Origin of the sequence: Leptotrichia buccalis C-1013-b, from assembly GCF_000023905.1 — a bacterium.
GTDB lineage: Bacteria > Fusobacteriota > Fusobacteriia > Fusobacteriales > Leptotrichiaceae > Leptotrichia > Leptotrichia buccalis.
Map to the genome: position 1 here is coordinate 1555419 of NC_013192.1, position 910192 is coordinate 2465610.

Annotated in this window: 821 protein-coding genes, 33 tRNA genes, 3 rRNA genes, 2 other RNA genes, 8 pseudogenes, 1 CRISPR repeat array, 2 riboswitches and 1 other annotated feature (1 of these 871 running past the window's edge); of the genes and pseudogenes, 296 read left to right on the top strand and 571 right to left on the bottom strand. The window is 29.8% G+C overall.

Annotated elements, in window-relative coordinates; all coding sequences use genetic code 11:
* From obgE to LEBU_RS07350, 14 genes are all read right to left on the bottom strand, one after another.
* Positions 1 to 1102, bottom strand: the 5' portion of a protein-coding gene (obgE, locus tag LEBU_RS07285) for a GTPase ObgE (protein WP_015769693.1). It extends 182 nt beyond the left edge of the window; 1102 of the gene's 1284 nt are visible here — the first part of the coding sequence; it begins with the start codon at positions 1100 to 1102; its stop codon lies off the left edge, out of view.
* Positions 1103 to 1163: 61 nt separating this feature from the next.
* A complete protein-coding gene (locus LEBU_RS07290; protein ID WP_015769694.1) occupies positions 1164 to 1847 on the bottom strand; it encodes a thermonuclease family protein in 684 nt (227 codons plus the stop codon).
* An 18-nt stretch (positions 1848 to 1865) separates the two neighbouring features.
* On the bottom strand, positions 1866 to 2999 hold the full coding sequence (locus LEBU_RS07295) for a trans-sulfuration enzyme family protein (protein WP_041760963.1): 1134 nt from the start codon (positions 2997 to 2999) through the stop codon (positions 1866 to 1868).
* A gap of 304 nt (positions 3000 to 3303) precedes the next feature.
* On the bottom strand, positions 3304 to 3873 hold the full coding sequence (locus LEBU_RS07300; protein ID WP_015769696.1) for a GNAT family N-acetyltransferase: 570 nt from the start codon (positions 3871 to 3873) through the stop codon (positions 3304 to 3306).
* 143 nt (positions 3874 to 4016) lie between these two features.
* A complete protein-coding gene (locus tag LEBU_RS07305) occupies positions 4017 to 4688 on the bottom strand; it encodes a uracil-DNA glycosylase (RefSeq protein WP_015769697.1) in 672 nt (223 codons plus the stop codon).
* A 55-nt stretch (positions 4689 to 4743) separates the two neighbouring features.
* On the bottom strand, positions 4744 to 5580 hold the full coding sequence (locus LEBU_RS07310; protein WP_015769698.1) for an energy-coupling factor transporter transmembrane component T family protein: 837 nt from the start codon (positions 5578 to 5580) through the stop codon (positions 4744 to 4746).
* On the bottom strand, positions 5581 to 7293 hold the full coding sequence (locus LEBU_RS07315; RefSeq protein WP_015769699.1) for an ABC transporter ATP-binding protein: 1713 nt from the start codon (positions 7291 to 7293) through the stop codon (positions 5581 to 5583).
* A gap of 153 nt (positions 7294 to 7446) precedes the next feature.
* Positions 7447 to 7989 (bottom strand): ECF-type riboflavin transporter substrate-binding protein, encoded by a 543-nt coding sequence (locus tag LEBU_RS07320; RefSeq protein WP_015769700.1) that lies wholly within the window; start codon positions 7987 to 7989, stop codon positions 7447 to 7449.
* A gap of 111 nt (positions 7990 to 8100) precedes the next feature.
* Positions 8101 to 8586, bottom strand: a complete 486-nt coding sequence (locus tag LEBU_RS07325; protein ID WP_015769701.1) for a deoxycytidylate deaminase — start codon at positions 8584 to 8586, stop codon at positions 8101 to 8103.
* A 37-nt stretch (positions 8587 to 8623) separates the two neighbouring features.
* Positions 8624 to 9964: an exodeoxyribonuclease VII large subunit gene (xseA, locus tag LEBU_RS07330; protein ID WP_015769702.1), complete on the bottom strand. Its 1341-nt coding sequence runs from the start codon at positions 9962 to 9964 to the stop codon at positions 8624 to 8626.
* Positions 9965 to 10220: 256 nt separating this feature from the next.
* Entirely contained in the window at positions 10221 to 10475 is a 255-nt protein-coding gene (locus LEBU_RS07335) for a hypothetical protein (RefSeq protein ID WP_041760622.1), read from the bottom strand.
* 168 nt (positions 10476 to 10643) lie between these two features.
* Positions 10644 to 11393 carry a class I SAM-dependent methyltransferase gene (locus LEBU_RS07340; RefSeq protein WP_015769703.1) on the bottom strand — a complete coding sequence of 250 codons (750 nt, stop codon included), beginning with the start codon at positions 11391 to 11393 and terminating at the stop codon, positions 10644 to 10646.
* A 242-nt stretch (positions 11394 to 11635) separates the two neighbouring features.
* Entirely contained in the window at positions 11636 to 13402 is a 1767-nt protein-coding gene (locus LEBU_RS07345) for an AAA family ATPase (RefSeq protein WP_015769704.1), read from the bottom strand.
* A 75-nt stretch (positions 13403 to 13477) separates the two neighbouring features.
* Entirely contained in the window at positions 13478 to 14329 is an 852-nt protein-coding gene (locus LEBU_RS07350; RefSeq protein ID WP_015769705.1) for an AraC family transcriptional regulator, read from the bottom strand.
* Positions 14330 to 14489: 160 nt separating this feature from the next.
* On the opposite strand from LEBU_RS07350, the gene LEBU_RS11775 reads away from it, so the two are divergent.
* A complete protein-coding gene (locus tag LEBU_RS11775; RefSeq protein WP_015769706.1) occupies positions 14490 to 17330 on the top strand; it encodes a sucrose-6-phosphate hydrolase in 2841 nt (946 codons plus the stop codon).
* Positions 17331 to 17731: 401 nt separating this feature from the next.
* Here LEBU_RS11775 and LEBU_RS07365 read toward each other — a convergent pair whose 3' ends face one another.
* Genes LEBU_RS07365 through LEBU_RS07385 form a run of 5 tightly spaced genes read right to left on the bottom strand, consistent with a single transcriptional unit; the run spans position 17732 to position 24194 of the window.
* Entirely contained in the window at positions 17732 to 18835 is a 1104-nt protein-coding gene (locus tag LEBU_RS07365) for an ABC transporter ATP-binding protein (protein WP_015769707.1), read from the bottom strand.
* A gap of 29 nt (positions 18836 to 18864) precedes the next feature.
* Complete coding sequence (locus LEBU_RS07370) at positions 18865 to 21096, bottom strand: alpha-galactosidase (RefSeq protein WP_015769708.1); 2232 nt, start codon at positions 21094 to 21096, stop codon at positions 18865 to 18867.
* A gap of 54 nt (positions 21097 to 21150) precedes the next feature.
* On the bottom strand, positions 21151 to 21978 hold the full coding sequence (locus LEBU_RS07375; RefSeq protein WP_041760625.1) for a carbohydrate ABC transporter permease: 828 nt from the start codon (positions 21976 to 21978) through the stop codon (positions 21151 to 21153).
* 52 nt (positions 21979 to 22030) lie between these two features.
* Positions 22031 to 22936 (bottom strand): carbohydrate ABC transporter permease, encoded by a 906-nt coding sequence (locus LEBU_RS07380; RefSeq protein ID WP_015769710.1) that lies wholly within the window; start codon positions 22934 to 22936, stop codon positions 22031 to 22033.
* A 40-nt stretch (positions 22937 to 22976) separates the two neighbouring features.
* Positions 22977 to 24194, bottom strand: coding sequence for an ABC transporter substrate-binding protein (locus LEBU_RS07385; RefSeq protein WP_015769711.1), 1218 nt, complete (start codon positions 24192 to 24194; stop codon positions 22977 to 22979).
* Positions 24195 to 24429: 235 nt separating this feature from the next.
* On the opposite strand from LEBU_RS07385, the gene LEBU_RS07390 reads away from it, so the two are divergent.
* On the top strand, positions 24430 to 25305 hold the full coding sequence (locus LEBU_RS07390; RefSeq protein WP_015769712.1) for an AraC family transcriptional regulator: 876 nt from the start codon (positions 24430 to 24432) through the stop codon (positions 25303 to 25305).
* Between the two features lie 91 nt (positions 25306 to 25396).
* Here the strand turns inward: LEBU_RS07390 and LEBU_RS07395 are convergent, their stop codons facing one another.
* From LEBU_RS07395 to purH, 18 genes are all read right to left on the bottom strand, one after another.
* Positions 25397 to 26959, bottom strand: a complete 1563-nt coding sequence (locus tag LEBU_RS07395) for a UDP-glucose--hexose-1-phosphate uridylyltransferase (protein WP_015769713.1) — start codon at positions 26957 to 26959, stop codon at positions 25397 to 25399.
* The gene (locus LEBU_RS07400) at positions 26956 to 28116 is read right to left on the bottom strand and encodes a galactokinase (RefSeq protein ID WP_015769714.1); all 1161 of its coding nucleotides are present in this window, start codon (positions 28114 to 28116) and stop codon (positions 26956 to 26958) included. The genes LEBU_RS07395 and LEBU_RS07400 overlap by 4 nt, the downstream gene beginning before the upstream one ends.
* Positions 28117 to 28315: 199 nt before the next feature.
* On the bottom strand, positions 28316 to 29224 hold the full coding sequence (locus LEBU_RS07405; RefSeq protein ID WP_015769715.1) for a DUF1385 domain-containing protein: 909 nt from the start codon (positions 29222 to 29224) through the stop codon (positions 28316 to 28318).
* Positions 29225 to 29279: 55 nt separating this feature from the next.
* Positions 29280 to 30353, bottom strand: a complete 1074-nt coding sequence (disA, locus tag LEBU_RS07410) for a DNA integrity scanning diadenylate cyclase DisA (protein WP_015769716.1) — start codon at positions 30351 to 30353, stop codon at positions 29280 to 29282.
* 33 nt (positions 30354 to 30386) lie between these two features.
* On the bottom strand, positions 30387 to 31745 hold the full coding sequence (radA, locus tag LEBU_RS07415; protein WP_015769717.1) for a DNA repair protein RadA: 1359 nt from the start codon (positions 31743 to 31745) through the stop codon (positions 30387 to 30389).
* 121 nt (positions 31746 to 31866) lie between these two features.
* Positions 31867 to 32367 carry a pantetheine-phosphate adenylyltransferase gene (gene coaD / locus LEBU_RS07420; protein WP_015769718.1) on the bottom strand — a complete coding sequence of 167 codons (501 nt, stop codon included), beginning with the start codon at positions 32365 to 32367 and terminating at the stop codon, positions 31867 to 31869.
* A 38-nt stretch (positions 32368 to 32405) separates the two neighbouring features.
* Positions 32406 to 33104: a ribonuclease III gene (rnc, locus tag LEBU_RS07425; protein WP_015769719.1), complete on the bottom strand. Its 699-nt coding sequence runs from the start codon at positions 33102 to 33104 to the stop codon at positions 32406 to 32408.
* 84 nt (positions 33105 to 33188) lie between these two features.
* A complete protein-coding gene (fabF, locus tag LEBU_RS07430) occupies positions 33189 to 34421 on the bottom strand; it encodes a beta-ketoacyl-ACP synthase II (protein WP_015769720.1) in 1233 nt (410 codons plus the stop codon).
* 555 nt (positions 34422 to 34976) lie between these two features.
* Positions 34977 to 35198, bottom strand: a complete 222-nt coding sequence (locus tag LEBU_RS07435; protein WP_015769721.1) for an acyl carrier protein — start codon at positions 35196 to 35198, stop codon at positions 34977 to 34979.
* Positions 35199 to 35333: 135 nt separating this feature from the next.
* Positions 35334 to 35924, bottom strand: a complete 591-nt coding sequence (pdxT, locus tag LEBU_RS07440) for a pyridoxal 5'-phosphate synthase glutaminase subunit PdxT (RefSeq protein ID WP_015769722.1) — start codon at positions 35922 to 35924, stop codon at positions 35334 to 35336.
* Complete coding sequence (gene pdxS, locus LEBU_RS07445; RefSeq protein ID WP_015769723.1) at positions 35924 to 36799, bottom strand: pyridoxal 5'-phosphate synthase lyase subunit PdxS; 876 nt, start codon at positions 36797 to 36799, stop codon at positions 35924 to 35926. Before pdxS ends, pdxT begins: the two co-directional genes overlap by 1 nt.
* Positions 36800 to 36891: 92 nt before the next feature.
* Positions 36892 to 40410, bottom strand: a complete 3519-nt coding sequence (locus tag LEBU_RS07450) for a DEAD/DEAH box helicase (RefSeq protein ID WP_015769724.1) — start codon at positions 40408 to 40410, stop codon at positions 36892 to 36894.
* A 33-nt stretch (positions 40411 to 40443) separates the two neighbouring features.
* Positions 40444 to 40968, bottom strand: a complete 525-nt coding sequence (locus tag LEBU_RS07455; protein WP_015769725.1) for a GNAT family N-acetyltransferase — start codon at positions 40966 to 40968, stop codon at positions 40444 to 40446.
* A gap of 24 nt (positions 40969 to 40992) precedes the next feature.
* Complete coding sequence (lepB, locus tag LEBU_RS07460; protein WP_015769726.1) at positions 40993 to 42669, bottom strand: signal peptidase I; 1677 nt, start codon at positions 42667 to 42669, stop codon at positions 40993 to 40995.
* A 233-nt stretch (positions 42670 to 42902) separates the two neighbouring features.
* On the bottom strand, positions 42903 to 43253 hold the full coding sequence (rplS, locus tag LEBU_RS07465; protein ID WP_015769727.1) for a 50S ribosomal protein L19: 351 nt from the start codon (positions 43251 to 43253) through the stop codon (positions 42903 to 42905).
* A gap of 303 nt (positions 43254 to 43556) precedes the next feature.
* Positions 43557 to 43633: transfer RNA gene (locus LEBU_RS07470), tRNA-Lys, on the bottom strand.
* A 175-nt stretch (positions 43634 to 43808) separates the two neighbouring features.
* Complete coding sequence (locus tag LEBU_RS07475; protein ID WP_015769728.1) at positions 43809 to 44678, bottom strand: hypothetical protein; 870 nt, start codon at positions 44676 to 44678, stop codon at positions 43809 to 43811.
* 165 nt (positions 44679 to 44843) lie between these two features.
* Positions 44844 to 46364 carry a bifunctional phosphoribosylaminoimidazolecarboxamide formyltransferase/IMP cyclohydrolase gene (gene purH, locus LEBU_RS07480; protein WP_015769729.1) on the bottom strand — a complete coding sequence of 507 codons (1521 nt, stop codon included), beginning with the start codon at positions 46362 to 46364 and terminating at the stop codon, positions 44844 to 44846.
* A gap of 226 nt (positions 46365 to 46590) precedes the next feature.
* Between purH and LEBU_RS07485 the strand changes: the two genes are divergently transcribed.
* From LEBU_RS07485 to LEBU_RS07495, 3 genes are all read left to right on the top strand, one after another.
* Complete coding sequence (locus tag LEBU_RS07485; protein ID WP_015769730.1) at positions 46591 to 47391, top strand: hypothetical protein; 801 nt, start codon at positions 46591 to 46593, stop codon at positions 47389 to 47391.
* A 246-nt stretch (positions 47392 to 47637) separates the two neighbouring features.
* On the top strand, positions 47638 to 48429 hold the full coding sequence (locus tag LEBU_RS07490; protein ID WP_015769731.1) for a hypothetical protein: 792 nt from the start codon (positions 47638 to 47640) through the stop codon (positions 48427 to 48429).
* Between the two features lie 39 nt (positions 48430 to 48468).
* Complete coding sequence (locus tag LEBU_RS07495) at positions 48469 to 49146, top strand: hypothetical protein (protein ID WP_015769732.1); 678 nt, start codon at positions 48469 to 48471, stop codon at positions 49144 to 49146.
* 84 nt (positions 49147 to 49230) lie between these two features.
* Here LEBU_RS07495 and LEBU_RS07500 read toward each other — a convergent pair whose 3' ends face one another.
* Positions 49231 to 50460: a replication-associated recombination protein A gene (locus LEBU_RS07500; protein WP_015769733.1), complete on the bottom strand. Its 1230-nt coding sequence runs from the start codon at positions 50458 to 50460 to the stop codon at positions 49231 to 49233.
* Between the two features lie 108 nt (positions 50461 to 50568).
* Between LEBU_RS07500 and LEBU_RS07505 the strand changes: the two genes are divergently transcribed.
* The 3 genes from LEBU_RS07505 to LEBU_RS07515 all read left to right on the top strand — a co-directional run bounded on the left by LEBU_RS07505 (position 50569) and on the right by LEBU_RS07515 (position 51643).
* Complete coding sequence (locus tag LEBU_RS07505) at positions 50569 to 51066, top strand: methylated-DNA--[protein]-cysteine S-methyltransferase (protein ID WP_015769734.1); 498 nt, start codon at positions 50569 to 50571, stop codon at positions 51064 to 51066.
* Between the two features lie 84 nt (positions 51067 to 51150).
* A complete protein-coding gene (locus LEBU_RS07510) occupies positions 51151 to 51387 on the top strand; it encodes a DUF6290 family protein (RefSeq protein WP_015769735.1) in 237 nt (78 codons plus the stop codon).
* Positions 51377 to 51643 carry a type II toxin-antitoxin system RelE family toxin gene (locus LEBU_RS07515; protein ID WP_015769736.1) on the top strand — a complete coding sequence of 89 codons (267 nt, stop codon included), beginning with the start codon at positions 51377 to 51379 and terminating at the stop codon, positions 51641 to 51643. Before LEBU_RS07510 ends, LEBU_RS07515 begins: the two co-directional genes overlap by 11 nt.
* 199 nt (positions 51644 to 51842) lie before the next feature.
* On the opposite strand, the gene LEBU_RS07520 is transcribed toward LEBU_RS07515, so the two are convergent.
* The 3 genes from LEBU_RS07520 to LEBU_RS07530 form a co-directional block, all read right to left on the bottom strand.
* On the bottom strand, positions 51843 to 52184 hold the full coding sequence (locus LEBU_RS07520) for a hypothetical protein (protein ID WP_015769737.1): 342 nt from the start codon (positions 52182 to 52184) through the stop codon (positions 51843 to 51845).
* Positions 52185 to 52407: 223 nt separating this feature from the next.
* A complete protein-coding gene (locus LEBU_RS07525) occupies positions 52408 to 54150 on the bottom strand; it encodes a glycoside hydrolase family 13 protein (RefSeq protein ID WP_015769738.1) in 1743 nt (580 codons plus the stop codon).
* Positions 54151 to 54546: 396 nt separating this feature from the next.
* A complete protein-coding gene (locus LEBU_RS07530; protein WP_015769739.1) occupies positions 54547 to 55869 on the bottom strand; it encodes a 6-phospho-alpha-glucosidase in 1323 nt (440 codons plus the stop codon).
* Positions 55870 to 56095: 226 nt separating this feature from the next.
* Between LEBU_RS07530 and LEBU_RS07535 the strand changes: the two genes are divergently transcribed.
* Entirely contained in the window at positions 56096 to 56803 is a 708-nt protein-coding gene (locus LEBU_RS07535) for a GntR family transcriptional regulator (protein WP_015769740.1), read from the top strand.
* A gap of 129 nt (positions 56804 to 56932) precedes the next feature.
* On the opposite strand, the gene LEBU_RS07540 is transcribed toward LEBU_RS07535, so the two are convergent.
* Positions 56933 to 58522 carry an alpha-glucoside-specific PTS transporter subunit IIBC gene (locus tag LEBU_RS07540; RefSeq protein ID WP_015769741.1) on the bottom strand — a complete coding sequence of 530 codons (1590 nt, stop codon included), beginning with the start codon at positions 58520 to 58522 and terminating at the stop codon, positions 56933 to 56935.
* Positions 58523 to 58739: 217 nt separating this feature from the next.
* Positions 58740 to 59531 (bottom strand): endonuclease/exonuclease/phosphatase family protein, encoded by a 792-nt coding sequence (locus LEBU_RS07545; RefSeq protein ID WP_015769742.1) that lies wholly within the window; start codon positions 59529 to 59531, stop codon positions 58740 to 58742.
* A gap of 252 nt (positions 59532 to 59783) precedes the next feature.
* Here LEBU_RS07545 and malQ point away from each other — a divergent pair, with 252 nt between their 5' ends.
* On the top strand, positions 59784 to 61280 hold the full coding sequence (malQ, locus tag LEBU_RS07550) for a 4-alpha-glucanotransferase (RefSeq protein WP_275268894.1): 1497 nt from the start codon (positions 59784 to 59786) through the stop codon (positions 61278 to 61280).
* 141 nt (positions 61281 to 61421) lie between these two features.
* A CRISPR array of direct repeats spans positions 61422 to 62354; the repeat unit is 37 nt; unit sequence GTTTCAATCCTTGTTTTAATGGATACTCTACTTTAAC.
* 521 nt (positions 62355 to 62875) lie between these two features.
* Here malQ and LEBU_RS12030 read toward each other — a convergent pair.
* The 21 genes from LEBU_RS12030 to LEBU_RS07645 form a co-directional block, all read right to left on the bottom strand.
* Complete coding sequence (locus tag LEBU_RS12030) at positions 62876 to 63028, bottom strand: hypothetical protein (RefSeq protein ID WP_006803660.1); 153 nt, start codon at positions 63026 to 63028, stop codon at positions 62876 to 62878.
* A 27-nt stretch (positions 63029 to 63055) separates the two neighbouring features.
* Complete coding sequence (gene purN / locus LEBU_RS07555) at positions 63056 to 63679, bottom strand: phosphoribosylglycinamide formyltransferase (protein ID WP_015769745.1); 624 nt, start codon at positions 63677 to 63679, stop codon at positions 63056 to 63058.
* Complete coding sequence (gene purM, locus LEBU_RS07560; RefSeq protein ID WP_015769746.1) at positions 63667 to 64665, bottom strand: phosphoribosylformylglycinamidine cyclo-ligase; 999 nt, start codon at positions 64663 to 64665, stop codon at positions 63667 to 63669. The genes purN and purM overlap by 13 nt, the downstream gene beginning before the upstream one ends.
* Before the next feature lie 134 nt (positions 64666 to 64799).
* A complete protein-coding gene (locus tag LEBU_RS07565; protein WP_015769747.1) occupies positions 64800 to 65087 on the bottom strand; it encodes a YciI family protein in 288 nt (95 codons plus the stop codon).
* Positions 65088 to 65096: 9 nt separating this feature from the next.
* On the bottom strand, positions 65097 to 66548 hold the full coding sequence (gene purF / locus LEBU_RS07570) for an amidophosphoribosyltransferase (RefSeq protein ID WP_015769748.1): 1452 nt from the start codon (positions 66546 to 66548) through the stop codon (positions 65097 to 65099).
* Positions 66549 to 66568: 20 nt separating this feature from the next.
* Positions 66569 to 67288: a phosphoribosylaminoimidazolesuccinocarboxamide synthase gene (gene purC, locus LEBU_RS07575; protein WP_015769749.1), complete on the bottom strand. Its 720-nt coding sequence runs from the start codon at positions 67286 to 67288 to the stop codon at positions 66569 to 66571.
* A gap of 53 nt (positions 67289 to 67341) precedes the next feature.
* Positions 67342 to 67821: a 5-(carboxyamino)imidazole ribonucleotide mutase gene (purE, locus tag LEBU_RS07580; RefSeq protein WP_015769750.1), complete on the bottom strand. Its 480-nt coding sequence runs from the start codon at positions 67819 to 67821 to the stop codon at positions 67342 to 67344.
* A 102-nt stretch (positions 67822 to 67923) separates the two neighbouring features.
* Positions 67924 to 71730, bottom strand: a complete 3807-nt coding sequence (locus LEBU_RS07585) for a phosphoribosylformylglycinamidine synthase (protein WP_015769751.1) — start codon at positions 71728 to 71730, stop codon at positions 67924 to 67926.
* A gap of 442 nt (positions 71731 to 72172) precedes the next feature.
* On the bottom strand, positions 72173 to 72526 hold the full coding sequence (locus LEBU_RS07590) for an arsenate reductase family protein (protein ID WP_015769752.1): 354 nt from the start codon (positions 72524 to 72526) through the stop codon (positions 72173 to 72175).
* A gap of 110 nt (positions 72527 to 72636) precedes the next feature.
* Positions 72637 to 74283 carry a signal peptide peptidase SppA gene (gene sppA / locus LEBU_RS07595; RefSeq protein ID WP_041760629.1) on the bottom strand — a complete coding sequence of 549 codons (1647 nt, stop codon included), beginning with the start codon at positions 74281 to 74283 and terminating at the stop codon, positions 72637 to 72639.
* Between the two features lie 21 nt (positions 74284 to 74304).
* On the bottom strand, positions 74305 to 75096 hold the full coding sequence (locus tag LEBU_RS07600) for an Abi family protein (RefSeq protein ID WP_021768391.1): 792 nt from the start codon (positions 75094 to 75096) through the stop codon (positions 74305 to 74307).
* Between the two features lie 2 nt (positions 75097 to 75098).
* Positions 75099 to 75305 (bottom strand): hypothetical protein, encoded by a 207-nt coding sequence (locus tag LEBU_RS11610; RefSeq protein ID WP_049756109.1) that lies wholly within the window; start codon positions 75303 to 75305, stop codon positions 75099 to 75101.
* 144 nt (positions 75306 to 75449) lie between these two features.
* Positions 75450 to 77423 carry an excinuclease ABC subunit UvrB gene (gene uvrB, locus LEBU_RS07605; protein WP_015769754.1) on the bottom strand — a complete coding sequence of 658 codons (1974 nt, stop codon included), beginning with the start codon at positions 77421 to 77423 and terminating at the stop codon, positions 75450 to 75452.
* Positions 77424 to 77750: 327 nt separating this feature from the next.
* Entirely contained in the window at positions 77751 to 78632 is an 882-nt protein-coding gene (gene era, locus LEBU_RS07610; protein ID WP_015769755.1) for a GTPase Era, read from the bottom strand.
* A 20-nt stretch (positions 78633 to 78652) separates the two neighbouring features.
* Positions 78653 to 78988, bottom strand: coding sequence for a zinc ribbon domain-containing protein YjdM (locus tag LEBU_RS07615; protein WP_015769756.1), 336 nt, complete (start codon positions 78986 to 78988; stop codon positions 78653 to 78655).
* Positions 78989 to 79121: 133 nt separating this feature from the next.
* Positions 79122 to 80735 carry a ComEC/Rec2 family competence protein gene (locus LEBU_RS07620; RefSeq protein WP_015769757.1) on the bottom strand — a complete coding sequence of 538 codons (1614 nt, stop codon included), beginning with the start codon at positions 80733 to 80735 and terminating at the stop codon, positions 79122 to 79124.
* Positions 80736 to 81281 carry a type II secretion system protein gene (locus tag LEBU_RS07625; RefSeq protein WP_015769758.1) on the bottom strand — a complete coding sequence of 182 codons (546 nt, stop codon included), beginning with the start codon at positions 81279 to 81281 and terminating at the stop codon, positions 80736 to 80738. It abuts the gene before it with no gap.
* A 255-nt stretch (positions 81282 to 81536) separates the two neighbouring features.
* Entirely contained in the window at positions 81537 to 81908 is a 372-nt protein-coding gene (locus tag LEBU_RS07630) for a hypothetical protein (RefSeq protein WP_015769759.1), read from the bottom strand.
* Positions 81909 to 81932: 24 nt separating this feature from the next.
* The gene (locus LEBU_RS07635) at positions 81933 to 82556 is read right to left on the bottom strand and encodes a DUF4125 family protein (RefSeq protein ID WP_015769760.1); all 624 of its coding nucleotides are present in this window, start codon (positions 82554 to 82556) and stop codon (positions 81933 to 81935) included.
* A 58-nt stretch (positions 82557 to 82614) separates the two neighbouring features.
* Positions 82615 to 83508 carry a DUF4037 domain-containing protein gene (locus LEBU_RS07640; RefSeq protein WP_015769761.1) on the bottom strand — a complete coding sequence of 298 codons (894 nt, stop codon included), beginning with the start codon at positions 83506 to 83508 and terminating at the stop codon, positions 82615 to 82617.
* A gap of 83 nt (positions 83509 to 83591) precedes the next feature.
* On the bottom strand, positions 83592 to 84422 hold the full coding sequence (locus LEBU_RS07645; protein ID WP_015769762.1) for a tetratricopeptide repeat protein: 831 nt from the start codon (positions 84420 to 84422) through the stop codon (positions 83592 to 83594).
* 251 nt (positions 84423 to 84673) lie between these two features.
* On the opposite strand from LEBU_RS07645, the gene LEBU_RS07650 reads away from it, so the two are divergent.
* Complete coding sequence (locus tag LEBU_RS07650; RefSeq protein WP_015769763.1) at positions 84674 to 85603, top strand: cation diffusion facilitator family transporter; 930 nt, start codon at positions 84674 to 84676, stop codon at positions 85601 to 85603.
* Between the two features lie 113 nt (positions 85604 to 85716).
* Here LEBU_RS07650 and LEBU_RS07655 read toward each other — a convergent pair whose 3' ends face one another.
* The 4 genes from LEBU_RS07655 to LEBU_RS07670 all read right to left on the bottom strand — a co-directional run bounded on the left by LEBU_RS07655 (position 85717) and on the right by LEBU_RS07670 (position 89134).
* Positions 85717 to 86052, bottom strand: a complete 336-nt coding sequence (locus LEBU_RS07655; RefSeq protein ID WP_015769764.1) for an MliC family protein — start codon at positions 86050 to 86052, stop codon at positions 85717 to 85719.
* Positions 86053 to 86203: 151 nt separating this feature from the next.
* Complete coding sequence (locus tag LEBU_RS07660; protein ID WP_015769765.1) at positions 86204 to 87574, bottom strand: MATE family efflux transporter; 1371 nt, start codon at positions 87572 to 87574, stop codon at positions 86204 to 86206.
* Between the two features lie 35 nt (positions 87575 to 87609).
* A complete protein-coding gene (gene gmhA / locus LEBU_RS07665; protein ID WP_015769766.1) occupies positions 87610 to 88194 on the bottom strand; it encodes a D-sedoheptulose 7-phosphate isomerase in 585 nt (194 codons plus the stop codon).
* A gap of 46 nt (positions 88195 to 88240) precedes the next feature.
* Entirely contained in the window at positions 88241 to 89134 is an 894-nt protein-coding gene (locus LEBU_RS07670) for a LysR family transcriptional regulator (protein WP_041760632.1), read from the bottom strand.
* Between the two features lie 312 nt (positions 89135 to 89446).
* On the opposite strand from LEBU_RS07670, the gene LEBU_RS07675 reads away from it, so the two are divergent.
* Both LEBU_RS07675 and asnA read left to right on the top strand, forming a co-directional pair.
* On the top strand, positions 89447 to 90229 hold the full coding sequence (locus tag LEBU_RS07675) for a nucleotidyltransferase domain-containing protein (protein WP_015769768.1): 783 nt from the start codon (positions 89447 to 89449) through the stop codon (positions 90227 to 90229).
* A 114-nt stretch (positions 90230 to 90343) separates the two neighbouring features.
* Positions 90344 to 91360 carry an aspartate--ammonia ligase gene (gene asnA, locus LEBU_RS07680; protein ID WP_015769769.1) on the top strand — a complete coding sequence of 339 codons (1017 nt, stop codon included), beginning with the start codon at positions 90344 to 90346 and terminating at the stop codon, positions 91358 to 91360.
* A gap of 66 nt (positions 91361 to 91426) precedes the next feature.
* Here the strand turns inward: asnA and LEBU_RS07685 are convergent, their stop codons facing one another.
* The 5 genes from LEBU_RS07685 to LEBU_RS07705 all read right to left on the bottom strand — a co-directional run bounded on the left by LEBU_RS07685 (position 91427) and on the right by LEBU_RS07705 (position 96561).
* Positions 91427 to 92647, bottom strand: coding sequence for a bifunctional 3,4-dihydroxy-2-butanone-4-phosphate synthase/GTP cyclohydrolase II (locus LEBU_RS07685; protein WP_015769770.1), 1221 nt, complete (start codon positions 92645 to 92647; stop codon positions 91427 to 91429).
* Between the two features lie 31 nt (positions 92648 to 92678).
* A complete protein-coding gene (locus tag LEBU_RS07690) occupies positions 92679 to 93368 on the bottom strand; it encodes a riboflavin synthase (RefSeq protein ID WP_015769771.1) in 690 nt (229 codons plus the stop codon).
* Positions 93369 to 93617: 249 nt separating this feature from the next.
* Positions 93618 to 94733, bottom strand: a complete 1116-nt coding sequence (gene ribD / locus LEBU_RS07695; RefSeq protein ID WP_015769772.1) for a bifunctional diaminohydroxyphosphoribosylaminopyrimidine deaminase/5-amino-6-(5-phosphoribosylamino)uracil reductase RibD — start codon at positions 94731 to 94733, stop codon at positions 93618 to 93620.
* Positions 94734 to 94819: 86 nt separating this feature from the next.
* Positions 94820 to 95284 carry a 6,7-dimethyl-8-ribityllumazine synthase gene (ribH, locus tag LEBU_RS07700; RefSeq protein WP_015769773.1) on the bottom strand — a complete coding sequence of 155 codons (465 nt, stop codon included), beginning with the start codon at positions 95282 to 95284 and terminating at the stop codon, positions 94820 to 94822.
* Positions 95285 to 95571: 287 nt separating this feature from the next.
* Positions 95572 to 95709, bottom strand: a riboswitch (FMN riboswitch).
* Between the two features lie 150 nt (positions 95710 to 95859).
* Complete coding sequence (locus tag LEBU_RS07705) at positions 95860 to 96561, bottom strand: alpha/beta hydrolase (protein ID WP_015769774.1); 702 nt, start codon at positions 96559 to 96561, stop codon at positions 95860 to 95862.
* A gap of 352 nt (positions 96562 to 96913) precedes the next feature.
* On the opposite strand from LEBU_RS07705, the gene LEBU_RS07710 reads away from it, so the two are divergent.
* The 10 genes from LEBU_RS07710 to LEBU_RS07755 all read left to right on the top strand — a co-directional run bounded on the left by LEBU_RS07710 (position 96914) and on the right by LEBU_RS07755 (position 109457).
* Positions 96914 to 97669, top strand: coding sequence for a hypothetical protein (locus LEBU_RS07710; protein WP_015769775.1), 756 nt, complete (start codon positions 96914 to 96916; stop codon positions 97667 to 97669).
* Between the two features lie 175 nt (positions 97670 to 97844).
* Complete coding sequence (locus LEBU_RS07715) at positions 97845 to 99059, top strand: M20 metallopeptidase family protein (RefSeq protein WP_015769776.1); 1215 nt, start codon at positions 97845 to 97847, stop codon at positions 99057 to 99059.
* 585 nt (positions 99060 to 99644) lie between these two features.
* On the top strand, positions 99645 to 101069 hold the full coding sequence (rlmD, locus tag LEBU_RS07720; protein ID WP_015769777.1) for a 23S rRNA (uracil(1939)-C(5))-methyltransferase RlmD: 1425 nt from the start codon (positions 99645 to 99647) through the stop codon (positions 101067 to 101069).
* Between the two features lie 76 nt (positions 101070 to 101145).
* A complete protein-coding gene (locus LEBU_RS07725) occupies positions 101146 to 103257 on the top strand; it encodes an MrcB family domain-containing protein (RefSeq protein ID WP_015769778.1) in 2112 nt (703 codons plus the stop codon).
* Positions 103258 to 103271: 14 nt separating this feature from the next.
* Positions 103272 to 104570, top strand: coding sequence for an McrC family protein (locus LEBU_RS07730; protein WP_015769779.1), 1299 nt, complete (start codon positions 103272 to 103274; stop codon positions 104568 to 104570).
* 189 nt (positions 104571 to 104759) lie between these two features.
* A complete protein-coding gene (locus LEBU_RS07735; protein WP_015769780.1) occupies positions 104760 to 105347 on the top strand; it encodes a cob(I)yrinic acid a,c-diamide adenosyltransferase in 588 nt (195 codons plus the stop codon).
* An 83-nt stretch (positions 105348 to 105430) separates the two neighbouring features.
* Positions 105431 to 106234: a pyrroline-5-carboxylate reductase gene (gene proC, locus LEBU_RS07740; RefSeq protein ID WP_015769781.1), complete on the top strand. Its 804-nt coding sequence runs from the start codon at positions 105431 to 105433 to the stop codon at positions 106232 to 106234.
* Positions 106235 to 106470: 236 nt separating this feature from the next.
* Positions 106471 to 107388 carry a ribokinase gene (gene rbsK, locus LEBU_RS07745; RefSeq protein ID WP_015769782.1) on the top strand — a complete coding sequence of 306 codons (918 nt, stop codon included), beginning with the start codon at positions 106471 to 106473 and terminating at the stop codon, positions 107386 to 107388.
* A 125-nt stretch (positions 107389 to 107513) separates the two neighbouring features.
* Positions 107514 to 108452, top strand: coding sequence for a nucleoside hydrolase (locus LEBU_RS07750; RefSeq protein WP_015769783.1), 939 nt, complete (start codon positions 107514 to 107516; stop codon positions 108450 to 108452).
* 51 nt (positions 108453 to 108503) lie between these two features.
* Positions 108504 to 109457 (top strand): LacI family DNA-binding transcriptional regulator, encoded by a 954-nt coding sequence (locus tag LEBU_RS07755; RefSeq protein ID WP_015769784.1) that lies wholly within the window; start codon positions 108504 to 108506, stop codon positions 109455 to 109457.
* Between the two features lie 198 nt (positions 109458 to 109655).
* Here LEBU_RS07755 and LEBU_RS07760 read toward each other — a convergent pair whose 3' ends face one another.
* The 3 genes from LEBU_RS07760 to LEBU_RS07770 all read right to left on the bottom strand — a co-directional run bounded on the left by LEBU_RS07760 (position 109656) and on the right by LEBU_RS07770 (position 112223).
* A complete protein-coding gene (locus LEBU_RS07760) occupies positions 109656 to 110471 on the bottom strand; it encodes a hypothetical protein (RefSeq protein ID WP_015769785.1) in 816 nt (271 codons plus the stop codon).
* 83 nt (positions 110472 to 110554) lie between these two features.
* On the bottom strand, positions 110555 to 111202 hold the full coding sequence (locus LEBU_RS07765) for a YiaD family glycine zipper/OmpA-like lipoprotein (protein WP_015769786.1): 648 nt from the start codon (positions 111200 to 111202) through the stop codon (positions 110555 to 110557).
* A 133-nt stretch (positions 111203 to 111335) separates the two neighbouring features.
* Positions 111336 to 112223 (bottom strand): DUF4431 domain-containing protein, encoded by an 888-nt coding sequence (locus tag LEBU_RS07770; protein ID WP_015769787.1) that lies wholly within the window; start codon positions 112221 to 112223, stop codon positions 111336 to 111338.
* 199 nt (positions 112224 to 112422) lie between these two features.
* Between LEBU_RS07770 and LEBU_RS07775 the strand changes: the two genes are divergently transcribed.
* Positions 112423 to 113583: an NADH-dependent flavin oxidoreductase gene (locus LEBU_RS07775; RefSeq protein ID WP_015769788.1), complete on the top strand. Its 1161-nt coding sequence runs from the start codon at positions 112423 to 112425 to the stop codon at positions 113581 to 113583.
* Positions 113584 to 113633: 50 nt separating this feature from the next.
* On the opposite strand, the gene LEBU_RS07780 is transcribed toward LEBU_RS07775, so the two are convergent.
* From LEBU_RS07780 to LEBU_RS11900, 6 genes are all read right to left on the bottom strand, one after another.
* Positions 113634 to 114011 carry a hypothetical protein gene (locus LEBU_RS07780; protein WP_015769789.1) on the bottom strand — a complete coding sequence of 126 codons (378 nt, stop codon included), beginning with the start codon at positions 114009 to 114011 and terminating at the stop codon, positions 113634 to 113636.
* Between the two features lie 163 nt (positions 114012 to 114174).
* Complete coding sequence (locus LEBU_RS07785; RefSeq protein ID WP_015769790.1) at positions 114175 to 114501, bottom strand: hypothetical protein; 327 nt, start codon at positions 114499 to 114501, stop codon at positions 114175 to 114177.
* Between the two features lie 30 nt (positions 114502 to 114531).
* Positions 114532 to 115134: a lysozyme inhibitor LprI family protein gene (locus LEBU_RS07790; protein WP_015769791.1), complete on the bottom strand. Its 603-nt coding sequence runs from the start codon at positions 115132 to 115134 to the stop codon at positions 114532 to 114534.
* A gap of 243 nt (positions 115135 to 115377) precedes the next feature.
* Positions 115378 to 118608 (bottom strand): autotransporter outer membrane beta-barrel domain-containing protein, encoded by a 3231-nt coding sequence (locus tag LEBU_RS07795; RefSeq protein WP_015769792.1) that lies wholly within the window; start codon positions 118606 to 118608, stop codon positions 115378 to 115380.
* Between the two features lie 175 nt (positions 118609 to 118783).
* A complete protein-coding gene (locus LEBU_RS07800) occupies positions 118784 to 119032 on the bottom strand; it encodes a hypothetical protein (RefSeq protein WP_015769793.1) in 249 nt (82 codons plus the stop codon).
* Positions 119033 to 119092: 60 nt separating this feature from the next.
* Positions 119093 to 119233 carry a hypothetical protein gene (locus LEBU_RS11900; protein ID WP_015769794.1) on the bottom strand — a complete coding sequence of 47 codons (141 nt, stop codon included), beginning with the start codon at positions 119231 to 119233 and terminating at the stop codon, positions 119093 to 119095.
* Between the two features lie 348 nt (positions 119234 to 119581).
* Between LEBU_RS11900 and LEBU_RS07805 the strand changes: the two genes are divergently transcribed.
* From LEBU_RS07805 to LEBU_RS07825, 5 genes are all read left to right on the top strand, one after another.
* Positions 119582 to 120559 carry a tRNA dihydrouridine synthase gene (locus LEBU_RS07805; RefSeq protein WP_015769795.1) on the top strand — a complete coding sequence of 326 codons (978 nt, stop codon included), beginning with the start codon at positions 119582 to 119584 and terminating at the stop codon, positions 120557 to 120559.
* 222 nt (positions 120560 to 120781) lie between these two features.
* Positions 120782 to 121273, top strand: a complete 492-nt coding sequence (locus LEBU_RS07810; protein WP_015769796.1) for a NanQ anomerase/TabA/YiaL family protein — start codon at positions 120782 to 120784, stop codon at positions 121271 to 121273.
* Between the two features lie 167 nt (positions 121274 to 121440).
* A complete protein-coding gene (locus tag LEBU_RS07815) occupies positions 121441 to 122403 on the top strand; it encodes a S66 peptidase family protein (protein WP_015769797.1) in 963 nt (320 codons plus the stop codon).
* A gap of 50 nt (positions 122404 to 122453) precedes the next feature.
* Positions 122454 to 123437 carry a dipeptidase gene (locus tag LEBU_RS07820; protein ID WP_015769798.1) on the top strand — a complete coding sequence of 328 codons (984 nt, stop codon included), beginning with the start codon at positions 122454 to 122456 and terminating at the stop codon, positions 123435 to 123437.
* A gap of 41 nt (positions 123438 to 123478) precedes the next feature.
* Positions 123479 to 124207: a gamma-glutamyl-gamma-aminobutyrate hydrolase family protein gene (locus LEBU_RS07825; protein ID WP_015769799.1), complete on the top strand. Its 729-nt coding sequence runs from the start codon at positions 123479 to 123481 to the stop codon at positions 124205 to 124207.
* A 188-nt stretch (positions 124208 to 124395) separates the two neighbouring features.
* On the opposite strand, the gene purD is transcribed toward LEBU_RS07825, so the two are convergent.
* The 8 genes from purD to LEBU_RS07865 all read right to left on the bottom strand — a co-directional run bounded on the left by purD (position 124396) and on the right by LEBU_RS07865 (position 132367).
* Positions 124396 to 125661: a phosphoribosylamine--glycine ligase gene (gene purD, locus LEBU_RS07830; protein ID WP_015769800.1), complete on the bottom strand. Its 1266-nt coding sequence runs from the start codon at positions 125659 to 125661 to the stop codon at positions 124396 to 124398.
* A 172-nt stretch (positions 125662 to 125833) separates the two neighbouring features.
* Complete coding sequence (locus LEBU_RS07835) at positions 125834 to 126952, bottom strand: tetratricopeptide repeat protein (protein ID WP_015769801.1); 1119 nt, start codon at positions 126950 to 126952, stop codon at positions 125834 to 125836.
* Between the two features lie 8 nt (positions 126953 to 126960).
* Complete coding sequence (locus tag LEBU_RS07840; RefSeq protein ID WP_015769802.1) at positions 126961 to 128097, bottom strand: tetratricopeptide repeat protein; 1137 nt, start codon at positions 128095 to 128097, stop codon at positions 126961 to 126963.
* Positions 128098 to 128120: 23 nt separating this feature from the next.
* Positions 128121 to 129281 carry a tetratricopeptide repeat protein gene (locus tag LEBU_RS07845; RefSeq protein ID WP_157859519.1) on the bottom strand — a complete coding sequence of 387 codons (1161 nt, stop codon included), beginning with the start codon at positions 129279 to 129281 and terminating at the stop codon, positions 128121 to 128123.
* A 103-nt stretch (positions 129282 to 129384) separates the two neighbouring features.
* Complete coding sequence (locus LEBU_RS07850; protein WP_015769804.1) at positions 129385 to 129651, bottom strand: Txe/YoeB family addiction module toxin; 267 nt, start codon at positions 129649 to 129651, stop codon at positions 129385 to 129387.
* Positions 129645 to 129884, bottom strand: a complete 240-nt coding sequence (locus tag LEBU_RS07855; RefSeq protein ID WP_015769805.1) for a type II toxin-antitoxin system Phd/YefM family antitoxin — start codon at positions 129882 to 129884, stop codon at positions 129645 to 129647. The genes LEBU_RS07850 and LEBU_RS07855 overlap by 7 nt, the downstream gene beginning before the upstream one ends.
* Positions 129885 to 129956: 72 nt before the next feature.
* A complete protein-coding gene (locus LEBU_RS07860; protein ID WP_015769806.1) occupies positions 129957 to 131132 on the bottom strand; it encodes a YARHG domain-containing protein in 1176 nt (391 codons plus the stop codon).
* Between the two features lie 38 nt (positions 131133 to 131170).
* The gene (locus LEBU_RS07865; protein ID WP_015769807.1) at positions 131171 to 132367 is read right to left on the bottom strand and encodes a YARHG domain-containing protein; all 1197 of its coding nucleotides are present in this window, start codon (positions 132365 to 132367) and stop codon (positions 131171 to 131173) included.
* A gap of 256 nt (positions 132368 to 132623) precedes the next feature.
* Between LEBU_RS07865 and LEBU_RS07870 the strand changes: the two genes are divergently transcribed.
* The 12 genes from LEBU_RS07870 to LEBU_RS07925 all read left to right on the top strand — a co-directional run bounded on the left by LEBU_RS07870 (position 132624) and on the right by LEBU_RS07925 (position 142905).
* Positions 132624 to 133451, top strand: a complete 828-nt coding sequence (locus tag LEBU_RS07870; protein WP_015769808.1) for a hypothetical protein — start codon at positions 132624 to 132626, stop codon at positions 133449 to 133451.
* A gap of 142 nt (positions 133452 to 133593) precedes the next feature.
* Complete coding sequence (locus LEBU_RS07875; protein ID WP_015769809.1) at positions 133594 to 134367, top strand: SIMPL domain-containing protein; 774 nt, start codon at positions 133594 to 133596, stop codon at positions 134365 to 134367.
* Positions 134368 to 134487: 120 nt separating this feature from the next.
* Positions 134488 to 135060 carry an elongation factor P gene (efp, locus tag LEBU_RS07880; RefSeq protein ID WP_015769810.1) on the top strand — a complete coding sequence of 191 codons (573 nt, stop codon included), beginning with the start codon at positions 134488 to 134490 and terminating at the stop codon, positions 135058 to 135060.
* 121 nt (positions 135061 to 135181) lie between these two features.
* A complete protein-coding gene (locus tag LEBU_RS07885) occupies positions 135182 to 135490 on the top strand; it encodes a DUF4298 domain-containing protein (protein ID WP_015769811.1) in 309 nt (102 codons plus the stop codon).
* Positions 135491 to 135552: 62 nt separating this feature from the next.
* Entirely contained in the window at positions 135553 to 136554 is a 1002-nt protein-coding gene (locus LEBU_RS07890) for a hypothetical protein (RefSeq protein ID WP_015769812.1), read from the top strand.
* Positions 136555 to 136592: 38 nt separating this feature from the next.
* Positions 136593 to 137138, top strand: coding sequence for a hypothetical protein (locus tag LEBU_RS07895; RefSeq protein WP_015769813.1), 546 nt, complete (start codon positions 136593 to 136595; stop codon positions 137136 to 137138).
* Positions 137139 to 137367: 229 nt separating this feature from the next.
* Positions 137368 to 139083 (top strand): DEAD/DEAH box helicase, encoded by a 1716-nt coding sequence (locus LEBU_RS07900; RefSeq protein ID WP_015769814.1) that lies wholly within the window; start codon positions 137368 to 137370, stop codon positions 139081 to 139083.
* Positions 139084 to 139264: 181 nt separating this feature from the next.
* Positions 139265 to 139630, top strand: coding sequence for a PepSY domain-containing protein (locus LEBU_RS07905; RefSeq protein ID WP_015769815.1), 366 nt, complete (start codon positions 139265 to 139267; stop codon positions 139628 to 139630).
* A gap of 43 nt (positions 139631 to 139673) precedes the next feature.
* Positions 139674 to 140249, top strand: coding sequence for a PepSY domain-containing protein (locus LEBU_RS07910; RefSeq protein ID WP_015769816.1), 576 nt, complete (start codon positions 139674 to 139676; stop codon positions 140247 to 140249).
* A gap of 78 nt (positions 140250 to 140327) precedes the next feature.
* Entirely contained in the window at positions 140328 to 140645 is a 318-nt protein-coding gene (locus LEBU_RS07915) for a PepSY domain-containing protein (protein WP_015769817.1), read from the top strand.
* Positions 140646 to 140840: 195 nt separating this feature from the next.
* Complete coding sequence (locus LEBU_RS07920) at positions 140841 to 141515, top strand: response regulator transcription factor (RefSeq protein WP_015769818.1); 675 nt, start codon at positions 140841 to 140843, stop codon at positions 141513 to 141515.
* 37 nt (positions 141516 to 141552) lie between these two features.
* Positions 141553 to 142905, top strand: a complete 1353-nt coding sequence (locus LEBU_RS07925) for a HAMP domain-containing sensor histidine kinase (RefSeq protein WP_015769819.1) — start codon at positions 141553 to 141555, stop codon at positions 142903 to 142905.
* A gap of 125 nt (positions 142906 to 143030) precedes the next feature.
* On the opposite strand, the gene LEBU_RS07930 is transcribed toward LEBU_RS07925, so the two are convergent.
* The 8 genes from LEBU_RS07930 to LEBU_RS07965 form a co-directional block, all read right to left on the bottom strand.
* Positions 143031 to 143996 (bottom strand): DUF4300 family protein, encoded by a 966-nt coding sequence (locus tag LEBU_RS07930; RefSeq protein ID WP_015769820.1) that lies wholly within the window; start codon positions 143994 to 143996, stop codon positions 143031 to 143033.
* Between the two features lie 76 nt (positions 143997 to 144072).
* Positions 144073 to 144612 carry a hypothetical protein gene (locus LEBU_RS07935; RefSeq protein WP_015769821.1) on the bottom strand — a complete coding sequence of 180 codons (540 nt, stop codon included), beginning with the start codon at positions 144610 to 144612 and terminating at the stop codon, positions 144073 to 144075.
* A 195-nt stretch (positions 144613 to 144807) separates the two neighbouring features.
* A complete protein-coding gene (locus LEBU_RS07940) occupies positions 144808 to 145572 on the bottom strand; it encodes an SH3 domain-containing protein (RefSeq protein WP_015769822.1) in 765 nt (254 codons plus the stop codon).
* A 34-nt stretch (positions 145573 to 145606) separates the two neighbouring features.
* On the bottom strand, positions 145607 to 146359 hold the full coding sequence (locus LEBU_RS07945) for a hypothetical protein (protein ID WP_015769823.1): 753 nt from the start codon (positions 146357 to 146359) through the stop codon (positions 145607 to 145609).
* A 135-nt stretch (positions 146360 to 146494) separates the two neighbouring features.
* Positions 146495 to 146995, bottom strand: coding sequence for a hypothetical protein (locus LEBU_RS07950; RefSeq protein WP_015769824.1), 501 nt, complete (start codon positions 146993 to 146995; stop codon positions 146495 to 146497).
* Positions 146996 to 147016: 21 nt separating this feature from the next.
* Entirely contained in the window at positions 147017 to 147457 is a 441-nt protein-coding gene (locus LEBU_RS07955) for a lysozyme inhibitor LprI family protein (RefSeq protein WP_015769825.1), read from the bottom strand.
* Positions 147458 to 147546: 89 nt separating this feature from the next.
* Positions 147547 to 149385, bottom strand: coding sequence for a DUF2207 domain-containing protein (locus LEBU_RS07960; protein ID WP_015769826.1), 1839 nt, complete (start codon positions 149383 to 149385; stop codon positions 147547 to 147549).
* A gap of 43 nt (positions 149386 to 149428) precedes the next feature.
* Positions 149429 to 150484: a TFIIB-type zinc ribbon-containing protein gene (locus LEBU_RS07965; RefSeq protein WP_015769827.1), complete on the bottom strand. Its 1056-nt coding sequence runs from the start codon at positions 150482 to 150484 to the stop codon at positions 149429 to 149431.
* A gap of 954 nt (positions 150485 to 151438) precedes the next feature.
* On the opposite strand from LEBU_RS07965, the gene carA reads away from it, so the two are divergent.
* The 6 genes from carA to LEBU_RS07995 all read left to right on the top strand — a co-directional run bounded on the left by carA (position 151439) and on the right by LEBU_RS07995 (position 159262).
* Positions 151439 to 152530: a glutamine-hydrolyzing carbamoyl-phosphate synthase small subunit gene (carA, locus tag LEBU_RS07970; RefSeq protein ID WP_015769828.1), complete on the top strand. Its 1092-nt coding sequence runs from the start codon at positions 151439 to 151441 to the stop codon at positions 152528 to 152530.
* 42 nt (positions 152531 to 152572) lie between these two features.
* On the top strand, positions 152573 to 155758 hold the full coding sequence (gene carB, locus LEBU_RS07975) for a carbamoyl-phosphate synthase large subunit (RefSeq protein ID WP_015769829.1): 3186 nt from the start codon (positions 152573 to 152575) through the stop codon (positions 155756 to 155758).
* A 127-nt stretch (positions 155759 to 155885) separates the two neighbouring features.
* Positions 155886 to 156875, top strand: coding sequence for a YiiG family protein (locus LEBU_RS07980; RefSeq protein WP_015769830.1), 990 nt, complete (start codon positions 155886 to 155888; stop codon positions 156873 to 156875).
* A gap of 59 nt (positions 156876 to 156934) precedes the next feature.
* Positions 156935 to 157474 (top strand): RNA 2'-phosphotransferase, encoded by a 540-nt coding sequence (locus LEBU_RS07985; RefSeq protein ID WP_015769831.1) that lies wholly within the window; start codon positions 156935 to 156937, stop codon positions 157472 to 157474.
* Between the two features lie 24 nt (positions 157475 to 157498).
* Complete coding sequence (locus LEBU_RS07990) at positions 157499 to 158479, top strand: Gfo/Idh/MocA family protein (RefSeq protein ID WP_015769832.1); 981 nt, start codon at positions 157499 to 157501, stop codon at positions 158477 to 158479.
* Between the two features lie 15 nt (positions 158480 to 158494).
* Entirely contained in the window at positions 158495 to 159262 is a 768-nt protein-coding gene (locus LEBU_RS07995) for a glycosyltransferase family 2 protein (protein WP_015769833.1), read from the top strand.
* A gap of 127 nt (positions 159263 to 159389) precedes the next feature.
* On the opposite strand, the gene LEBU_RS08000 is transcribed toward LEBU_RS07995, so the two are convergent.
* Genes LEBU_RS08000 through LEBU_RS08010 form a run of 3 tightly spaced genes read right to left on the bottom strand, consistent with a single transcriptional unit; the run spans position 159390 to position 160656 of the window.
* Entirely contained in the window at positions 159390 to 159806 is a 417-nt protein-coding gene (locus LEBU_RS08000; protein WP_015769834.1) for a hypothetical protein, read from the bottom strand.
* A 45-nt stretch (positions 159807 to 159851) separates the two neighbouring features.
* A complete protein-coding gene (locus LEBU_RS08005) occupies positions 159852 to 160454 on the bottom strand; it encodes an EndoU domain-containing protein (RefSeq protein WP_015769835.1) in 603 nt (200 codons plus the stop codon).
* Positions 160447 to 160656: a hypothetical protein gene (locus LEBU_RS08010; protein WP_015769836.1), complete on the bottom strand. Its 210-nt coding sequence runs from the start codon at positions 160654 to 160656 to the stop codon at positions 160447 to 160449. The genes LEBU_RS08005 and LEBU_RS08010 overlap by 8 nt, the downstream gene beginning before the upstream one ends.
* 578 nt (positions 160657 to 161234) lie before the next feature.
* Here LEBU_RS08010 and LEBU_RS08015 point away from each other — a divergent pair.
* The 3 genes from LEBU_RS08015 to LEBU_RS08025 all read left to right on the top strand — a co-directional run bounded on the left by LEBU_RS08015 (position 161235) and on the right by LEBU_RS08025 (position 162983).
* Complete coding sequence (locus LEBU_RS08015) at positions 161235 to 161630, top strand: YbgA family protein (RefSeq protein ID WP_041760636.1); 396 nt, start codon at positions 161235 to 161237, stop codon at positions 161628 to 161630.
* Positions 161614 to 161982, top strand: coding sequence for a TIGR02328 family protein (locus LEBU_RS08020; protein ID WP_015769838.1), 369 nt, complete (start codon positions 161614 to 161616; stop codon positions 161980 to 161982). Before LEBU_RS08015 ends, LEBU_RS08020 begins: the two co-directional genes overlap by 17 nt.
* A gap of 431 nt (positions 161983 to 162413) precedes the next feature.
* Positions 162414 to 162983 carry a histidine phosphatase family protein gene (locus tag LEBU_RS08025; RefSeq protein WP_015769839.1) on the top strand — a complete coding sequence of 190 codons (570 nt, stop codon included), beginning with the start codon at positions 162414 to 162416 and terminating at the stop codon, positions 162981 to 162983.
* A gap of 102 nt (positions 162984 to 163085) precedes the next feature.
* Here the strand turns inward: LEBU_RS08025 and LEBU_RS08030 are convergent, their stop codons facing one another.
* The 8 genes from LEBU_RS08030 to LEBU_RS08065 all read right to left on the bottom strand — a co-directional run bounded on the left by LEBU_RS08030 (position 163086) and on the right by LEBU_RS08065 (position 168613).
* A complete protein-coding gene (locus tag LEBU_RS08030) occupies positions 163086 to 163355 on the bottom strand; it encodes a GNAT family N-acetyltransferase (RefSeq protein ID WP_015769840.1) in 270 nt (89 codons plus the stop codon).
* 69 nt (positions 163356 to 163424) lie between these two features.
* Entirely contained in the window at positions 163425 to 164183 is a 759-nt protein-coding gene (locus tag LEBU_RS08035) for an ABC transporter ATP-binding protein (protein ID WP_015769841.1), read from the bottom strand.
* 27 nt (positions 164184 to 164210) lie between these two features.
* Positions 164211 to 165185, bottom strand: coding sequence for an ABC transporter substrate-binding protein (locus LEBU_RS08040; protein WP_015769842.1), 975 nt, complete (start codon positions 165183 to 165185; stop codon positions 164211 to 164213).
* A 48-nt stretch (positions 165186 to 165233) separates the two neighbouring features.
* A complete protein-coding gene (locus tag LEBU_RS08045) occupies positions 165234 to 165989 on the bottom strand; it encodes an ABC transporter permease (protein ID WP_015769843.1) in 756 nt (251 codons plus the stop codon).
* A complete protein-coding gene (locus tag LEBU_RS08050; RefSeq protein WP_015769844.1) occupies positions 165961 to 166272 on the bottom strand; it encodes a thiamine-binding protein in 312 nt (103 codons plus the stop codon). The genes LEBU_RS08045 and LEBU_RS08050 overlap by 29 nt, the downstream gene beginning before the upstream one ends.
* Before the next feature lie 156 nt (positions 166273 to 166428).
* Positions 166429 to 166519: riboswitch (TPP riboswitch) on the bottom strand.
* A gap of 5 nt (positions 166520 to 166524) precedes the next feature.
* A complete protein-coding gene (locus LEBU_RS08055) occupies positions 166525 to 167277 on the bottom strand; it encodes an LPS biosynthesis protein (RefSeq protein WP_015769845.1) in 753 nt (250 codons plus the stop codon).
* 156 nt (positions 167278 to 167433) lie between these two features.
* The gene (locus LEBU_RS08060; protein WP_015769846.1) at positions 167434 to 168291 is read right to left on the bottom strand and encodes a histidinol-phosphatase HisJ family protein; all 858 of its coding nucleotides are present in this window, start codon (positions 168289 to 168291) and stop codon (positions 167434 to 167436) included.
* Positions 168292 to 168415: 124 nt separating this feature from the next.
* Entirely contained in the window at positions 168416 to 168613 is a 198-nt protein-coding gene (locus LEBU_RS08065) for a cold-shock protein (RefSeq protein ID WP_015769847.1), read from the bottom strand.
* 274 nt (positions 168614 to 168887) lie between these two features.
* Between LEBU_RS08065 and LEBU_RS08070 the strand changes: the two genes are divergently transcribed.
* Positions 168888 to 169430, top strand: a complete 543-nt coding sequence (locus tag LEBU_RS08070; protein WP_015769848.1) for a hypothetical protein — start codon at positions 168888 to 168890, stop codon at positions 169428 to 169430.
* 130 nt (positions 169431 to 169560) lie between these two features.
* Here LEBU_RS08070 and LEBU_RS08075 read toward each other — a convergent pair whose 3' ends face one another.
* The 5 genes from LEBU_RS08075 to LEBU_RS08095 form a co-directional block, all read right to left on the bottom strand.
* A complete protein-coding gene (locus LEBU_RS08075; protein WP_015769849.1) occupies positions 169561 to 170409 on the bottom strand; it encodes a hypothetical protein in 849 nt (282 codons plus the stop codon).
* Positions 170410 to 170649: 240 nt separating this feature from the next.
* Positions 170650 to 172815, bottom strand: coding sequence for a hypothetical protein (locus LEBU_RS08080; protein WP_015769850.1), 2166 nt, complete (start codon positions 172813 to 172815; stop codon positions 170650 to 170652).
* A 186-nt stretch (positions 172816 to 173001) separates the two neighbouring features.
* Positions 173002 to 173931 carry a hypothetical protein gene (locus tag LEBU_RS08085; protein WP_015769851.1) on the bottom strand — a complete coding sequence of 310 codons (930 nt, stop codon included), beginning with the start codon at positions 173929 to 173931 and terminating at the stop codon, positions 173002 to 173004.
* A gap of 25 nt (positions 173932 to 173956) precedes the next feature.
* Positions 173957 to 177952 (bottom strand): PAAR-like protein, encoded by a 3996-nt coding sequence (locus tag LEBU_RS08090; protein ID WP_015769852.1) that lies wholly within the window; start codon positions 177950 to 177952, stop codon positions 173957 to 173959.
* A gap of 122 nt (positions 177953 to 178074) precedes the next feature.
* Positions 178075 to 179355: a leucine-rich repeat domain-containing protein gene (locus LEBU_RS08095; protein WP_015769853.1), complete on the bottom strand. Its 1281-nt coding sequence runs from the start codon at positions 179353 to 179355 to the stop codon at positions 178075 to 178077.
* A gap of 304 nt (positions 179356 to 179659) precedes the next feature.
* Here LEBU_RS08095 and LEBU_RS08100 point away from each other — a divergent pair, with 304 nt between their 5' ends.
* On the top strand, positions 179660 to 181309 hold the full coding sequence (locus tag LEBU_RS08100; protein WP_015769854.1) for a tannase/feruloyl esterase family alpha/beta hydrolase: 1650 nt from the start codon (positions 179660 to 179662) through the stop codon (positions 181307 to 181309).
* Positions 181310 to 181338: 29 nt separating this feature from the next.
* Positions 181339 to 182241 (top strand): DUF3784 domain-containing protein, encoded by a 903-nt coding sequence (locus LEBU_RS08105; RefSeq protein ID WP_015769855.1) that lies wholly within the window; start codon positions 181339 to 181341, stop codon positions 182239 to 182241.
* 58 nt (positions 182242 to 182299) lie between these two features.
* Here LEBU_RS08105 and LEBU_RS08110 read toward each other — a convergent pair whose 3' ends face one another.
* The 30 genes from LEBU_RS08110 to LEBU_RS08255 form a co-directional block, all read right to left on the bottom strand.
* Complete coding sequence (locus LEBU_RS08110; RefSeq protein WP_015769856.1) at positions 182300 to 184129, bottom strand: DKNYY domain-containing protein; 1830 nt, start codon at positions 184127 to 184129, stop codon at positions 182300 to 182302.
* A gap of 512 nt (positions 184130 to 184641) precedes the next feature.
* A complete protein-coding gene (locus LEBU_RS08115; RefSeq protein WP_015769857.1) occupies positions 184642 to 185607 on the bottom strand; it encodes an aldo/keto reductase in 966 nt (321 codons plus the stop codon).
* 64 nt (positions 185608 to 185671) lie between these two features.
* Positions 185672 to 186319, bottom strand: a complete 648-nt coding sequence (locus LEBU_RS08120) for a putative quinol monooxygenase (protein WP_015769858.1) — start codon at positions 186317 to 186319, stop codon at positions 185672 to 185674.
* Positions 186303 to 187184 (bottom strand): LysR family transcriptional regulator, encoded by an 882-nt coding sequence (locus tag LEBU_RS08125; RefSeq protein WP_015769859.1) that lies wholly within the window; start codon positions 187182 to 187184, stop codon positions 186303 to 186305. Before LEBU_RS08125 ends, LEBU_RS08120 begins: the two co-directional genes overlap by 17 nt.
* A 148-nt stretch (positions 187185 to 187332) precedes the next feature.
* A complete protein-coding gene (locus LEBU_RS08130) occupies positions 187333 to 187767 on the bottom strand; it encodes a cupin domain-containing protein (protein WP_015769860.1) in 435 nt (144 codons plus the stop codon).
* Positions 187768 to 187809: 42 nt separating this feature from the next.
* Complete coding sequence (locus tag LEBU_RS08135) at positions 187810 to 188292, bottom strand: flavodoxin (protein ID WP_015769861.1); 483 nt, start codon at positions 188290 to 188292, stop codon at positions 187810 to 187812.
* 141 nt (positions 188293 to 188433) lie between these two features.
* Positions 188434 to 191676 carry a DKNYY domain-containing protein gene (locus tag LEBU_RS08140; protein ID WP_015769862.1) on the bottom strand — a complete coding sequence of 1081 codons (3243 nt, stop codon included), beginning with the start codon at positions 191674 to 191676 and terminating at the stop codon, positions 188434 to 188436.
* Between the two features lie 67 nt (positions 191677 to 191743).
* Entirely contained in the window at positions 191744 to 192817 is a 1074-nt protein-coding gene (locus tag LEBU_RS08145; protein WP_015769863.1) for a DKNYY domain-containing protein, read from the bottom strand.
* 87 nt (positions 192818 to 192904) lie between these two features.
* On the bottom strand, positions 192905 to 194716 hold the full coding sequence (locus LEBU_RS08150; protein WP_015769864.1) for an Hsp70 family protein: 1812 nt from the start codon (positions 194714 to 194716) through the stop codon (positions 192905 to 192907).
* Complete coding sequence (locus LEBU_RS08155; protein ID WP_015769865.1) at positions 194694 to 196229, bottom strand: DnaJ domain-containing protein; 1536 nt, start codon at positions 196227 to 196229, stop codon at positions 194694 to 194696. The genes LEBU_RS08150 and LEBU_RS08155 overlap by 23 nt, the downstream gene beginning before the upstream one ends.
* A gap of 173 nt (positions 196230 to 196402) precedes the next feature.
* Positions 196403 to 197125, bottom strand: coding sequence for a hypothetical protein (locus tag LEBU_RS08160; protein ID WP_162009828.1), 723 nt, complete (start codon positions 197123 to 197125; stop codon positions 196403 to 196405).
* Between the two features lie 13 nt (positions 197126 to 197138).
* Positions 197139 to 197807 carry a hypothetical protein gene (locus LEBU_RS08165; RefSeq protein WP_015769867.1) on the bottom strand — a complete coding sequence of 223 codons (669 nt, stop codon included), beginning with the start codon at positions 197805 to 197807 and terminating at the stop codon, positions 197139 to 197141.
* Between the two features lie 139 nt (positions 197808 to 197946).
* A complete protein-coding gene (locus LEBU_RS11615) occupies positions 197947 to 198141 on the bottom strand; it encodes a PDDEXK family nuclease (protein ID WP_049756110.1) in 195 nt (64 codons plus the stop codon).
* A 98-nt stretch (positions 198142 to 198239) separates the two neighbouring features.
* Positions 198240 to 198392, bottom strand: a complete 153-nt coding sequence (locus LEBU_RS08175; RefSeq protein WP_015769868.1) for a hypothetical protein — start codon at positions 198390 to 198392, stop codon at positions 198240 to 198242.
* Positions 198393 to 198407: 15 nt separating this feature from the next.
* Positions 198408 to 198965 carry a hypothetical protein gene (locus LEBU_RS08180; protein ID WP_015769869.1) on the bottom strand — a complete coding sequence of 186 codons (558 nt, stop codon included), beginning with the start codon at positions 198963 to 198965 and terminating at the stop codon, positions 198408 to 198410.
* A complete protein-coding gene (gene purB, locus LEBU_RS08185) occupies positions 198965 to 200407 on the bottom strand; it encodes an adenylosuccinate lyase (RefSeq protein ID WP_015769870.1) in 1443 nt (480 codons plus the stop codon). The genes LEBU_RS08180 and purB overlap by 1 nt, the downstream gene beginning before the upstream one ends.
* 50 nt (positions 200408 to 200457) lie before the next feature.
* Positions 200458 to 200895 (bottom strand): rhodanese-like domain-containing protein, encoded by a 438-nt coding sequence (locus LEBU_RS08190; RefSeq protein WP_015769871.1) that lies wholly within the window; start codon positions 200893 to 200895, stop codon positions 200458 to 200460.
* A 30-nt stretch (positions 200896 to 200925) separates the two neighbouring features.
* A complete protein-coding gene (locus LEBU_RS08195) occupies positions 200926 to 201816 on the bottom strand; it encodes a hypothetical protein (RefSeq protein ID WP_015769872.1) in 891 nt (296 codons plus the stop codon).
* Positions 201817 to 201837: 21 nt separating this feature from the next.
* Positions 201838 to 203136 (bottom strand): adenylosuccinate synthase, encoded by a 1299-nt coding sequence (locus tag LEBU_RS08200; RefSeq protein WP_015769873.1) that lies wholly within the window; start codon positions 203134 to 203136, stop codon positions 201838 to 201840.
* Positions 203137 to 203395: 259 nt separating this feature from the next.
* Positions 203396 to 204067, bottom strand: a complete 672-nt coding sequence (locus tag LEBU_RS08205) for an HAD family hydrolase (RefSeq protein WP_015769874.1) — start codon at positions 204065 to 204067, stop codon at positions 203396 to 203398.
* A 22-nt stretch (positions 204068 to 204089) separates the two neighbouring features.
* The gene (locus LEBU_RS08210; RefSeq protein WP_015769875.1) at positions 204090 to 204524 is read right to left on the bottom strand and encodes a HutP family protein; all 435 of its coding nucleotides are present in this window, start codon (positions 204522 to 204524) and stop codon (positions 204090 to 204092) included.
* Positions 204525 to 204539: 15 nt separating this feature from the next.
* Positions 204540 to 204971 carry a type II 3-dehydroquinate dehydratase gene (gene aroQ, locus LEBU_RS08215; RefSeq protein WP_041760983.1) on the bottom strand — a complete coding sequence of 144 codons (432 nt, stop codon included), beginning with the start codon at positions 204969 to 204971 and terminating at the stop codon, positions 204540 to 204542.
* A 29-nt stretch (positions 204972 to 205000) separates the two neighbouring features.
* The gene (locus LEBU_RS08220; RefSeq protein WP_015769877.1) at positions 205001 to 205495 is read right to left on the bottom strand and encodes a shikimate kinase; all 495 of its coding nucleotides are present in this window, start codon (positions 205493 to 205495) and stop codon (positions 205001 to 205003) included.
* Between the two features lie 39 nt (positions 205496 to 205534).
* Complete coding sequence (locus LEBU_RS08225; RefSeq protein ID WP_015769878.1) at positions 205535 to 205723, bottom strand: DUF4250 domain-containing protein; 189 nt, start codon at positions 205721 to 205723, stop codon at positions 205535 to 205537.
* A 55-nt stretch (positions 205724 to 205778) separates the two neighbouring features.
* Positions 205779 to 206588 (bottom strand): hypothetical protein, encoded by an 810-nt coding sequence (locus LEBU_RS08230; RefSeq protein ID WP_015769879.1) that lies wholly within the window; start codon positions 206586 to 206588, stop codon positions 205779 to 205781.
* 43 nt (positions 206589 to 206631) lie between these two features.
* Complete coding sequence (locus tag LEBU_RS08235; protein WP_015769880.1) at positions 206632 to 207468, bottom strand: hypothetical protein; 837 nt, start codon at positions 207466 to 207468, stop codon at positions 206632 to 206634.
* A 43-nt stretch (positions 207469 to 207511) separates the two neighbouring features.
* Positions 207512 to 208327, bottom strand: a complete 816-nt coding sequence (gene aroE, locus LEBU_RS08240) for a shikimate dehydrogenase (protein WP_015769881.1) — start codon at positions 208325 to 208327, stop codon at positions 207512 to 207514.
* Positions 208328 to 208349: 22 nt separating this feature from the next.
* Complete coding sequence (locus LEBU_RS08245) at positions 208350 to 209108, bottom strand: pseudouridine synthase (RefSeq protein WP_015769882.1); 759 nt, start codon at positions 209106 to 209108, stop codon at positions 208350 to 208352.
* 83 nt (positions 209109 to 209191) lie between these two features.
* Positions 209192 to 210367 (bottom strand): chorismate mutase, encoded by a 1176-nt coding sequence (locus tag LEBU_RS08250; protein WP_015769883.1) that lies wholly within the window; start codon positions 210365 to 210367, stop codon positions 209192 to 209194.
* Between the two features lie 195 nt (positions 210368 to 210562).
* Complete coding sequence (locus LEBU_RS08255; protein WP_015769884.1) at positions 210563 to 211660, bottom strand: RNA-guided endonuclease TnpB family protein; 1098 nt, start codon at positions 211658 to 211660, stop codon at positions 210563 to 210565.
* 349 nt (positions 211661 to 212009) lie between these two features.
* On the opposite strand from LEBU_RS08255, the gene LEBU_RS08260 reads away from it, so the two are divergent.
* The 3 genes from LEBU_RS08260 (at position 212010) to LEBU_RS08270 (ending at position 214829) form a co-directional block, all read left to right on the top strand.
* Positions 212010 to 213056: a phosphomevalonate kinase gene (locus tag LEBU_RS08260; RefSeq protein WP_015769885.1), complete on the top strand. Its 1047-nt coding sequence runs from the start codon at positions 212010 to 212012 to the stop codon at positions 213054 to 213056.
* Positions 213057 to 213070: 14 nt separating this feature from the next.
* The gene (gene fni / locus LEBU_RS08265) at positions 213071 to 214078 is read left to right on the top strand and encodes a type 2 isopentenyl-diphosphate Delta-isomerase (RefSeq protein WP_015769886.1); all 1008 of its coding nucleotides are present in this window, start codon (positions 213071 to 213073) and stop codon (positions 214076 to 214078) included.
* Positions 214079 to 214151: 73 nt separating this feature from the next.
* Entirely contained in the window at positions 214152 to 214829 is a 678-nt protein-coding gene (locus LEBU_RS08270) for an HAD family hydrolase (RefSeq protein ID WP_015769887.1), read from the top strand.
* Between the two features lie 132 nt (positions 214830 to 214961).
* Here LEBU_RS08270 and LEBU_RS08275 read toward each other — a convergent pair whose 3' ends face one another.
* The 14 genes from LEBU_RS08275 to pepT form a co-directional block, all read right to left on the bottom strand.
* Positions 214962 to 215234, bottom strand: coding sequence for a type II toxin-antitoxin system RelE family toxin (locus tag LEBU_RS08275; protein ID WP_015769888.1), 273 nt, complete (start codon positions 215232 to 215234; stop codon positions 214962 to 214964).
* Positions 215218 to 215514, bottom strand: coding sequence for a hypothetical protein (locus tag LEBU_RS08280; RefSeq protein WP_015769889.1), 297 nt, complete (start codon positions 215512 to 215514; stop codon positions 215218 to 215220). The genes LEBU_RS08275 and LEBU_RS08280 overlap by 17 nt, the downstream gene beginning before the upstream one ends.
* Positions 215515 to 215674: 160 nt before the next feature.
* Positions 215675 to 216232, bottom strand: coding sequence for a ribosome recycling factor (frr, locus tag LEBU_RS08285; RefSeq protein ID WP_015769890.1), 558 nt, complete (start codon positions 216230 to 216232; stop codon positions 215675 to 215677).
* A 56-nt stretch (positions 216233 to 216288) separates the two neighbouring features.
* Positions 216289 to 217020 (bottom strand): UMP kinase, encoded by a 732-nt coding sequence (gene pyrH / locus LEBU_RS08290; protein WP_041760638.1) that lies wholly within the window; start codon positions 217018 to 217020, stop codon positions 216289 to 216291.
* A 97-nt stretch (positions 217021 to 217117) separates the two neighbouring features.
* Positions 217118 to 218002 carry a translation elongation factor Ts gene (tsf, locus tag LEBU_RS08295; protein WP_015769892.1) on the bottom strand — a complete coding sequence of 295 codons (885 nt, stop codon included), beginning with the start codon at positions 218000 to 218002 and terminating at the stop codon, positions 217118 to 217120.
* Positions 218003 to 218031: 29 nt separating this feature from the next.
* Positions 218032 to 218928, bottom strand: coding sequence for a tetratricopeptide repeat protein (locus tag LEBU_RS08300; protein WP_015769893.1), 897 nt, complete (start codon positions 218926 to 218928; stop codon positions 218032 to 218034).
* A gap of 60 nt (positions 218929 to 218988) precedes the next feature.
* Positions 218989 to 219684 carry a tetratricopeptide repeat protein gene (locus LEBU_RS08305; protein ID WP_015769894.1) on the bottom strand — a complete coding sequence of 232 codons (696 nt, stop codon included), beginning with the start codon at positions 219682 to 219684 and terminating at the stop codon, positions 218989 to 218991.
* Positions 219685 to 219701: 17 nt separating this feature from the next.
* On the bottom strand, positions 219702 to 220601 hold the full coding sequence (locus tag LEBU_RS08310; RefSeq protein WP_015769895.1) for a tetratricopeptide repeat protein: 900 nt from the start codon (positions 220599 to 220601) through the stop codon (positions 219702 to 219704).
* Between the two features lie 147 nt (positions 220602 to 220748).
* Entirely contained in the window at positions 220749 to 221534 is a 786-nt protein-coding gene (gene rpsB / locus LEBU_RS08315; protein WP_015769896.1) for a 30S ribosomal protein S2, read from the bottom strand.
* 218 nt (positions 221535 to 221752) lie between these two features.
* Positions 221753 to 222340 (bottom strand): hypothetical protein, encoded by a 588-nt coding sequence (locus tag LEBU_RS08320; RefSeq protein ID WP_015769897.1) that lies wholly within the window; start codon positions 222338 to 222340, stop codon positions 221753 to 221755.
* A gap of 27 nt (positions 222341 to 222367) precedes the next feature.
* Positions 222368 to 223843 (bottom strand): IMP dehydrogenase, encoded by a 1476-nt coding sequence (gene guaB, locus LEBU_RS08325; protein ID WP_015769898.1) that lies wholly within the window; start codon positions 223841 to 223843, stop codon positions 222368 to 222370.
* 217 nt (positions 223844 to 224060) lie between these two features.
* On the bottom strand, positions 224061 to 224810 hold the full coding sequence (gene fabG / locus LEBU_RS08330; protein WP_015769899.1) for a 3-oxoacyl-ACP reductase FabG: 750 nt from the start codon (positions 224808 to 224810) through the stop codon (positions 224061 to 224063).
* A gap of 22 nt (positions 224811 to 224832) precedes the next feature.
* A complete protein-coding gene (locus LEBU_RS08335) occupies positions 224833 to 225561 on the bottom strand; it encodes a hypothetical protein (RefSeq protein ID WP_015769900.1) in 729 nt (242 codons plus the stop codon).
* Complete coding sequence (gene pepT, locus LEBU_RS08340) at positions 225545 to 226786, bottom strand: peptidase T (RefSeq protein WP_015769901.1); 1242 nt, start codon at positions 226784 to 226786, stop codon at positions 225545 to 225547. Before pepT ends, LEBU_RS08335 begins: the two co-directional genes overlap by 17 nt.
* 260 nt (positions 226787 to 227046) lie before the next feature.
* Between pepT and LEBU_RS08345 the strand changes: the two genes are divergently transcribed.
* The 4 genes from LEBU_RS08345 (at position 227047) to LEBU_RS08360 (ending at position 229290) form a co-directional block, all read left to right on the top strand.
* Positions 227047 to 227643 carry a CAP domain-containing protein gene (locus tag LEBU_RS08345; protein WP_015769902.1) on the top strand — a complete coding sequence of 199 codons (597 nt, stop codon included), beginning with the start codon at positions 227047 to 227049 and terminating at the stop codon, positions 227641 to 227643.
* Positions 227644 to 227809: 166 nt separating this feature from the next.
* The gene (locus tag LEBU_RS08350) at positions 227810 to 228211 is read left to right on the top strand and encodes a TM2 domain-containing protein (RefSeq protein ID WP_015769903.1); all 402 of its coding nucleotides are present in this window, start codon (positions 227810 to 227812) and stop codon (positions 228209 to 228211) included.
* A 59-nt stretch (positions 228212 to 228270) separates the two neighbouring features.
* Positions 228271 to 228576, top strand: a complete 306-nt coding sequence (locus tag LEBU_RS08355) for a hypothetical protein (RefSeq protein WP_015769904.1) — start codon at positions 228271 to 228273, stop codon at positions 228574 to 228576.
* Positions 228577 to 228636: 60 nt separating this feature from the next.
* Positions 228637 to 229290 (top strand): DKNYY domain-containing protein, encoded by a 654-nt coding sequence (locus LEBU_RS08360; protein WP_015769905.1) that lies wholly within the window; start codon positions 228637 to 228639, stop codon positions 229288 to 229290.
* Between the two features lie 61 nt (positions 229291 to 229351).
* Here LEBU_RS08360 and alr (LEBU_RS08365) read toward each other — a convergent pair whose 3' ends face one another.
* The 6 genes from alr (LEBU_RS08365) to recA all read right to left on the bottom strand — a co-directional run bounded on the left by alr (LEBU_RS08365) (position 229352) and on the right by recA (position 234331).
* Entirely contained in the window at positions 229352 to 230524 is a 1173-nt protein-coding gene (alr, locus tag LEBU_RS08365) for an alanine racemase (RefSeq protein WP_015769906.1), read from the bottom strand.
* 29 nt (positions 230525 to 230553) lie between these two features.
* Positions 230554 to 231075 (bottom strand): hypothetical protein, encoded by a 522-nt coding sequence (locus tag LEBU_RS08370; protein WP_015769907.1) that lies wholly within the window; start codon positions 231073 to 231075, stop codon positions 230554 to 230556.
* A gap of 115 nt (positions 231076 to 231190) precedes the next feature.
* Entirely contained in the window at positions 231191 to 231784 is a 594-nt protein-coding gene (locus tag LEBU_RS08375; protein ID WP_015769908.1) for an XTP/dITP diphosphatase, read from the bottom strand.
* 58 nt (positions 231785 to 231842) lie between these two features.
* Complete coding sequence (locus LEBU_RS08380) at positions 231843 to 232595, bottom strand: lysophospholipid acyltransferase family protein (RefSeq protein WP_015769909.1); 753 nt, start codon at positions 232593 to 232595, stop codon at positions 231843 to 231845.
* A gap of 28 nt (positions 232596 to 232623) precedes the next feature.
* Positions 232624 to 233232: a regulatory protein RecX gene (locus LEBU_RS08385; RefSeq protein WP_015769910.1), complete on the bottom strand. Its 609-nt coding sequence runs from the start codon at positions 233230 to 233232 to the stop codon at positions 232624 to 232626.
* Positions 233219 to 234331, bottom strand: a complete 1113-nt coding sequence (gene recA, locus LEBU_RS08390; RefSeq protein WP_015769911.1) for a recombinase RecA — start codon at positions 234329 to 234331, stop codon at positions 233219 to 233221. Before recA ends, LEBU_RS08385 begins: the two co-directional genes overlap by 14 nt.
* Positions 234332 to 234536: 205 nt before the next feature.
* On the opposite strand from recA, the gene LEBU_RS08395 reads away from it, so the two are divergent.
* Positions 234537 to 235058 (top strand): autotransporter outer membrane beta-barrel domain-containing protein, encoded by a 522-nt coding sequence (locus tag LEBU_RS08395; RefSeq protein ID WP_041760641.1) that lies wholly within the window; start codon positions 234537 to 234539, stop codon positions 235056 to 235058.
* A gap of 104 nt (positions 235059 to 235162) precedes the next feature.
* Here the strand turns inward: LEBU_RS08395 and LEBU_RS08400 are convergent, their stop codons facing one another.
* The 81 genes and pseudogenes from LEBU_RS08400 to LEBU_RS08785 form a co-directional block, all read right to left on the bottom strand.
* Positions 235163 to 235840 carry a dTMP kinase gene (locus LEBU_RS08400; RefSeq protein WP_015769912.1) on the bottom strand — a complete coding sequence of 226 codons (678 nt, stop codon included), beginning with the start codon at positions 235838 to 235840 and terminating at the stop codon, positions 235163 to 235165.
* A gap of 223 nt (positions 235841 to 236063) precedes the next feature.
* A complete protein-coding gene (gene ilvC / locus LEBU_RS08405) occupies positions 236064 to 237074 on the bottom strand; it encodes a ketol-acid reductoisomerase (RefSeq protein ID WP_015769913.1) in 1011 nt (336 codons plus the stop codon).
* A 217-nt stretch (positions 237075 to 237291) separates the two neighbouring features.
* Positions 237292 to 237747, bottom strand: a complete 456-nt coding sequence (locus tag LEBU_RS08410; RefSeq protein ID WP_015769914.1) for an FxLYD domain-containing protein — start codon at positions 237745 to 237747, stop codon at positions 237292 to 237294.
* A 240-nt stretch (positions 237748 to 237987) separates the two neighbouring features.
* Positions 237988 to 238644, bottom strand: a complete 657-nt coding sequence (locus LEBU_RS08415) for a DNA alkylation repair protein (protein WP_015769915.1) — start codon at positions 238642 to 238644, stop codon at positions 237988 to 237990.
* Positions 238645 to 238768: 124 nt separating this feature from the next.
* Positions 238769 to 239533, bottom strand: a complete 765-nt coding sequence (locus LEBU_RS08420; protein ID WP_015769916.1) for a class I SAM-dependent methyltransferase — start codon at positions 239531 to 239533, stop codon at positions 238769 to 238771.
* Positions 239534 to 239712: 179 nt separating this feature from the next.
* Entirely contained in the window at positions 239713 to 240768 is a 1056-nt protein-coding gene (locus tag LEBU_RS08425; protein ID WP_015769917.1) for a DMT family transporter, read from the bottom strand.
* A gap of 73 nt (positions 240769 to 240841) precedes the next feature.
* A complete protein-coding gene (locus tag LEBU_RS08430; RefSeq protein ID WP_015769918.1) occupies positions 240842 to 241216 on the bottom strand; it encodes a hypothetical protein in 375 nt (124 codons plus the stop codon).
* Between the two features lie 47 nt (positions 241217 to 241263).
* Positions 241264 to 242049, bottom strand: a complete 786-nt coding sequence (locus LEBU_RS08435; protein WP_015769919.1) for an ABC transporter ATP-binding protein — start codon at positions 242047 to 242049, stop codon at positions 241264 to 241266.
* Positions 242050 to 242084: 35 nt separating this feature from the next.
* The gene (gene leuB, locus LEBU_RS08440) at positions 242085 to 243143 is read right to left on the bottom strand and encodes a 3-isopropylmalate dehydrogenase (RefSeq protein ID WP_006804508.1); all 1059 of its coding nucleotides are present in this window, start codon (positions 243141 to 243143) and stop codon (positions 242085 to 242087) included.
* Between the two features lie 49 nt (positions 243144 to 243192).
* The gene (locus LEBU_RS08445; protein WP_015769920.1) at positions 243193 to 243465 is read right to left on the bottom strand and encodes a type II toxin-antitoxin system YafQ family toxin; all 273 of its coding nucleotides are present in this window, start codon (positions 243463 to 243465) and stop codon (positions 243193 to 243195) included.
* The gene (locus tag LEBU_RS08450) at positions 243458 to 243712 is read right to left on the bottom strand and encodes a type II toxin-antitoxin system RelB/DinJ family antitoxin (protein ID WP_015769921.1); all 255 of its coding nucleotides are present in this window, start codon (positions 243710 to 243712) and stop codon (positions 243458 to 243460) included. The genes LEBU_RS08445 and LEBU_RS08450 overlap by 8 nt, the downstream gene beginning before the upstream one ends.
* Before the next feature lie 104 nt (positions 243713 to 243816).
* On the bottom strand, positions 243817 to 244164 hold the full coding sequence (locus LEBU_RS08455) for a hypothetical protein (protein ID WP_041760643.1): 348 nt from the start codon (positions 244162 to 244164) through the stop codon (positions 243817 to 243819).
* Between the two features lie 136 nt (positions 244165 to 244300).
* Positions 244301 to 244558: a hypothetical protein gene (locus LEBU_RS08460; RefSeq protein ID WP_041760644.1), complete on the bottom strand. Its 258-nt coding sequence runs from the start codon at positions 244556 to 244558 to the stop codon at positions 244301 to 244303.
* A 120-nt stretch (positions 244559 to 244678) separates the two neighbouring features.
* Entirely contained in the window at positions 244679 to 245716 is a 1038-nt protein-coding gene (locus LEBU_RS08465; RefSeq protein ID WP_015769922.1) for an alpha/beta hydrolase family protein, read from the bottom strand.
* Positions 245717 to 245738: 22 nt separating this feature from the next.
* Entirely contained in the window at positions 245739 to 246209 is a 471-nt protein-coding gene (locus LEBU_RS08470; RefSeq protein ID WP_015769923.1) for a hypothetical protein, read from the bottom strand.
* Between the two features lie 425 nt (positions 246210 to 246634).
* Positions 246635 to 247009 (bottom strand): hypothetical protein, encoded by a 375-nt coding sequence (locus LEBU_RS08475; protein WP_015769924.1) that lies wholly within the window; start codon positions 247007 to 247009, stop codon positions 246635 to 246637.
* Positions 247010 to 247056: 47 nt separating this feature from the next.
* Positions 247057 to 247842: an ABC transporter ATP-binding protein gene (locus tag LEBU_RS08480; RefSeq protein WP_015769925.1), complete on the bottom strand. Its 786-nt coding sequence runs from the start codon at positions 247840 to 247842 to the stop codon at positions 247057 to 247059.
* A gap of 27 nt (positions 247843 to 247869) precedes the next feature.
* Positions 247870 to 248610 (bottom strand): hypothetical protein, encoded by a 741-nt coding sequence (locus LEBU_RS08485; protein ID WP_015769926.1) that lies wholly within the window; start codon positions 248608 to 248610, stop codon positions 247870 to 247872.
* Positions 248576 to 249634 carry a 3-isopropylmalate dehydrogenase gene (gene leuB / locus LEBU_RS08490; RefSeq protein ID WP_015769927.1) on the bottom strand — a complete coding sequence of 353 codons (1059 nt, stop codon included), beginning with the start codon at positions 249632 to 249634 and terminating at the stop codon, positions 248576 to 248578. Before leuB (LEBU_RS08490) ends, LEBU_RS08485 begins: the two co-directional genes overlap by 35 nt.
* A gap of 48 nt (positions 249635 to 249682) precedes the next feature.
* The gene (locus LEBU_RS08495; protein WP_015769928.1) at positions 249683 to 250132 is read right to left on the bottom strand and encodes an OmpA family protein; all 450 of its coding nucleotides are present in this window, start codon (positions 250130 to 250132) and stop codon (positions 249683 to 249685) included.
* A 14-nt stretch (positions 250133 to 250146) separates the two neighbouring features.
* Positions 250147 to 250233: pseudogene (locus tag LEBU_RS12410) on the bottom strand (type II toxin-antitoxin system YafQ family toxin); the annotation flags it as partial.
* 29 nt (positions 250234 to 250262) lie between these two features.
* On the bottom strand, positions 250263 to 250892 hold the full coding sequence (locus tag LEBU_RS12035) for an OmpA family protein (protein WP_203415693.1): 630 nt from the start codon (positions 250890 to 250892) through the stop codon (positions 250263 to 250265).
* Entirely contained in the window at positions 250876 to 251049 is a 174-nt protein-coding gene (locus LEBU_RS11910) for a hypothetical protein (protein WP_015769930.1), read from the bottom strand. Before LEBU_RS11910 ends, LEBU_RS12035 begins: the two co-directional genes overlap by 17 nt.
* Before the next feature lie 14 nt (positions 251050 to 251063).
* Positions 251064 to 251336, bottom strand: a complete 273-nt coding sequence (locus tag LEBU_RS08505; RefSeq protein ID WP_015769931.1) for a type II toxin-antitoxin system YafQ family toxin — start codon at positions 251334 to 251336, stop codon at positions 251064 to 251066.
* On the bottom strand, positions 251329 to 251583 hold the full coding sequence (locus tag LEBU_RS08510; protein ID WP_015769932.1) for a type II toxin-antitoxin system RelB/DinJ family antitoxin: 255 nt from the start codon (positions 251581 to 251583) through the stop codon (positions 251329 to 251331). The genes LEBU_RS08505 and LEBU_RS08510 overlap by 8 nt, the downstream gene beginning before the upstream one ends.
* Before the next feature lie 98 nt (positions 251584 to 251681).
* Complete coding sequence (locus tag LEBU_RS08515; RefSeq protein ID WP_015769933.1) at positions 251682 to 252230, bottom strand: DUF2262 domain-containing protein; 549 nt, start codon at positions 252228 to 252230, stop codon at positions 251682 to 251684.
* Positions 252231 to 252510: 280 nt separating this feature from the next.
* Positions 252511 to 252912, bottom strand: coding sequence for a hypothetical protein (locus LEBU_RS08520; RefSeq protein WP_015769934.1), 402 nt, complete (start codon positions 252910 to 252912; stop codon positions 252511 to 252513).
* A gap of 849 nt (positions 252913 to 253761) precedes the next feature.
* A complete protein-coding gene (locus LEBU_RS08525) occupies positions 253762 to 254229 on the bottom strand; it encodes a hypothetical protein (protein WP_015769935.1) in 468 nt (155 codons plus the stop codon).
* 161 nt (positions 254230 to 254390) lie between these two features.
* The gene (locus LEBU_RS08530; RefSeq protein WP_015769936.1) at positions 254391 to 255197 is read right to left on the bottom strand and encodes a DUF2262 domain-containing protein; all 807 of its coding nucleotides are present in this window, start codon (positions 255195 to 255197) and stop codon (positions 254391 to 254393) included.
* A gap of 34 nt (positions 255198 to 255231) precedes the next feature.
* Positions 255232 to 255768, bottom strand: coding sequence for a DUF2262 domain-containing protein (locus LEBU_RS08535; RefSeq protein WP_015769937.1), 537 nt, complete (start codon positions 255766 to 255768; stop codon positions 255232 to 255234).
* Between the two features lie 17 nt (positions 255769 to 255785).
* Positions 255786 to 256361 (bottom strand): 3-isopropylmalate dehydratase small subunit, encoded by a 576-nt coding sequence (gene leuD, locus LEBU_RS08540; RefSeq protein ID WP_015769938.1) that lies wholly within the window; start codon positions 256359 to 256361, stop codon positions 255786 to 255788.
* A 40-nt stretch (positions 256362 to 256401) separates the two neighbouring features.
* Positions 256402 to 257820, bottom strand: coding sequence for a 3-isopropylmalate dehydratase large subunit (gene leuC / locus LEBU_RS08545; RefSeq protein ID WP_015769939.1), 1419 nt, complete (start codon positions 257818 to 257820; stop codon positions 256402 to 256404).
* A 49-nt stretch (positions 257821 to 257869) separates the two neighbouring features.
* Complete coding sequence (locus tag LEBU_RS08550) at positions 257870 to 258544, bottom strand: Fic family protein (protein WP_015769940.1); 675 nt, start codon at positions 258542 to 258544, stop codon at positions 257870 to 257872.
* A 36-nt stretch (positions 258545 to 258580) separates the two neighbouring features.
* A complete protein-coding gene (locus tag LEBU_RS08555) occupies positions 258581 to 259420 on the bottom strand; it encodes a YwqG family protein (protein ID WP_015769941.1) in 840 nt (279 codons plus the stop codon).
* 84 nt (positions 259421 to 259504) lie between these two features.
* On the bottom strand, positions 259505 to 260434 hold the full coding sequence (locus LEBU_RS08560; protein ID WP_015769942.1) for a 3-oxoacyl-[acyl-carrier-protein] synthase III C-terminal domain-containing protein: 930 nt from the start codon (positions 260432 to 260434) through the stop codon (positions 259505 to 259507).
* Positions 260431 to 261705, bottom strand: a complete 1275-nt coding sequence (locus LEBU_RS08565) for a F390 synthetase-related protein (protein WP_015769943.1) — start codon at positions 261703 to 261705, stop codon at positions 260431 to 260433. The genes LEBU_RS08560 and LEBU_RS08565 overlap by 4 nt, the downstream gene beginning before the upstream one ends.
* Complete coding sequence (locus tag LEBU_RS08570) at positions 261689 to 262519, bottom strand: MBL fold metallo-hydrolase (protein ID WP_041760647.1); 831 nt, start codon at positions 262517 to 262519, stop codon at positions 261689 to 261691. The genes LEBU_RS08565 and LEBU_RS08570 overlap by 17 nt, the downstream gene beginning before the upstream one ends.
* The gene (locus LEBU_RS08575) at positions 262482 to 263465 is read right to left on the bottom strand and encodes an NAD-dependent epimerase/dehydratase family protein (RefSeq protein ID WP_015769945.1); all 984 of its coding nucleotides are present in this window, start codon (positions 263463 to 263465) and stop codon (positions 262482 to 262484) included. Before LEBU_RS08575 ends, LEBU_RS08570 begins: the two co-directional genes overlap by 38 nt.
* 2 nt (positions 263466 to 263467) lie before the next feature.
* Positions 263468 to 264739 carry a glycosyltransferase gene (locus LEBU_RS08580; RefSeq protein WP_015769946.1) on the bottom strand — a complete coding sequence of 424 codons (1272 nt, stop codon included), beginning with the start codon at positions 264737 to 264739 and terminating at the stop codon, positions 263468 to 263470.
* Positions 264714 to 265340, bottom strand: a complete 627-nt coding sequence (locus LEBU_RS08585) for a hypothetical protein (RefSeq protein WP_015769947.1) — start codon at positions 265338 to 265340, stop codon at positions 264714 to 264716. The genes LEBU_RS08580 and LEBU_RS08585 overlap by 26 nt, the downstream gene beginning before the upstream one ends.
* A complete protein-coding gene (locus LEBU_RS08590) occupies positions 265330 to 266508 on the bottom strand; it encodes a glycosyltransferase family 21 protein (protein ID WP_015769948.1) in 1179 nt (392 codons plus the stop codon). Before LEBU_RS08590 ends, LEBU_RS08585 begins: the two co-directional genes overlap by 11 nt.
* Complete coding sequence (locus LEBU_RS08595) at positions 266505 to 267278, bottom strand: SDR family NAD(P)-dependent oxidoreductase (RefSeq protein ID WP_015769949.1); 774 nt, start codon at positions 267276 to 267278, stop codon at positions 266505 to 266507. Before LEBU_RS08595 ends, LEBU_RS08590 begins: the two co-directional genes overlap by 4 nt.
* Before the next feature lie 87 nt (positions 267279 to 267365).
* The gene (locus LEBU_RS08600; protein ID WP_015769950.1) at positions 267366 to 268208 is read right to left on the bottom strand and encodes a metallophosphoesterase; all 843 of its coding nucleotides are present in this window, start codon (positions 268206 to 268208) and stop codon (positions 267366 to 267368) included.
* Positions 268209 to 268275: 67 nt separating this feature from the next.
* Positions 268276 to 268656 carry a RidA family protein gene (locus tag LEBU_RS08605; protein WP_015769951.1) on the bottom strand — a complete coding sequence of 127 codons (381 nt, stop codon included), beginning with the start codon at positions 268654 to 268656 and terminating at the stop codon, positions 268276 to 268278.
* Between the two features lie 99 nt (positions 268657 to 268755).
* On the bottom strand, positions 268756 to 269598 hold the full coding sequence (locus LEBU_RS08610; protein WP_015769952.1) for a metallophosphoesterase: 843 nt from the start codon (positions 269596 to 269598) through the stop codon (positions 268756 to 268758).
* Entirely contained in the window at positions 269573 to 270019 is a 447-nt protein-coding gene (locus LEBU_RS08615) for a hypothetical protein (RefSeq protein WP_015769953.1), read from the bottom strand. The genes LEBU_RS08610 and LEBU_RS08615 overlap by 26 nt, the downstream gene beginning before the upstream one ends.
* Positions 270000 to 270449 (bottom strand): hypothetical protein, encoded by a 450-nt coding sequence (locus tag LEBU_RS08620; RefSeq protein WP_015769954.1) that lies wholly within the window; start codon positions 270447 to 270449, stop codon positions 270000 to 270002. The genes LEBU_RS08615 and LEBU_RS08620 overlap by 20 nt, the downstream gene beginning before the upstream one ends.
* 76 nt (positions 270450 to 270525) lie before the next feature.
* Positions 270526 to 270717: a PspC domain-containing protein gene (locus LEBU_RS08625; RefSeq protein WP_015769955.1), complete on the bottom strand. Its 192-nt coding sequence runs from the start codon at positions 270715 to 270717 to the stop codon at positions 270526 to 270528.
* A 56-nt stretch (positions 270718 to 270773) separates the two neighbouring features.
* Positions 270774 to 271340 (bottom strand): NAD(P)H-dependent oxidoreductase, encoded by a 567-nt coding sequence (locus LEBU_RS08630; RefSeq protein WP_015769956.1) that lies wholly within the window; start codon positions 271338 to 271340, stop codon positions 270774 to 270776.
* Positions 271341 to 271617: 277 nt separating this feature from the next.
* Complete coding sequence (locus LEBU_RS08635; RefSeq protein ID WP_015769957.1) at positions 271618 to 272016, bottom strand: hypothetical protein; 399 nt, start codon at positions 272014 to 272016, stop codon at positions 271618 to 271620.
* 180 nt (positions 272017 to 272196) lie between these two features.
* Positions 272197 to 272703 (bottom strand): DUF4865 family protein, encoded by a 507-nt coding sequence (locus tag LEBU_RS08640; RefSeq protein ID WP_015769958.1) that lies wholly within the window; start codon positions 272701 to 272703, stop codon positions 272197 to 272199.
* A gap of 25 nt (positions 272704 to 272728) precedes the next feature.
* Positions 272729 to 274240 carry a 2-isopropylmalate synthase gene (locus LEBU_RS08645; protein ID WP_015769959.1) on the bottom strand — a complete coding sequence of 504 codons (1512 nt, stop codon included), beginning with the start codon at positions 274238 to 274240 and terminating at the stop codon, positions 272729 to 272731.
* A gap of 37 nt (positions 274241 to 274277) precedes the next feature.
* Complete coding sequence (locus tag LEBU_RS08650; protein WP_203415694.1) at positions 274278 to 274967, bottom strand: aspartate/glutamate racemase family protein; 690 nt, start codon at positions 274965 to 274967, stop codon at positions 274278 to 274280.
* A gap of 29 nt (positions 274968 to 274996) precedes the next feature.
* Positions 274997 to 275746, bottom strand: coding sequence for a class I SAM-dependent methyltransferase (locus LEBU_RS08655; RefSeq protein ID WP_015769961.1), 750 nt, complete (start codon positions 275744 to 275746; stop codon positions 274997 to 274999).
* Positions 275747 to 275925: 179 nt separating this feature from the next.
* Positions 275926 to 276414 carry an acetolactate synthase small subunit gene (gene ilvN, locus LEBU_RS08660; RefSeq protein WP_015769962.1) on the bottom strand — a complete coding sequence of 163 codons (489 nt, stop codon included), beginning with the start codon at positions 276412 to 276414 and terminating at the stop codon, positions 275926 to 275928.
* Entirely contained in the window at positions 276407 to 278125 is a 1719-nt protein-coding gene (gene ilvB, locus LEBU_RS08665) for a biosynthetic-type acetolactate synthase large subunit (protein WP_015769963.1), read from the bottom strand. Before ilvB ends, ilvN begins: the two co-directional genes overlap by 8 nt.
* A gap of 41 nt (positions 278126 to 278166) precedes the next feature.
* A complete protein-coding gene (ilvA, locus tag LEBU_RS08670) occupies positions 278167 to 279384 on the bottom strand; it encodes a threonine ammonia-lyase (RefSeq protein WP_015769964.1) in 1218 nt (405 codons plus the stop codon).
* Between the two features lie 486 nt (positions 279385 to 279870).
* The gene (locus tag LEBU_RS08680) at positions 279871 to 280740 is read right to left on the bottom strand and encodes an alpha/beta hydrolase (protein WP_015769965.1); all 870 of its coding nucleotides are present in this window, start codon (positions 280738 to 280740) and stop codon (positions 279871 to 279873) included.
* A 26-nt stretch (positions 280741 to 280766) separates the two neighbouring features.
* Positions 280767 to 282446, bottom strand: a complete 1680-nt coding sequence (ilvD, locus tag LEBU_RS08685) for a dihydroxy-acid dehydratase (RefSeq protein WP_015769966.1) — start codon at positions 282444 to 282446, stop codon at positions 280767 to 280769.
* 356 nt (positions 282447 to 282802) lie between these two features.
* Positions 282803 to 282964 (bottom strand): hypothetical protein, encoded by a 162-nt coding sequence (locus LEBU_RS08690; protein ID WP_015769967.1) that lies wholly within the window; start codon positions 282962 to 282964, stop codon positions 282803 to 282805.
* A gap of 146 nt (positions 282965 to 283110) precedes the next feature.
* A complete protein-coding gene (locus LEBU_RS08695; protein ID WP_015769968.1) occupies positions 283111 to 283872 on the bottom strand; it encodes a tetratricopeptide repeat protein in 762 nt (253 codons plus the stop codon).
* A 382-nt stretch (positions 283873 to 284254) separates the two neighbouring features.
* Positions 284255 to 284995 carry a tetratricopeptide repeat protein gene (locus tag LEBU_RS08700; protein WP_015769969.1) on the bottom strand — a complete coding sequence of 247 codons (741 nt, stop codon included), beginning with the start codon at positions 284993 to 284995 and terminating at the stop codon, positions 284255 to 284257.
* 57 nt (positions 284996 to 285052) lie between these two features.
* Positions 285053 to 285835, bottom strand: a complete 783-nt coding sequence (locus LEBU_RS08705; RefSeq protein ID WP_015769970.1) for a tetratricopeptide repeat protein — start codon at positions 285833 to 285835, stop codon at positions 285053 to 285055.
* Positions 285836 to 285979: 144 nt separating this feature from the next.
* Positions 285980 to 287161 carry a tRNA guanosine(34) transglycosylase Tgt gene (gene tgt / locus LEBU_RS08710; RefSeq protein WP_015769971.1) on the bottom strand — a complete coding sequence of 394 codons (1182 nt, stop codon included), beginning with the start codon at positions 287159 to 287161 and terminating at the stop codon, positions 285980 to 285982.
* A gap of 31 nt (positions 287162 to 287192) precedes the next feature.
* Positions 287193 to 287954, bottom strand: coding sequence for a TatD family hydrolase (locus LEBU_RS08715; RefSeq protein ID WP_015769972.1), 762 nt, complete (start codon positions 287952 to 287954; stop codon positions 287193 to 287195).
* A 52-nt stretch (positions 287955 to 288006) separates the two neighbouring features.
* Positions 288007 to 288711: a hypothetical protein gene (locus LEBU_RS08720; protein ID WP_015769973.1), complete on the bottom strand. Its 705-nt coding sequence runs from the start codon at positions 288709 to 288711 to the stop codon at positions 288007 to 288009.
* A gap of 129 nt (positions 288712 to 288840) precedes the next feature.
* A complete protein-coding gene (locus tag LEBU_RS08725) occupies positions 288841 to 289275 on the bottom strand; it encodes a lysozyme inhibitor LprI family protein (protein ID WP_015769974.1) in 435 nt (144 codons plus the stop codon).
* A gap of 62 nt (positions 289276 to 289337) precedes the next feature.
* On the bottom strand, positions 289338 to 289880 hold the full coding sequence (locus LEBU_RS08730; protein ID WP_015769975.1) for a DUF6892 domain-containing protein: 543 nt from the start codon (positions 289878 to 289880) through the stop codon (positions 289338 to 289340).
* Positions 289881 to 290041: 161 nt separating this feature from the next.
* Positions 290042 to 290521: an S-ribosylhomocysteine lyase gene (locus LEBU_RS08735; protein ID WP_015769976.1), complete on the bottom strand. Its 480-nt coding sequence runs from the start codon at positions 290519 to 290521 to the stop codon at positions 290042 to 290044.
* A gap of 58 nt (positions 290522 to 290579) precedes the next feature.
* Positions 290580 to 291506: a D-alanine--D-alanine ligase gene (locus LEBU_RS08740; protein WP_015769977.1), complete on the bottom strand. Its 927-nt coding sequence runs from the start codon at positions 291504 to 291506 to the stop codon at positions 290580 to 290582.
* 159 nt (positions 291507 to 291665) lie between these two features.
* Complete coding sequence (locus tag LEBU_RS08745) at positions 291666 to 292604, bottom strand: Hsp33 family molecular chaperone HslO (protein ID WP_015769978.1); 939 nt, start codon at positions 292602 to 292604, stop codon at positions 291666 to 291668.
* Between the two features lie 235 nt (positions 292605 to 292839).
* Positions 292840 to 293427 (bottom strand): N-acetyltransferase, encoded by a 588-nt coding sequence (locus tag LEBU_RS08750; RefSeq protein WP_015769979.1) that lies wholly within the window; start codon positions 293425 to 293427, stop codon positions 292840 to 292842.
* Positions 293424 to 293591 (bottom strand): hypothetical protein, encoded by a 168-nt coding sequence (locus LEBU_RS12040; RefSeq protein WP_015769980.1) that lies wholly within the window; start codon positions 293589 to 293591, stop codon positions 293424 to 293426. The genes LEBU_RS08750 and LEBU_RS12040 overlap by 4 nt, the downstream gene beginning before the upstream one ends.
* A 267-nt stretch (positions 293592 to 293858) precedes the next feature.
* Entirely contained in the window at positions 293859 to 294503 is a 645-nt protein-coding gene (locus LEBU_RS08755; protein WP_015769981.1) for a hypothetical protein, read from the bottom strand.
* 139 nt (positions 294504 to 294642) lie between these two features.
* Positions 294643 to 295644, bottom strand: a complete 1002-nt coding sequence (gene lpxD / locus LEBU_RS08760) for a UDP-3-O-(3-hydroxymyristoyl)glucosamine N-acyltransferase (RefSeq protein ID WP_015769982.1) — start codon at positions 295642 to 295644, stop codon at positions 294643 to 294645.
* 88 nt (positions 295645 to 295732) lie between these two features.
* Positions 295733 to 298099: a BamA/OMP85 family outer membrane protein gene (locus LEBU_RS08765; RefSeq protein ID WP_015769983.1), complete on the bottom strand. Its 2367-nt coding sequence runs from the start codon at positions 298097 to 298099 to the stop codon at positions 295733 to 295735.
* Positions 298100 to 298107: 8 nt separating this feature from the next.
* Entirely contained in the window at positions 298108 to 302688 is a 4581-nt protein-coding gene (locus tag LEBU_RS08770) for a translocation/assembly module TamB domain-containing protein (RefSeq protein WP_015769984.1), read from the bottom strand.
* A gap of 381 nt (positions 302689 to 303069) precedes the next feature.
* Positions 303070 to 303915 (bottom strand): VanW family protein, encoded by an 846-nt coding sequence (locus LEBU_RS08775; protein ID WP_015769985.1) that lies wholly within the window; start codon positions 303913 to 303915, stop codon positions 303070 to 303072.
* Between the two features lie 5 nt (positions 303916 to 303920).
* Entirely contained in the window at positions 303921 to 304217 is a 297-nt protein-coding gene (locus LEBU_RS12045) for an HAD hydrolase-like protein (RefSeq protein WP_338034393.1), read from the bottom strand.
* Between the two features lie 15 nt (positions 304218 to 304232).
* Complete coding sequence (locus tag LEBU_RS12050; RefSeq protein WP_203415696.1) at positions 304233 to 304457, bottom strand: hypothetical protein; 225 nt, start codon at positions 304455 to 304457, stop codon at positions 304233 to 304235.
* Positions 304458 to 304478: 21 nt separating this feature from the next.
* On the bottom strand, positions 304479 to 305147 hold the full coding sequence (locus LEBU_RS08785; RefSeq protein ID WP_015769986.1) for a hypothetical protein: 669 nt from the start codon (positions 305145 to 305147) through the stop codon (positions 304479 to 304481).
* Positions 305148 to 305539: 392 nt separating this feature from the next.
* On the opposite strand from LEBU_RS08785, the gene LEBU_RS08790 reads away from it, so the two are divergent.
* The 5 genes from LEBU_RS08790 (at position 305540) to LEBU_RS08810 (ending at position 309900) form a co-directional block, all read left to right on the top strand.
* On the top strand, positions 305540 to 306832 hold the full coding sequence (locus LEBU_RS08790) for an OmpP1/FadL family transporter (RefSeq protein WP_015769987.1): 1293 nt from the start codon (positions 305540 to 305542) through the stop codon (positions 306830 to 306832).
* A 105-nt stretch (positions 306833 to 306937) separates the two neighbouring features.
* Entirely contained in the window at positions 306938 to 307321 is a 384-nt protein-coding gene (locus tag LEBU_RS08795; RefSeq protein ID WP_015769988.1) for a hypothetical protein, read from the top strand.
* A gap of 73 nt (positions 307322 to 307394) precedes the next feature.
* The gene (gene nadE, locus LEBU_RS08800; protein WP_015769989.1) at positions 307395 to 308132 is read left to right on the top strand and encodes an NAD(+) synthase; all 738 of its coding nucleotides are present in this window, start codon (positions 307395 to 307397) and stop codon (positions 308130 to 308132) included.
* Between the two features lies 1 nt (position 308133).
* Entirely contained in the window at positions 308134 to 309330 is a 1197-nt protein-coding gene (gene pncB / locus LEBU_RS08805; RefSeq protein WP_015769990.1) for a nicotinate phosphoribosyltransferase, read from the top strand.
* 33 nt (positions 309331 to 309363) lie between these two features.
* Complete coding sequence (locus LEBU_RS08810) at positions 309364 to 309900, top strand: adenylyltransferase/cytidyltransferase family protein (RefSeq protein WP_015769991.1); 537 nt, start codon at positions 309364 to 309366, stop codon at positions 309898 to 309900.
* A gap of 266 nt (positions 309901 to 310166) precedes the next feature.
* On the opposite strand, the gene LEBU_RS08815 is transcribed toward LEBU_RS08810, so the two are convergent.
* A complete protein-coding gene (locus LEBU_RS08815; RefSeq protein WP_015769992.1) occupies positions 310167 to 311051 on the bottom strand; it encodes a fructose bisphosphate aldolase in 885 nt (294 codons plus the stop codon).
* Between the two features lie 190 nt (positions 311052 to 311241).
* On the opposite strand from LEBU_RS08815, the gene LEBU_RS08820 reads away from it, so the two are divergent.
* A complete protein-coding gene (locus LEBU_RS08820; RefSeq protein WP_015769993.1) occupies positions 311242 to 311961 on the top strand; it encodes a YebC/PmpR family DNA-binding transcriptional regulator in 720 nt (239 codons plus the stop codon).
* Positions 311962 to 312060: 99 nt separating this feature from the next.
* The gene (locus tag LEBU_RS08825; protein ID WP_015769994.1) at positions 312061 to 312789 is read left to right on the top strand and encodes a tRNA1(Val) (adenine(37)-N6)-methyltransferase; all 729 of its coding nucleotides are present in this window, start codon (positions 312061 to 312063) and stop codon (positions 312787 to 312789) included.
* Positions 312790 to 313046: 257 nt separating this feature from the next.
* On the opposite strand, the gene fucO is transcribed toward LEBU_RS08825, so the two are convergent.
* The 15 genes from fucO to tpiA form a co-directional block, all read right to left on the bottom strand.
* Complete coding sequence (gene fucO, locus LEBU_RS08830; protein ID WP_015769995.1) at positions 313047 to 314195, bottom strand: lactaldehyde reductase; 1149 nt, start codon at positions 314193 to 314195, stop codon at positions 313047 to 313049.
* A 115-nt stretch (positions 314196 to 314310) separates the two neighbouring features.
* On the bottom strand, positions 314311 to 314712 hold the full coding sequence (locus LEBU_RS08835; RefSeq protein ID WP_015769996.1) for a hypothetical protein: 402 nt from the start codon (positions 314710 to 314712) through the stop codon (positions 314311 to 314313).
* Between the two features lie 41 nt (positions 314713 to 314753).
* Positions 314754 to 315122: an AtpZ/AtpI family protein gene (locus LEBU_RS08840; protein WP_015769997.1), complete on the bottom strand. Its 369-nt coding sequence runs from the start codon at positions 315120 to 315122 to the stop codon at positions 314754 to 314756.
* Positions 315123 to 315139: 17 nt separating this feature from the next.
* Positions 315140 to 315784, bottom strand: a complete 645-nt coding sequence (locus LEBU_RS08845) for a class I SAM-dependent methyltransferase (protein WP_238974544.1) — start codon at positions 315782 to 315784, stop codon at positions 315140 to 315142.
* Positions 315687 to 315896 (bottom strand): hypothetical protein, encoded by a 210-nt coding sequence (locus LEBU_RS12300; RefSeq protein ID WP_238974549.1) that lies wholly within the window; start codon positions 315894 to 315896, stop codon positions 315687 to 315689. Before LEBU_RS12300 ends, LEBU_RS08845 begins: the two co-directional genes overlap by 98 nt.
* A gap of 161 nt (positions 315897 to 316057) precedes the next feature.
* Positions 316058 to 316744 carry a peptidylprolyl isomerase gene (locus LEBU_RS08850; protein ID WP_015769999.1) on the bottom strand — a complete coding sequence of 229 codons (687 nt, stop codon included), beginning with the start codon at positions 316742 to 316744 and terminating at the stop codon, positions 316058 to 316060.
* A 39-nt stretch (positions 316745 to 316783) separates the two neighbouring features.
* Positions 316784 to 317140: a hypothetical protein gene (locus LEBU_RS08855; protein ID WP_015770000.1), complete on the bottom strand. Its 357-nt coding sequence runs from the start codon at positions 317138 to 317140 to the stop codon at positions 316784 to 316786.
* Positions 317141 to 317173: 33 nt separating this feature from the next.
* Positions 317174 to 318094, bottom strand: coding sequence for a manganese-dependent inorganic pyrophosphatase (locus LEBU_RS08860; RefSeq protein ID WP_015770001.1), 921 nt, complete (start codon positions 318092 to 318094; stop codon positions 317174 to 317176).
* A gap of 172 nt (positions 318095 to 318266) precedes the next feature.
* Positions 318267 to 321416 (bottom strand): UvrD-helicase domain-containing protein, encoded by a 3150-nt coding sequence (locus LEBU_RS08865; RefSeq protein ID WP_015770002.1) that lies wholly within the window; start codon positions 321414 to 321416, stop codon positions 318267 to 318269.
* A complete protein-coding gene (locus LEBU_RS08870; protein ID WP_015770003.1) occupies positions 321403 to 324276 on the bottom strand; it encodes a PD-(D/E)XK nuclease family protein in 2874 nt (957 codons plus the stop codon). The genes LEBU_RS08865 and LEBU_RS08870 overlap by 14 nt, the downstream gene beginning before the upstream one ends.
* Before the next feature lie 764 nt (positions 324277 to 325040).
* Positions 325041 to 328520 (bottom strand): type VI-A CRISPR-associated RNA-guided ribonuclease Cas13a, encoded by a 3480-nt coding sequence (cas13a, locus tag LEBU_RS08875; RefSeq protein ID WP_015770004.1) that lies wholly within the window; start codon positions 328518 to 328520, stop codon positions 325041 to 325043.
* 29 nt (positions 328521 to 328549) lie between these two features.
* On the bottom strand, positions 328550 to 328966 hold the full coding sequence (locus tag LEBU_RS08880) for a type II toxin-antitoxin system HicB family antitoxin (protein WP_015770005.1): 417 nt from the start codon (positions 328964 to 328966) through the stop codon (positions 328550 to 328552).
* A 303-nt stretch (positions 328967 to 329269) separates the two neighbouring features.
* Positions 329270 to 329452: a type II toxin-antitoxin system HicA family toxin gene (locus LEBU_RS08885; protein WP_015770006.1), complete on the bottom strand. Its 183-nt coding sequence runs from the start codon at positions 329450 to 329452 to the stop codon at positions 329270 to 329272.
* A gap of 232 nt (positions 329453 to 329684) precedes the next feature.
* The gene (gene secG, locus LEBU_RS08890) at positions 329685 to 329894 is read right to left on the bottom strand and encodes a preprotein translocase subunit SecG (RefSeq protein WP_015770007.1); all 210 of its coding nucleotides are present in this window, start codon (positions 329892 to 329894) and stop codon (positions 329685 to 329687) included.
* 61 nt (positions 329895 to 329955) lie between these two features.
* Entirely contained in the window at positions 329956 to 330723 is a 768-nt protein-coding gene (gene tpiA / locus LEBU_RS08895) for a triose-phosphate isomerase (RefSeq protein ID WP_015770008.1), read from the bottom strand.
* A 195-nt stretch (positions 330724 to 330918) separates the two neighbouring features.
* On the opposite strand from tpiA, the gene LEBU_RS08900 reads away from it, so the two are divergent.
* The 4 genes from LEBU_RS08900 (at position 330919) to LEBU_RS08915 (ending at position 331712) form a co-directional block, all read left to right on the top strand.
* Positions 330919 to 331278, top strand: coding sequence for a magnetosome magnetite crystal formation protein family (locus LEBU_RS08900; RefSeq protein WP_015770009.1), 360 nt, complete (start codon positions 330919 to 330921; stop codon positions 331276 to 331278).
* A gap of 129 nt (positions 331279 to 331407) precedes the next feature.
* Positions 331408 to 331494: transfer RNA gene (locus tag LEBU_RS08905), tRNA-Ser, on the top strand.
* Positions 331495 to 331513: 19 nt separating this feature from the next.
* Positions 331514 to 331607, top strand: a tRNA-Ser gene (locus LEBU_RS08910).
* 28 nt (positions 331608 to 331635) lie between these two features.
* Positions 331636 to 331712 (top strand) — tRNA-Arg (locus tag LEBU_RS08915).
* 239 nt (positions 331713 to 331951) lie between these two features.
* On the opposite strand, the gene rpsT is transcribed toward LEBU_RS08915, so the two are convergent.
* The gene (rpsT, locus tag LEBU_RS08920) at positions 331952 to 332218 is read right to left on the bottom strand and encodes a 30S ribosomal protein S20 (protein WP_015770010.1); all 267 of its coding nucleotides are present in this window, start codon (positions 332216 to 332218) and stop codon (positions 331952 to 331954) included.
* Positions 332219 to 332784: 566 nt separating this feature from the next.
* Here rpsT and LEBU_RS08925 point away from each other — a divergent pair.
* From LEBU_RS08925 to LEBU_RS08945, 5 genes are all read left to right on the top strand, one after another.
* Positions 332785 to 333387, top strand: a complete 603-nt coding sequence (locus LEBU_RS08925; protein WP_015770011.1) for a TetR/AcrR family transcriptional regulator — start codon at positions 332785 to 332787, stop codon at positions 333385 to 333387.
* A 106-nt stretch (positions 333388 to 333493) separates the two neighbouring features.
* A complete protein-coding gene (locus LEBU_RS08930; protein WP_015770012.1) occupies positions 333494 to 334033 on the top strand; it encodes a flavodoxin family protein in 540 nt (179 codons plus the stop codon).
* A 14-nt stretch (positions 334034 to 334047) separates the two neighbouring features.
* A complete protein-coding gene (locus LEBU_RS08935; protein ID WP_015770013.1) occupies positions 334048 to 334677 on the top strand; it encodes an NADPH-dependent FMN reductase family protein in 630 nt (209 codons plus the stop codon).
* A gap of 268 nt (positions 334678 to 334945) precedes the next feature.
* On the top strand, positions 334946 to 336481 hold the full coding sequence (gene gpmI / locus LEBU_RS08940) for a 2,3-bisphosphoglycerate-independent phosphoglycerate mutase (protein WP_015770014.1): 1536 nt from the start codon (positions 334946 to 334948) through the stop codon (positions 336479 to 336481).
* Positions 336482 to 336915: 434 nt separating this feature from the next.
* A complete protein-coding gene (locus LEBU_RS08945) occupies positions 336916 to 347850 on the top strand; it encodes an autotransporter-associated N-terminal domain-containing protein (protein ID WP_015770015.1) in 10935 nt (3644 codons plus the stop codon).
* A 140-nt stretch (positions 347851 to 347990) separates the two neighbouring features.
* Here the strand turns inward: LEBU_RS08945 and LEBU_RS08950 are convergent, their stop codons facing one another.
* Complete coding sequence (locus tag LEBU_RS08950) at positions 347991 to 348458, bottom strand: hypothetical protein (protein WP_015770016.1); 468 nt, start codon at positions 348456 to 348458, stop codon at positions 347991 to 347993.
* A 224-nt stretch (positions 348459 to 348682) separates the two neighbouring features.
* Here LEBU_RS08950 and efeO point away from each other — a divergent pair, with 224 nt between their 5' ends.
* The 5 genes from efeO to LEBU_RS08975 all read left to right on the top strand — a co-directional run bounded on the left by efeO (position 348683) and on the right by LEBU_RS08975 (position 353673).
* The gene (efeO, locus tag LEBU_RS08955; RefSeq protein WP_015770017.1) at positions 348683 to 349564 is read left to right on the top strand and encodes an iron uptake system protein EfeO; all 882 of its coding nucleotides are present in this window, start codon (positions 348683 to 348685) and stop codon (positions 349562 to 349564) included.
* A 240-nt stretch (positions 349565 to 349804) separates the two neighbouring features.
* Positions 349805 to 351043, top strand: a complete 1239-nt coding sequence (efeB, locus tag LEBU_RS08960; protein ID WP_015770018.1) for an iron uptake transporter deferrochelatase/peroxidase subunit — start codon at positions 349805 to 349807, stop codon at positions 351041 to 351043.
* On the top strand, positions 351021 to 352721 hold the full coding sequence (locus tag LEBU_RS08965) for an FTR1 family iron permease (protein WP_015770019.1): 1701 nt from the start codon (positions 351021 to 351023) through the stop codon (positions 352719 to 352721). The genes efeB and LEBU_RS08965 overlap by 23 nt, the downstream gene beginning before the upstream one ends.
* Positions 352722 to 352756: 35 nt before the next feature.
* The gene (gene tatC, locus LEBU_RS08970) at positions 352757 to 353470 is read left to right on the top strand and encodes a twin-arginine translocase subunit TatC (protein WP_015770020.1); all 714 of its coding nucleotides are present in this window, start codon (positions 352757 to 352759) and stop codon (positions 353468 to 353470) included.
* Positions 353471 to 353472: 2 nt separating this feature from the next.
* On the top strand, positions 353473 to 353673 hold the full coding sequence (locus LEBU_RS08975; RefSeq protein ID WP_015770021.1) for a twin-arginine translocase TatA/TatE family subunit: 201 nt from the start codon (positions 353473 to 353475) through the stop codon (positions 353671 to 353673).
* 154 nt (positions 353674 to 353827) lie between these two features.
* Here LEBU_RS08975 and holA read toward each other — a convergent pair whose 3' ends face one another.
* From holA to LEBU_RS09065, 18 genes are all read right to left on the bottom strand, one after another.
* Positions 353828 to 354811 (bottom strand): DNA polymerase III subunit delta, encoded by a 984-nt coding sequence (gene holA, locus LEBU_RS08980; RefSeq protein WP_015770022.1) that lies wholly within the window; start codon positions 354809 to 354811, stop codon positions 353828 to 353830.
* 71 nt (positions 354812 to 354882) lie between these two features.
* A complete protein-coding gene (locus LEBU_RS08985) occupies positions 354883 to 356826 on the bottom strand; it encodes a DUF2207 domain-containing protein (RefSeq protein WP_015770023.1) in 1944 nt (647 codons plus the stop codon).
* Between the two features lie 34 nt (positions 356827 to 356860).
* Complete coding sequence (locus LEBU_RS08990; protein ID WP_015770024.1) at positions 356861 to 357427, bottom strand: LemA family protein; 567 nt, start codon at positions 357425 to 357427, stop codon at positions 356861 to 356863.
* A gap of 16 nt (positions 357428 to 357443) precedes the next feature.
* The gene (locus tag LEBU_RS08995) at positions 357444 to 358256 is read right to left on the bottom strand and encodes a hypothetical protein (RefSeq protein WP_015770025.1); all 813 of its coding nucleotides are present in this window, start codon (positions 358254 to 358256) and stop codon (positions 357444 to 357446) included.
* Positions 358240 to 360831, bottom strand: coding sequence for a DUF2339 domain-containing protein (locus tag LEBU_RS09000; RefSeq protein WP_015770026.1), 2592 nt, complete (start codon positions 360829 to 360831; stop codon positions 358240 to 358242). Before LEBU_RS09000 ends, LEBU_RS08995 begins: the two co-directional genes overlap by 17 nt.
* A 308-nt stretch (positions 360832 to 361139) precedes the next feature.
* Positions 361140 to 362837, bottom strand: a complete 1698-nt coding sequence (locus LEBU_RS09005) for an AAA family ATPase (RefSeq protein WP_015770027.1) — start codon at positions 362835 to 362837, stop codon at positions 361140 to 361142.
* Between the two features lie 105 nt (positions 362838 to 362942).
* Positions 362943 to 363794 carry an agmatinase gene (speB, locus tag LEBU_RS09010; protein WP_015770028.1) on the bottom strand — a complete coding sequence of 284 codons (852 nt, stop codon included), beginning with the start codon at positions 363792 to 363794 and terminating at the stop codon, positions 362943 to 362945.
* Positions 363795 to 363823: 29 nt separating this feature from the next.
* Positions 363824 to 364666 (bottom strand): polyamine aminopropyltransferase, encoded by an 843-nt coding sequence (gene speE, locus LEBU_RS09015; RefSeq protein ID WP_015770029.1) that lies wholly within the window; start codon positions 364664 to 364666, stop codon positions 363824 to 363826.
* Between the two features lie 156 nt (positions 364667 to 364822).
* Positions 364823 to 365353, bottom strand: a complete 531-nt coding sequence (locus tag LEBU_RS09020; protein ID WP_015770030.1) for a glycoside hydrolase family 108 protein — start codon at positions 365351 to 365353, stop codon at positions 364823 to 364825.
* 70 nt (positions 365354 to 365423) lie between these two features.
* Positions 365424 to 366887, bottom strand: a complete 1464-nt coding sequence (locus tag LEBU_RS09025; protein ID WP_015770031.1) for an aminotransferase class I/II-fold pyridoxal phosphate-dependent enzyme — start codon at positions 366885 to 366887, stop codon at positions 365424 to 365426.
* A gap of 776 nt (positions 366888 to 367663) precedes the next feature.
* On the bottom strand, positions 367664 to 368518 hold the full coding sequence (speD, locus tag LEBU_RS09030; RefSeq protein ID WP_015770033.1) for an adenosylmethionine decarboxylase: 855 nt from the start codon (positions 368516 to 368518) through the stop codon (positions 367664 to 367666).
* A gap of 319 nt (positions 368519 to 368837) precedes the next feature.
* Positions 368838 to 369707 (bottom strand): hypothetical protein, encoded by an 870-nt coding sequence (locus LEBU_RS09035; RefSeq protein ID WP_015770034.1) that lies wholly within the window; start codon positions 369705 to 369707, stop codon positions 368838 to 368840.
* 12 nt (positions 369708 to 369719) lie between these two features.
* Positions 369720 to 370253 (bottom strand): hypothetical protein, encoded by a 534-nt coding sequence (locus LEBU_RS09040; protein WP_015770035.1) that lies wholly within the window; start codon positions 370251 to 370253, stop codon positions 369720 to 369722.
* 245 nt (positions 370254 to 370498) lie between these two features.
* Complete coding sequence (locus LEBU_RS09045) at positions 370499 to 371461, bottom strand: AEC family transporter (protein WP_015770036.1); 963 nt, start codon at positions 371459 to 371461, stop codon at positions 370499 to 370501.
* A gap of 146 nt (positions 371462 to 371607) precedes the next feature.
* Positions 371608 to 373713, bottom strand: a complete 2106-nt coding sequence (locus LEBU_RS09050) for a glutamine synthetase III family protein (protein ID WP_015770037.1) — start codon at positions 373711 to 373713, stop codon at positions 371608 to 371610.
* A gap of 158 nt (positions 373714 to 373871) precedes the next feature.
* Positions 373872 to 374333 (bottom strand): SH3 domain-containing protein, encoded by a 462-nt coding sequence (locus tag LEBU_RS09055; RefSeq protein WP_015770038.1) that lies wholly within the window; start codon positions 374331 to 374333, stop codon positions 373872 to 373874.
* 446 nt (positions 374334 to 374779) lie between these two features.
* Positions 374780 to 375403, bottom strand: coding sequence for an SH3 domain-containing protein (locus tag LEBU_RS09060; protein WP_015770039.1), 624 nt, complete (start codon positions 375401 to 375403; stop codon positions 374780 to 374782).
* 108 nt (positions 375404 to 375511) lie between these two features.
* Positions 375512 to 376027, bottom strand: a complete 516-nt coding sequence (locus LEBU_RS09065; RefSeq protein ID WP_015770040.1) for an SH3 domain-containing protein — start codon at positions 376025 to 376027, stop codon at positions 375512 to 375514.
* 617 nt (positions 376028 to 376644) lie between these two features.
* Here LEBU_RS09065 and LEBU_RS09070 point away from each other — a divergent pair.
* A complete protein-coding gene (locus LEBU_RS09070) occupies positions 376645 to 377295 on the top strand; it encodes a hypothetical protein (RefSeq protein ID WP_015770041.1) in 651 nt (216 codons plus the stop codon).
* A gap of 38 nt (positions 377296 to 377333) precedes the next feature.
* Here LEBU_RS09070 and LEBU_RS09075 read toward each other — a convergent pair whose 3' ends face one another.
* The 36 genes from LEBU_RS09075 to LEBU_RS09250 form a co-directional block, all read right to left on the bottom strand.
* Positions 377334 to 378053 carry an amino acid ABC transporter ATP-binding protein gene (locus LEBU_RS09075; RefSeq protein WP_015770042.1) on the bottom strand — a complete coding sequence of 240 codons (720 nt, stop codon included), beginning with the start codon at positions 378051 to 378053 and terminating at the stop codon, positions 377334 to 377336.
* Positions 378050 to 378763 (bottom strand): amino acid ABC transporter permease, encoded by a 714-nt coding sequence (locus tag LEBU_RS09080; RefSeq protein WP_015770043.1) that lies wholly within the window; start codon positions 378761 to 378763, stop codon positions 378050 to 378052. The genes LEBU_RS09075 and LEBU_RS09080 overlap by 4 nt, the downstream gene beginning before the upstream one ends.
* Before the next feature lie 107 nt (positions 378764 to 378870).
* Positions 378871 to 379626, bottom strand: coding sequence for a transporter substrate-binding domain-containing protein (locus tag LEBU_RS09085; protein WP_015770044.1), 756 nt, complete (start codon positions 379624 to 379626; stop codon positions 378871 to 378873).
* A gap of 302 nt (positions 379627 to 379928) precedes the next feature.
* The gene (locus LEBU_RS09090; RefSeq protein WP_015770045.1) at positions 379929 to 381107 is read right to left on the bottom strand and encodes a hypothetical protein; all 1179 of its coding nucleotides are present in this window, start codon (positions 381105 to 381107) and stop codon (positions 379929 to 379931) included.
* A 207-nt stretch (positions 381108 to 381314) separates the two neighbouring features.
* Positions 381315 to 382364, bottom strand: a complete 1050-nt coding sequence (locus tag LEBU_RS09095) for a 2,3-butanediol dehydrogenase (RefSeq protein ID WP_015770046.1) — start codon at positions 382362 to 382364, stop codon at positions 381315 to 381317.
* Between the two features lie 320 nt (positions 382365 to 382684).
* Positions 382685 to 383632, bottom strand: coding sequence for an acetyl-CoA carboxylase carboxyltransferase subunit alpha (locus LEBU_RS09100; RefSeq protein WP_015770047.1), 948 nt, complete (start codon positions 383630 to 383632; stop codon positions 382685 to 382687).
* Positions 383633 to 383665: 33 nt separating this feature from the next.
* Positions 383666 to 384517 carry an acetyl-CoA carboxylase, carboxyltransferase subunit beta gene (gene accD / locus LEBU_RS09105; RefSeq protein ID WP_015770048.1) on the bottom strand — a complete coding sequence of 284 codons (852 nt, stop codon included), beginning with the start codon at positions 384515 to 384517 and terminating at the stop codon, positions 383666 to 383668.
* Between the two features lie 96 nt (positions 384518 to 384613).
* Entirely contained in the window at positions 384614 to 385558 is a 945-nt protein-coding gene (locus LEBU_RS09110) for an RluA family pseudouridine synthase (RefSeq protein ID WP_015770049.1), read from the bottom strand.
* Positions 385559 to 385583: 25 nt separating this feature from the next.
* The gene (gene rodA, locus LEBU_RS09115) at positions 385584 to 386690 is read right to left on the bottom strand and encodes a rod shape-determining protein RodA (protein ID WP_015770050.1); all 1107 of its coding nucleotides are present in this window, start codon (positions 386688 to 386690) and stop codon (positions 385584 to 385586) included.
* A gap of 70 nt (positions 386691 to 386760) precedes the next feature.
* Positions 386761 to 387981, bottom strand: a complete 1221-nt coding sequence (locus LEBU_RS09120; RefSeq protein WP_015770051.1) for a M16 family metallopeptidase — start codon at positions 387979 to 387981, stop codon at positions 386761 to 386763.
* Between the two features lie 27 nt (positions 387982 to 388008).
* Entirely contained in the window at positions 388009 to 389085 is a 1077-nt protein-coding gene (locus LEBU_RS09125; protein ID WP_015770052.1) for an LptF/LptG family permease, read from the bottom strand.
* Between the two features lie 13 nt (positions 389086 to 389098).
* Positions 389099 to 390196, bottom strand: a complete 1098-nt coding sequence (locus tag LEBU_RS09130) for an LptF/LptG family permease (RefSeq protein WP_015770053.1) — start codon at positions 390194 to 390196, stop codon at positions 389099 to 389101.
* Between the two features lie 159 nt (positions 390197 to 390355).
* Positions 390356 to 390937 carry a CvpA family protein gene (locus LEBU_RS09135; protein WP_015770054.1) on the bottom strand — a complete coding sequence of 194 codons (582 nt, stop codon included), beginning with the start codon at positions 390935 to 390937 and terminating at the stop codon, positions 390356 to 390358.
* An 11-nt stretch (positions 390938 to 390948) separates the two neighbouring features.
* Positions 390949 to 392046, bottom strand: a complete 1098-nt coding sequence (gene alr / locus LEBU_RS09140) for an alanine racemase (RefSeq protein WP_015770055.1) — start codon at positions 392044 to 392046, stop codon at positions 390949 to 390951.
* A 65-nt stretch (positions 392047 to 392111) separates the two neighbouring features.
* A complete protein-coding gene (secF, locus tag LEBU_RS09145) occupies positions 392112 to 393083 on the bottom strand; it encodes a protein translocase subunit SecF (protein WP_015770056.1) in 972 nt (323 codons plus the stop codon).
* Positions 393073 to 394287 (bottom strand): protein translocase subunit SecD, encoded by a 1215-nt coding sequence (gene secD / locus LEBU_RS09150; RefSeq protein WP_015770057.1) that lies wholly within the window; start codon positions 394285 to 394287, stop codon positions 393073 to 393075. Before secD ends, secF begins: the two co-directional genes overlap by 11 nt.
* Positions 394288 to 394328: 41 nt before the next feature.
* The gene (gene ruvX / locus LEBU_RS09155) at positions 394329 to 394745 is read right to left on the bottom strand and encodes a Holliday junction resolvase RuvX (RefSeq protein ID WP_015770058.1); all 417 of its coding nucleotides are present in this window, start codon (positions 394743 to 394745) and stop codon (positions 394329 to 394331) included.
* Between the two features lie 184 nt (positions 394746 to 394929).
* Positions 394930 to 397545 carry an alanine--tRNA ligase gene (gene alaS / locus LEBU_RS09160; protein WP_015770059.1) on the bottom strand — a complete coding sequence of 872 codons (2616 nt, stop codon included), beginning with the start codon at positions 397543 to 397545 and terminating at the stop codon, positions 394930 to 394932.
* Positions 397546 to 397594: 49 nt separating this feature from the next.
* Positions 397595 to 398218: a Type 1 glutamine amidotransferase-like domain-containing protein gene (locus tag LEBU_RS09165; RefSeq protein ID WP_049756112.1), complete on the bottom strand. Its 624-nt coding sequence runs from the start codon at positions 398216 to 398218 to the stop codon at positions 397595 to 397597.
* Between the two features lie 5 nt (positions 398219 to 398223).
* The gene (lptB, locus tag LEBU_RS09170; RefSeq protein ID WP_015770061.1) at positions 398224 to 398958 is read right to left on the bottom strand and encodes an LPS export ABC transporter ATP-binding protein; all 735 of its coding nucleotides are present in this window, start codon (positions 398956 to 398958) and stop codon (positions 398224 to 398226) included.
* A gap of 952 nt (positions 398959 to 399910) precedes the next feature.
* Positions 399911 to 399987 (bottom strand) — tRNA-Asn (locus LEBU_RS09175).
* 15 nt (positions 399988 to 400002) lie between these two features.
* Positions 400003 to 400115: ribosomal RNA gene (rrf, locus tag LEBU_RS09180) — 5S ribosomal RNA — on the bottom strand.
* 61 nt (positions 400116 to 400176) lie between these two features.
* Positions 400177 to 403081, bottom strand: a 23S ribosomal RNA gene (locus LEBU_RS09185).
* A 74-nt stretch (positions 403082 to 403155) separates the two neighbouring features.
* A tRNA-Ala gene (locus LEBU_RS09190) sits at positions 403156 to 403231 on the bottom strand.
* Between the two features lie 16 nt (positions 403232 to 403247).
* A tRNA-Ile gene (locus LEBU_RS09195) sits at positions 403248 to 403324 on the bottom strand.
* 38 nt (positions 403325 to 403362) lie between these two features.
* A 16S ribosomal RNA gene (locus LEBU_RS09200) occupies positions 403363 to 404874 on the bottom strand.
* The 16S, 23S and 5S rRNA genes sit together here with 3 tRNA genes alongside, the layout of an rRNA operon.
* Positions 404875 to 405336: 462 nt before the next feature.
* The gene (gene nadR, locus LEBU_RS09205) at positions 405337 to 406413 is read right to left on the bottom strand and encodes a multifunctional transcriptional regulator/nicotinamide-nucleotide adenylyltransferase/ribosylnicotinamide kinase NadR (protein ID WP_015770062.1); all 1077 of its coding nucleotides are present in this window, start codon (positions 406411 to 406413) and stop codon (positions 405337 to 405339) included.
* Between the two features lie 34 nt (positions 406414 to 406447).
* Positions 406448 to 407854 (bottom strand): DNA recombination protein RmuC, encoded by a 1407-nt coding sequence (locus LEBU_RS09210; protein WP_015770063.1) that lies wholly within the window; start codon positions 407852 to 407854, stop codon positions 406448 to 406450.
* Positions 407855 to 407881: 27 nt separating this feature from the next.
* Complete coding sequence (locus tag LEBU_RS09215; protein WP_015770064.1) at positions 407882 to 409453, bottom strand: YihY/virulence factor BrkB family protein; 1572 nt, start codon at positions 409451 to 409453, stop codon at positions 407882 to 407884.
* Positions 409454 to 409572: 119 nt separating this feature from the next.
* The gene (gene thiI / locus LEBU_RS09220) at positions 409573 to 410763 is read right to left on the bottom strand and encodes a tRNA uracil 4-sulfurtransferase ThiI (RefSeq protein WP_015770065.1); all 1191 of its coding nucleotides are present in this window, start codon (positions 410761 to 410763) and stop codon (positions 409573 to 409575) included.
* Between the two features lie 36 nt (positions 410764 to 410799).
* Entirely contained in the window at positions 410800 to 411948 is a 1149-nt protein-coding gene (locus tag LEBU_RS09225; protein ID WP_015770066.1) for a cysteine desulfurase family protein, read from the bottom strand.
* Between the two features lie 333 nt (positions 411949 to 412281).
* Complete coding sequence (locus tag LEBU_RS09230) at positions 412282 to 413112, bottom strand: diacylglycerol kinase (protein ID WP_157859521.1); 831 nt, start codon at positions 413110 to 413112, stop codon at positions 412282 to 412284.
* Positions 413113 to 413134: 22 nt separating this feature from the next.
* Positions 413135 to 413596 carry an rRNA maturation RNase YbeY gene (ybeY, locus tag LEBU_RS09235; RefSeq protein ID WP_015770068.1) on the bottom strand — a complete coding sequence of 154 codons (462 nt, stop codon included), beginning with the start codon at positions 413594 to 413596 and terminating at the stop codon, positions 413135 to 413137.
* 21 nt (positions 413597 to 413617) lie between these two features.
* Positions 413618 to 415666, bottom strand: a complete 2049-nt coding sequence (locus LEBU_RS09240; protein ID WP_015770069.1) for an HD family phosphohydrolase — start codon at positions 415664 to 415666, stop codon at positions 413618 to 413620.
* A 52-nt stretch (positions 415667 to 415718) separates the two neighbouring features.
* Entirely contained in the window at positions 415719 to 418187 is a 2469-nt protein-coding gene (locus tag LEBU_RS09245; protein ID WP_015770070.1) for a helicase C-terminal domain-containing protein, read from the bottom strand.
* 156 nt (positions 418188 to 418343) lie between these two features.
* On the bottom strand, positions 418344 to 418961 hold the full coding sequence (locus LEBU_RS09250; protein WP_238974479.1) for an MliC family protein: 618 nt from the start codon (positions 418959 to 418961) through the stop codon (positions 418344 to 418346).
* A gap of 564 nt (positions 418962 to 419525) precedes the next feature.
* Between LEBU_RS09250 and LEBU_RS09255 the strand changes: the two genes are divergently transcribed.
* From LEBU_RS09255 to queA, 9 genes are all read left to right on the top strand, one after another.
* Positions 419526 to 420383: a YitT family protein gene (locus LEBU_RS09255; RefSeq protein ID WP_015770072.1), complete on the top strand. Its 858-nt coding sequence runs from the start codon at positions 419526 to 419528 to the stop codon at positions 420381 to 420383.
* Positions 420384 to 420497: 114 nt separating this feature from the next.
* Entirely contained in the window at positions 420498 to 421751 is a 1254-nt protein-coding gene (hisS, locus tag LEBU_RS09260) for a histidine--tRNA ligase (RefSeq protein WP_015770073.1), read from the top strand.
* 8 nt (positions 421752 to 421759) lie between these two features.
* Positions 421760 to 422458: a DUF554 domain-containing protein gene (locus LEBU_RS09265; protein ID WP_015770074.1), complete on the top strand. Its 699-nt coding sequence runs from the start codon at positions 421760 to 421762 to the stop codon at positions 422456 to 422458.
* A 40-nt stretch (positions 422459 to 422498) separates the two neighbouring features.
* Positions 422499 to 424274, top strand: coding sequence for an aspartate--tRNA ligase (gene aspS / locus LEBU_RS09270; RefSeq protein WP_015770075.1), 1776 nt, complete (start codon positions 422499 to 422501; stop codon positions 424272 to 424274).
* A gap of 17 nt (positions 424275 to 424291) precedes the next feature.
* Complete coding sequence (locus tag LEBU_RS11785) at positions 424292 to 424504, top strand: zinc-ribbon domain-containing protein (RefSeq protein ID WP_015770076.1); 213 nt, start codon at positions 424292 to 424294, stop codon at positions 424502 to 424504.
* Positions 424505 to 424851: 347 nt separating this feature from the next.
* Entirely contained in the window at positions 424852 to 425934 is a 1083-nt protein-coding gene (gene prfA / locus LEBU_RS09275; RefSeq protein WP_015770077.1) for a peptide chain release factor 1, read from the top strand.
* Positions 425927 to 427066 carry a peptide chain release factor N(5)-glutamine methyltransferase gene (prmC, locus tag LEBU_RS09280; RefSeq protein WP_015770078.1) on the top strand — a complete coding sequence of 380 codons (1140 nt, stop codon included), beginning with the start codon at positions 425927 to 425929 and terminating at the stop codon, positions 427064 to 427066. Before prfA ends, prmC begins: the two co-directional genes overlap by 8 nt.
* 71 nt (positions 427067 to 427137) lie before the next feature.
* On the top strand, positions 427138 to 428211 hold the full coding sequence (locus LEBU_RS09285; RefSeq protein WP_015770079.1) for a hypothetical protein: 1074 nt from the start codon (positions 427138 to 427140) through the stop codon (positions 428209 to 428211).
* Positions 428212 to 428303: 92 nt separating this feature from the next.
* Positions 428304 to 429326, top strand: a complete 1023-nt coding sequence (queA, locus tag LEBU_RS09290; protein WP_015770080.1) for a tRNA preQ1(34) S-adenosylmethionine ribosyltransferase-isomerase QueA — start codon at positions 428304 to 428306, stop codon at positions 429324 to 429326.
* A gap of 218 nt (positions 429327 to 429544) precedes the next feature.
* Here the strand turns inward: queA and LEBU_RS09295 are convergent, their stop codons facing one another.
* Positions 429545 to 429910, bottom strand: a complete 366-nt coding sequence (locus LEBU_RS09295) for a hypothetical protein (RefSeq protein ID WP_015770081.1) — start codon at positions 429908 to 429910, stop codon at positions 429545 to 429547.
* A gap of 398 nt (positions 429911 to 430308) precedes the next feature.
* Here LEBU_RS09295 and LEBU_RS09300 point away from each other — a divergent pair, with 398 nt between their 5' ends.
* The gene (locus tag LEBU_RS09300; RefSeq protein ID WP_015770082.1) at positions 430309 to 430842 is read left to right on the top strand and encodes a hypothetical protein; all 534 of its coding nucleotides are present in this window, start codon (positions 430309 to 430311) and stop codon (positions 430840 to 430842) included.
* A gap of 286 nt (positions 430843 to 431128) precedes the next feature.
* Here LEBU_RS09300 and LEBU_RS09305 read toward each other — a convergent pair whose 3' ends face one another.
* The 29 genes from LEBU_RS09305 to LEBU_RS09440 form a co-directional block, all read right to left on the bottom strand.
* A complete protein-coding gene (locus tag LEBU_RS09305; protein ID WP_015770083.1) occupies positions 431129 to 431644 on the bottom strand; it encodes a TlpA family protein disulfide reductase in 516 nt (171 codons plus the stop codon).
* Positions 431645 to 431863: 219 nt separating this feature from the next.
* Positions 431864 to 432487 carry a Holliday junction branch migration protein RuvA gene (gene ruvA / locus LEBU_RS09310; RefSeq protein ID WP_015770084.1) on the bottom strand — a complete coding sequence of 208 codons (624 nt, stop codon included), beginning with the start codon at positions 432485 to 432487 and terminating at the stop codon, positions 431864 to 431866.
* An 18-nt stretch (positions 432488 to 432505) separates the two neighbouring features.
* Positions 432506 to 433291, bottom strand: coding sequence for a glutamate racemase (gene murI / locus LEBU_RS09315; RefSeq protein ID WP_015770085.1), 786 nt, complete (start codon positions 433289 to 433291; stop codon positions 432506 to 432508).
* Positions 433292 to 433374: 83 nt separating this feature from the next.
* On the bottom strand, positions 433375 to 434643 hold the full coding sequence (locus tag LEBU_RS09320) for a D-alanyl-D-alanine carboxypeptidase family protein (RefSeq protein WP_015770086.1): 1269 nt from the start codon (positions 434641 to 434643) through the stop codon (positions 433375 to 433377).
* Between the two features lie 279 nt (positions 434644 to 434922).
* The gene (locus LEBU_RS09325) at positions 434923 to 436197 is read right to left on the bottom strand and encodes an NRAMP family divalent metal transporter (protein ID WP_015770087.1); all 1275 of its coding nucleotides are present in this window, start codon (positions 436195 to 436197) and stop codon (positions 434923 to 434925) included.
* Positions 436198 to 436373: 176 nt separating this feature from the next.
* On the bottom strand, positions 436374 to 437186 hold the full coding sequence (locus LEBU_RS09330; protein ID WP_015770088.1) for a Nif3-like dinuclear metal center hexameric protein: 813 nt from the start codon (positions 437184 to 437186) through the stop codon (positions 436374 to 436376).
* A 23-nt stretch (positions 437187 to 437209) separates the two neighbouring features.
* Positions 437210 to 438154, bottom strand: coding sequence for a sigma-70 family RNA polymerase sigma factor (locus LEBU_RS09335; RefSeq protein ID WP_015770089.1), 945 nt, complete (start codon positions 438152 to 438154; stop codon positions 437210 to 437212).
* Positions 438155 to 438299: 145 nt separating this feature from the next.
* Entirely contained in the window at positions 438300 to 439478 is a 1179-nt protein-coding gene (gene rpoD, locus LEBU_RS09340; RefSeq protein ID WP_015770090.1) for an RNA polymerase sigma factor RpoD, read from the bottom strand.
* Positions 439471 to 441294, bottom strand: coding sequence for a DNA primase (dnaG, locus tag LEBU_RS09345; protein ID WP_015770091.1), 1824 nt, complete (start codon positions 441292 to 441294; stop codon positions 439471 to 439473). Before dnaG ends, rpoD begins: the two co-directional genes overlap by 8 nt.
* 102 nt (positions 441295 to 441396) lie before the next feature.
* On the bottom strand, positions 441397 to 441603 hold the full coding sequence (gene rpoZ / locus LEBU_RS09350; RefSeq protein ID WP_015770092.1) for a DNA-directed RNA polymerase subunit omega: 207 nt from the start codon (positions 441601 to 441603) through the stop codon (positions 441397 to 441399).
* A gap of 119 nt (positions 441604 to 441722) precedes the next feature.
* Positions 441723 to 442268: a guanylate kinase gene (gene gmk, locus LEBU_RS09355; protein WP_015770093.1), complete on the bottom strand. Its 546-nt coding sequence runs from the start codon at positions 442266 to 442268 to the stop codon at positions 441723 to 441725.
* A 124-nt stretch (positions 442269 to 442392) separates the two neighbouring features.
* Positions 442393 to 446454 carry a DNA-directed RNA polymerase subunit beta' gene (rpoC, locus tag LEBU_RS09360; RefSeq protein ID WP_015770094.1) on the bottom strand — a complete coding sequence of 1354 codons (4062 nt, stop codon included), beginning with the start codon at positions 446452 to 446454 and terminating at the stop codon, positions 442393 to 442395.
* A gap of 91 nt (positions 446455 to 446545) precedes the next feature.
* Positions 446546 to 447013: a DUF3828 domain-containing protein gene (locus tag LEBU_RS09365; RefSeq protein WP_015770095.1), complete on the bottom strand. Its 468-nt coding sequence runs from the start codon at positions 447011 to 447013 to the stop codon at positions 446546 to 446548.
* A 90-nt stretch (positions 447014 to 447103) separates the two neighbouring features.
* Positions 447104 to 450550: a DNA-directed RNA polymerase subunit beta gene (rpoB, locus tag LEBU_RS09370; protein ID WP_015770096.1), complete on the bottom strand. Its 3447-nt coding sequence runs from the start codon at positions 450548 to 450550 to the stop codon at positions 447104 to 447106.
* A gap of 537 nt (positions 450551 to 451087) precedes the next feature.
* The gene (gene rplL / locus LEBU_RS09375; protein ID WP_015770097.1) at positions 451088 to 451459 is read right to left on the bottom strand and encodes a 50S ribosomal protein L7/L12; all 372 of its coding nucleotides are present in this window, start codon (positions 451457 to 451459) and stop codon (positions 451088 to 451090) included.
* Positions 451460 to 451542: 83 nt separating this feature from the next.
* On the bottom strand, positions 451543 to 452058 hold the full coding sequence (gene rplJ / locus LEBU_RS09380) for a 50S ribosomal protein L10 (protein WP_015770098.1): 516 nt from the start codon (positions 452056 to 452058) through the stop codon (positions 451543 to 451545).
* Positions 452059 to 452069: 11 nt separating this feature from the next.
* Positions 452070 to 452238: a sequence feature (ribosomal protein L10 leader region), on the bottom strand.
* A 130-nt stretch (positions 452239 to 452368) separates the two neighbouring features.
* Entirely contained in the window at positions 452369 to 453076 is a 708-nt protein-coding gene (rplA, locus tag LEBU_RS09385) for a 50S ribosomal protein L1 (RefSeq protein WP_015770099.1), read from the bottom strand.
* Positions 453077 to 453186: 110 nt separating this feature from the next.
* Positions 453187 to 453612, bottom strand: coding sequence for a 50S ribosomal protein L11 (gene rplK / locus LEBU_RS09390; RefSeq protein WP_015770100.1), 426 nt, complete (start codon positions 453610 to 453612; stop codon positions 453187 to 453189).
* Between the two features lie 130 nt (positions 453613 to 453742).
* A complete protein-coding gene (gene nusG, locus LEBU_RS09395; protein ID WP_015770101.1) occupies positions 453743 to 454366 on the bottom strand; it encodes a transcription termination/antitermination protein NusG in 624 nt (207 codons plus the stop codon).
* A 1-nt stretch (position 454367) separates the two neighbouring features.
* Entirely contained in the window at positions 454368 to 454583 is a 216-nt protein-coding gene (gene secE, locus LEBU_RS09400) for a preprotein translocase subunit SecE (RefSeq protein ID WP_015770102.1), read from the bottom strand.
* Positions 454584 to 454790: 207 nt separating this feature from the next.
* Positions 454791 to 454866, bottom strand: a tRNA-Trp gene (locus LEBU_RS09405).
* A gap of 16 nt (positions 454867 to 454882) precedes the next feature.
* Complete coding sequence (gene rpmG, locus LEBU_RS09410) at positions 454883 to 455032, bottom strand: 50S ribosomal protein L33 (RefSeq protein WP_006807173.1); 150 nt, start codon at positions 455030 to 455032, stop codon at positions 454883 to 454885.
* A gap of 380 nt (positions 455033 to 455412) precedes the next feature.
* On the bottom strand, positions 455413 to 457677 hold the full coding sequence (gene glgP / locus LEBU_RS09415; protein ID WP_015770103.1) for a glycogen/starch/alpha-glucan family phosphorylase: 2265 nt from the start codon (positions 457675 to 457677) through the stop codon (positions 455413 to 455415).
* 365 nt (positions 457678 to 458042) lie between these two features.
* An RNA gene (rnpB, locus tag LEBU_RS11635) (RNase P RNA component class A) lies at positions 458043 to 458390 on the bottom strand.
* Between the two features lie 41 nt (positions 458391 to 458431).
* On the bottom strand, positions 458432 to 459358 hold the full coding sequence (locus LEBU_RS09420; protein WP_015770104.1) for a transketolase family protein: 927 nt from the start codon (positions 459356 to 459358) through the stop codon (positions 458432 to 458434).
* A gap of 198 nt (positions 459359 to 459556) precedes the next feature.
* Positions 459557 to 460381: a transketolase gene (locus tag LEBU_RS09425; protein ID WP_015770105.1), complete on the bottom strand. Its 825-nt coding sequence runs from the start codon at positions 460379 to 460381 to the stop codon at positions 459557 to 459559.
* 45 nt (positions 460382 to 460426) lie between these two features.
* Positions 460427 to 461755 (bottom strand): MFS transporter, encoded by a 1329-nt coding sequence (locus LEBU_RS09430; RefSeq protein WP_015770106.1) that lies wholly within the window; start codon positions 461753 to 461755, stop codon positions 460427 to 460429.
* Positions 461756 to 461852: 97 nt separating this feature from the next.
* On the bottom strand, positions 461853 to 462812 hold the full coding sequence (locus LEBU_RS09435; RefSeq protein WP_015770107.1) for an alpha/beta hydrolase: 960 nt from the start codon (positions 462810 to 462812) through the stop codon (positions 461853 to 461855).
* 37 nt (positions 462813 to 462849) lie between these two features.
* Positions 462850 to 464430: a nucleotidyltransferase family protein gene (locus tag LEBU_RS09440; protein ID WP_015770108.1), complete on the bottom strand. Its 1581-nt coding sequence runs from the start codon at positions 464428 to 464430 to the stop codon at positions 462850 to 462852.
* A 185-nt stretch (positions 464431 to 464615) separates the two neighbouring features.
* Between LEBU_RS09440 and LEBU_RS09445 the strand changes: the two genes are divergently transcribed.
* The 6 genes from LEBU_RS09445 (at position 464616) to LEBU_RS09470 (ending at position 470409) form a co-directional block, all read left to right on the top strand.
* Positions 464616 to 466070, top strand: coding sequence for a sucrose-specific PTS transporter subunit IIBC (locus tag LEBU_RS09445; RefSeq protein WP_015770109.1), 1455 nt, complete (start codon positions 464616 to 464618; stop codon positions 466068 to 466070).
* Positions 466057 to 467526, top strand: a complete 1470-nt coding sequence (locus LEBU_RS09450; protein WP_015770110.1) for a glycoside hydrolase family 32 protein — start codon at positions 466057 to 466059, stop codon at positions 467524 to 467526. Before LEBU_RS09445 ends, LEBU_RS09450 begins: the two co-directional genes overlap by 14 nt.
* A gap of 27 nt (positions 467527 to 467553) precedes the next feature.
* Positions 467554 to 468537, top strand: coding sequence for a LacI family DNA-binding transcriptional regulator (locus LEBU_RS09455; RefSeq protein ID WP_203415697.1), 984 nt, complete (start codon positions 467554 to 467556; stop codon positions 468535 to 468537).
* Between the two features lie 56 nt (positions 468538 to 468593).
* Entirely contained in the window at positions 468594 to 469301 is a 708-nt protein-coding gene (locus LEBU_RS09460) for a type 1 glutamine amidotransferase (protein WP_015770112.1), read from the top strand.
* A gap of 121 nt (positions 469302 to 469422) precedes the next feature.
* Positions 469423 to 470076: a 2'-5' RNA ligase family protein gene (locus LEBU_RS09465; RefSeq protein WP_015770113.1), complete on the top strand. Its 654-nt coding sequence runs from the start codon at positions 469423 to 469425 to the stop codon at positions 470074 to 470076.
* A gap of 15 nt (positions 470077 to 470091) precedes the next feature.
* The gene (locus LEBU_RS09470) at positions 470092 to 470409 is read left to right on the top strand and encodes a thioredoxin family protein (protein WP_015770114.1); all 318 of its coding nucleotides are present in this window, start codon (positions 470092 to 470094) and stop codon (positions 470407 to 470409) included.
* 50 nt (positions 470410 to 470459) lie between these two features.
* On the opposite strand, the gene pflA is transcribed toward LEBU_RS09470, so the two are convergent.
* The 5 genes from pflA to LEBU_RS09495 form a co-directional block, all read right to left on the bottom strand.
* Positions 470460 to 471188 carry a pyruvate formate-lyase-activating protein gene (gene pflA / locus LEBU_RS09475; RefSeq protein WP_041761004.1) on the bottom strand — a complete coding sequence of 243 codons (729 nt, stop codon included), beginning with the start codon at positions 471186 to 471188 and terminating at the stop codon, positions 470460 to 470462.
* Positions 471189 to 471713: 525 nt separating this feature from the next.
* Positions 471714 to 473945 (bottom strand): formate C-acetyltransferase, encoded by a 2232-nt coding sequence (gene pflB, locus LEBU_RS09480; RefSeq protein ID WP_015770116.1) that lies wholly within the window; start codon positions 473943 to 473945, stop codon positions 471714 to 471716.
* A gap of 254 nt (positions 473946 to 474199) precedes the next feature.
* Entirely contained in the window at positions 474200 to 475600 is a 1401-nt protein-coding gene (locus tag LEBU_RS09485; RefSeq protein ID WP_015770117.1) for a ligand-binding sensor domain-containing protein, read from the bottom strand.
* Positions 475601 to 476098: 498 nt separating this feature from the next.
* Positions 476099 to 477622: a coproporphyrinogen III oxidase gene (locus tag LEBU_RS09490; RefSeq protein WP_015770118.1), complete on the bottom strand. Its 1524-nt coding sequence runs from the start codon at positions 477620 to 477622 to the stop codon at positions 476099 to 476101.
* Complete coding sequence (locus LEBU_RS09495; RefSeq protein ID WP_015770119.1) at positions 477623 to 478447, bottom strand: undecaprenyl-diphosphate phosphatase; 825 nt, start codon at positions 478445 to 478447, stop codon at positions 477623 to 477625.
* 195 nt (positions 478448 to 478642) lie between these two features.
* On the opposite strand from LEBU_RS09495, the pseudogene LEBU_RS09500 reads away from it, so the two are divergent.
* The 6 genes and pseudogenes from LEBU_RS09500 to rho all read left to right on the top strand — a co-directional run bounded on the left by LEBU_RS09500 (position 478643) and on the right by rho (position 485940).
* Positions 478643 to 479558, top strand: a pseudogene (locus LEBU_RS09500) (UPF0236 family transposase-like protein).
* A 172-nt stretch (positions 479559 to 479730) separates the two neighbouring features.
* Positions 479731 to 480915 (top strand): elongation factor Tu, encoded by a 1185-nt coding sequence (tuf, locus tag LEBU_RS09505; protein WP_015770120.1) that lies wholly within the window; start codon positions 479731 to 479733, stop codon positions 480913 to 480915.
* A 366-nt stretch (positions 480916 to 481281) separates the two neighbouring features.
* The gene (locus tag LEBU_RS09510) at positions 481282 to 482394 is read left to right on the top strand and encodes a hypothetical protein (RefSeq protein WP_015770121.1); all 1113 of its coding nucleotides are present in this window, start codon (positions 481282 to 481284) and stop codon (positions 482392 to 482394) included.
* Positions 482395 to 482600: 206 nt separating this feature from the next.
* Positions 482601 to 482686: transfer RNA gene (locus LEBU_RS09515), tRNA-Leu, on the top strand.
* 492 nt (positions 482687 to 483178) lie between these two features.
* Positions 483179 to 484504: a tRNA (N6-isopentenyl adenosine(37)-C2)-methylthiotransferase MiaB gene (gene miaB / locus LEBU_RS09520; protein ID WP_015770122.1), complete on the top strand. Its 1326-nt coding sequence runs from the start codon at positions 483179 to 483181 to the stop codon at positions 484502 to 484504.
* A gap of 191 nt (positions 484505 to 484695) precedes the next feature.
* Complete coding sequence (gene rho / locus LEBU_RS09525; protein WP_015770123.1) at positions 484696 to 485940, top strand: transcription termination factor Rho; 1245 nt, start codon at positions 484696 to 484698, stop codon at positions 485938 to 485940.
* A gap of 65 nt (positions 485941 to 486005) precedes the next feature.
* On the opposite strand, the gene LEBU_RS09530 is transcribed toward rho, so the two are convergent.
* Genes LEBU_RS09530 through LEBU_RS09540 form a run of 3 tightly spaced genes read right to left on the bottom strand, consistent with a single transcriptional unit; the run spans position 486006 to position 488877 of the window.
* Complete coding sequence (locus tag LEBU_RS09530; RefSeq protein ID WP_015770124.1) at positions 486006 to 486689, bottom strand: DUF6320 domain-containing protein; 684 nt, start codon at positions 486687 to 486689, stop codon at positions 486006 to 486008.
* Positions 486690 to 486709: 20 nt separating this feature from the next.
* Complete coding sequence (locus LEBU_RS09535) at positions 486710 to 487975, bottom strand: hypothetical protein (protein ID WP_015770125.1); 1266 nt, start codon at positions 487973 to 487975, stop codon at positions 486710 to 486712.
* A 50-nt stretch (positions 487976 to 488025) separates the two neighbouring features.
* Positions 488026 to 488877: a patatin-like phospholipase family protein gene (locus tag LEBU_RS09540; protein ID WP_015770126.1), complete on the bottom strand. Its 852-nt coding sequence runs from the start codon at positions 488875 to 488877 to the stop codon at positions 488026 to 488028.
* Between the two features lie 200 nt (positions 488878 to 489077).
* Here LEBU_RS09540 and LEBU_RS09545 point away from each other — a divergent pair, with 200 nt between their 5' ends.
* Positions 489078 to 489515 (top strand): Dps family protein, encoded by a 438-nt coding sequence (locus LEBU_RS09545; RefSeq protein ID WP_015770127.1) that lies wholly within the window; start codon positions 489078 to 489080, stop codon positions 489513 to 489515.
* Positions 489516 to 489670: 155 nt separating this feature from the next.
* Positions 489671 to 491191: a YifB family Mg chelatase-like AAA ATPase gene (locus LEBU_RS09550; protein WP_015770128.1), complete on the top strand. Its 1521-nt coding sequence runs from the start codon at positions 489671 to 489673 to the stop codon at positions 491189 to 491191.
* Positions 491192 to 491372: 181 nt separating this feature from the next.
* Here the strand turns inward: LEBU_RS09550 and yihA are convergent, their stop codons facing one another.
* The 3 genes from yihA to coaE all read right to left on the bottom strand — a co-directional run bounded on the left by yihA (position 491373) and on the right by coaE (position 493561).
* A complete protein-coding gene (gene yihA, locus LEBU_RS09555; protein ID WP_015770129.1) occupies positions 491373 to 491960 on the bottom strand; it encodes a ribosome biogenesis GTP-binding protein YihA/YsxC in 588 nt (195 codons plus the stop codon).
* A 41-nt stretch (positions 491961 to 492001) separates the two neighbouring features.
* Entirely contained in the window at positions 492002 to 492802 is an 801-nt protein-coding gene (locus LEBU_RS09560; protein ID WP_015770130.1) for an LCP family protein, read from the bottom strand.
* A gap of 120 nt (positions 492803 to 492922) precedes the next feature.
* On the bottom strand, positions 492923 to 493561 hold the full coding sequence (gene coaE / locus LEBU_RS09565) for a dephospho-CoA kinase (RefSeq protein ID WP_015770131.1): 639 nt from the start codon (positions 493559 to 493561) through the stop codon (positions 492923 to 492925).
* 328 nt (positions 493562 to 493889) lie between these two features.
* Between coaE and LEBU_RS09570 the strand changes: the two genes are divergently transcribed.
* The 6 genes from LEBU_RS09570 to nadR (LEBU_RS09595) all read left to right on the top strand — a co-directional run bounded on the left by LEBU_RS09570 (position 493890) and on the right by nadR (LEBU_RS09595) (position 498692).
* Positions 493890 to 494291 carry an acetyl-CoA carboxylase biotin carboxyl carrier protein gene (locus LEBU_RS09570; RefSeq protein ID WP_015770132.1) on the top strand — a complete coding sequence of 134 codons (402 nt, stop codon included), beginning with the start codon at positions 493890 to 493892 and terminating at the stop codon, positions 494289 to 494291.
* Positions 494292 to 494330: 39 nt separating this feature from the next.
* On the top strand, positions 494331 to 495686 hold the full coding sequence (accC, locus tag LEBU_RS09575) for an acetyl-CoA carboxylase biotin carboxylase subunit (protein WP_015770133.1): 1356 nt from the start codon (positions 494331 to 494333) through the stop codon (positions 495684 to 495686).
* A gap of 82 nt (positions 495687 to 495768) precedes the next feature.
* Complete coding sequence (locus tag LEBU_RS09580) at positions 495769 to 496161, top strand: Asp23/Gls24 family envelope stress response protein (protein WP_015770134.1); 393 nt, start codon at positions 495769 to 495771, stop codon at positions 496159 to 496161.
* A gap of 198 nt (positions 496162 to 496359) precedes the next feature.
* Positions 496360 to 497016, top strand: coding sequence for an alkaline shock response membrane anchor protein AmaP (gene amaP / locus LEBU_RS09585; protein WP_015770135.1), 657 nt, complete (start codon positions 496360 to 496362; stop codon positions 497014 to 497016).
* The gene (gene nusB / locus LEBU_RS09590; RefSeq protein ID WP_015770136.1) at positions 497016 to 497432 is read left to right on the top strand and encodes a transcription antitermination factor NusB; all 417 of its coding nucleotides are present in this window, start codon (positions 497016 to 497018) and stop codon (positions 497430 to 497432) included. The genes amaP and nusB overlap by 1 nt, the downstream gene beginning before the upstream one ends.
* Positions 497433 to 497579: 147 nt before the next feature.
* Positions 497580 to 498692, top strand: coding sequence for a multifunctional transcriptional regulator/nicotinamide-nucleotide adenylyltransferase/ribosylnicotinamide kinase NadR (gene nadR, locus LEBU_RS09595; protein ID WP_015770137.1), 1113 nt, complete (start codon positions 497580 to 497582; stop codon positions 498690 to 498692).
* Between the two features lie 164 nt (positions 498693 to 498856).
* On the opposite strand, the gene LEBU_RS09600 is transcribed toward nadR (LEBU_RS09595), so the two are convergent.
* From LEBU_RS09600 to LEBU_RS09615, 4 genes are all read right to left on the bottom strand, one after another.
* Entirely contained in the window at positions 498857 to 500164 is a 1308-nt protein-coding gene (locus tag LEBU_RS09600) for an RnfABCDGE type electron transport complex subunit D (RefSeq protein ID WP_157859522.1), read from the bottom strand.
* A complete protein-coding gene (rsxC, locus tag LEBU_RS09605; protein WP_015770139.1) occupies positions 500164 to 501540 on the bottom strand; it encodes an electron transport complex subunit RsxC in 1377 nt (458 codons plus the stop codon). Before rsxC ends, LEBU_RS09600 begins: the two co-directional genes overlap by 1 nt.
* A gap of 193 nt (positions 501541 to 501733) precedes the next feature.
* Positions 501734 to 502759, bottom strand: a complete 1026-nt coding sequence (locus tag LEBU_RS09610; RefSeq protein ID WP_049756126.1) for a nitronate monooxygenase — start codon at positions 502757 to 502759, stop codon at positions 501734 to 501736.
* A gap of 168 nt (positions 502760 to 502927) precedes the next feature.
* Positions 502928 to 503395, bottom strand: coding sequence for a hypothetical protein (locus LEBU_RS09615; RefSeq protein ID WP_015770141.1), 468 nt, complete (start codon positions 503393 to 503395; stop codon positions 502928 to 502930).
* Positions 503396 to 503756: 361 nt separating this feature from the next.
* On the opposite strand from LEBU_RS09615, the gene LEBU_RS09620 reads away from it, so the two are divergent.
* The 7 genes from LEBU_RS09620 (at position 503757) to LEBU_RS09650 (ending at position 511475) form a co-directional block, all read left to right on the top strand.
* Positions 503757 to 504074 carry a thioredoxin family protein gene (locus LEBU_RS09620; RefSeq protein ID WP_015770142.1) on the top strand — a complete coding sequence of 106 codons (318 nt, stop codon included), beginning with the start codon at positions 503757 to 503759 and terminating at the stop codon, positions 504072 to 504074.
* 63 nt (positions 504075 to 504137) lie between these two features.
* Entirely contained in the window at positions 504138 to 505157 is a 1020-nt protein-coding gene (gene galE, locus LEBU_RS09625) for a UDP-glucose 4-epimerase GalE (RefSeq protein WP_015770143.1), read from the top strand.
* Between the two features lie 135 nt (positions 505158 to 505292).
* Positions 505293 to 505904 carry a hypothetical protein gene (locus LEBU_RS09630; RefSeq protein WP_015770144.1) on the top strand — a complete coding sequence of 204 codons (612 nt, stop codon included), beginning with the start codon at positions 505293 to 505295 and terminating at the stop codon, positions 505902 to 505904.
* A gap of 94 nt (positions 505905 to 505998) precedes the next feature.
* Positions 505999 to 506601, top strand: a complete 603-nt coding sequence (locus LEBU_RS09635; protein WP_015770145.1) for a hypothetical protein — start codon at positions 505999 to 506001, stop codon at positions 506599 to 506601.
* A gap of 28 nt (positions 506602 to 506629) precedes the next feature.
* On the top strand, positions 506630 to 507865 hold the full coding sequence (locus LEBU_RS09640; protein WP_015770146.1) for an aminopeptidase: 1236 nt from the start codon (positions 506630 to 506632) through the stop codon (positions 507863 to 507865).
* A gap of 483 nt (positions 507866 to 508348) precedes the next feature.
* Positions 508349 to 510556: a PTS sugar transporter subunit IIABC gene (locus LEBU_RS09645; protein ID WP_015770147.1), complete on the top strand. Its 2208-nt coding sequence runs from the start codon at positions 508349 to 508351 to the stop codon at positions 510554 to 510556.
* 169 nt (positions 510557 to 510725) lie between these two features.
* Entirely contained in the window at positions 510726 to 511475 is a 750-nt protein-coding gene (locus LEBU_RS09650) for a DeoR/GlpR family DNA-binding transcription regulator (RefSeq protein WP_015770148.1), read from the top strand.
* Positions 511476 to 511643: 168 nt separating this feature from the next.
* Here LEBU_RS09650 and LEBU_RS09655 read toward each other — a convergent pair whose 3' ends face one another.
* Complete coding sequence (locus tag LEBU_RS09655) at positions 511644 to 514046, bottom strand: glycyl radical protein (RefSeq protein WP_015770149.1); 2403 nt, start codon at positions 514044 to 514046, stop codon at positions 511644 to 511646.
* Positions 514047 to 514102: 56 nt separating this feature from the next.
* Positions 514103 to 514921, bottom strand: a complete 819-nt coding sequence (locus LEBU_RS09660; protein ID WP_015770150.1) for a glycyl-radical enzyme activating protein — start codon at positions 514919 to 514921, stop codon at positions 514103 to 514105.
* 542 nt (positions 514922 to 515463) lie between these two features.
* Here LEBU_RS09660 and LEBU_RS09665 point away from each other — a divergent pair.
* Together LEBU_RS09665 and LEBU_RS09670 are read left to right on the top strand one after the other, a co-directional pair.
* Positions 515464 to 516189, top strand: a complete 726-nt coding sequence (locus tag LEBU_RS09665) for a transaldolase family protein (protein ID WP_015770151.1) — start codon at positions 515464 to 515466, stop codon at positions 516187 to 516189.
* A 67-nt stretch (positions 516190 to 516256) separates the two neighbouring features.
* A complete protein-coding gene (locus LEBU_RS09670) occupies positions 516257 to 517027 on the top strand; it encodes a DeoR/GlpR family DNA-binding transcription regulator (protein ID WP_015770152.1) in 771 nt (256 codons plus the stop codon).
* Positions 517028 to 517490: 463 nt separating this feature from the next.
* On the opposite strand, the gene LEBU_RS09675 is transcribed toward LEBU_RS09670, so the two are convergent.
* The gene (locus LEBU_RS09675) at positions 517491 to 518147 is read right to left on the bottom strand and encodes a metalloregulator ArsR/SmtB family transcription factor (protein ID WP_015770153.1); all 657 of its coding nucleotides are present in this window, start codon (positions 518145 to 518147) and stop codon (positions 517491 to 517493) included.
* A 293-nt stretch (positions 518148 to 518440) separates the two neighbouring features.
* Between LEBU_RS09675 and trxA the strand changes: the two genes are divergently transcribed.
* Together trxA and trxB are read left to right on the top strand one after the other, a co-directional pair.
* Complete coding sequence (trxA, locus tag LEBU_RS09680) at positions 518441 to 518752, top strand: thioredoxin (protein WP_015770154.1); 312 nt, start codon at positions 518441 to 518443, stop codon at positions 518750 to 518752.
* A 118-nt stretch (positions 518753 to 518870) separates the two neighbouring features.
* Entirely contained in the window at positions 518871 to 519806 is a 936-nt protein-coding gene (trxB, locus tag LEBU_RS09685) for a thioredoxin-disulfide reductase (RefSeq protein ID WP_015770155.1), read from the top strand.
* A 137-nt stretch (positions 519807 to 519943) separates the two neighbouring features.
* Here trxB and LEBU_RS09690 read toward each other — a convergent pair whose 3' ends face one another.
* Entirely contained in the window at positions 519944 to 520717 is a 774-nt protein-coding gene (locus tag LEBU_RS09690) for an META domain-containing protein (protein WP_015770156.1), read from the bottom strand.
* Positions 520718 to 520857: 140 nt separating this feature from the next.
* Here LEBU_RS09690 and LEBU_RS09695 point away from each other — a divergent pair, with 140 nt between their 5' ends.
* Positions 520858 to 521700: a PhzF family phenazine biosynthesis protein gene (locus LEBU_RS09695; RefSeq protein ID WP_015770157.1), complete on the top strand. Its 843-nt coding sequence runs from the start codon at positions 520858 to 520860 to the stop codon at positions 521698 to 521700.
* A 23-nt stretch (positions 521701 to 521723) separates the two neighbouring features.
* Here the strand turns inward: LEBU_RS09695 and LEBU_RS09700 are convergent, their stop codons facing one another.
* The 8 genes from LEBU_RS09700 to nadN all read right to left on the bottom strand — a co-directional run bounded on the left by LEBU_RS09700 (position 521724) and on the right by nadN (position 530323).
* The gene (locus LEBU_RS09700) at positions 521724 to 522614 is read right to left on the bottom strand and encodes a DMT family transporter (RefSeq protein WP_015770158.1); all 891 of its coding nucleotides are present in this window, start codon (positions 522612 to 522614) and stop codon (positions 521724 to 521726) included.
* A 173-nt stretch (positions 522615 to 522787) separates the two neighbouring features.
* A complete protein-coding gene (locus tag LEBU_RS09705) occupies positions 522788 to 523189 on the bottom strand; it encodes an adhesion protein FadA (RefSeq protein WP_015770159.1) in 402 nt (133 codons plus the stop codon).
* Between the two features lie 78 nt (positions 523190 to 523267).
* A complete protein-coding gene (locus tag LEBU_RS09710) occupies positions 523268 to 523699 on the bottom strand; it encodes an adhesion protein FadA (RefSeq protein WP_015770160.1) in 432 nt (143 codons plus the stop codon).
* 157 nt (positions 523700 to 523856) lie between these two features.
* Positions 523857 to 525167 carry a phosphopyruvate hydratase gene (gene eno, locus LEBU_RS09715; RefSeq protein ID WP_015770161.1) on the bottom strand — a complete coding sequence of 437 codons (1311 nt, stop codon included), beginning with the start codon at positions 525165 to 525167 and terminating at the stop codon, positions 523857 to 523859.
* 188 nt (positions 525168 to 525355) lie between these two features.
* Positions 525356 to 525820: a hypothetical protein gene (locus LEBU_RS09720; RefSeq protein WP_015770162.1), complete on the bottom strand. Its 465-nt coding sequence runs from the start codon at positions 525818 to 525820 to the stop codon at positions 525356 to 525358.
* Between the two features lie 77 nt (positions 525821 to 525897).
* Positions 525898 to 527553: a bifunctional metallophosphatase/5'-nucleotidase gene (locus tag LEBU_RS09725; protein ID WP_015770163.1), complete on the bottom strand. Its 1656-nt coding sequence runs from the start codon at positions 527551 to 527553 to the stop codon at positions 525898 to 525900.
* Positions 527554 to 527603: 50 nt separating this feature from the next.
* Entirely contained in the window at positions 527604 to 528011 is a 408-nt protein-coding gene (locus LEBU_RS09730) for a MazG nucleotide pyrophosphohydrolase domain-containing protein (RefSeq protein ID WP_015770164.1), read from the bottom strand.
* Positions 528012 to 528535: 524 nt separating this feature from the next.
* Complete coding sequence (nadN, locus tag LEBU_RS09735; RefSeq protein ID WP_015770165.1) at positions 528536 to 530323, bottom strand: NAD nucleotidase; 1788 nt, start codon at positions 530321 to 530323, stop codon at positions 528536 to 528538.
* A 286-nt stretch (positions 530324 to 530609) separates the two neighbouring features.
* Here nadN and LEBU_RS09740 point away from each other — a divergent pair, with 286 nt between their 5' ends.
* Positions 530610 to 530879: a hypothetical protein gene (locus LEBU_RS09740; RefSeq protein WP_015770166.1), complete on the top strand. Its 270-nt coding sequence runs from the start codon at positions 530610 to 530612 to the stop codon at positions 530877 to 530879.
* Between the two features lie 133 nt (positions 530880 to 531012).
* Here the strand turns inward: LEBU_RS09740 and LEBU_RS09745 are convergent, their stop codons facing one another.
* The 12 genes from LEBU_RS09745 to LEBU_RS09800 all read right to left on the bottom strand — a co-directional run bounded on the left by LEBU_RS09745 (position 531013) and on the right by LEBU_RS09800 (position 543972).
* A complete protein-coding gene (locus tag LEBU_RS09745) occupies positions 531013 to 531777 on the bottom strand; it encodes a copper homeostasis protein CutC (RefSeq protein ID WP_015770167.1) in 765 nt (254 codons plus the stop codon).
* 12 nt (positions 531778 to 531789) lie between these two features.
* Entirely contained in the window at positions 531790 to 534066 is a 2277-nt protein-coding gene (locus tag LEBU_RS09750) for a RelA/SpoT family protein (RefSeq protein ID WP_015770168.1), read from the bottom strand.
* A gap of 257 nt (positions 534067 to 534323) precedes the next feature.
* Positions 534324 to 536156 carry an acyltransferase family protein gene (locus LEBU_RS09755; protein WP_015770169.1) on the bottom strand — a complete coding sequence of 611 codons (1833 nt, stop codon included), beginning with the start codon at positions 536154 to 536156 and terminating at the stop codon, positions 534324 to 534326.
* Between the two features lie 178 nt (positions 536157 to 536334).
* Positions 536335 to 536919 carry an SGNH/GDSL hydrolase family protein gene (locus LEBU_RS09760; RefSeq protein ID WP_015770170.1) on the bottom strand — a complete coding sequence of 195 codons (585 nt, stop codon included), beginning with the start codon at positions 536917 to 536919 and terminating at the stop codon, positions 536335 to 536337.
* 532 nt (positions 536920 to 537451) lie between these two features.
* Positions 537452 to 537892, bottom strand: coding sequence for a hypothetical protein (locus LEBU_RS09765; RefSeq protein ID WP_015770171.1), 441 nt, complete (start codon positions 537890 to 537892; stop codon positions 537452 to 537454).
* 27 nt (positions 537893 to 537919) lie between these two features.
* Positions 537920 to 538552 (bottom strand): RNase H1/viroplasmin domain-containing protein, encoded by a 633-nt coding sequence (locus LEBU_RS09770; RefSeq protein ID WP_015770172.1) that lies wholly within the window; start codon positions 538550 to 538552, stop codon positions 537920 to 537922.
* A 20-nt stretch (positions 538553 to 538572) separates the two neighbouring features.
* On the bottom strand, positions 538573 to 539301 hold the full coding sequence (gene fabG / locus LEBU_RS09775) for a 3-oxoacyl-ACP reductase FabG (protein ID WP_015770173.1): 729 nt from the start codon (positions 539299 to 539301) through the stop codon (positions 538573 to 538575).
* 52 nt (positions 539302 to 539353) lie between these two features.
* Positions 539354 to 539866 (bottom strand): septal ring lytic transglycosylase RlpA family protein, encoded by a 513-nt coding sequence (locus LEBU_RS09780; protein ID WP_015770174.1) that lies wholly within the window; start codon positions 539864 to 539866, stop codon positions 539354 to 539356.
* 159 nt (positions 539867 to 540025) lie between these two features.
* Positions 540026 to 540877, bottom strand: a complete 852-nt coding sequence (locus tag LEBU_RS09785) for a polysaccharide deacetylase family protein (protein WP_015770175.1) — start codon at positions 540875 to 540877, stop codon at positions 540026 to 540028.
* Positions 540878 to 540897: 20 nt separating this feature from the next.
* The gene (locus LEBU_RS09790; protein ID WP_015770176.1) at positions 540898 to 541182 is read right to left on the bottom strand and encodes a hypothetical protein; all 285 of its coding nucleotides are present in this window, start codon (positions 541180 to 541182) and stop codon (positions 540898 to 540900) included.
* Positions 541183 to 541518: 336 nt separating this feature from the next.
* Positions 541519 to 543240: an arginine--tRNA ligase gene (argS, locus tag LEBU_RS09795; RefSeq protein WP_015770177.1), complete on the bottom strand. Its 1722-nt coding sequence runs from the start codon at positions 543238 to 543240 to the stop codon at positions 541519 to 541521.
* A 126-nt stretch (positions 543241 to 543366) separates the two neighbouring features.
* A complete protein-coding gene (locus tag LEBU_RS09800) occupies positions 543367 to 543972 on the bottom strand; it encodes a histidine phosphatase family protein (RefSeq protein ID WP_015770178.1) in 606 nt (201 codons plus the stop codon).
* A 182-nt stretch (positions 543973 to 544154) separates the two neighbouring features.
* Between LEBU_RS09800 and LEBU_RS09805 the strand changes: the two genes are divergently transcribed.
* The 9 genes from LEBU_RS09805 to LEBU_RS09845 all read left to right on the top strand — a co-directional run bounded on the left by LEBU_RS09805 (position 544155) and on the right by LEBU_RS09845 (position 555340).
* Positions 544155 to 544631: a precorrin-2 dehydrogenase/sirohydrochlorin ferrochelatase family protein gene (locus LEBU_RS09805; protein WP_015770179.1), complete on the top strand. Its 477-nt coding sequence runs from the start codon at positions 544155 to 544157 to the stop codon at positions 544629 to 544631.
* Between the two features lie 22 nt (positions 544632 to 544653).
* On the top strand, positions 544654 to 545631 hold the full coding sequence (hemB, locus tag LEBU_RS09810) for a porphobilinogen synthase (RefSeq protein ID WP_041761015.1): 978 nt from the start codon (positions 544654 to 544656) through the stop codon (positions 545629 to 545631).
* Between the two features lie 33 nt (positions 545632 to 545664).
* Complete coding sequence (trkA, locus tag LEBU_RS09815; protein ID WP_015770181.1) at positions 545665 to 547023, top strand: Trk system potassium transporter TrkA; 1359 nt, start codon at positions 545665 to 545667, stop codon at positions 547021 to 547023.
* Between the two features lie 10 nt (positions 547024 to 547033).
* Entirely contained in the window at positions 547034 to 548479 is a 1446-nt protein-coding gene (locus tag LEBU_RS09820; protein WP_015770182.1) for a TrkH family potassium uptake protein, read from the top strand.
* A 690-nt stretch (positions 548480 to 549169) separates the two neighbouring features.
* Positions 549170 to 551362, top strand: a complete 2193-nt coding sequence (locus LEBU_RS09825; protein ID WP_203415698.1) for an anaerobic ribonucleoside triphosphate reductase — start codon at positions 549170 to 549172, stop codon at positions 551360 to 551362.
* A gap of 39 nt (positions 551363 to 551401) precedes the next feature.
* A complete protein-coding gene (gene nrdG / locus LEBU_RS09830; protein ID WP_015770184.1) occupies positions 551402 to 551929 on the top strand; it encodes an anaerobic ribonucleoside-triphosphate reductase activating protein in 528 nt (175 codons plus the stop codon).
* A gap of 216 nt (positions 551930 to 552145) precedes the next feature.
* A complete protein-coding gene (gene dapD, locus LEBU_RS09835; protein WP_015770185.1) occupies positions 552146 to 552844 on the top strand; it encodes a 2,3,4,5-tetrahydropyridine-2,6-dicarboxylate N-acetyltransferase in 699 nt (232 codons plus the stop codon).
* A gap of 145 nt (positions 552845 to 552989) precedes the next feature.
* Positions 552990 to 554129: a tetratricopeptide repeat protein gene (locus LEBU_RS09840; RefSeq protein WP_015770186.1), complete on the top strand. Its 1140-nt coding sequence runs from the start codon at positions 552990 to 552992 to the stop codon at positions 554127 to 554129.
* A gap of 104 nt (positions 554130 to 554233) precedes the next feature.
* Entirely contained in the window at positions 554234 to 555340 is a 1107-nt protein-coding gene (locus LEBU_RS09845) for a S66 peptidase family protein (RefSeq protein WP_015770187.1), read from the top strand.
* A gap of 219 nt (positions 555341 to 555559) precedes the next feature.
* On the opposite strand, the gene aroC is transcribed toward LEBU_RS09845, so the two are convergent.
* The 5 genes from aroC to LEBU_RS09870 form a co-directional block, all read right to left on the bottom strand.
* Positions 555560 to 556657 carry a chorismate synthase gene (gene aroC / locus LEBU_RS09850; protein ID WP_015770188.1) on the bottom strand — a complete coding sequence of 366 codons (1098 nt, stop codon included), beginning with the start codon at positions 556655 to 556657 and terminating at the stop codon, positions 555560 to 555562.
* 174 nt (positions 556658 to 556831) lie between these two features.
* Positions 556832 to 558784: a hypothetical protein gene (locus tag LEBU_RS09855; RefSeq protein WP_015770189.1), complete on the bottom strand. Its 1953-nt coding sequence runs from the start codon at positions 558782 to 558784 to the stop codon at positions 556832 to 556834.
* A gap of 30 nt (positions 558785 to 558814) precedes the next feature.
* Positions 558815 to 560110: a 3-phosphoshikimate 1-carboxyvinyltransferase gene (aroA, locus tag LEBU_RS09860; RefSeq protein WP_015770190.1), complete on the bottom strand. Its 1296-nt coding sequence runs from the start codon at positions 560108 to 560110 to the stop codon at positions 558815 to 558817.
* Positions 560111 to 560131: 21 nt separating this feature from the next.
* Entirely contained in the window at positions 560132 to 562207 is a 2076-nt protein-coding gene (locus LEBU_RS09865) for an Eco57I restriction-modification methylase domain-containing protein (RefSeq protein ID WP_015770191.1), read from the bottom strand.
* Positions 562200 to 563294: a DUF262 domain-containing protein gene (locus tag LEBU_RS09870; protein WP_015770192.1), complete on the bottom strand. Its 1095-nt coding sequence runs from the start codon at positions 563292 to 563294 to the stop codon at positions 562200 to 562202. Before LEBU_RS09870 ends, LEBU_RS09865 begins: the two co-directional genes overlap by 8 nt.
* A 250-nt stretch (positions 563295 to 563544) precedes the next feature.
* Between LEBU_RS09870 and LEBU_RS11790 the strand changes: the two genes are divergently transcribed.
* A protein-coding gene (locus LEBU_RS11790) for an IS5 family transposase (RefSeq protein ID WP_238974481.1) occupies positions 563545 to 564311 on the top strand; the annotation gives its coding sequence in 2 pieces (ribosomal slippage) (positions 563545 to 563869 and positions 563869 to 564311; 768 coding nt in all).
* 158 nt (positions 564312 to 564469) lie between these two features.
* Here LEBU_RS11790 and aroB read toward each other — a convergent pair.
* The 6 genes from aroB to LEBU_RS09910 form a co-directional block, all read right to left on the bottom strand.
* On the bottom strand, positions 564470 to 565561 hold the full coding sequence (aroB, locus tag LEBU_RS09885) for a 3-dehydroquinate synthase (protein ID WP_015770194.1): 1092 nt from the start codon (positions 565559 to 565561) through the stop codon (positions 564470 to 564472).
* Between the two features lie 139 nt (positions 565562 to 565700).
* Positions 565701 to 566303 carry a GNAT family N-acetyltransferase gene (locus LEBU_RS09890; RefSeq protein ID WP_015770195.1) on the bottom strand — a complete coding sequence of 201 codons (603 nt, stop codon included), beginning with the start codon at positions 566301 to 566303 and terminating at the stop codon, positions 565701 to 565703.
* 25 nt (positions 566304 to 566328) lie between these two features.
* Positions 566329 to 567192 (bottom strand): prephenate dehydrogenase, encoded by an 864-nt coding sequence (locus tag LEBU_RS09895; RefSeq protein WP_015770196.1) that lies wholly within the window; start codon positions 567190 to 567192, stop codon positions 566329 to 566331.
* Positions 567193 to 567227: 35 nt separating this feature from the next.
* The gene (locus LEBU_RS09900) at positions 567228 to 568427 is read right to left on the bottom strand and encodes a glycosyltransferase family 9 protein (protein WP_015770197.1); all 1200 of its coding nucleotides are present in this window, start codon (positions 568425 to 568427) and stop codon (positions 567228 to 567230) included.
* Between the two features lie 39 nt (positions 568428 to 568466).
* On the bottom strand, positions 568467 to 569486 hold the full coding sequence (gene aroF, locus LEBU_RS09905; RefSeq protein WP_041760660.1) for a 3-deoxy-7-phosphoheptulonate synthase: 1020 nt from the start codon (positions 569484 to 569486) through the stop codon (positions 568467 to 568469).
* A gap of 65 nt (positions 569487 to 569551) precedes the next feature.
* Entirely contained in the window at positions 569552 to 569872 is a 321-nt protein-coding gene (locus LEBU_RS09910) for a putative heavy metal-binding protein (protein ID WP_015770199.1), read from the bottom strand.
* Positions 569873 to 570875: 1003 nt separating this feature from the next.
* Between LEBU_RS09910 and LEBU_RS09915 the strand changes: the two genes are divergently transcribed.
* Positions 570876 to 571253, top strand: a complete 378-nt coding sequence (locus LEBU_RS09915; RefSeq protein ID WP_015770200.1) for a hypothetical protein — start codon at positions 570876 to 570878, stop codon at positions 571251 to 571253.
* 385 nt (positions 571254 to 571638) lie between these two features.
* On the opposite strand, the gene smpB is transcribed toward LEBU_RS09915, so the two are convergent.
* The 3 genes from smpB to yqeK all read right to left on the bottom strand — a co-directional run bounded on the left by smpB (position 571639) and on the right by yqeK (position 575079).
* Positions 571639 to 572097, bottom strand: coding sequence for an SsrA-binding protein SmpB (gene smpB / locus LEBU_RS09920; protein ID WP_015770201.1), 459 nt, complete (start codon positions 572095 to 572097; stop codon positions 571639 to 571641).
* 26 nt (positions 572098 to 572123) lie between these two features.
* On the bottom strand, positions 572124 to 574409 hold the full coding sequence (rnr, locus tag LEBU_RS09925; protein ID WP_015770202.1) for a ribonuclease R: 2286 nt from the start codon (positions 574407 to 574409) through the stop codon (positions 572124 to 572126).
* Positions 574410 to 574500: 91 nt separating this feature from the next.
* On the bottom strand, positions 574501 to 575079 hold the full coding sequence (yqeK, locus tag LEBU_RS09930; RefSeq protein WP_015770203.1) for a bis(5'-nucleosyl)-tetraphosphatase (symmetrical) YqeK: 579 nt from the start codon (positions 575077 to 575079) through the stop codon (positions 574501 to 574503).
* Between the two features lie 258 nt (positions 575080 to 575337).
* Here yqeK and infA point away from each other — a divergent pair, with 258 nt between their 5' ends.
* From infA to LEBU_RS09985, 11 genes are all read left to right on the top strand, one after another.
* Complete coding sequence (gene infA / locus LEBU_RS09935; protein WP_006805851.1) at positions 575338 to 575556, top strand: translation initiation factor IF-1; 219 nt, start codon at positions 575338 to 575340, stop codon at positions 575554 to 575556.
* 21 nt (positions 575557 to 575577) lie between these two features.
* A complete protein-coding gene (gene rpmJ / locus LEBU_RS09940; protein ID WP_015770204.1) occupies positions 575578 to 575691 on the top strand; it encodes a 50S ribosomal protein L36 in 114 nt (37 codons plus the stop codon).
* Between the two features lie 205 nt (positions 575692 to 575896).
* On the top strand, positions 575897 to 576262 hold the full coding sequence (rpsM, locus tag LEBU_RS09945) for a 30S ribosomal protein S13 (RefSeq protein WP_006805850.1): 366 nt from the start codon (positions 575897 to 575899) through the stop codon (positions 576260 to 576262).
* A gap of 31 nt (positions 576263 to 576293) precedes the next feature.
* Positions 576294 to 576683, top strand: a complete 390-nt coding sequence (gene rpsK / locus LEBU_RS09950) for a 30S ribosomal protein S11 (RefSeq protein WP_015770205.1) — start codon at positions 576294 to 576296, stop codon at positions 576681 to 576683.
* A 28-nt stretch (positions 576684 to 576711) separates the two neighbouring features.
* Positions 576712 to 577299, top strand: a complete 588-nt coding sequence (rpsD, locus tag LEBU_RS09955) for a 30S ribosomal protein S4 (protein ID WP_006805848.1) — start codon at positions 576712 to 576714, stop codon at positions 577297 to 577299.
* Positions 577300 to 577329: 30 nt separating this feature from the next.
* Positions 577330 to 578304 carry a DNA-directed RNA polymerase subunit alpha gene (locus tag LEBU_RS09960; RefSeq protein ID WP_015770206.1) on the top strand — a complete coding sequence of 325 codons (975 nt, stop codon included), beginning with the start codon at positions 577330 to 577332 and terminating at the stop codon, positions 578302 to 578304.
* 59 nt (positions 578305 to 578363) lie between these two features.
* Positions 578364 to 578738 (top strand): 50S ribosomal protein L17, encoded by a 375-nt coding sequence (gene rplQ, locus LEBU_RS09965; RefSeq protein ID WP_015770207.1) that lies wholly within the window; start codon positions 578364 to 578366, stop codon positions 578736 to 578738.
* Between the two features lie 487 nt (positions 578739 to 579225).
* A complete protein-coding gene (locus LEBU_RS09970) occupies positions 579226 to 580839 on the top strand; it encodes a subtype B tannase (protein WP_015770208.1) in 1614 nt (537 codons plus the stop codon).
* A 1-nt stretch (position 580840) separates the two neighbouring features.
* A complete protein-coding gene (locus tag LEBU_RS09975; RefSeq protein ID WP_015770209.1) occupies positions 580841 to 582541 on the top strand; it encodes a sensor histidine kinase in 1701 nt (566 codons plus the stop codon).
* A 307-nt stretch (positions 582542 to 582848) separates the two neighbouring features.
* Positions 582849 to 583265 carry a Fur family transcriptional regulator gene (locus LEBU_RS09980; RefSeq protein WP_015770210.1) on the top strand — a complete coding sequence of 139 codons (417 nt, stop codon included), beginning with the start codon at positions 582849 to 582851 and terminating at the stop codon, positions 583263 to 583265.
* Between the two features lie 29 nt (positions 583266 to 583294).
* The gene (locus LEBU_RS09985) at positions 583295 to 583792 is read left to right on the top strand and encodes a ferritin (protein ID WP_015770211.1); all 498 of its coding nucleotides are present in this window, start codon (positions 583295 to 583297) and stop codon (positions 583790 to 583792) included.
* Between the two features lie 194 nt (positions 583793 to 583986).
* On the opposite strand, the gene LEBU_RS09990 is transcribed toward LEBU_RS09985, so the two are convergent.
* The 15 genes from LEBU_RS09990 to wzy form a co-directional block, all read right to left on the bottom strand.
* Positions 583987 to 585186 (bottom strand): GspE/PulE family protein, encoded by a 1200-nt coding sequence (locus LEBU_RS09990; protein ID WP_015770212.1) that lies wholly within the window; start codon positions 585184 to 585186, stop codon positions 583987 to 583989.
* A 44-nt stretch (positions 585187 to 585230) separates the two neighbouring features.
* On the bottom strand, positions 585231 to 585704 hold the full coding sequence (locus tag LEBU_RS09995) for a hypothetical protein (protein WP_015770213.1): 474 nt from the start codon (positions 585702 to 585704) through the stop codon (positions 585231 to 585233).
* Positions 585705 to 585770: 66 nt separating this feature from the next.
* On the bottom strand, positions 585771 to 586430 hold the full coding sequence (locus LEBU_RS10000) for an L-threonylcarbamoyladenylate synthase (protein ID WP_015770214.1): 660 nt from the start codon (positions 586428 to 586430) through the stop codon (positions 585771 to 585773).
* Positions 586431 to 586459: 29 nt separating this feature from the next.
* Entirely contained in the window at positions 586460 to 587452 is a 993-nt protein-coding gene (locus LEBU_RS10005; protein WP_015770215.1) for a ribose-phosphate diphosphokinase, read from the bottom strand.
* 31 nt (positions 587453 to 587483) lie between these two features.
* Positions 587484 to 588818, bottom strand: a complete 1335-nt coding sequence (glmU, locus tag LEBU_RS10010; RefSeq protein WP_015770216.1) for a bifunctional UDP-N-acetylglucosamine diphosphorylase/glucosamine-1-phosphate N-acetyltransferase GlmU — start codon at positions 588816 to 588818, stop codon at positions 587484 to 587486.
* 183 nt (positions 588819 to 589001) lie between these two features.
* Positions 589002 to 589967, bottom strand: coding sequence for a hypothetical protein (locus LEBU_RS10015; protein ID WP_015770217.1), 966 nt, complete (start codon positions 589965 to 589967; stop codon positions 589002 to 589004).
* 201 nt (positions 589968 to 590168) lie between these two features.
* Positions 590169 to 590567: a DUF2721 domain-containing protein gene (locus LEBU_RS10020; protein ID WP_015770218.1), complete on the bottom strand. Its 399-nt coding sequence runs from the start codon at positions 590565 to 590567 to the stop codon at positions 590169 to 590171.
* 18 nt (positions 590568 to 590585) lie between these two features.
* A complete protein-coding gene (locus LEBU_RS10025; RefSeq protein ID WP_015770219.1) occupies positions 590586 to 591767 on the bottom strand; it encodes a CDP-glycerol--glycerophosphate glycerophosphotransferase in 1182 nt (393 codons plus the stop codon).
* Positions 591768 to 591782: 15 nt separating this feature from the next.
* On the bottom strand, positions 591783 to 592616 hold the full coding sequence (locus LEBU_RS10030) for a glycosyltransferase family 2 protein (protein ID WP_015770220.1): 834 nt from the start codon (positions 592614 to 592616) through the stop codon (positions 591783 to 591785).
* Positions 592617 to 592637: 21 nt separating this feature from the next.
* Entirely contained in the window at positions 592638 to 593411 is a 774-nt protein-coding gene (locus LEBU_RS10035) for an endonuclease/exonuclease/phosphatase family protein (protein ID WP_015770221.1), read from the bottom strand.
* 98 nt (positions 593412 to 593509) lie between these two features.
* Positions 593510 to 594280: a glycosyltransferase gene (locus tag LEBU_RS10040; RefSeq protein WP_015770222.1), complete on the bottom strand. Its 771-nt coding sequence runs from the start codon at positions 594278 to 594280 to the stop codon at positions 593510 to 593512.
* Positions 594281 to 594289: 9 nt separating this feature from the next.
* Complete coding sequence (locus LEBU_RS10045) at positions 594290 to 594757, bottom strand: GNAT family N-acetyltransferase (protein ID WP_015770223.1); 468 nt, start codon at positions 594755 to 594757, stop codon at positions 594290 to 594292.
* 17 nt (positions 594758 to 594774) lie between these two features.
* Positions 594775 to 595731 (bottom strand): hypothetical protein, encoded by a 957-nt coding sequence (locus LEBU_RS10050; RefSeq protein WP_015770224.1) that lies wholly within the window; start codon positions 595729 to 595731, stop codon positions 594775 to 594777.
* A gap of 26 nt (positions 595732 to 595757) precedes the next feature.
* Positions 595758 to 596714, bottom strand: coding sequence for a hypothetical protein (locus LEBU_RS10055; protein WP_015770225.1), 957 nt, complete (start codon positions 596712 to 596714; stop codon positions 595758 to 595760).
* Between the two features lie 15 nt (positions 596715 to 596729).
* Entirely contained in the window at positions 596730 to 598124 is a 1395-nt protein-coding gene (gene wzy, locus LEBU_RS10060) for an O-antigen polysaccharide polymerase Wzy (protein WP_015770226.1), read from the bottom strand.
* 177 nt (positions 598125 to 598301) lie between these two features.
* Here wzy and LEBU_RS10065 point away from each other — a divergent pair, with 177 nt between their 5' ends.
* The 3 genes from LEBU_RS10065 (at position 598302) to LEBU_RS10075 (ending at position 599547) form a co-directional block, all read left to right on the top strand.
* Positions 598302 to 598514, top strand: coding sequence for an integrase core domain-containing protein (locus LEBU_RS10065; RefSeq protein ID WP_049756114.1), 213 nt, complete (start codon positions 598302 to 598304; stop codon positions 598512 to 598514).
* Positions 598515 to 598658: 144 nt separating this feature from the next.
* Positions 598659 to 599024, top strand: a complete 366-nt coding sequence (locus LEBU_RS10070; RefSeq protein ID WP_015770227.1) for a hypothetical protein — start codon at positions 598659 to 598661, stop codon at positions 599022 to 599024.
* A 112-nt stretch (positions 599025 to 599136) separates the two neighbouring features.
* Complete coding sequence (locus LEBU_RS10075; protein WP_015770228.1) at positions 599137 to 599547, top strand: hypothetical protein; 411 nt, start codon at positions 599137 to 599139, stop codon at positions 599545 to 599547.
* Positions 599548 to 599777: 230 nt separating this feature from the next.
* Here LEBU_RS10075 and LEBU_RS10080 read toward each other — a convergent pair whose 3' ends face one another.
* From LEBU_RS10080 to LEBU_RS10095, 5 genes are all read right to left on the bottom strand, one after another.
* A complete protein-coding gene (locus LEBU_RS10080) occupies positions 599778 to 601166 on the bottom strand; it encodes a glycogen synthase (RefSeq protein ID WP_015770229.1) in 1389 nt (462 codons plus the stop codon).
* A 209-nt stretch (positions 601167 to 601375) separates the two neighbouring features.
* Positions 601376 to 602626 carry a glucose-1-phosphate adenylyltransferase gene (locus LEBU_RS10085; protein ID WP_015770230.1) on the bottom strand — a complete coding sequence of 417 codons (1251 nt, stop codon included), beginning with the start codon at positions 602624 to 602626 and terminating at the stop codon, positions 601376 to 601378.
* A gap of 122 nt (positions 602627 to 602748) precedes the next feature.
* The gene (locus tag LEBU_RS10090) at positions 602749 to 603123 is read right to left on the bottom strand and encodes a hypothetical protein (protein ID WP_015770231.1); all 375 of its coding nucleotides are present in this window, start codon (positions 603121 to 603123) and stop codon (positions 602749 to 602751) included.
* Between the two features lie 254 nt (positions 603124 to 603377).
* A non-coding RNA gene (gene ssrS, locus LEBU_RS11795) (6S RNA) lies at positions 603378 to 603580 on the bottom strand.
* 166 nt (positions 603581 to 603746) lie between these two features.
* The gene (locus LEBU_RS10095) at positions 603747 to 604376 is read right to left on the bottom strand and encodes a class I SAM-dependent methyltransferase (RefSeq protein ID WP_015770232.1); all 630 of its coding nucleotides are present in this window, start codon (positions 604374 to 604376) and stop codon (positions 603747 to 603749) included.
* A 371-nt stretch (positions 604377 to 604747) separates the two neighbouring features.
* Here LEBU_RS10095 and LEBU_RS10100 point away from each other — a divergent pair, with 371 nt between their 5' ends.
* From LEBU_RS10100 to LEBU_RS10140, 9 genes are all read left to right on the top strand, one after another.
* Positions 604748 to 606460 (top strand): DUF262 domain-containing protein, encoded by a 1713-nt coding sequence (locus LEBU_RS10100; protein WP_015770233.1) that lies wholly within the window; start codon positions 604748 to 604750, stop codon positions 606458 to 606460.
* Positions 606461 to 606651: 191 nt separating this feature from the next.
* Positions 606652 to 607137, top strand: coding sequence for an HMA2 domain-containing protein (locus LEBU_RS10105; RefSeq protein WP_015770234.1), 486 nt, complete (start codon positions 606652 to 606654; stop codon positions 607135 to 607137).
* The gene (locus LEBU_RS10110) at positions 607137 to 607508 is read left to right on the top strand and encodes a hypothetical protein (RefSeq protein ID WP_015770235.1); all 372 of its coding nucleotides are present in this window, start codon (positions 607137 to 607139) and stop codon (positions 607506 to 607508) included. The genes LEBU_RS10105 and LEBU_RS10110 overlap by 1 nt, the downstream gene beginning before the upstream one ends.
* 28 nt (positions 607509 to 607536) lie before the next feature.
* On the top strand, positions 607537 to 609720 hold the full coding sequence (locus LEBU_RS10115) for a heavy metal translocating P-type ATPase (RefSeq protein WP_015770236.1): 2184 nt from the start codon (positions 607537 to 607539) through the stop codon (positions 609718 to 609720).
* A 71-nt stretch (positions 609721 to 609791) separates the two neighbouring features.
* Complete coding sequence (locus tag LEBU_RS10120) at positions 609792 to 610538, top strand: hypothetical protein (protein WP_015770237.1); 747 nt, start codon at positions 609792 to 609794, stop codon at positions 610536 to 610538.
* Between the two features lie 40 nt (positions 610539 to 610578).
* Complete coding sequence (locus tag LEBU_RS10125; RefSeq protein WP_015770238.1) at positions 610579 to 610866, top strand: hypothetical protein; 288 nt, start codon at positions 610579 to 610581, stop codon at positions 610864 to 610866.
* Positions 610867 to 610922: 56 nt separating this feature from the next.
* Positions 610923 to 611609 (top strand): 2,3-diphosphoglycerate-dependent phosphoglycerate mutase, encoded by a 687-nt coding sequence (gene gpmA, locus LEBU_RS10130; protein ID WP_015770239.1) that lies wholly within the window; start codon positions 610923 to 610925, stop codon positions 611607 to 611609.
* A 212-nt stretch (positions 611610 to 611821) separates the two neighbouring features.
* Positions 611822 to 614500 carry a DNA mismatch repair protein MutS gene (gene mutS, locus LEBU_RS10135; protein WP_015770240.1) on the top strand — a complete coding sequence of 893 codons (2679 nt, stop codon included), beginning with the start codon at positions 611822 to 611824 and terminating at the stop codon, positions 614498 to 614500.
* 22 nt (positions 614501 to 614522) lie between these two features.
* Positions 614523 to 617048, top strand: a complete 2526-nt coding sequence (locus LEBU_RS10140; protein ID WP_015770241.1) for an LptA/OstA family protein — start codon at positions 614523 to 614525, stop codon at positions 617046 to 617048.
* A gap of 141 nt (positions 617049 to 617189) precedes the next feature.
* Here LEBU_RS10140 and LEBU_RS10145 read toward each other — a convergent pair whose 3' ends face one another.
* From LEBU_RS10145 to kdsB, 7 genes are all read right to left on the bottom strand, one after another.
* Positions 617190 to 617876 (bottom strand): N-acetylmuramoyl-L-alanine amidase family protein, encoded by a 687-nt coding sequence (locus tag LEBU_RS10145; protein WP_015770242.1) that lies wholly within the window; start codon positions 617874 to 617876, stop codon positions 617190 to 617192.
* A 145-nt stretch (positions 617877 to 618021) separates the two neighbouring features.
* The gene (locus tag LEBU_RS10150) at positions 618022 to 618261 is read right to left on the bottom strand and encodes a hypothetical protein (RefSeq protein WP_015770243.1); all 240 of its coding nucleotides are present in this window, start codon (positions 618259 to 618261) and stop codon (positions 618022 to 618024) included.
* 250 nt (positions 618262 to 618511) lie between these two features.
* Positions 618512 to 619768, bottom strand: coding sequence for a glutamate-5-semialdehyde dehydrogenase (locus tag LEBU_RS10155; protein ID WP_015770244.1), 1257 nt, complete (start codon positions 619766 to 619768; stop codon positions 618512 to 618514).
* Positions 619769 to 619851: 83 nt separating this feature from the next.
* On the bottom strand, positions 619852 to 620994 hold the full coding sequence (gene proB / locus LEBU_RS10160) for a glutamate 5-kinase (protein WP_015770245.1): 1143 nt from the start codon (positions 620992 to 620994) through the stop codon (positions 619852 to 619854).
* Between the two features lie 114 nt (positions 620995 to 621108).
* Positions 621109 to 621252 (bottom strand): hypothetical protein, encoded by a 144-nt coding sequence (locus LEBU_RS12055; RefSeq protein ID WP_015770246.1) that lies wholly within the window; start codon positions 621250 to 621252, stop codon positions 621109 to 621111.
* A gap of 47 nt (positions 621253 to 621299) precedes the next feature.
* Positions 621300 to 622742 (bottom strand): alpha-amylase, encoded by a 1443-nt coding sequence (locus LEBU_RS10165; protein ID WP_015770247.1) that lies wholly within the window; start codon positions 622740 to 622742, stop codon positions 621300 to 621302.
* A gap of 47 nt (positions 622743 to 622789) precedes the next feature.
* Positions 622790 to 623536 carry a 3-deoxy-manno-octulosonate cytidylyltransferase gene (gene kdsB, locus LEBU_RS10170; RefSeq protein ID WP_015770248.1) on the bottom strand — a complete coding sequence of 249 codons (747 nt, stop codon included), beginning with the start codon at positions 623534 to 623536 and terminating at the stop codon, positions 622790 to 622792.
* Between the two features lie 147 nt (positions 623537 to 623683).
* Here kdsB and dnaX point away from each other — a divergent pair, with 147 nt between their 5' ends.
* The 7 genes from dnaX (at position 623684) to glmM (ending at position 632514) form a co-directional block, all read left to right on the top strand.
* Positions 623684 to 625258, top strand: coding sequence for a DNA polymerase III subunit gamma/tau (gene dnaX, locus LEBU_RS10175; RefSeq protein ID WP_015770249.1), 1575 nt, complete (start codon positions 623684 to 623686; stop codon positions 625256 to 625258).
* Positions 625259 to 625303: 45 nt separating this feature from the next.
* On the top strand, positions 625304 to 625756 hold the full coding sequence (rplI, locus tag LEBU_RS10180) for a 50S ribosomal protein L9 (RefSeq protein WP_015770250.1): 453 nt from the start codon (positions 625304 to 625306) through the stop codon (positions 625754 to 625756).
* 43 nt (positions 625757 to 625799) lie between these two features.
* Entirely contained in the window at positions 625800 to 627239 is a 1440-nt protein-coding gene (dnaB, locus tag LEBU_RS10185) for a replicative DNA helicase (protein ID WP_015770251.1), read from the top strand.
* 119 nt (positions 627240 to 627358) lie between these two features.
* Positions 627359 to 628627, top strand: a complete 1269-nt coding sequence (locus tag LEBU_RS10190) for a peptidase U32 family protein (RefSeq protein ID WP_015770252.1) — start codon at positions 627359 to 627361, stop codon at positions 628625 to 628627.
* Positions 628628 to 628867: 240 nt separating this feature from the next.
* Positions 628868 to 629548: a response regulator transcription factor gene (locus LEBU_RS10195; RefSeq protein ID WP_015770253.1), complete on the top strand. Its 681-nt coding sequence runs from the start codon at positions 628868 to 628870 to the stop codon at positions 629546 to 629548.
* A gap of 10 nt (positions 629549 to 629558) precedes the next feature.
* The gene (locus LEBU_RS10200; RefSeq protein WP_015770254.1) at positions 629559 to 631160 is read left to right on the top strand and encodes a sensor histidine kinase; all 1602 of its coding nucleotides are present in this window, start codon (positions 629559 to 629561) and stop codon (positions 631158 to 631160) included.
* Positions 631153 to 632514, top strand: a complete 1362-nt coding sequence (glmM, locus tag LEBU_RS10205) for a phosphoglucosamine mutase (RefSeq protein WP_015770255.1) — start codon at positions 631153 to 631155, stop codon at positions 632512 to 632514. The genes LEBU_RS10200 and glmM overlap by 8 nt, the downstream gene beginning before the upstream one ends.
* A gap of 49 nt (positions 632515 to 632563) precedes the next feature.
* Here glmM and LEBU_RS10210 read toward each other — a convergent pair whose 3' ends face one another.
* Positions 632564 to 633307, bottom strand: a complete 744-nt coding sequence (locus LEBU_RS10210; protein WP_015770256.1) for a gamma-glutamyl-gamma-aminobutyrate hydrolase family protein — start codon at positions 633305 to 633307, stop codon at positions 632564 to 632566.
* Positions 633308 to 633481: 174 nt separating this feature from the next.
* Here LEBU_RS10210 and LEBU_RS10215 point away from each other — a divergent pair, with 174 nt between their 5' ends.
* On the top strand, positions 633482 to 634507 hold the full coding sequence (locus LEBU_RS10215; protein WP_015770257.1) for a threonine aldolase family protein: 1026 nt from the start codon (positions 633482 to 633484) through the stop codon (positions 634505 to 634507).
* A 22-nt stretch (positions 634508 to 634529) separates the two neighbouring features.
* Positions 634530 to 635348 (top strand): Cof-type HAD-IIB family hydrolase, encoded by an 819-nt coding sequence (locus LEBU_RS10220; protein ID WP_015770258.1) that lies wholly within the window; start codon positions 634530 to 634532, stop codon positions 635346 to 635348.
* Between the two features lie 1001 nt (positions 635349 to 636349).
* Here LEBU_RS10220 and LEBU_RS10225 read toward each other — a convergent pair.
* The 3 genes from LEBU_RS10225 to LEBU_RS10235 form a co-directional block, all read right to left on the bottom strand.
* Complete coding sequence (locus tag LEBU_RS10225) at positions 636350 to 637303, bottom strand: ATPase (RefSeq protein ID WP_015770259.1); 954 nt, start codon at positions 637301 to 637303, stop codon at positions 636350 to 636352.
* 37 nt (positions 637304 to 637340) lie between these two features.
* Complete coding sequence (mreB, locus tag LEBU_RS10230) at positions 637341 to 638372, bottom strand: rod shape-determining protein (RefSeq protein WP_015770260.1); 1032 nt, start codon at positions 638370 to 638372, stop codon at positions 637341 to 637343.
* 151 nt (positions 638373 to 638523) lie between these two features.
* Positions 638524 to 639414 (bottom strand): alpha/beta fold hydrolase, encoded by an 891-nt coding sequence (locus LEBU_RS10235; RefSeq protein ID WP_015770261.1) that lies wholly within the window; start codon positions 639412 to 639414, stop codon positions 638524 to 638526.
* Between the two features lie 840 nt (positions 639415 to 640254).
* Here LEBU_RS10235 and LEBU_RS10240 point away from each other — a divergent pair.
* The 7 genes from LEBU_RS10240 to LEBU_RS10270 all read left to right on the top strand — a co-directional run bounded on the left by LEBU_RS10240 (position 640255) and on the right by LEBU_RS10270 (position 642128).
* Positions 640255 to 640331 (top strand) — tRNA-Pro (locus tag LEBU_RS10240).
* A 12-nt stretch (positions 640332 to 640343) separates the two neighbouring features.
* Positions 640344 to 640419: transfer RNA gene (locus LEBU_RS10245), tRNA-Gly, on the top strand.
* Between the two features lie 38 nt (positions 640420 to 640457).
* Positions 640458 to 640533, top strand: a tRNA-His gene (locus tag LEBU_RS10250).
* Between the two features lie 7 nt (positions 640534 to 640540).
* Positions 640541 to 640616 (top strand) — tRNA-Lys (locus LEBU_RS10255).
* A 17-nt stretch (positions 640617 to 640633) separates the two neighbouring features.
* Positions 640634 to 640717 (top strand) — tRNA-Leu (locus tag LEBU_RS10260).
* A gap of 129 nt (positions 640718 to 640846) precedes the next feature.
* Positions 640847 to 641602 (top strand): tRNA pseudouridine(38-40) synthase TruA, encoded by a 756-nt coding sequence (gene truA / locus LEBU_RS10265; RefSeq protein WP_015770262.1) that lies wholly within the window; start codon positions 640847 to 640849, stop codon positions 641600 to 641602.
* Between the two features lie 55 nt (positions 641603 to 641657).
* Positions 641658 to 642128 (top strand): GNAT family N-acetyltransferase, encoded by a 471-nt coding sequence (locus LEBU_RS10270; protein ID WP_015770263.1) that lies wholly within the window; start codon positions 641658 to 641660, stop codon positions 642126 to 642128.
* Positions 642129 to 642304: 176 nt separating this feature from the next.
* Here LEBU_RS10270 and LEBU_RS10275 read toward each other — a convergent pair whose 3' ends face one another.
* From LEBU_RS10275 to LEBU_RS10290, 4 genes and pseudogenes are all read right to left on the bottom strand, one after another.
* On the bottom strand, positions 642305 to 642529 hold the full coding sequence (locus LEBU_RS10275) for a heavy-metal-associated domain-containing protein (RefSeq protein ID WP_015770264.1): 225 nt from the start codon (positions 642527 to 642529) through the stop codon (positions 642305 to 642307).
* A 172-nt stretch (positions 642530 to 642701) separates the two neighbouring features.
* Positions 642702 to 644046, bottom strand: a pseudogene (locus LEBU_RS10280) (ISLre2 family transposase).
* Positions 644047 to 644226: 180 nt separating this feature from the next.
* Positions 644227 to 647280 carry a S8 family serine peptidase gene (locus tag LEBU_RS10285; RefSeq protein ID WP_015770265.1) on the bottom strand — a complete coding sequence of 1018 codons (3054 nt, stop codon included), beginning with the start codon at positions 647278 to 647280 and terminating at the stop codon, positions 644227 to 644229.
* A 358-nt stretch (positions 647281 to 647638) separates the two neighbouring features.
* A complete protein-coding gene (locus tag LEBU_RS10290) occupies positions 647639 to 648085 on the bottom strand; it encodes a DUF333 domain-containing protein (protein WP_015770266.1) in 447 nt (148 codons plus the stop codon).
* 287 nt (positions 648086 to 648372) lie between these two features.
* Here LEBU_RS10290 and LEBU_RS10295 point away from each other — a divergent pair, with 287 nt between their 5' ends.
* Positions 648373 to 648768: a hypothetical protein gene (locus LEBU_RS10295; RefSeq protein WP_015770267.1), complete on the top strand. Its 396-nt coding sequence runs from the start codon at positions 648373 to 648375 to the stop codon at positions 648766 to 648768.
* A 513-nt stretch (positions 648769 to 649281) separates the two neighbouring features.
* On the opposite strand, the gene LEBU_RS10300 is transcribed toward LEBU_RS10295, so the two are convergent.
* Both LEBU_RS10300 and guaA read right to left on the bottom strand, forming a co-directional pair.
* On the bottom strand, positions 649282 to 650985 hold the full coding sequence (locus LEBU_RS10300) for an AIPR family protein (RefSeq protein WP_015770268.1): 1704 nt from the start codon (positions 650983 to 650985) through the stop codon (positions 649282 to 649284).
* A 98-nt stretch (positions 650986 to 651083) separates the two neighbouring features.
* On the bottom strand, positions 651084 to 652628 hold the full coding sequence (gene guaA / locus LEBU_RS10305; protein ID WP_015770269.1) for a glutamine-hydrolyzing GMP synthase: 1545 nt from the start codon (positions 652626 to 652628) through the stop codon (positions 651084 to 651086).
* Positions 652629 to 652930: 302 nt separating this feature from the next.
* Between guaA and adhE the strand changes: the two genes are divergently transcribed.
* Positions 652931 to 655558, top strand: coding sequence for a bifunctional acetaldehyde-CoA/alcohol dehydrogenase (gene adhE, locus LEBU_RS10310; protein WP_015770270.1), 2628 nt, complete (start codon positions 652931 to 652933; stop codon positions 655556 to 655558).
* A gap of 693 nt (positions 655559 to 656251) precedes the next feature.
* Here the strand turns inward: adhE and LEBU_RS10315 are convergent.
* Complete coding sequence (locus LEBU_RS10315; RefSeq protein ID WP_015770271.1) at positions 656252 to 657670, bottom strand: NADP-dependent glyceraldehyde-3-phosphate dehydrogenase; 1419 nt, start codon at positions 657668 to 657670, stop codon at positions 656252 to 656254.
* 177 nt (positions 657671 to 657847) lie between these two features.
* Positions 657848 to 658525: a Crp/Fnr family transcriptional regulator gene (locus tag LEBU_RS10320; protein WP_015770272.1), complete on the bottom strand. Its 678-nt coding sequence runs from the start codon at positions 658523 to 658525 to the stop codon at positions 657848 to 657850.
* A 693-nt stretch (positions 658526 to 659218) separates the two neighbouring features.
* Here LEBU_RS10320 and glmS point away from each other — a divergent pair.
* The 23 genes from glmS to LEBU_RS10430 all read left to right on the top strand — a co-directional run bounded on the left by glmS (position 659219) and on the right by LEBU_RS10430 (position 678672).
* Positions 659219 to 661048 (top strand): glutamine--fructose-6-phosphate transaminase (isomerizing), encoded by a 1830-nt coding sequence (gene glmS / locus LEBU_RS10325; protein ID WP_015770273.1) that lies wholly within the window; start codon positions 659219 to 659221, stop codon positions 661046 to 661048.
* Positions 661049 to 661074: 26 nt separating this feature from the next.
* Positions 661075 to 661698 (top strand): DUF3267 domain-containing protein, encoded by a 624-nt coding sequence (locus LEBU_RS10330; protein ID WP_015770274.1) that lies wholly within the window; start codon positions 661075 to 661077, stop codon positions 661696 to 661698.
* 40 nt (positions 661699 to 661738) lie between these two features.
* Positions 661739 to 662050, top strand: a complete 312-nt coding sequence (locus LEBU_RS10335) for a hypothetical protein (protein WP_015770275.1) — start codon at positions 661739 to 661741, stop codon at positions 662048 to 662050.
* Positions 662051 to 662975: 925 nt separating this feature from the next.
* A complete protein-coding gene (locus tag LEBU_RS10340) occupies positions 662976 to 663740 on the top strand; it encodes a site-2 protease family protein (RefSeq protein WP_041760663.1) in 765 nt (254 codons plus the stop codon).
* 205 nt (positions 663741 to 663945) lie between these two features.
* Positions 663946 to 664827 carry a hypothetical protein gene (locus tag LEBU_RS10345; RefSeq protein WP_015770277.1) on the top strand — a complete coding sequence of 294 codons (882 nt, stop codon included), beginning with the start codon at positions 663946 to 663948 and terminating at the stop codon, positions 664825 to 664827.
* Positions 664828 to 664881: 54 nt separating this feature from the next.
* Positions 664882 to 666063, top strand: coding sequence for a hypothetical protein (locus LEBU_RS10350; RefSeq protein ID WP_015770278.1), 1182 nt, complete (start codon positions 664882 to 664884; stop codon positions 666061 to 666063).
* Between the two features lie 130 nt (positions 666064 to 666193).
* Positions 666194 to 666673, top strand: a complete 480-nt coding sequence (locus LEBU_RS10355) for a hypothetical protein (protein ID WP_015770279.1) — start codon at positions 666194 to 666196, stop codon at positions 666671 to 666673.
* Between the two features lie 106 nt (positions 666674 to 666779).
* Positions 666780 to 667370, top strand: coding sequence for an IMPACT family protein (locus LEBU_RS10360; RefSeq protein ID WP_015770280.1), 591 nt, complete (start codon positions 666780 to 666782; stop codon positions 667368 to 667370).
* 123 nt (positions 667371 to 667493) lie between these two features.
* Positions 667494 to 667568: transfer RNA gene (locus LEBU_RS10365), tRNA-Glu, on the top strand.
* Between the two features lie 44 nt (positions 667569 to 667612).
* Positions 667613 to 667688 (top strand) — tRNA-Val (locus tag LEBU_RS10370).
* A 4-nt stretch (positions 667689 to 667692) separates the two neighbouring features.
* Positions 667693 to 667769 (top strand) — tRNA-Asp (locus tag LEBU_RS10375).
* A gap of 6 nt (positions 667770 to 667775) precedes the next feature.
* Positions 667776 to 667851, top strand: a tRNA-Thr gene (locus tag LEBU_RS10380).
* A gap of 23 nt (positions 667852 to 667874) precedes the next feature.
* Positions 667875 to 667959, top strand: a tRNA-Tyr gene (locus LEBU_RS10385).
* Between the two features lie 67 nt (positions 667960 to 668026).
* Complete coding sequence (locus LEBU_RS10390; RefSeq protein WP_015770281.1) at positions 668027 to 668386, top strand: YbaB/EbfC family nucleoid-associated protein; 360 nt, start codon at positions 668027 to 668029, stop codon at positions 668384 to 668386.
* Between the two features lie 672 nt (positions 668387 to 669058).
* Positions 669059 to 670228: an MFS transporter gene (locus LEBU_RS10395; protein WP_015770282.1), complete on the top strand. Its 1170-nt coding sequence runs from the start codon at positions 669059 to 669061 to the stop codon at positions 670226 to 670228.
* Between the two features lie 148 nt (positions 670229 to 670376).
* Positions 670377 to 672095: a phospho-sugar mutase gene (locus tag LEBU_RS10400; RefSeq protein ID WP_015770283.1), complete on the top strand. Its 1719-nt coding sequence runs from the start codon at positions 670377 to 670379 to the stop codon at positions 672093 to 672095.
* A gap of 137 nt (positions 672096 to 672232) precedes the next feature.
* The gene (hemW, locus tag LEBU_RS10405) at positions 672233 to 673543 is read left to right on the top strand and encodes a radical SAM family heme chaperone HemW (protein WP_015770284.1); all 1311 of its coding nucleotides are present in this window, start codon (positions 672233 to 672235) and stop codon (positions 673541 to 673543) included.
* Between the two features lie 156 nt (positions 673544 to 673699).
* Positions 673700 to 674383, top strand: a complete 684-nt coding sequence (locus tag LEBU_RS10410) for a YggS family pyridoxal phosphate-dependent enzyme (RefSeq protein WP_015770285.1) — start codon at positions 673700 to 673702, stop codon at positions 674381 to 674383.
* Positions 674384 to 674394: 11 nt separating this feature from the next.
* Entirely contained in the window at positions 674395 to 674934 is a 540-nt protein-coding gene (locus LEBU_RS10415) for a cell division protein SepF (protein ID WP_015770286.1), read from the top strand.
* 110 nt (positions 674935 to 675044) lie between these two features.
* Positions 675045 to 676235 (top strand): M50 family metallopeptidase, encoded by a 1191-nt coding sequence (locus tag LEBU_RS10420; protein ID WP_015770287.1) that lies wholly within the window; start codon positions 675045 to 675047, stop codon positions 676233 to 676235.
* 19 nt (positions 676236 to 676254) lie between these two features.
* Positions 676255 to 677898 (top strand): ABC1 kinase family protein, encoded by a 1644-nt coding sequence (locus LEBU_RS10425; protein ID WP_015770288.1) that lies wholly within the window; start codon positions 676255 to 676257, stop codon positions 677896 to 677898.
* A gap of 101 nt (positions 677899 to 677999) precedes the next feature.
* Positions 678000 to 678296 (top strand): hypothetical protein, encoded by a 297-nt coding sequence (locus LEBU_RS12305; RefSeq protein ID WP_238974483.1) that lies wholly within the window; start codon positions 678000 to 678002, stop codon positions 678294 to 678296.
* The gene (locus LEBU_RS10430; RefSeq protein ID WP_015770289.1) at positions 678193 to 678672 is read left to right on the top strand and encodes a hypothetical protein; all 480 of its coding nucleotides are present in this window, start codon (positions 678193 to 678195) and stop codon (positions 678670 to 678672) included. Before LEBU_RS12305 ends, LEBU_RS10430 begins: the two co-directional genes overlap by 104 nt.
* A gap of 815 nt (positions 678673 to 679487) precedes the next feature.
* Here LEBU_RS10430 and LEBU_RS10435 read toward each other — a convergent pair.
* Positions 679488 to 681005, bottom strand: a complete 1518-nt coding sequence (locus LEBU_RS10435) for a UDP-N-acetylmuramoyl-L-alanyl-D-glutamate--2,6-diaminopimelate ligase (protein ID WP_015770290.1) — start codon at positions 681003 to 681005, stop codon at positions 679488 to 679490.
* A 161-nt stretch (positions 681006 to 681166) separates the two neighbouring features.
* On the opposite strand from LEBU_RS10435, the gene LEBU_RS10440 reads away from it, so the two are divergent.
* The 6 genes from LEBU_RS10440 to tsaD all read left to right on the top strand — a co-directional run bounded on the left by LEBU_RS10440 (position 681167) and on the right by tsaD (position 684225).
* Positions 681167 to 681254, top strand: a tRNA-Leu gene (locus tag LEBU_RS10440).
* 19 nt (positions 681255 to 681273) lie between these two features.
* Positions 681274 to 681350 (top strand) — tRNA-Met (locus tag LEBU_RS10445).
* A gap of 3 nt (positions 681351 to 681353) precedes the next feature.
* Positions 681354 to 681430, top strand: a tRNA-Met gene (locus LEBU_RS10450).
* 90 nt (positions 681431 to 681520) lie between these two features.
* A complete protein-coding gene (locus LEBU_RS10455; RefSeq protein ID WP_015770291.1) occupies positions 681521 to 681808 on the top strand; it encodes a putative quinol monooxygenase in 288 nt (95 codons plus the stop codon).
* Positions 681809 to 682114: 306 nt separating this feature from the next.
* Positions 682115 to 683158 carry a glycosyltransferase family 9 protein gene (locus tag LEBU_RS10460; RefSeq protein ID WP_015770292.1) on the top strand — a complete coding sequence of 348 codons (1044 nt, stop codon included), beginning with the start codon at positions 682115 to 682117 and terminating at the stop codon, positions 683156 to 683158.
* Between the two features lie 47 nt (positions 683159 to 683205).
* A complete protein-coding gene (gene tsaD / locus LEBU_RS10465) occupies positions 683206 to 684225 on the top strand; it encodes a tRNA (adenosine(37)-N6)-threonylcarbamoyltransferase complex transferase subunit TsaD (protein ID WP_015770293.1) in 1020 nt (339 codons plus the stop codon).
* 244 nt (positions 684226 to 684469) lie between these two features.
* On the opposite strand, the gene LEBU_RS10470 is transcribed toward tsaD, so the two are convergent.
* The 5 genes from LEBU_RS10470 to ppc form a co-directional block, all read right to left on the bottom strand.
* Complete coding sequence (locus tag LEBU_RS10470) at positions 684470 to 685294, bottom strand: Cof-type HAD-IIB family hydrolase (protein WP_015770294.1); 825 nt, start codon at positions 685292 to 685294, stop codon at positions 684470 to 684472.
* Between the two features lie 23 nt (positions 685295 to 685317).
* A complete protein-coding gene (locus LEBU_RS10475; protein ID WP_015770295.1) occupies positions 685318 to 686130 on the bottom strand; it encodes an HAD family hydrolase in 813 nt (270 codons plus the stop codon).
* Between the two features lie 67 nt (positions 686131 to 686197).
* The gene (locus LEBU_RS10480; protein WP_015770296.1) at positions 686198 to 686560 is read right to left on the bottom strand and encodes a response regulator; all 363 of its coding nucleotides are present in this window, start codon (positions 686558 to 686560) and stop codon (positions 686198 to 686200) included.
* 47 nt (positions 686561 to 686607) lie between these two features.
* Positions 686608 to 687414 (bottom strand): Cof-type HAD-IIB family hydrolase, encoded by an 807-nt coding sequence (locus LEBU_RS10485; RefSeq protein WP_015770297.1) that lies wholly within the window; start codon positions 687412 to 687414, stop codon positions 686608 to 686610.
* Between the two features lie 234 nt (positions 687415 to 687648).
* A complete protein-coding gene (gene ppc / locus LEBU_RS10490; RefSeq protein WP_015770298.1) occupies positions 687649 to 690450 on the bottom strand; it encodes a phosphoenolpyruvate carboxylase in 2802 nt (933 codons plus the stop codon).
* Positions 690451 to 691193: 743 nt separating this feature from the next.
* On the opposite strand from ppc, the gene LEBU_RS10495 reads away from it, so the two are divergent.
* From LEBU_RS10495 to LEBU_RS12375, 8 genes are all read left to right on the top strand, one after another.
* Positions 691194 to 693533 (top strand): endonuclease MutS2, encoded by a 2340-nt coding sequence (locus LEBU_RS10495; RefSeq protein WP_015770299.1) that lies wholly within the window; start codon positions 691194 to 691196, stop codon positions 693531 to 693533.
* Positions 693534 to 693804: 271 nt separating this feature from the next.
* Entirely contained in the window at positions 693805 to 695076 is a 1272-nt protein-coding gene (locus LEBU_RS11620; protein ID WP_015770300.1) for an AAA family ATPase, read from the top strand.
* 3 nt (positions 695077 to 695079) lie between these two features.
* Positions 695080 to 695706, top strand: coding sequence for an RloB family protein (locus LEBU_RS10505; protein ID WP_015770301.1), 627 nt, complete (start codon positions 695080 to 695082; stop codon positions 695704 to 695706).
* Positions 695707 to 695831: 125 nt separating this feature from the next.
* Positions 695832 to 697283 (top strand): cysteine--tRNA ligase, encoded by a 1452-nt coding sequence (gene cysS, locus LEBU_RS10510; protein ID WP_015770302.1) that lies wholly within the window; start codon positions 695832 to 695834, stop codon positions 697281 to 697283.
* A gap of 25 nt (positions 697284 to 697308) precedes the next feature.
* The gene (gene coaBC / locus LEBU_RS10515; protein WP_015770303.1) at positions 697309 to 698517 is read left to right on the top strand and encodes a bifunctional phosphopantothenoylcysteine decarboxylase/phosphopantothenate--cysteine ligase CoaBC; all 1209 of its coding nucleotides are present in this window, start codon (positions 697309 to 697311) and stop codon (positions 698515 to 698517) included.
* A gap of 103 nt (positions 698518 to 698620) precedes the next feature.
* The gene (locus LEBU_RS10520) at positions 698621 to 698878 is read left to right on the top strand and encodes a DUF7336 domain-containing protein (RefSeq protein WP_238974484.1); all 258 of its coding nucleotides are present in this window, start codon (positions 698621 to 698623) and stop codon (positions 698876 to 698878) included.
* A gap of 12 nt (positions 698879 to 698890) precedes the next feature.
* Entirely contained in the window at positions 698891 to 699355 is a 465-nt protein-coding gene (locus tag LEBU_RS10525) for a DUF7336 domain-containing protein (RefSeq protein ID WP_015770305.1), read from the top strand.
* A 27-nt stretch (positions 699356 to 699382) separates the two neighbouring features.
* The gene (locus tag LEBU_RS12375; RefSeq protein ID WP_015770306.1) at positions 699383 to 700351 is read left to right on the top strand and encodes a M23 family metallopeptidase; all 969 of its coding nucleotides are present in this window, start codon (positions 699383 to 699385) and stop codon (positions 700349 to 700351) included.
* Between the two features lie 347 nt (positions 700352 to 700698).
* Here the strand turns inward: LEBU_RS12375 and LEBU_RS10535 are convergent, their stop codons facing one another.
* The 4 genes from LEBU_RS10535 to LEBU_RS10550 all read right to left on the bottom strand — a co-directional run bounded on the left by LEBU_RS10535 (position 700699) and on the right by LEBU_RS10550 (position 705679).
* The gene (locus LEBU_RS10535; protein WP_015770307.1) at positions 700699 to 701295 is read right to left on the bottom strand and encodes a lysozyme inhibitor LprI family protein; all 597 of its coding nucleotides are present in this window, start codon (positions 701293 to 701295) and stop codon (positions 700699 to 700701) included.
* A 106-nt stretch (positions 701296 to 701401) separates the two neighbouring features.
* On the bottom strand, positions 701402 to 704773 hold the full coding sequence (locus LEBU_RS10540; protein ID WP_015770308.1) for an autotransporter outer membrane beta-barrel domain-containing protein: 3372 nt from the start codon (positions 704771 to 704773) through the stop codon (positions 701402 to 701404).
* 43 nt (positions 704774 to 704816) lie between these two features.
* Entirely contained in the window at positions 704817 to 705266 is a 450-nt protein-coding gene (locus LEBU_RS10545; protein ID WP_015770309.1) for a hypothetical protein, read from the bottom strand.
* Positions 705267 to 705334: 68 nt separating this feature from the next.
* A complete protein-coding gene (locus tag LEBU_RS10550) occupies positions 705335 to 705679 on the bottom strand; it encodes a hypothetical protein (protein ID WP_015770310.1) in 345 nt (114 codons plus the stop codon).
* Between the two features lie 475 nt (positions 705680 to 706154).
* Between LEBU_RS10550 and LEBU_RS10555 the strand changes: the two genes are divergently transcribed.
* On the top strand, positions 706155 to 706436 hold the full coding sequence (locus LEBU_RS10555) for a hypothetical protein (RefSeq protein ID WP_015770311.1): 282 nt from the start codon (positions 706155 to 706157) through the stop codon (positions 706434 to 706436).
* A 651-nt stretch (positions 706437 to 707087) separates the two neighbouring features.
* On the opposite strand, the gene LEBU_RS10560 is transcribed toward LEBU_RS10555, so the two are convergent.
* The 6 genes and pseudogenes from LEBU_RS10560 to LEBU_RS10580 all read right to left on the bottom strand — a co-directional run.
* Positions 707088 to 707465: a DUF1304 domain-containing protein gene (locus tag LEBU_RS10560; RefSeq protein WP_015770313.1), complete on the bottom strand. Its 378-nt coding sequence runs from the start codon at positions 707463 to 707465 to the stop codon at positions 707088 to 707090.
* A 43-nt stretch (positions 707466 to 707508) separates the two neighbouring features.
* Positions 707509 to 708282 carry a type I methionyl aminopeptidase gene (map, locus tag LEBU_RS10565; protein WP_015770314.1) on the bottom strand — a complete coding sequence of 258 codons (774 nt, stop codon included), beginning with the start codon at positions 708280 to 708282 and terminating at the stop codon, positions 707509 to 707511.
* A gap of 211 nt (positions 708283 to 708493) precedes the next feature.
* Positions 708494 to 709123 (bottom strand): adenylate kinase, encoded by a 630-nt coding sequence (locus LEBU_RS10570; protein WP_015770315.1) that lies wholly within the window; start codon positions 709121 to 709123, stop codon positions 708494 to 708496.
* A gap of 241 nt (positions 709124 to 709364) precedes the next feature.
* Positions 709365 to 709748: a hypothetical protein gene (locus LEBU_RS12315; RefSeq protein ID WP_238974485.1), complete on the bottom strand. Its 384-nt coding sequence runs from the start codon at positions 709746 to 709748 to the stop codon at positions 709365 to 709367.
* Positions 709749 to 709829: 81 nt separating this feature from the next.
* Complete coding sequence (locus LEBU_RS10575; RefSeq protein ID WP_238974486.1) at positions 709830 to 710858, bottom strand: phosphohexomutase domain-containing protein; 1029 nt, start codon at positions 710856 to 710858, stop codon at positions 709830 to 709832.
* 88 nt (positions 710859 to 710946) lie between these two features.
* Positions 710947 to 711245: pseudogene (locus tag LEBU_RS10580) on the bottom strand (transketolase C-terminal domain-containing protein); the annotation flags it as partial.
* Between the two features lie 224 nt (positions 711246 to 711469).
* Between LEBU_RS10580 and LEBU_RS11625 the strand changes: the two are divergent.
* A complete protein-coding gene (locus tag LEBU_RS11625; protein ID WP_049756115.1) occupies positions 711470 to 711694 on the top strand; it encodes a hypothetical protein in 225 nt (74 codons plus the stop codon).
* Positions 711681 to 711839 (top strand): annotated as a pseudogene (locus tag LEBU_RS12445) (IS30 family transposase); the annotation flags it as partial. The gene LEBU_RS11625 and the pseudogene LEBU_RS12445, both read left to right, overlap by 14 nt.
* Before the next feature lie 240 nt (positions 711840 to 712079).
* On the opposite strand, the gene msrA reads toward LEBU_RS12445, so the two are convergent.
* Both msrA and LEBU_RS10595 read right to left on the bottom strand, forming a co-directional pair.
* On the bottom strand, positions 712080 to 712583 hold the full coding sequence (msrA, locus tag LEBU_RS10590; protein ID WP_015770316.1) for a peptide-methionine (S)-S-oxide reductase MsrA: 504 nt from the start codon (positions 712581 to 712583) through the stop codon (positions 712080 to 712082).
* Positions 712584 to 712809: 226 nt separating this feature from the next.
* A complete protein-coding gene (locus LEBU_RS10595) occupies positions 712810 to 714006 on the bottom strand; it encodes a MalY/PatB family protein (protein WP_015770317.1) in 1197 nt (398 codons plus the stop codon).
* 148 nt (positions 714007 to 714154) lie between these two features.
* Here LEBU_RS10595 and LEBU_RS10600 point away from each other — a divergent pair, with 148 nt between their 5' ends.
* Positions 714155 to 715015 (top strand): TetR/AcrR family transcriptional regulator, encoded by an 861-nt coding sequence (locus tag LEBU_RS10600; RefSeq protein WP_015770318.1) that lies wholly within the window; start codon positions 714155 to 714157, stop codon positions 715013 to 715015.
* Positions 715016 to 715137: 122 nt separating this feature from the next.
* Here LEBU_RS10600 and LEBU_RS10605 read toward each other — a convergent pair whose 3' ends face one another.
* The 7 genes from LEBU_RS10605 to LEBU_RS10635 all read right to left on the bottom strand — a co-directional run bounded on the left by LEBU_RS10605 (position 715138) and on the right by LEBU_RS10635 (position 719951).
* Positions 715138 to 715440: a hypothetical protein gene (locus LEBU_RS10605; RefSeq protein WP_015770319.1), complete on the bottom strand. Its 303-nt coding sequence runs from the start codon at positions 715438 to 715440 to the stop codon at positions 715138 to 715140.
* On the bottom strand, positions 715440 to 715661 hold the full coding sequence (locus LEBU_RS10610; RefSeq protein ID WP_015770320.1) for a hypothetical protein: 222 nt from the start codon (positions 715659 to 715661) through the stop codon (positions 715440 to 715442). The genes LEBU_RS10605 and LEBU_RS10610 overlap by 1 nt, the downstream gene beginning before the upstream one ends.
* Before the next feature lie 100 nt (positions 715662 to 715761).
* Entirely contained in the window at positions 715762 to 716778 is a 1017-nt protein-coding gene (locus LEBU_RS10615) for a DHH family phosphoesterase (protein WP_015770321.1), read from the bottom strand.
* 64 nt (positions 716779 to 716842) lie between these two features.
* The gene (locus tag LEBU_RS10620; RefSeq protein WP_015770322.1) at positions 716843 to 717559 is read right to left on the bottom strand and encodes an SPOR domain-containing protein; all 717 of its coding nucleotides are present in this window, start codon (positions 717557 to 717559) and stop codon (positions 716843 to 716845) included.
* Positions 717560 to 717599: 40 nt separating this feature from the next.
* Positions 717600 to 718274, bottom strand: a complete 675-nt coding sequence (locus LEBU_RS10625; protein ID WP_015770323.1) for a 5'-methylthioadenosine/adenosylhomocysteine nucleosidase — start codon at positions 718272 to 718274, stop codon at positions 717600 to 717602.
* A 25-nt stretch (positions 718275 to 718299) separates the two neighbouring features.
* Positions 718300 to 718830: an FxLYD domain-containing protein gene (locus LEBU_RS10630; RefSeq protein WP_015770324.1), complete on the bottom strand. Its 531-nt coding sequence runs from the start codon at positions 718828 to 718830 to the stop codon at positions 718300 to 718302.
* A 143-nt stretch (positions 718831 to 718973) separates the two neighbouring features.
* On the bottom strand, positions 718974 to 719951 hold the full coding sequence (locus LEBU_RS10635) for a type I phosphomannose isomerase catalytic subunit (RefSeq protein ID WP_015770325.1): 978 nt from the start codon (positions 719949 to 719951) through the stop codon (positions 718974 to 718976).
* A gap of 524 nt (positions 719952 to 720475) precedes the next feature.
* On the opposite strand from LEBU_RS10635, the gene LEBU_RS10640 reads away from it, so the two are divergent.
* The 12 genes from LEBU_RS10640 (at position 720476) to LEBU_RS11925 (ending at position 732172) form a co-directional block, all read left to right on the top strand.
* Positions 720476 to 721186 carry a hypothetical protein gene (locus LEBU_RS10640; RefSeq protein WP_015770326.1) on the top strand — a complete coding sequence of 237 codons (711 nt, stop codon included), beginning with the start codon at positions 720476 to 720478 and terminating at the stop codon, positions 721184 to 721186.
* Between the two features lie 323 nt (positions 721187 to 721509).
* Positions 721510 to 722343 (top strand): glucosamine-6-phosphate deaminase, encoded by an 834-nt coding sequence (gene nagB, locus LEBU_RS10645; RefSeq protein WP_015770327.1) that lies wholly within the window; start codon positions 721510 to 721512, stop codon positions 722341 to 722343.
* 15 nt (positions 722344 to 722358) lie between these two features.
* Positions 722359 to 723507, top strand: coding sequence for an N-acetylglucosamine-6-phosphate deacetylase (gene nagA / locus LEBU_RS10650; protein WP_015770328.1), 1149 nt, complete (start codon positions 722359 to 722361; stop codon positions 723505 to 723507).
* Between the two features lie 239 nt (positions 723508 to 723746).
* Positions 723747 to 725105 carry a glucose-6-phosphate isomerase gene (locus LEBU_RS10655; protein ID WP_015770329.1) on the top strand — a complete coding sequence of 453 codons (1359 nt, stop codon included), beginning with the start codon at positions 723747 to 723749 and terminating at the stop codon, positions 725103 to 725105.
* Between the two features lie 136 nt (positions 725106 to 725241).
* Positions 725242 to 726615: an aminopeptidase gene (locus LEBU_RS10660; protein WP_015770330.1), complete on the top strand. Its 1374-nt coding sequence runs from the start codon at positions 725242 to 725244 to the stop codon at positions 726613 to 726615.
* 30 nt (positions 726616 to 726645) lie between these two features.
* Positions 726646 to 729699, top strand: coding sequence for an alpha-amylase family glycosyl hydrolase (locus tag LEBU_RS10665; protein ID WP_015770331.1), 3054 nt, complete (start codon positions 726646 to 726648; stop codon positions 729697 to 729699).
* A 119-nt stretch (positions 729700 to 729818) separates the two neighbouring features.
* The gene (radC, locus tag LEBU_RS10670; RefSeq protein ID WP_015770332.1) at positions 729819 to 730541 is read left to right on the top strand and encodes a RadC family protein; all 723 of its coding nucleotides are present in this window, start codon (positions 729819 to 729821) and stop codon (positions 730539 to 730541) included.
* A complete protein-coding gene (gene ricT, locus LEBU_RS10675; RefSeq protein ID WP_015770333.1) occupies positions 730538 to 731044 on the top strand; it encodes a PSP1 family protein in 507 nt (168 codons plus the stop codon). Before radC ends, ricT begins: the two co-directional genes overlap by 4 nt.
* 228 nt (positions 731045 to 731272) lie before the next feature.
* Positions 731273 to 731348 (top strand) — tRNA-Val (locus LEBU_RS10680).
* A 7-nt stretch (positions 731349 to 731355) separates the two neighbouring features.
* Positions 731356 to 731432: transfer RNA gene (locus LEBU_RS10685), tRNA-Asp, on the top strand.
* Between the two features lie 3 nt (positions 731433 to 731435).
* Positions 731436 to 731511, top strand: a tRNA-Phe gene (locus LEBU_RS10690).
* A 433-nt stretch (positions 731512 to 731944) separates the two neighbouring features.
* The gene (locus LEBU_RS11925) at positions 731945 to 732172 is read left to right on the top strand and encodes a hypothetical protein (RefSeq protein ID WP_157859525.1); all 228 of its coding nucleotides are present in this window, start codon (positions 731945 to 731947) and stop codon (positions 732170 to 732172) included.
* A gap of 702 nt (positions 732173 to 732874) precedes the next feature.
* Here LEBU_RS11925 and LEBU_RS11800 read toward each other — a convergent pair.
* A pseudogene (locus LEBU_RS11800) lies at positions 732875 to 733631 on the bottom strand (IS5 family transposase).
* A gap of 539 nt (positions 733632 to 734170) precedes the next feature.
* Between LEBU_RS11800 and LEBU_RS12380 the strand changes: the two are divergent.
* Positions 734171 to 734299, top strand: a complete 129-nt coding sequence (locus LEBU_RS12380; protein ID WP_275268739.1) for a hypothetical protein — start codon at positions 734171 to 734173, stop codon at positions 734297 to 734299.
* Between the two features lie 67 nt (positions 734300 to 734366).
* Entirely contained in the window at positions 734367 to 734639 is a 273-nt protein-coding gene (locus tag LEBU_RS12320; RefSeq protein WP_083767547.1) for a hypothetical protein, read from the top strand.
* On the opposite strand, the gene rfbD is transcribed toward LEBU_RS12320, so the two are convergent.
* The 12 genes from rfbD to LEBU_RS10765 all read right to left on the bottom strand — a co-directional run bounded on the left by rfbD (position 734538) and on the right by LEBU_RS10765 (position 744719).
* The gene (rfbD, locus tag LEBU_RS10710) at positions 734538 to 735392 is read right to left on the bottom strand and encodes a dTDP-4-dehydrorhamnose reductase (RefSeq protein WP_015770335.1); all 855 of its coding nucleotides are present in this window, start codon (positions 735390 to 735392) and stop codon (positions 734538 to 734540) included. The two genes, LEBU_RS12320 and rfbD, sit on opposite strands and share 102 nt — an antisense overlap.
* A 51-nt stretch (positions 735393 to 735443) precedes the next feature.
* Positions 735444 to 736418 (bottom strand): glycoside hydrolase family 16 protein, encoded by a 975-nt coding sequence (locus LEBU_RS10715; RefSeq protein WP_015770336.1) that lies wholly within the window; start codon positions 736416 to 736418, stop codon positions 735444 to 735446.
* On the bottom strand, positions 736415 to 737140 hold the full coding sequence (locus LEBU_RS10720; RefSeq protein WP_015770337.1) for a glycosyltransferase family 2 protein: 726 nt from the start codon (positions 737138 to 737140) through the stop codon (positions 736415 to 736417). The genes LEBU_RS10715 and LEBU_RS10720 overlap by 4 nt, the downstream gene beginning before the upstream one ends.
* Positions 737141 to 737968, bottom strand: coding sequence for a glycosyltransferase family 2 protein (locus LEBU_RS10725; protein WP_015770338.1), 828 nt, complete (start codon positions 737966 to 737968; stop codon positions 737141 to 737143).
* Positions 737969 to 738048: 80 nt separating this feature from the next.
* Positions 738049 to 738789 carry a glycosyltransferase family 2 protein gene (locus LEBU_RS10730; protein ID WP_015770339.1) on the bottom strand — a complete coding sequence of 247 codons (741 nt, stop codon included), beginning with the start codon at positions 738787 to 738789 and terminating at the stop codon, positions 738049 to 738051.
* Positions 738790 to 738805: 16 nt separating this feature from the next.
* Positions 738806 to 739126, bottom strand: a complete 321-nt coding sequence (locus LEBU_RS10735) for a hypothetical protein (RefSeq protein WP_015770340.1) — start codon at positions 739124 to 739126, stop codon at positions 738806 to 738808.
* Positions 739126 to 739848: a glycosyltransferase family 2 protein gene (locus tag LEBU_RS10740; protein ID WP_015770341.1), complete on the bottom strand. Its 723-nt coding sequence runs from the start codon at positions 739846 to 739848 to the stop codon at positions 739126 to 739128. The genes LEBU_RS10735 and LEBU_RS10740 overlap by 1 nt, the downstream gene beginning before the upstream one ends.
* A complete protein-coding gene (locus LEBU_RS10745) occupies positions 739849 to 740478 on the bottom strand; it encodes an HAD family hydrolase (RefSeq protein ID WP_015770342.1) in 630 nt (209 codons plus the stop codon).
* A complete protein-coding gene (locus tag LEBU_RS10750) occupies positions 740478 to 741122 on the bottom strand; it encodes a PI-PLC domain-containing protein (RefSeq protein WP_015770343.1) in 645 nt (214 codons plus the stop codon). Before LEBU_RS10750 ends, LEBU_RS10745 begins: the two co-directional genes overlap by 1 nt.
* 18 nt (positions 741123 to 741140) lie before the next feature.
* Positions 741141 to 741845 carry a glycosyltransferase family 2 protein gene (locus LEBU_RS10755; protein ID WP_015770344.1) on the bottom strand — a complete coding sequence of 235 codons (705 nt, stop codon included), beginning with the start codon at positions 741843 to 741845 and terminating at the stop codon, positions 741141 to 741143.
* Between the two features lie 20 nt (positions 741846 to 741865).
* Complete coding sequence (locus LEBU_RS10760) at positions 741866 to 742258, bottom strand: GtrA family protein (RefSeq protein ID WP_015770345.1); 393 nt, start codon at positions 742256 to 742258, stop codon at positions 741866 to 741868.
* A gap of 220 nt (positions 742259 to 742478) precedes the next feature.
* Positions 742479 to 744719 (bottom strand): hypothetical protein, encoded by a 2241-nt coding sequence (locus LEBU_RS10765; RefSeq protein WP_157859526.1) that lies wholly within the window; start codon positions 744717 to 744719, stop codon positions 742479 to 742481.
* Positions 744720 to 745514: 795 nt separating this feature from the next.
* Here LEBU_RS10765 and LEBU_RS12450 point away from each other — a divergent pair.
* Positions 745515 to 745700, top strand: a pseudogene (locus LEBU_RS12450) (hypothetical protein); the annotation flags it as partial.
* A gap of 395 nt (positions 745701 to 746095) precedes the next feature.
* Here LEBU_RS12450 and LEBU_RS10770 read toward each other — a convergent pair.
* The 7 genes and pseudogenes from LEBU_RS10770 to LEBU_RS10800 form a co-directional block, all read right to left on the bottom strand.
* Positions 746096 to 747076, bottom strand: coding sequence for a ribose-phosphate diphosphokinase (locus LEBU_RS10770; RefSeq protein WP_015770347.1), 981 nt, complete (start codon positions 747074 to 747076; stop codon positions 746096 to 746098).
* Between the two features lie 4 nt (positions 747077 to 747080).
* On the bottom strand, positions 747081 to 749105 hold the full coding sequence (locus LEBU_RS10775) for a haloacid dehalogenase (protein WP_015770348.1): 2025 nt from the start codon (positions 749103 to 749105) through the stop codon (positions 747081 to 747083).
* 93 nt (positions 749106 to 749198) lie between these two features.
* The gene (locus LEBU_RS10780) at positions 749199 to 749927 is read right to left on the bottom strand and encodes an ABC transporter ATP-binding protein (protein WP_015770349.1); all 729 of its coding nucleotides are present in this window, start codon (positions 749925 to 749927) and stop codon (positions 749199 to 749201) included.
* 10 nt (positions 749928 to 749937) lie between these two features.
* Positions 749938 to 750705: an ABC transporter permease gene (locus LEBU_RS10785; protein ID WP_238974487.1), complete on the bottom strand. Its 768-nt coding sequence runs from the start codon at positions 750703 to 750705 to the stop codon at positions 749938 to 749940.
* 286 nt (positions 750706 to 750991) lie between these two features.
* Positions 750992 to 751858 (bottom strand): glucose-1-phosphate thymidylyltransferase RfbA, encoded by an 867-nt coding sequence (gene rfbA / locus LEBU_RS10790; protein ID WP_015770351.1) that lies wholly within the window; start codon positions 751856 to 751858, stop codon positions 750992 to 750994.
* A 24-nt stretch (positions 751859 to 751882) separates the two neighbouring features.
* A complete protein-coding gene (locus tag LEBU_RS10795) occupies positions 751883 to 753178 on the bottom strand; it encodes an exopolysaccharide biosynthesis polyprenyl glycosylphosphotransferase (RefSeq protein ID WP_015770352.1) in 1296 nt (431 codons plus the stop codon).
* A 217-nt stretch (positions 753179 to 753395) separates the two neighbouring features.
* Positions 753396 to 754372: pseudogene (locus tag LEBU_RS10800) on the bottom strand (UPF0236 family transposase-like protein).
* A 184-nt stretch (positions 754373 to 754556) separates the two neighbouring features.
* Between LEBU_RS10800 and LEBU_RS10805 the strand changes: the two are divergent.
* Positions 754557 to 755390, top strand: a complete 834-nt coding sequence (locus tag LEBU_RS10805; protein ID WP_015770356.1) for a glycosyltransferase family 2 protein — start codon at positions 754557 to 754559, stop codon at positions 755388 to 755390.
* An 81-nt stretch (positions 755391 to 755471) separates the two neighbouring features.
* On the opposite strand, the gene pth is transcribed toward LEBU_RS10805, so the two are convergent.
* The 4 genes from pth to LEBU_RS10825 all read right to left on the bottom strand — a co-directional run bounded on the left by pth (position 755472) and on the right by LEBU_RS10825 (position 759162).
* Positions 755472 to 756038 (bottom strand): aminoacyl-tRNA hydrolase, encoded by a 567-nt coding sequence (gene pth / locus LEBU_RS10810; protein ID WP_015770357.1) that lies wholly within the window; start codon positions 756036 to 756038, stop codon positions 755472 to 755474.
* 193 nt (positions 756039 to 756231) lie between these two features.
* Positions 756232 to 756882 carry a thiamine diphosphokinase gene (locus tag LEBU_RS10815; protein WP_015770358.1) on the bottom strand — a complete coding sequence of 217 codons (651 nt, stop codon included), beginning with the start codon at positions 756880 to 756882 and terminating at the stop codon, positions 756232 to 756234.
* 185 nt (positions 756883 to 757067) lie between these two features.
* A complete protein-coding gene (locus tag LEBU_RS10820) occupies positions 757068 to 758456 on the bottom strand; it encodes a sensor histidine kinase (protein WP_015770359.1) in 1389 nt (462 codons plus the stop codon).
* 1 nt (position 758457) lies between these two features.
* Positions 758458 to 759162 carry a response regulator transcription factor gene (locus LEBU_RS10825; RefSeq protein WP_015770360.1) on the bottom strand — a complete coding sequence of 235 codons (705 nt, stop codon included), beginning with the start codon at positions 759160 to 759162 and terminating at the stop codon, positions 758458 to 758460.
* Between the two features lie 208 nt (positions 759163 to 759370).
* Between LEBU_RS10825 and LEBU_RS10830 the strand changes: the two genes are divergently transcribed.
* A complete protein-coding gene (locus tag LEBU_RS10830) occupies positions 759371 to 759715 on the top strand; it encodes a hypothetical protein (protein ID WP_015770361.1) in 345 nt (114 codons plus the stop codon).
* 207 nt (positions 759716 to 759922) lie between these two features.
* Here the strand turns inward: LEBU_RS10830 and LEBU_RS10835 are convergent, their stop codons facing one another.
* The 9 genes from LEBU_RS10835 to pheS all read right to left on the bottom strand — a co-directional run bounded on the left by LEBU_RS10835 (position 759923) and on the right by pheS (position 767704).
* Positions 759923 to 760417, bottom strand: coding sequence for an HRDC domain-containing protein (locus LEBU_RS10835; RefSeq protein WP_015770362.1), 495 nt, complete (start codon positions 760415 to 760417; stop codon positions 759923 to 759925).
* Positions 760418 to 760453: 36 nt separating this feature from the next.
* A complete protein-coding gene (locus tag LEBU_RS10840; protein ID WP_015770363.1) occupies positions 760454 to 760921 on the bottom strand; it encodes a DUF4825 domain-containing protein in 468 nt (155 codons plus the stop codon).
* Between the two features lie 30 nt (positions 760922 to 760951).
* Positions 760952 to 763348 carry a phenylalanine--tRNA ligase subunit beta gene (gene pheT / locus LEBU_RS10845; RefSeq protein ID WP_015770364.1) on the bottom strand — a complete coding sequence of 799 codons (2397 nt, stop codon included), beginning with the start codon at positions 763346 to 763348 and terminating at the stop codon, positions 760952 to 760954.
* 603 nt (positions 763349 to 763951) lie between these two features.
* On the bottom strand, positions 763952 to 764785 hold the full coding sequence (locus LEBU_RS10850; RefSeq protein WP_015770365.1) for a hypothetical protein: 834 nt from the start codon (positions 764783 to 764785) through the stop codon (positions 763952 to 763954).
* A 26-nt stretch (positions 764786 to 764811) separates the two neighbouring features.
* Complete coding sequence (locus tag LEBU_RS10855) at positions 764812 to 765666, bottom strand: YwqG family protein (protein ID WP_015770366.1); 855 nt, start codon at positions 765664 to 765666, stop codon at positions 764812 to 764814.
* A gap of 30 nt (positions 765667 to 765696) precedes the next feature.
* Complete coding sequence (locus tag LEBU_RS10860) at positions 765697 to 766164, bottom strand: GNAT family N-acetyltransferase (RefSeq protein WP_015770367.1); 468 nt, start codon at positions 766162 to 766164, stop codon at positions 765697 to 765699.
* A 21-nt stretch (positions 766165 to 766185) separates the two neighbouring features.
* A complete protein-coding gene (locus tag LEBU_RS10865) occupies positions 766186 to 766452 on the bottom strand; it encodes a type II toxin-antitoxin system RelE family toxin (RefSeq protein ID WP_015770368.1) in 267 nt (88 codons plus the stop codon).
* Complete coding sequence (locus tag LEBU_RS10870) at positions 766452 to 766664, bottom strand: hypothetical protein (RefSeq protein ID WP_006805360.1); 213 nt, start codon at positions 766662 to 766664, stop codon at positions 766452 to 766454. The genes LEBU_RS10865 and LEBU_RS10870 overlap by 1 nt, the downstream gene beginning before the upstream one ends.
* Before the next feature lie 20 nt (positions 766665 to 766684).
* The gene (pheS, locus tag LEBU_RS10875; protein WP_015770369.1) at positions 766685 to 767704 is read right to left on the bottom strand and encodes a phenylalanine--tRNA ligase subunit alpha; all 1020 of its coding nucleotides are present in this window, start codon (positions 767702 to 767704) and stop codon (positions 766685 to 766687) included.
* 195 nt (positions 767705 to 767899) lie between these two features.
* On the opposite strand from pheS, the gene LEBU_RS10880 reads away from it, so the two are divergent.
* Entirely contained in the window at positions 767900 to 768271 is a 372-nt protein-coding gene (locus LEBU_RS10880) for an ArsR/SmtB family transcription factor (RefSeq protein ID WP_015770370.1), read from the top strand.
* Between the two features lie 113 nt (positions 768272 to 768384).
* Here LEBU_RS10880 and LEBU_RS10885 read toward each other — a convergent pair whose 3' ends face one another.
* From LEBU_RS10885 to LEBU_RS10905, 6 genes are all read right to left on the bottom strand, one after another.
* Positions 768385 to 769638 (bottom strand): Glu/Leu/Phe/Val family dehydrogenase, encoded by a 1254-nt coding sequence (locus LEBU_RS10885; RefSeq protein WP_015770371.1) that lies wholly within the window; start codon positions 769636 to 769638, stop codon positions 768385 to 768387.
* Positions 769639 to 769829: 191 nt separating this feature from the next.
* Positions 769830 to 771428, bottom strand: coding sequence for a prolyl oligopeptidase family serine peptidase (locus tag LEBU_RS10890; protein ID WP_015770372.1), 1599 nt, complete (start codon positions 771426 to 771428; stop codon positions 769830 to 769832).
* 69 nt (positions 771429 to 771497) lie between these two features.
* Positions 771498 to 771665: a hypothetical protein gene (locus LEBU_RS11930; protein ID WP_157859527.1), complete on the bottom strand. Its 168-nt coding sequence runs from the start codon at positions 771663 to 771665 to the stop codon at positions 771498 to 771500.
* Between the two features lie 39 nt (positions 771666 to 771704).
* Complete coding sequence (locus LEBU_RS10895) at positions 771705 to 772802, bottom strand: RNA-guided endonuclease TnpB family protein (RefSeq protein ID WP_015770373.1); 1098 nt, start codon at positions 772800 to 772802, stop codon at positions 771705 to 771707.
* A gap of 199 nt (positions 772803 to 773001) precedes the next feature.
* Complete coding sequence (locus LEBU_RS10900; protein ID WP_015770374.1) at positions 773002 to 774063, bottom strand: SIMPL domain-containing protein; 1062 nt, start codon at positions 774061 to 774063, stop codon at positions 773002 to 773004.
* A gap of 65 nt (positions 774064 to 774128) precedes the next feature.
* A complete protein-coding gene (locus LEBU_RS10905; protein WP_015770375.1) occupies positions 774129 to 775250 on the bottom strand; it encodes an SIMPL domain-containing protein in 1122 nt (373 codons plus the stop codon).
* Positions 775251 to 775888: 638 nt separating this feature from the next.
* On the opposite strand from LEBU_RS10905, the gene LEBU_RS10910 reads away from it, so the two are divergent.
* The 8 genes from LEBU_RS10910 (at position 775889) to LEBU_RS10945 (ending at position 782929) form a co-directional block, all read left to right on the top strand.
* The gene (locus tag LEBU_RS10910) at positions 775889 to 776047 is read left to right on the top strand and encodes a hypothetical protein (RefSeq protein WP_338034382.1); all 159 of its coding nucleotides are present in this window, start codon (positions 775889 to 775891) and stop codon (positions 776045 to 776047) included.
* A 355-nt stretch (positions 776048 to 776402) separates the two neighbouring features.
* Positions 776403 to 777353 (top strand): PASTA domain-containing protein, encoded by a 951-nt coding sequence (locus tag LEBU_RS10915; RefSeq protein ID WP_015770377.1) that lies wholly within the window; start codon positions 776403 to 776405, stop codon positions 777351 to 777353.
* A 109-nt stretch (positions 777354 to 777462) separates the two neighbouring features.
* A complete protein-coding gene (gene rsgA / locus LEBU_RS10920; RefSeq protein WP_238974547.1) occupies positions 777463 to 778332 on the top strand; it encodes a ribosome small subunit-dependent GTPase A in 870 nt (289 codons plus the stop codon).
* A gap of 33 nt (positions 778333 to 778365) precedes the next feature.
* On the top strand, positions 778366 to 779004 hold the full coding sequence (gene rpe, locus LEBU_RS10925; RefSeq protein ID WP_015770379.1) for a ribulose-phosphate 3-epimerase: 639 nt from the start codon (positions 778366 to 778368) through the stop codon (positions 779002 to 779004).
* A gap of 64 nt (positions 779005 to 779068) precedes the next feature.
* Positions 779069 to 779731, top strand: coding sequence for a MarR family winged helix-turn-helix transcriptional regulator (locus tag LEBU_RS10930; protein ID WP_015770380.1), 663 nt, complete (start codon positions 779069 to 779071; stop codon positions 779729 to 779731).
* A 217-nt stretch (positions 779732 to 779948) separates the two neighbouring features.
* A complete protein-coding gene (locus LEBU_RS10935; protein ID WP_015770381.1) occupies positions 779949 to 780854 on the top strand; it encodes an Abi family protein in 906 nt (301 codons plus the stop codon).
* A 59-nt stretch (positions 780855 to 780913) separates the two neighbouring features.
* A complete protein-coding gene (locus tag LEBU_RS10940) occupies positions 780914 to 782545 on the top strand; it encodes an Rqc2 family fibronectin-binding protein (protein WP_015770382.1) in 1632 nt (543 codons plus the stop codon).
* Between the two features lie 123 nt (positions 782546 to 782668).
* Positions 782669 to 782929 (top strand): HPr family phosphocarrier protein, encoded by a 261-nt coding sequence (locus LEBU_RS10945; RefSeq protein ID WP_015770383.1) that lies wholly within the window; start codon positions 782669 to 782671, stop codon positions 782927 to 782929.
* Positions 782930 to 783123: 194 nt separating this feature from the next.
* On the opposite strand, the gene LEBU_RS10950 is transcribed toward LEBU_RS10945, so the two are convergent.
* The 15 genes from LEBU_RS10950 to LEBU_RS11015 all read right to left on the bottom strand — a co-directional run bounded on the left by LEBU_RS10950 (position 783124) and on the right by LEBU_RS11015 (position 798188).
* Positions 783124 to 784737 carry a CTP synthase gene (locus LEBU_RS10950; protein WP_015770384.1) on the bottom strand — a complete coding sequence of 538 codons (1614 nt, stop codon included), beginning with the start codon at positions 784735 to 784737 and terminating at the stop codon, positions 783124 to 783126.
* Between the two features lie 562 nt (positions 784738 to 785299).
* Entirely contained in the window at positions 785300 to 786286 is a 987-nt protein-coding gene (locus LEBU_RS10955; protein ID WP_015770385.1) for a class II fructose-bisphosphate aldolase, read from the bottom strand.
* A gap of 135 nt (positions 786287 to 786421) precedes the next feature.
* Entirely contained in the window at positions 786422 to 787141 is a 720-nt protein-coding gene (locus LEBU_RS10960) for a glycoside hydrolase family 25 protein (RefSeq protein ID WP_015770386.1), read from the bottom strand.
* A 165-nt stretch (positions 787142 to 787306) separates the two neighbouring features.
* Positions 787307 to 788578, bottom strand: coding sequence for a serine--tRNA ligase (serS, locus tag LEBU_RS10965; RefSeq protein WP_015770387.1), 1272 nt, complete (start codon positions 788576 to 788578; stop codon positions 787307 to 787309).
* Between the two features lie 22 nt (positions 788579 to 788600).
* Entirely contained in the window at positions 788601 to 789389 is a 789-nt protein-coding gene (locus LEBU_RS10970; protein ID WP_015770388.1) for a hypothetical protein, read from the bottom strand.
* A gap of 137 nt (positions 789390 to 789526) precedes the next feature.
* The gene (gene lpxK / locus LEBU_RS10975) at positions 789527 to 790540 is read right to left on the bottom strand and encodes a tetraacyldisaccharide 4'-kinase (protein WP_015770389.1); all 1014 of its coding nucleotides are present in this window, start codon (positions 790538 to 790540) and stop codon (positions 789527 to 789529) included.
* A 28-nt stretch (positions 790541 to 790568) separates the two neighbouring features.
* Positions 790569 to 791471: a DNA-binding protein WhiA gene (gene whiA, locus LEBU_RS10980; protein WP_015770390.1), complete on the bottom strand. Its 903-nt coding sequence runs from the start codon at positions 791469 to 791471 to the stop codon at positions 790569 to 790571.
* 155 nt (positions 791472 to 791626) lie between these two features.
* Entirely contained in the window at positions 791627 to 791917 is a 291-nt protein-coding gene (locus LEBU_RS12325; RefSeq protein WP_238974488.1) for an RNA-guided endonuclease InsQ/TnpB family protein, read from the bottom strand.
* A gap of 2 nt (positions 791918 to 791919) precedes the next feature.
* Positions 791920 to 792204 carry a transposase gene (locus LEBU_RS12330; protein ID WP_238974489.1) on the bottom strand — a complete coding sequence of 95 codons (285 nt, stop codon included), beginning with the start codon at positions 792202 to 792204 and terminating at the stop codon, positions 791920 to 791922.
* 205 nt (positions 792205 to 792409) lie between these two features.
* Positions 792410 to 793225, bottom strand: coding sequence for a toxin-antitoxin system YwqK family antitoxin (locus LEBU_RS10990; RefSeq protein WP_015770391.1), 816 nt, complete (start codon positions 793223 to 793225; stop codon positions 792410 to 792412).
* 97 nt (positions 793226 to 793322) lie between these two features.
* On the bottom strand, positions 793323 to 794618 hold the full coding sequence (locus LEBU_RS10995; RefSeq protein ID WP_015770392.1) for a glutaredoxin family protein: 1296 nt from the start codon (positions 794616 to 794618) through the stop codon (positions 793323 to 793325).
* Between the two features lie 57 nt (positions 794619 to 794675).
* A complete protein-coding gene (acpS, locus tag LEBU_RS11000; RefSeq protein ID WP_015770393.1) occupies positions 794676 to 795044 on the bottom strand; it encodes a holo-ACP synthase in 369 nt (122 codons plus the stop codon).
* A gap of 175 nt (positions 795045 to 795219) precedes the next feature.
* Complete coding sequence (rfbC, locus tag LEBU_RS11005) at positions 795220 to 795792, bottom strand: dTDP-4-dehydrorhamnose 3,5-epimerase (RefSeq protein WP_015770394.1); 573 nt, start codon at positions 795790 to 795792, stop codon at positions 795220 to 795222.
* 109 nt (positions 795793 to 795901) lie between these two features.
* Positions 795902 to 796906, bottom strand: a complete 1005-nt coding sequence (locus tag LEBU_RS11010) for a hypothetical protein (protein WP_015770395.1) — start codon at positions 796904 to 796906, stop codon at positions 795902 to 795904.
* 76 nt (positions 796907 to 796982) lie between these two features.
* Entirely contained in the window at positions 796983 to 798188 is a 1206-nt protein-coding gene (locus LEBU_RS11015) for a dTDP-glucose 4,6-dehydratase (protein WP_015770396.1), read from the bottom strand.
* Between the two features lie 445 nt (positions 798189 to 798633).
* Between LEBU_RS11015 and LEBU_RS11020 the strand changes: the two genes are divergently transcribed.
* The 17 genes from LEBU_RS11020 (at position 798634) to LEBU_RS11100 (ending at position 808361) form a co-directional block, all read left to right on the top strand.
* Positions 798634 to 798721: transfer RNA gene (locus tag LEBU_RS11020), tRNA-Leu, on the top strand.
* Between the two features lie 14 nt (positions 798722 to 798735).
* Positions 798736 to 798811 (top strand) — tRNA-Gly (locus LEBU_RS11025).
* 6 nt (positions 798812 to 798817) lie between these two features.
* A tRNA-Lys gene (locus LEBU_RS11030) sits at positions 798818 to 798893 on the top strand.
* Between the two features lie 17 nt (positions 798894 to 798910).
* Positions 798911 to 798987, top strand: a tRNA-Arg gene (locus LEBU_RS11035).
* Between the two features lie 3 nt (positions 798988 to 798990).
* Positions 798991 to 799067 (top strand) — tRNA-Ile (locus LEBU_RS11040).
* 13 nt (positions 799068 to 799080) lie between these two features.
* A tRNA-Glu gene (locus LEBU_RS11045) sits at positions 799081 to 799155 on the top strand.
* An 81-nt stretch (positions 799156 to 799236) separates the two neighbouring features.
* A tRNA-Ser gene (locus LEBU_RS11050) sits at positions 799237 to 799322 on the top strand.
* Positions 799323 to 799326: 4 nt separating this feature from the next.
* Positions 799327 to 799402 (top strand) — tRNA-Phe (locus LEBU_RS11055).
* Between the two features lie 402 nt (positions 799403 to 799804).
* Positions 799805 to 800389 carry a porin family protein gene (locus LEBU_RS11060; RefSeq protein WP_015770397.1) on the top strand — a complete coding sequence of 195 codons (585 nt, stop codon included), beginning with the start codon at positions 799805 to 799807 and terminating at the stop codon, positions 800387 to 800389.
* Positions 800390 to 800708: 319 nt separating this feature from the next.
* Positions 800709 to 801821, top strand: coding sequence for an ABC transporter substrate-binding protein (locus LEBU_RS11065; RefSeq protein ID WP_015770398.1), 1113 nt, complete (start codon positions 800709 to 800711; stop codon positions 801819 to 801821).
* Between the two features lie 57 nt (positions 801822 to 801878).
* Positions 801879 to 802997 carry an ABC transporter substrate-binding protein gene (locus tag LEBU_RS11070; RefSeq protein WP_015770399.1) on the top strand — a complete coding sequence of 373 codons (1119 nt, stop codon included), beginning with the start codon at positions 801879 to 801881 and terminating at the stop codon, positions 802995 to 802997.
* A gap of 246 nt (positions 802998 to 803243) precedes the next feature.
* Entirely contained in the window at positions 803244 to 804140 is an 897-nt protein-coding gene (locus LEBU_RS11075) for a branched-chain amino acid ABC transporter permease (RefSeq protein ID WP_015770400.1), read from the top strand.
* Between the two features lie 24 nt (positions 804141 to 804164).
* Positions 804165 to 805274 (top strand): branched-chain amino acid ABC transporter permease, encoded by a 1110-nt coding sequence (locus LEBU_RS11080; RefSeq protein WP_015770401.1) that lies wholly within the window; start codon positions 804165 to 804167, stop codon positions 805272 to 805274.
* Positions 805275 to 805348: 74 nt separating this feature from the next.
* The gene (locus LEBU_RS11085; RefSeq protein ID WP_015770402.1) at positions 805349 to 806107 is read left to right on the top strand and encodes an ABC transporter ATP-binding protein; all 759 of its coding nucleotides are present in this window, start codon (positions 805349 to 805351) and stop codon (positions 806105 to 806107) included.
* Positions 806108 to 806167: 60 nt separating this feature from the next.
* On the top strand, positions 806168 to 806881 hold the full coding sequence (locus tag LEBU_RS11090; RefSeq protein ID WP_015770403.1) for an ABC transporter ATP-binding protein: 714 nt from the start codon (positions 806168 to 806170) through the stop codon (positions 806879 to 806881).
* Positions 806882 to 807266: 385 nt separating this feature from the next.
* Positions 807267 to 807875: a lysozyme inhibitor LprI family protein gene (locus LEBU_RS11095; RefSeq protein ID WP_015770404.1), complete on the top strand. Its 609-nt coding sequence runs from the start codon at positions 807267 to 807269 to the stop codon at positions 807873 to 807875.
* A 21-nt stretch (positions 807876 to 807896) separates the two neighbouring features.
* Positions 807897 to 808361 carry a hypothetical protein gene (locus LEBU_RS11100; protein ID WP_015770405.1) on the top strand — a complete coding sequence of 155 codons (465 nt, stop codon included), beginning with the start codon at positions 807897 to 807899 and terminating at the stop codon, positions 808359 to 808361.
* 97 nt (positions 808362 to 808458) lie between these two features.
* Here the strand turns inward: LEBU_RS11100 and LEBU_RS11105 are convergent, their stop codons facing one another.
* Positions 808459 to 808677, bottom strand: a complete 219-nt coding sequence (locus LEBU_RS11105; protein ID WP_015770406.1) for a DUF6290 family protein — start codon at positions 808675 to 808677, stop codon at positions 808459 to 808461.
* 252 nt (positions 808678 to 808929) lie between these two features.
* Here LEBU_RS11105 and hrcA point away from each other — a divergent pair, with 252 nt between their 5' ends.
* The 6 genes from hrcA (at position 808930) to dnaJ (ending at position 816228) form a co-directional block, all read left to right on the top strand.
* Complete coding sequence (gene hrcA / locus LEBU_RS11110) at positions 808930 to 809940, top strand: heat-inducible transcriptional repressor HrcA (RefSeq protein WP_015770407.1); 1011 nt, start codon at positions 808930 to 808932, stop codon at positions 809938 to 809940.
* 21 nt (positions 809941 to 809961) lie between these two features.
* Positions 809962 to 810537, top strand: a complete 576-nt coding sequence (gene grpE / locus LEBU_RS11115; RefSeq protein WP_015770408.1) for a nucleotide exchange factor GrpE — start codon at positions 809962 to 809964, stop codon at positions 810535 to 810537.
* Between the two features lie 61 nt (positions 810538 to 810598).
* A complete protein-coding gene (gene dnaK, locus LEBU_RS11120; protein ID WP_015770409.1) occupies positions 810599 to 812425 on the top strand; it encodes a molecular chaperone DnaK in 1827 nt (608 codons plus the stop codon).
* Between the two features lie 982 nt (positions 812426 to 813407).
* On the top strand, positions 813408 to 814289 hold the full coding sequence (locus LEBU_RS11130) for an aldose 1-epimerase family protein (protein ID WP_015770411.1): 882 nt from the start codon (positions 813408 to 813410) through the stop codon (positions 814287 to 814289).
* 197 nt (positions 814290 to 814486) lie between these two features.
* On the top strand, positions 814487 to 814975 hold the full coding sequence (locus LEBU_RS11135) for a hypothetical protein (protein ID WP_015770412.1): 489 nt from the start codon (positions 814487 to 814489) through the stop codon (positions 814973 to 814975).
* 83 nt (positions 814976 to 815058) lie between these two features.
* Positions 815059 to 816228: a molecular chaperone DnaJ gene (gene dnaJ, locus LEBU_RS11140; RefSeq protein ID WP_015770413.1), complete on the top strand. Its 1170-nt coding sequence runs from the start codon at positions 815059 to 815061 to the stop codon at positions 816226 to 816228.
* A gap of 267 nt (positions 816229 to 816495) precedes the next feature.
* Here the strand turns inward: dnaJ and LEBU_RS11145 are convergent, their stop codons facing one another.
* On the bottom strand, positions 816496 to 818328 hold the full coding sequence (locus tag LEBU_RS11145; RefSeq protein WP_015770414.1) for a DUF4153 domain-containing protein: 1833 nt from the start codon (positions 818326 to 818328) through the stop codon (positions 816496 to 816498).
* Positions 818329 to 818642: 314 nt separating this feature from the next.
* On the opposite strand from LEBU_RS11145, the gene LEBU_RS11150 reads away from it, so the two are divergent.
* The 8 genes from LEBU_RS11150 to LEBU_RS11185 all read left to right on the top strand — a co-directional run bounded on the left by LEBU_RS11150 (position 818643) and on the right by LEBU_RS11185 (position 827715).
* A complete protein-coding gene (locus tag LEBU_RS11150; RefSeq protein ID WP_015770415.1) occupies positions 818643 to 819224 on the top strand; it encodes a helix-hairpin-helix domain-containing protein in 582 nt (193 codons plus the stop codon).
* Positions 819225 to 819364: 140 nt separating this feature from the next.
* Positions 819365 to 820255, top strand: coding sequence for an alpha/beta hydrolase fold domain-containing protein (locus LEBU_RS11155; protein ID WP_015770416.1), 891 nt, complete (start codon positions 819365 to 819367; stop codon positions 820253 to 820255).
* A gap of 148 nt (positions 820256 to 820403) precedes the next feature.
* On the top strand, positions 820404 to 821096 hold the full coding sequence (locus tag LEBU_RS11160; protein ID WP_015770417.1) for an N-glycosylase/DNA lyase: 693 nt from the start codon (positions 820404 to 820406) through the stop codon (positions 821094 to 821096).
* A 187-nt stretch (positions 821097 to 821283) separates the two neighbouring features.
* On the top strand, positions 821284 to 824181 hold the full coding sequence (locus tag LEBU_RS11165; RefSeq protein WP_015770418.1) for an autotransporter domain-containing protein: 2898 nt from the start codon (positions 821284 to 821286) through the stop codon (positions 824179 to 824181).
* 274 nt (positions 824182 to 824455) lie between these two features.
* The gene (locus tag LEBU_RS11170; protein WP_015770419.1) at positions 824456 to 825499 is read left to right on the top strand and encodes a tetratricopeptide repeat protein; all 1044 of its coding nucleotides are present in this window, start codon (positions 824456 to 824458) and stop codon (positions 825497 to 825499) included.
* Positions 825500 to 825516: 17 nt separating this feature from the next.
* Complete coding sequence (locus LEBU_RS11175; protein WP_015770420.1) at positions 825517 to 826449, top strand: dihydroorotate oxidase; 933 nt, start codon at positions 825517 to 825519, stop codon at positions 826447 to 826449.
* Positions 826450 to 826482: 33 nt separating this feature from the next.
* Complete coding sequence (locus LEBU_RS11180) at positions 826483 to 827217, top strand: NAD-dependent protein deacylase (protein ID WP_015770421.1); 735 nt, start codon at positions 826483 to 826485, stop codon at positions 827215 to 827217.
* A 36-nt stretch (positions 827218 to 827253) separates the two neighbouring features.
* A complete protein-coding gene (locus LEBU_RS11185; RefSeq protein WP_015770422.1) occupies positions 827254 to 827715 on the top strand; it encodes a low molecular weight protein-tyrosine-phosphatase in 462 nt (153 codons plus the stop codon).
* Positions 827716 to 827783: 68 nt separating this feature from the next.
* Here LEBU_RS11185 and LEBU_RS11190 read toward each other — a convergent pair whose 3' ends face one another.
* From LEBU_RS11190 to LEBU_RS11275, 19 genes are all read right to left on the bottom strand, one after another.
* Positions 827784 to 829217: a glycoside hydrolase family 1 protein gene (locus tag LEBU_RS11190; protein WP_015770423.1), complete on the bottom strand. Its 1434-nt coding sequence runs from the start codon at positions 829215 to 829217 to the stop codon at positions 827784 to 827786.
* A gap of 95 nt (positions 829218 to 829312) precedes the next feature.
* Positions 829313 to 831211 carry a beta-glucoside-specific PTS transporter subunit IIABC gene (locus LEBU_RS11195; RefSeq protein ID WP_015770424.1) on the bottom strand — a complete coding sequence of 633 codons (1899 nt, stop codon included), beginning with the start codon at positions 831209 to 831211 and terminating at the stop codon, positions 829313 to 829315.
* A 158-nt stretch (positions 831212 to 831369) separates the two neighbouring features.
* Positions 831370 to 832095 carry a BglG family transcription antiterminator LicT gene (gene licT, locus LEBU_RS11200; protein ID WP_203415699.1) on the bottom strand — a complete coding sequence of 242 codons (726 nt, stop codon included), beginning with the start codon at positions 832093 to 832095 and terminating at the stop codon, positions 831370 to 831372.
* Positions 832092 to 832232: a CAT RNA binding domain-containing protein gene (locus tag LEBU_RS12065; RefSeq protein ID WP_203415700.1), complete on the bottom strand. Its 141-nt coding sequence runs from the start codon at positions 832230 to 832232 to the stop codon at positions 832092 to 832094. Before LEBU_RS12065 ends, licT begins: the two co-directional genes overlap by 4 nt.
* 427 nt (positions 832233 to 832659) lie before the next feature.
* Positions 832660 to 834942, bottom strand: coding sequence for a replication restart helicase PriA (gene priA / locus LEBU_RS11205; protein ID WP_015770425.1), 2283 nt, complete (start codon positions 834940 to 834942; stop codon positions 832660 to 832662).
* A 47-nt stretch (positions 834943 to 834989) separates the two neighbouring features.
* Positions 834990 to 837092, bottom strand: a complete 2103-nt coding sequence (locus LEBU_RS11210; RefSeq protein ID WP_015770426.1) for a penicillin-binding transpeptidase domain-containing protein — start codon at positions 837090 to 837092, stop codon at positions 834990 to 834992.
* Positions 837093 to 837114: 22 nt separating this feature from the next.
* Positions 837115 to 838551 (bottom strand): Asp-tRNA(Asn)/Glu-tRNA(Gln) amidotransferase subunit GatB, encoded by a 1437-nt coding sequence (gene gatB, locus LEBU_RS11215; RefSeq protein ID WP_015770427.1) that lies wholly within the window; start codon positions 838549 to 838551, stop codon positions 837115 to 837117.
* 62 nt (positions 838552 to 838613) lie between these two features.
* On the bottom strand, positions 838614 to 840077 hold the full coding sequence (gene gatA, locus LEBU_RS11220) for an Asp-tRNA(Asn)/Glu-tRNA(Gln) amidotransferase subunit GatA (RefSeq protein WP_015770428.1): 1464 nt from the start codon (positions 840075 to 840077) through the stop codon (positions 838614 to 838616).
* A gap of 20 nt (positions 840078 to 840097) precedes the next feature.
* Positions 840098 to 840397 (bottom strand): Asp-tRNA(Asn)/Glu-tRNA(Gln) amidotransferase subunit GatC, encoded by a 300-nt coding sequence (gene gatC, locus LEBU_RS11225; RefSeq protein WP_006805047.1) that lies wholly within the window; start codon positions 840395 to 840397, stop codon positions 840098 to 840100.
* A 69-nt stretch (positions 840398 to 840466) separates the two neighbouring features.
* Positions 840467 to 841210 carry a TRM11 family SAM-dependent methyltransferase gene (locus LEBU_RS11230; protein WP_015770429.1) on the bottom strand — a complete coding sequence of 248 codons (744 nt, stop codon included), beginning with the start codon at positions 841208 to 841210 and terminating at the stop codon, positions 840467 to 840469.
* 122 nt (positions 841211 to 841332) lie between these two features.
* Entirely contained in the window at positions 841333 to 842769 is a 1437-nt protein-coding gene (locus LEBU_RS11810) for a DNA adenine methylase (protein WP_015770430.1), read from the bottom strand.
* A 20-nt stretch (positions 842770 to 842789) separates the two neighbouring features.
* Positions 842790 to 843431: an ATPase gene (locus tag LEBU_RS11240; RefSeq protein ID WP_015770431.1), complete on the bottom strand. Its 642-nt coding sequence runs from the start codon at positions 843429 to 843431 to the stop codon at positions 842790 to 842792.
* Positions 843431 to 843631: a hypothetical protein gene (locus LEBU_RS11245; RefSeq protein WP_015770432.1), complete on the bottom strand. Its 201-nt coding sequence runs from the start codon at positions 843629 to 843631 to the stop codon at positions 843431 to 843433. The genes LEBU_RS11240 and LEBU_RS11245 overlap by 1 nt, the downstream gene beginning before the upstream one ends.
* Before the next feature lie 20 nt (positions 843632 to 843651).
* Positions 843652 to 844230, bottom strand: a complete 579-nt coding sequence (locus LEBU_RS11250) for a hypothetical protein (RefSeq protein WP_015770433.1) — start codon at positions 844228 to 844230, stop codon at positions 843652 to 843654.
* Positions 844231 to 844268: 38 nt separating this feature from the next.
* The gene (locus LEBU_RS11255) at positions 844269 to 844931 is read right to left on the bottom strand and encodes an HAD-IB family phosphatase (RefSeq protein WP_015770434.1); all 663 of its coding nucleotides are present in this window, start codon (positions 844929 to 844931) and stop codon (positions 844269 to 844271) included.
* Between the two features lie 22 nt (positions 844932 to 844953).
* Positions 844954 to 845640: a pseudouridine synthase gene (locus LEBU_RS11260; RefSeq protein WP_015770435.1), complete on the bottom strand. Its 687-nt coding sequence runs from the start codon at positions 845638 to 845640 to the stop codon at positions 844954 to 844956.
* A gap of 68 nt (positions 845641 to 845708) precedes the next feature.
* Positions 845709 to 846332 carry an SMC-Scp complex subunit ScpB gene (scpB, locus tag LEBU_RS11265; RefSeq protein WP_015770436.1) on the bottom strand — a complete coding sequence of 208 codons (624 nt, stop codon included), beginning with the start codon at positions 846330 to 846332 and terminating at the stop codon, positions 845709 to 845711.
* Positions 846333 to 846460: 128 nt separating this feature from the next.
* Positions 846461 to 847507 (bottom strand): rod shape-determining protein, encoded by a 1047-nt coding sequence (mreB, locus tag LEBU_RS11270; protein ID WP_015770437.1) that lies wholly within the window; start codon positions 847505 to 847507, stop codon positions 846461 to 846463.
* Between the two features lie 190 nt (positions 847508 to 847697).
* On the bottom strand, positions 847698 to 850247 hold the full coding sequence (locus LEBU_RS11275) for a DNA translocase FtsK (RefSeq protein WP_015770438.1): 2550 nt from the start codon (positions 850245 to 850247) through the stop codon (positions 847698 to 847700).
* A gap of 473 nt (positions 850248 to 850720) precedes the next feature.
* Here LEBU_RS11275 and uppS point away from each other — a divergent pair, with 473 nt between their 5' ends.
* From uppS to tyrS, 3 genes are read left to right on the top strand one after another with little or no spacing between them, the layout of a single operon-like run.
* Positions 850721 to 851539, top strand: coding sequence for a polyprenyl diphosphate synthase (uppS, locus tag LEBU_RS11280; RefSeq protein WP_015770439.1), 819 nt, complete (start codon positions 850721 to 850723; stop codon positions 851537 to 851539).
* A complete protein-coding gene (locus LEBU_RS11285; RefSeq protein WP_015770440.1) occupies positions 851529 to 852455 on the top strand; it encodes a phosphatidate cytidylyltransferase in 927 nt (308 codons plus the stop codon). The genes uppS and LEBU_RS11285 overlap by 11 nt, the downstream gene beginning before the upstream one ends.
* A 49-nt stretch (positions 852456 to 852504) precedes the next feature.
* Positions 852505 to 853743, top strand: a complete 1239-nt coding sequence (gene tyrS / locus LEBU_RS11290) for a tyrosine--tRNA ligase (protein WP_015770441.1) — start codon at positions 852505 to 852507, stop codon at positions 853741 to 853743.
* Positions 853744 to 853802: 59 nt separating this feature from the next.
* Here the strand turns inward: tyrS and LEBU_RS11295 are convergent, their stop codons facing one another.
* On the bottom strand, positions 853803 to 854477 hold the full coding sequence (locus tag LEBU_RS11295) for a hypothetical protein (protein ID WP_015770442.1): 675 nt from the start codon (positions 854475 to 854477) through the stop codon (positions 853803 to 853805).
* 146 nt (positions 854478 to 854623) lie between these two features.
* Between LEBU_RS11295 and LEBU_RS11300 the strand changes: the two genes are divergently transcribed.
* From LEBU_RS11300 to LEBU_RS11375, 16 genes are all read left to right on the top strand, one after another.
* Positions 854624 to 855640, top strand: a complete 1017-nt coding sequence (locus tag LEBU_RS11300) for a glycosyltransferase family 9 protein (protein WP_015770443.1) — start codon at positions 854624 to 854626, stop codon at positions 855638 to 855640.
* 54 nt (positions 855641 to 855694) lie between these two features.
* Entirely contained in the window at positions 855695 to 857002 is a 1308-nt protein-coding gene (locus LEBU_RS11305) for an O-antigen ligase family protein (RefSeq protein ID WP_015770444.1), read from the top strand.
* On the top strand, positions 856995 to 857999 hold the full coding sequence (locus LEBU_RS11310; protein ID WP_015770445.1) for a capsular polysaccharide synthesis protein: 1005 nt from the start codon (positions 856995 to 856997) through the stop codon (positions 857997 to 857999). Before LEBU_RS11305 ends, LEBU_RS11310 begins: the two co-directional genes overlap by 8 nt.
* A gap of 34 nt (positions 858000 to 858033) precedes the next feature.
* Positions 858034 to 859173, top strand: coding sequence for a glycosyltransferase (locus LEBU_RS11315; protein WP_015770446.1), 1140 nt, complete (start codon positions 858034 to 858036; stop codon positions 859171 to 859173).
* A 24-nt stretch (positions 859174 to 859197) separates the two neighbouring features.
* Complete coding sequence (locus tag LEBU_RS11320; RefSeq protein WP_015770447.1) at positions 859198 to 860301, top strand: glycosyltransferase family 9 protein; 1104 nt, start codon at positions 859198 to 859200, stop codon at positions 860299 to 860301.
* A 110-nt stretch (positions 860302 to 860411) separates the two neighbouring features.
* Positions 860412 to 861485 (top strand): glycosyltransferase family 9 protein, encoded by a 1074-nt coding sequence (locus LEBU_RS11325; RefSeq protein WP_015770448.1) that lies wholly within the window; start codon positions 860412 to 860414, stop codon positions 861483 to 861485.
* Between the two features lie 43 nt (positions 861486 to 861528).
* Entirely contained in the window at positions 861529 to 863085 is a 1557-nt protein-coding gene (locus LEBU_RS11330) for a glycosyltransferase family 2 protein (RefSeq protein ID WP_015770449.1), read from the top strand.
* On the top strand, positions 863057 to 863791 hold the full coding sequence (locus LEBU_RS11335) for a glycosyltransferase (RefSeq protein WP_015770450.1): 735 nt from the start codon (positions 863057 to 863059) through the stop codon (positions 863789 to 863791). Before LEBU_RS11330 ends, LEBU_RS11335 begins: the two co-directional genes overlap by 29 nt.
* Before the next feature lie 196 nt (positions 863792 to 863987).
* Positions 863988 to 865055 (top strand): polysaccharide deacetylase family protein, encoded by a 1068-nt coding sequence (locus LEBU_RS11340; protein WP_015770451.1) that lies wholly within the window; start codon positions 863988 to 863990, stop codon positions 865053 to 865055.
* Between the two features lie 42 nt (positions 865056 to 865097).
* On the top strand, positions 865098 to 866852 hold the full coding sequence (locus LEBU_RS11345) for an ABC transporter ATP-binding protein (RefSeq protein ID WP_015770452.1): 1755 nt from the start codon (positions 865098 to 865100) through the stop codon (positions 866850 to 866852).
* Positions 866853 to 866929: 77 nt separating this feature from the next.
* On the top strand, positions 866930 to 867493 hold the full coding sequence (locus tag LEBU_RS11350) for a hypothetical protein (RefSeq protein ID WP_238974491.1): 564 nt from the start codon (positions 866930 to 866932) through the stop codon (positions 867491 to 867493).
* Between the two features lie 109 nt (positions 867494 to 867602).
* Positions 867603 to 868640: an RnfABCDGE type electron transport complex subunit D gene (locus LEBU_RS11355; protein ID WP_015770454.1), complete on the top strand. Its 1038-nt coding sequence runs from the start codon at positions 867603 to 867605 to the stop codon at positions 868638 to 868640.
* A 17-nt stretch (positions 868641 to 868657) separates the two neighbouring features.
* Positions 868658 to 871864, top strand: coding sequence for a transcription-repair coupling factor (gene mfd, locus LEBU_RS11360; protein ID WP_015770455.1), 3207 nt, complete (start codon positions 868658 to 868660; stop codon positions 871862 to 871864).
* 248 nt (positions 871865 to 872112) lie between these two features.
* Positions 872113 to 873414: an alpha/beta hydrolase-fold protein gene (locus tag LEBU_RS11365; protein WP_015770456.1), complete on the top strand. Its 1302-nt coding sequence runs from the start codon at positions 872113 to 872115 to the stop codon at positions 873412 to 873414.
* A 75-nt stretch (positions 873415 to 873489) separates the two neighbouring features.
* Positions 873490 to 874239, top strand: a complete 750-nt coding sequence (locus LEBU_RS11370; protein WP_015770457.1) for a hypothetical protein — start codon at positions 873490 to 873492, stop codon at positions 874237 to 874239.
* Positions 874240 to 874277: 38 nt separating this feature from the next.
* Entirely contained in the window at positions 874278 to 874949 is a 672-nt protein-coding gene (locus LEBU_RS11375; RefSeq protein WP_015770458.1) for a YwaF family protein, read from the top strand.
* A gap of 100 nt (positions 874950 to 875049) precedes the next feature.
* On the opposite strand, the gene spoVG is transcribed toward LEBU_RS11375, so the two are convergent.
* The 3 genes from spoVG to LEBU_RS11390 all read right to left on the bottom strand — a co-directional run bounded on the left by spoVG (position 875050) and on the right by LEBU_RS11390 (position 876969).
* A complete protein-coding gene (gene spoVG / locus LEBU_RS11380) occupies positions 875050 to 875328 on the bottom strand; it encodes a septation regulator SpoVG (RefSeq protein ID WP_015770459.1) in 279 nt (92 codons plus the stop codon).
* A gap of 387 nt (positions 875329 to 875715) precedes the next feature.
* Complete coding sequence (locus LEBU_RS11385; protein ID WP_015770460.1) at positions 875716 to 875958, bottom strand: RNA-binding S4 domain-containing protein; 243 nt, start codon at positions 875956 to 875958, stop codon at positions 875716 to 875718.
* 18 nt (positions 875959 to 875976) lie between these two features.
* Complete coding sequence (locus LEBU_RS11390; protein ID WP_015770461.1) at positions 875977 to 876969, bottom strand: phosphate/phosphite/phosphonate ABC transporter substrate-binding protein; 993 nt, start codon at positions 876967 to 876969, stop codon at positions 875977 to 875979.
* Between the two features lie 163 nt (positions 876970 to 877132).
* On the opposite strand from LEBU_RS11390, the gene LEBU_RS11395 reads away from it, so the two are divergent.
* Entirely contained in the window at positions 877133 to 878662 is a 1530-nt protein-coding gene (locus LEBU_RS11395) for a vWA domain-containing protein (RefSeq protein WP_015770462.1), read from the top strand.
* Positions 878663 to 878917: 255 nt separating this feature from the next.
* Here the strand turns inward: LEBU_RS11395 and LEBU_RS11400 are convergent, their stop codons facing one another.
* The 28 genes from LEBU_RS11400 to rpmH form a co-directional block, all read right to left on the bottom strand.
* Complete coding sequence (locus tag LEBU_RS11400; RefSeq protein WP_015770463.1) at positions 878918 to 879181, bottom strand: hypothetical protein; 264 nt, start codon at positions 879179 to 879181, stop codon at positions 878918 to 878920.
* 64 nt (positions 879182 to 879245) lie between these two features.
* On the bottom strand, positions 879246 to 880625 hold the full coding sequence (locus LEBU_RS11405; protein ID WP_015770464.1) for an oxaloacetate decarboxylase subunit alpha: 1380 nt from the start codon (positions 880623 to 880625) through the stop codon (positions 879246 to 879248).
* 47 nt (positions 880626 to 880672) lie between these two features.
* Positions 880673 to 882268 carry a phosphoenolpyruvate carboxykinase (ATP) gene (gene pckA, locus LEBU_RS11410; protein ID WP_015770465.1) on the bottom strand — a complete coding sequence of 532 codons (1596 nt, stop codon included), beginning with the start codon at positions 882266 to 882268 and terminating at the stop codon, positions 880673 to 880675.
* 673 nt (positions 882269 to 882941) lie between these two features.
* Positions 882942 to 883505, bottom strand: coding sequence for a D-glycero-alpha-D-manno-heptose-1,7-bisphosphate 7-phosphatase (locus LEBU_RS11415; protein WP_015770466.1), 564 nt, complete (start codon positions 883503 to 883505; stop codon positions 882942 to 882944).
* Between the two features lie 98 nt (positions 883506 to 883603).
* Positions 883604 to 885184, bottom strand: a complete 1581-nt coding sequence (locus LEBU_RS11420; protein WP_015770467.1) for a peptide ABC transporter substrate-binding protein — start codon at positions 885182 to 885184, stop codon at positions 883604 to 883606.
* Between the two features lie 72 nt (positions 885185 to 885256).
* Complete coding sequence (locus LEBU_RS11425; RefSeq protein ID WP_015770468.1) at positions 885257 to 886846, bottom strand: peptide ABC transporter substrate-binding protein; 1590 nt, start codon at positions 886844 to 886846, stop codon at positions 885257 to 885259.
* Between the two features lie 109 nt (positions 886847 to 886955).
* On the bottom strand, positions 886956 to 888545 hold the full coding sequence (locus LEBU_RS11430; RefSeq protein ID WP_015770469.1) for a peptide ABC transporter substrate-binding protein: 1590 nt from the start codon (positions 888543 to 888545) through the stop codon (positions 886956 to 886958).
* A 66-nt stretch (positions 888546 to 888611) separates the two neighbouring features.
* Positions 888612 to 890213 (bottom strand): peptide ABC transporter substrate-binding protein, encoded by a 1602-nt coding sequence (locus LEBU_RS11435; RefSeq protein ID WP_015770470.1) that lies wholly within the window; start codon positions 890211 to 890213, stop codon positions 888612 to 888614.
* 61 nt (positions 890214 to 890274) lie between these two features.
* Entirely contained in the window at positions 890275 to 891225 is a 951-nt protein-coding gene (locus LEBU_RS11440; protein ID WP_015770471.1) for an ABC transporter ATP-binding protein, read from the bottom strand.
* Positions 891225 to 892274, bottom strand: coding sequence for an ABC transporter ATP-binding protein (locus LEBU_RS11445; RefSeq protein WP_015770472.1), 1050 nt, complete (start codon positions 892272 to 892274; stop codon positions 891225 to 891227). The genes LEBU_RS11440 and LEBU_RS11445 overlap by 1 nt, the downstream gene beginning before the upstream one ends.
* Positions 892275 to 892637: 363 nt before the next feature.
* Entirely contained in the window at positions 892638 to 893603 is a 966-nt protein-coding gene (locus tag LEBU_RS11450) for an ABC transporter permease (protein WP_015770473.1), read from the bottom strand.
* The gene (locus LEBU_RS11455) at positions 893603 to 894583 is read right to left on the bottom strand and encodes an ABC transporter permease (RefSeq protein WP_015770474.1); all 981 of its coding nucleotides are present in this window, start codon (positions 894581 to 894583) and stop codon (positions 893603 to 893605) included. The genes LEBU_RS11450 and LEBU_RS11455 overlap by 1 nt, the downstream gene beginning before the upstream one ends.
* A gap of 256 nt (positions 894584 to 894839) precedes the next feature.
* On the bottom strand, positions 894840 to 895703 hold the full coding sequence (locus LEBU_RS11460; RefSeq protein WP_015770475.1) for a hypothetical protein: 864 nt from the start codon (positions 895701 to 895703) through the stop codon (positions 894840 to 894842).
* 462 nt (positions 895704 to 896165) lie between these two features.
* Positions 896166 to 896555 (bottom strand): hypothetical protein, encoded by a 390-nt coding sequence (locus tag LEBU_RS11465; RefSeq protein WP_015770476.1) that lies wholly within the window; start codon positions 896553 to 896555, stop codon positions 896166 to 896168.
* A 1-nt stretch (position 896556) separates the two neighbouring features.
* On the bottom strand, positions 896557 to 897390 hold the full coding sequence (manZ, locus tag LEBU_RS11470; protein ID WP_015770477.1) for a PTS mannose transporter subunit IID: 834 nt from the start codon (positions 897388 to 897390) through the stop codon (positions 896557 to 896559).
* A gap of 12 nt (positions 897391 to 897402) precedes the next feature.
* Entirely contained in the window at positions 897403 to 898218 is an 816-nt protein-coding gene (locus tag LEBU_RS11475; protein WP_015770478.1) for a PTS mannose/fructose/sorbose transporter subunit IIC, read from the bottom strand.
* Positions 898219 to 898264: 46 nt separating this feature from the next.
* On the bottom strand, positions 898265 to 898756 hold the full coding sequence (locus LEBU_RS11480; protein WP_015770479.1) for a PTS sugar transporter subunit IIB: 492 nt from the start codon (positions 898754 to 898756) through the stop codon (positions 898265 to 898267).
* A gap of 129 nt (positions 898757 to 898885) precedes the next feature.
* Positions 898886 to 899329 (bottom strand): PTS sugar transporter subunit IIA, encoded by a 444-nt coding sequence (locus LEBU_RS11485; protein ID WP_015770480.1) that lies wholly within the window; start codon positions 899327 to 899329, stop codon positions 898886 to 898888.
* A 231-nt stretch (positions 899330 to 899560) separates the two neighbouring features.
* On the bottom strand, positions 899561 to 900013 hold the full coding sequence (locus LEBU_RS11490; RefSeq protein WP_015770481.1) for a YfcE family phosphodiesterase: 453 nt from the start codon (positions 900011 to 900013) through the stop codon (positions 899561 to 899563).
* Positions 900014 to 900352: 339 nt separating this feature from the next.
* Positions 900353 to 901114, bottom strand: a complete 762-nt coding sequence (locus LEBU_RS11495; RefSeq protein ID WP_015770482.1) for a hypothetical protein — start codon at positions 901112 to 901114, stop codon at positions 900353 to 900355.
* A gap of 62 nt (positions 901115 to 901176) precedes the next feature.
* Positions 901177 to 903744, bottom strand: a complete 2568-nt coding sequence (gene gyrA / locus LEBU_RS11500) for a DNA gyrase subunit A (RefSeq protein ID WP_015770483.1) — start codon at positions 903742 to 903744, stop codon at positions 901177 to 901179.
* Between the two features lie 592 nt (positions 903745 to 904336).
* Positions 904337 to 906319: a DNA topoisomerase (ATP-hydrolyzing) subunit B gene (gene gyrB, locus LEBU_RS11505; RefSeq protein ID WP_015770484.1), complete on the bottom strand. Its 1983-nt coding sequence runs from the start codon at positions 906317 to 906319 to the stop codon at positions 904337 to 904339.
* Between the two features lie 59 nt (positions 906320 to 906378).
* Entirely contained in the window at positions 906379 to 907746 is a 1368-nt protein-coding gene (gene mnmE / locus LEBU_RS11510) for a tRNA uridine-5-carboxymethylaminomethyl(34) synthesis GTPase MnmE (protein ID WP_015770485.1), read from the bottom strand.
* 97 nt (positions 907747 to 907843) lie between these two features.
* On the bottom strand, positions 907844 to 908665 hold the full coding sequence (locus LEBU_RS11515; RefSeq protein ID WP_015770486.1) for a Jag family protein: 822 nt from the start codon (positions 908663 to 908665) through the stop codon (positions 907844 to 907846).
* Entirely contained in the window at positions 908631 to 909317 is a 687-nt protein-coding gene (locus tag LEBU_RS11520) for a YidC/Oxa1 family membrane protein insertase (protein WP_015770487.1), read from the bottom strand. The genes LEBU_RS11515 and LEBU_RS11520 overlap by 35 nt, the downstream gene beginning before the upstream one ends.
* A gap of 21 nt (positions 909318 to 909338) precedes the next feature.
* On the bottom strand, positions 909339 to 909548 hold the full coding sequence (gene yidD / locus LEBU_RS11525; RefSeq protein ID WP_015770488.1) for a membrane protein insertion efficiency factor YidD: 210 nt from the start codon (positions 909546 to 909548) through the stop codon (positions 909339 to 909341).
* On the bottom strand, positions 909545 to 909874 hold the full coding sequence (rnpA, locus tag LEBU_RS11530; protein ID WP_015770489.1) for a ribonuclease P protein component: 330 nt from the start codon (positions 909872 to 909874) through the stop codon (positions 909545 to 909547). The genes yidD and rnpA overlap by 4 nt, the downstream gene beginning before the upstream one ends.
* A gap of 95 nt (positions 909875 to 909969) precedes the next feature.
* On the bottom strand, positions 909970 to 910107 hold the full coding sequence (gene rpmH / locus LEBU_RS11535) for a 50S ribosomal protein L34 (protein ID WP_015770490.1): 138 nt from the start codon (positions 910105 to 910107) through the stop codon (positions 909970 to 909972).
* Positions 910108 to 910192: the final 85 nt, after the last annotated feature.

A 910192-nucleotide genomic window follows, 5' to 3' on the forward strand; every position in this document is an offset into this window, starting at 1 on the left:
CAAATACATGCTCATCATTTCTTTTAATAATCCAGTCGTCTTTTTTATTATTTTTTTGAATTAATTCCTCAACAGAATGAACTTCTTCCAACTCTTCCCTAGGTATTTCCTGTATCATTTCCCACGCTTTTGATAAAACTGGCTTTAATCCATCATTTGCGATTACAGAAACAGGATACACATATTTTATACCTTTTTCCTTGACAAATTTTTCAAATTCATCATACTTTTCATCTTCATAAAGCATATCAATCTTGTTAGCGACAACAATTTGAGGTTTATTTGCCAATTTTTCACTATAATTTTTTAATTCATGGTTTATTTTTACAAAATCCTCCTCTGGATTACGCCCATCCAGTCCTGAAATATCCACAATATGAATAATCAGCTTGCATCTTTCAATATGCTTTAAGAATCGATCTCCAAGCCCCACTCCTTCGTGAGCTCCTTCAATAAGTCCTGGCACATCTGCCACTACAAAACTTTCCTCATCTCCCATTCTAACAACTCCCAATTTAGGCTTTAATGTTGTAAAATGATAACTTGCAACTTTTGATTTGGCAGCCGAGACCTTATTAATGAAACTTGATTTTCCAACGCTTGGATAACCTACAAGAGCCACATCAGCAAGCAGTTTCAATTCCAGCTTTATTTTTAACTCTACACCTTCACGTCCACTTTCTGCAATTCTTGGAGCTTTTTTTACTGATGATTTGAAATGAATGTTTCCACGTCCACCATCTCCACCTTTTAAAAATATTACTTTTTCATTTGGATTATCCAAGTCGAGCAGCAGTTTATTAGTTTCAAAATCTCTAATCATTGTTCCAACTGGAACTTTTATAATCAAGTCTTCCCCTGATTTTCCAGTAGAACGTGCAGCAGACCCTTTTGTTCCGTCTTGTGCCTTAAATTTTTTACTGCTCTTAAAATCCACAAGCGTGTTAATATTTGGATCAGCAATAAAGACAATATCTCCTCCTTTTCCGCCATCTCCACCGTCAGGTCCTCCAAACTGGACAAATTTTTCACGCCTGAATGTCGCAGCTCCATCTCCTCCTTTTCCAGAAATTACTGTAATTACACTTTCATCAATAAACATTTTATCATCCTTTTCTTTTTATATTTCTCTTTTCATTCGTTTAATAAATTACTCAAACTCATTATTTGCTTTTTGTTTTGCTTGTTGCTGCCGCCTTTTTCTCTTTTCTATAATTCCACGGTTCTACATATCCCCTTTTTCCAAACAGCCCAAGTTTATTTTTTTTGGCATTTTCCTGATAAGCCTGCATTTTAGTATCTTTTTTATCGTATTCCTGATACCACCATGCATTCCCGTTTTTTACCATTTCTTCATTTACATTTTTCCCATTAACATAAACAACAGCCACCGTTCTGCCATATCTATCCCTATTTTTCTCCTCAATTTCAAGTGTCTTTCCATTTACCAGCTTTTCCAACGCCTGCTTACTCTCAATTCCATAATCCTGTGTTTTTTCAGGAGCATCAATTCCAAACATCCTGATTTTCACAATTTCTCCGACAAACTTTCCATTTTCCACTTTCTGAACATTCAGAGTATCTCCATCGCTGACTTTTACAGCCTGATAACCTTTCAGAATAGTTGGATTTTGCACAACTTTAGCATTTAAAGAATTATTTTTTGTACTTCTTGCAGCTGTACTTTTTTTGGAATTAGTTGTTTTTGCTCTTTTTTTACTCGATTTCGAATTAACTCCATTATATGCAAATCCAAATATTGCTAATAACACAGTAATTATCGCAGCAATTAGTTTTTCATTTCCATTTTTTGAACTTTTTCCAGTTCCTTTTTTTCTCGTTACCATCTATTTTCCCTTTATTTTTTATTTTTCCAATGCCTGTTTAAAATCTTCAATCAAATCATCAATATTCTCAAATCCGACAGCTATTCTTATCAATGAGTTTGTAAATCCTCTTGCTTCCTTTTCTTCGTCAGGCATTTCGGCATGCGTAATCGTACTTGGATGAGTTACCAAAGTCTCTGCTCCACCAAGACTTGCTGCAAATAGTGCCACTTTCAAGCTTTCAAAAAATGTTTTTACTTTCGAATCGTCCTTTAAAGTGAAAGAGAATACTGAACCTCCACCTGTTGCCTGACTTTCATGAATTTTTTTGCCTTTATTTGTATCCAAAGTCGGATAGTAAATTTTATCAACTGCATCATGGCTTTGAAAAAATTCTATCAGTTTTTCTGCATTCCTTTGTGCCGCTTCCACTCTAAGTTTCAATGTTTTAAGACTTCTCATCAAAAGCCAGCTGTCAAATGGAGAAATTAAAGCTCCAGCCGCAACTTGTGAAAATTTAATTTTTTCCGCAAGTTCCTCATCATTTGTAATCGCAACTCCAGCCAGCAAATCATGATGTCCAGATAAAAATTTAGTTGCACTATGAATTACAATATCAATCCCAAAATCAAGTGGTTTTTGCAAATATGGAGTCATAAAAGTGTTGTCTGCAATTGTTATCAAGTTATGCTCTTTTGCAATTTCTACAACTCCTCTCATATCCGTAACATCAAGCAATGGATTTGATGGTGTTTCAATAAAAATAGCTTTGGTATTTTTTTTAATAGCATTCCGAATATTATCCAGATCAGTTGTATCGACAAAAGTGTATTCCAATCCAAATTTTGAATAAATATCATGAACAATCCTATAAGTCCCACCATAAATATCCTGACCTAAAATAATATGATCTCCAGCTTTGAACATTGTAAATACAGACGTTGTAGTCGCCATTCCCGATGAAAAGGCATACCCATATTTCCCATTTTCCAATGCAGCAAGTATTTCTTCCAACTCGTTTCTTGTAGGTGCCGAAACTCTTGAATATTCAAATTCCTGCGTTACTCCAAATTCTGCAACAGGAAAAGTTGAAGCAAAATTAACATTCGTTCCCCAAAGTTCTCTCTTTTTTCCTTTTCTTATTCCATGTATCGTTTTTGTTTCAAATTTCATAACACTCTCACACTCCATTTCTTTCTCTTTTTCTTAAATGTGTTTAATAATCTTCTTAGATTAAGATTTTTATATTTTAATTAATAATTTTTTCTTTATTTTATATTTTCTCTTTTTTTAACGCAAGGGAAATCAATCGCCATTTCCCTTGCATCCCTGGCTCGTCTAAACATTTTTTTGAAACAAAATTGAAACTCGCTACGTACAACTTCGCTCAAACAGTCAATTTTATTTCAAAAAAATCACGACATTTTAATTCAATTACAAACTATTATTTTGATTAAAAATTATTAAAAATAAATTTTTACAACAATTTATGTGGTATTTTTATTATTTTCTCATAAGCAATTCTCTTTTCACCAACATCAGGCTCTTTATCCAAATAAATCACACCGCAATAGCTGAATCCATTTTTTTCAAGAAACCTTTTCATTGGCTCATTGTTTCCATGTGTATCCGCTTTTATACTGAGTATTTTATTTTTTATACATTCCTTTTCCGAAAATTCCAATATCTTTGTTGCGATTCCTTTATTCTTTATTTCAGAATCAACTGCCAGCCTGTGAATTACAATATAATCATCGTTTGTTATCCATTTTCCTTCAATTTTAGAATATGGTTCTTCCTTTTTAGGCGACAATACAATAGTTCCGACAATTTTTTTAGAAATCTGATTTTCGGATTTATCATTTTTTTCAGAAATTTCTTCTAAAACATAACTAATCCCATTTTTCACATCATTTTCAATAACTTCTCTATCTGGATATCCATTTTGCCATTGATCCAGCCCTAACTTCTTCAATTCAATTTTTGCCTTTTCAATGATTTCCAAAATTCTCTCCACATCATCAAAAGTTGATTTTCTAAAATTCACAAAAACTCCTCCCTTTCGTAAAATTTAAATAATCATTTAAAAAATTTCTTTGGAATTTTGTTAACACAGTAACCTTCTATTTTTGGGCAAGAGAACTTAACCCCTAGATAGCAATGGTACTCAAATTTTATAATTTTTTATTTTTATATTTGCCAGTCAATTTCCTCTTTCCCTAGTTCTTTTAAAATATCATTGGCTTTCTTAAAGTGTCCACACCCAAAAAATCCACGGCTTGCAGATAATGGGCTTGGATGAACACTTTCCAAAACATAATGTTTATTTGTATCAATAAAGGCTTTCTTGCTTTTGGCATTATTTCCCCAAAGTATGAAAATTATTGGCGCTTCACGTTCATTCAAATATTTTATCACATTATCTGTAAAAATTTCCCAGCCTATTTTTGAATGTGAGTTGGCATTTCCAGCGACTACAGTAAGTGCCGTATTTAAAAGTAATACTCCCTGTTTTGCCCATTTTTCAAGAAATCCATTTTTACTCATTTTATACCCAAATTCATTTTCAATTTCTTTATAAATATTTTTTAGGGAAGGTGGCAAGGCAACTCCCTGCTTTACAGAAAATGCCAGTCCATGTGCCTGATTTTCTCCATGATATGGATCTTGTCCCAGAATTACAATTTTACAATTTTTATAACTTGTCAATTTGAATGCAGAAAAAATCTCATATTTATCAGGATAAATCGTTTTTGTTTTATATTCCTTTATCAAAAATTTTCTCAAATTTAAGTAATAATCTTTTTCAAATTCCTTTTCTTTTTCAAAAATTTCATCCCAATCATTTCCAATATTAACCATTTTCCAATCATTCCTCTCCTTAAAAATTCAAATCTTATTTCACAGTCAGACCTTTCTAATTTACAAAAGGATTATAAAATCTTCCATCATTTATTTTTATAAGCACAATTGAAGCAATTACGAATATTGCTGTTACAAAGATTGCTATAACATCTGGCATTTTCATTTTTCTTGCCTGATACCACGTTCGCTTTTTTCTTTTCCCAAATCCTCTTAAAATCATTGCATTACTTATAATATCTATTTTTTCAATGCTTGAAAATATTAATGGCATTAATGTATAGGATATATTTTTTATCCTTGTTATTAATTTTACATTTTTGGAAATATCTATTCCTTTTGCCTGCTGTGCTTTACTAATGGTTATAAAATCTTCCTGCACCGTTGGAATATATCTTAGTGCAATCGAAACTGCATAAGAAAATTTGTACGGCACACCTATCCTGTTTAATGAAGACGCAAACTCGCTTGGATTTGTTGTAATTATAAACAGCAGAGCGACAGGAATAACTGAAAAATATTTGATAAATATATTAAATTCATAAAACAGCTGTTCCTTCGTTATTACATAATTTCCAAAAATTTTGAAAATATCATGCCTTGTTCCATAAATTTTTGTTCCTTCGAGCGGAGAAAATAAAAAAATCATAATTAAATTTAACACAAGAAAAATAGTAATTAGATAAAATACAATTTTTATTTCATTAAACTTTATTTTGGAAATTCTGAAAAGTACAAATCCTAAAAATGTCAAAGCTAAAAGAAGCCTCGTATCGTAAGTAAACATAATTGCAACAGTCCATAGTATAAAACAAATCAGTTTTGCCGCTCCATTTAGTCTATGAATCACAGAATCCTTTTCAATATACTCCAGTAAAAATGTACCTGCCATCTAATCACCCGCCTTTTTCTGCTCTTTTTCATAATGTACAAATGTTCTTATAAGCTCTTCGGAATTTATCCCAGCCTTTTCCGCCACATAATGAAGTGAAGTTTCCTTCAAATTTGCCTGTTCCAACACATTCCTATCTGCCAAAATCTGTGCTGGATTTCCTGATTTTATAATTTTACCTTCATTAAAAACGTATGCCTTGTCAGTATACTCTAACATCAGATGCATATCATGCGTTATAAATAAAATTGTAATTCCAAATTCATTCAGCTGTTTCAAAAATTCCATTATTTCCCTGTAATGAAATAAATCCTGCCCTGCTGTCGGCTCATCCACTATTATCATCTCAGGCTGTAACACAAGGACAGATGCTATTGTAACCCTTTTTTTCTGACCATAACTAAGTGCTTTTATAGGCCATTTCCTAAACGACTTTAATTTACATATTTCCAGAATTTCAATAACTCTTTTTTCTATTTCATCTTCTGAAACTCCTCTAGTTTTAAGTCCTAACGCAACTTCATCAAAAACTGTAACTTTTGAAATCATTGCATTCGGATTTTGCAGCACAAAACCTATTTTCTCAGCTCTTTTTGTTATATTTTCATCACTTATATCCAAATTTTTATAATAAATCTTTCCTTCGTCCTGCTTTTCAAATCCTGCAATAACCTTTGACAGCGTAGATTTTCCAGCTCCATTTGAACCAACTATGCTTATCATTTCACCTTTTTTTACATCTATATCTATGTTTTTTAATATTTTTCTTTTCTTATTGTATGAAAATGAGATATTTCCAAGTTTTAATAATGTTTCTTCAGATTTTTCCCTTGCTTTCGGAGAATTATATTTTATCCAGTTTAAAATGCCGTCTTTTGCTTCAGAAAAATTAATCTTTTCAATATTAGAAATACTGCTATATTTTTCAAGGTTGACATTACTGTATTTTAGCAAGGAAATATACAAAGGCTCTCTTATGTTCATCTTGCTCAATAAATTTCCAGTTAAAATATCATCTGGCGTATCATCAGCAACAATTCTGCCTTCATTCACAACAATAATCCTGTCAATTCCCCTGTGCAGCACATCTTCAAGCCTATGCTCTATAATTATTGTAGTTAGTTTTTTATTATTATGAAGTTCATCTATCAGTTCGATAGCATATTTTCCGCTCAAAGGGTCAAGATTTGCAAGTGGTTCATCGTAAAGAACAATATTGGTATCGTCCACCATTATTCCAGCAAGTGATACTTTCTGCTTCTGTCCTCCTGACAAATCATGTGGCTTCAAGTCAAGCAATGTTTCAATTTTTACAAATTTTGCAATTTCCTTTACCTTCTCTTTCATAATCTGTGTCTCTACTTCATCATTTTCCAGAGCAAACGCTATATCTTCCGCAACAGTAAGCCCCACAAACTGTGCATCCGAATCCTGAAGAACAGTTCCCACATATTTAGAATGTTCAAATACCTCCTTACACTTTTTCCCATAAATCTCAAACTTTCCTGTTATTTCCCCCTTGTAAAAATAAGGAACAAGTCCATTTATACAATGTCCCAAAGTACTTTTCCCAGAGCCTGACGGCCCTATTATAACGACTTTCTCCCCTTCATAAATTTTCAAATTTATATTATGTAATGTAGGTTCCGACTGACTTTCGTACTTAAATGTAAAATTTTCAAAATTTACAGCAATTTTTCTATTTTTGTCCAAACTCTCCTCCTTTCGAGTTGAAAATATATTTTTATTTAAATCTATTCAATAATCTAAATTGTAAACTTTTTATTTTATAAAGATTAAACAAAATACCCGCCTAATCTTCTCATAGCCATCTAAAACTATTTTGAAAAATGCGGGTTATTTGTATTATTCCTGTTTTAAGCTTCCTTTGCTTACTATTGTTTTTGAAAATGCAAATATTAAAATTGTACCTAAAATTGCTACAACTATCATATTTCCAAGTGCCGCTGTAACTCCTTGTGCAAATGCTTTTGCTTGCGGTTCCTTATATATTGCAATATCAATAATTGGAGCTAGAACTACCCAGCTTATCAAACTTATAATTACTTCTCCCACTATAAATTTTACAATTTTTGCTCCATTAAAATTCTCGATTTTAACAATTTTTCCTAAAAATCCAGTTGCCAGTCCAAAAAATGCTGCCGCTGCAACCCAGCTGAACCACACACTTCCATATCCCGAAATATCATTAAGCGTATGCCCAATAAATCCAATCCCTAGACCAACTGCAGGCCCATATATAAATGCCATCAACGCCAGAAAAGCAAAAGTTACTTGTAATGTCGTATTAGGAATTGGTGTCGGAATTGCTACAAATCTTGATAATACAATATAAATCGCTGCACCGATTCCCATTGCTACCACTTTTTTAATTGTTGTTGCTTCCATTAGTCTCACCTCTTTTAAAATTTTCAAAAGTTTAAATACATTATATACTAATATTACTTTTTTCTCAACTAAAAATAACAATACTTTTTCATAAATTTTATTAAATTATATTTAATCTTTAAACTGGATATTTATCACTTCTTTCTCAATTTCAAGATGTTTCGTTTCTACCTGTGCATTTTCAAAAATCCTTTTTGAAGCCTTTGTAGAATCAAGCGACTTGTGTTTATCGGAAAAATATATTACCTTTTTTATTCCTGACTGTACGATTGCTTTTGCACATTCATTACATGGGAAATGCGTCACATAAATAGTACTGTTCTTCAATGATTTTATACTATTAAGAATAGCGTTCAGTTCAGCATGCACAACATAAGGATATTTGGTATCCAAAAATTCTCCATCTTTATCCCAAGGCATACTATCATCAGAACTTCCCATTGGAAACCCATTATATCCAATTCCTATTATTTTCTTATCTTCGTCAATAATACATGCCCCCACCTGTGTAGACGGGTCTTTGCTTCTCATTCCAGACAAAAATGCAATTCCCATGAAATATTCATCCCACGATAAATAATTTTCTCTTTTAGACATTTTTATACCTCGCTTTCTAAAATATCTAATATTTTAATTACTTAACAACCACTTTCTTCTTAACATCCGAAAACTCTATCTCCAATTTATCTTCCTTACTAAGTTCAATCCCTCTCTTAACAATTTTGCCATTTTTTCGAGTTATTGTATAACCTTGTTTCAAAATATCACTTACTGAATATTTCGAAAGCTGTGCCTTTTTATATTTGAGTTCCTTTTTTCGATTTTCAAAAGATTCCAGTATTATTTGGTTAAGTTCGGCTGATTTTTTCTTTAAATTTTCTTTTTCACTTAAAATTATTTTTTGTAAATTAATTCTATCAAATCTCTGTTTTCGGTAATCCAGCTGTTCTCGTGATTTTTGTACAATTCTTCTAAGTTCCCTTGATAATTTCTGTTCTTTTTCCATCAAGTCAAATTTTTTATTATCCAGAATATTTGCAAAATTCTTTATGTAATAGTTATTTTTTCTGTATTCTAGCTCTTTTTTCATCATTGTAACTTTATTTAAAAGTAATTTACTCAAAAGATTCTTTTTACTTTCCAGTTCATCTGTCAATTTTTCTTTTTCAGGAATCAAGATTTCTGCTGCCTGAGTTGGTGTAGCCGCCCGTTTATCTGCAACCAAGTCTGAAAGCAAGTTGTCAATTTCGTGACCTACCGCTGAAATTACAGGAATCTCAGACTTATAAATGGCTTCTATCACTTCTTCCTCATTAAATGCCCACAAATCCTCAATACTTCCTCCACCACGTCCAACAATAAGTGTATCTATTTTAAGCTGTTTTTCTTCATTCATTCTATTAAAAAACTCAATCCCTGCTGAAACTTCCCGTGCAGCCCCTTCTCCCTGAACCTTTGCTGGATAAAGGTAAATATTCACATTTGGAAACCTTTTGTGTGTCGTGTTTATAATATCTCTGATTGCAGCCCCTGTATCAGCTGTTACAACAGCGATATTTATAGGTAATTTGGGTAATTGTTTTTTTATTTCATCAGAAAAATATCCCTTTTCAAAGTACAACTTTTTAAGCATTTCCATTTTCTCATAAAGCAGTCCAAGAGAATTACTTTTTTCAAGAAAATCCGCAACAATCTGATAACTTCCATTTGCTTCATAAAGCGTAACGCTACCCCGAATTTTTACCAAATCCCCTTCCTTTAAGTCTTCAGGCACTCCTCTATACTTATAACGAAAAATAGCACATTTTACACTTGCACTTGCATCTTTTAACGTAAAATACAAATGTCCTGAACGATAATATGTAATATTAGAAAGTTCCCCTTCAATAAAAATGTTCTTAAAAGTATTTGTCCCCTCCAAAAACATTTTAACTTCCCTATTTATATCACTTACGGAAAATACTGTTTGTTCCATAATTTCCCTCATTTCTTAGATTTTTTGTTCTTTAATAATAACATATTTCATCTCTTTTCTCAACTGATGAAATTTTTTTACACAATTAATTTAAATATTTTCTAAAATTTTTATAATATGTACTAAAATCTATTTTAAATTAAACTACTAAAATTATATGAATTTAAGGTTTTAGTAAAATAGTTATAGTTTTTGAGTTCAATTTTAAAGTTACCTTACCATATATAATTACAAAACTATAATACTTTACTTAAAACTATATTTCAAGCTCAAAATTTATCATATTGCAATCATGAATTTTATACATATCTGAATTTAAATTAACAAACTTTTCAAAAGAAATTGATTCAAATTTATCATCTTCTGCCAAATGAATAATTTTATCACATTGAAAATTTTTAATTTCCCTATCTTCAAAATCATATCCTGAAGCAAGCCATTGCCCATAAGCAGATGATATTTTGAAAAACTGAACAAAATAATATTTATCTTTATTTTCTTCTTTATACAAAATTTTACAAACTTTTTCTTCTATTGAATTTTCAAGAATTTTCTTTAAAAACGGGCTTTTCTTTTGATATTAAAGGGGGGTTACCTTCTATATATGAAAAGAATATAAAAAAACAGGTCTTCTTATCTTAAATTTGATATTGAATATGCTGTTTTTTTTATTTTGACTCTATTTTCTGAATGTAATGCAATAAAATCTGTTGTTCCATAAAAAATCTGTTTTCTTTTCTTTTACACTTTCAGGTATACATTTTTGGATTTCACTTAAATCAAAATCTGTATTTTTATAGTAATTTTTTGTAAAAATACTTTTTTTATATTGAGTTCTAATAAAATCTTCAGTTTCGTCTGCAATCATTATCTTTGAACCAGGTTTTGATACACGAATCATTTCTTTTATAGCTAGAGCCTTATCAGTAAAAAAATTAATTCCTCCCACATGAAAAACAATATCAAAAACATTATCTTTAAAAGGTAAATCTTCAGCACAGCAATTTACTAATGTAAGATTTGTTCTTTTTTTCCAGATAGAATGGCACTTTTTTAACATTCCATAGGAAATGTCTATACCTGTAAAGTCTAAAGATTTTAAATCAACATTTTGTGGAATAAAATTTAAATCCTTTCCCGTACCGATAGAAACATATAAAACAGAAATGCTATTTCTCCACTCCAGATGTTTCATAAGATTTTTTCTCATTTCTGAAACTGTATTACCATATCTGAACAATCCTATCCATTTTTCACCAAAATCATACCAAAATGATAACTTATCATACATATTCATATATTTTTTATTATCTCCTACGAGATAGTCTCTGTTTACATATGAAAATATTTTTCCATCTCCTTTTAAGTTTTCAATATCAATATTTTCTTTAATTTTTTCTAGAAATTTTTCCTTATCACTTCTCATCATAGCACTCTCTTTCAATTTTTTATTATACAAACTAAATTTATTTATAATGAATTTTCTGATTAAACAGATAACACTATATATAGTGCAATTTCTTTAATATCGAATTAATGATTCCATACAAAAATTAATTAAATGAAAATTCTCAGTTTTACTTTAAAGTAGTTTCATTATATCTAGCTTTAGACAAAAAAGCTGAACTCAAAATTTTAAGCATTTTGAGACAACCTCTTTTTTATAATAAATTATTCTTCCTCTGCTACAACCTCCACATCCTTCTTCCTGAATCCCATCCCAATTTTCGCAATTTCCTTATAACCTTCATATTTTAACCCTTCAGAATAATTCCTGTCATTTATTTGCTTCAAGGCGCTTCTTGCAGTTCTTTTCAAATTTTTGCTATCTTTTGCTCTTGAATACTTAAATTCAAATATAAATGCTTTTTTAGTTTTATTTTTTGGCTTCAATACCAAATCAGGAATTCCATCTCCACTTTCTACATTTGATTTTACAAAATAATTTTCTGACATTATGGAAACTAGTCCAATTACAAACAGATGATAAGAATTTTCCTCCTTCAAGTCTCTAAAACTTATCGCATTTTTTAAAAGTTCCCTTATTTCCAATCTAAATTTTTCATAATTTCCATTAATCAAATGCTCTTCAAGTCCATAAAATCTATAATGTCCCCGATAAGTTCTATACAAAAATCTGATTCTGAAAAAATCAAACAGTTCCTCATTTGGAATTTTCAAGTCGTAAACGTTTCTTTCAAGCTTCTTTTCGATGGTTAAATATCCGCTGTGAAGGAAAAACTGCCAAATATTCGCATACCCAAAATCATTCACAAAATAATCCCGCTCAATTTCATAATTTTTTCCATTTTCCCTAACTTCAAATCCGTAATTATTTTTATTCAAGTTCAAGGCATAATCTATATCCTGAAACGTCACAAAATCATAAATTTCCTTCCTTATGCTCTTATGGCTAAGCAACTCCTCCAGCTCAAAAATAATTTTCTCGTCTGAATTTTCCAAATAGTTCATAATTTCATCATTACTTGAAGTATTTACCCAATGTTCTTCAATCTTCTTGTCATCTAAAAAATTAATCGTAGACCAAGGGTTGTAAACTTCATTTTTCCCAAAACAATAACCATTATACCACTTTTTGACTTCTTCCAGTTCGAAGTTAAGCTCGTAATATTTTAATGCCTCTTCAACTTCACTTTCCAAAATCCCAAAATGTTCAGTATAATTATCACTCAAAACAGTATTCACTTTAAGATTGTTGAGTCCAGAAAAAATCCCTTCCTTAGCAATTCTTAAAATCCCTGTTATTACTGTAATTTCCACATAATTATTACCTTTTACCGCATTCTCAAAAAAACTTTTAAAAAATTTTATCGTTTCTTCATAATAACCGTTCGCATGTGCCTTTATTATTGGTTTATCGTATTCATCAATTAGTAAAACTATCTTTTTCCCGTAATATTCGTACAGATACCTTGATAAATCCAGCAAGGCTCTCGTATAATCATAGTCTTTTTTAAACCATACTTTGTCAAATTCAACCAAATCTCTTTCATCTAAATTTTCCCTTAAAAATTTAAACTGATTATAAACATCACTAATAGTCCACTTTATGCTATTATAGCCTTTTTTCCAGTCAGAATCTTCAAAATCCTTAAAACTGATAAAAATAACTGGATTCTGCCCTTGTCTATCAAAATATTCACTTTTAGAAATTTCTAGATTTTCGAAAAGTTTTTTATTTTCATCTTTATTCTTCACATCAAAAAAATACTTTAACATTGACATATTTAGCGATTTCCCAAATCGACGTGGCCTTGTAAACAGAATTCTTGTCGTTCCACTTTCCAGAATTTCTTCAATTAGCCCAGTTTTATCAAAATAATAGTAATTATTTTGTATCATCACTTCAAAATTGTCAATTCCAACTGGCAAATTTTTCTTTTTTTCCACTTTCTCATTTTTTCCCTTTTTAATCATATCCCCTCAATTCCTCTCTTTTTTATTTATTATTAACCACATTATATTTATATTCTTACCAAAAGTCAAATACATTTATTCAATTTTTTTATTCTGGTTTTCAAAAGAATTTTTATATGATTTGCGATAATTTATGGGAGATATATTTTCTTTATTTTTGAATAGTTTTGAGAAATTTTGAGCATCTTCTATTCCGACAGACTGTGCAATAATATTGACTGGATAATCTGTCTGAGTCAGCAGTTCCTTTGCTTTTGCAATTCTTAAATTTGTCAAATAGTCTTTTGGAGCTATTTTCATTTTTTCCTTAAATATTCTGTGCAAATATGTTCTGTCAATGTAAAGAGCTTTTGCAATTTCACTTATGTGTACCGAAGTGTCAAAATTATTTCTCATAATTTGAAGAGCTTTTGCCAAAATTGTGTTTTTGCTATCTTTTTTAGCATAAGTTAATGGAAAACATTCACTCAAATAATAAAGGATTTCCAGAAGCCGTGCATTTAAAAGCAAATCGTTATCCTCTGAAATAACTGATATTTCAAATATTTCAACTATCTTATCCCTTATAATATCCCCGCCTTTTTGTGCTGAAAAAATTGGCTTATTCTTATTAACAGAAGTCCGTCTCAAATATTCAGAAACCATATTCCCTCTAAATCCAATCCAGTAATAAGCCCATGGCTCGTATTCATCCGCTTCATACCAAATAATTTCCTCAGGCTCAATAAAGAAAAACTCTCCCGCCTTCAGATGAAAAGTCTTCCCTCTGGAATAAAAAGTCCCTTTTCCTGATTTTATATAATGCAACATATAGCCACTTCTAGTGGTTGGGCCATATTTGTGCAAAGGTTTTGTTTCTTCATATCCGACTGTGTATAAAAATAGATTTTCATTGTTGTTTGAATTATTAAAAAAATATCTTGCCATATTTTTGCACTCCTCTACAAATCAACTTATTTTGTCTACATTATACCATTGTCTAAAACTTGAATCAAGGTATAATTTAATCAGAAAAAAGATATATAGAATATTTTTAAACAAAAATAATTTTATAAAAAAGCCACATATTTATAAGGAGGAAATTTTTATGGAAAGAAAATTTGAAGATATTACAACAGCCATTGCTGAAAAAGTTGGAGGTAGTGAGAATATTCAGTCAGTTACTCACTGTGCAACAAGATTACGTCTGGTGTTAAATGATTTTGAGAAAGTTAAAATGGAAGAAATTGAAAATTTAAGGCTTGTAAAAGGGGCATTTGTCGCTGGAAATCAGCTACAGATAATATTTGGGGCTGGACTTGTAAATGATGTTTACAGGGAACTGGCAGACTCACTTGGATATTCTGTCAATCATCCATCAGCCAAAACAGCCGAAGAATCAGCAGTAAAACAGAATCCTTTTCAAAAATTTATAAAATCAATATCTGACGTTTTTATAGAAATAATGCCTTGTATCCTTGCAGCCGCATTATTAATGGGACTTACATCCCTTCTTACAACAAAAGGCCTTTTTGGCAACAAAACAATCGTTGAAATGATTCCGCAAATTGCAGGAATTAACAGAATGGTATCAATCGCTTCAACTGGAATATTTGCATTATTGCCAATGATTGTGGCATATTCGGCTACGAAAAGATTTGGAGGTCGAGCTTCACTTGGACTTGCAATAGGAGCTGTAATGATTCACCCTGATTTAGCAAATGCTTTTAGTGTAGCAGGAGGTTCAGCAAAGCCTGAAATAATTAATGTTTTTGGATTAAATATAGAATTAGTCGGTTTTCAAGGCGGAATAATTATAGCACTTATGATTGGTTACATTGTTGCTTCTCTTGACAAATTCTTTAATAAAGTATTGCCTGACTTAATAAAATTTGTACTTGCACCAATGCTTACAATTTTAATTTCATCAATTCTGTTATTTACAGTTATCGGGCCGTTTGGACGTGAACTTGGAAACGGATTAACTAACGGACTGCTTTGGATTGCTGAACATACTGGAGTTTTTGGATATATGCTTTTTGCAGGAGTACAGCAAGTAATTGTAATTACAGGACTACATCACACTTTTGGAGCAATAGAGGCACAGCTTCTTGCAAGTACAAACCATGATTTCTTAAACCCGCTAATGTCAGTAGCTTTAGTTGCACAAGGTGGAGCAGTGTTAGGGTACATGTTTCTTCATCGTAATAACAACAAAACAAAGGAAATCTGCATATCAGCATTTACATCTGTTTTATTCGGTATTTCAGAGCCAGCATTATTTGGTGTCAACATTAAATACAAATACCCATTAATAGCAGGATGTATCGCAGGAGCAATCAGCGAAGCCTACGTTTATTTCAGCAAACTGACTGCAACAGGTTTTGGAACAACAGGAGTACCTGGTTTTACAATCGTCGAACCTGCAAACAACGGACACTTAAACTTTATAATTGCACATTTAATAGCAGTTCTGGCAGGTATTGGATTAACAATAATGATTGGAAAAGTTTACGAGAAAAAAATAAAAAAAGAAGTTGATAAAATGGTTAAAAACAGCCCTTTCAGGCAAAAATTTCACATTGAAGCTCCAAGCGGTTATTTAAATGATCCGAACGGCTTTAGCTTTTTTAATGGCGAGTGCAATTTATTTTACCAATGGACTCCTTATATGTATTCATCTGAAAATGTCTGGTATCAAGGATGGTATCATTTAAAAGGGACTGATTTTCTAACTTGGGAAAAACTGGGAGCAGGAATTGAGGCAGATGAAAGATTTGCTACTCATGGTGCATATTCTGGAAGTGCTATTGCTGATGATGATAAATTAACAATATTTTACACAGGAAATACAAGAAATGAAGACTGGCAACGGATTCCTTATCAAGTTATTGCTACAATGGACAAAAACAATATAATTACAAAACGTGAAAATCCTGAAATCACAGGTATTTTAGATGGATACACCGATCATTTTAGATATCCTAAAATATGGAAAAATTTTGATGGGGAATATTACGCAATAATAGGAATACAAAGAAAAAATTTGACAGGAACAGCGGTAATTGCACATTCTAAAGACACATATAACTGGCAAATACTGGGAGAAATTGACACAAACCTAAAAAATTTTGGATATATGTGGGAATGTCCTGACTACTTTGAACTCGAAGATAACGGAGTGTTCGTTTTTTCACCACAAGGATTATATCCGCAAGGGAACGATTATCACAATATTTATCAGACAGGATATTTAATAGGAGATAAAATTGATAAAAACAATCTAAAATTAAATGAAATAACTGATTTTCAGGAACTTGACAAAGGTTTTGACTTTTATGCTCCACAATCTACAAGCACACCCGATAACCGCAGAATCCTAATTGGCTGGATGGGACTTCCTGAAATGAAATATCCGACTGAAAAATACGGATATTGCGGATGCCTAACTTTGCCTAGGGAATTAACAATCAAAAATGGAAAATTATATCAAAATCCAGTAAAAGAAATTGACAAATATAGAAAAAATAAGATAATTTTAAATAAAGAGGAACTCAAAACTGGAATTTCAGCAGAAAACTCATACGAACTTCAAGCAAAATTTGAAAATATAAAAGAATCATTTACCATCGACTTATTTTCCAATGAAAAACACACTGAATACGCCAGAATAAAATATTCAGCCACGAAAAAAGAACTATGGCTAGACAGAGGAAATATGGACATCCCTGTAAACGAAAGCCATGGAACAAAAAGACTAATTGCAAATAATCTTGAAAATAATTTAACTCTTGACATTTTTGTTGACACAAGTTCTATCGAAATATTTGTAAATAACGGAGAAAAAATCGCCTCTTCAAGAATTTTTACAACAAATGAAGAAAGATTTATTTTTGCTGATTTAAAAGAAAACGCAGGAAAAATAACTTATGTAGAACTTGATTTTTAATATTTCACTTTTATTCTAATTCTTTTATAAAATATCAAATTAACTAGATTCATTATTAAAAAATCTAACTTTTTATTTAATAACTATTCTCCTTTTAAATAGTAAATGTTTAATAAAGTTTGAATTACATATTTTATTATGTTTTTTCTTTTTTTCTCGCAGGATTGCTCATTGCCGCAAATCCTGCACCTATGGCCAGTCTATGACATTTTTCTGCACTGACAAAAAGCTCGCTATGCTAAAACAGTTTTGCCAGTACAGAAAAATGCTTCGACAGATTAGTTTATACTAGATTCTATTTAAAAAGTGAAAATTATATTTTAATCATTTGAAAATAATTAAAAACTCAGATAACTTCCAAGCTACCTGAGTTTAATCAAATATATAAACAACTATTTGGATTACAAACTTATATTTTCTTCAGTTTCTATATCAAAAATATGTGCCTTTGTCGTATCAAATCTAAATATTTTTTCTACTTTCTGATTTGACAAATCATCAATTCCTTCCACGTTCATTCGACAAGTCAGCTGATAATTTCCTAGCGAGAAATAAATATATTCTTCATTTCCCATTTGTTCCACAACGCTCACTTTTCCTTTTTTAGAAACACTGTCTTCTTTTTCAGCAACAGTTATACTTTCAGGACGCATTCCAAATGTAACTTTTTTTCCTATGTGTGATTTTAATTTATTGGCTTTTTCTCCTAAAATTTCTATTAATGTTCCGTCTAATGAAAAGTATATTTTTCCGTTTTCTTCTTTTAATTCCCCATCAATAAGGTTCATTGTTGGAGATCCGATAAATCCTGCAACAAATTTGTTGGCTGGATAATGGTATAAATTTAATGGCGTATCAACTTGCATTATTTTTCCTGAACGCATTACTGTTATTCTATCTCCCATTGTCATTGCCTCAACCTGATCATGCGTTACGTAAATCATCGTTGTTTTTAGTTCTTTGTGAAGCTGTGTAATTCTTAGTCTCATTGATACTCTTAATTTTGCGTCCAAATTTGAAAGCGGCTCATCAAACAGGAATACATCTGGATTTCTCACAATTGCTCTTCCAAGAGCTACCCTTTGTCTTTGTCCACCTGACATTTCTTTAGGTTTTCTATCTAATAATTCTGTAATTTCAAGCTTTTCAGCGGCTTCTCTCACACGTCTATCTATCTCATCTTTTGGAGTTTTTTTCAATTTTAACCCGAAAGACATATTTTCATAAACTGTCATATGTGGATAAAGCGCATAATTTTGGAAAACCATTGATATTCCTCTGTCTTTTGGAGGAACATTATTAACTAGTCTGTCGCCTATATAAACTTCTCCACCAGTAATGTCTTCAAGTCCTGCAATCATTCTCAAAGTTGTTGACTTTGCACAGCCTGAAGGTCCTACAAACACCATAAATTCCCCATCTTTTATATCTAAATCTATTCCATGAACTGCCTTAAAACCATTTGGATATTGTTTTTCCACTTTTTTTAATCTTACTTCAGCCATTTATATTCCTCCATTTTTTCTATTTTTATTTATTCAGACTTTAAATGATACAATTCAGTATAAAAATCTCCTTCAATATTTCTATGCTCATCATTTGTCCCAACTAAAAGTCCAAAATTCATAAGCTCATCTCCGCCAACTTTTTCAAATTCAATCTTTTTAGAAGAATTTGCCTTTTTCTTTTCAACTTTATAATCAAATTCTGGATTAAGTCCTGTAAGCCTTACCCTTCGCAATCCGTTATTTACAGGCATAAGTATTCTGTAATATCCAACAACTGCCTCTTTTTTATCCTTACTTACCATAAGCCATGCCACTTCATTTCCATCAAAAGGCGATTTCACTCTATAAAAATCTCCAGCCGTCATTAACTCACGATACCCCTTAAATTCCTCAATTTGTATTCTAATCTCACCTTTTTCAGCTTCCGACAAATCTTTTGGATTGAGTTCATATCCAAATGTTCCAAACATTGCCACATTTCCTCTTATATCAAGGCTAGTATTTCTTCCTGTCTGATGATTTGGAGTAATCGAAACGTGTGCTCCCATCGCTGGCACTGGATATACAATTGAAGTTCCATATTGTATTTTTAATCTGTCTATCGCATCACTATTGTCACTTGTCCAAGTTTGAGGCATATAGTAAAGCATTCCCGCATCAAATCTATTTCCTCCACTTGCACACGATTCAAACAGTACATCTGGAAATTCTGTAACCAGTCTTTCTAAAACCGAATAAAGCCCTAAAAAATATCTGTGCCATGTTTCTTTCTGTCTTTTTGCTTCTCTTCCGTATGAAAATACTTCCGTCATTGTTCTGTTCATATCCCATTTTACATATTCAATATTTGCTTGTCTCAAGTTTTTGGCTACAGATTCATAAACATATTCTGCAACTTCTGGCCTTGATAAATCTAAATAATGCTGATTTCTTGACTGTGTTTCATGCCTTTGGGGAGTTGATAGAATCCAGTCAGGATGTTCTCGATAAAGGTTACTGTTCTTATTTACCATTTCAGGCTCAAACCATAACCCAAATTTAAGTCCCATTTCGTTTATCTTTTCAGCTAGCCCTTTAATTCCATTAGGCAATTTTGCTAAATTTACATCCCAATCTCCAAGTCCCTGAAAATCATCATCCCTAGTTCCAAACCATCCATCATCTAGTACAAATAGCTCCACTCCCAAATCTTTTGCACCTTCTGCCATTTTCAGTATTTTTTCCTCATTAAAGTCAAAGTATACGCCTTCCCAGCTGTTTAAAAGTATTGGACGTGTTTTATTCTTAAATTTCCCTCTTATCAGATTGTCCTTGTATAAATTATGGAAAGTATTGCTCATTCCATTTATTCCTTCATCTGAATAGACTAACACCGCTTCTGGCGACTGAAATTCTTCTCCAGATTCAAGGCACCAGTTAAAATCAAAATGATTTATTCCGATATTCAGTCTTGTAACATCAAACTGATCGACTTCTACTGCCGCTGAAAAATTTCCGCTGTAAATAAGATTCAGTCCAATTATTTCTCCTTCTGTTTCAGTCGCATTCTTTCTTCTTAGCCCAATAAATGGATTGTTTAAGGCACTGCTTGTTCCTCTTTTACTGTCAATCAGAGTTATTCCTCTTTTTGCCTCACGCTCTATTATGTGACGCTCTCTTGCCCACGAACCGCTAAGCTGCATTATCATATAATCAGAATCTGGAAGATCAAGCGAAAGACTCATTATTTTTTCGATATTTATTTCTTCTGCTCCATTATTTACAATTCTTGCATTTCTCAATATTACAGGATATTCTTCAAATATCGTGTAACTTAGTATCAACTCTGTCTGAATAACTTCGTCTTCCAATGTAATTTCCAAAGTCTGCACCTTATCATTAGTATTTGCATAAACTGCTGGAAGCCCTTTTAACTGAGGTTTTCCATCTATAATTTTATGACTTTTATAAACAAAGTTTGTAATTCTGCTTCCATTTTCCTGTAAAATCGACAATGCAGGCTCTCTATAGTCACTTGTACCATAAACAGGATATTCCTGTTTTATTGCATCCAGCGTGAACCCTTTTCCATCTACTGACGGAGTTATTGACGGCTCTACTTTATGTCGCTGAAACATATGTGAAAAATTATCTTTATGTCTTATTCTTTTTCCAAAATAATATTGTCCTAGCTGCTCATTTTGAAGCAATCCTATTACATAACTTATTTTTTCGTTGTATAAATGAAATTCTCTGTTTTTCTCATTAAATTTTATCATTTTTCCTCCATTTTTCTAATTATATCGTTTCTTGAAAATCAAATTTGTACTTTTTTATTTTCCACCACTTAATGCTACTCCATTTATAAATTGTTTTTGGAATATTACGAAAATTATTATCATTGGAATGATTCCAAGCACTGAACCTGCCATAAGTACAGGATAATTTGTCGCAAATTGTCCAATTAACTGTGCCAACCCTGCTGATAATGGCATTTTTTCAATGTCCGCATTTACAATTAACGGCCACATCAATTCTTTCCAAGCAAATAAAGCTGTAAATATGCTTAAAGAAATCATTCCCGATCTTGCAAGTGGCAGCATAACGTGAACAAATATCTGCCATTTATTCGCTCCGTCAATTACAGCGGCTTCTTCCAGCTCGTCAGGTAGCCCCATGAAAAACTGTCTCAACAAAAATGTCCCAAACGCAGTTACAATTCCTGGAAATACCAAGGCTGATATACTGTTTAACATTCCCAGCCTTTGCACCATAAGATATTGCGGAATAATAAATATTTGTCCAGGCACCATCATTTGAATTAGTACAAACATAAACAAAATATCTCTTCCAGGAAATTTAATTCTGGCAAATCCGTATGCAGCCATTGCCGCAAAGAACGTAGAAACAACGACTCTTATAACTATAACTATTATTGTATTAAAGTAAAATTTGAAAAATGGCAATAAACTTACCGCATCTTTATAATTTTTAAAATGAAAACTTTTTGGCATAATTTTTGGCGGTACTGCTAGAGCCTCAGGCAATGTTTTAAACGAAGTAAGAAGCATCCATATAAAAGGAATTACCATAAATAAAGCTGTCAATATCAATGCAAAATGAATTAAAAATTTACTTTTATCTTTATATCCTATTTTCATAAGCACAATCACATCCTTCTAATTAATTTTTATTTTCTAATTCGGTCACTTTTTAGTAATGCACCCATTTTTTCTGAAGTTTTAACTGAATAAACGTTATTACAAGTATCACAAGGAAAAGTAAAACTATAATTGCCGATCCATAACCCTTCATATTTCTTTCAAATGAGTATCTGTAAAATAACATTACCACAGACTGGACTCCCGGCAGTGCCTCATTTTTCTTGTCAATCATCATATAAATTACATCAAACACTTGAAGTGATCCAATAAATGTTGTAATTACAACGAAAAACAATGTTGGTGTAACTAATGGCAAAGTTATTGAAAAGAATTGTCTGACAGGTCCTGCCCCATCTATTTCAGCAGCCTCATAAAATGTAGGAGAAATTTCCTGCAATCCAGCCAGCAAAATTATCATATTATACCCAATCATGCTCCAAATTCCCACAACTATTATCGCAAACATCGCCGTACTTGGCTGTAATAACCAGTCAGGCCCTTTTAATCCTATCGAACTTATCATATTGTTTACTAATCCAAATTTTGAGTTAAACAACCAACGCCATACCATCGCAACTGCTGCAGGGGCTGAAACTACTGGCAGGAAAAATAATGTTCTGTAAATTGTCTTTCCTTTTATTTTTGAATTTAGAAGTACAGCGATAACTAGTGATAAAAATACTCCCAAAGGAACAACAATAATTGTATAAGTAAATGTATTTGCAAAAGACTGCATTACCATTTTGTCTTTAAATATGTCAATATAATTTTGAAATCCTATAAATCTCGATTTACCAAATGTTCCTGTTTTTGTCAGACTCAAATAAAATGTCTGAAATATCGGAAATATATTTAGTAAAAATAATCCAATCATTGTGGGAGCTATCATAAATAATCCCCAACTAAAATCAAGTGCTTTTTTGTTTTTTAAATATTTTGATTTTGTAGCTTTCACATTTCCACCTCTCTAATTAAAATATTTTTCAAATTAACTTTTATTTTTCTTCTTTCATAAGCCTGTTCATTTTATCCGCATATTCCGTAGTTGCATCTTTTACTGTCACTCTTCCCGAAAACATCGGTGCAAATATTTCTTCTTCCCAAACTCTCCATTTTGCTCCTTCTTTAGACATTGGAAAAATTACACCAAATTTTATTTGATCCACAAGCACTTTCAAATCCATATTTTTATTATGATCTATCCACGCTTGCTGTGTTCCTTCATAAGCTGGTATTGCTGCCACTTTCTCTGACTGTATTCTATTTGCTTTTTCTGAAGCAAGAAATTCTAAAAACTTTTTAACCATTTCAGGATTTTTAGTGTTAGCTGCGGCTGCATAAGCAAGTCCATTGTAAATTGTCGCCTGTTTTTTTCCCTTTGGCAAATATGTTACTCCAATTTTTTTCGCAAATTCAGGATTTTCTTCAATTCCTCCCACCATCCACGAACCAAGCTGTATCATAGCCACCTTTTCCGAAGTAAACATCGAGAACGGCTCAACTTCATCAAAGTCCTTTTGTGTCGGAGAAACTTTCTCCTTCAAGCTCAAGTCAACCCACCATTGTATTGCTTCCTGTGAAGCCTGTATATCATACCCCGATTTATTATCCTTCAACACATATCCATCATTTTGATACATCGTATTCCAGAAACCTTCCTGAACATTAAGTGGTGCCGCAAATCCATAAACTCCGTCTTTTGTCAACTTTTTGGCAACTTCCAGAAATTCTGCCCAGTCCCAAGTACCGTCAGGATAAGGAACGCCAGCTTTATCAAACAGCTCCTTGTTGTAAAATACTCCAATTGTGTCGTAATCTTTAGGTACTGCATATTGTTTTCCTTCAAATTGGTAAAGTTTTACAAGCTGTTCGGGATAATGCTTAAATCCATTGTCAATATTCTTGTCAACTTCCAAAAGCATATTATTTGAAGCATAGTCGTAAAATTTTGTCGAATGCATCCAGAATATGTCAGGCAATGCCCCTCCAGTTGCAGATGCTTCAAGCTTTGTCCAGTACTCATTCCATCCTATTACCTGAACTTTTATCTTAATCCCAGGATTTTCCTTTTCAAATTCTCTTGCAATCGCACTCATTGCAGGTTCTTGCTGTCTATCCCAGATTACAAAGGTAAGCTCATTTTTGTTACCTTTTTTGCCACAGCTAAGAAGCATCAGCATTACAATTAGAAATAACATTAATAGTTTTTTCATTAAATTCCTCCTATTTTTTTATTTATAAAATCTTTATTTTATCCAAAATATATTGTATAATTTAATTGAAAAAATATTTCAATATTTTGAGTTTTAAATACCCAAATTTATAGATATTAAAATCAATTTAGGTATTTAAATACTCTTTTTTAAATTTGCTTAGCTATGTTTCGATACAATTATAGCTTATTATTTTTAAATTTAAAGAGTAAAAAATTGATATAGGGGTAAAAAAATGCTAAAAAAAGATAAAAAATGGATTTTGAATGTTTTTGATTTTGAAAAACCTTTTCCAATGGTTTTCATTCGTGCAATCGGACGGCACAGCATAAGTGACAAGTCTTATTACTGGGACAGCTCAACTAGAAAGGATAAAAATTTCTGTCTTTTTCAGTACACATTAAACGGACAAGGCGAAATAAAAATCGGCAATAAAACCTATTCCCAAAGAAAAGACGAAGCCTTTTTCATCACAATTCCTGGTAATCATGCTTACTATTTACCACAAAACTCGAATTTCTGGGAAGTTTTATATATCGAATTTTCAATTGAAGCCGATGAATTTGTAAAAAATCTGACAAACCTAAACAATAACAGCATTTATAAACTTCAAAAAAATAGTAAGCTGCTAAATCTTATCTGGGAATTTTACTATGCTTCCATAAACAATGAAATAACAGATATCTACAAATGCTCGCAATATGCCTACAATATTTTATTTGAATTTTCATCATTATTTGTAACGAAAAAAGAAAAAAATTCAGAATTGATAAAGGAAATAAAAAAATATATCAAAAAAAATTATCAAAAGCCAATTTCCAGCGAGGACATTTCCCGCTACGTAAACGTTTCAAAATCTCACTTAACAAGAAAATTCAAAGCCGAAACCAATATTTCACCAGGGCAATATCTAATCCAAACTCGCCTTACAAAAGCAAGAGAACTTCTTCTTGATACCGATTCCTCAATTGAAAAAATTTCCGACTATGTAGGTTTCTCCTGTGCAAATTATTTCTCAAAGGCTTTTCGGCATAAATTCAAAATTTCCCCAACAGAATATAGAAATTATTACAAAAATTACTATAAAGTCAATTTTGTTACAGAAAAATAGTTCAAAAAAAATACTACCAAATAATAGTAGTATTTTTTATTTTAAAATTTTTATATAGAGAACTTTAATTAAATAATTGTCAGATATTTTATCAGATTTCTTCATTTATTTTCTCAATAAACTTCAAAAATCCAGCCTTTCCATTTTCATCATTCTTAAACACTCCACAATCTTCAAGCACCCGTGAAAACGTTTCCCCAACTGCACTATTCAAAAACAAATTCACATCTCGATTCAATAATTCTGATAAATTTTTATCATTCATATAAATTTTTAGCCATTCTACGTGTTTTTTCAAATTTTCATTTTTTTCCATTTTTCCAAAGGCATCATCATAATTTTTACAATTATTTAGCAATTCTTCAATTTCCCTCATTTCATATTTTAATCTTCCAGGAAGAACTGCAAGTCCCATTACTTCAATAAGTCCAATGTTTTCCTTTTTAATATTGTGATGTTCGCTGTGGGGATGAAAAATTCCTAATGGATGTTCTGGTGTTGTTAAATTATTTCTTAGTGTCAAGTCAAGTTCGTATTTTCCATTTTTATATCTTGCAATCGGCGTTATCGTATTATGCCGTTCTTCATCTGTATGTGAAAAAATATTTAATTTTTCGCAAGAAAAATCAATCCAGTTTTGCAAAATTTTATCTGCAAGTTCAACTAGCCTATCCTTTTCCCCTCTCAATCTTATAACCGACAAAGGCCAATTCACAATTCCAGCTTCGATATCTTCATATCCGCTAAATTTTATTTTCTCAGAAATATTTGCCTTTTCCATCGGAAATTCATGTCTTCCAGCTTGAAAATGATCATGCGTTAGTATCGATCCTCCTACAATCGGCAAATCCGCATTTGAGCCAATCATATAATGTGGAAACAGCTCAACAAATTTCAACAGTCTTTCAAAACTCGCCTTGTCAATTTTCATTGGACGATGTGTTCCTGAAAATACAATTGAATGCTCGTTGTAGTAAGTATACGGCGAATACTGCAAATACCAGTCCTCACTATTCAAATCCAGTTTTATAATTCTGTGGTTTTGTCTTGCAGGATGATTTAAATGTCCTGAATATCCTTCATTTTCTTTACATAACAGGCATTTTGGGTAATTTGTAGTCACTTTATTTTTTGCCATTGCGATTTCTTTTGGATCTTTTTCAGGTTTTGAAAGATTTACTGTAATTTCCAGTTCTCCATATTTATTTTTGTAGTTCCAGTACATATTTTTAGCTATTCTGTCTGTTCTTATATAGTTTGACTGTTTTGATATTTCATAAAAATAATCAGTTGCAGATTCACGATTTTCATTTCCATATTTTCCCCAGAAAACTTTTGAAATTTCAGATGTTCTTGGTAAGATCTGTCCCATTATTTTTGCATTTAATAAATCCTTAAATGTAGTTGTATTGGCTATCAATTTACCATTTCTAGCTGCCCATTCAGTTATATTGTCTAGTATTTCTGTCGGATATTTTACATTTTCCACATATTTTTCTATTTCTTTTCTTTCTTCAGATGAAAATTCTACATAATCAACAATTCCAATACTGTCTAAAATTAAATTTGTAACTAAAATTCTATCTTCTGGAAGAACTAATCCATTTTTTACCGAATATTCCATCAATTTTTCTATTTCTACATACACATTCATAATTTTTTCGCTCCATCACTTATATTTACAACATAAAAATCAGCATCCAGCCCAACTTTTTCCTTATATTCCTTTCCAACATTCTCAATAAACTTATCCACAGCGTCCTTTTTAACAATACTGATTGTACATCCTCCAAATCCAGCTCCAGTCATTCTTGAGCCAATTACACCTTCCTGATTCCAAGTAATTTCAACCATTGTATCAAGTTCAATTCCAGTAACTTCATAATCATCCCTAAGCGACACATGAGACTCATTCATAAGCCGTCCAAATTCTTCCAAATTTCCTTCCATTAATTCTTTTTGTGCCTTTATTGTTCTTTGATTTTCGTAAATAGCGTGTTTTGCCCTTTTTCTATTAATTTCATTTTTTATAAGTTTTTCACTTTTATTAAATTCTTCAACCGAAAGTTCCCCTAGTGACTGAATATCCAACTCCTTTTGCAAATCCTTCAAAGCCTCTTCACATTCAGCCCTTCTCTCATTATATTTTGAATCTGCAAGCCCACGTTTTTTATTTGTATTTCCAATAACAAGCACCTCATCTTTTAAAATAACTGGTGCATAGCTATATTTTAATGTATTGCAGTCAAGCAGGATTGCATTGTCCTTTTTTCCCATTCCAACTGCAAACTGATCCATTATCCCTGAATTTACACCAATAAACTGATTTTCAGCTTTTTGGCTCAATTTTACCATTTCAACCATATCAATGTCCAAATTATACAAATCCTTTAAAATAATAGATGTAACAATTTCTATCGAAGCAGAAGAAGAAAGTCCAGAACCATTTGGAATGTTCCCATAAAACAGCACATCAAATCCGCTATCAATCTTATACCCAGCTTCAATAAACATTCTTACTACACCTTTTGGATAATTAACCCATTTATGCTTTTTCTCATTTACTAAATTATCTAACAAAAACTCAATAATTCCAAGATTTTCAAAATTTTCTGAATACATACGAAATTTTTTATCATCTCTCTTTTTTACCAAAGCATAAGTTCCCCTATGAATCGCACACGGAAAAACATGCCCACCATTATAGTCAGTATGCTCTCCGATAAGATTAACTCTCCCTGGAGCAAAAAATTTACTTTCGGCTTCATAACCAAAAAGATTTTTGAATTTATTATAAAGTTTTTCTAACATTATTATATCCTCCTGTTCTGTTAAGTTTACACTTAAATACTATAAACTTTCTTACTATGTTATATCACAATATTCCAAAAATAAAAGAGTAAAAAACTGATATGAGGGTAAAAAAATGCTTATTTTTTTAGTAAAATTTTGATATTTTTGTTTATTAAAACAAAAAGCACCCCTTTAAGAGTGCTAAAATCAATATATTCTATTCAAAAACTTCCGTCGCATTCGTTACTTCATTCCCCAATGCCACATTCAAAGCCACAATCGCCACTTCCAGCTGACTTTCATCAGGTTCACTTGTAGTAATTTTTTGTAGCCACATTCCTGGAACAGCTATTATTTTTGCAAAAATATTATCCAAATGATAACTTGTCCAACGTTGTATTTCGTAAGAAAGTCCAGCAACAAATGGTACAAACAATATTCTTGTCACTAATTTGTAAAGCAGCATTGTAAAATGCCCAGTTGGAACTTTAAAAAATAAGTCAACTGTTGAAAATACTAAAATACTAATAAACATTACAAGTAAAAGAAAACTTGTACCGCATCTTGGGTGAAATCTTGTACATTCTTTTGCGTTTTTTGGTGTTAATTCCTTTTCCATTTCGTAATTCATAATACTTTTATGTTCTGCTCCATGATATTCAAAAACTCGCTGTATATCCTTTAAAAACGAAATTCCGTAAATATATCCCAAGAAAAGTACCAATTTTATAACAGCTTCCACAATGTTAGCCTTCAAAACATTATCCTTAAAGAAAAATCCCCCAACAGCCGACGGTAGCCACATAAATACTGCAATTCCTAATAAAACTGATGTCATAACAGTAAAACCAACTTGCTTATCCGTCAATTTCTCCTCTTCCAGTCCAGCCTGATTTGACGCAAAAATAAGCTCCTTTGTTCCTACAACCATTGCATCATAAAGTGCAATAACTCCTCTCACAAAAGGCACTTTTAACCATCTATTACTTTTTTCAGTAAGTGTTATTTTTTTATAAACAATACTTCCATCCTGCTTACGAACAGCTGTTGCAATCGCTTTAGGTCCTCTCATCATAACCCCTTCCACAACAGCCTGTCCTCCAACAGTTACTCTTTTATCTTTCATTTTTACCTACTTTCTCTTTTTGTTTTAAAATCAAGTTCAAAAGTTGTCAAAAATTTTAGTCTCTGTCAACAATTGTTTTATTTTTTATACGTTTCAATGATTTACTAATATGCTCAGCTTTAAATTTACTTACTCCTTTTAATTTCGCAATATCTGATGCAGTTGACATTAAAATAGACTGAACATTTGAAAACTCCTTTACAAGAATTTCCCTGTCCTTTCTGCTTATCTTTGTTATATTGCTTAAAAGTCCATAACCACGCGGTTCTATTTTTTCATCAAGATTTGTAATATCTGTATCAAATCCCAATAAACTCACTATTTTTTCATCATCTAGCAATTCTTCTTTTGTCAAGGATTTTAACCTTACTCTAATTTTTTCCGCTTTTTCATTATTTACCTGATAATCTTTTATCAGAGCATTAAAAGTTTCGTTTTTATTTAACATTATTTCTTCATACTGAATCTTTATAAGCCGTCCTTCACTTCCAAGTTCCGCCATATACTCAATTAACTCTTCAGACATTCTAAAAAGCAGTCCATACATTCTGACACATTCAACAATATCATAAAGAGTTACCATATTATCAAATTCAAGTATGGACAAATTAATATGATTCTTTTCAATTGCAATTGAATATTTCTCCAAAGCTGTTATCGCCTGTGAAGATTTTGTCAATAAATCCCCAATTTCATTTAACATGTATCTGAATTTCCCGTAATATATTGTTATTTTATTTCGTCTTTCCGAAACTGCCACAACTAAATTACCTTTCTGCTGCGCAACTCTATGTGCCGCCTGATGTCTTGTGCCACTTTCATCTGTCTGAATTGAATAATTAGGCTGTAATTGAATATTTGCACCATAAATTGTCTTTATATCTGTGGACAAAATTATTCCACCATCCATTTTTGATAATTCATACACTTTTTGAGGTGAATAAACTGTATTTAATTCAAATCCACCTCCTATGACATCCTTTAAATCAACCGGGTTTCCAAGCACAATTAAAGCTCCTAGTTTTGCTTCCTGAATCTTGTCTATTGCTTCTCGTAAAGCTGTTCCTGGTGCCACTATACCAAATATATACTCTAATATTTTCTTCTCGCTAACTGTCTGTTTTAACATATTTTTATCCTTTCGCCCTTTTTACTTTTTGGGCTATTTAACCCTTTCGACAAGCTCGCTTATATTACTTATATAATTAAGCTTTATTTTCGTCTTTTCCTTTTCAAAATCAGCTTTATGGCTTTTAGGCAAGTAAACTCCTGCAAATCCCAATTTTTCCAATTCTGTTACTCTATTTTTTATAAATGAAACTTTTCTCACTTCTCCCCGTAATCCCAATTCACCAATGGCTGCAATTTTCTGACTTATCGGGATTCCTTTTATTGAAGACAAAAGCGAAAAAACTACTGCCAAATCAGAACTTCTGTCATTCAAGTCAATTCCTCCAGGAATATTTATGTAAATATCTTTTGAATTTACATCCACTTTTAATGAACGAGACAAGACTGCACTCAAAATTTCCACACGAGTCTTATCGTATCCTTCAACCGTTCTTCTCGGCATTCCAAAATTAGGTGTTCCTAGCAATGACTGAACTTCAAACAAAAATACACGGCTTCCTTCAAAGATAGGAACAATAATGCTTCCTACATTTTTTTCCTCTCTATCGCTTATAAAAAATTCAGATGGATTTTTTACTTCGCTAATTCCATTTTCCTTCATATCAAAAATAGAAATTTCATTTGTTGAGCCATAACGGTTCTTTATTGAACGGATTATTCTAAAATAGCTGTTTTCTTCCCCTTCTATTTGCAAAACCGCATCAACCATATGTTCCAGTAATTTTGGTCCTGCAAGTTTTCCATCTTTTGTAACATGTCCCACAATATAAAATGCAATTTCATTTTTTTTTGCAATTTCAATAATTTTTAATGTTGTTTCACGAATTTGTGTAACGCTTCCAGGAATTGAATTTACATTTTCAGAATAAAGCGTCTGAATCGAGTCAATTACAACTACTTTCGGTTTTTCTTTCAAAATGACACTTTCAATTTTTTCAATGTTAGTATCATTTAAAATATATAAATTTTCACTTTTTACATTGACACGTTCTGCCCGCTGTTTTATTTGCCGTGGTGATTCCTCTCCTGAAACATAAAAAACATTTCCTATTTTTGCATATTCCTGCGACAGCTGAAGCAAAAAAGTTGATTTCCCAATCCCAGGACTTCCTGTAATTAATACAACTTCCCCTTTTATCAGTCCGCCGCCTAAAACTCTGTCAAATTCTTCAAACGGAGTTACCATTCTAAATTCTTTTTCAATTTCAATTTCTGTTATTTTCTTTATTGAAACTTCCTGTGATTCCACATTTTTAAAGGTACTTTTTATATCAATTTCCTCTTCAAATGTTCCCCACGAATCACAGTTTGGACATTTTCCCATCCATTTTAATGAACTGTAACCGCATTCTGAACATATATATTTTGTTTTCCCTTTTTTCACAGCCATATATTAATTTTCCTTCTTTTTATTTGATTTTCAAAATTTATAATGTATATATTATCAAATTTTTTTAACAAAATTATTTTTTTTCCTTTTTATTAACTGTGAAACAGAAAATATCTTTTATTTATCGCTTAAAACTTTCTACTCTCTCAATCATTCGTTTTTCTACATTTTCTGTTACAAAAAAACTCAAATTTCCTTTATTTTGTGCTACTTCTTTCACAAGACTTGAGCTTAAATACAAGTATTCTCTTGAAGCAGTTAGAAATACTGTTTCAAATTCACTTTTTGCAAGAGTTTTATTTGTTAATGTGAACTGTAATTCATATTCGTAGTCTGATAATGCACGTAGTCCTCTTACTAGAATATTTACTTTTTCTTTACACATAAAATCAACTAACAATCCATTAAAAATTTTTATTTCGGCGTTAATATTTTCTTTTTTTAAAATTTCTTCTATCATTTCAACTTTTTCTTCGTCTGAAAACCAGGCTTTCGATTTTGTAGAATTTTTAAAAATTCCTATTATTAATTTATCAAATAAATTTGAAGAACGTTTTATAATATCAACATGTCCTTTTGTTATTGGGTCAAAACTACCTGGATACAAAGCTACTTTTTTCATTTTGTTCTCCTATTCTTTTTTACTGCTGCATTTTAGTTTTATTTCTTTAATTTTTCTAATGCTTCTTTTGCTGCATGTTTTTCAGCTTCCTTCTTGCTTTTCCCAGTTCCAATACCATAGATTTTATCATTCCATCTTACACAGATTTCAAAAACTTTATTATGATCAGGACCTTTAGTTCTAAGTAGTTTGTATTCAGGCATTTTTTTATATTTACCTTGCACAAATTCCTGTAGAATTGTTTTATAGTCACCAGTTCCTTCTATTTCTTCCAATTTATTTATTTTCCCAAGTAAAAATTTTAATGCAACATTCTTCGCAGTATAATAATCTGAATCTTTAAAAATCGCACCAATCAAAGCCTCAAAAGCATCACCTAAAATAGATCTTCTATTTCTTCCACCAGACATAATCTCTCCATTACTTAAATACAGGTATTCTCCTAATTTAATATCACTGGCAATAGTCGAAAAAACAGGTTCGCTTATAATCTGGCTCTTTAATTTAGCCAATTCTCCTTCTGTTTTCTTTCCATATAAATCATAGATATATTCAGTCGTTATGAGATTTAGTATGGCATCTCCTAGAAATTCTAATTTCTCATTATTAAACCGTCTCGTCTTTTCAGCTTCATTAGAATATGATCTATGTGTCAATGCCTCTTCTAAATATTTTTTATTTTTAAATTCATATCCAATTTTTTTTATCAAATCCTTGGAATTTTTTCTTGCAGTCATTTCTCTATTTTCACCTCCTTTATTTTTTAAAGATTATAGTCATTTCCTACTTTTATATAAGGGGCATAAATGCCCCTAAAATAACTATTTATATTTTCTAAATGCTAAAACTGCATTATGTCCACCAAATCCCAATGAACTTGACATTCCTACTTCAATATCTCTTTTTACAGGTTTATTCGGTACATAATCCAAGTCACATAATGGATCTGGATTTTCATAATTTATAGTTGGAGGCATAATTCCTTCTGAAATTGCAAGTGCTAAAAATGCTGCTTCAATTCCTCCTGCTCCACCTAATAAATGCCCAGTTGCACCTTTTGTAGAACTTACAGCAAGTTTGTATGCGTGTTCTCCAAATGTTGTTTTTATTGCCTGAGTTTCATTTTTGTCATTTGCAGGTGTAGATGTTCCGTGCGCATTAATGTATCCAACTTCTTCAGGTTTAATATTTCCTTGCTCCAAAGCCATTTTAAATGCTCTTGCTGCACCTTCTCCACCATCAGATGGTGCTGTCATATGATAAGCATCTCCAGTTTCTCCATATCCCACAACTTCTGCATAAATTTTTGCTCCACGTTTTTTAGCGTATTCCAATTCTTCCAGCACTAGTACTCCAGCACCTTCTCCAAGTACAAATCCATCTCTATCCGCTGTAAATGGACGTGATGCAGTTTTTGGATCTGGATTAGTTGATAATGCCTTCAAGTTTGCAAATCCTGCTATTCCTGATGGAGTTACTGTTGCTTCTGTTCCTCCAGCTATCATCGCATCAGCTTTTCCTAACAAAATTGCCTGAAAAGCATCTCCAATTGAATTTGTTCCTGAAGCACAAGCTGTAACAACAGTTTTATTAGGCCCTTTTGCTCCTATATAAATCGAAGTATTTCCTGAAGCCATATTTAAAATTGCCGCTGGAATATAAAATGGTGATACTCTTTTTGGTCCTCTTGTAACAAGTTTTTCCACTTCCTGCTCAATTACATCCAGTCCTCCAATTCCTGAACCAATAATTACTCCAATTCGATCCGCATTTTCATCTGTAATTTCCAATTTTGCGTCTTCCAACGCTTCCTTTGATGCCGCAATCGCAAATTGTGAAAATCTGGCTATCTTCTTCAATTCCTTTTTTTCAATATAATTTTCAGGAACAAAATCCTTTACCTCAGCGGCTATATGAACTGGATGCTGTGAACTGTCAAATTGAGTGATTTTATCAATTCCGCATTCACCTTCCAACAAATTTTTCCAAGCCTTTTCTTTTCCAGTCCCTAATGGAGTTACCAGTCCAATTCCTGTAATAACTACTCTTCTCATTAATACACCTCTCATTTTTTATTTTTTTCTTTAATTTTAAATACATTTAATCTATTTAAGATAATATTTTTCCTTTTTATACTATTATTTTTTCTTTAACGAGATTTCGCTTATTATTTTTACTAAAATAATCGTTGTATCTAAACTCAAAATGTCGTGATTTTTTGGAAATTAAATCGACTAAACACATTTATGTGTTTCTTTCGCCATAACTTCTATAATAATTCATTTGATAGAATTAAATTCACTCTGTAATTTGCGAAAGTGAGCGTAGTTTTACGTAGCGACTTTCAATTTTGTTTTCCAAAAATGCTTAGACGAGCTGGGTTTGCAAAGGAGATAGCGACTGTTCCCCTTTGCTTTTAAAAAAGAAAAAACATAAATATTATAGAAAAAATATTTATTAATAGTAATCTTAATTTTATAAAAATTATAAACAACTACTAATTTATTTTATTATTTTAAATAATAATTTTTTTACAATAAGTTTATTTTAACATTTTTTCATTTTTTTTTCAATAAAAAAGGGGGAACAACCCCCAAAAGTTTTATCTATTATTTAGATTCGATATATTCGATTACATCTTTAACTGTTTTAATTTTTTGTGCATCTTCATCAGGAATTTCAATGTCAAATTCTTCTTCAAAAGCCATGATTAATTCAACTGTATCTAATGAATCAGCTCCCAAATCATCAACAAATGATGCATCTTCAGTTACTTGACTTTCATCTACACCTAATTGATCTACTACTATTGATTTAATTTTATCTAGCATTATAATGCCACCTCCATATTTTATTATCTAGAGTTATTATACCAAATGAATTTAAAAAATGCAACAAAAATTCTCTAATATTTTAAACATTATTTTAACTTTTTTTATTTGCATATACATCATCTTATTTTTTAGCTATTTTTTAACTTCATCACACATTTTGATAAAAAATTTATGTACATTAAGATCAGTATTTAACTCAGGATGATATGAAGTCACAAGAATGTTGTTTTCTCTTGCTGCAACAATATTTCCATCAACTTTTGAAAGAATTTCTACATTTTCTCCCACATCTAAAATATATGGCGCACGTATAAATGTCATAGGAATAACTCCGATACCTTTAAATTCACTTTTTGTAAAAAAGCTTCCAAGCTGCCTTCCATAAGCATTTCTTCTAACTTTTATATCCATTACTCCAAAATAAGAACGATTATCATTTTCAATTTCCTTTGCCAAAAGAATTAAACCTGCGCAAGTACCAAACACAGGCAATCCGTTCAAAATTAGGTTTTTTATATCATCAAACAAATCAAGGTCGTAAAGTAATTTCCCTATAACTGTACTTTCTCCACCTGGAATAATTAACCCATCAATACCGTTATTATTAACTGCATTATCCAAATCATTTTTTTTTCTTATTTCAAACGATTCCACTCCAAGTTTTTCCAGCATTTTTATATGTTCTGCAAAAGCTCCTTGTAAAGCTAGTACACCTATTTTCATTATTTACCTCTTTCAGCCATAAGTAACTTAATTTCACTTTCATTGATTCCAACCATAGCTTCTCCTAAATCTTCTGAAATTTCAGCTAACACTTTTGGATCATTATAGTTAGTAACAGCTTTAACTATTGCTTGAGCTCTTTTTACAGGATCTCCTGATTTGAATATTCCTGACCCGACAAATACGCCTTCAGCTCCAAGCTGCATCATTAATGCGGCATCTGCAGGAGTAGCAACACCACCCGCTGCAAAATTTACTACTGGCAATTTCCCATTTTCATGAACGTATTTTACTAATTCAAAAGGAACTTGCAATTCTTTGGCAGTAAAATAAAGCTCATCTTCTCGCATATTTTGAATTCTTCTTATTTCTTGATTCATCATTCTCATATGTCGTACCGCCTGTACAACATCTCCTGTTCCCGGTTCACCTTTAGTTCTTATCATTGAAGCTCCTTCAGCTATTCTTCTAAGAGCTTCTCCCAAATCTTTTGCTCCACACACAAAAGGAACTTTAAATTTTTTCTTATCTACATGAAATTTATCATCAGCAGGTGACAAAACTTCACTTTCATCTATATAGTCAATTTCTATTGCTTCCAAAATCTGCGCTTCTACAAAATGCCCAATTCTAACTTTTGCCATTACAGGAATTGACACAACTTTCTGAATACTTTTAATCATTTTAGGATCACTCATTCTCGAAACTCCGCCTACAGCTCTAATATCCGCTGGAATTCTTTCAAGTGCCATAACCGCCGCCGCTCCAGCCGCTTCAGCTATTCTTGCTTGTTCAGGAGTAGAAACATCCATTATAACTCCACCTTTTAACATTTGTGCTAAATTTTTGTTTAATTCGTATCTTTCATTTTCCATAAAATTCCATCCTTTCATGATAATAAAATTTGATTTTAAATATTATACTATTTTTTCTGGAATTTTACAAATTTATATTTTCATATACAAATTTAACTCAATAATTCCATTAACTCTTTATCACTCATTTCAAACAGCACTTTTTCCCCATCTTTGCTTTCCAGCAGATTTTCACTTAACTGACGTTTATTTTCCTGAATTTTTATAATTTTTTCCTCAATTGTACCTTCTGTCACAAGTTTTATAACCTGTACACTTTTTTTCTGTCCAATTCTATATGCCCTGTCACTCGCCTGATTTTCCACAGCGATATTCCACCATGGATCATAATGAATTACAACATCCGCTCCAACAAGATTTAGCCCAGTTCCACCTGCTTTTAACGAAATCAATACAACTTGCCGCTCTCCAGCGTTAAATTTATTACAAATATCCACTCTTTCCTTCGACTTCACACTTCCATCAATATAAAAATACTCAATTCCCATATTTACAAGCTCTTTTTCAATTTCCTTCAAAGTTCCTACAAATTGTGAGAATATCAACAGTCTATGTCCATTTTCAGTAATATCTGGCAATAAATCACGTAATACTTCCAGCTTTGCCACTTCTCCTTTATAATCTTCTTTAAATAAAGTCGGAGAATTACAAATCTGACGCAATTTTGTCAATATAGCCAGTATTTTCATACGATTGTTTTCATTTTCGTTAAATTTCTTCATTTCACTTTTAGCTTTCTTTATATACGACATATATAGCTGTTTTTGCTCATTGCTAAGAGTTACAACCATATTTGATTCGATTTTATCTGGCAATTCTGTAAGCACTTCTTTTTTTGTTCTCCTTAACAAAAATGGAGCAATAATTTCACGTAAGTTATGTATTTTTGAAGAATTTGGATTTACAATTGCTTCCTTGTAAGTTTTTTTGAATTTTGTCAAATTATCTAAATATCCTGGTATTATAAAATCAAAAATTGACCATAATTCCAGAATATTGTTTTCTACAGGTGTTCCTGTCAATGCAAAATTTACCTTGCTATTAATTTTCATAACGGCTTTCTTTATCTGCGAAGTTGTTGTCTTAATATTTTGAGCTTCATCAAGTACAACTACATCAAATTCTCTGTTTTTATATTCTTCTATATCATTTCTTAAAGCCTGGTAAGTCGTTATCATAAAGCCTTTTGACTTTCTTGAAATAATTTCTTTCCTTTGAGCCGCCGTTCCTTCAATCAGAGTCGGACTTATTCCCGTAAACTTGATAATTTCTTCCTTCCAGTTGTACAATAGCGAACTTGGAACAATGATTAATGCAGAAAAATTTCTATTTTCCTGATAAATTTCATTCAAAAGTGAAATTGTCTGTAAAGTCTTACCAAGCCCCATATCATCGGCAAGAATTCCTCCGAATCCAATGTCATACATATTTTTTAACCAGTTAAATCCTAATTTCTGATACGGAAATAAGTTTACACTTATATTATTCGGCTCAATTTCTTCACGATTTTTTATTTTATGAAACAAGTCTTTAAATTCTTCCATTTTTACCAGCTCTTCTTGAATATTTTTCGAAATTTGAGCAAGCTGTAGAGCCTTTATTTTAGAAATTTTATTTTCTCCAACTTTTAGATTTGAAATCGAATCTGTAATTCCGACTAATTCTTCGATACTTTTGTTAGCAATTTTCACAAGTTCTCCGCTTGAAAGCGTTATGTATTTCTGCTCATTTTTAATTGCTTCCATCACAATTTCCACATCTTCAGTCTTTATCCCCTCAATATCAAAGCTGACATTTAAAAAATTGTTTTCCACTTTTTTTATTGCAACATGAACATCTATATTTCTAGCATTTTTTATTTTATTTTCCAAATGAATTTTTATTTTTTCAGCATATTTATTATCAATATACTCAGAAATTTTACTCAAGCCTTCATAATTAACGCTATAAGTTCCTCTCGACAAATTCATATTTACAAACGAATAACTTTCCACAAGTTTTCTCAAATCTTCAAACAATTGCACATTTTTTCTCGGAATAAAATATTCATTACCTTTTTTTAATGCACAAACTGTATTTGACAAATTAATTTTTACAATTTCCTTTTCATCAGTTTCTGATACAAAAATATCAATACATCCATCTTCTTCAATATATTTAGCAACATTAATATTTTCATATTTCAAAATTTCTTTTAATTTCTGATTATCTTCTGTTGACAAATGATTAAATAATTCCATATCAAACGTATCAAATTTTCTAAAAAACTTTTCTTCATTTTCATCCATTTTAAAAACTTTTGTCGTATCATTTCCAAGAGTATAAAATGGACAGTTTTCAGAAATTTTTTCAATATTTCTAATTTCTATTTTATCATTTTCAATTATAAATAACGGCTCATATGTATTCATTATCTGTTTCTGTTCCCCAAGCAGCAATAAGCTTTTCCCATCTTCCATAGCCAGCAGTAATTTATTTAAAAGCATTTCATAGACTTTCAGACCTTTTTTGTCTTTGATTCCGCTATCCATAACACTTTGAATTTCTTTACTGTATTCATAAATTGCAAAAATAATTTTTTGATCAATATCGTTAAAAAAGCAAGTTTTTGGATTATAAGTGATTTTTGAAGTTATTTCATATTCTCTTTCCTTCACAACCGCTTCAATAAATTTCAAAATATCTTTTACATAATATGTTTTCTTAAATCCAGTTTTTATCCGCAAAATATAATCTGGTGCATTATTTTCCTGATTATAGTCGTATCCATATTTGTAATCACTGTAGCTTCCTTCATCAATTTCCACTTCCAGACGCATTTCCTGTCGCTCTTCAGATTCAATATTTTCACTTTCCAAATGAAAATTATAAATTTCATCAATTTTTTGAACAATATTTTCTGTATTTTCCAACATATGCTCATTATTCTTATTAAAATTGTGTAAACTTTGAGAATCTGTTTCTATCTTTATTTCATCATCTTTTGCAATATTTTTGTCATTTCCGTTAACAGTTTCAAACTCAATATTTATATTCTTAGCCTTTTTTCCATTTTTTAAAAGTTTTTCTGTTTCACTATTTTCAGAAGTATTATTTATTTTATTCAATCTTTTTTCAGGATATTCTTCTTTTATTTTTAATTTTTCTCTTGATTTATTTTTATTTGAATCTTCAAAAATTTCTTTTTCAATTTTTTTTGCCTTAATTTTTTCTTCTGCTTTTTTTTCTTCAATCAATTTTTTATTATCTTCTTCAAAATCGTCTTCAAACATCATTTCCATATCGTCTGTTCCGATAACTTTTATAATCTTCTCCGACTTGTCAGCCATCATTCCCAACGTTACAACATGTTTACAGCAATTTTGTCTATTATTTTTAAAAAAATTACACTCACAGTTTGCTTCTACAAATTCTCCTTTTTTCTGTTCTACTGTGATCGAAGTTTTACATAAATTATTTTCGTGATATTCACCTTCCACAGTCATAAAATTTCCATCGGCAAAAAGTGCTGTCAAGTTTCCTAATCTTTGATTATAATATTCCTGCCCAATTGAAAAAATACTCGGTGTTATTTGTTTTTTTAGTTCCAATGAAATACTATTTTGTCTCATTTCTCTCCCTTACTTTAGTTTTAATAATAACATTTATGTGATTTTCATCATTATCATTGCATTTTCATTTTTTCCATAATAATTTTTTCTAATTGATATTTTTTCAAATCCAATTTTTTCATAAAGTTTTAGTGCCTTTACATTTTTTTCATTTACTTCAAGCATAAATTTATTTTTAGAAAAATTTCTATTTATATTTTTCTTTACAATATCTTCCATGCTTTCCTTTAGTAATTTTTCACCAAAACTTTGCCCCTGATATTCTTTTTTTATTGCTATCTCGAAAATATCCGTGTTCTCTATTGTACCATAAAATACAATATATCCCAAGATTTTTTTTTCAGTATTATTCTTTTTTCTCAGCTTTATCACTTTTTCATTATCAACATCTGATTCTTTTTTTAACTTTATTATCTTATTATTTTCTTCTCCAAAATTAAATAAGCAGTATATCTCATACTGCCCATTTAAAATCATTTCAGAAAAATATTTATTTTCAACTTTATTTTCAAAGTTTTCATTATGAATCAGTGTCAATTCATCCACAATATTTTCCATTCTATTCAATTCTCCAATTTAATTTTATAATAACCCTATTCTACTTAATGGCCACCATCTAATTAACAGCTCACCCTTAATTCTTGGTTCAGACACAAGTCCAAAATATCTCGTATCCTTACTATTTGCCGTATTATCTCCCATAGCCATATAATAATTTTTGTCAAGCGTTATTGTTTCACCATTTAAAAGTTTCTTAAATAAATCATCATTATATTTAAAATCCATAATTGGCATAACCATTTCATCTCTGCCTTCCACTTTTAACGTGAATGTATAATAAGCATTTGTCAATACATTTGCAGGATTTGCATTCAATTCATCGTCATTTCCAATTATATCTTTAAAATTCTTATCTGTCTTTATTAATTCCAAAAATTCTTTTCCAGTAATATTTTTATACCCTTTTCCGTCATAATAGCTTTCCCAGTCTACTTGCCCTACCAAAGTTCCGTCATCAGTTTTTCCAAAAACTTTGTTAATTGCGATAATTTTATCCAATTTTACTTTATCGCCTTTTTTAGGAATATAAATTTTGTTGTTCATAAGAAGTCCTTCTGGCAAGTATACTTTTTGCGGTGTTACTTTTTCCAAAATTTCTGATTTTTTATCATTTGTCATTATAGCTCCACCAACATTTTGAAGTTTATTTGCATTAAATTCATTTACTTGCTCAGTATATTTTTTAAAATCTTCTTCAAATTTTCTTTTATCTCCAGAAAATGAAGGATAAACTGGTTTATTATCAACATTTGCTATTTCAAATTTATTTATATCCATTTTCCCTTTAGCAATTTGAAGAGTCGTTCCAGGCTCTCCGACTAATCTTTTTGTGTACATTACTTTATCTGTCATCGGTTCCTTAAAAGCTATTATTTGTCCAACTTTAGGATGTGTAAAACGGTATTTTACCATATTTGCAAAAACTCTATCCTTTATGGCAATCGTTGGCTCCATTGAACCAGATGGAATAACGTAGTTTCCAATGTAGAATACTTGAATAACCATTACTAGAATAATAGCGAGCATAGTGTTGTCGATTCTTGAAATTGCTTTTCCAAATGTACTTCTTTTTCTTTCTTCCTTTGCAATTCTTTCTTTTACTGAAATATTTTCATTTGGAAATATTTTTTTGAAAATTTCTTCTGTACTTTCATTTTTTATTTTTGATTCTGTCAATATTTTTTCCAGCTTTTTATTATCCTTCGTAACTTCCTTTAAAATTGTCTGTTCAGTAATTTCTTCCTTTGGCAAGCTTTTAAATAAATAAATAAGAATCAATGAAATCACGACATTTATTCCCAAATAAATATAAAAATTCATATCCAAAATATTAAACATCAGTCTTCCTAAAAACATCATAACAAGATTTCCCAAAAAAATCCACTCGTGTTCCGCTCTAAGCACATAAAACACCACATTTAGAATAAATACTCCATAAATTCCCCAAAGTTTAATTCTTATAATCGAATCTGGAGTTCTATCTATAAGTATAAAAAATATCGCCGTTACGACTAACGCTACTATTGTCAACATATTCCCAACCATAATATTTTTCTCATTTTTTTCAAGCGAAACCTTTTTTAATATTTCATCTTCCTTGACTCTCAAAAGATTGATAACATATTTTTCCTTAAAGAAAAAATACATTAAAATTAACGACACAATAAGATAAAATATTGTCCACAATATCATATTCATCAATTTTTTCCTTTCCTATTTTATTATAATTTTTTTATTATTATACACAATCTGACTTTACTTTTTCTAAATTTTTTCTTTGCTCCAAATAAACCAGATTAGCAAAAGTCAAATTATAAAGTCCCTTTTTTATCAAATTCACAAAATTAAAAAGAAACCAAAATTTAAGTAAAAATAATCATAAATTTAAAATATCCTAAAAATAAAAAGCTAGCAAATTGCTAGCCTTTGAGCTACTTTCTGATTTCTTTAATTCTAGCAGCTTTTCCTGATAAGTTTCTTAAGTAGTATAATTTAGCTCTTCTTACTTTACCAATTCTCTTAACTTCGATTTTTTCTACTAATGGAGAATTTAAAGGAATGATTCTTTCTACACCGATTCCTGAAGATACTTTTCTAACTGTGAAGTTTTTAGCAACGCTTCCACCAGAAACTCTAATAACTACACCTTCAAAAACCTGTATTCTTTCTTTGTTTCCCTCTTTTACTTTGTAGTGAACAGCAACTGTATCCCCTGCTTTAAATTGAGGTACGTCAGCTTTCAAATAATTTTTTTCTACTAATTCGATTAATTTCTCTTTCAAGAAATTCACTCCCTTCTTTCTAAGACATTCTTTCTATCTATACCAATTTTACCAATTTAAAAACTTTTCTTGCTTGTAAATCCTTTATAAAACTGGTAGCAACAATAAAAGCGGAATATCCTTTTTTTCAATAACTCATTAAGTTTATCATATTTTTTACTAATTTTCAAGACAATTGCAAAATTTTTTATAAATATTTTTTTAAATATCAAATATTTTATTTTTATGATTTGTATTATTAATAAAAAAATAAGAGCCTATACACTCTTATTACACATTAATATTATATTTTATAGAAGATGATGGTGGGACTGGTGGGGATCGAACCCACAACCTACCGATTAAGAGTCGGTTGCTCTGACCAGTTGAGCTACAGTCCCATGAAATTAAATTATACAAAAATCCAATTTAACAACGTAAGTATAATATCACAATTTTTTTAATTTGTCAATTCCATATTCTTAAAAATTTTCAATTTTTGTTTTTTATATTGGGAAACTTATTTATTCAGCTGCAACTGACCTCCTTTATTTTACGTTTTAATCCCTTTAATATTTAGAAGGAGTACCACTCTTCTTCTTCAACATCTCCATAAGTAGCAAAACTATTTTCAAAGTTTTCTATTCTTTCATTTGAAGGCGTGTTTGTTGCGTCAGATTCTTTCTTCAGTTTTTCAGGATTTTTTTTACTAAATTCTTCTTTCTTATATTCTTTCTCCATAAATTCCTCGGATACATTATCATAATATGTTCTTTTTAAATTTCTAGAATACAACATTATATATTTAACATTTTTTTCAATTGTTGCAGAATCGTTTGATATGTTCTTTTCAAGAATGTTACCCTTTCCATCAAGACTAATATTAAATTTTCCACCATTTTTTATGATATGCCCTGAAAAGTCCCACTGTTTTATCCCGTTGTTTTCAAGCATCATTCTACTTTCAAGTTTTATATCCTCATCCTCTCCTATGACATTTATTGTGGCATCTTCATTGAATCCATAGTGGCCAAGATTATCTTTTAGAGCAGTTGTCATAGGGGCTATAATTTCAGGCATAACTGATTCAAGAGAAACGTCTATTTTAGTAATCTCTAAATCTGCTTCATGAAGTACTCCCATTATTTCTGCTAGATATTTATATTTTGCCTTTAAAATTTTTTCATGTAGATCTTCTTTTTCTGATAAAGACTTTTCTACATATTCAACATAAAATTTTTCTATAACTCCATTTTTATTATGTGTAGTATTTACCACAGGTATTCCCTTATCATTTCTAGAAAACTCCACATCAAAACTTTCAAATTTATTTATAAATTCTTTCTTATCTATAGCTTTTTCGCGATTCTTTGTCCAGTTTGACAGCTTGTCAAATCCTTTTGAAAAGAAATCAAGTATGCTTTTGCTGTTCTTATTATGTCCCATAGTTCTGATCTCCTTAGATATTAAATTAGGATAACCTATATCTAATTTTGAAACAATATAATTTTTCTATATCTTATATCATTCTTTTATTCTTCAATTTTGATATAGATTACCCCTTTTCATGTATTTTAACACAACTTATCTGTAAAGATAAATAAAAATTTTTTAATGTTTAAAATGTCTAATTCCAGTAAATACCATTGTCATTCCGTGTTCATCGGCAGCTTCGATTGACTCTTTGTCTCTAATTGAGCCACCTGGCTGTACCAATGCTTTGATACCGTATTTTGCAGCTTCGTCTACACAGTCTCTGAACGGGAAAAATGCATCTGATGCCAGAACCGCTCCTTCTAGTGAATCTAAGTCTCCTTTGGCATGTTCAAGTGCGTGCTGAGTTGCCCAGATTCTGTTTGTCTGTCCTGTTCCAACTCCTGTTGCAGCTCCATCTTTTACGATCACAATTGCATTTGATTTTACGTGTTTTACGACTTTCATTCCAAGTTCCATATCTTTTAATTCTTGCTCTATTGGCTGTTTTTTCGTTACAATTTCCATATTGTCAATCATTTTTCGATTTGTCTGCTGAACTAATATTCCGCCATCAACTTTTACATATTCCACTTTATCCTGCGGTTTTGCAACTTCGCATTTTATTACTCTCAAATTTTTCTTGGAATTTAATATTTCCAGAGCTTCATCAGTAAATGCTGGGGCAATAACGATTTCTAAGAAAATTTTGTGCAGTTCCTGTGCAGTTTTTGCATCAATTTCTCTATTAATTGCAACAATTCCGCCAAAAATTGATACTGGATCACAATCATGGGCTTTCTTGTAAGCTGTGAAAACATCATCTGCAACTGCCACACCGCAAGGAGTAGAATGTTTTACAGCACAGCAGGCAATTTCATCAAATTCATTTGCCACTTTCCAAGCAATATCCATATCCCTGATATTATTAAACGACAATTCTTTTCCATTTAACTGAACAAAATCTTTCATACTTCCATTTTCAGTAGTTGAAACGTAGTATGCAGACGATTGGTGAGGATTTTCCCCATATCTCAAGTCAAATTTCTTTTCATACGAAACATTCAAATATTTTGGATATTCCTCTTCCAGCAAGAAATTAGATATAGCCGCATCATAAGCTGATGTCAAATTAAACACCTTCCCAGCCAATCTTTTTTTTGTTTCAAATGAAACTTCCCCATTATTTTCAATTTCTTCCATAACTTTCTCATAATCTTCTGTTTCGCAGATAACTGTAACGTCCTTGAATGATTTTGCAGCCGAACGAAGCATTGTAGGCCCGCCTATATCAACAAATTCAATTTTTTCATCAAAAGTCTTATCTGTCTGAACTTCCCTGAAAAACGGATAAAGATTAACAACAACATAATCAATCGTCTCTATTCCTTCTTTCGCAATCGTATCCATATGCTCCCTATTGTCCCTAATCGCCAAAATTCCACCATGAATATTCGGATGCAATGTTTTCACCCTTCCATCCAGCATTTCTTTAAAATTAGTAACTTCTGAAACATCTATTACAGAAAGCCCGTTTTCTTTCAAAAACTTGTAAGTTCCTCCAGTAGAAATAATTTCTACACCTTTTTGATTTAAAAACTGTGCAAATTCCAATATCCCAGTCTTATCAAAAACACTAATCAAAGCTCTTTTTTTCATTCGGCATCATTCCTCCAATATATTTTGTTAATTTATTTTATCACAAAGTACTGTATTTATCAAGGTTGTGTATTTATTAACGTTTTGAAAATTGTAAATTTAAAATTATTATATAACAATCTATAAAATTAACTATATTTTAATTATTTTGTAAGTAGAAATGGTAAAAAATATAGTATAATTAAAAGACAAATATAATTTTAAAAACAATTAAGGAGGTTTTTTTATGGGATTTATTAATCTATTTCAAATTTACTCTAAAGGAGAGAATACTATTACAAATAATATTCTATTACTTCTATCAAACTTGTATAGAATAAACCCAAAAATCTATGAATTGTTTATAAACAGTATTCTTCCAGAAAATATCAATTATGAAGTTATCCCTGTTTTTACACAGCAAAAATCGCAAGAGAAAGGAGGAATTATAGACGGACATATTCATACAAAAGCAACAAAAATCATTATTGAAACCAAAATTACAGGATTAGATAATACAAAAAAACTTATTAATTACTGCAAAAACGAAAATCCATCTGAAACAAACATATTAATTCACATAAGTCATTCTACCTTTGATGAAGCTACCATAAAATCTATAAATCAAAGAATAGGAATTTATAATTTTAATTTTGTTTCAATAACTTTTTCCGAATTAATTTCTTCCCTTCAGGAAATTGCGGACGAATATCCTTTTAATGAAGAACTATACCGTTTATCCAAAGATTTTTATTATTATTGCAGTTCAATGGGTCTAATAAAAAATGTATTCAGAATCGTTCCATGCAATAAAAGTTTTGAATTAAACGAAAAATATCATTTATACTTCCAACCTGAATCCAGAGGATATTCAAACCATCAATTTACTGGAATATATACTGCAAAAGAAGTGAAATATATTGGAAAAGTAAACAAAGTTTTTTTGGCTGAACTTACAAAAGAAGGAAAATTAATTACTAAAAAAATTTCAGGCAATGGGGAAATTACTAGCGAGGAAGAAAACAGAATAATAAGCACAATAAAATAATTTCCAGAAATTTATGGCTATGGAGATATTTCAAAAGGACATATTTTCTTTTTATTTGACGATAGTGATTTTTGTCCAACAAAATTTAAAAAAACTTCAAAATATGGTTTGCTAGGCTCTAGACTTTTTGACTTAAAAACAGATTTAGAAATTGAAAATGTAGAGAAATTATCAACTTTAGAAATTGCAGAAAAATTAAATGACATTACTTGGTAAAAATAAATTTTAAAAGATTGGAGAAGAATTATGAAAAAATTGTTGTTAATTTTAAGTTTGTTTGTTGTAAACATTGTTGGGATGGCTTATGAGAAATGTAATCCTAAAACAATCTATGAAATTAGTGTAAATGATTTAAATGGAAGTTATTTTGGACAAAACAAAAAAGATGGAACAATTATGATAAAACTTGGTAAAAATGCTAACAAAGTACAGGCAATTCACTTTGATGAAAATAGGATTTTAAATAATTGTATTCTTGATCCCAAAATAACAGAATTTCATATTGAACATGGTTTATTTATCAATGCGATGTATGCTGAAATGATGGATGGTGTATATAATAATAATCAAGACATAAAAATAGATTATGATTCGTGTCTTGAGAAAAATCATCAATTTTGTAAAATTTCTAAAGATGCAGATATTAACGGAAATCCTGTGGGAATTTCATTTAATCAAGAAGTTCAGGATATTGAAATTTATGGAAATATAGTTGACGTTGAAAAAAGAAATGATTATAAAAAAGTAATAATAGGCGAAGATTATGAAGAAGATGATATTCCTGTATGTGCAAGTAAAAGTATTAGTGAAGAAAATTGTAAAAAAGAAAAATTCATAGTAAAATCTCCAAATGGTTATGCCAATCTTACTAGAAAAGCGTATGATAATTCGACTATTCGTGATAAAATAAAAAATGGAACAATTGTAGTCATAGATCCAATTGATATAAGTCCTTTTGATGTTGAAGGAGTATATGTTGAAGTTTTAGGACAACATAAATTTGGATACATTAATTGGAAATATTTGAAAAAGAAATAGTATTAAACATTTTAAATTTAAAATTTAGGAGAAATATAAATGGAAAATAATAATGTTGAAAACAAAAATTTAGTAAAAATTCTAATTGGAATAATAATTGCTCTTGTTCTGGTTATAGGATTTATTATCATAGGTGGTGGTATTTATCAATTTGTAAGTATGAAAAATAAAATAAATGAGATGGAGAAAGTTCAAAAGGAACAGGAAAAAAAACAGTTGGAAAATCAAATGATGGCTTCAGTACAAACTCAGGCTAAAGAAGACAACAAAAAAAGTGAAACCAAAACCAACGAAACTAAGATTGAAACTAAAGAAGTCGATCCATATGAAAGAAGATTTACAGCTTCTGATATGAATGATACACTTGTAGAAATTAAAGGTGTAAGAGATGGAAATAAAGTGCTAGTGCGGGTTTTGGAAGGAAATAATAAAAATAAAAAAGGATATATTAATTTAAAAGGTTTTAAAAATATAAGCAGTTCTTCTTTAAGAAAATTAATTGGGAGCACTTGGGCTGCAACTGGCGTTAATAACGGAGTCGAAATGGAATATGGCTTAATTCTTCATCGTCCTGGTTCAGATATATATAGTTTTAATTTAAATAAAGCATTAATAGATTACAAGTTATCTGGACATGATTCAGCAGTAAGGTATGACTGTGAGCGTGACACAGCAAGAAATTTTGTACAAAACTATGACCCTTCAGCTTGTTATTAAATATTCAAAAAAATACTCAGACAACTGATTACACTATTGTTTGAGTATTTTTATACTAACTATTCTCAAAATTTAATAGACAATTTATTTTTGATTCTTTTTAATCTTCTTCAACCACTCATCCGCCGCCTTTTCAAATTTATTTTCTCCATGTTCATAAAATTTCATTTTTTCATTCATATAAACTTGCTCTACATAATGATTTTCATAATCGTGCGGGTATTTGTAGGCTTTTACTCCAACTTTTGTGAGATGAACTGGCACTTCCTGAATTTTTTCATTTTCAATGTGTTTAAGTGCTGAATTTATGGCATTGTAAGCTGAATTGCTCTTGGGAGAAATTGCAAGATAGATTGCCACTTCAGATAAGATGATTCTAGCTTCAGGCATTCCAATTTCCTTTATCGCATTAAGCCCTGCCACAGCAATTGGTAAAGCCTGCGGATTTGCAAGCCCAATATCTTCAGAAGCTAAAATCACAAGCCTTCTTGCAATATATAAAATATCTTCTCCGCCAGAAAGCATTTTTGCCATCCAGTAGACAGTCGCATCAGGATCACTTCCACGAATACTTTTTATCATTGCTGAAATTGTATTGTACTTGTCTTCTGTCTTATGATATGATTTTTTCGTATTCAAAATCTCCTTTACTTCTTCCAGCGTAAACTCCACTCCAACATTTGTAATTAGTTCCAAAATGTTTATAGCCTGCCTCGCATCCCCTTCAATTATTTCCGAAATATATTCCAAAATATCATCTGAAATCCCAAAATTCTCCTTTTCATTAATATTTTTCAATATTTCCATCAAATTCTTCTCACTCAACTTTTTAAATTCAAATGCCAGACATCTTGATAACAATGCATTATTCAAGTTATAATACGGATTTTCAGTCGTCGCTCCAATCAAAATAATATTCCCATTTTCCAAATCTTGCAAAAGCGAGTCCTGCTGCAGCTTATTAAACCTATGAATTTCATCCAGAAACAATAACGTCTGCTGTCCATTCATATGAAATCTGTTAGCCGCTTTTTCAGAAATTTCCTTAATATCAGCCACAGACGCTTTTATCGCATTCAAATATTCATAATGATAATTCATTTTATTGGAAATTATTTCCGCAAGCGTAGTTTTCCCCGTTCCCGGTGCTCCCCAGAAAATCGCATTCATAAAATTTCCCCGCTCAATAATCTTCCTCAAAATCCCATTTTCCCCAACTAGCCTCTTCTGTCCATAAAAATCATCAAGACTTTTTGGACGGTATCTAAATGCCAGTGGCTTCTTATCTTCATATACTTCATCAAATAAATTCATTCTATCATTTTCCTTTTTCTTAAATTTACTTTTTTAACTATTTATATTATAATACATTTAGTTCTTCAAATACAACAAAATTATTTATAAAAATTGAAAGGTAAAAAAATGAAAAAAAATATCTACTTTTATGAAACTAATACTCCAATTGGAAAAATTGGACTTGCTACAACAGAAAATGATTCTCATATTACTGATATAATCTGGAATTATGAAATTGAAAAATTTAAAAATGATGATAACTTTCAGATTAATGAAACAGAATTGATAAAAAGGGCAAAAAAGCAGTTATTTGAATATTTTTCCAAAAAACGAAAACAATTTGACTTGCCACTTCTAAAAGAAGGAACGCCTTTTCAAATTTCCGTCTGGAATGCTCTTGAAACAATCCCTTACGGCGAAACCCGTTCCTACAAGGACATAGCAGTCGCAATCAAAAACGAAAAAGCAGTCCGTGCAGTCGGGATGGCAAACAATCGAAATAAAATCTCAATTTTTATTCCATGTCATCGTGTGATTGGTGTGGATGGAAAGTTAGTTGGATACGGTGGCGGACTTCATATTAAGCAATTTTTGTTGGAATTGGAAGGGATTAAAATAAAATAGTTTAATGAAATATTTTCATTGCTTTTTATTATCTTTTATGTTAAAATTTTATTAACTAAAACAAAAAGAAAGGGTGTGAAATCAATGATAACCGTTTCTATAAATGCTAATCCTGACATAGAAAATAAAATAAATAACTATGTTAAGGAAAACAATATCAATTTAAACCAAGTAATGTTAGATTTAATTCTTGAAAAAATCGAAGATGAAGAGGACTACAAATTGGCTGTTGAGGCTTATGAAGAAGAAAAAGACAACAGAGAAAACTGGATTAGCCACGAAGATTTAATAAAAAAATTAGGGTTGGAAAATGAAATATAGTCTAATGTACTCTGAAAAAGCACAGAAACAGCTAAATAAACTAGATAATTCTATGAAATCAAAAATTTTAAAATATATCGATCAAAATCTTTTCGATACAGATAATCCAAAAAAATTTGGAAAAGCTTTGAGATATAATCTAAAAGGATTTTGGAGATATCGAGTTGAAAATTATAGAATTATTGTAAAAATTGAAGAAAGTGAACTAGTTATTTTGATTGTTCAAATAGATAAAAGGGATAAAATTTATATTTAGAATTTCTGAATTGAATTTTAAATTATTGGGTTAAATTGAGTATTAAAAACAAAAAAACTGTCTGATATTCCTATTTTTAAGAATATAAGGCAGTTTTTTATTTCATTAAAATTAAATAGTATTAATATAAACTTTATTTACAGAATAAAAATTATATTTTAATTAAACAGTAAGATATCTTAAATTTAATAAAATATTATTAATGTCTTACATATATGGTTCTTGTATCATAGTTAATTTCAATATCATATCCACCTAAATTTATGTTTTTTACTTGTTTTGCAACAAATTTTCCATCATCTCTCGTACGATATGAAAATTTTATATTTCTATATCGTAATCCATTTATTTTACATAATGGATATGTTACTCTTACATAAGCAAGATAATTTTCGGTATTTGGATCTTCTTTAATAGAAGTTACTTTCCCATTTTCACAATAACCTGTAACATTTTCAAATGTTTTAGTTCCCACTTCCCCAGCTCTTGCATAAGCTACCATAGAAGTAAAAAAAGTCATTAATAGTAAAAATTTTTTCATTTTTTATTTCTCCTTAAAATTTTAATTTAATAATTATTTGTAACTAACTAGTATAAAAACTAAATCTATTATATTATACCCCCCACATTTGATTTAGATTATATTTTAATTAAAAAAAACTTATTTTAATAACCAAAATTATAATAGTAACAACTTCCTTTTAAGATGCAAAAAACTACACCTTCTAAATTACAAATAATTTTTTAGGTGCAGTTCATATTTTTTATAAAATCTCAACTAACAAACTTTGAAATCCTTCAAGAACAACTTTCTCCCCATCATTCTCAATCCCATCAAAATTATTAATCAAAATTTCTCCAATTTTAATTTCTTTTTCTTCAAGAACTTTTGCAATTTCACTCAACTTAGTTTCTTGTTTCAACTCAGAAAAATTATTGATACAAAGAACTTTCTGATTTTCATATTTTCTTACATATGCAATTATTTCATCATTTTCCAATTCTACTGGAATAAATTCTCCATAAATCAAACAATCTGAATATTTTCCATTTTGTCGTAAGTCAATCATTTTTTTATAATGGGCAAAAATTAAATCTTCATTATTTATTTGAGATTCCGCATTCACTTTTTTATGACTTCCAGTCAATTCTATCCAGGCTTTTACATTTTCATCTTTTGAAAATCCAGCATTTTTACTGCTATCCCATTGAAAAGGAGTTCTTGAATTATCACGACTTCGTTTATTTACAAAATATAGTGCTTCTTTAGGAGAAAAACCTTCTCCCAATGCACGCTGATACTGATCTCTGCTGGCAATATCATCAAACTGTGCTATATCAGTTCTCTCAAAATTATCCATTCCTATTTCCTGTCCCTGATAAATAAACGGTGTCCCACGTAAAAAGAAAAATAATGTTGCAAGTAGTTTTGCATTTATTTCATTTGCTTTTTCCCCTAAAAATTTATTTAAACTTCTAGGTAAGTCATGATTTTCAAGGAATGGTGCTCCCCAGCCATATTTCTGCTGTGTCAATTGACTTTCAAAAATTTTATTTCTTAATTCGCTAATTTTCACATCCTGTACTGAATAATAAAAACCTTCTTTCGCCATATCCAAATCTGAATAACTGAAATCAAAAATCATTGAAAAAAATCCGTCTTCACCAATAAAATCATTGTATCTTTCGTATTCTAGCAAAGGCGTTTCAGCTACAGTCATGCAGTTATACTTCTTAAATGTTTTTTCTGCCAGTTCTCCTAAAAATTCCTCAATTCCTGGCTGATTTAACGTATATTTTATGCTAAATGCAAAACCATCCGCTCCATCAACAGGCAAGTCTAGATAATCTTTGTCTTTTTTTATTGAATTTATAGCATCTACCCTGAAACCTGCAATTCCTTTTTCCAGCCAGTAATTTACCATTTTATAAAGTTCTTCCCTAACTTCAGGATTTTCCCAATTTAAATCAGGCTGTTTCTTTGAAAATAAATGTAAATAATACATTTCATTCCCATTTTCATCAGTTTCTCCTTCAACCTTTTCCCAAGCAGAACCTCCAAAATGACTTCTCCAGTTTGTTGGTGGCAGTCCATTTTTCCCTCTTTTAAAAATGTAATAATTTCTGTACTTGCTTTCAGGATTTTTCAATGCTTCCAAAAACCACTCATGCTCATCAGAAGTATGATTAATTACTAAATCTAAAATTATCTTTATTCCTCTTTTTTCTGCATCTACAATTAATCTTTCTAAATCTTCTTTTGTTCCAAATTCAGGATTGATATCATAATAATCAGAAATATCATATCCATTGTCATCCATTGGTGACTTATACACAGGACAAATCCAGATAAGAGTTATCCCCAGTTCTTTTAGATAATCCAATTTTTCAGTAATTCCATTCAAGTCTCCAATTCCATCATTGTTGCTGTCATAAAAACTTCTTGGATATATTTGATATCCAACTTCTTTCTTCCACCATTTTTTATCTAATTTTTTTGTATCCATATTTTCTCCTTCATATTTAATAAAGTCATTTTTTTAAACCTGCCAATCTAAATATACAGATTAACAGGCATTAAGGTGATGCCGATGATGAATTTTAACTATTTTTTACTAATAATCAAAAACAAAATGACTATAGTTATCAAAATAGTAAAATCCCAATTCATTTTTACCACCTCCCAACTGTCCCATTTGTTTGTTAGTTTTGCAGAACTAACTTGGTAATTATATCATAAAAAAAGACCCCATTCAATAAAGAATAGAGCCTTTTCTTCTGCAAATTTTTTATTTCCAAATGAAACAGTTGGTTTTTGTTTTCTTAAAGTAATTATATCATAAACTAATTAACATTTCAAGCACTAAAAATTTATTTTCATTTTAAAATTATTCAGATGTAATCTATTTCAACACTGGCCAGAAGTCTTTATTTGCTTCAATTAAATCATCCAATATTGCTTTTGCAACAGATGCACTTGGCACAGTTCTTGATAATGTAATTGCTTGCCAAAGTTTTTGGTATGAACCTTCCATCCATGCTTCTACTGTCAATTTTTCAACTGATACTTGTTGTTCCATTAATCCTTTTTGGAATTGAGGAATTTTACCTTGAACTATTTTTTCAGGTCCATTTGAACCTACTATACAAGGCACTTCTACCATCGCAGTTGGATCAAAGTTTGAAATTGCTCCGTCATTTTCTACTATTAATAACATTCTTTCTTTTGTATCATAAGCGATTGCTCTTGCCAAGTCAACTATATATGAAGCATGATCATCAACGTGAAGTTTGCTATCTTTTGCAGTTCCTTTTTCAGCGATTGCTCTACATTCTCCAAATACAAATTTTTCTCTTCCTTCCATTACTTCATTTGCTCTTGTATGGTTAGGATTTGAATGTTCTACTACATAATCAGGGAAGAAGTAGTATTTTAAGTAAGTATTCGGCATTGTTGTTGGATCAATTGCAAATACGTCCCTTGCTTTTGTAAATGTGTCATTCCAGCTTGCTTCTGTATTTTCCCCTTCAATTTCTACATTATATCCAATTTTTGCGACTTTTTCTCTTAAAGCAGGCATTAAATCATTTCCTTTTTTATCTCTAATGTCTGTCCACCATCCAAAGTGATTTAATCCAAAGTATCTAATTACCATATCTTTTCTTGATTTAAGTCCTAGCATTTCAGCCATTCTTATTTCAATTCCGATTGGCATATCACAAATATTTAATATTTTAGAGTTTGGACGTAATCTTCTAGTTGCTTCTGCTACGATTGCTGCAGGATTTGAATAATTTAACATCCACGCATTTGGTGAATATTTTTCCATATAATCAACTAACTCGATAACTCCACCAATTGAACGCATTCCATAAGAAATTCCTCCAGGCCCGCAAGTTTCTTGCCCTAATACTCCGTGTCTTAAAGGTATTTTTTCATCTTTTTCACGCATTGCATATTTTCCAACTCTTATATGTGCCATAACAAAGTCAATATCAGTAAACGCTGTTTCAGGATCTGTTGTATAAACAAAGTTAATATCAGGTGCTTTTTCCTTTATAATAATATCACAAGCCTTTGCTATAACTTCCTGTCTTTGGGCATCATTATCGTAAAATTTTATCTGTCTAATCGGAAATTTATCTAAATTTTCAAGTAACATCAACACAATTCCTGGAGTAAATGTACTCCCTCCACCAGCTACTACAATTGAAAATTTCTTCATAAATGATCATCTCCATTTCTATTTTTATTAATTTTTATTTCCTATTTTCATTATTTATTATATCACAATTTTTTTAAATGTCAATACTTTTATATAAATCTTTTAAATTTTTAAAAAGAATTGTATAAATCTTTTTTTATTGATATTTATTATTATTTATTGTATAATCATAGTGATAATACTTAAAATCGAACTTAAAAATTATAAGAAAGGTTTATATAAATGAATGAATAAATATGAAAAAGTATATCACGATATAAAAGATAAAATTAAAAATGGTAAACTAAAGCCTGGAGATTTTCTAAAAAAAGAAGACGATTTGGCACTAGATTATAATTTTTCCAAGCTGACTGTAAGAAAAGCTCTCTCCATGCTAGAAGCAGAAGGCTATATTCAAAAAATAAAAGGTAAAAAATCTATTATACTTGAGAAAAAAAATCTAGAAAATATTTCTTTGACTTCCATTCAAACTGTACAAGAAATTAACAAGCTTCAAAATATTCATCTTGAAACTGAACTAATCAGTTTATACATCGTTCAAGGGATCAAAAAACTAATGGAAGAATTTCAAGTACCTGAAAGTGCTGATTTTTATAAAGTTGTCCGTACCAATTCTTTAAATGGAGAAGTTTTAAATTATTCTACGAGTTTTTTTGACAGAAAAATTGTACCTTTTCTAAATGAAGAAATAGCAAAAAAATCAATATATGAATATCTGGAAAAAGAACTTAACCTAAAAATAGCTTATTCACGTAGAGATATTAGTTTTAGAAAAATTACTTCTGAAGAACAGAAATATCTTAAGCTAGAGGATATAAATATGGTTGTTGTTATTGAAACTCATGCCTATCTTTCAAATGGCACTCTATTTCAATACGAAACAATTATTCACCATCCTGAAAAATTTACTTTTAGTGCAATTGCAAAAAGATAAGTATTTTAAAAATAAAAGAAAGAACTTTCTTAAGTCTTATATTTTAAAACTTTAAAATTTTTGACTTTTGAAAATTCTTTCTTAATTTTTTTATAAGATTTAAATTTAATTATTTATCAAATTTTATTTTTATCCTTTTTTCATCATTTCTTCGATTCTTTCTCTTACTTGAGGTACTGACAATCCAATGATTACTTGAATTGCTGTACCTTTTCTAACTACACCGTGAGCTCCTGCCGCTTTAAATGCTGCATCTGGTAATAATTTACTTGCATCTTTTACACTTACTCTAAGTCTAGTTGCACAATTGTTAAGTTCTTCAATGTTTTCTTTTCCACCTAATGCTTCAAGAATGATTGCACCTTTTTGAGCATATTCATCTTCTGCTGATGATACGCCGCCTTTTGCATCTCCTTCTCCATGTTTAGCTCTATAATCAGCTTTTGAATAAAGTTTCATTTCTTCATCTTCATCTTCTCTACCTGGAGTTTTTAAATCCATCTTTAGAATTAAGAATCTAAATACAACGAAGTAAATTGCTGTAAATATTAATCCTATTACTATTTGAGCAATTACTGTTCCAGAGTGATTTTTAAACATTGGTATCCAGTTTAAGAAGAAGAAGTCTAAAAGTCCTCCACCCATATTTCCAACTACTCCAAAAGCATACATTGTTGCAGCCATTGTTGCAGCTAAACAAGCATGAACTGCAAATAATACTGGAGCTATAAATAAGAATGTAAATTCTAATGGTTCAGTTATACCTGAAATTACTGCTGTAAATATTATAGGTATTAATAATGCTGCTACGGCTTTCTTCTTATCAGATTTTGCAGTAGCGTACATAGCAAGCGCTATTCCCGGTGCACCAAATATTTTTGAGTTTCCGTGTAGCGCAAATCCACCTTGTGGGAATAAAGATTTCAATGATTGTGTACTTTGAGCAAATTCTTTTATATGTTGAACCCAGTAAACTTGAATTCCATCAGGTACTGCTGCCGGACCAAATACAAACGGTGTATAAACAAAGTGATGTAATCCAGTTGGAATTAAGATTCTTTCTAAGAACGTATAAATCCACACTCCAAATATTCCTGAAGCTTTCATAAATCCTTGTAATGCACTAATTCCCATTTGAAATTTAGGCCAAATTAACACTGTTAAGAATGCACAAGGAATCATAACTACAAATCCTACTATATATACAAATACTGAACCTTGGAACACTCCTAAGAAATCAGGTAACTTTTTGTCAAAATATTTGTTATGTAAATATACTACTAATGCTGCTATTAAGATACCACCAAATAAGTTTGTATCCAATGTTGGAACTCCACCTATTGCAGAATATCCTGTTACTTTATCTGCTACTTGTTTAGCTGCATCTATTCCATAAAAAACTTTTAATATTGCTGCTACAAAATAATTAAATGTAGTATATAATGCAAATGTTTCCATACATGCCCTTGCATTTGTCTTTGTTGCCAAGCTGATTGGCAATCCAATTGCGAACAATATTGGCATTTGTCTAAATACTGTCCAACCACCTTCTGATATCACATACCAGAAATTGTACCATACTGTCCCTTCTTCAGCAATTTTTCCCATAACTTCTGTATTAGTAAATACAGAAGATAATCCTACGACTATACCCGTGAATGCAAATAACAGAACCGGTGCCATCATTGCTCCACCAAATCGTTGAACCTTTTTCATCATAATTGAATACCTCCTAAAAATTTTATATATTTGATTTATTTTTTCCTTATTTTAAATATACCACACTTTTTTAAATTGTCAAGACATTTACGTATATCTTTTTTAAAAAATTTTTTTAAAAAAATAACCGCTAGGTTAAAAATAGCGATTATTTCAGGGATTTTTTTATTTTAAAGTTATTATTTTCTTTTAAAATTATTATTTTTTTAATTTAGATTTAAAATTCTATTTTAACTTCTATTCCAAAATGATCTGACACTATTTCTTTATTTTTGTTATTAAATATGACTTTGCTTTCCTTCACTTTTAATTCTTTATTACTGAATATATAGTCCAGTCGTTTTTTCGCTTTATCATTATCCCAGCCGTGAATACTTTTATCTACAGTTATTCCGTCATCTTTTTTTTCAGCCATAACATATGTATCAAAAAGTCCTTGAGATAATATATTTTCATAAGCTGCTACATTTCCGATTGCATCTGTATTGAAATCACCCATTAATATTTTTAAATTGCTATTTTGAGTTCTATTTAAGATTGTCTGAATATTTTTTCCCATATCTTCAGTTTCACAATTTGGCAGATTCATATGACAACTGTAAAATTCGATATCCTGACCTTCATAATTAATTGTAATGCTGACAATTCTTCTTGCAGAAATAGTTCTCACAGACTGTGCAAAAGTACAGTAAAATTCATCCTCGGCTTTTATTTTATGCCTCGTAATGACTGCCACACCTTCATTATATTTTCCAAAACCTATATGCGAATTGCTCCAATGAAGATAATAATCTGTATCTGTATATTTTTGCAACGTTTCCAGAAGTACCCAAGCATAATTTTCTTCCCTTATATCATCAAAAATAATCTTATTATTCATAAGCTGGTTTACTTCCTGCATTGCAATGACATCATATTGTTTTTCCGCAATGGTTCTTGCCAGAATATCAATTTTTTCCATTTGATTTTCTTCCAGCCATGCATGAACATTTACTGTTAATATTTTCATAATATTCTCCTCATTTATTCTTAAATTTTATTTTGTAATAAAATTTATAGTTTTTTTTTACAGAAAAAATAAATCATATTTTTGTTATCTTAATTTAATGTTACAATATTTTTTTTACTTTGTCAACGAAATAATGCTAAAAATAAAAACTAAAATAACATTTACGTATATGTTGACTTTTGAAATAAAATATAGTATATTTAGTATTGAGAAATAAAAAATTTAATTTTATTAAATAATTTTAAGGAGGACATAGAAATGTTTGAGAGAAGTTCTGGTATTTTGTTACATCCTACTTCACTTCCTGGAAAATATGGAATTGGAAGTTTAGGGAAAGAAGCATATAAATTTGTAGATTTCCTAAAAAAAGCAAATCAGAGATTATGGCAAATTTTCCCACTTGGGCCGACTGGATATGGTGATTCACCTTACCAATGTTTTTCAACATTTGCTGGAAACCCATATTTAATTGATTTTGACTTATTAATCGAGCAAAATTTATTAGCTGAGGAAGATTTGAAAGGTGTTGATTTTGGAGGAAATGAAGAATATATTGATTATGGCGCTATTTATAATCAAAAATATCCTTTACTAAGAAAAGCATATGAAAATTTTAAAGCTAATGAAAATAAAGAATTAAAAGAAAAATTGGAAACTTTTAAAGCTGAAAATAGCTCTTGGCTAGATGACTACAGCCTTTATATTTCCTTGAAAAATCACTTTAATGGACTTCCTTGGAATGAATGGGAAGATGACATCAGAACTAGAAAAGAAGCTGCTATAAATAAATACAAAGCTGAATTAGCTGATGAAATCGAATATAATAATTTTATTCAGTTCCTATTCTTTACTCAATGGAATAACGTAAAAAAATACGCTAATGACAATGGAATAAAAATAATCGGAGATATACCAATCTTCGTTGCAGTAGACAGCTCAGACGCATGGGCAAATCCAGAAATTTTCCTATTCGATCCTGAACTAAAACCTGTTAAAGTAGCTGGTGTTCCGCCTGATTATTTCAGTGCCACAGGACAACTTTGGGGAAATCCTTTGTACGACTGGGACAAATTAAAAGAGTTAAACTACAAATGGTGGGTAGACAGAGTTAAAGCCAACCTTTCCACTTGCGACATCATAAGAATTGATCACTTCAGAGGATTTGATGAATATTGGGCTGTTCCTTATGGAGATAAAACAGCTGAAAATGGTACTTGGTGTCCAGGGCCTAGAACAGACTTATTTAACACCATTAAAAATGAACTTGGAGAATTACCTATAATTGCTGAAGATTTAGGAACAATGACGCAAGGTGTTATTGATTTGAGAGAAGCAACTGGATTCCCTGGAATGAAAATTCTAGGATTTGCATTTGATTCCAAAGAAGAAAATGACTACTTGCCTCATACTTATACCAAAAATTGCGTAGTTTATACAGGAACTCATGATAACGACACATTAATTGGATGGTTTACAAAAGCCAATGAAGACGATAAACAATTTGCAAGAAACTATTTAAATTCAAGATCTGATAATGAAATCCATTGGGATGCGATAAGAGGTGCATGGAGCTCTGTTGCAAACATGGCAATCGCTCCAATTCAAGATTTCTTAGGATTAGGAAGCGAAGCTAGAATCAATACTCCTGGACTTGCTAGCGGAAACTGGCAATGGAGATTAAAAGATGGTGTGTTGACAGATGAATTAGCAGAAAGAATTGCTAAATTAACAAAAGTTTACTCAAGATAATTTGTGAAATTTTTTTGAGATTATACAATTTATGATAAATAAAATAGAGAGAATATACAAAATTTGTATTGACTCTCTATTTTTTTTTGCTTTTTATTCTCATATTTGACAATAAATAAAAAACAACCTTATAAAAAAGTTGTTTTTATCCTTGTTTTAATGGATACTCTACTTTAACTTTTAACAGGATGGACTGAATGGAACGCTGCTGAATGTGGTTTCAATCCTTGTTTTAATGGATACTCTACTTTAACTTGTCTACCATTATACATTTGTTTCCATCTCACATCTGTTTCAATCCTTGTTTTAATGGATACTCTACTTTAACGATTTGAGAATTTTATGTTATGTAAAAGAACTTTTGAAGTTTCAATCCTTGTTTTAATGGATACTCTACTTTAACGAATTCCATTTTCACGACAAAGTTTACTACAGATACGAGTTTCAATCCTTGTTTTAATGGATACTCTACTTTAACTATTATACTTCAGATAAGAAAGGTGAGATGAGAAAGACTTGTTTCAATCCTTGTTTTAATGGATACTCTACTTTAACACCAGTGGTACAAGGATATGGACAACAACAAGTATGTTTCAATCCTTGTTTTAATGGATACTCTACTTTAACCTGATTTAACTTTTGCTGTATTAACATCACTTACCGTATGTTTCAATCCTTGTTTTAATGGATACTCTACTTTAACAAATGACATAAAAAATGATCGAGACATCAAAAGATTAAGTTTCAATCCTTGTTTTAATGGATACTCTACTTTAACTAGAAGACATACCAGAAGTTGGAAAATTTTGGATGGGTTTCAATCCTTGTTTTAATGGATACTCTACTTTAACTAAACAAGATGTCCTTTATAATACCGTATCATTCTTTGTTTCAATCCTTGTTTTAATGGATACTCTACTTTAACACAATTGGTCTACAAAATAAAATTTAGGTTTATGCTTTGTTTCAATCCTTGTTTTAATGGATACTCTACTTTAACACACATTACAAGTAGACGGTATAGAATTAGATCCTGAAATTCAATCCTTGTTTTAATGGATACTCTACTTTAACACCCGTCTTTTTGAGAAAATCCTTTATTTATTAGTGTTACAGCGATTTTTTCAGACATTAAAATCACATTTTTTTGCTTAATTTTTATTATTTTTTGCTGTTTTTTTAGCATTTTCCGTAACTCCTAATGCTCATTTTTATTGACTTTGAGTGGATTTTGCTTCTCATTTTTCATTTCTTATAGTGGTAGGAATTTTTTCTACAGTCTTATTTTACCATATTTTTCTGATTTTTCAAAATCTTTTTGAATTTTTATATAAATAACTTCTATTGTCTATCAGTTGAGTAGTCAATTTGTTGTGAATTTTAAACAAGGGGACAAGCCCCTTGTTATTAAAAATATTTTAGTTTTTAAATAAAATTTAGTATCACACTTTCAATTTTTATTTCTTTTCATTTTTAGCCTTTAATTTTTTCTGAATAAATTTTACCATCAAAAATCCAGTTAATCCTCCCGCAATCATAACAACAATTACTAATACTTCTTCCATATTATGATTTAACTCCAAGTCTTTCTAAAATCAATCATCTAATTTTTCTTCTTCTAATTTATCTTTGCTTTCAATTTTTCCTAATTTTCTAAAAAAAGCTACTATTAATCCTATTCCAGCTACCCCTCCAATAATTATCATAATATATGTTAATATCACTAAAATAGTATAATCTGTATCCATATTTAAGTCATTCCTTTGCTTTTAAAATTATTGTCCTAATAACTTTTTAATCCCCTCTATTAGCAAAATATGCTCTTTTTCCAGCACTCTCTTTTGCAAAATTTCAGGCGTGTCATTCTCATAAACAGGTACTTTCACATTTGTTATAATTTCTCCTGTGTCTATTCCGTTATCTACAAAATGGATTGTGCAACCACTTTCTTTTTCCTTGTTTACAATTACGGCTTCGTGGACTTTTATTCCATACATTCCTTTTCCACCGTATTTTGGGAGAAGTGAAGGATGAATATTTATAATTTTACGATTCCATTTGTTTATAAAACTTTCTGATAAAATTGATAGATAGCCTGCAAGTACGATGTAATCTGTTCTTTCTGTATCGTTTTCCAAAATAGCGTTTATTTCATCTGATAAATTTTTTCCAAATAACTTTTTATCAAGCATTATGCTTTTTATTCCATGTTTTTCAGCTCTTTCCAGTCCAAAGCATTCCCTGTCGGCAATTACATAGGAAATTTCACAGTTTAAGTTTCCATTTTCGATATTGTCGATTATTGACTGCAAATTTGAGCCTGAGCCTGATATAAATACTGCTATTCGTGTTTTTTTATTTTTTGATTTGTCTTTTGAATTTTCAATTATTTTAGACATATTTTTTCATCACCTTTTTCAATATGTCCGATTTCATAAGCAGTTTCACCATTTTGTCCTAAAATTTCAATTACTTTTTTCTTATCTTTTGCGTCTACAATTAATATAAATCCTACACCCATATTGAATGTTCCCCACATTTCCTCTTCACTTACTCTTGAAAATGCGTCATGCTTAAATAACTCGTGAATTTGAATTTTTGATTTTTGTATATTTGCACAAAGTCCGTCAGGTATTGTTCTTGGTACGTTTTCGATTAGCCCTCCACCAGTAATGTGAGCCATTCCGTTGATTTTTACTTCCTTCATTACAGCCTGAACTGGTTTTACATAAATTTTTGTTGGAGTCAGTAAATGCTCTCCAATTGTTTTTTCATTGTAAACTTCAGTAAAGTCTGTAAATAATTTTCTGATTAATGAAAAACCGTTACTGTGAGCTCCACTTGATGGAATTGCAATTAAAACATCATTTTCCTTAACATCTGAACCATTAACAATTTGGTCCTCTTCTACCGCCCCTACTGCAAATCCTGCAATATCGTATTCACCTGGAGTATAGAATCCTGGCATTTCAGCCGTTTCTCCACCAATTAAGGCAGCTTCTGACTGCAAGCACCCTTCTACAACTCCGCTTACAATTTCAGCCGATACATTTGAGTCTAATTTTCCACAAGCCAAGTAATCTAGGAAAAATAGCGGTTTTGCTCCGTGACACAAAATATCATTTATACACATTGCCACACAGTCTATTCCAACTGTGTTGTAAATTCCTGTTTCAAATGCAACTTTTAATTTTGTCCCAACTCCGTCAGTTCCAGAAACTAACACAGGCTTTTTATAATCTCCAAGTTTATACAATGCCCCAAAACTTCCCAAATCATTCATAACATTGGCATTATACGTGCTTTTGGCACCATTTTTTATTTTTTCTACACTTTTGTACCCTTCTTCTTTATCTACTCCCGAATCTTTATAAGAAATTGACATTTTTTCCTCCTATTATATCTTTTATTAGATGTGTTCGATAACCTAAGTTTTTTTATTTTCACAAGGGGTCAAGACCCCTTGCTTTAGAATATTTGTTTTATTAAATTCTAAATATATATAGTTATCGAACAGGTCTATTCTACAAATGTTTTAAAATTTTTGTTATATTTTGTAGGAAAAAATTCCGTAATTTCATATTCTGCGATTTCATTTGCATTAAATGGATCTTCTAAAATTATCTTTTCTACTTCTGATGAACTTTCTGCATTTAACAAAATTACACCGCCTATTCTAGGATTTTTTCTTCCCGAACAAATGAATTTTCCCATTTCATAATATTTTTCCAAAAATTTTATGTGTTCTTCTAAATGTTTTTCAACTTCACTTACTTCTTTTATATAATTCAAACTTACAATATACATTTTTTCACCTTATTTCTTTAATTCCTCTAAAGCCTCTTTTTGAATTGGCGTCAATGAATCGTAAAATTCTTCCTCATAATCTCCCAATCCAGCTGGATAATCTCCATTAAAACATTCCATGCAAAGCCCCGTGTAAGGTGCATCAAAATCAAGCCCTATTGACTCAATCAGCCCATCTATGCTAAGAAATGCAAGCGAATCCGCTCCTATATATTCTTTAACTTCTTCAATCGTTTTATTTGCCGAAATTAACTCTGACGAATTTGAAACATCTATTCCGTAAAAAATAGGAAATTTAAATTCTGGCGACGCTATACGGACATGGACTTCCTTTGCTCCTGCTTCTTTTAACAGCTGAACTATACGGCTTGAAGTTGTTCCACGAACTATTGAGTCATCTATCATAACTACAACTTTATCTTTTACAACACTTTTTACAGCTGATAATTTCATTCTGACACCTTGTTCACGCAATTCCTGAGTTGGCTGAATAAAAGTACGGGCTACGTATTGATTTTTGATTAATCCCATTTCATAAGGCTTCCCGATTTCTTCCGCATATCCACTTGCCGCTGACAATGATGAGTTGGGAACTCCAATTATCATATCCGCATGTTCAACTGGCGCTTCCTGTGCCAATCTTCTACCACATCTTTTACGAGCAGAATGTACATTTACTCCCGAAATATCTGAATCAGGTCTTGAAAAATACACATATTCCATCGCCGCAATAGCAGTTGAAGTATTTTCAGTATATTTTTCAATTCTGTATCCTTCTTTGTTAATAATAATTATTTCTCCAGATCTAATATTTCTAATAAATTCCGCTCCCACGATTTCCAATGCACATGTTTCGCTAGCTAAAATATATGCTCCATTTTTTGTTTTTCCCAAAATCAAAGGACGAAATTCAAACGGATCTACCACCCCATACAATTCAGTTTGAGTTTGAACTAAAAACGAAAATCCGCCTTTTACTTGACGCAATGCGTCTTTTAATTGGCTCAAAAAATCCTTTTCCTTGCTTCTTCTTATCAAATGCACCAACACTTCTGTATCAGATGAAGAATGAAAAATTGCACCATGTTTTTCCAATTCTCTTTTCAATGTTCTGGCATTAATTAAATTCCCATTATGTGCTAAAGCTATACTTCCATCAAAAAATTGAAACAAAAATGGCTGAATATTACGACCGCTACTACTTCCAGAAGTTGCATACCGCACATGCCCTATCGCACTGTTTCCTTCCAGACGATTAAATATTCTATCATCATTAAACACTTCTGACACTAGTCCAGGCCCACGGTGTCCATTTACACGCTTTCCATCACTTACTACAATTCCTGCCGCTTCCTGTCCACGATGCTGCAAGCTGTGCAATCCATAATAAGTCAAACGCGCTGCCTCATGATGTCCAAATACACCAAAAACTCCACACTCTTCATTCAAACTTTTAAACACGACTTTTTCCCTCCATTAAATTATTCTGCCAATGCTTTTTCTAAACGTCGCAACACTTCACGATATGCTCCCATTACATCTCCTAAATCCTGTCTAAATCTATCTTTATCCAATTTTTTCAATGTATCCTTATCCCACAATCTCATTGAATCTGGACTTATTTCGTCAGCTAACAAAATATTTCCATCTTTATCTCTTCCAAATTCTATTTTAAAATCAACCAAAATTAAATTCATTTTATCAAAAATTTCTGATAATAATTTATTTATTAAAAATGTTTGTTCTTTTATTTCTTTTAATTCTTCAGCTGAAACTAATTCCAAGGCTAATGCGTGATCGTCATTTAATAATGGATCTCCTAAATCATCATTTTTGTAAGACAGTTCAAAAGTAGGATTTTTAAAAATTTTCCCTTCTTCAGCTCCGTATTTTTTTACAAAACTTCCAGTCGCCCTATTTCTAATAATCACTTCCAAAGGCACAATTTCCACCTTTTTACAAAGTTGTTCCCTTTCATTAAGAGTTTCAATCCAGTGGGTTTTTACACCATTTTTTATCAAATACCCATAAATCAATGTAGAAATTTTATTATTCAAAATCCCTTTATCTTCCAATTGATCTTTTTTAACCCCATTAAATGCAGTCGCATCATCTTTAAAATACATAATTATTTCATCCGCATTATCTGTTGCAAAAATTGATTTTGCTTTTCCTTCGTAAATTTGTTCTCTTTTTTCCATTTTTTATTTCCTCCGTTTATATTTTTCGTATCTTTTACAATTTTTTCTATTTTCTATAACTCAATTTTTTTCTCATTATCAGCAATAAACTTAGCCTTCATCTCTTTTCTGAAATTAATCAGTTTTTCTTTAATTTCAGGATATTTTACTGCCAGAATCTGTACAGCCAGCATTCCTGCATTGTATGAATTATCAATTCCAACTGTAGCCACAGGAATAGATTTTGGCATCTGCACAATTGAATAAAGTGCATCAAGCCCTCCAATCGCTCCATTTAAAGGCACTCCTACAACAGGAAGAATTGTTTTTGAAGCAATAACTCCAGGTAAATGCGCCGCAAGCCCAGCTCCAGCGATAATCACTTCAGCTCCTCTTGTTTCCACATCTGCAAGAACTTCCTCCAATTTTTCAGGAACTCTGTGAGCCGACAAGATATAAGCCTCATATTCAAGCCCAAATTCTTTCAAGCAATTCGCAGCTCCTCTCATTTTTTCAGTATCCGACTGACTTCCAAAAAATATTGCTACTTTCATTATTGTCTTTCCTCCTATTTTTTATACAATTTTGTTTAAACATTCACTTTTTTTATTTCAGATTTTTAGCAAGGGCATCAATTGCAATGCCCTTACATTATCCTATTTAAAAAATTTTATTCCATTTCTAAAGATATTTTGTTCCTTATTTCCGTAAATATTTTTGTAAACATTCTTACCTTTTCTTTCAGAATGCCCCATTTTTCCAAAAATTCTTCCATTATAAGCAAGCATTCCTTCGATCGCATAATAAGAACCATTTGGATTAAATTGTGAATCTATTGTTGAATTCCCTTCTAAATCCACATATTTTGTTGCAATTTGATTGTTTTCATATAATTTTTTGTATTCTTCTTCTGTAAGAACTATTCTTCCTTCACCGTGAGAAATTGCAACCGAGTGAATATCTCCTTCTTTCATATCTGAAAGCCAAGGAGAGTTATTTGTAATAATCTTTGTCTGGACGATTTTTGACATATGCTTATCAATTGTGTTGAAAGTCAATGTTGGTGAAGTTTCGTTCAATTCACGGATTTCCCCGTAAGGAAGTAATCCTGATTTTATCAATGCTTGGAAACCGTTACAAATTCCTAAAATTAATCCGTCACGTTTTAACAGGTTTTCTACTGCTTCTTTAACTTTTTTATTTTTTAGAACAGCAACCATGAATTTAGCAGAACCATCTGGCTCGTCTCCTGCACTAAATCCTCCTGGCAGCATTAAAATCTGTGAATTATCAATTTCTTTGACAAAATTATCAATTGAATTTAAAATATTATTATGCGACAAGTTGTTAAATACTCCAATTTTCGCAAGTCCGCCTTCACGGTTAAATGCCCTTTCCAAGTCATATTCTGAGTTTGTTCCTGGAAATACTGGGATAAATACTCTTGGTTTTGCATAAGTATTTGAAATATTGCTAATCATGTTTTCATGTTCAATTTTTTTCAATTTTTCATATTTTAAGCCTTCACAATGTGCGATTTTATGCTCTTTTTCCACTTCTTTTTTCGTTGGGAATATTTTTTCAAGTTTACTTTCCCAATTTCCAATTAATTCATCCAAATCAAAATTTGTTCCATTTACAGTAATTTTTGCTTCACTTGTAACTTTTCCAAGTAAAACTGCATTTTTGTAATCAATATTTTCAGCAGTTTCCACAACAAATGCTCCATAATTTACTTTAAACCAGTCATTTTCATCAATCTGCGCAGCAACATCCACACCAAGTTTATTTCCAAATGTCATTTTCGCAAGACTTTCAGCGATTCCACCATTTTTCACAGCCGTAGCAGACACAATTTTTTTATTTCTTATATTTTCAGTTATAAAATCAAAGTTTGCTTTTAGCTCGTCAAGTTTTGGCAAATCATTTTCATCATTTGGCGTTGTAATCAGGTACACATTGTTTCCAGCCTTTTTAAATTCGCTAGAAATTACATTTTCAGCATCTGTAACGCTTACTGCAAATGATACCAATGTAGGCGGTACGGAAATTTCGTTAAATGTTCCACTCATTGAATCTTTTCCACCGATTGACGGCAATCCAAAGGATTTCTGTATGTACAATGCTCCTAATAATGCTGATAATGGTTTACCCCATTTTTTAGAATCCTGCCCCAATCTTTCAAAATATTCCTGGAATGTAAATCTGATGTTTTTGTAGTTTCCTCCACCAGCGACAACTTTTGCCATTGACTCGATTACAGCGTAAGCACCACCGTGGAATGTGCTTTGTTTTGCAACATAAGGATTATATCCGTATCCAACCATTGAGGCGACATCAGTTTCCGCATTAATTACCGACACTTTTTGTACTGAAACTTCTGCAGGAGTCAACTGATATTTTCCACCAAATGGCATTAATACCGTCGTTGCTCCAATTGTTGAATCAAAAGTTTCAACTAATCCTCTTTGCGAAGCGACATTTAAGTCTTTCAAGTTATTTACAAATTTACTTCTAAAGTCATTTCCTTCAACTTCTCTGTTCAAGTTTAATTTTGGCGTATTTTCAATTGTAATATTGATATTTGAGGCGGCTCCGTTTGTATTTAAGAAATCTCTTGAAATATCAACAATTGCTTTTCCATTGTATTTCATAACAAGCCTATTTGAATCGTTAATTTCAGCTACTTGATACGCTTCCAGATTTTCCTCGTTTGCAAATTCTATAAATTTATCCAAGTTTTGTTTTTCAATAACAACTGCCATTCTCTCCTGCGACTCTGAAATAGCAAGTTCTGTACCAGTTAGCCCAATATATTTGACTCTTACTTTATTCAAGTCAATTTCAAGCCCGTCAGCCAATTCTCCAATCGCAACCGAAACTCCTCCAGCTCCAAAGTCATTACATTTTTTAATTAATTTTGTAACATTTTTATTTCTGAAAAGTCTTTGAATTTTTCTTTCAACAATTGCATTACCTTTTTGCACTTCAGCACTTGATTTTTCCGAAGATTCTGTCGTATGTTCCTTAGACGATCCAGTCGCCCCTCCAATTCCATCTCTTCCAGTTCTTCCACCAAGCAGAATTACAATATCCCCATTTTCAGGCTTTTCACGAATAATATTTTCAGCAGGTGCCGCTCCCACGACAAGTCCCAGTTCCATTCTTTTAGCCTTATATCCTTCATCGTAAATTTCATTTACATGAGTTGTTGCAAGCCCAATCTGATTTCCGTAAGAAGAAAATCCGTGTGCAGCTACTTGCGTAATAACCTTTTGTGGCAATTTTCCAGCCATTGTATCCTCAATTTTTTCAGTTGGATCAGCAGAACCGCTAATTCTCACAGCCTGATAAACATAAGTTCTTCCAGATAACGGATCACGGATTGCTCCACCAATACAAGTAGAAGCCCCTCCAAACGGCTCAATTTCTGTCGGATGGTTATGAGTTTCATTTTTAAACTGCAAAATCCATTTTTCAGTAGTTGTACTCTTTTCCCCATCTTCATCAATTCTCTCAATTGGCACATCAATATAAATCGAACAAGCATTTATTTCATCTGAAACTTCCAAATCTGGCAAGTTTCCATTTTTTCTCTGCTCTTTTCCAAAAATTGTAGCAAGATCCATAAGAGTCATCGGCTTTTTAGAAATTCTGTCAGCATGAACGTACTCCCTGCTTTCCAAGTACTCATTAATAGCCTTTTCAATGATATTTTTATAAGTTTCATTTTCAACTTTTATATCATCAATAATTGTTTCAAAAGTTGTGTGTCGGCAATGATCGCTCCAGTAAGTATCAAGAACACGAATTTCAGTTTCCGTAGGATTTCTTTTTTCCTCATTTTTAAAATATTCCTGAATAAATAGCAAGTCATTTACAGTCATCGCCAGTTCCAATTCATTTTTAAGACTTTCAATTTCCTCTTTTGTTTTTTCAGTAAATCCTTCATAAACAATAACATCATCCGTATTTTCAGTTTCAACATTTTCACTTAGAACATTTAAATCTTTTTCCCGTGCCTCAACCTCATTTATATAATATTTTTTTATTCTCGCAAATTCATCAGGAGAAATTTTTCCGTATAAAATTATCAATTTCCCACTTTTTACATTAATATTATTATCTTCGTCAATCAATAAATTTATACATTGAATTGCAGAATCCGCTCTCTGATCATATTGCCCTGGTAAAAATTCCACTGAGAAATACACATTTTCTGAATTTTTTTCTTTAAACACTTCATCAAACGATTTAAAAACATTGTCAACATTTATTTCAGAAAACACAGTTTTTTCCAATTTTTCCAAATCATTTTCACCTAAATTAAAAATATCATAAATATTTAAAACTCTTACACTTGTAAGCCCATCTATCCCGATATTTTCCTTTAAGTCGCTAAATAAATTTTGTGCTTCCACTCTAAAATCTTCTTTTTTTTCTACAAAGATTCTATAATTCATCTTTTTTTCTCCTTCTTTCTTTTTATAATTTATAAAAAATAAAAATCTAAGCAAAAAAATTCACCTAGATTTCCCATATATTTATATATTTAATTTTTTATATTTTTTATATAACAAAGTAGACAATTTTACAATTTGTCCCGTAAAAAATATCCTGAACATTTTCATGACAAAAAATTTTTTTTTCATTTTTCCTCCACAATAAATTTAACTTTACACATTATTAGTAAATCATTTCAAATAATTAACAATTATTTTTAAAATTTTAGATTATTGCAAAATTCCCCTACAATAAAAGTATAGCAAAATTTTATTATTTTTTCAAGGTAAAAAAAGTAAAACCATTTTTTTAATCATATGTTTAACGCTCATAATATTTATATATACAAACAATTTTTACTTAATTATAATAAAATTATTTTTATAAGCTACAACTTTAAATTTATTTTAACTTTTCCACCCACTCAGCTTCCTTAAATCCAACTAGCACAAAATCCTTCCCTACCAAAAGTGGTCTTTTTAATACCATTCCATTGCTTGCAAGTAATTCAAACTGCTCATCTTCTGACATCTCTGCCAATTTTTCCTTTAAGTTTAGCTCCTTGTAAACATTCCCGCTTGTATTAAAAAATCTTTTTAACGGCAATCCACTTTCTTTATAATATTTCTTAATATCTTCCTTCGATGGTGTTTCTTCCACAATGTGCTTATATTCGTAATCAATCCCATTTTCCTCCAGCCATTTTACAGCTTTTTTACAAGTTGTGCATCTTGGATAACAATATATTTTGTTCATTTTTTTACTTCCTTTCGTAATTTATTAAAATTTAAATTAATTAACAGATTAATATTTATTTTTCCAATATTTCCTCTATACTTTTTTCACTTTTTATAAATTAGAAATTCTTACAATTCAATCTCACTCTCATAATACAAAACCTGATTTATATTTCCTTGCAAAAATTCAACCTTTTCCCTAATTTCCTCAGATACAAAGGGCATTTTTATATCTGACAGAGTTTCTTTTAAAGTTTGTGTTAACTCCACTATTTGCACTTTATATTTATCCAATTTTAAATCATTTGCCATTGCTTTTATACAATCTTCAAGAGTTCCAATTTCATCAACCAAATTGATATTTTTGGCTTCGCTTCCAAGCCACACTCTTCCTTGTGCAATTTTTTCAAGTTCCTCATCATTCATTCCTCTGGCTACCATTACATGTTCCTTAAACTCGCCATAAACTTCATTCATATTATGGATTAATTTCTCTTTTGAATCTTCTCCTAATTCTTCAAATGGATTCAGCATATCAAAGCCCGCACCCTTTCCAAATCCTTCCAAATTAACATCTAACTTTTTCATTGTTCCTACAACTTCAGGATACATCATAACAACACCAATTGAACCTGTCAAAGTGAAGTTATTTGCAAATAATTTTTTTCCAGTTGTAGCAATGTAATAACCTCCACTTGCACACAAATCTCCCATTGAAACATATATCGGCACAGTCAATTTTTTTAATTTCTTATATATTTTTTCAGAAACTAAAGCACTTCCACCAGGCGAATTTATTCTTAATACTAACCCTTTCAAATTCTTTATTTCTTTTAATTCCTCAAGTTTTTCACAAACATTATCATAAGTAATATTTTTGTTGGGATTTTTCATATCAATAACGCCCTCAAGATTTATCACAGCAATTGTATCTTTTGCCTTTTCCTTCTTATCTTTTGTCATCACAATATAATCTTCAATCGAAACTGTATCTTCTTTATAATTTATCCCAATCTCATCATAATCAGCAACACCGTCAATCAATTTATATTCCAAAGCCTTTTTCTTCCCAGCAAAAATCAAATTTCCACTCAATATCTCATTTTCAATATCAGTCCCTCTTTTACTTTTTACCAATTCCACAAAATCTTCAAAAACTTTATCTTTTATATTTTTAATTGATTCCTTTTTCTCTTCCGACATTTGGTTATGGCTAAATTTTTCTCCAGCCACCTTGTAATCACCAATATGAAGCACATTCATTCTTATCCCAAACTTTTCCAGAAACGACTTCAAATAAAATTCCTTATGCAAATATCCCCTAAAAATAAGAGTTGACTGCCTTGTGTCAAACATAAAAATCTTATTAGCAAGCATAGCCTGTCTATATCGACTTTCCTCAAAAAGCGTTCCTATCGCCACAACTTCCTTATTTTTTTTAATCTTATCAAAAATTTTAGAAATTTCTTCCAGCTGTGAAAGTGTCAAATTTAACTTATCCACATCAATAATCACTTTTTTTATATTTTTATCTTCCGCAAGATTATTTAATCCTTGCAATATTTGATAATACGATAATTTCTCTTTCCCCTTTAATGCAGGCATAGCCACATCTTCCTTTAATTTTTTCACATCAAAAACAACAGTTTTTACTTTTTTTAAAGGCAATTTCTTCTTATTTTTTACTCTAAGAATCTTCTTTACAAAAATTAAACTTAAAATTACACACAAAATAAGCATTATTACTATTTCTAACAACATTTTCAAAATAAACATCATATCAACTCCTTCTTGCTATTATTTTTCTTTTCCTAAAATTATATCAAATCTTTTTTCAATATTTTGAGGAAAATTTGTTACTTTTTTATATTTTTTTACCATTTTCTGTAAGGATATTAAATTAAAATCAACCTTTAATTCACTAAACATCTGAAATATTAATGTCTCATTTTTTAACAAAAAAGTTATTGAGGAAATCATAGAAAACAAGTCATTAATTCCTATTTTATTTTTATAATCATTTTTCCCTATAAATTGATTTGGAAGAAAATTTTTAATATTCTTCAATTTCAAATTGTTACCTTTAGCTCTATAGGTTATTACTTTTAAATTATGGGCAATTCTATTTCTAAACTTTCTTACGATAGTAATTGAATTTTTTAATAGTTCTACTAATTCTTCATCTTTGAGTTGACTCGCATTATTACAATATTCTTTTGCTATCTCCAGCTTATCTTCTAATTTTAAAAAGGAATATAAATCAATAATGTCTGTAAAATTAACATTTTTAAATAATATCCAAGCTGGAATATGATTATGATATTTTTTATAATATTCTGTAGGATCATTTTTATACTTATTATCTGTTGCTACTGCCAAAATTGCTTTTAAGGTTTGATTTCTTTTTTCTCTTCTTTGAAAATTAATAGGCAAATAGTAGTTTTTTTCATTTAAATACTGTTCAATCGAAATTCCGTATTTCCTTGATATAAGGTATGCCATTTTTGTTTTAAATATATTTTCTACATAGACACTATACTTAAACAATGTATTTTGAATATTTTTATCTAATATTTTGAAAAGAAACAAATCTATAATATCTGTGTTTTCTTCAAATATTTCAGAATCTTTCTCAAAAAAGATTCTTTAGAACCATTAATCAAATTATAATATGAAATCGTACTTAAAAGTTCTAAAGCAAAATTTTCATTTTTTATATTTAGTTTATATTTATTTTTTAATATTTCTATTTGCTCTTTATAAGTTTTAAAAGGTTTATCATACACAATTTCTCCCATTTCCCCCTCCACAAAAAAATCCACTACGCATAATGGATTAGATAGTCCTGTAATAAAATTACATCTGACCAAGTTATTTTCTATGCATATTATAGTATAGAATTTTTCAATTGTCAATCATTTTTTTAATTAATTTTTTATAATTTACAGTTCAATTAACAACTTCTTCAATTCATTCATTTTATCCCTCAATTTAATAGCTTCCTCAAAATTAAGCTCCTCAGCCAGTTTTTTAATCTGCTTATCAAGTTTCTTGATTTCCTTTTCAATATCTTTTTCACTCTTATACTGCTTGATTGCTTTGTTTGCTTCATTTTCTTTTTCAATTTCATAGTCTACGATTGACTCTGCAATTTCTCTTACAATTGATTTTGGATTAATGTTGTTTTCCAAGTTGTATTTTTCCTGAACTTCACGCCGTCTGTTCACTTCATCAATGGCTTCCTGCATAGAGCCTGTTATTCTGTCAGCATATAGGATAACATGTCCTTCTACATTTCTTGCAGCACGTCCCATTGTCTGAATTAAAGATCTTCTGGAACGCAAATATCCTTCCTTGTCTGCTTCCAAAATTGCCACTAATGAAACTTCTGGAATATCTAACCCTTCCCGCAGCAAGTTTATTCCAACTAGAACATCAAATTCTCCTTTTCTCAAACCTCTTATTATCTCTGTTCTTTCTAGCGTGTCGATGTCAGAATGCATATATTTTACTTTTATTCCATATTCCAAATAGTAATCTGTCAGTTCTTCTGCCATTTTTTTTGTCAAGGTTGTAACTAAAATCCGTTCTTTTCTTGCCGTTCTTGTTTTTATTTCATCCATCAAGTCATCAATTTGATTTTTTGTTTCACGAATGTCGATACTTGGTTCTACAATTCCTGTTGGACGGACAAGCTGCTCTACAACTTCACCATTTGAATGTTCCAGCTCGTAATCGCTTGGAGTGGCTGAAATATATACAACTTGTGGGATTTTCCCAAAAAATTCCTCAAATTTCAACGGACGGTTATCATAAGCACTTGGAAGCCTGAATCCATTGTCAATTAAAGACTGCTTTCTTGCTCTATCTCCCTTATACATCCCATTTATCTGCGGAACTGAAATGTGCGACTCATCCAGAAATACAACTAAATCCTCTGGAAAATAGTCAATTAACGTATCAGGTGCTTCTCCTTCACTCTTTCCTGTCAAATATCTAGAATAGTTTTCCACACCTTTACAATAACCAATTTCCTCAATCATTTCCAAATCATACTTTGTTCTTTGCTCAATTCTCTGTGCTTCCAGTAGTTTTCCCTCTTTCTGGAAAAAATTCACTCTTTCTTCCATTTCCTTTTTTATTGACTCAAACATCACTTTTGTATCTTCATTTGTCAAATAGTGAGTTGCAGGCATTATTGTGATTCTTTTTATATTTCTAATTTTCTGTCCAGTAAGCGTATTAATCTCTGAAATGCTTTCCAAATCATCTCCAAAAAATTCAAAACGGTATCCTGTATCCTGATAAGATGGATGTAAATCAAGAATATCACCTTTCACACGGAATTTTCCACGTTCAAATGCAATGTCATTTCTCTCATATCTAAGTGAAATCAGCCTTTTTATAAGCTCATTTCTTTCAAATCCTGTTTCCACATCAATCGGAATCGATCTCTTTTTATATGCCTCTGGCGACCCCAATCCATAAATTGCCGAAACCGAAGCCACAATAATAACATCTCTTCTGTTCAAAAGTGCCGCTGTTGCCGCATGCCGCAATTTATCAATCTCATCATTAATTGAAGAGTCCTTTTCAATATACGTATCAGTTTGCATAATATACGCTTCAGGCTGGTAATAATCATAATAAGACACAAAATATTCAACAGCATTTTCAGGAAAAAACTGTTTATATTCATTATAAAGCTGTGCTGCAAGTGTTTTATTCGGTGCCATTATCAAAGCTGGACGATTTATTTTTTCAATAACATTCGCAACTGTAAATGTCTTTCCCGAACCCGTAACCCCAAGCAAAATCTGATCTGTAATACCATCTTCCAAGTTTTCCACAATTTTTTGGATAGCCTGAGGCTGATCTCCAGTTGGCTGAAATTTTGAATGTATCTTAAAATCCATCTCTATTTTTCCTCCTTTCAATACAAACCTTTTGGTTATTTATAAAAGTTTATAAACTTTCAAATAATACAATTTTTCATTTTTGATTTTTTTATTTTTTATTATTTTCTGACAAACCCCTGCTATAGTAATACTAACCCCCATTTAAATAACGAATTTATTACAATCTTTTCTAACAAAGGATAAAAAACAATTTAGTTGAATGATTATGAATTAGCTATCAAACAACCTTATTATAAAAATTTATTCCTATTTTTAAATAGGGTTTAATATAAAGATTGTTATTATTCAATTTTTATAATTATTTAATATAACCTAAAAATAAAATTATTTCCCATAACCCATTTCATCAAGAAATTTCTTATTCTTTCTCCATTTTTTCTTAACTTTTACCCACAATTTTAAATTAACCTTCAAATCAATTAAATGCTCAATCTCACGTCTAGCCTCTATCCCAATTTTCTTAAGCATAGTTCCATCTTTTCCAATAATAATTCCTTTTTGGCTATCTCTTTCAACATAAATATTTATATCATATTTCCTAATCGCAGGCTTTGTTTCCACATTAATGATTTCCACAGCCACGCTATGTGGAATTTCATCTTTTGTATGATGTAAAATTTTCTCTCTGACTGTTTCCACAACGATTTTATTTACTGGTAAATCTGTATAATAATCTTCTGGATAAAACCACACATCATTTGACAAATATTTCTCAGCAACTTCAAATATCTTATGAATCCCAATCGCATATTCCGCCGTAAGAGTTATTATTTCATCAAACTCTCCCAATTTTTCACGAATTTCCTTTTTCTTCTCCTCAATTTCCTCATCCGTCATTCTATCAATTTTATTAATAACAAGTACAATTGGTGTATTTACACTTCGCACATTTTCATTAACGAACATATCCCCAGTTGAAATTTCCTGCGTCCCATCCAGCATAAACATTATCAAATCCACATTTTCAAGTGCCTCTAACGCTACATTAGTCATATGTTCCCCAAGTAAATGTTTTGGTTTGTGAATCCCTGGCGTATCTACAAATATAAACTGACTTTCTCCAATATTTACAATCCCTTTTATCTGATCCCTAGTCGTCCCAGCCTTATCAGACACAATCGCAACTTTTTCTTTCACAAGCTTATTCATAAGCGTGGACTTCCCAACATTTGGACGTCCAACAATTGTTATAAATCCTGACTTCATTCTTTCTCCAATTCTGTTTTTTATATTTTTTTTACAAATTCCGATTTCAGTTTCATCGCTCCAAAACCATCTATTTTACAGTCGATATTATGAATCCCATCGTCAATTAATCTTATATTTTTAACTTTTGTTCCTCTCTTCAAGTCTGATGATGCACCTTTTACTTTCAAATCCTTAATAATTGTAACACTGTCCCCATCCTGCAAAATATTTCCGTTTGAATCTTTTACAACATTTTCCTCACTGCTTTCTTCTCCATTTTCAGCCCATTCGTAAAAACATTCTGGACAGACTAACATATTTCCATCCTCATAAACATATTCTGATCCACATTTTGGACAATTTGGTAAACTCATATTCTATCTTCCTTTCAAATTTTATTATTTTTTTATCATATCATTATACCACGAAACAGTAACTTATAAAATATGTTTATTATCACAATTTTCATTTATATTATTAACGGTATTCTAAAATCAATCTCCAAAATTATTTTATTGTTTCAGTATTAAAGGAGCTTGAGTACGTATCGATTTTTGCAGTAAACAAGGGCATTACAAAAAATGTTATAAAAAATAACATTCCATAATATGCAAAAACCGTCCATAATGGTGCTTTTCCATTAATATTCATCTGTAAAAGCGGAATTTTGCTTCCAGCATAAATAAATCCTTCAAAAGCCTTAAAAATAATTTCGGTAATAAAAACTACTATTCCATTGAATAAAGATAATTTAAAAATATTTAAAAGCACTGCAAAAAATAAACATTGTATAACAACCGTCCCAACTGGAATTCCCACAATGTTTAGTAAAAACGAAAATAATGGTAATTTTTCAAAGTAATACAAAAATAGAGGAATACTCGTAATTTGTATTGTTAAACTCAAAAATATCAAATCTACAGTATTTCTCAAAACCTCGTTTTTTATTTTATCCAAAATTTTTTCCTGATAAAATTTCTTAAATTCAGGATTTACAAAGATTATCGCTACAACTGCGGCATAGGAAAGCTGCATTGAAATATCAAAAAGTGAATAGGGATTTAACACAATTATGACAATAAACGACACTAGCAGAGATTTTTTACTTTCCTCCTGCTCAAAAAGGATTCTTGCTAAAATCATCATCGCTCCCATAATATAGGCACGTAAAATTCCTGGCGAGAATCCAATTAATGCACAGTAAAAAGTGAGTGCAACAAGTGCCATCAAATACTTAAACCTGTACCCTAGCGACAGCCCATCCAAAATTTTCACAATTCCAATAACAACTAGACTTATATGAGTCCCAGAAATTACAATTAAATGAGCCAGTCCCGTGTATTTAAACTTATCCTTCATATCCTTAGAAACCTCCGCCTTTTCCCCCAGAACCGCAGCACGTGAAAAAGCATACAAATTTTCTTCAGTTATAAACAAATTATCAAAAATCTCCAAAATATATTTACGGACTCCATTTAATCGTGATTCTTTATATCCCAGCAGTTTCCCTTCAATCTTAATATTGCCATTTTTATTTACAGCTTTCCTAATTTTGTACCGCATAAGGTAAAATCCGTATTCAAGCCCCTTCTTATTCTCAATGCTCGCCTGGTTTTTCAAATATTTGTTATTAACCTTCAAGACACTTCCACGATTTCCATCAATTTTCACATAAAGTGTCTTTTCTCCAGAAAGTTCTCCCTTAAAAGTAACAAAATTAAGATAAAACACAAACAAAAAAATCCCTGCCAAAATCAAAATTCCCAATTGCCAAGTTCTTTTCACTTCTTCAATTCCTATTTCCATATTAAAAAATTTTACTAAATTTTGTTTTCTGCGTGAAAGTTCGGATTTTATATACTTTTTCCTAGTCTCTTTCTCCCTCAATTTTTTCATTTCCAGAATATATTTATCAAATTCCTTATTTTCAAATTTAGTTACATTTTCTTGAGTTTCATTGCTTCCACTATTTTTACTTATTTTTGTATTCTCATATTTTTTAAAATCTTCTTTTCTATCTGATTTTTTTACAATTTTACGAAATCTTATATTCTCAAAATCTCTTTTTTTATTATTTTGTCCAGTTGTTGTATTATTCTCAACATTTCCCCCATTTTTCATCTAAATTTCCTCCTCCCACAAGTTAGCCTTTGAATAATCATCCGAAAGATTAATCGGCTTTTTAGCCCTGTAAATACTTATAATCGGATATTTCGCCGCATTTATTGTGTTTGTAGAAATCCTGTAATAAATTTTTTCTCCCTTTTTATCCAGCAAATAAACGGAAAATCCTTTTTCAAAATTCCCTTCATTTGTGGTACGTCTTCTAAAATCAGCATTTTTATTAGAATTATTTGTCATATAAGATAAGTTTTGGGAAATCTCCATTTTATCTATAATATCCTTTTTCCCATTTTTTTCATCCAAAAAATAGGCCCTCTTTTCAGATATTTTAAAATCCAGTACATATTCCTTCCTGTTGTGCTGTGCATACTGCTGAATTTTTCTGATAAACTGGCTAATATTCCTCTTTTGAATTGCGAACTCCTGATTTTGCCTCTGTTTCTGTAAATTCACAGAAACCACTATAAACAAAATCGCCATAATTGAAATGTATAACAAAACCTCAATGAGCGTAAACCCATTGTTATTTCCCTTTATTCTCATTTTCTCCCCCTTTAAAAAACTATTTTTATATAATTTTTAATTTCAAATTAATATTATTATACAACATTTTCTGAAAAAATCAAATATTTTTTACAAATAAAAAAATTCCCTACTTAATAAACAAGGAATTTTTTTCGCAGTTTTTTACTCGTTTGAATTTTGTTTTATTTACACTCTAATCTAAACATAAAAACTTAAAAAATTAATTTTTACTTTTTGTTTCACTTGATTTGACAATAAATCTAATTCGCAATTTTAATCATATAAATAGAAATCCATTATTTGTAATAGTTCCCTAGAATTATCATCTATACTTTCATTCGCTAATACATCCTTTATTTCCTCTTGCAATTTCATTCTTTCATTTTTAAATTCTTCCTTTCTTTCGGCATCATAAGCCATATTTGCCATTCTTCCTATTGCTGAAAATCCGAAAGTAAAATAATTAAAAATTGTTATAAATCGTTTTTTCTTTTTAGTTCTTTTAAATTTCATATATTTTTTATCAATTGAACTTATATCTAGATTTTCTTGTTTTGCTGATTCAAAAAACTTTTCTAGCCTGCCTACACTATTTCTTGAAAACAACTCTAATCCACGTTCTATTAATTCCTTTACTTTTACCATTTATCTTCCCTTCAATTTATAAATTTACAAACTTTTCTCTGCTTCATCAATCGTCTTATATCCTTTTTCCAGTACAATATTTTCCAAATTATTTTCTGCCAAGTTTACATTATTTGTAACACAACTTTGGATATACTCGTAATATAATTTCAATGTTTTTACTGAATATGACGATAATTCTCCCTTCAAATAAGTTTCAATTGAAGTATAGTTTGGAGTGTCATATTTTGAGTATAAGGGACGCCCTTTTGAAGTAACTTTTGGATATTTTTTTATTATTTCTTCTTCCCAATGCAAATAAATTTCTACTATTTTTTGTACCAGCTCTTCTTTTGCTGGCGAGATTTCAGGCAAATAATCCTTGATTATCTCGTATTCTTTTGGAACGCTGTATTTCATCATTCTGGCATATTTGTCCTGAACAATGTTTTCTCCACGATGTTTTGCCAAAATCAAGTCTTCCAGATAACTTTCCAGAATTTCATCAGGCAATGTTTCCCATTGGCTTCTCCTCATAATTTCAAATTCCTGTGGATTATCCTGACATTCTGCTCTTCCTTCCGTATGGTGAACATTTTGAAAAAATTCCCATTCCCTTTTCAAAATTTGCCGAATAAAACTTTCTTTTTTACTAATTTCTCTTTCCATTTTTAATTCTCCTATTTTAAAATCCAATATTCTTTAATTTTGTTAATTGTTTTTTATTTTAATCCATCGCAGGATTCCAGTTTCTTAATTTTTCATCTTCAATTTTATTTTGCACAAAAGGCCCATAATCCTGTAAAAAGTCGCTTGTTAATTGTCTTGGAACAATATCTTGATTTTTCATTTCCGAAATTACATCGGCACTTATTTCTTCAATAATTTGAAATTTTCGATTAATCGCACCAGTTGGCAATTTTACTAGTTCTTCAATTAGAAAATAAGTTTTTTCGCCTAAAATTTTCAAATCTTTTAAGGCTTTTGGCATCCATTTGTAAAAAAGTTTATATTTTTTATTTAATAAAAAAATCATATGTATCGCCTCATTGATAAATTCCGTTTCTGCCAGCCTTGCTGCTACAATTTCATTCCTTTTCATGCACCGTAAATAGTTATATTGCCCAGATTGTGCCATTTTCATACATCTTGTAGCAATTTTGTTAAGCCGTATATCTTCTGGAAAATATTTTTTCAAATCATTTCTAATTTTTGTAAATTGTCCTGAATTATCCATAAAAATCTCTCCATTAACCGCTGTTGCTAATAATTCTTCTGGAATTAACCGCCAATCATACAAATTCTCAGGTGCTTTCACATCTCCCAAAAATTTGAAAAACCAGTCTTCCATATTAAGGACACCACGCCGTCCATCCCCAAATTCGCTCACATTCAATGCTTTAAATCCCAAAAACTCCTTTGGCAATTCATTCAGCTTTTTTTGTAAAGCAACTCCATATTTCTCATAATCTTCCGAACTTAGCCAAATACAGCAGGACGGCCCAAAATCATGATCCTGCGAAATTTCATCATCGAACCCAAAACACTCGGAACCTTCTCCCGCAAGTCCAGCCGCCATTTTTTCAAAAACTTCTGGAAATTCACTTTTTATAACTGGCAAATAAACTTCTTCAAAATATTTTTTTGAAAGTTCCAGTCCTTTTATTTTTATTTGAATCCATTTTTTCTCCTTCTTCCAAAAATCTAAACCATTTTTTCCTTCACAACTTCAATATTTTCCAAAATATTCTTGTAATTATTGCTTTCTTTTCCAAACGTCTTTTCACAAATTTCAGCACTTTCCTCAAACAGTTCCAATGCTTTTTCATATTCATTTTCTGCAAAATAAAAAGTTGCCATATTGTTAAGGACTGCTGCATACAAGTTATGAGTTTTTCCAACTTCCTTTTCAATTAATTCCAACGATTTTTGCAAATATTCTTCAGCTTTTTCCTTGTTTTTCACTTTCAAATAAGGCTGTACAAGATTACTTAGCGTAATTGCATACTGAATAGGATTTTCTCCGACTTTTTCCAATACTTCCAGACTTTTTTCCTGCAATTCAATCGCTTCCTCGTATCTTTCAAGTTCCTGATAAAACAAAGCCAAATTATTACATACACTTGCATAAACATAGTCATTCTGTAAATTATTATTTTCATAAATTTTCATAGTATTAATATACATATCTTCAGTTTCATCATACTTTTTCATAAATCTGTAAACTTCCGCCAAGTTCAGGCTACAAGTCGCATACGGAATACTGTCTTTCCCATACTTTTTCTCAATAAAGCCTTGTGCCTTCAGCAAAGCATCTTTCGCCGTATCAAACTCTCCAACATATTTAAGAGTTCCTCCAACTTCATTCAAAATTTTAATATTTTCATCACTTTCCTCACCAAAAACCTCTTGTGTAAGTTCTGCTAATTCCTTTAATACTTTAACTTCTTCCACAACATTCCCCTGTTGCATAAGTTCTTTTCTCAAGTTTGTCAATTCATTTATTCTAACCTTTTTTTCAAATATATTTGACATTTTAAATTTCTCCTTCATCTTAATTTTATTGTTTAACTTTCGTATTTCAAAAGTATAATTTGAATACATTTCAATTTTAAATTTGTTATTTCTACCAAAAGTTTACCATACAAAATTACAATCTGCAACTATATTTAAAATAATTTTAAGATTTCAAAATAGTTTTACTATAAAATAAAATTATATTGTTGAAATAACAAAACTCCCATTATATAATTAAATTGATTAAATGTTTTGAAAGGAAAAAGAAAATGAAAAATGAAAAAACGAAAACAATTGATTTTAAGTACCATCATATAAAGCATTATAAATATCAAGCACAATCAAAGAAAACTTTAATAACTTCAATTTTGCTGACGCTATTTTTTGCTTTAGTTGAATTATTTGGCGGAATATTTAGCGGCTCGCTGGCACTTATTTCGGATTCATTTCACATGTTTTCGGATGTTATTGCACTTTTGTTTAGCATTATTGCTGTATTTTTTTCAGCCAAAAAGCCAAACAAAAATTTTACTTACGGATTTTTAAGAATTGAGATAATTTCTGCATTTATAAATGGGCTAGCTCTTATGATAATTTCGGTTGGAATAGTTATTGAGGCTGTAAAACGGCTTTTCAATCCAGAGCATGTTGATTTTTTTACAATGTTTACAATTGCAGTAATCGGACTTTTGGTTAATGTAATACTTATGTTTGTACTTATGAAAAGTTTGAAAAAAGAAAATAATCTTAATGTGAAAAGTGCATTGTGGCATTTTTTAGGCGATACATTAAATTCTGTTGGAGTTATAATTGCCGCGATTATTTTGAAATTAACTAATCTTGTGATTTTTGACATAATTATAAGCATAATTATTAGCATTGTTATTTTTATTGGAGGTTTCAAAATTGCAAAAGAGACGTTTTTTATTTTAATGGAAGCTGTACCTAATAATTTAGATATTTCTGAAATTCATAATAAAATTTTGACGATTGATAAAATAAAAGATATTCATGAATTTCATTTATGGAATATTTCTGAAGAAAATATAAGTATCTCATTTCATATTTTACTTGATGAGTATGATGGTGTAAATGATTACGAGATCGTAAATGATGTGGTAAAACTTCTAAAAAATGAATACGGAATAGAGCATGTGACAGTTCAAATTGAAAATCCTGAAATAAATCCGCATCTTTAGCTATTTCTTCTTTTGATATTGCCTAAAATCTAACTAAAAAATAAAAAACATAGCCTTCAGACTTTTTTCTAATCTGTTAGCTATGTTTTTCAATTAATTAAGAATAAATTTTGTTATCTTCTTGTGCAAGATTTTTCAATGCCATTAGGTCCTCTATAAATGGCATCTTTTCCACCTTTGAAGAATTCGATATTTCCATTTTTAGAAACGTATCTTGATCCGCTGCCTGATACTGCTACTTTAAGGTTATAAACTTTTCCTGCTTTAGTCACTACTCTAGCAGCATTTGTTGCTGGATAAGAAACTGTTATTCTTTCAGAACCGCAAGTATATGATTCTGAAGCCACCTTTCTTGCAGCAGGTCTTTTCTTAGCTGTTGCGGCAAAACTCATTCCTCCAATTAATGTCATTACAGACAATACTAGCATTGATTTTTTCAATAATTTCATCTTCATCATTCCTTTTCTTTAAATTTTGTTTCAACAGTAATATACCACATAAAACTGTTAAATTTCTTATAAAAAGCTATTTATTTAAAATGAAATCATAATAAAATTTCCTTATATACAAATCTTATTAGGTTACAAATATAAAACTAAACTAAACAGCACTATTTATCGATGTTCTTCTATTCAATTTCAATTTATATTTTTCCAAAAATTTTTTAACATATCTCATTAAAAATAGTGATCTTGCTAATGAAAAAACTATGAAAGATAGCCATAATCCATGATTTTGATATACTGGTATTACTGTAAAATACACTATTAGGAAAACTACTAACGATTGTAACATTGAATTCCTTATATACGCTGTTTCTGTAGCGCCTGTAAAATTTCCATAAATTACTAATCCAAAACTTACAACTATCGGGAATACAATTATCCACATTTTATACTGATTTGCAATATTTATAACTTCTGTATTCTTTGTGTAAAATAATAGCAGCTTTTCACCGCCTAAAATAAATGCTGTACTTAAAAATACTGAGATTATGATACAAAAATGAATTGATTTTCTCATTACCCATTTTAGTTTCTTAAAATCTTTCTCTCCCACTGCTATACCCGAAAATACACTTGAAGCGTTGGCAAAACCGTCAAAAATGTACGACATCAAATATTGAACCTGAAATAATATGGAATTTGCAGCCAATATAATTTTTCCATTGTGTGCAGCTTTTTCCAAAAATAAATTTGTTGTTACCAAAAGACATACTGTTCTTAATACTAAATCTAAATTTACTGCTCCAACCTTTTTTATTTCAGCTTTGTCAAAAATTTCTTTTAAATTTATATTATATAAAATTTCCTTTAATGAAAAAGTCTTTAAAATAATAAAAACTGATAAAAGAGTTGTTGTTATTTGAGAAATTAAAGTAGCAACCGCCACTCCTGCAACATCCATTTTCATAACTTTTACAAAATATATGTCCAGAGCAATATTTATAAAATTTGTCATAAGCTGCAAAACCAGGCATTTTTTTATTTCCTTACGTCCCATTATCCAGCCTAAAAATGTATAATTTAGGAGCACAAACGGTGCTCCCCATATCAAAATATTAAAATAGACTGCTATATATTTCGTAATTTCCCTGTCAGCATCAAAAAAATGTGTAAATCCCCATAAAATAGGTTTTTGAAACAAAACAAAGAAAATTCCCAATAAAACAGAAATTATCATGGGACGTACTAAAACTGTAATTTCTTCCTTTCTGTTGCTTTCTCCAAAAGCTTTTGCAGAATATCCCGATGTGCTGATACGTAAAAAGCCAAAAAGCCAATAAATTGTATTAAAAATCGTTCCCCCAAGTGTTACCCCACCTATAAAGACTGGATTTGAAAGATTTCCTACAACTGCTGTGTCAACAGAATTTAGCAAAGGAACTGTCAGCGTTGACAATGTAAATCCAAATGCTAATTTCAAATATTCCCAGTTTCTAGTTTTTTCTATATTTACACTTTTTTTCATCTTCCTCCTTGAATTTACAAAAAGCATTATTATTTTTAGTAATTTTCAGGAAATAAAATTCTTTCTACGCCTTCAATTATAATGTGTAAAATCATCATGTGAACTTCCTGAATCCTGTCTGATGTTTCTCCAGGAATTATGAATTCATAGTCACATACTCCCTTCAATTTTCCACCATCTTTTCCAAGTAATGCAACTGTTTTTAAATTTCTTTCCTTAGCTGATTTAACAGCTTCAATTATATTTTTAGAATTTCCCGAAGTTGAAATCCCAAAGAAAAAATCACCTTCCTGCCCAAACGCTTCCACGCCTTTTGCAAAAATAAAGTCAAATCCATAGTCGTTTCCAACGCATGTAATATGCGAAGAATCACTAATACTTATAGATGGTAATGCTTTTCTATCTTTTCTAAATCTTCCTGTAAATTCTTCAGCAAAGTGCATTGCATCACAGTTACTTCCACCATTTCCTGCAATCAACGACTTTTTGCCATTTTTGTACGCTTGTGCTAGTTCTTGTGCAATTTTTTCTGTTTTTTCAATATTTTCCTCATTTTCTACAAATGTCTTCACAGTTTCAAAAGCTGTCAAATACGAATTTCTGATATTTTCTTTTAACATAAAATTTCCCTTCTAAAATTTATTTATAAATTATTTGTTTAAATTACTATTTATTTTTTACTGAAAATAATGCTGGAGTAATCTTGTAATCCTTCACAAATTTTACAAATTTGGAAATTCCGGGTTTTTCTCCATTTTCACGAATATAGGCAATTTGGAACTTGTCTTCGGATTTTTCAAAGTTATGAATGACTTTTAATGCACCTTTTTCAATTTCCTCATAAACACTGTAATATGGCAGAACGGCAAAACCAAGTCCGCTTTTTATAAGGTTTTTCATCGTTTCAATACTTCCATTTATGACAATCCTGTTTTCAAAATTAAAGCCTATTATTTTTTCAAATAAATCCAGATATTTGCTTGTCAACACAGTATCCCGCTTTAATAGCTGCATTTCCTTCAATTCCTTGTAATCAGATATTTCCTTTCCTGCCACAACGACAAATGGATATTCCTCAGTTTCAATAACCTTTATTTCCTTATCTTCAATGAAATATTCCTCCATTAAAGCAATGTCAACCGTTCCTTCCTTCAAATGTTTTACAAGCGATTCACGATTTTTTATATACAAATCAAATTCAATTTCAGGATTATGCTTTTTAAATTCCACCATAATTCTCGGCAGCACAGGTTCTCCAATATTGTGAGTTGCTCCTATGCAAATTTTCCCTTTGCCATAATGTGAAATTTTTTCCATTTCTTTTTCTACCCGTAAAATCTTGTCAAAAACATCCTTTGACATGCGATAAAGCTCTTTTCCCGCAAAAGTCAACCTAAAATTTTTAGAATTTCTTTCAATAAGCTGGATTCCTAATTTTGTTTCCAATTTTTTTATTTGTATTGATACCGCAGATTGGCTTATAAATAAATTTTTTGCAGCTTTCGTAAAACTTTTTTCCTTGCATGCCTCAAAGAAAATTTTTAAATGATGTACATCCACAGTTATTTCTCCAATCATATATTTTTTATATTATTATAACTCATACACATATTTTTGTCCAGTAAATATAAGATTGAAAAATAAAATAATTTATTTAAAATTACTTTAATTAATGATTGAATTTCTTTTTTTAAATAATTTTATTCAATAAATTTTGGAATTTATTTTAAAATTCACAGATATTATATCATTATCTACTTTGGTAATCAAATTATTTTTTTATAAAAATTTTTAAATCAAATAAAAAATTATAGAAAAATTAAATATTTAGTGATAAAATACAAGTATTAAAATTTAAAATTAGGAGGAAAAATGGTAGAACAATTATTTAAAGAACTATCTTTATTGGAAGAAATTGAAGCAATTGCATTAGGAGGCTCACGAGCGGGAGAAAATTATGATGAAAAATCAGATTATGACGTATATCTTTATGTAAATTCTCCAATTAGCGAAGAAAAAAGAAAAAACATTCTACAAAAATTCTGCAGTTATATGGAAATTGGAAACAGCTTTTGGGAATACGAAGATAACTGTGTTTTAAACAATGGAATTGAAATTGACATTTTATATCGGGATATGGAAGACTTTATGAAAGGTATTCAAAGGGTAGTTGTTGAATGCCAACCAAGCAATTCCTACACAACTTGCATGTGGCATAATTTAATTACATGCAAAATTTTATATGACAAAAATGGAAAACTTGAAAAATACAAAAATAAATACTCAATACCTTATCCAAAACAGCTAAAAGAAAATATCATAAAAAGACAGCTAGAATTAATTGATTCTTCAATGCCAGCATACCCAAACCAAATAAAAAAAGCAATTTCAAGAAAAGATTTTGTTAGCATAAACCACAGAACAACTGAATTTCTAGCTTCTTATTTTGATTTATTATTCGCAATAAATGAAGTAACACATCCAGGTGAAAAACGATTGGTTCAACTTTGTAAAAAACAATGCAAAGTATTACCTGAAAATTTTGGGGAAAATCTAAATTCTCTTTTTTCACATATGTATTCAGAAGAAAATCAATCTTTGTTAATGAATGATATAGAAAATATTGTAAATAATATAAAAAAGATTTCTCACTAAATTTTTAAATAGTTTTTATAAAATAAATTCAATTAAAGAAAAAGATTTGACAATAGATAATAATTTTGATAACATTTACGGGTAGAATAAAAAACTGAGAAAGAAGGAGAGAATATGTCAAGTATTATAATTCCAAAAAATTATGATCCAAAATATGGGATTATGGAAACAGAAATTGCTATAAAAGTGGTAAAAGACTGTTTTGAAAAGGAACTTTCAAAAGCACTGGATTTAACAAGAATTTCAGCGCCTATGTTTGTTAGAAAGGCGGCTGGTATTAATGATAACTTGAATGGTGTGGAACGTCCTGTGGCATTTGAAATGAAAGAAATGCCCGATGTAACATTGGAAATTGTGCATTCACTTGCAAAATGGAAAAGAATCGCATTGAAGCAATATGGCTTGGAAGTTGGAAAAGGGATTTACACAGATATGAATGCTATCAGAAGAGATGAAGATTTGGATAACACACATTCAATTTATGTTGACCAATGGGACTGGGAAAAAGTTATTTTAGAAGAAAATAGAAATGTTGAATTTTTAAAGGAAACTGTAAAAAAAATATATCAAGTCTTTTTAAATACAGAAAAAGAATTGACAACAAAATTTGAAAAATTTGAAAAATTCTTACCAAAAGAAGTAACATTTATTACTTCACAAGAATTAGAAAATTTATATCCTGAATTAATTCCAACTGAAAGAGAAGATAAATTTGCAAAAGAACATGGTGCAATTTTCGTTATGCAAATTGGAAAAGTGCTAGAATCAGGAAAAAAACACGATGGACGTGCTCCAGATTATGACGACTGGGAATTAAACGGAGATTTGATTATGTGGAATCCAGTTTTGGACAGATCGCTGGAATTATCATCAATGGGAATTCGTGTAGACAAAGCAGCTTTGGAACGTCAATTAAAGGAATTAAATCTAGAAGAAAGAAAAAATCTTTCTTTTCATAAAATGCTCTTAAATGATGAATTACCATTAACAATCGGTGGAGGAATCGGACAGTCAAGAATTTGTATGTTCTTATTGCAAAAAGCTCACATTGGAGAAGTTCAGGCTTCAGTTTGGACTCCTGAAATCGTAAAAGAATGTAAGGAAAACGGAATTAATCTTTTATGGTATTAATAAATTTGAAATAAAAGAAAAAAGTGAATTACTAATTAATTTTAGTTTTTCACTTTTTTATTTAAATTATAAATCCTGTTCCAGCAAATGTCCCATTTTCTCTTTTTTTACCTTTAAATAACTTTTATCTACATCATTTGCAGTAATTTCAATTTCTGTACGTCCAGCAACTTTAACTCCGTATTTTTCAAGCCCTTCAATTTTCTTTGGATTATTAGTTTTTAAAATAATAGATTTTATTCCCAAATCCTTTATAATTTGCGCTGCCACAGCGTAATCTCTTAAATCATCGGAAAATCCCAATTTATGATTTGCTTCAACAGTATCATAGCCTTCATCCTGCAATTTATACGCCTTCAATTTATTCAAAATTCCAATTCCACGTCCTTCTTGACGTAAATAGATTATAAGCCCTTCTCCGCTTTCTTCCAGTTCATGTAAGGCTCTATGAAGCTGTTCTTGACAATCGCACCGTCTTGAACCAAAAACATCACCTGTTAGGCATTCAGAGTGAAGTCTGACAGTAACATTTTCTTTATTTTTTATTTCGCCTTTCATAACTGCAATATATTCTTTATGTTCGATTTCATCGCTATAACCTGCAAAAGTAAAGTTTCCAAATTGTGTTGGAATATCAACAACTGCTTCATTTTTAACTAATTTTTCGTTTTTTTTTATATAAACAATTAAATCATCAATTGTAATTAATTTTAAATTATGTTTTTGACAAAATTCAAATAAGTCATTTCGGCGAGCCATTTCTCCGTCTTCCCTTAAAATTTCCATAATTACAGCCACTTCAGAAAATCCTGCAAGTCTAGATAAATCAACAGCCGCTTCAGTATGCCCAGTTCTTTCCAAAACTCCGCCTTCCCGTGCAATCAGCGGAAACATATGCCCAGGCTTTCTAAAGTCTTTTGCCGTTTTTGCAGGATCTGCCAAATCTTTTATTGTCTTTAACCTGTCACCTGTGGAAATTCCAGTAGTTGTGCCTTCGAGAGAGTCAACTGACACTGTAAAGGCAGTTCCGTAATAATCAGTATTATGCTGAATCATTGGGTTTAACTCAAGTTCTTCTGCTCTTTTTTTGGACATTGGTACACACATAAGCCCACGTGCCTCATTAATTATAAAATTCAAAGTTTCATAATTTACTGTATCAGCTGGAATTATTAAATCTCCCTCATTTTCTCTATCTTCGTCATCTACAACTACGACCGGAACACCATTTTTCAAATCTTCAAGAGCAGATTCGATACTATCAAATTTTAGTTTAGTTTCTGACATTTAAAATCACTTCTTTCGTTTACATTTTTTATTAAAATCCATTTTTTTGTAAAAATTCCATTGTTAAATTTGATTTTTTCTCTTTTTTATTTTGATTTTTTTCTTCATTTTCAAAATTGTTAAACTTTAATATTTTTTCAACATATTTTCCAAACAAATCTGTTTCAATATTTACAAAATCTCCAGTTTTCTTCATTCCGACTGTAATATTTTCAATCGTGTGAGGAATAAGTGAAACCGAGAAAATTCCAGCATTATCGTCTACATCAATTACTGTAAGGCTCGCTCCGTCAATCGTTACACGTCCTTTTTCAACAATATATTTCATATTATTTTTATAATTTTTATCCAGCTGAAATTCATACACTTTTGCAATCCCCTTATCTGTAATTGATACAATTTTAGCCTCACAGTCAACATCCCCCATTACAAGGTGTCCGCCTAAAAAAGTCATAAGTGTAAGTGACTTTTCAAGATTTACAATATCTCCAGCTTTAGCACGTTTTAAACCACTTCTTTCAATAGTTTCAAACATTACATCAGCAGTAAAGTCATTTCCATTTAGTTTTGTAACAGTCAGGCACACTCCATTTACAGCGATACTATCCCCAATCTGTGCTTTTTCAGCGACTTTTTTCCCCCTTATTGTAATTTCGATACTTGCAGTTTTTTTTGCAATATCAATAATTTTTCCAGTTTCTTCAACTAAACCAGTAAACATAATTTTCTCCTGATTTTTAATTTTTTATTCTAAATTATAGTAATTCTAGTTTAAAATAAATAGGGCGTGTCTGAAAACTCTCAAAATGATGAATTTTTAACAAATTTTTCCAAAATCAAAAATAATAAACACTAATTTTATCGTGATTTGTATAATTTATAAAATCAAAAAAACATTAAAAATAACATAGATTTTGAGTTTTCAGACACAGCCTAGTAGAAAGTTTAGATTATGTCTATAGTCAATCTACTAACTATAACTTTTTTGTAAAAATTCCATTCCAACATTTTCTCCATAAATATTATATTTTACGTTTTTCAAAATGATGGATTCATCCATATTTTTCTTATCAAATCCAGCAATAAAAGATTTCCCTTCAGTATCGCCTAAGATTTTATTAGCAATAAAAATCTCCCCAGCATCAATAACATCTTCTTCAAATGCCTGTGAAATAAGTAATTGACCACCTTCCAGTAAAATTGAGTCAATTCCTAATGTTCCAATTTTTTCAAGAATTTCTTTAAAGCTGAATTTTGTACCATTTAAAAATACAAATTTAACCTTGTTATTTTCAGAAAAATCTAACTGCTTTTCAGAATTTTTATTTTTTTCTGATGTAACAATTATCGTCTTTTCATCAATATTTTCCTTAATAATATTATGAATTTTTTCAGTTTTTAAATGTGGATCAATAATGATTCTATATGGATTTACACCGTTTTCAATTCTCGCAGTAAGGCTTGGATTGTCAGCTAGGACAGTATTTATGCCAACCATTATTCCCATAAATTTATTTCGGTAAAATTGTACTTTTTCACGTGCTGCTTCGTTTGTAATCCATTTGGAATTGCCTGTTTTTGTAGCAATTTTTCCATCTAGAGTAATCGCACATTTTAAAAATAAATATGGCAATTTTGTCAGAATATATTTGAAAAACACTTGATTTAGTTTGTCGCATTCTTCTTTCAAAACATTTTCAGCAACTCCAATTCCAGCATTTTTCAATATTTGTACACCTTTTCCAGCCACTTTTGGGTTTGGATCAGATGAGCCAATGACACACCTTTTTAGTCCCAATTTTACAATTTTTTCTGCACAAGGCGGTGTTTTTCCATAATGCGAGCAAGGTTCCAATGTAACATAAATCGTAGCATTTGATAAATCTTTAGAATTTTTTGAAGCTTCGTCCAAAGCGTAAACTTCGGCGTGAGGCCCTCCAAAATACTTGTGATAGCCAGTTCCAATAACTTTTCCAGCTTGAACGACAACAGCTCCAACCATTGGATTGGGATTAACTGCCCTAGCTCCTTTTTTTGCTAGTTCAATTGCCATTCTCATATATTTTTCATCAATGTTTTCTTTCATTTTATTTTCCCTTTATATAATCCAAGACATCTTCCTTCTTTTTTCGTAAAATTCATCTCCACCTATAAATTAGGCATCTAAAATTCTTATCCAATTTCTTTTATTAAATTAATCATTTCGATTGCAGAAAATGCAGCATCTGCCCCTTTATTTCCAGCTTTTGTTCCAGCTCTTTCAATAGTTTCTTCAATGTTGTTTGTAGTTAAAACTCCAAAAATTACAGGTAATTCACTTTGTAATGAAATTTGAGAAACTCCTTTTGAAACTTCTGCACAAACATAGTCAAAATGTGGAGTAGACCCTTTTATTACAGCTCCCAGAGTAATTATCGCATCATATTTTCCAGTATTTGCTAATTTTTTTGTAATTAAAGGTATTTCAAATGCTCCCGGAACCCAGGCAATATCAATACTTTCTTCAGAAACATCATTTCTTTTCAATACATCCAAAGCTCCGCCAACTAATTTGGAAGTAATAAACTCGTTAAATCTTCCAGCCACAATCGCTATTCTTACATCTCTTCCATCAAATTTTCCTTCAAAAGTTCTCATTTTCAAATCATCCTCTCGTTATCCATATTTTAATTCTCTTTAAAAACAAAAATCATAACTTATGAGTCTGGTTTCAAAGAGGTTTGACATACTAAATAAAAAAATAAAATTTAAAAACATTATTTGCTAATAAAACAAAAAAGCCAAGAACGTTATAATTCAAGGCTTTTTTTGATATTTAAAAGGTAGATGATATATAATTTAATTAATGCTGAATGTATCAAAATTATTCAAAATATTGCATATAAAATACAATAAAATTGAAAAATAATTTTAAACAGCCAACAATTTCACTTCTACCATCTAGACTATAACTATCGGTACTGGAATCACACCAGTTCATGTCGTTTTCATTTTAATTAAAATAAAAACAACTCGTGGACTTTACCACCGGTCGGGAATTTCGCCCTGCCCTGAAGTTTTAAATTTATTTCTAAATTAATAATATCACTTTTTTAATTTAATTACAAGAGTTTTTTTAAAGAAACAAGATAAACACATAAATATTTTAAAATATTTTTTAAATTTGTCACAATATATTACATAATCTATGTATACCTTTTATCGTATTCTTTTCATTCGTTTGTGTGTAAAAGCCATACAAATCCTTTTCCTATCCGTATGTCAGAATCTTTAAAATGATTTCCTTCATTCCAATCTAAAATGCAGTTTTTAACATTTTCAGAATTTTCTAAAATTTCAATATATTCTCTTATATTATCTCCTATTTTCGATAAAGTCTGATGTTTAGTCTTCTCTTCTAAATCTCCAAGACTTAAATAAATATTATTTACTAAAGGTTTACTGTCCTTTACAAAATCCATCCAGTTTTTATACCAAACTGATGGTGAAACTCCAGCTGTTCCAGCAAAAATATTTACCTTATAACCACTCCACAGCGAAAATAACCCAGCAAGAGAATATCCACCTAAAACATATTTCACATTCTTATCTTGAATATTTATAAATTCTGCCAAACTTGGAATCAATTTTTCTTTTATAAACTTCAACGTTTTATCGGCTCCATTTCCAAAGTTCCCTTTTCCACGAAGAAGTGGCATTTCCCATGGAGTCAGTTCGCTGTTCCAGTCGTTTATTTTAAATGCAATAAGGCTAAAATTTTTATTTGTATTTTCAGAAATATATTTAACTTCATTATCTAGAACTTTGATATCATTTTCGTCTACAGGCTGTATCAAAACGTAGTCAATTTTTTCATTTTCTTTTATATACAAAATACACTCTTTATTTTCTATTCTTAAATTTAATTTTTTCATAGTAGCTCCTTTTTAATATTTTTATTTCAAATAAATTTTGATTAATATACTTAATTATAGCATATATTTAAGAAATTTTATTCAAATTTCTCTGTGATATTATTATAGTTTTTTCTTTAATTATATATATTTAATTTTTTTTGAAATTGTAGTAAAATAAATTATACAGCAAAAACTTTATTTTATGACTTTAAATTTATTATCCAAGAAAAAAATGATAAATTACAAAACACAAAGAAATTAAAAAAGAGCAATTTTCCCTTTTTACGCTTAAATAAACACGTGATACGATAATAGAACGATAAAAAATTATGAGTATCAGATACAAAATATTAAGATGGAGGTTAATTTTATGAATGGTGAAATAGCACAAATATGTAATATTGTACTGGGTACTAAAAGTGCTTTAAAAAAAAGAAGCAGAATTAGATATAAACCTATATATTATGAAAAAAAAGCTACATTCATATTTTTTAATAACAAAAAATATAAGGCTAAAAGTGTTGAGGAATGGTTTGATTATTGTATTGATAGAGGATTACAAAATATTAAGTTCTTAATTCCTCTACCTATAAAAGATAGTAATTTTCTTAATTTTACTAATATAAGTCAAGCTAGTATAGTCTGCTTTTTTGACAATAAATTAGTTACTTATTTTACTCCAAAATGGGAAGATTACAATAATGAATGGTACATTATTTACACAGAACATGAATGGGAACCTCCTCTAAAAGCAAAACCTAAATTTTATGATAATACAGAAGATTTTAAAGATGTATTGAATAGAATAGCAATTTTAGCTGATAAAATTGATTTTCAAAATTTTGGAAATATCTTTAGAAAAGCTATTAGTATTTTAAATGGCGAAGAGATTGAAAATATACAAAAAACTTTTTATGGAATATATTTTTCTGAATTACCCAAAATTAATAAACTCCTTTTTTATGCCTCAGATATTTCTGACGTTTTTGGCGGAATGGGTTCCTGGAATGACAGTCCTCCTTATTATGCACACGAAAAGGGGCTTGAAAGTAAATATGACAGTCTTACGGAAGAACTTTTGACACAAATTAGGCTTGCTCTTTTATATTCTGTAAATGAATGGTAAAATTACAATAAAAAGTTTATGGTATAAATGTGATGCCGTAATTAATATTGCGATTTATGTAATTACGTTACAATTTAAAATATTATCATTTATTTTTCAAAAATTTACAAAGGTAGTATTTTTTGGTATAATAAAATTATAAAAAAACAGAGTTTTAGAAAGAGATGAGGGAAAAATGGAATTGCTTAAAATTAACGAGTTTATAAATGAAAATGTTGATAAAATTTATGATGAAATGGTAAAAATTAGACGAACTATTCACGAAAATCCTGAACTTGGGGATGAAGAAATTGAAACGAGTAAATTAATAAAGAAATTTTTGACGGAAAATGGGATTGAATTTTTTGAAATTATAAATACTGGAGTGGTTGCAACAATCTATAATGATAAGGAAAATATGAAAAATAAGACAGTCGCGACTCGTGCGGATATTGACGCATTGCCAATTTTGGAAGAAAATGAAGTTGAATATAAGTCAAAAAATATTGGGAAAATGCACGCTTGCGGACACGATGCACATACAACTATTCAACTTGGAGTAGCAAAAATTTTGGCAGATAACAAGGATAAATGGCATGGAACTGTGAGATTTTTCTTTCAGCCAGCGGAAGAAACAACTGGCGGTGCTGATAGAATAATAAAAAATGGAGCATTAAAATTTGAAAATGATGAAAATCGAAAAATAGACGCCTTTTTTGCATTACACATGGCTCCAGAAATAAAGCTTGGGAAAATTGGGATAAAATATGGAAAGGCACATGCTTCATCAGCAAGAATACACCTTACAATAAACGGATTTTCTGCCCACGCCGCATTGCCACACAAAGGAGTTGATGCAATTTTAATCGGAGCAAAAGTTATGGAATACTTGCAGTCAATAGTTAGTAGAAGAATTGATCCAAGAGAAGAATCCGTAATTACAATCGGAGCATTCAATGGAGGCTTTACTGATAACGTAGTATGCGATAAAGTGGAAATGAAAGGAACTGCAAGAACAATGTCCGAAGAAACAAGAACATTTATAATCGAAACACTTGAAAAAGACCTCCCTAAATTTGTAGAATCACTAGGCGGAACAGTAAATGTTGATATTAAGCGTGGCTATGCTCCTGTAATTAACAACGAAGAAATGACAAAAAAAGTAGAAAATAATATTGTTGATTTATACGGAGAAAATGCTTTGGAATTAATAAAACAGCCTAGAATGGATGTGGAAGATGTAAGTTATTTCTTAAACGAAATTCCTGGATGTTTTTTCAGACTGGGAACAAGAGTGGAAGAAAAAGGCTTAATTTACGATTTGCACCATCCAAAATTTAATATTGATGAGGAAAGTTTAAAAATCGGAATGGGATTACAATTGAAAAATATTTTAGAATATTTGAAATAAAAGTTTTTTTATTATAAATTTATTGATTAATACTAAACCCCATTTAAAAATGAGAATAAATTTTTATAATAGAATTATTCAATAGCTAATTTATAATCATTCAACTTTTTTATTTTTTATATTCGTAGGATTGCTCATTGCCGCAAATCCTACAACCTATGGCTAGTCTACGACATTTTTCTGAACTGACAAAAAACTCGCTATGCTCAAACAGTTTTGCCAGCACAGAAAAATGCTCCGACGGATTAGTTCATACTAAACTCTGTTTAAAAAATAAAAATTATATCTTAAATTACTTGAAAATATTAGGTTTATATCCTTTATTAGAAAAATTTGTAATAAATTCGTTATTTAAATGGGGTTTAGTATAAAACTTTATTTTTCCTATTTATATTTTTAAATTTTGCTTGATTTTATTTTAATTAAACCAGCGGTTGTAATTAAATTAAAAATACTTAAACGAGCCAAGATTGTAAAAAGGATAGAAATTATTTCCCTTTATTCTAAAAAAACAAAAAAAATAGCATAATTTATAATAAAAATTATTAATGATAATACTTAAAGAAAATTAAAAAAAGGAATGATATGAATAAAATAAAAAATAATTATGAAGTTGGGCAAAAACTGGAAATTGAAATAGAAAAAATAGTGTTTGGTGGAGAAGGACTTGGAAGAGTTGATGGATTTGCAGTATTTGTACCGATGAGTGTGCCAGGAGATAAATTGGAAGTGAAAATTATTTCGGTGAAAAAGTCGTATGCAAGAGGGCTTATAACTAGGATAATTGAACCATCAAAGGACAGGATTGAGGATTTGTCCAAAATTAGTTTTGAGGATTTTGATGGCTGTGATTTTGGAATGCTTAAATATGAGAAACAGCTTGAATATAAGGATAAGATGCTTGAAGAAGTGTTGACAAAGATTGCTGAAATTGATTTGAAAAAGGTAAAAATTAGCAAAATTATTGGAAGTGATAAAAAAATTAATTATAGAAACAAGACGGCTGAGCCATTTTTCAAAAAGAATGGGATTATTCAGACGGGATTTTATTCAAGAAAGTCCCACAATGTGTTTTCAGCTAAAGAAAGTCTTCTAAAGTCAGAAATTGCCAAAATAATTATTGATAAATTTTTGCAGAAAGTAAATAGTTTTGCAGGTACAAAAAAGGAATTTAAAGTTTTTAACGAAGTGAATAATACTGGATTTTTGAAGCAGATAATGATTAGAAATAATGAAAAAGATGAAGTTATGATAGTTGTTGTCGTAAATAAAAATTCGCAGTATAATCAGCTTTCAAAAGTACTTGAAGAAATGTATGATGAAAATGACTGCATAAAATCAATCTATATTTCTGTAAAAACTGAACAGAATAATGTAATTTTAGGTAAAAATGTCCATTTATTTGGAAGCCAGTATTTGGAAGAGGAAATGGAAGGATTAAAATTCAAGATTTATCCAAATTCATTTTTCCAAATTAATAAAAAACAGGCACTGAAACTTTACGATGCTGCAATAAACTTTTTGAATGAAGAAAATAAAAATATTGATAAAATCTATGAAAAAACAGTAATTGACGCATTTTCAGGGACTGGAACAATTGCGATGATGCTTTCAAAAAACATAAAAAAGGTTATCGGAATTGAAAGTATCGAAAGTTCAACACTTGCTGCAAAACTGACTTCTTATGAAAACTCCATTCAAAATGTAGAATTTGTAAATGGAAAAGTTGAGAAGGAACTCCCAAAAATTTTGAAGAGAGAAGATGTCGGAGCAATAGTTTTTGACCCGCCAAGACGAGGAATCGAAGAGTCAGCATTAAAGAGTGTTGTAAAGAACAAAATTGAAAAAATTGTCTATATTTCTTGCAATCCTGCCACTTTTGCACGAGATGTGAAGATTTTGGCTGAAAATGGATATGTACTAAGGAAAGTTGCTCCTGTGGATATGTTCCCGCAGACTGGGCATATTGAAGTAGTGGGGATGATACAAAGAATCACACCCCTTAAGTAGATATAGAATTGTAATTTTAATAGATTTTAAATTACAATGTAAGATAAGCTATAATAACAATAAGGAGAAAAATTAAGTGGAAAATGTATTGCGTGAATTTGTAGAAAAATTTATTAATGAATATTCAAAGGAGAAAAACAAATCTCTTAGTAACAAAGATTTAGGAGATTTTATAAGAAAAGAGGTTCCTGAAAAAATTTTTAAGACAGGTATTATAAAAAAAGAGGAATATATTGTGAAAGGCAGTGTTGGACAAGGAAATTCGGCTGCTGTACCTTGGGTTGCTATTTATGATCGAAAAATAACTACTTCTGTACAAAAAGGGGAATACATTGTATATTTACTTTCAGAAAAGGACAAAACACTTTATTTAACTTTTAATCAAGGATGTACTGAACTCAAAAAACAATATCATAATAAAACTGAAACTATTAAAAAATTAAAAGAGAATAGTAGTTTTATTCAAGAAAAAATCGAATCAAGAGGATTTTCTAAAGAAAATATAAAATTACTGTGTCAAAAAACAACATCTGAAATACCTGAAATGTATGAGGCAGGTTGTATTTTTTCGAAAGCCTATAATATTCAAAATTTACCTGAAGAGTTTGAATTAAGGGAAGATTTGAAAAATATGATAGATATTTATAAAGAATTTGTTTCTTTAAAAAATTCTATATCAAAAAATAAACTAGATAATGAAAGAGGCGGTAAAAATATGAAGAATAGTAGTTTGAATACAATCTTATATGGTCCTCCAGGAACTGGAAAAACTTATAACACTGTCAATTACGCAGTGGCAATATGCGAAAGTAAAAATATTGAAGATGTGCAATCTGAAGAGTATGAAAAAGTATTGCATAGATATAATGAATTGAAAAAAGAAGGTCGAATTGCATTTACTACATTTCATCAATCTTACGGATATGAGGAATTTATTGAAGGTATCAGTCCAATAATTGTTGAAGACAATAATGATGATAGTTCTGGAAATATAGAGTATAAAATAAAATCTGGAATTTTTAAATCTTTCTGTGAAGAAACAGAAAAAATAACAATAAAAAATGATAAATTTTTTATTGATAAAGATGCAACAATTTGGAAAGTTACAGTTGGATCTAAAGTACAAAATGATTGTTTTGTAAATAATTATATTAGGATAGGCTTTGGAATTCATGATAAAGGTGCAAAAGAATTTGTAAACCAAATAAATGAAGGTGATATTATTATTACAACAGATGGTAATAGAAAGAATATTAGAGGTATTGCAATAGCTACTTCAGACGAAGCTTATAAACTTGAAAATACTGAATCAGATAGTACTACTAGAGATGTAATTTGGCTTGTTCGTGATATAAACGATGATGTGACAATTTTAAATGGAAATAAGTGGTTGCAGAGAAAGACTGTATCAAGATTACCAAACATGAACATCAAGGATTTGATGGAATTTGCAATCAAAAAAAATGTTGAATTGAAGGAAACTCATATTGAAAAAAATAATGGATCTTATGTATTTATTATAGATGAAATTAACAGAGGTAATATTTCTAAAATTTTTGGTGAATTGATTACTCTTATTGAAAATACCAAACGTAAAGGAATGATTGAAGAGATGTCAACAATTCTTCCTTACTCTGGCAATCTTTTTAGTGTGCCTTCTAATGTTTATATTTTAGGAACAATGAATACTGCCGATCGTTCAATCGCTCTTATGGATACAGCTCTTCGTAGAAGATTTCAGTTTGTTGAAATGATCCCAGATACGAAAGTCCTCAGAGATATTGGTGCTGATAAGGTTGATGATCTTGATGTTGCTGCTATGTTGGAAAAAATTAACGAACGTATTACATTCCTTTATGATAGAGAGCATACAATTGGACATGCATTTTTTACCAAGCTTAAGGATGATCCAACAATCGAGACATTAGCTTCTATTTTTGAAAAATCTATAATTCCACTTTTACAAGAATATTTCTATGAAGATTATCAAAAAATACAGTTAGTTTTAGGTGATAATGGCAAAGTAGATGCTTCAACAAAATTTATTAAAGATGAAGAAGTAAAAGTGAAGAATATATTTAAGGAGAATAAGGAGAATGCTGTTGATGTTGTAGATCTTCCAGAGAAGAAATATACTATTAATAAAGAAGCTTTTCTTAATATTGAAAGTTATAAACAGATTCTTTAGAAAGCGGTAATTTAATGAATAAATTTTTAGAAGTAAAAGAGTTTGATATAATCACTGGAAATCCTAATTTTAAAAATGATGAAAAATACAAATATTTAGATACTGTAGCTTTTGAAAATCTAATTGAATTTATTCATCAATTTACTGCAAATGAAGAAGTTGCAGATGTACTTGATTTCATGAGAATTTCATATAAACGTAATATTGGGAATATTGTGTCAATTAAAAACTATGTAGGGTTAATTCAAATGAAAAATGGATATCAAATACAAATTCTTCCTAAAATAAGTTTTACAAATAGTGATGATTCAGAAAATAGGAATACTAAAAAAATTTTTCTCAATATGTTAAGAAGTATGAGAGATTTTCCAAGTAAAGTATTTAATAACTCCAATATTCAAGTTGAGCGTATGAATCTTTATGAAATATTTATTAATATGTATTTACAAGAAATAAGGCGATTAATAAAAATAGGAATTAAATCAGATTATATTTTCAAAGAAGATAATTTAAACTATTATAAAGGGAAGTTATTGACATCGCAGCATTTTAAAATAAACTTAGTACATAAAGAACGTTTTTATGTTGCCTATGATGAATTTAATCCTAATAGAGTTGAAAATAAGTTAATTAAGGCTACATTGTTAAAATTACAAAAACTTACAACAAGTGCAGAAAATTCAAAAGAAATAAGGCAGTTATTAGTTTTTTTTGAAATAATAGATGCTTCAATGAATTATACAGCCGACTTTTCAAAGGTTAGAATAAATAGAAGTAATAGGGATTATGAAATGATTATGCAATGGTCAAAAGTATTTTTACTAAATAAATCTTTTACAACTTTTTCTGGAAATAATAATTCTAGAGCATTATTATTTTCAATGGAAAAAGTATATGAAAGTTATGTAGCTAAACATTTGAAAAAAATACTAGGGGAAGACGGTTGGAATGTATCAAGTCAAGATAGAGGTTACTATTTATTTACTAAACCAAGACTACAATTCGCTTTAATACCTGATATTGTTTGCAAGCGTGGAGAACGAACTATTATTATGGATACCAAATGGAAGAAACTCGTTAATAACGAACGTATTAATTACGGTATTTCTCAAAGTGATATGTATCAAATGTATGCTTATTCAAAAAAATATAAAGCCTCAGAAATATGGCTTTTATACCCTTTGAATGATGAAATGAAAGAACATTCAGAAATTTCATTTAATTCGGGTGATGGAACAACTGTAAATATTTATTTTGTAGATTTGGAAAATATTGAAAGCTCGCTAGAAGTTTTGAGAGACAAGATTAGGTAATTTTAAATTTATATAAGCAAAAGATAAATTTACAGAGACATTACGATAGAATTTAACGAGAAGATGTTTTTGATTAAGTTAATCATCTGTTCAATCTGAACTCTGTGTCTATAAAGTTTTTTCTGATGTAAAGAAAAAAATATATTGGAATAAAAAAATAAAAAAATCAAGAAAAGGAAGTTGATATTTATGAAAATATACACAAAATATGGTGATGAAGGTTTTACAAGACTTGCTGGAGGAGAACGTGTGAGCAAGACTCATGTGAGAGTGGAAGCGTATGGAACAATGGATGAAGTTTGTTCACTGCTTGGAGTTATTGTGGCAGAAATTCGTGAAGATGAAAAATTAAATAGCGTGCTTGGGGAAATTCGGGAAGAATGTGAAAATATACAGCAGCAGCTTTTTGACTGTGGAAGTGATTTAGCAGTACCTGAAGGGATACGAGAATACAAGCAGCAGATTGGTGATGTAGAGTGGCTTGAGCAGAGAATGGATGAATATATTCCGTTGCTGCCTAGATTAGAATGTTTTATAATTCCGGGAGGAAGTAAAATTTCGAGCTTGTTTCATATGATGCGTACAAGTGTGCGTAATTTGGAGCGAAAGATGATAGCCGTAATTGAAGCAGATGAAGGAATAAATAAAATTGGACTTCAGTATATAAATAGACTTTCGGACTATTTTTTCGTAGTAGCTTGTCTTGTAAATTTGAAATTGGGATTTAGTGAAACAGTATATAAAAAAAGTGCTAAAATTTTTAGAAATAATAAATAATATATATTTAAAATTTTTTAAGATTATTTGAATATTTCTAAAAGGGCTTTTTTAAAAAATATAAGGACAAGGAGCAGAATTAAATGAAATTAGGAATTATTGGAGCAGGAAATATGGGAAGCTCTATATTGAAAGGCGTTACATCTTCAAACTTTCTTGAAAATAAAAATATAGCTATTTTTGATTTAAACAAGGAAAAAATTGAAGAATTATCAAAAGAGTATGGAGTAAAAAAAGCAGAAAATGAAAACGAACTTGCAAATAAAAGTGACATTCTCATTCTTTCTGTAAAACCAAATATTGTTCCAAAAGTACTGGATAAAATAAAAGATGATTTGTCGGAAAAAACGATTGTTTTATCAATTGCTGCTGGAATTAGCATTGATTTTATTGAAAATATTATTGGAACTGACAAAAAAGTTATTAGAACTATGCCAAACACACCTGCTCAAGTGATGGAAGGAATGACCGCAGTTTCTTTTAATCAGAACATTCAGGAAAATGAAAAAAGTATGATTTTTAAATTGTTGAATAGTTTTGGAAAAAGTATTGAAATTGAGGAAAAGCTTATGCATGCCTATACTGGAATTAGCGGTTCTTTACCAGCGTATGTTTATGTATTTATGGAGGCTCTTTCGGATGGTGGGGTACTGGAAGGGATGCCAAGAGACAAGGCTTACGAAATCATTGCTCAAACAGTTTTGGGCTCAGCTAAAATGATGCTTGAAACAAAAAAACATCCAGGAATTTTAAAAGATGAGGTAACTTCTCCAGGAGGAACTACAATTGCCGCCTTGAAAGTACTGGAAGATGGTAAATTTAGAGGAACGGTGATGGAAGCTGTCAAGGCTTGTACGGAAAAATCAAAGGAAATGGCAGGGGAGTGAAAAAATGAACTGTACCCAAAATCTTGGACATAAACAAGACTGAGGTGCAGTTTTTTTATTAGAAAAATTTGAGAAAATATCAATTTTAATATTGAAAAGCTGTATTTATACATATGTGGAATAATTTTAAAATTTATTTTTCATTTTGCTCTTGTTTTTTCAAAAAAATGAGGTATACTCATAATAACAAAGTTATGTAAGCGGTTACATTTTAAAAGTTAAATGGAGGTGATAAAATGAAAAAAGCACTTGTAATTGGAAGTTTAAATATGGATATGACTGTAAAGGTGGAAAAATTGCCTAAACTAGGAGAAACGATTTTTGGAAATGAATTTTATGAAAGTTGTGGAGGAAAAGGTGCGAATCAGGCTGTTGCAGTAGCTAAACTTGGAATGAAAACTGAAATGATAGGAATGGTAGGAAAGGATAGTCAAGGAGAGAAGTTGATTCAGAACTTAGTTGATAATGGAGTTAAAGCTGATAATGTCATTAAAAGTGATGAATTAACAGGAAGAGCTATAATAACAGTAGATAAAAATGGTGATAATAATATCATTGTTATTGCAGGAAGTAATTTTAAAATTACAGAAAAAGATATTCAGAATAAAGTAAATGTAATAGCAGAAAATGATGTAGTAATTCTACAAAATGAAATTCCACTTTCTGTAGTTGAATTTTGTCTTCTGAAAGCTAAGGAACTTGGAAAAATTACAGTATTTAATCCGGCTCCCGCAACAAAATTAAATGATAGAATTTTTCATAACACAGATTATTTAATACTTAACGAAACCGAAATGGAAGAAATATTTGAAATAAAAATTTCCGATGAAGGATATGCTGAAAAAATACTTCATAAAAAAGAAGAACACGGAATAAAAAATATTATTCTTACGTTAGGTGAAAAAGGCTGTGTCTATTTTGATAAAAATAATGATATCAATAAGTATGAAGCATATAAGGTAAAAGCAATAGATACAACTGCAGCAGGAGATTCCTTTATTGGAGCATTTGCCATGAAAATATGTGAATGCGGAGATACAGGTGAAGCAATAAAATATGCAACAGCAGTTTCAGCAATAGTTGTGACAAGGCAGGGTGCACAGAGTTCAATTCCTACAAAAGATGAAATAAAAGATTTTTTGAGAAAAAATTGAGAAAAAATTAAAAGAAGAAATATAAGCGATTACATAAAAAGAAATAATCCTTAATTGAAACTTTAATATTAAGTATTTATAATTGAAAAAAATAAAAAAATTAAGACAAAGTAGGAGTAGAGAAAATGAAAAAGGAAAAAATAATTTTGGATTGTGATCCTGGGCATGATGATGCCGTAGCAATAATGCTAGCTGGAATAAATCCCAAAATTGAATTGTTAGGAATTACAGTTGTTGCAGGAAATCAGAAACTTGAAAAGACAGTAAACAATGCTCTTAAAATTTGTAATCATTTGAATTTGAATATTCCCATCTATGCTGGAATGTCAAAACCGATGGTAAGAGAACAATTGACAGCTGGCAATATACATGGAAAAACGGGATTAGATGGTCCTAAATTTGACGAATTAAAAATAAAAGCTGAAGATAAACATGCAGTAAATTTTATTATAGATACTTTAATGAATTCAGATGAGAAAATAACGCTTGTTCCTATAGGACCATTAACTAATATTGGAATGGCAATGAGATTTGAGCCTAAAATAATAGAAAAAATTAATAGGATAGTATTAATGGGCGGTTCGTATCAGCTAGGAAATACGACACCAGCAGCAGAATTTAACATTCTTGCAGACCCTGAAGCGGCACATATTGTATTTACTTCAGGAGTAAAACTGGTAATGATGGGACTAGATTTAACAAGGCAGGCTTTGGCAACTAAGGAAGTAGTGGACAAAATAAGAACGCTGAATAACAAAGCATCAAGAGTATTTGTAGAGTCAATGGAATTTTTTACGTCTGCTCAGAAAAATATCTTCGGTTTGAATGCCCCTCCTGTTCATGATCCTACTACTATTGCTTATATAATTGATCCTGAATGCATAGAAGTTAAACCCATGTTCTGTGAAATCGAACTTTGGAGTGAAAAATCGTATGGCAGAACAATATGTGATTATTTTGGGATACTCAAGAAAGAACCAAATGTTGATGTAGCAGTAAAACTTGATTTTGACAGATTCTGGAATCTTGTTTACGAAAATTTCAAATTATACGATAATCTCTAATACACCGTTAAAATGTAAAATAATATGAAATAAAAATGAAACGGTGGTATTATGAAAATACAGGATATAGCGAGACTGGCAAATGTTTCTGTAGCAACTGTCTCAAGAGTAATCAATAATAATGACAATGTAAGAGAAGAAACAAAGGAAAGAATAAATCGGATTATAAAGGAAAATAATTATTATCCCAATGTAATTGCAAGAAATCTTTCTAAAAATGAAAATAATACAATAGGAATAATAATTCCTGATATAAAAAATTTATATTTTGCAAGTATAATGGATGGAATAGTTAATGAAGCAAACAGACGAAACTTAAATATTATTCTAGGATGTTCAAATGAAAATTTTGAATTACAGGAAAAATATATAGAATTATTCATAGAGCAGAGAGTTAAAGGGATAATTATTGCAGTAACTCAAAATTCATATGATAAAATTGATTTTTTTGATCAGACATCTTCAAAAATACCATTAGTACTAATTGACAGAAAAATAGACAAACAGATGCCTGGAGTATTTTTTGAAAATTTTCATTCAGTTTACAGAGTTATAGAAAAATTTATAAAATATGGAAAGAAAAAAATAGGATTTTTAGCGGGACCTCAAACTATAAGTACAGCAAAGGAAAGATTAGAGGGTTACAAAAAAGCCTTAAAAGATAATGGGATTAAGTATGATAAAAAATTAGTACTTTATGGAGATTTCACATTGGAAAGTGGGTATAATCTGGGAAAAGAAATTTTAAAAAGAGAAATAGATGCCATATATATTTCTAATAACTCAATGACATTAGGATTTTTAAAGGTTTTAAAAGAATTAAACATAAATTCTGAAAACATAAAGATTGCAACTTTTGAAGATAATGAAATCATAAGATTTATTGATGAGAAAATAGTGTCTTATAATATGCCTTTTTCAGAATTAGCTAAAAAAAGTATAGAAATATTGGAATCACTGCTAAAAAATGATACTTCAGATACAACAGTTGAAATAAGCCTTTAATAATAAAAAGGCTATCTCAGAATAAAAAAATATGAAAATTATATTTAATTTTTCATTTTTATAATGCAATCTAACTAAATATCAATACATTCAATAAATTTGGGGGCTGTCTCATAAAGATAATTTTGTGAAACAGCCTTTTTATTTATTAAACTGACGAAAGAATCAAAAATTTAAATTGAATCTAAAAAATTATGATTACATAATCTGATATTTTTCTACATATTTTAATTTATTATTTATCCAATATTCCAACTGGTTATTATTCTGATTTATTCGAAATTCAAGGCTACGTTTCGCTGTATCAACAAACAATGAGTTTTCTTTTTGATAAATTGACAAGTAATATTTTCCTTTTTTATCAACAGCAACCACTTTTCCATCCTGTATTGAAAAAGTATATTGAATACTCTTGTAACTACGATTTGGAGACCAGACTATTTTCTTGTCATCAATTTTTTTTATGTAAAATGCTGAATTCATTGGAATTGCTAAATTTAACCAATTAAATCCTGTGCTATCAATTCCGCCTGAAATTCCCTTATTTGCATAAGCAGTTATTTTGTACTCATCTTTATCTACATTTTTAACTCCTGCAAAGACTATTCCTAATGATTTTAACTCAGCTTTCTCCATATCCACGTTATCTTTATAATTTGAAAAAAAATCGTTTAGTGAATATTTTATAATTTTAGATTCATCAGTTATTTTTCCTTTTTTATTCACTTTTATAATTTTAAAATCTTTTTGCAAAGTATCTGACAGAAATTCATAAACGTTTACTGCAGCATATCGAGAAGGCATAAAAGCCAAATAGTTTCCTACATTCAGCTGGACTGGATATTTATCTCCATCACCACTAATTATACCATAACTAATGTATGTTGGATTATTTGACATTCTATAGGAAAATGTTCCGAAATTGTTAAAATTTTCTTTATTTCCTGCATTTAACACAATTCCTATTAAAATATTTGTTAATAGAATAAATTTTAATAAAATATTTTTTTTCATAAATAAATCTCCTAAAATTTTTTATAAAGAAAAAGGAGTTAATCCAAAAATGTATTTTGAAAAAACTCCTAAAAATTTAAAAATTATTTTTGATTTGCAATGATAGCAATTTCTACTCTTCTATTTTGAGCTCTTCCAGCTTCTGTTGCATTACTTGCGATAGGCATTTTACTTCCATATCCACGATAAGTCATTCTTGAACTTGCTATACCTTGTGATTGAAGGTAAGAAGCTACTGAAGCTGCCCTATTTACAGATAATGGATTGTTAATTGCATCATTTCCTGATGTATCTGTATGTCCTGATACTATAATTGTTGAATCAGGATAAGTTTTTAATACAGTTGCTACTGAATCCAATGTTCCTCTGAATTGTGGTTTCACTACATAACTGTTTAAGTCGAAAGTAATATTTTCAGGTGCTGTTAATTTGATTTCACCTTCACCAGTTCTTCTTACTTCTACACCAGTTCCTTTCAATTTGTCTTTTAATTCTTTTTCTTGTCTGTCAAAAATATTCCCAATAGCCGCTCCAACAGCTGCTCCTCCAGCTGTACCAATTAATGTACCTTTTGTATCCTTTCCTATGGCTTGACCAATTACAGCTCCAGCCGCTGCACCAATTCCAGCACCAACTCCAGTTTTACTAACTTTTCGTGTCCCATCAGCAGCAGTTGTACAAGAAACGATTGATAATAAAGATAACAGAATAATTGCCAATACTTTTTTCATAATGACTCCTCCTTTTAGTAAAAAATCTGTTTTCAATAAATTATACAACATTTTTCCTGTTATTTCAATTTAATTTAACTTTGAAATAATTTTATTTTATTGATTTTAGAGTATTTATTTTAATGTTTTAATATTAATTTAAAAAATTTATATTTGAAGTCATAATTAAAACTTCAGTGTGATGATGTGCTGTATGCGAATGAAATAATTCACCAGTAACCTGCACTCTTTTTCCTAAAATATCTCTATCGAATAAGGAACGTGTTTCCTCTCCCATTAACTGAATTTCCTGTACATTTGTTTCAGTCGGGCTATCTTCAGCATCTCCTACTACTGTAATAGGTCTACTTAATCTTAAAAAGAACACATCTGTTACAGAATTATTTATAGTTTGATATTTTCTGCTTATAAGCGTTCCAACAATTGTAACTGAAGGTCCATAATCATATGTCGACTGATTATTAGAAGTTATAGTAGTAGATTGTTGTCTCTGAACTTTGTTGTTCCCACCTCTCATTCTTGCAATATTGGCATCAGAAATCGTATCACTTTCTAAAATCAGTTTCCATTCTCCGTTTACATTTTCAAAAACTAAATATGAAGGATAATCCTTTACGCCTTTTTTAGTTGTAACTTCCTTTACAAATTCAGCTTTTACCTGCTTATTTGAAATTTGGGTAACAATAATATCGCCTTTAATTTTTTGTCCGTAAACAGGATTTTTTACAAAGAATTTTTTCTGATCGGAAATATAGTAGGCTTTTGTAACAGAAGACTGATAATATTCAATTCTATCTCCTAAAATTTTCTCTAAAGTATCAAAATCGGCATTACTGGAAGCTTCATTCCAAATACTGACCATTTCCTTTATCTGTTCTTCTACACTTTTTTCATTTTCACTTTTTTTAATCTTTCCATTATTACTACTTAAATTGCTTGAATTACGCGAATTGTCACCATTTTCCTTTTTTCCACATGATAATAATAATAAAAATATTATGAAAAATATAATTTTTTTCATTTCATCAATCATCCTCCTTATTTTTTATTAATTGCACAAAAAAATTTATATCTTAGTATTATTATAGCTCATAAATTTAAAAAATAGTATAGCTAATAGAATTTATTTTTTCTTAATAATCAAAAACAATTGATAATTTTGAATTTCAAGTTATAATATATTATAGAAGTTTAAAAAATAATATAAAGGGATGATAAATATGAACGAAAAATTTAACAAATTATTTGAAACGGTAAAATTTCCTAATGGGGCAACTGTAAAAAATAGATTTGTGATGGCACCAATGGTTGTCAATGGTTCAAGCTATGAAGGAAATGTAGGCGAAGATGATATAAAATATTTTGAAAGACGTTCTGACTCTGCTTCGCTTCTTATTACAGGTGCTACAAGTGTTACTCCAGATGGAAATGCTTTTGGTTATGGGCTGGGATTATATGATGACAGTCAAGTCGATGATTGGAAAAAATTGGTAGCGGCTATGAAATCTAAAGGAAATAAAGCGATAGTTCAAATATATCACCCTGGTTATCAGGCAAAATTTACTTATAAGGACAAAGGCGTAGTTTATGCTCCGAGTAATCTAAATTTACCTTTTATTCCATATCCAATAACAGCGATGTCAAAAGAGCAAGTAGAAGAAACCATTGAACAATTTGTACAAGCAACAAGAAGAGCTGTTGAAGCAGGTTTTGATGGAATAGAAATTCATGGGGCAAATCATTATCTGATACAGCAATTTTTTTCAAAAACTTCCAATACAAGAATAGATGAATATGGAGGACGAATTGAAAATAGGGCAAAATTTGCTCTTGAAATTGTAAAAAGAGTAAAAAAATACGTAAAAGAAAATGCTAAAAATAATTTCATAGTTGGGTATAGACTCTCACCCGAAGAAATTCACAACGAAGACGTTGGTTATTTACTAGACGACAGCCTGTATTTAATCAATGAAGTCGTAAGATTAGGAGTAGACTACATTCACACATCCCTTTGGGGAAAACGTGCCTACGCTAGTAAAGCCGTTTTAGGACAATGTAAAGGGCAATCAATTAACAAAGTTATAAAATCCGTTATTGACGGCAGAGCATTATTAATTGGAGCAGGAGACATAACTAGTGCTGATAAAATCTTAGAAGCTAGCGAATATGTAGATTTACTGGCATTAGCTTCACTAATAATAATAGATCCTGATACAAAAAATAAAATATCCGCAGGAAAAGAAAATGAGATAACACTAGATGTGGAAAATAAAATTGAAGATTTGGCACTTCCGAAAAACTTCCCGCCAATAGTAGTGGCAATGGAAGGGAATGGCTCTATACCGCAGAAAACATTAGATTTATTAAGAAAAATGAAATAAATTTTAATATAAAACAGGGGCAAAATTCTGTCCCTGTTAAAATAATTTTATTATCTTCTTTCTCTTTCAATTCCTTCACATAACTGATCTACGGGAGGGAAAATTCTTAAAATTCTATTATCGTAATCTACTTGCATACAAAGTAATTTTCCATCATAATTTTCTTTTGATTGTAATTTAAATCTTTCTAGATGTCCAAATATTCTTGCTTCTCTTATGACTTTGATGTTTTTGTATCTTAATCCGTTAATTCTGCATAATGAATAAGTAGTTGTCATTCCTATATATGGAAGATCTTCTTCTCTATTTAAAATTTTTCCTCTTCCTTCGCAATAACCTGATTGAATTTCAATTGGTTCATCTTCAAAATCTGCCATTAGTGTAAATGAACATAGTAACATTGTTAATAAAAATAGTATTTTTTTCATTTTTTCATTCTCCTTTCTAAATTTTATTTATTTTAATTTAAAATTTTAACTTCTAAAATAAAAATCAATACAGGTATAAAATTGATGCACAATATGTGAAAATGTACCTTACCTGTATCTTTAATTCGTTTACCATAATTGATTTATTTAATCTTAATAAATTTTAATAATAGTAATAGTTATCATAATCATAGTCATAGTCACTATCATCATAATCGTAGTCGTCATCATCACATCCGCAATCGTAATCATCATCATAATCGCCGTCGCTATCATCGTAATCATAGTCGTAGTCACTATCGTCATCATAGTCATCGTTATAATCGTTATCATAATAATTGTTTTGATAACTGCTATAATTCGGAGCATTGTTGTTTTCTACGGAATATTTTAGACCATTTATAATTCTATCTCTATATTTTGCCCATCCAGCACTTACATTTACTGATATCAGAGCCAGTATTCCTAATATTAAAATTTTGTTTTTCATTTTTATTTTTTCCTTTCTTTTATAAAATTATTAATTCATATTGTCATATATTTTTGCAAATTCAATTAATCTGTCTTTTGTAAATTCTTGATAAGTTATTATTTCAACATTTGCTCCAGCTCTTCCTCCCATTCCAGGATTTCCATCTTCGCCGTTATTTGAATTTTCAACTTTCTTTGTTCTAATTTTTAACCATTGTCGTTGTTTATTTCTGAACTCTATTTTCTCACTTTCAGATAATCTTGCCATAATTAAATTGTAAACTTTTGTAAGTTCATCATCCAATTTTTCATTAAGACGTCCATTTGCATTTGTTTCTTCTGGACTCCATCCATATTCATCACTTACTTTATCTCTTGCAGCCTCATAACTAGCAATTCTGCTTCTTACTTTATTTTCATAGTTTGATATTTTTGGTTGTGAAGTTTTCTCAATTTTTTTTGTTTCTGTGTTTTCAGGATTTGCTTGAACAGTACTTGTCTGAATATTCTGCTGTTTTTGTAATATTTCAGCATTTTCCTTTTCTAATTTTTCAATTTTTTTCTCTAATTCAGCATTTTTATTCTGACAAGATATAACTAAGGACAGTATCAGGATAATTATTAGTTTGGTAATTAGGTATTTCTTTTTCATAGATTTCCTCCAGTTTATAAAATTATTAATAATTTGTTATTTTTTTCTTCGATATTCATTATACTATAAATTTAAAAAAAGTCAACATAATTAATATAATTTTATAATTATTCAAATCTAGATTTATTTGATTTTTATAAATTCACATTTTATAGAAAACTGAATATAATTAAAAAATTTGTATATAAAAAACAAAGACAAGATACTGTCCTGTCTCTGTTTTAAAATCAAATATAAAATAAATTAGAATGAAACACCAAGTCCCACACCAACATGAGCATTTTTATCTTTCGTATCATATCCACCATTTACTGTGAAATTAAAGTTTCCTGCTTCAAATCCTACTTTTACGTCGCTCTTGAAGTTTCCACGTCTTTCGTATTTTGCACCTTTTAAGTTAATTTTAGTGCTTGTGTTCGCAAATTTAGCTTCGTTTGCCTTGCTTTCAACTTTTCCTAGTTCATGTTCATAGCCAAGTCCTAAAGATGCTTTGAATTTAGTGTTTTCTGTAATTGGAGCGGAATATCCAACTTCAACTCCTGCAGATGGTTTTACAGAATAGTAATTGCTTCCTTTAACTTCCATATTTAAAGTTCCGTCTTTTTCCTTAATTTTTGAAAATTTACCATAACCAAGTTTTAGACCAGCGTAAGGTTTAACTGTAACATTTTCTCCAACTTGGAAAGTTTTTCCTAATTCGTTCTTAATTGCAAATCCGTAAGCATTGTAGTTAGCCTTGTTTTCATAAATATTATTTCCGATTACAAATCTTCTCTTCATATCGTTTTTGGAAACAAATCCATCTCCGCTTAAAGTCCATTCAAGATTATTCAAGTCAAATGTCTTGTAAGCACCTAATTTAAACATTGTTACATTTTCTTTTGATTTCCCACTGTCTTTAAATTTGAAGTTGTTAATAACTGTTCCGGCATAAATTCCCTGTTTTGCATCAGCATTATTGAATAAGTATGAAATTCCGTAAGCTGAACTGTTTGAATCTGCTAATTCTGGTGTTCTTGCCTCATGTTTATCCCTGTTAAAGAAAGTAGAAACATGATGTCCAGATTTATCAGCATTTTCTTTTTGTAAAGCAGAAAGTTTATTGTCTAAAATATCGTCAGTCTGTGCAATTCTTTGTTGAACATTGATATATTGATTTCCATTAATTTCACGGTAAGTTCTTGTTAATGCTTTTCTGTCGCTCAATGTATTTAAGTAGTTGAATACTTGCTTATCTTTTGAATCTGCACTAGTTCCAGTATATTTTTCATCCAGTCCATTAGCTACTTCTGTAGAAGTTTCACTATCTGCAAATTTCGCATAAGATTGTTTTTTCAAAGTAACTTTTTCTACTTTGTTATTTTTAATTTCTGAATCAGCTTCCCATACTAAAGAACCTGTTTTTACATTCCAGTTTGCAATACCACTTGATTGAATAGATCTGTTAAATGGATTAAGTACATCATTTCCAACTGTAACTTCAGTAGCGTTAGTTTTTTCAGTAGCTTCAGCTCCGATTAACAAGTCAGCACTTTGTAATCCTAAGTTTGAAAGACCTTCAATTGGTTTTGTTTTTCCTAATGTGTCTACGTAAACTCCCAAATCCCCATTAATTGGTTTTGTTTTATTTGAGAGAACTTTAATAGTTCTTGTGTTGTCTACACGGTCTCTTACGGCACCGCCACTAACTTCTATATCTCCATAATTCTTAATTATTCCGCCAGCAACAACAATTCCCGCACCGCCAGCAGATTCGATGTGGATTTTACCATTATTTGTGAATTCAGAATCTTTTCCTACAACTACACCAATTGCATCTTTTGGAGTTCCAACAGTTGTTATCGTACCGCTGTTTGTACCTTTAGAACCATTTGCCAAGTACATTCCGATACCGCCATCTTTAGTGATGCTGATAGTTCCTTTGTTTTCTAAAGTGTTTCCGTTGATTCCTGCCATACCGATTGAATCTTTACCGATTTCTATAATTCCGTTGTTTATCATTTTTGCATTTGGATTATCGCTGTACATTCCCATACTTGGGTTGTTTCTATCAGATGAATCACCTATTCTGATTTTTCCAGTAGAACCAAAATATTTTTGATTTTCTACATTATAGGCACCATCTCCGCCAGCATAGATTCCGATTGACTTATCTCCGTAAAGATTGATTTCCCCAACACTTCCAATTACATCTTGTGGAGTATCTGAAGCTGCAGGGTCTTTCTTCTGGTTACGGACATTTGCCCACATTCCTATTACATTGCCTGCTGTACTTTCAATTTTTCCATTATTTAAATTTGTAATGAATCCTTTGTTATCAAAGTAAGGCTTGTCCATATACATTCCTGTTGAATTTTCCCCAAGGAGAATATCTCCATCGTTTCTTGCAGAGTTGTGCGGAATAGGAGCAGAAGGTCCAAGCAGTCCATAGTCAAATTCAGATTCTGCACTCCAGTAAATTGCAGCTGAATTTTTTCCAACTGAGATTGTTCCAAGGTTATTAAAATTTGACGCAGTACCGTATGCTCCGATTGAGTTGCTACCTTTCATATTGATAGTACCACGGTTATAGTTCATATCGTTTGGAACAAATTCATATTCAAATCCATACAATCCTTTAATTCCAATTTGGTTGTCTTTTGTTCCAGTAATTGTTTTACCAGAATTAATAGTGAAAGTAGAATTTGTAACATCTACTTTATTATACAAGTCGTTAGGATCATCCAAGTTTACATCTTTGTCTACAAAAAGTCTGGAATTATCAAATTTAACCAGTTTATAGTCAGTACCATTAATTGTTGGTCTTTGATTTGCAGGAATTTTGGCAAGAAGATCTGAAACATCAGTTTTAGATAATTCTACCTCAACACCTTTAAGAACGAACAAATATGAATTAGGTTCCATATTGAATGTCAATTTTTCAGCATTGTGTATAAGTTTTGTCAAGTAATGTTTAACGGCTTCCTGAGGATCTGTAAAAAAGTGTGTGTTTCCACTGTAAACGCTATTTCCTTCAAAAAATGCCATTGCTCCTCCGCCTGCTTTTACATCCATTGTTGTTGGAACAGCTATAGTAAGCGGTTTTGTAGCTGAACGATTCAAGTAAAATCCAACTTCTCTGTCTTTAACTTCATAATGATTTCTACTGGCAGTTTTAGGTATGTCCAGTTTTTCTCCAGCAATGTTATATGCAAAAATGTCTAATTCTGAATTAGGAATCGCACCAAGATTTACTTTTTGGAATCTTGCGTCAGTACTTACTATAGGAGAAGTTGGGTTTGACGGATTAGTATTACCAGCATTTCCTCCTCCGTTTCCGTTTGATCCTCCTGGATTGTTAGGCGCAATAGGTGCAACTGGTGTTGTTGGGTTTTTACCAATAATTTTATCCCTTATATCCTTAATTCCTTCTGTACAGCTTACAATTGCTAATAGTGATATTACAAATAACATTAATTTTTTGTTTTTTCTCATGACACTTCATCTCCTTTTGAAAAAAAAACGCTTGAAGTTTAACTTTTAAAGTTATTGTTCCAAGCGTTTCTTAAAATTATTTTGCCTTCTTATAAAATTTTTTATTAAAAGTAACTTATATTTTTTATATCTGTAGATAGACCGATATTACATTTTGTAATTGAGAAATTATCCATTAATAAAGAAATTCAAAATCATATAAATATAAATTATTGTAACCATTTCCAGAAAAATAAACTGTGTAGACAGAATCTTCAGAAAGATCATCATAATATCCGCTTGTAAATGTGAAAGTTTTACCTGTTTCTAAACTTCTGCAACGTGCGTATCCATAAGACACGTCTGTAACTTCACATTCTTCAACGTATCTTGAAAATCCCAATACTCCAAATATTAAAAAGGCTCCTAAAATTAGTTTTTTCATATTAAACAACTCCTTATTTATTTATTTTTTTTGTTTTTTTGATTTTACTGATTTAAAATATTAATAATATCCACTATCTATTAGTGCTCCTGTAACAGCTCCATCTACTCCGCCAAAAGCTGCTCCTAAAAGTGTTGCACAACTTGTACAGCTCAACATAAGTACCAAAGCTAATAGAAATAATTTTATTTTTGCTTTCATAACTATCTTCTCCTTCTGTTATAATATATTTTTTTAAAGTAAATAATTTTCTTTCTTTTTACAACATAATTATACAACACGATTTTTAAAATGTCAATACTTTTTATAAAAATATTTTATGTTTTTTTTAAAAGTAATTATATAACTGTTTTTATATTAAAAATATACACTTTTGATATTTACGAATACTTGATAATTCCTCAAAATTTAATTGATAATAATAAAATGCACTTAAAATTTGAAAATATACTGTAATTATTAACTTTACTCTGTTATGTGAAAAAACTGTTTTCAATTTGATTTTTAAAGATTTTAAGTATATAATAAAAACAAAAAATAGGAGAAAAAATGAAAATATATACCGCCCCAATGGCTGGCATTACTGATTACTCTTTTAGAAAAATACTTGAAAAATTTGAGCCAGATTTTTTATTCACAGAAATGGTAAATGCAAATCTATTGAATCGTGAGGATGATACTACGATAAACGAGCTTTTGAAGTGTGATAATAAGGAAAAAACTGGCACACAAATTTTTGGTGGAGATAAAAATGAGCTAGTTTCAGGAATTTTAAAACTGAAAAATTTTGGATTTAGAAAAATTAATATAAATATGGGATGTCCACAGCCTAAAATCGTAAAAAATGGGGCTGGTTCGGCACTTCTTGAAAACTATGAACTAGTTGAACAAGTGCTTTTGGAAACGCAGAACATTGATGCTAAAATTTCGATAAAAATACGTGTTGGCTATAAAGATTTTGACAATCCTGAAATATTTTTGAATTTGGCAAATAAGCATAATCTTGATTTTATCTGTGTGCATGGACGTACTCAAAAACAAATGTATTCTGGAACTGCCAACTGGGAAATTGTTGAAAAACTAAGTAAAATGCCAAGAAATATAAATTTTTTTGGAAACGGCGATTTATTTGAACCTTCCGAAATAAAACGAAAAATAGCCTCCTGCAACCTTGACGGCATAATACTTTCACGAGGCATAATCGGCAATCCCTGGCTAATTTCACAAACAAGGGAATTTTTGAAGACTGGTAAAATAAACACTATTCAAACTTTTGATGAAACAAAATCACTTGTTTTGGAACATTTGCAAAATATCGTGGAAAATAAGGGAGAAAAGAAAGCTGTGCTTGAAATAAACAAATTTTTACGTCCATATTTTCAAAAATTTTGGGATAAAAATTTGGATAGAAATAGTGAAATTGCTGTAATTGAAAACTTTTTTGATGAAAATTTAAAAAGCAAAATTGATAAAATTATTTTGGAAAAAGAAATTTTGAAAAAGATAAAGATGATTGAAATATTATAATTTTTTACAGTAATAATAATTATGTAAAAATATAAAGTATACAATAGTTTTTCTGAAACTAAATTTTAAAATTATGATGATTCTATTCAAATTCTAGATTCGTATAATTTTATTGTTTTAATTTAAAATAAATTAAAGTATATTTATTTATTGAAATTTTTGGTTAAAAAAGTTATAATCACGGTTGAGAATTAACTATAATTTTTTAAGGAGAGTGCAAAAATGATTTTTACAAATATGAATGATGAAGTACAAAACAAAAGTTTGGCAAAGGATATTCAATTTTGTATTGAATATGCGAAAAAAAATGAGAACAAAATTTTATCACTTGTACATGGAAGTTATGATGTGGAATACAATGATATTAAGATGAATGTTGGAAAATATTTTACAAAAGAGGAAAACGAGAAATTCTGGGAGAGTCATAAAAAATATCTAGATGTACAAATTATGATTAATGGAACTGAAAGAGTTGCAATTGGTAATATTCAAAATATGAATGAAAAAAGTTTTGATTTTGAAAAAGATTTAGTAATTCTAAAAGGAGAAAAAGCATTTGATATAATTATGAAAAAGGGAGATGTGCTTGTACTTTTTCCAAATGATGTACACAAGCCTGAACTTAATATTTCTGAAAATAATGATTCTGAAAATATGAGAAGAATTGTTACAAAGGTTGTTTTTAAAATTGAAATTAATAAGATAAATATTTAAAACTAAATTTCTTAGTAACTTCATTTATTGTTACACGATATTTTTTATTAACATACTTGGCATAAAATATTATGATTTTTTGAAAATCATAGATTGTATAATATATTGAAAGCTATGAGAATGTAAAAAAATTTTACTATATAAGATAATAAAAAAGGAGTTTAAAAATGAATTTTCCAGAATCGTTGAAACAAGGGGATAAAGTTTTTTTAGTATGTACTTCTTCTCCTATTTTTGAAGAAGATATTGAAAAGTGTAAGGAAACTGTGAAAAATTTAGGTTTTGAGCCAGTGTTAGGGGAGAGCCTTTTTCAGAATATTGGAGGATATATGGCGGGAACGCCTGAAATTAGGGTAAAAGATTTGCATAAGGCTTTTTCTGATGATGAAATTAAGGGAATTTTTTGTATAAGAGGAGGATTTAGTGCTTCGCAGCTTTTGGATAAGTTAGATTATGAATTGATAAAGAAAAATCCTAAAATTTTTGTGGGTTATAGCGATGTTACAAATTTGAGTATTGCTTTTAATCAGAAATGTAATTTGGGAGTTTTTCACGGTCCTATGGTAAAGTCGAATATGTTTAATGATTTTAATGAGTTTACAAAAAAATCTTTTTTTAATGCCTTGAATAAGAAAAAAGGAGAAAAGTGGAAATTTCAAAATCCAATAGATGAAAAAACTGGAGCAGAAAAAGAAACTTTACTTTTGTATAAAAAAGATTTTGAAAATAAAAAAATAAATGGTGAATTAACTGGTGGAAATCTTTCAATAATTGTTACAACTTTAGGAACAGATTATGAAATTAATACAAAAGGGAAAATATTTTTTATTGAGGAAATCGAAGAAGAAATCAGCAGAATTGACAGAATGATGACACATTTAAAATATGCTGGAAAATTTGAAGATTGTAATGCGGTTTTGCTAGGTAATTTTGCGGGCTGTGAAAATACTTATGGGGAAAATTATGAGTTAATGGACTTTTTAAAAGATTTTTTCAAGGATTATGAAAAGCCTGTAATTTATGGACTTGAAAGTGGACATGAAAAGCCTGACTTGGTAACAATGCCGATGGGAGCAAAATGTACTTTGAAGATTAATGAAAATATAAATGAAATTTATTTTGAAAAATAGAAGTACAGAAAACAGTATAAATAAATTTACTTAGAAAGAAGGAAAAATCAATGTTTTTTGATATGCATGCAGATGTGTGGACAGATAATTTCTGGGAATATCAGAAGGGAAATAAGGATGTTATCAGAAATAAATATAAGGAAAAATTTTTGAAAGGAGGGCTTTCTGGAGGAATTTTTGTGATTTATTTGAATGTGAATGAAGTAGAGAATGCTGAAGAATATTTTTTTGCGGATTTGAGGGCGATGACTGAGGAATTGTATCACGCAAGAGATTTGATAAAGGTTATAAAAGAGCCATCTGATTTTAAAATTTTTGAAAATCGGGAAAATGTTAAGGAAGAAGATAAAAAGTTTGGAGTTATGCTTGGGATAGAGGGGCTTCCAGGGATTGGAGATAAACTTGATTATATTTATTTATTAAATCAGCTTGGTGTGCGACATATTGGAATGACTTGGAATGAAACAAATGCTTTTGCAACAGGTCAGAGCGGAGATAAAAACAGGGGATTGACTTCACTTGGAATTGACGCTGTGAGAATAATCAACGAATTGGGAATCCTGCTTGATGTTTCACATGCAAATGACAAAACATTCTGGGATATAGCAAAACATTCTAAAAAGCCTTTTTTTGCTTCACATTCTAATGTCAGAAGTCTTTGTCCGTCAATGAGAAACTTGACTGATGATCAAATTTTGTGTATTGGTGAGCGTGGGGGAATAGTTGGAATGAACAGTTACCATAATTTTGTTAGTCAAAATGAAAATGAAAAAAATTTGGAAATGCTGTTAAATCATATGGAGTATGTGGCTGAGAAAATTGGGCTGGATAAAGTTGGATTTGGACTTGACTTTGCGGAATATTATACTCCAGAAGGAGAAGAGTCTGAAGGGCTTTTTGGTCTTCACGATGTTACAGAGTTAGGCAATGTGAAAAAAGCCTTGAAAAAAAGAGGATACTCTCAAGATGAGATTGAAATGATAACTTATAAGAATTTTATTGATTTTTTTGGAAGAGTGAGAAATTTTAAATAAAAAAATAATAGTAAAATTGAGAAAAGAAAGGAACTTAATAAATGAACAATAAAAGAAAACCAATTATAGGAATTACTACTTCGCTGGAATTAAATCCAAAAAGACTGAATGATCATAAGACGATAGTTTCTGTGGATTATAGCAAAGCGGTTATAAATGCTGGAGGAATACCGTTTATTTTGCCAATAACAGAAAATATGGAAGTTATAAGGGAACAAATTCAGCTTCTGGATGGTCTTTTACTTTCTGGAGGAGGAGATCCTGATCCGATTTTATATGGAGAGGACTGTCTGCAGGAAGTTGGGAGCATTACGCCAGAGCGGGATAAATTTGAGCTTGAAATTTTAGATGAGTTTATGAAAACTGGAAAGCCTATTTTGGGGATTTGCCGTGGATTGCAAATTGCAAATATCTATTTTGGCGGAAGTTTGTATCAAGATGTAAAATATATAGACACAACTGTCAATCACATGCAAAAGTGGCTTCCTGACTTGCCTACACACGATATAAATATTGAAAAAGATAATATTTTATTTGAAATTTTTGGTGAAAAAACAAGAATTAATTCTTATCATCATCAAATGATAAAAGATTTGGGAAATGGCTTGACTGCTATTGCAAAAGCAAATGATGGGATAATAGAAGCTTTTCAAAATAAAAATCATAGATTCTTTTACGCAGTACAATGGCATCCTGAAATGATGGCAGTTCGTGGCAATGAGAAAATGCAAGAGATTTTTGATAAATTTATTGAAAGTTGTGGGAAATAATTTGAATAACTGAATTAGAAAATTATAATGTTTTTTTAGAATTAAATTCAAAATACGAAAATTTTCTTTTGATAAAAAGTGACAAAATTAGTTTAAGATTGAACTAAAAAAACTGCACCCTATTTTGTTTGTATCCAACTTTCTGGAGTGCAGTTCAAAAACAATCTTTTTTATTGTTTTATTTTTTACTAAAATCTTCCGCCAATATCTTTTCTAAAATACATTCCTTCAAAATTTATAGTTTTCAAAAGTTCATACGCCTTTTTCTGAGCTTCTTCCAATGTATTCCCTAAAGCCACAGCATTTAGAACTCTTCCGCCATTAGTCAACAGTTTCCCATTTTCAACTTTTGCTCCACAAATAAACACTTTATTATCTTCAGTTTCTTTAAAATCAAGAACTCCTGTAATTTCATCGCCTTTCTTGTAACTTTCAGGATAGCCTCCAGCAGCGGCTACTACACAGCACGAGTGTAACGGTTTCCAATTAACTTTTATTTCCGATAATTTTTTATCAAAAGATTTTTCTATTAATTCAAGCAAATCATTTTCCAGAAGTGGCAATACCGCCTGAGTTTCTGGATCTCCCATTCTCATATTATATTCAAGCAAATAAACACCTTTTTTCGTAATCATAAGCCCAAAAAAAATTACACCGGCAAAATCCATTCCTTCAGCCTGCATTCCCTTCAAAGTCGGCTCCATTATATCTAACTTAAATTTTTCAAAAATTTCATCTGTAACAAACGGATTTGGACTGATAACTCCCATTCCTCCTGTATTTAAGCCTGTTTCATCTTCCCCTATCTTTTTATGATCCTTTGCGGACAATAGCGGTACAATTACTTTACTGTCTGTAAACGATAAAATCGAAACCTCTACTCCGTCCAGAAATTCTTCAATGACAACCTGATTTCCAGCATTTCCAAATTTTTCATCAACCATTATATCTTCCACAGCCTTAATTGCCTCATCCAGATTTTGAGCAATAATAACTCCCTTTCCTGCTGCAAGCCCGCTAGCCTTTATAACCACAGGAAAATCTTTCCAATTATTCAAAAATTCCTTAGCTTTTTCAGAATTATCGAAAATTTCATAAACTGCTGTCTTTATTCCATATTTTTTCATAAAATCCTTAGAATAAGCCTTACTTCCCTCAAGAATCGCGGCCTTTTTATCAGGCCCAAATATTTTCAGTCCATTTTTATGAAATTCATCCACAATTCCCTGAACAAGCAATTCCTCACTTCCCACAACTGTCAATTCCACATTATTATCTTTGGCAAACGAGATATACTCATCAATTGATCCTAAATTCACACTTTCAGCATTTGGTAACATTTCTACACAGGCATTTCCTGGAGCTATAAAAATTTTCTCCACCTTTTCATTTTGAGAAAGTTTCCAAGCAATCGCATGTTCTCTTCCACCAGCACCCACAATTAATATTTTCATCATTTCCTCCTTCAGAACTTCTACATTTCTAACTACCTTGTTTCCTTATATTTCTTGAATATATTTTAGCACATTTTCCTGTAATATTAAATGCAAAAAATTGAAAATTATTTATTTCTATCAATCATATATCATTATTTCCGAATAAATTTTATTTTCTTTCATAACTTTTTTAATCTAACTTCTGATGCCGTGGACAATCTATCAAAAAACAGTCATACAAAAATTTAGGATAAATTTTTACTTCTGGTTTATAATCTGTTTTCAATATTTTTTCATATTCCGCCTTCAAATTCTTTATTTGCCTTTTTATCTCCTTAATTTCTTCTTTTTTCTCAGATTTCGTACATTCTGTTAAAAATTCTCCATTTTTAATGCTCTCTATTTCTTCATCTTTAATCTTCAAAACTATTTTAAAATTTTCTTGTAATTTTTCTATTTCATTTAACTGCTTTAGAGAATAAAAATAGAATCTCAGCCACCAAGCTGGAAATTGATAATCTTGAATTTTAAACTTTGAATAAATTTTTTCACTTTTCTCATAACTTCCAGCCAAATAATATAGCTCTGCAAATTCTTCCTCAAAAAAATCATCATTATTAACAGTTTCTAACATTAATTCATTAATTTCATTCTCAATATTTTCAAATTCCCTTAATTGAATTTTATTCGCAATATAACTATATTTTATCTTAGCAAAATCCTCTTTTCCAAACTCAAAATCTTTTTTTACTAATTCTTCCAAAATTATTTTCGCCTCCTCGTTTTTTCCATTAACCATCAACAAATTCGCATATTCAAACTTATAAATCGGATTATTTTCTAATTCACAAGCTCTTTTATACATTGCTTCTGACTTATCGTATTTCCCAGCACCATAATAATCCGCTCCAAGTCCATAATAAGCCTTAGAATTATTTGGATTAAACGCCACAGCCTTTCTCAAAGTTCTAATCGCTCTCTTACTGCCATCTCTCTGATCATCATAATAATACCCTAAATTAGTATAAATCCGTGATTTTTCCTCATCAGTCAATTCATTTTCATATTTTTTAATAAACTCATTCAATAATTTATAAATATCCTTCCATTGATAAGTTAATTCATTGTAAACTGCCACTAATTGACAAACAACTTCCACATTTTTGGGATTTTCTTTCAATTTATTTTCCAAAAATATTTTATACTCTTCATAAACAGAATCGTAATCACTATTATTTCTAATTTTTTCTTGAATATATTTTATCCATTCTTTTATCGTTTTTCTTTCTAAATTTTTTTGTTTTTCCAATTTTCCTCCTAATCTAATTTCTGATGCATTGGACAATCAACTAAATAGCAAGTTTTATACATTTTTTCTAAATTTATTTTTGTATTTTGAGGCTTATAATTACTATTCATTATCTTTTTATATATCTCCAAAATCTTTTTTATTTCATTCTTTTCTTCTTCAATAAATTCATCAATCTCTTCTTCATTCCAGTATTTTTTGTCATAAATTTCTCCAACTTCAATTTTTTCAATATACTTATTATGTTTTTGAATCAATTCTGACAATTTGTTTTCTGCTTTCTTAAAATTTCCTAATTTTTTTAAACTGTAAAAATAAAATGAAAAACCCATATTATAATAAAAACGTTCTTCCCAGTCAAGTTCATCTATCTCTTTTTCAAAAACCAAGACACACCTATCGTATTCTTCAAATAAATAATATAAGTCTATAAGTTCTTCAAATAAAATTTGCTCATCATAATAATATTTCTCTAACGACACTTTCTCTAACAATTTATCCAGAATTGGCTCAGCCAATTTTTTATCATTGGTATAATGTAAGCACAGTGCCAATGCATATAAAATTCCTGCACTTTTAGGTTCCTTTTCATAACATCTCAATAGCATTTCTTTCGCTTTTTCAAAATAACCACAATAAAACAACGTTATCCCATAATTATAATCATCTTCTATTTCCTTCTCATCTGAAAATTTTTCCATTTCCTGAAAACATTCAAGTGCCTTTTTGTATTTTTTTCTTTTTAAATAATATTCTCCCAATACTTCCCATACAACCACTGATTGTTTCCCCATTTTAATTAATTTTGTCAAATAATACTTACACATTTTATCATCATAAGCATCTTTTTCATATAAATCAGCCAAATCCTGATAAATAATAGCCTTCTCATCATCATTTAAATCTTTTGAATATTTTTTCAAAAACTCCTCTAATACATTCACACTCTTTTTTCCATCTTGATATACCGTAAAATAGGCTATCGCTAATTGACAAACCTTTTCCACATCTCGTGGGTTTTCCAAAAGACATTTCTCTAAATAATCCATATATTCAATAAATGCATGCCTATAATTATCGTAACTATCATTTTTTTTGATTTCATCCTGAATATATCTTGCCCATTCTTTTTGTGTTTGTTTCATAATTTTATTCCTTTCGTATTTCTTCAATCCTCATCAATTATCAAATGTTGTGGACAATCTGCCATCCAGCATTCATATTTAAAAAACATTGTTATTTCCATCTTAGGCTTAAAATCTGTATTTAATATTTTTTCCGACATTAAATTAATGTTTTTCAATTTCTGTTTTTCATCTTCTATCATTTCCAAAAGTTCTTCTTCCGTTGTATCTTTCTGATATTCTTCGTCAGTCTTTATTTCTTCAATGTTTTGAAAAATCTCTTTTTCAGCTTCTTTCAATATTTTATCTATTTTCTCAAATTTATCCAATTGTTTTAACGAATAAAGATACGGTGCCATATAATTTGCTTCTAAATTAAAATTAACATTCTCTGCATATTTGCAATATTTTTCATAATTACCACATAAATAATATAAATCTTTTATTACATCTTCGTCAAACGTGTTAAAACCTTCATACGTCAACCAATTCAAATATCTTTCATAATCTGTTTTCTCCAGCATTTCAAACTCTTTTATTTTTTTCAAAAGTTTTTCTATATTTTCAGTATCTTTATTTCCTAAATAAATTTCACAAAGAACTCTGTAAAAATGATATTTAATGTTGTTTGAGTCTTCCATTAACAAATCATCTAAAATTTTTTCAGCTTTTTTATATTCTTTATTTTGAATTAAAATCAGTGCATATCCATAACTATATTTCGCTTCATCACTCATTTTGCAGGCAATTTTTATATTTTCAAGAGATTTTTGATATATTTTAGCATAAAAACAAATAGCTGCAAGTCTGTAATAAATGTCTGCATTATTTGAATTAATTTTTATTGCTTTTTCAAGATAATCAATAGCCTCTTCTTCCATACATCCCATGTCTTCACACAAATAAGCCAAATCAGCATATATTCTAAACTTTTCATCTTCTGTCAAAATATCAAAATTCCTTTTCAAAAATGTTTCTAAAATTGCTATACCATCACATTTCCTGCTCAAATAGCAAACTCCCGCCAACTGACAGACGACCGAAACATCTTCAGGATTTTTCGTGGTTTCCTTCAACAAGTATTTCCTATAATTTTCAAGTGCAGCATCATATTCTGTTCTGTCTTCATTTCCCATTTTTTCCCATATTTTATAAATATATTTTTTCATACCTTCATTCAATTTAACTTCAATATCCAACTTCATCTCCCGATTTTTATTTTAAACTTATTATAACACTTTTTTAAAAAACAAAAAAGGCTACAATTTTACTTGTAACCTGTCTTTTTTCACAATTTATTTATTCTACTTAATGTGTCCACATACTAATGATATTTATTCTTTTCTCTTCTTCTATAACTTCATACACGAGCCTGTGTTGTTTATTAATTCTTCTTGAATAATAATCTTTCAAATCTTTAGTTAAAATCTCATAAGACGGTGGTGTTTGAAAAGGATTTTTCTTTATAAGGTTTATTAATTTTTCCACATTATTTTTTAATGCTGGAAATTGCTTTATTTTCTCTTTATCCTTATTAGCTTTTTTCAAAATATAAATTTTGTATTCTTCTACCATTCAAAAGCCTCATAATCTTCATCAGTGGCATTTTTTGCCGCTTCAATTTTTTCTTTCAATATTGGATCTGATAACAAGTATAGAGTTTCTAATAAACCATTATATTCAGCTTCGCTAATGATAATAGCATTTCCTTTTTTAGTGTTCACATTGATAACATCATTATAGTCAATTGCCGACTCTAAATAAGAAAATAAATTTTTTCTCAAATTAGTTGCATTTGTATTTGTCATAAAAATCACTCCTTTTATTTATGTACATAATACAGTACATAATTATAAAAGTCAAGCAATTTTTTATAATTTTTATTTTCCCCTGCTTTTTATGATCTTATCCACATTATTAACAACTTCATAGTCATCTTCTCCCAATTCGACATTTTTTCCAATTGGAATATACCACAGGAATTTTGAGAAATAATCTTTTAATTTTTTATCAGAAAAATCATATCCTGCTACTGCATAAGGATAATTTCTCATTATTTTCAAATCTTCATTGGTAAGTTCTTTTAATTCATCTGCTGTTAAATATCCCGCACTGTAAGCGGCTTTTGTTAGATCATCTCTGTATTTATAGCCTTTTTCCGTTTTTTCAGAGAAATAGTAATTACCATTTAGATATGCTATCTCTGATAGGCTAAATTCATCTTCAGGGCTAAAATTCTTTGTTTTAAAATGTAAATATCCTTTTTTCAATTTTGCATAAAGAACTTTATATTGTCCGTCTCTATCGTAATAATTTCTGTATCCGTAATCAATATTCCCTTCTCCAACTAATTTCCAGTCTATATATTTTCCATTCTTCATCTTTATTTCAGGTATTGCAATCAAAGCGCTTCCAGGCTCAACAATTACTTCAAAGTCATCCACTTTTTGATTTTTCCATTTTGAAATAGTAGACCAGACATAATTAAAGTCGTTATATCCGACACCGCCACTTCCATCGTAACGATAGCTATGCTCAATTACATTTTCTCCCTTTTTAAAGTTTGCTTTAAAATAATAAACATAGCTTCTTTTATAATAGTCGGCTTCCTCTTTTGCCTTTTCTTCATCATATTCCTTAAAATATTTTTTCACTTCTTCAAGTTTCTTTACGTCCTTTGGAACAAAATCAGTTAGTCTGTAAGAAACTGTATTTACACTTTTCCCATTTACAACAGTTCTAAAATTTTTAAAATGATTAACTTCATCCCATTCCTCATTTCCACCTTCAGGCGTAATAAACCCAATGTACTTCTCTCCAGCCGCAGGACTGTCAAACACAAATCTTACAGTCACTGCCATTTCATTTACTGTCCCATATTCGCCCTTCACTTTTTCCAGCTTAAAATGCAGCTTCTCACTTTTTATTGCAATATCAGACATGTTCATCGGAACTATATGCCCTCCTTCCGAACCAAATTCCCAGTCATTTGCCAATAAATTTACACTAAAAATAAATATTAAACAAAACAATAAAAATACTCTGATTTTTTTCAATGCTACCAGCTCCTTTTCATAATTCTAAATTTATATGTTTATTTTTTTCTACTATTTATAATATTATCGGCTTTTTTAATCCATTCGTATTCATCTTTTCCCAATGTTACGTTTTTTCCAGTAGGTATGTACCACAAAAATTTTGAAAAATAATCTTTCAATTTTTTATCAGAAAAATCATAACCTGCCAATGCATAAGGATAATTTCTTATTATTTTTAATTCATCATCTGTAATATTTTTTAAATAGTGTTCTAAGTGATATTCTAAATTAGTTCCTGTAGATCCTGCATCTGAAAAATTATCTCTAAGTTTAAATCCTTTTTCAGTTTTTTCAGGAAAATAGTAATTTGCATCCAGACTTGTTATTACTGTCAAGTAAAATTCATCTTCAGGTTTAAAGTCTTTTGTTCTGAAATGTAAATAACCTTTTTTCAATTTTGCATAAAAAAATTTATATTTATCTTCTTTTTTACCATCTCCATTAGAAGAAATTTTGTATCCGTAATCCGTATTTCCTTCTCCGACAAGTTCCCATTTCATTTCTTTTCCATTTTTCATTTTTATAACAGGCATTTCAATGAATGCATTTCCAGGCTCAACAATTACTTCAAAATCATCTACCTTCTGATTTTTCCACTTTGAAATAGTTGTCCATACATAATCAAAATCTATATATCCGTCACCACCAGCTTTATTATAACGGTAGCTATGCTCAACTATATTTTCCCCTTTTTTAAAATTTGCCTTAAAGTAGTAGATATTGCTTTTCTTATAATATTTGAATATCTCCATCATTTTTTCCTTGTCATATTCCTTAAAATATTTTTTCACTTCTTCCAGCTGTTCCACATCTTTTGGAATAAGATCTGTCAATCTGTATGAAACTGTATCTGCTTTCTTTCCATTTACAATTGTCTTAAAATCTTTAAAATACTCTACTTCATCCCATTTATAGGCTCCTCCTTCAGGAGTAATAAATCCTATATATTTTTCTCCTGCATCCGGGCTGTTAAATACAAACCTTACAGTTACAATCATTTCATATTTATCTTCATCCTGTATTTTATTTTTTTCCAGCTTGAAGTGAAGCTTCTCACTCTTTATTGAAATATTGGACATGTTCATCGGAACTATATGCCCACCATTCGATTCAAAGTGCAAATCATTTGCCAATAAATTCATACCAAAAATAAACATTAAACAAAACAATAAGAATGCTCTAATTTTTTTCATAACCATCACTCCAATTTTATTAAAAATTTTTGTTTTTCATTATAATTATACCTCGTATTAAATTTTAGTCAATATATTTAATTTAAAAATATTTTTTATATTTTATCCTTTAATTTTAACTTTTAGTTTTATTATATAGAATTATTATTCATATTAAAAAATCAGGTTATAAAATTTTTTAGAAAAATTTTTTTTAATTTGATAAATTTTAATTTTTAAGATATAATTACTACGAGTTAATAATCTAGGAGGAAATATGAGTGATAATCAATTTGAAGAAAATGAAAAAGAAAAACTAGAAAAGGAAATTGAAGAATTAAAAAAACAAAAGGAGATTAAGGATTTACAGAAACAAAAAGAGGAATTAGAGCGAGAAATATTTGGTAATAATGAAAAAAGTGCAGAAAATATTGACTTTTATGAGGAAGAAACTGAAAATAAATATGTATCAAATAAGATGACTACAATTCTAGCAGCTATAGTTGCGGTGATTATTGCCATTTTTGCAGGTGGACTATTTTATTTGAGAAGTCAAAATAAAAAAAGGGAAAATTTAAAAAAACAAATGGCAGCCATATCACAAAATAAAAATTCATCAGCTGCGACAAATTCAGCTTCTGCACAGTCTACAACATCCAATCCATCAACTTCACAAATTCAGAAAAAAAAGGATGAAAAATCAAAACAAGTGGACAAAATAAATAAAAATGAAGAAAAACAGGAAAGATTAATTGTAAGAAAACCAGTAGATGTGAGAAAAGGGAGCTATTGCGTGAATCCAAGCTCTTCACAATCGTACTTTAATACATCAACAGTTTCTGACCCAGGTGCAGACCATCCATATATGGCAGATATTCATTTTTCAGATTGTGTAGTTTATGGAACACATAGTGAAGGAACTTACAATGGAAGACATACAGGACCTATAACAATGACTGTAAGCCTTGCTGAAGAAAAAAATTTTGAGGCTGTTATGAAAAGAAATAAATGGTATTTGGAAAATGGAGAAATTATGAGAGTAAATGGATATGACTATAATAATGTCTACTTTAACGGATGGTTGATGTACAAGCAAACGCAATAGTAAAAATAAGAAAATGGGAAATATCTATTAAAAAATACAGGATAATAATTGACTTTTTTTATAAAATAAATTATAATTTGATAGAACTTTTGTAATTTAATGTTAACAATAAACTGATTAAATTCAGTAAAGGAGTAAGAAATTGAAAAAAATACAATTTATATTAATTCCTACGATATTATCTTTTGGATTAATTATATCATCAGCACTGATTTCAAATGCCATGGATAAGGCTAATAAGGATGAAAATAGAATTACAGTAAAGGGCGTAGCTGAACGGAGAATCAAAGCGGACAAGGCACTTATAAACATAGTAATTTCTAAAAAAAGTGAAAATCTTGATGAATTGAAAAAAGATATTTCAGAAAGAGAAAAATTAACTATAGATTTAATTAAAAAACTTAAAATTAACGAAAATGAATACAGCATAGGAAATCTACGTATTCAGCCAAATTATACAGAAAGTTCATCAAATGTAAAGAAATCATCTGAAAATTCTGCTAAATCTACTGAAACACCTGCAACAAATAATAAAATTTCAGATTATGACGGAGTCGAAGTAATTTCGATTGTTACAAAAAATATTGATAAGGCTGGAGAATTTTACGAAAAGCTGGCTGAATTAAAGCTACAAAGCAGCAATATTGAGATAAATATGCCAGAATACTATATTACAAATTTAGAAAAATATAAGCGGGACTTAATTGTAGATGCTTCAAGAAATGCTGAAATTCGTGCAATTGAAATGCTAAAAGTGAATAACAATGAAATTGGCGGGCTGAAAAATATGAATCAAGGACAATTTGAAGTACTGGCAGATACTGAAGATGTAAAAAAAATAAATGAAGATGAAAGTAATCAAATTTATAAAAAATTAAGATTAGTTGTAACAGCAACTTACTTAATAAAATATTAAAAAACTCTTGTGTAAAAAATTACTTTAAGTTTAGACAAACATTCAAAAATTAAGTGATTTTAATACACCAAAAAGAGAAATTTATAAATAATAAAGTTAAAAATTAGGAGGAAAAAATTAATGAAACCAGCAGCAGAATTAAGACAAGGAAGTACATATAGAAAGAATAACATCCCATATTTAATACTAAAAGCTGAAAGACATCAATCAACATCAGGAAAAAGACAAAGGGCAGCCGAAGTAAAATTCAAAACAAAAGAGTTAATTTCAGGAAAAATTCAAGAAATTACAGTTTTGGCAACTGAACTTATGGATGACATCATTCTTGACAGAAATCAAATGCAATTTTTATATGAAATTGACGGAGAATATAACTTTATGGATCAAGAAACTTTTGAACAAATTGCCTTATCAACTGAAGATTTAGGAGATGCAGTAAATTTCTTGGAAGAAGAAATGATTATTCAAGTTCTAATGTACGAAGGGACTCCAGTTGGTGTAGAATTGCCGAACACAGTAATTAGAGAAGTAACTTATACAGAACCAGGACTAAAAGGAGATACAATCGGACGTGCAACAAAACCTGCGACAGTGTCAACAGGTTACACTTTACAAGTACCTTTATTTGTAGCAATTGGAGATAAAATTAAAATTGATACAAGAACTGGTGAATACATCGAAAGAGCAAATTAATGATAATTCAAAATTAGGAATATAATAATAAAAAATATGGCTATCGGAAAACGGTAGCCTTTTTTGAAAAAATAAAAAACAATTAAATAAAAATTAAAAGAATGGAAAAGAGGTAAATTTTATGAAAAATGATAAAATAAAAAGAGTTGAAGAAATGGAAAAAATTATGGATAAATCAGCAGATATTTTTAGGGAACTGAATATAGTGTTAGATAAGCTGGAGGAAAATTTGGTGGATTATAAAAAGTTGGATGAATATTATAGTAGCGAAAACTGGTTTTTGGATGCGGAAGATCATAATAACGGTATTTTGCCACAAGACTTAAAATGTGGAGTTTTGAGCGAAGACGGAGCTTATAACTTGTTTGGGGAAAATCATGAACTGGCAATTAGAATGGTAGAGATTGCGGCGAAGATGTTGAGAAGATAATAACATTTGAAAATTGTGGAGGTTTAAATGATTTTAGATTTTAACAGGAGTTTTTGAAAAATATGAAAAAAATCTATCGTATAAAAATTTTAAAAATAATTCAAACATTATTTTTTAATCTTTCTGTAGGATTTGTATCATCATTTTTAATTCTTGGAAATTTTTTATTACTGATTCCTCAGATTTTTCCTATTGTATTACTAATTCTAATTTTATATACTGTTATAAGTTGTTATGGAAACGAAATTACTGTAAAGCGTAGTAAAATTAGTTATTTTAATTTGGGGAGAGAAGAAAAGGTTCTGGATATTATAAAAAATGATGTAAGGGTAGTTGAAAGTGTAGAAAATCGATTTAAAAGTTTGAAAATAAAAGTAAATAGATACTTAAAGTTTACTGAGAACGGGGAAAATCATTTCAAAAATATTTCATGGATAACTTTAAAAGAAGGAAATGAATTAAAAGTATATATTTGGAAATATAAATATTTTTTTGAAAGAAAAATTGGAAAATATAAGAATGATACTTTAAAAGAAAAAAAATTTATGATTCCGACAGAAAAACTTGCAATTTTAAAGGAAGTTGATGTAAAAACAAAATTTTTTGTAATTTCAATTTTTATTTTTATAATTTTGATGACTTTTTCAGAAAAAGAAACTGCAAAGTTTGTAACTCAACTGATTTATCTCATTATTATTGAGACGTTTTTACTAATTTTTTATTTTGCTCAATATTCTAATGTGAAAGATAAAATTCAGAAAAAACTTCCAAAAAATATAACAATAGACAATTTAAAAATAATGATAGATGAAAAAATATTTTACAAATCTGATATAAAAAAAATTACTATGACAGGATTAAAAATAACGGAAAGATCATATTTAAACATTTTAAATGTGCCAAAAGTATTAATAATCGAAAATAATGCTGGAAATCAGAAATTTGTTATTGCACCTATTGGGATAAATGTAAAATGGAAATACCCTGAATACATATCATTATTTAAAAACATTAGGAATTGGTGTTTTGAAAATAGAATTGAGTTTGTAATAACTGGATATTAAACTTAAAATAGAAAAATAAGGAAGGAAAGGTGAAATTCATGGAAGAAAAAATTTTTGAATTAGGAGATTATTCATTTTTAAAAAAGAGTAAAGTACAGATGTCAACTTTGATAAAGGCTACAATTTTTTATATAGTATCAGGAATTGTAACGGCTTTTATTGTATTTTTTGGAGTAATTGCCTTATTTTTTAAATCGGCAATACCAATTTCTGTTGGAGAGTTTTTTATATACATTATTCCAATTTCAGTATTTCTATTTTTTGGATATCAATGTTTTAGGCTTTGGCAAAGACATTTTCAGATAATAAATTCTCCAAATAAATTAATTGTAAATGATTATGAAATTGCAATTGATGAAAATAAATTTGTTTATAAAAATATAAAAGTAATAAAAATGACGCATCCTAAATCTTTAAATGATAAAAAAATAACAATAGTTCAAAAGGATGGAAAAAAATACAAGTCTTTTTTATATTTTTTTATAAAAAGAGATTACTCACAAAATTACTTGGCAATTTTTTTGCATATACGAAAAATATGTCAAGAAAAAGAAATAAAATTTATTGCAGAAGGAAATGCATAAAAAATCCTTTAACAAATAAATAAAAATATCGAGAAAGTCTCAAAAAATAATTTATTTAAGTATCTAATTTTGAGTTTTATTTAAAATAATTGTGCTCAAGTGATAAATTTTAAATAAATTTCATACAAAATTTTAAAAAGTGTGGTATAATGGTATGTATGAGAAATTTTTAAAAAATATAAGTATAAACTTAAACTATGAAAAGTAAAGGAAGGTAAATTAAAAAATAATGCAAAGATTTGAAGATTTTGGCTTAAGTACGGAAATGCTTAATGCCCTAAGTAAAAAAGGATTTGAAGAACCAAGTGAAATACAGAAGCTGGTTGTTCCTGAATTATTGAAAGAAAGAACTCACTTGATTGGACAGGCTCAGACAGGAACAGGGAAAACTGCAGCTTTTGGTATTCCAATACTGGAAACTATTGACGCTGATAAAACAGTCAGAGCTTTAATTTTGGCACCGACAAGGGAGCTTGCAAATCAAGTTTCTGATGAAATTTATTCATTAAAAGGAGAAAAAGATATAAAAGTTCTTGCTGTTTATGGAGGAGCTTCTATTGAAAACCAAATAAAAAGATTAAAAGCTGGAGTAGATATTGTTGTAGGAACTCCAGGACGTGTTATGGATTTAATAAATAAAAAAGTTCTGAAAGTAAATGGCTTAGACTATTTCGTGCTGGATGAAGCAGATGAAATGCTTAATATGGGGTTTTTGGAAGATATTGAAGAAATTTTAGAAAAAACTAATGACGAGAAAAAAATGTTATTCTTTTCAGCCACAATTCCTAAAGCAATTTTAGCGATTGCAAAAAGATTTATGCCTGAACACAAACTGTTAAAAGTTGAAAAAAAGGAACTTACAACAAACTTAACAGAACAAATCTATTATGAAGTAAAACAAGAAGATAAATTTGAAGCACTATGCAGAGTTTTAGATTATGAACAAAACTTTTATGGAATTGTTTTCTGCCGTACAAAATCAGAAGTTGACGATGTTACAAATAAATTGAAAGCAAGAAACTATGATGCAGAATGTATTCACGGAGATATTACTCAAGCTCTAAGACAAAAAGCACTTGATTTGTTCAAGAAACAAATATTGACAATATTAGTTGCTACGGACGTTGCCGCTCGTGGAATTGATGTAAGCAACTTAACCCATGTTATTAACTACTCTATCCCGCAGGAAGCTGAATCTTACGTTCACAGAATCGGTAGAACAGGACGTGCTGGTCATAAGGGAATTGCAATAACTTTTGTAACTCCAAGAGAAGCAAGCAAACTTGCCCAAATTAAACGAGTTACAAAAACTGACATTAAAAGAGAAGACATTCCAAACGTGGAAGAAATTCTGGAAGCTAAAAAAGAAGCATTAGTTGCTTATGTAGACGAAATTATCAAAGAAAGCGATTTTAATGCTTATGAGGAGCTTGCTCAAAGATTGATTGAAGGAAGAGACGCTAGACAAGTGCTTGCTTCTGTTTTAAGACACGTTTATGAAGATGAATTTTTACCAGATAATTACAATGAAATTGCAGATGTAAAAGTAAAAATTAACGATAAGACAAGATTATTCATTGCACTTGGAAGCAAAGACGGCTATAACGTAGGAAGACTTCTTGATTTGTTAAATAAAAAGGCAAGAACACCTGGAAGAAAAGTAAAAGATGTAAAAATTATGGACAAATACTCTTTTATCACAGTACCGTTACAAGAAGCCGAATATATAATGCGGGCATTAAATTCTAAAAAAGATGCAAAACCGCTTGTTGAAGAAGCTACTGGAAGCAGAAATGGTGGCGGTGAAAAAGGTGATAAAAAATCTGGAAAAAGAGATAGAGACAGAAAACGAAGAAAAAAATCTTCTGAAAAAAAATCTGATAAATCTTCAAAAGTAAAAAAAGATAAAAAGAAAGATAAAAAAACAAGAAGAGTGAAAAAATAATTATATAAATAATTAACAAAAAAGGGCTATTAAAAGAGTAGCTCTTTTTTAATTATGAATAAACTTAAATTTTTTTAGAAAAAATTTTCTCATTCATTTTATATTCATAAAACTGTTATATAATGTATTCAAGATAAGAGGGGAAGTCAGAAAATAAATGAATACCAGAGGAGAGAGAAAAATGAAAAATAAAACAGTGAAATTTGCAATTTTCGGAATTGCATTATTAGGGGCACTTGGTATTGCTTATGGAGCAAGCAGAAAATATAGAAATAGAAACAAAGTCTCAAATGATACAGTTTATATTAATAATAACGCAAATAATTCACAAAATATAACAATGGAAAAAGCAAAATCAATTGCACTTGCACAAGTGCCAGGAGCGAATGAAAGTCATTTTGGAGAAATAGATTTAGATCATGATCATGGAAGAACTGTTTACGAAATTGAAATTTTTTACAATAATTCAAAATATGAATTTGACATTGATGCTTCAACGGGTGAAATTGTTGGAACTGAAGTAAAGCATTATAATAAAAATTATTAAATCAAAAAAAATAAAATTAAACGAAAAAAGAAGGAGAAAAATTATGAAAAAGAAAATTTTAAGTATCGCATTATTATCAATTATGGTATTAGGAGTATCAGTAGCTACAAACGCAAAAAGCAAAAACAAATACAACAGAAACATTGCTTCAAACAGCTACATTGGAGTAAATAGAGCAATGAACATTGCATTGAAAAAAGTGCCAGGAGCAAACAGCTCTCATATGAAGAAAATCCACTTGGACAGAGAAAATGGAAGAATGGTTTATGAAGGTGAAATTTACTATAATGGACAGGAATATGAATTTGATATTGATGCTGTAACTGGTGACATTGTAAAGTGGAAAGTAGAAGGAGTTTCAAATAATTCTCCTTACGCTAATAGTAATGCAAACAATTCACAAAATATAACAATAGAAAAGGCAAAATCAATTGCACTTGCACAGGTGCGAGGAGCTAGTCAAAGCCATTTTGGAAAAATAGAATTAGATCACGATCATGGAAGAGCAATTTACGAAATCGAAATTTTTTACAATAATTCAAAATACGAATTTGATATAGATGCTTCAACAGGTGAAGTTATTGGAACTGAAGTAAAACACTATAATAGAAATTATTAAAATATATATAAATAAAAAATCTTGAAAAAATGTTTAAATCAAAAAAACAAAATTAAATAAAAAAGAAGGAGAAAAATTATGAAAAAGAAAATTTTAAGTATCGTATTATTAGGAATCATGGTATTAGGAGTATCAGTGACTGCAAACGCAAAAAGCAAACACAAACATAACAAACACATTAGTTCAAACAGCTATATTGGTGTAAACAGAGCAAAGAATATTGCATTGAAAAAAGTGCCAGGAGCAAACAGTTCCCACGTGAAGGAAATCCATTTGGACAGAGAAAATGGAAGAATGGTTTATGAAGGTGAAATTTATTATAATGGATGGGAATATGAATTCGACATTGATGCTGTAACTGGTGCTATTGTAAAATGGAAAGTAGACAGAGATTAATAAATTTAACTAAAAACATTCTTTAGAGGGTTGATTGGAAATTTACTATTTTCAGTTTACTCTCTTTTTATTTAAAAAAATTTGTGATATATTATAGTAAAATCGCTATAATTTTGAGATTAAAAGAATAAAAAAATTAGAAAATTAAAATTTTAGTTTTTTACTAAAAAATAATATAGGAGAGAAATATTAAATATGAAAATTTTGTTGGCAGAAGATGAAATAGATTTGAATAATATTATTACAAAATATCTTAAAAAAAATGGATATAGTGTGGATAGCGTGCTTGATGGAGAAGAAGCGCTTGACTATCTGGAATATGGCGAATATGATTTAGTAATTTTGGATATTATGATGCCGAAAGTAAATGGATTTGAAGTTATAAAAAAACTTAGGGATAAGGGAAATCATACTTCAGTTCTTATGCTTACGGCAAGGGATAGTGCAGATGATAAGGTAAAAGGACTTGATTTGGGAGCTGATGACTATATTGTGAAACCATTTGACTTTAATGAGCTTATGGCAAGAATTAGGGCAGTTGTGAGAAGAAAGTATGGTAATAGTTCAAATAAACTTATGATAGGAAATTTAGTTTTAAATACTTCAGAAAAATCAGTAACAAGAGGGGGAAAACAGATAGAATTAACTGGAAAAGAATACGAAGTTCTGGAATACCTTATGCAAAGTAAAAATCGAATTTTAAGTAGAGATCAGATTAAGGAGCATGTCTGGGACTTTGATTACGAAGGAGATTCCAACATAATTGACGTTTTGATAAAAAATATTAGAAAAAAAATAGATGTAGAAGGTGGAAAGCAGATAATTTACACAAAAAGAGGACTTGGCTATGTTATAAAAGATGAAAATTAAATTTTAAAATGTTAAATGAAAGGAATAGCTAAAAACATTGAAAAATAAAATAAACAAAATTTGGGAAAATTTTCCGATAACTGTAAAAATAACTCTCTGGTACACTGCCTTTATCGTAATTTTAATAGCGATTATGCTAACTGGATCTTTTACTATTGCAGACAAGATGACTGGGGACTTGAATCAAAGGGAACTTATGGAATCAGTAGTTGAAATGGCTTCCGAGATGGTTTCCAATCCTGATGAGTTTGATGACTTTGATGACGGGATTTATTTTGTGAAGTATAATAATGCTGGAATAGAAATGGCTGGAATGTCACCAAGGGGCTTTGATTTGACGTTAAATTTTTCAGAAAACACAGTTAAAACTTATGAAAAAGATGGAGGAAAATTTTATTATTTTGACAAAAAAATAAATATTCCTGAAGGTGAATGGGTTAGGGGAATTATACCAGTAAATAAGTTGACAAACGAAGTAAATAGAATGCTTTTAATAATTTTAATTTCAAGTCCATTATTACTGTTAATAATAGTTTATGGCGGATATAAAATTATAAAAAAAGCTTTAAATCCCGTAGCCAAAATATCAGGTACAGCTTCAGAAATTCAAAAAAATGGTGATTTTTCCAAAAGAATTGAAATTGACGAAGGAAAAGATGAAATTCACAAGATGGCAACCGCCTTTAATGAAATGCTAAATTCACTTGAAAATTCTTACATACGTGAAAAACAGTTTAGTTCAGACGTTTCACATGAACTTCGGACACCTGTTAGCGTTATTCTTACAGAAAGCCAGTATTCTTTGGAATATGCAGATACTTTAGAAGAGGCAAAGGACTCTTTTTCTGTAATTCAGCGTCAGGCAAAAAAAATGTCAGAACTTATAAATCAAATTATGGAACTTTCCAAAATAGAAAAACAGTTTATAATTCCAACAAAAAAAATAAATTTTTCGGAAATAATAGAAAAAATATTGCTGGATTATAAAAATTTAATTGACAAAAAAAATATTAAAATATCAAAAGAAATAGAAGAAAACATTTTTATAACTGGAGATAAAATAATGATTGAAAGATTGCTTGACAATTTACTGAATAATGCAATGAAATTTACAAAAAATGAGATAAAGATAAAACTTTATTCAGAAAATGAGAACTGTATTCTGGAAGTGGAAGATAATGGTATTGGAATGTCTGAAGAATTTAAAAATCTCATTTGGGGAAGATTTTATCAAATTAATGATTCTAGAAATAAAAAAATAAATAAAGGTTTTGGACTGGGGCTCTTTTTAGTTTCTAAAATTATAGAACAGCATAATGCGGTTATTAACGTTGAAAGTGAGTTAAATAAAGGAACAAAATTTATTGCTAAATTTAAAAAATATTATTGAAATTAAATTGGAAAAATAAATTTATAATTAGAATAGTCATAATTTTTAAGTTTGTAAAAATAACAGGAAATTACTATAATAAAGTTTTTTCCTGTTATTTTGTTTAGAGTTTTAAAAGTAAAAAATTATTTATTATTTGGATTTTCACGATATTCTTTAAGAAGTTCATCGTTTTCCATAATAAATGGCTTCGCAGTAGATTGTCCCCAAGCTGTATCGTATTTATTCATAAGATAATCATTCAATTCTGTGCGGTTATTAAATTTTAGAACCTGATAAGGCTGTTGAAATGCTAATTTTTCAATAAACATTAATTTTCCATCCTTTTCAGGAATTAATACTCCGACATGACCAATAAATAGTATGTTTTCTTCAGGTTCATCATTAAAGTGAAAAAATACTGAAATAAGTGAAATTTTATTTTTATTATTAAATTTAACACCTTTTTCTTTCCAGTATTTTTTTACATTTTCAACGTGAAATTTTATATCTTTAGTTGATTTTGTGGGAATTTCTGAAAATAAAGTTATAAATTTATTTTTTTCAGTTTGTGAAAATAGCTTGAATGGAACATTTTGCAATGATTCCATATCCATAAATAACATTTCTCCAGATTTTGTAATCGGATTTTCCACAGTTATAAAATCTTTCATTAAAGTAAAGGCTGTTATTCGGCAGTTAAATCCTAAAAAATCTTTATTTTTTTTATTCCAGATTTTTTGTATTTCTATTTCATCATAAATAGGATTTATATTTTGAGAATTTATAAAACCTGACTTTATCAAATCTTTATTTTCTGTTGCATTATTGTAATAATTTACGCTTTGAAAAAAAGAACTTATATTTTCAGAGCTAATTCCCGCATTTTTCAAGGTATCCTGTACTTCATCTTGTACTTTTTTATCTGCTAAATTTGAATAAGTTACATTCTTTAAATATTCTATTTTTAAATTTTTTTCTGGCTTTTTATTTATAACTGTATTTTGAACTTTTGAATTATCTTTTTTGTTAAAATTTACCTTGTTATTATTTGAACAGTTAGCTATAAATATTACCAAAATTATATACAAAAATTGTTTTCTATGCTTCATTTTTATTCTATTTCCTACTTTGTAATTTTTATTTTTTATATCTTTTAAATAATTTTTCAAGTTTTCCGCTTTAAAATTATTTCATAGTTTTATTAAAACTTTTACTATTCGTAAAATAATTTTCTTTATCTTGTGAAACTGATATTTTTAAGCTTTCTAAATCTGAATCATGCACTTCTTTGTTTGAATTATCAGTTGAATCAGCTAACTCTAGATAGAGATATTTTCCATCTTTAACTTTTTCAGCTTTTCCGTTTTCATCTATTTTATCACTTGTATAAATTTTAGAAATTTTTCTTTTAACTTTTTTTGTTTCCGCTGTAACAAATGCAGATTCATCTGATTTTTTAGAGATTTTTTTTTGAGTTACAGTAACTTCATTTTTGGACAATGCTGGATCTTTTATTGTTTTATCAAACTCAATAATTACAGTTTTAACTTTTTTTTCTGAGCCTTTAGTTTCAGCTACTGCTGTTACATTTTTTATATTTTTTACATCTAAATTTTCTTTATCAGCAATTTTTATATCCAATTTATTATCATTGCTTTCAACCAGAATTACAAACCCAAGCAAGGCAAGTAATGCGGTCAGTACTAAATTTCCTGTTCTTTTCATATTTATCTCCCCTTTATTTTTAATTTAATTAAGTATTCCACTTATGTTATATATTATACACTCTTTTCTTGTCTTTTTCCTTAAAAAATTCTATAGATTTTTATTATATATACTTAAATTTATTCAAGTCAAACAACTTCTAAAAAACTGCCTTAATTTTAACTTTTTAAGGCAGTTCAGTACTACCCTTCTAATTTATTTAGATATTTTCAATTGACTTTTATGTACAAAACCATATCCAACTTTATCTGATCCTCCTTCAAAATATACAATATATTTCCATTCTCCAAAATCCTGTGTTATTACTGCATAATAATTATTTGGAACTTTTCCTATTACATCATATTGTTTAGAAGGCCCTTTTCTTATATTCGTATAACCTTCTTTTGAGTGTATTATATATGTATTATCCTCACCAATAAATGATATTCTATCATCACTGTCCTCCCTGTTCATATTTTGGGGTATTTTGACTATTGTTGATGGAATTTTCTCATATTTTACTATTTCTGCATAATAATAATCTACTGAACAGCAGCTTCCATATAATTTTACAGGTTTCAAAGTTAATTTTACAGGCTGAGAAACATATCCCCAGTCATTTTTTTTCATTTTATTCTCAATATCAGGAGATATTTCCTTTCCTATACTAAGTATTCTGTTATGCATTTCCATTCCATTAACTTTTCCATATATATCTCCAGGCCATACAGTCAGAATATGATTCATAAATTTTCCTTTATCTTCAGGAGTAAATTCCAGATATATTGCAAAACCTGCTGTTCCACTATTCTCGATTCCTGTTATAGGAAATTTTGAATATTTATTATATTTTCCATGATCCATCCATACAAAACGCAGCATTCCTTTAGCTTCCGTAGTAATATTATCTCCGTTATCATTTTTTCCAAATGAAACACATGTAATCAAAAGCATTATCAGCAATAATATTTTTTTCATAAAAATCACCTCTTAAGTTTATATATTTAATGTTTTAATTAAATAAATCAATATTTTCAAAAGGATGTCTTATATTTTTCTTCAATTCACTTTTACGTACATATCCATATGTGAAATCAGGATACGTATTACGGTAATATACAAAAACCCATTCTCCAAAATCCTGTATTTCCCCTACAGTGTCATTTTTTCCAATTCTTTTTACAACTTTAGAATTTGCATCTGGCTTTTCCATAATATTTGCAGAACCGTTTGGAGATTTTACAGTATATCCGACGGTAAAATGACCAGCCAATTTTGTATCATATTTTTCTTCTGATAATGTTACTTTTGGCACTTTTATTTCTTCAGCATTTACAAACTCACTGTACAACATCACATTATTACATTCAACTACAGGCTTTAAGGATTTTAATCTTATTTTTACTGCTATTTCTTCATGTCCATTTTCTCCATTTCCTATTTCAGGATTTTTAAAAATTCTTTTAGCCAGTTTTAGAACTTCGTCTCCCGCTTTTTCATCCGACTCATTTGACATGTCTTTTGCCCATACATAGGCTATTTTACCTCCAAAGGCTGTAGGATTATCAGGAATAAAATACATCTTTATCAAACCAAGATAATCGCAGTCATCTCCCTCTTTCCACTCAACCCTTAGTGTTCCTGTTGTTTCAAAAACATTATTCTCATTTCCGCTTGAAATTATTTTTACTTCGGAAGCGCTTGAAACAGAGTAGATTGTAAATACAATAATTAAAGCTAGAATTGTAAAAATATTTTTTTTCATCGCCATCTCCTTTTATTTCAAATATTTTTAAAATTACAGTTATAAAACAACAAGGGGTCAAGACCCCTTGCTAAATAATACTTACTTTAGTATAATTCTAAATCTGTATACTTACTAAATGAGTCTAATAACTTTTTAAAAATAAACATCATAATGATCTAACTCTTCACCTTCATCTCCTGTTTCCAATGCCCAATTTGGTTCCATTGTTTTCTGTTTTGTTTCCAATGCCCAGTCTAGCTCTACTGTTTTCTGTTTTCCTTTATAACTAATTATTAATCTTGCTTGAGGCATTCCTTCTGGAATTATTCCCATAAAGCTGTAAACTTTATTTTTTTCAGGTCTAATCGTAAAACCTGTCCTTGTTTTTATAGGATTCATGGAACTGATAAAATCTGAATATTCTACATATTCATGTTTTACAGTAACTCCGTTAACTTTTGCAACAAATTTTATTTCCTTATCAAATTCATTTCTCCCTGAAAGCAACAGTTTCCCTTTTCCTAGTGAAGTATAGCTTTTTGTTAATGGATTTGTATAAATGGAAAGAACTTTTGTTTTTCCAAAGCTAATAACTGAACACATTGTTAATAAAGTTAATACAAAAATTTTTAAAAATAGACTTTTTTTCATCATAACTCATCTCCTTGTTTAATTTTACTTGCCTGTTAAACGGTCATACATTTCTGCCAACTCAAGAGTTCGTTGTTCTAATAATTTTACATTAGTATTTAATGAAAATAGAACTCCCATGCTTCCGCCTTCAGGATTTTCAAAATAATAACTGTCATGTACTTTTTTATCTCTAGATTTTAGCCAGGCACGTTGGGCATTTCTAAGATTATTTTTAGTCTTGGTATTTGCAATTTTCATTATTTTCTGGTAAACAATATTCAATTCCTTGTCCCATTCTTCCTGCATTGCTCGCAAAGCATCTTTTTGCTGAACATCATGACCTTCATCTACATTCTCGTATACTTTATTCCGAAAATCGCTCATACGATTTACCAGCTGATCCTTATACTGCCCTGAAATACTAATGCTAGAAATCAATAAAAATATTAACATTCCTAAAAATTTGTTTTTTGAAATTTTCATTTAAATTACCTCCTTTTGTGATTTTAATAAAATTTATGACTATAAAATTTGAAACCTAATTTTAATTATTTGTAGAATATGCTGAAAAATTACTTATCATCACTATCGTAATCACTTTCTAAACTACTGAATGTATCTGATGAAGAATTAGACAAAGAATGCGGTCTTTTCTTATAAGAAATTATTCTTATAGATCTATTAAGTTGTTTTGAATATACGAATAAATCATTGATTGTTTTTGATACATTGCTAATTCCTGGTAAATCTGAATTAATTTTAATTGTTTCTTCAAATAGTTTTATAAAGTTATGTTTTAAATTCAAAGCTATCGCATACGGTAAGACTTCTTTAAAATAATTTACAAGTTTCTCACTGTTATCAAATTTTTTTATCTGATCTTTTGTGGCAGTTTTTATATATTTTTTCAAGCCTTCAATATATTCTTTTTTTCTCAAGCCTTCTTCAGAATATATTTTTAAATTGCGATAATATATTCCGTTGGCAATTAATAGCAGAATTAATGTTATGGAACTCAGAATGTTTCTATTAAAATATGTTAGCATTATGGATATAATTAATAACCATTTTACAATAGTTAACATATTTTTGAAGAATTTTTTTCTAAAAAATCTCTTGCTTTTATGATACAGATATACGAAAAATTCTATAATAGTAGCCAAAATCATAGAAGTTAATAAATCTCTTAATACAGAAAATAAATTTATCACATTTCCATCAAACGTATTCATCATACAGATAGTAATGCTTATAAATAAAGGAAATAAATAATAAAAATCTTTATCTTCGCAAAGTGAATTATATTTTTGGGAAAAATCTTTAATAATCAAATTTAGGGATTTAGATGATATTACAAATTTCTTTGTTTTTTTATTTGAAGATATTTTATTTAAGGAATCAAAAAGATTTATTTCTTCAGGATAAAGTTTTGAATTATTTTGTTCTTTTATTTGCTCCTGCATTTTCCTTCCATCTTTAGTAATGCTGTCGTTAGTTATAAGGGAAAGAATTCCTGCATTAAGTAGCCTATTTTGATAATGTTTATCTTCAAAATAAGAGACAAACATGGCTGACATATCATTTGGAACTTCTGATCGTAATATAATTTTTTCTTTAGGAGGCTGTTTTAAAATTATAAGTTTTGTAATTATCATAAAAGTTATTGATATTAAAAATAGTATTAAATTAAAAATTAAATACTTTGAAGTTGTGAAAAATATTTTTAAATTATCAGAGAAATTTGGAGATATTTTATCTGTTTTTAAATTTAAAAGAAAAGTAATTCCTTCTTTAGGTGCTAATGGTTTTTGTGTTGTAAATTTTATTTCCTTATTTTCCTGCAAAATTTTATAATTTGTTCCTACTGCTCCAGTTTTTCCAGTGTAAATTTCAAATTTTGAAATTTCTTCACTTGTTATTGGCTGACCATCTCCAAATCTTATTGTAATATTAGCCTTTTCTATTGGAACATTCCAGAATTGCCCTATTATATTAAAGTATATTTGTTGAATATCGTTATATTTAGATATATCACTATACATCGTATATTTAATTTCATATATATTTGTAAGCTGAGTTATTTTTCTATCTTCTGAACCAATTTTTAATCTAAGTTTTTTATCAAATGTTTCATATTCGTATTTCTCGTTCTTTTTGTTTCTCATTATGGAATTTATTTTAATAAGACTCTTTTTTAAATTTTTCATATTTTTTTCTCTTAAAAATACACCCCAAAAAATTTCTCCACGATCTGAACTATCAAATTTATATTCAATTGTTTCAGTTACTGTCAGTGTGGAATCTTTATTTATGTTCATTACTACATCATAATTTTTTATGGCAGAGCCGTTTATAATTATAGAAAAAATTAAAAATGTCATTATAAAAATAGTTTTTGTAATTCTTTTCATTAAGATGCACTCTCTTTCATAAAAATATCCTTTAAAGAATTTTTTAGTCTTTAAAAAACAAGAAATATAAGATGCAAATTACTATAATAGCAGCAATTATTGCAAATGTAATCTTGATTATTGATTTTGGATATTCTCCAACTACTGTTCCGTTTTCTCCGTTAATCAGAACTTGATAGGATTTTCCGTTGAAAGAATAGGATGTCGAGTAGACAGGCAGCATTAAAAGTCTGTAAAATTCATCGCTCCAATATATATTCATTGATATGCTCTTAACTCTGTCGTATCTTCTAAGGACATCGCTTCTGACCATTCCTTCCAATTCATTTTCCATTACTTCCTTTGCTTCAACATAGCCTTCCCTCATAGGAATTTGAAATACTTCAGATGCATAACCTGATAGATAGCCTGTATCAAAATTAATTGTATTTTCCAAGTCAAATCCGCCAAGACTTTTTAAAAGATTGTCCTTAAGACTTTTAGAAGCTCTCATAATTATGTTTTTAAAATCATTCTGGACATTTCCTCTGACGCTGTACCAGTCTGTTACAATTCTCGTTTTTTCTTTTCCATCCTCATAATATGTTTCTGTACGGTCAATTCCTCCTAAAGCTGTATAATCACAGTCAGCATTGTTATCGAAAGACCAGTATGGCAAATAAATTCCCATTATTTTCCCTGCTTGATAAAGAGTTTTCAAAGCATTTGGGGCAAACCATCTCTTTTTTACCCAGTTTGAAAAAATCCTTCCAACATCTCTTTGATCTACTCCAAAAGGTCTTAATCCGTCAGGCTCAAGAAGTGATACTGCCTTTTCGCTAATTACGATATTTGAATTGCAGTAAGGACATTTTCCTGAACTTATATGCGGATCCATTTCGATTGTGGCACCGCAAGATTGACATTCAACAACTGTAAGGCTATTGTCACTTTCTTTTTTTAATAAATGATCATATTCATCCAGTCTATGTCTTTCCCAAGTGAGAGTTCGTGGCAAAGTCTTCTCTGTTCCACAATTCTCACATTTAAGAGATTGTGTTTTAGAGTCAAATCTCATCATTCCTCCACAATTTTCACAACTGAAATTATCATTTTTCATTATTGTTCTCCCTTCCTTATGAAAAGTAATCTATTTTTCTTGGAATTTTATTTAAAAGAAAATATTCACTTAAATATTTTTAAATGAACCAAGAATTTGAGTTTATTTTCGCTAGTTATCCATTATGAATTATACCCTATATTTTTGAAAATCCAAAATAATATTGATTTTGTTTTAAAATTTGATTATATATATAAATCTTCTTGATATCAAACCAATACTTTGAATAAAATGTTCTCTTTCTAAAAATAAAAAGCAGGTAATTAACCACTCCCTGCTTCGTATTATGATTTGTCGACATTCTAATTTTTATACATACTTTTCATAAGTTTTAAAAATTTGGGACATTAAATAATAGAAACAAAATAATAATTTTTTCATAATAAATCACTTATATGTATAGCCATTAAAATGTCAACAATTACATCAAATTCTGAAAAACAAACTCTTTTAAGAATATTTCTAAATAACAGATTATATGATTTTAAATGTTTTGCTTAGTACATGAATATGCTCTATAACTTGGTTTTCCGATTATGTCCTTTTATGTCCTTTTCCCTTTTACAATTTAATATTATCATATAAATATTAAAGAAAAATGAGAGTTTCAACTTTTTAAATTAATATTTTATGGAAATAATAATAAATTTAGATTTGAAATATGCTCGAATTTCTGTAATATTGAAACTAATAAAATTAATAGTGCTAGACTTTTAATAATTATAACTTTATAAATAAATGATTTTATCATAGTTTTACAATATAAAAATTTTCAAACACAAAAATCAGAAAATAATTTTTCATCATTATTGATAAAACTTGAAAAATATAGTATAATTATGAGATTAGAGATGTTAGCAAATATCACAAATCAAACTTATTTAATAATCAAATTAAACAAATTTAGTAAAAATCAATAATAAATCATTGTAAAATTTTAGGGAGGTAATATTTATGTACGCATTGGATAAACAGCTTGTTCTGGAAGATGGGAGCGTGTATAAAGGGTATGGATTTGGTGCAGATGTGGAAATGGCTGGGGAAGTTGTTTTTAATACTGCTATGACTGGGTATCAAGAAACTATTTCAGACCCATCGTATAATGGTCAAATTATTACATTTACTTATCCATTGATTGGAAATTACGGAATAAACAGGGATGACTATGAAACTATAAATCCAACTATCAAAGGGATCATAACTCGTGAAATATGCAGAAAACCTTCTAATTTTAGGAATGAATTTACGTTGGAAGAAATTCTGAAGGATTTAAATATTCCTGGTATTTCCGGCATTGATACACGTAGCCTGACTAAAAAAATACGGGAACATGGAACAATCAAGGGAATTATCGTAGACATAGACAAAAATCCTGAAGAAGTTGCAGAAAATTTGAGAAATAATTCGTTACCAACTAATCAAATTGAACAAGTATCTACAAAAAAAGCATTTCTTTCTTCTGGAAGAGGAATGAGAGTTGTACTGCTTGATTTAGGAATGAAATCAGGAATTATGAGAGAACTTAATTCAAGAAACTGTGATATTGTAGTAATGCCTCATAATGCATCTGCTAAAGAGATTTTAAGACAAAAGCCTGATGGAATAATGTTAAGTAATGGGCCTGGAGACCCAACAGATGTACCTGAAACAATTGCTACAATTAAGGAATTAATAGATAAAGTGCCAATTTTCGGAATTTGTATGGGACATCAGTTAATTTCGCTTGCCTGTGGAGCAAAAACCTATAAATTGTTATTCGGGCATCGTGGAGCAAATCAGCCAGTAATAAACCTTGAAACAGGAAAAGTTGATATTACGGCACAAAATCATGGATTTGCAGTGGACATTGATTCATTAAAGGAAACAGACTTGGAATTGACACATATCGCAGTAAATGACAGAACTTGTGAAGGTGTAAGACACAAAAAATATCCTGTATTTTCAGTACAGTATCACCCTGAAGCTTCTCCGGGACCACACGATCCAAATTATTTATTTGATATATTTATTGAAAATATGAAAAAGAATCGGAAAGAACAATATTAAACAGATTTTTAAGAATTAAAATAACTGAAGGAGATGTGAAAAATGCCTAAACGAAAAGATATAAAAACAATTTTAGTAATTGGGTCAGGTCCAATAATTATAGGGCAAGCCGCTGAATTTGACTATGCGGGAACACAAGCCTGTCTTTCATTACGCGAAGAAGGATATAAGGTTATCCTTGTAAATTCCAACCCTGCTACAATTATGACAGACAAGGAAATTGCAGATAAAGTTTATATCGAGCCGTTAACAGTTGAATTTGTTTCAAAAATTATAAGAAAGGAAAGACCTGATGCGCTGCTTCCTACTCTTGGAGGACAAGTTGGACTGAATCTAGCTGTGGAATTACACGAATCTGGTGTGCTGGAAGAATGTGGAGTTGAACTTCTGGGTACTAAACTTGAATCTATAAAACAAGCTGAAGATAGAGAATTATTTAGAGATTTGATGAATGAGCTGAAAGAGCCTGTACCTGAATCAGATATTATCCATAATTTAGAAGAAGCACGTAAATTTGTAGAAAAAATCGGCTATCCAGTAATAGTAAGACCTGCATTTACAATGGGAGGAACTGGTGGTGGAATTTGCCACAATGATGAAGAACTTGAAGATATTGTTACAAATGGACTTAGATATTCGCCAGTAACACAATGTCTATTAGAAAAATCAATTTCGGGATATAAGGAAATTGAGTATGAAGTAATGCGGGACAGTAATGATACAGCGATTGTTGTTTGTAATATGGAAAATATTGATCCTGTTGGAATCCATACTGGAGATTCGATTGTAGTTGCTCCGTCGCAAACATTGACAGACAGAGAATATCATATGTTAAGAGATGTTTCGTTAAAAATTATAAGAGCATTGAAAATTGAAGGTGGATGTAATGTTCAGCTGGCATTGGATCCGTACTCGTTCAATTACTATATTATTGAGGTAAATCCGAGAGTATCACGTTCATCGGCACTTGCCTCAAAAGCAACAGGCTATCCAATTGCAAAAATTGCTGCAAAAATTGCGATTGGCTTAACACTTGATGAAATTATAAATCCTGTTACAAAAAATTCTTACGCATGTTTTGAACCGTCACTTGACTATGTTGTAAGTAAGATACCAAGATTTCCATTTGATAAATTTGAAAAGGCAGATAGACATTTAGGTACACAAATGAAGGCAACTGGCGAAGTAATGGCTATTGGTAGAACTTATGAGGAAAGTTTGCTAAAAGCTATTCGTTCGCTTGAATATGGTGTTCATCATTTAGGGCTTCCAAATGGCGATGAATTTAGCTTGGAATATATTTTGAGAAGAATCCAAAAAGTTGGAGATGAAAGATTATTCTTTATTGGAGAAGCGTTAAGACGTGGAGTTACTCCGCAGGAAATACACGATATGACAAAAATTGACATGTTTTTCCTTGACAAAATGAAAAATATTATTGATATTGAAGTAGAACTGAAAGCAAATGTAAATAATCCAGATTTGCTACTGTTTGCTAAAAGATATGGATTTTCAGATAAAGTTATTGCACATCGTTGGAATACGACAGAAGATGAAGTTTATAAACTTCGTGAAAAATATAGTATCAAGCCTGTATTTAAAATGGTTGATACCTGTGCAGCTGAATTTAAGTCAGAAACACCTTATTTTTACTCAACTTATGAACAGGAAAACGAAAGTATTATAGGAAATAAGAAAAAAATCGTTGTGCTTGGTTCGGGACCTATTAGAATCGGACAAGGTGTAGAATTTGACTATGCAACGGTTCATGCTGTGAAGGCGATAAAAGAGTCTGGATACGAAGCAATTATTGTAAACAACAATCCAGAAACTGTTTCAACAGACTTTTCAATTTCGGATAAACTTTATTTTGAGCCACTTACAGAAGAAGATGTTATGGCAATAGTTGAGCTTGAACAGCCAGAAGGAGTCGTAGTTCAGTTTGGTGGACAGACTGCAATTAACTTGGCTGAAAAATTGTCAAGACATGGTGTAAAAATATTGGGAACAGCACTTGAGGAAATTGACAATGCGGAAAATCGTGATAAATTTGAGGCATTGCTGCATAGGCTAAATATCCCGCAACCACTTGGAAAGACTGCATTTGATACAGAAACGGCTGTAAAAAATGCGGCTGAAATCGGCTATCCAGTTCTGGTACGTCCATCTTACGTATTAGGTGGAAGAGCAATGGAAATTGTATATCGTGAAGAAGAATTACGACAATATATGGAAAATGCTGTAAAAGTTTCACCAGACCATCCTGTGCTGACTGATAGATATTTAGTTGGAAAGGAAATTGAAGTAGATGCGATTTGTGATGGGGAAACAGTTGTAATTCCAGGAATTATGGAACATATCGAAAGGGCAGGAGTCCATTCTGGAGATTCCATCGCCGTATATCCGCCACAAAATGTTACAGATGAACAAAAGCAAACATTAATTGATTATACAATCAGATTGGCAAGAGGTCTAAATATTGTAGGTCTTTTGAATATCCAGTATGTAATTAGCGAGGGACAAGTTTACGTACTTGAAGTAAATCCTAGAAGTTCAAGAACAGTTCCATTTTTAAGTAAAATTACAGGCGTTCCAATGGCAAATCTTGCTATGAAAGGAATTCTTGGGGAAACATTGAAGAATAAAGGATATGAAACTGGATTGATTAAAGAAAGTAAAAATGTATACACAAAAGTTCCTGTATTCAGTTTCCAAAAATTAAAAGATGTGGACACAACACTAGGGCCTGAAATGAAATCAACTGGAGAAGTAATGGGAAGCGATGAAAATCTTGAAAAATCACTTTACAAAGGACTAATTTCAGCTGGAATAAAAGTGAAAGATCAGGGAAGTGTGCTATTTACAATTAGTGGAGCTGCAAAAGAGGAAGCATATGGACTGGCTAAAAGATTTTCTGATTTAGGCTATCACATAATGGCTACAAAAGGGACTGCCAGATACTTTGAGGAAAAAGGGCTTAGAGTGGAAACTGTTGGCAAAATCGAAGAAGAAGGAAAATATGAACACGATGTGCTAGGACTGATTTATAAAGGGCTTGTTGATATGGTAATAAATACGGCGGCTAAGAAAAAAACTGCAAGAAACGACGGATTTAAAATCAGACGTGCTGCAAGTGAGCAGGAAATCGCCTGTCTTACTTCACTTGACACGACGGACGCTTTACTGAAAGTTCTGGAATCTATTTCGTTTAATGTAAGTTCGATATAATTAAATATTGATTTTATAAAGTAAGATAAAAAATAAATTTTAAAAATTACCAATTTCGTTAGTTTTATTTTAAATAGTAAAATTAGAGGAATTGGTAAAATTTTTAATAAAAAATGCTGGAGTGAAAATGAATTATAAAAAAATAATATTAATAGCAACTTTATCAATTTTGTTATTTTCCTGCGACAAGTCATTTAAGGAAATTGGACAAAGACTTAGTATAAAAAAAGTTAAAAATGAGGAAATGGAAAAATACAATAGCTATATAGAGATTTACAATAAATTGTCAATAATTGATGATGAAATTTCATCATATATTGAAGCAGCTGGTGAAAATAATTCAATAAATATTGAGCAGATGAAAACTTTGGGAAATATTCCAGTTATTAAGATTGAAAGCCAAATTTTTGAAAAGCTGGAAAAAAATATTAATTCAAAATTTAAAATGGAAAAGCTGGATAATTCTGCTAAAAAGCTGTTGCCCATATTAAAAGAATTAAAAACAGCAACTGACACAATGGGAAATTATTATGGAAAAAAGGAAAATTTAACGGATAATTTTGCTAAAAGTCAAGGATTGCATACAAGTTTTTTAAGAATTTACAAAAAATACAAGATAAGTTCAGATTTATTTAAAATGGAAATGGCAAAAGTATCAGATGAAAAAATGCAAAAAGTTTTAGAAACCTACAAAAATGAAGGCAGCATTATAAAATATAATTTAACAATCCTAATGAATAACTGCGAATCCTTTATAGATAAGATAGACAATCCAAAATTAAGAATGACAACTTTTATAAAAGGTGATTTAGGAAAATTAAAGAAAATTCAGCAAAATATTTCAATCAGCTCAAATAGTTTCCAAAAAGTAATTGAAAATGAAAAACAGTTGAAAAAAGAGAATTATTCAAGAGAAAAATTGGAAATATTTAACAAACAGCTTGCACAATTTGAAAAATCAGTTACAATATTTATTAGGGAGCTAGAAAAAAATAAATTATTGAACATAAATCAGATTGAGAAAAAGATTTATTCTGAAAATTCAGCAGGGACTCCAAACGATGTAATTAAAAATTATAATAAATTAGTAAATGACTATAATAATTTAATGAATTAACTTTTTCTTGTCTGCTTACTCAAGAAATAAATTATAAAAAAAATAAAAAGGGAAAATAAATGAAAAAGAACTTGAATAAATTAGGAAGGTTTCTAAGCTTTATTTTAAGACATTCACCACAGACAATTGATATAAAATTGGATAAAAATGGATGGGCTGATGTAAATGAATTGATTAAAGGAATTAATGAAAATGGAAAAAAGATAAATTTTGAAATGCTAAATGAAATTGTAGAAACAAATGATAAAAAAAGGTATGAATTTAATGAAGATTTTACAAAAATAAGAGCTTGCCAAGGACATAGTTTAGATGTAGATTTGGAACTAAAATCAGTAATACCGCCAAAATTTCTTTATCATGGAACAGCAGAAAGATTTCTCCCCAAAATTAAAAGTGAAGGAATAAAAAAAATTAACAGGCAACATGTACATTTGTCTGAAACTTATGAAACAGCCTATAATGTTGGAAAAAGACATGGAAAGCCTTTTATTATAAAGGTTTTGGCTGAAAAGATGTATAAAGATGGGAAAAAATTTTTTATTTCAAAAAATGGTGTGTGGCTAACAGATGATGTTGAAGTGAAATATTTGGAATTTTAGATAAAAAAGGAAGAAGGGATTTTTATGAAATTGGGAATTATTGGTTCAGGAATGATTGTTCAGGAGTTTTTGCCTAGCCTTGTGAAATTGGAAGATTTGGAAATTTTGGGAATACAAGGGACAAAATCGGGAATTGAAAAAGTTGAGGAGATTTGTAAAAAATATAATATTCCGAATTTTACAGATAATTTCGACGAATTATGTAATTTTGGAATTGATACAGTTTATATTGCTGTTCCGAATTTTTTGCATTTTGAATTTTGCAAAAAGGCATTGGAAAAAGGAATCAACGTTATTGTAGAAAAACCAATTACAACAAACTATCGTGAAGCTAAGGAACTGGAAAAATTGGCTAAAGAAAAAAAATTATTCTTATTTGAGGCGATCACTACACTTTATTTTGAAAATTATAAAAAGATAAAAGAGTGGATTTCAAAAATTGGAGACATAAAACTTGTTCAAAGCCAATATAGCCAATATTCCAGCAGATACGATGCTTTTAAAAGAGGAGAAATTTTACCTGTGTTTGACCCTGAAAAAGCTGGTGGGGCATTAATGGACCTAGGACTTTATAATTTGCATTATGTATTGGGACTTTTTGGAAAGCCTGAAAATGTAAAGTATTATGCAAATATTGAAAAAAATATTGACACAAGCGGAGTTCTTATGATGGAATATAAAAATTTCAGTGCTATGTGTGTATGTGCAAAGGATAGTGAAGGTGAGAGAATAGGAGTAATTCAGGGAAGTGAAGGAAAAATTGTAAGTGAAGAAGCTCCGGGACTTGTCGGAAAAGTTACGTTAAAACTCTACGATGGAACGACAGAAAGTTTTGATGATGGATTTTCAAAGGATAGGGTTGTACCTGAATTTACACAATTTATTCGTGCAGTAAAAGAAAATGACTTGGAATTTTGTTATAGACAGCTGGAAAAAAGTCTGTTGGTAAGCGAGGTTCAGACAAAAGCCAGAATTGATGCAGGAATTAAATTTACACAAGACTAAAAATAAGGAGAAAAAATGGAAAAAGAAAAAGAGATAGAAAAGGAAAAAGTTTCAATAATTGTTCCAATGTACAATGCAGAAAAATTTATTGGAAAAACAATTGAATCAGTTCTCGCTCAAACTTATCAAAATTGGGAAATGCTGATTATGAACGATGTTTCCACAGATAACAGCCTCGCCATTGTGAGTTTGTATGCAAAAAAAGATGAAAGAATAAAAATTGTAAATACTGAAAAAAATGTAGGCGTTGTAAAAGGAAGAAACTTTTTAATTGACTTGGCAAGCGGAAAATACATTGCATTTTTAGACGCTGATGATTATTGGCATAATGAAAAATTGGAAAAGCAGATAAAATTTATGAAAGAAAAAAATGCCAGCATTAGCTGTACAGAATACACAAGAGTCAAAGAAAATGAAGAAAAAATCAATGATGTTATTATAAAGGAAGAAATTTCTTACAATGATATGTTAAAAAATAACTATTTAGGCTGTCTTACAGTTATATACGATGCTAAGAAAATTGGAAAAAGATATTTTAAGGAATTGGAGAAAAATGAAGATTATGTTCTTTGGCTAGAAATTGTAAAAGATGTTAACACAATTTATGGACTTAAGGAAAACTTGGCATATTATCGAGTGCTGGATAATTCACGTTCGAGCAATAAAGTTAAGACAGCAAAAGTGCGTTGGGAAATTTACCGAAAAATTGAAAAATTATCGCTCTTGAAATCACTTTATTATTTTTTACATTATGCAATAAGGGCAGTATTGAAAAATGGATAAAAATAATTCTTAGTTTTTAAAATTTAATAAAAAAAAAACAGTCGTAAATATAATAACAATAATTATATTTTATGGCTGTTCTTAATTTTTAATTTTTAATATCAAACTTCAAAAATCAAATAATTTATTATAATTTCACTTCAACTTCACTTTCCAAGCTATATTCCATTTTCAAAAAATGCTCCCATCCTTCCAATACTCTCTTATATTCTTCAAATTTACAGCTCCATATCGGATATTCCTCACAAATCCCAAAAATTGTATGTTCAAATTCAACTGTTTCCTTGTTAATCTTATGCTGAAAAGCCTGTCCGTCCCAAATAATTTCCTTTAATTCTGCAGTTTCAATTTTTTCCAGCTTTAATAAAAAATCATCAATTATTTCTTCATAAGGAAAGTCCTCCATAATCCCAGTTACCAAGTATTTTATATATTCGTTCTTGTTTTTTTTATTTTCAAATATTTCTTTTTGAGAAAATTCTATTTCTGAAAATGCAGTCAATCCAAAATCTTCATCATTATAATAACTAAATTTTATAATCATTTATGTTTTATATTTCCCTTCTTTAATATTTTATTCCAGATATTTTTATCGATTTTCATAAATAGGATAAGCCGTTATTCTAGGACTTTTATAACCACGAATCAAAACTCCGCTTTTACTGATACCTTGCCACATATTACTGTCTTTTCCTTTTACATCTTTTCTATTTTCCCAGGCAGAATTTATTTCATCAATAATTCTAGCTTCATCCCAATTTTCAGGAAACATAGTATTCACTCCGCCATTAGAAGTTTTTGCCTGCCAAGTTCCATCTTTTTTCTTCACTTCAATGCTTGCCCGATAAACACCATTTTTAGCTGGATTTCCAACTTTTTTCACAATTCTGACATCCCCACGCAAAAGTGAATGTCCGCCAGTAACTTTCCCGTGAGAATTCTCATCTCCACCAATTATATGGTCATAATCTATATTATATTTTCGATTTCCACTTTTTGAACCTGAATCTTTAGGCTGTTTTAAATTTTGCTTTTTTTGATTAGCTGATTTTGAATTATCACTTTTATTATTTTGTGCAATAACATTACTTTGTGTATTCAAACCACGATTTTTACTTAAATATATTTTCCCAAATCCAAGTACAATAATAATTAATACTAACAAAATTTTAGATATTTTATTTTTATTCATTGATAGATTCCTCCATACTTATTATAATAACTTCACTATTTTCAAGTTGTTTAATGCTTTTATTAAACATAGTCAAATTATTGTATTCTTTTTTACTTACCATGTACAAATTTTCATTTTTTACTATAGTTTGGCATCGTGTCTTAAAATTATTTCTAATATCCATTAACTTTACTAATAACATTTGACCACTCTTTTTCATACATTTTTCCGTATTTTAATTATAACAAATTTATATTTTAAAATCAATATTGTAAACTTCACGACAAGTGCATGAAGATTAGATTAAATTTTTAATACTCGCAAATATAGAAAAAACAGCTATTAAAAAAATTAACTAACTTATTTTTTGATAATATTTTTTGATATTAGATTATTTTAATGAATTTTTAATATTTTGTGATGTAAAGTAAATTTAGGTCCTTGCTTTTCTCTTTTTCTTTGTGTATAATTAAATAGAACTTGAGTAAACTTATTATAGTATCTGAAGAACTTAAATGCAATGCCTATTTTGCACATTGTCAGTGCTACTTTCAATACTCTTATCTTAGCCGTAATGAACATTCAAACGAGAAGATAATAAGAAAGATTGCATTAGAAAAGATGTCATTCTAAGAGCCGAAAAATGAAGCGATTACCATTATGATATAGCACTTTGAGGCTACGCTCTTCCGACTCTTTTAAAAAAAATAACTAACGAAAAATTGAAAGGAGAACATAGATGAAGTTAATGCTCATATATGATTTGAATATCTTGAAAGAAGGGCTGATGTGAACCACATGAATAAAAAAAAAGAATGCGAAGAGCTATGGGCAAAAAATAAATATTATGTGTTAAGCAAATCGCATAAAGTATACTTAGAAATAAGAAAGTATTTGAAAGAAAAAGAAATTGATATTGTATTTATTAATGAAAGAATACAAAAAGTAAAGGATATGAAAGAAAGTAAAAAAGATTTTAGTAATGCAATTCTTCATTTATGGGGATATTTCAAAAAAAAAGCAACGAAGATCGAAAAACAAGGATTATTTAACATACTGGAAGAATATATGGGAGGGAAAAATAATCAGAAATCGGTAATTGAATATATCAATACTTTACTAAAGAAATATCCAAATAAATATTTACAAGAATCTACTTTATTAACAGGAGAAAAAGATGAGACTATGGCATGAACAAATTATTCATCTATTGCCTAAAAACCAGCTTCTTGGTCAACATAGAGAATGTTGTGCACTTAGGGGAAATGGATGGAAAAAGAAACATAAAACAGTAGATTATGTATTTTTATATTCTCCATATTATTTATTTATTTATCATTCATTGGTTATGGATGAAATGGAAAAAAGAGGGTATAAAGTTTCTAAAGAATGGAGAGATAAGAATTATAGGGGAAAGAAAGCAGAAAATTACAATAATCTTGAAGAAAAAATTATAGATAGCCCGATTTACAAAGAACATGATAATGAATATTTAGTTGAGTGTATCGAAAACTTGCGAAAAAAAGGGATTAAATTGGAACTATAAAAGTTTTGATCGTTTTAACTACCACAACTCATTGTCCCACAAGGGAGACACGAGCCAATGATTCTTGTAATAATTTTTAGATAACAAAAACAGCTGTGAAAAGAGAATTATGAAAAGAGTATTGGTTATAGGTTCCCACGACAAACACATGAAAAATTTATTAAAATGCTCTAATATTGAAAAATATTATATTCAAAAAAATATTAAGATAAAAAATTTAAAATATTATCGAAAAAACAAGTTACTTAATTTTTTTAATAGCTGTTTTTTCTATGTTTGCAAGTATTAAAAATTTAATCTAATCTTCATTCGTTTGTCGTGTGTAAACTTTTTCTAATTTAATAATTACGAGAAAATGTGGTATAACAAATTTAAAAAACAAACGAAATTATGCAAGAATATCTATAAAAATAGAAAGGAATAGCTTAATTATGAAAAAGACTTTGTATTTAATGCGGCATGGGCAGACTTTATTTAATTTACGGAAAAAAATTCAAGGAAGCTGTGATTCTCCACTAACTGACGAAGGAATCAGACAAGCTAAAATAGCTAAGAAATATTTTGAAAATAATGAAATTACTTTTGATGCAGCTTACTCCTCTACTCAAGAAAGAGCTAGTGATACGCTTGAAATTATAACTGAAAATAAAGTAAAATCTGAAAGGTTAAAAGGGATAAAAGAATGGCATTTTGGCGTATTTGAAAGTGAAAGCGAAGATTTGTTCCCGAGTGATTATAAAAATTTTTTTGGAAAATTTGGTGGAGAAAATTGGGAAGATGTGGAAAAAAGGACAAATGAAACTTTGACTCAAATTATGGAAAAAGATAATCACGATTCTGTTCTGGCTGTAAGTCACGGAATGGTATGCCGTGTATTTTTTGAAAAATGGAATAGTGAGTCGCCACTTGAAAGCGTACCAAACTGTGCAATTTTCAAATATGAATATGAAAACGGAAAATTCACATTCATCGAAATGATTACCCACGATTTCACAAAATAAAAAATAATAAAAACGCCTTAAATAGACTTTTACCTTTTTCATCATTCTAATTTTGTAAAAATCTTATTTTAAGGCTTTTTCTTTTGTATTTTTTACTGAATTTTAGGCTTTTAAATCATCATATTCTCCACTTTCAAACTTTTTCACAATGTAACTGCAAATTGGCACAATTTTATACCTATTTTCTCTTGCATACTCCACACCAGCATCAAACAATTTTCCTGCAATTCCTTGACCTCTTAATTCGTAAGAAACTACAGTTGATTCAAAATACAATTTTTCCCCTTCTTTTCTGTAAGTCAATTTTGCAAGTTCATCTCCATTTTTTCCAAATATAAAAAATCCTTCATTTACTACGTGTCTTATTTCCATTTTTCAAACTTCCTTTCAATTTTTTATCTTATTATATAGTAAAATCGTTTTAAAATCAAATAAAAAAATTTACAAATATTTTAATATTTCCCGCTTGTATTTGATAAATTCTTCTGACATTATAATTTCTTCATTATTATACGCTTTATTCTCGCTATTTTTTAAGTCAACATTTATTTGTGCAGCAATTTTACCTGGACTTCCTGCCAAAATATAAATTCTGTCGGAAAGCAGTATCGCCTCATCAATATCATGAGTAATAAACAAAGTTGACATCTTAATTTTGTTCATTATGTTCAGATACCAGCTATGAATTTTATGCTTTGTAATGGCGTCCAATGCACTGAAAGGCTCGTCAAGGAGAGCAACTTCGCTGGAAAATAAATATGTTCTAAGCAATGCCGCCCTTTGTTTCATCCCGCCTGACAGTTTACTCGGATATAAATTTTCTGTACCTTCCAATCCAAAATCTTTAAAATACGGCTTTGCAATTTCCCGTGCCTTATTTTTATTTTCACCCCTTATCACAAGTGGAAGTGCCACATTGTCAATAATTTTTTTATGAGGTAAAAGCAAATCCTTTTGCAGCATGTAGCTTATTTTTCCAGATTTTCCAGTTATATCTTCTCCATTCATTTTCACATTTCCACAATCAGGCTTTAAAAGTCCTGCAATAATGTTAAATAATGTCGTTTTTCCAGCGCCACTTACTCCTAAAATACAAACCAGCTCATTTTCATACAAATCAACCGAAACATTTTCCAAAACTTTTTTATTTTCAAAAGAAATGGAAATATCTTTTATTTCAAGCTTTTTGTTTTTCTTCACTTAATATTTCTCCTTTTGATAAATTTTCTATTTCAAATACTCGTTACTATATCCAAAATCCTTTGGTATTTCACGCTCTACAGCTTTATTTTTGTAAAGCCATTCATAAAATCTGTTCCAACGGTTCCCATCAATTATTCCCCATTCCTTTGCATCAGACTGGTATTCTTTAGAAATCCATTTTTGGCTGGCTGTTACCAAGTTTATATCAAGCTCTGGTGAATTTTTTACCAAGATTTTTGCTGATTCCTCTGGATTTTTCATTGCGTATTCATACCCTTTTTTTATTGCCTTTAAAACTTTTTTTGCAATTTCAGGATTCTTTTTCAGAAAGTCATTATTTGCAATAATTACAGGGCTGTAATAGTCAAGTTCTTCTCCATAGTCACGAATTTTTAGAAAATTTGTCTGAAGCCCTGCCCTTTCTGTAGCAATTCCATCCCACGCATAATAAACCCAGACAGCATCAACATCAGTCTTTAAGCCAGTTACAACATCTGTTATAGTATAAGGAATTAATTTTACTTTAGAAAAATCACCTTTATCATCTGTTACTAATTTTTTCAAAATAGCCTGCTCAATATTATCTTCCCAAGTGGCATATTTTTTACCTTCCAGTTTTTTTGGCGAGTCTATTCCTTTTTCCTTCAATGAAATAATTCCAGATGTATTATGCTGAAGAATTGCAGCGACAGCTGTTACTGGTACAGGATTCTCCTTTGCAAATGATTTTGCCAATGTATCCTGAAAACTTATTCCAAATTCTGCTCCTCCAGCTCCGATAAGTGCCGTTGTACTCCCTTCAGGCGGCTGCACAATTTCCACATCCAGTCCTTCTTCCTTAAAATATCCTAGGTCTTTTGCCACATAAAGCCCTGTATGATTCGTATTTGGTACCCAGTCCAGTACGATTTTTATTTTCTGATTATTTTTAGATTTTCCACACGAAACAGCCAAAACCAAGATTAAACATAAAATTAGAATTTTTGACACCTTTTTCATTTCTTTTACCTCTTTTCATTTTTTATTTTGAATTTTTTATTTAAAAACTTACTTTTCCCAAACCATGCACCATTTCTGTATTTTTTTTACAAGATACATAAGCAGCAGGCTTATTGCAGAAATAAGAAAAATTACTGCAAACATCTTATCAAATGAATACGATTTTCTGACTCTTGTCATATAAACTCCAAGTCCGCTAAATCCACCGAGCCATTCAGCCACAACTGCTCCAATTATCGAATATGAAACCGAAATTCTAAGCCCTGCGAAAAAATATCCTAATGAGCCTGGCAATTTGACATGAATAAAGTTCTGAAATGGCGTTGCTCCCATTGTTTTTAACAAATTCAGCATATCCTTGTCAGCCGAACGAAATCCATCCAGAAGCCCAATAGTTATAGGGAAAAACGAAGTCATAACAATAAGCGTAATCTTTGGCAATATTCCATATCCCAGCCAAAGTACCAAAAGCGGTGCAATCGCAACCGTCGGAATTGTCTGCGTAATCACCAAAACAGGATAAATCATTTTATACGCATATTCAAACCTATCCATAACAACCGCCACGGCAAATCCCAGGATTATTCCCAGTCCAAGCCCTAAAAATGCTTCAAGCAGAGTAATTTTTGTATGCTCCATAAGCAGTGGAAAATCATAAACAAACGCTTTTACAACTTCAAATGGCGACGGCAACATAAATTTTGGAATAATATTCACCATTGACAAAATTTGCCAAATCATCAATAATACAGCAATAATAATACTTGGTGCAATTTTATCTGTTATATTTTGAAATTTTTTCATCAATCTTTAAAATATCTCCTTTCGGTTTATAATTTATTTTTACATACGACATCACACCCTCAGCCCCCGCTTTCACAGCCACAACTTGACATTCCTTCACAATTTCCATAAGTTCGTCAAAATTCCCTTCTATCGTTGTTTCAAATGGAGCAACATTCATTTTTAACCCTTTACTTTTAATAAATTCAATAACTTCATCAACAACTCTTACAATTTCCTCATTTCCCACAACATTTGGCAATACTTGAATTGCAATACTCGCATTAATTTCTTTTCTTTCCATAATTTACCATTCCTTTCTTATTTTTTATAATTTAAAATTTTTAAAACAAAAAATCCCCTTATCACAAGGAGATTTCTATAATTTTTTATAATTTAAAAATAAATATAAATAACTTTAAAATTAAAATTATTTCATTCTTTATCTTAAACTATTTTTTATTTTATATAAAATACTCCCTCCGACAGCATTATCTGTATCAGGTTATATGGGTTTAATTCTCAGCAAATCTGCTCCCCAGTATTTTTTGATTGTTTAATTTTTTCTTTTCTTAATGTCTTTCCAGTCCAATGTATGAGAAAATTCTTTTGCAAATGCAATTAAAATTCCTAAAAATAATCCTAAAAATAAAGAACCAGCTATGACTAATTTTTTATTTAGTGCAGGTTTTGTTATGGAATTTACATATTTTACAACTGGATTTGAATCATTTTTTAATAAACGGTAATATGCTAATCTCGAAACTAAAGTATCTGTTAGAGAATCTTTTGTTGTTCGGACATCAATATTTTTTGTCAAAAAAGCATACTGTTCTTCCAATAATTTTATTTGTGAATCCAAAAATTTATTTTTTCTTTCTAACAAATAATTTTGAGCAAGCATCGGATATTCTTTAGCAAAATTTTCTCCTTCAGTCTTATTATTTGTAGTAAATTTTATTTTTATGGTTGGATCGTTAGTTTCCGATTGGGCTGTCAATCTTGTTGTCATTTCCTTAAAAAATTTATCTTCTGGTAAATTTACATTTCTTAAAGTTTTTGAATTTTTTTTCAAAAAAGAATAAAAGTCAAAAGAACTTAGTGAAAATTGAGAATTTTCTCCAATTTCAGTCAATACTTTGTCATTTCCATACATAATAATATCTGATTTAAAAGACTTATTTATAAAAACAAAAGCTGTAGACAGTATAATTACTATTACTGTAGTTAAAGCAATTAAAAACTTGTTTTTATAAAGAATTTTCATTATCATATTCGCATCTATTATCTGCTGATTTTCATTATTCATTTTTATTTCCTTTCCAAAATCTAATTTTTATATATTCTAATTTTATCAAAAAAAGAAAAATATTACAATGAAAATTTTAAAATTATTAAAAATATCTAAAGTAATTTTTTTAAATGAATAACGTTCAAAATAACAATTTAACTTTTAAATCCAGAATTATCCTATTTCAACCATTTTTCTCTTTCTCTTATCAAAAGTTACCATTTCGGTAATTCCAAATTCCTTCACATATTCCCCAGCTTCCTTTATTTTCATTCCAACATGTTCCGCATAATGCGAATCACTTGATAAAATCACTGGAATATCGTACTTTTTAACATATTCCATAAAATCGCGGTATGGTGTAATTTCCCTTATTGGATACCGATAAAATGTACCTGTATTTACATCTACAATCATATTATTTTTTTTCAAGCATTTAGCTGTATTTTCTAATAAATTATCAACATTCTTTTTATCTGGAATATTTTTAAACATTCGTAAATTAAACGGATGTCCTAAAATATCATACATTCCCGTATTAGCTACATCTTCAATTTCCTTGGCATAATCCTTCCAGATTTGCACCAAATCTCCATCAACAAATTTATGTTTTAAAGCACTGAAATCAAATCCCCAGCCTTTAACAAAATGAATTGAAACTATTAAGTAATCAAACTCGTATTTTGACAAAATTTCCTTGACTTTCTCCTGATTTTTAAAATTACACACTTCAATTCCAAATTTTACTGGATAACCTTTTGCTTTCAATTTATTTATAAAATCTCTGTATTCATCTAATGTATGAACAAATTTTGTTTTCTGCTCAAGCCATTTTTTCTGAAAATTCCCAGTTTCACTATCGTCCAAAATCAATTCCTCATAATACAAATCCTTAAATTCCTTAAATCCATGAGTATGTTCCGTTATACCAATTTCAGACAGCCCCATCTTTTTTGCCTGTTCAAAAAATGGATTTACATAATCTTCATCATAACTCCCAAATTCAAAATGCATATGATAATCTACTAACATAATATTTCCTCGCTTTCCTTATAATTAAAATAATTGAAATAAAAACTATATATAAAGGAAAAAGCTATTCCAAAATTCACCATTTTGAAACAGCCTTTCTTTAAACAAAAAATTAATTAATCGATTATTGAGAAATTACATTTGTTGCTTGAGGTCCTTTTGGTCCTTCTTCTACATCAAAGCTTACTTCTTCACCTTCGTTAACTGTTTTGAATCCTTCTTTATTGATTTTTGAGAAATGTAAGAAATAATCATTTCCATCTTCTCCTGAAATAAATCCGAATCCTTTTTTGTCGTTAAACCATTTTACTTTACCTAACAAAGTATTACCTCCTAAAATTTTACACCTCAAACAACTGTTACTGTTACAAATATATATTTTTTGTTACATGTTACTTGCTTTTGGTTATTTGATATTATTATACCACATTTTTTTTAAAAAGCATAGTTTTTTTTTCTAAAATTTTAATGATTTTTAAAAAAATATTATAAAATACTAATATAAACAAATAATTTATTACAAATAAATCTTGTAATTTTGTCCAAAACAATATAAAATATAAATAAAAATAAATATAAAAAGGAAGTGATAATTAATGAATTTAAAAAAATACATGTTATTAAGTTTATTTACGATACTAGCTATAATAAGTTGTGGAAAACCAGAAGAACCTAAAGATGAAAATGTGGATGAAATTCAAATTGACCAAACAAATTCAGCAGATACAAACAATAACAATAATAACCAGCAAGCTAAAGCGAATCCTGCTAATCCTCAAGAATCTCAGGCAACTCAGACTACTCAGACTGCTACAGAAATTCCGCAATCTGGTAATGAACAACCTCCTTCTCAAGTAAAGCCAGAAGAAGTCAAAGCTAGTAAAACTTTGCAGCATTTGGATAAATTAATGAATAAAGAAATTGCTGTAGAAGATAGAATCTTAGTATTTTCTAAAAAAGGTAACCAATATTTGGTGACTTATAAAGTTGAGAATGAAAATGGAGTAAGTACAGATGTAAAAAATCTGACTTTTAATGAAAAAACTGATAGTTTGACTGATGGTATTTATACATTTAAATTGAATAAAAATAAATTAGGTTTGTATGCAGGAAATCAATTTATATTCTCAGTTGAATAAATTAATTATCATATTTAACGAATATTAGAAAGAAGTCGTAGGCTTTTTATAAATAGGAGTAGTTCATGAAAATCACTCAAACAACTAGTAATATTTTAACTAATTAGTGTTTGAGTGTTTTATTTTTTATTTATTCAATTGTTATTTTTCGTGGAATAATTCTTTTTTTCTCAACAATTTCCCTGTCTTTTCCCAAATTTTCCAAAATTTTTACTAAATGTTGATAAAGTTCCTCATTACTATAATTTTCCCGCTCTAGATGTAATTTTAAATTAATATAGGCAATTATAACATCACGTTCAACGTTTCCATTCAAACAATTTACATAAAAATTTATATCGAAAATATCCAAATTTTCTTTTTTTGAAGCATCTTTTCCAAATAATTCTAAAATTTTAGGATGAAGTGTTCCTAGTTCATGTTTTGAAGAATACTTTGTATTTATTAATTCCAGCAAGTTAAAATCACGTCTTAAATCTATAAAATTATTATAGTCATTCCTAAGTTCAGCCCCTGTTCTTGTAATAAATCTTGTTATTTCTATTTCTCCAATTTTATTTTTATCATTTTTCTGATTTTCAAAATTATTTGTTATTACCGTTTCTTCCTGTTCGATATTTATATTATCATTATTTAAAATTTCAAGTGAAAAATCAGCATTTCTAATATAAAATTTTCGTTCTTCAAAATCTGAATATAATTTTAATTTTAACACATAACGATTTTCAATTTCTGGCATATCAAAATTATAATTATTATTCATCCAGAAAATCTTTCCTCCACATTTTACAATTCCCTTTGTTACAATTACCCGTTTATTTTCTGAATCTGTAATTAAATCAAATCCAGTAATTATCCCATCTTTATGATCCAAATACATTAAATTTGTTAGTTCAGCGGGATTATCCCTTAATAAATCAAGCGCCTCCTTACTTATTGTTTGTCCATGCCCAAATATTGGATATTTATTTTCAATCATTTTTTCCCCACCTTTTGTCTAATTTAGAATCAGACTTTAAAAATCACAATCATTTTTTATTTAGAAATTGATTTTATCAATTTTGATATTATACTCGAACCCATTTAAAATTGAACTGCTAAAAATTATAAATTTAGGGTTGAGTAAAATAGTCATAGCTTTTGAGTTCGACTTTAAAGCAGTTTTACTATAAAATAATTTTGAATATAATTTTAAATCTGATTCCAAATTTTTTCGTCATTAATTTTTATTAATCTCAACTTGCAGATTTTTCAAATTCCCTGCAAACGTAATATTTAACTGGCAAATTCCATTATCTACATCAATTATATGCGACAAATCATCACCTTTTTGCATAATTCCATTTACAAATTTTGTATCTTTTAGCCAGACTGATTTCTGGCTTTCAGGATTTGTACTGAAAAACATGTTTAATTTATCTTGTTTAAAGTCTGTTGTTGTAAATCGTAAAGTTCTTTCAATATAAGTTGTTGTAAGCGTTTTATAAAGTGGTTCATAACCTCCATCTGGATTTTTAAGCAATGTTCTTGCTTTGTAAACAACAATGTTTCTTATTTTTTCACGTGCGATATTTGCATTGTCCGATGAAAATACAAATCCATAGTTAAACTGGTTTATTTTATCCTTTATTGTATTTGTAAAGCCTGATATTTCCTTAGACATCGTAGTTTTAGCATGATAAGAATTATCTCTTTCTTCAATATCAAAACGTACTCCAGGATATTGCGGAGATACTGCTGAAAATCGTTCTTTCAGATAATTAGGACATTGTGTGGCACTGATTATTCCAGCTGCAACATACGCTGCATCAACATACACTCCTTCTATCCAGAATTTTAACAAGTCTTCCTGTTCCTTTGAAAGTGAAACACCTTTTTCCTCTTCAAATTTCATTTTATAATCCAGCATTACTCCTGATTTATCTTTTGGAATTATCGTAAAATTAGGAATTACTGGTATTAAATATTCAGAATATTTCTGATTTTCCAGTCCTTGAGTTTTTTCAATATATTTATCAACGCCTGTTGTTGCAAGATTGTCAAAAGATGTTTCAGGTTTTCCTTCAAAATTAAAAAACACTTGCACTCTGTATTCTCCCAAAACTGTCATCAAATTGGTCAAGACTTCCATTGTATTTTTTTCCGCTTTGTTTTCATTTTTTGTTCCCATAAATCTTTCACGCACTTTTTTTTCTGGCTTTTTCACGTCTAAATCTACATTTGGATAAATTCCAAACCAGACTGTGTTATCAAAATCATTCTTCTCATTGGTTGTATTTAAAAATGCACGAATTTTATCTTTATTTCCAGCTTTTACTATCATTTCAGGCTTCACATTTGTAATTAAAAGTGTCGGTTTCATCATTCCCATTCTGACATCATACTGCTCGAAAAACATTTTTACACCTAGTATCTTTTCAATTAAAGGTTTTGCGATTTTTATAAAATCTTCTTGAGCTGATTTATAAAATGACAAGTAATTATTATAATTTTGAACTTCCTGTTCAGGATCAACATCTACAAAAGTTTTTGCAAGTGGTACAAAAGTTCTAACAACCAAGTCGCTTATATATTTATTTGGCTCATCTGTCACATTTTCATAATCATCTCGAAAAGCTTCAACTAGGGCTGTTGTATTTTTTTCTTCAATCATCGCAAGGCTTGTCTGATTTTCCTGTTTATATTCAATGACTTCCAGTTCTCCTTTTTCTCCAACTTGCAGCATTCCCAATTTTATTTTTTCTGATTTAAAATTATTTGAATCATTTCCAATTAAAAGTCTTGTTTTAATATCTTCTATTGCAAGTGGCAACATTCCAAGTACATTACTGTAATTCTCAGAGGCTTCTTCAAATTTTGAATTAAGTTTATCTCCAAGTTCCAATTTTTTCGGATTTTCATCATCCAGTTCTTCGTATTTCTGATAAATATATGCAATTTCTTTTCTTGTCTGCTTAATATCCTCGATAACTTTTTTTGGCGAAATTAATTCCAAAATATTTTCAAATTTAAAGTCAACATTTCTGTTTCCTTGTGATTTTCTAGCTTCAATCAATGTACTTAACATTTTGAAAAACATATTTCCATTATTTATTTTAATTTCCGTTATCAAATCTTCAGGAATCCCTTCAGGTTTTTTCAAAATATATCTGATACTTTGACTTTCTGCATCAAAATAACTGTAAACTTTCGGATCAAATTTTTCCAAAAATTCATCAAAGCTCCCAACTAAAAGATGTTGGTTAATTTCAATAATATTCTCGTCATCAAGTGAATCCAACCCCTTAGAATCATTAATAAGTGTCAAAATATCCATTTTTTCTGGATTAATTTCCTCAAATAAAATCGTTCGATTAGTCTGATTTATAACATTCTTATTCCCCATATTCCTTTTAAAATTATTCTTAATATCATATAAAAATTAACTATTACCTATCGACTTTTTACATCCATTTAAACTAATTTTATATAATATTTCAAATAACTTTATTTTCCCCCTTCTTTTGTTTTAATTTATTTTTAATTAATATAATGATACACTATAATTAAAATTTTGTCAATATCATTATTTTTAATTTACATCATATCTTTTGACTTCATTCAAATTTTTAAGCAAATATTCGTATATTTTACCATCATCATAAATATAAAATATTCCTTTATAAATTGCCATATCTGTATTTTTATAATCTGTAATTTTTATTTCTTTTAATATTTTGTTATTTTTGCCTGTTATTAATATTTTGTTATTTTTCAACAAATAAATAAATCCCAAAATACTATCAGCTTCATTTTCAAAAACTTTATTATTTTGATTTCCTTCTCTAACCAGCCACTCTTCCTCTGAAATTCCTTCCATCTTTGACAATTTATTCAAAACATTATCAACATTTGTTAAATTATATTTTTTATCAATTTCATAATTCCCAAATTCCAAGTTATATGTTAAATATCTTAATATAATTTCAATATCTTTAATATTAAAATTTTTTTCTAATATTTGATACATCAGTTTTTCTTTAGGGTGTATTTTTTCTTTATATTTTTCAATATAATTACCAAATGTTGATAATAACATATTATTTGTATATTCATTATCTGCTAATAATAATGGAATTTCTTTTTTTCTCATTTCAATTAATAACTTCATCATTTGAATAACTTTTTCTTCTTGAGTTAAATTTTTAAATTCTTGTAATTCAGAACCAATTTTATAATTTTTCATTTTTTTTTCTTTCAAACGAATATATTTCTCCAGTTCTCTATTTTTCGTATTTATTGAAGATATTTTCAAATATTCATTAATCATATCCCAATAAGAATACTCACTATTAAATTTTTCAAGATTAATGTATTTTTTTGCACTATAACTTTTATTTTCCACTTTTTGTTTCCCCTCTTTTACAAAGTTTATTTTCCCATTGTACTTTTGTATATCTTCTTTATTTTTAGCTTGACAAGCAACTAATAAAAACAATAAAATCCATATTTTATCTCTCATATCATCTCCTTTGAAATCAATTTATTTATTTTCTAAATTCATTTGATACTTTCAATTTAAATTTTCTTAATACTTCATGATTTTTAAGTTTTTTTCCTTCTACTTGAACAGTATAACTTATAATTTTTTTCATAAATTCAAAAGATTTTGATTTATCACATCTGTGTATCAAACCATCTCTATAATAATTTTTTGCAATTATTAAACACCCTATCGAACTACCTCTACTTGTGCCAGGATGAATTAATATCCATCTTTCTGGATGGATCAATTCTTTTTTCAAGCCCCTGTTATCTTTCTGATGATTAAATACTCCTATTGCCCAATAATTTCTTGGTTCACCTCTATAGTGCCATCTCAATTCATGTGTTCCTGCAATTATTCTTTTCTTTCTCAACGGTTCAACCGTATCAGGCCCTTCTCTTTCAATAATATAACCCTCATATCCTAGCACTTTTTTACCGCTTGGGTCCAGTATGCTAAATTCAGATAAAGTCGATAATTTTGTTTCTTCTATTCTTCTGACACTTATTGTATAATATCCTTGTATCCCAGTATGTGGACATGTTTTACAACTCGCAACTTCTTGAGAATTTTTAGTATTATTTTGACTTTTAGCATTACTTTCCACTTTTGTATTTTTATTAACAGATTCTACAGTACTAGATTTTGAGTTCAAAATATTCGACTGATATTTAGTTGTACCCTCATTAATCTCTATTTTAGGACTATTGTCATTTTTTTTCTGTGTAGCATTATTAGAATTTATAGCTTTTGATGAACCATGAGTTTCGTCCCATTCTCCCTGACTAAATGGACACACAGCCAAACTTCTTCCATTTTTTCTTATTCCATTTAAAATATCTTTTGTATCTGGAGGGTATTTTGTAGATGTATAAAGCATTTTTCCTATTCCAATCCAATTTGTAATATCTGATGATTTTATCTTTTGCTTCGGAACAAATTTTGTCTGCTTTACATTATCTTGTATTTTATAGTTTTCTAACTTTACTTGTTCTGTATTAGTGACATTTATATCATTATTTAATTCTGATTCGATTAATCTTTTTGCATTTTCTGTTACAGTCAAGTTTCCAGCTCGCATTAAGTAACCATAGACTATTACAGGCAGCATTTTTGCAGAATAAAAATTTTTTCTTTCGTAATCGCACAGACTTAACCCATAATTTTTTATTATCCCTTTTGTATCAAATTTAGGTCCTGATTTTTGTTTTACACTCTTGTAAGCTTCTTTGAATGCGTAAAATATTCTTTGTCTTAAATTTTTTTCCTTTTCTGAAGTAGCTTCTTGATTTGCAATTTGCACTTTTGACTTGTTTGCATTTATAAAATTTTCAGGATTTTTCTTCTTTGATTTACTTAATTTTTGCATTTCAATCATATTTTTTTCATCTTTTGCAAAATACGAACGCGTGGTATTCGTTACTCCAGTTTTATATTTCTTCCATTTGGCATATTTCTGTGCCTCTTTTTTCAGCTGTGTCTGCATAAAATTATTATTTATATCACTGCAAATATTTATTAATAGCTTATACTGACAATCAGCATCTCTTTCAGCTTCATTAACTTCCTTATTTTTGGTAACCGCAGTTCCTACATCTTTTTGTCCAGCGTCATCAATACTTATCACTCCACCATGCGTGCATTGTATAGTCGAAATATCCAGTAATGCAGGCTTATCTCTCACTTTCACATCTGTATTTTTCTCCCATGTCCCTATTAATGCAGGTTGGCAAGTCCCAATAGCGCTACATGATTTAAAAGGCTGAATGTTTGTATCATTTATATTTGCCTGCTTTGCTCCTTTAAGCATTACTCTATCCTCATTTATTATTAATCTGCTGATGTCTTTCCCAAGTGTACACTTTAACATGCAATTAGTATTTACAAATAACTCTCCAGTAGGATTTATAACATTCTCCAAATCATAAAATGATTTATAAAAAGAATACAAGTCCATAGAATCAATATTTGCAGCATAATCTCTCAATTCTTTGCTATCCTTAAATAATGCTAAAATAAGACCCTTGTCTTTTTCAAAGTCAGAGTCATCTCTGTAATTTTCATAGACCTCATCTATCAAATCACTTATTTTCCTGATATTTCTTACCTTTATAGCTGATTTTGAAGTTATCCAGTCATTTAAAACGGTCGTTACTCTTATATCCTTCCCAATCTTTTCAAGCCTGTCAAACAGTCCCATTTCATTTTTTGAAGGCAAATCTATTCCCTTGTGTTTTTTTATATACCATAACAAGTAATTTCTCACTATATTACTATCTCTGTATTTATGGTTATCAAAATATTTAATTTCATTTTCTTCCTTAAATCCAGCCTGCACCTTCAAAAATTCAATTATTATATTGTCAATTAGCCTTCTTGACAAAGGAAACTGTCTAACCCCATTTTCATCCATCAAATAAGTTTTTTCATATTCCAACTCATTTTCACCAAGTTCCCTTATCAAATTTTCACATCTTGTCTTTTGCAATTCTGACGGCTGTTTTTTACTAACTTTTATAATAATTTCGTCAATATCCTTTATTCCTTGCATGTATTTATCATATTTTTCAGGTAATTGATTTTTTTCAATCTTAACTTCCTCATCTTTTACATGTATCTGAATCACACCCTGTATTTTATCCACATAATCATTTTGCTTCTTAAATTTATTTACAGGCTTTTTATCAGGAAATTTCACATATTTTGCTGAATATTGACTAAGTACATATTCTAGTGACTCTACACTAGTTTTATTTGAAATAGGATATGAATAAATATAATAAACTATATCCTGTATCCGCAAAACTTCATTATTTTCTTCTCTTCCCCTCAAAACATCAAATCCATGCTGCTTTATCACATTCCCAATGTTTTCGTTGTCCCTTGTTGCCTCATCATACATTTTCAAAATAACATTTATATCTTCCTTATTCTCTTCCAGCACTTTTTTGCCAGTCTTAGTTTCCAAATATTTTACATAATCCTGATTATAAAGATTTTCATCTTGAAACTTAGCTTGCAGTCTCTTCAAAATAGCTTCTTCAGGATTTACAAAGGCTAGTTCAGGAGCTTTTCCATTTTCAGCTCTATCCCTTTTATACTCTTCACTATCCCAGACTTCTTCAAATTTTTGTCCATTAAACGTAAACACACCTGCTTTATTATTTTCAGTACTTTCTGTTGAATTTGAATTTTGTGTTTGTATTGATTTTTGTTGAGAATTATTTGAAACATTAGTTTTAGGTTTTTGCTGAACCACAGCCTGCTTATTTATATTTTTATTATCAGTTTGAGTATGATTCTTCTCTACAACTTTAGTCCCAATTTCACAATTATCTTTAAATCCAATAATTACTGATAAATCGTGTCCTGCTAAATTTTCAGCATAAAGTAAGGAAGGCATTGCATTCCCATCTACTGGTATTCCCCAGACACCTTTAAAATTATTCTCCAAAGCATTAGACATTGCACCTTGTCCACATAAATGTGAGGCGGCAAGCATTCCAGATGATGTAAGTAAAAAACTTTTCCCTCTTAAGTCTTCTGCTTTATATCTCTGATTTCTTTTTTTCATTATTATTGTTTTTACTCTTGCTTCAGAAGCTGTTACTTTTCCAGGTGCTTTGTAAACTGCATTTTTAGGAACTGCTATATTTTTACAAATTTTATCCTTATGTTTTTTCAAAGTCGCCCATCTCATTTTAACAGAACGCATTATTACCTCATCTTGAGCTGCTGGAGTGTTTAAAAAACTTTGTTTTCCTGTTAATTTCCATTTTGTGGCACCTTCACCTATAAATCTCGCATTTGCCCAAGTCGAGCCTTTTGGAAGCCACCCCATGTCCATCAAAATATCTGTTCCTATTTGATATTTTCCAATATAATATTTTTGATCTGCTAAATTATATTTTCCTCCACTTTCCAGCTTAGCCAATTTTTCAAAAAATTCAACCGCACTATCCCCAATATCTACCCCATTAAATTTCCTATTTACCACAATTAATTTCCCCCTTTTAATTTTATGATTTTCCTAAAATTAACTTTATCAACTCAAATAAAACTATCACATCCTCTCTTTTATCTTAAAACTTCTTATTTATAATTAATTTTTATCATAAATTATTTTAACTGGCTCTTATGTATGTATCCTTTCATATAATATCCCCCATCTTTATTATAAAAATACACATATTTCCAGCCTTCTTCATTTGAAATTTCCTCAACGGCAACATTATTCCTTAATTTATGAATTATAGAACTGTCTGAGCCATAACTTTCTCTTACATTAACAATATTTTCCCTTGAAGTCGTTATAAAAACTTTACCAGTCCTTTTAGGAGCTATTTCTCCAAAATCTCTATATTCCTCTCTCCACATTTTCCCGCTTTTCATATCCGTTATTGCATAATTTGTGGCACCACTTGCCGCAACTGTTGATAAAAACAGATTATCTCCATCAATACTTTCCAGTTGATAACCTAAATCTACTGTATCACTTGCAATTATTTTTCCATTTTTTGTAAAAATTGTCTGCCTGTTTGATTGTCCAGCATAAGCGTACGGATAAATAAGTGTGTATATTGAATAAGTTTTATTTGTAAAAAACATTACACTTTCGACTTTATCATTTGCTTCTGTAGAATTTTTATTATATTCTTCAACTGTTTTATAAATTTCTTTTGGAAGTTTATCCAGTGCAATTTCCTTTGTAGAAAGTTCCTTTACAATTTTTACTGTTTCAAAGCCATTTATTTTATTTTCAAATTCTGAAAAGTTTGAGTATTTTATCGTATTTTCCCTTTTTTGAGCAAGTTCTGGATATTTTTGTTCAATAAATATTTTTTCAGGAATCATAAAATTATGATAATTTTCATATACATAATCCACAATTTCCTTTGGAATTTCACGTAATTCCAACCTTTTTAAGTTTTTTAATCGAGAAATTTCCTCAACTCCATTTTTCAATGGATTAAAACTTACATCCAAATGTTCCAGCTTTGTTAATTTTTCAATTCCTCTAATATCATTTATTTTGTTATTATGTATCCATAGTTCCTTTAAATTTGTCAAATTTAATAACGGTTTTATATTCTCTATCTGATTAAAATTTATTTTTAGAACTTCTAATTTTTTCAAATTTTCCAATGGTGTCATATCTTTTATTTTATTCCATCTTAAATCCAGTTCTTTCACATTTTTATAGTTAGATATACAATTTATTTCTGTCAAATTTGAGTTTTTCAATTCAATTTTTTCAGAATTAACATCAAATTTACTTAATTTTTTACAACTTTCATTTTTTTGAAAATTTATTTCACTATTTTTCTTTAATCCTTGACTTCTACTATTATTACAAACCATAAGTAATAATAAAACAAATATTCCAAATATTTTTTTCATTTTTTACCTCCTATTATAATTAGATTTTATTTAAAAATTTTATTATTATTAATTTTATTTTAATTTATATAATAATACCTTATGTTTTAAATTTTGTCAATAAAAAAATAAATTTTTACAAAATTATTCACAAGATCCGAAGATAATAGAAGCAATATTTTTATCTTTAAGTAAAAGTAAAAAAACTCCGAAGACTACTTTAAAGTCAATTAATTTTTTGGAAGTATTCATAACTTTAAGCTCTATATTTTTTATGGTATACTAGTAATGGTAAAACAATAGTTCATTTTTAGGAGGTATCATAATGAAAAAGTTTAAATTAATAGTGATCTCATCACTTTTAATAGCAACAGGAATTACAACTTTTGCAGAAAGAGCGAATAATAAAAAAATTGAAAAAAAATCAGGTGTATTTACAGAAGCAACAAAGGAAAAATGTATGAGTTTAAAAAACAGTAAAATTTATCAGACTGAGATTACAAGTACAGAATGGAAAGAGGAAGGACCTTTGGAAGAAGATGAAAATGCCAGATTTAGTGGTTCCAGTACAGCTAAGGCTTCGGCTCCCGCACATTGTGTAGTTAGAGGGGAAATTGAAAAGAGAAAAGGTGCAGATGGGAAAGATTACTCGATTGGTTTTGAATTAAGACTGCCTTCGAAATGGAATAATAAATTTCTGTTTCAAGGCGGAGGCGGATTGAATGGAACTGTTTCACCAGCAGTTGGAAAAGCTCGTCCATCAGGGTCAACAGCAACACCTGCCCTGACTCGTGGATATGTAGTTGTAAGTACTGATAGTGGACATTCAGGCTCAAGAGATACAAGCTTTGCAAAAGATCAGCAGGCAGTTTTAAATTATGCATTTCAGTCTACTGGGAAAGTTACAAATGTTGCAAAGCAATTAATAAAAATAATGTATAGTAATCAACCAAAACATAGTTATTTTATGGGATGTTCAAATGGTGGTCGTGAAGCAATGCAGGCTGCAATGTACTATCCAAATGAATTTGATGGAATTGTAGCCGGAAATCCTGGATTTAGATTATCAAAAGCTGCGATTGGTGAAGCATGGGATAATAATCAATTTCTAAAATATGCGCCTACTGATGCAAATGGCAATAAGATAGTCGCAGATGCCTTGACACAGGAAGATCTGAATGCAGTTGTTCAAGGTGTTGTTGATAGATGTGATGCTAAAGATGGATTGAAAGATGGAATTATAAACAGCTGGGAAAAGTGTGACTTTAAACCGGAAATGATTGAGAAAAAAATTGGCAAGAAAAAAGTTGATTTGCTAAATGCAATATTTAATGGAGCAAAGAACAGCAAAGGAGAAAATGTTTATGCATCATGGCCTTATGATGCGGGAATAAGTACAAGAGGTTGGCGTATGTGGAAACACGGTACCTCAAAAACGGGAACACCAAATTCAATGAATTTCATGATGGGAGCATCCAGTTTGAGTGATTATTATATGAAACCTGCAAAACCTGGAATGAAGTCAACAGAATTTGACTTTGATAAGGATGTTGCAAAAACCAATGAAATTGGTGGATTAAATGATGCTGATAAAACGGATTTGTCAACATTTAAAGCTCGTGGCGGGAAAATGATTATTTATGAAGGTGTGTCAGATCCTGTGTTTTCTGCTCATGATATTAGAGACTGGTATAAAAAATTAGTGGAAAATATGGGAAATGTTGACAGTTTCACACGTTTATTCATGGTTCCAGGAATGAATCATTGCGGTGGAGGCCCTGCGATGGAAAATTTTGATGCTTTGACAGCTCTTGAAAAATGGACAGAAGACGGTGTTGCCCCAGATTATATCATTGGAAAAGCTGGAAAAGAATATCCAGATCAAAATAAGGAACAGCCACTTTGTCCATATCCGAAGGTAGCGACTTATATTGGCGGAGATAAGAATAAGGCTAGTAGTTTTGAGTGTAAATAAAACTAAACTTTTAAAAATGAGGTGTATAAATGAGTAAAATAAAATATTCATCACAATGGCAAGTTGAAAAATTAGAACATGAATATTTCAAAGAGATGAAAGAAGACCATCAACAACAGTTAGCATTGTCTCAAGAAAATCAATTTAATGATTACCAATATGACTACTATTCAGCAAAAGATGAAAATTATTATGATAAACTAAAAAAAATCCAAAGAAAAATTGCTAAAATTAATCATGATAATTATAAAGAATTTGATAATTTTTCTAAAAGTGAAGATATATTTTTGAAATATTGGGAAAATATTAAAAAGAATTATAGGATTATTTATGAAATAGAAAAAGAACTGATTAAAATGGAAGAAGAAATACATCCATCACTGTATATGCCAGCTATAATAGATGATAATAAAGGAGAATTTCAAAAGTTTATAGATAATTTAAAAAAAGAAATTGATGAAAAATTATTACTAATTTGGGAATATGAAAAACCATTATTTCGATATCGATTTGATATTTTACTAACAGATTTTGAAAGAAAAGAAAAAGAAATAAAAACACTAATAGAAACTCATGAAAAAACAATAAATAAACAACTAAAAGAAACAAAAGATATAGAAGAAAAATACAGAGAGTTAATTAATGAACAAAAAAAATATGATAAAAAAATATTAGAAATAATGGGAATATTTTTAAGTATATTTTCAGTAATAGGATTAGGTGTTTCTAGTTTATCAAAATTAAAGAGTAATTATTTTTCTACATGGAGTATGATTTGTGGAACAATTTTAATAACTATTTCAGGATTATTTTATTTAATAAACTTTAATGAGAAAGTTGAAAAGAAAACTTTAAAAATTCTAATACCTGGCATAATTGGGTTAATACTAATAATTATCGGTGTTGTGTGCAGAAAATTTCTTGAGATTTAAATTTAATAAAAATGATGTTTTGAATTAATTTTCTCTACATCATTTTTATTTTTTCAAATTATTTGTTTTTTATTTTATACACTTTCTTTTTATCTCTTATCTTATATCCGTCATCATTTTTATTATAGTGTTTATTAAGTGTTTTTACATCTGCTTCCTTAAAAATTTTACCTTTGTAATAAGCATTATTCTTATCTTTTGTATAATCTTCATCAAGAATTTGAAAAGTATCAATATCGACATTTTTACTTTCTAATAGGACAAATTTTGTATTATCATTTTCATCTTCAGTAAAATAGTACAAATCTTTATTTTGTTTTACTAAAGAATAGTCTATTACTTCAAAGTTTTTTGGTTTAAAATTTTCCATTTTTTTATTTTTATAATAAACATTGTCTTTATCCTTGAAAAAATCATTTTTCAAAACTTCAAGACTATTTACATCTACACCACTTACTTTATGTGTTCCATAATAAACTCCTGTTTTATCTTTCCCAATGGAATATCCTTCAGGCTCAAAAGTTTTTACATCTGCATCTTCTATTTTTTTAAAATTATAATAAACATTATTTTTATCTTTTGAATATTCAGAATAATTTTCAATAGGTTGTAAAGTTTTCAAATCAATTTCTGGAGAAATTTCAACTTTTTCAACAACAACGTTATTGCCCTTTTGATAAAAGTGGTGTATTCCATTTTTATCTTTCACATGTGTATAATTGACAAATGGCTCAAAAGTTTTTGAATCAATTCCCTTCATCAATACTCCTTCGTAGTAAACTCCATTTTTATCTTTGTAAAAATTTCCACTCAAATCTTCAAACGTCACGGGATCCAAGCCTTTTATCCGCTTTCCTCTGTCATAAACGGCATTTTTATCTCTTCCTAACGCATAACCATCTATTACTTCAAAAGTTTTTGCATCTGCCCCTTTAACTTTTTTTACATCGCCATCATAATTATCATAATAATAAACATTATTTTTATCTCGATAATACTCTTTCGATACTTCTTCAAAAGTATTTAAATCAGCATTTTGGATTTTTTTCACTTCTTCTCTTCCAAGATAATAAACCCCTTTGTCATCTTTGATAATAAGTTTATTTGAGCCAACAACTTTAAAAGTTTTAGGATTTACACCTGTTATTTTTTTATTTAAAAAGTATAAGTTATTTTTATCTTTCCCGTATATAGAATCTATTTTAAAACTGCCGCTATCTGCACTCTCTAATTTTTTTATTTCAATATCGATATTATAGTTATCATTTCCCGCATCCTCTGCATTTTCGACATCAATATCTGAAATTTTCTGTTCACTTTCTTTATAATTAATAAAATAAACGTTATTTTTATCTTTTAAGTACAAAAGCATCGTCATGTTTTCTCCGTCCACGACTTCTAGAGTATTCATATCTATTCTAGCAGGTTTTATTGACTTTATCGTAATTTCTCCATTTTCATATTTATCAAAAGTATAAATACCATTTTTATTAATTAATACAGCTGGTACGTAAAACTGAACAATAACCTTACTTTTTTCTGGACTAAAGCCTTTAATTTTTATAATCTCATTATTTGCAATATAAAAAACATTATCTTTATCTTTTGCAATAAAAGAATTTTCTATTTGAAAAGAGTCCGCATCTACATTTTCTAACTTTTTATTTTTGTAATAAATATTATTTTTATCACTTGCAAAATCATCATTTTCCTCAAAAATTTTAAAAGTCCTGAAATCTACATTTTTTACAATTTCCTTTCTTTCAGGTTCTGTAGCTTCATCAGTAAAATAAATTTTATTTTTTTCTTTAATATAGCCCGCATTTATAATGTTTCCTGATAAAATAAGCAATGTTAAAATTTTTAACAAATTTTTCCTAATTTTCATATCGACTCCTTTTTAAATATCTAATTCTTATACTAAAACCTCGTTTAAAATACAGTAATTTTTTGTTATACATATTATCTTTTTTTCTTTTCAATTTCTGGTTTTATTATATCATTTTTTTGAAATTTACCCTATTAAATTTCTATATTTCTAATGATTTTTATTGTATAGTAAAACTGCCTCAAAAGCGAACTCAAAAGCTATGACTATTTTACTCAAACTCTAAATTTATATAATTTTTAATAGTTTTATTTTAAATGGATTCGAGTATATATTGTAATAAAATCAAGTTTTTGAAAATAAACTTACTTTTTTAACAAAAAAATGCACCTCTAATCTTGTTTGTATCCAAAATTTTTGGTGCTGTTTAATAACATTATTTTTTAACAATATATTTTAAATTTGTTTAACTAATTTCACAATTTTTTAGCATATTTCAACGCTTTTATTCTTATTCCTTCAAACTATCCGTTTCTATAAACACCAGATATAAAGCTTACTCTATGAATAAACTACATCGAACTTTCCCATTCACCTTTCACAGTAACACCTGTACTAATAGCTACTCTATCCATAAGTTCAACATCTTCATCACTTAATTCAACACTTGCAGCTCTTTTGGCATCATCAACTTGATTAGGTTTTGTAACTCCAATTATTGGAATTGTTCCTTTTGATATTGCCCAAGCAGTTGCAATTTCAGGAATTGTTGCAGAATATTTTCCACCTAAAATTTTCATTTCATAAAATAATGGCTCTAATTTTGCCAAAGTTTCAGGCGGGAATGCTTCACCCCTTCTTGTTCCAGCTGGCAATGGATTTTCTTTTGTATATTTTCCAGATAAAGCACCTTGTTCAAGTACCATATACGAAAATACTGCAATATTGTTTTCCTTGCAATAATCTAAAATTCCAGTTGTTTCAATTGTTTTGTAAAGTAAGCTGAAATGATTTTGAATAGCATGCAACTGAAATCCAGCTTCTTTTAAAAGATTATTCACATATTTTATTTGTTCTAAATTGTGATTAGAAACTCCTACTTTTTTCACTTTTCCTGATTTTAGCACATCAACCAATTTAGGTGCCCACTCCTCCATATCTTTTGTATTATGTATCCAATAAATATCAATGACTTTCTTATTCAATCTTTCTAAACTTTCATCAAGAAATTCAAAAATCGCATTATCTCCTCTTCCTTCAGCAAGTTCAGGTGTAAATTTTGTAGAAATTATCGCATCTCTTCTATCTTTTACAAATTCTCCCAAAATAGTTTCAGATTGACCACTCGCATAAACAGTTGCAGTATCCCACAATTTTAGTCCCAAATCCATTGCTCTATCAAAAACAGGTTTCAATTCATCTTTTCCTAATTTATTTCCAAAAATCGAATCTCCTCCAGCGATTCCTCCAAATCCCCAAGACCAAGTTCCTAGTGCTACTTTAGGTATTTCTATTTCTTGTATTTTTGTTTTTTTCATTTGAAATCATCTCCGTTTTTTTACATAATTTGTTATTTTACCAAAGTTCAAAATTTAATATTTTTTATTTTGCATAATTTAAATTACCCTTATTTAACAATTTTACACCTTCAATATTTATAAATTCTTTATTTTCAATTATATTTTCCGTTTGCTCAATATATTTTTTAAAATGAGCTGTTTTCCTATGTTTTTGATACGCTTTTTCATTTTCATAAATTTCAAAAAAGTACCATTTATTCGGATTTCCTGTTGCCGTTGCAGCATAAATCACATAAACACCTTCTTCTTTTTTTATCGACTGCTTCATTTCATCAAGTACAATTTCCCTGAAAGCATCATTAAATCCTTCTTTTACATCAACTGTAACATAATTTACACGAGTATTTCTTGTTTGCACAAACTTTTTATCTCCCATATACTCTGGCATTACTTGAATTTTCTTTTTATGATTAGTCAAGATTGTTGGTGATTGTCTTAAAAATTCTTTATATTGTTCTGACTTGATATGTTTCTGGTAACTTTTCTCGTCTTCATAAACCTCAAACATATAAGTCATATTGGGATTTTCTTTTTCCTGAACCAAATACATCCCAAGTGTCCCTTCATCATTTAAAACTGACTTTGTAATATTATTTTTACCAACTGCCACATATGCATTTTTTTCGATTTCTTTGACACCAAGCTCAAAAATATTAAAAATTAGTAGCATTTCTTTTCTCCTCAATAAATTTGATAAATTTTTCTGTTGCTACTGAATATTTCAAACACGGCTTCCAAGCCAAAATTGTCTTAGAAATTGCTGCTTTATAAAATGGAATAAATTTCAAATCTTCAAAATTATTCTCTAATTTTAAGCAAACTGCCATTCCCATTCCATTTTTTACCATCATCGCAGCATTATAAACCAGTGTGAAAGTAGCGCCAACATTTAATTTCTCCGTAGGAATTCCCATCCAATTTGCAAATTCATTTTGAATTAATTTATTTTTAGAAATAATTACTGATTCTTTTTTGATTTCTTCTGGATAAATAAATTTATTTGAAGCCAATTTATGGTTTTTTCTAACCAAAAGTCCCCATTCTTCAATCTGTTTCAATCTTATAAATTTATACTTTTCCTTATTTATATAGTCAAACACAAGTCCCATATCTAAAAAACCGTGTTCAATTCTATAAATAATATCTTCGGCCGTCCCACTATAAATGTCAAATTTAACATTTGGATACTTTTCCTGAAATTCCGAGAGTAATTTTGAAAGTTCATTCATTCCCAAAAATTCGCCACATCCAATAGATATTTCTCCAGCAACAATTTCATTGTCATAAGACAGCTCTTTTTTCGTTTTTTCCGTTAAATAAAGTATTTCCCTCGCCCTTCGCTGTAAAAACTTCCCATCTTCAGTCAATAAAATTTTATGATTACTTCTCGTAAAAAGTTTAACTCCCAGCTCTTCCTCGAGCTGTGCCAATTGTCGTGATAATGTCGGTTGTGTGATATAAAGTGATTTTGCCGCTTTTGTTATATTCTCCTCTTTTGCAACCATCAAAAAATATTTTAAAATTCTTAATTCCATAAATCCTCATTCATTTTTTATTTTATTTATAATGAAATCCTCTCAACATTAAGTTAATACCGAATCAAATTAATATTAGAGAGGAATTTTCTAATTTTATATTTTTATTTTCTTTTTACTATTTATATTACTTTTTTTAATTATTTAATTATCTAGCATTCACTGCTTTTGGCAACTTTTCATATTCATCTTCTGACAATATCCCAAACCATTCAGTCGAACCGCCATCTGACAAAGCAATGTGAGTAAACCAACTGTCTTTTGCCGCTCCGTGCCAATGCTTAACATTTTTAGGAATATTCACAACATCTCCTGGATGTAATTCTACTGCTTCTTTCCCATCTTCTTGATACCAGCCATGCCCATCTGTAACCAACAATATTTGTCCATTTGAATGAGAATGCCAGTTATTTATAACTCCCGGCTCGAAAACAACATTGTGAATACCAACTTTTGAAGTATCAGTCGGATCAACCAATGTTTTTAGATAAGTTTTCCCATTAAAATATTTTGCATAAGCCTCGTTATAATCGCCTTTCCCAAACAAGCTGCTTACAGGATCAGCCGTAATTTTTTTACTCATTTTTTTCACCTCTGTTTAATCAAAAAATATTTCTCTTTTTCATTAAAATTTTTTTATTTTTTCTACCCAAGCTCCAATGCTTTCCAAGCTTTCATTCCAACCAAATCTTTTGCCTTCAATAATATTCAAATCCGAATAATTTTTTTTCAAAAAATCTGTCGAGCCTTTTATCCCGCTTCCACCTGATGTCGCAAAAGTGATAATCTTTTTCCCGTTCAAATTATGTTTTTCAATAAAAGTCTGAATAATACGAGGCGGAATATACCACCAAACTGGAAATCCAACAAACACAGTATCATAATCATCAATATTCTCTACAACATTTTCAATTTCTGGACGGCTAAATTCATCATTCATTTCCACTGAACTTCTACTTTTTTTGTCGTTCCAGTTCAAATCCTCAGAAGTATACTCAACTTGCGGTTTTATCTCAAACAAATTTTCCCCAGTTGCTTTCGCCAATTTTTCTGCAACTTTTTTTGTTGTCCCTGTCGCTGAAAAGTAAGCCACTAATACTTTATTCATAAAAAATTACCTCATAAAATTAGATAAAATCTAAATTTTTTATTTTCTTATGATTTATTTTACAATATTTATCCTATTATATCAAATACTTATTTTTTATAGAAAATTATGCTTTAAAGGCATAACTATGTTTTAAATTTATTATTTAATCTCCATTTCCTCCTCAAAGTCAACTGGATTTTTCCCTTCCATTTTTTTCCCTTCGAAATAAACGTTATTTTTATCTTTCCCATATTTCCCACTCATCGTTACTCTAAAACTATCTTTATCCGCTCCATTTATTTTTACAAATTTATTTCCATCCATAAAATAAACGCCATTCTTATCTTTGAAATAATTGGAACTATCCATTGGAGAAGTAATTCTTTGAAGAGTTTCTAAATCAATGCCTTTACTATTCAGTCGAGTTAGTTCTATTGTTTTTTTGTTATCTTCAGTTTCAATAAATTTATAAATACCATTTTTATCAATTAAAATTTTATCATACGATAATCCGCCATTAAAATAACTAAAATTATCAGAACTAATCCCTTTTAATTTTTTCCCTTCATAAAAGACGTTATTTTTATCTTTTATCCAAAGCCCGTCTATTCCTTCGGCACTATTAACATCTATTCCTTTAACTTTTTCTCCTTCAAAATAAACATTGTTTTTGTCTTTTGCAATAAAAGTATGATTTTCGTTGTCATATTTAAATGAATTTGGATCTGCTCCTTCTATTTTCTTAAACTCATTTTCTCCAAAATAATAGAGATTTTTATCGTCTTTATAATAATTTCCGCCTATTTCTTCAAAATTTTCAAGATTGACTTTTTCATTGATTGGAATTAATTTTATCTCATTTTTTTCTTCATCTTCGTCGATTTTATAAAGTCTGTTTTTATCTTTTATAAAATTACTTTGTATTTGTTCAAAACCGTCAGCGACAATCCCATTTATTTTTTTATTTTGATAATAAACATTATTTTTATCCTTTGCAAAATAAATAGAACTGCTGTAAGGTGAATTTAAAACTTCAAATGTCGCCAAATCAGCATTTTTTATTTTATAAAGATTATTATCCAAATCATAATAAATATTATTTTTATCTTTATAATAATAGTCATCAATATGTTCAAAAGTTTTTAAATCTAATCCTTTTATATTTATTTTTCGAGTCTTTATTTCTATATTTTCATTTTCTTTTTCAATATCTTCTAAGAAATACAGTCCATTTTTATCTTTTACAATATTGGAACTAATTTTTTCGAAAGTTTTTGCATCAATTCCATCCAATTTATATTCAAATAAATAAAGGTTTTTGTCATCTCTCGCAAAAGTATTATCCACCATTTCAAATGTTTTCGGATTTACATAGGATAATTTTTTGAATTTTATTTTACCATCTCTGTTATCCATAAAATAAACATTGTTTTTGTCTTTATAATATTTGCTATAATATCCTCCAGCAAATTCTAAAGTTGCAACATCCACTCCTTCTATATTTTGCACTCTTGGTATGAAAGTTATACCATCATCTGCTCTATCCAAATAAAAAACATTCTTATAATCTTTTATAAAATTCAGATCATTGTCTAATATTTCAAACCCTTTCGGATTCACACCTTCCAATCTCTGTTTTTCAACATATACACTATTTTTATCCTTTGAAAAAATTCCTGGCTCAAATGTATCTGCATCTGCTCCTTCCAGTTTTTTTAATTCTTGTTTGTCCCCATCCACCTCAACATAATAAACTGAATTTTTATCTTTATAGAATGTTCCTTTTAAAATATTCTCAAAACTTGCCACATCAATGTTCAAATTTTTTATTGGTTTTATTTTTACTTTATTGTTATCAGTTTCATAAATTTGGTACACGCCGTTCTTATCTTTCAAATAATTTTCATCAAAAATTTTAAGCCCGTCCAATCCTACAAAATCGAGCTTTTTTCCATTATAATAAACATTTTTACTATCCATTCCATAATTTTCTTCTACAACTTTAAATGTATTATTATCAGCATTTTTTACTATTTTTATTATCCCGTTTTCATTATCCACAAAATATACATTATTCCTGTCTCTTATATAATCGCTATAATAATAGCCAACATTATTCAGAACTTCTAAACTATTTATATCAATTTTTAAATCTATTTTTCTTATTTCTCCATTATAAAAATAATACAGATTATTCTTATCTTTTACAATATTATTCAGATTAATCATATTCTCGGCACTTTTAACATCAATTCCGCTTTTAATTTTTTTCAAATCGTTATCTGAGTGGTAATAAAAACTGTTTTTATCTTTATAATAATCAAAAATTCCAAAATATTTAAATGTATCAAAATCAATATTCAGGTCGTTTATTTTCTTCGTTTTAATTTTTTCAGTTTCTTCATCATCTGAATCTTTCTGGCTCTTATACATCAAATAATAATTATTGCCACCTTGAAGGATATAGTTATCCTGCCCTAGTTCTTCAATAACTCTAGCATTATTTGGACTAATCTCATCTATTTTTTCTCCAAGATAATAAACTCCATTGTTATCCTTTCCAATTTCCTTGCTCAAAGTAGAAAAGCTATTTCTATCAATATTTTTCAATTTTACAAAACCTTGTCCATCAGGAAATTCGCCACCATATTTAATGGCAAAAACATTTTTTTTATCGCTAAAATAATAAGTATCTCCCATCATTTCGAAGCTTACTGCATCAATATCCTTAATGTCTTCATTCCCTTCAATATAAAAAACTCTATTTTTATCTTTTGCTATAAAACTTCCAAACTCCTTAAAACTTTCAGAATCCACATTTTCCATTTTTTTCCCTTTGTAATAAACATTCTTTTTATCTTTTGCAATATAATAATCCAAAATTTTAAAAGAATTTCTATCCGCTTCTTTTATCTTATCTATATTTTCATAAATATAGTACACACTATTTTTATCACCAAAATAATTTGTCTCAATTTCTTTATCATTTTCTAAAGTTCTAAAAGTTTTTACATCAAGTCCATCTACAGATATTTTTTTCGTGTTTATTTCATTGCTTGAAAAAAACAATGCTTGTTCAAGTTTAACTTTATATATATTTTTATCATCTTTTATATAGTCTTCATTCAAAATTTCAAACTCTTTGGGCGAAACATTCTTGAGTTTTTTCCCAAGCAAATATACATTTTTATTATCTTTCCCGTAATAGCTATCCATAACCGTCTTATTTCTACCTTCAAAACTTTCAAAGCTTTTCGTATCCGCTTCCTTCACTTTCGACTTAACTTCAAAATATGGCATTTCATAATAAATTTCCCCATTTTCTTTCAAATATTCCGCATTTACAATACTTCCTGCCAAAATAAATAAAACTAGAATTTTTACTAAATTTTTTCTTTTCATGCACTTACTCCTTTTTTATAAGTTTTAATTTTTAGTAAATAAAATACTTTTTTATTTTATCAACTTTTTATTCTCTTTCTATTTTTATAAGATTCATATTTTCATCAATTTTATAAAACTCATTATTATATTTTATCTCATTTTCTACAATTTTAAAGTAATTTGGATTAATATTATTTAACTTTTTCCCTTGATAATAAACATTGTTTTTATCCTTTGCATATAAGTATTCAATAACTTGAAACGTTTTGTAATCAGCATTTTCTATCTTTTTTATCTCTAAATTTTCTTCATCCACAAAATATACATTTTTTTCATCTTTTATATATTCATTACTTTTTTCGCCATTTTTTTCCTTCAAAAATTTAAGTGTTTTTATATCAGCTTCATTTTTAAATTTAATAAGCGTTTTTCCTTTTTTTATATCATCAGTTTCATCATAATAATAAAAATTATTTTTATCTTTATAAACTCTCATGGAAAAACTTTCAAAAGTATCCCTGTCAATTGGGAAATCCATTTTTTTCGCATATATTTTTTCATTCAAATCATTTTCATAAATAAGATAAAAATCATTTCCGCTTTTAATGATATTATCAGGAACGCTGCTTAACAAAGTCAAAAAATTAAAATTATTCGGACTTATGCCCTTCACTTTTTGCCCATAAAAATACAAATTATTCTTATCTTTCGCATAAAAATAGTCCAGATAAACAAACGTTTCCAAATCAACTTTTTCATCAATTTTTTTCATATCAAAATAAGCATTGTTCTTATCTTTAAAATAATAATCTCCAACCGATTTAAGCGTTTTTGTATCCACATCTTTCAATTCCTTTTTTTCATCAGCATCAAAAACAATTTTCTCATCCTTCACAAAATGACTTCCAAATATTTTAGCACTTTTAGGATCTATTTTTTCAATCTTTTCCCCTTGATAATAAATATTATTCTTATCTTTTGCAAAATCATTTTCCAATATTTCAAATGATTTTTTATCTATATTTTTTAATATTCTTGTCTTTTCTTCACTCCAGTCCCGATAATAAATTTCTCCATTTCTTTTTATATATTCTGCATTTACAATATTTCCTGCCAAAATTAACAACCCAAATATTTTCAACAATTTTTTTATTTTCATAATTATTTTCTCCTTATAAAAAGTTACGCTAATTATTTATAAAAGTCCACAAATCTCAATAAACACAATATTTTAAAATTTATTTTTCTAATTCCAAAACTCCAGTTCATCTTCTTCCATATTTTCTTTATCTTCATTCTCATTAATATCTAACAAAATATCATCAATTCCCAAATCATTCATTTCAGGGTCAATTTTATCAAGAAAATTTGTAAATTCCTTTTTAGCCTTTTGAATACTAATTTTATCACCTGTACGAACAATTAAGCTATATTTGTCTAAATAAGTCGAAATACGATTACGGATTTCCATATTTACAATTTCAGAAAAAATCCTATTCGCTCTTTCTATTAGCAACTTGTCTTTGTATTGATTTTCTGATTGAATTTTCAATTCTTCTAATATTTTAATTCTTTCATTTTTTTCCTCTTCCGACATTTCCCCATTGATAATAAGTTTATTTCTCTTTTCTCCTGTACTCAATGCAGTCACTTCTGCTTCCAAAATACCATTTATATCATAAGTAAATCTCACTTCAACATTTTCACGCCCAGCCAAATTTCTTGGAACATTTATTTCAAAATCTCCTAAAAATAAATTTTCAGCTATATTTAAACTTTCTCCTTGATAAATCGCAATTCTTATCACTGTCTGATTATCTTCAGTCGTAGAAAAAAATTCAGCTCTACTTGTAGGAACTGTCGCATTTCGAGAAATAATTGGTGCAAATCTTTGTCCAATCACTTCAATTCCAAGCGTAAATGGACACACATCTGTCAAAATTCTTTCCTTAAACGCCTTATTTCTTTCCTTCATTCCAACAGTTACTCCAACTCCATAAGCAACAACTGTATCTGGATTTTGAACTATTGATACAAGTTTTTTTCCATCAACAAAATTCATATTATCCAAATATGTATTTTCTCCACGCATTTTGTTAAAATATTTTTCTACAAACTCTTCAATAATACCAAGTTTTACTCCTCCACCGACTAAAATTACTTTTTCTATCTCATGAGCATTCGTATTTCCGTCTTGCAATGCTTTGTCTATTGCATTTTTTATTTTCACAAGTAACGGTTTCACTGCTTCTCTAAATTCTTTCTGAGTAATTTCTGTTTTATAGTTTTTTTCTACAATTTCCATTTCTATTTCTACATCTTTTATACTTATTAACTTTTTGACTCTATCAGCCTTCGTGTACAATTTTATTCTTTCATCACGACTCAAATCCAATACAGATTTCTGAATATTTCTCAAAAAAATTTCACATATTTTTGTAGTAAAATCTTCCCCGCCAAGCATTGTATCCCCACTTATCGAAATCACTTCCATAATATTCTCAAATGTTTCAAGCAAAGTAACATCAAATGTCCCTCCACCCAAATCAAGCACCAAAAATTTTAAATTTCTATCCAAAATATGACTTCCTAATGACAAAGCAGCAGCTGTCGGTTCATTTATAAGTCTTTCTACTGTAATTCCTGCCAGTTCTGCCGCTATTTTTGTATCTTTTCTCTGCTTATCATTAAAATACGCCGGAACACTGATAATCGCCCTATCTATTTTTTCATTTAGCTGTCTTTCCGCATTTTCCTTCAAATGTTTCAGCACAATCGAAGAAAGCATTTGTGCATCAAAAACTCTATCTTTTATTTTAATTCTCGCACTTGTCCCCATTTTTCTTTTAAAATTACTTGCAGTTTCTCCAGAATTTCTCATCCTTCTTTCTTTTGCTAATTCCCCTACAATAATATCACCATTTTCATCAATTCCTACAACAGACGGAATCAAAATATTCCCATACTCATTTTTTACAAATTGTATTTTCCCATTATCATCAATATATGTTGCTAAACTATTCGTTGTTCCTAAATCAATTCCAATCATTCTTCCCATTTTCATTTCCTCCTTGATATTTTTTTAAGACAAATACATCTAATATACTTAATACTTGTTTTGAAAAATCTTTTAATCGCTTATATCTAATATTTGTAGTTACAATCATTTTTGTAATTATAACTGCATTAAAAAATATATATTGTAATATTAATTTAAAATAAGGAACATAACCTAAATCTACTGATGCTTCATCACTAGTCTGAATAATTTTTCCTATCAAAATTATTCCACTAATTAATAAAATAGATAAATAACTTGATATCCCATATTTCTTACTCCATTTAAATTCTTTTTCATTCACAATATTAATCCAATCTATAATTGTAAACAAAATAATTCCTATCATCGCCACATCTTTAAGTACATAAATAACACAAATTATTGTGAACATCGCTGCCATCCAAGCCAAAAATTTCAAACAAATTATCGAAATCAAATACAATACCATCATTATTGAACTCATTACTGTCATTACAAACTTAAAATTATTTTTTGAGTTTTCTTCATTTTTGTTATTAAAAATTTTCATAGAATTACTAATTTCACGATATGAATTTTTAATTTTACTTTCGTATTCATCTTTCATCATATGCATTCCAATTCTACGCAACATATATTTAAAAACATTTTTATCTTTTCCTGTTGCATCAAAAGGATACAACGCAATATTTATTCCGAATACCTTAAAAACCATAACATTCAAGTAATTTTGAATAAATATTTCATATCCATTTTCATTTTCCAAAATATTTTTACTCTTAATTTTTTTTGTAATTTCATCTAAAATTTTATTATTTGTCTTAGATTTTCTTTGATTTTTCCCCAAAATATCCAAAACAATGTCATTTTTTTCATTAGAATCACCAAGATTATAAATCAAAAGTTTTTTTTCAATCTCAGTTATATTACTCCAATCGTTATTTTTCTCCAAAATTTCCCTAATTTGTTTCTTCTCAAAATCATCAAAATTATAATGATATTCAGATAAAAGTATGTCATATTCATATAGTGGACGATTTTCTGAAAAAATAAGTTTTCTGAATTGTTCCAACCACTCAGATATTGATTTTTTCTGTTTTTCTTTTTTCTCAAAATTATTTGTATTCTCTTTTTCCTCTTTATTTTTTTCAAAAGTTTTTTCATTTTCATAATTATTCTTATTAGAAAAAATATCTTCAAATTCACTCGTATTCTTTCCCTCAGAAAAAATATCTTCAAAATTTCCAAAAAAAGATTTTTCTTTATTTTCTTCAAAATTCTTTTTCACTCTTTCAAAAAACTCTGTATTTTCATTATTTTTCTCAGTCGTCTCATTCTCTGATTTCACTTCATCAAAATCAGATTTTTCAAACTCCAAAGCAATCCTATATGCTTCATTAATTCTCATAAACATTTCAGGAAAATCTTCAGGATGATATTTTTTCAACATCTTGGAATATGCAATTTTTATTTTCTTTTTATCATCTGTCGGCTCTATTTCCAGTATCTCAAATGCTCCCCTAAACTCCAAAATCATCACTCCTTACTTTTTTAAAACAAACACATCTAAAACTTTCTTTGAAAAATTTTTCAATCGTTTATATCTCAAACGCGAAATTGCTATTGTTTTAAAAAATATCACTAAATTTAAAATCATATACTGGTATACAAGTTCAAATTTAAAAAACATAGCATAAACATATATTACTGTAATAAAAAAAACATTAAAAAACTCGATTCATTATTTTTATTCCATTCAAAATTTTTTTCTTTTAGCAACACATTTATATATTCTGATATTATGGAAAATACAAAAAGTATCCACATAATCATAATTTCATTTAAAAACAAATATAAAATATAACCAAAAATCAACACACCAACATATAAACAACCATACAATTTCAATGCAATACTATCTTTTGAAGATTTCATATCAAAAATATACATCAAATTATTAATTACATTAAATTCATTTTTTAGCCTATGTGTCATTAATTTGATTATTCTCTTTAATGTATTTGAATTTTCCACATCTTTTTTAGAATACAAAGTTATATTTTTTCCAAATAGTTTAAAAATTTTAATATCCAAAAAATTTTCAATAAATTTTTCATACCCTTTTTCATTATCTTTTTCTTTTTTGCTTTTAATTTTTTCAGAAATTTCAATTAAATCTTTGTCAGATACGCCGTCCATTTTATTTAAATTATACTTTAATAGTTTCTTTTCAAATTCCGTTAAATTATAGTTTTGGTTAAATACTCCATCTTCGTTCATAAATTTAATAATCATCTGTTTTTCACTTGTATTAAACTTATGATGAAAATTTTGCAAAAATCTGTCATATTTTTCTAACGAACGAACTTCACACAAAAGAAAATTAGTAAAATCCAATATCCAATTATACATTTTATCAAAATCCAAAATCATTCCCTCTCTAAATCTTCTTTGTTTTCAAATAAAACGGCATAAGCAATCTAACTCCTTTTAAAAATTCCTTTGTCAAATCTTCAAGATTTTCAAATTTTTTAATTTCTTCCACGTTAAATTTAACAAGTACTTTTCTAATATTTCCCTCTTTCATATCTTCAAGTAATTTTTTCCTATTTTTCTCATTTCCTTCAATTCTATCCAGCATACAGTTTTCCTTACTTTTTGAAAACTGCACAAAATAATACAGCGGCTCCTCAATCGGAACTTCCAAAACTTTATTTTGATTTTCAAGCGTATTTTCACCAATTTTACGCTCCACAAAGCTCACTTCCAGCGAAACCCCAACTTTCTTAGTTTTTTCATTTTTAAAAACTCTCAAAGCAATCCCTGATTCACTTTCAATATCTCCTTCCTGTTTTAAAAATACCCAAAGATAAGGACGAGCAATTTGTGCCTGATTCATCCAGCTGCTAACTTTCTGTAATTGAAATCCTTCCATTTTTTCTTCCACAGATTTTGCAATTTCTGTAAAAGCTTTTCGTGCAGCTTGTCCTTTTTTTCTAAAAAGTTCCATATCTTCCTTTAAATCTCCTGCTTTTTCAGGTTTTATATATTTTCTTTCAGCATAATCTGTATATTCGATTAATGGTTTGTAGTTAAATTTTTTTGCCATTTTAATTTCTCCTTTTATTGTAATTTTTTTAAAATTATATCATATTTTCAGAAAATTATTAAAACAAAAAACTGTATACTTTCTTCATCAAATATAGAAAAAATATACAGTTTTATTTTTATTATTTAGAATTTTTTCTTTAATAAGTAAAAATATTTGCGACAAAAATTTTCTTTGCTTTCTTTTCCCAATATTCAAGAAAAATCGCAATTTTACAATCTTTATGCCTATGCCAGAAACACCCATTCACAAATACTGCAATATTATGTTTCAAAATAAAAATATCAGGCGTTCCTGGAAGCTGTGAATAATTTACTCTGTACCTGTATCCCATTTATAAAGGAATTTATGGGTATAGATTTCAGGTTTTATATTTTATTCTTGCTGTATTCTAGATTCTTGTGAGAGGATTTTTTTTATTTTTCGACATCCTTATGGACATTTACCTGGATCAATTATGCAGGCTCCTCCTATTAGTGCTGTAGGTGCTAATATTGCTGTTCCCAGTACTACTGCACAGGAATTTAACATTGTAATGCAAAGTATCAATAAAAATAGTAATTTCCATTTTTTTATAAATTTCATAAAATCACCTTTTACTTATTTTTTAATTGCATCTAAAAACTCATCAAAACTATCAGAAATTGCACAAAAAAAGAATAATTCATAAATATTAATATACACTTCTCCAGTTCTTCTTTCAATGAATAACAACATAAATTCTTCATCTTCCGCAATTGGAATCAAATCTTCTTTTTTAAACTCTTCAATTTCTGTTTCTCCAAATAACATTTTATACATTTGAAACCAATGTTTCTGCTCATTTTTTACTTCTTCATCTTCAAAAAACAATTTATTTGGAATGTCTATTTCCATTTCATCAATATTGTATTTTTCATTTAACAGTTCACCAACTACTTCCTTTTTCATCCCTGTAAGCATTGGCAAATATGAAAAACAGTAATCCTTTATTTCGTCAATTGTTTTTTTAGAAATTTTATATTTTACATGATTTTTTATAGCTAAAGCATCAAATTTTTCAACTTCATCTTTATATTTTTTAATATTTATTTTATCCAAAAATTCCGAATTAAAATATTCTCTTTCCTTATTTTTTCTTTTCCAAGAATTTTCATAATCAATTATATTATTTTCCATTAAACTCTCAATTCTTCCCTATCCTCAACAATCTCATCCTTATATCTATCCAAAATCGGATCAATCTCATTCTTCACAAAATCCTCAGTCTGCTGCCCAGCAAATCCAGTATAATTAGCAGAAACCAAGATACCTTCCATATCTTCTGCTTTAAGTCCCAGTCTACCGTCTTTTATAATTCTGTCAATTAATCTATTGGGATTTCCATTCAACTTAATTTCCTTTGTTTCTTCCATCGAAAGTTCTCTTATAATTTCGTGAACTTCTTGTCTATCCATTCCTTTTTTAACTGATTCCATAATGATATTTTCAGTTGCCATAAATGGTAATTCCTTTTGAATATTTGCTTCAATTACTTTTGGATAAACAACAACTCCATCCATAATATTAAGCCAAATAATTAAGATTGCGTCCACTGCTAAAAATGCTTGCGGAATCGAAAGTCTTTTACTTGCAGAATCATCCAGCGTTCTTTCAAACCATTGTGTTGCAAAAACTAATGCACCTGTTTGTGAGCTTGAAATTACATATTTTGCAAGTGATGAAATTCTTTCACTTCTCATTGGATTTCTCTTGTATGCCATCGCACTTGACCCAATTTGATTTTTTTCAAACGGTTCTTCCAATTCTTTCAAATGTTGCAACAATCTAAAATCATTTGTAAATTTATGTGAAGACTGAGCAATATTTGACAATAAATTCAAGATTTGTGCGTCCACTTTTCTATCGTAAGTTTGTCCTGAAACACCTTGTTTTTTGCTAAACCCAGCTTTTTCAGTAACCAATTCATCCAACTGTTTTACTTTTTCAAAATCTCCTTCAAATAATTCTTTAAAACTAGCCTGAGTCCCAGTAGTTCCTTTGACTCCTCTAAATCTCAAGTGCTCTAATCTAAATTCCAATTCTTCAAAATCAAGAAGCAAAGAATGAAGCCACAATGTCGCTCTTTTTCCAACCGTTGTAAGTTGTGCCGCTTGAAAATGAGTAAATCCTAAAGTCGGTAAGTCTTTATATTCCAATGCAAAATCTCTCATTTTTTCAATCAAAGTAAGCATTCTTCTTTTAACAACCAAAAGCCCTTCCTTAATTTGAATCAAATCAGTATTATCCCCAACATATGCACTTGTCGCTCCCAAATGAATAATTTTTCTTGCATTTTTCGCCTGTTCTCCATAAGTATGCACATGAGCCATCACATCGTGTCTTAACTTTTTCTCAAATTTTGCTGCAACTTCAAAATCCACATCATCTTTATATTTTTTAAGTTCCTCAATTTGTTCATCAGTAATAAAATCAAGCCCAAGCTCTTTTTCAGCCTCAGCCAAATTTATCCACAATTTTCTCCAAGTTCTAAACTTAAACTCAGGTGAAAAAATATGCAACATCTCCTTACTCGAATATCTCTCCGCCAACGGATTTGAATATATGCTCATATTTTCCATTTTCTTAATTCCTCCTACTTATTTTTTTATTTATACTTTTCTTCCTTTTATTATTTCACAATTTCCCCATTCCAGTCCTGTATTCCACCAAAATCAATCACATTTGTATAACCTTTTTCAATTAATTTTAATGCTGCTTCCCTGCTTCGTCTTCCGCTTCTGCAATAAACTAAAATTAAATCGTCTTTATTTTTCAATTTTGCTTCTGCTTCATTTTCAATAGTTTCCAGCGGAACAGAAATCGCATTTGGAATATGCCCTTCGTTATATTCTTCCAAAGTCCTAACATCTACAACTATAGCTTTTTGAGTTTCCATCATCTTTTTAGCTTCATCTGAAGTTATTTTTTTATATTCTACTTTTTTCCCATTTTTTGCTTCTTTTGACATTACTAAATCCTGTTTTTCATTTCCTGTTTTACTACAAGAAAATCCGAATACAGAAAATATTCCAATGATTATCAATAACACTATTTTTCTTATTTTCACTTTTCTCTCCTATTTTATTTGTTTACTTTTTTATTTTATAAGATTTTTATTTTTTTCAAGAAATTGCTTCCTAAATTTTAAAACTTTATTTTTATAATTTTCAACACCTCTAGATTTCAATAACAATTCTAATTCATCAGTATTTAATTTAAACTTTGAATTTGGTTGCTTTTTTAACTTCGCTATTTCAGCAAAAAGGTCTACACACCTGTCTTCAGAAATCAATAAAAATATATCTTTTGAATTTTTATCTGTTGTTATTCTTGTAAATATCGGAATAAAAAAACTATACACTTTATCTTCGTCTGAAAAAACAAATTCATATAAAGGATATTCGAGAGTTTCTTCAATACGAGAATCATTTAGTACAAAAGGACACATTTGTTCTTCTATGTATTCTAAAGTATTCGTTAGTTTTATCCCATTATACTCAATATCCTCTCTTGTTTTTATAAAATTCTTATTCCTATCCAAAAGTCTTTTCCTAAATTCCAAAATCTTATCTTTTGAACTTATTTCATTTCCCAAATATCTATTCACATAATCTTCAAGTTTTTCAGTATTAAGTATAAACTTCGACCTTTTCCCTTTTGTTAATTCTGCCACTATAATGTTTTCTGTACTATATGCCAAATGATTTTTATATATTATTAAAAATATATTTTTATTTTTTCCTTTTATAATTTCTGCATTTTCAGGAATATAAAATTTATAACTCTCATTTTCATCTTTATAATTAAATTCATACAAAGAATTATCCAATATTTCTTGAATACTGGATTTTTTTTCTTCTTCATCAGAACAACAATGGGATATCCTATCACAAATTTCCTCTAAACTTTCTTCAATACTTTTTCCATTTATACCACCAGAAAAACTACAAAAACTTATCAAAAGAAACAATATCAACCTTTTGCTCATAATTTCCTCCAACTTCAAAAATTACTTCACAAAATCTCCCAAATCATATCTATAAATATTCTGACTTCTTTCAGGTCCAACCGAAATCATAGAAATATTACATTTCAATTTCTTCTCAATATATTCAACATATTTTTTACAATTTTCAGGCAAGTCCTCATAATTTTTTATTTGAGTAATATCTTCTTTCCAGCCATCTAATTCATCATAAATTATTTTCAAATTTTTAGATTTTCTCAAGTTTCCAGGATAAGAATGACATACTTTTCCGTCAATTTCGTAACCTACTGCCACTTTTATTTTTTCAAATCCTGTCAGTACATCCAATTTTGTCAATACAATATCTGTCAATCCGTCAATCAAAACTGCATATCTTCCGATTACTAAGTCAAGCCATCCACATCTTCTTGGACGTCCTGTTGTTGCTCCAAATTCGTGTCCTACTTTTCTTAAAGTTTCTCCGTCTTCGTTTTCTAATTCTGTTGGGAAAGGCCCTTCTCCCACTCTTGTTGTGTAGGCTTTCATAACTCCCAGTATTCTTGAAATTTTTGTCGGAGCGACTCCTGTTCCAACTGTTACTCCGCCAGACGTTGGCGATGATGAAGTTACATAAGGATAAGTTCCGTAGTCAATGTCTAGCATTAACGCTTGAGCTCCTTCAAAAAGCACTACTTTCCCGTCTTCAATTCCTTCATTAATTTCCACAACTGCATCAATTATTCTAAATTTTATTTTTTCAGCAAGTTTCATAAATTTTTCATAAAGTTCTTCCAAATCGAAAGTTCCTTTACCGTATCTAGTCAGCATATCATTTTTTTCTTTTACATTCCAAGTAAGTTTATCCCTAAATCTTTCAGGTTCTAATAAATCTCCTATTCTAATTCCGTTTCTTGCGATTTTATCAATATAGCAAGGTCCGATTCCTCTTTGAGTCGTACCAATCTTGTTTTCACCCATAGCTTCTTCCTTAGCCTTGTCAATCTCGATATGATAAGGCATTATTATGTGCGCTCTTTCATCAATGAACAAGTTATCCAGTTTTTTTCCTCTTTTTTCCAGCTCATCAATTTCTTTTAATAATACTTCAATATCAACAACAACTCCAGCCCCAATTATACATTTTCCAGCCGAGTTAATAATTCCAGATGGCAATAAATGCAAAATAAATTTTTCATCATTTACAATAACAGTATGTCCTGCATTATTTCCACCTTGAAATCTTACTACATAGTCCGCTTTTGGAGATAATACATCTATTATCTTCCCCTTTCCTTCATCTCCCCATTGTGTCCCTACAATTACAAAAGTGTTACTTCCCATATTTTTATTCCTCCTAAATTTTTAGAAAAACTATTAATTTAAAGCCAATCAGACAAAAAATCTGTCTAATTTAACCCGACTAAAATTTTACCTTTTTACTTCTTATTTTACTATATTTATTATATTTTTTCAATCAATTTGAAATTATTGATAAAATAATTTTTGCATAGCTAATCAAATAATCTACAAAAAAAGCAAGAATTATTTTTTTTAATCAAAACAACTCCTGCTTATCAATTTTTATTTATTTGTCAACAATTTATTTTCCCTCAAAATAATCAAGTACTTCCAATAAATTGTCAAATTTTTTATAAACCAACTTCATAATTTCCTCTGTTGGAGTTAATTTATCTGGCACCATAATCGGAAATGTCCCAGCTGCATGCGCTGCCCTTACTCCATTGAACGAATCTTCAAAAACTACTGTTTTTTCAGGAGATACTCCAGCTTTTTCTGCTCCTTTCAAAAAAACCTCAGGATCTGGCTTTCCGTGAGTTACATCTTCTGCTGTAATAAAATGGGAAAAATATTTTTTTACATCTTTTCCTTCAGTTAATGCATTTGCCATACGTAAATCCGAAGAAGTAGCTAATACCATCTGTTTATTATTACTTTTTAAAAATTTCAATATTTCTTCTGCACCTGATTTTAATGGAACTTCACCTTTTAAAGCTTTCTCAAAAATATGAGCCTTAACTGTCCCCATCATTTCATCATATGGAAATTCTTGTCCCAATTCTTCTTTATAAATTATTCTTGCGCGTTCATCTGTAAGACCTGTAGTTTTTTCTATAATTTCCTTTGTAATTGTATATCCCTTTCCTTTAGCCACTTCACGTCCATATTCCACATAAATTGTTTCAGTATCAAACAATAATCCATCCATATCAAACAAAAACAATTCAATTTCATCAAAAAATTTTTTCCCCATCAACTTCACTCCTATCTATTTTTTATTTTTCATTCTCAAGTATCGAAACAGACCGATGTGCAACCGAAGTTATCACTTCATTAAACTGCAATATTCCCACACTAAGAAATATCGCCACAGCCAAATGTTCCCCTTCCCTTGCTAGCCCTATTTTTCCACCAACACTAAGTCCGTTTATAATCGCTTCAATTTGACTCATTGCTTCCCGCATCGCACCGATTACAGCACCATCGTGAGCATGTACATCCTGAATCAGATTATTTCTCTTTGCCGCCATTAATGCACTTTCTATAAATTTAAAACGGGATTGGGGCATTGCACCACCGACATTCACTGCAGCAGTTTTTATACCAACTTTTCTATAATCCTGCATCAATTTTCTTTCTTCATCACGTGAAGAAATTGACATTTTTAATGCTATTCTGCATATTTCCACACTTTTATTATTTTCTTCCATTTTTTATCCTCTTTTTTATCTTTTTAAAAGAAGCTCAATAGCTTCTATGTATCCATCTTTCCCTTTTCCATAAATTTGGGCAATACAGGCAGGTGCTGTAACCGATATTTTCCTAAATTCTTCCCTTTCGTGAATATTGCTCAAATGCACTTCCACAGTTGGAATCGATATTGACTTTATCGCATCAAAAAGCGCATAACTATAATGAGTGTAAGCTCCGGGATTTATTACGACTCCATCAAAGTTTCTAAAATATGCTGACTGTAAAAAATCAATAAGTTTTCCCTCCGAATTTGACTGCAAAATATCTATTCTTACATCTTTATCTGAAAATTTTCCTTTTATATAGCTGCAAATGCTCTCATAATCATCATTTCCGTAGATTCCTTTTTCCCTGATTCCTAAAAAGTTCAGATTAGGACCATTTATAATCATTATTTTTTTCATTTCCACTTTACCATCCTCATCTTTTTAATCTAAAGTTTCCCCTTCAAAGCCGTAACTATCCTATCTACAATTATATCCATATCATCATTATTTTTCACAATAATATCCGCATACTTTCTGTACAAATCTATTCTTTCATCATACAATTTCTGAATGTTGTTAATATTTTTCAAAAGTGGGCGTTTCTCATGATTTTCTTTATAAATATCAGCAATTTCCCTGTTTAAAAATACTACAATTCCATTTTTTTTCAAAATATCAATATTTTCCTTCTTTTTAACAGCTCCACCGCCTGTCGAAATAATAATTCCATTTTTTTCAGACAACTCCTTCAGATATTTTGTTTCAAGCTCTCTAAAATATTCTTCTCCCTCGTTTGAAAAAATATCAGAAATAACTCTGTTTTCCTTTTCTTCCAAATATTTATCTGCATCTAGAATAGGATAATTAATTTTTTTGGACAGCCAATACCCGATTGTACTTTTCCCGCAGGCAGGCATTCCAATTAATACAATATTTTTCATAAGTTATTTACCTTTTCTTTACATTTTCTATTTTCAATATTACACTCTTTTAAACTGATTTTCACTTTCCACATACTCATACCCAGCTTCAGCAAATTTACTTAAAAGTTCATTTTTATTGACACCATAATAATTTGTCAAATCATCCAAATCTAGAAATTCATCACGTAATTTCATATTTATAAGACTATAAAGCAGCATAATATCTTTTGTTTCAAAATTTATCATTCTTTCTAGCTTCTCCTTTAAATTTTTTTAAATTTTTTATCAGATAGGTAAGGTTTTACAGTATTAGTTTCACTTTTGATTCATCGTTTTCATCAATATTTTCAATAGCGACATTTTTACTTGCTTCCATAAATAAAGTATAATATTCATTTCCACGTTTTTCCAAAAAATCTCCAATGTTTACATTTTCAATTCCAAGCTCTCCTGTAATTTCATATATCTCACTGTAAATTGTTTCTAAAAATCCTATATCGAAAATTGTAAATAATTCTGGCTCTTTATCAATTCTAAAAAATGTTTTTTCTGGAACAACAAAATATAATGTTGACTCATATCCCATATTTATTCCAAAAATTCCATATCCACGGTGCTCCAGCTCATAATTTATAAGCGAATACAAAATATCAACAAGAGATTCATCGTATTCCAGTTCTTTTGAACGAATACTATCCCAGTTAACGTCCAAAGTGTCAGGATCTATTTCATTTTTTTTCAGCAATTCTCTAAATCCATCAGTAAAGCCTTTTGACATAAATTCATAAAAATAGCTGTTTGAATATTTTACTAAATACTGATAATAAAAATCTGCAAATGTTTCTATTTTTTCCTTATCATTATTTCCATTCCAATATTCTTCTCCCAGATATTTCTTCACAGATTCTTCTGGCTCAAATAAATACTCTCTTCTAGCTTCCACATATTTTACAAACTCATCTCCGCTTAAAACTTCTGATGCGAAATCATCCAGTTCATTGTATATTCTTAAGTCAAGATGTCTATGCTTATCATTTACTTTCAAAGATTTTCTATCTTTTGGAATAGAATTGTCTTCATTTTTTTCATTGTTTAAATTCTTCTCACTCATTTATAGCTCCTTTCACTTTTCAATTATTTATTTTATATTTTTGTTATTGATTATCAGCCTTCTTTTCTATTGACTGTATTATAAATTTTATATTTGAGATATTTTCAAATTTTACTAATTTCTTCATTTTTTCCTTATTTTCATAAGACAATGAAGATGTATCTATATAATCGTCAAACCATTTATCATAATTTGCATAAGATTTTCTTAATTTCTTAAGTTTTACTTTTGATATAGCTGCCGCCTTTTTCATTGTTTTATTTTCATTTCCTCGTTTATCCAAGGCTTTTTCCAATTTATCATATTCTTGATTTACAAGCGTTTTCATTTGTAAACTTGACATTTTTTTGTATTCATCCTTCTGTTTCGCATCTTGTGAATTATACAGATAATCATAAATTACATTAATATTATCGTCTATCGTCTTACTGTCCTTTTCAGCTTCAAGGTAAGTATTCATATTCAAATTGAATGTTTCAAGCAGTAAATAAGTATTTGTATATGCATATGATTGAAATTCACTTTTATCAGCTAAAAAATTTCCAAATGCACTTCCTAAAAACTTTGGATATTCTACAACATAGTCGCTATAATATAAATACATTGTTCTAAAATTTGATCTTCTATTTCCAGAAAGTTTTGCAAATTCATTATCAAAAAATGTACGATTTTCACTATACAAACTTGACATTATTTCAGCATAGACACCTTCCATTAAAGTTACGTTCTTTTTAGCATTTACAGGAACAACCTGTGAATTAAAATATTTATCAAAAACAGCCTTCTGTATTTCATTTCCTTTATCAATAATTTCCTGATTTGTTTTTGAAAAACCGATACTTGCAATAACAAGTATTCCCATTACTAATTTTTTTAACATTTACTTTTCCTTTCTAATTTTACCATTGTTTAATTTTCTAAATTTATTTATACAATTTTTCTGATAATCTTTTATGTATTTCTTCCAGAATTTCTGTACCATATTCTTCATCATGCCAAATTTCTTCAGACTTTATTGCCTGTGAAATAAGCATTATAAGTCCATTTGTTACTTTTACTCCTTTTAATTTATATTTTGTCATAAGAACCGTTTCTTCAGGATTATATACAATATCAACTACTGCATTCGTGTCAATAAAATTCTTTCTCTCAAGCGGACAATTATCAATAGCTGGGTACATCCCAACTGGCGTACAGTTTACAATCAGCTCAATATCTCTAAGCCCTCCAATTGCCGAATAATGAATCAATCTGTCCTGTGTTCTCACCTTAAACGGATCATTTTCAATAATTGTCGCAAGATAAATATTTTTCGCCCCATTATCAATCAATGCATTATAAATCGCCTTTGAAGCCCCTCCAGTTCCCAGCACGAGTACTTTTTTATCATTTACATCAATATCATTTAGTTCCAATGTTTTCAAAAATCCAAAATAATCCGAATTATCTCCAATTAATTTCCCATCTTTTAACGTTATCGTATTCACTGCTCCAATTTTTTTAGCAATTTCCGAAACTTCATCCAAATATTTTATAACTTCCAATTTATAAGGAATAGTAACATTTATCCCATTAAATTTCCCATTTTTTATCTCGTTCATTAATTCCTCAAGCTGCTCAGTTTCCCTTTCAATCATCTCGTAGCTAGCTTTTTTCCCAGTCAGCTCAAAAAAAATCTCATGAATCTCCTTTGAATAGCTATGTCCCAATTTTTCCCCTAACAATCCATATTTTTCCATTTTTCTCCCTCTTTCTGCAAAATTAATTTCTCAAGCCATTTAATTCTTTTTGTGTCAATTCCCGATATCCTCCAAGTTCCAAATTTTCATCCAGCAAAAGATTACCCATTTTCACCCGTTTCAAATAAAGAACTTCATTTCCCACAGCTTTAAACATCCGCTTTACCTGATGAAACTTCCCTTCTGAAATCGTTATATACACCGAATTTTCATTTTTGTTATTTTCATTTTCACCAAAATCAAAATCTTCACTTTCCTTTTCAGAATTATTACAGATAATTTCAACTTTTGCATTTTTTGTAATAAAATTTTCTTCCAGTTTTATTCCATTTTCCAATGTTTTTATATCATCTTCACTAAGAGATTTCGTAATTTTCACATAATATTTTTTATCCACGTGCTTTTTCGGAGAAAGTAAATTATGCGATAAAATTCCGTCATTTGTAAGCAAAATCAAGCCTTCTGTGTCAATGTCCAGCCGTCCGACTGGAAAAATATCGTAAGTTCTATATTCATCATTTAACAAGTCAATAACCGTTTTATGGTGACTGTCCTCCGTTGCAGAAATCACTCCAGCGGGTTTATTCATCATAATGTAGACAAATGGTTTGTAATTTATAATTTTATTTTCATATTTTACAATATCTTTTTCTTCATCAACGTGAATTTTCCCATCTTTTACAAAAACATTATTTACGCTTACTTTCTTATTTTTCAAAATTTCCTTAACTTCTTTTCTCGTTCCAATTCCCGAATTTGCCAAAAATTTATCTAATCTCATTTATTTCAATCTTTCTTTCTTAAAATCTTTAAATCCAAAAATAAACAATGACACTAACTTTTGAATTTATTTTTTCAATTTTACTATATTTTCAGATTATACAGTTTATAATTTCCTAAAATCTGTAAATAATTTGATTTTTCCCTTATTTTTTCAAGTGCCATCTGCACTTTTTCGTCAGCCATATTTCCTTCAAAGTCAATGTAAAAATAATATTCCCAAGGCTTATTCACTCGTGGACGTGATTTCAAGTTCACCATATTCAGCCCGTATTCGTAAAAAATCTGCAACAGCTCTATTAAAGCTCCAGATTCATTATTTGCACTTGTTATAATGCTAATTTTATCACTTCCATCAATTACAATATTCTCATTTGAAATAACAAAAAATCTCGTATAATTTTCTTCTTCATTATTAATATTTTTTTTGAGCACTTCCAAATCATAGACTTCTTTTGTTTTCATATTCGCAATGCAGGCATTTTTATTTTCACCTTTTGTCGCAATATATTTTCCACCGATTGCAGTATTTGTCATACGGTTTAATTGCCATTCATATTTTGACAAAAATTCAGAGCATTGCATAAATGCCTGTTCGTGTGAATAAACATTTTTTATATCTTCAATTTTACTTCCTTTTAATCCAAGAAGATTATGCGAGATTTTGTGCCTAACTTCTCCTATAATATGAATACTTTTGGTATTAATTAAATCAATGCTGTCCCGCACTTCTCCCACAATAGAATTTTCTATCGGCAATATTGCAATATCAATCTGATTAGTATGCACGGCTTCCACCAAATCTTTATGCGAATTAAAATGAAAAATATTTTTATTTTGATCAATATTCTGAACATTTGAATTTTTATTATTTTTAAGCAAGTTCATAAGCACTTCATAAGCATAGGAACCTGGTACCCCAGTATATCCCAGCCTTCTATTTTCTAGCTCCAAATCATTCACATATTTAGTTGAAACTCCTATTTTAAATTTCTGATACTCCTTGCTCGAATCCATAATATCCTTTAAAATTAACTCAATATAATGGTTCAGTTCCTTATTTTTTACTCTTTCCAGATTTTTTCTAATAACTTCCTTTTCCCGCTCCTCATCAAAAATCTTTTTCCCAGTCTGCTTCTTAAACTGTGCCACTTCCTGCACAATATGCAGTCTTTCTTCAAGCAGTTCTACCAGCTGGCTATCCAGTTTGTCTATTTTTTCCCGAATTTTTCCTAAATCCAAATTTTTATTTATATCCATTTATCATACCTTTTTCTCATTTGTTTATCAAAACTATTATAGCATAACTTTTTTAATTTTTCTTTAAATAATATCAGAAAGTGAACTACTCCCGTTTTTAGAAGCGGGAGATTCTTGGGAAGTATCTGCGTATGACTAGCCAAATATATTTACCAAGCTCTTCGGGTAGTTCCTACCCTGCTTTCTTTTATTTTCCTAATATTCCATCATTTCTTTTCCAATGTTTTTTATATTCAATGCCGCATTGTAATCTCTATCAATTTCAATTCCACAGCACTCACATTTATAACTTCTTTCTGATAATTTCAGTTCCTCTTTAACGTTTCCACATTTACTACAAGTTTTCGATGACGGAAACCACTTATCTATTTTCAAAAATTGTTTCCCTGAAAACATCAGTTTATACTCAAGCATTCTCAAAAACGTTCCCCACCCATTATCTCCTACACTTTTCCCAAAATTTAATGCCTGGCTCATCCCTTTCATATTCAAATCCTCAATAGCCACAGTATTATACGCTTCAGACAATTTTTTCGATAATTTATGTAAAAAATCTCTTCGACAATTTTTGATATATTCATGCAATTTTGATATTTTCGCTTTTTGCTTATACCAATTTTTAGAAAATTTTACTTTCCTTGATAATGATTTTTGTAATTTTTTCAATTTTTTCTCCAACATCTTAAAATATTTTGGATAATCAGCCCTTTGGTTTTCAGAACTGACAAATAATTCAGACATTGAAAAATCAAGTCCAATTACTTTATCATTACTTGGCATTTTTTGAATTTCTTTTTCAAATTCCGTCAAGACAGAAACATAATAATTTCCATTACTGTTTGTCAATGTTACTGACTTTATCTTGTAATCCTTCGGTATTTCTCTATGATATTTTAATTTAATTTTTTTCAATTTTGGCAAAACCAAATATTTGTTTTCCTCAATTCGTATTGAATTATTCACACAATTTGTCGTATAACTTTTAACACTAGTCTTTTTAGATTTGAACTTTGGAAACTTCGCTCTCTTCTGAAAGAAATTCGTAAACGATCGTCTTACATTCAATTGAGCATTTGAAAGTGCCAGACTGTCTACTTCTTTCAAAAATTGATTTCCACTTTTCAAACTGGCAGGTGTAATTATTTTATTTTTTCCAGTTTCTTCATAAATTTTATTCGCAGTGTACAAAATTGTATTGTAAACAAAACGAACACATCCAAAAGTCTTGTTTATCAATAGTTCCTGATCTTTATTTGGATAAATTCTGTATTTGAATGCTAAATTATATTTCATAAAATTACACCTCCTTTTGATTTTGAATATTATTTTTAATTATTTCTCTTCGATATTTTATACAAAAATTGTATCATAGACGTATCCTTTTTTCAATTTTTTTACAAAAAAAGCAATTCATCTCCCACTTATAGAAAGCCTACGACTTCTTGCTATCTTTTTGTTAAAATTATACTAGAATCAGCAAGAAAAAGCAAGGAATCTTCCGTTAAAAATTTATAAAGATACTTTAGAATTTACTGTGTGTCAAATGGTTTTACTATACTGATTTTTTATGATATAATCTTTGTAGAAAAATAAATTTAATCGCTTAAACTTATATTGAATAAAAAAAATGAAAGAGAAAAAAATGCAAAAAAATAAAATAATAACTAACCAAACTTGCGGAAAGCTCTATATCGCTGGAGAATATTCAATTCTAACAGCTGGACAAAGTGCAATCATAAAAAACATAAGCATTTTTATGACTTCAAAAATAAATTTTGCTGATAAATACACAATTTTTTCAGATATGTTTGATTATGCTATAACTCTTGAACAAACGGCTTTCGATAAAAAAACTTCACAAAATTTTGATAAAAATTATTCACTCATCTGTGAAACAATAACTGTTATAAATGAATATTTAAAATTCCAAAACTTGGAAATCAAGCCTTTTAATCTGGAAATTAATGGAAAAATGGAAATAGATAACAAAAAACTAGGAATTGGCTCAAGCGGAAGTGTTGTCGTTTTAACAATAAAATCCGTTTTAAGTCTATACAATCTGCAAGTTTCAAAGGAAATACTTTTCAAGCTGTCTTCCTATGTGCTGCTAAAACGTGGAGATAACGGCTCTATGGGCGATATAGCATGTATTTCCTATGAAAACTTAATTTTTTATAGATCTTTTGATAGAAAAAAAATTAGTGATTTAATAAAAATCGAAACTCTGGAAAATGTTCTAAAAACTAACTGGAATTACGAAATTTCCGAACTTCAGTTTAACAAAAACAATTTAAATTGTAATTTTTTAGTCGGCTGGACAAAGGAACCTGCTATTTCTAGTAATTTAATAAACATTGTAAAAAGTTCCATTGATGAAAACTTTTTGAAAAATGTAGAAAATATTGTACAAGATTTGAAAATTGCCATAAAAAATGGAGATAAGCCAATGATAAAAAAATGCATTAATGAAAATGGGAAATTACTTCAAAACTTAAATGAAAATATTTATAGCAAAAAATTAGTAAAATTAGTAAACTCTGCTCAAAAACTGGATATTTGTGCCAAAAGTAGCGGTGCTGGCGGCGGAGATTGTGGAATTGCCCTTTCCTTTAATAAAAATGATACAAAAACTATTATCGACAGATGGGAAAAATTCGGAATTGAATTGCTGTATGCTGAAAAATTATAAAAAATAGGAGAAATATGAAAAATAGAAAAGATGATCATATCAAGTATGCATTGGAACACGAAAGTGAATATAATAGCTTTGACGATGTTGAACTTATTCACAGTTCCATTCCAAAATATAATCTGGATGAAATTGATTTATCAACTCATTTTGCAAGCCATGATTTTGAATTTCCATTTTTTATTAATGCAATTACAGGCGGAAGTGAAAATGCGAAAAAGATTAATCAAAAATTGGCAAAAGTTGCAAATGAATGTAATTTGCTGTTTGTAACAGGCTCATATAGTGCCGCTCTAAAAAATTCTAATGATGATTCATTTAAGATTGTAAAAAAGGAAAATCCAGATTTACAGCTTGCTACAAATATTGGAATTGATAAAAATTATACAGCTGGAATTGCCGCTATAAAGGCTCTAAATCCATTATTTTTACAAGTTCACGTAAATCTAATGCAGGAATTAATTATGCCAGAAGGCAGCCGAAACTTTAACGAATGGGAAAATAATTTAAAAGAATTTGTCGAAAATATAAATATTCCAATTATTTTAAAAGAAGTTGGATTTGGTATGACCGAAGATACCATAAAACAGGGAATTAAACTGGGAATAAAAACTTTTGATATAAGCGGACGTGGTGGTACAAGTTTTGCCTTTATTGAAAATATGCGACGTGAAAATAGCCTTGATTATCTAAATAACTGGGGACAAACAACTGTTTCCTGCCTTTTAAACTTAAAAAATTATACTGACAAAGTGGAAATTATCGCAAGTGGCGGTGTAAAAAATCCGCTTGATATGATAAAATGCTTAGTCTTGGGTGCAAAAGCCGTTGGAATTTCCAGAACGATTTTAGAATTGGTTGTAAAATATGATGTTGAAAAAGTAATCAAAATTGTGGAAAGCTGGAAAAATGAATGCAAAATGATAATGTGTGCCTTGAATGCAAAAAACATTCAAGAATTACGAAATGTAAAATATGTTTTGTACGGAAAAACATTAGAATTTTCTATGCAAAAAATTTAACGAATCTATTTAATATCTTATTTAAAATATTTAAGTTCTTAAATAAATATAATTAAGGAAAGAGAGTTAATTAATGGAAAAAAGTATTGCAAAAAAAAATATTATAGTTTATGACTTTGACAGGACAATTTACGGTGGAGAAACTGGTATTAATTTTTCCACATTTTATTTAAAAAAATATCCGTTAAAATCTATTTTATTTTTAATAAAATATTCAAAGGATTTGCTTTTTTATTTACTGAAAATAATAAATTTGACTACTTTAAAGGAAAGATACTTTGAATTTTTGGAAACTCATTCAAAAGAAGAAATTGAAAAATTAGTTGCAGATTTTTGGGAAACTAAAAAGAATAAAATTTATTCGTGGACAAAGGACGAACTGAAAAAAAACAAGAAAGAATGCGAAATGGTTATCGTGTCTTCTGCGAGCCCACTATTTCTAATAGAAAAATTTTTATTGTCACTTGGCTATGATAAAGTTTTTGGAACAAATTTTGTAAACGATAACAAGGAAACTTTCATTGCTAAAATTGATGGAGAAAATAATAAAGGCGATGAAAAAGTAAAGAAATTGAACGAATGGGCAAAACAAAATGATTTTGAGTACGAGATTACAGAATTTTATTCTGATAGCTTGGCAGACAAGCCACTTTATGATATTTCCAAAAAAACATACTGGATTAAGAATGGAGTTAAACTTGATGGAATGCCACCTAGAAAGACTTTATTTGACAAACTGTTTTGGAAATAGTCATTGTTTAAATAACGAATTTATTTTTTTTATCCATTACTAAAAAAGTTTATAATAAGTTCGTTATTTAAATGGGGTTTAGTATAAAATTATAATTTATTATTCACCAAAAAAAGGACTTGAAGTCCTTTTTTATCTGTAAACATCTCCTCTGCTGTCTATTTTCATAACTTTTAAAATTTTAATTTCCTTTGCTACTGTAAAAATAGCTCTATATTGCCCTATTCTAAGTCTGTATACGTTTTTGTATCCTTGCATAACCACAATATCAAAAGACGAAGCTCTTAAATTAGAATTTTTAGATAGCTCTGTAAAAGCTTCAAAAAATTTTAAGCCTATAACTTTATTCTTTTTTATGAATTTTTTAACCTCTGAGGTATAAAGAACTTTATAAGATGTCTGCAAGGCTTAACTCCTCTCCTTTTTCTTCCAAATCAAGAGTTTTCAAAATTTCAGCAAGCTCAGTTTCCTCTTCATCTGAAGCAAAAGGATAATTAGCACGTAAAAAATCAGATAAATCCAATTTTTCCTGTTCCTCAACATATTTCAATGCTGCTTTTCTAACTAATTCTGAAAAACTAATGCCAACTTTTTTAGCAAAACTGCTTAGAATATAAAAGTCGTCTGAATTTATTGAGATGTTTTTTCTTAAATTGTTACTTTTATTTAATACTCCATTACTCATAATAATACCCCTAAAAAATAATATTTTTTACTTTTTATTTGTTGTGTATAGTGTATCATATACACAATGAAAAAACAATATTTTTTCTTTAACAAAATAAATTTTTTAGTTTTAATAAACCGACAGAGCTTTTATTTCTTTTATAAATTTTTTCTAAAAATTAAACTGTCAACAATTCTTTTTCTTTCTTATTCAAAGCCTCATCAACTTGTGCGATAAATTTATCTGTTGATTTTTGTACTTTTTCTTCACTTGATTTCAATTCATCTTCTGTAATTTCGCTATTTTTTTCAAGTTTTCTTAATTTGTTGTTTACTTCTTTTCTTACGTTTCTAATTGCAACTTTTCCTTCTTCAGCTTCTTTTTTTACCATTTTTACATATTCTTTTCTACGGTCTTCTGTAAGTTCTGGTACTACAAGTCTGATAATTTTTCCATCATTTGACGGATTAAATCCTAAGTTTGCCTGTAAAATAGTTTTTTCAATTGCTGGAATTAATGATTTGTCCCAAGGATCAATTACTAATAATCTAGCTTCTGGAGCTGAAACTGTTCCAACTTGGTTAAGCGGAGTTGGTGAACCATAGGCTTCTACAGTTACTCCATCAAGCATAGAAACGCTCGCACGACCAGCTCTTACATGAGAAAATTTTGTTTTTGTATTTTCTACAGATTTTTGCATTTTTTCTTCAACTTCTTTTAAAATTGCGTCTAACATTCTTACCACCTTTTTATTTTTTTATTAAAATATTTTATAACAAATTTCAAACTTTTTCAATTATTTTTTTTTACAGTTGTTCCTATATTATCGCCTTGAGCCATTTTCAGTATATTTCCTTCTTCCAAAGCATTGAATACCACAATTGGCATTTCATTTTCCCTGCATAGTGAAAGTGCCGCCGTATCCATTACTCCCAGATTTTTTGAAATAGCTTCATCAAAAGTTACTGTGTCATATCTTACAGCATCATCAAATTTCATCGGATCCTTATCGTAAATTCCATCAACTTTTGTCCCTTTTGCAAGCACATCCGCCTGAATTTCCACAGCTCTCAATGCTCCTGAAGAATCAGTTGTAAAATATGGATTACTTGTCCCACCTGCAAAAATTACAACTCTTCCTTTTTCCAAGTGTCTTATCGCTTTACGTCTAATATAAAGCTCAGCAACTTGCGGCATTTGAAGCGCTGTCATAACACGTGTAGGTACTCCCAGATTTTCAATTGAATTTTGCAATGCAAGCCCATTCATGATTGTTGCAAGCATTCCCATAGTATCTCCAGTTACTCTGTCAAAACCTTTTTCCATTCCGCTTATCCCACGAAAAATATTTCCACCACCGATAACAATGGCTATTTCTACACCTTTTTCATGTACATCCTTTATCTGTTTTGCAAAACTTTCCAGCACTTCATTTGAAAAACCAAATTCCTTATTTCCAGCAAGTGCCTCTCCACTTAGTTTTAATAATATTCTTTTATATTTAAGCATTATAGGAGCCTCCATAATTTTTATAAATTAAACAAAATCTTTTAAACATACATTATCTAAAATTCATTATTTAAAAATTTGCGAAAAAATAAGGGGATAATTCCCCTTATAACTAATTCCCAGAAATTTGTGCAGCTACTTCAGCAGCAAAATCTACTTCTTCTCTTTCGATTCCTTCTCCAACTTTAAATCTGTCAAATGAATTTATTGTACTTGGGGCAATAAATTTTTCGATAGTTAAACTGTCATCTCTAACATATTTTTGTTGCACTAAGCAGTTTTCTTCGTAGAATTTTCTCATTTTTCCTTCTAATATTTTTTCAATTATATTAGCTGGTTTTCCTTCTGATTCCAATTGATGTCTTGCAATTTCTTTTTCTCTTTCCAAATCATCAGCTGTAACTTGTGATTTGTCTAAGTATTTTGGATCCATTGCCGCGATGTGCATTGCAACACCTTTTGCTTTTTCGATATTTTCAGGAGTAGCTTCTCCGTTAACATTTAATAATACACCAATTTTCCCGCCTAAATGAATATAAGTCTCGATGAATCCGTCAGTTGAAACAACTTTTAGTCTTCTTACATTCATATTTTCACCAATTTTAGCGATTAATTCTGTTAAGTGAGTTTCAACAGTTTTTCCTTCAAGTTCAAATGCTTTTAATTCATCTTCGCTTGTCAAATCGTGGTTTAAAGTCAATGCTACCAATTTTTCTCCAAAAGATTTGAATTCATCATTTTTAGCAACGAAGTCAGTTTCAGAGTTAAATTCCAAGATAGCACCTTTTTTTCTATCTTCAGATATTGCTGCAAATACCAATCCTTCTGCTGCAACTCTTCCAGATTTTTTAGCTGCCTTAGCAATCCCTTTTTCTCTTAACCAGTCAATCGCTTTTTCAATGTCCCCGTCATTTTCCTGTAAAGCTTTTTTACAGTCAAGCATTCCTGCTCCTGTTCTTTCTCTTAATTCTTTAATAAGTGCTGTTGTAATTGCCACTTTATTTCCCTCCTATATTTTTAATTTTTTTATTTATTTAATTCTCCATCTAACATCATTAATAACTGTTCTATATGTTTACTGAAAGAACCCTCTCTTTTAGCTCCATCCAATGCCTTTTTTGCCCAGCTTTCTGCTTCTTTAAACTTCTTAGTTTCAAAATATCCCATTGCTAAAAACCATTGTGCTTGTGTATTTCCTTTTTTCGCAAGTGGTAAAAGAAATTTCTCTGCTTCCGCATATTTTTTTTGTTCCAAATACGTTCCAGATAGCATTTGTATAGCAAAGTAATCTTCTTTATCAAATTCTAAAAATTCTTTTGCATATTTTTCAGCTTGTCTAGGATGTCCAGAATCATAATAAAAAGCTGCTAGTCTAAATATCGCATAAGCATTACCAGTCAATGCTTCGGTTTTACTTATTCTAAGTTCCTTAAGCCCTCTTTCTGAATAACTTCCTTTTGATAATTCTTCAAAATATTTATCAGCCTGTTTCCTTTTGGCTCCTTTTTTTTCATTTGCATATAAAAGAACAAAAGAATATTTACCAGTATCATCATCACCTAATTCAATAGCTTTTGAAAAATATTTGTCAGCTTCCTTTGTATTATTCTCTAAAACGTATAATGATCCCATAACTTCGTATGCATAAGCGTCATCTGGATATTTTTCAATGTATTTTTTCATTAGTGTAATTAAACCTTTATTATCATTTTTTTCTTGCATAGCTCGAAAATTTTTTCTAAAATCATCTTTTTCTTTTGCATAAGTATTCATAAATTTTTCATAATCTGGTACATAACTAACTTCATCCAGCATTAAAAACTTATCTTCCCTATCAGTGCTTAATTTACTTTCGGTATTTACATTTGCGCCTAGAACACTTAAACTTGCTACTAAAAATAGTCCAACTAAAAATTTTTTCATAGTTTTCATCATTCCTTTTATTTTAGTTTTGCTTAATGATTAACTTATTATTCACAAAAATTATTTTGAAACATTTTTTAGCATATTTAAAATTTCTGGATTTTCGTTATCAAATTCTAAAAAGTCCTTCGCATATTTTTCTGCCATCTTATAATTTTTAGCACCATAATAACGGACTGCTAATCGGTATATTGAATAAGCATTACCAATTAATGCCATTTGTTTGTGCTCTCTAAGTTCTTTAAGTTTCTCGTGCGTAAAACCAACATCTGATAGTTGCTTTACATATTTGTCTACTATGCTCTTTTTTTCAGTTTTCTCTTTAGCAGTTAAATTTAATGATTTTAGAGAATCTTCATCACTGTATAATAAAACCAGTGAATACGCTCCTGTGTCATTATCTCCTAATTCAATTGCTTTTAAATAATACTTCTCTGCCTCTTTTTGATTACCTAATATAGCATAATCAGTTCCTATCTCTTCATAAGCGTAAGCATCATTTGGATATTTTTTGACATATTCTTTTAGTAATGCAATTAGATTTTTCTTATCACTCTTTTCAGATAAAGCCATATATTTATTTTTAAATTCAGTCTTTTCTTTTGAATACATATTCATAAGACTTCCGTCTACTGCAAAATACTGGTTATTTACATTTGCCGTATAATTTGAAGTGTTCGCAGTTTTTTTCTGGCTCTTTGCACCTAGAACACTTAAACTTGCTACCAAAAATAATCCAATTAAAACTTTTTTCATAATCTTCACCATTCCCTTTATTTTTTATTTAATACTTTTAATTTTGAATTTATTCGATTCAGCAATTCTTTCGCTGCTTCAATATCATCTGGCTGTTTTCTTTCAGGTTTTTCCAGCGTCTTTTTAGCCCATTTTTCTGCTTCCTTAAGATTTCCAGCGTGATAATATCCAAGCGCTAAAAGATATTGTGCCTGCATCATCCCTTTTTGAGCAAGTGGCAAAAATAATTTTTCTGATTCTGCATATTTTTTTTGAGCAATGTATGCGTTGCTTAAAAACATTAAATTATCTAAATTTTCCTTATCAAATTCCAAAAATTCCGTAGCATATTTTTCTGATATTTTATAATTTTCATAATTATCATAATAAGCCGCTAATCCAAATATTGGTTCAGCATACCCTATTAACGCACCATTTTTAACATTTCTAAGATTTTCAAGATTATAGTGGGAATTAATTCCTTCATTCTCTAGTTCTTTGAAATATTTCTCAGCAAGTTTTGTTTTTTCCTTATCGTTATCCTTTTCGCCTTTATCAGCATACAAAAGAGCTAAAGAATACTTCGCTGTGTCATCATCCCCCAGCTTTATAGCCTTTAAAAAATTTGTTTCCGCTTCCTTAAAATTATCCGACATATACGCTGTACCTAGAACTTCGTAAGCATAAGCATCATCTGGATATTTTTCAATATATTTTTTTAATAGAGCAATTAAATTCTTTTTATTATTATTATTATTATTTTCCCATTTATCCTTAAATTCTTTCTTTTCTTTTGAGAATAAATTTTCATACTTAGAATCCAATTCATAATGATACCGTACATAATCTATATCACGCTGCATTGGGACTTTTCCTTTATTCACACCCAAGACACTTAAACTTGTCACTAAAAATAAACCAATTAAAACTTTTTTCATAATTTCTCATCCTTTCCTTTTTTTATTTTTTGACCAATAAGAAATATGAGTTTATTCTTTTGCTTTTTAATTACTATTTTTACAAGAACAGGGGAATGGCTTTATTCCCCTATTGTTTTTATTTGATTTTTTGGATTATATTTTAGATTATGCTTCTGTAGTTTCTTCGATAACCTCTTCTACTACTTCCTCAACAATTTCTTCGTTTGCAGGAACTTCTACTTCTGCTCCTTCAACAACGTTTTCAATTCCACCGTTTCCTTCGATTGCTGCATTTGCGATAACTTGTGCAAATAATTTTACTGATCTTATAGCGTCATCGTTTGCTGGAATTTTATAAGTTACTAAGTCAGGATCTACGTTTGTATCGATTAATGCGATTACAGGAATTCCTAATTTTTTAGCTTCTTCTAATGCTAAGAATTCTTTTTTGATATCAACTACGAATAATGCAGCTGGTAAAGTATTCATTTCTTTAATTCCACCAAGGTTTTTAGAAAGTTTTGCCATTTCTTTTCTTAATAATCCAGCTTCTTTTTTAGTGTATGCTTCGTCTAAAGTTCCGTCAGCATCCATTTCTTCTAAGTCTTTTAATCTTTTTACTCTTGTTTTAATTGTGTTCAAGTTAGTCAAAAGTCCACCTAACCATCTGTTGTTTACATAAAATCCTCCAGCTCTTTCTGCTTCTTCTTTAATAGCTTCTTGAGCTTGTTTTTTAGTTCCTACGAATAATACTTTTCCACCTTCTTCAGAAATTTGTCTTACAAATTCGTAAGCTGTTTCAGTTGCTCCTAAAGTTTGGTGTAAATCCAAAATGTGGATTCCGTTTCTTTCTGTAAAAATATAAGGTTTCATTTTAGGGTTCCATCTTTTTGCCTGATGTCCAAAATGTGCTCCTACTTCTAATAATTGTTTCATTGTAATTACTGCCATTACGTTTTTCCTCCTAAATTTTTTGGTTTTTCTCCCACTTTTCTTTAAAAGACAGATTGTAATTTTCACTTTTTATTTTAATCAATTTTTTTAATTTTGGTAAATAAAAAAATTTTCAAAAATAAACTATAAAAAAATTGCAACACCCTATCTTCAAATAATACAAAGTGTGATTAATCGTTGTATTTTAACATTTTTTTATAACTTTTGTCAATACTTTAAAAATTTTCTATAATTTTTAACTGGTCCTCAGTTAAAGCCGAACGCATTTTTTCGTTTCTCTCTTCTTTTAACTCATTATACTTAGCGATAAAATTAGCTTCCGACAATTTCTGATTTTTAATTTTATCAACAGAACGTTTAAAATCACGTTCATATTTTAAAACTTTTGATTTTTGTTCATTTGTTAAGTTCATATTGTCAATAAAATTTTTAACTTTTTCATTTTTGCTCTCAAATAATTCTTTTTGTGAATTTATATACGAATTATAAGCACTTAGCTGTTCATTCGATAAAACTTTTGCAATAGCTCTGTATCTTTCCTCTTCAATTTTACCAACTTTAGCTTTTTTTTGTTCAAATTGTATTAATTCTTTTTCAATTCCTTCGGCTTTTTTTTGATAATTATCAAATATTTTTGATAACTTTTTTTGTTGATTTTTATCGGCATTTACAATCTTAAAAATATCATTTTTAGAAATTTTTACAGTATAAACTTTTTGATAATAATCTTCATAGGAATGTAATAAAACATTTATCCCAAATACCAATATAGACAAAAGTGCTATTTTTTTTACTTTTTTCATTCTCATCCTCTCGATAATTCAATTATTTTAATTGTTTGAATTGTTATAATTTGGTGCTTCTTTTGTAATTATAACATCATGCGGATGGCTTTCTTTTAATCCAGCTCCTGTTATTTTTACAAATTTCCCATTTTCTTTTAATTCTTTAATTGTTGGCGTTCCGCAGTATCCCATTCCAGAACGAAGTCCACCGCAAATTTGATAAACTGTGTCTTTTAATGCACCTTTATGTGGAACCATCGATTCAATTCCTTCTGGAACTAATTTTTCAGTTGCTGCTTCAAGCTGAAAATATCTGTCGCTGCTTCCTCTTTTCATTGCCGCAAGCGAACCCATTCCCGCATAAGTTTTAAATTTTCTTCCATTATAAAGAATTTCTTCTCCCGGTGCTTCGTCAGTTCCCGCAAGCATTCCTCCAAGCATAACACAGTCTGCTCCAGCCGCGATAGCTTTTACAACATCTCCAGACAGTTTTATTCCACCATCGGCAATAAGTCCAATTCCTTTATCTTTACAAACTTCGGCAATATTCATTACAGCTGAAATTTGTGGAACTCCAACTCCTGATACAACCCTCGTCGTACAGATTGAACCAGGTCCGACTCCAACTTTTACAGCATTTACTCCTGCTTCTATCAAGTCTGTTGCTGCTTCTGGAGTTACGATATTTCCTCCAATAATGTCTAAATCAGGGAAAGCTGCCCTAATTTCCTTTATTTTATTAATAACTCCAATTGAATGTCCATGAGCCGAATCAACAGCAATAATATCAACCCCAGCCTCTACTAAAGCTGCAACTCTTCTCACTGTATCAGTTCCGACTCCAACTCCTGCTCCAACTCTAAGTCTACCTTGCTCATCTTTTGCAGCATTCGGATAATTTATAACATTGTCAATATCTTTAATTGTAATTAAACCTTTTAATTTAGTACCTTCAACAATTGGCAATTTTTCAATTCTATTTTCCAAAAGAATAGATTTTGCACCTTCTAAAGTAGTTCCAACTGGTGCTGTCACCAAGTTGTCCTTTGTCATAATATCTACAACTTTTGATGATAAATCTTCCCTGTATTTTAAATCACGGTTAGTAATTATTCCCTTTAAATTTCCTTCATCATCAACCACAGGAAGTCCCGAAACTTTATAAGTTTTCATTAAGTCATTTGCATCTTTTAAAATAGCGTCTTCCTTCAATGTAATCGGATTTGTAATCATACCGCTCTCATATCTTTTTACCTTCGATACTTCTTCAGCTTGTCTTTCAATAGTCATATTTTTGTGAATAAATCCAATTCCACCTTCTCTTGCAAGTGCAATTGCAAGTTTTGATTCTGTAACAGTATCCATTGCAGCACTTAATATCGGTATGTTTAACACTAATTTTTTAGTTAAATTAGTTTTTAGCGATACTTCATGCGGTACTACACTCGACGCTTGCGGAATTAATAATACATCATCAAAAGTTAATCCTTCAGAAATTACAATTTTATCTTTTTGGCTCATTTTAAATATCCTCCTTGTTTTATTTTTAGGTTCTAAATTTTTAAATTCAATAAGAGAAAATTTTTAAAAAATTTAAAAAATAGACTCTTCTGTATTGCCTTCTGCTTTATTTTTAAATTATATTATTTTATCATAAAATAATCTATAATTTCAATACTTTTTCAAAAGTTTTTTTATAATTTTTCAAATTTAAACTACATATATAGCATATTCAAATTTATAAATCTGGAGTTTCTGGTAATACTTGTCCACCATCCACAACTATTGTCTGTCCAGTGATGAATCCTGCTTCTCTGCTTGCCAGAAAAACTGCTGCATATCCAATGTCTTCTGGTTTTCCTAACGTATGAACAGGGATTATTTCCTTCATCCGATTCATATAATTTTCCCCTGCGCCTATTAATCCTTCTGTCAAAATATTTCCTGGCTGAATGGCATTAACTGTAACTCCATATTTTGCATATTCCAGTGCCACACTTCTCATAAATCCCAACTGTCCAGCCTTACTCGCACCATAATGCGCCCATCCTGAAAAACCTGTAATTGGACCTGTAATTGAAGAAGTCAGTATTATTCGTCCATAACTCTGCTTTTTCATGTATTTAAGAGCCGCTTGTACTACAAAAAAAGTTCCCTTTAGATTTATATTTTGAACTTTGTCCCAATCTTTCTCTGTCATATTTTCGATACGTGTTTGTGGAAAAATTCCCGCATTTGAACAAAGAATACTTAATTTCCCATATTTTTCACGAATACTCTGAACAACGTATTCAACTCTATCCTTATCCGTAACATCCAGATAATAAAATTCTCCTTCCAGCTCGCGAGCAACTTCTTTTCCCTTGTTTCTATCAACATCTCCTATCAAAACTTTTGCTCTAGCCTGTTTTAATGCCTTCGCAATCCCTTTTCCAATACCCTTTGCTCCGCCCGTGACAAGAGCAACTTCTCCAGCTAAATCAAACATTTCAATCAGCATCCTTTCAAATTTAATTTTTTATTTTTAAATTTAATTCCAAAATTTTCTTCTGTGCAACTTTCACAATATAAAGTTTATTCCCTTTTTCAGCCACTTCTTCGTAAAATTTTTTTGCTTTTTCAAAATCTTGTACTTTTTCATACGTTTTTGCTAAAACAAATTTGACTTGTATTTCTGTCAATTTGTCCTTTGATTTTAATTTTTTCAATTCAGCTATTTTTTCTTGTGGCTTATCTTCATAGTCCAACATAATTTCTAATAATGTTTTTTCCGTTTTTTTTCGAATATTTTCATCAAATATTTTTTTTGCTTCATTTTTTTCATTTATAAAATATTTATATGCCGCTAAATTATAATAGTAGAAATATTTGATTTTTTTAGGTGTGTTCTGAGTTATTTTTATGGCATTAATACATTCTAAAAACTTTTGTTTTTCGTTTAATAAAAGATATGCTATTGATAAATTTATCAAAATTACGCTTTTTTCATTTTTTCCTGACAATATTTTAAAAATTTTTTTTGCCCTTGAAATATATTTTTTCGGCTCTAATCTATTAAGTAGCAAATTAGTCGTTTCAAAATAAAACAGCACATATAATGCTGTAAACAGCAATATAAATAAAAATCCATTAAGAATAGACGGTTTTGTAATTGCTAAAATGAAATAAAAAATATTTAAAATTATTAAAATTGCATATCCAATAGCATATTTCAATGTTAATTTATTTTTCTTCAGCATTCAGTCTCACAATTTCCACAATTACATCAGTTGCCAAAATCATGCTTTCCAATGCCACAAATTCATATTTTCCATGAAAATTTTCTCCGCCTGCGAAAATATTTGGTGTGGGAAGTCCCATAAATGAAATTTTTGAGCCGTCTGTTCCACCACGTATTGGTTTAATTATTGGTTTTATTTCAAGATTTTCCATCGCTTTTTTCGCTATTTCAACGACTTCCATATGATTTTTTATTATTTCACCCATATTGTAATATTGATCTTTTATTTCAACTGTTACTAATTCTTTCTTGTATTTTTCATTGATTTTATTTGCCACATTTTCAGCAAATTTCTTTTTTTCTTCAAACTTCTGTCTGTCGTGATCTCTCAAAATGTATGACAACTTAGCGTCTTCACAATTTGCATTTATTTTTTCAAGAAAATAAAATCCTTCGTAGCCTTCTGTCTTTTCAGGCACTTCATCAGCTGGGAAACTATTTATAATTTCTGTCGCTATTAAACTTGCATTTATCATTTTTCCTTTTGCAGTTCCTGGGTGAACACTTTTCCCTTTTATTTTAAATACAGCTCCAGCCGCATTAAAACTCTCATATTCAAGCTCTCCGACAGGTCCCCCATCCATTGTATAGGCAAAATCTGCTCCAAATTCTTCAACATTAAAGTTATCTGCTCCACGCCCAATTTCCTCATCAGGCCCAAATGCCACTTTTACAGTTCCATGCTTAATTTCTGGATGATTAATCAAATATTTCATAGCCTCAATAATTTCCACAACTCCAGCCTTATCATCAGCCCCTAGAAGCGTAGTCCCATCCGTAGTAATCACAGTTTTTCCTACATAATTCTTTAAATTAGGAAATTCCTCTACAGAAAGCATAATATTCTGCTCCTTATTCAAAACGATATCTTTCCCGTCATAATTTTCCAAAATTTGAGGATTAACATTAACCGCATTAAAATCGGCAGTATCCATATGTGCGATAAATCCAATAATTTTTACATCTTTATCAATATTGCTCTTCAAAGTTGCATTAACAAAGCAATTTTCATTCACATACACATCTTCCATTCCTATTTCTTCCAACTCTTTTACAATCATTTTTGCAAACTCAAGCTGTGTTAGCGTCGATGGAATGCTCTCATTTTTCTCATCCGATCTAGTTTCAATTTTTACATATTTTAAAAATCTCTCTTTAAGTGTTTCATATTTATTTAAATCCATTTATTTTTCTCACTTTCTTAAAATTTTGTGTTTATAATTTATTTTACAATTTTTTACAGTTTTTTTCAATATTAATAACGAATTTCTTTATGAATAAGGTAAAAAGTAATAAAATTTACCTTATAATTTTTTTCCACTTATAAAAGTCAGAGATTCTTTGCTAATATTTGTTAAAAAGCCAGAATAAAAGTTTTATTTCTTATAATTTCATGTTATAATAAATAAAAATATTAATAACTTTAGAAGAAAGGAAAAGAATAATGCATAAAATAAAAAATAAAATTTTAATAATTGGAACTTTAACTTTGATTTCAATTAATATAAATGCAGGATGGGCAAAACATAGAGACAGATTTCTAAAAGGTTTAAAAAATTGGGTAAATTCTAATGAGCAACGATATAATAATAGAAACAGAACGAATACTAACAATGCTGTATCAAATACAGATACTCGTATAAATAATAGTTTCCAAATAGAAGTTGTAAGGCTTGTCAATATAGAAAGAAGAAAAAGAGGACTTGCCCCCCTTTCCATATCTAATAGACTATCAGAGGCAGCAGCTATTAGAGCTAATGAAATTGTACAAAAATTTAGTCATACAAGACCTGATGGCAGCAGCTATCATACTGTGATAAAAAATGTTGGATATATGCATCCTTATGTAGGAGAAAATATTGCTGCTGGACGAAAAAGTCCTGAAGAAGTAATGAATGCTTGGATGAACAGTAATGGACATAGAGCTGCTATCTTAAATCCAAATTATACAGAAATGGGAGTTGGATTCACTTATGTAACAAACAGCATGTATGGAACCTATTGGGTACAGATTTTCGGAAGTTCTAATTGGGGCAGATAAATAATATTTTTTAAAACACAAAATTAAAATTAACAGATTTTTCAAAAGTTTTTATAAGGTAATACCCATTTCAAATCCTTTACTTCAACAAAATTAAAATTTTCATTGCATTCACTAAAATTTTATTGTATAATTAGTGGGGAATTTATTAAAGGAGGAATTTATCATGAATGATGTTACTAATTCACAATCAAATACGGTTAATCCTGATTTTGTACAGCAATACATTATGGCAAATGCCAATTTTTTTCCAGAAGGTTCAGTAAATGAGCTTGGGGCAAGATTATCTAAGCTTTCACAAAATCAATTCAACGCAATTCAAGGAATCCAATTAAAAGACCCTATGATAATGCTACTTTTGTCACTTTTTCTTGGTGGCTGGGGAGTTGACAGATTTCTTCTAAAAGAAATTGGATTAGGTGTAGTAAAATTATTGACTTGTGGTGGATGTGGTATCTGGACTATTATTGACTGGTTTTTAGTTATGAACAAAACTAGAGAATTTAACCAAAAATTAGTTTTAGACTCTATATCTGTTGGTCAATTTAATCAATTTGATAACATGTAGATTTTTTAAGATTTAGGATATTTTCATAATAGACTAATTCTATATAGCTGGGAATTAATATGAAAAAATATTTTAACTTATTATTTAATTATCATAAAAATAATCTTATCTTGTACATATTACTTGTATCAATAATTTCTATAAGATATTATTTTAAAGTGCCTACGCCAATTGGATTTATTTTGAAACCATTACATATCCATTATTGGAGTGAAGGCTTAACAACAGCATTTATTCAATTAATAAAAGGAAATATTTCTCGTGCTTACAAAATAAATTCTTTAACATTTATCGTAGTAATAGCTATTTTTTTTCATATCTTTTTAGAGCCGATAATTTTTAAATCAAAAAATCCAACAAAATAACTAATAATTATAAAAGTTAAAATTATTAGTTCCCATCTACTATTAAAAAAGGAGATTGTTATGAAAAAAATAATTTTGATAATTATGATTTTAACGGGAATACAAATATTCGCTAATTATAACTATAATTATAAATATACAATTAAAAATAATGAAGTCTATTGGGATGAAGAATTAATAGAAGGTGCGGATTCTAAGACTTTTAAAATATTGGGTGAAGGCTATTATGCGAAAGATAAAAATAATATTTATTATAAAGGTGAAAAATTTGAAGGAAATCCTGATACTTTAAAAATAATAGATAATCATTATTATAAAGATAAATATAGTGCATATTTTGAAGGAACAAGAATTAACAATTCTAATCCTAAAACCTTCAAAGTATTAGGAAGAAATTTTTCCAAAGATAAAAACAACGTCTATTATTTAGGCAAAAAAATAACAGGAGCTAATACCAAAACTTTTAGAGTGCTAGGCTTTAAATATGCAAAAGATAAAAACAATATTTATTATTCAGACAAAAAAATAGTAGGAGCAGATTCTAAAACTTTTACATTATTAGGTAAAAGCTCTTACTCCAAAGACAAAAATAATGTCTATTATGAAGGCGAAAAAATAGAAAATGCTGATATTGAAACTTTTGAAATAATAGAGGCTTCTGAAAAAGCACAGGATAAAAATCATAAATATGAGTATGGAAAAATAATCGAATGAAATTTTTAAAAATTAATAGTCAATTCTATTAAAAAAGTAAAAAACAGTAAAAAGATTTAAATCAATCTACTGTTTTTTTTATTACTGAAAACTTAGTCAGCACATCATCCTGTATCGTTCCAGCCCATCTCGCCACTTGCCTCAATGTTATTCTCTCATTAACACCATTTTCAACATTCCTCTGACTTCCCACAATCACAACTTTATCATTTATTTCCACATCATTTATATCCGTCAAATCAACAAAAATCATATCCATACAAATTTCTCCAACAATTTTTGCCTTTTTCCCATTCACCAAAACATACGCTTCTTGCGAATTTTCAATTTGCTTTTGAAGTCCGTGTGCATAACCTATTGACACAATGCCTATTTTAGAGTCTCTTTTCACAACGCCTTTACTTCCATAGGAAATTTTATCATTTTTTTTCACGTTTCTTATATTTATAATTTGAGATTTTACTGTTATAACATCCAAAAGCCCCACATCGTAAAATAAAGGCTCCATGCCATAAAGTGCCATTCCCACACGTGCGAAATCATAATTGTATTTTTCCTCGTATTTAAAAAGCAACGGACTTGCTTGCAAATGTTTGTACTGGTATTTTACATTATTTTTGTCAAATATCTTTAAAATGTTTTCATATTTTTCAACTTGCTTTTCTGTTTCAAGTTGATTTTCAGCATCTGAAATATGAGAAAAAATTGAGATTATTTCCAATTTGTTATTTTTAGAATTTATTTCATATTTTTTTATTTTTTCAATTAATTCTAAAATTTCGCTTTCATTGAATCCAAGCCTGTTCATTCCACTGTTTACTTTTATATGAATTTTCAAAACTGTGTTCTCAAAAGATTCTTCCAGAATTTTTAAGTAATCGGATAATTGTGAAAAATTAAAAATTGTCAGCTCAACATCATTTTCTATTGCATATTCCAATTTTTTTGGTTTAATATAATTAAGTGCCATTATCTTTATTTTTCTATTTTCTAAAAATTTCAATTTTTTCTCTTTTTCAAAATTTTTTAAAATTTCACGAATTTTTATCGCTTCATCAATATATGCCACCGCAAAATAATTACAATTATTTTCAATCAGTATCGGTAAAATATTTCCAATTCCAAGCCCGTAAGCATTGTCTTTAATTACACAAATGATATTTTTATTTATGAAACGGATTTTTTCCAGATTTTTTTCCAAATTTTCCTTGTTTATTTCCAGATTTACTAGCATTTTTTATTTTTGTTCTCCTTGACAAATTCTTAAACTGTTATTATTAGCGGAGCCATTATTCCCAAAAGGATAACTAGTCTTAAAAGTAGGATTTTACGATAAATTTTTTGATATTGTTTTTCAGGTATTCCTTTTTCTTTTAGGACAAATCCGATTGCTGTAATTTTATTGGATGTGTCGCTTCTGCTGTAACGGTTTACGTATGGCTCAAATAATATTTTTTCTCCGTTTACTGTCAAATGTATTCGTGGTGTTCCCACGTATTTATCCATATATCCCGTCGTATTTTTCTCATCCAAATTTTTTCCATTAAGTGAAACTATCCCATTTTCAACCTTTAACTTGTCAATTCTCAAAAAAATGAACAAAATCCAAACAACAATGGCAGCAACTGGCAAAAATGCCGAAATCGTCCTTGCAACTGGAATTTTTTCCAGCAAAGTAAACACGATTCCATAAACAATAGACAATACCGCCACTAATATCAGAATTTTATCCACTCCTTTGTGAATTAACCCATTAAGTTCAATTTTTTTATCAGTAATTTCCATAATAATACAGCTCCTTTCCAGCCTTTTTTAAAAATCTAACAAACAATATTGAAAACTGAAATCAAAATTTATAATTTATCTAAATCCATTTTTTATCCTAAAAACTAATTATATTTTATTTTTCTTCCAAAAGCCCTGATGCAATCAGTTTTCTAAATGCTCTTGCCCTATGGCTTACACTTTTTCTTTCTTCGTCACTTGCTTGCCCAAACGATTTTCCAAGTTCATACGAATAAAAAATCGGATTGTAGCCAAATCCATTATTTCCTTGTGCTTCAAATAAAATTTCTCCCTCTATTTCTCCACGAAAAGAATGAATTTCACCATTTGGAAAGGCAATACTCACGACAGACACAAAATGTGCTTTTCTATCCTCTTTTTTCACATCCTTCAAAATTTCCAGCATTTTCTGATTCTTCTCGCTGTCAGATGTATTTTCTCCTCCAAATCTTGCCGAATAAACTCCTGGCCCTCCATCCAGAGCATCCACACAAAGTCCCGAATCATCCGAAACAGTTACAATATTCGTATAATCTGCAATTTCCTTTGCCTTTTTCTGTGAATTTTCCTCAAAAGTTTCCCCGTCTTCTACAACATCAGGAATATCCAGCCCATCCAAAATCGTTACAACTTCCAAATTTATTCCTTCCGTCAGTTTCTCAAAATCTTTTATTTTCCCTTTATTCTTTGTTGCTAAAAATACTTTCATTTTTTCACTTCCTTTTTTAATTGAATAAATCTTTTTATTAAATTATGAGAAAACAGGGTTACCCCTGCTTAAGATTATATTCTTCAAAATTATTTTTTATAATTTTATTTACAATATTATGAACATCTTTTTTTTCTTCTCTTGACATTTCTTTCAAATCCACAGGTTTATCAACGATAATTTTTATATTTTTATTTGGTGTTACTTTCAGGCTTTTTCTACTTTGAACCTGATAAGTTCCCACAATTGTAATTGGCAAAATTCTAGCATTTGTGTCAGTTGCAAGTTTGAAACTTCCCTTTTTAAATTCGCCAATTGTACCGTCTTCACTTCTGCTTCCTTCTGGAAAAATCACGTAGGAATGCCCTTTTTTTATTTTGCTTATCGCATCTTTCATATCTTTCATTCCCTGTCTTGCATTTTTTCTATCCAGAAATATACAGTCAAATGAACGCATCCAACGTCCAATTGCAGGCCATTTTTTCATTTCCTTTTTTGCAATGAATGAAAAATCAAGCGGTAAATACCCAAGCAATGCTGGAATATCTACGTTGCTTTGGTGATTTGAAATTAATATGACTGCTTCATTTGTATCGTGAATTTTTTTCACTTCTTCTTCACTACCATTTTTATAAATTACACTTACGTTGCTTCCAGCTCCCCAAATTAGGTTTTTTCCCCAATTTTTTCCAATTTTACAGACATATTTGTATCTTTTTTCGCCTCTATTAAATATCAGATACCAATAATGTACGAAACTTCCATAAATAAAAGTTCCAACAAGTATTAAATGATAAAATATGGTTCTCATTTTGACTTCCTTTCTTATTTTTAATTTCCTATTCTGTATTTTCCTTATGCTCTTTTATTTTTTTGAAAATTTTATCGAGAGAAAATCCTTGTCTAGCTAAATATTGTACAAATTTTTGTTCTTCTTTTATTTTTTTTTCATTTCTCTCATTATTTTTTCTGATTTTATTACTATTTTTTTCTATTAATTTTTCCAGTTTCCTGTCATCAATATTTTCTTCTTTTTCTTCTTCTAAAGCTAAATATGCCTCTTCTACCGTATTTCTGTCAATTCCTTTTTGAAATAAATTGTATAAAATTCGATTTTTTCCATATTTTCTACTTTCGATATAAGACATTGCATAATTTAAATCACTTAGATAGCCAAATTCTTCCAACTTTTCTATTGCTTTCAAAATTGCTGGCTTATTTCTATATTTTTCTTCTAGTTTTAGCCGCAATTCCTTTTTTGTCCTGTCTTTTAGGGAAATTAGGAAAACGCCTTTTTCAAAGGAGGCTTCATACGAAATCTCGTCATAAAACCTCTCAATATTATCATTTACCTTTAAATTGTACTTTTGTCTAATTAATGGACTTATGTCCATAATTTCCTCGTTATCCAAGTATATTTTATTTCGGTATATTTTATTGATTTTCATTGTTTTCCGTTTCATTATTTTCTGAATTTTCAGCTTCGTTTACTTGTTCTGTATTTTCCTGTTTTGGACGAATAGCTTCGAGTACATCTTTTTCAAGTCTTCCGTACAGCTCCGTATTTTCCTTTAACATTCTTTCAACATTGACACGCCCTTGCCCAAGCCGTTCATCTCCATAGCTGAACCAGGCTCCAGCTTTTGAAGCAATTCCTAAATTTATTGCCGCATCTAGAATTTCTCCAATTTTGGAAATTCCTGTTCCGTACATAATGTTAAATTTTGCTTCCTTAAATGGCGGCGCAACTTTGTTTTTAGTTACTTTTACTAGAACTTCACTTCCGATAACATCGTCTCCCTGTTTTACAGAGCCTACTCTTTTTACTTCCATTCTGACTGTTGAGAAAAATTTTAATGCACGTCCACCTGAAGTTGTTGTCTGTACTCCTGGAACAAATGAAAATCCTCCGATTTTTTCTCTGATTTGATTTATAAAAATCATTACTGTATCAGATTTTGCGATATTTCCAGTCAATTTTCTAAGCGCTTTTGACATCAGCCTTGCCTGAAGTCCCATTTGCTGGTCTCCCATTTCCCCTTCAATTTCAGCTTTTGGAACAAGTGCGGCAACCGAATCCACAACGATTACGTCTATTGCCCCACTTCTCACAAGCATATCAGAAATTTCAAGTGCCTGTTCCCCAGTATCAGGTTGTGAAATTAAAAGTTCGTCAATATTTACTCCAAGAGCTTTTGCATAAACTGGATCCAGAGCATGCTCTGCGTCAATAAATGCCACAACTCCTCCTGCTTTTTGAGCTTCTGCGATAATATGAAGTGCAAGTGTAGTTTTCCCTGAAGACTCTGCCCCGTAAATTTCAACAATTCTTCCTCTTGGCACTCCACCAATTCCAAGCGCTATATCTAAATTCAAACTCCCTGTAGAAATAGCCCTGATATTCATTTTTTGATTTTCTCCAAGTTTCATAACGGCACCTTCACCATAATCCTTTTGAATCTGCTTAAGTGCCAAATCAAGCATTTTCTCCTTTTCAGTTAGCCCTTTATCATCTTTTTCCTTTTCTTCAGCTTTTTTTCTAGCCATTATACCCTCCTCATTTTTTCTTTTATCCTGTCTTTTATTATATCACAATTTGATTTCTTTTTATATATTTTATTTTGTTATTTATAATTTTTTTAATTATTTCCAAATATTATCTATTAATTTTTTTTAATTGACTTTTTAAAATACATATACGTAAATGTTTTCAAATCAATTCACATAAAGTTTTTAAACGGAAAATTTTATTATGGTTAGAAATAATATTTACGAAAACAAGACCGACTATAATGCTTACGGATTCTCAATTAAAAATGAAATTAACAAAACTTACCAGTTAGGTGAAAACAGCACAGTTAAACCTTACGGAGCATTAAAATTTAGTTATGAAAGATTTGATAGAATTAAGGAAAAGGACGGCACTTTAGGAATGGATGTAAAAGGAAACAGCTATTATTCAGTTAAACCGTCTGCAGGTGTGGAACTTGCCTATACTAAAAAAATTACAGATAACACTAAATTCAAGGCAGCCTTAGACCTAGCGTACGAACATGAATTAGGAAATGCAGACCGTAAAGAAAATCAAATGAAATTTATAAATACAAATACGACTTACAGATTAAAAGGAGAAAAAGCTGAAAATCGTGGAAACTTTAGAAGTGGAGTAAAAGTTGGACTCGAGACAGGAAACTTTAATTTCTCAGTAAAAGGTGGATATGATACGAAAGATAAGAATGCCCATGTTGGCTTGGGAATTGGCGTATCGTTCTAAATATTTGATTGTTTTTTCTTTTAAATAATTTTTTGTTTTTGAGAGTTACTTCAATATTTTTGGAGTAGCTCTTTTTATTTTTTAAAAAATGATAAAAAAGAAATTTATATATTTTCCAATGTTATTTTTATCATTTCATCATTTATATCTTCTATCACTCTTAATTTATCCCTATTAACACAAGAAATTACATTCCATCCATATTTTACTGATAATTCCTTAGCTGTTTCATAAGCATTTTTTAAATAATTTCCATCTTTTTCGTGAATATCCTTCTTTTTTCCCCCTGTTATCTTATTTTCCCTATTTTTCATCAGTTTTTGACTAAACTCAAAAGGAATATCCAGAAAAAACACAATATCTGGCTTTGGTATTCCAATTTTTCCCCATTCTAGATCTACCAGCCATTCTAAATATTTTTCTTTTTCTTTTTCATCCAAAATTTTCGGAACCTGATGAATCATATTGGAAATTGTATATCTGTCACTAATCACAATTCCGCCATTATTATAAAATTCTTCCCATTCAGTCTTAAATGATGCAAACCTGTCAATCGAATAAAGTACCGAAGCCGCATAAGCATTAACACTTTCAGCCGTTTTTCCAAATTCACCTGCAAGATACATTTTCACTGGCTCAGAAGCTCTGCTTTCATAATTTGGAAAAGATATTTTCTTTACTTTCTCTTCTCCTTTTATTTCTTTCAATTTTTTATACAGTAATTCTGTCTGCGTTTGTTTCCCGCTCCCATCTGTACCTTCAATAATTATTAATTTCCCCATTTTTTCAAGTTCCTTTCAATTTCCTTTATTTCTCAATCTCACACGGCTAAAGTCACAAGTATTCTTATACTCAAGCCCATAAAAATACTTATTGAGAAAAATATAGCAGCCTTATTTAAAAGACTGCTAAAATTCTAAATTGTACTTTTATTTACTATATTTTACTGATTTTAATCTTTTTAAATCAGTTTAAACAGTTAGTTTTAAAGATATTAAAGTAATTTTACTTTTTAATCCAAGGCATAAGTTTTCTTAATTCTGCTCCAACTTTTTCTACTGGATGATTTGCAAATTCTGCTCTTTTTTCTTTCAAGAATGGTTGTCCTGCTTTCGAGTCAGCTAAGAAGTCGTTTGCAAATTTACCATCTTGAATATCTTTTAAAACACCTCTCATAGCTTCTTTTGTTTCAGCAGTTATAATTTTGGGTCCTGTAATGTAATCTCCGTATTCAGCAGTGTTTGAAATTGAACTTCTCATTGTTGCTAATCCACCTTCGTAAATTAAGTCTACAATAAGTTTCATTTCGTGTAAACATTCAAAGTAAGCATTTACAGGATCGTATCCAGCTTCTGTCAATACTTCAAATCCTACTTTCATAAGTTCTACTACTCCACCACATAATACAGCTTGTTCACCAAATAAATCTGTTTCTGTTTCTTGTTTGAATGTAGTTTCAAGAATTCCTGATCTTCCTCCACCAATAGCTGATGCCCATGCTTTGGCAACTTCCATAGCATCTCCTGCTGGATCTTTGTACACTGCCACTAGACAAGGTACTCCGCTCCCTTCTTGGAAAGTTCTTCTTACCAAGTGTCCAGGCCCTTTCGGCGCAACCATGAATACGCTTATATCTTCTCTTGGAACAATTTTTTCAAAGTGAATGTTAAATCCATGTCCAAATGCGATGTAAGCTCCTTCTTTCAAGTTTGGTGCAATATCAGCCGCATATACATCAGCTTGAATTTCATCTGGAATCAAAATCATAACTATATCCGCACCTTTTACAGCATCTGGAGTTTCTTTTACTGTAAATCCTGCTTCAGTAGCCTCATCCCAAGATTTTGAACCTTTTCTAAGTCCAACAGTTACATCAAATCCACCTTCTCTCAAATTTAAAGAATGTGCATGCCCTTGCGAACCATACCCTAATACAGTAATTTTTTTACCTTCCAATTTGCTCAAATCACAATCAGCATCATAATAAACTGTTGTTCCTAAAATATTTCCTGCCATTTTTTATCCTCCTAAATTTTATATGTATATATTATACACTTTTTAAAAATATTTGCAAATATTTCTTTTTAATGTAACTATATATTTTATATATTTTTGAATTTTATTTTTTAGATATTTTGATTATTTTAAAATATTAGGTTTATATCCTTTATTAGAAAAGTTGTAATAAATTCGTTATTTAAACGAAGTTTTAGTATAAGATGTTATTATGCAATTATTGTGCATTTACATACGCATCTTTCACTTTACACGCCTTCACATCTCCCGAATTTAAAACTGCCCTAAACTCCCATTTTTTATTTTTATCAATAGAATCTGTACTGTCTACAGCATCTCCAACACTTTTCCCTTTTTTATCAAAGCAAGGTATTTCAATTCTAACATTTTCCTTTCTGCTTCCAGTATTTGTCAAAACTCCTGTTACAATCGTCATATTCCCATCATTTTCAACTTTCGCCTTAGAAAATTTGTACTTAACGCCTTTGGCATTAATTTCGCCATCATTTCCGCCAATTATCCCGCCGATAATATTTCCAGTTGTCTTAATTACGGCACCAGTAACAGTTCCCGCTGCCTTAATCGTGCCTCCAGCAATGCTTCCTGCCGCTCCAACAACTCCGCAAGATGAAAGAACTAAAGCCGTTCCCATTATCATTAATATTTTTTTCATAATTTATAAATCCTTTCAATATTTTTTATGCTTATAATACAATAAAATTATAGTTGTTGCAATACATTATACAATCTATGTTATCTAAAAAAATTAAATAAATATCCAATTTTAATAACATAATAAAACCATTCTGAGTTTAACTTTAAAATATTTTATTGTGATTTAAACATATTTCAGGTATTCTATCATTAAAATTATATATTTTCATTTTTCTATAAATATTTTTTGCTTTAATACTTACAAATATTTACTAGCTTTTTTAATACTTAATTTTGCCATTTTTTCTTTATTTTCTTCAATAAAATTTTTTACCCATTCGGGATTAGTTTTGCTATAATCTCTCAATGCCCAGCCTATCGCCTTATTGATAAAAAATTCAGCCTGCCCCAGATTATTCTTTAAAATCTTTTCCAGTAATTCAGTATTTGTTTTTTCTTTTCTCAAAAGCTGATGATCAATGGCAATTCTTCTAAGCCAAATATTTGCATCAAGACTCCATTCTAGCAATATTTTATTCACATTTGAATCCTTTAATGCCAAAGCTCCTATTGTCATATCTAAATTGTCTATCGTATCCCACCACGATTTTTCCAAGACTAACTGCTTCAACTTCGGGATATCATCTATTGTCAACTTATCTTTCATATTCTTTAGGTAATCTGCCGCAACATACTGAAATTCCCTATACTTATTTTCCCAGCATTTATTTACAAATTCCCAGTCGATTTTTTCTTTATTCTTGTATTCCTTGAAAAAATTTTTAAATATTTCCCGTCTTTCAGGTGTTTTGATTCCAATATATTCAAATTTATTAAGCATATATTTTGACATTTTTTGAGCCTGTTCTTCATTTTTATGCCGAATCATTTCTTCATAAAGTTTATTAAAATCCATAAGTTTCCTCTTTTTTCATTTTATTAAAAACATTAATTTCTATTAATTACAAAATTCTAATTTTTAGATTTTAACCCTTAAGGAAAATAAAATGGGCTATTCTCCTGAAGTATGTTCTATAATATTATAGTTTAATGCAGAGTGTAGCTATATAGTCATTTCCATAACGTGATAATCTATGTCTTTTATCACATGATTCATAAAAATCTATCATAGCGAGACCATTTTTAAGTTGTCCTCTAATCTGAGTTTCTAAGGTATGGCTAAATTCATATCCATATTCTGGATTTATGGTTATTTTGCCTTCCTCTTCAAGCTCTTTTGAATTAAAAGGTATTGAAAACTTTAAAAGTAATTCCTCATCGGGTTTGTCCCATACAATGTCAGCATCATACATGTATATCCAAGGATTCATAAATCCGACCATTAACAGTCCACCCTTTTTCAATACTCGAGAGGCTTCTTTATACATGTTTTCTAAATCTTCTACATATACATTTGAAACCGGATTAAAAATAATATCAAAAGTTTCATTTTCAAATGGAAATGGTTTTGTCATATCGCCTTGAACTGTATTGATTTTTAAGCCTTCTCTTTTAGCAACCATATCATCTCTTTGTAATTGTGATTTAGAAAAATCCATTATGGTTACATCATAACCTTTTATAGCAAAAACTGGTCCCTGCTGTCCACCACCACAAGCTAAACCTAATATCTTTTTTCCATTTGCTTTTTCAAACCATTCTTTTGGAACTTTTTTCCCAACAGTTAATGCAACAGAAATTGGATTATTTTTAACTTCTTCTAATTCTTCATGTGTCAATGGCTCAGTATAGTCATTTTTTACATTATTCCATCTATCTTCATTTAATTTTATATAATTGTTCATCTTATAATCGCCTCGTAATTTTATATTATTTCGATTTAAGTTGAATATGTTGCCATTATATTTTTCTCACCTCTACAAATTTTAATTTCTTGAACTATTTTAATCTTGCTTAAATTTTTTTAATGTTTTTCATCCGAAATTTTAATTTTTTATGTTTCAAATACAGCACTTTTATAAATTTACAATCCCTTTTCATGTGTCAATTTATGTTCTTTGCTATTTATATAATCTTTATGTTTATGATTATGCTTTTTCTCTGATATAAAATGACTATGCTCATGTTCATGTGTAATAACGTGTTTATGTGTTGTCCCATCATGCGTATGAACAATTATGTGAGAATGACTATGACTGTGATATTTAACCATTGTATCATATACAACAATTACGCTGCCGATTATCATAAAAACAAGACCAATGAAATATACCAAAGTAAGTTTTTCTCCATTTACTATAAATGCTAAAAAAGTTCCTACAAATGGAGCTATAGCATAATATGCACTAGTTTTTGCAGCGCCTAAATCCCTTTGTGCTCTGATATACATAAAAATACTAAGTCCATATGCCACAAATCCAAGTAGCAAAGCAGCTATTATATATTTCATTTCAGGAATTCTTTCTCCCAAAATAAGGGCGACTATAAATGCACCGCCACCAGAGAAAAAGCCTTTTAGGAAAACAATCTCGTAAGTGCTTTTATCCGAGATTTTTCTAGTGCAGTTATTTTCTAGTCCCCAACAGCAAGTTGCTAGTATAACAAACAATGATCCTAATGAAAACTGGAAACTTTCAGCCCCTTCAACTGAAAGAACTATGCTTGATACTGTAATAAAACCGATAGCAATCCATAACTTTGATGTTACCTTCTCCTTAAATATCAAAAGAGCAATAATTGTTGTTGCTACAATTTCAAAGTTGCCAAGCAGTGAAGCATTTGAAGCTGAACCAATATTTATACCAATCATCAGGAATATAGGTGCCGCAATATCAAGAACAATCATTCCAATAGTATAAGGTAAATCTGCCTTATTCAACTTTTCATACTTTTCTTCAACTTTCCTACGAAACAAGTACATAATACCTACGCCTGTTCCAGCTCCCAAATATAAAAAAGATGCCATCAATGTGGGAGGAACCTTATTTAAAAGTACTTTAGAAAACGGTGTATTGATTGCATAAAAAATAGCCGCAAGTAATGCTAAAATTACTGCCATAAATTTTCTGCTTTTATCCATGTTTAATAACTCATCTCCTTTTTTAGACAAATTCTCAATTTAACGCATTGTAGATTATCCTCGTTTTACATATCTACATCTGAAATGCCGTTATCCAAAAACATATTCCGGCTATAAGTGAAAGCGGAGTCATAACATATTTTTCTTTCCTACTTTTTGAAATCATGTTCATAATAGTATTTAAAGATAGGTAAGCGGCAAAGAAAAAACAAATATATTTAGTAACCTTAAAAGGCAGCCACAAGGAAATAAAACCTCCAGCTTGCAAAATAATTATCATTGCAAAAATTTGGATAGCCACTGAAATGACTGCCATAACTCTAAATTTCTTAGGTAAGATTTTATGTTGTCCACCCATTGTAAATTCCCCAAAAGGCAAACCGCAAGCAACAAGAACTGTCATAGCTGCTATAACTCCAAATAATACTGCACCTAATATTGAAAACATAAATCAATATTCTCCCTTCGCAAGATACAAAAAATTTATTATCAATTTTATCTCACAATCAGCCAAGGTCTTTCCTTTTCCCAAACAATCTTCACATCTAAACCAAACATCTGAGAAAGCAATTTATCAGTCAAAATATCCTTTTTAAGCCCTTTTGCTAAAATCTTTCCATCGTGAAGAAGTGCCACATGTGTTACTGACGGCATAATTTCCTCAATCTGGTGAGTTACGTAAATAAACGGTATTGCATTATCATTTTTGGAATTTTCCTCAAGCACTTTCAAAAAATACTCTCTCGAAGTTACATCAAGTCCCGAACAAGGCTCGTCCAGTATAAGTAAATCAGGCTCATTCATAAACGCTCTTGCAAGCAATGTCCGTCGCTGCTCTCCTTGTGACAAAGTGCCAAAGTGATTATTTTTTATATACGAAATCCTAAAATCCTCAATAATCTTATCCGCCTTTTTCCTATCCTCATCTGTAACTTCATCATAAATCCCAATAGAACTAAACTTTCCAGAAATTACAATATCTTCCAGTTTTTCACCATTTAATGTGCTTGAAAAATTATTTAATGTGGAACTCACAAATCCAACTCGATTTTTTATTTTTTTCCAAGAATAATTACCAAATTTATGCCCAAAAACTCTCACTTCTCCAGAAGTTGGAAAAATATAGGCTGGTATCATTCCAAGAAGAGTTGACTTTCCAGAACCATTAAGTCCCAGAAGTGCCCAATTTTCGCCTTTATTTATATGCCAGTCAATTCCTTTCAGTATTTCTCTGCCATTACGCTTAAAAGTTACATTTTCATAGTGTAGTATTTCTTCCATAAAAATATCCTTCTTTTTTCAAAATTTTAAAAATCTTAAATTCTATTAGCAATCTCAGTTCCCATTTCATCAGTTCCAACCTTCTTCATACCATCTGTATAAATATCAGCCGTTCTAAATCCTGCTTCCAGCACTTCCTCCACAGCTTTTTCTATCGCATCAGCCTCTTTTTGAAGATTAAATGAATATCTTAACATCATTACTGCCGAAAGTATTGTCGCTATTGGATTTGCAATATTTTTTCCAGCTATATCAGGTGCTGAACCGTGACTTGGTTCATAAAGTCCTACTTTTCCATCTCCAAGACTCGCTGATGGCAGCATTCCAAGTGATCCTGTAAGCATGGAAGCCTCATCTGACAAAATATCTCCAAACATATTTTCAGTCAAAATCACATCAAATTGTCTAGGATTGGCAATCAGCTGCATTGCTGCATTATCCACATACATGTGTGAAACTTCTACTTCTGGATAATCTTTTGAAATTTCCTCCACTACTTTTCTCCACAATTTTGAAGTATCCAAAACATTGTGTTTATCTACACTCGTAAGTTTTTTATTTCTAAGTTTTGCAATTTCAAATGCCTTTTTCGCAATTCTTTCAATTTCAGGTCTTGTGTAAGGAAGTGTATCAAACGCCTTTTCATCAGAATATTCCCTATGCCCAAAATAAAGCCCTCCAGTAAGTTCCCTTACTATCATCACATCAAGTCCATCTCCAATTATTTCTTCCTTCAAAGGACTTGCACTTTTTAACGATTTAAACAAAATCGCAGGTCGCAAATTCGTATAAACTCCAAGTTCCTTCCTAATCGCAAGAAGCCCTCTCTCAGGACGTTTCTCAGGCTCAATATTATCCCATTTAGGCCCGCCAATAGCCCCAAGCAAAATAGCATCACTATTTTTACAAACTTCCACAGTTTCACTTGACAAAGGAACTCCATACTTATCCACAGACTCCCCTCCAAGATACCCTCGAACATACTCAAATTGATGTCCAAACTTCTCTCCAACCTTGTCCAAAACCTTTATCGCCTCAGCCACTATTTCCGGTCCAATTCCATCTCCATTTAATACTGCAATTTTATAGTTCATTTTATTTGCTCCTTCCTAAATTTTAAAATTTCTGCTTTTTTATAATAATTTAAAATAAATCAGAATGTGTTCCTGTTCTTGACAACGTTAAAACCAAAATATCTTTTTCAATTTTATAAATTAACAACCAATCAGGCTGAATATGACATTCTCTAAATCCTTTATAATCGCCAGTAAGATAATGATCTCTATATTTTTCAGGCAAAGGTTTCTCATTTACCAAATAAAAAAGGACTTCTTCAAATAATTTTTTGTTACACCCTCTTTTTATTGCCCTTTTATAATCTTTCTTGAATTTAACCTGGTATCTGATTTTAAGCATTCAAATCCTCCATCAACTCATCTATACTATCAAAAGTTTCGCTTAACCCAATACCTTTTTCAACTTCATCCAAAACCTTTCTGGTTTCTCCATTTGGAACTTTCAACTCAAACGGAATCCCCTGCTCCAAAATACACTTCTTCAAAAATAAATTCATAGCAGTACTCATATTAAGCCCCATTTTTTTAAATAAAGTTTCCGCTTCTTTTTTCACATTTTCATCAACTCTAGCTGTTACTGTAGCCATTTTTACCACTCCTTTGTAATACTTTTGTTATACAATGTAATTATATTACTAAATAATGTAAAAATCAATATTTTAATTAACTTTTTCAAAAAAATTTACTTTTTTCATTTTTTCAAATCTATTAATCTATTTTCTATCAAATAATTTATATTTTCAACTACCCAGTTTTTATTAAATCTATAAAAAATATCAATTCTAAAAGCTTTACTTTCATTATCTAATTTAAAATATAATTTATATCTCATTATTTTTTTTACTAATTTTAAAACCTTTACTTTTTCCCGAGGGATTATTTTCCTTATTTTACCTATATTTGAAAGCTGTATTTCTGAAGGTATTCTTAATATTACATCACATGAAAATATTTCTATATTGTTCTTCTTAAATAAAACTATAATACTTTCTCTTAAATCCTCGTTAACATCATAAATAAGTTTTTTATCAAAAAGCACTTTTTTTCAGGAAAAAAACACAAATAATTTCTGTCATGCTCAATATTATTTTCATTAAAATAATTTTCTATTATTTTATTCCATTCTTTGATAGTTCGCATAATTTTTTATCTCCTAGTCATCTGAAAATTTTTTGTTAAATCCAAGCATACTGCAACTCATAGCACTTTCTGTAATAATTCCCTTTAACTGAAGTTTCAAGAATTTTATTTCTTCTAAAATTTCGATTACAGCTTTTTTTGTAAAACTGATAAGCTCTCTTACACCAGCCACTTCTTCTCCAGCTGACTAGTTCTCCATTTTTTACAAATACATCAAACGGTAAATTTTTTGAACTTATTTTAGAAAGTTTTTCTTTTTCCCGCTTTCTATACTCAATTCCTTTTGACCACATAGATATCTCCTTTTTTTCAGATTATATCTGAAACTTGAAATTTATTTTCTAACTCGTATCTTCTACTTTTACATCGACAATTTTTCATTTTCAATCAAATTTCTGAAATCAAATTATCTGCTATTTAACAATCCCTTTTGAAATCACATCCAAATCCCCATCGCTAAACTGAATATTAGTTTTTGCCCCTGTATCAGCCAAGATTTTCTGTGCAATCATTGTTGTCAACGGATAAATAATGTTAAAATGGTTTCCACCAGTTATTTCATATGATTTAAATGGAATCTGATATTTATCTGCAACTTTTTGCATAACTCTGTAAACTGGCTGACTGTCATCTTTTCCCTCAAAATGAAATGTTGGAGCTGTGATTGAACGCATATATCTTAATGATGAACGAACCGCTATTTCTCTAGGGTTTGTTCTATCAAATGGAGGATTCATTCCAGCGTAGTCATATTTTTCTAATGACATAAGTTCTGTTGCCGCTCCCATTGCAAAAACTGCTCTAAATCCTTTCGAATATTCACTTAATAATACTGCTTTTGTCCCACCTGTACTATGCCCAACAAGATAAATTCTATTTGGATCAACATAAGGCAGTGAAGCTACATACTTCCTAGCTTCTTCTAAGTCTTCAATTTCTCCATAAAACATCTCAAATTTACCAGGATTGTTATTTTCAGCACGTGCACTTGGGACAAATAGAACAAATTCATCTCTTTTAAATGCATCTGCTCTTTGATAATTATCTTTTGGAGCCTCTTTTCCCCAGATTTCCATTGTTCCACCAAATCCACCATTTAAATACATTATTACCGGATACTTTTTACCATCATTTTTTGGAGTGATATATCCTTCCATTTCCCCAATTTTTGTTGGATATTTTACTAATTCCACTCCACTATTTTTAGGCGGTGCAGCCAATTTCCCGTCTGGTTCAAATTCCGACTGGCCTTCAATCAAAGTTGTCTTAAAATTTTTATGTGCTTCTTCCAAAGTTTCACCATATATTTCAACTCCAAAACTGTCATCAATTTGTTTACTATTTTTCTCATTATTTTGAACTTCTGTATTTCCATTTGAACTTTTGTTCCCATTCCCGCAAGATACTACAAAAGTTGCTAAAATTAACAATAAAAGTAATATTTTTTTCATAAATCCACCTTTCTTTTTTTATTTATTGTTCCAACATTCTTCTTTTGCCCACTCTTTCAGCCAATTTTTCAAAGTATCCACTTTCAATCAAGTTATTTCTATTCTGCATCCACCATGCCTTTCCATTAATTTGGGCAAAATTTATTATTTCTTTTTTTATTTTATCCCCAGCTCTTACTGATATTGTCAATTTATAGTTTAAGATTCCTTTTTTTAAATCAATTTTTTCTATATCATCGACATCTATTCTTGTTAAAAGTCCCTTAATTCCACCAAGCATCCCAACTTCGAAAAACAATATTTCATTCTCCTTAAAAAGTATATAACACGGCTTCATCCCCGTTTTCATAATCAATCCAATAAGCCCCATCATCAAAAATGAATTCAAATTTCTTTCTCTTTTAATACCATAAATACAATTTTTATCGTACTCTATCCCATTTTGCTTGAAATATTCTTCTACTTTCAACTGTTCTTTTGATTTTTCTGCCATTTAAAAAGTTCTCCTTCCTATTTTTTTCAGAAAATAAATTCTTCCTCAGCAACATCATTAACATAATTAATCTTTTTAGTCAATTTTTCATCCTCATCATAAAATTCATAATAATATAAGTTTTTCGAAAAGACATATACAATAAATAGTTTCTATTATATTTTTTAAATTTTGTGAATCAAGTTAAAATCCATATAGGATTAACATATTCTTTTTAGATTTTTTATCTACTACATAATGCTATAAAAATATAAATAAATTAGTTATTAAATAGCACCAATCAAAAAAATGTAATGTTTTATTATATATATAATTAAAAATACATGAGCTTATAAATAATCAATATTAAAAATCAATTTTTTTATATATATTTTTTACTTTAAATTTCCAATTTGACGCACTCTAGATTATCCTCATTTTACATACTACATCTGAAATGCCGTTATCCAAAAACATATTCCGGCTATAAGTGAAAGCGGAGTCATAACATATTTTTCTTTCCTACTTTTTGAAATCATATTCATAATAGTATTCAAAAATAGATAAGCGGCAAAGAAGAAACAAATATATTTAGTAACCTTAAAAGGCAGCCACAAGGAAATAAAACCTCCGGCTTGCAAAATAATTATCATTGCAAAAATTTGGATAGCCACTGAAATGACTGCCATAACTCTAAATTTCTTAGGTAAGATTTTATGTTGTCCACCCATTGTAAATTCGCCCAAAGGCAAACCACAAGCAACAAGAACTGTCATAATTGCTATAACTCCAAATAATACTGCACCTAATATTGAAAACATAAATCAATATTCTCCCTTCACAAAATACAAAAAATTTATTATCGATTTTATCTCACAATCAACCAAGGTCTTTCATTTTCCCATACAATCTTCACATCCAAATCAAACATCTGAGAAAGCAATTTACCTGTTAAAATATCCTTTTTAAGCCCTTTTGCCAAAATCTTTCCATCGTGAAGAAGTGCCACGTGAGTTACTGACGGCATAATTTCCTCAATCTGATGAGTTACGTAAATAAACGGTATTGCGTTACCATTTTTGGAATTTTCCTCAAGCACTTTCAAAAAATACTCTCTCGAAGTTACATCAAGCCCTGAACAAGGCTCGTCCAGTATAAGCAAATCAGGCTCATTCATAAACGCTCTTGCAAGCAATGTCCGTCGTTGCTCTCCTTGCGATAAAGTCCCAAAACGATTATTTTTTATATATGAAATCTTAAAATTCTCAATAATCTTATCCGCCTTTTCCCTATCCTCATCTGTAACTTCATCATAAATCCCAATCGAATTAAACTTTCCAGAAATTACAACATCTTCCAGCTTTTCGCCATTTAATGTACTTGAAAAATTATTTAATGTCGAACTTACAAATCCGACTCGATTTTTTATTTTTTTCCAAGAATAATTACCAAATTTATGCCCAAAAACTCGCACTTCTCCAGAAGTTGGGAAAATATAGGCTGGTATCATTCCAAGAAGAGTTGACTTTCCAGAACCATTAAGTCCTAAAAGTGCCCAATTCTGGCCTTTATTTATATGCCAGTCAATTCCTTTCAATATTTCTCTGCCATTACGCTTAAAAGTTACATTTTCATAGTGTAATATTTCTTCCATAACTATGCCTCATTTTCTTTTTATAATTTATTTAGTCACATGAAATCTAAATTCTTTTCCTGGATTTTTTATAGCTTCTTCTTTAAATTTTTTTACATTCTCGGATTTTTCACTACGTTTTGTATTATCTTTTGGCTTATTATTTACCACTCCACTATAGTGAAATCTCCAATCAGGAATAATTATTTTATCTTTCAAATCAACACTATAAATAAGTTTTTCATATATAACTCCCGAAAAATCTTGTCTTTTTTGATTTGTTTCTTCAGAATAACCACTACAAATAGCTACTTCTTGTAAATTTTTCTTTTTCATTTTATCATAAATAATAACTTTTTTATTCTTTATTAATGAAAATAAAGTTTCTCTAAAATCAATATCTTTAAGTTGTTTCTTATCAATTTTGCTTCCTAAGTTACTTAATTTAGGAACTTTATTTCGAATATTTTCTTTATTATTATTATGTTCTTGTATTAAGTCCGATTTATCAACAAAAAATTTATAATTTTTCATTTCTATTTCTACTTTGTTATTTTCATCAATTTTTATATTTCTTAAATCAACTATTTCTTCAATCGTTATACCAACTTCGGTTAATTTACCATTTTGATACCAAATTCTTATTTCTTCGTCCTTTGCAATAATTTGAAAAGATAAAATCAATAATAAAAATAATAAAATTTTTTTCATAAATTTATATTTATTCCTTTCTTTTTTCATAATGTAAACTTTATTAAATTCTATTAGCAATCTCAGTTCCCATTTCATCAGTTCCAACCTTCTTCATACCATTTGTATAAATATCAGCCGTTCTAAATCCTGCTTCTAGCACTTCCTCCACAGCTTTTTCTATCGCATCAGCCTCTTTTTGAAGATTAAATGAATATCTTAACATCATTACTGTTGAAAGTATTGTCGCTATTGGATTTGCAATATTTTTTCCAGCTATATCAGGTGCTGAACCGTGACTTGGCTCATAAAGTCCAACTTTTCCATCTCCAAGACTCGCTGATGGCAGCATTCCAAGTGATCCTGTAAGCATTGAAGCCTCATCTGACAAAATATCTCCAAACATATTTTCAGTCAAAATTACGTCAAATTGTCTAGGATTGGCAATCAGCTGCATTGCTGCATTATCTACATACATGTGCGAAACTTCCACTTCTGGATAATCTTTTGAAATTTCCTCCACAACTTTTCTCCACAATTTTGAAGTATCCAAAACATTGTGTTTATCTACACTCGTAAGTTTTTTATTTCTAAGTTTTGCAATTTCAAATGCTTTTTTCGCAATTCTTTCAATTTCAGCCCTTGTATAAGGAAGTGTATCAAACGCCTTTTCATCAGAATATTCCCTATGCCCAAAATAAAGCCCTCCAGTAAGCTCCCTTACAATCATCACATCAAGTCCATCTCCAATTATTTCTTCCTTTAAAGGGCTCGCACTTTTCAATTGCTTAAACAAAACCGCTGGTCTTAAATTTGTGTAAACTCCCAAGTCTTTTCTTATCGCAAGAAGTCCTTTTTCAGGTCTTTTATCAGGATCAAGATTATCCCATTTAGGCCCTCCAACTGATCCTAACAAAATCGAGTCACTCTCTTTACAAATTTTCGCAGTTTCTTTGGAATAAGGAATCCCATATTTATCAATAGATTCTCCTCCCAAATACCCTTGCGTATACTCAAATTTATGCCCAAATTTTTCTCCAATTTTATCCAAAACTTTTACCGCTTCATCAACGATTTCTGGACCAATTCCGTCCCCTTTTAATAATGCAATTTTGTAGTTCATTTTTTTTACTTCCTTTCTAAATTTTTTATATCATCTTTTTTAACTTTTTTATTCAAAATTTTTCCATTTTAAATTATTAAATAAAATCTCTACTCTTCTGTTACTATATTTCCCTTGATCTGTATCATTTAAATCAACTGGATCCTCTTCTCCTTTACCACTTATTTTTCCAATTGAAATAGCATCTTTTAAACCAAATTCTCTAAACAATCTAGCAACATTTCTAGCTCTTATCAATGATAATTTTTGATTATATTTCTTTGTTCCAGTTGAATCAGTATACCCTACGAAATCTACAGTTCCACTTTCTCCAAATTTATTTAAAATATTTACAATTTCTTTAAGATCAAATATCTGATACTCAGTTATTATTCTCCCATTAACTTTAAAACCTCTTATAACACACTTTTTCTCCTCTCTATTGCAAGGTACTACTAACGTTGTTGAAAAAGAGATATTCACAATTGTAAATATACAAAATAAAATAATTTTTTTCATCAAATTCCTCCAATTTAAAACAAATCCGAATATGTCCCTGTTCTCGACAATGTCAAAACCAAAATATTTTTTTCAATTTTATAAATTAAGAGCCAATCAGGCTAAAAAAATTTTTTAAAATATAAGAAAATTACTCATCTTCCAATTGATTTTTTAGCTCATTAAACAAACTTGAATCAAAATTTTTTTTAACTACATTTTTTCCAATAATTTCAACTCTTCTATTATTATATCTTCCTTCTACTGTATCATTAGTATCACTTGAATTTTCAGAGCCTTTTCCCAAAACTTTTACAATTCGCATTTCATCTTTCAATCCACTTTCACGAAATAACTCTGCAAGTCTTTTAGCTCTTTCCAATGATAATTTTTTATTTTCTGTATTATCACTATATCCGATAAATTCTAAATCTGCACTTTCATAAAGTTTATTCCAAATTTTTCTAACAATGCCTTTCATTCTATTTCGTTCAAACTCATTTAAATCTTTACCATTTTCTTTAAATCCTCTAATTGAAATTTTCAATTCACCTTTGGCATCTTCCATTGGAATATCCCAAGCCAAATAGTCCATAACCATCGGATTACTCATAAGTGGAAATTTTTCCAAAATCTTCAAATTTTTCTCAGCTTTTTTAGAACCATTTTGGATTGCTATTTTATAATACTTTTCGGCTTGTTCAGTTTGGTCATTTTTAGCATAAAAATTTGCTAAATTATTCATTGCTTTTACATCGCCATTTTCAATTTTTTTCTTCAAATTCTTTGATTTTTTTATAATACCCTTTAAAATCAAAATCTGTCATTGAATATCCAGAGATGTTTCCTTTTGAATCATTAAATTCTTTGATATTTCCAACTTGAGAAAATAAATTTATCAAAAGTAATAACTGATAAAATAAAATAATTTTTTTCATAAAATTCCTCCAACTTAAAACAAATCAGAATGTGTCCCTATTCTCGACAATGTCAAAACCAAAATATTTTTTTCAATTTTATAAATTAAGAGCCAGTCAGGCTGAATATGACATTCTCTAAATCCTTTATAATCGCCAGTAAGATAATGGTCTCTATATTTTTCAGGCAAAGGCTTTTCATTTACTAAATAAAAAAGAACTTCTTCAAATAATTTTTTGTTGTATCCTCTTTTTATTGCCCTTTTATAATCTTTCTTAAATTTAACCTGATACCTGATTTTAAGCATTTAAATCCTCCATCAACTCATCTATGCTATCAAAAGTTTTACTTAATCCAACACCTTTTTCAACTTCATCCAAAACCTTTCTAGTTTCTTTATTAGGAACTTTCAATTCAAATGGAATCCCCTGCTCCAAAATACACTTCTTCAAAAACAGATTCATTGCTGTACTCATATTAAGTCCCATTTTTTTAAATAATGTTTCTGCTTCTTTTTTCACATTTTCATCAACTCTAGCAGTTACTGTAGCCATCTTTACCACTCCTTTGTAATACATTTGTTATACAATGTAATTATATTACTAAATGATACAAAAATCAATCTTTTTAATTAACTTTTTAAAGATAAATTTTACCCAGCAAAATCTCCATTTGAAAATTTACCATTTATATTCCCAAACACAAACATTATGTGTCCACTAAATATTAATTCGTCTATATCAAATAATGAAACATTGAAATCTCCATTTTCTTCTAATGTTATAGAATTGACGTATATTAATTTTTTAAATGATTCTAGCGATAATTCTTCATCATTTACCATTTTTTCTGCTTCTTTTTTTCCAACTATTTCAGTTAAATCTGCAATTAATCCTGGCATATCTTCATCTTCATAATCTGCCGATGGTTCCCACCAGTATCGAGCATCTTCAAGAATGTATTCCCCTGCTGCATCTTTTATTTTTCTCTCCCATTCTTCAGCATTTTCAACTAATATTTTTAAATTTTCCAATTTTTCTCTAATCTCATTGATTTCTTTCTCAAAATCACGATATTCCAAGTTCACCTCAATCTTCTTATCATTCCACAAGACCTTTAATTCTTGATTGCGTTGCGGATTTGTTCTAAAACTTTCTAATATTTCATCAACATTTATTTCTTTCAATAATTTATTCGCCATTTCTATAATTCCTTTCTTTACACTTCTTTAAATAATTTTATACCCTTTCTAATTTTCTCTCAAAATATTTTTAGTTCTCTACATTACCTCAAGCATTTCTTTATTAAAGGTTAATTCAGTTAATTAATTCGATTTTCTCATAATAATCCACCAAATTTTCATATTCCCTCAATTGGACTCATTTATTAATACAAACATATAATAATTAAACTTTCCAACATCTTTTAAGTCATTGCCACTACTGTTGCTATTTTTTTCAGCCGTTTTCTTCATTATGAAGTTATATTAGTTTATTTTCTATCAAATAATTTATATTTTTAGTTACCCAGTTTTTATTAAATCTAAAAAAAATATCAATTCTAAAAGCTTTACTTTCATTATCTAATTTAAAATATAATTTATATCTCGTTATTTTTTTTACTAATTTTAAAACCTTTACTTTTTCCCGAGGGATTATTTTCCTCATTTTACCTATATTCGAAAGTTGTATTCCTGAAGGTATTTTTAATGTTACATCACACGAAAATATTTCTATATTATCTTTCTTAAACAAAATTATAATACTTTCTCTTAAATCCTTGTTAAAATCATAAATAAGATTTTTATCAAAAAACATTTTTATAAAATTTTTTTCAGGAAAAAAAAAACAAATAATTTCTGTCATACTCAATATTATTTTCATTAAAATAATTTTCTATTATTTTATTCCATTCTTTGATAGTTTGCATAAGTTTTTACCTCCTAGTCATCTGAAAATTTTTTGCTAAATCCAAGCATACTGCAACTCATAGCACTTTCTGTAATATGCTCGAACTCATTTAATACTATTTCCCGTTAAAACAAAGGATTTATTATAACTTCTGTTTAGGAAAGGGGTAAGACCCCTTTTGAAAATAGGAATAAATTTTTATAATAGAATTGTTTGATAATTAATTCATAATCATTTAACTAAATTATTTTTTATTATTTTTTGGACATTTTATTAATAAATATTTTTTCATATTACTATGTTTTTTCTTTCTTATTTTCGTAGGATTGCTCATTGCCCCAAATTCTAGAATCTATGGCTAGTTTACGACATTTTTCTGCACTGACAAAAAACTCACTATGCTCAAACAGTTTTGCTAGCACAAAAAAATGCTCCGACGAATTAATTTATACTAAAATCTGTTTAAAAAGTAAAAATTATGTTTTAATCATTTGAAAATATTAAGCTTTATCCTTTAATTAGAAAAATTTGTAATAAATTTTTTATTTAAATGGAGTTTAGTATTAGATTATGATAATTTACCTATTTACTCAGTGAACTTATAATCTCACAAATTCAAGGGAATCATATCTTTATTTTGTAACATTATTGTTGGTCAATGATTCCCTTTTTAAAAAATTTAAATTTTCTATTTCTAAATTATGTGTTGTTTTTTATGTTTTGATATGCAATTCAAATCTGAAACTTGTATCATTTATCAAGACTGCCAAAACTTTATTTCTGAAAAATATTATAAAATAATAACATAACAGTCAATATTTTTTAATCCTCATAGTTTTCATTGTTATTTTCTATAATTCGCAGTGTATTATTTGAAATATTGAACTTTGTAACTTCACCTAGATCTAATCTTCCTGTATGTCCACTTCCTACAATTTTAATTCCATCTTCAAATTCTATCCGTCGAATTTTACTAAGGTTTGCTTTTTTCGATAAATCAAAAAACATCATTGGAACATCCAATTTTTCTCCTTCGTAACTTTGATAATGAATATCATCATCTGAATCTGGAATATCATAGTCCAGTCCTTCTATGACACATTCAGCATCAGAAATAATATACGGAATCTCAGCTGCTTCAGGTGCAGTTTTAATAGTATACGAAATCTCATCATTTGCTTCAGGTGCAGTTTTAAAAGTGCAGTAATCACCTTTTTGCGAAATTCCCTTAATTCCAGTTCCAAATGCAGCCATTGACAATAAAAATGATAAGATAACTAATTTTTTCATAAAAATCAACTCCATTCTATATTTTATTACAATTATAAATTGCAACATAAAATTTATTATTTCACCGTCCAATATTATTATACCTTGCTATTAGTCATTATACAAGGTTAAAGAGTAGGTCTATTATAAAGAATGTTGTTTTAAATTTATATTTTAATTTTTCAACAAACAACTTCTTCCTCAGCAACATCATTAACATAACTAACCTTCTTAGTCAATTTCCCATCCTCATCATAAAATTCCCAAATTCCCTCTTTTTTTCCAGATTTATAATTTCCAATTGCCGCTAATTTGTGATTCTTCTTATAATAAAGTTTTGTCAGTCCTTCTCTTCTTGATACAAAAAAACTACTAGCATCTGCATAACCTATTTTAAATTTTTCACGAAGAATTGAAGAAAACTCGTCATTTAATTCTAAGTCAGTGACAAATTCAAAAAGATCATCAAAACTTGCAGCAAAAAATCCCTTATCAATATTCCCTTTTAACCAAATCCAGTTATCCCCCACAACTGTATAATCATCAGCTACTTCAAAATAAAAATTTCCTTCATTTGTTATCTGAATATTATCAACAAAAATATAATTTCTATACTTATCCAATGGAAATACTTTTGTTTTCCATATTCTTTCTGCTTCTTCTTTTGTAAAATCGTCTTTTAAAATTTCAAATAACATATCATAGCAAGTTGGATACTCTGGAAATACTCCATCATCAAAAAAATCATCATTCAGCATATCATAAAAATACTTAACCATCGTATCTTTCACTTTTTTATTCCATTCATCCTGATTAAGATACAATTCTTCCAAAATTTTAAACATTTTTTCTTTTTCAAGTTCAACATTATCACATTCTTTATAAATCGTAAGTCTTACTAATGTTTCTTTACCTTTCCAAATAATTTTTCCGTCCCACTCTTTAAAATTTCCCATATATGTATTTTCAACAAAATCCTGAATTTCCATATCTGATTTTCCTTTCTGAAAAAATCTAAGAAAATTAATCCATATAAAACTCGTCTATTTCACCATTAAAATTACACTCAGCATAAAATATTTTATCAACAAAAAACAATCTTTCGTACATAGTAATAGAAAAACTATTTTCATCATCGTCAGTTAAATCAATTGTTATTTCCATATCTTCATTATCAAGTAACTTTTTAAATGCTTCTTTTGTAAGAAAATTATTTTTCATAATTTTTTCTGTATCTTCTTTCCCAATTATTTCAATTAATTTTTTTTCAACATCAGAAATGTCTTTATTTTCATAATAAATTTCAGCATACTCAGGCTTTACCCATTTTTCTTCATTAAACCAGTCAACAAATTCATCAGCAAACAGATTTTTGCACTTTTTATCCCAATATTCTTTATTTTCTAAAATTTTTTCAACCATTTCTTCGACTTTTGTTTCATCAATTTCATCTTCATCAATATCATCTTCACCATTACAGTACAATCTCATTTCTATTTCATGATTTATCCACATCACTTTACGAGTATGCTCTCCATCTATGATTTCCCAATTTTTCATTTTTACTCCTTTTTTGACTACTTATGATTCTCCTCATACTTCCTAATCTCGTCCTCATGCTGTAAAGTCAGTCCAATCGAATCCAACCCCTTAAGCAACCTCTGTTTCCAGCTTTCTTCCAATTCAAAAATATATTCTTTTCCATTTGCAATTAATTTGTTGTTTTCCAAATCAACTGTCACTTTGGCATCTCCAGGCAATTTTGATAATTCAATTCTATCCGCTTCTGGCAAAGTTATTGGCAAATGCCCGTTATTCAGCCAGTTCATGTAGAAAATCCCTGAATATCCTCCAGCCACAATCACGTGAAAACCGTAATCCTGCAATGCCCAAGCCGCATGCTCCCTGCTTGAGCCACAGCCAAAGTTATCTCCAGTAATCAAAATTGTTCCTGTCTTGTATTCAGGCTTGTTTAAGTTAAAATCCATATTATCTGTTCTGTCCTCATTGTATCTCCATTCATCAAACACATATTGTCCAAATCCTGTTTTTTCGATACTTTTTAAATATTGTTTTGGAATTAATTGATCCGTGTCAATGTTGTCATTCATTATTGGAACGATTGTTCCTTCATATTTTGTAAATGGTTTCATTTTCTTCTCCTTATTTTTTATTTTTTACTTTTAGAAAAAATTATTTTACTTCATCCAATTCCCTTACATCCACAAATTTTCCATAAATTGCAGCTGCAGCAGCCATTGCAGGACTCACTAAATGAGTTCTTGCTCCTTTTCCTTGCCGTCCTTCAAAGTTTCTGTTAGAAGTTGAGGCACAATGCTCTCCAGCTGGTATCAAGTCAGGATTCATTCCAAGACAAGTTGAACATCCAGCTTCTCTCCATTCAAAGCCTGCATCTTTCAAAATTTGTGCTATTCCGTTTTCTTCAGCCGCCTTTTTTACAACTTGTGAGCCAGGAACTACAACTGCTGTAATATTTGGTGCAACTTTTTTACCTTTTACAATTTTTGCAACAATTTCCAGATCGCTCAGCCTTCCATTTGTACAAGAACCGATAAATACGTGCTTTAAAGGTATATCAAATGGAGTTTGCCCTGGTTTTAAGCCCATATACTCATATGCTTTTTCATCGTTGTGATCTTTAATTTCTGGAAATTTTTCTGTAACATTGATTCCCATTTCAGGATTTGTTCCCCAAGTAACTTGCGGCTCAAGATTTGAAACATCCACTTTTATATGTTTATCAAAGGCTTCTACTGAATTCGTATACAATTCCTTCCATTCAGCGACTTTTTTCTCAAATTCCTCATCTTTTGGTGCAAATCTTCTTCCTTTCACATAGTTAAAAGTAGTTTCATCAGGAGCGATAATTCCTGATTTCCCTCCACCTTCAATCGCCATATTGCATATTGTCATTCTTTCTTCCATCGAAAGCCCTCTTATCGTATCTCCGAAAAATTCAAAGGCATATCCATTTCCAAGACCAATTCCATAAGTCTTGATTATATGAAGAATTATATCTTTTGCATATACACCCTTTTGCAATTTCCCAGTAATTTCAATTCCCATTGTCTTAGGTTTTTTTTGCCAAATTGTTTGTGTTGCCAGCACGTGTTCAACCTCACTTGTCCCAATTCCAAATGCAATTGCTCCAAATGCCCCATGAGTCGCAGTATGGCTATCTCCACAAACCACAGTTTTTCCAGGCTGTGTAAGTCCCTGCTCAGGCCCTACCATATGTACAATCCCATTATTCTCATTAAACATATCCACAAGTTCAATCCCAAATTCTTTACAATTTGCAGCAAGTGCATCAAGCTGTGCTTTAGAAATTTTATCTTTAATATCCAATCTTTGCGACATTATAGTAGGAGTGTTATGATCCATCGTTCCAAAAGTCAAGTCAGGTCGTCTAACTTTTCTCCCAGCAAGTCTCAATCCCGAAAACGCCTGCGGCGAAGTAACTTCGTGAATCAAATGCAAATCAATATACAAAAGCTGTGCTTCTCCAGGTTCTCCCGTAATCACGTGTTTTTCCCACACTTTGTCAAACAAAGTTTTAGGTTTTTTTGTTTCATTTTTAATTTCTGACATTTTTTATCCTCCGTTTATTTCTCTCCAAATTTTTTTATTTATAATTTTTTTAAAATTTCTCTATTCTTTTTTGTTCAAATTTCTGTAATTCCTTTACTTTTTCAAAAATAATATCCACATTCTGTTCCCTTAAATAACTCATATACAAGGCTCTATCTTCTTTTTCAATTACAAATGGACTTATTTTTTCCTGAAAACACAGATACATCATAATCAGTCTTCCCGTTCGTCCATTTCCATCACTAAAGGGATGAATCCGTTCAAATTCTATATGAGAATTTAATATCTCCAATAATTTTTCATCTTCATTTTTACATAATTCAAGCCTATAATTAAGATTTTCAATCCAATTTTTTGTAAGAATTGGTGCTTGACTTGGTGTAGAAGTTTCAAAATTTACACCAATTATGGCATTACTATTTCTTTTAAAATTTCCTGCATTATCATTTAACCTATCCAAAATTTCCTTATTTATACTCTTTATCACGTAAATATCAAGTTTTTTATCATTTTCAAGTTCACTTATCATATAGTCAATCGCCCTTTTATGATTCAAAACTTCAAAAACTTCACGAACACTCTTGCTACCTGGTATTATACTATCCAAAATAATTGTAGCCGTCTCATTTAGTGTCAATGTATTTCCTTCAATGGCATTTGAATGATGTGTCATTCTTACTGATAAATCTAAAAAATATTCATAATTTATTTTTGTAATATCCATTTTTCTGACTTTCTATTTCCCATCTATCCAATAAAATCAATAACAATCCCAATTGTAAAAAACATCTGAAAAATCTTTATTTTTTAATTTCTCTCTATTAATAAAGAAATTCATCACTCCACAATCTCCAATCATAATTTCTCCGCCACTGTCAATTTGAAATAGCAAAGTATCATATTCTTTCAATTGTTCTTCATCTCTTGGCTCAAATTGAGTAAAAAATGGAAATCCATTACATTTTGTTCCGCCATTTTCTCCATTGGAATTACTTTCAAATATTCCCTCAACTTTTTGATACAATTTTTCTTTTTCACTTACATCAATATTTTTTTCTTTTAGCACTTCTTCAAATAACTTTTCCAAAAGCGTATAATCAAAAGTCTCTTTTTCACTGCTTTTCAAAGAAAAATTCATTTTACAAGGTTTATTTGCTATTTCTAAATTTCCTGAATTTTCTCTATAAGGATTGTACATTTTCTTAAACTCAACTTCCGAATGATAATCTTCAATTTTTTCATAATAAATCACATCAAATCCATCTCGATTTGTATAATCGTCAAAATCCAATCCTAACAAATCTTCTCCCAAAATCCAAAACTGCAAAATCCCTTCCTGCGGGAAATCTTCAAGCTCCTTCAAATTCTCACAATTTATCTGTGCAAGGAACATAAATTGTTGTCCTTTTGAATTTGTTGGAATTTTTCTTCCTTTTGGAATATACGGAATTCCTTCAATTTTGCTGTCTGTTATTTTTATTTCCTTTGGAGCATTGACTGATGCATCTGCAACCATCATTTCTTTTGCCGTTTCCTGATATTTTTTTTCTATTTTATTAAAAATATCTTTTGCTAAAATCTTTATTTCTTTCTCTTCCATTTCATACCTCTTCCAAGTTTTAAATTTACTTTCTTTATTTTAACATAAAAATCCTAAACTTAAAAAAATTATTATTAATTATAACTATAATTTAATTAGCATCATATTTGTAGTAAGTCCAGCCGCTGTTCCAATAAGCAAGATTGTATTGCCGCTTTTAATTCTTCCATTTTCCAGTCCATGAACTAATGTTATAGGGACAGATGCTGATACCATATTTCCAAATTCCTTGACTTCATCTAAAAATTTATCTTTTTCTATTCCTAATTTTTGCATTACAAGAGGCATTGCAACGCTAGCCTGATGGGGAACTGTCATATCTATATCTGAGACTTTCATTCCATTATTTTTTAGAAAATTTTTCATTAATTCAGGAATTTTACTTATTGAAAGTGACAATACTGTTTTTCCGTTCATATCGAACATATATTCCTCTTTTGTCATTTCAGAATAATTTTTGGGATGAAAATTGCTTAAACCTCCTCGAATTTCAGTTGAATGTGCTCCTTCTGACCATGTTTTCTGTATTGCATCAATAACTCCTATTTCCTTTTCAGTTTTTTCAATTACAAATGCTGCCGCACCATCGCTGAAAAGCTGGAAACTTTCCTTTTGTTTTGGATTTAAGGCTATTGAAGCTACATCGCAGGAAACTATCAGTACTCTTTCATATCTTCCTGCTTCTATAAGGTATGACATGGTATCCAGAGCAGTTATAAAACTTGTACAGGTAGTATTTATATCAAGGGCTGGAATTGAAGTCCCTTTTGCTATTTTTTCATGAATTAGGGCTGCTGTGCATGGTATAGGCTGTATTCCGACAGCACTGGCTGAAACTATGCAATCAATATCATTAATTGTTATATTTGCATTTTTTAATGCTTTTTCACAGGCAGAAACAGCAAGGGAAATTTGGCTTTCACCTTCACTTATTCTATAACGAACTTGTCCTTTAAGTTCAACTGTATTTTTTGGTAATTCTATTCCATATCCTTTAAATTGAATTCTTCTCATTCTATAACCTTTCTTATTATCCTTTTTAATTTTTTTGTGCTGTCTGTTTTATAATCTATAAATCTGATTTCTACATTTTCTATATCCAAAGAATCGAACAATTTATCAAACTCTTTTTTCACCAATTTTTCTTGTTCATTATTTATATTCAAAATTGCAATCTCCAATAAATTGCTATTTACTTGAAAAACCTGATATTCTCTTATATTTTCAGCAAAAAGTATTGTTCTTCTAATAAAATCTGGAAATACAGTAATTTCTTTATCAAATTTATTTCTAAACCTGAAAATATCATCTGAACGCCCTTCAATCTTTTCAATTCTCTGTAAAACAGAACCGCACTCACATGGTTCTTCTGATTCAACTAGAATATCATTCAAATAATAATTTACAAAAGGCTGGCTTGTCCTCCTGAAATCTGTAATTATCGGATAAAATCTTTTTGCATCTATATATTTCCTGTCAAATTTTATTAAATCTTCATTCAAATGAAGATGTCCATATTCACAAGTACAGGCTAAAAAACCTTCTGTCGCCTGGTAAATCTGATGAATTACTTTTAAATTAAACTGCTTTTTTATATATTCCTCATCAGGTTTCTCCAAAATTTCTGCAACTGAAACAACCTTTTTCACAAAAGTTTTCAACTTGCCTTCCTCTATCTTTTTAGCCAGCATTAGTAGTAAGGAGGGGGGAGCAACAATAATAGTTGGATTGTATTCATTCAACCTCTCAATATGTCCATCAATATCTTTAAAAGTATCAAAATATTCCAAACTTATTAAAAAAGAATTTATAGATTTATACAAATCATTGTCCGCTCTTAGGAAAAATGCTATTCTATGTCCAAGAATACTATTTTTAGGCAGCATTTTAGCCAAAATCGTCCCTGCCCATATGCCTTGCTCTTCAGGAGTAGTAATAAACATTCCTCTATGTCCAGAAGTTCCAGAAGACAACCCTACTGAAACATCTTTGTATTTCTGATTAAAATTTCTTGTTTTTTCACTATTTAAGGCAATTTCCATGGCTTCATCCCTTTTTACTCCTAAAGTATTGAGTTCATCAAAATTTTCCATCATAAATGCTTTGTTCATAACAAAATTTTCAGAAATTTCGTGAGTTTTAAAATACGGAGATTTTTCTTTTAGAAATTTTAAGTGTTTATTTACCTGCTTTTTCTGATATTCCAAAAGTTTATCTCGTGAATCCCATTTATTAAAATATCTTATTTTTATAAAACTTGATATAATCTTAAATATTTTTTTCATTCAATATCCTCTTCACCTTTTCTTTATTATCATGACTGACAACAACAGAAATATCATCTTTTATCAATTTTTTCAAAAAATCACTTCCCTGCTGATAATCCTCAAAGTTATTCTGTATTTTTCTAGCAAGCCATTTCATTTTATCTGTAAATGAAAGATATTCAGTCCCCCAGCATACATCAGCACCAATAAGCAGTTTTAATTCTGGCATATATACACATGCCTGACCTTTTGCATGTCCGTCTATCTCAACCATAAGCATAGATGAATCAGAAAATAAATCAAAACTATTTTTATACAAAAACAACTTGTTTTCCTTATAATTTTCCTTTCTTATCAATGTCAATCTATTTTCAAAATCATCTGGCAGAAGTTCATTAAAAATCAAAAAATTATCTTTTTTTGACTTAAAATATTTATAGCAAGTCTCAGTTAATATTAAATTAGAGTTTGGAAAAAATTTCAATCCTCCAATATGATCAGGATGTAAATGTGAAACAATTATATATTTTATTTCTTCTATACTTATACCTTTTTTTCTAAGCTGGTAATCAATTATATCTTCTTTTTTTAAGGTTATCGGATTGGGAAATCTATACAAAAAATATTTAAATTTATTTTTTAAAATATCCATAGAATAACCAGTATCATAAAGAATATAGCCCATTCTTTTATGCTTTATCAAAAACACTCCCGCATAAAAATCAACCACTGTCTTACCAAAACCTTTAAAAACCTTCTTTAAATCATTTGTACAATAGCCGCAGGCAAAATATTCAACTTTTTCTATCATTTTCTCTGATGTGCTTAACATATTTTTTTACTCCTTCAAGGACAGATATTTGGGGATAGTATCCTAATTCTTTTTTTGCCTTGTCAATATTCAAAGTCTGGCTGTATCTCATTAAATATAGCGTATATTTGGTAAGAGGAGGCTCTTTTTCAATTCCAAAAAGTTTATAAACTTTTTCTAAAATTGAAACTAGAATTAAAATTAGTCTGTAGTTCCATTTTAAATATTTACCTTCTGTTCCCATCTCGTTAAAGAACAATGTCAAAATTTCCTTAAATTCTATCGGCTCATCATTTGTTATATTATAAGTTTGCCGTGAATACTTTTCGTTTTCTAGTGCCAACCTTAAAGCATAGGCAACATTTTCAACACAAGTTACATCGACTTTTTGTTTCCCGTCAGCAAAAAGAGGTATTCCCATTTTTTTATTTAAATCTAGAAGTCTTGGAATTATGCTTGTATCTCCGATTCCAAATAATCCACGTGGACGAATTATCATATAATTTAGCTTGGAATTCTTAATTATATTTTCTGCCATAATTTTACTTTTTATATAAAAATTAAGGTTATTATCCTTTGGAGCCTCATTTTCCTTAACATCCAGCTGATCCTTTGCCCCAGCATATATGCTTGGAGATGAAACAAAAACTAATTTTAAGCCCTGCTTCTCACAAATTTCAACAATATTTCGAGTTCCTAGCACATTTACCTTATAAAAATTGCTCCATTTACCCCAAACTGTAGATAATGCCGCAGCATGAATTACTGCACTGCATCCTTGAAAAGCCCTCAGCAAATCTTCCTTATTTTCTATATCTCCCTTAAAAAACTCAACATTACTGTCAATCAAAGTTTTGCCAATTTTCTCATTTCTTCCAAATGCAACAACCTGATAACCATTATTTTTCAATTCTTCAACTACATATTTTCCTAGAAAACCAGTTGCCCCTGTGATTAAAACCTTCATCGCTATCCTCCTTTTAACAGCCTGTCAATTTCTTTTTTCAACATTTCGCTTGGTAAATAATTATTAAATTCTTTTGATAATTTTTCCAAATTGTTCCATTCTTCTCTTTTTAGCATTTTCTTAAAAGCCTTTAAAATGGACTTTCTTAATTTTAATTTAGCTGGTATTCCAATTTTAGCTAAATCGACCCTTACTGCATAATCAAACTGGTCATAATCATGAGGAACAATAACAGCAGGCTTGTTATATTTTATACAGGAATAAAGTATTCCTGCTCCGCCATGATGAATAACATAATCTATATTGGGCAAAATTTCATCATAATCTAAATAATGGTAAATATGTAAATTATTTTCCTTTACAATACCCTTATCTTTTTCTAAATAACTTCCCAACGAGACTACGAACAGAAATTCAGGATAGATTTTTGAAAGTTCTTTTGCCAGCTCGATTATTGATTTTTTAGCCCATTTTAGATGCGTTCCGTTAGTTAAAAATACAGTTTTTTCAAATTTCTTATTATTTTCAAATTGCACACTATTTTTAAAAAGGGACGAACAGCAAGGCCCAACCCAAGAAAATTGACTTGGAAAATCATCTCTAAATTCAATTTCTTTCATGCCTAAACCTAATATAGAATATGGAGAATAAATATTTTCTTCACCTTTTTCGTTGTACAAAGTGAAATTAAATTGTCTTAATTGATTTTTTAAAATAAAACAAACCATTCTTTTAAAATTTCTGACAATATTTCTTGATAGACTATCTCTTAGTTTGAATAAAAAATTATCTCTTGGATATAGTCCTCCCATATAAGCAGGTGTTGTTGTTCTACTTTCTATTGCAAATGGTGTTGGAATGCTTGTAATCCAAGGAATATTATTTTTTTTGCACACAAATCCTGCTGGAACGGCTGTAAAATCTGCTATAACTATGTCAGGCTTTCTTTCAGAAAAAAAATCTTCCATTTCTCTTATTATTTCTGGCATAAGTCCCATATTTTCTTTAAATTGCTTATAGATAATCCGAAGATTGGTTTGTTTATCAGTATCAGATATTTTTTCAAAGATAGCAGGCTTATCTCTAAGAAAAACTTTTACAGGAAATCCAAGTTTCTTTACAACTTCCTCTTTTTTACAACCTGTATAAATACAGATATTGTATTTGTCCTTTTCCTTTAATAGAGGGAGAACTAACTCTAAAGCTGGATAGAGATGTCCGCTAAAAGGTGGAGCAACAACTGCAATTTCAATTTTTTCCTTGTAAATATTCATAAATTATTTTTTTTACCTTTCTATCCTTAAAATATTCCAAATGTCCACAATTTACAATTCTGTCAATTTTATGAAAATCTAGAAGCCAGCTGTAAATATCTAAACTTCCCTTAATAACTACTGTATTTTTCAAGTTTCCATAACCTTTCGCTACAGGTCCTAAAGCAAACATCGTAATATTCCCATTATCATAATTTGCTAAATCCATAAATTTATTCCAAACATTTAAGCCTGAGCTTAAAGAAATAACTATCACATCTTTTAAATGCTTAACAGGCTCTAAATGCCTTAAAATTTCCTGTTTAAATTTTTTATTAAAAAGAGTGCCAGAATAATAAACAATATTTGATAAACTTGCTTTAAAAATACTGATATCTTCATATTTATCATGTTCAAAGTCTTCATTATATGGAAAATTTGAATTTATAATTTTATATCCAAATTGCTGAAAAATATTTAAAATCTCAAATCTTTCTTGTCCTAAGGCAGCTGTTTTAAGATTACTGCTTCCACTTATAAAAAAGACAATTTTATCTTCTTTTAAAAAAGTTTTTGAAACATCAAGACTTTCCAGCTTTTCTAAATAGTTGTTAAACTTCATAATGTATTTTCCCGTCTTTAACTCTAATTTTTTTATTTCTCCATATAATCACAGGCGGTGTTAAAAGAGTATAGACAAGTATAAAAGGCAATAAAAATTCACTTGCTAACTCATACGGCAATTCATCAGCCTTATGAAAAAAATTACCTTTCTTTTGTATTTCTGACTGATAAATAAATAATCTCACTATATGGAACAATCCAACCTTTCCTACAAATAGCACTATTACTATTATAAAATGATTTATTCCAAAATAAAAACTTAAAAATAATAGAATAGCTGGTAGGAATACAGGCAATAATATTATAAATAAAAATTTAATGGAAAATGCATTTTTCATATAAACATTGCTAAATAAAAGCCATCTTTTCATAAGAAGAATATATTTTCTAAAATTTGGAACAGTATTTCTCACATTGCAAAAAATAGTACTTTGTATAATTTTTACATTTTTGGAAAGTAAATAAGTTGCAAGTGCCAAATCATCACATAGCCAATATTTTATCTCTTCAAAAGCAGAATATTTTTTTAAAATATCAGTCCTTAAAATATAAAACATTCCATTTATAGTCTTATTTTCCTTTAAAAAAGACATAGAAAAGTATGAAAAAATAGAATTAGAATTTATAAAAGCCGAGATTAATTTTGAATAGAAGCCTTTAATATTATAATTATAAGGAATCCCAGTTACTATCCATTCAGCCTTATCTTTTTCATAAATACTTAATTCATCCAGTTTTTTTCTGTCAATAACTGCATCATCATCTAAAATTACCGTATATTCTGTTTTTATTTTCTTTATAGCTTGCGATAATTTAAATACTTTGGGATTTACTTCTTGCGGAACATCGTCTAAGTAAAAGACTTCAACTCTGCTAGAATAATTTTTATTTTTTAAAATATTTTCAACTGTCTGTCTTGCTAAACAGTCACTTTTATCAACAAGCCAAATAAATTTCATTTCATCAGTATTTTTTAAATTTGCAGACAAATCATCTTCCAATCTTGTATCTCCAGACAAAATAGGTTGAACTACTGTGTATTTGCTCTCATCTATCTTATTTTTTTCCAGACTATTTATTCTTTTAAAGTAAATAAAAGAAAATATTAATTTTAAAATGAGCAAAATTACTGCAAATATCAATAAAAAATTAAACAATACTGTCATTTAATCACCTTTTTCAAGACTAATCCCGCCAGCCTTAACTGTAACGAAATTGGCAATAAATTTATTAAAAACATGGACACTCTATTCCTAAAGCCAATAATGGAAAATCTTCTTCCCTTTTCCATTGCTTTTATAATTTTTTTCGCCGTTTCTTCCGAACTCATCATAAATTTTTGAGAACTTCCGAATTTTTCCTGTGTATTTTTATCAAAAAAATTACTTTCCGTTGGACCCGGGCAAACTGATAAAACTCTCACATCTTTATTTTTATGTCCCAATTCTTCATCTAATGCCAAAGAATAATGCAATAATGCAGATTTTGCCGAACTATAAACTGCCATATATGGATGTTGATATAAAGCACCTGTTGAACATATGTTTAAAATTATTCCTTTTCCTTTTTGTAAAAATTTTTCTGAATATCTTTTAGTTAAAATTAACGGAGAAATAAAATTTACATTCACAGTATCCAAATCTTCTTTATCGCTTAATTTTAAAAAATCAGTAATTTTTCCAAAACCAGCACAATTAATAACTAAATCAACATCACAATTTTCAACAATATTTTCTAAATTACCTGTATCAGTTAAATCGTATTTTATGCAAATACATTCAAGCAAAGAATTTTTTTCTTCTAATTCTTCTTTTAACAAATTCAGTTTATTAGAAGATCTTGCCAGCAAGTACAATTTTTTACTTTTATTTGCCAAATTTTTTGCCAGTTCTTTTCCAATTCCTGAACTTGCACCTGTTATTAAAATTTTTTTCATTATTTATACGTCCTTATTGTTCATAACCAAATAATTTTACTACATCACTAAATCATTATGTCATTTTGTTTATTTGATTTTCTATATTTAAATTTTTTTCAATTTCAGCACCACAATTTCAGGCTGTGCAAAAAATCTTATGAACATTTCAAATGCTCCACCACCAACACCTGAAGTAGTATAAATTTTATGTCCATCATATTCCTTTAATCCATATCCGTATTTCCAAGGATGCTTAATTTCCGCCCATAATATCAAGCCAAACAATGTTATCTGTCCACCATGAGTATGCCCTGCCAAAGTCATATTTGACCTTTCCTTCTGTTCATTTGTCATTTCTTCAAAATAATCAGGATTATGTGTGATGAAGATATTAAAATCATCTTTTTTTATACCATTAAGCGCCTTCTGTGCATCAGGTTTCCCTTTTAGTAAATCGTCAACTGCTGAAATGTAAATACTCTGGTTATTTACTGTTATTTTGTCACTTTCATTTACCAACACTTTGTACCCAAGGCTTTTCAGTCCAGCCATATTTTTTTCCACAGAATTATAATCATGATTTCCCAAAACTGCATAAATTCCATATTTAGGCTTTTCTAACTTTTCCATTCCTTTGTAAAATCGTGGAATTTTACCAGTCCAGTTAGTATAGTCACCACCAAGAATTATAATATCCTTCTCCTGTTCATTTATCAGTTTAATAATCCTGTCAAGCTGCTTCTGATTAAACCTCGCATAAGTATCCAGCTGAAAATCTGCCGCAAAGAAAATCTTCTTTCCATCAAATTCTTGCGGAATATCCTTTGAAGCAATTTCTATTGTTCTGACCTTGATCTGTGTATATTCATAATGTGCATAAATTAGGCAGATTATAAAAAATATTGCTAAAATTCCTAAAACTGAAAATACTGTTTTTTTAGTTATCATAAAATTTTCCTTTTCAATTGTTTTATTTTCTCTCTAATTTTGAATTTATAACTTTTCTATTTATTTCTTAATCAGCAACTGCACTTACTTCTATTTCTATCATCAATTCCTTATCAATTAATGAAGACACCTCTACCATTGTTGCAACTGGTTTAATGTTCCTAAAAAATTCTCCATGTGCTTTTCCATATTCTTCCCATTTTGAAATATCTGTAACAAACATTCTTGTTCTAATAACATTTTTTAACCCCAATCCTTCCTTTTCAAGAAGTTTTTTTATATTTTCAAGAATATATTTTGTCTGTTCATAGGCATTTCCTACTGCATAAGGCTTTCCATCCCTAACGGCTGTTGTTCCTGCTATTTCAAAAATATTTCCTATCCTTACTGCTCTCGAATATCCTACAATGTCCTCCCATGGAGAGTTTCCACTTATATTTTTTCTCATTAATTTAACTCCTTCCGAATTCTCATACTTCTCTTACTTTTCAATAATAACATTCATATTCTGTGTTTCAAAAAGTTTATAATAAATTTTTATTATTTTTTATCCTCTTTTAAGTTCAAAAATCACAATTTCAGGCTGTGCAAAAAACCTAATAAACATCTCAAGGAAAGCCCCTCCTAATCCCGAAGTAATGTATATTTTATGCCCGTCGTACTCTTTCATTCCGTATCCATATTTCTTTTTATCTTTTATTGCTGACACAATAATTTTTCCAAAAAAAGTAACTTGTCCGCCGTGAGTATGTCCCGCCAGTGTCATATCAGCCTTTTCCTTCTCATCTTCTGTCATTTCCTCAAAATATTCAGGATTATGAGTCAAAAACAATACAAAATCTTCTTTTTTTGTACCTTCAAGAGCCTTTTTCGCATCAGGCTTTCCATGCCACAAGTCAGTCACTCCCGCAATATATATATTTTCATTGTTAATTGTTATTTTCCTATTTTCATTTACGAGAAGATTAAATCCAAGTTTTTTCATATTTTCAGCAGTTTCCTTTTCACCTGGATACTCATGATTCCCATAAATCGCATACACTCCAAGTTCTGGAATCTTTATATCCTTCGCATCCTCATAAAACTTAGGAATATTTTTCTCCCAAGTCGCATAATCTCCCCCCAGCAGTATCATATCCTTTTTCTGTGCATTAATCAGCTCAATCGCCTTTTTCTGCTGTTTTTTATTATACCGTGCCATCGTATCATACTGAAAATCTGCAACAAACAGCACTCTCTTTCCATCAAACTCCTTTGGCACATCCTTAGACTTTATCTCAATCATTTTAATTTTTATTTGTTTATATTCATAATGTGAATCAATCAAAAACACAATAATTATTGTTAAAAAAACATACAAAACATTAAGAATCCAACTTTTTCCTTTCATTTTTTCTCCTTATTAATAAATTTACTCCTAACCCCATAAGAAATATTACATCCAAAGAACCAATATAAGCGATATAACCGTAAATAATAAATACCACAAATATTCCCAATTTATCATCCCCAAGTGACAAATCTAAAAATGTTCCTTGAATCCATATCCATAGTATCAATATCTTTACTATAATTGCAGCTATTGTTAAAACAATTACAGGTTTTTTCTCAATTTTTGCTTTTACATAAAAATACGAACAAAGTATATTAAGAAAAATCATTATAAAATAAATTATTCCTAAATATTTTTCTTCATCAATTTTTAAATACTCTGAAAACAATTCTCCCACCATCACCAATAGAAAAAATATTAAAATATTAAAACAAAGCAAATGAATAAAATAAAAACTCCTAAGAAATATTTTTTTCATTTCTTCTCCTTCTAAATAAATTGAACAATAATCCCAAATAGAAGTATAAATTTGTCATTCCCATATAAGCTCCAAAGCCTGCTACCATGAAAAATGCAAAAAATATACTTTCTCCCGTATCATCAAGGGACGTTATATATTTTAATATACAAAAAAGTATTACTGCTTTTATTGTTACTATAACTAATGGAGGAATTAACAAACTTTTTTTACCCACTTTTATTTTTGAAATTAAATAAGCAAAAATGAAGCTAATGATAATAAAAATAATTTCTTCTAGTGAAAATAATCTTTCTAAAATCCACTTATTTTTTATATTTAAACTTTCTAAAAAACTATAAATGCTATTATTAAACCTTATAATCACCAAAATAATGTCAAAAAATATTAAAAACAACAAGTAGAATAACCAAAAAAATACTTTTTTCATTTTTATTCTCCACCTAATTTTTTATTTAACTATTTAAAAATTTCAAAAATTAAATTTTTTCTTTTTCCAAAATCTTTTATCCATTAGGGTTATCATCAAGAATTATCGCACAAATAATATAAGCCAACAAGCCTGTTCCTGCACAAAGAACTAAAATGAGCCACACTATCCTTACAATATTTGAATCAATGTCAAAATATTCCGCAATTCCTCCACATACACCTGTAAGTTTTCTATCTTTTACTGATTTGTACAATTTCTTTTTCATAAAATAAAACTCCTTTTTTCATTTGCTTTAAATACGAGTATTTTCTATTTTTCTTCCTAATTACTCACAAATTCCTTAATTTTCTCAAGAAATTTCTTCCTATCCTCATCTTTACCTTTTGCTCTAAAACTATAATGAATCCATTTAGTTTTCTTTATCCCAATTCCACCAAGATTGGCTTTTTTCATCGTAATCCCAAAACCTGTTATATTTAACAAAAATTTTGGTGCTGTAGCAGTTGTAATCATTTTTGCCGTTTTTACATTAGTCAAAAGCCCTTTTATTCCATTCTGTGTATTTTCATATGCAAATCCTTTAACCATAACTTTGTCAAAAAATCCTTTTAATATCGCAGGCATTGACATCCACCAGATCGGAAATACAAGTATCAGTTCATCAGTATTTTTCAATATTTTCTGATATTTTAAAACTAAAGGATCAACACTTTTCCCTTGTGAATACAAAGATAATTCTTCTTCTGTCATTACAGGATTAAATCCATCCTTATTCAAATCTATAATTGTATATTTTTCTTTTATTTCATCAAGTTTTTGGACTATATTATCTAAAATTGCCTTGTTAAAACTTTTGCTGTAAGGATGTGAAAAAACTATTGTTTTCATTTTTGAATTCCCTCTTTTCTATAAATAATTTTTCAAAATACTTTATTAAAACTTTTTGGATACATTTAAATTTAATACAAAAATTAGCGATTTCCATATTTAAAAAAATTTTTAACCTATAATCTTTGAAATTAATTTGGCGAACAGTGTTCGCCATTTTCCAAAACCATAAAACAATAAAAGTTTTCTAAATTATGCGAACGGTGTTCACACTTTTTGTATTTAAAAAATCAGAAAATTCCCTCCATCTCTACCTAAACTAACATTAGTATTTTATCTATTCTTTTACTTTCAAAACTAAAGGCTTTCCTATAATAAGACACAAATTACCCAATACACCAAGTGTCAAAGCGCTTAAAAGGAATTTACTTGTTTCTATTTCTCCATTTAAAGTTTTAAATAATAAAATTGTAATTGAAAGCCAAAATATCAAAGCAAATAACCAATTTTTCCAATTAAATCTTATTTCAATTTCCATAACTTCTTTTTCAATATTTATTTTTTGTTCCGAACTTTTAACAAAAAGTGTACTTGCTTTAATTGTATGTTCTCCATAATCTACATATTCAATTTCTTTTTTTGTTCCTTTAAATGTTATAATTTCATCATCTAGAAAAAAATTCATTGAAATATTTTGTCTAATATTTGATTTATCATTTATAATCAATTTAGGCATAAGTTTCCCTCTCGATCATTCAGAATTATTTATTATAAAGCCTATTTATCCTATTAATATAAGCCTTTATACTTGCTTCCACAACATCTGTACTTTGTCTTCTACCAATAGATCTATTTCCATTTTCATCTTTCCAAAATCAATTTTAATTATCGTAAAATCTATTTCTTTTATCTTAATTTATTGAGAAATATGTAAAACTTCGTACACTTTTGAATTTTCTACTTCTTTAGGAGCATCTTCAAAAAAATAATACTCCGTATATTTCCAATTTTCAGGGTTATATACTAATGTTCTTCCGACAATTTTATCATCTGATATAGAAAATTCCATTCTTTTCATTTTTTCCATCGGTTTTGTTTCATTCTCTATTTCCAATAAATATTTTGCTTTAGAAAAGTTTTCATTAAACTCTTGCAACAATGGTATTCCAATATTTATAGTCTGCCAGCCAAAAGAATTTAAAATATTATCATAGAAACCATCAAATATGAATTTATTCATTCCTTTGTTATCTTTCCAGAAGTATAATGGCGAATATTCTTTATTTTCCTCAGAAATTAAATAGGCTTTAAAAAATAAATCTTCAAATCCATCTGTTTTAAATCCATTTTCTTGCACTCTTTTTCTAATATTGTTCATATCAAAATCATTTGGAAGTTTTACTTTATACTGCATCATTATCATGTTTTTTATTCTCCTGTATTTTCACTTAATTACTGTATAGTCTATTTATCCCATTAATATAAGCCTTTATACTAGCCTCCACAACATCCGTACTTTGCCCTCTACCAATAAATCTGTTTCCATTTTTCTCGATAATCACAACTACTTGTGCCTGTGCATCAGTATCTCCAGTTATTGCCTCCAGCTTGTATTCTTCTAGAACAAAAGTATCACTTACTGCTAGATTAACGGCATTATAAGCCGCATCAACAGGTCCATCTCCAAGAGCTTCTTTAATCAGTTTTTCTCCATCCAGTTCAATTGTAACTGTGGCTTTTGGCTTTTTCCCTTCCTGTCTTGAAATTTCAAAGTGGGCCAGTTTTATTCTTCCTTCTATTTTTGCCGCTTCTCCAGCAACTAATGCGATAATGTCTTCATCTAAAACATATTTTTTCTTGTCTGCCAATTTTTTAAACTGTGCAAATAATTCTTCTACTCTGTCACTTCCAACATGATTAAATCCTAATGATTCTAATTTTTGTACAAAAGCGTGTTTTCCTGAATGTTTTCCAAGCACTAAACTGTCCGGATTTCTTCCAACAGATTCTGGGCTCATAATTTCGTAAGTTTCAGGATTTGCTAATACTCCATGTTGATGAATTCCTGATTCGTGTGCAAAGGCATTCGCTCCAACAATTGCTTTATTTGGCTGTGTTGAAACTCCTGTCAAAAGGCTTACTAATTTACTTGTTGGGTAGATTTGCTTTGAATCAATGTTTGTGTAATATTCTTCAAACAAGTCTTTTCTCGTTTTCAAAATCATTGCAATCTCTTCAAGTGAAGTATTCCCAGCTCTTTCTCCCAGTCCATTAATTGTACACTCAATCTGAGTTGCTCCAGCTTGAATCGCCGCAACCGAATTTGCCACAGAAAGTCCCAAATCATCATGGCAATGCACAGAAATATCCACATTTTCAATCCCTTTAACATTGTTTTTCAAATAAGTTATAAGTTCAAACATTTCATTTGGAGTTCTATAACCTACTGTATCAGGTACATTAAGTGTAGTGGCTCCAGCTTTTATAGCTATTTCATATACTTCCACCAAAAATTCCTTTTCAGTTCTAGTCGCATCTTCTGAAGAAAATTCAATATCGTCAATAAACGATTTTGCATAAGACACCATTTCTTTTACTCTATCTAAAATCTGCTCTTTTGTCATTTTTAGTTTGTATTCTCTATGAATCGGAGAAGTTGCAATAAATGTATGTATTCTTGGTTTTTTTGCATTTTTCACTGCCTCTGCCGCTACTTCAATATCTTTTTTCACAGCTCTCGCCAAACTTGTAACTGTAGATTTCTCAATATTTTCAGCAATTAATTTAACTGATTCAAAATCTCCTGGTGATGCCACCGCAAATCCAGCTTCTATCACATCCACCCCAAGACTTTCAAGCTGTTTTGCAATTCTCAATTTTTCCTGTGTATTAAGATTGACACGTGGTGTCTGCTCCCCATCTCTTAGCGTTGTATCAAATATTTTAATATGTTTTTTCATTGTCTCCTCCTTATAGGTAATGCTTTTCATTTTATTTTTATTTTATAGAATAAATTGCTGCCTGCTCTGCATGAATAATCGCTGTATCAAATAATGGAACATCAGTATCCGCATTTTTTATAAGAAGCCCTATTTCAGTACAGCCTAATATTATTCCTTCTGCACCTTTGTTTTTTAGCTTATCAACAATTTCTAAAAATTTCTTTTTTGAATTAGAATTTATAATTCCAAGACAAAGTTCGTCATATATTATTTTATTTATAATTTCTATATCATTTTTATCAGGTATTATAACATTTATACCCTTTTCAATAAGTTTTGATTTGTAAAAATCCTGTTCCATTGTATATTTTGTTCCAAGCAATGCTATATTTTTTAATCCTTTTTCTAATATTTTCTCTGCTGTCATTTCAGCAATATGCAATATTGGAATGGAGATTTTTTCTTTAATTTGGTTAACAACCTTGTGCATTGTATTTGTGCAAATAACTATGAAATCTGCTCCTGCTTTTTCAAGATTATTAGCAGCTTCTCCCAAGATTTCTCCACTTTTTTCCCAGTTGCCATTTGCCTGACATTCTTCTATTTCCTGAAAATCAACGCTATATAATATACATTTAGCTGAATGTAATCCTCCTAGTTTTTCTTTAATTGTTTCATTTATTATTTTATAATAAGTTACTGTGCTTTCCCAGCTCATTCCTCCTATTAGTCCTATTGTTTTCAAATTCATCTTCCTCTCAAAATAAAGATTCTCTATTCTTTCACAGCCTCAAATCTCAATCTAATATAATCTGCCAGAATTTGTCCATTCTCATTTTTTTCAAGTTCATTTTCTAATTTTTCTGTTATTTCATCTATCAATTTTTCGTGTAATTCAACAGGAATATTCACAAGAATAGGTGCTGAAAAAGTTTGAAGCCATCCCTTTATTCCAGTTGGAAGCAAAGTAGGACGGGGAAAGCTTATCATTCTTTTTACTTTCAATCCATATTTTTCAAGTAATTTCGTTTTTTCTTCCGGAGTTGGAAAAAACCAGCATTTCTTAGCTTTCAAGTTATGTTTTTCTACAGTTTCAAAAATAGCATTTTCTATTTTTCCCACATTTCCTTTACAGCCCGTCTCGGCTACAAAACGTCCGCCTTTTTTCAAGGCTCTAGATACTCCTTCCATTACTTTCTCGGGATTAGTCATCCAATGTAACGCCGCATTGGAAAAAATCGCATCAAACTCATTTTCAAACTTCATATTCTGTGCATCTCCCTGCACTGCCTCAACTCCAATTTTTCTTGTCGCCTCAACAAATTTCTGACTTCCATCAAGCCCTAAAACTTTGCACCCATATTCGGTAATTTTCTTAGTTAATACTCCATCTCCACAGCCCAAATCCAAGATATACTCATCTTTTTGAGGATTTAGCCATTCAATCAAATCTTCTCCGTAAACTGATACAAAACGTGCATTTTTCTCATATTTTTCCTTTTCCCAATGCTGACTTACACTCATTTCAGTATTTCCCTTCTATACTTTTTGTTTTTTGAAATTATACTCTAATTTCTTTATTTATTTAATAGATATGTTTGATAATTTGGTATTTTTGTTTTGACAAGGGGACTTTACCCCCTGCCGAATAATATTCAATCTGAATAAATAATTATAATTTTTAAGTTTGATTTTTAAAAATATTACATTTTTTCTCCACGGCTCATTGCTACAACCCCTGTTTTGGCAATTTCCAGTATTCCGTAACTTTTCATCATTTCCACAAATCCACGTAATTTTTTTACATTTCCTGTAAGTTCTACCACAAGCGAGTTCGGTGCCACATCTAGTACTTTTCCACGATAAATATCCGCAATTTGAACGATTTGAGCTCTAGTTTGAGCGTCAGATTTTACTTTTATAAGCATAAGTTCACGTCTTATAACGCCTTCTGCTGGGAAAATCTTTACTTTTACAACATCAACTATTTTATAAACTTGTTTTTGAATCTGATTTAATGCTTTGTCATCTCCATCTACAGTAAGTGTTAGTCTTGCGTAACCTGGTTTATTTGTAACTCCAGCAGTCATTTTATTTACTGAATATCCTCTTCTGTTGAAAAGGGACATTATTCTTGCTACAATTCCATTTGTATTTTTGGTAATTATCAATATTTCATGCTCTTTATTCATTTTCTAATACTCCTTTCTTACCTATCATTTGACTTACAGTTTTTCCTGCAGGTATCATTGGGAAAACATTTTCTTCTTTTTCAACAATACAGTCTATTATCGCACCTTCATCTGATAAAATTAAGTCTTTTAATCTATTTTTCAAGTCTTCTTTTGTTTTCAATCTTTCAGATTTTATTCCATAAGCTTCTGCAATTTTCACAAAATCAGGATTACATTCCAACTCAACAAAAGAATATCTTCTATCCTTAAACAATTCTTGCCATTGTCTTACCATTCCCAAGAATGAATTGTTTATAAGAACTATTTTTACTGGCAAATTATATTGTCTAATCATCATTATTTCTTCCAGCGTCATTTGGAAACCGCCATCTCCAACAATTAGCACAACTTTTTTATCTTTTGCTCCAACTTGCGCTCCCATAGCCGCAGGTACTCCAAATCCCATTGTTCCAGCTCCACCAGATGTTACAATTGTATCAGGATTTTTAAAAGTTAAGTATTGTGCAGCCCACATTTGATGCTGTCCAACATCTGTTACAACTATTGCATCTCCATCAAGAATATCATTAACTGCCTTTAAAACTTCCTGTGGAAGCAATTTGTCTTCTCCAACATTTCTATGTGCCAATGGATATTCATTTTTCCATTCTTTCACTTTATCTGTCCATTCTGTATGTTTCTTAGGCTCAAGTTCCTTATTTATTTCAGCAAGCACATTTTTTAAATCTCCAACTATCGGCACATCAACTTTTTTATTTTTATCAATTTCAGCTGGGTCAATGTCTATATGTATTATTTTTGCATGTTCACAAAATTTACTCGGATTTCCAGCTATTCTGTCATCAAATCTTATTCCTGCCGCAATTACTAAATCAGCCTCATCTGTGGCAAAATTTGCCGGAACAGTCCCGTGCATTCCAAGCATTCCAAGCGACAATTCATGATTTTCAGGAAATCCTCCAAGTCCCAAAAGGGTTGTTGCAACAGGCATATCTGTTTTATTTACCAATTCCAGAAGTTCTTTTGAAGCTCCTGATTTTATAACTCCTGCTCCTGCAATAATTAACGGTTTTTTAGCTTTCTTTATCAATGATAAAGCTCTTTTTATCTGTACAGGATGTCCTACATAAGTCGGGTCATATCCTTCCAGTTTCACTTCTTTATCAAATAATCTGTTAAATTCTTCATAAGATATTTCCTGCTGTTGAATATCGTTAGGAATATCTACTAATACAGGTCCTGGTCTTCCAGTAGAAGCTATGAAATAAGCCTCTTTTATTATTTTTGGAATGTCTTTTATGCTTTGCACAAGATAATTTACTTTTGTTATCGGCACTGTAATTCCTACAATGTCAGTTTCCTGAAAAGCATCCCTACCAAGCAAGTTGCTTCTTACCTGCCCAGTTATTGCCAACAATGGTATAGAATCCATATGCGCAGTCATAATTCCTGTAACCAAATTAGTTGCACCAGGGCCGGAAGTTGCAAGACAAACTCCCACTTTTCCAGAAACTCTCGCATATCCATCCGCTGCATGCACCGCTCCTTGCTCATGTCTTGCAAAATAATGTTTAATCTTGTCAAAGCTGTAAATTTCATCATAAATAGGTATTACCGCTCCACCGGGATACCCAAATATATCAGTCACTCCTACTCTGTGCAAACATTCCAGTAATATTCTCGCACCATTTATCATTTCGCTACTCATCTTTCAACCACCTTTTCTTTTTAAATTTTATTTTTTTATTTTTATTCTATTTCCTGAGAGTTTAATCTTTCAATTACATACCCTTTTTCATTAAATTTTTCAATAATTCTCTTAATATGCTCTTCTCCATTTGTTTCAACAGTAACTTGAAGTTCTACATCGTGAAATCTGTTAAGATTTTTAAACTGATTATGTTCAAGTCTTATAACATTTGCATTTTGTTCAGACAGAATTTGCGAAACTGCAACCAATTGTCCTGGTTTATCAGGCAAATTCACTGAAAATCTAAATATTCTTCCTCTTACAATAAGCCCTTTATTTATCATAGAAGAAATAGTTAGCACATCAATATTCCCTCCACTCAAAATTGAAACAATTTTTTTGCCTTTTTCATTAATCTTTCTAAGTGCCGCAACCGACAAGACTCCTGCATTTTCGGCAACAATTTTATGTTTTTCAACTAGCAAAAGAAAAGATTCCATAAGTTCATAATCTGAAATTGTAATTATATCGTCCACATAATTTTTTATATAATCAAAATTCAGTTCCCCAATTTTTCTAACTGCCGTCCCATCAGCAATCGTATTAGTTTCAGGCAGTTCTACAACTTCCCCATTTTTTAGAGCTGCAATTGCCGAAGCCGCTCCTTCTGGCTCTACACCAATTATTTTTATCACAGGGTTTTTCAGTTTTGCTGCAAGTGCAATTCCCGAAATAAGCCCTCCTCCTCCAAGTGGCACAAGAATTATATCAGCATCAGGTAATTCTTCTAACACTTCAAGCGCAATCGTTCCCTGGCCTTCCACGACATCGTCATCATTAAACGGGTGAATAAACACATACCCTTCCTTTTCCTGTAGTTCTCTCGCATAATTATAGGCATCATCATATTCTTCTCCTGCCAAAATAACCTCAGCACCATACTGACGAGTCGCTTCCACTTTTATAAGCGGTGTATACTTAGGCATTACAATAACTGCCTTAATTCCCAGTTTCTGAGCCGCAAGAGCCACACCTTGAGCATGATTCCCTGCTGATGAAGCAATAACTCCCTTTCTCTTCTCCTCTTCCGTCAATTTTGCAATCTTGTTATATGCTCCCCTAAGTTTAAACGAACCTGTTCGTTGTAAATTTTCAGGCTTAATATAAACATCATTTCCAGTTTCTTTCGAGAATACTGAACTGTGAATCAATTTAGTCTTAGTAATCACAGTATTTAATCTTTCTCTTGCTTCCATAAAATCATAAAGTTTATGCAATTTCTCCACCTTCTTCAAAATTTTTTTATTTATTTTAAATATCTATTTTTATATAATATTTTTTATTTACATTTTTAATTTTTTTAACGTAAGGGCATCAATCGCCATGCCCTTACATCCCCGCTTTACGCAAAACTTTCTTATAAAGAAAAAAGAAAACTCGCTTTTGAATTTCAACTATTTTAATAAAAGTAACTGCATTTCATTCAAAATATATTCCAAAAGCTCAAACAGTTCTTTTTCCTTTAACGAAATTTTGCTTATTCTTTTTACTATTACAATTAGTAGAATTAAGTTAAAAATGTCGTGATTTTTTGGAAATAAAAATTTATGTCTGAGCGAAGCGAGTTTAATTTTTATTTTCAAAAAATGCTTAGACAAGCCGGGTTTGCAAAGGGGATGGCGACTGTTCCCCTTTGCTTTATAAAAAAGAAAAAACATAAAAATTACAGAAAAAATACCCATTAACTATTTTTTATTTAAATATTAGACATTTTTTATCTTTTCATTTAAAAACTCTATTATTATATTTACAATTTCTGGCTGAAACCAGTATTCATCAGAATGTCCTGCCCCAGTTACTACATATCTTGTTGATTCTATCCCTTTTTCAATTAATGCCTTGTGAAGTTTTTCTGTATGGATTGGAGGGACTAAAGTGTCTGCATCTCCGTGCATCAATAGGAATGGTGGTGTTTTGTCAGAAATATACGATATTGGGTTTGTTACTTTTATATCATTTCTTACATCATTTAGCCAAAATTTCACTGATAATAATATTGCTCTGTAACCTTCATCAATATCATCTGGAATTTCAAAATCCACTTCTCCAAAGTCTGTTACTCCATAAATATCAATAACTGCCTTTATATCGCTATTTTCAGATAAATTTTCACCTTTGTCAAAATCTCTTGTTCCATTTGTCGCTCCAGCCATTGCTACAAGATATCCACCAGCAGAATCACCCATTATAGCTATTCTTTCCTTATCTATACCATATTCATCAGCATTAGCCTTCAAGAATCTGATTGCCGCCTTTACATCTTCCACACTTTGCGGAAAAACTCCATCAGGAATAGTTCTATATTCCATGCTCGCAACCACATAACCAGCCTTTACAATTTCAATTCTTTGCTGTAAATAATTTTCCTTGTAACTATGTGCAAATGAACCACCTGTTACAAACAGCACTGTTGGAAATTTCCCTTCCCTACTAGGTTTCAAAATATCCATTTCCAATTTTATATTTTTTCTAAAATAGCTGACTGGCTGTGAATAAGTAACATTCACTATTGATTTTATCTTTTCCTGTGTCAACTCAATATTTAAAACTTTACTTTCTCCACCATTTCCCATTTCAATCTTCTCCTTTGTTAAACACATTAATCCAATATCTCAATAGCCCCTCTATCCGCAGAAGACACGTGCATTGCATATTTTCTCAAATACCCTTTTACTTCAATTTTGAATGGCTCCAATTTAGCTTTTCTTGCTTCAATTTCTTCATCCGAAATTTTTATATTTATTGTTCTGCTTGGAATATCAATTTCAATAATATCTCCATCTTGAACTATAGCAATATTTCCACCCGAAGCGGCCTCTGGCGAAACATGTCCAATTGAAGCTCCTCTTGTCGCTCCTGAAAATCTTCCATCTGTAATCAATGCAACATCTTTATCAAGTCCCATTCCAGCAATCATCGCTGTCGGCGATAACATTTCTCTCATTCCTGGTCCGCCTTTTGGTCCTTCATATCTAATAATTACAACGTCTCCTGCTATAATTTTTCCACCAACAATTGCTTCAACTGCTTCTTCCTCACTATTAAATACTTTCGCTGGTCCCGTATGCTGCAACATTTCTGGATCTACCGCCCCTTCTTTAACAACGCAGCCATCTGGTGCCAAATTTCCTTTTAATACTGCAATTCCACCAGTTTTGTAGGCTGGCTTATTCCAAGGCTTGATTACATCATCATCATTTATAAATGCTTCTTTTGCAAGTTCTCCTTGAGTACGCAATGCTACAGTTTTTGTATTTTCATGCAATCTTCCATTTTCAAGCATTCTTTTCATGACTCCTGTTACTCCACCCGCTCTATACAAGTCTTCTATAAAATGTTCTCCAGATGGCGATAATTTACACAATTGCGGAGTTATTTTTGCAATTTCATTAAAATCCTCCAATGTCAATTTTATTCCTGCTTCATGTGCTATCGCTGGCAAGTGTAGAGCGGTATTTGATGATCCACCAAGAGCCATATCCATTGCAACCGCATTTTCAAATGCTTCTCTTGTCAAAATATCTTTTGGACGAACATCTGCTTTCAATACTTCCATAATTTGCATCCCAGCTTTTTTAGCAAGCCGTATCCTTTCTGAAAATACCGCTGGTACAGTTCCATTTCCTGGAAGCCCTAGTCCAAGTGCTTCTGTTAAACAGTTCATTGTATTTGCTGTATACATTCCTGCACAAGATCCGCAAGTCGGACATGCCATTTCTTCAACAGAATTAAGTTCTCTTTTAGTTATTAATCCAGCTTCATATTCTCCAACTGCTTCAAACACATTACTAAGCCCTATCTTCTTTCCTTTATACACTCCCGCAAGCATCGCTCCTCCACTTACAAATATTGAAGGTATATTTAGTCTTGCAGCTGCAATTAACATTCCAGGCACTACCTTATCACAGTTTGGCATAAATACAATCGCATCAAATGGAGTAGCCATTGCAACTGCTTCAATTGAATCTGCGATTATGTTTCTTGTTACCAGTGAAAATTTCATTCCAATATGATTCATTGCAAGTCCATCACAAATTCCAATTGTATTAAATTCCATTGGAACTCCTCCAGCCATTCTTATACCATCCTTCACAGCCTGAACCAAATTTTTCAAATGAACATGCCCCGGTATAATTTCATTAAATGAATTAGCAATCCCAATAATTGGACGATCCATTTCCTCACTTGTAAATCCTAACCCTTTCAAAAGCGATCTGTGTGGAGCTCTAGCCTCTCCTCTTGTCAAGTTGTTACTTCTTCCTTTTCCTTTCATTGTCATTGATTTCACTCTCCTAAAAATTTTTTATGTTTTCCAAATGCAGATAATCCCAAAATTCCAAGATTTTCTACACATTATTGTATAAATAAATATTCAAACTGGCTCTAATTCACTTCAGCGTTACTTAAAGCCACTTGATTAAATACCAAAATTCTTTAAATCCAAACTAAAATTCAATTTCAATCGGCTTTGTCTATATTTTATCACATTTTTTATAAAATTTTTACCTTTTTATATGTGTACAGTAAAATTTCTAAAATTATAAATTTTATCTTAAAAAAATAAAAGACGACTTAATATAAATCGCCTTTAAAGTTATAATTTTTATTATTATTCTAAGTATATGATTTTACTAATTATTTTGCAGCAAAATTAGTCATTACATCTTTACCATTTACCGACATAATAAAATCATTTTTAGAAACTTTTAAGGCAGCATGTTGTTTGTTTTGCACGACTATGATTTCTAAAATTTCAATAATCAGTAATAATGATAAGACTAAAATTAATAATGACATAATTTCCTCCAAATTTTCTATTTTTTACTTCATTAATTTATGCATAAGTATTATAGCAAAAATCAATCATTTTGTAAAATATATGTTATATATAAGACTTATATATATTATTTATACTTAACAATTTTTAATCAAAAAATTTATTATTATTTAGCCGCCTCTCGTAATCTTTTCTCTAAATCTTTCACCAATTCTATATTGCCTGCGTTTCTAGCTTTTACTATTCCTTCTCTTACCGATTTTTTTAAAGCTTCTATATCGTTTATTTCCTCATATAGAAGTGATAAACTGTAGTATGATCGCAAAAATCCTTTTCTAATACTTGCTAAAAACCACTTTTCTGCTTCTTTATAATTTTTTTCGTCCCTAGATACAATCCCTAATCCTTGTTCTGGATGACCAAAAAAATAATTATCTTGCTTAATATAGTCTATTGCTAGTAAGTACCAGTTTTTTGCATTTTTATAATCTCCCAATCCATAATATGCTTCTGCAGTCCAGTAATAATACTCAGGAACATAATCCATATAATATGGATTTTCTATTAATATTTCCTTTAATATTTTATTATATTCCAGAAGACAATCTAATCCTTTTTTATATTCTTCACTTTCAACATAAGCCCTTCCTAGATAAAAATATGCTAGAGAACTTCCACTTTCTATAGCTTTTAAATACCATTTTTTAGCTTCTGAAGAATTTCCCTCATTTGCATAAAACCATCCTATCGTAATTAAAAGAATCTTATCATTTGGATATTTCCCTGCAAGAGACAATAATTTTCTTATATCCCTATTAAGAGCTGCTTCATCTACCTGTGCATTTAACTCGTCTTGTGTTATCGCAAAGCTTTGAACTCCTAATCCTAAGTTTGCAATTAATAGCAGTAAAATTAATTTTTTTTTCATTTTACACCACTTCTTTCTTTTTTAATTTAGTATTTTTAAATTTAATTACCGCTTTCAATATAATTTATTTTTTTAATTTAAAATATTTAATATTTTCTCAATATAATTATAACCTATATTTTTGAAAAAAGAATAGCTGTATAAAAAAAAATTTGCTTGAAATACAAAAACTTGAAATTGAAAAATTTGAAAAAAACACGGTATTAGAAATTTACGAGGAGGAGAATGTCCAATGAGAAGAAATATCCCAAAATAAAATAATTAAAAAAAAGACAGTCAGAAAAGCTTTGTTGTATTGTTTAATGACTGCCCCTAAATATTTTACCTGTCTTATATATGACTTATATATTATTTATATTTAATAATTTTTTAATTAAAAAAACTATCTTAATTCCTGAATATTATCAAGCGTTTCTTGCAATTCTTCCTGCAATTCCGTATCATTTGTTTTTTTAGCCATTTCTAATCCTTTTCTTACCCATTTGTCTGCAGTTTTATAATCTCCCATACTAATGTATAAAGCTGCTAAACTTTCGTATGCCCACAAGTTTCCTTTTTCAATAGCTGCTGAATACCATTTTAATGCTTCTTTCTGATTTCCTTCTTTAGCATAAATTATTCCTAATCTCTCTTCTGAATAACCATCTTTATCAAATTTTATTGATTTTAAAAACCATTCTTTTGCAGTTTTATAATCTTCCAATTCATCATATGCTGCTGCAATCCAATAATAATTATCAGTATTATCTGCTATTTTTTGATATTCCTTATAATATTTTATTGCTTTTTCGTATTCTCCTTTTTCAAAATAAACGTATGCTAAATTTGAGATTGCATTGTAATTTCCTTTTTCTATAGCTTTTAAATACCATTTTTCAGCTTCTAAATAATTTTCTTTGTTATCATACAGAACTCCTAATCTGTTTAAATATTCAGCATTATTTGGAAATTCTTTTACATATTTTGTAATTAAGAGAAGTAATTTTTCTTCATCCTCTTTTTCATATGCTTCATCTATCTGATCTTCTAATTTTATTCTTTCATCTTTTGTCATCACTGCAAAACTTTGAACTCCTAGCCCTAAGTTTGCCATTAATAATAGTAAAATTAAATATCTTTTCATCCTGTACCTTCTTTCTATTTAGTCTAATATTTCTATTAGTTTTTACATTGTAAAATTTTAATTTCCACTTTCAATATATTTGATGGTTTCCTGTATATCCTTAATTTTTTCAGCATCTTTTGATTTTTTTGCCTCTTCCAATGCTTTTCTGAACCATTGCAAAGCTTTTGCATTATCATTTAAGTTAATATAAAAAATTCCTAAGTTCGGGTATGTATCTGTATTTCCTTTTTCAACTGACTTTAAATACCACTTCAAAGCTTCCTTATGATTTCCCTCTTCATAATAAATTTGTCCTAAAAAGTCTTCTGAATCTCCTTCTTTATCATTAATATATGATTTTAAAAAATATTTTTTTGCTTCTTCAGGATTTTTTAATGCATAATTTGAAACGCCTATCATGTATTCTTTTAATCCAATCACATCCTTCATATATTTATCATCAATTTCTTTATACCATTTTAATGCTTTTTCATATTCTTTTCCAGATGCATAAAGATTTCCAATTATTAATCTTATATCGTATTTTTTCCCATCATCTCCTATAAAAGGATATTTTTTTTGTAATGCTACTGCTTCATTTAACTCTTTTTCAGCTTCCTTCTTTTTACCCATATCTTCATACATCATTCCCAAAAAAACTTTTAATTCAAGATTTGAAGGATTTTTTAATATATTTTCCTTTAACATTGACATTGCTTTCTGCTTGTTTCCCTTATCGTATTCTTCAATTACTTTTTCTATTACTTTATCAGAGTTCTTTGAAGTTACTTCTGAAAATCCTTGCACTCCAAAAATTAAATTAACCAAAATTGCTACAAAAATTAGTCTTTTTTTCATTTTACACCTACTTTTCTTCTTATTTTTTATTTATTTCTTTTTAGAAAAAACTTTCTATTTATTTTATCATAATTATAAAAAAAGTCAATAATAAAAGACGATTCAAATATAAATCGCCTCAAAATTACAATTTTTTATTTAATCTTATATCGACTTCGGTTTTATCCATTCACTTTCTTTACCCATCGCATAATTTCTCAGCACTTCTTCCTTATATTCCTTAAATTTTCCATCAATAATTGCCTCACGTGCATTATCCATAAGTTTTAGCAAAAAATGCAAGTTATGATATGTCGCAAGCCTCTGTCCCAAAATTTCTCCAGCCTTGAATAAATGCCTAATATACGCCCTCGTATAATTTTTGCAGGCATAACAGTCGCAACCTTCATCAAGCGGTCTGTCATCTCGTGAATAAATCGCATTTTTTATAACAAGCCTTCCATATTTTGTAAAAACAGTCCCGTGTCTACCAATTCTTGTCGGCTGAACACAGTCCATCATATCAATTCCATGTTCCACAGCCTCAAGCATATCCACAGGCTCTCCCACTCCCATTAAATAACGCGGTTTATTTTCAGGCAATTTGGGTGTAATATATTTCAAAATTCTGTACATATCCTCACGTGGCTCCCCAACGGCAAGCCCTCCTAAAGCATACCCAGCAAAACCATAATCAGACTCGTACAGCTCTTCAAGACTTTTATCCCGCAAATCCTCATAAATTCCACCTTGTACAATTGCAAAAAGCCCTTGCTTATCCTTATTTCTATTTGCTTCGATACAACGCTTAGCCCATCTCGTAGTTCTTTCAATGGACGGAATCAAATATTCACGTGTTGACAATCCTGGGGGGCATTCATCCAGCACCATCATAATATCGCTTCCCAGATTATTTTGAATCGAAATAGATTTTTCAGGCGATAAAAAATGCTTTGAGCCATCTAAATGGGAACGGAAATGAACACCTTCCTCCTTTATCTTTCTCAAATCTCCAAGACTAAACACTTGAAATCCACCGCTATCAGTAAGTATTGGCTTATCCCATCTCATAAATTTGTGAAGCCCACCAAAATCATTTACCAAGTCATCTCCAGGTCGTAAGTATAAATGATATGTGTTCCCAAGAATAATTTGAGAATTAATCTCTTCCAGCTCCTCTCTGGTCATAGCCTTTACAGTTGCCTGCGTTCCAACTGGCATAAATACTGGTGTTTTTATCTCTCCATGTGGTGTTTTTATAACTCCCGCACGTGCATTTCCATCTTTTTTTTCTAATTTATACTCTATTGGATTTTTAAAATCTTTATTTTCTTTTTCAATACACATTTTATCTCCTACATTTAATTTTTAAATTCCATTACATTCCATAAATTTTCTTAGCATTTTCAGTAGTTACCCTAATAACTTCCTCTACCGAAATTTCCTTAATTCTAGCTACTTCTTCCGCTACATATTTTGTATAAACTGGCTCATTCCGTTTCCCTCGAAAAGGCACAGGTGTCAAATACGGACAATCTGTTTCCAGAACAATTTTTTCCAAAGGCAATTCCTTCACAAGCTCCTTCGTCTTTTTATTATTTTTAAACGTCAAAGTACCACCAATTCCTAAGTAATACCTATCCAAAAACGGCTTTGCTGCTTCTAAAGAACCTGGATAACAGTGCAAAATCCCGCCAACATTTTTATAATCCTTCAAAACATCAAGTGTATCCTGTAAAGCCTCTCTTGTATGGATAACAACTGGTTTTTTTACTCTTTCTGCTAGTTCCATCTGCTTTCTAAATCCAGCAATCTGAACATCCTTCGGATCTTCCATCCAGTGATAATCCAGCCCAATTTCCCCAATCGCAACAACCTTTTTCTCAGTCAATGCTAATCTTTCGAGTTCTTTTTCTACTTCATCATTATATTTTTTTATATCCACAGGATGAACTCCAATTACCGCATTCACAAACGAATATCTATTCGCAAGTTCAATGCTTTTAAGTGAACTTTCTAAATCAAACCCAATGCTCACAATCCCTTCCAGCTCATCTTCAATCCTTTTCATCACATCATCAAAATCATTTTCAAACTGTTTATCATAAATATGCGTATGCGTATCAATTATTTTACTCATTTTAATAAGATAAAGTTATTCCAAAATTTCAGAATAACTTCATTTCCTTTCTTTATTGTTCATTTAAATTATTTTCTAAATTTTCAAACACAGAATTAAATATATCAAAACCATCACTTTCTAATATTTCTTCATTTTTATATTCCCATTCTTTTTTCTTTTTTTCCAAAATCATTTTCGTTTTCTCAGTCATATATTCAAATTGATTATTTTCCAATCTTTTTAGCATTTCATTTCGAGATTCATATAAAATTATTACATTTGCTTTCAGTCTTTCTTCATCGGATAATTTTTGAATTTTTTCTTTATCCAATTTATATCCCAATTCTTTCGAAATCTTGTCTTCTAACATTTTATTAAATTCTTCAGAAAACATAATTTTAAAAATATTCGGTGATTTTTCTGTATAAATTATTTCTACTTTATTTTTTGAAATAAAATTAATTTTTTCAATTTCATAAATTGTTTTTTCATAAACTTTGTTATTCATCAAAACATCGGGTACATTCACTTTAAAATTTTTTTCACCTGTTTCCAAATTAGTATTTTCCGAATATTCAATACCCTTATTTTTACTTTCTATCCTATCTGAAATTTCTTTATTAAAAACTTCAACAATTTTTTCACTTTGATTTTTCATTTCCTCTTCTGATAATTTTAAACTCTTATTTTTCTTAATTTCAAAATTTTCTTTTTTTAATTCAAATGAAAAATTTAACGAAAAAATAACCAAAAATAAAATCAGTATTTTTTTCATAAAACTCCTTTTTTACAAACAATAAAAATAATAAAAAAGTAAACTCAAGAATTATATTTTTTATGTTGTGTATTTTAACTAATTAATCTGAATAAAAATTTCAGTATATCTAAATTTTCTTATCCAAACTTATTTCAATTTTTCATATCTTTTAGATAATTCAATCGCTCTATCTTTAGTAGAATTAATTAGAGATCCTGTATACTCCAAACCATAACCCGTTCCACAAAGTTTGTTTCCATTTACAGTTTCACAAAATCTATCTGCCGCTTCTTCTGCCGCTCTTTCTTTTCTTTTTATCCATGCTTTTTCTTCATTTCTAAGTTTCAATTGTTCTTTTTTTGACAATTTTGACATTAACAATTTATAAACTTTATTTAATTCATTATCCCAACCCTTGAAAATTGCCACAGCTGCTTCTTTCATTTCGACATTGCTTCCTCCAAAGGAATCCTCTACACTTTTCTCTTTAATTTCCATTCTATTAATCATATCACTCGTATAACCAGAAAAACTGCTAACTGAAACCATTAAACTTGCAACCAAAATCATTACTTTTTTCATAAAAAATCTCTCCTTTTTATTTTCAAAATCAAACTTAAAAATTATAATCTTTCAATTTTATTTTATTCCACTGCAATTCCATTTTCCCTAAATTCATCCAGTAATTCCTCATCACAGCAAGCGATAAAAATCACCTTTTTCAAATTTTTTAATTTCTCAAACCCTTTTACACTATGTGTCTGAAATAAATAATCTTCTCCATCCCAATTTGGACAAAGAATACCATAAATTTCAAGCCCACCATCAAAACAAATTTCATCTACTTTTTCCAAGTCCTCTGCCGTCAATTTCACATTTTCCAAAAATTTTAAAATCGGCTCAACTATAATTGGATTAACAAAATTTCCTATTTCAAAAACATAATCATCATATTTTTCTTCTAATTTTTCAGTCAATTTTTCAAATTCTTCAACAAAACTTGCATTTTTCCCAAGCAAAGTTTCCAAAACAACCAGCTTAAATCTAAAATCTTCAAACATTCCACTTTTATCAACCATTTCGTAATCGTCAGGATAAAATTCTCCAAAATCCTCTTCTTCAAATTCATCCATTTCCGATTTTCTCACAAACTCTTCAATATTTTCTTCTTTTAAAATGTAAGGCATTTCTTTCTCCTAATTCATTAATTATTAAATCGTAAATCCATTAAAATTCTTTATTTTGAGTTATTTTATTTCCATAATACTTAGATTCAAATTTAAGATATGCCTGAAAACAATCAAAATAAAATTATTAGGAATATTTTAAGACACATCAAAATATTTACTTATTCAGGATAATTTAAATTTTCTTCTCCCAAATTCTCCAGCGTTTCCTCCAAATATTTCTTAGCCTCAAAATTAGCCATTGGCAAGTTTTGATCTAAATAATTTCCACATTCAATCGCAGTCGCTCCTGGGATTGCTCCTTTAAATTCTGCCATAAATTTGTAAAGTTCCTTCATTAAGTCAACAATGTCCTTTGATTCCAATTTTCCTTTTAGGATAAGATAAAATCCTGTTCTGCAGCCCATAGGCCCAAAATATACAATTTCATCTTTCCAAGTTGGATGATTTCTCAAGAAAGTCGCTCCCAAATGCTCCATTGTATGAAGTTCTGCGATGTTTATTACTGGCTCTCTATTTGGTAATTTCATTCTTATATCAAAACTTGTCAAATAATTTCCATTAACTTCGTCTATTCTTGACACATAAATTCCTCTGTTTAATCTGATGTGATCTACTGTAAAACTTGCTATTCTTTCCATACTTTTCACTTCCTTTTTATATTTTTATTTTCTATATTTTTTCAAATTTTTAAGTTATTTATCTTTGCACTTTTATTGAAGATTCTATCAATAAGTCCAATGTTTGTGCGTAATCATAACCTTTTGAAGCTGTACTTTTTGGCAATAAGCTGGCAGATGTCATTCCAGGCGATGTGTTTACTTCCATAAAATATGGTGTTTCTTCATTTACCACCATAAAATCTATTCTTGCAAATCCTTCACATTTTAGTCCGTAATAACTGTCTTTTGCAAATTTATTAATTTCAGCCTGCACTTCTTCAGGAAATTCAAATACATATTCATTTGCTCCACCTTTTGCATATTTTGATTCATAGTCAAAGTAATCTCCTGCAAGAGCCTCAATTCTTATTGTTGGAAAAACTTTCCCATCAATCACAGGCACACTGATTTCCACACCATGCAGAACTTCCTCAATCAAAGCCTCCTTATCCATTCCAAATACAAGTTCCAGCCCTTTTTCAAGTTCTTCCTGATTTTCCACAAAACTTACTCCAATGCTCGAACCACCACTATTAGGCTTTACTACAACACGATTTCCCAATTCTTTTTTTATTGTCTCAAAGTCAACTGTTTCGCCTACACGTACGCTTTTCCATTTTGCAATTCTAACTCCATATCCAGCCACAATTCTTTTTGAAAATTCCTTATCCATGCAAACAGCGCTCGACATTACTCCAGGCCCGCTGTAAGCCACTCCCAGACTTTGCAAAATCGCCTGTATTCTTCCATCTTCCCCAAACACACCGTGCAAAGCGATATAAACAAAATCCAGATTCAATTCTTTCACTTTCTCAAAAACTTCCTTTTCTGAATCAATCACAATATCAAAAACCTCATATTTATCTCTATTCAAGTTTGCTACAATTTCACTTCCTGTCTTTAAAGAAACTTCTCTTTCAGTTGAAACTCCACCACGTATTACTCCTACTCTTAATTTTGACATTTTCTCTTCCTTTCCAGTTTTTTTATTATCAATGATAATCAAAATATTCACTTTTTATATTCTTGAAAAAGTCGAAATTATATTTTACTTATTCAATAACAAAAGGGCTTAACCTCTTGATAAACAGTATAAACTTATATAATTTCAATCAAGTTTATTTTATAAATTTTTAAAATCTTCTTTTCCAAAATCATATTTTTTACCGCAAAAATGGCATTCTACCTGAATTTTGCCTTCCTCTTCCAGAATTTTATCAATTTCTTCTTTTCCAAGCGTGATTAATCCCTTATAAAACTTTTCTTTAGTGCAATTACATTTATACTCCAGCTCTGATTTTTCCAAAATTTCAAAATCTTCCACATAAACCTTTTTATGAGCACCATCAACATCTGTCTCTTCCTCAAATACCGAAATATCTTCATAAAGCAGTTCCACAATCTGCTCAAGGCTCATTCCACCTTCTAAAAGTTCTGTAATCGTCCTAATCTGCTGTAATTTATTTTCCAGTTTATCAATAAATCCGTCTTCCACACCTGGCAACAGCTGTATCAAATAACCTCCAGCCCTTTTTACTTCTCCATTTTCATCCAGTTTTACACCAAGTGCGACAACTGATTTTATCTGCTCTGACAAAAGAAAATAATGAGCAATAATATCTGCAATATCCTCTTCATTTATTTTTATAACGCCAGAAAATGGATCTCTTAGTCCCAAGTCTTTTATAACTTGCATCGTCCCATTTCCAATAAATCTCACTTGCCCAGTTTCATCTTTTATAAAATTTCCATTCTCGTCAATTATCTGATGAAATTTCTCTTCAGGATTTCCAATATAACCTTTTACTTCCCCTTTCATATTCCCAGTTGCAAGCATATTTCCATAAGGTCCGTCTCCATCTACTCTAACTGTTACCAAATCCTTCTCATTTTTCAAATCTTTACCCATCATAGCCGTTGCTGTCAACAACTTACCAAAAACAGTCGTTGCTATCGGATCAAGTCCATGTACTTTCTTGGCCTCTTTTACAAGTTCTGTAGTATCACAGACAAAAAACCTCGCACATTTGCTTGTTCCTCTAATTATTTCTGATTTTCCCATATTTTTTCTAACATCCTTCTTTATTTTAAAATTATAATTATTCTACTCAAAATCAAATTAACTTAATTTTCGTCAGCCCAATTTCAATTTAATTCAAGCATATTTTTAAAAATTACATTACTAGAATATCACATTCTATACAAAAAAACAAGATAATTCATTTTTCATCAAAATTCAAAAATTTTAACAAAAAAAATACCACCATTTAAACCAACAGCAGTATTTCGCATTCTAATCAATTTTTCCTATCCAATTTCATCATCATAACAACCAATCCATCTTTAGAAATTAAATTATCTATCTTCTCAAAGCCAAATTTTTTATAAAAATCTATAAGTTTCTCTGAATTTCTACATTCCAACCAAACATATTTTGCATTTATCAATTCCTTTGCTTCCAGCAATAACTCAAAAGCAAGTGATAATAAAAAATTCCCTTTTATTTGTTCACTTTCTGATAAATTAAAATTTTTCCCTAGTTGTCCTAATAAATAACTATTTACCAAGTAAAATCCATTACCGACCTTCTGTCCACTTTGCATTAATTTCTTTTGTTTACTATTACTTAAATTTTCAAATCTTTCATTCGGTAATATTAAACTTTTATTTGCTACTGAAAAATAACCTAACAAAGTATCATTATTATCAAAAATCAAATGTGTTGTTGAAATAGAACTTTTCTCAAAAAATATTGCTTTATTATGTAAAAAATCTTCTACATTATTATTTTTTCTACTACTAAATGTATTCAAAATATTTTCTTTTACATATTCTTCTGTATCATACTTCAACAAATCATTTATTGACAATCTTGATATTTTCATCTTTTCTTATCCAATATTCTTCTAATTCTTTTTTCATCTGTTATTTTTTCAGCTTTTACACCTGTTAATTCTGGTTTTCTGTCATTCTCCAATGCTTTTATTAAACCATCTATTTCCTTCTCGGTTTTAAACTCTGGCAATCTTAAAAAACTTGATGTAGCCATTTTTATTCCTCCCTTTTTTATTTTTTACACTATAATTATACAATAAAAATATTTAAAAATCAACTTTTTTTAATTTTATTTTAATACTAAACCCCATTTAAATAACGAAATTATTACAAACTTTTCTAATAAAGGATATAAATCTAATATTTTCAAATAATTAAAATATAATTTTCATTTTTCAAACGATTCTAGTATAAATAAAAAACAACCAAACTCACTTATAAAAGTAAAAGAATGATTGTTTCACTTAATAATTAAATTATTTTATTTTTTCTGATTTCTAAGTTCTTCTGGTTTTTGCGATAGTCCTGTTGAAGGTCCTGTTTCTGGTAATTCTACTGCTTCTTCTTTAGGCATTCCTAAAGTATTTAAATTTGATAATGTTGTATTTAATTTCCCAAGTAATACATCAATATTTTCAGCTGTTACTACTATTTTTTCTCCATCTGCGGTCTTTTTGACAACGAACTGTGTTGTATATTTTGATTTTGGTTTGTTCTTGGATTCTAATTCCTCTTTTAGCACTTCTTCAACTGATAAAGGTCTTTTTGAATCATCTTTTGAAAAAGCTCCTTTAACCATATTTTGGAAAACTTGTAAAAACACCTTCTGCATATCTACATTTTTTATTTCCACAGTTACAATTGATGTTTCATCATCTTGTTTCTCAGTTTTGACTATTTTGTACTCAATGTTTTTTAATAGGGTCTTAAAAAGAAATTTCTGAATTTCATTATTGTATCCTGCTTCCATATTTGCTTTAAAACTTTCATCACTTGTATATTTTGCCGCCTCATTAAATTTTTCAGCTTTTACATTGTCAATAAATTTTGAAACTGTTTTATCAGGTCCAGAACCACAGCTAACTACGAATAAAAACATTAACATTCCTAGTAATATCTTTTTCATTCATAACTCCCTTCTATTTTATTTATAATATTTTTAACTCTTTGTTATTTATTCTACATCATTTGCATTAATAAGTCAAGAAAGTTTTGAAATTTATATAAAAGATAATGTTAAGAATTTTCTTTATTTTAAATTATTTTTATTTTTTTAGCTCTTTTTCTAGTTTTCTCACACGCTTTACAAGTTCAGGGACTTTTCCCATAGCCATTTTTACTCTCAGGTCTTCCATATGCTCACGAAGCGGATACCCTGACATCTGTTTTCCATCTGGCACATCATTAGTAACTCCCGATTTTGCCGCAATTACTACATTGCTTCCAATTTTTAAATGCCCTGCTACTCCAACTTGCCCTGCAAGAGTTGAATTGTCTCCCACTTCCACACTTCCAGAAATACCGGTCTGAGCAACAATTAAGCAATTTTCCCCAATTATATCATTGTGGGCAATATGTACTAGGTTGTCTATTTTTGTTCCTTTTTTTACAATCGTATCTCCAATTGCGCCTCTGTCGACACATGAATTTGCCCCAATTTCAACTTCTTCTCCTAAAATCACGTGTCCAATTTGCTCTATTTTAACATTATTTCCATTAACTTTCACAAATCCAAATCCATCTGCTCCAATTACAGCTCCCGGTTGTAAAATCGAGCCTCTCCCAATTTTTGAAAACTCTCTTATTGTAACATTTGAATAAATTATACAGTTATCTCCAATTTCTGTTCCTTCAAAAATTGACACATTTGGATAAACTACTACATTTTTTCCAATTTTTACATTATGCCCTATATAAGTGTTTATTTTGGAAACATTTGCTGTTTTGTCAATTTTTGCAGAATTTTCTATCTGATTTTCAAATGGCTTTAATTTGGGTTTGAAATAATTTAATAGTATTGGCATCAGCTCTCTAGGATTATTTTTTACTACAATAAACGTTTTTTCAGCTGGCAAATTTGGTAAATCTGGTACAATAACAGCACCTGCATTACATTTTCCAATATTTTTCAGCATTTTCTCATCTGCTGCAAAAGTTAATTCCTTTTCATTTGAATGAAAAAATGGAGCAAGTCTTGTAAAACTCAATGTGTCATTTCCTCTTATTTCACCATTTATCAGTTTTGAAATTTCTTTTATATCGTACATTTTTATCTCTCCTTTTTGCTTTATAAAATTAATAGGGACTGAAATTAATCAACCCCTATAATTAAATTTGTATTTAAATTTTTTTAAATTAGAATGATTGTCCAAAGCTAAAGTAGAATTTACCTTTATCTTTTTTCTCACCTTTTTTCTCAGGATCCATAGGCCAACCATAATCAAATCTTAACGGTCCAATTGGCGTATTTAATCTTACCCCAACTCCATAACCTTTTTTAAGTTCTTTAAAGTCATGAGCTTCTTTTCTATTTGGTTTGTATACTCTCTTACCTGTAACGGGATCTCTTCCTTCTCTTTGCCAAGCATTACCTATATCAAAAAATGCTACTAATTGTATTGTATCATTAATTTTTGTTCTATTTTCAATTGTTGCATGGAACTTGTCATATCCATCAAATGCTCCAGAGTCGTATCCACGAAGTGATTCTGCTCCACCAATACTGAATTTTAAGGCTTCAGGAGTTCCGCTTCCAGTTTTACCCCAAGCTACTCTATATGCCATTACGTTTTTCTCACCAAAGAAAGTTGGATGGTAAGCTCTTAAATCTGCTTCAAATTGATCATACTGTCTAGGATCTTTTATAAGTTCTCCTCTTTCGTATGACAATGTTGCATAAATACCTTTAGTAGGACTATAGTCATTATCTCTTGTGTTATAAATCAACATTGGAGTAAGCGCAACTAAATTATATTTATCATTTACCGTTTTATTTCCAAACAACTCTTTAAAATGTTCATATCTTGCAGACAATCTTACAAAGATATCACTATTTAATCCTTTACCAATTGTCCAACGTGTTCCTATTCTTTTAACTTTTTCCACTTCGTCTTTTTCTGCGTTATCATCGACAGATTCTGTCCAATAAGCCGATCCTCCAGCTTGAACTCGTTCAGTTCCTCTTAGCCAAGGATCAAACCAGCTTAATTCAAATGTTTTATCTCCTTTATTTGAAGCTGACAAAGTAATCGCAGCATCCTGTGCTCTTCCTAGGAAATTTGAATCTGATAATTTAACTTCTCCTACCAATCCTACAGAAGTTCCATACGAAATACTTCCGTTAATTGTAGTTGTAGGTCTTTCTTCTACTACAAATTCTACAATTCTTGCATTTGGATCTTCTTCTTTTCCTCCAATTTTTGGTACAATTGAAGTAAATATTCCCGTTCTGTAAAGTTCTTTAAGTGTTGCTGCCACATTTTTCTCTTCAAATATGTCTCCTGGAATTATTTTTTGATATCTTTCAAATACATATGGTTTTGTTCTTAAAGTCGTATGTTTTAAAGATTGTCTTTCATTATCTCTCTTAGATGGGGCTTTCGAATATTCAACAGAATCTACAACTCCTTCCGTTAATCCAAGGTTTAGAATTCCATCTTCTGAAACATTTATTGATTCAATTCTCACAAGAGTGTATCCATTTTTGTTGTATAAATCAAGTATTCCATTGTCATCAGGATCTAGCAAGTTGCTGTTTAAGATTTCACCAACTTTTACTTTTAAGGCTTTTCCTATTTCTTCATTTGAGAATAAAGTATTTCCTTCAAAATTCATACCTTGTATAATTGGATTTTCTCGAACTTCGTAAAGAACTGATACAGTATTGTCAGCTTTTCTATCAATTTTTGGCTCAACTGCTGAAAAATATCCTGATTTGAATATTTTTTGCGCTCCATCAATTGCTTTTTGCGGTATAAAGATATCTCCAGATTTTATAGGAAGATCTTTTAGATAATCTTCTTTGTTAAGTAGCTTAGTACCTTGAATATCTACAGTTGTTACTGTGTAGTTTGTTTCTCTTTTCAGTTCTTGCTGTAATTGCTGTCTTTTTAAAATTTCTCCTGCATTTTGAGCTTCACTTACTTCAACCGCTATATTTACATTATTTCCTTCAGCTTGTGGGAAAACATTTACATCCGCTACATATCCTAGTCTTCTAAGTGACAGATAAATATCGCTTAAACTTTTATTTGAATAATCGTCTCCAGTTCTTACAGGAATTTGTGATGTTAACAATTCAGATGGTACTTCACCTGATGATTGTGAAAGATTAATTGAACCAACTTTGTAATCTATTTTTTGTTCTGGAATTTGTGGTAAATCTTTTTCTTTGTTTTTATTTTTGTTTTTAGCATTATTTTTAGTTTTTACTTTTTTTATTTTAATTTTTTTCCCTTTAACTTGAACTGATTCTATTTCATCGTCAAAAGTTAAACTATTTGCACTGTTTACACTACTTGCTTCATTTTTTTCACTAACAGTATCAGCCGCTTCACTTTCCTCTTCACTAGAGGTGCTTTGATTATCTGCTAATTCATTAGTTCCATTAGTTCCAATTATTTTGCTTTTTTCTTCTGCCTGTGATAAATTATTCACAGAAACAAACAATGTTACCACAACAATTAAAGCATAAATTTTATTTTTCACTTTTTGTCTTGACATTTTTCCTCCTATTTTTTTAATGTATCGAGTTTTCTCTTTTTAAATATTTTTCTTAAAATATCTCCAAATGTGTCCGCTCTTGTCGAAAAATCAATTCCAAAATAATAATTTATTCTTGATCCATTAGTCATGTATACTTTGGACTTATTTATATTTTCTCCTCCAAGACGTAAATCTAAACCATTTGTAACATTATAGCTAAGCCAGGCATTATAGCCTATAGGTTCCTTTCCTTCTGATTTTGAAGTTTGATACGGAAATTTCACAGCCGCATTCCAAAATAGTTTATCTTTATATAGATTATCCTGAAGCGTAAGCGTTGTAGATGCGTTATATCCTCCTTCTCTGGCTGAATTTACATTTGTTGAAACAGATACTTTAGACAACCCTAACGTATCTCTAATTTTACCAGTTACTGATGAAAAAATCAACTCATTTAACGCACTGTTTACTAGAGAACCTGCAATTACCAGTCCATCAGCTGAATTGTCATCTCTTCTTGCACCATCTCCGACAATAGTATTAAATGCAAGCATTGATATGATTTCTTCACGAGTTTTTCCTGAAGAAGATGAAAAACTTATTTTTGGATCATTTACGTTTCCACTTACATTTATTTCTATTCTATCTCCGTTTACTATTGTACTCGCATCGAATATTACAAAGGGATTGGTGATTGAAGTTGTTGTTCCATTCATAACTGGAACAAATCTTATTTCTGCACCGTCTATTTTAAAATCATTTCCATTTACTGAAAATGAACCTCTTGTAATCATATATTGTCCATCTATTCCGACTTGACCATTATCATAAGTGATTTCGGAATCTCCTTTTATTTTTCCCTTTATATTTTTTACAACACTTATATTAGGAATATTCAGTTTTACATTATTTCCAGTTCGTACATTCAGTTTAACACTATATTGCTTTAATATCTTGTCAATAACCTCTTCAACAACTCCCTCTACAATTGTCTTATCCTTTGATTTTTTTGCCTGTTCTTCATCAGATAAGGTTGTTGTTGTTTCAGTTTGAGAATTAAAATTTGGTAATTCTCTTATTTCTGCACTGTCAATGGTCAAATCCCCGAATAATCTATTTTCTGTAAATATCGCATCTCCTGAAAGTGCCAGATCAATTCCTTTTCCATAACGGATTCCAACTTTATTAAGTGCCGCATTCAATTCAATTTTTCCCAGTTCCAAACGTTTTGTCTTCATAAAATCTGCTGGAATTGTAGGGACATCCAAATTTCCTGTCACTTTAAAAGTTCCGCCATTATATCCTCCATCTAGTCTATTCACGATAAGTTTATTATTTTTTAAATCAATATTGGCATTTACATTGTCTACAAGGGTCATTTGATCCTTTGTTTTATAATTGAAATTATCCAGCAGGATATGCCCTGTTGTAGATTCATTTGAGAAAATTGCATCTATATTTGCAATTCCGCTTGCCTGTTCTATATCTTTATTAACTCCTAAAAAATTTAAATTAAAATTTTTTGCAAGCATCGAAACATCGTATTTTATAGGTGCAAATTGAAAATATCCATTTACTAAGAGTGGATTATCTTCATATTCCAAATAAAACTGTCCTATATTTAAGGTTTTTTCATTAGCCTGAAGATCAATATCTACATTTTTTACAGGAAAACCGCTAAGTTTAACCGCATCTGACTTTATTTGAAGTCCTGTTATGAATTTTTCAAAACTTCCACGATACATGAAACTAAGATCAATGTCTCCACTGTATCCCTTATCTTTCAAATCCTGTACCGAATCAAGTGAAAATTTCTGATTTGCCAGCTTATAGTCGATATTTACGTTAGCCAAATCAAATTTTGTCTGTGTTTCAAATAGTATCTCATTATTATCTCCAAAAAATTTTAATTTTTTTATGTCGAATGTTCCGTATTTAAATAATTTGTCGATATTTCCATTGGAATATTCAAGATTTGCTACAATTTGTGGGATTCTATAAGTCTTTAAGCTTGTATTGTTTAAAGTTAGTTCACCTGACAAATTAAAATTGTTCAAATCACCTTTCAAACTAAGATCTGATTTTGTTCCAAATGTTAAATCTGGCATATTTAGAAGTTTTGGAATATCAGGCTCTTTTAAAGTTAGTTTTATATCAGAAATTCCCGTTTTCAAATCATAAGTTCCAGATAGCTTATTTTCACGTAAAGTTACGTTCTGAAAATCTATAACCCCATTTTTTATATTTAAAAAGGCATTTGTGTCACCTACATAATTTGAGTTTATAGTAGTCGGAGCTGCCGGCAATGAGATTGTTCCTGATAGCTTGTCAACAGTTCCTGACAAGTTTGCAGTTAAAACTCCAACGTTTAAGTTGATTTTTTGGCTGGAAGTATTATAAAGCATATAATCCTTTAATTGTGCATTTATATCCATTTTTCCAGTTTTTATATCAAATTTCCCGCTAGCTGTCAAATTTTCGTTTTGTATTTTTGAAATATTAACAACATTGTCTTTTATATTCAAGTTTCCTTTGACATTCTTTAAACGCTGATATCCAAACCAAAGTTCATCCATATTTGTATTAATTGTCATATCCAGATTTTTCAAATCGTTAATTTTACCGTTTACACGTAACTTTTCGTATTCTGCAATATATTCCCCATAGGGACTGAAAAGTTCATATGCTCCCGAGAAATGACTGCCTTTTCCACTAATTCTAGCTGTCACTGTCGCTGGTAATTTTGCTTTATTCAGTCCCTTAAAATTATAGCCATTTGCTCTTAGTTCCTGTGCAATGTCTACAGTTTTGGGAATACTTAACGTGTAAGAATGTTTCATATCTGAAGTTGTCGTTCCGGCAATGTTTACAATTGTTCCACCCTTTGTTCCTGCTGTTCCAATTATTTTGTAGTTTCCATTGTGAATTTTGATATTTGTTCTTATTGTTTTAATAAATGGAACTGAAAGGTCCTTTAATTTTAAACGTAGTCTTCCTGAACGCAAAACATTGGCTTCATTAAATTTCACAACTAGATTTTCAATATCTGGACTTACTACATAGCTGTTTCCACCGTAATTTACTTTTAGATAGCCTTTACTTCTGGCATTTATTACAACTGTTTGTTTTTTCGGATTTACAGTGTATCTTGCATTTAGAAGTCTGGAGTTTAGTGTTCCAGTTATGACGTTTTTGGATGAAATTTTTGCATTTCCAGTGAATGTTTTTATGTCAAAATCTGAGCCTAGATTTTTTAGGACATAGTTTCCGCTTCCGTTTTTATTTTTCAAATCGTACACAAATTTTCCAATTTTAACATCCTGATTGATTCTAAATCCTGAAATTTCTTCATTGAATACAAATGTCGTATTATTTAAAGTCACCTTATTATCTGCGATTTTCATTGCAGTTTTTACATTTTGGAAATTATAGTTCGAGATAGTTATGTTATCTGAAGAGAATTTTCCGTCAAGTGTAGCTTTTTTGCCTTTAATATCGACATTTACGTCAAGATTTCCTGTAATTCCGCCTGTAGCAGTAAATTTCGTATCTTTTATCACTTTATATCGGGCAATTTCTTCAAAAGGAACATTATTAGCGTTTAATTTTAAATTCAGCTTGTTCTTTTCAGGAAGATAATCAAGTGCCAAAGATACTGGCTGTTCACTTAATTTAGTATCAGCTTTTACTGTAATTTTTTCTTTTTTCAAGTCAATTACAGCATTAACATTTTCGATATCGCCGTCAAAATCAACGTAGCTAAGTTTCCCATTTTTTATTTTCAGATTCCCCAGAACGTTCATTTTTTTCTTGACTTTATTTTCACTTAATTTAAGCACTCCGTTCAATATTCCGCCTTTTACTTTTATCATATCAAGCGGTACATATTGTCCCAGTTCTTCCCTTATGCCAATGTTTCCAAAACTGAAATTCAGACGGAATTCCTTTCGCCGTTTATCGCTATTTTTCATTGTGTCAAACATTGAATAAATTGACTGTTTTGATTTTACAAGCTGCTTTAGTTCAATTTTTATCTGTTCCGTTGTTCCATCTTGATTTTTATTTCCAGAACCTTTTGCTACTAATGAAAATCCACGGGATTTTGCTGTTTCCAGATTTCCACTTACTTTTACAAGCTTTTTCTGTATTTTTTTAGGAAAGCTTATGTCTGTATAATTTAGAACTGTATTGTGAATATGAAGTTTTCCTATTCTGCTTGTCGGATCAAATGTTTCCCGCTTTTTAGGATCTTTTTTTATTACGTGAAAAATATTGAAGTCATTATTTTTTCTACGTTCCAGATTCACAACACCGTTATAGACGTCAATTCGGTTAAGTCTTGTCGGCATAAGCAAACTTATTCCAGCTGTAGTTTTTTTACCGTAAATGACTACTTTTCCTTTCATATCCTTAACTTTTAAATTATTAACCTGAAGTTTACTAAATCCGATAAGCCAGACGCCATTAAACTCAACATTCAGTCCACTACTTTTCAAAATTGAGGTCAGAACACTTTTAAAGTTTTTAGTTGAAATATAAAACTTTAACGCAAATAGAGACATTAGAAGAAAAACAAACACGATTAAAGATTTCTTTATGTATTTCATCTCACGTTTCTTACCTCCTCTTCTGCTTTTTTTGAAAAGGATAATTATTTTCATTGTCCTAATTTCTACTATTTTCTTTTATTTTTTCGTCTTTTGAATTATCACAATTGAAATTATGAATATTCGATGTAACGAATGAATAAAGAAAATATCTTTTTTATTTTACCACAATTTTTCATAAAAATCTATTATTATTATACGTTTTTTTCCCTTAGACTGTATTAAAATCTAAAAATCATTATATTTTAACTTTTTTCTAATATTTTTTATTAATCAATGTTATGTTTTATTTTTTATAAAATTACATTATTTACTAATTTTATTTTTAATTTTAAAAAAAAGACTGTTCTACTTTAAAACAGCCGTTGTTTAACTTAAAAATTATTTTTCTTCTTTTATCAATTCTTTTGGAATTAAATCATAATCATACATTACCATCGAATTGTTGTCCCAGATAAGTTCCTTACTCAAGATATTTTCTGTTGTTTTTTCAATGGCATTTCTATAAATTTTAGAGCTTCTGTAGTATTTATCGCCTTTTTTTCTAAAATGATGATTTTCTTCAACTAATTCATATTTCCAAGGAAATTCTGTTTCACTTCTTAATTCCGCCTTTAATTTCCCATCTTCACACCATACAAATAATTGTATATTCTGGTCGGAATTATTTTTAAATCGGTAATCGATGTAATTGTATGAAACTGATGTTCCTGAGCTGAATGGAATTCTGTTTTTTTCTGCACTTGGATCCAGAGCGTCAGAATGAGTGTGAAGTTCCACTATTTCTAACGGACTGTGCAAAATTAGCCAATTTATCGTATTTCCAAGATTACAAAGTCCTCCACCGATTCCAGGCTTTATTTTCCCTTTTGATATGATACGTCCTGCTTTATAGCCTTTTTTTCTTGTTGCTTTTCCAACTGTTTTCCAGAAAGAGAAAGTTTCACCTGGACGAATTATTATTCCGTTAATTTTGCTGCTTGCCAGTTCCAGATTCACTGCCTTGTTTTCTTGAAGAATTGGGTCGATTCCTTTTCCTTTTCTTATGATGTTAGAACTGTGAGTTGAAATGATATTTGGTAATTTTTCTTCTTTTTTAGTTTTTGCAAATTTTTCTTTTGAGAAAAAATCTTTTATGTTTCGCTTTGCGATTTCCTTGTGAAGAGAAATTGTGTAATAAAATGGGTGAATATCACAAAAATTTCTTCTTCTATTTCCATTTGACATAATAGTTACTCCTTCTCTTTTACAATATTTCCAATTCTATTTTGATATTTTTTACTTCTTTTATAAAATCCAAGAATTATTTTTTCCAGCTGCCTTCTTTTACCAATTTTAATCTCATTGCCCTTATCCATATATTTTACAAGAATACTAGCTATACCGCTTCTGTTAGCTCCCAAAACATCTGTAAAAACCTGATCGCCTATAACCACAGCTTCTTTCTTTTTCAAATTTAACATTTCCAGCGATTTTAAATAATTTGGAACACTTGGCTTTTTGGCATCGTGTATGTAAAGTGAATCAATGTTTTCAAGAAATTTTTACACTCTTTTTTCACTATTATTTGATAATACAAGTGTCTTAAAACCTATTTTCTGCACCTCTTTAAATAATTCGTCGATTTCCCTTGTGGAATCTTCCCCATGATGCACTAATGTATTGTCAATGTCGAATATAAGCCCTCTATACCCTTTTTCATACAATTTTTTATAATCAATAGAAAAAACACTTTCAACATATTCATATGGATAAAATATTTTTAACATTCAGTTCTCCCATTAAAATTTTTATTGTTTAACATATTCACAAACCTTGTTAATCTGCTCTTCAAAACTTCCGTCAAACTTATTTTCAAAAAATGCACTTCCAATCGTAAATGACCACGGATTAATATTTTTCAGCTCATCAAGCCTTTCATATCCATTTACACTTCCAGCTATGCACACTGGAGCATTTACTTCCAGAACAAATCTTTCATTCAGTTCAACTGTATTTCCAGTATATCTGTAACCTAGCAAATCAAATCCATATACGCCTTTTTTTAAATATTCATTAGCTTCTTTGATGATTTCATCAATTTCTCCTTCAAGAATAGATGGACGCTCCGTAACGTTTCCCACAAATGGCATATATCTTAGATTATTTTTCTTGCAAAATTCATTAATCGAATCAAAAAACATAGTTCCCATAAGAATATCACAGCCACATTCCAAAGCAATTTTTGATCCTTCCAGACCTTCCTTTTCTGTATATTCCACAACTTCAAGAAATGTAGTTTTCCCACATTCCTTCATATATTTGTATAAATTTTTCATCTGTTCTATCGGAAGAGATTTTTCTTTAAATCCCCAAAATTTCGCGTCAGAATTTTTACATTTTTCAAAAATTTCATGAGCGTTATTCACAGTTTCATCATTATGAGTCAACATTACGATTAAATTTAAACTATTTTTCACGTAACTCCCTTTCCAAATTTGATAAATTTAACTCTTATTTTTTATTTTAATTATTTTATACAAAATAATAGCATATATATCACTAAAAATCAAATTTTTTCCTTATTTTAGACGATTATCCGTATGTTGTTAAAATAATTTTTACTTTTTTTAAAGTTTTTATATAATTTTATATTTAAAGAATTTTTAGATTAATTTTAATATATTCTACATTATTATCTCAAAAAATATTTTTATAATCAAAATAAATTTATTGACTTTTTGTATAACACATGTTATATTATTATACATCAAAATATGAAATGATTTTAAATTTAACAATTTTTAATTTTATTACAAGATTTAAACTTTATTTGTAAAAAATATAAATTTAAAAAACGAGGAGATTAAATATGAAACTAAAAATAGCGATTATATCAATTTTAACTGCAATCTTTGCGAATGCGGCAAGTATTGACTATTTGTCAAACAACTCCGCTTCATACTTTCAAAATCCATCTCAGGCTGGAAAAATTTCTGTAGAAGGTGTTTTTTACAATCCAGCTGGAACTGCATTTGTAGATGATGGAACTTATGTAAATTTAAATATGCAAAACTCCATGGTCGAAGAATCAATGTCTTTAAAAGGGAAAAAAATGAAATCCCACAGATATGCAGGAGCACCATCTTTCAATATTTTACACAAAAAAGACAACTATTCAATTTTTGGAAATTTAAGTGTCATTGCAGGTGGAGCGACTCTCCGTTACAATAATGGAGTTGCTGGAATTGAGCTTGCTGGAGATACTTTCAACAATTTGACAGGCGGAAGGCTTGGAGCAAAAGTTGTAAAGAATCGTTTTACTGGGCAAAATCGTTATTATCAATTAATGCTTAGCGGAGCTTATAAAATTAATGATAACTTTTCAATAGCAGGTGGCTTAAAATATATCTATGCACACAGAAAACTGGATGGAGAAGCTGAATACGGCTACAATTCCGCTGTAGGAAATGCAATTGGACTTAGCAGAAATCATCTGTCTATGAATTCAAGACGTGATGCGGACGGGTTTGGTGGAATCATCGGTTTAGATTACAAGCCTACTGACACGTTAAACTTTGCATTAAAATACGAAACGCCTGTAAAATTGAAATTTAAGTCAAAGGCACAGGAAAACGACAAGATGATATTCAGGGGAATGCCTCTTGGAATTTCATTTTTCTATCCTGAGTATGCAGATGGAGTACACTCAAGACGTGATTTGCCAGGAGTTCTGGCTCTAGGAGTTTCAAAAGATATAAACAAATGGACGCTTTCAGGCGGGTACACACATTATTTCAACAGAACTGCAAAAATGGATAGATTTAAGTATGACGACGGTTATGAAATAAATTTTGGAGCAGATTATAAAATTAATGAAAAGTTCACTTGGCACGCTGGATTTAACTATGCAAATACAGGTGCAAAAAAAGAATCATTCTCAGACGTCGAGTTTGCAATAAATTCCCAAATTTATGCTACAGGAATTACTTACAAGCCAACAGATGCCTCAGAATGGAAATTTGGAATTGCCCACGTAAACTATAATTCATCAAATGGAAAACGTGAAAAGACATCACTTCCAGGCATTTATATTGATAAATCAAAAGTAAAATATGATAAAAGCATAAATGTATTTACATTGGGATATACACATAAATTCTAGTAATTTTTAAACTTTAAAGGCAAGTCAAAAAAATTTGTTTTTAAAGTTTTTTTATTATATAATTAAAATATATTACTTTAGAATGATGAGAAAGGAACGTAAAATATGATATTTTTAGATAAAGCCATTTTATATTTAACGCAAAATATTGAAAAAGAGCGTGAAATTATAGAAGAAGAGCTAGAATTTGTAATAAAGCAAAGTATTTTAAATTATTTAGTAAATGAAAAAGAATTTGATATTAATGAGTTGTCCGATTTGAATGTAACACTTGTTATAGATTTTGAAAATGATGAAATTAATAATCGAAAAAAAATGGTTGTGGAAGAATATATGTTTGAAATAAATCATAAAAATGGTGTTTTAGTCCGTACTTTCAGGCTTGGTACAGATAATGAGCATTTTATCAGAAACGACTTAAAGGAACTGGAAAATGAAATTGATATATTTGAAAATGGAATTGGAGTTCCTGTAAAAAATGAAATTTAATACCTGTAATTTTCATAAAACTTGTTATTTTTTAAATGTCTAGATATAATATATACAAAAAGAGGTGATAATTATGAAAAAAGAAAAAGATAAAATTATCGACTGGATTAAAAAATATTTTGAAGAAAATGGGAAAAACTGTAAAGCTGTCGTAGGAATTTCAGGAGGAACGGATTCCTCAGTTGTAGCGGCACTTTGTGTGGCAGCCTTGGGACGGGAAAACGTAATAGGAGTTCTTATGCCGAAAGGAACACAGCACGACATTGATTTTTCAAAAAAATTAGTGGAATTTTTACAAATAAAGCACTATGAAATAAATGTTGAAAAACCCGTAAATGATTTAAAAGAGCTGATTTTTTCACAAATAGGAGTAGATCCTGATGAATTTGATGCTTACAAAACGAATCAGCCCGCCAGAATACGAATGGCTGTACTGTACGGAATTTCTGCTGTTATCGGAGGAAGAGTAGCTAATACTTGTAATTTATCCGAAGATTATGTGGGATATTCGACAAAATTTGGAGATGCCGCTGGAGATTTTTCACCGATTTCCGATTTTACAAAAACTGAAGTGCGAAAATTGGGAGCAGAACTGGGACTTCCTGAAATGTTTTTAAAAAAAGTTCCTGAAGACGGCATGAGCGGAAAATCTGATGAAGAAAAATTGGGATTTAGTTATGAAGTTTTGGACAAATATATAAGAACGGGGACTATTTCAGATTTAAAAGTAAAAGAAAAAATAGATTATTTACATAAAATTAATTTACATAAAATACTGCCTATGCCTAAGTATAAAAAAGGAGATGAATAAAATGAAACTAAAACCTATTATAACATCTTTACTTGATACAGATTTTTACAAATTTAACATGAATCAGGTAATATTTCATAAGCACACAGATTTAGTCGGAGAATATCACTTTAAATGTCGAACTCCAGGAATTGTCTTTACTGAAGAAATGTTAAAAGAAATAAATGAACAAATTGACCATTTATGTAGTTTGCGATTTACGAATGAAGAATTAAATTATTTGAGTTCGATAAGATTTATTAAATCAGACTATGTTGAATTTTTGAGATTATGGCACCCAATTAAAGATTATGTTACTACAGCACTTCAAAATGGTGAACTTAAAGTTATTGTCAGCGGTCCGCTTTTTAGTGCTATGCAATTTGAAATTTACTTGCTTGAAATTATTAATGAAGTATATTTTAGAATGAAATTTGACTACGACGAACTGCTTATTTCAGCAAAAGAAAAATTGGAGAAAAAAATTTTAGATTTTAAAAATAAAAAATATAATTTTAAATTTGCTGAATTTGGCTGCAGAAGAAGACTTTCAAGAGAATGGCAAGAAGAAGCAGTGAAAAAATTATCCAGCGAAATTCAAAATATGGTTGGAACTTCCAATGTATTTTTGGCAATGAAATATAATCTAGTGCCAATCGGAACTTATGCTCACGAGTATGTCCAAATGTATCAAGGAATCGACTCCATTCCACTATCTTACACAAATCACTACGCCTTAAAAGACTGGTATGATGAATACAAGGGAGACAACGGCACAGCGCTTACAGACACAATAACAACAGATTTATTTTTAAGGGATTTTGACAGAAGCATGGTAAACAACTACACAGGAGTGCGGCACGATTCGGGAGATCCGTATATCTGGGCTGAAAAAATATTAAATCACTACAAAAAATACGGAACAGACTCAAAAACAAAAACACTTTTATTTAGCGATTCGCTAAATTTTGACGAAGCTGAAAAACTATATCAGAAATTTAAAGACAAAGCAAAAATTTCTTTTGGAATAGGAACATTTATAACTAATGACACCAAAGAAAAACCGCTAAATATCGTAATTAAACTTCAATACGTAAACGGAAGACCTGTCGCTAAATTAAGTGATGTGGAAACCAAAGTAATGTGTGATAACGAAAAATACTTAAAATATCTGAAAGCGTCGGTAAAATTTAGGCTGGAAAGAGAACACGAGTATTAAAAAAAACTTATAGCAAAGATGGGAGGAATTTTAATGAAAAAATATAAAACAGGTTTAGTTTTAGGAAGATTCCAAACATTTCACAAAGGGCACGAATACATTATAAATAAAGCTCTTGAAATATGTAGCAAAGTTTTGGTATTTATAGGTTCTAGCGATAAATATGGAACCCAAGAAAATCCTTTTTCCTATGAATTAAGAAAAAAACTGATAAAAAAAATTTACGAAAATGAAATAAAAAAGAATCAATTAATAATTTTTCCACTAGCTGATTTAGGTGCAGGAAATGTTACCGAATGGGGAGATTATCTTTTTAACGAAGCGGAAAAATTAATAGGAAAAGTTGACTGTATCGTGTATGGCAAAGAATCCAAATGTCAAAGCTGGTTTAGCGAAGAAATCAGGACTTCTGTGAATTTTATTCCAGTTTCCAGAGATGATATAAAAATAAATGCTTCCACCTTGAGAAAATATATGAAAGAAAATAATTTTGAAAAATGGAAAAAATTTATAAACGAAAAGAATTGGGATGAATTTGAAAAAATGAGAGAAATTTTGATTGAAATATAAAAAGTTATTCAAAAAATTAATGAAAGTTTTTTTCTCTTGCTAAATAGTATAAATTTAAAATTCATAAGGGAATCTGTTGTTTAAATGAAATATGGCATTATTTTTGTTGTATCAATTTTTTGTCTTTTAATAAAAAAACTGGCTCATTCTTTTGAAACGAGCTAGTTTTTATATTTGATAGTTTAATATCTTTTATTTGTAGTAAAAGACTTTAATCCTTTATAAAATAATAATTACTTTATCATATCTTTAATTTTTATACAGAATTATTTTACAGAAGCTTCATAAATTTCTTTAATAGCTTTTGCCAAATCTTTATCAAATTCATCATCACTTTGCTGTGCTGACAACCCTTCAGTTAATGCTCTTGAGAAACTTGCGATAACTCCTTTATTTTTAGCAAGAATTTCGTTTGCTTTTTCTCTTGGATAACCTCCTGATAATGCAACAACTCTCACTACTCTTGGATGTTCTGTTAAATCTTCATAAAAGTTTTCAACTGTTGGCAATGTTACTTTTAACATAACATTTGAAGTTTCAGGCAATTTATCAAGATGTTTTTTGATTTCATTTTTCAAAATTGTTTCACATTCCGCCTTATCAACATTGTGAATATCTACTTCTGGTTCAATTATTGGAACAAGTCCTGCTGCAATAATTTTATCTGCAACTTCAAATTGCTGATCTATAACTTTTGCAATTCCTGTTTGTGATGCCTTTTTTATAACAGAACGCATTTTTGTTCCAAAAATATGTCTTTCGTTCGCTCTCTTCAAAAGTTCATCCAATCCTGGCATAGGCTTCATTATCTGAACTCCATCCTCTAATTCTTCAAGCCCTTTATCAACTTTTAAGAATGGCAAAACTCCTTTTTCTTCCCACAAAAAGTCAGCTGTATATTTGTCATCAATTTTTCTGTCCATAGTTTGCTCAAACAAAATAGCTCCTACAATCTTTTTATCACTAAAAGCAGGACTTTTTATGATTCTTGTTCTCATTTTATGAATTAAGTCAAACATTTCTGTATCATTAGAGTATTCGCTTTCATCAATTCCGTATAATTTCAATGCTTTCGGAGTACTTCCACCACTTTGATCCAAGGCTGCAATAAATCCTTTTCCATTTCTCATTCTTTCTAATCTTTCTTTCATTGTAAATTCCTCCTAAATTAAAATAATTTGATTTACAAAACTTTTATCTCTATCTTTATAATATCACTTTTAAAAAAAAAGTCAAGAATAAATATAAATTTTTTAAAATAAAAAATTCCTTTAATTTTCCCATTGATTAGACTTTTTTTTTATGATATAATTTTTCATATAATTAATTTAGGAGGAAAAAATGGGAAGACATGGTACAATAGCAGGGCGTAAAGAAGCACAGGATAAAAAAAGAGCCGCATCATTCACAAAACTTGTCAGACTTATAACAGTAGCAGCAAGAGGTGGAGAAAATCCTGAATTTAATGTTGCCCTCAAACATGCAATCGAAAAAGCAAAGGCAATTAATATGCCTAATGACAACATTAATAGAGCAATCAAGAAAGGAGCAGGAACTGACGGTTCAACAGCCTTTGAAACATTAAATTACGAAGGTTACGGACCTGCAGGAGTTGCAATCATTGTAGAAGCTCTTACAGATAACAAAAATAGAACAGCTTCATCTGTAAAGATGGCTTTTGATAGAAATGGTGGAAACCTTGGAGTTTCTGGATCAGTTTCATATATGTTCGGAAGAAAAGGTGAAATTATCATCGAAAAAACTGACGACATTGATGAGGAAGCATTGATGGAAGTGGCACTTGAGGCTGGAATGGAAGATATGGAAACTTTGGAAGACAGTTTTTACATCACAACCGAAACAGCGAACTTTGACACAGTGGCAGACGCCTTAAGAAATACAGGATACACATTACTGGAAGCAGATATTCAATATTTGCCGTCTATCGAAGTTGACACTCTTGGCGAAGAAGATTTACAAAAACTAAAAAAATTAATTGACGCTCTGGAAAATGATGATGATGTTCAAAAAGTTCATCATAACTACGCTGGAGAATTATAATAAATATTTATGAATTTACAAATTTTAATTGCGGGAATTATTTTCCGCATTTATTTTTATAAAAAATAAGTAAATAAAATAAAAAAGGAGTTACATTTTATGAAAAAAAACGGAGAAGAAACAGTTACTCCAATAAAAAATATGAAAATCATTCAACGAAATGACTTTCAAAACTTTACACTTGATTCTGTCTTGCTTGCAGACTTTGTAAAAATTAATCGAAAAACTAAAAAAATCCTTGATATTGGGACTGGCTGTGGAATTATCGCTTTACTTCTGGCACAGCGGTCAAAAGCTCAAATTACAGGCATAGAATTACAAGAAACAATGGCGGAAATTACCATAAGAAATATTAATGGCAATAAATTTGAAAATCAGGTTAAAATAATAAACGAAGATATAAAAAATTATAAAAATATTTTTAACCGTGACGAATTTGACACCATCGTTACAAATCCCCCATATTTTGAATTTACTGGCGATATTTCCCAAACAAACAATTTGGAACAACTGGCAAACGCAAGACATAATATTAATTTAACACTTGAAGAAATAATAAAAATTTCTTCTTACTTATTAAAAAATATGGGAAGTTTCTCAATTGTATTCCGAAGCGAACGTCTAGTAGAAGTTCTATCGCTTTTACAAAAATATAATTTAGAGCCAAAACGAATGAAAAACTGCTATACAAAATGGAATGAAAACTCAAAAATTTGCCTTTTAGAAGCAATAAAAAATGCAAAGAAAGGATTTTCTATTGAAATGCCAATTTTTGTTTATGATGAAAATGGAGAAAGAAGTGAATATGTTGAGAATTTGTATAAATAAAAAACATCAAAATATATTTTTTTATTTTCTTTAATATTTAGATAAACAATTATTTTTTAGTTTTATAAAATGAATTATTATTAATGAATATTTTTCCAATAATTTATATATTTTTTCTTTTTTTTAAGCAAAGGGGAACAGTCGCCATCCCCTTTGCAAACCCGGCTTGTCTAAGCATTTTTTGAAAACAAAAATTAAACTCGCTTCGCTCAGACAGTAATTTTTATTTCCAAAAAATCACGACATTGATAATTTAACTATAATAATTTTTTATATAATTCTTTTATATCTTCTAAATTTGTATCTCGTGGATTTCCACCTGTACAAACGTCATTTAATGCAGATTCAGCAATAAAGTCCAAATCTTTTATATCCATAATCCCTTTTAGGTTGTTTGGAATCCCAACATCGCTTGCTAGTTCTTTTACTTTGTCAATTGCAGCTTTTCTATATTCTTCTGGCGACATTTTTCTTGTATGTTTTACGCCAAATGCTTTTGCGATAGCTTTAAATTTTTCTCCAGTAAATTCAGCATTGTATTCCATTACAGTTGGAAGAATTATTGCGTTTGCAATTCCATGTGAAGTACCATAAAATGCTCCTAGTGGATGTGCCATTGAGTGTACAATTCCAAGTCCTACATTTGAGAATCCCATTCCAGCTAAATATGAAGCAAGTGCCATTTTTTCACGTCCTTCAGGTTCATTATTTACAGCACTTCTCAAATATTTTGCAATTAATTCAATGGCTTTTAAATGGAACATGTCAGTCATTTCCCAAGCAGCTTTTGTTGTAAATCCTTCAATTGCATGAGTTAAGGCATCTAGTCCAGTTGCAGCAGTAAGTTCCTTTGGCATGCTTGTCATCATTCCAGGGTCAACAATTGCTATAATTGGTAAATCGTGGGGATCTACACAGACAAATTTTCTGTCTTTTTCAACATCTGTGATTACATAGTTAATTGTAACTTCTGCAGCAGTTCCAGCTGTTGTTGCAACAGCGATAATTGGTACACATTTATTTTTAGTGTCTGCAACACCTTCAAGACTTCTTACATCAGAAAATTCTGGATTATTTATAATAATGGCAACTGCTTTTGCAGTATCCATTGGTGAACCTCCACCAATTGCGATAATGTAGTCAGCACCTGAAGACTTATATTTTTCAACACCATCTTTTACATTTTCAATAGTTGGATTTGGTTGAATATCAGAAAAAACTTCATACGCTAAATTTTCTTTATCTAGTAAATCTGTAATTTTTGATACTCCTCCAAACTCTAAAAGCCCCTTATCTGTACATATAAATGCTTTTTTGAATTTATTTTTCTTTACTTCTTCTGTAATGTGGTTTATTGCTCCAAAACCATGATACGAAACTTCATTCAAAATAATTCTTTGTGCCATTTTTTCTACCTCTTTTCAAATTTTTGTTTTTTAATAAACATTTCTACTCTAATTATACGACACTTTTTTCACTTTTCAAGTTTAATATTAACTTTATTTTAAATAATTTTATTTACTATTTTTTACTAAGTAAGAATTTTTCTTTCAAATGACACAATAAATATGAAATTTTAAAATTTAATGCTCCAGCTCCTGTTGCCGCAATATTTGTTAAAACATGACTTTCAAAATATTTTTGACTAACTTTTCCAACAATAAACATTCCAAGGCAAAATATAGCCATTCGTTTTAAATATTCAAAATTTCCCCTAAACTTTGGATTATTTTGAAAATAGAGAATTTTATGCACTCCATTTACAAGTAAATTTATATTTATTATAGAAATAATGGCTCCAATTAAATATCCAAAATAAAGTTCCACACAGTTAAAAATTATTCCCATAATAAAAAAAATTGCCATAATAAAAATAGAAATAATGTATGCTTTTTTTATATTTCCTGGCATCCTTTCAAGCATTTCATTTTTCCTTTCCTCAATTTATTTTTAAAATTAATAAATTATTTTATATTGTTCACTTGTTTTATAAGTGACCAGTATCCTGAAACTGCCCCTATTATTAAAAATACAATTAAAACAAGTGGCTGATCTGTCTTAAACAAGTATCTTTTTAATAGCATATAAAATCCTAACATAATTAATATTGGCAAGGCTAAAATATAAACCATATTTGTAGCAAGTGCAAAATATTTCATAACTTTACTATTTCTTTTGTTTTTTATTTCTTTTTCATCATTATGCCTACCCAGTTTTTTTTCTATTTCAAAAAGTCTCTGTTTTCTTTTTTCTTCTTCATCAATTATTTTATCATTAGTTAAATCTTTATTGTTATTATTTTCTAAATTATTTTTTTCATTTTCAAAATTCATAAAACTTACTTCCTTTTTTATAATTTTTTTAAAACAAAAAATATTCTGCTTTCCCCAAATTCAGGATTAGAAGCTGTATCAAATATTTCAAATCCTTTATTCTGCACAGTTTCCACAATCCATTCAGGCTCATAAATAAATTTGTTTTGAACTTCGTTATATTTTCTGAACAAATTATCATTTTTATTTTCACGAATGAATAAATCAATTTCCACAAGATGTTTTCTTTTGCCTAACTTTTCATGCCGCCAAATACTTGTATATTCAAGCTCTTCATCCAAAAATATATCATTTTCAAATATTTCTTCAAAAATATCTTCCGTCACAGCATCAAAAATCAAATATCCACCTTTTTTCAAATTCCGATTACATTTCTCAATAAATTTCAAAAATTCCTTTTCATTTTTCAAATAATTTACCGTATCAAAATTACAAATAATATAATCAACCTGATTTATTTCACTTTTATTATTTTTTTTATTTTTTTTATTTTCATAATTTATAATATTTTCGTTTATCAGACTATAGTTATTATTTTTCAAATTTTTCTCTTTTAATTTTTTTTCAGAAATTTCCAGCATTTTTTCTGACAAATCCACTCCAATAACTGAAAATCCATCTTTCAAAAATCTCCATATAAATTCCCCAGTCCCACATCCCAAATCCAGAACTGTTCCCTTTTTTTTTAATAAATGTTCGTAAAAATTTATACCATCCATCATAATTTACATATTTCATAAAAATATCGTAAATTTCTGCAAACTCCTTATGCATATTTCCTCTTTTCAATTTTACTGTAATATATTTGAATCTTTTTTTAATTAAGAATTAGATTTATTATAGCACTTTTAGTATAACTTGTGAACTATATTTATTTAAAACTGGATTTAAAAGAAAAACTCTCAAAATTTTATTGAGAGCTTTCTATTTTTATTTTATTCGTTTGAAAGGGAAGGTTTTTCTAATTTACTTTCCCATTCTGCAACTTCATTTGGGAAATAATCTAAAAATCTATTGACATTTTTTCCTTTGATTTCGATATCTAAGATTTTATCACCTTGTCTTAATAATCTTACTATTCCTAAATCTTCACGTGTTTTTGTTCCACCAATGATAGTATGCTTCCCGTCCAAACTACTTATAGCTTGCATTGTTATAAAAAATTGGCTACTATTAGTATTAGGCCCAGAATTTGCCAAAGCTAATATTCCTGCATAATTAAAATTTAGCCATTTCACAAATTCATCATTTACATAATAACCTGTTGTTCCCGTTCCATCACCTTTATGATCTCCGCCTTGCACTAATCCATTCGGAATAACTCGATGGAAAGGTAAATTATTATAAAAATTTTTCTTTGCCAGAAATACAAAATTTGCGACATTTTTAGGAGCTGCTTCAGGATATAAGTAAAATGAAATATCCCCTTTTGTAGTTTTTATAGTTGCTTCCAGCCGAAATTCTTCCATTATTTTATTAAATTTTTTACTTCCTATTTCTACTTTTTCTACTTTTTTATTTTCTTCTGTATTTCTTGTTTTTTTGGTTTTGTTTCTTTTAGCATTTGCAACATTTACAATTAATAACATTAAAATGCTAAATAGTATTACTATTTTTTTCATGATCTTTCCTAACATTTTTTTATTTTAAAAATAGTGGCTTTAATTATATATTGTTTTTATATGTCCTATCATTTCCTCAATTTCCATTTTACCATTAAAATCAAATTCCAAAATTCTAAAATTAATTTCCTCAATTTCCATATTATATTTTAGAAGCTCCTTTTCTTCCAAAATATTATCATAAATAACAAGTACAGAAAATTGATTCCCAAAACCGTCCACTAATTCTAAAGTATTAATCACTCTATTTTTCTTTATTTTAAGAGAATTTCTTACTATTTCATCTGCAATTCTTTTACTTCTTACCGCCTTGTAAAGCTCAGAAATAACTTCAGGCAATTTTATTGCAAATAATATTTTTAATTCTTCTCTTCTTTTTAACTTTACTATTGCCATTCTTTAAGTTCCTTACTTTTTATTTTTGTAATTTTATCCTTGAATTGCTTTTGTCAATGGCGGAATAATTTGTTTCTTTCTTGAAACTACACCTTTTAAAGTTGCCAAATTGCTGTCAACTTTTTCTCCAAATGCTTTTTCAATAACATCATTTCCATCTCCTGAAACAAGAGCTGTAGAATCATTTGTCAAAATATTTGTAATTGCAAGCATAAAGAATTTTAGTCCATCTTTTACAATAATATTATCAATTTCAGCAAGCAATTTTTCTTTTCTTTCCAAAACTTCTGCTTCATTTACAGTATTAACTTGTGCAACACCAATTTTTATACCGTCAATTTCAAAGATTTTCATATCCATATTTAACAGTTCTGCTTCAGATTTATCTCCAAGAGCAGTTCCAGCCTTTAACATTTCAAGTCCGTATTCGTCTGCATTTATTCCAGCGATTTCAGCCAATTCCTTCCCAGCCTTTATATCACATTCTGTACAAGTTGGAGATTTGAACAATAATGTATCTGAAATAATCGCACTTAACATAAGCCCTGCTGTTTCCTTGCTTGGCACAAGATTATTTTCCTTAAATAATTTCAAAATGATTGTCGCAGTACATCCAACAGGCTCTACTCTTGCATACAAAGGCTCGTCTACATTAAAGTTTGAAATTCTGTGATGATCAATCAGTTCCAAAATTTTTGCTTCTTCAAATCCTTCAGCAGTTTGAGTTCTTTCATTATGATCTACTAGAATAATCTCTTTTCCAGCCACATTTTCCACCAATTCAGGTTTTTCAGCTTTAAAATAGTTCAAGGCATATTTAGTTTCTTCATTAATTTCCCCAAGTCTTACAGCCTTAACATCTTTTCCTAATTTATTTTTTAGTTCCGCATAAGCAATCGCTGAACAAATTGTATCTGTATCTGGATTTTTGTGTCCAAAAACTAATATTGACATATCTTTCCTCCTAAATTTTAATCATTTTATACTATTATAACCTATTAATCTTATTTTTAAAATAGAAAAATCCGTTTTTTTTTTAAAACTAAAAAAAATAAATGTTTAAGAAAATATATTTATTAGCAATAATTTATTTTATAAACCTTAAACAAAAATGTCTTATTTGTTTTTAGACTTCCAATAATTTAGCAACTATCTCATATCCACAAATTTTATTTTCCAAAATACCCCTATATTCATTAATCTGCTCCTGATACTTCTCGTTCGTTTCAGGCTCAAATCCAGTCTTATAATCATAAATATAAATTTTCTTATTTTTCTCATCAATGTTAATTCTGTCAATAATTCTTTTTTCGCCATCTGCATTTAAAATCTCAAATTCTGTATAAACCTTGTATTTTGAGCTATACATTTCTAAATTTTTCGAAATGAATTTATCCAGTCTTTCTATCAAATCTTCAACAATTTTTTTTCCAAGCATATTTCCATATCGGCTGTACAATGCTGATTTTGCAACTATTCTATCATTTTCCAAGTCATTTAAAATATGCTCAAAGTAATAGTGCATTGCAAGTCCTTTTTTACGCTTAAACTCATTTTCCAATGTATTTGAAGATTTTTTTACAACAAATTTGTCATCGTCAAAATATGTTTTAAATAAATTATCGCTTACTTTCACATCTGATGTGTCTGTTGTTTCCTCAGGAATTTTTGATTCCACAATTTTACCTTTTTTATATTCATTCTCATCTTTATAAACATCAATCACTCTTTTCACTAAAGAATCAGCATATTGCTTGTCTTTTGTTATTTCAGCGTCAAACAGTAATATCAGATTTTTTTTAGCACGAGTTAATGCAACATAATCATTGTTAATTTCTTCCATCATTTCTTTTTGAGAATTTTTATCTCTCATTTCACTCAATTCATTTCTAATCATTCTTTTATTATAATCTGTAAACAATATCACAAATTTTTTCATATCATTAAATTTTTCATCAAAATCTAAATAGCTTTTAAAATTATCTTTATCTGGATTTCCTTTATTTGTTTTTCTCTTGTAATAAAATACCGTATCAAACTCCAATCCTTTTGAAGCGTGAATTGTCATCAAATTTATTGCATTAACATCCTTGCTGCTAACCTGTTTCACATTTTCCTTTTCTTCCTCGATAAATGTTACAAATTCATACAAATTATTATATTTTTTCAAAATGTTAAAAAATATAAAAATATTCTTCAAATCACTGTTTGTAGAATAAAATTTCGTTATCTCAAAGCTCTCAACAAGTTTTCTTGAAAAATTTTCTTTTTGATATTTATCATTCAAGTTTATCGACAATGCTCTCAATTCTTTAATTTTCTCGATAATTCCTTCAAAAATTAAACCATTTCTTTCTAAAGTATTAATTTTTTTATATCCTAAAAGTTTTCCTTTTATCTCGTCATCTTTTTGAATGTTAATAAACTCTTCAAAACCTTTTATTTTAGAATTTTCGCCAATATACTTCATAATCTCATTTTTATTTTCAAGCAGATACTTTACGTGGCTATTCAATCCGCCAATCAAGTCACTTCTTACAAATTCCAGCAAATATTTAAAATTATCAAATGCAAAAAATTTAATTAACTGGTACATTGAAACAATCGGCTTATACTCCAAAATCGTTGCTTTACTTTCAAGCGTATACGGAATTTTTGCCTCATTCAATACTGCTGCGATTTCTTTTAAATGAGCATTTTTACGGCAGATAACTGCACTTTTACCTAAATTTTTGATTTGACCATTTTTTATCATATCAACAATTTTTGTATAAATTTTTTCTTTTTTTTCTTTCGTATCTTGAATAAAATACCCAAAATATCCTCTTTGATACTCTTCATCTTCCCTATAGCCAGAATCTGTATAATTCCAATTAGAATCATAGCCATTAAATATTTTATTAACATTCTCAATAATTTGCTTGTAACTTCTATACGATTTATCCAAAGTTTGAACATTTCCTTCAATCATTGTTTCCAATTTTTCAAATAATTCCTTTTCACCGCCACGCCAGTTATAAATACTTTGTTTTTCATCACCAACACAAATAATATTTTCTGAAGTATTCAACATTAATTTCAAAATTTTCCACTGCAAAATGCTCGTGTCTTGAAACTCATCAATCATAATCGTGTCTATTTTTCCACCGATTAATTCAAGAAATTCTTCTGTAACTTTATCATTTTCCACAAATTTTAGTTCTTTATTAAAAATAAATTCATACGTGTACACCAAAATATCGTTGTAAGTAAATTTTTTTGAAGAAATTTTGATTTTTTGAGCAATATTAAATATGATTTGAGCGATATTTTTTAATTTTTTGTCTAATGGCAGTACTTTGCTTACAAAAATATATTCAGATAATTTTTCTTTTAAATCTTCAGAACTTTCTTCCAATGCTTCTCTATCATCTTGATTTTTTGCTCCTGTAGTTTTTCTTCCATCCCAAATTTTTTTTTCAAAAAATAAATTTATTTCTGGAACAATCAACTCTAATTTTTCTTTTATTTTCTGATTTTCATTTTTACTTTCATCTTTTACTAAAATACTGTATTTCTTGTAAAGACTATGAAATGGTGCTGTTAAAACTTCTTCTATATCTTTACCCTTTTTATCAGCAATTTCTTCAATTTTCTCAAATATTCCATCCAGTTCATCTATAAACTTATACGATACTTTTTTATCCTTTGGCATCTCAAAATCCTTAGCCAAAACAAATTTCGAATGCATCTCCAATATTTCTTCAATAATTTTTATATAGACTCCAATATTTTTTTTCTCTTTCTTTTCATCAAAAATAAATTTAAATTTTTCAAAAATTTCTTTATTCTCAATAATTTTAATCAAAACTTTTGAATAAAATTCATCTGTTTCCTTGTCCAAAATCTCGTAATTGTAAATATTAAAATACGGTGCTATTGCATTTTTAAAGATTTGGTTAGTAAAACCGTCGATTGTGGAAATCCGAATATCCTCTTTATTTTTTATCATTTCAAAATAAATATTCTGCAATTCCTTTTTATTCAAATTATCAAATTTATAGATTTCTTTTAAATTTTTTTCTAATTCTGTTCCGTTACCCTCGTCAAAAGCGATTTGATGTAAAAAATCATAAATTCTCTCTTTAATTTCAGCTGTAGCTTTTTTCGTAAAAGTCATCACGACTATATTTTTATAATTAACACCTCTTATCAAATTAGCTATAAATTCTAGCGACAATCTATACGTTTTCCCTGTTCCTGCACTAGCTTTCAAAATTATATTATTCGTCTTCATCGCTTAATTCATCCTCCCTTCTACAAATATTTGCATATTCTTTATAAAAATAATTTTTTGAATCTTTGAAATTGCCCAAATCATAAACTTCGTTATTTCTGTATCTGCTAATTACTTCCTCAATATTTTCCTTAGTTAATTTTTTATCTTCAGTTCTCTCATCTGATACTAACGCACCTTCCCAAGTATCTACAATAATTTTTTCAATATTTTCATTATTGTCATTTTCCAGCATTAATGAATAGTAATCTAGCTGTTCCATTGCTTTATAAACTTTGTCAGTTTTATAGCCCTTTTTTCCATCTCTCAATTTCCCTGACTTATAATCAAATAAATAATTTTTATCACTCGTTTTTATATGCAAATCTGTAACTCCATTAATGGACACATTCTCAAACAGCTCTTTCTCCGAAGATAATTTTATTCTCTCTTCAAAATAAATTTGAATATCTTTTTCAGTTTCCAGCTTCTTAATTAATTTTTCAAAATATTTTTCCGCTGAATTTAAAATTTCTTCAAATGAAACTTTTTTGTAAAATTCCAAATATTCTTTAGGAACTTTGTACTCAAATGAATTTATTACATTTTCCAAAATTTCTGCTAGCTGGTTTCTATCAATTTCAAAAGTTTTATTTTCCAAGTCTGCCTTATTTTTCATAACGACATTTTCGTAAAAAGCGTGAATTATCGTTCCAAATATCTTAACATTTAGTTCGTCTTCAACCTTTTCAACTTCCTGTTCCCCTATCAATTTTTCCAAATAATACCCATACTCAAAATCTCTCATTTTCTCAAATGAATAATATCCCAAACTCAGTTTTTCAGCATTTATTTTCTCAAGGTCTTTCTCCAATTTTGATTGAATAAACTCCCCAATTTCCTTTTTATCCCATTTCTCTTTTCTATCCTTCAAGAAATATTTTTTCACAAAATAAAGCTCTTCCGCTTCACTTATTTCACCTTCTATCACTTTAATTCCATACTTTAATTTCAATTCCTCGATAACGCTCGCCGAATCGATATTTTTCTCCAAATCCTTAACATATGCTAAATACACATTTTTCGCACTTAGTATATTTTGATAAATTTTAAACATTTCAATCAATTTTTTGTCATCGCTTGTTGGAAGTCCCATTTTTGCACGTTGAACTTTTGAGAATAAAAAGTTATTCATTCTTATTTTTGGAAATGAATCCTGCAAATTTAAAATAATTATATTTTCCTTCGTATTTTCAGAAATATTTTGAAACGAATTTATCGAAAACCTATTTTCCAAATCTTCTTCAGCAGTTTCCTCCAAGTTCAATCCAATCGACTTTTTATCCAAATATTTCAAAAATAATTTTAATAAATTGGCTGAAATATTTTCATTAAAAAATTTATCCCACAAATTGTCAAAGCTAAAATCTTCCAGCACAACCATTTCCGACAAAGCCTCAAAATACTTATCCTTCACATTTTTATCTTCTTTTACTTTCTCCTCATTATTCAAATAAATTTTTTCCAAATAATCGCCATATTCCTTCAATGTCGTATACTCGTAAACTTTCTCCAGTTCTTCAACAAACTTAATAATTTTACTGATAGCCGTCATTCTTTTTTTATAAATATCCTTAAATTTCTCCTTTTGATTCTCTTTTTCCAATTTTTTCAGTTCATCTTGATTAATTCGCTCCAATTCCTCTCTCGAAATGTATTTATAATCTTTTGAAGCCAAGTTCTGAAAAATGTAGTAGCTGTCTTTCAAATCAAAAATATTTAGCAAATCATTAGATTTGTATGTGTCATAAAGATCTTTCACTCGAAATAAAAATAATTTTTCCCCACTTTTTCTATTAATTTCTTTCATATTGTCCAGCAAATTGTAAATTAAATTCAAAATTTTGTATATTTTAGTGTCTTTCATCGTTATTTCCAAATTTGAAGAAATCTTTTGCTGTCTCAAAAGCTGATAATCACTTTTTGCCTCTTCAGCATTTTCCTGTGCTTCAAAAATTCTATAATTCTCTCCCAAAGCTCCATTTTTCTTACCCGCCTTTTTACTCTCCTTCTCAACTTCCTCCAATTTTCTCACTAGCCCCAGCAATTCTCCAAATTTACTGCTAAATTCATGAATTTCTATATTTATATCTTTCGCATCAAAAATCTCTTTCGCTGGCAACGAAAAACTTTCATTTATTTTCAATTCTTTCGTATCAAAATCATTTTCTGACAATTGCAAAATATTTTCCACAATTATTCCCTTTTCCTCAAAATTTTTCACAATTTCCTTTTCAAGTGGAGAAAATCTCACTTTATTTACAAAACAAATCTTTTTATACTTTCTCAAAAAATTATCCGAAATATTTTCCACATTTCTAAGCATATATGGCAAAATCAAACCTTTCATTTGACAAGTCTCTTTTACCTTTTCATCCACCATTTTCAACGTTTCAAACAAATTTTTCTGCCAATTTTCCAATTCAATATTTTCCAAATCAATCTTATGCTCCTGCAATTCCGCAAACAAATTGTAATAATTATAGGCAATATCAATAATATCGTAATAACTCGACACTTCCAGCCTTTTCTTCAACTTTTCGTCCAACGAATTATAAAACAGTACAACCTGCTTTTCCTCTTTTACCACAATCTTATTTGTAACAAAGACATTTTCATAAAAATCATAACTATTTATCAACCTAAAATTCTGAAAAATCCCTAAATCCTGCTGAATTTCCTCATTTTGTAAAAATTCCCTTTTAATCTCAAAAAACGAAGCCGAATTTTCAAATACAAAAAGCGTATTTTCATTTTTCCTAAATTCTTCAAATAATATATTTTTTAAATCAGATCCAATCCCTCTGTAATTAATTTTCATAGTATCTTTCTCCTTAAATTGAAGATTTTTTATAAATTTTTTACTATTATAACATTTTTTTTAAAAAATTGTGAAAATATCCAAAAGTTGTTTCCAAATATTAATTTCAAAGTTTTAATACTAAACCCGATTTGAAAAAAAGAAATCTAATAAAATATTCAACCAACATTCAACTTCTTCTTCCCCAAATAAACCACTTACAAAATCTAAGATATAATCACATAAATTCAGAACTATCAACTCCTATATTTATTTTTCATATCATCTTTTTAATTACAAAATTATTATAATACGTATTAAATACGTAGTAAATAATTTTAAAACTTTTTTTAATATTTTTTCCAATTTCTAAATAAATAAAAAAGAGCCTTATCGCTCTTATTGTTTTATTAATATTCTAAATCTTTGATGGTGTTAATTTGAGGAACTTATATATATGTTTTAGTCCTCTTCATTTTTGGGGTGGTCTAAATCTATATCGAAAGTTAAGCTAGAATGTGTCATATTGTTTTAGTCCCCTTCATTTTTGGGGTGGTCTAAATCCCATCCAATTATGGGATAATATGTTACTTTTTATTTTAATATTTGATTATTTATTGTTTTTTTACTGATTTAGATTATCCCTTTGTCTTATTTTACCACATTTTTCTCATAATGCAAACTAATATTCCAAAATTTTTGTTTCTTTTCTTATGATTTTTTCTCCGATAGTTATTTCGCCAGATAAGATTTTCATTTTCTTGAACTAAACGACTTTATATTTTTTAGTTTTCAGATTTTTTTTCTTCCATTTTATATTCAAACATAATCTTCACAAGTTTACACAATTCTTCTGAATTTCTATCAGTCATTAATTTTTTCTTTTTTAAATTTTTCAAATGTACAATTTTTTCCGACTCTAAAGTCTGAATTCCTATTTTCTTATCTGCTCCTATTTTAAATGTTGCTACAAAACCATATTCCTTTAATATATCCACTACTGATTTCATAACTGCATTTTTAAGTTTTCTATCATAAGAAAGTAGTTTTCTTAAATTTTCCAGCACTTCTAAAAGTGAAATTTCAGCATGCGGAATATAGTTGAAATGTGCAATATAGTTTCGTATATACAAATCTTTTTTCTCTTGTTTTAACACTTTTATATTTGCACTGGAATATTTATTTATTTTTACTTCATCATTTTGATGTAATTCCTTATAAAATTTTATATACTTTTCAACAATTTGTCCACCTTTATATTTCACATTCTTTTTATTCTCAAAATTAAATATTTCTTCTATATACTGATTTTCTGGAAATTCCCCTTTTAATCTAAATCTCAAATCTCTTTCCCAAATCGAAGTATACCCCACAAGTCTATGAAGTATTCTTAATAGTAGACCTTGTAACAAATTTAACTCATTAAATTCTACTTTATTTTTCAAATGAGTATATTCTTCTATATTTTCAATTGCCTGTTTATAGCTTTCATAATCTTCATCTGTAAATTTTTCATCTTTTCTAGGTCTTGCATATTTTCTATGTAAATTTTCCTGCATTTTATGATTTTTTTCAATTTCATTTTTTTTATTACTGTATTTTTTCAATTCTTCTATACTTATTTTATATCCTGCCTTATCCGCTATTTTCTCAAGTAAATTTAACATCCCATATTTTTTTATATTATAAAAAGCTCTATGCTTTATAATATTTTCTCCATCAAAATATATTTTATTTGTGTCAAATTTCTTCAATTCTTTATTATCTTTTACCTTATTTCCATTAAAATCTAAAAACTTCCCAATTTCATCCGCTTCTAATTCAAAATCTTCTGTTACTCTATTATTATCTAAATTTAAAAGATTTATAAGTTCAAGTTGATCTGAAAAAGCTTCTTCTTTATTTGCACTCTGATATTTTTCAAGACTTCCTTTCAAATTAGTCAATTCTTTATGATTAAGCAATTTTAAAATTAAATAAAACATGTTCAATCTTTCGGTGTATTTTAATATATTTCCTAATTTTATCTCTCTTAAAAATTCATTTATTTCATATGGAATTTTAATATTATTATTTTGTTCATATTTTTTCAAGAATTTATCAAATTCTTGCTTTTTTTCTGCTAAAGAAGTATTTGTTTCTTCATCGCTTCCAATATATATTAGGCTTAATCTTCCGTTATTTGCCAAGTAAGTCATAAATCCTTTTAAAAATATTTTTTGTATAAAGTCAATATATGTATCTTTTTCCTCTTCATCCTGATTTCCAGCATTAATCATATAAAGGCTTTGTATATTTGCAAGATATTCTTTAGGAATTTTTTCTTGAATATCTTCAAATTTTTGTAGTTTATAAAATCCAGTTTTTAAATTTCTTTTATCATTTTTATTTAATTCAATTATTTCTTTGCTTATCTCAAAAAAATTCCCGTTATTGCTCATAAAATAATTTAAAAATTCTCCATAATAAATATTTTTCAAAAGATATATCTGAGCATCTATAATTTCTTTAGTTTTATTATCATCATTTGTTTTCGGAGTTTTCCAATAAATACCTAGACTATTTTTTAAATCATCTATCCTGCTGTACAATTTTGTAAATGACGGAACAAATGGAATATTTTTATTAACAAACTCAAATCGTGTTCTCTTTAAATAATTTAATATTTTATATTTTTCCAAATACCTAAATACATTCGCACTATTCAACTGCCTAAATATCTTCAATTTCAATTTTTTCTCATTTATTTCATTTTGAAACATTTTTTTTGAAATTTCAGAAGGAGCTATATTTTTAAATGCAAATATATCTTTCCCTTCTAATTCCAAATTAAAATGCACAATCCCATGTCTAATACTGCTAATAGCTTCATCAATATTTGCGAAAAAATCTTCTATCTCATTTTTATTATCCATATTAAAATCATAACTATAGAACATTTTTAAATTTTCTTTTACTTCATTTTTCTTGTTTTCATTGTATATTTTATCAACTTCTCCAGAAACATATTTTTCTTCGCCCTTATTATTTTTTACAGTCTTTCCTCTCATTCTACCTGTAATATCATTCTCATTTTCAGTTTCAAGAATATTTCTCAATGAAAAATATGCAACCGAAGAAACTCCAATTATATTTCGTAAAAATGCTTCATTTTGTCTATTCCTAGCAATAAAATCACTTGTTGCAATTTCTCCATCTTGTAAATAATAATTATATTTCCCGCAATTTCTTACATAAGTATCCAATTTATTTAGTAATTTATTTTCAATTAATTTTTTTAAATTTTGATATTCAAATATTCTCTTAATTTTATCGTTACTTATATTACTCAGTCTTTTATACACATAATTTTTCAAAAGCTGACTCATTTCAATTTCCACAAAATGACAAAAAGCATATTTTATATTTTTATCATTAAGTTCTTCTTTATCCAAATAATATTTATAAAACACTTGTGATTTTTTTAATTCACTCATATCTGGAACTTTTTCAATTAATTCTTTCATATTATTTACATTTTGTATTTCTTCATAAATAATTTTAGCAAAATTTTCTTTATCATTTTTTCTTCCAATTATTTCGTGATAAAATTCTCTTATTTTATATTTTTCAAGCTTTGTTAAATTTTCTATTTCTAAAACTAACTTGGCAATATCCTCTTCTTTATATAATTTATCAAAGGCTTCTTTTACATTACTCACATAAGCATCACGTTTTGCTGATTCTCTGTAATAATCATAAATAATATTTCTTTTGCTCTTTCCTTCAACTTTTTCAATATTATTTTCATTAATTTTCTGGTAATTAGCCTTATTTTTTTCAAATGAATATTTTAAAGAATTTATTTTATTCAATTTTTTCTTAATATCGTTTCTAAATACTTCCAATTCTTCTGAATTTACATTTTCATTTAAATATATTTTTTTTAAAACCGCAAAATTTTTTTTATCTCTTACATCGGATTCCAAAATATCTGTTTCAGAATATTCCCTGTCAATATTTTCCTTTTTTCCATTCTTTAAGCTTAAGGTATTGTCTTTTAAATACACCATTTTATTTGAAAAGAATTTTTTCAGTTTTCCTATTCTTTTTTGATTTTCTTTTGTTTCTGTACTGCTAGGATTTTTTATATACATATCTAGTCTCATATTTAAAAGTGCAGATAATCTCTCATCAGTCCTATTTTCTTCACTTTCGCTTTTTACAAGCCTTCCTTCACTAGTATATTTTTTATGTGAAATTCCTCCAACTTTTGTAACTTTCATATATAAAAACCTCCTAATATCTATATTTTTTACTCAATACCTAATTCTTTTTTTAATGCTTTTTGTAAAATCTGTGAAAAATTTAGATTTTTTTCCTGTGCCAATATATCTAGCCAAACAGGAATTGTTAAAGTTTTCTTTTTAAGTGCATTTGTAACTTTTGCCACTTCATACACTGGATCAACAGATAAAATATACAAATACTGATTTTCTTTCAGTTTCACATCCTCCACTTTTGAAGGCTCAGGAAATTTTTTTCTTACATCCAAAAAATCAGCCAAATGCAGACCCAATGTCTCTCTCAAATTTGAAACAGCCTCCTCCATGCTGTCTCCAAATGTAGCATAATAATTTATCTCTCCATCTTCAAACTTATCAAAATCAACAATACAACCATAATAAGTCCCATCTTCCTTAGTTACCACTACTGGATAAAATACATCCATTTTCATTATCTCCTATCTATTTTACGTATTGAATACGTGTATAAAAATGTTTATAAAATTTTTTTAGCATCTCTGCTAAATCAAAATAATTATTTCAAATTTTTCTATTTTTTTAATCATTCATTCAGAATCACTATTCTTTACTCGTATAACTTTCTTTTCACTTAATCTTTCTAAAATAATTAAACTTTTTCAAAAAATTTTTTAGCATTTCTGCCAAATTAAGAATTCCCTTCGTTTTTGGGGTAGTCTAAATCCCATCCAAATTATTGGATAATAATTTTTAGTGAAAGCAAGAAGGGACTAGAATTTAATCCCAACTTGTTTTTCAATACTTTTTACTGTTCCTACAGGTATATCTTTTGAATATGGTACTGTGACCACACCTTCCACACCTGGGATCATCCATTGATAATGACTACCTTTTATACGTACAACTTTTCCGCCTAATTTTCTAAATCTTTTTTCGATTTTTCTATATGACATAAATATCATTCCCTTCTAAAATAACGTTAATCATAACTTCTAATAGAAAGTATCTGAAAATTAGGAATAGTTGAAAAGTTTTACAAATAGTCATTTTCAACTTACAAGTCTATTATAACACGTATTCAGTACATTGTCAATAGTTTTTTAAAAATTTTTTTAGAAAAAATCACAGCCAATATTTTTAACTGTGATTTCAATACTTTTATAAAATCAAAAAATTATTTTTCCATTACGATCTTACAATTTGGAATAAAATTGCAACGACTAGAAATAATGTCGCAACAATTTCTGTAAATTTTTCGATTCCTTCTTTTTCTTCATCCAAAATATTAGCAGAACTTTTTGCTAAACCTTGGCTTCTGTCTGGCTGTAGTAAAATTACGCTTATCATAATGATTGATAAAATTACTAAAGCTATAATTAATAAATTTTCTAACACGTGTTCCTCCTATAATTTACAAAACAAGAGAATAGCTAATCAATTTTATTTTTTAAATCAATTATTTAGCTGCTGCATCTCCGGCTTTTATTATTACAGCGAATTTTTCAGGAATTAAACTTGCTCCTCCTACTAATCCACCGTCAATGTCTGTTTGAGCGATTAAGTCAGCTGCATTTGCGTCGTTCATTGATCCACCATATTGAACTGTCACGTTTTCTGCAACTTCTTTTCCATATAAGTCAGTTAATAATCCTCTGATGAATGCGTGAACTTCTTGAGCTTGTTCTGGAGTGGCAGTTTTACCTGTTCCAATTGCCCATACTGGTTCATATGCAAGTACAACGTTTGCCATTTCAGCGGCTGTAACATCTTTTAATCCACCAACAATTTGAGTTTTCACAACATCATTAGTAGTTCCAGCTTCTCTTTCTTCCAATTTTTCCCCAATACATAAGATTGGTTTCAAATCGTGCGCTAATGCTGATTTTACTTTTTCATTGATGATTTCATCAGTTTCATGGTAATATTCTCTTCTTTCAGAGTGTCCTAAAATTACATATTCTACACCTAAATCTTTTAACATCAATGGTGAAACTTCTCCAGTATATGCTCCGCTTTCTTTAGCGTTCATATTTTCAGCAGCGATTTTAATGTTGCTTCCTGCAGTTTCTCTAGTCGCTGTTTCTAATGCAGTGAAAGGCGCTCCGATTACGATTCCTGCATTTTTCACATCTGCTACTAAAGGTTTTAATTCATTGAAGAATTGTGCAGCCTCTTTTGCAGTTTTGTTCATTTTCCAGTTTCCAGCTACTATTACTTTTCTCATAGTTTCTCCTCCATTATTTATTTGATATTTTACATTTTCTTTTATTTTATCACATATTACTTTTTTTATCAATGCTAAATAAACTATTTTTTACCTTTTACAACGGATTTTTAATTTGATTTTTCAGATTTTTTATGTTAAAATTCTTTACGTAATCAAGTAAATTAAATATTTAAAATATATTAGGAGGAGTTTATGGGTAATAATATCAGTGAGCAAAAATCAATTGCAGGATTAAGAGCAAATGCAGCTGCTTTTATAGTAAATCTGAGCTTTTTTATGGGACTTGGCTTATTAATTCCAATTTTTGCATTAATTTTAGAAGATAAAAATAATTTTGTAAGAGCATATTCAAAGCAGACTTTGGCAATTACAATTTTAACTTTAGTGTCATTTTTATTAAATTTTATTATATTTATCGGAAATCTAGCTTTTTTTATAATTTTTATATTATTAATTATTTTTCAAATTGTTGCGGCGGGAGCATCAATTTTAGAAAAAGAATTTAAAATTCCTTATATAGAAAAAATTGTAAATTTATTATTTGTAGACTAAAGATAAATATATTTTTTAAAATAATCAAGGCAGGGACAATTCAGATATGCGAATGGTCCCTTCTAAAAAAAATTAAAAAAGTTATTGACAAATTATAAAAACATATGATATACTAATTGAGTAACGTATGGGTGGATGTCCGAACGGCTAAGGGACCGGTCTTGAAAACCGGCGAAATCGCAAGATGTCTGGGTTCGAATCCCAGTTCACCCGCCATTTAAAATTTATATTTTTTGGAGAAGTGGCAGAGAGGCCGAATGCGCTCCCCTGCTAAGGGAGTATCCGGGCTAAAACTTGGATCGAGGGTTCAAATCCCTCCTTCTCCGCCATTTTTTTTTAATAAACTAATTAATAAATGCATCTGTAGCTCAATTGGATAGAGCGTCTGACTACGGATCAGAAGGCTATGGGTTCGACTCCTGTCAGGTGCGCCATTAAATAAAATAATACTTTATTACATAACTTGAAGAGATTTAAAAATATCTTTGGAGATAATTTGGGGACATTTTTAAAATTCTTCATTTTTTTATTTCTGTAAGTATATTTATTGCTTTATTTCCATTTTTATTTATTAAATATATAAAAAAAGACTATCTTAAAAATATTAGGATAGTCTTTTATTTTAATTGTTAATCTTAAAAAAATTTTTTTAAAATCAATCAGTGACAAAAAATTAATTTGCCAATGCATTAACTTTTAATGTTAATCTAGATTTTTTTCTTGATGCAGTGTTTTTCTTAAGAACACCTTTTGTTACAGCTTTATCTAATTCTTTATATGCTGCACTTAATGCTGATTTAGCTTCGTCGACATTTTTAGCTTCAACAGCGGCAAGCACTTTTTTTACGAAAGTTTTAGTTCTACTTCTAATAGCTTGATTTCTAGCTGCATTTCTTTCACCAATAAAAACTCTTTTTTTAGATGATTTTGAATGTGCCATTTTTTCTCCTTTCAATAATTTTTACTTATGAAATAAAATGCTATATAATTCAATATATGCAAATTACACAATATATTATCATTTTTTTCAATAAAAATCAAGATATAAAGAACAAATTTTTTTCTATATTGTCCATTATGAGTTATCTTGATTAATAATAGTTTATTCTTTTATGTTTTTTAATTTATTTTAACACAAGGAAATGGTGTCTAATGCCCTTACGTTACAAAAAAATTAAATAAAAAATAGAAAAAAACTACTATTAATCATAATGGTTATAAATAAATAAAATTAGAAAAGTACAATTTCAATAAACCTATTTGATAACCATGTAAATTTAGAAATATAATGAAATAAATATTATTCGCAAGAGGTCAAACCCTTGTTAAATATAAAGAATATTAAGTTTCTAAACAATTCTAATATTAAAAATAATTGGGTATAATCTAAATTTATACATTAGAGAAATTATAAATTTTAAAAAATCTCAAATAAACTTGACAGTGATAAGATTTAATTGTATAATCTTTACAGTGGTAAGATATAGAAGTTAGGAGAAGCTAAATATGGAAAAATCTAAAAAAAGTTACCATCATGGAAATTTACGGGAAGAATTGATTGAAAAAGGGATAGAGCTGATAAATGAAGTGGGAGAAGAAAAATTATCTTTAAGAAAAGTGGCTAAAATGTGTGGAGTAAGCAATGCAGCACCGTATACATATTTTAAGAAAAAAAGTGATTTACTTTACGCAATGAGCGATTATATATGGGGAATATTGGCAGCCGAACTGGATAAAACAAGGAAAAGATATGAAAATCAAGAGGATTTATTGGTAAAATTAGGAAAAACATATGTTATGTTTTTTTGTGGAAATCATAGATACTATCATTTTATAATTTCAAGAAAAAATATGAAAATAGATTTATTCTCAAAGTTTTCAAAAGTAGAAAATAATAATGAAAAAGCCTTTAGTATATTAAAATTTGAGGCAACGAAAATACTAAAAAAAATGGGAGTGTCAAATCAGGCTATACAAGATAAAATTGTGGCAATGTGGGCGTTGGTACAAGGATTGACAACAATAATGATTACAAATGATATAAAGTATTCTGAAAGCTGGGAAGAAAAAATAGAGGAAATAATAAAATCAGTTTGTATAGCAAAGTAATCTTAAAAGAGAATTGAAAAGTTGCTAGTTGCTGTATGAGTTTGAATCTTAAATTTAGTAGTTAAATTTCAGATAGATTTTAATATATCTATGGAAGGTGATAAATATGGAATTAATTATACATGATTTAGATAATGAAAAATTGGAAAATTTAAAGTGGGAAATTGAAAAAAAGGAAAAAATTATGGATAAAATAAAAGAGAGTATAGATCAAAAGAAAATAATCGATGATGAAGATATATCTATAATTTGTGATAATAATAAAATTAAAAGCTGTATGGGATGTTTTGAATGCTGGATTAAAACTCCAGGGAAATGTAAAATTAGAGACGGATATGAAAATTTAGCAAAATTATATTCCAAAGCAGACAAAGTTGTGATTATAAGTCAATGTGTTTATGGTTCTTACAGTCCATTTGTAAAAAATGTGCTAGATAGGACAATCCCATATTTATTACCATTTTTTAAATTCAAAAATAAAGAGATGCACCATATCACACGAAATAAAACAAAATTTGACTTAAATGTATATTTTTATGGAAAAAATTTGTCACCAAATGAAAAGACAGTTGCTAAAGAAATAGTAAAGGCTAATAGCGTGAATTTAGATGTGAAAAATTTTAAGGTTTCTTTTTTAGAAAATTAGGAGAATGATGAAATATGAAAATTAGTATAATAAATGGAAGTCCAAAAGTAGGCAAAAGTAATTCTGAAATATTAGGAAATTATATTTTACCCTTGCTTAAAGACAATGAAATAAAAAAATATTATTCGATTTCTGTTAGATTAAATGATAAAATTAAAAATGAAATTCATAGCAGTGATATTTTGATATTTCTTTTTCCCCTCTATGTTGATGGGATTCCGTCCAATCTGTTAAAATTACTTGTAGAATTTGAAAAGGAAAAAGTTATAAAATCTGAAACTAAAATTTATTGCATAGCTAATAATGGATTTTATGAAGGCAAACAAAATCGGTTGGCAATTTTGCAGATGAAAAATTGGTGCGAGAAAGTTAAGGCAGACTGGGGACAAGGAATTGGTCTAGGTGCAGGAGAACTGTTGCCGTATTTGAAAAAATATAAACTGGGACAAGGACCACTCAAAAATTTAGGTAAAGTATTAGATAAATTTTCTACTAATATTCTAACTCTAAAAAGTGATAAGGATATTTATATAAATCCAAATTGGTTAAAAAGCCTGTATTTTTTTCAAGGTTCAATTTCATGGATTTTAAAAGGTAGAAAGAATAATTTGAGAATAAGGGAACTTTTTAGAAGAAGTAATTAAAATTTAGGAATATTTCAAAAAAATGCTTAGACAAGTAAGGATTCTAAAGGGGATGGCTACTGTTCCCCTTTGCTTAAAAAAAAGAAAAAATATAAAAATTATAGAAAAGACATTTATTAATAATAATTCTTTCGAATAACTACATTGAAAAACTATATAAATTGACAGAGATAAATTTTTTGTTCAAATTCCTTGATAAATTTAGAAAAAATTTGTATAATAGATGTAGAAAAAGAAAGTTATTTAAAAAATGGAAGGAAGAATGCTTATGAAGAAAAGACCAGTAGTTTTAATAATTTTGGATGGATGGGGAATGAACCATCATGAAAATCAGGTTGATGGAGTGAAATTGGCTCATCCGATTAATTTTAACAATTATCTTAAAGAGTACCCTCATACTGAATTAAGAGCAGATGGAGAATTTGTAGGATTGCCTGAAGGACAGTTTGGAAATTCGGAAGTTGGGCATACAAATATTGGTGCAGGAAGAGTAGTTTACCAAATGCTGCCAAAAATTTCAAAAGCTATTAAAGAAGGTACAATTTTAGAAAATAAAGTATTATCAGATATTATGGAAACTACAAAAGCGAACGGAAAGGCTTTACATATTACAGGATTAACTTCTGACGGTGGAGTTCATTGCCACATTGAACATTTAATTGGATTAGTTGATATGGCTAAGAAAAAAGGATTGACAGAAGTTTATGTTCATGCGATTATGGATGGAAGGGATACGGCTCCTGAAAGTGGAGTAGAATACTTGGCACAATTACAAAAAGCATTGGATGAACTTGGTGTAGGAAAAATCGCTACAGTTGTTGGAAGATATTATGCAATGGATAGAGATAACAACTGGGACAGAGTGGAACTTGCCTACGATGCCTTGACTTCTGGAGAAGGAAACTTAGCGGCTACAGCTGATGAAGCAATTAGAAACTCTTATGCAGATGGAGTTACAGATGAATTTGTAAAACCTGTAAAAGTTGGTGCAAAAGACAATGGATTGATTAAAGATGGAGACGGTGTAATTTTTGCAAACTTTAGACCTGATAGAGCTAGACAATTGACTAGAACTTTTGTTGATCCTGAGTTTAAAGGATTTGAAAGAAAAGTTTATCCTAAAGTAAACTTTGTTACAATGGCTCAATATGACGCTACATTTAGCTCACCTGTGGCATATCCGCCTGAAACAATCATAAACGGATTTGGGGAAATTGTATCAAAAGCTGGATTAATTCAAGTAAGAACTGCAGAAACTGAAAAATATGCACACGTTACATTCTTCTTCAACGGTGGAAAAGAAGAACCATATCCAGGAGAAATCAGATTGCTTTCTGATTCACCAAAAGTTGCAACTTATGATTTACAGCCTGAAATGAGTGCTTACAAAGTTAAGGAAAGATTACTTGAAGAATTAAATACTGGAAAAGTTGATACTGTTGTATTGAACTTTGCAAATCCTGACATGGTTGGGCATACTGGAAATGTAGATGCTGTTATTCAGGCTTGTCAAGCGGTAGATAACTGTACTGGACAAATTGTAAGAAAAGTATTGGAACTAGACGGTGCAGTATTAATTACTGCGGATCATGGAAATGCTGACTTATTAGTAAATCCTGAAACTGGAGAACCTCATACAGCTCATACTGTAAACCCTGTTCCTTTCATTTTCATCACAAACGACATGAAAGATGCAAAATTGAGAACAGATGGAAAATTGGCTGATATTACTCCAACAATGCTAGATTTACTAGGATTGGAAAAACCAGCTGAAATGGATGGAAGCACATTAATTATTAAATAATTATGATATTCATTTTAAATAAAAAAGATAATTGGTTAATTTTAACAAAAAAAATAAAACTATTGAAAAAATCTCTCTAAAATTTAAATTAGGGAGATTTTTTTGTTGTAAAGAAAATAAAAAAATGTTATAATAATACGAAAAAAAATAAACAGCATAGTTATAGAAGTCAATCAGTTTAAAATTATCATAATATAATAGTTCTTAATAAATATTTAAACTATATTGCTCAAAACGAATTAAACTAGAATATTAAATAAATTTGAGAATATTATGAAAAGGGAATAAAAATTTTAAACACGATTGACTATAATTATGAAAAACAAAAAAATTGTAACAATTACAGAGTAATAAAGAAAATAAAAATGAAAATTATTGATTTCAAAGTTAAAATTTAAATAACTTTATAATAAAAAAAAGAAAAAGGAGAAAAAATGAGTAACAATTTAAAACAGGCGAAAAAAGATTTAAAGGCTTTTGCTAAAAGAGCGAAAAATGTAAAATACACGGAATCATTACTATTTTCGTACTTAATAACAGGAATGATAACATTTTCAATTGGTATCAATACATCTTCGGATGTACTTTATGAGCGTATGAACAAAGAACTCGTAATGTCAGCAGAAAAAACACGTACTGCAATTAAGAAAAAGAAAAAAGCAAATAAAGAATCAATAGAAGACTTGAATTTGGAATTAATTCAATTAATGGAACAGGGAGACCAAGTTATAAAATCAAAATGGGATTCATGGCAATTTGGTTCAAATACATTTGCATCGAGAAACAATGGAGCTTACAAAGGAAGAGGGGATAAGGCTTCAAAATACCCTTTTGTAGGAGTTTATAACCGTGGAAACTGGGGAGAAACAGCAGCTTTGTCAAATAGAAGAAGAGTTCTAAATCCAACAATTAATTCGTCATCTGTAGGTTCAACATCTTACGGATTGGCTTCATTGTTGCATGTGCAAGAGCCTGAAGTAGAAATCCAAATAATGGCAAATGTACGTCCAAAATCTGTTTTAAAAGAAGAAATAACAATTACCCCACAAATTGATATGCCAAGAGAAGTGGTAAGACCAGCGATTAATTTAGGTGTAACTACGCCAATAGCAGCACCAACAATATTGCTACCAACATTAAATCCTGTAGCAATAGAAGTTGCAAAAATTGATGAGCCGGGCGCACCTTCAAAAGTTGATCCAATAAATATTACAATGAAGCTGGATGCACCACAAATAACTTTGAAAATTACACCGCCATCATTAACTATGGCGATTAGCGCACCAGAAGCTGAAGTAAATACGATAACGATTACACCTCCAGGGGTTTCGGAAGTTAGTACGATTACTGTGAATAAGCCAGCTGCACCGAGCGTTACACCACCTAGTCCAACAGTGAATCCAATAGTTTTTAGTATTCCAAACTTGAAACCTTATGGAAATAATCAATATCAATCAAGAAATCAAAATAAAAATTTAGAGGCAAAAATTTATACTTTATCTGTTCAAGATGATCCACAAAGAGGAGATGCTTCAATTGTTGAATATATAACTAATACTGGCGAATTTACTGCTCCAAGTGGAACTGTTATGAATGTTGATGTAAAACGACGAAGAGCAGTAACATTAGATCCTGGACTTCCTACAAAGCAAAAACCTGGAATAGAAGAATGGGGCGGAATTGACGATCCAAACTATTCTTTCGAAAATTTTGGAAGGATTAATTTAATAGTAGAAGATACAGCAGGTATAGAAGTTCAACCGGATACTCATAAAGGAAATTTAAAAGTTAAGGGTATAAACAGCGGAATTATTGAAGGAAAAGCTGACAAACAAGCTGCAATGTTATTCACATCTGAAAATTCTACTTCTAAAAATGAACATACATTGATAAATAAAGGGAATATTATTATGGGAGGTAAGAATTCAGTAGGATTTGCGACTAGTGATTTTATTGTTGAGAACAATAATAAGGCAAGTTGGCATATGATTGCAAAAAATGAAGGAATTATTGATTTAAATAATGAAAAAAATCATGGAATGGTAGTTGCTAAAACTCAAATTCCAATAGGTAGTAATTCTAGTTTTGAAAATAGCGGGACAATTAACGTGAATGGGAAAGAATCTGGTGGAATTACCTTGTTAGATAAGATACCGACTGCCACAAATACTGGTACTATTAATATAACAGGAAAAAATTCTTTTGGGCTTTATTCTGAAGTGGATTCAAAGATAAAAAATGCTGGAAATATAAATATTAAAGATGGCGCTACAGGAAGTATGGGAATTAGAGTTGGAAGCACCACAGCAACTAATATGTCTAATGAAGGTGGAACTATTACTATTAGCAGTAAAGATGGTAATAATATGGGGGTTTATTCAGAAGATGCGCCATTTGATAATAAAGGTGCTATTAAAGTTGAAGGAAAGAATGGAAATATTGGAATGTACTTCAACGGAACAACTGGAGGAACAAATAAGAATCAAGGGGCAATTACTGTTACTGGGGAAAATGGTTATGGTGTAATGCTTAATAATGGTTCAATATTTGAGAATCATGATTCAATAAAAGCAACAGGAACTGATGCAATGGGAATGTACATGAAAAATTCAACTGCCACAAACAAACAAAACAAAACTATTTCAAGTACAAAACACCATGCAGTAGTTCAAGATGGAGGAACATTTACGAATGAAGGAACTGTTTCTACTGAGGCAGGTGGAAAAGTTGCCTTATATTCTGAAAACGGAACATTTACAAATACAACAGATGGAGTAATATCGGCTAAAAATGGTGGAATTGCTATGTTTGTAAAGGATTCTACGGGAACTGTTGCAGGAAAAATTAATGTTGGAGACTCTGCAAATGGAAATACTGGAATTGGTGTGTATCTAGACGCTGCTTCTAGTAAAACTGTAACATTCAGCGGAGCAGAATTGAAGTTAGGGAAAGGAACAGTTGGACTTTATGCGGAAGATGCGGATAAATTTGGGACAGGATTTGCAGCAACTAATTTAAAAGCAGATGTTGGAGAAGGAGCAGCACTTGCATATTTTGGAGCTGTGGGAACAGGTACTATAAGTGGTGGAATATTATCTAATATAACATCATTGAAAATGGGACCTAAATCTACACTTCTATATGGAGATAAAAATTCAACAATAGTGGTTAATGATAATTTTGATATGTCAACATATACAGATATTGATAAAACAGCTCAATTTTTAGTATCTGATCAGGGAACTACTACAATTAATGCTAGTAAAACTATAAAAACTAACTTGAAAACTACAGTTTCAGGATTAAGTGGCGCCAATGTAACAAATAAAGGAACAATTGAAATGGCAGGAACTGATGAATCTGTGGGAATTTACTTAAAAGGTTCAACAGGGACAAATGAAACAAGTGGGAAAATATCTGTTGGAGAAAATCAGTCTATAGGTATTTATGGTATTGAAACTTCTGTATTGACAAACAAAGGAACAATTGAAACTGAAAAGGAAAAATCAGTTGGGATGCTTGGGAATGCGAGTACAATAGACAATGTTTCAAGTGGAACAATTGAAACAAAAGGTGAAAAATCAGCTGGAATTTATGGTACTAACGAATCAACAATTACAAACGAAGGTACAATAACTGCCAAGAAAACTGGATCAGCCGGAATTTATGCAGATGATAGTCAAGTTACAAACAAGACAAGCGGAATTATAGATACTGAAGAAGGAAAATCAGCCGGAATTTATGCTATTTTTAAAAAGGCAAAAAATATTGAAAATTCAGGAACAATAAATGTCGGAACATCATCGTCTCCTGGAACAGAAACTCAAGGAATTGGAATTTATGCAAAATTAGATACAGCAGCAACAGGAAATTTGAAAATAGAAAATAAAGAAGCTATAAATATTAATATACAAAAATCAATTGGGATTTATGCACAAAATGAAACAGGTTCTGATGGAAGAGTTACGGTTGAAAATAGTAAAGATATAAGTTCCATTGCTACTGCTAACGGAGCTATAGGGATAATGGCTAAAAAAGCTAAAGTAACCAATATGGCAAGTACTGGGAAAATAGAACTAGGAGGAAAAACATCAGTTGGAATTTATGGAATAGAAAATTCTGAACTGAAAAATTTTGGAAGTATTTTACTTACCAATACGGCTACAGATTCAGCTTCAGTTGGTATGATGACAGATGGAAAAAAACTTGAAAATGACGGAATTATCACAATGAGTGGTGGAGCTTCAGCAGGAATGATAGGAAAAGACGGAGCAACCATAAAAAATAATGCTGCGGGAACTATTACAATACAAGGTGAGAAATCAGCGGCAATTTATACTGAAAATTCAACGCCATCAAATGCAGGTACGATTAATATTGAAGGTAAAGAATCATCTGGAATATTTGCAAAAAATACTGATAATAAGGACTACACTATCGAAAATACAGGAACAATAAACTTAAAGGGGACTGCAACACCTCCGGGAACTCAGTCAGCTGGAATATATGCCGAAATTGGACCTTCAGCTGGAAAAACTACAGTGTACAATAAAAATAAAATAACTGTGGGGCAGAAAAATTCTGTTGGAATATATATAAAAAACGATGCGGCTAGAGAAAAAGGAGAAGCCATAAATACTGGGACGATTGATCTGGATGTTGAAAGTACAGTTGGAATCTTTGTGAATAAGGCAATTGGAGAAAATAGAAATATAATAAATGTAAAAGATAAGAGTTCAGCTGGAATGTATGGAAGTAACGATTCTGTAATAACAAATAAAAATGAAATCAATGTTTCAAGTGAAGATTCAGCTGGAATGTATGCTTTAGATTCAAATGCTACAAACACAAGTACAGGAAAAATAACATTGACAGCGTCTAGTGGAGCATCTAGCGGTTCAGCTGGAATGTATGGAAAATTATCAAGTTCATCAGTAAAAGATTATACAGTATTGAATGAAGGAGAAATCAAACTTACATCTGTTACTAAAAATGTTGGAATTTATGGTGAAGCTGCAAGTGGAGCTGCTAAAACATTGACTTTACAAAATAATAAAGAAATAAATATTGATAATGGAAGTACAAAATCTGTTGGAATTTTTGCAAGAAACGACCTTTCTAATAGTGTAGATACAATAAAAGCAATTAATAAGGCTGGAGCAACAATTACAGTAAATTCAGAAGAATCAATTGGAATTTCGGCAGTAAAAAGTACAGTTGATAATAGTGGAACAATTACTATGAACGATAAAAAGTCCGCAGGAATTTACGGTAAATCTGGCTCAAAAGTAACTAACAATAAGAAAATTGAAATGAAAGAAAAAGAATCAGCTGGAATTTATCTTGAAAATAGTGATGCTACAAATGCGGCAGATGGAACAATTACTATTGATAAAGGAGCTTCGGCTGGAATTTATGGTAAATTTACAAGTGATGCGACAGATGACAACACAATAGTAAATAATGGTAACATTACTTTAACTGGTACAAGTGGAGAAGAAAAGAGTGCTGGAATTTATGGAGAACGCGATTCAACTGCTACTAAGAAATTGACAATAACTAATAATAAAGAAATTGAAGTTAACATGAAGAAATCTGTTGGAATATATGCCTTAAATGAAGGAACAAAAAATAGAGATGATTTAGTTGCGGAAAACAATGCAAGTAATGGTGAAATTAAAGCAAATTCTGAAAATTCAGTTGGAATGCTTGCTAATAATTCAGTGGCAAACAACAAAAATAAAATAACAGTAAATAATAAAAAAGCTACTGGAATGTATGGAGAAAATGGTTCATTAATAACTAATGATACTACTGGAAAAATTGAAATCACGACTGCTGGTGAACAAGCAATGGGAATTTACGCAACAGGAAAAAATACATCTACAGGAAAAGTTACAGAAGGTGTAAATGACGGAACTATTGATGTAAAAGGAAAAGAAGGCACAGGAATGCTTGCAACTGCCAACGCTAAAATTGTTAATAATAAATCAATAACTGGTTCAGTTGAATCTGTAATTGGAATGTATGGAGTAGATAGCGGAACTGAAGTAATAAATAAAAAAGATATCGAATTATCTGGTAAAAAATCTACAGGAATATTCGCAAAAGATGATGCCAAAGCACTAAATAAAGGGAAAATACTGTTAAAATCTACTTCCGACAATTCAGTGGGAATGTTTGGAGTGTCAAGCGGAGCTGGGAAAAAAATTACTCTAACTAATGATACCGACGGAACAATTGATGTGGAATCTGAAAAATCTACAGGAATGTTTACAAAAAATGATGGTAATTTAACAGATTCGACTGTAAAAAATGAAGGAATTATAAATCTTAAAACAAAAAATACAGTTGGAATTTATACTCCAAAATCTGATGTACAAAAAGTAGGAAGAATTAACTTGGAAGACGATGCTGAATCTTCAGTAGCTGTATATTTATCAGAAGAAGCCAAGGCAGATGCTTCAACAGGAATAATTGACTTGAAGGAAAAATCTCAAAGCAGAGTTGCCTATTATATAAAAGGAACTTCTGCCACTGACACTGGAAAACTTTATGGAGCAAATATCGGTAAAATAAATGGTTATGGAGTTGGAGTCTACCTTGACGGAGGTAAATTGGATGGAACTACTCCTAAACTTGATTACACAAATGGAAGTACAGGAAATGGGATAATTGGACTTCTTATGAAGGGAGCAAGTGCTGATATTTCAACTTATACCCAAGGAATAAAAGTTGGAAATTCTGTATTAGACGAACCAAATGATTTTTATGCAATAGGAATTTATACTGATGAACAGGGGACTTCTGGAACTCCGAAAGCTATTTCAGCTGATGTGACAACGGGTGCAAATGGAGTAGGACTATTTGCTGAAAATTCAAGTCATATTACTTATACAGGAACTATGAGTATAGGAAATAATACAACAGCTGGAACTGGTATTTACATTGGAAATGGTGGAGACGGAACTAAGACTTCGACTGTAACAATTGATAGTGGTGCAGATATTAAATTAAATGGAGTAAATGGAGTCGGAGCAATTGTTACCACTAATGCAACAGTTAATTTTGAAACTGGTGCAAAAATTCAATTTGGTGGTGATGGAGTAGGTATCTTTGGTCAAAAAGGTGCACATATTAATGATAATGGTGGAACTTTAGTTACTAATGGGCATTCAGTAGAAAGAATAAGAGTAACCGAAGGAAAATCAGAAACTAAAGTCGATTTAACCTTAGAAACTGGAAATATTATGTCACATGTTATAAATGGAGAAGCTATTGTAAATGCTGGAGTTACTGTTGATTCAAAAGTAAACTCTAAAAATATTATTGCACTTATGGCTGATGGTAATAAAAATCCATCTCCGAGTCACACTACATGGATAGGAACACTTGGATATGATGCTGAAAATAATGGAAAAATTGATTTGTCAAATGCCGTTACAAGTACAGCGATGTATCTTGATTCTTCGAGAGGAATTAACAAAGGCGAAATTATTATGGGAGATAAATCAACTGGTATTTATGGAATTTATAAAAATTCAACATCAGTTTACAGTGATGCATTGCCTGGAACTAAAAACACAGGAATAATTACAACAACAGCAAATTCAAAAATTACAATTGGAAATGAATCGTCTGCCATTTATGCCATTGGATTTGATAAAGTTGAAAATAATGGAGAAATAGAAGGAAAAGACAAATCTGTTGGAATTTATGCAAAAAATACTACTTCTAGTACTAAACCAGTAAATGTTAACAATACTGGAGATATTACTTTAGGAAAAGGTTCAGCAGGAATTTATATTTCGCCTGAAATTTCAACTGCAACTGTAGTGAATAGCGGAAACATCACAGTCGGAGATTCCACATTAAATTCGAGCGGAGATGTCGAATCTACTTCTGTTGGAATATTTGTAAAAAATAAAACGAATTTAACTACAACAGGAGATGTAACAGTTGGAAATAAAGGATTTACATTATATGGAAATGATTCAACAATAAACGTAAACGGTGGAAACTATGATTTCTCAAACAGCGGAAGCCTTGCCTACCTTGAAAACAATGCTGTTCTTAACTATAACAACAGCGGAACATTGACAACATCATCAGAACCAATGCTGTACATAATTAACAGTAAAGCAAATATGAATAATAATGACATTATTGTAACTTCCAAAGGAACTGGTATTTATATGAATGGAGTTTCTACATTTAGCGGATGGAACAATATGACTTTAAATGATGGTTCAACTGGAATTTATGCGGATAATTCAGATGCAACAGTAACTGGTAGAAAAATAACAGGAACTTCTGATAAAGCAAAAGGAATTGTTGCAAGAAATTCAAGTGTTACGAATAATGCGAATATGGATTTTTCAAATGATGATTCAATTGGAATCTTCTCACAAAATAAATCATCAGCTGTAAAAAATATTGTAAATAATGGAAATATTAACATTACAGGAAAACGTTCAATTGCTGCATATTTAGAAGGTACTATGGAACAAACATTTGAAAATACAGGTACGATAAACGTTGACAAAACGACAACTTCTGTGAAAAACGATTCTACAGTTGGAATTTACGCACAAAGCGGTTCAAAAATTAATGTAAAAAATAGTGGAAAAATAAATGTAGATGAAGCTTCATTTGGAATTTATTCACTTAGTGAAAACGGAAATATAGAAACAACAGGAACTTCTGTAATCAATGTCGCAGACAAAGCTATTGGAATTTATAAAAAATCTGGAACTGCCAATCTTGGTGGAACAATCAATGTTGCAGATCATAATGCAACTGATGTGAATAGTGAGCCTGTAGGAGTTTACGGAACAAGTGGAGTAACAATTACTGACAATACATCAATCTTTAAAGTTGGGGATAAATCTTATGGAGTAATTTTGGCAAATCCTGGATTAAGTAAAACAAATGTTTATTCAAATTCAGCTTCATCAAAGATAAGTTTAGGAAAAGAATCGACATTCCTTTACACTGAAGGAACATCACAGGCTACAAATAATGGAACAATTACATCTGGAACAAATAATGGAATTATCGCAATTTACGGAAAAGATGGAGCAAACATTGTAAATAACGGAACAATTGACTTGTCGCAAGGAATCGGAAATCAGGGTATGCTTGTAACAGGAGCATCAAGCGCTACAAATAGAGGAGCAATAAAAATAGGAAAAACTGACAAGTCTGATCCAGATAATATTATTTACGGAATCGGAATGGCAGCCATTGACGGAGCATCTGCAACAAATACAGGAGATATCTATGTTTCAGGAAATCTAAGTATCGGAATGTACGGAGATAAGAGCGGAACAACTTTGAGAAATGATGGAAATATTTATCTTGATGCTTCTGGAGCGACTTCAACTGACAAGATTCAAACAATGATGGGAGTGTTTGCAAATAATGGTACAACATTTGTAAATACAGGAACTATAACTACAGTTGGATCATACGTAGGTAATGGCAATGTGCAAGGACTTGTGGGAGTTGCTGTATTAAACGGAAGTACATTGGAAAACTATGGAACAATAAACATTGATGCAGACACTAGCTACGGTGTTCTTATAAAAGGTACAGAAAACAATAAATCCATAATCAAGAACTACGGAAACATTAACATTAGCGGTCTTAAATCTTATGGTGTACGTTACGATGGAAATTCGAAAGGTGTAACTGGAAATGACCTTCCAATAGGAGATGACGCAACACCTGCCAACACACTGCCTGCAATAAATTCAGGAGCTGGAAAAATTACTTCATCAAATGGAGCACAAGATTATTATGCTCCTAAAGATCCAAGCAAAACTATCGGCGGAACAGGAATTGTACAGCTGCCTGACGGAAGACTGGCAATTCAAAGAAACGGTGTACTGCTGGATGAAAACCAAGTTCAAGTAATAGACTACACAACTCCAACAGTAAACTATGCTCTATCAAACTTTGGGGTATACGTGGATACACTTGGAAGAACGAGACCAATTAATCTGGATAGAGCAACTGATATTGGCATAAATAGTGATCTTCTGATAGGAACAGAATTTTCTGTACTTACAAACAAGAAAGATGTAATAATAGGAAAACAAATACTGCAGCCGTTCCTTAACCAGATAAATGCTGGAATATTCAACTTTACACCATATTCAGCTTCGTTAACATGGATGGCGACACCTGAAGTAGATCCAACAACACAGCAGATTACACGTGTACTTATGGCAAAAATTCCTTATACAGCCTTTGTAGGAAGAACTGCAAATGAATTTAACTTTGCTGACGGGCTGGAACAAAGATATGATGCAAATGCTCTTGATTCAAGGGAAAAATTGATATTCAATAAGTTAAATACTATAGGAAACAATGAAGAAGCCTTATTGGCACAGTCTTATGATGAAATGATGGGGCATCAGTATGCAAATGTTCAGCAAAGAATCTTTGAAACTGGTAATTTATTAAATAAAGAATTTGATTATTTAAGAAGAGAATGGGATACAAAAACAAAAAATTCAAATAAAATAAAAACATTTGGAATGAAAGGGAATTATAAAACAGATACAGCTGGAATCATTGATTATAAGAACAAGGCATACGGATTTGCATACTTACATGAAAATGAAACTGTGAAATTGGGAGAAGCTTCTGGATGGTATGCTGGAGCTATTAAAAATAAATTTGACTTTAATGACATAGGAGGTTCAAAAGAAGAACAATCTATTGTAAAAGCAGGTGCATTTAAATCAATGCCAATTGGAAAAGATTACAATAATGGTCTAAACTGGACTATTTCAGCCGAAGGATTTATGGGAAATGGAGAAACAAAGAGAAAATTCCTAGTTGTTGATGATATATTTGACGCAAAATCTGATTTTCATTCATTCGGATTTGCTGTGAAAAATGAAATTAGAAAAAATATTAGAACAAGTGAAAGAACAAGCATTTCACCGTATGGAAGCCTAAAACTTGAATACGGAAGATTTAATGGTATAAAAGAAGATAACGGTCAGATGCGTCTAGAAGTAAAAGCAAATGATTATTATTCAGTAAAACCTGAAATTGGAGTAGAATTTAAATATAAAAAAGCATTAGGAACAAGAACAACTCTTATTGCAAAAGTAGGAGCAGCTTATGAAAATGAACTAGGACAGGTTGGAAATGTGAATAATAAAGCAAGAGTCCGTTATACTTCAGCTGATTATTTCAACATAAAAGGAGAAAAAGATGACAGAATCGGAAATGGGAAGCTTGACTTTAATTTCGGAATTGAAAACACAAGACTTGGAATAACTGTAAATGCTGGTTATGATACAAAAGGTAAAAATGCAAGAGGTGGAATAGGATTAAAAGCCATTTATTAAAAAAATATTTTTAATTAATTTAGAGAGAGTGCTTATATTTTGGCACTTTCTCTAATAAAAAAATGATCTTCAAACTTTTCAAATATTATTGCTAAGTTTTTAGACCATTTTTTTTATATTATTTTTTATTTATTTTATTGTTATTTATAGTAAAAATATTCATTTTCTCTGTAATTTTTATGAGAACGATTGTAATATGCCAGCTTTTCTACTAGAACTACAGTCTTTCCTCTTTTTAGATTACTATGCACTTCTTCTGAAAGATCTTTTCCCACAACATGAATTTTTTTAATTTGAGCATTTGCAGGAATAGCAGGATGATCCCAATTTATTTTTTTGTTAGGATTTACTCCGACACACGCTGCATTAATATCTACGTGATTCATGCTAAGATTTTTATCGTAAAACGTTCTGTGACTAGTTACAAAACATTGCTGATTCCTAATGTAATTCATTGTACCACTTTCCAGATCCTCTACAATAGTTGCTGGTAAATGCTCAACTGGTATTCCCTTTTTCTTCATTTGTAATTTGGCCAAACTGTTGAACGAAAATAAAAAAATACAAAAAATAAATAAAAATTTCATAGATTTTATATTGTTTTTCATAATCATTCTCCTCCTTTTATTAATTATATAATAATTTTACCATATAATTTCTTTAATTTAGTATGTTTTTCCTTTTAATTTATATATATTTAAATAAAAAATTTTTAGTTCTATATAAAATGTTCTCAAAACAAAAAAATTTGATATTCAAATATTTTTACTTTACAAATAATAAAATAATGAGTATAATTATATAGCAAATATAAATTAGGAGGAATTTTTTTATGAAAAAAATTGGGATATTACTACTTATAGGAGCATTAGTAGTAATTAGCTGTGGAAAAGGAAATACAGGAAAGGAAGAAGGAAAAGCTGGAACAACAGCTGGACAAGCTGCTAATCAGGGAAAAACTGATTTAAGCAAGGAAACTGCTGAATATAAGAAATATGTTGAAGGTCAGATTGATATGCTTTTAAAAGATACAGAAAACTTTGCACAATTATTAAAGACTGGAAAATTAGACGAAGCTAAAAAAGTTTATCCGTTAATCCGTATGGCTTATGAAAGATCTGAACCTATTGCTGAAAGCTTTGGAGAATCTGATGTTAAGATAGATTATCGTCTTGTTGACTTTAAGGAAGAATTTAAAAATGAAGAAGGATGGAAAGGTTTTCATAGAATTGAAAAAATATTGTGGGAGCAAAACACTACAAAAGGAACTGAAAAATACGCAGATGATCTTGTAAACGACATTAAGGAGCTAAAGGCAAAAATTGCTACAATTGAAGTAACGCCTGATTTAATGGTTACAGGAGCGATTGACTTGTTAAATGAAGTTTCGACTCAAAAAATTACTGGAGAAGAAGAAGTGTTCTCGCACACTGATTTATACGACTTTAGAGCAAACATCGAAGGAGCTCAGAAAATTTTTGAATTATTCAGACCTAAATTAGAACAAAAAGATGCTAAGCTTGTAACAACTTTAGATACTGAATTTAAAGCTGTAAATGCACTTCTTGATAAATACATGACTGATGATAAGCATTACAAATTATATACAGAATTAACAAAAGAAGATACAAAAGCTCTAGCTGAAGCAGTTACTAAACTTGGAGAACCTTTGTCGCAAATGGGAATTGTAATAGATGCAACTCCTAAGAAATAATGTACTTATTCGGTAACTAATAGACCTGTTCGATAACTATACAAACTTAGAATTTAATAAAATAAATATCTTGAAGTAAGGGGTCTTGACCCCTTGTATAGATAAAAAAACTTAGGTTATCAAACATATCTAATATGTTTAACTATTATTAAATAGGGAATTAATTCCCTTTGTTAAAATTAACATTTAGATTATTGAACACATCTAAATAAAACTTACAGTATAAAAAGAGGTAAAATAATGAGTGACGAAAATGATAAAAAATGGTTTGATAAAAAAATATCACGTCGTGATTTTTTGAAAAAAGCTGGAATGGTAGGAGCTGGAGCCGCAATTGGAGCAAGTGGAGCTAGTGCGATTTTTGCCAACATGTTCAGCGGTAAAGCAAATCAGGTTGTTGGAAATGAAAAGATTTCATTTTATGGGGAACATCAGTCAGGAATTGCTACTCCTGTTCAAAAAAACGTCTATTTTGCGGTATTAGATTTACATTCTATGGACAAGGAAGAAATAAAGCAGATGTTTAAGGACTGGACAGATTATTCTGAAAAACTTATGAAAGGTGAACTTGTAGCTCCAGAACTTGCAAATCATCTAGTTCCTCCACTGGATACAGGAGAAACAGTGGGACTAAATCCATACCGTTTGACAATAACTTTTGGAATAAGTCCGTCTTTTCTGGATAAATTGAAGATGGATAATAAGAAAATGGAAGAATTTAAGGATTTGCCACATTTTCCGAGAGATCAGATAAAGGACAAGTATAAAGGCGGAGATATTTGTATTCAGGCTTGTGCGGATGATGCACAGGTAGCATTTCACGCTGTGAGAAATCTTGTTCGTAAAGGTCGTGCCTTAATTACTTTAAAATGGACTCAAGCTGGTTTTTTACCAATTGGTAATGGAAAAGAAACTCCAAGAAATCTTTTTGGATTTAAAGATGGAACGGAAAATCCGAAAAATGATAATGATTTTAAAAATGTTGTCTGGTATGATAAAGATAATTGGCTGAAAAATGGGACTTTTCTTATTGTAAGGCGTATTCAAATGCATCTTGAAACGTGGGATAGAACTAATTTGCAGGAGCAGGAAAATACGTTTGGAAGGTATAAGGAAAGCGGGGCTCCCTTTGGAGAAACAGACGAATTTGCAACAATTGACATAAATAAAAAAGGACCAGACGGAAAACCAGTTCTACCAATTGATTCACACGTTTATCTTGCCAAAAAAGCTGACGTTAAAATAGCACGTCGTGCCTTTTCTTATTCTAATGGAATAGATGAAGTGAGCGGACAGTTTGACGCGGGACTGCTATTTATATGTTTTCAAAAACATCCTGATCAATTTATAAAGATTCAGAACAGCCTAGGAAACGATGATAAGTTGAATGAATACATTACTCACGTTGGAACAGGAATTTTTGCTTGTTTTGGAGGGATAAAGAAGGGAGAGTACATTGGGCAGAAATTATTTGAATAAAAAAATAAGTACAATGCTATTTTTGTGCTTTATGCTATTCTTCGTGAATATTATTGCAGAAGAAAGCTATAGCGGACTTTACATAAAAATTACAGACACAACAACGGCAATAAGAAACAATAATCAAAATGAAGCAAAAAAACTTTTTTCTGAAGTAAGAGATGAATTTAAAAAGGTTAAAAATGCTGATTCTACGCAAGGGAAAAAGGTACAGGAACTTTTAAATAAAGAAAAAGCTGTATTGTCAGAAGATGACCTGAGAGAAGTTACAACAGCACTATTAGCTTTTGAAAAAGAGCAGAATCCTGTTGACGATAATGAGGAAAAGAAAAAGTTCCAGTCAAGAATGAATCCTGCTTTAGATGTGCTGGAAAAAGCAATTCAATCTAAAGATGTGGAACTTATGAAAAAAGAATATCTGAAATTTAATGGCGTATGGACAAGGAATGAAAGTTTTATAAGAAGCAGAAGTATTCCTTACTATGGAAAAGTGGAAACTGCAATGTCGTTTTTGAGAAGCTCTATGGAAGTGGAGCCATTTGATTATGACAACACAATCAATTCTTTTAATGACTTGAAATCAACAATACGAGACTATTTAGATGGCAAGAAGATAGAAAATAATGTTTCAAGCACAATTACACTAAAAGAAGCTGTAGATATGTTGAAAGATGCGTTGGAAGCCTTTAAAAATGGAAATAAATCTAAAGGTCAGTCAAAAGTGAAAGAGTTTATTCAGGTATGGCCTACGGTTGAAGGCGATGTAAGTACGAGAAATTCAGCTTTATATACAAAAGTGGAAACACAGACTCCAATAATCATGGTAAAAGGTAGCGAAAAAGAGTATCAGGAACAATTACAAGGATTAATTACAGAATTATCACAAATTGATACAAAAGCACAATATACGTTTATTGATGCAATGTTTATACTTCTTCGTGAAGGTGTGGAAGCACTTCTTATTGTTCTGGCATTGGTAAGTAGTTTGAAAGCTGCAAATCAGAAAAAAGGATTACGTTGGGTGTATACAGGAGCTGCTGCTGGAATTTTGGCAAGTGTGGTAATAGCATTTGCTCTTCAGGCTTTATTTCCTGCGGTATCTTCAGGAACAAATCGTGAAATTTTGGAAGGATTTGTAGGAATTTTTGCGGTTATAATGATGATTGGGATTGGATTTTGGCTGCATAGTAAATCATCCTTGAAATCTTGGCAAGATTATATTGACAGAAAAATGGATATTGTATTAAGTACAGGAAGTTTTGTTTCAATGTTTGTACTTAGTTTTCTTGCGGTATTTAGAGAAGGGGCAGAAACAATATTGTTTTATGTAGGAATTTTACCGTTAATTTCATTACAGAATTTGATTATCGGTATTGTAAGTGCGATATTGATATTAATTATAATTGCACTTGTTTTAATATACGCTTCTTCAAAAATAAAAATACATCAAGTGTTTTTTGTACTTACGTGGACAATTTATTTCCTTGCATTTAAAATGCTTGGAACAAGTATTCACATGCTGCAAGTTGTGGGGATTTTACCGTTACACGTAGTTCATTTTATACCTACAATGGAAATTTTGGGAATTTATGCAAATATGGAAGTATTTATTAGTCAATTAATTTTAATTGTGATTATCGTGATTGCTGCGTTGATAAAAAAGAGAAAAGATAAATAAAAATTTTAAAAGATAAAATATCGGAAAGGAATAGAATGGCTAAAATTGACGAACAGACGCTTGTAGAACATTTGAGCGAATTTAGGAAAAGACTCATTATTACAATTATATTTTTTATTGCGGCTTTTTTAGTAAGTTTGCTATTTTGCTCCGATATTTACAAATTACTGACAGCTTCATTTAAGCAGAAGCTCACAGTTCTTGGGCCTAATGATATTTTGAGCATTTATTTAATGCTGGCTGGGATATGTGCTTTTAGTTTGACATTGCCTTTTACAAGTTATCAGCTATGGGCTTTTATTCGGCCTGCTCTTAAGGAAAAGGAAGCTAAGGCAATTTTATCTTATGTGCCTGCAACTTTTATATTATTTATTACAGGGTTGTCTTTTGGATTTTTTATAGTAACACCTGCTTTGCTAAATGTTTTATTATCTTTTGGCAATGATTTGTTTAATATTCAACTTACAGCAAATAATTATTTAACATTTGTATTACATACATCATTACCGCTTGCTGTAATATTTGAATTGCCCGTTATTGTGGCATTTCTAACATCGCTGCATATCTTGACACCGCAATATTTGATAAAAAACAGGCGATATGGCTATTTTATTTTACTGGTAGTCGCAGTCGTTTTGACGCCAGCTGATTTTATAAGTGATTTAACGATGGCGGCACCATTGATTTTACTTTATGAAGTGAGTATTTCTGTTTGTAAATATGTCTATAAAAGAAGGAGGGATGATTAAAAATGGGAATTTTTAGAGATATAGGAGCACCAGGACTAATAGTTCTTATACTTGGGGCATTACTTATTTTCGGACCAAAAAGACTGCCTGAACTGGGAGAAGCTATAGGAAAAATGATTCGGGAATTTAAAAAATCAGTTTCTGGAATTGAATTAGAAAACGATAATACCAAGAATGTTGAGGAGAAAAAAGAAGATAAATAAAAAATTAGAAATTTTTAAAACTAAGGTTTAATTTAACAATGCAAATTAACTACTCCCACTTTTATAAGTGGGAGATTCTTAAAAAATGGTTACTTTTATTAGTCATTATATATTTACTAATCTCTTTGAGCTCTTGTCTTTGCTTTATATTTTATTATTTTTTCTTAAATAATGAACAAATCTCCATTATTAACATTTCAACTCCAGTTTCCATCTCAATTTTTCCCCTCTTTATATCTTTTTCGATTTCCCAGCATCTGAAAACTAATGCTTTTAAGCTAGAGTTTGTATAATTCTGTTCCAATTCCAGTTTTTTGAAAATTACATATGAATTTGGAATTCTGTTATTGGATTTAAAAATGTCTTTTATTTCTTCAAATTCTATTTTAAAAGCATTATAATTTCTGCTGAATCTTCGTCCTTTTAGTTTTAATGAACTTATTTTATACATTGTTTCAAGCTCATTATAAAGTGAATAAAGAATGCCCATGTATTCTTTTTTCTGCTCTAAATATCTCATTACATCAGCTGGATTATTTAATAATATGTTTCTTGTCATTTCATAAATTTGATATTCTTTCTCGATAGATACGATATTTTTAATTTTTTCAATATCAAACTTTTCTCCATCCAGAAAAACTTTTATTTTTTCCACTTCATTTCTTACTTTAAAAGGATTTCTTCCTATCATTTCAAGCAATACTGACACATCTCTTGCATTTATATTCAGCTCATTTACAACATAGGCTTTTATTTCCTTTTCACTTTCCTTTTGAAATAAAAAAACTTTCATTTGCTTATTTTTGCTAAATTCATCTAGCAACTTTTTTAATTTTACTCCAAATTTCCCATCTTCCTTGTCATAATCAATAATAATTTCCTTATTTACAATTTCAAGATTTGCTATGTATTTCAAAATTTCCTCAATATTTTTGAGCTTTTCTGCTCTTTTTAATACAACCAGTTCCTGATTTGCAAACATTGAATTTATATTTATTTTTTCCAAAAATTTTTCATTTTCCTTCAAATCCACATCAAAAAAACTTTCACTAATTCCAACATTTTCTTTGCGAATTTGTTCCAAAAGTTCAAAATACTTAAATTCTCTCTGTTTTTTACCACCAATAAAATAAATCATTTACTTTTATTTCCTTACATCTTATTTATTAATTTTTAATTTCTAAACAGAAGTGCATAAAGCCAGTATTTCTACCAGCTTCCTCCACCTCCTCCACCAGAACCTCCGCCGGAGAAACCATCATCATTTGAAAATCCGCTGCCACCAAAACTGCCACCATTTGAACTCCCACTATTATTTCTCATAGTGCTGAATTTTTCTTCTTTTATTTCATCATACGCATTGTTGTATCCTCTTGAAATCATATTTGACAAAGCGAAACCAGCATATGTGCTAAAACATATTCCTTGATTTACATAAGAATATGTATTTTCATCAAAATTATAAAGTTTTATTGTATTTTCCATCAATTTTATCGCTTCATTTTTTACTCCCAGAGCTACCGCATAAGGTAATATTTCTTTAAAATAAGCTACTAATTCATCTACATCAGTAAATTTCATAATTTGATTTGCTTCAGCAGTCTTTATGTACATTTTCATTCCTTCTAAATATTCTTTTTTTCTCATTCCATCAACTGTATATTTTCCAATAGATCTAGAATAAATAATGTGCATTGTTACAATTATTCCTATAACAATAAAATTTAACCCTCCATATAATATTGCAATAAATAAAATTACTATCCATTTAATAATTTTCAGAAATTTATTCTCATTTCCATATATTTCCTTTAAAATTGAAAAAATAGCATTTGCAATAAAACCAAAAATTGCGGCAACTATTACAAGAGAAATTACTCCATAAATATTACCTGCTGTTCCGCTATTCGCAGTTGATGATATCATAAAAGTTACAATTATTCCCAAAATAAAGGCAAAATTAAAAATTTTGTTATCCTTGTAAACTTCCTTTTTGTATTTATTTTTAAATAATTTCAATATTTTATTTGAAGCATCATAAAGGCTTCTTTCTTTTTTGAATATATACCCAGTATCAGAAAGAGAATTAAAAACAATCTTTTCTTCATTAGCTAATTCAGGCTTGCTCCTTTTACTGTTAGACAATGTATATTTTACATTTCTTCCATTACCTTCCTCATCATCAGCTTCAACATAACCTTTAGAAAGTAATGAAAGCACTCCAATTGTCAATATTTCCTTAGGTTCCCTTACACCATTAATGTACGCCGCATACATGGCTGAAATATCCTTAGGTATGTTAAATTCAGGAACAATTGCCTTTTTACCCACATCTCTTCCAAATATATACCACGTTATAAATCCATAAATTGCCAGAAGTATTATTACAAGAGGCCCTGCAACAATTAAAGGATGGGCATAATAGAGTGTCTGCAATTTATCCCAAAATGTTGGGCTTATATTATCTGTTTTTAAATTTAGGCGAAAACTCAGTCCATTATATGCCTGCAGAACCTTTTTTGTTTTAATTTCAATAGTTCCATTATTTAAATTTGAAATATAATCTTTTCCGCTTTGTCCGTATTCACCTGTAAAAATATCTAATTTACTAATTTCATTTTCTGTTACAGGCTTTCCGTTTCCAAATTTTATATTCACAATAGCTTTTTCAATAGGAACTTTCCAAAATTGCCCAATCGCATTAAAATATACCTGATAAATTCCATTTTTTTCAAATACTGCATTATATATCACATAGTTAAACTCATATTTGTTTATACCTTTTTCTACAAATTTATTTGCAGAGCCTACCTTGTATCTGATTCCTTCGTCAAAAAGCTGTGTTGAATATTTTTCTGAAATGCCATTTCTCTTTACCAAATTCATTTTTATATAAGATCTGTAAATATCCACGCCATTTTTCTTTGAACGTAAGGGAATATCTCTGTAAATCCCATGCTTTGCCGCACCGTCAAATTCATAGTCAATTACTTCATTTACTGTCAAAGTTCCATTTTTATTCATCTGAACTGTAACTTCATAATTTGTTATTCTTTCAGCGATTAATGATTTTGTACTTAAGAAAAACAATATGAAAAATGCAAAAATTATTGAAAAAATATTATTTAATTTTCGGTTTCTAAAAGTCTTCATAATAAACCCTCTTCTTAAAATTTATGTGAAAAAATTAAAACTTAACTTCTGGAGCCTTTTCTGCTCCTTCTACAGCATTAAAGAACTCAGCTTTTTTAAATCCTAAAAATCCACCTATTATATTATTTGGAAAAGTTTCCACAAAAGTATTTCTATCTCTTGTTGTGCCATTATAATATTTTCTTGAACTTTGAATTTCTGTTTCTATTTGAGTCAGTTGAGATTGCAAGCTCAAAAAGTTTTCATTTGCCTTCAATTCTGGATAATTTTCCTGTAACATCATTATTGATCTTAATGTTTTTGTCATTTCATTTTCAAGTTTTTGAATTTTTTCAATATTATCAATATCCTTTGTATCAATCGACATCATTTGACTTCTTAATTTTACCACATTTTCCAGCGTTTCCTTTTCATGTGTTGCATAACCTTTAACAGTATTAACAAGATTTGGTATCAAATCCAGTCTTTTTTGCAAATATACGCCTATTCCACTCCAACCTTCCTCATTCAGATTTTTTAGTCTAATATATTTATTATAAATTCCCATTCCAACTACAACCAAAACTACCAAAATTCCTATTAAAATAAATACAATACTCATAATTCATTCTCCTCTTCTATTTTTTATTTTTGCCTATTTTCCTTATCATAAATCCTATCAAGACTATTACGACAAATCCTATAAAAACATTATAATAAACCGTGTAATCTTTTGATTTTGAGATATTATTTCCCTCTGATTTTTCCAATTTTCCTACCAAAACTTCATCTCGTTCTTTTATTGAATCGACAAATTCTACAATATCATATTCAGGCTTTTCCAAATTTTCATTTCCAAAAGTTATTTTATAATTTTCTCTTTCCGTTACCTTAAACACAACCCTGTCTGGAACATAATTTCCTGTCACTTTTTTTATTTTCAACGGAAAATTATCCTTATTTTTTATTTCAATAATTATCTCTTTTAATTTAGGAACATTTTCCAAATTTATCGTCAAATTTTTCTTTTTTCCAACTTTAGAAATTATCCCTTCACTATAAAAATTATTCCCATCTCCCATGGAATACTCTCTCTGAAATTCATCATCCACATCCATAACAATACTTTTTAACGGCAAAAACTTACTTTTAATTTTCAAAATCGTACTTTTCCCATTTTGCTCAACTTCATAGCCCAAATTAACTTTCACATTATTTTTATTCTGATTTTTCAAAGTTTCAATCGCATAAGGAACTTCCTTTCCAGCATTATCAATTATCCGTATATCTCCAAGATTATTTTTACTATTCTCATAAATATCCTCTGTCAAAAAAAATTGCTTGTATGTAGACTTTCCTGTTATTTTTATAGTTTTAAAATACTGGCTGGAAAAAAGTTGAACAATTGTTATTAAAAATAAAAACAATATTATTTTATTTATTTTCTTCATTTTTCTCACCCTTCCCAAAATCCGTGTCACTTAAGCTCTCTTTCACTTCCTGCTCCAATTTCTTCAAAGCTGTCTGATAAATATAAGAAGTTCCAATCAAAATAGCCCCCATACTAAAGTAAGCAATCAGCTTATAGGAATTATCAAATCGTAAGAAATCCAAAAGGAAACTTTTTGCCACAAAAAATATTCCTATTCCAAGCCCAATTCTTCTAACATTTCTATTCGGCACTTTAAACCCTTTCCAGACTAAATATCCACATAGTAGCAGTCCAACTATATCCAAAGCTAGTCCAGCTCCTAAAATTAATACACCTGAATGTTCATATATTCGTAAAATAATATTTGCTACACAAAGGAAATATATTGATTCTCCAAATATCCACAATGGTTTTTTCTCATTTTTTCTGAAAAAGCATAAATGAATATCATTTTTAGCCACAATAAACAAATAAAGATTTACAAAAATTAATAAAATTAAAGATAGTAGATAACTTATTGGTATTTTCTCTTCTTGCACATTCCAGCTCCAACCAGAAATATATAAGATAAAATTAATCATATTTATGAATAGTAAATAAATTATTTCAATTATTACTAAAAATTTCAAACTAAAACTATCTTGTAATTTTTTTATTTTATATGTTACCAGTCTTAAAGTAAAAAGTGAAACTAAAATGCAGAATAATGCATCTTTACCATAATTTATCGTTTCAAATGAAGTAACAACATTAAAAACAACTTTATTTATAAAAAATATTGAATATGCAAAAATCAGATATTTAAATATTCCATTTAAAATCCTAATTTCGGTCTTGTAGCTTTTTTGTTTTATCAAGAAGTAAAGCACAAATGAAAAAGATATTATCATCAAATCCTGAATATACACAAGCAAATATTTTTCTTCCCGCACAATCAAATTACTCACTAGTGAAACTAGATAAATCGCAATTGTCCCATATCGCATTTCTTTGTTTTTATATTTTCTATAAAAGAAATACAATAGTGCAGTTTCAGCACCCCACGCAACCACAACAAATTTTTCTGGCACAATTAACGGGATAATTAGGATAAAACTTCCTAATGCCACGATATAAAATATTTTTGCAACTTTATTGTCCTTGAGCCTGTCGCCAAAAAATCCATAAATTACTCCAACTGTTCCAACTAATATTGCTTTTAGCCAACTTGGCGTTGTATTGTCAAACAGGCTGTAAATCAATAAAAATTTTATAATTAGATTTAAACTTAGAAATATATAGTCGATTATGTTACTTTGACGATTTTCTTTTTTGTGAGAATTTAGGAAAATAAAACTGTATGCTGTTGTAAAAATTACGATGTAGAAAAACGCCGTAATCTTGTCATGAATACTATGATTCAAATAATAAACTAGCCCCGTCATATTTACTACACCTGTAACAAATCCAAAAATCTTGCTGTATATCCAGTCCTTTTTCCAAGAAACTCCAAGCACAATTCCCTGCAAAATCAAAGAATATGCCAAAACATAATAAATCTGGACGTTGCTCTTATTCACCCAAATATAAGCTCCGTAAGGCAAATATCCACCAATCAGCGACAATACTCCTATTATCTGGCTATCATATCGCAATGAAAGAATCACAACTAGTCCTGTCAATATTACTGATATAAAAAGTCCCGCTGTCATTGGATAAAGTTTGAGATATAACGTAGAAAGAAGCGTAGTCAAATAAAGAATACCAATTCCACCGCCAATCAGCCCAACTGCAAAATGCTTTTTATTTTTCTGATAAAATTTTTCTCCAGCAAAAAGAAAAAACATCCCAAGCAAATACGAAGCCGAACTTTTTACATAATTATTTGCCAGAATTTTTGCAAACTGTATCCGAAATACTAAAAAAACTCCCAAAAAGATTGATATTATCCCCAAAAAGTTAAAACCTTTCAAACCAATAAGTTTTTCAAATACAAATCTTTTTTTCTCTCTTTCAAAAAGGAATTCCCCTTCCTTCAAAGCCGTTTCTTCCTTTATCTTATTATGAAATACCGAAGATTCCTCTTGAAGAAATACCTTATTTTCAAAAGTTTTCCTATTACTTTTCTCTAAAAAATCACCAATTTTCCCATCAATTTTTTTTAATTCATCTCTTAATGAATCAGCTTCATCTGAAAATTCACAAGAAAGATTTCTTTCCAGCATTTTAACTTTTCTCTTCATTTCCTCTGCATAATTAGAAAGCCTTCTAGTCACTCCACTTTCCAATTCCACATTCATCTTCTCAGCCAAAATATTCTGAAACTTATCAATCTCACCATTTCTCCTAACCTTTTTCGCTTCCTTCAATTCCTCAATAAGCACTGCATTACTATTTTTAAGCCTTCCAATTTCCTCTTCCCTAACTTTCATCTTTTCATGAAATGCCTTTAAATCTTTTGATAGCCTTTCATTCTCTTCCAAGAGTTCCTTTTCCCTGCTTATTCCAGCCTCATTTTTTATATTTGCAATTATTGATTCTATCTCCGAATTTAATTTCCCAATTTCCTTATATTTATTCTCAAGATTCTCTAATTCTTTTAGTTTGTCAATCATTGTAAAACCACCTCAAAACTCACATTTTTTTATAAATGTATTTTTAATTTGCAAAATAATTTATAATTTTATACTATTCCCTATTTAAATAGTGAATATTTAATAAATTTTCAACTATTATAAGAATATTTTCTATTTTCTAATGAGATTCAGTACTTAGATTATTTTGTTTAATAACAGTTTTTACTATTTTATTATTATATTTTTTATTTTCGTAGGATTGCTCATTGCCACAAATCCTTATCTTGCAGTAAAAGTACGTAACAAATTCTTATTTAAACGATGTTTAATATAAATTGGATTTAGTATTAACTGTAATTTCTATCAAATCTAACTGCCACTTCTTTTCCAAAAAATGCTATCCCAATTTTCAATACATTCTTAACTCCAGAATTTTTTAATACAGAAGCATATTCTTTCTTTTCAATCTGCTGTAATGCAATATCACACTCATTCTCCAACTTTTCCAAAATTTTATCTTCACTCAAATTTTCCATTACATTTACAACCTTCAATTCCAAAATAATCCCTTCTTTTCTTTTTTCCAGATTTTTAGGCTTCAAAAGCAAATCATATCTGCCTTTCCCGGCAAAATTATTTGAAGTTATTTCATACTCATTTTTCAAAGTCAAAATTATTCCAAGCATTAAGCCATGATAAAATTGCTCTTTATAAACTCCGCTTACATCGAATATTCCCACGTTTTCCAATAAAATTTTTCTTAATTCCTTCTTAAAAGTTTCAATATCTCCATTTTTCAAGGAATATACCATATTATAAAAGCTGTTATAATTCTCAAAATATACTTCTATAAACATTTTTGAAAACATTTTTAATATTTCTTCATTCGGAATTTTCAAATAAACTTGTTCCTCATCATCTTGAACTTCTTCTGCCAATGTCAAATAACCGCTGTGAAAAAACAAATTCCATATATTTTCTTCATAATTTGCTTCCAAGTTTGCAAAAGTCATATTCTCATCTATTCTTCTTAAAATGGATTTTTTATTCAAAAGTTTTGAAAAATCATCAAAAATCTCATTTTTCAGTTTTTTTAAATATAATTTTATCAATTCATTTCCACTCGTATTTACCCAGTACGGTTTTAATTTTTCATCATTCAGAAAATTAATAATCGACCATGGATTATAAACTTTTATATCTCCAAACAAATATCCATTGTACCAACGTTGGACATCTTTAAGTTCAAATTCTAAATCAAAATCCTTTAAAGCCCGCTCAACTTCACTTTCTGTAATACCAAAATATTCTGTAAATCTATTGTCTAAAATTGTATGAACTCTTAGATTATTCAATCCAGAAAATATATTTTCCTTTGCAACTCTTAAAATTCCAGTCATAATTCCCATTTCGAGATAATTATTATCCTTTAGGACAACTCCATAAAATGTTTTAAAAAAGCTAATTGCTTCTTGATAATAGCCTTTCACGTATGAATCAATTATCGGCTGATCATACTCATCTATTAGCACTACCACTTTTCGTCCATAATATTCATATAGATATTTTGTTAAATCCAGCAAGGATAATTTCCATGTTGCTTCAGTTGCTCTGTTAAATAAAATTGAATCATATTTTTCTTTTTTTCTCGCACTTAAATTTTCCTTTACAAATTCAAATTCATCATATAAATCTGAAATTGTATTTTTTATCATCTCAAACCCATTTTCCCAGCTACTTTCATCATAATTTCTAAATGAAATTGAAATAACTGGAGCTGTCCCCTGCTTTTTAAAATACTCATTTTCAGAAATTTTTAAATTCTCAAACAGCTTTTTATTTTCATTTTTATTTTCAATATCAAAAAAATATTTTATCATCGACATATTAAGCGTTTTCCCAAATCTTCTCGGACGTGTGAACAACTTAATTTTAGACACTTCCTCAAATAAATTCTCAATAAACTCTGTTTTATCAAAATAGTAATATTCATCTTCTATTATTTCCTTAAAATTTGATATTCCTATCGGCAACTTTTTCTTCATCTAACATTCCTCCCTTTTTACAAATTATTAAAAACTTTTTTATTTTTATATATTCAAAAAAATATCTGTACCATTTATGCACAAACACTTTTCCTTAAAATAAATCTATTTATAAATAAATAGCAAAATTTCCCTAAGCAGTTTGCAAGCTAATGCTGTAGATTGTCCAGACTGATCGTAAACAGGTGATAATTCGTTCATATCAAGTCCAACAATATTTAACTGCGAAATTTTTTCTATTGCCTTATGAAGTTCCACAAAAGTAACTCCTCCAGCTTCAGGCGTTCCAGTTCCAGGAAATTCCGATGGATCAAGTACATCTAGATCCAATGTAAAATACACAGGTTTCCCTTTTAATTTTTCTACAACTTCATCAAGTCCATCAAAATTAAATTTTGTTGTATGAAGATGTTCCTTTGCAAATTTCCATTCATCTCTTTCGCCGCTTCTTATTCCAAACTGAAAGATTCTGTCATCTCCAACAATGTCCCAACATCTTCTAATTACAGAAGCATGTGAATAATACTGTCCTAAATACTCATCTCTCAAATCTGTATGTGCGTCAAACTGTATAATATGCAAATCTGGATATTTTTCAGCAACCGCTTTCACAGCCCCCAGTGTAACAGAATGCTCTCCACCAATCATAAACGGAATTTTCCCATCCTTCAAAATTTTTGCTGTTTCATCCTGAATATCCTGCAATGTACTTTCCGAATTTCCAAACGAAAGCTCCAAGTCCCCGCCGTCAAAAACTTTAATATCTTCCAAATCTTTATCCTGATAAGGGCTATAAGTTTCTATCCCAAAACTCTCATTTCTCATAACCGCCGAAGCAAATCTAGTCCCTGGTCTAAACGAAGTTGTACTGTCAAACGGCGCTCCAAAAATAGCAATTTTGCTCTCATTGTATTCATTGTCACAACCTATAAATGTATGTATATTTTTATTTCTCATATAAATTCTCCTTCTAGTTTTTATTCTAATTATTTTATTAAATCTTTCACATAATTTGGCAATGCAAATGCCCCTTTATGCAATTCCGTATTATAATATCTTGTTTCTATCCCAAACTTATTCCATTCATCTGCCTTCAAATCTCCTACGGGATTATATTTTTTTGAAGCAAAGCCAAATAGCCAATGTCCTGACGGATATGTCGGTATATGTAGCTGATAAACTGTTGCAAATGGAAAAACTGCTCTTAACTGTTTATTTGCTCTTGCTGTTGCTTTAGCATCTGCCTCATAATATGGGCTTTCGTGCTGATTCACAAGAATTCCGTCTTCTTTTAATGCATTAAAGCAATTTCCATAAAATTCCCTTGTAAATAAATCTTCTCCAGGCCCAAACGGATCTGTCGAATCCACAATTACAATATCATATTCATTTGCTTTGGAACGTACAAATTTCAATCCATCCTCATAATAAATATGAACTCTCTTATCATCCAGCTTATTCGCCGTCTTAGGCAAATATTCACGGCAAAGATCGACAACCATCTTGTCAATTTCCACCATATCAATTCTCTCAATATGTTCATATTTTACAAGTTCACGGACAGTACCGCCATCTCCAGCACCAATTACCAATATTTTCTTAGCCTTAGGATTTACAGCCATAGGAACGTGAGTTATCATCTCATGGTAAATAAACTCATCCTTTTCTGTCAGCATCATAAACCCATCCAGTGTCAAAAGTCGCCCAAATTCCTGTGACTCAAAAATATCAATCCGCTGAAAATCACTTTTCACACTAACCAATTGCTTATCAACCTTTATAGAAAATCGAACATTTTTCGTATGTTCTTCTGTATACCATAATTCCATCTGCTACACTCCTTTCGATTTGTATTACCTGTTTTTTATAAAAATCTTACAATAAAAAATATCTAGTATTTTATTTTCAATGTTTCTTACTTTGAAACTTTTTTAATTCCTCAATTTTTCTATTTTTTATAATTTTATTCTATTTTCTTGCATTTATTAAACGTTTCTCAAATAATTTTCCTTAACCTTAACCCTATTTAACCATCCCGTCAAAAAATCATTCTGAGTCGCATCCTTTTTAGCAAGAGATTTGTAGTATTCACGCTGCAAACTATGATAAACAGACAAAAATTTAGCTGGATTAACTTCATTCAAATATTTTAATGTCTGAGGTCCAATTGCCCCATCCACACTCACAACATTTTTACCGTAAACCTTATTCACAGCCTCCTGAGCCTTTTTAATTCCATATCTTCCAGCATTTACTGAAAAATCAAATATGCTGAGTGCCATCTTATCATTTTTTACCTTGTCCAATTTTTTTGCCTTGTAATATTTTTCCTCATAAATTTTTTGTGCTGTTGCTTTTGTTAAATCTTTCATGCTACCTTTGTATCCACATTCTCTGGCTCTTTCCTTAGTAATGCCATATTTTGTTTCGCCGCCTTTATCATTCTTATCATTAGAGTAGCTTCCTTCAACTAGCAAAATATAATTAAAAAATTTCAAAAATCTGCTATCAGCCATTTTGTTTCCTTCTTTCATTTATTTTAATTGGAATTCCGCAGACATTGTCTACGTTTTTTTTTCAAAAATTTTACTCCAAAACAACATTTATCTTCTCAACATGCATATCCTCTGTCCCCGTAAGCAAACAACCCTTTTCTTTCGCATATTCAATATAGCTTATAATTTCCTCTGTAATTCGCTCTCCTGGTGCTAATATCGGTATCCCTGGCGGATAAGCCATAACAAATTCCCCACTTATTTTACCAGCACTTTCCTTTATGGGAATCATTTCCTTTTCTGAATAAAAGGCTTTTTGTGGTGGAAGCACAACATCAGGATTTATGTACTCGTGATCAAACATTCCTGTAGAATCTTTTGAATAAAGCCTTTTAATTTCAGCAAGCGAAGAAATTAGCCGCTCTATTTCCAAACCTCTGTCCCCCGCTGAAATTATTGCCAAAATATTTCCTAAATCTCCAAATTCAATCTGAATTTCATAATCATCCCTCAAAATATCATAAACTTCAATTCCCGCAAGTCCAATATCCTTTGTATACACAGATAATTTTGTCGTATCAAAGTCATAAACTGAATCCCCGTCAATCAATTCTTTCCCATACGCATAATATCCGCCTAGTTTATTAATTTCATTTCTGGCATATTCCGCAAATTTAACTGTCTTTTCAAAAAGTTCTCTTCCATTTATCGCCAAATTTTTCCTTGCCACATCAAGCGAAGTCATAAGCAAGTATGAAGAACTCGTAGTTTGAGTCAAATTAATAATTTGCCGTACATAATCAGCGTTTATTCTTTCTCCACTTAACAAAATCGAACTTTGTGTTAAAGAACCACCTGTCTTATGCATACTAATTGCCGCCATATCTGCTCCAGCCGCCATTCCTGAAATTGGTAAATTTTCGTCAAAAGAAAAATGTGCTCCATGTGCTTCATCAACCAGCACAAGCATATTATTTTCATGTGCCAATTTTACAATAGATTTCAAATCTGAACAAATCCCATAATAAGTGGGATTATTCACTAGTATTGCTTTTGCATCAGGATTTTCATGAATTGCTTTTTTTACATCATTAATTGACATTCCAAGAGATATTCCGAGTTTCTTGTTAAGCCCAGGATTAATATAAACTGGAATCGCTCCGCAAATTACCATCGCATTAATGGCACTTCTATGCACATTTCGTGGAATAATAATTTTATCCCCAGCCTTGCAAGTCGCCATAATCATAGCCTGCACAGCCCCAGTCGTTCCACTTACCATAAAATAAGCCTCTTTTGCCCCAAAAGCCTCCGCCGCTATATCCTGTGCCTCTTTAATAACCGAAGTTGGATGGCATAAATTATCAAGTGGCTTCATCGAATTAACATCCATCTGCATTGCATCCAGCCCAATAAAATCCCGAAACTCCTTATTTCCACGCCCTCCTTTATGCCCCGGTACATCAAATCTCACAACTCTGTTAGAAAGATGATTTTTTAATGCATCAAAAAGAACAGTCTTATTCTGTCTATCTTTATCAATATTTTTCCCCATTTCTTCAACTCCTTCCATATTTTTTAATTTATTTATAATTTTAAATCCCAAAATTTTTTATTAAACATTTAGACAAGTTACGTTTACATTTTGATTAGTAACTATTTTTTTGTAATTTATATGTTTTTTCTTTTTCTTAAAGCAAAGGGGAACAATCGCCATCCCCTTTTATTTCGCAATATTAGTTATTTCAATTTCTTCAAATTATAATATCTGAAGATTTTGGCGAAAGTGCTACGCACTAATCCCCGCTCGTCTAAGCATTTTTTGAAAACAAAAATTAAACTCACTTCGCTCACTTTCGCAAATAAAAATTGATAAAACTTTACAAAATAAATTTATTATAAAGATTATGGCGAAAGAAACACATAAATGTGTTTAGTAATTTTTATTTCCAAAAAATCACGACATTTCTGATTCAATTATAACAATTATTTTACTTAATTATTTTCATGAATATAATTAAAAAATTTTTTATAAATTTCCGAGATTTTAATTTTTCAGTAAAAGACAACTTGTTTGAGCTTTTCTGTTATATTTGAATTAAATAACGATCTTATGAAATTAAAATAACTTTTGTTAAAAGCGAGTTTTGTCTTTTGCTGTAAAATTGAAATTCGAGAAGCGGGAGTGCAGAGGTATGGCGTTTGATACCTCTACTTTAAAAAAAATTAATATAAATAAAAATAAGAGAAATACTATTATTAATCAAAATACTTTAGAAACCAAAATATAAAAAATATTTTTTTGATATTTAATTTAAGTGTAGAATGATTTTAATAAATATTCATTCCGCTATAAATTTCAATCATTTCCTTCCTTAGCCTATCCGTAATTTCCAGCCTTTTTTTTGGTGCAATTTCATAGACATCCTGATTAAAGAGATAATTTTTCAGCTCTATTTCCTTTATAAGCATTTTTGTATGAAAAATGTTGGACTGGTACACATTTACATCTATCGCATCATAAATTTTCAGCTTTTCAGGATCAATATAGTCCTGAATAGAAGTTATATTGTGATCTGTAAAAAATTTCTTTCCTGAAATATCTCTTGTAAATCCACGTATTCTGTAATCAATCGTAATTATATCCGAATCAAAGCTGTCTATCAAATAGTTCAGCGTATTTAATGGCGAAATTTCCCCACAAGTTGCAATGTCAATGTCCACTCTGAAAGTAGAAATTGAATTATCTGGATGATATTCTGGAAAAGTATGCACTGTTATATGGCTTTTATCCAAATGTGCATGAACTGTATCAGTGTCTTGACTTGTATTTCCCTTTTTCATATTCTCTTTATCTATCCCAATTTCCTCGAAGAACGGCTTTCCTTGATTACAAGATTTATCAATATTCTCAGGACTTATTCTTTCTTCTGCAATCAAAACATTTACAGAGGCTCCTTGTGGCTCGTAATCCTGTTTTGATATATTCAAAACTTGTGCTCCTATCATTTCTGCAACACGAATAAGTATTTTTGTAAGCCTTTCTGAATTATATTGCTCATCAATATATGCAATATAGTCCTTCTGCTCCCTCTCTGTTTCCGCATAGCAAATATCATAAATATTAAAACTTAATGTTTTTGTTAAATTATTGAATCCATATAGCTTAATTTTATAGTTTTCCAACTCATTCCCACTTCCTTTCCTGTTTCTTTCATATTATATTCGAACTTTTTAAAATCGAACTGAATAAAAACTTAAATAAATTTAACGTTTGAATAGAATAGTCACAACTTTTATGTTCGACTTTAAAATATATTCATAGTTTTAAGACTTTATTTATTTTCCCCATATTTTTATTCACTTTTTTGACTTATTTTTTCGCCAAATTATAACATTTATATATAATTTTTACAATTAAAATTACAAAATGAATTTTCAAAAAAATTTAAATTTATTAAAAAATCACAGCTAAATTAATAACTGCGATTGTAAATAAAATATTTTAAACCATCCTATACTTAACTATCCTATTTTCACATCCAAGCACATATATTTCATTATCAATTACACATATTTTCATAATTCTGTCTTTTAAAACTTTTTTCTTTTTCAAAAGATTAAATTTATTATCTGTGATTATCAATTCCCCATTTTCAAATCCAATAAAATATTTGCCTTCAAATTCTTCTATGTAAGTTATTTTTAAGTCTGAAATTTTTATAGAATTGTATAGTTCCTGATCCAAGATATTCCATATTTCTACTTCTCCATCTTCCGTTCCTGCAAAATATTGAAGTCCGACTATTTTTGAATAAGTGTGATTATTTTCAGTTTTTATTTCAAATATTTTTTTTAATTTATTTTCAAAAATGCTTATAGTATTTATCTGCTTGTGATCTTCCCTAAATTTGATTATAACGTTTTCTCCGCTTGTGAAAATTTTATAATTTCCATTTTTTTTATTTTTTATTTTTGTGGAAATTAATTCATTTGTATCTACATCGTATGAAAAAAGATTGCTGTTTTCAATATACACAATTCTGCCGTTTGTTATAAAATTCATAACTTTTATTACATCGCCCATATCAAAGACAAGCTCCACTATTCTCTTTTTATTTCCATCACATTTATATACTTTTCCGTACGGAGTTGAAACAAAAAACATACTTGAAACAAAAAGCTGGTTTTTTTCCTTTATATATTTTATAATTTCACAATTTTTTACTTTCCCGCCACTTTCCTTTTCAAATTTTTTATTTCTATAATATATCAATTTCTGTCCAGTTGTTATAATCCGCTTATTGACAGGTTCTACTCCAAAGTCATTTATTTTCGTCTTATACACAATGTCTTCTTCTAAAATTAATTCCATTTTTCTCCCTGCTTAATACATAATATCTTCTGTGGGATCATATCCACTTCTTTTTAAAATTTCCAATATTTCATTGCCTGCTTCTGAAAAAATTTCATTATTATAGTACATTTTCCAATCTTCATTAGTTGTACTCGTATCTAAAATATATTTAAAAAGCATAAAAGTATCTTTTTTATTTTCATCAAAAATATAAAGTCTATAAGTATAATACTTAGGCATATTTTTTTTATTCTTTTTAGGAATATTATTTGGAATTAATTTCAAAATGTCATTTTCAAAATCACTTATTAAGTTAGAAATATTTTCATAATTTAACTTCCCCTTCATATTATAAACTAAACCAACTTCTAAATTATCTATTCCAACATAATAAGTCATAAAATCGTGTTCTAAATCACAGTAAACTTTTCCTTTTAAATTCGATTTTTTTATTAATTCAATTTCTTTAGTTACAAATATATTTGGTTTTTTTATCCATTTACAAGTATCTGAAAACGATATTCCTGATACCAATAAAAGAAGCAACATTATTAATTTTTTCACTTTTTCCTCCTTTTTAAAACATTTTTTATTAAAATTATTTCAAAACTCTTTTTATATTATGTATTTTAACTTTTTATTAATTTTGTTTTATCAATAAAAGTTTACCATATTTTCCTATTAATTTCAAGATACTACCAGTTTCTTCAAAAGTAACACTGACTTTAAAATTATCTTTTCAAAAACTGAATAATATAAAACTTGAAAAAAAAGAAAACCAAATTAATGATTTTCTAAATTCTTTATTTTTAAATATGTATAATATTCAAAATACTCATTAACAGTGGCACAACTAGTATAAATAAAATTGTACTTGTAGTAACTACATTTGTAGAATACCCAATATCTCCTTTTGTCTCATTTGTTAAAATTGGTAAAGCCGCAAATACTGGAGCTGCTGCCTGAATTACAAAAGTTTTTATTTCCAATGGATCAAGTTTTACAAAACGTCCTGCGATTTTTAAAAGTACAATCATGACAACTGAAGAAAATACAAATCTTCCAAGTAGAGCCAAATTTGTATCCAAATCAAACCTAATACTGTGAAGTCCTGCATCCGCCAAAACGATTCCAATATAAAGTAAAGCAAGTGGTGTTACAACACTTCCAAGATATTTTGTAGTTTCCACAATTGGAGTTATAACTCTTATTCCTGATAACAGTACAGCAAAAGCAATTACAAATGCAATAAGTGGCGGCGATAATAATTTTTTCAAATCAAATCCACCTTTTGCATCTCCGCTATTTTCCATAGGGTCACTTGCCAAAAGCATATAGCCCAAAGTCCAAATTGACACAGTATTTGTAATATAGTACATCAAATAATATTTTGAAGCCGCTTCTCCAAAAAGTGCCATATTTAACGGAAGACCAATAAAAATAGTATTTGCATTAACTACTGCATTATAAAATACTCCACGTCGCCCTTCCCGCATTTTTACCAACTTTATTACAAAAAAAGCCGCGACATATCCGATAATGACAGAAGCAAATGTAAAAATCAGCCGATTCGACACTTCCTTCAAGGCTTCCATATTTAAATATTTTAAAACTGAATAAAATATTGAGCAAGGCAATGCCACATTTGTAATAAGTTTTGATACATTTTCACTAAACGTATGATGAAACCAGTGTCTTTTTTTCAAAATATATCCGATTGAAATCATAACAATTATCGGGAAAATACTTCCCAGTGACTTTAAAAAAATCATTTTCCAACTTTCCTTTCTTTGAAGTTACAATAATTATATTTCAAACTCTGTTAAATAAGTTCGATTTTAAAGTTTTTTTGCATAAAAATTTTTTTACAAATTAAAGCAAGGACTTCTAAAAGTCCCTGCACTTTCCTATTTATTCTCTATAGTTTAAACAATAAATCCGTATATGTAGGAAAATTCCAAAATTCCTCATCAACAATTTTTTCCAAATTATCACAAGGAACTCTCAATGCTTCCAGACCTGTCACTAATTTTTCTTTTGCTAAATCAGTCTGTTTGTCTAATTTTGATTCATTTTTAACTCTATTAATTTCTTTTTCAAGAGATTTTACCTCTTTTCTTAAAGCAGTAATATTTGCCAAAACTTCTTTTAACAGTTCTTCCTGTTCCTTTATAAACGCTTTTCCATATTTTGAATTTTTTTCAATATGGTCAGCCAGTAAATTTGCAAATTTTATTCCAGATGGTAAAATATTTTTGTTGGCAATATTAATCAGAGTTCTTGATTCTATGCTTAATTGTGTTACATATCTTTCGGCATAGGCATTGTATCTTGCGATTGATTCTTGCTCAGACAGCATTCCAATTTCCTGTGTCAATTCAAGCACATCTTTATCTATCATTTTTCTAAGTGCCGTATTTGAAGCTTCTTCGCTTGCAAGTCCTCTTTTTCTAGCTTCTTTCACCCATTCATCACTATATCCATTTCCATTGAAAATGATTCTGTGGTGCTTTTTATATGAATTTGCAATAATTTCATTTATTACTTTTGGTAAAGATTTTTCAGTCGCTTTTTCCAGTTTATCTGCATATTCAGACAAAACTTTCCCTACCATCGCATTTATAACTGCCGCAGTAGTTGCAGGCGTAGAACTTGAACCTGGCATTCTAAATTCAAATTTATTTCCAGTAAACGCAAATGGAGAAGTTCTATTTCTATCGCCAGCATCCATATTAAACGTTGGCAATACATCAACTGATAAATTTACTTTTGATGATTCAGAAACTGGAGCATCTTTTTTATATGCAATATTGTTAAAAATTGTTGTCAACTCATCTCCTAAAAAAATTGAGATAATTGTTGGCGGAGCTTCATGTCCTCCTAGTCTATGGTCATTTGTAGCAGTTGCTGTCGCATATCTCAACATTGGATAATATCTGTCAACTGCTTCAATTACCGCAGCTACAAAAATTAGGAATTGAGTATTTGTTTTTGGGTCTTTTCCAGGACTGAACAAGTTTTTGCCCTCATCTGTTGCCAATGACCAGTTATTATGTTTTCCTGAACCATTTACTCCAGCAAACGGCTTTTCGTGAAGCAATGCCACTAAATCGTGTCTTAATGCTGTTTTTTCAATAGTTTCCATTATTATCTGATTTTGGTCTGAAGCTAAGTTTGCTACAGAAAATAAAGGTGCGACTTCAAACTGATTTGGTGCGACTTCGTTGTGTCTAGTTTTCGACGGAATACCTAGTTTCCACAATTCAACGTCAACATCACTCATAAAGTTAATTACTTTTTCCTTAATTTTTCCAAAATAATGGTCGCTCAGTTCCTGTCCCTTTGGTGCAGACGCTCCAAATAACGTTCTTCCTGTAAGCAACAAGTCGTCCCTTGCTTCAAACATATCTTTTTTTACAAGAAAATATTCCTGCTCTACTCCCAAAGTGTTAAATACATGCTCCGAGGTTTTATTTCCTAAAACTCTCAAAACTCTTAGTGATTGCTCACTTATATATTTCATTGTTCTTAATAAAGGTACTTTTTTGTCCAACGCTTCACCGGTAAATGAAATAAAGGCTGTAGGAATATACAATGTAACTCCGTTTTTATTTTCTCTTATAAACGGATATGAACTTGTATCCCAGATTGTGTATCCTCTTGCTTCAAATGTGCTACGTAATCCTCCATTTGGAAACGATGAAGCATCTGATTCACCTTTTATCAAATTTTTTCCAGAAAATTTATAAATAAGTTCTTCACTTTCTGTTGGTTCTAAGAATGAGTCGTGTTTTTCTGCCGTCAAGTCTGTCAATGGCTGGAACCAGTGGCAATAGTGAGTTGCTCCTCTTTTTGTCGCCCAATCTTTTATAGCGTTCGCAATAACTTCGGCAGCTCCCTTTGATAATTCCGTTTTACCTAGCTGTGATGCCTTAAATTCCTTAAAAACGTCCTTGGAAACTCTTTTTTTCAAGTTACTGTCTCTAAAGACATTCTCTCCAAAACTTTTCATAGCGTTTTCCATAAATTTTTACCTCTTTCTTAATTATCATTTATCATTGAATTGGCTATTATTTCACCAAATTCACTTTAATATAATTTATTATACAATGTGTAAAAATATAAGTCAAACAAAATTTTTCAATATTGTTTTAACATTAAATTATGCTATTTTATTTAAATTCACTTCGTCAACTGACTTTTATGAATATATCCAGCCGTACCACCTTCATAACTGACCAAATACCAATTTCCTTCTTTACTTATAAATTTTACACTTACACCATTAGGCAATTTTTTCACGATTTTTGAATCTTTACCAGGTGTTTCTCTCACATTAACTGACGTTTTATTCGTTGACCTCGTTACAAATAATGCATCTTTTAACGACTGTGGATTTTCAGTATCACTTTGATTATTATTTCGTATTTGTAATTTTTGTGGCTGCACTGATTTTATAGAAGCCATACTTTGCATATTTTGAATCTCCTGCTCCCTTCTCATACGCTCCTGCTGTTCTCTTCTTAATTTTATTGTTTTATGCTGTGTAGCCACAACATGAGAATATCCAACAGTCAATAAAATTAGCACAGCTATTATTCCAAATATAATTTTTACCACTATATTGTGATTTTTTTTTCTCATTTCAAATATCTCCTTTAATTTAATCCTATAAAATTTTTTTTAATCTAATACTATTTCCCGTTTAAATAGCGAACGTTTAATAAATTTTGAATTACATACTATATTTAGTAAAGAATTAAAACTTTTTGTCCTTAATATAGTTTCTATTTTATAATGAAATTTAGTATTAGATTATTTTATTTTATCCTTTGTTAAAAAAGTTTGTAATAAATTCGTTATTTAAATGGGGTTTAGTATAAATTAATTATATTAATTCTTAAAAAATTTATCTTTCCTTCCAAAAACTAATACTAGTATATCACATTTCCAGTTTTTATGAACAAAAAATTTACATTTTTTAACAAAAATATTCAATTTTTCCAAACAAAAAACCTGCTCCTTTAGTTAGAACAGGTTTTATAGATGCATTTGTCATTTTTTATCTTTAAAATTTAAATTAATTATTTTTATTCACCGCTATCATCATCATCTTGTTTAGCAGGTTTACTTTGGTTTCTTTGTAATTGGCTTTTATGAATATATCCTTTGTTTCCTTTAGAATCTTGAACTCTGTACCAATCTCCATTTTTTCCTGTTACTCTTACTTTTTCGTTATCATCTAACTCATTTACTATAGCTGATTTTGAATTTGGATCTTTTCTTACATTTACTAGATCTAAATCTGTTGATTTTGTTATAAGTGTTCTTTCTTTAGTTGGTACTGTTTGATTAGTTTGGTTAGTATTTTTGCTGCTCTTATTTGTATTTGTTCTGCTTACAGTTCTTTGCGGTGCTGGATTGGCAGCTTGTTGTTGCACCACTTGTCCTTGTTGTTGTTGCTGTTGTAATGCCGCTTGCTGTTGTGGATCTGTTACTACTGTTCCATCTGGCTGTAATTGTTGTGGTGGTGTCTGAACATTAGCTATATTTTGAATTTCTGCTTGTTCTTTTTTCTCTTTCTCCAATTTTGCTATTTTATTTTTGGCTCTAAAAATAAAAAATATTCCTGTACCAAATAAAATTAATGCAAGTACTCCGATTACTGCTCCTAATATAACCTTTACTATTGCATCATTATTCTGTCTAGCCATTTTAATTCCTCCTTTATATTTTTAAACTTTTTTCTAAAAATGACAAATTAATTATAATAATGTCTTATTATTACCTAAAATTTTAATAAACAATTTTATTTCTAAAAATTATCGTTTCAATCCACTTTTAGGAACATAACCTGTCCCACCGTCATATTTAACATAGTACCAGTCTCCTTTTCTTCCCAAATATTCTACAGGTTCTCCGTTTGATAAGTCAGCTATGAGTTCTGATCCTTCTTTTGGTTCTAGTCTTACGCTGACTATTCCATCTTCATCTCCACTTCCATCTATATAAAATATTACAGGCTCTGATGACTGAGAATTTTTTTCTGTATTTTGAGTTTTTTTAGGTTCTTTTTTTACTGGCTGTGATTGCTGCTGTTGAACTGGTTGTGGCTGTAATTGGGGTACTGTTTGAACCGAAGCCATATTTTGTGCTTCTAGTTGTCTTTTTATTACTTCCTGCTGTTCCTTTTCCAATTTTGCTATTTTAGTCTGCATACTAACAATATAAATTATCGCAATTGCAAATAAAACTAGCGAAAAAAATCCAATTACTGCTGCTAATACAATTTTTACTACATTATTATTGCTGTTATTAATATTATTTTGTTCCATCATTCAAAATTCTCCTTTCTACTTAATTACAATTTCAACACTTCCTATTCTATTCAAGAATTAATAATTTATTTCAACAAACTTCTAACTATAGTTAATTTTTTCACTATTCAATTTATACATTTTAAACTATGTTAATAGAAGTCTAATATATTATACCACATTTTTAGTATTAGCCAAATAAAATGTTAAATTTTTCATTCTTTATTAAATATAAAGTATTTTAGAAATTTTCTTACTCACAAAAAAGTATGCTATTCTCATTAGATAAAATAAGTCTTAAAATATGAATTGTAGAAAAAGAGAGAGTGAATAAAAATAAAAACTTTGACAAAAGGAAACGAACTGAAAACAATAATTTATTTTTCCTTATCAGTTTTAATATAAAATTTATTTCAGCAAATTTACAATATTCCAAACACAATTATTGCAGTAATTTTAAATAGTATCTTAGATATATTTTTTGTGGCAATACTGAATTAGGATTTATCATTATTCAAATTCTAGTAAGCAATTTTAGGTACACTTCAATGACTAAAAATCTATAATCTTTATTTGTAATATCCTAAAAAATATGTTAAAATATTAATAGAAATAAAATTACTAAAGGAGTGATTATTATGAAAAAAGTACTAACTTTTCTTTTACTAACAATGTCAATTCAACTATTTTCCGCCAATTACAAAGTTGTTCTTAAAAAAGGGGTTACTTTATCACAACAGGAAATCAATAAGAATAACAAGGAAATAGAAATTGCCGCTAAAAGGGACTTTGATTTAATTATGAATGCTACTATGCAAGGAGCAAATTCTATGGTTTCCGAAATGATGAATGGGCAGATGCCGTTAAGTTCATCTGATAAAAAATTTGAAAAAAAGATGAAATCATTTTACAACGATTTATTTAATATTATGATGAAAAAAAGTAAGACTAATATTGAAAAAATAAGATATGTTAAAAATGATGTTGCAGAAATAACTTTAGAATTTAAAATTCCTAATACAACAGAAAATTTCCAAAAATACACAGAATCAATGATTACTGAGCTTCTTTCTAATAAAAATTTAGATAAGATGTCAGAAAATGAGTTTATGGAAAAATTTATGACAAAAATGTTTAATGATATGAAAAAAATGTACGAAAATACAAACAGCTATATGTCTGTAAAAGGATCAATTTATCTGGAAAAAGACAACGGAAAATGGGCAGTTGCAGAATTGGATGAAAAATTAAGAAATTACAAAGAAATGTATAAAATTACAAAAGAATAATTTAAAAGGGCTTCCATTTTTAGGTAGCCCTGTATTTTTTATAATACTTTTAAGAAATTTTGAGTTCTTTCGTGCTGTGGATTCAAAAATACGTCATTTGGACTTCCTTGCTCCACAATTTCTCCATCAGCCATAAAAATTACCCTGTCGCACACTTCCCTTGCAAATCCCATTTCATGCGTTACAACAACCATTGTCATTCCGTCTTTTGCCAGCGATTTCATTACTTGCAGCACTTCTCCTACCATTTCAGGATCTAGAGCTGAAGTTGGCTCGTCAAATAATATTGCTTCAGGATTCATTGCCAATGCTCTTGCTATTGCAACTCTTTGTTTTTGCCCTCCAGACAAACTGGATGGATAAAAATCCGCCTTTTCTTCAAGCCCTACTTTTTTTAGAAGTTCTTTAGCTTTGACTTTAGCTTCTTCTTTGCTCATTTTTTTTAATGTAACTGGGGCTAAAATAATATTTTCCAAAACTGTTAAATGTGGAAATAAATTAAACGACTGGAAAACCATTCCTATTTTTTCTCTCAATTTATCAATATTCAAATTTTTATCAGCCATATCCTCATTATCTACCAAAATATGTCCTCCGTCAAATTCCTCAAGTCCATTTATACATCTTAAAAATGTACTTTTTCCTGATCCAGAAGGCCCAATTACACTTATAACTTCCCCTTTTTCTATTGCTACACTTATATCTTTCAAAACAACGTTATTTCCAAATTGTTTTTTTAAATTTTTTACTTTTATCATACTTTTAGCTTCCCTTCTATTTTCTTGAATAAAGTTGACAGAATTTTGATTACAAGATAATAAATTAATGCGATAATTAACATTGTTTCAAAAGTCTTATAATTAGTTTTGAATGCAATTTGCCCTTTCCCCATCAAATCAGCAACTCCTATTACCATCAGTAATGATGTGTCTTTTAACGACGTAATGAATTGATTTAAAATTGCGGGTATCATATTTTTTATCGCCTGTGGTAAAATGACTTTTCTCATTGCTTTTCCAAAAGATAATCCCAAACTTCTGGCAGCTTCCATTTGCCCTGTGTCAATTGCCTGTATTCCTCCTCTAAAAATTTCAGCCAGAAATGCACCAGCATTCAAGCTTATTATAATAACTCCAGCAATTTCAGGCGACATCTGCTGTCCGTTTAGGAAAGCCTTATTTATAATCGGAACAACTCCAAAATAAAAGAATATCGCTTGCACTAATAACGGCGTTCCTCTTATAAGGTCAATATATTCCTTCCCAATCCACTGCAAAGTTTTAATCAGATAAAAATTAAAATTCTTCTTTTTCGTAGGCACAAAATTTATATATCCTACACCAATACCAATCAGCACGGCAAAAAATAACGATATTGCCGCTATCAAAAGTGTCGTGCCTAATCCAATTAAAAATTCTATTTTATATTCTGATAATATTTCAACATAAGTTTTTAAATAATTCAGCATATTTTTCCCTTTCTAAAACTCAAAAATTTAACTTAAAAAAGCAAATCAGTCCTAGAATTTTATATTTACGCTATGATGTAAAAGAACCTTTTGCTTTTTTATTTTTATTATTTTGTATATTTATCCACTATTTTTTGATATTCTCCATTTTCTTTTAATGTTTTCAATCCTTTGTTGAATTTTTCCAATAATTCCTTATTTTCTCCTTTTTTAACCATGAATCCGTATTCATTGTTTGTCAATTTTTCTGTTCCTATTTTAACATTTAAGTTTGGATTTACTTTTATTGTATAGGCAATTACTGGATAATCTTCAAATGCCGCATCTGCCTGATTATTTTCTACTGCCTTTAATGTAGAAGCTGAATCTTCAAATACTCTTATAGTAGCTTTCCCTTTTAAATTATCTTCTGCGAATTTTGCTCCAGCTGTACCATTTTTTACAACTAGTCTTTTTCCTTCCAAATCTTTTACAGTTTTAATAGTACTGTTACCCTTGTTAACTAAGGCAACTAGCCCTGATTCATAATATGGATCAGAAAAATCTACAGATTTCTTTCTTTCTTCAGTAATGCTCGCTCCTGCAATTACTCCATCAAGCTGTCCTGACTGTAACGCTGGAATCAATCCCCCAAAATCCATTGGCTTAAATTCCACTTCAAATCCTTCTAGTTTCCCAATCGCTTGCAACAATTCTATATCAATTCCAGTATATTTGCTATCCTTTTTATATTCAAATGGCGGAAAACTTGTGTCTATTCCAATTGTATATTTTTTCTTGCCATCTGCCGATTTACTTCCACATGCCATTGTTAACATAAATACTGTCACTAACATAATCATTTTTAACATTTTAGATTTCATAAAAATTATCCTCCAAATTTTAGATTTTATTTCTTAAATTGCTTTTTTGCATTTAAGAATATTCGTTATAAAAAAAGTCTAGCACAAAAAAAAATTATTGTCAAAATTTTTAAATTTTTCATATTTTTCCATTTTTTTACTAAATTTTTCACAAATTTTAGAAAAAAAATCTTGTTTTTCCCTTAATTTTAATTGCTATTCGCCATATAAATTACTTTTTTTCACTAATAACTCAAATTATAATTTACACATAATAAAAAAAGAGCCATCATTTTTTGGATAACTCTTAATTTTTTAAAATTCTAATACATTATTTTGGGCGGAATATATTGTACTACTTTTGAATTTTTAGATTTTATTTGTTGTTTTATACCATTAAACATTGACTCATTAATTTTAGTTATATCTTGTTCAGAAATACTATTTATAATTTTCTCAGCTTTATTAAATTTACCTAAACGTCTGTTAGCTTCTGCTTTTATTAATAAAGCATCCCCTCTTTCTTCTCTTCGCTGCTTTAAAGTTGCATAATCTTTACTCTTTTGTGATTTTTTTATTTCATTGTCTAAATTGGCAATTACCTTATCAATATAATTTATGGATTTTGTAAGTTCATTATTTGTTGAAAGACTTTGTTCATTGTAGACGTATCCTAAAAAATTTTCAGGTTCATCCATATAAAATAAGCTCACAGCTTTATAATATTTTTTATCTAGTTTAGCAAATAAACGGTCTATTTTTGTTTTTTCACCTAATTCACGATATAATTTAGCTTGTTGTAATAATTGCTCTTCAGTTATTTCTTTCTTGTCTTCAGCTATTTCTCTTTGTAAAAATTTAAGTGCCTTATTTACAATCATCCGTTTATCATTTTTATCTTGAATTTTGTTTTTGAAACGTTCAAAACCATTGCTTAACTCAATACCTGTCAAATCATAATAAAAATTTGCCGCCTTTTGTAAATCTTTTGATGAAACACTCTCCAGTATTTTATTCATTTTCTCATATTCTTTATTTTCAGCATACAAATTTAATAATTTCCAAGGTATTTCTTCCTTTTTAGCTTCAAATGATTTTTCCAAATAATTTATTCCCTTTTGCAATGCTTCTTTTGTTATCGCCTGATTTTCTGAATGGTCAAAATAATACGAATTATAATAAGCTTCTCCAATTTCCTTATCCGAAAATTCTTTTGTTAATTCATAAAATCTTCCTAAATAATAATATTTTCCCGCCTCTTTGGAAATTTCACGATAATCTTTTCCATTAATAATTTTTTCGTATTTTTTTAATTCTGCATTGGTAAATTTTTCCTTAAACATTACAAATTTATTTCCAGGACATTGTGGTATATGAAAATCTACAAATTTTTCTCCACCAATAGGACAAACATACGGTGTTCTTATCGCAGGGGTTCCAAAAATATTTAAATTTCCAATAATAATTCCTCCCAAAATTATTACTCCAACTTTTAACTTCATTTTTCCACACTCCTTTTAAAAATATAGTCAAATCTCTTTAATACTATAAAAACTAATAATATCTTACCTATAATTAATTATAACATCAAAACCTTTAATTAAACTTAAAATAAGCCAACAAAAAATAATAAACCTGCTCTTTTCTTAACTTTAAGATTAAAAGCAGGTTTACCAAATATATACTTAATTTTTAGACTCTCAATTTAATTATTTAGGCGATACCAAAATCTTAACTTGGCTCTTTTCTTTAACTAATGCCTCAAATCCTTCATTTACAATATCTTCCAATTTAATTCTTTTTGTTACTAATAAATCTTTTGAAAAATATCCTTGTTTCATCAGTTCCAATGTTTTAGGGAATACATCACGGTATGCGATAACTCCTTTTATTGTTCTTTCTTGAATTACCACTTCGTTAGGCTGAATCGGTGCTTCTGTTTCCCAGATACTTACAACCATTAATTCTCCATCTTTTTCAGCGGCTTCCAAAGATTGCTGCAATACAGCAGGAACTCCTGTCACTTCATAAGACACATTTACTCCGCCATTTGTTTTCTCTTTTATAAATTCAACTGAATTTACTTTTGTTGGATCTACAATTATTGCTCCTAATTTTTTAGCGATTTCCTGTCTTTCAGGCGAAACTTCCACAGCATAAATTTCTGTTGCTCCAGATGCTCTCAATGCGTCAATGATAAGAAGCCCGATTGGTCCACAGCCGAAGACTGCGGCTGTATCTCCTGTATTGAATTTGCTTTGTCTAACTGCGTAAACTGCCACTGCTGCTGGTTCTGTCAATGCTCCTTGCTCAAAGTCAATTTCATCAGGTAATTTATGAGCCTGATCTTCATTTACAACTACAAATTCAGAGAATCCTCCACCTCCACCAGCAAGTCCGATAAAGTTCAAGTTAGGATCTAGATTATATTTTCCAACTAATCCATTTTTTGCCAAAATCGGCTCAACTGTAACTCTATCCCCAACTTTAAATTTAGTAATTCCATTTCCAATTTCTATAACTTCTCCACAAAATTCGTGTCCCATTGTGATAGGCGCTTTTTCATTAGTATAAGGATGTGGAGTATCTGCTGGAATAAAAATAGGACCTCCTAAATATTCATGCAAATCACTTCCACAAATTCCAGCATATTTTACTGCGATTTTAATTTGATTTTCTCTTGTAATTTCTGGAATTTCTACTTCTTCAACTCTTACATCTTTTCTGTTATGCCATCTTGCAGCCTTCATTGTTCCCATTTTTGCTTTCCTCCCAAATTGTTGTTAATTATATCATTTAAATTTAAAATTTCTGTTTCTATACTTTATTAGTATACCCCAATTTTTTTTAAAATCAATACTAATTTCTGAATTTATTTTTTATTTTAAATATTTTTTATATCAATATAGTAAAACGTCTTTAAAACCGAACTCAAAATCTATGACTATTTTACTCAAACCCTAAATTTATATAATTTTTAGTAGTTCAATTTTAAATGGGTTCGAGTATATAATAAAAATTGTCAAAAAAATAAGGCAAGTTAATTTATGCCTTATAAAAATATTTTTTTATTGCTTGACTATTCTTCAAAGAAATCTCCAATTTTTCTATATTTCTCATATCTTCTTCTTAATAATTCTCGAAGTGAATACTTATCTATCCGTTTAAATTCCTTTACAACTGCTTCTTTCAAATTCTGCGCTGTTTCTTCAAAATTTCGATGAGCTCCACCCAAAGGTTCTTTTATAATTTCATCTATTACTCCTAGACTTTTTAAACTGATTGCATCCATTTTCAGACTTTTTGCCGCTTCCGCTGCTTTTGTTGAATCATTAAAAAGAATCGAAGCGCAGCCTTCTGGAGAAATAACAGAATATACACTATTTTCAAGCATTAAAATAGAATCTGCCACACCAATTCCTAATGCTCCTCCACTTCCACCTTCTCCAATTACTACTGATACAATTGGCACTCGAAATCCAAACATTTCTGCCAAATTTTTAGCAATAGCTTCTCCTTGCCCTTTTTCCTCAGCTTCAATTCCAGGATATGCTCCAGCTGTGTCAATTAACGTTAAAATTGGTAATTTAAAACGTTCTGCCATTCTCATCAGTCTTAGAGCCTTTCTATAACCTTCTGGACTTGCCATACCAAAATTCCTGAAAATATTCGAATCTATATCTCTTCCCTTCTGCTGTCCGATAATCATTATTTTATATCCATCAATTGAGGCTAATCCACCTACAATAGCATGATCGTCTTTTGATAGCCTATCTCCGTGAAGCTCTACAAAATCTTGAGTCAATTCATTTATATAATCCAATGTATATGGTCTTTTAGGATCTCTTGAAATCTGAATTCTATTCCATGCATCCAGTTCATTTTCTTCAAAATCTTTATATTTACTTTCCAATTTTTTTTCCAGTTCTACTATTTGAGCAGAAAAATCAATATTTTTTTCATCTGAAAATGACTTTAATTCCGATATTGCCTCTTCTAGTTCCTTAATTTCATCTTTTATACTCATATTCCTATCCTTTCATTTGAGAAATTTTTAAATTTACACCAATTTTTCTAATACTCTATAAATTGTTGTTTTCAAATCTTTTCTTTCTGAAATTATGTCAACCATTCCGTGTTCCAATAAAAATTCAGCTCTTTGGAAACCTTTTGGCAATTTTTGATTTACAGTTTGTTCTATAACTCTTGGCCCTGCAAAGGCAATTAAAGCATTCGGCTCTGTTATTATTACATCTCCAAGCATTGCAAAAGAAGCTGTTACTCCACCTGTAGTCGGATCAACAGGAACTGAAATAAAAGGAATTCCCGCTTCATTTAATTTTTTTACTGCACCTGAAGTTTTTGCCATTTGCATAAGTGACAAAATTCCTTCCTGCATTCTGGCACCACCAGAACTTGAAACAATTACAACTGGTATTTTTTCTTTAAGCCCTAATTCAAGAGCTCTAGTAATTCTTTCACCAACAACAGAACCCATACTTCCACCCATAAAATTAAATTCCATTGCCGCAATACTTACTTTTATTCCATTAATTGTTCCTATCCCACTAATTACTCCGTCTAACATTCTACTTTTTTCACGTGCAATTTCTAATTTTTCTTCATATTCAGGAAAAGATAACACATTTTTAGAATTAAGCGTCATATCTTCTTCAAAAAATGTTCCTTCATCAATTAATAATTCAATTCTTTCAAATGCTGTTAATCTAAAATAATTCCCACATTTTGGACAAACATTCAAATTATTTTTTAAATCTTCATTATAGATAATCTCATTACACTGATTACATTTTTTCCACTTGTTATCATCCACAATGTCAACTGTCAACTTTGACTTAGATGTAAGTGTTGCATATTTATTTTTTGATCTTTTACTTGAAAATAATCCCATTCTCTTCACCTCTTGTTTAAAATTAAATAACAGATGTTATAATACTCTATATAATACCTTATCTATATTAGAAATAACTTTGATAAATATGTATTTTTAAAGAAACACTTTATTTAAAATTGAAAATTTATAATTATCAAACGAAAGGAAATAACAGCAAAGGAAAAATTTATTACTTCCATCCTGTATCCCATACTTTTTATCGCCCACAATTGGAATTTTTTGATGTGCTAACTGTGCTCTTATTTGATGTTTTCTTCCTGTAACCAAATCAACATCCAAAAGAAAAACATTTTTATTATTTTTTTCTAGTAAATCTAATATTTTTTTTGTATTTTTTAACTCGCTAATCAAAATTTTTTTAAAATTTGTAATACTTTTTTTTGAATCTTTTGAAATAGGATTTTCTGAAACAATAACTTTATTTTCTGTTGTTGTTAAATAATTTTCAATTTTAAAAATTTTAGATTCAATATTATTTTTTATATTATGCACAATTGCAAAATATTTTTTTTGTATTTCATTATCTCGAATTTTTTGAGAAATATATCTTAAAAATTTTAAATTCTTGCAGCCAATTACAAGTCCTGATGTTTCAAAATCAAGTCTATTAGCAAAATTAATATTTTCATTTTTAAAAATTTCCTTAAAAACTTCGGCAAGTCCATATTTATGCCCTGTTCCCTTATGCATCGGAATTTTTTCACTTTTATTGACAATAAAAAAATCTTCATTTTCAAAAATTATCATTTTTTTATATTTTTCCAAATCACTTTTCTGTATTTGAATTTTTTTCAGATTATTTTTTTCAAAACTTTTTTTATTATCAAAGTTTTCTGAAAATAAATTTTTTATAACAATTGTATCATTTAATGCAAGTCTATAATTTTCCTTTGACTTTTTTCCATTAACCTTAACATCTCCAGCTCTTATTGCTCCAAAAATTCTACTTAACGGCTCATCCTTAAAATTTTTTCTCAAATACCTGTCAAGACGCATTCCTTCCATTTCCGAATCTACAACAACTTCTTTACTTTTCAAAAATTTTCTCCTATTCAACTTACTTTTACTTATTATGAACTTTTACACTTTCCACTATTCCTATCATTATAAATGAAGCCAAAAATGAACTTCCTCCATAACTCATAAACAATAACGGTTTTCCTGTAACAGGTACAAGTCCGATTGTCATTCCCACATTTACAATTACGTGCATAAAAATTACTGCTGCCATACCATAGAGTATGAGTCGCCCAAAATCATCTTGTATAATCCGCGATATCCTCATTATTTCATAAATCAGCCCAAAATATAGAAGTAAGACTAGTGAAGAGCCTAAAAATCCTAATTCTTCAGACAATACTGAAAAAATAAAGTCTGTTTGTGCTTCTGGCAAAAATTCCAATCTGCTTTGGCTTCCTTGTAAAACCCCCTTTCCTAATGCTCCTCCCGCACCAACGGAAATTTTTGATTGAATTACGTGCCACCCGCTTCCTTTTCTATCTGTTTCAGGATGTAAAAATGTCTCCACACGTGTTCTCTGGTAGCTACTTAAAACAAATCTGTAAACAGGATAAACTGACAACAATACAACAAGTCCAATTATCCAGATTGGTTTCATATCAGCTCCATATAGAAATATCATAAATAAGAATGCTGAAACCGTTATTAATGTTGTTCCTAGGTCAGGCTGTATCAAAACTAATAAAATAAGTGGCATCGTTGGTAAAATTGAGCCAATAATGTCTTGCAGATTGTTAATACCGTCTTTATACTTTGTTACAATCCAATAAGCGATTATTATAATAATTCCCACTTTTACAAATTCTGAAGGCTGCAATTGAAATGGTCCCAAGGAAATCCAACGCTGTGCTCCCAGAGTCTTTTTTCCTGCAAAACGCACAATCAATAACAAAGTAACACCTATACCATAAATATGCCAAACATATCTTTTCAGATTTCTATAATCCATATATGACAACAACAAAACTAATATAGAACCTACTGCAATCCACAGAATATTCTTTATAACCATTCCACTTTGTCTTGTTGCACTATATACGAAAACTGTACTGATTGTTACAAGTGCATAGACTATTAATAAAATCATCTTGTCCATCCGAAAAATATTATTTTTTATTTCTTCTATCATTAATTTTTGGTTTCGAAACATTTCCTTCTCCTAATTTTAATTTTTTATTTCCCCTCAATTAACTTCATTAACCTTTACTGCTTTATTTTTTCTATACGTTAATATTCCCCAAAACTGTAATATTTTCTTCCAGATATTTCATTCTTGCAAAATTATTCACATCTTCAAGTCTTACTGTATTTACTTCATTTTTCAATTTCTCTGTATCTAGAATTTCATTTTTTCTAATATAATAATTTCCTAAAATTCCCATTCTTGAACGTGGATTTTCCATAGCAAATGAAATTCTACTTATATATTTATTTTTTGATTTTTGAAGCTCCTCTTCCGTCACTCCATTCTCACGTAATTTCTTAAATTCTAAAAGTGTAATTTCTATAGCTTTTTCATAACTTTCCAAATTAGTTCCAATATATGTTGAAGTTAAACCTCCAGAAAGATAATACTGGTTATATGTATAAACAGAATAGGCTAGTCCATTTTTCTCACGAATTTCCTGAAAAAGTCTAGAACTCATTGAACCTCCTATAATATTTGACAAAATATCTGTATATACTTTTTTTTCACTGTTATAATCTTCACTTTTATGAGAAATGCAGATATTTACCTGATTTATATCTTTTGAAACTGTTCTTTTCCCTGCATTAAATGAAAAATCAATTTTTTCACGTCTATCAACTTTTGTATCAGCCAGTTTTCCAAAATACTCATTTATTTTCTGAATAATTTCATCTTTATCAAAATTTCCTGAAACTACAACTAGAATATTATCCTTTGTATATCTTTCCCTATAATATTTTCTAATCTCTTCTGCTGTAAATCCTTTTACACTTTCTTCTGTCCCAATAATCGGCTTTCCATATTGTCCATTTATACAATCTGCATAATTTGTTTCAAATACAAGGTCATCTGGCGAATCCTTATACATCTTGATTTCTTCCACAATTACATCTTTTTCCTTTTCCAGTTCTTTTTCATCAATTGTAGAATTTGTAACAATATCAAACAAAATATCCACAGATTTTCCTAAAAATTGTGTCAAAGCGTTTATATAAAAAACTGTTTCTTCCTTTGTTGTATGTGCATTCACATTTGCTCCAAGATAGTCAATCTCTTCTGAAATTTCAAAATAGCTTCTTGTTGGTGTCCCTTTAAAAATCATATGTTCCAGCACGTGTGAAATTCCTTCTTCCGTATCACTTTCATCTCGTGAACCTGTTTTTACAAATACTCCGACCGAACAAGTGGAAATACTTTCTAATTTGTCAAAAATAACTTCTATTCCCGTATCCGTTTTTATTTTTTCTATCATTCTAATCCTTTCTCTTCTAAAATAATTTTAATATTCTGCATCTTTAAACAATTTTATTCCAACAACAAGGAATATTATTAATGGAACAAAACAGGCAACATAAATTGGAACTGTTCCAGAAACTGCCATTGAACGTAAAATTGTGCTGACTCCATAATACGCATAACCAATTATTACAGACAATCCAATATTTACAGCAGCTCCTCCTCTAACATATCTACTCCCTAGTGAAAGCCCTATTAAAGACATTACAAGCGAAGATAATGCAAAAGATATTCTATAATAAAATTCTATTCTTAAATTTAACGAATCTGCTCCAACTCTTGTAAAATAAACTGTTTTTTCACGTAATTCTGGCATTGTCAAATTTTTAGCTTTTACCGCACTTGCGAGTACATCTTCCATCGAAGCCACAAATTTAAATTTTTTTGTATCAAACGGTTTTGTTACATTTGTTTTGCTGTCATATTCCTTTAAATCTTTAAAAGTCCATTCATTAGTTTTAGGATTAATTTTAGCAAAAGAAGCTGTATACATTTTTCTTATTACTTTAAATCCATTTTCAAATTTTAGAATTGTAACATAGTTCATTGTTCCGTTATTTTTATTTGCATGCCCACTAAAGAGAACTGTTCTTTTATCAATTTTCACGAATACAAAATCCTTTTCTGATCTGACAGGCTCTTTATTGTCAATTTTCAATGTCTTCAAATCTTCCTTTTTTGTATTTGCTCTCCCAAGATAATCATAATTTAACCAAAACACTCCCAAACTTACTAAAGCTGAAAATAAAATGGGAAATAATGCAACTCTTGCAAAACTTATCCCGCTTGTCTTCATTGCGGCAACTTCCAGCTGTTTTGCCATTTTACTTATACATAGGAGACTTCCTAACAATACTCCAAGAGGAGCTGTGTTTGTTACAATTTCAGGTATCCCGTATCTTAAATATTTTAAAGCTTCAGAGCCTTTCAGTTTTCCATCCATAAGCCAACCTGTCAATGTAATACTTTCGGCTAGCAAAAATATTAGAAAGAACATCATCATACCTAAAATAAAACTTTTTACATAATTTACAATTATATATTTATCTAATTTATTCATGCTCCTCCTTTCGCTAATTTCCTTTATATTTTTTTATTGAAAAAAATATGCACAATATAAATAAAACAAAATTAGGAACCCACATTGCAATACTAGCTGGTACATCATTTTTTAAAACCATAATTTTAGCATAGCTTGCCATTCCTATATATCCAAATATAACTATTAAACTTATTCCAAAACTTATTCCTCTTCCACTTCTTCTATGCCCCACAGAAAGTAAAACTCCTAGCCAGCATAAAAAAGTACTTGCAAGAGGTCCTATAATTCTTTGGTAAATTTCTACTTGTGCTTTTAATGCTGCTTCCTTTTCTTCAGGATTTTTTATATTTGCTTTATAAAATTTTTCCAGCTCCTTTAAATTCATTTCCTTACGACTCTTCTTCAACTCTTGTTTCTTTTCCCTAAAAAAAGTGGAAATCGGTATCTCCTGCTCCTGATATTCAGCTGATACTTGACTGCTTCCAGTTTTATCAAAGGCGTATCCCTTTACCTTCTTTAATCTTATAATTCCTGGATCAAACTTTGCATCTTCAGCTAGAAATACTATTGGATACGGATTATCTCCACGTTTATTTATAATTAGGAAATTTTTAGCTGTAGCCTTATCGTTACTCACTTCGTCTATATAAAATCCAAAGCCTTTTTCTTCATTTGACAAAAAGACTTTTTCTTCTGTAAGTGAACTTGGTCTTGAAGCTAAAATCTGCTTTGTCTGAGCATTAATATTTTTTAATGCACGTGGATTTACATAAAGCTCAAGCCCTAATCCAATAAGAGTAAGTATCACTCCAAAAATAAATGCAGGTCTGATTATTCTAAAAAGCCCGACTCCAGAACCTTCCATTGCAACAATTTCATTTGTTTCAGAAAGTCCACCATAAACAAGCATCACTCCAAGAAATGCTCCCATCGGTATCGTCTGCACTAAAACTCCCGGCATTGCATAAAATAAATAGTCAATTATTGATATAAATGGCAAATCACTCGCAAATAATCTTTCCATAACTTCCATTACAACATTTAACATCATAATAAATGTAAATATGCTAATTCCAAATACCGATGGCAGAATAAGTGAATTGTAGATATATTTGTCAATTATTTTCATTTTTATCAGTTTTCCTTTTTTAATTATAATTTTTGATAAGCAATACCATTTTAAAACTAAACTCAAAAGTTTGAAAACCTCTATTTTAAAGATATTCAATTTTTCAGTTCAATTTTAAAAAGGTTTGAATATTATTCTAAAATGTTATTTTTAAATGTTCTAATCTGCAGTTCGACTATTCTTAAATTCTTCTGTCTCTAATTTTTTATAATTACTTAAAATATCATTTATTATTTGATTTTCCCTTTTTTTTACAGCATAATTTTCTACATCATTTTTTATAAAATTTGGAAAAGAATCTAAATATTTTAATGCATATTTTGTCATAAATTGGGCAGAAACACTTTCATCTCTTATATTTCTTATTTTTTTACTATTTAACGAACCCGTAATAATGACAATATAAATAATAATTGAAACAAAAAATATTTTAAATATTCCAAAAATTATTCCAGAAAATTTATCAAATCTTTTTATTTTTATAGTTTTCAAGAACTTCCCATTCATTATTAAAATAACAGAATAAACAATATACTGGATTACAACCATAATAATAAATATCTTCAATTGATTTCTCGATTTTATTTTTTCTGAATCAAAAAAAAATTTATAAATATAATTCGTAATAAAAATAATCAAAATATATTTAAACATATTAAAGAATTCCAATGAAAATCCCCTTTTATATCCAAGAAGAATAAATATTATCAGCAATATTATAAATCCAATATCCAGTATCATTTTTCCTACCTCTATTTTTCCACATAAATTCTAGGCACTCTTTGACTTATTCCACACATAATTTCATACGAAATTGTATTACATAAATCAGCAACTTCCACAACACTTATATTTTCCCCAAAAAATTCCACAATATCACCTTTTTTAGCCATATCTTTCAATTCATCAGGAAGTAAAATCATAAGCTGATCCATACAGACACGTCCTACAATTTCACATTTATGCCCTTTGTAAAAAACATAGCCTTTGTTTGACAAATCACGCCTTACTCCGTCAGCATATCCAATAGAAACTGTCGCATAAGTTCCTCCAGCTTTTCCTTTATACGTGTTTCCATAACTTATAAAACTGTCTTCCTTTAATGTTTTTATGTAACTAATTTTTGCCAAAAGAGACATTACTGGCTTAAATTTATATGGAAACGTTTCTTCATCTATAACTCCTCCATAAAGTATAATTCCCACTCTTACAAAATCTTCTATGCTGTCCTGAAATTTTAAAGTTCCAAAGCTATTGTGCAAATGTCTATATTTTATTGATGGTATCCCACTTGATATTTTTTCACACATTGCTTTAAATTTGCTTTCCTGCAATTTTGTATAGTCTTTGTCACTGTCTGATGATGAAAAATGCGAGAAAATTCCTATTGGATTAATATGGCTAGAATTTTTTAAGATTTTATTCAAATCTTCCACTTCACTTTCCTGAAACCCTACACGTCCCATTCCTGTATCTATCTTTATAAATACATCTGTAGTTTTTCCTTTTTTTCCCCCAGTTTTTTCCAAATATTCTATTTCCTCAAAATCTGTCACCATAAAATAAATATTTTTATCAGCAATTAAATCCATATACTCATTTTCCACAGGACCTAGTATAAGCACCATAATATCATTGTGAAGCTCCTTAATTTTAAGTGCTTCGTCACTCGTAGCAACTGCAAAGTTCTTTATTCCCTTTTTTATCAAAGCATCACATATTTTAAGCATTCCATGCCCATAGGCATCTGCCTTTATAACTGCTATTATTTTATCTTTTGCTACAATTTTTTCAATTTCATCAATATTGCTATATAAATTATTTATATTTATTTCTGCCCAGCATCGCATTTTTCAATTCACCTTCTAAATTTATCATTTTTTATTTATTATCAAATATATTTTTTGTTTTTCAATTAAACTAATACTTTATCTTTTTCATCATATCCATTTACTGTTTTACCAGAACTTTTTATAACATCTTTAGATTTTGGCTCATTTTTACCTTTTTTCATTATGTAAACCAAAGGGCTTGCCACAAATACTGATGAATAAGTTCCAACAAGCATTCCTATAAACAGAGTCATACTAAACGTTTTTAATGTATCTCCACCTAAAATTAAAAGAACAATTACTGAAAACAGAGTTGTCAATGAAGTATAAATTGATCTTGTAAACACTTGATTTATTGATTTTTCTATTACTTCACCAAATGATTGTGTAACTTTATTTCTTCCTTCCCTGTTTCTTTTAATATTTTCACGAATCCTGTCAAATACAACAATCGTATCGTTAATCGAATATCCTAAAATTGTAAGAATTGCAGCAATAAATGGTGTATCTATCTCATATTTAAGCATTGCAATAACTCCAAAGGCAATAATAACATCATGAATTAATGCCACAATTCCTGCTACCGCATAAATAAATTCAAATCTTACTGTAATATAAATAATAATTAAAATACTTCCAATTAAGAGTGCCTGAATTGCATTAGATGTTAATTCCTTACCAATTACGGCACCTACAGTTTCATTTTTCACAACTTCATATTTCCCAGTTTTTTGGCTCAATTCTGACATTACTTTTGCTTTTTGTGTATCTTTTAATTGTTCAGTTCTTATAATAACAGTATTATCTGTGTCTGAAAATTGCACTCTTTTAGCTTTCATTTGTGGTATTTCTCCAACTAAACCACTTAATGTACTGTTTACTGCATTCTGGTCAATTTTTTTCTCATATTTTAACTGAATTAACTCTCCACCTTTAAAATCTACACCAAGATTTAACTTTATTGCAAATAATGAAACTAGCGAAACTATAACCATTACTGCCGAAATTCCCAAATAAAGTTTTCTACGCTCTATTACTTTTAAATTAATCTTCATTCAAAGCTCCTTTCCAGAACAACTGCTCTCTTTTTATGTTAAATGTTTTTATAAATAACTTTAATATTACTTTTGAAACAAATACTCCTGTAATTATAGTAGCCACTACCCCAAGCGACAATGTTACAGCAAATCCTTTAATTGGTCCAGTTCCAAGAAAGAACAATACCGCTGCCACGAGTAATGTTGTTATATTTCCATCAATTATGGCAGGAAAGGCATTTTCATAACCTCTTTCAACCGCATCGTGAAGCGATTCTCCAAGCCGCAATTCTTCTTTTATTCTCTCATAAGTAATTACATTTGAATCAACTGCCATACCAAGTGTAAGGATAAATCCTGCAATCCCTGGAAGTGTCAAAGCCGCACCAATACCGCTAAGAAGTCCTAAAACTAAAACTCCGTTTATTAAAAGTGCAATATCAGCAACAATTCCTGGTATTTTATAAATAGCAATCATAAATACTGAGATTACACCTAAGGCAATTAGCCCAGCTATTCCAGTCTGTTTTATTGAATCTACACCAAGTGTCGCTCCAACTGTTCTATTTTCAACAATTTTAATTTCCACAGGCAATGCCCCTGATTTTAACAGATTTGCAAGATTGTTTGCTTCTTCCATTGAAAATCTTCCAGTTATAATTCCGCTTCCACCGTTAATTTCACTGTTAATTGTAGGAGCTGACTGTTCTTTATTATCAAGCATTATTGCCAATTGCTTCCCAATATTTTCCCTTGTAATCTTAGCAAAAGTATTTGCTCCCTGTGAATTTAATTCAAAACTTACAGAAGGCATTCCAACCTGATCCCTAGAAACTCCTGCTGATTTTAATGCAGAACCTTCCAATAAAACAGGCCCATAAGAACCATCCTTATTTTTTATTCTAAACTCAAGTTTTGCTGTCGTACCAATCAATTCAATAGCCTTTTGAGGATCTTTTATCCCCGCAAGCTCCACTATCAATTTATCATTTCCACTAAGCTGAATAACAGGCTCAGCTACCCCAATACTATTTACCCGTCTTTCAATAATATTTCTAACCTTACTCATTGTATCAGCCTCTATTTTCCCCTGTGCCTGTAATACAACTGATGTTCCACCACGTAAATCAAGTCCCAGTTTTACTTTATTAAAGTACAAAATAAGAGCTGGAACAAAAATTACTAAAAATAACCAAATATAATGTGATTTTTTATTTTGCATTTTTTCATCCTTTCTTTTTTGTTTTATTTAAATATCTATTCTTAAGGCAATGTGTCGAGATATTTTTGCAAAATTATTGACGCTGCAACCATATCTACTACTTTCCTACGTTCTTTTCCATTCTTTTTGGAATAGTTTTTTAGATAATGCTCAGCCTCTGTTGTTGTGTAACGCTCATCTACAAAGATAATCTGAATATTTGAAATACTCTTTTTCAATTCTTCCACAAATTCCTCCACTTTTTCCACCTGACGTTTTTTCGTGCCGTCAAGACTTTTTGGCATTCCCACTACAACTTTTTTTGTACCTTCATCATCTAGTATTTCCTTTATTCTTTCAACAGGATTTGTCTTTGTTCTGTCAATCACTTCGAGAGCAGTCGCAAGAATTCCCAAAGGATCGCATTTGGCAACCCCAATTCTGACATCTCCCACATCTAATCCAATAAATTTTTTCATTTTTTATTTCTCATTTCTTAAACAATTTACTATTTTATAGACTTAATAAAATTATTTTTTATAAAGTTAAGTTTTACTTAATCAAATATAATTTTAGATTGTCTTGAAAGGGGGAGATTACCCCCTTACTTAATAATATCTGCTTTAGTAAAAATCTAAACCTGTATATCTAAAAGTGAATCTATTATAATTTTTCAGTCACAAACTCAAATGCCTTTTCAACGGCTTCTTTTACAGCGCTTCCATTTTTTCCACCAGCCTGTGCAAAGTCAGGACGTCCTCCACCATTTCCGCCAGCAACTTGAGCCGCAACTTTTACTATTTCTCCAGCTTTCACTTTTGAAATCAAGTCTTTTGTAACTCCAACTACAAAAACTGCCTTTCCATTGTTATTTGTTCCCAAAATAACGATTCCAGACTGCATTTTTTCTTTTCCTCTGTCTACAATCTCTTTTAGCTCATCAACATTTTTATCAACAAATGATCTTTTTAACACTTTCACACCATTTACTGTTTCCACATTTTCAAGCATTTCATTGATTTCATATTTTACCAGTTTTGTCTGCATTTCTTCATGCACTTTTACTGCTGCTCTCATATCTCCAATATATTTTTCGATAATATCGACAACATTTTTTTCATCTGTTCTAAAAATATCAGATATTTCCTTTATTTTTTCTTCAAGTCTGTTTACATAATTCAAACTCTTATGTCCAGTTGTAGCTGTAATTCTACGTGTTCCTGAAGCAATTCCATTTTCAGATTCGATATTGAATAATCCTATTTCTCCAGTTGATTTAACATGTGTTCCTCCGCAAAGCTCGATAGAATATCCGTCAATTTCAACAACACGAACTATATCTCCATATTTGTCTGAAAATAATGCCATCGCCCCTCTTGCTTTTGCATCTTCAATATTTTCATAATTTATTTTTACTTGTAAATTTGATAAAATAATGTCATTTACACCTTTTTCAATTTTTTCAATCATTTCTGGACTGATTGCTTCGTAATGTGAAAAGTCAAATCTTAATTTTTCATCATCCACAAGCGATCCAGACTGCTCTACATGTGTTCCTAGATTTTCTCTTAAAACTTTGTGTAAAATGTGTGTAGCTGTATGATTTCTCTGAATATCTTTTCTACGGTTTACATCAATTTGCATTTTCACTTCCACGCCTACAGCCGGAGCAATTCCTCTTATGATTTCAACCTGATGAATAAAGACATCGTGTTTTTTAACCACATTTACAACTTTTCCTTCAAATTCTCCAGAAGTGATAATTCCTGTATCAGCAACTTGCCCTCCAGATTCAGCATAAAACGGAGTTTTGTCAAAAATCATCTCATATCCTGAAATTCCTTCACTTTTGGCAATATGTAAAAGTTTACTTTTTTCTTCATAGTTTTGCAAATATCCAGTAAATTCTGTTTTTCCGTGCTTTTCAAAAAATTCATCTATAAATTCATCTTTTATCATATCGGAAATTGTTGTTCTGCTGTCTTTTGAACGCTGTACCTGTTCTGCCAGCTTTTTCTCAAATTCTTCTTCTGATGCTTCAAATCCTTGATTTTCCAAGATTAATTTTGTAAGTTCAAACGGGAATCCAAAAGTATCATACAGTTTGAAAGTCAGTTCAGCTGGCAATTCCTTCTGATTTTCCCCTTTTAATTTTTGAATTTCTTCTTCCAGCATTTCAGTTCCATTTTTCAAAGTTGTTGCAAATCTTTCTTCTTCCAGTCTTATAACTTTTTCAATATATTCCTGCTTTTCAGCTAATTCGGGATATGCTTCATTCATTGTTTCAAGAACGTAAGGCACTAATTTATAAAGAAATATATCTTCTTTTTCAAAAACCTTCTGTTTTGCGGCGCTTCCAGCTCCAAAGGCACGTCTTATAATTTTTCTTAAAATATATCCACGCCCTTCATTTGACGGCAATACTCCATCTCCAATCAAAAATACTGAAGCTCTTACGTGATCGGCAATAATTTTTATTGCTTCCTCATTTTCATTTCCTTGAATTTCAAGTACAGATTTTATACCTTTTGTAATATTTGTAAACAAATCAGTGTCAAAGTTGTTATCCTTGTTTTGTACAACTGAAGCAATTCTCTCAAGTCCTGCCCCTGTGTCAATATTTTTTTCTGGAAGCGGCACAAGTGAACCGTCTTCAAGCCTGTTCCATTCAGTAAATACCAGATTCCAGATTTCTAAAAATCTATCTCCGTCATCTCCTGGCTTTCTGTCAGCCTCTTCGTTATTTTTCCCCATATTCTGAGTATCGTAATAAATCTCGCTGCAAGGCCCGCAAGATCCCACAGGTCCTGCCGCCCACCAGTTGTCCTCTTCTCCAAGCCTAACAATTCTTTCTGCCGGCACTCCAATTTCCTTGTTCCAGATTTCATAAGCCTCATCATCTGTTTTATACACAGATACCCAAAGTCTGTCCTCTTCCAGTTTCAATACTTTTGTTATATACTCCCAAGACCACTCAATAGCTTCCTTTTTAAAATAATCTCCAAATGAAAAATTACCTAACATTTCAAAAAATGTATGGTGTCTAGGCGTTCTCCCAACATTTTCCAAATCATTAGTTCTGATACATTTCTGATAAGTCGTAATTCTTTTAAATGGTGCCTCCTTTTCTCCCAAAAAGAATGGCTTAAACGGTACCATTCCTGCTACAGTCAGCAATAAGCTCTTATCATCCGGTATAAGCGACGCACTTTCAAAATGTTTATGCTCTTTCGATTTAAAAAAATCTACAAAACTTTTTCTTATTTCATTTCCTGTCATTATTTGTTTGAGATTGTTGAAACAATCCCGCTCCTTTCCTATTGTATCTTTATTTTATTATTGTAAAATTATTATTTTCAACCAATATTGCTTCTTTATTATTAATCAATTTCAAATCCAATTTATCTTTATATAATTCAACAGTTTTTCTCGAACCTTCCACAAAAGGCTCTTCCTCAAAATGAGGAACTATGCAAAAATCTACTAGATTTAATCCTGCATAACCATCTAATTCTGTTGCCACTGTCTTATCGTCAATTACAGAAGCATACTCTATATCAGGAGCCGCTATTACTGAACCTGCTGATTCTCCAATATATAGCAGTCCATTTTCTATTCTTTCCTTTAAATAAGATGTTAAATTTTTTCTTTTTAATTCTTGCAATAAATAGAAAGTATTTCCACCAGAAATAAAAACTATTTTCGCTTCTGATAATTTCTCTTTTGCAGTCTTTTCTGAAAAAATAGAAACATCAAAATTCTCCACTTCATAACCAAAATCTTCAAATGCCTTTTGAGTAAGATGTATGTATTTTTTATATTCGTCTACATTAGTTGCTGTGGGAATAAATAGTATTTTTTTACTTTCAGTATTTTTATCTAAAAATTTTTTTACAAGTTCTATACTTTCGTATAAAGACGATGTTAAAATCACATTTTTCAAAAAAATCATCCTCTCTAATCAAGTTTGAAGTTATCCCCTAGATACACTCTTCTCGCTGTTTCGTCATTTGCAATCTGCTGTCCTGTTCCTGCAATCAGAATTGTACCTTCTGCCATTATGTAGGCTCTTTCGGTAATCCTCAACGTTTCACGCACATTATGATCGGTAATCAATATCCCAAGCCCACGTTCCTTTAACTGCATTATTATATTCTGAATATCCTCAACTGCAATCGGATCTACTCCCGCAAAAGGCTCATCCAGCAGTATGAAGTCTGGATTTGTAGAAATAGTTCTAGCAATCTCCACACGTCTACGTTCCCCTCCAGAAAGTGCATATCCCAAACTTTTTGCTACATGTGACAATTTAAATTCCTCAATCAAATTCTGCATTGTGGCAATTCTTTCTTTTTTCTTAACTCCTCGCATTTCCAAAACTGACACAATATTTTCTTCCACAGTCAAATTCCTAAAAACAGATGCTTCCTGTGGCAAATAACCAAGCCCAAGCCTAGCTCTCTTATACATAGGCAAATTTGTAATTTCCTCTCCATTGTACATAACTCTTCCATAATTTGGTCTTACAATCCCTGTGATCATATAAAAAGTAGTCGTCTTTCCCGCTCCATTTGGTCCAAGAAGTCCCACAACTTCACCTTTTTCCATAGACAGACTCACACTTTTTACAACTTCCCTTTTTTTATATATCTTTTTCAAGCTATCAGCCTCTATACTAATTTTCCTAGCCATTTTTTTCTCCCATTTAAATAAAAATTAACTAGAGAACCCTCTAGAATCATTGTACAATTTTTATAATATTCCAAAATTAGAAACTCTAAATTTGTGTTACTTTTAAGATTTTTTGATTTTATGAATTAATAAAATTACGATAAAATCAATCTCCATTATTTCTGATTTTGAAAAAATTTGTTATTTATTTAAAAGATTTTATTATTATTCAAATTATTATGCTTTAATACTTCCAAAAATTAAATCAGCAATTATAATTCTAATATTTCTATCTAAAAATAATTTTACTATATTATAAATCATTTTTACTTTTTTTTCTACTTTTTTTTTAAATTTTGACAGAGATGTATTGGATAATCAGGTGTAACACTAAAACCTATTGAAAAAAATAGTAAAATAATACACTAATATCTCTCACAAAATTAGAAATGCTCATTCTTGCTATGCTAAATAATAACACAACTTCACAAAAAAGTCACTACAAACTTCAGCTAGATAATAAATTTGCGTTTATAGAACAGATTTAATAACAAGCCATGAAAATAAAACTTCTGACACTGATTCATAATTTACCAAACTTACAAAGCTGGAAAGTATAAATATAAAAGTATATTTTCTCCTACGAACATAGCACAAATAAAAATGGACTAATAAAGTAGCTTATATCAAAAAGGAAGGGCATAAATTAAACAGAGAAGGAAATATACTTGAATACAAAAACTTTCAGATGAGAAATGAAAAACAATATCGAATTACCATTTAGCCATGTATTTATGAACTAATATTAAACTCCATTTAAATAACAAATTTATTAAACATTCCCTATTTAAGCTAGAAATAATATAAAAATACAATAGAATTAAGAATAAATTTGTTAATTAAGATTAAAAAATAACTAACTGTAAGTGATATGCTATGAAGTGAAATTACAGGAAAGAAAAATAAAAAAAAATGGCGTCCCCGGTTGGACTCGAACCAACGACCCTCTGATTAACAGTCAGATGCTCTAACCGGCTGAGCTACGGAGACACACAAAAGAAAAAAGTTTGGCAACTACCTATTTTCCCGGGACGAATCCAAGTATTTTAGGCGTAAACAGACTTAACTGCCGGGTTCGAAATGTAACCGGGTGTATCCCTGCTGCTAACATCACCAAACTTCAAGAATTAAATTGTCAAGTTAAGACAATGAGAAATAAATAGTAGTAGTAAAAGATTAACTAAAAAGCAGATGTAATATTAGTACCAGTCAGCTGAATGCATTGCTGCACTTACACCTCTGGCCTATCAACCATGTGTTCTCCATGGATACTACGAATACTCATCTCAAAGACGGCTTCTCGCTTAGATGCTTTCAGCGATTATCCGTTCCAGACGTGACTACTCAGCCATGCCACTGGCGTGACAACTGATACATCAGAGGTCTGTCCAACCCGGTCCTCTCGTACTAAGGTCAGAACTTTACAGTATTCAAGCGCCTGCAGTGGATAGGGACCGAACTGTCTCACGACGTTCTGAACCCAGCTCGCGTGCCTCTTTAATGGGCGAACAGCCCAACCCTTGGGACCTTCTCCAGCCCCAGGATGAGACGAGCCGACATCGAGGTGCCAAACACTTCCGTCGATATGGACTCTTGGGAAGTATCAGCCTGTTATCCCCGGGGTAGCTTTTATCCGTTGAGCGACGGTCCTTCCATACGGAACCGCCGGATCACTAACTCCTACTTTCGTACCTGCTCGACCCGTCAGTCTTGCAGTCAAGCTCCCTTATGCGTTTGCACTCTTAGGCTGATTTCCATCCAGCCTGAGGGAACCTTTGAACGCCTCCGTTACTCTTTTGGAGGCGACCGCCCCAGTCAAACTGCCCATCTAGCACTGTCTCCGTTACCAGATTAGAATTTCAACGGCATATGGTTGGTATTCCAACGACGACTCAGTTAAAACTGACGCCTTAACTTCACAGTCTCCCAACTATCCTATACACACACAGCCAAAACCCAATGCCAAACTACAGTAAAGCTCCACGGGGTCTTTCCGTCCTACTGCAGGTAGTCGGTATCTTCACCGACATTACAACTTCACCAGGTCTCCAGCCAAGACAGCTCCCAAATCATTTCACCATTCGTGCAGGTCGGAACTTACCCGACAAGGAATTTCGCTACCTTAGGACCGTTATAGTTACGGCCGCCGTTCACCGGGGCTTCAAATCGGAGCTCTCACTCCTCCTCTTAACCTTCCGGCACTGGGCAGGTGTCAGCCCATATACGTCGCCTTTCAGCTTAGCATAGACCTGTGTTTTTGGTAAACAGTTGCTTGGGACTCTTCACTGCGGCCTGTTTCCCCTTGAGGTGTTTCTCCTTTCAGGTATATCAGGCACCCCTTCTCCCGAAGTTACGGGGCTATTTTGCAGAGTTCCTTAGCTAGAGTTATCCTGTCGGCCTTAAGTTTCTCACTCTGTCCACCTGTGTCGGTTTACAGTACGGGCACTATTTTTCATCGATAGAAGTTTTTCTTGGCAGTGTAGGATCTGTAACTTATGCTAATGCACTTGCCCATCAGGTCTCACATTTAGACACGCGGATTTACCTGCGTGTCCATGCTACGCCCTTAGAAAGACTAATCCGTCAGTCTTCTCACATACCTTCCTGCGTCACTCCGTCTCTCAAGCGATAATAGTGGTACAGGAATATTAACCTGTTTTCCATTCGCCATCACATTTTTGCTTATGCTTAGGTCCCGACTTCCCCAGGGCGGACAAACCTTCCCCTGGAAACCTTGGACTTCCGGCCGGCGGGATTCTCGCCCGCCTTCTCGCTACTCATTCCTGCATTCTCACTTCTGATGCCTCCAGAAAGCCTTACAGCTTACCTTCGACGGCCTACAGAACGCTCTCCTACCAGGCGTGAAAACACGCCTCCGCAGCTTCGGTTTATGTCTTAGCCCCGTTACATCTTCGGCGCAGATACTCTCGACCAGTGAGCTGTTACGCACTCTTTCAAGGTATGGCTGCTTCTAAGCCAACCTCCTGGTTGTCTGTGAATATCCACCTCCTTTCCCACTTAGACATAATTAGGGACCTTAGCTGGCGGTCTGGGCTGTTCCCCTCTCGTCCATGGACCTTGTCATCCATGGACTCACTCCTGACGATTAATATATGGTATTCGAAGTTTGCTTGATTTCGGTAAGCAGTACGCCCCCTAGATCATACAGAGCTCTACCCCCACATATCTTAACATCAAGGCTGCACCTAAATGCATTTCGGAGAGAACGAGCTATCTCCTAGTTCGATTGGCTTTTCACCCCTAGACCTATCTCATCTCCCAACTTTTCAACGGCGGTGAGTTCGGCCCTCCACTGAGTCTTACCTCAGCTTCAGCCTGGACAGGCCTAGATCACTAGGTTTCGCGTCTATGACCAGCGACTTAACGCCCTATTAAGACTCGGTTTCCCTTCGGCTCCACTTTATTAACCTTGCCACTGATCATAACTCGCAGGATGATTAACCAAAATCCACGCAGTCACACATAAAGTGCTCCTACCGTTTGTAAGCACACGGTTTCAAATTCTATTTCACTCCCTTGCTCAGGGTTCTTTTCACCTTTCCCTCACGGTACTCTTCACTATCGGTCAACAACAGTATTTAGCCTTACGTGACATGGTCCACGCTGATTCACGCCAGATTCCTCGTGCCTGACGCTACTCGGGTGCTTCCAGTTGTTATATATATTTTATGTTCTACAGGACTATCACCTTCTTTGGTTCAGCTTCCCAACTGATTCTACTTACATACATACAACTTAAACATTATGACAATCCGTTAATGGAAGTCCCACAACCCCGTGTCAGCAATGCTGTCCGCTTGACACTGACACGGTTTAGGCTTATCCCCGTTCGCTCGCCGCTACTTAGGGAATCGTTTTTACTTTCTTTTCCTCCCGTTACTTAGATGTTTCAGTTCACGGGCTTACCGTTTTCACGCATATCCTCCAGATATGCAGGTTTTCCCATTCGGAAATCCGGGGATTAACGATTATGTGCATCTACTCCCGGCTTATCGCAGCTTATCACGTCCTTCATCGGCTGTTGTTGCCTAGGCATCCTCCGTGTGCCCTTATTAGCTTTTTTCTCCAGAATAACTTTTACTCTAGTTTATTGTAATCTTTTACCTACTATTCATTTCCCATTGTCCTAAATATAATTGGTGGAGATAAGCGGGTTCGAACCGCTGACCTCTGCCTTGCAAGGGCAGCGCTCTCCCAACTGAGCTATATCCCCAAGACTTTAATTAATATGGTGGGCATGGCTGGACTCGAACCAGCGACCCCTGCGTTATCAGCACAGTGCTCTAACCACCTGAGCTACACGCCCAAAAGACATAAGAAGAAGCAGTGTTTGTTACTCCTTAGAAAGGAGGTGATCCATCCGCACCTTCCGGTACGGATACCTTGTTACGACTTCACCCCAATCACTATCCACACCTTAGACGCCTTCCTCCTTACGGTTGGACCGGCGGCTTCAGGTGCAAACAACTCTCGTGGTGTGACGGGCGGTGTGTACAAGACCCGAGAACGTATTCACCGCAGCATTGCTGATCTGCGATTACTAGCGATTCCGGCTTCATGAAGTCGAGTTGCAGACTTCAATCCGAACTTGGACCGGCTTTAAAGATTGGCTAAACGTTACCGTTTTGCAGCTCTTTGTACCGGCCATTGTAGCACGTGTGTAGCCCAGATCATAAGGGGCATGATGACTTGACGTCATCCCCACCTTCCTCCTGCTCTTCGCAGGCAGTCTCGCTAGAGTCCCCAACTTAATGATGGCAACTAGCGATAGGGGTTGCGCTCGTTGCGGGACTTAACCCAACATCTCACGACACGAGCTGTCGACAGCCATGCACCACCTGTCTCTACGTTCCCGAAGGCACTGCCTGTTCTCACAGGCATTCGTAGGATGTCAAGATCTGGTAAGGTTCCTCGCGTTGCGTCGAATTAAACCACATGCTCCACCGCTTGTGCGGGTCCCCGTCAATTCCTTTGAGTTTCAGCCTTGCGGCCGTACTCCCCAGGCGGATTACTTATCGCATTAGCTTCGGCACGGACACTCTTCATGCCCACACCCAGTAATCATCGTTTACGGCTGGGACTACCAGGGTATCTAATCCTGTTCGCTCCCCCAGCTTTCGCACTTCAGCGTCAGTTACCGTCCAGTGAACTATCTTCATCATCGGCATTCCTGCACATATCTACGAATTTCACCTCTACTCGTGCAGTTCCGTCCACCTCTCCAGCACTCTAGCCAAACAGTTTCCAGGGCAGGCTTGCGGTTGAGCCGCAAGTTTTCACCCCAGACTTGTCTGGCCGCCTAGATGCCCTTTATGCCCAATAATTCCGGATAACGCTTGCGACATACGTATTACCGCGGCTGCTGGCACGTATTTAGCCGTCGCTTCTTCTGCAGGTACCGTCACTTTCTTCTTCCCTGCTGAAAGCACTTTACAATCCGAAAACCTTCTTCGTGCACACAGAATTGCTGGATCAGGGTTGCCCCCATTGTCCAATATTCCCCACTGCTGCCTCCCGTAGGAGTAAGGGCCGTATCTCAGTCCCCTTGTGGCCGTTCACCCTCTCAGGCCGGCTACCTATCATCGCCTTGGTGAGCCGTTACCTCACCAACAAGCTAATAGGACGCAAAGCTCTCCTGCAGCATCACTTTTCATTGCCGGGCACATGTGTGCTGGCAATTGTATCAGGTATTATCAGTCGTTTCCGTCTGTTATCCCTGTCTGCAGGGCAAGTTCTTTACGCGTTACTCACCCGTCCGCCTTGGCTAGCCTGTGCAAGCACAGATTCGCCAAAGACTTGCATGTGTTAAGCATTCTGTCAGCGTTCATCCTGAGCCAGGATCAAACTCTTCATTCAATATATTTTACATATATTTAATTTTCACCTTTTGTCTTGACGAGAATCTTATCTTATAGACAAGAGTTCTTGACATTAATATTTATCTTTTACACTTATTGCTTCTTCTATTCTTATATCATTGTCCTTTGATACCTTTTTGTATCGACAAGATATATGTTATCATAATTAAATTTATTTGTCAACTACTTTTTTCAACTTTTTTCTTGTTTTAAGTTTTTCAATCTTAAAAAGCCTAACAAAACCTTTTAAAAATTGTGTTTTTAGAGTGGTTTTATTTTTTTATATTAGGCTGTGTCTGAAAACTTAAAATCTATGTTATTTTTAATGTTTTTTTGATTTTATAAATTATACAAATCATGATAAAATCAGTGTTTATTATTTTTGATTTTGGAAAAATTTGTTAAAAATTCATCATTTGGAGAATTTTCAGACACGCGCTAAACAATCTCGCTAAACAATCTATTTAGTTTTTAAATAATTATTTATGATATCTATACTTTTTATATAGTTTTTAGTCAAGCTGATACTGTTTTTATAAGATAATTTCATAAATTTTTGATTATTTTTTTTCAATAAGGATTGCAATATATTATCAAATTTAGACATTTTATTATAGTTATTTGTTGTATTTTGAATATTTGATTCCTTTTCTATGTATATTAACACATCGAAATTGGTATGTTTGACAAAATCTTCTATTACTGGATGCTTTTCTTCGTTTTGAATTATTGAAAAAGTCTGCAAAGAATAGAAATCCGTATCTATGAATGTTAATTTATCGGCGTTTTTTATGGATTTTAGGATTCTTCTATTATGTTCATAAGCTATATTACTGTAATCATCATATTGTAAATTTTCTATCTTATTTTGTAATTCCTCTTTTACATATTCTTTTTTGTATTCTTTTACATAGGTTGTATTGTAATAATTTGCTAATTTATGAGTCAAATTAGTTTTTCCTGAATGTTCAGAGCCAATTATTGCTACTTTTAGGACAAAAAATTCTCTTACATATTTTGGGATAAAGAACCAATTCTCATAGGGATTTTTTCTTATTTCTGTTGCACTGATATGAAAATTATTTCTTTTTACATCTATTACTTTTATTTCTAAATTTTTATTAAAAGATTTTTCAAAATTTGGTAATGTTAGGAAATTATCTTTATAATTTTGTATATCTTGAGTTTCATTTGTAAAAATTATATCAATTTTTATATTATTTGTTAAAAGAATTTCCTGCACTCGTTCGCTCCATAGTTTCCAGCCGTTTGGATAAAATGGAATTCCGTCTTCTGCCATATGTATGACTTTTATATTTTTTTGATGTTTGAAAGTTTTTTCCACAAATCTGATTCTGTCTTTTATAGTTGGCATCTTTTTCATTTTTGATTCTTCAAAAAGTTTTTTATCTCTTTCATTGTCACTACAGACAAAAATGTATAGATTATCTACAAAACCACTGGCTCTTTGAATAAAATCTACATGTCCTATATGAAGAGGGTAAAATTTCCCAAATATTATTCCATTTTTTGACATTCTTTGCTCCTGTCTGTTTTTTTTTGTTTATTTATTATTCTTCAACTAGAATTTTTAAATTTTTAATATTATTACTTTCTTTTTTTTCTTCAAATTTTACATTTGAGATTTCTGTAAATCTTTTACTTATTTTATTTGAAGTTGTATTAATTTCTTTTACATCCTTTGAAACTTTTTCGATATTTTTTTGCAAATTATCCCAACGAGTGCGGTATCTTGTAAATTCGAGGTTCAATTTTTCCAGTTCTTGCTGAATTATATTGGCATATTTATTTCTTTCTAAATTTATCATCATAACCTGAATTACAGTTAATACTGAAATTAATGTTGTAGGTGAGGCAATTCGGACATTTTTCTTGTAAGCATATTCAATGATGTCTGTGTGATAGGCATTTATTTCGGCGAAAATTGCTTCAGCTGGTAAAAATAATATTGCTTGTTCGCTTGTTTCATTTTTTATAATATATTTTGAAGAAATTGTATCTATGTGCTTTTTCAAATCATTTGAAAAATCTTTTTTAGCATTTTCTCTTTCAGGTTGCGATAATTCACTACTGTACATTCTTCTATAATTTTCTAATGGAAATTTTGAGTCAATTGCAATATTTCCGAGAGGTTCTGGAGTAAAAATGATGGAATCAGCGATTGTTCCATTTGAAAGTTTGTACTGCTTTTGATAAAGTTTGTCATTTTTTTCTCCAAAAACTGAAGATAAAATTTGGTAAAGCTGTACTTCTCCAAAAATTCCACGGCTTTTTTTATCTGTTAAAATATCCTGAAGAGAAACAACATTGCTTGATAATGTTTCAATTTTTTTCTGAGCTTCATCAATTTTTCCCAATCTTTCCAGTACATTTCCAAAAGTTTTCGTTGTTTCTTCAAAGCCTTTTGATAACCTTTCTTCTACTTTCATATTCATTAAATCAAGTCTATTTTCAACTTTTTGACTTAATTTTTCAAAATTCTCATTTAAATTTTGAGTAAGACTATCCTTAAACTCATTTATATTTTTGGTCAAATCCTGATTATTCTCATTTAATCTAACTGATAACTTTTGAATGTTGTTATTCATATTTGAAGTTAAGAGTTGATTATTTTCTGTATTATTTTTAAATAGCAACTGATTATTTTCATTCATTGTACTACTTAAATTTTGTCCAAGTCCATTAAATTTCAAAAGTAGTTTTTCATTATTTTCAGATAAAATTGTCCCTAAATTGCCTATTCCTTCCAATAAATTATTTTTTGTGTTTAAATTTATGCTTTTTTCAATTTCGTCAAATTTTTTTTTATTCTCTTCAAAATTTTGTTTATTATTTTCATTAAGCTGACTTAATAGCTCTTTTTCCCCTTTTTCATTATTTTTTTTATTAATGAAACTAATTGTAGCTATAATTGTAATAATATTAACTATTGCAATAATTATTATTATTAATCCCATTTATAATGTTCTCCTTTAATTTGAAATTTAAAAGAACTTCCAACTTCCATCTTCATATTTTGCTTTTTTTCCGTTACTTTCAAAATGTTCATAATTTATTTTTACATCTTCTGTTTCACTTTCATCTATCTGATTTTGAATCTCTTCTTCATTTTCATTAGCTTCCTCATCATTTTGAAATATTTCTTCAGGCTCATTTTCATAAAAATTTTCTTTTAGTTCCTTATCTTTTTTAGAAATTTGAAAATCTATTGTCAAATCATCAGATTTTCTATGTTTCTCAGAGTTTTGAAAAATCTCAACTTTATCTTCCGTTTCTTCAGAAGTTGATTCCTTTTTAGACATTTCAGCTTCTGTATCAGATTCTTCAATTTTTTTCATTGCCAGTTTTTCTCTTATTTTTTCAAGAATGCTTTGATCTTCTTCATTTAAATTATCAAAAATATCTTCATAATACTCTATATTTTTAGTATCAAATTTTTTCATATATTCTCTGATTGTTATAGATTCAGGACTGTAAGCAACCTGATATTGACTGTCAGAATTTTTATCATAAAATACTTCATTGATAAATCCCATTTTTTCTAGGTCTGATAAAATCTCTTTTATAAAAAATACTTCCATTCCAAGTCTGTCTGTCAATTCTTGATATGTAAACGCTTCTTTTTTTTCAACAAAATTTTTAATAATTAATGATAAAATCAAAACTCCAGCTTCTCTTTTAACTTTTATCGGCATTTCAATTTTTTCATTGTATAAAAATTCATCTGATGTCTGTATTGAAAACGCTATCTGTGCTCCCAGTAAAATTGTTACCCAGACATATTGAACCCAAATTAAAAAAATAGGAATTAATGCTAGACTTCCATAAATTATATTGTATTTTGTAATAGAGGACTGAAGCAGCAAAAATAGTAATTTCCATCCAAAAGTTAGAACTGTCGTTACAACTCCCGCAAAAACAGCAGGCTTAATTTTGACATTTGTGTTTGGAATAATGTAAAATAAATAACTGAACAAAATAATATACGTAGCAGGCCCCAAAAGTCCGACAACCAAATTTATTAAAATTGGATTATTTGGAAAATTTCTTATAACTTCATCGGCAACAAATGAATTTAATGTTGATAATAATACAAAAAATATTGGCCCTAAAAATATAATTGCAACATAGTCAATAACTCTTCTTGTCATTGATCTTTTTTTATTTATTTTCCAAATTTTATTGAATGAATTTTCCAGCATTATCAAAACCTTTACTGCCGAATAAATCAATATAATAATTCCCACACTTGTTAATATACTACTTTCTGTAGACAACAATAATCTTTGAGCCACATCTATGATTACTTTTAAGATTCCATTATTTCCTGGCCATAATTCAAAAAATTTCTGTATAAACAGCTTGTCCAGTCCAAATCCCTTTGTAATTCCCAGAATAAGTGCAACGACTGGAAATATTGCCAAAAGGGAATAATATGTCAAGGAAATCGCAAGTATCTGTGTTTCTCCATCTCGATAATTTCTATAAATTAAATAAATTATTCGCTTCATTTCATCTATTCTTTTTTTTATACTTCCTTCTTTTTTTTCTTTCATAAATTTTCTCCATTTTCTTTTTTATTATTTTATTTTATTAAATGTTCTAATGCATACAATTATTATAAATTATAAACTAAAATACATTTATTTTAGATTATTTAATCAAATACACGAATTTATCCGAAATTAAAATATTCCCTTTCTTCAAAGATTTCATTCATAATTTCATCATAATTTTCGATTTTAGCTTCTTCAGCCAAAACATCTTCCAATTTAGGATTTGTAACTGGATGTTTAGGAGCAAAAATCACACATGAATCTTCATACGGCTCAATGGACTTTTCATAAGTCTCAATTTCTTTTGCAATCTCAATTATTTCAGTTTTATCCATTCCAATAAGCGGTCTAAATACTGGCAGCTTTTCAACAGAGGCATTCGTACATGTAAGCCCGCCCATCGTTTGTGAAGCTACTTGTCCTAGACTTTCCCCTGTAATTAAAGCCTGATACTGCATTACGCCAGATAATCTTTCAGCTAGACGCATCATAGCTCGTCGTGTCAAAATTGTAGCTAAATCTTTTTTTGTCTGAATGTTTATCGCTTCCTGAATTTTTAGTATATTTAATGAATAAAGTCTCGTCTTTCCAACATAAAGTGATAAAATATCTGTTAATTCTTTTACTTTTTCCAGAGCCTGATGGCTTGTAAATGGAAAACTGTGAAAAGTGACAAAGTTTAATCTCATTCCTCTTTTTGCCATCATAAAGGATGCAACTGGACTGTCTATTCCACCTGATAAAAGGACAAGTCCTTTTCCTGTTGAACCAAGCGGTAATCCTCCATAAGTTTTTATTCTGTCCGTATAAATATAAACATTTTTTCTAATATCCACATTTATCATAATATCTGGATCTTTCATTTTAACTTGTTCAAATAAACTGTTTACAAGTACATGACCTCCTAATTCACGGGCATAGTCCATAGATTTTTTCTCAAATCCCTTGTTACTTCTGTTAACTTTTATTTTAAAAGTTCTAGCTCCCTGTTCATAAGCATAATTCGCAAATTCCAATACCTTTTCCTTAATAATTTCATCATTTCTTTCAACCTTTGCAGATTGATTAAGTCCTACAATTCCGAATACTTTTCTTAGTTTATCAGTAATTTCATCCAAATTTTCAGAATTTATTAAAACATACAATTTCGACAAATCATCGAATAACTGATAATCAAATCCTTTTAACACCTTGTTAATCTTATTTCTCAATTTTTTCTCAAATTGTCCCCTGTTTTTACCTTTTAACGATAATTCTCCATAAGAAAGTCCTATTGTATTTAACAACTTTTTATCAGTATAATTACTCATTTCTTCCCTTTCCTTAAATAAATTATAAATGCCATTTTATTTCATTTTTCTTATTTTTTGCACACTTTCCTTCAGCCTTTCCACAACTTCGCCAATTTCTTTTGTTGTATTATTCTTTGAAAAACTGAACCTTATCGCTCCATCCAGTTCTGACTGGTTAAGTCCCATAACTTCCAGTATTCTGCTGTTCCCCTTTTTCGATGAGCAAGCTGAGCCTGTAGAAACATAAATTTGATACATTCCTAAAAAATGTGTCAACACTTCACCTTTTGTTCTGTTAAACGATACATTCAGTACTTTTGGGCTGGATTTTTCAGGATCGAGAGAAGAATTAAACTTAATATCTTCAATTTCTTCAGAAATTTTATTTGCTAGCATTTCTTTTAGCTTTTGTGAATGCTTCATTTCCTTTTTTTCTTCCTTTGCCAAAATTTCCACAGCTTTTGCGAATGCTAAAATTAATTCTGTTGGCATTGTTCTTTTTACAATTCCATTTTCAGCATTTGAACCATAAATCACATTTGTCAGTTTTACACCTTTGTTCACATAGATTGCCCCGATTCCTTTTGGTGCATAAATTTTATGTCCGCTTATTGTTATTGCATCTACAGGAATTTTATCAAATTTTATATTTGTACATCCTAGTCCTTGCACAAAATCTGTATGGAAATATGTATTCTTATTTTTTCCCTTAATAATTTCAGAAATTTTCCTCAAATCTTGAATTGCCCCTGTTTCGCTATTTACTGCTCCAACTGAAACTATCGCCGTATCTTCTCTAATAATGTCTTTTAGTTCTTCCAAATTCACAAATCCATCTTTATCTACATTTAGGTAATCTACTTCAAAGCCTATATTCTCATAATGTTTGAATACTTCGTAAACCGATGGATGCTCTATTTTTGTCGTGATCAGATGTTTTCTCATTCGTGAATTAACATTAATAATTCCTTGCAGGAGAAGATTATTTCCGTCTCCGCCTCCAGCCGTAAAAAAAATTCGCTCAGCTTCAACTTTCAAATAATCAGCTACTATCTTTTTGGCTTTTTTGATTTTTAATAGAATTTTATATGAGAAATCGTGGATAGCATCAGGATTTGCATACTCTTCTTCCATTGTCTGAATCAGCGTATCTATAACTTCTTTACGTGGTTTTGTACTTGCTGAGTTATCTAGGTAGATCATTCTTTCCTCCTTTTCTAAATTTTATTGTATTTTTTCAAAAATTATATAATATATTCCAATGTTTTTATTATACTATATTTTGTAAAATTTATCAAAAATAAAAGCAAACTTTAAAGAGATAAAAAATTACTGAATAATAAAAGAAATTTTTAAAATTCAGATTTTTAATAATATCGCTTTAAAACGAAACATAACTCAACAAGTTGTTACCCATACTACAATTCCTAAAATTATTTAATTTTACTGGTTCAATATTAAAGGTATTCAAGTATATAATCAAAAAAGCAGCTAATAACCATTAATACAATTCTTAAGCTGCTCTTAAATCTTTTATCAGTTATATAAAATTCCAAATTTTAACATTACAAACAATATTATAAATGCTACTGAAAAACCTAGCAGTCCTCCAGCCAGAACTTCCCGAATACTATGAATCCCAGATTTGACACGGCTTTGTGCCACTAAAGCAGCCATAAAGAAACCTAAAACTAAAATTCTTATATCTGATGTCATAAAAAGCAAAATCCCAAAAGCAGAAAAAGCTATTGCACTATGTCCACTAGGCATACCACCTTCAAGTGGAGTTCCCTTTTGAAAAAATGATTTTAATACGATAACTAAGATTGAAACCAAAATTAGAATTAAAATTGCAATATTTCCCTTTCTTCCTGCAATAACATGCAACTTATTTTTTCCGTCAAAAATATCAAGCAATTTATCATAAAACAGCAGATATCCCACGCAAATGGCATTTATCGCAGCAACCAGTACAGCTCCAGCCGCAACATCCTTAGCCAGTTTTGCCAGCGGATGTCTTTCAGGCGAAATCAAATCAACAAGTGCCTCAACCGCTGTATTTATAAGTTCTGTAATTATTACAAAAGACACAGACAATGAAATTATAAGAATTTCCACTTTACTCGCATTTATTACAATTGCCAGAATTACAATAATAATTGCAGAAAGTATGTGAACTTTCATATGTTTTTCATTCTGTAATGCCGAAATCATCCCCTCAATTGCAAAATTAAAACTATCTACCAGTCTTTTGTCTCTTGCTCTCTCCTTTTTTATATCCCATTTATACCTATCTTTCCTATGAAACAAGGAAAATATTGATTTTCTCCCTTTTTTATTTTCTCCATCTTTATTTTTTTTCGCCAAAACTTCTGCTCCTTTCTATTTTTTATCTTTTATAATTAAATTTACTCAAAATTTCTTCTTCCCGTTTTCTCATAACAACTTTGTCTTGCTCTTCAATATGATCGTATCCCAATAAATGTAACATTCCGTGACACAAAACATAATAAAATTCCCGCTCATCAGAATGTCCATATTCACTAGATTGTTCTTTCACACGCTCGATTGAGATTACAATATCGCCAAGCATATTCACTGCTCCGAAATTTTCTGTTTCATTGTATGCAAAGGAAATTACATCGGTTGGAGCATCTTTTTGACGGTATTCACAGTTTATTTCCTGAATTTGCTCATTTGTTGTAATTAATAATGATAAATAGTATTCATTTTTGTCAAATTCTTCCTTGTATTCGTCTTTTAAAATGTAACCAACAAATTCCTTTATTTTTTCTTCATCAAAGAAATTATCAATTTTTTCAATATCATAAGTTATATCAATATCCAGCATAGTTTTCTCCATTTTTTAGTTTTAATTTTTTTTCATTTTTTCATCCATTTTAGGATATTTTATTCTTTCGTGATAAACACCTTGTAATGTATTTATAAATGATTGGACTACTTTTTCTATTTCTCCTAAAGTCAAGTCAGAATCACTTAGCTGCTTGTCGTCCATTTTTGATTTTACTAAATACCTTATAAAATTTTCAATTCCTTCCTTGCTTTTGTTTTCAAGCGTTCTTGTAGCGGCCTCCACCGTATCTGCCAACAAAATAATTCCTGATTCCTTCGTTCTAGGTTTAGGCCCGCTGTATCTGAAATTGCTTTCTACCACTTCTTCTCCGTTTTCCAACGCTTTATAATAAAAATACTGTGTTAAGGTTGTTCCGTGATGTTCCAGTATTACATCTAAAATCTCTTTTGGCAATTTATTTTCTTTTCCCATAATGTAGCCGTCTTTTGTATGCGAAGTCAGAATTAATGCACTTAACGACGGTTTTATCTTATTATGTGGATTTACTCCATCTCGCTGATTTTCTACAAAAAATTCTGGACGTTTCATTTTACCTATATCATGATAATATGAAGCAATCCTTGCAAATGTAGCATTTGCACCAATACTCTCAGCCGCTCCTTCCGCCAGCGCTCCAACCATTATACTATGATGAAAAGTTCCAGGAGCCTTCATAAGCATCTGTTTAAGCAATGTATGTGAAAAATCGCTCAGTTCCAGCAATTTCATCGTTGTAAGAATTTCAAAGTAATCTTCAAAATACGGCAATACCGCAAGTGACAACATTCCAGTCAAAACACCTGAAAATACTGAAAATACTATCATTAACATCATCAGCCCAAAGCTTGACTGGTTAACAAGTCCATAACTAAATGACATCAAAGCCTGAAATATCCCCAAAAAGAAACTTAATTTTACAATATCACTTCTGCTTACAAGGCTTGCAGCTTTATAAATCGCAACTAATGAAACTGCTATTGTAACTAAAAACCAGGATTCTTCCCGCGATAAAATAATCATATTGGAAAATGTCATTATAATTGCGTAAACTCTATTTCCTAGAATTGTAGAAATAATCGGAAGCATTGCAAATGGAAGTAAATAAATAAAAAATTCATTGTTCAAAAACAAAATATAGATGGTGTTTACAAACATTATTGTGAGAAGTGTCGGATAAAACGCTTTCGATTCTACAACTTTTTTCGCGTTTTTTCTGAGTAAATAATAAATTAAAATCATAAGAAGCGAAAATGTAGCAGCAAGTCCAACTATTTTTCTGAACTTGTCTCCATTTCTTACCAGATTTAACTTTTCCAGCTTTAAAAGCGCATCTGAATCAATCGTCTCGCCTTTTTTTACAATAATGTCTCCTTTATAAATCTTAATTTCCTTATCCCTTAACGACATCATATTATCTGCAATTTTTTTCTTTGTAGCCTCTTCATTAATAACCAGATTTGGCTTTATAAAATTTTGCAGCACTTTCATATCCAGATTATCAGCTTTTATATCTTTTTTTCGTATTATTTTTGACAGATTTTCCATTTTATAAATTCCATCACTATAAATTTCTGATATAATGTCCGTCAGATTTACAGAATACTCAACATTTTCAGTTCTTGCCTTTATTTCCTTAATATCCTCAACCGAAAACGTGTACTTATTATCTTTTATATACCCTTTAATCGCTGCATCATCAGATAAATTTCGTACATCACGTAAAAATTTGTTAAGCGAAATTATAGTTTCTCTATTCACATCCTTCAGTTTATCAAATTCAGGCTGTGTCGTTTTCATTATTTTTTCTTCAATGCTGTCATCTAAAATATCCACAAAATAAGATACATTTTTATATGCTACAATATCAGATTTTGCAATGCTTCCAACAACATAATTAACATTTAATCTTGACATTTCAATAACTACACCAAATATCATAAATGTTATTGTCAAAATAATAAACCTGAAAGTAAATCTGTTTTTGATGTTAAATTGAGTTTCCTTAGTTTTTGCATTTTTTTCTTTTACTTCAAAAACGAATTCCCTCCCTAATACATCTAATCTCATTTTTCCTTTCCTTTCCTAAATTTTATAAAACTCCCTTTTTTATTAAAACTTTCTATTTCATTCTTTTTAAAATATTACTTTTACTTTCGATCACCTTGTTTTGTGGCAAAACCGTCAAAAACTTCTTCCCATACATTTTTTTTATTATCCTGTTATCAAGAATTATAATATTCCCGCTGTCAGTTTTACTTCGTATAAGCCTTCCAACTCCCTGCTTAAACTTAATTACAGCTTGCGGAACCTGATAGTCATTAAACGGATTTTGTCCATTTTTTCTAATATTTTCAATAATTGCCTCAGTTACAGGATCATTTGGCACTTTAAACGGCAATTTTGTAATAATTACTGATTTCAGCTGTTCTCCCTGCACATCGACACCTTCCCAAAAGCTGTCTGTCCCAAATAATATTGGATTTTTAGAATTTTTAAATATTTCTATCATTTCATGTCGTGGAAAGTCATTTTGCTTTATAAGCGTATATTCCTTTTCTGAAAAATGTGATTTTAACTGGTTGTACAAAAAGTTCAAGGCACTGTATGAAGTAAATAATAAAAAACAATGTCCTTTTGTACTTCTTATAGCCTCTTCAATAAATCCAGTTAAATCCCTCATAAATTCAATATTTGTTGGATCGAGTGCATCTTCTGGAATATAAACTTTCATTTGTTTTTCATAATTAAATGGAGATTTTACAATTCTTTCATCTATTTTCCTTCGATTTTCCTTCATAAGCCCAATACTTTTTTTATAATAGTCAAACTTATTGTCAACAGCAAGTGTTGCTGAAGTAAAAACCATCCTATCCATTTTTGTAAACAAATTATCATTCAGTTCATCCGAAATATCAAAAGGCGTTGCATATAATTTTACATTTGGACGGACTGTAGTAACATTAGCCCAGTAAACATACCCTTCTTCTTTCCCTTCCAAAATAAACTCAAATTTCTTATAATACTGCTTCAATCTTTCATAGTATCTTGAAAATTCAAATAAAAAACCCTCTTTGTCTTCTAAATTATAATTGCTCACAGTATTTAAAAACTTGTTAATTCTTATAACTAAATTTCCATAACTTTCCTTAAATTGTCTGTTAATTTCCATAACTTCACGAAAATCCTTGTTACTTCGCATTTTCTGCTTATCAATCTTTATCTTGATTTCCCTGTTGTCATTATTTTCCGAAAAAAGATAAATCAATTTATCAAAAATATCTATCCCTTTATCGTAAAATACGTTTAATTCCGCAATAACATCTTCCTTCAATTCATCAACTTTTTCATATTCTTCACTTGAAAGACTTTCATTCAAATAAGTCATTAACCTAACAATAGCCCCACCATTGCTGGAATTTACGACACGTCTATTATAAATATTCCCCATAAGCCGTCCAAATGATATTTTTGACGTTTCAAAAGTAAAATAATTTCGAGCCGTATCTTCTATATTGTGAGCCTCATCAAAAACAACAATATCATAATTTGGCAAAATTGAATAATTTGTATAAAATCCTGTCTGATTTCTAATTGCTAAATCTGCAAAGAACATATGATGATTAACAATAAGAAGTGTTGCATCCGCAATATTTTTTCTAGCATTAAAAAAGTGGCATTTTGAATAATACGGACACTTTACTCCTTTACACATATCCGCTTCACTATTCACTTTTTCCCAGATACTGTTTGAAATTTCGTATTTTAGCTCATTCCTGTCACCTGTTCTTGTAACATTTTTATCCCAGTCAATAAGATTTCTTATAATATTTTTTTCAGTTTTTTCCTCTTCCGTATCTGTTTCCTTCTCTGTAACATCTATATTGTAAAGTTTTCTCTTACAAAGATAATTCCCTCGTCCCTTTACAATCTGATAATTAAAGTCCTCATCAATAATTTTCTTTAAAAGCGGAATATCCTTATTAATAAGCTGTTCCTGCAAGTTAATCGTATTTGTGGAAACAATCACCTTTAGATTATTTTCAATGGCATAAAGCAATGTTGGCAACAAATAGGCAATCGTCTTTCCCGTCCCAGTTCCAGCCTCTACTATAAGTTTCTTATTCTCATTCATACTATTTTCAATAAACTTAGCCATCTCATACTGCTCACGTCGTACCTCAAATTTTCCAAAATTCTTATGAATAGCCCCATTTTCACCAAAATATTCATCCACATCTATTTTTATAAATTCTTTTAAAGGTACAATCACATAAATATCATCCACAGCATTATTCACAATGTATGAAGCTCCGCCAACTTCCCCATACATGCTGGAAATACTCACATCTTCATCAGAAGGAATTAGCACTCCAGACGGATGATTATGTATTATAACTTCATTTTTTCTCATCATATTTAATAATGCAGCAACAGAACTGGAATTTCCTCTCGCAATAACTTCGACTGCAGAAACAAGCCCCTCTCCATCAGGAATCCCTCTGAAAAAGACTTCATTCCCGCCAGATTCACTGATTTCCAAACGCATATCTTCCATTGCCTTTGCACTAATAAATTCAGCAACTTTCATCTTTCCTCCTATAGTAAAGATTTTACTATATAATAGGCTTTTTTTCAACTTTTCTTTTTAAAAATATAGAAAAAAGCCATTTAATATAATTTTAAAAATTATATAAACAGCTTTTTTAAATTTAGTTTTTAATTGTTAATTTCAATTTTTTAGGCTTTATTCGTTAATTGAACCATTCCCAGAGCTTTGAAGACTGCAGCTTTTATCTTTTCCATTTTCTGTATAGACAGCTTCATTTCCTTTCATATGGATAGAAATATTTCCATTTGAATATCTTTCTCCACTACCAGATGTTGCTGAACTTAAAGTGTGAATTCCACCATAACCGTCAGCTACTTTTACTTTGTCTGTAGAAACATTTTCAACTGTTATATCTTGATAACCGTCACAGCTGTATTTTCTCAATAAATTACTGCTAGAACTTTGGTTGTTGCTGCTTGAGTTTCCATTTTCTGTCATATAGCAACTTTCATCACTTCCTGCTTTTGTGAAGACTGCGTCATTTCCTTTTATGTGGATAGAAACTCCTCCACCTGTGTACTCTTCTCCACTACCAGATTTTGTTAGTTTCAAATTGTATACTTTTCCATTACTGTCTGTCAATCTTACCTTGTTTGTTGAAAGATTTTCTACAGTTACACTACTGCTGCTGCAGCTAAATTGTCTTGTCAAAGTTGACTTGTTTGATACTTTTCCTTTTGAATAGCCGATGGAGCTAAACGCTAAAACTCCAATTAAAGCTGTCAAAAGCATTCTTCTTGTTGATTTCATCATACTCACTCTCTTTTCTTCAGATTTATTTCTATTATATTCCAAACTCCTAAAATGAACCATAGAAATTATGTGAACTCATTAATACAGCTCAAAAATTTATAAGCTCTCTTCTTAAGTAATTGGCTATAACGATATTAGAAATTTTAAACTCCTCTAAAATTTCGACACAAGTATACCACAATTTTTTCTTCATTTCAATAGCCTATAAAAAATTTTTTTTATATATGTTTTAATTGCGACAATCCTTTATTTTAGCGGGAAAACTAAATATTTAAAATCAAAATTCATTATTTAATTCATATATTTATTAAAAATATTATAAAAAATATTAAATATTTACACATAAATTTGAAATAATTACAAAATTAAAAGATAAAATAAAGAAATATCATGTATAATTCTATAGCAAGATTACTTTAAAACTGATCTCAAAAGTTATGACTATTTCACTTAAGCCCTAACACTATTTAATTTTATCAATCTAACTATTAAAAGGGTTTAAGCATATAGCAAAGGAGTATGCGTTCTCCTAAATTAACGTAAATTTTTTATAAAGGAGCTTTTATGAGAAAAAAAACAATTTTGACATTAATTAAGGAATATTTTTTTATTGGACTAGGAACTTTTATCCTGGCATTTGGATTACATTTTTTCTTTTTCCAGAACAAAATAGCAAGTGGGGGAGTAACTGGACTGGCGTTGGTTGTAAACAGCATTTTTGGGATTTCAACGGGACTATTTGTTGCGATTAGCAATTTTATTCTATTTGCACTTGCATTTATTGTAATCAGCGGACAATTTGGCGTAAAGAGCATTTATGCTACGGTACTTTTATCAGTTTTTCTTTCATATTTTGAAAAATTTTATCCTAGCTACACTCTTACAAAAGACTTGATTTTAGCCACAATCTTTGGTAGTGCAATATGTGCTTTAGGAATAACGATTATTTATTTTTATGAAGCTTCTACTGGCGGTACTTCAATCATTGCGAGAATCCTTACAAAATATTGCCACATCAGTTACGGAATGTCTAGCTTCATCGTAGACGCAATTGTTACTCTTTTAGCGATTTTCGCTTTTGGAGTTGAACTGGGACTTGTGGGACTTTTAAGTGTCTATGTAACGGGATTTATCATTGACAAGTTTATTGAAGGATTTAATTCACGTAAGCAAATTATGATTATCACTTCAAACAAGGACATCGTGCTAAACTACATTTTAAAGGACTTTGACAGAGGTTGTACTGTACTTAAAGCCGTTGGAGGATATTCTGGTGCTGAAAAAGATATTTTATTAACAATTATTGAAAGAAGACAATTCATCCGATTGAGAAAATTTCTGAAAACTCACGATCCTACTTCATTTGTAACAGTTACAGATACAACTAAAGTTTTTGGAGAAGGTTTTGACCAGCTGCATTAATTTTAAAAATAAATATTGATAAAAACTTCTGTTTTTTGATATAATAATAGAAGTAGATTTTTTAATTAACTAAAAGGAAAAAAAATCATAAGAAACGAAAGGACAAAATTAAGAATGATTAGTGTTTTAAAGGGAATGAAAGATAGATATTCTGATGATGTAAAAAAATATGATTTAATTGTTGACACAGCAAAAAGTGTATTTGAAAAATATGGATTTGAACGAATTATAACGCCTATTCTGGAAGAAACTGAGCTTTTTAGACGTGGTGTTGGAGATGAAACAGATGTTGTTTCAAAGGAAATGTACGAATTTGTAGATAAAGGTAATAGAAATGTTACGATGCGTCCAGAAGGTACTGCTGGAGTCGTGCGTGCCTATTTGGAAGCTGGTTTCCACAAATCCTCTCCGATTGTAAAATGGTTTTATCATGGTCCAATGTACCGTTACGAAGCCCCACAAAAAGGAAGATTCAGGGAATTCCACCAAATGGGTATTGAAATGTTTGGAGTCCGTTCTGCTTACCTTGATGCAGAAATCATCCGAATGGGATGTGAATTTCTTGAAAAACTTGGAATTACTGGCTTAGTTGTGGAAATAAACAGTCTAGGAAATATTGAATCAAGAAAAAAATACATTGATGATTTAAAAGCATTTATGGAAAAGAGACTGGATAAACTTAGTGATGATTCAAAACGAAGATACACAACAAATCCTCTAAGAGCCTTGGATTCAAAAGACAAAGGCGATCAAGAACAATTTATCAATGCTCCAAAATTATACGATTATCTTGATGAGGAAAGTAAAAATTATTTTGAAAATACAAAGAGATACCTTGAATTAATGAATATTAATTATGTGGTAAATGACAAGCTAGTGCGTGGACTTGACTATTACTCAGATACAGTATTTGAAATAAAATCTAATAAATTAGGCTCACAGGCAACTGTGCTGGCTGGAGGACGTTACGACAGACTTCTTGAAATACTTGGAAATGCAAAAGTGCCAGGAATAGGTTTTGCCGCTGGAATGGAAAGAATTGCAATGCTTATGGATGAAAATTTGATTGCAAAAAAAGAAAACAAAATTTATGTTATTTATTTTGATGAAACAAAAGAATATTTTGTAAAAATAGTAGAAGAACTACGAAAAAATGGAATAAAAGTCAACTTTGACTACAATCCAAAAAGTTTTGGAGCCCAAATGAAAAAGGCAAACCGTGAAAATGCAGACTATGTATTGATTTTAGGAGAAGATGAACAAAAAGAAAATGTAATTACAATGAAGAAATTTAGTACCGGAGAGCAGGAAAAATACAGTTTTGAGCAAGTTTTGAAACATTTTGAAAGAAAGAGTCTTGAAAAATAGGGGGGGGTATGGGAAATTTAATAAATTTTTTAGCTATTATTTTGGGTAGTTTGATAGGATTTTTCATAGGCCATAAATTTAAAAATGAAATGAAAGATCTTATAATGGAGTGTGCCGGACTATTTATAATAGTTGCTGGTTTGAAAAGCACGATAAATTCAAATCGAGATATTATTGTTTTAATTTATCTGATTATCGGTTCGATAATTGGACAAATCATAGATATTGATTTAAAATTAAAAAATTTGGGATTATTTTTGGAAAAAAAACTTAATTTTGCTATCAAAAATCCAGAAACTAATGATACTGAAAAAAGTTTTGCAAAAGGCTTTTCAACTGCTACAATTTTATTTTGTACAGGAGCAATGGCAATTGTAGGAGCAATAAACAGCGGACTTACAGGTGACGATACAACGTTAAAGATAAAAGCAATTTTAGATGGAGTAATTTCCATCGTTATAACATCTCTATATGGAATAGGCGTTATGTTTTCAGCTGTTTCAGTTTTTATTTACCAAGGATTTTTCTATCTTTTTGCCAATTATCTAAAACCATATTTAACTGAAAAAACAATTTCAGATATAAATTTTCTTGGTGGAATAATGGTTATGGCAATCGGAGTAAATTTATTATTAAAAAAAGAAATAAAAATTGCAAATATGTTGCCGGCATTATTTATACCAATTATTTTAGAGATTTTTATATAAATAAATTAAAAGAAATTTGAATATAAGGAAAGGAAATAAAATGTACAGAAATTATAAATTAAATGAATTAAAAATGGAAAACATCGGAGAAGAAGTTGTTTTATCTGGATGGGTTTCAAAAGTTAGGGATTTGGGGCATTTCACATTCATTGATTTGCGAGATAGATATGGAATTACTCAAATTTTAGTGAATGAAGAAGTTTCAGGAAAAGAGCTTTTTGAGGAAGCTAGAAAATTAAAAAATGAGTGGGTTATAAAAGTTACTGGAAAAGTGGCTGAAAGAAGCAGCAAAAATAAAAATATTCCTACTGGAGATATTGAAGTTGAAGCCAAAAATATTGAGATTTTGAGCCGTTCTAAGCAATTGCCATTTGAAATTGATGAAACAGGCAATCTTAATGAAAATATGCGGCTAACTTACAGATATTTAGATATAAGACGCCCAAGAATGTTAAATAACATTATAAAAAGAAATGATATGCTGTTTTCAATTAGAAAATTTATGAATGAAAATGGATTCTTGGACATTGACACTCCTATTCTAGCGAAAGCCACTCCCGAAGGAGCAAGAGATTTTATAGTTCCAAGCCGAATAAACAAAGGTGACTTTTACGCCTTGCCACAATCTCCACAGCTATTTAAGCAAATCCTTATGGTATCAGGTGTTGATAAATATTACCAGCTTGCAAAATGTTTTAGAGACGAGGATTTAAGAGCCGACAGACAGCCTGAATTTACACAATTGGACTTCGAAATGTCGTTTGTTGAACAGGAAGATATTTTAAATGTGACAGAATCACTTGCAAAACAAGTGTTTAAAGATGTTACAGGCATTGAAATTACTGAAAACTTTGAAAGAATGAGCTATGATGATGCAATGAATTTTTATGGTTCAGATAAGCCTGATCTAAGATTTGACATGAAATTGATTGATTTATCCAAAGAAACACAAAATTGTGGATTCGGAGTATTTGAAAATGCAGTAAAAGATGGTGGAAGCGTAAAAGCAATTGTCGCTCCAAATGCTGAAAAATTTTCAAGAAAATACATTAAAGATTTAGAAGACTTTGTAAAAACATATTTTAAAGCAAAAGGACTGGCTTATATCAAAATCAACGAAAATGGCGAAATTAATTCTCCAATTGCAAAATTTTTTACCGAAGAAAAATTAGCTGAAATTACTCAAAAATTAGGAATAAAAAATAATGAAATTGCTTTAATTTTAGCTGATAAATACAAAATTGTCCACGATGGACTAGGAGCATTAAGGCTAAAACTGGGAGAAGAGCTGGAATTAATTAACAAAGATTCATTCAAATTCCTATGGGTAGTTGATTTCCCAATGTTTGAATGGAGTGAAGAAGAAAACAGATACAAGGCTCAACATCATCCGTTTACTTCAATAAAGCAGGAAGACAGAAAATATCTTGATTCAAATGAACTTGATAAAATAAAGACAGATTCCTACGATATTGTTCTAAACGGTTATGAAATCGGTGGAGGAAGTATCAGAATTCATGAAGAGGAATTACAGGAAAAAGTGTTTGAAAAATTAGGGCTTAGCAAAGAAGAACAGCAAGATAAATTTGGCTTCTTTCTGGAAGTTCTGAAATATGGAGTACCACCACACGGAGGGCTTGCCTTTGGAATAGACAGATGGCTTATGGCAATGCTAAAGGAAAACTCTATAAAAGAAGTAATTCCATTCCCTAAAACAAATAAAGGACAGGATTTAATGACTGGAGCTCCTGCTGAAATCGAAGAAAATATACTTGCAGAAGATTTAAGAATAAAATTATTGAAAGTTGAAGAATAAAATCAGGAGAGATTAACATGATATTATTATTTGGTACAAAAACTCTGACAAAACATTTAGGAAAACTGGAAAATTGCTACTGTGAAAGATGCCACAATACGTCTGATTGGAATTTTCTCGAATACAGACATTGGTTTACCTTATTTTTTATCCCCGTTTTCCCCATAAGTAAAAGGTTCGAACTTTTGCAATGCCCTATTTGTAGACAAAGTTACGAAGTTCCAAATTAAAAAAGCCACATAATACTGCACCTGTATCTTGGATATAAGATTGAAGGTGTAGTTTTTTTTATTAATATAAAGAAAATAAAACTAGAGAATTTTTTTTGTGAACAAGGAAAATCAGCAGGTAAAGATACTTTAATTTTATATATTTTTTATAACAAATGTTTGACATCTGTACAAAATATTCTCAATTTTTTATCATTTTAAAATTGAAAAAATTCTAAAAATATGCTACAATATCAAGCGATATAAAAGATGCATTAACAAAAGCGAGCTTTAGAAAATTAACAAAAATAGCAAAATAAAAATGCTATTAAAATAAAAACAGAAAAAAAATTAGGAGTTGAAATTAGATGTTTCAAAAATTAGACGATGTTGTCTTAAAGCATAAGGAACTTACAGAATTGCTTATGGATCCTGAAGTTGTTTCAGATCCAAAGAAAATTATGGAGTACAATAAGGCTTTAAACAGTATTGATGAAGTTGTTCAAAAATATACATATTACAAAAATCGTAAAGAGGAAATGGAAAGCCTAAAAGAAGATTTGAAAACTGAAAAAGATGCGGAAATGAAAGAAATGATGCTTGAAGAAATTCATTCAATTGAAGAAGAAATTCCAAATCTTGAAGAAGAATTAAAAATTCTTTTACTTCCAAAAGATCCTAACGATGATAAAAATGTTATTATGGAAATCCGGGCTGGAGCGGGTGGAGATGAAGCAGCGTTATTTGCAGCTGATATTTTCAGAATGTTTACAAGATATGCAGAAAGAAACCGTTGGAAAACTGAAATCATCGACAAAAGCGAAATCGGTGTCGGTGGACTGAAGGAAGTAACATTCTTGATTAAAGGACATGGTGCTTATTCAAGATTAAAATTTGAAAGCGGAGTTCATCGTGTACAGAGAGTTCCGGCTACTGAATCTTCTGGAAGAGTTCATACATCTACAATTACAGTTGCGGTATTGCCTGAAATAGACGATGTAAGTGAAGTTGAAATTAATCCAAGTGATTTAAAGATTGACACATACAGATCAAGCGGAGCGGGTGGACAGCACGTAAATACTACTGATTCTGCTGTAAGAATTACTCATTTACCAACTGGACTTGTAGTAACTTCACAGGATGGACGTTCACAAATAAAAAATAGAGAAGCTGCAATGAAAGTATTGGCTTCTAAATTATACGAGATGGAATACGAAAAACAAAGAAGTGCAGTTGAAAGCGAAAGACGTTCGCAAGTTGGAAGTGGAGACAGATCTGAAAAAATCAGAACTTATAACTTCCCGCAAGGAAGAGTTACGGATCATAGAATTAAATTGACACTTCATAGACTTGAAGGCGTTCTAGATGGAGATTTGGACGAAATGATTGATGCCTTGATTGCTTATGAGCAGGCGGAATTATTAAAAGAAGTTGGAAATAGTAATGAATAATTTGCTTGATATTTTGAATAAATCAGTTAATTATTTGGAGAAAAAAAATATAAAAAATGCACGATTGGTAGCAGAAAGTATTATATCTGAAGTAATGGGAATGGAAAGAATTATGCTTTATGCTGAATTTGAGCATTTAATGTCAGAAGATGAATTGACAAAAATCAGAAAAAAATTAAATGAAACAGTAAATAAAATATCTGAAAAAGATATTTTTGAAAATATGGAAAAATCTAAAAAGCAATTAAAATTTTTACTTGATAAAAGTATTTCCTATTTGGAAAAAAATAATATTAATGAAAGCAAGTTAATTGCGGAAATTGTATTTTCACATATTCTAGAAATTGACAGAATGATGCTTTTTACAAAATATAGAAATGAAATTGAAGATGAGAAGATTGAAAAAATCAGATATTTTATAAAAAAAATTGGGCAGGAAAAATTTCCAGTTCAATATTTATTAAATGAGCAGGAATTTTTTGGAAGAAAATTTTATGTCGATAAAGGAGTTTTAATTCCACGCCAAGATACAGAAGTTCTAGTTGAAAAGGCAATTGAAATTTTGAAAAATGATACTCTGAAAAAAAACATTTCAGAAAAAAATTCAAAAAATCGAAAAAAAATACTTGATATTGGCGCTGGAAGTGGTATAATAGGAATATCAGTTGCATTAGAAATAAAAGATTCTTATGTACTAGGAATAGATATTTCAGAAAAAGCTCTTGAAACTTCAGAGAAAAATAAAGAGATTTTGAATGTTAAAAATATAAAATTCTTAAAATCCAATTTATTTGAAAATATCGAGTTTAAAGAGTTTGATATGATAATATCAAATCCACCTTACATTTCTTTTAATGAGGTTGGTATTATGTCAGATGACACTTTATTGCACGAGCCAAGTGATGCACTTTTTGCAGAAAATGACGGATTATATTTTTACTATGAAATTTGTCAGAATGCACTTGACTATTTAGCTGATTCTGGATATTTGTTATTTGAAATTGGCTATAAACAAGGTAATAATGTTGCAGAAATCATGACAAGTTCAGGTTTTAAAAATGTGGAAGTTATAAAAGATTTAACTGGATTGGATAGAGTTGTTGTAGGACAAAAAATTAAAAATAAAATTTAAAGATAAAAAAAATGATTAAGTATCTTTATTTTTTAAAAGTTATTTAATTGAAAAAGAATGGAGATGAATTGATGATTAGTGATAGGAGATTTTTTAAAAGGACAGGAATATTATTGTTAGGGTTAACACATTCAGTAGTATCATTTGGAAATGAAATTAAGGAGGTAGCATTATCGAAAGAAAATGTTTCAACTGTAACTACGCAAAAAACTGAACCAACAATAACAGCTTCAGCAAAAACTGATAAATCTAAATTGGAACAATTAATCAAAAATCAGTATAATAATAAAAATATTGACTTAAATGTAAATACAAGCTTAAAAAATATGCGTGACAGCGGAAGTTATGAAAGACCAAACACAAATGAATATACTGCAAACAGAAAAACACAGCAAGGAACACCTGATATGAAATTATCAAAAGAACAATTATTATCTGTGGCAGAGAAAATTTTCCAAAACGAAACAGGTGGAGTAAGAAATAATTTAGTTGACTGGAATGATGGGGAAAACTTTCCGTCGCTTGGAATAGGACATTTCACTTGGTTTAAGGCTAGTGGTGGAAGAAGTGATTTTGGTGACAGTTTGCCTGATATGATAGCTTATTATAAGCAAAAAGGAATTGAATTGCCAAAATTGTTAGCAGAGTCTAGATATTCACCTTGGAAAAGTAAATCAGAATTAATGGCTAAAAAAGCGAATGGAGATAAAGATATTCAGGAGTTAATCGCATTTTTTGATAACACGAGAGATATTCAGGTAATGTTTATTTATGACAGGTTAAAAGATTCTCTTAGTAAAATGATAGAGGCTTCTTCAAATAAAGAAAACTTAAAAAATCAATTTGAAAGAATGGTAAATACTCCTAATGGACTTTATGCTTTAATCGATTATGTAAATTTTAAAGGAGAAGGGTTAAAAGGCGTTTCTTCATATAACAATATAGCTTGGGGATTAAGACAAGTATTGGAAAATATGAAAGGAACAGCAACTGGACAAAGTGCATTAGTAGAATTTAGTAATTCAGCTAAATATGTATTGGAAAAACGTGTACAAAATGCTCCAAGAAATGAAAGAAGATGGCTGCAAGGTTGGTATAACAGAGTAGACACATACAAAACATTTGAAATTGGAAAAGCATATTAATTTAAATAACAAATGTAGCAGGGAATTGTTAAAGATTCCCTGTTTCTTTTAGAAAATAAAAAATAATAGGAAAGTGAGAAAAAATAATTCAAATGAATATTTCAGATTTCGATTTTGAACTTCCCGAAGAACTGATAGCGCAACATGCTGTTGAACCAAGGGATCATTCAAAATTATTAGTATTAAATAAAGATAAAAAAACTTTGGAACATAAAAAGTTTTACAATATTATAGATTATTTAAAAAAGGACGATGTTCTTGTAATTAACCGCACAAAAGTCATTCCAGCAAGATTATTTGGACATAAGGAAAACGGAGTCGTATTAGAGTGCTTTTTGTTGAAAAGATATGATTTATACACTTGGGAAGTTTTACTTAAACCTGCCAAAAAATTAAAAATTGGACAGAAACTTATATTTTCAGATGGAATTTTGAAAGCAGAACTTTTGGAAATTAAGGAAGATGGAAATAGAATTATAAAATTTAATTTTGAAGGAAGATTTGAGGAAATTTTAGATAAACTGGGAGAAATGCCACTTCCACCGTACATTATGGAAAAATTGGAGGACAAAAACAGATATCAGACTGTTTATGCAAAAGAAGGTGAATCTGTGGCAGCTCCAACTGCAGGGCTTCATTTTACAAATGAATTATTAGAAAAAATTCGTGAAAAAGGAATAACTATTGCAGAAGTATTTTTGGATGTGGGACTTGGAACTTTTCGACCAGTACAGGTGGAAAATGTTTTAGATCATAAAATGCACAGTGAAAAATACCGAATACCAGAAGAAACGGCTAAAATTATTAATGAAGCTAAAAAAAAGGGAAATCGTGTAATTGCAGTAGGAACAACATCAGTAAGAACATTGGAATCTTCAGTTGATGAAAATGGAAAATTAAAGGCATCAGAAGGTAATACAAATATTTTTATTTATGGAGATTATAAATTTAAAATTATTGATGCAATAATTACAAACTTTCACTTGCCGAAATCAACTTTAATTATGTTAATTTCAGCATTTGGAGGAAAAGAATTTATTTTTGAGGCTTATAAGAAAGCTGTTGAAGAAAAATATAGGTTTTATAGTTTTGGAGATTCAATGTTTATTTATTAAAATAGTAATTTTGATGAGAAGCATAAAAAAACTGTTTCATAAAATTTACAGAACTAAATCTATGAAACAGTTTCATTTAATTAAAATTATCATTTGTGTAGGATTATTAAATTACTAAAATTATAAAATATTAAATGTTGTTTATATTAAAATATTTAATAATTACAACTTGTAAATGAACTATTCCCTATAGAAAAGGGAAACCTTTTACTAGTATTCTAGAATCTAACAATATATATGTTATAACCATATCTAGATTTTGCTTCTCTTACTATTTCATCTGATGAATTAGTTACATCATATGCTCCTGCTGCTTTTAATCTTTGGTACATTGAGTAATCTCTTACATATAATTTTTCACCGTATAAATTAGATCGTATAGACTTAATATCCTCAAGTATTCCTTCTGAGCTTGAGGCATTAGATTTATATTTAATAATGTTCCAATCATTATCTATGTAAATTGCATTTTTTGCATCAGAATCATTAAGAAATCTATTATTTTCTATATATGTTCTAGACATACTTGCTAATCCAATAACTGCAGTAGCTAAAAATATAACCAATAATTTAAATTTTTTCATAATAAAGGCCTCCTTACAATAAACATTTAATAAAATTAATTTTAGATAATTAAGTTATGTCAAAATCTTTATTTAAATAAACTTATTTCTTTTCAACATAAGTATACCTTAAAGATTGATAAAAAGCAATGTAATCAATGTTTTTTATTAAATTTTGTTCATTTATTATTAATTTTTGGAAAAATCATTAATATTTCTATAATAAATTTAAAATATTTGATGTTAAGTTTATAAAATCAAGTAATTTTGAGTTTTTTTATTTTAAAAAATTATTTAATTATTTTATTTTTAAAATTAGAAAATTTATAAAATAATAAAAAAATATTAAGATTACTAAAAAATATTCTTGAAAAATTAAAAAAAGTGTTATACTATAAATAAAAGGAGATGAGATTGTTATGAAAAGTAAACTTTTTAATAGAATGACGTTATTTTTAATATTTCTTATGATAGTTTTTACTGTCAGAGCAGATAAGGAACATTCTTCTGGAATAGGTGTTCATCTTATGTCACTTTATGAATATCCAGTTAAAGGATATGAAAAATATGGAAAAATCAATAGAATTCGTTATAAGAATGATTTTTATGATCCTGTTAATTATCCTGATCATGGGATAAAGTTTGTGGTTCATCAAAATGGAGTGAAAGTGAAAGTTGAACAAGTAGAATACATTGGGGGAGATAGCGATTCTAGATATGAAACTTTAGGTACCCTTTTTGAAATATCTCCTATAAAAGGAAAAGTTTACGCTTTTGATGGAGTATTGCCTGAAAGTGCAGCTACTCAAAGAATGACAGTGGAGTATAAAGGGAAAAAAATAAAATATTATTTAGATTATGGTTTGAGACTTATAATGACAGATGAAGAGGAAGGGCCAGAAGATACGGAAGTTGTGGAACTTTTTTCAGGAGATACAGGCGATAGAGATTAAATCTAAAAAAATAGAAATAATATGAAGAATATTCAGAAAAAATCTTTTATAGAAAACAAAAAAATAATAGGTGAAGAAATATTTAAAAAGTAAATAAATTTTAGATATTTATATAGAAAACCTAACAAATTCGAATAATACTTCTTCCTTAAAAAAAACATGATCTTCAAACTTACAATTTTTACTGTAGTTTTTAGATCATGCTATTTTTTTATTTTCTTTTTCAACAATTTGAATCTAACTTTCAAAAAGCTAATTTTTAGTTTAAAAACTTATAAAATATTAACTAATTAAGTATAATAGAACTATCATAATCATTGAAAAGTTCAACTAATTGGCTATATTCTATTATTCCTTCGTGAATACCTTCAATTTTAGAATTTTGTATTTTCAAATTATATGGAACTCCCTTAACTTTGAATGCATTCATTATTGTTCTTTCCATATCATAATAAACTGGGAAAGTAAAATTATTTTCAGTTACATATTTTTTTGTATTTGCCAATGTTGTTTTTTTACTTGTAAATATAACCACTACATTTACTCTATCTTTATTTTCTTCATAAAATTTTTGAACTTCAGGTAATTCAGTACGGCAATGTGGACACCATTCTGCAGCAAAAACTAATAATGTAGGTTTACCATTATTAAAAATTTTTCTGCTTTTTGTACTGACCCTATTAAAATCTTTTAGCTCAAAATTAGGAATTTTAGCTCCTTTTTCCACATTTATTTGTAAAGGTTTCCCATAACCAATTAAAAATGTCATAAACATTGAAACAATAATTAGTAATTTTCTCATTTCTTCATTTTCCTTTCTATATTTTTTTCAAAATCTAAATTACAATTTTGAAATCTTTAAACATATTATATAACATTATTCAAGATATGTAAATTTTTTTTTGCTAAAAATATAATTTTTTCTCTACTAATATTTATTTTTTGTTCTATAAATATCTCCTAAACTCTTTAATTATAATGTATTTTCATATAAAAGATAACTTAAAAATATTTAGAATTATTATTTTTGTATTCTCTTCAAGATTATTTTTATAGCTTCACTTATATTTTTTATTTTAATTAACTCATCATTTTTTATCCATTTTGATACATCTGTATCTGCATATCCTAAAGATTCCAAAGCTAGTTTTAAGTCTTCTTTCATTAATAAAATTTCAGAACTAGATATATTGTTTCCATTTAATGTATTACTATTTTCATTAATTATTTCAGAAAATTCTAGTTTTTTTACTTTATCTTTTAAATCTAAAATTATTTTTTGTGCTTTTTTTATTCCTAATCCAGGAACTTTTATAAAAATTTTGGGTTCATTTTCTAAAATAATGTCAACAATTTCTTTTGTATTGAAAGTTGAAAGTATTGCTATCGCCAGTTTAGGTCCTACGCCGTTTACACTTATTAGAGCTTTGAAAAGCTCTCTTTCATTTTGAGTTTTAAATCCATAAAGAGAAATATTATCTTCTTTTACGTTTGTATGAATGTATAATTTTTCTGTACTTTCAATATTGGACATTTTTTCAAATGTTTTTAGTGATATGTAAATTTTGTATGCTAATCCATTTATATCAAGTGCTACATAATCAATTTTTTTTACAGATAATTTCCCACAAATATATTCAAACATTTTTTTCCTTTCTTTTAATTATAATTTTATTAATTCTACTGTTGGGATATTTTCTTCCAAAAACATAATTCCTATTTCTTTAAATTTTTCTTTTCCATCCGTTACATAGTATTTTACTTCTTCATTTTTTTGAGCATCATTTTTTAAAAATTTATTTTCTTTCAATATTTCTTTTAAATCTAATGCAGTTTCTTTTGCAGGATCCACTATTTTTATATTCGGATAAATTTTACTGATTGCTTCTTTTAATAAAGGATAATGGGTGCAGCCTAATATTAATGTATCTATTTTTTCATTAAAATCATCTAAATATGTTTTTATTATTTGATTTACAAGTTTACCGTTCAAAATTCCTTCTTCTACTGCTGGAACAAACAGTGGACAGGCTTTTTGAAAAACTTCTGCTTCTGCATTAAAAAGTTTTATTTCTTCTGTATATTTTTCCGAATTTATAGTTGCTTTTGTTCCTATAACTCCGATTTTGCCATTTTTAGTGGTATTTATTGCTGTTCTTGCACCTGCTTCAATTACTCCAATAATTGGAATTTTGAAAATCTCCTTTAACTCTTTTAAAGCAAGAGCTGTCGCTGTATTACAAGCTACTACAATAGCACTTACATCCTTTTCTAATAAAAATTCTACTATTTCTTTTGAATATCGTATAATTAACTCTTTTGTTTTTTCTCCGTAGGGAACTCTTGCCGTATCACCAAAATAATATATTTTTTCATTTGGCAATACTTTTCTAATCTCTTTTAAGACTGTAAGTCCACCGATTCCCGAATCGAATACACCAATTGACATTTTATTTATTTCCTTTCCCGTATAAATTTATAAGTAGTTTAAACAAAAAATTGAGCCGTTTAAAAAAACAGCTCTTTTTTATTTTATTTCATAATTAGTTCTCCGCTGTAAGTCAAGGTTCCGTCTGTTGCAACATATGTTCCTACAATTTTACCTTTACTATTTTTAGATACTCCTGAATTTATATTTACAGTGTATTTTAAATTTGGACGTTGAGTTGCCGTTATTTCCACATCTCTTGATGGATATAAGTTATATTTTTCATTTTCAATTGTGGCTATCGCTATTACGTCATTTTTATTTATAATTTTCATTTTTCTTGCAGAAGATTCAGAATCACTGTCATTTTTTTTCATAAATTTATTAAGGAACTTATTAATAAAATTATCTTTTTTAGGCTCTTTAGTTTCTTTTGAAGTGTTTGCGTTATATGTCTCAATATTATCATAACTGTCAACAGCATGAGTTGCACTAGCAACATTATTTGTGTTATAATTTTTGTTTTTTCTTGCATAGCCGTTGGCATAATAATCGTTAATTTCTTTTGTTCCTATTGCATTTCTGTCTTTTGCCCTATTTGATCCTAAAATAATTGCTATCATTCTTTCTCCGCCTCTGTCTGCTGTCAGAACAATATTTGAACCTGCTGCATTATGGTAGCCTGTCTTAATTCCGTCTACTCCTAATACATTTCCTAGAAGTGAATTTGTTGATGTTACTTTTGTGTTTCCATTATCTACGTAATCTGTTTTATTTTTTGAAAAGTTTAAATATTCGCTGTAATCTTTTACTGTAATTTGAGCTAATTTGTATAAGTCTTTTGCATTTCCCTGATCCATGCATGAACCTGTATAGCTAGGCGGAAGTCCGTGTGGTGAACAGTATCTGAGTGACTCCAGTCCATAACTTCTAGCTTTTTCATTCATTGATTGTACAAAGTTTGGCACATTTCCTCCAACATATTCAGCAAGTGCATATGCGGCATTGTTTGATGATTTGATAATTGTTGCTTTTAATAAATCTCTTACTGTATATTGCTTTCCAGCCGTTAATTTTATTCCATAAGGAACTGATGCTGCTTTTGATGAAACTGTAACCTTATCATCATAAGAAATCATTCCGCTTTTTATTTTATCCAGTGTCAATATTGATGTCATAATTTTTGTTACTGAAGCTAACGGTCTAACAGCTAAACTGTTGTCTTCTTTTATAATATTTCCATTGACATCTCCAATTAGCAATGCTTTATAATCTCGATAATCTGCACCATCAGCAAATGAAAGCGATGATAGTGCTAAAAATGCCATAGAAAATATTACTTTTTTACTATTGTTACTAATTTTCTTTTTCATTCTATTTCTTTCCTCTTTCTATATCTAATAAATTTCAAGAAATAATATATCATTTTTATATTAGTTTTTCATTTGTAAATTTATTGATAAAACTGTTTATAATAATATCAAATTCAAAAGTTATGATTATCTTATTCAAAGTTTATATTTATTTCATTTTTATAATTTGATATTAAAATTTTAATTAATAATCTATATTTAAAGAGTAGTGAGAAAATTCTATTTTTTACTTAAAAAAAAATCGGGAATAATCCCGACTTAAAAATATATTATTTTTATTTATTTTAAAATTCCAGATAAATAAACAAGAAAAAATAGTGTAAATCCTGTTAAATAAATAATTCCTGCAACTGATAAAAACCATAGCCAGACAGGCAGTCTACTGTTATCTTTAACCAGTGAAAAATTAAGATACGAGTATACTGGAGCTGAAACAAATGAGAATATCATAGCAAAATTCATCATCGCAGCTACATTTCCAGCAAAGAAAAATACTATAATCATTGCTATAGCTACTGTTACTGTCATCCATATATTAAAGTGAGATGTCTTAACTTCTCCCTTTTTCATAATTAATCTAAGGCATTCAGCATTGGCACGTGAATAACCGTCTACAACTGTGATTGTCGTCCCAAAAATACACATGAACGCAATAAACGCAATAAGAAGTCCTGACCAGCTTCCAATTACACTTGAATACATCTTGATAAACTGAGCAATATAAGCTGCACTTGCCCCTTTAATCGCTGTACCTGTACCATATTGAATTAATGCCCCTAATGCTAGAAAAACAAAAGCTAGAATTGTTGTAACCCAGTAACCTACATTAAAATCAAGCATGGCGATTTTATGAGGAACTTTCATATTCTGCTGTTTTTCAACTGTCCACATCGAATTAATTGCGGAAATTTCAATTGGGGCAGGCATCCATCCCATTAATGATACGATAAATGGCAATGCCGCAAGTTTCCAAGGAGATGGGGCAACAAAGCCAGGTGCCATAGGATGTTGTTTGAACAATGCGATAACAACTGCAACAATTGTAGCAACTGTCAATGAAATAACGATAAATTTTGAAGAGCTGTCTAAAAGTTTGTAACCTCCAAAAACCATCATTGCAAGCGAGCCTACAAGAACAATTGTAGTAAGTATGTTAATCATTGAAGCCATTGCCGCAGGTGTAAGGCTGCTTAGAAATGTCAATTTCAGAATATTTGCCAAAATTGCCGCCGTCAAAATACCTATTGCCGCAACGTTAATAACTGCAGAAAATATATTCATAATAAAGAATACCCATAAGTAAATTTTTCCCTTTTCTTCATATCCTTCAATTAACGAATGCTTACGTTCCAATGTATATTGAGTCCCAAAACGGAAAAATGGATATTTAAAAATATTGACTAAAATAACGATAATTGCTAATTGCCATCCATATAATGCTCCCGCTTGTGTAGAAGCCACGATATGAGAACCTCCAATAGCTGCTGAAGCCATAAGAATACCAGGACCGAAAGCTTTAAATTTGCTGTACCAGCTTGTGTGTCTTTTTTCCATAAAGATTTTCCTTCTTTCTATAGTTTTTTACTTTTAAAATTTTGACTAAATTCGTTTGATAATCAAATTTTTAAAATTATATAAACGTATTATAGCACTTTGTCCTAAATATTCAAAATTTTTTTAGCAATTTTAAGGATATTTTTATTTTTTATTCTTAGTTTTTCAAAGAAACATTATCCTAATTTAAATACTTCATCTTCAAAATGACATATCATTTCTCCATTAAAAAATTTTCTCATTTTCTGTTCCATCATATCTACAAATAGATATTCACTTTCTAAATGACCAACATCTACAAGAATTCTTCCTTCTTCTAAAGCATCCAAAGATTCATGGTATCGCAAGTCTCCTGTCAAAAAAACATCAATTTTATCAGCAATATCGTACATAAATGAACTTCCACCGCCTGTAACCAGCCCTATTTTTTTTACATAGGAATTTTTATCTCCAACATATCTCACATAGCTTATCCCAAGTGCGTCTTTTATTTTTTCAAGCAAATCTTCTAATTTCATTTTTTCATTTAATATTTTAATTCTGGCAAGTCCGCCATGTACGTGTTCCATTTTATTTTTTATTGAATTATAATCTTCAAATTTATGTTCATTTACAATTATTTTTTCTCCTTCCAAATTAAATTTATCCATTATGAAGTCATTTAATCCATTAATTGCAAAATCTGCATTTGTATGAATTGAATAAACTGCTATTTTATTTTCTATTAATTTTAGTAGTTTTCTTCCATGTAAAGTTTCATTTGTAACTTTTTTAAATCCTGAAAAAATTACTGGATGATGTGAAATTATTAAGTCTACGTTATTCTTTATAGATTTCTCTATAACTTTTTCTGTAACATCCAGACAAAATAAAACTTTATTAACATCTTTTGTATTATCTCCTATCAAAAGTCCAACATTATCCCACTCTTCAGCTATTTTTGGATTAAAGAGTGTATGTAATTCTCCCATTATTTCCCATAATTTCATAATTATTATTTCCTTTCATATGTCTAATTTACTATGTAATTTGTTTCTTCATTATTTTCCACAAAATCATTTCTCATCAAATCAATTGACAATTTATTAAGTGCTTTTTCCTTTAAAATATTCACATTATGACTTGCGATATTTAAGGATTTGGCAATTTCCTTTTCTGTGTAAACTCTGTCATCAAGCCCATAAGCCATTACTAAAATTTGTTCATCCAGATAATTCAGTTTTTTTGGAATATTTTCCAGAATGTACATTTGTGTTATTTTATCAGCTTTTTCCAATATCTGTGTATTTTCAATTAATTCTTCAGGATTAATATCATCAAATAATTTTTCCAGCTGTTCAATGTATTCTGTTGAAACATTCATTTGCTTGCTGATTTCATCCATTGAAAAGCCCATACTCTTATCAACTTTTACTTTTAAATATAAAATATACGATAATTCAGACGATTTAATGTCCTTTAGCAGTTCTTTCTGAAATTCCAAAATATACTTTACAGCAAAATTTTTCACAAAAAATTCAGGTTCTTTAGTAATTCGACTAATTTCATCAAAATAACTTATTCCTGAAATAATTCCAAGCGTAGCTTCCTGAACTGTATCCAAAAACGAGAAACCATATTTTGAATAAAGCAGACTTTCCTTTACAGCTATTTTCAAGTATCTATCAATTAATTCTTCATTTTCATTTCTATTTTTTTTCTCAAGTTCCTTGTATTTTTCCCTTATGTCTTCCAAATACGATTTTATTGTATCTTTTTCTTCAATAAATATATTTTCATCTTCTAAAACTATAAAATCACTTCCATCTGTAGAAGTCCTAACTTCTGGAATATTTTCCAAATAAACAAATTTCAGAAATTCAAAAAATTCATCATCACTTAAGCTATAATTTTCAATTATCTTTTCAAAACTGAAATTTCCCTTTTTCTTAATATCTTCAAAAATATTTTCTAACATTTATTTATCCCCTTATTATAATAATATTTTATTTTAAAACTAAACTCAAAAAATTACGACATTCTACTCAAATTTCACTTTCAATTATTTTCATTAGTTAATTTTAAAGAAATCTAAATATATATCTAAAAGGAGCTAAAAAACTTTAGCTCCTGTAATCTTCCAATTTTTTTCTTCTGCTTGGATGTCTTAATTTTCTTAACGCTTTAACCTCAATCTGTCTGATACGTTCTCTTGTCACATTAAAAATTTTTCCTACTTCTTCCAAAGTTTTTTGTGAGCCATCATCCAGTCCATATCTATATCTGAGTACCATCTCCTCACGCTCATTCAATGTTTTTAATACTTCATCAAGCTGTTCTTTTAACAAAATCCTTGTTGTCGCGTCATAAGGATTTGCAAATTTGTCATCTTCAACAAAATCTCCCAGCTCACTGTCTTCTTCACTTCCAACTGGTGTTTCTAAAGAAATTGGATCCTGATTCATTTCAAGAATACTTTTTACCTTTTCTACTGGTAATTCCAGTTTTTCAGCCAACTCTTCCGCTGTCGGCTCTTTTCCAGTTTCCTGTAAAATAATTCGGCTTTCTTTTTTGATTTTGTTAATCGTTTCAATCATATGAACAGGTATTCTTATAGTTCTTCCCTGATCGGCAATCGCACGTGTTATCGCCTGTCTAATCCACCAAGTCGCATATGTGGAAAATTTAAATCCTTTTTCATATTCAAATTTTTCTACAGCTTTCATAAGCCCCATATTTCCCTCTTGAATTAAATCCAGCATTTTTAATCCACGATTTGTATGTTTTTTAGCAATACTTACAACAAGTCTTAAGTTTGATTCGATTAATTTTTGTTTTGCTTCTTCTTCACCGTCTAACACTCTTTGAGCATAATCAATTTCTTCTTCATAGCTAAGTAATGGAATTTGTCCAATTTCACGTAAATACATTTTTATTGGCTCGTCTACATCCATACTTTCTGCCATTTTCAATAGATCCGTCTGCAATAATTTATCCACTTCCGAATCGTCGATTTCACTTTCCACAAATTCGTCATGAGTATCTTCAAAATCTGATATTTCCATTTTCTCAATGTCCGCTAAAGTTTCGGGAACTTTTAACAAGTCCTCTTTTTCTTTTTTAGTATCTACAATTTGAACACCGTCATCAGTCAGTTTTTTTATTAACTGTTCAATTTTTTCAGTTGAAAATCCAATAGATAAAACAGAATTTATTTCTTCGTAACTTACAACTTTTTGTTCTCGTGCCTGTTTTATAAAATTTGCCAGACTATTTTTTAAATTTTGTTTTTTATCAGACATAACCCAATCTCCTTATTAATATAAATTCATCGTATAATTTTTCAATTTCGTCAATTTTACTAATATTTTTTAATTTTAACAATATTTTTTTCAATTCAAGTTTTTTTATTTTATCATTCTCTTCATCACTTTTTTGTCTTTCTTCGTCTATTTCCCTTTTAATCCATCCAAAATAAATTTCCCTAAAATAAATATCCTTATCTTTAATATCTTTGTCTGCAGAAAACTGCAGTCCCATAATTATTTCCGATTCTTCTTTAGTAATATCTATTTTATCCAGCTTCCTTATATCGAAATTTATTGTTTTCATATCTTCTACTAACTTATTAAATATTGAAGAGCTAAACTTTTTATTTAATAATTTTTCACACTTTTGCTTTTCAGAATCATAACATTTTAAAAAATATATAAATGTCTGTTTTTCCAGCTCAATATACAAATCTTCCTTTAGCTTTTTAAACTTGACTGTATTCTCGTCACTTGAAATTCTTGGTTTTTTTGGAGATTTTTCTGGTGTTAAATTTCCTAATTCTTCTTTTAGAATAAATCCATCAATTCCAAATTCTGTTGATAATTTTTGTAAATAAAGATTTTTTCTAAGATTATCTGTAACATTTGAAAAAAAAGGCTTAAATTTTCTGATAAATTTAGTTACATTGTCTACATCTTTCAAATCCATTTCCTTTGAAAATTCCAAAATTAAAAAATCAAATATTTCCTTTGACTCTTTTACAACTTCTATAAATGCTTTTTTCCCATTTTTTCGTAAAAATTCATCAGGATCCTTTTCTTCACCTTTTAGGACAAGACATTTTATATCAAAATCATATTTTTTTAGAATGTAGCCAGCTTTTATTACGGCATTTCTCCCAGCTTCATCATTATCATAAGCAATCAAAATTTTATCTGTATATTTTTTCAGAAGTTGTGCCTGTTCTTCAGTAAAGGCTGTTCCAAGGCTTGCTACCGCATTTTCAAATCCATTTTTTTGTGCCGTCAGTACATCTAGATAACCTTCCATCAGTATAGCAAAACCTTTTTTCTTGACATTCCCTCCTTGATACTTTATTCCAAAAAGTTCTCTTCCCTTTTTGAAAATAGGTGAATCTGGAGAATTAAGGTATTTTGGCAAATTAGAATTTTTCTCAATTATCCGTCCCCCAAATGCCACTATTTTACCTTCAATATTGTAAATTGGAAAAATTATTCTGTTTCTAAAACTGTCATAAATTTCTCCATTTTCATTTCTTTTAGCAAGTCCCAGCTTCATTATCTTATTTTCTGAAAAATTTTTTTCTATTAGATATTGAAATAATCCATCTCGTATACTAGAAGCAAATCCAATTTTGAATTTTTTCATATCTTCTAGCGAAAAATCCCGATTTTTCATATACTCTAATGCTTCTTCATATTTTTCCACATTATTTTCAAAAAAAGTCTGTGCTTCATTCATTATTTCAAAATATTCTTTGTTTTCGGCTTGTTTCTCGCTTATTTTCTGACTAACTATTTGAGACTTTCCACTTTTCTTTAATGGAATATTGTATTTCTGTGATAATTCCTCTACCGCCTGAACAAAGCCAATGTCATTAATTTTCATATAAAATGAAATTACATTTCCGCCAATTTGTGTACTAAAGTCTTTAAAAATATTTTTTACTGGACTGACTGTAAAGGATGGAGTTTTTTCATCTTTAAAAGGAGATAAGCCTTTATAATCTGAACCTGCTTTCTTTAAATTTACATATTCGCCGATTACTTCGACAATATCCAAATTATCAATTAATTTTTGTATCTCTTCTTCACTATAAAACATATTTTTTATTCCTCCATCAAAAAACACAGTTCCATAAAAAATACTTACACTATTAGTATAATTTATTTTTCTAAATAGTCAATACTTTGTACATAAATTTTTTTAATTTCCCATATTTTCTTCATTAATTTCACGAACAACTTCCACTTCATCATCCATTATGTCCTTAAAAACTTCATCCATTATTTCTGATTTCTGTTTTCCTTTAGCAAATTCCTTTTTTGCAATTTTTCCTGAAACGATTGCAAGTTCGTATTTATTAGGTATTTTAGTCAATAGTTCATCTATTGTTATTTTTTCTTTTTTCATTTTTATTCTCCTCTTAATTAGTAAAATCATCTTAAAATCAAACTCAAGAATTATAAGTATTCTACTTAAACTTTAAAATTATCTCATTATTAGTCCGATTTTAAAAGGATTCAAGTGTATTATGAATTAATAATATCTATCAATTCTTGGCAAGAATGCTTAATGTCATTATTTATTATAGTGTAATCATATTTTGGTTCATATTCCAGCTCTTTTGCTGCATTTTTCAAACGTAGCTGAATAACTTCTTCCGTATCAGTTTTCCTGTTACGAAGCCTATTTTCCAGCGTTTCCATATCCTTTGTTCTAAAAAACACAAGAATAGCATCCTTTTTCTTTTCTTTCGCAATTAATGCACCTTGTACATCAATTTCCAGAATTACATTTAATCCTTTGCTTAAGTTGTTTTCCACAACCTCTTTCAATGTTCCATAATAATTTCCGTGAACATTTGCATATTCATAAAATTCATCGTTTTTTATTTTTTGTTCAAATATTTCCTTAGTTAAAAAAAAGTAATCTTTTCCGTTGATTTCTCCGGTTCTTGGCTGTCGAGTTGTTGCTGATATCGATAATGGGATATTTAATCTATCTTTTACTAATTTTGTGACTGTTGATTTTCCTGAACCTGATGGTCCTGAAACAATAATCAATTTTCCTTTCATTAAAAAACCACCTTTATTTTACGTGAATAAGGGAAATTCATATTCATAAATCTCCCCATTCACAATATTTTATTCTTTATTTCCAAAAATTGACTTAACAGAAATATATTTTCAAAATTGAATTTTATTCTGTTTCTACTGTTTCTTCAATTTTATTTGAGTTGTCTTTAACAGTTTGTAAAGTTTCATCTATTTCAATTTTTCCTTCACTTGCTTCAGCTTCTATTTTTGCATTTTCTTCTTCCAGTACATCATTTTTTAAAACTGCATCCAAATATCTATAATCTTTAAATCCAGTTCCTCCAGGTATTTTCTTACCGATAATTACATTTTCTTTAAGCCCTTCAAGTCTGTCTGTTTTACCTTCAACAGCGGCATTTGCAAGAACTTTTGTTGTTTCCTGGAATGATGATGCTGAAATGAAACTTTCCGTATTTACTGCGGCTTTTGTAATACCTTGAATTACTGGCTCATATGTTGCTGGACGTTTTCCTTTTGAAATTAATATTTCATTTTCACGTTCCACAATTTTCTTGTCAATTAATTCATCTTCTAGGAATAATGTATCTCCAGCTTCCTTAACTTTAATTTTTTGGAACATTTGTTTTACAATTATTTCAATATGTTTGTCGTTAACTGCAACTCCTTGTTCTCTATACACTTGCTGTACTGATTCAAGAATAAATTGCTGTGCTTCTACAAGCCCTTTTATTTTCAGAATATCATGTGGCGAAACAGGTCCGTCAGTAATTTTGGCACCTTTTTCAATTAACATTTCATTAGTTACAACTAAGTGTTCTCCCACTGGAACTGTATATTCCTGAATTAATTCTCCACTTTCAGGATCTTCAATCAAGATTAATCTCATACCTTTTTTCTTTTTGTCTGAGAATACTACACGTCCTGCAAATTCTGACAGAATAGCTTTTCCTTTAGGATTTCTTGCCTCAAATAATTCCTGCACACGAGGAAGACCTCCAGTAATATCCTTATTTCCTTCTCCAGTTTTCAAAATTTTAGTAATAACTTGCCCTTTCTTAACCGTATCCCCTTCATTTACCATCAAATATGCTCCATATGGAACTGCATATTCAACTCTTCTGTTATCTTTTGTATAAATGATAATTCTAGGGTTTACATCATTACTCTCCACAGGTTTTATCGCAACTTTTTCAGTAACTCCATATTTTACGTCAATATTTTCTCTTACGTAAATATCCCTAAATTCCACTTTTCCTTCTTCAGATGTAATAATCGGTATTTGGTAAGGATCAAATTCTACAAGAACTTGCCCTTTCTCAACTGTATCTCCGTCTTTTACGTGTAAAGCCGAACCTGATGGCACTTCATATCTATGCTTTCCTATTATTACACGTCCATTTTGTGATACAACAATTTCTTTTCCTTCCTCATTTACAAGTGTAGTAATATCTCTAAATTTAACTTTTCCAGAAACATCAGCTTTAGCATCTGACTGAACAGAAGCTGCCGTTGCTACCCCTCCAGTATGGAAAGTACGCATTGTAAGCTGTGTACCAGGCTCTCCAATTGACTGTGCCGCAATAACTCCAACTGCTTCCCCTTTAAGAATTTCCTTATGGTTAGAAAGGTCTAGTCCGTAACATTTTTTACAAACTCCTTTTTCCAATTTACAAGTCAAAGGCGTTCTTATTTCCACTTCACGAATATCCAGTTCTTCGATTTTCTTAATCAAGTCATCAGTTATTAAAGTATTTCTCTTGGCAATAAGCTCTCCATTGTGAATCAAGTCAGTTGCTAAGTTTCTTCCGTAAATTCTTTCACTTAATTTTTCAATAACTTCCCCTGCATCCATCAAGTCTGATACTACAATTCCATGCTCACATCCACAGTCATCATGATTTACAATAACTTCGTGTGAAATATCAACAAGCCTTCTTGTCAAATATCCTGAATCCGCCGTTCTTAATGCTGTATCGGCAAGTCCTTTTCTCGCTCCATGTGATGACATAAAGAATTCAAGAATATTAAGTCCTTCTCTAAAGTTGGCTTTAATTGGCATTTCGATAATACGTCCTTGCGTATCTGCCATAAGTCCACGCATTCCACCAAGTTGACGCATTTGTGCAATTGACCCTCTGGCTCCAGAGTTCGCCATCATGTAAACTGGATTAAATTCATCCAAGTTGTCCATCATATCCTTAGTTACTTTTGAAACTGCCTCATCCCAAATCGCAACTGTTCTTCTGTATCTTTCTGCATCAATGATTTCTCCAGCCTTATATTGCTCTTCAATTTCAGCCACTTCATTTTCAGCTTTTTCCAAAATAGTCTTCTTGCTTTCTGGAATTTCCAGATCTTCAATTCCAACAGTAATTCCAGCAAGTGTTCCATAATGGAAACCAAATTCTTTAATTTTATCCAATAATGCTGATGTTTTCTCAAATCCAAATTTCTTATATAATCCAGCAATTAATTTCCCTAATTCACCTTTACCAAAGGTTTTAGTATAATCTCTCACTTCTTTTGGAAGCATTGTGTTAAACATAAGACGCCCAGGTGTAGTTTGAATAGTTTGTCCGTCAATTCTCACATTTACAAGTGCATGAACTGCAACTTGCCCATTTTGGTAAGCTGTAATTAACTGATTTTTGTTAGAAAAAGATTTTCCTTCTCCTTTTACACCTTTTCTTTCCTTTGTCATATAATAACATCCCATTACCATATCTTGTGATGGAACTGCTATCGGTCTACCACTTGACGGTGCAATAATGTTATTTGTTGCAAGCATTAATAATTTTGCTTCCATTTGTGCTTCTTGTGACAATACCAAATGTACTGCCATTTGGTCACCATCAAAATCAGCATTAAATGCAGAACATACAAGCGGATGAAGTCTTATTGCCTTTCCTTCTATCAAGATTGGCTCAAATGCCTGAATTGAAAGTCTATGCAATGTTGGAGCACGGTTTAAAAGAACAGGATGATTTTTAATAATTTCTTCAATCAATTCCCATACATTTTCATCTTCTTCTTCCACCATTTTCTTAGCCACTTTAATATTTGAAGCTAATTCCCTTTTTACAAGCTCTCTCATCAAAAATGGCTTATACAGCTCAAGTGCCATTTTTTTAGGAAGACCACATTGATTCATTTTTAAACTTGGTCCAACGACAATAACCGATCTTCCTGAATAATCCACACGTTTTCCCAAAAGATTTTGTCTAAAACGACCTTGTTTACCTTTTAACATATCAGAAAGTGATTTTAATTCCCTGTTGTTTTGTGTAACAACTGGTTTTCCACGTCTACCATTGTCAATTAATGCATCCACAGCTTCCTGAAGCATTCTTTTTTCATTTTTAATCACAATTTCAGGAGCTTTTATTGACATCAATTTTTTAAGTCTTATATTTCTGTTAATTACTCTTCTGTACAAGTCATTCAAGTCAGAAGTGGCAAATCTTCCACCATCTAATTGAACCATCGGACGTAAATCAGCAGGGATTACTGGTAACACAGTCATAATCATCCATTCTGGTCTATTTCCAGCTTCTATCAAATCTCTTACTATTTTTAATCTTTTTATAACTTTTCTTCTTTTTTGAGTAGAGTGTTCTGTGTCCATTTCATTTTGAAGTTTTTTCTCTAATTCAAGCAAATCAATTTCCTCAAGTAAGGCTAAAACTCCTTCAGCTCCCATTTTTGCCGTAAATTCGTTTTTAAATTGACTTTCTTGCAGTTTATATTCCCGCTCTGTCAGGATTTCTCCTTTTTGAAGCCCAGTTTCTCCTGGATCAGTCACAATATATCTTGAAAAATACAGAACTGATTCCAATTCCTTCGTACTGATTCCCAATAAAAGGCTCATTTTATTAGGCGTACCTTTAGAATACCAGATATGTGCAATCGGTGTAGCAAGTTTAATATGTCCCATTCTTTCACGTCTAACTTTTGAAGTTGTCACTTCAACACCACATTTTTCACACACCATGCCTTTGTATCGCATTCTCTTATACTTCCCGCAGGCACACTCATAATCCTTAGACGGCCCAAATATTCTCTCACAGAATAATCCGTCCATTTCAGGTTTTAAAGTTCTATAATTTATTGTTTCGGCTTTTGTTATTTCACCATACGACCATTCCAAAATCTTTTCTGGCGATGCCAATTTTATTTGAATACTGTCAAAATCTCTTATACTCATTCGTTAAGAGCCTCCTCTATTCTTTAATTCCACTTTTTTTAAAAGTAAAGTGGGAAAATCTTTATAATTTATTCAATATATTTATATATTTTTAATCCATATTAAGCACTCCTGATCCATCTACAAGCCACTTACCATTTATTTTTTTTACTTTTAATTTTATTTGTCTTTTCCAATCTATTCCTTGAACTACTACTCCTTGAACTACTACTAAACCAGTTTTTGAATTATAAGAAATGACTTTATATTTTGATGGAGCATCTTGACCAGCTATAATACTATCAGCATCCACTATATCATCATTCAAATAAGCATCTGCAAAAATTTGGAAATATTCACTTCTTAATTTTTCAGTAATAAGTTTTGTATTTCTCATATATTCTGTATTATCTGTCATTGATGAATATTCTGTTATAAACTTTAATGCAACTTGTGCTGCCTCTGAATTTATTTGACTAGATGAACTTTTTTTACTCGAACTTGATTTTTTAGTTGCAGAAAATATATTAACATTCACAAAAACTGCTAAAACAATCGCTAAACAAAATATTTTTTTCATATTCTCTCCCAAAATTATTCTTATTTTTATTAATTTTCATAATTTTTTGACAAGGGGTCAAGACCCCTTGCTAGTTTATATCCATTTTCATTAAGCATCTACATTCTTATCTAATTCAATTTGTTCCCCATCTTTATCATAAAGAGCAACATCTAGCCCAAGTGACTGGAATTCCTTAATTAATACTCTAAATGATTCTGGAGCGTCTGCTTCTGGCATTGCCTGTCCTTTTACGATAGCTTCATAAGTTTTTGTTCTTCCGCTGATGTCGTCTGATTTAACTGTAAGCATTTCTTGAAGGATATTTGATGCACCGTAGGCTTCCAATGCCCAAACTTCCATTTCCCCAAGTCTTTGTCCACCAAATTGAGCTTTTCCTCCAAGTGGCTGCTGAGTGACAAGTGAGTACGGTCCGATTGCTCTGGCGTGCATTTTGTCCTCTACCAAGTGGTGAAGTTTTAACATATACATACGTCCAACTGTTACTGGGTTGTCAAATGGCTGTCCAGTTCTTCCGTCAATCAGTTTTACTTTACCAGTTCTGCTGTATCCAGCTTCTTCCAAGTAATTTTTAACATCCTCTTCACTTGCTCCATCAAATACTGGTGTTGCAATATATTTGTCAATATCTCCGATTGCAAGTCCCAAATGTACTTCCAAAACCTGTCCGATATTCATACGTGATGGCACTCCAAGTGGGTTAAGACAAACATCTATCGGTGTTCCATTTTCTAAATGCGGCATATCTTCGACTGGCAATACTCTTGAAATTACCCCTTTGTTTCCATGACGTCCAGACATTTTATCCCCAACCATTATTTTTCTTTTTTCTGCAATATAAATTCTGATTAGTTTGTTTACTCCAGCTTTTAGGTCATCTCCATTTTCCTTAGATAATTCAAGCACATCCACAACAGTACCTTTTACTCCATGTGGAAGTCTTAATGAAGTATCTCTTACATCTTTTGCCTTTTCCCCAAAGATTGCACGCAGTAATTTTTCTTCTGCTGGTGGTTCAGTTTCTCCTTTAGGAGTTACTTTTCCAACAAGAATATCATCAGGAGTTACGTGAGCCCCTATTCTTATAATTCCATTTTCATCAAGATTTCTCAAGGCTTCTTCAGAAACATTAGGAATTTCCCTTGTAATTTCCTCATCACCTAATTTTGTAGTTCTTGCCTCAATGTCAAATTCCTCAATATGAATTGATGTGAACACATCATCTTTTCTAAGTCTTTCAGAAATAAGGATACCATCCTCAAAGTTATACCCTTCCCAAGGCATAAATGCCAGCAGGATATTTTTACCTAACGCCAAATCTCCACCTGCAGTAGACGGTCCATCTGCAATAATATCACCTTTTTTAACTTTATCTCCCAAATCAATGATTGGCTTTTGATGTAAGCACATTGATTGGTTAGATTTTTCAAAGTTTAATAATCTATGATAATAATCTTTTCCATCCTCATCTGTTACAATAATTTTTCTTGCGTCTACAAAAGTTACAGTTCCAGTTGCTTTTGAAGTAATAACTGCCCCTGAATCCACAGCAACTTTTCTTTCAAGCCCAGTTCCTACATAAGGAGCCTGAGTTTTTAATAATGGTACAGCTTGACGCTGCATATTTGACCCCATTAACGCACGATTGGCATCATCATGTTCCAAGAATGGAATTAATCCTGCTGAAACAGATACTAGCTGTTTAGGCGACACATCCAGAATGTCAACTTTTGACTTATCAATATGCACAATTTCATCTCCGTAACGGCACACAACTTCATCAGTCAAGAAGTTCCCATCTTTGTCAATAGGAGTATCAGCCTGTGCGATAAACAGTCCTTCCTCTTCATCAGCCGCTAAATATCTAATATCATTAAAATCAGCTTTTCCATCGTTTATTTTTACAAACGGAGTTTCAATAAATCCGTATTTATTAACTTTTCCATAAGTCGAAAGAGAAGCGATAAGTCCGATATTTGGTCCCTCTGGAGTTTCTATTGGACAAATTCTTCCGTAATGTGAATTATGAACGTCACGCACCTCAAATCCTGCTCTATCTCTAGAAAGTCCCCCTGGTCCTAATGCTGAAATTCTTCTCTTATGAGTCAATTCTGATAACGGATTAGACTGATCCATAAATTGTGATAGCTGTCCACTTCCAAAAAACTCAAGAATTAAAGCATTTAATGGTTTTGTATTTAATAAACTTTGTGGTGTCAATGTTGTGATATCTTGAATTGTCATTTTTTCTCTGACCATTTTAGACATTTTAAGCATCCCACCTTTTATTTGGATGGAAAGCAGCTCTCCAACACCTCTTACACGTCTATTTGACAAGTTGTCAATATCATCTGTAAATCCTTCCCCACTTACAAGATTTTTTACATATTCAATAGTCTGTAAAACATCCTCTTTTGTCAATACGATTACATCCGCTGGCACATCCAGTTTCAATCTTTTGTTGACTTTATATCTTCCGACATCTGCCAAATCATATCTTTGTGGATTAAAGAACATCTGCTTAACAAGCGATCTGGCACTGTCCACAGTTACCAAGTCTCCTGGACGCAATTTTCTAAACACTTCTATAACAGCCTCATCACTGTTTTTTGTACTATCATGAACCAAAGCATTAGCAATAATTCTATCTTCAGGTTTTACTTCCCAGATACTAAGTACAGGCACTTTTGCATCAATTATTCTCTGGATAACTGGCATATCAATAATTTCTTCAGCTTCCGCCACAAATTCCCCAGTTTCTTCATCTAAAATATCTTCTTTTACAAAACTTCCTTCTAATCTTGAACGTAAAACTTCTTCCAGCTCAGTATCTCTATATTTTTCATAAAGTTCTGACACTTCAACTTCTTTTTCTTCAAAAAAGTGATTCATAATTTCTGCATTATTTGGAAAAAAATCCACTGCTTTTAAAAATACAGGTAATAAAACTTTCTTTCTTCTATCAATTTTTACATTTAAAATATCATTTTTATCAGTTTCAAATTCAAGCCATGTTCCTTTATAAGGGATGATTTTCCCAATGAACACATCTTTTCCTGTCTGAATATTCAATTCCTTGTTAAAAGTAATTCCTGGTGATCTGTGCAATTGAGAAATAACGACTCTTTCAGCACCATTTATAATAAACGTCGCTTTATCGGTCATAAGTGGTATATCTCCGAAATGAACTAATGTTTCCTGAATTTCTCCTGTCCTTTTGTTAGTTAATTTTAGTCTAACTTTTAATTGACCAGAATATGTTTTACCTCTTTTTTTACACTCTAATTCATCATTTAAAGGCTCATCATTATCGTGAATTTCATACCATAAATATTCTAATTTTAATAATCCATTACTGGATTCGATTGGAAAAATTTCATTAAAGATTGCTTCAAAACCTTTATTTTCTCTTTTTTGAGGCGGCACTTTTGTCTGCAAAAAATCTTCATATGAATTTAACTGAAATTCCAAAAAATGCGGCATTTCCCCTCTATCTACTATTTTTCCGAAACTATATCTTTCAATAAGTTTGTTCATTTAAAAAATTCCTCCCTATAAAGAACATATTCTTTATTTATTCAATTTCAAATTAAATTTGTAATAAAAAATGTTCTCATAATTTCGATTTGTTATTATACTCAAACTGCTTTAAATCAAACTATTAAAAATCAAACAGTTTTGCTGCTTGAGTAAAATAGTCGCAACTTTCGAGTCGGCTTTAAAATTGGTTAATTAATATGTGAACTTAAACAGTGTCATCAACTATTTAAGAAAATAATTTAAAATTTATCCATAATTTTATATACAAACTATATTTCTATTATTCCATAACTTAAAAAATAGACTAAAATAGTGTTATTTTGGATATTTAAACCCTGTATTTAGCCTTAAATTTTAATTATACTAATCACCTCTTTAAAATATAAGTTCAATTTTATTACTATGACTATGAATAATTTTAACTTATAAAAATTAATACAAAAAAGAATAATCCTTTTTCTAAATTTTATAGTGGAAAAAGACACTCTCTACGAAATTTAAGAGTGTCTTTACTATTGATTTGTTGTTTTTTTACTATTTTAATTCTACAGTTGCTCCTGCACCTTCTAATTGAGCTTTAACAGCTTCAGCTTCTTCTTTAGAAACTCCTTCTTTAACTGCTTTTCCACCAGCTTCAACTAATTCTTTAGCTTCTTTAAGTCCTAATCCTGTAATTCCTCTTACTTCTTTAATTACTGCTAATTTAGCTCCTCCTGGAGATACTAAGATTACGTCGAATTCAGTTTTTTCTTCAGCTGCTGCACCTCCTGCTGCTGCACCTCCTGCAACTGCCACTGGTTGAGCTGATACTCCAAATGTTTCTTCAATAGCTTCAACTACTTCTTTTAATTCTAATACAGACATAGCTTTTAAATCTTCTATAAATTGTTCTTTATTAAATGCCATTATTTTATTTCCTCCTAATTTTCTTAAATTTATTTTTATTATTTTAGTTTATTTTTTATTTTTAAATAGTTTATTTCAAACGATTACTCTGCAGCTACTGCTGGTTCTCCAGTTTCTTTTTGTTCTGCAACATTTGTCAATGCAACAGCCAACATTCTAACTGGCGACAACAATCCGTAAGCAATTTGACCAAGTAATTCGTCTCTTGATGGTAATTTAGCCAATGCTTCCACAGTTGACACGTCAACTCTTTCAGATTCTAATAATCCACCTTTAATTGTCAATTTATCTTTTAATTTTTTTCCAAAATCAAAGATTAATTTAGATGGTGCAACTCCATCTTCATATCCTAATGCAAACGATGTAGTTCCTTCTAATAAATCATCAACATTTGTATCAAATCCTGCTTCCTTCAACGCTATCTTAAACAATCTGTTTTTAGCAACGAAATATTCTACTCCTGCTTCTCTAGCATTTTTACGAAGTTCAGTATCTTCATTAACGCTGATTCCTTTATAATCAACAAATACTACTGCTTTAGCCTCTTTTAATTTTTCAACTAAACCTTTTACCGCTTCTAATTTTGCTTGTGCTGGCAATTTGTTTCACCTCCTCATAATAAAAACCTCTGAAACAAAAACAATAAGCCCAGAGGTATCATACTATTATAAAATATCTATTATTTAATTTTAATATCTATTTGCAATAATATTTCACCTCGGTAGGGTTTAAAGAATTTATATTCTACCTACTGTCTTTGGTTATTTATTTAGTTTATATAAACTAATATGTATTATTATACAATAACTTTTTAAAAATTGCAAGTACCTTTTAAAAAATTTGTATTTTTATTATAAATTACCGAATAGAAAATCTACTCGGCAAAATATAATTTACTAGATTATTTTATTATTTAGCTACAAATGCTCCAGCCAATAATGGATCAACTTTGATTCCAGGTCCCATAGTTAATGAGATTGCAACTGTTCTTAAATATTGTCCTTTTGAAGCAGCTGGTTTTAATTTGATAATTTGGTCTAATGCAACTTTGAAGTTTTCTACGATAGCTTCTTTTGTGAAATCAACTTTACCGATTGGTAAGTGAATTGATCCTAATTTATCAACTTTAAACGCAACTTTTCCTTTTTTAAATTCTTGAATTGTTTGTTCAATATTTGTTGTAACTGTTCCTGATTTAGGGTTAGGCATTAATCCTTTAGTTCCTAAAATTCTTCCTAATCTTCCTAATTTAGGCATCATATCAGGCGTAGCGATTACTAAATCAAAATCTAGCCATCCATTTTGAATTTTGTTGATGTATTCGTCGTCTCCCGCAAAATCTGCTCCTGCAGCTAATGCTTTATCAATATTTTCTCCACTTGTAATAGCTAATATTCTTACAGTTTTTCCTGTTCCATTTGGTAATGAAACTGTACCTCTTACTTGTTGATCAGCGTGTCTTGGATCTACTCCTAATCTTACTGCTAATTCTACTGTTTCAACAAATTTAGCACTTTTAGTATCGAAAACTAATTCTAATGCTTCTTCTGGTGTATAAACTTTCATTTTATCTACTTTTTGAGAAATGTCGTTATATCTTTTTCCTCTTTTTGCCATTTATTATTTCCTCCTCTGTGGTAATTGAATTTACTAAATCTCCCACTTATTCTAAATCATTTAAATTTTATTTTTTATTTATTCAACTTTTAAAATTTGAATAACTTTAATTATTCAGAAATTTTAATTCCCATACTTCTTGCAGTTCCTGCAATAATGTTCATAGCTGCTTCAACTGTTCCAGCGTTTAAATCTGGCATTTTAGTTTCTGCAATTTCTTGTAATTGAGCTTTAGTTATAGTTCCAGCAACTTCTTTTATAGAGTTTCCAGCACCTTTTTGAACTTTAGCTGCTTTTTTTAATAAATCTGATGCAGGTGGTGTTTTTAAAACGAATGTAAAACTTCTATCTGCATAAACAGTAATTTCTACTGGAATCACAAATCCCATCTTATCTTGTGTTTGTGCGTTAAATGATTTACAGAATTCTGCAATATTTACTCCATGTTGCCCCAATGCAGGCCCTACTGGTGGTGCAGGATTCGCTTTCCCTGCTTCTAATTGTAATTTAATCTTTCCGATTACTTCTTTAGCCATTTTTCCTCCTCTGTGGTAATTGAATTTGTTAAATCTCCCACTTTTTCTTCAAATTAAAATTTCGCTAATTATTATTCTTTAATAATACTTCTTGTTTATTTTTTATCTTTATTTATCCTTTTTTAGACTCTTAATAGTCTATTTTTGCTATTTCAGTATGTTCAACTTCTACTGGAGTCAAACGTCCTAAAACTTCAAGCATTACTTTTACTTTTCCATGTTCATAGTCGATTTCTGCGATTTCACCTTGTTGTCCATCAAAAGATCCACCTTTTACTTCAACAACTTCACCAACTTTAAAATCAATATCAATTCTCGGAGAAGTTTCCCCTTCAACATCAATTCCAATTTTAGCTAGTAAATTTGAAGCTTCTTCATCAGATAACGGTATTGGATCACTTCCAACTCCAACAAATCCAGTTACTCCGTTTGTATTTCTAATTACATACCAAGCATCACTATCAACACGGTATCCCAATCCTAACTCATTTTCTTCCTTAACAGAAAGCATTTCTATCATTACATAACTTGGAAAAAGCTTTCTTGAAACTTTTACTTGTTTTCCACGTTTTTCTTCCAGAACTTCTTCTTCTGGAACTAAAATTCTAAAAACTTTATCTGTCAAATCTAGCGACTCTATTCTTTTTTCCAAATCAGCCGCAACTTTTTTTTCATAGCCAGAATAAGTATGAATTATATACCATTTTTTTTCATATATAATTTCATTTTCTACTTTTTCCTTTGTTTCAGTCACTTTACGCGCCTCCTATAAGATTTTTTAAAACTTCACTTATTTTTGCTAACACAAAATTAAATGCCGTATCAAAAAGAAGTGTATATATAGCTATAAAAGCTGTCATCAAAATTACAATTACGGTAACATGATAAACTTCAATTTTATCCGGCCAGTATATTTTTTTATATTCTTCACGTAAATTTCCAAAAGCTTCTTTTAAATTAAATTTACTCATAATTTTCTCCTAGAATCATTCAAGAATTTTCTGAATCCTTAAACTTCTACTTATTTTTAAACCATACTCAAAATCAATTTTTTATTACAAACACGTTATTTCCAACATTAGCTTTATTTTCTCACAACTTAAGGTTATAAATATTCTAATGCAATGTAGAAAAATTAAAATTGATTTCTTTTTAAAAAAAATTCTCATAAAATAAAATGGCAGGCCAGGCAGGAATCGAACCCGCAACTTTCGGTTTTGGAGACCGACGCTCTACCAATTGAACTACTGACCTATCTATTTTTATGAGATTATTTAACTTCTCTGTAAAGAGAATGTCTTTTAAGCACTGGATTGTATTTTCTCATTTCTAATCTTTCAGGATGAGTTTTTTTATTTTTAGTTGTAACATAATGTCTCAACTTAGTTTCAGTGCATTCTAAAATAACTTGTACTCTCATTGTTTTCTATCCCTCCCAATAAAATATTGGTATTACCAGAATAAACTAGCTTATTAATAATATCATATTCCTCTTTTTTTGTCAATACTATTTTCTTTACTTTTTTTTTAAGTTTTTTTACGGTGTATTGTATAATCAAGTGCAACACTCAAAGAACCATCGTTTTTCCTTCTAGATTCTGTTATTTTGACAAATCAAACTTTTTTTGGCATTAATGATATTGTAAAAAAATGTAAATATACTTTCCTTATGTATAAAAAAAGAAAAACTAATAAAAATAGTAAAAATCGATATTAAATAAAATAATCTAATACTAAATCCCATTTAACTTATCTTTTAAAATATAAAAACGAGGACATTAAATCCCCGTCTTATAAAATTTATTTAGTTTTCCAGATTTCATTTTCATATTGTGCGATTGTTCTGTCTGATGAGAAGAATCCTGCTTTTGCTATGTTGTTTATTACTTTTTTGTACCACAAGTCTTTATTTTCGTAGTCTTTAAACATTCTTTCTTTTGTGTTGTAGTAATCTTCAAAGTCTATTAATGTCATAAACCAGTCTTTATTTATAAGTTCATTTTGAAGTCTTTCCAATCTTTCTTTGTTTCCTACTTTTATTAATTCATCAGAAGTTATGAAATCAACTACTTCTTTTATTCCATCTTGAGTGTAGTAATCTTTTGAAACATAACCTGAAGTTTCGTATAATTCTATTATATCATCACTGTTTTTTCCGAAAATATAGATATTATCGTCACCTACAAGTTCGTGAATCTCCACATTTGCTCCATCCATTGTTCCAAGAGTCAATGCTCCATTTAGCATAAATTTCATATTTCCAGTTCCACTGGCTTCTTTTGAGGCAAGTGAGATTTGCTCAGAAATATCTGTTGCTGGAATAATTTTTTCAGCTAATCCTACATTGTAGTTTTCAACTAGGTAAACATTTAAGTATTTGTTTACTTCTGGGTCATTGTTTATTATTTCCGATAGACAAAGTATTAAGTGGATTATGTCTTGAGCAATGATGTAGGCTGGCGCAGCTTTTCCACCAAATAATACTGTTATCTTTCTTTCTGGTAATTTTCCATTTTTAATGTCTAAATATTTTTTAATTACATACAAAGCGTTCATTTGTTGACGTTTATATTCGTGGAATCTCTTAATTTGAGTATCAATGATACTGTTTTCATCAATAACGATTCCTTGTGTATGCTGTAAGTATTTTTTCAATTTAATTTTATTTTCGTGTTTGATTTGTGATAATTTTTCATAAACATTTTTATCATCAACATATTTTAAAAGTTCTTTTAGATTTTCAGCATCTGTCAAGTATCCTGTACCAATTAATTCTTTCAAGTAATCTGCCAAGTCTTCGTTACAACTTTCAAGCCATCTTCTGAATGTAATACCATTTGTTTTATTATTAAATTTGTTTGGATAAATTTCATAAAATTCTTTAAGTTCACTATTTTTCAAGATTTCAGTATGCAAATAAGCAACTCCGTTTACACTTGAAGAAAAATGAATATCCATATTTGCCATGTGAACTCTGTTTTGTCCATCAATAATTTGTACTTTTTCATCTGAATATTTAGCTTTTATAACTTTATCCAATTTTTTTATAATTTCAACAATGTTCGGCACAACTTCTTCAAGATAGTCTAGAGGCCATTTTTCCAATGCTTCTGCCAAAATTGTATGATTTGTATATCCTGTCATTTTTGTTACAATTTCTGTTGCTTCTTCAAAAGAAATATTATGCTCTTCTGTCATAATACGGATTAATTCAGGAATTACCATACTTGGGTGTGTATCGTTAATTTGAACAAATGCATAATCTGCTAAATCGTGAATATTGCTTCCTTTTTCAGTTGCTTCAGCAATAATCAATCTTGCCGCATTTGATACCATGAAATATTGTTGGTAGATACGTAACAATTCCCCTTTTTTTGTACTGTCGTCAGGATATAGGAATAATGTTAAATTTTTTTCAACATTTTCTTCATCGAATGATATTCCATTTTCTATTAAATTGTAGTCAATACTTTCAATATCGAATAAATTCAAGTAATTTTTTGTATCTTTTTCATACCCTAAAATATCAATTCTTTTTAATTTTGAATGTAAACTGAAGTTTTTGAATTTCACTTCATATCCAATATTTGTATCTCTTAGCCAGCTTTGGTCTTCTATCCAGTAGTTTGCCTCAGCTTTTTGCTCATTGTTTTTGAAAACTTGTTTGAACAGTCCGCAGTGATAGTTAAGTCCAACTCCTTCTCCATTGATTCCTAAAGTTGACATTGAATCAATAAAGCATGAAGCAAGTCTTCCAAGTCCACCGTTTCCTAATGAAGGTTCAGTTTCCACTTCTTCAACGTGGCTTAAGTTTTTCCCTGCCGCCTTTAATTCTTCCCTAACTTCTTTATAAATTCCTAAATTAATCAAATTATTTGACAATAATTTCCCAATTAAAAATTCTGCAGAAATGTAGTATATTTTCTTTTTAGAATTATTTGCAGTTTTTTCATCTGCTCTTTCTTTAACATATTCAAGTAATTTATAGTAAATTTCTTGATTTGTCATTTCACTTATTTTTTTTTCATTTCTTTTTTGTAAAAAATCTGTAAAATTGTAGTTCACTATTTTAATTGTTTCCTTTCAAATTTGTTTTATAATTTTTGTTATTAAACTACTTCAAAATTGGAATACTAAAAGCATTAAACTTAATAACTCAAATAGAATAGTTTTAATTTTTTGTATCCAATTTTAAAGTTGTTTTACTATGCGGGCATATTATATAACTATTTTTTTAATTTGTCAAGACATTTACGTAAATGCTTTCAAAACCTAGAAAAAATATAATTAACATCTACTTCCTTTGACTTTTGTATTCAATAAAATTTAAACTCATTAGAACAATTGTAAAAAACTGTAAATAAGATTTTCTTAAAATAAAAATAGAACTTTTTCAAAATAAATAAAAAAACTCAGAAAATTTTCTGAGTTTCATAGGCTTTGGTATAAGCCGGATTCTGTATTCATTAATCATTTATCTAAATCAATAATTACTTACGGATTTTAGCGAGCTACCAATCAAGCCAAGACGGGCCGCCTCTTAACAGCTTTCTGCTTGCCCTTGCTTTGAGAGGGGTTTACCTAGCTAATTTAATTCCTTAAATTACTGGTAGTCTCTTACACTACCTTTTCACCCTTACCTGAAAGAACAGGCGGTTTATTTTCTGTGGCACTTTCCTTAAGATTTCTCCCAGCAGCCGTTAGCTGCCTCCCTTGCCCTGCAAAGTCCAGACTTTCCTCTTAAAAATAAATTTTCAAGCGATTAACTCCAAAACCTGAATTTATAGTATCATTTTTTCTCTATTTTTGTCAATTTAATTTATAGATTTTTCAAAACTGTTTCTGCAATATCCTTCGCTCTAAGCCCGTAATTCGTAAGCATAGTTTCTCCGTCCGCACTTTGTCCAAAAATATCCTGTATTCCGTGTTTTATCACTTTTGTTGGGTGAACTTCTGACAAATATTCTGAAACCGCGCTTCCAAGCCCTCCAATTACAGAATGTTCTTCACTTGTTACAATAAACTTACATTCTTTTGCAGCTTTCAAAACAGTTTCTTTATCTAAAGGTTTTATTGTAGAAACATTGATTACTCTTGCCTTTACACCTTTTTCTTCCAATAATTTTGTAGCCTCAAGGGCTTCTAAAACCATAAGTCCTGTTGCTAAAATTGCCACATCATTTCCTTCTCTCAAAGTCACTGCTTTTCCTATTTCAAACTTATAATTTTCATCAAATAATACTGGAATATTCAATCTTCCCAATCTTACATAAACAGGTCCTTCATATTCAGCTACAGCAAAAATCATTTTTTCCGTTTCAACCGCATCTGCTGGAGATAATACGACCATTCCCGGAATTGCACGCATTAAAGCCACATCTTCAACTGACTGGTGTGAGCCTCCATCTTCTCCCAGCGAAATTCCTGCGTGAGTTGGGCAAATTTTTACATTTAATTGTGGATATGCTACTGAATTTCTGATTTGATCAAAAGCACGACCTGCGGCAAAATGAGCAAAAGTTGATGCAAAAGCTATTTTCCCTGTTGTTGCAAATCCTGCAGCTGTAACAATCATATCAGCTTCCGCAATTCCTAAATTTATATGTCTTTCTGGAAATTCCTTTTGAAAATATGCAGTCATTGTTGATTTTGACAAATCTGCTTCTAATACTACTATGTCCTCATTCATTTTTCCCAATTTAACTAACGCTTCTCCGTAAGCCACTCTAGTTGATTTTTTTTCCATTCTCATATTCTCCTATTTTTATATTGATATTCAGTCATTTATAAAAGTTTATAAATAATACAGCATTTTTCAATTTTGATTTTTCTTGTTTTTTTACTTTCTGACGAGGAATCAAACCCCTTACTACATAAATACTGTTTCTATACTTTTTACTTTTACAACTGTTCTTTTTTATTTTGTTTAACTTATCTCTAAATTCTAATCTTCCTTCAATTCTTCCATTGCCTTCTTGTATTCTTCCTCATTCGGAGCCATTCCATGAAATCCAGGATTATTCTCCATAAATGAAACACCTTTACCTTTTGCAGTATTTGCAACAATAACTGTTGGTTTTCCTTTTACAGTTTTTGCTGTATCAAGAGCATTTATAATCTCTTCATAATTATGACCGTCAATTTCAATTACACTCCAGTTAAATGCCTTAAATTTTTCTCCAATCGGAGCGACATCCATTACATCCGAAACTTTCCCGTCAATCTGTAAGTTGTTATAATCAACTATTGCTACAAGATTGTCAAGTTTGTAATGTGCCGCGGTCATAACCGCTTCCCAAACTTGACCTTCCTGCAATTCTCCATCTCCTAAAATTATATAAACTCTGAAATCGTTATTGTAAATTTTTGCACTCAAAGCCATTCCATTTGCCGCAGATAATCCTTGACCAAGTGAACCTGTTGACATTTCAACTCCAGCCAGTTTTTTCATGTCAGGATGCCCTTGAAGCGGAGAATGCCATTTTCTAAGTGTTGGAATAAGATTTTTCCCTTCATCTCCTAAAAATCCTTTTTCTATCAAAGCCGCATACAGTGCAGGAGCAGCATGACCTTTACTAAGAACTAATCTATCTCTGTTTTCCATTTTTGGATTTTTTGGGTCAACATTCATTTCTTTCCAGTAAAGTACAGCCAGAATATCAGCAATCGAAAGTGATCCTCCCGGATGTCCTGATTTTGCCCTGTAAATCATTTCAATAATATCTTTTCTCAATGTTTTTGCCTCTTTTTGCAAATCTTCAATTTTCATAAAAACCTCCATTTTTTATTTATAAATATCAATAATTAACTAAAATTAATCCTCTTTTTTCAAATTATAGAAAAACAGTGAAACGCCAAACAGAACTAACGCCACGACAAGTGTCACTTTAACTCCAACTTCAGTTGCACCTTTCACGCCATTCTGAACATTCTGATTCCCCACAACAAGTAAAGTTGACTGAACAACTTGCTGCACTAGAAATGCCAATTTTAGAAACATTCCCTGTATTCCAAACATAAAGCCTTCCAAACTTACTTTTTTAGTTTCTGACAGTTTTGCAGAAATTTCACTAAGCATTGCCTGTGGGAAAATAAACGCTGCACCACTTAATCCTGTTCCACAAATTACAAAAAGTAAATATGCAAAAATTGAATTATTTTTATTAATAAACAATAGACCAAAAGTACCGATTATTAAAAGCAGCATATCCACAATCAATATTTTCTTATACGAATACTTTTTCCCAAACTTGTTTGTAATTGGAAAAAATAGCCCCGCCATTCCAAATAGCACAACTGATATCACAGTCAAATATTTAATATCCTTTTGCATTACAGCGCTCAAATAATATGTCAAATCTCCACGAAGTATGTTAAATCCGCAAAAGAAAAAGAAGTATCCTAAAAAATACAAAATAATTTCCTTATCCTTCAAATGTGAAATTGATTTCATAAACCCAAGCGATTCAGTCTTAGGACGATTTTGTGTAAGCTGCTTTTCCTTTAGGAAAAATATACACGCATAAATCCCTAAAACTGACAATATTGTAATCAAAATTACTGTTTTACGTATTCCAACTTCTGTATTCAGCACTCCATTTACTACCCCCAATTTTGAAATCAAAATACCCGGCAGAACCATCGCAACCCCAGTAAATATGAGCCTAAAAGTTGACTGCATTGTAGAAAGGTTAAGCCTTTCTTCCTTATTTGAAGCCAAATCTGGAATTAGAGCGTTATACGGTGCTGCAACTAAAGTGTATGCCGTAAAGTATAGCCCTCCAACAATTGACAAATAAATAAGTGTCGCCATCTGCGAACTTTTAATTGGATAAAAATACATAATTGTAAGAAGTCCAAGCGGCAATCCTCCAATTAGCATAAATATTGACCTTTTTCCAAAACGTGATTTGGAATTGTCTGATAAAAATCCTACAACAGGATCTGATATTGCATCAATAATCCTCGCAAAAATAAATGCTAGAACTAAATACTGCGGCTTTAACAACGGAACTAAATTTTTCTCCGTTTCAGGCGGTAAATAGTAATACGACAGCCATTGATTATAAATCTGGTCAATCATAAAATATGAAACCCCAAGCCCGTAAATTATGTAACTTTTTTTTGTTAATCTTGAACTCATTAAATTTTCTACCTTTCTGTTTTTTATATTGCTTAAAACAAACCTAAAAGTTATAACTTGTATCTTCAAACTTTATAGTTATTCAGTTTTTATCACTTTAATTTGTTAAAAACTCTTTTACTGCCTCAGCATATTCATCTTTACATTCAGGATCAGCATAAATTCTAGTGTGCGAACCTTTTTCAAAAACTTTTAATTTAATATTATCATTTTGTGCAAGTTCATTATACTCTTCCATTAGCATTCCATAGGTCGTAGCTTTATCACTTTTAGACTGAATAATCAATGTTGGTATTCTTTTTAATAAATATGACAATCTTAATTTATCAAGATGGCTTCCGACTCTTAAATTAAAAATTCTTACAATAACACTTACGATAAATTTAGGAACTCGACGTTTTTTTGCATCTTCCTTAATCCTTTTTCTTATATTTGAAATCGAACTGTCCAAAATCAGTTTATCGACAACAATCCCTTTTTTCCTAAGTGCCTTCACATACATTTTAGAAGCAATCGCAGAACCTATTCCCCCTTGCGAAAATCCATACAACGTAAAATTATTTTTCCCAAACTTTTCATTCAGCATTTCCATCGTATGAAAAATATCCTGACCAAAGCAGTATCCCATTTTAGTCCTAGCTACATCAGACTTTCCAGAATTTCTCAAATCTGGAATAAAAAAACTATATTCCTTGTCAAGTCCAATATCCTTAAACATTTCCAAATATTGCAACGACGACAATCTATTCACGCCACGTCCATGTGAAATAATCATAGTCTTTTCCGCTTCCTTATTCTCAATAAGCCATCCATAAAGCTGAATTTTCCCAGATTTATAAGCCACTTCCTTAAAATTATACCCGTAATCATAAGGATTTGCCTTATTATCTTCAATATTATATTTCTGTCTTAATTTTTTACTATTGTACACCTCTTCAAATGTAACTCTCGGATATTTCTCAATCTGATTAATAAAATACCGTATCGACATATATGCTATCACAAAGAAAAATATCATAAACAGCACATTAATCGCTATCAACAACTCCATTCCCATAATCCTCTCCTGTTCTATTTATTTTTTATTAAATTTTTTAATTCACATACACTATCGGATTTAATTTCTCTTTTTTCCCCAAAAGCAATTCTTTGATTAAAAATCCATTTTTCTCAACTTGTATTTTTTCCAAAAAATTTTTCTGAATTTCCAATTCTTCTGAATTTTCACAAATTTTTTCAAATATTCCAACTTTTTCAATATCCTTCCAATTTACAAAAATATTTTTTTTCTGAAACTTATTTTCTGTACCAAAGTTTTCTATTTTATTATTTTCACGAATTTTTTTCAAATATTCCTGACCCTTTTTATTAAAGCCTAAAATTCTTACATAATTTATTTCAAAATCCATCATTTTAGCTTTTATATTTAGTAAAATATTTAAAATAATCCGTTCTACACGTTTATTCGATAAATTTCTAGATTTTGTATTTTTCAAAAATTCTATATATTTTTGCGAATTCAACATTGTTCCGTATATTCTAGCATAAATTTCTTCAGTTATATCATATATTTCCATTATTTCTTCTTTTTTTTCTGTTAAAATTTTATATTTCACAATTTTAAATATTTCTTCCTTTATTTTATTTCCATCAATTTGATTATTTGTTTTCCATTCCAAATTTTTAAAAATAATTTCAAATGACTTTTCTGGCACAAATTTCTGAATTTCTTCTAGTTTCCAAAAGATTTTTTCTTCTGTTTTTATATTTTTCAAACTTTCTAAATTTATTTTTTCTCCAATATTTTGCTTTTTCTCAAAATTATAACTTTTTTTAACAATTTTTTTTGAATTTTCTACTCCTCTATCTTTTAAAGAACTACATTTTTTTTCAGCAATAGAATTTTTTACTTTCTCAATTGTTTCATTTTCTCTAAAGTCAAAATTTTTATTCCAATCTATTTTATTTTCACAAAAAATTTCCTTACTCCCAATAAAAAATTTTTTTATTTTTTCAAACTTCTTTTGTGAAAACTCATCCAAAATCTTCTCCAATTCATTTCTCAAAAATGAAGCACTAGCAAATTCTTCCCTATCCTCAGACACTTTTTCTTCATTATATTCTGAAATTTCTCTTTTTATAGTATACGGCTTTATTTTAAGATTGCCATTTTCTATCTCACGCATATATTCCAGAGCCAGAATATTATTCGACTTCACAATACCATCCAAATCATATTCCTTTAACGCCAGTCTTTGAGAAGTGCTATAACTGTTGCCTTTTTTCATATATTCCATAAGCTTATCCTTATAATCCTGCCTTTTCTGTAAATCAAGCACCTTTTGCAAAACTACAATATTTGCCTCTTCCGCTCCAAAAACCTGAATATTCATCCCCAGATAATCCAAAATCCGTGTCGCCATTTTTGAAAAAATCTCCGCATTTTGAATAGAATAATAAAGTGGCAATTCCACAACCAAATCCACTCCACATTCTAAATTAACCTGTGTTTTCTCCCACTTATCCAAAAACGAAATTTCTCCCCGCTGAACAAAATCCCCACTTATCACTACCACAACCAAAATATTTTCACCAAATATCTCCTTAACTTTCCTAATTTGATACAAATGTCCATTATGAAACGGATTATATTCAGCCACAATTCCTATTTTCAACAATTTTCTCTCCTAAAAACTTTTCTTACATTATACATATTATACCACATAACAATCTAATTTTTATTATTTTTTTTAATTTATTTATTTTTGTAAAAATGTATTGACTTTTTAAAAAAATATGCTATACTATAAAAAATGAAACGTTTCATTTTTGTTAAAATAAATTTTTAGGAGGATTTTTTATGGCAAATAAAAATTATGAAAAAGCCGCAAAAGAAATTTTAGAAGCTGTCGGCGGAAAAGAAAATGTTGTAAGCGGTGCACATTGTGCGACAAGACTTAGACTTGTATTAAAAGATGATTCAAAAATAAATAAGGATAAACTTGATAATATTGAACTGGTAAAAGGTTCTTTTAATAATGCGGGACAATTTCAGATAATACTTGGAACTGGAATTGTAAACGAAGTATTTAAATTTTTTAGTCAAGCTGCTGAATTATCTGAAGTTGGGAAAGAAGAGCTTAAAGAAATTGCAGCTAAAAAAGCTAATGTGTTTCAACGTATTTTAAAATCTCTTGCTGATGTATTTGTTCCAATTTTACCAGCTCTAGTCGCTTCAGGGTTATTAATGGGAATCAATAACGTACTGACATCAAAAGGACTTTTCGTTGCTGGAAAAACATTGATCGAAGTATTTCCTCAATTTACAGATTTAGCAAATATGATTAATTTGTTTTCAAATGCAGCTTTTGTTTTCTTACCTGTATTAATAGGATTTCATGCAGCTAAAAATTTTGGTGGTACACCTGTATTAGGTGCTGTAATAGGAGCTATAATGATTCACCCTGATTTGTTAAATGGTTATGGCTATGGTGAAGCTCTTGCAAAACATACAATTCCTTATTGGAATATTTTTGGATTAAATATTGCACAAGTTGGATATCAAGGAACAGTTTTACCAATAATAGCCTCTTCGTTTATTTTAGCAAAAATTGAAACTTTTACAAGAAAATATGTTCCAGCAATACTTGATATGATAATAACTCCTTTAGTGTCAGTTCTTTTAACTTCATTTATCACTTTTACTGTAATTGGACCAATTATGAGAGTAATCGGGGATGGAATGACTAATGGAGTATTATGGCTGTTTTTTGACTTAGGTCCTCTTGGAGGTGCAATTTACGGAGTAGTCTATCCATTGCTTGTAATAACAGGAATGCATCACAGTATGGCTGCTGCTGAAATGCAGATACTTGCTAATATTTCAAAACTTGGAGGTTCACCTACGTTTGCAGTTGTATCAGCTTCCAATGTTGCTCAAGGTGCCGCTGCTTTAGCTTGTTTCTTCTTTATGAAAAAAGATAAAAAAATCCAAAGTGTTGCTTCAGCTGCTGGAATATCTGCACTTCTAGGTATTACAGAGCCTGCTGTATTTGGGGTAAATTTAAATCTTAAATTTCCATTTTTAGCAGCATTAATCGGTTCAGCAGTAGGCTCAGGATATGCAGTATGGATGAAAGTGCTTTCAGTTTCTCAAGGTCCTGCCGGAATTCCCGGAGTAATCGTTATGCGTCCTCAGTCAATGATACAATTTTTAGTATCAATTACAATTTCATTTGTTGTAACATTTATTGTAACCTATTTATTCGTAAAAATTTTTAATAGAAAAGGAGGAAAAAACAATGGAGTGGCCTAGAGAAAAAAGATACGAACGTTTAGAAAATTTACCGGAAGAAGAGTACAATAAATTAAAGGAAAAAGTAAAAAATTCACCATACAGACAAAAATTTCATATCCAGCCCAACACTGGATTATTAAATGATCCAAATGGATTTAGTTACTTCAATGGGAAATATCATATATTTTATCAATGGTTTCCATTAGGTCCAGTACATGGTGTTAAATATTGGTATCATCTCTCTTCAACAGATTTAGTGACATTTACAGATGAAGGAATTGCAATGAAACCAGATACTGTTTATGATAGCCATGGTGTTTTTTCAGGAACTGGCCTTACGTCAAAAGATAAACTGTTTTTATTCTACACAGGAAATACAAGAGATGAAAACTGGATTAGAAATCCGTATCAATGTATTGCAGTAATGGATAAGGAAGGAAAAATCACAAAAAATGATAAACCGTTTATAAATAAAGTTCCAGATGGATATACAGACAACTTCAGGGATCCAAAAGTTTTTATAAAAAATGGAAAATATTATTGCTTAGTAGGAGCTGAAACAGATGACAATAAGGGAGCTATAGTTTATTACAGTTCAAATGATTTGAAGGAATGGGAGTTTCGTGGAAATTTAAAGACTGATTTCAGTGAAAATAGTGGATTTATGTGGGAATGTCCTGATTATTTTGAATTTGAGGATAAAGCTGTTTTAATGTTTTCTCCACAAGGAATGGAAGCTGTAGGAGAAAAATATAATAATATTTTTCAGTCAGGATATTTAATTGGAGAAAAAATTGATTTTGAAAAAGGTGAATTTAAACATCAGGAATTTAAAGAATTTGACAGAGGATTTGAATTTTATGCACCTCAAACGATGGAAGATAATAAAGGTAGAAGAATATTAATTGGCTGGTTTGGACTTCCAGGAACTGACAGTGTAACTGATAAATATGACTGGGCTCATTGTCTGACAATTCCTAGAGTGCTTGAACTGAAAAATAATATTTTATATCAGAAACCTTTACCTGAACTTGTTAAACTTAGAAAATCAGAAGAGGAATTCTCTTTTAAACTGAATAACAATTCTGTCAATTTAAAAAATGAGAAAAGAACTTATGAACTGGATGTAAATTTTGAAAATATAAAAGCTGAGAAAGTTGGAATGAAATTTAGAGTTGGAAATAACGAAGAAACTGTCTTCTTCTACGATTTGAAAAATAATGAACTTGTATTTGATAGAACTCATTCCGGTGAATTAACAGAAAATTTTGAAGGAGGAGACATCAGAAAATGTAAATTTAAAGAAAAAAATCTGAAATTACATTTATTCTTAGACGAGTCCTCAGCTGAAATTTTCGTAAACGATGGACTTGAAGTTTTTAGTTCAAGATTATATAATAAAATGAAAAATAATGAAATTTCATTTTTTACAGACGGAGAAATCGAAATCAAAGGTAAATTATGGGAAATTTAGTGATTTAGAGGTGAAAAAATGCCTACTATGAAAGACGTAGCAAAATTAGCAAAAGTTTCTGTTGGAAGTGTATCAAAATATTTCAATGGTATTGCTTTAAAGGAAAAAACTAAACTTGCAATTGAAAAAGCAGTAAAGGAATTAAATTATGAACCAAATATATATGCTAAAGGACTAAAAATTAACAGGACCAATACTGTTGTCCTTATAATTCCCAGCATTTGGAATCCCTTTTTTAGTGAATTAACTTTTCATATTGAAAAAGAACTACGAAAACATGAGATAAAATTGATTCTATATAATTCAGAAAATAATATAGAAAATGAAATTCAGTTTATAACAATGTCAAGGCAGAACAAAGTAGATGGAATAATAGCAGTGACATATAGTAATATAGATGAATATGTATCAGAGACTCTTCCATTTGTTAGCATAGATAGATTTTTTTCACATAAAACAAATTTTGTAAGTAGTGATAATTATTCAGGTGGAAGATTAGCTACAGAAATGTTAATAAAACATGGGAGTAAAAATTTAGCCTATATTGGTCATGGCTCAAAATATTCAAATGACACTATTTCAAGATTAAACGGTTTCAAAGACTATTGTAGTGAGCATAATATTTTCAATCAAATATGCTACAATACTGGAACAAGAGAAGAATTTGAAATGGAAGTAGATAATTTTATAAAAAAATTTATTATAACCAAAAAAATTGATGGTATTTTTTCTTCAACAGATGCACATGCTTTCTACATTTTAGAAAAACTAGAAGATTTAAATATTTCTGTACCTGAAGATGTCCAAATAATAGGCTTTGACGGGGCAAAGTCTTCAAAAAGAGAAAAAAATTATTTATCTACAATTAGACAGGACATTGAAGAAATTGCTGTACAATCTGTTAAAATACTAGTTGATACAATAGAAAATAAAGAAAATATGGAAAATAAAACAAATGTAAAAATTCCTGTAACATTTTTATCTGGGAAAACAACTAAACCTATATTATAATTTCTACGTTTAATTTTAAATTTTACTATAAATCCAAAAACTAAAGGAGAACAACAATGAAAATACAATTCATATTACACGAAACATTTGAAGCACCAGGAGCTTATCTTGCTTGGGCAGCACTTTCTGGACACGATGTTTCCATAACAAAAGTATATCAATATGAAAACTTGCCTGAAAATGCAGATTCATTTGATTTTCTGATTGTAATGGGAGGACCGCAGAGTCCTATTGGAGATAATAGTGAATTTCCCTATTTTGACGCAAAATCTGAAATTAAATTGATTAAAAAGGCTATAAAGGCTGATAAATTCGTAGTTGGAGTTTGTCTTGGAGCTCAGTTGCTGGGAGAAGCATTTGGTGGAAAAACAGAAAAAAGCCCTTTCCGTGAAATAGGAAATTTTCCAATTGAACTGACAAAAGATGGACTGAAAGACGATAAAATAAAGCATTTTGGAAAACAGGCTATTGTAGGGCATTGGCATAGTGATATGCCAGGATTAACAGATACTGCAAAAGTCTTGGCAACAAGTAAAGGGTGTCCACGCCAGATTATAAAATACAGCGAAAAACATTATGGCTTTCAATGCCATCTCGAATTTACCAAAGCACTAACTGAGTTATTAATATATTCAGATAAAACTCTTGAGCAGGATAGCCAAACTTTACCTTTTGTTCAATCTTCTCAAACAATACGTAACAATAGCTATGATGAAATGAATAATCTTCTCTATAAGTTTTTAGACAAACTTACAAAAGAATAAAATAAATATGTAGAAAATAGCTAAATTCAATTTAAAATACTTTCTAAATCTTGTTTTTAAAATATTTTAAGGTATAATGTAATAAAAGTAATCTAAAATAAAAAAATTTAGGAGGTTTATTATGAAAAAATTATTTTTTTCAATTTTTTTAATGTTTTGTCTAAACATTTTTTCCAATGTAAATTACAATGTTTTTGTAATTATGGATAACAACGCAACTAGAAATGTGGAAAATATTTCAAAAGGGCTTAAAGATGTAGGAATTGAAAGCTTTTATTCCAAAGGATATGCAGTCCATCTGACTTTGTACCTTACAGAATATAAGCCTGAAGCACTAAAAACAATAAAGGATACTGTCAACAAAATTGCAAATCAGACAAAATCCTTTGATATAGAATTTTACAGATTAAGAAAAACTGGCGGAAACTGGTTTATGCTAGATGCTCAAAATAATGAAACTATACAGCAACTTGCAGATGAAATAACAGTCAGCCTGAACAAATATCGTGCAAAGGACGCACAAGTTCCTGACTGGGCAAAATCTATTCCTGAAAAAGTAAAATCATTCAATTTGTACGGCTCTCCAAACGTATTTACAAGCTTTGATCCCCACATAACTTTACTTACTCCAGAAGATTCAGCAAAAATAGATACATTTACTTCAAAATATGATTTTAAACCTTTCAAATCTAAAGTTATTGGTATCGGAATCGCTCAAGTTGACGATTTGGGGCAAGCAAAAAATATAATTTATTCGGTAAAATTTAAAAAATAAAAAAGGAGAAATCGTATGAAAAAACTTGAAAATTATGAACAAATACTTAATAAAATAAAAGAAGAAGAATATTTTTTATTATACGTTTCAATGAATAATTGCAGCGTTTGTCAGGTTGATATGCCAAAAGTTGAGAAAATTGTTAATGAACAAAATTTTCCCGCTTATCATATCGAAGCATCTGAAATTCCTGAAGCTGTTGGGCAATTAAATCTATTTTCAGTCCCAGTAGTTATTCTATTTTATGAAGGCAAAGAGATACATAGACAAGCTAAAATCATTGATTTTGAAGAATTAAATTATAGAATTGAACAAATAAGTGAAAATAAATAAATACCAAAAGGGAACCAATTCTAATAAAACTAGAACTAATTCCCTTAATTTTATTTATCTAACATTTTTAAACCATAAGATCTAAAAATTCCTTCTGCCTTATCAATCAATTCTCGTGTCGGAGTTGGTGTATCCTTTAATTTATATTCTTTCCCAACTTTTTCCCATTTATACTGACCCATCTGATGAAATGGTAAAACATCCACTCTTTCCACATTCTTTAACTGCGAAGTAAATTTTGCCCACTCGTGCAAGTCATTTTCATCATCAGAATATCCTGGAACTAACACATATCTCAGCCAAGTTGGCTTATTAATTTCATTCAAATATTTTGCAAATTTTAATGTATTATCAAGCTCCACTGAAGTTAATATTTTATATTTTTCAGGATTTATGTGCTTAATATCAAGAAGCACCATGTCAACAAGCTCAAGCACTTGTTTTGCCTTATCAGAAAAAATATAGCCAGATGTATCAAGTGCTGTCTGAATCCCATTTTCACGACAAAGTTTAAACAGTTCCATCAAAAATTCAGGCTGCATCAAAGGCTCTCCCCCAGAAACCGTAACTCCTCCAGTCTTTATAAATCCTCTTACCTTCAAAATTTCCTTCATAACTTCAGATGCAGTCATAATCATTTTTTTATCTTTAATTTCCCAAGTATCTACATTATGGCAATACAGACATCTAAGAGGACATCCCTGCAAAAACAGCACAAATCTGATTCCAGGTCCATCTTTAGTCCCAAACGATTCAAATGAATGTATATATCCTTTCACTTCCATATTAATTTTCTCTCTTTCTTTTTTATTCATAAATTATTTGATAACTTAAATTTTATTTAATGCTATATTATTTTCATTTTTTAAACATAGTCTAGTATAAACTAATCTGTCGGAGCATTTTTCTGTGCTGACAAAATTGTTTGAGCATAGCGAGTTTTTTGTCAGTGCAGAAAAATGTCGTAGACTAGCCATAGGTTGTAGGATTTGCGGCAATGAGCAATCCTACGAAAATAAAAATGAAAAAACACAGTAATATGAAAAAATATTTATTAATCAAAATATCTAAAAAATAATAAAAAACAATTTAGTTGAATGATTATGAATTAACTATCAAACAACCCTATTATAAAAATTTATTTCCATTTTTAAACAGGGTTTAGTATAAATTATCATACAATAGAAAAGAATGCCGCATAATTCATATTTTTATGAAACTATGCGACATTTTTCATATTTTTAGAAAATCGTTACAAAATTTACTTCAGATTTTCATACTTAAATTTCTAAATTTTTCAAATACTACATTTTATTTGAAATTGTTCTGTTAATTACATCTAATTGTTGTTCTCTAGTCAATTTAACAAAGTTTACTGCATATCCAGAAACTCTTATTGTCAATTGAGGATAATTTTCAGGATGTTCCATCGCATCTTCCAACAAATCTCTTCCAAATACGTTTACATTCAAGTGATGTCCTGTTTGATTGAAGTATCCATCCATTAATCCAACTAAGTTAGTTTGTTTTTCATTTGAATTTTTACCTAATGTTTCTGGTGTAATTGCGAATGTGTAAGAAATTCCATCATTTGCATCTTCAAATGGGATTTTAGCTACTGAGGCAAGTGAAGCAACAGCTCCTCTTGTATCTCTTCCATGCATAGGGTTTGCTCCTGGACCAAATGGTGCTCCAGCTCTTCTTCCATCAGGAGTATTTCCTGTTTTCTTACCGTATACTACGTTTGAAGTAATTGTCAATACAGATTGTGTAGGAGTTGCATTTCTGTACATTTTGTGAGTTCTTAATTTGTTCATAAATCTTCTTGTAATGTCTACTGCAAACTGATCTGTCGCATCGTCATTATTTCCGAATGGAACATAATCTTTTTCATTGATGTAGTCAACTGCGTCCCCTTCTTCATCTCTTACAACTTTTACTTTACCATATTTAATAGCTGCCAATGAATCTGCAATAATTGATAATCCTGCAATTCCAAATGCTTCTGTTCTTCTAATGTTAACATCATGCAATGCCATTTCCAATGCTTCATAAGAATATTTATCGTGCATATAGTGAATGATATTCAATGCTTTAACATAAGTTGAAGCTAACCAGTCTAACACTTTGTCTAATTTTTCCCATACTTCGTCAAATTCCAAGTATTCACCTTTAATTGGTTCAAATTGTCCTTCTGGAGTAACTTGAATTTTTGATTTTTCATCTTTTCCACCGTTAATTGCATATAGTAATGCTTTTGGCAAGTTTACTCTTGCTCCAAAGAATTGCATTTGATGCCCAATAGTCATTGGAGATACACAACAAGCGATTCCATAGTCATTACCAAATTGTGGACGCATAATGTCATCATTTTCATATTGCACTGATGATGTATCAATTGATACTTTAGCACAGAATTTTTTCCAAGTTTCAGGTAATTGTTCACTCCATAAAACTGTCAAGTTTGGTTCAGGCGAAGTTCCCATATTGTACAATGTATGTAAAATTCTGAATGAGTTTTTAGTAACTAATGATCTTCCATCTTCTCCAATACCACCAATTGATTCAGTTACCCAAACTGGATCTCCTGAGAATAACGCATCATATTCAGGTGTTCTTAAGAATCTGATTATTCTTAATTTCATAACAAAGTGATCCATTATTTCCTGAGCTTCTTTTTCAGTTAAAGTTCCTTCCTGCAAATCTCTTTCCAAGTAAATATCTAGGAATGTAGAAGTTCTTCCAATACTCATTGCAGCTCCATTTTGATCTTTTGTAGCAGCTAAGTATGCAAAATATAACCATTGTACTGCTTCTTTACCATTAGTCGCAGGCTGTGAAATGTCAAATCCATAAGCTTCAGCCATTCTCTTTAATGCTTGTAATGCTTTGATTTGTTCAAAAATTTCTTCTCTTAATCTGATAACATCTTCTGTCATTTCAACAGGATCTAAATTTAATAATTCTTTTTGTCTGTCAGAAATTAATCTGTCCACCCCATAAAGGACAACTCTTCTGTAATCTCCGATGATTCTTCCACGTCCGTAAGCATCTGGAAGTCCAGTTATAATTCCTGTTCTTCTAGCTTTTCTGATTTGTTCAGTATAAGCCGAGAAAACTCCATCATTATGAGTTTTTCTATATTTAGTAAAAATTTCTTCTGTTTCAGGATCCAATTTATATCCAAACGCTTCCAAGCTGTTTTTTACCATTCTCAATCCACCGTTAGGGAAAATCGCTCTTTTTAAAGGCGCATCAGTTTGCAGTCCTACGATTTTTTCCAAGTCTTTGTTGATATATCCTGCTCCGTAAGCATCAATTTGAGATGGTATTTTAGTTTCAGCATCATAAATACCTTTTTCTCTTTCTACTTTAAATTTTTCTGAAAGACTTTTCCATAATTCAGTAGTAGCTTCTGTTGGACCTTCTAAAAAGCTGTCATCTCCTAAATATTCAGTATAATTTAATCTGATAAATTCTGTAACATCGATGTTGTTTGTCCAATTTCCTTCTTTAAATCCTCTCCATGCGTTCATTATTTAACAACACATCCTTTCAAACATTTTATTTATTTGTAATCATTGTAATATTGATTTCACTCTACTAGTATTATACCCCAAAAATTTCATAAAAGCAAATATATTTTTACATTTTTTTTAAACTTTTTTCAGTAGAAAAATATGCTATAATCCTTTATTTATAGTGAAAAAAGTAACTTGTGTTTTCTATTAACCATTTCTATTTTTTGCAAGTTTTATTAATTTTAAAATAATTTCTATCTAATGTTTTTTTATTGTCTTTTTATTCTTTTAGGAAATATTCTTCTTTCTTTTTTAAATTCTAAATATTGTATCATCATAGTCCGTAAATGTATCATTTGTTTTAAAAAATTATTTTTATTTTTCAAAGCTCCTTTTTCGTTCTCAATTTCAAAATGATATATCGGAATTTCTGAATAATTTTTTATTATACTTATAAACTTGGAACTTGAAATTAATAGTATTTGTTCAAATTCATCATTATTTTTAGTAATAATCTTTTTAAATTTATCTAACCGTTCTACTTTTACTATATTTATGAAATTAAAAATTTTACTTACTTTATTATATACTTTTAAGATTTCCTTTTCCTCTAAGTCAACTAATATTAATGTTGAAATTTTTTGAACTTTATCTAAATCTACGTATTTTTTTATAATTTGTTTACTAGGGAAATTTTTATTTTCAAAATTTATTGACGATTCTGCAATATCATAAAATTCTATCTTATCTTGCTCTGCTGATTTTTTAATTTTCAGATTTTCATCATTTTGCAAAGATAATTCTCTATTAATTTTATTTATTACATTTTCCGCATTATTTCTTTTCCTGTGTAATTTTTTATAAAACGTTAAAATAAATTTTGGATTCATTTCTAACTTTTCTCTTTTAAAAATTTTTTCCATAATTACAAGAAAGTTTTCATTTTTAAGAGTTTTTGAAATAGTATGATTGTAGTTTGTATCTTCATTCTTAAAATTCAAGAGAAAATAAACTAACATTTTATATTTTTCATCTATTGAAATTATATTTGTGTATTCTTTAATATAAGAAAAAATTAACTTGTGAATGTATTTAACATTCTTTATTTTTAGGATTTCCTGCATAATCTTAAAATAAAAATTTTCTTGATACGTACTTTTACCAATATAAATTTTTTCTAATCTTCTACATAAAATTTCCTTTAAATAATTTTCCTTGAACTCTTTAAAATTAGAATTTTTCTCTTCAAATAATTTTTCTATGTTTTCAGATTTTACATATTCTGAATATTTAATATTAAAAATCTCCAGTATTTGTTTTAAATCATTTTGAATATTTCTTTTATTTTCTTGAGGTTTCTTAATTTGTTTATTAAAGTTATAAATGTTTAATTTTTCTTTTCCGAATAGTAAAATGAATGAAATGAGGTCTCGTCGAAATGTCTTTTTTATATCTTTACTTTCTATCTTAAATATATTTTCATCATATTTTCCAAAATAATATAAATAATTTTTACTTGCATGTATTATCCCAGTGTTACGCTCCTGCAAAAACTTATTTATATTTTTAATATTCTTAAATCCATATTTTTCTAGCAAATCTTTTTTATTAACTATCTTAAAATTCAAAATCTCCTTTAACAAGTCACTTTCATTAAAATCAATTTTCACTACCCATTTTCACCCCATAATTATTATTTCTCCTGTAATACTGATGTTTACAGGCATTTTCATAATAACAATTATGAATTTATTTTTTTAGATGACGTTTTTAATTTTTTTATTTATTGAAAATACCCTATAAATATTGACTTATCTTTATTTGTTAAAATTAATTTTAAATTAAACAAACAGTTTATAATTTTCAAAAAAATATCTTGAAATATATATTTTTATTATAGAAATAACATTATAATATTTTTCAAATTTTTATGAAAAAAATTTTATTATTAAGTATAGTTAATTTGCTTTAAATTTTAAAGTTTCTTCAATTTTGTTATTTTAAAATTGTAGTGTCTATGTTATTTTAAAGAATTGATTTATTAGATTTTTTAATAATTTTTGTTTAAATTAAATTGATATGAAAAAAGAGAATGCTAAATTATCTAAACAATAAAATTCATTATTGATTATTTTTTTACACTCTCTCATTAAATAAAGTTTCTACATTTATTTATTAAACAGTTTTTGAATTTCAATCTTTTTTTGCACTAATCGTTCTGGCAATTCGTTCATCCACACCAGCGGATCTTTGGGATTTACAAGCCTTTTTATATTATCCTTATTTTTTTCTTCGTCAAACCATATAAGTTTCGTAATTGCTCCCGCCCCAATTCCAATAATCGTCTTATTTTCCTCGATCATTTCGATGTTGTAAATTGATTCACTTCCATTTAAAGAATACCCTAGATTTTCTCCCCATTGAAAGCTATTTTTCTGGCGATACATATAATATGGAAAAAGCCCTTTATTTTCAGTTACATTTTGGATTTTTTCGTAAATTTTTTCATAATCCAGTACGTCTTCATGAACATAATTTTCTTTGTTAAGACGGCTTGCATTTTTTATCGCCAAATTGTGAATTGTCAGATTTTCCATGTTGTATTTGGAAATCTCGTCCATTGTGTACAAAATATCTTCTGTAGTTTCACGTGGCAAGCCTAAAATTAAGTCCATGTTTATTTCTAATCCCAGATTTTTAGCAAGCTTGTAAACATTATCAAATTGCTCCCTGTTGTGATAACGATTTACAAGTTTTAGAGTTTTTTCATTAAAAGATTGTGGATTTATACTGATTTTATTTATTCCATAGCTTTTAATAATAGTCAATTTCTCTTCATTTAACGTGTCAATTCTTCCTGCTTCAAATGTAAATTCCTTTAAATAATCCAAATTATAGTTTTCTTTTACAGTTTCTAGCAATTCGTCAATTTCTTCTGCCGTTAAGATTGAAGGTGTTCCTCCACCAATATAAATTGTGTTGATTTTTAAATCAAGTTCCTGCGTTAATTGTCCGATTTCACGGATTTCGTGGTAAATTGACTCTATGTATTCATCATATTGCTCTGCATATTTCCCACGTAGCAGATAGGCTGGGAATGAACAGTATGAGCATTTTGTAGGGCAAAAGGCAATTCCGATATAAATTCCGATTGTTTCTTTATCCAGATATGGCTCCTGACGTTTTACAATGTCTAGCAGAAGTTTTCTTTTTTCATTACTTACAAAGTATATTTTTTCCAATATTTCGTTAATTTCATTATAAGATAATCCCATCTTTAAAAAACGCCCCACAATCTTTGTAGGACGTACTCCTATTAAAATACCCCATTTATATTCATTTTTTTTATCAAAAAGTTTCATTAAGGAACTTTTAGCCATAACTTCTGCCTGATCAAAATATTCTTCATTGACTTTCTTATGTGAAAATGTAACTTCTTTTAAAATTTTTCCATTTTTATTATCAATTAATATCGTATTTACAGTAATTTTTTCTGTATTATCACTTTCTGAATCTTTTAGTTTTCCACAGTTATTCTCAAAGTTTTCCACATCTTGATTTTTTCTAAAATTAACACTAATTTCCACATCATTTTCACTATTTTCCAAAAGAATATCATAATGCTCAGGTAAAAGCACACGAATAAATTCCTCAAGTTTATTCTGATTAATCTCAATATTCGCTCTTATCATCTATTTTATAGCTCCCATAAAGTATAGCACCAGCACAACTATCCCAAGAACAATCCGATAATATCCAAATATCTTGAAATCGTGCTTTTTAATGTAATTCATAAAGACTTTTATCACAGCATACGCAAATACAAATGATAAAACAAATCCTAAAGCAATCAAAAACCATTCATACCCACTTAAAGCCGTACCAAGTTTTACCAGTTTCAAAAGTGTCGCCCCAAGCATTGTCGGAATCGCAAGAAAAAATGAAAATTCCGTTGCTAAAACTCTGTTTAATCCGAGTAAAACTCCACCAATAATCGTAGCAGCTGATCTCGAAGTTCCCGGAATCATAGCAAGACATTGAAACAGCCCTACTCCAATTGCAGTTTTTACTGACATCTGAGTGATTGAAGTAATTCCTCCTTCCTTTTTCTCCCTAGACTCAAGCCAAATAAGTATAACTCCATAAATAACCAGCATTACTGCCACAACTACCGAATTAAACAGCACTTTATCAATAATATCATCAAACAAAAGTCCCAGAACAACCGCAGGAAGCACTGCAATCACTATTTTTATCCACATTTGAATAATATCCATCCGCTGACTTTGGCTAAGCCCTTTTGCAAACGGAAAAATTCTTTTCCAATAATATACAACTACCGATAAAATTGCCCCTAACTGTATAATTATCTTAAATGCATTGGCAAACTCCTCATTTTGTGAAAGCTGCAAAAACTGATCCACAATAATCATATGCCCTGTACTACTGACAGGTATAAACTCTGTAAGCCCTTCCACAAGGCTTAAAATAAATACTTTAATAATATCTGCAAACATAATATTTTCCTTTCTATAATAATTTTTATTTCTTAACATTATATCATATATTTTTAACTTTATTAATAGTTAGATACATTTCTGACAGAGTAAAAAATATAGGGGCAAATAAATTTAATTAAATTTCGAATTAACAAAAAAGAGGAAACCAGTTACAATATAATCGCTAAATCCTATTGAAAGGTGGTTTCCTCTATGATTAGAATATCAAATTTTTCTTCACTTGTAAAGACTTTTTTTAAAAATATTTTTTCCTTCAGACTTCCGTTTGAGCAGCAGTTTAAGCTGTTTGTCACAAAAGCTTTTGAAACGCTGTTTAGAGTTTATGTCAAAAGAGTTGATGATTACTTCTTTCATTCCAACGAAAGAAAAGATAAGTTTAAAAGCAAAGGATTTGTTAAAAGAACTGTTACCACTGCCTTCGGGGATGTAACTTTTGAACGTCGAAAATATGTAGACAAAAAAACAGGCATTCACTACTATATTGATGAAAAAATTGGACTTAAGCGGTATAGACAGCTTTGTAAGAGAGCTTGGAATTTACAAGCCAATACACATTTATGACAAGTTCCATTTAGTAAAAGCCATAGCTGAAATTTCTAAAAGGGACAAGGAAATATCAAAAAATCTTTACAGGTGGCTTGAGAAAGATAACTTTGCAGAACTTGAAAACTTTTATGAAAATTTCAAGGAAAAGGAGAATGTAAGCCAGAGAAGAAAAGACCAGACGAAGATGCTGTTTAACCAGTATGAGAAGATAAGAAGAATATATACGGAGGAGGACTACATAGGCTCAAGGACGGAAGCCCTAGTATCCCACGAATGCTCAAGATTTCTATCAAGCAGGCCAAAAGCATTTTCAAGAAGAAAGATAAAGGCAAGAGCATTATACCACACTTTCTTTGCAAACTATGGAAAAAACAGGTAAAAGGCGTATGAATTGTACTTTAGCGGCAAAAGAACGAGTTCACTAGAAAAGGTAATAGAAATGGAATGCTTGCCAGAAATTGTTAATGAAGCAGAGAAAAGCACAAACATTCCATATTTGAGAGGAGGAGAATGTCCTATTAGGGAAGTTTTAAAAGAAATATCACAAAGTAAAATATTTTAAAAAAAGCAGTCAAAAAAGATTTGTTGTGGTATTTAATGACTGCCCCTATATTTTTTACTCTGTCCTGAATATTTTACTTACTTGCATTTCTAATTTAAATATGTTATAATTAGAGCGATAAAAACCAAATAAAAAACAAAAAAAATCTAAAATAAATGGAGGAAAATTTAAAATGGCAAAAGCTAAATTTGAAAGAAGCAAACCACACGTAAACGTAGGAACAATCGGTCACGTTGACCATGGAAAAACAACAACAACAGCAGCAATATCAAAAGTATTGGCTGAAAAAGGGCTAGCTGAAAAAGTTGATTTTGAAAACATCGACCAAGCCCCTGAAGAAAGAGAAAGAGGGATTACAATCAACACAGCTCATATCGAATACGAAACAGAAAAAAGACACTATGCTCACGTTGACTGTCCAGGCCATGCCGATTACGTAAAAAATATGATTACAGGAGCAGCTCAAATGGATGGTGCTATCCTAGTAGTATCAGCAGCTGATGGTCCTATGCCTCAAACAAGAGAACATATCCTACTTGCAAGACAAGTTGGAGTTCCTTATATCGTAGTTTACTTAAACAAAGTAGATATGGTAGATGACGAAGAATTATTAGAATTAGTAGAAATGGAAGTAAGAGAATTACTAACAGAATATGGATTCCCTGGAGACGATGTACCAGTAATCAAAGGGTCTTCATTAGGAGCACTAAATGGAGAACAAAAATGGATAGATGCAATTGTTGAACTTATGGACGCAGTTGACGAATATATCCCAACACCAGAAAGACCAGTTGACCAATCATTCTTGATGCCAATTGAAGACGTGTTCACAATTACAGGAAGAGGAACAGTTGTAACAGGAAGAGTAGAAAGAGGAGTAATCAAGGTTGGTGAAGAAGTGGAAATCGTAGGAATCAAACCAACAACAAAAACAACTGTAACAGGAGTAGAAATGTTCAGAAAATTATTAGATTCAGGACAAGCTGGAGATAATATAGGAGCATTATTAAGAGGAACTAAGAAAGAAGAAGTGGAAAGAGGACAAGTACTTGCTAAACCAGGAACAATCAATCCACATACAGGATTTAAATCAGAAGTATATGTATTGACGAAAGATGAAGGAGGAAGACATACACCATTCTTCACAGGATACAAACCACAATTCTACTTCAGAACGACTGATATTACAGGAGAAGTAAACTTACCAGAAGGAGTAGAAATGGTAATGCCTGGAGATAACATTGAAATGACAGTAGAATTAATTCACCCAATCGCGATGGAAGAAGGATTAAGATTTGCGATAAGAGAAGGTGGAAGAACAGTAGCTTCAGGAGTAGTTGCAACTATTACTAAATAGTTTTCTTTATCAATAAATTATGTAATATTAAAATAATTATTATATTTGGATTTTAAAACATACCAAATACATCTTTATAAAATCTTGAGGAAATTTAGTTAATTATTAAATATAAATTTTGATGTGTTTAATATGAATTAGATAGTACTCAAGACCTTTATAATTTAAGATATAAATATAAAGTTTTAGAAAAAATTATTTTTGTATCTTAAATAAATTTAAATTATGATTCTATTAAGGTTTCTTAAAAAAGAATATTATTTATTCTTTTAAAAAAAAACTTTACAAATTCATATTATTGTGTTAGAATTAGAATTGAATTATTAAGATATATATTTGTTAAAATTATTTTTAGGAGGAAGAACAATGAAAAAATTATTAGGATTATTAGCATTAGCAGTAGTATCAGCTTCTGCATTCGCTGATCAAGACACATTAAAAGAAATTCATTTTTCAAGTGAATTAAGACAAACTTATACAGATAAAAATAGACAAACTTCAAATGGATTAGGTGCTTCTGGATTCAAAAAAGATAACCAAGAAAATACTAAAGTAAGAACTATCTTGGGTGGAGACTTAAATTTAGTTGATGAAGGAAACTTAGGATTAAGATTTGAATTTCAAAATGATCAAGATAGAGCAAGAAACCCTTATGATGCTTACAAAGCGGATAACAGAATTGGTTCTTATGGTGCGTATGACAAATCTAGAACTTGGGAAAATGATATTGCATTATACAAAGATGTCACATTAGGTTCTTGGACTTCTAAATGGGAATTAGGATGGAAGTATAAAGCTACTAACGGTAAGAGCAGATATGCAGGACATAGAGGAACATCAAATGAAATTTATGTAGGACCTACATTTGACATTAATTTCTTAGGACAAAATTTCAATGCAAAAACTCAATTAGTTTACTTTGACGAAACAGGTAATAAAAGTGCAGATAATGCATGGAGCGGTAATGATTTTGATAGAAAGAAAGTATCCGGTATAGGAGCTAATATTGACTTATCTACTAGCGGTAAAATTTTTGATAATAAATTTGGAAACTTAGGATATTATGCTAATGCAAATCAACGTGTAAGAGATGCAAGAGGTACTTTATCTGAAACTCAAAAAGATGCAAAACCTAGTGTATACTTAGACTATGTTGTAGGAGCAACTTATAATACACCTTCAGTTGTAGGATTCTACGGATTAGTTAATACTGAAAATGAATGGGAAAAACATACTGCTAAACATGGATTCCAAAATAACTTCTCAGTATGGACTGGATTAGGATATAAAGTAGGATTTGATTTACCAGTTGGAACATTAACAGTAAATCCAGTAGTTAAATATAAAGTAGTTAACAAAGAAACTGTTAAAGGTTCTTTCTATGATAAGCGTTTTTATATGAGTCCAGATAAAGAAAAATACACAAGAGAAACTAACGAAGTAAGAGCTGGAGTAAGTGTTGGTTTAGAAGTTAAATAATTTTATAAAAAGAGATGAGAGATTTTTTTCATCTCTTTTTTTGTATTCAAAATTATGAAACTCCCTAAAACTACACTATTTTTTAAGTATTCAGATTAATAATTTTTCTAAGAATAAAATAGAATAAATAAAAACGTAAAATTTTTTAAAAATGAGTTGACAAATTTGTAAAAATATATTATACTAATTAAGTGATTTGAATATTTGCCCGAGTGGTGAAATTGGTAGACGCAACGGACTCAAAATCCGTCGATTTTATATCGTGCCGGTTCGACTCCGGCCTCGGGCACCAATAATATAATTAAATTTTTTCATAATAAATTTCACTCTATATTCTAGAGTGTTTTTTATTTTTTATAAAAATAGATATTTAGAGTTATAACATACTGGCATCTCTTTAAAATTAAACAAATACAAGGTTTAACTACACAGTCATAACCTTTAAGTCTCTTTTTTAAGAGGATTTGCTATAAACTACCTTAAAAATAAATTGAATAATTCTGTTCTTAACTTAAACCATTTAGTTTTTTTAGCTTGATTCTAAATGTGTGTGATAAGAAATTTCTTGAAATTCTAAAATAAAAATGATAACATTATAGTGTTTCAAATTACAAAAAGAAAAAATTTTGATATTTAACAAATGTTTTCGACTTTTATAGTTGGTAATAAAATTTACGTAATAAAGGACATATGATAATTTTTATAAACAATTCGAAAGCTATTCAGTAAAATAAAATTGGAACTTTTTTACAAAATATAAAATAAAAAAATTGGAGGGAATACAGTGGAAAAAAGAGCAACAATTATAACTTACGGTTGCCAAATGAACGTAAACGAAAGTGCAAAAATGAAACAAATGCTACAAACTATGGGATACAATATGACGGAAGATATTGAAAATACAGACTTGGTATTTTTAAATACGTGTACAGTTAGAGAAGGTGCAGCTGTTAAAGTTTATGGAAAATTAGGAGATTTGAAAAGAATTAAGGAAGAAAAAGATGGTAAAATGATTATCGGAGTTACTGGATGTCTTGCTCAGGAAGTAAGAGACGAATTTATAAAGAAAACTCCTTATGTAGATTTAGTGCTTGGAAATCAGAATATTGGAAGAATTCCTGATATTTTGGAAAGAATTGAATCTGGAGAAGATACACATATTGTTATGGTGGATGATGAGGATGAATTGCCGACTAGAGTAGATGCTGACTTTGGAGATGATATTGTTGCTTCAATTTCCATAACTTATGGATGTAACAATTACTGTACGTTTTGCATTGTTCCATATGTACGTGGAATGGAGCGTTCTGTACCGCTTAACGAAATTATTAGGGATGTTGAGCAATATACAAAGAAAGGATACAAAGAAATATTATTTTTAGGGCAAAATGTAAATTCATATGGAAGTGATTTTGCAAATGGACAGGATAATTTTGCTGAATTATTGGAGCAAAGTGCAAATGTAGAAGGGGATTTCTGGATAAAATATGTGTCTCCACATCCAAAGGACTTTAGTGATGAAGTAATAGATGTAATCGCAAGAAATCCTAAAATCGCAAGAATGCTACATTTACCGCTACAATCAGGTTCTACAAAAATTTTGGACTCAATGAATAGAGGTTACACAAAAGAAGAATTTATTGCACTTGCTAAAAAAATTAAAGAAAAAATACCTGATATCGGGCTTACAACTGATATTATTGTAGGGTTTCCAGGAGAAACTGATGAGGATTTTCAAGACACAATGGATGTTGTGAATGAAGTTGGATTTGAAAACGCATTTATGTTTATGTATTCAAAAAGAACAGGAACTCCTGCAGCTACAATGGAAGAACAAGTTGACGAACAGACTAAAAATGAAAGATTACAACAGCTTATGAGATTACAAAATATGAAAGCAAAGGAAGAAAGTCAAAAATATTTGGGACAAACTGTAAAAGTGTTAGTAGAAGGACCGAGCAGAAAAAATCCTGAAATGTTGACTGGAAGAAGTTCTACACATAAAATAATTTTATTTAAAAGTGATAGAAAAGACTTAAAAGGACAATTTGTAAATGTAAAAATTTATGATGCGAAAACTTGGACATTATATGGAGAGATGGTGGAATAATGGGAAAAATTGAAGATGAAAAAAAGTTGGAAGAGCAGGCTGAGCCAATTAAGAAAAAAAGAGGTAGACCAAAAGCTGCAGAAAAAATAGTTGAAGAAAGTGATAAAAAATTGGAAACTTTAGAAGAAAATAAAGAAAATAAAACAGAAGAAAAAAAAGTTACATTGGAACAAGGAAATGAAGAAGAGGAAATGATAAAAAATATATTGGAACAAAATGTAACTAATTTAAAAAAAATAGCTAAAGAATACAAAATTGAAGGATTTTCAGGAATGTCAAAACTTGAGTTAATTAATGCTATTCTTATTGAAAAAGGGAAAGAAAATGGAAAAACTTATGGTTTTGGAAAATTAGATATAATGAGTGAAGGAACTTATGGATTTTTGCGAAAAACTTCAATTGGTCCTGATATTTATATGTCAGTTTCACAAATAAAAAGATTTTTTCTGCGAAATGAAGATATTGTATTTGGAGAATTAAGAATTCCGATTGGAACAGAAAAAAACTATGGAGTTCTAAAAGTGCTATTAGTAAATGGAGATTTGCCAGAAAAATCGTTAAAACGTCCATATTTTGACGATTTGATTCCTTCTTATCCAGATGAAAAATTAAACTTGGGAAATGGTGAGATATCTTCAAGAATTATCGACTTAATTTCACCAATTGGAAAAGGGCAGAGAGGACTTATCGTTGCACCGCCAAAAGCTGGAAAAACGGTGTTACTGTCAACTCTTGCAAATGATATTATAAAATATAATCCAGAAATTGATGTATGGATATTATTAATTGACGAGAGACCTGAAGAAGTTACTGATATTAAGGAAAATGTAAAAGAAGCGGAAGTTTATTCAGCTACATTTGATGAAGATCCGAGAATGCACACACAAGTTACTGAAAACGTTCTGGAAATGGCAAAAAGAGAAGTTGAGCGTGGAAAAGATATTTTAATCTTAATGGACAGCCTTACAAGGCTTGCACGGTCGTATAACATCACAATTCCTTCAAGCGGAAAATTGATTTCTGGTGGAATTGACCCAAATGCACTTTATTATCCAAAAAGATTTTTAGGAGCTGCAAGAAATATTAAAAAAGGTGGAAGCTTGACAATTATAGCAACGGCTTTGATTGAAACAGGAAGTAGAATGGATGAAGTTATTTTTGAAGAGTTTAAAGGAACCGGGAATATGGAAATTCTTTTAAGTAGGACACTTGAACAGTTGAGAATATTTCCCGCGATAGATGTTTTAAAAAGTGGAACAAGACGTGAGGAATTATTAATTCCGAGAAAAAATTTGGAAAAAATATGGAGATTACGAAGAGAGCTTAGTGAAATGTCAGAAGTTGAAGGAATGAAAAATTTAATTGAACTTATAAAGCAATACAAAAATAATGATGAATTACTAGATGATTTATACAAACATAAAAAAGTTAAATAAAAAACTATACTGCACCCTTGTCTTTAATACAGGATAGAGTGCAGTTTTTTATATTTTTAATAAACTTATCTATGTAACCTTCTTTTAAATTCTTCTTTATAAGATTTATAGGCATATCTTAACATTATACTTAAAATAAAAAGAGGGATGGAAGAAAATATTGACCACGTCATTTTTTTACTTATAATCAATTCTAAAATTAACAAAAAAATTCCAACAAAAAAAATAAAAAAATTCAACATTTTTAACCTGTCACTTTTATGTTTATCCCATATAAATGAAAAGATTAACCCAACAAAATAAAATGCTACAACAATTGGAATCCCACGATTTACACTCCAAGTCAATTTTTTATCTCCCAAATCTAGCAAATACAAATATCCTGATACTCCAATCAGAATTAAAAATAAATTTGTTCTCATTCGATAGGAATCTAAAAATATAAATAATCCTAAATCAAAAACTAAAATTGAAAGAATTGCATAATATCCCCATTCTATTTTTCCATACATTATTAAATTTTGAAATAGGACTTCTAGTATTGAAATTATTGAAATTGTAAAAAATGAGAGAAATACAGCTTTTTTTACTTTTTTCATTTTCATTTCATATAAATTTATATTGATAATTGGATATTCCTTTTCATATTCCTTTTCTTCAAGTCCATCTATTCTCGGAACAACTGTTTCACATAATGGACATCTTTTTGTGCCTTCTTCCAGTTCTACTCCACATTTTATACAATACATCTTAATTTTCCCCCTTATATTTATGAATAATTTGTAATTATTTTAGATTTTATTCCCCTTTTTCGCAAATAAATAAAAAAATCTCTCTCAATATCATAATTTGCAGTTAAATTTCCAAAATTTACGTAAATTTTCTGATTATCACTAATAACTCCCATTTTTATTTTACATCGTTTACTTGGTGGCGGCAAAAATCTCAAGCCTTTTAAAAATTTTTCATATTTTTTATCAATTTTGAAAATTCCTAAATTTGAAAATCCAGTTGTATAGCCACGTTCACCATAATAATCAAAAATAAATGGAAAAAATAGCCGCTTTATCAAATATGGAACTGACTTTATTATCATATTTCCAATCGGATTCATAGCTTTATAAATACTTTTATAAAATTCCTTTTTAGTAATTTTTAATGCAAAATAATTATCCAGATACGTTATAATTTCTGAAAGGGAATAGGCTCCAAGACTGGCATCCACACTAGGAGTTATATTTATGAAAAAATTTCTGTAAGTCGTTTCTTCAAAAATTTTTCGTAAATCAACTGGAACTCCAATAACAATTGGATTTTTTGCCTGCGAGTATCTGTCCAGCAAAATTTTAAAATACACTGCAAGCAAATATTTTCCAATGGTTGTTCCATATTTTTTACTTTCCGCTTTTAAATCGTTTATGGAAATTTCTCCTGTCGTAACGTGATACTGCCCTTTTTCCAATATTTTTATTGGTAAATGAAATGCTGATTTTATTGTGGTTTCTTTACTCACTTTTTTTAAATATTTTTCATATAAATCGACATATTCATTTTTTTTTATTTTTTCTGTTTCACCAGAGCTTTCTAATATTTCTTCTATTTTTTGGAAATTTGTTTTTTCACAGAAATATTTTTCTTCTAAATATTTTTCAATTAAATCCTGAAAAAATAATAATGCTCCTTTTCCATCTGTTAAAAAATGTGCTATTTCTATCGAGATTTTATTATTAAAATAGATTATTCTCAGCGGATTATCTTTTCTTATGTCTGTACAAGGGTATGTTACTTCTTTTCTAATCATAAAATGTGTTTTCTTTTGCTGCAAATAATTCCAGAAAATCCCTTTTTTTAGTTCTGAATTGTAAAATGGATATTTTTTTTCAAGAAAATTAGACACTTCTTTTAATATTTTTATATCAATATTTTCTGTAAACAATGCAGAAAGCCGAAAGCACGTTGTCCGCCCTTCGCTGATTATTGATGAATAGGTTTTTGCAAAAGCATCTAGCTCATACCAGATTTTTTCATTTTTCACATTTTTCCCCTTTTATTCAAATTTTTTAATTTAATTTTTTAAATAAATTTTTATTTTTCCAGATATTCTTTCAATTTTTCATAATTTTTTTTTGCTGTTTCATATCCAATTTTATAAACTTCAAAAAGTTTTTTACGATTTTTTTCAATTCTTCCCAAAGTCAACTCCACTTCTGGACGTATCACAAAAATTTCTCCCTTTTCCTCAAGTTTATCAATATAATCCAGTATTTCATTATATCGACTAAAACGTGTATTCATTAGTTCCACAAACTTAGGAAACTTTTTGTATCTTATTTTAATAATTTTCCCCAACTGGCTCTGTTTTTTTCTATAATCTTTATTACGTGTCAAAACTACAATATTTTTAGTATTTCCATTTTCAATAGACTTTTTAATTGGTATTGGATCAGAAACTCCTCCATCCAGATACACATTTCCGTTAATTTCCACTAGTCTAGAAAGAAGTGGCAATGAACTTGATGCTCTCACATAAATTGTATCTGTGTCAAAATCTTTAACTTCAGGATATTCGGCTTCTCCTGTTTCACAATTTGTAATTACTGCCTGAAATTTTGTCTTATTTTTTTTAAATGTTTCATTATCAATCGGATTAAGTTTATTTGGAATTTCATTGTAAACTAGATTCACATCAAATAAATCCCCTGTTTTAATCAAACTATAAAGAGTGCAATATCTTTTATCATTTAAATAATCCACTGACACATTAAATGCTCTTTTATGCTGCTTTGCCAAATAACTGCATGCGTGACAAGCTCCAGCAGACACTCCTATACAGTTATCAAATTCAATATTTTTTCCCAGAAAAAAATCTAGCACTCCCGCTGTAAAAATTCCTCTAAGCCCTCCGCCTTCCAGCACTAATCCTGTTCTGTCATTCATTTCAACTTCATCCCTTCTCAGTTTTATTTAATTTTTATCAATTAATATTTTACATTATTATACACCTAACAATCATATTTTTCCACTATTTTTACTTTTAAAGAAGAAAAAATTGTTGACATTTCTTTGTATATTTGGTATAATAAAATTGTAATAGATACAATTTTAAATAAATCATAATTTTTAAAGGAGTGATAAAAATGTCAAAAACAGTTGAAAAATTAAATCTTTACTTAGCTAACTTAAACGTACTTTATAGAAAAGTTCAAAATTACCACTGGAATATTGTTGGTGCTGGATTCTTTTCTGTTCATGCAAAATTGGAAGAATATTATGATGCAATAAATACACAAATTGATGATGTTGCAGAAAGAATTTTGTCAATAGGAGGACGACCTTTAGGAACTCTAAAAGATTACTTGGAAGTTACAACTATTAAGGAAGCTGAAAATAAGGAAATTTCTATTCCAGAAGCAGTAGCTGATGTAAAAAAAGAATTTGAAGCAATGTTAAAATTAGTAAAAGAAATAAAAGTTGTGGCTGACGAAGAAAATGATTATGGAACTTCTGCATTAGTTGACGAATATATCAGCACATACGAAAAAGATTTGTGGATGTTAAATGCATATTTAAAATAATACTTTACAATTAAAAACTTTTACAAAGTCATAAAATCACCTACCATATATATTTAGAGAGAAAGTCTTTATTACAAGATTTTCTCTTTTTTATTTACAAAATATATAAAAAATGTTATAATTAATTATTAATAAAAAATTAAAAGGGTGAGGTTATGGCAATAAGTTTATTTAGTTGCAGTTATATGGGAGTTGATACTTATGTTGTGGAAGTCGAAGTTGACCTATCCAGAGGACTGCCTGTTTTTAATATAGTTGGAATGGGGGATCAGGCGATTTCCGAAAGTAAGGAACGGATTAGGAGCTGCTTTAAAAATATGGGATTTGAATTCCCAGTTAGGCGTGTATTAGTGAATTTGTCACCTGCAAATATTCGGAAAAAAGGAAGTCATTTTGATTTAAGTATTTTTTTGGGAATACTTGCCAATATTGGACACATTTCAAATATAGAAATATTAAAAAAATATCTAATTCTAGGAGAAATTTCACTAAATGGAAAAATAAAATCTATAAATGGAGCAATAAATGCCACAATTTTGGCAAAGGAAACGGATTTTGAAGGAGTTATTGTTCCAATGGAAAATTATAATGAGGCAAAATTGATTTCAGGTGTGGAAATCATTCCTGTTGATGAAATAACAGAATTGCTGGATTTTCTGGATGGAAAAACTGATGTAGAAATTTTACGAAAAAAAGCAGACAAGATAGATAATTTTAAAATTGAAAAAGATGTAAATGTTGAAGAAACTATTGATTTTTCCGATGTGAAAGGTCAGTTTTTAGCAAAAAGAGCGTTGGAAATAGCGGCAGCTGGCGGACATAATGTATTTTTAATAGGAGACCCCGGCTCAGGAAAATCAATGCTTGCCAAACGTTTTAACACAATTCTGCCTGAAATGCCAGAAGAAGAAATAATCGAAACAACCAAAATTTACAGTATTTCAGGAATGCTAAGCCAAAATGAGCCAATAATTCGCAAACGTCCATTTAGAGCTCCGCATTATTCAGCAACACAGGTAGCTCTAGTAGGTGGTGCAAACAGAGTTGGTGAAATTACATTGGCATTAAATGGAGTATTCTTTCTAGATGAAATTGGGGAATTTGAAGGAAAAACGCTGGAAACATTGAGACAGCCGCTGGAAGATGGAAAAATTGTCATTTCAAGAGCAAACTTTAGTGTAACTTATCCAGTAAAAAACATAACAATAACAGCTTCAAATCCTACTCCAAGCGGATATTTTCCTGATAATCCGCTATGCAACGACAGTTTACATGAAATAAAACGTTATCAGAAAAAATTTTCAGGTCCGTTTCTCGACAGAATGGATTTGTACGTGGAAATGCACCAGCTGAAAAAAGATGAAATTTTTGACGAAACTTTATCAGAAAAATCAAAAGACATTCAAGCGAGAGTTATAAAAGCTCGCGAAATTCAAAAACAACGTTTTAATTCAAATACATTAAACAGAGATATGAATAAAAAGCAGTTAAACAAATATTGTAAAATAGATGAAGAAAGTCAGGAAATTATGAAATCGGCGATTGACAATTTAAAATTATCAGTTAGAATGTTTGACAAACTGCTGAAAGTTTCACGAACAATAGCAGATTTGGATGGAGAAGAAAATATAAAAAAGGAACATCTTTTGGAAGCGCTTAATTATAGAAAAAAATAATAGAGATTGTTTCCATAACATAGTTTTTTTATTTTAACAAGAGGGGACTATACTGGATAATATTTACTTTAGTGTAATTCTAAATTCATATAATTATCAACCAAGTCTATTATTCAAAATAATAAAAATGTGTAATCAGTCAATTTAATTTGATTAACTACACATTTTTTTACATAAATTATTATTTTTCAATAATTCTTTTTCCTATAAAATTCAATAATTCTTCTCTTCCTGTATTTTTCAATGAAGAATAAAAAAACACATCTTCGTTTTTAAACACTAATTTTTTCCTAATTTCCTTTAACTGCTTGAATTTTTCATTATTTGACAATTTATCTGCCTTTGTAAAAATTATATAATATTCAATTCCAAAATGTTCCAGCCACTTTAACATTTCCATATCTTCGTTTGACGGAACTCTACGTAAATCAAGCAATAAAAATACAACTTTTTCACGATTTGAAATTAAATAGCTTTCAATAGTTTTTCCCCAGTTTTTCTTAACGGCATCAGGTACTTTTGCAAATCCGTATCCGGGTAAATCAACAAAATGAATTTTGTCATTTATTAAAAAATAATTGATTAATTGCGTTCTTCCTGGAGTTTTACTCGTTCTAGCTAAACTTTTTCTCTTTGTTAAAGAATTTATTAATGATGATTTTCCTACATTTGACCTTCCAATAAATGAAAATTCTACAATATTGTTAAAATCTGGATAATCTTTTTCTACAACTGCAGATTTTACAAATTCAGATTTATTTATTTCCATTTTTCACCTCTTTTTCTTAAATTTTTCACTATTAAATATTTCTAATCTTTAAATTCTTCTCTTGCATTTTCCAATGAAGCTTCGTCTGGCATAAAATACCAAACTCCGTTAATCATTCTTCCATCTCCAGTAATCTCATGCTGCTCAATATCCGAATGGTGAATCAAAACCGCTGGCAATACTGACAAACTTTTAATAGGATTTACTGCTATTTCCATATGTTCCTTTGTATAGCCATAAACTTGAGGAATATATTTCCATCCTGACGGTGCAGCTATTTTTTTGACAATTCCTTGAATAACTTGTCTTTGTCGTTCATCACGCTTGAATGCCGTATCACTTTTTCTATGTCTTGTATATGCAAGTGCCATTCTTCCTCTCAAATTATAAACTTGCCCTTTATCAAAATGATATACTTCCTGATCAAAATAATCCTGATTAAAAGTATGATTTGCAACAACATCGACTCCGTCTATTAAATTTGTTATATTCATCACATCTTCAAATCTGAAACGTACATGATAATTAATTTTTGTATCAAGCAAGTTTTCAACTGCATCAATTGTACATTGTGTTCCACCAAAATGATGTGAATGTGTAATTTTGTCCTGTTTATAATTTTCACAAGGAATTTCCGCATATGTATCACGTGGTATCGAAACCATCTTTATCTGTGCCAAATATGGTATAACCCTTATAACAATAAGCCCGTCACTTCGAGATCCTTCTGTTGGCTGATTTGCATAGGCATCCACCCCAATTACAAGAATATTAAATGGAACGCATAGCCACCCAATTAACGCTGCTAAAGCTATTAGTAATATCAATAATATTTTTTTCATTTTTCACCTCCATAGTTAAAACCAAACCAAAAAGTTATGATCATTTTATTACAAATTCTGAATTATTTAGTTTTTTTCAGTTTAATTTTTAAGAAATTCAGATACATCTGAAAAATCTTGTTAAACATAACATTTAGTTTCTAAATATTTAGTTTCTAAATATTCTAAAAATTTATCAATTTTTTCTTTCAGCTCTTCAATATTTCCGTCATTTTCAATAACAAAATCGCTTCTTTTCTTTTTTTCATCCAAAGGCAACTGAGAATTAATAATATTTAAAGCATCATTTTCACTGCGTTTATCTCTTTCCAAAATTCGCCTAATCTGTGTACTTTTTTTTGCACTGATTAACAAAATATAATCAAATTCCTTTTCCCACTGGACTTCAAAAAGCAGCTGTATTTCTACAAAAATAATTTTATTATTTTTTTTGTATTTGGAAATCTGTTCTCTCATAGTATGCAAAATTTCTGGATGCATAATTGAATTTAAAAGCAGTCTTTTTTCTTTATTTTCAAAAATAATTTTTCCTAATTTTTCACGTGAAATTCGGATTGCATTATTTTCATTTTCAAAATTACCGCTATTTTCCAAAACTTCTTTTCCAAAATTTTCCACAATTTTTTCTATAACTTTTGGAATTTTTATAACCTCATGAGAAATAGTGTCCAAATCAATAACAGGAAATTTATTTCCCCGCAAAATCTGGCTAACTGTACTTTTTCCAGTTCCAATTCCGCCAGTAAGCCCAATAACCATTTTTCTTCAATTTTTCCTTTCTAAAACTTAGTAATTATTACAAATACAATGTATTTTATACCTTTTTTTATTTATTTGCAACAATTTTTTGAAGAAAAAATTTTAATTTGTATAGATAAATTAAAAAAAGCGTTTCAAAATATAAAAAATTTTAGAATAAATAATAAATTTTAGAATAAAATATGGTATAATAAAAGTAGAATTTAAAAAAATAAAAAATTGAAAAAATATTTACAATATGATAAAATTATCTGGAGAAATTAAAAAGTTTTAATTAGCAAAAAATAAGTTAAATATTTGATTCATAAAACAAAAATAAGGAGGACACATGGAACTGAGAGACATTCAGGAATTAATGCAGGTTTTAAAAAAAGAAAATTTAACCGAGATGAAAATAAAATATGGAAACGTAAAGCTTACATTAACTAATTCTGAAACTGGACAAGTTACGAATGCCGCAGCGCCTGTAACAAAAAAAGTTCAAAAAAATATCGCCAAGGCATTGCCTAAAGAAGAAGTTATTAAATCAAGCAATGTAGGAAGAATAAGATTAATAAATTCAAAAGTTGGAACTTCAGTAAGAAAAGGAGAAATTCTTGCCAGAATTAACACAATTGGAATTGACAACGATGTAAAAGCTACTGTAAATGGTGTCTTGAAAGAAGTATTAGTTGCAGATGGTTCAGCTGTGGATTTTGCAAAGGAATTATTTAAAATTGAAGTTAAATAATATTGAAAATAAAAATCTTTTAGGAGGATGAAGACAGTAATGTTCAAAAAAATATTAATAGCAAATAGAGGAGAAATTGCTGTTAGAATAATCAGAGCAGCAAGAGAACTGGGAATAGCAACTGTAGCGGTTTATTCAGAAGCTGACAAGGATTCACTTCACGTGAAACTTGCTGATGAGGCTATCTGTATCGGAACTGCCAGCAGTGCGGATTCGTACTTAAAAATACCTAATATTATTTCAGCAGCACAAATTACAGGAAGTGAGGCAATTCATCCAGGATATGGATTTTTAGCCGAAAATCAAAGATTCGCTGAAATTTGTGAAAAAAACGGAATCGTATTCATTGGTCCAAAACCTGAACTAATCAGTATGATGGGAGACAAAGCCACTGCAAGAGAAACAGCTATTAAACACAAAGTCCCAATAACAAAAGGCTCAGACGGAATTGTACCAAATGTGGAAGAAGCTAAAAAAGTTGCAGAATGGATAACTTATCCTGTTATGATAAAAGCTACTGCCGGTGGTGGTGGTAAAGGAATGAGAATTGCACACGATGAAAAGGAACTTGTGGAAAATTACATTGCAGCCCAAAATGAAGCAAAAGCGGCATTTGGAAATCCAGATGTTTATATTGAAAAATACGTGGAAGAACCAAGACACGTAGAAATTCAAGTAATTGGAGACAAATTTGGAAACGCTGTTCATTTGGGAGAAAGAGACTGCACAATTCAAAGACGTCATCAAAAATTAATAGAAGAATCCCCATCAACTGGAATTGATGCAAAAACACGTGAAAAAATGGGAAAATTTGCTTCAAAACTTGTAAAAGGTATTGGTTACGACAGTGTTGGAACATTGGAATTTCTTGTTGACAAAAATATGAATTTCTATTTTATGGAAATGAATACTAGGATTCAGGTGGAACACACTGTAAGTGAGGAAATTACTGGTGTTGATCTAATAAAAGAACAAATAAGAGTAGCAGCGGGAGAAAAATTAAGTGTTTCCCAAAAAGATATAAATATTAATGGACACGTTATAGAATGCAGAATAAATGCAGAAGATTCTGAAAACGGATTTTTACCTTCTTCAGGAATTATGGAAAAATATATTCCATCTGGCGGAATCGGTGTAAGAGTCGATTCACATTCATATCAAAATTATGAAATACCGCCTTATTACGATTCAATGATTGCAAAACTTATTGTGAAAGGTAAGGATAGGGAAGAAGCTATTGTTAGAATGAAACGTGCCTTAAAGGAATTTATTATAGAAGGTATAGACACAACTATACCATTCCATTTGAAAGTTCTTGATAATAAAGATTTCAATGACGGAATTATCTATACAAATTTCATTGAAACTCATTTTAAAGAAGCTCTTGGAAAATAAAAATAAGTAAATTAATTAATATTAATTTTATATACAAATAATTTTATTATTTGATAAAAATAAAAAAATAGGAGGAATGAAAATGAACGAATTAGGAAATGTAAATATATCACAAGAAGTGGTGGCAACAATTGCAGAATCTGTAGTATCAGAAATTGAAGGAGTAAACAGCCTTGTAGGTGGAACTTCAAAAAATGAAATTGTTAAATTTTTCCAAAATGTATCTTCAGGTGGAAAGGGAATTGAAGTGGAAGTTGGAGAAACTGAATGTACAATAGATTTGTATATCGTAGCTAAAATGGGATACAAATTGCCAGCATTGGCAGGAGAAATTCAAACAAACGTAGTAAAAGCAATTACTGATATGACAGGATTAAAAGTTCAGGAAGTTAACGTATATATTCAAAAAATTGTTAAAGACGATAAAAAAGACGTTGTTCAAACTCCAGTAGAAACAGCAGAAATCGAAGAATAAAAATCATAATACACTCAAACAAAAAACTTTAAAATCGGATAACTCTATTTTTATTACAATTTTAGAAAGTTTCGGTTTTAAAGCTGTTTGGGTATATTTCAGGAAGGAAAGGAGAGTCTGGCAATCTAAACATCATATTTTAAAAGAATTACAAAAAATATTTCTGAAAAATTTGATGTATTTTGACAGCACATATTGATGATTGCAATATTAGGATTTTTGGCAAGATTATCTGTAATACTCGGATTTGTTGGTATTGCTTTTTCGAGTATATCGGATATGCTGTTTGGGACTGATTATTTGGGACAACTTGATATTTTTATTGATTTAAGCAGTTTAAACTTTAGAATTTTAGTTGGAATATTATCAATAATTTATCTAGTCATATTTTTACTTTCTTATATTGACAAACTTACAAAATATTCTCAAAGTAGAAAAGTGAAAAATAAAAGTGGAGAAATCGAAGTTTCTATTAAAACTATAAATGAAACATCAAAAGATTTTTTAAGTAATCAGGAAATCATAAAAAATTCAAAAATTAAATCATTTCCAAAAGGAAAAGCAGTTGTTATAGAAGCTACTGTGGATACCTACAACGTTGATAACTTGAACGAAAAACTATCAGAAATTCAAAGTAAATTATCTGATTATATTTTTAAAGCGACTGGAATTACGGTGAAAAAAAGTAAGGTAAAATTAAAAAAAGTTTTAAATGAAACAATTATTGAAAAAAAAATCATTGATTCTCCAGCTATTCAGAAAGAAGAAGAACAAAATGCAAGCAATAAAAACAAAATTTTAAAAAACAAAAATAATACACAAATTGAAACTTCCCCAACTGGAAAGGAAAATTAATGACACGAAGAGAAATTAGAGAAGAAATATTTAAACTTCTTTTTGAACATGAACTAATTGATAATAACATCGAAAAAAGAATAAATGATGTAATTAATGAAGAAAATTTAAAGAAAAATGACGAGATTGATTTTTTACGAAGCTATGTTACTGAAATAATTGAAAATGAAAATATTCTAATTGAAAAAATAAAAAATATATTAGATGGTTGGACTTATGAACGTTTGGGGACAATAGAAAAAGTTTTGTTAAAAATATCTTTTTATGAAATCACTATAAAGAATATAGGATATGAGATAGCAATTAATGAAGTTCTGGAAATCGCTAAAAAATATTCTTACAACGATACAAAAGAATTTCTTAATGGAATCCTTGCAAAATTAGTAAAAGATATTAAAGAAGAACAACATAAATAAATGGAAGAACAACCTAAAGAAACAAATAATAAAAAACTAAAGACTTCTGTATTTTAAAATATGGAAGTTTTTTTAAAATTATAAATTTGACTGATTTTTATTAGTCTATCAAAATTATCATATCTTTAAGAAAAGGAAGCTAAGTTGATGAAAAAAATAGGAATAGTTATCGGAAAATTTTTCCCGCTTCATATTGGACACGTAAATTTAATTCAACGAGCAAGCGGAATTGTGGACAGGTTATATGTGGTTATTTCATATTCTGATGATGCTGATGACCTGCTTACATCAAATTCACGTTTTGTTAAGGAAATAACACCAAAGGACAGACTGCGGTTTGTAAAGCAGACATTTAAAAATCAGCCCAATATCTCATCTTTCTTACTAGATGAAAATAACTACTCTCAAAAAGGCGAAAACTGGGAAGAATGGGCAAGAACTTTAAAAAATGAAATTGAAAAAAGAGAAAAACTGAAAAATAAAAATGAAATTGACTGGAAAAATGATGTTATATTTATAAGTAACCGTAATGGAGATGAAGAATACAATTTAAAGCATTTTGGCTCAGAAACAAAATCAATTGACAAAAACTATATTGAATATAACGTAAATTCCAAGAAGATTCGCGAAAATCCGAGTAAATACTGGGATTTTTTACCACGTGAAGTAAGAGAGCATTTAATTCCAATTATTACAATCTGTGGTGGAGAAAGCAGCGGAAAAAGTGTAATGATTGACAAACTTGCAAATGTTTTTAACACTACTTCAGCATGGGAATATGGACGTGAGTATGTTTTTGAAAAATTAGGTGGAGACGAAGAAGCTTTACAGTATTCAGATTACGAAAAAATCGTCTTTGGTCATCAGTCAAACGTGCTTTACGCCGCTAGAAATGCCAACAAATTTGCATTAATTGATACAGATTATATCGCCACTCTGGCTTTTTGCCTGACTTATGAAAAACGGGATAATCCAATTGTACGTGAATTTGTTCAGAATTACAGATTTGATTTAACAATTTTATTGGAAAATAATGTGGCTTGGGTAAATGATGGGCTGCGTTCAATTGGTGATAATGACAGACGTGAAAGATTTCAAAATTTGTTAAAGCAATTATATAAAGAATACGACATTCCTTATATTATAGTAAAATCTGACAGTTATGAAAAAAGATATTTAGCTTGCAAACATATTATCAAGTCTTATTTAGATGGTGCTGATAATGTTCAGCTACAGAATATAGCAGACAGTTATACTTAATAATTAAACGAAAAATGCAAGGAAATAACAATAACTTGTCTTCCTTGCACAATCAAATAATTTTATAGGAAATTATAACAAAAATAATTTAAAATCAAACTTAAAAATTATAATTATTTTATCAGTCTGATTTAAAAAAATTCAAGCACAATCTGATTAATTTCCTATATTTTTTTATTTCTTGTTAAATTTAAAGTCAGCACTAAAATATATAAATACACCAAATATGGAATAGCTCCCATTTTATGTAATGTAGTAAAACTTGCTGCAACAACAAATATTCCCAATGTAAGTAACGACGCTTTTCCTAACTGTTCTCCAATGACTTCTTTCAAATCGTAACCAAATACAACTGGACGAAAAACTTTGTTTATTATTTTTGCAAAAGGATTTAATATTAACAGTACATAAGATAATGTTTCATTTTTTATTCCAAGCATTGTCAATAAAACAATCACAGCTCCCAGCATTACTCCGTAATAAACTTTTCCTGCTGGAGACATTGGGCTTGTTGGCATATCAGTTGCCATAAATATTCCGATTAACAATACTCCTCCTATTGAAACAGAAATTCCGTCTTTTAGGAACATCGTAGCTAAAAAGGCTGTGGCAAAAAGGCTTACTGGAATATGCCACGAAATTCTATTTTTTAATAGCAAATATAACCCTCCAAGAATTAAAGCAAAAGCAGAATATGAGCCTAAAGAGCCTGAAGGACTTAAAAGCAGGCTATCTAAATAATTTGCAAATGGAGTTTTAGAAAAATTTTCAAAAAATCTTATATTTGACATTTTTAAGGCTTCTTTGTTAAACCATATTGCTCCTGAAGACATCGCTACTGGAAAAAAGACTGTCATAAATTCACGTCCTACCACTGCTGGATTAAAAATATTTTTCCCAATTCTACCGTACATGAGTTTCCCAAAAATTATAGCCATACTGGCTCCAAAAGCGACAACTGGTAATGAAGTAAATGGTGCTAAAGTTAAAGCTAGCAAGATTCCAGTTATTATAGCTGACAAATTTTGCGTAGACTCTGAATCGTTTAAAAATACTCTGGAAAATATTTTTTCCGTCCATACAGCTGATAAAACTGATACGGCGATTACTAAAAGTGCTCTTATTCCATAAACTAGCCAAGATGCAATGATGGCTGGAAAAAGTGCTATAATTACATCTTTCATAATATTTCTCACATCAACTTCAGTACGAATGTATGGGGTAAAGGATATTTTTTGAGATTTTCTTTTTCTAAAAAAATTTTTTATTATTTTTCTTCTTTTTATTCTTTTAGAACGTTTCTCTGCTTCTTTTATATCTAATATTTTTACTGTCCCGTCTAATTTTTTTTCCTTTTCTAATTTTTTTAATTTTAATATTTTGGTTTCATTACCATCCAAAAGTTCTCCTTTAAAATTTCTCGCTTCATCCACATCCAATATTTCTCCCATAAGTGTTTTTTCACTTGCCATTATTTATTTTCCTCCATTTCCGATAAAATTGCTTTCCCATTTTTTATGCTTTCAATTAAAGGTACTCTTGATGGACAGACAAATTCACATGCTCCACATTCAATGCAATTTTGAATATTAGCTTTTATCATTTTTTCATATTTACCTTTTTCATAATAATCTGCAAACTCAAAAGGCATAAGGTTCATTGGACAGGCTTCAACACAATATCCACACGAAATACAACTTTCTCTCTCAATTTCTTCTTTACTTAAAAATAGTATTCCAGAAGTTCCTTTTATTACTGGTATTCTAGAATCAAAAACTTCAATTCCCATCATAGGCCCACCAAAAATCACTTTTTCTTCTTTTTTAATTCCTAATTCATTCACAATGTGATAAAGCGGTGTCCCAATTTTTACTTTATAATTTCCGATATTTTTTGCTTCTTCTCCAGAAATTGTAATAATTCTTTCAACAAGCGGCTTCCCTTCAAAAAATGCATCGTATATCGCCTTAACTGTTCCAACATTGCTTACAATTACACCTTGATTCAATGGAAGCTCCCCTTTTTTAACTTTTTTCCCTGTTACAGTATTTATAAGCTGTAATTCGCTTCCTTGCGGATAAATTGTTGGAAGCAATTTTATTTTTAAATTAACTTTTTCTTCCTTTGCCAATTCTTCAAATTTTTGAACTAAATTACTATTTTCATTTTCAATTCCAATTACAATTTCCTTTGGATTTAATAATTTTTCTATAACTTTTATTCCATTCAGAATTTCCTTAGTAAAATTTTTCATAAGTGAGTAATCTGAAGTCAAATATGGCTCACATTCAGCTCCATTTATTATAAACGTTTCGACTTTTTTAAATTTTATGTCATATTTTATATGAGTTGGAAACTGAGCTCCTCCAAGCTCTACTATCCCAGCTTCTCTTATTATTTTAATAATATCTTCCTTTTTGATTGTTCTCAAATCTTCAACTTTTCTTTTTTTAAGCTTCATTTCACTATTTTGAAAATCATTTACAATAATAACCGTTTTTACTTTAGTGCCATTTGGAATACGATGTTCAACAACATCAACAACATCACCAGAAACTGGCGAATGAATATTAGCTGAGACATTTCCAAAAATTTCCCCTATTTTTTCATATTTTTTTACATAATCTCCTAATTCCACCGTTTCAATCGCTGTACTTCCGATATGTTGTAAAAGTGGAACATATAAAAGATTTGAATCGTTAATTTCTCTTAATTCTGTATCTTTTGTCATTGGTTTCATCGGTTTACGTTTTTCAGTTTTAACTTTTTTTTGTTTTACTTCATATTTTTTTTCATCAATTTCTTTGTTTAAAAGAATGTCTATAACTCTTCGTATACTTCTTGCCATTTTTTTCTCCATTTTTATTTTAAATTTTCTTAACAAAACTTTTACTATTTTAATTCTTCAGTAAAAAACAATTTTTCATAACAATATTATTCTTTTGATTTTTGCTGTAAAACTAAAATCACTAATTATCATAAAACAAGGGGCTTATTTTACCCCTCGCCTTTAATTATTAATTATAATTTTATTTTTATATTTAATTAGTATCTGTCATAAGTTCATCTATCAGATCTTTTACATGCACAATTTCTTTTAATCTCCATCCATTCGCACCTGAGAAGAATAATCCACTCTGAAGCCTACCAAGATAAGCATCTCCAAGACTGTCTGCAATACAGTATCCCACTCTATTTGCACCTTTTCCACGTTCACATGGGAATACACAGTTGCTTATACATTTGATTTTTTTAGTATTAGGCTCCAATGTTTGAACTAAATTCGTTTTTACAGCACGTCCTGGATAGCCAACTGGCGAACTTACAATTACTATGTCTTCTTCTTTTGCATCAAGTAGAACTTGTTTTAGAACATCGCTTGCATCACATTCGTAAGTACCGATAAATCTTGTTCCCATTTGAACGGCATCGGCTCCAAGCGCCATAATATTTTTTATATCGTTATTGTCCCATATTCCACCTGCCGCAATAATAGGAAAATCTCCCCATTTATCACGTTCCTCCTTGATTGGCGGTAATATTGCTTCCAGTTGATGTTCAGGAGCAAATAATTCTTCATATTTTGCACCTTGGTGTCCACCACTTTTTGGTCCTTCCACAATTACTGCTCCCGGCATTCTCCCAGCAGCTTTCCATTTTTTGCAAATTATTTTCAAAGCTCTAGCGGATGAAACTATCGGCACGATTTCCACATCTGGATAATCCTTTACAAGTCTTGGAAGTTCCAACGGAAGTCCAGCTCCTGTAACAATGATATTTGCCCCAGCCTCAAGAGCATCCTGTACTACTCTCTCATAATCATTTATCGCATGAAGAATATTACATGCAAGCGGTTTATCTCCACAAATTTTTCTTGCATTTTTAAATATTTCAAAAAGAGCTTCACGATTATATGCATTTTCTGTCCCAAGAGGACGTCCATTTACGGCTTTTTTCACAAATCTCATATTTTGGTAGTATCCAGTACAGATGGCGCTTATTGTTCCAAGACATCCATTTTTTGCGACATTTCCAGCAAGCTGGTCCCAGCTGATTCCAACACCCATTCCACCTTGAACTATTGGTTTTTCAATAAAATATTTTCCTATTTTTATTCCTTTTAATTCGATTTTTTTTGTTTTATTCGAGTTTTCTAAATTTTCCTCTTTAATTTCTGTTATTTCACTCACTTTGATTTCCTCCATTTTTATAATTTTTATAAATAGTATCTTTAATTATTCATAAAAATTATATGGCGGAGCTCTGCTAATCTTTATATTTTTGCTTATTGATGTATAATTCAGAAGAATATAAAAAAACAAACGTAATTTTGGTAAAACTATTAATTTTGTAATTTTTTCAATAACTTTTTTTCTTATGTCATTTTCAATAAAATTTTTGTACCCATTGGCACAAAGACGCTCAAAATTTTCAACTAATTTTTTTATATCCACATTTTCTAAAAATGATAAATCTATACCCGAATTGGAAATATGTTTATCCAGCAATTTTAAAAACTCATCACTTTTACTTATTACAATATTTTTATTCTTTTCATACAATAAAGCGATATTTTCTATATTCAAAAAATTTATTTTAGAAAAAGCCGAAAAATAATCTTTTTTTGTAATTTGTCCCAAAAAATCTGATACAACCGACTGCACTATTTTTGACAATTTTTTCAGCCGAAATTTTTCAAACATAAAACCTCCCTTATTATATACTCAAAATTGCTATTAAATTAACAAAAAATAAAATAAATTTTATAACATCTGTTATTTTCATTTAATTATATAATTTTTTACAACTTTTTACAATTAAATATTTTTATTTTGATATCCAAAATATTTATATAAAGTTTATCCTTTTTACTATAAAATCTATTTTTAAAATTTTCATTACAATTATACCTTTTCCAGCAATAAAAATCAATTTTTTTATTTCAGCTCTTCTTGATTAATAATCATTTTTTAAACTTCTAGTATAAAAAAATAAAATTGCAGAAATTAGCTAAAATTGATATAATATTAGAAAATATAAATAAAAAAATAGAGGTGAAGTTATATGAGTAGTGTCATCAATTATTCTGGAGAAGATTTTGAAAATGAAACAGTTTCTCAGACGGGACTTACACTTGTTGATTTTTATGCTATCTGGTGCGGTCCTTGTCAAATGCTTGAAAAGGTTCTTGTTGAAGTGAGTAAAAATTCTAACTGTAAAATTGTTAGAATTGATGTTGATGATTATCCGAAATTTGGGTCAAAATTTAAGATAAGAGGATTGCCTACACTAATACTTTTTAAAGAAGGTAAAATTGTGGAAACATTAAATGGTTTCAAAACTTTTGATGAGATTATGGAAAAAATTAATTTACATAATTAATTTGATAATTTTAAAATTTGCTTAGATATGAAAATAGAAAATTTTAGAAAGAAGGGATGTTTTATGAAAACAATTTTAGTGCCGGGAGGAGCAGGATATATCGGTTCTCACACAGTTTTAGACTTGATAAAAAAAGGATTTAATCCAATTATAGTGGATGATTTCAGTAATTCGAGCAAAAAGGTTATTTCAATTTTAGAAGAGCTTTCTGGAAAAGAAATTACTTTTTACGAACTTGATGTAAAAAATAAAGAAGGTTTGAGAAAAATCTTTAACGAAAACAAAATTGATGCTGTAATTAATTTTGCTGGATTTAAGGCGGTTGGAGAATCTGTGGAAAAACCGCTCATGTATTATGAAAATAATTTATTTGGAATGATTACTTTGCTTGAAGTAATGAAGGAATTTGATGTAAAAAATATTGTATTCAGCTCATCTGCCACTGTTTACGGTATTCCTGAAAAAATGCCTTTAGTCGAAAGCGATCCAATGGGTGCAACAAATCCTTATGGACGTACAAAACTGATGATTGAAAATATTTTAGTCGACTTAGCAGCTTCTGATGATACTTGGAACATTATCGCCCTTAGATACTTCAATCCACTTGGGGCTCACGAAAGTGGAAAAATCGGAGAAGATCCAAACGGCATTCCAAACAACCTTGCCCCTTACATAACTCAAGTCGCAGTAGGAAAGCTGGAAAAACTGCATATTTTTGGAAACGACTACGACACACCTGACGGAACTTGCATAAGAGATTTTGTCCACGTAAATGATTTGGCGGCAGGACATTCAGCAGCTATAAACTATTTATTCAGTCGAAATATTGGATTTGAAGCAATAAATTTAGGAAGCGAAAAAGGTTACAGTGTCCTTGAAATTTTAAAAAACTTTGAAAAAGCCGTTGGAAAAACTATCCCGTATGTAATTGATGGACGTAGAGCAGGAGATATCGCTGTGTCCTATGCTGATGCCTCAAAAGCCAAAAAATTATTAAACTGGGAAGCAAAATACACTATCGAAGATATGTGTAGAGATTCTTGGAACTGGCAGAAAAAAAATCCAAATGGATTTAAGAATTAATTTTTTATAAAGGGCTAAAAAATTAAAAAATAATAATTCTAATTTCAAGTTAACTATTTTTAAAAGTAAAAAATATAATGATTTATAGTTTTATAACGATAATAAATAAAAAATATTATACAAGGAGGATTTTTTATGAAAAAATTATTTTTAATGTTTATGCTATCAACGCCACTTGCAATGGCGACATATGGATATAGATCTGAAATTGTTGTAAGTCCAACTTATGTTACTCAAAGAAAGGAAAATGGCTCTAAAGTTGGAAAATATGCACTTGGAAGCGGTGTTAAACTTTCAAAAGAAACAATATCTTCATTTGGTGATGGAAGTGAAGCTGTAGTAGGCGCAGGAATAGGAGTTTCGTATAATTCTTTGAAAGTTAAAGGAAATGGCATAAAGAGCGATTCAGGAAATTTAGTTTCAATTCCATTTTATTTAATATTTGGAACAGGAACAGATAATGGAATATACACAAAACTTTCAGCTGGTTTTGCAGTTAGAAATGGAAGTGTAAAATGGACTGACAATAACGGAGGTTCTGGAAAAATAAAGGCTAGACCATTAACTGGATATGCCGCTTTTGGTATCGGAGTCAGAAAAGATAGATTTTCAATAGGAGTAAGTGCCAGCACATCAACAAAAGCAAAAAGAACATACTCCAGCCCTACTAAACATTATAGAGATAACATTATGTTAAGTGGAGCTGCAATATCATTAGATTTTGGGTATGCTCTTAAATATGAATAATAAAAAAATCTTAAAAAGAATTAAATAAGACTCTAAAAGCAGGAATTTTTAGAAATTAAATAATAACAGTATTTATGCAGTAAGGAGACATTTTATGAAAAAATTATTTTTAATGTTTATATTATTAACACCACTCGCAATAGCAGATGAAAGAGTAGAAATTTTTATAAGTCCTAGCTATGGGAGTTATAGAGGACAGAAAAAAAATGATATTAATCAAGAAGTAAAAAATGTAATAGGAAGTGGAGTTAAAATTACATTTGAAAGAAGACAGCCATTTGTTGATGATTCTGGAGCAGGAATTGGAGCAGGGATAGTATACAATACTTTAAAAGTCAAAGGAAATGGTATAAATAGCGGTTCAGGAAATTTAGTTTCCGTTCCACTTTATATGACAATAGGATCAGGCTTGGACAATGGAATTTATACTAAAGTTTCATTCGGTTTATCACTTTCAAGCGGAAATGTGAAATGGACTGATAAAAATGGTGGTCGTGGAGAAATAAAAGCTGCTCCAATAAGTGGATACGGTGCTATTAGCATGGGAGTTCAAAAAAACAGATTTTCAGCTGGAATAAGTCTCGCTACAACACCAAAACTTAAAAGAAGCTATTCCAGTCCTACCAAAAATTATGGAAATAAATTCTCAGATGGTTTAATTTCACTGGAATTTGGATATGCTCCTAAATATGAATAATAAAAAATTTGAAAGGAAAAAAATAAAAATGAACAACTTTGAAGAAAAATTAAATAAATATGCAGAAGTAATTATAAAAATTGGAGCAAATGTACAGAAAGGACAGAAAGTCTGGATAAACTGTACAACTGATGCTTTGCCATTGGTTTACAAAGTTACTGAATTAGCTTATCAAGTGGGAGCAAGTGATGTTCATGTAAAATTGACTGATGATAAATTATCTAGACTTCACGCTGAATATCAGTCAAAAGAAGTCTATTCACACATCCCGCAATGGGCAATTGATGAAAGAAATGACTATCTTGATAACAATGTCGTATTTATACACATTTTAAGCAGTTCTCCAAACTTATTTGCAGGAATTGACGCTGAAAAGCTGGGAGCATTGACAAAAAATGCAGGAGAAGCCTATAAACATTACAGAACATGCATTATGACAGACATAAATTCATGGACAATTGCTAGCTATCCTTCAGCAGACTGGGCAAAACTTGTATTCCCAGATGAAGCAAATACTGACATTGCACAGGAAAAACTGCTTGATGCTATATTAAAGACTGTAAGAGTTGACAAGGCTGATCCAGTTAAAGCTTGGGAAGAACATAGACAAAACTTGACTGAAAAAGCTGAATTTTTAAACAATAAAAACTTTGTAGCACTTCACTATACTTCAAAAGGTACTGATTTGACAGTAGGACTTCCTAAAAATCACATCTGGGTGGCAGCAGGAAGCAAAAATGCGAAAGGTGCGGATTTCTTACCAAATATGCCGACAGAAGAAGTGTTTACGGCTGGAGACAGAGATCGTGTAGATGGATATGTTTCAAATAAAAAACCGCTTTCTTATCAGGGAAATATTATTGATAACTTCAAATTGACTTTTAAGGATGGAAAAGTTGTTGATTTTGAAGCAGAACAAGGATATGAGATTTTGAAACAGCTTCTTGATACTGATGAAGGTTCTAGAAGAATTGGAGAAGTTGCCCTTGTGCCAAATGATTCTCCTATTTCTAACTCAGGACTCCTTTACTACCAGACATTATTTGACGAAAACGCCTCAAACCATCTGGCATTGGGTGCTGCATACCCAACTAATGTAAAAAATGGGACAAAAATGACTGAAGAGGAACTGGAAAAAGCTCATATTAACCAGTCAATTTCACACGTTGACTTTATGATTGGCGATGCAGAAATGGATATTGATGGAATTTTGGAAGATGGGACAAAAATTCCTGTATTTAGAAAAGGAAACTGGGCATTTTAAATTAAAATATTAAAAAAATAAATAACTAAAACATAACTTAAAATACTGGACAATGAAAATTGGAAAGTCTAAAGGTTATGTTTTTTTATTATAAAAATTATAATTATCCAGTATTTATTCGATAATAAAAAAATTTACACAATTTTATGATTTAAAATTGCAAAAAAGTGCATATAAAGAAATAAATATCTAATTTATTATACAAATTTTATAAAAATTTTGCAAAAAAATGCAAAAATATACTTGACTTTGTAAAAATTAAAGTTATAATATTAAAAAGGAATTATTTGAAACCAATTGAAACTAAAAATAATACTTAGTTAAGAAATAAAGATCAATTGGAAATAATTTAAAACTGCTTTAAAAATAAGTGGAAAAATTTTAGTTGTGTAACTCAAAATACAGGAGTTGTCTAATTTTTAACAGTTGGGTTTAGGGCAGTTTAAAAAAATTTTAATATTATAATTTTATTTGGAGGATGTTATGAACAAGAACAAGAAAGAAAATCAGATTTTTCTTACGTTACAGACAATAGGAAGAGCTTTCTTCCTGCCAGTTTCGATTTTACCAGTTGCTGGATTGTTATTAGGTTTAGGAGCCTCATTTACAAATCCTAAGACAATAGCATTTTATCATTTAGATGGATTGCTTGCACAAGGGACACCTATGAATTATGTTCTTACTGTAATGAATAACGTTGGACTTGCAGTATTTGCTAATTTGCCTTTGATATTTGCGATGGCGGTAGCATTGGGAATGGCGAAAAAGGAAAAAGGGGTTGCAGTGCTCTCTTCTGGACTTTCGTTTATAATAATGCATACAACTATTAAAACGTTATTGGTATTTAGTGGAAAAATTTTACCTGATGGGACTGTTTCGGAAAAAGTACTGGATGGTGCGATAAGTTCGGTGCTTGGGATACAAACGCTTGAGATGGGAGTGTTTGGAGGAATTATAGTAGGACTTGGAGTTGCATTTTTACATAATAGATTTTATAAGACAAAACTTCCTGCGGCAATATCATTTTTTTCAGGAGTTAGATTTGTGCCAATTATATGTACGTTTGCTTATATTGTTGTAGGATTTATTTCCTTTGCGATTTGGCCAGTTATTCAACAGGGAATATTCTCAATTGGAAGAGTTGTAACAGGTTCGGGGGACATTGGAATATTTATTTTTGGATTTATGGAAAGAATATTGATACCTTTTGGACTGCATCACATCTGGTATATTCCATTCTGGCAAACAGGGCTAGGTGGAAGTGCAATGATAGACGGAACAATGGTTTCAGGAGCGCAAAACATATTCTTTGCAGAATTAGTATCGCCAAATACTACACGTTTTAGCATAGATGCGGCGAAATTTATGACAGGAAAATATTCATTTATGATGGGTGGACTTCCAGGAGCAGCTCTTGCAATGTATCATTGTGCAAAACCAAATAAAAAGAAAATAGTTGGAGGATTGTTACTTTCAGCGGCTTTAACAAGTTTTCTTACAGGGATTACAGAGCCTATTGAATTTACATTCTTATTCGTAGCGCCTTTCGTATTTGTTGTTCATTGTATTTTTGCGGGAATTTCATTTGCACTTATGAGAATACTTGATATAGCGATAGGAACAACCTTTTCATGCGGATTAATAGACTTCACATTATATGGAATTTTGCCGGGAAGTTCAAAAACGCACTGGGTTAGATTATTGCCAATATTTGTAATATATTTTGTACTCTATTATTTCTTCTTTAAATTTGTTATACAAAAATGGAATTTAAAAACTCCAGGAAGAGAAGACGATGATGAAGATACAAAATTATACACAAAAGATGATTACAATACTATGAGAGACAGCCGGAAACAGGGGGCAGTAGCGGAAGATACAGTTTCACAAGCAATTATAGATGGACTTGGAGGACTTGATAATTTTGGTGATGTTACGTGCTGTGCAACTAGACTGAGAATGCGTGTAAATAATATGGATTTAGTAAATGAAGCGGCATTAAAGCGTACAGGAGCAATGGGAGTTATCAAAAAAGGAAGTGGAATTCAAGTTGTATATGGACCTACTGTATCAGTTATCAAAAGTAATTTGACAGAATATATTGAAAAAATAAAAGAACATGGTATGGAAGCTTCATTTGCCCAAGAAAAACCAGGAAGAAGTATAGACTTGAATGTATTGAACTTGAGTGAAGATAGCGTAAATGAAAATTATGAGTCTCTTGAAGCAATAAATCAGATAATTGCCCCATATAAAGGTAAAATATATGATATTGAAAACATTAGTGATAAAATATTTAATACAAAGGTTCTTGGAGATGGTTTTGCAATAGAAATTGAAGGCGATGAAATAATCGCTCCAACTGATGGAACAGTAGTAAATGTTTATACAACAGAGCATGCCTTTATTATTCAGGACAAGTTTGGACATAATATTCTGATACACGTTGGACTTGGAATATCTGGATTAAGTGGTGAAGGCATAAAATTATTCAAGAAAATAGGAGATACAGTTAAAAAAGGCGAAAAAATTGGTACATTAGATAGAAATGCGATAACAAAAGCAGGAATTTCGTTAGTTTCACCTGTAACTTTCTTAAATGTAGACAAGGCAAAATATGGTATAAAAGTTGAAAAAACTGGAAATGTAGAAGCTGGAGAAGAAACAGTTATATTTATAACTAAAAAATAGTCAGTACAATTAAACCTCTATAATAATATAGAGGTTTTTATATACATTATTGAATTGTAATCCGTAATAATTTTAGTGGATATTAATTAAAATTTATAAAAAGTTTTTCTTGAAAAAATTTCTAATATTCGATAGAATAAAAAATAACATAAAGATTGGATATGATAAAATGCTGAAAAATGAAAGACAAGATATAATTTTAATGAAACTTAATAACAAAGGTAAAGTTGTAGTTGGAGAACTTGCGATTGATTTGTCGGTTTCTGAAGATACGATAAGAAGAGATCTCGCTGAAATGGATTCAAAGGGACTGTTAAAAAGAGTTTTTGGAGGAGCGCTGCCTTTAAACAGATACGCTTTGAACTACACAGAAAGGGAAAATTTTGAGCCTGAATTAAAATACGAACTGGCATTGAAAGGAGTAAAACTTCTAAAAGATGGTCAATTAGTGGCAATAGACGGAAGTACTACAAATTTGCAGCTTGCAAGGGCGATTCCTGTTAATTTGTCACTAACGGTAATTACAAATAGTCTTGCTATAGCAAGTGAACTTTCTAATCATAAAAATATAGAAATAATAATGGTTGGAGGCAATCTGTTTCAAAAGATTATGACCAATGTGGGAGATTCGGCGGTGGAGCAGATAAAGGAATATTATCCAGATATTTGTTTTATGGGAGCTTATGCAATTCATCCTCTTATGGGAATAACAAGCCCTTATGAAAAGGAAGTTAGTGTAAAACGTCAGTTTATAAAGTCTTCAAGCAGAGTTGTGACGTTAATTATACCAAATAAATTTAATGTAATAATGCCTTATAAAGTATGTGATATGGCAGATGTTACGACAATTATAACAGATAAGAGTGTATCGGAAGAGATACTGGAAGAGTATGAAAAAATAGGAATTGAATGCATTTAATTGAGAGGCTGATGCCTCTTTTAAAATTATCAAATATATCAGTAAATACCTAAAAAATATGAATTTAATTTCCTTATAAAAAATAAAAAAATACAAGAAGCCTAAAATTGTTAGCTCCTTGTATAAAGAGAAAACTTATCTATAAAAATTATCTAAAAAGATACATATTTATATTCTTTGTTCAGTTCTTGAAATAATATCATTTTGTGTAGTTCTGTCAAGTGTAACAAATTGAGCGCAGTATCCAGCAACTCTTACTATTATATCTCTATGTTTTTCAGGTTCAACTTGCGCTTGTTTCAATGTTTTTCCTGAAATAATGTTAAATTGAATATGCCATCCTTTTGAACTTATAAATGATTTTATTACATTTACAAATTTTTCAAACTGTTCTGGAGTATTTACCAGTTCAGGCGAATATTTTTGATTCAATAATTGTCCACCTGTAATCATTAAAGTTGGCAATTTGTTTACAGAATTTAATACAGCTGTTGGGCCGTTTGTGTCAGTTCCCTGAGTCGGAGAACCTCCTTCTGCTGCAGGAGTATAAGCGTATCTTCCGTCTGGAGTCGCACCGCTCACTGTTCCCATTGGCACATTTGAAGAAATTCCAGATGTTGAAACTCCGTAACCACCATTAATTGGTCCTCTTCCATATCTTGTATTATGGTATTTCTGAATTTCATCAATGTATGTCCAGTAGATGTTTGTAGCAAATTCATCCACTTCATCAATATCATTACCATATTTAGGCACTTCTAACAATATTTTTCTGATTCTTTCCCCATTTTCACCTTCATAATTTGTTTGTAGTGCATTGTAAACTTCTTCTTTTGTTAGGATTTGATTATCAAAAACAGTAGTTTTTAATGCATAAAGTGAATTTGCGGCATTTGCAATTCCAACTTGAAGTCCTGAAATAATGTCGTAAACTGCTCCACCCTCTTTTGCTGAAAGTCCTCTTCCAATACAGTCATCAACAAGGCTTGATAATAAGATATCAGGAAAATCTTCTAAATGTGTATCAGACAATGCATCAAGCGCAACAGACAGTTTTGTATAGTGTTTCATATATTTTTTCCATGCTTCCCATAAATCCTCATAAGTTTCATAGTCAGTCAGTTTCCCTGCTTTTAATAATTGAAGTCCAGTTCTAGCGTCATAACCGTCATTTAACACAAGTTCAGTTGCTTTTACAAAGTTTAAGAAAGTCATTCCTGTACATCTATATCCCCATTTTCCAGGAACAGCCACTTCTACACATCCAACCATTGAATAATTGTAGGCATCTTCAATTTTTACACCTTTGTTTAACAGTGCAGGAACTATTATTTCATCTGTATGCATTGCAGGCATTCCATAACCTGTTGCTGCTACTTCGGCACATTTTCTAATAAATTTTTCTGGAGAATTTATGTGAAATCTTGCTGACAGGTTTGGCTGTGTAAGTTTATTTTCTCCGACACTTTCTAAAATCAGATAGCTTAATTCATTTGTAGAATCTTTTCCGCTTGGAGTCGATCCTCCTATTGTAACATTCTGATAAGTTGGATAACCTGCACCGTAACCAGAATGCGAAGTTGAACGGACTTTTATTACAGAGTAAAGTTTTACCCATAAGCATTGCAGCATTTCTTTTGCAAATTCCCTGTCTAAATCCCCTTCCAACACATCTTTTTTGTAAAGAGGATATAAATACTGATCCACTCTTCCAAGAGAAGCTGAATGTCCGTTGCTTTCAATCTGAATTACTAAATGAATAAACCAGATTGCCTGTACTCCTTCCCAGAATGTCTTAGCAGGATTTTCAGGTACGTTTAGACAGTTTTTTTGAATTTGAAGTAATTCTTCTTTTCTTTGAGGATCAGTTTCCTTTTCAGCAAGTTCCTTTGCCAAATTTGCAAATCTATGAGCAAAATCAATAGTTGCCTGTGCTACAATTTCTACAGCCTTTAAGAAGTCAATTTTATTGTACCCGCCATAAACTGTAATGTCTACTTTTTCTATAGAAGCCTTAGCTTCTTCAATCACGCCTTTTAGTCCTTTTGTCAAAACCTTTTTAAAATCAGGTACAATATGTCCGTCACCAGAAGTCATATTTCCTTCACCGTGAATAATTTTTGCGATTCCAGCTTCTTTTATTTCCTGTGGCATCTGAGCGTGCGCTCTATCTTTTAATGTTTTTCCACGCCACCATTCACATATTTCCAAAAGTTCAGGAATTTCTTCTTCAGGAATTCTGAATTTATCTCCATCTCTATGGTCAAAGTTTCCTTTTTCCTTAATTTCATCAACAATCCAATCCACTGCATATTCTGGAAAAAGAGGTGCCGTTCTTTCATCAACAGACTGATTTCCCACAATAAGTTCTCCATCTTTTATGTATATTGTCATGTTTTCTAAAATTTCTTTAACTGCATAAGCACGAACAATGTATTTTGATTTTCCTTCATGTTCTTTGTATGCTTTTGTCAAAAGTCTTCCTCTTTCGACACTGACACCAGGAAATTTTGATAAAGCTGATTCTCTTAATTTTTTTACTCTTTCACTTTTTAAAACAAATTCTCTCATTGCCTTTTCCTCCATTTTTTATTTTAATATCTTGTCTTTATTTTTTATTAATTTTTTTATCCATTCAATTTTGCCTGTAAACCATAACTTTTCATTATATTTAAAGCATTATTTAGTTCATCTTGTGTATGTTTTTCAAGTGTCTTCATTGGATATTCTCTTCCTAATTTTTTATATTTTTCAAGTCCCATTGTGTGATAGGGGAGTATGTTCACTTCCAGCAAATTCAGCTTTTTTAAAAATTTTGCCGTTTCGTGAATGTTTTTTTCATCATCGTTAATTCCTTTTATAAATGGAAATCTCATAATGATTCTTTTATGCCATTCTGAAAGTTTTGTAAGATTTTTCAAGATTATTTCATTTGAAACAGCGGTATATTTTTTATGTTTTTCGTTGTCCATATGTTTTATGTCAAATAAAATTGTATCCGTCAATTTTGCCAATTTTTCAAAATCCTTGTAATTTCCATATCCTGTTGTTTCTATAGCAGTGTTGATATACTCTTCTTTTAACTTTTCAAAAAGTTCTATTGCAAAAGCCGAATTTACAAGTATTTCTCCACCGCTTAACGTAACCCCTCCGCCAGAATTTCTATAAAAGTTTTCATCTTTCATCACAATTGCAAACACTTCTTCCAGCGTCATATCTTTTGCAACTTGTTTTAGTGTATTTGCAGCAGGACAGCCAGAACATGAAGTTTTATTTCCTTTATAAAGAGAGCCGTCATAATCCCAAAATTCGTTTTCCAGCTTTTGTGTTTCAGGATTGGAACACCACAGACATCTAAGTGGACATCCTTTAAAATACACGACTGTTCTGATTCCTGGTCCATCAAATGTGGCTCCTCTTTCAATATCTGTAACTAACGCTCTCATAGATTACCTCCCTCTTTTTCTTTTTAAAAACATTTTTAGTTTCAATTAGTTTCTTTATATTTCGATTTTATCCTATTTTTGAAAATTTGTCAATAGTTTTATTTAATTTTCTAAAAAATTTATATAAAATGTGAAAGTTAATTTAATTTATAAAGTAAGAAATAGATTTGTTAGTTTTGAAGTTGTTTTTTATTTAAAATATTAGAAGAGAATATAAATTGAAATAGAATAAAAATTATATTATATATGATTTTGATATAGTATCAATTATGTAGAATAATTTAGGAAAATAAACTAAAATATATGTAAATAAATAGAAAAAGCCAGTTCAAAGTGAACAAGCTTTTGTCGTTGTTTTTTCATATTATGATTGATTCTTTATGTAATAAATATAACATAAAAAAAGTAATTATTCAATCAAAATTTTTAGAAAAGTTGAAAAAAAGCATTGACTTTTCTTAAATTATGTATTAAAATAATATCGAAATAAAACGAAACTAATTAAAATACTAAATTATTATTTCAATAAAAAAAGAGAGAGGATGATGAGAGTGCAATATTTTATTGATACAGCAAATTTGGAGAGTATAAAAAAAATTAGTGACATTTTTCCAATAACAGGTGTAACTACAAATCCTACTATTATTGCCAAGGAAAAAAGAGATTTTAAAGAGATTATAAACGATATTTTTGATATTATTGGAAAAGATAAGATCGTACATGCGCAGGCTGTGGGAAGTACAGCTGAAATAATAGTAAAGGAAGTACAGCTTTTGCGTGATACTTTTGGAGAAAATTTTTATACAAAAATTCCTGTAACACCTGAAGGAATAAAAGCTATGAAGATTTTATCAAAAGATGGTCATAAAATAACTGCAACAGGTATTTTATCACCACAACAGATAATTATGGCAGCAGAAGCAGGGGCAGAATATATGGCTCCGTATATTAACCGTTCTGACAACATTGGTGAAAATGGAATTGAAATTGTAAAAGATGCCTATAAAATTCTTGAAATGACTAAAAAGACTGATGAGGAAAAACTGGCACGATACAAAAGAATTTTTGAACCTAAAATATTAGGAGCTTCGTTTAAGAATGTAAGACAAGTTCACGAAACTATTCTGGCTGGATCAAAATCTGTAACAGTCGCTCCAGATGTTTTTGAAAAATTAATTTATCATCCTTACACAGACTGGAGTATGGATACATTTAATTCAGACTGGGAAAAAGTTTATGGAGAAAAAACATTGCTTGACTTGTTATAAAACTTTGAAATATTAAATGAATTTTGGTATAATCTAGGTAACTATAAAAAAGTATTGGAGAACTTATATGTTTTTGGATGAAAGACTAGAAAAAATACTTGAAATTTTAAAAAATGAAAAAAAAGTAAAAGTTACTGATTTGGCAGAAAAATTTGATGTTTCGGAAGTTATTATAAGAAAAAATTTAAAAAGGCTGGAGCAGGAAGGGAAACTCAAAAGAACTCATGGAGGTGCAATCTTACTAAAAGAACTGGCACATTCCAGCACACTTGAAGAAAGAATTATAAATAGAACAAAACCAAAGGAAATTATAGCAAGAAAAATTGTGGAAAATATCAACATTGGAGAAACAATATTTTTTGATATTACAAGTATAAATTATATTGCAGCAGAATATCTCGCAAACTCTCAAAAAGAAATAACCCTTATCACAAATATGCCTAGCATAACAACACATTTTAATAAAAATTCAAAAATCAGCATAATTATGATAGGTGGCGAATACAACAAAGAAATTGGTGGAAATGTTGGAATAGAAGCAATTAATTACATAAAAAAATATAACGTGGATAAATCCTTTGTTGGAAGTGCAGGAATAGATTTAGAAGCTGGAAAAGTGATGAATTTTGAAGCAAACGACGGAAATACAAAAAAAGAAATAATGAATATTTCAAAAAAGATATTTTTAGCAACTGAATACAGAAAATTGGGGATTTTAGGAAATTATAAATTTAGTAATTTATCTGATTTTAATACATTTATTTGTGAAAAAGATAAAAAAGATTTTTTGGAAAGTTATAAAAAAATATTCGATAAATCTGAAGTGGAAATTTTCTAATTTATTAGAAAGTTTCTAACATATTATCTAGTTTTAAGTAGTTTTCTATACATCATAAATTTTTATATATTTGAAAAAAAAGCCAGATTTAAAAGTTTGGCTTTTTATTTTTTATTTCATAGCTGTCCCAAAAGAAAAAATATTACTAAAGCTACACAAAGTCTTTATATTTCACAACCAATTCTTTCGCGGTAATTAAAAGAACTTGAAGAAGAACTTAATACCACTCTTTTTATTCGTGGAAACCATAATATATCACTTACTGATGACGGAAAATATTTATCGAATCAAGCAAACGAAATTATTGATTTAATGGATAAAACTTTATCAAATATTGAAACTAGGGGAAAAGTTTTGAATGTCTTTCCCTAAAAATTAGCTACAGCCTTCTTTACAATGCTACCCATTTTGTCAAAAAATATAGGACATGCAATATGTCTAGATGAAATTATAAATAATACTTTTAAATATTCCCATACTTCTGCCAATCATAATAACTTTGATTCAAGCTGTAAGCATGAAATCCATTATCATTCAAAAATTTGGAAGCAAGATTTGCATAAGCACAGTTTCGCCCTCTACAGTAAACAATTATTTCCTTGTTTTTAGGTAATTTTTTCAGATTTTCCTCAAGATTTTTCATTGGAATATTTATTGCGTTTTCTATATGGCTTGAATTAAACTCGTCTTCTGGACGTAAATCTATTATTAAAGTTTCTTTATTTTTTACCATTTCGTAAGCCTGCTCCAAAGTAATTGGACGGATTTTCATACAACTGTCATTAAATTCATTGTGTATCCGCTGAATATCTGCCAGTTGCTGCTCTCCTACCCCAATCAGAAGATACACCAAGTCAATTATTTGTGTATTTGCGATTTCATAAACAACATAATTCCCCTTTTTTTCACTAATAACTAAGTTTCCATCCTTTAAAATTTGTAAATGTCTTGAAGTGTTTGCAATGCTCATTCCCGTTTCATTTGAAATACTTTCCACAGTTTTTGCTCCTTGAACTAGCAAATCCAATATTTCGATTCTTTTTTCACTGGACAGGCATTTTCCTATTTTTGACAATCCTGAATATAGGCTATTTTTATAATTTTGACATATTTTATCCATTTAATTCAGCTCCTTTTTGCTTTCTTTATTTATACTAAACCTCTTTAAAACCAAACTTAAAAATTATTATTTTAATCTACAAATTCACTTAACCTTGACTAGCTGGATATTAAATTTTGATATATTTTCAAAATTTTATAATAAAAGTATTGACAATTTATTTTAAATATGATATTATTCAATTACTTAATTGAATAGTTGATTTTCTAAAAATAGTATATCACAAATTTTTTAAAAAATAAACTATAAAATTTACAAATTAATAAAAATAATTTATAGAAAGAGGTAGTAAAATGGCATTAAATTTAAACAAAGATAATTTTGAACAAAGCATTTCAAATGGAGTGGCTCTAGTAGACTTCTGGGCAGAATGGTGCGGACCTTGTAAAATGCAACTTCCTATTATCGAAGAATTTTCAAGTGAAATGGACGGAAAAGCTACAGTTGGAAAAGTAAACGTGGATGAACAACTAGAATTAGCACAAAGTTTTGGAATCCAAAGCATTCCTACATTAATTTTGTTCAAGGATGGAAAACCTGTTAAAAAATTAGTTGGATTACATTCAAAAGAGTCACTTTACGAAGAAGTAAACCAAGTATTATAAAAAAATAGGTTATTTAAAGATATATTTATTTATAAAAGAAGTCTAGCAATTGTTTTTCAATTTTGCTAGGCTTTAATAATAAATACTAATTTTAAATAAAAAAGGAATGGTGAAAAATATGTATGATTCAGTAATTATAGGCTCAGGGCCAGCAGGACTTACAGCCGCAATTTATTTAAGCCGTGCAGGATTAAAAAACATAATTATAAACGGAATGGAGCCAGGCGGGCAATTGACAACAACAACCGAAGTTGAAAATTTTCCAGGATTTCCACAAGGAATTTCAGGTCCACAGCTAATAGAAGACATAAAGGCTCAATCCAAAAATTTTGGAACAGAATTTTTACAAGCTGTTGTAAAAGACATTGAAAGTATTGAAAATAATGGCAAAAAAATATTTAAATTACATTTGGATAATGGAAATATTATAGAAGCAAAAACGATAATTTTATCAACAGGAGCGAGTGCAAAATATCTTGGAATTGAAAACGAAAAGGAAAATATTGGAAGAGGAGTTAGTGCATGTGCCACTTGTGATGGATTTTTCTACCGTGGAAAAGATGTTGTTGTAATTGGTGGCGGAGATACTGCGATGGAAGAAGCTGTCTTTTTAACAAAATTTGCCAACAAAGTTACAGTTATTCACAGAAGAGATACGTTACGTGCTTCAGCAATTATGCAAAAAAGAGCTAAAGACAACAGCAAAATCGAATGGAAACTAGACTACACTCCAAAAAAAGTACTGGCTGATGAAAAAGTTACAGGAATAGAGCTTATAAATAACAAAACAGGCGAAACTGAAACTTTAACAGCAGATGGAATTTTTGTAGCAATCGGAAGAACTCCAAATACAAAATTTCTTGAAGGTAAAGTAGAAATTGACGAAAGAGGCTATATTGTAACAAAAGGAAAATCTTCCAAAACAAGTACTTCTGGAATCTTTGCAGCGGGAGATGTTCAAGATGGCAGATACCAGCAGGCAATTATCGCGGCAGGAAGTGGAGCAATTGCAGGACTTGATGTGGAAGAATATTTAAGAGAAAATAATTTATAATTTTGAAAAATAAAAAAGAGACTTTTAAAATGGTCTCTTTATTTAGTTAAGTTAAATTATTTTACAGTACAGTTTTACCAAAAATATCGTTTTATTTTTTTCATTCATTCTTCATACAGACTTCAATACTTCATTTTTTATTTCTCAAATGTTAATGTTTTCCCTTTATCCGTCGTTAATACCAAAGTTTTCTGATTAATTAACTTAATTTTTTTTACATTTTCTAAAAGAGCTAAATACTCTCCTTCAATTCTCATTAAATTATCAGGACCAGCCATTTCAGTGGCTCCAATACCTTGAATGCTGATATTGTCATTACTTATTTTATAATTTCCAAAATAGTTATTTATTCCAGCATTCCCATTTATTTCATTTTCTGTGAAAGAAAGTGTAATTTGTTCTTCATTTTTCATCTGAAGCTTCATATTTTTCCCTGCCATATTGATGAGCCGCCAGTTAGTATTACGTAATTTTTTTTCTAAAGTTAAAACTTTAAAAATCCATATTTCACCTTTATTATTGCTTAAAGTAAGTGTTTCCTTATCATAACTTATTTTAGGAGAAGATTGCAAAATATCAAAAAATTTTCTTTCGATATCCATCAGTTCCTGAGAACCAGCTATTTCTGTAGATCCAACATTAGGTGAAATCAAAATATTATTTTGAATTTTATAATTTCCAAAATATTTATTCACCGCTGAATGACCGTTAATGCTATCTTTTGAAAAATTAATTGTGATATTGGTTCCTTTTGGAATTGATAAAATTTTATCTTTCTGCTGAATTTTTCCTAATTCCCACGAAGTTTCGTTCAAAGTGTAAATATTTCTTTTTTGTGCATATGCACTTAAAACAAAACAGTTAAGTACAAACATCGTAAAAATTCCAATTAAGACAAATACTTTTTTCATTTTAGATACCTCTTTTCATCTTTTTCTTAAGTAAATAATATCATAATTTTATTAAAAAAAAATGAGAAAATTTAAAAACTTGTAGAAAATTTTTCCAATATTTGATAAAATTAATATATTAAACTTGAAAGGAAAATATTATGAAACAGTATATAGTTGATGCTTTTACAGATAAAGTATTTTCAGGAAATCCAGCCGCAATTTGTATTCTAGATGAGTGGCTTTCTGATGAAATTATGCTTTCCATAGCAAAAGAGAACAATTTATCTGAAACAGCCTTTGCGATAAAACAAGCAACAAAGGATAGTGTAAATGCAATTCATTATAAATTACGATGGTTTACGCCAGGAGGAGAGATTGATCTTTGTGGACACGCTACTCTTGCCTGTGCTTTCGTAATTATGAATTATTATGAAAAAAATTTAAAGACAGTAATTTTTGATACGTTGAGCGGTAAATTGACTGTAAATAGAAAAAATGGAGATTTATATGAGCTTGATTTTCCAGCTTATGATTTGAAAAAAGTTGAAATAACTGATGAAATGATTGAATTAATTGGGAAAAAGCCAACTGAAGCATATCTAGGACGGGACTTAATGTGCGTCTTTGACGATGAAGAATTTATTTTAAGTGCAAATTTGGATTCGGAAAAAATTAAAAAACTTGATGGATTATTGCTGCACATTACTGCTCAACATAGTAATTATTCCTTAAATTCTAAAATAAAAAATACAACTGACAAAATAGACTGTATTTCCCGTTCCTTTGCTCCAAAGTTAAATGTTTACGAAGATCCTGTCTGTGGCTCTGGACACTGCCACATCGCTCCCTATTGGATAAAAAAATTGCAAAAGGAAAATCTAACTGCTTATCAGGCTTCAAAACGAAGCGGGATGCTTTACTGCAGCTTAGCAAATAATGGACGAATGAAAATGAGCGGGAAAGCAGCTTTATTTGCAATTTCTGAAATTTTTTATGAATAAGGGGCGTTTCCCCTTATTTTTAATTATAATCTTTTCTCCAAAATAAATATAGAAACAAAAACCAGCACAAAACCAATTAACTCAATAATAGAAAACTTCAATCCAAAAATAACAACAGACAATACTGCAGCAAGTACAGGCTCAAAAGCTGTTAAAATTCCAGCAAGAGATGATGAAATGTAATTCAGGCTTGCGATATAAATTAAATAGGCTATGGAAGTTCCCAAAATTACAACAATTATTACTTGAATAATTGATTTTGTATTTATATCGCCTTGAATTTCCCAAATTGGATGGATAATATTTGAAATTACGCTTCCAATTATCATTCCCCAGCCAACTATTGTTATACTTCCATACTTTTTCAAAAGTTTTTTTGGATATGTTGAATAAAAGGCTATCATAACAGCTGAAACAAGTCCAAATAGCAGTGCTTCCAGTGAAACTGACAAATTTGAAAAATTTCCTTTAGTTGCAATAAACACAACTCCTAAAATTGTCATAAACAATAACGTTACAGTTGAAATAGATGGAAGTTTTCTATTTTTTATAGATTCGTAAATAAATATAAAAAATGGTGCAGTAAACTGTAAAATTGTTGCAAATGAAACATTACTAAGTTCAATCGTTTTAAAATATGTATATTGCACCAAATACATCCCTGCCACTCCAAATAAAATTATCCCCATACTGTCCCATTTATTTTTTAAAGGTCTCAAAATAGATTTCTTTTCAATAAAAACAACAATCATAAATAATAATATCCCTGACACTAACGTTCTTGTCGAAACAAGCCAATCTGATGAAAAATTAAATTGTTTAAAAAGAATTTCTCCAGAAATTCCTGAAATAGCCCAAAAACTTGAAGCCAAACTAGCTAACAACATCCCACGTAGCTTTAATTTTGTTTCCATATATAATTTTCTCCTTTCAATCAAAAAATTACTTTTCTATAAATTAATTATTTATACAGTAAAATTCTTTAACATACCTTTAAATTTTTAAAAAACCAAAATTCTAAATACATAAAAAAAATGCCTTTCCAAATAATTTTGCAAAAGCACCTTTTTTATTAAACTTATTGTTACTATCTTAAAGATTTTGAAATTTCAAAGTTATCAATAATTTGTTGTTGTCTAGCAATTTCTTTATCCAATTGATTTCTTAAAGCTTTGTATTCAGAAACTTTTGTTTTGAATTCTTTTGAGAAAATGCTACTATCTGTAACTGCTTCAATTTGAGCAATTCTTTCATCAATTTTAGCTTGCATTTGAGTGTAGCTATTTAATTTTTGAGCTGCACTTTCTGCTAAAGCTTCTTGTTCTTTATATTTTGCTTCTTCTAATTGTTGTAATCTGTCTAATTGATTTTCTAAGTTACTTAAACTATTTTCAATTGCGGCTCCACGTGCTGGTGCTGTTTTTGGCGCTGCAAATGAAACACTACTTAATACTAAAACTCCTAATAATACTGCTAATCTTTTTTTCATTTCTAAACAAACGAGAATTTATAAATTATAATAATTTACGATTTTTTCTCGTATCTCCTTTCATAATTTTAAATTTAATTAATTTCCTTTAACTGATTCTATAGCTGCAAAATTATCAACTGTTGTAGTTAAAGATCTAATTTCAGCATCTAATGATTTAACAACAGCTTTGTATTGTTTAATTATATCACCATATTGTGCTTTGAATGATTTTGTATTTGATGCAGATGCTTCAATTTTTGCAATTTTTTCTTCTATTTGAGCTTTTTGAGCACTCTTTTCAGCTAATCTTTCTGCTGCTGATTCCGCAGTTGCTTTCAATTTATTGTACTCTTGATCTTCCATATTTATTAATCTCTCAAGTTCTGCTTCAAGTTGATTAAATCTACTAGTTACTGATTGAGTTTCTACTGATTTTGAAGATTTTTTTGAAGTCTTTGAAGATTTTTTTGAAGTAGCTGAAAATGATAAAGCACTTAAAAGCATAAATAAAATTCCAACTTTTTTCATTTTTTTTCCTCCTATATTAGTTATCGGTTTTAATTATCTTGTATATTATATATCATTTATCAAGAATTGTCAATTTTTATTTAAAAAAATATCTCTTTTAAACGTATTTTATTAAAAGAGACATTTTTTACTTCTAGTTATTAATTAATTATCATTACTATTTAATATTAATGTTATAGAATGCTTTTTTACCTTCGTAAACAGCTTCTTCAGCTAAGTCATCTTCAATTCTTAATAATTGGTTATATTTAGCCATTCTATCTGTTCTTGATGCTGATCCAGTCTTAATTTGTCCTGCATTTGTAGCAACTGCAATATCAGCTATTGTATCATCTTCAGTTTCTCCTGATCTATGAGATACTACTGCAGTATATCCAGCTTTTTTAGCCATTTCAATTGCATCTAATGTTTCAGTTAAAGTACCGATTTGGTTTACTTTAATTAAGATTGAGTTAGCAATTCCTTTTTCAATTCCATCTGCTAATCTTTGAGTATTAGTAACGAATAAGTCATCCCCTACTAATTGAACATCTTTTCCGATTGCATCAGTTAATTTTTTGAATCCATCCCAGTCATCTTCAGCAAGTCCATCTTCAATTGATACGATTGGGTATTTAGAAGTTAGATGTTTGTACCATTCAACCATTTCGTCTGAGTTTCTTACAACTCCACCTTCTCTTTTGAATGTGTAAGTATAAGATCCGTCTGCATTTTTAGTTGCAAATTCTGATGAAGCAGCATCCATTGCGAATGTAACGTCATCTCCTAATTTATATCCAGCAGCTTCTACAGCTTGAGAAATTACATCTAAAGCTCCTTCAGTTCCGTTAATATTAGATGGTGCATATCCACCTTCGTTTCCTACGTTAGTAGAATCTCCATTTGCTTTTAAGATTTTTCCTAAGTGATGGAAAATTTCAGAACCCATTCTTAATGCTTCTTTGTATGTTTTAGCTCCTACAGGTTGTACCATGAATTCTTGAACGTCTACTGCTGAATCAGCATGTGATCCACCATTTAAGATATTCATCATTGGTACTGGTAATTCTTTAGCGTTTACTCCACCTAAATATCTGTATAAAGGTATACCTAATTGGTTAGCTGCCGCTTTTGCCACTGCTAATGATACACCTAAGATTGCGTTAGCTCCTAATTTACCTTTGTTAGGTGTTCCGTCTAACTCGATCATAGCTTTATCAATAGCTACTTGGTCTAAAGCGTCAAATCCGATTAAGTGTTCAGCAATAACTTTGTTTACGTTTTCTACTGCTTGTAATACACCTTGTCCTAAATATCTAGATTTGTCACCATCTCTTAATTCAACTGCTTCGTGTACTCCAGTTGATGCTCCAGATGGTACAGAAGCTCTTCCCATTGCTCCACCTTCTAAGTAAACTTCAACTTCCACAGTTGGATTTCCTCTTGAATCAAGTATCTCTCTTGCATAGATATCTTCAATTCTAGTCATTTCTAATTACCTCCGTAAATTTGTTATATATTTCTTATATTAATTATACCACAATGTTTATTGATTTTCAAAATAAAATTTTAATTTTTTATAATTTTTTTTGTAAATTTTATTAACCTTAGATAAGCTAGTTATTTTTATTATTTTTATCTAAATATTTCTGCTTTTACCTTTTATATTTTTTTAAATCATTCTATCAATTTTTCATGATTTTCTCCAAGCAAATTATCTAATATTTTATAAAACTCCTTATTTTCAACATTTGAATCAAAAGAATAATGTTCATTTTTATCATAAATTATAATCTTGCTTTCTGGATAATGATCATCAATTACTACATTTTCGTTTGGATTTTTCAGCCCATTTATTATTTTCTTAATTATATTATTTTTTTGTTTAAAATCTTTTAAAACAATTTTTTTTGAATATTTTTTGACTCCATGTAAATAGGAAATATTACAATTTAACTTCTCACATTCAAGATTCCACTCAAAATAGTCTGAATTTCCTATAACAGCTTCTTTATGTTTAAAGTCATAATTTTTACTAAAATCCAATTTTTTTAAATCTTTCTTGCTATATTTCTTTCTATCGAATTTTCCACAAGAAATAAACATCAAGATTAAGCATATAAATAAAAATATTTTTTTCATATTCAATTTTCCTCGCTACATCTTATTCAAATAATCTGTATTTTATAACTTTTTAATATCTAAAAGTTTATTTCCATTTATAATCCTATTATTTCCCAGTTATTATGGCTTTTTCCGTCAATTACACCATTTTTTACAGTTCGGATATAATCAATCATCATATTCTGGATAGTTCCCTTTATATTTCCAATTGCTTCTTTTGATGCCCATAATACTGGTATTTCCTGCCCATCGAAAATACCGCCTTTTCTAGCCAGCTGCTCAAATCTGTAAGCGTTCATTCCAACTTTCAGTTTCATTTCAGGAGTTATTTTTGTTCCATTTACTAACATCAGATTGGTAATTTTACTGCCTTTTTCATTTCTTAAGTCAATTTTATATTTCACTCCGCCAAAAATATCAAAAGTTACGTATTTCCCGTTGGCACGTTCTGGATTATAGCGATATTCAGTATCTCCAGCCTGAATTGTGTCAAAATAGTCGGCAGCCCATTCCATATAGTCTTTTAACTGTTTTCCAGTCATTTCATAGATTGTAACATCTCCACCTGTGTAACGGTAGTTGTAAACTATGTCTTTTCTTCTGATTTTACCTTTGTCCAGTCTTACATTTTCATAATTGTATGCAAATGAAACAACGTCAGCACCACTGTAATAAAGTTCTACATCCGTTATGAACGAGGACATTCCTGTGTCTTTCCCAAATGCAGCCGATACACCGTAATGTTTTTCTTTTGAAACCATATCATTTAAAGTTTCTCCAATCTCTTCGTCTGCAATAACACAAAGCCTGTGATGAAACGGCTTGTAGATTTCTTCAATTTTTTCATCAGATTCTTCATTTTTTACTGGAATTGTTGTAGAATCCTTACTTATTAATTTAATATTTTTACCATCAATTTCAAATTTCAAATCAACTTCTGAAACAAATGTTCCGTATCTGTGAGGCTCTGTAATAAGAACTCCATTAATTATCTCTTTTGGAATATTCTGGTGCATATGTCCTGCCACAATCACATCAATTTCAGGAACCGCATTTGCCAAATCTCTAACTCCAGTTTCAGGAATCCCGTTTTCGTTTTCAATCCCCATATGAGCCACAACAACAATGGCATTTGCTCCTTCTTCTTTCAATTTTTTTATTTGCTTTTGAGCTTCTTTTATAGGCGACACAAAATAAAAATCATTCAAATATCCAGTATCTTCTTCAAATTGTGCCGACATCGGAGTAGAAAGCCCAATAATCCCAATTTTTACACCTTCTTTTTCAATAATTGTCGTTGCGTCCAAATATCTGCTTTTGTCTTTTGAAAAATTAGTGTCATTTTCAGCATTCTCGTGATAATACAAATTAGCAGTTAACTTTTTGAATTTCATATCCCGCAAAATATTCGATAAAGTTGGCATTCCAAAGTTAAATTCATGATTTCCTGGCACAAAAATATCATATCCCATATAATTTAATATTTCTGGAATAGGATGTTTCGGTGTCATCGCAAACTTTTCTATCCAGTTATCCTGAATCGCATCCCCAACTTCAACTAAAATCACATTTTTATTTTTTTTCCTAATTTTTTTCACCAATGTTGAAATTTGTGCATAAGAACCTGATTTGTCCTCTTCATCAGCCGCATAGTTCCAAGCAAGTATCCTTCCATGCACATCACTTGTTCCCAATATTTTTATACTTACTTCCTTTTTTTTCAAAGAAATCCCAGTATTTCCTGTTGTCATAATATTTATATTTCCTTTTCATTTTTTTATTTTTATATTTTTTAATTCAATTATTCTTTTTCTTTATTTTTATTTTTCCATTTTTCCCTAGCCTCATAAATGGAAAATTCTCTGCCATATTTTATTTCATTCACTTCATCCTTAATATAAAAAATCTTTTCCAAATCAATCTCATAATCATTTGCAATCGCAATAATATAATAAAAAACATCAAATACTTCCTCTTCAATTGTCCCTTTTATGTTTTTTCCATCGTATCTGACATTTTTTCTAATATTTTCAGCAAGTTCTCCAAATTCCTCAATTAATTTCAAAACGAGCCTTTGTCCATTTTCTTTTCTTTCCTGTGGAGTTTTTTCTCTTTTTCTTTTACCTAAGGTCCCTTTTTCTATCTGTTTTATCAAATACTGTACTTCCTTAAGCGTCATATCATCACCGTTATTATTTTTTTTATCCATAAAACTACCTCCTTTTTTTCTAAATTCTTTGGTATAAACACTTAAAATTAATGTTTTTATTTTACACAATATACTGTTATTAATGAATTTTTTTCATAATTTTTATGTTTTTCTTTTTTTTACGTAAAGGGGATCAGTCGCCATCCCCTTTACAATCCCGGCTTGTCTAAGTATTTTTTTGAAATAAAAACTAAACTCGCTTTTTAATAAAGGCTGTTCCCGTCTCTTCAAATAATCTTAATTTCAATATTTTGAAAAAGCTCAGACAGTAGTTTTTATTTCAAAAAAATCACGACATTTTTAGTTTATTTACAACAAAATAGTTTTATTAAAACATGAAACAAGCAAAATTTCGTTAAAGAAAAAATAACTGTTTGAGATTTTGAAATATATTTTGAATTATACACAGTTATTTCAGTTAAAATAACTTTGGTTCAAAATCGAGTTTTATTTTTTCTTTATAAGAAAGTTTTGCGTAAAGCGGGGATGCAAGGGCATGGCGTCTGATGCCCTTGCGAAAAATATTAATATTTGAAGATTACGTTTGTTGATTTCGGTCTTCCTACTTCTTTTTTCTCTTTCAAATAATCAATAAAGATTTTTGTGTCGCTTAAATGAGTGTCTGTTCCACGTTTTTGAGCTGTAATTTTTCCTAATGTTGTGTATCCATCTTTTCCTTGAGCGATGTATGAGTTTACGGCTAGCATGTAGGATTTTTTAGCATCGATTGGAACCCATTTGTTAGCTTTAAAGTCAAATACTTCTATTTTTTTAACTCTTGTTCCAAGGTTTCCTTCTTTTGTGGCTTCATATCTGATTCCTGCACCGTAAGGGAATGCTCCTGTTGATCCACCGTTTAATACATAGTCAATTGCATCTTCTAACACCTGTTTTACTTCGGCACCTGTAATATCTGTTATGAATACTGTGTTTGATGTAAATGGTAACAATGAGTAGGCTTGATCATAAGTGAAATTTCCAGGATTTAGTGTAATTCTGACATTTCCTGCATTTACGATTACAAAGTCAACGTTTCCTGTTCCCATATTTCTTAATTTATGTAAAACTGATTCGGCTACAAGTGTTGTTGCAAAAGAACCGTCTTTATTGTGAGGCCCTGGAACTCTGTTGTCTGATCCTCCTAAAATTTCTTCTGTAATTTTACCAACCGATTTTTTCCCTAATTCTGTTTTTTCTTTTTGATATCGTTCAAGCAGTTTTTCTGTAACAGTGTCATTTTTTACAACTTTTATGTTTTTGTTATTTTTTATAGAATTTATGATTACTGCTTTTTCTTTTTCGCCCAGCTGCACAACTTTTCCTTCAGCATTTTTTATTTCAAAAGTATCTCCAATTAGCACTTTCGGAGTTGGAATCAATTCTTTAATTACTCCATTCTTATCAAATTTTGCTTTCATTTCTCCCAATAAATATGAATAGTTCCACGCTTCTGCAATATAAACAGGATTTCCATCAGGTGAATTTACTTTTTTAGGATAATCTGGTTTTTCAGGAACTAGTCCAAATTGTTCAAATTCTTTTCCCAATAAATAATGCGTATCTCCAGATATAATTAAATCAACTCCGTCAACTTTTTCCCCAATTTCAACATTTTTTTCATATCCAGCGTGAGACAGCACAATTATTTTGTTTATTCCTTCATCTTGTAATTTTTTTACATATTTTCTAGCTGTTTCAACTTCATCTAGAAATTTCACATCGTCTCCAGGATTGGAAGATTCTTTTGTTTTTTTCACAACATCAATTCCAATAATTCCAATTTTTTGTCCGCCAACATTTTTGATAAGGTAAGGTTTCCATTTTCCTTCTAAAATACTTCCTTTGTCAGGTACAACATTTGACGAAACTATAGGTATAGTTAAAGCATCCAGAAATGATTTCAAAACTTTGTTTCCATCATCAAATTCATGATTTCCCAATGTAAAGGCGTCAAAGTTTATTACATTCATAAGCTCAGCATCAGCTTTTCCTTCAAATAGCGTATAATAAAGAGTCCCTGTTACTGCGTCCCCAGCGTGAAGAACTAAAGTATTTTTATTATTTTTTCTAAAATCCTTTATTTCCTGTGCTACTCTAGGAAGTCCGCCAATAGTTGCCGTAACTGTCTGACCATTTAATTTTAAAGGCATTTTTTCTTCTTCCAGATGTGAATGGTGATCGTTAATATGAGCCACGTTTAGTTCAAATGTACTTGCTGTACTTCCTTTATTTCCCTTTTTTACTGTTTTTGCTTCCAAACCTACTGCAGAAAACAGCGATACTGCTAGACCTAATAAAAGTAATTTTTTCATAACTTTTCCTCCTAAAAAAAGATTTATATTTCTTAATTTAATTATAACTTGATTTCTCAAAAAAAGCACTAAAAATATATAAATTTTTTATAAATTAATAAATTTTAAATAAATTTTACTATATTTTAAAATAAAATAATGTTATAATGCACCAGATGATTTCAAAATATATTTGAATTTTTTAACATCAAACTAATAAATTAAATAATATTGGGTTTATGTTTGGATAAAATAAATTTATTTTAAATTGTCAATAATATAAAAATAGATAGAAGGAGTTGGTATAATGAATTTTAGAAATATTATGAAAAAAATGATTTTAATTTTGGGAGTAATTGGAATTTCCACTACCTCTTTTTCAGCTTTTAGAAAAAACAACAAAATCGTATATGTAAAAAAGGAACCTTCTCGCAAAGTAAAGAAAAAGGCTAAAAAGAACAGACAGATTGTATACATAAAAAGAGAGCCTTCTCATAAAGTAAAAAAATATTCCAAGAGAAATAATAAAATCGTGTATGTAAAAAGAGAACCTTCTCGTAGACATAGAAAACACTAATTAAACAATTTATTTGGTGCTGAAACATTTGTAAATTTTTATTTTTGCAAAATGAACAGCACCATTTTTTATACTAAAATCCTTTTCTTTAAAGTCAAACTAACAAATATTAATTTAATTTTTTTAAAAGCACCTAACCAAATATTTCTTGTAAATATTCAGACATTTCCTTTACCAAATTTTCATCTGTCTCAAAAATTTCAAATTCACTAAATTCCTTCAACCCCATATTCACATTTTCTTTTCGATACAGCATTTCACTTTGCTTTATTTTTTTGGCAGAAAAATGAAAATTTCTTGCACCTGTAAAACTTATTATTTCTTTGATATTTTTTCTGTTTAATCCTGCTCCCACAAGTATTTCAGGTTTTTTTTCATTATCTTCATTAGAAAGTCCAACAAGATCTTTTAATAATTTTTTTCCTTTTAAGCAATTTTCCGCCTGTCCTGATGTTAATATTGTATTTACGCCTAATTTTTTTAACTGGTAAAACGCACTTATAGGATTTTTACACACATCAAAGGCTCTATGAAAAGTTACTGGTATGCCCTTTGCTTCCAAAATAAATTTTTCCATATTTTCAATATCTATTTTTCCATCTTTAGTTAAAACTCCTGTAACTATCCCGTCAGCTCCTAGATTTCTAAACATTTTTATTTCATTTCTCATAATTTCCAATTCATATTCCGAATATAGAAAATCTCCGAATCTTGGTCTTATCAGGACATTTATCGGAATACTTACATTTCTTCGGACTTCTTCAAAAAGACTTGCTGCAGGTGTAGTACCTCCAATTATTAAATTACTACACAATTCAAGCCTTGTACCTCCGCCTTTTTCAGCATTTATTGCGGATTCCACACTATCTGTACATATTTCAAGAGTATATTTTCTCATTTTATGACCCTCTTATTTTTTTATTATTTCAATGACTTCCTTCATTGACATCAGATTTTTAGCTAGCTTGTCAAAATCTTCCCTGCTTCGAACCGTTATTCTTAAATGTATAAATATACGTTTATTCCCGTTTTCCTTGGAATTATTCGTATTTACATTTATCAAGCTTATTTTATGTTCATTTAAAATACGGATAATATCCAGTAAAAGTCCATTTCTGTCTGCTGCTTTTATTGTAAAATTAAATTCATATATGCTATTGGCATTAATCGCAGATTCATCCCAGTAAACATCAACTTCTCTCTCTGGCTCCTTTTCCATTAATAAAACAAAATTGTCACAATCCGCACGGTGAATTGCAATCCCACGTCCACGTGTCACATAGCCCCGAATTTCATCTCCAGGAAGCGGACTGCAGCATTTTGCAAAACGGTACATTGTATTTTCAGTTCCAGAAATTTTTACTCCATTACCATTTCTTTTTTTCTGCTTATTTCCTTTTTCCGTTTCTTCCTCAAGAACTGTTTCCAGATCCTTTTCTTCTTTTTTCTCAAATTTATTTATAAAGCCCTCGAGTGATAAATCTCCGATTGCAAATCGATAAAATAATGTTTTATTATCATTGATGTTAAATTTTTTTGTATAGAAAAAAGCTCGCTCATCTTCCAGAACATCCTTTAATTTTAATCCAATCCGTTCAAATTCTTTTTCTAAAATTTGTTCCCCTTCTTTTGACTTTTCTTCAAATTCCTTATCCTTAAACCATTTTCTTATTTTCGACCGTGAACTATGGTTATTTACCATTTCAAGCCAGTCTTTTCCAGGTCCTTTAGGATATTTTGAAGTTATGATTTCAACTCTGTCAACATTGTTAAGCTTCTGATTCAATGGAACCATTCTTCCATTTACTTTTGCACCAATTGTCTTGTATCCAAGTTTTGTATGAATCTGAAATGCAAAATCCAATGCAGTTGAGTCCCTAGGTAGTTCGACAACTTCACCTTTTGGCGTAAATATAAATATTGTCTCTCTCAACATATTTCCTGTAATTTCCTTGGCAAATTCCAAGGCTTCCTTATCCCCTTGGACCAATTTCTTTATATTCGCATAAAATTTTTCATCTTTAGATTTTGATTTATTTTCTTTATATTTCCAATGTGCCGCAACTCCTTCTTCTGCTATTTCGTGCATTTTTTCCGTTCTAATCTGAATTTCAACATTCTGATTATCTGGACCTTTCACAGTTGTATGGACAGACTGGTAACCATTTATCTTTGGTCTTGAAATATAGTCCTTAAATCTTTCAAACACTGGCTCAAATAAATTATGAATCACTCCCAGCACACTATAACATTCAGTTTTTTCCTCAACAATAATTCTTATTGCAATTAAATCATACAAATCTACAAATCTTTTTTGTTTTTTAATCATTTTTCGATAAATACTGTACAAATGTTTTGGCCGTCCTGTAACTTCCGCTTTTATATTATTTTTTTCAAGTTCCAGTTTTATTTTTTTAATAAATTTTTCCGTATACTCTTCACGTTCACGCCTTTTTGAATTTACATGTTCCTTAATTTCATAATATTCCTTTGGATACAAAAATCTAAAACTTATATCCTCAAGTTCCCATTTCATTCTTGCCATTCCAATTCTATGAGCAATTGGCGCATAAATTTCAATTGTTTCATTTGACTTTTCCAGCTGTTTTTCAGGTTTCATGAATTTTAGTGTTCGCATATTATGAAGCCTGTCTGCCAGCTTTATAATCACAACTCGGACATCTCGTGACATTGCTACTACCATTTTTCTTGTATTTTCAACTTTTCTGCTGAAATTCCTTGGTAAATTCCTAAGTTTTGTAACTCCATCTACTAATTTTTTTACATCTGATCCAAACTGATATTCTATATCTGCCAAAGTAATTTGGGTATCTTCAACCACATCATGCAAAAGTCCAGCTACAATTGTATCCGTATCCATTTTCATGTCTGCCAGAATTTCCGCAACTTCCACAGGATGAAGAATATAATTTTCACCACTTTTACGTTTTTGTCCTTCGTGTGCTCCATAAGCAAGTACAAAAGCCGCTAATATTTTATCCATATCTACATCTAGATTATTTTTTTTAATTCTATCTTCCAGCTGCTGAAGTAATTCATCATAACTTTTATTGACTACTGCAGGAATCTTTGTATTTTCCATTTCATCAGCCGTCATTTTCCAATCATTTTTTAAAATTTCACTTTTCTCGTTTTTTTCATTTTTCAAAGTTTCTTTTCTGTCCATCTCATTTCCTCCTAGCGTCAAATAAAACTTTTTATTTGACAACATTTTCTTAAAATTATTGTACTATACATTGAAAAAAAAATCTATCCTAAAAATATTAATAAATTTAATTAATTTTGTTTTGTAAAGCTAAATTCCTAAATATTTCCAATTCAATCATTTTGAAAAATAAAAATATTTATAAAATCAATAAAAAACATGACCAAAGAAGTTCAGTAAATTTCGAAACTTTCAAAGCTCATGTCTTTTTTATTATATTATTTAGTTTGATTTAAAATATCTTTACTTAAAACAGAATAAATTAGATTTATGTATCTTTTTGCCGCATTAGGTTTAGGATGTGTTCCATCCTTGTAGAAATATTCCTGTTTTCCTTTTGAATATGAATACCAGTCTATAACCTTTATATTGGGATTTTCTCCCGCTTTTTTAATTTCCGCATTAACGCTGTCTTGCCAAGGGTCTGGCATAACTGTATTTATAAAGTAAACATCATGTCCTTTTAACGTCTCTAAAACAGATTTCATATCCTTTTCATAAATTGTTCCATTTGTTCCAAGTGCAATTACGACAATTTTTCTCAATTTTCCATCCTGAGATAAACTTTTTAACATATTTGGCAGCTGATAAAATTGCCGACCTACCTTTGTTTCAATAATAGCTTTTGGATATTTTTTCTTCAAATCTTCTCTTGTCATATGCAATACAGAATCACCAATAAATATTATATCACGCTCATCATTTGGATATTTTTTCAGAATTTCATTCTGCATTTTCGTATCCTCTTCCATACTTTTAGACGGAGTATTCAGGGCATTAAGAAGTTCATCCATTGTCAAGGGTTTATCTCCTGTATTTACAGCAGGGGTAGTTGGTGCAGTTGAAACTGGCGGCGTATTATTTTTTTCTTCTTTTTCGTTTGAAGCTAGGGCTTCCTGTATAGCTTTCATTTCTTCCAAATCTTTATTTTCATAAATTGGAGAAAAAACTAGAATTAAAGCAATAGATGCCAAAATAGGATAACTTATATATTTTATACTCTTTTTCTCAAATAAATAGTAACTTAATTCGGAAATAAAGATTAAAACTATAAATTGTATGCAAAACTGCTGAGAATTTGACAATTTTGACCATTTAAAATATTCACGTGCAAATATCATTACTGGATATTGCCATAAATAATACTGATACTGATGCTGCCCTAATCTTATGACAGGATCAAGAATTTTATTGTATTTTGAAATATCAAATTTCTTTAATTCAGGTTTAGAGAACAAGACTATTGAAAATGAAAATAGAATACTAACTAAAAACATAAGTCCATAATAATTTAAAGCGTTTCTGTAATCTATTCCAAATGAAAAGACAATTATTGAAACTATTCCCAATATTCCTAGAACATATACAATTTTCTTTTCAACATTACTTTTAATTTCCCTTCTTGAATAAAAGCAAGCTAGCCCAGCCGCACAGAAAAATGAAAATGCTCTCGTATCTGTTCCGTAATAAATTCTCGAAAAATCAGCTCCTTCTGATGATTTTGAAGTAGCATAAAATATATAAGCCATCACTAATCCTGAAATTACTGATATTGCTAAAAAAATACTTCCCATAGTATAATCTTTTAATTTCAATTTTTTTAATCCTTGTACTAAAACTGGAAAAAATACATACATCTGTATTAAGAACGATAATGCCCATATATGAGTCAATGGCAAAATAATTCCAAAATTATCAAAATAGGACATCTTCGAAAAAATCTGATAAATATTATTTAGTCCTAATACTGAAAATAAAGCACTGTATTTATATTTCATCTCAAGTCCATTATTCACAAAATACAATGCAATTGTTGAAGCCAGAATCACAATTAACAAACTTGGATAAATTTTCTTTAGTCTTCGGCTAATTACTGAAAAAATCGAAAAATCTCTGGAAAGCAGCCCACTTGTAACTAAATATCCACTTAATGCAAAAAATATAACAACACCAATATACGTACCTTTGAATAAAGTCCAATGGTAAACGCATATGAGTACAAGAGCAAGCGCTCTCAAAATATCAAGACTTAGTATCCTTTTTTTCTTCATAAATTTAAAATCTCCTCTAAAAAATATGTTTAAAAAAAACTACTTTAATGTACAAACTTAAAAAATTGGAAAACTCTTATGTTTTTTAACACAGCTCAATTTTTTTAAGCTTGAAATTAAAGTAGCAGTATGAAAAATTATGAATAATTTAATTATTTTTCATTATCTAAATAAAGTATTATTTTGAAATTTCGTCTTTATTATTTTCTCCAAGATAATATTTTTTTACTTCATTAGTTAAAAAGTCTGCGTAATATTTTTGTCCTTTATCATTTGGATGAGTTCTATCTTTGTAAAAATACTCATTTTTTCCTTTCGCATAAGAATACCAGTCTATCAGATGGGCATTTTCATATTGTGATACTTTCTCTACAAGCTTTCTGTTCACTTCCTGTTCCCAAGGGTCTTTGTGTGCAGTATTCATAAAGAATACATCCTTTCCTTTTACCATTTCCATAACAGAATCAAAATCCCTGTCAGTAAATTTACCATTTGTTCCAAGATGAACAACTAATGTATTTTTTATCTTTCCTTGTTCCACTAATTTTGAAACAATTCCCGGCAATGTTGAAAATTGACGCGAAATTTTTGTATCAAAGTAAGGATTTTTAAAGTTAGGCGCAATATATTTTTTACTGCTATCCATTATAGAATCTCCCACAAACACAATATCTTCAGGTACTTTCCCATTAAACATCTCTTTCGCAATAATAATTCCCGAACCGAACACTAATATTACTAAAATTAAAAGAATTTTTTTCATAATTAATTTTTCTCCTTTTTTATTTATACTATTTTTTAGTTTAAAAAATTTTTATTTAAATTTCCTCAGATATAATCAAAAAATTAAATAAATATAATTTTTAGTCTTAATTTTAAAGAAACTTTTTTATAAAAAATCTTTTAAACATATTATTATATGATATAATTCTCAATTTGTCAAATTATTTTTAAATATATTTTTTACTTTTATATTGAAATTTATTTAAAATAAAACTCAAAAAGTTATTACAAACTATTCAAAGGCTAAAATTAAAATTTTAAAATTTTTATATAACTTATAATTTACCTAGGCTGTGTCTGAAAACTCGAAATCTATGTTATTTTTAATGTTTTTTTGATTTTATAAATTATACAAATCACGATAAAATCAGTGTTTATTATTTTTGATTTTGGAAAAATTTGTTAAAAATTCATCATTTCGATAGTTTTCAGACACGCCCTAAATAAAAAAGAAACTTAATTCAATAATAAAAATTATCAAAAAAAGTTTCTTTAAGAGTCATATTTAATTTTTAATTTGAAGAATCAGAATCATTATTAATTTCAGAATCTTCCTGCGTGTCACTCTCAGTGCCTGTTGATGGAACAGAAGGAGTAGAATAAGTTTCTGCTGAATGTAATCTATATTCAGGGATCCTATAATTTATTATTTTTTTTATAGTTAAAACTCCATCTTTTGAAACTATCCCTTGAACATTAAAAGTAACAGAATCTTCAGAAGTTACGCCATATTTTTTTGCCATAAAATCATAAATTCCATCCAGTAATCCAGTATCGTCTTTTACTGTATAATTAAGTAATTTGTTTGGAAAAATTAAATTATCTTTCTCATAGACAAATGTATTTGTTGATCTACTGTAATCTCCTTCATAAACTCTATTTATAGCTTTGTTTGCTGCTAATCCAATAGTTGACATTATCAACATCATTGCCATTAATAATAATTTTTTCATGAAAAACCTCCTCTTTAAATTTAAATATTATTTGTGAAATCCTAAATCAGCTGGATTGACATCTCCAGAAATCTTTTTTACGATTCCACCTTTTTTTTCAAATTCGTTTCTCATTAAGGTAACTTTTTTTATAAGCTCTATTGTATCATTTTCCAGATTAGAACTATTATATCGCCCTTTTGCCCAATATTCAATAATTAGTGAACTATCTCCACAAATAATTTTTGTATCGTATTTCTTAGCATAGACAAGAGCTATGTAAATACCGACTAATTCACCAAAATTATTTGTTCTGGTATTGGCAACGTAATAATTTCCATATTCGTTAATTTTTTTTTCATTCATAATTTTATAAAGCAATGAATTTCCGTCAAAATCTGTTAATCTAACTTCTACACCATTACCACGCCCCGTTCCTGCATCAAAATAAATTGCATCACGTTCCAGTTCAGAGTACAGCTCTGTTAAATCAATCTTTTCTTTTTTTTCATAGTTTGCTCCAGAATTTAACCATTCCTGTGCATCAGAAAACGTTTTAAATGACTTATATCGGGCTTTTTCCCCAGTTACCTTTTTTTGACAATCTGTCCAGTTTTCAAGTATCCCATTTTCATTTGTATCTATAATGAAATAGGCATAAAATTTTTTATTTTTTGACATTTTTCAATAAATTTATTAAATTATAAATTTAATCCTCCGTCAACTCTTAAAACTTGCCCTGTAACAAATTTAGACATATCGCTTGCTAAGTATAGTGCCGCATTTGCCACATCTTCAGCATCTCCCATTTTTCTAAGTGGAGTGTTTGCAAGTACAGTTTCTATAAGTTTTTCAGGCAATACGTGAGTCATATTTGTTTCGATAAATCCTGGTGCAATTGCATTTGATCTAAGATTTTTTCTACCAAATTCTTTTGCCCAAGTTTTTGCCATAGCGATTACTCCACCTTTTGTAGCAGCATAGTTAGTTTGCCCTGCATTTCCGTCAACTCCTACAACAGAAGCCATATTAATTACGCTTGAGGCTTTACTTTTTAATAATAATGAAACAAATCCTTGCATTACGTTATAAACACCCTTTAAGTTAATATCGATTACTAAGTCCCAATCTGCTTCCTTCATTCTTTGAAGCAACGAATCTCTTGTAATTCCTGCATTATTTACAAGAATATCCAGTCTTCCGTATTTTCCCTTGATTTCACTTGCAATTTCCTTTATATTTTCTCTATCAGTAACATTTAATTTTACGTGTGAGACATTTTCGTGGCTGTAATCAGGATCAATTAAATCTCCTGAGATAACTGTAGCCCCGTTTTCAGCAAATTTCAATGCGATTTCTTTTCCAATTCCTCGTGAACCACCTGTAATTAATGCTATTTTACCATTTAACACTATTTTTCCACCTTCCATTCCTGTCTAATTTTAATTTTTGAAATTTTGCAAATGCACGTTTATTTACTAACTAATTTGAAGCATTTAAAATTTCAAGTTTTACTTTTGTAATACCTTTTCCTGGACTTTCAATCTGTGAAAAAGCTCCATAGCTTAAATCAATTACACGTCCTTTTACAAAAGGTCCTCTATCGTTAATTTTTACAATAACTTCCTTCCCATTGCTTAAATTTGTAACTTTAACTCTTGTTCCGAATGGTAATGTTTTGTGGGCAGCGACCATTTCAGTCATATGATGTCTTTCTCCACTTGCAGTTTTACTTCCATCTAATCCTTTACTGTAATATGAAGCTATTCCACTTTGATAATGTGTGAATTTTTGTAAATCCTCTTCTTTTATTGTCATTATTGTAGAAGTATTGTCGTTTGCTTTTGAAACGTTTATATCTATTCCGTTATCAGCAGCTTTTATCATTTCATTCTTTATGTAAATTATATTTATATCGTCTTTTTTTGTTTTTCCCTCCGAAAATAATGATAATGATAATGACAATCCAGCAAGTATAGTAATTATTTTTCTCATTTAATATTCTCCTTAAAATTTTAAAATTTTTATAGTAATATTTAAAAAATACAACTATATGACTTAAGTAGAAAAATGTATAATTTTACTTTTTTTACTCAATCAACTTCTACATTATATCACAGATTTAGATTTTATCACTTTTTTTTTACTTAGTTACTACATTTCAGGTTGTTTTACATGCTGGATTCTAGGACTATTTACATCCAATGTTTCAAATGTATATCCAGCTTTTCTATATCCGTCAATTATTTGCTGTAATGCTTGAACAGTTGTTTTTTTGGCATTTGTGTCGTGCATTAACACATTAATTTCAGGATGAGTTGTACAAACTCCGTATTTGACCAATTTAGGAACTGGCACGTTATTTCCTGAAGCATCTGTACTGTCACAGTTCCAGTCAAAATAAACATATCCTTCTTTTGTCATTCTGTTAATTATCGCTGTTTTCAGAGCTTTAGAGGCTTTTGCATTACTTGAACCGCCAGGAAATCTTGTGATTTTTACATCTAATCCAGTTGTTGATTTTACAGCATCTCTTATTTTATAAAGATCTTTAAAGAAACTTGCTTCATTTGCATAAACTTCCTTGTATTCATGTGAATAAGTGTGCAGTCCTAGTACATGTCCATGGTCAATTATTTTTTTATAATCATTATAATTTTTACCGATTCCAATTACAAAAAATGTTGCTTTTATATTATTTTTTTTCAAAATTTCAAGTATTTGATCAGTATGTGCAGATGGTCCATCATCAAATGTCAGATAAACTGTTTTAATTTTTTTCTCAGCTCTTAATTTTTCATATTCTGCTTTCACATCTGCATTTTTTTTAGTAAGAGCAGCTAATTCTGTTGTTTTTTTAGTTTTTTCTTCTGTTAATTTTTTAACGTTTGACTTTAATCCGCTATATTCAAAGTATTTTATACCTGTTCCAAAAATATGTACTGCTGAATATAAGAATCCAAGTACAGCTAATAATATAGCAACCATTGATAATGTTTTTTTCATTTCCTTACCTCTCTCGTTTTTTATTTATATTTTTTTATCAAAGCTTCAGCTTTTTTGTAGCTTTCTTCACTGTGTTTTAAATTTCCATTAAGAGTTTCAACTTCCTTTTCCAATTTCTGCCTATTTTCCTTTAGTGTCGGTATTTCCTTTGTAAATTTTGCTTTTTGTCCAATTAAGACAAAATGTGACAATAACACAAGTAACAGTGAAACAACAAATAAAATTACTGCATTTTTTCCCAGTTTTTTATCACTTTCACCATCATGGTCATTTCTGTAATCATAAATAAAATTTTGATTTTCCATTTTTCTCCTCTTTTCTATATTTAATTTTTAAATTTATTAATTTAATTATATTATACTCTTTTTAAGCAATTTTTCAAGACAAATTTTAAAAATAAAATGTCAAAAAATTAACCAAAAGAAAAAAGACCTCTTAAAAAGAGGTCTCATAAAAGGGGGGGTTAATTGAGGTTTCAGATCTTTTAATCGATCTAAATATAGTATACACTATATTCATTAAATCTCAATTAAATGAATGTTGTTTTTCAATTAATTTATTACTCTTTTTAAAGTTTTTGTATTTAATATTCTTTATTTAGCGTATTTTATTGTTTGTACGAAAATTTTAGCTTCATAATTCTACATTCTATTTACAGTTTTTATTCCAAGAAGTTCTAACCCTTCTTTCAGTACAAATGCTGTTTTTTTAGCTAATAGAATTCTTGCATCCATTACTTGCTTATCTTCTTCCTTCAGGATGGAGCTTGAATTGTAAAAGCTGTTGAATAATTTTGCTGTATCAAATAAATAGTCAGCAATTATATTTGGACGGAAATTTTCGTAAGACTTGACAACTGCTTGCGGGAATTTAAGAAGTTCTGATGCTAATTCACGCTCAATTCCATCCATTTCATCTAAGACAATGTCCATATTTTCCACATTAATATTTTCTTCTTCCAATTTTCTGAAAATTGACATAATTCTAACATAGGTGTATTGTAAATAAGGACCTGTATTTCCTTCAAAGTTTAATACTTTTTCCCAAGTGAATGTAATATCAGATGTCCTGTTCTGGCTCAAGTCAAAATATTTTATAGCTCCGCTTCCAATAGTTTCAGCAATTTTTTCCTTTTCTTCTTCAGGAATATTAGGATTTTTTTCATCAATTACCTTTTTGACCTGCTTTTTAGCTTCATCCAGTAAATCCACAAGTCTTATTGTATTTCCACTTCTGGAAGAAAAAATTTGGTCTCCAAATCTCATAATTCCAAATACAATATGTGTTTTCTTGTAATCATAAGGTTCTCCTAGCATTTTTCCAATTTCAAAGACTTGTTTAAAATGATTCTGTTGCCTATCGTCAGTTAAGTAAACTGCTTCGTCTACTTTTAATTCATTTTTTCTAAATTTCATTGTAGCCAAATCTGAAGTTGTATATAAAAAACTTCCATCTTTTTTTTGAACAATAGCAGGCGGCAGCTTGTCATCTTCAAAAAATACAACTAATGCTCCCTGATCTTCCCTTGCAATATTTTTTTTCTTTAACTCTTCAAGAACAGAAGGCATCATATCATTGTAAAATGATTCGCCGTAATAATAATCAAAATTTACATCAAGCCTTTCATAAACTTTATTATATTCCTTCAATGAAATGTCAATAAATTCCTTCCACAATTTCTGATTATCTTCATTACCAAGCTGTAATTTTTTTAACTCTTCACGTGCCTCATCTTCCAAAGCGGGATCTTTTTTCGCTTTATCTGAAAACAGCACATAAATTCTTTCAAGTTCGCCAATTGGATCTTCTTCATATGCTTTTTTATCTAGCCAGTTTTTATAAGCTACAATAAGTTTTCCAAACTGTGTTCCCCAGTCGCCAATATGATTATCTGCCAATGTCTTGAATCCTAGAAAATTAAGAATTCTTTTAATTGAATCACCGATAATTGTACTTCTTAAATGTCCAATGTGCATTCTTTTGGCAATATTTGGAGAAGAATAATCGATAATTACAGTTTTATCGATATTCAGGAAAGAAAAATCGTATTTTTCATTTTCCAGCTTTTTTATTTCTTCATTAAGAAAACTATTTTTCAAAAAAATATTAATAAATCCCGGTCCTGCAACTTCCAATTTTTCAATAATATCATTTTTTTCAAAATTTTCGATAATTGTATTTGCAATTTCACGTGGATTTTTTCCGATTAATTTTGAGCTCATCATAGCAAAATTTGTTTGGAAATCTCCAAATTCTTTTTTTGTAGAATTTTGAATATCTATTTTCTCAATATAATCAGCACCAAAAATACGAGATATATTTTCTGAAAACAATTTTTTTAATTTTATTGTCAGTAATTCCATTATTTGAAATTTTTGTCCTTTCCTTTCATAAATTTACGTTAATTAACGGATAACGCATAATCCATATAAAAAATATTTACTCAAATATTATATAATAAATTTTGTAAAATTTGAAGTATTTATTTATTATTTATTAATATAATCAAAATAGATGAAATTATCATCTGTAACCATCATTTTTGTAATACTTCCGTTATCCAGCCTAAATTTCCAGTAACCGTCTAAATTTCCAAAAAGATAATGACTAATTAAAGACTGAATAACTCCAGCGTGTGCCATAACTAATATTTTTTTATTTTTATAATTTTCCTTTATTTCATCAATTTTTTTTACAACTCTTTTTTGCAAATCAAATAAGCTCTCTCCACCATCTGTCTTAAAATATCGCCAGTTATTTTTCATTTCATCAATGTAATGCGGAAATTCATTTTCAATTTCCGTATATGTTTTTCCCTCAATATTTCCAAAATTAAGCTCCCTTAATCTTTCGGAAAAAATTTTTTCAATATTTTTTTCAACTTCCAGCAATTCCAAACTTTCTTTACATCTTTTCAAATCACTTGAAAATACAATATCAATATTTTTATTTTCTTTCATTTTTTCCAAATTTATTTTAGTATTTTTTAACTGCCAAAGCCCATTTTCATTTAATCCTGGGTTCAAATGCCCATAGTATAGTCGTTTTTTATTGCAATCCGTTTCGCCGTGCCGTATAAATAAAATTTCTGTCATTAAACCTTCTCCTTTTTAAATTTTAAAGTTAAATTGATAAACAAATCTATTCTATCATTTTTACTAAAAAAAATCACACTATTTTTAATTCAGGAAAAAAGATTATTAGGATAAATGCCCTTGTTTTTCTATTTATAATGTGGTATTCTATTCTCATCAAAAAACTAACGGAAGGAGATGGAATGAATATGTGGTTTCCATTATTTGTAAATTTAGAAAACAAAAAAATTCTGGTGATTGGCGGGGGAAAAATTGCATACAAGAAAATTACTAAAATTTTAGAATATAGTGCAAACGTTACAATTGTTACTGAAAAAATTGAAGAAGAAAAACTGCTTCAGCTGGAAAATGTGAAAATTGTAGATAATAAAAGAATTGAAAATGATAAGGATACAATAGAAGAGCTTGTAAAAGATTATTTTCTCGTCATTGCAGCTACAAATGATGAAGAACTAAATGAAAATATTGCTAAAATTTGCGATTCACGTGGAATCTTAATAAATAATATATCTTCAAAAACTGAAATGAATGCAATGTTTGGAGGAATTGTAAAAAATGATGAATTTCAAATTGCAGTTTCAACAGGCGGAAAAAATTGCAGACGTTCACGTGCTATGAAAAGCGAGATTCAAAAGATTCTGGATAAAATAGAAAAATAAAATGAAAAAAGGTGAAACAGTAATGTTTAAAAGACATAGAAAATTACGTAAAAATGAAGTGATAAGAAATCTTGTAAAGGATGTTTACATTGCAAAAGAAGATTTGATTTATCCTATTTTCATTGAAGAAGGTGAAAATATTAAAAACGAGATTCTGTCAATGCCTGGAATTTTTAGATATTCAATTGACAGGCTTTCGGAGGAACTGGATGAGCTGGTAAAATTGGGAATAAATTCGATTTTGCTTTTTGGGATTCCAAAAAATAAGGATACCTGTGCGACAGAGGCTTATAATGAGAATGGTGTTATCCAAAATGCAGTCAGATTTATAAAGAAAAAATATAATAATTTTCTTGTAATCTGCGATATTTGCTGCTGTGAATACACAAGCCACGGACATTGCGGGATACTTGATGAAAATGGATATGTAAAAAATGATGAAACATTGGAAGTTTTGGCAAAAACAGCACTTTCTTATGCAAGAGCAGGAGCAGATATTGTGGCTCCTTCTGATATGATGGATGGACGTGTAGAAAAAATTTCCAAAGTTCTAGCTGAAAATAATTTTGAAAATATTCCAATAATGGCATATTCAGTAAAATATTCATCGGCATTTTATGGACCGTTTCGAGATGCAGCAGATTCCGCTCCTCAGTTTGGCGACAGAAAATCGTATCAGATGAACTTTCAATATTCAAAGGATGCAATAGATGAAGTTGTTGAAGACTTACGACAAGGAGCGGATATTATAATTGTGAAACCTGCGATGGCGTATCTTGATGTAATAAAAAAAGTAAGTGATAAATTTGAAATTCCAATCGTGGCTTACAGTGTTTCAGGCGAGTATTCAATGGTAAAGGCGGCAGCTCAAAATGGCTGGATTGATGAAATGAAAATTGTAATGGAGCAGATGTATGCGATGAAAAGGGCTGGAGCAAATGCAATTATTACATATTATGCTAAAGAAGTAGCCAAATTTTTGGAAAATTCTGAAAACTAAAAAATAAATAATAAAAAAGAAAAGGTAAAAAATATGAAAATAGTAATAGTAGGTGCAGGTGTTGTTGGAGAATCACTCTGTAGTGAATTATCAGAAGAAGGAAATGATGTTATACTGATTGAAAAAGAAGAGAAAGTATTAAATAAACTTGTGGAAACTTACGATATAACGGGGCTTGTAGGAAATGGAGCTTCCTATGAAACATTGCTTGAAGGAAATGCTGATACTGCTGATATTTTTATTGCGGCAACAGAATCAGATGAATTGAATATAATTTCTTCAATTATTGCAAAAAAAATTGGATCAAAATATACAATAGCAAGAGTAAGAAATCCTGAGTACAGTTCAAATATGCAGTTCGTAAGGGAAGATCTGGGAATTTCGCTTATGTTAAATCCTGAATTTGAATCAGCGAAAAATATTGCTAATAAACTGATGTTCCCAGTGGCATTGAGCGTGGAAAACTTTTTTGGACAAAAAGCAAATTTTATTTCAATAAGAGTCGAGAAATATAGTTTCTTGAATGGAGCACAGTTAAAAAAACTTGAATTTGATCCACAAGACAAAGTAATAATTTGCACCGTCAAAAGAGGTGACCAAATATTTATACCAAGCGGAGATTTTACAATTCTGGAAGGAGATATAATATATATTGCGGGTTCTATAAATTCGGTACGTAAATTTTATGATAGAATCGAGAAAAGAAATTTAAAAATAAATTCTACAATGCTTATCGGTGGCGGAACAATTACTCACTATTTAATTGGAAAACTTCTGGAAAATAAAAATAAAGTCAAGGTTATTGAAAATGAGCCAGTGAAAGCCGAGAAATTGAGCGAGGCATATTCAAAAGCCATCGTAATACAAGGAGATGAAGCAGATCAGGAATTTTTAATTCAAGAAGGTATAAAAAATTACGATGCTGTTGTAATTATTACTGATAGTGATGAGGAAAATGCAGTTATTTCAATGTTTGCAAATTCTATAACAAATGCTAAGTTAATTACGAAGATGAATAGAACTTTATTACTTCCTATATTGGAAAATAATACAGAAACATCAATAGTTGTACCAAAAAAAGTCATTTCTGATATGATAATTAGTGTTGTAAGATCAAGAACGAATATGCGAAGTTCTACAATGAGCTTATTGTATAGATTGGAAAATAAAGTGGAACTTATTACATTTGAGATTAATAAAAATAGTATTGCCATTGATATTCCATTGAAAGAATTAAAGATAAAAAAAGGTACATTAATTGCAAGTATATTGAGAAATGGAAAAATGATTTTCCCAGGTGGAAATGATATGATAAAAATTAATGACAGTGTGATGATAGTTTCAACAATTCCTTCAATAGAAGATTTTGACGAAATACTTGAGCGAATTTAAGGAGTAGACAATGAATAAAAAAATGATAAGTTTCATAACTGGAAGAATACTTATACTAGAAGCTGGTCTAATGATCTTGCCTTTAATTATAAGTTTTCTTTACAATGAAAATGCGAAATATAAAATCGCATACGGGACTGTAATACTGATGCTTCTGGCAACAGGCTTCCTTCTTTCGGCAAAAACTCCAGAAGAAACTTCAATTCAAGGAAGAGAAGGATATATAATAGTGTCTTTATCGTGGATTCTGATGTCTATGTTTGGAGCACTACCCTTTGTAATTACAAAGGAAATACCATCGTTTATAGACGCTTTTTTTGAAATTGTGAGCGGTTTTACAACAACTGGTTCAAGCATAATAACAGACCTTAGCAAAATTAGCCATTCTAATTTATTTTGGCGAAGTTTTACCCATTTTGTTGGTGGAATGGGAGTGCTAGTTTTGGCACTTGCAATTTTCCCAAGCTCTGCGACTTCAGTTCACGTAATGAAAGCCGAAGTTCCAGGACCAACATTTGGAAAATTGGTTTCAAAATTGTCAACAACAGCGAGAATGCTTTATAAAATTTACATTGTAATGACAATAGTTTTAATAATTTTACTAATGTTTGGCGGATTAGATTTGTTTGAATCTTCACTTCTTGCATTTGGTACGGCTGGAACAGGTGGATTTGGAGTGAGAAATGGAAGCATTCTGCCGTATAATAATCCTTATATTGAAATAGTTCTGGGAATTGGAATGATTGTTTTTGGAGTAAACTTTAATATTTATTATTTTATTTTAATTGGAAAAGTAAAGGATGTATTAAAAAATGAGGAATTACGATATTATTTGCTAATAGTTTTTGGAGCGATTACGCTAATAGTTCTGAATATTTGTAAAACATACACTTCGCTTGCTCATTGTATAAGGGATGTGTTCTTTTCAGTTTCTTCTGTTATTACTACAACTGGATATTCTACAGCCGATTTTGGAAAATGGCCTTTATTTTCACAAGTAATATTGCTGATTTTAATGTTTTTTGGAGCGTGTGCAGGCTCTACTGCTGGAGGTCTGAAAATATCAAGAGTAGTGCTGATGATAAAAATCTATTTTGCAGAAATAATTCAAATGATAAGCCCAAACCGTGTAATTGCAATAAAATCTGACGATAAACCTGTAAACGTGAAAATGCAAAAAAGTATTGCAGTATATTTTCTAATTTACTCACTTGTTTTCGGAGGAATTTTACTAATAATTTCTTATTCAGTAGATGATTTTATGACAGCATTTAGTGCGGTTGCGGCAACTTTTAATAATATCGGGCCTGGACTGGGAAAAGTTGGACCTGCATTCAGCTTTGCTGAATTAAATAATTTTTCAAAAATAGTTTTAAGCTTTGGAATGCTTGCAGGAAGGCTTGAAATTTTTCCAATGCTAATATTGTTTTCACCAACAACTTGGAAATTAAAATAAATTTTTTAAAGCAAGGGATTTTTATTGTTCCCTTGTTTTTTATTTTTCAAAAATATAGGATAATATCAGTTTTTACTATTTTTGTTATGTTTTTTCTTTTTTTTTCGCAGGATTGCTCATTGCCGCAAATCCTGCACCTATAGCTAGACTACGACTTTTATTTGCCCAACTACGAAACTCCTCCTTATAGTCGTCAAACAGTCGTAGTTGAACAAATAAAAGCTCCGTCGGTTTATTAAAACAAAAAAATTATATTTAATTATTTTGAAATACTCTTATCCTTTGTTGGAAAAATTTGTAATAAATTCGTTATTTAAATGGGGCTTAGTATTAATTTTAGATACAAATATAATTTGGAGCAAAAAAATCTAAATTATCTGATTAATTCAAACCCTTATGTATAATTTATAAAATATATGATTGAAATAAATAAAATAAATTTTTTTTATCGAAAATAAAAGAAAAAAAAGTAAAAATATTCAAAAAACTGGCTATTTATCAAATTATATATTTTATATATGAAACTTGAAAAACACAAAATATTGTGTTATCATTATATCATAAAAACAATATATAGTGTTCCAAGCTAAAATAATGCTTGGATTATTAATAATAAAAAGGGACTTGGGAATTGATGGTTTGCAAAAAAAAAATGATAAAAGAAAGTGCAGGAATAAGGGAGGAATTGAAATGCAACCACAATTAACAGAAAATTTAAGAGAAATAATATCAGGAATAGTAAATGTTGAAAGTAACGACACGTGTAATGAAAATGCCAATATGTCGTCAATGACACCAGCGGGACAAATGATGAAATTTGCAAGTGAAGTTTCTAAAATTTACGCTTTGGAAAATTTAGTTTCACCGAAATTTAAAGAAGCTCATGAAAAGGGGCTTATCCACATTCACGATTTGGATTTTTATTCCAGCAAAACTACAACTTGTTTGCAATATGACTTGGCGGATATGTTTGAACACGGCTTCTACACAAAACACGGCTATATCCGTGAAGCACAAAGCATTTCAACTTATGCCACACTTGCAACTATTATTTTTCAAACTAATCAAAATGAACAGCATGGTGGTCAAGCGATACCAGCATTTGATTTTTATATGGCAAAAGGTGTTTTAAAATCGTTTAGACGACATTTAAGAAGAAGAATTTTGAGCTTTGTGGAAATTAAAAATGGAGTAGAAATTACAAAGGAATATGAAAATAATGCAAAGGAATTTTTATTAAAAAATATTTTTTCAATAAAATGCAGTGAAAATGAAATAAAATTGCTTGAAGAAAATTTTGGAATAAATAAAAATGACTTGATAAAATTATTGCTGGAAGCCTACGAAGACACTAAAAATGAAACTTATCAGGCAATGGAAGGATTTTTACATAATCTTAACACAATGCACTCACGTGGCGGGAATCAAGTTGTCTTTTCTTCAATAAATTATGGAACAGATACTTCAGAAGAAGGGCGAATGGTTATTCGTGAGCTTTTAAAGGCGACTTCCAGCGGACTTGGGAAAAGCGAAACTCCTATTTTTCCAATACAGATTTTTAAAGTAAAAGAAGGGCTTAATTATACAGAAAATGACTATAATTTGGCACAAAGTGATTTTGATACCGCTTTGGAAAGTGTAAAAAATCAAAAAATTTCTTATGAAAATGATTCTGAAAATGAAAAAATAAAATTTGAGGCACCAAATTTTGACTTGTTATTATTATCTTGTGAAACTTCAAGCAGAAGATTATTCCCAAATTTTGTATTTTTAGATTCTGAATTTAATAAGCATGAAAAATGGCGAATTGACGACCCAGAACGATATAAATATGAAATTGCAACAATGGGCTGCCGAACACGTGTTTTTGAAAATATAAATGGAGAAAAAAGCAGTCTTGGGCGTGGAAATTTGTCATTTACAAGTATAAATTTCCCGAGAATTGCAATAATAACTAGAAAAAATGTGGAAAAAGAAATTGCAGAAATGGAAAAGGCTGGAAAATTTTTAAATGAAGAAGAAAAAAATAATAAAAAAATTGAATTATTGACAAAGGAATTTCAAGAAAAAGTACTGGAAACTACACATCTTGCAGGAGAACAGCTTTATGAGCGTTACAATTTCCAAAAAACAGCTTTGGCAAAACAATTTCCATTTATGCGAAGTAATAACTTGTGGAAAGGACTTGGTGTAAAAGACGGAAATGAGGAAGTGAGAGAAGCGATAAATTCAGGCTCGCTTTCAATAGGCTTTGTAGGCGGAGCAAATGCTATGTATGCTTTGTTTGACGCAGAACATGGAACAAGCGAAATTGCTTACAAGGTGCTTTATGACACGATTAAAAAAATGGGATTTGTTGCAGATGAGTTTAGGGAGAAATATCATTTGAACTATTCGATTTTAGCGACTCCAGCAGAAAGTTTGGCAGGAAGATTTTTACGTATTGATAGAAATGAGTTTGGAGTAATCAAAAATGTGACAGACAGGGATTATTACGTAAATTCATTTCACATTGACGTAAAAAAGGAAATCAGTCTTTTTGATAAAATAAGAAAAGAGGCACCGTTTCATAAATTGACAAAAGGTGGGCATATTACTTATGTGGAACTGGATGGGGAAGCACGTAAAAATATGGGTGTTATGCTAAAAATTGTGAAAGTGATGAAAGATACTGGAATTGGATATGGTTCGATAAATCATCCTGTTGACAGATGCAGAGATTGTGGAACGGAAGCAATAATTTATGACAAATGCCCGATTTGCGGAAGCCATAATATTTCCAGAATTAGAAGAATAACAGGCTATTTAACTGGAGATTTGGATAGCTGGAACAGTGCAAAACAAGCTGAAGAACACGACAGAGTAAAACATGGGGTAAAATAACTTTGAAATTTGTGAGAAACAGAAAAGAGGTAATTTAAAGTGAAAAAAGTCGAAGTCAAAAAAACATCAGAAAAAAATTTAAAAAATGATTTTACATTAAGACTTTTAATGACTTATAAAGAAACAATTGTTGATGGTATTGGACTTCGCTATTCACTTTATTTTGCTGGCTGTTCTCACGCCTGTCCTGGTTGCCATAATGAATATTCATGGAATCCAAAGCATGGAAATATATTAACTTATGAAAAATTAGAAGAAATTGCAAAAGAAATAAATGAAAATACGTTACTTGACGGAATTACAATAAGTGGTGGAGATCCACTTTTTAATCCAGTGGAGATGCTAAAAGTGCTAAAATTTTTGAAGGAAAAAACGAAAAAGAATATATGGCTTTATACGGGATATACGCTGGAGCAGGTACGGGAAGATGAATTACGGAGAAAATGCCTTGAGTATGTGGATGTTTTAGTGGATGGGCGATTTATAAAGGAGTTGTATGATCCTAATTTGAAATTTAGAGGGAGCAGTAACCAAAGAATTATTAAAAAAGAATATTTTTTTATTTGATTTTGAAAATAAATATTTTTAGTTTAGGGAACTTTTGCAATAAAGTTGTTTTTTTCAGCTAAAAAATAAAGTTATGGTTGTAAAAATTATAAAAAAATGATAAAATACGAAAAGTATGTTGATTTGGAAGTTATAATTTTAGTAAATATAAAAATAAATTAGGAATTGTAACTATATAGATAAATTGTTATACAATTAAAAAAATGGAGGAGTAAAATGACAGAATTGGAAAAATCAAAGGCGATTATTCAATATATTGCTGATGCCAAAAAGACAACGCCTGTGGAACTTTATACAGATGAAGAAATAAAAAATTCTTATTCTTGTAAAGTAATTGGAAAAGACGGCTTAAAAGTTGTATTTGGCGATTGGGAAGAAATTGAGAAAATTATTAATGAAAATAATTTGACTAATTATTACTTGAAAAACGATAGAAAAAATTCTGGTGTGCCTATGCTTGACATTAAAAATATTAATGCAAGAATTGAACCAGGAGTCTTTATACGTGATAAAGTAAGCATTGGAGACAGAGCCGTTATTATGATGGGTGCTGTAATAAATATTGGTGCTGAAATTGGTGAAGGGACAATGATTGATATGAACGTTGTACTTGGTGGACGTGCGAAAGTTGGAAAAAATTGTCACATTGGAGCAGGAGCAGTGCTTGCAGGAGTTATTGAGCCGCCATCAGCAGATCCAGTAGTTATTGAAGATGACGTTGTTGTTGGAGCAAATGCAGTTGTGCTGGAAGGCGTGAGAGTAGGAAAAGGCTCGGTTGTCGCAGCTGGGGCAATTGTTACGGAAAATGTGCCTGAAGGTGTAGTTGTAGCTGGAACGCCTGCAAAAATTATAAAAGGCGTGGATGCAAAAACTGCTTCAAAGACAGAATTAGTTGATGCACTGAGAAATATTTAATATTTTTTATAAAAAATCAGATAAAAAAGACATTATTAAAATTTTTTACACAACTTTATAAGTGAAATCAAATTTAGAAATGATAAAATATTTCATAAATAATAAATACCTTGATTTAAAAAGGAAAAAATAATTAGGAGGAAAAATGAAGAAATTATTACTAATAGGAGCAATCTTAGTAACAGGAGCAATTTCATTCGCTGATTCAAAATCAGATTATGAAAATGCGGTAAAATTAGGGCAACAGAAAAAAATTACAGAAGCTGTAAAAGTTCTAGAAGGATTAGCAAAAGGAACTGATACTTACGCACAAAAAGCAAATCTTGAATTAGGTGCATATTATTTACAAAACAATGATGTAAACAAAGCTAAACCTTATTTACAAGCTGCATGGGGAAATGGACAATCTACAACTCCTGAAGCTGTAGAAGCAGCAAGATTATTATATTTAGTAGGAATTCAACAAAAAAATAAAGCTGAAGCTGAAAAATATATTCTTTGGACAGATGAAAAATCTGGAGGAAAAAGTGCAGATGTTACATCAAGTTTAATTATTTTCTATTTTGACAATAATGAACAATCAAAAGGAACAGCAAGATATAATAAAGCAGTGCAATCTTCAGATAAAAACTTCGTAGCAGAAGTAAATTATAACATCGGACAATATTACTTGACAAACAATAAGGCAGCACAAGCTAAACCATACTTACAAAAAGCTTACACAGGAGCAACTGACCGTGTAAATGGAGCAGGAATTTTATTAGCGGAAATCGCTTTATCTGAAAAAAATCCTACACAAGCTGAAAAATACTTATTAGAAATGAATACCGCAGCAAAAAGTAAAAATGCACAAATTTTAGGAATGTTAGGAACTTTTTATTTACAACAAAATAATCTTACAAAAGCTGAAGAATATTTAACAAAAACAATATCTGTAGAACCTAAAAATACAAGTGCAAAAGTATTATTACTAGGAATTTACGAAACTCAAAATAACGCTACAAAAGTAAATTCAATTTACAACCAATTAAAATCAGCTGCACCAAAAGAAGCTAATAGACAAATTGGAACTTATTTTGCAAATATCGGAGCAACAGCTTTATCTGAAAAATATTTACAAAAAGCAATAAATGAAGATAAAGACAACAATGCAAAAGTTATTTTAGGACAAGTTTATGCAGGACAAGGTAAAAAAGATGAAGCAGTTAAAATTTTACAAGAAGCTGTAAAAAGTAAAGTAAATGGAGCATCAGAAATTTTAAAACAAGTTCAAGCAATGAAATAATAAATTTTAAGAAATAAAATCATATAATTAGGCAATACTCTCCTACTTTAAAATGTTGTGAGATAATTGCCTATTTTTTTAAGAAATTTAATTTACATAAGGAAGTGAGAACAATAAAAACAAATAAAAAATTACTAATATTAAGCTTAATTCTAGGCAGCTTCACATTAAATGCCGCTAAAACAACCTCAACATACACTATTAAAAAATCTACTAATACAAATATTAATACAAACATAAAAAATACTGCAAATAGCAGTATAAATAAACCAAATAATCAAAACACCAAAGCAAATAATGAAACTATTATTCCCAAAGGATTAAAGCCTGGAGATACCATTGGACTAATTGCACCTGCAAATTATGCTAACGAAAACAGTGCCGCAGAAGTTGAATATTTAAAGAACCGTGGTTTCAATGTCGTTTATGGTCAATCATACTATTCTAAATGGCATGGATTTGGAGGAACTGACAGCGTAAGGGCAAAAGATATAAATGATATGTTTGCAAATCCAAATATTAATGCGATTTTTGCTGTACGTGGTGGATATGGTGGAATTAGAATAATAGATAAATTAAATTATGATGTAATTAAAAAAAATCCTAAAATTATTTCAGGATTTAGTGACAATACGACATTATTACTGGCAATTAACGAAAAAACTGGACTTGTAACATTTCACGGTCCTATGGCAGATAATTTGAAAAATATCCCGTCTATTACTGAAAATTCTTTTAACAAGACATTTATGAGTAACCAGCCATACAACCTACTGGAATTTGAAAATACATATTCAATTATGAAAAATGGACGTGGGAATGGAAAAATTACTGGCGGAAACTTATCGTTAATAGTAGCAACTCTTGGAACAGATCATGAAATTAATACAGATGGAAAAATATTATTTATTGAAGAAGTGAACGAACCAAGCTATCGTGTAGATAGAATGTTACAGCAATTAAAATTGGCAGGGAAATTTGATAAGTTGCAAGGAATTATTATAGGAAACTTTAGAAATCCAAAACAGTCTGATCCGACAGATATGACTATTGATGAAGTTTTTTATGACGTTTTTGGGAAATTAAACATTCCGATTATAAAAGATTTCAAATCAGGACACGTAAGACCTTTTATTGCAGTGCCAATTGGAGCAAATGCAACAATGGATACTTATAAAAAGCAGATTATAATTGAAAAATCAACAAAATAAGAATCTATATAAAATTCAATTTTCATATTTATATATTTTTTCAAATAATTTTAAAAAAAACTTGTTTTTAAAACGATTTAGGAGTAAAATATAATAGAAGGAAAAGAAGATAATAAAAAACAAAAAAGAAATTCGGATTTCTTGGGAAATTAAATGATAATGTAAACTTTGGGAAGAGATGGTTTTTGGCCATCTCTTTTTTTAAATAACTTTTTTTACTTATTTACTGTATTTGTTATTTTCCAAAACTCTATCCAAAATCACAATCGCCGTAGCCGCCTCCAATACAGGAACTACTCTTGGCACTATTATTGGATCATGTCTTCCTTTCACTTCCAAAATATCATTTTGTTTTGTTTCAAGATTTACAGTTTTTTGTGCTTTTTCTATTGAAGCTGTAGGTTTTATTGCCACTTTAAATGAAATTGGCATTCCAGTCGTTATTCCACCTATGATTCCACCGTTATTATTTGTAAATGATTTTATATTACCTTTTTCATCATAAAACATTTCATCATTTGCTTCGTATCCTGTCATTTCTGTAATTCCGAAGCCTGCTCCGAATTCTATTCCCTTTGTAGCTGGCACCGAGAAAATCATTCTTGAAAGCTCGCTTTCCATTGATTCAAAATACGGATCTCCTATTCCCGCAGGAAGTCCTGTAACCATAAGTTCCACAATTCCACCAAGTGAATTCTTTTCTTCCCTAGTTTTTTCCACAACCTTTTCAATTTTTTCCACAATTTCCTCATTCAAGACAGGTAAAGTCATATTTCTAAGTTTATCAATATTTTCCTGTGTAATATCACTTTCCACAAAGTCCCTGTCTTCAATATCCTTTACTGATTTGATATGTGCCGCTATCAAAATCCCCTTTTCCTTTAAAATTTGCTTTGCAATCGCCCCAGCAAATACCAATGAAGCTGTTATTCTCCCAGAAAAATGCCCACTTCCACGAATATCGTTAAAACCGTTATATCTGTTAAATCCGCTCCAATCTGCATGTCCTGGTCTTGGCTTTCTTTTCAATTCGCTGTAATCCTTTGAACGCTGGTTTGAATTTCTAATAATCATTGCAAGTGGTGTTCCAGTTGTTTTTCCATCAAAAAAGCCGCTCAAAATTTCAAATTCATCCTTTTCCACTCTAGGCGTTGTCAATTTAGATCTTCCTGGCGCTCTTCTCCTCATTTCCTGCGAGATAAATTCCAAATCCAGTTCAGTTCCTGCTGGAATTCCATCAATATTTATTCCTAATGCACTACCATGCGATTCTCCAAAAATCGAAATTTTATAATTTTTTCCAAAATTTGCTGCCATTTTCTTACTCCTTCTATTTTATGCAAATCATAATAAAAAATGATTTTTATCTTTTAACAATTTTTCTTTAATATATTTTAAAATATTCCACAATACTTTAAAAATTTAATTTTTAACTTTATATCCATTTTTAATAATATCAATCTTTATTTGCAACTTTTAAGATTGAAAACTCTATTTTTCAGCCTTTACTAAATCTTTATAATTTTTAACTTTTGTTTTTTCTTCTTTTGAAAGTAAATTATATAATTTACGAACCATTTCCACATATGATTTTTTCGTATATTTTTCGCCAGTTCTCTTATTCAATACTATTTTTTCAGCGTTCGGAATATCACTTATCAATTTACTCACAATAATATAAGGTTTCCAATCTTCTGTGTAAATATCACTTTTTCCATTAGGCGTATATTGAGCTGTGTTCAATTCAGCAGTCCCAGATCCTTTTTTAATATTTCCATTTTTATCACGACCAAGCCATTTATTTTTTAACTGTTCCACTTTTCCACGAGCTTGAGCAGTTTCCCGTCTTTGCTCAAATAGCCACTCAAAAGGATAATCTATTTGATACCCATATTTCCAAGTTGACATATGCGATCCCTTGCTAAATTCTCCCCAGTTAATTCCAGTACCTGGTTTTGTATTATCATGGGTTGTCATTTTTTTATCAATTTTATTTTGCTCTTCAACAGAAAGATAAGGATCCCATTCGTCATGAGCAATTTCAATTCCTACAGCCTTAAAATATTCCTGAATTGCTTTCCATAAACTTGTTGCCATCAAATCATTTGAAGCTGTATGAACCAATATATTATCATCAGAAATCATATAATACCAATTTTGATAATTCTTTTTATCAAGTCCAAATCCATTAAAACTAATCGAATCATTTTGTGGTGAACGAGCTGGCGCACCATTATTTTGAAAATCTTTATTATAATTATTAGACCATTGAGAGCCTAAAATTGCCACTCCCGCAAAAAAATTATCTCTTTGTGCCGCCATATCTAAAAGAAGCATTCCTCCCATAGATTGACCTGTTCCATAAATACGGCTTTCATTAATATATCCTTTATATTCCTTCAAAACAGAATCCAAAAGTTCCCAAATTGCTGGATTTTCTTCGCTCGAAGAAACAACATCATTAGTAGAACGACGATTTTCTTCAACTTGTGGAACAATGATTATTGCTGGATTTTTCTCTTGAAGTTCTTTACTTGCCATTTTTACAGACGCTTTTGAAGAAGTTAGTGAAGCCATTGGATCAGTATCATTTGCTCCTGCGTGTTCCATATGAAGTACAACCGAAATATTTCCTTTATTTTTTTCTAAAATTTCTTTATTTGGAACATAAATTGCATAAGGCATTTCAAAATCCTCATATTTTCCAGTATATTCACTATATGCCTTAGTAGCTTTAAATCCTCCATTTCCAATATAATGTATTTTCCATCCACTATTTTTGTCAAATTCCGGCAAGATAATTTTATTTTTATCTGCTGTAATTACTGTTTTTGTAACAGTTTCTCCTGTTGGTCTTGTCTGTGTTTCTTCTGATAAAGTATAATTTGAAACTTCTTTTGTTCCTGCAGTAATTTTTCCATTTTTCCCAGTAATTTCCCCTATCTGTTTTACACCGGCCATCATTGTACTTGTATAGGATAAATTCTGTCCCATAAGCACATATTCTGTATTCACTTCAATAATTACATATTTTCCTTCTTTAGTACCACCATTTTTAGAAATTTCTGGCTTATCATTGACATAAATTTTCGTAATTTTCCCTTCATTCCCTTTCGTACCATCTCTATCAATTTCTATCGTTTTCTCAAAACCATCTTTTTTCTCGCTGTAAATCGCATAATTTGTAATCTCATAATCATTTTTATCTACAGAATCTGCCTTAATATCCTGATTATACTCAACAATAATTGCTGAAGTTTTCGCACCTTCCAAATCAACAAACCCATAAGATTTTACATCCATAATAGCGCTATCAGCAGAAATTGATTTTACTATTTTACTTTTACTTGTAGTTTTTGCAACAGAAATCGTACTAAACCCCATTCCTGCTAAGAATAAAGCCATCAGTCCAAAGTAGAATTTCTTTTTATAATTTAATTTCATGAATTTTCCTCCATTTTTTATTTCTAAATTCTACTTCTCAATAACTTCAATCTCTCCACCCATTTTCACAAAATCATCCCAGAAATGCGGATAAGATTTTCTGACACTTTCAGCCTCTTCCAGAATTATTTCCTTTTCACATCTTGTCGAAGCAATCGCAAGCGACATTGCAATTCTGTGGTCATTCCATGCATTCACTGTAACTCCGCCTGTAAATCCCTCTACACCTTGAATAATTAAACTGTCCCCTTCCTCAACCACATTCGCTCCAAGTTTATTCAGTTCAGTCTTTATTGAAGTTATTCTATCCGACTCCTTTATTCTAAGTCTTTCTCCATTAATAATCCTAGTTTCCCCTTCACTCAAGGCTCCTAATACTGTCAAAATTGGCCCAATATCAGGACATTGCGAAATATCAATTATTGTTCCTTTAGTTTTAGAAGGTTTCACAAGTACATAATCATCGAAAATCTTAAGATTTGCTCCCATTCTAGTCACAATCTCAATAATTTCCCTGTCACCTTGCAACGAATTTTTATTCACATGTAGACATTTTATTTCGTTATCCTTATTAGCCGAAATTATTCCAGCTACAATCCAAAACGCCACTTGTGAATAATCCCCCTCAACAGTATAATCAAACGGCTTATAAATCTGATTTCCCTTTATATCAAAACTCTTATAGTTATTGTTCACAATCTGAATTCCTGCCAGTTTCAATATTTCCAATGTCAAATCAATATATCCCTTAGACTCCAAATTCTTATTAATAGTCAGCTTTGAATCTCCGTCCAAGAGTGGCAAGGCATACAAAAGTCCAGTAATAAACTGTGAACTTATATTCCCATCAATTTCATAATTTCCTGCCTTCAATTTTCCATTCACTGTAAGCGGCAATTTTCCATTCTCATTTTTATACAAAATTCCCTGTTTATCAAAAATCCTATAATACGAGTCAAGCGGTCTGTCCACCAGCTTCCCCTTTCCATCGAAAATCAGCTCATTTTCATCTGTAATCCCAATCGGTATCAAAAACCTGATTGTAGATCCCGACTCATTACATTGCACATACTTATCCTTCGGAACAACTTTCCCATCATTCCCGATAATCTCAAGAGCACTCTCAAATCTCTTAATTTTCGCTCCCCAATTTTCCATAATATCCGTTGTTGTCGTAATATCCACAGAAAACTTTAAATTATCAATCGTTGACTTTTTCCCGCTTTCAGCTAATGCCGCTGCAATCACCGCCCTGTGTGAATAACTTTTAGATGGTGGTATTTCTATTGTTCCGTTTAATATGCTTGGTTTTATTTTTATTTTCATGTTGTATTTCCTTCTATTTTTTTATTTATTTTTTATATATTTTTCAAAAATTTCTGAACACATTTCAATACTATTTTCTTTTTTTGTATTTAAATATTCTAATCCTATTTTTTCTAAAATTTCTTTTTTTGGAAATAATAAATTTTGAAATTCATAAGAATTTAAAGTATGACTTCCATTTATCATTCTATAATAATTATCAAACTGCTTTGAATTTAAGACACAAAATACTCCATAAAATATAAAATCACTGACATTATTATCAAAAAATTCGATATATGCTAAATTATTATCTAATGCTATATACTCTATATCAAAAATTCCATCATATAATACAGGCTTTATTAATTTTTTTTCTTCTTTTCCAGAATTTTTATTTAAAATTATATATCTTTTATTTTTTAAAAATAAATTTTGTGTTTCTTCATTATAGAAGATGCTTATACTCTTATTTTTCTTTTTATCTAAATCCTCATATTCAATCCTCTCATTTTTTAAATGCTTAGGTACAAGTAAAGGAACTTGTTTTTTTTCTTTATTAAATTTTTCTGAACTTAAATTTTTTTTATCTACTCTAAATTGTACTACTTTTCCTGGATGAAAAGAAAAAACATTATTTTTTACAAAAATTTCATTGATACTCTTTATAAAATTACTTTCTTCTCTATTTCTCGGTGATAATAAAATATTATTTTTTCTTTTTAGAAATAATATTTCTCTATCTAATTCGAAGGGCTTACTACCATTATAAGAAATTTTTATATTTTTATGTTTTCTTTTTTCAATTTGAGTTATACAAATTTCTTGAATAATATTTTTAAAAATTTTCTTTCTTTCATCAAATAAATGAAGTCTAGTTAAACTATAATTATTAAACAAAAATTTTCTTAAATTTTCTGTATACTTTCCTGATAAAAAATTTTTGGGAGAGATCGTAAATAAAATACCTTTTTCATCTAATAATTTTAAACTTTTTATAATAAATAAGTGATATAAATTTGCCTGTCCATTAATATATTTTGTTATTTCTCCATCATATTTTACTTTTTCTTCTTTTTTTATTTTTTTAAATGGAGGATTCTGTACAATAAAATCATATTTTCTTTTAATTTCATAATTTAAATAATTCCCAATAATATAATTTACTTCAACTAAATCATTTAAATTATTTTTTTCTAAAAATTCTTTCATTATGATTTTACAATTTTCTATACATTTTTCATCTATATCTATCATATCCACTTCTATTTTATTTATTCTCTTATTAGAATCACTACTTATCTCAACTATTTTTTCTAACAAATTTATTGTAAGTATTCCAAATCCACAACTTGGATCCAATATTTTTATATTTTCTTTTTCAAACTTTTTATTCAAATGCTTTAAGTCATCAACTAGTTTCTGAGATATTGCTATTGGAGTAAAAAATTGTGATTTTTCTTTTATAATTTCATTATCTATATTTTCAAAAAAATTATTGTATAATTCTTCATATTTTTTATAATTTTTTGTTAATTCTTCCTTTTCTATTAAATAATAAGGTATTTTTGAAATAAAAGCATTTTTTAATACTAATAAAATTGCACTTTCTTTATCTAAAGTATCTAAAACATATTTTTCAAATTTTTCTTTATCTATATTTTCATTAATTTCAAAAGCTCCATGAACATATTTATTTCTTTTTTGATAAATTTTATTCATATGAACTATTAAATCTCCGTATGTTAAAAGATTAGAATCTTTTTTAAGTATATCATTTTTTTCAAAATCATTATTTAACTTTAATAACCTATACATTTCATCTACTTCTAATTTTAGTTCTTTTATCATCTTTGATAAATTTCCAATTGATTTATTATTTTGAATAATTCCATCTTTTTCCTTTTCAGTTTTCATGAAAATATCACAATATATTGTTATCAATTTTGTTGTAAATTTTTCATATATCGAACTTATTATTGCAAGTCCAGATATTAACTTCAATAACTTTTCTTCGTTTAAACTAGTCTCTAAAAAAAATTCTTCTCTTTTAATAAAATTAAATATTTTTTCTTGATAATCCAATATTTCCTGCAAAATAACAATTTTCTTATTCATTTAAAATTTCCTCCACATATTTGTGAGCTTCTTCTAATCTTCTTAGAGCAGGTGGATTATTTAATCCCCTTGAACGGTAAAATTGCTCATAAGTTTTATCAAACATCTTTTTAAAATTTTCTTCAGTTAAATAATCCTTATTTTTAAAATAAATAAACGATGCAATTTCAAAATATTGATTTATAAATATTCCAATGTTTTTTTGTTTTTCTTTATTATATTTTTTAAATTTAAATTTTTCACATAACTTCAAAAATTCTTTATAACTTTCTAATATATTAATTAATTTTTTTATATCTACATATTCTGTATAATCATCTAATAATAATTCAAATGTTTTTCTATTATTTGTATTTTCTTGTTTTTCATTAAATATTTTTATAAATTTTTTGTATTCACTAATCAAAGAAAATTCTAAAAATAATTCCATATCTTTTCTACTTTTTATATCTTTTTCAGTTAAAAAATTAAGTTCTATTTCCTCATATTTTTTAATTAATTCTTTATATTTTTTATCTCCTCTTAGTGATAGTATATTACTTCTTATTTCTTGAGATTCTAAGGGGATTCCACCAGTATTTAATCTTTTAAATGTTTCATATTTTATGTGTGATTTTAATGTTTTTAAATTCATAAATAACAATGTTGAACTTTCAAATATAAACCCCATATTTGTTTTTTCTATATCATCCCAACTTAATCCATTTAATTCAAATAATATATCAGCTCCCTCTATTCTTTTTAATTTTTCAGAATTTTTATTATCCTTTAATTTCCCTACAAATTCTAAAATAGTAGAAATTCTTTGTAATCCGTCTATTATTTCATACTTCAAATTATAATCTTCATCTTCTTCTTTTATAGCAAATATTGCTGGAACTGGCATTCCAAGTATTAAAGATTCTATAAATCTAGATTTTTTTTCATTATTCCATTTATAGGTTCTCTGATATTCAGGAGTTATATTTATTCTTCCTTGTTCATAATTTCTTATTATTTCTCCTACACTTAAAATTACCGTTTCTACTGTAGCATCTTGTTTTTTTACTTTCCAACTTTCATATAATTTTTTTATATTACTCTTCATCTTTTTCATCTCCAATCTCAGTTATATTCATAATATTCAAATTATGGCTTTTTATGTTTAACTCACATTTTTCAAGCAACATTCTAGAATCTTTTTTGATTATATATTTTAAAATTTTTATTAGGGCGTGTCTGAAAACTCAAAATCAATAATATTTTTAATGATTATCAAATAATATACCCATAATCAATGAGTTGAAACATTGCTCTCAGTCTGATACAATAAAAGAAAAGCACAGGAGGCTTCTATCATGCAAAGAAGATATGAAATATCAGATGAACAGTGGAATAAAATAAAGCATATGTTTCCCAAAGCTAAGACAGGACGTCCAGGCAAGGATTTACGCCTGATGTTTAATGCTGTGCTATGGATTGCCTGCAGCGGTGCACCTTGGAGAGACCTTCCTAAACGTTTCGGTTCATGGAAGACGGTCTATTCTCGTTTCTGCAAATGGCGTGACGAGGGGACTCTGCTTAAAATATTTGAGCATTTAAGGGAAGATGCCGACTATGAGAACTTGAGCATTGACTCTACAGTAGTTAAAGCCCACCAGAACAGTGCAGGAGCTAAAAAAGGGCAAAAGATTCAGAAGTGAATCAGCACATCGGGAGAAGCTCAGGTGGAAGGACAACTAAGATCCATGCAGTTGTTGATGGACTTGGAAATCCGCTGTATATAAAACTTAGTGCAGGACAGATTCACGATAGTACGCAAGCAATTAAAATATTGTCGCAGCTAAGCATAAAAGACAGCAACATACTGGCAGACAAGGCATACGGAACAAAGGAAGTTCGGGAGTACATAAGAAAACACGGGGAAGAATGTGTAATACCTCCGAAGTCCAATGCAGTAGATAAATGGGAATGCGATTACCATATCTACAAGGAAAGACATCTTGTGGAATGTTTTTTCAATAAGCTTAAACAGTTCCGCAGAATAGGGACACGCTATGATAAGCTGGCAAGCACATTTATAAATTTTATTTATATAGGATGCATAATAATTTTAATAAAATAAATTTAAGTAATCATTAAAAATATCATTGATTTTGAGTTTTCAGACACGCCCTAAATAAAAATGCTCCATTCTTCATAATATTTTACAAAAAAAATATATTATCTATAACTATTTAAAATCATTTTTTCATTATATCCTAAACTTCTAATACTTACTACTTACTCAAAAATCTCCTTTTCCCCTATCTTTCTAATTTCAACTTCCCCAATTTCCTTCAGAATTACAAAATTAATTCCATCACTTGTACTTTTCTTATCCCTTTTCATAATTTCAGAAATTTTGTCTTTCGGATATTCAATCTCAGTCGGTAAATTCAATGCCTTCAACAATTTCTCAATTTTTAAAAATTCATCCTTTTTAGTAAGCCCTTTTTTCTCTCCAATTTTTGTAATGTCTACCATTCCAGCAGAAATTGCTTCTCCATGCGAATATTTCTCATAATTTGTAAACTGCTCTATCGCATGTCCGATAGTATGTCCAAAATTCAATATCATTCTCAAGTTACTTTCCTTCTCATCTTTTTCCACAACTTCCTTCTTTATCTCACAAGAACGATAAACAAGCTCATTCACATATTTCATCAAATGTTCACGTAATTTTTTTATATAATTTTCATCATCTTGCGAAACCCCAATTTTTTCCACAATTTCCACAAGTCTGTCAAAAAACTTCTTATCATAAATACATCCATATTTCACAATTTCCGCAAATCCATCATAAAAATAGCGATTTGTTAATGTGTTCAAAAAATAATTATCAATTAAAACTAATTTTGGCTGGTGAAATGCCCCAATCAAATTTTTCCCCTCTGGCAAGTCAACTCCAACTTTTCCCCCAACGCTGCTGTCAACTTGGGAAACTATTGTCGTAGGAATTTGAATAAAACTAATCCCTCTCAAAAATGAGGCCGCTGCAAACCCAGCAATATCCCCAACAACTCCACCTCCAAAAGCCACGACTAAATCTTTTCTTTTTACACCAGCTTCTACCATCGCCGAATAAATTTCCGGCATAATTCTAATATGTTTGTTTTTTTCTCCAGCTTTTAGTACATAAACCGTGTAATCAAATCCACCAAACATTTTTTCATAAATATTTTTGTAAATTTCGTTCACATTCGAGTCAGTTATGACAAATAATTTTTTCCCGCTATAAATTTCTTTTATATATTTTGGAAAATCTTTCGCATAATTTTCCCCGATTATAATATCATAAGAATTTTTTTCCAAACCAACATTCAATATTTCCATAATTTTCTCCATCCTCTCTTTTGATAAATAATTATTAATCAAAATATGTAAATAAATTCTTAAAACGAATTATTTGTATATTAAAATATAGCAAAACCACTAAATTCAAACATTTAAAATGATTTTACTATATAAATTTTTATTTTAAATTATATCTTTTTTCAAGTTCCCTTTTTATATAAACTGACTGAAACTCTTCTTTTAACATATCCATTATAATTACATCATAAGTTTTTCCCAGAATTTCAACTGCTTTACGCAATCTCCCAGCTTCCTTAAAGCCTATTTTTTTATATAAATTATAAGCAACCTCATTATATTCAAATACATTTAACGATATATTTCTCAGATTTAAAAATGAAAAGCCGTAATCAAGTAGCAAGTTTATAGCTTCTATTCCATAACCTTTTCGCTGATATTTTGGATTTCCAAGCATAATTCCCATTTCAGCTGTTCTATGTATCTCTCCTACTGATTTAAAACCTACATTTCCCAAAAGTTCATCATTTTCCAATAATCTGACAGCAAATCTTTTCTCTTTTTTGATTGAATTTAATAATTCTTTTTCACTTTCAAAATCTATAATATTTGTATAGGAAAGATAACCCAAACCAACCGAAACTTTTATATCATTAACCATTTCAGCATATTCCTCAACATCATCAACAGAAATTGGCGAAAGATAAACATTATCACCAACCAATGTTTTTAAATATTTTTTCTTTTCAGAGCTATTTTCCATTTTATTCCTCCCAAATGAATTTCTCTTAATCAATTTTCTCTCTACGTTTTGTTGAAATTATAAATTTTTCCTTTAAAGTTCCTAAATCATTACTGTTCAGGGCATCTTTTATTATATCAAGTTCTCTTTCAAATTGCTGTATCATTTTCAAAAGATTTTTTTTATTTCCCATAAACAGTTCTGCCCACAAATCTTCATTTATCTTTGCAATTCTTGTCAAATCCCGATAAGAATCCCCAATAAATCGGTTTGTATCGTACTTTTCACTATCGCTATTCACGAGAGAAACTGCAATCGCATGCGTAAGCTGGCTAGTAAAAGCAATAATTTCATCATGTTCCTGTGCCTTAAGAAAACTGACTTTCTTAAAACCCATCAGCTTAACAATTTCTGAGAGCAATTCTAGATTTTCTTTTTTATTTTTTTCATCCTTAATAATTATATAATTTGCATCTTTAAATACTCTGTTGTCTGCAAAATCAATCCCACGTTTCTCACGTCCTGCCATAGGATGTCCAAAAATAAAGTCAATATTTCTTCCACTCTTCTCAATAATCGGATCAATATCCTTGATAATTTTCTCTTTAATTCCAACAACATCAGTAATTATCGCATTTTCCTTAAAATAATTAATATTATTCACAAAAAACGACTTCATCAAATTCGGATAAAGAGTAATTACCACAAAATCTGACTTTTCCAAAGGCTCCTTAGTTTCGAGAAAACCTTTATTTATCATATTTTTCTCTTCTGCCTTTTTTATCGTTTCCTCATCAATATCAATTCCATAAACAGTCTTAATGCCGATTTCCTTAAAGCTTTGTGCAAAAGCTGCTCCAATTACTCCAAGTCCTACTATTGTTACCGTTAAATTTTCTATTTTTTTCAAAATAATAGACACCCCCTTTTTATTAATTAAAAAGTTTATATAATTTCACGTAATTCATTTTTTATTTTTTCTATTACATCATCCCATTGATAATCTTCATCTTGTCTGAATAATCTAACACTGTCATACCAGGGACTGTCTTCCCTGTCCAGTAGCCACCTGAAATCAGGATGATAAGAAAGCATAATCCAGGTAGGTTTTCCTAAAGCACCAGCAAGATGGGCAACTGAAGTATCTATTGTAATAACTAAATCCATTTGACTTATTAATGCTGCCGTATCGGAAAAATCTTCTAATTCTGTATCCCAAAAGTATAGATTTTTAACTTTTTCTCCAGCTTGTCTATCTTCTTCTGATACATTTTTTTGCAAGCAATGGAATTTTGCATCAAGTGAAAATAATTTTCTTATTTTTTCAAATGAAACATTTCTAAATCTGCTCTTTTTATGTTCAGAATCACTTGTCCAAAATACCCCTATTTTCTTTTTCTTAGTGGCTCTTAATTTCTTTTTCCATTTTTCTTCAAATTGAGGTGGAACATCTATGTACTTTGATTTATACGGTATCTTATCAATATTATCTATTTGCAAGCAATGCGGTAAACTCATTAAAAAGGCATAATATTTAAACTCTGGAGTCAATTTTGCACCGTTTTCAAAAATTTCAATATCATTCTTTTCCAAGTTATATCTTAACAAACTATCTAATTCAACTTTATTTAAGACTGAAATATGTATTCCCCTATCTTTTAATTCCAAAATAAATCTAAAAAATTGAATATTATCACCTAGTCCTTGCTCTGCATAAATAAATAACTTGCTATTTTCTGTATTCTTTTCACCATTCCAATATGGTAAAGCAATTTCTCTATGATTTTTAGGAAAGTCATTATTATCAATTACCATTCCTCGACGCCACTCATAATACTGCCATCCTTCTCCTAATCTTCCCAATCTTAACATTATTAAAGCTTTATTTAACCAGCCTCTATGCAAATTTGGAGACATATGAGTAACTACATTCAAATCATTAAGTGCCAGTTGATACAATCCTAGCGCCTCCAATACTACCGAACGATTTCCATAACCACTTAATTCCTCTGGATATTCCAATATATAATCATCAAATTCTTTCAGTAATTCCAGCATTTCCTGTCTTGTTGCCATTTCTTCCGTCTTTAACTTTAATTCCTTACCAATTTTTATTTTTAATGCTTCTCTTTCATTCAGTTCCAAAACTACAAATTATCCTTTCTTTATTGTTATTTATAAAAATTATTTAAAACTCTTCCCTAACACATTTGCAATCTTCTCCACATCCTGCATCAAATCATCAAACACCTCAAATTTCAATGATTGAGGCCCATCTGACAATGCCTTGTCTGGTTCAGGGTGTACTTCTACCATAAGCCCATCTGCTCCAGCAGCAATTCCTGCCATTGCAAGTGGTTTTACCATCCAGTATTTTCCAGTTGCATGAGCTGAATCTACAATTATTGGCAAATGTGTCAATCTTTTGATCATAGGCACTGCATTTAAGTCCAATACGTTTCTGTAGGCCGTTTCATAAGTTCTAATCCCTCTTTCACAAAGAACTACATTTTCATTTCCACCAGCTAAAATATATTCTGCCGACATTAACCATTCTTCGATTGTTGCACTCAATCCTCTTTTCAGTAGGACTGGAATATTTGTTTTCCCAACTTCTTTCAGCAAATCAAAATTTTGCATATTTCTCGCACCTAACTGAATCATATCAAGATGTGGTCCAAATTCGTGCAATTGAGCGATTGACATAACTTCACATATTATTGGAAGCCCTGTTTCTTCTTTTGCTTTTTTCATTAATTCAATACCTTCCATTCCTAATCCTTGAAAGGCATAAGGCGATGTTCTCGGTTTTACAACTCCACCTCTTAAAATATTTGCTCCAGCCGCTTTTACAGCTTTTGCTGTATCAATTATCTGCTTCTCATTTTCCACAGAACAAGGTCCTGCCATCATCACAAGACTATTTCCTCCGATTTCGACATTTCCCACTTTTACAATAGTATCTTCTGGCTTAAATTTTCGGCTTGCTCTCTTATAAGGCTCTTGCACCCTTTGTACATCCAGCACGTAATCTAGAGCTTGAATATGTTTTATATCAATTGTACTAATATCTCCAACCAATCCTAAAATTAAATATTCTTTGCCAGCAATTAATTTAACGCTTACATTATTTTCTGTTTCCAATCTATTTATCAATTTTTCCAAGATTTTTTCACTTATTCCGCCATCTACTTTAATAATCATCATTTTTTCTCCTATTCCATTTTCATTACGTAAATTATAAAACGATTTCACTGTACAATATTAAATTAACCTACAACTACAGCTGTTCCGCTGCAAGTTACCATAAGCATTCCATTATCTGCTCCCAGCACTTCATAGTCCATTTTTACGCCAATAATAGCATTTGCTCCAAGACCTGCTGCTCTAGTTTTCATTTCTTCAAGAGCATTAGTTCTAGCTGCCAAGAGTTCATCTTCATATCCTTTTGATCTTCCTCCAAAAATATTTCTTAGATTTGCTCCTAAATCCTTAAACATATTAATTCCTGAAATAACCTCTCCAAATACAATCCCTTTGTATTCCACAACTTTCTTATCCTGAATTTCATTTGTAGTTGTAATAACCATTTTTCCTACCTCTTTTCCTTTTCCTGAATTTATGTAAAAAAAAGCTCTCTTAAAATAATTTTAGGAGAGGATAAAATCTAAATATTTATACATAACATTTATTTCTATATTTTACGATACTTTAATAGTCTATTTACTACAGTCAAAATTTATAAAAATTACTCCAATAAAGCCAAAATTATAAAATTTTGTTATTATTCTAAGGTAATCATTATATTCCAAACCTCTATATCCAGTAATTATAATTAATTAACTTTAAAATCATCTAATTTTCTTCAAAATATTTTCAAAATCAGTTAGATATAAGTTTCTATTCTTTTGTAAATTCTTTAAATTTTCAACATTACTAATTTTTCTAAACTACTAAACTACCTTTTGTATCTTTTTTCAATAAAATTAATTCCTTCTATCCTACTATCCTACTAATTATTTCATATATAATAACAAATATTAAATATATTGTCAACTATTAAAATTTATTAAGACAAAGTAAAATACAAGTAAAATATGTAAATATGAAAAAAAAACTATTACTATTAAATTTATTTAAATATTGCTAGTTTAATTTTATACAAATTTAGAAACTTGAATATATCTTATTTTTCAATGCTATCACTTTTAGTTTAATTACAATTTTATTTTTATTATTAAATTAAATTTTTTAATGTTTCTTTTAACATATGATTTTTAGGACTTTATACAATATTATAATTTGTTTCTTAATTTTATTTTAACATTAAAAACAAAAATAATTCTTTTAATATTCATATTTCATAAAGATTAACAAAAAATAAAATATACTCTAAAAAATCCCAAAATAATATGCTACAATTACTTCACTAAATTTATTTTTTTAATAAAATTTAAAATTAATTTATTTTAAATTATTGTATAGGAGAGTGATAAATCTATGTCATAGTGATGCTTTATATATTTTTTAAAATCAAAATTGATAATATTATTAAATAATAAAAAACAAGAAATAAAAGGAGGAACAATATTTATGAAAGAAAATAATGAAAGTTTTATTCGTTTTACAAATACAGACAATATAGAAGGAATAAATCAGGAAATGCAGAGAATTTTTCAGTTAAAAGACGGGGAAACTGAAGAAAAGAATATTGAAAAAATACAATTTGATAATCTAAAATTTGGAATTTATTTTTCAAAATGTAAAAAAAATAGCGAGAAAGTATTGGTTGTAAAAAATAAAAAGAAAGTAAGATGTGGAAATTATTTTATAAATGGGAGAAAAAAGGAATTTTATAGTGATTTGTACTTTTTAGTATTTCATCAAGAAGAAAAAGATAGAAATATAATTTTTGAAAATTTAATTGAGAAAATTTTAGGAATAATTAGAATTAAAGATACAATTCTATGATTTGACTTCTCGAATTTATAGGACTGGATAATATTAGGATTTTAGTCATATCTGTATTTTTGAAGTTAGATAATTAACAAAAAACTCCCGCTTATAGAAGTGGGAGTAGTTTATTTATCTAGGGCATGTCTGAAAACTCTTCAAATGATGAATTTTTAACAAATTTTTCCAAAATCAAAAATAATAAACACTGCTTTTATCGTGATTTGTATAATTTATAAAATCAAAAAAACATTAAATATAACATAGATTTTGAGTTTTCAGACACGGCCTAAACAAAATACGTATAATTTTGGTTTTGGCATAGTAAAAATTTATTTTCAAAATTTTAGAATCGGTTAGTTTTCATTCATTCTGTTAAAAAAAATTTAAATATGCTCTAGAATTATCGAGAAAATTTACCAAAATTTTTCTGAACTTTTTTCATATCTCTTTCAATATCTTTCCTTTTCAACGACTCTCTCTTATCGTGCATCTTTTTACCTTTTGCAAGCCCTATTTCCATTTTTACAAGCCTTTGCTTTGTATAAACTGAAATCGGAACAATAGTATATCCCTGTTCCTTAATTTTTTCGCTCCATTTTTTTATTTCACGTCTATTCAAAAGTAATTTTCTCACACGAGATTCTGCTACATTGTTGATATTTCCAAATTCATAAGGTGTAATATGCATATTCATTACAAAAACTTCATCCCGTATAATTCTTATAAAACTTTCTTTTATGCTGACTTTTCCAGCTTTTACCGATTTTACTTCCGTTCCCACAAGCTCAATACCCGCTTCCAGCTTATCTTCTATGAAGTAATCATGAAAAGCCTTTTTATTTCTGGCTAATACTGGCATTTTCCCTCCTTTTGCTATTTTATTTTTTATTCTTCTTCAATTTCGTCAATTTTTACTTTTTCTTCTACATAAGGTATAACCTCAATTTCCATTTTTGCATAACTTGCACTTACAATGCTTACTTTCATTGTGCTTCCCATAGTGTAGGACTCATTATTTCTTTTATCCACAATTTTAAAGTTTTCCTCATCATAAATAAAGTTATCACGTGCTGTTGTAACATTGTAAACCACTTCTATGTGATTTTCCAGCTCCATAAATATTTTATTTTTATTCATTCCGCTAAGTCTAGCAATATAAACTTGTCCAATTTTATCCTGCATATATTCAATTAACTTGATTTTTACACTGTCTTCTTCCAGTTTATCCGCTACTCTTTCAGTTCTCGAAATACTTGAGGCAATCGCTTCAAAATTAGCTCCATATTTAGCCTTTTCCTTTTCATTCATAAATTTTTCAATCGAACGTCCAAGCATTCTGTGAACAATTAAGTCAGAATAACGACGTATCGGTGATGTAAAGTGCAAATAATATTTAGAAGCAAGACCAAAATGTCCCAGATTTTTGTTGGCATATCTTGCACGCTGCATTGCCCGTAAAATTAATTTGTGAATCAGGTAGCCTTCTGGCAGTCCTGTCGTTCTTTCTATAATATTCTGAAATTTACCAGGATGTATTTCTTCCAATCCTTTTAGAGAATATCCAAATTTTATCAAAGTTTCATTCAATGCCTGAACTTTCGCCTTGTCAGGATCTTCGTGGACTCTGTAAATTGCTGGAATTTCTTCCCAGAAAAGTTTTTCGGCCACAGTTTCATTTGCAATAACCATAAAATCTTCAATAATTCTTTCTGCTTCCCCTCTAGAACGCAATACGATGTCCTTTACGGCTTTATTCTCATCTAAGACTACCTTTATCTCAGGTAATTCAAAATCAATGCTCCCACGTCTCTTTTTGTTGTTTCTGATGATTTTAGATAGCTCCAGCATATTTTTTAGCATTTCATCAATTTTTCTATATTTGTCATAAAGAACTTTGTATTCTTCAGATTCTTCATTTTTTTCCAAAATTGTATTTACATTTTCGTAAGTCATTCGGTATTTGGATTTTATAACCGACTTATAAAAATCATTTTTCACAACCTTACCTCTTTTGTCCAAATCCATTTCTACGGTAAAAGTTAGCTTATCCTCATTCGGATTAAGTGAACAAAGATTATTTGACAATTTTCGTGGCAACATTGGAATTACCCTGTCTACAAGATAAATCGAGTTCCCACGTTTTAACGCATCCATATCAAGTTCTGTATTTTCTCTTACATAATAAGAAACATCGGCAATACTTACAAAAAGTTTATACCCATCTTCTGTTTTTTCCACATAAACCGCATCATCCAAATCTTTCGCATCAGAGCCGTCAATTGTAATAATATCAAGATGTCGCAAATCTTTCCGATTTTTTAGCTCATCTGAAATATCTTCATCAATTTTGTCCAGTTCCTGTAACACTTCATTTGGAAATTTCTCCTCAATTCCTTCATTCAGAAGTAATGATGAAATAAGAGCTTCTGTGTCTTTAGGGCTGCCCAGAATACTCACAATTGCACCTTCAGGCTTTCTTTCCTCATCTCCCCAAAAATCCACTTTTACAGCGACTAAATCTCCAGTTTTTGCTCCTCTTATTAATTTTTTAGGAATATAAATATCCTTTGGGGAATTTCTTGGACGCACAAAGCCAAAACTCAAATTATTCTCAAAAACTCCAACGATAACATTGCGGTTTCTTTTTATAACTTTATAGACTTCACCTTCACGTTTTTTAGTTCCATCTGAACTTTGCTTCAAAATACGTACCAGAACCGTATCCCCGTTCATAGCTGTATTTAAATAGGCTCCTGGAATAAAGACGCTAGCTTCTCCATTAATATCAAGAAATCCAAAATTTCCGCTAGAAATAGAAATTTCACCCTTCACAAACCCTTCCTTCTCAGGCAAGGTATATCTTCCATTTCTTTTCAAATAAATGTCGCCACTTTCTTCCCACGCATTCAAAAGCTGCTTATACATTTTCCGTTTTTTCTGGCTCCATTCAAGAAGCTGCAATATTTCCTGAAAAGTAAACTCGTACTCGGCTAGAACTTGTCGTAAATATTTTAATTCCTGCTCTTCTTTAAGTTCCATCTTTTGAGTTTTCTGATTTTCCTTTTTAGCATTATAATTTTTTCCGCTAAATTTTTTTTCTTTATGAAAATTTTTATAATTATTTTCACTGTTTTTATCTTTATGTTTTTCTTTCTTTTTTTTATTTCCCATATTCCACCTCTTGTTTTTTCCGAACTATAAAATTATCAAATAAATTTTTAGATTGAGTTCTATTTTTCTTTTTTATTTTCTTTCTAAAAATTTAAATTTGATTAGCTATCAATGAATTTCGAAATTTTATAACATTTGGATGAATAATCGAATCTTTTGAAAGTAAATATTTCAATTTTTCTTCAATTTCAAATTTTATCGCCTTGTCCAAATCTATTTTAGCCAAATCTCTAGCAGTTTCCACACCTTCCCAGCTTCTCGCCTCTTCAATTGCATCAGCAAGATAGACTATTTTTGCAAGAGTGCTCATATTTTCACTTCCGATTGTATGATATTTCACACCATCTAGAATTTCCTCATCATCAATTCCAAATAATTCATAATTTTGACGTACAAATTCCGCTCCTGCAAATCCATGCAAAACTGCTGTAGATTTTGACATTTTATCTTCCACTTCAGGATATTTTCCCTTCGTCAAGTCAATCATAACTGACAAATCAAAAAATTTTGCCACATCATGAAGCCAAGCCGAAGCTTCCACTTTTTCCACAGGTGCGTTATATATTTGTGCCAATTCTACAGCACATTTTACAACTCTTTCCACATGATTGTATCTTTTTTCATCCAAATAACTTCTTACATTTTTCTTTATTTTCTTTATATCTATCATAGTTTTCCCCTTACTTAAAAATAAATATCTGTATCAGTGCTATTATTATACTACACCGTAGAAAAAAAGACAAGAAAGGTATTTGGGGGAAACAGATAAAAATAAAACAATTGACAAAATAGGATAAATACTGTATTATGATAGGGTAAATAAAGAAATGTAGTTATTTTTTAGTAATTTGATGAAAATTAAATATTGAAAAAACTGGACATTTATTTACTTTTTTGTTATAATAGAAAGGATCCGAGGTGATTATTTATGGCAAAACAGGATGTTCTTGAGCTGGAAGGTGAAATCATTGAAGCATTACCAAATGCGATGTTTCAAGTAAGGCTTGAAAATGGACACGAAGTTTTAGGACATATCTCAGGAAAAATGAGAATGAACTATATAAAAATTTTACCAGGGGATAAAGTTACAGTGGAGGTCTCTCCATATGACTTATCAAGAGGTAGAATTGTATATAGAAAAAAATAACAGTTGGAAGGAGGGTTTTTAGTGAAAGTAAAAGCTTCAGTAAAACCTATTTGTGACAAATGTAAAATCGTTAAACGTCACGGAAAAGTAAGAGTAATATGCGAAAACCCTAAACACAAACAAATACAAGGATAATTTTAAAATATTTTTTATTTTAAAAAACAGATTAATAAACCTAAAAACATTTTTATTAAAATATGTTATAGATAAAAAACAAAATACTATGGATATTGAAATAAAGATTGTAAAGGTATGTTTAGCTGTAGGGCTTATTCCTTATATTGTTTATGTGAGGGCATATTGAAGAAGATTAAAAATATCAAAACGAGGAGGAAAAAATTTGGCTAGAATAGCAGGAGTAGATATTCCAAGAAATAAAAGAGTAGAAGTTTCTTTGACTTACATTTTTGGAATTGGTAGAAGCACTTCAAACAAAATTTTAGGAGCAACTGGTATCGACAGAGATACAAGAGTAAAAGATTTGACAGAAGAACAAGTAGCAAAATTAAGAGCTGCCGTGGAAGAGTACAAAATTGAAGGTGAGTTAAGAAAAGAAATTAGACTTAACATCAAACGTCTACTTGACATTAAGAGTTACAGAGGATTAAGACATAGAAATGGATTACCTGTAAGAGGACAAAAAACTAAAACAAATGCAAGAACTAGAAAAGGGCCAGTTAGAATGGCAATTGCTAAGAAAAAATAATAGACTATTAAGTTAAAGGAGGAAACCGTAAGTGGCAAAAAGACCAGCAACTTCAAAAAAGAAAAAATTAAAAAATATTCCTAATGGAATCGCATATATACATTCTACTTTTAATAATACTGTTGTTACTATAACAGATTCAGAAGGTAAAGTAGTAATCTGGAAATCAGGAGGGACTTCAGGGTTCAAAGGAACTAAAAAAGGAACTCCATTCGCAGCTCAAATAGCGGCTGAACAAGCAGCTCAAGTTGCAATTGAAAACGGAATGAAACAAATCGAAATCAAAATAAAAGGACCTGGATCTGGAAGAGAAGCTTCTATAAGATCAATACAGGCTACTGGATTAGAAGTAACAAGAATAGTTGATATAACTCCAGTACCTCATAATGGTGCAAGACCACCTAAAAAGAGAAGACCGTAATTTTATAAACTAAGGAGGAAAAAGATAAATGGCAAGAGATAGACAGCCTGTGTTAAAAAGATGTAGAAATCTTGGTTTAGATCCTATTGTTTTAGGGGTAAACAAAAAATCAAATAGAAATATTAGACCAAATGCAAATAGAAAATTAACTGAATACGGAACACAACAAAGAGAAAAACAAAAAGTAAAATTCGTTTATGGAGTAATGGAAAAACAATTCTATAAATTATACGAAGAAGCAACAAGAAAAGAAGGAGTAACAGGGGAACTTTTACTTCAATATCTTGAAAGAAGATTAGATAACGTAATTTACAGATTAGGATTTGGTGCTACAAGAAGACAAGCAAGACAAATCGTAAGTCATGGACATATTTTAATTAATGGAAAAAGAGTAAACATTGCATCATACAGAGTAAAGCAAGGTGATGTAATTACAGTTAAGGAAGATTCTAAAGAATTAGCTTTAATTAAAGAATCTGTTGGACAAAAAACAGTTCCAGGATGGTTATCACTTGAAGAAGGAGCTTTGACAGCTAAAGTGTTAGAAAATCCAGGAAGAGATGCAGTTGACTTTGAAGTTGACGAAGCGATGATTATCGAGTTCTACTCTAGATAATAATATTTTAATCGGAGGAGATGAATTAGCTTGTTAAATATTGAAAAAATAGCTAAAAATGTAAGATTAACTGAAGAAAAAGAAGATAATTATACAGCAAAGTACACACTAGAGCCTCTGTATAGAGGATATGGAAATACTATTGGAAATGCACTTAGAAGAATATTGTTATCATCAATTCCAGGAACTGCAATAAAAGGAATTAAAATTGAAGGTGTATTAAATGAATTTTCTACAATAGAAGGTGTAAAAGAAGCAGTTACAGATATTATTTTAAATGTGAAGGAAATAGTAGTTGAATCTGACGAGCCTGGTGAAAAGAAAATGACGCTTTCAGTAAAAGGACCAGCTGTAATTACAGCAGCAGATATTCATGTAGAACCTGGATTAAAAATTATAAATCCTGAACAAGTTATTATGACTGTTACAACTGATAAACAAATTGACATAGAATTTCTTGTTGATTCTGGAGAAGGATTTGTAGTTTCTGATGAAATTAATACTGATGGATGGCCAATAGGATATTTAGCAGTTGATGCGATTTATACACCTATCAAAAGAGTAAACTATAGTGTTGAAGATACAATGGTTGGACGTGTTACAAATTATGACAAGTTAATTTTAGAAATTGCAACAGATGGAAGTATCGAAATAAAAGATGCTTTATCTTATGCAGTAGAATTATTGACTTGGCATTTAGAGCCATTTACAAATATTGGAAACAGTATGAGTAAATACCGAGATAGTGAAGATGAATTAACAGTAACAGCTGAAGAAAATGAAAATAATATTGAAGATATGAAAATAGAAGAATTAGACTTTACAGTACGTTCTTATAACTGCTTGAAAAAAGCGGGAGTAAATACAATTTCAGATTTAACTTCAATGACTTATAATGAATTATTGAAAATTAAGAATTTAGGGAAAAAATCACTAAATGAAATTATCGATAAAATGAAAGAACTTGGTTATGATTTAGGCGATACTTCGAGTAACGATGAATAATCAAGATAAATAAAATATTTAAACTAGACTTAAAATAAAATTCTAAATGAGGAGGGAAAATGAATCATAATAAATCATACAGAAAATTAGGTAGAAGAACTGATCACAGATTAGCTATGCTTAAAAATATGACAATTTCTTTAGTGGAACATGAGCAAATTGAAACAACTGTAACACGTGCTAAAGAATTAAGAAAATTCGCTGAAAAAGCAATTACTTTAGGGAAAAAATATAATAATTCAACTGATGCGGCAAGAAGAGTGCATTTGAGAAGACAGGCTTTCGCATTTTTAAGAAACGAAGGAGCAGTTGCAAAAATCTTTAATGAAATTGCACCTAAATACGCTGAAAGAAATGGTGGTTACACAAGAATCATCAAAACTGATGTTAGACGTGGAGATTCAGCTGAATTGGCAATTATTGAATTAGTATAATATTTTATAAATATCTGAAAGGCATAGGTTTTATTACTTATGTCCTTTTTTATATATTTATACTATTCCCCGTTTAAATAGCGAAGGTTTAATAAATTTTGAATTACATACTATTTTAGTAAGGAATTAAAACTTTTGGTCCTTAACATAGTTTCTATTTTATAATGGGATTTAGTATTAGATTATTTTATTTAATACCGATTTTTACTATTTTTATTAGTTTTTTTTTTTCGCAGGATTGCTCATTGCCGTAAATCCTGCACCTATGGCTAGACTACGACTTTTATTTGCCCAACTCCGAAACTCCTCCTTATAGTCGTCAAACAGTCGTAGTTGAACAAATAAAAGCTCCGTCGGTTTATTAAAACAAAAAATTATATTTTAATTATTTTGAAATACTAGGTTCTTATCCTTTGTTGGAAAAGTTTGTAATAAATTCATTATTTAAATGGAGGTTAGTACTAAATTATGTGAAAAGGAGTTATATATGAATAATAAAATAAAATTAATGATAATTAGTTTAATGGTTTCATCAATGGTAATAGGAGCAAATAGTGATAAAAAAGTTAATACAAACGTTTCTGCAAGTCAAAAGGATATTCAAAATAATGGAAAAGATTCAGAAAAAAAACCGCAGCAAATGGAAGGACCTATGAAAAAAACTGTGATAACTGAAGATATGATAGTTAATAAAACTGCTAATGGATATAACTTGAATTTTGATGTAAATAAAAACTATACAACTAAGACAGCTACTGTTAATGGGAAAACAGTTACTTATCGTGCTTATGAAAATATAGTTTATGTGGCAAAGCCTGCTGATATTGCTTATCAAACTATAAATATTTATATTCCTGAAGAATATTTTAAAAATAAGACTGTTGGAAAATATAATGCGAGAACTGCACCAATATTTTTCCCCAATACAGTTGGAGGATATATGCCTGGAGCAGCTGGAATACCCGGAAATGGAAGAGATGGACAGCCTGATGCTTCACTAATCGCATTATCAAATGGATATGTTGTGGCAAGTCCTGGAGCTAGAGGTAGAACTTTGGAAAAAGATGGGAAATACACAGGAAAGGCACCTGCTGTGATTCTAGATTTAAAGGCGGCTGTGAGATATTTACGATATAATGATAATAAAATGCCAGGAAGAGCAGATAGAATTATTTCCAATGGGACAAGTGCTGGAGGAGGTGTTTCAGCTTTACTTGGTGCAACTGGAAATAATACAGATTATGAGCCATATCTAAAGGAAATTGGAGCATTGAACGCAAGAGACGATATTTATGCTGTGTCAGCTTATTGCCCAATAACTAACTTGGATAATGCAAATACAGCTTACGAGTGGATGTTTAACAATATAAAAACGTATAAAAAGATAGAGATTTCAATGTTAGATTACAATGTGGAAAGAAAATATACCGAAGGTACATTGACTGATGATGAAATTTCACGTTCAAATGACTTGAAGAAAATGTTTCCTGCCTATTTAAATAGTTTAAAATTAAAAGGTAAAAATGGGAAACTTTTGACATTAGATAAAAATGGGAATGGAAGTTTTAAGGAACAAATAAAGCAATATTATATTGATTCAGCAAATGTAGCTTTGAAAAAAGGAACTGATTTGTCAGAGTTTGAATTTTTAACAATAAAAAATGGTAAAGTTGTAGATTTGGATTATGATAAATATATAGTTTATATGGGAAGACAAAAAACACCTGGAGCCTTTGACAATGTGGATTTATCAACTGGAGAAAACAATGAGTTTGGAGATGAAACTACAAATAATAAACATTTTACAGAATATATGTTGAAACATTCAACAGTAAATGGAACAATGGCTGATAAAAAAATAATAAAAATGATGAATCCGATGAATTATTTGTCAAATACAAAAGTAAAATACTGGAGAATAAGACATGGTGCGGTTGATAAGGATACTTCACTTGCAATACCTGCAATACTTGCCATAAAGTTGCAAAATCTTGGTAAAAACGTTGATTTCGCATCGCCTTGGGCAACTCCGCATTCTGGAGATTATGATTTGGATGAATTGTTTAGATGGATGGATAAAGTTGTAGCAGAAGGAAGATAGTGTGAAAATAGGAAATAAAAAATTTAAAGGGATAAAATTTAAAAACAAAATATTTATAAAGCTGCTTTCATATTTTGGGTTGTCGCTTTTGCTATTTTCGATTGTAATTGGGAGTATTTTTGGATATATTTATATTCAGAATACTGTGAGCCTGCATAAGAAAAACTTGGAGGAAAGGGCTTACAAGATTGCAACGACTCTTTCAAAAATATGGTTTGAAGTCGAAAATGGCAATCCTGAGAATAAAGATAGGGAACAAAATACGCCGCCACCTCCTGAAAAGTCATTTAGGCGAGAAAAACCTAAAATTGTGGGAAATATAAATGGAAAAGTATTTGAAAACAATGTTATCGAAAATATACGAGAAGAGAATAAAAATAATGATAATGAAAAAAATAATTTTCATAAACACAGGCTCGTTGATGAAAAAGATAATAATGTAAAAATTTTTAAAAGTATGAGAATGATAGAAAACATCGCGATGGCAGAAGTGTGGATTGTAGATGCAAAAACAGGAAATATTGTGCAGGGAAGAAATGAAAAAGGACAGCCGTTCTCATATTTAAAATTACCACCAAATGCAGAAGAAACGATAAAAAAGGCAATCGCTGGCGAAACGACTACAACAGAAAATTTTAACGAGCTTTTGAATGAAAATTCAATTACTATAGCAGTTCCAATAAAAAATGCTGAAACAATTGAAGGAGTAGTGCTGCTTCATTCTCCAGTAAAATATATGTCTTCAGCTCTTAAAAGCGGAATTTACACTTTAATTTTTAGTATTCTTGCAGCTCTTATTCTTGCGAGTATCAGTGCTGTGTGGCTTTCTATAAGTTTTACAAAGCCTCTTAACAAAATTCGCGATGCTACGATTAAATTGGCACAGGGAAATTATGAAGTGGTAACAGATGTGAATCAGAGCGATGAAATTGGGGAACTTGCAAAAAGTATTGATAAATTGGCACTTCAGCTGGATAAAAGTTCCAAGGAAAGTGAACGTTTTGAAAAAATGCGGCAGAACTTTATTGCAAATATTTCTCACGAGTTACGAACGCCAATAACAGTAATTCGTGGTTCAATGGAAGCAATTTGTGATGGAATTATAAGTGAGCCTGAGCAGTTAAAAGAGTACAATGAACAAATTTTGTCCGACAGTATTCATTTGCAAAGGCTGGTTAATGATTTGATAGATTTGACAAAACTTCAAAATACAGATTTTTCCATTGACAAAAGTACAATAAATTTATTTGAAATTGTAAATGATGCGGTTAGAAGCATGAAACAGATTTCGACTAAAAAAAATATAAAAATTAATTTTATAGTTGAAAATAATAATGAAATAGAAAGTTATCTTTTTACTGGGGATTATCAGAGAATTCGGCAAATGATAATAATTGTTCTGGATAATGCGATAAAATTTTCCAAGGAAAATCAAAAAATTAATATTTGTTTACGAAAAAAAGACAGCACATACGAACTTAAAATTGAAGATAATGGAAAAGGAATAAATCCTGAAAATATTGGAGAAATATTTAAACGTTATCATAAATCAAACACAGAAGAAAATAAGAATGGAATGGGACTCGGACTTGCAATTGCAAAAGAAATTGCATTACGGCATAATATTGAAATTTCTGTAGAAAGCGAGCCGAATGTTAAAACAGTTTTTACATTTTTAATCCCTGTTTCTAATGTTTTATAAAAATATTGAATAAAAAATTTTATTTAACAGAAAAGTTCAGTTTTTTAAAATTGCACTATATTATGATTTGTGATAAAATTATTTCAAATACAAACTTAAAAAATATAAATTTTGATACTAAAAATAAATAAATATGTTGACAAAACTTAGAAAAAGGTATAAAATTGAAATGGGTACAAAGGTAAGTAGCGATAGTAAAAATTTTAAAATTTATACTATAATTACTCAAACAATATATTTAGTTTAAATATTTTATTTATCACAGAGTTTGAGTATAAATTAAAATCAAACAGAATAAGGAGGAAAAATGCATATAGAGAATGTTGGTGAATACTTAAAGAAAAATGGAATAAAACCCTCAGTACAGAGAATGAAAATATTTCAATATCTACTAGATCATCATACACATCCTACAGTTGACGATATTTTTCAAAATTTATCCCCTGAAATGCCAACTCTGTCTAAAACTACAGTGTATAACACGCTGAATATATTTGTAAGCAGTAATATTATTCAAGAAATCATTATCGAAGAAAATGAAGTAAGATATGATATAGTGACGGCAGATCATGGACATTTTAAATGCAAAACGTGTGGAGAAATAACTGATTTTGATATAGATTTATCAAAATTAGATTTGTCAAAATTAGGCGATGTGGAAATTGATGAAACACATTTTTATTTAAAAGGTACTTGTGAAAAATGTTTAGAAAAACAAAATTAAAAATTTAAAATAAAAAATTGGAGAAAAATATGAAACTGAATAAAGAATTAGAAGTATTATTAAACAATCAAATAAATATGGAATTGGCAGCATCTTATCAATATCAGGCTATGGCAGCATATTTTGATGAAAGAGCTTTGGACGGGTTTGCAAAATGGATGGATAACCAAGCAAAAGAAGAAGTTGAACATTCAAGAAAATTCTATAACTATGTATTAAAAAGAAATGGAAAAATTGAATTTTTTGCATTGGATAAGCCTAAAATGGATTTTACATCTGTTAAAGAAGTATTTGAAGCTGCACTTGCACATGAAGAAGCTGTAACAGCGTCTATTGAAAATATTCACAAACTTGCAAGAGAATTGGGAGATTATGGGGCTGAAGTATTCTTAAATGAATTTGCTGAAGAACAGGAAGAAGAAGAAGAACAAGCTCAAAAATTAATTGATAAAATTGTTTCTTTAGATGTTGATAACAATAGTGCTACACTATATTTATTGGATAAAGAAATGGGAACAAGAGAATAAGTAAAAAAATATAAAGTGGTTTTTCAAAAATGGCTAAGTATGCACGCTAGGAGGGCACGATAAAAGTATTTAGCTATTTTTTATTTCTTTTTGATCCCCATATATATTACAAAGCCAAAAAGCAAAAAAATGACCTATCAACTAAAAATTATCTTTAGACTTAGTAATAGGTCTTTTTTTATTCCAAAAATTTCTTAAAAAATAATATTTACTTTTTCTTTTTCAAATATCAATCCTTTTTCAATTTTTTCATCAGCATCTTCCATAAAATCAATAAAGCATTTCTGATTCTCATTTTTTTGATTTAGCAATTTTAGTTTTTCTTTACTTTCTGAACCGAGATGATTATCCATTTTTAATACATTTCTTACATCCTGATTTAACACAAGTACTTCATTTATCGAAATTCTGCCGCTGTAACCGTTTGAACAATTTTCACATCCGTTTCCTAAACATTTTTGACATATCTTTCCAACCAATCTTTGTCCAATTACTCCAATTAATGAATCTAAAATTAAATATTTGGGGATTCCCATATCCACTAGTCTGATTAATGTGGAAACTGCATCATTTGTATGAATTGTAGAAATTACTAAATGTCCTGTTAAAGCGGCTCTTACTGCAATTTCAGCTGTTATTTCATCACGGATTTCTGAAATTACAATAATGTCAGGATCGTTTCTTAGTGTAGCTTTCAGAACTTCTGGAAAAGTAACTCCAATTCCTTGATTTACCTGTATCTGAATAATTCCGTCTATTTTACTCTCGACAGGATCTTCAACTGTGATAATTTTTTTCCTTCCGTCATTTACCAGTTCTATTAAAGATTTTAACGTTGTAGATTTTCCTGAACCTGTAGGACCGCTGACTAAAACTAAGCCATATTTTCTAGCCATAATTTCATTGAGCATTTGAACACTTTGAGAAGAAAATCCTAAAGTTTCAAGATTTATATTTTCAAGATAGTTTTCCAGAATACGTAAAACTATGCTTTCTCCGCCAATTGTAGGCATATAGGCGGCTCTTATGTCGTAACGTTTATTGGAACTCAATAAAAAAGAAAAGCTACCATCTTGCGGCTTTCTTTTCTCTGCAACATTCATTTCTGATAAAATTTTTATTCTTGCAATAATTTCTGTAATATTTTTTTCCAATAATTTTTTATTTACAGCTTCGTATAATTTTTGACTTTCTGCAAGATAACCGTCAATTCGGTATTTTATTTCCATGCCTTCCAGCAGGTCAAATTTTATGTGAATGTCGCTGGCATGTTCTGCAAGACCAGCTTTTATTATTTCGTTCACATAAGCAATAACATTATTGGATAATGTATTATTTTTTCTATTATCTGTAAATTCTTTAATGTTCACTTTTTCATTTATTTTATTATTCATTGTCCTCAATTTCCCTTCCCATTTTTTCCATTTAATTTCTTAATTTATTTCTTTTTAACGCTTCCATTGTTAAATTCTTCCAAAACTACTTCTGTCTGTTTTTTCAACGTTTTAAACAATGCTTTTTTTATTAAGTTATACCATTTTAAAGCAGCTCTTTGAGCGTCAATTCCTTTTAATGTTTCTTTTAATTGCAATTTAAAAAAGTCAACTTCTTCATAAGAAAGTTTTACTGTTTTATTTTTTTCCTTTTTATTTTCCTTTGTAATTTTGACTTCATTTTCAAAATACTTGAAGAAGCTAAATACATTTGGTAACTGTTTTTCATATTGGCTCATCATTTTTCTCATTTCTTCAATTAATCTTACCAAATAGCTTCTTGACATTTTTGAAAATGTAACATTGACTTTTCTTTTTCCTTTTCCAATTTTTTGTACGATTTGCTGCATTTTAGCTTGTGCCTTTGCATTTATTAAATCCATATTGCTAACTGAATTAGGATTTATTACTTTTGCCATAAAAACTCCTTCCAATTTTTATTTTTATTATTAATTTAATAGTTATATCAGTTTGATTTTTCAACTTTAAATCTGAAATTCCTTTAAAATTTCTTCAAACGAAATATTTCCTTCTCTCAGTAATATTAATTTTCCATTTTCATATTTAATAATTGTAGAAGGCTTTCCCGTTAATTTATTGTTTATTTTTTCAAAATTTTCAATACTTTCATCTGAAATAGCAACATCTACATTTTTTAACAAATTTTCATTTAAATTTTCAAATTTAGTGACAGAATTTTCTCCTGAAATATTTGCACTTGTCGTCAAGACAACACCACCAGAATTTTCTATTATTTCTAAAGCAATTTCATTTTTTGGAATGCGGATTCCTATTGTATGCATATCTTTGTCAAATTTTTTTGTAAAATTCTGATTAGCTCGAAAAATTACTGTTAATTCGCCTGGCCAGTATTTGTTTAGGATATTTGAAATTTTATCCATATTTTCTGATGTTTCATTTATTAAACTGGATAAAATTTTTTGATTACTGATTAATGCAATTATTTTTTTTGAAAAATCACGTTTTTTTATTTTATAAATTTTTTCTACAAATTCTTTTTTTGGAAGAGTACCGATTCCATAGACAGTATCTGTGGGAAATACGGCAACTCCTCCATTTTTTAAAGCAATTACTGCATTTTGAATTTCACTTTTCAGTTTAGAATTTTCTAAATTTTTTTTCACTTTTTCACATCTTTCAAAAGTTTTTGTATTTATTTATCTTCGTCATCATCAACAGGCATTTCAAATAAATCACTTATAGGTTTACTTGTTGCTATTCTCTTTATTATTTCAGCAAACATCTTACTTGTCGATAAAACTTTTAATTTGTCAAACATCTGATCTTCAGATAATTCAATTGTATCAGTTACAACAACTTCCGTAAAAGCCGATTCTTTTAATCTTTCAATTGCAGGATATGAAAAAACACCATGTGTTGCACACGCATAAACTTCCGTTGCTCCTTTATCAATTAAGGCTTGTGCAGCATTACAAATTGTTCCCGCTGTATCAATCATATCGTCAATTAAAATGGCCTTTTTCCCTTTTATATCTCCAATAATGTTCATAACTTCAGAAACATTGGCTTTTGCACGTCTCTTATCAATTATTGCAAGCGGTGTATGCAGCCAGTTTGCAAGTCCTCTCGCTCTTTTAACTCCACCAACGTCTGGTGAAACTACAACTGTATCTTCTGGGCTAAACCCGTATTTGATAAAATGTTTTGCCAAAATAGGCAATGCTTCCATATGGTCTACTGGAATATCAAAGAAACCTTGAATTTGTCTTGCGTGTAAATCCATTGTAATTACTCTTGTTGCCCCTGCTACAGTCAGTAAATTTGCAACAAGTTTTGATGTAATTGGTTCACGTGGGCTTGCTTTTCTATCCTGTCTTGCATATCCGTAATAAGGGATTACTGCAATAATTTCTCTAGCTGATGATCTCTTAATCGCATCAATAAAGACTAAAAGTTCCATAATACTTTCATTTACAGGTTTTGAAGTAGACTGAACAATAAATACTTTGCATCCACGTACACTTTCATTTGATTTTGCAAAAGTTTCCCCATCCGCAAATCTTACAATATCGGCGGATGACAAATCCATATCTAGATATTTTACAATTTTTTGTGCCAATCGTTCACTTGATGATCCTGCAAAAATTCTTATTTTGCTTTTATCTTCCTCTGTTAATGTTATCATTTTATTTCCCTTTCTCTCTTTCTGAAATTTTTTATTTTTTTTCCTTATTTACTTGTTTTGCCCGTCCAAATGCCAATGCTTCATCTGGAATATTTTTTGTAATCACAGATCCTGCCGCTGTAAGCACATCATTTCCAATTTCCACTGGAGCAACAATTATTGAATTGCTTCCAATAAAGGCATTTTTACCAATTTTCGTCTTATGTTTATTTTTTCCATCATAGTTACAAGTAATCGTTCCTGCACCAACATTTGTATTTTCACCAATTTCAGCATCTCCAATATAAGTTAAATGTCCTGTTTTCACACCTTTTTCAAGCGTAGCATTCTTTATTTCTACAAAGTTTCCTACATGTACAGTTTCTTTCAAATATGCTTTTGGACGTAAATGTGCAAATGGTCCGACAGTTACACCTTCTTCAAGAGTAGACTGTTCCACAACAGAAGCCTCTATTTTTACATTATCAGCAATTACGGAATTTTCAATTCTAGTATTTCCTAAAATTTCACAATTTTTTCCAATTTTTGTATTTCCTTGAATTGTTACATTTGGATAAATAACTGTATCCTGCCCAATTTCAACATTATCTTCAATATAAACTGTATCAGGGTCAATTAGAATAACTCCGCTATCCATAAGCTCAATATTTTTTCTGTTTCGTAAAATTTTATCCGCCTGTGCTAATTGAACTTTTGAATTTACTCCCAAAATTTCATCTTCATCTTCAATTTGAAAACTATCCACATTATAATTTTCATTTGTCAAGATTTTTATGGCATCTGTTAAATAATATTCACCTTTTGAATTGTTATTATCAATTTTTTCTATTGCGTAAAGCAAACTTTCATTTTTGAAAATATACACACCTGTATTAATTTCATCTATTTTTTTCTCTTTTTCATTTGCTTCTTTTTCTTCCACAATATTTGAAATTTTACCATTTTCCTTAATAATTCTTCCATATCCAAACGGATTTTTAACTTTGCACGAAAGCACAATACAGTCAAGATTTTTTTCATCAAATGTATTTTTCATTTTTTTCAAAGTATCTTCACGTAATAACGGAGTATCTCCGCAAGTGATAAGCACATCTTCGCCATATTCCTTAATTTTATCCTTTGCAATTAAAACTGCATGCCCTGTACCAAGCTGTTCTTTCTGTGTAACATAGTCAATATTTCCCATTTCTGCTAGAACATCTTCCTTTTTATGTCCAAGAATAAAAATATTCTTGTCATTTCCGATATTTTCCAGTACATTAACAACTCTTTTAATCATTGGAACACCGTTTACTTTGTGTAGAACTTTAGATTGCTCAGATTTCATTCGAGTTCCTTTTCCAGCTGCCAAAATTAACGAAATCATTATTCCTCCTTCAAAATAATAAATTAACAATAAATATTTTTTATCTTTAATAATTCAATAAATTATGAACAAATCTGTCCAAATTTTTAAGATTAAACTTAGAATTACTTTACACCATAATTATATCAATTTTTTGTAATTTATTCAAATGATATGAAAATTTTTTATTTTAGAATATTTAACTTAAAAAGTTTGGTTCAACTTTTTATAGCAGTAATTTGTTATATACAAAATATGAATATCTGAATAATTTATATTCAAAATTTCAACAAACTGTAAATTTTTATCTAATGTTTTTAATTGTAATCTTTCATTTTCTAAACCTGTTACTATTCCGACTTTACTTTCTTCAAAATTTTCATTATCAATAAAAACAAATAAATTATTTTCCTGACAAATTTTTAAAATTGAAAGATAATCTAGTTCATTAATATTTTTAAAATATTTATTTAAGTTTATTTTTTCAATATATTTAACTTCAGTAAATGGTTTAGATATTTCTTCAATAAATTTTTTTTGGATAACTGTTACAAATTTTTCATTTTCAAAATCAGGAATTTCTTTTAAAACTAAAAAATTTCCATTTTCCATAACAATATTTCCGATATAAGTTTTTCCAACAAATAATTTAACTTTGTGAACCTCAAAATCTTTATTTATTTTTTTCCTGTCAAAAAATTTTATCAAACGGATATAATCTTTAGAAATAATTTCTGTAGAAGTTACATTTAGATTATAATCCAGTATTTCCAAAAGATAGTTTTCTCCAATTTTTTTAGCAATATAGCAAATTTCTGTTGTTTCATCCTTTAAATGCAAAAAAACTAAAGTTCTGCCTTTTATAATATTTTCTAAAATAGCGTCAATGGAATTTAAGTTTTTTGTGTACAGCCATTCATAACTGCTTTCTGTTTTATCTAATAAGTTAGTTCCTAAATTTTTTATATAATCTGAATCCAAAATAATTCTTTGAATTTTATCAATTTGATAAATTTTTATTCCATCTTCATCATTTTGAGTATCATAAGACTTTAAAAGCAAATAATTGTCCCAGATTTTTATTATATTTCCAACAGAAAATCCATCAGTATCAAATCTGTAAATTCCAATTTTATCTTTATTTTCTAAATTTAACAAAAATTCTTTCATTTTTTCTCCAGCAAAGTATGTATTATTTATATGTTCAATAATTCGAGTTTTTTATTTATTTTATTGCAATTCTAAATATACCCAAATCTATTTTAAATTAAACTGCTAAAATTATATAAATTTAGGATTTGAGTAAAATAGTCATAGTTTTTGAGTTCGGTTTTAAAGCAGTTTTACTATACATATAGTTTTCAAACAAGTTTATTCTTCATTTTTTTCATTTTCACTATTATAATTCAAATGAATCCTTAAAGCTTCCAGCGAAATTTGAATTTCCAGCAATGAAAACAATAGTGAAATAATTAAAGAAACTAAACTAATCGCAAAACTGATTTTCCCAACAAAATCTATCTGAAAAAATAGAAATAACATCGAAATGGCACACATTAATAAACTTGAAACTCCGAAATACTGCATTTTTTTTATATAATTCAGCCTTTTTCTCAAATTTTTCACCTGATAAAATTCGTGTTTATTTTCTCCGCTTGAATCCATCTGTCTGACAATAGCTGTAAGTGCTAAAAATCTGTTGGTATAAGCTAGCAACAACAATGATACGGTAGGAAACAGTACAGCGGGAGTCGTTATTTCTAAAGTCATTTTTCTCACGTTCCTTTTTTATAGTCTTCTTAATATTTCGTCATAAACTCTTTCACAATTTTTTTTATCTACATACTTCAAAAATTTATTTTTCAATTTATCTGATTTCTGTTTCATAAATTTATCGTAGTGAAAATTATTTTCCGAAATTTTAATAATTTCATTTACGCAGTTTTCGACAGTTTTAGCCTGTTTACCAAATAAATCCTTATCTAAATCCACATACGAGCCAACTTTTTCTTCATATTCACTTTTATCGAACTGGAAGAAGACAATTGGTTTGTCTAGATAATAAAAATCATAGGCTACACTGGAATAATCTGTTATTAAAATTTTTGATTTTTGAAGTTCTTCGGTAATATTCACTTCTTTTGGCAATATTTTTATATTTTTTCCAAGTTTTATATTTCCAAAATTTTTTAAGTAATCCTGCATTAACTGATGAATATAAATATTTAGTTTGATATTGTTTTTTTCAAGATAATCATTTAATTTTTTATTTGTAATAAAATTTGCAATGTTTTGAAAATATTTTGTATCTTCTATTTTTGTATTTTCTGTTTTTATCCAATTTCTCCAAGTTGGCATAAAAAATATCTGTTTTTCCATAATTTGTAAGTTATAAAGTTTGTCGTATCGTGGATAGCCTGTTATTACAGCACTTTTTTTTGGTACTTCCCACCAGATTTCCGTTTTTACCTTTTTTTCAAATTCTGAATCGCAAATATTCAAATCATAGGATTTTACAAGTGCTTCTGCAACTTTTGCCGTTTTTTTGTTCATTGCCTGACGCACTTTAAAGCCAACTGTTCCGTGATTTAGGAATACTTTGAACACTTTTTTGTGAAATTTATTTATTAACGGGACTACAAACAAGTATGGAACAATGTCCGCAGAAATTGAGTGAGAAAATAATGCTACTTTTGCGTTCATAAAATAAAGATAACTTTTAACACTTCCCTTTATAAGTTTTTTTCCTGGAATTTTTTTTGCAATTTTTGCATTTTTATTTACTACCCAGTATACTTCTTCTTGCTGTTTTGCCCTTAAATACTCATACATCGCACGTCCGTTATCCACAAAAAGCTCTCCAGCATTTCCGCCTACAAGCCAAATATTCCTATTTTTAAATCTGCCTTTGTTAAACGGGTAAATTATACAGGCAATTATCATATTTATCAAATATTTTATCTTATCCATATTTTCTCCTAATTTTTAAACTTCATAATGTTTATATCCGTTTTTTCTACCCTTCATCACAACTTTGTGATATGCTTTATTTTTAGTGACAATCCGTCCTATAAAACTTCTGAACTGCCGTTTCCAGTATTTCAAAATATAAAATCTATTTTTTCTGCCTTTTACTTCTTTTTTTACCAAAGCTCCAAATCCTAAAGCATAGTTGTAAGCACGCTGCAAGTCTTTGTAATTTCCTTTTTTGGCTGGATGAAAAATTACATCCTTTGCAAAATATCTGCCTTTATAGCCTTTATGGAGCAATGTCAGCACATAGTCCGTTTCCTCGCCACTCCCAAAAGTTGCACCCACTCCCAAATTTTCATCAAACAAAATAATATCGTCTTTTCCATAATTTACAAAAAAAGTTATAGATTTTACTGTTGTGTCAACACAATCCTTTTTTATATCCATATCTCTTTTTTCCATAACGCCTGTTCCGTAAGTCTTTCCACGTTCAAGCGTGCGGCAGGAATAAATTTGATAATTTTTTTTTCTCTTAAAAAATGAGATAACTTTTTCAAGAGTGTCTGGCTGATATTCACAATCATCATCAGGAAATCCCGCAATTTCACCTTCCATAAGCACAAGTCCTCTATTTCTATTTAAACTCAGTCCTTTTTCATCACTTCTGACATATTTTATTTTAAAATCTTCCTCATAATTTTTCACGATTTCAAAAACATCATATCCTTCATTCTGATCTACGACAATCAGTTCAAAATTTTTATAAGTCTGTGCTTTTAAACTTTTTAGAAATAAATCAAGTTCGGTTGTAACATTAATTGTTGGCATTATAAGCGAAACTTTCATATTTTCATCTCCTTCTTTGAATTATTTTATATCCAGAATTGTCATATATGGAAGATGATCAGACAGTTTTGTCCAGTCTTGTGTTGCATCATTGATAAAATAGCTGTTTTTTACTTTCCATTTTTTTGACTGACTTCCAAAAATGTAGTCTATTCGCGGGTCTGAGAGAGTCCTTTTCCCATCTGGATTATATTCGATATAAGTATCTCTCCAATTTTTTGTTATTTCATTATAATATGTTGTAGTTGGTAAAAAATTTAAATCTCCACTCAAAAATTTTAAATCATCTTTTTTAAAAAATTTTGTTATCATTTCTAGTGATTTCATTTCTTCAGGCTTTATATCAGGTTTAAAATCCAAGTGAGTATTCATTATCAGCACTTTTTTTCCAAAACTTTTTTTTGCCAGTTCAGCAATTAGAATTTGCCTTTTTTCAACTCCCAAGGAAGGCAGCTCATAAGTATATATTTTTTCCAATGGATATCTTGAAATAAATGAAATTCCGTATTCTCCGCCATCATAATCTCTTGATTTTTGGAAATAATAATAATCATATCCCAGCTCTTTTGCAATATCAGAAGTTATATCTTTAAAATTACTTCTTTTAGTAAATTTATCCACTTCCTGAAGTGATACAAAATCTGGTGCATATGGTTTAATGCTTTCTCCTAATTTCTGTCCATTTGTCAATCTTGCTCCATAGATATTATACGTCATTATCTTAAATTCCTTCGCCCAGCTGACAGTCGTTCCCATAATTATTAACGACAATAATATTTTTTTTAAATTACTCATATTTCTTTTGTTTCTCCTAATCCTTTGTTTATTGTATCAAATTTTCATTCCATTATATCACTTTTTCTTATATCTACCAACTTTTTTATATTAATTTGTTATTTCCTTTTTTCCTTCAAATAAAACCTCGCAATTATCCTTGCCTTTTTAATCAATTTTTTTATCTCACTCAAATGCTTCGTTTCCAAAAACAGCCTTGCCTTTAAGCTGCTCCAGCTGTCATTCCACCAATGAATTCCGTATGTTTCAGGTTTTATGCAATCATCAGAATAAACTTCCTTAAATCCATAAGGATAAAAATATTCTTTCGGAAAAATAACTATTTCCCCGTTTTTTAAAGCATTTTCCCTTTTTTCGCTCAAATTATATTTTTTCTCAAAAGTATACGTAAAAATCTTAGGAATTGTCCAAATCGGCTTTTTCCAAATGTCATTCTCGTAAAAATCTTTAATGTCCTTCAGCACTTCATTATGCTTCGTTGTCCCAAAAATCCCAACACTTATGTGTTTTTCATCCTCATACCCAATAAAAAAATTCATCTTCCTATTTTTAGAAAATTCATCTTTTCCTTCTAAAATCGGTGTCAAATCTTTAATTATTTCCATATCCGTATCCACATAAATTCCAGAATTTTCATACATAAAATGCACTCTCATATAATCCGAAACATACGCCCAAAGCCTTCTTTCGTAACATTCACGAAAAAATCTATTTTTCGCAAGATGCGTTTTCATATCAAAATTTTTCTCATTTATCTCTATTATTTCAAAATCAAGCAAATTTTTCTTCCATGATTCCAAACATTTATAGAAAATATCAGGTTTTTTGGCATTCCCAATCCAAACATAATATATTTTTTTTTCTATCATCATTTTCTCCTATTTTTCACCTTTTTTCATAATCATCATATACTTTTTCATTGGATTTTCAGTAACATTCACAACTTTAAATCCAACTTTCTCATACAACTTCTTTGCCCCCACATTATAATCAAACACATTTAACGTAATAGAATTTACATCCTTTTCTCGAAAAATCAAATTTATAAATTCCAATAAAGCCCTTTTTCCAAGCCCTTTCCCAGTAAGTTCAGGATTAATCAAAAACCGCCCAATATGGATATTATCCAGCTCTTTACGTATTTTCTGAATAATTCCAACAAACTCATTTTCATAAAAAATCGAATAAACATTGCTCATATTGTCAATTTGGCTGACCGTAAGCGGAAAATCAGCATTTTCTCCAGCCCATTGCTCAAGAAAATCCTTTCCTTTTTCGTTAGTCCATTTGACTATATCATTTTTATTTTTAGCACTTATTCCTGCCTTTATTTCTATGATTTTCATAAAATACCTCTATTTCTCTATTTCAACTCATATTCTACATTATTTACAATACAAAATTTTATTATCCCTTCATAAAAAGTTTCATAATTTTCATTTGTCCTAAAATTTTTAAATTCTAAATCTGATGAAAATACCAAAGTATAAATTTTTCTTCCATCATTTCCTAAAATCTTTAATGTCCTATACCCAAACAACTTTAATTTTTCAGATTGCATCCTCAAACTTGTAACTGTTAGTTTTTGAATATCGTACTTACTATATTCTACATCATCAATCCTTATAGTATCAGTAGATATTCTTATAATTTCAGGGGTATGAAATTTCATTCTGATAAAGAAAATAATCTTTAAAATTAAAAGCAGTAAATAAAGAATTATAAAAAAAATTATCGTATAAGTAGAGTTTAAAAACAGTATTATTGCTACTGTTAATGGAACTAGGTTAAAAATACAGCTTGCAACAATATCTTTGCGTTTTATTACAATTAATTCTTTTTTTGGAATTTTAAATATCGTATCTCTGATTTCTGCCTTTTTGTACCAAATCTCATAGATAGCCTTTTCAAAGTTTATCATTTCTTTAGTTCCAATCAAATAAATTGGTATCTCATAGTCGTTTATTGATAAATATTTTACTCTGTATCTCTGTTTAGCAGTACCTTTTTCTTTATCGTGTATTTTAATGTTATGCCTTCCTATCTCTGCACGATAACACTCTTTTCGATTTTTGTAATAAATCAAAGTGTTTCCAGATATTACAATTTTTTTATTATACATAAAAATTAACTGAAATAATAAAAATACTGTAATTGGAAACATTACTATCAAAGAAACTACTAAAAACACTTGATAATTTGTAAGCATAGGAATATAGAAAAGCATCATCATTACATATATAATCAGAACAATCCCTAACAGTTTTAATTTCTCTATCCACGACATTTTAAATACTTGTTCTTTTTCGCCCAACTTCATTCAGCTCCTAAAAAATTTATTCCTTTTTACACCAACTCATACTCAATTTCATTAACAATACAAAATTTCAATATTTCTTCATAAAAAGTTTCGTAATCCTCATCCTTTCCAGAATTTTTAAACTCTGAATTTTTAGAAGTAATTAGTGTATAAACCTTTTTTTCCTTATTTCCAAAAATTTTTAATATTCTGTATCCAAAATCTATCGTTCCACTTTTTGTATTCGGACTTGTAATCATTAACTTTTTTATATCATACTTACTGTATTTTTCATCATCAATACTTATAAAATTACTAAATATTTTTATAATTTTCGGTGTATAAATTTTCATCCTAATTAAAGAAATAATTTCTAAAATAATAGCTCCAAAAGTAATAATTATCAAAAAATATTTCAAAAAAATAGCATCAGAAGAGATTATTTTAACTATTATCAAAGTAAAAATTACTCCAATAACATTATTTTTAAAAATATCTTTAAATTTTTCTACAAGTAATTCCTTTTTTGGAATTTCAAATACTGTATTTTCAATTTCCTTTTTTTCAAGTTGAAATTCATAAATAATTTTTTCAAGTTCTGAACAATTCTTCTTCCCAAATAAAGAAATTGGAATATTACAATAATCTATCCATAAATATTTAATATTTTCATAAAACCAGCTACTGCCATTAAATACTCTAATCTTATCTTTTTCTATCTTTCTGCTCCAAACTTCCTTTCTTCTATAATATGTCAAAATACCATTAGATATTACAATTTTTTTATTAAAAATATAAATAGATAAAATTATAAATGCTATAATTGAAAGCAAAGTAATTAAAAAATATCCTAAAAATACTTCTTTTTTTGAAGTTAAAAACTGAGAAGATATTATTATTCCTTGATAAATAATTATCGCTGGAACACAAACTATTCTACACAATATTTTCAATTTTTCTACCCAATGCACTTTAAATACTAGTTCTTGCTCATTCAATCTCACTCAACTCCTAAAAAATTAAATCAATTCCTTCTTCTCCTCTATCTTCCTGTACATATAGTCAAAACTGAAAATCAGCACATAAACTGCAATTAGCATTGCCATATTTTTTACAAGCCCTTCCCCAAAGAATGAGCCTCTTGGGATATAAAAAAGATTTGGTATGAAATAATAGCTTGTTAATAATAAAAATCTATTTTTTACAACATATTTTTCATATTTTATAATAAAAATCCCAAGCAGAATTGAAATTACAATTAGCCAGAAGTAGCCTAAATCATACATTTCCGCAATATAATTTGAGCCAATCCCTTCTCCTTTCAGATAAGCTCCTGAATTTAGATAATAAGTCAATTTATCCGCAATGGAGTTGGTTGTGGCAAGTGTTTCAAGCGACTGTGGCTTAAAGCCGAATATTCCCTGCAAAATGTATGGATAGGTTCCGTTTCCAACAATGCTATGCTTAAAATTGATTGTGTAACCAAGTACAAGGTAACTTACTCCTTGAGAAAATAGAAAATTAAAAATTGTGTTTATCAAATCCAGACTGAATATTTTTTTACTTCGTACAGACACTAGAATTTGTGAGAAAATCACGGTAAATCCTACCAGTTTTACCATTGTCTTGGCTTTTATCCTGATTCCATAAACTTTTGCGTAATACCACATTATAAAAAGCAGCTGTGTCAAAAATATTGCTCTTGCCCCCTTGAACGAATCCAGCAGTTTTACCATAAGATAAAGTGAAGAAATTGTCAAAAATTTTCTTTTGGATGGAATTGAAATTAAAAATATCAAAAATCCGATTGTCATTACTGTACCAGAGCCTTTTGTAAATGCGGGATAGTCAACTCCCTTTAAAATTCCAGTATAATAAGCCTCGTATCCAGCCCGCAAAATAACCCTTAGCTGAATAAACATCTTGTAAGCCAAAGCAGGCAGCGAAATTATAAACAGAGCCATCCCGACATTCGTAAACAGTTTTCTGCTTTCAAGCGTAATACTACTTCTAATCTCACTAATCTTCTCGTTTGAAATCGCAATGAAAAATCCTAGATGTGTAAACAGCAATACTAGCAGAAAAACATTTATTATCTCATTTCTCACATCATAAAAAAAATAAAAGTTAGCAAACTTCGTAGCCCATCCAAACTCCTTATAATTCACAATATCCAGAAATATCCTTGTAAAATTAAACAAAAACAGCGTATACAAAAAAATCATATACGAATTTAGCCACTCCAAATAAATTTTCGCTGTAAAAAAGGTATAAATATAAACACCCATAAGCAGACATTCCAAAAATTTCATCTCCAACGACTCATTCTGAAAAGTAACGACACTTTTCAAAAATAGTACAAACGCAATAACAAACATATGAAATATCAAAAATCCAATTTTATCTCTTTTCATCAATTTACCTCTATTTTTTAAATTTTTTCTTCTATAATTTCACTTAAAATTTTATCATATCGCTATTAAAACTTCAATCAGAAATGTTGTGTCATTATTTAATTTTTTACTTAAAAAATTGATTTATCTTCTTGAGATAATTCAAATAAAACAGAAAAACTCAAACAAGTTGTTGGAGTGTACCGTGAATTTTGTGCTGCAAAAAGAATAACGATTTCTTATAGCAGAAAAGGCAACCCTTATGACAATGCCTGTATTGAATCATTTCATGCAACATTGAAAAAAGAATATGTTCATAATAAAAAGTTCGAAAGTCTGGAAACATTAAAAGCAGGAATATATGATTACATAGAAATGTGGTATAATAAAAAAGGATGCATAGTAAGCTAGGTTTTATGAGTCCAAATGAATATGAAAAACATTTAAAAAAAATCAAATTTTGATACCACATACCTTAAAGGAGAAATTAATATTCCAGTAAGCAAATTAACTATTACACCAAGTATAATATATGTAACATCAGACGGAACTGGAGTGCCTGAAACTTATAGACCAAGATTAGGAGGGTTTTCTAATTCAGATTATTCATTGGAATTTGGAGGAATAAAACCTGATAAAATGTCAGCAAATAGTATATTTGTCGGAAAATTAAACTTGCAATATCCAGTTATGGAAATGTTAAGAAGCCATTTGTATATCAATGCTAATATGTCATTTGCAAGAGTTTCTAATAAATCATACCATTATGGAAAAGAACAAATAAAAAGTTACGGAGTAGGAATAGGAACAAATATTCCATTCATAGGACCAATAAATCTTGGATTTGCAAAATCTCCGAAAGAAAGTGTGAGATACGTATTAAATATAGGATATAGTCCAAAAGCGTTTAATGGAAATTAATATTTGATATTAAAAATAATCAAAAATTAAAATAGAAGCAGGAAATAATGATACAGGAGTAGCCTCTTTAATAAAGTTTTATGAGACAAAATATAATGGAAAGTATTCTTTAGTGGAAAGAGTTTTTAGTAATAGTATTTGGAAGGCAAATCTTCTCGGCGACGAGATGTTTGATAAAAGGGAATTAGAAGAAATTCTTCTTAAAAAAATGGAATCAGAAGAGTTTAAAAATGATACAGAATATCAGAAAATAAAAAAAATAATTGAGAAAATGAATATCGAATTTAAGACTGATACTGGATTTTACTTTCTTGGAATAATTCGTCCAGAAAAAATAAATGCATTATTTTTAGAAAATATAAAATCTGCAGAATTTCTAACTTCTTTTTATGAAAAAGTAGAAGATTTACCAAAAGCAAAAAAATGGGCAAGAACAACAAAAGAATTAATAGAAAAGTCTAAAAATAAAAAAGATTATTCTGAAGCTTTGGATTATGTCAATGAAATTTTAGAACAACGTTGAATAAATTATAAATAAAACAGGCAATTGTATTTCGATGGCAATATTTATCTTGTTACATAAGAAGGGCTTCTAAAATATCAGAATAAATTAACAAAAGTAATAGATACATAAATAGATTAAAATTAAGAAAAGTAAATTATTAAGTAGAAAATTAATAATAATAAAAAATGGAGCAAAACTGTGATGTTGAACTCCATTTTATTTTACAAAAATTTATTTTTAAAAAACAATTAATAAGATTTAGCTAATTCATAAAGTTTTTCGTATTCTCTTGCTGATCTATCCCAAGAAAAATCAAGATCCATATTTCTTTTTACCAATTTTTCCCAAATATCAGGTCTGTCATAATAAATTCCTTCTGCTACTTTTATTGTAAATAACATATCGTCTGCATTAAAGTTTGTAAATGAGAACCCATTTCCTTCATCTGTAAAGATATTGTAAGGCTGTACAGAATCCTTTAATCCTCCAGTTTCCCTTACAATTGGAATAGTTCCAAATCTCATTGCTATCATTTGGCTAAGTCCACAAGGCTCATATCTTGACGGCATTAAGAACATATCACTTCCTGCGTAGATTTCATTTGCAAGCTGTCCATTGTATCCAAGATAAACTTTGAATTTATCAGGATATTTCCAAGCTAAATGGTTATAATAGTCTTCATAGAATTTATCTCCACTTCCTAAAATCACTATTTGAACAGCGTCATATTGCAATAAGTTTTCAAGTGCTGCTGATACCAAGTCCAACCCTTTTCCTTCTACAAGTCTTGAAATTATTGAAATTAAGGCAACGTCTGATTTTGGTAATCCTAATTTTTCTTGCAGTAAATATTTATTTTCTTTCTTTTTATCTAAAGAATCTTTATTGAAAGGAATTATTCCCTTTGTTGTTTCTGGATTGAATTCTTCCACGTCTATTCCATTTAAAATACCGTGAATATATTTTCTATTTGTAATCCATTCCAGCCCTTCACCAAAATATGCGTATTTTATTTCTTCAGCATAAGTTGGACTAACTGTATTTACAACATCTCCATATCCAATTCCAATTTCCATAAAGTTCAAGTCATGTCTATCGTCCATATAATATCCCATTCTTTCAAATGAGTATTTAGAGAATTTACCTTGATACATCAGGTTATGTATTGAGTAAACTGTTCTCATATCCCAGTAAAATGGATCATAATTATATCTTACGTTTAAAAAATATGGAACTGGTCCAGTTTGCCAGTCGTTACAGTGTAAAATATCTGCCTGCAAATTAATTTCCTTTAAAAATCTAAGTGCCAATTCTGAAAACATAGCATACTGAACATCTTGATCAAAATCTCCGTAAACATGTCCTCTTTCATATAATGCTTTGTTTTCAATAAAGTAATAATTTATCTTATCATCAGGATACCTTACCAGATTAAACACATCTCCATGGCTTTCAAGTCTTGCCACCCATTCTAATTTTTCAAGATATTTTAATGGTATTATGTCGTATTTAGGCATTATTATAGAAACTTCGTGTCCTAACTCTTGCATTTTTTTAGGTAATGCTCCCAAAACATCAGCTAGTCCACCAGATTTATAAAACGGAGCCACTTCAGATGCCAAATATACTATTTTCAAACTAATCACTCCTATTCTTAAAATATTTTATTTATTTTAAAATATTCAAGTTACTAAGATACATTTATAAAAATTATGTATTGACCTTAATAACTTGAATTTTTTTTGAATTTCAGATAACTTTAGAATTTACTAATTGTAAATTAATATCTGAGAAGTATAATTTTTAAATTTTTGTTTCAAATTTTAGTAATAAGTAATTAAGACTATTATTTTACAGTTTCCCCAGTTCCAATTATTCTATTATTTTCATTGATTTTTACTCCAGCAAAAATTCTTACGTTTTTACCAACAATTGAACCATCAGGGATAACTACGCTCTTACCGATAACTGTTATTCCTGAAGACAATAAATCTGGACGTTCTTTGTTTGGAACATTTGCATTTCCATTTCCTATGAATGAATTTTTACCTATATATGTTTTTTTATCAATAATAATTGTATCTAAGTGAGAATTTGCATCTACATAAGTTCCTGAGAAAATAATACAGTTTCTGACAGTTGCCCCTTTTCTAACTGTAACTCCAGGCCCTAATACTGAATTTTCCACACTTCCCTCAATTTTACATCCGTTACAGATTAATGAATTTTGAACGCTTCCAGTAACTCCAATTCTTACCGGCGCCAAGTCTTCACTTCTTGTGTAAATTTTCCATCCTGGATCATACAAGTTAATTCCAACTTCTTCAGATTTTTTGATTAAGTCCAAATTTGCTTCCATGTATGAATCATAAGTTCCTACATCTTTCCAGTAGCTGTCATAAGTATGAACATAAACTTTTCTATCTTCTTGAATCATTGCAGGAATTACATGGTTTCCAAAGTCTAAATCGTGGTTTTCCAATTTTTCAAGATATTCTAATAAAGAATCTGTATTGAAAATATAGATTCCCATTGAAGCTAGATTACTTTTTGGTTCAGCAGGTTTTTCTTCAAAGTTTAATATTTTTTTGTTTTGGTCAACTTCAAAAATACCAAATCTGCTTGCTTCTTCAATAGGAACAGGCTGTACAGCTATTGTTAATTCTGCTTTATTTTCTTCGTGTTCTTTTAGCATCCATCTATAATCCATTTTGTAAATATGGTCTCCAGATAAAATTAACACATATTTAGGATTTTTGTTTTTAATAAACTCAATATTCTGTCTAATTGCGTCGGCAGTTCCTTGATACCAAGAATTTCCACCAAGTTTTTCATGTGGCTGCAACATTGTAATTGCAGTGTCTCTTCTGTCAAAATCCCATGGTTTTCCAGAACCGATGTGTTCATTTAATGATAACGGCAAATATTGAGTCAATAATGCAACATCATAAATACCTGAATTTGAACAGTTACTAAGTGCAAAATCGATTATTCTGAATTTTCCAGCAAAAGGAACACTTGGTTTAACTCTTTTTTCTGATAGAATGTCAAGTCTTGAACCTCTTCCACCAGCTAAAATCATAGCTAAAACTTTCATATAAATACCTCCATTTTTGTTCTCTATATACAGTATACCCCCTTTTTTTAAAAAATCAAATTATTTTTCAAAAAATTTTTCTTTTTTCTTGAAATTTCTAACATTTCTAAAAAAATCTTGTTTTAGTTTATCTTTTTAATTTTTATTATTCTTAAAATTTTTTCTATTAATTCTTCAAAAATTTTATTCCTGTCTTTTCCATCTTGATAAAGCACTAAAAAATATAAATCTGTATAAAACCCTTTTTCTGCTCCATTTATAAAATAATTTCCACATTTTATCTTTCTTTTATTTTTAAAAATTAAAATTTTTTCTCCATTTTCTGTATTTTTAGAAAAATAAATACCAAACTTCAAATTATCAAACTGGACTTTTTCAATATTTCGGTCTTCAATTTCATTTTTTTCTAAAGAAAACTTTTCTTGTATATTGTGATTTAAATTTTCAATATTCTCCATATTTGTAAAATAAATAAAATCCTTCAAAATTTGTTTCATAATTTTTCCTCCCCTTTAATGTATTTTAAATGTATTTATTATTTTAAAATCTGCTATTGAAATTAGTTTACCATATTATTTTTATATTTTTTAGGATAAATTTTAATTTTTTATTAATCATTTTAAGTGTTATTATTAAAAGAGTCTTTTATTTTATAAGTATTAAAATAAAATTAAAAAAATATTCATAGTTGTAATTTGATATGGAAAAAATAAGATGATTTAAAATGTTTTTTATGAAAAATTTTGACATAAAAAAATCCGATCTACCGTTCTAACTTAATTTTTGATTGCCTGTAAAACGTTACAGGTGGTAGTCATATTTATAGACTGTACAGAATCCGTACAAAACATTATGCAGTCGTGATTTTCCTGAGACAATTTATAAAGGGATAACCCCATTAAAAAAGAGTAAAGCTCAAAAATTCTTTGTTAGTAGCGCATAGACCAGAAATTTTTATTTATTATTTAACTATTTTATTTAGTCCTTAACTTCTTAAATATTATAACTGTTATGCGAAAAAATGTCAAATATTCTTTTTGAAAAATTTAAAAAATTTGCAAGATATATTTGAACTTTTTAAAGTCCAGCGAGAGAAATTCAATAGTTTTTGAACTTGATTTTAAACTATTTTTATACATCTGAAAATTCTATACCCAGCATTAATTTCCAAAGTTTCACAATTTCTAAAAATCTCTTCTAATTTTTTCTGTGTGCTTTTTGCTCCATGTTTTGTCTGGATTACACAGTAAAATTCTCCGTTTGAATTTAAATGCTCAGAACTTTTTTCATAAATTTGAAAAATCGTCTGTTTTCCAGCACGAATTGGTGGATTTGATAAAATTACATCAAATTTTTCAGAAATATTGTCAAATGCAAATGATTTTCTTATTTCAAACTCTTCGTTTTCATTTTTTATAGCATTATTTTTCAAAAGATTTTCTTTTGTAAGCTCTAAAGCTCGTTCATTCACATCTGAAGAAATAATTTTTGTATTTTCAAAAAAAGATTTTATAATAACTGATACAACGCCATATCCACATCCAATATCCAGTACATCAAATTTTTGATTTTTTTTATTTTGATTTTCTCGCAAAAACACTTTTAACATAACATCCGTTCCAAAATCTACTTTTGTTTTTGAAAATACCCCATTATCTGTTATAAATTCAAAATTTTTATTTTCTATTGTGTATTTTATTATTTTTTTATCTGATTTTACTTCCTGCTTTTCTGAAAAGTAATGACTCATTGTTTCACCTCTGATTTTTTAATTTTGATATATTATATCATATTCGAAATAAATTCCAAATTGTGTTTAGAAAACGAGTTTAATTATAACTAAATATTGCATATTTATCTTTTTATAAGAAATTTTTTTCAGTTGAAAATTATATAAAAAATATTGTATAATTTATAATAAGAAATTTTTATAATTATGATATAATAGTATTACTTTAAAAACAAGATTTTAAAAATTAGAGCTGTTCTACTTAAACTCTAATATTATTTAATATTTTACAGTTAAATATTAAAAGAGTTTGAGTATATAATTAAAATTTATTGTAAAAAATCAAAACAATATTTTTTAAATAAAATTATTCAAAATGATTAGGAGGCGTTATGGTTGCAACAATACAAGTTAATAAACAGAGCATAAAGCAGCTGTTGGAAAGCGGAAAAGACCAGACTTTTTTAATACCGGAATATCAAAGACCTTATTCCTGGACTGAAACTGAAACCAAAACACTATTTTATGATTTGCTGGAATTTACAGAAAATGAGGCAAAAAGAAATAGTGAAGTGGAAGGGACATATTTTTTAGGAAGTATTGTTTCATATGAAAATGATGAAGGCGAGCAGGAAATCATTGATGGGCAGCAAAGAATTACTTCGTTGTTTCTGCTTCTTCGTGCAATTTATACAAAACTGCTTTCTTATGAAGAAAAAACTGTTGAGCAGGAAAATTTCATAAGGCAGATTCAGCCTGCTCTTTGGAAACAGGCAAAACTTACTGGAGAAGTTGATTATACAAGCGTTTTGATTACTTCAAAAGTTATTGACAATGAAGGGAATAAAATTTTGCAGGATATTCTGGAAACTGGGATTGCTGACCATAAAGCCAATGATAATTATTCCAAAAATTATATTTTGTTCCAGAGGCTTTTTGATAAACTTTCTGAATTAAGTCCTACTTTGATGCTGGAATTTATTTATTATACTTTAAATCGTGCTGTAGTTTTTCCGATAAAAACAGATTCGCAGGATGATGCGTTAAGTGTATTTTCAACTTTGAATGACAGAGGGCTTCCACTTTCTGAAGCGGATATTTTCAAGGCAAAAATGTATAACCGTATAAAAAAGGAATACAAGAAATTATTTATAAAACAGTGGAAAAATCTAAGCGAAAGGGCAATATACGCTAAAGAAAATGTTCAGCAACTATTTTATTATTATATGTTTTATTTAAGAGCATTGGAAAAAGATACAGCAACTACTACGCTTGGACTTAGACGTTTTTATTCAAAAGGTGGATTTAACAGATTATATAAGTCTAATCTTTTAAAACATCTGGATAAAATTTTAGATTTATGGGTTGTTATGAATAGACGTGAAACGATTGATAATAAACCTTGGACAGAAAATATTGATATTATTAAAATTTTAGATACATTGTCTTCTTATCCGAATGAATCATGGAAATATCCAGTTGTCGTTTTTTATCTTTCTCATGGTGAAAATGAAGAATTTGAATCGTATTTTTTAAAATTTTTAAGAAAGCTATTTTTGGAACTGACGGCAAATTATCTTGTAAATCCAACTGTTTCGGCAGTAAAAGCGGACATTTTGAAATTAAATGTTGAAATAATTGATACTATGTCACCAAAAGTGGCATTCAAAAATATTCCAATTACTGTGTTGCAGGAAAGAGTAAAAACGCCTAATAAAAATCTTGTCCGTATGATTTTAAAAATGGTAATTTACGATAATCAGGACGAACTGTTGCCTGAAAAATGGGAAGTTGAATACATTCTTCCGCAAAAATGGAGCAACCGTTTTACAGAAAGTGTAGAAAATAAGCAGGCTAAAACTTATATAAATTACATAGGAAACAAGATCCCATTTGAAAAGAGATTGTCTATTAAAGCTACAGAAAACTTTTTTGAAAAGAAAAAGAAAAGCTATAAAAAATCTAAAATTAAATATGTTAGGGAACTTATTCCAGAAGAACAAACTGAATGGACTTTTGAAAATATAGATGCCAGAAATAAAAAAGTGGCTGAAGAGCTAGTAAAGCTATTTATTACATGGAATGGGGAATATAAATTTAAATAAGAATATTGTAGAGGGGATATTTTTATCCCCTTATTTGAAATAACATAGAAAAATAAAATAAATAAAAATGGTAAAGAAGAGAAAATATTAATTTAGCATCTTGTATAAATATAAAAAAATTGCTTTTTAAGGTTGCAATTTAAAAAGAAAAGGAATATAATTAAGTTAGAAAAATATTTAAGGAGTTTTATATGTTACAGGATTTTTACGGTATTATTCAGGTAAAACATTACCAAAGTGGACGGTTAAGGCTTCAGACGGATGCATTGATAGAAAATGTGGAGCTGGAGCTGGAATTTTTGGCTAATTTGCGACAATTATCGGGAATAAGAGCAGTAAAAGTTAATTCTGTCATTGGCAGTATTTTGATACATTTTGATGAAAAAGTTATTGAAAGTTCGTTTTTGTATCTGATTGTATTAAAATTACTTCATTTAGAAGAAGAAGCCCTAAAAAATAAACCAGGAAAACTGAAAAAAATGATAAGACAGGCATTTGAAGCATTGGATATGGCTGTTTATAACAAAAGTAAAGGTTATTTGGACTTAAAGACTTTAACTGCTGGAGCTTTTATCTTTTATGGAATTAAAAAATTAAAAATGACTCCCAAATTGCCTGCAGGTGCCACTTTATTATGGTGGGCTTTTATTTTTTTATCGGAAGGAAAAACAAAATAATGTTGGAAAATTTATTTAAAGCGACATATCTGATGTTTAATCAGATAAAGGTTATACACAGTATTCCAGGAAGGCTAAGACTTTCTGTTCCAAATTTATCAGAGATTCCAAAGGAACTGAAAAAGTATGATTATCGGGTTACAGAACTTATTTTATCCAAAAAAGGCATAAAAAGCATTGAATATTCCTATATAACGAACAAAATTCTGCTTTATTATGATGTAAAATTAACTTCGGAAAAGGAAATATTGGATTGGCTAAATAAAGTATGGAAAACGGTAGTCAACCATTCTGAATTATATGAAAATAAATCCTTGAAGGAAATTGAAAATAATCTTGACACCTTTTATAATATAATTGAACGGCTTTAGGGCGTGCCTGGAAAAGAAAGGAATTTTTATGTATGGTAAAAATTATTTGCTAGATTGTGAGATTCTGCACGAAATTCGTGGAAGAATCAGAATAAAATCAAGAGCATTGAAGTATCTTGGGATTCATAAGGAAGAAATAACGAGTCAGCTGATGCAGGTTCATTATATTGAAAATGTCAGTATTTCCAATATTACAGGAACTGTTCTTATTTACTTTGATGCTTCTTCCCTGACTGGCGAAAATATTGTTTCCTTGCTTCAAAATACGTTAAATACGTATCTAGTGGATATTTACAAGAATGAGAAAAAAGACACATCAAACAAATATCTCATTGAAAGAAAGTTGCAGGAAGAATCGCCACAGGAAATCATAAAAAGTATAGGAGCTGCAGTAATATTATTGCTATTACCAAACCCAAAGAGAAAATTGACTGGAATTAGACGACTATTTAACTATAAGACTTTGTCAACTATTTCTTTAGCTCTGCCTGTCCTGAAAAATGGAATTTATTCGTTAATTCGCAATAAACGTCCAAATACAGATACTTTAAGCTCTACAGCCATTGTCAGCAGCATAATGCTTGGTAGTGAAAGAACAGCATTGACAATTATGGTTCTAGAAAGATTTGCGGAGCTTTTGACAGTTTACACTATGAAAAGAACACGTGGCGTAATTAAGGATATGTTAAGTGTTGGAGAAAATTATGTCTGGAAACAGTCTGAAAATGATACGGAAATTGCTAGAAAAGTTCCCATCGAGGAAATAGATAAAGGGGACTTAATACTTGTTCAGACTGGTGAAAAAATAAGTGTGGACGGAATAATAGAAAAAGGCGAAGCTATAATTGACCAGTCGGCAATTACAGGAGAATATATGCCTGTAACTAAAAGAACTGGAGAAGAAGTTTTTGCAGGTACACTTATAAAAAACGGGAATATTACTGTAAAAGCTGAAAAAGTGGGAGATGACAGGACAGCTTCAAGAATTATAAGGCTGGTGGAAGATGCCGCATTTAACAAGGCGGATATTCAGTCCTATGCAGATACATTTTCTGCCCAGCTAATTCCACTAAATTTTCTTCTTGCTGGAATTGTCTACGTTTCAACAAGAAATTTACAGAAAGCTCTGAGCATGCTTGTAATTGATTATTCTTGCGGAATAAGATTATCAACTGCAACAGCTTTCTCAGCTTCAATAAATACAGCGGCTAAAAATGGAATTTTAATTAAAGGAAGCAACTATCTGGAAGAATTATCAAAATCAGACACAGTAATATTTGACAAGACAGGTACAATTACTGAAGGAAGACCTAAAATACAGACACTTAAGTCTTTTGGAAAAAATATGAGAAATGAAAGAATGCTGGCATTAGCAGCAGCAGCTGAAGAAACTTCCTCACATCCTTTGGCAACTGCAATTTTAAATGAAATAAAAAACAGGGGAATAGCTATTCCAAAACATCAAGAATGTATTATAAAAGTAGCTAGAGGAATAGAAACTGTTGTAAATAAAAGTATTATTCGTGTAGGAAGTCAAAAGTATATGGAAGAAAATAATATTGATTCTGAAAAGGCTTCTGACATAGTGAAAGGAATGCAGAATCGTGGGGAAATCGTTATTTATGTAGCCAAAAATGCTGAATTAATCGGTGTGATTGGAGTTTCAGATCCGCCTAGGGAAAATATTAAGAAAGCTATAAATCGTCTGAGAAATCATGGAATTGATGATATTGTGCTTTTGACGGGAGATTTGAGACAGCAGGCTGAAACTATTGCTTCAAGAATGTCGATGGACAGGTATGAATCTGAACTTCTTCCTGAAGACAAGGCAAAAGATATTCTAAAATTCCGTTCAATCGGATCAAAAGTCATTATGATAGGAGATGGAATAAACGATGCTCCCGCTCTTTCATATGCAAACGTAGGAATAGCTCTAGGAAGCACCAGAACAGACGTTGCAATGGAAGCTGCTGATATTACGATAACTTCAGACGACCCGTTATTAATACCAGGAGTAGTAGGTTTGGCAAAGAATACTGTCAAAATAATAAAACAAAATTTCGCAATGGCAATAGGAATAAATAGTTTTGCACTTGTACTGGGAGCGACAGGACTTCTTCCTGCAATTTACAGCTCAATTTTACACAATTCGATAACGATTTTGGTAGTTGGAAATTCATTGAGGCTGTTAAAATATGATATTAATAGATAATTTTTAAAGGTTATACGTTATCCTTGAAGTATAATAAACGTAAATAATCATAAAGGGTGATGATTTGTAATATGAAAAAATTAACCTTGACAATACTGCATAAATTGCCGAATCGTGTCAGATTTAGACTTTCACACAGCATTAACGATACAAAAAAATTTTTTGAAACAATAAAAGTTGAAACAAAATATACATTTTTACGTTATAATCGTACTATAAATACTATACTTGTAAAATTTGACCCTGAGGAAATTTCAATAGATGAAGTAATTTACCGTACTGCCACAGCTTTATCGGTTGAACATGGTATGACTTCGGTAAGATTGGTTGAAGATTTTGAAGAAAAATCTATAGATTCTTTTTCTATTTATTCTGGGGCAGCAATATTACTGTCTTTCCTGTATAGTTTGGGAAAAAGTAAAGTTGAAAAGCTGCAGATTGATATAAACAATTTTGCGGCTGGGCTTACAACTGTAGCGATTATGGAACACGCATATAAGGAAACTCAGCGTAAAGGATTTTTTGACATTGAAATTCTTCCTGCATTATACTTGTTAAAATCTTATTTGGCAAATAGATCAGTTACCGCAGTAGCTCTTATGTGGCTCACAACTTTTGGACGGCATCTTGTGCTGAATAATTTTTCAAACAAGGAAGTAAGAATTTACAGATTAAAAGCTGACAATGGAAAATTCCATTATGTTGTCGATGTAAAAGATGACAATTCGATTGAAAATCTGAGCGATTTGATAGACCACATATTTTTTAATAATAAGGCTGGTAACGAATCGGATGATAAATACATTGCGTTGCAATAGAAAAAAATTAAAATATTAAATAAAAAATGGAGGTATAAAAATGATAAAATTTGGAAGCATTAAAAAAGAACATTTGGTAGGAGCGGCAATTGGAGTCGGAACTGTGGCTGCTGGTTATTATTTGTACAAAAAGAACCAGAATAAAGTGGACAGTTTTTTGAGAAAACAGGGAATAAATATAAAAACTTCTTCAGAAGCGGCTTATGAAAATATGAATCTGGAAGAACTGATGACAACAAAGGAACACCTTGAAGACTTAATTGCTGAAAAGGAACTTTCAACAAATTCAGCTGCTCCAGAATTGATTACTGAAAGTGAAACAAAATAATAAAATATAAGTGGATAAAGTAAAATAAATTTTGCTCTATCAGTTAGGAGAAAAAAATGAAATTAGTTTTAATTAGACATGGTGAAAGTCAATGGAATTTGGAAAACAAGTTTACTGGATGGAAGGATGTGGATTTGAGTCCGAAAGGAATTGAAGAAGCAAAATCTGGTGGAAAAAAATTAAAGGAAATGGGATTTGTTTTTGATGTGGCTTATACATCTTATTTGAAAAGAGCAATAAAAACTTTGGATTATGTTCTGGAAGAACTGGATGAGTTGTATATTCCAGTTTACAAGTCATGGAGATTGAATGAACGTCATTACGGTGCATTGCAAGGTTTAAATAAAGCTGAAACAGCTAAGAAGTATGGAGATGAGCAAGTGCTTATCTGGAGAAGAAGCTTTGATGTGGCACCACCTGCAATAGATAAATCAAGTGAATATTATCCAAAATCAGACAGAAGATATGCTGAATTATCTGATTCAGAAGCACCGTTAGGAGAAAGTCTGAAAGACACTATTGCAAGAGTTTTACCTTACTGGCACTCACACATTTCAAAAAGCCTGCGGGAAGGAAAAAATGTTATTGTGGCAGCTCATGGAAACAGTTTAAGAGCTTTAATCAAATATTTATTAAATATTTCAGATGATGATATTTTAAAATTAAACTTAACTACTGGAAAACCTTTGGTATTTGAAATGGATAAGGATTTAAATGTATTGTCATCGCCAGATTCATTCTAGTTTACATATTACTTTACTTTGAGCAAGGACTGAAGTTTAGTCCTTGCATTTCTATTATTGACCATTCTGCTAAAAATTCTTATTTATTTCTATTTTTAATTAAAAAATGATAATTTTTCAAAAATTGAAAAAGAAGCCAAATTATGATATACTTTAAAATTATGAAAAAAATTAACTATAAAAAATAAAAAAAGGACAGAGGTAAGGAAAAAATGGCAGATACACCACTGATGAAACAATATAGGGAAATAAAGTCAAATTTTGAGGATTCCATATTGTTTTTTAGATTAGGTGATTTTTATGAAATGTTTTTTGAAGATGCAGTAAAAGCTTCAAAAGAGCTGGGGCTTACATTGACTTCAAGAAATAAAGAAAAAAATGCAGATGTACCGCTTGCAGGAGTTCCATTTCATTCGGCAGATTCTTATATTACAAAACTTGTTTCAAAAGGGTATAAGGTTGCGATTTGTGAGCAGACAGAAGATCCGAAGATGGCAAAAGGGATTGTAAAACGGGAAGTTGTGAAAATTATAACGCCGGGGACAGTTGTGGATGTGGAGGCACTTGATGCGAAGAGTAACAATTATTTAATGAGTATTTTGAAAATTGAGAATAAAATTGGGATTGCATATATTGATATAACAACTGGGGAGTTTAAGGTAACAGAAGTCGAAAAAGATGCTGACTTTGTAAAATTATTTAACGAGATTAATAAGATTGAGCCTAAGGAAGTGCTTGTTACAGAGGATTTTTATCGAGAAATAAAGGAAAAGTTAGATGATTTTTTACAAAAAAATGATTCAGTTGTAACTTTTGTGAGTAAAATTCGGGATAGTGCGAAGTATCTTATGGATTATTTTGAGATTGTGTCGCTGGAAAGTTATGGAATTAAGGATAAAAAGGGGATAATCGGAGCTGCGGCGATGGCACTTGATTATGCGGCTGCTATGCAGGTTGAGCATGAATTGACTGTGGAAAAGATTGAGTTTGTGAACATTTCCAATTATGCTGAAATAAATGCGATTACAAGCAGAAATTTGGAACTTTTGAAAAATCAGAGGGAAAAAACTGTCTACGGCTCGCTTTTGTGGGTGCTGGACGAGTGTAAAACTTCGATGGGAACACGGCTTTTAAAAAGATTTATAAATAATCCGCTTTTAAATATTGAAAAAATACGGAAAAGACAGGAAGATGTGCAGTATTTTATTGATAATATCTTGATTCGTGAAGATTTGAGGGAAAAACTTGAGGATATTTATGATTTAGAGCGGCTTTTGGGAAAAATAATCTTTGGGAGTGAAAATGGGAAAGATTTGACGGCATTGAAAAAGACGATAAAATCAGCTGTTGAAATAATGAAAATTTTGGAAAATACCGATTTTTTTAAGAATATTGATGCAAATATTTTGTTTGAGTGTTATAAGATAATTGACGACAGTATAAATGAAGATGCACCATTTTCAGTGCGTGAAGGTGGTATTATAAAATCTGGATACAATGAGGAACTGGATGAAATAAGGAATATTATGAATTCTGGGAAGGACTTTTTACTGGATATTGAGCAGCGGGAAAGGGAAACTACTGGAATTAAAAATATGAAAATAAAATTTAATAAAGTTTTTGGATATTTTATAGAAATTACAAAATCAAATCTAAGTATGGTTCCAGAGCATTACATAAGAAAACAGACACTTTCAAATTCGGAGCGGTATATTACGCCTGAGCTGAAAAAATATGAGGACACAATAATAAATTCTAAAGCAAAAATTGAAGATTTGGAGTACCATTTATTTAAGGAAATTAATGGAAAAATAAAGGAACATCGGAAAATTTTGTCAGAACTTGCGGAAAGGCTGGCATACATTGATGTAATGGTATCTTTTGCTGTAAGTGCCATTGAAAATGATTACGCAAAACCTGAAATGAATGAGGAATATTCCTTTGAAATTGAAGATGGAAGGCATCCAGTTGTGGAAAAGCTGATTGGAAGGACAGATTATGTTTCAAATGATACAGTTTTCACTGAAAAAGAAAGTTTTGTTGTGCTAACAGGGCCTAATATGTCGGGAAAATCAACGTATATGAAGCAAATCGCATTAATTTCAATAATGGCTCAGATTGGCTCTTTTGTCCCTGCTAAAAAAGCAAATTTATCAGTTATAGATAAATATTTGACACGGATAGGGGCATCTGATGATATTTTGACTGGGCAAAGCACATTTATGGTGGAAATGAGCGAGGTTTCCAACATTTTGAACAATGCGACTGAAAAAAGTCTGATAATACTGGATGAAGTTGGACGTGGAACTTCCACAACCGACGGAGTTTCCATTGCGACTGCCATTTTAATGTATATTCACGATAAAATCGGTGCCAAGACAGTTTTTGCAACACATTATCACGAACTTACTGATTTAGAAAATAAATTTGCACACATTGTAAATTATCGGATAGAAGTGGATGAAAAACAGGGAAAAGTAATGTTTTTACGAAATATTGTGAAAGGCGGAGCAGATAAGTCCTATGGTATTGAAGTGGCAAAATTAGCGGGACTTCCAAAGGAAATATTGGTTGAAAGCAAGAAAATATTGAAACGGCTGGAGCAGAAAAAGGAATTGATCGAGAGAACTGTAGATGTTCATCAGCTTTCACTTTTTGGAGAAAATTTGGAATTTGAAAGTGATTTTGAAGAATTTGAAAATGCAAATGATTTAGAAAATAGTGAAAATAATCAGTTTTATGAGAAAAAATTGGCACAAATTGAAGAAGAAAAGGAAAGTTTAATAGAAATTGTGAATAAAATAGAGAATTACGATATAAATAATATGACACCAATGGATGCGATGAAATTTTTGTTTGAATTAAAGAAGGAAATGGAAAAAGGAAATTAAATGGTAAAATAGGAGAAAAATAATGTGGAAGAAAATAGCTTATGGTGGGCTGATATTAATACTAATATATTTTATATATGCGGTATTCTTTAAAAAAATTCCTGCACCACTTGAACAAATGCAAAAGGATATGAAAGCCAAAAAAGTTGTGTACAGATTAAAAGATGACGCAATTATTTATGCAGATGAGCAAATTGGCTCTGAAGGTGATGAGATTATAAGGTTTAAAAATGTAATTGTAGATTTATTAAAAAAGAAAATGCTAATTTCTGGAAAACAGGCTGAGGTTAATACAAAAACATCTGATATAACGTTACACGGAAAAGTAGTAGGAGCAACGAAAGATAAAAAATGGGAAATGTATACGGAACGTGTCGAATATAAGAAGCAGGGGGACTTACTAATTTCTCCAGTAAAAACAAAGTTAATAAATAAAATTGATAAAACAGAATCAGAATCAGACAGGGTGGAAACAACTACAAAATTTGAAATAATTACAGCGATAGGTCATGCAAAGCACATTGATCATAAAGAACAAAGAACAATGACAGCAGATAAAATTATTTATAACACTACTACGAAAATAACAAATGCAGAAGGGCATGTAATTTATATAGACAAAAAGAAAAAAAGGGAACTACGTGGAGATAAAATGTCTTATGATGAAGTGCATAAGTTCGGAACTGCAGAGGGACACGTAATTTATCTGGATCATGCAAATAATAGGGAATTAACAGCAGATAAAATGACTTATGATGATATAAATAAAATAGTTACTGCGGAAGGACATGCATTTTACAAGGATAAAGAGAAAAATCGACAACTGCGTGCGGATAAAATGCGTTTTGACGATAAAAATCAAGTAGGTAACGCGGAAGGACATGTAATTTATACTGACCCTGAAAATAGACTGACTGGAGATAAAGTTGACTATTACAGAAAAGAAGAGCGGATAGAAGGTCAAGGACACATTGTTTATACGGGTAGAAATTCAGTAATTTCAGGAGACAAGGCAACGTATTTCATTAAGAAAAAACAGATTGATGGAAGAGGAAATGTGAAGTATACGGGGCAAACAATGATAATTACAGGAGATCACGTATTTTATGATGAAGTTTCCAAAATATTAAACGGAGATGGAAATGGTACTTATAACTATCTGCCAAGAAAAATAACAGGTACGTATAAAACAGGAGTTTATAACCTTAAGACACATGTACTTACAACAAATGACCAGTATACTGCAAATTATGATGACTATAAAATGGATGGAACTGGACTTGTTTACGCATTCCAAACTGGAGCAGCTTCAATGAAAGGTCCATTTAATGTAAGAAAGCAAAACTTTAATGTACATGGTGCAAATGGAACAATGAACACAATTTCAAAGGACATTTTTGCAAATAAAATGGTAATGACAAGTACTCAAGGCGATAGAATTACAGCGAATACTGGACAAGGAAGTTTTGAAAAGAAAGAATTCAGGTTTGACGGTCAAGTAAAAGGTAAAATTCGTGGAAATGTAAAAGACTTGATAAATGACCCAACACCGCTTGTAGAGTCAGAAGCTGTAAATTTTGTAGGAAATACAGCAAAAATTTATTTTATTTCACATAAAAACGGTAAAAATATGAGTATTACCCGAAGTGAAATTAAAGGAAATGTCCGTATGACTTATAAAGAAGTTACATTGGATTCACAGTATAATGAAATTGATACAGGAAGAAATCTTATTCTTGCAAGAGATAAAGTTATGGTAGATTTTAGAAATAATACAAAAATGACTTCTAATTACTTGTATATGGATATGAATAAGCAGGAAGGGTATGCGAGAAATAACGTAAAAATTATAAGCCGATTACCGCAATTTAAAACAATCAATACTAGTGCGGATAGAGCTATAATTTATTTGAAGGACAAAAAAATAAAGCTGAATGGGAAAGTAGTTACTTATCAAGGAAAAAATATGATATCTTCTCAAAGTGCAGTTTATGATATGGATAAAAAAATTCTTGAAAACCGAGGAAAGATTCAAATGCAATATGAAATTCAAAATCAAGGTCAAAGTGATGAAGAACAAGTAAGATCTGATCCTAAAAATGCTGCTGCAACTCAGGAAGTAATAGATAAGCTATCAATGTCTGAAGGCGAACATCTGAAAAAGTCAGATAAGGCATCAAATGGAGTTGACGTCAGAATAAAATGGAAATCATCAAATTCCAGCCTGTATTCACCTTCTGGAAAAATGAACAAACAATTTTATGGTGGAAATTCAAAAGAAGTAACAATGACTGCAACAGCCAAAGCAGGAACAAATACATCAGAAAAGAAATTCAATGTAAATGTTCCATCAGAATCTGCGCATGAATTGCTTAAAAGAGCTGCAAGAAACATTTACTTCCCTGAAGATGGTAGAAAACCGCCTTCATCAGTAAAAGTAAATGCACATAAGGGAATGATAACTATTCCAATCTCGTGGTCAAAGAATGGTAGTAAAAACGTGGCTACTTTAACATATGGCGGTGCTTCCTATTCAAAACAATTTTAAAAGATTTGTAAAAGAGATTATCTTAATTTTTTAGGATGGTCTCTTTTTTATCGTATGAAAAAAATTATAAAAAATAAAAACTACACATACTGCAAATTTAACATTTTGTGTAGTTTTGTTATATCTTAATTCTATTTTTTATTATCTTTCTTTAAAATATTTTTCAATTCCATTTATAATTCCATTTACCATTACATCTTGAAATTCTGGAGAAGCCATTTTTCTATCTTCTTCTGAGTTTGTCATAAATCCCATTTCTAGTAATGTATTTGTAACTGTTGACCAGTTTGTTCCTGTAAGGTCATCTCTATATGCAACTCCTCTGCTTTTAAACCCTGTTGCTTTTGTATATTCTGATAAAATTGCTCTTGAGAATTGGTCACTGGATTTTTGTACGCTTTTTGTATGTGGATTTTTAGCTGATGATGTAAGTACAGTCGCTCCTCTTACAGAACTTCCTCCTGCATCTGCATGAAGTCTTAAATATACAGAACAACCTGCTTTATTAGTCATCAAAGCTCTTTCTTTGTTACTGATATTTACATCGTTTGTTTCTCTTATCATGAATACTTCATAACCTTTAGCTTTTAAAGCGTCTCTTAGTTTTAATCCAACTTCTAAGGCTAGTTGATACTCAGGCTTTTTAGTAGCAACTCCTCTTGTTCCATATGCCACTTTTGGTTTTCTTTTACTTGAGCCAGGTGCTATTTCTTCTGTTTGCATATTTCCTTTTGCCTGATGTCCTGGATCAATACATATTTTTTCAGCTCCATTTACTAATCCTGAAACAGTACTGAATAGAATGATTAATTTAAATAATAATTTCATAATTGTTTTTCCTCTTTTCTATACTATAAAAATAAATAATATCATTTTAATTTTCAAATTTTTAATATTTAATGTTTGGTAAAAATAAAACTATTGAAAATTGTTTAAATTTTTATATTTAATAGATTAAATTAAACTATAAAGCTTAATTATACAAGTATGCTGACCCTGTAAAATATAAGTTTCTGTAGCCATTTCCTTCAAAATATACTCTATATACACTTCCGTAACTAGATCCTGAAAATGGGTATCCGCTAAAATTAAATCTTTTTCCTGACTGTAAACTTACACATGTGTCACCTGATATTACTCTGCAACGTTCTACATATCTTGAAAAACCAAGTACGCTAAATAATAAAAATACTCCTAAGATTAACTTTTTCATAAATTAATCACTCCTTTAAAAAAATTTATTAACTTTTCAAATTTAAATATTTATAAATTTTAATTTTATAATTAATTTTTACCAAACAATTTAAAATACAAATATTCTTTAAAATTTTCAATAAATGAAAACAAAGATATAATACATTATATACTTTTTTTATGTTATTTGCCTTTTAAATAAATTAATTTTTAATGAAATAAGTAACTAAAATTCATTATGTAAAGTTTTTTAAATAAATATAATTTTATTACTCTCTTATTTGTCCTTCTCCTCTTATCACATACTTTGTTGTAGTCAGCTCTCTAATTCCCATAGGCCCTCTTGCGTGAAGTTTTTGTGTGGAAATTCCGATTTCTCCTCCAAATCCGAACTCTCCTCCGTCAGAAAATCTTGTTGAGGCATTTAAATAAACATTTGCTGAATCCACTTCATTTAAGAATTTTTCGGCATTCTCTATGGATCTTGTCAAAATTGAGTCGGAATGGTGTGTTCCGTGAGAATTTATATATTCAATTGCTTCATCTACATTTTTCACTAACTTTAATGACATAATTAAATCCAGATATTCTGTCCCAAAATCTTCTTCTGTTGCCAATTTTACATCTGTTCTATTTCCGACGATTTCCAATGCTTCCTTGCTATATCTTAATTCTACGCCATCTTTTAAAAGCATTTCTGTTAATTCAGGCAAGATTGCTTTTGCGATATTTTCGTGAATAAGTGCAGTTTCAATGGCGTTACATACGCTTGGACGCTGAACTTTGGCATTTTCGATAATTGGCAATGCCTGTTTTACATCTGCTGTTTCGTCTACAAAAATGTGGCAAATTCCTGCACCAGTTTCTATCATTGGAATTGTGGCATTTTCGATAATAAATCTTTTTAGCCCCTTTCCGCCTCTTGGGATAATCACATCTATAAATTTATCTGCTCTTATCAAATCTTTTACTAATTCTCTTTCTGGCTTTTCCACAAGTTGAACTGCATTTTCTGGCAATCCGTAAGTATTTGCAACTCTGCTTAGCAATTTACTTAAATAAATATTTGAATTTAAGGCATCTTCAGAACCACGTAAAATTATTGCATTTGAAGATTTTATTGCAAGTCCCGCTGCATCAACTGTAACATTTGGACGTGATTCATAAATCATTCCGATTACTCCAAGTGGTACTCTTTTTTTAGCGATGCTCATTCCATTTTTGTGATTCCATCCTATCACAACTTCTCCTATTGGATCTGGAAACATAGCCATTTCACGTAAACTTTGAGCCATTCCTTCAATTCTGCCGTCTGTCAATGTCATTCTGTCTAACAAAGCAAAAGAAATTCCATTTTTTTCTCCATTTTCTAAATCTATTTTATTTGCAACCTTTATTTCTCCTTTTTTTGCAATTAATTCATCTGCAATTGCAAATAACACATCATTTTTCGTCTTTGTCCCAATTTTTATAAGTTCTCTTGATGCAATTTTTGCTTTTTTTCCTAATTCGCTTATATAACTCATTTTTTCCCTCTTTTCTCTTATTATTTCGATTTTTTTTACTTTTTCAATATTTCAATAGCAACTGTAAATTCGGTTAATCCTTTTTATTTTTTCATTGCCACATTATCAATATGAATTACAGCGTCATCATATTTGTAACCCAATATTTCTTCTATATTTTCACTTTGCTCACCTTTTATTAGATTTATTTCCTCTGATGAGTAATTTGAAATACCAGTTGCAATAACTTTTCCTTTCAAATCTTCTATTTCCACAATTGCACCTTTATCAAATGTCCCTTCTACAGATTTTATCCCAACTGACAATAAGCTTTTTCCATTTTTTAAAGCTGATTTTGCACCATTATCTATTGTCAATGCACCTTCCTTGCTTGGTCCATATGCTAGCCAGTATTTTCTTAGGCTGATTTTTTTATTTTTTTTCACAAAAAGTGTCCCTATGTTTTCTTTTTCCACTATTCTTGTGATGTTTTTAGGTTCATCTCCGCTGGCAATTACAAGGCTTGTTCCGATTTTCGTTACCATTTCTGCGGCAATAATTTTTGTAACCATTCCACCTGTTCCAAATTTTGAACCTTCTGCTCCTGCCATTTTTTTTATATCCTCATTAATATCCCCAACTATGTGAATCAAGTTAGCATCCTCGTATTTTCTAGGATTTTTATTATAAAGCCCATCAATATCCGACAGTATAATCAATAAATCAGCGTCAATTAAGCCTGAAACAAGTGCCGACATAGTGTCATTATCTCCAACTTTTATTTTTAATGCGTTTGAAACAATGGCGTCATTTTCATTTATAATTGGAATAATTTTTCTTTTTAGAAAGGCATTACATACATTTCTCATGTTCAAATATCTTTTTCTATTTGAAAATTCTTCTTTTGTCAATAAAAGCTGTCCCACGATTTTGTTATGTTCCTTAAAAAGTGTCTGATAAATTTGCATAAGTGAAACTTGCCCTACTGCCGACAGCATCTGTTTTTCTGCCAAAGTTTTAGGCTTTTCGTTTATATTTAAAAGTCCCATTCCAGCACCTACAGCTCCAGAGCTAACGAGAATTACATCATATCCTTTATCTTGCAGATTGCTAAGTTCCAGTACAATTTTTCTTATTTTTTCAATATCCAAATGTCCGTTTTCATTTGTAAGTGTTGATGTTCCTACTTTTACTACTATTCTTTGAATATTTTCTAAAATTTCTTCTCTTGTATTCCTGTTTTTCATATTTTATTCTCCCAGTAGTATATTTTATATGTTTCATAATCTTTAGTACAAAATAGGGGTATGTTATAATACCCCTAAAATAACATAAAGTGTCAGTAAATTAAATAAAAAATTCTATTTTTTTATTTTATCACAAAGTGTTGTCTTGGCACAAGTATATCCTCCAGCAACTGCTCCTGCTCCTAAAGCCACAGCTGTACAAGAACTTAAGCTCATTGCTAAAAATATTATTGCTCCTGCAATTTTAATTTTTCTCATTTTTATTTACCTCTCAATCTAATTTTCTATTATTTTAACTTAAAATCTTAACTTTTACGTATCCAGACAGAAATTTTTTCAGGTTCCACTTTGAAATTGGCATTTCCATCTTCATCAATTACAACATCTTCATATTCACTTCCTGTAACTTCCTGCCAAACTTCTCCAGCCTTTTCTTTTCCAATTTCTACTTGAATTTCCTCTTCTTCTTCAGAATTGGAAAGCACGGCAACACAACCTGTTCGTTCATCACGTCCAGTTCTCTGAATTGCAATTACATTTGGATCATCCAGATGGTTTATCTGTTCCCCATAAGCATGTATTCTCCGTATTTCCAGAAGTTTATCAATTATCCATTGATGCGGGCTCTTTTCTCCGCCTATTCCGTAATAATCTCCATAAAATAGGCAAGGATAACCATCTTTAGATAATAAAATGATTGCATATGAATGTGGGATAAACCAGTTTTCCACTTGTGATTCCAAAGCGCTTCCTTTTTGAGAATCGTGATTATCCACAAAAGTTACAGCTGCCATTGGATTTGTTGCGACAATTGTATGCTCAAAAATTTCTCTTAAATCATAATCCTGCTTTTTTTTAGAAGCGTCATACATATTAAAGTGAAGTCCAACATCGAATAAATCTGTCTTGTATCCGACATTATCCAGATATTCCTTCAATTTTTCCAAATCATTTCGCCAGTATTCTCCTACGGAATAAAACTTTTCTCCGTGAGTTGCTCTTACTTGTGTCAAAAATTCAGCTATAAATTCATCTTTTATATGTTTTACAGCATCCATTCTGAATCCATCAATTTTCAATTCATTTACAACCCATTTACCCCATCGGATTACTTCCTCACGTACTTCAGGATGTGAAAAGTCAATATCAGCATTCATCAAATAATCATAATTTCCAAGCTCAGAATCAACTCCCTCATCCCAGTCCTTATTTTCTCCAACGATTTTGTAAATTGCCGTTTTACCAGTTTTGTTGTCATAGTCCACACCGTCAAAAAGATTGTGATTCCATTTGAATGAAGAATATTTATTATTTCTTCCAGGGAAAGTGAATTTTGTCCAGCCTTCTATTTCAAAAGGCTCGGATATTTCCACTGTTCTGTCTTCAGGATCAACTTCTATTGCCAGAAATTTTTCTGTTTCATCAGCTCCGCCTTTATGGTTCAAGACTGCATCCAAATATACATTTATATTGTATTTGTGGAGTTCTTCTATTGCTTCAATCAGTTCCTGTTTTGTCCCATATTTCGTTCTGACTGTGCCTTTCTGGTCAAATTCTCCCAAATCCCACAAATCATAAGCACCATATCCTACATCATTTTCAGAAGTCCCTTTATATGCTGGCGGAATCCAGACTCCGCTGACTCCGATTTCGCTCAAATGCTTAGCATCGTCCTTAAGTCTTTTCCAATGTTTTCCATCACTTGGCAAATTCCATTCAAAATATTGTATCATTACTCCATTTTCCATTAAAAATTCCTCCTTTTTTACAATTTTTGCTTTAAAGTTTTATAAATTTATTCAATTTTTATTCCTTTTTTCTTTACAAATTCGATAACTTCTTTCAAATCTTCTTCAGTATCGACTCCAATTACATTTGATACCGTTTCAAGAACTTTTATTTTATACCCATTTTCAATAAATCTAAGCTGCTCAAGCGATTCTATTTTTTCCAAAATTCCTTCTTTTAAATTTTTTAATTCATTCAAAAATTTAGCTGTGTATCCATAAATTCCAATATGTTTGAAATATTTAAAATTTTTATCTGGCTTCCTTTCATATGGAATTACTGAACGACTGAAATAAATTGCATTATTGTTAAAATCTGTAATTACTTTTACATGATTTGGATTTTCAATATCCTTTTGTAATTTCATTTCCTGTTTTAATGTAACAATTTCTGATTTTTCATTACGATAATTATTTGCCAGAATGTTAATTGACTCAATGTCAATTAAAGGCTCGTCCCCTTGAATATTTATTATAAAATCATAATTTTTATATTCATCCTTATTTATAACTTCTATTATTCTGGAAGTTCCATTTTCGTGGTTTTCAGAAGTCATAACTACATTCCCGCCAAATTTTTTTACCGCATCAAAAATCCTTTTATCATCAGTAGCTACTACAAGTTCGTCAATATCCGCATTTTTCGCCCTTTTGTAAACCCATTCAATCATTGGATGCCCTTCGATTTCTTTTAAAGGCTTTCCTTCAAATCTGCTGGAGGCATATCTTGCAGGTATTACTCCCAGTATTTTCATAGACTTTCTCCTTTACATAACTTTATGTTTAAAACTATTTTACCATATTTTTATTTAAATTACATTATATTTTCTGATATAGTTTTAGTTGATTGGGGTATTTTTTTATGTTATAATATCAGACAGCAATGAAAAAGGGTGAGAATATTGAATATTACTTTATATAGAAAATATCGGCCACAAAATTTTGATGAAATTGCAGGGCAGGAATTTGTACTGCGGGCAATCAAAAACTCTTTACGGGAAAATAAACTTTCGCACGCATATTTATTTACAGGACCGCGTGGAGTTGGGAAAACCACTATTGCCAGATTAATTGCAAAGGGCGTGAATTGTCTGAACAGTGAAAATGTTACAGATAATCCTTGTGGCGAATGTGAAAACTGTCGTGAAATTTCTCAAGGGATTTCTATGGATATGATTGAGATAGATGCGGCTTCCAATCGTGGAATTGATGAAATTCGGGAATTAAAGGAAAAAATAAATTATCAGCCTGTAAAAGGAAGAAAAAAAATATACATAATTGATGAAGTCCATATGCTTACAAAAGAGGCTTTTAATGCACTTTTGAAAACTCTGGAGGAACCGCCTTCGCACGTTATTTTTATTCTTGCGACCACAGAAATTGATAAAATCCCTGATACCGTCATTTCACGATGTCAAAGATACGATTTTTTGCCAATTGATAAAAAAGATATAAAGAAATTGCTGAAAAATGTGGCGGAAAAGGAAAAAATCACGATTGATGAGGCAAGTCTGGATTTGATTTACAGAAAATCAGAGGGAAGTGCGAGAGACAGTTTTTCTATTTTTGAGCAAGTTGTATCAAATTTTAATAATGAAGAAATTGATATTACGAAGACTCAAAATGCTTTGGGAGTTGTACCTGATGTCATTTTGGAAGAATTTTTGAATTTAATAAAAGACGGGAATAAGGAAAAATTAGTTGATTTTATTGATAAAATTTGGGAAGAAGGGCTTATTATTGAAACTTTTTTAAAGGATTTTTCCTATTATCTGAAAGAGCAGTTTAAGAAAAAGACTGATTTATCGGTAAATTTCCTGCTGGATACAATTAGTGCAATTTTTTTCACATTAAACGAATTTAAATATGAAGAAGATAAACGACTGCTTGGCTATGTCCTAATTCACGAACTTTATAAAACTCAGCGAAAAAATTTAAGGCAAAACAACATTTCAGAAGAACCAGTTTCCTCAGTAAATTCGGCTTTTAGTAAATCTGATATGAATGAAATGTCAACTATGATTTATGAAAAAGTTATGAATCAAATTTCAATAAATCCAAAAATTGAGAAAGCTGCTTTTAATTCAAAAGAAAATGCTGAAATTACAGAAAAAACTGAAAATGAAAAAATTGTCAAAAATTACGATATTTCAATTTTTTCTGAAAAATGGAGAAAAATTCTGAATGAAATAAAAAAGGAAAGTGTAATGCTGGCAGCACTTGCAGTTGAAAGCTATCCTGCGAAAATCGAAAACGGGATACTTTACATAAAATTTCCAAACGACCAGAAATTTCACAGTGAACAAATTCTACTGCCAGAGAAAAAGCCAAAAGTTGAAAAAATTATTAATACACTTTGTAATACCGATGTTACAATTCAAACTCTTCTTGAAGATGAAAGTTCACAAAATCAGGAAGATAAATTTTTACAAAAGGCTATAAATTTTTTTGATGGAGAAATTTTAGAAAGAAAATAACATTAAAATATCAAATAAACTTAATGAAAGAAAGGAATGATAGATATGAAAATTAAAGTGATTTTGAAGGAAACTATAAAAGGTGTAGGGAAAAAAGATGAAATTGTAGAAGTGAAAGATGGATATGCAAATAACTTTTTATTGAACAAAAATAAAGCCATACTTGCAACTCCTGAAAATATTAACAAATTAAAGGCAAGAAATGAAAAAATTAAAAAAAATCACGATAAAGATGTAAAAAATGCAAATGAATTAAAGGAACAGCTAGCTTCAAAAGAAATTGTGCTAAAAGTGAAAGCTGGAGAAAATAATAAAGTGTTTGGTTCAATTGGAGCAAAGGAAATTGTGGAAGCATTGAAAGAGCAGTTGAATATTACAATTGACAAGAAAAAAGTTTCCGCAAGTGCAAAATTGAAGGAAATTGGAGTGCATAATGTAGAACTAAAGCTTCATTCTGAAGTAAAAGCAGTATTAAAGGTTAGAGTGGAAGCTAAATAGTTTTCATAAACCTGAACTATAAAATGGAAAGAGAGAAATAAAAATGGCATTGTATAATTCAGAAGATGAAGAAGACAGAGGCAGTCCCTTTAGCATAAAAGCGGAAGAAGCATTACTTGGGTCAATTTTTATAAATCCCAATGTTATGGGAGATATTGTTGACGTTATAACGGCAGAAGATTTTTATAAAAACAATTATAAATTAATTTTTTCTGAAATGGTAAAAGCCTACAACAATGGCAAAATCATTGATGTCCTGTTAATAATTGAGTCCTTGAAAAAAAATGAAGTAATGGAGGAAGTTGGAGGCGAGGACATTATTTATGATTTAACGGAAGTAGTGCCGACCGCAGCAAATGCAGTTAATTATGCTCAAATTATAAAAGAAAAGTCAATACAGCGACAATTAATCACCATTGGAGAAAAAATTGTAAAAATGGCTATGCGTGGTTATGAAAATATCGATGCCATGCTTGACAAGTCTGAAAGTATGATTTTTAAAATAGCAGAATCCAAACAGAAAAAAGATATTGTCCCTTTGGCAGATTTAGTTCAAGTTAAAATCTCACATCTGGATAGCTATACAGAAAATAAAGGAAAAATAACTGGAATTTCTTCCGGATTCAGCAGATTTGACAATATAACAAGCGGATTTCATGGTTCTGACTTATTAATTCTTGCGGCACGTCCAGCTATGGGGAAAACCGCTTTTGCCTTAAATCTGGCAACAAATGTGGCAAAGCAGGGAAAAAGCGTACTCGTTTACAGTCTGGAAATGGGAAATGAACAACTTTTTGACAGACTTATAGCAAGTGAGTCTAAAATACGTTTAAAATCCCTAAAAGACAGCACACTGACATCTGAAGAACTAATAAGTATGGGAAACGGTCTTGGACGGCTTTCTGAACTTCCAATTTATATTTCAGATTCATCAAGTGTAACTATGCTGGATATAAAAGCTACGGCAAGAAGATTAAAATCTGAAGGAAAACTGGATTTTATGCTAATTGATTACCTTCAGTTAATAAGTCCTGCAGAAAATTCAAGAAAAAGCCGTGAACAGGAAATATCTGAAATTTCGCGTTCTTTAAAAATATTGGCAAAAGAGCTTAACATACCAATTGTAACACTTTCGCAATTATCCCGTGGAGTAGAGCAGAGAGTGGATAAAAGACCAATTTTGTCAGATTTGCGGGAATCAGGAGCTATCGAGCAAGATGCAGATATGGTAATGTTTTTATACCGTGAAAAATATTATAATAAGGACACTGCTACAGAAGTGGACAATGTAAATATTCCAAGTAAATATACACAAAATTTTGAAGAAACACAAAAAGAAGATAAGAGCGAGATGGAAAAAGTTGAATTAATTATAGGAAAACATAGAAGCGGACCGACTGGAACGATAGAATTGGGATTTAGACCAAGCTATCAGCAATTTGTAAATGTTGTGGATGACGAATTTGCGCCGTCGCCAGAATAAAATTAATACAAACAATAAAATATTTTAAAACTGAACTCAAAAATTAAGTTATTTACTCAAATTTTGAGTTTATTTAAACTTTACACAAAATAAAAATATTAAGGAGAGAAAATTCAAGAATGGAAACAAAAAAAAGAGTAGAATTATTGGCACCAGCTGGAAATATGGAAAAGTTAAAAACAGCTTTTCATTTTGGAGCTGATGCCTGTTTTGTTGGAGGAAGCGCCTTCAACTTGAGAGGAATGTCTTCAAACTTTAAAAATAAAGAATTAAAGGAAGCCGTGGACTATGTTCACAGTTTGGGTAAAAAAATATATGTTACACTAAATATTTTTGCACATAATACAGAAATTGAATATATGCCAAGATTTATAAAAAAACTGGATGAATTTGGTGTGGATGCGGTAATTGTGGCTGATCTAGGAGTTTTCCAGATGGTTAGGCAACATGCTCCGAATATGAAAATTCACGTAAGTACTCAGGCAAATAATACAAACTGGATGAGTGTAAAAACTTGGAAGGATATGGGAGCAAAAAGAGTTATTTTAGCTAGAGAAATGTCGTTAAAAGAAATAAAAACTATCCGTGAAAAAGTACCTGATGTGGAAATAGAAGTGTTTATTCATGGAGCAATGTGTATGGCGTATTCTGGAAGATGTCTATTAAGTAATTACTTTACAAATCGTGATGCAAATCGTGGAATTTGCGCTCAAGATTGCCGTTGGAACTATAAAGTGATTGCAGAGGGGCATGAGGAAACTGGGGCTCACGATATTGTAGAAAATGAAGAAGGAACATATATGTTTAATGCTAAAGACTTATGTTCTATCGAATTTATTGACAAAGTACTTGAAACTGGTGTGGATTCATTAAAAATTGAAGGAAGAATGAAAAGTATTTACTATAACTCAACTGTTGTGAAGCAGTATAAAAGAGCATTGGATAATTATTATTCTGGAAATTACGAATATAATCCAGATTGGCTAAAAGAGCTTAAAACTATTAGTCATAGACAATATTCAAACGGATTTTATTTAGGTCCTACTTCTGAGAAGGATCAGAATTATGAAACAGGTCTTTCTTACAGCCAAACTTACAGACTTGTTGCAAATGTACTTGAAAAAGTTGACACAAATAAATACAAAATTCAAATAAGAAATAAAGTTTACGCAACAGAAACTTTGGAACTGGTACGTCCAATTGGAGATGCTATTAAATTTAAAGTAGAAAACTTTTTAAATACAAAAAATGACGAATTTCAGGAATACGTAAACCCAAATACAATCGCTATTATCGAGACGGATGTGGAAATGGGACCAATGGATTTAATCAGAATAAAATTACCTGAAGGACAGTCTGACAGCGATATGGATACTTCAGAATTTTAATAAATATAAACTTAATTTTAATTATGATTTTAACAAAAAAAAAGTAAAATATTTAAAAATCTGGAATTTTTAATATTAAATAAACCTCTTGTTTATTAAAAATTATAAGAAAAAAAAGATAAAATACTATACAAATTTTGAAAAATGAGTTATAATTATCTATGAGAATAAAATAACTTTTATTCTGTTATAAATTAAAAATTTTGATAAAATGAAAAATCAATGGAATTGGAGATAATTATGAGAGAAAAAATATTAGTAATTGAAGATGATCCTAAAATTTCGAGATTACTTGAAATCGAATTAAAATTTGAAGGGTTTGATGTATTTTTTGCATATGATGGTAAAGAAGGATTGAATATGGCTAAATATGGCTCATATGATATTATTCTTCTAGATGTAATGCTTCCTAAAATGAGCGGAATGGAAGTTTGTAAAAGAATAAGGGAAACTTCACAAGTACCTATTATTATGCTTACTGCGAAAGATGAAATTAGTGATAAAGTAGTTGGATTTGATTATGGAGCTGACGACTATATGACAAAACCGTTCTCAAATGAAGAATTACTTGCCAGAATAAAAGCTCTTCTTAGAAGAACTAAAAAATCTGTTGTTCATAAAGGGATTTTTGAATTTGAAGATTTGACAATCAATTATTCAACTTATGAAGTATTCAGAGATTATGGAAAAAATTTGATTCAGTTATCAAAAAGAGAATTTGAACTTCTTGATTTCCTAGTTTTAAATAAAGGAATTGTTTTATCAAGAGATAAAATTTTAGAAGAAGTTTGGGGATTTGACTATATCGGAAATGATAATATTCTTGATTTGTATATTAAATATTTAAGAGATAAAATTGACAGACCTTATGAAAGAAAATTTATTCAGACTGTAAGAGGAATTGGATTTATCTTTAAATAAGGAGTAAAAAATGAAAAATTTAAAATTAGAAGATCGTATTTCAGCAAATTACGCTCTTCTATTTTTGGTATTAATATTAGTTTCTAATATTATTTTAGTTTATTCATTGAAAAGGCAGTCTAATAAAATGCTTGAAAAGTCTGCTGATGATAAGATTGAAGAAATAAACAGTTTTTTAGATAAAGTTGGAATTTTTTCAGACAAAACAAATGTCCTGACACTTGATTTTAATCCTGAAATTGTGGAAGGGAAAAAGATTATTCACGTAAAACCGTTTAATCCTGGTGAAGATAATTATTTGTATGTTTTAGAAATTGAACAAAAAAATGATTCGATAATTCCTATTAATACAGTTGGAGATACTGATACAGAGGAAGCGACGATAACAAATGAAAAAATGGTAGAATTGCTAAAAAATTCTAATTTAAAAAATAATTCTTCTGACGGAAAAATAATAAATATTGAAAAAAATAAATATTTTGTTTTTGAAGTAAGCCGTCAAATAAAAAATTATAAATTTAACATTTACACTTTAAAAAATGTAACTCAGGAAAATAAAATTTATAAAAGGCTAGAATATCTTGTTATTTTATTTACAATAATCGGAGTTGTCATAACAGTTATTGTATCAAAATTATTAAGCAGAAGAATTTTAAGACCAATTAATAACGTTATAAAAACGGCAAAAAGTATTTCAACTGATGATTTGAGTAAAAGAATAGAAATTCCAAAAGGAGAAGATGAATTACAAAATTTAATCCTTATTATAAATGAAATGCTGGATAGGCTTGAAACTTCATTTGAAAATCAAACAAAATTTGTATCAGATGCTTCCCACGAATTACGTACACCACTTGCGATAATAAAAGGGTATGCTGAAATCATACGAAAACGTGGAACCACAGATATTGACATCTTTGTAGAATCAATTGATTCAATTATAAGTGAAACCGACAATATGCGTAATTTAATTCAAAAACTTTTATTTTTAGCTAAAGGTGAAATTACCAAAATTAATACAAAATTTGTAGATATTGATGCAAATGAAATGGTTCATCAAATTCATTCTGATACTGTAGTTTCTATAAAAACTCATAGTTTCCATCTGGAAATGGGAAAAGATTATAAAATCAAAGGTGATGAAACATTACTGCAACAAGCAATCAGAGCTTTGATTGAAAATGCTGTAAAATATTCTGAACCGCATACAAATGTTTATATAAAATCCTTTATTAAGAACGGATTTGGAAGAATCTCAATTCGAGATGAAGGTGTTGGAATTTCTGATGAAGATGCAAAAAGAATTTTTGACAGATTCTATAGAGTTGATTTGTCCAGAACAAAAGCTACTGGCGGAACTGGACTTGGACTTGCAATAGTAAAAAGAATTGTGGAAATTCATAATGGAAAAATTGAGATAGATTCTAAAATGAATGAAGGAACAGAAATTTCAATTGTATTGCCGATTGAGAAGATTATCATAAATAAAGATGAAGAAAGTTTAAAAAATGTGAAAAAGGAAAAATCTGAAAGAAAAAGTGCAGTATTTAGTTTTTTAAAAAAGGAAAGAGAAAATAAAAAAAGAAAAATAGGAAGGAAAAATAATGGCTAGAAAATATTTTGGAACTGATGGAATGAGAGGGGAAGCAAACAAGGACTTAACAATTGACCTAGTTACAAACCTTGGACTTGCATTGGGATATTACTTAAAAAAACGGAGAAAAAAAGCTGGAAAACCTAAAGTAATTTTAGGAACTGATACGAGAATTTCAGGTTATATGATTCGTTCAGCTCTTACTGCTGGACTAAATTCTATGGGAGTAAATATTGATTTTGTGGGAGTGCTGCCTACTCCAGGAGTTTGCTATCTGACTAGAAAATTAAAGGCTGACGCAGGAATTATGATTTCGGCTTCACATAATCCTGTAAAAGACAATGGAATAAAAATATTTAGTCAAAATGGTTACAAACTGCCTGATTCAGTTGAAGAGGAACTGGAACAATTAATGGAGAAAAAGGATGAACTTTTAAAACATCAAGTGCCAGGAGATGATTTGGGAAGATTTAAATATGTGGAAGATGATATGAGAATTTATTTAGACTATCTAACTTCTACTGTGAAAACTAATTTTTCAAAATTACGAATTGTAATTGATACAGCAAATGGTGCAGCTTATAGAGTTGCTTCAAAAGTATTTCAGTCTTTAGGAGCAGATGTTATTGTAATTAATAATATTCCAAATGGGAAAAATATTAACGTAAATTGCGGATCTACACATCCAGAACTTCTTCAGGAAGTTGTCAAAGTTTATAAAGCTGATTTAGGACTTGCCTATGATGGTGATGCTGACAGATTAATTGCTGTTGATAATACAGGTGCAATTATAAATGGAGATTTGATTATTGCGATTATTGCAGAATATATGAAAAAAAGAGGTCTTTTAAACGATAATAAAGTCGTTACTACTGTTCTTAGCAATATGGGATTTGAGAAGTATCTGGATGAAAAAGGAATTGGATTAATTCGTGCAAATGTTGGAGATAGATACGTTCTTGAGAAAATGAAAGAATACGGTTTAAACATTGGTGGAGAACAGTCTGGACATATTTTAATGCTTGACTACAATACGACTGGAGATGGAGTTTTATCGTCAATTCAGTTAGTGGCGGCAGTTTTAGAAAGTGGAAAGACATTACGTGAACTTGTAAAAGGAATTGAACTTTGGCCTCAAGATTCTAAAAATATCTTTGTTGCAAAAGAGAAAAAAGCAACTTGGGAAACAAATAAAGACTTAATTGACTTTATTAAGGCAAAAGAAAAAGAAATTGCTGGAAAAGGTAGAATTTTAGTAAGAGCTTCGGGAACAGAATCACTTATAAGAGTAATGGTTGAGGCTGAAAGTCAGGAAATTGTAGATAAATATGTGGCAGAATTAAGTAAGAAAGTAGAAGAAACACTTTGTTAATTTAAAAAAAGAAAATCATAGTTAAATAGGCTATGATTTTTTCTTTAAATTAATTTTTTTTCCTTAAATTTACTTCATTTACAAATTTTTCAAACAGCTTTTGTGCAGTTTCGTCATTAATTGCCATCATTTCTGGATGCCATTGAACTCCAACGATAAAAATTTCATCAGAAATATTTTCAATTGCTTCGATTACCCCATCTGCACTTTTCGCCGTTACAACAAATCCTTGTGCCAGCTTATTTATTGTCTGATGATGATAACTGTTTATAAATCCAATTCCTTCAGGATAGATATCGCTTAAAAAACAGTTGCTTGCTACAGTAATGGAGTGAGTTGGAGTGTGGGCTCTGGCTTTCTGGAAATGCTTTATTGTAACGTTTTCATTGTAGGAAAGGTCCTGATGAAGCGAACCGCCACATTCAACATTAGCTATTTGCATTCCACGACAAATTCCAAAAATTGGTTTTTTATAAGTTATTGCATAACGGATGAGAAGTGAGTCGAATTTATCACGTTCAGGAAATATTTCGCCAAGTTTCTCTTTTGGCTCTTCCCCATAAAGAAGCGGAAAAACATCATTTCCTCCAGTCAAAATTATTCCATCCACATTTTTTACAAATTCCTCAATAATATCTTCATGCTCATTCAAAGGAAGAAGATGCGGCACACCGCCAGCATTTATTACAGCATTGATATAGGAAACATCAACGTAGGCTCGTTTATATCCAGCAAAAAGCCCTTTTTCCAACCCAAGTATATTACTCGAAATTCCAATAACAGGTTTTTTCATATTATCCTCCCAATTATAAATATTTATATAATTTAATCATATATTTTTTTATTAGTCAAATATTTATATTCTTATTGACAAAGTAAAATATTTTTATTTCCCTTATTGGACTTTTTCCCTTATTTCCTGTATAATACCAATATAAAGCATCAGTTTTACAGAAAGGAAAAATTTATGTTACATTTTGCAAATGATTATACGCAAGGAGCCTGTCAAGAGATTTTGGATGCGATTGTGAAAACTAATTTTGAGGATTTAGCAGGGTATGGGGCTGATAGATATTGTGAAAGTGCGAAAGCAAAAATTAGGAAAGTTTGTGAAGTGAAGAATGCGGACGTGCATTTTTTGACTGGTGGAACACAGGCTAATGCGGTTGTGATTAATTCGATGCTGGAGTCTTATGAAGGTGTAATTGCGGCTGAAACAGGGCATATTGCGATACATGAGGCTGGAGCGATTGAATTTACAGGGCATAAGGTTTTGACATTGCCACACCATAGCGGGAAAATTGATGTTAATGAGCTGAAGGAATATTTACATACATTTTATGCAGACGAAAATCACGAACATATGGTTTTTCCTGGAATGGTTTATATTTCACATCCAACAGAATATGGAACTTTGTACTCGAAAAAAGAGCTGATAGAAATTTCAAAGACTTGTAAAAAATACGAGATTCCGTTGTTTTTGGATGGAGCAAGGCTGGTATACGGGCTTATGGCAAAAGATACGGATGTTACACTTCCAGATATTGCACAGCTTTGTGATGTTTTTTATTTTGGAGGGACAAAAGCTGGAGCATTGCTTGGAGAAGCAGTTGTTTTTACCAAAAATAACACACCAAAGAATTTTGTAACAAGGATAAAGCAACATGGGGCATTACTTGCTAAGGGACGGCTACTTGGAGTACAGTTTGACACATTATTTTCAAATGATTTGTACAAAAGGATTGGAAAACATACTATAAATTTATCTGAAAAATTAAAAAATATTTTACACGAAAAAAATTACAGATTTTATCTTGAATCACCTACAAATCAGCAGTTTATCATAATTGAAAATACAAAAATGGAAGAACTGGCAAAAAACGTAAGTTTTTCATTTTGGGAAAAATACGATGAAAATCATACGGTAATAAGATTTGTAACGAGCTGGGCAACTACGGAAAAAGATTTGGATGAATTAATAAAATTATTATAATAGAAGAAAGTGAGAGGATTTTATGAATTATAAGTTAATTGCAACTGATATGGATGGGACATTGCTTGATGAGGAGCATGGAATAACAAAGGAAAATGTTGAGGCGATTATTAAAGTTCAAAAGGAAAAAGGAGTTAAATTTGTACTTGCGAGCGGAAGACCTAGCTATGCTATGCTTGAATATGCAAAAGAGCTTCAAATGGATAAGTATGAAGGCTATGTTTTGGCATTTAACGGTGGTGAATTAATTGATATGAAGACAAACGAAGTTATTTTTCACGAAGGGCTGGAAAAAAAGGATATTGAAAATGTTTATAAAGTTTCAAAGGAAATAAATGTTCCAATGATTTTGTACGTTGGAGATACAATTTATGGAACTGAAGCGACAGATGGAGTAATGTATGAAGCCGATCAATGCAAGATGAAATTTCAAAAATTCGACACACTTGAAGACTTGGAGAAAAAAGGAATTGATAAAACTACAAAATGTATGATTATTGGAACGCCTGAAGAAGTATTGATTGCTCAGAAACACATGAATAAAGTTCACGGAAACGATTATTTTATTGCCATTTCAAAACCAATTTTCCTAGAAATTGCAAATAAAAATGTGGATAAAGGGAAAACATTGAAAAAATTGGGAGAAATTGAAAATATAAATCCTGAGGAAATGATTGCAGTTGGCGACAGTGCAAACGATAAGCCGTTGCTGGAGTACGTGGGAATGCCTGTGGCTGTGGAAAATGCAATTCCTGAAATTAAGGAAATAGCTAAATTTATTTCAACATCAAATGTAAAGCATGGATTGAAAACTACGATTGAGGAGTTTTTTGAATTTTAAAACTATAAAATTTGTACAGGAATTATCGGGAAAAAAGTCGAAAAATCATATATACTTTTTCTCCTGATTTTGAAGTTTATAGTGAAGGGGATATGTATAATCCAAGTTATGAAATGGAACTTTGGGTTTCGATAGTAAAAGATAAAAATTAAATTGTAGATATATTTGAATCTTTTATTGAATATTTATTATAAAAAAAGGGAGATATCCTGAATACACAGTTTATTTCCCATTTTATCTTTATTATATATTAACCCCAATAGAAGTAAAATTTTACAATAAGTAATTCGATAGCTTTATTAAAAAAATCAAATTTAATTTTTAAGTATCTATCTTAAAGACTTTTATAATTTTATTTATAAATATTATGATTAATAATAGTTTTTTCTATTCAATTTTTTTGTAACGTAAGGGCAGTAGACGCCATGCCCTTTTTCGCAATAAAAGTTATTTTAACATGTATAACTGGTTATATATTAAAGATAATGGCGAAACGTTCTACGAACTACCCCGCTTTACACAAAACTTTCTTATAAAAAAAAATAAAACTCGCTTCGTAAAACTACGCTCAGACAGTTATTTTTCCTTTAACGAAATTTTGCTTATTTAATATTTTCCAAATGTAAAAGCCTAGAATTTAAATATAATAAATCTATATAATCTTAGTACAGAATGTCGTGATTTTTTTGGAATGAAAACGATTGTCTGAGCGTTAGCGAGTTTCGTTTTTATTTCAAAAAAATGCTTAGACGAGCCAGGGTTGCAAGGGAAATGGCGACTGATTTCCCTTGCTTTATAAAAAGAAAAAATACAAGATTACGAAAAATATTTATTAATAATAAACAGTCTTTCAAACTCTAAATAAAAATCCCTTATATAGATACTTAATGACAAAATTTAATTAAAGGATATAATAGCATAATATTGTAAAAAAATGACTTTAATTTCATGAATTTTTGATATTTGCTCTTTAAATGAGAAATAGTATTAATTTCTTCTTTTTAAGAACTTTGTAAAATGTCAAAAAAGTTAAAAATCACACTTTTCACATTTACATTACTTCTAATACTATTTTTCAAATTTATCAGTTTTTTCAATTCATCTGCTTCCACAGAATGTTTCACGTTTATAATGATTTTTGAAAGAAAACTTATCAGAAATTCCTTTTCCTTTTTTAGTTCATTTTCAATTTCATTTATAAAAAAATACACATTTTCAATATCCCAAAAACGTATTCGTCGTGCTAACAGTTCAATACTTTTATTATATTTTATTGTTAAATCTAGATTATTTTTTATAATAAATTCCCCAGTCATATAATTTTTCATTTCAAAAATAATTTGCAAAATATCTTCCACTGTATTAATTTTAAATTGAATATCCTCAAGTGAGAGATTTTGTCGTTTAAATTCTAAAATGTCGTTTTCATTTCCGTCAAAAAAATAATAAACTTCTTTGCTAACTCCCAGTTCATCGTTATTCATTCCAGATAGATGAAATTTAATTGTACGGGATTTTATTGTAGAAATGATATTTAATGTTCTTGATAAAAGGATAAAGTATACATTTTGCGGGGGTTCTTCCAAAATTTTTAAAAGTGCGTTTGAAGATTCTTTTCGCAAGTTTTCGATTCCGCATAGAATAAATATCTTTTTTGGCGAGTTAAATGAAGATTCTATTGATGAATAAATGATTTCCCGCACTTCGTCAATTTTTATGTTTTCATTATTTTTATTTATTATTTCAATATCAGGATGCTGGAGATTGTCAATAAGCCGTTCTATTTTCTCTCTTTCAGCGTCATTCTGCACATCCTTTGTCATAACCATTTTTGAAAACATTAGTGCATAAGAAAGCAAGTCAACTCTCTTATCACCGTAAAAGAGGTAACTTGCACTTATTTTATCTTGATTTATTTCGTTCTTAAATTTTTCTGTTATTTCCTGTAATTTCATTTTTTCTCATTTTCTCTTTTTTTATTAACAACAAATATTAATTTTCTTTCATTTGAAGAGTTCTTAATAATTTCTTGTTGTCAAATGCGGCTCCTCCACCTAAAACTACTGAATCCAATGGATTTGGAGATAAGAACACTTTGATTCCAACTTCTTGTTCCATCATATCAATAAAGTTTTTAATTAATGAACCTCCACCAGTCATTACAATTCCGTTATCCAAGATATCTGCAGCCAATTCAGGTGGACATTTTTCAAGAACTTCTTTTGTAGAGTTTACAATTTGGAATAAAGAATCTTCAATTGCTTCATAAATTTCATTTGCATTAACTTCCACAGTATTAGGAATTCCAGATTCCAAATCTCTTCCTTTAATTTCCATAATATCAGGCGTTTGATATTTTATAGCTGAAGCTAATTCTTTTTTAATTTTTTCAGCAGTTCTGTCACCAATTAATAAATTGTATTTTCTCTTAACGTATTTTACAATGTCTTCGTCAAATTTGTTTCCAGCAATTCTAATTGATTTACTTGCAATAATTTCATCAAGTGATAAGATAGCAATATCTGTAGATCCTCCACCTATGTCAATTACCATACTTCCTTCAGGTTGTGAAATATCCACTCCAGAACCGATAATAGCCGCTCTTCCTTCTTCGATGATATATGTCTTTTTAGCACCTTTTACCGCATCAAACAAGGCTTTTCTTTCCACGCTCGTTACTTCGATTGGTACACAAATCATAACTTCAGGCTTGAAAAGTGAATTTCCATAAATTTTATGAATAAAATATGTAATCATTTCTTTTGTTGAGTCAATATCTGCAATAACTCCATCTTGCAAAGGTTTGATGGCTTGAATGCTGTCAGGAGTTTTTCCTAACATTTCTCTAGCTTCTCTTCCAACTGCGATTAATTTTCCAGTTTTTCTATCTCTTGCAACCACAGATGGCTCATTTAACACTATTTTTTTTCTTTGTTTATCATAAATTAATATGTTTGCAGTTCCCAAGTCTATTGAGATGCTTTTATTTACTCTAAATATTTTTACAAAATCAAATGCTCCCATTTTTCCTCCTATTAAAATTAACTTTCTTAATTATACCATACTTTTTGATAAAAATTTATTATTTTTTGCAATTTTTTTAAAATTTTTATTGAAAATGTCTATTTTTTAATAAACTATTATATTTTTAATTTATTTATACTAGTTGTGATATTTAAAAATCTTTTGCATTTAGCCATTTTAAAATTTCATCATAAATTTCATATTTATTTGTTTCATTAAGAGATTCATGCCGTCCATTTTTGTTTTCAAGAATGTTTATTCTTCTTTTTTTCTTTCTTAATATATTAAAAATTTGAGTAATATATGGAATGTCGATTACTTTGTCATCCGTTCCATAAATGGCTAATATTCTCGCATGTTCATCTAATTTTTTATAGTTTCTATTGATAAATCCTATTGTGGAAAAAATTTCAGAATAAAACTTTGGTGTGACAGAATAGCCACAAAGCTCATTATCTTCATATTTTTTATTTTCAGTTTCATCTCTTGTAAGCCAGTCGAATTTTGTTTTATTTGGCTCAAAATTTGCGTTCCATTTTTCTGAAATTTTATTAAACGCAGAAACTTTTCTGAAAATCACTTTTTCCAAAAAAGTGGCAAAATTTCCACCTATAGCTGTTAACTGGCTTTTCAATGGAAAACCTGATAAAATAAAATATTTATATTTATTTTTGATTCCCCATTCTGCTCCAATCAAAGAACCCATACTATGCCCCAAAATTGTAGTATTGCTTGGAGTTGCTCCGACTTTGCTCAAAACTTTTTTAAAAAAGGAATCAATATCTTTAAAGACAGATTTCATTCCTCCTTTTCCAAAATCTCCAATTTCACCTTCTTTCAATTCGCCATGTCCTCGAATTTCCATAACAAACACATTATACCCATTAGAAGCCAAAAATGACCCAAATTCAGTATATCTATCAATAGGTTCAGTCATTCCGTGAAATATTACAACATTATTTTTATATTTCTGCTTTTTTGACTCAAAAAATAAATAAGGGATTTTTTTATTATCAAAACTCTCAAAATATTGTTTTTCCATTATTTTCCTTTCTGAAAATTGTGAACCATCAATTTAAAAGTTTTAGTTTTTTACCAATTTTCAAGAATTACATATACATATTATAATATAATATAATATTTTTTGCAATTACAAATTTTACTTTATCTAGGAGTTAAATGTTTGTAGTAACTTTTTTAAAATTATGTTATTACGATTTATACTAACCCCATTTAAATAACGAATTTATTACAAACTTTTCCAACAAAGGCTAAAAACCTAATATTTCTAAAGAATTAAAATATAATTTTTTTGTTTTAATAAACCGACGGAGCTTTTATTTGTTCAACTACGACTGTTTGACGACTATAAGGAGGAGTTTCGGAGTTGGGCAAATAAAAGTCGTAGTCTAGCCATAGGTATTGCGTAGCAATCTTGCCACAATTTTAATTATTAGGATAAACCTTTACTGCAAGATAAGGATTTGCGGCAATGAGCAATCCTGCGAAAAAAAAGAAAAAAACGAATAAAAATAGTAAAAACTGATATTAAATAAAATAATCTAATACTAAATCCCATTATAAAATAGAAACTATGTTAAGGACAAAAAGTTGTAATTTCTTACTAAAATAGTATGTAATTCAAAATTTATTAAATATTCGCTATTTAAACGGGAAATAGCATTAGTATAGCAACAATAATCCTTTCTAATTTTGTAGAAGATATTAGTATATCATTTTTACTGTGTTCTAGGTGCTACACTTAATTATATAATACGCCTGTACAGAAAAAATAAAAATTTTAGAAAAAAAAGTGTTGACATTTATTTTAATTTGTGATATTATATTTCTTGTCCGAGAGTAATTAAGAATTATTCTAGAACGGTGTATAGCGCAGCTCGGTAGCGCACCTGCCTTGGGAGCAGGGGGTCGTAGGTTCAAATCCTACTACACCGACCATTTAATAGATTTGCGGGAGTAGCTCAGTTGGTAGAGCGTCAGCCTTCCAAGCTGAATGTCGCGAGTTCGACCCTCGTCTCCCGCTCCATTTTATTTTTAAAGACAAATGATTGCATAAATAGTATGGTGACCGTAGTTCAGTTGGTAGAGCGCCAGTTTGTGGCACTGGTTGTCGCGGGTTCAAGTCCCGTCGGTCACCCCATAAATATGAGCCATTAGCTCAGTCGGTAGAGCACTTGACTTTTAATCAAGGTGTCACTGGTTCGATCCCAGTATGGCTCACCATTTAAATAAAATAATAAGCGAGAGTGGCGAAATTGGTATACGCACTAGACTTAGGATCTAGCGTCTTCGACATGTGGGTTCGAGTCCCACCTTTCGCACCATTTAAGAATAAAATTGTTGGTTATTATGGAGCTATATTGCTCTTTTTTTTATATAAAATCTAGAATCATATCAAAAAAATATTAATCTTTAAGTGAATAACTCACATATAAAATAATGCAGAGGAAAAAATGAAAAAAAGAAATGTAAAAATAGTTTATCAATATGATGGAAGTAAATTTTGCGGTTTTCAACGACAAATGGGAATAAAAACAGTACAAGGGGAAATCGAAAAGGTTATATCCAAAACGTTTTTTCAAAATATAAATATGATTTCATCAGGAAGAACTGACAAGGGAGTTCATGCCATAGAGCAGGTTTCTAATTTCATGATTGACCAGAATATTCCATTGAATGCGATTAAAAGACAGCTTAACAAACGTTTGAAGGGTGAAATAAAAATTTTAGATATTGAAGAAATGGATGAGAAATTTAATTCTCGATTTGATGCTCAAAATAGGACTTATTTGTATATTATGAAAGTCGAAGATGAAATCACACCATTTGAAACAAATTATATAACTGGGATAAAAGAAATGATTGATATAGATAAATTTCAGAAAATAATGTTAGAATTTATTGGAAAACATGATTTTAGCAGTTTTATGAAAAAAGATAAGGCTTATAGAAATCCAGTGAGAGAAATTTTTTTTATAAATTGTTATTATGATAAAAATGGGAAGGAAAAACAGATAAATATTGAAATTTGTGGAAATGGTTTTTTGAAAACGATGGTACGGATAATGATTGGGTCGGCTTTGGCGGTATATTTTGGAAAAGAAGAAAAAAATTATATTAAAAAAAAGCTGGAAAATCCAGATGCAGATGGGAAAAAAATTTTAGCAGGTTCAGAAGGGCTTTATTTATATAAAGTAAGTTATGAATAAATTAGATACAGTAATAGTATTTTTAAATTTTTTTAGTGTAGAAAAGGAGAATTTTATGGAAAAAAATTATAAAATAAAGGTTTTAGAAGCAAAAAAAGATTCAGATTTATTATTTAAAATTGTAGAACATGAAAATGAAGTTTTTGGTGAAGCAACAGTTGGTAACTGGAATATCAAGCCATTCACTAAATATGGAAAAGTTTTTGCAATGGTAACTAATGATGAAAATGAAGAACTAATGTCTGTTATTGAAGTATTAAGCAGTTTTGATAGAGAACTTGCTTATGTTTATGGCGTTTCTACTGTACCAAAATTTGAAAGAAATGGATACGCACGAATATTGTTGAAATATGTATTGAAATTTTTAAAAGAACTTGGAATAAAAAAAGTTGAATTGACTCTTGATAAGGATAATTTTACAGCAAAAAGAATTTATGAAGAATTAGGATTTAAAATTGTCGGAAATTTAGATAATGAATATGGAGACAATGTTGAGCGATATTTAATGAGATATTTTGAAAAGTAATAAATTAAGAAAATAATACTCATTTTAATATTAAAAGAATTTAAGTATATCTTAGAGCCACGCATTCAAAAAAAAACAAGTATATTTTTCTAACAAAAAATCAGATGAAAAAACTTCACCTGATTTCCATATATTGTTTTTAAGTCTATGCAAAATTATATTCCGGCTAAAAATAATTATGAAATTTCTGTAACATCCTTTACTTTATAATGCCCAGCTGCATTTACTACATCTGCAATTAATAAGTCATCAACCTCTTCATTCAAGGTAACTTTTGCATTTTTATCAGCAAGATTAACTTCAACATTTTCCACTTCTGGTAGTCCATACAAAGCATCTTCTACTTTTTTTATACAATTATTACAATTCATACCTTCTATTTCTATAAGTTTTTTTAACATTTTTTACCTCCATAAAACTAGCTAATTTGATACAATTATTAATTTAATTCAAAACCTTTTTAATTGTACCATATGTAAAAAAATATTTCAAATTTTTATACACGAAAAGACAGAGTAAAAAAAATAGGGGCAGTCATTAAATACCACAACAAATCTTTTTTGACTGCTTTTTTTAAAATATTTTACTTTGTAATATTTCTTTCAAAACTTCCCTAAGCGGACATTCTCCTCCTCTCAAATATGGCATATTTGTGTTTTTTCCTGTTTCATTAACAATTTCTGGCAAGCATTCCATCTCTATTACCTTTTCTAGTGAACTCGTTCTTTTGCCGCTAAAGTACAATTCATACGCCTTTTCCCTGTTTTTTCCATAGTTTGCAAAGAAAGTGTGGTATAACGCTCTTGCCTTTATCTTTCTTCTTGAAAATGCTTTTGGCCTACTTGATAGAAATCTTGAGCATTCGTGGGATACTAGGGCTTCCGTCCTTGAGCCTATGTAGTCCTCCTCCGTGTATATTCTTCTTATCTTCTCATACTGGTTAAACAGCATCTTCGTCTGGTCTTTTCTTCTCTGGCTTACATTCTCCTTTTCCTTGAAATTTTCATAAAAATTCTCAAGTTCTTTAAAATCGTCTTCCTTTAGCCATTTGTAAAGATTTTTTGATATTTCCCTGTCCCTTTTAGAAATTTCAGCTATGGCTTTTACTAAATGGAACTTGTCATAGATGTGTATTGGCTTGTAAATTCCAAGCTCTCTTACAAAGCTGTCTATCCATATTCCTCCATCAGAGTTCACAATTAGTTTCTTTTTGTCCATATTGTATCTTTTTTCAATATAGTTAAGTACATACTCCGATACTTCCTCAAGCGATACGGATGCAGGAAACATTACTGTGTGCTTGTCAATGAGTTTGTTCCTGTCTGTGCAGATTTCCTCAATTCCACGATGTATTACAACCATCCTCATGTATGTATTTTTACTTCTTCTACACTTCATATGATCTTCATCAATCTCCATATATACTGGCGAATTGTCGTCTCTTTCAAATCTTTCAATATCAAGTTTCGGCATTTGAAAAGAATTGACAAGATTATACACGGTAGCCCTTGAAACACCGTAAGTTTTTGCAAGAAATGAAGCTGTAGTATACTGATATTCAAAAAGTATAGTAAAAATCATTTCCTCAGAAAGCCGTCTATACCGTTTAAGTCCAATTTTTTCATCAATATAATAATGAATGCCTGTTTTTTTTGTTTACATATTTTCGACGTTCAAAAGTTACATCCCCGAAGGCAGTGGTAACAGTTCTTTTAACAAATCCTTTGCTTTTAAACTTATTTTTTCTTTCGTTGGAATGAAAGAAGTAATCATCAACTCTTTTGACATAAACTCTAAACAGCGTTTCAAAAGCTTTTGTGACAAACAGCTTAAACTGCTGCTCAAACGGAAGTCTGAAGGAAAAAATATTTTTAAAAAAAGTCTTTACAAGTGAAGAAAAATTTGATATTCTAATCATAGAGGGAACCACCTTTCAATAGGATTTAGCGATTATATTGTAACTGGTTTCCTCTTTTTTGTTAATTCGAAATTTAATTAAATTTATTTGCCCCTATATTTTTTACTTTGTCTACACGAAAATACAGTAAAAACTGTATTAGCATCTTACTAATACAGTTAATTTTGCTATAATTATACCTTAAAAATTAAATCTAAGTCCAGTAGTAACAACATTATTGTTTCCCTTGCCTTTTCCACTGCTTATTTCACCATCATAGTTTACATACCATCCAAAGCTGGAATTTACTTCCGTCAATGCTCCAACTCCTGCCTTAGTCTTGCTCTTGGAAAGTCCTATCCCCTTCACTTTAAACGAACTTCCAGGTAATCCTGAATATTCAGCTTTGAAACTTAAGTCCTCATCATTAAAGGCTCTCTGGTGTGTCACGTAGCCTTGGAAGGTAGTTTTGCTTCCTCCATTCCATTGCACTGCCTTACCTACTCTCACTCCTGCCAATGCTGATGTCTGGCTGTAATTCTTTTTATCAGCTTTTAGTCCAAACTGGCTCTTGTCTTCTGAGAATGAACCCCTTGCAACCGTATCATGAGTAATTCCTGCAAACGGTGTCACAACAAAGTCTCCATTGCTGTTCTTAATGTCGTATCCTGTTTCTACATATCCTGAGTAAACTTTATCATTGTGGTTAATTTTTGCTCTTGAATAGTCATTACTGCTCAATATGATATCCCTTTCAACATCACTGTCAACAAATCCAACTCCAAAACGTCCTTGTAAATACCAAGGGATATCCTTATTCCCTAATCTTCCGTATAATGAAATTCCAAAGTTGCTGGCATCTGATTTTCCACCATATCTGTTAAATTTAACGTCGGCTTTTGAATAGGAAAGTGCTGTCCCTAGAATCAGATTATCTCCAAACTGCTTGTCAATCCCAACTTGTCCACCAAAGACTTTTGTGTCTCCTTTACCGTATCCGTTCTGTTCCAGCTTACCATTTGCTCCAAAGCTTGAAACCCACAGTCCAAAATTATCTCCAACATTGTCAAGAGTTCCAAGCATAACCAGCCTATTTGACAAGTCCTTATTTACAGTCTGTGAATGCTGGAAAGTTAAAGCCTGTGCTGATGCGTAAATCTGTCCAGAAAGACTGTCCAGAATTGCTGCCCTGTTTGTAAGGTCAAGAGCCTGCAATGTAGCGGCTTTCTTTTCAAAACTGGATAAATTTCCTGCTTTTCCATTTTCAATTTCTTCATCTAATTTCTGAAAAGCTGATTCTATATTCTGCGCAGTATTTTGCTGCATTTCATCGGCTTTTGTTTCTTTTGCATATTCCAGAATATTTTTTCTACTTAATTTTACATTTATCTGATTATCAGTTTTTTCAACTGAACCTTTTATTAATTCAGGCGTTTTCATCTTGTTAAAATTTCCATTTATTCCATTTTTAGCTTCAATTATTGTTGAAGATAAAGATTTTGCTGTAATGTATCTTCCGTTGCTTAGTGTTTGCAGTGTTGTATTTCCGCCATTTAAATTTACGCTTCCATTGACTATAAGTTTTGAACCAATTTCCGCTTTTGTTATAGAACCTGCAGTTGCAGTATAATTTCCTGTTATAACAGCTCCTGAGCCTCTATTTTCTAGAGTTCCACCTTCATTTTTAACATTTACTGGTGAAAAATTATCATAGTGAGAATTTTTTAATCCTATTATAGTTGTCGGTGTAGTTATTAAAGTCCCGCCTGATTTTATAGTTATTGGAGAACCATTTTCCTTTTGAATTTCTAAAGTTCCGCTTTCAATATCAGTTGAACCTTGATAAGTGTTTTTTCCAGCTAAAATCAATGTTCCATTACCAGATTTTCTCAATCCACCTAAACCTGTAATATCATTTTCAAATTTCGAAGTTATATTATCTCCAATATTAGCATTAAATTGTCCTTTTGCACCATTCCTTGCAGCAGATTCTCCAACAAGTAATTCATTGCTAAATTCAGCAGGTCCTTTTAATACTTTCCTTTCGTTTAAAAGTCCCCATCCGAATTTGTTATCTACTCCTGGATCTCCTAAGTCTGTTGCTGTTGTCAGTATTGTTTGCTGTATTTCATGCCCTGTCATCCAAGGAAATTTTTCTTTTATTTTGGCTGCCGCTGCAGAAACTTTTGGTGTTGCAAAAGATGATCCATATTCTGTACACCCATCTATCTCACAATCACCGCTTGCCGCAACAGTCCACCATTTCGCCGAATTTACTCCTTCTTGTAAAGAAGTCCAATCCGCTCTTGCAAAGTAAGGGCTGTATTCTCTTCCATCAGGTCTTACGCCCATTACAGCAATCCATCCTTTGTAAAGAGAAGGAATATAATAGGGTAATCCTGCCTGAACACTTACTCCATTCATGTTTGTACCGTCAAATCTTCTATTACCCGCTGCCCATATGAATAATGAACCTTCATTTACGGCATTTTTATAAAAATTTGTTAAAACATCAACTCTACGATCATTTTCTGTTGTTAAAATACTTTCAGTAAGAGTTCTTAAATATATTCTAAATTCTTCCCTATAATTAGGATTTTCTCTAAAACTTTTTTGTGAACCAAATGAATGGCTGTATATTCTAACTCCTTTATTTTGAAGTTCCTGATACTTATTTACATCTAAATAAAATCCGCTTCCTTGGCTTACACTTACACCATGAATTTTAGCTCCAGTAGCACCAGTACCGCTATTTCCTCCCAAGATAGTAGCTACAATTATTCCATGATTATTTTTACTCAAATTGTTTCGATTAGGATCTGAAGATTTTGTTTCCTGAATAAATCTATCTTTAAATTCTCTATCCAATATTTCTTCAAGATAGCTCTCCTTATGATACAACTGATTAGTATGTACATCTGGTGAGATAAAATCACTATCCAAAACCGCAACACTAACACCTTTTCCTGTAATTTGGTTTTGTGACGGATTATTTGATCCAGGCTGAGATGGATTTTGTGCATTAGAATTCCCTGGTTGATTATTTCCTGGCTGAGATGGATTCTGTGCACTAGAGTTCCCTGGTTGATTATTTCCTGGTTGAGTTGGATTTTGTGCATTAGAATTTCCAGGCTGATTTGGATTATTTGGTACAGGTGTGGTTGAGCCTGTCTGTGAAGAACCTCCACCTCCGCCACCTCCTCCGCAACTTGATAATGCCGTAACAAGACTGACTAATAATAGTACTTTTTTCATTTTTTTCTCCTTTTTTTTAAAATTATATTTGATTTTTAATTGTTATCATTACAATAATTTAAAATATACATTACAGTATAACATTTTTATTTAATTCTTTCTATGATTTTTTTTAAAAAATTATATATTTTTTATTTGCATAGTAAAATTACTTTAAAATCGAATTCAAAAATTATGATAAAAATTAGTTAACTACGTAGTTTGAATCAGATCTTATCATCTTTTAGCTCAGTTTTAAAACTACATTTATAGTTGTAAATACAATTATTTTGTTTAAAAATATAACAAAAATAAATAAAAAAATGACAAATTAAAAAACTTGCCATTTTATACACATTTTTAAATTTAAAATAATATTCTAATGATTTGCTCTGTAGTAATCCCATTCGTCAACTTTAGTACCATTACTGAATTGACATATTCCTTTTTCAGCTCCATTTCTATCCTTAACTTTTAGAGATTTACCACCTTTTGCTATACAGAACTTTGCTGCAGGATTTTCTGAATTTAATACCTGTCTTTCAAAATCTTGAACGGTTGGAGCATTATTTCTGTAATATTCCCATTCATCTATTGTTGTTCCGTTTCTTAATTTACAAACTCTGAAATCTCCCTTTTTACTTTTTACAAGGATAGATTCCCCACCTTGACTTACACAGTAAGATGAAGCTTGAGTTGGTGCTTCAGCAGTAGTAGAGGTACTTTTATTTTTTTTCTTTCTAAATATGCTTGATAAACTTGCTGACATTCCACTAATAGACATAGCTATTACCAAACCAGTTACAATGACCTTTAAATTTTTCATTTTTTTTCTCCTTTTTAACTAGTATTCTTAGTTTTTTATACCATAAAAGTTTTTGTTTTTTATTTATTTACTATTATTTTCTAATTTTAAAGACGTAAATTAAAAAAATTTATAATAAAATATTGACACCCTTATTAAATATGGTATACTTTAAATAAGAAGAATCTACACTTTTTGAATCTTATTTAAATTTTTCTGATTTTAATCACGATAAGTACATCAACTCTTCCTCATTTAAAATTATTAAAAAATATAAAAAAATTAAATTATAAAAGGAGTGATTTATTATGAAAAAATTATTATTAGGTTTTATGTTTATTTGTGCTTGTGCAACAACTTATGCCTATCCAAAAAACATAAACATAACTAAAAGCGAAGGAGCTTACATAAGAGCTAATTTCAGTACTTTATTTGGAAAAAATCAAATATGTCAAAGTATCGGTAGAACATACATTAATTTCCCTGCCATTTACGACGGTAAACGACCTGATTTAGATAAGGCTCTATTAAATCTTATTAAAAGGGGAGATAGAAACTATACTTCACAAGTTTATAATACAGCAAGTGGTGAAATAGGAAATTGGTATTTCAATAATTGTAAATTATTTCCAAGTGGAATAAGAAAAATTAGAGCACTTGATTATTTTTATGGTTATATGATAGCCTTTGAAAATGAAGGTTAAGATTAAACGTTGAGTACAATTTGTAGGAACATTATCTAAATATTATATTTAAATAAAAAGGAATGATTTGTTATGAAAAAATTGCTATTAGGTTTTATGTTTATTTGTGCTTGCGCAACAACTACGTATATTCTAGAGAACTAGCTGTAAAAAATAAGATTTGTCACAAGCACTTTTTAACCTTATAAGAAAAGCAGTTTCTAGCTATTATGGCTTTCAGATGAAGAAAATATAATATTATGGCATAAAATTGTGTTACATATAATGAAATTGAGGTTAGAAATAGTAAGGCTTTGGAATATTTTTATAAATATGTTTCAATTTTTAATTTTCTGTATTGAGAATAACTTAATATAATAAGCAGTATAATAAAAAATAAAAACATAATCTAACAAACCGGGAATGGAGATTTAAGTTTGAGAGGTTATGTTTTTATATAAGTTAAATTTTTTTAGTTTTATCATCTTTATTATTTTTACTTATTTGATTAAAAAAATACTTTATATGTATAAATCATAATGTTTCTATTACTTGTTTTATTTCTTTAAATAGTTTAGTATTTTTAGTTAATGCTGAAACATTTCTAACCCCATCAGGATGATTATCACATATTTGTTTATGAATCAAAAAAATAGAGTCTCTAATTAATTTATTATCATCAAAATCTATATTTTTTTCCTTGTATTTATTTTTAAGTAATTTAACTGCATTTAGTAAAATTATATCTCCTGTATTAACAAATAAATATTCATTAATCGTATCTAAAAATTTTGGATGAGAAATTCCTAAAAATTCTGAAAATTCACTTTTCGTTTCATTTCTTCTTGTCTTTCTATAGCTAGTTATTATTTTACTAATTTTTGCATACATGTTATTGGCTTCAATTACTCGCTCTGCATTTATATCCATTAATATTTCATCAATTTTATTTTTATCAAAAAGCAAACTTTTTCCTCTTTTAGCTATAGAAGCATGGTCATCAAGCCAATATCCAACATAATATTGTATAATATTTTCTAATTTTACTGGTACTAAACTATTTAATTTTTTATCTCCATAAACTTTTTTATATTCAAATTCCTTAATTTGTCTCTCAAGATAGTATCCTTTATTTTCTAATGATTTTTGTAAATCTCTAATTATTGTATGATTTGCAATAAAATAACTATCTTTTATTGGATTTTGAGAATTTAGATATTCTGTAATTTTCATTCGTTCATTGTAATCAGATATCTCAATGATTCTAGTTAAAATATCTACATTTTCTTGAAGTATATTATTTTTATATAAATCATATAAAGAAGTTACAGTTTGGCATCCATTGACTATTGATACACCTTTTAAATTAACACTCAATTTGTTTGGGCTGTTACTAACTTTATCACAAATGATTGTGATACCATTATTATAAAAATAAAACATTTCACTTTCTTTTTTATCAGAAGCAGTAGCTTTTATAGAATTATTAACATTTGTTTTTCCTTCATATAAACGAATATTTTCATCAAAAATAGTTTCTATACTATTTTCAATAGCATTTATAAGTGAGTTCCCATTTACTAATCCCACATATGATTTAATATTCATTGCATCTATATCATATGCAGAAGTCATTTGCTTGTATGCAAGTGTAATTTCTAGATTATTTTTTCTATTTATTTTTTCATAAATATTTGAAATTATTGATTTATCATGAACTTCTACTTGTAATTCACTACCGTAATCTTTATTAAATTTTTGAGAGAAATTGTCAACCAATTCTTTATTAGCATTGGCATCTATTCCTGTATTAAAACTAACAAAATATATTTTAAATTTAAAAATATCCATATCGTTTATTCGTTCTTTAAATTGTTTAAATTGAATATTTGATTCTTGATTTTCTGATTTATTTATTAATAAATTAAATCCATGAAAAGTTTTTAATATATCTCCTTGCTCAATTTGTGAATTAATTCCATTAACATTATTAGGAAATTTAAATTGCATGACTATTAATTCTTTTTCATCTTCATTTAATAATATAGCATCTATTCCATTATCACCAGAACCATCAATTATTGCTTCCCCTATTTCTTGTTCTTCTAAAAATAAATGATTTTTTAAGTACCAGTGTATAAATGCTTTTGATAGATTATTATAATCATTATTATTTTTTATTTCTTCTACTGATTCTCTTATTTGTTTATAGTATGATTCATATTTTGTAATTGCCATTTTGTTCTCCCTGATCTATATAAAGTTTTTTAGTGTTGTATAATTTATCATGTTTTCAAAATATTCAAATCTATTATGAATTAAAATATATATTTTGATTACTCCCACTCAATAGTACCTGGTGGCTTAGAAGAAATATCATACACAATTCTATTTATTCCGTTTACTTTGTTTATAATCTTGTTTGACACTTCCTCAAGGAATTCGTAAGGCAGTTTTGACCATGTGGCAGTCATAAAATCGATTGTATTTACTGAACGAATAGCTGCTACGTATTCATAAGTTCTTTGATCGCCCATAACTCCGACAGTTTTTACAGGTAGTAATGTTACGAATGCTTGATCTACTTTGTCGTAAAGTCCTTTTTCCATCAATTCGATAATGAAAATATCATCAGCTTCTTGAAGAATTTTTACTTTGTCAGGAGTTACTTCTCCGATAACTCTGATTCCAAGTCCTGGACCTGGGAAGGGGTGTCTTTTTATAATTGTGTCAGGAAGTCCAAGTTCGTGTCCAACTTTTCTTACTTCGTCTTTAAATAGTTCTTTTAAAGGTTCTAACAGTTCAAATTGCAAGTCTTCTGGTAGTCCTCCTACGTTGTGGTGAGATTTTATTGTGTGTGAAGGACCTTTTATAGACTGAGATTCAATTACGTCTGGGTAAATTGTTCCTTGTGCTAGGAATTTTGCACCTTCTTGTCCTTTCAGTTTTCTTATTTCTTCGTTAAAGACTTCGATAAATTCATTTCCGATGATTTTTCTCTTGGCTTCAGGCTCGTCTATACCTTTTAATTTGTTTAAAAATCTATCTTTTGCGTCAACAAAAACTATGTTTAAGTCAAAATGTTCCTTGTAGTATTCAAGAACTTTTTTGCCTTCGTCTTTTCTCAAAAGTCCAGTGTCTACGAACATACAAGTAAGCTGATGTCCAATTGCATTGTTGATTAGAACCGCGGCAACTGATGAATCTACTCCTCCTGAAAGTGCAAGCAGTACGTGCTCATCTCCGACAGTTTTCTTGATAAATTTTGTTTTTTCAGCAATAAAGCTTGAAATTTTCCAGTTTCTCTCACATTTACAGATGTTAAATACGAAGTTTTCCAAAATTTGTGTTCCACATTCAGAATGGACTACTTCTGGATGAAATTGAAGTGCATAAATTCCGTTGTTATTTGTAATTGCGGCGATTGATGAATCTGTTTTTGCAATTATTTCAAAATCTTTTGGTAATTCTGTAATGTGGTCGTTGTGACTCATCCAGATGTTAGAAGATTTTTTTACTCCTGTAAACAATGGATTATCACTATTTTCCACTTCCAGCACAGCTTTTCCAAACTCCCTTGAATCAGCCTTTTCAACTTTTCCACCATTTAAGTGTGTAATTAGCTGCATTCCATAGCAAATTCCCAAAATAGGAAGATTTAAGTTAAATACTTCAGGATTTACAGTTGGAGCGTCTTTTTCATAAACGGAAGCAGGACCTCCTGAAAAAATAATTCCTTTTACTTTTTCTTCTCCATTTTTTATTTTTTCAATATCAACCAAAGGCATAATTTCACAATAAACTTCCATTTCTCTAATTCTTCTGGCAATTAATTGACTGTATTGTGAACCAAAATCAATAATAATAATTTTCTCTTTCACATTTCACCTCTATTTATTTAAATTTTTTTTATAAAACATAATTTTACACAAGTATTTTAGCATTATTTTAAAGTTTTTTCTATAAATTTTTTGAATTTTTCAATTTATATCCATATTTAAAATTTTATTTAAACTTTAATTTTTCTCTTATTTTATAAATTTTATTTTTTGATTATTTATAGGCATAAATAGGTATTTTTATGAGAAAGTGAAAAAAAAAACTTGAGTTTTTTGGTAAAATAGAGTATCATATAAGTTATAAGGAATGTAACAAAATATACACTTTATTTATAGGAGGAAAAATGGCAGTAGTGAAAGATTTGGAAAGTTTGAAGGAGCTTATTCAGAGAGTTAGAAAGGCTCAGGAGGAATTTGCAACATTTGATCAAGAAAGAGTCGATAAGATTTTTAGAAAAGTGGCTCAAAAAATGAATGATGAAAGAATTACACTGGCAAATCTGGCAGTAGCAGAAACTGGAATGGGGATTGTGGAAGACAAGGTTATAAAAAATCACTTTGCTTCTGAATACATTTACAATAAATACAAAGATGAAAAAACTTGTGGCGTGCTGGAAGACGACAGATCCTACGGAGTCAAAAAAATTGCAACTCCAATAGGGATTATCGCAGGGATTGTACCAACAACAAATCCAACTTCAACAGCAATGTTCAAAACATTAATATCATTAAAAACAAGAAATGCAATAATATTTTCTCCACATCCAAGAGCAAAACAAGCAACAATTGAAACGGCTAAAATTGCTTTGGAAACAGCAGTAAAATATGGAGCCCCTAAAGACATAATCGGATGGATTGACGAGCCAAGTGTAGAATTATCGAGAGAACTTATGGCAAGTGCTGATTTGATACTTGCGACAGGTGGACCAGGAATGGTTAAGGCTGCTTATTCATCAGGAACTCCTGCAATTGGGGTAGGAGCTGGAAATACACCAGTTGTAATTGATAAATCAGCAGATATAAAAATGACTGCAAACTATATTTTGATGTCTAAAACATTTGATAATGGGGTAATTTGTGCGACAGAACAGTCTGTAATTATAGACAAAGAAATTTACGACAAAGTTAGAAGCGAATTTTTAAACAGAGGAGCTTATATCCTTAACGAAGAAGAATTAAATAAAGTAAGAGAAATATTGTTTATAAATGGAAACTTGAATGCTGAAGTAGTTGGAAAAAGTGCATATGTTATCGCAGGTATGGCAGGGTTTGAAATTCCAAAAAGTTCAAAAGTGTTAATTGGGGAAGTGGAATCTACTGCAACAGAAGAACCTTTTGCACATGAAAAATTATCGCCAGTGCTTGCAATGTACAAATCTGAAAATTTTGAAGATTCACTGAAAAAAGCTGATGAGTTAGTAAGACTTGGAGGATTAGGACATACTTCTTCATTGTATATTAATTTAGCAGAAAAAGAAAAAATAGATAAATTTGGAAGATTAATGAAAACAGGACGTACATTAATTAATATGCCAGCGTCACTTGGAGCAATCGGAGATGTATTTAACTTTAAATTAGAGCCATCATTAACACTTGGATGTGGTTCATGGGGAGGAAATTCTGTGTCAGAAAACGTAGGAGTAAAACATTTATTAAATGTAAAAACAATTGCAGAAAGAAGAGAAAATATGTTATGGTTCAAAGTTCCTGAAAAAATTTATTTCAAATACGGATCACTTCCGACAGCTTTAGAAGAATTGAAAGGAAGCCACAAAAAAGCATTTATCGTAACAGATAAAGTATTGGCAGAATTAGGATATGCAGAACACATTACAAAAGTATTGGATGAAATAAATATTGATTATAGAATATTCTCTGAAGTAAAAGAGGATCCAACATTAAGTTCGGCTCAGGCTGGAGCAAAAGCAATGCTTGAATACAATCCTGACGTTGTTATCGCTCTTGGTGGAGGATCTGCAATGGATGCCGCTAAAATTATGTGGGTATTATACGAACATCCTGAATTAAGATTTAGAGATTTGGCAATGAGATTTATGGATATTAGAAAGAGAATCGTTGAATTTCCTGAAATGGGTAAAAAAGCTAAATTTATCGCAGTTGCAACATCGGCTGGAACTGGTTCGGAAGTAACTCCATTCTCAGTAATTACAGATGATGAAACTGGAATTAAATACCCGCTTGCAGATTATGCATTAACACCGCATGTAGCAATTAACGATCCTGAGCTTATGCTCACAATGCCAAAAGGGCTTACAATAGCTTCTGGAATTGACGTATTTACACATGCTCTTGAATCTTATGTTTCAATTATGGCAACAGAATATACAAAACCATATTCAAAAGAAGCGGCTAGACTTGTATTCAAATACTTGCCAGAATCGGTAGATTTAGGTGCAAAAGCAATTAAAGCTAAGGAAAAAATGGCTAATGCTTCATGTCTTGCAGGAATGGCTTTCGCAAATGCATTCTTAGGAATAAATCACTCGCTTGCACACAAACTTGGAGGAAAATTCCACGTGCCACATGGTATTGCAAATGCTATGCTTCTTGAAGAAGTTATCCGTTTCAATGCAGTTGAGGCTCCAACAAAAATGGGATTATTCCCTCAATACAGATATCCTGACGCAATGCAAAGATACGCTGAAATGAATGATTATCTAGGATTTGGCGGAAACACTAAAGAAGAAAAAGTGGAAAATTTAATTAAGGGAATTAATGAATTAAATAGAAGAATTGGAATTCCAGCAAGCATTAAGGAATGGGGAGTGCCTGAAAAAGACTTCCTGGAAGCAGTAGACGAAATGTCACTAGATGCTTTTGATGACCAATGTACACCAGCTAACCCAAGATACCCGCTAATGGAAGAATTAAGAGAAATTTACTTAAAATCTTACTACGGAAAAGAATGGGAAAATGAAAAAGAAAGAGTAGCACAAATTTTAGGTTTTTAATTTGAATTTTTAAAATATACTCGAACCCATTTAAAATTGAACTACTAAAAATTATATAAATTTAGGATTTGAATAAATTAGTCATAGCTTTTGAGTTCAGTTTTAAAGAAGTTTCACTATAAAATAAAGTAAAAAAATAAGAGATCTTCTCAAACTTGAGATTATCTCTTTTTTAGTGAATTATTCTTACTTATAGAAGTTAATACTATTTCTTCTTTAAATAGCGAATGTTTAATAAATTTTGAATTACATACTTTTTAGTAAGGAATTAAAACTTTTTGTCCTTAAAATAGTTTCTATTTTATAATGGGATTTAGTATTAGATTATTTTATTTAATATTGGTTTTTACTATTTTTATTAGTTTTTTTCTTTTTTTTCGCAGGATTGCTCATTGCCGCAAATCCTGCACCTATGGCTAGACTACGACTTTTATTTGCCCAACTCCGAAACTCCTCCTTCCAGTCGTCAAACAGTCGTAGCTGAACAAATAAAAGCTCCGTCAGTTTATTAAAACAAAAAAATTATATTTTAATTATTTTGAAATACTAGGTTTTTATCCTTTGTTAGAAAAGTTTGTAATAAATTCGTTATTTAAATGGGGTTTAGTATTAAAATCTTTTACTTAGAAATTTCAAAATTAAAAGTCCAAAAAAAAAAGATGTTCTCCCGAAAGAAAACATCTCTTGTAAATTTTATATATCAAATACGATAGATTTAACTCTTGTCATGCTTTCTATACTGTATTTTAATCCTTGAACTCCTGCTCCTGAACCTTTAATTCCTAAGAATGGGAAGCTGTCAGGCCCTCTTTGAGTCTTGTTATTTATATGCACTGTTCCCACTTCCAGTTTTTCAGCGATTTCAAATGCCAATGGGAAATTTTTTGTAAATACTGCTGATTGTAGTCCATATTCTGATTTATTTGCAATTTCTATTGCTTCATCTACAGAATTTACTCTAATAATCGGCAATACTGGTCCAAATGGCTCTTCCCAAGCAATTCTCATATCAGTTGTTACATTGTCAAAAACTACTGGCCATATTAAGTTTTTTTCTCTTTTTACTGTTGTCAATGCTTTTGCACCTTTTTCCTGTGCATCTTTTATCAATCCTTCAATAAAGTCTGCTGATGGAGTGTCGATTACTGTTGTAATATCAGCATTATCAAAAGGATCTCCCACAGTTAATTTTTCAACTTGAGCTTTTATCAAGTCGGCTAATTTATCTGCAACAGAATCCATTACAAGCACTCTTTTAATTGCAGTACATCTTTGTCCAGAATAGCTGAATGCCCCTGCCACTATATCTTTTGCAGCTTTTTCCAAATCAGCATCTTCTAATACAATTCCAGCGTCTTTTCCACCTAATTCAAGCATAATTGGACGCATTCCAGCAAGTTTTCCAATTTTTTTACCAATTGGCGTACTTCCTGTAAAGTTTATAAAATTCACTTCCTCATGTTCAATCAAATAATCTCCAATTTCAGAACCTTTTCCAGTTACAGAGTTAAATACTCCCGCTGGAATTCCAGCTTCTGCAAATACTTGTGTCAATAGCAATCCACTAATTGAACCTTGTGTAGGCGGTTTAAAAATTACTACGTTTCCTCCTATTAAGGCTGGTGCAATTTTAGATGCTGACAAGTTTACTGGATAGTTAAACGGTGCGATTGCAAGCACAACTCCAACTGGTTCTCTTTTTACAACTCCACATTTTCTTTTGCTTCCAGCTTCAAATCCGCCACCATTTACAAATTCACCTGTGATTCTAAGACCTTCTTCCGCAGCATATCTAATCAAATCGGCAGTTCTCACAACTTCTGAAATAGCAGCCTTAATTCCTTTTGCCACTTCCTTTGCCAAGTTTTCCCCAATTTTATCCTTATCTCTTTCAAGAATATCCGCAGCCTTATTCAAATAAGCCGCTCTTTCCACAGCTGACAACGCTCTCCAAGCAGGTAAAGCCTTTCTGGCAGATTCCATAGCAAAGTCAACTTCTTCTCTTGACATAGCTGGCACTGTCCCAATCTCTTCCCCATTTATAGGCGAATAAATAGTTATTGTATTTTCAGAGTCTTTCCATTCTCCATTTACTAAATTTTGATAATTCATCAAAATGCCTCCTTATTCCATTTTTATACATTTTATATTTTAGCACATATTCCTCATAATTAATATAGTTTTTTTATATATTTTCTATTTTAAATCTTAATTTGTATTGTATAATCAAGTGCAAAACTAAAAATACACAGTAAAAATAATATGTTAATATCTACTTTTTTATAAATATCAAACATTTCTTTGAGAAATCTGTTGAAAATCTACTGAATATAAGTTATTCTCTATTTTTGTTAATATTTTTTCTTTACATAAATTGGAAATTTCTCTTGACAGTGCTGGTCTTGTTACTTCAAATTGTTTTGCTAAGGCTGAGATATTGGGAAGAAACTTTATTATACCATTTGTTGTATTTTCTTTTATGTAACTTAATATTTTCTCTTCAATTGTTTTATTTGTAAAATTGAACCATATTCTTTTTGATAAATGTTGGCTCTTGTTTGAAATTTCATTTATAAAATTTAGTAAAAGTCTTTTGTCTGACTGAATTAAATTTAGATATTTTTCTTTATTTAGAAATAAAAACTTGGAATTTTCCAATGCTATTAAGTCTACTGGAAAAACATTGCTTTTTCCAAATAAAAATGCTGAAGCTACAACTTCACCTGATTTCATCCGATTAATGACAGTGATATCTCCGTTAAATTTTTGCATTTCACCATGAGCAGTTCCTTTGATAACTATAATTACATTTTTTAAAAAATCTCCACGAAAAAACACAGTTTCATTTTTTTTATAGTTTTTTATTTTAAAACCAGTTTTTGAGAGATATTCTGAAATTTCCAAAGCGTTTAATCCTTTAAATAAGGAAACTTGCGTTAAAAATTGTGATAATTCATCTATTTTCATTTTTTTACCTTCTATCTTTTAATTCTAAATATATAATTTTGGAAACAAATACTTTGTCTCTAAAATATATTGAATATCTTACTTAATTTCTATATTATCATTTTTATTTTCAGTTTTCAAGAAAAAAACTTTTGAGGGAGTACAGAAAATTATTGCAAAAAATATAAAAAACATGAAAACTACGTAAACTTTATACAGGATTTGAAAGTCTGAGAAAATTTAAAAGCGATAATAATCGTAGAAAATTACTGTGAAACTAGTGATACAAAAGCAAAAGAATTTTTAAAAATAATAGGGAAATATTGAGAAATCTTCGGTTTTAACAAAATCTATCAAGAAGTTTCCTGCTTCTAAAAGTGGGAGTAATTCACTTGTTTGTAGGTAATTGAAAAAAGAAAATTTTAATATACAATAACCCTAATCAAATAAAGTTTGTGTATTGAAAAAATATGAAAAATTTGATATAATCATTTCAACTAGGAAATAAAAATAAAAAAGCGCCAGTCCTTTTGGAACAATCAATATAAACAATAAAATTTCAGAAGGAGACGAGGGAAAGAGTTATCGAAATATCGGCGGATGCTCTTTAGGTGGTTACAACCTTAATAATATACAAAAATTTCGAGTAATTGGGATTACAAAGGTATTATAGTAACGTTTTCTAGTAATTTTATATTATGAAGGAGAAATATTATGTGTGGAATTGTAGGTTACATCGGAGCGAAAAATGCTCAGGAATTTGTTATTGACGGGTTGGAAAAATTAGAGTACAGAGGGTATGATTCAGCGGGGATTGCTGTTAATACTGGAAATGAAAAATTTGAGATTGTGAAAAAAGTTGGAAAATTACAAAATTTGGCTGATGAGCTGAAAAAAAATCCACTTTCAGGGACAGTTGCGATAGGGCATACAAGATGGGCAACTCATGGAAAGCCATCTGATGAAAATTCACACCCTCATTTTAACAAAGATAAAACATTAGTTGTTGTTCACAATGGAATCATTGAAAATTATCTGGAATTAAAAAAAGATTTAGTTGCAAAAGGATATGAGTTTAAGTCAGAAACTGATACCGAAGTTGTGGCACACTTGTTAGATGAGCTTTATACTGGGGACTTGCTTGAAACAGTAAAGAAATTGTTAAAAGTTATAAAAGGTGCCTATGCACTTGGAATTATGTCTGTGAACGAGCCTGACAGAATTATTGCGGCAAGAAAGGAAAGTCCGCTTATTGTAGGGCTTGGAAATGGAGAAAACTTTATTGCGTCAGATATTCCTGCGATTTTGAAATATACTAGGGATGTATATTTGATTGAAAATAATGAAATTGTGGAAATAAAAAAAGATTCTGTAAAAATTATGGATGTAGAAGGAAACGAGATAAAAAGAGACATAACTCATATTGAGTGGGATTTGGAAGCTGCTTCTAAAGGTGGATACGAGTATTTTATGGAAAAGGAAATTTTTGAACAGCCAGAAGTGCTTGTAAAAACTTTGAACAGCAGAGTTGATGAAAATTATAACATTAATTTTGATGATGCAGGACTTACAAAAGAGTATTTGAGCGGAATCAATGATATTTATATTGTAGCTTGCGGAACTGCTTATCATGCTGGGCTTGCTGGAAAGCATATTATTGAGAAAAAAACAAGAATCCGTGTAGATGTTGACATTGCGTCAGAATTTAGATATAGAAATCCTGTAATTGATGACAAGGCGTTGGTTATTGTGTTAAGCCAGTCTGGAGAAACTTTGGACACGCTTGAGGCTATGAAAGAGGCGAAAAGACACGGGGCAAGAGTTGTTGCAATTTCAAATGTAGTTGGTTCTTCAATAGCAAGGGAAGCGGACCACGTTATTTACACTTGGGCAGGACCTGAAATTGCCGTTGCTTCTACAAAGGCGTACACGACTCAAATGGTAATTTTAAATTTAATGGCAATAGATTTTGCATATAAATTTGGAAAAATTACAAAAGATGAAGCAGTTGAAGATATTAAAAAATTGTATGATGTAAAACAAAGCGTTCAGAAAATGTTAGAATATGATGAAAAAATAAAAGATATCGCAGATAAGATTAAAGATAGCGAAAGTATGTTCTATCTTGGACGTGGGCTTGATTATGTAATCGCTGTGGAAGGTGCATTAAAATCTAAGGAAATTTCATATATTCATTCAGAAGCCTTTGCTTCAGGAGAATTGAAACATGGTACAATTGCACTTATTACAGATGGAGTGCCAGTTGTTGTAAACGTTACACAGTCTGACTTATTTGAAAAATCAGTATCAAATATAAAAGAAGTTACTTCAAGAGGAGCTTACGTTATCGCAATTGCAAAAGAAGGAAATACAATTGTGGAAGAAGTTGCTGACGAAGTATTCTATATTCCAAATGTGGAAGATGATTACGCAGGATTCCCTACAATCGTAATTCATCAGTTATTGGCATATTATTTATCAAAATTAAAAGGAAACGATGTTGATAAGCCAAGAAACTTGGCAAAATCAGTAACTGTGGAATAATTTTTAAAAATTAATTGGTGAAAATTATGAAATATATAAAAAAAATACCTGAAGAAAATAAGGAATATACAGGGGAACTTTTAAGGACAGGATGGAAAAAATTAAAAGAGCCAAAATTATCTTTAGTAATGTTAATTGCAATTCCTGTTGGTATATTCCTAATGTTGTTAAATATAAAGTATTGTCTATATTTTTTTCCCAAATTAAACGAGATAATTAATTATAGTGAAAATAGTTTTGCGATAGAATTTAAACTTGGAATTTGGCAATTAATACTTTATTTAATAATAACGGTACTGTTTCTCATTTTACACGAATTTATTCATTTGTTATTTGTACCAAATTTTTTTAAGTCAAAAAGAACTTTTTGGGGAATGAGATTGCTTTATTTTTTTACATACACAGAAGAGGAAATGTCTAAATTTAGAATGGCAGTAATTTTTATAGCTCCTTTATTATTTTTATCATTTATTTTTCCAGTTATTTTAAATATTTTAGGAATAATGAATGGATTTATAATGTTTTTGTGTGTATTAAATGCGGGTGGTTCTTGTGTAGATGTGTTTTATACATTATTAATTTTATTTAAAATTCCAAATGGCTCGATTGTAAAAAATAATGGTGCAGTAACTTTTTATAAAAAAAGATAGTTATTTAATAATTATAAATAAAAAAATGGAGGAAAAGATTATGAAATTTGATGATTTAAAAAAAGGTGCAGAAGATGCATTGAAAAAAACTGTAGATGGAGCAAAAGACTTGGCTGACAAAGCTGCTGACAAAACAAAGGAAATTGCAGGAAGCGAAGTTGCTCAAAATATAAAAAAAGGAACTGAAGAAGTTTTTGAAAAAACAGTAGAAGGAGCAAAAGATTTAGCTAATAAAGCAGCAAACAACAAAATTGTTAAAGATGTGGAAAAAGGTGCTGAAAAAGCAGTAGATAAAACTGTAGAAGGAGCAAAGGACTTAGCTGGTAAAGTTACTGGAATGTTTAAAAAATAGTAAAAACAAAAATGTACTAAAAAGAAATTATTTGGAGTATCAGTTTTGGTACTCCATTTTTTAAAAAAAATTTTGAAAAATCAAAAAAATGTGGTAAAATAATTTTGTGGTAAGTTAAAGTAGAGTATCCATTAAAACAAGGATTGAAACATCTTGAGATCAAACCCTCCATAAATAAAAATTTATAGTTAAAGTAGAGTATCCATTAAAATAAGGATTGAAACTAATTGGATGAGCTCTAAACTCATCTGTTTGGTTTGGTTAAATAGAGTATCCATCAAAACAAGGATTAAACTATTCGTTAAAAACAACAACTTTTATATAAGGTTGTTTTTTTTGTTTGTAAATAAAATAAGTTATACTATTCCCCGTTTAAATAGCGAATGTTTAATAAATTTTGAATTACATACTATTTAGTAAGGAATTAAAACTTTTGTCCTTAATATAGTTTCTATTTTATAAGGGATTTAGTATTAGATTATTTTATTTACTATCGGTTTTTACTATTTTTATTAGTTTTTTTTCGCAGGATTGCTCATTGCCGCAAATCCTGCACCTATGGCTAGACTACGACTTTTATTTGCCCAACTCCGAAACTCCTCCTTGCAGTCGTCAAACAGTCGTAGTTAAACAAATAAAAGCTCCGTCGGTTTATTAAAACAAAAAAAATTATATTTTAATTATTTTGAAATACTAAGTTTTTATCCTTTGTTGGAAAAGTTTATAATAAATTCGTTATTTAAATGGGGTTTAGTATTAAATATTTTACTCTATCAAATTTTTAAAATATTTTGTTATTTTTAGGGAAATTTGGTATAATTGATTTAAATCACAAATAAATTGGGGGTGATGAATTTGAGAGGTAAAGGAATAATAGGAAAGAAAAAATAAACAATTAAGAATTTATTTTGAGAAAGGAAATTTTGTGAAAAGAATAAAAGAATATTATAATAGGTTTAAAATTATGAATCCTCAGTATTCTGGAATAAAACTGGGGATTATTGCAGCAATTATTATTTATTTTGTTGCAAAAATTTTTTTTGTTGTGGAAATTTCAAGCAGTATGATAATTTCACTTGCTGTGTTTGTGGTGTCAATGACATTTCACGAAGTGGCACATGGCTATGTAGCTTATAAATTCGGCGATGATACTGCAAAAAGGGCAGGAAGGATTACATTAAATCCTTTGAAGCATTTGGATTTGACAGGAATAATTCTGCCGATTTTAATACTTTTAAGCGGCTTTAAATTTTTAGTGGGATGGGCAAAGCCTGTTCCAGTGAATTTTGATAATTTGAATCCTCCAAGACGTGGTCTATTTTGCGTTGCGATTGCAGGAATAGTTGTAAATTTCATTATTTCTGCAATTTCACTTGTTTTATTAAAAGTTATGGGAAAATATTTGGATGTTGAAAATGTATTTATGACAATTTTTCTATATGCCTATTTAATAAATTTATTGCTTGGATTGTTTAATTTGATACCAATAACGCCTTTAGATGGAGGAAGGATAATTTATTCTTTTTCTGGAAAAAAAGTTATGGAATTTTATAATAAAATTGAAAAGTATGGAATTTTAATTATATTTGCGATTGTTTATCTGGGAAGTACGGTTTTGGCACAGGGATTTTTGACAATTGCAGATTTTTTTCTTAAATTGGCTGGAATAAATATTGCTCTAACTTTCTAAACTTGCCAAAATAAACTTAAAACTTAATTTATTTAGTTTTTATGAGAAAAATTTGAGTAAATTTTAAAGTAATTAAAATAATTAAGAATATTTGCCAAAAAGGTTTTTAAAAATCAAAAATATAGGATATAATATAGTGTTAAATTAAATTTAACATCGAGTGTCACAGGAAATATTTTTACAAAATTTTAAGGATGTGGTAAAGATGAAAAGACTATTTTTGATTTTAGGAATATTTTTGGCAATAAATTTTGAAATATCCGCATTTACACAAAAGGAAAAAATCCAGCAAACATTGTCCAAACTTGGAGTAAAACAGGAATTGATAAATGAAACAATATCCCTTAGTTATGAAATTCGAGATACCCGGTATTTTGAAGATGATGAAAAAATTATTCGGGAGAGAGTGAAAAAGCTGGAAAACTTACTTCAGAAAGATGAAAGAAATTATATAGCGGCACAGGCTTTGGTTACAATTTTTGAAACAAAAATAAGTGGAAATTATAAAAAATATTTAGACTTATTTGAAAAATATACGCCATATGAATATGAAAAAACTTTTTCAAAGATGATGTACGCCTTAGATAATAACGACATTGGAACTTTTGAAAAATATATGGACGAAATTTCAAAAAAATATAAAGATCCAATTATAATAACGCTTTCAAAACTTTTTGTTGCAAAAGATCTAAGTGAGAAACAGCTTCTTACAGGAAAAGTTCTAGAATTACTAAAAAATGAAAACGATAGAAAAAGAGTGGGAGTTTCTGATGAAGAATATTATTTTATGAAACTGACTTATTATTTGAATAAAATACACAATCTCTTTAATAAAGGAGAAATAAAGCAAGCAGTTAAAGAATATTTAGATAATATTACAGATGACAGCGTAAGTGAGGAAGTAAGAAATTACAATCTTCGTGCTGAAGTGGTACTATATTATAATGTTGTAATAATGAATGAACAAATTTCTGAAGAATTTTTGAAAATATCAAATGGAGTAAAATTGGAAGATAGCTGGATTGGGAAAAAAATTCAAAGTGAAACAGAAAAAGATAAGGATTTTTTGTCAAAAATGGTAAATTAAAGTTTTAATTTTAATGAAAAAATGTAGTTATATTTATTTATTGTGGGAGGAATTATGAAAAGAGTTTTTATATCATTGTCATTACCATTCTTTTTAACTCTAAGTTACGAATTATCAGCGTATACACGAGCAGAATTAACTCAAGATAAACTTTCCAAAATTGGTATAAAACAGGAAGTTATTGATGAAACAATAAAATTTCAATATGATGTGAAAGATGAGAAGAATTTTTTTACGGAAGATGGAGAAGAAAATGAAAATTTTACAAAATTGAAGGAAATTTTTCAAAAAGATGAAAGAAATGATATCTTAGGAACAATTCTTGCTTCCGCATATATGATAGGAGAAAAAAAGGATTTTAAAAAAGCAAGGGAATATATGGATAAAATTACACCATATTGGTCAAAATTTGATAAATTGTCAAATGAATGGACTTATTATAAACTAAAAGGAGATGAAAAAGGCACAAAAAAATATTATAATTTATTGAAAAAAAATTATAAGGGAACAGTTATTCTTGATTTAATTGATACCTTAGATAACAATCTGGACATAGTTCTGTTTATTGATAAACTGGGAGAATTTTTAATTGATGAGGGCAATGAAAGTTTGGATACTAATAACAATCATGCAAATGATTTACCAAACGGTTATTCCTATGACGATAAAAAAGGTATTATCAAGAATGATGAAAATAATAAAGAAGAACCTGTAGAGGAAGAAGAAGAAAATGAAGATGAAATGCAAAAGTATTCAGAAAGTGTAAAAGAAATTCTGGATAATGGAAAAAACACGTTAAAAGAACAGAAAGATGAAATTGATAAATATCAACGAATAATTGATTATTTTAAAATAGGTAAAAATCAAAAGGAATTTGGAGTACCTGATGATTATGTGAGAGGCTACCAATTAAAAATTGCTGAAGCAAAAATAACAAAAAATATGATGAATTATGGTATTGAAAGTGCACTGAAGTATTATCTGGAAAATGTTTCAACAAAAGATGTAACTTATGAAGACGTGTATTTTAATGAAGAAGCAGAACTTGCAATTTATTTATCAATTGCTCAAATGCTGGCAGTTGCAGATGAAAATATTGTAAATAAATACAGAAAAGATTTTGAAAATACAAGAGTAATTAAGCTACTGGATAGAATTATGGAAAATGATAAAAAGAAAGAGAAGGAAAAAGAAAAATCTGAAAAATCTCAAAATAAAAATCATATAAAAAGCTAATTCTTGCTGTGTAAAAATCAAAATTAAAAATGAAATATGAAGTTTAAGTGAAATAAAAGGATATTCAATAGCATAATTTAGAATTTTGAGTTATTATAAAACAGTAAAATAAAAAGGAGAATTGGTAAAAATGAAAAAAAGTAAAAAAATAATTGGAATCGCATTACTTCTAATGAGTATAAGCTATATCGGAAATGCAAAAACAGTTAATAAAACTGGGAAAAATCAAAATGTGAAAAAAACAGACACTACAAAAAGAAATGCAAAAGAATTAAACAGTCAGGAATATGCACAAGTTTTGAGCAATTTTCAGAAAAAAGCTGAAAAATATTTGGAAACAGGAGACAAAATCAAACTTGTTGATGATTATATAAATGATATTGAAAATGCAAAAGTTTCCGAAAAAGCATTGGAAGATAATAAAAAAGCTGATATGGAAGTATTTGGTATGGTTGAAGTAGCAATATTTATGAAAAGTATGTATTCCGATGGAGCAGAAGCTAAAAAGTTAACAGATGCAGATTATGAAAGAATACAAAAGAAATTCGCAAGTACAAATAAATTTAAACAGTTAGAAGGATATGTACAAATACAGCCAATAACTCAATAAAAACAGAAACTCAGATAAACTTAATTGTAAAAATAGTTGTCTGAGTTTTATTTTTATGGTAACATAATAATATCATTTTAAATTATAAAATGAAAGGAGGATAAGCTTGAAAACTGTAAAAAAGGAAACAATAATTGAATTTGAAGAAAAAAAATCGAAATTTATCGGATATATTAAGCCAGTTTCAACAGTAATTGAAGCTGAAAAGTTTATTGATTCAATAAAAAAAATGCATCCAAATGCAACTCACAATGTTCCGCTTTATAGAGTGGTAGAAAATGGGCAAGAGTATTTTAAGTATAATGACGACGGAGAACCAAGTAACACAGCAGGAAAACCAATGGCCGAAATACTTAATATTCTGGATGTGTATAACGTGGCAGTAGTCGCTACAAGATATTTTGGCGGAATAAAACTGGGAGCAGGTGGACTTATAAGAAATTACGCTAAAACAGCAAAGTTAGCTGTTAATGAAGCGGAGATTGTGGAATATGTGGAAAAATCAATTTTCATTTTAGACTATGACTACGAATATACTTCAGAGATAGAGACATTTTTAAGTGCAAATATGGGTAAATTTGGTATAGAGATATTGGAAAAAAATTATTCCAGCAGAGTTACTATGAAAATATCAGCAAATGATGAAATTGAAAATGAACTGAATGGATTGCAGAAAATAATTGTAATAAAAATGTAAAAAATAATAAATTTTAGAGAGAAATTAAAAAAAATTTATAAAAAGGTGTTGACAAATAAAATTAAATATGATATTATATCTCTTGTCTGTGAGTAATAGGAAAACAGATAAGGGAATGAATGTGCGGCCTTCGTCTAGTGGTTAGGACCTCGGGTTTTCATCCCGGTAACAGGGGTTCGATCCCCCTAGGCCGTACCAATTTAAAAATTGAATATTATAATGTTAAATGGTGATTGTTTTATGGTCGCATAGCTCAGTTGGGAGAGCACCTGCCTTACAAGCAGGGGGTCATTGGTTCGAGCCCAATTGTGACCACCATTATGGAGGTGTAGCTCAGTTGGTTAGAGTGCTTGCCTGTCACGCAAGATGTCGCGAGTTCGAGTCTCGTCACTTCCGCCATTTAATGCCGCTTTAGCTCATCTGGTAGAGCAACTGACTTGTAATCAGTAGGTGGTTGGTTCGAGTCCGACAAGCGGCACCACTATTTAAAATTTAGAATGTTGTGGAGAGGTTCCCGAGTGGCCAAAGGGATCAGACTGTAAATCTGCCGGCTCAGCCTTCGAAGGTTCGAATCCTTCTCTCTCCACCATTTTTTTTTATAAAAAATAAAATTTGTTATAAATAATAAATCATAATTCGTAGGAGGAATTATAACTATGGTTAGAAAAATAAAAGGAGCAGGAAACAAATCTGGTGGAAATCAACAAGATATAATCAAACAGGCTCAAGTAATGCAACAAGAAATGCTAAAAATCCAAGAAGGATTAAAAGATAAATTTGTAGAAACATCTGTTGCTGGTGGAGGAATTACTGTAAAAGCAAACGGACAGAAAAAAATTGTAGATTTATCAATTTCATTAGATGTATTAAAAGATGCAATTGAAGAAAATGATGCAACAATAGTTTCTGACTTGATTGTAAATGCAGTAAACGAAATTTTGGATAAAGCTGAAGAAATGGCTGAAAAGGAAATGGAAGTAGTTACTGGTGGAGTAAGTATTCCAGGATTATTTTAAAAATTAAAATTTTAAATAAATATTTTTATAAAAACCAGAGTAATATCTGGTTTTTTGTTTTTTCATAATTAATTTTATACTAATACTAAACTCCATTTGAATAACGAATTTATTACAAACTTTTCCAACAAAAGATAAAAATCTAGTATTTCAAAATAATTAAAATATAATTTTTTTTGTTTTAATAAACCGACGGAGCTTTTATTTGTTCAGCTACGACTGTTTGACGACTATAAGGAGGAGTTTCGGAGTTGGGCAAATAAAAGTCGTAGTCTAGCCATAGGTGCAGGATTTGCGGCAATGAGCAATCCTGCAAAAAAAAAGAAAGAAACTAATATTAGGCTGTGTCTGAAAACTCAAAATCTATGTTATTTTTAATATTTTTTTGATTTTATAAATTATACAAATCACGATAAAATCAGTGTTTATTATTTTTGATTTTGGAAAAATTTGTTAAAAATTCATCATTTGGAGAGTTTTCAGACACGCCCTAAATAAAATAATCTAATACTAAAGCCCATTATAAAATAGAAACTATGTTAAGAACAAAAAGTTTTAATTCCTTATTAACTAAAAATAGTATGTAATTCAAAATTTATTAAATATTTGCTATTTAAAGGGGAAATAGTATTAGAATTAACAAAATATCTAAAAGAAAAGGAGATAGAAAAAATGAAAAAAAATATAAATAGGATGATAATATTGATGTTTTTGTGTATTATTGTTTATAATTTAGGACATCCTGCGACACCTGCACTAATTGAACTGAGAGGATGGAAGAAAAGTATTTCGGGGGAATTGCTGGCGTTTATGAGTACGGCTATGTTTATTTCTTCGCCTTATTTGGGGGCTTTGGCGGATAGAGTTGGGATGAAGAGGATATTTGTGTTTATGCCATTTTGTTATGGGATGTCGCAGCTTATATTTGGATTTGAGACTAATTTGCCACTTATATTTTTGGCAAGGATGATTTCGGGATTTGCTTCGGGAGGAACGTTTGCTGTGGCATTTGGATATGTGAGTCAGCTTTCTGAAAAAGAAGAAAAGGCAAAAAATATTGCTAAAGTAAGTTCTGCGACTGTAATTGGCGGAGCGATTGGGCAGAAAATAGGGGGATATGTCGCAACTGCTATGAATGATCCACGATTTTCTTTTGCATTGCAGTTTATTGGTGGGAGTATTGTTTCGATAATTATTTTGCTGATTATGAAAGAAATTGTGAAAAAAGATAGTAATTCAGAGGAAGAAAAAAGTAAAAAGGATTTGAATCCGTTTGCAACTTTTAGATATATTAAGGAATTAGATGGATATTCCAAGTTTTTTTGTCTTATAATTTTACTTTCAGGAATAGGAATTTATTCTTATGGAAGTGCTTTAAACTATTTTTTCAAATTTTATGAAAAAGTGTCTTCTGATACGATTGGAACATTTGTTATGTGTTCGTCATTGCTTGCTTTTTTTGGAACTGCATTTTTATTGGGGAAATTATTAAAAAAATTTAAAGAAAAAAGTATTTATAAATTTTTGATTTTTACTGGAATAATACTAATGTCAGTGATTTTGTTTAGAGTTAAGTTTGGTGTAACTCCGTATATTCTTATGGCTGTTTATACGATGACTTACGAAATTGTGCGTTCGCTTGGAAATACAATTATTGCTCAAAGATATAAAGAAAATCAGGGAAAAATACTGGGAGTGGCATCTGCGGTAGGTTCACTTGGAACTGCGATTGGTTCACTGCTTTCTGGACATTTATTGAATTTTAATCCATTTTTTCCATTTGTTGTGAATATTATTGTAATGTCTTTTGTATTAATTTTAATTTTAGTAAAAAAATTGTAATTTTTTTCATTTAGGCACTTGTTAAATCAAATAAATGTGGTAAAATTAATATTGGATAGAAAAATTTGCTATTTGTAATTTAATTATCTAAAAAATAGGTTTTTTGCAAATTAAATTGTTTAATAATAAAATTTTTAGGAGGAATACTATGGACTACATGAAAAAATATGAATATTGGCTAAATTCAGAAGCAGTTGATGAAAAAGACAAAGAAGAATTAAGAAGTCTTGCCGGAAATGAAAAAGAAATCGAAGACAGATTTTTTAAAGATTTGAGTTTTGGAACAGGTGGAATTAGAGGGGTTCGTGGAATCGGTACAAACAGAATTAATAAATATGTTATTAGAAAAGTTACACAAGGTCTTGCAAATTATATGTTAAAATTTGATGCTGATAAAGCTAAAAAACAAGGAATTATAATTGCACACGACTGTAGAATAGGTTCTAGGGAATATACTTTAAATGCTGCCAGAGTTATGGCTGCTAATGGAATTAAAGCATATATCTATAAAAGTTTGCGTTCTACTCCGGAATTATCATTTGGGGTAAGATATAAAGGAACTATGGCTGGAATTGTTGTAACTGCGTCACATAATCCTGTTGAATATAATGGATACAAAGTTTATTGGGATGACGGAGCACAAGTTGTAGACCCTCACGCACCTTCAATCGTTGATGAAGTTAATAAAATCAAAACTCTTGAAGAAATCAACGTTATTTCAGAAGAAGAAGGAAAAGAAAAAGGCTTAATTATCGAATTGGACGGACAAATTGACGATGATTATATAGCAGCGATTAAAAAACAAACTTTAAAAACAGATATTCCAGGAAAAGAAGATTTCAAAATAGTTTATACTCCACTTCACGGAACTGGAGGAAGACCTGCGAAACGAATTTTATCAGACTTTGGTTACAGTTTTGAAGTTGTAAAAGAACAAATTGAACCAGACGGTAATTTCCCAACTGTAGTTTATGCAAACCCTGAAGAAAAAGCGGCATTCAAACTTGGTGTAAAATTGGCTGATGAAATCGGAGCAAAATTAGTTATGGCAAATGACCCGGATGCAGATAGAATCGGTATTGCTGTAAAAGATGATAAAAATGAATGGTATTATCCAAATGGAAACCAAGTTGGACTACTATTGTTACAATATCTATTAAATAATAAGACAGATATTCCTGCAAACGCAAAAGTTATCACAACAGTTGTTTCTACACCAATGATTGACGTTGTTGCACCTTCTAAAGGCGTTGAAGTAATGAAGACATTGACTGGATTTAAATATATTGGAGAAAAAATTAGACAATTTGAAAATAAAGAATTGGACGGAACGTATTTATTTGGATTTGAAGAAAGCTATGGATACTTGATTGGAACTCATGCAAGAGATAAAGATGCGCTGGTAACTTCAATGGTAATTGCTGAAATGGCTACTTACTATGATTCAATTGGAAGTTCAATTTATGAAGAATTGCAAAAATTATACAAAGAATTTGGATATTACTTGGAAGGAATAAAATCTGTAACTCTTAAAGGAAAAGATGGAATTGAACAAATGGCAGCTCTTATGGCTAACTTGAGAGAAAATATAAAAGACGAACTACTTGGTAAAAAGATAAAAATTAAACGTGATTTCTTCTCACATAAAGAATACAACTTGGAAAAAGGAACTGAAGCTGAAATAAAATTGCCAAAAGAAAATGTTTTACAATTTGTTCTGGAAGACAATACATATATTACAGCACGTCCATCTGGAACAGAGCCAAAAATTAAATTCTACTTTAGTGTAAATGCAGATTCAGATGAAAATGTAAAAGCAAAACTTGATAAAACAATGAAAGAATTTTCAGAATTCTTAGGATTATAATTTTTTAAAAGAGATCAGAAGATTTTTTCTGGTCTTTTTTGTTTTATAAATTAAAAAAATAAGTTTACTGAATAATTAAAGATAAATTTTTAAAATAAAATGAATATAATAAAAATTTTAGAGAGATCTTGTGAAAAATGACAAAAATAAAAGAGAAAAATATTGATGCGATATATATTCACATTCCGTTTTGTGATAAAAAGTGTGAATATTGCGATTTCTGCACATTTGTCCGAATGGAGAAAGAATACAGGAAATATATTGACTATTTAATCAGGGAAATAAGGATGTATCCAAAGTTTACGTATGATACGATTTATTTTGGTGGAGGAACACCTTCAGTATTGCCTGTAGAAATGATACGGGAAATAATGCAGGAATTAGAATGGACTGAAAATACTGAAATTACTTTGGAATTGAATCCAACGGATATGACTTTGGAAAAGTTGAAGGAAATTCGGGAAATTGGGATAAATCGTTTGAGTATTGGAATACAGAGTTTTCAGAATCACGTGCTGAAATTTATTGGGAGGCAACATAGTTCAGATGATGCAGTAAATGTGTACAGAATGGCTAGAGAAGCTGGATTTGAGAATATAACCGTGGATTTGATGTTTGGAATTCCTAATCAAAGTATTGAAGATTTACAGCGGGATTTAAACATTTTGAAGGAATTAAAGCCTGAGAATGTTTCGATTTATTCGCTTATTTGGGAAGAAGGGACAGTTTTCTGGAGTAAATTGCAAAAGGGGATTCTGTCGGAAATTGATCAGGATGTGGAAGCTCAGATGTATGAGATGATTATTGAATTTTTTAATGAAAATGGATACTGTCATTACGAAATATCGAATTTTGCACGAATTGATGAAAATTTGTGGAAAAATCAAATATCTGAAAATATAGAAGATTTTGAGATGATTAAGAAAAGACAAAAAAATGGTGGAAGACATAATCTAAAATATTGGAGAAATAAAAAGTTTATTGGTGTTGGAATGAGTGCAACGGCTTATTATGGTGAGAACCGGCATAGCAATGTTCGGACATTTAATAAATATTATAAATTTTTAGATAATGGAAAATTACCTATTGATGAAAATACAGTAGAAATTGTTGATGAAATTGAAAGTGAAAAATTAAAGAGAATGCTGGGGTTAAGGTTGATTCAGGAGGGAATTGAGTATTTTGAGGATGAGAGAGTTGAAAAACTTATAGAAAATGGATTGCTAGAGAAATTTACCGCGAAAAAAATAAAAAAAATAAATTCTTTTACTGAAAATACTGGAAAAGTTGAAAAATTTATTCCCGCAAAAGAAAAAAAAATAAAAAATAAAGTTAAAAATAATGAATATTTTGATAAAAAAATAGTGGAAAATAGTTATGAAATAAGGCTTCGATTAACAAAAAGAGGAATGTTACTAGCAAATGATGTATTTGTTGAATTTATTTGAAAAAAAGGTTATAATAATGTAACTGTAGAAATATCATATTTATTAAAATGTCAAAAAGCATTTATAAATTGAATCGTAAAAAATTCAATCTCATAGAAATTTAATTATAAAAAATTTTAAAAAAATTAAAGCAGATTAAAGTAATAGGAGCAGAAAATGGAACTCAACAGTGTAAAAATTCATCAAAATTATGAAAAAATCTTGGAAAATGTGAAAAAATATTCACCATATCCAGAAAAAGTGAAAATTTTATTTGTAAGCAAATATTTAAATGTGGAAGAACATAAGGCTGTAATAGATATGGGCTATGATTATTTTGGTGAAAATCGAGCTCAGCTCTATCGAGACAAGTTAAATGAATTTTCAGATGAAAAATATAAAAATATCAAATGGGATTTTATTGGGCGATTACAGAAAAATAAAATTAAATACATAATAAATAGCGTAAATTTAGTACATTCAATAGATTCTTACCAGCTTTTAGAAGAAATAAATAAAAAAGCTATTGAAAATAATAAGACTATAAGCGGGTTAATACAAATTAACGTTTCAAGGGAAGAATCCAAAACAGGAGTTTATATTGAAGATTTTAAAAAGGATAGTGAAAAATATTTTTCAATGAGTAATGTAAAAATAGCTGGGTTTATGACAATGGCTCCATTTGATGCTAGTGAATACGAAATAGATAATTATTTTTCAAAAATGAGAGAATTAAAAGAAGAATACGAAAAAAAATATGATTATATTACTGAGCTTTCTATGGGAATGTCTAATGATTATATAGAAGCCTTGAAAAATGGTGCAACTATAATTAGAATAGGAAGCAAGTTATTTGAATAGGAGGTTATATTTTGGGACTTAAAAGAAAATTAATGGAATTTTTTGGCGATGATATAGAAGATGATGACGATGAATTATCTGAAGAATTGTCAAATGATGAAAAAAAAGAAGCAGCAACAGAACAACCGTCGCAAAATCAGCAGGCGAAAGTTCAGCATAAAACAACAACAAACAGAGTAGAGCAGGAAAAACAACCAGAAGAAAAAAAAGGCATTGGAAGTCTTTTTGGAGTAGGGAAAAAGGAGGAAAGTACAAAAATGGCGTCGTCAAAAGTGAGCTATGTTTCGATTATCAGACCAAAAGTTTTTGAAGATTCAAGATTAATTGCAGATGCAATAAAAGAAAACAAAGTTGTAACATTCAGTCTGGAATTTTTAGAATATGAAGTAGGGCAAAGAGTAATAGATTTTGTAAGTGGAGCAGCTTATGCAATGAATGCACATCTTTCAAAAGTTACAGACAAAGTTTTGACTTCAATTCCAGTTGGAATTGACTATGAAGACATTGATGCTTCATTAGGTGAAGAAACAACAGACAGTAATCTGTTATAATTATGAATATTAATTAAGTCAAGTTTTTGAATTTAGCTGCTTTTTATGGGGACTGTCTCATTGAAAGCAGTATTTTTTAAATAAAAAAATAAATTAAAGATGGAGAAAATATGGGAATAATTTTTACAATAATAATTTTAGGAATGATAATATTGTTGCACGAACTCGGACATTTTGCTACGGCTAAATTTTTTAAAATGCCTGTTTCTGAGTTTGCAATTGGAATGGGACCGAAAGTTTTTTCTGTAAAAAAAGGAGAAACTGTTTATTCGATTAGAGCTTTGCCGCTTGGCGGGTTTGTAAATATTGAAGGTATGCAGCCGCAGGAATTTGATTTGGAAACATTCAAGAAGGAAAAAATTGATGAGATAACAGAAAATTTAAAAAATGAGATGGAAAAGAAAAATGAAAAAATTGATGACGAAAAATTTGTCAATGAAGTAGAAAAAAAATTGAATATAGCTGTGGCTGAAGAATTGGAAAAACAGAAAAAAATTTCAGAAAATGGATTTTTTACAAAATCTCCGTTTAAACGATTTGTTGTGTTAATTGCAGGAGTTACAATGAATTTTATTTCAGCTTTGGTGGCATTATTTATGTTACTTTCAGTAACAGGAATTTTACCTGTGGAATATGCAAAGCCGATAGTTGGAGCAGTTCAGGAAGATTCTAAGGCAAAAGGGAAATTGCAGGTAAATGATAAAATTTTGTCAATTAACGGAGAAAATGTATCAAGCTGGCTTGATATGTCAGAAAAAATTTCAAAAATTAGTCAGAATTATAAAAATGAAGATGTAAATTTAAAAATATTGAGAAATAATGCAGAAATTACAGAAAATGTAAAATTAACATACAATGATGAAACCAAAGGAAATATTTTAGGAATAAGAATATTGGAACAAAAGTCAACTTTTAATGAAAAAATAAAAATAAGTTTTCAGAAATTTGGAGATTATTTTAAACTGACACTTGTTGGAGTAAAAATGCTTGTAACTGGAAAAGTGGCAATGAAGGAAATGACAGGACCTGTGGGGCTTCCAAAACTCGTTGGACTTGCATATGGGCAAGGTGGCTTCCTGGCGTTAATTAATATATTTATTTTAATTTCAATAAATATTGGAATTATGAATTTGCTGCCTATTCCTGCACTTGATGGAGGAAGACTGATTTTCATTATTCCTGAATTTTTAGGAATAAAAATTAATAAAAAAATTGAAGAGCAAATACATTTAATTGGAATGATTTTTTTGCTTGTATTAATGTTAATTATTGTATTTTTTGATGTAACCAAGTATTTTTAAAAGATGGAAGTGAAAATAAGTGGAAATTATTAGCCAAAAGACAAAAAGAGTAATGAAACTTTCAGGAGTAATTGCAAAATATGGATTTGATGAATTGTTTAAAAGAGGGGAACTTGAGAAATATATTCCAAAAAATGTTAAACGTAGGTACAGCGATAAAATTGAAGAAATAAATTCATATACTTTTTATGAAAGAATACGAATGGCAATCGAAGAAATGGGACCTGTTCATATAAAATTTGGACAAATGTTAAGTAACAGGAAAGATATATTGCCTGAAGAATTTATTATAGAACTGCAGAAGTTACAGGATAATGTGGAAGTAGAGAAAATTGATGTAAGGAAAAAGCTAGATTTAGAGCTTGGAATTGATGTAAATGATTACTTTAGCGAGATAGAAGAAAATCCAATGGCTTCGGCTTCAATAGGGCAAGTATTCAGAGCAAAATTAAAGACAGGAGAAAAAGTTGTTATAAAAATACAGCGGGAAAATATACGCCCTGTTGTCGAAGCTGATTTGGGCATTATGAAAAATCTTGCAAAAACTCTTGAAAAATATTATGATGTTTTAAAAAGAATGAGTATTAGCGAGATTGTAGAAAGTTTTGAAAAAATGTTAAATGAAGAGCTTTCGTTAAATAATGAGCTAAATAATATGCTTCGTTTTGCAAACAACTTTAAGAATGATAGTAGAATTCACGTTCCAGTTGTGTATAAGACACTTTCTAATGATCGTATTCTTACTATGGAAATGATAGAAGGATTTAAAATTACAGATGCTGAAAATATTATAAAAATTGGAATAGAAACAAAAAAAGTTGCGAGAACAGGGCTTGACTTATATTTGACACAATTTTTAAAACATGGATTTTTTCATGCTGATCCGCATCCTGGCAATATCTTTATAAAGGAAAATGGACAAATTGTGTTTATTGATTTTGGAGCGATGGGAAGGCTTTATCCGAACGAGCGGGAACTTTTAATCAATTTGATTATTTACTCGCTTAAAAAAGATGTGAAAAAAATGATTGAAACAATACGGGAACTGGCTGTAAAATTTGAAGTGGCAGATGAAAAAAAATTTGAAAGAGAGCTGTACGGTCTAATTGAGCTGGTAGATGAAAATTCATTGGAAAATATAGATGTAGTTACTATTTTTGAAAAGGCAAGAAAAATATTCAGTAATAATCAGATTCTGCTTTCGGAAGATATTTACCTATTAGTAAAGGGTATTGGGCAAATTGAAGGAATAGGAAGACATCTAGATCCGACTTTAAATATAACAAAAGTTATGCGACCATATATGAATAAAATTACCAAAGAAAGAATGAATCCAATTAATATTTTTAAAAAAGGTATTTCTAAAATTGAAACTTTTTCAGACAATTGGCTAACTTTGCCTACAGATATGAAAATTCTCTTAGAAAAAATTCAGAATAATGAATTAAAGCATAAACATGAAATAATTGGTTTTGATAAATTTCAAAAGGCTTTTGAGCGATTGATTCTGGCAATCATTATTTCATCACTATTTGTTGGTTCATCAATATTGGCTTTAGCAAATATTCCACCAAAAATCTTTGGAATTTCAGGACTGGGACTATTAGGATTTTTTATTTCAGGTATTATGGGGATAAATTTATTTTTGAAAAGTAAAAAATAAGTAGCAACAAAATAAAATCTATTTTTTCAGAGCATATAATAAATTATTTGAAAAGTTAAATTTTGATAACAATTATATAAAAATTGAAAGGAATGATAGTTATGGAAAATAATGTGTTACTTGCAACATTTAAAAATCAGCTAAGTGCATTTGAGACACTAGCGGATATAAAGGCTAAATATGTTGGGAAAAATTATGTGATTACTCAGGCAGCTGTTGTAAAAAAGGAAAATGATAAACTGACCTTTAAAGACGGATTTGAAGTCGCTTCAAACGGGAAAATAGGATTTCTGAATGGTGGTTTTACTAGGCAGCTTTATTGGAATTATCGGTGGTCCATTAGGAATTGTTTTTGGTGGAGCTATTGGAGCTTTGCTAGGTGGAAGACATGGAGATAAGGAAGATGAAAAAGTGGTGAGTATCTTTGAAGATGTTTCAAAACATCTTGTAAATGACCATTATGGACTGATTTTGCTTGTGGGAGAATCAGATGTTTCAGAACTGGACAACTTTTTGAATAAATATGAATCGGAAACTATTTTAAGAAAAGATGCTGCCGTTGTAAGAAAAGATTTGGAGCTAGCTGAAGAATATGAAAGAAAACTGAAAACCGATATTGAATATAAGGAATTAAAAGAAAAATTTGAAAATGGATCAGAAAAATTAAAAGATGATTTTGCCAATTTTTCAGAAAAAGTAAAAGCAAATACAGAGTCATTTACAGAAGATTTGACAAAATTTGTATTGGATTTGAAAAATAGATTTAAAAAATAAGATATTGCAGAAATAATTTAATGGAAAGACCTTTAAGAAATGTATTCTTTTGAAATACGTATTTTAAAGGTTTTTTATTTGGAAAATATCAGTTTTTTTGAGTTAATAGATTGTATAATAATACTATTTCCCGTTTAAAAAGCGAAAATTATATTTTATACTAACCCCCATTTAAATAACGAATTTATTACAATCTTTGCCAACAAAGGATAAAAATCAAAATAATTAAAATATAATTTTTTTGTTTTAACAAACCGACGAAGCTTTTATTTGTTCAACTACGACTGTTTGACGACTATAAGGAGGAGTTCCGGAGTTGGGCAAATAAAAGTCGTAGTCTAGCCATAGGTATTGCTTAGCAATCTTGCCATAATTTTAATTATCAGAATAAACCTTTAATGCAAGATAAGGATTTGCGACAATGAGCAATCCTGCGAAAAAAAAGAAAAAACGAATAAAAATAGTAAAAAACTGATATTAAATAAAATAATCCAATACTAAATCCCATTATAAAATAGAAACTATGTTAAGGACCAAAAGTTTTAATTCCTTACTAAATAGTATGTAATTCAAAATTTATTAAACATTCGCTATTTAAACGGAGAATAGTATTAAGTATTCGTATAAGGGATTTTTATTCAGATTTTGAAAAACTGATTATTATTAATAAATGTTTTTCATAATTTTATATTTTTTCTTTTTATTTGATATAATCAAGGGAAATCAGTTGCCATTTCCCTTGCAACCCTGGCTCGTCTAAGAATTTATTCTCATTTTTAAACGGGGTTTAGTATGAAAAATATATCCTTTATACATTATTTCATTTCTTCCAAAATTTTTCTCACAATTTCCCTGTCATCAAAATGCGTCTTTTCAGTTCCAATTATCTGATAAGTTTCATGCCCTTTTCCTGCGATTAACAAACTGTCGTCTTTTTCTAGCATTTTTATACCATATTTTATTGCTCTTTCCCTGTCGGAAATAATTAAATACTTGTCAAATGGATATTTTTCATCAATTAACCCTTTTTCTATATCTGCTAAAATATTTACGGGATTTTCTGTACGCGGGTTATCTGATGTTAGAATAATATAATCACTGAATTTTGCAGCCGCTTTTGCCATTTTTGGGCGTTTTTCGTGATCTCTGTCTCCACCTGCACCAAATATTGTTATTACTCGCTTATCTGTAATCTGCTTTAAAGTTTTTCCAATATTTAAAAGTCCGTCATCTGTATGGGCAAAATCTACTACAATTCTTGCTTCCAACTCATTTTTTATTGTTTCAAATCTACCAGGCACTACAGGCATTTCCTTTAATTTTTCTACAATAACGCTCATTTCAATTCCAAGTGATAATGCAGAAGCAACGCATCCTAATACATTATATAAGTTATATTCTCCAATTAAATTTATCTCAAACTTATATTCACCATCCGAATTTTTTAAATTATGTTTATTTTTTTCTAAATAATTTTCTAAATTTATTTTTATTTTCATGCCATTATTTGTGTAATTTAAAATATCGCCCCAAATATCAGCATTTTCATTTCTCACACTTATTGAAATATAGTTATTATCTTTTTTTTCAGAATAAATTTTTGCTCCATATTCATCATCAATATTAATTACACCTACACCCTGACTGTTATTATTTCTCAACATTGAAAACATTTTTTTCTTGGCATTAAAATAATTCTCCATCGTTTTGTGAAAATCAAGATGATCCTGAGTTAAATTTGTAAATATGGCAGAATCAAACTGCAGCATATCCACACGACCAATTTCCAAAGCATGCGAGCTAACTTCCATTATAAAGTAATCTGCACCTTTTTTTACACTTTTGTCAATTAATTTTATTAGTTCCAGTGATTCAGGAGTTGTATTTACTGTCTGGAATTCTTCATCTAAAATACGATTTCCAGTTGTGCCTATTCTAGCCGTTTTTTCCAAGATATTTTCTAAAATAAAACTTGAAGTAGTTTTTCCGTTTGTTCCTGTAATTCCAACAATTTTTATCTTATTTTGCGGATAATCATAATAATTGGAAGCAATTATTCCCAATTTTTTTCGTATATCTTCCACTAAAACGAAAGTTATCTCAGTAGTATTTGTATATTGCTTCACATCCACTTCTTTTTCACAAATAATCATTTTTGCTCCGTTGTCAACTGCATTTTGAATAAAATTATGCCCGTCCACAGCACTTCCCGTCATCGCCACAAATACAAAATCCTTCTCAATTTTTCGTGAATCATACTCAATACCTCTTATTTCAAATTTTTTCCCATCTTTAAGCACTTTGTACTCTGTATCTTTAAATATTTTATACATTTTGCACACTCTCTTCCTTTTCTAAAAATCCTAGAATTCTTAAATTTATTTTATAATATATTTTATCACTTTAGCACAAAAAAATCTAGAAAAAAAGTTGTTGACAAATTTAGAAAAATACTATATAATGTTATTTGTAAGTTTACTTTTAAGTAAGTTAAGCCTTGGTGGCGAAATCGGTAGACGCACAGGACTTAAAATCCTGTGGGAATTTATCCCGTGCCGGTTCAAGTCCGGCCCGAGGCACCACTTAAAAATATTCTATTGTCGCGGGATAGAGCAGTATGGTAGCTCGTCGGGCTCATAACCCGAAGGTCGTTGGTTCAAATCCAGCTCCCGCCACCAAATGCCTAGATAGCTCAGTTGGCTAGAGCATACGGTTCATACCCGTAGGGTCGGAAGTTCGAATCTTCTTCTAGGCACCACCATATTAATTAAGTTATACTTGCGATTATTGTAGGTATTTTTTTTTATAAATAATATTTTTAATAAAAAATTTTAGAGAGGAGCAATTTATGATTCATATATTAGCAGGTTTTAAAGTAAAAAATGATAAATTGTCTGATTTTATCAAACTTTGTAATGAACTTATAGAAGAAAGCCGTAAGGAAGAAGGATGTGTTTCCTATCATTTGCAGCAAAATACAGAAAGAGAAAATTATTTGGTATTTGTTGAAGAATGGAAGTCTAACGAAGCTATTGAAAAGCATAATTCAAGCGAGCATTTTACTAGAATTGTACCATTATTAGTAGAAATGTGTGAAGATGCTCCAGTTATTCAGACATTTGACAGATTAGTTTAAAAATTATTGAAATGTAGTTAGTTTATTGACTGCATTTTTTTTGTTTTATAATAATGCACTTTAAAATCGAACTTGAAAGTTATGACTTTTTTACTCAAATCCGAACATTATTTGATTTTATTGGTTTAATATTAAAGAAATTCGAGCATACAATGAAAAACACTTGACTAATAATAGTTTTAAATTATAAAATATATAATAAAATAAAACTTAAAAACTTATGGCTATTTTACTCAAATCTTTTACTTAATTTATTTTGATATTAAAGGAATTGAGTGAAATACCAAATTTTAGAAGAGGAAAAATATGAAAATATTAATAATAAGATTTAGTTCATTTGGGGATGTAGTGCTTACAACTCCAGTGATAAGGGCAATTAAGGAGAAGTATCCAGAGGCTGTAATAGATTTTATAGTTTATAATACTTTTTCTGAGGCAATTTCCTTGAATCCTGAAATTAGAAATTTGGTAATTTTTGATAAAAAGAAAAGCAAGGATAGAAATTATATAAAAGATACGATAAATAAGCTGAAAATAGAGAATTATGACTATGTTATTGATTTACATTCCAAATTTCTCTCCAGAATTATTGGAAAAAGCCTTGAAAACAAGAATACTCAGTATTACCGATATAAAAAGAGAAAATGGTGGAAAACTATACTTGTAAAAGCGAAACTTATTACGTATAATGCAGATTGTACGATTGTTGAGAGTTATTTTACGGCATTGAAAAAACTGGGAATAAGTTTTTCTGATAAAAATATAAAAAATGGTCTTGGGGATAATCTGGAATTTTATATTGATAAAAAAATGGAAAAAAAATTTGTACAAAAATATGATTTGAAAGATGGGAGTTATTTTGTGCTAGCTCCTGGAGCCTCTAAATTTACGAAAAAGTGGCCTTATTATAATGAACTGGCAAAAAAAATTCTCGAAAATGAAAGTAAATTTGTAAAAAATCATGAAAAATTAAGAATTTTTGTGATTGGTGGAAAAGAAGATGCAAATGTTGTAAAAGCTGATGAAGACGGACGAGTGATTGATTTGTGCGGGAAAATTTCTTTTAAGGAAAGTGGAATATTATTAAAATATTCAAAAATAGCTGTTGTAAATGATTCAGGCCCTTTCCATATAGCTAGAGCCGTAAAAGCGAAAACTTTTGTATTTTTTGGTCCAACTGATCCAAAATTATTTTCTTTTGAAAAAAGTACATTTTTGCTAAATAATCCAAACTGTCCGCCACATTCACTTTATGGAGATGACAAATTTCCTAAGAAATATGTAGATTGTATGATGGGAATTTTGGTAGAAACTGTATTTGACAAAATTGTCGAGGAATATGACAATTAAAAATTGAAGAAAAAAATGAAAAACGAAAATAAGAAAGAGAGAAAACCATGAAAATACTTGCATTTGAAACATCCTGTGATGAAACTTCCGTTGCAGTTGTAGAAGACGGTAAAAAGATTTTAAGCAATATTATTTCCACTCAGATTGATATTCATAAGGAATTTGGAGGGGTAGTTCCTGAAATTGCCTCACGGCATCACATTGAGAATATTTTACCAGTATTTACTGAAGCTCTGGAAAAAGCAAACTGTGAATTAAGCGATATTGACTACATCGCTGTAACAAATACTCCCGGGCTTATCGGCTCTCTGCTTGTAGGCTTGATGTTCGCAAAATCCTTGAGTTATGCCAACAACATTCCACTACTTCCAGTAAATCACATTAACGGACATATTTTTTCAAGTTTTATTGATAACGATGTAAAATTACCTGCAATATCACTAGTTGTATCAGGTGGACATACAAACTTGTATTATATTTACGAAGAAAATGGAAAAATAATTACTGATTTACTCGGTGAAACATTGGATGATGCCGTTGGAGAAACTTATGACAAAATTGCAAGAATATTGGGATTAGACTATCCAGGAGGACCGCATATAGATAAATTGTCAATAAATGGAGAAGATATTTTAAAAATAAAAAAACCAAAAGTTGACGGCTACAACTTCAGTTTTAGTGGAATAAAGACTTTTATAACTAATTATGTAAATAACCAAAAGATGAAGGGTAATGCTATTTCAAAAGAAGATATTGCAAAATCTCTTCAGGAAATTATTGTAAATGTTTTGTATGATAAAATATTGATGGCTGTAAAGGAAAAAGATGTGAAAACTATACTCGTTGCAGGTGGGGTTTCTGCCAACAAAAGGCTTCGTGAGAAATTTTCAGAATTTACAAATATTAAAACTGACAAAAACGAACAAATCGCAGTTCATTTTCCCAAAATGGAATATTGTACTGATAATGCGGCTATGATAGGAGTTGCGGCTTATTATGACTTGAAGAATAATTCTCAAGTTGAGCTGGGAAAACAGTATGATGTGGATGCGATTTCTACTAAGTAAAATTAATTTGTATTATTTTAACATAAACTTAAACTCTTTTTTCAAGACTAAATTATAAATTTCATTATTTCTGAAACTAGAGTTTAAGCAACTTTTTAGTTAAATTTTTAATTTTGTTTCCATTGTTTTCCTTTCTATTTTTTGAAATAAATCAAAAAAATAACCACTTCTATAGTACAACTAAACTATAATGTCAACTATTCTATTCACATTATTTATTATGCTCATTTACTCAAAGCCATAATTAAATATTCTTCGCTCTTTCCAAAAATAACTCTTGTAATTTCACAGCTTCCCCGTCTTCCGTATTTGCTCCTACATATTCAAAATCTTTTGGTAGCAGTTTTCTTAGTCTGTCGATGGAATTCCCCATTGCATAACCTTTTCCAACCATTGTAAGCATTTCAAAGTCATTTTCTCCATCTCCAAAAGCTACTGCATCCTTTAATTCCAAGCCTTCCCTTTCTAGCAGAAATTTTGCCGCTGCCCCTTTGTTTGCACCTTTTGCCATAATTTCCATGCAATAATCGCTGACAAAAATGACATTTACATCGTCTGTTATTTTCAAGATAGCTTTTTCCAAGTTGGTAAGCTGTTCATGGTCTCCAATGTAAAATATTTTTAATATATCCAAGTTTTCTAATTCATCTTTTGGAACTTCCTTAAAGTCAACTTTTACATCTCTCGAAATCCTATCATACACTTTTTGAGCGGTTCCCTTTGTAATAATCCAGTCATTTCCTGAAAAGATGTTTAGATGTGAACCTTCAGCAATGTTTTCGTAATCAAGTCCCAATATTGCTTTTTCCGCTTTGCTTGATAATCCCTTTTCATAAATCATATTTCCGTCTGCGTCAAAAATTCTTGCCCCATTTGCTGCTATAATCGGAATTTTCACTTCAAGCTGTTCAGTTACATATCCAATTTGATCATAACTTCTGCCTGAAGCAATATAGAACTTTATTCCATTTTTTATTATTTTTTTTATTACATTTTTAGTAAATTTAGTAACGTGATGCCCTCTGCTTAGCAAAGTTCCATCCAAGTCACTAATAACCGCTTTATACATAAGTTTTCCTTCTTTCTTCAATCTTATAAATTAAATATCTCTCGAACTTTTTTTGCCATTCCATCATTTGCATTGCTTTCAATAACTTCCGTATCTGTCAATTTCTCAAGCAATAAATAAATCGAATTTTCCATTGCAAATCCAAGCCCAGTTTCTGTTATCAATTCATAGTCATTCAGCCCATCCCCAAATGAAACAGCATCTTTTAATGTAAGTCCATCTCTTTCCAGCACCACTTCTGCCGCTTTCGCTTTGTTACAATCTGCAGGAAAAACTTCCAGACTTCCTTCATTTGCAAATAAAAGGCTTATGTTTTCCTCTCCGATCACTTTTTTTATCTCATTTTCTAATTCCAGAAGTTCATCGTGATCTTCCCCAAGAAAAAATATTTTTGCAAAATCATGTTTTTTAAATTCGCTAGGAGTAATCTGTTTTGGATATCTAGTTCTATCCGGTTTTTTATTATAAAAATATTCTCTCAAATCTTCAGTAACAAACCAGTTTGGTCCAGAATACCCAGTTATAATAATATCTTTCCCAAACGCTTTATAATCAATATTAAGAACCTTGTCCAAATATTCTCTTTTCAGCCTATTTGAAAAAATCTCATTTCCATTTTCATCAAAAGCAGCAGAGCCATGTGAAGTAATCAACGGAATTTTTACCCCAAGCTCATCCATAGCCTCTTTTGCTCCCAAATAATTTCTCCCAGTTGCAATATAAAACTTAATCCCCTTTTGTAATAACAATTTCACTGTTTCCCTAGTAAATTCACTTACTTTGTGTTCTGCATTTAAAAGCGTACCATCCAAGTCACTTACAATAGCCTTAAACATTTTATTTTTTCTCCTTCTTTTTATGTTAAATAATTTTTTTATTTATATTCTTTAGATGAAAAATTTTTTATAAAAATAATTTTGAAAATTCATTCATAAATTCCTGTTCATCAAAAGGTTTTGATAAAAATGCCTTTGCTCCAGCTTCTTTTCCCATTTTCATATAGTTTGGAAATATAACCATTGTGCTGCATATCATAATCTTAGCGTCCTTGTCAAAGTCGGTAATGACTTGTGTGGCTTTTAATCCATGCATTCTTGGCATATTTATGTCCATTGTTACAATTGTGGGATTTACTTTTTTATACATTTCCACAGCTTCTAGTCCGTCACTTGCTTCAAATACCTTGTATCCTTGATCCTCTAGAATATCTTTTATATCTTCCCTAATATAAGATGTATCGTCTACAACTAATGCTACTTTGTTCATTATTTATTTACCTTCCCTTTCTTATTTTTATTTATTAAAATGTTTTCTTAAAGATTAAAAATTTCCCTTACTTTCTTAGCCATTCCATCGCTTGCATTACTTCCAACAATTTCAGTATCCGTTAGTTTTTCAAGCAATCTGTAAATCGAATTTTTCATCGCAAATCCAAGTCCAGTCTGAGTTATTAAATCGTAATCGTTAAATCCGTCTCCAAATGAAACAGCATCTTGCAATGTTAATCCATCTCGTAGCAGTAAAAAACCTGCAGCCACAGCCTTATCGCAGTCTTTTGAAAAAATCTCCAGACTTTTCTCATTTACAAATACGATATTAACTTCCCCATTTGTAACTTTTCGGACTTCCTTTTCAATTTTCAGCAATTTTTCGTGTTCGCCCAGAAAAAATATTTTTGTAAAAGCAAGTTTTTCAAAGTCTTTCCAGTCAATCTGCTCTGGATATTGCTTTCTATTTGGTTTTTGTGTATAAAAATAATCTCTGGCATCTTCTGTTACGTACCAATGATTGCCCGAGAACCCATTTAAAATTATTCCTTTATCAAATGATTTATAGTCAATTGAAAAAATTTTATCCACATATTTCTGCTCAATATTGTTGACGTAAATTTCTACTCCATTTTCATCTATAATTCTGGCACCGTTTGACGTAATCAAAGGAATCTTCAATCCAATTTCGTCCATTATTTCCTTTGCTCCAACATAACCTCGTCCAGTTGCAATATAAAATTTTATCCCTTTTTCCAGTAACAATTCAATCGTTTCCTTTGTGAACGGACTAACCTTATGCTCTTCATTCAAAAGCGTCCCATCCAGATCACTTACAACAGCCTTATACATAAAATTTCCTCCTACAATGATTTTAGCACATTACCTCCAAAATTTGAATTAAAATTTTTTTATATTACTCCGAATCTTTATTTTAATGGATATACAATTCTTACCCGTATTTTTATGGAAATTTAAATTAGGTTGTTATGTTTTATGTAAATAAAAGCATAAAAGAGGCTAATGCCCCTTTTAAAAATTATGTTTTAATCAAAATTGATAAAAATTAACTAATTTTAATTTTTATTATCCACTGTTACGAAGTCCTGTTGCCAGTCCATTTATTGAAATATGGATTGCTTTTCTAAGTTCTTCAGAATTATCTCCAGCTCTTGAACGTTTTATTAGCTCAATTTGCAAGTAGTTCATTGAATCGAAATATGGCAAACGGTTTCTTAAACTGCTGACAAGTTCTAGATTATCTGCAAGAAGAACATCTTTTTTTGTAATTTTTTTCAAAATATCAATTGTCAAGATCCATTCTTTTTCTATTTCTTTAAAAATTCTTTGTGCAGTTTCCTGATCACTTGCAAGTTTTACGTATTCACGAAAAATTGATAAATCTGATTTTGAAAGAACCATTTCAACATTTGAAATTGTTGATTTGAAAAATGGCCATTCATTATACATTTCTTGTAAAATTTCCAGCTTTTCATCATTATTATCAATCCATTTTGTAAAAGCAGTTCCGACACCATACCATCCTGGCAGCATTATTCTTGCCTGAGACCACGAAAATACCCATGGAATCGCTCTTAAACTTTCTAATGTCTGAGTTTTTTTACGCGAAGAAGGTCTTGAACCTATATTTAGCCCTGCAATAAAGTTTATCGGAGTAACTTCAAAGAAAAAGTTTGAAAAACCTTCAGTATTATAAACTAAATCACGGTAGGCATAATAGCTTAAATTTGAAACTTCTTCAATAATCTGCTCGTATTCTTCCCAGTTTGCATCTTCAGTTGTCAAGGCGCAGGATTCTAAAGCTGCAGAAACTAGTGCTTCTAAATTTTTAAATCCTAAATCAGGATTTCCGTATTTTGCTCCGATTACTTCTCCCTGTTCTGTAAGTCTGATTGTTCCGTGTGTGCTTCCTTCAGGCTGTGCTAAAATAGCTTCGTAACTTGGACCACCACCACGTCCGACAGTTCCACCACGTCCATGAAAGAATGAAATTTCCACGTCAAATTCACGTCCGATAGCAGTTAGCTCTTTTTGTGCCTTATATAAAGACCAGCTTGAGCTTAAATATCCACCATCTTTGTTACTATCTGAATATCCCAGCATAACTTCCTGTTTTCTTCCGTTTTTTTCCATCCATTTTTGTACTAACGGCAAATTAAACCATTTTCTCAAAATATCTGGGGCAGCAATTAAATCTTCTACTGTTTCAAAAAGCGGTACGATTTGTAAATCACAGAACTCATTCCCATTGTAACCTTTTGCAAGGTTAGCTTCTTTTAGTAAAATTGCTATTTCTAGCATATCAGAAACGCTTGTGGTATGAGAAATTAGATTTTTTTCAATAATTTTATTTCCAAAACGATCTCTTAATGATTTTGTTTTTCTAAAAATTGCAAGCTCCGAAGCTAATGTTTCACTTTGAGGAATAGTAGAATCACTTAAAATTCTCGGATCGTATTCAAGTTCTCTTAATAAAATTTCACATCTAGCATTTTCTGATAAACTTAAATAATCTTCTAAAATATTTGCACTTTTTAGAAGTTCTGCTACACAGACTTCATGAACGCTGGAATCTTGTCTTAAATCAATCGTTGCAAGATGAAATCCAAATATTTTTGTTGCACTTATTAAGTTTGTCAACTTTCCTTTTGCCAAAAATTCACTATTATTTTTTTTCAAAGATTCTGCTACAGTTACCAGATCATCTGTAAATTCACTAACTAATTTATAAGGTATGTCAAGTCCATTTTCTCTTTTCGGAGGCAATAAATCACGGTAATAATCACAAAGATTATAAGCTGTTGCGAGCAATCGGTCTCTTATTGTTGTCAAGGCACGGCGATACGGTTCACGAGTACGGTGCGGTGAAACTTCTCCTGCAGCTTCTGCCAATTTTTGCAATTCTTGTGTTACGTTTGATAAAGATACCGACATTGATAACTCACGGTAAATTTCCTGTACTTCGTTAAAATAGTGCTGAAATAATTTTATAGCCTGATCCTGTGCAGACTGTTCCAAAGTATCTACTGTAACATAAGGATTTCCATCCCTGTCTCCACCAATCCACATTCCCATTGTCAGCGGCACAAGAGCTTGAGATTTCATTTCTGAATATCCTAATGCCTTTGAAATTTCCTGAAATTTATTCATTAGTGCAGGAATTTCATTAAAAAACGTAATATTGTAGTAACTTAGTGCATTGCTTATTTCATCTGTCACACGTAATTTTGTCGCACGTAGCATCGCAGTTTGCCACCAAATCTGAATACCGCGACTTAAGTCATTTAACCATTTATTTTCATCAATTTGATTAGATTTTACATTTTCATATTTGTCCAGAATATCAGTTAATTTTTTTGTCAAATCCAAAATACTTTTTCTTTGAACTTGTGTCGGATGTGCTGTTAAAACAGGAACAATTGAAACTTTTTCCATAGCTTTCAATATTTTTTCCTGACTGATACCTTTTTCTTTCAAATTTTGCAATGATTTTTCAAGAGTTCCGATTTGTAACTTGTTAGAAATTTTCGCATATCGCTGCTCGTGAGTCTGATACACATCTTCGGCAATATTGGCAAGTGCCGCAAAAATTGAAAAACTTCTTATTACACGTAAAATTTCTACATCAGTAAGATCTGAACAAAAAGATGACAAGTTTTTTCTAGCTTCCTGATTCTTTGTTTCATAATATTTGATAGAAGCCTCTTTTAATTTTTCAGTAACTTCATAAATATGTAAACCTGCATATCTAAAAATTGTTTCACCTAAAAGATTTGCAAACAGTCTATTATGAGAAAGCAAATTTTCCTGACGTTCGTCAAGTTTAACTGACGATAGAGGAGTTATTGGTAAATTTTTAGGATTCATTTAATTCACACTCTCTTTCTATATATAGTAATTGTGTTTATTGTTTAAATTATTTATTTTTTTAGTATTTTACTTTTTAAATTATATCATAAAAACGTTTCATATTAAATAGCGATTTTAAATTATTATAAAATGTGTTATAATTTTAGAAAAATATAAAAAATTTACAAAAAATATTTTTAAAAAATAATTTTGTTATTTTAGTTAATTTAAGTGGACTTGTTTACATAGTGAATTTTTTTATTTTTATTATTTAAATTATTTTAAGCAGGGAGATCAGACGCCATCTCCCTGCACCCACGCTTTACGCAAAACTTTCTTATAAAGAAAAAATAAAACTCGATTTTGAATAAAGGTTATTTTTACATGATTAACTAAATATTATTTAAAATTTATTCCAAAATCTCAAACAGTTATTTTTTCTTTAACGAAATTTTGCTTACTTTTCTAGTATCACAATTATGGGATTAAATTAAAAATGTTGTGATTTTTTTGGAGTGAAAATGATTGTTTGAGCGAAGTTTTACGTAGCGAGTTTCATTTTTATTTCAAAAAAATGCTTAGACGAGCGGGAATTGCAAAGGGGATAGCGAATGTTCCTCTTTGCTTTATAAAAAAGAAAGAACATAAAATTATCAGGAAAAATCTTTATTAACAATAATTTATTTCATATAATTTAAATAAAAATATAGGATTTTTAAAATATTAAATAAAAGAAAAAAAGAATGTTGAGGGAAAAGAAAATGGAAAAAAATTATGATGTATTGGAATTTTATAAGATAGTTAATGAACTCATTGATTTATCAAGATTAGAAAAAACAAAAGAAAAGTTTCTGGATATTGATATTATAAAGGAAAAGTCAGTTTTGGATAAGGAACTTATGCTTATGATGGAGATGATTGACTTTTATAAGTATGATGATGGTTTGGAACTTGCAGGGCTTGCGAATATTACTAAGATGATGAATTCCATTGATATTATTGGTTCTTATTTGAGTGCTGAGGATTTGGCAGTTCTGAAGAAAAATTTGACAATTTTTAGAATTTCTAAAAGCAGGGCTAAGAATGTTAGGGATAAATATAGAACGATTTGGAATCTGTTTAGTGATGTTGAGGAAGTTAAGGATATTGAGAACTTTATTTCAGAAGCGATTAATGATGAAGGGGTATTAAAAGATGAGGCTTCGATTGGACTTCGTGATGTAAGAAGACAGAAGCAGAATATTAATGCGAATATTAAAGAAAAATTTGATGAGCTAATTTCTAATAAAAGTACGCAAAATGCGATTCAGGAAAGAATAATAACTCAAAGAAATGATAGATACGTAATTGCTGTAAAGACAGATTTTAAAGGGCTTATTAAAGGAATAGAACACGATAGGTCTGCAACAGGAAGCACAGTTTACATTGAGCCTTTAAATGTTGTTTCATTAAATAATAAATTGCGTGAATATGAGGCTCGTGAGCGTGAGGAAATTAGAAAAATACTTCTTAGACTTACAGAACTTGTAAAAACGAAAAAGGAAGAAATTCTGGAAATTAAGGAAATTTTGGAAAGACTGGACTTCATTGATGCGAAAACGACTTATTCGGTTAATAAGAAATGTATTGTTCCAAAAATTATTAACAAAGAATATTTGAAGCTGGTTGAAGCAAGACATCCGTTAATTGGTGAAAATACAGTTGTGCCAATTAATTTTGAACTTGGAAATCCTGAAAATATAATGCTTATCACAGGGCCTAATACTGGAGGGAAGACAGTAACATTAAAAGTGGCTGGACTTCTTACAATTATGGCATTATCTGGTATCCCGATTCCTGCAAATGAAAAAACTGAAATTGGGTATTTTCACAATGTACTGGCTGACATTGGGGACGAACAAAGTCTGGAGCAAAACTTATCCTCATTTTCAGGGCATGTAAGCAAAATAAAAGATATAATTGAAAATGCAAACAGTAAATCGCTTGTACTGATGGACGAGTTGGGAAGTGGAACTGATCCAATGGAAGGAGCTGCTTTTGCAATGGCAATCATTGATTACTTGAACAAAAAACACGTAACTTCAATAATCACAACCCATTACAGCGAAGTAAAAGCATACGCCTTTAACACAACAGGAATTAAAAGTGCCTCAATGGAATTTAACGTGGAAACATTGTCTCCAACGTACAGACTGCTGGAAGGAATACCAGGAGAAAGCAACGCCCTTATAATTGCAAGAAAATACGGAATTAGCGAAGAAGTAATTGAAAATGCGAAAAGCTACATAAGTGAAGATAATCAGCGTGTCGAAGAAATGCTGAAATCAATAAAGGAAAAAAATGACGAGCTGGAAACAATGCAGGCACAATTAGAAGCAACAAGAACTGAACTTGACAAGCAAAAAAGCATTTATGAGCAAAATATGATAAAACTTGAAAATGAAAAAAATGAAATTATAAAACGTGCCTACGAGGAAGCTGACAATTACTTGAAAAACATGCAGGCAAAAGCTAAAAACTTAATTGACAAAATTAACAGTGAGGAATCTAAAAAAGAAGATGCCAAAAATGCTCAAAGAAGCCTGAATATGCTACGTGAATCATTCATTACAGATAAAAAGAAAAATGTAAAAGAAAAGAAAGTTGTTACTCAAAACGTAGATTTTGCTGTTGGAGAAGAAGTACTTGTAAAAACAATGAATCAAAATGGAAAAATTTTGAAAATAATGCCAAACAACCGTATCCAAGTACAAACGGGAATATTAAAGCTGGTTGTATCAACTGACGACATTGTAAAAATTCAAAAGAAAAAAACAAACAAATTCAAAAACTTTGCCTCATTAAAACGAACTTCCCAAGTACGAGGAGAAATCGACTTACGTGGAATGAACGCCGACGAAGCAATCGCAGAATTAGAAACATACATGGACAGAGCAATGCTCACAGGCTACCACGAAATCTACATAATTCACGGAAAAGGAACAATGGTTCTAAGAAAAAAAATCCACGAGTACCTAAGAACTTCAAAATATGTGACAGAATTTAAGGATGCCAATCAGAATGAAGGTGGAATTGGGTGTACTGTGGTTATTTTGAAGTAGAATGAAAAATATCACAATTAATATTGCAATTTATGTTAAGAAAAAATTCATAAAATTATATGAAAATCTGTATTAATATTTAACAGAAAATAAAATACTATCTAATAAAATTAATGAATAGTTTTTTAGGATAGTATTTTTATATATAAAAAATAAATTGAAGATGTATAATACATTATTTTTCATTTTTGTAAAAAAAATACAAAAACTTGATTTAAGAAAAAAATTATGTTATATTTATATTAAAAATAGGAAAAGGAGAGACGTTAGTATGTTAATTGATATTACTGTAAAAAACTTTAGATCGTTTAAAAATGAGACTGTATTTTCTATGGAAGTAGATAAAAAAGACATTTTAGAGGATATTAATACTGTAAAAGTACGACAAAATAAAAAAAATCACAAAAAGGAACTTTTAAAATCAGCTGTTGTAATTGGAGGAAATGCAAGTGGAAAATCAAATTTTATTGATATTTTAAGAGCATTTAAACATTATCTTTTAGTTAAAGGCAAAAAAAAATTTAGAGATGATAATTTTAAACTTAGTAAAAAAAAAGAGAATACAGAAATAGAAATAAATATTTTAATTGATGATGAAATTTATAATTATTTGTTGATTATAGATTTTCATAATAAAAAAATTGTTTCAGAAAAATTTTATATTATAAATGAAAGAAAACAAGAGGCAGTATATATTAGAGAAAATGATAAAATAATGTCTTACGACAAAAAAATATTTTCAAATTATGATACAACATTGCAGTTTATAAATGAAAATTTAAATGAATATGACAGCGTAATGACAAGAATAATAGAGTATAAAATGCCTAAAGAAATAAAAAAGTTTATAGATTATCTAAAAGAAGATGTAATAATTTTAACAAATGATGAAATTAATTTTTCAAAAATTGGAAAATTATTTTACAAAACTCCAAAAATAAAAGATGATTTTTTAAATTATCTAAAAAGATTTGGTTTTCCTATGGAAAATGTAAATATAATAAAAAGAAAATTACCTGAGGATGTATTAAATGTTGTAGAAATTATTAAATCCAAAATTTTAAAATCAGATAGTTTAGAAGAAAATGATGTTTACGATTTAGAATTTATTTATAAAAATGATAATGGAGAAAAATATAATTTAAGTTTGTCTGAGCAATCATCAGGAACTAAAAAAATAATATCTTTATTTATACCCATATATAAATTATTATTAAATGGAGGAATTTTAGTGATAGATGAATTAGACGAGACACTACACTACAAATTAGTTTACGATATAATAAAAATGTTTAATTCTATAGAACACAATAAAAAAAATGCTCAAATTATATTTTCTTCACATAATTTATTATTGTTGGATTTAAGTTTATTTAGAAGAGATCAGATATGGTTTGTTGAAAATAATAAAATATTTGAAGGAAGCTCCTTATATTCACTTTCTGACATAAAAGGGGTAAGAAAGGATGATAATATTTTAAGAGATTATTTGAATGGTTTTTTTGGAGGACTACCCAATATAGATCAGTTTGGAGTTAATTAATTTATGGCTAGAAAAAAAGGACAAAATAACCAAAATAGGGAAATAACAAGAAAAAAAATATATTTATTTTTAGAAGGTGAAAAAAATTGCAGTGAACATTTGTATTTAAAAAAATATTATGATTCTTTTGGAACAAGAGCAGTAGATGTGGATTTTCGTTTTTTTCCTTGTAAAGGTGGAGATTGGAAAAATGTAAAACGTACTATAAAAAAAGAGATAAAAAAAGGAAATATAAATTCTGAAGTATGGTGTGTACTAGATAAAGATCAAAATAATCTTGACTTTATTCAGAAAGAGTGCGATAAAGAATGTTATAAACTTATATTTTCAAATATATCTTTTGAATTATGGCTTTTATATCATTATTGTAAATATAGCAATATAGGAAAATGTGATAAAAGAAATTATATTAAAAAGTTAGAAAAAATAAAAGGAATAAAATATGAGAAAAGTAAAGGAATAGTTGTTAATAAAGAAGAGATAAAAACAGCTATACGAAATTCAAGAATAAAGTATGAAATGTGTTCAAAAGATAAGATACCACTAAATGAATCCTACAATTGCACAAATTTTTACAAAATAATAGAAAGAATAGATGAAGCATTTAAAGAAAGAGAATTTAAAAATTAAAATAATACAATTCTTGAATTTATATAGAAAAAGAGAAGTTAAGAAATAAAAAGCATCTAAGTCAATTTTTATATTTAAATGCACCAAAATAAATTAAAAGTTTTCAAAAGCAGGGAGAATAAAAAATGAAACTTTACAACACAATGACGAATAAAATTGAAGAATTTAAGACAATAGAAGAAAATAAGGTAAAAATGTATGTTTGCGGGCCTACTGTCTATAACTACATACATTTGGGGAATGCACGTCCGATTGTGGTTTTTGATACGTTGGCACGGTATTTTGAGCATAAGGGGATGGAAGTTGAGTTTGTGCAGAATTTTACGGATGTGGATGATAAGATTATAAATAAGTCTATGGAAGAAGGGACTTCTGCGAGCGAGGTTTCGGAAAAATATATAAAATATTTTTTTGAGGATATTAGCAAGCTGAATATTCTTGAGAGTGTGAAAAGACCTAAGGTTACTGAGAATATGTCAGAAGTTATTGAGATTATTCAAAAATTAATTGACAATGGGTTTGCTTATGAGAAAGACGGGGATGTTTATTTTGAGGTGAAAAAATATAAGGATTATGGGAAATTGTCAAATCAGAAAATTGAGGAGCTGGAACTTGGGGCTAGGATTGATGTGTCGGAAATTAAGAAAAATCCAGTAGACTTTGCACTTTGGAAAAAAAAGAAGGATGGAGAGCCGTTTTGGGAATCGCCTTGGGGACAGGGACGTCCTGGATGGCATATAGAATGTAGTGCGATGGCAAAAAAATATCTTGGGGATACATTTGATATTCACGGTGGCGGACAGGATTTAGTTTTCCCGCATCATGAAAATGAAATTGCCCAAAGCAAGTGTGCTTATCACGGAAATTTTGCAAATTACTGGCTTCATAACGGATTTATTCAGATAAATGGCGACAAGATGTCAAAATCGCTAGGAAATTTCTTTTTGCTTCGGGAAATACTTGAAAAATTTTCTGGGAATGTAATAAGACTTTTTATTCTTAGCACTCATTACAGAAAGCCGATTAACTTTTCATTCGAGAACATGGAGGATACGAAAAAGGCATTGCAAAATATTATAAAATCAATGAATAAATTTGAAAATATTGTTGAAAAATATAAGAATGAAAAAATAGAAAATGTTAAAAATTCAGAGTTTTCTCAAAAAATTGATGAATTTGATAAAAAATTTGAAGAGGCAATGGCTGAGGATATGAACACACCGCAGGCACTAGCGACTATTTTTGACCAAATTAGGGAAACAAATAAATTTATTTCCACAAATGAAAGTGAGTTTTCCACAATTTATTATGAAATAAAAAAATCTTATGATTCTTTGAAGGCAAAAATAGAAAATGTGTTTGGAATAGCGATTGAAGTAGAAAATGCTGTGAAGGAGGAAGATGGAGAAAATATGGAATTGACAAAAAAATTAATTGAATTGCTGATAAAATTACGAAGTGAGGCAAGAAGCGAGAAAAATTTCAAGTTATCTGATGAAATTCGGGATGAATTGAAGGTGCTTGGAGTGGAAATTAAGGATAATAAGGATGGAAGTACAGATTATAATTTATTGTAATTTTTGATTTAAAAAGAGGGAAAAAATGAAAAATATTTTAGTAGGAGTTACAGGGGGAATTGCGGCATATAAATCGGCTGGAATTGTATCGCTTTTGAAAAAGAAAGGATATAATGTGAAAGTTGTGATGACTGAAAATGCTACAAAAATCATTGGACCTTTGACTCTTGAAACTTTATCAAGAAATAGGATTTATGTGGATATGTGGGATAGTAATCCGCATTATGAAGTGGAGCATATTTCACTTGCGGATTGGGCGGATGTGGTTTTGATTGCACCTGCGACTTATAATATAATTGGAAAAGTTGCAAATGGGATTGCAGACGATATGCTTACGACAATCCTTTCTGCTGTTTCGGTAAGAAAGCCAGTATTTTTTGCTTTGGCAATGAATGTGAATATGTATGAAAATCCGATTTTAAAAGAGAATATTGATAAACTGAAATCTTTTGGTTATAGGTTTATTGATGCAGAAGAAGGATTACTTGCTTGCAATTATAGTGCGAAGGGGAGAATGAGCGAGCCAGAAAATATTGTCGATGAAATAGAAAGATACAGTATTTTTTCAAAATTTGAGAATTTTGATATAGTCTTGAAAAATAAGAAAATTCTTATAACAAGCGGAAGAACAAAGGAAAATATTGATCCTGTCAGATATTTGTCAAATAATTCAAGTGGAAAAATGGGATATTCACTTGCTCAGGCGGCTGTTGATTTGGGAGCAGAAGTAACTTTAATTAGTGGGCCTACGAATTTGAAAGTTCCAAATGGACTTGAAAAATTTATTTTTGTAGAATCGGCATTGGAAATGTATGAGAAAGTGGATGAATATTTTAAAAATACTGATATTTTCATAGCTTGTGCGGCAGTTGCTGATTACAGACCAAAGGAATACAAAAAGGAAAAAATAAAGAAATCTGACTCAGATTTTGTTATAGAATTGGTTAGAAATCCTGATATTTTATTAGAGATGAGTAAGAAGAAGGAAAAACAGCTATTAGTTGGATTTGCCGCAGAAACTAATGAGATAAGGGAAAATGCCTTAAAAAAGCTGGAAAAGAAAAATTTGGATATTATAGTAGCAAATAATGCGTCTGTAATGGGCAGCGATGAAAATGTGATTGAGATTATTAAAAAAGATAGGACTTCGGTGGAAATTAGTCAGAAAAGTAAGGTGGAGCTGGCTTATGATATTTTGAGTGAAGTTATTTTTGAATTGGAAAAGAGATACTAATTTTTGAAAGAATTAGAAATCTTGATTTTAATAAACAATTTTAAAAATAAAGGCTATAAAAATTAAGTGATAACATATTTATACTGCAAGGGGTCAAGACCCCTTGTCAAAAAAGGAAGAACAAGTTATGAAATCTGAAAAGCAAAAAATAAAAAAAGTGTACATGCTGTATCATAGAGATAAAAAGAATGACGATAAATTGATAGGCTTTTTTTCAACAAAGGAAAAGGCATTAGAAATTGTTGATAAATGGAAAGAAATGAAAGGTTTTAGAGATTTTCCTGAAGGATTTAAAATTAGAACTATGATAATTGGGAAAGATTACTGCACAAAAGGGTTTAAATCTAAAAGCCTTAAATAATTAGGAGAAACTATGGAAATATGGATTTTATCGCATGAATATGATTACGGAAATGTCTATGACAAGTATAAATGGAATGATGAAGGAAGAGTTTTAGGTGCCTATTATACAAAGGAAGAAGGATTGAAAGCGCTGGAAAAATATAAAAAAATCAAAGGATTTTGTTCACACTTGGATGGGTTCTGGCTAGAAAAACATTATTTAGATAAACATGTTGGATGGGAAGGTGGTTATGTTACTTATTATAAAGAAGATGATGTAGAAATTGGCAATTCAAAAAATCAAAAATTATATGTACTTTCTCATTTTTATTATACTGATAAAGATAAAATAAAAGAAAAACATCGAATTTTATCAGTATGTTCGTCAAAATTAGAAGCTAGGAAGAAAATAAAAGAATATCAGAAAATAGAGGGATTTTCTTCACACATTTCTAATTTTTACATTGAGGAATATGTTTTAAATAAAGAAAAATAAAAAGAAAAGAAGGAGAGTTATAAAATTATGAACAATGAAAATAAGAAATCTGATGAAGCCTCGGAAAATAAAATAGAAAAAAAAGAAGAAGATAAAAATTTAAAATCAATTAAAAAAAATAAAATGATTATAGGAATAACATCTTTATTAATCTTAGGACTTATAATTTTGGGAATAGTGTCTAGTAATAAAAATACAAAAGCTTCTAATACTGCTGGAAAAGAAGATGAAGATGATAAAATTTTTAGAGTTAATCCAGTAAAGGATCCACAGGTTACTTATTACAATTTTCGTGGGGAAGTCTATCCTGACTGGGCTAAATTTGGGCTGACTCGAAGCAATGGAGCGAGAGGTCATCAAGGAATTGATATTTTTGCATTGCCAGGAACGGATGTTTATGCTGTTTTAGACGGAAAAATTGTGGATATGTATGTAGATAAAACTGGATATGGATTGAATTTTTATATGGAAGTTGATCCAAAGGAACTTGAAAAAATAAAAAGAAAAAATTTCAAACCTAAGGAAAGTGCAAGAGAATGGGCATACAGCGAAAACTATGATCCAAATACAATGCAGATAAAATATATCAGATATTGTCATTTAAGTGAAGTGAATGTAAAAATTGGAGATACAGTAAAAGCTGGACAAGTGATTGCTAAAACAGGTACAACTGGAAATGCAAGTGGAACACATGCTCCACATTTACATTTTGAGGTAGCCTTTGAAATGCGTGGAAAAGGGCTTATCAACAGAGTTAATCCTGAGATGTATTTTAAAATAAAAAATGGTAAGGATTTGACTGAAAAAGATAAAAAAGCTCAGACAGAAGCAAGCAAGACAGAATGGTTTGAAACAAAAGGATATGAAAAAGGATTTAGTGAAAAAAGTACATTGTTAGAAGCTGGAAAAAATCCGAATGAAAATAAACATTTAGGAAATACAAATACAGTTTCAATAAATAAAAATTTAAAAAAGAAGCAAACAAAAAAGAAATAAAATTATGAAATATTTCCTTTATAAAAACTAATTTATTGTATAATGCAACACTAAAGCATTTATTACAGAAGTTTATGATTTATTATTTTATTTTTCAATGTATAAAAATAAGGCTGTCAATTTTTAAAACAGCCTTTTTAATTTTAATTATACAATCTTTCATTTGATTCATTTGGAAAATCGTAAATCTTAATATAACCTGCTCCATCTACACACTTATATTTCTAAACGTTTCGAGATTTCAGTAATACATATTCTGTATTTTCATCGTAATATATTGCTTTCCACCATCTAATATAATCTTTTTATAAAAGAATCACTCCTAGCTTTTGTCTATTTCCCATAATTTAATTAGCATGCAACTTATCATACATTCTAGCAAGCTCTATCGTTCTTTCTTTTGTCATTTCAATATTCATTGCTCTTGAAGCATGTCCACAACCTGTTCCACAGCCTACCAATTCTCCATTTTCGTCTCTTCCCATCGCCATTTCTTCCGCTGCTTTATCCATTTCTTTATCTTTTCTTTTTAACCAAGCTCTTTCTTCATTTCGTAGTTTTATTTTTTGGCTTTCTGGTAATTCAGATATAATAAGTTTATAAATTTTATTCAATTCTTTATCCCAAGCCTCAAATACTTCACCTGCATTTGTCATATTATTTTCTGGAACGGAGCTCATTCTATCCATCAACTCAGCCTCATAATTTGTCCTTTTTTTAGCAGCCACTGGTGTCGAGGTTTCCAGTGAAGTTGTTACTTGTGCCATTTGCTGCTGTTCGTTCTGACTTTTTATCATTTCCTGTTTTGTCTTTTCTTGTTCTAGCTTCACTTTCGCTTGCAATTCCTGCGTTTTTATATACGAACTGTACACTAAAAAAGCTCCGCCTAGAAAAAATGCAAATATTGCAACACAGGCTAAAATTAGAATACTTTTTTTATTCATATTACTTTCCTTTCTATTTTATAAATAATTATTAAAATAGGAGACTAATCTTAAAAAGTTATATTTTCTAAGATTGTCTCTATTAATTTACATTTTTCTATTTCTCTTAAAACGAAACACCAAGTCCCATGCCAATATGTGAATTTTTATCTTTCGTATCATATCCTCCGTTTACTGAGAAATTAAAATTACCTGCTTCAAATCCAACTTTCAAGTTGCTCTTAAAGTTTCCACGTCTTTCATCTTTAGCACCTTTTAAGTTAATTTTAGTATTCGTATTTGCAAATTTTGCTTCATTTACATTATCTTCAATCTTTCCTAACTCGTGTTCATAGCCAAGTCCTAAAGAAGCTTTAAATTTAGAGTTTTCCATGATTGGAGCAGAATACCCAACTTCAACTCCTAAAGCTGGTTTAACTGAATAAAAATTATTTCCTTTAACTTCCATATTTAAAGTCCCGTCTTTTTCCTTAATATTTGTAAATTTACCATAACCAAGTTTTAAAGCGGCATAAGGTTTAACTGTAACATTTTCTCCAACCTGGAAAGTTTTACCTAATTCATTCTTGATTGCAAACCCATAAGTATTGTAATCAGCTTTGTTTTCATAAACATTATTTCCAATCACAAATCTTCTCTTCATATCATTTTGAGAAGCAAAACCATCTCCACTTAATGTCCATTCTAAATCATTCAAGTCAAAAGTTTTGTAAGCACCTAATTTAAACATTGTAACATTTTCTCTTGATCTGCCATTATCTTTGAATTTAAATTTGTTAATAACAGTTCCAGCATAAATTCCTTGCTTTAAATCAGCATTGCTGAATAAATATGAAATTCCATAAGCTGTACTGTGTGAATCAGGGATTTCCAAAGTTTTTGGATCGTGATTATCACGTCTAAAGAATGTTGAAACGTGATGTCCTGATTTATCAAAATTATCCTTTTGCAAGTCTAAAAGTTTATTTTCTAAAATATTGTCAGTCTGAGCAATTCTTTGTTGAACGTTGATATATTGGCTTCCATTAATTTCGCGGTAAGTATTCCCAAGAGCTTTAGTGTCATTTAAACTATTTAAATAGTTAAATATTTGCTTATCTTTTGAATCTGCAGCAGTTTCAGTATATTTCTCATCCAGCCCTTTAGCCACAGCCTCGGTTGTTTTGCTATCAGCAAATTTGGCATAAGACTGTTTCTTTAATGTAACTTTTGAAACTTTGTTATTTTCAATTTTAGAATCTGCTTCCCAAACTAACGAACCAGTTTTTACATTCCAGTTAGCAATATTGCTTGATTGAATAGATTTATTAAACGGTTCAAGCACCTCATTTCCAACTGTAACTTCAGTAGCATTAGTTTTTTCAGTAGCTTCTGCACCAATTAGTAAGTCAGCATTGTTTAAACCTAAATTAGAAAGTCCTTCAATTGGTTTTGTTCTTCCTAGGGTGTCTACATAGATTCCTAATGAAGAAGCTGTTGTTCTTGTTGATGAAAGTGTACTTGTAATCCCTTCTATTTTTACAATAATATTGTCTACTCTTTTTTCTCTTGACGAATTTTCTCCTGTAATCTGAATATTTCCATAATTTTTGATAATTCCACCATTAGCAATTACAATTCCTGCACCTTCGTTAGAATTCATAACTATTTTACCATTATTTGTAAACTCCGCATTTTTTCCAATTGCCACTCCTACTGCTTTATTTACTATTCCTTCAGTGATTATTTCTCCATTATTAATTCCTTTTGAATTTTCAGCCAAATACATTCCAACAGCATTATCGCCTGTTAATTTTATAGTTTTATTATTTTCTATATTAGCTCCATTTGTCGAGTACATTCCAACTGAATTTCTTCCTGCCGCTATTACACCTTTATTTTTCAAAACAGCATTATTCCCATTTCCATAAATTCCAACACTTCCTTCGTTTACAGAAATTGTTCCGTTATTTGTAAACTGAGAATCTTTTATTCCAATAACTCCGATGCTTCCACCATCTGGATTTATAGTTATTATCGTTCCATCATTTATTCCTGTTGCACCATCACTTAAATATATTCCTGTTGCACCTTTTCCAGAAAGTTCAATTTTTCCATTTTGAGCATTCACAGCTGAATAATGAGCAGGCACATATCCATTTACAAGATCTCCTGTCTTTATTGTTTCTATTCCATATAGCCCTATTGAATTCTTTCCTAAAGTTATTGTTCCTGTATTATTCAAAAGAATATTTTTATTATTTGTGTACATTGCGATACCAGGATTGGATTTGCTGCTAGAATTCCCTATTATAATTTTACCACTATTTTCCACATCATATTTTCCATTCCCTGTTGCAAACATTCCAATAGATTTATCTCCTATCAATTCTATTGTTCCTGTATTTTTTAGATTTTTTTTGGCTGGAGAAGATGAATTGTGGAACATTGCTATTGCTCCATTCCCTTCACTTTTTATCATACCTGCATTTAAAATATTGGCATCAAATTTATAACCTTGTTCTGCTTCATCAGCTTGATAATATATTCCTTTCGAATTTTCTCCGATTTCAATATTCCCATTATTTTCTATGTTTCCTGTTCCTGTTTGCATTGCTTCATACTTTTTATCTATGACATATATACCTGTTGAATTTTTTCCTACAATAATATTCCCATTATTTTGTATTCCAGCAATTTTCCAACCAGCATTAAATATCCCTATTGAATTATTACCACTTAGATTTATTGTTCCTCCATTTATAAGTATATTTCCACTATATGTTATTGATGGAACAAAAATAAAATTATTTTTTTCTCTCTGCCCAATACCTACCAAATTATCTTTAGTTCCTTTTATTGTAGCCTCATTAACTATGTTAGAATCATATATTTTTATTCTATTATACATATCTTCATTATAATCAAGATTTACATCTTTATCTATTCCAAAGTTTCCGCCGATAAACACTATCTGACTGTATTCATTTTTATTTCCACTTATAGTCGGCTTACTACTTAATTGTGAGAATAAATCATCTTTTATCTGTGATAATTTAAGTGAAGAATTACCACCTATTAAAAGTAAGGCTGAACCTTTCTTCATATTTGCTGTTAAATTTGATAGATTATAAGAATTAAATTTATTTTTTACTTGCTCTTCTAATGATTGTGTATGATTTACACTATCTATTCTTAAAAGTGCTGAACCGCTATTAACCATTTGATTTTCTACAGAGGAAAGAGGATAACTCACTAATCCTGCTTTATCATAATAACTTTCAAATCCTTCTTTTATAAATTCTGGTTGTACTGGCACTCCAAGTCTACCTGCCTCTACTTTTAAGGTAGCAGCTTCAGATAAATCCGTCTTTAAATTAATTTCCATATTAACAGGCGTGGAAGCATTGCTGCTTGAACCTCCACCACCCCCTCCTCCACAGCTAACCACCGCAGCCAGTAAAAGTGCAAATAACATTGATTTTCTTAATTTTCTCATTTTAATTTCTCTCCTTTTCAAAATTTGTTTAATTTAAATCTATTTAGTCTTCCCATTTTTGATTTCCGTAAAATCCATAATCACCATCTAATCCATCTTCATCTTCGTAAACTTCTCCTGAATCATCTATGAATCTTACTAATTCCCCATCTTCATCATAATAATATCTTTCATCTTCTCTACTAACACCATTATAATAAATTTTTCTCACAAAATATTTAAAATATGTCTGTCCATTTTTCAGATAATATTCAGTTGTTTCTGCTACACGTCCATCCCCTCCAGATGTTACGACTTTTCTTAAGTCACCATTTCTATAATATTTTTTTATATCCCAATCACTGTCATTTTCAGCAGGTTGAGTTACAACATCATAATTTTTATAACTATTAGTCTCATTATAATCTCTTCTTATCTGTGCAACTGTTTCATCTACACTTCTTGCAAACGACAAAGTGGCTACAAAAAATAATGATAGTAGTATTTTTCTCATTTCAAATCTCCTTTTAAAAATATTTTTTATACTTAACTCTGGAATCAAATTCTTAAATTACAACTTAACTAATTCCATATTCTTAAATAAAGAATTCTTTTATCGTAATCTACTGTCGTTGGACTGTCAACTATTTCAATATAATTTCTCAATTCTGAATTTTGAAAATCATCTCTTCCTTCCAATTCAGCAATAATATTTCTATATCTTAATCCATCCAGTACGCAAACTTCATATTTTACTCTCGCTTTTGTTATTGGTGAAAAATCTCCTCTTTCAATTTCCCATTTCTTTAAAATAACACCATTCTGACAATACCCGTTTGTTTCCCCAATATCCTTTTTCCCAACTTCTCCAGGACGACCAAATACAATTATCCCTAATAAAAATATTCCTAATATTAATTTTTTCATAAATTAATTACTCCTTCATAAATTTTCAAATAAAAATATTCAATAATTCTAATTTTTCGATTAATTTTTATCAAAAATTATAAAAAACAAATTTTCTTCACAATTTTTGATATCGAAAATCTAAGATACATTATATCTTATTTTGATTTGATTACAATTTTAAACAAATTAAAAAGTTGTTAATATTATAAATATTTATTATTCACTACTTATTATATACGAAAACTAAATCTTAATATACCTCCTAAATCCCTAAAATGCTAAACCAGTAAACCTAAATGAAGTTAAAGAAATTTCCTATAAAAATTTTTTCAATAATATTGAAATTTTTTTGTTTACCTCCTTAAAACAGTTAATGTATATTCTATTTATTAAATTTTAGTTTTTTAAACTCAAAAAAAAAGGAAAATCTTAGTTTAGTATGATAAAATTTAGCGAAAAATATTATGACTAAGAAAGGAATTTATTAATTTTTATGAAAAAAGTATTACTAGTATTGTTAATTCTCGTAATGGGAACATTAAGTTTTGCAAAAGGAAAAACAAGAAAAAGTGGAGGACATAAAGCTAAGGCTTGCACATCAGATAAGATAATCCATGATGTAAATAAAGAAACTGTTACTTATTGTAAAAATGGTAAAAAAATAGTTGAAAGAACAGAAGGAACTGGAATTGACGGAGATGACTGGCAGTTAGAAGAAGTGGATGGGGTAAGTCTGTTTGACGAGAGCAATCCAAGACTTATCATTATAAGATAAATTTACAAATGATAAAATTTTTAAGAAAAGGAATAGTTTATGAAAAGATGGATTTTACTTTTAACATTAATTGGAGGTTCGATAGTTTTTGCTGGTTATAGAACTGATATGATTGACAGGATGGACAGCAGATAGAGCTATAGAATTAGCAAGAAGATACGATAATCTTATACTAAACTCCATTTAAATAACGAATTTATTACAAACTTTTCTAGCAAAGGATAAAAACCTAATATTTTCAAATAATTAAAATATAATTTTTACTTTTTAAACAGAGTCTAATATAAACTGATCCGTCGGAGCATTTTTCTGTGCTGGCAAAACTGTTTGAGCATAGCGAGTTTTTTGTCAGTGCAGAAAAATGTCGTATACTAGCCATAGGTTGTAGGATTTGCGGCGAAGAGCAATCCTACAAAAATAAAAAAAACATAGTAATTAGTTGAATGATTATGAAATAGCTATCAAATAACCCTATTATAAAGATTTATTCCTATTTTCAAATGGGGTTTAGTATAAATAACTTTTTTATAGAGAAGTAATTTTAAAAAATTAGAATTATTTCTCTTTTTTTATGAAAAAATACACCTAAAAACTTTTAATTTTTATCATTAAGTTCAAGGTGTATTGGAAAATTTTATTTAAAGTATTTTTTTACCAGAATAATAATGGTAGCAATAGCGACGTAATCGCTAGTAAAGCAGGTATTCCCTGCAGTAAAAATATTTTTTTTGAAACTGTTGCAGAACCATAAATAGCTGCACAAACAATACAAATCAGGAAGAAAATTGCAATCTGAAATTGAAATTCTCCAGTTTCGGTTAAACTCCACATTAATCCTGAAGCAAGAAAACCATTGTATAGTCCTTGATTTGACATCATTTTTTTTACGCGTTCATCTTTTAAAAATTCTAGCTCTAATCCAAAATTTTTCTGAACAGCTCCACTTTCATTAAAAAACATTTCAAGAATTAATATACAATAGTGCTGTATTGCCACAAATATTATTAATATGAATGCTAGTATACTCAAAATAATTATCTCCCTTCTTTATATTTTTTATTTTTCGTAACTTTTAATCTCTTACACTCAAGATTACAGGCTTTCCGTCAATAATGGCAAGGCTGTGTTCATATTGGGCTGAACGTTTTCCATCTTTAGTAACCGCTGTCCACATATCAGATAGAACTTTTACTTTATAAGTACCGACATTTACCATCGGCTCAACCGTGATTACCATTCCATCTTCAATTTTAGCCCCTGTTCCAGCTTTTCCATAGTTTGGAATAATCGGATCTTCATGCATTTCCTTTCCTACTCCATGCCCTGCAAAATCCCTTACAAGCGAGAATCCAAAACTTTCCACATATTCCTGAATAGCATGTCCAATATCTCCAATTCTATTTCCGGCACGTGCAACCTCAATTCCAATATCTCTTGCTTTTTCAGTAACTTCCATCAATTTTTTAGAAGTTTCGTCAATTTCTCCCACAGCATAAGTAATCGCAGCGTCACCAAAATAGCCGTCAAGCACTGTAACTGTGTCAACTGTCAGAATATCCCCTTCCTTCAGTATCTGCTTTTTGCTTGGAATACCATGTACAACAACTTCATTTACGGAAATACAAGTTGCAGCTGGATAAGGAGGATATGGACGCCCTACATCGTAACCCTTAGTTCCTGGAATTGCTCCTTGACTTCTAATGTAATCTTCAGCGATTTGATCCAGTTCGTATGTGCTAACTCCAGCTTTTACGTGTTTTGGCAATACATCTTCAAAAAGTCTTGCGATTATTTCATTAGCTTTTTTTATTTTTTTTATTTCATCCAATGTTTTATAAATTATCATTTTTTGTACTTCTTCTTTCTAAATTCTTTTTTTATTTTTTAGTATATATATTTAACAGTTCAATACTTTTTTACAAAAAGCCTTGTCCTTTTAAAAATAAAATTTTATTAATCATCAAATAAATTTAGTAATATTACTTTAAAATCAAATTCAAGTTCTAAATTTTCTTAATTTTTACCAATTTAACTTTAGATAATTTTGAAAATATTTACTATTTTTCCAAAATATCAATTATATCTTTTGTAATTTCTTCCAGTTTTTTTGCACCATCTACGCTGTAAACTTTATTTTGCTTTTTGTAAAAATCCAATACTGGTGCTGTCTGTTCGTTATAAACTGCCAAACGTTTTTTTACTGTTTCTTCATTATCGTCTGCTCTTTGTTCCAAATCTTCTGGATTTTCATCAACTGGCGGATTGTATTTTATATGATAAATTTTACCAGTTTTTTTCGATACTCTTCTTCCTGTGATTCTTTCGATAATTTCTTCATCGCTAACATCAAGTGCGATTACTTTTTCAATTTCTCTATCTGATTTTGCTAAAATTTTGTCAAGTTCTTCAGCTTGAGCCACCGTTCTTGGAAACCCATCCAAAATAAATCCTTTTTTACAGTCTTCCTCCTGAAGTCTTGCTTCCACAAGTCCGTTTACGATGTCATCAGAAACTAATTTTCCTTCATCCATCAATTTTTTTGCTTCCAATCCTAACGGAGTCTTATTTGCAATTGCAGCTCTCAAAATATCTCCTGTTGAAATTTGAGGAATTTCATATTTTTGAATTAATTCCTTTGCCTGAGTTCCTTTTCCTGCTCCTGGTGCTCCAAATAACACTATATTCATAATTATTTATCCGATATTTAAAATTAAATATCGCTCCTTTCCAAATTTATTTTTTATATCTAATTTTACCATTTTAAAAACTATTTTTCAATTTTCTTTTTCAACTTTTCAAAAAAATAACCAAAAAAGAAAAAAAACTGAATTTAATCCAGTTTTTTTTCTAAAGAATCTTAGCTAATTTTAGCTATAATTCATATATTTTTTTAATTCTATCAATTTATTCTGAAAAATTTTTATTTTTTTAAACTTCCATTTTTTCATATTTTTTAAAATAATATTTCAATTTTTCTAAAATATCATTTCCCATTCCTTCTTTTTCTGTTTCTATATTAACACACAAAAGCGGTTCATGCAGCGACAATCTTATTAAAAACCAGCTTTTCTCCCCCGTATTTACTCTTACACCTTCATAGTTAGGCGTTTCTAAGCTCCAATCTTCTTTTTTTCCAGCATATTCCCTAAAGTTTTCCACAATTTTTTTTCCAGAAGCCCGAAAATCTTTATCTTTTATAGGAATTCTTATTTCTATTTCCTCAGCAGGCTCAGACAGCTCATTTAGAACATCTGTAAATTCAATGCCTTTTTCCCTACTCTTTACAAGCTGAATCAGAAGCCTTGCAGCCATGTATGCACCGTCATCAAGAAAATAGTTTTCTTTAAATGCCGCATGTCCAGACGTTTCTATCGCAAGAAGAGAATACTTCCCTTAGTTATTCAATCTTATAGATTCATTTATTACGTTCTTGTATCCTCGTTGAAATCTGTGGTGAGTCCCGCCACGGTTTTCTATAAACTCTTTTAGCCCTGCCGATGTAATAGAATCTGTTACAATTATCCCACCAGAATGTTCTTTTAACAATATTTCACTAAGCAATGCGATAAGGTTGTTTCTGTTAATTTCACGTCCATTCTTATCTATAAAGGCACTTCTATCTCCATCTGCATCAAATATTATTCCAAAATCTGCATTATTATCAAGAACTGCTTTTTTTATTGATTCTATCGCTTCTTTTTCTTCAGGGTTTGGAATGTGATTTGGAAAGTTACCATCAGGATTTAAAAATTGGCTTCCAGCAGTATCTCCACCTAGAACTTCTATTACCTTTTCAGCAAAAAATCCCGCAGCCCCATTTCCTGCATCTATCGCTATCCGTAAGTTTTTTAAAGGCTTGTTCCCTTTTCCAATTTTATTTTTTATCAGTTCGCATATATATGAAGCATAGTCATCTGCCAAATTTTTTACAATTTCTACACCTTTTTCTTCTTTAATCAAATTTTCTTCTTGTTTTTCGGCCATTTCTAGAAATTCATTAACATCACTTTTTTGAAGCCCTCCATTTTTTGTAAAAAATTTAATTCCGTTGTAGTAGCTCGGTAAATGGCTGGCGGTTATCATCATTGCGCCATCAGCTTTATAATCCTCAAATATCGTAGCCATAAAAAGCGACGGTGTTATTGACATTCCGCAGTCATATACATCAATTCCCATTTCCATCAAAGTTTTTCTTATAATTTCTGAAAATTTAGGTCCTGTATGCCTTGCATCGTATCCAACTGCGACTTTAACCTTTCTGTTTTTATTCTTTGCGATTTCATCACATTTTTCAGTTATCCATAGCCCGAAGCCTTTTGCTATGAACTCAACTTCCTTTTCAGATAAATTGATGTCTTTGTCCTCATATTTTGAAACTATTCCCCGAATGTCAGTCCCGCTTATCATATTTTTTAAATCCATAAAAATACCTCTCCTTTCAAGTAAAGCCATACCTATTCTCTTCATTATGAAAATTAGTATGGCTTTTCTATTATTGCTTACTTATTTACTATTTTAAATTATTTAGCACTGTTTCTGCAATATCCTTCGCTCTAAGCCCGTAATTTGTAAGCATAGTCCTCCATCTGCACTTTGTCCAAAAACATCCTGTATTCCATGTTTTACAACTTTTGTTGGATGAACTTCTGACAAGTATTCTGAAACTGCACTTCCAAGTCCTCCAATTACAGAATGTTCTTCACTTGTTACAATAAATTTACATTCTTTCGCAGCTTTTAGAACTGTTTCCGTATCTAGCGGTTTTATCGTAGAAACATTTACCACTCTTGCCTTTACTCCTTTTTCTTCCGACAGAGTAAAAAAAAGAGTACAGAAAATTTAGTATTGACGCTTTCTGTGTAGTTTACAAGAGTAACAATCCTGATAAAGTTGTCCCGTCCACTAAAACTGTATATGAAATGATTCATAGAGGTCAAATAGATGGAATAAAGTCATCTTCCAAAATTTGTTAAACTTAAGCCTGAATGGTTACAGTAATCCTAAGAAGAACAAAAAAGTTTTAGGAAATTCCATTGAGAGAAGACCTGAACATATTAACAGCTGTTCAGAAAAAAGGGTATTATGAAATTGATGTAGTCAAGGGGAAAAATGGCAAAAACGAAGCCTGCATAATTACTTTAGTCGACAAAAAAAGCAGATATTCCCATATCCTGTTTTTAGCTAAACTGAACGCAGAAAATATTAACAAAGCATTGCAAAAGCTATTCAAAAAATTTCAAGTCAATAACTTCGGATAACGGTTCAGAATTTAGCAGGCTGACAGAGCTTGAAAGCAGAAACATGAAAGTATATTTTGCCCATCCATATTCTTCTTACGAGTGTGGAACGAACGAGAACACAAACGGCTTAATACGGGAATTTTTGCCCAAAGGAAGGAGCATAAATGAGAAAGAAAAGGAGATGCTGAAGATACAGGAAGCATTAAATGGAAGATGCAGAAAAATATTGGGCTACCGTTCATCAGAAGATTATCATTTTGATGACACGATAGCATAAAAAAATTACGAGCAGAAAAGATTCTGCTCTTGAGAAAAATATTTTTTATATTATTTTTACTTTTTTGTTGCACTTAACTTGACAATACACCTTTTTTATTTTTTTAATTTGTCGTAATTATACAATCTATTTTGTATAAAAAATTTTTTTGGCACTATCTAAATCAATATGACAATAACCAGTAGGATTTTTTCCTAAATAATCTTGATGATAGTCTTCGGCTAAAATATAATGTTTTAGTGGCTTAATTTCCACTTGAATATCTTTAGAATATTTAGTTTGTTCATTTTCTACTTTTAATTTTATTATATTTAAATCGCTTTCGTCTACATAATAAATTCCAGTACGGTATTGACGACCTACATCAAGTCCCTGCCTATCGACACTTGTAGGATCAATTATTGAAAAATAATAAGTAAGAAGTTTATCTAAAGAAATAACGCTGCTGTCGTATTTTATATGCACTGTTTCTGCATGATCCGTCATTTTTAAAATTTGGTAATTGGTATCCAAAGTTTGTCCGTTTGCATACCCAACAGTAGTCTCAATGACACCTGGAGCCATTTTAAAAAATTTTTCTACTCCCCAGAAACATCCTCCAGCTAAATAAATTTCTTTAATATTCTCCATAAAAAATTGCACCTCCTCCAGTTCTATTCTAAAATATAGAATAAATTATTAACTATTTTACTTGAATTCAATTTTTTTAGTTTGATTCTCAAAAATTATGAGTATATTATACAATTTCATATGTAGAAAATATTTATTAAATTCTTTTAATATTATTATATTTATACCATTTTTATGACCCTTAATATTAAATACAACTCTTTATTATTGCTTATTAAATATTTTTTTATTTAGATTTTTCATTTAAAATCGCATCTCTTAACTGATTCAATGCTTTTTCTAGAACCGCTCTTGGACAAGCAGCATTCAATCTCATAAATCCTTCTAATCCCTTCTGATAAACTCGCCCTTCATTCAGTCCTAATTTTGCTTTTGTTAACATAAATTCTTCTAGCTGCTTCTGGTTAAATCCGAATTTTTCACATAATTTTCGGCAATCCAGCCACACTAAATACGTCGCTTGTGGAATATTTGGCGTAATTTCAGGAATATATTCCTTAAAAAAATCATTTAAGAATAAAATATTATTTTGCAAATATTCTTTTAACTGATTCAAATATTCTTCACCTTCATCAGAATATGCCGCAATTGTAGCAACCAAATTAAATGGATTGTTTCTATGAACTTCCAGATCTTTCCAGAACTTATCAAATTTTGCCTTTACTTCCAGATTGTTAAAAACAATTGTTGCACTTTGAAGTCCCGCAAGATTGAAGGCTTTTCCAGTTGATGTGCAAGTTATAGTATTTTGACGAATTTCTTCAGAAATACTTGCCATTGGAATGTGATTATTGTCCCACAATGTCAAATCTGCATGAATTTCATCTGATATTACTGGAACATTATATTTTCTGCATAAGTTTCCAATTGCTTTTAGCTCTTCACGAGTCCACACGTGTCCCAAAGGGTTATGCGGATTACAGAAAATGAATAATTTAGGATTTTCTTTTAATTTATTTTCTAAATCTTCCAAATCAAGTGAATATTCTCCATTTTTTTCAATAAACCTATTTTCAATGACAATTCTCTCATTATCTTCATTAATATCATAAAATTCAGAGTAAACAGGTGTCTGAATCAATATTTTATCACCTTTTTCAGAAAATAGCTGTACTAACGCTCCAAGGCTAGGTACAATTCCTATACTAAAACTTAGCAGCTCTTTTTTTGGCTCCCACCCAAATCGTTTCTTTTGCCAATTTATAAATGACTCAAAATATTCATCAGGACGGTAAACATAACCAAAAATTCCATGCTGAACTTTTTTCTCAAGAGCATCAATTACTGGCTGAGCCGTTTTAAAATCCATATCAGCAATCCAGAGCGGAATGACATCATCTACTCCAAATTTTTTTGTAAGTTCTTTGTATTTCACAGAATGATTATTTTTTCTGTCGATAACTTCATCAAAATTGTATTTCATAAAATCACATCCTTTTACTTATTATTTTGTAATAAATTAGATAAAACAATTTATTTATTAATTTTTATTTTCTTTTTTAATTATTTTATTGACAATCATCAAATTAAATTATAAAATATATTTAAACTACTTTAAAGAGGTAAATTTAATGACTAAAAAATATAGTAAAAACTTTATAACTCAGCAAAGTGCTAAGCTTTTCTATTATAAAGGATATAAAAATACTGAGTTAACCGATATTTTCAAAGCGTGCGATATGCCCAATGACATTTTTTATAAATATTTTTCAAGTAAAGAAGAGCTTCTTATTACCGTTATAAAATATCATACGGAAAATCTAATCAATTTTTTTAATAACAATGTAGACGATTTGTCAATTTCCAAATTTCACTATTTTTTTGAAAAATATTTTGAAAATATTGTAAATAATAAATTTCACGGTGGCAGCCCATTGGGAAATTTGGCACTGGAACTTTCCGATATTAATAAGAATATACGAGAAGAACTTGTGAAATCTTATAAAAAGATAGAACTTCGTTTCTCATTTTTCATAACAACTTTAAAATATGCCTTTCCTGAAAAATATGATGATATTGTACCAGAAACAACAGCCAGAATTTTAATAGCTTTACTTGAAGGAACTATCCTTATGTTAAAAACAGAAAAGGAAAGCTCTGCAATTAACGATTTTTTTGTCTTTTTTGATATTATTTTTAAACTTAATGAAGACACTTTATCAGAATCTGAAAAAACTAATAATGCTGTAAAAGAAAAAGTTGTCAAAGCACAAGAAACGGATATTTCTGACTCTGCTCAAAATGAAGTCATTCAGGAAGAACCTGACGAAATTGAGAATAAAAACGAAAACTTAAAAATTGAAGAAGAAGAAATTGCTAAAGTTGAAGAATCACATAACGATGACAATATGTACTATGATATTGATTCAGACAGCTTAATCAATGTTTTCAATAATCTTGAAAATTACCAAAAAAATGAAAATGAAAAATAGACATTTTCAATTTGCTATAATTATAATTTAACCTAAATGATAACTTTTTTGAAATTTTATTCTCACAAAATATTAAGTATACTAAAAAATTTAGGGGGAATTAAAAACTCCCCTTTTTTATTTTACTTGTAATCTAATCTTTCACTTGAAACTATTTTTCCATCTTCTGTTACAAACACCAGATAATATGCTTGCTTTCCATATAAAATTACTTTCCAGTTTCTAAATCCCTTTTTATAAATTCCTACGTTTTGTGGTCTTATTTCATCATTAAATTTTTCTTTTATTTCTGAAATACTATTACTGACAACTGTATCTCGTGAAACAACTTCTGAATCCGAAACTACTCTTCTTCCAACTGATGAACAACTGATTAATATTCCAAAACATAGGAGTACAGCTATTTTCTTTATTTTTTTGTTCACTAGTTATTCACCACCTCCATTTTAATATTAAATTGTAAATGTTTCTTTTCTTCATCCGAATAACTGCATTTTATTTTTCGTAAAACAGCATTTGGATTGTTGTCCAGAAATTCATTAATATTCTGATTCGCTTTTTCAATTGTCTGAAAATTTTCAGCTAATTCAGTATTTGAAAATCCTATCATTTTTAGATAATTAAACATATTAAACGTTTCAAGCATAAAAATCCCCTTTCTTTAAAAATTAAAAACTTTTAGAATTAAATATTTTAATTCTTTAACTTTAACTTTTAACTGGTTTTTATTTAATTTTTCAACAATATTACTTTTTTAACTTTTCATAAGTTTTTTCCAAAATTTCTTCAAATGATAAATTTGTTTTAAATCCAGCAGCCTTTATATGCCCACCGCCGCCAAAAATAGAAGCTATTTCATTTACATTATACTTATCATTGGCACGGAAACTCCCTTTCAAAGCACCATCTGCATCTTCTCTCACAAATAACGATATTTCCATTCCTTCAATACGAAGAAGCATTTCAGCTGTCCCATCTGTTTCATCCTTTTCAATACCAAGCTCTTTCATTTTTTTGCTTGTCAAATAATAGCTTGCAAATTTATAATTTTCATCAATTATTTTATTTTTATAAACTTCACCTATAAGGTCAACCTTTTTTTCACTCATTTCAAAAATAATGTTTGAAATCTTATGATTATTTGCTCCTGCTCCAATTAATTTGGAACAGACGAGGAAAGTATGCTCTGTAACATTATCGTGTCTAAAATTGCCTGTATCATTAATAATTCCAAGATACATATATTCTGCTATTTTTTTAGTTAATTCAATATCAAAAACTTCTAAAAACTGATGCAAAAGCTCTCCTGTACTGCAAATACTTTCCACATAATTAAAATCAGCATGTTCAGTATTGCTTATATGATGGTCAATATTGATTGACTGTTCACTTTGTCTTTTTATTTCAACAGATTTCCCATATCTTTCTTCATTTGCACAATCCAAACTTATAAACAAATCAAATTTTTCATTATTCTGAAAATTATTTTTAAATTCATCTACAAAACTTTCATAATTAAAAATCAGTTTTGTATCTTCAAAATGTCGCATATATTTTGGCAATTTGTCATCAACAACAATTTTTACCATTTTTTCCATATTATTTTTTTTACAGTATGCTTTTATCATAAAATAAAATGCTAAAAGAGAACCAAGTGCATCTCCATCTGGATTAATATGTGCTGTTAAGATTATATTTTTAGCAATTTTTATTTTGTCAACAATTTCTTTTGGTAAAATATTTCCTTTATAATTTTTATTCATAAAATTTTATTTTTCATTTTCAACTTTCTATAAATTTTAGTTTTTTTATATTTTTTACTCTATTCTATTTTCCAACGGAACGAATCATATATCCACCGCCAGATTTTGCTTTTGCCTGATTTTCCATAGCTTTTAATGTATTAGGATTATCTGTCATATTTGACATTACAACATAGGCTGTTCTTCCGTTTACTGTTGTTTTTTTATAATAAAAATTTTTTCCTAATTTTTTAGTTATTTCTTTGGCTGAAGATTCTGAACCTACTGAAGCTACTTGTATATACTTTCTTGGTCCTTTTGGAGTCTGAGCTTCCTTTTTTTTAGCTTCAGCTTTTGCTTTTTCTTCTGCTTGTTTACGTGCTTGCTTTTTAGCCTCTTCTTGACGTTTTTGTTCGGCTATTTTTGCTTGTTCTAATTTTTGTGCTTCTAACTTTTTTTGCTCTTCTTTTTTTTTCTTTTCAGCAGCATTTTCATCGATTTTTACTTGATTTTTATTGTCATCTTTTGGTAAATCTATCGACTGTGCAGGCTTAGTATTTTCAATTTCCTTAGCGACTGTTTCGTTATTATTTTCTATAACTTGAGTTGGTAAAGTTAAATTGTTCTTATATTCTTTAGAATTATAAAAATCTTTTTTTCTAATTTTCATATCTTTTGTAATGCTATCCGTTGTAGTAACTTTTGAATTTTTATATCCTATTATTAGCACTATAGCATAAACAAAAATTGCAACAATCCCAATAGCTCTCATTACTTTAAACGGATTTAATCGAAAACTCATTTTTTCTCCTTTCTTTTTCTTTACAATTAAATTTTAATTTCTAAATAATTTCCTTTAATATTTTTTTGGAATTTTCTGCCGCAAGTTTTACAAAACTTGTATATTCCATCCCTGAATCATCAGTAATTGAATCAGATATTGAACGGATTATCAGGAATTTTATACCTAATCTCGCACATACCTGAGCTACGGCTCCACTTTCCATATCCACACAAAGTGCATCAAAATCTTTTCCCAATTGAATTTTTACATCCTTTTTACTTATAAACTGATCCCCTGTCAAAATTCTTCCAAGCAGTATTTGATGATTTATATTATTTATTTTCGCAGTTTTCTCAATCAAATATTTATCTGATTCAAAGGCCCATTCTTTCATTTGAGGGATTTGTCCCATTTTATATCCAAATGCTGTAGCATCGACATCGTGTTGAACAATATCTCTTCCGATAACTACATCCCCTATTTTTAGTCTTGCATCCAGCGATCCAGCTACCCCTGAAAAAATTACTTCTTTCACATTAAATTTTTCAATTAACAAAGTTGCTGTAATTGCTGCATTTACTTTTCCAATTCCAGATTGTACAAATACAATCTCTTTTTCATTAAATTTCCCAGTAAAAAATGATATCTCATTTATTACGATTTCCTTTATATTTTCAATTTCTTTTTTTATTGCCTCGGCTTCTTCAATCACAGCCGCGATAATTCCCGTCATAGTTTCCTCCATTTAAATTTATTAATTAATCAATTTGCTCTTCATCATCACTTTCTATACTTTCTATATTACTATCATCACCAATGTTAATAGTATTTGCTCCAGCTTCATAAATATAAGTGTCTTTCAGCTTACAAGTTTTTACTTCGTCTGTATTAATAATTGCCTGAAATTCCCATTTTTCATTTTTGGAAAGGGAACTTATATTATCAACGGCATCTCCAACCTTTGCATTGTTCTTGTCAAAACATGGAACTTCTATTGTTAGATTTCTTTTAGTTATTCCGTTATGTGTCAATATTCCTGTAACAACTGTTTTTCCATTCGTTATTTCCACTTCTGAGCCTGAAAATTTATATTTTGTATTTTTAGCTTTTATTTCACCATCTTTTCCACCTATAATTCCGCCAATTATTTTCCCTGAAGTGCTAATAACTGCTCCTGTTATCCCACCTGCAGCCTTTATTGTTCCGCCAACTACACTTCCAACTCCACTTATAGCACTGCAAGAGGAAGTCATTAGCATTGTTCCTGTCATTAAAATTCTTTTTCTCAATTTTCTTTCCTTTTTAGTTTAATTTTTTTATCGTATTTCCGAACTTCTATTAGTATCAATAGGATAACATATTCCTGATAAAAAAACAAGGCAATTCATCTTTATCACTTAAAAATTAAGCTAGAATCTTTGCCCGTATTTATTTAAATTATTGTTCTCAAAATTTCAAAATTTCCAATAGTTTTTGTGTTGATTCTGACAGGAATTAAAACTGTTTCACCTTTTTTGACTGGAAGTTCTTCATTTTCTCCCCATACAATTTTTCCTTCCCCTTCCAGAATTGAGTAAATTGTCATGCTTTCATTGTTTACATCTTCAAAAGAATCAGTAAATTTTACTTTATCAATTGAATAGTATTCTTTTTCTATAATATGTTTTCTCAAAATATCTTTCCCATTTTCAGAAGCATCAAACTCAGTATTTTTTATTTTAACTTCTTTTCCAAAATCAATTACATCAGCAGAATCCTGTAAATGCAGTTCTCTTTTTTTTCCATTTTCATCAATTCTGTCAAAATCATAAATTCTATAAGTTACATCTGAATTTTGCTGAACTTCTGCAAAAAGTACGCTTCCTTTTAATGAGGCGTGAACTGTTCCCGGTGTAATATCAATAAAATCACCTTTTTTAACAGTTTTTTCTTCAAATAACCCGTCAAAATCATTCTTTTCCACTTTTTCTAAAAATTTTTCCTTTGTAATACCAGGTTTTATTCCCAAAATCAAAGTAGCGTCATCACTTGCCTCCATTATATACCAAGATTCGCTTTTTCCAAATTCATTGTGTTTTTTTAAGGCAACTTCATCGCTTGGATGCACCTGGATAGAAAGTCTGTCGTTTACGTCCAGATATTTTATAAGAAGCGGAAATTTATTTGGATATTTTTCATAAACCTTTTTTCCAGTAAGCTCTCCTTTATACTCCTTGTAAATATCATCCAGTCTTTGTCCAGCCAAAGCACCATTTTCTACAATACCCATTCCATGTGGATGTGCCGACACTTCCCAAGACTCGCCAATTTTTTTACCTTCAGGTAGCGTCATTCCCAATTTTGTTTCAAATTCACGTCCACCCCACACTTTTTCCACAAAAAATTTTTTAAACTTCATTGGATATAACATAAAAATCGCTCCCTTGTTTATATAATTATTTTTTAATATTTCTTTACTTAATAATAACATTTTAAACTGAATTTTACAATAATATAATTAAAAAAATTTTACAAAAAAACCTGCAAAGATTGTTTGCAGGGGAAAAATCTTTTTTTCATTTTTGGGGTGCTATCTTCTACTTAAAAAATAGTAGACAACTACAAATTGAATTATGATATAAATTATATCACGCTCCACTGGTATCACCCCAGACTTGTGTAAAATATGAGGTTCGGTTTTCCTCAAAAATATTATATCATACTATTACAAAATATTAATTTTTTTATTTAATCATTATTTAAAAATTTTTTATAATTATATAAAAACTGCCCTAAATTTTAAGGCAGTTTAACCGATTTTTTTATTTACACACGTCTGTTTTTTACAAAATAATTATACTATAAAAAAACATTTTTATCAATCAATTTGAAAAATTTTTGTTAATATTGTAAAATGTTTAAAAGGTGATTTTTAATGTTAAGAGGTTAAAGAATATGCACGTTTACGATGAGCAGAAAATTGAAAAGAAAAAGATAAAAAGACGTTTGTTTATTTTAATGAATAGCTTAATGTATGTGATTATTCCAATTATAATAGGATTTTTGAAAATTAATAAAAATATTATCTCTATTTGGTTAATAATTATTTTTGGAATTTTGAAGTTTTATTTGGAAACAAAAAAGGATTTTGTAAATGAGTATGAAAAAGAAGATAAAGAAACTGGAGATTTTGAGGAAACTTTGCGAAAAGAGAAGTTAAAAAAGAAAATTTTTTATTTAAAGATGGGCTGTGTATCAGTTTGTTTAATTGTAATAACTCTAATTAACATAAATATATTTCAGTTGCCAAGTTATGTCAGAGATTTAAAAGAAATTAGGAAAATTATTTCAAATAGCAAAGAACTTTATGTAAATGGGAAAAAACTTGAAAATACAGAAGATGTAAAAAAGTGGATTTGGGACTCTACAAATTATTTTGAGATTTTGTGGGATTACAAGAGGACAGCTAATATAGGAGAGCCCAAAATAAAGGCAACTTTATCCAATGAGAAAGGACAGTATCTAGTAATTGAGAAAAAAGATTACGGATGGAGTTTTTTGAAAATGAAAGAAAATCATTACTACAAGTTAGGTGTTACTTACAAAAAAGATGTCGACAGAACAATTGGAATGGAAAAATCTTTGGGACTTATTCCTCAAGATTAAATATTTTAACTTTATCAAAATTTCGTTTTCAAATTTTCTAATAACTGGCTTTATTAAATATTTTAGGCTATTTTGTCAAAAAATACGATAAAAATTCACTTGGAACTTTAATAATGACAATTCCCTTTTTTACATCTTGATGTAAATTTAATTTCATCAAGAAAAATAACTTTATACAAATATAATTGTAAATTTTACATATTTTGTAAATAAAGAAAAGATGTAAATATAAAAAATATACTTGACATAATTGAAAATGGCTATATAATAATAGTAATAAGTATTTTAATCAAAATTTAAAAAATATTAAAGGAAGTGAAAAAATGCGTGTAATTATCTTGAAAAATGCTGATGAAGTTGCAAAATGGAGTGCATATCAAATAGCTAAAAAAATATTAAAATTTAATCCTACAAAAGAAAAGCCTTTTGTATTAGGGCTTCCTACTGGTTCTACACCGCTTGCAACTTATAAAGAACTAATAAATTTATACAATGAAAAAATATTGTCATTTGAAAATGTTGTAACTTTCAATATGGATGAATATGTTGGATTAAAGCCAGAAGATCCACAAAGTTACCATTATTTTATGAACGAAAACTTTTTTAAATATATTAATATAAAAAAAGAAAATATAAATATTCTGGATGGATGTGCGAAAGATTTGGAAAAGGAATGTCAAGATTATGAGGAAAAAATAAAAAAAGTTGGCGGGATTCAGCTATTTTTAGGCGGTGTTGGAGAAGATGGACATATAGCATTTAACGAGCCAGGTTCATCGCTTTCATCACATACACGTGACAAAGATTTGACTTATGATACAATCTTGGCAAATTCTAGATTTTTTGACAACGATATTGAAAAAGTACCAAAATTGGCTTTGACAATAGGTGTAGGAACATTAATGGAGTCAAAGGAAGTTATGATTCTTGCAAATGGCTATAAAAAGGCTCGTGCAGTTTATCATGGCGTAGAAGGCGGAGTAAATCATCTCTGGACAATTTCGGCTTTGCAGCTGCATAGAAGGGCGGTACTGGTAATTGATGAGATGGCGGCTTCAGATATAAAGGTTAAGACATATAGGTATTTTAAGGAAATTGAAGCTAAGAACTTGGATTTGGAAGAGTATAAAAAATATTTGATTGAATTAGCAAAATAGAGAGGAATTGTTGAGATGATTATAAAAAATGCGAAAATTTTTGATGGGGAGAAGTTTATTGGGGAAAATGCGGTTGTTTTAGAGGGGAAATTTATAAAAAAAGTAACAGATTTTGATTTGATTGAGGAAAAGGAAGTGGAAAATCAGGAAGTAATTGATGTCAAAGGGATGGTATTGTCGCCAGGGTTTATTGATTTGCAGATTAACGGATGTGGAGGAGTGCTGTTTAATGATGATATTTCGAGAAAAACACTTGAGATAATGAATGAGACTAATAAAAGATACGGATGTACTTCGTTTTTGCCTACACTTATAACTTCGCCTGATGAGAAAATTGAGAAATCCTTGAATCTTATGAAGGAAATGGAAGATAAGGAGGAAATTGGAGTTTTGGGGCTTCATATTGAAGGGCCGTATATAAGTGTTGAGAAAAAGGGGATTCACCGTCCTGAATATATAAGAGTCCTGTCTGATGAAATGGTGCAAAAAATAGCGGAGGCAGGGACTGAGGTTACGAAAATAATAACAATTGCACCTGAAAAGGCTAAGATTGAACATCTTGAAAAATTGAAAAAGGGGGGGATTAATATCGCTGTGGGGCATACGAATGCAACTTATAAGGAATGCATGGAAAAGAAAGACTATTTTAACTGTGCGACACATTTATATAATGCAATGAGGGCGTTGGATTCGAGAGAGCCTGGAGTTGTAGGATTTTTATTCAATAATGATACTACAAATTGCGGGATAATAGTTGACGGGCTTCATATGGATTTTGCTTCTGTGGAAATTGCTAAGAAAATATTGAAGGATAGGCTTTATCTCGTGACAGATGCGGTTAGCCCAGCTGGAACTGATAATATGACGGAATTTATGTTCGAAGGGAATAGAGTTTTGTATAAGGATGGTAAATGTGTTTCGCCAGAAGGGACTTTGGGAGGTTCTGCCCTAGTTATGATTGATGGAGTGAAAAATCTTGTGGAAAAAGTTTATGTTTCGCTAGAAGAAGCGCTTAGAATGGCTACTTCTTATCCAGCAGAGGCTGTAGCTGTGGATGGAAAATATGGATTTATAAAGGAAGGATATTTTGCGGATTTGACGTATTTTGATGAAAAATTTAACGTGAAAGGAACTGTAAGTAAGGGAAAATTGACAAAATATTAAAAAGAGTTGTATAATAGACTTAAAATCTTAGGAAATATTTTTTAAAATTGCAAAATATAACTGGAAAAATTTGAAAAAAAGTGCTTTTTTTGCTATACTTTAGTTGAAAAAATAATTTAAGTTTTTAAATTTATAATATTGTTTGATTTTAAAGTTGCGTTACTATGTGTGAAACGAGAGGGATTTTTTGATTTAAGAAAATCTGAAAAATAAAATATTTATATTAAAGGAGAAAAAATATGGAAAAATTGAATTTTAATTATCAATTTGCAAAAAATTTTTTTAACGAAAATGAACTAAAACAAATTAAACCGTATGTGGAATTGGCAAATGAAGTGCTGACTTCAAAAACAGGAGCAGGAAATGACTTTTTAGGATGGGTTGACTTGCCTGAAAATTATAATAAAGATGAATTTGCTAGAATTAAAAAGGCGGCTGAAAAAATTAAAAATGATTCAGAGGTTTTAATAGTAATCGGAATTGGAGGATCTTATTTAGGGGCAAAAGCTGCAATTGAGTTTTTATCACACAGCTTTTACAATAACTTGCCAAAAGATAAAAGAAAAACTCCTGAAATTTATTTTGCAGGAACAAATATGAGCGGTGTTTATTTGCAGCATTTAATTGAAGTTGTTGGAGATAGAGATTTTTCAGTAAACGTAATTTCAAAATCTGGAACTACAACTGAACCTGCGATTGCATTCAGAGTGTTCAAAAAAATGCTGGAAGAAAAATATGGAAAAGAAGAAGCTGCAAAAAGAATTTACGCTACAACAGATAAAGAGCGTGGAGCATTAAAAACACTTGCAACAGCTGAAGGATACGAAACTTTTGTTGTACCTGACAACGTTGGAGGAAGATTTTCTGTATTGACTGCAGTAGGACTTTTACCAATTGCTGCGGCTGGAATTAATATTGATGATTTGATGGCTGGAGCAAAAGATGCAATGAATGACTTTGCAAACAAAAATATGGATGAAAATCAGGCTTTACAATATGCGGCTGTTAGAAATATTTTACACAGAAAAGGAAAACACTTGGAATTAATGGTAAATTATGAGCCAAGAGTTCATTATTTGGCAGAATGGTGGAAACAGCTGTTTGGAGAATCTGAAGGAAAAGACGGAAAAGGATTGTATCCAACTTCAGCAGATTTTTCGGCAGACTTACATTCATTGGGACAATATATTCAGGAAGGACAAAGATTGTTCTTTGAAACAGTAGTTTCTATTGGAAAACCTGAAGTGGAATTTGTCATTGAAAGCGACAAGGATAATCTTGACGGATTAAACTTTATTGCTGGGAAAACATTGGATTATGTAAATAAAAAAGCAACTGATGGGGTAATTTTGGCACATATTGACGGAAATGTACCTAACTTAGGTGTAAACATTCCTGAAGCTACTCCTTATCATTTAGGATATACATTCTATTTCTTTGAAAAAGCGTGCGGAGTGAGCGGATATCTTTTAGGTGTAAATCCATTTGATCAGCCTGGAGTAGAAGCATATAAGAAAAATATGTTTGCATTGTTAGGAAAACCTGGATATGAAGAAGCTGGAAAAGAATTGGAAAAAAAATTAAATGAAGTTAAATAATTTGTATAAATTGAAGAATTGATTATGAAAGAAGGTGGCTGATTTGGGATATTTTTTCAAGTCGCCATCTTTTATTGTTTTTTTTGTAAAAAAAATTATTCTACTTTTAGAGCAGCAGCTCTGGAAAGGATGTAAAATGACAAAGGAAAATTTGTGGAAAAATTATACTGATGAACAAAAGGAAGTAATTTTTGAATTTGCTGAAAAGTATAAAAAATATTTGGATTCTGCAAAAACTGAAAGAGAATTTGTGGATTTGACGGAAAAAGAGTTAAAGAAAAACGGATTTGTTGACATTAATGAAAAAAATGAATTGAAAAAGGGAGATAAAATTTATTTTAACAACAGAAATAAAAATATTATTGCAGTAATTGTTGGAAATGATATAAAAAGTGGAATTAATATGATTGTTTCTCACGTGGATTCGCCAAGACTGGATTTAAAGCCAAATCCGATAATGGAAGAAGAAGAATTTGCACTACTAAACACGCATTATTATGGTGGAATAAAAAAATATCAATGGGCTGCAACTCCGCTAGCATTACATGGTGTAGTTTTCTTAAAAAATGGAGAAAAAGTGACACTTTCGATTGGGGAAAATGATGATGAGCCTGTATTCAGCATGCCTGATATATTGCCACATTTGGCGTATAATGTACAGGATAACAGAAAAGCTAGAGATGTGATAAAAGGCGAAGAGTTAAAATTATTATTTGGAAATATGCCTTTAAATGATGAAAATGTAAATAAAAAGATAAAGCAGTTTGTGCTTGATAAATTGAAAAAAGATTACGGAATAGAAGAAGATGATTTCTTTACGGCGGAGCTGGAAGTTGTGCCTACTGGGAAATTGCGGGATGTGGGGCTTGATAAGAGCATGATAGGAGGATATGGGCAAGATGACAGAATTTGTGCATATACTTCGCTTAGAGCCTTGTTTGATGTTAAGGAAACTGAGAAAACTGTTATGGTGTATTTGACGGATAAAGAAGAAATTGGAAGTGAAGGCTCGACAAGCCTGAAATCAACATTGCCTGAATATGTTGTTGGAAAAATGCTTTCACTTACAGAAAAAAATTACAATGATCAGATATTAAGAGAAACTTTGTGGAACTCAAAAGCCTTGTCATCAGATGTTACGGCTGCATTGAATCCAGTGTTTAAATCAGTTCACGATGTGGAAAATGCGGCAAGACTATCTTATGGGCTGGCATTCGCAAAATATACGGGAAGCCGCGGGAAAGTTATGGCAAATGATGCCGATGCAGAGTTTATTCAGGAAATAAGACAAATATTTGATAAGAATGATATTAAATACCAATCTGGAGGATTTGGAAAGGTAGATGAAGGTGGAGGCGGTACTGTTGCTAAGTTCTTGGCTTATTATGGAATCAGAACGATAGATGCAGGGCCTTCACTTTTATCAATGCACTCTTTGTTTGAGATTTCATCAAAAGCGGACTTATATGAAACATATAGAGCATACAAAGTGTTTTTTGAATTGAAATAGGAAAAGAGTAGAGAAATTAGGAGAGAAGATATGCAGTATAAAATTATAATTTATAAAGATAATAAATTCTATAAAGAAGAAGATTTAAAGCAAAAAGGCGAAAATTATATCTATAAATGGGGAAGTGTAGAGTCTGGAAGCTATTTTTTTGAAATAAAAAATGAAGAAAATAATGCCATAAGCGGTGTAACTTACAGTCATACAGCACCATTTGCAAAAAGATTTGAAGCAGTAGTAGATGAAAATTTGCCTCCAAAATCTATAACAGGATTTCAAAAGGGAATAGATATTTATGTAGAATATTCTCCTGTAAAAAAGACATTTTCATTGACAAAAATGAAATTTTACAGAATGAATCTGGATATTTCCGATTTTGGACTGACAGAAGCAACTAATGTAGAAATTGCAGGTAATTTTAATAGCTGGAAAACCGATCCGGAACCAGTTCGTCATTTTGAAGGAACAAATTATGAAGTCGTATTGGCTGCACCTGAAGGTGTTTACGAATACAAATATTTAATTGACGGAAAATGGCATCCTGAAAATGAAAATAAAAAATTGGTTATTGGAGAAAATGGAGCATTATTTGCACAGGGAGATTTAGGAACTGGAAAATTTGTTTATGAAGCGATTGATAAAAATAGCCATTTAAAGGCAATAGTTCACGATTATGAAAGTTTACAGTATTTTAACAAATTGTCAGATAGTGAATATGAATTTAAAATAAGAACTCAGATGAATGATGTGGAACGTGCATATATTAGCGTTGTTTTACACGAAGAAGATAACTATGAAATGATTTATGAACTGGAAAGATATCAGGATAAAACGAATGGATTTGATTATTTTGAAAGAATAATAAATTTCGGAAAAGAAGCCAAGAAACTTTTGTATTATTTTATTCTTGAAGATAATGGTTCAAGAGCTTATTTTAATGGAAAAACATTGAGCTACAGCAAGCCAAAAAGACTTATTGTAAATACAACATCCAAGGACATACAGCTATTTCATGTACCAAATTGGGCAAAAGAAGCAATCTGGTATAATATCTTCCCAGACAGATTTTACAACGGAAATCACTACAATGACCCTATTTTCAATGAATTTGGTCCAGAAGCATTTAAACAAAATAGACTTCATGAGCAAAACTTTATAGAAGATTACAAATGGGAAAAAAGTAATAATGTAATTAGCCATTTTGATAGAAACCGTTGGACTGCTGATTTTAAAGAACAAGTAATTTGGGAAAAACTGGGAGAGCGTGAAATTGACTACAGCTTGAAATATGCCAGAATGTACGGTGGAGACTTACAGGGAATAAAAGAAAAAATACCATATATGAAAGAGCTGGGAATTAACGCTATCTGGCTAAATCCAGTATTTTTCTCACATCAAAACCATAAATATGGAGCAAATGACTTTAGACATATTTCGCCTGACTTTGGAACGATAAAAACAAGCGGAAAAACTCATGGTGTAGAAATTAGTAAAAATAATAAATATGGGAACAAATCGTATATAGATGTCCTTGGAAATAAAGCTTCAACAAGTAGTGAGCTAAAACTTCTGGAAGTAAATTTGAAGGGTGAAAATCGTGGAAAAAATGGATACGGAGAAACAGAGGAGCCATCAACTTGGGTATGGACAGAATCAGATTTAATAATGGTAGATTTGATAAAGGAACTTCACAGAAATGGTATTCGTGTAATATTTGACGGGGTTTTCAATCATAGCAGCAGTGATCACTGGACGTTTAATATGGTGCTTGCTGACGGAGAAAGCTCTAAATACAAGGACTGGTACAAATTCACAGATTTTGGGCAGCATGTTCCAATTACAGATGAAATGAGCGATGAACAAGCATTTGAAACTTTGATTGCAAATAGAAAAAGAACTATTTACAATGCTTGGGGAGGTTTTGATTCACTTCCGGAATTTAACACATTTAATCAGGAATACAAGGAATATATTTTCAATATAACAAGAAAATGGATGTACGGACCTGACGGAAAAGAAAGTGAAAACTGGATGGAAGATGACGGAATAGATGGTTGGCGTCTAGATGTTCCAAATTGTCTGGAAAACCAAAATTTCTGGAATGAATGGCGTGAAGTTGTAAAAGGTAGCAAAAAAGATTCCTACATAACTGCAGAACTTTGGGGAAATGCTTCAGGTGATATTAATGGTGGAAATAAATTTGATACTGTAATGAACTATGAATGGTTAAAAACAGTTATTGGATTTTTTATTAATCAAAGTCGCGAAGGTGGAGTAAGATATAAACTGAAGGCACAAGACTTTTTCAATGAGCTGCGGGAAAAAAGAACTTGGTATCCATATCAAGCATTGCAAGCAAGTCAGAATTTAAATGGTTCACACGATACTGACAGGCTTTATTCGAGAATCGTAAATGATGTAGTTGGAAGAAATCTGGAAGAAGGAAAACAGCTAGAAAAAGGATATAATGGAATACGTCCAGACCTAGCTTCAAATTATCATCCAAACACAACAATAGACTGGCGAAACAGCCCAATTAAGCCAAAAGACATACTTAAATTAATCTCAATATTCCAAATGACATATATTGGAGCACCAATGCTATTTTACGGCGATGAAATCGGAATGTGGGGAGCAACTGACCCATATTGCCGAAAACCAATGTTATGGAAGGAATTTTTATACGATAATGAAAAAAATCCGTCACATATTAACCAAAATGAAAGTTACGAACAAAAAGTTGACAGTGACTTATTTGAATGGTATAAAAAATTAATTCGTATAAGACTTCAAAATAAAACTCTTGTCTATGGTAAATTCAGAGAAATTATGGCAGATAATGAAAAAGATATAATCGTTTACGAGAGAGTAATTGAAGATTATTCTATAATAGTTGTAATAAATAATTCTTTTAATGATTGGGAAAATGTGGAATTTGAAACGCATTATCAAGATGAAAGATTTATAGATCTGGTAACAGAAGGCAGAACATTCAGAACAAGTTCTAATGGAAAAATTAAGCTAAACATAAAAGCTAAGGAAGGTATGATTTTACGAAAAGTAAGAATTGACAGAGATTACGAATAGGATATTTTAAGTAAGGGGACTCAATTGAACTCCCCTTATTTAAGTTTAAAAATTTTTAAATATTGTTATTTTTTTAGTTTTATGATAAACTATTCACATAAACATTTTTTGGGGGAAAAATGATGGGGGAAAATAAAAAGTTAGCAATATTAAAGGAAAAATTGAGTGAAGAACAGGAAAAAGGACATCGGGAAAGATTAAGGCAAAGATTTCTTTCAACAGGAACAAAGGGATTTCTAGACTACGAGCTTTTGGAACTGCTGCTTACATATACAGTTATTAGAAAAAATTGCAGAGGAATTGCAAAAAATCTATTAAAAAAATATGGGGATTTGTATACAATTTTACAGCAATCAGAAGAAGAATTGCAAAAAAATAAATATATGACTGAAAGAACTGTTGTTTTTTTAAAACTTTTATCTGAAATTATAGAAAACGGGCTGTATAAAAAAATACATAATAAAAAAATTTCAATAACAAGCAACATTAAATTACTAAATTATTTAAAATGCTCTCTTTTAAAAAGGGATATCGAAGTTTTTAAAGTGTTATTTTTAAATACACAAAATGAATTAATGAAAGAAGAAGAATTATTTTATGGTACAATTGACAGAAGTACTATTTATATTAGGGAACTAATAAAAAAAATATTAGAATATAACGCAAAATCAGTCATTTTAGTGCATAATCATCCCGCAGGTTCACTCAAACCTTCAGATTCTGACATTTTGCTGACAAAAAAAGTTAAAGAAGTATTTGAAAGTATGGAAATACGTTTGTTAGACCATTTAATAATAAGTGAACAGGGGTATTTCAGTTTTTTAGAAGGTGGAATATTATGAAAATAATAAATATAAAATTTAGAAAAACAAAAAAAGTTTATCCATTTATGATAAACGATACAGAAGATTATAAAAAAGGAGATCACGTACTTGTAGATACAATTCGTGGTGAACAGATTGGAATAGTTTTAGGACTTTCCTTAAATAAAGAAAAAGATGAACAAAATGATTTAAAAATTAGGGAAGTAAAACGAAAATTATCAACTAAAGAAATCGAAAAATTAATAGAATTGGACAAAAAAGCTGATGATGCCTATTTTAAATGTAAAAAAATTGTAAAAAGACTTCTTCCTGAAATGAATCTCGTTATTGGAGAATATACATTTGACGAAAGCAAGTTAATATTTTATTTTACAGCCAATAGCAGACTAGATTTTAGGGAACTTGTAAAGGAAGTAAACAGAACATTCAAAAAAAGAGTAGAATTTTATCAAATAAAAACAAATGATGAAGGAAGAATTTTATCCGCTTTTGGAAAATATGGAAGGGAAATTTACTGGTAAAAATTAGAATACTGAATATCAAAATAAAATAATATATTATCTAAAAATAAAAAATTGATGCCTATTTTACCTAAAACTTTTGATTATTTTATTTTGAAAAAGTTTAGTAAACAATAGTTTGATAGAAAAATATTTTGAGTATTTACATAAAAAATCAAGAAAAATTTTAAAAAAATAGTTGAAATATTAAAAAATGTATGTTATACTAATTGAGTAGTTAAAAAATGTGGTCGCATAGCTCAGTTGGGAGAGCACCTGCCTTACAAGCAGGGGGTCACTGGTTCGAGCCCAGTTGTGACCACCATTTATTTGGAGGTGTAGCTCAGCTGGTTAGAGTGCTTGCCTGTCACGCAAGATGTCGCGAGTTCGAGTCTCGTCACTTCCGCCATTTGCCCAGATAGCTCAGTCGGTAGAGCAAGGGACTGAAAATCCCTGTGTCCGTGGTTCGATTCCGCGTCTGGGCACCATTAGAATAGCTAAAAATGTGATATATAGTGCAAATCAATATTTATATTGAATTGCATTTTTTTGTTTTATATAGATTATATAATATATTGCGACAAACTTAAAAAATGTAAAAACTCATGATAATTTCGTGTTAAAATGTTAAAACATTAACGAAAGGAAATATATCATGAGCCATAGATATTTTACCATAAATGGAAGAAATAAACTAGAGGTTTTACTAAAAGAAAATTATAAAATTTCTAAAATCCTTAATAGACATAGAGCTACCATTTACTGTGAAATCAGAAGAATTAATAGTGAGTACTCTTTTGAAAATGCTCAGTCGGATGACAATAAAACCTACTAATAAAGGAAGAAATTCAAAAATTACTACTGAATTGAAAAATCTGATAAAAGACAGGCTCTGACTGAAAATAGATTCGCTGGCAAAGATTGTCATCTAAAACTGTCTATATCTGGCTGTACAGCGATTTTCTGGATGTTTCCCTAAACGTTACTAAAGAGACGAGAGGGAAATTTAATATTGGAAAAACAATTAAAGAAAGACTGTCCGAAGTAAGCACAAAGGAAATTTTTGGACATCGGGGGTCGATTCAGTTAGTTTCGTCAAGAAGAGAGACATTTGTGGAGTTAAAGACGCGAGTTTATGTAGGAAGATAGAAGTAAAAAATTCAATGCAATAAAACAGCTGACAACCAATATTTCAAAAAAAGCATTTAAAACTTCTACATAAGGAATTCTTTCTCATACTGGAAAGAAGTGGAAAAGCTGGGAATAGATTTCTATTTTGCAGAACCATACTGCTTGTGGCAGAAGGTTGTAATGAAAACAGCAATGGTCTTCTAAGAGAATTTTACCCAAAGAAGATTAACAACAGAAGAATTGATAAAAACCTTAATACTGATAAATTCAAGACCAAGAAAATGTTTAAACTATGCAACACCATTTGAAAAATTTTTACACGAAATCAGTTTTTAAAAAAATTTGGTAAAATGTCGTAATTAATACTAAACCCCATTTAAATAACAAATTTATTACAAACTTTTCTAACAAAAGATAAGAACCTAGTATTTCAAAATAATTAAAATATAATTTTTTTGTTTTAATAAATCGACGGAGCTTTTATTTGTTCAACTACGACTGTTTGACGACTGGAAGGAGGAGGTTCGGAGTTAGGCAAATAAAAGTCGTAGTCTAGCCATAGGTATTGCGTAGCAATCTTGCCACAATTTTAATTATCGGGATAAACCTTTACTGCAAGATAGGATTTGCGGCAATGAGCAATCCTGCGAAATAAAAAGAAAAAAACTAGGGCGTGTCTGAAAACTTAAAATCAATGATATTTTTAATGATTACTTAAATTTATTTTATTAAAATCATTATGCATCCTATATAAATAAAATTTATGAATGTGCTTGCCAGCTTATCATAGCGTGTCCCTATTCTGCGAAACTGTTTAAGCTTATTGAAAAAACATTCCACAAGATGTCTTTCCTTGTAGATATGGTAATCGCATTCCCATTTGTTTACTGCATTTGACTTCGGAGGTATTACACATTCTCCTCCGTGTTTTCTTATGTACTCCCGAACTTCCTTTGTTCCGTATGCCTTGTCTACCAGTATGTTGCTGTCTTTTATGCTTAGCTGCGACAATATTTTAATTGCTTGCGTACTATCATGAATCTGTCCTGCAGTAAGTTTTATGTACAGCGGATTTCCAAGTCCATCAACAACTGCATGGATCTTAGTTGTCCTTCCACCTGAGCTTCTCCCGATGTGCTGATTCACTTCTGAATTTTTTGCCCTTTTTTAGCTCCTGCACTGCTCTGGTGGGCTTTAACTACTGTAGAGTCAATGCTCAAGTTCTCATAGTCGGCATCTTCCCTTAAATGCTCAAATATTTTAAGCAGAGTCCCCTCGTCACGCCATTTGCAGAAACGGGAATAGACCGTCTTCCATGAACCGAAACGTTCAGGAAGGTCTCTCCAAGGTGCACCGCTGCAGGCAATCCATAGCACAGCATTAAACATCAGGCGTAAATCCTTGCCTGGACGTCCTTGGGAAACATATGCTTTATTTTATTCCATTGTTCATCTGATATTTCATATCTTCTTTGCATGATAGAAGCCTCCTGTGCTTTTCTTTTATTGTATCAGACTGAGAGCAATGTTTCAACTCATTGATTATGGGTATATTATTTGATAATCATTAAAAATATCATTGATTTTGAGTTTTCAGACACGCCCTAGTTTTTAAAAAAATTTGGTAAAATGTCGCAATTAATACTAAACCCCATTTAAATAACAAATTTATTACAAACTTTTCTAACAAAGGATAAGAACCTAGTATTTCAAAATAATTAAAATATAATTTTTTTGTTTTAATAAATCGACGGAGCTTTTATTTGTTCAACTACGACTGTTTGACGACTGGAAGGAGGAGGTTCGGAGTTGGGCAAATAAAAGTCGTAGTCTAGCCATAGGTATTGCGTAGCAATCTTGCCACAATTTTAATTATCAGGATAAACCTTTACTGCAAGATAGGATTTGCGGTAATGAGCAATCCTGCGAAATAAAAAGAAAAAAACTAATTAAAAATAGTAAAAATCAATATTAAATAAAATAATCTAATACTAAAACCCATTATAAAATAGAAACTATGTTAAGGACAAAAAGTTTTAATTTTGAAGAATGGTTTAGGGAAATATTTTTAAGAGATATTGAAAAATTAAAGAAAAGTGTTCTAATAGTTTGGATAATTCCAGATTTCATAGAAAAAGGATATTAGAAAAGATAATTAAGGAAACAAGCATTGTCTATTATTTCTTCCACCGTATTCCCCAGATTTAAATCCAATAAAAAAAATATGGGTTAGCCTAAAGAAAAAATTAGAAGACATAGCCCATAATTTTAATACGCTTGAAGAAGCAGTTACTTTTGTTCTATTTGATAGTTCGATTTTAAATAGGCTTTACTATAAAATGAAGGAATATAGTAAAATTATAGACGAATATTCCTTTTTTATGTTATTTTTTTATTATCCTCATTTCCTCCAAATATCTGTCAATTCCACTTTTCCAATCAGGGATTTTTTCTCCCAACAATTTTTCAACTTTTTCAGAAGATAATTTTGAAAAATGAGGTCTTTTTGCTGGAAGGTTGAAGTCTTCTGTTTTTGTAGTTCCAAGCTTCCCTTTCCATCCTATTTTTTCTAGCACATATTTTGCTTGATCATATTTACTTGCAGTCCCATTATTTGTAATATGATACAATCCAAATTGTCCAGTTTGTATCAATTTCCACGAAAACTCTGCCAAATCTTTTGAATAAGTTGGAACAGAAATTTGATCATCAACTATATTTAATTTGTCACGAGTTTTACTCCAATTGATAACTTGTGTATTAAAGTTATTATTAGCTTTTCCAAAAACCCACGATGTCCGTATTACAAAAGACTTTTCATAAGCTTCCAAAGTCAATTTTTCCCCATTTGCCTTTGCAAGTCCATAATTAGATACAGGAGTAGGAGTATCATCTTCGATATAATCTTTCTCCTTTTTTCCATCAAATACAAAATCAGTTGAATAAGTCACAAAAATTGCACTTATTTTTTTAGAAAACTCTGCTAATTTTTGGGGAGCTTGTTCATTTAATAAAAAAACTTTATTGTCAATTTCTGCCTTGTCCACATCATTATATGCCGCACAGTTTATTATATGAGTAAAATCATTGTTTTTTTCAAAAAATTTTTCCAAATTTTTATCACTTGTTATATCCAATTCTTGATAATCAGTTGCTATGTATTCTATTTTTAAACTGTCAAATAATTTTTGGAAATCGCGTCCTAGTTGACCATTGGAGCCAGTTAAGAGTATTTTCATATAATTATCTCCTTTTTACTTTATTATTTTTGTTATATTGATTAATATTTTCTACTTTTTCTTGTACACTCTTACATAATCTACTTTCATTTCTGTAGGAAAATCTACATCACCATCACTTCCTGTAGTATTTTTCAAAGCAACATTTATTATCAGATAGTGTGGTAATTTAAACGTATTATCAGTTTTTTTCGCTACTTCTTTCATTGTTATTGTTTTGTAATTTCTACCATTAAAAAACCATTTTATTTCTTTTTCGTTCCACTCTACAGCATATGTATTAAAATCTGCTAGATTTTCATTTTTCTTAATTCTTAAATTATTTCCTACAAATGATTCATACTGCGAATCAGCTTTTAAAGCATGGATAGTTCCTGTGACTTCTTTTAAATTATCTCCATAAACTTCTACAATATCTATTTCTTCTAAGGCTGCAGGGTCTCCAATTTTTCTGATAGCATAATCAGATGGCCATGTCCAAAATGCAGGCCAAACTCCTATTCCTTTAGGCATAGCTGCTCTCATTTCTATTTTCCCATATTTAACACTATATTTATCTTTACTATGAATAGCACCTGAACTATAAAGAATTTTTCTATCTATTCCATCTATTTTTACTGTTTTATTATCTTCTTTTTTTAGCTCTATAACTAAATTACCATTTTTAACTTTAACATTATCTCTTAAATAATACTGTTTTGCCTTAAATCCGTATTGATCTACTAAATTTCCATTTTCATCAACAAAATTTCCATTTTTGGAGGGATAATCATTTTCCCAATAAGACCATTTAGACGAATCTAATGTATTTCCATCAAATTCATCATTCCAGACTAATTCCCAAGAATCCTTATCTTTTTTTTTCAAAAATCTACTCAATATCGTTTTTTTACTTTTTGAATCTTCATTATTTATATTCGTTGTTCCGGTTTTCCCTGTTTTATTTACTTTATTTTTTTTAGCTGCCAATCCAATGGTATTCAAACTCAAAATACCAATTAATACCAATATACTTATTTTTTTCATTTACTTATTTTCTCCTTTTTTAATTTTCTGAATCTTTTAAATAATTCTTTTAGTATAACATACCTTCCTATGATTTTTATTTTTAAACTTCTTTTACTCTTGTTGATTGTTGTCGCATTATTTGAATGACGCCTAAAATATATTAGTTTTTCATTTATAAATTTTACTTTATAATACTTTTCTGAAACTAGTCCTATCCATAAATCATGACCTATTTCTTGACTTTTAGGAAATGGCAAGGCTTTTTTAAGAACCTTTCTTTTAAATGCCATACAGCAACCATAATAAGTATTCTTTATTATATTTTTTAATATTCCTTTTTTCGAATTTACCTCATCAAATAATGAATTATTAATAATATTTAATTCCTCGTCTGTTATAAATGCATCGCTTATAATTAAATCATATTTTTTTAACTGATTAAGAATTATTTCAACTTTATTCTCAACCCAAACATCATCTTGATCAGATAAAAAAATTATATCTCCTTTCGAATGCCTCAGAGCATTTTCAAAATTTAAATTCGGTTGTCTAAATTTATTATTTTTTAGTATTTTTATTCGTTTATCTTTAAAACTTTCAATAATTTTAATTGTTTTATCTATTGAAGAATCATCTGAAATCACAATTTCATCATTTGATGATAACTGTTTTAATATGGTAATTATCTGATCTTTTATATATTTTTCCCCATTATATGTTGCTATACATACTGATATCATCTATTTTACCTCTTTGTATTTTCCCATAACATTTTTTTTATAATCTCGTATTCCATATAAAATATATTTTATATTTTGAAATTTAAATTTTTCAAATAAAATTATTTTTACTAATAATTTCAATATTTCTTTATAGTATTCCTTAGTAAATTGAGGATATAATTTTTTCACATATAATTTATTTCTAACAATGTAATATCTTCTTAGTGCTGAATGATTATTAACCGAAAATGTTCTATTAAATATTTTTTTTATTTCTGTATTTCCTAATTCATGCTCTAATATAACTTCATCAAACTGTATTATTTTATATCCATTTTTTATTATTCTAAAACATATTTCGTGATCAACTTCATCTATAAACAACTTTTCTAAAAATCCTCCTATTTTTTTATAAATATTCAAATTTAAAATACTTCCTGAAGTTATTACACTATATTTATTTTTAGGAATAACTATTCCATTTATACTATATCTCGGTGCTATAATCCCAATTTTACTCTTATCTTCTTTAAAAAATAATTTCATGTATTCATTTATTGTTTCAAGAGAAAATTTACTATCTTGATCCATCGTCAGTATCCATTTGTATCCATCATTAAATGACTTTTCGCATGCAATATTTAATGCTTTTGCTATTCCTAAATTATTCATATTAGAGATATATTCAATTTTATATATTTTTTTTATTTCTTGTACAAGCTTTGTATTATTTTTATTAGAATTATCAATTATATACAATTTATCTATATAATCAATGTAAGTATTTATATTTTCAACATTTTCATTACTTGGATTATACCAAACTACGGTTCCTGCTATTTTCATATTATTACTTTCTTTTTTATATTTTATATTTCTGTTTTGAAAAGCATATTTTAATTTAAAACTTTATTTTTTAAATTATTTCAAAATTCTTTTTTTGAAATCGGATTTTCTAAAAATTTATTCAAATCTGCTGGAATTCCTAATCCATACATTCCATTATTTTCACTTCCAATATTATAAAATGTTATTCTCTTATTGTCTTTTATCATTTCATTATATACTGGAGCTACATAATATTCACCATTTACACGGATTTCTTTTTCTATCATTTGTTTTGCATATTTTACAAAATCTGACCCCTTAGCAAAGTTATATATCCCAACTGTTGCTTCATCAGATATTACCACTTTTTCTTGAACATCTGTTACTAAATTATTTTCATCATATTTTATAAATGACCATTTTGGATCATCTGCTTTCATTGTCATAATAAGACCATCATATCCTTCTTGAGCTTTAATATAATCATTTATATCAATATCAACATATTGATCTGAATTTGCAATCATCATTTCATCATCATTATTAATATATTTTTCCGCTAATAAAACTGTACAAGCTGCTCCTTCTGTTATTCCATTAACAGGAACAATAATGCAATTGGGTGAAATTTCTTCTAACTTGTTTATCAAATCATATTTTTCAATATGTTCTTGTAAGCAAAGATATATAAATCTGTGTTCTCTTTTAGGTTTTATATTATTTGTAACATATTGTATCATCGGTTTATCATGAACCATTATTAATGGTTTTGGCAATTTATATCCTGCATTTGCAAATCGACTTCCTCTTCCTGCCATAGGAACTACTATATTTAACATATTTCTTATCTCTCCTTTAACCAGTATACTTATCGTTATTTACTCCTGGAACCTTTACAACAACTGTTATCGTATCTGTTGCTGCTAAAAAATCTGTTTTTTCTCCTGGTTCCATAACTATGATACTTCCCTCAGTATATTCGATATCATTCATTTTTACAATACCTCTAACTATCACTGTTAATTCTGTTGCTATTTTATGATAATGTTTTTCTCCGTAATCTCCAGCTTTATATTCTTTAACTGCAATTTCTGCATCATTGGTTTTATAAAGTGTCGGTTCAAAATTTCCTACAAACCATCCACCTTTCATTTTACTAATGTGTGATACCTTCACTATTTTTCTCCTTTTAAATAATCTTCATATTCTTCTCTTCCACTTTGCTTTTTCAAATTAAAGTAATTTGATTTATCAACTCTGTATACACCAATTTTTTTCTGTTTCAAAACCATTTCATTTAATGAAGGTGCAACATAATAAATGCCGTTTACACTAGCTCCTTTTTTTATCATAGCAGTTGCTGAATCAAGAAAATCCTTTGCCTTTCTATAATAATAAAATCCTGTTGTTGCATTTTTACTTATTGGTCTTTTTTCCGCTGCCTGTATAACAAAACCATTTTCATCTAATTTCACATAAGACCATTTAGGATGAATATCTTCAAAAATAATAGTTCCAGCATCATAATCATTTTTAATAAAGTTATTTACAACTTCATTTAAATTAATATTCAACACTTGATCAACGCCAACAATAATTAATGGTTCTTCATCATTAATTCCATCAATAGCCAATAAACAAGTACATACCGATCCTTTTGTTTCTCCTTCGGCTATAATTACTTTAACATTAGGTACTAATAACTTTAGCATATCATCTACATGATATTTATAAACATCTTCTCTTTTTACAATAAATATAAACTCAGCATTATCTATTACTGATAAATGTTCATAAACATGTTGTAATACTGTCTTCTTTTCTATTTCATACAATGAACGCATATACTGCGTTGTAATACTTTCATTATCTCCACCCATGGGAACTATTATTTTCACTTATATTACCCCCTCTTCTGCTTTTTTTATATGTGTCTTTATATTTTCATAATTTACATCATAAACTGTTTCCACTTCCATAACATGTGCTCCTGAGGCTTTTGCAGCAGCAATACCATTAAAATTATCTTCTATAATCATGCATTCTTCTGGCTTTAACTGCAATTTTTCTATTGCCTTATTGTAAATTTCAGGATCCGGTTTTCCTTTCTTAACGTCTTGATTGCTCAAAAAGAAATCCAAATATTCTTTTAAATTACTTTTTTGCATCATCAAATCTATTGTGTTTCTTATTGAATTAGACCCAACAGCTAATTTATATCCTTCACTTTTTAATTTTGCCAAAGCATACTCATGGTGAAACATAGGAAAGCAATTTGTAAAAATTTTATCTACTGTATATTGTTGTTTTAATTCATTTATAAATTTATGTAATTTCCTTGGCAATCCTCTTTCCATACTCAGCATTTCAAGTTTCTTTGATGTTGGTAAACCATCATAAGTAACTAAATGGTCATATCTACTTATTTCATATCCGAAAAGAGATAAAGCTTTATTTAAAGCTTCATAATGCCAATCTTTAGCTTCTATAAGCACTCCATCCATATCAAAAATAATAGCTTTTATCATTACTTAACCAACTCCTCATTAAAAAAATCGTTTGCATCATCAGGTACATCTGTACATAATATAATTTTTGAATAATCTATATTAAAACCTTTTAATTTCTTCCAAAAATCTAAATATGACTGTGAATGTAATTCTGGAGATACTAGACATATTTTTTTCCCATTTTTTATATGTTTTAAAATCAATTCTTCTGTTATCCAACTATCATCATAAAAAGCATCTATCCAAACTCCTTGAGATTCTTTATACAATAATAAAGGCTCAACTTCATATTCGCTTTGCCTAGTAAACACATTAAAATCATTTTCACAATAATATATCATTTGGGGAGCAGACATATCAAAGCAGAAATAATTTGTTATATTATTTTCCTTCAAAAGTTTTGATAATTTTTCTCCTAATCCATCCGCTTTTATATTTATAGCAAAACAAAGATTATTATTATACTTTGCAAGTTCTTTAAAAAGTTCTTCTGCGAGCATACAATTTTTATTTGCTGGATCATGGGATATAACTAATTTTCCAACGTAATCACGTATATCTGATTCTATTCCATAACCTTTTACAAATGCCTTTTTTAAAGCTGATTCAGTATTTTTTTCTGATACTTTTTTCCAATATCCTCTATGAGCTAGTATTATCATTCTTATTTTACCTCTTTTTTATTTTATATTTCGTCTTTTTAAATTTTTACTAAATTCTAATGTTCTTTTTGATAATTTTATTTTTGATTTCAATCCTGTATTCCAACTTGATTTTCCATAAAGTCTTTTAGGAAAAATAACATTTATTCTTCTAATTTTTAGTTTTAATTTTTTTGCCATATATAGAGCATACAAATCCAATGAAAAATCTTTTGGTGGATTTTTCCATTCTTTAAAAAAGTTTTTATGAAAAATATTTGGCTGTGCATTTATTTCTGTCAATATCTTTCCTAAATAAAAAGTTTCAAATATGGACATACCCATTGAAAAAAATTTATCTCCTAATTTTCTCTTTCTTCTTCTTCCTTTAATATAAATATTTTTATTCCAATTATTTTCTTCTAATAATTTATAAGCTTTTAAAGCATCATTAGGATCTGTTTGTAAATCAGCATGTAACCAACCTATAAATTCCCCTTTTGCTTCTTTTAATCCTTGCACAATTCCGTAACCATATCCCTGATTTACATCAACATTGACATTTCTAGCAAATTCATAATTAGGAAGTAATTCTTTTAAAACTTCAGCCGAATTATCTGTAGAACCATTATTTACTAATATTATTTCGATATCTTCTGTTTTTATAATTTTTTTAAATTTCTCAAGAATCAATGGTATATTTTTTTCCTCATTATAACAAGGTATAATTATTGACATTTTCATAACTTTCTCCTTTTCTCTATTTACTTTATAAATATAAACCATTTATTTAATACAAAAGTTACCAGAATCATAACAGTTGTTAATATCAATCTACTCCAATAAACTGGAAATCCAAATATACTAACAGCTATATAGAATAACAATGTGTCAACTATTAGTGATAGTACTCTCATAACTAAAAACTTTAGAAATTGTTTTTTTGCTTCTGTGGTATTTCCTCTAGCTGATTCTAAAAAAACATATCTTTGATTTAAAATATAATTAACAATCACACTAATTGTATATGAAATAATATTAGCCAAAACATAATATATTCCAAAATCAATAAAAATTTTTAATAAATATAAATTTACAACTGTCGTAATAGTTCCAGAGATTCCATATTTAAATATTTCTACTATTTGTTTTTTCAAACATTTCATCCTTTCACATTTTTTAAGATATCATTTATTTCATTATTTCACAAAATTTCTAATTTTATTAGGCTATGTCTGAAAACTCAAAATCTATGTTATTTTTAATGTTTTTTTGATTTTATAAATTACGATAAAATCAGTAATTATTATTTTTGATTTTAGAAAAATTTGTTAAAACTTTATCATTTGGAGAGTTTTCAGACGCGCCCTAATAAATTTATTTTAAAGCTATTCCATACAATACAGTAGGAAAAACATATGCTTCTTGAGAATCTTCTGTAAATATTTCAATTTTTGATATCTTCACTCTTTTGTAATTTCTAAACCCTATATTTTTTCTAGCTTTATCATTCAGTTGATTTAATTCAACTACAACATTTCCATTACTATCATAACCTCTAACTTTTAACTTATTAAAATTATCAGCTCTTAATCTTGTCAAATATAAATGTGTTAAATATATTGGAGATTCAAAATTTATTTCATGAATTTGTTTAATTATATAAGGGTTTATAAACATTTTTTTTATTTTAGTATCATCTCTAATTATTGGATGAATGTCTCTATATCCTGTATAATGAACATCTACATTTTTAGAAGTACTCCAAAAACTTGGTTCTATTGGTATTAAATATTCATTCTCATTATAAAATTTTGAATATATACTCCAATCTGAATATGATTCTTTTAAATTTGGTAACAATGAATTATCAAATATTAAAAATCTTGTAAACAGTAATAATCCTATGAGTGTATATACCCTACTTTTCTTTCTATCATCTTTTTCTTCTTTTAAATAATTATAAATAAATAAAATTCCAAAAAATATGATAGGTATTAGTATAAAAAATGAATGTCTATTCTCAATTATTCCTGATGTACTTTTCCAACTAATTTTATCATTTGAAATTTTCGATACTATATTGAGTAAAGTTGCTCCAAAAGTAATCATTATTAAAGCAACAGAAATAATACTCTCCTTATTTCTATATCTATATAAATAATAGATACCTGAAATTATTCCTAAAATAGTTATTATTGAAAATATAAGATTCATATTTAAAATATTGGAACTAGTAATATTAGGATAAAATAAATATCTTACATTTTGAAAAATTGGATAAAATATATTATTGACTATATCTATAAAATTAAGATTTACATCAGAATTTGAATAAACTTTCCATCCATCTTTATTAAAGTACATATACATTACTTGAAATAACGCTGATAATCCTAACAAAAATAGATATATTTTTTGCCTTCTATATATTTTTTTCCAAAAAATAATAGAAATTAATACAGATATTGGCAAAAAAAGTAAAAAATACGATTTTGAAAAGCACAAAATTGGTACTGATATCATCAGTAATATAAATTTTTTCTTACTTAAAGATTCAAAATCTAACAATGAAATCAGTATTATCGCCACTAAATTAAAATAAGGAAGATCTACAAAAACATGTGTTTCAAAAAATGGAAATATTGAAAAATTTCCTAAAATCAAGCTGACTGTAAATCTAAAAAATATACTTCCATATTTTTTATAATTGTTTAATATAAATACTGAATTTATAGATAACATTAATAACATAGCAAAATTCTGCATTAATATAACTGATATTCGAGGTGACATTCTTAGACCTTTGACTACTATTAATGTTATTAATCTCAAATATAAGGGCAGATATCCTGCATCCATACTAAATAAATTCTTTATGGTACCCATAGTCGTCACATTAACAAAATAATTAGTAACTATCTCAGCAAAAGGTTCTGTGAATATTGTTACTGTTGGAGCTTTTATTGTTATTAAAAAATATATTAACACTATTGTTGTAAAATACAATTTTTTATCCTTTTCTCTCTCCATTAATCTATCTATATATAAAAGCAAAAAAAATATAAATATAGTTAAAGCAATCTGAACTCTAGTCATACTATTTACTTCTCTATATTCCATTTTTTGTAAAATACCTTTTCCTGTATTTTGGTTATTTACAACCATTTTACCCAAAGAAACATCTTCTGATTTATACACAGTAACAGCATTTCCAGCTACCCCGTCTATACCCTCTATTACTAACCGAGCCATACCTTTCTTAAATGCCTTATAATTTAAATTGATATATCTTACATCATTATCTTTTAATTTCGATATATCTATCAATTCTTCTTTTTCAACAGAATTTTGAACTATCTTTACTCTTATTTTACCTGTATTTTTTCTAGCATAGGTTGCAAATATAATACCATATTTTTTCATATTTTTTGGAATATATATGTCCTGGTATATTTGAGTTCCCTTTAAAATCTCGCTTTCAGCTTCTACATTAATATCATTTGTAGAAATTTTAACTTCTGTATCTGAAATTATATAACTTATACAAGAAATTAAAATCCCTATAGCTAAAAACAAAAACGGTAATTTTTTTCTCAATTTTTTTATTGCTATCATAATATAACTTTGTATGATAAATATATAATTAATTATATAAAATAACATACTCTCCTTTCTCTAAATACAATAGTTATTTGTAAAAGTCGAAAAAATCTAAAAAGATTCAAGACTTTTTCAATATATAATAATGATTTTTCTAAAATCTTAGAGGTATAATTTATTACCGCATAAATTATCCAAAGGAAGAATTATCATGCCTAAATTTAATCCAAAAATATCTCTTTCTGACATTTACAATAATCTTATACCTCTCCAACGAGTTTCGTATTTTCTGACGTTTTAATAACAAATCCCTGACGCTTCCTAGTTTTCTAGATTCAGAACCAATTATTATGACAATCTTGCCGTCATGTTCAAAAATCTAGTTGATATTACTGAACCTATATGCCATAAAATCAATAAAAAAAATTTAAATATTTTATTTATGACACTTCCGGAATTGAACTGCCTGTCAAGAAAAGCAACCCAAAATTTCTTGAAACTAAACTTGATAAAGTTAAAAAATTTTCTAGCAGCAATAAGGATAATTCTGACTTCAACCCGATGCCATTGCCTATTCCAAGCTTCCTGAGTCTGTCTCTGCCAACCCTGATACAAACACGGACATTTCTGTTATATCCTCAAGTTTGAAATCCTTATCAATGAATTGGATATTCCAAGATTTGTTTTCTTTTTTAATGATAATTTAAAATCAGCATACTCTGATAAGTCTGACATTGACAAGAAAGTCACGATTACAAAGTTCCTAAAACTATGGAAGATTGTCTATACAACCGTTAAAAAAATTTCAAACTCTATCCGAGAATGCAAAGAGATACTGAACATTGGAAAAACCTATACAGATACAGAGTTCAAATTGAACGGACAATTAACTTGATAAAAGATACCTTCTCTATAAATTACAGGAAATCCTACCGTATCGTTCCCTACTGTTATAAGCTTATCGGAATCATTCTGATAAATGATATACATCAGTAAAAAAAATTCAAGGAGAATACGTAAATTGACTATTTCTTAAACAACAGTTCATAATTTTTTTAACTGGAGCATTCCATCCTATTTTTTAGTATCTATTTTCAAAATTCAACTTTTATCATTAATTTTTTTATTTTATGTTTTTTTGTTGTGACTTTTACAATTGCTTATTAAATACAATTAGTCATTTATAAAAGTTTAAAATCTCTAATAATATAGTGTTTTTTTAAGTTTTAACACTTTTTACCAGTAGTTTTATAATAAATTCGTTATTTAAAGGGGGTTAGTATAAAATCTCACTATCAAATAATTCTGTATAATAATTTAAAATCTTTTTTTATTTAAACAAAAAACTACACCTTTTATTTTATATTAAAAACTTTAGGTGCAATCCTTTACTAATTTTCTGTTGGAATTTCAAATAAATCACTTATTGCTTCATTTGTTGCTATTCTTTTTATTATTTCAGCAAACATCTTACTCGCTGTAAGTACTCTTAATTTATTAAAAATTTTATCTTTAGGCAATTCTATACTATCTGTTATTACAACTTCTGTAAATGCTGAATTTTTCAATCTTTCAATTGCTGGTCCTGAGAAGACTGCATGTGTTGCACATCCGTAAACTTTTGTTGCACCTTTGTCTATCAATGCCTGAGCTGCATTACAAATTGTTCCTGCTGTATCAATCATATCATCTATCAAAATTGCTTTCTTACCTTTTATATCTCCAATTATGTTCATAACTTCTGATACATTTGCTTTTGCCCTTCTCTTATCAATTATTGCTAGTGGTGTATGCAACCAGTTTGCTAATCCTCTAGCTCTTTTTACTCCTCCAACGTCAGGCGATACTACAACTGTATCTTCTGGGCTGAATCTGTATTTTATAAAGTGTTTTGCTAAAATTGGTAACGCTTCCATATGGTCTACTGGAATATCAAAGAACCCTTGAATTTGTCTTGCATGTAAATCCATTGTAATTACTCTTGTCGCTCCTGCTACTGTCAATAAATTTGCCACTAATTTTGATGTAATTGGCTCTCTTGGGCTTGCTTTTCTGTCTTGCCTTGCATATCCATAATATGGAATTACTGCTGTTATTTCTTTTGCTGATGCTCTTCTCAATGCATCAATAAATATTAATAATTCCATCAAACTTTCATTTACTGGTTTCGAAATTGATTGAATAACAAATACTTTACAACCTCTAATACTTTCATTTGATTTTACAAAAGTCTCACCATCTGCAAATTTTACTATCTGATTTGAAGATAAGTCTATTTCAAGATATTCTGCTATTTTTTTTGCTAGTTCTTTACTTGATAACCCCGCAAAAATTCTTATTTTTTCTTTATCTTCTTTACTCAAAGATATCATTTTATTATCCTTTCTTCTTTGTCTTCTTTAATTTTGACAATAATCTAAAAATTCTCATGGGTATTCCTATACCTCTAAGTCTATAATATTTTATATATCCTTGTGTCCACGAAGTATGACTATAAATCAATCTAAATGTTCCACCAAGATTTCTCATAATTTCTCTAATAAATCCTAGTTGACTTTTATCCATTTCAACTATTTTAATTTTTTTAAAATCTACAAATCCTGTATCAAAAGTTATATTTCCTAAAACTGAAACTTCATTTCTTTTTGGTTTATTTATTAATCTTGTTATTTCAAATCTAACTACCTTATCAAAGTATTCTTTGGGATTACTTTGTCTTTTTTTAAAAAAATCAATCCCATCTAAAAAACCTATCTTTATTTGTTCCAATCTAGCATAATCCTCTTCAAATTGTGGTTTGCTTGTAAATGGATATTCCCAAATAACAGGATTCCATAATTTCATATCACGTTTATCATAAACATTCGGAATCAGATATCCTAAACTTTTTAACGGTTTGATAGGAAATCTACTAACTGGCTCTTTTCCTAAATATAACCCATCTACTTCTATTTTTTTCCCTCTTAATTTTAAAAATTCAGAAAATAAATTTTGAATTGTTCCTCCCCATCCTATATCAACTATTACTATTTTTTTTGTTTCATCTGGTACAAATTTTAATGCATATTTATGTGCTTCTCGTAGATGTTTTGTATACTTTAAATCACAAGCTTTTATTTCTTTTAGAAAAGTTTTAAAGAAATTTTCTTCTGTTCTTTGATTTATATTTAATTCACTATAAGGATATTCTTCTCCAAAAAAGAACTCATAAATTTCTCTTCGAGTACCTCCAATTTCTCCAAAATTTATAGTTTGATAAATAGATTCCAAATTGTATCTTTTATTTTCATTTTGTGATAATTCCCAAACAAAAGCTCTTAATATACATTTTCTATTTAATTTATTCGCTATAAAAATATTTTCTAATTCCCCAAAATCTGAGAATAACATCTTCCCATATTCTTCCAGTACTCTAGCTTCACTTGAAACAAATGTAAAATCTATTTTTGGCATTTCTCTTGCAACATTTACCACATGAATTAAATAGCTATACAAAGCTTGTGAAAATAAAAATCCAAAGTTTCTCCAAGTCTTATTGATTAATTTTTTTTCATTAACCAACTCTTTTTTCAATGCTTTTCTATCTTTCTTTTGAACTTCTTTTTTTATTTTATTCAACTTCATTGTATTTAAATTAGTTCTTAATCTTCTTAATCTCATAGGATTATAGAATATTGCATTACTTCCTGACGCCTTAGCCATTTTCACATCTGAATTCAAACTATCTCCTATATGTAAATTATTAAAAATATCATATTCTTTACCAAAAACTTTTTCATTATGAATATAATTAAACAAACTTCCATTATATTTGGCATGACCCACATCTGTTGAACTTAGACCATCTTCAAAAATATCTACTTTAAAATACTCTAATAATTCTCTGATTTCTACTGCAGTCAAGTACATATCTGACAGAAAGAATACTTTTATATTCTTATATTTCTTTTTTATTTTTTGAATCGCTTCTATTAATTCAGCATTAGGTATTAATTCTTCTTTTTCAGTATCAATTTCTAATTGTATCATTTTTTGTACTAATTTTTCTATCTCTTCTCTACGTAATTTAATACTATATTTCATACTTAATTGTTCTAAAATTGATTTAAACCATATTTTTAAATTTACATCATATTCTTTCTCTCTATCCGTATCATATGTATAATTTATATTTAATAACTCTTTTCTAGTATACATTCTTAAAGAATATAGTTCATATTCTTGAATATTATTTGAAAAAACTTCCCTTAATTCTGGAATCCATTTTCTGCTAACTTTAAGAAATTGCATATCCTCTGGCCATATTTTTCTAAGTAGTACTGTATCAAAAATATCAAGCGTTATTGTTTCAATTCCTTTTTCTTTTATTTCATTTTCAATTATCCTATATAAATTTCTCATACTTTTTTACAAAACTATTTAATTTTGTAACTCCTTTCTTCATTTTTCTAAATATTTATCCTCAGTTAGTTTTTTATTATTAACTTATCATCCTTAGCTATTTTTATATGCTTCACAAACCTTTTCTGTATCTCCAACCATCTTCAATTTCCCTTTTTCTAACCAAACAACTCGATTACATAATTCCTCTATTTGTTCAATTGAATGTGATACAAACAATATACTTGTACCTTCTGCCATCATTTCTTTTATCTTTCGTTCACATTTTTCTTGAAAGTGAAAATCTCCTACTGCAAGGATTTCATCAGCTATCAATATATCTGGTCTAACTACTGTTGCTATTGCGAATCCCAACCTCGCATACATTCCTGAAGAGAAATTCTTTAATGGCGTATCTAAAAATTCTCCTAATTCAGAAAACTCCACTATTTCATCAAATTTTTCTTCCATAAACTTTTTATTGTATCCTAACACAGCGCCATTCAAAAATATATTTTCTCTAGCAGTTAAATCAGGATCAAATCCTGCTCCCAATTCTATTAAAGGTGCAACTTTTCCAATAACTTCTATACTTCCTGTAGTTGGTTCTAGTACTCCTGCTACTACTTTTAATATTGTACTTTTTCCAGAACCATTAAAACCAACTATTCCTAATATTTCTCCTTTTTTTAAAGAAAACGAGACGTTCTTTAAAGCCCAAAATTCTTTAAAAAAAAGTTGTCGTTTCAATAATTTTATTATATATTCTTTAAAAGAGTGAATTATTTCTGAACTCATATTAAATCGCATAGAAACATTCTTTATTCTTACTATTTCTTCCACTATATTCCTCCTATATATGAAGTATAAATTTTTTCTTATTCATGTTAAATGTCACTACCCCAATAAAAAGCGCAATTATGATAATAAATATACAATTTAAATGTTCATTTAATGTTGGTATTTTCCCATAATACACCATATCTCTAAATAAATCAACAAAATAAACCATAGGATTTAACTCTAATAAAAACATGTATTTTTTTGGAACTATCTCTTTTGGATAAAACAATGGTGTTAAATAGGTCATAGCTGTTAAAAGAACTCCATATAAATGAAACATATCTCTAAAATAGACAGCTACTGATGCTAATAACAAACCTATTCCAAGACAAAAGAAAAGAACATACATCACGGGTATTATTGAAAACAATATCGAAATTTTTATTGGAGCTTTCGTTATGATTATTACTAAAATTAATCCTGGTAATGACAATACAAAGTTAACACAACTCGACAATACTCTAGCTATCGGAAAAATATGTTTAGGAACGTATACTTTCTTTATTAAAGATGCATTTTCCAATATTGAACCCATCGCAGTACTTGTTGCCTCTGAATAAAAATTGAATATCAATTGTCCTGTCAATAGATACACAGGGAAATTTACAATTGCAAATTTAAAAAAATTCGAGAATACCATTGCCATGATTAACATTATTAAAAATGGATTTAACATACTCCACATTATTCCTAATATAGATCTTCTATATTTTTTCTTTATATCTCTTTTTACCAATTCTATTAAAAGTGCTCTATACTCAAATATTTCCTTCATCATATTCCTTTCTATTTAAATAAATAAAAAAATAAAGTACTTCTCTTTATTTTTTACTTATATTTTTTGTAACTTTCAAATACTCAATAAAAGATAATACTATCCTCGATACGCATATTACAGAACTATCTTTAAACATATTTTCTTTTACCTTTTTTTATGTCTCTTTTAATTTCCTAAAGTTATTTTTATCATTATTTCTTATTTGATAATTGTTTTACAACAGAGTTTAATAGATTTGAAAATTTTATTAATATAAATATCCGTTAATATTTCTATTTTCATATTTTCAACTTTTTAATAAATCAACTAAATATCGTCCATATTCTGTTTTTATTATGAATTTAGTCAATTTTTTCACTTTTTCTTTATCTATCCACCCCTTCTGATAAGCAATTTCTTCAATGCAAGCAATGTATAATCCTTGTCTCTTCTGAATTACTTCCACATAATTAGCAGCTTCCAACAAAGCCTCGTGAGTCCCAGTATCAAGCCACGCTATCCCTCTTCCAAGATTTTTAACATTTAACTTTCCTTCAGATAAATACATTTCGTTTACAGCTGTTATTTCTAGTTCACCTCTTACCGAAGGTTTTACATTTTTTGCTTTTTCTACAACTGTATTATCATAAAAATATAGTCCAGGTATTGCATAATTTGATTTTGGGTTTTCAGGTTTTTCCTCTAGAGAAATAGCTTTTCCAGTTTCATCAAATTCTACGACACCATAAGCTTTTGGATCTTTTACAGGATAACCAAATATGACAGCTCCTTCTGTTAATTTAGCAGCTTGTTCAACTAAACCTGTAAATCCACTACCGTAGAATATATTATCTCCTAAAATTAAAGCTACGTTATCATTACCGATAAATTCTTCTCCAACTATAAAAGCTTCTGCAAGTCCATTGGGTTTTTCTTGCACTTTATATTTCAATGTCATTCCTAAATCACTTCCATCTCCTAAAAGATCTTTAAATAAAGGCAAATCTCTTGGGGTTGAAATAATTAAAATATCCCTTATATTTGCAAGCATTAGTACTGATAATGGATAATAAATCATAGGTTTATCATAAATTGGCATAATTTGCTTTGAGATTGATTTTGTAAGTGGATACAATCTAGTCCCACTTCCTCCTGCTAAAATAATTCCTTTCATAAAGTCCCTCCTTTTTAAATTAGTTTACTTCCCCTTTCCAAATAAAACAGCCTTTACTGTTTTCATAACAACAAGTACATCAAGTATTAAATCCTGATGTTTTAAATAGTATAAATCGTATTCAAGTTTTTTTTTCGCATCTTCTAAATTTTCTCCATATGGGAACATAACTTGAGCCCATCCAGTTATTCCTGGTTTTATAAGATGCCGTAAATTATAATAATTTATCTGCTTTTCATATTCTTTAGCTAATATGTCCCATTCTGGACGCGGACCTACAAAACTCATTGTTCCTTTTAATATGTTCCAAAGTTGAGGCAGTTCATCAATTCTTGTTTTTCTCATAAATTTTCCAAATTTTGTTACTCTAATATCGTTGTCTAAAGTATATTTTGAATATTTACTTGCATCGTGCATCTTCATACTTCGAAATTTATAAACTTTAAAAGGTTGCATATTCTCACCTATTCTTACCTGCTTAAATATTACTGGTCCTTTGGATTCAAATTTAATAATTATTGCAGTTATTAATGCTACTGGGGAAAAAATTATTATTAAAAGTAAAGCTAATATTAAATCCATTCCACGTTTTATATTTTTTTGCATTTCATTATTTAAAATATCAAATCCATTCGATTCAAGCAACCACTCTTCGTTTATTTTATCTATATCAATTTTCTTTTGAATATCTTCATTAAACTCTTCATAATTTATTATTTTCAAACCATTTATTTTTAAATCAAAAAGTCGTTTTAAATATTTCTTAAAATCTGGACTGTTCATATCTTTTACAATCACTAAAATATCAATACTTTTTTCAGAAATTATTTTCTCCATTTCATCATAATTTCCAATTAGATATTTTGTTACTCTACTTTTATTGTTGGAAATGTACCCAATATAGTTATAATCAAGAGTATTTATAATATCTTCCTGAATATTGTTTTTAATATGATTTGAGCCAAATATTAATACATTTCGCTTTTTCATATAAAGGGAACACATAATTCTTCTAAAAATTACTTGAAAAAAGAATAATAATGCAAACACAAAAAAAACATTGATACGTTTCCAGAAAGCATAAAGCATTATGGAAAAAATTACGTCAATTCCTAAATTTATAAACATATCTTTTAGTCTGAAGCGTTCAGCATAAAAATCTAACTGTCCAAATATAAAATTTATGAATATGAATAAAATAAATATGAAATTTGTTAGATATTTTATTACATAATCATATTTATCCAACAAAAAGCTATAGATTATATACAGGATAAATATATATAATAAACGTATATAAATATTCTTATTTAATTTCATAATTATTCACCCTCACTTGGCAAATTATATTGCAATTATTTTAATTTTTTAATAAAATTAAATTAAAAAGTATATCTTATTTTTAAATAATTATAAACATTGACATCACGAGTATAACACATTTCAATATCAAATTCAAGTAAGTTTTAAAATTCGACAGAGTAAAAAAATAGGGGCAGTCATTAAATACCACAACAAACTTTTTTGACTGCTTTTTTTAAAATATTTTACTTTGTGATATTTCTTTTAAAACTTCCCTAATAGGACATTCTCCTCCTCTCAAATATGGAATGTTTGTGCTTTTCTCTGCTTCATTAACAATTTCTGGTAAGCATTCCATCTCTATTACCTTTTCTAGTGAACTCGTTCTTTTGCCGCTAAAGTACAATTAATACGCCTTTTCCCTGTCTTTTCCATAGTTTGCAAGGAAAGTGTGGTATAACGCTCTTGCTTTTATCTTTCTTCTTGAAAATGCTTTTGGCCTGCTTGATAGAAATCTTGAGCATTCGTGGGGATACTAGGGCTTCCGTCCTTGAGCCTATGTAGTCATCCTCTGTATATATTCTTCTTATCTTCTCATACTGGTTAAGCAGCATCTTCATCTGCTCCTTTCTTCTCTGGCTCACATTCTCCTTTTCCTTGAAATTCTCATAAAAATTTTCAAGTTCTTTAAAATCGTCTCCCTTTAGCCATTTGTAAAGATTTTTTGATATTTCCTTGTCCCTTTTAGAAATTTCAGCTATGGCTTTTACTAAATGGAACTTGTCATAAATGTGTATTGGCTTGTAAATTCCAAGCTCTCTTACAAAGCTGTCTATCCATATTCCTCCATCAGAGTTCACAAATAGTAAAAATCATCTTCTCAGAAAGCCGTCTATACCGCTTAAGTCCAATTTTTTCATCAATATAGTAGTGAATGCCTGTTTTTTTGTCTACATATTTTCGACGTTCAAAAGTTACATCCCCGAAGGCAGTGATAACAGTTCTTTTAACAAATCCTTTGCTTTTAAACTTATTTTTTCTTTCGTTGGAATGAAAGAAGTAATCATCAACTCTTTTGACATAAACTCTAAACAGCGTTTCAAAAGCTTTTGTGACAAACAGCTTAAACTGCTGCTCAAACGGAAGTCTGAAGGAAAAAATATTTTTAAAAAAAGTCTTTACAAGTGAAGAAAAATTTGATATTCTAATCATAGAGGGAACCACCTTTCAATAGGATTTAGCGATTATATTGTAACTGGTTTCCTCTTTTTTGTTAATTTGAAATTTAATTAAATTTATTTGCCCCTATTTTTTTTACTCTGTCGTCTTAAAATTCTTGTCTATTCAAATTTAAAATGATATAATTTAGTAAGCAAATAAAGAATAGAGGATTTTTATGTATGATTTTACAGCCTGTATAGTAACTTATAATACGGAACAAGAAGAATTAAATAGAATTTTAAACTGTTTTAAAAAGATAAAATTGAAGTTTAAATTGTGGATTTCTGATAATTCTGAAAAGGATATATTAAGAAATTTTATAGAAAATTTTTCAGATGATCGGATTAAATATATCTTTAATAATTCAAATAAAGGATTTGGAGCAGGACATAACATTGTATTACAAAAATTAATTGAAGAGAATGAAAAATCTGAATTTCATTTAATGATAAATGCAGATGTTTTTTTTGAAGAGAATACAATTGAAAAGATTATTGCTTATATGAGGAAAAATTCTGATATTGGACAGATAGGACCTAGAATATATGAATCTAATGGGGAAATTAACAGATCATGTAGATTACTTCCAACACCGTTAAATTTAATATTTAGAAGATTTTTTCCAGTAAAATCAATTGTAGAAAAAATGGACTACAGCTATGAAATGAAATGGTATAATTATAAATCAATAATAGAAGTTCCGATTTTATCAGGATGTTTTATTTTTGTACGAACAGATATTTTAAAAGATATTGGTGTATTTGATGAAAGATACTTTATGTATATGGAAGATTATGATTTATGCAGAAGAATTGGAAAAAAATACAAAGTAGTATTTTATCCAAAAGTAAACATAGTTCATAAACATGGAAAAGCATCTTATAAATCACGAAAAATGATGATAATACATATAAAATCAGCAATAAAGTATTTCAATAAGTGGGGATGGATTTTTGATAAAGAACGAAAAATAAAAAATAGAAAATGTATACAAGAATATAATAAATAAATTTCTTTTATATTAATCTTAAATACTACATTAAAACATGGGCTATTTTTCTTTTTTTTTAAGATACCAGCCCATGCTTTTTTATTTTATATTATACTTATTCATTAATTTTGAAATTGTCATATCATCTTTTATATCGTCTATCAAATTAAACATTCTTTCTCTTGAATCTTTTACAATTTCCTTTTCTTCTGGTGAGAATTTTCCCAATACAAATCCAATTGTTTCTTCTTTTGTTTTGGGCTTTCCAATTCCAAACTTTATTCTCACAAATTCATTTCCCACGTGAGAAATAATCGATTTTATTCCATTATGTCCGCCAGCACTTCCAGTTTGCTTAATTTTTAATTTGCCAAATGGCATATCCATGTCGTCATAAATCACAAAAAGCTCTGTTTTAGGGTCAATCTTAAAAAATCTAATCGCTTCTCCAACAGCTTCTCCGCTCAAATTCATAAAAGTTGCAGGTTTTTGGTAAAAAACCTTGTCTCCGTTGTAATTAGTCTGTACAAAAATCGATTTGAACTTTTCTCTAATATCTGCTATATTTTTTTCTTTCAAATATTCATCTATAAAAATAAATCCTATGTTATGTCTAGTCAATTTATACTGTTCTCCTGGATTTCCCAAGCCTACTATTAGTTTCATTAAATTTTTCTCCTTTTTCTTTGTTAAATTTTCTTTTCAAATTATATCAAATTTATAAATGAAATACAAAGATATAATTTTTAAATATACTCAAACTTCTTTAAAATTGAACTAACAAAAAACAAATTTAGAATTCAATAGAATAATTATCATTTTTAAATTTAATTTTAAAGTAATTAGCCTTGTATATTCACTATTGTTCAATGTTCAATATTATTATCAGCTTTCCCTTTGCAAATTCCACATTAGCTTCATTTTGACAAATCACATTGCTTACAAGCCTAGAACTTTCCCTTTTCACATCAATCTTATCTGTTTCAAATTTAAACCCTTTCAATGTTAATTTTTCGACTTTTTCACTAATTGGAATAATAGAAAATCCATATCCTTTTTTATTTTCTAGAGCAAAAGGCTTTTCGGCATAAAAAATTTCTTCATTTTCTTCCAAAAATACTAAATTTTTATGCTTTTCCATTAAAAATAAGTTACTTAATGTCATATCAATTCTTTTTCCGAGCCCACCAACAACAAATATTTTTTTCAAATAATTTCTATTTTTCTCAATTTTACTGATTTCTTCCAAAATCAATTCAAAATCCGTAAAATCCTTATCTTTTGGGAACTTTTTCATCAAAACATTCTTTTTTTCATAATGTTCTAAAACTCCTTTTTCAATTGAATCCAGATCCCCAATAATAACTTCTGGCATTTTCCCATATTTAAAGGCAAAATTCGCTCCGCCATCTGCACAAAAGCAAACTGCATTTTCCGAAACTAATTTATCCATAAATTCCTGCGAATACTTATATTCACCATTTAAAAAAATTACATATTTTTTCTCCATTTTTCTCCCTTCAAATCAAGAAATATACTCAAACCTATTTTAAATTAAACTGCTAAAATTATATAAATTTAAGGTTTGAGTAAAATAGTCATAGCTTTTGAGTTTGGTTTAAAATAAGTTTTACTATACAATATATTTATTATACTGTTTTATCTGATTATTTACAAGATTATAAAAAAATCCCTTCAAATTTTAGGAATCTCCAAAACAACCTTAAATCCTCCATATTCACTATGTTTCATCATAACTTTACCATTATGGACATCAATAATTTGCTTTACGATAAGAAGTCCCAAACCGTGCCGCTGTTCTGTCGTATTTTTATCACAAACCATATAATGTGGGGCATTATTGAGTTTTTCCAGCTCTTTGTCAGAAACTCCTGTTCCATTATCTTCAACACAAATTATGCAATTTTTTTCATCTTCTTTTACTGAGATATAAATTATACATCCATTTTCGTTGTGATTGATGCTATTTTGAATTAAGTTCGCTAGAGCTCGTTTTATCAAATTACTATCGATATTGGCAAAGCAAGATACAAGTTCATTTTTCGTCTTCCACTCTATCGGAAATTTTTCATCGATATTCATATTCAAAAAATCAACGACAACTTGCCTAACTACTGCTACTAGATTTTCTTTTTTCTGCTCAAAAGGCTGCATATTATATTCTAACTTTGAAGCAAGGTTCAAATCATTTATTAAATTTTTTATACGCTCACTTTGTTTCAAAATGACGGAAAGCTTTTTATCCGTTTCATCTGATAAATTCAAAGATGTTTTCAATTGACTTGTGTAACCCATTATCATTGATAGTGGAGTACGAATATCGTGAGAAACTCCTGCAATCCAGTTGGCTCGTGCCGTGTCTTTATTTCGCAATTGTTCCCTTTGATTTTGCAAAATTTCAGAAGTTTTATTTATACTTTTTGCAAGTTCTGACAAAACGCCTTTTTCTTTCACATGTACAGGCGTATCTTTAGGCAAATTTTGTATGCCTTTTATTATTGGATTTACAGAACCTAAAAGTTTAGAGTTGGAAATAATGTATATTAAAAATACAAAAATTATGTTTAGACAAAAAAGTATAAGTAAAAATTTTGGAATATTTTTGACAAGTCCGTATTTCCAGTTGGCTACTGGGTATTTCCAATAACTATTTTTAGGATAGCCTAGCACGAGTAAATTATTTTCAACTTTGGAAGTGAAAACAGGATAGTTTTTTATATAGGCATGTGAAAATATGGCAATATCAGATATTGAGTATTCTTTTGGAATATCATCAGGTAAATTGTCTGTTTGCCATATAACTTTCTTTGAATCGTTGTCAATCAAGATTGCCCATATATTTTGTTTTTTTAAGTCAGCAGTCATTTCGTCAGGCAAAGTGTATTTACCATTTTCAAATTTTAACATATCTGCTACTTTAAAAGTATAGTTCATGGGAGGATTTTTTGATACATATTTAAGAATCCATAATCCGTATAGAAAAATATTTAAGAATAGAAGTAGGACAAAACTTAATATTAAGGTTATTATAAAACGACGTATTAGTTTTAGTATGCTTTTCATATCATTTTCCCTCCACAATTAGTTTGTAGCCTAATCCTTTCATTGTTATTAATGACACAGGATGGGAAGGGTTAATTTCAATTTTTTCTCTAATACGTCTTATATGTGTCATCAGTGAATTTGTATAAACATAGGCATTTTCGCCCCATACAGCTTCACACAATGTATCAATGGTTACAATACGTCCTGCGTTTCGGTAAAGAGTCTGTAATAATTCATATTCCTTTGCAGTTAACGGTATATTTTTATTATCTTTTACAATTTCTCCACATGAAAAATCAATTTGACAGCCATTCAAATTTACAATTGGGCTTTCTTTTTTGTAAGTTCGCCGCAAAATTGCTGTAATTCTAAACAAAAGTTCTTTTGGCAAAAAAGGCTTTACAATATAGTCATCCGCCCCTAATCCAAAGCCTTTGAATTTATCCTCATCTTCTCCACGTGCTGTAAGAAATAATATTGGATAATTACTGGTTTTTCTCAACTTTTCCAGTAATTCAAAACCGTTTCCATCTGGAAGCATAACATCCAATATCGCTAAATCAGGCTGTTTTTCTTCAACGCATTTCATAGTTTCCTTCACACTTTTTGCAGTCTGTATATTTTTATACCCGTAATCAGCTAAAATTGATATAGTCATATCTAAAATTTCCTGCTCATCATCAACAATTAAAATACATTTATTTGTCAAATATTTTTCAATCATTTCAAAATCTCCTTTTATTGCTATTTAAAATTTTATCAATTAATTATAGCATATAAATTAATTTCAGTTTTTTATTTTTTAAAAAAGTAAGGTAAATGTAAAGTAGAGAGAATGTTATCGTAAGGTTGATGTGGTAATATATGAGTGTAGGAAAGGAAGGAAGTATAAAATAAATATAAAAAATTTAATAGATGAGAGGAAGATTATTATGAAAATGGAACTAATAAAAAAATTAAGCGATGATGTTTTTGCAGATAAAAAACAACATTTAATGGCTAGCAGAATAGCATTAATTATGAGCGTAGTACCTATTTTAAGTCAAGTTATGTCAATATTTAAGGTAAATTATGTAATAGCGCATATGTTTGGTGCAGTAAATGCCTTGTGTATTCTAGGTTCTTTCGTGTTGTCTGTTTTATGCATAAAAAATCAAAAAAATCGTAATTTTATGAATGTTTGCTCAATAATAATAAGTGGATTTTTTATGCTTGTTGTTGCAGTGTTGATGGTTATAGGTTTAATTTATACTATTGCCTATGTGGTAAAACATTAAAAGAATTAGGAATTTTTGTATAATATTGTTTCAGATATTTGAATTTCATATTATAAGTGAAAAATCTGATTAGATAAAAAAGGCTGTCTCATAAGGTTCATTTTATGAAACAGCCAATTTTATAAAAAAAACATAATTCAAAAATTTTCCAATTCTTAAATTTATGTTTTATAAATTTCTTTAAAAAAATCTTAATATCTCAAAAACTCAACTTTTCATATCATAAAAATTTTCCAAAATCAGCAAAAGCTCTTCTCCATAATCTCTAATTTTCCGTTTTCCCATTCCCTTTAACTGTGAAAGTTCTTCAATATTTTTAGGATTAGTTTTTGCAATATTCGCCAAAAGCTGGTTTGAAGCAATAATATATGGTGGATAGCCCAAAAGCTGTGCTTCTCCTGCCCGCCATTCTTTTAATATCTTGTATAGTTCCATTTCATCTTCTGTCAAATATTCCATATAATTTTTGTTAGTCTCTTTAAATTCTTTTCCATCTTGTGTAAAATTATCTTTTCCAGAATTTTTATTAAATTTATCTGCTTTTTCACACTCAACAAAAGCCGTCCAGTAATATTTCCCCTCCATTTTCACCAGTTCAGCCTGATACTTCACAATTTGCACATTCCCCAGCACTCTTTCCAATTTTTCCTGCTCAAATTCCCCTATATTTTCATTAAATGGTAATGTTACTATTTTTAACACCTCAATTTCCCCCTCTTTATTTAAAATTTGTAACTTTTATTCATTTAAATATTTCACAAATTCCTTTTCATTCATCCCAATTTCTTTAGTATTTTTATTCACTTCAGCCTTTAAGTAATTATCAACTTCATTTCTAGTAAATTCGGCTATAATTTTATTATTTGAAATATCTTCATATTTCACAAATGATAAATTTTCAATTAAAGCAAATAACAAAGCCGAATTCTTAAGAAACTCATTTTTTTCAGGAATTTTTCCAGAATTTATATTTAATTTCACAAGTATTCCATAAGGCTCTTTTTCTGAAAGAATTTGTACCGAATTATAACTTGCTTCTTTGGGATATTTTAAATTTGATAAAATATTTATTACTTTAGAATTGTCGCCTACATATTTTGTTTTGTATTCGTAAATATTTTTTTCTGAATTTTGTGATTTACCACACGCTGTAAAAATAATACATACAGTTAATAAAATTATTATTTTTAATTTTTTATTTTTCATAGCGATCACCTCATAAATTCATGATAATTTTTATTGTCTTAAAACCGCCCCATAATCTTTCTCAACTTTAGCCACAATCTTGTTGGAAATGTCTACAATTTCTTTTTCTTCAAGTGTTTTACTCTTATCTCTTAGAACTACGCTGATTGCCACACTCTTCATTCCTGGCAGTACTCCTACACCTTGATAAATATCGAATAATTCCACTTTTTCTATTTTCTTGTCAACTTTCTGGATTGTTTTTAAGACATCTCCAACTAGGATTTCTTCCTTCATAACGAATGCAAAATCTCTTGGCACGGCAGGATATTTTACAATTCCCTGATAATTTGCCTTTTTACCGATATATTTCTGAATCAAGTCAATGTTAAATTCTCCAACTAGAACAGATGTTTTCCCTAAGTCAAAGTTTTCTAGCACATCTGGATGAATTTCTCCAAAACTTCCAATTAATTCACGTCCCACAAACACGTCAACTGAACGTCCAGGGTGGAACTGACTTTGCTCAGAACGTTTTATCATATAGTTATTAAATTTAAGCTGTGTAAAGATTTCTTCTACAATTCCCTTTAAATCGTAAAAATCGTAAGGAACAGGTTTTGGATTCCACAATGTCTTGTCGTTTTCTCCAGCCAGAATTATTCCCAATTTCACTTCTTCTTTTGCCAATTCTTCGGCTTTTTCAAAAGTTCTGCTCACTTCAAAGAATCTGATATTTGAAACATTTCTGTTAATGTTGTCCTTTGCGTTTTTGATAAGGCTGTAAAGCAATGTCGGACGCAATGTTACAAAATCCTCTGTAATTGGTTTTAACACATCAATCAGTTTTTCCTGTGCAACTGTATATTTTATTTTTTCCATTGCATCTTTTGGAACAAAGCTGTAGTTGATAACTTCCTTAAGTCCTGCATTTGCTGCAATAAGTTTTACTTGCGTAGAAAGTTTTGTTGTGTCAATAACTGGCTGTTCGCTAATATCCAGTTTTGGTAAAATGTTTTCGATATTGTCAAAACCATACATTCTGATAATTTCTTCAAAGTAGTCCTGCTCATTTTCCAAATCGTCACGGTAACTTGGTGCAGTTAATGTCAAAGTTTCTCCATTATCTATAACTTCGATTTCAAGTCTAGTTAAAATTCCAACAACAGTTTCACGAGGAATTGCTTTCCCAACGAAACGGTTCAGTCTTTCAAAATTAAGTTCAGCAGACTTTTTCTCATAAGGAACAGGATAATTGTCAACAGCTCCAGCCAATATTTCTCCACCTGCTACTTCCTGAATCAAATTCGCAAGTCTATTTATCACATTAATCGCATTTTCCTCGTCCACTCTTCTTTCAAATCTGTATGAAGAATCACTTGATAAAGTCAATCTTCTTGACGTTTTTCTCACATTTTGCGAGTTAAAGTTCGCCACTTCTAAAAGGATATTTTTTGTATTTTCAGTAATTTGTGAATTTTCTCCGCCCATTACACCACCAAGTGCTACGGCTTTCACTGCATCTGAAATTACAATATCATCACTATTTAATTCTCTTTCGTGTTCATCAAGCGTAACCAGTTTTTCATTTTCAAGCCCTGCTCTCACAACAATCTTTCCACCTTCAATTTTATCCAGATCAAAAGCGTGATTAGGCTGATTAAGTTCCATCATAACAAAATTTGAAGCATCTACAATATTATTAATACTTCTAATTCCAATGGATTCTACTCTTTCCTTAAGCCATTTTGGACTTTCCTTAACAGTTACATTTTTAATAATTCTAGCCACATATCTTTTTGCCAAATTACTGTCTGAAATTTCAACCGAAATATTGTCGGCAGTTTTTTCGCTACTTTCAGTATTTATCACAAAACTAGGATATTTAACTTCCTTTCCGTAATAAGCCCCCAGTTCTCTTGCAATCCCAATATGCGATAAACAATCAGGACGATTTGGCGTAATTTCCAGCTCAAACACAGTATCATTAATTCCCAAATATTCCTTCATTGGTATTCCGGCAGGTGTATCTTGAGGTAAAATCATAATCCCGTCAGAATCCTTACCAATATTCAGTTCTTCTTCTGAACAAAGCATTCCATTTGATTCTACACCTCTTATCTTCCCTTTTTTAATAACAAAGTCTTCAGCCAGTTTTGCTCCAACCTGTGCTAAAACAACCTTATCCCCAGCCTTATGATTAGACGCACCACATACAACCTGCAAAATTTCCTTCCCATTATCCACTTTACAAATCGTCAAATGATCCGAATCAGGATGCATCTCCTTTTCAACAATATGTGCCGTTACAACATTTTCCAAGTTTTCCCCCAGCACCTCAATTTTTTCCACTTCCTGCCCAATCATAGTAAGGGCATTTTCCATTTCATTTATTTCTATTCCATCTAAATCTATATACTGCTTTAACCAGTTTAACGAAATCAGCATTCTTTTTTTCTCCTTATTTTTCTTTTTTTTATTTCAAATATATTATACAATCTATTTTATTAATAAATGGTAATCCAAGTTTTTTGATTAGTAATTATTTTTTCTTTTTATTTATCATAAGTTTTTCTAAGCAGGGAGATCAAACGCCATCTCCCTGCACCCACGCTTTACGCAAAACTTTCTTATAAAAGAAAAAGAAAACTCGATTTTTAATAAAGATTATTTCATTTCTTTAAGTAATTACAATTTAAATTACATTCAAAAATCTCAAACAGTTCTTTTTCTTTTAACGAAATTTTACTTATTATTTTTTAGTATTACAATTGGTATTATTAAATTAAAAATGTCGTGATTTTTTGGAAATAAAAATTACTGTTTGAGCGAAGCGAGTTTCAATTTTGTTTTCAAAAAATTCTTAGACAAGCCAGGGATAGTGCGTAGCACTTTCGCCATTCTCTTTAATATGCTATTATTTAAATATGTTAAAATAACTATTATTGCGAAATAAAGGGAAATGGCGATTGATTTCCCTTGCGTTTAGAAAAAGAAAAAACATAGAATTTATAAAAAGATATATATTAAATCAATATTCATACTATAAAATTAAATAAAAATATTTTTTACTACTTTTATAAATAATTCAGGTTTTTCTATATACTTCATATTTTTTGAAAAAATAATTTCTCCTGTTTTCTTCTCAATTTGTATATTTTTATTGTTCTTATTTTCTAAAACCGTAATTTTTCCAATTTCCTTCCAAAAATAATTTTCCAAAATCTTGTCTTTTTGATTTTCCATTCTAATTCCATTTTTATCTAAAAAAATATATTCAGAAATTTTGACTTTTTCCAAATTTTTATCCATATTCAAGCTAAGAATCTTATCTTTCGCAGAATCAATTTCTTCAATAATTCCAAACTTAAATTCAAAATCATCTTGATTTTTAACTTTTTTATCAAATTCATTTTTCAAAACAAATTCAACATAATTTTTTACAAATAATTTTGAAGCCAATTTGTTTAATTTTAAATTTATTGTAATTTTTTCTAATTTTTTTTGATTTTCTATTTCAATAACGAGAAATTCAACATTATCAGAACCATTTTTTAAATTTAAATAAAAATAATTTTTCACATCTTCAAAAAATATTTTTTTCTTTTTCAAGACATCTTCAAAGCCATTTTCATAAAAAATATATTTCCCAACAGAACTTTCATCCATTTTCAGCCGTAAAAACTGAATTGGCACAAATGCCACAACAAAAATTCCAATCCAGAATAAAAACTCAAAATAATTTTTTCCCCAGTTCACAAGCGATGAAATTATAAGGAAAAATCCCAAAATAATGCAAATTGCCATAATAAATGTAGTTTTTATAATCAAAACTTGTGAAATTCCAGCTTTTCCAACTGTTTTTCCTAATATTTTTTCTTTCATTTTCCAAAATTATCCTATTTTTATTTTTAACTGCAATCCCAGTTATAAAGAATTTCTGAAAAATCTTTATTTTTCAACTTTTCACGATTTATAAAAAAGTTTATTACGCCAGCATCTCCGATACAAACTTTCCATTTTCCTTTGGTTTTATCATGTTCACTGTCAAGCTGAAACAGCAATGTATCATATTTTTGGTATTTTTCCTCATATTTTCTTGGATCTTCCTGTGTAAAATATGGAAAACCTTCACATTGTGAGTGATAATCATCTGAATAATCTATTAAGTTCTGCAACTTTTCATAAAGTTTCAATTCTTGTGCTGAGTCTAAACTTTTCTCTTCACAAATTTCGTCAAATATATCTTCAAAAAAATCTTCAAATCTTTCTTTTTCAGTTTGTAATTCAAAATTCATTTTATAACTTTGATTATCTTCTGTAACACCATATTCTTCAAATTTTTGTGGATTATAAATATCTTTTAACTTTTCTGTATTGTAAAATTTCCCAATTTCTTCATGATAAATCACTCTAAATCCATTTTGAACAGTTTGCCCCAAATTAAGTCCCATAAGACTATCGTTAGCTACAAAAAATTGTAAAATTCCTTTTTTGGGAAAATCCTTCAATCCTCTCAAATTTTCACAATTAATCTGTGCAACCAAAAACATCTCATTTCCATCGGACGTTTCTGGAATTTTTTTTCCTATCGGAACATAGGGTAATCCCATAACTTTACTATCTGTTATTTTTAGTTCATCTTTCGCCAATGTAATTTTTGTAAAAGCCTTTGTTTGCGCAGTTTTTTGATATTTATCCCAAATTTCATCATAAACTTTTTTGGCAAATTCATCATCAATTTTTATTTCTAATTCATTTTCCATTTTTAACCTTCCAATTAAATTAGTAATTTATTATCTAAATTTTTCCATTCTTACAATTCCTTCATCATCTGCTTTATTTACTTCATTTTTGCAACTATATCCCATTTTTTTGTAAAATTGTACAGCTGTAATAGATGCAGGTACCTCGATTCTTTTGGCTCTTAAAAAATATTCATCTTTTTCCAATGTTTCAATAATTTTTCGTCCTATTCCCTTTCCCTGATGTTCAGGCGATATAAAAATAGTAAATAAAGAACTCTCATCAATTTTATTCCAATATGGTGCAATTGCTCCACATCCAATAATATTTCCCTTTTCTTCGGCAACATAAAAATGTGTCCACGAGGCTCTTTTAAGAACATTTTCAGGCTGGAAATTATTTACGTGATTTTCTATTGAATCAGTAGAATAATCTTTTATATTCGTTTTCCGCAATGTCTCAATAATCAATTTAGATACTTTTTTAGCGTCTTTTTCCTCAAATCTGCGTATTCTCATATTTTTCTCCACTTTTTAAATTTATTTATAAATCTCTTTCCTATGTCCAATATCAAAAATATAAATTGTTATTTTTTCATCAATAATTATAGCTAAAATTCTGTAATTTCCAACTCTATATCGCCATTTTCCCTTATATTTACCTTGTAGTGCTTTTCCCTGACTACGTGGATTTTCAAGTTTTTCAATTATTTCCTTGATATAAGTTTTTATTTGTTTTTGGGATTTTTTATCCAATTTTAATATACTCTTTAATGCTCTTCTATCATATTCTACAATATAAGCCATTATACACCTACTAAATCCCAAAATTCATCACTAGAATAAAATTCTCCATCACTTTCCTCAATTGCCTTATCCAAATCTTCGGAATCTTTCAAATCTTCCAGATATTCCTGTAACAAAGCAGATAATACTTCATTTTCATTTTTTCCAATTTTTTTGACTTCTTTTTTAAATTCATTTATCAAATTTGAATTAACATCAACCTTATATATCATTTTTTCTCCCCCAATACTAATTAAAATTGATTCAAAAACCTCTCATCATTTTCAAAAAATGCTCTCAAATCATCAATTCCATATTTAAGCATTGTAATTCTTTCAAGCCCTAGCCCAAATGCAAAACCTTGATATTTTTTCGGATCAATTCCAACACCTTCCAGAACTTTCGGATTTACCATTCCACTTCCTAAAATTTCAAGCCATCCAGTTCCTTTACAAACTCTACATCCAGCTCCTTTACAAACTCCACATTCTACATCCATTTCAGCAGATGGCTCTGTGAATGGGAAAAAATGCGGACGGAATCTTACTTTTCTGTCTTCTCCAAATATTTTTTTCACGATATTTTCCAAAATCGCTTTAAAATTAGCAAAAGAAACGTCTTCTCCAATCATAAGTCCTTCCATCTGATGGAACATTGGCGTGTGGGACACATCGTAGTCTGGACGATAAACTTTCCCAATCGAAATCATTCTAAATGGCGGTTTTCTGTCTTCCATATATCTAATTTGCATACCAGAAGTCTGTGTTCTTAGCACAACATTTTCTTCTTCGATGTAAAATGTATCTGAAATTTCACGTGACGGATGTGTTTTTGGAATGTTTAATGCGTCAAAATTGTATTTTACATATTCCACTTCTGGTCCATCCACAATGTCAAATCCCATTGTAGAAACAATGTCCTTTATTTCCATAACTGTCTTTGTAAGCGGATGAAGCGAACCCACGTTAGCCTTTCTTCCTGGCAAAGTCACATCTATAGTTTCATTTTTCAGTCTTTGCTGTTTTGCAATTTCCTTCAAGTCAGTATTTACTTCTTCAAATCTATTTTGCAGTACATTTTTTATTTCATTCGTAACTTTCCCAAATTCAGCCCGCTTTTCAGCCGCAATCCCAGCCATTCCCTTCATAATAGCTGTAAATTCCCCTTTTTTCCCCAATATTTTAACTCTCAAGTCATTCAATTCCTCAAGGTTTTCCACCTCTTTAAGTTTTGCTAACACTTCTTCTCTCAAGTGTGCCAATTTGTCTAACATTTTTCCTCCTATTTTACTTCATTTTGTAATATGCTTAAATTTATTTTCATAAAAGTATTATAGCATATTTATTATTAAAAAGTAAAAATTTTAGTTTTGATAATATAAATTTTTCTAAAAATTATACGTTCTTGTTTTAATTTAAATATTTGGTATGATATAATGTAGTGTATAATTTTAAATCTGGAGGAAAAAATGGCTATAAAAGAAGAAGAAAATACAACTTATGAAACAAAAGCCATTCATAAAGATGTTGTTAAAAGAGTGGAAAAAACTATGCCAAAAGAAGAAATCATATATGATTTAGCTGATTTTTTTAAAATATTGGGAGATACAACTAGAATGAGAATTTTAAGCGCCCTTTTTCAAGAGGAGATGTGTGTTTATGATATTGCAAATTTATTGAAAATGACACAGTCTGCGATTTCTCATCAGCTGAGAGTATTAAAACAGGGAAGGTTTGTAAAACATAGAAAAGAAGGAAAAATTGTATACTATTCTCTAGAAGATGAACATATAAAACATATCGTAGAGCAAGGAATGATACATATTTTAGAAAAAAGATAATTTTTTAAATTTTATGGCTATATATTATTAAGGCATGTTAATTGTATCAAACAAAAAAGGCTTTCCTATTTAATATTAATAGAAAAGTCTTTTTTTAATTAGTTAATTATAAATTAATACCATCCTCTTAATTTCATTGCTTTTGAAATTCTTTCGATACTCTTCATATAAGCTGCATTTCTTAAGTCTACTTTATATTCATCTGCTAAAGCCCATACATCTTCAAATGCTGTTGATAATAATGCATCTTCTTTTTGTTGAACTTCTTCAAATGACCAGTAGTAGCTTTGTAGGTTTTGTACCCACTCAAAGTATGAAACTACAACTCCACCTGAATTTGCTAAAATGTCAGGGATAACTACGATTCCTTTTTTGAATAAGATTTCATCAGCTTCTGGAGTAGTTGGTCCGTTTGCTCCTTCTGTAATTACTTTTGCTTTAATTCTATCAGCATTTTCAGAAGTGATTTGGTTTTCTAAAGCACATGGTGCTAAAACGTCAACTTCCAATTCTAATAATTCAGCATTTGTAATATCTTTTCCGTAACCTTTGTTTGTTAAAATACGTCCATTTTCTTCAAAATCTTTGATTACAGCTTCCATGTCAATTCCATTTTCATTGTAAATTGCAACATGAGAATTTGAGAAAGCTATAATTTTTGCACCATCTTTATGTGCATAGTAAGCTGTGTAGAATCCTACATTTCCAAATCCTTGTACAGCATAAGTTGCTCCTTTAACATCCATGTTCAATTTTGCCAATGCTTTTTTAGCTGTTAAATGAACTCCGTATCCAGTTGCTTCTGTTCTTGCTAATGATCCTCCAAATTCTAATGGTTTACCTGTAAATACACCTTTTGTTGATTTTCCTGCAACTTTTTCATAAGCCTCTACCATCCAAGACATAATTTGTCCGTTTGTGTTCACGTCTGGAGCTGGTATATCAACTTTTTCTCCAATGATTGGTGAAATTGCTGTTGCAAAACCTTTAGAGATTCTTTCTAACTCAGCTTTAGAATAATCTTTAGGATCAATTGCCATTCCACCTTTTCCACCACCATAAGGGATTCCTGCTACTGAACATTTGAATGTCATCCAAGTAGACAATGCTTTTACTTCATCCTTAGTTACATCTGGATGGAATCTAAGTCCACCTTTGAAAGGTCCTACTGCATTGTTGTGTTGTGATCTGTATCCTATAAATGTTTTAACTGTTCCGTCGTCTAGTCTTACTGGGAACGATACTTCAAGCACTCTCATAGGATTTTTTAGGATTTCATAAACAGCTGGATCTGCATTTAATTTATCACAAGCTGATTTTACTTGTTTTTGTGCAATCTCAAATGGATTTAATGTTTCTCTTGCCATCTTTTTTACCTCACTTTTCTCTAGTCTATTCTGATTTTTAAATCTCTCATTAAAAATCTTCCCTACCGTTACATCATACTACAATTTTATATAAAATTGCAAGTATTTTTTGCAGAACACCTGTTATTTTTAGTATCGTGAAGTTTTACAATCATACATTTTACCGTACAAAACAAATATCAAAAAAATTTTTATTTTTTAGCATTTTTTGTCTGAAAATTCATCCATTCAAATATATTTTCAAATGTTTTTCCCTTAACAACAGCCTTTTCGCTTCCACCTCTTCCAGCATTGCTTGGCTCAAATCCAAAAGTCTCTGTATCTCTGGAATTTTTTATTTTATTCCTGTCTTGTACCCCTTCCACTTGGTTATTCAAGAAATATATCCACGAAAAATGTCCAGGAAATCTTGAATTTGATACATCTGTTCCAACTACGTTTTCATAATATGAAAACCATGCATTGTCTGCTCCTGCTTTTAATAAATCTTGATACGTTGGAAGTGAGAATTTGTTTGGTATAACAATTTTATCATCGGCTGCCGCAATAAACCACACTGGCGTTTTTTTCATTTTTTGAATTTTTTCTCTCGTTACCCATAATTTATTTGTTTCAATAAATTTTGAAATTATACTGTTGTTTCCATTTATTGTAACTTTAATGTTATTTTTCTTGTAGGTTCCATCGGAATTTTTTTCATATTCGCGGTAAGCATACGCTTCGCAAATCGGTACAGCTGCAGCGAAATAATTTGGATAAGTAATTATCATATTTACAGTCATATATCCGCCGTTTGAATCTCCAGCAAGATAAATTCTGTCTGTATCAACATACGGATTATGTTTTACGTATTCCTTAATTGTGTCCATCAAAATTTGAGTATATCTGGAAATTCCACTTCCATTTCCGTTAGTTCCATCTCCTTCGTCCATCCAGTACGTTGGCGACTGCACAGCTAGCACAAATGCACCTTTCGTATCAGTTCCTCCAGAAGTAAAATATTTCTGAATTTCCTCTTTTGCAAGTGCCGAAGTTTCTGTTCCCAAAATATCAATATCAGGATCTGTTCCCCCTTCTCCTTGTCCATGAAGCCAAATAATTAAAGGTTTTTTTACTCCTGATTTTAGACTTTTAGGCTCATAAGCTGCCATTTCCAGTTTCAGATTTTCCATTTTTTTTGTAATCGGATTTTTGTAATTTCCACTAAATGAACTTCTATAATTGAATAATTCTGTATCAGTTGAGACTCTATTATTAATTACATTTTCTTTTTTATTAACTAAGTAATCTTTCCCATTAACTGTAACTTTTCCTTCAATTTCCACAATATATTCTTTTGCCCATTCATTAAAAAATTTTTCTCTATTATACATAAATGGTGTCCCTTCATACTTCAAAGTTTTTGTATCAAACTTATTTTCCAGCTCAAGCGTAATAATTCCTGTGTCAAATGCTTTTTCCCCTTTTCTATCAGACACATAAATATTTTCTACTTTTCGTTCAAATCCATTCGTTTTCACTTTCCAGCCATCTTTATTTAAATTTGTTATTCTGTAATCATTCATTTCTAAAATAATTTTGCTAACAGCAGGTCCACTCTCAAACCCTTGTACAAAAATACTGACTTTCTTCACACCAACATAATTCGATAAATTCACAGTTTTTCCACTCACTTTCCCACTATCAGTTCTTTTTCTTCTCACTTTTTTCCTGTTCCCACGTGTCGCACCATTTCCGATTACTCCAGCAATTAGCATAATAAACAAAATCATTGCTAAACTTTTTTTCATAAGTAATCACTCTCCTCATTTTTTATATTTTTAAAAAAAGCAGGAGATATAAACTCCTGCCAAATTTTACTATTTATCAAGTTTTACAAACATATACGTTAATGCAAAACTCACTCTTGCTCCTACTATTATTGAAATTAGATATAAAGGCATTTGCGCATGTGAACTACTCCCGCTTTTAGAAGCGGGAGCTTCTTGGGAAGTATCTGCTTTTGCTAGCCAAAATATATTTACCAAGCTCTTCGGATAGTTCCTACCCTGCTTTCTTTTATTTTCCTAATATTCCATCATTTCTTTTACAATGTTTTTTATATTCAATGCCGCATTATAATCTCTATCAATCTCAATTCCACAGCACTCACATTTATAACTTCTTTCTGATAATTTCAGTTCCTCTTTAACGTTTCCACATTTACTACAAGTTTTCGATGATGGAAACCACTTATCTATCTTCAAAAATTGTTTCCCTGAAAATATCAGTTTATACTCAAGCATTCTCAAAAACATTCCCCATCCATTATCTCCTACACTTTTCCCAAAATTTAATGCCTGGCTCATCCCTTTCATATTCAAATCTTCAACAGCCACAGCATTATACGCTTCAGACAATTTTTTCGATAATTTATGTAAAAAATCTCTTCGACAATTCTTGATATACTCATGTAATTTTGATATTTTCACTTTTTGCTTATACCAATTTTTAGAAAATTTCACTTTTCTTGATAATGATTTCTGCAATTTTTTCAATTCTTCTTCCAACATCCTAAAATATCTTGGATAATCAGCCCTTTGGTTTTCAGAACTGACAAATAATTCAGACATTGAAAAATCAAGCCCAATTACTTTATCGCTACTTGGTATTTTTTGAATTTCTTTTTCAAATTCTGTCAAAACAGAAACATAGTAATTTCCATTACTGTTTGTTAGTGTTACCGACTTTATTCTATAATTCTTTGGTATTTCTCTATGATATTTCAATTTCACTCTTTTCAATTTTGGCAAAACCAAATATTTATTTTCCTCAATTCGTATCGAATTATTCACACAATTTGTCGTGTAACTTTTAACACTAGTCTTTTTAGATTTGAACCTCGGAAACTTCGCTCTCTTCTGAAAGAAATTCGTAAACGATCGTTTTACATTTAATTGAGCATTTGAAAGTGCCAGACTGTCTACTTCTTTCAAAAATTGATTTTCACTTTTCAAACTGGCAGGTGTAATTATTTTATTTTTTCCAGTTTCTTCATAAATTTTATTCGCAGTGTACAAAATTGTATTGTAAACAAAACGAACACATCCAAAAGTCTTGTTTATCAATAATTTTTGATCTTTATTTGGATAAATTCTGTATTTGAATGCTAAATTATATTTCATGAAATTACACCTCCTTTTGATTTTGAATATTATTTTTAATTATTTCTTTAGAAATTCTATTATTAATGATTTCTCTTCGATATTTTATACAAAAATTGTATCATAGACGTATCCTTTTTTCAATTTTTTTACAAAAAAAGCAATTCATCTCCCACTTATAGAAAGCCTACGACTTCTTGCTATCTTTTTGTTAAATATACTAATCCATTTCAAATTCAATATAAACTGTTTTTGAAATATTTAGTTTTTTTGGAGAAATCACGATATTTCTTCTTGTCGCATTGTCAATGATTTCCTTATCACTTTTTTTCAATTGCATCATATTAGTTGCGTAATTTGCTTCATTGTAATAATTGTAGTTATAATCATAGTATGGCTGAATAACTCCGTTTGATTTATCTGTTATTGTGACAGGGTTCTTTAAATTTAAATCTGTTTTTCCAAGAATAACTTGAGCTTTTTTCAGAGCTTCCTTGTAGGCATTTTCATAAAGTTCATTTTCTAGCTGTTGCTTGTTGTCAATATCGTAGTCAATTTGCCCTGTTGTCCCAATTCCAAGAGAACTTGCTAGATTTATTATATTTCCTAGATTTTTCAAATCACGTGTTTCAATTTCCAATTTATGTGATACAACTTGAATATTTTTTTTCTTATTTACTTGCTTTTCAAGACTTATTTCCTTGTTGTCATATCCTGAAATCTTTACAAGGTTTTGAGAAATTCCAGCTCTTCCCAATTTTTGCTGTATTTCATTAAATTTTGCCATTGCATTCTGATATGCAATTTTATTTGTTGCTTCTTGAGATTCGATGTAAAAAACATATGTTCCATTTTTATTTCTGTTTAAAGAATAAATTTTTTCATTTGCAAGTACACTCATAAAATTTTTTAATGCATCAAGTGAAATGCTGCCTACTTCTACAGAAAGTTTTGTTTTGTATTCCTTTTTCCCTTTATTTTCTATAACTGTATCCCAGTTATATGATTCGTACGTTGAATACCCTGTAGACGAAATTTTATTATATTTTGTTCCTGTTTGAGCAAGAAGTTTTTTGTATCGTTCCAATATTTGAGAATTTTCTGCACCAGCTTTATCCAGACTTTCATTTTCAGTTTGAATTACAAGTCCAATTTTTGCAGAATTTGGAGCAATTTCTCTTTTTGCAACGCCTCTGACTTGTATTCTTTTTCCAGTAATTTCACCATCTGCAAATGACAATACTGAAAAAACTACCATAAGTAATACTATTATTTTTTTCATTTTAAAATCCTTTCTTTACATAGCACGCTAAACTATTATTTTAGTTTTCTATGAAATTAAATTTTTTATTTCATTTCATACATAACCGATATATTCTGTGTCAATTTTAACGGTTTTGGAGTATAGTCAACTGCGGCTCTTCCTGCTGCTTTCAACTTTCTCGCGTCCATACTATTAGTAGAATATGCCTCCATTGAAGGTGATGGTGCCGCCATCGCATCATAAGTCACTTCCCAATCCTGATCAATCCTGTCAATCATTTTTTGCTGAAATTCCACATCTTCACTTACAATAATCGGTGCCCCCAGCTTCATCTTACTTGAACGTAAAATACTTTCAGCTTTCTGTTTTGACTGATTATAAGCATCGTTATACATTTCTGACTCAATTTTATCCTTATTTGACAAATCAAAATTAATTGAACCGTTTATATTTATTTTATTATCGTTTGCAATTGAAATTATTGTATTTAAGTCTTTTATGTTCTTTGTTGTAATCACAAATTCATCTGTTACAAAATACACATCTTTTTTGTTTCTTTTATTCTCTGAATAATTTTCTTTAATTCTATAATCACTTAAAATAATATCCTTTTCAGGAATTCCAGCTGAAACTAATTTTCTTCTTGAAGTATTAAGTTTGTTAAATACTTTATCTAAAGCTCTTTCAACCGTTGTATCATTTTCATTTATACTAAACGCAAAAGAATCTTCATCAAAATTTTTCTGAATACTTTGAAGGTTATTTCCATCTTCCAGGTCAATTAATGTAGAAATTTTATTAAAATCTGTATTTTTTATGAGCATTGACATTTGGACATCATATGAAGTTGGCTTTTTGTCAGTTTTTTTCACATTTTTATTAGGCACTGTCTTTACATCGAGTATATCTTCATCATCATAATCTATTCCTTTTCTGTTATAAAAAGCTGTTGTTTCCAAATTTTCTAATGATATTTTCTTAGCTCTTAAATCATTTTTAAACTTTTCCACTTTTTTATTAACTTCATCCGTTGTCTTACTTAAATTTTCTCCTTTTTCTTCAATTTTAAAATTAATTCTTGCCAGATCGGGCATAATTTCTCTTTCCGAATTACCTGTAACACTTATTTTTCTCACAATATTCTCATTCGCCGCAAATGACAATATATTGACTAAAGAAAAAAGTGCAATTGCTATTCTTTTCATATCTTTCCTCCATTAACTTTAATTTATTATTTTTAAATTTTACATCCTTCGTATTAAGTATAGCATACATAAATTAAAAGTAAATGAGAGTTTTTATTTTTATTTCAAAATAAAATTAATCAAAAGAATTAAAACTTTTTATCCTTAATACCGTTTCTATTTTATAATGCGATTTAGTATTAGATTATTTTATTTAATTTATACTAAACCCCATTTAAATAATGAATTTATTACAAACTTTTCCAATAAAGGATAAAACCTAGTATTTCTAAAGAATTAAAATATAATTTTTTTGTTTTAATAAACCGACGGAGCTTTTATTTGTTCAACTACGACTGTTTGACGACTATAAGGAGGAGTTTCGGAGTTGGGCAAATAAAAGTCGTAGTCTAGCCATAGGTATTGCGTAGCAATCTTGCCACAATTTTAATTATTAGGATAAACCTTTACTGCAAGATAAGGATTTGCGGCAATGAGCAATCCTGCGAAAAAAAAGCAATTTGTATTCCAGATTAAAATATTGTATAATAAAAATATAAAAAGAACACAAATAGTTAATACATAAAACAGAATAAATATCTGACATAGATATTTAAAACAGAAGGAGATGATATGCAATGTTTAAGAAAATTTTACTTATGATTATACTTACTGTGGCAATTATAGGATGCAGTGCACGTGATATTGCCCTATGGAAAGAAGCGGAACAGGAGAGAAGAGAAGAAGGTAGAAGATGTTTTAAGAGGGCTAATGGTGAGTATTACTGCAAGGATAGATACGGAAACAGAGTCTATTAGATACATGTGACATGGAAAAGATAAGATGGATGAAAATGGTTTAAAAGCTATGAAATATATACAGAGAGGCAGGGGCTTCCCATACAGGGGAATGTACTCCTGTCTTTTTTTGAGTGAATATTCTATTTCTATGTCTATCTGATACTATTTCCCATTTAAATAATGAATTTATTACAAACTTTTCTAATTAATAAAGTATATAAACCTAATTTTTCAAGTAATTTAAGATATAATTTTCACCTTAAAAAATATAAAAGACGAATTACAATCTAAAAAAATAAATTTATATCATTTTTTCAATATTTATGATATTATATAGAGTAAAGAATCAACAATAAAAATAACGAGGTGAAAAATGGCCACAAAATATAAATTTAATTATGGTAAATTTTTTAGAACTATTATTGTACTGCTTTGTTTAGTGACGTTGGCAATATTTGGAAAAGATGTTTTTGAGCGTCATTTTTTTAACACTAGGCTTACAGTAATACCAAATGTCGTAAACCTTGATAAAAAGGATGCGATAAAATATCTGAAGGAGGCTGGACTAAAAGTTAAAGTTATTAACTCCAAGACAGAAAAAGTTCCATTGGACACTGTTTATAATCAGGATCCACGTCCAGGAAAGGAAGTAAAGGTAAACAGGGTTATTAGAATATGGGTAAACAATGGAGAAGATGTAAAAGTACCTAATATAGTTGGACTGGAACTATTAGAAGCAAGATCTCGGTTAAAAGGACAGAATATTCAAATTGAAACAATTGATTATTTTCCATCTAACCAAAAATACAACACAATTTTAGGAGTCTATCCAAAACCTGGTACAAAACTTGAAGTCAATCAAAAGATTTCAATATTAGTGTCTTCACAGCAAATGATAGATCCATCAGTTATGCCAAATATAACTGGACTTGATGTAAATGATGCCAGAGAATTGTTAAAACAGATTGGACTTGAAATTGGCTCTGTATCTCAAACAAGTGATCCAACATTACCAGTAAATACAATTATTTCCACAAATCCTGCGGCTGGAACGAAAATACAGCGTGGACAAAAAGTATCCGTTGTGGTAAATAGTGGAGCGGCTGTAAGAAAACGAGAAAGATCGACTGAAGAAATTATCAAGCGTTCACAACAAAATATAAATGAAAGGGAAATTGAGAGAACTATTGATGACACAATAAATCAAATAGATAGACAAAATAGTAATCCTGGAAATTCTCAGCAACAAGGTGGCGAACGACGGAATAATGATGATACATCAACTTCTCCACCAGGCGACAGCAATGCTGATGACGATGAGTAAGACTTATTATTTACAATGACAAAAAAATTAGAAAGGAGATGGGAGTTATTTTGAATGTTATTTTGAAATTTCTCCCAAATATTTTATCAAAGGAAAAGTTATTAGAAAAATAAAAGGATTTTACTATGTTTTAGACGAAAATTCAAAAAATTTGAATGAAGAAAATATTTATGAATGTAAGTTACGTGGAACATTAAAAGTAAAAAATGATAAAATGAACTGTATTATCGGGGATATTGTAGAATTTGACGAAAAGGAAAAAGTTATTGAAAAAATTGAAAAAAGAAAAAACTTTTTATATCGTCCACTAATTGCAAATATTGATTTTATTGGTATTCTATTTGCAATAAAAAGTCCAAATTTTGATTTTACAAATTTTCAGAAAATGCTGTTAAACGCAAATTCTCAAAATATTCCAGCTGTACTCATATTATCTAAAATTGACTTAGTTTCAAAAGAAGAACTGGAGGAATTCTTTAATAAATTTAAACAAATTTTTAAAGAAACAATTTCTATTTTCCCAATTTCAACTGAAACGAATACTGGAATTACCGAATTACAGCAATATATAAATAAAAAATCAGTTGTAATTTCAGGACCATCGGGAGCTGGAAAATCCACGCTTATAAACACTCTAATTGGCGAAGAAGTACTAGCTACAAATGATGTCAGCCAGAAAACCAAAAAAGGGCGGCATACAACAATAGAAAGCCGATTTTTTATGTCAGCACCGCATTCATATATAATAGACACTCCAGGATTTTCAACATTGGACTTTCCAAAACTGGAAGAAAAAAAAGAACTGGAAAAATTATTTCCAGAATTTCTAGAATTTATCCCTAACTGCAAATTTCGAAACTGTATTCATGTAAATGAGCCAAACTGTGCAATAAAAGAAAATGTGGAAAATAGTAATATTTCGCAAGAACGATATGATTTTTATCTATATTCATTACAAAATATAAGATTTAATAAATAATTTAAAAATAAAAAATGGAAAGAGTTGATTTTTATGATTAAAGAAAAAAGGACAATAATCGCACCTTCACTGCTTACTGCAGATTTTAGCAAATTAAAAGAAGAAATTACGGAAGTGGAAAAACTAGGAGCAGAATATCTACATTTGGATGTTATGGATGGAAATTTTGTACCAAATATCAGCTTTGGAGCTCCTGTTATTTCATCTTTACGAAAACATAGCAACCTTGTATTTGATGTTCATCTGATGGTAAACGAACCAGATTACTTAATAGAAGGTTTTGCACAATTTTCAGACATAATCACAGTTCATGCTGAAGCTACAAAACACTTAAACAGAACAATCCAGCTAATAAAATCTTTTGGAAAAAAAGTAGGAGTTGCATTAAATCCTTCTACTCCACTGGATGTTATAAAATATGATCTGGATAACATTGATATGGTGTTAATTATGACAGTAAATCCAGGATTTGGCGGACAGAAGTTCATTCCTGAAATGCTTCAAAAAATAAAAGACTTGAGAAAAATTAATGAAAATATTGATATTGAAGTGGATGGCGGAATCAATGCTGAAACTGCAAAACTGGTAAAAGAAGCTGGAGCAAATGTGCTAGTTGCAGGTTCATATATTTTTAGCGGAAATTATAAAGAAAAAATCGAATCTTTAAAATAATAATTTAAAAAAATAAATAAAGTTATGAAAAAGTCAGAAAGAAAGTAAGAAAGGAACAATTAAAATGTATGAAAAAATAGAAACTCTATTAGACAAATTTTACAAAACATATTATAAAATTGAAGAAATAAATTTAAATCAGGTAATTAAATGCTTGACTACATCTGAACTTCATGTTATTGAAGCGATTGGGGAAAATGAAATCACAATGAATGAACTGTCTGACAAACTAGGCATTACAATGGGAACAGCCTCAGTCGCCGTAAACAAATTAACCGATAAGCAATTTCTGAAGCGTTCCCGGTCGGACGTTGACAGGCGTAAAGTTTTTGTAAAACTGACTTCAAAAGGAAAAGTTGCATTAAACTATCATGGAGATTTTCACTCAAATATTCTTGAAAAAATTACAGATGACATTCCATCAAAAAAATTAGAAACATTTATCGAAGTTTTTGAAACTATTGTAAAAAATTTGGATAAAGTTAAAAAGGATATTCAGCCTGAATCAATATTAAATTTTGAAAAAGATGATTTGGTACAGGTTTCTTCAATAAAAGGAAGCGTAGCAATCAGAAAATACTTAAATGAAAAAGGCGTTATGATAAAATCTCTTATAAAAATTCTGAATATTGATAAATATTTGATAACTTTGCTTGTGGATGGGGATGAGAAGATACTAAATATTGAAGATGCAGAAAATATTATGGTTAGAAAAAATGCTCTTTAAGAAAGTCCACTATTACAAAATCATTGAATAAGATAATAATAAAACAACATAAGAACAATGACAATTAAATACAGTAACTGTGATAAATTTTTTGATTTTTTATTGACAATTTTATAAAAATAGAGTAGAATTAATTATATCAAACCCCCTGCAGTATTTTAAATAATACAAGGTTAGCATACCTACGCAGGGCTTTTTTTTAGGAGAATTTAAGAAAATGATGGCAAGAGATGAATTTCTGACTTTTAGAGAACAAGTAAAACTCTTTAAAGATAGAGGAATGATTATTACTGATGAAGAAAAAGCTGAAAAAATATTGCAATTTATAAATTACTATAAACTAAAAGAATGCTCGTTACCTTATTTTAAAAATGGACAATACACACAAGACATTACTTTTGATGAAATATTAACTAGATTTTATGAAAATAAAAATTTAAGAATCAATTTATTAAGATTAACCGAAAAAGTCGAAATTTCATTAAAAACTAAATTTTCTTATTTAATAGGTGAAAAATTTGGAGCTTATGGATACCTAGATTTCTATAAGTGGGTAGATAAAACAGAATATTGTAGACATTTCCGAGCATTTAAAGAAAAAGATTTTAAAAAAAGAATAGATAGAAGTTTAGGAAATAGTAAAAATGAATTACTTGAAACATACAAACAAAATCACAATAAAATACCAATATGGCTAGTAACAGATATTTTGACATTTGGGGAAATATTAGATTTATATAAATTGTTATATAAAAAATATCAGAATAAAATAGCTAAAGAGCATAATTTATCTGGAATTATATATTTATCTTGGTTGGAAAATATCAATTTAATTAGAAACTTGTCAGCTCATAATTCAAATATTGTAGATATAAAATTTTCCACAAAACCCAAAATATTAGATAAATTTAAAAACAAATTATATTTTGTTAATAGTAAAATATCCAATAGAATAGGAGTGTCAATTTTAATATTAGAATATTTAATTTTTGTAATTAATTTAAAATACCCAGGTGGAGCTATCAGAAAAAGTTTAAAAAAATTATGCCGTAACAAAACAGATGAAGAAGCTCAAAAATTAGGTTTTAAAGATTTTGAAATAATTAAAAATTTAAAGATATAATCACAGTTATTAATCTAATTGTGATTTTTTTGATAAAAATAAAATATCAAGGAGGGAATATGCTTTATTTAGATGGAATCGGTATTTCATTTTTAATAAAAGAGATAAAAGAAAAAATATTACGATACAAACTAACAAAAATTTTTCAATATGATAGAGTTTCATTTTCACTTTTTTTTGGAAAGAATAACTTGATTTTTCAAGTAAAGGACAATTCAACAATTTTTTACTTAAAAGATGAAAAAGATCCAAATACTGATTTTCAGTCAAAATTTTTATTGTCATTAAAAAAACATTTACAAAATTCAATTTTGATAAATATTCATCAGGAAGGTTTTGACAGGATTGTATATTTTGATTTTGAGAAGTTAAATCAGTTTGGAGATGTGGAAAAATATACGTTAATTATTGAAATTATGGGAAAAGCAAGCAATATCTTTTTGACAAGCAAAGGAAAAATCCTATCTGCCCTTTATTTTACTTCGATTGACGTTGGAAACCGTGTTATTATGACTGGTGCCAAATATACGTTGCCATTTGAAGAAAAAAAGATTTCGCCACTTTATCTGGAAGCTGAGAATTTTCCGTTTGAAACAGAAACTTTTATGGAAAAAATTGAAGGTGTGGGACGTGCCTTTGCATTGCAATGTTCACAGGATTATGACACTTTCAAAAAATATTTATCTGGCTACAAGCCCGTAATGTATGAAATATTAAATCGTGGAAAAATCCACAAAGTATTAACTTACAACGAATTTTCTGAATTTAGCCAAAAAGAAAATACAAAGTTAGAAAATGGAAGAAGATATTTTGAAACTTTAAACGAAGGACTGAACAAGTATTTTAAGGTTACTGTTACTTCCAATGTAATTAGTGAAAAAAAGAAAAATCTACTAAAATATGTGGATTCTCAAATAAAAAAATTCAAAAAAATTCAAAAAAATATAAAAGTTGATTTGAAAAAAAATGAAAATTTTGAAAAATACAAAAATATGGGGGATATTCTGGCTGCAAATATGCATCAGATAAAATACGGAATGAAAAAAATTACAGCTTTTGACTTTTATAACAATCAGGACATTACGATAAATCTAGACCCACTTTTATCTCCAAATGATAATTTAAATTTTTACTATAATAAATATAACAAGGGAAAACGTACTATTTCAGCCTTAAATTCCAGATTTTTAGACATTCAGAATGAAATAAAATATTTTGAAGAAATAAAAATGTTCATTGAAAAGGAAAATGATTTTATTGGAATTGAAGAAATTGAAAATGAACTGAATTTAGCAAATAACGGAAATAAATCGAAAAATAAAATCAGATTGAACAAACCGAAAAAACGTGAATTATTGTCATTTGACTATAAAGGCTTTCAAATTTTCGTTGGGAGAAATAATAAGGAAAATGAAGAAATTTCCTTTTCCAAAGGGCAGCCCAACGATATCTGGATGCACATAAAGGATATTCCAGGCAGCCACGTTCTTATTTTACGAAACAATCAGGAAGTGCCAGATGATGTTCTCCTGCACGCTGCAAATCTCGCCTGTGAATATTCTAAAGCCAAAGAAGGTGACAAAGTTACAGTTGATTACTGTGAAAGAAAATTTGTAAAAAAAATAAAAAATAGTAAACCAGGAAATGTAATTTACACAAACTTTCACACGCTGTTAATCGAAGTTCAATAACTTTTTTCTAAATAAAAAATATTGTTTGACTGGCTAATAGAAAAAATGTTTTCCACACTTATTGACAAATATCAAAAACTGTTGTAAAATTAAAGTAGAGATATAATTAAGGAGGATAAATAAATGGCAAGTAAAACAATTACTATGACAAATCCTACAGGATTACATACAAGACCAGGTGGAGTATTTGTTGCTAAAGCAAAAGAATTTGAAAGTAAAGTTGAAGTTGAAAACGAAGGGAAAAAAGTAAACGGAAAATCTTTACTAAAATTATTATCAATTGGAATCAAAAATGGTTCAGAAGTTACAGTTCACGCTGAAGGACCTGATGCTGACCAAGCAGTTGAAGTTTTAGGAGAATTATTAGCAACAATCAGAGACTAATAAATTGTGGTAATTAAGTGAAATAAAGGCGTTGTTTTTTATAGATTTGTTATAGAAAATATGTTTTATTGAACTAGAAAAAAGACTTTCTTATTTTTAAGATTGTCTTTTTTATTTTACAAAACAAAAAAAGCAGAAAAAGCTTCTAATTAATAAAAGTCCTTCTGCCCAAATTATTTTTCAATCAATATTTATTACTTTTCATTTCGTTTCTTTAATGCCGCTTTTATCCAGCCTGTAAATAATGGATGTGGACGGTTTGGACGGCTTTTGAATTCTGGATGGTATTGTGAAGCTATGAAGTACGGATGATCTTTTATTTCGATTACTTCCACATAATTTCCGTCTGGAGATAATCCTACAATATCCATTCCAGCTTTTTCAAATTCTTCTCTGTAAGCATTGTTAAATTCATATCTATGTCTGTGTCTTTCAGCAATTTCAGTTTTTCCATAAACTTTTGCCGCTAGACTATCATCTTTTAATATGCAAGGATATGCTCCTAAACGCATTGTTCCACCCATATCCTTTAATCCTTTTTGTTCTTCCATCAAACTGATAACTGGATAAAATGTATCTTTTTCAAATTCTGTTGAAGTAGCGTCTTTATGACCAAGAACATTTCTTGCAAACTCTACGCATGCCATTTGCATTCCAAGACAAATTCCAAAAAATGGAATATTATTTTCTCTCGCAAATTTAATCGCTTCAACTTTCCCATCCACTCCTCTGTCACCAAATCCTCCTGGCACTAAAATTCCATCATAATCAGCCAGTTTTTTCACATCAAATTCTCCAGCCTTAAAATAGTTAATCTCAACTTTTGTATCAAGATTAAATCCAGCGTGTTCAATTGACTCATGAATACTGATATAAGCGTCCTTTAACTCAATATATTTTCCGACAACTGCCACTTTTACAAGTTTTTTAGGATTTTTGAATTTTTCAACCATATTTGTCCATTCAGTTAATAACGGCTTTTCATTTTTTATTTTAAAATGTTTACAAATTACATCGGCAAGTCCTAATTTTTCCATAGTTAATGGAATTTCATAAAGACTTTCTGCATCAAGTGATTCAATAACCGCTTCTTCGTCAATATCACAGAAAAGTGATATTTTTTTCTTAATGCTTTGGTCAACGGGATGTTCACTTCTCACTACAATCACATCTGGCGATATTCCAAGCCCTTGGAGCATTTTTACGCTATGTTGCGTAGGTTTTGTCTTAAGCTCCCCAGCGGCTTTCAAATACGGTAATAACGTTACATGGATGTACGCAATATTTTTTCTTCCAACTTCCCTTTTCAACTGACGAATCGCTTCAATAAACGGATCACTTTCAATATCCCCAATTGTTCCGCCAATTTCAGTAATTACAATATCCGAATCATTTTCTTCAGCCGCTTTTATAACATTATACTTAATTTCATCTGTCATGTGAGGTACAGTTTGCACAGTTCCGCCTAAAAACTCTCCACGACGCTCTTTCGCAATGATTTTCGACATAATTTTCCCAGTTGTCAAATTATTATACTTTGTTAAATTTTCATTGATGAATCTTTCATAATGCCCCAAATCCAAGTCAGTTTCCGCTCCATCCTCAGTCACAAAAACTTCCCCATGCTGATAAGGACTCATAGTTCCTGGATCCACATTTATATATGGATCAAATTTCTGAATTGTAACCTTATATCCTCTTTCTTTCAATAATCTTCCTAGCGAAGAAGCAACAATTCCCTTTCCAAGTGACGAAACAACTCCGCCTGTAACAAATATATATTTTGTCGTATTAATCTGTTTATCCATTTTTCCTCCTATTTTTTATTCCTATTTATTCAATTTTAAATATTTTGGCAAATTTATAAAATATCACTTAATTTAGTAAGCTATTATTTTTTAAACTATTCTATTAAATCTCTTTTTTCAATTTTGATATATTATGATTAATAACTGTTTTTTCTCAATTTTATTTATGTTCAAGTTTATTTTAAGCAGGGAGATCAATCGCCATCTCCCTGCACCCACGCTTTACGCAAAACTTTCTTATAAAAGAAAAATAGAACTCACTTTTGAATATAGATTATTTCAATTTATATAACTTTATTTTATGTAAAGTCTATTCCAAAAGCTCAGACAGCTATTTTTCTTCTAACGAAATTTTGCTTAAAAAAAAGAAAAAATATTTATTAAAATATTTCATTTCACAAATTTTTAAAAATTTATTTTGTTGTTTTTCCCACAAAAAAAGAGGAAAAAAAAAATTTTCACCTCTTTTAAACAAATTTTATTTATGTAAAACTTAAAAGGAATATCCCAAGTTTCAAAATAAACTTGAGATAGTTCCAAATTTAATTTTCTTTTTTATTTGTTATTTTCTTGCAGCTCCAGCTTTGTAAGCTCCATTTGATCCGAATACGTTTCTGATTTTATCTTTGTAGTATTCTTTCATGTAGTCTTTTGCAGGTCCTACATATTTTCTTGGGTCAAATTCTCCAGGTTTTTTAGCGAATACTTCTCTAATTCCTGCTGTGAAAGCTAATCTTCCGTCAGTATCTACGTTAATTTTAGCTACTGCTGATTTAGCGGCTTTTCTTAATTCTGAATCAGGGATACCAATTGCGTCTGCAATTTGTCCACCATATTGGTTAATCATTTCAACAAATTGGTGTGGTACTGCTGATGAACCGTGTAATACGATTGGGAATCCAGGGATTCTTTTTTCAATTTCTGCTAGGATATCTAATCTTAATTTAGGATCGTCTCCTGGTTTGAATTTATGAGCTCCGTGAGAAGTTCCGATTGCGATTGCTAATGAATCAACTCCTGTTTTTGATACGAAGTCTTCAACTTCATCAGGTTGAGTGTAAACGTGTTCTGCTGCTACTACATCATCTTCAATTCCAGCTAAAACTCCTAATTCAGCTTCAACTGTTACATCGTGTTCGTGAGCGAAGTCAGCAACTTGTTTTGCTTCTGCAACATTTTCATCGTATGGGTGATGAGAACCATCATACATTACTGATGAGAATCCATATTCGATACAGTCTTTTGCTTCAGCATAATTTGGACCATGATCCAAGTGCAATGCTACTGGAATGTCTGATCCAGATGCTTCTACATAAGCTGTTGCAGCTTTTGCAAGCCAAGGTAACATTTCCTTACCAATATATTTTCTTGCACCTGTTGAAACTTGAAGAATTACTGGCGAACCTTCTTCAACACATGCTTCAATAATTCCTTGTAATTGTTCCATGTTGTTAAAGTTAAAGGCAGGTACCGCATAACCTTCTTTGTTTGCTTTAGCAAACATTTCTTTAGTGTTTACTAATCCTAAATCTTTGTAATGATATTTCATTTTACGCCTCCTAATATTTATTAATTAGATTAACTTCTTTAATTATATGTTACCAAATTTTTGTATAAAAATCAATAGAAAATCCAAAATAATAGATAAAAATAAAATATTTTTTTCATGCAGTAAAATAATCTATTATTTCAGCTTATTTTTATTTATCAAATCTTCTACTGTCAACCCTTTTCTAAGTACATTTTTATCTGTAAATCCTGGAATACCATCAATTCTTCCACGTCTTGACACTTGCCAGATTACCCATCTGTTATCTTCCGCTATTTTAGGAAAATATTTATAATCTGTAATCCAAATTTTGTTTTCAAGAAATTCACCTTTTATATATGCATTATAAGTGTTATAGTTTACATAGAAAATTACTCTTTTCTTGTAATGTCTTTCCAGTTTTTCAACCATATCTTTTAAATGTTTCATTACATCTGATTTTTTATATTTTTTTGTAGATATTTCCAAATCAATCATTGGTGGCAATGTTTTATCAGAATCAGGCACTTTACTTATGTAAAAATCAGCTTGTGCTTCTCCGCTACTCGTCATTGTAAAAAAATGATATGCTCCCACTACAAAGCCATTTAATCTGGCATTATTCCAGTTGTATAAAAAATCTGTATCAAGGAAATTCTGCCCTTCTGTCGCCTTCAAAATAATAAATTTGTACTTTTTATCCACACGAGTCCAGTTCACTTTTTCCTGATGATGGGAAATATCCAGTCCTTGAACCTTGTATCCGGCTAACTTCGCTAAAACATCATTATGATACAAATATCCGTTAAATTCCAAAAACCCTGCTATACCTCCAAAAATTACCATAATTATCAAAAATTTTATAAATTTTCCCATATTCTCTCCATTCAGTTATTTTTAATAACAAAATTGTTTTCAAAATCGCTCAAAATTTTAAATAGTTTATTTTTATTATTGAACTTAATTTTAGAGTGGTTTTTTAACAGTTTATGAAAAAATCGGATTAATTTGATAGTCGGTTATTTGGTTATAACGATTTTATTATTTTATAACTGTCATTCCACCCATATAAGGCACTAATACTTCTGGAACTTTTATAGTTCCGTCATCCTGCTGATAATTTTCCATAATTGCAAGCAATGTTCGTCCTACAGCAAGCCCAGATCCATTCAGAGTATGTACAAAATGGCTCTTTCCTGTTTCTTTTTCCCTGTATTTAATCATTGCACGTCTAGCTTGAAAGTCCTCTGTATTTGAGCAAGAAGAAATTTCTCTGTATTTTCCTTGACTTGGAACCCAAACTTCCAAATCATAAGTTTTTGCCGCACTAAATCCTAAATCTCCACTGCAAAGTGCGAGCACTCTATATGGCAATTCCAATTTTTGTAATATTTTTTCTGCACAGTTTACCATTTTTTCAAGTTCATCATAAGAAGTTTCGGGTTTTACAATTTTTACCATTTCCACTTTATTAAACTGGTGCTGTCTTATAAGCCCTTTTAAGTCACGTCCTCCAGAACCTGCTTCCTTTCTGAAGCAAGCTGTATATCCGCAGTAATATTTAGGCAATTCCTCTTCATCCAGAATTTCGCTGTTATGTAAATTTGTAAGTGTAACTTCTGCCGTTGGAATCAAATACATTTCATCGCCTTCAATTTTATAGGCATCATCAGCAAATTTTGGAAGTTGTCCTGTCCCCACCATCATTTCCCGTCTAACTAATTGTGGCGTAAAAATCTCCTCAAATCCATGTTCCCCAGTATGAACATCAATCATAAACGCAATCAACGCTCTTTCCAGTCTTGCCGCCGCATTTTTATAAACTGTAAATCTTGAACCACCAAGTTTTGCCCCTCTTTCAAAGTCCAAAATCCCTAATTCTACTCCTAGTTCATCATGTGATTTTATTTCAAAGTCAAACTCTCTTGGAGTTCCCCATTTTCTAACTTCCACATTATCATCTTCATCTTTTCCAACTGGAGTCGTATCACTTAATTTGTTTGGAATCGTATAAGCAAGTTCCAGCTGCTTTTCATCAATTTCTGCTACCTTTTGATCAAGTTCCTTAATCTTTGCACTGACAGTCTGCATTCTCGCAAGTAATTCAGCAGGATCTTTTCCTTCCTGTTTATATTTTCCTATCAATGCACTTGACTCATTTCTTTCCTTCTTCAGCATTTCCACTTCCTGAAGTAAATTTCTTCTATCCTCATCAAATTTCAGTAATGAATCCAAATCAAAGTCACTATTTCTATTTTTTAAATATTCTCTGACTTTATCAGCATTTTCTCTTATGTATCTCATTTCCAACATAATTTTTTTATTTCCTTTCTTTTTATATATATTTATATAGTATTTTTTTACTTTCACTTAAATTTTCAAAATCATAATTTTTACTAAATTCTATTTTTTTCACATTTTGAATATTATACTTTTCCACAATTTTATCATAGTTTTCCACATAAATTTTTTTGTAAAGTTCATCAGCTTGATTTTCCACAAAATAGTTTAAGTTTTCCACATTTTCAAAATTTAGGAAAGCTGAATCAGATTTTGTGAAATAATTTATGATATTTTTTATTATCTCATCTATTTTATCACGAATTTCGTTAAATTTTGAACCATTTTCAGTTTCAATTTTTTCTATCATTTTTTTTGCAAAAAAGGTTTTTACAAGTTTATTTGTATCTGTTGAAATTAATGAATAGTTGTATAAAATTTCAAAAAATTTATCTTTATCCCGATACAGCAGTTCATTTCCTAGTTTTACAGCATAAATTGATTCTTTGTTAAAAATACTTCTTCTGAATCCGTCTATTAATTTGGGAAGTTCAACTTTGCTTAACCGTTCTATTTTTTTGTCTTTTTCCTTAAATGTTTCCAAAAATTGTTTACTTATGATTTGTTTTATATTTTCATTTTTTTCATTTTTTTCATTTTCACTAAAATAAATGTATCCCAATTCCAGTATAAATGATGGTTCTTTAGTTGTTATTTTAAAATTTTTGCCAAGCTGGAAGTATTTTCGCTTTTCAAAATGATTTTTATATTTCAAAATAAATTGTGAAAAATTTTCTGTATTTAAAAATATATCTTCACTTTCCAGCTTTTTATTTTCAGTCAAAATTTAATTCCTCCCTTCTGCTTTATTTTCTAATCTTTGTAAAAAGCCTAAAATTTTTAATAATTACAATATTTTTATATTTGATTTTATAACTTTTATTTGTAAAATTTTGATTTCACCAAAACCTTAAATTCAATTTATTTTTCAACAATTTTAAATTGCATTTTCAAAATCATTAAATTTTCTATATTTTTATCAATTTTCACAATATCCTTTTCCGTTGTCAAAACATAATCGTAATTTTGAGATTTTTCCTTTATTTTCAAAATTTCTTCATTTGTGTAAACGTGATGATCTGTAAATTTTATTTCATCAATATTACTTGGATTTAATTTTTTTATTGTCTGATAAAATACAGCTGGATTTGCTATCGAAGAAAAAATCAGAACATTTTTATTTTTAATAATTTCCAATGGAAATTTTTCATTTCTTATATTGTTTTCATTATTTATTTTACCAAACTTTTTCCTATTTTCAAAATTTAATTTATAAAAATAACTTTCTTCAAAAGAAGCAACAGAAATCGGTTTTTGATATTTTGCGAGTCTTTCCTTAATTTTCGCAATTTCTTCTCTCGAAACATAGTTACTTTTTGTAATAATAATTTCATCAGCCCGCTTCAAAGCATCTAGTGACTCCCGCAATCGTCCCTTTGGCAAATAATCGTCCATTCCAAAAGGATTTGTTGCATCAATCAGAATTATATTTTTATCCTTTTTCAGTTTTCTATGCTGAAATCCGTCATCCATAATAATTGTTTCCACACCGCATTTTTCATTTAGAAAAGTTGCACCTTCATAACGATTTTTACAAACTACGACAGGAATTTGAAAATTTAAGGCATGCAAATAGGCTTCATCTCCTGATTCCTTTGAAGTGGCATAAATCTTTTTTTCATCCCGTACAAGCAGTAAATCAGTTTCCCGTTTTCCCTTGTAGCCTCGACTCAGAATTCCAACTTTTTTATTCTTTTCTAAATATTTTTGCACAAAATACTGCACAGCTGGTGTTTTCCCAGCCCCACCTGCCACGATATTTCCAATGCAAATTATTTCCACTCCATCAACCTTTTTTTCTTTAAAAATATTCAAATCATAAAGTTTATTTCGTAAAAATACGATAAATCCATATATAATCGACAATAATTTCATTAATTCTTCCTCAGCTTAACTTTCTTAATTAGTTTTCTATCAGTCCTTTGTAAATTGTTTCTAGCCGTCTAAATCTGTTTTTTATTCCAGATTTGGAAATTTCCATTAAGTCTGCCAGTTCCTGCAGGGACATTTCTTGATTTTCCATTCGGACTCTCGCAGTTTTACTTAGCACATCTGTTAATTCTGAAAGCCCCATTTTTTCATCAATTACTTTTATCATGCGAATCTGCTTTTCAGAAGCGGACAGTTTTTTAGTTTCATTTGCTATTTCCCAGTTCATGTTTCTATTAATTTTATTCCGAATTTCCTTATTTATCGTAACTTCTTCAAATTCAAAAAACGAATTTATTCCCCCAATTAAAAAAATTATATCTAAAATGTCTTCTGAATTTCTTAAATAAACAAGGCTCTTATTTTTTTTCTCTGTCTGAAAAACCTTTTTCCCCATCTGTTTAAACAAATAATACAAATAAGTGGCAGAATCTTCAGTATCCACAAAAAAATCCATTGCATAAGCCTTTTCTGGAGACTTTATATATCCACAACTAAGAAAAAAGCCTCTAATTATACCCGATAGCTGTTTTTCATTCTCCACAACTGAAAAATTTTTGTGAAAATAGATTTTTTTTAAAAATGATTTGTATTCCTTCTGATTGTGCTGAGTGGGAAAAAGTATCACTTCATACATTTTGTGTGTTCCAAGGCGTTTACTAATAACGTATTTTAGTTGAATTGGGATATTTGTTACTGCCCTTAAATTTGAATAAATTCTTTTAGCAAGCGAGACATTTTCAGTGCTGAAATAAATTCCATGTTCTGTAATTACATTCTTTGCAATAAAAATTCCAAAAAGTTCTGCATAAACAGCATCCTTATCTGAATTTTCCAAGTTGAAGATTTCTCTTTTTACATTTGCTGAATACGACATTTTTCCCCCTCCTTCTTTATATTTTTATTTTTCTCTGTTCGTGAACTACTCCCGCTTTTAAAAGCGGGAGCTTCTTGGGAAGTATCTGCTTTTGCTAGCCAAAATATATTTACCAAGCTCTTCGGGCAGTTCCTACCCTGCTTTCTTTTATTTTCCTAATATTCCATCATTTCTTTTCCAATGTTTTTTATATTCAATGCCGCATTGTAATCTCTATCAATTTCAATTCCGCAACACTCACATTTATAACTTCTTTCTGATAATTTAAGTTCCTCTTTAACGTTTCCACATTTACTACAAGTTTTCGATGATGGAAACCATTTATTTATCCTCAAAAATTGTTTCCCTAAAAACATCAGTTTATACTCAAACATTCTCAAAAACATTCCCCATCCATTATCTCCTACACTTTTCCCAAAATTTAATGCCTGAATCATCCCTTTCATATTCAGATCCTCAACAACCACAGCATTATATGCTTCAGACAATTTTTGATATATTCATGCAATTTTGATATTTTCGCTTTTTGCTTATACAAATTTTTAGAAAATTTCACTTTTCTTGACAATGACTTTTGTAATTTTTTAAACTCTTCTTCCAACATCCTAAAATATCTTGGATAATCAGCCCTTTGGTTTTCAGAACTGACAAATAATTCAGATATTGAAAAGTCAAGCCCAATTACTTTATCATTACTTGGTATTTTTTGAATTTCTTTTTCAAATTCTGTCAAAACAGAAACATAGTAATTTCCATTACTGTTTGTTAGTGTTACCGACTTTATCTTGTAATCTTCTAGTATTTCTCTTCGATATTTTATACAAAAATTGTATCATAGACGTATCCTTTTTTAATTTTTTTACAAAAAAAGCAATTCATCTCCCACTTATAGAAAGCCTACGACTTCTTGCTGTCTTTTTGTTAAAACTAGAACAAACCTAATAATTTACTGTTCTGGCATTTCCTGATTTATCATAATAAGTCCAAGTTCCTGTTCTTTTTCTTCCCCTAATGCTTCCATCAAATCCAAGATTTCCATTTGTGTAATAACCTTTTACTGTTCCAGTTTCTCCACTCATATTTGCTTCATACAAAAGTCTTCCATTTTCGTAGTAAACGTTCATTTTCCCATTTATTTCATCATTTACATAGTTAATTTCAGATTTTTTTGTTCCATTCGAATTCCATTCAGTAAATAATCCATTTTTTTGATTATCTGAATAATTTCCTTGTGATTTTCTTGCACCGTTTTCATAGTATTCTGTCCAAGTTCCAGTCATTTTTCCGTCAATATAGCTTCCTACGACTTCCTGAGCTCCTGTTTTGGCATAATATGATGTATAATTTCCACTTAGCTGGTCATTTTTATACTGATATTTTTTCCATAATTTTCCATTTTCAGTATAGACCATCCAGTCTCCTTCTTTTTTTCCATTATTGTAATTTCCTAGTGTAAATCTTGTTCCGTTGGCATAATATTCATCATATTTTCCGTTTAATGTTCCGTTGTTTAGATTGACAACAAGTTTTCTTTTACCTTCATCTGTTATTCTGTATTCTCCACTTCCTGTAAGCTGATAAGTATTCGAGTCAATTCTTTTTGCATCTTCTGGACTTATAGAGCTTACTTTTGATAAATTGACTTTTCCAAAACTTGTTCCATAATTTGCAAATATATCTTTTCCGTAAGAAACTGCTGACAATACTATCATTCCAGCGATTAATAATATTTTTTTGTTACTTATTTTTTTCATTTTTCCATCTCCTAAATTTTTTATCTTGTTAATTTTATTAACACCTTTGTATATTATAACAAATTTTCTTTGTTTTTTAAACTAAATTTTCCTTATTTTACATTATTAGCAAACTTGGCTTCAATAACAATATCAATCCTAAAATTATCATTAGAATTCCACCAAATAAATTTACCCATTTTGAATATTTTGTAGTTAATTGTAATTGATTTACACTTAGTAACGCCAGTCCAAAAACAATTATATCATCAATCATATATCCAATTATATAAATAATTGTGTAAAATTGTCTTGCCCAAAAAGATACATCGTTTATTTGTAAAATTTTTGTATAAGTTTGAGGAATCCCAACTGAACAGGCAAATTCTATTACATTTACAGACAATGCCAATCCGATTATTCCCAGTGCGGTTAGCAATGTAAATGGCTTGTTAGCTATATCCTTTATTTTTCTGGAAATTTTGGCTCTTTGTTCCAAGTTTGTCACTTCACATTCCAATGTATCGCCTTTTTTCAAATAATTTTTTATAAAGAAAATTCCGCCGATAATTCCAACAATTCCGACAATTGGAGTTACCCATTTATCCAGACCTACAAAATCCCACGTGTAAATCCACGCATTCAAAATCAAAAAATACATTATAGCTTCTGCAAAAATAAACAGTCCAGCCACTCTAAACATTTTCACTTTATTTCCAACTGCAATTAATGCCGTCAAAAATAAAACAAGAACCCACATTGCACAAGGATTGAATCCATCAATTGTTCCTAATATTATTGACATTGTCAATAAGGAGTAATTTGTTAAGTCAATTGTTTTGTTAATAATCGGAATATTTACAAGCACCTGATTTTCAGCACCTTTTGTAAGTCCTGGAATTTCACAGACGGAATCTCCAGTACATACTGCACCGTTGCTGCTCACATTCCCATTTTCAGCCTGTCCGCTTTTTAAATATTCTTTCAAGCTCAGAACTTTATCTTTTGTCTTTCCAGAATTTATAAGATTTTCAATTTCCTTTCCAGTAGTTTCCGCCGTATTAAATCCTTGAATGATATGTCCGTCAATATAAATAATTGGAGTCCCTTTGACGAGTTTCAGCTTGGACGTAGTTTCATCAAAAAATGCCTTATTTTCCTTACTTTCATCAATTTTATGCTCCACATATTCAAAATCGTCTCTTTTTGTTGACAATTCTTTCAGAAATTTCTCTAAGTTTACACAATTTTTACAGTCTTTTCTCCCAAAATACTCAATTTTTACTTTTTTTGCCTGATTATTTCCAGCAGAATAATTAATCTGGCTTACAAAAAATACACCCAAAATTATAATTACTAGCCCGAAAATTTTATTCGTTACCGCTCCAGCCTTAAAACCATTTCTCCAAAACATACTTTTTCACACCTTTCCTTTTCTATTTAATTTAAAAATTACTATTTTTAATAATTTTTATTTTTTGTAAATCATAACTGTACTGACCGCATATTCCCTGCTATGCGAAATACTAATCTGTATTACCAAGCCTTGTGCCTTTTCCTCTATCGCATTATACAGCGTAACATAAGGCTTTCCCCTCTCATCATTCAAAATCTCAATATCACTTAGCGAAAAACCATAAACTCCTGTTCCAAATGCTTTGGAAACAGCTTCTTTTGCCGCAAATCTGCCTGCATAACTGGCATATGGATTTTTCTTTTTCTCAATATGCTCAATTTCCTTTTCAGTATAAACTTTTTTCTTAAACAAAGCTGTCTGATTAATTGCCTTTTCAATTCGTGATATTTCGATAATATCCGTTCCTATCCCATAAATTTCCATATTTTCCCTTTCCAGCTAATTTCATTTTTTACTGTATTTCTAAATTATACTACAATTTTAGAAAAATATCGACAATGATTTTAGAATTTTTATTTAAATTTTAAACTTTCTTCTCTTACTTTATTTGTTCTTTCTAATCAAAAAGGCAGCATTAAAAATTACTGCCTGTTAAAATCTATTCAAAATAATCTTTGTTTAAATCAAATTTCTGTTGAGCTTTATCCTTTTCGGAAATTGTCAGTTCATCATGATTTATCCCAAATTCTTCAAATTTCCAGTCAATATTAATTGTTTCATCATTCCATAAAAGTCCGCTGTCATATTCAGGTGCATATAAATCTGTACATCTGTAAACAAATTCCGTTTCATCTTCAAGAGTTAAAAAACCGTGTGCAAAGCCTTCTGGAACATAAAACATCAATTTATTTTCAGCGGATAATTTTATTGCGTACCATTTTCCAAAAGTATCGCTTCCTTTTCTTAAATCAACTGCCACATCGTAAACACTTCCTTTTATTACACGTACTAATTTCCCTTGAGTGTGCTTTGTCTGAAAGTGAAGTCCACGTAAAACGCCTTTTTTGGATTTTGAATGGTTGTCTTGGACGAAGCTCATTGTAAGTCCTAATTCTTCAAAGGATTTTTGGTTGTAAGTTTCCATAAAAAATCCTCTTTCATCGCCAAATACTTTTGGTTCAATTATTACTAAGTCTTTTATTGGGGTTTCTTTTACTATAAAATTGTTCATTGAATTTCTCCTTATACAATATTTACTCAAATTTGTAAAATTAAATAAATTTAGAGTTTGAGCAGATTTGATTTTTGTTCATTTTATTTTTTATATTTTTTTATTGTTTTCACTGTAAACTTGGATTGTCCAATACAATATCTCTTTGCCAATTCAAAGTATCAGGTACCCGAAGCGATCCAGAAATTGTTACTTTTTTATTAACATATCGTGTGTATCTACCATCATTATTAATAATATTTAACTGAATTTGCTTGGCACTCATATTATCTACAGTTATTGAATTTGGAAGCTCCAAAACATAAAAATCTATTCTCTGTCCCGAAAATGCACCAAATTTCTTAATTTCTGAAAAATGTCTCAAAGTTCCTGTTAAAGTGGCATTATCACCACCTGAATATGAAGAACGCATTCTATTTTTGCTATAATTTACATTAGAGTCATAGCCACCGTATCCATAATTTCCACCTGAAATTCCTGATGAAACGTATGCTCCACCACTTCTTTCTATATATCCGTAATTTTCATTTGTAAAATTTGGATAATTTGTTTTTATAGTTGTAATTAACCAATTTAATCTATTTTTGAATTTTTCTGGGGAAAGTAGAATATGTGTATTTTTACTTCTCAAAAGGGACTGCACCTCATTCAATGAATATGTTTGATAGTTTTCTCTCTTATATTTTTTCCCATTTTTTACATATGAACCTGCTCCAACTATTATTTCCGTATCTTTGAATTCAATATAATAGAACTGATTATCATCTTTTTTATATCCTATATCAGGATAGCCATCTGAAGTTCTTTTGTTACTTTCAAAAGCCGTATAAGCTACTGCAAACTCCCTTTCTCCAACACGAACTACATGCATAACAAAATTTAAATATTCACATTTTTCTCGATTAGTGTTATTTTCTGTATAGCAGAACCAGTCTTTCTGATCTGATATAAAAATCAGCGAATGATTATTAAAATCTATAATCGAAGATGAATTTAACCTATTTCTATTAGAATATAGCGGAAGTCCTAGAAATGATACATTGACTACATTTTGTTGTGCACTCGATAACATACTTCCTAAAAGAAGTGCCAGCAAAAAAATAATTTTTTTCATAATAAATTATCACCTTTCTTTATCAATTTTTTTTATATTAAACAAAATTCGTATATACTCGAACTTTTTTATTGAATTATTTATTTCCGTACATCTCTTCATAATATTTTTGATAATCTCCTGAAACTACTTCGTTTACCCAGTCCTGATGTTCCAAGTACCATTTTACAGTTTTTCTGATACCTGTTTCAAAATCAGTTTCTGGATACCATCCTAAATCCCTTGCAATTTTTGAAGGGTCGATGGCATATCTCATATCGTGTCCAAGTCTATCCTGAACATAAGTAATTAAATCATAATTTATATTTTGCAAGTCAGTTTTTAGAACTTTTTTGTATTCATCGTTACTTTCAATTTCTTCTTTTAAAATGTCGATAACCAGTTTTACAATGTTAATATTTTGCTCCTCGTTAAAGCCTCCAATATTGTAAATTTGATAAGCATCAGCATTTCTTAAAACTAGTTCGATTCCTTTGCAGTGATCTTCTACGTAAAGCCAGTCTCTTACATTGTCACCTTTTCCGTAAACTGGCAACTTTTTACCTTCCAGTACGTTTTTAATCATAAGTGGAATTAATTTTTCTGGAAAATGGTAAGGACCGTAGTTGTTTGAACATCTTGTAATGTTTATTGGCATTTTGTAAGTTTCACCATAGGCGATTACAATGTGGTCGGCACTTGCTTTGGAAGCTGAATATGGGCTTCTTGGGTCAAGTGAAGTTTTTTCTGTGAAGAAATTTTTTCCGTAAGTTTTTAAATTTGTCCTATTTTTTACAACTTTTTTCACTTCTTTATCGTCAATTACTAAGTCAATAGCTGTGTCGTAATCTTTTGACAAGCTTCCGTAAACTTCATCTGTGGAAACTTGTAAATATTTTACTCCGTTTTTGTAAACTGGATAGCCATTTTCATCTTTTACAATAGTCCATGCTTTTTTAGCGTTTTCCAAAAGATTTTGCGTACCAAGAATATTTGTTTCTAAAAATATTTGCGGATTTTCAATGGAACGGTCAACGTGTGATTCTGCCGCAAAATTTACAACAAAATCGATTTCATTTTCAGAAAAAATTCTATCAATTTCCTTCTGATCACGAATATTAACTTTTTCAAATGTAACTCTTTCATCCTTAATTTCCTCAGCAATCGTTCCTAAATTTCCCGCATAAGTCAGTATATCAACAACAATTACTTTAATCTCTTCATTTTTGTATTTGCTTAAAATGTACTTTAAATAATTTGCACCGATAAAACCTGCGGCACCTGTCACTAAATATGTCTTCATTTTTCCTCCTAAATAATTTACTAATTTAAAATTTTATTATTTATCATCACCAAATAAATTATACAATTTTTTAACAATTTTTCCAATAAAAATTATTAAATTATATGGCTTATATTAAAGAAAAGAGTGTATTATCAAGTCACCTGCAACAAGAAATAAAAATAATATAAAACTAAAACGTTTTTTAAATTTCTATTTTTTTTAACTTTGCTATGTCCATCAGTTTTCTCTCTGAAATTAAATTTTATTATTCTTGGAAATATAAAGGACTTAATTCCCTTAATTTTGTTTCTATGAATCATCTCATAGACAGTTTTAGTGGAAGCGCTTTCAGAACGCTTATGCAAAAAATGAGAAAATATAAAAAAAAGTGTTGACAATAAAAATTAATTATGATATACTAACCGAGTACTTGTAAGTTGAAACAATAAACACTTATAAAAATGCCTTGGTGGCGAAATCGGTAGACGCACAGGACTTAAAATCCTGTGGGAATTTATCCCGTGCCGGTTCAAGTCCGGCCCGAGGCACCATAAAATCATATTATGCGGGAGTAGCTCAGTTGGTAGAGCGTCAGCCTTCCAAGCTGAATGTCGCGAGTTCGACCCTCGTCTCCCGCTCCAAAATATGAGCCATTAGCTCAGTCGGTAGAGCACTTGACTTTTAATCAAGGTGTCACTGGTTCGATCCCAGTATGGCTCACCATTTAATTTAAACCATATGTGCCTGTAGCTCAGTTGGATAGAGCAACGGCCTTCTAAGCCGTGGGCCAGGAGTTCGAATCTCTTCAGGCACGCCATATGGATCCATAGCTCAGCTGGTTAGAGCACTCGGCTCATAACCGAGCGGTCGCTGGTTCAAGTCCAGCTGGATCCACCATTGAAAAACTTGTGCGGCCTTCGTCTAGTGGTTAGGACCTCGGGTTTTCATCCCGGTAACAGGGGTTCGATCCCCCTAGGCCGTACCATTATTTTTTTAGAACCATAATTTAAAATTGTGGTATTTTTTTTAGAAAATTTGCAGTGTTTAATTATTTTATTAAAGTTGTGGGTGGATGTCCGAACGGTAAGGGACCGGTCTTGAAAACCGGCGAAATCGCAAGATGTCTGGGTTCGAATCCCAGTTCACCCGCCATTATGCCCAGATAGCTCAGTCGGTAGAGCAAGGGACTGAAAATCCCTGTGTCCGTGGTTCGATTCCGCGTCTGGGCACCATTTTTTAAATAGTTAATTTACAATTCAATTTCATGAATTGTTTTTTTATTTAATAAAACTATTGTATTTTAAAGAAAAAAATGTTTCAAAACAAAGCAAATTATAAGAAATTTGGGGTATACTATATTTGCATAGGAGATAATAAAGTTTGAGATACAAAATTTGATTTAGTAAGTAAAAATAAAATAGGAGTTGGTATTTAAAGAAATCAAAAAATGTACTAGAGTAATTAATTATTCTATGCAGGAGTTATTGAGGACTGATTTAGAAAGTTTAGAAAGTAATGCTATGGAGAGTAAATTTCGTGATTAAAGTGCTTGAAATAGCAAAGAATATAATGTATTTGATAATACATTATTTCTCTTAGGTAACAGATTTTTTTAAAAAGAAAGGTGATTGACTATGAAAAAAACATTAATTGGATTATTTTTAGTTTTAGGTGCAACTTCGTTTGCAAATTACGGAAAAGTTGAAGTTAGAGGTGGTTTAGATCTAGGTGGTAAATATCGTTATGGTAAGAATTATAGAGATCAAAAAACAAAGAATACTTCTGGTGAAGTTGGAGTAGAATATAGATATGAAGTACTTCCAGGATTAGAATTAGGTACAGGTACAGCATTCCAATTTCATAAAGATTTGAAAGATAAAGGTCCTGACAGACAAAACTATAAGAACTATAACTCAATACCTGTTTATGGAACTGCTAAATATACATTTGATACACCAACAGCTATCAGACCTTATATTAAAGGTGATTTAGGATATTCAGTTAATAATGGAAACCATGATTTTGGAATAGATGGAAAATTTAAAGCTAAAAATGGACTTTATTATGGTGCAGGAATTGGAGCAAATTACAATAATGTTAATTTCGAACTTATGTATAAAGAAAATAAAGGTAGATATCAACACAATAATCTTAAATATGATGCTAATTATAGAAGAGTATCACTTGGTGTAGGTTATGACTTCAATTTAGGAGACTAATTTTAAAATTTTGAATAATTAAAAATAAGATTTTTTAAGCTGTTTTATATCAAATTAGCATATGCATTGATTGCAGCTAGTAATTAAAATTATAATTTATAGAGTTGTTTCTAATTTATGAAACAGCTCTTTTTTTGTTATAAATTTTAAAAATAATTTCATTTCTTTAACCTTTTGTGATATAATATTAAACATAAACTAAGTAGTAGCCTATGATAGTCAAATAATAAATAATATTTTTATTAAAAATATTTATGTATTTTTATTTTTTAGCTATACTTTGGCACTAAAATATTTTGATATAGAAAGGATGAACAGTATGAAAAAATTATTCTTAACGGTTTTGCTAATTATAATATTTGTAGTTAGCTGCGGTAAAAAGACTGCTGACACTAACGTTATAAAAATCGGAGTCATTGCACCGCTTACTGGGAACTATGCACAATATGGGACTGCAGTAAAAGAAGGTGTTGAACTAAAAGTTGATGCTATCAACAATGCTGGTGGGATTAATGGAAAAAAAATCGAACTTATTATTGCAGATAGTAAAGGTGATGTTCAGGAATCGGTGAATGCATTTAAGAAAATGGTTTCGCAGGATAAGGTGAATGTTGTGATTGGAGAAGTTGTATCGGCTACTTCACAGGCTATTTCTGGACTTGCTCAAAGTGCAAAAGTACCTTTAATTTCAGCAACTGCTACAAGCCTTGATGTTACAAAAGGAAAAGATTTTGTATTTAGAACCACATTTACGGATCCTTATCAAGGAACTGCAACTGCAAAATATGCAAAATCTAAAGGCGTAAAATCAATTGCAATTTTAACTAACTCTTCAAACGATTATTCTGTAGGAATTGCAAATGCATTTAAAGAACAGGCTGCAAAAGATGGAATAACTATTACTGAAGAAAAATATACAAATGACGATAAAGATTTTAAAGCAATTTTGACAAAAGTAAAAGGGCAAAATCCACAGGCTATCTTCATACCTGATTACTACAATACAATTGGATTGATTATTTCTCAGGCAAAAGATTTGGGAATAAATGCTCAATATTTTGGTGGAGATGGATGGGATGGTATTCAGACTAATTTTGGAGCAGTTGCGGAAGGAGCTATTTTTGCAAGTCAATTTTCTCCAGAGGATAAGGCTGAAAACGTTCAGAAATTTATAAAGGATTACAAATCTAAATTTAATAAAGAACCAATAATGTTTGCGGCACTTGGATATGATACAGTAGAAATTGTAGAAGCTGCATTAAAATCTGCAAAAGATTTGACAGGACCATCTATAAAAGAAGCTATGAATGCAGTTAGCGGTATTGATTTAATTACTGGAAAATTAAAATTTGATGCTAACAGAAATCCTGAAAAAGCAGTTACATTTATTGAAGTAAAAGGTGGAAAACTTACATTGAAGGAAAAATTTTAATTTAAAAAATTAAGTAAAATAGTTATAAAAAATAAAATAGTGAGGGAGAAAATAACGATGAAAAAAATATTATTTTTAGTTTCATTATTAGCATTATTCGTGCTAAGTTGTGGAGCAAAGGCGTCTAAGGACAAAAATGTTATAAAAATTGGTGTTATAGGAGCATTAACTGGAAATGTGGCACAATATGGAACAAGTACAATAAACGGATTTAAATTGAAAGTAAAAGAAATAAATGCTGCTGGTGGAATTAATGGGAAAAAAATTGAAATTGTGGAAGCAGACAGTAAAGGTGATGTTCAAGAAGCGATTAATGCGTTCAAAAAAATGGTTTCACAAGATAAAATTGACATTTTTGTAGGAGAAGTTACATCTGGACCATCTCTTGCAATTGCACCGCTTGCACAACAAGCTAAAATTCCTATGATTACAGCGACTGGAACTGCATTCGACATTACAAAGGGAAAAGATTTTGTTTATAGAACTACATTTACAGATCCTTATCAAGGTGTCGTTGTTGCGAAATATGCAAAATCAAAAGGTTATAAAAGTATTACTGTTTTGACTAATACAGGTAGTGACTATTCTGTTGGGCTTTCTAATGCATTTAAGGAACAAGCTCAAAAAGAAGGAATCCAAGTAAAAGAAGAACAATATACTGCTGATGACAAGGATTTTAGAGCATTACTTACAAAAGTAAAAGGATACAATTCTGAAGTAATTTTCGTACCAGATTATTACAATACAATTGGATTAATTTTGACACAGGCAAAAGAGCTTGGGATAAATTCTCAATTTATGGGTGGAGATGGATGGGATGGAATCCAGACTAATTTTGGAAAAGTTGCAAATGGAGCTGTTTTCGCAAGTCAGTTTGCACCAGATGATCCTGATCAAAATGTTCAAAAATTTATTGCTGCATATAAAAATGAATACAAAATAGATCCAATTATCTTTGCTGCTTTGGGATATGATACAGGAACTATCTTGGAAACTGCATTAAAAAATGTATCTGACCTTTCTTCAAAAGATGCAATTAAAGAAGCAATCAAAAACTTTAATGGAGCAAATTTGGTTACAGGTTCGTTAAAATATGATGCAGAAAGAAATCCTGAGAAAAAAGTTACATTTATTGAAGTAAAAGATGGAAAACTTGCATTAAAAGAGAAATTCTAGAAATAAATAAAAAATAATTTGAAATAATTATTATAAAGTTCGGTTGTTAGGAGAAGTTTTTTTTCTTCTAACAGTCTGGAACTTTTTTTATCTAAAAAGAAGAAATTAATTTTGGTAAATATACGTAAGCAGCTTTAAGATTATACTGATTTTCTAAGATACAAGTAATGAGTATAGTTTTAAGGTTGCCTAAGTATATGAGTAGAAAATAAACGTATAAGTAGAGAGTATGAGGAGTTTTTAAATATGTTAAAGAGTTTTATTGAACAAACAATTAACGGACTGCAGACTGGAAGTATTTATGCTTTGATTGCATTGGGATATACAATGGTTTACGGTATTGTTAAACTTATAAATTTTGCACATGGTGATATACTTATGGTAGGGGCTTATGCCACATTAATTGCTGTGTCAAATGGGATGCCTTTAATAGTGGCTATTATTTTGTCAATTGTCTTGTGTGCTATTTTGGGAGTTGTAATTGACTTTTTTGCATACCGTCCAATTAGAAATGCACCTAAAATTTCGGCACTTATAACAGCAATTGGAATGAGTTTTTTGCTGGAAAGCCTAGCACTTATAATATTTGGTGCAAATCCAAAAGTTATTGACCAAAAATACATACCTGCATTTTTATCAAATAACAACAAGATTAATTTAGGATTTTTAAGTATCAGTATGCTTACAATATTTGTAATTGTAGTTACTTCAATTTGTATGATAGCTTTGAATTTATTTATTAAAAAAACAAAACTAGGAAAAGCTACAAGAGCGGTGTCACAGGATACTGGAGCGGCACAGTTGATGGGGATAAATGTAAATAAGACTATTGCCATAACTTTTGCAATTGGTTCTGGACTTGGAGCATTAGGTGGAGCTTTATATGCGATTGTTTATCCACAAATTGAGCCATACATGGGAATGCTTCCAGGATTGAAGGCATTTATTGCGGCTGTATTTGGAGGAATTGGAAGTATTCCAGGAGCCATGGTTGGCGGATATGTATTAGGATTATTGGAGGCATATGTAAAAGGGTCATCACTTACAACTTGGGCAAATCCGATTGTGTTTGGTGTGCTGATATTAATATTGATTTTTAGACCAAATGGGTTATTTGGTAAGAATATGAAGGAAAAAGTATAATTGGAAGGGAGGAACATGAAAAATATGGAGAAAAATAATAAAGATGTAAAAATAAAAAATGTAGATAATAAAGAAAAGAATCAGAAAACTAAAGAAAATAAAGAAACAAAAGAATATAAATGGCAAAATTTGAACTATTTTAACAAATTAAAAGTAAAAAATTATGTAGTTACATTTATTTCAATAATTGCACTTTATATCGTTTTGAGTTTTACTTTTGATCCAAATGATGCTTTCAGTTATACAAAGGGAATTTATATAAATATTCTAATTTTTATTTTATTTTCAGTAAGTCTGAACATAACAGTAGGGCTTATGGGGCAGCTTAATTTGGGGCAGGCTGGATTTATTGCAATTGGTGGATATTCAGCGGCATTTATTTCTAAAATATTAGTAAATTACAATTTACCTCCAATTATACAATTGATTTTAGTATCATTGTTTGGTGGACTGGTTGCGGCTATTTTTGGATTTTTGGTTGGTGGAAGTACGCTTAGATTAAGAGGAGATTATCTTGCAATCATTACTTTAGCATTTGGAGAAATAGTAAAATATATTATTCAGAATTTAGATTTTTTAGGTGGAGCAACTGGATTAAACAACATTCCAACAATCTTGGATTTTTCAAATACTTATTTCATCGTAGTTATTTCAATTGTCATAATTACAATGGCAATGACTTCACGAAAAGGAAAGGAAATATTGTCAATTAGGGAAGATGAAATTGCAGCGGAAAATATTGGAATCGGACTAAATCGTGTAAAACTTTATGGATTTGCTTTTTCAGCATTTTTTGCTGGAGTTGGAGGTTCGTTATTTGCCCATAATATTGGGATTTTGACACCTGATAAATTTGGTTTTTTATTCTCGATAGAAATTCTTGTTATGGTGGTACTTGGTGGACTTGGAAGTATTACAGGGGCAATTGTCGCAGCAACAATTTTGACATTGCTGAATGAGAGATTGAGAGATGTTTCACAATTTAGATATTTAATTTATGCAATTATCTTAATTTCATTAATGATTTTCCGTCCAAAAGGAATCTTTGGAACGAAGGAATTTACATTCGCTGGAACAAAGAGAAGAATTAATCGGATTAGAAATTATAGAAATAATAAAAATGAAAAAGAGTAAAACTTAGAGATTTGAATTATAAATTTGAAGATTTTAAGAAAAATACAAAAAACAAGTAAAATAGGAGAAAAAATATGTCATTATTAAAAACGACAAATTTAGGAATATCTTTTGGCGGATTACGAGCTGTTGATGATGTAAATATTGAAATTAAGGATGGAGAGCTAGTTGGTCTGATTGGTCCAAATGGAGCTGGAAAAACGACAATTTTTAACTTGTTGACAGGTGTTTATAAACCAACTGACGGAGACATTTCTATAAATAAGGTCAGTATAAATAAAAAAACTACTCCACAAATAGTTGCTTTAGGAGTTGCCAGAACATTTCAAAATATACGGTTATTTAAGGAACTGACTGTACTTGACAATGTAAAGATGGCATTAAACAGCAGTATGAGCTATAACACTTTTGAAGCAATTTTTAGACTTCCGAAATTTTGGAAGGAAGAAAAGGAAATAACGGATAAGGCGTTGGATTTGTTGGATATTTTTGATATGGCTGAAATGGCAAATATTACGGCTGGAAACTTGTCTTACGGACAGCAGAGAAAATTGGAAATAGCAAGGGCTTTGGCTACAAATCCAAAATTATTGCTGCTGGATGAACCTGCGGCGGGAATGAATCCAAACGAAACAAAAGAATTAATGAACACAATTAGCTTTATAAGAAATAAATTTAAAATTGCAATCTTGTTAATTGAACACGATATGGATTTGGTAATGGGAATCTGCGAAAGATTGTACGTATTGAACTTTGGAAAATTTATTGCTTCGGGGCTGCCTGAAGAAATTCAAAATAATAAGGAAGTTATTGCTGCTTATTTGGGAGAATAAAAATTTACAAAAAGTTAAACGAAAAATAAAATTAAACAAAATAGAAAAAGGAGAAGTTTTGTGAATATTTTAAATGTAAATGATTTAAATGTTTATTATGGCGGGATCCATGCTATAAAAAATATTTCATTTCATATAAAAAAAGGAGAAATTGTTTCTTTGATAGGGGCAAATGGAGCTGGAAAAACATCTACACTTCATGCTATTTCAGGGCTTGTACCAATAAAATCGGGAGAAATTTCTCTAAATGGAGAAAATGTAACTAATATTGACGCACATAAACTTGTCAGCCGTGGTATGGCACACGTGCCAGAAGGTCGTCGAATCTTTACAGAGCTGACAGTATTGGAAAATTTAGAAATGGGAGCATTTACAAGAAATGATGCTGAACAAATAAAAAAAGATATGGAACATATGTTTTCATTATTTCCAAGACTTGCCGAGCGTAAAAAACAGCTAGCAGGGACAATGAGTGGAGGAGAGCAGCAAATGCTGGCAATGGCAAGAGCTTTGATGTCAAGCCCTTCACTATTATTGCTGGATGAGCCGTCAATGGGGCTGGCACCATTATTAGTACAGGAAATTTTTAATATTATTGAAAGAATTAATAAGGAAGAAAATGTAACAATACTGCTGGTTGAACAAAATGCCAATATGGCACTATCAATTGCAGACAGAGGATATGTTCTGGAAACAGGGAAAATTATTCTGGAAGGAACTGGGAAGGAACTGCTTACAAATCCTGATATTAAGAAAGCTTATCTGGGAGGATAAGAAATAGAATTTTTTTAATTTTGAAAAACTGTCTTGAAAAGTTTATGAGCTTTTTGGGATGGTTTTTTCTTTTGGAAGAGTTTAAAAAAAAGAAAAAATTAAGATTTCTCCTAGTTTTATAAGATTTATTTAGAATTATATTTTATAATTTTCCAATACATCTTTGAATAACGCTTGATTTAAAATACTATACATATTTTTACTTTCTTTAGTTTGATAATTTATAAAATTTTCATTAGAAATATTAAATTTATTTTTTAAAAGTTTAATTAAAAATCAAGTTTATTATTAAGTAAAATAAAATGTATTAAGGGTACAATATTAAAGATATAGTTTTCAAATATTGAAAATTTTATAAAATATTTATTTATGGAAGGAAAATAATATGAATAAAAAGATTACTGCAATTATAATTGCAGCCTGTGTTGCAATATTTACATTTTTTCTAGGAGGAGCTTTTCTGATATACAATTCTTTTATAAAAACACAAGAATTACAGGCAAAAGTAAAGATAGAGCAGGAAAAAACAAAACAAGAAATGTTAAAAACTCAAAATGACCAGCAAATGGCACAAGTAACTACTTCACAAGAAACATCGGCACCAGTAGTTGCTAAAAAAGGGACAAATTATGAAGGTGAATTGATGAGTAGAATGAGTTCAGTTCAAGATACGGGCTTTGATGGTTCTGATAGTCAAATGTACTATCAAGCTGAAGCAGCATATCAAGCATGGGATAAAGAATTGAACAAAGTTTATAAACTTCTTATGTCAGAATTGCCAGACAGCCAAAAAACAAAATTACGAAATGAAGAAAGAGCTTGGTTAAAAGGAATGGTTAATGAAACTAAAAAAATAGTATATGAAGAATGTGGAGAAGAAGGAGAAAATGGATGTGGAAGCATAGTTCATTTAAGAAAAATTGGAACAAAAATGGATATGGTAAAATCTCGAACAATAGAACTTGCTAGAATGTATGATGATTTGCATAGATAAATACGATTGGAGAAATTTGTTATGAAAAAATTATTATTGAGAGAAGTTTTTCTGATAGAAAGTTTTATCATTTACGAGAAGAAGAAAACCGAGAAGTTTAAGATAAGTGTAGTACAATATTATAGAAAGAAGGTACGAATGTTAAAAAATAAAATAATAACTTTAATAATTATGATTTTCTGCTCTATAAATTTATTAGCAGGATGGGCTGAATATCGAGATGGACTACTAAATAGTTCAGTAGATAGCGATATAAATGAGGAAATTGAAGATTTGCTGTGTTATCAGAATAAAATTATTGTGGATGATGATTATGCTTATATGTGTAAAAATGGTGAAATAAGTTGGTATGAATCACATAGCAATGATGAGGATGATCCTTGGCAATTAGAGGAAGTAGATGGAATTAGTTTATTTGATACAGACAATCCAAGATTAATTCGAATAAATGGGAGTTTATTTAAAAATACAAGAAAATTAATGTAAATAAAAAAAAGCTGTTTTAAAATTGACAGTCTTTATTTTTTTCAATAAAATTCAAAATTTTTTTAGTTGTTTCAAAACATTATAATAATAATATATACTAAAAATCCAACTCTTTTCTTGCTTCTTCCAGCGAATATTTTTTAGTATATTTACTTTTTTCTATGGCTTTATCTAAAATTTTTAAGTCATTTGAATCTTCCAATTTTTCTAGTAATATTTTTTTTAGATAAGAAGTTGCATTTTCTCCAGTTTCTTTTAAGATTTCGGAAAATGCTTTTTCTTGTTCATTATTTAACTCTATAGTATATTGACTCATTATGTATCATCTCCTTTATAAATCGTTTCTTATATTATATCATATTTTTATAAAAAGAAAATAATTTTTAAAATTATAAACTTGAAAAAAGCCTTGTATTTATCATACTTATTTCAATACTATAAAAAAATTTCTGAAAAAATGAAAAAATTTTGAAAAAAGTATTGACAAAATTAAAAAAATGTAATATTATATATCTATGATTAGCACTAAGGGTTAGAGAGTGCTAACAAGAAAAAGGAAGGTGCCAAGATGAATGATAGAGAGCAATTAATTTTAAAGGCTATTATCAAACATTATCTGGAATTTGGTGAAAGTGTGGGATCACGGACGCTGGAGAAAAAGTATAACATTGGAGTGTCGTCAGCGACTATCCGAAATACAATGGCAGATTTGGAAGATAAGGGCCTAATTGTAAAAACACATACATCTTCTGGACGTATTCCGACAAGTGAAGGATATAAGCTGTATGTCGATGAGCTTTTGAAAATTAGAGATATTTCTAAGGAGGAAAAAGCGAAAGTCATGCAGGCATATAATAAGAGGATGAATCAAATTGACATGATATTTGAGGAAACATCTAGATTATTGTCAAAAATTAGTCAATATGCCGGGGTTGTATTGGAGCCGGCGTTTACGCAGGAAGGTGTAAAAAAGGTAAAATTGGTACATATTAATGAAACGACTGTACTTGCCGTAGTTGTAATGAATTCTTCCCTTACAAAAAATTTAAATATCTTTCTGGAAAATCCTGTAACTGAAAATGAAGTGGAAGCGATAAATAGTTTTTTAAATGAAAAAATTGCGAACAGTAAGTATTTTACATTATCTGACTTAAAGGATTTTTTCACGAATACAAATTTATTTATGCAAAGCGATTTTCAGGATAATATGATTTCTGATGAAGGAAAATTATTTTTTGAAGGTGGAACAAATCTTATTGAAAACAACGCATCTGATGTAATGAACCTTATAAACCGTGTAAAACTATTTAATAATCCGAATGATTTGCGGAATGTATTTGCACAGTTTTTACAGATGGAGGAATTTAAGGATAGAGAAGTTAATGTAATTTTTGGAGAAGATTTGAACATTGCAGGGCTTGAGGATTTCTCATTTGTATTCTCGGTTTATACGCTTAATAATGCGAAGGGGATTATTGGTGTAATTGGGCCAAAACGGATGGAATATTCAAAAACGGTTGGACTCGTTGAATATGTAGCAGAAGAAGTGAATCAGTTATTAAATCAAAAAAATAAATAAGAAGGAGAGTGGGTTTTTTAAATGGCGGAAAAAGATTTGGAAAAGGAAAATTTGGAAGGTGAAGCTGTACAAAATGAGGCGGTTGAGGAACAAAATGAAAATGTAGAAAGTCAAGAAGCTGAAAAAAGTACAGAAGAAACTTCTGAAGATAAAATAAAAAAATTAGAAGCTGAACTTCAGGAATGGAAAAATTCCTATACAAGAAAGTTAGCTGAATTTCAAAATTTTACAAAAAGAAAAGAAAACGAAGTTGCTGAAATGAGAAAATACGCTTCTGAAGAAATTGTCGTTAAATTGCTGGACAATATAGATAATCTGGAAAGAGCGGTTGACGCCTCGAAGGAAAGTCAAAACTTTGATTCATTAGTCGAAGGAGTTAATATGATTTTGAATAACTTGAAACATTTATTGACTGAAGAAGGTGTGGAAGAAATTGAAGCGGCTGGAAAAGAATACAATCCTTACGAACATAAAGCGATGATTACTGAAAACAAAGAGGAACTAGATGACAACGTGGTTGTACAAGTTTTCCAAAAAGGATACAAGATGAAAGGGAAGGTTGTAAGGCCTGCGATGGTAACGGTTAATAAGAAATAATAAAAATTGAAATAAATAAATTAAATTTATAAAAAATTGATAATTAAGGAGAATGATAGATATGAGTAAAATAATAGGAATAGATTTAGGGACAACAAACAGCTGCGTGGCAGTTATGGAAGGTGGAAACTTTTCAATTATACCAAATTCTGATGGTGGAAGAACTACTCCGTCAGTTGTAAATATTAAGGATAATGGAGAAATTATTGTAGGAGAAATTGCAAAAAGACAGGCTATTACAAATCCTGATTCAACTGTAATTTCGATTAAAACACAAATGGGATCTGATTATAAAGTAAATATTCATGGAAAAGATTATACACCGCAAGAAATTTCAGCTATGATATTGAAAAAATTGAAAAAAGATGCTGAATCTTACTTGGGAGAATCTGTAACAGAAGCTGTAATTACAGTACCTGCATACTTTACAGATGCACAAAGACAAGCAACAAAAGATGCTGGGGAAATCGCAGGACTTAAAGTTCAAAGAATTATAAATGAGCCAACAGCGGCTGCATTATCTTATGGATTAGATAAGAAAAAAGAAGAAAAAGTATTAGTATTTGACTTGGGTGGAGGTACATTTGACGTATCTGTGCTTGAAATTGGGGATGGAGTTGTGGAAGTTATTTCAACTTCTGGAAATAACCACTTAGGTGGAGATAATTTTGACCAAAAAATTATTGACTGGTTAGCTGATGAATTTAAAAAAGAAACTGGAATTGACTTAAGAAATGATAAGATGGCAATCCAAAGATTGAAAGATGCGGCAGAAGACGCTAAGAAAAAATTGTCAACTACATTAGAAACACAAATTTCATTGCCATTTATTACAATGGACGCAACAGGGCCTAAACATTTGGAGAAAAAATTGACTCGTGCAGCATTTGATGAATTGACAAAAGACTTGGTAGAAGCAACTAAAGGGCCAGTAAAACAAGCGTTGGAAGATGCTGATTTAAGTCCTAACGAAATTGATGAAGTATTATTAGTTGGAGGTTCTACAAGAATTCCAGCGGTTCAAGAATGGGTAAAATCTTTCTTAGGAAAAGAACCTAACAAATCAATCAACCCTGATGAAGTAGTTGCGGCAGGAGCGGCAATTCAAGGTGGAGTATTAATGGGAGATGTTAAAGACGTATTATTATTAGATGTAACTCCATTATCATTAGGAATTGAAACTTTAGGTGGAGTATTTACTAAAATAATTGAAAGAAATACAACAGTGCCAGTTAAAAAATCACAAGTGTTTTCAACAGCGGCTGATAATCAACCAGCGGTATCAATCAACGTATTGCAAGGAGAAAGAGCAAAAGCTGCAGACAACCACAAATTAGGAGAATTTAACTTGGAAGGAATCCCAGCGGCTCCAAGAGGAATTCCTCAAATCGAAGTAACATTCGACATTGACGCAAACGGAATTGTACACGTTTCTGCAAAAGACTTAGGAACTGGAAAAGAAAATACAGTAACAATTTCTGGAAGTTCTAACTTGTCTAAAGACGACATTGAAAAAATGAAACGTGACGCAGAAGCAAACGAAGCAGAAGATGCTAAATTTAAAGAATTAGTAGAAGCTAGAAACCAAGCAGATCAATTGGTAATTTCTACTGAAAAAACTATAAAAGAAAACGAAGATAAACTTCAAGGAACTGAAAAAGAAGACATCGAAAAAGCAATCGAAGAATTGAAAAAAGTAAAAGACGGAGATGACTTGGACGCAATCAGAAAAGGAATTGAAGACTTATCAAAAGCAGCACAAGGTTTCGCAACAAGAATGTACCAAGAAGCAGCTCAAGCACAACAAGCGGCACAAGGCGGAGAAGCAACTGGAGAAAATAACAACTCTGGTGCTGACGATGTGGAAGATGCGGAAGTTGTGGATTAATTTTAAAAAATAAGAGATTTAAATAAAAATATTATGAAGGAAGGGGAGGTTGTTCTCCTTCTTTTGTAAAAAATAATGACATTTAAAGAAATTCTTGACGAGGTGATTAAAATAAAAATTAAAACTCTTGAAAAATTCCAAAAAGTGGCAAAATACGTGAGGAACCATTTTAAATATGTGATTTCGTCTATATTTATATTATTTTCTTGGGTATATCAATGGTGTATTATTGCATTTAAACAAGATAGTAAATCGAATGATTTTGAAACTATTAAAACTATATTTGATTTTTTTCTTTCTTATATTTTAGTAACTTCATTGAAGGATTATTTAGAAAAATGGATTAGAGGAAAGTTTTATAGGTTTAAAAGTTTTAATAAGGAAACAATAATTATTATTCCAATAATAGTTATCTTAATGCTAAGTGTGTTGATTATATTCGCACCATTATTTTTTAAAATAATTGGAATAATTGTTCTAATTCCTTTGTTAATTTCAGTTTTTATATTTTTCTTTTCAAATGACACAGAAGAATTATTGGAAAGTTTTGGATTGACTTTTATATTTATATTAATTGGAATTATAATAACTATTTTTTTTATTTATATACCTATAATACCAAATTTTAATTCAAATAAATTTATTTATAAGTATTTATTCATAGTGTTTACAGAGATATTTAAATTAACAGATCAAAAGTCTAACAATATTGAAAAACCGAAAAAATATATAAAAGTTATAAAAAATGAAAATATAAAGTAAATTATTTATCAAAAAATATTGTAAAGTAAGTATAGAAAAGATTATGATAAAAAATTTAGATGTAAAAGAGAAAGCATAAAAAAATTATTTTTAAATTATAAAGTGAAATATGAAAAAATAGATTTAAACTGGGATAAAGAGGTTGGGAAAGAAATTTGATACAATGACGAAAATGAAAAATCAAAATAAATAAAAATTTTAAGAGAAGGATGTGTTAAAGATGGAAAGTACAGTAAGAACTTTAAAATGTGGAAATGTTGAAATCGCAGTTGCTGATAGAGGGGCTGAATTGAGAAGTTACAAGGTAGATGGAGAAGAATTTATGTGGGATAGAAATCCTGAAATCTGGGCTGCCAGCTCACCTGTGTTGTTTCCGTTTGTAGGTAGCATAAAAAATGGAGTATACAATTATAAAGGGAAAGACTATGAAATCACTACACGACATGGATTTGCAAGAACAGAAGATTTTGATTTTGTTGAAAAAACTGAAAATTCTTTGAAATTTAGATTTTCTTCAAATAGTGAAACTTTAAAAAAATATCCGTTTGAATTTGATTTGTTTTTAACTTATACAGTTAATGACGGTATCTTGGAAATTGGATATGATGTTGTAAATAAAAATAATTCTGAGATGTATTTTTCACTAGGAACACATCCTGCATTTGCACTTAATGTGAACGATGGTCTAAAATTAGATGACTATTACTTGGAATTTGAAAAAAATGAAACTTCGCAAAAATATAAACTTACTAATAATGGGCTAGTTTTTGATGAAAAAGTTGATTATTTGAATAATACTAACAAGATTCAAATTACTGAAAATGTATTTGATGATGATGCAATAGTATTTGAAGGTTTAAAATCAGAAAAAGTTACAATAAAAAATAATAAAAATTCTAAAGAATTAAGCGTTGAATATAAAGGATTCCCGTATATTGCATTTTGGAGTAAGCCAAAAGCTCCTTATGTGTGTATAGAACCTTGGTATGGAATTTCAGATTTTGAAAACTGTACAGGGAAATTGGAAGAAAAGACAGGGATTCTAAAATTGGAAAATGGTGAAAACTTTTTTGCAAAATTAATTGTAAAAGGTAAAAAATAACGAAAAATTGAAAAAACTCAAATTTAGTGTTGGCTTTATTGGGAAATTAGGTTATAATATGTTTACTTAGCTTTAAAACCAATTATTAAATGATTATAATTTTTAGTAGGTATTTAAAGTTTAATATAAACTTAAAAATTATAAATTCCTAATAATTAGAGAATATTTGTGGAATATTATAATAGAAGGACGTGAAAATGATAAATACATTTAAGGAAAGGATGAATAGAATTGCAAATTTAATAGGTTCCATTTCTTTTGGAATATTAGCTTATAGATATTCACGACTCATTCCAGAAATTCATATATTTATATTTGCTTATTTTTTAATTGTTTTGGGAGTATGTTTTCTTATATATAAATCAGTAAAGCCTGGATTTGAAAATGGGGTTGCAGATGCGGCAATTTTTACGATAATTCACTTGATAAGAATAGGGCCAGAATTAAAATTATTTTTATTTGGGGCTTACATTTTTATTTCAATAAGTTCAATTTTTCATAAAGTTAAGCAAGATGAAAAAGGAAAGGATCCTTTGAGAGGGATTTTATACTTCTTTATTGTTATTGTTGTGGTAGTGTTATTTTTAGAACGTCCAACAATATGGTGGGAATTAACAAGTTTTGATGTTATTAACGACACTATGTGGTTATTCTTTGGATTAGTAAGTCTCGCGATAAGTATTTGACAGTTTATATTTTTGTATAATTTGAAATAAAAAATGATAGATAAAATAAAATTTGCAGAAGTGGAAAGGATAAAGGATAGAAAATGGCAAAAAAAGATTATTATGAAGTGCTTGGTATACCCAAAAACGCTTCGGAACAGGATATAAAAAAAGCGTATAGGAGTATGGCAAAAAAATATCATCCAGATAGAAACAAGGACAATCCTGAAGCTGAAGCCAAATTTAAGGAAGTACAAGAAGCAAATGAAGTATTAAGCGATCCACAAAAAAGGGCAGCTTATGATCAATATGGACATGCGGCATTTGAAAATGGGGGAGCTGGAGCAGGTGGCTTTGGTGGACAAGGTTTTGGAGGCTTTAGCGGTTCTGGAGGATTTGATTTTGAAGATTTAGGAGATATTTTTGGAAGTTTTTTTGGTGGAAGAAGTCGTAGTCAAGGACCAAGAGTGCATCAAGGATCTGATTTAAGATATAATCTAAAATTAACTCTTGAAGAAGTAGCTTTTGGTACAGAAAAAGAAATAAAATATAAAAGGGAAGGACAATGTAAAACTTGTCATGGAAGTGGTGCTGAACCAGGGCATCATATGAAAACCTGTGATAAATGTAATGGTTCAGGAAGTATAAGACTTCAGCAAAGAACAATGTTTGGAGTGCAAAGTGTAATTCAAGAATGTGATAAATGTCATGGAACAGGAAAAATACCTGAAAAAGAATGTCACAGCTGTCACGGAACAGGTCTTGAAAAAGAAACATATACAAGAAAAGTAAGATTTCCATCAGGTATTGAAACTGGACAGAGATTAGTAGTAAGAGAAGGTGGAAATGCAGGGGCAAATGGTGGAATCTTTGGAGATTTATATGTATATGTGACTGTTGAGAAACATGATATTTTTGAAAGAATCAGTGAGTATGACATTCATTGTGAAGTGCCGTTAAAAATGACAACAGCTATTTTAGGTGGAGAAGTGGAAGTTCCTACACTTAAAGGCAAGAAAAAAATAGTAATCCCTGAAGGAACTCAAAATGGAAAAATATTCAGATTGAGAAATGAAGGAATTAAGTATAGCCGAAGTGAAAATAGAGGAGATGAAATTGTCGAAATAAAAGTAGAAACTCCAACAAATCTTACTGAAAAACAAAAAGAAATTTTAAGGGAATTTGACGGAGCATTAGATAACAAGAAAAATTATAAAAAAGCACATTCTTTTAAAGATAAAATAAAAAGATTTTTTAGTAAATTTGAAAATTGAAAATTTTGGTAAATAATTAAAAAGAAAATAGAAATGTAATTTAAAAAAGTCGAAATAAATCTGTTTATTTAAAATTTCAGAAAAATTTCGACTTTTATTTTTTGGATAAAATTAATCTACTCAACTATAGTCTCATATCAAACTCCATTTGAAAAAAAGAAATAATTTCCTATTTACTTTCTGACAAGGGGTCTTGACCCCTTGCTAAACGGAATTATAAAAACTCCATTATTTTAATGGGGAATAGCATCAAATACAACTAAAATTTTATTTTTTTTCAGAAAACATAAAATCAAATTCGTCATAATATAAATTTTCTGATTTTCCATTTACTATTTGTTCATTAATATTTCCTAAGGAAATCTTATAATTAATTTTTCCTGCTGTTCCAATATATTCCAAATCTTTTGGTGAAACTACATATCCTACATCTTTCTTATCTTGTAATTTCGAAGTTCTTAATTTTGATACCATTTGTCTTATTGCATCTTCATAATTTATTTTGGCAAGTTCTGTTCCATCTTTACTTTTTATTGTAATTACTTTATTTTTAATTGTAATTTTATATTTTTCAGATTCATTTTCTTGATTTATTGGGTCTTCATTATCAACTTTTTTGTAAGATATAAAGTTATCGTAGCCTGTTGTATCGGATATAAGTTCAGCATTTTCACTATTTTTTACTCTATATGCGACAATTTCCTTTTCATCGTAATTTTCTCCATTCTCATCTTCATTTCTAACTATGTAATAATCTTTCCAAGATTCCTTCACATCCAGTGCTTTTTCCAAATCTTCAAGAGTTGAATAAACTTCCCCTTTTTCATTTTTGAAATTTAGTTTCTGAATGTCGCTATTGCTAGAAATATATTGAATTGTTGTATGAATGTGGCTTCCTTGTCTATTAGTCAGTTTCTGTGTTATTTTAGAAATTTTTCCATCTTTTAATGCTCCATATTTTACAAGCATTCTTTTTAATCTTTCTTTTTGACTGAAATTACTTACACTTTTGGCACTAAACGGAGTATAGACTGCGATTACTACACAGGCGATTAAACTTATGAAAATTCCTGTAATATTCATTTTTCTGATGAATAAAATCACGCAGAAAAGTAGCCAGAATATTAAGATTAGTACATAGTACCGTTTTTCTGTAATTCCGTATTGATAAATTCGTTGGAAAAGTGCAAATAGTGAAGCAAATATTAAAGGTATTGAAAAATATGGAAAATATTTTTTGAAATTTCCCAAGAATTTATCTTTTTGTGTAAATGGTGTTATTAAAATCATAATGATAACACTAAATGCTGTGTACCAAAGCACAAGATGAGAAATTAATCCTTTTGGTAATTGCATAGAAATAACAACCTTAGCCATATAAATATATAAAACACCTGTGTAAATAACAATTAACGGAATAATTACAAACTTAATCAATAAATTGAAAATAGATGGAAATTTATAGTTTTCTAAATCGTCATCAGGTTTTTTTAATAAAGATAGAAATAGCGATGCTCCAAATACTTCAGCTATAAACCAGAAAGAATACGTGGTTAATCTGAAAAAGAAGTCATTGTTAGAACTAAAAAAGAGATAACTTATTGTTGTTAAAACTATTGCAATTCCAACAAAGAGAACAGCTGCAAAGATATAGGTTATAACAAAATCTGAAAATTCAGACTGTAGATATTTTTCCTTATTTTCTCTGTTTAAAATAGGAATTAATACAAATAGAATAATAGAAATAGGAATCAATGCCCAAAATTTAAAATTATTATAATCATTAGTTTGCAAATAATCTACATAAAAAATAATTGATAAAACAAGCGTTATAAATGAATAGATTCCTCTAACCAGCCATTTATTTTTTTCATAAAAATACTTTTCCCGAATTATTTCGCACATTCCTGTAATAAAAATGCTGCCAAACAAAAGAAGATTAACTTCAATAAATTCATCAGATTGAAAATTTCTAACTTCGGCTATGTATATTCCTGTAATGAAATGCATAAAAGTTAAAATAATTGTTATTGGAAATCGCTCAAATCCACTTTTGAAATGTGAAAGTAGTTTTTTTACATTTTCTTTAATTTTTTTCATAATAATCACCTCTTACTATATTTCAATTTTTTCTCCAAAAGTTAAATAAATGGAGAAAACTATTTATTTCACAATAATAATAACATTTTTTGATTAAAGAAAAATGAGAAAAATCATTATAATTTCCTGTTCTTTTTAAAATTATTTAGATTTTAAAATTATTATTTTTTTACTCTGTTAAATAACAAATCAATATGGTATAATTCAATGTAAGTTTGTTACTATAAACTTAAAAATCAGATTAATTGCATTGTTTGAGCAGCGAATTTTAGAATGACTTTAAAATTTTTGAAAGTAATCAAAGGGGGATTATTATGAAAATAAAATATGTTATTATTTTTGTGATGCTGTTAATTGCAGGTAATTTTTTAAGACTTTTAATTGAAGATAAAAATATTCCTGAAATTGAAATCAGCAAGGAAAAAAATTATAAGAAGGATAAAGCGAAAAAGGAAACTGATTTAACAAAAAGTAATGTAAAATTTGATATTAACAATATTGAATACAAGGATTTGCTAAAATTGGGAATTAATAAAAATAAAGCTGAAAAATTTGTAAAATATCGGGATGAAGTTGGAATTATTAGAAATATTGATGAAGTAAAAAATGTTTCAGGCTTTGGAAAGACAGGGCTAGAAATCGCACAAAAATTTCTATTTGTGGATAATGAAAAAATAAAAAATTCAAAAGAGAATTATGGACGTGAAATTGTAAAGTATAATATCAATAAATTAAACGATAAGGAATTAAAAAAAATAGGATTTTCAAATAAGGAAATAAAAAAACTGCTTCCTGAAATTGAAAAAAATAACATAAGGTCAAATGTAGATTTGGAAAAGATTATTGGAAAAGAGCGTTATGTAGAAATTGAAGACAAAATAAAATTTATAGAATAAAAAAGTAACAACTTAAATTTATTTAATAACTTTAATATTTGCCGCTTTAACAATCTAATAATCTGATTGGATTTGACATTTTGATTTAAAAAAATCTAAATTATAAATAATGAAATATGAAAGGAGTTTTTTCATAAAAAATGAGCTTGTTATCAGATATCGCAGTACCTATTGCGAAGTTAGTAAATATGAAAAAATATAAGGAAAAAGATTTTCTTAATCCAAGAAGGGACACAGATTTTTTAAATAAAAAAAACTTTGATAAGTCATTAAATACGCACGAGCAGTTTATTGATGGATTTCAAGTTTTGACAGTTTTTTCAAATAAAAGTTCCAATAAACATGTGATTTTCCTTCATGGTGGAGCTTATGTAATGCGTGCAGTCCGAGCTCACAAAAATATTATTGAAAAATTAGTAAAAACATATCACTTGAAGATAACTTTCATTGACTATCCGTTAGCTCCTGAAAATACTGTGGAAAAAGCCCACAAAGTAGTAATGGATACATACGAAAAAATTACCGAGCAGTATAAAGATGATGAATTTTACTTGTTTGGTGACTCTTCTGGCGGCGGACTGGCACTTTCGTTTTTACAAAGGCTAAAAGGAAAAAAAGAATTACCTTTTCCATCAAAAACGGTGTTGATGTCTCCATGGGTAGATGTGTCTATGACGAATGAAGAAATAAAAGATTTTGAAGAAAAAGACCCAATTTTACCTTTAAATGGGCTAATTGTCACAGGAAAGCAGTTTGCAGGAGATTTGGATGTGAAAAATCCGTTAATTTCGCCAATTTATGGAAATATGGATAATCTTGGAGAGATTTTTCTGATTTTTGGAACAAATGAAATTTTGTATCCAGATTGCTTAAAACTAAGTGATATGCTTGAAATTGCAGTAGGAACGACTGTGGAAATAAAAATAGGCGAAAATTTGTGCCACGACTGGATTTTAGCACCTTTGAAGGAATCAGAAGAAACTGTTAATGAAATAGGCGATTTTTTTGCAAATATGCTAAACTCCTTTTAATATCGAACTGATAAAATTAAATAAACCTAGGTTTTGAACAAAATAGTCATAACTTTTAAGTTTAGTTTTAAAGTGATTTTACGAGAGTTAAAAAATATTTTCTGAAAAAATAAAATATAAAAATAAAACTGATAAGGATTTTAAATCTATGGATAAAAAATTAAAAGATGAAAATAAAGAAATGATAAATAAAATTAATAAGGAAAAAAACGAAGAAATTCAAAAAATTTACAAAAATATCAAGCAAAATATTGATATAGCGATAAAAAATTATAAAAAGGCTTGGGAAGGCACAGAAAAAGAAGTTTTTGCAGAAATGGCATTTTGTATTTTAACGCCGCAGTCAAAAGCTAAGAATGCTTGGCAAGCAATTACAAATTTAGTGGAAAATGGATTGCTATACAATGGAGAGCCTGAAGAAATTGTCGAGTTTCTAAATATTGTAAGATTTAAAAATAATAAATCGCGATATTTGGTCGAATTTCGTGAACTGATGACACGAGATGGAAAATTACAGCCTAAGAAAATTTTATCAGAAATTGACGATACTTTTGAAAAAAGAAAATGGATTTTGAAAAATGTTAAGGGAATGGGATTAAAGGAAGCAAATCACGTGTTGAGAAATCTTGGATTTGGAGAAAATATCGCAATTTTAGATAGGCATATTTTGAGAAATTTAAAAGAACTTAATGTAATTGAAGAAATTCCAAAATCCATAAGTGAAAAAAAATATTATGAAATCGAAGAAAAAATGCGGGAATATTCAAAATTTTCAAAAATAAAAATGGATGAGCTGGACTTAGTTTTATGGTACAAGCAAACTGGCGAAATTTTTAAATAAAAAACTTACATTCTATAGTGAAAATCTAAAAAAAATATGGTAGAATACTACTAGAAATTTATTATAAAAAATAATTAAAATCTAATAATTGTGAATTATTTTTTAAATAAAATTAATGTTCTCAAAAATAATCATGGTAACAAAAATTTAAAACGAAATGTAAAAATATTGAAAGGAAAAAATTATTATGACTAAAAATTTAAATAGCACTAATAAAGATGTCAAAAAAATTTTAAAAAAATACAACTTTAAGAATAATTCTATACTTATCGGATTAGCTGCTTTAGTAATAAGCTGTGGTGGTGGAGGTGGTGGAGTCGGTACATCAATAAAACCAACTCCAACTCCTAATACACCAAGTGATTCCACTCCAGCAATAGGCTGGAATGACTCAACAGTTTCATACAACAAAAACAATCCAAGTAATAAGCCAGATACGACTTTAACAGGTTCTGGAGTTAATATAGGAATTATTGATATAGCTTTTGAAAATCCAGCATTTGCTTCTGATCTTACAGAAAAATTTGGAACTCGTTTAGAAAAACTTACGGTTCCAGACTTTACTCCCTCTTATCTTCCAGACGAAGATCACGGTATAGCTGTGGCTGCTTTGGCAGCTGGTTCTACTGAAGGGATTGCAAAAGAGGCAAAAGTATATATAGTTGATGCTGCTAAGAAAGGACCAGATCCTAAAGATTCAAGTAAGGAAAAAACACATCCTGAAGTATCATTAGATATGTATCGTGCATTGAAAAATAAAGGTGTCACTATTTATAACCAGTCATTCGGATCTGATACATTACAGGAATCAGATACTGCTACTTACGCTGATAAAATGGGAAGAGCTGCTGTAAGATTTTATGAAGAAGAAGTAAATAATGGTTCATTATTTGTATGGGCTGCTGGAAATGTTTCTACGGATAAGCAGCCAACACTTGAAGGTGGGTTACCTTATTTTAATAGTTCTTTAGAAAAAGGATGGATAAATGTGGTTGGTTTAACTGCAAAAGAAGGAGCTGAAAGTGGTAACCGTAATTGGAATAATTTAAAGGCTTTGTCACCAGCTGGAGTTGCAAAGAATTGGACTGTTACAGTATTAGGAGATCAGCACTATAAATTAAAAACACAATATTACATCGGTAGTGGTTCTTCATTTGCAGCACCGATTGTAACAGGAACAGCTGCACTAATTAAACAAAAATACCCTTGGATGGATGGAAGCCTAATTCGTCAAACAATTTTATCTACAGCTACAGATATAGGAGAAAGAGGTGTCGATGAAATTTATGGATGGGGACTTCTAAACATTGATAAAGCGTTAAAAGGACCTGCTTTATTCAGTAAACAGCTTGCATTGTCTGATAATGTAGTTATTAATATTCCGAGTGGTACTTATACTTTTTCAAACAATATTTCAGGAGATGCTGGATTAATTAAAAATGGAGAAGGAGAACTGATATTATCTGGAAATTCTACATTTACAGGAGACACTAGAGTAAATGCGGGAAAAGTAAGAGTAAATGGACGTTATAAATCAGCATTAAGTATAGGAAGACAAGCTATTCTTTCTACAGGTAATGCTCTAATCCAAAATAATATTATGAATGAAGGAATACTAGAAAATACAGGAACTACACAAATTATTGGAAATTATCAGTCTTTAGGAAATTCAAAAATCATAGCTGATTTAAACTCTAACCTATACGTAAAAGGACAAGTCAGCCTAAATAATTCACAACTTGAATTAAAACCAGAAGAAAATGGAGAAAGAAAATATATAACGTCTAGTGGAATCACACAAGATGTGATTACTTCAGATAATAAAATTGAAGGAAACTTTAAAGATGTCAGTACTGATGAATTGTTAAATGCTAATATTAAACAAAATGAAAATTCTATTTCTACAAAATTAAACAGAAAAAATGTTCTGGAATATGCAAAAGAAACAAAAGCGGATGAAATGCAGCAAAATACTGCACAAAATATAGAAGCAGCGTTCCAGAAGCTAGATGAAGAAATTGAAAATGGAAAAGCAGGAAATTTATCCAGCTTTGAAAAAAAAGCCGCTACATTGCAGGCTCTTGACCTTACAAACAGGGCAGCAATTCTGGACAGTCTTTCTGGACAGATTTACGCATCAGCACAGGCTTTAACTTTCCAGCATTCACAGACTGTAAATAAGGACTTGTCAAATAGGCTAGTTATGCTTGGAACTCTTGACAATGTTGGAGATAATTTCGGACTGTGGGTTTCAAGTTTTGGAGCAAATGGTAAGCTGGAACAGAACGGATATGGTAAAGGTGATACAAAAGTCTTTGGTGGACAAGTTGGGATTGACAAGCAGTTTGGAGATAATCTGATTCTAGGGACAGCACTTTCCTATTCAAAAGCCGACGTTAAATTTAACAGATATGGTGGAAAATCAGATGCCAGCAACTTTGGAGTTTCATTATACGGAAGATTAGGAAATAAGGATATCCCTTGGTATTTACAAGGACGTTTTGGAGTTGGATTTGTTGACAGCGATGTTGAAAGGGATATCATATTGAGCAGTAATGACTATTCAAGAGCAAAAATTAACCATAATGATAAAGTTTACTCAGGATATGTGGAAACAGGATATGACATTAAGAACAGCAATGGAGACTTTGTTGTGACACCGTTTGCAGGAATTACTCATGATACGGTAACAAGGGGGTCATTCTCGGAAGACAAGAGCCAGTTTGGACTAAAATCTGATAAGAAGAACTACAGCCAGACATCAGCATTGGCAGGAGTGAGAGTAGGTAAGGCAGTGCAATGGAATGGAGGAAGCAAAACTACCTTCCAAGGCTATGTGACACACCAGAGAGCCTTTAATGATGAGGACTTAAGCTTCAAGGCTGAATATTCAGGATTACCTGGAAGTTCGTTTAAAGTGAAGGGGATAGGACTTTCCAAGAGCAAGACTAAGGCAGGAGTTGGAGCATTGACAGAAGTAAATTCCAGCTTTGGATGGTATGTAAACTATGATGGTGAAATAAGCAGTGGAAAAGGCAAGGGAAACAACAATGTTGTTACTACTGGACTTAGATTTAATTTTTAATTAAAATAAAATTTTTTCCCATATTTTTTGAAATTGTATGACAAATATAAAAAAATATAGTATACTTATAGTAATATCATGTATAATTATTTTAAATTTATAATAATACTCAAATCCTTTAAAAAAATAACTTAGTGAGAACTATAAATATTTATGATTTGAGTAAAATGGTTTTGCCATTTATTGAATTTAGTTAAAAAATGGTATTACTATAGAACTTTAAGTGATTTCCAGATAATAAAAAATAATTTAAAAGTATTGGAGGGTAATTTTTATGGAAAATATCGAATTTGATAATTTTGAAAATGGGGAAAGAAACGATTCTGAAAGAATGTACGAAATGGGAAAGAATTATTATAGAAATAATTCTGAGGTACTAGCCGAAAAATATCTGAAGGAAGCTGCTAAGGCTGGTAATAGAAAGGCTTTTCTCATTCTCGCGGATATTTATTTGAAACATAATAAATTGAATTTGGCTGAAAAATATTTAAAAAAAATTGCTGATGGCGGAGATTTTGAATTGCAGGACAAACTTGGAACCGTTTATAGAAAAAAATCTAATTTTGAATTGGCGGAATATTATTATAAACTGGCTATAAATAATGGAAATCAGAAAGCACAGTATAATTTGGGTAATCTTTACTATCATTTTAAAAAGAAAAAATTGGCAGTAGATTACTTAAAACCTATTGCCGATGAGAGAGATCAGGAAGCACAGGTGCTCCTTGCAAAAATATATTATGAAAACGGTCAGGTTGAACTGGCGGAAGAATATCTTCGTAAAGCTAAGGACAATGGAGAAGCATATTATTTGCTTGGAAAGCTGCTTGAAGAAAGAAAGGATCTGGAATCTGCAGAAAGATACTGGAAAACAGCAGCTGATGACTATGATAATAAAAAATCTCAAGAAATACTTTCAAAATCTTATATTGATAAAAATAATACAACTTTAGCAAAGCATTATTTATCATTGCTTGCCGATGAAAATCATCTGGAAGCTTTTGTACTACTTGGAAATATGTTTTCAGAAGAAAAAAATTATAATCTTGCTTATACAAACTATAACCATTTTTTTGAAGGGCAATCATGTACTGATGTAAAAGTTGACATGTCAAAATATGATAATGAAAAATTAAGATTTAATTTTGGGAAATGCTGTATAAAACTTGGAAAAGTTGATATGGCTGAACAAAATCTAAAAGATAATGAATATCTTAAAATTTCTGACAATATCATTGAAGTTGCAAAACTTTACGAAGAAGCTGAACAATTGAAATTAGCTCTTCAATACTATAAATTAGCTTTGCACATTCAATAAAAAAATTAGGAGGAAAAATGGCAACAACAAAAACACATATTGGCAACTTTAAATTTGAAAACTGCTTTATGAATGCAGCGGGAGTTTACTGCTACGACAGAAATGAATTGGAACAAGTAATAAATTCCGCAGCAGGAACATTTGTTACAAAGACTGCTACATTACAGTCACGTCCAGGAAATCCTGAGCCTAGATACCATGACACAGCTCTAGGAAGCATAAATTCAATGGGACTTCCAAACTTAGGATTTGATTACTATTTAGATTATTTACTGGAATTACAGAAAACACATCCTGACAGAACTTTCTTTTTCTCGCTTGTAGGAATGTCAACAGAAGACACTCACGCATTACTGAAAAAAGTTCAGGAAAGTGATTTTAACGGAATAACAGAACTTAACCTGTCTTGTCCAAATGTACCAGGAAAACCACAAATTGCCTACGATTTGGAAACTACCGAAAAATTATTGACAGATATTTTTTCATATTTCAAAAAACCGCTTGGAGTAAAATTGCCTCCATATTTTGATATTGTTCACTTTGATCAGGCGGCAGCAGTATTCAATAAATTTCCATTGTCATTCATAAACTGTGTAAACAGTATCGGAAACGGACTTGTAATTGAAGACGAAAGCGTTGTAATAAAGCCTAAAAATGGATTTGGAGGAATTGGTGGAGAATATATAAAACCAACTGCACTTGCAAATGTTCACGCATTTTATAAAAGATTGAACCCATCTATTAAAATTATTGGAACAGGTGGAGTTCTTACAGGGCAAGATGCTTTTGAACATATTTTGTGCGGAGCAAGCATGGTTCAAATTGGTACAACTTTGCACAAGGAAGGTCCTGCAGCTTTTGAAAGAATTACTAATGAGTTAAAAGCTATTATGGATAAAAAAGGATATAAAACTATTGAAGATTTTAGAGGAAAATTGAAATATTTATAATTTTTTTTACAAAAATGAAACAAGGTGATAAAAATGGATAAAATAAGTTTGATTCAGAAAATAATTGATGAAAGTAAAAGGATTGTCTTTTTCGGAGGTGCTGGCGTTTCCACAGAATCTGGCATTCCCGATTTCAGAAGTGCAAATGGAGTCTACAATTTAAAACTTGATAGGAATTTTTCTCCAGAAGAGCTTGTTTCTCACACAATGTACGAAAAATATCCAGAAGAATTTTATGATTTTTATAAAAAACATCTTATTTATCCCAATGCAAAACCCAATTTTGCTCATAAATATTTGGCAAGGCTGGAACAAGATGGAAAATTAACGGCTGTTATTACTCAAAATATCGACTGTCTGCATGAAATGGCTGGAAGTAAAAATGTTTTGAAGCTACATGGAACTGTTGACAGCAATACTTGTGTCAGATGTGGAAAAAAATACAACTTGGAGAAATTTTTGAAAATCTGTGAAACAGAAAGTATTCCACATTGTCCAGAATGTAACGGAATTATAAAACCAGATGTTACTTTGTATGAAGAAGTTCCTGATCCAGATACTTTTAGAAAAGCAATAAACGAAATATCCAAAGCCGATACACTAATTATAGGTGGAACTTCCCTTATCGTGTATCCAGCCGCTTCCCTTATACACTATTTTCAAGGGAAAAATCTTGTTTTAATAAATAAGTCTAAGACCGAACAAGACAATTTTGTAAATTTGGCTATACATGAAAGCATTGGAGAAGTTTTTAAAAAATTAAAATAATTAGAATTGAGATAAAATATAAATAAAGAGGTGAAAATGGTAAAAGTATTATTTGTCTGTCTAGGAAATATATGCCGTTCTCCAATGGCAGAGGCAGTCTTTCGAGATATGGTAAAAAAAAAAGGGCTATCTGACAAAATTATTATTGATTCAGCTGCAACAAGTTCTTGGGAACATGGAAATCCAGTCCATCATGGTACTAAAACTAGACTTGCCAAAGAAGGAATCAGCGTAAAAGGAATGTATTCAAGAATTTTAAATAATGATGATTTGGATGCTGATTACATTATTGGAATGGATGAAAGCAATATAGAAAATATAAAACTTTTCGCAGATGGCAAAAATAAAGGTGAAATAAAAATGCTGTTAGAATACGCAGGAGAAAAACGGGAAATAAAAGATCCGTGGTTTACTGGCGATTTTGATACAACTTATGATGATGTAGTAAAAGGTTGTAAAGCGTTGTTAGAATTTATTAAAAAGAATGATTCAAATTAATTATTAAAAATATTTGGTGCTAAACATTTATAAATTTTTCAGAAAAATGAATAGCACCAATTTTATTTTTAACTCAAATCTTCTCCATTGCTTTCAATTACTTTTTTATACCAGTAAAATGATTTCTTTTTATAACGATTTAATGAACCAGTTCCATCATCATTTCTGTCAACATAGATATAGCCATATCTTTTACTCATTTCAGCTGTTGAAGATGAAACTAAGTCAATACAGCCCCAAGAAGTATATCCCATTACTTCCACTCCATCTTCAATCGCTTCTTTTACTTGTTCCAAATGCTTTCTCAAATAGTCAATTCTGTAATCATCTCCAACTGTTGGTCCATTAGGTCCGTCAACTAAAACATCTTTTGCTCCAAGTCCATTTTCTACAATAAATAATGGAATTTGGTATCTGTCATAAAAATCATTTAACACAATTCTAAGCCCAACTGGGTCAATTTGCCAACCCCATTCACTTGTTTCTAAATATGGATTTTTCAATCCACCTAATAAATTACCTTTTCCACTTTGATAATCTTGTGGATTATGTGCCGCTGCAACACTCACATAATACGAGAACGACATAAAATCAACTGGATTTTCAGCTAACAACTTTTCATCACCTTCAGCAAATTCAATATTTATACCATTTTCTCTAAAGTATCTTTTTGCATAAGTTGGATATTTTCCTCTTACATGCACATCTGCAAACAGATAATTTTCTCTTTCAAATTCTCTTGCAGCCAATGAATCAAGCGGATGTGATGTCATTGGATAAGCTGGCATTGATAAAATCATACATCCTATTTTAAAATCTGGATTAATTTCGTGCCCAATTTTTGTGACTAATGCTGAAGCGACTAATTCATTGTGGACAGCTTGGTACAATTCCTGTTTAGTCGGTTTCATTTCTCCATCGGTTGGAATTCCACCACTTATAAATGGAGCGTGTAAAACAGAATTTATCTCATTAAATGTCAACCAGTATTTTACCTTATCTTTATATCTTTCAAACACTGTACGAGCATATCTTTCAAAAAATTCAATTAATTTTCTATTTGTCCATCCATTATATTCTCTTGCTAAATGAAGCGGCGTTTCATAATGGGACAATGTTACAAGTGGCTCAATTTCATATTTTGCCATTTCATCAAATAAGTTATCATAAAATTTTAGCCCTTCTTCATTTGGCTCCAATTCATCCCCTTTTGGAAAAATTCTGCTCCAGGCAATCGAAATTCTAAATACTTTAAATCCCATTTCTGCAAATAAAGCTATGTCTTCTTTATATTTGTGATAAAAATCAATCCCTTTTAATTTCAAATTGTCTTCTGTTGGCTCTTTTGTAATTAACACTTCTCCACCAACATTTGCACCGCCTCTCGGCGTTACATCTTGCACTGATAATCCTTTCCCACCTTCATTATATGCTCCTTCAAGCTGATTTGCAGCAGTAGCTCCTCCCCATAAAAATTCTTCTGGAAATTTTTTTTCTGTCATATTTTCCTCCTAACAATTTTTTGTTTATAGTTATTTATAAGAGCCTATAAAATTCAATTATAATTTTTCTTTGTTACAGAATAATTATACCCTTTTTATTTGACAATTGTAATTAATTTTTCTCCAAATTCGATGTTTTCCTTATCTATTTCAATGACATCCAGAAATTCATCAGTATTAGTTACAATTACAGGCGTTGTCAAAACATATCCAGCCTTTTTAATTTCATCAATATCAAATTCAAGCATTAAATCACCTTTTTTTACCTTATCCCCTTCTTTAACTTTAGGATAAAAATATTTCCCATCTAATTGAACTGTATCAAGTCCAACGTGAATTAATAATTCCGCTCCTGAGTCAGTTTCAATCGCAATTGCATGATTTGTTGGAAATAAAGTTACTATTGTCCCATCTGTTGGTGCCACAACCTTTCCTTCTGTTGGAACAACTGCCGCTCCTTTTCCTAAAGCACCTGAAGCAAATGCCTCATCTTCTGCTTCACTTAATTTTTTTATAGTCCCTTTTAATGGGCTGTAGACAACTTCTTTTTCTAACATTTTATTTTCTGTGTTTTCAGGCTTTTTGTCTACTTGTTTTTCATCAGTATTTCCAGTTACATTTTCATCTTCATAAAGTTTTGGAATTTTAACAAACATTGTTAGTATAATTCCAAAAATAAGTGAAATTAGGCAAACTGCAGAATATATATAGAAATCTCTCCCAATTCCTTCTTTCGGAATATATGAAGAAAGGCTAAATAATCCAAGAGCACCTATTGTATAAGTTTTCATTTTAAAGAAGCCACCGATAGCTCCTCCGATTGCTGCTGAAATACAGGCTATGATAAATGGTATTTTCATTGGAAGTGTTACACCATAAATTCCAGGTTCAGTCACTCCAAATAATGCCGAAAATGCAGCTGGAATACTTAAATCCTTTACTTTTTGTTCTTTTGTCTTTAAGATAATTACAAGCAATACTCCTAAAAGAGCAAATGAATGTGCCATCAAACTTCCGATTATAGTATCGTAACCTAATGTAGCGACATTATTCATAGCAATTGGTACCAGTCCCCAATGTAATCCAAACATTACCATAACCATCCAAAGTCCTGCAAGAAGCCCTCCAGCAATAGTTGAATTTAGATTATACAAAGCTGTTAATCCTGTTCCTAAAGCTGCAGAAGCATTAGATATAACAGGTCCAATTACTAATAATGACAAAATATAAGTTATTAACAGAGTAAAAAACGGAACTAAAAATGTTCTTACCATTGCTGGAACAATTTTTTTAAATAATTTTTCGACGTGAGAACCAAGCCATACAGAAAATATTATAGGCATTACCGTACTTACATATCCTCCAGCTGGAATTACAATAGGAATCCCTAAAAAATGAGCTTTGTTAAATAATTCCATAGTTCCCAGACTAGGATAAATCAATCCCGCTGCAACCGCAATTGCCGTAAATCCGTTCATTCCAAAGTAATTAGCTGAAGTCCATGCTAGAAATACAGGAAGCAGCTGAAACAATCCATCTCCTGCAGCCTGTATTGCCAAATACGTTCCATCTGTATTTAATACGCCTAATGATAGTAAAATTGCCGCAATTCCCTTTAACATCCCAGCTGCAGCCATTACTCCCAGCATTGGCTGAAATAGTTTACTAAGCACGTCAATCAAAAGGTTAAGGACGTCCTTAATATTTTTTATTTCCCTTTTAGGCTCATCTTTTTTTACATCCCCATTTAATCCCAAAAGAGGCGAAACTTCCGCAAACACATCAGCCACGTGATTTCCAATTACAACTTGAAATTGCTCTCCACTTATTAAAGCAGTAGCTACCCCATCCATCTTTTTCAATCTTTCCATATCAGCCTTATCATTGCTTTTCAGTTTAAATCTCAATCTCGTTACACAATGATGCAGACTAACAACATTTTCTTTTCCACCTACCGCTTCTACAATATCTTTCGATAATTTTTCGTATTTCATACGACAACCTCCTATATATTTATTTTTTATTTTATATAATTTTTTTCAAAACAAAAAGGCAAAACCTGACAATAAAAAATCAAATTAAATAATAATTCAAATTTTTTATTCTCGGTCTTGCCTAATTTAATAGTTACAATCCTTTTTTGTATTTATTTTTATTTTTGAGTTATTCTCTGAATATGTATCGCTAAATATGTTTTCTCTTCTTCTGATAATTTTCTTTTATATGTTTTTAAAAAATAATTCTCAATTTTCTCAGCACATTGATAAGCCTTGGTATATTTTTTTCTTACTTCCTGATAAATAAAGTCATTATCATCATTTATCTGGGTATTTTTCATAATTCTTTGAAAGAAAAATTTTAAATGTGTCATAAATCTTTCATAACTAAGACTGCTTTCATCCAGTTCAATTCCAAATGTATATTTTATAATGTTCAGAATATCCTGTGTCATTTTTACAAGCTGCATTGTTTCACCAATTTCATTTTTACTATTAATTCTGGCGTTCACGAGATGCAGTGCAATATTCGCTGCCTCATCTTCAGAAAATTTTATTCCCAGCTCATCATTTATAAATTCCAGAGCTTTTAATCCGATTCCATATTCTTTTGGATAAAATTTCTTTATTTCCCACTGAAGAGCATTCACATAACTTATATTTTCCCTGTATCTTTGAATCGCAAAATTTAAGTGATCTGTCAATGTTACATAAATAAAGTCATTAAATTGTACATTCAATATATTTTTTGCATATTCAATAATATCATAGGAAATTGAAACATAGTCTACAGGTATGTCTTCCAAAAGAATCTTAAATTTTTCAGATGTTTCATTATGCTTTAAAATAAACGTTTTTTCAATTTTATCTCTATCTATCAAATCTCCAGCTTTTTTCCAAATGCTATGCCCTTGCCTGTTATGATAATTTCTTCCGTCTGGTTATTTTCTGAAATGATAGCATTATTATTCAAAATTTTTTTATCTTCATTTTTCAGACTCCCATTAACATTCATCATTTTAGATAGAAAAAACCTTGATTATTAAACACGAAAAAGATCATATTTATTAACCAAGGTTTTGCCTGCCTTACAGTAACAATCCACTTATGAAGTAAGTTTAGCACTTTTTTTCACATTTATCAATAGCAAACGAAAAAAATTTTATTTACTTATACTAAACCTCATTTAAATAAAATAATCTGATACTAAATCCCATTATAAAATAGAAACTATATTAAGGACAAAAAGTTTTAATTTCTTATTAAATAGTATGGAATTCAAATTTTATTAAACATTCGCTATTTAAACGGGGAATAGTATTAGTTAAATGATTATGAATTAATTATCAAACAACTCTATTATAAAAATTTATTTCTAATAAATAAAAAATAGTCCAAATTTGAACTATTTTACTTTTTTTTACCTTTTATAAAATTATACAAACTCACATCATATTTACAGGATCTACATCAATTGTTATCCTAACTTTCTTTTCTCTTTCCCGAAATTTACCTACACATTTTTTTATAATTTTTTTAATTTTTAAGATATTTTCTCTTTCAAATTTAAAAAATATTTGGTACCTGTATCTGCCGTTTATTTTGTAAATTGGGGATTTGAAAGCATCTGAAATAAAATCATTTGAAGTCAAGTTCATAGTTGCATTTACATTTCTTGTAATTTCTTCACGCAAAATTTTGGCTTTTTCCATTACCAAATTTTCCTCCGTTGCTGAAATTACCAAAATTATAATTCGTCCAAAAGGAGGATAATTTAACATTTTTCGCATAATCATCTCATTTTTGTAATATCCTTCATAATCACTTTCGATTGTTTTTTTTATTACATCATTTTCGCCATTAAAAGTCTGAATAATCACTTCCCCATCCTTTTCTCCACGTCCTGCACGCCCTGAAGCCTGTGTCAGCAACTGAAAAGTCTTTTCTGAGGCCCGAAAGTCTGGAAAATTTAAGATTATATCAGCATTAATTACTCCAACTAATGTTACGTTTGAAAAATGCAGTCCCTTTGCGATAATCTGTGTTCCAAGCATTATGTCGTATTTATGATTTTTAAAGTCATTGTAGGCTTTTTCATAATTTTGCTTTGTCTTTATGCTTTCAGAGTCCACTCTCACAATTTTCGCTGATGGAAATGCTATTGCCAGTTCCTCTTCAATTTTTTCCGTTCCAGCCCCAATTTGCCTCATTTTATGTCCGCCACATTCATCACACGTGTTGTCAAAACGTTTTTCATAGCCGCAGTAATGGCATTTGAGGCGATTGTCATATTTGTAGTAGTTTAAGGAAATGCTGCAATTAGGACAAGTTGGAATATTTCCACAATCCTTGCATTTCAGCAAATTTGAAAATGCTTTTCTGTTCAAAATCAAGATAACCTGCTCATTTTTTTGCAATGTCTGCGAAATCTTATCCAGCAATTCTTCCGAAAAATTTTCTGTTGTTTCATTCAAATCCACAATTTCAAATTTTGGCAACTTCGCATTTTTGTACCGTTTCGTAAGCTCAATTAATTCAATATCGCCCTGCTGTGCCTGATAATAAGTTTCAAAAGATGGAGTTGCTGAACCTAAAATCACTTTTATCTTTTCACTTTTTACAATTTCAGCTTCTTCCAAATTATCATTTTTCTCTAATTCACTATTTTTTTCAAGTTTCTCATCTTTTTTCAAATTTTCATTTTGTAAAAATGCTCTTTTTATCGCCACATTTTTTACGTGATAACGTGGGTTATTCTCCTGCTTATACGTATTTTCATGCTCCTCATCCACAATAATATATTTCAAATTCTGAACAGGTGCAAAAACCGCCGATCTTGCTCCAATCACAATTTTCTTTTCGCCATTTCGTATGAAAGTCCATTCTTCCCGCTTTTCCTTGTCTGTAAGTTTGCTGTGAAGAATAGCCACTTCATTGTGAAATTCCTCCTCAAGCCTTTGTATCATCTGAACTGTAAGCGAAATTTCAGGCACTAGGAAAATACTGCCAAACCCTTGTTTCAAGGCTTCCTTTATTAAATTAATATAAATTTCCGTTTTCCCTGAGCCAGTTATCCCTTTTAACAGAAAAATCTGATTTTCACTATTTTTTATCGTATCCACAGCCTTTTGCTGCTCATCATTCAAAATAATTTCCTTTTCTACAATTTCACTTTTTCCCTTTTCTCTTTTTGAAATTTTAGAATTTAAAATAACTTTCTTTTCAATGGAAATAACCTTTTCATTTACAGCTCTTTCCACAATTTCGCTGGAAAAATTCTTTTTCAAAGTTACAACCGTAACTTCCTGACGTTTTTTCATATATTCATTAAATTTTTTTATTTCCTCAATTTTTTCCACTTCCAAAGTTTCATTATTTTCAGAAAATTCCCTTTGGAAAATGGCTTTTTTGGAATAATTTAACTTCAACGCTCCTGGATAAACTGCCTTTATCACGCTATAATAATCACTTATGTAATAATTTTTTATCCACCTTATAAGCTGCATAATATCGGATGGAATGGACAAAACTGGGGCAGCATCCTTAATTTTTTTCACTTTTGAAATATCAAACTGAATCTGATTTTCATTAACGATTGCTATAATAATCCCCATTTTATCCTTATTTATAAAATTGACAATGCACCATTGCCCAATTTCATACTTCTCTTCCGATTTATATGTGTATGTTCCCTGATTATTTTCCACATAAATTTCATAATAATACATTTTTACCCCCAAAAAATCCCCTTATTTTGATTTAAAATTATCTTTATTTATTCTAGCACTATCTGAATTTTAGATTGTTTATCCAATTTTATCCCTTTTTCCGGGAACTGCCCTATTACTTTTCCGCTTCCTTTAACTTCATATTGAGAAAATTTTCCTTGTGGATAAATAGATAAAAATTCTCTCAAGCTAATTCCAGTTAAGTCAGGCATAATATTCTTATCAAAATCCTGTTTTATTTTTGTTAAGTCTTTTTTCTTTTCTTCCTTAACAACGTCTGATTTTTTATCATCAGTATTTTTCTTAATTCTTCCGTTTGTTTCAATTTTTCTATAATCAATTAATTTTTCCAGAACATGTCTTACCGATGGCAATGCAACATCTGCACCATAATAATTTCCTTTCGGTTCATTAACCGTTATTAGCATAGCGTATTTAGGCTTGTCTGCAGGAAAGAATGCAAAAAACGAACTGAAATATTTACCTTTTGTATATCCACCAACCGCTGATTTTTGAGCTGTTCCAGTTTTTCCTGCTACTCTATAGCCAGAAATATATGCATTTTTACCAGTTCCATAATTTACAACAGCTTCCATATATCTTCTGACTAATCTTGAAATTTCATCACTAAATATCTTTTTTATTATAATAGGTTTATTTTGTTCCACAATTTTCCCATTACTGTCTTCTATTCTGTCCACTAAATACGGTTTCATCAATTTACCGTTATTCACAACCGTATTTAAGGCCACAAGCATTTGAATTTGCGTCATTGAAATACCTTGCCCAAAAGAGATGGTAGCTTTTCTTACTTCAGTTAAATCTCTTAATTTCGGTAATTCCTTTGTTGATTCAAAATAAGTGTCAATTCCAGATTTTGCTCCCAATCCAATATCAGTCAAATATTTGTGAAAAGTATTTTTATCAATCATTTGTGAAATTTTTACCATCGCCACATTTCCCGAATATGCGACTATATCTGTTAAGTTTAAGTTTCCAATTGTTAAACTGCTATGATCACGTATCGTTCTATCTTGTACACGAATAGAACCTGATGAAGAAATCCTTGAATTTTCGTTAATTACTTTTGTTTGTAATCCCATTGAAACTGTTATAGGTTTAAATATTGATCCTGGCTCAAAATAATCTGTAATTGCTCTATTTTTTATATTTGCTTTATCTTCTGATTTTGGATAAGATGACATTGCCAGTATTTTTCCAGTTTCGACTTCCATCAGAATTCCCATTGCTGAATCAGCAGAATATTTTTCAAAAGTTTGCTTCAACTCTTCATCAAGTGTATACTGCATAATACTATCAAGTGTAAGTACAAGATTATTTCCATCTTTTCCAGAGGATGAATTCTCTTTATTTTTTATATTTATAATACTCAAAAAGGCTTCTGGAATTCTAAGTCCTTTTATAATTCCTGATTCTCCAGCCAACTGTTTATTATAAAATTTTTCAATTCCATAAACTCCTTGATTTTCGTTATTGACAAATCCGAGCGTTTCTTGAAATGCATCATTTTGTACGTAATTTCTTGTAAATGATGTTTCAAAGGCTACACCTTTATATTTTCTCTTGTACTTTTTGCCTTTTATCTTTGCATCTTTTCTATCATTGTCAATTTGTTCTTCAATTGCTATTTTAGTGCTATAAGAGATTTTATGCTTTATTTTTAAATATTGCTTTTTTGCTTTTTTGCTTTTTAAATACTCATTTTTATAATTTTCCACTTCTAATGGCTCAATATATCTTTTTAACATATTTAGAACAGAATCAATGTTATCTTCCTCAATTAAAGTAGGATCCAGTGTAACAATAAAATCTTCATTGTCATATGCTAAAACTTGCCCATCAGTTGTTGAAATTTTACCTCTTTTAGCTTTTATATAGTTTTTTGAAGAATATTTTTCTTCTCCAGCAGCTCTCCATTTGTTTCCTTGTATTATTTGAATTTTATAAAGATTCGCTGTTATTACTATAAATCCTATAATTGTAAAAAAAACTATTATAGTAAATCTACCTTCAAATGTATTCAAAAAATCATATATTTTATTCAGCCGATTGATATTTTTCTTTCTATTTTTTACTATATTTGACTTTGCTCTGTCAACAATACTGTTTTTTTTATTACCCTTTTTCATTTCTCTCCTAATTCCACCAATATTAACCTTCAAGTCTTGCTAAAATCATTTCATTAATCATTTTCGGATTAGCCTTGCCTTTAGACAATCTCATTGACTGTCCCACAAGATATTTTAATGCGTTGCTCTTTCCAGCCTTGTAATCTTCCACAGATTGAGGATTTTCAGCCAGTACCTGCTCTACAATCTTTTCAATTTCGCTGTTGTCTGTAATTTGCACAAGCCCTTTTTCCTTTACGATAATTTCAGGATCTTTATTTTCTGAAAGCAAGATTTCAAACACATCTTTTGCAATTTTTGAACTAATCGTATTAGCTTTTATCAATTTAATTAATTTTCCAATATTTTGAGGCTCAACAGAAAATTCCTCAATAGAAATATTTTTTTCTTTTAGCACACGTAAAATTTCTGTCAATACCCAATTCGCTGCAAGTCTTGCATCATCCGAAACTTTTACAACTTCCTCATAATATTCAGCCAGTTCCTGCTCTGAAGAAAGGGTAGCTGCTTCCATTTCATTCAATTTATACTCATTAATAAATCTTTTAGCCTTCTCATCTGCAAATTCAGGCATTTCATCTTTTACATTTGAAAGTCTTGATTCAGTAATGATAATCGCTGGCAAGTCAGGCTCTGGAAAATATCTGTAATCCATTGCTTCCTCTTTACTTCTCATTGGCTTTGTAACCGCATTTTCCTCATCCCAAAGCCTTGTTTCCTGAACTACACGTCCACCATTTTCAAGCACTTCAATTTGTCTGTTTGTTTCATACTCAATCGCCTTTACAACCGCCTTAAACGAGTTCAAGTTCTTAGTTTCCGTTCTAGTCCCAAGTTTTGTTTCACCCTTTTTTCTAACAGAAACATTAGCATCGCATCTAAGCGATCCAAGTTCCATACTTACATCACTAACTTTTGTATATTTTAATCTATCCTTCAATGTATTCAAATAAGCATACGCTTCCTCAGCATTTTTTATCTCAGGCTTTGAAATAATCTCAATTAACGGTACAGAGGCCCTGTTATAATTTAGCAAAGTTTCAGAAGCAGTATGAATACTTTTCGCTGTATCTTCCTCAATCTGTATTCTTTCAATTCCAACACTTGCCTCTTTTCCACTATTTGTCGTAATTTTCAAAACTCCATTTTCAGCATAAGGTTTAAAAAACTGTGTAATTTGATAATTTTTTGGCGAATCAGGATAAAAATAATTTTTTCTGTCAAAATAACTCTCCCTGTTTATCTCACACCCAAGTGCAAGTGCTGCCTTTATCGCATAATCCAGTACTTTTTCATTCAATTTTGGTAAAGCCCCAGGCTGTCCTGTACAAATAGGACATACCGCAGTATTAGGCTCTTTATTATCATAATCCGCATCACAAGAACACCATACTTTTGTATTTGTTTTCAATTGACAATGCACTTCCAGTCCGATGACTGTTTCATATTCCATACTCATTTTTTATTTATTCCCTTTCTTTCATAAAATTTATTTTATCAAAATTCCTTTTCAAAACTTTTTTACAATTCAGGATATTTTATCTCCCCACGTTCCTTCTCAAACCTATTCGCCACATTAAACAACAAATCTTCCCTAAAGTAATTTCCAATCAGCTGTATTCCCACAGGAAGTCCATTTACAAATCCTGCTGGAACTGAAATTGCAGGCAATCCAGCCATATTTATTGATACAGTAAAAATATCTCCCAAATACATTTGAACTGGATCAGTAACTTTTTCACCTTTTTTAAACGCTGTTGTTGGAGAAACTGGTGTCAAAATTAAATCAACTTCTGAAAGAACTCGCAAAAAATCATCTCTTATTAATCTTCTAACTTGCGAAGCCTTTTTGTAATAAGCATCATAAAATCCAGAACTTAACACATAATTTCCAATCATAATTCTACGCTTCACTTCATCTCCAAAACCTTCTGTTCGTGATTTTACATACATTTCCTCAATGTTTTCATCACTTTTTCTAACTCCATATCTCACTCCGTCATATCTTGACAAGTTTGAAGCCGCTTCAGCCGATGAAATTATATAATAAGTAGAAATTGCGTATTTTGTGTAAGGTAAGGATACTTCTTTCACTTCTGCTCCAAGTTTTTTCAATGTTTCCACAGTTTTATCCACAACTTCCTTTATTGATTTATCCAGTTCATCTGAAAAATATTCTTTTGGAAGCCCAATTTTTAATCCTTTTATATCTTTTTCAAGCAAAGATACATAATCAGGCACTTCCACATCCGCAGTTGTCGGATCATTTTCATCATATCCAGAAATTATCTGCATAATTCTTGCCAAATCTTCTGAACTTTTTGCCAAAGCCCCAATCTGATCCAGCGAAGAACCAAATGCCATAAGCCCATATCTCGAAACTCTTCCATAAGTTGGCTTTATTCCCACAGTTCCAGTCAAGCTCGCAGGCTGTCTAATACTTCCCCCTGTATCTGTTCCCAAAGCCACAGGTACTTCACCAGCCGCAACCGCAGCAGCCGATCCCCCACTGCTTCCTCCTGGCACTCTTTCCAAATCCCAAGGGTTAGATGCTGACTTTATTGACGAATTTTCATTTGAAGACCCCATCGCAAATTCATCCATATTAGCCTTTCCAACTAGTACTGCTCCAGCTTCCTTCAACTTTTTCACAACAGTTGCATCATAAACTCCCACATAATTTTTCAAAATTTGCGAAGCCGCCGTTGTCAAATCTCCCTTTGAAACAATATTATCCTTCAACGCCACAGGCACTCCAAAAAGTCCTGTATTTTCATATTTTTTTCTTCCTTCTTCGTTATTTTCTTCATCAATTTTTCGAGCCTGTTCCAATGCCTTCTCCTCAAAAATATTAGAAAAAGCCCCAACCTTATCTTCAACAGATTTTATTCTATCTAAAAAATTTCTTGTAACTTCTTCTGAAGTAATCTCTTTATTCTTTATCATTTCAGCCAGTTCGCTAGCCGTTTTTTTGTATAAATTCATTTTTTTCACCTTTCTTTTTTCTAATTATCCGCATTTTCTCCAACAACTTTTGGAACAATTATAAATTCCTCATCCTTATTAGGCGAATTTTCTAAAATTTCCTTCTTAATCCCAGCATCCCTAACTTTATCTTCTCTCAACTTATCTTTTAAGTCCAGCACATTAAAAAGCGGCTCCACATCAGTAGTATCAACCCCATTCAACTCTTCCATATGCTCAAATATTTTATTCAAATCCACCCTAAATTTTTCAATTTCACTTTCTGAAAATTCCAATTTAGAAAGTGCTGCTATTTTTAAAACATCTTCTTTACTTAACATTCGTTTTTTTCCTCCTATTAAAAATATTTTTTCAATAATCTTTTTACTTATCTAAAATTTCTCCACATTTTATTTTTTAAAAACAAATAGATATTCATGTGCAATTAACAAAAAGTTATATTTTACACTATTTGTTTTCCAAAAACCTGTTGCCTTACAATTATGCTGTTCTTTTATAATGATTTCCTTTGTTTTAAATCCTACTTTTTCAAATATTTTCATAACTTCAAAACTCATGGGTATTATATGTCCTTTTTGTCTTGTATCTCCCATCAAAATGGCACAAAATTTGTCTTTTTTTAAAACTCGATAACTTTCTGATGCAACTTTTTCCATTTCAATTAAGAAATCTTTTACTTTTAAATGTGATAAATCATTTTCTATATCCTCACTATATTTAATAATATTAGCATAAGGAGGATGAGTACATATAAAATCAATATTTTCATCTGGAATAAAATTTAAATTTCTTGCATCAGCTTCGTAAAAATAAACTTTTCCTAAATTTTCATATTCAAAATCACATTTTTCTTTACAACGTTTAAGTGCATTGCTGTTAATATCAACTCCTATAATATTTCTATTTAATAATTTTGCTTCAACTAATGTTGTACCTCCACCTGCAAATTGGTCTAAAATTAAATCGCCCTCATTTGAATATCTTAATAAAAGATTTCTTGGAATATATGGTGACCAGTTTCCCCGATATTTTGCATCATGAGTTGCCCATTTTCCTCTATCTGGAAAACTCCACACTGTATTCATTTCAAGCTCAAATTCTTCAGGTTCCCATTTTTTTATTTTTTTTACCATTTCCCCCACCTTAAAATTTAGTTTATTTTATTATTTTGTTTACATTATTATTTTCTAAATCATTGACATTTTTAAAAATTTTTTCAAAATTTGTTTTCATATTTATCTCCTCCCATAATAAATCAAACTAAGCCATTATCTTTCAAACACTGATATAACATCCCTCTTCCACTATAATTCCAATAAGTTACATCTTGTTCCAAAAATAACCATTTTACAATTTTCAAAATTCCTTCTATCTCAATTCCAATCGCAAAATATATGTTTGAATATTCCTCTTCATTCACAAATTCACAATTATACAATTTATTCAATATTTTCTTTACTTTTTCATATTCGCAAAAATTTTCTAACTGTTTTTGTTTCAAATCATCTATAATATTTGAATGACTAGGCATATCTCTAGCTGGTCCTTGTAGACGAAATTGCGTATTTTCAAGATGAACTGTGAAATCCATTCCATAATTTAAAGTAGCTGGTCTATTTAAATAAATTTTTTCCCCGTTTTTTAAAATTTCAACATAGTATCTATATCTTGAGGCCAATTCTCCTTTTCCTGTACCTGCTTCTTCTTTTAAAAATTCTAGAATTAAACTTTTTCTCCATTCTTTTCTTGATGAAAAATTAAAATTGTAAAGTTTTATTTCATTCATAACTTTCGCTCCTAACTGTATATTTGATATCAGTACCTCAGTTACTTTCCCTCTTTTTTCACCTTTACTATTAATTGCTCTACTTGCTTCAATCCTTTTTATATCAAATCCTTTATACAAATCATCAAAAAATTGATCATTGATGTCTACATTTTTAGGATCAGAATTACTAAGTAGTAACTTAGCTCCTTTTTCATTTAATAATTTAAAATATTCAGAAAGTTCAATCTGTTCCTTATCTTCAAATGTATATTCTGTATACGATGTAAATGATGAAGTTTGATTTAATGGACGATATGGTGGATCAAAATAGACAAATGTATTTTTATCTATAAAATCATAAGATTTTTTATAATCTCCATAAATAATATCCACATTTTTCAACTTTTTTGATATATTAATTAAATTTTCTTCATCACATATTTTAGGATTTTTATAATCACCCATTGGAACATTAAATAATCCTTTTTTATTTACTCTATAAAGTCCATTAAAACAGGTTCTATTTAAAAATATCATTAATGCTGCACGTTTAACTTCTTCACTATTATTTTCTAATTTTAAGTTGTTAAATTGTTCTCTTTTTTCATAGTAATAAATTTTTCTATCTTCTTTATCTTTAACTAAAAATTCGTTTTCAAATACTTTTAATTTGTCTACTAATTTTTGAACTTTTTCTTTTATAACTTTATAACAGTTCAATAACTCAATATTAACATCACTAATATATATTTTTTCTAATTCAAATTTATTTAAAATATCAAATAAAACTGCTCCTCCACCAATAAACGGTTCTGCATATTTATTAATTTTATTATCAAATGGATAAAACTTTTCAATTTTATCTATTAACTGCCCCTTTCCACCTGCCCATTTTAAAAATGGTTTTACTTTTGTACCTGTCATTTTTTATTATTCTCTCCACTTCATATCTCTCTAAAATTTTTAAACGTCTCCTTTCTCACAAAAGCAAAGTCCTCTACTTCCAATACTTTATAATTATTATTTATTGTATTTTCCATCCATTCTGGCAGATCATCTGCTATTTTTATCACTTTTTTATCAATAATTTGCAGTAATGTCCTAAATCTCACACTATTATCATAAACTACAACATTATCAAATTTTTTCAAAATTTTCTCAAAATTCTTCAATGATTCCTTGTATCTTTTATCAACAACTTCATCTGGAATATGATGTCCGCCATCCGCCACTCTCTTTTTTATTCTCTCTTTTGAAATATCAGGACTTCCGACACCAACATAAAATAAATGCAACTTATAATTCTTTTCTCTTACTTTGTCAATCAATTTTAAAATTGTTTTACCAGTCAAAGTAGTTTCTTCATTAAAGGAATTTCCTTTTTCCATACATTCATTTCTCAGTCCAACCGCAATTTTAGCCGCCTTTACCTGATCAGTTTCACTATCCCATTTACCAATTTCTCTTACAATTTCATCACTATTTATCCTAACTGATTTTTTCATATCCCCATTTATCGCATTAAATAGCGTAGTTTTCCCCACCCCATTCACACCTGCAAACAAATAAAAACTTTTATTCTCCATCAAAACACACCCTTTTCAATCAATTCTTTCTGTTTTTCTTTTATCAGAAAATCTTGCAAGTTCACATAAAAATCAATATTTTTAGAATTTTCAGTGTTTTTCAGCAATTTATTAAAATCTTCATAATTTAGTGATTCAAGTAACTCTTTTAATTCCATATTGTCAATATTTTGATTTTTAAACAGTTCTTTTAATTTCATAAATACACCATTTCCTAATTTTAAAATATCAAATCTTCAAAATCAATATCTGAGACCCATCTGTTATCTTTTCTAACCATTGTAATATTTTTAGATGTATTTTTTTTAGGTATTTTTGATATAGAAATTTTTGATATTTCTTTTACTCTGTCTTTTTCTTTGTTAGTAAATAAACGATTACTTTCCAGTCTATTCTCACCAAATTCTTTTACAAACATCTTTCCAAATTCATAAAATGCTTTTTCATTTTCTTCTTCATCTAAAAAGGTTAAATTTAATGTAACTTCTATTTTATCTTTTGTAATATAAGATACATTTTCAATCGTATATTTAAAATCCATTGCGGCTTCTTTACTAAAAATATACAAAGCCGTATAGTAATTATTTTTACCATTTTCCATTTCGTAAAAATCAATAATTTTTTCTCCTAATTCATCCAGAGATTTTTTCCTTTTACTTTCTATTTCCTGCATTATTAAATTTCTATCATTTTTTTGTTCAATTTCAGACACAGTTATATTTTTAGTTAAATTATTATCCAAACTTTTAGCAATTCCTAAATTAAAAATTATTATTGATAAAATTAGTATTTTTTTCATAAATTTTAACCACCTGTATTTGGTATTTCTAATATTTTTTAATAAGAAGTATTATTTCTCCACTCTAATATCTCATTAAAATTATCAAACTCAAAAAAATCAATTCCATTCTCTTCACAAAACTTAACCGCCCTAGTCCCCTTTCTCACAAAAGCAAAATCAGCTACTTCCAATGCCTTGTAATCAGACGGACCGTCGCCTACGAAATAAGTTGTGTAGCCCTGTTTTTTATAATTTTCTACTGCTTCCCTCTTATCAACGCCATAATAGCCTTCCTTGTCCAAAAATGGATTTTCCACAGTAATTTCGTTTTTATCAGTTCCACTAAATTTTAAATCATTTGATATAACTTCGCTATCTGGCAAGTTTATACCATATTTTGAAAGTGTTCCTTGTACGTTTAGCCTTGCACCTGCACTAACAATTTTAAATTTTGCTCCACTTTTTACAAAATCTATAAAAGTTTCATCAATTATCACATTTTCCTGCAAAGTCTGGATATACTGCTCTTTTGTGATATTTAGAGAGCCTAGTCCATATTTTATAAACTCCCTTATAGAATATTCTCCAGCTCTGTATCTTTTTCGCAGTTCCTGTTTAAATTCAGGCTGATGTGTTTCAAGCAAAACATCTGTCGAATCTTTTTTACTGATTGTTATATCAAAATCTATTAAAAAGATTGATTTTTTATTATTTCCCAATTTTTTCCTCCTGCCAGAAAATTTATAAACTTTTCAGATATTTAATTTCATCTTCATTCAAAGCACGATATTCTCCCACTTGTAAATTACCAAGCGTAAGTTCTCCCACTTTAATACGTTTTAATGAATTAACATTATATCCCAATGTTTCCAGCATTTTTCTTATCTGTCTGTTTCTTCCTTCAAAAATTGCAATTCTAAGTTCCTTTTTGTCAATTTTCTTAACTTTTGCTGGTGCAGTTCTTTTCCCGTCAATTACAACTCCATGCTGTAGTGCCTCAATATCCTTGTCTTCAATTTCACGGCTAACTTTTGCAATGTAGCTTTTATACAATTTTTTTCGTGGATGCATTACGTGATTGTAAACTTCTCCATCATTACTGATTATAATTAACCCTTCTGTCATAAAGTCTAATCTTCCATAAGTAAAAAGTCTGGCACGTGATTTTATAAAGTCTACTGCAAGTCTACGCCCAAACTTGTCTTCATTTGAGCAAAGTACTCTTTTTGGCTTATTTAAAATATAATATTCATATCTTGTATTAAGTTTTACTCTTTCTCCATCAATTCTAACCACATCTTCAGGCTTTACATCCATTCCTATAATCGCCTCGTGCTTATTTACCGTAACTCTTCCTTCATTTATCAGTTCATCAGCTTTCCTACGTGAACAAAATCCCGTTTCGGCTATAAATTTATTTAATCTCATTCTATTTACCTCTTTATTTTCTACTCTTTTTATTTCCCAATTTCTTTCTTTGTTTCCACTTCTAAATCTTATTCTGGATTTAATTTTTCTTCTTTGTTTGTACTTTCATTTTCCGTTTTCTCGTCTTCTTTATAAAGCAGCTCAATTTTTTGAAATTGCTCATTTCCTGGTAATTCTTCTCTATTACGAATATTCAAATAACTGTAAAAATCATCCGTTACTTCATATAAATTTGGTGTCCCAGCTGTCTTTTTCCGTCCAGAAATATAAATTAGTTTTCTTTCCAGCAGGTTTGACATAGTCTTGTCTACACCGACACTTCTGATCTGCTCTATTTCTGCCTTAGTTATAGGTCCTTTGTATGCGATAATTGCTAATGTTTCCATTGCTGAACGGGATAGTTTCTTTAATTTCATTTCTGGATTAAAAAATCTTTTTACATCAGATCCAAAAAGCGGATTTGACACTAGACAAACAATTCCATTTTCAATTTTTAAATTTATTCCAGTATTTTTTCTTTTTTCCCTTAAATTATTCAACACTTCTTCCATCTCAAAGTTTTCCATCCCATAAAATTGTGCTAATTCTTTAATTGTTATCATTTCCTTTGACAAAAAGATTATCGCTTCCAGTTTTTCTTCAATATTGTTAAATTTATTTATATTTTCTTCATTTTCTCTATTATTTTCCATATTTTACCATTTTCTAAAATATTCAGATTTCTATTTAAAATTTTGGGGAATTCTCCTTTAACTGTAACTTCAGAAAATTCCCCTAGATATTTATTCATAAAATGAATCAAGATGACTTATATTTTAAATTAATATTCGTGCGTTGGAGAAATAATAACATTTTTATATCTGTCAAAATCATCTAATACTTGTGCAATCCCTGTTACAACTGCGTGAATTGCATCATCTCCAACAGTTACTTGTAATAGCAATTCCTTTTCGATTCTTTCTTTTAGAATTCTGATACCTGCTCCACCACCAGATAAGTAAATTCCAGTTTCATAGATATCAGCTGCCACTTCTGGCTCTATTTCTTCTATTGTAAGTCTTACTTCATCAATAATTGAGTCAATATGTTTTCTAATTGCATCGTTAATTTCAGATGTTTTTATTTTCATACTTTTTGGTAATCCTACACCTAATTCACGACCTCTAATTTCATATGCTAAATTAGGATCATCTTGACTTATTGTATTCATTTTTAGTTCTTCCGCTGTTCTTTCACCAATTAATAAATTATGTTTTTCTTTTACAAATTCCATAATATCTTCATTCAAATGATCTCCAGCAATCTTGATTGATCTTGATAATGCCGCTCCTCCAGATACGATAAATGCAATTTCTGTAGTTCCTCCACCTATATCAACGATTAAATGCCCTTTTGGCTCAAACATATCAATTCCAACACCAATTGCAGCTGCTATTGGTTCTTCGATTAAATAAACTTCTTTTGCTCCAGCATCTTTTACTACTTCAATTACAGCTCTTCTTTCCACTTGTGTAACTCCACTTGGAACACAAATGATAACTCTTGAGCTTTGAAATCTATCTTTTTTTATTCTATGCAAAAATTCTTCAAGCATTCTTTCTGTAACTTCGTAATTAGAAATTACTCCATTTTTTAATGGACGTATAATTTCAGTATGTTTTGCTGTTCTTCCAATTATTTCTTTCGCTTTTTCACCAATATGCTCTAGCTCTTCCGTTTTTTTATTAATTGCCACATAAGTTGGCTCATCTACCTGAATTCCTTCTCCCTTTACATACATAACAGTATTTGCTGTTCCTAAATCAATCGCTATATCCCTTGTAGTTCTTGGTGATATATTGGTTTTAAACAAATCAAAAAATTTCATCTATTCCTATCTCCTTTATTTTTTGTTTTTTCCTATAATAATCTAACTCTAAACTAAAAATGTTGTATTGTGGATAATTATTATATTTTCATTCTTAAAGTATTTTACCATTTTTTTTAAATATACTCAAGCAACTTTAAACATTGAATTGCTATAATTTTTCAATTATTATAAAAAATTTATTTATTTTTTACTTTATATCGTCAATATTGTCTGTTATAATTTGATCATCATAACTTATGATACCAGACTCTTTTAACTGGTCATAAATTCTTGAAGCTCTTGGAAATCCTATTTTTAATTTCTTTTGTAACAGTGTGATTGATATTTTATTTTTTTCCTGTTTTATAATGTTTATTGCATTTTCAAAAAAAGGATCCGTATCATTTATTTCTTCTTCAGGCTCTTCCAGAATTTCATTTTTATATTCCACTTTTTTAGTTGTCTTTAATGTGTCTGTCAAGTTTTTGACTTCCTCATCTGAAATATATGCCCCCTGAATTCTTTCCAGTTTTGAAGAACCGTTTGCAAGTAACAGCATATCTCCCTGTCCTAATAATTTTTCTGCTCCTGAAGTATCCAGAATTGTTCTTGAATCAATTTGTGATCTTAGTGCAAAGGAAATCCTGCTTGGCAAATTTGCCTTTATCATTCCAGTTATGACATCTGTAGATGGACGTTGAGTTGCTACAACTAGATGTATACCAACGGCTCTTGCTTTTTGTGCGATTCTTGCAATGGATTCTTCCACACTTTTAGAAGCAACCATCATTAAATCTGCCAACTCATCAATTATTATGACAATATAAGGCATTTTTTCAACGTAGCTTAATGCATTGTAGCCTTTTATATTTCTTACTCCATTTTCCATAAGTTGCTTGTATCTTTTTTCCATTTCATTAACTGCCCATTTTAAGGCAATTGCAGCTTGCTCTGGGTCTATAATTACTGGAACTAATAAATGCGGAATATCATTATACGGCATAAGTTCAACCATTTTAGGATCAACCATTATAAATTTTACTTCTTTTTCAGATTTTTTGGAAATTAATGTTGAAATCAAAGTGTTTACAGAAACTGATTTCCCTGAACCTGTCTGTCCTGCTATCAGCAAATGCGGCATTTTCGTAATATCTATGAATTTATCTCGACCGACAATATCTTTTCCTAATATTACTTTTAATTCTCCTGTGTCCAGTTCTTTATTTTTTATAATGTTGGAAAAATGTACAGCCTCCTTTATTTTATTTGGAGTTTCAATACCAATCGTATTTTTCCCGGGAATCGGCGCTTCTATACGGATACTTTCTGCTGCCAAATTCATTGCTATATCATCTGAAAGTCCTGTAACTTTGCTAACTTTTACTCCTTTTGGAATAACAATTTCATATCTTGTAATAGTAGGTCCATATTCATAATTTACAACTTTTGCCTCTATTCCAAATTCCTTCAGAACATTTTCCAGATGACTTACATTTTCTTTAATTCCATCTTCAATTATTTTTCTTTTTTCAACATCCATAGGTTTTGACTTAAATATTTGTGCAATTGCATTTTTTACAACATCATCGTATCCTTGATTGTGGTCAAACATTGCATTGACTTCCTTCAATTTTTCCTCAAAGCCCTTTTCTGGCATATCGACATTTTCAAATGCTTCAAGTTTTGGAAATTCCTGAAAATTTGAATCTATTTGTTCAGAATTAGATTGTTTTGAAATTTCGTCTCTCGCGGTTGGTGTTACAATTTCTAGTTTAGTTTCCCGTTGACCATTTTCTTTTATAATATCATCTTTTGTTTCAGTTTTCAAATTATCTGTTAAAGATTCCAGTTTATTTTCTTTTTCTTCTGAAATTTTCATATTTTCCAATGGTTTTATTATTTCTTCCGCTTCATCATTTTTCATTTTATTTTTTTTGATTTTTTCAAGATTTTTTTGATTTTCCTTTTCTTCAAAAATTTCAATCCATTCTTTTTCTTTTTCAGCTAATTCTTCTTTAGAATATACTTCTGTTTTTTGTAAAAAATTATTTTTTGGTTTTTTAGAAATTTCAAAGCTTAATTTTTCGTTTCTGGACTGAATAATTTTTGCTTTTAACATTTCTCTCTGATAACGTTTAAAATCTGTCTTTTTTAATTTTTCTGCATATTTTTTAGCTGAAAGTTTTCTTTTTTTCTCTTTATACTCGTCACTTTTGTAATACTTTAAAACTTCTTTCAAAAGTTCATAACCAAGCTCTATGAGGTCTTTTATTAAAAAACATACACAAATTATCATTAAAAATACTAATGCTATTTTCAACACATTCATATGCACAATTTTATAAACCGGCATTAATAGTAATGCTCCTGGAATCCCCCCACTTTCGTGGTTAAATCCAATTTCCAGCAGCTTTCTTCCAGCTTCCGAAAATACATTTGATAAAGCGTTTTTACCCACAGAATTAGCAACTAACAACATAGAACATGTTAAAAATATTCCAACAAGTGCAACAACTTTCCCTTGTGTTATGTCAATTTTAATTTTTTCATAAAAAAATATGATTGTTCCGTATATTATAGCTGCTATTGCTATAAACCACGTCATTTTCCCAAAAATTAATGAAATTCCATTTAATATTAAGGAAAAAATATTTTCTCCAACATTATCATTTGACATATTTGATTTATTTGCTAACAATAGAATCAGTATAAGCCCCACAGCAAACCATATTATACCTTCAATCTTTTTTTTATCCATTTTACTATCCTTTCTAAAAATTTTTATTTCTCACTTATCTTATAATTATATTTTTATCTATAAATTCTTATTTTAAATACAAAATCTAATTTGTCCTGTACCTACAAAATCAGACTATATAAACTTATAGTTTTAATAAAATAGTTAAAACTCTCAAATTTGACTTTGAAGCAATTTTTACATAACATAGATTTTTTACATAATATCATACATTATACTATATTTTTTCAATTTTGTCATTTTTTTATTAGGATTATTCATCTTTTAAATATTTTTAGTTCAAATTTTATTAAATTAAATAATCACTTTTTATATTTCTTAAAAATTCCCTTAATATAAAGCGTCATTAATATATATCCTTAATCAAAAAGTTAGGAAACCGTTTTTTATATAATAATTTCACAAACACCTTGAAAAATAATGATTTGACTGTTATAATTATAGCAATTAAAAAATATCTTGAGAGGGATGTAATGGATAGAGATGAATTGGTAATTCCTAAGCACATTGCGATTATTATGGATGGAAACGGTCGTTGGGCTAAAAAGCGTGGAAAAATTCGGCTGGAAGGGCATAGAGCTGGGGCTAACAGTCTTGAGAAAATATTAAGACATGCAGGAAATATCGGCGTTAAATATTTGACTGTTTATGCATTTTCAACTGAAAATTGGAAAAGACCTGAAAAAGAAGTAAATGGCCTTATGGATTTATTTGCTAAATATTTAGACAGAGAGAAAAAAACATTAAAAAAACAAGGTGTAAAACTTCTTGTTACAGGGGCAAAAGAAAATATTTCCGAAAAATTGCTGAAAAAAATTGAAGAAACTGAAAATTATTTGGCAAATTGCGAAAACATTGTCTTTAATATAGCATTTAATTATGGCGGCCGACGGGAAATTGTTGACGCTGTAAATAAAGTTTTGGAAACAAAACTTTTGAATGAAACAAGTGGAGTAGCGTCTGAACAGTTTAATAATGAAAATAATGGACTAAATGTTACAGAAAAAGTGGTAAATGGGTTTGTGGATAAAGAAGAAAATTTGGAAAATATAAAAATTACGGAAGAAGAGTTTTCTAAATTTATGTATCGTCCAGAAATTCCAGATCCAGAGCTTGTAATCAGAACAAGCGGAGAATTTAGAATAAGTAATTTTCTGCTTTGGGAGGTTGCCTATTCAGAGTTTTACATAACAGATGTTTACTGGCCTGATTTCGATGAAAAAGAACTAGATAAAGCTATTTTATCCTTTAATAAAAGGGATAGAAGATACGGAGGACTGAATGTTAAGTAGATTATTTATTATTTTGTTATTTGTACCTTTCCTTTTATGGATATTTCTAAAGGGAAATGTGATGTTTCTAGTATTTACACTTGTAATAATTGGAATGTCACTGTTTGAATTTTATAAAATGCTAAAGGATAAAGGCTTTGAGGTGGCAAGCAGAATTGGAATGGGACTTGGGCTATTTTTGCCTATTGCAATATATTTTCAGGAAAATTCAAAAAATGTATTTTCATATTTTAAATTTGCCCTTTTTAAACAAATTAACTTTGATATGGGCGGATTTATCGTGTTTGCAATAATGCTATTGGCTTTAAGGCAGATTTTAAAAGTAAAAATTCAAAATGCGATGGCAGAAATTTCCTACACTTTATTTGGAATAATTTATGTTTCATATTTATTTTCACATATTTTACTAATAAAGTATGAATTTCCAAACGGGAATATTCTGGTTGTAATGACATTTATGCTAATCTGGGCGTGTGATATTTCCGCCTATCTTGTCGGAATGGCAATCGGTGGAAAAATATTCAAGCACAGGCTAGCTCCGAAAATTAGCCCCAAAAAATCAATCGAAGGTGCAATAGCAGGAATTTTAGGAGTGTTTTTAGTAATTTTATCATTTGATAAAATATATTTATTTATAGCAAATTTCGTATGCGGAATCTCATTTTTATCAAAAAACTGTTCCGTAAATTACAATTACGTTGCCATTGGTGGTTTGAAAGCCTTGATTTTGGCACTTGCAATAGGAATTTTCGCAGAACTAGGAGATTTGGTAGAATCTAAGATAAAAAGAGAATTAGAAGTAAAGGATTCTGGGAATTTACTTTTAGGACACGGTGGATTTTTAGATAGATTTGACAGTGCGTTATTTGTATTGCCAATTGTGTATTATTTTATGAAGTACGTAGCATATTTATAAAATCAAGTTATTGAATAAAAATAAAATAGTAAAAGGAGAAAAAATAAAAATGAGTATAGATAGAAACAATGAAATAGAAGTAAAAAATGAAGTAGAAAGACAGTTTAATATTTTAAGTCGTGGGTGCGATGAAATAATTAATGAGAATGAATTTAAGAAAAAGTTGGAAAAATCAATTTCGACTAATACTCCACTACGGGTTAAATTGGGGATTGATCCGACAGGTTCGGAGCTGCATCTGGGGCATGCTGTGCCTTTGAGAAAATTAAAGCAGTTTCAAGATTTGGGGCATGAAGTGCTGTTTTTGATTGGGACTTTTACAGGGAGAATTGGAGATCCAACAGGGAAATCTGAAACTAGGAAGATGTTGTCGGAGGAACAAGTAAGTGAGAATATAAAAACATACTTGGATCAAGTAAAATTGATATTGGACTTGGATAAAATAAACGTTGTTTATAATGCTGACTGGCTGGAAAAATTATCACTTTCAGATGCATTGAATTTATTGTCACAGTTTACTGTATCGCAAATGATTTCGAGAGAGGATTTTTCAAAAAGACTGGCTGAAAACAAACCAGTTTCGTTAATCGAGTTTATGTATCCAATTTTACAAGGATACGATTCAGTTGAACTGAAGGCTGATGTGGAATTGGGAGCAACAGAACAAAAATTTAATTTGCTAAGAGGAAGAGATTTACAGAAAAATTTTGGACAGGAGCAGCAAGTCTGTATGATAATGCCAATTCTGGTAGGGCTTGACGGAGTGGAAAAGATGTCTAAATCACTTGGAAACTACATTGGTGTAAAAGACACTCCTAATGATATGTTTGGTAAAGTTATGTCAATTTCAGATGAATTGATGGAAAATTACTACACAATGATAACAGATGTTCCTTTTGAAAGAATTGAAGAAATTAAGGTTCAAATTGCAGATGGAAGTTTACATCCAATGGAAGCCAAAAAACAATTAGGAGCAGAAGTTGTAAAAATTTACTACGGTGAAGAAGCGGCTAAAGAGGCAAGAGACTGGTTTGAAAATGTATTTAGCAAAAGAAATTTAAATGTAGATTTGCCAGAAGTTGAATTGGAATACAAAGAGGTAGGAATTATTGACTTACTAGTAAAAGAAACAGAATTGCTGCAAACAACAAGTGAAGCTAGAAGATTGATTCAACAAGGCGGATTTAAAATAAATGATGAGCCAATAAAAGATGTAAAAGCTACAGTTATTCTTGAAAGTGGAATGATTATTAGGGCTGGGAAAAAGAAAATTGTGAAAGTTAAATAAAAAGTTATAATTACAGAAATTTATATAATTTTATAAAAATTAATTACTGAACAGACTTATTATTTTCTATTCAAAATCTGTTCAGTTTTTTTTATATCTTTTTTTCTTGAAACTACATTGTATCTTTTTTTTATTTCTTCAAGTTTATCAATAATTTTTTTATTTTCTTCTCTGGAAAAATTTTTCACTGATAAAAAGAATTTCATTGAACCTTCAAAACTTCTTATAGATTTTGTCAAAAAAACACGTTTTCTAAAAAAAGGAGGCTTTCTGACAATATCATCAAAATCAATAAACGCAATTCTTCCACTTTCCTTGTCTATAAAAAAATTCCCAAGACTAAAGTCCATGTGATAATACCCTTTTTCAAAAAAATTTTCTTCAAAATTTAACCACAAATCGACTGTTTTGTATGAAAGCTCAAAATCATTCTTCTCAACCAAATAATTATAATAAGATATAAAATTACCATTAAAAGTTTTATTTATATTTTCAGAAACTGTTTCTATTTTTATGTAAAAAGGGGTATATTTTAAAACCTTATACTCGACTATTTTCATAAAATTCAATTCTGGAAAATCTTTTTTTAAATATTTTGCAACTTCAAAGGAATTTTTTCCTTTTTCTCTCGTTAATCTCAAAAAAATCTTCAGAGCCTTCTCATTTTTGTATTCATAAGTTTTATAAAAAAAATTTTTTTCATTATCTATATTTAAATTTTTACTTTCCTGCATAATTTTTCCTTTATTCTTTTTTATCAATTCTAACATATTCTTTTTTTTATTTCAATGAATAAAAATTTTTTCACTTATTAAATAAAACTGTTATAAAAAAATAACAAATATGATATAATAGCTCTGTATATAATAAAGGAGAAAATATGAAAATCTTGATAATACATACAGCATTTATAGGAGATATCGTTTTATCCACACCTTTGATACAAAAATTAAAGGATTTGTATCCAAAATCTAAAATAGATTACCTGACATTACCGACAAACCAAAGTGTCTTGTATAATAATCCTAATTTAAATGAAATAATTCTTTATGACAAAAAAGGAAAGGATAAAGGAATAAAAGGATTTTTAAAAGTTCTAAAAATTTTGAAGCAAAAAAAATATGACTATGCGGTAATTCCACATAGATTCATAAAATCCATACTACTTGCAAAATTAGCCAAAATTCCTGATATTGTGGGATTTGATGTTGCAACTGGCTCTTCCCTTCTGGATAAGAAAGTCCATTACGATATGAAAAAGCACGAAGTGGAAAGACTTTTAAATTTAGTCGGATATGAAGGAAAAAGAATTCCAGTTAGAATATATCCAGCAAAAGAAAATTTTGTAAAAATTGAGAAAATATTGAAAAATAGCGGATATACTGGGAAAAAAGAGCAAAAATTAATATTAGTTGCACCAGGGAGTCAAAGACCTGAAAAAATGTGGCCGATAGAAAAATATCGAGAAGTAATCCAGAAACTGAAAAAAAATGAAAATTATTTTATTGGAATAACTGGTTCAAAATCTGAAAAGGAGTTGCCCTTAAATTTTGAAAAAGATAAAAACGTAATTGATTTTCGCGGCGAAATAAGTCTTGTAGAATTTGGAGCTTTAATTTCAAAAGCTGATGTTGTTGTAGGAAATGACAGTTCTCCAATTCATATTGCAAGTGGATTTGAGAAACCATTTGTAATTGGGATTTTTGGACCGGGAAAACGAAGTTTGGGATTTTTTCCTTGGACTGAAAAAAGCAATGTTATTGAAGATAATGAATTTTATGAAAATAATATTGTAATAATTCCTAAAAACCAACACAAGTATAAAAAAGATTATTACAAAGGAATTCCTCTGATTAGTACAGACAGGGTTTATGAAGAAATCATAACACGAATCTAAAAAACAATTGTATAATTTTTACAGCTACCAAAATTATAAAAAGGAAGAAATATTATGAATGAAAAAATAAATTTAGTTATAAATAAAACAGGATATATTTTTTGTCTATTGGTTGGAATGTCTCTGTTTTTCTCAGAAAAATTTGAAAATAATGTTGCGATACCTTTATTAATGATACTGTTTTTAATCTCAATGTTAATAAAGAATAATCGAAAAGAAATTTTGGAAAATATAAATTTAGATTTGGAATTTTCCATAGAATTATTGTTATTTGTATGTGTTCCATTTATAATAGCATATTTAGACGGCGGAATAAAAACTCGGTTAGATAATTACATCTTAAGATACTTAATATTTTTCCCATTTATGTATTTTTTAGGAAATAAGAAAAGAGTTTTCAATTTTTTAAAAGTATTTTTATTTAGCGGAATAATAATTATGATTTTAGCAACCTTTAACTTTATAAAAACTTATAATGAATGGGCACATCCAGTAGGGCTTTACTATCCAAGGGTTACTGCTATTCTGACTGTTCAGGATTTTGCTAATATTATGTGTATAATATTTCTATTTCTATTATCATTTTTACTTTTTTATAAAAATGAAGATAATAAAAAAAATAAAATAATAAAAATATTTTTATTTTCCATAATGATGCTAACTTTATTTCTAGTAATTGTAAATCGTTCAAAAATGGTTTATATTTGTTTAATACCTACAATACTTTATATTGTGTATAAAAAGAAAAAAAGATTTATTCCTATAGTTTTTTTAATATGTCTTGGTGGATATTTTGTATTGCCAAGTTCAATTTCAAATCGATTACAATATATCGTGAATTATAAAAAAGATCCTTCAAGTAATTTAAGGGTAATATTTTGGGAAACTGGGCTAGAAGCATTCAAGCAAAAACCATTATATGGCTGGAAAGCAGAAGAGAGGAAACAATTTAATCTGGATTATTATAAAAAAACAGGTGTTAGCGATTATGTGCATAAAAATTTTTTAGATAGATTAAGTGAATGGAAAATTTATTATGTTCATACACATAACACATATTTACAGTTTTTATTGGATTTTGGAATTATAGGAACTTTATTTTTAGTAATATTTTTTGTAAGTGTAGCTTTTAAAGCTATGAAAATAAATTTTTCAAAAAATATGGAAAATTCAGATTCTAAATTAGTCGCACTTGAAATTGCAACTAAATCTTCCTTAGCAGCTTGGGCAATACAAGGAATTACAGATATTAACCTAAATAATAAATATATGGTCATAGTTTCAATGATACTAATATTTTTATTAAATTATCTTTGGAAAGAAAAAATAAATTTGGAAAGAGGAAAAACAATTAATGAATAAATATAAATTTAGAATTTCAAAACTAGATAGACTTAACAAAACTCTGAGAAAAAAACCTTATAAATATATTTATAAGGAAATGATGCCAAAAAAATTGTTTAATAAGATTCAAAATAAAACTTATTTTAAGACTCAAAAAATGGTTGGAGAAGATTGGGACAGAGTATTAAAAGAATATTTTACAAATAAAATTGAAACTGAACAAATTAAGCCAAAAAAAACATTTAATAATGAAAAAATTATATGGCAGTTCTGGGGACAAGGATGGGACTTTGAAAAATTGCCTGATGTTGTAAAAATAAGCTATAAATCTGTAGAAAAATATAAAAAAGATTATGAAATAATACATTTGGATATGAACAACATAAATGATTATCTGGAAATTCCAGCATATATTTTGAAAAAAGTTGAAAATAAAAAAATGGGATTTGCTCATTTTACAGATATAATAAGACTTGCCCTATTGTATAATTATGGCGGAGTCTGGATAGATGCAACAATATTATTGACAGATTATTTACCGCAGGAATATTTTGAAATGGATTACTTTATGTTTCAAAGAGATGATAATTTGGAAAATAAAAAAGATTGGGAAGATTATGATGACTTTTACTTTTCATGGAATAATGAAATGAAAGTTAGAGTTTTAAACAGTATCATTTTCGCAAAAAAAAATAACGAAATAATAAAAACACTGCTGGATATGCTGCTAATATTCTGGGAACACAATGATTTAGTTCCAAATTATTTTTTCTTTCAAGTTTTGTACACTGAATTAATCGAAAATTATTATAAAAAGAAACAATGTAAAATCGTATCAGATACTTTAACTCACGAACTTATAAGAGTCTGGTTTGATAAATTTTCTCAAGAAAAATTAGACGAAATAACAAAAAGAAACAATGTTCATAAACTTACATATAAGATAGACAGTGGAAAAAGAGATACAAAAGGGACATTTTTAGATTATTTTAAAAAAATGTATGATATAAAATAATTTTTAAAAAATATAAAATATAAAAGGTGAAAAAATGAAAATATTGGTGCTGCATGGACATTTAAGCATGGGCGGAGAAGAAAGAGTTCTGCTAAATGTTCTGAGAAATCTTGTAGAACTGAATTACGATGTTGATTTATTAATAACTTGGAATCATAAGGAAAATAACTTATTTGAAAATGAAATTCCAAAAAAAGTAAATTATGAATTTTTATTTGACAGTTATAACGGAAAAAATAAATTAATCAAAGAAATTTACCGAATAAAAGCCAAAACAACTTATTTAAAAAAAATAGAAAAGAAAATAAAAAACGAAAAATACGATATTGTTATTGATTATTCTTCAAATTTATTAAAATATGATAATTTTGATATAAAGATACCTGTTTTTGCATGGATTCATTTTTCTTTGACTTTTGGAGAAAAATTGACTTTGGAAAAAATAAAAAAATACAAAAAGCAATATAAAAAATATTCAAAAATATTTGCAATAACCCGCGTAATGAAAGAGGAATTTATCAATAAAGTTGGAATAGATGAAAAAAAAGTGGAACTGGTTTACAATCCAATTGATTTAAAATTAATTGAAAAAAAAGCTGAAAATGTAGAAAAAAAATATGAAAATTATTTAAAACAGGACTACTTTTTACAAGTATCACGCCTAACACAACAGAAGCAGCCTGAACATCTAGTTGATATCTATTATAAACTAAAACAGGCTGGCATAAAGGAAAAACTTTATTTTATTGGTGATGATGAAAAAAAAGAAATAATTAAACAGAAAATAAAAGAATATAATCTGGAAGATGACATAATTTTATTAGGACAAATTGAAAATCCATACCCATTTTTTAAAAATGCAAAATTATTTGTACATACTGCAAAATATGAAGGATTACCGACTGTGCTATTAGAAAGCCTTGCTTTAGGAACACCTGTCGTGTCTTATGACTGTCCTACAGGTCCAAGAGATATATTAGGAAAAAATAGCGAATATGGGGAACTGATTTCATTAAATGATAAGGATATGTTTGTCGAAAAAGTCCTTGAACTGATGAACAGCAAGGAAAAATATGAAAAGTATAAAAAGTTATCATTGATTAGAGCTAATGACTTTTCAATGGAAAATAACAAAGTAAAACTAAAGGAGTTAATAGAAAATATTAAAAAGTAATTTTCTATAAAGAAAGGTTACACAATGAGTATAATAAATGGGATAAAATCTAAAATAATAATATGGCTATTTGGTTCAAAAAAAAAGCACAAAAATATTAATTTAAAGAATATAAAATCAATTTTATTAAATCCTAAAGATTCAATTGGCGATACTTTAATGTGTTTCTGTTATGCAAGGCAACTCAGAAAAATGTATCCTGATGCAAAATTAGGAATAGTTGTGACAGAAAGAAATATAGAATTTGCAAAATTAAACAATGAGAATGAAAAAATAATTGATACTATTGTAAAACGGAAAGATGTACTTAAAAATCGTAAAAAATGGGATATGCTGCTAGACTTTCTAAGCAAGGAAAATACAAAAAGAATGATATGGAAAAAAATACTAAGTCCAAAAATTACTATGATTTTTGGTGAAACAAATGAAAATCATTACTATAACAGGAAAACTTTAAAAAACTATGATTTTGACTGTACTCCGCCAATAGAAACACACATTATAGATTATCTGGTAAATTCAGAATTCGCAAAATATTTTAAGATAGAAAGAGAAAAGCCGCATATTGAACTTTTAAAAATGCACATTAACAGGATGGAAAGATTCTGGAATACTGATTTTGGAAAATCAGGGAAAAAAATAAGGATTTTTCTTCTTCCACAAGGTAGCGACAGGGAAATGAAACCTGAAGAGGTTGCTAGTTTGCTAAATAATATTGAAAATGATAAAATTAATAAAGTAAAAATTATTATGGGAAAAACAGACGGAAGTGAAGAATATTTCAAAAAATTGAAAACTTTTTTAAACAAAGATCTAGATATTTCCCTATCTCAAACATTTAACATTAGGGAATATTTACTATTTATGGCAGCTTCCGACTTGGTAATCGGAGTTGACGGTGGTGGAATTCACATGGCTTCTTCCTTGAATAAACCATTATTAAGCTTTTATGCGAACAATAAATATAACTTATGCAGATGGTCTCCAATAACAAGTGTTGACAGCCTACAAGTAATTTCAAAAAATGAAGGAAATCACAATCAGACATATAATTTTTCAATGTCAGAACCAATAGAATGGCTAAATTCTCAAATAAAAAAATATATAAATATTAAATTATCTAAATAAAAAAGAAAAAGTGACAATTCTTTTTAAATGCTTTGTAAGCAAACTATGAGGATATGCGTTCCCCCCTAAAATTAACGTAAATAATATATCTAAATAAGGAATAAAAAATAATGAAAAAAATAAATTGGAAATTTTATAGACCATATAGAGATAAGCTGGTTGATAAAAAAAATGAAGTTTTAAGCAGGATATTTGATAAAAAGAAAAAAGATATAAATTTATTGTCTTCAGAAATAAATAGAGTCTTATTTTTAAGAACTGATGGAAAAATTGGAGATTATATAATAAGTTCATTTATTTTTAGGGAAATTAAGAAAAATTATCCCGATATAAAAATTGATGTAATTGCTGACAAATCTTTAAAAAAATTGCTAAAATTAAATAAAAATATAGATAATTACTATATTATTAATAGAAAACATATGAGTGACTGGAGAGCAGTTTCAAAAAAATTGAGAAAAAATGATTACACTGTCTTATTTGACTCAACAGAAGGATTAAAATACAAGCAAGTTTATTTGCTAAACAGGGTAAATGCAAAAATTAATGTTGGATATAATAAAGATGATTATAAAATATATAACAAAAATATAAAGCAGAATAATACTTTAAAAATGACTGAAATTTACAGACAGATGCTAGAAAGTGTAAATATTAAAGTAAAAGACACTAAATATGATATTCCAGTTTCAGAAGAATCAGAAAAAAATGTGGATGAATTTCTGAAAGAAAATAATGCAACCGAAAAAATAATCGCATTAAACTTTTTTGGAGCTTCAAGAGGCAGAAAAATAAACGAAGAAAATGCACTAATTATAATAAAAAGACTAACCGAGATGTATGATAAACACAAAATCATAATACTAGACTCTCCTAACGACAGAGAAACAATATACAATATATTAAAAAAGGCTGACAATAAAAACGTGCTATTCTTTGAAAAATCTCAAACAATACTGGACTCAATTTCCATAATAAAAAGAAGCAATTTAACAGTGTCTCTAGATACTTCGATTTTACATATTGCCGAAGGGCTTAATAAAAAAATAATGGCTTTTTACGGACCGAAAATTAATAAAAACAAATGGAGAATAAAAGAGGAAAACAACATACTGATTGATTATCCTGAAAATAGAATAAATGATGTGGATTTTGAAAAATTATTTGACAATTTAAAAGTTTAAAAAATATGAGTAAAATCTAAAAGATGAATTGGGAGAAGATACAATGAAATTGTCCGTTGGAATAATAACTTTTAATGAAGAAAACAGGATTGGAAAAACTTTGGATTCTGTGAGAGAAATAGCAGATGAAGTAATAGTGGTTGATAGTGAAAGTACAGATAGGACTACCGAAATTGCTCTTTCTAAAGGGGCAAGAGTTTTTGTGGAAAAATGGAAAGGATACGGACCACAAAAAAATTCTGTATTGAAAAAATGTAAAGGTGAATGGATTTTATTAATAGATGCAGATGAAGTAATTTCACCACAGTTAAAAGAAAAAATAAAATCAATTATAAACAGTGAATCTCCTTCAGGTGATGTTTATAAAATAAAGCTCAGAAATATTGCCTTTAAAAAGGAAATAAAATTTGGTGGCTGGGATGATTATGTTATAAGGCTTTGGAAAAATGGAAAAGTAACAATAAGTGACCGTGAAGTTCACGAAAAATATAAAACTAAAAGTAAAATAAAAAAAATAAAGGAATTAATAATTCATTACACTTATGACAATATCGAAGAATTTTTAGAAAAATTAAACAGATATACTTCGCAAAGTGCTAAAGAATACATAAAAAAAGGTAAAAACGCCAGTTTTATAAAAATATACTCAAAAATGTTATTTAGATTTATAAAAATGTATATTTTACAGCTAGGCTTTCTCGATGGATATGAAGGTTACTTGCTTGCAAAATATAGCTCCATTTACACAATGACAAAATATACCAAGTTAAGAGAAGAATACTATAACAACCTAGGAAATGACACTTCTCTCGTAATCACAACATATAATTGGCCAAAAGCTCTGGAAATCTGTTTAAACAGTGCATTAAATCAAACTGTTCCACCAAAGGAAATAATAATCGCTGATGATGGTTCAAAACAGGAGACAGTAGATTTGGTAAAAAGATTCCAGCAAAGTTATCCACAAAGCAATATTATCCATTCTTGGCAAGAAGACAAGGGATTTAGGGCTGGAATGTCAAGAAATAGGGCAATTAGCAAAGCAACTGGAAATTATATAATAATAATAGATGGTGATTTGGTATTAAATAGGCATTTTATTGAAGATCACATAAAAAATAGAAAAAAAGGATGTTTTATACAAGGCTCAAGAGTAATAACTTCTCCAACATCATCAAAAGAAATAATGGAAGGAAAAAAAATAAATTTCTTTGACAAGGGAATTAGAAATAAAATGAATATGGTAAGAAACGGACTTCTTTCCAAAATGACTACAAAAATTGATAGAAATTTACGTGGAATAAGATCCTGCAATATGTCTTTCTTTAAAGAAGATCTTGTAAAAGTCAATGGCTTCGAGGAAGAAATTGAAGGATGGGGAAGAGAAGACAGTGAACTTGCAGTGAGACTGTTTAATATTGGCTGTAAAAAGAAAAAACTAAAATTTGAAGCATTAACATGCCATTTGTATCATAAGGAAAATGATAGAAGCAGACTGAAAAAAAATGACGAATATCTGGCAAATGCAATAAAAAGCAGAAAAACAAGAGCCAAGAAAGGACTGAACAGATATGGAAGACGTAACAGCAGTAATTACTAGCTGCGGAAGATTTGACCTGCTGGAAGAAACATTAGACAGTTTTTTTGAGTTTAATACTTATCCAATAAAAAAAATAATAATTACTGAAGATAGTACCGAAGGAAAAAAATTGGAAAAATTAATTTCAAAATATAAAGATAAGAAACAGAATTTTCAGCTTATAGTCAATGAAACAAGATTAGGACAGCTAAAATCAATTGACAAAGCTTACCGTGAAATTGATACTAAATATATTTTTCATTGTGAAGATGACTGGAAATTTTTTAAGAAAGGCTTTATTGAAAAATCTATAAAACTGCTTGAAGAAGATGAAAAAATTTTAATTGTCGGACTGCGTTCCAAAAAAGATTTTCCAGAAAATTTCTTTTTTGATAAAGATTATGTTTCAAAGTCAGGCGAGCATTACTACAATGTGAAAGGGGAAATATTTACTTATAATCCAGCTTTAAGAAGAAAAAAGGATATGGATTTATTTGGACTTCATGAAAAACTGGAAAATCAGAGATATGAAGAAGTTCTTTCAAATTTTTACAAGGAACGTGGATATAAAACAGTATTTTTTAAAGAACCAGCTGTAGAACATATTGGAAATAAAAGGCATGTTCATTTTAGCAAAAATAGAAAAAATACTGTACTTAGCTTTAAAATTGATAGGCTAATTAAAAAAATACGAGCAAAAATTTTAAAAATGAGAGGCAAAATATAATTTTTTTTAAATAAACTTTTTTCATTTTTTAGTTGTTATTTTTTTGTTTTTCGTATAAAATATAAGGGGAAACATTTATAGTTTTATAGCAATATTATTTTAAAATCAAAGTTAAGTGATAAAATTAAACTAATTTAAAATTTGGGTTCAACTTTAAAAGAATATTACTGTGCTGTAAATTTAGAAAGAAGGAAAAATGATATATACATATTTGTTTTTGACGGTTGTTTTGATATTTTTAATATTTATTATTTATAACAAAACTAGAAAAAGTTTCGTTTTATGCCTTATGTATCACAGTGTTGACAATGAAAAAGGAAAAGGTGGAATTTTTGTTAATGAATTTGAAGAACATATAAAATGGATAAAAGATAAAAAAACTTTTAAAATGGAAGAATTAAAAAATTTAAATTATACATTGCCAAAAAATTCCATATTAATAACCTTTGATGATGGATACAAAAATAACTATACTTTAGCTTTTCCAATTTTGAAAAAATATAATATGAAAGCTACTATATTTTTGAATACAAAATTTATTGGAAAAGATGAATTTTATTTAAACTGGGATGAAATTAAGGAAATGTATGAAAGTGGACTCGTGGATTTCCAGTTGCATACCCACTCGCATCAGTTGACAATAAAAGATATTTCCGTGCTTGATTTTTACGATGAAGAAAGTTCGCCATATTTTAAAAGAGAAAGTTATAATTTATTTTTTGAAGGAAATTATGATGAAAAAAAAGATAAGGAAAAATTATATGGATTGCCAGTATTTAAATTAAGAAGTAAAATTTCAATCGCTGGATATAAACCCAAAAAAGATTTTCTAAAAAAATACCAAAATATAAAACAACTTCAAAAATTTAATAAAAATGAAAAAAAAGATTTTCTAAATAAATTATTTAAAGAAAAGCAAAATGAATTTTTTGACAAAATTAGTGAAGAGCAATTTAGAAAAACTGTAGAATTTGAAATTTTGGAAAATAAAAAAATTATTAAAAAAAATTTAGGAAAAACTCCAGATTGTCTGGCATATCCTTGGGGGCATAGGTATAACGGAAATCGTGAAGATATAAGAAAACTAGGCGTGGATGTCTTTATAACTACAAGAAAAGGGGTAAATTCCTTAAAACTCAATAAAAATTGGATTTATCGTGTGAGCGGAGATGATTTTGAAAATTTTGATGAATTTAAGCAGGAATTAACTGATGGAAGCGGACCATATTATAGAAAACTAAGAAAGATTTTCACTAAAAAATGAAAAAGTAATTTTGGAAATTAACAAAAAATGAAAGGTAAATATATGAACAAAATAAAATTAAATTTTGGAATAATTCAGAAACTGAAAAAATATATAAAAAAGTACTATATATTGATCATACTGAATATCCTGCTAGCAACAATGTCATCTCTTGTCTCTTCCGCCCCAATAGCTTTGATAAAAAGATTATTTGATAAAGGAATTTCTGGAAAAAGTGAAAAGGATATCCTTTATGCAGCGGGAGCAATGATAGCACTTGCTGTAATTGGTGCAATATTGATGTACTGGAATACAATATTTTCAACTGTAATTTCAGCTTCTATTTATAAAGACATTGTTACTGATATTTATAATAAAATACAAACTTTAGATATGGAATATTTTTCTGGAAAAAAAATCGGAGATATGATGACACGTGTAATGACAGATCCTAATAATATAAATTCAATTATACTGGAAGTCTTTAATATGGTACCTGAAATAATAAAAGTTATAATTTGTTTAGGAATAGCATTCTATGTAGACTTCGACTTGACGTTAGGAGTTATGATTGTAACACCGATTTTAGTAGTAACAGTCAGAAGATATGCCAAAAGATTAAAACGATCGGGAAAAGATAGACAGGAAGCAATTGATAGCTTAAATTCCAAATTACAGGAAACATTGGCTGGAATACGAATTATAAGAGCATTTGCTACAGAGAGATCTGAAAAAAAGGATTTTAATCAAAAAAATATCAATTTAAAAAGAATTGCCATAAGAACAGCTCGATATAATGCAAAAGCTAATGCAATAATGGAAGCCTTAAATTATATCATTGTAGCATTATTATTATTATTTGGAGGTTATCGTGTTTTAAGAGCTCGTGATTTTACTGCGGGAGATTTTATTACAATAGTAGGAGCCATTTCGTCAATGTACACACCTGCAAGAAGAGCTGTAACACGACTTAATGCAATAAGCGTGAACTTATCTTCAATTACAAGAGTCTCCGAAATTCTGGAAGAAACTCCATCTATTGTAAACAAGGAAAACTGTATAACTTTTGAAAATTTTACAGATGGAATAAGTTTTGAAAATGTAGATTTCAAATATAAAGATAATTCTGAAGAAATATTAAAAAATATTAATTTAAATGTAAAAAAAGGTGAAACTGTCGCTTTTGTAGGAAATTCAGGTGGCGGAAAATCCACTCTCGTAAACTTGATACCAAGATTTTTTGATGTGGCGGGAGGTGTTATAAAAATTGATGGAACTGATATTAGAGATTATGAAATTAAAAGTTTGCGAAAGGCAATTGGAATTGTGCCACAGGAAACATTTCTATTTGCAGGAACAATATTAAGTAATATAAAATACAGCCGTCAGGATGCCACCTTTGAGGAAATTGTAGAAGCTGCCAAGCAAGCTAATGCACATGAATTTATTGAAAACCTTTCTGATGGATATGATACAGAAATTGGAGAACGTGGTGTTAAGCTTTCAGGTGGGCAGAAACAGCGTATTGCAATCGCACGTGCGATTCTGGAAAATCCTCAAATATTAATTTTGGATGAAGCTACTTCGGCACTTGATAATGAGTCTGAAAAGCTAGTTCAAGAAGCTTTAGAAAAACTTATGAAAGGAAAAACTACATTTGTTATCGCTCATAGGTTGACAACAATCGAAAATAGTAATAAAATAGTAGTAATACAGAAAGGGGAGATAAAAGAAATAGGAAATCACAATGAACTATTAAGTAAAAATGGTATTTACAAAGCCCTATACAACAAAAGTTTTGATGTAAGAAATAAATAAAAATCACATTTTAATTAAAAATTAAAAAAGTCAGGAGAAAAAATATGAAACAAATTAAAGGAATTCTTTTATTCTTAATGTCAATTGTATTAGTAGCGTTTGGAAGTCAAAATTCAAGAAGTTCAAAAAATTTAGTAAAACGATTAGAAGATGAAACTAAAAAAGTTGGCAACAAAATGAAAGAAAGTGAATTACAAGCTAAAAAAGAAGAACAAAAAAAACAAGCAGTTCAGCCAAAACAAACTGCTGTAGCAGCAAAACCAGCTCAACAACAGCAACCAGTACAAAATGTACAATCACAACAACCAGGTCAGCCACAAAAGCCTGGATTAGCAGCTAATGATGATGCCTCAAAACAAGCTCTTGCTCTAGCAGCTGAAAATGATAACCTTAACGGAAAAACAGGAAACAAAAAAAATAAGAAAAACAAAAACTATTTAAATGGTAAAAATGAATTGTACAAAGCACCAAAACATAGTAGATTAAAAAATAAATCTTCATTTGTTTCAAATGAAAAACCAACAAAAGTTAAATCTCAAGACTCTGCTCCAAAGCCATCGTCTAATAGTGGAAGTAGCAGTAGTGGAAGCAGCAGTTCAGGAGCATCATCGTCAGGTGGAGATTCAAGTTCTTCAGAATAGTACTGTTTTATACAACTTTTAAAACTGATTTATTTGTTTTTATATAGTTGTGTAATATTTTATTAAAATAATATAAAAAATGTAGAAGAAAGGTAGTGAAATTTTAATTATGTTTAAACAAAACAAAAGGAAGCAGCAGGAAAATATAGCAAAAACGAACATTGATATTTTAATATCTTTAATTCCAATGCTACTTGTAGCATTTGCTGCTTATGAGGTTACGCCAGTTTTAGTAATTCTATTATCAATAGCCGCAGCAGAACTGGTAGATATAATATTTTCATTGATATTACAAAAAAACAAAGAAACTTTAAAGGATCTTTCGGGAATTAACATAGGAGCTTTGACAGGTTTTGTACTTGCTCCATTTACACCACTTTATGTGGCAGCCTTTGCAGGAGCAATGGCAACATTATTTGGAAAAGTTATGTATGGGGGAATTGACAAAAAAGTTTTTAATCCAGTAATTTGGGGAAAATTATTTGTATTAACATTTTTTCCAGCTGTTCTTGCACCAAATTCTTCAGCTTGGACAAATCCAGATATCTTTAAACTTCCCAGCGAAGAAGTTACAGGATTAACTTCCTTTCTTGTTATAAACAAAGGAATAATCGGTGAACTTTCAATAATTGCTATGATTTTAGGAGCAATATACTTGCTTTTTAGATCAAGAATAACTTGGCATATACCAGTTTCCTTTTTTATTACAATTTTCTTTGGATATTATATTGCGTCAAATAATAATATCAATGTAGTAACTACTCTTGGGGAAATCATCTTTATGGGTATTTTTGTTCTAACAGACAGTTTCACTACCCCTCAACATGGATTTGGGAAAGTATTTTTTGGATTTTTAGCTGGACTTTCTACAATCATATTTTGGTTTTTAGGGATTCAAACTGAAGCAATAATTTATTCTGTATTAATTTTAAATCCTTTTACAAGACCAATAAACACGATATTCAAACCAAATGTTTTTGGAGATGAAAAAGTTTCATTCGCTGAAATAATACAAGGACTTGGTCTTGCAATTTTAATAATAGTACTTGTTTTTGCTGTTTCATATTTGCACACTTTAGGATTTGTGCCATATATTGTTTATATTTACATAGTTTATGGAATATGGCGATTGTATAATAACAGATAGAAATAGGAAGGTTTTGTATGAACTTTAATTTAAGTTTTTTAAATAAATTAAAAAATAAAGAAAAAAATATTCTACAATCTGAAAATAATTTTTACCGCGGTGCAATTCCGTGGTTTTTATTATGTTCAGAAAAGAAAAAGATAATTTATATTTCCACATCCAACAGAAATTTGGAAAATTATCATGCAATGCTTGAAAATTATTATGAAATGTCAGAAAAACAACAAGATATTTTAATGAAAAAATCTAAAACCGACAAAAAAAATAGTAAAGAAAATAAAAATAAACTGAAAGATAAAAAAATAATTGATATTTTTGAAAACATCTCACAAAATAAGGAAGATATTACAGGAATAAATATAAGACTCCTGGATATTTTAAAAAATCAGGAAAAATTTATTTTATTTGTGAATTTACAGATTACTTTGGATATATTTTTTGAAAAAGTTAAGTTTTTTTCTTTTGAAATTGGGAAAGAATATAGTTTTTCAAAAATTGTGAAATTTCTTGTGGAAAATGGGTACGAAACTTCGTATTTGATTGAAAAAAAGGGACAATACAGCAGACGTGGGGACATTCTCGATATTTTCCCACCAGATTTGGAAAATCCTGTTAGATTGGAGTTTTTTGGAGATGAACTGGAAAGTATAAGAGTTTTTGATATTGATAGCCAGATTTCAGTGGAAAAGATGGAAGAAATAAAGGTTTTTGGAAATTTGCTTTCTGGAAATAATTATGAATTGATTGAGCTTATTGATGAACTAAAGGCAGAAGATGTAACGATCGCTATTGAAAATGAGGAATTGCTGGACTATAAAATGGAAGAGTTTATCCTGCTTGACAGAAGTCGCGAGGAAACTTACCGAAAAAGATATGAAAATCTGAAGAAAAAAAGTATTTTCGTGCAGACTAAGAATTTCTCGCAGGAGCAGATTGAAACTTTTAGGGATAAAAATAGGCTTGAAAAATTGTCAAAAATTGAAGATATTTATATTTTTACAAATAGTTATGAGAAGAAAATGGCTGAATTTGGGCAAATTCTAACTGACAAGGAAAACAATCTTGAAATTGAAAAATATGAGCTGTTTGAAGGATTTATCTTTAATGATAATTCAGAAAATCCAGATAATAAAAATAGAAAAAATAATTTTATTGTGCTGACAGACAGAGAGCTTGACGGATATATTTACGAGCGAAAGAAAAAAACAGCAAAAGCTATAAAATATAAAAAAGTCAATCAGATTATCGAAGGTGACTATGTAATCCACGTTCAATACGGTGTTGGAATTTATAAAGGAATTCAGACAATGGAAGAGCGGGATTATTTGAAAATCAAGTATGCTGATGAGGATATTTTGTATATTCCTGTGGAAAAGCTGGATAGATTGGAAAAATATGTGTCAAATGATACAGAACCGCAGTTATTTAGGCTGGGAACACGTGGATTTAAGCGAAAAAGGAAGAAACTCGAAGAAGATATTCAGAAATTTGCGGCGGAACTTATCAAAATACAGGCACGACGACAAAGCCAGAATGGTTTTGTGTATCAAAAGGATACTGTGTGGCAGGAGGAATTTGAGGCGAATTTTCCATTTGAAGAAACAGAAGATCAGAGAAATGCCATAAATGATGTGAAAAAGGATATGGAAAGTCCGCAAATAATGGACAGGATTGTCTGTGGAGATGTTGGATATGGGAAAACAGAAGTTGCTATGAGAGCGGCATTCAAAGCAATTGACAATGGAAAGCAGGTTGTTATGGTAGCTCCGACTACGGTACTTGCAGAACAGCATTTTGAACGGTTTAAAAGAAGATTTGAAAATTATCCGATTACGATTGAGAATTTATCACGGCTTACGAAAAGTAAATCAACGGACATTTTAAAAAATCTAAAAAACGGAATTATTGACTTAGTTATTGGAACTCACAGGCTTCTAAGCGATGACGTGCAGTTTAAGAACCTAGGGCTTTTAATTATTGATGAAGAGCAAAAATTTGGGGTTAAAGCTAAAGAGAAATTAAAATCTCAAAGAGAAAAACTGGATGTGCTGACATTAACTGCGACTCCGATTCCACGTACATTAAATCTTGCGATGCTTGGAATCAGAGAGATTTCCATAATTGACACACCTCCAACAAACAGACTTCCCATTATAACAGAAATCCTCGATTGGGATGAAGAAATAATAAAAATGGCAATACTGCGTGAATTGTCACGTGATGGGCAAGTTTTCTATATTTATAACGATGTAAAAAATATGAAGGAAAAATTGAAGGAACTGAAGGAAATGCTTCCAGACTTTGTAAAAATCGAATTTATAAATGGACAGCTTCCGCCAAAGGAAATTAAGGATAAGTTGTTGCGTTTTGAAAATGGACAGTTTGACATTCTGATTGCTTCAACAATTATTGAAAATGGAATTGATGTGGGAAATGCCAATACCATTTTGATTGAAAACTTTACTGGTCTAGGATTATCGCAGGTGTATCAGCTAAAAGGGCGTGTAGGACGTAGCAACAGGCAAGGATACTGTTATTTATTAAAAACGAGAAATATTACAAAGCAGGGGCGGCAAAAGGAAGAAAGCATGCTAAAGGTGGAAGGTATAAAATCAGGCGGTTTTCAAATTTCGATGGAAGACTTGAAAATACGTGGTGCTGGCGAAATTTTGGGAGATAAGCAGCACGGAACGATTGAAACTTTTGGATATGATTTATATATAAAAATGCTAAATGAGGAAATTCGTAAGCAGAAGGGCGAGTTTATCGAAAAAATTGAAAATGTGGAAATTATTCTGGATGAAAGAGGATTTATTCCAGAAACATATATTGAAAAGGATGAAAGGCTAAATATCTATAAACGTTTTGCAATGCTGGAAACAGATAGCGAATTAACTGATTTGCTTGATGAAATTAGAGATAGGTTCGGGAAAATTCCAGAGCAGATGAAAAAATTTATTTTAAGCATTAAATTAAAATTATTTGCTGAAAAACATAAAATTCAGAGAATTCTTGAAACAAGAAATCATTTTGAACTGTACTTTTTAGAAAATGCACAGGAAAAAATAATAGAATTAAATAAAAAAATTTCAATGCAACTTGTAGAAAAGGTTATAACTATCGAAAGTATAAAAAATAAAAAGAAGAGTGATGAAGAAACTAATGAAGCATTTGTAATAATGAAAACAAGAAAAACAGATTTTTTAAATGTTGTAAAAGAATAAAATATTTAACTAACTATCATAGTAAAACTACCTTAAAACCGAACTCAAAAGCTATGACTATTTTACTCAAACCCTAAAGTTATATAATTTTTAATAGTTCTATTTTAAATGGGTTCGAGTATATTTTGAAAATAAAAATTTATTCCTTAAGAAATTTTGAAATCTAAAAAAATTGTGGTAAAATTTAAGAAAGGCTTTTGATTATCATAATAAAAAGAGAGAATAAAAAATGACAAAGGAGGAAAATAATGAAAAAAATATTATTATTTTTAACAATATTCGGGATACTGTTATCAACGGCAAACATTTTTTCAGAAACTACTACTACATTGAAAACTGAAAAAATAAAATATCCTAAAGGTATAAGAAATGTAACATCTGTTACAGAAGTGTTTGGAACTGGACAGCAAGTCACACATATTATTTTAGAATTTAACGAAAAAGTTGTAAATTCTCAATTAACAAAAGATACTTTTGCCGTCTCAGACAGAACTATAGAAAAAGTGTATTCAAACAACCGCCCAGAAAAAACTAATATCGTAAAAGATGGAAAATACGTTATTATTGAACTAAATCCAAAAGATGAAGGAGCATCACTTCGTGTGGAAAGCGGCCCAGAAATAGGTTTTCAAATGAAACGGGCTACATCCAGAGTCACACAAAAAGAAGATATTTTATTTACAAATGGAAAAAGAATGACAAAAAATATAGCAATTCTTGAAAATAATAAAACAAAAGATTTGGTAGTAGAAAATTTTAAGCAATTCGTATTTAGAGATCCAAAAACTGGAGTAAATCTTAAATATAATTTATATATTCCTAAAAATTATGATAAAAATAAAAAATACCCACTTGTATTATTTATGCACGATATGGGAGTTCTGAGTGCAGATACAAAAGCTACTTTATTACAGGGAAATGGTGCAATATCATTCGCAACACCTGAAGAGCAGGCAAAACACGAAGCATTTGTACTTGCGCCACAATATTCAAAACAAGTTGTAGATGATAAGGGAAATATAACAAATGACTTGGACGCAACGGTTAATTTAATAAGAGACTATTTACTTACAAAATACAGCATTGATGATAAAAGAATTTATGCAACTGGTCAATCAATGGGCGGAATGATGGCAATTGTCATGAATTATAAATATCCTGAACTGTTTGCCGCTTCATATTTAGTAGCTTGTCAATGGAATGAAAAAGAAGTCGCTCCTATGGCAAAAAATAACTTATGGATTATGGTTTCGACTGGAGATGAAAAAGCTTATCCAGGAATGAACGCAATTACAAGTGAACTTATTAAAAAAGGTGCAACTGTAACTCGAGAGGCTTGGAAAGCAGATTATACAAATGAACAATTTTTGGAAGCAGCAAGAAAAGTTATTAGTCAAAAATCAAATATTAAATATACAACTTTTGAAAAAGGAACAAATCCATATTTAGCTAAAAATGCTAATCCTGGTTCAGAACATGCAGGAACTTGGAAAGTAGCCTACAATATTCCAGCTGTAAAAGACTGGATGTTTTCACAATCAAAACAATGAACAGCATTGAAAAATTTTAATTAAAAATTTCAAGTGAAAGAATAAAAAAAGCATCAAAATAGAAATGAGGTAAAAATGAAAGAAATAAATGAATCATTAAAAAATAAAAATTTAACACAAAAAGACTATTATATTAAATCTTTTTCAGTTCTAAAGGAAATATTTAGTAAAGATAAGAAATACTTGCCTTCTATTATAGCATTATTTGCACTTAGCGGATATACTATGTACAATTCATTCGTTATTGCGGTAAAAGCTGCTGCTGCTAAGGACTCTTTTCCTAAATTTCCATTATTTGATATACTAATGAATATTTTAATTGTAATTGTAATAGAATATGCTTTAAATTTGTTTCAAAATAATGTTATCAGCAGGATTGATAAGAAAAATGAATTGACAAAAGAAAATATATTATTAAGATCTATTCTTTTAGCTGTAGTTATGACATTCTTAAGTAACCTTATAAAGTCTTTAAAAGTACTAGGTATCGGAGTAATGTTTGTACTTGCATATTTTGCAGCATTTTTTAGACAAATATATTTATCAAGAAATGTCAGTCTAACAACTGCATTTGAAAAAAATACAAAACTGCTAGAAAACAATAGGTTAAGAATCATTCTTCCTCTATTTTTAGTAACCATAATTTCAGGTATTGTGACATCTACCTTAACAGCAGCTGCCTCAGTAATTGTATTAAAATCACTAAATTCAGCAATGACAGTAATAGCTATTCTTATTGTTTACAGAATTTTAGTTGGAATATTTGAAATTTATAAAAAAATTTTAGGAAGTATAATTTTCTTAAATGTAGAAAATAATAAATAATTAATTTCTTAAAATGAGAATTTTAGAAAGGAGAAATTTTGACTTTTACTTATTTTAGCCCTATTCACATAGAAACTTTTATTGTATCAATTTTATTTTGTGTATTTTTATTTTATGTTCCTAAATTTTTTAAAAATTTGGATATAAATAAATACTCAACTTTTTTAGGATACTTTTTATTAATATTTAAGTTAGTCGACTCGATTTACAGGTTAATGTATCAAAATGAACCTATAACTAATGTTACACCTGTTCATCTTTGTAATTTTGCAGCAATTTTTGCAGGACTGTATTTGATTTTTAAAACAAAATTTTTGTATAATGTCGTATATTATTTAACTTTTGGACCAATATTGGCGTTAATTTTGCCAGGAATAATATATTACCACGATAATTATTATGTTTATCTTTTTATGATAATGCACGCACTTATTGTTTTTACAGCTTTTTTTGGCTATAAGTATCTAAATGACAAGCCAACAAAAAAAGGATTTTTTCAATCAGTAATTACGTTGCTCCTAATATTTCTTTACGCATTTATTTATAATTATATATTTAAGGAAATAAACGCAATGTTTTTAAAAAGCCATATTATTTCAATAGTAAAATTTATAGAACCTATTTGGTTATATGATATTGTTTTAATATTGACAATGATATTTTTGGAATTTTTGTTATATTTACCAATTATGAAAAGAGATAGGAATTAATATTTAAAGAAATAAAAAAAAAGTACACCACTGATATTAGTATTATTATGTATATATAATTTTAGTAGTTTTAGGTGTACTTTTTTGTTAAAAAACTAATTTATTCAACTTGGGCATTATTTTCCTGCTCAAATTTTTCTAAAATAACCTTTGTTATTTCAGCACGCAGCTCAGGTTTTATAGGGTGAACAATGTCCTTAAATTCTCCATTTGGCATTCTTCTTGAAGGCATTGCCACAAAAAGTCCGTTTTGTCCATCAATAATTTTTAATCCATGAATAACAAAACTTTCGTCAAATGTAATATCGGCATATGCCCTTAATCTTTCATTACCTTCTGCTTGCTTTCCAATTCTAATACGAATATCAGTCACTTTCATAAGTCTTCTCCTTGTTTGTATAATTTATTTTTTCATTATAATTATACCCCATTTATTATAAAAAACAAGGGAAAATAATAATAAAGAATTAATATTTTCCCAAATTTATTAGAGATTTTACTAAAAGTAATAGGATTTAATGTTTTTATATAAATTATTTTAATAATCTTAGATTAATTAATTTAAAAAAACTTTTCTAACTATTATTCTATAGTATTACCATTTTTGAAATCAAACTTAAAGATTATGACTAACTGTTCAAACACCAATATTTTGCAATTTTACTGGTTCGATATTAAAAAGAGTCGAGTATATTTTACGAATTTGCAGTAGCTTCAAGCTCATGTCTAAATCTTATTTTTTATTAAAAATTATAAAAATAATTTATTAAATTATTTCAATATAATCATCAATAAATTCTTTTTTTAAACTTTCAGGCGGCAAATCCAAAACTTTTACTTTTATATTCTTGTTAAAATATTTTATTTCAAAAATATCTCCTTTTTTCACATCATAAGAAGATTTTTTTACATCTCCATTTACAACGATATTTCCATTATCTGCAAGCTCTTTTGCCACAGTTCTTCTTTTTATAATTCTTGTTACTTTTAAAAATTTATCTAAACGCATATTTTTTCCTCGATTTTATTATTTTATATTTTTCATTCCTTCATACCAGGCTGTATTTGTTTCTACAAATCCTACATTCGGATTTTCTTTTAGGAAAAGTCCTCTTACTTTACTGTTTTTATCGCTGAAAATATGAGGATTGTCAGTTGTTGACTTAGACATTAGAGCTTTCTTGATTTTTTCCTGATCTTCCTTTGCCAATGTTCTTATATTAAATACAATTGCTCCGTTATAAACAGGAATTGATTTTATAACTGTAAAACTTTTTCCGGCATAATCTCCAAATGGTGCAACTGCTCCTTTTTTCACTCTATATGTGGCTCCTGAATTGAAGTCTTTTCCAGCTGTCAGCTCATAAATTGTAAATGATTTTGGAATGGCAAATGTTGCAGCATCCACATCTCCTTTAAATAATAAAACTTGAGTTCCAGGATGCGAATTTCCAAACATAACTTTTGAAAATGCTTTATTTCCTAATAATTCATCAGTGTTTTTTAATCCAAATTCTTTTACAAGCAAGTTTCCTGGAATTTTAAATCCTGATGTAGAGCTATTTGTAACAAATCCCATTGATTTCCCTTTCAGCTTTTTAAGGTCATATCCGTCTCCTGAACGGTATTTTGCCGCATCCTCTGCTCTTACTGCAATAAAGCTGTAATAAAGGGCATCTTCCAATGTTCCGCTTTTTCCTGCATTAGTAAGTACTGCTTCAATGTCTTTTGTTCTCTGTCTGGCATTCAAATATGCCTCTGCACCGATATATGCAATTTGAGATTGTCCAGAAACAATATTTTCCACCGTTATGTTATAATCGGTAGTTGTAACAATTTCCACTTTTTTCCCAGTCGCTTCCTGAACAACTCTGGCAAACTCTTCCCTTGATTTCTTCAATGAATCATTTGTTTCATTTGGTAAAAATACAATTTTTATTGTATTATTTTTTTTACCACAGCTAATTGTAAACAATAAAATAGCTAATAACAACAAACTTTTTAAAATGTTCCTTTTCATAATACCTCCTAATATAGTATAAAATATAATGTATTATAACATTTGTTATTTGCATAGTCAATTCTATAATTTTTTTATTTTTGTGGTATACTTATAATAGAGAAGTTTTAAAAAAAACTAAGTTAGAAACTGAAATTTTCTAACCAATTTTTAGGAGGTTTTCATGAAAAAAAATAAATGGAAAAAATTATTAATTTTAAGTATTGCACTTTTAGTCTTAACAGCCTGCTTTAATAAAAAAGAAGACAAGAAAAAGGAATCAGAAAAACAGCTTTCAGAAGAAGAACTCCAAAAAGGGAAAGGTGTTAACGGGGATTTGCCTGATATTGTTTACACATATGAGGGAATAGTAGATGCGGCACCTGGAATTTATCAGTTTCCTGATACTTATGAAAAAAATATAGTAAAAAAATCAGATATCTGGAGAGAAAATGTTCAGAATGAACTTAAAAAAATTAAACCTGCCTTAGGTGAAGATGCTTCTGATGAAGAAATCGAACGTCTCTTCAAGAAATTCTTATACATAGCAGGCTATGATTATGAGCCGATTGAAACTCTTGACAGATTTTCATACGTAATTTTCAAGGATGATATGGCAAATCCTTTTACGAAACAAAAAATTGAGGAAAATATGAATGTCAATCTTGAAATCATTTTAGATGCTAGCGGTTCAATGAAACAGAAAATAAGCGATAAAACAATGATGGAAATCGCAAAGGAATCTATAGAGAAAGTTGTTTCTGAAATGCCTGCAAACACAAAAGTAGGACTGAGGGTTTTTGGTCATAAGGGAGACAATACGGCAAGTAAAAAACAGGAATCATGTTCCGCCAATGAACTGATTTCACCAATTGAAACTTTAGATAAGGATAAGCTGAAAAGCTCTTTAGCTCCAATTCAGCCTACAGGATGGACTTCCATAGCAAAATCGATTGAAAACGGAACAAATGACTTAAAAGCATTAAAAGGCGAAAAAACATTGAATATCCTATATATAATTACTGACGGAATCGAAACATGCGACGGCAATCCTGTTGAAACTGCAAAAAAATTTAAAAATGAAAATACAGATATCGTTTTAGGAATAATAGGGTTTAATGTAGATGCCCACCAGAATAAAGTGCTGAAAGAAATTGCAAATGCCGCAAACGGTTATTATTCTTCAGCAAATGATGCCGCTAAATTGACAGAAGAATTGCAAAGAATACATGAAATAGCTTTCTCTGACTATAAATGGGAACCTTTAAATGACTATCTAATAAATAAAATAATAGCATCTCATAATTTGACACTGCTAATGAACCAATTTCTCATAAAAAGATCTCTGGGAGAAAAAAATAATATGAGTTCTCTTATAATGTACGGAGCAAAAAGTCTTTCAAATGATCCTAAATATGCCGGACTGTATGAAAGTAACGGAAGAGTGTCTAAAAAACTTAAAGCGCTTAGCGAAGAAAGAAAAAATAAAATAGAAGCAATATATAAAGATGAATTTGAAAAAATCACAAAACAGTCAGAAGAATATATAGCACAGATTAAGGCTAGAAAAGGAGCAACAGTGGCATATATTCCAACAACAAGCAGAAAAAATCCTATGAGCAAATATTGGAACGGACATGGTGGAAAAGGCGGTACGATTAAAGATTCTAAAAAAGATAATGAGGAATTAAGAAAAGAACAAACAGTAAAATAAGAAATGAAATAAAAATTACAGTTTAATTTTAACAACTGAGCAAAAATTTAGGGATAAATAATTTTAATTAAATTTTTAATAAAAAAAGAGAAAACTATCTACAATATAATTGCTAAATCCTATTGAATGATAGTTCTCTCTACAAATTTTTTACTCTATTAAAGAAAAAGGCAATTCATCTCCCATTTTTAAAAATGGATGAGTCCTTGCCCTAATATATGAAAATTCAATTTTGAAACAATCTGAATACATTTGTTAGATTCTATAATAACTATCAAATCTTTCATTATGAGAAAGCTGCATTTTGTTTCTTAAATGAATCATATCACTTACAATTTTCTCTTCTGTATAAGTTAATTTGTCCCAGTCAATTAAATTTTCTGAATCACGAGTTTTATTTATTTCTATATTTAATTCTGATATTTTTTCAAGTAAAGCTTTTTTATTCCATCTTGTATTTTCATACCAATCTGTTATTTCTCTTAATTTCTTTTTGAAATATTCTATATCTAAGTTCATTTTTTCACCTCTTTTTCCATATAAACAATACTAAATAAGATACTTTATTTTACTTTGCAAAATTTTAAAAAAATCCATTAATGTCTTGAATTTCCACCTCCTTTTCACTATATTTTCTTTCTAGGTAATCTCTTGCAACTTGTGGGAAACACGCATAAGTTAATATATCTTCATCGCATTTTGCCAAGTCGCCGATTTCGTTTTTCATATTTTCATATTCAGCTCCTAGTAAATCAGCAGGACGACCATTAAATACTTCGTCATCTCCAATTATAAGCTTTCTAGTTTCGTCAATAATTGGAACTGGTGATTTTCCATACATTCCTTTTACATAATCTCTTATTTCCTTTGGAATCATCTGGTATTTTCTGCCTGTCAAAATATTTAAGACTGCCTGAGCTCCAACCATCTGGCTCATTGGAGTAACTAACGGAGGGTATCCTAAATCTTTACGCACATGTGGAATTTCACGTAAAACATCTTCATATTTATCCTCTGCCTCCTGCACTTTCAATTGAGACAGCAAGTTTGAGAGCATTCCTCCTGGTAACTGGTACTCTATAATATTTGGTTCAATTAACAAGGCTTTTGGATTTAATGTTCCGTTATCAATGTATTTTTTTCTTATAGGTTTAAAATATTCAGCAACTTCCTTCAAAACCTCAAGATTTAATTCTGTATCATATTTTGAGCCTTGTAACGTTCTTACAAGCGATTCTGTAGGTGGCTGTGATGTTCCTCCTCCAAATGGGGAAATAGCAGTATCTACAATGTCTACTCCCGCTTCAATCGCTTTTAGTGTAGTCATTCCAGCCAGCCCTGCCGTTGCGTGAGTATGTAATTCAAGAGGTACGCTCAGAATAGCTTTTAATTCAGTTACCAGCTCATAAGCCATATTTGGTAACAAAATTCCAGACATATCCTTTATTGCTATTGAATCTGCACCCATATCCTGCATTTCAAGTGCCAATTTTTTGTAATATTCTATTGTGTGAACAGGGCTTATTGTATAGCAAATCGCAAGTTGGCTATGTCCACCATATTTTTTTGTACTTTCTGAAGCTTGTCTAATATTTCTTGTATCATTCAAAGCATCAAAAATTCTTATAATATCAATACCATTTTTTATTGAAAGTTCTACAAATTTATCTACAATATCGTCAGCATAATGTCGATATCCTAATAAATTCTGTCCTCTAAGTAGCATTTGTAATTTTGTATTTTTAGTTCTTTTTCTAATTTCTCTTAATCTTTCCCAAGGATCCTCATTCAAAAATCTGATTGCCGCATCATATGTTGCACCGCCCCAGACTTCCATTGCGTGATATCCAGCTTTGTCCATAGTTTCAATTATTGGAAGCATTTCTGCTGTTGTCATTCTTGTTGCCATAAGTGATTGATGTCCATCTCTTAATGATGTTTCTGTTATTTTTACTTTGCTCATAAGATCCTCCATATTTTAATGAATATTAAGTTTTATTCTATTTTCATTTATTCAAAATCCATTGGTCCTGCATTTACAATATGTTCTGGCATATTTGGATATTTTGTTGCAAAATTTTCCCTAAACATTTTTGCCAATTTTTTTGCAGCTGCGCTATAAGCCTCTTTGTTTGCCCAAGTGTCTATTGGATTTAGTAATTCATTCGGAACATTCGGACAATACTGCGGAATTTCCACATTGAAAATTTCATCATGTTTATATTCAACTTCATCCAAATCACCATTTAACGCTGCAGTAACCATTGCTCTTGTGTATTTTAAGTTCATACGGTTTCCCACTCCATAAGGACCGCCTGACCATCCTGTATTTATTAGAAATACTTTCGTATTATGAAGTTCGATTTTTTTACCTAGCATTTCTGCATAAATTAAAGGATCTAATGGCATAAACGGTTCTCCAAAGCAAGTTGAGAATGTAGGTTGCGGTTCTGTAATTCCACGCTCAGTTCCAGCCAATTTAGATGTAAATCCTGTCACAAAGTGATAAATTGCCGCATCTTTAGAAAGTCTTGAAACAGGCGGTAAAACTCCGAAAGCATCTGCCGTAAGGAATATTACAACGCTTGGAATACCTCCAATTCCTGGAATTTGTGCATTTTTTATATGATTTATCGGATAACCTACTCTCGTATTTTCAGTCAAGCTCTTATCATAAAAGTCAAATTCACGATTTTTTGGATTCATTACAACATTTTCCACTAAGCTTCCAAATTTTATTGCATTATAAATATCCGGCTCATGTTCAGGATCAAGATTTATACATTTTGCATAACAGCCTCCTTCAAAATTGAAAATGCTGTGGTCAGACCATCCATGTTCATCATCGCCTATTAATTTACGATTGGGATCAGTTGAAAGAGTAGTTTTTCCAGTTCCCGAAAGCCCAAAAAATACCGCAGTTTCACCAGTTTTATGATCCATATTGGCAGAACAGTGCATAGGAAGCACATTAATTTCAGGCATAACGAAATTCATTATTGAAAATACACTTTTTTTAATTTCTCCCGCATATTCAGTTCCGCAAATAATCCCAATTTTTGCCTCATAATCTATAATTATTGCAGCTGATGAATTTATTCCATCAATTCTAGCATTACATTTGAATCCAGGGGCTGCAATTATTGTAAAGTCAGCCTTTCCATAATCATTTAATTCTTCTTCCGTTGGACGTATTAATAATTGATGAATAAACAAATTTTGGCTAGCACGTTCATTTATTATTCTGAATTTTTTTCTGCAGGCTGGATCTGCTCCTGCCATACCGTCAAATACGAATATTTCCCTATTTTGCAAATATGCAATTAATTTATTGTAAATAGAATCAAATTTTTCCTTTTCAATTGGCTTATTTACATTTCCCCAAGCAATTTTATTGTGAATACCTAGAGTATCAACTATATATTTATCTTTAGGTGAACGCCCTGTATATTTTCCTGTTGTTACAACTAAAGCACCTGTACTCGATAATACCCCTTCTCCTTTCGTCAAAGCATATTCAATGAGTTGTGCCGGTGTCAAGTTTCGATAAATTTGTGCCACATTTACTATCCCTAGTTTTTCAAGAGCTTTCGTCAATTTTTTCATAATACTTCCTCCGTATTTTAAAATTAAAAAGTTAAAATAATTTTGCTCAAACAGTAAGTTTACTTATTATTCAAAACTTTGATATTTAACTTAACTGCTAAATATAAGAAAAAATCCCCACTTGTGTAGGGAAACACAAAACATTATCAATTTTTAAAATTTTAATTTTAAATATCATAATTTTGAATTTTAGATTATGTTAAATCTAGAATATTTTTATTTTAAAAATAAATTTAAAAACATTAGCCTTTCAAATTCTAATTCTTTAAATTTGTACCAAAAAAACACAATTTTATAGATAATATTTTTTAAAAATGTATTTTAAAAGTTTACTTAACTGCACTTTTTAAACACATAATTTACAATCATTACACTATACAATTGTTTTTTAAATATTCAACATTATCTTTTCCCTACACCAATATTATCCCACATTTTTTTAAAAAGTCAATAATATTTATAAATTTTTTATTAAAAGATTATTCTATGAAATATTAAATTTATAATAAAGAAAATATAAAATAAATTTTTAGTAATTTATCGTGTATAATATTCAATAAAATTAAATAATCTTAGAATTTTAGTAACATTACAAATAAAAATGTACCTCTAAATTCTTCAATTTTCATTGTCAAATTTTTTGGTACACATTCTAAAATTATATTTTTTTAAATTACTTTTTATTTTCCAAAATTTTCTCAAAATCTAAAATATCATCTGCAATAATTGGATTTAATTCAAATTTTTCTAATTTTGCCATGCTTTTTAAACCATAGCCCGTCTTTACAAGAACAGGTGTTATTCCCAATTTTTCAGCTGGAATTAAATCAGTTACTTTATCGCCAATCATAAAGGAATTTTTAGTATCAATGTCAAACTCATTTATCGCAAGTTCAAAATTTCCTGTATTTGGCTTTCGGCAATTACATTCAATTCCGTATTTTCCAGTAACGTTCGGATGATGTGGACAAAAATAGGATTTTTCAATTTTTATCCCTTTTTTCAATAAATCCTTTTCAATAAAATTCTGTAATTTTAAATAATCCTCTTCCGTATAGTAACCTCTCGCAATTCCTGCCTGATTTGTTATAATCGCAAATTTATAGCCTAAATCACGTAATTTTAAAAGCCCTTCAACTACATTTTTCTCATATTCAAAATCTTCTATTTTATACAAATACGATTTTTCCACATTTATTACACCGTCTCTGTCCAATAGGACAAATTTATTTTTCATAAAACTATATTCCTTCATATTTTTGTATTTAAAATATTCAGGCAACTCTATATAACTGAATATATAAATATTGCCTGAAATTTTTAATTTTTATAAAATTAATTCATCACAACATCTCTAATAAAGAATTCTCCACCAATTGAGACAAATCCAAGATTTTTAACTTTTGGATTTACTAAGTAAAGTTTTTGTTTTTGGAATAAAATTGTAACTGGCTGTTCTTCAGAAATAAGTTTTTCCATTTCCACCATTGCTGGAACCCTTACTTTTGGGTCAGCAGAGCTTTTTACAATTTTAGTTAGCTCATCATATCTTGCATTTTTGAAATCTCCACGATTATTTCCATTTGCACTAGCAAATATATCTAAATATGTAATTGGATCAAGGAAATCTCCAGTCCAGTTTTGCAATGAAATTTGATAATCTCTTTTCTTAGTTCTTTCAATACGTTCTTTACCGCTTACTACTTCCAATTCAACATTTACACCCAAATTATTTCTTAAATTTTCCTGAATGTATTCTGCGATTGATTTTCTGCTTCCAGTATCATTTAACAAAATTTTAAGATTAGGAAGTTGTGCAAGTCCTTGTTCCTTAAGTCCTTCTGCTAGCAGCTTTTTAGCTTCTTCTACATTGAATTTAGGCTGATCAGTCGGAACTTCCTGTGCAAAATCTTTTGCAAGACCATTTAATCCAATTCCAGTTGGAACAAATGTTTTAGTAAGTTTTTCAGAGCCTTCAAGAACTTTATTTATAAGTTCCTCTCTGTTTATCGCCATAGTTAATGCTCGTCTTATTTTTGTATTTTGAAGCGCTTTTTCACCTGTATTATACAATAAATAATACATTCCACCATCATTTGCTTTTACAAGTTCATTTTTTCCAGCAAATTCCTTTGCCTGCTCAAACGTTACTGATGTTACATCAACTTCTTTATTTTTAAAGGCATTAACTGCTGAATCAGTAGCAATTATTTTTAATACAACGTTTTCTGTTTTTACATTAGCAGCATCCCAGTAATTAGGGTTCTTTTTGAATTTCAATTCTGAATCGTGAACCCAGCTTTCTAGAATATAAGGTCCATTAGCGATTGTATGTTCATCTGTAAAGTACTTATCTTTTACTTCGTTATAATATTTTTCATTTAATGGCATAAATGATTTGAATGTAACCAAATCATCAAAATATGGAGTAGGTGCTTCTAATGTTACTTCCAGAGTTTTGTCATCGATAACTTTTATTCCTACTTCCTTGTCTGACGCTTTTTTAGCATTGTATTTTTCTCCATTTTTTATTACAAACAGCATACTTGCATTACTTCCTCCTGTATCAGGATTTAATCCACGAATCCATCCTGCTCTGAAGTCTTTTGCAGTAATTGGATCTCCATTAGACCATTTTATTCCATTTCTCAAATGAAATGTCCATACAAGTCCGTCTTTTGATGTTTCCCATTTTTCAGCAAGTCCTGCCACTGATTTTCCATTTTTATCTTTTCTTAAAAGTCCTTCCAGAATTAACTCATCAACAGTTCCTCCAGCAATATCAGTTGTAATTTGCGGATCAATGGAAGTTGGCTCTGAACCGATATTTAGTGAAAGCGTCTTATTATTTCCATTTTTATTTCCACACGAAAGTGCAAATAATAGTAATGTCAATATTAAAAATATTTTTTTCATTAGATTCTTTCCTCCTCATTTTAAAAAAGCATCAATCAAAGGGGTATAAAAATACCCCCTATTATTAAGATATTATTTTAATGAAAGGCTTCCAAAATAGAATTCTCCACCGATTGGAGTAAATCCAATTCCATTTACCTTTTTATTAACTAGATATTGTTTTTCTCTGTGAAAAAGCACACCAACTGGTAAATCTTCTGCAATTATTCCTTCAAGTTTAACAAGTGCAGGAATTCTGACATTTTGATCGGCTGTTCCTCTAACAGTTTTAACTAAAGCATCATATTGAGGGTTTTTATATGAACCATAGTTAGTTCCACCTGTTGATTCAAATAAATCTAAGTATGTAATTGCGTCAGGATAATCTCCAGACCATCCTGCAAGAACTAAGTCAAAGTTTTTTTGTTTCATTCTTGAGAATCTTTCCTGAGCAGTCATTATTTCCAGATTTAATTCAATACCTAAGTTTTTTCTTAATTGTTCTTGAATATATTCTGCAATAACCTTATTATTTCCACTTTCATTAATTAACATAGACATATTAGGGAATTTTGCTGCTCCTGTTTCTTTCAGTCCTTCTTCAAGTAATTTTTTAGCTTCCTGAGGATTGTATGCTAATGTTGAAGTAGGGACTCCCTCTGTGAAGTCTTTGTCATTTAATCCTTTTATTCCAATTCCTTTTGGAACAAGAGTTTTTGCAGCTGTTCCGTATCCATTTAATACATTATTTACTAAACCTTCTCTGTCAACTGCCATAAGAAGAGCTTTTCTGATTTTTACATTTGCCAATGTTTTATTATTGAAGTTAAATAGCAGATACCATACTGATCCGTCGTTATTTGAAACCATTCTTGGGTCATCTTTAAATCCTTTTGCTTGTTCAGCTGAAATTGCAGTTACATCAACTTCTTTGTTATTAAATGCATTTAATGCTGAATTATTATCAGGAATTATCTTATATACAATAGTTTCTACTTTTACATTATCTGCATCCCAGTAGTTAGGATTTTTTTTGAATTTTATTTCTGAGCCATGTGTCCAACTTTCCATAGTATAAGCTCCTGAAGATAAAGTTTTATCAGATTCTGTAAAATACGTATCCTTTGTTTTATCAAAGAATTTTTGATTTAATGGCATATAAGTCTTGAACGCCACAAGGCTGTCAAAATATGGAACTGGAGTTCCAAGTTCTACTTCTAGAGTTTTATCATCAATAACTTTTATCCCAACTTCTTCAGCAGTTCCTTCTTTTTTGTTATATTTTTCTGCATTTTTTATTGGATAAAGCATATATGCATATTCAGAAGCTGTTTCAGGTTTTAATGCACGAAGCCATCCGTTTTTAAAGTCTTGAGCAGTAATTGGATCTCCGTTGCTCCATTTTAGATTATCTCTTAAATGAAACGTCCATTTTAACCCATCTTTTGATTTTTCCCAGCTTTTAGCAAGCCCTGGTTCAAATGTTCCATTTTTACCTTTTCTAGCCAATCCTTCCGTTATAATGTCAGCAACAGTTCCACCTAAGATATCTGTTGATATTTGCGGATCAATAGATTTTGGCTCATCCGACAAATTTAATGTGAATGTCTTGCTGCTTCCTCCACCTTTTCCGCAAGACACGATGAAAACTAACATCATCAATAAAAATAACATCTTTTTCATGAAAATTCTCCCTCTATATTATATTTTTTTTTACAAACAAAATTATTATAAACAAGTTTAGAAACATATATTTAAGCAATATCCTAAACTTGAGTTTATCTTTAATTAACTATTTTATGTAAGTATTATCAAGTACAAAATCTTTTCCTATTGGGCTAAATACAATATTATGAACTTTCGGATTCAATAATTTTGTATTTTGTCTGTAATAAAGCAATCCCACAGGCATATCTTGAGCGATTATTTTTTCCATTTCAATCATATCTTTTACTCTTTCTTCCTGATTTCCAGAGCTTTTAACTTTTTTCACAAGCTCGTCGTAACGTGGATTTGAGTAATCTGAATAATTATTTCCGTCTTTTGTCATAAATCTGTCAAGGTAAGTGATAGCATCGTTGTATTCTCCATTATAACCTGCTAGAGCGATTTCATAATCTCTATGCTGCATTTTATCCAATCTTGACTGGAATGTCATTCCTTCGATTTTAAGATTTACTCCCAAGTTTGTTCTTAAACTTTCCTGAATGTATTCGGAAATTACCTTATTGTTTCCAGAATCATTGAAAATCATTGTTAATTCAGGCAATTTTTGTAATCTCAGCTCCTTTAATCCTTCAGCTAGCAATTGCTTTGCTTTTTGTAAATTGTATGCTGGAAAAATTTTTCCTGCTTCTTCAGAGAAATCTTTAGAAACACCAGTTATTCCGACACCTTTTGTTGTGTAAGTATAAGCCGCTTCTCCTGTATTATCAAGTATATCCGTAATTAATTTTTCCCTATCTACAGCAAGTGATAAAGCCTGTCTAATTTTTTTATTTGCAAGCACCTTATTTTTCATATTATAAGTCATATACCAGACAGAACCGTCTTTTGTAAGCAATCTACGTTTGTCATCTTTAAATTCTTTTGCCTGCTCAATTGAAATATTTGTAGAATCAATTTCTCTATTTTTAAAGGCATTTACACTAGCATTAGGGTCATTTATAAATAATGCTTTTACAAATTTCAATTTAATATTGTCCTTATTCCAATAATTTTCATTTTTTTCAAATACAATTTCTGAATCTCTTGTCCAAGATTTTATTGTGTAGACACCTGATGAAATTGATGTTTCAGGAGATGTCATATACTTTTCTCCAACTTTATCATAGAATTTTTTGTTTAGAGGAGCATAAGTCTGTATTCTTACGATTGAATCAAAGTATGTAAGCGGATTGTTCAATGTAACTTCCAATGTGTAATCATCAACAACCTTTATACCAAGCTGATTTTCATCTTTAATTTTTCCTGAATTAAATTGCTCAGCATTTTTTATGTAAAATAATTTATCTGCATATTCTCCAGCTGTTTCAGGCTTTAATGCCCTAACCCAGCCATCCCTAAAGTCTTTTGCAGTAATTGAATCACCGTTGCTCCATTTTGCATTTTTTCTCAAATGAAATGTCCATACTGTTGAATCTGCATTATGTTCCCATTTTTCCGCTACTCCAGGAAGAGATTTTCCATCATCCGCCTGTCTTGTCAATGTTTCAGTAACAAGCGAGTCAACGAATTCTCCTGTCGAATCATTTGCAAGCTGAGGATCATAGGATTTTCCTTCTTCCTTCAGATTTAATTTAAGTGTTTCAGAATCGCTGCTCTTTCCACATGAAACAATGAAAGCCAGCAATATTGTCAAAATTAACAGTATTTTTTTCATACTCTTCCTTTCCTTTTACTAAATAAACAAATTTAGTAAAATTATATTTTAATTGTTGTTATAAATCTATTTTGCTATAGATGCATTATAGAAATCAATAGAATCTCCAACAGAACGTATTACAACACCTTTCAATTTAGGATTTATCAGATAAGCTCCTACTTCATAATAAAGTGCAGAATATGTAAAGTTGTCAGATAATATTTTTTCTGCCTGTTTCATTGCATCCATTCTTACTTTGTTATCTTGATTAACTTTAGCCAAATCAACTAATTCATCGTATTTAGGATCTGAATATTTAGCAAAGTTGATATCTTTTGCCTTTGAATGGAAAATTTCCAAATAAGTCATCGGATCAGCATAATCAGGTCCCCATGCATATCTTACAATTTCAAATTGTCCAGCTTTAGCACGTGCAATTCTTTCTTTTTTAGTAAGAACTTCTACTTGTACATCAATTCCTAATTTATCTTTCCATTGAGATTGATAAAATTCAGCTTCCTTTTTACCAGTTCCGTTTTCATCCACTAATAAATGCAGTTTAACTTGTGCAGGAGTCATATTTAACTCTTTTAACCCTTGTTCAAACAATTGTTTTGCATTAACGTTTGAAAATTGTGCAAATAAATCTCCAGCTTCTTCCCTGAAGTCGCCTTTTTCACCAGCTGTTCCATTTGAAACAATTCCAGAAGCTGTAATTCCTGCTCCGTTTAAAATGCTGCTTACTAATTCTTTTCTGTCTACAGAAAGTGATAACGCCTGTCTAACTTTTTGATTTTTTAATACTGGATTTGATGTATTGAATCCTAAATAATACACTCTTCCGTTAGGGAACTTGTGCAATTCAGGTTTTCCTTCGTAATTCGCCATTTTTTCAACTGATATTTTTGTTAAATCTAATTCCTTGTTTTCAAAAAGATTTGTTGCAGCTTCAAAATCAGTTACAATTAGTCCTGTAAGTGTGTCAAGCTTTATATTTTGAGCATTCCAGTAATCAGGATTCTTTTTCATAACGACTTTATTGTCATGTACCCATTCTTCCATTATGAAAGGTCCGCTGTAAATAGATTTATTAGCTTCAGTTGCGTATCCTTCACCATTTGTAGCCAATGCCTTTTCATTAACTGGGAAATATATTGGCATAATTAATGTTTTTAAGAAAAATGGTGCAGGCTGTGATAAAGTAAATTCAAGTGTGTAATCATCCTTTAATTTTATTCCAACTTTTCCAAAATCTTTTAAACTTCCATTATTGTAATTTTCTGCATTTTCAATATAGTATGCAAGAAATGCATATTCAGAAGCGGTCTTAGGTTCAATTCCTCTTTTAATTCCGTTAAAATAATCTTTGGCAGTAAGCGGATCTCCGTTTGACCATTTCATTCCTTGTCTAATTTTAAATGTCCATACTTTTCCATCATCTGACTTAGTCCAGCTTTCAGCTCCAGCAGGGACAATATCATTTTTATCATTTAATCTTACAAGACTTTCATAAGTCATACTTGTTATAAAAAGTCCACTCATATCCGTCAAAATTTGAGGGTCTAATGAAGTTGGCTCAGCTTCCATATTAAATGATACTGATTTTCCTGATGCTTTTTTCCCTTTTCCACAAGAAATAACAAACATCGATAACATTAAGCAAAATACTAAAAAAATTTTTTTCATATTCCAAAAATTCCTTTCTAAAATAATTTTTTATAATTGTATCCAAAATATTAAAAATTTCCTAAATAAGCCCTTTTTCTTCTAAAAATAATGTTTCTACAAAATGTCCTGGCTTAAACTCAGTTAATTCTGGTTTTTCAGGAATCACATTTATTTCAGATGCCTCTCCCATCGGACTTCTCAAATATGACTCATCCATATCAATTTTAGCCAATTTTTTGTAATCAGGGTCTGCTATCGGTACAGCTGAAATTAGTGATTTTGTATAACTGTGAATAGGATTTGTATACACAACTTCAGGCGTTCCCAATTCCACCACTTTTCCACGATACATAACTGCCACTCTGTCTGAAATATATTTTACCATTGACAAATCATGTGCAATAAATAATAAAGTTAGATTTCTTTCCTTTTGCAAATCTTTCAATAAATTTACAACTTGTGCCTGAATTGATACGTCCAGAGCTGAAATCGGCTCATCACACACCAGTACTTCCGGATCAACCGCAAGTGCCCTTGCAATCCCAATTCTCTGTCTTTGTCCTCCGGAAAATTCATGTGGAAAACGGCTGGCATGCTCCCTATTTAGCCCAACAATTTCCAAAAGTTTGTAAACTCTTTCCATTCTTTCCTGTTTCGAAGTCGCCATTTTGTGAATATCAATCCCTTCGGCAATAATATCTCCGACAGTCATTCTTGGATTAAGTGAAGCCTGTGGATCTTGAAATATCATTTGCACTTTTTTGGTAAATTCTTTTCTTCCATAATTTTCTACAGGTTTTCCGTTAAATAAAATATCTCCGTTTGTTTTTGAATAAAGTCTGCTCACAGTTCTTCCAAGCGTAGTTTTACCAGAACCTGATTCTCCCACAAGACTTAGAATTTCACCTTTGTAAATGTCCATTGTAACATTTTCCACAGCCTTTAAGACTTGTCTTTTTTTCATTGGAAAATATTTTTTTAAGTTTTTCATTTCTATTAGTTTTTCTTTTTTGTTTTCGTTAACTGACATTATTTCCCCTCCATTCCTTCATTTCTTAATTTATCAGATTCCTCTGATTCAAAAGGAGATTTTATTTTGGGAGCACCGTCAACATAAAGCCACGATTTTACAAGGTGTCCATTTCCCAAATCAATCATTGGAGGTTTTCTTTCATAATCAATTTTCATTGCATATTCAGAACGTGCCGCAAACGGATCTCCTACAGGCGGTTTTAATAAATCTGGCGGAGTTCCTGGAATGGAAGCCAGCTTTTCTCCAATTTTCATATCCAGTCTTGGCAGTGATTTTAAAAGTCCCCAAGTATATGGATGTTTCGGATTTTTAAATAGTTCCCTTACAGGAGCTTCTTCCAACTTTTCTCCAGCATACATAACAACCACTCTGTCCGCAGTTTCAGCAACTACTCCCAAATCATGCGTTATAAGTATTACAGCAATATTTAATTCTTTTTTCAATTCATTTATCAAATCCAGTATTTGCGCCTGAATTGTAACGTCCAAAGCTGTTGTTGGCTCATCACAGATTAATAAATCAGGCTCACACGAAAGAGCAATGGCTATAACCGCCCTTTGTCGCATTCCCCCAGAAAATTCATGCGGATACTGCTCAAATCTTTCCTCAGGTTTAGGAATACCAACTTTTCTAAGCATTTCGATAGCCTTCTGTCTTGCTTCTTCCTTTGTTACTTTTTTATGAATCAAAATCCCTTCCATAATTTGCTTTCCAACTTTAATAGTCGGATTAAGCGATGTCATAGGATCCTGAAATATCATCCCAATTTTACCACCACGAAGCTCACGCATTCTCTCAAGAGAAGCCTTTACCAAATCCTCACCGTCAAAAAAAATCTCACCATTCTTAATTTCCCCTGGCGGCATCGGTATTAATCTCATAATCGTCTGTACAGTAACTGATTTCCCTGAACCAGATTCTCCAACGATCGCAAGTGTTTCTCCACGATCTACAGAAAAGTTAATCCCTCTAAGAGCCTGAACTTCCCCAGCGTATGTATTAAAAGAAACACTCAAGTCCTTTACTTCTAATAATTTTTTTCCCATTCTCTAATCCTCTCTGTATTAATATGGATTGTTTTTACATAATTTTTATAACTAAATACCTTTTCTTTATTAACTCTATTTATTTTTAATTCATTTGATTTTTTTATTTAATTATTAAAGCAAAATTTCGTTAAAGAAAAAATAACTGTTTGAGATTTTGAAACATATTTTAAATTATATACGATTATTCATATTAAAATAACTTATATTCAAAATCGAGTTTTATTTTTTCTTTATAAGAAAGTTTTGCGTAAAGCGGGGATGCAAGGGTATGGCGTTTGATACCCTTGCTTAAATAAACTAAAATAAATGAAATTAAGAAAAATAATATTAAATTATAGAATAGTAAATTTTATAAAATTTTTAATCTCTTAATTTTGGATTTAGTGCATCATTTAAAGCATCCCCAACTATATTAAATGCCAATGTAATTAATGAAATTACAACTGATGGAATAACAAATAAATATGGATATGAAGTCATATTTACGAAACCATCAAATACCAAGTTTCCTAATGAAGCCTGTGGAATTGGCACTCCAAGTCCGATGAAACTTAAAAATGCTTCTGTAAAGATAATGTTTGGTATATCTGTTGTAAGTCTTATTATTATTACACTTAATGTATTTGGAATTAAGTGTTTTAAAGTTATCCACAAAAAATTTCCACCAAGTGATTTTGAAGCTAGTACAAATTCATTTTCTTTAATTTTTAGTACTTCTCCACGAACTAATAGTGAATAATTTAACCATCTTGTCAATGACATTGCGATAATTATTGTTTTTACACTATTTCCCATAACAACCATTAATAAAATTATATAAATCATTGATGGGATGATTAGCAAAATTTCCACAATTCTAGTCATTATTGTATCAATAATTCCACCAAAATATGCTGACACAGCTCCATAAATTGTTCCAAAAACAACACAAATTGCAGCTGTTATTAACGATAATTCCATTGAAATTCTTATTCCTTGTGAAAGTCTTGCAAATAAATCACGCCCAAGGTTATCCGTTCCTAAATAATGCCCTTTTGCAAGTCCTTTGGCTGGACTTAAAAATTTTGCTGATAAATCTTGAGCTCTGTAGGAATATTTTGTCATATGCTGTCCAAAAATTGCTAAAAATAAAAAAATAAGTGTTATTCCTAAAAATGATAGAGCTAGCTTATTTTTCTTAAATCTTCTCCATCCATCCTGCCAAAATGTTAAACTTGGTTTGTAGATTTCTTCACTTTGAGTGGTATCTGCACCTACGATTTTAAAATCTTCAGGTGTTGGTATGTAATTGTTTTCAGTTATAATTTTTCTTGTATTTTCTGCCACTATACCTCATCTCCTTTTCCAAGTTTAATCTTAGGATCAACTAAAACATATACAATATCCACAAGTATCATCATAATTATAAGAAATATCGCATAAAACACTGTAACTCCAAGAACCATCGTATAATCCCTGTCATTTATACTATCTACGAAATATTTCCCTAATCCCGGAATCGAAAACATCTTTTCAATTACAAATGACCCTGTCAAAACTGCCGCAATTGTTGGTCCCATTATTGTAATAATTGGTAAAATTGCATTTCTTAAAGCATGTCTAAAGACTATATTTTTAGGTTTTACCCCTTTAGCAATAGCTAACCTTATATAATCCTGTCCCATTACTTCAATCATCTTATCCCTTAACAGACGAGCTATCAAGGCAACTGTATAAAGTCCCAATGCTACAACTGGCAATATTTTTTTCTCAGGACTGTCCCATCCTGATAAACGTATTCTAAAAAATTCAGGTAAAAATCCATTTTCAATTAAAATTCCATTGTGTATATCAACGAAATATTTCTGCATAAGCCCCGCCAATACAAAACTTGGTACAGATATTCCAATTATTGCTATAATCATAGATAATTTATCCTGATATTTTCCTCTCTTTAACGCTGCAATAATTCCAAGTGGAATCCCTAGAACTAATGCAAAAATAATAGACCTAGCTCCTAAATCTGCTGATACAAAAAAACTTTTATTAATAACATCATTAACTGTTCTTCCACGAACTTTCATAGATGCTCCTAAGTCTCCTTTTGCTATATTTTTTAAGTATTCAACATATTGTTCACCAAGTGGTCTGTCCAAATGATATTTTGCCATTAGATTTTCTTTTACCTTAGGCGGAATTGCTTTTTCACTTTGAAACGGATCCCCCGGCAGCATATGTATAAGAAAGAATGTAATTGTAATAACTAGCCACAACGTTACGAGTCCCATTGCAATTCGTTTAATCAAAAATTTTAAAATATTTTTCATACTCGCTTCCTTTCAATAAAATTTTATATACCTATATTATATCTTATACTTAGCTATATTTGCAAGTGATTTGTTTTCAAATATATATTTTTTTATCATTAATTTATTATATCGTTAAATATATTATCTCTTAATTTAATATATTTATAATTATTTAACAAAAAATAGTCTAAAATTTCATATTAAATAAAAATTTAGACCATTATTGATACTATTTTAAAATTAAATTTAAAAATTATAATAAATTCTAGAATTTTTAATTTTTATATGTATTACAACGATTTAACCATCCAGCAAGCCATTTTCTCTCATTTCTTGCAGGATCAGAATTTTTTACACGTCTTTCCAGCACAAATTTTGCAGAATCGCTAAATTCTACAAGAGCCGCTTTTCCGCTGCCAGTTCCTTTCATATTTTCTAGAACTTGAAGAAGTCCCCAGCCTTCCCCATTATAAGTTTCAGTATTTGAACTTCCTTCTCCTTTAAAATTTACATAATCAATTAGTGGATACAAACCATTTGGAGAATTTGCCACACGATAAAATTGTTTACGTACATTTTCCTTGTCATTTGTAACTTCCAGCATTTTTTCCAAAGAATTTTCCAGTCGTTCAAAAATAAATGAAACTTGAATATCTTTTGTATTATAAAGAAAATCGGTCAATTCAGCAATATCCTTATTTCCAGCCGCTTTTAACTTAAAAAGCTCTTCCCTATTTTCCCAAGGTGCATATTCATTATCTTCTATAATCTTAGGCAATTTCACATTTTTAGATTTATAATATGCTACAAGTTGCGGAAAGCTCTCAGCAAACCTTCCACGCTGCCCCTGCTTATACCAGATAAAATGCCCAATTCCAAGTGATGGGAAGTTTTCCCCTGTATTCCAGTAAACAAGCTCGTCTTTTTTCCCGCCAGCCTCATTTTGAAAAATTTTCTCAGCCACAATATTCAATTCAGCTTTTGAGATAGAAAGATTAGCCTTTTTATTCACATCTGTAATATCAGGTTTAGAAGGTGATTCTGATAAATTTCTGTTAGATAGTGCAAATGATGTTACTGACATAGAAACGACTATAATTCCTGTTAAGATTAATAATTTATTTTTATTTTTTTTCATATTTTCTCTCCTTTTTCCTTAAAACTTTCTAATTATATATAAAATCACTTTAAAATTAAACTCAAAAATTATAATCACCTGACTTAAAATCTATTTTTTTCAATTTGATATTACATTAAAGAGATTTGAATATATTATACAATTTTTTAACAATTTTTCCAATTTTTATTTATACTAAATCCCATTATAAAATAGAAACTACGTTAAGGACAAAAAGTTTTAATCAATAGTATGTAATTCAAAATTTATTAAATATTCGCTATTTAAACGGGAAATAGTATTAGAAATAAAGATTAAGTATTATGAAATATCAAAGATGATTGACTTTCCTAATGAGCCAATAATAAAAAAACAGCCAAGAAATAATTGATATTTTATGACTGTTTTTAATTTTTTATAAGAATATCTCAAAAAAATATTCTTTCTACTTTGAATTATAATTTATATTACCATGAAAATTAACTATTTTTTATATTTTTCAACAAACTTCTGAAGTTCCGCTATTTCTTTTTTAGCTTTATCCGACAAGACTTTTACATCATTAATCATTTGTTTTGAACGTGCTGCAATAAAATCTAGATATTCAGTATTTTTAGTTTTTAAATACATTTCCTTGGCATAATACATATCCTTAAAATCATTTTTAGCCTGCTTTATTAACAGTTTTTGCCCAACCATCACTATCAAAGCTGCTGACAATGCTATTATAGTCCCATATCCCTTAGTAAATGGATACAAAACCATTCCTATAATCATAAGTCCTGTGACCAAAATAGAGCTGTTTTTGATATAGCCTTCCTTAGGAGGAACTTTTACATATTTTTCCACTTTTGAAATCATTTTTTTAAACATCTTATGCCAAAATTCCTAACCAGTATCCTACTATTCCTATTACAAAGAATCCGAAGATTATCCAAATAGCATTTACTTTTCTCTTTAACAGATGCATACATGCAAATGTAAGCAATAATGCCAATAATCCAGGTAATAATGAATCCAGTATACTTTGAACAGTAGTTACAACTTCTTTTCCTGTTTGGTCAGTATATTTAGATAATACTAAAGGCACATTAATTGAAGTCCATTTTGAAACTAATGCTCCCATTACAAAAAGTCCTAATATAGAAGCTCCTTGAGTTAATTTTTGAATTACTCCACCTTCCATATCTCCAACGATTTCAGTTCCCTTTTCATATCCGTATTTTAATCCATACCATCTAGTTAAAACTCTTGCGATATTTATTCCAATGAAGAAAATCAATGGACCTAATAAATTTCCTCCAGCTATTGCAAGTGAAGCTCCAAGAGCTGCTAATACTGGTCTCAAAGTTCCCCAGAAAATAGGATCTCCTACTCCTGCAAGTGGTCCCATAAGTCCAACTTTTATCCCACTTATAGTCGCATCATCAATATCTACACCATTTGCCTTTTCTTGTTCCATCGCAGCTGTAACTCCCATTATTGTTGAACCTATCCATGGTTGTGTATTGAAAAATTCCAAATGTCTTTTAAGAGCCGCAGCTTGATCTTCTTTTTTAGAATAAAGCCTTTTTATTGCAGGAATCATTGTTACGCAGAATCCCATTGACTGCATTCTTTCAAAATTGAATGACCCTAATAAAGTTGTAGATCTCCAGTACATGCTTTTCAAATCTTTGTCAGTTAATTTTTTTTCTACTTCTGCCATTTTTCCTACCTCCTATAATCCTTCCAGTTCATCATCCGCTTCGTCTGCAAAGCTGGCTCCTCCGCCATTTCCACCGCTTGGTAAAGCAATAGATGCGTGATATTTAGGATTCAATTGAATATATAATATTGCAAGACATAATCCTAATATTCCTAAACCAACTAAGTTAAATTCTGTGAATGCTGCTATTACGAAACCTAAGAAAAAGAATGGCATTAATGCTTTTGCTTCCATCATATTTATTACCATTGCATACCCAACTACTACTATAAATCCTCCAGCAATTTGAAGTCCTCTTGTAATTACTTCAGGAATTGCGTTTAAAGCTCCTTCTACCGCACTTGTTCCTGCAATCATACCTACTAATACAGCTGGAATTGCTACTCTTAATGCCTGTAAAGCTATTCCTGCCAAATGACACATTTCAATTCCTTTAAAATTAGCCTGTTCTGCAAAGTCATCTGCTTTATGTTGGAAAAAGACTGTTATTGTTCTAACAAAAATTGTAAGAACTTGTCCTGCTGCTGCAATCGGTACTGCAACTGCTATCCCTTCTGCAATTGACTGTTTACCTACAATTACTAGTATTGCTGAAATTACACTGGCTAGTGCCGCATCAGGCGCCATTGCCGCTCCAACGTTCATCCATCCAAGAGCTATCATTTCAAGTGAACCACCCAATATAATTCCTGTTTTTAAGTCTCCTAACACTAGTCCTACTAAAGTACATGCCACTAACGGTCTGTGAGTCTGTCTTTCATCAAGCACACTTCCCATACCAGCTATTGCTGCCACAAGTGCTAACAAAATTAACTGAATAACATTCATGCTTCTGTCCTCCTAAAAATATTTAATCGTTCTGTGCTTTTATTTTTTAATCAAATGAGATAGAATCTAATTTAGAATTAATATCTTCTTTTGCAGAAGTTACTAATTGTCTCATATCAAGCTCTACACCCATAGATCTCAATTTGTTAAATGCTTCCAAGTCATCTTTATTAATCGCAACTGCTTTTGAAATTAATTTATCCCCTTCTTTAAAAGTCATTCCTCCAACGTTTACAGTTTTAATATCTACTCCGCCTTCGATTAATCTAACAACATCTCCAGGGCAAGTAACTAATAACATTACTTTAGTTTTGTCATATTTAGGATTTTTATAAACAGCTATCGCTTTATCAACAGGAATTACAAATGATTTAACTCCTTCAGGCGCTACTTGTAATAAAAGGGATTTTCTTATTTTATCTTCTGCCACATCGTCATTTACAGCAAAAATTGCTTCTGGTTTAGTTGCTTTCACCCATGAAGTTGCAACTTGCCCGTGTATTAATCTTGAATCTATTCTTGTTAAAACTAATTCCATAATTCTATTCCGTTACTGAAAATTCGTGACTAAATTCACATTTAATATAAAAAATTTTTCAGTAACTCTCCTTTCATTTTGATTTTTTTTGTACTTTCAAATTTAAATTTCCTGTTACACTTTACGTTCTTACAAATCCAGCTCATCTGAATCATCATCGTCATCAACAGCATCTGCACTAAATAATTCGCTAAAAATCTTAATTCCATTAATTCCTGAATTTTTTGCCACTTGAACTAATTCAGAAACATCATTTGTTTCTTCCCTTGCATCTAAAACTTCCAGAAGCATCGGAACATTAACCCCTGTTATTACATCTGTATTTTCTGTTTCGGCAACTACTCTACAAGCTGCATTATAAGGGCTTCCACCAAACAAATCTACTAAAAACAAAGTCCCTTCACTGTCATATTTTGAGATAATATTATTATATTTCTCAATCAAATCTTCAGGTCCTTCTCCTGGTACAAATGTTACAAAATCAAGCAGTTCGCTTTCACCTAAAACCATTTTTGTCAAATTAACGGTTTCTTCCGACATTTTTCCGTGTGTTGCAACAATTAAATTAATCATTTCCGCTTCTCCTTTCAAATCAAAAATTTTTATTTAAACATAAATTATTTACTCCATAATTTAATTATACCCTGTTAAATAATATTGTCAACACTATTTTGAAAAAAAAATTACATTTTACTTTATATTCATTTTTCTATTTCAGAAATAAAAAAAGACATAACTATGATCCTTTTCATAAAATTATGCCTTTTTATAATATTCTAGAATTAAGTCAAAAAATAATCTGAATTATTTTAATATTTTTTGCTCAAATTTTTTCCCGCCATAATAGATAGCATATTTTTTATCTTGTAAAGCTCCTGGATTTATAAATACTATTCCGTTTTTCTCTGTCAGAAATTCCTTATGTGTATGTCCAAAAACACAGATTTCAGCTTTTTCAAGATGTGCTTTTTTTTCTAATTCATCAAGCGTCATTTTTACGCTAAATAGATGCCCATGTGTCAATAATACTTTTTTCCCCATCAAATCAAATATTTTAGTTTCCCTTGTCTCATAATCATCCATATCAGTGTTCCCTTTCACAATAGCAAAAAGTACATCCCTGTAAACTAACGACATATCAATAGCATCTGTACTATGATCTCCCGCAAAAATTACGATTTCTGGACTCTCCAGATCCATTACCTGCTGAAAATAATCAAGCCTTCCATGACTATCAGAACAAATTAATACTTTCATCAAATCTCCTCTCAACCTTATTTTTTTATTTCAATTTAATAAGAATATTCTAATTATCTACATATTTTTAAAAAATTTATGATTTTAATATAACAATAATTTAATTTTTATTTTAATTTATTTAATATATATGAAAAATTAGAATCGAAAATAAGATATATATTATTATTATAATCTAAAAAAATTTATAAATAATGTTAATTATATTATAATTTCCTTTGTTTTTTAGAATTGATAAAAAATTAACTTTAAAAAATTTTTTACTTTTAAATTTAAAATACTCAAACAACATCCAATATTAGACGCCGTTTGAGTAAAATTTCTTTAAGTTTTACAATTTTATACGATAAAAATTGGTTTTTGAAGATTTTCCAGTATTCTGATTCCTAGTTTTCCTGTGATTCTTTCCACCATCACTGTATATCGCAAATCTCCCATCAGAACAAGGTCATACTTTTGAGCTTCATTCATTATCGTCTTAAATGTCTCTCCTGTCTTGTGAATAAGATTGTAGTTTTCCCCAAATCTTTGAGCTAAGCTGTTTTCATCATCTTCTTCTACATTTACACGTAATACATTTACCTTTTGTTCACCAAATATATGGAAGAAAGTAAACAATGTTTTATTCGCATTATAAGCACCATCATCAAGAAGTACCAAATCATCTAATTTAAAATCTTTTACATTTGGTAAAATAATTAGCGGCTTGAAAATACTTCTTAAAATTTCTTTTAACACTGATGTAACTTTTTCATTTTTTACAAGCACTAGCAAATCGTATTTTTTTAACTCTTCCAGAACTATTTCAGAAGTTTCTCCATCTTTTGTATAAAAATTTGAAATATCATCTGACATTTGTTCCTTTAATTTTTTTACAGTTTTTTCTTCTAGTTCCCTATATTCCTTAAAGGCATAGTTTGCCCCTACATTCAGTCCCATTCCTTCTATGCTGACAGGAAAAACTTCATATTTTAGAACATCTTTAATATAAACAACATCAATTTCAACATTGTATTTTTTTTTGAAAATACCTGCAAAATTAACTAATGGCTGAACTTCATTTTCTGCTGTAACTAAAAATAGCGCTTTTTTTTGTAACATTTTAACCACTTCCTTACATATGATAAATTTTTTATAAAATTTTTGTATACTTAGCCATGTTCCTATTTTTTTACTTCATCATCTAATTTTGGTTCTTCTGTAATTTTCACTATTGAAGCAATTTTTTCGTTATTTCTAACTTTCATTATTCTTACTCCCGTAGCAGAACGTCCGATTACTGACACATCTTTTACGCTCGTTCTGATTAATGTTCCTTCTGAAGTAATAAGCATAATTTCATCGTCATCTTTTACAATTTTTACATCTACAATTTTTCCAGTTTTTTCATTAAGTTTTGCATTAATGATACCTTTTCCGCCTCGTGATGTAAGTCTGTATTCTAATAATTTTGTCCGTTTTCCGTAACCTTCCTCGGTAATTGTCAAAATCCGTGCATCGTCCTTATTCATTTCTGAACTAATAATTGCCGCACCTACAATTTTGTCTTCATCCCTAAGATTGATTCCTCTCACTCCAGCTGCTCCAGTTCCCATACTTCTTACATCTTTTTCAGAAAATCTGATAGCAATACCATTTTTTGTCGCTGCAAAAATTTCATCTTCCCCGCTACCGCTTGTAAGCCCAATAAACATCACTTCATCATCTTCATTCAATCTAATCGCTCTTTTTCCAGCCTTTTTGATATTATCGAATAATGTCAGTTCTGATTTTTTAACAACTCCATTTCGTGTTACAAAGAATAAGTTTTTATTTTTTTCAAATTCACGAACTTTTATTATTGTGCTGACCTTTTCATCATCATCCAGATTTATAATATTTCCAATCAGTTTTCCACGTGCCTGTTTTCCAGTTTCAGGAATTTCATAAACTTTTATGCTGAATACTTTTCCTTTTGTTGTGAAAATAAGCAATGTGTCAAGCGCCTTTGCTATATACATGTCTTTTACAACATCATCTTCTACTGTATTTGTAGCATTTACTCCAATTCCACCACGTTTTTGTGAACGGTAAGTGTCAATTGCCACACGTTTTACATAACCTTTTTCTGTAAGAGTTACAACAACTTCCTCGTCCTTAATCAAGTCTTCTATGCTGATTTCGGCTCTTGCATTTCTGATTTCAGTTCTACGTTCATCACCAAAATCTTCTTTTAATTTAAGTCCCTCCTCTTTAATTATACCATATATTTTTGAATCATCAGATAAAATTCCAGTTAATTCTTCAATTAATAGCATAAGTTCGTTATATTCCTGATTAATTTTATCTCTTTCAAGTCCAGTAAGCCTTTGTAATCTCATATCCAGAATAGCTTTTGCCTGAATTTCCGAGAATCCAAATTTTGCAATTAACTCAGCACGTGCAACATTTGCATCCTTTGAAGCACGTATAATTCTAATTACTTCCTCAATATTATCAAGCGCAATTTTGAAGCCTTCCAAAATATGAGCCCGATTTTTTGCTTTTTTCAGTTCAAATTCAGTTCTTCTTGTAATTACTTCAAATCTATGTTCCAAATATTTTTGAAGAATCTGCTTTAAGTTTAACACTCTTGGTGCATTATCCACAAGTGCAAGCATAATTACACCAAATGTATTTTGTAAATCAGTAAATTTATAAAGGCTGTTCAGAATTAATTCACTTTCCTCACCTTTTTTCAGCTCAATTACAATTCTGATACCATCCCTGTCAGTTTCATCCCTCAAGTCAGATATTCCCGTAATTTTCTTCTGTCTTACCAAATCTGCAATTTTTTCAATAAGTCTAGCTTTATTTACCTGATATGGCAATTCTGTAACAATAATCGACTCTTTTCCAGTTTTTGAAGTTTCAACTTCTACACGTCCTGCAACTCGGAGTTTTCCACGTCCAGTTCTATACGCATCATAAATTCCCTGTTTCCCGTTAATTATACCGCCAGTTGGGAAATCAGGACCTTTTATATACGTAATCAATTCATCAATTGAAATTTCAGGATTATCAATCAATGCAATAATTCCATCAACTACTTCCCCTAGATTATGTGGAGGAATATTTGTAGCCATTCCGACAGCAATACCATTTGCTCCATTTAGTAGTAAATTAGGAAGTTTTGCAGGCAATACAACTGGCTCATCCAAACTTTCATCAAAGTTTTTTCGGTAGTCAATCGTATCTTTTCTAATATCTTCAAGCAGCTCTTCAGTAATTTTAGCCATTCTAGCTTCCGTATACCTCATTGCCGCTGCTTCATCCCCATCAATCGAACCAAAATTCCCATGTCCGTCGATAAGTTCATATCTCATATTAAAGTCCTGTGCCATTCTAACCATTGCACCATAAACTGAAGAATCTCCGTGTGGATGGTATTTCCCCAGTACATCCCCGACAATCCTTGCCGATTTTTTAAACGGAGTCTTGTGGCTCATTCCCATTTCACTCATGGAAAACAAAATTCTTCTATGTACAGGCTTTAATCCATCACGTACATCAGGCAACGCACGGCTAACAATTACACTCATCGAATAATCCAAATAAGCTGCCTTTATCTCATCCTCAATATAAACATTAGATTCATTTGATAAATCCGTAGCCTTAGGCAATCCTTCCACAATGATTTCCCTATCATCATTTTCATCCATTTCCGTTATCTCTTCTTCTCTTTCATCGTCATCTCTAAAATCGTCTGACATCCTGCACCTCTTTTCTTCTCTTTCTTTACAACAAGTGAACTATTAATTAAGCTATTTCCTAAATTTTTATTACAAGTTATCTTAATTAGTAATTGTTTTTCCTTTTTTATATTAACTCTTTTAACGCAGAGGTATCAGACGCCATACCTCTGCACTCCCGCTTACGCAAAACTTTCTTAATAAAGAAAAAATAAAACTCGATTTTGAATCAAGATTATTTTAGCATAATTAACTAAATATAATTTAAAATTTTTTTCAAAATCTCAAACAGTTATTTTTTCTTTAACGAAATTTTGCTTATTTTCTATTGACATATCTATTTATAATTAAACTAAAAATGTCGTGATTTTTTTGGAATGAAATTGACTGTTTGAGCTTTTTCATTTTCTTTAAATCGTGATTAATTTATAGAGTTGATAATAACTTTTGTTAAAAAGCGAGTTTCATTTTTATTTCAAAAAAATGCTTAGACAAGCTGGGATTGCAAAGGGGATGGCGATTGTTCCCCTTTGCTTTTAAAAAAAGAAAAAACATAAATATTATAGAAAAATATCTATTAATAAAAATAACTTTTCTCAATTTTAATCAAAAATTATATATCCAGATTTCTTACGTAATTTGCATTATCCTCAATAAATTTTCTTCTCGGCTCAACTTTATCCCCCATCAGAATATTAAACATCTTATCGGCATAAGAAGCGTCTTCCATTGATACTTTTAATAATGTTCTTACTTCTGGATCAAGAGTTGTTTCCCAAAGTTGTTCTGGATTCATTTCTCCTAGCCCTTTGTAACGCTGTATTGTGTATTTTCTTCCTTCGTTTTCCAAAACTCTTGTTACTTGTTTCATCTGATCGTCTGAATAGGCGTATCTGATTGCTTTTCCAGCCTGAATTTTGTATAAAGGCGGCTGTGCGATATAGATGTAGCCTTCGTTAATTAATTCTCTCAGATGTCTGTAGAAAAATGTTAGCATTAATGTTCTGATGTGAGCTCCATCAACATCAGCATCTGTCATAATTACGATTTTATGGTATCTTAATTTTTTTAAGTCGATTTCTTCGCCAAATCCAGCTCCAAAAGCTGTAATCATCGCTCTAATTTCGGCATTTTCCAGAGCTTTATGTATACCTGATTTTTCTACATTTAAAATTTTCCCTCTAAGTGGCAATATTGCCTGAAATCTTCTATCTCTTCCCTGTTTTGCAGAACCTCCTGCTGAGTTTCCTTCAACTATGAAAATTTCTGATTCAGCTGGATCTTTTGAAGAGCAGTCAGCCAATTTACCAGGCAGTGATCCTACTTCCAATGTATTTTTTCTAAGTACAAGTTCTCTTGCTTTTTTCGCGGCTTCTCTTGCCCTTTTTGACATTACCATTTTCTCTATAACTTTTTCAGCTGCCTTTGGATGATCTTCCAAATAAAATTTCAGGTTGCTTCCAACAATATTTGAGACAATTCCTGTAACTTCGCTGTTTCCAAGTTTTGTTTTTGTCTGCCCTTCAAATTGAGGTTCAGGTATTTTTACGCTTATTACACAAACAAGGCCTTCTCTTACGTCTGTTCCTTGAAATGTCCCGTTTTTATCCTTGATTAAGTTCATCTGTTTTGCAATATCGTTAATTGTTCTCGTAAGTGCTGTTCTAAATCCACTAACGTGAGTTCCACCTTCGTGAGTATTTATATTATTTACAAATGAATAAACTGTTTCTCTTTGTGAAGTTGTGTAATTCATCGCAATTTCCACTTCCACAAATTTTGCACTTCGCTGTTTTATTACTATGTTTCCGTTTTCGTCCTCAGCTTCCACTTCCTTAGCTTCCTCAATTTGCATCGTATCAGCCATATAAATTACATCATCAATTATTTTTTCCTCATCTATAATTTCATTCAGGAAATCCTTTATTCCACCCTCAAATAAAAATTCCTCAGCTTTTACATTTTCAGCATTTCTCTCATCAGCCAGTTCAATTTTTAATCCTTTATTCAAGTACGCTAATTCTTTTAAACGTGATTCCAATACAGAATAATCGTAAACTGTCGTTTCAAATATTTCGTCATCAGCTTTAAATCTGACTACAGTCCCATGTGCACTATCGTCTGCCACACCAATTTCTTCCACGGGCGAAGTTGGCACACCACGTTCATAAGTTTGCCTAAAAATTTTCCCATCACGTGTTACAGTTGCCTCAAGCCATTCTGACAAAGCATTTACGACAGATACCCCAACTCCGTGAAGTCCACCCGATACCTTATAGTTATCATTGTCAAATTTTCCTCCGGCGTGAAGTACAGTAAGTACAACTTCCAAAGTTGATTTTCCAGTCTTATGCATTCCTACAGGGATTCCACGTCCATTATCAGATACTTCAATAATATTTCCTTCAAGTATCTTTACAGTAATTTTATCGCAAATTCCAGCAAGTGCCTCATCCACACTGTTATCCACAATTTCCCACACCAGATGGTGAAGTCCACGTGAGGAAGTGGATCCAATATACATTCCCGGACGCTTCCTAACCGCTTCCAGCCCTTCCAGAACTGTAATCGCCTCTGCTCCATAATTATTATCCATTATTTATTTCCTCCATTTTATCCAAAACTTTTCATATTTTTTATAAAATATGATAAAATCTATTTTCCAACACAAAAATTCGCAAACACATGATCCAAAATATCCTCTGATGATATTTCCCCAGTAATTTCTGAAAGTGAGTCTAACGCTTCTTTCAAATCCACAGAAATCAAGTCCATCGGAAGTCCCATATCTATTGTTTCAAAAATATTTCTTATTGCGTCTTTTGTTTTTTCAAGTGCAGTTTTATGCCGAATATTTGTAATTATTAGTTTTTCTGATGAGTTTTCCACATCTTCTTCTACAATGTATGAATAGATTTTTTCCTGCATATCTTCAATTCCAATATTGTCTTTTGCAGAAATTTCAACAATATTTTCCAAGTTATACCCTTCAAGATTAATTTTTTTATTTAAATCAATCTTATTTAATAATACTATAACTTTCTTGTTATTTTCTTTAATTTTAGTTATAACTTCTATGTCCTCAGTTTCCAGTTTTTTCGAAGCATCCAGAACAAGCAATACCAAATCAGCCTTTTCAATAAACTGCTTAGATTTTTCTACGCCAATATTTTCCACAATATCATCAGTTTTTCTAATTCCTGCTGTATCCACCAGAACCAATGGAATTCCTTTTATATTGATTATTTCCTCAATAACATCTCTCGTAGTTCCAGCAATATGCGTTACAATCGCACGCTCTTCATGAAGCAGGGCATTTAGCAATGTAGATTTCCCAACATTAGGTTTTCCGACAATAACCGTCTTTATTCCTTCTTTAATTTTTTTTCCTGTATTATATGAATCAATTAGACGATTTGCTTCCTCGTACACTTTTTCTAAATTATCTCTAAGTTCCACTGGCAACGGATCGTCAATCCCTTCTTCAGGATAATCCAGCACCACATTTACATGTGCTGTAATATCAAGCAATGCCTTTTTAAATTCATTCACTTTATCACGCAAGTCCCCCCTTAACTGATCTAGCGATAACGATACGCTTTTTTCTGTTTTCCCTTGAATAATATCCATAACCGCCTCAGCCTGTGACAAGTCTATACGGCCATTCATAAACGCTCTTTTTGTAAATTCCCCACTTTCAGCATGTCTTGCCCCATTTCTTAGCACAAGTTCAAGCACTTTTTCTGAAACAAGTGTCCCGCCGTGACAATTTATTTCCACAATGTCTTCGCAAGTATAGCTTCTCGGAGCTTTTAGCCGTACAGCCATAACTTCATCTATTGTTTTTTTCCCATCCTTGATAAATCCGTAATTTAATTTATAAAAACCCAAATCAGCATTTGGGTTCTTTTTAATAAATATTTTGTCCAATATTTCAAATGATTTATCGCCGGATATTCTTATTATGGCAATCCCGCCCTCTCCTTTTGGAGTTGAAATCGCCGCAATTGTATCAAATAACATATTATCCCTCTATTTTCTAAAATCATTTTTATTTTTATTTCACATTACACTAAATTGTTTAAAAAAGTTTCTATTTAAACAATGCTAACTCAACTTTTTAAAATTTTTCATCTAATTTTTTAATAACTAAATATCTTTTTGGCTCTTCTCCAACGCTTTCAGTTTTTAGACCTTTCATAAAGGAAACTTCTTCATGAATGATTTTACGTTCACGTGCTGACATTGGATTTAATTTTATGGCATTTCCTGTCGCAAGAACTGCTTTTCCTTTCTTTCTTGCCAAATCTCTTAATGATTTTTCACGTTTTTCCTTATAATTATTAGAATCCACCGTTATTTTCAGATTTTTAAATTGTTTCGTTGTGCTTAGCAAGTATTCAAAGCTGTTTAATGTATTTCCTTTTTCACCAATTAAAAATCTCATATCTTTTCCATCAAGAATAACCAAATATTTATTGTTATTTTCTTTTTTTATATTGACAATTCGTATATCCAGTTTTATATTTACAATAAATTCTTTAAAAAATGCCCTTATTTTATCTATGTTTGTATCAGGGTGATTAGCTACGGATTTTTCTTCATTTTCTAAATTTTCATTTTTATAATTTTTTCTGCTGCTACTTTTTTGAAAAGTATTTCCACTTTTTCGTTCTGTTTCTTTTCTTTCCTTTTTTTCAATTTTGTATTCGTTTTGTGCTTTTGATTTCTCAGTTTCTACCTTTACTTCATTGTTTTTTAACTCGGATTTTTTAACAATTTCAATTTCATATTCACCTTTTATACTAATAAACAATATCTTTTTAGGATATTTTAAAACTTTTACACGATAAGTTTCATCTTCTTTTAGTGTCAATGAACGGTTTATCATATTTTTAAGTTCGTCTTCATTCTGTGCCTTTAATACTATCTTTTCCATCATCACTTCTTCCTTTCAAAATGAAATACTGCTGAACCAGTGACAAAGCCCCTGAAACTAGATAGTACAATGTTACTCCAGATGGCATGTTATAAAATATGAACAGCATCATAAGTGGCATCATATATAACATTGACTGCATTTGCTGATTAGTTTCCTGTCCGCTGGTTGCACTTGTCATTATTTTTTGTTGAATAAATGTTACACCCACATTTAAAATTGGTAATAAATTAAATGCAAATTTTCCTAGCATAAATAATCTGTCAGGCTGTTTTAGTGTAAACCATAGGAATTTTGCATCAGCTGGGATTGCATCTCCGATAAATGCATAGTAAAGTGCCACAAATATTGGCATTTGAATTAATAATGGTAAACACCCTCCTAGTGGATTTACTCCATTTTCCTTGTAAATTTCAGCTGTTCTTCTTTGAAGCTCTTGTGGATTATCCTTGTGTTTTTCCTTTATTTTTTCAAGTTCAGGTTGTAAATCTCTCATTTTTTTCATTGATTTTTCCTGTTTTAATGTTAATGGAAATACTATTATTCTCATTAAAAATGTAACAATTATTATTGCTATTCCATAATTTCCTACAACACCATTTATCGCTTTTAGTACATGTACGACAAAATCAACTAGTGCCTGTATTTTAAACATATATTTTTTCTCCTTCAATTTTTATTTTAACGGGTCATAACCACCTTTATGGAAAGGATGGCATTTTAATAATCTTCTTATTGTCAGGTAACTCCCTTTTATTGCCCCATATTTTGTAATAGCCTGTCGGGAATATTCTGAACAGGTTGGATAAAATCTGCATCGTCTTCCAAAAAATATAGAAATGTATTTCTGATAAATTTTTATTAAAAACAATAATACTTTTTTCATTGTTTTATCACCTTGATAATATCTTTTTCAATGTCTTTGTATTTTAAATTCTTTATTTTCTCTTTTAAAACAGACTTGCCGACAAATATATAATCAGTATTTTCTCTAAATTTATTTTTATGTGTTTTTACAAATTCTTTAAAAAGTCTTTTTATTCTATTTCTTTGAACTGCATTTCCAGTTTTCTTACTGGCAACAAAGCCGAAACGTTGTTCGTTATTCATATTTTCCTTTATAAAAATAATAGCATACTTTGTATGCATTTTCTGTGATTTGTTATATATTAAGGAAAAATCCTTTGATTTTTTTATTTTATTAATAGACATATTTCTCTTCTTTAATTTAAAATGAGTGAGAGCTTAAAATAAAGCTCCCTGAAAATTAATACTTTTAAAAACCCAGTGTTGAATTTAACACCGGGTTATGCTGATAATTTAGCTCTTCCTTTAGCTCTTCTTCTCTTTAAGACATTTCTTCCATTTTTATCTTGCATTCTTTTTCTAAATCCATGATTTTTTTTTCTTTTTCTTTTATTCGGTTGATATGTTCTTTTTGTCATTTTTTTTCCTTTCTATCTTATTTTAAAAAAATTCTTTGTCTTTTACAGATATTATATACAAAATTCAAAAAAAAGTCAAGTTTAA

What these genes read in the sequence shown, in the direction of transcription:
- LEBU_RS07290 (WP_015769694.1), bottom strand. Translation starts at nt 1,847, where the DNA reads ATGGTAACGAGAAAAAAAGGAACTGGAAAAAGTTCAAAAAATGGAAAT.
- LEBU_RS07295 (WP_041760963.1), bottom strand. Translation starts at nt 2,999, where the DNA reads ATGAAATTTGAAACAAAAACGATACATGGAATAAGAAAAGGAAAAAAG.
- LEBU_RS07305 (WP_015769697.1), bottom strand. Translation starts at nt 4,688, where the DNA reads ATGGTTAATATTGGAAATGATTGGGATGAAATTTTTGAAAAAGAAAAG.
- LEBU_RS07310 (WP_015769698.1), bottom strand. Translation starts at nt 5,580, where the DNA reads ATGGCAGGTACATTTTTACTGGAGTATATTGAAAAGGATTCTGTGATT.
- LEBU_RS07320 (WP_015769700.1), bottom strand. Translation starts at nt 7,989, where the DNA reads ATGGAAGCAACAACAATTAAAAAAGTGGTAGCAATGGGAATCGGTGCA.
- LEBU_RS07325 (WP_015769701.1), bottom strand. Translation starts at nt 8,586, where the DNA reads ATGTCTAAAAGAGAAAATTATTTATCGTGGGATGAATATTTCATGGGA.
- xseA (WP_015769702.1), bottom strand. Translation starts at nt 9,964, where the DNA reads ATGGAACAAACAGTATTTTCCGTAAGTGATATAAATAGGGAAGTTAAA.
- LEBU_RS07340 (WP_015769703.1), bottom strand. Translation starts at nt 11,393, where the DNA reads ATGATGAGAAGTGATAAGGAAAAATTTCTAGAAAAAATTAAAGAAAAT.
- LEBU_RS07345 (WP_015769704.1), bottom strand. Translation starts at nt 13,402, where the DNA reads ATGATTAAAAAGGGAAAAAATGAGAAAGTGGAAAAAAAGAAAAATTTG.
- LEBU_RS07350 (WP_015769705.1), bottom strand. Translation starts at nt 14,329, where the DNA reads ATGGCAAGATATTTTTTTAATAATTCAAACAACAATGAAAATCTATTT.
- LEBU_RS11775 (WP_015769706.1), top strand. Translation starts at nt 14,490, where the DNA reads ATGGAAAGAAAATTTGAAGATATTACAACAGCCATTGCTGAAAAAGTT.
- LEBU_RS07365 (WP_015769707.1), bottom strand. Translation starts at nt 18,835, where the DNA reads ATGGCTGAAGTAAGATTAAAAAAAGTGGAAAAACAATATCCAAATGGT.
- LEBU_RS07370 (WP_015769708.1), bottom strand. Translation starts at nt 21,096, where the DNA reads ATGATAAAATTTAATGAGAAAAACAGAGAATTTCATTTATACAACGAA.
- LEBU_RS07375 (WP_041760625.1), bottom strand. Translation starts at nt 21,978, where the DNA reads ATGAAAATAGGATATAAAGATAAAAGTAAATTTTTAATTCATTTTGCA.
- LEBU_RS07385 (WP_015769711.1), bottom strand. Translation starts at nt 24,194, where the DNA reads ATGAAAAAACTATTAATGTTATTTCTAATTGTAATGCTGATGCTTCTT.
- LEBU_RS07390 (WP_015769712.1), top strand. Translation starts at nt 24,430, where the DNA reads ATGCTAAAAAAAGATAAAAAATGGATTTTGAATGTTTTTGATTTTGAA.
- LEBU_RS07395 (WP_015769713.1), bottom strand. Translation starts at nt 26,959, where the DNA reads ATGAATGTGTATGTAGAAATAGAAAAATTGATGGAATATTCGGTAAAA.
- LEBU_RS07400 (WP_015769714.1), bottom strand. Translation starts at nt 28,116, where the DNA reads ATGTTAGAAAAACTTTATAATAAATTCAAAAATCTTTTTGGTTATGAA.
- LEBU_RS07405 (WP_015769715.1), bottom strand. Translation starts at nt 29,224, where the DNA reads ATGAAAGATAAAAGAGTAACTGTTGGAGGACAGGCTGTTGTGGAAGGG.
- disA (WP_015769716.1), bottom strand. Translation starts at nt 30,353, where the DNA reads ATGTTAAAACAGACAGTTAGCGAGAAGAAAATATTAGAGTATATATTT.
- radA (WP_015769717.1), bottom strand. Translation starts at nt 31,745, where the DNA reads ATGGCTGTGAAAAAAGGGAAAACAAAATATATATGTTCAGAATGCGGT.
- coaD (WP_015769718.1), bottom strand. Translation starts at nt 32,367, where the DNA reads ATGAAAAAAGTAGCTTTGTATCCAGGTAGTTTTGACCCAATAACAAAA.
- rnc (WP_015769719.1), bottom strand. Translation starts at nt 33,104, where the DNA reads ATGACTGCAAGAAAAAATTCCAAGGATTTGATAAAAAAAATTGGATAT.
- fabF (WP_015769720.1), bottom strand. Translation starts at nt 34,421, where the DNA reads ATGAGAAGAGTAGTTATTACAGGAATTGGACTGGTAACTCCATTAGGG.
- LEBU_RS07435 (WP_015769721.1), bottom strand. Translation starts at nt 35,198, where the DNA reads ATGCTAGATAAAATTAAATCAATAGTAGTAGATCAATTAGGTGTAGAT.
- pdxT (WP_015769722.1), bottom strand. Translation starts at nt 35,924, where the DNA reads ATGAAAATAGGTGTACTAGCTTTACAAGGAGCTTTTGCAGAACATATA.
- pdxS (WP_015769723.1), bottom strand. Translation starts at nt 36,799, where the DNA reads ATGGAAAATGAAAGATACGAATTAAACAAAAATTTAGCACAAATGTTA.
- LEBU_RS07450 (WP_015769724.1), bottom strand. Translation starts at nt 40,410, where the DNA reads ATGAGACAAAATAGTATTTCATTGGAACTAAAAAAACAAATAACACCG.
- LEBU_RS07455 (WP_015769725.1), bottom strand. Translation starts at nt 40,968, where the DNA reads ATGGAAAATATTGTGGATGAATTGACACTGATTCATAATGAAAACTTT.
- lepB (WP_015769726.1), bottom strand. Translation starts at nt 42,669, where the DNA reads ATGAATATGATATTGTGGACAATATTTTATCTTATTGTGTCGTTAATT.
- LEBU_RS07475 (WP_015769728.1), bottom strand. Translation starts at nt 44,678, where the DNA reads ATGGGACATAATAAGAACAGCAAAAGCATACTTGATTTCTTTTCAAAA.
- purH (WP_015769729.1), bottom strand. Translation starts at nt 46,364, where the DNA reads ATGAAAAAAAGAGCTTTGATTAGTGTTTTTGATAAGACTGGGATATTG.
- LEBU_RS07485 (WP_015769730.1), top strand. Translation starts at nt 46,591, where the DNA reads ATGGGATTTATTAATCTATTTCAAATTTACTCTAAAGGAGAGAATACT.
- LEBU_RS07490 (WP_015769731.1), top strand. Translation starts at nt 47,638, where the DNA reads ATGAAAAAATTGTTGTTAATTTTAAGTTTGTTTGTTGTAAACATTGTT.
- LEBU_RS07495 (WP_015769732.1), top strand. Translation starts at nt 48,469, where the DNA reads ATGGAAAATAATAATGTTGAAAACAAAAATTTAGTAAAAATTCTAATT.
- LEBU_RS07500 (WP_015769733.1), bottom strand. Translation starts at nt 50,460, where the DNA reads ATGAATTTATTTGATGAAGTATATGAAGATAAGAAGCCACTGGCATTT.
- LEBU_RS07505 (WP_015769734.1), top strand. Translation starts at nt 50,569, where the DNA reads ATGAAAAAAAATATCTACTTTTATGAAACTAATACTCCAATTGGAAAA.
- LEBU_RS07510 (WP_015769735.1), top strand. Translation starts at nt 51,151, where the DNA reads ATGATAACCGTTTCTATAAATGCTAATCCTGACATAGAAAATAAAATA.
- LEBU_RS07515 (WP_015769736.1), top strand. Translation starts at nt 51,377, where the DNA reads ATGAAATATAGTCTAATGTACTCTGAAAAAGCACAGAAACAGCTAAAT.
- LEBU_RS07520 (WP_015769737.1), bottom strand. Translation starts at nt 52,184, where the DNA reads ATGAAAAAATTTTTACTATTAATGACTTTTTTTACTTCTATGGTAGCT.
- LEBU_RS07525 (WP_015769738.1), bottom strand. Translation starts at nt 54,150, where the DNA reads ATGGATACAAAAAAATTAGATAAAAAATGGTGGAAGAAAGAAGTTGGA.
- LEBU_RS07530 (WP_015769739.1), bottom strand. Translation starts at nt 55,869, where the DNA reads ATGAAGAAATTTTCAATTGTAGTAGCTGGTGGAGGGAGTACATTTACT.
- LEBU_RS07535 (WP_015769740.1), top strand. Translation starts at nt 56,096, where the DNA reads ATGAATAAATATGAAAAAGTATATCACGATATAAAAGATAAAATTAAA.
- LEBU_RS07540 (WP_015769741.1), bottom strand. Translation starts at nt 58,522, where the DNA reads ATGATGAAAAAGGTTCAACGATTTGGTGGAGCAATGATGGCACCGGTT.
- LEBU_RS07545 (WP_015769742.1), bottom strand. Translation starts at nt 59,531, where the DNA reads ATGAAAATATTAACAGTAAATGTTCATGCATGGCTGGAAGAAAATCAA.
- LEBU_RS12030 (WP_006803660.1), bottom strand. Translation starts at nt 63,028, where the DNA reads ATGGATACAGATTATACTATTTTAGTGATATTAACATATATTATGATA.
- purN (WP_015769745.1), bottom strand. Translation starts at nt 63,679, where the DNA reads ATGTCTAAAATAATTGAAAATTCAAAAGACAAATCAAAAAATAAAAAA.
- purM (WP_015769746.1), bottom strand. Translation starts at nt 64,665, where the DNA reads ATGTCAATTTCTTATAAAGATTCGGGAGTAGATAAAGAAGAAGGGTAC.
- LEBU_RS07565 (WP_015769747.1), bottom strand. Translation starts at nt 65,087, where the DNA reads ATGTATATTGTAAGTTTGAATTATATAAAAGAAGTAAGTGAAGTTGAA.
- purC (WP_015769749.1), bottom strand. Translation starts at nt 67,288, where the DNA reads ATGGAAAAAAGAGAACAAATTTACGAAGGAAAAGCAAAATCAATTTTT.
- purE (WP_015769750.1), bottom strand. Translation starts at nt 67,821, where the DNA reads ATGAAAGTAGCAATATTTTTTGGAAGTCAGTCGGATACTGAAAAAATG.
- LEBU_RS07585 (WP_015769751.1), bottom strand. Translation starts at nt 71,730, where the DNA reads ATGAATTATAGAATCTTTGTAGAAAAAAAAGAAGATTTTAGAGTGGAA.
- LEBU_RS07590 (WP_015769752.1), bottom strand. Translation starts at nt 72,526, where the DNA reads ATGAACAAAATATATTGTTATCCAAGATGCACAACTTGTAAAAAAGCT.
- sppA (WP_041760629.1), bottom strand. Translation starts at nt 74,283, where the DNA reads ATGTTTATTTTGAAAATGTTGTTAGAAATAGTAATAATGCTTATTTTG.
- LEBU_RS11610 (WP_049756109.1), bottom strand. Translation starts at nt 75,305, where the DNA reads ATGGGAGAAATTGTGTATGATAAACCTTTTAAAACTTATAAAGAGCAA.
- uvrB (WP_015769754.1), bottom strand. Translation starts at nt 77,423, where the DNA reads ATGGATTTTAAGATACATTCAAAATTTCAGCCAACTGGAGATCAGCCT.
- era (WP_015769755.1), bottom strand. Translation starts at nt 78,632, where the DNA reads ATGAAGTCAGGATTTATAACAATTGTTGGACGTCCAAATGTTGGGAAG.
- LEBU_RS07615 (WP_015769756.1), bottom strand. Translation starts at nt 78,988, where the DNA reads ATGAGTTTACCAAATTGTCCAAAATGTGGATCAGAATATGTTTATGAG.
- LEBU_RS07620 (WP_015769757.1), bottom strand. Translation starts at nt 80,735, where the DNA reads ATGAAAAATGGGGGAAATGTTGAGAATAATACAACAACTGGACAAAAT.
- LEBU_RS07625 (WP_015769758.1), bottom strand. Translation starts at nt 81,281, where the DNA reads ATGAGAATAAAGGGAAATAACAATGGGTTTACGCTCATTGAGGTTTTG.
- LEBU_RS07630 (WP_015769759.1), bottom strand. Translation starts at nt 81,908, where the DNA reads ATGGTAAAAGTAAAGGAATTAATAGAACGTGGATTAGAGTTGTTTTCA.
- LEBU_RS07635 (WP_015769760.1), bottom strand. Translation starts at nt 82,556, where the DNA reads ATGGAAAGAGAAATTAGTAAAAAAGAAAGTTTTATTCGGCAAATTTTG.
- LEBU_RS07645 (WP_015769762.1), bottom strand. Translation starts at nt 84,422, where the DNA reads ATGTCAAATATATTTGAAAAAAAGGTTAGAATAAATGAATTGACAAAC.
- LEBU_RS07650 (WP_015769763.1), top strand. Translation starts at nt 84,674, where the DNA reads ATGAAAAATGAAAAAACGAAAACAATTGATTTTAAGTACCATCATATA.
- LEBU_RS07655 (WP_015769764.1), bottom strand. Translation starts at nt 86,052, where the DNA reads ATGAAATTATTGAAAAAATCAATGCTAGTATTGTCTGTAATGACATTA.
- LEBU_RS07660 (WP_015769765.1), bottom strand. Translation starts at nt 87,574, where the DNA reads ATGAAAAAAAGTGTAAATATAGAAAAAACTAGAAACTGGGAATATTTG.
- gmhA (WP_015769766.1), bottom strand. Translation starts at nt 88,194, where the DNA reads ATGTTAAAAGAAAATATCAGAAATTCGTATTTGACAGCTTTTGAAACT.
- LEBU_RS07675 (WP_015769768.1), top strand. Translation starts at nt 89,447, where the DNA reads ATGGTAGAACAATTATTTAAAGAACTATCTTTATTGGAAGAAATTGAA.
- asnA (WP_015769769.1), top strand. Translation starts at nt 90,344, where the DNA reads ATGTCAAGTATTATAATTCCAAAAAATTATGATCCAAAATATGGGATT.
- LEBU_RS07685 (WP_015769770.1), bottom strand. Translation starts at nt 92,647, where the DNA reads ATGTCAGAAACTAAACTAAAATTTGATAGTATCGAATCTGCTCTTGAA.
- LEBU_RS07690 (WP_015769771.1), bottom strand. Translation starts at nt 93,368, where the DNA reads ATGTTTACTGGTTTAGTTGAAGAAACTGGAAAAATTATTGATATTGCA.
- ribD (WP_015769772.1), bottom strand. Translation starts at nt 94,733, where the DNA reads ATGAAAGAAAACATTGATGAAAAATATATGAGAATGGCAATTGAACTA.
- ribH (WP_015769773.1), bottom strand. Translation starts at nt 95,284, where the DNA reads ATGAGAACTTTTGAAGGAAAATTTGATGGAAGAGATGTAAGAATAGCG.
- LEBU_RS07705 (WP_015769774.1), bottom strand. Translation starts at nt 96,561, where the DNA reads ATGAAAAAATTAAATTTAAGAATAGAAAATAAAGAGTGTATTTTGTAT.
- LEBU_RS07710 (WP_015769775.1), top strand. Translation starts at nt 96,914, where the DNA reads ATGAATGGTGAAATAGCACAAATATGTAATATTGTACTGGGTACTAAA.
- LEBU_RS07715 (WP_015769776.1), top strand. Translation starts at nt 97,845, where the DNA reads ATGGAATTGCTTAAAATTAACGAGTTTATAAATGAAAATGTTGATAAA.
- rlmD (WP_015769777.1), top strand. Translation starts at nt 99,645, where the DNA reads ATGAATAAAATAAAAAATAATTATGAAGTTGGGCAAAAACTGGAAATT.
- LEBU_RS07730 (WP_015769779.1), top strand. Translation starts at nt 103,272, where the DNA reads ATGAATAAATTTTTAGAAGTAAAAGAGTTTGATATAATCACTGGAAAT.
- LEBU_RS07735 (WP_015769780.1), top strand. Translation starts at nt 104,760, where the DNA reads ATGAAAATATACACAAAATATGGTGATGAAGGTTTTACAAGACTTGCT.
- proC (WP_015769781.1), top strand. Translation starts at nt 105,431, where the DNA reads ATGAAATTAGGAATTATTGGAGCAGGAAATATGGGAAGCTCTATATTG.
- rbsK (WP_015769782.1), top strand. Translation starts at nt 106,471, where the DNA reads ATGAAAAAAGCACTTGTAATTGGAAGTTTAAATATGGATATGACTGTA.
- LEBU_RS07750 (WP_015769783.1), top strand. Translation starts at nt 107,514, where the DNA reads ATGAAAAAGGAAAAAATAATTTTGGATTGTGATCCTGGGCATGATGAT.
- LEBU_RS07755 (WP_015769784.1), top strand. Translation starts at nt 108,504, where the DNA reads ATGAAAATACAGGATATAGCGAGACTGGCAAATGTTTCTGTAGCAACT.
- LEBU_RS07760 (WP_015769785.1), bottom strand. Translation starts at nt 110,471, where the DNA reads ATGAAAAAAAATATTTTATTAAAATTTATTCTATTAACAAATATTTTA.
- LEBU_RS07765 (WP_015769786.1), bottom strand. Translation starts at nt 111,202, where the DNA reads ATGAAAAAAGTATTGGCAATTATTCTGTTATCTTTATTATCAATCGTT.
- LEBU_RS07770 (WP_015769787.1), bottom strand. Translation starts at nt 112,223, where the DNA reads ATGAAAAAAATTATATTTTTCATAATATTTTTATTATTATTATCATGT.
- LEBU_RS07775 (WP_015769788.1), top strand. Translation starts at nt 112,423, where the DNA reads ATGAACGAAAAATTTAACAAATTATTTGAAACGGTAAAATTTCCTAAT.
- LEBU_RS07780 (WP_015769789.1), bottom strand. Translation starts at nt 114,011, where the DNA reads ATGAAAAAAATACTATTTTTATTAACAATGTTACTATGTTCATTTACA.
- LEBU_RS07785 (WP_015769790.1), bottom strand. Translation starts at nt 114,501, where the DNA reads ATGAAAAACAAAATTTTAATATTAGGAATACTGGCTCTGATATCAGTA.
- LEBU_RS07790 (WP_015769791.1), bottom strand. Translation starts at nt 115,134, where the DNA reads ATGAAAAAGAAATACCTAATTACCAAACTAATAATTATCCTGATACTG.
- LEBU_RS07795 (WP_015769792.1), bottom strand. Translation starts at nt 118,608, where the DNA reads ATGAGAAAAAACAAAAAATTAATGTTATTTGTAATATCACTATTAGCA.
- LEBU_RS07800 (WP_015769793.1), bottom strand. Translation starts at nt 119,032, where the DNA reads ATGAAAAAACTAATTTTAGGAGCCTTTTTAATATTTGGAGTATTGGGA.
- LEBU_RS11900 (WP_015769794.1), bottom strand. Translation starts at nt 119,233, where the DNA reads ATGAAAGCAAAAATAAAATTATTTCTATTAGCTTTGGTACTTATGTTG.
- LEBU_RS07805 (WP_015769795.1), top strand. Translation starts at nt 119,582, where the DNA reads ATGAAAATATATACCGCCCCAATGGCTGGCATTACTGATTACTCTTTT.
- LEBU_RS07810 (WP_015769796.1), top strand. Translation starts at nt 120,782, where the DNA reads ATGATTTTTACAAATATGAATGATGAAGTACAAAACAAAAGTTTGGCA.
- LEBU_RS07815 (WP_015769797.1), top strand. Translation starts at nt 121,441, where the DNA reads ATGAATTTTCCAGAATCGTTGAAACAAGGGGATAAAGTTTTTTTAGTA.
- LEBU_RS07820 (WP_015769798.1), top strand. Translation starts at nt 122,454, where the DNA reads ATGTTTTTTGATATGCATGCAGATGTGTGGACAGATAATTTCTGGGAA.
- LEBU_RS07825 (WP_015769799.1), top strand. Translation starts at nt 123,479, where the DNA reads ATGAACAATAAAAGAAAACCAATTATAGGAATTACTACTTCGCTGGAA.
- purD (WP_015769800.1), bottom strand. Translation starts at nt 125,661, where the DNA reads ATGAAAATATTAATTGTGGGTGCTGGTGGAAGAGAACATGCGATTGCT.
- LEBU_RS07840 (WP_015769802.1), bottom strand. Translation starts at nt 128,097, where the DNA reads ATGAAACAAACACAAAAAGAATGGGCAAGATATATTCAGGATGAAATC.
- LEBU_RS07845 (WP_157859519.1), bottom strand. Translation starts at nt 129,281, where the DNA reads ATGAAGTTGGATATTGAAGTTAAATTGAATGAAGGTATGAAAAAATAT.
- LEBU_RS07850 (WP_015769804.1), bottom strand. Translation starts at nt 129,651, where the DNA reads ATGGTAGAAGAATACAAAATTTATATTTTGAAAAAAGCTAATAAGGAT.
- LEBU_RS07855 (WP_015769805.1), bottom strand. Translation starts at nt 129,884, where the DNA reads ATGACAAATACAAATGCAACTAATTTGAGAAAAAATTTATTTTCTTAT.
- LEBU_RS07865 (WP_015769807.1), bottom strand. Translation starts at nt 132,367, where the DNA reads ATGAAAAAAATTAGAGCATTCTTATTGTTTTGTTTAATGTTTATTTTT.
- LEBU_RS07870 (WP_015769808.1), top strand. Translation starts at nt 132,624, where the DNA reads ATGAGTGATAATCAATTTGAAGAAAATGAAAAAGAAAAACTAGAAAAG.
- efp (WP_015769810.1), top strand. Translation starts at nt 134,488, where the DNA reads ATGAAACCAGCAGCAGAATTAAGACAAGGAAGTACATATAGAAAGAAT.
- LEBU_RS07885 (WP_015769811.1), top strand. Translation starts at nt 135,182, where the DNA reads ATGAAAAATGATAAAATAAAAAGAGTTGAAGAAATGGAAAAAATTATG.
- LEBU_RS07890 (WP_015769812.1), top strand. Translation starts at nt 135,553, where the DNA reads ATGAAAAAAATCTATCGTATAAAAATTTTAAAAATAATTCAAACATTA.
- LEBU_RS07895 (WP_015769813.1), top strand. Translation starts at nt 136,593, where the DNA reads ATGGAAGAAAAAATTTTTGAATTAGGAGATTATTCATTTTTAAAAAAG.
- LEBU_RS07900 (WP_015769814.1), top strand. Translation starts at nt 137,368, where the DNA reads ATGCAAAGATTTGAAGATTTTGGCTTAAGTACGGAAATGCTTAATGCC.
- LEBU_RS07905 (WP_015769815.1), top strand. Translation starts at nt 139,265, where the DNA reads ATGAAAAATAAAACAGTGAAATTTGCAATTTTCGGAATTGCATTATTA.
- LEBU_RS07910 (WP_015769816.1), top strand. Translation starts at nt 139,674, where the DNA reads ATGAAAAAGAAAATTTTAAGTATCGCATTATTATCAATTATGGTATTA.
- LEBU_RS07915 (WP_015769817.1), top strand. Translation starts at nt 140,328, where the DNA reads ATGAAAAAGAAAATTTTAAGTATCGTATTATTAGGAATCATGGTATTA.
- LEBU_RS07920 (WP_015769818.1), top strand. Translation starts at nt 140,841, where the DNA reads ATGAAAATTTTGTTGGCAGAAGATGAAATAGATTTGAATAATATTATT.
- LEBU_RS07930 (WP_015769820.1), bottom strand. Translation starts at nt 143,996, where the DNA reads ATGAAGCATAGAAAACAATTTTTGTATATAATTTTGGTAATATTTATA.
- LEBU_RS07935 (WP_015769821.1), bottom strand. Translation starts at nt 144,612, where the DNA reads ATGAAAAGAACAGGAAATTTAGTACTGACCGCATTACTTGCCTTGCTT.
- LEBU_RS07940 (WP_015769822.1), bottom strand. Translation starts at nt 145,572, where the DNA reads ATGAAAAAAATATTATTGCTGATAATGCTTTTGATTACATGTGTTTCA.
- LEBU_RS07945 (WP_015769823.1), bottom strand. Translation starts at nt 146,359, where the DNA reads ATGAAAAAAAATATTTTTACAATTCTAGCTTTAATTATTGTATTTACA.
- LEBU_RS07950 (WP_015769824.1), bottom strand. Translation starts at nt 146,995, where the DNA reads ATGATGAAAAAAAGTCTATTTTTAAAAATTTTTGTATTAACTTTATTA.
- LEBU_RS07955 (WP_015769825.1), bottom strand. Translation starts at nt 147,457, where the DNA reads ATGAAAATTTCAAAAAACAAATTTTTAGGAATGTTAATATTTTTATTG.
- LEBU_RS07960 (WP_015769826.1), bottom strand. Translation starts at nt 149,385, where the DNA reads ATGAAAAGAATTACAAAAACTATTTTTATAATGACATTTTTAATTTTT.
- LEBU_RS07965 (WP_015769827.1), bottom strand. Translation starts at nt 150,484, where the DNA reads ATGAAAAATGATAATTTCAGTTGTGAAAATTGTGGAGGAATGATGAGA.
- carA (WP_015769828.1), top strand. Translation starts at nt 151,439, where the DNA reads ATGTACGCATTGGATAAACAGCTTGTTCTGGAAGATGGGAGCGTGTAT.
- carB (WP_015769829.1), top strand. Translation starts at nt 152,573, where the DNA reads ATGCCTAAACGAAAAGATATAAAAACAATTTTAGTAATTGGGTCAGGT.
- LEBU_RS07980 (WP_015769830.1), top strand. Translation starts at nt 155,886, where the DNA reads ATGAATTATAAAAAAATAATATTAATAGCAACTTTATCAATTTTGTTA.
- LEBU_RS07985 (WP_015769831.1), top strand. Translation starts at nt 156,935, where the DNA reads ATGAAAAAGAACTTGAATAAATTAGGAAGGTTTCTAAGCTTTATTTTA.
- LEBU_RS07990 (WP_015769832.1), top strand. Translation starts at nt 157,499, where the DNA reads ATGAAATTGGGAATTATTGGTTCAGGAATGATTGTTCAGGAGTTTTTG.
- LEBU_RS07995 (WP_015769833.1), top strand. Translation starts at nt 158,495, where the DNA reads ATGGAAAAAGAAAAAGAGATAGAAAAGGAAAAAGTTTCAATAATTGTT.
- LEBU_RS08000 (WP_015769834.1), bottom strand. Translation starts at nt 159,806, where the DNA reads ATGATTATAAAATTTAGTTATTATAATGATGAAGATTTTGGATTGACT.
- LEBU_RS08005 (WP_015769835.1), bottom strand. Translation starts at nt 160,454, where the DNA reads ATGAATAAAAATAAAATATCTAAAATTTTGTTAGTATTAATTATTATT.
- LEBU_RS08010 (WP_015769836.1), bottom strand. Translation starts at nt 160,656, where the DNA reads ATGAAAAAGAGTGGTCAAATGTTATTAGTAAAGTTAATGGATATTAGA.
- LEBU_RS08015 (WP_041760636.1), top strand. Translation starts at nt 161,235, where the DNA reads ATGAATAAAAAAAAAGAATGCGAAGAGCTATGGGCAAAAAATAAATAT.
- LEBU_RS08020 (WP_015769838.1), top strand. Translation starts at nt 161,614, where the DNA reads ATGAGACTATGGCATGAACAAATTATTCATCTATTGCCTAAAAACCAG.
- LEBU_RS08025 (WP_015769839.1), top strand. Translation starts at nt 162,414, where the DNA reads ATGAAAAAGACTTTGTATTTAATGCGGCATGGGCAGACTTTATTTAAT.
- LEBU_RS08030 (WP_015769840.1), bottom strand. Translation starts at nt 163,355, where the DNA reads ATGGAAATAAGACACGTAGTAAATGAAGGATTTTTTATATTTGGAAAA.
- LEBU_RS08040 (WP_015769842.1), bottom strand. Translation starts at nt 165,185, where the DNA reads ATGAAAAAGGTGTCAAAAATTCTAATTTTATGTTTAATCTTGGTTTTG.
- LEBU_RS08045 (WP_015769843.1), bottom strand. Translation starts at nt 165,989, where the DNA reads ATGAAAAAATTTCAAAATATAACAGATAAAATTGCACCAAGTATTATT.
- LEBU_RS08050 (WP_015769844.1), bottom strand. Translation starts at nt 166,272, where the DNA reads ATGGAAAGAAAAGAAATTAATGCGAGTATTGCAATTCAAGTATTGCCA.
- LEBU_RS08055 (WP_015769845.1), bottom strand. Translation starts at nt 167,277, where the DNA reads ATGAATAATGAAAATCAGCAGATAATAGATGCGAATATGATAATGAAA.
- LEBU_RS08060 (WP_015769846.1), bottom strand. Translation starts at nt 168,291, where the DNA reads ATGTTAGTAGATTATCATATGCATTTTGAATTTGGGAGTTATGATGAA.
- LEBU_RS08070 (WP_015769848.1), top strand. Translation starts at nt 168,888, where the DNA reads ATGAATTTAAAAAAATACATGTTATTAAGTTTATTTACGATACTAGCT.
- LEBU_RS08075 (WP_015769849.1), bottom strand. Translation starts at nt 170,409, where the DNA reads ATGATTGAAAATAAATATCCAATATTTGGGCATGGACAAACAATAAGT.
- LEBU_RS08080 (WP_015769850.1), bottom strand. Translation starts at nt 172,815, where the DNA reads ATGGGGAATAAGAATGTTATAAATCAGACTAATCGAACGATTTTATTT.
- LEBU_RS08085 (WP_015769851.1), bottom strand. Translation starts at nt 173,931, where the DNA reads ATGAGAGATAAAATATGGATTTTATTGTTTTTATTAGTTGCTTGTCAA.
- LEBU_RS08095 (WP_015769853.1), bottom strand. Translation starts at nt 179,355, where the DNA reads ATGAAAAAAATATTTGGAATATTTGTTTTATTATTACTTATGGTTTGT.
- LEBU_RS08100 (WP_015769854.1), top strand. Translation starts at nt 179,660, where the DNA reads ATGAAAAAGTTTAAATTAATAGTGATCTCATCACTTTTAATAGCAACA.
- LEBU_RS08105 (WP_015769855.1), top strand. Translation starts at nt 181,339, where the DNA reads ATGAGTAAAATAAAATATTCATCACAATGGCAAGTTGAAAAATTAGAA.
- LEBU_RS08110 (WP_015769856.1), bottom strand. Translation starts at nt 184,129, where the DNA reads ATGAAAATTAGGAAAAATTTGTTAAAAATTTTAACATTGCTTATTTTA.
- LEBU_RS08115 (WP_015769857.1), bottom strand. Translation starts at nt 185,607, where the DNA reads ATGAAAAAAACAAAAATACAAGAAATAGAAATACCTAAAGTAGCACTA.
- LEBU_RS08120 (WP_015769858.1), bottom strand. Translation starts at nt 186,319, where the DNA reads ATGCTACTAATTTTTAATATTTTTGAGCTTGGTGTCAAAGAAATCGAA.
- LEBU_RS08125 (WP_015769859.1), bottom strand. Translation starts at nt 187,184, where the DNA reads ATGGAATTAAGAATTTTAAAATATTTTTTGATGGTTGCAAAAGAGGAG.
- LEBU_RS08130 (WP_015769860.1), bottom strand. Translation starts at nt 187,767, where the DNA reads ATGAGTAAAAAAATTACGGCTGATCCTGTAAGCAGCTTGTTTGGGAAA.
- LEBU_RS08135 (WP_015769861.1), bottom strand. Translation starts at nt 188,292, where the DNA reads ATGAATAAAGTATTAGTGGCTTACTTTTCAGCGACAGGGACAACAAAA.
- LEBU_RS08140 (WP_015769862.1), bottom strand. Translation starts at nt 191,676, where the DNA reads ATGAAAAGAAAAAATTTAGTAAAAATTCTAGTTTTATTTATTTTGGCA.
- LEBU_RS08145 (WP_015769863.1), bottom strand. Translation starts at nt 192,817, where the DNA reads ATGAAAATAAAAAAATTGTTGAAAATATTTGGGTTGTTAATTTTGGCA.
- LEBU_RS08150 (WP_015769864.1), bottom strand. Translation starts at nt 194,716, where the DNA reads ATGGGAAGAATGATTGGAATTGATTTAGGAACAACGAATAGTTTAGCA.
- LEBU_RS08165 (WP_015769867.1), bottom strand. Translation starts at nt 197,807, where the DNA reads ATGGCAAAAAAATTTAACTACAAACCATTAATCGAATATACAGATTAT.
- LEBU_RS11615 (WP_049756110.1), bottom strand. Translation starts at nt 198,141, where the DNA reads ATGGGATACAGGTACAGAGTAAATTATTCACAGCTTCCAGGAACGCCT.
- LEBU_RS08175 (WP_015769868.1), bottom strand. Translation starts at nt 198,392, where the DNA reads ATGAAATTTATAAAAAAATGGAAATTACTATTTTTATTGATACTTTGC.
- LEBU_RS08180 (WP_015769869.1), bottom strand. Translation starts at nt 198,965, where the DNA reads ATGGAAAATAATATAATTGATTATGAAAATTCTTGGAAAAGAAAAAAT.
- purB (WP_015769870.1), bottom strand. Translation starts at nt 200,407, where the DNA reads ATGGAAAATATGAGCATATATTCAAATCCGTTGGCGGAGAGATATTCG.
- LEBU_RS08195 (WP_015769872.1), bottom strand. Translation starts at nt 201,816, where the DNA reads ATGAGCAAAAGGTTGATATTGTTTCTTTTGATAAGTTTTTGTAGTTTT.
- LEBU_RS08200 (WP_015769873.1), bottom strand. Translation starts at nt 203,136, where the DNA reads ATGGGAAGTAACACTTTTGTAATTGTAGGGACACAATGGGGAGATGAA.
- LEBU_RS08205 (WP_015769874.1), bottom strand. Translation starts at nt 204,067, where the DNA reads ATGGGGAAAAAATTTTTTGATGAAATTGAATTGTTTTTGTTTGATATG.
- LEBU_RS08210 (WP_015769875.1), bottom strand. Translation starts at nt 204,524, where the DNA reads ATGGAAGAAAATAATAAAAGTGTGGAAATATGCAGAATAGCATTAAAA.
- aroQ (WP_041760983.1), bottom strand. Translation starts at nt 204,971, where the DNA reads ATGAAAAAAATAATGATTATAAATGGTCCTAATCTGAACTTTTTAGGA.
- LEBU_RS08220 (WP_015769877.1), bottom strand. Translation starts at nt 205,495, where the DNA reads ATGAAAAATATTGTATTAATTGGAATGCCTGCCTGCGGGAAAAGTACA.
- LEBU_RS08225 (WP_015769878.1), bottom strand. Translation starts at nt 205,723, where the DNA reads ATGATAAATTTTGAAACAAAAGATATTATGCTGCTTTATAGTCTTATA.
- LEBU_RS08230 (WP_015769879.1), bottom strand. Translation starts at nt 206,588, where the DNA reads ATGAGTGAGAAGAATTTAAACAATGAAAAAAATGAAGACAATTCTATT.
- LEBU_RS08235 (WP_015769880.1), bottom strand. Translation starts at nt 207,468, where the DNA reads ATGTTAAAAAAATTAGTAATGGGAATACTTGTTATTGCAAGTATCGGT.
- aroE (WP_015769881.1), bottom strand. Translation starts at nt 208,327, where the DNA reads ATGGAAAAATATGGATTGTTAGGGGAAAAATTGGGACATAGCTATTCA.
- LEBU_RS08245 (WP_015769882.1), bottom strand. Translation starts at nt 209,108, where the DNA reads ATGAGATTAGATAAATTTTTGGCAAATTCGGGAATTGGAACGAGAAAA.
- LEBU_RS08250 (WP_015769883.1), bottom strand. Translation starts at nt 210,367, where the DNA reads ATGGATATAAATAAAAATTTGGATTTAGGAAAAATTCGGGAAAAAATA.
- LEBU_RS08255 (WP_015769884.1), bottom strand. Translation starts at nt 211,660, where the DNA reads ATGAAATATAATTTAGCATTCAAATACAGAATTTATCCAAATAAAGAT.
- LEBU_RS08260 (WP_015769885.1), top strand. Translation starts at nt 212,010, where the DNA reads ATGCAAAAAAATAAAATAATAACTAACCAAACTTGCGGAAAGCTCTAT.
- fni (WP_015769886.1), top strand. Translation starts at nt 213,071, where the DNA reads ATGAAAAATAGAAAAGATGATCATATCAAGTATGCATTGGAACACGAA.
- LEBU_RS08270 (WP_015769887.1), top strand. Translation starts at nt 214,152, where the DNA reads ATGGAAAAAAGTATTGCAAAAAAAAATATTATAGTTTATGACTTTGAC.
- LEBU_RS08280 (WP_015769889.1), bottom strand. Translation starts at nt 215,514, where the DNA reads ATGAGTAATGGAGTATTAAATAAAAGTAACAATTTAAGAAAAAACATC.
- frr (WP_015769890.1), bottom strand. Translation starts at nt 216,232, where the DNA reads ATGTTAGACGCAATTTTAAAAGAAGTTGAAGAAAAAATGCAAAAATCT.
- pyrH (WP_041760638.1), bottom strand. Translation starts at nt 217,020, where the DNA reads ATGGAGGCTCCTATAATGCTTAAATATAAAAGAATATTATTAAAACTA.
- LEBU_RS08300 (WP_015769893.1), bottom strand. Translation starts at nt 218,928, where the DNA reads ATGAAAAAATTTTTAGTTGGACTATTTTTAGTAGCAAGTTTAAGTGTT.
- LEBU_RS08305 (WP_015769894.1), bottom strand. Translation starts at nt 219,684, where the DNA reads ATGAAAAAAGTTTTAATTGGATTATTTTTGGTAGCAAGTTTAAGTGTT.
- LEBU_RS08310 (WP_015769895.1), bottom strand. Translation starts at nt 220,601, where the DNA reads ATGAAAAAAGTTTTAATTGGTTTATTTTTAGTGACAAGTTTAAGTGTC.
- rpsB (WP_015769896.1), bottom strand. Translation starts at nt 221,534, where the DNA reads ATGGCAGTAATTACAATGAAACAATTATTAGAAGTAGGAGCACATTTT.
- LEBU_RS08320 (WP_015769897.1), bottom strand. Translation starts at nt 222,340, where the DNA reads ATGAAAAAAGTAAAAAAAATAGCACTTTTGTCTATATTGGTATTTGGG.
- guaB (WP_015769898.1), bottom strand. Translation starts at nt 223,843, where the DNA reads ATGAGCCAAAAAGATAAAATTGTAATTTCTGAAGGATTAACTTTTGAT.
- fabG (WP_015769899.1), bottom strand. Translation starts at nt 224,810, where the DNA reads ATGTTTGATTTAGCTGGAGAAGTTGCTCTTGTCACGGGCGGAGCAAAG.
- LEBU_RS08335 (WP_015769900.1), bottom strand. Translation starts at nt 225,561, where the DNA reads ATGCTGAAGAAAAATAAATTAACATTGAAATATGCTATTGGATATGCA.
- pepT (WP_015769901.1), bottom strand. Translation starts at nt 226,786, where the DNA reads ATGGATTTAAATAAATATGAAACACTTAAAGAGAGATTTTTAAAATAT.
- LEBU_RS08345 (WP_015769902.1), top strand. Translation starts at nt 227,047, where the DNA reads ATGCATAAAATAAAAAATAAAATTTTAATAATTGGAACTTTAACTTTG.
- LEBU_RS08350 (WP_015769903.1), top strand. Translation starts at nt 227,810, where the DNA reads ATGAATGATGTTACTAATTCACAATCAAATACGGTTAATCCTGATTTT.
- LEBU_RS08355 (WP_015769904.1), top strand. Translation starts at nt 228,271, where the DNA reads ATGAAAAAATATTTTAACTTATTATTTAATTATCATAAAAATAATCTT.
- LEBU_RS08360 (WP_015769905.1), top strand. Translation starts at nt 228,637, where the DNA reads ATGAAAAAAATAATTTTGATAATTATGATTTTAACGGGAATACAAATA.
- alr (WP_015769906.1), bottom strand. Translation starts at nt 230,524, where the DNA reads ATGCTAGTAAATCTGGAAATAAACAAGGAAAATTTGGAAAAAAATCTG.
- LEBU_RS08370 (WP_015769907.1), bottom strand. Translation starts at nt 231,075, where the DNA reads ATGGAAATTACTGATAAAAAAATTGAACTTAATGGGTTAATTCACAAA.
- LEBU_RS08375 (WP_015769908.1), bottom strand. Translation starts at nt 231,784, where the DNA reads ATGAAAGTATTTTTAGCAACAAAGAATAAAGGGAAAATAAAAGATTTT.
- LEBU_RS08380 (WP_015769909.1), bottom strand. Translation starts at nt 232,595, where the DNA reads ATGAGAACCATATTTTATCATTTAATACTTGTTGGAACTTTTATTTAT.
- LEBU_RS08385 (WP_015769910.1), bottom strand. Translation starts at nt 233,232, where the DNA reads ATGAAAATCAATAAAATATACCGAAATAAAATATACTTGGATAACGAG.
- recA (WP_015769911.1), bottom strand. Translation starts at nt 234,331, where the DNA reads ATGGCTAGAAAAAAAGCTGAAGAAAAGGAAAAAGATGATAAAGGGCTA.
- LEBU_RS08395 (WP_041760641.1), top strand. Translation starts at nt 234,537, where the DNA reads ATGGTTAGAAATAATATTTACGAAAACAAGACCGACTATAATGCTTAC.
- LEBU_RS08400 (WP_015769912.1), bottom strand. Translation starts at nt 235,840, where the DNA reads ATGGGGAAATTAATAATTATTGAAGGTACAGATGGGAGCGGGAAACAA.
- ilvC (WP_015769913.1), bottom strand. Translation starts at nt 237,074, where the DNA reads ATGGCAGGAAATATTTTAGGAACAACAGTTTATTATGATGCTGATTGT.
- LEBU_RS08410 (WP_015769914.1), bottom strand. Translation starts at nt 237,747, where the DNA reads ATGAAAAAAATATTAATGATAATGGGAACGGCTTTAGTTCTTTCATCT.
- LEBU_RS08415 (WP_015769915.1), bottom strand. Translation starts at nt 238,644, where the DNA reads ATGGATTTTAATAAACTTTATGAAGAAATGATTCGGCATAAAAATGAA.
- LEBU_RS08420 (WP_015769916.1), bottom strand. Translation starts at nt 239,533, where the DNA reads ATGAACAATTATATAAAATTAAATGAAGATAGATGGAATAATGTAAAA.
- LEBU_RS08425 (WP_015769917.1), bottom strand. Translation starts at nt 240,768, where the DNA reads ATGGATAAAAGCAGAAAATTTATGGCAGTAATTTTAGCATTACTTGCG.
- LEBU_RS08430 (WP_015769918.1), bottom strand. Translation starts at nt 241,216, where the DNA reads ATGTTTTCAATATTAGGTGCAGTATTATTTGGAGTTATAGCAGCTATG.
- LEBU_RS08435 (WP_015769919.1), bottom strand. Translation starts at nt 242,049, where the DNA reads ATGGAAGAAATACTACACTATGAAAATGTAACTTTTAAGCGTAATGGC.
- leuB (WP_006804508.1), bottom strand. Translation starts at nt 243,143, where the DNA reads ATGAACTATAAAATTGCAGTATTAAATGGAGATGGAATTGGACCGGAA.
- LEBU_RS08445 (WP_015769920.1), bottom strand. Translation starts at nt 243,465, where the DNA reads ATGCTTAAAATCAGATACCAGGTTAAATTCAAGAAAGATTATAAAAGG.
- LEBU_RS08450 (WP_015769921.1), bottom strand. Translation starts at nt 243,712, where the DNA reads ATGGCTACAGTAACAGCTAGAGTTGATGAAAATGTGAAAAAAGAAGCG.
- LEBU_RS08460 (WP_041760644.1), bottom strand. Translation starts at nt 244,558, where the DNA reads ATGTGGTCAAAAGGAATTGAGTATAGAAAGCGGGAAAAAGAAAAACTT.
- LEBU_RS08465 (WP_015769922.1), bottom strand. Translation starts at nt 245,716, where the DNA reads ATGAAAAAAATATTACTTTTATTGTTAATTTTAGCAACTTTTGTAGTA.
- LEBU_RS08470 (WP_015769923.1), bottom strand. Translation starts at nt 246,209, where the DNA reads ATGGCAGAAAAATCAAAAGAACAGTTGAAAGTAGAAGAATATTTCAAG.
- LEBU_RS08475 (WP_015769924.1), bottom strand. Translation starts at nt 247,009, where the DNA reads ATGTTTTCAATATTAGGTGCAGTATTATTTGGAGTTATAGCAATTATG.
- LEBU_RS08480 (WP_015769925.1), bottom strand. Translation starts at nt 247,842, where the DNA reads ATGGAAGAAATATTACACTATGAAAATGTAACTTTTAAGCGTAATGGC.
- LEBU_RS08485 (WP_015769926.1), bottom strand. Translation starts at nt 248,610, where the DNA reads ATGAAATGGGAACTGAGATTGCTAATAGAATTTAATAAAGTTTACATT.
- leuB (WP_015769927.1), bottom strand. Translation starts at nt 249,634, where the DNA reads ATGAACTACAAAATTGCATTATTAAAAGGGGACGGAATTGGTCCAGAA.
- LEBU_RS08495 (WP_015769928.1), bottom strand. Translation starts at nt 250,132, where the DNA reads ATGAAAAAAATTATTTTATTTTGTATATTTACAATTGTGAATATCTCT.
- LEBU_RS11910 (WP_015769930.1), bottom strand. Translation starts at nt 251,049, where the DNA reads ATGAAAAAAATTATTTTATTTTATCAGTTATTACTTTTGATAAATTTA.
- LEBU_RS08505 (WP_015769931.1), bottom strand. Translation starts at nt 251,336, where the DNA reads ATGCTTAAAATCAGGTATCAGGTTAAATTTAAGAAAGATTATAAAAGG.
- LEBU_RS08510 (WP_015769932.1), bottom strand. Translation starts at nt 251,583, where the DNA reads ATGGCTACAGTAACTGCTAGAGTTGATGAAAATGTGAAAAAAGAAGCA.
- LEBU_RS08515 (WP_015769933.1), bottom strand. Translation starts at nt 252,230, where the DNA reads ATGGCGAATAAATTATTGAAAGAAATAAATGTTGATGAAATATTAGAA.
- LEBU_RS08520 (WP_015769934.1), bottom strand. Translation starts at nt 252,912, where the DNA reads ATGAAAATAATATTGAGTATGACAGAAATTATTTGTTTTTTTTTTCCT.
- LEBU_RS08525 (WP_015769935.1), bottom strand. Translation starts at nt 254,229, where the DNA reads ATGAAAAAATTAGTTATCTTATCATTTTTATTGTCAATGGCTGCATTT.
- LEBU_RS08530 (WP_015769936.1), bottom strand. Translation starts at nt 255,197, where the DNA reads ATGGAAATTCAGGATTTTGTTGAAAATACATATATGGGAAATTTTAAA.
- LEBU_RS08535 (WP_015769937.1), bottom strand. Translation starts at nt 255,768, where the DNA reads ATGAAAAATTGGGAAATCATAGATGGAGAGCATACTCGTAAAGTGATG.
- leuD (WP_015769938.1), bottom strand. Translation starts at nt 256,361, where the DNA reads ATGAAACCATTTACAAAATATGAAGGAACAATCGTTCCAATAATGAAT.
- leuC (WP_015769939.1), bottom strand. Translation starts at nt 257,820, where the DNA reads ATGTCAGAAATTAAAAATGAAACAAAAAAACCTAAAACTTTGTTTGAC.
- LEBU_RS08550 (WP_015769940.1), bottom strand. Translation starts at nt 258,544, where the DNA reads ATGGATATTACAAAAATAAATTATGAATATTTTTTAGATTTATCAGTA.
- LEBU_RS08555 (WP_015769941.1), bottom strand. Translation starts at nt 259,420, where the DNA reads ATGGAAGAGAAAGAAATAAAGATTTTAGCAAAAGATATTTTTAATAAA.
- LEBU_RS08560 (WP_015769942.1), bottom strand. Translation starts at nt 260,434, where the DNA reads ATGAGAAGAATTCAATTTAAAGGATATGGAATAGAATTACCAAAAAAT.
- LEBU_RS08565 (WP_015769943.1), bottom strand. Translation starts at nt 261,705, where the DNA reads ATGAAAAAAATATTTAAGATTATATCAAGTTTTATAAAAATAAGATAT.
- LEBU_RS08570 (WP_041760647.1), bottom strand. Translation starts at nt 262,519, where the DNA reads ATGTTAAGCACATCAGAGAAAATGATAGAAAAAGTTGAATATTTTGCC.
- LEBU_RS08575 (WP_015769945.1), bottom strand. Translation starts at nt 263,465, where the DNA reads ATGAAGGTTTTAATCACAGGGGCAACTGGTTTTCTAGGAAAATATGTA.
- LEBU_RS08580 (WP_015769946.1), bottom strand. Translation starts at nt 264,739, where the DNA reads ATGAATATTTACAAGGAAAAAATTGAAATTGCAGTTGTTGCTCCACCT.
- LEBU_RS08585 (WP_015769947.1), bottom strand. Translation starts at nt 265,340, where the DNA reads ATGAAGTTTAACAACTATTTAGAAAAGCTGGAAAGTCTTGATGTTTCA.
- LEBU_RS08590 (WP_015769948.1), bottom strand. Translation starts at nt 266,508, where the DNA reads ATGACAGTATTGTTTAATTTTTTATTGATATTTGCAGTAATTTTGCTC.
- LEBU_RS08595 (WP_015769949.1), bottom strand. Translation starts at nt 267,278, where the DNA reads ATGAAAAAAATTTTAATAACAGGTGCAAGTTCAGGAATTGGAAAAGAA.
- LEBU_RS08600 (WP_015769950.1), bottom strand. Translation starts at nt 268,208, where the DNA reads ATGATAACTAAAAAAACAGTATTTTCAGTTTTAGGAATTTTAGCAATA.
- LEBU_RS08605 (WP_015769951.1), bottom strand. Translation starts at nt 268,656, where the DNA reads ATGAGAAAAAATATAAGTGGAAACTCTCCATGGGAGGACATTGTAGGA.
- LEBU_RS08610 (WP_015769952.1), bottom strand. Translation starts at nt 269,598, where the DNA reads ATGAAAGGAAAAAGTTGGATTCTTAATGTTTTGTATGTTTTTTTAACA.
- LEBU_RS08615 (WP_015769953.1), bottom strand. Translation starts at nt 270,019, where the DNA reads ATGAAAAAAATATTTCTTAGGAGTTTTTATTTTATTCATTTGCTTTGT.
- LEBU_RS08620 (WP_015769954.1), bottom strand. Translation starts at nt 270,449, where the DNA reads ATGAAAAAAGTATTTTTTTGGTTATTCTACTTGTTGTTTTTAATATTT.
- LEBU_RS08625 (WP_015769955.1), bottom strand. Translation starts at nt 270,717, where the DNA reads ATGAAAAAGAAATTGTACAAATCAGTAAAAGATAGAAAACTTACAGGT.
- LEBU_RS08630 (WP_015769956.1), bottom strand. Translation starts at nt 271,340, where the DNA reads ATGAAAACAATAGTTTTTTCACATCCTTACAGCAAAAGTTTTAACAAG.
- LEBU_RS08635 (WP_015769957.1), bottom strand. Translation starts at nt 272,016, where the DNA reads ATGCCTAAATTGATTATAAATGATAAATCAAATATTAGACAAAATATT.
- LEBU_RS08640 (WP_015769958.1), bottom strand. Translation starts at nt 272,703, where the DNA reads ATGATAATGATGCAGTATAAAGTAAAACTTCCAAATGATTTTGATATG.
- LEBU_RS08645 (WP_015769959.1), bottom strand. Translation starts at nt 274,240, where the DNA reads ATGAAAAAACATATTAAAATATTTGATACAACGCTAAGAGATGGGGAG.
- LEBU_RS08655 (WP_015769961.1), bottom strand. Translation starts at nt 275,746, where the DNA reads ATGAGTGTAAGTCAGCATTGGGAAAAGGAAAAATATGAGAAAAATGCA.
- ilvN (WP_015769962.1), bottom strand. Translation starts at nt 276,414, where the DNA reads ATGAATAAAGAGCATGAAATATTGATAATTACCAAAAATACAAATGGA.
- ilvB (WP_015769963.1), bottom strand. Translation starts at nt 278,125, where the DNA reads ATGAGTAGCGAAATGATAAATGGTGCGAGAATATTACTGGAATGTTTG.
- LEBU_RS08680 (WP_015769965.1), bottom strand. Translation starts at nt 280,740, where the DNA reads ATGGGAAATGGTGGAGAAAGTAAAGTTTTAAATATTGAGTTGACACAG.
- ilvD (WP_015769966.1), bottom strand. Translation starts at nt 282,446, where the DNA reads ATGACAATGAAAGGAAAAGGAAGAAGTAACAACTTGACAAGAGGAGAG.
- LEBU_RS08690 (WP_015769967.1), bottom strand. Translation starts at nt 282,964, where the DNA reads ATGTCATTATTAATTTTAGTCTTATCATTATTACTGATTATTGAAATT.
- LEBU_RS08695 (WP_015769968.1), bottom strand. Translation starts at nt 283,872, where the DNA reads ATGAAAAAAAAATTAATTTTACTGCTATTAATTGCAAACTTAGGATTA.
- LEBU_RS08700 (WP_015769969.1), bottom strand. Translation starts at nt 284,995, where the DNA reads ATGAAAAGATATTTAATTTTACTATTATTAATGGCAAACTTAGGGCTA.
- LEBU_RS08705 (WP_015769970.1), bottom strand. Translation starts at nt 285,835, where the DNA reads ATGAAAAAAAGACTAATTTTTGTAGCAATTTTGGTTAATTTAATTTTT.
- tgt (WP_015769971.1), bottom strand. Translation starts at nt 287,161, where the DNA reads ATGTGTATTGAAAAAGAAAATAAAGATTTTAAAAATCCAATAGAGTAT.
- LEBU_RS08715 (WP_015769972.1), bottom strand. Translation starts at nt 287,954, where the DNA reads ATGAGTAAAATAATTGATACGCATACGCATATTTATGATAAACAGTTT.
- LEBU_RS08720 (WP_015769973.1), bottom strand. Translation starts at nt 288,711, where the DNA reads ATGAAAAAAATACTGATTTTATTTTTGGTTATTTTTTCGTTAAATTTT.
- LEBU_RS08725 (WP_015769974.1), bottom strand. Translation starts at nt 289,275, where the DNA reads ATGAAAAAAGTAATGATTTTGGTTGCAAGTTTAATGGTTTCAGTTAGC.
- LEBU_RS08730 (WP_015769975.1), bottom strand. Translation starts at nt 289,880, where the DNA reads ATGCCTTACATTTTAAAAGAAGAAAATATTGAAGAGTTTGTGAGAAAA.
- LEBU_RS08735 (WP_015769976.1), bottom strand. Translation starts at nt 290,521, where the DNA reads ATGGAAAGAATAGCAAGTTTTACAGTAGATCACATCAGATTAAACAGA.
- LEBU_RS08740 (WP_015769977.1), bottom strand. Translation starts at nt 291,506, where the DNA reads ATGTCAAAATTAAGAGTAGGAGTAATACGTGGTGGAGTTTCAACTGAA.
- LEBU_RS08745 (WP_015769978.1), bottom strand. Translation starts at nt 292,604, where the DNA reads ATGGGAAAATCAGAAATAATTAGAGGAACAAGCAAATGTGCGAGGTTT.
- LEBU_RS08750 (WP_015769979.1), bottom strand. Translation starts at nt 293,427, where the DNA reads ATGAAAATATCAAGATTGTCAATAAATGATTTGTTGAAGTATGATACA.
- LEBU_RS12040 (WP_015769980.1), bottom strand. Translation starts at nt 293,591, where the DNA reads ATGGCTACATCAAGTTTTTTAAGATTGCCAGAGTTTAAAACCGAGAAG.
- LEBU_RS08755 (WP_015769981.1), bottom strand. Translation starts at nt 294,503, where the DNA reads ATGAAAAAGATATTACTAGGAATGTTAATGTTTTTATTCGTAGTTAGC.
- lpxD (WP_015769982.1), bottom strand. Translation starts at nt 295,644, where the DNA reads ATGTACGATATAAAAGAAATTTCAAAACTGATAAATGGTGAAATAAGA.
- LEBU_RS08765 (WP_015769983.1), bottom strand. Translation starts at nt 298,099, where the DNA reads ATGTCAAGACAAAAAGTGAAAAATAAAATTTATGCTTTAATTGTTGTG.
- LEBU_RS08770 (WP_015769984.1), bottom strand. Translation starts at nt 302,688, where the DNA reads ATGAAATACATAAAGAAATCTTTAATCGTGTTTGTTTTTCTTCTAATG.
- LEBU_RS08775 (WP_015769985.1), bottom strand. Translation starts at nt 303,915, where the DNA reads ATGTCAAATGGAAATAGAAGAAGAAATTTTTGTGATATTCACCCATTT.
- LEBU_RS12050 (WP_203415696.1), bottom strand. Translation starts at nt 304,457, where the DNA reads ATGTTAAAAATATTTTATCCATATGAATATGTTGAAAGTGTTTTTTCT.
- LEBU_RS08790 (WP_015769987.1), top strand. Translation starts at nt 305,540, where the DNA reads ATGAAACTAAAAATAGCGATTATATCAATTTTAACTGCAATCTTTGCG.
- LEBU_RS08795 (WP_015769988.1), top strand. Translation starts at nt 306,938, where the DNA reads ATGATATTTTTAGATAAAGCCATTTTATATTTAACGCAAAATATTGAA.
- nadE (WP_015769989.1), top strand. Translation starts at nt 307,395, where the DNA reads ATGAAAAAAGAAAAAGATAAAATTATCGACTGGATTAAAAAATATTTT.
- pncB (WP_015769990.1), top strand. Translation starts at nt 308,134, where the DNA reads ATGAAACTAAAACCTATTATAACATCTTTACTTGATACAGATTTTTAC.
- LEBU_RS08810 (WP_015769991.1), top strand. Translation starts at nt 309,364, where the DNA reads ATGAAAAAATATAAAACAGGTTTAGTTTTAGGAAGATTCCAAACATTT.
- LEBU_RS08815 (WP_015769992.1), bottom strand. Translation starts at nt 311,051, where the DNA reads ATGAAAGAAAGATTAGAAAGAATGAGAAATGGAAAAGGATTTATTGCA.
- LEBU_RS08820 (WP_015769993.1), top strand. Translation starts at nt 311,242, where the DNA reads ATGGGAAGACATGGTACAATAGCAGGGCGTAAAGAAGCACAGGATAAA.
- LEBU_RS08825 (WP_015769994.1), top strand. Translation starts at nt 312,061, where the DNA reads ATGAAAAAAAACGGAGAAGAAACAGTTACTCCAATAAAAAATATGAAA.
- fucO (WP_015769995.1), bottom strand. Translation starts at nt 314,195, where the DNA reads ATGGCACAAAGAATTATTTTGAATGAAGTTTCGTATCATGGTTTTGGA.
- LEBU_RS08835 (WP_015769996.1), bottom strand. Translation starts at nt 314,712, where the DNA reads ATGCTTGAAAGGATGCCAGGAAATATAAAAAAAGCATACATTATTTCT.
- LEBU_RS08840 (WP_015769997.1), bottom strand. Translation starts at nt 315,122, where the DNA reads ATGAATTTTGAAAATGAAAAAAATAATTTAGAAAATAATAACAATAAA.
- LEBU_RS12300 (WP_238974549.1), bottom strand. Translation starts at nt 315,896, where the DNA reads ATGCATAAGGAGTTTGCAGAAATTTACGATATTTTTATGAAATATGTA.
- LEBU_RS08850 (WP_015769999.1), bottom strand. Translation starts at nt 316,744, where the DNA reads ATGAAAAAAATAGTAATACTATTTAGCATTTTAATGTTATTAATTGTA.
- LEBU_RS08855 (WP_015770000.1), bottom strand. Translation starts at nt 317,140, where the DNA reads ATGGCAATAGTAAAGTTAAAAAGAAGAGAAGAATTAAAAATATTATTT.
- LEBU_RS08860 (WP_015770001.1), bottom strand. Translation starts at nt 318,094, where the DNA reads ATGTCAATATTAGTTTTTGGACACAAAAATCCAGATACAGATACAATT.
- LEBU_RS08865 (WP_015770002.1), bottom strand. Translation starts at nt 321,416, where the DNA reads ATGAAGACGAATAATATAATTTTGAAAGCTAGTGCAGGAACAGGGAAA.
- LEBU_RS08870 (WP_015770003.1), bottom strand. Translation starts at nt 324,276, where the DNA reads ATGAAAATTAATTACAGAGGGATTGGATCTGATTTAAAAAATATATTA.
- cas13a (WP_015770004.1), bottom strand. Translation starts at nt 328,520, where the DNA reads ATGAAAGTTACAAAAGTTGGAGGAATTTCACATAAAAAATATACTAGT.
- LEBU_RS08880 (WP_015770005.1), bottom strand. Translation starts at nt 328,966, where the DNA reads ATGGATGTATTTTATCCAGTAGTGGTAACTAAGGAAGATGGGACTTAT.
- LEBU_RS08885 (WP_015770006.1), bottom strand. Translation starts at nt 329,452, where the DNA reads ATGTCATATAGAAAAATCGAAAAAAGATTTAGAAAATTAGGCGGAAAA.
- tpiA (WP_015770008.1), bottom strand. Translation starts at nt 330,723, where the DNA reads ATGAGAAAAGTAATAGTAGCTGGAAACTGGAAAATGAACAAAACTGCA.
- LEBU_RS08900 (WP_015770009.1), top strand. Translation starts at nt 330,919, where the DNA reads ATGGGTAATAATATCAGTGAGCAAAAATCAATTGCAGGATTAAGAGCA.
- rpsT (WP_015770010.1), bottom strand. Translation starts at nt 332,218, where the DNA reads ATGGCACATTCAAAATCATCTAAAAAAAGAGTTTTTATTGGTGAAAGA.
- LEBU_RS08925 (WP_015770011.1), top strand. Translation starts at nt 332,785, where the DNA reads ATGGAAAAATCTAAAAAAAGTTACCATCATGGAAATTTACGGGAAGAA.
- LEBU_RS08930 (WP_015770012.1), top strand. Translation starts at nt 333,494, where the DNA reads ATGGAATTAATTATACATGATTTAGATAATGAAAAATTGGAAAATTTA.
- LEBU_RS08935 (WP_015770013.1), top strand. Translation starts at nt 334,048, where the DNA reads ATGAAAATTAGTATAATAAATGGAAGTCCAAAAGTAGGCAAAAGTAAT.
- gpmI (WP_015770014.1), top strand. Translation starts at nt 334,946, where the DNA reads ATGAAGAAAAGACCAGTAGTTTTAATAATTTTGGATGGATGGGGAATG.
- LEBU_RS08945 (WP_015770015.1), top strand. Translation starts at nt 336,916, where the DNA reads ATGAGTAACAATTTAAAACAGGCGAAAAAAGATTTAAAGGCTTTTGCT.
- LEBU_RS08950 (WP_015770016.1), bottom strand. Translation starts at nt 348,458, where the DNA reads ATGAAAAACAATATAAAATCTATGAAATTTTTATTTATTTTTTGTATT.
- efeO (WP_015770017.1), top strand. Translation starts at nt 348,683, where the DNA reads ATGAAAAAAATTGGGATATTACTACTTATAGGAGCATTAGTAGTAATT.
- efeB (WP_015770018.1), top strand. Translation starts at nt 349,805, where the DNA reads ATGAGTGACGAAAATGATAAAAAATGGTTTGATAAAAAAATATCACGT.
- tatC (WP_015770020.1), top strand. Translation starts at nt 352,757, where the DNA reads ATGGCTAAAATTGACGAACAGACGCTTGTAGAACATTTGAGCGAATTT.
- LEBU_RS08975 (WP_015770021.1), top strand. Translation starts at nt 353,473, where the DNA reads ATGGGAATTTTTAGAGATATAGGAGCACCAGGACTAATAGTTCTTATA.
- holA (WP_015770022.1), bottom strand. Translation starts at nt 354,811, where the DNA reads ATGATTTATTTTATTGGTGGTAAAAAACAGAGAGAATTTAAGTATTTT.
- LEBU_RS08985 (WP_015770023.1), bottom strand. Translation starts at nt 356,826, where the DNA reads ATGAAGACTTTTAGAAACCGAAAATTAAATAATATTTTTTCAATAATT.
- LEBU_RS08990 (WP_015770024.1), bottom strand. Translation starts at nt 357,427, where the DNA reads ATGAGTATTGTATTTATTTTAATAGGAATTTTGGTAGTTTTGGTTGTA.
- LEBU_RS08995 (WP_015770025.1), bottom strand. Translation starts at nt 358,256, where the DNA reads ATGAAGAAAATAAATAAAATAATATTGTTTTTATTTTTAATAACAATT.
- LEBU_RS09000 (WP_015770026.1), bottom strand. Translation starts at nt 360,831, where the DNA reads ATGATTGACAAACTAAAAGAATTAGAGAATCTTGAGAATAAATATAAG.
- LEBU_RS09005 (WP_015770027.1), bottom strand. Translation starts at nt 362,837, where the DNA reads ATGAAGAAAAAGTTGCCGATAGGAATATCAAATTTTAAGGAAATAATA.
- speB (WP_015770028.1), bottom strand. Translation starts at nt 363,794, where the DNA reads ATGAGAAATAAAAATATACATACATTTATAGGTTGTGACAATGAATAC.
- speE (WP_015770029.1), bottom strand. Translation starts at nt 364,666, where the DNA reads ATGGAATTATGGTATACAGAAGAACATACGAAAAATGTTCGATTTTCT.
- LEBU_RS09020 (WP_015770030.1), bottom strand. Translation starts at nt 365,353, where the DNA reads ATGGCTGATAGCAGATTTTTGAAATTTTTTAATTATATTTTGCTAGTT.
- LEBU_RS09025 (WP_015770031.1), bottom strand. Translation starts at nt 366,887, where the DNA reads ATGGGGAAAAATATTGATAAAGATAGACAGAATAAGACTGTTCTTTTT.
- LEBU_RS09035 (WP_015770034.1), bottom strand. Translation starts at nt 369,707, where the DNA reads ATGGAATTAATTTTAGAAGAAGACATTGTGTATAAGACGAAAATAAAT.
- LEBU_RS09045 (WP_015770036.1), bottom strand. Translation starts at nt 371,461, where the DNA reads ATGATTTTTTTAAAGTCACTGGGAAGTATTTTCCCGATAATTGTTATG.
- LEBU_RS09050 (WP_015770037.1), bottom strand. Translation starts at nt 373,713, where the DNA reads ATGGAAAACGCTATGAAAAGTTTTGGAGAGAATGTCTTTAGAGACAGT.
- LEBU_RS09055 (WP_015770038.1), bottom strand. Translation starts at nt 374,333, where the DNA reads ATGAGAAAAAAAAATCACAATATAGTGGTAAAAATTATATTTGGAATA.
- LEBU_RS09060 (WP_015770039.1), bottom strand. Translation starts at nt 375,403, where the DNA reads ATGGCTAGACAGAATAATGATGCAATAGTAAAGGTTATATTAGGAGCA.
- LEBU_RS09065 (WP_015770040.1), bottom strand. Translation starts at nt 376,027, where the DNA reads ATGATGGAACAAAATAATATTAATAACAGCAATAATAATGTAGTAAAA.
- LEBU_RS09070 (WP_015770041.1), top strand. Translation starts at nt 376,645, where the DNA reads ATGAAAAAAGTACTAACTTTTCTTTTACTAACAATGTCAATTCAACTA.
- LEBU_RS09075 (WP_015770042.1), bottom strand. Translation starts at nt 378,053, where the DNA reads ATGATAAAAGTAAAAAATTTAAAAAAACAATTTGGAAATAACGTTGTT.
- LEBU_RS09080 (WP_015770043.1), bottom strand. Translation starts at nt 378,763, where the DNA reads ATGCTGAATTATTTAAAAACTTATGTTGAAATATTATCAGAATATAAA.
- LEBU_RS09085 (WP_015770044.1), bottom strand. Translation starts at nt 379,626, where the DNA reads ATGAAATCTAAAATGTTAAAAATGATTATGTTAGTGACAGTATTTATG.
- LEBU_RS09090 (WP_015770045.1), bottom strand. Translation starts at nt 381,107, where the DNA reads ATGAAGTTAAAAGTTGGAGTAATAATTTTGGGAGGAATTATTATTGGA.
- LEBU_RS09095 (WP_015770046.1), bottom strand. Translation starts at nt 382,364, where the DNA reads ATGGGAACAATGAAGGCTGCAAGATGGCATAACAGAAAAGATGTAAGA.
- LEBU_RS09100 (WP_015770047.1), bottom strand. Translation starts at nt 383,632, where the DNA reads ATGAGTATAAAAGATGAAATTAAGGAACTAGAAGAGGCAATATCGGAA.
- accD (WP_015770048.1), bottom strand. Translation starts at nt 384,517, where the DNA reads ATGGGATTATTTTCAAGTAAAAGATCAAAAAATAAATATGCAACACTT.
- rodA (WP_015770050.1), bottom strand. Translation starts at nt 386,690, where the DNA reads ATGTTTCGAAACCAAAAATTAATGATAGAAGAAATAAAAAATAATATT.
- LEBU_RS09120 (WP_015770051.1), bottom strand. Translation starts at nt 387,981, where the DNA reads ATGATAGAAAAAATAAAAACGGATACGGGAATAGAAGTTATTTTTGAC.
- LEBU_RS09125 (WP_015770052.1), bottom strand. Translation starts at nt 389,085, where the DNA reads ATGAATAAATTAGATAAATATATAATTGTAAATTATGTAAAAAGTTTT.
- LEBU_RS09130 (WP_015770053.1), bottom strand. Translation starts at nt 390,196, where the DNA reads ATGAAAATAATTGACAAATATATCTACAATTCACTTATTCTGCCATCG.
- LEBU_RS09135 (WP_015770054.1), bottom strand. Translation starts at nt 390,937, where the DNA reads ATGATACTGGATATTGGATTTATAATATTGCTGATAATATTTATTCTT.
- alr (WP_015770055.1), bottom strand. Translation starts at nt 392,046, where the DNA reads ATGCGATGCTGGGCAGAAATAAATATAAATAATTTATATAGCAATATT.
- secF (WP_015770056.1), bottom strand. Translation starts at nt 393,083, where the DNA reads ATGAAGATTAATTTAAAAGTAATAGAGCGTAGAAAACTTTATTTGGGA.
- secD (WP_015770057.1), bottom strand. Translation starts at nt 394,287, where the DNA reads ATGCAAAATAAAAAATCACATTATATTTGGTTATTTTTAGTAATTTTT.
- ruvX (WP_015770058.1), bottom strand. Translation starts at nt 394,745, where the DNA reads ATGAAAAAATTTATTGGATTAGATGTGGGAGATGTCAGAATTGGGGTT.
- alaS (WP_015770059.1), bottom strand. Translation starts at nt 397,545, where the DNA reads ATGACAGGAAATGAAATAAGAAAAAGTTTTGTAGATTTTTTTAAATCG.
- LEBU_RS09165 (WP_049756112.1), bottom strand. Translation starts at nt 398,218, where the DNA reads ATGATTTTTTTGAAAAATGTGATTTTAACATCGTCTTTATACGAAAGT.
- lptB (WP_015770061.1), bottom strand. Translation starts at nt 398,958, where the DNA reads ATGGCTAGGAAAATTAGTATAGAGGCTGATAGCTTGAAAAAGATATAT.
- nadR (WP_015770062.1), bottom strand. Translation starts at nt 406,413, where the DNA reads ATGTCAAAAAATGGAATAATATTTGGGAAATTTTACCCTCTTCATATA.
- LEBU_RS09210 (WP_015770063.1), bottom strand. Translation starts at nt 407,854, where the DNA reads ATGGGATTAATAATAATAATTATTGCAATAGTTAATATTATTACAATT.
- LEBU_RS09215 (WP_015770064.1), bottom strand. Translation starts at nt 409,453, where the DNA reads ATGAAAGAAAAAAAAGAAGGAAGTATAAAAAAAAGAATAGATGAAATG.
- thiI (WP_015770065.1), bottom strand. Translation starts at nt 410,763, where the DNA reads ATGAGTAATTATACTGATAAAAAGTTGTTAAATACAATAGGACTTTCT.
- LEBU_RS09225 (WP_015770066.1), bottom strand. Translation starts at nt 411,948, where the DNA reads ATGATCTACCTAGATAACTCAGCAAGTACAAAACCACGTAAAGAAGTT.
- ybeY (WP_015770068.1), bottom strand. Translation starts at nt 413,596, where the DNA reads ATGCTGGATATTGATATAACTTATGATATTGAAAAAATTGATAATTTC.
- LEBU_RS09240 (WP_015770069.1), bottom strand. Translation starts at nt 415,666, where the DNA reads ATGAGATTAGATGTATTAGGGAGGGAATTCGTTTTTGAAGTAAAAGAA.
- LEBU_RS09245 (WP_015770070.1), bottom strand. Translation starts at nt 418,187, where the DNA reads ATGAAAGTTGCTGAATTTATTAGTGCAAAGGCAATGGAAGATATGCGT.
- LEBU_RS09250 (WP_238974479.1), bottom strand. Translation starts at nt 418,961, where the DNA reads ATGATGAAATCAACAAGAAGAATGCTTTTGACAGCTTTAATTGGAGTT.
- LEBU_RS09255 (WP_015770072.1), top strand. Translation starts at nt 419,526, where the DNA reads ATGAGAAAAAAAACAATTTTGACATTAATTAAGGAATATTTTTTTATT.
- hisS (WP_015770073.1), top strand. Translation starts at nt 420,498, where the DNA reads ATGATTAGTGTTTTAAAGGGAATGAAAGATAGATATTCTGATGATGTA.
- LEBU_RS09265 (WP_015770074.1), top strand. Translation starts at nt 421,760, where the DNA reads ATGGGAAATTTAATAAATTTTTTAGCTATTATTTTGGGTAGTTTGATA.
- aspS (WP_015770075.1), top strand. Translation starts at nt 422,499, where the DNA reads ATGTACAGAAATTATAAATTAAATGAATTAAAAATGGAAAACATCGGA.
- LEBU_RS11785 (WP_015770076.1), top strand. Translation starts at nt 424,292, where the DNA reads ATGATATTATTATTTGGTACAAAAACTCTGACAAAACATTTAGGAAAA.
- prfA (WP_015770077.1), top strand. Translation starts at nt 424,852, where the DNA reads ATGTTTCAAAAATTAGACGATGTTGTCTTAAAGCATAAGGAACTTACA.
- prmC (WP_015770078.1), top strand. Translation starts at nt 425,927, where the DNA reads ATGAATAATTTGCTTGATATTTTGAATAAATCAGTTAATTATTTGGAG.
- LEBU_RS09285 (WP_015770079.1), top strand. Translation starts at nt 427,138, where the DNA reads ATGATTAGTGATAGGAGATTTTTTAAAAGGACAGGAATATTATTGTTA.
- queA (WP_015770080.1), top strand. Translation starts at nt 428,304, where the DNA reads ATGAATATTTCAGATTTCGATTTTGAACTTCCCGAAGAACTGATAGCG.
- LEBU_RS09295 (WP_015770081.1), bottom strand. Translation starts at nt 429,910, where the DNA reads ATGAAAAAATTTAAATTATTGGTTATATTTTTAGCTACTGCAGTTATT.
- LEBU_RS09300 (WP_015770082.1), top strand. Translation starts at nt 430,309, where the DNA reads ATGAAAAGTAAACTTTTTAATAGAATGACGTTATTTTTAATATTTCTT.
- LEBU_RS09305 (WP_015770083.1), bottom strand. Translation starts at nt 431,644, where the DNA reads ATGAGAAAATTACTAATTATTGTTTCAATGTTTATGACATTTTTAATT.
- ruvA (WP_015770084.1), bottom strand. Translation starts at nt 432,487, where the DNA reads ATGTTTGAATATATTTGTGGGAAATTATCTGTAAAAAAAATTGATTAT.
- murI (WP_015770085.1), bottom strand. Translation starts at nt 433,291, where the DNA reads ATGTCAATTGGTGTATTCGATTCGGGAATCGGTGGACTTACAGTCTTA.
- LEBU_RS09320 (WP_015770086.1), bottom strand. Translation starts at nt 434,643, where the DNA reads ATGAAAAAGAAAATTAGTAACAATAGTAAAAAAGTAATATTTTCTATG.
- LEBU_RS09325 (WP_015770087.1), bottom strand. Translation starts at nt 436,197, where the DNA reads ATGGAAAAAAGACACACAAGCTGGTACAGCAAATTTAAAGCTTTCGGT.
- LEBU_RS09330 (WP_015770088.1), bottom strand. Translation starts at nt 437,186, where the DNA reads ATGAAATTATGGGAAATAATGGGAGAATTACATACACTCTTTAATCCA.
- LEBU_RS09335 (WP_015770089.1), bottom strand. Translation starts at nt 438,154, where the DNA reads ATGTTAGAAAATATTTTTGAAGATATTAAGAAAAAGGGAAATTTCAGT.
- rpoD (WP_015770090.1), bottom strand. Translation starts at nt 439,478, where the DNA reads ATGTCTGATAAAAAACAAAATTTAAAAAATAGTCTGGCAAATTTTATA.
- dnaG (WP_015770091.1), bottom strand. Translation starts at nt 441,294, where the DNA reads ATGTTTTATAGTGAAGAAGAGATACAAAAATTAATTGATAATTTGGAT.
- rpoZ (WP_015770092.1), bottom strand. Translation starts at nt 441,603, where the DNA reads ATGAAAAAAGAAAAAATAACAATAGATGAACTATTGACTAAAATACCT.
- gmk (WP_015770093.1), bottom strand. Translation starts at nt 442,268, where the DNA reads ATGAAAGGAAAATTGATTATTGTTTCAGGACCATCAGGTTCAGGAAAA.
- rpoC (WP_015770094.1), bottom strand. Translation starts at nt 446,454, where the DNA reads ATGAGTATAAGAGATTTTGACAGTATTCAAATAAAATTGGCATCGCCA.
- LEBU_RS09365 (WP_015770095.1), bottom strand. Translation starts at nt 447,013, where the DNA reads ATGAAAAAAATATTTTGTTTAGCGATTGTTTTAGCAGTTTTTGTGAAT.
- rpoB (WP_015770096.1), bottom strand. Translation starts at nt 450,550, where the DNA reads ATGAACAAACTTATTGAAAGATATAGTTTCGGAAAAATAGTAGATAGA.
- rplL (WP_015770097.1), bottom strand. Translation starts at nt 451,459, where the DNA reads ATGGCATTTAATAAAGAACAATTTATAGAAGATTTAAAAGCTATGTCT.
- rplA (WP_015770099.1), bottom strand. Translation starts at nt 453,076, where the DNA reads ATGGCAAAAAGAGGAAAAAGATATAACGACATTTCTCAAAAAGTAGAT.
- rplK (WP_015770100.1), bottom strand. Translation starts at nt 453,612, where the DNA reads ATGGCTAAAGAAGTAATCGGAAAGATTAAATTACAATTAGAAGCAGGG.
- secE (WP_015770102.1), bottom strand. Translation starts at nt 454,583, where the DNA reads ATGAGTAAATTTAATTTAAAAGAAGCTTTTGGAAATTTACGTGAAGAA.
- rpmG (WP_006807173.1), bottom strand. Translation starts at nt 455,032, where the DNA reads ATGAGAGTACAAGTTATTTTAGAATGCACTGAAACTAAGTTGAGACAT.
- LEBU_RS09420 (WP_015770104.1), bottom strand. Translation starts at nt 459,358, where the DNA reads ATGGAAAAAAAATCAACTAGAGTGGCTTACGGAGAAGCGTTAGTTAAA.
- LEBU_RS09425 (WP_015770105.1), bottom strand. Translation starts at nt 460,381, where the DNA reads ATGAAAATTGAAGATTTGCAAAAAGAGGCAAAAACATTGAGAAAAGAT.
- LEBU_RS09430 (WP_015770106.1), bottom strand. Translation starts at nt 461,755, where the DNA reads ATGAGTTCAAGATTAACAAAAAAAAGTTACATAATTTACGGGCTTGGG.
- LEBU_RS09435 (WP_015770107.1), bottom strand. Translation starts at nt 462,812, where the DNA reads ATGGGAATGGAGTTGTTGATAGCGATTAATGTGCTGTTTATGATATTT.
- LEBU_RS09445 (WP_015770109.1), top strand. Translation starts at nt 464,616, where the DNA reads ATGGCAAATAAAAATTATGAAAAAGCCGCAAAAGAAATTTTAGAAGCT.
- LEBU_RS09450 (WP_015770110.1), top strand. Translation starts at nt 466,057, where the DNA reads ATGGAGTGGCCTAGAGAAAAAAGATACGAACGTTTAGAAAATTTACCG.
- LEBU_RS09455 (WP_203415697.1), top strand. Translation starts at nt 467,554, where the DNA reads ATGAAAGACGTAGCAAAATTAGCAAAAGTTTCTGTTGGAAGTGTATCA.
- LEBU_RS09460 (WP_015770112.1), top strand. Translation starts at nt 468,594, where the DNA reads ATGAAAATACAATTCATATTACACGAAACATTTGAAGCACCAGGAGCT.
- LEBU_RS09465 (WP_015770113.1), top strand. Translation starts at nt 469,423, where the DNA reads ATGAAAAAATTATTTTTTTCAATTTTTTTAATGTTTTGTCTAAACATT.
- LEBU_RS09470 (WP_015770114.1), top strand. Translation starts at nt 470,092, where the DNA reads ATGAAAAAACTTGAAAATTATGAACAAATACTTAATAAAATAAAAGAA.
- pflB (WP_015770116.1), bottom strand. Translation starts at nt 473,945, where the DNA reads ATGAACGCATGGAGAGGATTTAAAGAAGGAAATTGGACAAACAACATC.
- LEBU_RS09490 (WP_015770118.1), bottom strand. Translation starts at nt 477,622, where the DNA reads ATGATAAGAGCGAATATTGAGATTAATCAGAATAAACTTGAGGAATTT.
- LEBU_RS09495 (WP_015770119.1), bottom strand. Translation starts at nt 478,447, where the DNA reads ATGTTTGCAGATATTATTAAAGTATTTATTTTAAGCCTTGTGGAAGGG.
- tuf (WP_015770120.1), top strand. Translation starts at nt 479,731, where the DNA reads ATGGCAAAAGCTAAATTTGAAAGAAGCAAACCACACGTAAACGTAGGA.
- LEBU_RS09510 (WP_015770121.1), top strand. Translation starts at nt 481,282, where the DNA reads ATGAAAAAATTATTAGGATTATTAGCATTAGCAGTAGTATCAGCTTCT.
- rho (WP_015770123.1), top strand. Translation starts at nt 484,696, where the DNA reads ATGATAAAAAATATATTGGAACAAAATGTAACTAATTTAAAAAAAATA.
- LEBU_RS09530 (WP_015770124.1), bottom strand. Translation starts at nt 486,689, where the DNA reads ATGTATTGTATAAAATGTGGAGTAGAACTGGAAGAAGGCACAAAAAGA.
- LEBU_RS09540 (WP_015770126.1), bottom strand. Translation starts at nt 488,877, where the DNA reads ATGAATGACAGAACAGGATTAGTGCTGGAAGGCGGAGGGCTTAGAGGA.
- LEBU_RS09545 (WP_015770127.1), top strand. Translation starts at nt 489,078, where the DNA reads ATGTCAAAAACAGTTGAAAAATTAAATCTTTACTTAGCTAACTTAAAC.
- LEBU_RS09550 (WP_015770128.1), top strand. Translation starts at nt 489,671, where the DNA reads ATGGCAATAAGTTTATTTAGTTGCAGTTATATGGGAGTTGATACTTAT.
- yihA (WP_015770129.1), bottom strand. Translation starts at nt 491,960, where the DNA reads ATGGAAATAAATAAATCTGAATTTGTAAAATCTGCAGTTGTAGAAAAA.
- LEBU_RS09560 (WP_015770130.1), bottom strand. Translation starts at nt 492,802, where the DNA reads ATGAAAAAAATATTATTGATATTACTAATAGCTTTAGCAGCGTTAATT.
- coaE (WP_015770131.1), bottom strand. Translation starts at nt 493,561, where the DNA reads ATGGTTATTGGGCTTACTGGCGGAATTGGAACTGGAAAAAGTACAGTT.
- LEBU_RS09570 (WP_015770132.1), top strand. Translation starts at nt 493,890, where the DNA reads ATGGAACTGAGAGACATTCAGGAATTAATGCAGGTTTTAAAAAAAGAA.
- accC (WP_015770133.1), top strand. Translation starts at nt 494,331, where the DNA reads ATGTTCAAAAAAATATTAATAGCAAATAGAGGAGAAATTGCTGTTAGA.
- LEBU_RS09580 (WP_015770134.1), top strand. Translation starts at nt 495,769, where the DNA reads ATGAACGAATTAGGAAATGTAAATATATCACAAGAAGTGGTGGCAACA.
- amaP (WP_015770135.1), top strand. Translation starts at nt 496,360, where the DNA reads ATGATTGCAATATTAGGATTTTTGGCAAGATTATCTGTAATACTCGGA.
- nusB (WP_015770136.1), top strand. Translation starts at nt 497,016, where the DNA reads ATGACACGAAGAGAAATTAGAGAAGAAATATTTAAACTTCTTTTTGAA.
- nadR (WP_015770137.1), top strand. Translation starts at nt 497,580, where the DNA reads ATGAAAAAAATAGGAATAGTTATCGGAAAATTTTTCCCGCTTCATATT.
- LEBU_RS09600 (WP_157859522.1), bottom strand. Translation starts at nt 500,164, where the DNA reads ATGGCAAGTGAAAAAACACTTATGGGAGAAATATTGGATGTGGATGAA.
- rsxC (WP_015770139.1), bottom strand. Translation starts at nt 501,540, where the DNA reads ATGGCAAGAAGTATACGAAGAGTTATAGACATTCTTTTAAACAAAGAA.
- LEBU_RS09610 (WP_049756126.1), bottom strand. Translation starts at nt 502,759, where the DNA reads ATGGGTGTTGGAATCAGCTGGGACCAGCTTGCTGGAAATGTCGCAAAA.
- LEBU_RS09615 (WP_015770141.1), bottom strand. Translation starts at nt 503,395, where the DNA reads ATGTTTGAAAAATTTCGGCTGAAAAAATTGTCAAAAATAGTGCAGTCG.
- LEBU_RS09620 (WP_015770142.1), top strand. Translation starts at nt 503,757, where the DNA reads ATGAGTAGTGTCATCAATTATTCTGGAGAAGATTTTGAAAATGAAACA.
- galE (WP_015770143.1), top strand. Translation starts at nt 504,138, where the DNA reads ATGAAAACAATTTTAGTGCCGGGAGGAGCAGGATATATCGGTTCTCAC.
- LEBU_RS09630 (WP_015770144.1), top strand. Translation starts at nt 505,293, where the DNA reads ATGAAAAAATTATTTTTAATGTTTATGCTATCAACGCCACTTGCAATG.
- LEBU_RS09635 (WP_015770145.1), top strand. Translation starts at nt 505,999, where the DNA reads ATGAAAAAATTATTTTTAATGTTTATATTATTAACACCACTCGCAATA.
- LEBU_RS09640 (WP_015770146.1), top strand. Translation starts at nt 506,630, where the DNA reads ATGAACAACTTTGAAGAAAAATTAAATAAATATGCAGAAGTAATTATA.
- LEBU_RS09645 (WP_015770147.1), top strand. Translation starts at nt 508,349, where the DNA reads ATGAACAAGAACAAGAAAGAAAATCAGATTTTTCTTACGTTACAGACA.
- LEBU_RS09650 (WP_015770148.1), top strand. Translation starts at nt 510,726, where the DNA reads ATGCTGAAAAATGAAAGACAAGATATAATTTTAATGAAACTTAATAAC.
- LEBU_RS09655 (WP_015770149.1), bottom strand. Translation starts at nt 514,046, where the DNA reads ATGAGAGAATTTGTTTTAAAAAGTGAAAGAGTAAAAAAATTAAGAGAA.
- LEBU_RS09660 (WP_015770150.1), bottom strand. Translation starts at nt 514,921, where the DNA reads ATGAGAGCGTTAGTTACAGATATTGAAAGAGGAGCCACATTTGATGGA.
- LEBU_RS09665 (WP_015770151.1), top strand. Translation starts at nt 515,464, where the DNA reads ATGATGAGAGTGCAATATTTTATTGATACAGCAAATTTGGAGAGTATA.
- LEBU_RS09670 (WP_015770152.1), top strand. Translation starts at nt 516,257, where the DNA reads ATGTTTTTGGATGAAAGACTAGAAAAAATACTTGAAATTTTAAAAAAT.
- LEBU_RS09675 (WP_015770153.1), bottom strand. Translation starts at nt 518,147, where the DNA reads ATGGATAAAATATGTCAAAATTATAAAAATAGCCTATATTCAGGATTG.
- trxA (WP_015770154.1), top strand. Translation starts at nt 518,441, where the DNA reads ATGGCATTAAATTTAAACAAAGATAATTTTGAACAAAGCATTTCAAAT.
- trxB (WP_015770155.1), top strand. Translation starts at nt 518,871, where the DNA reads ATGTATGATTCAGTAATTATAGGCTCAGGGCCAGCAGGACTTACAGCC.
- LEBU_RS09690 (WP_015770156.1), bottom strand. Translation starts at nt 520,717, where the DNA reads ATGAAAAAAGTATTTGTCTTAATTGGAATTTTTACGATGTTTGTACTT.
- LEBU_RS09695 (WP_015770157.1), top strand. Translation starts at nt 520,858, where the DNA reads ATGAAACAGTATATAGTTGATGCTTTTACAGATAAAGTATTTTCAGGA.
- LEBU_RS09700 (WP_015770158.1), bottom strand. Translation starts at nt 522,614, where the DNA reads ATGGAAACAAAATTAAAGCTACGTGGGATGTTGTTAGCTAGTTTGGCT.
- LEBU_RS09705 (WP_015770159.1), bottom strand. Translation starts at nt 523,189, where the DNA reads ATGAAAAAAAGATTAGCAGTATTATTAGGAGTTTTAGTATTAAGTAGT.
- LEBU_RS09710 (WP_015770160.1), bottom strand. Translation starts at nt 523,699, where the DNA reads ATGAAAAAAGTTGGAATTTTATTTATGCTTTTAAGTGCTTTATCATTT.
- eno (WP_015770161.1), bottom strand. Translation starts at nt 525,167, where the DNA reads ATGACTAGAATTGAAGATATCTATGCAAGAGAGATACTTGATTCAAGA.
- LEBU_RS09720 (WP_015770162.1), bottom strand. Translation starts at nt 525,820, where the DNA reads ATGAAAAAAATATTTTTATTTATATGCTTAATCTTGATGTTTATTTCT.
- LEBU_RS09725 (WP_015770163.1), bottom strand. Translation starts at nt 527,553, where the DNA reads ATGACAACAGGAAATACTGGGATTTCTTTGAAAAAAAAGGAAGTAAGT.
- LEBU_RS09730 (WP_015770164.1), bottom strand. Translation starts at nt 528,011, where the DNA reads ATGGATAAAAAAAATAATAACGGTGATGATATGACGCTTAAGGAAGTA.
- nadN (WP_015770165.1), bottom strand. Translation starts at nt 530,323, where the DNA reads ATGAAAAAATTACTTTTATTAGGTCTAGCAGTATCGCTGTTTTCTGCA.
- LEBU_RS09740 (WP_015770166.1), top strand. Translation starts at nt 530,610, where the DNA reads ATGAATTTTAGAAATATTATGAAAAAAATGATTTTAATTTTGGGAGTA.
- LEBU_RS09745 (WP_015770167.1), bottom strand. Translation starts at nt 531,777, where the DNA reads ATGAGAAAATATACTCTTGAAATATGTACAGATAGTGTGGAATCCGCA.
- LEBU_RS09750 (WP_015770168.1), bottom strand. Translation starts at nt 534,066, where the DNA reads ATGGACAGAAAAGAAACTTTGAAAAATGAAAAAAACGAGAAAAGTGAA.
- LEBU_RS09755 (WP_015770169.1), bottom strand. Translation starts at nt 536,156, where the DNA reads ATGAAGAAAAAAAGGATACTAAGTCTTGATATTTTGAGAGCGCTTGCT.
- LEBU_RS09760 (WP_015770170.1), bottom strand. Translation starts at nt 536,919, where the DNA reads ATGAAAAAAATTCTTTTAATTTTAGTAATATTAGTGTTCGGTTCGGGA.
- LEBU_RS09765 (WP_015770171.1), bottom strand. Translation starts at nt 537,892, where the DNA reads ATGAAAAAATTATTATTAATGGCAATGATGTTGATAATGTCAACTATT.
- LEBU_RS09770 (WP_015770172.1), bottom strand. Translation starts at nt 538,552, where the DNA reads ATGTCAAAAAATAAAAAATTTTATGCCTATTTCATTATAGATACAAAT.
- fabG (WP_015770173.1), bottom strand. Translation starts at nt 539,301, where the DNA reads ATGGAAGGTGGAAAAATAGTGTTAAATGGTAAAATAGCATTAATTACA.
- LEBU_RS09780 (WP_015770174.1), bottom strand. Translation starts at nt 539,866, where the DNA reads ATGAGAAAAATAATTACTATACTTGCTGGATTGTCATTATCATTATCA.
- LEBU_RS09785 (WP_015770175.1), bottom strand. Translation starts at nt 540,877, where the DNA reads ATGAAAAAAACATTATCAATGGTTGCTATATTATTAGCTGTACTTGGA.
- LEBU_RS09790 (WP_015770176.1), bottom strand. Translation starts at nt 541,182, where the DNA reads ATGGAAAATCAAAATTTTATTTATGATTACAGAAATGACCATGATGGT.
- argS (WP_015770177.1), bottom strand. Translation starts at nt 543,240, where the DNA reads ATGGAATTACTGACAATAAAATTAAAAAAATTGTTTTCAGAAAATATA.
- LEBU_RS09800 (WP_015770178.1), bottom strand. Translation starts at nt 543,972, where the DNA reads ATGACAGAAATTTTATTTATACGGCACGGCGAAACGGATTGCAATAAA.
- LEBU_RS09805 (WP_015770179.1), top strand. Translation starts at nt 544,155, where the DNA reads ATGAATATGTGGTTTCCATTATTTGTAAATTTAGAAAACAAAAAAATT.
- hemB (WP_041761015.1), top strand. Translation starts at nt 544,654, where the DNA reads ATGTTTAAAAGACATAGAAAATTACGTAAAAATGAAGTGATAAGAAAT.
- trkA (WP_015770181.1), top strand. Translation starts at nt 545,665, where the DNA reads ATGAAAATAGTAATAGTAGGTGCAGGTGTTGTTGGAGAATCACTCTGT.
- LEBU_RS09820 (WP_015770182.1), top strand. Translation starts at nt 547,034, where the DNA reads ATGAATAAAAAAATGATAAGTTTCATAACTGGAAGAATACTTATACTA.
- LEBU_RS09825 (WP_203415698.1), top strand. Translation starts at nt 549,170, where the DNA reads ATGCAACCACAATTAACAGAAAATTTAAGAGAAATAATATCAGGAATA.
- dapD (WP_015770185.1), top strand. Translation starts at nt 552,146, where the DNA reads ATGACAGAATTGGAAAAATCAAAGGCGATTATTCAATATATTGCTGAT.
- LEBU_RS09840 (WP_015770186.1), top strand. Translation starts at nt 552,990, where the DNA reads ATGAAGAAATTATTACTAATAGGAGCAATCTTAGTAACAGGAGCAATT.
- aroC (WP_015770188.1), bottom strand. Translation starts at nt 556,657, where the DNA reads ATGGCAGCAAATTTTGGAAAAAATTATAAAATTTCGATTTTTGGAGAA.
- LEBU_RS09855 (WP_015770189.1), bottom strand. Translation starts at nt 558,784, where the DNA reads ATGAAATTAAATTATAAAAAGAAATTCTACTTTGGACTGATGGCTTTA.
- aroA (WP_015770190.1), bottom strand. Translation starts at nt 560,110, where the DNA reads ATGAAAATAAAAATAAAACCAAGCATATTAAACGGAACAATAGAAATA.
- LEBU_RS09865 (WP_015770191.1), bottom strand. Translation starts at nt 562,207, where the DNA reads ATGAATAAGAAAATTGTTATTTTGCAGGAAATATTGGATTATCAAGAA.
- LEBU_RS09870 (WP_015770192.1), bottom strand. Translation starts at nt 563,294, where the DNA reads ATGAAGAGTAATATAAAAAAATTATATGAAAGTTGGAAAGTAAAAAAA.
- aroB (WP_015770194.1), bottom strand. Translation starts at nt 565,561, where the DNA reads ATGGAAATATTGAATGTTGGTTTGGAAAAAAATTCTTATGATATTATA.
- LEBU_RS09890 (WP_015770195.1), bottom strand. Translation starts at nt 566,303, where the DNA reads ATGGAAAATAGCTCTGAAAAGAAAAAATATTTAAAAACATTGGTTGGT.
- aroF (WP_041760660.1), bottom strand. Translation starts at nt 569,486, where the DNA reads ATGATTATTAAAGTAGATGGCGGAATAAGTGAAAAAATCTTGGAAAAA.
- LEBU_RS09910 (WP_015770199.1), bottom strand. Translation starts at nt 569,872, where the DNA reads ATGGTTATTACAACTACAAATGAAATTCAGGATAAGAAAGTTGTGGAA.
- LEBU_RS09915 (WP_015770200.1), top strand. Translation starts at nt 570,876, where the DNA reads ATGAAAGAAAATAATGAAAGTTTTATTCGTTTTACAAATACAGACAAT.
- smpB (WP_015770201.1), bottom strand. Translation starts at nt 572,097, where the DNA reads ATGCCAGTATTAGCCAGAAATAAAAAGGCTTTTCATGATTACTTCATA.
- rnr (WP_015770202.1), bottom strand. Translation starts at nt 574,409, where the DNA reads ATGGGAAATAAAAAAAAGAAAGAAAAACATAAAGATAAAAACAGTGAA.
- yqeK (WP_015770203.1), bottom strand. Translation starts at nt 575,079, where the DNA reads ATGATAGATATAAAGAAAATAAAGAAAAATGTAAGAAGTTATTTGGAT.
- infA (WP_006805851.1), top strand. Translation starts at nt 575,338, where the DNA reads ATGGCAAAACAGGATGTTCTTGAGCTGGAAGGTGAAATCATTGAAGCA.
- rpsD (WP_006805848.1), top strand. Translation starts at nt 576,712, where the DNA reads ATGGCAAGAGATAGACAGCCTGTGTTAAAAAGATGTAGAAATCTTGGT.
- rplQ (WP_015770207.1), top strand. Translation starts at nt 578,364, where the DNA reads ATGAATCATAATAAATCATACAGAAAATTAGGTAGAAGAACTGATCAC.
- LEBU_RS09970 (WP_015770208.1), top strand. Translation starts at nt 579,226, where the DNA reads ATGAATAATAAAATAAAATTAATGATAATTAGTTTAATGGTTTCATCA.
- LEBU_RS09980 (WP_015770210.1), top strand. Translation starts at nt 582,849, where the DNA reads ATGCATATAGAGAATGTTGGTGAATACTTAAAGAAAAATGGAATAAAA.
- LEBU_RS09985 (WP_015770211.1), top strand. Translation starts at nt 583,295, where the DNA reads ATGAAACTGAATAAAGAATTAGAAGTATTATTAAACAATCAAATAAAT.
- LEBU_RS09990 (WP_015770212.1), bottom strand. Translation starts at nt 585,186, where the DNA reads ATGAATAATAAAATAAATGAAAAAGTGAACATTAAAGAATTTACAGAT.
- LEBU_RS09995 (WP_015770213.1), bottom strand. Translation starts at nt 585,704, where the DNA reads ATGGCAAAAGTAATAAATCCTAATTCAGTTAGCAATATGGATTTAATA.
- LEBU_RS10005 (WP_015770215.1), bottom strand. Translation starts at nt 587,452, where the DNA reads ATGATAACATTAACAGAGGAAGATAAAAGCAAAATAAGAATTTTTGCA.
- glmU (WP_015770216.1), bottom strand. Translation starts at nt 588,818, where the DNA reads ATGATTTCGTTAATTTTGGCAGCTGGAAAAGGAACTCGAATGAAATCT.
- LEBU_RS10015 (WP_015770217.1), bottom strand. Translation starts at nt 589,967, where the DNA reads ATGAAAGAATTTTTGTTAAATTTAGAAAATAAAGATAAAATTGGAATT.
- LEBU_RS10020 (WP_015770218.1), bottom strand. Translation starts at nt 590,567, where the DNA reads ATGACTTTAGAAATAACGACTCCCGCTGTACTGTTTCCTACCGTATCA.
- LEBU_RS10025 (WP_015770219.1), bottom strand. Translation starts at nt 591,767, where the DNA reads ATGGATAAGATAAAATATTTGATAAATATGATAATTGCCTGTATAATT.
- LEBU_RS10030 (WP_015770220.1), bottom strand. Translation starts at nt 592,616, where the DNA reads ATGAAAGTTTCGCTTATAATGCCAACAATTAATGTTACAACCGAACTT.
- LEBU_RS10035 (WP_015770221.1), bottom strand. Translation starts at nt 593,411, where the DNA reads ATGAGTAATTTAAAAAAAATATTATTGTCGTTAATAATTATGGGAACG.
- LEBU_RS10040 (WP_015770222.1), bottom strand. Translation starts at nt 594,280, where the DNA reads ATGATAGAAAAAAAAATATATTATGTTTGGATTGGGAATGCCAAAAAA.
- LEBU_RS10045 (WP_015770223.1), bottom strand. Translation starts at nt 594,757, where the DNA reads ATGAAAATCATAGAAATAAAGGCAGGAATAAGTGCTAAAAATAAAAAT.
- LEBU_RS10050 (WP_015770224.1), bottom strand. Translation starts at nt 595,731, where the DNA reads ATGAAGTTGGGCGAAAAAGAACAAGTATTTAAAATGTCGTGGATAGAG.
- wzy (WP_015770226.1), bottom strand. Translation starts at nt 598,124, where the DNA reads ATGAAAAGAGATAAAATTGGATTTTTGATATTTCATATGTTTGTTATT.
- LEBU_RS10085 (WP_015770230.1), bottom strand. Translation starts at nt 602,626, where the DNA reads ATGAAAGTTTTAGCTATGATTTTAGCTGGTGGAAGAGGTTCAAGACTT.
- LEBU_RS10090 (WP_015770231.1), bottom strand. Translation starts at nt 603,123, where the DNA reads ATGAAACAAATTTTGAAGGATTTTATTTATTTTACAAATATGGAGAAT.
- LEBU_RS10095 (WP_015770232.1), bottom strand. Translation starts at nt 604,376, where the DNA reads ATGAGTCATTACTTTTCAGAAAAGCAGGAAGTAAAATCAGATAAAAAA.
- LEBU_RS10100 (WP_015770233.1), top strand. Translation starts at nt 604,748, where the DNA reads ATGGTTGCAACAATACAAGTTAATAAACAGAGCATAAAGCAGCTGTTG.
- LEBU_RS10105 (WP_015770234.1), top strand. Translation starts at nt 606,652, where the DNA reads ATGTTACAGGATTTTTACGGTATTATTCAGGTAAAACATTACCAAAGT.
- LEBU_RS10110 (WP_015770235.1), top strand. Translation starts at nt 607,137, where the DNA reads ATGTTGGAAAATTTATTTAAAGCGACATATCTGATGTTTAATCAGATA.
- LEBU_RS10115 (WP_015770236.1), top strand. Translation starts at nt 607,537, where the DNA reads ATGTATGGTAAAAATTATTTGCTAGATTGTGAGATTCTGCACGAAATT.
- LEBU_RS10120 (WP_015770237.1), top strand. Translation starts at nt 609,792, where the DNA reads ATGAAAAAATTAACCTTGACAATACTGCATAAATTGCCGAATCGTGTC.
- LEBU_RS10125 (WP_015770238.1), top strand. Translation starts at nt 610,579, where the DNA reads ATGATAAAATTTGGAAGCATTAAAAAAGAACATTTGGTAGGAGCGGCA.
- gpmA (WP_015770239.1), top strand. Translation starts at nt 610,923, where the DNA reads ATGAAATTAGTTTTAATTAGACATGGTGAAAGTCAATGGAATTTGGAA.
- mutS (WP_015770240.1), top strand. Translation starts at nt 611,822, where the DNA reads ATGGCAGATACACCACTGATGAAACAATATAGGGAAATAAAGTCAAAT.
- LEBU_RS10140 (WP_015770241.1), top strand. Translation starts at nt 614,523, where the DNA reads ATGTGGAAGAAAATAGCTTATGGTGGGCTGATATTAATACTAATATAT.
- LEBU_RS10145 (WP_015770242.1), bottom strand. Translation starts at nt 617,876, where the DNA reads ATGAAATTATTATTTAAATTAATCATTCTATTCAGTACTGTTTCAGGA.
- LEBU_RS10150 (WP_015770243.1), bottom strand. Translation starts at nt 618,261, where the DNA reads ATGAAAAAGTTAATCTTAGGAGTATTTTTATTATTTAGCGTACTTGGT.
- LEBU_RS10155 (WP_015770244.1), bottom strand. Translation starts at nt 619,768, where the DNA reads ATGAGTTATATAAGCGAATTAGGAAAAAAAGCAAAAATTGCATCAAGA.
- proB (WP_015770245.1), bottom strand. Translation starts at nt 620,994, where the DNA reads ATGAAAAACAGGAATACAAGAGAAGAAATTTTAGAAAATATTCAAAGA.
- LEBU_RS12055 (WP_015770246.1), bottom strand. Translation starts at nt 621,252, where the DNA reads ATGAGAAAAATTAAAATTGCAGGAGCAATAATATTTTTAGCAATGAGC.
- LEBU_RS10165 (WP_015770247.1), bottom strand. Translation starts at nt 622,742, where the DNA reads ATGGAAAATGGAGTAATGATACAATATTTTGAATGGAATTTGCCAAGT.
- kdsB (WP_015770248.1), bottom strand. Translation starts at nt 623,536, where the DNA reads ATGAAAATACTGGGAGTAATACCTGCAAGATATGCCTCCAGCAGATTT.
- rplI (WP_015770250.1), top strand. Translation starts at nt 625,304, where the DNA reads ATGAAAATTAAAGTGATTTTGAAGGAAACTATAAAAGGTGTAGGGAAA.
- dnaB (WP_015770251.1), top strand. Translation starts at nt 625,800, where the DNA reads ATGGCATTGTATAATTCAGAAGATGAAGAAGACAGAGGCAGTCCCTTT.
- LEBU_RS10190 (WP_015770252.1), top strand. Translation starts at nt 627,359, where the DNA reads ATGGAAACAAAAAAAAGAGTAGAATTATTGGCACCAGCTGGAAATATG.
- LEBU_RS10195 (WP_015770253.1), top strand. Translation starts at nt 628,868, where the DNA reads ATGAGAGAAAAAATATTAGTAATTGAAGATGATCCTAAAATTTCGAGA.
- LEBU_RS10200 (WP_015770254.1), top strand. Translation starts at nt 629,559, where the DNA reads ATGAAAAATTTAAAATTAGAAGATCGTATTTCAGCAAATTACGCTCTT.
- glmM (WP_015770255.1), top strand. Translation starts at nt 631,153, where the DNA reads ATGGCTAGAAAATATTTTGGAACTGATGGAATGAGAGGGGAAGCAAAC.
- LEBU_RS10210 (WP_015770256.1), bottom strand. Translation starts at nt 633,307, where the DNA reads ATGAAAAAACCTGTTATTGGAATTTCGAGTAATATACTTGGGTTGGAA.
- LEBU_RS10215 (WP_015770257.1), top strand. Translation starts at nt 633,482, where the DNA reads ATGTTACATTTTGCAAATGATTATACGCAAGGAGCCTGTCAAGAGATT.
- LEBU_RS10220 (WP_015770258.1), top strand. Translation starts at nt 634,530, where the DNA reads ATGAATTATAAGTTAATTGCAACTGATATGGATGGGACATTGCTTGAT.
- LEBU_RS10225 (WP_015770259.1), bottom strand. Translation starts at nt 637,303, where the DNA reads ATGAAATTACAGGAAATAACAGAAAAATTTAAGAACGAAATAAATCAA.
- mreB (WP_015770260.1), bottom strand. Translation starts at nt 638,372, where the DNA reads ATGGGAGCATTTGATTTTGTAAAAATATTTAGAGTAAATAAAAGCATC.
- LEBU_RS10235 (WP_015770261.1), bottom strand. Translation starts at nt 639,414, where the DNA reads ATGGAAAAACAATATTTTGAGAGTTTTGATAATAAAAAAATCCCTTAT.
- truA (WP_015770262.1), top strand. Translation starts at nt 640,847, where the DNA reads ATGAAAAAAAGAAATGTAAAAATAGTTTATCAATATGATGGAAGTAAA.
- LEBU_RS10270 (WP_015770263.1), top strand. Translation starts at nt 641,658, where the DNA reads ATGGAAAAAAATTATAAAATAAAGGTTTTAGAAGCAAAAAAAGATTCA.
- LEBU_RS10275 (WP_015770264.1), bottom strand. Translation starts at nt 642,529, where the DNA reads ATGTTAAAAAAACTTATAGAAATAGAAGGTATGAATTGTAATAATTGT.
- LEBU_RS10285 (WP_015770265.1), bottom strand. Translation starts at nt 647,280, where the DNA reads ATGAAAAAAGTACTATTATTAGTCAGTCTTGTTACGGCATTATCAAGT.
- LEBU_RS10290 (WP_015770266.1), bottom strand. Translation starts at nt 648,085, where the DNA reads ATGAAAAATTTAAAGGTCATTGTAACTGGTTTGGTAATAGCTATGTCT.
- LEBU_RS10295 (WP_015770267.1), top strand. Translation starts at nt 648,373, where the DNA reads ATGAAAAAATTATTATTAGGTTTTATGTTTATTTGTGCTTGTGCAACA.
- LEBU_RS10300 (WP_015770268.1), bottom strand. Translation starts at nt 650,985, where the DNA reads ATGGCAATTACAAAATATGAATCATACTATAAACAAATAAGAGAATCA.
- adhE (WP_015770270.1), top strand. Translation starts at nt 652,931, where the DNA reads ATGGCAGTAGTGAAAGATTTGGAAAGTTTGAAGGAGCTTATTCAGAGA.
- LEBU_RS10315 (WP_015770271.1), bottom strand. Translation starts at nt 657,670, where the DNA reads ATGAATTATCAAAATTTAGTAAATGGAGAATGGAAAGACTCTGAAAAT.
- LEBU_RS10320 (WP_015770272.1), bottom strand. Translation starts at nt 658,525, where the DNA reads ATGAAAATAGATGAATTATCACAATTTTTAACGCAAGTTTCCTTATTT.
- glmS (WP_015770273.1), top strand. Translation starts at nt 659,219, where the DNA reads ATGTGTGGAATTGTAGGTTACATCGGAGCGAAAAATGCTCAGGAATTT.
- LEBU_RS10330 (WP_015770274.1), top strand. Translation starts at nt 661,075, where the DNA reads ATGAAATATATAAAAAAAATACCTGAAGAAAATAAGGAATATACAGGG.
- LEBU_RS10335 (WP_015770275.1), top strand. Translation starts at nt 661,739, where the DNA reads ATGAAATTTGATGATTTAAAAAAAGGTGCAGAAGATGCATTGAAAAAA.
- LEBU_RS10345 (WP_015770277.1), top strand. Translation starts at nt 663,946, where the DNA reads ATGAAAAGACTATTTTTGATTTTAGGAATATTTTTGGCAATAAATTTT.
- LEBU_RS10350 (WP_015770278.1), top strand. Translation starts at nt 664,882, where the DNA reads ATGAAAAGAGTTTTTATATCATTGTCATTACCATTCTTTTTAACTCTA.
- LEBU_RS10355 (WP_015770279.1), top strand. Translation starts at nt 666,194, where the DNA reads ATGAAAAAAAGTAAAAAAATAATTGGAATCGCATTACTTCTAATGAGT.
- LEBU_RS10390 (WP_015770281.1), top strand. Translation starts at nt 668,027, where the DNA reads ATGGTTAGAAAAATAAAAGGAGCAGGAAACAAATCTGGTGGAAATCAA.
- LEBU_RS10395 (WP_015770282.1), top strand. Translation starts at nt 669,059, where the DNA reads ATGAAAAAAAATATAAATAGGATGATAATATTGATGTTTTTGTGTATT.
- LEBU_RS10400 (WP_015770283.1), top strand. Translation starts at nt 670,377, where the DNA reads ATGGACTACATGAAAAAATATGAATATTGGCTAAATTCAGAAGCAGTT.
- hemW (WP_015770284.1), top strand. Translation starts at nt 672,233, where the DNA reads ATGACAAAAATAAAAGAGAAAAATATTGATGCGATATATATTCACATT.
- LEBU_RS10410 (WP_015770285.1), top strand. Translation starts at nt 673,700, where the DNA reads ATGGAACTCAACAGTGTAAAAATTCATCAAAATTATGAAAAAATCTTG.
- LEBU_RS10420 (WP_015770287.1), top strand. Translation starts at nt 675,045, where the DNA reads ATGGGAATAATTTTTACAATAATAATTTTAGGAATGATAATATTGTTG.
- LEBU_RS12305 (WP_238974483.1), top strand. Translation starts at nt 678,000, where the DNA reads ATGGAAAATAATGTGTTACTTGCAACATTTAAAAATCAGCTAAGTGCA.
- LEBU_RS10430 (WP_015770289.1), top strand. Translation starts at nt 678,193, where the DNA reads ATGGTGGTTTTACTAGGCAGCTTTATTGGAATTATCGGTGGTCCATTA.
- LEBU_RS10435 (WP_015770290.1), bottom strand. Translation starts at nt 681,005, where the DNA reads ATGTATAAAATATTTAAAGATACAGAGTACAAAGTGCTTAAAGATGGG.
- LEBU_RS10455 (WP_015770291.1), top strand. Translation starts at nt 681,521, where the DNA reads ATGATTCATATATTAGCAGGTTTTAAAGTAAAAAATGATAAATTGTCT.
- LEBU_RS10460 (WP_015770292.1), top strand. Translation starts at nt 682,115, where the DNA reads ATGAAAATATTAATAATAAGATTTAGTTCATTTGGGGATGTAGTGCTT.
- tsaD (WP_015770293.1), top strand. Translation starts at nt 683,206, where the DNA reads ATGAAAATACTTGCATTTGAAACATCCTGTGATGAAACTTCCGTTGCA.
- LEBU_RS10470 (WP_015770294.1), bottom strand. Translation starts at nt 685,294, where the DNA reads ATGTATAAAGCGGTTATTAGTGACTTGGATGGAACTTTGCTAAGCAGA.
- LEBU_RS10475 (WP_015770295.1), bottom strand. Translation starts at nt 686,130, where the DNA reads ATGTTTAAGGCTATTGTAAGTGACTTGGATGGTACGCTTTTAAATGCA.
- LEBU_RS10480 (WP_015770296.1), bottom strand. Translation starts at nt 686,560, where the DNA reads ATGAACAAAGTAGCATTAGTTGTAGACGATACATCTTATATTAGGGAA.
- LEBU_RS10485 (WP_015770297.1), bottom strand. Translation starts at nt 687,414, where the DNA reads ATGTATAAGGCTGTTGTAAGTGATCTGGATGGGACGCTTTTGAATGAA.
- ppc (WP_015770298.1), bottom strand. Translation starts at nt 690,450, where the DNA reads ATGAATCCTAAAAATTTACCAATAACTCCTCTATCGTCAGTTAAACTT.
- LEBU_RS10495 (WP_015770299.1), top strand. Translation starts at nt 691,194, where the DNA reads ATGGAAAAAAATTATGATGTATTGGAATTTTATAAGATAGTTAATGAA.
- LEBU_RS11620 (WP_015770300.1), top strand. Translation starts at nt 693,805, where the DNA reads ATGTTAATTGATATTACTGTAAAAAACTTTAGATCGTTTAAAAATGAG.
- LEBU_RS10505 (WP_015770301.1), top strand. Translation starts at nt 695,080, where the DNA reads ATGGCTAGAAAAAAAGGACAAAATAACCAAAATAGGGAAATAACAAGA.
- cysS (WP_015770302.1), top strand. Translation starts at nt 695,832, where the DNA reads ATGAAACTTTACAACACAATGACGAATAAAATTGAAGAATTTAAGACA.
- coaBC (WP_015770303.1), top strand. Translation starts at nt 697,309, where the DNA reads ATGAAAAATATTTTAGTAGGAGTTACAGGGGGAATTGCGGCATATAAA.
- LEBU_RS10525 (WP_015770305.1), top strand. Translation starts at nt 698,891, where the DNA reads ATGGAAATATGGATTTTATCGCATGAATATGATTACGGAAATGTCTAT.
- LEBU_RS12375 (WP_015770306.1), top strand. Translation starts at nt 699,383, where the DNA reads ATGAACAATGAAAATAAGAAATCTGATGAAGCCTCGGAAAATAAAATA.
- LEBU_RS10535 (WP_015770307.1), bottom strand. Translation starts at nt 701,295, where the DNA reads ATGAATAAAAAAAGTATTCTAATTTTAGCCTGTGTTGCAATATTTGCA.
- LEBU_RS10540 (WP_015770308.1), bottom strand. Translation starts at nt 704,773, where the DNA reads ATGAGAAAATTAAGAAAATCAATGTTATTTGCACTTTTACTGGCTGCG.
- LEBU_RS10545 (WP_015770309.1), bottom strand. Translation starts at nt 705,266, where the DNA reads ATGAGAAAAATACTACTATCATTATTTTTTGTAGCCACTTTGTCGTTT.
- LEBU_RS10550 (WP_015770310.1), bottom strand. Translation starts at nt 705,679, where the DNA reads ATGAAAAAATTAATATTAGGAATATTTTTATTAGGGATAATTGTATTT.
- LEBU_RS10555 (WP_015770311.1), top strand. Translation starts at nt 706,155, where the DNA reads ATGAAAAAAGTATTACTAGTATTGTTAATTCTCGTAATGGGAACATTA.
- map (WP_015770314.1), bottom strand. Translation starts at nt 708,282, where the DNA reads ATGATAATTTATAAAACATTGGATGAAATAAAAAAAATAAAAAAAGCT.
- LEBU_RS10570 (WP_015770315.1), bottom strand. Translation starts at nt 709,123, where the DNA reads ATGAATATAGTGTTATTTGGAGCACCAGGAGCAGGAAAAGGAACTCAG.
- LEBU_RS12315 (WP_238974485.1), bottom strand. Translation starts at nt 709,748, where the DNA reads ATGGCTGCAAGGCTTCTGATTCAGCTTGTAAAGAGTAGGGAAAAAGGC.
- LEBU_RS10575 (WP_238974486.1), bottom strand. Translation starts at nt 710,858, where the DNA reads ATGGATTTAAAAAATATGATAAGCGGGACTGACATTCGGGGAATAGTT.
- msrA (WP_015770316.1), bottom strand. Translation starts at nt 712,583, where the DNA reads ATGGAGAATATTAAAGAAATTTATTTAGCTGGAGGATGTTTCTGGGGA.
- LEBU_RS10595 (WP_015770317.1), bottom strand. Translation starts at nt 714,006, where the DNA reads ATGAAATACAATTTTGATGAAGTTATCGACAGAAAAAATAATCATTCT.
- LEBU_RS10600 (WP_015770318.1), top strand. Translation starts at nt 714,155, where the DNA reads ATGACTAAAAAATATAGTAAAAACTTTATAACTCAGCAAAGTGCTAAG.
- LEBU_RS10610 (WP_015770320.1), bottom strand. Translation starts at nt 715,661, where the DNA reads ATGCTTGAAACGTTTAATATGTTTAATTATCTAAAAATGATAGGATTT.
- LEBU_RS10615 (WP_015770321.1), bottom strand. Translation starts at nt 716,778, where the DNA reads ATGAATAAAAATTATAAAGGAAATATTTTACCAAAAGAAATTGTTGAC.
- LEBU_RS10620 (WP_015770322.1), bottom strand. Translation starts at nt 717,559, where the DNA reads ATGAGTTTTCGATTAAATCCGTTTAAAGTAATGAGAGCTATTGGGATT.
- LEBU_RS10625 (WP_015770323.1), bottom strand. Translation starts at nt 718,274, where the DNA reads ATGACGGGAATTATCGCGGCTGTGATTGAAGAAGCCGAGGCAATAAAA.
- LEBU_RS10635 (WP_015770325.1), bottom strand. Translation starts at nt 719,951, where the DNA reads ATGTTATATCCAATGAAGTTTAAAAAATTTTTTGTGGAAAAAGTGTGG.
- LEBU_RS10640 (WP_015770326.1), top strand. Translation starts at nt 720,476, where the DNA reads ATGCACGTTTACGATGAGCAGAAAATTGAAAAGAAAAAGATAAAAAGA.
- nagB (WP_015770327.1), top strand. Translation starts at nt 721,510, where the DNA reads ATGCGTGTAATTATCTTGAAAAATGCTGATGAAGTTGCAAAATGGAGT.
- nagA (WP_015770328.1), top strand. Translation starts at nt 722,359, where the DNA reads ATGATTATAAAAAATGCGAAAATTTTTGATGGGGAGAAGTTTATTGGG.
- LEBU_RS10655 (WP_015770329.1), top strand. Translation starts at nt 723,747, where the DNA reads ATGGAAAAATTGAATTTTAATTATCAATTTGCAAAAAATTTTTTTAAC.
- LEBU_RS10660 (WP_015770330.1), top strand. Translation starts at nt 725,242, where the DNA reads ATGACAAAGGAAAATTTGTGGAAAAATTATACTGATGAACAAAAGGAA.
- LEBU_RS10665 (WP_015770331.1), top strand. Translation starts at nt 726,646, where the DNA reads ATGCAGTATAAAATTATAATTTATAAAGATAATAAATTCTATAAAGAA.
- radC (WP_015770332.1), top strand. Translation starts at nt 729,819, where the DNA reads ATGATGGGGGAAAATAAAAAGTTAGCAATATTAAAGGAAAAATTGAGT.
- ricT (WP_015770333.1), top strand. Translation starts at nt 730,538, where the DNA reads ATGAAAATAATAAATATAAAATTTAGAAAAACAAAAAAAGTTTATCCA.
- LEBU_RS12380 (WP_275268739.1), top strand. Translation starts at nt 734,171, where the DNA reads ATGTTAAGGACAAAAAGTTTTAATTTTGAAGAATGGTTTAGGGAAATA.
- rfbD (WP_015770335.1), bottom strand. Translation starts at nt 735,392, where the DNA reads ATGAAAATACTCTTAACTGGCTCCAATGGTCAACTAGGACGCGATTTC.
- LEBU_RS10715 (WP_015770336.1), bottom strand. Translation starts at nt 736,418, where the DNA reads ATGAAAAAAATAAGTATATTGGTATTAATTGGTATTTTGAGTTTGAAT.
- LEBU_RS10720 (WP_015770337.1), bottom strand. Translation starts at nt 737,140, where the DNA reads ATGATATCAGTATGTATAGCAACATATAATGGGGAAAAATATATAAAA.
- LEBU_RS10725 (WP_015770338.1), bottom strand. Translation starts at nt 737,968, where the DNA reads ATGAAAATAGCAGGAACCGTAGTTTGGTATAATCCAAGTAATGAAAAT.
- LEBU_RS10730 (WP_015770339.1), bottom strand. Translation starts at nt 738,789, where the DNA reads ATGTTAAATATAGTAGTTCCTATGGCAGGAAGAGGAAGTCGATTTGCA.
- LEBU_RS10745 (WP_015770342.1), bottom strand. Translation starts at nt 740,478, where the DNA reads ATGATAAAAGCTATTATTTTTGATATGGATGGAGTGCTTATAGAAGCT.
- LEBU_RS10750 (WP_015770343.1), bottom strand. Translation starts at nt 741,122, where the DNA reads ATGATAATACTAGCTCATAGAGGATATTGGAAAAAAGTATCAGAAAAA.
- LEBU_RS10755 (WP_015770344.1), bottom strand. Translation starts at nt 741,845, where the DNA reads ATGAAAATGTCAATAATTATACCTTGTTATAATGAGGAAAAAAATATA.
- LEBU_RS10765 (WP_157859526.1), bottom strand. Translation starts at nt 744,719, where the DNA reads ATGATAGCAATAAAAAAATTGAGAAAAAAATTACCGTTTTTGTTTTTA.
- LEBU_RS10770 (WP_015770347.1), bottom strand. Translation starts at nt 747,076, where the DNA reads ATGATATCTTTGAGTAAAGAAGATAAAGAAAAAATAAGAATTTTTGCG.
- LEBU_RS10775 (WP_015770348.1), bottom strand. Translation starts at nt 749,105, where the DNA reads ATGAGAAATTTATATAGGATAATTGAAAATGAAATAAAAGAAAAAGGA.
- LEBU_RS10785 (WP_238974487.1), bottom strand. Translation starts at nt 750,705, where the DNA reads ATGATGAAGGAAATATTTGAGTATAGAGCACTTTTAATAGAATTGGTA.
- rfbA (WP_015770351.1), bottom strand. Translation starts at nt 751,858, where the DNA reads ATGAAAGGAATTATTTTAGCAGGAGGAAGTGGGACTAGATTGTATCCA.
- LEBU_RS10795 (WP_015770352.1), bottom strand. Translation starts at nt 753,178, where the DNA reads ATGAAATTAAATAAGAATATTTATATACGTTTATTATATATATTTATC.
- LEBU_RS10805 (WP_015770356.1), top strand. Translation starts at nt 754,557, where the DNA reads ATGTATGATTTTACAGCCTGTATAGTAACTTATAATACGGAACAAGAA.
- pth (WP_015770357.1), bottom strand. Translation starts at nt 756,038, where the DNA reads ATGAAACTAATAGTAGGCTTGGGAAATCCAGGAGAACAGTATAAATTG.
- LEBU_RS10815 (WP_015770358.1), bottom strand. Translation starts at nt 756,882, where the DNA reads ATGGAGAAAAAATATGTAATTTTTTTAAATGGTGAATATAAGTATTCG.
- LEBU_RS10820 (WP_015770359.1), bottom strand. Translation starts at nt 758,456, where the DNA reads ATGAAAAGCATACTAAAACTAATACGTCGTTTTATAATAACCTTAATA.
- LEBU_RS10825 (WP_015770360.1), bottom strand. Translation starts at nt 759,162, where the DNA reads ATGATTGAAAAATATTTGACAAATAAATGTATTTTAATTGTTGATGAT.
- LEBU_RS10830 (WP_015770361.1), top strand. Translation starts at nt 759,371, where the DNA reads ATGAAAATGGAACTAATAAAAAAATTAAGCGATGATGTTTTTGCAGAT.
- LEBU_RS10840 (WP_015770363.1), bottom strand. Translation starts at nt 760,921, where the DNA reads ATGAAAAATAAAAAATTAAAAATAATAATTTTATTAACTGTATGTATT.
- pheT (WP_015770364.1), bottom strand. Translation starts at nt 763,348, where the DNA reads ATGCTGATTTCGTTAAACTGGTTAAAGCAGTATATAGATTTAGATGGA.
- LEBU_RS10850 (WP_015770365.1), bottom strand. Translation starts at nt 764,785, where the DNA reads ATGAAAGAAAAAATATTAGGAAAAACAGTTGGAAAAGCTGGAATTTCA.
- LEBU_RS10855 (WP_015770366.1), bottom strand. Translation starts at nt 765,666, where the DNA reads ATGGAAAATGAATTAGAAATAAAAATTGATGATGAATTTGCCAAAAAA.
- LEBU_RS10860 (WP_015770367.1), bottom strand. Translation starts at nt 766,164, where the DNA reads ATGAGAATACGCAGATTTGAGGAAAAAGACGCTAAAAAAGTATCTAAA.
- LEBU_RS10865 (WP_015770368.1), bottom strand. Translation starts at nt 766,452, where the DNA reads ATGGCTTATATTGTAGAATATGATAGAAGAGCATTAAAGAGTATATTA.
- LEBU_RS10870 (WP_006805360.1), bottom strand. Translation starts at nt 766,664, where the DNA reads ATGATATATAAGGTTGATGTTAATTCAAATTTGATAAATGAATTTAAA.
- pheS (WP_015770369.1), bottom strand. Translation starts at nt 767,704, where the DNA reads ATGTTAGACAAATTGGCACACTTGAGAGAAGAAGTGTTAGCAAAACTT.
- LEBU_RS10880 (WP_015770370.1), top strand. Translation starts at nt 767,900, where the DNA reads ATGGCTATAAAAGAAGAAGAAAATACAACTTATGAAACAAAAGCCATT.
- LEBU_RS10885 (WP_015770371.1), bottom strand. Translation starts at nt 769,638, where the DNA reads ATGGCAAGAGAAACATTAAATCCATTTGAGATTGCACAAAAACAAGTA.
- LEBU_RS10890 (WP_015770372.1), bottom strand. Translation starts at nt 771,428, where the DNA reads ATGAAAAAAAGTTTAGCAATGATTTTGTTTATTATGCTAATTGCTGGA.
- LEBU_RS10895 (WP_015770373.1), bottom strand. Translation starts at nt 772,802, where the DNA reads ATGAAATATAATTTAGCATTCAAATACAGAATTTATCCAAATAAAGAT.
- LEBU_RS10900 (WP_015770374.1), bottom strand. Translation starts at nt 774,063, where the DNA reads ATGAAAAAAATAATAGTATTACTTATGGTAGTTTTTTCAGTATTGTCA.
- LEBU_RS10905 (WP_015770375.1), bottom strand. Translation starts at nt 775,250, where the DNA reads ATGAAAAGAATAGCAATTGCACTTTTTTCTTTAGTCAATATATTGTCA.
- LEBU_RS10910 (WP_338034382.1), top strand. Translation starts at nt 775,889, where the DNA reads ATGATTATACTTACTGTGGCAATTATAGGATGCAGTGCACGTGATATT.
- LEBU_RS10915 (WP_015770377.1), top strand. Translation starts at nt 776,403, where the DNA reads ATGGCCACAAAATATAAATTTAATTATGGTAAATTTTTTAGAACTATT.
- rpe (WP_015770379.1), top strand. Translation starts at nt 778,366, where the DNA reads ATGATTAAAGAAAAAAGGACAATAATCGCACCTTCACTGCTTACTGCA.
- LEBU_RS10930 (WP_015770380.1), top strand. Translation starts at nt 779,069, where the DNA reads ATGTATGAAAAAATAGAAACTCTATTAGACAAATTTTACAAAACATAT.
- LEBU_RS10935 (WP_015770381.1), top strand. Translation starts at nt 779,949, where the DNA reads ATGATGGCAAGAGATGAATTTCTGACTTTTAGAGAACAAGTAAAACTC.
- LEBU_RS10940 (WP_015770382.1), top strand. Translation starts at nt 780,914, where the DNA reads ATGCTTTATTTAGATGGAATCGGTATTTCATTTTTAATAAAAGAGATA.
- LEBU_RS10945 (WP_015770383.1), top strand. Translation starts at nt 782,669, where the DNA reads ATGGCAAGTAAAACAATTACTATGACAAATCCTACAGGATTACATACA.
- LEBU_RS10950 (WP_015770384.1), bottom strand. Translation starts at nt 784,737, where the DNA reads ATGGATAAACAGATTAATACGACAAAATATATATTTGTTACAGGCGGA.
- LEBU_RS10955 (WP_015770385.1), bottom strand. Translation starts at nt 786,286, where the DNA reads ATGAAATATCATTACAAAGATTTAGGATTAGTAAACACTAAAGAAATG.
- LEBU_RS10960 (WP_015770386.1), bottom strand. Translation starts at nt 787,141, where the DNA reads ATGGGAAAATTTATAAAATTTTTGATAATTATGGTAATTTTTGGAGGT.
- serS (WP_015770387.1), bottom strand. Translation starts at nt 788,578, where the DNA reads ATGTTGGAAATGAGATACATAAGAGAAAATGCTGATAAAGTCAGAGAA.
- lpxK (WP_015770389.1), bottom strand. Translation starts at nt 790,540, where the DNA reads ATGAAATTATTGTCGATTATATATGGATTTATCGTATTTTTACGAAAT.
- whiA (WP_015770390.1), bottom strand. Translation starts at nt 791,471, where the DNA reads ATGTCGTATTCAGCAAATGTAAAAAGAGAAATCTTCAACTTGGAAAAT.
- LEBU_RS12325 (WP_238974488.1), bottom strand. Translation starts at nt 791,917, where the DNA reads ATGAAAGGGATGATTCAGGCATTAAATTTTGGGAAAAGTGTAGGAGAT.
- LEBU_RS10990 (WP_015770391.1), bottom strand. Translation starts at nt 793,225, where the DNA reads ATGAAAAAAATAAGTAACAAAAAAATATTATTAATCGCTGGAATGATA.
- LEBU_RS10995 (WP_015770392.1), bottom strand. Translation starts at nt 794,618, where the DNA reads ATGTTTTGGAGAAATGGTTTTAAGGCTGGAGCGGTAACGAATAAAATT.
- acpS (WP_015770393.1), bottom strand. Translation starts at nt 795,044, where the DNA reads ATGGAAATTTATGGGATAGGAACGGATATTATCGAAATATCACGAATT.
- rfbC (WP_015770394.1), bottom strand. Translation starts at nt 795,792, where the DNA reads ATGAACAATTTTATAGTAAAAGAAACCCCAATAAAAGACTTAGTAATA.
- LEBU_RS11010 (WP_015770395.1), bottom strand. Translation starts at nt 796,906, where the DNA reads ATGAAAAAAATTATTTTTTTGCTGGCACTTCTTTTAGGAAGTATGTTA.
- LEBU_RS11015 (WP_015770396.1), bottom strand. Translation starts at nt 798,188, where the DNA reads ATGAAGACATATTTAGTGACAGGTGCCGCAGGTTTTATCGGTGCAAAT.
- LEBU_RS11060 (WP_015770397.1), top strand. Translation starts at nt 799,805, where the DNA reads ATGAAAAAAACATTAATTGGATTATTTTTAGTTTTAGGTGCAACTTCG.
- LEBU_RS11065 (WP_015770398.1), top strand. Translation starts at nt 800,709, where the DNA reads ATGAAAAAATTATTCTTAACGGTTTTGCTAATTATAATATTTGTAGTT.
- LEBU_RS11070 (WP_015770399.1), top strand. Translation starts at nt 801,879, where the DNA reads ATGAAAAAAATATTATTTTTAGTTTCATTATTAGCATTATTCGTGCTA.
- LEBU_RS11075 (WP_015770400.1), top strand. Translation starts at nt 803,244, where the DNA reads ATGTTAAAGAGTTTTATTGAACAAACAATTAACGGACTGCAGACTGGA.
- LEBU_RS11080 (WP_015770401.1), top strand. Translation starts at nt 804,165, where the DNA reads ATGGAGAAAAATAATAAAGATGTAAAAATAAAAAATGTAGATAATAAA.
- LEBU_RS11085 (WP_015770402.1), top strand. Translation starts at nt 805,349, where the DNA reads ATGTCATTATTAAAAACGACAAATTTAGGAATATCTTTTGGCGGATTA.
- LEBU_RS11095 (WP_015770404.1), top strand. Translation starts at nt 807,267, where the DNA reads ATGAATAAAAAGATTACTGCAATTATAATTGCAGCCTGTGTTGCAATA.
- LEBU_RS11100 (WP_015770405.1), top strand. Translation starts at nt 807,897, where the DNA reads ATGAAAAAATTATTATTGAGAGAAGTTTTTCTGATAGAAAGTTTTATC.
- LEBU_RS11105 (WP_015770406.1), bottom strand. Translation starts at nt 808,677, where the DNA reads ATGAGTCAATATACTATAGAGTTAAATAATGAACAAGAAAAAGCATTT.
- hrcA (WP_015770407.1), top strand. Translation starts at nt 808,930, where the DNA reads ATGAATGATAGAGAGCAATTAATTTTAAAGGCTATTATCAAACATTAT.
- grpE (WP_015770408.1), top strand. Translation starts at nt 809,962, where the DNA reads ATGGCGGAAAAAGATTTGGAAAAGGAAAATTTGGAAGGTGAAGCTGTA.
- dnaK (WP_015770409.1), top strand. Translation starts at nt 810,599, where the DNA reads ATGAGTAAAATAATAGGAATAGATTTAGGGACAACAAACAGCTGCGTG.
- LEBU_RS11130 (WP_015770411.1), top strand. Translation starts at nt 813,408, where the DNA reads ATGGAAAGTACAGTAAGAACTTTAAAATGTGGAAATGTTGAAATCGCA.
- LEBU_RS11135 (WP_015770412.1), top strand. Translation starts at nt 814,487, where the DNA reads ATGATAAATACATTTAAGGAAAGGATGAATAGAATTGCAAATTTAATA.
- dnaJ (WP_015770413.1), top strand. Translation starts at nt 815,059, where the DNA reads ATGGCAAAAAAAGATTATTATGAAGTGCTTGGTATACCCAAAAACGCT.
- LEBU_RS11145 (WP_015770414.1), bottom strand. Translation starts at nt 818,328, where the DNA reads ATGAAAAAAATTAAAGAAAATGTAAAAAAACTACTTTCACATTTCAAA.
- LEBU_RS11150 (WP_015770415.1), top strand. Translation starts at nt 818,643, where the DNA reads ATGAAAATAAAATATGTTATTATTTTTGTGATGCTGTTAATTGCAGGT.
- LEBU_RS11155 (WP_015770416.1), top strand. Translation starts at nt 819,365, where the DNA reads ATGAGCTTGTTATCAGATATCGCAGTACCTATTGCGAAGTTAGTAAAT.
- LEBU_RS11160 (WP_015770417.1), top strand. Translation starts at nt 820,404, where the DNA reads ATGGATAAAAAATTAAAAGATGAAAATAAAGAAATGATAAATAAAATT.
- LEBU_RS11165 (WP_015770418.1), top strand. Translation starts at nt 821,284, where the DNA reads ATGACTAAAAATTTAAATAGCACTAATAAAGATGTCAAAAAAATTTTA.
- LEBU_RS11170 (WP_015770419.1), top strand. Translation starts at nt 824,456, where the DNA reads ATGGAAAATATCGAATTTGATAATTTTGAAAATGGGGAAAGAAACGAT.
- LEBU_RS11175 (WP_015770420.1), top strand. Translation starts at nt 825,517, where the DNA reads ATGGCAACAACAAAAACACATATTGGCAACTTTAAATTTGAAAACTGC.
- LEBU_RS11180 (WP_015770421.1), top strand. Translation starts at nt 826,483, where the DNA reads ATGGATAAAATAAGTTTGATTCAGAAAATAATTGATGAAAGTAAAAGG.
- LEBU_RS11185 (WP_015770422.1), top strand. Translation starts at nt 827,254, where the DNA reads ATGGTAAAAGTATTATTTGTCTGTCTAGGAAATATATGCCGTTCTCCA.
- LEBU_RS11190 (WP_015770423.1), bottom strand. Translation starts at nt 829,217, where the DNA reads ATGACAGAAAAAAAATTTCCAGAAGAATTTTTATGGGGAGGAGCTACT.
- LEBU_RS11195 (WP_015770424.1), bottom strand. Translation starts at nt 831,211, where the DNA reads ATGAAATACGAAAAATTATCGAAAGATATTGTAGAAGCGGTAGGTGGA.
- LEBU_RS12065 (WP_203415700.1), bottom strand. Translation starts at nt 832,232, where the DNA reads ATGATGAATGTTAATGGGAGTCTGAAAAATGAAGATAAAAAAATTTTG.
- priA (WP_015770425.1), bottom strand. Translation starts at nt 834,942, where the DNA reads ATGTATTATTATGAAATTTATGTGGAAAATAATCAGGGAACATACACA.
- LEBU_RS11210 (WP_015770426.1), bottom strand. Translation starts at nt 837,092, where the DNA reads ATGAAAAAGGGTAATAAAAAAAACAGTATTGTTGACAGAGCAAAGTCA.
- gatB (WP_015770427.1), bottom strand. Translation starts at nt 838,551, where the DNA reads ATGAGTATGGAATATGAAACAGTCATCGGACTGGAAGTGCATTGTCAA.
- gatA (WP_015770428.1), bottom strand. Translation starts at nt 840,077, where the DNA reads ATGAATTTATACAAAAAAACGGCTAGCGAACTGGCTGAAATGATAAAG.
- gatC (WP_006805047.1), bottom strand. Translation starts at nt 840,397, where the DNA reads ATGTTAAGTAAAGAAGATGTTTTAAAAATAGCAGCACTTTCTAAATTG.
- LEBU_RS11230 (WP_015770429.1), bottom strand. Translation starts at nt 841,210, where the DNA reads ATGGTAAAAAAAATAAAAAAATGGGAACCTGAAGAATTTGAGCTTGAA.
- LEBU_RS11810 (WP_015770430.1), bottom strand. Translation starts at nt 842,769, where the DNA reads ATGACAGGTACAAAAGTAAAACCATTTTTAAAATGGGCAGGTGGAAAG.
- LEBU_RS11240 (WP_015770431.1), bottom strand. Translation starts at nt 843,431, where the DNA reads ATGGAGAATAAAAGTTTTTATTTGTTTGCAGGTGTGAATGGGGTGGGG.
- LEBU_RS11245 (WP_015770432.1), bottom strand. Translation starts at nt 843,631, where the DNA reads ATGAAATTAAAAGAACTGTTTAAAAATCAAAATATTGACAATATGGAA.
- LEBU_RS11250 (WP_015770433.1), bottom strand. Translation starts at nt 844,230, where the DNA reads ATGAAAAAAATACTAATTTTATCAATAATAATTTTTAATTTAGGAATT.
- LEBU_RS11260 (WP_015770435.1), bottom strand. Translation starts at nt 845,640, where the DNA reads ATGAGATTAAATAAATTTATAGCCGAAACGGGATTTTGTTCACGTAGG.
- scpB (WP_015770436.1), bottom strand. Translation starts at nt 846,332, where the DNA reads ATGGAAAATAATAGAGAAAATGAAGAAAATATAAATAAATTTAACAAT.
- mreB (WP_015770437.1), bottom strand. Translation starts at nt 847,507, where the DNA reads ATGAAATTTTTTGATTTGTTTAAAACCAATATATCACCAAGAACTACA.
- LEBU_RS11275 (WP_015770438.1), bottom strand. Translation starts at nt 850,247, where the DNA reads ATGGATAAAAAAAAGATTGAAGGTATAATATGGTTTGCTGTGGGGCTT.
- uppS (WP_015770439.1), top strand. Translation starts at nt 850,721, where the DNA reads ATGGATAGAGATGAATTGGTAATTCCTAAGCACATTGCGATTATTATG.
- LEBU_RS11285 (WP_015770440.1), top strand. Translation starts at nt 851,529, where the DNA reads ATGTTAAGTAGATTATTTATTATTTTGTTATTTGTACCTTTCCTTTTA.
- tyrS (WP_015770441.1), top strand. Translation starts at nt 852,505, where the DNA reads ATGAGTATAGATAGAAACAATGAAATAGAAGTAAAAAATGAAGTAGAA.
- LEBU_RS11295 (WP_015770442.1), bottom strand. Translation starts at nt 854,477, where the DNA reads ATGCAGGAAAGTAAAAATTTAAATATAGATAATGAAAAAAATTTTTTT.
- LEBU_RS11300 (WP_015770443.1), top strand. Translation starts at nt 854,624, where the DNA reads ATGAAAATCTTGATAATACATACAGCATTTATAGGAGATATCGTTTTA.
- LEBU_RS11305 (WP_015770444.1), top strand. Translation starts at nt 855,695, where the DNA reads ATGAATGAAAAAATAAATTTAGTTATAAATAAAACAGGATATATTTTT.
- LEBU_RS11310 (WP_015770445.1), top strand. Translation starts at nt 856,995, where the DNA reads ATGAATAAATATAAATTTAGAATTTCAAAACTAGATAGACTTAACAAA.
- LEBU_RS11315 (WP_015770446.1), top strand. Translation starts at nt 858,034, where the DNA reads ATGAAAATATTGGTGCTGCATGGACATTTAAGCATGGGCGGAGAAGAA.
- LEBU_RS11320 (WP_015770447.1), top strand. Translation starts at nt 859,198, where the DNA reads ATGAGTATAATAAATGGGATAAAATCTAAAATAATAATATGGCTATTT.
- LEBU_RS11325 (WP_015770448.1), top strand. Translation starts at nt 860,412, where the DNA reads ATGAAAAAAATAAATTGGAAATTTTATAGACCATATAGAGATAAGCTG.
- LEBU_RS11330 (WP_015770449.1), top strand. Translation starts at nt 861,529, where the DNA reads ATGAAATTGTCCGTTGGAATAATAACTTTTAATGAAGAAAACAGGATT.
- LEBU_RS11335 (WP_015770450.1), top strand. Translation starts at nt 863,057, where the DNA reads ATGGAAGACGTAACAGCAGTAATTACTAGCTGCGGAAGATTTGACCTG.
- LEBU_RS11340 (WP_015770451.1), top strand. Translation starts at nt 863,988, where the DNA reads ATGATATATACATATTTGTTTTTGACGGTTGTTTTGATATTTTTAATA.
- LEBU_RS11345 (WP_015770452.1), top strand. Translation starts at nt 865,098, where the DNA reads ATGAACAAAATAAAATTAAATTTTGGAATAATTCAGAAACTGAAAAAA.
- LEBU_RS11350 (WP_238974491.1), top strand. Translation starts at nt 866,930, where the DNA reads ATGTCAATTGTATTAGTAGCGTTTGGAAGTCAAAATTCAAGAAGTTCA.
- LEBU_RS11355 (WP_015770454.1), top strand. Translation starts at nt 867,603, where the DNA reads ATGTTTAAACAAAACAAAAGGAAGCAGCAGGAAAATATAGCAAAAACG.
- mfd (WP_015770455.1), top strand. Translation starts at nt 868,658, where the DNA reads ATGAACTTTAATTTAAGTTTTTTAAATAAATTAAAAAATAAAGAAAAA.
- LEBU_RS11365 (WP_015770456.1), top strand. Translation starts at nt 872,113, where the DNA reads ATGAAAAAAATATTATTATTTTTAACAATATTCGGGATACTGTTATCA.
- LEBU_RS11370 (WP_015770457.1), top strand. Translation starts at nt 873,490, where the DNA reads ATGAAAGAAATAAATGAATCATTAAAAAATAAAAATTTAACACAAAAA.
- spoVG (WP_015770459.1), bottom strand. Translation starts at nt 875,328, where the DNA reads ATGAAAGTGACTGATATTCGTATTAGAATTGGAAAGCAAGCAGAAGGT.
- LEBU_RS11385 (WP_015770460.1), bottom strand. Translation starts at nt 875,958, where the DNA reads ATGCGTTTAGATAAATTTTTAAAAGTAACAAGAATTATAAAAAGAAGA.
- LEBU_RS11390 (WP_015770461.1), bottom strand. Translation starts at nt 876,969, where the DNA reads ATGAAAAGGAACATTTTAAAAAGTTTGTTGTTATTAGCTATTTTATTG.
- LEBU_RS11395 (WP_015770462.1), top strand. Translation starts at nt 877,133, where the DNA reads ATGAAAAAAAATAAATGGAAAAAATTATTAATTTTAAGTATTGCACTT.
- LEBU_RS11400 (WP_015770463.1), bottom strand. Translation starts at nt 879,181, where the DNA reads ATGAACTTAGATATAGAATATTTCAAAAAGAAATTAAGAGAAATAACA.
- LEBU_RS11405 (WP_015770464.1), bottom strand. Translation starts at nt 880,625, where the DNA reads ATGAGCAAAGTAAAAATAACAGAAACATCATTAAGAGATGGACATCAA.
- pckA (WP_015770465.1), bottom strand. Translation starts at nt 882,268, where the DNA reads ATGAAAAAATTGACGAAAGCTCTTGAAAAACTAGGGATAGTAAATGTG.
- LEBU_RS11415 (WP_015770466.1), bottom strand. Translation starts at nt 883,505, where the DNA reads ATGAAAAATAAATTTGTCCTATTGGACAGAGACGGTGTAATAAATGTG.
- LEBU_RS11420 (WP_015770467.1), bottom strand. Translation starts at nt 885,184, where the DNA reads ATGAAAAAAATATTTTTAATATTGACATTACTATTATTTGCACTTTCG.
- LEBU_RS11425 (WP_015770468.1), bottom strand. Translation starts at nt 886,846, where the DNA reads ATGAAAAAGATGTTATTTTTATTGATGATGTTAGTTTTCATCGTGTCT.
- LEBU_RS11430 (WP_015770469.1), bottom strand. Translation starts at nt 888,545, where the DNA reads ATGAAAAAAATACTGTTAATTTTGACAATATTGCTGGCTTTCATTGTT.
- LEBU_RS11435 (WP_015770470.1), bottom strand. Translation starts at nt 890,213, where the DNA reads ATGAAAAAAATTTTTTTAGTATTTTGCTTAATGTTATCGATGTTTGTT.
- LEBU_RS11440 (WP_015770471.1), bottom strand. Translation starts at nt 891,225, where the DNA reads ATGTCAGTTAACGAAAACAAAAAAGAAAAACTAATAGAAATGAAAAAC.
- LEBU_RS11445 (WP_015770472.1), bottom strand. Translation starts at nt 892,274, where the DNA reads ATGGGAAAAAAATTATTAGAAGTAAAGGACTTGAGTGTTTCTTTTAAT.
- LEBU_RS11455 (WP_015770474.1), bottom strand. Translation starts at nt 894,583, where the DNA reads ATGAAAAATATTTTAAAATTTTTGATTAAACGAATTGCAATGGGACTC.
- LEBU_RS11460 (WP_015770475.1), bottom strand. Translation starts at nt 895,703, where the DNA reads ATGAAAAAAAATAAAAATAAATTATTAATCTTAACAGGAATTATAGTC.
- LEBU_RS11465 (WP_015770476.1), bottom strand. Translation starts at nt 896,555, where the DNA reads ATGTTTAAAAAAATGATTTCAAAAGTGGAAAAATATGTAAAAGTTCCT.
- manZ (WP_015770477.1), bottom strand. Translation starts at nt 897,390, where the DNA reads ATGGCAGAAGTAGAAAAAAAATTAACTGACAAAGATTTGAAAAGCATG.
- LEBU_RS11475 (WP_015770478.1), bottom strand. Translation starts at nt 898,218, where the DNA reads ATGAATGTTATTCAGTTAATTTTGTTAGCACTTGTGGCAGCAATAGCT.
- LEBU_RS11480 (WP_015770479.1), bottom strand. Translation starts at nt 898,756, where the DNA reads ATGGAATTAGTTTTAACAAGAATAGATTCAAGATTAATACACGGGCAA.
- LEBU_RS11485 (WP_015770480.1), bottom strand. Translation starts at nt 899,329, where the DNA reads ATGATTAATTTAATTGTTGCAACACACGGAAAAATGTCGGAAGAAACC.
- LEBU_RS11490 (WP_015770481.1), bottom strand. Translation starts at nt 900,013, where the DNA reads ATGAAAGTATTAATTTGTTCTGATAGTCATGGAAGGCTTGATTATTTT.
- LEBU_RS11495 (WP_015770482.1), bottom strand. Translation starts at nt 901,114, where the DNA reads ATGTTACAAAAAAAAGCGCTATTTTTAGTTACAGCAGAAAATGAAGTT.
- gyrA (WP_015770483.1), bottom strand. Translation starts at nt 903,744, where the DNA reads ATGTCAGACGATTTTAGAGATGACGATGAAAGAGAAGAAGAGATAACG.
- gyrB (WP_015770484.1), bottom strand. Translation starts at nt 906,319, where the DNA reads ATGGATAATAATTATGGAGCAGAGGCGATTACAGTTCTGGAAGGGCTG.
- mnmE (WP_015770485.1), bottom strand. Translation starts at nt 907,746, where the DNA reads ATGTTATTTGATACAATTGCGGCGATTTCAACTCCAAAAGGAGAGGGC.
- LEBU_RS11515 (WP_015770486.1), bottom strand. Translation starts at nt 908,665, where the DNA reads ATGATGGAAAAGATAGTATTAAAGGCACAGAATGAAGACGAACTTAAA.
- LEBU_RS11520 (WP_015770487.1), bottom strand. Translation starts at nt 909,317, where the DNA reads ATGTTTAAAATACAGGCACTAGTTGATTTTGTCGTACATGTACTAAAA.
- yidD (WP_015770488.1), bottom strand. Translation starts at nt 909,548, where the DNA reads ATGAAAAAAGTATTATTGTTTTTAATAAAAATTTATCAGAAATACATT.
- rnpA (WP_015770489.1), bottom strand. Translation starts at nt 909,874, where the DNA reads ATGTCTATTAATAAAATAAAAAAATCAAAGGATTTTTCCTTAATATAT.
- rpmH (WP_015770490.1), bottom strand. Translation starts at nt 910,107, where the DNA reads ATGACAAAAAGAACATATCAACCGAATAAAAGAAAAAGAAAAAAAAAT.